Raw genomic sequence first — 922746 nt, forward strand, 5'->3', positions numbered from 1 at the left:
CGGTCTGTGCGGGCTCGATCAACACCACCGGTATCCGCCACGGGCTCAGCTCCATTCGGAGAGCATCCGCGGCGGCCTCCAGCGCGAACTTCGACGCCGCATAGGCGCCGATCAGCGGTGTGGACATGCGCCCGTTCACGCTCGAGATGAACACCACCCTGCCGTGGGCGGCTCGTAGCCGGGGCAACACGGCTCGGGTCACGGCGAATTGCCCGATCACGTTCACCTCCAGCTGGGTGCGCCACTGCTGAGTGGTCAGGGTTTCCATCGGTCCGGCCATCACGATGCCGGCGTTGTTCACCACCGCATCCAGCCGGTAGGGCAGCGCATCGTCGAGTGCGGAGATGTCCCCGTCATCGGTGACATCGAGAATCACCGCCGAAATACGCTGCGGATCAACCGCTGTCAGGGCCGCGCCGTCGGCATCGCTGCGCACGCCGGCGATGACGTCCCAGCCGTGGGCCGCCAGTTGTTCCGCGATGGTGCGGCCGATACCTCGGCCGGCCCCGGTGACCAGGACTGAAGGCATGCGATCAGCCTATCCGCTGCCGGGTTCCGCCGGCGCGAAGAGGAAGATCAGCGCGGCCGTCGCCACCACGGCGGCGGCCAGGCCGATCACCGGGGCCACCACGTGCAGAGTCAAGGTCGCGCCGAGCACCGCACCCGCGCACATCGTCAACACCACTGTGTAGCGCAGCTTCTCGCGCTGCCCGCTGCCGCCGGCAAGCCTGCTGTCGAATCCGATGCCGACGATGGTCTGGGTCAGCACGGTGGTGCTCAGTTCCTGGATCCCGAATTGGCGGGCGGTTGCATTCTGGATCCCGAAGGCCACGGCGAGCCCGGCGATCAGGATCAGCTTGGTGTCATCGTGGTATCGCAGCACGCCACTGCCGGCCAGCGCCGCGAGCACCGTCAGCAGCAGCACCTCCACCGACAAGGCCACGGTGACCCAGCGGCGCTCCGCGGGTCCGAGGTGGCGTACCAGTCGACCGCCGATCACCGCCCCGGTGATGAAGCTGACGAACGCGACCACCGCGGCCAACAGGTCCACCCCCGAATGCGGCACGAACCAGAAACCGAGAAAGATCACGTTGCCGGTCATGTTCGCGACGAACACGTGCCCGAGCACCAGCACGCTGACCGCGTCGACCAGCCCGGTGGCAAATGTGAGGAGCAGCAGCGCTGCGACGGTGAACTGTTGCGAGACGGGCGATTTCATGGACGCGCGGCCGGTAGCCGTTACAGCCTGGGCGTCAGATCCAATGAGGTGATGGCGTTCATCTGGGTGATGAGCCAATCGGTGCCGCGCTTCTCCATGTTGAGCCGGTAGGACAGGTAGCGCAGCGACGGGATGTTCTTGGTGACCGGACTGGTCGCCACCGAGTTGGTGTACACGATCGCCGACGCGCTGTCGGCGTCCAACGATTCCACCGCGGCGCCGAGCACCTGGGTGTTGTTGGACACCTGGGCCTGCTTGTTGGGCGCGGCGATCGCGTCGATGTACTTGCGGTACTCGGCCTGGAAGTCGCCGCCGAGGAATTTGGCGGCCCGATCGGGCAACGTCTCCATGTCCTCGGGTGTGTAGGTCCACAGTGTGGTGATGGCATCGGCGGCGGTACCCGCGATATCCAGCTTCACCTGGACCAGGGCCCGGTCGGTCAGATACGGCGCCGCGTTGGCCCCGGCGAAGGCGGCAGCGACGACGAACAGCGCGGCACCGGCGAGGGCCGCCATCTTCGCCCCGCGGCCCGGCGGACGATGCGGCACCAGGACGGGCTCGGCAGGCGCCGCCGCCTCATCGGGTGCCTGGTCGGATGCGTCCTCGGGCATCCCGTCCGACGCCCCAACGGAGGCCCCGGCGGACGCCACATCGGACGCGGCCTCGACGTCGGCGGTGGCCTCGGTATCGGCCCCGGTGGTCAGATCACCTGAATCAGCCGGCTGATCTTCCACTGCTGTCCCTCCTTGATCGCCGTTGCCACCCAACGACTTCCGGTCTCGATGGTCTGCTTGCCGTCCGGGGTGGTGGTGGTCATCTTGGTGGCGACCAGCACGTCGGCGCTGCCGTCGTCATTCCACCGTTGCACACCCGCCTCCAGCACTTCGCCGTTGGTGGGCTCATTGCGGGCCACCTGCAGCACGATCTCGTTCTGCTTCTCGGTGAACGTCTTCTCGAACTCCCCGGTGCCCTGTGCCAGGATCCGGTCGGCGTAATCGTTGGCGTTGAAGGGATCCAGCGTCGTGTACGCCCGCATGAAGGCGCGCACATAGCCCAACGCGTCGGCATCGCGCACCTGGGTTCGCCGGTCGGCCTCGTGCACGACCGTCATGAACGTGGCCAGGCCCAGCGTCACCGCGGTCAGCAGCGCGCAGATCCCGGCGACCAGCGGCAGGCCCCAGCGGGTGGGCGGGTCGACCGGCGCGTGGAAGTACTCGGGTGCCTGCGAGTCGACGACGCGGCGCGGGCTCATCGGCCGCCCCCCGCATACGGCTTGGTCAGCACGGACAGATTCTGCACCTGCCACTGATCGCCGTTCTTCACGAAGTCCGCGCGCACCGTGGCGGTGATGAACCGCATGGCGTTCGGGTCGCTGCCGCGCTGCCCCTGCATCGCCAACAACATGGATGCGGTGGTGGTGGTCGGGGCGGGCTGCTCCAGCACCACGCTGTTGACCGCCCAGTACTCGTTGGACACCAGCGGGGCCTTCTGCAGCGCCTCCTGCTGCTCGAGTAACTGCGGCCGGTAGATGTCACTGGCCAGCGACTGTGCGCGGGCGAAATCGTCCTTGGCGGTGTCCGGGGCGTAGCTCAGCACCTGTTCCACAATGCGGGCGCCCTGGGCGGCGATCTCGTTGCGCGCGGCGTCCAGGGCGCGTTCCTGGCGGTACACCACCAGATAGCCGGCGGCGGTCGCGGCCGCACACAGCAGCGTGGCGACCACCAGCCCGATCGCCACCGGGCGGCGCGGGTCACGAGTCGGTTCACCGACCCGGTGCACCTCGGTGCGCAGCAACAGGTCGGCGAGGGTCCGGTGCCGCCGGTCCCACAGCGGCCACAGCCAGCCCAGGAACACGGCCGCGGTGTCCAGCAGGTGAGCGATATCGCGGATCAGCAGCCGCCCGGTGCCCGCGGGCGCGCCGTCGCTGCTCCGCACCACCCGGATGCCGGTCACGGCACGGCCCACGGTCCAGCCGGTCCGGGACGGCAGCACCCAGCGATTGACCATCATCGCCAGGCCGACCAGGACGGCCACCCCGACATAGACCCACCACAGCCAGCCCATCAGCGGTGCGGTCCAGGCCAGCAGCGCCAGCGTCACGATCAGCGCCGCACCGAAGAGCACGTCAATCCCGAACGCGCCGGCGCGGGCACCCCAGGACGCGGGTACCGCCGGCGCGACCGCTTCGGTGGTCTCGGTCTCCTCGAGCACGGCCGTCACGTGGTGACCTGGACGAGGTTGGCGATCTTGTAGGTGCCGTCGGCGCGTTGCATGGTGACCCGCAACCGGTAGCCCTGTTCCTGGTCGGCGGTCTCGGAGTTCGTCACCTTGGTGCGCACCGCCACGAGCACGTCGACGGAGCCGTCATCGTGGTGGCGTTCGACGGCGGCACGCAGATCGGCCACCTCGACCCGGACATTGGCGGCCTGGTAGGCCTCCATCATCATCGAGCTGTAGAACACCGCCTGGGCTCCGAAATCCCCCGTCGCGCAATCGACGATCTTGGCCTGGGCGGCACCCATCGACGCAGTGTCGGGTGCCTGGGTTGCCGTCACACAATCCTTGGCCGCCTGCAGCGCCACCGCATCGTCGCGGGCGATCTGATCGCTCTGGGCGTTCGAGCGGGACAGCAGATACCCGCCCGCGGCCAGCGTCCCGGCCGCCAGGAAGAGCACCAGGCAGATACTGACGAGCCAACCCTGACCGAAGCGCCCGTGATTCGGCTCCTCGATGATTTTCGGTTCTGCGGACTCCGCCGGGGCGTCCACGGGCGATGCCTCCGCCGCCTCGTCGGCAGCGGTGTCGTTCTGGTTGTCGGTGGGGTTCAGCCGGCTGGTGCCAGCATCTCCTTCCATCCGCTATCTCCTGGGTTACTCGAGTTGGTGACGGAGTACTTGACCCCATCGGGTCCGACCACCTCACCGCTGGACGGGCTGTAGACCGCCGATGGACCTGCTGCCGGAGTGTAGATGCACGGGTTGGGTTGCTGTCCACTGCAGGTGACCGTGCCCTGGCCAGGTGGGGTCAACGGGTCGCTGGTCGGCAGCGTCGACTCCGGCGGTGGGAGCTGGCTGGCCGGCAGCGGGTTCATCCCGTTGTTGATCGACGGCGCCGGAATCACCTGACCGGGGTTGACCGGCTGGGTGCAGCGCGCACCCGCGGCGGGGCAGTCGACGATCTGGTTCGGGTCGCCGTACCAGGGGTTGGTGCCCAGCGGCACGTACGGTTCCTCGCTTCGGCACTCCCGCGGGGTGGCCGCCCGCTTGCCCGGCACATCGGCGCACGGGTAGTTACGCGCACCGCGGACCGCGTTGGGCGCGTCCTTGGGGATCTTGCAGTACAGGCCCTCCGGCAACGGGTCGGTGGAGGTGTCCGCCGGTGAGCGCCACTGCGAGGCCGGCAGGAAGCCGGTCAGGCAGGGCGGCGGGCTGTTGATTCCGAGGGCCAGGTGAATCAGTCCCTCCGGCGCGAAGATCGTGGACGTTTGCGCGATCGCCGCGCCCTGGGGCAGCACCACCAGCACCTGCTCGACGTTCTTGTTGTAGCGCTTGAGCATGTCGATGACGACTTCGAGATTGGCCAGCGTCTGCGGCAGCGATTCCTGCACATCGCTGAACACGGCGTTGAGCTGATCGGCCGTGGGTGCGGCCTGCTGCAGCCCGCTGCGCAGCGCCGCGTCCTTCTCGGCGGTCTGGGCGGTGATGGTGTTCAGGTTGGCCGCCCACCGTGAGATGGCGTCACCGGAGTTCACCTGTGAGTCGATGATCGGCCCGGAGTTCTCGACGATATCGGTCACCGATGACAGATTCTCCCGGAAGTCACCGGCCAGCGCCTGGGTGCCGTCGACAAGGCGTTGCAGTGACGGCCCGAGACCGCCGACCGCCTTCGCCGTCTCGTCGAGCAGGACACTGATCTTCTCCGCCGGCAGCGCCGCCAGGCCACGCTGGGCCGAGTCGAGTGCCGGACCGACCTCCGCGGGCACCCGGCCCTTGGTGATGGTGTCGCCGTCGTTGAAGTACTGCCCGGTGTTCTCGGTGGAGACCAGATCGAGGAACTGTTCACCGACCGCCGACACCGAGTGCACATTGGCGACCGTGTCGACGGGCACCCTGGTGCTGTCCTCGATGTTCATCGTCACCCGGGCACCCTGTTCGGTGGGCTCCACCGAGGTGACCTTGCCGACGGTGGTACCGCGGAAGGTGACGTTGGCCGTCTCGTACAGCCCGGCCGAGTTGGGCAGATTCGCGTACAGGCGGTACATACCGATGCCGGCGTAGGCCGGCAGCCGTAGGTAGCCCAGCGACAGCACCACCAGTGCCACCACCGTCAACGCGACGAAGATGAGCAACTGGGTCTTGATCATTCGGGTCAGCAGCATGCTCTACTCCGACCTTTCGATCAGCGGACCGCCGGGCGCGTTGTTCGGGTTCGGCGTGAACCGCACGTCCGGGATCATCGTCGCCGGATCCCGGCCCCAGGCCTGTTCCAGTGCCCGCAGCATGCCCGAGATACCGGTGCCCGAGAGGAAACCGTTGTCGATGGCACTCAGGGTGAGGTCGATGGTGACCGACACGTTGATGTAGTCACCGCGGATCGCTTTCGGGATGTTCTCGATGTTGAACGGCACCGTCAGCAGCAGCTTCAGCGCACCGACCAGGTACGGCGAGGCCTTCGCCAGCTCCCGCAGCGGGCGCTGCAGGTTCTTCAGGTTGGTGTTCAGGTTGGCGTTGGTGTTGCTCAACGTCTCGTCGGCGGTCGCGCTCAGCCGGCCCAGTGCGGTCACCGCATCGGCGAACAGATCCCGGGTCTCCGCGAAATGCTGGATCAGCGGCGGGAACTCGGTGAGCACCCGGTCCAGCGTCTCGTTACGGTCGGCGACGATGGCAAGCAGCCGGTCGGTCGAATCGATGGCCCGGGTGATGTCCTGGCGCTGCTCGTTCAGCTCGAAGGTGAAGGTGTCGAGCCGATTCAGGAACTCCCGGATCTCACCGGAGCGCCCCGTCAGGATCGCGTTGACCTCATTCTGGATCACCTCGATGTTCGGGATACCACCGCCGGTGAGGATGCCCGAGACGCTGGCCAGCGTCCGCTCGATGGTCGGGAACGCCGACGAACGCGCCAGCGGGATGGTGTCCCCGTTGCGCAGCGGCTCCGGCGACGGGGCCTCATCCTCGGGCTGGTCCAGTTCGACGTGCTGTGAACCCAGCAGTGAGGTCTGGCCGATGCGGGCCACCGCGTTCTGCGGCAGCTCGACACCGGGCTCCAGGTCCACCGTCAGCAGCGGCACCCAGTTCTTCAGCTCGATCTTGCGCACCCGGCCGACGAACACATCGGCCACCCGGACCCGGCTGTTGGCGTTGAGCGCCAACGTCTCCGGCATCTGGATGTAGATCGTCGAGTGCCCGGACTGCGTGCCCGGCCCACCCGGCAACGGCACGTTGGCGATACCGCGCCACTGCCCACAGCCACTGAGCATCAGCCCGGCCGCGGCGAGCGCGACCGTGCGGATGCCGAGTCGTCTCCAGTTACGGCTCATCACGCGCCACCTGCCTCTGCGGGCAGCGGAGGCCCGGGCGGAGCCGGCGCAGCGGGTGCTGCGGGCACGGCCACCGCCGCGGCCGGCGGCGGATCACCGGGGATCACACCGGGCGCCGGGATGGGCGGCGGCCCGGGCTGCGGGTACCACGGCGGCGGCAGCGGGGTGTTCTCGCTGTACGCGTTCGGCGGGCCGGGCAGGTTGCCGCCCGGCGGCACACCGAAGGCCGGCGGTGCCGGCGGCGGCACGATATCGGGCCCACCGAGCAACGCAGCCAACGAATCCGGAGTCAGCATGTTCGCGGTGAACGGCTGCACCTCGACGCCCTGCATACCGGGCGCGACGATCCAGCCCGGCTCGTGGTTGCCGTGCGAGAACAGGGTGTCGCGGGAGAAGATGCCCGGCACGGTGGTGTCCTTGTAGCCCGGGGGCGGACGCAGCCGCGGCTCGGAGTACGCGATCTGCTTGGGCAGCGTCATCGCACCGGCGGCCAGGTTCGCCCCGAACGGGATGTAGTTGAACTTCATCGCATCCATCACCGGCGCCAGGTACTGCGCGCACAACTCCGCGGACTCCTGGTAGCCGAGCCGGCTGCCGGCCTGGATCGAGCTGCAGATGAAGTTCAGCGGGTTGGAGAAGTTGGTGACGCCGGGCAGCACGGGCAGGCTGACGATGCCGCCCTGGTTGGGCGCCACCACGTTGACGACGTTGGCGACCAGGTTGGGATAGGCGTGCAGACCGGTCTCCAGGCCGTCCCGGGGTTCGGGCTGCAGAATCGCGTTCGTCACCTCCGCCAGGTTGTTGACGTCGTTGGTGAGCGGTGTGCCGTTCTCGTCGAGGAACTTCCGGGTGGTGGCCAGCACCGAGTTCAGATCGTCCAGCGCGGTGGCGACCTCACGGTCGGTGTTGGTGAACGAATTGGTGAACTGCGCCAGATCATTGTTGAGCGCCACGAACTGCTGGTCACTCTTGTGCAGGGCGTTGACGAAGACGGCCAGGCTCTTGACGATCCCGACGAAGTCACCGCGGCCCTCGTTGAGCGCGCTCACCGCGTCCGACAGACCCTTGAGGGTCTTGTTGAACTGTTCGCCCTTGCCTTCGAAACCGTCGGCGAACGATTCGACGATGTCACCGAACGGGCCCTTCGGCTGCTCCGGTGTCGGCCCGAGATCGGCCAGCAGCCGGGTCACCTGATCGCGCACCTCGTCGTACTCGATCGGGACCTGGGTGCGGTCCTCGTCGATGACCGCACCGTCCTGCATCGCCGGCCCGCCGGTGTAAGGCGGGGACAGCTGGATGACCCGCGACGCCACCAGCGACGGGTTGAGGATGGAGGCGCTGGCGTTTTCGGGCACCTTGTACTTGCTGTCCCAGTGCAGGACGACCTTCATCCGGTCGCCCTCGGGTTCGATCGAGTCGATCGAGCCGACCCTGACGCCCATGATGAGCACCTTGTCGCCCGGGTACAGCGCCAGCGCCTGCGGGAAGTAGGCGGTGACCGTGGTGGTGGTCAGCTTCTTGTAGACGGTCCAGCCCACGGCGGCGGCGCCCACGGCGACGGCCAACACGATGGCGCCCATGATGACGGCCGCCTTCGAGAAGCGCGGCAACTGGATGTTGCGGATGTTGAAGATCGTCGACATCTACTCGGCCCTATCCCTGAGATCCGGGCGGAAGGAACGGCGGGTTACCGGGTAGCGGCTCGGTGCCCACCGGCGAGAGCTGCTGGCCCGGACCGGCCGGCGGCGGCGGTCCCGGCAGCGGCGGCGGCAGCGGCGCGCGACTCGGAATGGGTCCCGGCGGGGCCGGAACCCCGGGCGGACCGACCGGCACGGTGCGTGCCCCCGGCGGACCGGGCACCAGCGGCACCGGGGTACCCGGCACGTTGGGCGGCAACTGGCCGGGGATACCGGCGCTCGGGATACCCGGTGTCGGGCCGAGGCCGTGCGCGTTCGGATCGGAGGTCTGGACTCCGACGGGGCCCTGATAGTTCGGGCCGTACGGGTTGTCGCCGAACGGGCCGACGGTGAGATCCGCACAGGGCAGCGGGTTTCCGGGACGCGGCAGGCCGTCGGCCGGCGGCGTGTAGGAACACGGCGACCCCTTGGGCACGGCCGGGCCCGGGAACTCCGGGGTGCCTTCGAGCACCCGCGGTGCCGGCGGCGGCGCGCCGTTCTCGAAACGGGTGCCGTTGGGATCCGGGAACTGGAAGGCGGGCAGGCCGGCGTTGCGCCAGAACTCCTCCGGGTTGATGCCGCGCTTCTTGAATGCGGCATCGACGAAGGGTTGCAGCAATGTGGGGGGCAGCAGGTTGACCAGCATCACCTTGAAGTACGGGCCCGAGGCCAGTGCCTCGGCCAGCGAGGTGACGAATTTGCCTGCGATGCTCAGGGTGTCGGCGAGGTCCTGCTTGCGCTCCACCAGGGTGTCACTGACGGTGTTGAGCTGCGTGAGCACCTTGTTGAGGTTCGGATTGTCGTTGATCAACCCGGAGACCTGCTCGGACACCCCGGAAATGCGCTCCAACAGCAGGTTGACGGCCTGACTGCGCTCGTTCACCGCGGCGAGCAGGGTCTGCGCGTTGACCAGCAGCGCGTTCACCTGACCGCTGCGGTCACCGAGCACGGTGGCGATCTTGTTGGCGTTGGCCAGCAGCTGCTTGAGATCCTCGTCGCGCTGACCGAGTGTGTCGGAGAACCGCTGCACACCCTCCAACGCGCCTTGCAGGTGCGGGTAGGTCTGATCGACGGTCTCGGACAACACATTCAGCGACTGCTTGATGGCCTGGGTGTCCCAACCGGACGCCGCCTCGGTGACGTCCAGGAACGCGTCGTAGATCTGATAAGGCGTCTGGGTCTGTTCCACCGGCAGGAAGCCACGCGGTTTCAGCAGCGTGTCACCGCGCGGCTCGACCTCGATGTTCTTGCGGCCCAGCACGGTATCGGTGCGGATCGCCGCACGGCTCTCGGTGCCGATCTGGCGACCGCCGAGGGTGTAGCCGATCTCGACCTTGTCGCCCTTGATCTCCATGCTCTGCACGGTGCCGACGTCGACGCCGGCGATGCGCACCTTGTCGGAGACGCTCAGACCTCCGGTGTCATTGAACTGTGCGTAGTAGGTCGGCACCGCGAACAGCATCGGCACGCTGGTGATGCTGGAACCGACACCGATGACCAGTGCCACCGTCACCACGCCCATCACACCCTTACGGATGCGGTCCGAACCCTGGATTGTCCTCATTGCGGTGTGCACCTCCCCGTCGGCTGGGTGGTCACCTTGACGACGCGGGTCGGGCCTCCCGGCTGGAGGCCGTTGAGCCGCAGCGACAGATCGCAGGCGTAGAAGTTGAAGAAGTCACCGTAGATGCCACCGGCGCGTCCGATGACCCGCAACGATGCCGGGATCTTCGCGACGATGTCGTTGACCTGATCGAGCTGATCGATCAGCGGCTGCTGGATGGTCTCCAGGTACCCGAACGTGTCCCGCAGCAGTGGCCGGTTGTCGGCCAGCAGATCCGACAGCGACCCGGCGGCATTGCTGATGTCGGCAACCGAGGCGCCGATCGGGTCGGCGCGGTCCTTCAGACCGGTGATCAGCGTCTCGAAATTCTTCAACGTGTCATCGAACTGCTTCTGGTGCTTGACCGTGGTGTCCAGGACCGTATTGAGGTTGGTGATGACCTCACCGATCGCCTGGTCGCGATCGGCCAGCGCGGACGTGAGCTCGGCCGTCTGGTCCAGGATGTTGTTGATCGTCCCGCCCTGGCCTTGGAAGATCGTGATGATCGAGGTCGCGATGTTGTTGACCTTGTCCGCGTCAAGGGATTTGAACAGCGGGCGGAATCCGCCGACCAGCGCGTCGAGGTCGAGCGCGGGTTCGGTGCGTTCCACCGGAATGGTGCTGCCGCCGGGCAGCACCGCGTCGCTGTCGCCGCGGCGCAGTTCCACGTAGCGGTTACCGATCAGATCCAGGTAGCGGATCGCGGCGGTGGTCTCCTGGAACAACTGGAGATTGCGTTCCACCGCGAAGTCGACCCGGACCTGGTTGCCGCCGTCGATGAGGACGACGTCCTCGACCTTGCCGACCTCGACGCCGTAGGCGCGCACGAACTGTCCGGCACGCAGGCCGCTGGCGTTCTCGAAAATCGCCGAATAGCCGGTGGTGCGGTCGAAGCGCAGCTGCGCGAAGACCACGAAGATGACCGCGGTGAAGGTGAGCAGCACCGCGGATATCGCACCGAGCTTGAAAATCGTTCCCTTGATACTCATGCGGGCACCTCGCAGGCTCGGGCCCCGCATGCCGTTTGTCGATTCGCTCCATAGTCGCTCATGGGTTGATCGTGTACTCCCCCACTTGGCGTCCCCAGACGTACTCGTTCATGATCGGCTGGCCGAGTTCGAAGTGGTTGTACGGCGCGATGCTCGCGCCGGTGTCCATCACCAGATACGGCATCGGCCACAGATCCCTGGTGATCGGCTGCCAGCAGCCGGGCCGCCCGCCCGGACCGCCACTGGCGTTGACGCGAGGCAGGTTGTCCGGGAAGACATACGGGTTGCCGGCGCCCAGCACCGAGGAGCGCATCACCAGCGAGTAGCCGTTACCGCCCAGCGATGCCGCGAGCTTCGGGGCCACATCGTGGTAGTTGCGGATGGTGCAGAGCAACTCGGGGCTGTAATAGTCCAGCAGCTTCGAGGTGGGCAGCAGGTCTTGCGCACCGCGCACCAGGTACGGCCCGCCCCGCTCGAAGATGTCGGCGCCGGTGTTGCCGAAGCCCACGGCCGCCATCAGCGCCGCGTCGATATTGCCCTGCTCGTCGTTGAGCGCCTGAGCGGTGGTGACCGCGTTGCTCAGTCCGTCGAACAGATCCGGTGCCGCCTCGGAGTACACCTCGCCCAGGTCGGCCAGGCCGGCGATGTCGCGGCGGATCTGCGGCATCCGCGGATTCAGTTCGCCGAGAATGTCATTGCCGTCCACGATCGACTGACCGAACTTGTCGCCGAGCCCGTCGAGGGCCTGGGCGGCGGCGGTCAGGGTCTGGTTCAGCTTCACCGGGTCGATCTGTTCGGCGATCTTCATGATCGTCTCGAACAGGGTGTTGAACTCGGTGGTGGTGCCGGAGGCCTCGATGGTGGCCCCGCTCGCCAGCCGGGTGGCCGCCGGGTTGTCCGGGGACAGGAAGGAGATGTACTTGTTGCCGAACACCGTGGTGGCCCGCAGTTCGGCCTCCACGTTGGACGGGATGAGCGACAGATACTTCGGGTCGACGTCGAGGGTGAGCTTGGCTTTGGGAACCTCACCGACCGTGACCACACCGGCCTCGGTGAGGCGCCCGATCGGGACGCCGTTGAAGGTGACCTTGGAACCCGGGTCCATTGCCAGACCGGCACGTTCGGCCATCACCGTCAACTGGACCCGCTTCTCGAAGAAGCCGCGGAACTGCAGCCAGGTCAGGCTCAGGATGAGCGCACTGATCAGCAACAGCACCAGACCGGCCAGCTTGTAGGGCGGGGTCTTGGGTTTGTTCAGAGGTGCCTGCGAAGTCGTCATGGCGTTACACCGTGAGGTTGAAGTTCGGGTCGGTGCCGTACAGCGCCAACGAGGCCAACAGCACCACCAACACGATGGCGATCAGCGAGGTCCGCATCGAGCGGCCCACCGCCTCGCCCACGCCCACCGCGCCGCCGCTGGCGAAGTAGCCGAAGTAGCAGTGGTTCAACATGATGATGATCGACATGATGATGACCTCCAGGAACGACCACATGACGTCGTCGACGCGGAGGAACGTGTGGAAGTAGTGCTCGTAGGTACCGACCGACTGTGAATAGAACACCGTGGTGACCAGCTGAGCGGACAGGAAGGACAGCAGGATCGCCATCGCGTAGAGCGGGACGATGACGATGGCCCCGGCCATCAGGCGGGTGGACACCAGGTACGAGATCGACTTGATGCCCATCACTTCCAGCGCGTCGATCTCTTCGCTGATGCGCATGGCGCCGAGTTCGGCGGTCGCACCGGCGCCGACGGTGGCGGCCATCGCCTGGCCGGTGACCACGGGCGCGACCACCCGGATGTTGGCCAGGGCGGCGAAGAATCCGGTGAAGGCCTCGACACCGATATTGCCCAGGGAGGCGAAGCCCTGGATGGCGATCAGGGAGCCCGCCGAGAGGGTGACGAAGCCGATGATGGCCACGGTGCCGCCGATGACGGCCATCGCGCCGGTGCCCATGCCGATCTCGGCGACCAGGCGCAGCGCCTCGCGGCGGTAGTTCTTGAACGCGTGCGGAAGTGAACCGACCGCCTGCACCACGAACCAGGCGACATGGCCGATGCTGTCGAGGAATCGGGCGGGCCCGCCGGCGAAGCCGCGGGTGCGGTCGAACGCGCGGGGGAAGCGGGTCCGCAGGACTGCAGCTGTGCTCACGTCAGCCTCCCGTTCCGAAGCGGACGCCGATGGTGGTCAGCACCACGTTCACCGCGAACAGCGCGACCACGCAGAGCACCAGGGTTTCGTTCACCGCGGTCCCGACCCCCTTCGATCCACCGGCGACGGTCAGGCCCCGGTAGCAGCCGACCAGCCCGGCGATGAGCCCGAACAGGGTGGCCTTGATGACCGAGATCATCACCTCGGGGAAACCGGTGAGCAGCGTCAGCGTGGAGACGTAGGCGCCGGCGTTGACGTTCTGGATGTAGACACCGAAGAAGTAGCCGCCCACGAGGCCGATGGTGATCACCGCGCCGTTGAGCAGGAAGGCCACGAAGGTCGCGGCGACGACGCGGGGTGCCACGAGGCGTTCGATGGGATCGATGCCGAGCACCTCCATCGCGTCGATCTCTTCGCGGACGGTGCGGGCCCCGAGGTCGGCGCAGATGGCCGTGGATCCCGCGCCGGCGACCACGAGCACCGTGACCAGCGGCCCGAGCTGGGTGACGGCGCCGAGCGCGGCGCCGGCACCGGAGACGTCTGCGGCACCGAACTCGGCCAGCAGGATGTTGAGCGTGAAGATGATGAGCACGGTCAGCGGGATGGACACCGCCAGCGTCGGCAGGAAGGCGACCCGGATCAGGAACCAGCTCTGCAGCACGAATTCCTTGAACTGGAAGGGCCTGGTGAGCAGCGCCTTCCCCGTCAAGACGCTCATCTTGAAGAAGCCGCCGACCATGGTCAGCGGTTTGTCGAGCTGTTCCTTGACGTAGTCGACCAGACCGTTGCCCGCCGTCACCGGCACACCTCGGAACCGAGTTCACAGCGTGGCGGCATCACCTGTCGCACGCCCCCTCCTTCACTTACTCGGAACCCCGCGTCCGTTGGCCTGTGATGCCGGTCTACCTACTGGTCGGTAGTAAGACAGACCACAGGACTGTACCCGATCCGATACCGGCGGTGTCGCACATCGGCTTTATTCACACCGCAACTGTTAGCAAAGCCGTCCCGTCCGGTTACCTCTCCGAAGCCGTTTCAGAAACCCTTGCCGCAGTGGAACTTTCGTCGGCGTCAATGGAACTCTCCGCACCGAAGGCCGAGCGCAGTTCCGTTTTGAGAACCTTGCCCGACGGATTTCGGGGCAGTGCGTCGACGATCTCCAGCGCCTTGGGGTGCTTGTATCTGGCTAACCTCTCGGTGAGGAAATCGTCGAGTTCGGCGAGCGTGAGGCCCGCTGCGGACAAAGCTACAACAGCGACCGGAACCTCGCCCCATTTCTGGTGTGGTCGCCCGATCACCGCGACCTCGGCAATTGCCGGGTGAGCGGCCAGAACGTTCTCGACCTCCGCGCAGTAGATGTTCTCCCCACCGGAGATGATCATGTCCTTCTTACGATCGACAACCCAGATGTAGCCCTCGTCGTCCTGGCGAACAAGATCGCCGGAGTGGAACCAGCCGCCCGCGAACGACTCGGCGGTGGCTTTGGGGTTGTTCCAGTAGCCCGCCATCAGGGTGGGTGCACGGTAGACGATCTCACCGACCTGACCGACCGGAACGTCGTTCATGTTCTCGTCGACGATGCGGGCCGACACCGTCGGGATCACCCGGCCCACGGAGCCGAGTTTGCGAATTGCATCCTCGCCCAACAACATACAGGTCACCGGAGACATCTCCGTCTGCCCGAATGCGGCGAGGATGCTGGCACCGGGGAACGTCTGGGCCATGTCCTTCAGCAACGTATCCGATGCCGGGGCCGCACCCCAGGACAAGACGCGCAGCACCAACGTGCGCGGCTGGGCGCGCTGGGCGGCACAGACCGCCTGCCACTGCGCGGGCACCAGGAAGATACCGGTCACCTTCTCGGCCTCCAGCACGTCGAGCAGTGCTCCCGGATCGAACGCTCCGAGCGGGTAGAGCACGGTCGGGCGCCCCAAGAGCAGGCCCGGGATCATGTTGCCGATGCCGGCGATGTGGAACAGCGGGACGCCGATGAAACCCACGTCATGGTTCAGGTCGGCGCCGTTGGTGAACAGGAAGGTGAGCGCCTGCCCGGTGATGTTGGTGTGGGTGAGCACCGCGCCCTTGGGCCGGCCGGTGGTGCCCGAGGTGTACATGATCAACGCCGGCGAGTCGTTCGGGATATCGACCGGGGCGGGCGCCGGACCCGGCTCGGCGAGCAGGTCGTCGTAGCCGAGCACACCGTCCTCGGTGGTCCCGCCGGCGACGATCACCGTCGTCAGGGTCGAGTCCAGGTCGCGCACCGCGGTGGCCACCGGCGCCAGCACCGCTTCGGTGATGACCACACGGGCCGCGCAGTCGCTGACCAGGAAGGCAATCTCGGGCGGGGTCATCCGGAAGTTGACCGGGACCGCGATCGCACCCAGCCGGTTGGCGGCCAGGAAGGACTCGATGAATTCGGTGCGGTTCAGCATCAGGATCAGCACCCGGTCGCCGAACTCGACGCCGCGCCGTTGCAGCGCGCCGGCCAGCTTGGTGACCCGTTGGTCGAGTTCGGCCCAGGTGGTGGTGTGGCCGAGGAAGCGCAGGGCCGTCTTCTCGGGCTGCATCAGGGCGTGCCGGGTCAACTGGTTGGACCAGTTCTGCTGACGGGCGAGGTAGGGCTGGTCGGTGCTCTGGGCAGTCACGCGGAGCTCTTTCGTCAGGGATGCGCAACCGGGCTTGCGCGAGGTTTATATTTGATCAACCGTTTATATTTGATCAAACATTGTGTCGTCCCGGTCACACTAGAGCCACACCGGCCCGACGAACAAGCCCGTCCCTACGACATCCGCAGCACCGAGAGGACGGCACCACAGTGAACGCACCGGCGACACCCCGGCCGGCCCGCCGGCGCGAGCAACTCTCCGATGAGGTGGCCGGGCACCTGCGGGCGGCGATCATGTCCGGGTCGCTGCCGCCCGGGACGTTCGTCCGGCTCGACGAGACCGCGGCCCAGCTCGGCGTCAGCATCACCCCGGTACGGGAGGCGCTGCGCACCCTGCGCGGGGAGGGCCTGGTGCAGCTGGAACCGCACCGCGGACATGTGGTGTCACCGTTCACCCGCGACGATATCGCCGACATCTTCTGGCTGCAGGGGACCATCGCCGCCGAACTCGCCGCGACCGCCGCGCGGCGCGTCAACGATGCCGATATCGACGAACTGGAACGGCTGACCGAGGCCCTGGACGCTGCGGTGCAGGGCGGCGATATCGACTCGATCGCGCACGCCGAGTTCAACTTCCACCGCAGGTTCAACCACATCACGAACCGGATGAAGCTGGCCTGGTTCCTGCTGAACGCCGCGCGCTATCTGCCGCCGCACATCTACGCCTCGGATCCGAGCTGGGGAGTGGAGGCGGTGGCCAATCACCGCCAGCTGGTGGTGGCGCTGCGGCAGCGCGACGTCGACGAGGTGGTGCGGCTGACCCGCAGCCAGTTCGACGACGGTGCGCGACGGCTGACCAGCCTGCTCGACGACCTGGGGCTGTGGACCTAGTTTTGCGCCAGCTGCTCGGCGCGGGTCTTGAGGTTGCCGGCCAGATGTTCCAGGGCGTCGTTGACGACCTTCTTCACCATCATCGAGGGAACCCCCGCCATCGAGACCTCGACATCCATGTCGACGGTGAGCAGACTGACCGGACCCATGTCGACGACCGCGAACAACTGCTCCTGCTTGGAGAACAGATTGCCCTGCTGCATCACGGTCTGGATCTGGTTGTCACCCGGGTAGTAGACGGCCTGGATGTAGGTGCCCTGCATGCCCTGGACCGACGTGTCCAGCCGGAGCTGACTGGGCCGGCCGTCGTCGTAGCGGGCGAGCACCCAGGCGCCGGTGACCTCTTCATTCCACTGCGGGTACGCCTCGAAGTCGGCGACGATCCCCATGATGGTGGCGGCGGGCGCGGTGACCTCGACGGTCTTGCTGACAACAGGCATCGGGCGAGCATATCGCCGGAGCTCACTCCAACGTGATGGTGGCCAACAGCTCCCGGATCGCACCGGGGATGGGCATCGACTTGCGGTTCTCCCGGTCGACGTAGACGTGCACCCAGGTGCCGACCGCGGCGACCGGGCCGCCGTCGGCCCACAACCCGGTGCGGTAGGTGACGCTGCTGGTGCCCAACCGGGTCACCGCGAGACCCACCACCAGATCGGACGGGAACTTCAGCTCGGCCAGGTAGCGACAGCTCGATTCGGCGACCACGCCCAGCCACGGCGCGGTCATTGGGTCCACGCCGACCCGGGTGTCGATCCAGGCGTTGATCGCGGTGTCGAACAACTGGTAGTAGATCGCGTTGTTCAGATGGCCGAACATGTCGTTGTCCGTCCACCGCGTCTGCACCGGCCAGTGCAGCGGGAAGTCCGCGCTCGTGTACTCCATGCCGGCCAGCATGTCAGGCTGGAACCATGAAGATCCGCGGTGCGGTGCTGGAAACCATCGGAGCGTCCCGGCCGTATGCGACGTCCAAGCCGCTGGCGGTCTCGGACCTGCACCTCGATGATCCGGGCGACGGTGAGCTGCTGGTCCGTATCGAGGCCGCCGGCCTGTGCCACTCCGACCTGTCGGTCGTCGACGGCAACCGGGTGCGGCCGGTGCCGATGCTGCTCGGCCATGAAGCCGCCGGCATCGTCGAGAAGGTGGGTGGCGCCTCGGATCTCGCACCGGGGCAGCGTGTGGTGATGACGTTCCTGCCGCGGTGCGGGGAGTGCGCGGCGTGCGCGACCGACGGGTTGGCCCCGTGCATCCCCGGTAGCGCGGCCAACGGGGCGGGCACGCTGCTCAGTGGAGCCACCCGGTTGAGCGGCGGAGTGCGCCATCACCTCGGGGTGTCCGGCTTCGCGACCCACGCGGTGGTGGACCGACGCTCGGTGGTGCCCGTCGACCCTGATGTACCGGCTGTCGTCGCCTCCTTGTTGGGATGCGCGGTGCTCACCGGGGGCGGCGCGGTGCTCAACGCCGGCCGGCCCCGGGCCGGGCAGACCGTGGCGATCGTCGGGATGGGTGGGGTCGGGATGGCCGCCATGCTGACCGCCCTGGCACATGAGGACGTCCGCGTCATCGCGGTGGATCGGTTGGCGGACAAGTTGGCCTTGGCCCGCGAACTCGGCGCACACGCGGTGTACACCCCCGAGGAGGTCGACGAGAGGGCCGAGGTGGTGATCGAAGCCGTCGGGCATGCCGGCGCATTGGAGGGCGCGATCGCACTGACCGCGCCGGGCGGGCGTACCGTCACCGTCGGGCTGCCCGCCCCCGAGGCACGAATCACGTTGTCGCCGTTGAATTTGGTCGCCGAGGGACGGACGTTGATCGGCAGCTACCTCGGATCGGCGGTGCCGGCCCGCGATATCCCGCGGTTCGTCGAGCTGTGGCGGGCCGGGCGGTTGCCGGTGGAGAAGCTGGTCTCGGCCACCTTGACACTCGAGCAGATCAACGCCGGCATGGACGAGCTCGCCGACGGACGCGCCGTCCGTCAGATCATCGAGTTCTGACTCGCGGCACCGTCACGGGTCAGACCGGGCAGCCCGATGCGCTCCCCGACCGTGCGGAGCACCGACCACGCCCCCGGTGCGCCCTGCATCAGCGGCCAGGTGATGACCGCGGTGAGCACCGAGCACACACTCTGGGCGATCGAGGCCGGCACCCGAACGGGGTCCATCAGATCGTTCTCGGCCAACGGGCCGGCGTCGGTGGACACCATGGTAGGGGTGAACGTGCGCAGGGACCTGCCGGTGCCGCGAAGTCCGTTGAGCGCCGCCAGTGCCGATCCCCGCTCGGACAGTTCGGCGCGGAAGTCCTCGACGGGCACCCCCAGATGCTCGGCGATCAGACCGTCGCGAACGTCGCGGATATGCGCCCGCACGTCCGCGCGGTCAGCGGAATCGTCAAGGGCCACATCGCATTCGCTGTCAAATCCGAGCGACCTGTTGTTCAGGTTGGACGAGCCGATGCGCAGGAACCGGTCATCGACGATCATGACCTTCGAGTGGATGTACAGCGAGGCGCCCCCGGGCACCGCCGGCCAGTACACCCCGACCCGTCGGTGGTCGTCGGCATCCCACAGCAGCCGCACCATCCGCTCCCGGGCGCTGTCCATCGAGACGGTTTCCAGCGGGCTCTCGGAGGTGCGCGGCAGCACGATGATCACTTCGGGTCCGTCCGGTTCCCGCAGTCGTTCCGCCAGCGCGGCACAGATGCCTCTGGCGGCCAGGTACTGGTTCTCCAGATAGATGACGTCCCGCGCGGCGGCGATGGCGGCGAGGTTCAGCGCCTCCACCTCGCGGACCTCGTCGCGACCCGGCAGGGTGGGGAGGGTACGGGCGATGCCGACCTCGACATTGCGCAGTGCCGGTTCGCAGTCGCGCGGCCATACCGTGGCGCCGGGCCCCACCGGTGGCAGCTCCTGATCCGTGGCCATCTGCCAGCGGTCGCGGGCCAGCTCCGCCAACGCACGTGCGGCCTCGCCGTCGACCACCGTGGCCACTTCGTGGCGAGGGCCGTACGGCTCGCCGCCGGAACGCCGGCCGGGATCGTCGCGGCGGTGATCGCGGGTATCCCAGCGGCCCAGGGTCAGGTCGATTCCCCCGCAGAACGCCACCGCGTCATCGATCACCACGATCTTCTGATGGTGCACAGCCCCGGTCGGGTGCGCCCCGTCCACGGCGAGGTGCATGCGCGCCGAGGTGATCCGGTTCAGCCATTGCACCGGCACGATGCTGTACCAATACCGCTCGAAGAGCGGGAGCAACCGCAGGTTCGACTTCAGGACGTACACCTTCAGGTGCGGTCGCCGCCACAGCAGCCAGAACAGGAACGGACCGAGCTGATTCGGTCCGGGCAGCGTCGCGCGCCCGGGCTCGAACGTCGTGCGGGCGTCGAAATCCCACCCCACCAGCAGGATTCTGTTCTCGGCGCCCAGCATCGCCGACTTCACATGCCTGAGGTAGTCCGCGCCGTCGATGATCGGCGCGAAGCGGGCCGCTTCGGCGGACTTCCAGCACGTCTTGCCGGCCAGCAGCAGGCGTTGGTCGCCCATGATCCGCGCACCTCCTTCGCATCGCGGCGCCGTCGCCCGCGCGTGGACTCACCTAATTAGTCGGTCGCCGCCGGGCGTTACGCACGCCGACGAGACGCACGACACACACGAGTCTTCTCCGGGTCGGCCATCACCGCCTTCCCAACTTGTATGATGAGTTGTAGACTTATCATATGACTGATGCGATCCGCCGACTCCGCCTGTCCCACGTCGTCCTGCCACTGCCCAGTCCGGTCAGTGACGCCAAGGTCCTCACCGGCCGCCAGAAGCCGCTGACGGAAACCGTGTTGCTGTTCGTCGAGGTCAGCACCGAGCAGGGGTTCGACGGTATGGGCTTCAGCTATTCCAAGCGGGCCGGCGGCCCGGCGCAGTACACCCACCTGGCCGAGATCGCCGACGTCGCCATCGGCCAGGATCCCTCCGACATCGATCGCATCTACCAGTCCCTGCTGTGGGCCGGCGCCTCGGTGGGACGCTCCGGTGTGGCCACCCAGGCCATCGCCGCCCTCGACGTCGCCCTGTGGGATCTCAAGGCTCGACGCGCCGGCCTCCCGTTGGCCAAACTCCTGGGCGCACACCGTGATTCGTGCCGGGTGTACAACACCTCCGGCGGGTTCCTGCAAGCCTCGGTCGACGAGATCAAGGAGAAGGCCACCGCCTCCCTGGAAGCCGGCATCGGCGGCATCAAGATCAAGGTGGGCCAGCCGGACTGGAAGACCGACCTGGACCGGGTCGCGGCGATCCGCGAGCACCTCGGCGACACCCCGTTCATGGTGGATGCCAACCAGCAGTGGGACCGGGCCCGGGCCCGCCGGATGTGCCGCGAACTCGAACAGCACGACCTGATCTGGATCGAGGAACCACTGGACGCGTGGGACGCGGCCGGCCATGCCGACCTGTCACGCGCCTTCGACACCCCGATCGCCACCGGCGAGATGCTCACCTCCGTCCCCGAACACATGGCGCTGATCGACGCCGGCTACCGCGGCATCGTGCAACCCGACGCCCCCCGCATCGGCGGCATCACCCCGTTCCTGCGCTTCGCCGCACTGGCCGCACATGCCGGGCTGGCCCTGGCCCCGCACTACGCCATGGAGATTCACCTGCATCTGGCCGCCGCCTACCCCACCGAGCCCTGGGTGGAGCACTTCGAATGGCTCAACCCACTGTTCGACGAGCGCATCGAGATCCGCGACGGCCGGATGTGGCTGCCCGAGCGCGCCGGGCTGGGTTTCACCCTCAGCGAGCAGATGCGCGCCTACACCAAGGAGAGCGCAACATTCGGTCGGCCATGATGTTGCGATGACGACGTCTCTGGCCCTGCGGGTGGTCGCCGGTCTGAAGGACAAGATCTTCACCGGCGATCTTCCACCGGGGCACAAGCTGCCCTCCGAGACCGAACTGGTCGAGGAGTTCGGGGTATCTCGTACCGTGGTGCGCGAGGCCGTCACCCGGTTACGCGCCGAGGGGTTTGTGGAGACTTTCCAGGGCCGCGGCTCATTCGTGCTGGCAGTACCCGAGTCGACGGCCTTCACCGTCGAGTCGGCTGCCATCCGCACCCATCACGACGTGCTGGACATGATCGACTTCCGGCTCGGCGTCGAATGCGAGGTTGCCGCGCTGGCGGCCGCGCGCAGCGATGGTCCGGCCCGCGACGCCGTTCGCGCCGCGCTCGACGAATTCAGCGCCGCCGCCCCGAGTGACGCGGTCGAGGCCGACTTCCGCTTCCACCGCGCGATCGCCGCCGCCAGCGGCAACCGGTTCTACGTGGAACTGCTCGATTCGCTGGGGCCGATGATGATCATGCTGCCGCGCACCAGACTGGGTTCGCAACATTCCATCACCGATGCCGCACACGCCGAACGCGTCCGCAGGGAGCACGACCAGGTCGCCACCGCCGTGCTCGCCGGCGACCCGGACCTGGCCCGGGCGGCCATGCGCGTGCATCTCGGCAACACCCGTCGCCGGCTCAACAGCGACAGCCCTTAGCGGGCAACCGTTTCCGGCTTCTCGACGTCGGCCGCCCGCCGCCGCCGTACATACTGGATCACCGGCAGCAGTGCCAGTAGCAAGAAGATCGCCAGGATGGCGCCCGAGATCGGCCGTGTGAAGAAGCCGGTCGGGTCGCCGTCGAAGATCAACAGCGAACGGCGCGTGCTCGACTCGATGATGCTGCCGAGGACGAACGCCAGCACCAGGGGCCCCGGATCGAAACCGGCCTTCTTCATCAGGTAGCCGACCACGCCGAACCCGAGCATCACGAAGATGTCGAAGGTCGAGTTGTTGATCGTGTACACACCGAGAATGGTGATGAGCGCCGTGATCGGCGCCAGTACCGCTGGCCTGACCCGCAGGATGCGAACAAACAGGCCGACCAGGGGAATCGACAGGATCAGCAGCAGGATGTTGCCGATGTACATCGAATTGATGACACCCCAGAACACATCGGGATGCTCGTCCACCAGCTGGGGTCCCGGCGAGATGCCAAGGATCAGCAGTGCTCCGAAGAGCATCGCCATCGACGCGTTGGCCGGCAGCCCGATGGTGAGCAGCGGGATGAACGACGAGGTGGCCGCGGCATTGTTGGCGCTCTCCGGCGCGGCGACCCCCTCGATGGCACCCCGCCCGAACCGCTCCGGGTTCTTCGCCCGCCGCTTCTCGGTGGCGTAGGCCACGATCGACGACAGCGTTGCGCCACCGCCGGGCAGCACGCCGAGCACGAAACCGATGAGCGACCCGCGCCCGATGGCGCCCGACGACTGTTTGAGGTCCTTGCGGGACGGCCAGACGTTGCCGACCTTTGCCGGTACGTGCACCTTCCCGTGCCGTTGCTCAAGGTTGTAGAGGATCTCCCCGACACCGAACAGGCCCATCGCCACGACCACGAAGTCGATACCGTCCGCCAGTTGCAGGCTGTCGAAGGTGAACCGCGAGGCGCCGCTGAAACTGTCCCGGCCCACGGTGGCCAGCAGCAGCCCGACGGCTCCGGCAATGAGGGCTTTGAGCCGGTTGCCACTGCCGATGGTCGCGACCAGCAGCACCCCGAGCAGGGCCAGCGCCGCGTACTCCGGTGGACCGAAATCGAGGGCGATCTCGGCCACCACCGGGGCCAGTAGCGTCAGTCCGATGATCGAAATCGTGGCGCCGACAAAGGATCCGATGGCCGCGATACCCAATGCGGTGCCTGCTTTGCCCTGTTTGGCCAGCGCGAAGCCGTCGAAGACGGTGACCACCGAGGACGCCTCTCCCGGCAGCCGCAGCAGGACCGAGGTGATCGTGCCGCCGTACTGGGCGCCGTAGTAGATGCCGGCCAGCATGATGATCGCGGCCACCGGGTCGATGGTGTAGGTGATCGGCAGCAGGATCGCGATGGTGGCCGCGGGGCCGAGGCCGGGCAGGACACCGATGATCATGCCGATCAGCACGCCCATCAGGCAGTACAACAGGTTCTGGGGTTCCGCCACCAGGGCGAACCCGGCCAGGAATGCGCTGAAGTCCATGTCTTTCCGGCTTCGCTCAGAGGGAGATCAGGTGCGGCAGCGGTATCCGCAGCCCGTAGATGAACAGAAGGTAGAACACGGCGGTGGTGACGACGCTGACGACCGCGGTGCTGCGCCAGGTCTCGCCGCCGAGGAACCGCAGCCAGATCACGCACAGCGCGACGGCGGGAATCTCGAAGCCGATCATCGGCATCAGCGCGCCGAAGGCAGCGAAGGTGGCGGCACCGGCGAGAACGAGAAGGCTGCTGCGGGTGAACTTCTCGGCGTCATCGAGCCGGCGCCCGACCACCAGCAGCAGCACCGACAACCCCGCGATGACCACGCTGAACACGAATGGCCACAGCCCGGGCCCGGGTTCGCGCAGCGAACCCAATCCATACCCGTAGGCCAGCACGGCACCGGCGGCACCGACCGCCAAGCCGGTCAGCGCACCCACCACCTGATATCCGGATCCGCCCCGCGGTGGGCGTTCCTCCTCCAGCTCCTGAGCGACTTCGGCCTCGATCTCGGCCAGCAGATCCCGGGTGTGCGGTGACTGCGGCTCACCGACCGCGGTCATCAGCCCGCGTCCCGCAGGCTGATCTGGTACTGGTCGATGAGCTCGGCGTAGCGCTGTTTGTCCGCATTGAGCTGGGTCAGCGCGTCTTCGCCGGGAATCTCCATCGGGGTGAGGCTGTTCTGCTCGTTGAACTTCCGGTAGTCCTCGGTGCCGAACGTCGCCTTCAGTCCCTCGACGAGCTTGTCCTTCACGTCCTGCGGGGTGCCCTTGGGAACCGTCATGAAGCGGTACTGGGTCACCTCGACATCGAGTCCCTGTTCCTTCGCGGTGGGCACATCGGGTAGGTAGCTGATCCTGTCCGGCCCGAACACCGCCAGCGGCAACAGCTTTCCGGACTGGATGTTCTCAATCGCCTCACCCACCTGGATGGAAGCCACCTCCACCTGGTTGCCGAGCACCGCGGCCAGGGCCGGAGCGCCACCGTCGAACGGCACCGCCTGCGACGGTACGTTTCCGGATTTGAACAACAGCGCGGCCGACAACTGGGCGCCGGTCCCGACACCGGTGGTGCCGTAGCGGACCGTGCGGCCGGCGTTGCGCATGTCCTCGATCGTCGTGAACCCGCTGGCCGGACTGGTCACCAGGACATAGTCGTCGCGGGATATCCCGTAGACCACGTCGAAATCGTCGATGTCGGTGACCTCGTCCGGGCTCACGGCGAGCGGGGTGATGGTGAACAACGATGCATTCTGGATGGCGATCGTCGAGCCGTCGGCGGGTGCGTTGGCCACCTCGGCGGCGGCCAGTGCACCGTTGGCGCCCTCCCGGTTGATGACGGGGAACGTGCCGCCGAGGTCGTCGCTGAGTCCCTTGGACACCGCGCGGCTGATCAGGTCACTGGACCCCCCGGCGGATGCGCCGACGTACATCTCGACGGTCCCCGAGGGCCAGCCGTCCCCGGAGCCACCGCCGGTGCTGGTCTGGACTCCGCCGCAGGCGGTGAGTGCCAGCGCGGTGGCCGCGGCGGCCGCGAAGGCGGTGCGGGAACGGAGGCGGGCTGCTGCGATCGCCATGAGCTACTCCTGTTGTGCAGGTCTCAAATGATCCGCCGATGTGGCGGCCATCACTTAACCTAGGAGTTCTCTCGATACCTGTCCCAGGCATAATTGGTATCGTTTGATGCTGCTATTGAATGGCTTTGGCTCGCGGGTCAGAACCAGCGCGCGTCCATCTCCAACGTGGTGCGATCCAGGCTTTCCAGCAGGTCGAGCTGCGCCGCGGTTTTGGGCAGTTCGTAGCGGAAGAAGAAGTGCGCCGCCTGCCGTTTGCCCGCGTAGAAGTCGCCGCCGCGGCCCCCGGTGGCCAGATACTGTTCCAGCCAGATCCACGCGATGACGACATGCCCGAACGCTTCGAGGTAGATCGCGCTGTTGGCCATCGCCGCTTCGACATCACCGGCGGCGAACATGTGCGCGGTGACGGCCATCAGTCGCCGCCAGGAGGCCTGCAATTGGGTGGCCAGCGGATCGTCGCCGGCGGCGGCGATGGTCTCGGAGATCCGCTCCGAGAGCGCCGTCAGGCTCGCACCGCCGTTCTGGGTGACCTTACGCCCCAGCAGGTCCAGACTCTGGATACCGTGCGTGCCTTCGTGGATGGGATTGAGCCGATTGTCCCGGTAGTGCTGCTCGACGTCGTACTCGCGGGTGTAGCCGTATCCACCGAGCACCTGGATGGCCAGGCTGTTGGCTTCCAGGCACCACTGCGAGGGCCAGCTCTTGGCGACCGGGGTCAAGATGTCGAGCAGTGCGGTGTTGCCTTCGTCGGTGAGCCGGGCACAGTACAGGGCCAGCCCGAGCGCCCCTTCCACATAGGCCTTCTGTGCCAACAGCATCCGCTTGACATCGGCGTGCGCGATGATCGGGACCTGCGGACTCGACGGATCCTTGACCAGCCGTCCCTGCGGGCGTTCTCTGGCATACGCCAGTGACTTGAGGTACCCGGTGTAGCCGAGCGCGACCGCACCCATGCCGACACCCAGGCGCGCCTCGTTCATCATGTGGAACATGTAGACCAGACCGCGGTGCGGTTCACCGACGAGGTAGCCGACCGCGCCGTCGAAGTTCAGCACCGTGTTGGTGATACCGCGTTGGCCCATCTTGTGATTGAGCCCGGAGATGGCCACCGCGTTGCGGGATCCGACCGAGCCGTCCGCACTGACCAGGAACTTGGGCACGATGAACAGCGAGATGCCCTTGGTGCCCGCCGGTCCGCCGGGAATCTTGGCCAGCACCAGGTTGACGATGTTCTCCGAGAGCTCGTGCTCGGCACCGGAGATCCACATCTTGGTACCGAACACCCGGTAGCTGCCGTCCTCCTGGAGTTCGGCGCGGGTGGTGATATCGGCCAGCGAGGATCCCGCCTGGGTTTCCGACAGTGCCATGGTGCCCGTGAACCGACCCTCCAACATGGGCGTCACGTACGTCTCGATCTGTTCGGGACTGCCGAACTCCGCGATCAAGTTGGCGTTCGCGATGGTCAGCATCAGATATCCGGAGGTACTGGTGTTGGCCGCCGCGATCCAGGCGAAGCCGGCCTGCGCGACGGTCACCGGCAGTTGTGCGCCACCGAGTTCGGCATCGAAACTCATGCCGAGCAGATCTGCCTTGGCGAAGGCCTCCAAGGCCTGCTTCACTTCCGGGATCACCGTGACGGTGGTGCCGTCGAACCGCGGCTCGTGGGCGTCGCTGAGCTTGTTGTGCGGAGCGAAGTACCGCTCGGCCAATTGCTCGCACAGGTCCAGCACACCGTCGAAGGTCTCCCGGGAATGCTCGGCGAACCGCGGCCGGGCCGTCAGCTCTTCCACGTCAAGCCACTCGTAGAGCAGGAAATCCAGGTCGCGGCGGGAGAGGATGGTCGACGTCATGTCGCCAGGCTAGCCCTTATGAGGCGGCGGCGATTTGGTCGTTTTCCATCTCGCGGATCGCGGTGCGCAGCCCCCGCCGCTTGCCGGTGCGGGGATCCACGCCGAAGGTGTCGCGGACGCCACCACGAATCCGGAACTTCAGCTCCGAGTTGGTTTCGGGCGCGTTGTCGGCGGTCGCCTTGAGGAAACGGTTGGGCAGCGCCAGCTTCGCGATGGTCCAGAATGACTGGCTGTACTGCCGCAGCAGGGGACCGGTGGTGTAGGGCAGATCGTATTTGTCACACAGGGCCTGCACCCGCTGCGAGATCTCGGCGTATCGGTTACTCGGCAGATCCGGGAACAGGTGGTGCTCGATCTGGTAGCACAGGTTTCCGCTCATGAAGGCCATGATCGGTCCGGCGTGGAAGTTCGCCGAGCCCAGCATCTGGCGCAGGTACCACTCGGCCGGGGTCTCCCGCTCAAACTCCTCCTTGGTGAATTTCTCTGCGCCGTCGGGAAAGTGGCCGCAGAAGATCACCATGTAGGACCAGTAGTTGCGGATGAGGTTGGCCACCGCGTTGGCACCCAGGGTGTGTTTCCAGTTGCGCCCGGACAGCGCCGGGAAGACGATGTAGTCCTTGCCGACCTGCTTGCCGACCTTGCGCCCGATGATCCGCAGGTCCTTGCGGACCTCGGCCATCGACTTCTCCCCCTTGCGCCACTTGGTCGTCTCGACACCGTGCAGCGCCACACCCCACTCGAACAGGGTGCCCAGCAGCAGGTTGTAGATCGGATTACCGATCATCCACCCCTCCCATTTCTGGTCGCGGGTGAGCCGCATGATGCCGTAGCCGATGTCGTCGTCGAGATCGAGGACGTTGGTGTACTTGTGGTGGATGTAGTTGTGCGACTTCTTCCAGTGCACCGTGGGCGAGGTGGTGTCCCACTCCCATTCCGTCGAGTGGATCTCGGGATCGTTCATCCAGTCCCATTGACCGTGGGTGATGTTGTGCCCGAGCTCCATGTTCTCGATGATCTTCGCCGCGGCGAGCATCCCGGTCCCGGCGGCCCAGGCAAACTTGTTGCGGCTGTTGAACAATGCGATACGCCCGCCGGCGGCGAGCGCCCGCTGCAATTGGATGGCCCGGCGGATGTAGCGCGCATCCCGCTCGCCGCGGGACTCCTCGATGTCGGTTCTGATCGCGTCCAGTTCGCGCCCCAGCTCCTCGACGTCGGCCGCGGTCAGGTGGGCATATTCTTTGAGATCGGTGATGGCCATGCTCGGAATCTCCTAGACGTTGATGGTGCAGTCGCCGGACGCCGCCGACACACAGGTCTGAATCCGGTCGCCCGCACCGTGTTCGGTGCCGGACCGGAAGTCGCGCACGTGCCCCGATTCCAGGGGCAGCACGCAGGTCTGGCAGATGCCCATCCGGCAGCCGAAGGGCATCTGGATGCCGACCTTCTCACCGGCCTCCAGCAGTGAGGTGGCGCCGTCGACCTCGACGGTCTTGTCCGACAATGCGAAGGTCACGGTGCCGCCCTCACCCCCCTTGTCGGTCCGATCGATGACGAAACGTTCCATGTGCAGCCGGTTTTCGGGCAACCCGGCCTCGGCCCAGACCTTCTCGATCGTGTCGAGCATCGCCGGGGGCCCGCAGGCCCATGTCGGCCGCTCCTGCCAGTCCGCGGCGATCTCGTGCAAACTGTCGAAGTCCAGATGGCCCGCATCATCGGTCAGGTGCAGGTGCAGCCGGTAACCTTCGCGGCTCTGGTGCAGTTCCTGCAGTTCGTCGTGGAAGATCACGTCATCGGCGCTCGGGGCCGAATGGATGTGCACGATGTCGGTGATTGCCTGCCTGCCGTTCTCGCTGCGTGCAGCGATCGACCGGAGCATGGCCATCACCGGGGTGATACCGCTGCCCGCGGTCACGAAAAGTACCTTGGCCGGCGGCGGATCCGGCATGGCGAAATCCCCCTTGGGTGCCGCCAAGCGAACAATCGTTCCGGTTTTCACCCCGTTCACCAGGTGGCTGGACAGAAACCCCTCAGGAGTGGCCTTGACGGTGATGGAGATGAGCTTGTCGTCCCGCTTGGGCACCGAGGTCAGTGAGTACGACCGCCAGTGCCAACGACCGTCGATCCGCAGGCCGATCCCGACGTACTGACCGGGCTGATAGTCGGCGGTGAAACCCCACCCCGGCCGGATCGTCACCGTGGCGGTGTCCTCGGTCTCTTTCCGCACGTCGATGACCTCGCCGCGCAGTTCGCGGGCCGTCCACAGCGGATTGAGCAACTTGAGGTAATCGTCGGGCAGCAGCGGTGTCGTCGCACGCGCGAGCAGCCCGCGGACAAGGTTGACCTTCGGCGTGGTCGCCGTGGGGATGTCCCGGGCCGGCTTGACGCTCCAACGGGTGAGGCCACGCAGGTTCACGACCATCGCGCACCTGCCGGCTGTGCAGGAATCATCATGGTATTCGGTGAACACATGTGCACCCGATTACCCGCATGTGTCGGCGTTCACACCTGCCCTCGTCGAGCAATTTCAGCGAATGACGCTGACGCCTCCGTCGACCGGGATGACGGCCCCCGTGACATAACTACTCGCGCGGCTCGCGAGGAAGACGGCGATACCGGCCATATCGTCGGGCCGCCCCACCCGACCCAGCGGCAGAGCCGCACCCACCGCCTCCTCACCGGCGGTGAGCAGCACCTTGGTCATCCGGGACGGAAAGAGCCCGGGTGCGATCGCGTTGACCAGGATCCGCGGCGCCAACTCCCCCGCGAGATGCTGCGTGAGGGTGTGCACCGCAGCCTTGCTGGCGGCGTAGGAGAAGTTGTTGCGACCGCGCTCGGGCACATGGAAACCGTCGACACTGCCGGTGTTGACGACACGGGCCGGATCATCGTCGGTGGCAGCCGCCGTGAGCAGCGGCACCAAGGCGCGGGTCAACAGGAAAACACCCTTGACGTTGACGTCGAAAACACGATCGAAACCGGACTCGGGGAAGGTGTCGAAGGGTTCGCCCCAATTTGCGCCGGCATTGTTGAACAGGACATGGACGGCTTCCTCCTTGGCCGTCAGCGCATCGGCGAGCGCCTGCACGCCCGGGGCCGTCCCCAGGTCGGCCGGGATGCCTTCGACCGCGCCCAGCGCTGACAACTCCGCCACCGCGGCGTCCAGTTCCGCTTCCTTGCGGGCCGCCAGATACACCTTCGCCGCGCCCGCCTGCAAGAGGCCACGGGCGATCATCACGCCGATACCGCGGCCACCACCGGTGACCACGGCGACCTTGCCGTCGAGGCCGAACAGGTCGGTCACTTCTGGGCACCGCCGAGTGGCTCCTGGATGCGGACGGCCTCATCCCGGATCAGCCCCCGCAGCAATGCCGTGCTGAATTCGACGGCGATCTCCTGGGCGGTGCGCCGTCCGTGCGGCCGCAGCCAACGGTAGGCGCCGAGTGTCATCCCGATATAGCCCAGCGCCAGCACATGGGAGTCGCAGTCATAGAACTCTCCGCTGGCGATGCCGCGGTCGATGACATCGCGGACGTGTTCGTAGACGGTGGATTCGGCCTGGCGGATGTAGGCAACCTGCTCTTCGGTGAACCACTCCGAAATGTAGGGACCCTCCTGGAAATAGACGGCGGCGGCCTCCAGGTCGTGGGCGATACCGGTGAGCAAGCGCCTGGTGAAGTGGTAGATCGTCTCCCGGGCGGTCGCGGTGGGATCGTCGTGCAGGGCGTCGACGGTGAAATCGGCGGTGCGCTTGTAGATGTCCCAGAGGATCAGCGACTTGCTGGCGTAGTAGTGGTAGACGGTGGCCTTGTTGAGGCCGACCGCGTCGGCGACATCGTCCATCCGGGTGCCGTGATACCCGCGAGCGGCGAACAGCTTGGCGGCGACCGCCAGCAACTCGTCGCGCCGGGACGATCCGTTGGTTGCGGACTCGGTGGACATGGTGACTCGCTATCTGCAGACCGGGGTGGGCCCGGGTGTACCAATCAACTGGTTGGCCAGTTTAGGCATTGGAGTGGTTTCGCTGTCCGGGGATCACCCATTGGGACTAGACTTCGGCGAAACAGGCTTGCTGCGGAGGCGACTATGGATCCTAATCCCGATTACGACATCAGCGATGAGGGCGAGTTCTTCTTCAGCTGGCTGGCCTGGGGTCTGCGCGGCGTCTACCCGCCGCCGGCCTACCCCCCGGTCTGAGCCGTTCGACACGAAAGCACCCGGCACGCCACGGCGTAACGGGTGCTTTTCTGCGTGTCCGGGCAGTCAAGCGGCGCTCACATCAGGCGGCGGCCGCTTTCACCGCGTCGCTGACCTCGTTGCGCAGCCTCAGAAACTCCGGTGAGCGCCGCAGCTCGTCGGCCTCGATCCCGGAGCGCGGCAGATCCGAGGGCAGGTCGAGCGCGATCGTGCCGGGCCGCCGGGTCAACACCACGATTCGCGATCCGAGGAACGCCGCCTCGTCGGCACTGTGCGTGACGAACACCGTGGTGCGCCCCGACTCGGCGCTGACCTGCCGGACATCGTCCTGCAGCCGTTCGCGGGTCAGCGCGTCCAGGGCCGCGAACGGCTCGTCGAGCAGGAACAGCGGAGTCTCCGCCGCCAGCGCCCGGGCGATCGCGACGCGCTGCTGCTGCCCGCCGCTGATCTCCCAGATCCTGCGGTCGGCGGTCCCCTCCAGCCCGACGCGCGCCAGGATCGCCGCTCGGCGCTGCGGCCTCAGCTCGCGGGGAACCTTCGCATACTTGAGCGCCAGGTCGACGTTGCCGCCGACGGTGCGCCAGGGGAACAGCCGCGGCTGCTGGAACACCACACCCGAGGTGACACCGGGTGTGGGGGAGGCACCCTCGACGCGCACCTCGCCCGCGGTGGGTTCCTCGAAGCCGGCGATCAACCTCAGCAACGTGCTCTTCCCACAGCCCGACGCGCCGACCAACACCAGGAACGCACCCGGCTGGACATCGAGATCGACCGGACCCAACGCGGTGACGTCGCCGTAGCGGTGCGCGACGTTCGCGATCCGCAGCCCACCCCTGCTCGCGACGTCACTGCTGGAGGGCATCGGGAAGACCCTTGGTGTAGATGGCGTCCTGGAACGTCTGAAGCGGCGCCGCCTCCGGGATCTGCTGCTGCTCGGCGAGGAACTCTGAGGCGCTCTGCAGATTGGCGGCGATGTTGCCCGGTTTGCCGTCCGAGCCCAGCCACTCCGCAGACACGACCTCCGCCGGTGTCAGGTACACACCCTGTTTGAGTTGTCCGGCAAGGTCTTCCGGCGTCAGGCCGACTTCGGCGGCGATCGCCTTCGCGGCGGCGTCCGGGTCGCCGGAGATGACGTCGAGGGCACGGGCCTGCTGCCGGCGCCAGATGTCGACGACCTCGGGGTGTTCGTCCGCGAACTCCGTGCGCACCGCGCCCAGGTCCAGCGTCGGCTTGCCGTCGGCGGCCAGCTGACGGCTGGTGATCAGATCCTTACCGGTCTTGCGCAGATCGTCCAGGGTCGGCAGCCAGCTGTAGGCGGCGTCGATGTCACCGCGCTCCCAGGCCGCCAGGATCGCTTGGGGCTGCAGGTCGATCAGCTGAACATCGCTGGGGGACAATCCGTTCTGCGACAGCGCGGCGAGCAGACTGTAGTGCGCGGTCGATGCGAACGGGGTGGCGATCCGCTTGCCACGCAACTCGGCGATGGTGTTGACGTTCGCATCGTTGCGCACCACCAGGGCCTCGTTGTCACCGGCGACATCGAGCACGAACGCCACCTTGTAGGCACAACAGGATCACCGCGGTGAACCACAGCGCCACGATCGACCAGCGCCAGGTGTGCAGCCCGCGCAGCACGGCGTTGCCGCGCTGCGGCTGCACCGCGATCGTCGTCACCACGACCAGCAGCGGGATGGTCATCGACCACACCACCATGCAGTACAGGCACAGCGCGCCGATGGTGAACACGCTCTGGTAGATCAGCCAGTGCACGAACACCGTGCCCAGCAGCGTGCCGACCGCCAGCCCGGCCCAGTACCAGCGGGGCAGCTGAACCCGGGCCACCGCGAGCACCCCGGTCACCAGCACGACGGTGAACGACACGATGCCGATCAGCGAGTTCGGGAAACCGAACACGGCGGCCTGCGGGGTGACCATCACCGAACCGCAGGACAGCACCGGGTTGAGGCTGCACGTCGGCACGTAGGCCGGGTTCTTGAGCAGCTCGACCTTCTCGATGGTCAGCGCCAGCGCCGACGAGAGGCCCACCACGCCGGCGATCAGGACCCACAGCGCGCTCAGCCTCCCGACGTGCACCCCACCGTGCTCGGGGCTGTCCGGCTCGGCCGGGGACACCTCCCCTGGCGCGCTCACGCTCATGGAGCGGGAGCGGGAGCGGGCGCCGGGGTCGTCGGATCCGGATTCGGCGGCGGCGCACCGGCGTCGAGCACGGGCAGGTCACCGACGATGCTCCTGATCTCGTCGATCAGCGCGTCGGGGGTCGTCGGCTTGTAGTCCTTGCCGTTGATGCGGATGGTCGGGGTGGCCTTGACCTCGGTCGCCTTGGCCATGCCCTTGACCATGTCGTCGTAGCGGCCCTTCTCGATGCAGTTCGGGACGTCGCCGACGACGCCGGCCTGGCGCGCCACCTCGGTCAGCCGGGCCTCGTCCGGGAACGGGCCGACGCCCTCGGGCGGCTGCTGGGCGTACAGCGCGGCGTGGAAGCGGCGGAACGCCTCGGTGTCGGCTTCGGCCACGCAGTAGGCGGCGTTCGCGGCGCGGGTCGAGTACCCCTGGCCGGCCCGGTCCAGGATCGAGACCATGTAGTAGTCGGCCGCCACGGCGCCGCTGTCGATCAGCCGGTTGATCGTCGGGCCGAAGGCCTTCTCGAAGTTGCCGCACGCCGGGCACAGGAAGTCCTCGTAGAGCGACAGCACGGCCTTGGGCTCGCCGTCGTCACCGGTGATGACGTCGCTGGACGCCACCCGGATCGGCTTGGCCTCACCCTCGCCGGGCTTGTCCTCCTTGGTCATGACGATGTAGAGCACCAGCGCGACGGCGAAGATCACGACGATCGCGGTCAACCCGATCTGTACGGCCAGATTGCGTTTCTTGTCGGCCGCCTTCAGGTCGTACTTCGGGGTCTTCTTCGGTTTCGAGGCCACGGGGACAAGCGTACCGGCGGCGTTTTCGCGGCCCGTCAGACGCCGCGCAGACGGGTGCGCAGCGCGCTGATCATGTCGGCGACCGCGGCCGCGCAACCGCCCCCGATCGGGAACATGTTGGCGAAGCCGTGGATCAGCGCACCGGCCTGCCGCAGGTCGACGGCCACCCCGGCGGCGCGCAGTGCCTCGGCGTAGGCCACGCCCTCGTCGCGCAGTGGGTCGAAGCCGCCGGTCAGCACCAGTGCAGGCGCGAGCCCGGACAGGTCGTCGGCCAGCAGCGGTGACACGACCGGATCGGTGATCTGCACCGACGCACCGGTGACGTACTTGTCGGCGAACCACTCGATGTCGGCCTTCGTCAGGAAGTAGCCGGAGGCGAACAGGGTCTGCGACCGGGTCTCGCCGCTGGGGTTGGTCCACGGGTAGATGAGCAGTTGCAGCGCCGGTTGCGGCACTCCTTCGGCGCGGGCGCGCTGGGCGACGACGGCGGCGATGTTGCCGCCGGCGCTGTCCCCGCCGACCGCGACGCGGTCCGGGTCGGCACCGAGTTCGGCGGCGTGCTCGCGCGCCCAGCGGTAGGCGGCGAACCCGTCGTCGGCGGCGGCGGGCGCCTTGTGCTCGGGGGCCAGCCGGTAGTCGACCGACAGCACGTGCACCCCGGCGTCGCGGCAGATCAGCCGGCACAGGTCGTCGTGGCTGTCGAGGTCGCCGATCACGAAGCCGCCGCCGTGGAAGAACACCAGCAGCGGGGCGGCCGTGTCGGCGGTGGATGTGGGCGGAACGTAGTGGCGGGCCGGGATCTCACCGTCCCCGCCGGTCACGGTGAGATCTCTCACCGCGGCCACCGGGATCGCCTGCCGGAACCCGCCGGACAGGTCGCGCAGCTGCGCCCGCGCCGCCGCCACGTTGTTGGTGCCACCGTCGATCCCGACCAGCTTCTGCCCGGCGAGCATCAGCTGCACCGTGGTGTCGAGGGTGTTGCCGTCCACCGTCACCGTGCGGCCCGCCAGCAGCAGGCGTTTCACCGGGTCGGGGATGCGCGGCAACGCGCGCAGGGTGACACCCGCCATCGCGGTGACGAGCGCCTCCTTGCGTCCCGGGCTGTACGCGCCGTCAGCTGGCAGACTCGCAGTCATGGCATCTCCCTTGATCACGCTGAATGACGGTAATGCGATCCCCGAGAAATAGTCAAATCCTGTGGATCGAGGGTCGTCAGGCGACCTCGGACACTGGGGTGTCGGGCGATGGTTCCGGGGTGATGTCGACCGGACGTTCGAGGAGCTTGCCCTGGTGGAACACTGCGCCGGCCCGCACCAACGCCACCAGGTGTGGTGCGTTGACCGCCCGCCACCGCGACTGCGCTGCTTCGATCAGCTTGTAGGCCATCGCCATGCCCGCCGCCCGTGATCCCGGGCCCTTGGTCACCCTGGTCCGAAGCCGAACCGTCGCGAAGGTCGATTCGATCGGGTTCGTGGTGCGTAGATGCACCCAGTGCTCGGCGGGATACCGGAAGTACTCGAGCAGCACGTCGGCGTCATCGACGATTTTCTTCACCGCTTTCGGGTACTTCGCGCTGTAGTCACGTTCGAACGCTGCGATCGCCAACTGCGCCTTGTCGATGTCCTCGGCCCCGATGATCTCCTTCATCGCCGCCAACGCACCCGGATGCGCCGATTTCGGGAGTGCAGCAAGAACGTTGGCTTGTTTGTGGAACCAGCAGCGTTGTTCGCGGGTGGCGGGGAACACCTCCCGCAGTGCCCGCCAGAATCCCAAAGCTCCGTCCCCGACCGCGAGCGCCGGCGCGCGCATCCCGCGGCGGCGGCAATCCCGCAGCAGGTCCGCCCAGGACTCGGTGGACTCTCGGTAGCCGTCGGCCAGGGCGACGAGTTCCTTGCGGCCGTCCGCCCGCACCCCGAGCATCACCAACAGGCAGAGCTTTTCCTGCTCGAGCCGGACTTTCAGGTGGATGCCGTCGACCCACAGGTACACGTAGTCGACCTGCGAGAGGTCCCTGGTGCCGAAGGCCTTCGCCTCGTCCTGCCACTGGGCCGTGAGCCGGGTGATCGAGGATGCGGACAGTCCGGCGCCGGTGCCGAGGAACTGTTCGAGCGCCGGCCCGAAGTCACTGGTTGACAGGCCGTGCAGGTACAGCAGCGGCAGCACCTCCGATACCTGCTCGGACTTGCGAGCCCAGGCGGGCAGGATCGCCGAGGAGAACCGCTTGCGCTCGCCGGTATCGGGGTCGATCCGCTTGTCGTTCACGCGGGGCGCCTTCACCGCCACCGCACCCGCCGAGGTCACGACCTCACGTTCGGCGTGGTATCCGTTGCGGACCACCAGTCGGTGGCCGTGTTCGTCGACCTCACCGGCATACCGGGCTACATAGTCGGCGACCTCGGCCTGCAACGCCGCGGCCAGCATCTGCCGGGCACCGTCGCGGACGATCTGGTCGAGCAACGACCGGCCCGCACCGGCCGCATTGCGGGTCTCGTTGGAGTCGTCGTTGTTGTCTACTACCGTGAGCACGGGCGTGCCTTCCCGCCAGCGCGCCAACGCTGGTCTTGATCAGAATTCGGATTCCTTGCAGATCATCTTCCGGGAAGGCACGCCCGCCCGGGATCCACAGGTTCTGATCATTGCTCAAGGTGCGGATGGGCCACCGCCAGCAGCTTATGGCTCAGCAGATAGGCATCCCCGATCTCCAGCACTGCTAGCCGCAAGGAATAGCCACTGGCGTCGTAGGACAGATAACCCAGGTATTCCAGGGTGAGGATGAATCGCCCCGCCGCGGTCCTGGCGATCCCGACGAACTCGGCAACATCCGAGACCGACAATGGCCTGTCCTGGCTGCTGATAGGCCTTCAGCACGGACAAAGCCCGGGCCAACGCCTCGACATGGCCCGGGTCGCTCTTCTTCAAAAGGGAGGCGGTCTCCGGGAGGCTTGGCCCTATCCGAAGCTATCTCATGGCGATGCGTTTAATGGCCCCCACTGGCGAGGATTACAGGCCAGACGGCGCTGGGCGGGCGGCTACCACTGCCACACCGGCAGATCTCGCCAGTTCTCTGCTGAACGGAATTAACATCTGGACAGCAGTTATGCGTTGTGCTTCACTTGCTGGATTACGGCGACCGTGCCGAGCTGCCGCATCTGGCCAGTCTGTTCGACATCGACAACAAGTGTGGCGGCGGCGTTGGCTTGCAGGAGGCAAACGCCTACCTTGAGCTGACCGCACCCGTGATGGCCCAAACATAAAGAGCTGAGGCTTCAGCCGTTTAGCAAACTATCGACAGATCCGAAAGACGAGGCCCTCCGATGATAAATGAAACGAGTACGGCTCCGAGACCAGGTGCGACCTCAAGGCTGCCCTTGCTGAACGGACACAGTATGCCGCGGATCGGCCTCGGAACATGGCCGATGCTGGACGCCGAATGCGAGCAAGCCGTCCGCTGTGCCGTGCAGACCGGCTACAGGCTGGTCGACACGGCCGTTCAATACCGCAACGAAGAAGCCGTGGGCCGCGGCATCAGAACCGCCGGCGTCCCGCGGGCGGAACTCTTTATTTCCAGCAAGTTCAACAAGGAGTCCCACAGCGTCGACGGCGTCCGTCGGGCGTACGACGAAAGCCTGCGGAAGCTTAGGGTCGACTATCTGGACATGTTCATGTGCCATTGGCCGGTGCCGGCGCTTGGCGCGTATGCGGAGGCATGGAAAGGCCTTGTAACCCTGTTAGAGGAAGGCGCCGTCAAGGCCATCGGCGTCTCCAACTTCAAGCCGGCCCACCTGAGGAAAATCATCGAAGCGACCGGAGTCGTTCCGGACGTCAACCAGATTCAGCTAAGTCCTGCTCTGGCGCGCACACAACCGCGTGCGGTCCACCGGGAGCTGGGAATCCTCACCCAATCCTGGAGCCCGATCGGCCGTGAATCCGGACTGCGTGCGAACCCCCTTGTGGTGGCCATCGCCGACCGTCTGAACAGGTCACCTGCCCAGGTCCTGCTGCGATGGCACATTCAGCAGGACCTGGTGCCCATCCCGCAGGCTTCGGACCCCGTCTGGTTGAGAGAGAACATCTCTGCGTTCGATTTCACCCTGACCGCCGACGACATGAACGATCTGGCCCGCCTGGATATGGGCGAAACTGCTGCGCGGGACTCAGATGCTGCGGAAAACGGTCACTGAATCCCGGCCAACGGACGCGGTCCGGCGGGGCCTCGGCCACTCGGCCGACTGGGGCCGTGGTGCCTCATGTCAAGATGCTCGCCAAATGATTCCTGCGTGCCTCATCTATTGTGCTCGCGAAAGTCTCATGCTGCGTGGGGTGCTTGGGAGTAGGTCTTGGCGGCGGCCAGCCGGATGAGTCGCTGCTGGATCTCGTTGATCCGGTTCGTCAGGCCGGCCAGGTCCAGACTGGCGTAGAGCTCGTCCAGGTAGTGACGTTGGGGTTCGAGCATGATCCCGGTGTCCTTGATCCGGTCTGCCGGGGTCCGCGGGTCGTCGTAGCTGCGCACTGACTTCCCCTTGCGGCTCAGGTGATATCCGGTGACTTTCTTGGTGGGCAGGAACAGGTTTTTGCGCAGGTTCACCAGCGGCCAGAGCTCGTTCAGGAGCCCCAATTCAGCATCGGTGTCGTAGCGGTAGTTGAACGCCGAGCGGCGGACGACGGCCTCGTTTTTCTGCTCCACGAACGGGTTGTCGTTGGAGTGGTGGGGCCGGGACCGGGTCATGCGGATGTTATGGGCATTGCACCAGGTAGTGACCGGATCGTTGAGGAATTCAGAGCCGTTGTCGCTATGGATGTGGTCGATGGGGTATGGGAATTCGTCCAGGATTTCATCCATCGCCTTGACCACCCATTTGGCGGCTTTGTTCTTGATCGCCCGGTTGCTGGTCCAGCCGGTGTACACGTCCGTGGCGGTCAGTGTGAATGCGTACTGGCCTTTGGCATTGTTGCCGCAATGCGCGACCGTATCGATGGCAACCAGGCCAGGCTGCCAGTCAATATCCGGGATGCGGGACATGATCGGGATCGACTCGGTGTACTGGTTCCGCCGCGACCTGGTCGTGGACTTCCCGTCCGGATACATCGAGAGCTTGAACGGTGCCAGCAGCCGGTCGATCGTTGCCGCGCTCATCGCCAGCAACTGGTCATGCACTGCGGGGCTGTAACGGGCCCGCACCCTCCCGAAAGCGCCAGCGCGGATATGGGCGTCCATGTTGGCCAGTGTGGTGCCCATGACCGCGGCCAGGTACTTCCCGCAGGGCTGCCCAGCCACGACCCAGACCTGCTGGAGCACCTTCACCGTGTCATAGCCATACGTCGGCGGTCTCGGCTTGCGCACCTCCATACGGGCCGGGCCCCGCCGCTTGAAGGCCCTGCCCAGCTGCCGCCGGGCATTCGCCCTCGACCAGCCCACCTCCGCCACCAACCGGTCCAGGATCTCGCCCTTGGCCTTCTTCGACGCCGCCACATACGCGCCGGCTTCCTTCTTAGTGATTTCCCTGCGCGCAGACAACGTCAACCCATACATCCCTCCAGCACACCAAAGCACCCGACCATGCACCAGAGATTTCGCGAGCATTTCCCAAATGAGCGTGCCAGCGCCGCTGCGCGCCGTGGGTGTCGAAAGTCCCTCTTGACGCACCTTGCCTCTGGTGAATCGGATGGCTCAGCGGGATGATGGTGGTGTCTGCCGTGTCCGACGCCGGTCGTTCCTTGGTGCTGTTGTTTGGCCCGTAAATGAGCGTGGTGCGGAGGGTTCCACGGGAACCGTGGATTGTTGCTGTGAGCACGAGTATTAGAGTCCTGATTTAATTCCACCCTCTACATGGCAGGCATCACCACCCATTGAAACAAGCAGGTTAGGAGGTGTCCCGTGGACTTGGTTCATGAACGTGCCGCGGGCATTGATATTTCCAAGGGTGACGCGAAGGTCGCCATCCGGTCCCCGGGCAAGCGTGCCGGGACTTTTTCCACCGAGGTCACCACCTGGGGTTCCACCACCAATCAGATCCTCGCCCTGCGGGACATGCTGGTCGCCGCGAAGGTCACCACGGTGGTCATGGAGGCAACCAGTGATTACTGGAAGCCGTTCTACTACCTGATGGAGGACCTCCTGCCAGTGATGCTCGTCAATGCGAAGGCGGCCCGCAACATTCCCGGGCGAAAAACTGACGTGTCCGACGCTTCCTGGTTAGCTCAGCTCGGTGCGCACGGGCTGCTGCGCCCTTGTTTTGTCCCGCCTCAACCGATCCGCGTACTTCGGGATTTGACCCGGGCACGAACCATCGCCACCCAGGACCGGACCCGGGAAGTCCAACGACTGGAGAAATTTCTGGAGTCTACCGGCCTTAAGCTCTCGGACCATGTTTCGGACCTGATGGGTGTCTCCTCCCGGGCCATGCTCAAGGCACTTATCAAGGGTGAGCGGGATCCGCAGGTGTTGGCTGACCTGGCTCGGGGGCGCATGCGCGTGCGGGTTCCCGAGCTCGTAGAGGCGCTGACCGGACGCTTCGAGGTGCACCATGCTTATCTTTGCAACATGCATCTGGAACGCATCGATTCCATCACTCGGTGCGTCGAGGAACTCACCACCCGCATCAACGAGGCGATGGAACCCTTTCAAACGGCACGGGAATTTCTAGCTACCATTCCCGGGGTCTCCACCCTCGTGGCCGATGTCATCATCGCCGAAACCGGGGCAGACATGAGCTCCTTCCAGAGCCCGGGCCGACTCGCATCCTGGGCGGGCCTAAGCCCAGGATCCAACGAGTCTGCCGGCCGGGCAAAGTCCACCAGGACCCGACCTGGGAACCGCTATCTCAAGGGCGCTCTGGGCGTCGCGGCCTTGTCGATTTCCAGAAACCCCAAGAACAGCTACCTCGGGGCACGCTATAAGAGACTCATTGTGCGCCGCGGCAAGATGAAAGCCATCGTCGCCACCCAACACTCCATCCTCACCGCCGTCTGGCACATGCTCGCGGACGGCGAGTGCTACCACGACCCAGGATCCGACTTCTTTACCAAAAAGGACCCCACCCGCACCAAGAACAACGCCATCCGCCGCCTCCAAGAACTCGGCTACAACGTCACCTTAAGTAACCAGGAGGCAGCCTGACCCACCTTACTTTCGTATTAGGCACGCACCCCATTTCGCGAGGAGCAATGATCAGAACCTGTGGATCCCGGGAGGACGCACCTTCCCGGATGATGATCTTTGACGAAACAGGATTCTGATCAAGACCAGCGTTGGCGCGCTGGCGGGAAGGCACGCCCGTGCTCACGGTAGTACACGAAGGCCGAGACCCGAACGAGGCCGGCGACGCCGCCGGTGCAGGCCGGTCGCTGCTCGATGAGATCGTTCGCGACGGTGCCCGGCAGATGCTCGCCGCAGCCCTGCAGGCCGAGGTCGCCGATTACATCGCCCGGCACGCCGGTGAAGTCGACGACAACGGCCACCGCCTCGTCGTACGCAACGGCTACCACACCGAACGCGACGTGATGACCGCCGCCGGTGCGGTGACGGTGAAGGCGCCACGGGTCAACGACAAGCGCATCGATCCCGAGACAGGCCAGCGTAAGAGGTTCTCGTCGGCGATCCTGCCGGCCTGGGCCCGCAGGTCCACCCAAGTGTCCGAGGTGTTGCCGCTGCTGTACCTGCACGGCCTGTCGACCAGCGACTTCGGGCCCGCCCTCGAGCAGTTCCTCGGCTCCGGTGCCGGCCTGTCGCCGGCCTCGATCACCCGGCTGACCGCGCAGTGGCAGGACGAGGCGAAAGCCTTCGGACAGCGGGATCTCTCGCAAGTCGACTACGTCTACCTGTGGGTCGACGGCATCCACCTGAAGGTGCGGCTCGAGCAGGAGAAACTCTGTCTGCTGGTCATGCTGGGGGTGCGGGCCGACGGACGTAAGGAACTCGTCGCCCTGGCCGACGGCTACCGCGAATCCACCGAATGCTGGGCCGATCTGCTGCGGGACTGCCGCCGCCGCGGAATGCGGGCCCCGGTGCTCGCGATCGGGGACGGCGCGCTGGGATTCTGGAAGGCACTGCGGGAAGTGTTCCCCGACACCCGCGAACAACGCTGCTGGTTCCACAAGCAATCCAACGTCCTTGCAGCACTCCCGAAGTCCGCGCATCCCGGCGCGTTGGCGGCGATGAAGGAGATCATCGGAGCCGAGGACATCGACAAGGCGCAGATCGCGATCGCGGCGTTCGAACAGGACTACGGTGCGAAATATCCGAAGGCAGTGAAGAAGATCGTCGATGACGCCGATGTGTTGCTCGAGTACTTTCGGTATCCGGCCGAGCATTGGGTGCATCTGCGTACGACGAATCCGATCGAATCGACTTTTGCGACGGTGCGGCTTCGGACCAGGGTGACCAAGGGTCCGGGTTCACGAGCGGCGGGGATGGCGATGGCCTACAAGCTGATCGAGGCCGCGCAGTCGCGGTGGCGGGCGGTCAACGCACCGCAGCTGGTCGCACTGGTGCGAGCGGGCGCGCTGTTCCACAAGGGCAAGCTCCTCGAACGGCCGGTCGACATCACCCCGGAACCCTCGCCCGACACTCCGGTGTCCGAGGTCGCCTGACGACCCCCGATCCACAGGATTTGACTATTCCTCTTTCGCGAGCACTTTAGATGAGTCTCGTCGGGGGCTTGACGAACGCCACACTTTAAGTCATTCTCTTTCTAAAAGAAACTATCTCTGATTACCAGAGATGACTGGCGTCTTGCCGGCCCGGACAAGGAGATCCATCAATGACTGACCACAGCGGCGTGATTCAGGATGTACGGCAGGGCATGATCCCTGCACACATTTACAACGACAAAGAGATCTTCGAGCTTGAAAAGGAGCGGGTCTTTGGTCGCAGCTGGCTTTTCGTCGCCCACGAATCCGAGGTGCCCGAAGCTGGCGACTACGTGGTGCGCCGCGTCCTGGAAGACTCATTCATCATTTCCCGTGATGAACATGGAGAAATCCGGGCACTGTTCAACATGTGCCTTCACCGCGGCATGCAGGTCTGCCGCACGGAGATGGGAAACGCTTCCCACTTCCGTTGCCCGTACCACGGGTGGTCCTACCGTAACGACGGCCGCATAGTCGGACTGCCCTTCCACAAAGAGGCATACGGCGGCGAAGAGGGCTTCAAGAAGCAGGGGCAGACGTTGCTGCCTGCTCCTTCCCTGGGCATCTACAACGGCCTTATCTTCGTCAGCCTGGATCCTGACGCAGAGCCGTTGGAGGACTTCCTGGGTGACTTCAAGTTCTACATGGACTACTACACGAAGCAAAGCTCCGGCGGGATTGAACTGCGCGGGCCGCAGCGGTGGCGGGTCAAGGCCAACTGGAAAATCGGAGCCGAAAACTTCGCCGGCGACATGTATCACACCCCCCAGACCCACACCTCCGTCGTCGAAATTGGTTTGTTCCGCGAACCAAAGGCGGAAAAGCGCAAGGACGGGACAACCTATTGGGCCGGCAACGGCGGCGGAACTACCTACAAGCTTCCCGAAGGAAGCCTGGAGGACCGCCTCCGCTACGTGGGCTACCCGGACGAGATGATCGCCCGCATGAAAGAGCAGTGGAGCCAGGAGCAGCTCGACGTCGTGGGCAAGGACGGGTTCATGGTGTCGGCGGCGTCGGTGTTCCCGAACATGAGCTTCGTGCACAACTGGCCACGGGTCGAAGAAGACTCCGATGAAGTGCTCCCGTTCATCTCCATCCGGCAGTGGCAGCCAATCAGTGAAGACGAGACCGAGATCGTATCGTGGTTCGCCGTCGACAAGAACGCGCCCGAAGAGTTTAAGGCACTTTCCTACAAGGCCTATCTCATGTGCTTTGGCAGCGGCGGCATGTTCGAGCAGGACGACGTGGAAAACTGGGTTTCCTTGACCAGCACCGCCGGCGGCCCGATGGCACGGCGCCTGCTGCTGAACAGCCGCATGGGCATGCTGGAAAACGGACAGAACGTCGTCGAACCCCTGACCCCCGAGCAGTACTCCGGCCCCGGCTCGACCCGCGTCGGATACAGCGAATACAACCAGCGTGAACTGCTCCTGCGATGGGCCAACCATCTTGAACGACCGATGGAAAAAGCGGCCCAGGTGCACGTCGGCAGCAATCCGGTGCAGGACTGTCCGTCTGACACCCCGGATTCTTTCCCGGCTCCCGCTGAGCACAACGGGCACGCCCCGGCAATGACCGTTTCGAAGGAGGGCTAGCCGTGGGTATTGAAGCCGTAACCGAACGCAGCAACAAATCTCTCTCGGAGCAGTCGGTGCTGGGAGGGCACGCCCCCCGTACTCAGAGGACGGGTGACTCCCTGCCGTTCAATGATGAACTTCATCTGCAAGCCCACAAGTGGCTTGTCGATGAATCCTATTTGCTCGACGCACAGGAGTACGACGAGTGGCTGAGCCGCCTCACGGACGACGTGCACTATCTCATGCCGGTGAGGGTGACCACTGCCCTCGGGGCCGGTTACAGCACGTCTCCCGGGATGGCGCACATGGATGAAAACAAGTACTCGCTGAGCCGCAGGGCGGCGCGCTTCGCCACGGAACACGCCTGGACCGAAGACCCTCCGTCGCGGCTGCGCCACTACGTCACCAACGTCCGGACGTTCCGTACCGGTAACCCGGATGAGATCATCGTGGATTCGGCGGTCCTGCTGTTCCGCAGCCGGGGCGACGTCCGCGAGGCCGCGACCGTGTCGGCAGGCAGGGAGGATCTGCTGCGCCGCACCGGCTCCGGCTGGCAGCTCGCCCGCCGCACCATCATGGTCGACGAGGCGGTCATCCGGATGCAGAATCTGGCCATATTCCTATGAAACTCGAATGGGAAGGCGAAGAGGAGGACCGCCTTGCCGCCATTCGAGCGGCGGAGGAGCGCGACCGGCTGGAAGCACGGGTCAACGGCGCTCCGATCGTGATCGCCAACGAATTCTCCGAAGTCCAGGTAAGCCGCGTCGAGACGCGGAACGGCTCGCGGCTGATGATCAAGTCCCCGCGCTCCGGCCAGTGGGTGTCCCTGTGCCCCCTGGAGCTGGAAGCCCTCACCTGGCAGGCGCCGGCAACCTTCTCGGCCATGATCGGGCATCCGTTCGGGCCGCTTGTCACCGAGGACGAGCAGCCGCCCCAGAACAAAAACAACATCTAGAGGCCAAGGAGATTGACAATGCCTACCGTAAAAGCAGATCTGCAAGCCTGCCAGGGCTACGCCAACTGCGTCGTTGGGGCACCCGACTACTTTGATCTGGATGACGACGGAATCGTTGTTCTCCTCAGGACCAAAGTTCCCGAGGCCGAGCGTTCCCGTGTCACCGAGGCTGCCCGCAGCTGCCCGGTGTCCGCCCTAGTAGTGGAGGACTGATGAACACGACCACAGTTATCGTCGGCTCCTCAACCGGCGGCGTGCGTGCTGCCCAGTCCCTGCGCCTGGAGGGGTATGAAGGCGACATCGTCCTCGTCGGTGCTGAGACGGAACTCCCGTACGACAAGCCGCCGTTGTCCAAATCCGTCCTCTCCGGCAAAGCAGAGGAGTTGTCCATCCGCCTCCTTACCCGCGAGCAGGCGGAGGAAGCCAGCATCCGGCTGCTGCTCGGGCACGCCGCCACAGGCATCGATGTCGCCGGAAACCTGTTGTACCTCCAGGACCACGAACCCCTACACTTCGACAACCTTGTGATCGCCACGGGCGCATCTGCCCGACCCTCACCCTGGGGCCAACGGCCCGGGATCCACGTGCTCCGTTCCCTGGACGATGCCCGGAAACTGCGCGCCGACCTCCTCAAAGGCGGGGAACTGGCAGTGATCGGCGCCGGTTTCATCGGTGCCGAAGCAGCCGCGACGGCACGTACGCTCGGTCTGGAAGTGACAGTCATCGACCCGATGCCCATACCAATGAGCCGCATCTTCAACGCCGAAATCGCACAGCTGTTTGGAGAACTCCACCGCAACAACGGCGTCACCACGATCTTTGGCACCGGAGTCGAGGCCATTGAGGGCGAGCACGGGTCCTTCAGCGTCAGGCTTACCAACGGCCAGACAGTACAAGCCGCCACCGTTCTCATCGGGATCGGCGCGGTTCCCAACGACGCCTGGCTGGCCTCCTCGGGACTGCTGGTGGACAACGGCGTCGTGCTGGACGAGTTCTGCAGGGCTGTGGACGCCCCGAACGTGTATGGCGTCGGCGACGTGGCGCGCTGGCGGCATCAGAAGCACGGTGCGGACATCCGGATCGAGCACTGGACAAACGCGGTTGAGCAAGCCTCATGCGTCGCCCACAACATCACCCATCCGGACAGTCCCCGCGAGTACACACCGGTTGAATACGTCTGGAGCGACCAGCACGACTGGAAAATCCAGGTCGTCGGTCGCGTGGGAGGCAACGCCGACCATGTCCTCATCGGAGACCCTGAGCTGCACGGTCGGTTCGCAGCGCTCTACACCACCGACGGAGTGGAACTGTACGGTGCCGCGATCGTGAACTGGCCGAAGGCCCTGCTTGCCTGCCGCCGCGGCATGGGATCAGGGATCGGCGTGCAGGAACTGCGCGACAAACTCGAGCTCCTGCTCGAGCCCCGGCCGACGGCGGCACTCTGATGCGGGGAAGTCAGCCGCCGGTGGTCCACGAAGAGCAACGGCAGGCCATCGCAATGGCCTGCCGGGTCCTGGCCGGCCGCGGCCTCGCCGACGGAATCCTCGGCCACATCAGTGCGCGAACGGGGGAGAACGAGCTCTTGGTCCGTTGCAGGGGTCCCAAGGAGCGTGGCCTCGCGCACACCGAAGCCAACGACATCCGGCTGGTCGACCTCGACGGCAATCCCGCCGCCGAAGGCGAGCTCGACAGCGGCTACACGGTCCCCAACGAGCTGCCTCTGCACACCGAGCTGCTGCGGCGGCGCCCGGATATCAACTCCGTTGTGCATGCCCACCCCCCGCAGGTCGTGGCCGCCGACTTGGCAGGGCTCGCTATCCGGCCGATCGTCGGGGCGTTCGACATCCCGGGCACCCGCCTGGCGGCAGACGGAATACCCGTCTACCCCAGAGGAGTGCTCGTGCGAAACCGCGAGCTCGCAGCGGAAATGCTCGACGCCATGGGCGATCGGCCCGTGGTGCTGCTGCGCGGACACGGCCTCACCAGCGCGGCGCCGACGATGGAGCAGGCGGTCCTCCAAGCCATCAGCGTAAACACCTTGGCAGGCCTGTCGCTTCAGATCACAGCAGCCGGAGGGCAGCTGCACGACCTTCCCGGTCCCGACATGGCGGAGCTGCCAGATCTCGGAGGGCCGTTCAACATCGCGACCGCCTGGCGACACGAGCTCGCCCGGCTGAGCGTCAGCCCATGAAGCCGGCCAGCGCGGCAGTGCCGACAGTCCCGCCGACGCTGGGTACGATACAAGGCATGCGATCGACAGAGACAGAAGACGGATCCAAATACGGTCCGCCGCCGCAATACCCCCCCCGCAGGTCGTGGCCGCCGACTTGGCAGGGCTCGCTATCCGGCCGATCGTCGGGGCGTTCGACATCCCGGGCACCCGCCTGGCGGCAGACGGAATACCCGTCTACCCCAGAGGAGTGCTCGTGCGAAACCGCGAGCTCGCAGCGGAAATGCTCGACGCCATGGGCGATCGGCCCGTGGTGCTGCTGCGCGGACACGGCCTCACCAGCGCGGCGCCGACGATGGAGCAGGCGGTCCTCCAAGCCATCAGCGTAAACACCTTGGCAGGCCTGTCGCTTCAGATCACAGCAGCCGGAGGGCAGCTGCACGACCTTCCCGGTCCCGACATGGCGGAGCTGCCAGATCTCGGAGGGCCGTTCAACATCGCGACCGCCTGGCGACACGAGCTCGCCCGGCTGAGCGTCAGCCCATGAAGCCGGCCAGCGCGGCAGTGCCGACAGTCCCGCCGACGCTGGGTACGATACAAGGCATGCGATCGACAGAGACAGAAGACGGATCCAAATACGGTCCGCCGCCGCAATACCCCCCCCGCAGGTCGTGGCCGCCGACTTGGCAGGGCTCGCTATCCGGCCGATCGTCGGGGCGTTCGACATCCCGGGCACCCGCCTGGCGGCAGACGGAATACCCGTCTACCCCAGAGGAGTGCTCGTGCGAAACCGCGAGCTCGCAGCGGAAATGCTCGACGCCATGGGCGATCGGCCCGTGGTGCTGCTGCGCGGACACGGCCTCACCAGCGCGGCGCCGACGATGGAGCAGGCGGTCCTCCAAGCCATCAGCGTAAACACCTTGGCAGGCCTGTCGCTTCAGATCACAGCAGCCGGAGGGCAGCTGCACGACCTTCCCGGTCCCGACATGGCGGAGCTGCCAGATCTCGGAGGGCCGTTCAACATCGCGACCGCCTGGCGACACGAGCTCGCCCGGCTGAGCGTCAGCCCATGAAGCCGGCCAGCGCGGCAGTGCCGACAGTCCCGCCGACGCTGGGTACGATACAAGGCATGCGATCGACAGAGACAGAAGACGGATCCAAATACGGTCCGCCGCCGCAATACCCCATCGAGTCTGTTGATAACGCCCTGCGGCTGCTCCTGCTGTTCGAAACCCAGCCCAGCATCAGGCTGACCGATGCCAGCACTTACTTGGGCGTGGCGTCGTCGACGGCGCACCGGCTGATGGGCATGCTTCTCTACCGTGGCTTCGTTCGGCAGAACCCGGCGACCCGGGCCTACGAACCTGGGCAGGCGCTGAGCTCGATTGCCTTTGCGATCAGACGGCAGGTGGACATCCGGACACTGGCCCGGCCGGTCCTCGAGCGGATCTTCGAACAAACGGGAGAAACCGTCCACTTCGCCAGGCTTGAGAGGACTGACGTCCAATTCATCGACGCCATCGAAAGCAGGCGAGCGGTCCGCGTCGGTTCCCGCCAGGGCCTCACCTTGCCAGCAAACTGCACTGCGACTGGTAAAGCGATGCTGAGCCTCCTCGGTGAGAAGCAGCTGCGGAATCTGTACCCAGGGCAGGAACTCCCCAAGCTGACTACCAACTCAATTACCTCCAGGTCGGACCTTGAAAGGGAGCTCGACGAAATCCGGCACAGGGGTTACGCAAATAGCCGCGAAGAGAGCGAAGACGGGGTGACATCGGTCGCCGCCGCGGTTGCCGGCCCAAGCGGCACTGTCTACGGAATCAACGTATCTGTGCCGGCCCACCGCATGTCGGAGGAGCTTCGCAGCGACCTCGGGGGCATGCTCCGGGCAGCCGCAGAAGAACTCCAGGGGCGCCTGGTCTAGAAGACTTAAAGCGGCTTCGCGTTTAGGCATGGTTGGTCTGTTTGTTCCGGTAGGGGCGGTGGCCGCCGGCGGCCAGTAGGCATCTGAGTCTGTAGTTGGTGAAGTTGCGGAAGCCGCGGGCGATTCGGCGGGTGGTTTCGATGACGCCATTGAATCGCTTCGGTGGGTCCGTTGGAAGCGCCGTGGGTGTCGAAGTAGGCTAGGATCGCTGTCTTCCATTGAGTGTCCGCCCGAGTCGGGCGACTTCCGGGATGGGGAGGTCGGGAATGATGTGATTACTTCGTTGACGAGTTCCCGGCCCCGCTCCGGGCGGGCGTGGTAGATGTTGCGGAGCTTCTGGTAGCACTGCCAGGCCAGGGTGACTTCGTGGCCGTGATCCCCGGCGCTGAGCTTAGCATCGAGCCGGGCGGCTTGTTTGTCGGTGAGGTGTTCGGCGCCGATCTGCAGGGTTCGACGGATTCCGTAGAGCGGGTCGCCCTTGCGGCCGCGGTGTCCCAGGGTGTCCTGCTGGACCCGGCGGCGGACCTCGTCGATCATGGCCGAGCCGAGCTTCACGACATGGAACGCGTTCAGAACGGCGATGGCTTCGGGCAGCTCGTCACGGATCGCGTTCGCGTAGCCGCGGAACGGATCCAGCGCGGCGGTCTTGATCCCGGCAGTGAACCCTGCGCCGCGTTCTTTGAGCCAGTCCGCATAGGCCTTCCCCGACCGGCCCGGAACCAGGTCAAGCAACCTGGCGTGCACCACCCCCGCGGGGTCGCGGGTGTGGTCCACGATCCCGGTGACCATGCCGGTTCCGGGCGGGCCGGTGTGGGACCAGACATGCTCATCGACCCCGAGCGCATCTACCCCGGTCAGCCGGCCGGTCGATGCGATCCGCCGGGTGGCTTCGATCCTGACCGCGTCCCAGACGGTGTGCCAGGAGACGCCGAGCTGATGGGCCAAGGCGGAGACCGAGGTGTCGAAATGCTGGAGCGCATCGGTCGCCCACCCGGCGGCCCTGGCGGTGAGCTTCGCCCGTGGTCCTGCCAGCGGGTGCTCCTCTGTGAACGTCGTTCTCGGGCAGTCCGGGTCCGGGCACCGCCAGACACGTTTGGCCCACAGCAGCCGCACCGGGCGGCCGAAACAGGGAATGTCATGGAGACGGACCTGGCGGCGTCCATGCCCGACCGCGATGACGCCGCAGTCGGCGCAGCCGGTGACGTTCTCCCCGGTTTCGACGCCCAGAAGCAGGCCGGTACCGGTTGCCGTGACGGAGCTGACGCGGACGCCCTCGACACCGAGCAGCGCATCCGCGCGCGTGCACCAGCGGCCACCGGAACACGACATAGAGTTATTCATGTCAGGGTCTCTTTTGGGTATTGGTTGCTTGGTCGCGACCAATTCAAAGAGGCCCTGACCTCTTTCCTGCCGCACCACGCCGCAGCTGCATGCGGCCACGCCCTGCCCCCGGCGTCAGACGGCCCTCACCCTGCTCATCGTCGAAGGCCCAAGGCGACCGGCTTCCCGGCGAACGCGGCCGCAGGCGCCGGACTCCTCCGGCCGCCAGATTGTGTGCACGCCAACGTCGAGCAACTTCCGCTCACCGACGTCCGTGATGACCCAGACAAATCCGTGTTCCGGAAACGTCATGTCAACCCGCCCGTACCACAATGCCCCGGTTTCATGATCCCTCACAGCGATGCGGTGCCCGCGGGCCAGGGACAGGAAGACTTCGATTTCGCATTCTGTCAGCGACTCTTTCAACCCATTCCTCCCCGGCGCTGCGCCGAGAGCCGCCGTACGCAGGGAACAGCCGGCCTGGCGGGCGGCGGGGCAGACCATGCTAAAAACGCTGCCAGCCGGCGCGCCGGAGAGATCGCTCTGCTGTCCGTTCATCGCAGCCCGCTCCCCCACCTTTCGAGTGTCACACCGCGTGGAACGTCGCTGTCCAGGCGCGCTTCATAGCGGCCCGGGGCGAGGCGGGCCACCGAGATGCCGACGTGTTCAGCCATCGCCGCCGGCTTCAGCAGATCCACCGCTTCATCCAGGGCGGCGTCCAGTTCTTTTCGGGTGTGAACGGCGACGACGAGACAACCGGGTGCTGCGTGCATGGTCAAATCCTTAATCTGAGGGCGGTGATCAGTACTTTGGGACACGCCAAATGTCCCTGGGACGGAACGGAGGAGCGGCAGCCCGCCGGCATGATCAAGCCAGGGCCCAAATCCCGGCGGCCCCGGCGGAACCTAGGGGACCAAGGCTTCCGGCAGAAGAAGGGGCAGGACCGTGGAACGCTGCAGAACGGCGGCGGTTTACCTCCGACAGTCCCATGATGGTGGCTTCAACATCTTCCAGGGATTGCTGAATCCAGGCGAGGGCGGCCAGGTCATCGGAACTGTGGGCCGCGTCGATTGATGACGCCTCTAGGAGCGCAGCCCGGCGGCTGATCCTGCCGGAAAGTTCGAGGATCAACGGCGGAATCATGGCCAGGGATTCACCCCGCGTTAGGTGCGCGAAGGCTTCTTTTCCAGCGCCACGGTGGGTGACGGCGACCGTGAGGGCCAGATCTGAGGAGTTTGTGGTCATGGGTCTGTCCTTCAGGTTGTTCAAAGTCCTGGTCTTTTCGGAGTGCTTCGAGCAATGATCAGAACCTGTGGATCCCGGGCGGGCGTGCCTTCCCGGAAGATGATCTGCAAGGAATCCGAATTCTGATCAAGACCAGCGTTGGCGCGCTGGCGGGAAGGCACGCCCGTGCTCACGGTAGTAGACAACAACGACGACTCCAACGAGACCCGCAATGCGGCCGGTGCGGGCCGGTCGTTGCTCGACCAGATCGTCCGCGACGGTGCCCGGCAGATGCTGGCCGCGGCGTTGCAGGCCGAGGTCGCCGACTATGTAGCCCGGTATGCCGGTGAGGTCGACGAACACGGCCACCGACTGGTGGTCCGCAACGGATACCACGCCGAACGTGAGGTCGTGACCTCGGCGGGTGCGGTGGCGGTGAAGGCGCCCCGCGTGAACGACAAGCGGATCGACCCCGATACCGGCGAGCGCAAGCGGTTCTCCTCGGCGATCCTGCCCGCCTGGGCTCGCAAGTCCGAGCAGGTATCGGAGGTGCTGCCGCTGCTGTACCTGCACGGCCTGTCAACCAGTGACTTCGGGCCGGCGCTCGAACAGTTCCTCGGCACCGGCGCCGGACTGTCCGCATCCTCGATCACCCGGCTCACGGCCCAGTGGCAGGACGAGGCGAAGGCCTTCGGCACCAGGGACCTCTCGCAGGTCGACTACGTGTACCTGTGGGTCGACGGCATCCACCTGAAAGTCCGGCTCGAGCAGGAAAAGCTCTGCCTGTTGGTGATGCTCGGGGTGCGGGCGGACGGCCGCAAGGAACTCGTCGCCCTGGCCGACGGCTACCGAGAGTCCACCGAGTCCTGGGCGGACCTGCTGCGGGATTGCCGCCGCCGCGGGATGCGCGCGCCGGCGCTCGCGGTCGGGGACGGAGCTTTGGGATTCTGGCGGGCACTGCGGGAGGTGTTCCCCGCCACCCGCGAACAACGCTGCTGGTTCCACAAACAAGCCAACGTTCTTGCTGCACTCCCGAAATCGGCGCATCCGGGTGCGTTGGCGGCGATGAAGGAGATCATCGGGGCCGAGGACATCGACAAGGCGCAGTTGGCGATCGCAGCGTTCGAACGTGACTACAGCGCGAAGTACCCGAAAGCGGTGAAGAAAATCGTCGATGACGCCGACGTGCTGCTCGAGTACTTCCGGTATCCCGCCGAGCACTGGGTGCATCTACGCACCACGAACCCGATCGAATCGACCTTCGCGACGGTTCGGCTTCGGACCAGGGTGACCAAGGGCCCGGGATCACGGGCGGCGGGCATGGCGATGGCCTACAAGCTGATCGAAGCAGCGCAGTCGCGGTGGCGGGCGGTCAACGCACCACACCTGGTGGCGTTGGTGCGGGCCGGCGCAGTGTTCCACCAGGGCAAGCTCCTCGAACGTCCGGTCGACATCACCCCGGAACCATCGCCCGACACCCCAGTGTCCGAGGTCGCCTGACGACCCTCGATCCACAGGATTTGACTATTTCTCGAGTGCTTCCGGTACGACGGAAGGGGAGTCTCGGGTGGTTCGTCCCGCCGCAGATCGTCCGCGCCGCAGGCACACTGAGGTGTACTACTGATGTGAGACACAGTTTGAAAGGATTGTGCTCATGTCTGCTCGACCTACCTATTCCGATGAGTTCAAGGCTGATGCCGTTGAGCTCGTGGTTTCATCTGGCCGTTCGCCGGCTTCTGTCGCTCCGGAGCTCGGCATTTCCGTCACCGCGTTGAAACGCTGGGTGCGGGTGTCCCGTGAGGGGCAACCAGGCGGTGGGGGGAAACCGGATGATCCGGTGGATCCTGCGAAATACAAGGCGTTGGAAGCACGGATGCGTGAGCTGGAGAGGGAGAACGATTTCCTGAAAAAAGTTTCGGCGTTCTTCGCCAAAGAACAACGGTAGAGGACTTGTACCGAGTTGTTCAGGAGAAGAACGCCGACTTCCCGGTGGCCTGGATGTGCCGCCAGCTTGGTCTCCCACGGGCGACGTATTACCGGCGGCTGGACGCCGGCGACACCCCGACTGCGCTGCGCCGCCGGGAACTGACGGATCAGGTGAAGACCGTCTTCGATTCCTCCGACGGGATCTTCGGGCACCGCATGGTCCATGCGAAACTTGCCGCCGCCGGCATCGAGGTTTCGGTGGGCACTGTCGCGGGGATCATGGCCGAAAACGGGTGGGCGGCAAAGCGGATGAGAGCGTTCAAGCGCACCACGATCGCCTCGGATCCGGATAAAGTCTTCGAGGACCTCATCGGCCGGGACTTCACTGCAGAAGCCCCTGGAACGCGTCTGGTGGGCGATATTACCTACCTGCGCACCGGCGAAGGGTGGCTGTATTTGGCCACTGTCATTGACCTGTGCACCCGCATGGTCGTCGGCTGGGCCATGGCTGAGCACATGCGCGCCTCGTTGGTTACCGGAGCCCTGACGATGGCCAGGGACAGCGGCCACCTGAGCCCCAACGCCATTTTTCACAGCGACCACGGAACGCAGTACACCTCCCGGGAAATGGGCGCCTGGTGCGCAGGAAACAAGATCCGCCAATCCATGGGCGCCACCGGGGTGTGCTGGGACAATGCAGTCGCAGAATCGCTGTTCTCATCCCTGAAAAACGAGTTCTACCATCACCACAGCTTCACCACCCGCCAGGACGCCAGACGGGCGACCATGCGCTACATCGAAGTGTTCTACAACCGCTGGCGCCCTCACACCAACAACGAGGGTCTGCCGCCCGCGACAGCAATGGCCAACTTCACAACCAGAAACCAGCCGCTTCCCGCTGCTGCCTGACCGAAAAGAAACTACCCGACTGTCTCACATCCTTGACACACCTCACACCGTCCGCCACCGGAATGGGCCTGCGGCACGGACGGTCTGCGGCTCTACAAGCCCGGGCGCACCTCCCGATCGACGCAGCCAAATACGAAACGGCAGCTTTCAAGGCCGCGTTCTCCACGGCCCGGTCTTTGGTTTCAACAACACCGACCGTCAGTGCCCCTGCCCGGCCGAGACATCAACCATGCTTAACTGCGAAGGGCCCTTAAAGCGACCCCGTACTGCTCCGGCAGTACTTTCCAAAGGGCACGGACCTGAACGTGTGGAGTTAGACCAGCTCGATGACGTCTGCGACGGACTCAACGACAGGCCCCGAGCATGTCTCAACGACCGCTCGCCACGGGCAGCCATGCAACGATTAGGACACCGGATGCAAACACATCTAATTCGCAACGTTCACTAGAAACCGCCCCGTATATCGGGGGCTGATCCTCGGCGCCAACGCAGCACGGGACCTTCGCAGCAGGGCCTATCGGCACCCCTCCCGGTCCCGCGGAACGTCGATCTGCACCGGGCCTGTCGTCTCCGTCAGCACGGTCTGGGACCGCGTTCCGTTGCGCGAGTTGGCAGTATCCTTCGCCGCCGTGTCGTGCCGTTCATAACCGAGGTGCTCGGTCAGTTCCTCGTCCAGGGCGGTTTCGATGACGGTCTTGGTCAGCTGCTTGAGCAGTCCGTCAGGACCGGCCAGGGACAGCCCCTGCTCCCTCGCCATCCTGACCAGCTCGCGGGCAGCCTCGGCCTCGGATTTCTCTGTCAGTTCGTCAACGGTTTTCGTACTCGGCACAGCCTCAAGTGTTGCGGCCATATCGGGCTCCTTCCCGCCAGGCTTGCCGCCCCGGCGTGTCGAGCCGGATACACCGTTAATTCCCCAGTCCCTGCCCGGGCAGCACGCCGCTGAAGAAGGCGAGGTTCCTGAAGGTGTTGACGACGCCTGAAAACTGACCCCCTATCGACGGGTGAATTTTGACCCCCGTCCTTGATAGGAGGGTGATTTCAGTGGAGCAGTGGGCGGAGATCCGCCGTTTACATCGCACCGAGCAGGTGCCGATCAAGGAGATCGCACGCCAGCTCGGGGTGGCACGCAATACGGTGCGCTCAGCGTTGGCCGCGGATGCGCCGCCGCAGTACACGCGGGCGCCGCGGGGTTCGGCGGTGGATGCGTTCGAACCTGCGATTCGGGCGTTGCTCAAGGATCATCCGAGGATGCCGGCGACGGTGATCGCGCAGCGGATCGGGTGGACCCGGTCGATCACGGTGCTCAAAGACCGGGTGCGGGTGATCCGCCCGGAGTACCGCGGTCTGGATCCGGCTGATCGGGTGATCTATGAGCCTGGGGCGTGTTCGCAGTGGGATCTGTGGTTCCCGGACTACCGTATCCCGTTGGGCCACAAGCAGTTAGCTGTTCTGCCGGTGTTGGTGATGACACTGGCGTATTCGCGGTTCCGGGCCGGGTTGATGATCCCCTCGCGCCAGGGTGGGGACATCCTGGCCGGGATGTGGCAGCTGCTGAGCCGGATCGGTGCGGTGACCGCCAAGCTGGTGTGGGACCGCGAATCAGCGATCGGCGGCACAGGCCGGCCCACGACGCTGGCCACCGGGTTTGTCGGGACGTTGGGCACCCGCCTGGAGCTGGCTCCACCGGCCGATCCTGAGTACAAGGGCATGGTCGAACGCAACAACCGGTTCTTTGAGACCTCGTTCCTGCCGGGGCGGGTGTTTGCCTCACCGGCCGATTTCAACACCCAGTTCGATGCATGGCTGACCGGGCACGCCAACACCATCCGGGTGCGCTCGATCCGGGCCCGCCCAATCGATCTGCTGGCCGAGGACCTGGCCGGGATGACACTGCTGCCGCCGGTGCCGCCGGTGACCGGCATCTGCCACCGGGTGCGCCTGGCCCGGGACTACTACGTGCGGATCGCCGGTAACGACTACTCGGTGCACCCTGGCGTGATCGGCCGGCTGGTCGATATCACCGCCACCTTGGAGCAGGTGGTCGTGACCTGCGCCGGGCAGGTGGTGGCCACCCATCAGCGGTGCTGGGCCCGGCACATGACGATCACCGACCCGCAGCACGTGGCCGATGCCGCGGTCCTGCGCCGGCACTACCGTCAGCAACACGCCACCGGTGGTGATACCGGCCGGGTACGTACCCACCGCGACGGGCACTTGGTGCCGATGCGGTCGTTGCCGGATTACGACGACCTCTACGGCGTCGATTTCACCACCATCGAGGAGTCGTCATCATGACCACAAATGCACCAAACATGCACGGCAGCAACGAGATCGGTAAACAAATCGAATACTTGGCCCGGGTTCTCAAGACGCCGACGATCCGGCGGATGTGGGCCGAGTTGGCTGATCGGGCTCGCTCCGAAATGTGGAGTCACGAACAGTATTTGGCGGCGGTCCTGGAACGCCAAGTCAACGAGCGTGAAGCCAACGGTACCGCGCTGCGGATCGCCGCGGCGAGGTTCCCGGCGACAAAAACCTTGGAAGACTTCACCTTTGACCACGTACCGTCGCTGCCGCGGGATGTCATTGCGCATCTGGCGACAAGTACATGGATCACCAAGGCCGACAACGTAATTCTGCTCGGACCACCCGGAGTGGGTAAAACTCATCTGGGGATCGCGTTGGGTATCAAAGCCGCTCAGTGCGGGTATCCGGTGCTCTTTGACACCGCGACCGGGTGGGCGGCCCGGCTCACCGACGCCCACAACGCTGGCCGGCTGCCTCAGGAGCTCAAGCGGCTGCGTCGCTACCGGTTGCTGCTTATCGACGAGATCGGGTACCTCCCGTTCGATGCGGACACCGCGAACCTGTTCTTCCAGCTGATCGCCAGTCGCTACGAACAGGGCTCGATCCTGATCACCTCGAACATGCCGTTCGGTCGCTGGGGTGAAGTCTTCGCCGACGACATCGTCGCCGCCGCCCTGATCGACCGACTGGTCCATCACGCCGAAGTGATCACCATCAACGGGGATTCCTACCGCACCAAAACACGCCGCGAACTGGTCAAAACCAACAAATAACCAACAATCAGGGGGTCAAAATTCAACCGACGCTACGGGGTCAATTTTCGACCGTCGTTGACAGAAGGTCACCGGCGCCGAGAAGATGTCCGCAGCAGCGGTGATCGGCGCGTATCACGACCTGTGGCAGGTTGAGGCGTCCTTCCGCATGACCAAGTCCGATCTGAAGGCCCGGCCAGTGTGAGCCCCGCCCGGCACCGATCTCAGACCCAGAACCGGCCGCAGCCGAGGGCTTCCACGATGGGGACCGCTTCTTCCTCCGCCCCCTCTGGCGGGGCCAGCCAGTGGCCCGTGGAAGGGGGAGCGGAATCAGGGGTAGAATCCACCCCGCGGGAGGACCGCCATGCCCCAATGCGGGCCGCCCTGCGGCTGTCGCCCGCCGAAGGATCCCGCGCTTGTGCGTCATCCGGCGCCTGCGCCGGGCCGGCCCGGCGCGCTGAGCGCAACCGGCACACCAGCCCGGGCAACAATTCCCTCAACCGGGTTCGTCCGGGGAGGACGGAGCCACGGGCGCCGCGATCTCTTTCACGGGCACATCACGCCCAGCCGAAAACCGCCGCTGTCTTCGGCCCCTCTCCCAGAGCCCACCGTGGTCGCCGGAAACCGGACACGAACAGGGGGGCCACTTCAAGAGATACAGGCCAGTTTGTCCGCGATCGCGGTGTTCGACTCGCACGCCGAAGCCAGCAGCACGATCTGGGCGCGCTGCGCCAATCCGGCACGGACTCGAAGACCCCGTCAAGCGGGATAGTTCCCCAGGATCACCATCAACGACGCGTCGCATAGCTGGCGCTGCGACGGCCTGCGTAGTCCGCCAGGATTCGAACGAAGTCCTCGGTTCGCTCCGCGAAGACGTTGTGGCCCGCGGTTCCCAGGATGTGCAGGCTCGTGGTCTCCGAGACGAGGGCGAGCTTCTGGTAGAAGGCGATGCCCAGGTCAACCGGCGCCGAGCGATCGTCGCGGCCCCAGACGACTTCGACGGGAATATTGACCTCGCCGGCGAAGAGGCGAGCGCGGATGTCGTCCTTCGCCGCCTGAAGACTCGGCTCCCAGTATTTCTTCTCAACCATCGGGTAGGTCTTGAGGGCGTTCTGGTGGTTCTCCTTGACGTACTTAGCGGCGGCCGCATTGATTTGTTCCTGCGGCACCGGGGTCACGTACAGCGCACGGAAGTAGGCTCCGCAGATCTCCTCCGGAGACGCGTCCGCCGGAAGCGAACGCGTGATCGCGTCGTAGAACTCAACGTCGCGGAACTTAGCGTCGGTGCCAGCGAGCGTCGCGCTCGACACGATGAAGAGACCTTTGGTCGACTCCGGCATGTCAAGAGCGAGCTTGCTCGCCAGCAGGCCACCGCGCGAGTGCCCGACCAGAATCATGTCCTCGAGTCCCAGAGCGTCGATGAAGCCCCTGGCGTGCTTGACCACCGCATCGAACGTCCACTCGGCATGCGTCGGCGCGAGGTCAGTCTCTCCCTGCCCCAGCTTGTCGAAGGTCACGACGCGGAAGCCCTTGTCGACCAGAGGAGCGATGACGGGAGCCCAACCATCCCCGCCGCCCGGCATGCTCATACCCGAGTGGCCACCGTGGATCAGGAGGATGACCGGACCCTCGCCCTGATCGATATAGCGCGTCCTGATTCCGCCGACGGATATGTAGTTCACGGACAGGTCTGTGTTCAACTCAAGCCTCCTGATCAAAGCAACTGGCTCGCCTATGGGGCGAGTATCTGCCATTTCTGTCACACAGAGAAGCCTTCTGTCAAGAGGGATCCGTGATTCAACGCCGGTGACAAGTTGAACGCCCGCGATCGCCGTCGACATCCCGGTCGTCGGTTGACGCTCGTTGTGCGCCAGCTGCTGATGGGGCCCGCCGAGCCCATCCCGATTGGTACGCCTTGGTTGACGTGAATACACGCCGATACAACAGCAACCACAACCGGCTGGCTGCCAGGCGCCATACCAACATCCGTGCGCCTACTCGACATTGGCTCTCCACGGCTCCACTGGGCCGCCTGGCCAGCGTCAACGCGATCGAGTAGGCGGGCGACCGCCACGAGCTGCGAAGCCCGGATTGAGCGGAACCATTGACGAACGACGAGCGAGTGGATAGCACCCATCAGAGTCACTCTCTGCCTAACAGAGGGCAGTGGCCCACAGGCCATCATGCTCCAACTGGAATGCAGCGCCAGGTCAATCTCCCCCAGGAAGAGAGATTGACCTTCGACGTGAAAATGCTCTCGAGCGAGACAAAAAGCTTCTGCGACGCGACATGCCGTCGCGTGTTCGACACAACTTCGCTTCAAGTGGTCGGATGCATCAGTGATCGCGAATTAGACACATGGAGAAGTTCGACATTCTCACCCTCCGCCTATTAGAGAAGGAAGACTGACCAATGAAACAAACACTGTCCAAATTCGAGTCTGAGTCGGTACGTACCCACTCTCGCCGTGCCGCCATCGCCGCCGCAGCCGGTAATGTCTTGGAGGGTTATGACATCGGGATTTATGGCTATTCGGCGGTTATCCTCGCCAAGCTCTTCTTTTCTGACAACGGAACCGGCGCGTTGATCTTAACCTTTGCCGTCTTCGCCTCCGGCTACCTCACGAAGCCACTGGGCGCCGTGCTGTTTGGCCACATTGGAGACCGTTACGGCCGGCGCTTGGCTCTCGTTACTTCAGTCCTGCTCATCGGTATTTGCACGGTACTTATTGGTGTGCTGCCAACCCAGGCCTCCATCGGAATTTCTGCGCCTATCCTACTTACAATTCTCCGCCTGCTCCAGGGCATCGCAGCTGGAGGCGAATCATCTGGCTCGGCCATCTTTATGGTTGAGTCGGCCCCGCCCGCGCACCGCGGCCTCTACGGAAGCTGGCAGCAGGTAAGTACAGCTGGAGGTCTATTGCTTAGCTCGGGAGCGATTGGTGTCCTGTCAGCCGTATTCACTCAGGAAGAAATTTTCGTTTGGGCATGGAGGATCCCCTTCCTTCTCGCCATATTCACAACTCTCGGAGCCCTGTGGCTGCGCCTCGGAGTCGAGGAGACCCCCACGTTTGAGGCACTCGAAAAGAGTGATGCAGTTGTGCACAACCCATTGATGGTTAGCATCAAAAAATTCTGGAGAGAGATAGTCGTGACCATCGGGGTCGCGAGAGCAATGATCAGAACCTGTGGATCCCGGGCGGGCGTGCCTTCCCGGAAGATGATCTGCAAGGAATCCGAATTCTGATCAAGACCAGTGGCGTGTTCCCGCTGAATGAGTCCGACCAGTTTTAGAGTCCTGTGGCCCGATGTCGGGCCAGAAGGGACGATGAACACATGGCTGGTCGGAAGCGGAATTCCGCGGAGGACATCGTGCGCAAGCTGCGCCGGGCAGATGAGTTGGCTGCCGAAGGTAAGACCGGTGAGGAGATCGCCGCCGAGCTGCAGGTCTCGCCGGCGACGCTGTACAACTGGCGGCGCACGTACGGCGGCATGGACACCGACGCCGCCAAGGAACTCAAGGAGCTGCGCGATCAGAACGCCCGCCTCAAGCGGCTGCTGGCCGACGCCGAACTTGAGAAGGACGCCCTGCGGGAGGTCGCTAAGGGAAAATTCTGAGCCCAGCTGCCAAGCGCCGCGCCGTGGACATGCTCAAGGAGACCTTGGGCATGTCGGAACGGTTGGCGTGCAAAGCTGTTGGGCTGGCCCGCTCTACCTACCGTCGCCTGCCGTTGGCGCAGACTCCGACCGATCCGGATGCCGACATGAGGGCTTGGCTGCGCGGCTACGCCACCAAACACCCGTGCCACGGGTTTCGGCGTGCTTGGGCGGCGTTGCGCTACGACGAGCGCCGTGAGGTCAATAAGAAGAAGATCCACCGGCTCTGGCGCGAAGAAGGCCTACAGGTCAAGGTCGTCTCGCCCCGCAAGCGGGCCGGGGTGTCCTCAGTGCCGCCGATCCTCGCCGATGCGCCGAAGGTGGTGTGGGCGATCGACTTCCAGTTCGACTCCACCATCGACGGTAAGGCCATCAAGATCGCGTCGATGATCGACGAGCACACCCGCGAATCGCTACTGAATGTGGTGGAGCGCTCGATCACTGGCGAGCGGCTGGTCGAGGAACTCACGAAGGTGTTCGCCGCTCGTGGCGGCCCACCGAAGGTGCTTCGGATGGACAATGGACCGGAGATGGTTTCTCAAGCGCTGCAACGGTTCTGCGAAAACAAGACCGGAATGGTGTACATCCCGCCGGGTTGCCCGTGGGACAACGGCTACATCGAATCGTTCAACAACCGACTCCGGAAGGAATGCCTCAACCGCAACTACTGGAACACGCTGTTCGAGGCCCGCGTGGTCATCGGCGACTTCAAGCACGAACACAACCATCGACACCGCCACTCGGCCCTGGGCTACCGCACACCGGCCGAGTACGCTGCGGCGTGCAGGTGCACCCATACCCCGGTGGCCTGCAGCATCAACTGAGAACGGATTACACCAACCCGACTCCAAAACCGGGTGGACTCAGTAACGGGGACTCGTCACCAGCGTTGGCGCGCTGGCGGGAAGGCACGCCCGTGCTCACGGTAGTAGACAACAACGACGACTCCAACGAGACCCGCAATGCGGCCGGTGCGGGCCGGTCGTTGCTCGACCAGATCGTCCGCGACGGTGCCCGGCAGATGCTGGCCGCGGCGTTGCAGGCCGAGGTCGCCGACTATGTAGCCCGGTATGCCGGTGAGGTCGACGAACACGGCCACCGACTGGTGGTCCGCAACGGATACCACGCCGAACGTGAGGTCGTGACCTCGGCGGGTGCGGTGGCGGTGAAGGCGCCCCGCGTGAACGACAAGCGGATCGACCCCGATACCGGCGAGCGCAAGCGGTTCTCCTCGGCGATCCTGCCCGCCTGGGCTCGCAAGTCCGAGCAGGTATCGGAGGTGCTGCCGCTGCTGTACCTGCACGGCCTGTCAACCAGTGACTTCGGGCCGGCGCTCGAACAGTTCCTCGGCACCGGCGCCGGACTGTCCGCATCCTCGATCACCCGGCTCACGGCCCAGTGGCAGGACGAGGCGAAGGCCTTCGGCACCAGGGACCTCTCGCAGGTCGACTACGTGTACCTGTGGGTCGACGGCATCCACCTGAAAGTCCGGCTCGAGCAGGAAAAGCTCTGCCTGTTGGTGATGCTCGGGGTGCGGGCGGACGGCCGCAAGGAACTCGTCGCCCTGGCCGACGGCTACCGAGAGTCCACCGAGTCCTGGGCGGACCTGCTGCGGGATTGCCGCCGCCGCGGGATGCGCGCGCCGGCGCTCGCGGTCGGGGACGGAGCTTTGGGATTCTGGCGGGCACTGCGGGAGGTGTTCCCCGCCACCCGCGAACAACGCTGCTGGTTCCACAAACAAGCCAACGTTCTTGCTGCACTCCCGAAATCGGCGCATCCGGGTGCGTTGGCGGCGATGAAGGAGATCATCGGGGCCGAGGACATCGACAAGGCGCAGTTGGCGATCGCAGCGTTCGAACGTGACTACAGCGCGAAGTACCCGAAAGCGGTGAAGAAAATCGTCGATGACGCCGACGTGCTGCTCGAGTACTTCCGGTATCCCGCCGAGCACTGGGTGCATCTACGCACCACGAACCCGATCGAATCGACCTTCGCGACGGTTCGGCTTCGGACCAGGGTGACCAAGGGCCCGGGATCACGGGCGGCGGGCATGGCGATGGCCTACAAGCTGATCGAAGCAGCGCAGTCGCGGTGGCGGGCGGTCAACGCACCACACCTGGTGGCGTTGGTGCGGGCCGGCGCAGTGTTCCACCAGGGCAAGCTCCTCGAACGTCCGGTCGACATCACCCCGGAACCATCGCCCGACACCCCAGTGTCCGAGGTCGCCTGACGACCCTCGATCCACAGGATTTGACTATTTCTCGAAAGAGCGGTTTCGCGACCAGTAGGGAGGAAAGCGAAGAAGGTGTCGCATCCGTTGCTGTCGCCATACCTGCAAGAGGTCCCGACGTGAGGCTGGCACTAAATGCATCAGCGCCGAGCTATCGGTTACGGCCATCACATGTCCGCAAAGTAGCTGGCATCATCGGCGAAGCTGCCGCAGAGCTTGCTACTAAGCTGGTCTAACTACATTGGCAAAGGAGATGTTCTGTGTCGAGTACCCCCGACCTGCCGGCGTTCGTTTCGACGATCGATGACTACCTGCGCTTAGAACAGCGCCACTCGCCGGCCGAGCAAATGTTCGCAACCGTCCTCACAGACGACTTCGAAATCGGCTTTCGCGGCGGCCACCAATGGAAGGGACTCAATGGTCTGCGGTTGTATCTCACGCAGCGGGACGGGATTTTCGACGAACGCCTCGAACTGCGTCAAGTACTTTCCTACGTTCCGGTGCAGGAGGATGTCATCGAGCTGACGACACGACTCGAGTTCTTCTTCCGTCGCTGGAGAGCTCCTTCGCCGGTCAGCGAAGAATTCACCGGTGCGGCCTTTCACACGTGGCTGATCCGCATTGTCGACCATGAGACCCGCGTGGCCCGGGTGGTTATCGATGGATTTGCAAATCTCAACGACAACGCCAGGGCGGCGTTTGCTATCCCAGATGAAGGGTTCGACGAATAACGCATGTGACCGCATCGTGATCACTTTGCGCTTTACTCGCACAACCCGTGGGCCGACAACACGGGTGCAGATCAGGCCGCCTGCTTCGCCGGGAGACGCCGCGGCCACGAAAGTTGCAGGGCGGCTGGACATTAGCGCCGTGGATGGGTTGACCGGCCGCCGTGTGTTTGACCGCCGTCGTCAAGCGCCCTTCGAAGCGATTACCTTGACAATTTCTCCACTGCTTACGTGTCGCCGACGCCGAAAGCCTCGGCGAAGCTAACGTTGCCCCTGGTTTCCCTCTGGGTTGCGTCCACGGCAGCCAGGAGGCGGGAGTTCTCGATGACTATCATCTCGACGTCCTGTTGGTCATCTGCATAGTGGCGATGCCATACCCACGGCGGCGTATACACGAAGTCGCCTGCGCTCCACGTTACGCGTTGATCGCCAATCTCCGACCAGCCCGAGCCATGTCGCACGAAGTGAACTGACTCGTGTACGTGTCGATGAAGGTCACTGCCCGCACCGGCGGGGATCTTCTGCAGGAAGAACTCAATGGAGCGGGCGGGTATCCGCAGAAGCAATCCAATTTCTGATGGGCTTCCGGTCTGGATCCAGTGTGCCTCGGTGGAGTTCACGACGAGGTGCTCCTCGGTCACGTGCTGGGTGTCGCGATCCCCTGCGCGCGCCATACTTTCGGCGAAATCGGCTAGCTCGTCACGGGATAGGGTCATCAATCCACTCCTCTGGGAATTTCGTCGCTGAGCGAGCATGGAGTCACTTTTCGGCGACCCAAGCGCCAGGGTCACGACAGAGCTATGTGCAAGCGCTTCTCGAGCGCGGCGATACTGATGGCGAAGGTCTCGAGTACGCGCACGCGTCCGTCTCCGGCGTTGTCGATGTCGAAGATCGCGTACTCGGTATACAGCCGGCTGACGCACCGAAGCCCGGTCAGCGGGTAACTGCACTCCGGAACCAACTTCGCGGTCCTGTCCTTGCCGAACAGCGTCATCATCACGAATACGCGCTTCGCTCCGATGGCGAGATCCATCGCACCCCCGACCGCGGGAATGGCGTCCGGTGCTCCGGTGTGCCAGTTGGCGAGGTCTCCACGCTCGCTGACCTGAAACGCCCCGAGCACACACACGTCGAGATGGCCGCCGCGCATCATGGCGAAGGAGTCGGCGTGGTGGAAGTAGGACGCCCCAGGGGTTTCGGTGACCGGAACCTTGCCTGCATTGGTGAGATCCGGGTCAATGGCGTCTCCTGTCGCGGCGCCTCCCATGCCGAGCATGCCGTTCTCGGTGTGCAGCACCACCTCGGCGGCGGGGTCGAGGTAGTCGGCGACCATCGTGGGCTGGCCGATGCCGAGATTGACGTACGACCCAGGTGCGATGTCGCGGGCGATCATCGCGGCGATCTCCCCGCGGTCCAACGGGCCACGGTCGAGATGCTCGACACGACGCCGTGTCCTTGCATCGAGCGTTCCCGTCACGAGGCGGCCTCGGTGCGGGCGGCGGGAATCGAGGACAGGTCGAGGATGCGGTCGACGAAGATACCCGGCGTCACGACCGTCTCGGGGTCGATGCCTCCGGTCTCGACGACGCGGGAGACCTCAACGACGGTCAGCGTGGCGGCGGTCGCCATGACCGGACCGAAGTTGCGAGCAGTCTTGCGGTACAACAGGTTTCCGGCCCGGTCGGCCAGGTGTGCTGCGATGAGTGCGACGTCGCCGCGGATCGGATACTCCAGCACGTAGTCGCGGCCGTCGATCGTGCGGATCTCCTTGCCCGAGGCGAGCGGGGTGCCGACACCGGTCGGGCAGAAGAACGCGCCAATGCCCGCGCCTGCCGCTCTGATCCGCTCGGCCAGGTTGCCCTGCGGGACCACTTCGAGGTCGACCATGCCGTCCCGGTAGAGCCTGTCGAACACGTACGAATCGGCCTGTCGGGGGAAGGAACAAATGACCTTCGCGACCCGACCGGCAGCCAGCAGCGCGGCCAGACCGGTGTCGCCGTTGCCCGCGTTGTTGCTGACGATGGTGAGCTCGGCGGCGCCCTGTTCGATGATCGCATCGATGAGTGTGGTGGGCATGCCCGCCATGCCGAATCCGCCGACGAGAATTGTGGCGCCGTCAGCGATTCCGGCGACGGCTTCGTGGGCGGCGGCGCAGACGGCGGTGCGGCTCATGACGACGCCCGCTCGTCCTCGTCGAATTCCGGCAATACCTCGGCGGCGATGCGAAACGCGGAGTTGGCGTCGGGGACGCCACAGTAGATGGCAGTCTGCATCAGCAGCTCCTTGATCTCGTCGTTGCTCAAACCGTTCCGGCGGGCCGCTCGCAGGTGCATCGCCAGTTCCTCGCGGTGCCCGCGCGCGACCAGCGCCGTCAGGGTGATCATCGAGCGGCTGCGAAGGTCTAGACCTGGGCGTGTCCAGATGGTTCCCCAGGCGTACTGGGTGATCAGGTGCTGGAAATCGGCGGTCATGTCGGTGGTACCGGCGATTGCCCGGTCGACGTGCCCGTCGCCGAGCACCTGGCGCCGTATCGCCATTCCCGCGCGACACACATCCTCGACGGTCCTAGTCGCAGGCTGCGGAATACCCACCTGCTCTGCGATGAGGCCGGCGACCCGGTCCGGGGCTTCGGCGGGTGCCAGGTGGCCGACACCGTCGAGCACTACGAGGTCACCGTCCTGGACACCGGAGGCGATGCGCCGCAATGACTCCGGCGGTGTGGGCACGTCGGCGCTGCCTGCCACGGCCAGGACGGGAGTGACGATCTCGCGCAATCGGTCGGAGACGTCGAATGCCGCGAGGGCCTCGCAGGCCTGCGCATAGGACTCCGGATCGGTGTGGCTGAGGGTGTCCAGCAGCGCCGCGCCGACACCTGGTTGCCGGTCGACGAAGCCCGGCGCGAACCACCGCTGGGCCGCGCCCGAGAGTAAGGTTTCGACGCCCTCGGCGCGGACGGTGGCGGCGCGCTCGAGCCAGCCAGCTGGGGTGCCGATCAACGCACCGGTGCCCAGTAGGGTCGCCGAGTCCACCCGTTGCGGCGCGTCGAGCATCAGCTGCAGACCGACACAGCCACCGAGCGAATCACCGGCGTAGTGGAAGGTCTCGGCGTGCATGTCGTCGGCGAGTGCCAGCACGGCGACCGCGAGTTCGGCGATCGTGAAGGGCTCGCCAGGACCGCCTCGACCGTGACCGGGTAGGTCCCACCCGACGACGCGGGCGTGCGCACTCAGCCATCCAGCCGCAGCGCTCCACAGCGTGGCTGCCGAGGTACCCAGTGAAGGCCCCAGCACGAGGACAGGCGCACCGTCGGGTCCGCCGAAGTCGATTGTGGCCAAGGCCGGAATGGTCATGACGCAGACTTGATGAAGCGGCGGGCCCGACTCAAGGTCGAATCGATCAGCCGATCGGCGGCACCGGTGTAGTCGGGCCGTGCTGGGCTACCGGTCAACTCGGTCATTGCACGTTGTTCGGTGAGCAGCCCGCCCGCGTCGGCCAGGTTCGCGGCCGCCCGCGCCGTGTCCACCTGCAACCCGGAGAGCAGTTCGGAGGCTTGGATGGCCGCCACGACGGTGTGGCGGGCGAGCGTGCGCAGTGTGGCCCATTCGGCGTGCCACGCGCCGTCGGAGCGCTCGTCGACACTCGCTCCTGCGGCCAGGTGCAGGGTGGCGCCCAAGGTGCCCGCGGTGAGCGCGGTGCGCCGGATCAACACAGAGCGGACGGGATTGTTCTTGTGCGGCATCGTCGATGAGCCGCCACCAGTCCCCTCGGCCAGCTCGCCGACCTCGGGCCGGCTACCGGTCGCGATGTCGGCGGCGATGTGCCCCCAGGCGTCGCAGCAGCTCACCAACGCATCCCCGATGCGGGTGATCGCCGAGCGGGTGGTGTGCCAGGGCGGAGCCGGCGCCAGCCGCAGTGCGCCGGCGAGCGCGTCGCTCAACGCGATGGCGCCGTCCACCGAACCGGTCAATTCGGTAGCCGCCGCCAGCGTTCCCACCGCGCCACCGACCTGCACCGGCAGCGAGGGCAGCAGCCCGGTCAGCGGTTCGGCGGCGTCCAGTATGCCGGTAAGCCAACGTGCCATCTTGGCGCCGAAGGTGCTTGGTAGGGCGGCCTGGGTCAGGGTACGCGCGAGTGTTGGTGTGCTCCGGTGCCTCTCAGCGAGCTCGGACAGCGCCCGGACTTGGACGGTGAACTCGTCGCCGATGCGCATGAGGACATCACGGGCGCAGATGACGAGCGCTGTGTCGACGACGTCCTGACTGGTTAGCCCGCGGTGTAACCAGCGGGCTGTCGCCGCCGTTGAGCGCTCACGCAACAACGTGACCAGAGCGCTGACGGGGCTGCCGTCGGTGGCGGCGCGGCGGGCGATCGACTCGGTGTCGGCGTCGGCGATGAGGTCTGCCAAGCTGGCACGCGCCTCTTGCGGTGCGATACCGGCGTCGACGAGGCTGTCCAGCCACGCCCGTTCCACGGCCACCATGGCCTCGAGGAATGCGGGGCCGCTCATCAGGTCGCCTGCGAGGTCGTCGCCCGGCCAGAAGAGGTCAGTCATCGCTGGTGTCCCGCGTAGCGCAGGAAGACCGTCTCGGGTTTGCCTGGCGCGTCCTGCAATTGGATGTCGAAGCGTAGTCCGGCGCCCTCGCGGGTGGCGATGAGCGTGTCGCGACGCTCGGGCGGCAGGGACGCCAGCAGTGGATCGCCGGCCAGCTGCCCCCCGGGCACGTAGGCGCGGGTGAACAGCCGGTTGAGCAGCCCGCGGGCGAACACGGTGATCAGAAAGAACGGTGCCGCACCGGGATCGCAGGGACCTGGGATGACGGTGGAAAAGTTGTACCGTCCGCCATCGTCGGTGCCGGCGCGGCCCCACCCAGTGAAGGTCCAGCCGTCCCGGTGTAGCGAGCCGGTGGACGTGGGGATGGTGCCGTCGGCGTTTGCCTGCCAGATCTCAAGTAGGGCGTCGGGAACAGGCTGGCCGTCACCATCGAGGACCAAGCCGGAAAGCTGGACGGCACCCGGTGAGCCGGCCGGAACCAGCTGGTCGCACCGGTCGAACGGGAGTGCGTAACCGAAAAAGGGTCCGACGGTCTGCCCCGGGGTGGCGGTGAGCAGGGTATTCATCAGTGTTCGCTTCCGCGGTGGGGATCCTCGGTCGGAGTGCGCGTCGCGCCGGTGAGGATGATGTCCCACCGGTATCCGGTGGCCCATTCGTGGGTGGTGACGTCGTGGTCGTAGTTGGCAATCAGTCGGTCTCGGGCCTTTCGGTCGGTGATCGACTGATAGATCGGGTCCAGCGCGAACAACGGGTCGCCGGGGAAGTACATCTGGGTGATCAGCCGTTGCGTGAATTCCGTTCCGAACACCGAGAAGTGGATGTGGGCTGGGCGCCAAGCGTTGCGGTGGTTCCTCCACGGATACGGCCCTGGCTTGATCGTGGTGAAGCGGTAGCTTCCGTCGTCATCGGTCAGGCAGCGGCCGACGCCGGTGAAGTTGGGGTCGATCGCGGACGGGTGCTGATCACGCTTGTGGATGTAGCGACCGCCGGCGTTGGCCTGCCAGATCTCGACGAGTTGACGTCGCACCGGCCGTCCGTCGCCGTCGACCACCCGGCCGGTCACCACTATCCGTTCGCCGATGGGTTCGCCTGAGTGCTGGATGGTGAGGTCCGATTCAAGCGGATGCACGTCGCGTTCGGAAAAGCAGGGCGTCCACAGCTCGACGCCCTCCGGGTCAGCGTGGTGTAGGTCCTTCGTGGGATGACGCAGCAGGCTGCTGCGGTAGGGCGCGTAGCCGAGCCGCGGCTGCGTCTCCTCGATGCCAGCGCGCTGATACTCGGACTCGATCGCCTCGATCTCCGCGCTGATCGCCTGCTGCCTCGGCAACCCGCCGTCGGGATCGGGGTCGATCACTGCTGTCATAGCCTTGACACTATTGGCTCCTCGGCGACTGACCTACGCTAGATTACCACTGAGCGGAAAGGATCCGTGAGTGGCGGGAAATACCTCAACGCCCGGCACCAGCGTCGCTTCTCGTTTGCTGCGCATGGTCGCCGCCTTCGATGAGTGGCACCGGACACTGACGCTGTCCGAACTGGCGGGTAGGGCCAGCCTGCCGATGGCCACGGCCCACCGGCTGGCTGCCGAACTGGTTGCGGGCGGGGCGTTGCAGCGCCGCACGGACGGTCGTTTCGAGGTCGGCCGACTGATGTGGAGCGCTGGGCTGCTCGCCCCGGTCGGAGGCGGATTACGGCAGGTCGCAGAGCCGTTCTTGCACGATGTCTACGCGGCAACGCTCGCCACCGTGCACCTCGCGGTACGCGACGGCAACGAAGTATTGTACCTCGAGCGGATGATGGGTAGGGCATCCGTGCCGATCGTTAGCACCGTCGGCAGCAGGTTGCCGATGCACTGCACCGGCGTCGGCAAGGTGCTGTTGGCGCACGCGCCACGCGAAGTCCAGGATCAGGTGTTTGCCAATCTGACTCCGATTACTCCCTACACAATCACCCAGCCTGCGGTGCTGTCCCGACAGTTGGAGGGGGTGCGGCGCGAGGGGTTGGCTACCACCGTGGAAGAGATGTCGCTAGGCGCCTGTTCACTGGCCGTGCCGATCGTCCGGCAGTCCGACGACGCTGTGGTGGCCGCGATCGCCGTCGTAGTTCCGTCGTTGAAGCGAGGTCGCCAGCGACTGCTCGGCGCCCTGCAGGTGGCTGCCCGCGGCATCGTCCGGCTGCTGTGACCCACGGGCCGCCGCAGCAGCGATCGCTGTGCTGTCGGGCGGCTTCTGACAAAACGCGACACCGTCGCTAGCCGTCGAAAAAGTGGTGACTGCCATGACATCTGGCGCGAATCGGAGTCCGCGCCGCGGTGGAGGGATAGACGCGACCGATCCCCCAGTTGAAGCTGAGAAAGCATCAGCAAAGGGTCCGCCGTTCAACGATCAGCGGCGGAATCCATCCTGCCCACCTCGCACTCTCACCTCGCGAATCGTCACTTGGAGGAATTGTCAATACCTGTGGATCGGGGTGTTTCAGGCGACCTCCGTTCCGGCGTCCTGATCGTCGTCTGAGGGCGGTGTTGGTGGGGTGATGTCGGTGGGGCGTTCGAGCAGTTTGCCTTTGTGGAAGACCGCGCCGGCGCGGACCAGGGCGACCAGGTGCGGGGCGTTGACGGCGCGCCAGCGGGCCGAGGCGGCGTCGATCAGCTTGTAGGCCATCGCTAGTCCGGCCGTTCGCGATCCCGGGCCTTTTGTCACCTTGGTCCGAAGTCGCACTGTGGCGAAGGTGCTTTCGATCGGGTTCGTCGTGCGCAGGTGGATCCAATGTTCGGCCGGGTACTTGAAGAACTCCAGCAGCACATCGAGGTCGTCGGTGATCTTGGCGACCGCCTTGGGGTACTTGGCGCCGAAATCGACCTCGAAGGCCTTGACCGCGAGCTGGGCCTTGTCGATATCCTCGGCGTTGTAGATCTCCTTGAGTGCCGCCAGGGCCGACGGGTGTGCTGATTTCGGCAGTGCGGCAAGAACATTGGCTTGCTTGTGGAACCAGCAGCGCTGCTCTTTGGTGGCCGGGAACACCTCACGGACCGCTTTCCAGAACCCGAGTGCACCGTCACCGACGGCGAGCACGGGGCGGTCATGCCGCGCCGTTTGCAGTCGCGCAGCAGATCGGCCCACGACTCGGCCGATTCACGGTAGCCGTCGCTGATCGCCACCAGCTCCTTGCGGCCGTCAGCGCGCACACCGAGCATCACCAGCAGACACAGCTTTTCCTGGTCCAGGCGGACCTTGAGGGGGATGCCGTCGACCCACAGGTAGACATAGTCGCTGCCCGACAGATCGCGACGACCGAACGCGGCGGCCTCATCTTGCCACTGCGACGTGAGCCGGGTGATCGTCGATGCCGACAACCCGGCACCGGAGCCGAGGAACTGCTCCAGGGCCGGGGTGAAATCGCTGCTCGACAACCCGTGCAGGTACAACAGCGGCAACACCTCGGACATCTGCGGGGACTTGCGCGCCCAGGCCGGCAGGATCGCCGAGGAGAACCGCTTGCGTTCACCAGTGTCGGGATCGACACGTTTGTCGTTGACCCGCGGGGCCCTCACCTGCACCGCACCGGCTGCGGTCAGCACCTCGCGCGGCTGGTGGTAGCCGTTGCGGACCACCAATCGGTGGCCGTTGTCATCGCGCTGGTCAGCGAACTGCGCCACGTAGGCGGCGACCTCGGCCTGCAACGCCGCGGCCAGCATCTGCCGAGCGCCATCACGGACAATCTCATCCAACAACGACCGACCAGCACCACTGTCGGTGTTGTCGTTGGCCTCCGCGCCGTCGTGAACTACGGTGAGCATGGGCGTACCTTCCCAACCAGCGCGCCAACGCCGGTCTTGATCGAATACCTGATTCCGTGATGATCATCCTCGGGAAGGTGCGCTCATTTTCACGCCCCCACGCCGAGGCTCATCCACAGGTTCTGATCATTCCTCTCACTAAGCCTGATTCCACCGACCGACGGTGTGGTGGCCGGTTGAGCTGATGGTCTTGATCCGGGCTGGTGGTGGGCATGACGAGGCCGCTGGTCTGTCCAGCTTTTCCTGTCGGGTTCCTGGTTGTCGGGTCGGGTGGTCGGTGGTTCAGGCGCTGGATCGGTGGCCGATGGTGTTGTGCCACAGGGTCATCCATGCTGGTTCGGCGGGCCAGTGCCGGGGTAGGTGCAGGATCGGTCGTCGTTGGGGTCGGGCCAGACGAGCCGGGATATTGACCAGGTGACGGCGCAGGGTCGCCCCGCGCGCGGTGCGGTGACGGGTCCCGGCCAGGGTCGCGGTGGCGCGCAGCAGATTGTGGGCGATCGCGGCGCAGACGGCCCAGGCACTGTTGGCGCCGAAGCGCCCGGAGGGAATGTGGGCCAAGGGGCCGTCGATGAGGTCGGCGAAGGTGGTTTCGATGATGGCGTGGCGGCGGTGGGTGATGTCGGCGTCGGTGGCCGACTCGGTGGTGTTGGTGAAAAACGGGTGATACCGCCAGATCGGGAACAGCCCGTCTTGGGGTTGGTTGGCGTCTTTGACCCGGCGCACGATCAGCCGGGCGGTGACCGCCTCATAGGTGCCGGTTTTGGCCATGGTGTAGACGGCTTCAGCGACTTCGGCATCAGAGATCCAGGCCCCGGTCTCGCGATCGAGCACCGCACCCGGGTATTTCACCGGGGTCCAGGCGTTCTCGGGAATGCTGTCGATGGCGCGTTGCACCGCGGCGTTGCGGGTCAGCACCAGCGAGAACACCGCCCCGTAGCGGCGGCATACCCGGATCACCGCCCGCGATCCATAGGCGCTGTCACCGCGCACGATGATCTGCCCGGTGACGCCGGGGTCCCGGCAGTAATGGCGCAAAAAACAACGAGGTTCGCGTAGCGCCTGGTCCGGGTAGACGGACGAGTCGTTGTTGGTGGCCGCTATCGGTGGCCGCGGTCGGGACCGAGGAGGCTGGTGATGCCGCGCATGGCCGCCGGTGAGGGTTTGAAGTAGCGGCGCAGGTTGTCGGGTTTGCGGTGGCGGGACTTGGCCATTAGCTCGAGCAGGCTGGCTCCGGCCTCGCCGAGATGCGTCAGGCCAGAATGCCGGAGTTCGTGCAGGTCCCAGCCGGTGCCGGGTCCGTTGGTGGCGGTGGCGGCATCGAGCAGGGCGCGGGCCTGGCCGTAGGACAACCTGGCCAGGCCGGTGTCGGGGCAGATGTCGCGGTCGGCGACGGCTTTGCGGGGTCCGGGTCGGCGGTGGGTGACGAACAGCGGTCCGCGGGTGCGGCCCTTGGTGAGGCGTGGCAGGAGCCGGGCGGTACCCGCGTCCCAGTACACGAGCTCGTGCGCGTACTCGTGATGGGCGGCGCCGCGGCGGCGGGTGCGGGGCTTGGCGCCCTTGGACTTCACCGGGCAGCACCGCCCGGCCAGGTCGAGGTCTTCGATGTTGACCTGGAGCAGTTCCTCGGTGCGGGCGCATGTTTCGTAGAGCATCCGCCACAGCGTCTTATCCCGCAGGTCGATGTCGCGGCGGGTGATGAGCCGGTCGATCGCGGTGCGCGAGCGCACCGGGGTGGCCGAGTCCGGCGGGGTGGAGCGTTTCACCCACGCGGGGACCGCCGGGGCGAGGTGTCCGTGCTCGCGGCACCACGCCAGCCAAGACGCGACCGCGGCGCGGCGGGCGTTCCAGGTGTTGACCGCCGCCTCGCCCCACAAAGTTTCCAGGGTTTCGCCGATCTCGTCGTCGGCGACATTGGCCAGCGGCCGGGCCTCGCCGAGCCTGGCGGTGGTCTTATCGACGGCGATGGCGTAGGAGCGGCGGGTGTTCGGGGAGCGGATCGAGTCGAGGAAGCCGTCGCCGGCGGCGCGGACGGTGATCCCGGACGACAACATTGTGACCTCCCTGGCCTGCTTGCCACAGATAACAGGGCCGCTTCGCGCACCGCCGGAGCGGAGTCGTCGCAGGCCGGGTTTCATGGTGCCACAGATAACAGGGTGTTATCTGTGGGATCAGTCGGCGGCGGGTCGGTGGACGCCGCCGGCGGCGGCGTTGACGGCTTCGGCGAGGGTGGGGTGGATGTGGATGGCGGCGGCGAGTTGGCCGTAGGTGGCGCCGCAGGTCATGGCGATGACGGCTTCGTGGACGAGGTCGCCGCCGTCGGGTCCGGCGATGTGGCAGCCGAGGATCCGGTCGGTGGCGGCGTCGGCGACGAATTTGACCAGGCCGCGGGTGTTGCCGATGGCGCGTGCTTTGGCAACGCCGGTGAAGTTCTGGCGGCCGATGATCACGTCGTAGCCGGCTGCGCGGGCGGCGGGTTCGGTCAGGCCGACGGCTCCGACTTCGGGGTCGGTGAACACCGCGTGCGGCACGACACGTCCGGTGGTGGTGCGGTCCTGGTCGCGGTAGACGGTGCGGTAGACGATGTCGGCGTCGTCGCGGGCGGTGTGGGTGAACATCGGCCCGCCCCGCAGGTCGCCGATCGCCCACACGTTGTCGGCGGAGGTGTTCAGGGTGTCGCCGACGGTGAGGAAGCCGTGCGGGTCGGGTTGCAGGTCGAGGTGTTCCAGGCCCAGGGCGTCGGTGTTGGGGGTGCGCCCGGTGGCGAGCAGCAGGTGGCTGCCGGTGATCTCGGCGGTCTCGGTGCCGGTGCAGCCGATCCGGATGTTGCCGGCCGTCCCGGCGGCGTGAGTACAGGTGGTGGCGGTCGCGACAGTGATGCCGTCGGCAGTCATGCCGTCGGCGACGGCGGCGCTGATGTCGGGGTCTTCCCCGGGCAGCAGCCGGTCGGCGCGCTGGACGATGGTGACCTCGGCGCCGAATCGCCGGAACATCTGCGCGAATTCGCAGCCGACGTAGCCGCCGCCGACGACGAGCAGGTGGGCGGGTAGTTCGGTGAGGTCGAGCAGCGTGCGGGAGGTGTAGTAGGGCACGGCATCCAAGCCGTCGATGGCCGGGAGGGTGGTGCGGGTGCCGGTCGCGAGGATGATCCGGTCCGCGGTCAGGGTGGTGCCGTCGACGGTGAGGCGCCGGTTACCGGTGAATTGTCCTGCGGCGTGGTAGAAGTCGAGGTCGGCGGATTTTTCGACGGCCCGATACGATCCGGCCCGGATGGAATCGACGAGGGTGTTCTTACGCTCCACCACGGCGGCCAGGTCGACGGTGACCGGACCGCCGACGCGGACGCCGAACTCGGCGGCGCGGCGGGCCTGATGGGCGACGGCGGCGGAGGCGATCATCGTCTTGGTGGGGATGCAGCCCCGGTTCAGGCAGGTCCCGCCGAGCAGTTCCTTCTCGACGAAGGCGACCCGGCCGTGGCGGGCGGCGCGCAGCGCCAGTGGCAGCCCGGACATTCCGCCGCCGAGCACGAGGGTGTCGTAGCGTTCGGTCATTGCGGGCGCCCTTCCTCGATGACGGTCGTCGGGGTGCAGCAGTCGACGGGTGCGGCATCGGTAACGCGGCGCCGGATCATGCGGTGAGCGAGGACGGTGACGGCGGCGGTGAGCACGGTCAGTGCCGCGATCGTCGCCATCAGTGGTGTGTGGTTCTGCAGCCAGGTGCTGGCGGTGGTGGACAGGGCCGCGAATCCGTTGGTGCCGGTGGTGTCGCCGGTGACGGCGGGCAGCCAGTACCAGGCCAGGTAGGCGCCGGTGAGGATGAGCACGGTCGCGGTGATGCGGGTGCCGTGCCGGGCGAGGGCGGCGAGATGGTGGGTGAGCGCGGTACCGGCGGCCGCGGCGGCGAGGCTGACCAGCAGCAGGATCGTCGCGGCGCCGAGGGTGTAGGCGACGAACACCGCGAGCAGCGCACCCCAGCCCGCGGTGGCCTGGGCCTGGGCGATGACGGCCAGCAGCACCCCGAACGTGCACGACAGCGACGCCGCGGCGTAGCCGATCCCGGCGAGGACGATCCCGGTTGTGCCGCCCGGCCCGGTGGCCGGGCGCAGCGCTCGGGTGGGCAGTCGCAGACCGAGCACGCGGCCGGTGAACATGACGACACCGAGCAATACCAGGGCGACACCGACGACCAGACCGAGCCACGGCGCGGCGCTGATCAGCGCGCGGGCACCGGCGCTGATGGCCAGCCCCGCCACGGCCAGGGTGCCCGCGAACCCGAGGGTAAAAGCGACGCCGGTTCGCAGCGCCCGCGCCGTGCGTACCCCGAGCGGTTCGGTGGCGGTGTCGCCGAGGGTGTGGGTGATCCAGGCCGGCAGCAGCGCGAAACCGCACGGATTGACCGGGGCGAGCATGCCCGCGGTGAACGCCAAGGCCAGCAGCCCGTTCACCGGTCCCCGGCCTTCGCCAGCGCGGCGGTGATCTGATCGGCGGACGGGTCGGCGGCCCGGTAGGCGACCGCACCGCCGGGGTCGACGACGAGCAGGGTCGACAGGGCGGCCACGGAGTACCGCTTGGTCAGGGTCGCATCGGTGTCGATGACCGCGGGCACGGTGTCGGTCCCGGTTTGCTGCTGGAAGTCGGTGACGACCTGGGCAGGTTCGGCCGGATCCATGTCGACCAGGACGAAAGCGGCGGTGTCACCGAGTTGTCGCGCAGCCTGCGACAGCGACTTCGCGCCGCCCACGCATTCACCGCAGCCGACCGAAAAGAAGAACATCGCCGTCGGCTTGCCGCTGGGCACGGTCACCGGCGCCCCGGACAGCGCGGTGACCGTGACGGGGTCGGTGGCGGCGCGGGGCGAGGCGGTGTCGGTGCCGCAGGCAGCCAGCACCGTGACCGCCAGGGCGGCGAGCGCCGCGCTCACCGTGCGTCGGGTGATCGGCGTGGTCACGGCTGGGAACTCCGATCGGTCGACGCGTTGGGCTGATGCGATCGGCGGGTGCCCAGCAGTCCGCGGACTGTCCCTCGCTGCGGCGGCTTACGACGGCGCGCGGTGTAGCCGACGGCGGCGAGGACCATCACCGCGGCGGCCACGATCGGTCCCCAACTGCGCAGCGCACCGCCGAGGGCGGTGAGCGCACCGGCCGCGATCAAGGCCGGTCCGGCGCAGCACACGATCATGGCCACGGCGGCACCCACCACCGCGAGCGGGCCGCCGATCCCCGTGGAGTTGTTGCGTACGTTCATCAATGTCCTGCTCCGTTCACACGAGCGGTGTCGATGCGGGTGCAGCAGGTCAGCGCGGCGGCGTTGTCGGCGGCGAGGGAGCGGGCCAGCATCACCAGGTCCGCGACGCGTGGGTCGCCGACGGAGTAGCGCAGCTTCTTGCCGTCACGGCGCGCGGTCACATAACCGCAGTCGGCCAGGCAGGACAGGTGCACCGACACCCGCGGCTGGGAGATCCCGGCATGCTCGACACACTCCGCGGAGGTGCGCTCGGCGGCCAAGATGAACTCCAGCAGCTTCAACCGCGTCGGATCCGACAGCGCGCGAAAGAACTTCGCCGTCGCATCCAGGTGCGTGCAGGCCGTCTCGCCACCGGGCGCGGTGACGGCGGCGGTCGTGGACCGGGGCAAGGGGATCGCCTCCACAAGAAGAAAGTTGAACTATTCGGATAAGCGCATAGTATGATGTCCGGAGATATTCGTCAACGCGAATAGCAACCTGTTCCGTGACCGGAGTCCCCCAGCAAGGAGAACCCGCCGTGACCACGACATCCCCGCGCGCCGATCTGGCGATCATCGGTTCCGGTTCGGCGGCGTTCGCCGCCGCCATCGCCGCGGTCAACCTCGGCAAACGGGTGGTGATGGTCGAGCGCGCCGCGATCGGCGGCACCTGCGTGAACGTGGGCTGCGTGCCGTCGAAGGCGCTGCTGGCCGCCGCGGAGGCCCGGCACACCGCGGCGAGCGCCGACCGGTTCCCGGGGCTGGCGGCGACCGGGGCACCGGTGGACTTCGCCGAGCTGATCGCGGGCAAGAACGCGCTGGTCGACCGGCTTCGCGGCGAGAAGTACCTCGACCTGGCCGCCGACTACGGCTGGGAGATCGTCTCGGGAACCGCCGTCTTCACCGGTACCACCGACGCACCGGTGCTGCGGGTCGAGCAGGGGGCCGATGGCCCGCGGGTGATCGACGCCGATCAGTACCTGATCGCGACCGGCGCCGCGCCGTGGGCGCCGCCGACCGACGGGCTCGCCGAGGCGGGGTATCTGACCTCGACCACCGCGATGGAGCTCGACGTCCTGCCGGGGTCGCTGATCGTGGTGGGCGGCAACGCCATCGGTCTCGAACAGGCACAGTTGTTCGCCCGGCTCGGCACCCGGGTCACGGTGATCGAGGCCCTGGATCGGCTGGCGCCGTTCGAGGAACCCGAGATCTCCCGGGCCATCGCGCAGGTGTTCGCCGACGAAGCCATCACCGTGCTCACCGGCGCCACCCTCGACAAGGCACTGGCCGAGGGCGGCGAGAAACTCGTCACCGTCCGCACCGCCGACGGGGCCACCACCGAACTGCGGGCCGCCCAGCTGCTCATCGCCACCGGCCGCCGCCCCGACACCCCCGGATTGAATCTGGCGGCGGTCGGGGTACGCACCGACGACCGCGGCGCCGTCGTCGTCGACGCCCACCAGCGCAGCAGCAACCCGCGGATCTGGGCCGCGGGCGACGTGGCCGGCGGCCCCCAATTCGTGTACGTCGCGGCGGCGCAGGGCACACTCGCCGCCGGCAACGCCCTCGGGCACGCCGGCCGCACCCTGGACTACACGGCGCTGCCGCGGGTGACATTCACCAGCCCGGCCATCGCCGCGGTCGGCCACACCGACAGCCAAGCCGCCGCAGCCGGATTACGGACCGAGTCGCGGCTGCTCACCGGTGCGAACGTGCCGCGTGCCCTGGTCAACCGGGACACCCGTGGTGTGGTCAAACTCGTCGCCGAGGCCGGGACCGGGCGGGTGCTAGGCGTGCACGCCGTCGCCGAGGGTGCCGGGGATCTGATCACCGCCGCCGGGTACGCGATCACCGCGGGCATGACCGTCGACCAGCTCGCCCGCACCTGGGCGCCGTATCTGACCATGGCCGAAGCGCTGAAACTCACCGCCCAAACCTTCACCGCCGATGTCGCCAAGCTGTCCTGCTGCGCGGGCTGAGGACCGGATCGAGCCGTCATGAACACACCGGTGATGACCATCGGAGACCTGGCCCGCCGCACCGGAGTGCCGGCGAAAGTACTACGCCGCCACCACGACCTGGGCCTGATCTACAGCCTCGGCCGCAGCCGGGCCGGATACCGGCTCTTCGACGAACACGCGCTGTGGTGCGTCGAGGTCATCGCCACCCTGCGCGGCCTCGGCCTCACGGAGGCCGAAATCCGTCAGCTCGCCGCCACCTGCGACGACAGCGCCCGGCCGGTCGGACCGCAGCTGGCCGAACTACTGGCCCGCTCCCGGACCCGGATCGAGGACCGCATCCGCGACCTCGACGAGCAGCGCCGCCGCATCGACGAGTTCGAACACCACCACCACGACGCGTTGACCCGGGCGACCAGCCACGACCGAGCCGCCGCCCCGCCGTGGGTGCCGGATCCGAGGACATGCGGCTGCGGCGCTTGACCTTCCCTGCGGTGGCAAGCCCGACACTCGATCCCACACCCGTGACTACACGCTCCGAGGGGACACCAGCGATGACGACCAACCCGTTCGCCACCACCATCGTCGACACACTGTTCGACTCCACCGCCAATACGGGAACGAACCTGATGGGCACCGCGATGCGGCTGCTCGCGGCCGGTGAACCGATCACCATCGAACAGCTCGCTACCGCCGCCGGCGCCAGCGTCGCCGACGTCGAGAACGCGCCCGCCGCCGCGGACATCGAATACGACGACCGGCACCGCATCCTCGGCTGGGGCCTGACCCTCAATCCCACCCCGCACCGGTTCACCGTCGACGGCCACCAGCTCTACACCTGGTGCGCCGCCGACACCCTGCTGTTCCCCGCCATCATCGGTCGCCCCGCCACCGTCGAATCCACCTGCGCCGCAACCGGAACCACCATCCGACTGTCCGTTGACCCGGCCTCCGGGGTCAGCGGCCTCGACCCGGCCACCGCGGTCATCTCTGTACCCGGCCCCGACGAACTCGACCCGACCCGGGTCCGCGCCACCACCTGCAACCCCGGCCGCTACTTCGCCACCGCCGTGGCGGCCGCCGACTGGCAGAGCCGGCACCCCACCGGGCTCGTGCTGCCCGTCGCCGACGCCTACGCCCAGCTGCGCCCGATCAGCGACCGCGTCCTCACCGCCACCGAACCACCACGCTGTCGCTGACCCAACCCAGGCCACCGATGTGCCCAGCTACGCCCCAGCACCCTCTCCCGGAAGGTGGTAGCCGGCGGTCAGAAGAGGGTGTCGCGGACCCGCAGCGGCCGGTACCCGGTGGGGCCGAGCTGGGCCAGTTCGGCGTCGATGTCGACCTCGATGGCGCCGAAGAAGTTGATGTTCTCGCTGTGCGCCGGAGAAATGTGCGCCAGCACCTCGTCATCGATGCGCCGCCCGGCCCGCCGCATCTGTTCGGTCGCCAGACCGTAATACTCCGTGGTCCAGGCGATGACGGCGTTGGTCGCCAACGTGAGGCACCATGCCTGTTCGGTCTGTCCCTCCAGGTGCCTCGCGCGCACGGTTCCTTCATGCGCGTAGAGCAGGTCGCGGCGGAGCGCGTGCAGGGATTCGCCCTTGTTGAGCTGGCGGGAGATCTTGCGTCGATAGCCCGGGTCGGACAGATACCGGGCGGCGTAGATCGTGCGCCGCAGCGCCCCGTACTCCTTGAGCGCCGCCGCGAGGGCGTTCTGCCGGCCCGACGCCGACAGCTTGCCGACCAGCAGCGACGCGGTGGCGTGCCCGAACTTCAGCGACCCGGCCAGCCGGAGCAGGTCGTCGTAGTGCTCGGCGATCAGATCGAGATTGCACCGCCGGGTCAAAAGCGGGCCCGCGTGCGGGAACGCGGACTCGACCTGGGCTCGCGGCGCCGCCCGGTACAGGGTGATCCGGCCCAGGTCCCGGATGCGGGGCGAGAGCTGCAACCCGAGCAGGTCGAACAGCCCGAAGTTCACCAGGGTGACGCCGTGCGTGTCGGTCGCATGCTCGGTGATCGGCAGATCCGTTGCATTGCCGAGGATTTCGTCCAGCACGTAGTGAGCTTCACGTCTCGTCGCGACGATGACCTTCGTGCCGTAGGTGGCGTGCTGATCGGTGACATGGGTATACGTGCTCAGTCCTTCGTTCGCGAAATAGCGGCTCAACGCTCTGGCAGTGACCGATTTGCCACGGGTCGGGAACCGCTGCCCATCACTGGAGGACAGGGTGCCGGCCCCGAAGATCGGGGTCAGCGGCAGGCGTTGGTGGTAGTCGATGATCGTCAGGTTCGCCGCCCGCAGCGTCTCCTCCCGCACATACCACTCCGAAGTCCAGGCCAGGATGTCGTAGGAGATGCCGGAGGCCTCCGCCATACGGGTGAGACCCAGGTTGGTGGAGTAGGCCAGCAGCACCGCGATGAGGTTGCGCTTCAACTCCGGGGTGCGGGACTGCTTACCGCCGGCGTGGGTGAAGCAGTCCAGGTAGCCGGTGCGTTTGTCCAGCTCGATCAACAGCGACACGATCGGCGCGAACGGCAGCATCTCCGTCAACTCCTGCTTCAACGCCACCGCTTCGGCCGGAACGTCTTCTGCCGACAGCGGCGAGACCACCAGGTCACCGGCCTCATCGAGACGGACCGGGCCGTCGCCGTCGGCGAGCACCTTCTCCAACTCGCTCATAGCGTCGTGCAGCTCGTCGGTGGCGGTCGCCAGGGCGCGGGCCGGATCAGCGGACTTGCCGACCAGGCGGCAGAACTCGTCACGCTGCGGCTCCCACGCCTGCGGGGTCAGCAGGTAAGCGGCCGGGTCGGCGTAGCGGCGCGACCCCGGCACGAACACGTCGCCGCTGCGCAACCCGTCCCGCAGCCCCAGCAGCACGCACAGCTCCCAGTAGTGCCGATAGGCGGTGGTGTTGCCGGCTTTGCGGGCCTCGTCGAGGTAGCCGCGCCACTTCGTCGGCACGAACCCCGTCGGCGCGTCGTCGGGCACCTTGCGGGTACCGGTCGCATTCAGCTCCCGCAGCATGTGCACCCCGATCAGCAGCTCGATCGCCGCGGTGCCGCCGGCGAACCGGACTGTCGACAGCACCTGCGGGGTGAACTGCCGCAGATAGGAGTACGAGCTGTCCAGAGCGGCCAGGTGCCCGTGATCGCGCGGCAGCCGAGGTTTGGCCTGCGCGACCGCGGCCCGCAACCGCTCCCATCCGATCCGATCGCCCCGGATCAGGCCGCCGATCTCCTCGTCAGGGATCTGCGTGTCGGTGATGATGGCCAGCAAGTCGTCGAGCAACCCCTGCCGATCCTCTCCGGCCTTACCGCGCTCGGCGAGCTCGTCGCGCATCCGGCGTTCGGCTTTGCTCAACCTGGCCGAGATCGCCTGATCGAACAGCTGCACCACCTCGTCGAGCACATCGGTGGCCGACTGAGCCAACACCGTGAGCAGGATCGGGTAGCGGCGTTGCGGATCCCGGCGTTCCAAGGCTTGGCCCGTCAAGCGTCGGCCCACAGTCGCCAGGAACCGCCGCCGCTCCGCCGGCAGCACCGACATATCCAGCTCATCCGCGCCCAGGTTGCGCAGGAACACCAGCTTCTCGACCTCGGCCTTCACCGCGGTCGCCGACGCCTCCACCGGGCCGGTCGACAACCACCGCAACCGCGACATCCCGATAGACGGGTCGGCGACCAGCAACGCATCCAGTTCCTTACACCGCTGCGGCGTGAACTCGCGCGCCAACCGGTCATAGGTCTCCCGCTGCGCCTGCGTGCGAGCATGCGCGACCCGGCGGACCACCGTGTCCGGGCCCGGCCGGATCACCCGCGCCGAGATCAGGTACTCACACGCCAGCCGGAACAACAGCGTCGGCGAATCGTGCTCCATCGCCCGCGCCAGAAGGAACTCATCCAGCTCCTTCAACTCCATCGACCCGGCAGGCCGCCACCCCAGATACTGGGCCACCAGCCGCACATGCTCGGTCCGCGTCTGCGCCCGCTTGCCATACGAACGAAGCTGCACCGCATCGACATTCAGCTGATCCGCCAACCGGGCCACCGCCACCGGCGGCGCCGACGACACCTTGTCCGGCACGAACCCCAGCCACGGCAAGGTGCACAACGCCACCGCCAGGCCCAGACGGACCGCAGGGCCCCTGCCCTGCGGAGCAACGAACGCCAGATCCGCCGGGGTCAGCGTGAAGTACCGGAACAACTCCTCACGACTGATCTCCGGGAACTCCCGCAGGCGCTGCAACTCCTCGTCCGCGAATACCCGCGTCGCCACGAACCCCAGCCTCCAAAACGCCGACCAACCTCATCGGCAGCCAAGCCAAGCACCAACCACCCCGGCCCGCAGCCCGAACCGAGAAATCACCGCCGACCAGGCGCTACGCGAACCTCGTTGTTTTTTGCGCCATTACTACCGGGACCCCGAAGAAGGCGGCGAGAAAAGCTGCCGCCGACGCCGAAAGCGCGCTGAGCCGCAAGATCGGCGGTCGCGCTGCACAGTTGGCAGCGAAGAAGGGCGCGGTGCTGGCTGCCAAGCAGGCGGGTCTACGGGCGGCGGCGCTGGCCGTCGGTGCCGCGATTCCCGGGCCGGGGTGGCTCGTCGCCGGGGGATTCCTGGTCGGCTCGTTGATCATCGATCAGCAGATGCGGAACATGATCACCGGCATCTTTGCCTCGGGGCTGGACGCCAACCAGCCACCGGCACCGCCGACGACGACGTGGCTACCCGCCACCGATGACAACCGGCAGAACGATATCGGTCCCGCTGATGCCAAGCTCGCGGCGCTCAACGAGCACATCTCCGGTATCGAGCCCGGGAGCCGCCGACTGTGGCACCTGCAGGATTCCGAAGTGCCCGCTCTGACGAACCTCAGCGGTGCAGTGTCCAAGCTCAATGCGGCGACTGCGCGAGCCGCAGAGGTGTCGTCGAACTACACTGCGCTGCTCAACAATGCGCCTGAGCAGTGGGGCGAGAAGCTGAAGACGGCGCGCAGTGATGCGGCCCAGGTGATCGCGGATTTCGGGCCGAAGGCCGGGTCGCCGATGGCGACTGCATTGTCTGCCGCTGCGGCAGCTGGAAATGAGGCGTATCAGCGGGTCCGTGAAGGTAACGCGATGGCCCGTCAACAGCTGGCCAACTCCCATGGCCGGTTCCTCGGCTTCCTCGGCGGCGGCTACGGCGCGGAGAACCTGTCGGCCAACATCCCTGCGATCGAGGAGGCCGCACGAGGCGTTGCTGCGGCAGATCAACGCATCTCGGACGCTGTGCGCGACTGGAGTACCGCTGCGGTGCGCGCAGAGCCAGGCCCAATCGGTGCCTCGCTGCCCGTTCCCGAGAGCAAAGCACCCGAGCCCGACAAGGACTCCGAGGAGAAGGACACCCCCCTGCTCGAGCCGACATCGCCGATCGCCACGGCACCGTCAGCCGACACTGCGCCTCCCGGGCCCGACCTCACCCCGCCGCAGGGCATCAACAATCCTCTGGCCGGGCCAGGCGGGGCTCCGATGGGGATGGGACCGCTGGGCGGCGCCGGCAACCCATTCGGCGGTGCCGGCCCCTCCGCAGGCCCCAAACCGCTCAGCGACATCATGTCCAATCTTCCCGAGCCACCCACCAAGCCCGACGACGCCGGCGAAATCAGCGACGACGTGCTGCCCGACGATGAGCAGAAGACCACGGACGATGGCCCGCAGGAACCGAAGCCCGACGAAGGTCCCCGGCCGAAAGCTCAGCCAGAACCGGTGGTGAAGGTTGACGAGCCCGGCCCGGAGATTGCCGAGATCGGCGCCACGACTGAGCCGTCGGCGGTGGTCAACGTCGAAGGTGTCGGCCCGGTCGACTTCAAGGACCCCAAGATCGCTGAGGTCGTTCAGCGGATGCAAAACGCCGAGGACGGAGCACCCGTATCGGTGCGATCAGCAGCACAGGACCTGGGGATCCCTATCGGCGAGCCGGGTACCGATATTGGCTCGGTGGTCGCACCCGACGACCTGCAGCCCGGCCACGTCGTGTCCAGCGCCGATGGCAAGGACTACATCTACGTCGGCGAAGACCAAGTGCTCGGCGAGGACAAAAGGATCTACCCACTGTCCAAGGTGGCCGTCTTCGATAGCAGCACCGACGGATTGTTCAGCCTCAACACAGGGTTCGTCGACGATCAGGGCACACCACAGGGGGTTGACGACGGTGGCATTCAGTTGGCCGCTGTTGAGGTGCCCGGGGCACAGGGCCCGGCCGCAGCATCCCCACAAGATCCGCCGGTGATCGTGCCGCCCGACGCGGGCCCATCCGGGCAGCCGCCTGTTGACCCCCCGGCGCCGGGGTCTGTCCCCGGGATGGCGCCGATCGACCCGACGAACATCCTTCCGTAGGAGGCTGGGGTGTCCAGTGACAAGTGCCAAGTCAGCGGGGTACTGACCGACGCGCTGCACAAGGTCGGCAACGAGTTCCGCGGGGCCGCTGAAGCCATGCCCGATGAAGTCCCTGCCGAAGGGATCGATCCAAGCACCAGTGAGGCGGTGAAGCAGTCGCACGAGAGAACGCGGCGCGAGCTCGATCGCGGCGCACAAGCCTCCGACACGGGCGAGGAGTTCACCGAGGACGTCGAGGAACGCGCGCGGGAATCGGCTGCCGACATCGAAGGGGTCAACGCCAAGACCGAGTTGTCCTCAGGGAATGTCAGCGGCGGTCCTATGCTGGGCCAGCAGCCCCCAGTTCCGGTGGCCCCGGCAGCAGCGCAGCAGCCGATGTGGACGGCCATGCCGCAGCAGATGGCGATGCCTGCTGCAGCGATGGGCTCCGCTGGCGGCGGTATGGGGGGTGGCGGGTTCTCCTTGCCTAGCTTCGCAAGTGCCGGCCCCGCCGGAGCGGGACGTCAAAGTGGGTCGGGGATAAGGGAATCAGCGCTCACCAAGGTTGGTGGTCCTGCGGTGTTCGGTCCGCTCGATGCGCAGCAGATGAAGAACGCGAAGGAGATCGTCAACACAGGCCTGAGGATGGGGGCCAGTCGTGACGACATCCAGATCGCCTTGATGACCGCCATGACCGAATCGAACATTCGACGATTGGCCAACGATTCAGTGCCGGAGTCGATGCTGATAGAAAACGATGGTGTCGGCCACGACCACGACTCCACAGGCCCGTTTCAGCAGCGGCAATCCTGGGGTGCGACAGCGGATTTGATGGACCCGTCTACCAGTGCCGAGAAGTTCTTCAACGAGCTGTTCAAGATCCCGGGCCGCGATCAGATGGATATGGGTGCAGCTGCACAGGCAGTGCAACGATCGGCCTATCCGGATGCGTACTCCAAGCATGAGCAATTCGCCGATCAGCTCCTCGACGCGATCTTCATGGTGTGAGCCGGTGGTATCCCAGGGGAGGGCCACAGCCACTGTCGGTGACGTTTGCGACCCGATCGACCGCCACCCCAGCCGACGCCGCGGTGGCGGGGCAGATTCCGACCGCGGGACCAGCTGGCCGCCATGACTCTCTCGCAGGGGCGGGTATGGGCGTTCTATGTCGCCGGCGCGCTGATACTCAGCGGCGGAGTGGCAGCTGGGGTTGTGACGAGCCGCAGCGGTGAAACAGCGACGCCCGATCCGGGCCCGCCGCCCCCACCATCGATCACGGTGAGCGCTCCTGGCATTCCGAGCGCGGTGTATCCGCATCAAAGCAGCGTGACAGCTTCGCCCGGGCCGTCGTGCAGTTCTGTGACGGCCGTCGACGCCGAGAACGTCTCACGCCAATTTGTGCTTGCTGTCGGAGAGGCCTACGCGGCGACCTCGCAATCGCGGCGGTGTCAGCCGGCCACCGTTGTGGCGTACTCCGAAGTCAAAGAGCGGGACTACACGATGGACTGTGCGCCGGCGGCCGAGATGGTCAGGTGCACGGGAGGCCGGTCAGCGGTGATCATCTTCCGGCCGGGCACCTAAACCGGTCGCGCAGGTGGCATGGATGCCCTGGTCCTGTGTACGTGCGTGCCCCAGTCGGCGGCCGCAGACAAAACACATTCCTGTACCGCGCCCCCATCTAGCGAGATCGTCGCTGCTCGCCACATTGGCGTGCAGGTAGACGCGGTACATGCTGACCTTGAGGTACTGCCAGCTGTGCTCGGTGGCGGGATCTCGGAACGTGGCGTAGAGATCGCCCTCCGGGGCCTGCACAATCCGAATAAGTTGGCCCTCGTAGATGTAGAAGCCGGCATCGACGTTCGCGCCGCGGTCGCGCAGCGCTCGGCCGGCTCGCGCTATCTCACGCTGAACGGCGTACAGACCATCGGTGCCGTTGCCGCCTCGGGCGATATCGATCCCAGTGGCCAGCATGTGGATGGACTGCTCGATCTGATCGGGGGTGGCCATCGGTGGCAACGACGGGATAGTGGAGACGTCAGCACCGGTTTGCGCAAGCAGGCGCATCGCTGAAACCCACTGGGCGCGCAGGCGCGGCAGTTCGCGCCGAGCGTCAACCAGGGAAGTCAGGTAGGCGATTTGGCGGTCGGCCTTGCCTGAGGGCCAGGTGGCAAGAACTTCCGGTGGTGTGCAGTCGGTGGCCAGGCGGCGTTGAAGCGTGTTGATCGCTTCAATTTGCTGCGGTCTGGCGGTCGATGCGTTCACGATTCGGTAAGGCTATCCGCCGGGAGCGGGTTCCTCCGCGGGCGGTGCTGGGGGAGGCGGCGGCGCAGTCACCGTGGCGGTGGCCGTCTGCCGTACGGTGGCGGTGGCCGTGACGGTCGGCAGCGGAGGGGGCGGCAAGTCGATCTCTTGCCCGCCGGGGACCTGGGTCGGGGTCGCGGCCGCCGCGTTGGTGGCGGACTCGGGCTGGACGGATTCCCTCAATGCCGCCGATAAGGATAGGTCGGGTCCGGTCAGCAGCAGGCTGGCGACCGACTCAGGGATCAGATTGGGCATTCCGGTCAGTCCGAGCGCGCTGGCGGCCGGGATGTAGTTGCCGTCGGGCTCGGGGATGATGGCGTAGAAAATTCCGGAGTCGCTGATGTAGCCGATCTGCTCGCGGGCTTCGGTGTAGGGAGCATCGGCGGTGAGGCGGACGAACCAACCTTTGCCAGGAGTGGAGATGTACTTGCTGGCGAGTTCTGCTTCTGCAGGGCGCAGCAAACTGACGGTGGCAGCGCGGGCCTCGTCAGTGACGGGGATGGACGGTGCGGTGAGAATGTCCAGTGTGGCGGTGTTGGCGCCCGCCGGCCGGTTCCACGAGTAGCACAGCGTGTCCGGGGTGATGATCGAGGGAACAGCCGGCGGATAGTGGTCCAACGAGATCTCGGCCGAGCGAGTCATGTGCGCGACCGCCGCGGAGTCTTCGATGTTCTTCTGCGCGCCGCCGGCTGCTATGAGCATCCTGGCTACTGGCAGGGGGACATCCTGCACGCCGGTGTCTTGGACCGCTGCGTAACGGTCGGAGCCGTCAATGTCCTTGTAGGCCAGCACATCTGCGTTGACGAATCCGGGTACCGCTGCCGATGGGCGCCCGGCGTCGGCGACGTCGGGAAGCTTCAGTGCGGGTACAGGGGGAATTGCGTTGAGCAGTCCAGCCGATACGACCATGGGGTCGGTGACCGATGTTGTCGGGATGCCCAGTGCCGAATGCATGGTGTAATCGGTCGCACCGATTTGGGCGCGGGTGTTCCGGAAGAGTAGCCACGGCTGGGGATCCTCCGGTGCGCGGACGATGACGGCCTTGTCCGGTCCCAGGGATGTTCCGCCTTCGCGAGGCTCGTTGCCGGCGATCACGGTGGTCTGCAGTGACCCGGCCTTGGTCAAAGAGAGATTTGCGCGGCTGTCGTGCCAATCGCAGACCTGCCAGGCTGATTCAGTTTCAGTGTGATGCAGTAGGGAATTGGGTGCGCCCGGGATTCCCATCGGCATACCTTTGGGGTACTTGCCGAGTACCTCGTCTTTGACGATCTTGGGCCGGTCGGATGATTTAGCGATGAGGTAGCCAGAGGCCGCGTTCGGTACCGCGTGGAGCCGGTCGACCTTGTCTTGGCCGGTGTAGAGGACAAACAGCCCGCCCTCCTGGCCCATCAAGAACTTTCCGATTCCTGTGTCCGGCTGAGGTTTCAGCCACGCCAGCAGCAAGGCGATGATCGTGATCACCGCGACGGCGGCGACTGACAACATGACCGAGGTCTTGACCATCGCGAAGGGACTGGTGAGCGCCACTTCGTCTCGACGGAACGCAGCTAGTCGCGTCATGCGCGCTATGTAGTTGCGCGCGTTGGCTTGTCCGGCTGTTGTGACCTTGCGGTGCGTGTCTTGGTCGATCCGTGGTGATGTCACAAGGGGCAGGATATGGTCGATTGATGCCGCGTCGGCCGCCACGCCGTAGCTTTCCCGTTATTCTTTGTGTAGCTGGGAACAGATAGCCGACTTCTCGGCATGCGACTAAAAGGGGACGCCGGTATGCCTGTGGAGCCGTGGGGTGCTTACCCGCCGGAGATGAATGCCGCTCGCTACAACGGGACCGGTCCTGGCCCGTGGCTGGGTGCATCAGCGGCGTGGGGAGCGATGGCGGTCAATGCGGCCACTGCCCTGGGGACGTTCTTCGCGCAGAAAGCGGATTTGGCTGCGCAGGTGTTCGGGGTTTCCTCGGCAGCCCAGCTCACGGCTGCCGGCGGGTACGGGGCGTGGATGGCCGGGATGCATGGTTTGGCCGATACGCATGCCGTGGCACTCGACGGCGCTGCTGCGGCCTACAGCATGGGCAAGTCCACGATGGTTCCCGAGCAGGCTGTGCTGGCCAACCGCGCGGCCTACGCAGCGGCGGTGGGATCGTCGATACTCGGGCCAGCTGATCCGACAGCGGTCGCCCTTGAGGTGCAGTACGTGCAGATGCACGCCCAGAACGCGGCCACGATGATGGGGTACGACACCGCCGCGACGACCGCGACGGTGTTCAAGCCCTCTCCGCCGCCGCCGCCGCTGGTTACTGCGATGCCGGGACAGACTTCGCTGGAGACCGCTGTTCAGACAGCGCAGGAGCTATCCGGTACGGGCAATCCTGGCGACATGATGACCAAGATGTTGCCCCAGGCGATGCAGATGATTCCGCAGGCTGCGCAACTGCCTGCACAGTTTGCTCAGATGATGTCCTCGCAGCTGGGGCAGATGTTCCAACCCGTCCAGCAAGTCATGGGCCAGCTGATGGCTCCGTTCTCGGGAGCGCTGGGCAACGGACTGGGTACGGGCAGCACGGGGATGGGGTCGGGTCTGGGGCAGGCCGCACGCGGAGCGGCGCCGGTGCGCGGCGGCCTGCCTCTCGGCGGCGGAAGCGGCGCAATGGGAGGCCTGGGCTCCCGGCTGGCGACCGGGGGATCCGGCGGGGTCACCGGAGAGCTCATCAAGCCCACTTCTACCGCTGTGCGTAGCGGCCCTGCATTCTCCGGGGTCCCGATGGAGAAAGCGGTCGCCACCACGTTGTCCTCTGGCGCCGGCGGAATGGGTGGCGGTGCTATTCCGCCCCGCCGCAGCCAGGACAAGAGCCATGGCGGCACCGAATACAAAGGTGGAGAACACATCTACCGCTCGAAGTCTCGTGAGGAACAGGAGCGGGCTGCATCGAACGCCGAAGAGGACGCCCTGTTCGACTGACCCCGGGGTTTAGCTGCCTGGGATCAAGGAGAAGTCCGTGGGTGGATGCGTAGACACCCCAAGGCCAACTCCAGGATTCTCCGTGGGGCGATCAGTCTTGGGATACACAACCTTGGGAGGCTCCGGCAGCGTCCGATTGGCGGCCGCTTCGCCTTGCCGGCTGGGCTGATACGTCGCATCCTTGACGGCTTCGCCGTCAACGATCTGCGGCGTGCATCCGGACAGCACCGCCATCGCCACGCCGACGACGGCTAGGCGCGTCCAGGAGCGGGTGCGGGCTGCATGCATGGGTGCCATGCTAGCCCGAACTTGCTCTCGGCGTGTCAAACCCAGGGGTCAGATCCAGCCATACAGTCGGTTGCTGTGAGCACTGTCGAATACAACCCGCGCGAGGCTAAACCCTTGCGTCCGCCCAGCAGCGACATTGTGATTGCCTCTCCGATCAAGCGGGAAGAGAAAGGCAAAGTCAGCCCCCTGAAGATCGTGCTCGGTCTCGCCATCGGCGTGCTGATGGTGTTTTTCCTGATCCTGATGTTTGTCGTCATGGGGCGCCAGCCCAATCCGATGATGCTCATGGGCTACACGATGATGTTCGTAATGATGGTCGGCGGCGTCGGCGCTGCCCTGATGCAAGGTTTGGGCGGCGGCGATGGCGAACTGGACCGCAAACGCCAGAACATCGACCTACAGCTCGCCGAGTCCGCGATCGACGTTCACGAAACCGCCAGCGTTCAACAGGCCGCCGCGCTGCATTTCCACCCCAACCCGGGCAATGTTCGTCGCCTGATCGAGCAGCGCGCTGCGACGTTCTGGTCAGGCGATGTCACAGCCGAGGCCGAGCAGGCAGTCCTGCGTATCGGTGTGGGTACGGCGCGGTTGTCCGTGGATCTCAATCCTGCCGAAGGTGGCCTGGACGAATCCCAAGAGCACCTCTACGAGGAATACAGCGCAGTTGCGGTTAGCCGGTTCCGCTCCCTGATGTCGGTCGTGCCCGAGGTCCCGCTGGCCCGCGAGATGAGTGCGCCCGCCTACGGGTTTCGCGGTCCGGACCAAGAGCGGATCAACGGTCTCGTCCGCAGCATCCTGGTCTCGGCAAGCTTCAAGTACTCGCCCAACAAGATCCTCATCGGAGTGATCTCACGCGATACCAAAGAGTGGGGATGGGCAAAGTGGCTGCCCCACAGTAGGGATCGACGGCGCGAGCCTGGACCGGCCGGCTACCGGCAGTTGGCGTGGCGCAGCTATGACGAGTTCCTCGCTGGCATGGCCGGCCAGTTCGATGCGCTGCACTCCGCCGGGACGCGAATGTATGTCGTCGTCGACGACCCGGATGTCACCCTGCGATTCCCGGCAGGATACGTCGAGGGAATACCAGGAGTTACCCTGCTGGCGGCCAACGTCCACTCCGATGCGGAGGTCACCGATCGCAAACACCGGATGCGGGTCGAAGGTCACAGACTGCTCCTGCATCAATCCGGGGCCGCCCGAGCCGATTACGTGACACGCTTTGATGCCGAACTGATCGCGCGGGCCATGGCTCCGATCCGGCCGCGTGGCTTTGGATACAGCGCGGACCAGCGGACTGACGTCGCGCCCAAGGCCGCTGCCGTGGATGTCGCGTCACTGCCGGCAATCATGGACTACCTCAACATCGGCAGCATCGATGATTTCGACCTGAAAAGCAGAGTGTGGGATCCCAACGAGTATACCGAGACGTTGGAATCAATGTTCGGTTATGTCCTCGACGAAAACGACACGCCCACAGGGGAACTAGCCAAGCTGGACCTCTTCGAGGTCGCGGCCGGCGGCACAGGTCCGCACGGCATGATGTCCGGCGGTACCGGCACCGGCAAGTCCTTCATGATGACCGCGATCCTATTGGGCTTGATTCTGGCGAACTCTCCTTCCAAGCTGCGCGTCATCATGGCCGACTTCAAAGGCGGTGCGACATGGAAGAAGTTTCGTGGGCGCATCGGACACGAAGTGGCGACCGTTACCAACTTGGAGAACGCGCTCGACCTTCTTGAGCGCATGAAAGACATCCTGACCGGTGAGCTGAACTATCGTCAGAGGCTCTTCGATAAGTATCCCGACGTCGACAAGATCGGGGACTACCGAGCGCTGCAGAAAGTCCATCCCGAGATGGAGAATCTGCCGTTCCTGCTGTTCATTGCCGACGAAGTGCATGAGTTCCTTGGGGCTCACCCGGAGTACAAGGCCGTGTTCGAACAACTCGGCCGGGTCGGACGCTCGCTGGGTCTGCTGGTCCTTTTGGCCTCGCAGTACCTCGATGAGGGGACCGTTGGCGACTTCGTGAAACACGCTATGTACGGCATCAGCCTGAAGGTGACGAAGCCCTCGGAGTCCAAGACGGTCCTCAAAGGCAACGAAGGGGCGATCCGGCTTCCCGCGGCGATGGTCGCGCTGTACGCCAAGACGGTGAACAAGCAGGATCTGATCTACCAGCGGGTGATGGCCTGGAACTGGGAGAAGCCGTATATGCGGCCGATCTCGGATACCGATCAGCCGACGCCGCCAGGTGAAGCCACGCCGCGCGCACTCGGCGCCGAGGTGCACACCGAAGATGTCACCGAGTTCGGCATGTACCACCGGCCCGACGTTCCCGAGGTCGGGGGTGAGGAGGTCGAGCAGGCCCAGGTCCAGCGGCGCACCGAAGAAACCGGGTTGACCGTCGCCGAAGCCGGTATCCGCCTCGTGCAACGCTGCAGTCGGGCGTACAGGTCACGGGAACTGTGGACAGAGCCGCTACGTCACCCGCTGTCGCTGCACCACATCGAATCAGGCTGGACGCCCGAACCGGGGAAGCTGCAGCTGCGGATCGGTGACGTCGACGTGCCGCTGGAACACAGGCGTGAACCGATGGTTGTAGACTTCTCTGGGTCTCAGTCCAACGCGTTGATTGCCGGCGGGAACAGGACCGGAAAGACAAACACGCTGCGCGCCATGATCGCAGCCTCAGCCCGCTTCTACCCGGCGAACTACGTGTCGTGGTACATCTACGACTACGCCGACACCGACATGGCATGCATGTCGACCTGGCCGAACGTGGGCGGGTACGCGACGCGCACTGACGAGGATATGTTCTCCCGGCTCTGGGGAGAGATTCACCGGATCATCGAGCTGCGGACGAGAGTGAGCAATGATCAGAACCTGTGGATCCCGGGCGGGCGTGCCTTCCCGGAAGATGATCTGCAAGGAATCCGAATTCTGATCAAGACCAGCGTTGGCGCGCTGGCGGGAAGGCACGCCCGTGCTCACGGTAGTAGACAACAACGACGACTCCAACGAGACCCGCAATGCGGCCGGTGCGGGCCGGTCGTTGCTCGACCAGATCGTCCGCGACGGTGCCCGGCAGATGCTGGCCGCGGCGTTGCAGGCCGAGGTCGCCGACTATGTAGCCCGGTATGCCGGTGAGGTCGACGAACACGGCCACCGACTGGTGGTCCGCAACGGATACCACGCCGAACGTGAGGTCGTGACCTCGGCGGGTGCGGTGGCGGTGAAGGCGCCCCGCGTGAACGACAAGCGGATCGACCCCGATACCGGCGAGCGCAAGCGGTTCTCCTCGGCGATCCTGCCCGCCTGGGCTCGCAAGTCCGAGCAGGTATCGGAGGTGCTGCCGCTGCTGTACCTGCACGGCCTGTCAACCAGTGACTTCGGGCCGGCGCTCGAACAGTTCCTCGGCACCGGCGCCGGACTGTCCGCATCCTCGATCACCCGGCTCACGGCCCAGTGGCAGGACGAGGCGAAGGCCTTCGGCACCAGGGACCTCTCGCAGGTCGACTACGTGTACCTGTGGGTCGACGGCATCCACCTGAAAGTCCGGCTCGAGCAGGAAAAGCTCTGCCTGTTGGTGATGCTCGGGGTGCGGGCGGACGGCCGCAAGGAACTCGTCGCCCTGGCCGACGGCTACCGAGAGTCCACCGAGTCCTGGGCGGACCTGCTGCGGGATTGCCGCCGCCGCGGGATGCGCGCGCCGGCGCTCGCGGTCGGGGACGGAGCTTTGGGATTCTGGCGGGCACTGCGGGAGGTGTTCCCCGCCACCCGCGAACAACGCTGCTGGTTCCACAAACAAGCCAACGTTCTTGCTGCACTCCCGAAATCGGCGCATCCGGGTGCGTTGGCGGCGATGAAGGAGATCATCGGGGCCGAGGACATCGACAAGGCGCAGTTGGCGATCGCAGCGTTCGAACGTGACTACAGCGCGAAGTACCCGAAAGCGGTGAAGAAAATCGTCGATGACGCCGACGTGCTGCTCGAGTACTTCCGGTATCCCGCCGAGCACTGGGTGCATCTACGCACCACGAACCCGATCGAATCGACCTTCGCGACGGTTCGGCTTCGGACCAGGGTGACCAAGGGCCCGGGATCACGGGCGGCGGGCATGGCGATGGCCTACAAGCTGATCGAAGCAGCGCAGTCGCGGTGGCGGGCGGTCAACGCACCACACCTGGTGGCGTTGGTGCGGGCCGGCGCAGTGTTCCACCAGGGCAAGCTCCTCGAACGTCCGGTCGACATCACCCCGGAACCATCGCCCGACACCCCAGTGTCCGAGGTCGCCTGACGACCCTCGATCCACAGGATTTGACTATTTCTCGACGAGAGTTATCGGGGACAACCGCATTCGCACATTCGAGCAGTACCTGGCCAAGAAGGGTGAACTAGGAGTCGAAGGCGACCCCTACGGGCACATCTTCTTCGCGGTGGATGGGCTGGACCGGATCCTTGACGACGCCGGCATGGAGTACATCGAACCGCGTGACGAGTGGGTGCAACTGCTGGCGAATGCGCCGAGGGCAGGCGTGCACGTCGTGTACACGACCCGGACGATCACCGAGCGCATGCCGAAACTCGTTGCCCAGACCAACATTCGGGTGTTCCACAACATGGAGGATCCTCAGGTCACCGATCCGGCGCTACGCGCCGGGATCAAGGCGATTCCGATCACAATGCCTGGCGGGTCGATCAACGCCGATCGGGTTGACTCCAATAACCGACCGCAGATCCTGCGGTCTCGCGTGCTCGTCCCCATCTCTGAGCGCATACAGCCCGACGGCGAGGCGAACGGGATGCCGTCGTTCAAGATCTGCGACTACAGTGCGAGGATCGAGGAAGTCGGCGTGCAGGCACGTACAGCTGCTGCGTCCCAGGCGCCGGCGATTCACCAAGTCCCCAACATCTTCGCCTACTCGACATTGATCGAGGCCTACAAGCACATCGATTACTCCAAGGTGCGGCGGGGAGCGCGGGTGCTACCCATGGGCGTCGATCGCGCAACCAGCCAACCTCTGGCGCTGGAGCTTGCTCAGGCGTCGCACATGTTCGTCGCCGGCACTGGACATGCCGGTGTGACCACCACACTGCGCACCGCCATCAACTCTGTCACGGCGATGTACACCCCCGACGAAGCCACCGTGGTGATCATCGACGAGAAATAGTCAAATCCTGTGGATCGAGGGTCGTCAGGCGACCTCGGACACTGGGGTGTCGGGCGATGGTTCCGGGGTGATGTCGACCGGACGTTCGAGGAGCTTGCCCTGGTGGAACACTGCGCCGGCCCGCACCAACGCCACCAGGTGTGGTGCGTTGACCGCCCGCCACCGCGACTGCGCTGCTTCGATCAGCTTGTAGGCCATCGCCATGCCCGCCGCCCGTGATCCCGGGCCCTTGGTCACCCTGGTCCGAAGCCGAACCGTCGCGAAGGTCGATTCGATCGGGTTCGTGGTGCGTAGATGCACCCAGTGCTCGGCGGGATACCGGAAGTACTCGAGCAGCACGTCGGCGTCATCGACGATTTTCTTCACCGCTTTCGGGTACTTCGCGCTGTAGTCACGTTCGAACGCTGCGATCGCCAACTGCGCCTTGTCGATGTCCTCGGCCCCGATGATCTCCTTCATCGCCGCCAACGCACCCGGATGCGCCGATTTCGGGAGTGCAGCAAGAACGTTGGCTTGTTTGTGGAACCAGCAGCGTTGTTCGCGGGTGGCGGGGAACACCTCCCGCAGTGCCCGCCAGAATCCCAAAGCTCCGTCCCCGACCGCGAGCGCCGGCGCGCGCATCCCGCGGCGGCGGCAATCCCGCAGCAGGTCCGCCCAGGACTCGGTGGACTCTCGGTAGCCGTCGGCCAGGGCGACGAGTTCCTTGCGGCCGTCCGCCCGCACCCCGAGCATCACCAACAGGCAGAGCTTTTCCTGCTCGAGCCGGACTTTCAGGTGGATGCCGTCGACCCACAGGTACACGTAGTCGACCTGCGAGAGGTCCCTGGTGCCGAAGGCCTTCGCCTCGTCCTGCCACTGGGCCGTGAGCCGGGTGATCGAGGATGCGGACAGTCCGGCGCCGGTGCCGAGGAACTGTTCGAGCGCCGGCCCGAAGTCACTGGTTGACAGGCCGTGCAGGTACAGCAGCGGCAGCACCTCCGATACCTGCTCGGACTTGCGAGCCCAGGCGGGCAGGATCGCCGAGGAGAACCGCTTGCGCTCGCCGGTATCGGGGTCGATCCGCTTGTCGTTCACGCGGGGCGCCTTCACCGCCACCGCACCCGCCGAGGTCACGACCTCACGTTCGGCGTGGTATCCGTTGCGGACCACCAGTCGGTGGCCGTGTTCGTCGACCTCACCGGCATACCGGGCTACATAGTCGGCGACCTCGGCCTGCAACGCCGCGGCCAGCATCTGCCGGGCACCGTCGCGGACGATCTGGTCGAGCAACGACCGGCCCGCACCGGCCGCATTGCGGGTCTCGTTGGAGTCGTCGTTGTTGTCTACTACCGTGAGCACGGGCGTGCCTTCCCGCCAGCGCGCCAACGCTGGTCTTGATCAGAATTCGGATTCCTTGCAGATCATCTTCCGGGAAGGCACGCCCGCCCGGGATCCACAGGTTCTGATCATTGCTCTACAATATGCTTCTACGCCCTCGATCGGTGCTGGCATCAATGAGTACTTCACGGAGAACTCGGGCGCCGCAAGGGCCTCAAGAGTCGCATAGCCGCCACTGTTTGACCAGGCCGCCTCGACGAACCGGCGGGCCAATTCTGTGGTCTTGTCTTCCGACATAGGATTCTCCTTTGCACTGTGCAGGTTTATCTAGATGGAATCAAACACTTTGGAGGTCGAAGTGTGAAACGCACTGCCCATCAGAATGCTTGGCGTGGTCAGCCGTTCGACCAGTCATCCAAATCGTGCATGTTTTTCCGCGAGGCACCACCGAGGTTTTTTGTTCCGATGAATCGATCGGGTCCTCATGCGGATGCCGGTGGAATGTTGGCATGTCGACCGCGGACGGTGAAAATACGACCGGGGTCACGTCGCGCATCCGCCATCCCTCGCTAATCGTCAAACGCCACAGCCAGGCGTGGTACCTCTACCACGCAGATACTAACCGCTTGTACGGTCAGGTTCAAGGTTTCTCGCATTTCCTCCAATGAGGGAACCGGCCAAACAGCAGCGCTGGGTTACGACAGGACAACCCGACCGCGAGGTTCATCGACCCCCAAAGGAGCCCGAGCGCATACTGCGGAGGTTCCGCGCATCGCTGCCGACGATGGTCAGCCATGTCGCCGTTTCTGCCTTCTCCGAGACCTGTTCTCCGGCAGAAAGGTCGGGCTGGAAGTTCGCACTCGCAGCGTCAAGGTGTGGGCCACAGCGTGAGTATTGCCGCGAGCATTCACAGCCAAACCGGTCGGGCGTCGCTCCAATCAAGAGCGACCTGATCGGCGTCTACGACTTCGAGCTGAGCGCGATTTGACGCGTAGCGCCAATAGGAGGCTGGCGATCGAAGAGATCATGTAGCCTGAGTGACTGACCGTTCGTACAGTCATGATCGCATGCTCGACATCCGGACCAAACGTTCTGGTACCCGTCGCGACCCACCGGGAGCCCATCAGGCAGGGCGAGCCCGACCGTCGCGTCACCATCAATACACCCGGCTGACCATAAGAGGCCCGCGAATGCAGACCGAAATCCCATCCCGCTCGACCATACCGACTGAAGTCCGTACTATCGCCCAGATAGTTGCGGACGATCTGCTGCTTGAAGGCGCAGAAGTCGACGCCATCGTGTGCAGCCTCACCGACGAACAGTGGTCGACGCCAACGCCGGCGGTCCCGTGGACTATCGCACATCAGATCGCACACCTTGCTTGGACTGATCAAGCATCGCTCATGGCGCTCAAGGGGCAGGAGGCTTTCGCCCCACTCGCCGAAGCTGCACTGCGGGATCCAGTACATGCAGTTGATGATGCCGCCTACGAATGGGCCCGTATACCTCGCACCGAGTTGCTCGCTGCCTGGCGGTTGGGGCGAGTTAGATTGCATGATGTCCTAAGCAGGGTCCCGGCAGGTCAACAGATTCCATGGTTCGGTCCTTCGATGAGTGCCGCATCGATGGCCACTGCACGCTTGATGGAGACGTGGGCACACGGGACCGATATAGCTGACGCGCTGTCATTGCGATTACCTGTCACCGACAGGCTCAAGCACATCGCTCACATGGGCGTGCGCACGCGAAACTACGCATACGCCCTGCACTCCCTCACGCCGCCAGAGGACGAGTTTCGGATCGAACTCACCACCGCAACCGGCGCAAATTGGACATGGGGACCGCCAGGCGCTGCCCAACGAGTTTGCGGAACGGCGTGGGACTTCTGCATGTTGGTCACCCAGCGGCGACACCGCGATGACCTCTCGCTCGTGGCGGTCGGCGAAGACGCTGATCGTTGGCTGGCCATAGCACAGGTGTTTGCTGGCCCGCCCGGCAACGGTCGAGCCTCACGAGACCTACCTTGAGCGGAGGAATTAGCGGCGGGACTGGAGAGAGGGCGGGACTGGAGAGAGAGACTGCCCCGAGTTCAGTTGACTCGCGGGGTGTGGATTTCAGGCCGCGGTTGCGACTGGTGTGTGCAACAGTTCGAACTCTATCGGGGTGAGCCTGCCGAGTGCCCGTTGGCGGCGGCGTCGGTGGTAGGTCCGCTCGATCCAAGCCACGATCGCCAGGCGCAGTTCGGCTCGGGTAGCCCAGCGTCGCCGGTCAAGCACGTTGCGCTGCAGAAGGGCGAAAAACGACTCCATGGCGGCGTTGTCCCCGCATTGACCGGCTAATCGGGGCCGATGGATCGCTGCTGCGGGTGGAATGGTTCATCGTCGGTGTGGTGATTTGGTGATCTTGCGGAGTTGTTCTTCGTGGCGTTTGACGATTTTGGCGAGGGCTTCGACGGCGGTGCGAAGGTGAGCGAGTTCGGTGGCGAGGCCGCTGAGGGTCCGGGCGTCTGTTTGTCGGGTCCGGTGTTCGTCGACGATGGCGCGTAGTTGTGGATCCCGGTAGAGCGTTGCGCGGCCGATCTGGGCCTGTTCGGCGACGGCGGTGAAGGTGATCGGATGGCCCTTGGTGACGAACTCGGCGCAGACCCGTTCGACCCTGGCTAGGGTGCTTTCGTTCATGCGGTCTCCGTTTGGGCGATGAGTGCGTCGAGTCGGGCGACGAGTTTGCGGTGCCGGTCTGCTTCGTCGATCCAGCCGCGTTGTTCGGCGTCTGCGGCCAGATCCTGAGCGTCGATGCGTTGGGCTGCAAGGACTCCCAGGTGGGTGGAGTCGGTGTGAAAACTGGGGCAGTGCTCGCAGATGTTGGCATACGGGCATGAACCTTGCGCGGGTGCGCGCAGGCAGTAGCCACCGGCGAGCCGTGATTTGATCGCTGGCGTGTCCTTCCATTGGGCGCCGGTGACGTCGGTGATCGGCAGCTGGGGCCCGGTGGTGGGCAGCGGCCCGATGTGGCTTTTCGCCAGGTCGAGGGCGCGTTCGTATTCGGTGCGCACGGTGTGGTCGAAGAGGTGGGCGTAGCGCAGGCTCATCTGGGTGGAGACGTGTCCGAGCAGGGCCATCAACGCCTGCAGTGACACTCCGGCGTTGATCAGGGCGGTGGCATAGGTGTGTCGGAGTTGGTGCGGTGTGATGTGCCCCAGGCCGGCGGTTTGCGCCGACCGGTTCAGCTCCTCGCGTACCGCGTTCTGGGAGAGTCGTTTTCCGTGGTGGGTGAACAGAAAATCCGCTGGCGCGCCGGTGCGGGGATGGACCATGGGGCGGCCAGGTGAGCGGATCGCGGTGATTCGGTCGACGAGGGTGAGGACTTCCTCGTCGAGAGGCACCATGCGTTCGGAGTTGAGCTTTCCGAGTGGGACCTTGAGCCAGGATCCTTGCCCGGGAATCTCATGTACGCAGTCCAGTTCGAGGTCGAGGAGTTCGCCGATGCGCAGTCCGCATGCCCTCTGTACCAACAGTGCATCGGCGGCGAGTCGGTAGGGCGACTCTGCCAGTGCCGCAGTGAGTTTGCGGTCTGCATCGAATTCCGCCTTCACATGTGTGGGTGCCAAATGGATGTAGCGGGCCGTGGTGTCCACGTGGGCGTGCCCGAGTAGTGCCTGCATCACCGCCAGATCCACACCGGCTTCGGCCATCGCAGTGCCGAACGTGTGGCGCAGTGCGTGCGGGTGACCGGCAAGCACGCCCGATTTGCGCCGGTGGTAACGGAAGATGGTACGAAGCCCCGCTGCAGTCAACGGCTGGCCCCGGTGCGGGCCTTTGGCGACCAGGAACAGCCGGGTGCTTGTCGACTCGGGTCGCTCGGTGAGCAGATAGGTTTGGATCAGACCCGCGACCTCGATGTCGAGGGGAACCCGGCGCTCCTTGGCGCCCTTGCCCATCACCCGAACCCAACGAGCACCCATATCGACATCGGTGACATCAAGAGTCAGCAGTTCCCCGGATCTCGACCCGGACAACAACATCAGACCAGCCAGGGATCGATCCCGCCACGTCCGCAGGCTCGACAACAGATCCGCAGTCTCGCGGCGATCCAACGACCTCGGGAGCCGGCGAGGTTCGCGTAAACGTAACGCGGATCGTCGTTTCGGCCGGACCAGGTGTCCGAGGAGTCCGTTGCGTTCTTCGGCGCTGACTCGCCGTGCTTCGCGTCCGCTGGGGATCGGGTTACCCAGGTCGGGTTCGCGCAGCGTACGGAAGGTGAACAGCCCCGTCAGGGCGGCCAGTCGGTGGTTGATGGTGGTCGCCGAATACTGGTCGAGGCGCTTGCCGGTCATCGACACCACATTGGCTGGCCGCCCCGCGATCGGTGTCTGGCGGCAATACCGCATGAAGTCGAGCACGGTCTCGGTGGTCACCGACTGCAGGTCGAGGTCGACGCTGCCCAGCCAGCGGCAGAACGCGAGTAGGTCATAGCCATAGGCACGCAGGGTCCGGGGTGAATAGTTCCGGTCGGCGAGATAGCCGAGGTACTCGTTGACCAACGCGTACTTTCCGGCACCCGGTCCGGATAACTTCCAGGCGACTTCGGTGCCGCGTTCCAGATGCAGCTCATGCTGATCCGTCATGAGACAAGTGCAACCCCGCCGCCTACCACCGGTCAAGCTTTTCCCTTGCCGGCGTGTCGTTTACGTGACTCACCGGCTCCCGATTAGCCGGTCAACAGGCATGCACCGACGCGACCCATCGACCCATGTAATCCGTTATGCGACAGCGCTTGAACGAATTTTCGTGACCTGAATTGACTGCCCCTGTCGGAATGAACGATCGTCGCAACAGGCGAGCGCAGCGCCACCGCATGTTCCAGGGCTGCCACCGCCAGTGAGGACTTCATCCGTGAGTCGATCGAGTAGCCCACAATCCGGTTGGAATAGACGTCTTTGATGGCGCAGAGGTAGAGCTTGCCTTCATCGGTGCGGTGCTCGGTGATGTCGGTCAGCCAGACCTGGTTGGCGGCCTCGGCGCTGAACAGACGCTCGACGAGGTCGTCATGGACCGGCGGGCCGGATCGGCGGTTCAGTCCACGTTTCTTGGCGAAGACTGACCAGATGCGCTCTTGGGAGCACAGCCCCGCGACGCGGTTTTCGCCGGCGGTAATCCCGCGCCCGGGCAGTTCGTCGGCGATGAACCGGTAACCGAAGGCAGGGTCATCGGCGTGGATGTCACGCGCGGCGTTGATCAGGTGTGCATCGTCCCAATCACGCTGGGACACGGGCGCTTTACACCACTTGTAGAACGCCTGGGTGGAGAACCCAAGGACCCGGCAGGTCACCGTGACGGGCACACCGTCATCGGCAAGGTCAAGGACCAGCGGGTACATCATTTGGGTTGGCGTCCCGCGACAGGTAGCCCACCGCGCGGCGCATCACTTCGGCTTCCTGCTCGAGGAGCTTGATCCGCTTGTGCACCTCGCGCACTTGCGCGGCGACGTCATCAGGGGCTGCCGCAAACCCAGGCCGGTCGACACCGTCCTCACGATCGGCGATCTTGAGCCAGCGGTGCAAGCAGGCCTCCGAGATCCCGAAGTCCTTCGCGATCTGACGCAGCGGCGCCTCACCCTTGCGGGCCACAGCGATCACGTCAGCACGGAACTCGGCAGGAAACGGTTTCGGCACGAGATTGATCCTTCCAGCAAGGACGAATCCTCACAGGTCAGGAGTCAACCAAGCCGGGGGCAGTCCCGCTTGACGCTTGGACGGCTGCGTGCGCCGGACGCAGGCGTCGTAGTAGGTGGACGGCGCAATCTTGCAACCATGCGCGGAGAGCACACGGCAGATCGGCTCGACGCCGTAGGCCTGCTTGTGGGTGTCGATGTAGTCGACGATCACCGATTGCGGCGGTCGAGCTCCGCCGCGAAGACAGTCGATGCAGATTTCAGAATATCGTTGGTTATCTCCAGCCTTCTGACTGCATGTCGTTGATGTAGGCGACACACCCTTTGAGGCTCATCGTGTTTCGTCGTGGACCGGTTATCTTTAGTGTCTATGACACCCTCACCGGGTTATGTGGTCCAACGGGTGGTGATGCCGTTCGGCGATCCGGAGTCGTGGACTGTGGTGGGTGCCGATGCATGCGCTGTGGAGCCGGTTGAGGCGTTCTTGGCTCATCTGCATGCGGTGGAACGATCTGCCAACACCGTGCGTGCGTATGCCCATGATCTTCGGGACTGGTTCACGTTTTGCGCCCGGTCAGGTCTGGGGTGGTCGAATGTACGCCTGGAGGATGTGGGCCGGTTCGTCGCCTGGCTGAGGTTGGGGCCAGAGTCCAGGGATGCGCCGAATGTGGTGGCGTTTCCGACCATGGCGCCTGCGGGGTGCTCAGGGGCGACGGTGAATCGGAAGCTGTCGGCGGTGTCGGCGTTCTATGAGTTCCATCAGCGCCACGGTGTAGATCTGGGTGATCTGCTGGTGACGTGGCAGCGACGGGGATCCGGTGGTGGTTCGTGGCGGCCTTTGTTGGCGCACTTGGGTTCTCGACCGGAAAAGACGCGACGGATCCGGTTGCGTGCCGACAAGCGGCTGCCGTCGACTCTGGATGAACAGCAGGTCGCAGCGGTGTTGGGGTCGTGCCAGCGGTTGCGGGACCGGTTGTTGTTCACCTTGCTGGCCGAGACCGGATTGCGCATTGGCGAAGCTCTGGGATTGCGCCATGAGGACATCGACGCTGCGTCGTGCGTGGTGTCGGTGGTGGGCCGTAACAACGCTAACGGGGCGCGGGCGAAGTCTGGCTCCCGTCAAGTTCCGGCGCCGGGCCAACTGATCCGACTGTACTGCGATTATCTGCATACCGAGTATGGCGACCTGGATAGCGATTACGTGTTCGTGAATCTGTGGGCTGATCCGGTGGGGGTGCCGATGAGTTACCGCAGCGTTTACGATCTGGTGCTACGTCTTCGTGCTAGATCGGGAATCATGTTCTCACCGCATGTGTTTCGCCACACCTACGCAACTGATCTGCTGCGCCGCGGGGTCGCGGTAGAGGTGGTGAGCAAGTTGCTGGGACACGCCTCGATCAGCACAACCGGTGACACGTACTCCCACCTGAGTGTGGAGGACACCCGCCGGGCACTGCTGGCCGCAGGGGTTCTCAATCACGACGGCGCACTGTGATGAGCACACTGGCGGCACATTCCACGACCGCCGGTATGAGCGGATACGCGCAGAGATTGGCCGCCGCGGTGCGGCCTGAGTTCCGGGTCGAGGTGCTGGTTCCCGCGGTGGGGGATCCGATCCTCGGCACTGAGCAATTGTCAATACCTGTGGATCGGGGTGTTTCAGGCGACCTCCGTTTCGGTGTGTTGATCGCCGTCTGACGGTGGTGTCGGTGGGGTGATGTCGGTGGGCCGTTCGAGCAGTTTGCCTTTGTGGAAGACCGCTCCGGCGCGGACGAGGGCGACCAGATGTGGGGCGTTGACGGCCCGCCAACGGGCTTGGGCTGCGTCGATCAGCTTGTAGGCCATGGCCAATCCAGCGGCCCGCGATCCCGGACCCTTGGTGACCTTCGTTCTCAAACGCACTGTGGCGAAGGTGGATTCGATCGGATTCGTGGTACGCAGATGGATCCAGTGCTCGGCGGGGTAGTGGTAGAACTCCAGCAGGACATCGAGGTCGTCGACGATCTTGGCGACCACTTTCGGGTACTTCGCGCCGAAGGCAACCGCGAAGGCCTTGACCGCGACCTGAGCTTTGTCGATGTCTTCGGCGTTGTAGATGTCCTTGATGGCCGCCAGCGCGGCCGGATGCGCTGACTTCGGCAGTGCGGAAAGGACGTTGGCCTGCTTGTGGAACCAGCAGCGCTGCTCTCGGGTCTTCGGGAATACCTCCCGCACCGCCTTCCAGAACCCGAGCGCGCCATCGCCGACGGCCAGCACTGGGGCGGTCATGCCGCGTCGTTTGCAGTCGCGCAGCAGATCCGCCCACGACTCGCATGACTCCCGATAGCCGTCGGTGATCGCCACGAGCTCTTTGCGGCCGTCAGCGCGCACGCCGAGCATCACCAGCAGGCACAGCTTCTCCTGGTCCAGGCGGACCTTGAGGTGAATGCCGTCGACCCACAGGTAGACGTAGTCGCTGCCGGACAGGTCCCGGGCAGCGAACGTACGGGCTTCGTCTTGCCACTGCGCGGTCAGACGGGTGATCGTGGTGGCCGACAACCCGGCACCCGAGCCGAGGAACTGCTCGAGTGCGGGCCCGAAGTCGCTGGTCGATAGGCCGTGCAGATACAGCAGCGGCAGCACCTCACTCATCTGCGGGGACTTGCGTGCCCAGGCCGGCAGGATCGCCGAGGAAAACCGCTGCCGCTCACCAGAATCGGGGTCGACACGGCGATCGTTGACCCGCGGCGCCTTCACCTGCACGGCACCGGCCGCGGTCAGCACCTCACGCGGCTGGTGATAGCCGTTGCGGACCACCAGTCGGTGACCGTTCTCGTCGAGCTGATCAGCGAATGCGGCCACGTACGCGGCGACCTCGGCCTGCAGGGCAGCGGCCAACATCTGCCGGGCTCCGTCGCGGACGATCTCGTCCAACAACGACCGGCCGGCCTCGCCGCCGTTGGCCTCCTCGGCATCGTGAACTACGGTGAGCATGGGCGTACCTTCCCAACCAGCGCGCCAACGCCGGTCTTGATCGAATACCTGATTCCGTGATGATCATCCTCGGGAAGGTGCGCCCACTTTCAGGCCGCCTCCTCGGGCCTCATCCACAGGTATTGATCATTGCTCCTCGGCACTCCGGCGTGCATCGTTGCCGGTTGTGTGCGATCGAGCCATTACGACCGTTTATGCCAGGCTCACCGGCACCGATGGAAGAAAGACGGCCGGCCCGAACTTACCAAGTGGGCCGCCCAGGCGAACCCGCAAGTGACCGGCCACAGGCCGCTGCACACCTGCGAGGTGACCGGCTGTGGGTTCGGGCAACTGAGGGGGGCCCGTTTGGTGGTCCAGCCGCTATGCGACTTGGGGTTGATGGGTCGTGGTCCACTGTAGAGCGAACTCGGCTGGTGTGAGGTCGCCGTGGGCCGAGTGGGGCCGGTTCGCGTTGTAGTCGCGGCGCCAGTCTTCGATGATCACCCGGGCTTCCAGTAGCGAGTCGAAGCGCCACGCGTTGAGCAGTTCATCACGCAAGCGGCCGTTGAACGATTCGATCCAAGCGTTCTGCCACGGCGAGCCGGGATCGATGAAAAGTGAACCGGCACTGTTGAATCGGCACCAATCGGCCACGGCGTACGCCACAAATTCGGGACCGTTGTCGAAGCGCACATAGTGCGGCGCGCCGTTCGTGAGGGCCAGGCGATCCAGAACATCGACAACACCGTCGGCGTCGATGGAACGGTGCACGTCGATCGCGAGGGCTTCGCGGGTGAACTCGTCGATGACGTTCAACATCTTGATGGTGCGGCCATCAGCGGTGGTGTCGAACTGAAAGTCCATCGCCCAGATCACGTTTGGACGAATCGGTGACATCGCACCGACCGCCGCACCGATACCGGTCAGCCGCTTCTTGCGACGGCGCTGCGGGACCCTCAGGCCCTCCTCGCGCCACAGTCGGCGGATGCGTTTGTTGTTGGCCTTCCAGCCGGCCCGACGGGCCATCTTCGCCGCCCGCCGCCACCCCCAGCGCGGCCGGTCAACCGAGAACCGGCGCAGCCAAGCCCGTAGCTCGGCTTCCTCGGTGGTCATCGGCGCAGGCGTCAGGCGCATCGTCGAGCGGTGGATACCGACGACCGAGCAGGCACGTCGCTCAGAGACCCCGAACCGCTCACGGAGCGCTGTAACGGCGCTGCGCTTGCGGTTCGGGGTCAGAAGTTTCCCGACGAGATCTCCTTGAGCATGTCGATGTCGAGGGCCTGGTTGGCGACCAGCTTCTTGAGCCGGGCATTCTCGGCTTCGAGTTCCTTGAGGCGCTTGGCGTCGTTGGCCTTCATGCCGCCGTACTGGGCCACCCAGCGATGCCACGTCGACTCAGTGATCTCCAGGTGTCGGCACACCTCGGCCAGCTCCTGGCCGGTTCCGAGGAGCTTATTGCCCTCGGCCAGCTTGCGGATGATCTGATCCGGCGTATGCCGCCGGCGTTTGTTCGTAGCCATGTCGTCGTCGATTCTTCGAGAAATAGTCAAATCCTGTGGATCGAGGGTCGTCAGGCGACCTCGGACACTGGGGTGTCGGGCGATGGTTCCGGGGTGATGTCGACCGGACGTTCGAGGAGCTTGCCCTGGTGGAACACTGCGCCGGCCCGCACCAACGCCACCAGGTGTGGTGCGTTGACCGCCCGCCACCGCGACTGCGCTGCTTCGATCAGCTTGTAGGCCATCGCCATGCCCGCCGCCCGTGATCCCGGGCCCTTGGTCACCCTGGTCCGAAGCCGAACCGTCGCGAAGGTCGATTCGATCGGGTTCGTGGTGCGTAGATGCACCCAGTGCTCGGCGGGATACCGGAAGTACTCGAGCAGCACGTCGGCGTCATCGACGATTTTCTTCACCGCTTTCGGGTACTTCGCGCTGTAGTCACGTTCGAACGCTGCGATCGCCAACTGCGCCTTGTCGATGTCCTCGGCCCCGATGATCTCCTTCATCGCCGCCAACGCACCCGGATGCGCCGATTTCGGGAGTGCAGCAAGAACGTTGGCTTGTTTGTGGAACCAGCAGCGTTGTTCGCGGGTGGCGGGGAACACCTCCCGCAGTGCCCGCCAGAATCCCAAAGCTCCGTCCCCGACCGCGAGCGCCGGCGCGCGCATCCCGCGGCGGCGGCAATCCCGCAGCAGGTCCGCCCAGGACTCGGTGGACTCTCGGTAGCCGTCGGCCAGGGCGACGAGTTCCTTGCGGCCGTCCGCCCGCACCCCGAGCATCACCAACAGGCAGAGCTTTTCCTGCTCGAGCCGGACTTTCAGGTGGATGCCGTCGACCCACAGGTACACGTAGTCGACCTGCGAGAGGTCCCTGGTGCCGAAGGCCTTCGCCTCGTCCTGCCACTGGGCCGTGAGCCGGGTGATCGAGGATGCGGACAGTCCGGCGCCGGTGCCGAGGAACTGTTCGAGCGCCGGCCCGAAGTCACTGGTTGACAGGCCGTGCAGGTACAGCAGCGGCAGCACCTCCGATACCTGCTCGGACTTGCGAGCCCAGGCGGGCAGGATCGCCGAGGAGAACCGCTTGCGCTCGCCGGTATCGGGGTCGATCCGCTTGTCGTTCACGCGGGGCGCCTTCACCGCCACCGCACCCGCCGAGGTCACGACCTCACGTTCGGCGTGGTATCCGTTGCGGACCACCAGTCGGTGGCCGTGTTCGTCGACCTCACCGGCATACCGGGCTACATAGTCGGCGACCTCGGCCTGCAACGCCGCGGCCAGCATCTGCCGGGCACCGTCGCGGACGATCTGGTCGAGCAACGACCGGCCCGCACCGGCCGCATTGCGGGTCTCGTTGGAGTCGTCGTTGTTGTCTACTACCGTGAGCACGGGCGTGCCTTCCCGCCAGCGCGCCAACGCTGGTCTTGATCAGAATTCGGATTCCTTGCAGATCATCTTCCGGGAAGGCACGCCCGCCCGGGATCCACAGGTTCTGATCATTGCTCGATTCTTCCTGCCCAAACACCTGGGCAACAGAGTCGCACAACAACTGGACCACTACGACGGTGACGAGTCCCCGTTACTGAGTCCACCCGGTTTTGGAGTCGGGTTGGTGTAATCCGTTCTCAGTTGATGCTGCAGGCCACCGGGGTATGGGTGCACCTGCACGCCGCAGCGTACTCGGCCGGTGTGCGGTAGCCCAGGGCCGAGTGGCGGTGTCGATGGTTGTGTTCGTGCTTGAAGTCGCCGATGACCACGCGGGCCTCGAACAGCGTGTTCCAGTAGTTGCGGTTGAGGCATTCCTTCCGGAGTCGGTTGTTGAACGATTCGATGTAGCCGTTGTCCCACGGGCAACCCGGCGGGATGTACACCATTCCGGTCTTGTTTTCGCAGAACCGTTGCAGCGCTTGAGAAACCATCTCCGGTCCATTGTCCATCCGAAGCACCTTCGGTGGGCCGCCACGAGCGGCGAACACCTTCGTGAGTTCCTCGACCAGCCGCTCGCCAGTGATCGAGCGCTCCACCACATTCAGTAGCGATTCGCGGGTGTGCTCGTCGATCATCGACGCGATCTTGATGGCCTTACCGTCGATGGTGGAGTCGAACTGGAAGTCGATCGCCCACACCACCTTCGGCGCATCGGCGAGGATCGGCGGCACTGAGGACACCCCGGCCCGCTTGCGGGGCGAGACGACCTTGACCTGTAGGCCTTCTTCGCGCCAGAGCCGGTGGATCTTCTTCTTATTGACCTCACGGCGCTCGTCGTAGCGCAACGCCGCCCAAGCACGCCGAAACCCGTGGCACGGGTGTTTGGTGGCGTAGCCGCGCAGCCAAGCCCTCATGTCGGCATCCGGATCGGTCGGAGTCTGCGCCAACGGCAGGCGACGGTAGGTAGAGCGGGCCAGCCCAACAGCTTTGCACGCCAACCGTTCCGACATGCCCAAGGTCTCCTTGAGCATGTCCACGGCGCGGCGCTTGGCAGCTGGGCTCAGAATTTTCCCTTAGCGACCTCCCGCAGGGCGTCCTTCTCAAGTTCGGCGTCGGCCAGCAGCCGCTTGAGGCGGGCGTTCTGATCGCGCAGCTCCTTGAGTTCCTTGGCGGCGTCGGTGTCCATGCCGCCGTACGTGCGCCGCCAGTTGTACAGCGTCGCCGGCGAGACCTGCAGCTCGGCGGCGATCTCCTCACCGGTCTTACCTTCGGCAGCCAACTCATCTGCCCGGCGCAGCTTGCGCACGATGTCCTCCGCGGAATTCCGCTTCCGACCAGCCATGTGTTCATCGTCCCTTCTGGCCCGACATCGGGCCACAGGACTCTAAAACTGGTCGGACTCATTCAGCGGGAACACGCCAACGGGCTCACCTCAGGGCCATGACTCACATCCGCCTAACGTGCGTCGAGAACGCCACAACCGCCCGGCACGCGATCCCTACGGACCACGATCCCTGCACCCAACCGAAAGCCACGTTCCTAGGCCGGAGTGGACACGACCAGCGAAAACGCTCGCTTGGACCGGTCATTCGTCATATCGACATGGACAAACTTCTGTTCGAGATACTCGCGTAGTGCATCGGGGCCAAGCTCCCGCCCGATACCCGATTGTTTAAAGCCACCAAAAGGATGCAGGCAGTTCACCATGTGCCAGTCATTGACCCAGACCGTACCTGCTTCTAGCCGCCGCGCGAGGGCAAGAGCTCGCTGATTGTCTGTACTCCAGATTCCAGCCGACAGGCCGTATTCGCTGTCGTTAGCGATCCGAACCGCGTCGTCGTCATTGTCGTACCTAATGACTACAAGGACGGGCCCGAAGATCTCTTCACGAGCAACGCGCATGTCGTTAGTGACATCCGTGAGGATTACCGGCTCTTCACAGATGAGGGTGTAGAGGTGGTTGGCGCGTCGTTGCCGGGATAGAGGTCGAGGTCTCTCGAAAATGAGGGTTCCTACACTCCTCATCCGAAAGACCTCGACGTGCCTGACGCTACCGGTCGGGCGGGCTTCGCCTGCGCTGACCTGACGACTTTCTGCCGCCTCGACGAACTTGGGCTGCAGGTGACCGGACAACGCCTTGAGCCCGGCCGTGCTGTGCTGGCGTGCCGGGTGACCGACGAGGACCGGTGGTGTCGTCGCTGCGGCGAAGAAGGCATCCCACGCGACAGCCTCACCCGTACTCTGGCCCATGAGCCGTTCGGGTGGCGCCCCACCACACTGCTGGTGACCATCCGTCGCTACCGGTGCGCCGGCTGCGCCCACGTGTGGCGACAAGACACCACCAGGATGGCCGAACCACGTGCCAAGCTGTCGCGGCGTGCTCTGCGGTGGGCGCTGGAAGCCATTGTCTGCCAGCATCTATCCGTGGCTCGCATCGCCGAAGCGCTCGCGGTGTCGTGGAACACCGCCAACAACGCGGTGCTGGCAGAAGGCCGACGGGTGCTGATCGCCGATCCGGCCCGTTTCGACGGCGTGGCGGTGATCGGCGTCGATGAGCACGTCTGGCGGCACACCCGTCGCGGTGACAGGTACGTCACCGTCATCATCGATCTCACCCCTGTGCGTGACGGGACCGGTCCGGCTCGGCTGCTCGACATGGTCGAGGGTCGCTCAAAAAAGGCGTTTCAGGACTGGTTGGCCGAGCGGCCGCAGGACTGGCGTGACGGCGTGGACGTTGTTGCTATGGATGGCTTCTCCGGGTTCAAGACCGCTACCGCCGAGGAACTGCCCGAGGCGGCGACGGTGATGGACCCTTTCCACGTGGTGCGCCTGGCTGGCAACGCCCTCGATGAGTGCCGCCGCCGGGTGCAGCTGGCGACATGTGGGCACCGCGGCCGCAAGTCCGACCCGCTCTACACCTGCCGACGCACCCTGCACACCGGTGCCGATCTGCTCACCGACCGCCAGCGCACCCGGCTGGCCGCCTTGTTCGCCGCCGACGCCCACGCAGAAGTCGAGGCCACCTGGCAGATGTATCAGCGCACCGTGGCCGCGTATCGTGAACCCGACCGCACGAAAGGCCGCACGATGATGGCGGCGCTGATCACCACGCTGAGCACCGGCGTTCCCAAGCCGCTGACCGAACTGATCACCCTGGGACGGACCCTGAAGAAGCGTGCCGCCGACGTGCTGGCCTACTTCGACCGCCCCGGCACCTCCAACGGGCCCACCGAAGCGATCAACGGCCGCCTCGAACACCTGCGCGGATCCGCGCTGGGCTTCCGCAACCTCACCAACTACATCGCCCGGTCACTGCTCGAGACCGGAGGCTTCCGAACTCAGCTCCTTGCACCTCGGCAGTGAAGAGTCCTCAACGCATATTCGACGCGGCCAGAGCGTCATTGGTCTCGGTCACCGAGAAACGATCGGGGTGCCAGCCTCGGGGCAGCCAGTCGCGCATCTCCTGCGCACCCAGCCCCATCGGTGTTGCCCGCGGGTCGTACCCGCCACGAACCCACGCAGCCAATTCCTCATAGCCGCCCAAGCCACCACAATCCTCCGGCGGGCAGGCCATCTTGCCCGCCAGGCACACCGGAGCCGAAGGTGGATCATCGAGAACGTCTTCGACCACCAGCACGTGCTCCCATCCGTCGCCGAAGTCGTAGTCATAGAACAACCGGTCGCCCTTACCGGAGACCACCTGATCCAGGCGCACACCGTCCTCGACGAGACCGTCGTCGCCTTCGCTGAGATCAAATCTGGTGACGAAGTAGGCACGGGTACGCCGGTCCGCCCCGACACCGAACTTATGCAGATGACCGTCCTGCCAGCCCATCGCAACCTGCAGCACGTCATGCAGCTCATCGAGCACGAGGTCACCCGGCAGGACCAGACGACGCCAGATCGGCGGCTTGGCGTACATCAGGTCGACCCGCACCCGGAAACCCCGCACACGCTCCGGCACAGCTCCCACCTCGGGTGTCGGTTCATCGAACACTCCCGCGAACAAATCCCGGCCAGCATCGGCCATCAGCTGTTGCAGCATCGACAGGTCCACACCACCCCCGGACACCGCGCTCTTCCTCTTACTCTTCCGCTTCTCCTCCGGCACACACCCAGCCAACCAGACACCCCAATCACAGGCCGACAGCAGCTGACCGTTCTACACCCTCAATCATGAAGAGCCGGATTACCGGTGCAACCCAATGCCCGTTGGACAGATCTGGATCAGTTGGTGGCGAACCTTGGTATGCAACGGTCGCGCCCTCCTCTTGGCCGACCGCGATGTACTTCTCTACGCGCTGTTTTTGTTTTAGCGACACGAGCGGGCCGATGTCGGTTTCGGTCTTCATCGGGTCGCCGATGTTGACCGTTGCAATCCTCTCCACCAGTTTCGTCATGAAAGTGTCGTATATCGAGTCCGCGACCAGGAGGCGAGTTCCAGAGGAACATATCTGGCCACTCAGCAAGAGAAATCCGAAGAGGGTTCCATCCACTGCAAGGTCGACGTCTGCATCGTCGAGAACAATATTGGCGCCCTTGCCGCCCAGCTCGAGTGTGACCTTCTTGATGTTGCCGGCGGCCGCGCGCATCACTTCCCTACCGACTTCGGTCGAACCGGTGAACGCGATTTTGCGAACGTCAGGGTGCTCCGCTAATCGGGCGCCTGTCGTGACACCCGGTCCTGTCACGATGTTGAGCACCCCCGCAGGCAACCCGACTTCATCGGCAGCGCGGGCAAGCTCGAGCAATGTAAGTGGAGTCTGCTCATCAGGTTTCAGAACCACCGTGTTTCCCGCTGCCAACGCGGGGCCCAGCTTCCACACCGCGAGCAACAAGGGAAAGTTCCACGGCACAATTGCTCCGCAGACACCGACTGGCTCGTGTCGGACGATCCCAGTCGCCAGTGTGGGCACTTCCAGCAACTCACCAAGTTGTTCAAAGGGAAATTTCCGTGCGAGTTCAGCGAAGTAGCGCAGATGGGCAATCGAGTAACCAACCAGGAACGCCCCCGCGGCGCGAACTGTGGCTCCATTCTCTCGAACCTGCAGGACAGTCAGTGTCTCGATTCGCTCCTCAAGCCGATCCGCGATTGCGTCAATCACTTCCGCACGTTCGGCCGGCGTACGCTCCCGCCACACCCCCGACTCATGCGCATCCTTAGCCGCGGCTACTGCCCGGTCGATGTCCGTCACATCACCCCAAGCGACGGTGGCCACGGGCAATCCGTCAGTAGGCGAGAGAATCTCGACCGTCTCGGATGAGTCGACCCACTTACCAGCTATGTACATCCGGTAGTGATCCATATCGGACATCTGCACATCCCTTACTCGTCATTGAGTCCCAACATCGCGGCCGGGTCGAATACTAACCGCTTGTACGGTCAACAACAAGGTCGTGAGTCGAACTCCCTGGTCAATGCACATACTGCAGCCTCAGCTGGTCAGGCTGTAACAGGTTGCGGTTCAATCACTTCACGCTCAAGGCGGCGGTGAAGGCCGGGCCATTCCCGTTGATCCACACTGCATGTCGCCGACCACGAGGGCAGTGGCTCGTCGCTTGAGCGGACCACTCGATCCTGCTCGCACCTCACACCAGTATTGCCCTACTCCAGCGGCCAAATCCAGGCACTGCGCAGAGTCCTTCGCCAGGATCGAAGGTTAAAGTGGGGCCGTCCAACCACGACCTGGGCACACCCCTACTTGACAAGGCTGGCAAGGCCTAGGTTGTATTGCCGTACCAGGCCAAACTGGCGCCGGCAGCCTGACTATTTTCGTTGTGTCGGCGGTCACCTACGCTGAATCTCTGATATAGGTTGACTTCCATTCGATGAAAGTTTCTTTACATTAAAGGAGTGAGGTCACTGTGGCGGCAAAAGAACCCGCACGAGCTCGCGCTCGGAGGGGCCGTGCGCAGGACATCCTCAGCGCGTTCACCCGAAACGTTGCCCGCAGAGGATATTCTGGCAGCAATTTCAGCGAGATCGCGAACGAGTTGGAGATCTCCAAGGGGACAATTGTTCATTTCTACGGCACCAAGGACAAGTTGTTCGCCAAGCTGCACGACGGCTACATGGAACGACGTTTGAGGGAAGCCCACGACATTTTGAATCGGTTGGATTCGCCGGATCAGAAGTTGTCCGGGCTTTTGTTTGCGCTCATGCAATATCAAGACATCGATCGTGACGCCACCCTCGCGTTCCAACGTGAGATAGCGATGGTCGCAACCCTCGATTCACTGGCCCACGGACGCGAGTTGCGCAACGAGTACATGTCTATGTTCCGGTCGTTGATCGAGGAAGGCACACGAAATGGCTCGTTTCGACCGCTCGACGTTGAGGTACAGAGCCTTCTGATATTCGGTGCGACGCAATGGACTTGGACGTGGTTCAAACCGGAGGGAAGGCTCACCGCCTTGGAAGCAGGTTCTCAACTGGTGCAGCTTTGCCTGGGTTCACTGTTAAGCGATCGCCGCAGACTGGACCGCCTCGCTGACCCTGAGGGCAAGTCCGCGTCGACAGCCCTTGCTGTCCTCGCTAGCCACATGGACTCTAACTCACCGAGTACTCAGGCACGCTAATTCGATAGGCATTTGTGCCAGCAGATTGGCAAAAGCGAATACCGCATCGATACTGCCGATATCGAACGAGCCGGTTACAAAAACCGTGCCACTAGCGGATTCGAACGTATATTCATTGGCGTTTGAAATGGCCGCAATATTGCCAGCGGATTATTGATGCCGTTGATAGACCGCTGATCATGCGGCTTCGTCAATGGGCATGCGGAGTCGGTTGTGTTCTCGAAATCTCCATTTCCATGGCCTAATACTACAGTAGTAAACTGGGGTGCGGCGTGTTTGCGCTGGTAGGAGTGAAGGGGACCCATTCGGTGGTCCAGTCGCTATGCGGCTTGGGTTTGCGGTTCATGGTCCACTGTAGGGAGAACTCGGCGGGGCTGAGTCCGCGGTGGGCCGAATGTGGTCGGTTGGCGCTGTAGTTGATCCTCCAGTCCTCGATGATCACCCGGCTCTCAGCGGTGAGTCGAAGCGCAAGGAATCGAGCAGTTCATCGCACAGTCGGGCGTGGAACGACTCGATCCATGCGTTCTGCCAGGGTAATCCGGGGTCGATGAACAGTGAACCGGTGCCATTGAACCGGCACCAGTCGTTGTCCGCGTGGGCGACTAACGCAGGCCCGTTGTCGATGCGCACGTACGGCGCCCCATGTGTTTCGACCAATTGGTCGAGGATGTGGACGACTCCGTCGGCGTTGATGGCGCGGTCGACGTGGATCGCCAGGGCTTCGCGGGCGAACCCGTCGATGACGTTGAGCATCGTGATGGTGCGCCCGCCGGCGGTGGTGCCGAACCGGAAGTCCATCGCCCGGATCAGATTCGGACGGTTCGGGGACATCGCCCCGACCGCGGTCCGGTCAGGCGTTCCTTCTTGCGGCGCTGCGGGACCCGCAGGCCCTCGTCGCGCCACAGCTGGCGGACGCGCTTGTTGTTGATGACCCAGCCCGCTTTCGTGCTGCAATCGCTGCTCGTCGCCATAGCCCAGCAGGGCCGGTCGGTGGAGGATTTCCGCAGCCAGGCCCACAGCCGGGCTTCCTCATCAGTGGTCGGCGCGGCGCGAGGCGCATCGTGGACCGATGCAGGCCCACCACCGCACAGGCTCGACGCTCGGAGATCCCGAATCGCTCACACAACACCGTCACGGCGCTGCGCTCGTTGGCCTTCATGCCGCCGTACTGGGCCACCCAGCGGGATGAAGACCTCTGGGAAAAACTCCACACCACGCTGCCGAAACTTCCTCCGTCGAGATTCAGATCGTCAAATCTTGGCGGAGGATCGACGAGAGTGCCTCGAGAGGGATATGGGTTTGAACGGCCCCGCCGTCCATCGACCACACCAACTGGTTGTGTGGCATCGGGTTCTCGCGCGACATCGGTCGATCAGGCATGAAAAGAATCAGTTCACTCGATGTCAACGCAAATGCTCGGTAATTCTCTGAGTAGCCTGAGCCATCAACCTGCGGTTCGAACCGGTCGACGATGAAAGGGTATGCGCCGACAACGTGTGGCGGCCGTGCCGTGGCGAGCGATTCTTCGAGAAACGGCCGAGCCAGGGGCGGTAAGGCCGTGAGCGGGTCGATTCCGGGCTTGAACAGGTCGGCAAGCGATAGTTGATTGCCGGTGCCGAGGTCAAAAACGAAACTCCTGACAGCATTATTTGCGTTGTTGCCTACGGTCTGCTGAGTCTCGCGAAATACGACGGACCGCAGAGCTCGATGGGAGTGCGCGCTGTAGTCTATTGAGACATCGCTAGCACGAACCATGCTCGAACCCGCTGTGCGCCAGGACAAGACGCGATCACGCAAATACTCTACGATTGGCGGCCCCATGTGCGGATGGCCGACCAGGTATTGTGGAACCACAACTTTCAGAGCGAGGACAGCTTCCCGTTGCGAACGAATGAAGGTCGTACAGTTGTCGTCCTGCGCTTCCCATTGGCCTCCGAACACCGCGTTGCACAGGGTGTCGGCGTGAGCTGATGACGCGCCGGCAAGCGCAGTGACGCATGCAATAGCGAGCGCGATCCGTAAGCCAGTTGTACCCATTGCGCTACTTGATATCCACTTTGCTTGCGAGCCAGCGGTTATCGATGCGTTCGAGAGCGATCGTAACCCGGCTGCGGTCGATCCGCGGCTCTGGGTTGACTGCATTGCTTATTGATTGATCTATGAAGAGGAGCACTTCCACCTTGTCAGGGGTGACTGACTTGACCGCTGAATCCACGACCACGCCATGGCTTACAGCCTTGTTGTCGATAAGCAACTGCCGAAGTTGGGCAGCCGACTGGGTGTAAAGATCCTTGAACTCGCCAGTTGCACCCTGGAGTACCTTCGCGTAGTTCTCATCGACCTTGGCGCTGTCGATACTCGTCAGGGTAACCCCATAATCATTGGCAACTGCGAGTGCTTCACGACCCGTCGCGACTAGATCGTGTTGGCGTTTGACCTGCCACCCAAAGAAAGCCGCCGTGCCCACTGCGAGGAGCAGCGCCACTAGCAACACGGCGCCGATGAGGGTCGTCCGGGAACCCCGACCAAGCCGACTCTCGGTAGCAGGGTCGTCTAGGTCGACAGATTGGTGTTGATCGTCGGGATCGTCCGTGGGATCAACGCCTGTCACCTCATCTGCATCGTGGTTCTCGGGTGATTGATCGACGTCCTTGTCGCCGGAACTATGCTCATTCTCCTCACAGTCGTTGCTCCCGTTGATCTGATCGAACACATCCTTGGTTCTGGTCCGGCTGAACATCGTGCCTCCTATGCGTCTTACTTCGGCGGTGGCGCCAGGTTCTTGGGCGGCCCACCATAGGGTGTCGGGATAGTGTTGGGCCCCACGGGCGCTGGGTCGGTGGTTGCGAGGGGATCGTGGCCTGGCGGTGGCCGATCAGTGTCGTCGCCGGGAGGCCGCGGCGCATTGCGCGCGCCCCGAATAAGTACCGCGGGATCAGGATTATTGCAGTACGTATACCTGTACGGCTCGGGAAAGTCCGCCTGTGATGGGGGACGTCGCGGCAGGTTGTAGTCGCAGGAATAGCGTGGGTAGGGGTCGACGATCTCCCAGACTCCTCCATCGCGGAAAGTCGACGCTACCGCATCGATCACCGAACCCCGTTGCTCCAGTGGCGGGAACAGAGCTTTGAGCGCAGGTACCCTCACATAGGACAACTGCGCGACGGTGGTCAGGTTGCCGAGCAACTGGACCATGGTTTCGGAGTTGTCCGCAATGACAGCGTCCAGCGCGGTGAGTGGCCGACTTCCCGTATCGACCAATTGACGGTAGCCCCCCTCCATCCGGTTGGCTCCCGCTACGATTTCACGGACGTCCGTCGCCGTTTCGAGCAGCTCGGATTCGGCGTCGGTCACCATCGTGAAAATCGTACGGCTATTGCGAATGACCCGAATGGTTTCTGGGAGAACAGAATCCAGTGTCGAAATGAGGAAAACTCCGCCATCGAAGATGGCCGAAAGCTTCGCCGGTCCTGCCGCCCCTACGCCCATCTCCTTCGTCATTGCTGAGAGCTTCGCTGGATCAAGCTGTGCAAGAAGGCCTTCAGCGTCTGTCACCAGACGATGAAACTGCACGGGGATGTCAGTCTGAGTTGCGCTGACCGTGTCGCCGTCACGAAGGAACGGCCCGGTACCGTTTGCGGGCCGGATGTCTAGGTACTGCTCGCCGGCGGGAGAAAGGCCGGAGACCCGGAACGCCGCGTCCTTGGGAATCTGGAGGTCTGGGTCGATCTCGATCTCGGCTACCACTCCATCGCCATCGACTTGTACAGCAAGGACTTTGCCAATCTGGACGCCTCGCAGTGTCACATCTTGACTGGCGAGGAGCCCGCCTGACTCTGACAGCTGAATGCGCAGACCAACTGTCGCGCGGACCGGATTGTATCCGAACGTACCCAACGATATGTAGCCGAATGCAGCAGTGAGAGTGAGGAACAGGCCCGCAAGAGCGACCGCTGTACGACGGGCGCGTATGGCTTGCACTGAGTCGACGGCGGCACCGGCGCATCGCTGGAAGATATTCGGCACGCTCATCGCTGAGGCCCGTAAATTCTATTCAGCAAGAGATTCCATTGATACCGCAAACTACCGATCATCGCATGCCAGTCGGTGCCGTCCGGACCGTGCGTCATCGGATCACCTGGATAGTTCATATCTGGTAGAGCGCCAAGTGCGATCTGTTCTACGTCCCCTGCGGCATGGAGGTTGGCGCCGGAGGTCAACTTGAGAAGCCTTGGGACGATTCGATTGATGGTCGTCAGCGACGTGTTGGGGTCGATGCTTGCGTCGTTGAATGCGTCACTCAGCCTATTCAAGTCGGCAATGAGGCTGCGGGAATCAGTGCCTTGTAACGACGGAAATCGCGATAGTTGCCGCGTAGTGCGGGCAACAGAACCGATCAAAGTCACGATCTGATCGCGGTTATCGGAGATCACTGCGATCGCTGGATCTGCAGCTGCGAGCGCAGCATTGATCGTGTGCTGACGTGCGGACAAGCTAGACGCCAGTTCGGATGTGCGGTGCAGGGCCTCTGTGATCTCATCTGAGCGTGCGTTGAGTTGTGCAATCAATCTGTTCGACTGATGGAGCAGGTCGGCGATCTTCGTTCCACTGTCCCCGACGGCCGAGCCGGCGCCGTTGAGGATGTGGGTTAAGCTGCGGATCACCCCGCCATTGACAAGCACAGCAGCTGAACTGAGCAACTCCTCGACGGTGGCACCAGCCGATGTTGCAGCCAAGGGAATGACGTCTCCGTCGGCCAACGGTGTGCTAGCCGACTGTTGGTCCGGATGAGGCTGGACTGCGACGAAGAGATCGCCGAGGGGCGTGGCCGACCTAAGCTCAACGGTTGCGCCGTCGTAGATCGAGACGTCCTCACGTATGCGCATAGTTATCTGTGCGGTGAACTCCTTGGCTTGAATCTTCTCAACCACGCCGATGTCAGCGCCACCGACCTTCACCTTCGCATGAGCCGGCAAGTTTAGTGCATTAGTGAAAACCGCAGTCAACGTGTAGGTCTCGCCACCTACTGAAGGAGAACTCAGCGGGAGGCTTTCTAGTCCGGACGAACAACCGGACAAGACCGCGATCAGCCCGATAGACAGTACGTTGCGATAGCGGCGAGTTACGTGGGTGCCCAGCAGAGACGTCATTTCTCCACTCCCGCCATGAGTTCCAGCATTCCGGTGAGGCCGAAATCGGGTCCGTAGTCGCGGAGTGTGCCTGTGGCGCAGCCGAGCTGTTTGAGGCCGATGAGATTACACATTTCTTTGCTGAGCTGGCTGTCGAAGAGAATCTTGTCGGCGAGGGCGTGCAGTCGGACGGCGCCATTGTCGACGTCGATGGCATTCCAGACGTTGTCGAGTGTCATTGGCGCGAGGTTGAAGAACTCTGCGACCTCACGTTGGTAGTCGACCAGTGCTTGGGTGATGGCCCTTGAGTCGGCGGCAGTCGTCTTCAGTCCGTCACGTCTGGATTCCAGCACCGATGCAACTTGCATCAGAATTTGGTTGATCTTGGAGCCCGTCGTGCCAGTGCCTAGGCTTTCGTCGGCCAGGATGTCGCTGAGCTGGTGCACGTTTGATCCGAACTCTCGGATCGTCTGCTCGTTCTCTGCGGCGGATTGCGTGAGTATGTCGAGGCTGGTGGCAATCGTATTAATGTTCTCTTTGGTGCGGGCCCCGTGATCGGTCTCGAGCCGTAGGGCTGATGACAGTTCGCTCAGCGTGCTCTTGAGATCCTCACCGTTGTCCGTCGCGATCTGCGCGCCGACATTCACCAGATCGGCCAACGGCCCAGAGCCCTCGCCGTTTCCGCGGAGGGCGACTGCTAGCCGGTCGATCATGGCAAGTGTCCTGTCGAATTCCACGGGAGTACGGGTACGCCCGAGGCCGATGACGTCTCCGTCGCCTAGCTTCGGACCTCCGCGATAGGGGGGCGTAAGTTCAACATGTCGGTCTGTGAGAATCGACGTGGACACAGTGACTGCCTGAACATCAGCGGGTATGTCGACCCCGTCGTCGAGCACGAGCGTGACTTCGACGGAATCACCCTTCGTCGTGATGCGGTCAACATGTCCGACCTGCATACCTAGCACAGCAACGGTGTTGCCTTCGTAAAGCCCGATCGCGTCCTCGAAATGAGCAGTCACCGTGATTGGTTGGGTGCCAGCGCGGTTGGTTATCAAAGTCGTGGCAACGGCGAGGGCGGCGGCAATCACGGCAGTGAGCCAGACCAATGTCCTTCTACTCATGCGCAATCCTCGAAATACTCGACCAATCCGAATTGTTCGGCACGGCCGCTGATTGCGCACATCCATGAGTCGATGAGTGGGCCGGATGAAAATGTTCCATCGATTCCGGTGCCACTCCCCGTAGCGTTGGCGATGTTACGCATGGCGATCGGGAGGGCCTGCAGTGTATTGCGGAACAGCGCGTCATGCTCGGCGATCATTCGCGTGAAGTCGCGCACACTGTCTAGCATTTCGTTGAGAGCGTGCTCGTCCGTCAGGATTCGGGATAACGTGTGCGCCAAGGCAGTCGTGCCTTCGAACAGTCGTTCAATGGCCGCGCGACGAGTCGTGATCTCGCCGATCAGGTCTCGACCTTGCAGGACGAGCATCCCCAGGTTGGCTTTCTGGTCCCTGATTGTTGCGGCGAGCTTGTCGGTGCTGGAGAGTAGTGTGCCAATCTGACCCCGCCGATCGGAGATGATGCGGGACAGCGACTTCAGATTCCGCAGTGCGTCAGGCAACGCTTGAGGAAGACCGTCAAGGCTGCGCGACACAGTGGTCAATGAGTTGGCGATTTGATCGGCATCAACCTGATCGAACGTCGTTGTGGCATCGGCTAAGGCAGTCTGTAGGTCATAAGGCGCCGACGTATTGGAGAGAGGGATCGTGTGGCCTTGGAGGCTGCCCGAACGGCCGGGAGTCAACTCGATGTAGCGGGACCCCAGTAGGGTAGTGAGTTTGATAGCCGCCTTCGTATCGCTGCCCAGGTAGACGCCCTTGTCGATCGACAATCTCATCTCAACCCGATCGCCGGCCAACGTGAGGGCATCGACATGGCCGACGGAGATACCGGCGATGGTTACCGGGTCGTCCTCGCGTACAGAGGCTGCTTGAGCGAATTCGGCACGATATATCGTCTTGCCGAGATTCAATGCGCCCGTTAAGGCAACTGCGCCCACTACCGCAACCATGACGACCAGTGCGACCGTGCCGATGGCAATCTTGTTGTAGTCCTCAATGGGGCGCGTGAGGCTTAGGCGCCCGAGTGCTCGTCTGATGATCATTCTGGACCTACCTGCAGATCGGGGTGTTCTTGATGGTGTTGCCGGGGGTCGCAGCTCGCACGATTCGAGGGACGAGCCGACCGAGGAAATCGAAGATCGTTATATTCATGTCGCACGCATACACGTCGACGTAGGCACCGGATTGCATAGAGCGAGCGACACCTTTAAGCATGGCTGGCAAATTTGCGCCGAAGTATGAGAACCGCTCACGAGCGTCGGCGGTGAGGTGTGCGGAGAGGCCGGGCTCTCGTGTCATCATTGCGCTGAGGTCTGGCTGTATGCTGGCCGATATCGCCCCAAGTCTGTTCACAGTTGTGGCGATAGAACCGACCGCTGCAGCCAAATCTGCGCGCCGGTTCCCCAGCCCTACCATCAACTCGCGGGTATGGGTGATGATCGATTGAAGATTGGCGTTTTGGTTCGCCAGCATGGTCATCGTGTTATTCAGATTGGCGATGACCTCGCCCAGGAGCTGATCGGGGCCAGCGAACAGCTCAGCCAGAGCGGATGTCTGCGTGATCAATGCAAGGACCGAGCCACTATCCCCTTGCAAAGCTTGAATAATTCCGTTGGTGAGATTTTCTACTTGACTCGGATCGAGCAGTGCGAAGAGCGGTTCAAATCCACGCAATAGGTGAGTAATGTCAAATGATGGCTCGGTTTGCTCGACGGGTATCTGACCGTGATCACCGAGGATGCGCCGACTAATGTCCTGGCCAGGAGACAGGCCCATATAACGCTGTCCGACGATATTTTGGTAGGTGACGGATGCAACGGTGTCGGTGTAAAGGGTTTGCTCCCGCTGGACGCGGAACGTTACTTTTGCCAGGGCATCTTTCTCCAGTGAGATTTCATCTACACGGCCGACGCGTACACCCGCGACTCGAACGTCATCTCCAGGATGTAGGCCGGCGACATTCGTGAATATCGCCGAATAGGTAGCGACTGGCCCGCTGACCTGGCGCAGCAACGTCACAGATACGAGCCACGTGGCCGATATGCACAAAACCAGAAAGATGACAAGACCGATCGATGACTTTCGGATGCTCAATCTTCTACCTTCCTGTGTCCGGAGTGATGTGTACCGCCGCGCCCCGCAACACCGGTCCGAGTAGAAGTTGAACTGCCGAATCGGCCTCGCGGCCTACTACTTGGCTCAACTGGGAGTTCTCGGCGACGCTGCCGACCGGGCCGACACTCCCTCCGTACTCCTGTTCGTAATTCTGTGGCAGCCCGAACGTTTCGGACGAGGCCTCCTCGGGCTTATCAGAAGGAGTCGTAATCACTGTTTCTGGGGCCGATGCTTCCGTGGGCGCGAGCGAACTGCCGGGATCTGAGATTGGCGGGCCAGGGGTGGGGTGAGCGCTCGGAGGAATCCCGCCAGGTACGTCGCCGGCGTGCCGAACCGAATCACGCGGTGGAGCAAGATTCGGTCGATTCTCCGTGATCCCATTCGGTGGTGGGATTCCCATTGATCCTAATGCCGGCAACAGATCGGGCGCAGTCGGTACCTCTGGCGCTGTTTGACAACTTGGCCCCTCGAGTTCTCCGTAACGGGGGCAATCAGCGCGGACGTATTGTCGGAAAGGCGCCAGACTGACGATTGCCTTGATGACGTAGTTGTGTCTTTCGGTGTCGTAATTGGCCTCGACGCGTTCGGCCATTCTCGTCATCCTGGTTGCGATCGGTGTGAATTCATCGGAGTTGTCGGCGAGCGTGCCGATAACAGGGGTCAACTGGGTGGTAATGGCAATAAGACGGTCGGTGTGGTTATCGAACGCCTCACCAAGTGTTGTAGTCGTATTGGTGCCTGCCGAGATCAAGTTAGTCAACTGAGATCGCGTTTCGGTCAGTGCACGCATGGGTGCGATCGCCTCGTCGAGAGCGTCGCTCAGAACTGGCTCAGCTTGTCGTAGCGCATTGGCCGCAGTCGCGAGTGCCGATATGGTGGTGGGGTCATTGTTATCGCCGACAACATTATTCAGCTGCGTAACAATGTGGTGGAGGTCGCTGCCCGCCGCACGGATGCTACTGCCGCGGCTTTCGGCCGCGCCGCTGAGAGCTGCGAGCACACCGATGGTGTTGTCGTTGTCATCTCGGCTCACTGACTTGAGTAATTCGCGAACTTTGGTTAACAAAGACTGGAACAACACCGTGGGTAGGGTGTGATCCTCGCGTATCACTGAGCCAGAGCGCAGCGGAGACAGGTCCAGCCCGTTCGAGACCAATTGCACCGACGAAACCGCGAAGACGTTGGACGGAACAACTCGCGCCGTGACCGTGTCGGGGATGCTGGATGCATGATTGGGTTTGAGGTTGATTCGAACAATGTACGGTCGTCCTACGCCGGAAAGCTCGACGTCGCTAACTTCGCCTACAAGTACGCCTCGAAACTTGACATCTGACTTCGCAGGAAGACCGTCGCCCACGTTCATCAGCTCAGCGGTCACACGAACTATGTTGTCGAGCCTTCCTTGAGACTTCATGAGACACAACGCGATGACGCTACCGATGACGGTGAGAAAGCAAACTCCCGCGACGAACAGACGCCGATTGGATGGGCCGCGGGAGTCAGTGTCGAAGGAATTTGTCACGCTACCCTCCGAACCTGGCGCCAGAGTCGACGCTCCAAAGCGCCATAGTGAGAAGCATGTTCACGATGATCACGACAGTGATGCTGGCGCGCATCGCCCTCCCGGCGGCGACACCGACGCCGGCTGGGCCACCGCTCGCGTAGTAGCCGTAGTAGCACTGCATTGTGGATGCTGCGAAGACAAACACCACGGCCTTGACCACGGCAAAGAAGACGTCACGTCCGCTTGCAGCCAGATTGAAGTAGTGCATATAGGTACCGACAGAGTGGTCGCTTACCGCCGCCGCAACCATTTCAGCCGAAAGGTACGCCGCCGCAAGACATACGAGAAATAGCGGAACGGCGGCTGTGACAGCCGCGGCCACTCGGGTTGTTACCAGGTATGCAACTGAGTTGATGCCAAGGGTGTCAAGGGCATCGATCTCCTCGTTGATGCGCATTGCGCCTAATTGTGCGGTAAATCGACAGCCTGCCTGGGTCGCGAATGCCAACCCAATCATCACAGGCGCCAGCTCACGGGTACCGACAAACGAGGAAATCAGCCCGGTGGCTGGGCCCAGCCCAAGCAGATTCAAGGCGTTGAATCCCTCTACGCTGATCAGCGCGCCCGCTGTGGCGCCCAACACGATCGCAACGCCTATGGTCCCGCCACCGACCACAATCGAGCCGTTGCCCCAGCTGATATCGACCAGTACCCGCGTGAACTCTTTTCGATAGCGGCGCACGACAAGGGGGATCGATAACAGGATGTTGCGGAAGAAGTAGCTGATGTGGCCAGCTTTTGCCACGAGCAGTCCTGCGACGAGCGCGGAGCTTGCCACCATCTGCGTCCCTGGCGGGCGGAACCAAGTGGGTGCCGTCATGGGCTAGAAACTCGCTTTGGGGAAAACGATGATATACAGCTGGGTCATGACCACGTTGACAGTCATCAGTAGCAGTATCGACTCGACGACTGCTGCGTTCACCGAGTTGGCGACTCCGGCGGGCCCACCGCGAGTGCTCAAGCCTTTGTGACAACTCACGATCGCCACAATGGCGCCGAAGACCACGGCCTTGGCGAGCGCCAACAGCAAGTCGCCGATCGTTGCGAACGAGGAGAACGTCGCGACAAAAGATCCCGGCGTGCCGTTTTGCATGTAGACGTTGAATGTGTAGCCGGCGAGGAAGCCTACAAAGCTGGTTAAGCCAGTCAGTGCTATTCCCACAATGATCACAGCCGCAAAACGCGGAACTACCAGGCGGTGGATCGGCGAAACTCCCATCACCGTCATCGCGTCGATCTCTTCACGCATCGTTCGGGATCCCAGGTCTGCGCAGACTGCCGAACCTACCGCGGCTGCCAACAAGACAGCTGCAACGAGTGGCGCACCTTGGCGGATGACTGCGAGCCCTGTGGCAGCTCCCGCCAGCGACGTTGCGCCCACTTGTCCTGCCAACAAGCTGAACTGGATCGCCAGTGTTACACCGATCGGAATCGTCACGAATATTGTTGGGACAAAGGCTGTTGAGGCCATGAATGCGGCCTGCTGTATGAACTCTCGGAACTGGAAGCGGCGAGCGAGTGCATCGGTGAACAAGCACTGAACAGTGCGCACCGCCAGTACGGCCTGTCCGCCCAATGTCCCCAACGACATCAACGGGTGGGACGCAATGTACCTGCGCGCCCCATCCGCAACCTCGCCTATGGCATCGCGGGTTCCCGTTGTCGCGGAGCCGGATTCGGAGAATGTCATAGGAAGCCGCAGCGTAGACCAAACGGGGCGGAAGTGAACATTGTTGGATCCTCCTGATTGCTACGCGGGGCATCAATGCCTGCGCGTCGGGGACGTCCGCGAGACCAATTGCCCGAGTACCGACCGTGCGTACGGTTAGTATGCACAGGTGCTGTTGGGCAGGGCCGGCGTCGCCTGCTTGTGCCCTGAACTCGCGTGGTCCCACCGCGGCCAACAGCAATGCTAACAGCGGTTAACACGCTGCAGGGCCGGGTAGCGAATTGGCGCGGACGAGGCGAAGCGGTTGCTGACGATGATTGGCCGACGAGGTGTTGGTCGACCGGGCCAGCGGGAAGCGACACCTGCACCGCGGTCGGCGACGCTAGGCGGTGGGCGGCCCCCGCTCCTATTCCTCAGCGGGCAGGATTAGGGACCAGAAGCGCGACTGGCGATCATTCGTCAGGCTCATGTAGATGTGTTTGGCTTCGGTGAAATCGAGGAATCCGTCGTCTCCGAGTTCGCGGCCGATGCCGCTTTGCCGGTATCCGCCGAACGGTGCGTCGGGGCGCAACTGGTGGTGGTCATTGATCCAGACCGTGCCGGCGCGTAACCGGCGGCTGATTTCGTAGGCGTTGACCATGTTGGTGGACCACACCGTCGCTGCCAAGCCGTATATCGTGTCGTTGGCCAGGCGCACCGCGTCGTCGACGGAGTCGTACCCGATGACCGACAGCACGGGGCCGAAAAGCTCCTGACGGGCGATCGGCATGTCGTTGTTGACGTTGTGGATCACTGTCGGCTGGAAGAAGTAGCCGTCGCCGATGTCGGCACGACGACCACCACACGCCACTGTGGCGCCGGCGGCCGCGGCGTCATTGACGACGCGCTCCAGCTCGGCGGCTTTCTCGGCCGAGATCACCGGGCCGAGGTCGGTCTGCGGGTTGCGCGTGTCTCCGAGTCTGATCGTGGCGGCCCGCCGCACCAGCCGGTCGATGAGTTCCTCTTCGCGCCCGCGTGGCACGAAGACCCGGCTGCCCGCTTCACAGCACTGCCCGGCGTAGAAGTTGACGCCGAACAGCACGCCGTCGACGACGAGATCGAAGTCAGCGTCGGGCAGGATGACTGACGGCGACTTTCCGCCGAGCTCTAGGGTGACGTTCTTCAACGTTTGCGCAGCCCCGGCGGCGACGCTCCGCCCGACCCCGGTGCTGCCGGTGAACGTGACATGGTCCACCAGAGCGCTTTCGACGAGGTATTGGCCCACTTCGACGTCCCCGGTGACGACGTTGAATTGCCCGGGGGGAAGATCTGTGCGCGACAATGCTTCAGCCAGTAGCATCGCCGACAGCGGCGTGCGTGGGTTGGGCTTGAGCACGACGCTGTTGCCCATCAGCAGTGCGGGAATGACTTTCCACACGGCCAACAAGAGCGGGAAGTTGAACGGGGTGATGGCCGCGACGACGCCCTCGGGTTCCCGTACGACGTGACTGACGCTAAACGGCGGCGAATGGAACCCCAATGGCTGCTCCAGACGCACGCTTGGGGCCATATCGAGGAAGTACTGGCTGTGGGCCAAGGCGAATCCGACGTGCAGAGCGCTCGCCGTCTTGATCGGAGATCCGCATTCGGCGATTTCCGCTTCCAGGAGGGCGTCCTGGTTTTCGACCAGGTAGTCGATGGCTGGCTGCAGCGCTCGGACCCTGCTTCGCACGTCCAGGCCGGCCCAGGGGCCCTCGTCGAAGGCCGTGCGGGCACACGCGACCGCCGCCTCGACGTCGGCGATCCCTCCGTCGGCGACATCGCCGACGACGGTCGCGGTGGCCGGGTCGATGACCTGCCTGCGTTTGCCACTGACGGAGGGACGCCATGTCCCGCCGATGTATTGCTCGAAGCGCCATCGCACATCGGATTTCAGCGGTGCCGTCATTGTCATCTTGGGTCTCGCTTTGCTGGTTGTAAGACGGTTTTGGTCAGCTGGTGACGAGCTGTCAATCGTGGTAGCGAACTGTGATCGCGTGTTCGGGGCACGCCTGCGCGCCTTCCTCTGCTTCGTTGACCAACTCTGGCGGAACGGGATTGACGATCACGACGGACTTTCCTTCGTCGTCCAGGCCATAAACCGCAGGTGCCAGTGAGTGGCAGCGGGCATGGCCCATGCACCGGTTGAGATCGACGGTGACCTCTGCGGATTTGCTGGTCACGGGACTCGTCACGACCTGGCCTCGAAGATCACCGGCAAAGACTTCACACCCCAGGTGTCACCGGTGTGCCACACCGGTGGCTTGTCGGGATCCAGCCGGTATTCGGGTGTGGCCGCCGTGTTCGACGGAGTGCCCGACCGGGCATGCTTCACGCATCCGGTCGTAGATCGCCAGTCGGTGGCGTTGAACCTCCCGGTCGTGCATGCTCAGATGCTCGATGAACTTGTCGGCCGCTTCGGCGTTGAGCCGCGTGGGTCGTTCGTCATCGATATCGGTGTTGCGCTGTTGTGTCGTCATTGTTGAATTCGCTCCAATCTTCACGAACGGCTATCGGTTTTGCGTCGCGGCCGTGGCCGAGACAACTTTGCACTGCAGGGCGGAATCAGCTCTCCACTTGGGCTGCTAGTCGTCCGACAGAATGACCAACCCGCGGATGTTGCGACCCGCGAGCATGGCCTCGTACCCCTCGTTGATTTGATCAAGCGAGTAGGTGTTGGTCACCAGCTCATCGAGTTTCAATTTGCCGGATTGATAGAGGTCGATCAGCTGGGGAATGTCGGAGAACGGGTTGCTGCTGCCATACACGGTGCCCAGGATCTGGCGTTCGAACATCACAACGTCGAAGGGAGCGATGGGTAGGTGGTCGGCGCCGGCGGGCGGCACGGCGACCAGGACGGCCCGCCCGCCTTTCCCCAGCGCCTGCAGCGCTTGTGCGAGGATCGCCTGGGTCAGAACGCCGGGCGTGGCGATGGACACGTCGGCCCCCCTGTTCCAGGTGGCCTCCAACACCGCGTCGACCGGGTCGACGGCGGTCGGATCGACGACGTGTGTCGCGCCGAACACTTCGTAGGCGAGTTTGCGCTTGGCCTCGTCCGGTTCGACGGCCACGACGACGCGGGCGCCCGACGTAGCGGCCCCCTGGATCGCGTTCATGCCGATTCCCCCGGCGCCCCAGACGACCACGGATTCACCGGGCCGCACCTTGGCCTTGTTGACTGCCGCCCCGTAGCCGGTGGGCACGCCGCACCCGATCAGGGCTGCGGTGCGCAGCGGAACGCTCCGATCGATCTTGACGACGGAAACATCAGGCACCACGGTGTGCTCGGCAAACGTTCCCAGCAAGCACATCTGGCCAGCGCCTTGCGCTCCCACGTGGAATCGGTAGGTCCCGTCGAGCTGCGGACCGGCCAGGATGTTGGCACCCAGGTCGCAAAGGTTGGAGTGTCCGACCGCACACGAGCGGCAGTGCCCACACGCGGGGATGAACGACAACACCACATGATCGCCCGGTTCGACCGCCGTGACCTCGGCGCCGACCTCTTCGATGACCCCGGCCCCTTCGTGGCCGCCGATCACCGGATACGGCATCGGAAGATCGCCTGTCACCAGGTGGTAGTCGCTGTGGCAGAGGCCGGTCGCCGCCAGGCGCACCCGCACCTCGTGCGGGCCCGGCGGGTCGAGATCCACCTCCTGCACCTTGAACTGCTCGTTCTGCCCATGGAGCACGGCTGCCCGAGTCTTCACGAAACTCCCTTCGTCGACCTAATCACATCGATCTTGATCCGCGCGTCGACGCCGGCTGCCCAGACTGTTGTGTCGATCGAAGGGCCCCGTCGCCGTTGTCGGTGTTGACACAAGTCATCGTTGATGTGACTCATGTCATTAAGCACTATGATCATAGGTCATACCCACACCGCTGGCAAGGAAAACGATTCCTGGATTCTGTCGCACCGCCGATCATCGGCAAGCAGTCTTGCCAGTTCACTGGCCACGGACCAGGAGTTTTGTACGCCGGACGGGAAGAAGAGAACGGGAAGAGGTACCTCAATAACGTGATGACAATTAGCCTCCGATGCGGTTCCCCACATCGATGTACGGCTCTGACGCGCAGCCAGACCGGTCAGCACGCTCCGAGGTCGGCGTGACGCACACCGTCGCCCCCGGCGGCGAGGCCCGCGGACCGGCACGCATCGCTGTGGTGGGTGCGGGGCCGGCCGGCCTGTACGCGGTGACCGAACTTGTGGAGTCGGGTCACCCGGTGAAGATAGACGTGTTCGAACGGCTGCCCTCGCCGTTCGGGCTCGTCCGGTACGGAGTCGCGCCGGATAACCAGAAGATCAAGTCGGTCGCCCGCGTTCTGGGCGCACCCTTCACCGCCCATTCAGCCACGGTCCGTTTTCTGGGGAACGTCTCTGTCGGCCGTGATATCAGCCGACACGAGTTGCGAGGATTTTACGACGCCGTCATCTACGCTTTTGGCGCGGAAGACGCCCGAGTGCTGGACGTACCCGGTAGCCGCCTGCCGGGCAGCTTTGCGGCCAAAGAATTCGTCGGCTGGTATTCCGGACATCCCGACGCCGCCGACCGCAACTTCCCACTGCACGGTCGGGGCGTGGCCGTGGTGGGGGCCGGCAACGTCGCCCTCGATGTCGCGCGAGTGCTCGCGCGCAGCGCCGAGGAGATCGCCGCCACCGACGTGCCCGACCGGGTCGTCACCGCACTTGGCTCCAGCGCCATCACCGACATCTATCTGCTGTGCCGACGCGGCCCCGCGCAGATGAAATTCACACCGGTCGAACTTCGCGAACTCGGCGAGCTGTCCAACGCCGATCTCATCATCGATCCGACCGAATTGGCGTTGAGCGAAAGCGAGCGAGCCGAGCTGTTGGGAAGGCCCCAGCTCGAACGCATGGTCTCAACGCTGCGGCAGTGGGCGGATCGGCCGCTGCAGGGCAAACCGAGGAGACTGCACCTGAGATTCCTCCGGAGCCCTGTCGCTATCCTCGGCGACGACCACGTCAATGCCCTGGTTGTCGAACGCAACGAACTGACCGACGACGGCCAGGCGCGCGGTTCAGGCCAGTACGAGGTGCTCGACGTGAACCTGGTGCTGCATTCCGTCGGCTACCAGGTGCGTCCGGTAGCCGACTTGCCCTACGACAGCGGTACGCAAACCATCCGCAACCAAGGGGGCCGCCTAGTGGACGGACAGGGCCATTTCCTGCCGGGCGAGTACGTGACCGGTTGGGCCAAGCGCGGCCCCAGTGGCGTGATCGGCACCAATCGAGCCGACGCCGCCGAGACCGTCAAGAACCTGCTGGCCGACCTGCCCGGCCTCGCACCGCCGAGACACGACCACCGCCGGACGGTCATCGAACTGCTCGAGCACCGCGCAGTCAACGTCGTGGACTGGGCGGGATGGCTACGGCTGGACTCCCACGAAATCCAAGCAGGTCGGCGCCGAGGAAGCCCCCGGGTCAAAACCCCGGATCTGGCCGCCATGCTCGATCACGCCCACCCCCTGGCACACGACGCCCCGACGGACGCCGCGGCCGGCACCCCGAGCCCGGCCGGGCGAACACCAGGATGACCCGCACGTATCGAGTGGTGCGCCCGGGAGCCCGCCGACACCGGCACGCACAGTCGACATCCCAACTCAGGTCCACAACACAGTCTCTGCGAAGGAGCCACGATATGATCGACCGCCACATTCCTTGGATGCAGCCCGCCTCGGCCCCGGGCCGCTTCCGTGAGATCGGCGTGTGGGGCGACCAGACGATCGCGGACGTCGTCGACGACCACGCACAACGGCATCCCGAAAAGACTGCGGTCATCGATTCCCGCGAAAAGCTGACATACGCCCAACTCAGGGACCTGTCGCTGCGCCTTGCGCGGGTCCTGCTCGATCACGGTGTCGAGCCCGGCGACCCGGTCGCCATCCACCTGCCCGGCTGCGTTTTGCTGCCGGCACTGCACCTGGCGTGCAACAGGATCGGCGCGCTGTTCCTGCCGGTGAGCACCGGCTGGCGCGGCGCCGAGCTGCGGTCTCTGCTGGGCACGGTACGGGCTTCGATGCTGATCGTCCTCAACGATAACGGCGGCTTCGACTACGTCGGCCTGGCGGAAACGCTGCGTGACGGGCTGCCCGACCTCAAACACGTGTTGACCGCCCGAAGCGGTTCGCTGGAATCGCTGGCAGCCAACTCGGCGCCTCTGACCGCCGGCGAGCTCGACGAGCATCGGCCGAGCGCCGATGCGCCCGCACACGTGATGTCCTCGTCGGGAACGACCGGTATCCCCAAGGCGTCGGTGTGGAGTTCGAATGACCTGGTCGCCCTGCTCGTCCACCATATGGGCCGCCGCCTCCACCTCGGTGCCGACGACGTCGCCGCCGCCATCGCACCGGCCAGCACGGGCTCGACCGGCTACGTCTTTCCCGTGCTGGCACCACTGTTGGTGGGTGCGACGACCGCGCTGCTGGAAACCTGGAAGCCGCAGGCCGCACTGGACCTGATCATCCGGGAGCAGTGCACCTACGCGACCGCCGTGCCCACCCAGATGATCATGATGCTGGAGTTCCCGCTCGAGCAGTATGACCTGTCCCACTTCACCCGATTCAACAACGCGGGCGCCCCGCTGCCACAGTCCACCGCGCGCGACCTCGAATCACGGATGGGCTGCCGCGTGCAAACCATTTACGGCGCCACCGATGGGGGAGTGCCCGCCATCACGTCGATCGACGATCCAGACGAGCTACGCCACACGACCGTCGGCTCGGTCTGCCCCGGTGTCGAGGTGGTGTTGCTCGGCGCGGACGGCAACCCCGTGCCGCCGGGCGACGCTGGTGAACTGTGCTGGCGTGGGCCCAACAAGTCATACGGCTATCTCAACGAGCCCGACTACGACCGGCAGGCTTGGGATGATCAGGGTTTCTTCCACTCCGGTGACGTCGGTGAGTTCGATGACCGCGGATACCTACGCATCGTGGGGCGCATCAAGGACATGATCTTGCGGGGAGGCACCAACATCTTCCCGCGGGAAGTCGAGGAGCTGCTGCTCGAGCACCCTGACGTGGCTGGCGTAGCGATCGTGGGAATCCCCGATGAGCGGCTGGGCGAGCGGGCCTGCGCCGCAGTGGTGCCCGCTTTAGGCTCTCACCCCCGGCTCGACGATCTGTGCTCGTTTCTGCTCGACCGCCAGCTCGCCAAGGCCAAGCTGCCCGAAAGATTCATCGTGCTCGATGAGCTGCCGACCAATGCCGGCGGAAAGGTCGACAAAGCGCTCCTTCGAGACATCGCCATCAAGGACCTGGCAGGTCACGCGCGTAACGAAGACGGGACCTCAGCTCGCCATCGGCCGCCGGCGCCAGGTACGCCGGCTGACACCGCACCGTCAACCGCAGAACGCGCAGCTGAGGGAACGGCATGAGCGATCCGACCGGCCCGCTGTCCGGGGTACGCATCCTCGACCTGTCCGCGCTGGCCCCAGGGCCGTTTGCCACCATGCTGCTCGGCGACCTCGGCGCGGAGGTGATCACGGTGGAAGCCCCGGCCGCCGCGCGAAGCGGCAGCGGTCTTGGCGCGCTACCCGGTTACGGTGGTGAGCGCGCGCGCCGACAGGGCATCAATCCGCTGTATCGCTCCCGACGATCACTCGTGCTGGACCTCAAGCAACCGCAAGCCCTGGAGATCGCCCTGCAACTGGCGCAGCGCAGTGACGTCTTCGTCGAGGGATTCCGGCCGGGAACCTGCGAGCGGCTCGGATTGGGCTACGACACGGTCGCCGCGCGGAACCCGGCGATCGTCTATTGCTCGCTGACCGGCTATGGGCAATCCGGGGAGCTGGCGATGCGCGCCGGTCACGATCTCAACTACATCGCCGAGTCGGGCCTGCTGTCGGCGACGACACGCGATGGCCAGCGTCCGGGCATACCCGTCAACGTGGTGGCCGACTTCGCCGCAGGAGGTTTGCTGGCCGCGTTCGGCATCCTGGCCGGCCTCCTGGGCCGCCAGGCCAGCGGCCGGGGAACTCACATCGACGTGTCGATGTATGAGGGGCTGCTCGGCCTGCTGCAGGTGGTCCAGTCGTGGACGCTGGCGTCGGCGCCGGATCCGTCGTGGGGCCGGGGCCTGCTGTCGGGGGCGGTCCCCTTCTATGACTGCTATCGCACGGCCGACGGGCAATGGCTGTCGGTGGCTGCTCTGGAGCCGAAGTTCTTCGCGAACCTCTGCACAGCACTCGGCCGCCCCGACCTGATCTCGGCTTATGCCGACCAGTCTCGATGGGGCGAGCTGCGGGCCGCATTCGAGAAGACCTTCTCCGCTGCCTCGCTCGCGGAATGGCTGGCCCGGCTGGAAGAGGTCGACACCGCGGTGGCTCCCGTGAGGTCGCTGCCCGACGCGTTCGACGCAGCGCAGCGCAGAGGGTTGCTGGACGCGCCGGGTGTGGTTGGCCCGCTGCCGCGCATGAGCGCGTGGAAGCCAACCGCGGGATCGGTCGTTACCCGGCCCGGGCAGCACACTCGCGAAATTCTCGACGAGATCGGCCTTTCCCCGGACGAGATCGAAACGCTGCGGGCGACCGGCGCGGTCACGGAGTGAAATCGGCGAGGACGATCCAAATCGGGATGATCATCGTCATTGTAAAGTATATGGACTCTGGACGTCGTAACGGAGAAACGATCGGAGAATGAGCATGCAGGCACGTGTCGCCGTCGTCACCGGCGCCGCTAGAGGAATCGGACGCGAGATCGCGTTAGCGCTAGGCCGGCAAGGCCGCCACGTCGCGGTGGTCGATCTGCGCGACCACGAGGCTAAGGAGACCGCGGCGACGATCACCGCAGCCGGCGGCACCGCCGTGCCCGTCGCCGTGGATGTCACCGACCCGGCGTCGGTGAAGGAGGGCCTCAACGAGGTTCGCCAGAAGCTGGGATCGATCTCCATCCTGGTCAACAACGCTGGGTGGGACGAGCTCAAGCCCTTTGTCGATACCGACGAGGAGTTCTGGCAGCGCGTCATCGAGATCAACTACAAGGGCGTGCTTCGGACCACGCACGACGTGCTTCCGGCGATGATCGAGGCGGGGTGGGGGCGGATTGTCAACATCGGCTCGGACGCCGGTCGTGTCGGTTCGTCGCTGGAGTCGGTGTACTCGGGGGCCAAGGGCGCTGTGATCGCATTCACGAAGACGATCGCTCGCGAGGTCGCCCGCGCGGGGGTAACCGCCAACACCGTGTGCCCCGGCCCGACCGACACCCCTTTGCTACAAGAGATCGTCCGCGGCCAAGCCGATGCAGACAAGCTGTATGAGTCCGCCGCGCGGGCGGAGGAGATCCTGAATCTCGACATCGAGGACCTGGACACCGTGAACCGATGCGCCACGGTCACCCGCAAGGGCGGCGCCCGCGAGGTGATCTATTGGCAGACCGGCACCGCACGGCCGCTGCCCCGGCTGATCGCCGGACGGAAGTCCGGGCCGCTGTTCCTGACCGACCGCAAAGCCAAGCCGTCGGTCGCCAAGACCGACACCGACAACTCGACCGGCCGCGCCCGACTTTCCTACCGCCGCGCCGCGACGCTCCTCGAGGAGCACACCGAAGGGATGCGACGCGGACCGTTCACGCTGCACCAGCTGCGGCACTCGCGACTGACCCACGCCGCAGAGAAGGGCGCTTCCACGCCGATGCTGATGGCGTTGAGCGGACACACCTCGGTGCGCAGCCTGGTCAAATACGCGAAGGTCTCCGCCGAGGCGCTGGGGCGCTGGCAGGCCGAGACCGATCCCGCTGCGCGGCGGCGCTCCCGCTGAATCTCTCAGTAGCTGACGGTGACGAGTTCCGGCGCGTGTCTGCGTATCTTGTTCAGCACCTTGACTGTTCGGCCCGAGCGCATCTGCTCGAGGGGGGCCGAAAGAGACCAATCAAGTGCGGCACCGTCGATGGGTGTGGTCTTCCGCGTCCGGGAACTCATAGCCGCTGCCGGGCGTGCGTGGTCGTGGTGTTTGTCGGATCCGGCGGGGGCACGGCCGAGAGTAGGGCCGTGAGGTCGCGCGAGACCTCGCCGGGGTTGGAACAGCCGTGGGAGATGAGCGCGCGGGAGCGCGGCTTCGGTCAGGCCGTATCGGATATGGACGGCGTCGTGGTGTTGCAGGATCGCCAACGTGTGGATTCCACTGGCGATCAGGCCACCGAACTGGCCGTCCTGCGCCGCCGCCCGGTCGATGTGAAACCACTGGGGATCCCAGTGGGTGGCGAAGTCGACGAGTTCGGCCTCGGTCACCGTGTGTGAGCCCAAGTCGAAACGCTGGCCGATGCCCAGGTCCTCGGCGTATACAAGGCGTGTGTGCTCATGGTGCGATCCCACCTGCACGCCGACGGGTTTCACCGCGGCGCCATGCGGATCGCGCCGTCGAGGCGGATGGTTTCGCCGTTGAGCATCGGGTTGGTCACGATCGCCTCGACCAGCTGCGCGTACTCGGCGGGGTCGCCGAGCCGGTTCGGGTGCGGCACCTGCTGTCCCAGCGAAATCTGAGCCGCCTCGGGCAGCGTGCCCAGCAGCGGGGTCTTGAACAGGCCGGGCGCGATGGTGTTCACCCGGATCAGCAGCGACGCCAGGTCGCGGGCGATCGGCAGGGTGGCGCCGACGATCCCGCCCTTCGATGCCGAGTACGCGGCCTGTCCGATCTGCCCGTCGAAGGCCGCGACCGAGGCGGTGTTGACGATCACGCCGCGCTCGCCGTCGACGGGCTCGTTCTGCGACATCGCGTGCGCGGCGAGGCGGATGACGTTGAAGGTTCCGGTCAGGTTGACCTTGACGATCTTCTCGAATTCGGCCAGCGGGAACGGTCCGTTCTTACCGACGGTCTTGACGGCGTTGCCGATGCCGGCGCAGTTCACGGTGATTCGCAGTGAGGACTCCGCGTTGGCGCGCTCGACCGCCTCGGTGACCGCGGCCTCGTCGGTGACATCCGCCGGAGCGAATTCCACGGTGTCGCCGAGAGCAGCCAGCGCATCCGTGTTCGCGGTGGGCAGGTCGACGGCGATTACCCGGGCGCCCGACTTGGCGAGGGCGGTGACGGTGGCCAGTCCGAGGCCCGAGGCTCCGCCGGTGACGAGTGCGTTGGTTCCGGTGATATGCATGAATACTCCTGACGAAATAGGTTGAGAACATCGGGTTTTTGACAAAGTGAGGTGTGACTGACGCAGTGGTGTCACTGCGCGAAGGTCAACCTCATAAGGCGCGGCCGATGAGTTCCTTCATGATCTCGTTGGTGCCGCCGTAGATCTTCTGCACGCGGGAAGCGGCGTACATCTGCGCGATCGGGTACTCCATCATGTAGCCGTAGCCACCGAAGACCTGCAGGCAGCGGTCGACGATCTCGCACTGCTTGTCGCTGCCCCACAGCTTGGCCATCGACGCGGTCGCCGCGTCGAGGGTGCCGTCGAGGTGACGCTGGATGCAGTGGTCCATCAGGGTCTTGCCGGCCAGCACGTCGGTCTTGCACTCGGCGAGTACGAACTTCGTGTTCTGGAAGTTCAGGATCGGCTTGCCGAAGGCGTGACGTTCCTTGGCGTACCTGATGCTCTCCGCCACCGCGGCCTCGGCCACCGCGACACCGCCGACACCGAGGATCAGCCGCTCACGCTGCAGCTGACCCATCAGCTGGTAGAAGCCCTGCCCCTCGACGCCGCCGAGCAGATTCGCTGCCGGCACCCGCATGTCGGTGAACGACAACTCGCGGGTGTCCTGGCCGTGCTGGCCGATCTTGTCCAGCACCCGCCCACGCTCGAACCCCGGAAGATTCTCCGTCTCCGCGACGAGCAGCGAGATACCCTTGGAACCTTGGCTCGGGTCCGTTTTGGCGACGATGACGAGCAGGTCGCAGTGCGACGCGTTCGAGATGAACGTCTTCGAGCCGTTGATCACGTAGTGGCCGCCGTCGCGAACCGCGGTGGTCCGTACGGCCTGCAGGTCCGAGCCGGTGCCGGGTTCGGTCATCGCAATGGCGAGGACGCTCTCACCGCTCGCACATTTCGATAGCCAGCGCTTCTTCTGGTCCTCGGTGGCATAGGCGGCGATGTAGTGCGCGACGATCGTCGAGTGCACGGCGAAGCCGAACGCGGTGTCGTGGGCGTAGGCGATCTCCTGCTGCACGATCGCCTCGTGGCCGAAGTTGCCGCCCCCGCCGCCGTATTCTTCGGCGATGTCGAGGCACAGCAGTCCCGCGGCGCCGGCCTTGGTCCAGAACTCGCGGTCGACCTGGTGCTGCGCGGCCCAACGGTCCTGGTTCGGGGTGGCTTCCTTGCGGAAGAACTCGGCGGCGTGCTTACGCAGCAGCGCCTGATCGTCGGTCTCCCACGGGGAGCGGTAATCGGGGAACAGCTCGCTCATGATCGGTCCTACTTTCCGGTGAATTCGGGGGCGCGCTTGGCGAGGAACGCGGCCTGGCCCTCGCGGCTGTCGGCGGAATGGATGGCAACGTGAAAGTTGCGCTTCTCGTGCTCGAGTCCTTGCGCCAGAGAGGTTTCCAGGGCCTGGAGGGCGGCATCCTTGGCCAGCGCCACCGCGAGCGGTGAGTTGGCGGCGATCCGCTGCGCCATGGCGACCGCCGCTTCGAGGGCGGTGCCGTCCGGGACGGTCTCGGCGACGATGCCGGCCGCGCACGCCCGCTGTGCGGACAGGAAGTCGCCGGTGAGCAGTAGGGCCATCGCCTTGGACTTGCCGACGGCCTGAATCAGGCGCTGGGTTCCGCCGCCGCCCGGGATCACGCCGAGCTTCACCTCCGGGACACCGAACTTGGCGGATTCGCCGGCGATGACGATGTCGCAGGCAAGCGCCAACTCGCAGCCGCCGCCGAGTGCGAGGCCCTCGACCGCAGCGAGGACCGGCTTCGGGAATCGGCCCAGGTCGGCCCAGATGGTGCCGCCCAGCGCGGCTCGATCGCCGAGCAGCGACTGGTCGCGAATGGCGTCGAAATTGGTGATGTCGGCTCCGGCGCAGAAGATCCCGCCGGCGCCGGTGAGCACGATGGCACGGATCTCGTCGTCGTGCCGAGCCGCGACGAGCTCGGTGTTCAAGGCGGTGAGCACCGCCTCGTTCAGACTGTTGCGAGCCTTGGGCCGGTTGATCTCCAGGATCAGGAGGTGGCTGTCGCGGGCCGTGCGTAGCGGGGCGTTGTCGGGGTTCATCGGACGTCCTCGTAGACGTTGGTGTGCGCGGCGCGCATGGCCTTCTTGTCGAGCTTGCCGACGCTGGTGCGGGGCAGCTGGTCCAGATACAGGACGGTCTCGGGCAATTGCCATTTGGCGAATGCATCGGCGAGCAATTCGTGGATCTCCGACAGTGGAAGTTCCTGCCCGTCGGTCGTCACGACGAGTGCTACTGGACGCTCCTGCCACTTCGGGTGCGGGACGCCGATGACGGCCGCCTCGGCGATCTTCGGATGGGCAACGAGTGCGTTCTCCATGTCGATGGAGGAAATCCATTCGCCACCCGACTTGACCACGTCCTTGATCCGGTCGGTGATCTTCAAGTAACCATTCGGGTCGATGGTCCCGACATCGCCGCTACGCCAATACCCGTCGAGGAACTTGTCGGCGTCGTCGTCGAGCTTGTGATAGCGCTCGATGATCCACGGTCCGCGCAGCAGCACTTCACCCTGACTCGTGCCGTCGTGCGGGAGATCGTTGCCTTCCGCGTCGACGATCCGGATGTCGATGCCGTTGACCGGCAAACCCTGCTTACGCTTGAGATCCCACTTCTCCTCGTCCGAGATCACACCGCGCAGCGAGGGCTTCAGTCCCCGGTTCACCGCGACCAGAGGGGTGGTCTCGGTGGCGCCGTAGGCGTGGATGACGTCGGCTCCAGTGATGTCGTGGAAGTCGCGCATCAGCGACAGCGGCGGCTCGGTGGCACCGGACAGCAGCCGCGCGCGGGAGAAGTCCGGTGCGACCGCAAGCGTCTTGATGTAGTTCATCATGGGCTGGAAGATCGCCGGCGCACCGTTTGCGACGGTGACTTGCTCCGCGATCATCGCGTCCACGAGGACGGATGTGTCCTCGGCGATGTAGCGACCGGGCAGCACGATTTTTGCGGCACTGTAGGCGGCCGCCTGGGGTAGGCCCCAGCCCTGGCCGTGGAACATCGGCGTGATGAGCATGACGGCATCGTCGCTGCTCATCCCGAGTCCGGCGACCTCGGCGAGGGTGTGCAGGTAGATGCCGCGATGCGAGTAGTAGATGCCCTTGGGCCTGCCGGTGGTGCCGGTGGTGTAACACGCGCTGTAGGAGGAGGTTTCGTCGATGACCGGCCAGTCGATCTCCGGGCCGGCGTCCGCGAGCAGGTCCTCCCAGTGCACCGCGTGCGGGAGCGTGGTGGTGATGTCGGCCAGCGGCTTATCGGTCATCACCACCCACGTCTTCACGTTCGGCGTATGCGGTGCCAGCGCCTCGGCAACCGGAAGCAGCGACTCGTCGATGAGGACCACCGATGCATCACTGTGTCCGGTGACGTAAGCGAGATCCTCTGGCGCCAAACGCAGGTTCATCTGCAACATCACGGCAGCGAGGCCGGGAATCGCCCAGTACAGCTCGTAGTGCCGCTTGCTGTTCCAGTCGAGGATCCCGACCACATCGCCCGGCCCGACGCCGATCGAGCGAAGTGCATTGGCACTTCGTTGGATTCGCGCGTAGGCATCGGCGTAGGTGTACCGGTCCCAGCCGCCGTCCGCGGTGCGGTACACGATCTCCTGCTCGGGATAGGTGCGCGCGGCGTGCCGGATGATGGTGGTGGTGTTGAGTTGATAGTGGTCGCCGTGGGTGGAGGGCAGGCCCCTCACGATCTCGTGGCTCATGACGTCCTCAGATGCGTTCGATGATGGTGGCGTTCGCGGTGCCGGTGGCCTCGCAGACGGTCTGCAAGCCGAACCTCTTGCCGGAGCGTTCGAGTTCGCAGAGCAGGTCGGTGAGCATCCGGGCTCCGGTCGAGCCCAGCGGGTGGCCGAGGGCGACGGAGCCGCCGTTGACGTTCAGCTTGTCGTCCGGGACGCCGAATTCCCGTTGGAAGATCAGCGGCACACCGGCGAAGGCCTCGTTGACCTCGAACAGGTCGATCTCCTCGACGGCCAACCCGCTTCGGCCGAGCGCCTTGTGGGCGGCGTCGAGGATCGCGGTGAACTGGATGATCGGGTCGGCGGCGGCGACCGACAGCGCGCGGAACCGGGCGCGTGGGATGAGGCCGTTGCGCTCGGCGTACTCGCGGTCGGCGATCAGCAGCGCGGCCGCGCCGTCGCTGATCTGCGAGGAGTTGGCCGCCGTGGTCCGCCCGTCGGCGCCGAACACGGCTTTCAGGCTCGCCATCTTGGCGGGGTCGATGTGCTCGCGGATGCCCTCGTCCGAGTCGATGACCGGACCGGTCGGGTCGTCGGGGTCGGCGGTGATCGGCACCATCTGGTCGCGGAACTTCCCGGCCCGCGTCGCGGCGTGCGCCCGCTCGTGGCTGCGAGCGCTGAACGCGTCCAACGCCGCTCGGCTCAGGTCGAACCTCTCGTTCATCAGCTCCGACGACGGGCCCTGCGCCATCAGCCCACCGTCGTAGCGGTCGAGTTCGCGCGGGCTGTACTGCGGGCCGAGCGGCGCGCCGGGCAGGAACGCCGGAGGCATCGGCACCCGTGACATCGACTCGACGCCGCAGGCGATCACCAGGTCGTGGGAACCCGCCATCACCGCCTGGGCGGCGAAGCTGACCGCCTGCTGCCCTGAACCGCACTGGCGGTCGATCGTCACCGCGGGGACCGACTCGGGCAGCCCGGCGGCGAGCACCGCGTGGCGGCCGAGATTGCCCGACTGGACATCGTGCTGGATGACGCAGCCGGTGATGACGTCCTCGATCGCGGCGGGGTCGACGCCGGCGCGGGCCACAAGCTCCCGCAGCGTCTGCCCGAGCAGGTCCACCGGATGCCATGCGCTGAGGATCCCTCCGCGACGGCCGACCGGGGTCCGGACCGCGCCGACGATAACGGCCTCGCGAACACTCATGACAAAGCTCCTTGTGCTGAATTACGGGGTGCCGAATCGCGGATTCCGATCAGGGGAATGTCGAGGCGCTTCGCGACCTCCTCCCATTCGCGCGTCGGCTTGGAAAGAAACGTCTGCTCGAGCTCCTCCTGGGTGCCCTCGACACCGAGACCGGCGCGGGCGCGCTCCCAGAAGTGCGGCTCGAGCGCGGCCAGCGCGACGTGGCCGTCGGAGCTGGAGTAGATCCGGTAACCGGGATGCGCCCCGCCGAGCGGCGCGCCCGCTCCCATCAGACCGTGCCGAACTGCGGCGCCGGCGTCGGCGGCCGCCTGTTCGAGGACGACCCGCTCGCGGTGTCCCACGCCGGACTCCGCGGCCACGCGCAGGGCGAGCAGGGCCGCGGACACGGCGCGCTCGGCGCCGAGCAGGTCGGCCACCGGGACGGTCGGCATCGTCGGCGGCTGGAGAGTGCCGTGCAGGGCCTGGTACGTCAGGTCATGGCCGGGCTGCTCCGCCGCGATCCCGTCGTGCCCGACGATCTCGATATGCGACAGGTGCGGATTCGCCGCGGTCAACTCGTCCAGGCCGAGCTTGACCAGCGCCGAGGGGCGCATGGCGGTGAGCATCAGGTCGGCACGCGACAGCTCGCGCGCCGCCACCGCCCGATCAGCGGGGTCCTTGAGGTCGAGGGTCACGACCCGCTGGCCCACAGTGAGCTCGTCGTACCACGTCGGCGCCACGGCCCGCAGCGGGTCGCCGGCCGGCGGTTCGATCTTGGTGACGGTGGCGCCCAGCGCCCGTAGCCGCGCGGCGGCGAGCGGGCCCGGCAGATTGATCGCGAGCGACACCACCTGCACGCCCTGCAGCGAACTCGACTGCGACATCATCAACCCCTTTTTGACTATACTGATGTATAGCCATTAATGCGCATGTACTGTCTAATGTCAAGGGTGTATGCTTTTTTCCCTGATAGGAGGCAATTTCTGTGACCGACCCCCGCGCCAGTGACGAGGACCTCACCGCGAAGGCCCGCATTCGCAACGCCGCGCTCGACCTCTACGCCGAGCGCGGCGAGGATCGCGTCTCGATGCGCGCCGTCGCCGCCGCCGCCGGGGTCGCCGTGGGATTGGTGCAGCACCACTTCAAGACCAAGGACGGGCTACGCGTCGCCGTCGAGCAACTGGTCGTCGACTATTACGCTCTGGCGATCGCCTCTGTGCCGGACGAGGGCGCCCCAGCGCAGGTCGCCGCCGCTCGAGACGAGGCGGTGCGGCACATGCTCGCGACGCATCCGACGGTGGTGAACTACATCCGGCGCGCTGTGCTCGATCCGCAGGGAAAGAGCGAGTTACTCGAGCGGCTGACCGACCTGAGTCGCAGAGAGATCTCCAAACTCCGCTATTCGGGCAAGACCTCGACACGGCGATCCGAGTCCTCACAGGTCATCGGGCTGATGGTTCGTCAGCTGGGGCAGCTGCTCATGCAGCCGATGATCGATGACATGTGTGACTTCCTCGACCGGACGGGCGTGCCGCACAGCGACAAACTGACGCTCTCCGTGACCGTAATCTAGCGGTAGTTTGTTGGGTCAGGTCGGAGGTAGAGGTGCAGGCCGTGGCCTGTTTCGCGGCTCAGGAGAGACTTCCGCCGACATGCGTCGTCAGGTCCTGAGCGGTCATCCGCCACCCTTCGACTCGCGCTACTCGTCGTCGTCGGCGTCCGGGTCGCGCAGCGGTCGGTGAACTCCGCTGGGGTCGGGCAGGTGGAAGCTGTAGTGCCCGTCGATGCCGATGTGGGCGCGCACGAACGCCGACAATCGCTCGACATCGGTGTCGAGCACCGGGTATCCGCCGGCTCGCAGCGCGGCGAGGGCGCGGTTCTCGTAGACGGTGTTCCACACGACGACGCAATTGAGCACCAATCCCAGCGCCGAGAGCTGGTCTTCCATGCCCTCGTAGTAGGCGCGGGTCATCTCGCCCTTGCGGCCGTGATAGATCGTGCGCGCCAGGTCGTGACGACCCTCGACGAGATTGGACTGGGCCTTGCCCTCGCGCCGGTAAGGTTCGTCGTCGGCCAGGCGCAGGATGTGCAGGGTCTTGAAGATCCGCCCGAAATGGGCGATGGCCTGGCCCAACGCGGTCGGCTGCCCGTCGCGGGAGATCATCCTGGTGACCTCGTGCGCCGACACCTCACCGGAGTGGATCGACACCGCGATCCGGCACATGTCCTCCCAGTGCGCGGCGATCTTGGCGGTGTCGATCACCCCGCGCGCCGCCTTGTCCAGCGGCCCGTAGTCGGCTCGGGCGTCGATGCGCCACAACCGCTGATCGGGCAGGTTCGCCAGCTGCGGCCGGTACTGGCGGCCGATCAGATGCAGCAGTCCGAACACGATGTCGGAATACGACCCGGTGTCGGTGATGATGACCTCCGGAATCCGCCCGCCGTGCTGGGACACGATCACGTCGATGGTGTGCAGCGAATCGCGAGGTGTTCCGCGCAGCACCTTGCCTGCCAGCCCGGCGGACTGGTCGTTGAGCATGTTCAACCAGGTGATGCCCAGTTTCCGGCCGAAGTACTTCGGGTTCGGGCGGGCGTTATGGGTGCGCACGGGCACCACGAACCGCATCCCGTCCACCGAGGCGACCAGCCCGCCGCCCCACGCTTGGGCCAGGGGGATGTCGGCCTGGGCGTCGACCAGCACGGCGTTGGCCGCCTCGATGGTCTCGGCCCGCACGTAGCACTGGTCGACGTGCAGCAGCCGATCCCTGGTCAGGGCGTCGACACCAGGCGTTGTCACCGGTTTGAACCCGACGTTCATCGCATAGGAACAGAGCACGGCCGCCACCGACAAGCCGAGGTCGGCGACGCGGGCCTCGTTGCCCGAGGTGTGGGTGAACGCCTCGGTGAAACCGGGATGCCAGCTCATCACCTCCGTGACCAGTTCCGGCAGGTCCACACGCGGGATCATCGCCTCCACCCGGCGGCGCAGGTCGACCAGCGACGCGGGCTCGGCCTTGGCGTCCAGCGCGGCGACGTGCAGTTTGCCGTCGGCGTCGATGCTGGCTGGGGTGTCCTCGCCCAGCCGTGCGGCCAACTCCCGATAAGCGGTCTCCAACGCCGTCGCGTGATCGGTCAGCAGCTGCGTCGGCGCGGCGGGCAGGCCCAGCGCGTTCATGCCGGCGTCACGCGCAGCCTCCCAGGCTTCGCCTGCCAGCAGGTGCGCCCGCGGGTCGCGCCACCGCGACGAACGCACCGCGAAGATGCTGCGGTGCTTGAGGTGTCGGTGGAACTGTTCCAACACGCAGATCGTGTAGGAGTTCCGGTCGACGGTGCCCTCCGGTCGGCCCGGCGTGTAGATCAAGCGCTTCCACGCGCCGACGATCAAGTCGTGGTCGACCTTGCGGGCGTCCAGCAGGTTTGCCGGGATCTTGCCCGACGACCTGGATGTCAGCAGCTCGGCGAGGGTCTTCATTGCCGCCAGGACGGCGGCGCCGTCACTGGTCGCGCCGAACTCGATCGTGTCCATCAGCATCGACAGGAACGGGCGGACCGTGGCGAACTTGCCGGCCAACTCGATCAACCGCTGCCCATCCAGCTCCGCGTCGTCGGCGGGCACCAGCTCGTCGACCGCCTGGACCGCGTGCCGCAACTCGGCCCGGGTGACGGTCTTCTCGATCATGTCCAACACCACGCCCAGCCCGACGTCCTGGTTGACCTCGACCATCTCCAGCAGCACCTTCACCGCTGCCGCGAGCTTGCCTGCGTTGCGTGACACCCTCGGATAGCGACGCAGCTTCTCCTCGCGAGACTCCCGCTCGGCCTTGGACAGAAGCTTCGTCGTCATCAACATGTCGAAGGTCTCCAACACGTCGTCGACCGCCCGCGCGCTCAACACAACGACCGTCGCGGCCAGCACCGCCAAGCGCTGCTCACGCGTGGGCAGCCGCCGCAGCGCGGCGGCCTTGCTCGCCAACCCGTAGGTCGCCAACCCCGTCAACCGACGCGGCGGGATCGCCCTCACGTCGATGCTGTCCACCCCGACCGCTTGCAGGTCGACAACCCTGCGCAGCGCCGCGAGCATCCCCTTCGACGACGCCTTGAACACGCCCTTGCGCAGCCGCTCCAGCTCGCTGACCTTCTGCCCGCCCTCCGCAGGAACCTCCAGCAGCCGCAACAAGGCAGACGCGGACTCCGAGGTCAGCTGCTCGCCGAGCTGGCGCCACAACCGGGCGTCCGCCGCGTTGCGGCCGTCGCCGATCAGCCGCTCCAACGTGGTGATCCCCGGCAGCAGCGCCTGACGCTTCCGCAGCCATGTCACTGCGTCGCCGAAGATCGCCTTCGGTCCGTCGCCGGTCATCCACGCCTGGTCGACGATCCACGACGTGAGCTCCGACTCCATCTCGCCGAACGGCTTGAGTCCGTACACCTGCTGGATTTCCCAGGCGTGTTCGAGCTTGGTCTTCTCCCGATCGGTGTACCGCTTCACCATCGACGGATCGGAGATCTCCAACTGCTCGGCCAGATACTCGATCAACGCGGGCGGGACATCCAGCGGATCAGCCAGGAACATTCCCAGGTGACGCACCGTCACCACCTGCACCGCGAACCCCAGACGGTTGTAGTCGCGCCGCCGCGCAGCGATCAGCCGCCGGTCCTCGTCATCCAAGTAGCAGTAACGCTCCAGCTCCTGCCGAGACAACGCACCGAACCGGCCATAGCCGCCCTCATCAGTCACGACGACATGAAATCACCTACAGCGCAAGGTCGCTCGGCGATTGCCCCTTAGCGCCGGATTTCGTCAATCTGCTCCCCGACCCCCTTGTAGGGGATGTTCAGCGGGGCCGAGAGTCCGCGGGCCACCGGACTGGAGCCCAGCGCACCGAAATCGAGTTCCTTGGCGATGAACGCGGTGTTGACGTCGGCGCCCGAATCGAACTTGATCCACTTGATGTTGAAGTCGGGCAGTGCCTCTTCGAGCCACTTGTTGTTCTTGACGATCAGGTCACCGCTGGGGAAGGACTGGTAGCCGATGCGGATGGTCTCCTTGGTGGCGTCACTTCCGGAGTTATCCACCGCGCAACCGGCCAGCGCAAGAGCGCTGACAGCCACTGCCAGTAGGGATGTGAACTTCATCGAGATTTTCATACCTTTCCGATCCAGGGGAGATAGCGCCGTTCGGCGGTGCGAAGCAGACCGTCGATGATCAGTCCCGAGACACCGATGGCGAAGATGCCGACCAGCACGACGGGGGTGTTGTTGTAATTGCTTGCGTCCTTGACCAATCCGCCGATGCCGGGGATGCCGTTGAACAGTTCGGCGGCAACCACCGACGAGTAGGCCATGCCGACCGCGAGCCGGATGCCGGTGAAGGTCTCCGGCAGCGCGGAGGGCACCACGACATCACGGATGACCTGGATCCGGGTGGCGCCCAACGCGCGGGCCGCCTCCTGCAGTCCGACGGGCGCGGCGACGACCGCCGCGGTGGTGGCCACCGCGGCGGGCGGCAGCGCGGCCAGGGCCAGCAGGGTGATCTTCGGCGCCTCGTCGATGCCCAGCCAGATGACCAACAGGAAGAAGTAGGCCAGCGGCGGCAGCGCCCGCAGGAAGGTCAGCCATGGCTCCAGCACACTGCGCAGCCACCCGATCGACCCCATCAACAGGCCGAGCAGCACACCGAGCACCACACCGATCAGCACGCCGGCGAAGACTCGGCGCAGCGTCATGTAGAGGTGCTCGTGGAGCAGGTAGCCGGCGTACCCGCGGGTGCCGTCATGGGTGGTGGAGACGTCGACGAACGCCCGCCACACCGTGCTCGGGTACGGCACGAAGGTCTCGTTCCAGATGCCCAGGGTCGCGACGGTCTGCCAGACGGCGAAGAACACCAGAACCGAGAGCAGCGGCAGACCTGCCTTGGTGAGAAGGCCCTTCCAACGCTGGGCGGGTGCGGCCGAGCGCGAGGGATCGACTTTCGGCTCGTCGGGCACGAGATCAACGAAGACAGACACTGCTGGCCGGCTTTCTGTGCTGTGAGACCTGTTGGGAGAGGGGCTGGGGCGTGGGGCCTCAGCGGCAACAGCACAAGTCGGCGGGCAGTGAGATGGTCACCCCGGTATTACTACGCAACCGGCGCCGCGCGGTGAAGATCTGTGATCGCGGTGAATTTATCCCGCGGCTGGTCGCGGCAGCGAGCGCACGGCGTAGCGCACCGCGAGCACCATGGCGGTGGTGGTGACCAGGAACAGCGGCCAGCCCATGGCCAACCGGGCGACGGCCAACATTTCGGCCTGGTCACTGTCATAGAGGTAGTTCTGCACCAGGAAGCGGGACCAGGACACCGCCGCCATCACCGCGGTGACGATGTCGAAAGCCAGCCGCACCTTGCGGATTCGCCGCCACGACGCATCCCGGCCGGTCATCCACGCCCACACGACCCCGACGAGTGGGCGCCGGATCAGGATGGAACCGGTGAACAGGACGGCCATCAGCAGCGCGATCCATATGCCGGGCAGATAGAAGTCCTTGGCCTGCCCGGTGACCAGCGCCAGCCCGGCGCACACCGCGACGCCGGTGAAACCCCACAACGCCGGCCGCAGCGATTCCCGCTGCGCCAGCTGCCAGGCCAGCACCAGCCCGGCGACCGTCAGCGCCGCGATGACCGCGGGGATGCGTCCGAGCGCCGCGGCCGTCACCGCGTAGGTGCTGACCGGCAGGGCGGAGTAGATCAGACCGCGGATACCGCCCGCGCGTTCCAGCAGTCCGTCCAGCGGCGCGTCCCTCACACCCGCCGAGAGTACCGACTCTCTAGGCGATGGGCTCGGGGACGGTTTCGGGCTGACGGCGCGCGCGTCGTGCCACCCAGGCGGAGGTGGTCGAGGCGGACAGTGACGCGGCCCGGCGGCGGGCGCTACCGACCCACCCGTCCATGCGCGCGCGTAGCGGCACGCTGGGCTCCGGCACGGCGGGCAGCCAATCGTCGACCGTCGCCACCACCCCGGCCTTGGGCGCCGTCGGCCCGAGCTTCTCCCGGTAGAGCTCCCCGCAGCCGGCGCAGTTCACTTCGTAGCGAAGCAGATTCGGACCCAACTCGATGAACGAGTACTCTGCCACCGCGACGCAACGCGGACAACGGGCCTTACCGCGTTCGACCACGAATTCCATGCAGTACATGGTGGGGTCACCGGTCGCCGTGCGGACCAATGTCTCCCATGTCGTTGCACGTTCGCCGCGCAACCGAGACGCGGCCTCGGACTGCATCAACGGGGGTTCTCCACGCGGTGCGGCGCGTCGGTGACGACCTGGCGGTCGGGGACGTCGTCCCCGGCACCACGATGGGCCTTCACATCGGGATCGATTTTGTCGATGTGCTTGCGGCGCTCGTCGAGATCCTCCAGGTGGGTGGCGGCCGTCTCCTGGTGCGCGGATGCCCGTTCGCTGAGCCGCCGCGCCTCGGCCGCCTTCGCCTCGGCCTCGGCTGCCGCCGCACGCGCCCGCGCGTCGGTCTCCTCGGCGAGTGCCTGACGCTTGGCCACCTGCTCGCGTTCGGAATCGAGTTCGGCACGCAGCCGCTGCGCCTCGTCGCGCCTGCTCTGGGTGCGTTTGTTGCGGGCCGCCAGGATGAGGCCCACGATGACCGCCAGGGCCACCACCGCCGCGACAATGATCCACAGGGTGTTGTTGTCAGACATCTCGACTCCTTCGCAGAACGGGCAACCGCAGTTATCGACGCGCCCGGCAATTAGGTGCATTCCCCGCAGTCCGTGCGCCGAAACTCACCGAGGAGCAATGATGTCGGCGTGACGAAAGTGACGGGCCGGCTGTGGCGGGACGGCGAACCGCGCGACGACGAGTTCACCTTCGATACGATCTCGGACTGCCTGGCCTCCCGGGATCAGCTGGTGTGGGCCGATATCTACGACCCGGACCACGACGCGTTACTGGCACTGGCCCACGAACTACAGCTCAACATGTGGGCCGTCGAGGATGCGATCGCTCCCAAGGAACGCACCAAAGCCGCGGTGTACCAGACACATACCTTCTTCACCGTGTACGCCCTCGACGTTCGGGACACCGCCGGCGACAGCGACTCCATGCTGGTGAAGCACCGCATCTCGGCCTTCGTCCTGCCCCACGGTCTCATCACCGTCCGGTTACCGAGCAACGGCGGCGAGCACCCGGCCTTCGACATCGGCGAGGTGTCCCGTCGCTTCGACGAACTCGGCGGGCAATCCCACGGCGTCGGTGCCCTGGTGCACGGCTTGCTCGATGTGGTGGTGGATGGGCATTTCGACGCCGTCCAGGCCCTCGACGATGCGATCGAATCGTTGGAAGACGAGCTGTTCTCCGACACCGCCCCCTCACATGGGCTGCAGCGGCGCACCTTTCGGGTCCGCAAGGATCTGGTGGACCTGCGGCGGGTGGTGCTGCCGGTGCGCGAGGTGGTCAGCACCATCCAGCACCGCCGGCTCGACGCCAGGACCTCCCCCGAACTCGACCCGCTCTACGCCGACCTGTACGACCATGTGCTGCGCGCCTCGGAATGGACCGAATCGCTGCGCGACATGGTCACCACGGTGTTCGAGACGAACCTGTCACTGCAAGATGCCCGGCTCAACACCGTGATGAAGAAACTGACCGGGTGGGCCGCCATCATCGCGGTACCCACCGCGATCACCGGGTTCTACGGTCAGAACGTCCTGTATCCGGGGCTGGAGAGCGTCGGCGGGTTCATCACCAGCTCGGCGTTGATCGTGGTGCTCATCGTGGTCCTGTATGTGATGTTCAAACGCCGCGACTGGCTCTGATCTCCGACCGGTCGGCGCGCATTTCTTCACGTTGCACCCATTAATCGGACCGCTCACCGCCGGAGGGCCGTGGGCACAACCGGGGCGCGGATGCGAGACTCTTCGGATGATCATCGGGATACCTCGCGAGTCTCAAGCAGGTGAGACCCGCGTCGCCGCCACGCCGCAGACCGTCGGCCAGATCCTCAAGCTGGGCTACTCCGTCGTCGTCGAATCCGGCGCCGGGGCCGCCTCCAGCTTTTCCGACGCCGCCTACGAGCAGGCCGGGGCGAGCATCGGCAGTCCGTGGGAGGCCGAGGTCGTCCTCAAGGTCAACGCGCCGACCGATGAGGAGATCGCCAAGCTGCGCGACGGTGCGACACTGGTCAGCCTGATCTCGCCGGCGCTGCGCCCGGAGCTGGTCGAGAAGCTGTCCGCCCGCCCGATCACCGTGCTGGCCATGGACGCGGTACCGCGCATCTCCCGCGCGCAATCGCTGGACGTGCTGTCCTCGATGGCCAACATCGCCGGCTACCGGGCGGTTGTCGAGGCCGCGCACGCCTTCGGCCGGTTCTTCACCGGGCAGGTGACCGCCGCGGGCAAGGTGCCCCCGGCCAAGGTCCTCGTCGTGGGCGCCGGGGTGGCGGGTCTGGCCGCCATCGGCGCGGCGGGCAGCCTGGGCGCCATCGTGAAGGCCACCGACCCGCGACCCGAGGTCGCCGACCAGGTCAAGTCCCTGGGCGGGGAGTACGTCTCGGTGGACCCGAACGCCGGCGAGGTGTCGGCGACCGGCTATGCCAAGGAGATGGGCGAGGACTACAAGGCCCGCGAGGCCGCGCTGTATGCCGAGTTGGCCCGCGAGGTGGACATCATCATCACCACCGCGCTGATCCCCGGCCGGCCCGCCCCGCGCATCATCACCGCCGACATGGTCGCCTCGATGAAGCCCGGCAGTGTGCTCGTGGACATGGCCGCGGCCAACGGGGGCAACGTCGAGGGCACCGTCAAGGACGAGGCCGTCGTCACCGACAACGGCGTCACGATCATCGGGTACACCGATCTGGCGGGCCGCCTGCCGGCCACCGCATCCCAGCTCTACGGCACCAACCTGGTCAACCTGCTCAAGCTGATCACCCCGGCCAAGGACGGGAATCTGGTCCTGGACTTCGAGGACGTCGTGCAGCGTTCGGTGACGGTGGTCCGCGACGGCGCGCTCACCTGGCCCCCGCCGGCGGTGCAGGTCTCCGCCGCGCCCGCCGCCGCCAAGGCCGAACCGGTCGCGGCGCCCAAGACCAAGGAGCCGATGTCGACCGGGCGTCGGCTGGGCCTGGCCCTGGGCGGCGCCGCGGTGCTGTTCGCCCTGCTGGCGCTGTCCCCGGCCGCACTGCAGATGCACCTCACGGTCTTCGCCCTGGCGATCGTGATCGGCTACTACGTGATCGGCAACGTGCACCACGCGCTGCACACGCCGCTGATGTCGGTGACCAACGCGATCTCGGGCATCATCGTCGTCGGCGCACTGCTGCAGGTCGGGGAAACCGATGCGGTCATCGCCGCCCTGGCCACCGTCGCGATCCTGCTCGCCAGTATCAACATCTTCGGCGGCTTCGCGGTCACCCGCCGCATGCTCGCGATGTTCTCCCGCAGCTAGCGCCCGTGCCTACCCGATCGGAATCAATCTCCCCATGTTGACCCTGGAAACCGCTGCGACCGCGGCCTATGTCGTGGCAGCTCTGCTCTTCGTGCTCTCCCTGGCCGGACTGTCCCGTCATGAGACGTCCCGCGCCGGTATCAGCTTCGGCATCGTCGGCATGGCCATCGCGTTGGTCGCGACCATCGCGCTGGCCATCAACCACCAGATCGAGCCGCTCGGACTGGGACTGCTGTTCGGCGCCATGGCCATCGGCGCCGCCATCGGCCTGTGGCGAGCCCGCGTCGTCGAGATGACGGGCATGCCCGAGCTGATCGCGCTGCTGCATTCCTTTGTCGGCCTGGCTGCGGTGCTGGTCGGCTGGAACGGCTACCTGCACATCGAGGCGCACCCCGACGGCCCGGACGCCATCGCGATGTCCGAACAGGGCATGCTCGGCATCCACTCCGCCGAGGTGTTCATCGGCGTCTTCATCGGTGCGGTCACCTTCACCGGCTCCATCGTGGCCAACCTCAAGCTGTCGGCCCGGATGAAGTCCGCACCGCTGATGCTGCCCGGCAAGAACATTCTCAACCTCGGGTCGCTGGTGGCCTTCGCCGCACTCACCGTCTGGTTCGTCATCGACCCCAGCCTGTGGCTGTTGGTCGCGGTCACCGTGCTGGCCCTGCTACTCGGCTGGCATCTGGTCGCCTCGATCGGCGGTGGCGATATGCCGGTCGTGGTGTCGATGCTCAACAGCTACTCGGGCTGGGCAGCCGCCGCGGCGGGCTTCCTGCTCGGCAACAACCTGTTGATCGTCACCGGCGCGCTGGTCGGCTCCTCGGGTGCCTACCTGTCCTACATCATGTGCAAGGCGATGAACCGGTCCTTCATCTCGGTCATCGCCGGCGGCTTCGGCATCGAAGCAGGCCCCGCCGACGACAAGGACTACGGCGAGCACCGCGAGATCACCGCCGAGTCCGCCGCCGAACTGCTGTCCTCGGCCTCCTCGGTGATCATCACGCCGGGGTACGGGATGGCCGTCGCCCAAGCCCAGTACGGCGTGGCCGACCTGACCCGCAAGCTGCGCGAGCGCGGCGTCGACGTGCGCTTCGGCATCCATCCCGTCGCCGGTCGCCTCCCCGGCCACATGAACGTCCTGCTGGCCGAGGCCAAGGTGCCCTACGACATCGTCCTGGAGATGGACGAGATCAACGACGACTTCGACGCCACCTCCGTGGTGCTCGTCATCGGCGCCAACGACACCGTCAACCCGGCCGCCTCCGAGGACCCGTCCTCGCCCATCGCCGGCATGCCGGTGCTCACGGTGTGGAACGCCCAGAACGTCATCGTCTTCAAACGCTCCATGGCCTCCGGTTACGCCGGCGTGCAGAACCCGCTGTTCTTCCGGGAGAACACCCAGATGCTCTTCGGCGACGCCAAGGACCGCGTGGACGCGATCAACGCCGCGCTGTAGCGCAACTCCACGAGATGGTCGTCACCCGTCACCCACACACACCTAAAAGGGCGGCGGGTCGGCATCGTAGTGGGCGCGGTTGAGTGCGCGTTCGCGCGTTATTCGGTACGCGCGGTTCTGTGCACGGGTGCGTTTTCGCTTGGGGGCGGCCAGTTCTCGGTACGCGCCACGTGGCGGTGCGGGTTTCGGCAATAGTTCCGCGGTCGGTGCCGGGCTCTGCGGGAAGAACATCGCCCCGCCCGGTCTGGTGGTGTACACGCGCCCGTTGGGGGCGGTGATGGTGATGGTGCCGTCCGGGTGCTGACAGTCATTCCATCCGTGAAAAGTCTTCATCAAGTGGTGTTTTCGGCAGTACGACTTGGTGTTCGACGGATGCGTCGGGCCGTAGGGCCAGGGCGTCGTGTGGTCGATGTCGCAGCGTTGTGCGGGGACGGTGCAGCCGGGCCAGCGGCAGGTGAGGTCGCGGCATCCGATGAACTCGGCGAGCGTGCGCGACGGTCTGTAGCCGGGCTCGGCGCCCAGTTCGGCTGCCGCGGGGACGGGCCGGATGACGGTGCGGGGCCTCATCTCGCGGACCTGCTCAGCGGGGACAGACCCGTAACCGGGTAGCAGCGCCGGACGATCCGACTGGCCCTCGACGGTCGCCCGCTCGCCGTGCAGGTGGACGACGATGTGCCCGTGCGGCGCATCGTTACCGGCGGCCGGGCACACATCCTGCCCGCACAGGCACGCCATGCCGGTCGCGCCGAGGGCGAGCGGCTCGACGGCATCGGCGCGACGCTGGTCGAGGGTGCGCGGGTCATCGGGGCATACGGTGCGGGCAAGCTCATCGAGGCGCTGATCGAGCACGGCGCCGGCGGTGGCGTCGAGGCGGCCGTAGATCTCGACCATGCCGTCGCCGCATGGTTCGACGGTGATGCTGCGGGCCCGCCGGGACTCCCGCGCCCGACGGACCGCGTCGGGGTCGACGTCGACAACCATCCAATCGACGAGTTCGGCGATGCGGTCGTCGGACAGGGTGTTCCAGGACGGCGCCGCCTTGGCGAGCTGAGCGTCCAGGACCGACATGATGTCGGGGTCGGTGACCAGCGCGGTCCGATTGAGGATGATCCGAAGCACCCGCAGATCCACCACACCGGTGCCAAACGCATCGGCGAAGCGCGGTAGGTCGGTGATCAGGATGCGGCCCTGGGTGATCAATGTGCACGCCCGGCCGCGGCTGAGCCCGAGTTCGGCGCCCAGCTCGGCGGCCACCACCTCCCAGTCATCGACGATCAGGTCCTCGAACGCATTGCCCAGCTCCACCATCCGGGCCAGCGCGAACCGCCCTGCCGCCAGGATCTTCGCGGCCACGGCGGTGCGTTCGGCGCGCAGCTGGTCGCGTGCGGCGTCCAGTGCCGTCATCGTCGCCGCTGCCGCCGTCATGGTTCGAACATATATTCGACCACCGACAAACTACCGTTCCTCGTTGCCCTTACGCCTAAGTGCGCAGACCGTTGGTGAGCAGCGTCGCCAACTCGGTGTAGGCCTCGGCATCGCTGAGGCCGGTCGCCTTCCCGACATCGCGCTGCTGAATGCGCACCATCATCGTGGCGATCAGATCACCGGCGAATGAAGCGTTGACCGCGCGGAACGCACCAGCGTCGACACCCTCCTCGATCAGCTGCCGGACGCGCGTCGCGGCCGCCGCCGTATTGGCCTCGTAGACCTCGCGGGCGGGTGGGAACGCGTTCAGGTCCGCCATGAACACCTCGGAGGCGACGGCGAGTTCGGCACCGACCGCGGTGAGGTACGCGGCTACCCGCTCCCGCGGATCGTCGTTCCGGGACAGGGTGGTTTCGACGGCGGCGGTGGCTCGCTTGAAGAAGTGCACAGTCACGCGGCGAACCAGGTCGTCCTTGCTCGCCGCCAACGTGTACAGCGTGGACTTGGAGCAGTGCAGCGCGGCGGCGATGTCGTCAAGCGTGAACTGGCTGAACCCCTCGGCGAGGAACAACGCCAACAGGTCGTCGAACAGTCTGGTCCGCCTGCGCGTGCCGAAGCCGCTCTCCATGCCGCAATAGTACTGCCGCGGCTCTTCCAGTACTATCGGCGATGATACTGCTGGACCATTTTCAGTACTGTTCTGGAAGGTGCACCGCCCGTGGCCGTCGATCGCCTGCTCCCCTCCGCGGAAGCACACGAGCTCATCGCGCTGACCCGCGACATCGCCGACAAGCTCCTCGACCCGATCGTGGATGCGCACGAGAAAGCCGAGACCTATCCCGACGGGGTCTTCGCCCAGTTGGGCGCGGCCGGGCTGCTGAGCCTGCCCCAACCCGAGGAGTGGGGCGGTGGCGGGCAGCCATTCGAGGTCTACCTGCAGGTGCTCGAGGAGATCGCGGCACGCTGGGCGGCCGTTGCCGTCGCGGTGAGCGTGCACAGCCTCTCATCGCACCCGCTGCTGACCTTCGGCACCGACGAGCAGAAGAGCCGCTGGCTTCCCGGCATGCTCTCCGGTGCTCAGATCGGGGCCTACAGCCTCAGCGAGCCCCAGGCCGGTTCCGACGCCGCCGCGCTGCGCTGTGCGGCCGTCCGGCACGACGACCACTACGTGATCAACGGGTCGAAATCCTGGATCACCCACGGCGGGGTCGCCGATTTCTACACGCTGTTCGCACGCACCGGGGACGGCCCCAAGGGCATCAGCTGCTTCCTGGTTCCCGGCGACCTCGACGGGCTGAGCTTCGGGGCTCCCGAGGAGAAGATGGGCCTGCACGCGGTGCCGACCACCGCGGCCTTCTACGACGATGCCCGCCTCGATGCCGAGAGGCTGATCGGTGTGGAAGGGCAGGGACTTTCGATCGCCTTCTCCGCACTGGACTCCGGGCGCCTCGGCATCGCCGCCGTCGCCGTCGGCATCGCCCAGGCGGCACTCGACGAGGCCACCAGGTATGCCAACGAGCGAACCACCTTCGGCCGCAAGATCATCGACCACCAGGGGCTGGCATTCCTGCTCGCCGACATGTCGGCGGCGGTGGTGAGCGCCCGGGCCACCTACCTGGATGCCGCGCGGCGCCGCGATCAGGGCTTGCCCTACGGCGCGCAGGCCAGCGTCGCCAAACTGGTGGCCACCGACGCCGCCATGAAGGTCAGTACCGACGCGGTGCAGGTGCTCGGCGGGGTCGGCTACACCCGGGACTTCCGCCCCGAGCGGTACATGCGCGAAGCCAAGATCACCCAGATATTCGAGGGCACCAACCAGATTCAGCGGCTGGTCATCGCCCGCGGACTCAGCTCCTGAACGTTACGAAATCGGCTATCGCGCTGAGGAACTCGTCGGGCTTCTCGACCATCGGACTGTGTCCGGCTCCGGCGATGATGCGCGGCGACATGCCGGCCGCCCCGTACCGCGTGACGTTGGGGGCCGTCGGTGTCAGCACGTCCGTCTCACCCCACACCACCAGCACCGGGACATCCAGCCCGGCCAATGTGTTCGCAACCGACGCGAGCGGGCCGGCCTTGGAGTCACACACGCCGGCATAGGTGAGTCGTTCCAGTGACCGGTAGGCGAACGGCGGCACGGCATAGTCCCGCGCGAAGCCCGTCTGCAGAGAACTCCTGGTGATCAACGGCAGGCTGCGGAAGTGATCCAGGGCGGGACCGAGCACGGGCCAACACACCATCTTTCCCAGCAACGGCATGGACACCAGGTCGCCGTCGGCGGGGGTATCCGAGACCACCACGCGCTCCACCACCTCCGGATGTCGGGCCGCAAGCTCGGACGCCACGCTGCCACCCATCGAGTGGCCCACCACGATGGCGTGTCGAACACCCAAGGCGGTCAACGCATTGTGCACCGCGTCCGCTTGTCCGACGGCACCGAAATGCCGCGGCTCCCCCGGCGCCTCGGAGCCACCGTGGCCGACGAGGTCGATGGCAATCACGCGCTGGTTGCGTGCCAGCCGCGCCGCCACCGGCTCCCACCACTGGATGGACGCCGAATAGCCGTGCAGCAGCACGATGGCACGTTCACCGGACGGCCCGTACTCGCGCACGTTGAGATCTGGACCGTCGAGCTCGAGCACCCGGCCGCCGGCGAACGGCTCGGCGGCGCGCGTCGCACTGGTCACCACGTACGCGTTGACCAGTACCGCGAGGATGACGGCGACGAGTGCCGCGACGGCGATCCGGAGCCTCACCCCTGGCACGCTACTGTCCGGGCGCGCCGGTGCGCGACCGATTTACTCCGGAGCGGATGTCACGGTGACGACGGTGCCGCGGCCGGGCGCCGAGTCGATCCGGATCGCACCGCCCATCGCCTCGAACCGCGCGAGCAGTGAACCCAGCCCGATATGCCCCTCCTGCAGTCGCGTCTCGATGACTGCGGGGTCGAAACCGGCGCCGTCATCCGAGACGGTCAGCACGATGCGGTCACCCGAGTGCCGCAGCGTCACACCGACGTTCGTCGCGCGCGCGTGCTTGTGGATATTGGTCAGCAGCTCCCGCGCCGCGCGGTGCAGCAACGCCTGCGAGGCCGGCTTGCCGACATCCTGCAGGTCCGCGGTCACCGCGTAGTCGCCACGGGATTCGAACTGGCGCAGTAGTTCCCGGATGGCCGGTGCCAGGCCGAGCTGCGCAAGCACCTGGGGGTGTAACTCGGTGACGGTGGAACGCAGCATGGCAGCGGTATCCTGCAGGGCGTCGTAGACCGTGTCCAGTGCGGGGTCGGGACGGCTGTCGCGGAGCAGGTCCACCTCCATCCGCGCGGCCAACAGGGTCTGCAGCGGGCCGTCGTGCAGATTCTCGGCCACCTCCCGGTTATGCCGCTCGTCGGCGGCCATCGCCTCGGCGACCAACTGGCGACGCACCTCAAGCAGGGCACGCACCCGGGCCGCGCGCAGGGACAGCACCAGGCACAGCGCGGTGGTCGCGACCGCCAGCCACAGCAGGAAGCCGAAGTGCGTGTACACCATGTCGGGCAGGCCGATCCGGTCATCACGCTTGGAATACACGATCCAGACGGCCAGATAGGCTCCGGCGGTGACGGTCCCGATGATCGCCGTCAGCAGTGGGCGGTCCTGGAACGCCACCGAGATGGGCAGCAGGAAGAACACCGGCAGCAGCGCCGCGGTGGCTCCGCCGGAGACGACGCACAGCACCACGATCAGCAGTACATCGACGCCGGTGGACGCCCAGTCCGCCCACCGGGGCAACGGGCCACGGAGCACAGCCAGCAGCCAGATCACCGCAGCGACCGCGTAACCCCCGAGCACCGCGGCATACAGGCCGGGCAGCCAATGGTCGACTTCCCAGATCCACACCAGCACGGCGATCAGCGCGATCAGCGGGAGCCGCAGGACCGCCGACACCCGGACGGGCTCGGCCGCGAAGAAATCGACGATGCGTGTCACGTCAGTCGAGGAGTTTGCGGCGCATCGCCTCGGCCACCGCGGCCGCGCGGTCGCCGACGCCCAGCTTTTCGTAGAGCCGCTGCACATGCGTCTTCACCGTGGACGGCGCGAGATAGAGCTCCTTGGCCATCGCCGGGATGGACATCCCGCGCGCGATCATCGCGAGCACCTCTGCCTCCCGGGCCGACAGCGTCGGGACGCCCGGCTCGTTGCGGCGGCGGATCTCACCGGCCAACGACGCCGCCAGGGCGGGCGCGATGACGTCACGCCCGCGCGCACAGCCCAGCACCGCATCGACCAGTTCACTGCGGGTCGATTCCTTGGACAGAAATCCGGCGGCGCCGTCCTGCAGCGCCTTGTAGACGATGGCCGACTCGTCGTGGGCCGAGATCAACAGCACCCGGGTCGCCAAGCCGTCACGGGTCACGGCGGCGGCGACCTCGGAGCCGTCCATCCCGGGCATCCGGTAGTCCAGCAGGGCCACCGCAGGACTGTGCGCACGGATCAGTTCGAGTGCGGCGACGCCGTCGTCGGCCTCACCGACCACCTCGATGGATCCGCTGGCCGTCAGGGCGCGCACCACACCGTCGCGGAACATCGGGTGGTCATCGCCGACCACCACACGCACCTTCTGGCCTGAGTCCTGCATGGGAGCAGCTTGTCACAGCGGGACCGCTGCGAGTGGCAAGATTCGGAGCGGAAGGCGGTGGCGGTGAACATCGAAGAGCTGCAATGGTTCGTGACACTCGCCGAAACCGAGCATGTCACCGACGCGGCGGCCGAGTTGGGCATCAGCCAGCCCACCCTCTCGCGGTCGCTGGCCCGGCTGGAAGCCCAGGTCGGCGCGCCATTGTTCGCCCGCCTGAACCGCCGCCTGCAACTCAACAGCTACGGGGAGATCCTGCTCGAGCATGCCCGCCGCAGCATCGGCGAAATGCGCTCGGCCACCGAGCGTATCGCTGCGCTACGGGACCCGGAGACCGGCACCGTGCGACTGGCATTCCTGCACTCGCAGGCCGGCGGCTTCGTGCCCGACCTGTTGCGCCGGTTCCGGATCGAGGCCCCGCGGGTGCAGTTCGAGCTGTTCCAGGGTCCGGCGCACACGATCCTGGAGCGACTGGCGAACGGTCGGGCCGATCTGGCGATCACCTCACCACGGCCCAGCGACCACCCCTGGCGTGTGCTCTATGTCGAGCGGCTGTGCCTGGCGGTGCCGCGCGGGCATCGCTTCGCCGGACGGGCGAGACTCCGGTTGGCCGACGCCGCCGACGAGCCCTTCGTGGCGTTGCGGCCCGAGTTCGGACTGCGATTGCTGACCGACGAGCTGTGCCTGGAGGCCGGCATCGCCCCACCGGTGGTGTTCGAGGCCATGGAGATCCCCACGATGGAAGGACTGGTCGCCGCCGGTTTCGGTGTCGCGGTGGTCCCGGTTCCCCGGCCGGACCGCGCCGAGCCGGGGGCCGTCTATGTCCCGCTGATCGAGACGACAGCCAAGCGACAGATCGGGCTCACCTGGTCCCCGGACCGCGAGATGCCGCCCACGGCGCGGCGTCTGGTGGACTTCATCATGCATATTCGTCATGATCTGACCTAACTTGATGCATTGGACACATCATCGATAGGCTCATAGCGTCCCCGCCATGACAATCACGGTGGCCCCCGTCGACTGGCCGGGCCATTCGCGGGGATCCACCGAGTATCGGCGCCTGCTTGCCGCGCTGTTCTTCGGTGGCATGGCCACCTTCGCGCAGTTGTACTCACCCCAATCGGTACTCCCCCTGATCGCCGGTGACCTGGGCACCGGCGCCGCCGACGCCGCACTGACGGTGTCGGCCGCGACCGTCGGGCTGGCGGTGAGCGTCCTTGCATGGGCAGCCCTGGCCGACCGCATCGGCCGCGTTCAGGCGATGACGATATCCATCACGGCAGCAACCATTTTGGGCGTGCTGGTGCCGTTGGCGCCGAATTCGGCGATGCTGCTGTCCGGTCGATTCGTCGAAGGGTTGATGCTCGGCGGCGTACCGGCCATCGCGATCGCCTACCTGACCGAGGAGGTGGACGCCGGCAACGCCGCCCGCGCCGCGGGCAGTTACGTCGCAGGCACCACCATCGGCGGTTTGGCCGGGCGGCTGGTCACCGGCCCGCTCGCCGAACACGTCGGATGGCGGATGGGTGTCCTGGCAGTGGCCGCGCTGTGCGGGCTGTCGGCGGTGGCGTTCATGCGGCTGGTGCCGCCCGCCCGGGCGTTCCAGCCCTCCCGGGGCGCGGAGTCGATCCGCCGACTGCTGGGCAACCTGCGCTCGGCGCACCAGCTTGCGCTCTACGCACAGGCGTTTCTGCTGATGGGCGGGTTCGTCGCGATCTACAACGTCCTCGGATTCCGCCTGACCGCCGCGCCGTTCGAATTGCCGCAGACGCTGGCCAGCCTGGTGTTCCTGGCGTATCTGGCCGGCACCTGGGCCTCCGCGCGGGCCGGTGTCGAGGCCGGCCGCTTCGGCCGCCGGACGGTGCTGCTGGGCAGCATCGCCACGATGGTCGTCGGCACCGCGCTAACCGTCAGCCACCACATCGCCGTGGTGCTCGCCGGACTGGTCATCGCGACGGCCGGGTTCTTCGGCGCGCACGCCATCGCGTCCGGGTGGGTCGCCCACGCCGCCGGCGACGGCAAGGCCCAGGCCTCCTCGTTGTACAACCTGTTCTATTACGCCGGATCCAGTGCGGTCGGTTGGTTGAGCGGGCTGGCCTTCGACGCCGCGGGCTGGACGGCGTTGGCCGGCGTCGTCATCGGGCTCGCGGTGCTGGCAGGCGGGTTGGCCCTGTGGGCTGCCCCCGTTCCACTTGTCTAACCATGTGACATATCGTGGCGGTCATGGACTTCGCGATGTCTGCCAAGGCGGCTGATTACCACAAGCGGCTCTCCGACTTCATGGTCGAGAACGTGTTCCCGGCAGAGGCCTCCTACCACGCCTATCGCGAGGAAAAGGGGCCCAAGGACCACACCGTGCCCCCGGTGGTGGAGGAGCTCAAGGCCAAGGCCAAGGCCGCCGGACTGTGGAACCTGTTCCTGCCGGCAGAGTCGGGGCTGACCAATCTGGAGTACGCCCCGCTGGCCGAGCTCTCCGGCTGGAGCATGGAGATCGCTCCCGAGGTGCTCAACTGCGCCGCCCCGGACACCGGCAACATGGAGACCCTGCACCTGTTCGCCAACGAGGCGCAGCGCACGCAGTGGCTCGAGCCGTTGCTGGCCGGTGAGATCCGCTCGGCATTCGCGATGACCGAGCCGGCGGTGGCCTCCAGCGATGCCCGCAACATCGAGACCACCATGCTGCGCGACGGCTCGGATTACGTGATCAACGGCCGCAAATGGTGGATCACCGGGGCCGCCGATCCGCGCTGCAAGCTGCTCATCGTGATGGGCCGCACCAACCCCGACGCCGCGTCTCATGCACAGCAGTCGATGATCCTGGTGCCCGCAGACACCCCCGGCGTGGACATCCAGCGGTCCTTGCCGGTGTTCGGCTGGCAGGACCAGCACGGACACTGCGAGATCGTGTTCGACAATGTGCGGGTACCCGCCGAGAACCTGCTGCACGAAGAAGGCAGCGGCTTTGCGATCGCCCAGGCCCGGCTGGGCCCGGGCCGCATCCATCACTGCATGCGCGCCCTCGGTGCCGCCGAGCGGGCGCTGGCGTTGATGATCGACCGGGTGCAGACCCGCATCGCGTTCGGCAAGCCGCTGGCCGAGCAGGGCGTGGTGCGCGAGCAGATCGCCAAGTCCCGCAACGAGATCGACCAAGCCCGGCTGTTGTGCGAGAAGGCGGCCTGGACCATCGACCGCGAGGGCAACAAGGCGGCCCATGTGCTGGTCTCGCAGATCAAGTCCGTCGCCCCGCAGATCGCCTGCAACGTCCTGGACCGGGCCATCCAGGTGCACGGTGGCGCCGGTGTCTCCGATGACTTCCCGCTGGCCCGCCTCTACGGCTGGCACCGTGCGATGCGACTGTTCGACGGCCCCGACGAGGTGCACATGCGCACCATCGCCCGCGCCGAACTCGGCAAAGAGAAAAGCCCCTTCGCCGCGGCGGCCACCGGACGGTGACCGGGATGCTGGCGGGGGCGTGGAACTTTCGTGATGTTGCCGAGTCCGCCGGCATCCGGCCGGGCCTGCTGTTCCGGTCGAGCGAGCTGAGCCGGCTCACCGACGAGGGCGGTGCGGCCCTGCTCGCGCTCGGGATCAACGATGTTGCCGACCTGCGATCGCGCCGCGAACTGGAGCGGCGCGGTCCCGGTCAGGTCCCCGCCGGGGTGGCCCTGCACCATTTGCCGTTCCACTTCGAGGACGACTCCGCCCAGGACGCACCGCACGAAGCGACGTTCCAGCGGGTGATGTCGGAGTCCCCCGACGGTGAGGACATCGCCGAGTCCGCCAAGCGGTACATGACCGAGGTCTATGAGGAGTTCCCGTCGTTGACCGGCGCACAGGTGGCCGTGCGCCAGGTGATCACGCTGCTGGCCGACGGCCGGCCGGTGATCGCGCACTGCTTCGCCGGCAAGGACCGCACCGGGTTCACGGTCGCCACGGTGCTCGAGGCCGTGGGGGTGCCACGCGAGGCGATCCTGACCGACTTCCTGCGCAGCAATGACGCCATCGACCCGCTGCGGATGAGCATCATGGAATCGGTGAAGGCCCGCGCGGGCGAGACGCCCGAGGTCCTGACCTTCGCCGAGGCCCGGCTCACCGACGCCGTGCTCGGCGTCCGGGAAGAGTATCTGGATGCGGCCAGCCGCAAGGTCGACGAGATCTACGGCTCGGTCGGCGGGTTCCTGGACGCCGCCGGGGTGTCCGCTGATGACGTCAGCCGGCTGCGCACCCGACTAACCACATGATGTCGGCGTGATCTGACGCGGTCAGCGCAGCGGATCACGCCGAAATCGCAGCTCGGATCGTGGCGAGCACCCTGTCGGGATATGCCGTGAGGTCCAGCCAGGTGAACCGCAGCACCTGCCAACGCATCACCATGATCTCGTTCTGGCGTTCCCGGTCGTGCTGGAAGTCGGCACGGTCGCTGTGAAAGGCCCAGCCGTCGATCTCGATGGCCACCCGGGACTTGGGAAAGGCGAAGTCCACCCGGTACCGGCCGACCTTGTAATTCGTCCGCCAGCCGGGGAGCGATGCGTTTCTGAGCAATTGCACGAGCAGGCGTTCCGCTTGCGACCGTGCCCCGTCATCGGCCGCCTGAAGTAGTCGGCGTGCCGCCGGTGCGCCGTACCGGCCTTTGTGCCGTAGGTGCGCCTGCCATAGTTCGGACAGCGAAACCTGTTTCTGCAATGCAGAATCCATGATTGCGCTCCCGCCGCGGCGACGGGCCGCAGCCTCCACCACCGTCAAGGTCAGTCCGGTGGTACGCAGGTTACGCCGCTCGACGACGTCGCACGGCTGCAAATCTCGCCGCCGAACTCGCGTACCCGGGTGGACGCGGCCATTGCTGTTGCGGGGCACAGTCACCTCGACAATTTCCGGGGCGAACTTCGTCAGTCCGTGCCACCAGGCCGCGGCGAGTCCGCTCGCCGCCGCTTGCGCACCATGACTCCACACCCCCGCCCGGACCCGTGCCGCGTCGGTGAACCGACGATCATCGACGAAGTACACACCGGGGCCGCACCGGCGCCAGCGGCCGGCAGCGACCCTGCGCTGTACCGCGTGCCTGCTCATCCCCACCGAGCAGGCCTGCTCCAACGTGATCACTCCGTCGTGACACTTCAGCAGCTCATCGATCACGTACCTTCAGACGCACCGGGGTACGCCGGAGGTTCCACCCTCCACGATTTCGGCGTGATCTGACGCGGCCAGCGCAGCGGATCACGCCGAAATGACCACCCCGACGACCCACGTCACCGTTGCCAGCAGCGCGCCGGTCAGCTCCACCCCGACCGAGAGCGCGACGCCCTTGAGCGCATGCACCGTGGATGCCCACGCCCGGGTCGGGTCGCGGCGCAGCGCCATCTCCGCGGCGAACACCCCCGCGACGAACCCGATCAGCAGACCGATCACCGGAATGACGAAGAAGCCCACGATGCCGGCCACCGCGCCGATCACCAGCACCGATGTGCGGACCTCGGCGCGGCGCATGCGCTGCACCGGCCAGGTGTACTTGATCACCTCGGCGAGGACGTAGAACGCCGCGGCGATACCGAAGGTCACCCACGATGTGGTCGATCCTTCGACGTAGGCCCACACCCCGATGGACGCGATGACCAACAGTCCGCCCGGGAGGACCGGAATCACGATGCCGGCCAGACCGACGGCGATCGCCAATGCGACCAGGACGATACCCAGGGTGCTCACGCCTGCGAATCTACGGTCTACGCGCCGAGCTGTCGGGCCAGGTCGATGAAGTCCTGCGCGACGAGCTCGAACTCACCGTCGGTGACTGCCGGCAGGGGACGGCCGGGGCCGTGTTCGAGTGGCCGCACGACGTAGCCCGTGCGCAGGCCGCAGGCCCGCGCCGCCCGCAGATCGCCCGGGTGGGTGGCAACGAGCATGAGTTCCTCAGGGGCCAGATCGAGCAGTCGGGCGCAGCCGAGATAGGCCTCGGGGTCGGGTTTGTAATGGCCGAACAGCTCGGCGGAGATGACACAGTCCCATGGCAATCCGGCGTTCTTGGCCATGTGCGTGAGTAGCGAGACGTTGCCGTTGGACAGCGTGGTGATGACGAAGCGCCGTTTCAACCGGTGCAGCCCGGTCACCGCGTCGGGCCACGGCGGCAACCGATGCCAGGCCCGGTTGAGGTCGTCGATCTCGGCCTCGCCGACCGGGACACCCTCGAGCAGGCCGACCAGGATGTCGCGGTGCAGGTCGTCGATGCGGGTCCATGCCAGCTCCCCTCGGCGGACTCGGTCCATGGCCGGGGCGTAGCCGGCCCGCCACGCATCGGCGAAGGACGCCCAATCCCGTTGCAGCCCATGACGGGCCCCGAAGGATTGCAGTTCGGCGATGATGCCGGAGCGCCAGTCCACCACCGTTCCGAACACGTCGAACGCCAATGCGCGCGGAGCGTCCACTAGGGCACCAGGACGAGCTTGCCCCGGATCTTGCCGTCGGCCAGCGCCTGCAGGCCTTCGGCGCCGTCGGCGAGGCGGTAGGTCACCGGCGGCGGTGGTCGCAGACCGGCGGCGACCAGATCGGCGAGCCCGGCACCGACCTCGGCCTGCGCGGCCGGCGAGTGCCGGACGAACTCACCCCAGCCGACACCGACCACGCTGACGTTGCGCAGCAGCAGCCGGTTTACCTTGATCGTCGGAATGCCCTGTCCGGCAGCGAATCCGATGACCAGCAGCCGTCCCTCCGGCGCCATCGCCCGGACCGCGTCGTCGAAGGCGTCACCGCCGACCGGGTCGACCACCACGTCCACACCGCGACCGCCGGTGGCGTCGAGCACCGCCTGCTTCCAGCCGTCGGTCAGCGGCAGCACCACGTCGGCGCCCACGCTCGCCACGAAATCCTGCGCATCGGGCCGGTGCACCAGCGCCACCACCCGGGCACCGAGCGCCTTGGCGATCTGGATGGCCGCCACCCCGATGCCACCGGCGGAGCCGAGCACCAGCACCGTCTCCCCGGCCCGCAGCGCCGCGCGGCGTCGCAGGGCGAAGTACATGGTGTAGTAGTTGCCCAGCAACGCGGTGGCCGACGCGTCGTCGATACCGTCGGGTGTGGGCACCACACTCGTGGGCTGCACCGCGACCTGTTCGGCGTACCCACCGAGCATCGACATGGCCGAAACACGCCGCCCGACAGCGAAACCCGAACCTTCCGGGGCCGAGCGGACGGTGCCGGCGACCTCCATGCCCGGGATGAACGGCGGCTCCAGCTTCAGTTGGTACTCCCCGCGCAGCAACAGCAGATCGGGGAAACAGACACCGGCCGCGCCGACGTCGATGATCACCGAGTCCGCAGACTCCGGATCGGCGACATCGATGTACGCCAGCCCGTCTGTTCCGGTCAGCGCCTGTGCGACAAGCGCTTTCATCCGAGCTTGAAGCTGGCGGCCTGCGCTGCGGACAGATCGGTGATCTCGCCCCACTTGGCGGCGATATCGTCGACCGACGGCACCTCGGTGAAGGTGACACCCTCGTTCTGGAACAGCGCGGTGCGCTGCACCTTGCCGCCGCCGACGATGAACACCGAATCGGTGTCGGGGAGTTCCTCGGTCATCAGGTAGGCGACCACGGGGGCAACATATTCCGGGGTCAGCTTCTCGAACACCTCGGGAGGCAGGATGTCCTGCGTCATCCGGGTGGCGGCGATCGGCGCGACGGCGTTGGTCTTGATGTTGTACTTGGCGCCTTCCTGGGCCAGCGTGTTGATCAGGCCGACCAGACCGAGCTTGGCGGCGCCGTAGTTGGCCTGCCCGAAGTTACCGAACAGGCCACTGGTGGAGGTGGCGACGACGACGCGGCCGAAGCTCTGCTCGCGAAAGTGCGGCCATGCCGCGCGGATGACGTTGTAACCGCCGTAGAGGTGCACCTTCAGCACGGCGTCCCACTGCTCGAAGGTCATCTTGTGGAACGTGCCGTCACGCAGGATGCCCGCGTTGCTCACCACGCCATCGACCTTGCCGAACTCGTCGACGGCGGTCTTGATGATGTTCTCCGCGCCCTCGGGGTCGGCGACACTGTCGTAGTTGGCGACCGCGCGGCCACCGGCGGCCTTGATCTCCGCGACCACCTCGTCGGCCATGTTGTGTCCGGCACCGGACCCGTCACGGGCCCCGCCGAGATCGTTGACGACGACGCTGGCGCCCTCCCGGGCCAGGGTCAGGGCGTACTCGCGCCCGAGTCCGCCGCCGGCTCCGGTGATGACGACGACGCGATCCTGCACTCCGGGCATTGTGTTCCTCTCGGTGTTTGGGTCAGTTCTTGTGTGGTCGATCCGGCGGCTAGAACAGCCGCCGGGCCAGTTTCCACGCCTTCTCTGTATACGGCGGGTAGATCATGGCGCCCAAGTCGGGGCGGGTGGTCTTGGTCAGCACCGACTTGCGGTGGCTGAACTCCTCGAACCCGTACCGGCCGTGGTAGGCGCCCGTTCCGGACGGCCCGACGCCGCCGAACGGCAACTTGGTGGTCGCGAAGTGGAAGATCAGGTGGTTGACCACCATCCCGCCGGCGGGCACCTCGTGGATGACCCGCTCGCGGGTCTCCTTGGACCTGGTGAACAGATAGGCCGCCAGCGGTTTGGGCCGCGCGTTGACGAAAGCGATTGCCTCGTCCAGGTTCTGGACGGTGACGATGGGCAGTACCGGTCCGAAGATCTCGTCGGTCATCAGCGGTTCGTCCAGGGACGGGTCGACCACGACCGTCGGTTCGATCTCCAGCGCCGCGGGGTCGGACCCACCGCCGACGGTGACGTCCCCCTCGGTGGCGGCCACCGCGGCGACCAACCGGTCGAAGTGCCGCCGGTTGACGATCCGCTTGCCGCCGGTCGCGTCGGCTTCGAAGGCGCGCACCGCGGCCTTGACCTTGCCGACCAGTTCATCGCGCACCGAGGCGTCGACGAGTACGTAGTCCGGCGCGATGCAGATCTGGCCGGAGTTGATCAGCTTGGTCCAGGCGATGCGTTTGGCGGCAACATCCAGGTCGGCGTCGGCCGCCACGATGACCGGGCTCTTGCCGCCCAGCTCGAGGATGACCGGCGTCAGGTGCGCGGCCGCGGCCTGGTAAACCTTGCGCCCGATCTCGGTGCCACCGGTGAAGCAGATCTTGTCGAAACCCTGATCGATGAGCAGTTGGCTGACGGCTCCGTCGCCCTCGACGACGGCGACGGCCTCCGGGTCCAGATACTTCGGCACCAGTTCGGCCATCAGCGCCGAGCAGGCGGGCGCCAGTTCGGAGGGTTTGAGCGCCACCGTGTTACCCGCGGCGATCGCACCCACCGCGGGCCCGAGCGTGAGCGCGAACGGGAAGTTCCAGGCGCCGATGACGAGCACGGTGCCGTAGGGCTCGTACTCGACCCAGCCGCGGGCGGGCAGCTGGGAGAGCTCCAGGAGCCGGTACCGGCGCTTGGCCCACTTGCCCAGATTCTTGGCGGCGTCGCGAGCCTCGGCCGCGGTGCTGGCGATATCGGCCAGCCACGCCTCGAACGGTTTGCGCCCCAGATCCGCGGCCAGCGCGGCGGCAATGGCGGCCTCGTTGTCCACCACCATGCGTTCCAGGGCGCGCAGCTGCCGCTTGCGCCATTCGATATCGCGGGTGCGTCCGGTGGCGTAGGCCGCACGGAGTCCAGCGACGACCGCCGGGATGTCCGCCACCGCTGGTGACGACGTGGGAACGTCTGCGTGCATGGTCATCGGAGCGTCCTTCCAGACCGAGGAATTCTGATCCTAACCATCCGGTTGGCCGGTCCATAAGCCCCGGATTCCTCCCGGGCGAAATCGCGCTCAGCGTCTGGTGGCGGTCACAAAGAAGGAGAAGGCATCGTCGGCGGGTGCGTCGGGACCATCGGGGAGCGCCCAGCGGTCCAGCCGGCGCATCTCCGCGGCGGCTTTCACCGCAGCGCTGTCCCAACCATTGCCGGCGAGCCAGTCGGCCACGTCGGCGCGGTCGGGGTCGTTGTACATCAGTTCGCCGACGTCGAGGCTGTCGGTGATGCCGAACTTCTCCTTGATGCGCTCGAACCGCTCCTTCATCTCCCGGCGGCGCTCCTCGGCCTGCGTCGGTGCCGTCTCCACCGCGATCCGGCTGCCCGGCGCGCTGAGCTCGGTGATCTGGGCGAAGAGCCGATCCTGAGCCTCGGCGGGCAGATACATCAGGAGACCCTCGGCCAGCCAGGCGGTACGCACCGTGGCGTCAAATCCGTTTTCGCGCAGCGCTTTCGGCCAATCGTGTCGAAGGTCGACGGCCACCTCCCGGCGGGCCGCACTCGGCCGCACACCGTGCTCGGTCAGCACCGACGACTTGTACTCCAACACCTTCGGCTGGTCGATCTCGTAGACGGTGGTGCCGGACGGCCAGTCCAATCGATAAGCACGCGAATCCAGCCCGGACGCCAGGATCACCACCTGGCGGATGCCGGCGGCACCCGCGGCGGCGAAGAAATCGTCGAAAAAGCGGGTGCGCACGGCCTGGTAATTGCCCATGTGCGCGAAAAGGGCCGCACCCTCGGCGTCGATGTCCACCGCGCGGGCCACCCAGTCTTCGTCCATCATCAGACCCCAGACGCCCCCGCCGGCACCCTCGACGAGCATCCGGGCATAGGGATCGCTGATCAACGGGTCCGCGCCGGCCGTCTCTGCGGCGCGGGCCGCGGCGACCATCACGGCGGTGGTGCCGACGCTGGAGGCGATGTCCCAGGTGTCATCGTGGGTGCGCAGTGAGCTCATCCCCAAATGCTACCGGTTAGTTAGACCAGCTATCCGGCGACGATGGGGCACAGTTACGACGGCAACGACCACAGCTTGTTTGCCAACAAGAGTTCCAGCTGCCGCACCACGGCCGCCGTTTCGTCATGTGACCCGACGTAGCCGGCGTAGAACCCCATCCCCCACATCACCGAGACCAGCATCTCCACCAGGCTCGCAACATCGGCATCGGTGGTTAGCTCACCTTGGGTAACAGCATCGGTGACGGCCCACTGCACGAAGGCCCGCGAATTCGCGAGCGGGTCGTGGGTGTCCTGGCTGAGCTCGGGATGCCGCTGGGCCTCCAGCACCGAGGTCACCAGGAACGCCGCAATCGACCGGTCCGGGCTGTCCGCCTGCATGGCGACCGAGTAGAACGCCGACAGCCTCTTCAGCAGAGTGGGCTCAGACCTGGCCTTCTCGACGCCGGCCCGCACGACCACGGCATTGGTGTGCTCGACCACTTCCCGGTAGAGCACGTGCTTGCTCGGGAAGTAGTGGTTGATCGCCGGACGGGTCAGGTCGGACCGAACCGCGATGGCCTGGAATGTTGCTGCGTCATAACCGAGTTCGCTGAACACCTCGCGCGCAGCCTGCAGGATGCGTTCGCGGGTCTCCGCTGCCTTGGCGGCAGGCGGACGACCCGGACCTCTGCTGGCTATATGCGGCACAGTCAAAATTGTGCCACAGATCACCCGCCCCACGGCCGCCAGATGATTGCGCGCGGACGCAGCGAAGCGCCTTCAGCAAACTGACAGGCGGCCTCTCAGTGAGCCCGGTGTGGGGTGAGAGCGTTCGGCGGCAGCGACCCGAACCGGCCGGCGTTGAAGTCCTCCAACGCCTGCAGGACCTCCGATTTGGAGTTCATGACAAACGGCCCGTACTGCACCACCGGCTCCCGGATCGGTTGACCGCCGAGCAGCAGCACCTCCAGCGCCGGGCGGTTGCCATCCTGGGTGGCATCGGCAGCGACGCTGATCCGGTCACCGCGTCCGAGCACCGCCAGTTGGCCGTGCTGGATCGGCTGCCCCGCGGGCCCCACGGTTCCCCGGCCCGAGAGTACGTAGACCAGGGCATTGAACTGGCGGTTCCACGGCAGGTTCAGCCGCGCGCCGGGCTGGACGGTGGCGTGCGCCAAGGCGATCGGGGTGTGCGTCTGGCCCGGTCCGGCGTGCTCTCCGACGCTGCCGGCGATCACGCGCACCAGCGCGCCGCCATCCTCGGAGGCCAACAGCTCGACCGCAGTTCCCTCGATGGATTGGTAACGCGGAGAAGCGAATTTGTCCTTGCGCGGCAGGTTGACCCAGAGCTGGACGCCGTGGAACAGTCCGCCGCTCTCGACCAATTCGGCCGGCGGCGTCTCGATGTGCAGGATGCCGGACCCCGCGGTCATCCACTGGGTGGCTCCGTCGGTGATCAGACCGCCGCCGCCGTGCGAGTCCTGATGCGCGAACCGTCCGTCGATCATGTAGGTGACCGTCTCGAAACCGCGATGCGGGTGCCAGTCGGTACCGCGCGGTTCACCCGGCTGGTATTCGATCTCGCCCATCTGGTCCATGTGCACGAAGGGGTCCAGCTCGGCGGCACTGACCCCGGCGAAGGCGCGTATCACGGGGAACCCCTCGCCTTCGTATCCGCGCGGGCCGGTGGTCACGGACCGCACGGCGCGTTCGACGTCGCCCGGCGCGGCCGCAGCGATGCGAGGGAGGGTGAGTGTGTCGGCGGTGATGGCAGGCATGACCGATTCAACCGGACCGTGGTCCGATTAATTCCGTGCCGGTCCGCCCCCCGATCCCGCCGCCAGGTTTGGATTTTGACGTTTTTGGCAATTCAGCGTTGCGACAACAACTGTCCGCACCACCAAAAGATGGGAACCGCCATGATTGTGCTCGGCATCGTGCTTCTGCTGATCGGTTACTTCACCAGTTTGTCGATCCTCTACACGATCGGCGCGATTCTCGTCGTGGTCGGAGTCGTGCTGTGGATCCTCGGCGCCGTCGGCCGTCCGGTCGGTGGTCGAAAAGTCTGGTTCTAGCCGGTCTTTGCACCCAAGACGGCAAGTGCCGCGGATCTCGCGTCTGCGGCACTTGCCGTCTGTACGACCGCCGCCGCGGCGGCGCGGCAACGGTCCAGTGTCACTTCGGCCAGTGCGGCACCCACTCCGGGGACGGCGGTGGCGGCCGCCGACAACGATGTCACGCCCATGCCCACCAGCACGCACGCCAGCAGCGGGTCCGCGGCCGCCTCCCCGCACACACCCACCGGTTTACCCACCGCCGCGCCGGCACGCGCGGCCAGTTCCACCAGCGCCAGCACGCCGGGCTGCCAGGGATCGGTGAGGGTGGCCAGTTCCGCGGACATCCGGTCGGCGGCCATCGTGTACTGGGCCAGGTCATTGGTGCCGATCGACAGGAAGTCGACGTGCTCCAGGATATGGTTGGCCAACAGTGCCGCCGCCGGGATCTCGATCATCACACCGGGCGTCAGCCCAAATGAACGCGCCTCCGCGGCAAAGTTTTTCGCCTCGTCCGGGGTGGCGATCATGGGCGCCATCACCCACGGATCACTGCCGGTGGCCTGTGCCGCGGACGCGATCGATTCGAGCTGGCGGGTCAGCAGTCCCGGATTGCCGAACGAAATCCGCACCCCGCGCACCCCCAGTGCCGGGTTGGCCTCGTCCGGATGCCCGGCGAACTTCAGCGGCTTGTCCGATCCCGCGTCCAGGGTGCGGATGACGACCTTGCGCCCCTCGAACGCGGTCAGCACCTCCGCATAGATCTCCGCCTGTTCTCGAACCGAGGGTTCGGTGTCGCGATTGAGGAAACACAGTTCGGTGCGGAACAGACCCACACCCTCGGCGGGTGTCTGGCTCGCCGATCGGGCCGCCGCCCCGTCCTGGACGTTGGCCAGCACCGCGACCCGATGCCCGTCGACGGTGGCACCGGGACCCGTCCACAGCGCGATGCGCTCGGCATCCTCACGCGCCCTGGCGACCGCGCGCTGTGCCTCGCCCGCGTCCGGCGACACCGTCACCGTGCCGAGGGAGCCGTCGACCATCACCGGCACACCCGCCGCAACGGCATCCAGCCCCTCCACCGCCACCACGCACGGGATGCCCAGTTGACGGGCGATGATCGCGGTGTGGCTCGTCGGGCCGCCCAGGGTGGTCGCCAACGCCACCACCAGGGCCGGATCCAGACCGGCCGTATCCGCGGGCGCCAGATCCTCGGCGCACAGCACCGAGGGCACATCCGGCACCGGCACACCGGGCTCGGGCAGCCCGGCAAGTTGCGCGAGCACACGGTCGCGGACGTCACGCAGATCGGTCACCCGTTCGGCCATCAGGTCGCCGGCCTTGGCCAGCGCGTCGGCGATCTTGGCGATCGCCCCTCCGACGGCCTGCTCGGCGGGGGTGCCCGCGGTGATCCGCTTCTCGGCATCGCCGAGCCAGGCGCGGTCTTGAGCCAGTGCCGCGGTGGTGGCGAGCACCTCCGAGGCGACGCCGGTGGCGTGTCCCGCGCGGTCGCGTAACCGCTCGGCCACCGCGGCAGCGGCCGCCTTCATCCGGGTGACTTCGGCCGGGCGGGCGGCCTCCTCGATCTCGGCGGCCTCGGTAGGGGGGACGCTGGGCCGCGCCCCCGGCCGGATGACCGGGGCGTACGCGACACCGGCGACCACCGGGACTCCGGTCAGAACCTGCGTCTCCGTCACGAAAGGTGTGCTCATGTGATTCAGATTACAAGAAAGCATTGACAAGTCAACAGATTCAAGCGTAAAACCACATATATCAACATTCGACCCGGTGAAATGCGCGAACGGAGACCGATGTACGCCGAGGAACGCCAGCACGCCATCGCCGCTCTGGTGATGCAGCAGGGCCGCGCCTCGGTCGCCGAGCTGGCCCAGGCATATGAGGTGACGACCGAAACGGTGCGCCGCGACCTGGCCGTTCTGCACAAGGCCGGCCTGCTGCGCCGGGTGCACGGCGGAGCCGTGCCCGCGCGGGCCCTGCACCTGGTCGAGCAGGACGTCGGCGAACGCGACGCGACCCGTGCCGCCCACAAGGACGCCATCGCCGCGGCCGCCACCGACGTATTCCCGGTCGCGGGGTCCAGCGTGCTGCTGGACGCCGGCACCACCACCAGCCGGGTCGCCGCGCTCATCCCCACCGACCGCGAGTTGGTGGTCATCACCAACTCGGTCCCGGTCGCCGCCCGCCTGTCGGCGATGCAGTCGGTGGCTCTGCACCTGCTCGGCGGGCGGGTCCGCGGGCTGACCCAGGCCACCGTCGGTGAGCAGGCCCTGCAGACCCTCGAACAGCTGCGGGTGGACATCGCCTTCATCGGCACCAATGGCATCACCACGCGCCACGGCCTGTCCACCCCCGACGGCGAGGAGGCCGCGATCAAGCGCGCCATGGTCAGATGCGCGAATTACGTCGTCGTCGTTGCTGATTCGTCGAAGATCGGCAGGGAAGAACTCCACAGCTTTGCGCCGATCTCCAGCGTCGACGCACTCATCACCGATACCGAGATCACCGATCCCGCACGCGAGGAACTCGCCGCTCTCGGAATCGAAGTCACCTGCGCAGGAGCATCCGCATGATCGTCACGGTCACCCCGAATCCCAGCATCGATCGCACCATCACACTGCCCGGCGCCCTGGTCCGCGGAGCGGTGCACCGGGTCAGTTCGGTGACCGACGAGCCCGGCGGCAAGGGCGTCAACGTCGCCCGTGCCCTCGGCCTCGCGGGCCTGGATGCACTGGCGGTGCTGCCCGCGGCCGAGGCCGACCCGATGCTGTCCGCGCTGCGGGCCTGCGGGGTTCCCTATGCCACCGTGCCCGTCCGCGGAGCGGTCCGAACCAACGTGGCCATCACCGAGCGTGACGGCACCACAACAAAACTCAACGAACCCGGCGCGTCCCTGGACGCCGAAGCCCTCAACGCGCTGACCCGAACCGTGATCGAAGCCGCCCAGCGCGCGGAGTGGATCGTGATGTCCGGGTCGTTGCCGCCGGGCGTACCGGCGAGCTGGTACGCCGACGTGGTCGCCGAGTTGGCCGGCCGCAACTGCCGCGTTGCGGTCGACACCTCGGATGCGCCGCTGTCGGCGTTGGCCGCCTCGTTCGGCCGGGCGGCCCCCGATCTCATCAAGCCCAACGCCGAGGAGCTTGCCGGGCTGACCGGTGCGTCGGGTCCCGAACTCGAAGGGGCCGCCGCCGCAGGTGATCCCATGCCGGTGATCACCGCGGCCCGGCAACTCGTCGAGCGCGGCGCCCGCACCATCCTGGTCACTCTCGGTGCGGCCGGCGCGGTGCTCGTCGAACCGTCCGGCAGTTGGCTGGCCGGCTCGCCGCCGATCACCCCGCGCAGCACGGTGGGTGCCGGCGATTCCGCGCTCGCCGGCTACGTGCGGGCGGCCCTGGCCGGGGCGAGCGCCCCCGACAGGCTACGGATGGCCGTCGCCTACGGCAGCGCAGCCGCCTCCCTGCCGGGTTCCGCACTGCCCGGCCCCGAACTCATCGATCTAGAAGCCGTTCCGGTGAAAGCCATTTCACTGTCACGATCCGACACCTGAGAACAGAAGGTCACTCCATGTCCAGCTCACCCCCGGTGATCACCACCGACCTGGTCCTGCTCGACGCCGATGCCGGCGCCGACAAACAATCCGTCATCGCCCGCATCGCCGGGCTGCTCGTCGGCGCCGGCCGCACCGCCGAACCCGACGGCCTGATCGCCGCCGCGATGGCCCGCGAAGACCAGTCCGCCACCGGCCTACCGGGTGGCATCGCGATCCCGCACTGCCGGTCCCCGTACGTCGACACCCCGACCATCGGATTCGCACGCCTGTCCCCGAAGGTCGACTTCGGCGCACCGGACGGTCCCGCGGATCTGGTGTTCCTCATTGCCGCACCGGATTCCGGCGGCGCCGACCACATGAAGCTGCTCTCCAGTCTGGCCCGCGCACTGGTCCGCAAGGACTTCGTCGAATCGCTGCGATCGGCGGGCACGGCCGGTGAACTGGTCGCCCTGGTCGAAGGTGTGGTGAACCCCGCACCCGCCCCCGCACCGCCGGCGAGCACCGCCGCACCGACCGCCCGCAAGAGCATCGTCGCGATCACCGCATGCCCCACCGGGATCGCGCACACCTACATGGCCGCCGACGCACTGAAACTGGCCGCCGAACGCGCCGGCGTCGACTTCGTGGTGGAAACGCAGGGCTCCTCGGGCAGCACCCCACTGCCCGGCTCGACCATCGCCGCCGCCGACGCCGTCATCTTCGCCACCGACGTCGGTGTGAAGGACCGCGGCCGGTTCGCCGGCAAGCCGGTGATCGCCTCCGGAGTCAAACGCGCGATCAACGAGCCCGACACGATGATCGCCGAAGCCATTGCCGCCGCGGATAATCCGCGGGCTGCCCGGGTGGAGGGCAGCGCGCCGCCCGACGGTGCGACCGAGGGATCCTCCAACGTCGGCTGGGGCACCCGGACCCGGCAGATCCTGCTCACCGGCGTGAGCTACATGATCCCGTTCGTCGCGGCCGGCGGTCTGCTGATCGCACTCGGCTTCCTGTTCGCCGGGTACGAGATCGCCGACAACGGCCAGGACATCGCGCTCAACAACTCGCTGACCAACCTGCCCGCAGGCGGTTTCGCCCAGTACCTCGGTGCGATCCTGTTCACCCTCGGAGGGCTGGCGTTCAGCTTCCTGGTTCCCGCGCTGGCCGGCTATATATCCTTCGCGATCGCGGACCGGCCCGGACTGGCGCCCGGATTCACCGCCGGAGCGCTCGCCGTGCTCGTCGGCGGCGGCTTCCTGGGCGGTATCGCCGGCGGTGTGATCGCCGGTTTCGCGGCGCTGTGGATCAGCGGCATCAAGGTTCCACAGTGGCTGCGTGGTCTGATGCCGGTGGTGATCGTGCCGCTGGTGGCCTCGCTGGCCGTCGGGCTCATCATGTTCTTGCTGATCGGCCGGCCGCTGGCCTGGGTCAACACCAGCCTGACCGATTGGCTCAACAGTCTCACCGGCACCTCGGCCATCCTGCTGGGCGTCATCCTCGGCCTGATGATGTGCTTCGACCTCGGCGGCCCGGTCAACAAGGCTGCCTACGCGTTCGCCACTGCCGGACTCGCCGCCAACACCACCGCGTCCTTCGAGATCATGGCCGCCGTGATGGCCGCCGGCATGGTGCCGCCGCTGGCCATGGCACTGGCGACGACCATCCGGCCCCGGCTGTTCAGTGAGCCGGAGAAGGAAAATGGCCGCGCCGCTTGGCTTCTCGGAGCGTCGTTCATATCCGAGGGAGCCATCCCGTTCGCCGCCGCCGACCCGCTGCGGGTCATCCCGTCGATGATGTTCGGCGGCGCCATCACCGGCGCGCTGTGCATGGCGTTCAACGCCGGGTCACGTGCCCCGCATGGCGGAATCTTCGTGCTCTTCGCAATCGACAACCGGTTGGGCTTCGTGATCTCTATCGTCGCAGGCATGGTCGCCGCCGCGCTCGCCGTCGTCGCCGCCAAGCAGTTCGCCAAGCCCCGCCAAGCCGTTTCCGCCTGACCCAGATCACCCAGTACACCGGTAAACACCGAACAACCAAGGAGAACACAATGCCCGAGAAGACCGTCACCGTCGGATCGTCCATCGGCCTGCACGCCCGGCCCGCCGCAATCATCGCCGAGGCCGTGGTCAACGCCGGTGTCGAGGTCACTCTTGCCCTCGATGGTGGCGAACCCGTGGATGCCGGCTCGGCGCTGATGATCATGACGCTGGGCGCCGGGCACGGTGCGCAGGTGACGGTGAGTTCCGAGGACGCATCTGCACTGGCCACCATCGCCGACCTGGTGACCAAGGATCTCGACGCCTGAGCACCCCCGAGAAAGCGGAACGGACCCCATCACCCCGCCCGTAAAATGACTCTGGCAAAGCTGGGAAGAAGGACCGCATTTAGGCTGTCGTGACTGGATGCGCCGCCGCGAGGCGGCCTCCGCTTTGCTGCGGGTTGTGTCTGCACGATCCGCATCCGGGGATTGCAAGGGGGAGTGAACAACCGTGCGACGCATCGGTGCGCTGCTGGCCGCTTTGGGGCTCGTCCTGCTGACGGCGCCGCCGGCCGTTGCCATCGAACCGCCCGTCATCGACGCGGCCGCCGTTCCGCCCGACGAGACCGGCCCGGACCAGCCCACCGAGCAGCGACGCCAATGCTCGGCGCCGATCGTCTTCCCGGACTCGAACTTCACCGACAAGCCCTGGGCCAACGAGTACCTGCGCATCGCCGATGCGCAGAAGTTCGCGACCGGTGCCGGGGTGACCGTGGCGGTCATCGACACCGGCGTCAACGGATCGCCCCGGGTTCCCGCGGAGCCCGGCGGCGACTTCGTGGACAAGGCCGGCAACGGGATGTCGGACTGCGACGCCCACGGCACCCTGACCGCTGCGATCATCGCCGGCCGGCCGGCGCCCACCGACGCGTTCGTCGGTGTGGCTCCCGAAGCGCGGATTCTGTCGCTGCGCCAGACGTCGGACAACTTCCAGCCGGTCGGTGCACGCAGCGACCCGAATGATCCGAACACCACCCAGACCGCGGGTTCGTTGCGCAGCCTCGCCCGTTCGATCGTGCATGCCGCAAATCTCGGCGCCCAGGTCATCAACATCAGTGAAGCCGCCTGCTACAAGGCGACCCGCCCGATCGACGAGGCCACCGTCGGGGCGGCCATCAACTTCGCCGTCAACATCAAGGGCGCCATCGTCATCGTCGCCGCCGGCAACACGGGCCAGGACTGCGCGCAGAACCCGCCGCCGGAGGCCGACGTGCCCAGCGATCCCCGCGGCTGGAAGCAGGTGCAGACGATCGTGTCACCCGCCTGGTACTCACCGCTGGTGCTCACCGTCGGGGGAATCGGGCAGACCGGCCAGCCCAGTACCTTCTCGATGTCCGGACCCTGGGTCGACGCGGCCGCACCCGCCGAGAACATCACCGCGCTCGGCTACGACGGCAATCCGGTGAACGCCCTCAACGGCGCCGACGGACCGATCCCGATCGCCGGGACGTCCTTCGCCGCCGCCTACGTGTCTGGGCTGGCCGCGCTGCTCAAACAGCGCTTCCCCGATCTGACGGCCGCCCAGATCATGAACCGGATCACCGCCACCGCCCGGCATCCCGGCGGCGGGGTGGACAACTATGTCGGGGCCGGCGTCGTGGACCCGGTGGCGGCCCTCACCTGGGATGTGCCCGACGGTCCGCCGGTGGCGCCCTACCGCGTCAAGCAGCTGCCGCCGCCGGTCGTCGTCGAGCCGCCCGATCGCGGCCCGATCACCATGGTCGTGCTGACCGGTGCCGGGCTGGCGCTGGTGCTGGGGATCGGCGCACTCACCAGGCGGGCCATGAGGCGCCGATGAAGGAGTTCCTCGGCCAGTTCGGATTCCGGTTCACCACCGGGCACCTGCTGTGGGCGGCGGTCCTCATCCCGGCCGCCATAGCGGTCTTCGCGGCGCTGGACCTGCTGTGGCTGGGCATCACGCTGGCCGTGCTGCTCGCGATCGCCACCACGCTCACCGTGCGCGGCCGCCGGTTCACCGGCTGGATCGCGGCGCTGTTCGCCTGGCGCCGCCGGCACACCACACCACCTGCCCCGCCCTCGGCACCAGCCGTCGGTGCCACCGTGTTGCCGGGTGACCACGTTGCGGTCCGCTGGCAGGACGATTTCCTGATCGCCCTCATCGAACTCATACCGCGACCGTTCACCCCCACCGTCCTGGTCGACGGGGAGGCGTTCACCGACGACGTCGTCGACACCCGGATGGTCGAGCACCTGATCACGGCGCACTGCCCGGAGCTTGAAGCCGACGTGGTGTCTGCGGGCTACCGGGTCGGCAAGACGGCACCGGCCGGCCTGGTCGCGCTCTACGAACAGGTCGTCGGGCCGTACCCGGCGCCGGCGAACCGGCGCACCTGGATCGTGCTGCGGGCCGACCCCGAGGCGACCCGGCGACCCGCCCAACGTCGTGACACCGGGGTGTCCGGCCTGGCCCGCTATCTCGTGGCCTCGGCGACCCGGCTTGCGGATCAGTTGGCCAGCAACGGCGTCGACGCACGCTGCAGCCGCAGCTTCGACAGTTTTGACCGCGCCACCGAGATCAGTTTCGAACGGGAGTCCTGGTCGTCGATCAAAGGCCGCAGCACCTTCACCGCCGCGTACGTGGCCCCGGGCGGGCCCGACATGTGGTGGTCGGCACGCGCCGATCACACCCTCACCCGGGTGCGGATCCGCCCCGGCCGGCCCCCCACCACCACGGTGCTGCTGACCACACTGGCCAACCCCACGACACCGCGCGGGTTCTCCTGCCTGTTCGGTGGCCAGCGCGCGGCACTGCTCGGCGAGAGCCCGGTCTCGGACCGCCATTACGAGCTGCCCATCGGCTCGGCCGGGGTCCTGATCGGTGAGACGGCGGACCGCTACCCGGTGTACCTGCCGTTCGACGATGTCGACGTCAGCATCAACCTCGGCGATGCCCGGCTGTTCACCCAGTTCGTGATCCGCTCGGCGGCCGCGGGGGGCGTGGTGACCCTGGGCCCGCAATTCCGCGAATTCGCCGGATTCGTCAACGGGCGGATCGGGCCGGTGGCCAAGGTGGCCTGGCCCAATTCGACGACGTACCTCGGACCGCACCCCGGCATCGGCCTAGTTGTGCTGCGCAGCAACTTCATCGAGACCCCGCGGCACAGCCAGCTACCCATCCGGTTGATCAATCCCCGCGAGGAGAGCCGGTACCAGATGGCCTTGGAGGGGGTGTCATGACAGCGCCGCTGAACGTCGATCCCGCCGATCTGCGTGGCAAGGCCGCCGCGCTGGACGTTCCGCTGCCGGCCACGCCCGGGCAGCCGCAGGCGCCTTGCGGTCTGGCGCTCGCGAGTGTCGCCGTCGGCCAGATCAGCGCCGAGGGTGAGGGGATGAAATCCTTCATCGCCGCCGGCCAGCAGGAAGCGACCCTGCTGTCGGGGGCGTTGAGGGCCGCGGCGGCCACCTATGAGGCCACCGATCAGGCCGGCGCCGCGGCGATCGATGGCACCGTCGCCGAAGTCGCCGAGGTCCCGGTGCCGAAGATGGACGTCCCGATGCCCGAGCCGCAGATGCCCGTCGCGGCATGCCCGGCTCCTCCTGGCTACCTGGCTGTCGAGGTTGCCGCGGAACAGATCGCGCAACCCGACCAGGCCGCGACGCTGGACAGCTTCGCAGCCGACTGGGCCGGTTATGCGGCCCAGTTGGCCGCCCGAGCCGAGGAGTTCGACCTCGACGCGGTCGACTGGGACGGGTCCGCCGCCGAGGTTGCGGGCACGGCGCTGCGGCGCCACAAGGACTGGCTGCAGGAAATGGCCCGGGCCGCGGTGAAGATGTCCGATCACGCCAAAGAGCTCGCCCGGGTGCACCGGTGGGCGGCCGCGTCACATCCCACCGTCGCCGAGGTCCAGGCGATCACCGCGCAGCTCGCCACGACCACCGACGCAACGCGGATGGCGCTGCTGCTCGCGGAGTACCAGAAGCTGCAGGCCCGCTCCGAAGAAGTGCTGGCCGACTACGCCGCGACCTCGGTCGTCACTCCGGTCACACCGCCGACCCCGCCCATCCGCAAAGCGCTACAGACCGGCTGGGACAGGGGCAAGAACAAGAAGACGACGTCCCGGGATCAGCCGCCCCCGCCCGGTCCCGGGAATCCGACCGGCGGCGGTGGTACGGGGGGCGGTTCGGGGCCGCGGACCGCGGCCCAGCAGCCCTCGGTATCGCCCGCCGCCGCGCAGACCGGTCAGCCCACCGGGTCGGGGTCACCCTCCTCGGGCGGCTCACCCTCGGGCGCGGGTGCGCCGGCCGGCGGCGGATCGCCCTCTGGTGCCGGCAAATCCGGCGGCGGGGGCGGTCTCCCGGGGGGCGGTCTGCCCGGCGGTCTGCCCGGTGGCGAGGGTCTGCCCGAAGCCGGTCTGCCCGACCCGTCGTCGGACGATCCCGGGGTCTCACCGGCCGGCGCCGGCGCAGGCTCGGGTGGGGGAGCGGGGGCGGGTGGCGGTGGCGCCCCGTCACTGCCGTTGCAGCCGAACGTCGGGGCCGAAACGGTCGCACCCGGCCCCGTCGGCGGCGCGCGCGGCGGCGGCTCCGGTGCCATCCCGGCGTCGGCCATGGGCGCCGGCATGGGCGGTATGGCCGGCGGCATGGGCGGCATGGGCCACGGGGGTGGCCAGCAGGGCAAGGAGAAGCGCCGCGACCCACGGTTTGCTCCGGACGAGGAGCTGTATGTCGAGGAGCGCGCCTACACCGAGCCTGTGGTCGGCAATCGCCGACGTAAGGACGTGCAGGACAAGGAGTCCAAGTGAGCACCGAGGGCACTCAGATGCATCCGGAGGTTGCGGCGGTGCTGCGTCAGGCCGGTCGCCTTCAGGAGTTGATGGACCGGCAGCTGCACAAAATGGCCAGTGAGTCATTCACCGCGGCAGACGAATCCGAGACCGTCGAAGTCACCCTGAACGGGCACCACCATGTGGTCGACGTATTCATCGCCGACGGCACCCTGCGCCTGGGTGCCGGCACGGTGGAGCAACGCCTGAACGAAGCCCTGCTCAACGCAACCGCCGAGGCCGCGGAATCGATTGCCGCCGATCAGGATCGGCTCAACGAGGCGGTCGCCGAGATCACCCGGATGGCGCCCTAGAAGCGCAGGTTGCGCAGCAGGTCGTAGACCCCGGCGATCCACAGCAACAGCGGGATCACCGCGGCGATCGATGCGCCGTCGAGGAGTTCGAAGATCCGTTTGGTGACCGGTGAAAGCCGGTTGACGTTATCGGTGCCGGCGACGGTGATCAAGGTGACGACGGCAATCAGCAGGTAGAGGGCCAGCACCAACCAGGCGCGGTCCGGATACCACTGACACAACCGCACCGCCACCCCGGTCGGGACGGCGACGGACACGGCCATCAACGCCCAGGCGCACCACCGTTCGGCGTACAGCCGGGACCGGAATCCGCAGATCACCGTCACCAGCGCGGCCACGATCATGCTGTGGACGAAGAAGTGCCCCTCGACCACGACGGTGACGGCACCGGTTGCCAGCACCACGGCGCCCGCCGTCAGGAAGCCGATCAGCAGTTGTTTGGACAGCCGGCTGCGCTCGGTCAACCTCGCGGCCGAGTCCGGCACCGACGCGATGATCGCCTGCCAGGTGGGGGATTCCTCGTCGGCGATATCGGGCCGCGAGATCGGGTCCAGCAGTTCGTCGTTGGTGACCGCTTCGCCGGGCGCCGGTATCGGAGGAAGGGCGATGCGTGCGACCGCGACGGTGAGTTTGGCGGCGTTGGTCACCACGATCAGACCGAAGGCGATGGCACCGGCCGGCACCCATTCCTGACCGCCGTACCCGTAGGCCACGGCCGCCGCGGTGATGGCGATCATGAGTACCGCGGAGAACGACGCCACGCTGGCCCGTTTTCGTGGTCCCCCTCGGGTGGACAGGGTGAACAACAACGTCAGAGCGGCCGCCGCGGCCAGTTGCGGGGCGCCGAGTCCGTCGGCTTCCCGTGGCAGCGGTACCGCCAGGGCCGCGGCCGCGGCCAGCGGCGGCAGCGCTGCGAGGGTGAGGCTCTCGGCGAGGTCGAGATTCTGGTAGCGGTTCTGGGACAGCATCGCGGCACCCAGCAGTCCCAGGCCCAGTACCGCGAGCGCGACCGCCCACCACCACGACCGGCCGGATTGGGCCCAGGCCACCATGGCGGTGACGGTGCCGATGGTCGATACCGTCGGGATGGCCAGTCCGACGAACCTGTTCAGCGCGGTCCGGTCGAATTCCGGGGACTCGTCGAGCACCGCGATGGCGTCGATGACATCTTCCACCAGCGGCCGGTATCGCTCGGTACGGCTCACCGAGACCAGGGTCAACAGCGCACCATCGACGACTCCCGCGTCATCCAGTGATTCGCTGGCCTTCAGCGGCGGTGCGCCCGGGCGGGCGAACGCCCAGACTCCCTGTGCCTTGAAGTCGAAGCCTGCCAACACATCCGCGGGTGCCTCATCGAGCAATTCCGCCAGCACCGACACCGTCTCGTCGATATAGGTATCGATCGGCGCGGACGCCGGCAACACCAGGTCGGTCATCCGGCGCCCGGTCAGGATGGTGACCCGGGTGGTCGATGGCCGGCCCGGGGTGACCGCGGAGGGCCCCGAGGACCCCTGCGGCGGAGCGGCGGCGGTCAACGGCGTTCGAGGCGGTCGAAGTCGTCGGACAACGAGGCCGCCAACTCCAGGATGCGCCGTTGGAAGGTCTTGCTCAGCAGGTCCAACTGGATCTCGGTGCCCGCGGCGATGTGCTTGTCCCACGGCAGCACCACCACGCGCCCGGGGGCGACGTGACGCTCGAACTGCTGCACGAGGTCCTCGACGTCGATGTTGGTCTTGCCCGGGGTGACATGGTTGATCACCACGCAGGAGCGGCCGAGAAGATCCTGATAGCCGTTCTGGCGCAACCAGTCCATCGTCACCGCGGCTTGACGCGCCCCGTCGATGGAGGCGCTCGCCACGATGACCATTCCCGACACCGTGGACAGCACCCCACGCGAGGACGGGGTGAACAGACCCGCGCCGCAGTCGGCCAGCACCAGGTTGTAGTACCGCGACACCACCCCGACGGCGGCCTTCCAGTCGTCATCGTTGAATTCGCGCCGGGCGGCGCTGTACTCCTCGGAGGACAGCACTTCGAGGTTCGCCGCATTCATGCTGGTGTAGGCACGGATATCGTTGTATCGCGACAGTTCCTTGTCCGACAACAGGTCCGACACGGTGGCCGCGGACTGCCTGCCGGCACGGTCGGCGAGGTTTCCGCCGTCCGGATCGGCGTCGATGGCCAGGATCCGGTCCCCGCGGACCCGGCTCAACGCCGAGCCGAGCGCCACCGTGACAGCGGTCTTGCCGACGCCGCCCTTCAGGCCGAACACGCCGATCTGGTAGGAGTCCCTGGCGTTTCTGCGAACCCGGGCCTGCAGATCCATCTCGTAGATCTCGTCCGGTGACGGTCCCATGTTGATCCGGGTCAACAGGTAGAGCCAGTGCCGCCAGCCGCGCTGCGAGGGCATCTTCACCGCGGAGCGCACACCGACATGTGACAACGCGTCGATGGCCCGGTGGTTGCCGATGGTCGCCGCCGACGTCGGAGCGGGCTGCCCGGCCACGACCGGCGCGGCCGCCTGGGGCCAGGCAGCCTCGGGCACCTCCTGGAAGTGCTGGCTGGGAGCCGGCGCCGGGGCCGAGCGCGGCTGCGGCGCGGGTGCGGCGTACTGCTGCTCGAAGCGGGCACCGGCGGCCGGATTCGTCTGCGGGGTACGCAACATCCCGTTCTGGACCCGCTGCGGGCCGGTCGACGTGGCCGCCGGGATCTGGCTGGTGATCTCGCTCGCGCGCGGCGGCGGTGCCGTCGAGCTCTGCGTCGGCGCGATCGGCATGGGCGGGGCGGCGTGCTCTGCGGCGAAACCCGCTCCGCCTGCGCCCGAACCGGGTGCACTGACCGGCATCGGGGTGGCGCCCGCGGGCGACACACCGCTTTCGCGGTGCGCGGCGGCATCCTCGTCGGCCGCGTCGGCGGCACCGGAGGAATGGAAGAGCCGGTCATAGTCGGCCGACATGGCTACCTCTCAACATGATTCGGACCAGAAACGCGCGGGTGGGCGGACATGCCAAAGGCTAGTCCGCCCACCCAACGTCGCGTGGTACTAGGCGAACATCCCGGTGACACCGTGTTCGGTCTGCAGCATGGACGATCCCGCTTCGCTGATCGTCTGCGCAAGGTTCTGCAGCGCGGCGTTCAACTCGGCCGACGTGCTGTCCCAACGCATCTGCACGGCCTGGTAGGACTCCGAACCGGAGCCGCCCCACACCGAGGCCAGCGAGGCCAGCGACGCCTTGCCCTCGTCGAGCAGTCCCTGGGTCACACCCACCGCACCGTTGATCTCGCCCGCGGCGCCTTCGATCCCACCGAATTCCCAAACCTGATTGGTCATGTGTCAGCTCCTTGTAAAAGTTGGTCGAGGTCAGATGTTCATTGCCGATGACAGGTTGGCGGCCTGGTCATCGTCGGCCGTGGTGTACTGCATGCCGGAGGTCTGGATGTTCGAGGAGATGTCGTTGAGCTCCTGAACCTGTCGCGCCGCGGCCTCGTGGAAGCGCAGCAGTGCGGCCTGAGCCGCGGTGCCGGCCTGGCCCACCATCTGCGCGGACAATGCGCCGCCGGTCGCCTCGACCTGAGAGATGACGGTCTTCAACTCGCCGGAGATGCTTTCGAAGTTGGCTGCCTCCTTGGCGAGGACAGCGGCATCTGTATTCATCTGTGCCATGCTCGGTACTCTTTCTGTTTTCCTGTGTCCTCACCACGGGTGGCGAGTCTTCCAGCCCCCTCGGCCGGGAAGTCCTGTGTTACTTGATGATTCACCAGTCGTCATCGTCTTCTTCGTCCTCGCCCAGGTCGTGGGCCAACTGCGACGGTGCCGCTAGGCTCGCCCTGTTGCCACCGCGCTTGCCCGCGTTGCCCGTCGCCCCCATCGGGCCGCCACCGCCGGCACCCGCCCCCACCGGGGCCAGACCGGTACCGGCTCCGCCGGCCGCGGCTCCGGTCGGCACAGCGGCCGCCGACGGTTGGGCGACCAGGCTGTTCATCAGCGGCGTGCTCGCCAGCGTGCCGCCCGCCCCGGGTAGTGAGGCCGCCCGCACCAGGCCGGCACCCGCCGCCGGGCCGGTGCCGCCGGCCAGCGGATGATTCGAGAACGGGCTGGCACCCATCAGTCCGAACTGCGCGCCGTTGTTGCCCATCTGACCGAACATGGAGCTGACCTGCTGCAGCGGCGCGGTCAGCTGCTGAATCGGCTGGGTGACGGTCTGCATCATCTGTTGGGGTGCCTGCATCGCCATGGATCCCAGTTGCGACCCGAGTTGCATGCCCATCTGCGCGCCCTGCTGCACGCCGTTCATCAGCTGCTCCGGCTCACCCTGAGCCTGCTGCGCGGTGTTCTCCGCCTTGCGGGTCTGGCTCTGCGCCGCCACTGACGCTTGGTTGGCCTGGGCAGCGGCGCGGCCCGCATGCAGAGCCGCCGACTCGACGGTGGCCTGCGCTGTGACGTGCGCGAACGCGGTCTCCCGCAGCACCGAACCGGGCAACGTGGCCGCCAACCGTCCGGTCGCTGCGCCCAGCGCGGCTTCGCCGACACCGGGCATCACGATGGGTTTCAGCGGCGGGATCGGCTCGAACACGGTGTTGGCCGCGGTTTCGGCCTGATATCCGTGCATCGCGCCGGCGGCCTGGGTCCACATTCGCACGAAGTAGTCGAACTCGTTGATCCCGATCGGGACCGCATTCACCCCGAGGAAGTTGGTGGCCTCCAGCACCGCGTGGGTGACATGGTTCATCTCGATCTCGACCAGCGGTGGCGTGACCGCCATGGCAAGCAGATAGGAGTTCGCCTGCGCGATCGCCTGCATCGCCCGCTTCTGCGCCTGCAACGCGCTGGTCCGAAGCCACACCACCATCGGCATGGTCGCCTGCACCGCGCGTTCACTGGCCCCGCCCTGCCACGAACCTGCCAGCGAGGCCAGGCTCGCGGACAACTCCTCCGCCTGGGTCTCCATGGCGATGGCCAGCATCTCCCACGCCGCAGCAGCCTGATACATCGGCGCTGCACCGGCACCCGCCATCAGGCGGCCGGTGTTGACCTCGGGGGGCAGTGCCGCATAAATCATCGGCACAATTGCGGGTACCGTCGTCATAGTTTGCTGGCTCGGTCTTGTCGCGGGCGGTCAGCCGGTTTCGGTCAGGAAAGCGTGGCGGCGGCTTCGCCGTCCACCGCCGTGTAGATCCCGGTCGCCTCCAGATATGCGGCGCCGGCACGCGCCAACTCCTGCTGGGCGTAGGCGTTGAGTGCGGCCATCTGCATGCTCTCGCTGGCGAACGCCATCACAGCCTGCACCGATACCTCTTCGGCGCCGGCCGGCAACAAAGCCGCCGCCTCGGCGGTCGCCGCGGTACCGGTTGCCAGACCGCGGGAACCTTCGGCGATCACCTGGCCGCCGATACCCAGAACCGCGGGGTTGTGTTGCAAAGGTTGCATGTCCCGTTCCTCCTCACAGATTCCAAAAGTCCTGGAAAAAGCTCATATAGAGGGGGACGCAGCTGTTGCTCCGTCGCATCAGAATCGTTCCCCCGACCCGTTTGCTAGCGCATAGCCGTCAATTTTGCTGAGCGGCTCAGATTCCATAGTAACCGCGGTTTGGGGGTGCTCCGCACACTTATTCTGCGGGGGGGTCGATATAGGCCGCCTGGACCACCTCCTGGCCCTCGGGTGACACCAAAAGTGCCTGGCCAGGAGGCCTGCGCTTCAGTTTGAACTGGCTTGTCGGGAACTCGGTCTTCTCCCCCGACAGGAACAGCGTCGGGGAACCCGCACCGAACGCGGCGCCGACGAACTTGTCCATGGTGGCCCGGTGCGCCTGGCTCATCTGGCAGGTCACCACGATGTGCAGGCCGATATCCGCCGACGCCGGCAGCAGCGGCGCCAGCGGGGCCATGGGCGGCACCATTCCGCTGGCCGCCACGATCATGTGCCAGTCGTCGACGAGCAACACCACATCGGGTCCGGACCACCAGGACCTGGCCCGGAGCTGGGCGGTGGTCAGGTCGGGCGGTGGCAGTCGCTTCTTGAGGTTGACCGCCAGCGCCTTGATCGACTCCTCCAGCGAGGTGCTGTTGCGATTGACCGCACCGGCGTCGAGCAGATGGCTCTGCGGTACCGCGTCCAGCAGGCCGGACCGGTAGTCGGCGAGCATGAACCGCACCTGGCTCGGATCGTTACGCGCGCAGATCGCCTGCGCGACGGCATGCGCGATGGTGGTCTTGCCCGACTTGGGTGCCCCGAAGATCAGCACGTGCGGGGTGGCCTGCATATCGCTGAACGCCACCGACAGGTCGGATTCGCGGATCCCCAGCGGGACGGTCCACCTGGTGCGGTAGTCCGAGTCCGGTCCCGGCGGCGCCGGGTCGAGTTCGTGCAGGTAGATCCGCTCGGGCAGCACCCGGACCCGGGGGGCCTCCTCGGTGTGCAGGCCGGCGATGTGGTCCACCGCCGCGGTGATGGCCGGCACGATGTCCGCCGCGCTGTGCACCCCGTCCAGGCGCGGCACGCCGATCATCAGGTGGTGCTTTTCCATCGAGATGGCCCGCCCCGGCCGGTTCGCCGGGATATCGCGGGTCATCCGGTCGATCTGGGTCTCGTTGACGTCACCGAGGCGGAACTCCACCTTGGTGCCCAAGTAGTCACGGACCCGCGATTTCAGTTCGGTCCAGCGCGGCGTCGAGATGATCGTGTGCACCCCGAAGGCCAGGCCCTGACCGGCCAGGTCCTGCACCACGGCCTCGAGATCGGGGAACTCGGACACGAACGCAGGCCACCCGTCGATCACCAGGAACACGTCACCGAACGGGTCGGCCGATGCCGGATGGTTCGGGTCGTCGCGCATCTGCCGGTACGCGGCGATCGACCCGGCCCGGTACTGCTTGAACATCGCTTCGCGATGGCGCAGAACGGCTTTCATCTCGGCGACCGCACGATTCACCCGGTCGGGCTCCGAACGGGTCGCCACCCCGCCGACATGCGGCAGGTCCTCCAGGTACATCAACCCGCCACCGCCCAGATCGATGCAATAGAACTGCACCTGACGGGGTGTGTGGGTGGCAGCGGCCGAAAGGATGAGCGTCTGCAGGAACGTCGACTTGCCCGTCTGCGGGGCACCGCCGACGGCGATGTTGCCGGCCGCCGCGGACACGTCGATACCCCAGACCTCCTGGCGGTGCCGACGCGGCTCGTCCATGATCCCGAGCCCGAAACGCAGCGGCTGCCGCTGATCTCGTTGCACCAGTTCGTCCACCGGTGTCGGATCGGTCAGCGGCGGCAGCCACATCTTGTAGGCGCGTTCCTCGCCGGTCGCCAGCTGGCCCAGTACCACCTCGCGCAGCACACGGGGTTCGGATTCGGTGCTGGTCACGACGTCACCCCCGAGGTGTCCATCATCGGCGCCGCGGTGAACGGCTGAATCCTGACCCTGCTGGGAGTCTGCACCCGCGGAGCCACCACACCGTCGGCGGTGATGGCCGATGCCGGCACGTAGTTGGTGCCGGTGTAGACGCTGCGGAACTTCACCGGGTCCTCCATACCGACCCGCAGGAAGCCCACGCCACTTTCCTTATTGGTGATGTACTGCGCCTCCGGTGTACCGATGACCGCCTTCGATTCCGCGGAGCTGGTGGTGCGCAGCGCAATTCGATAGGTCAGGTTCGGCTCGAGCTTGTCGATGCGCACCCCGCCGGTGTTGAGTGACTGGGTGGCCAGCAGCAGATGCACCCGCAGCGACCGCCCCACCCGGCAGATGCGGTCGAACAACGCGATGAAGTCCGGATGGTTCTGCAGCAGTTCGGCGAACTCGTCGACCACCACGAACAGGGTGGGCAGCGGGGCCAGATCCGCCCCGCGTTCCCGGTGCTTCTCGTACTCGGCCACCCCGGACAGCGCACCCGCCGCGCCGACCTGCATACCGGCCTGGCGCAGGATGGACTGCCGCCGGTCCAGTTCACCGGTGAGCACCTCGCCCATCCGGTTCACCAACTCGGCTTCCTCCTCCATGTTGGTGACCACCGCCGCGGTATGCGGCAGCTTCTCCATGCCGAGGAAGGTGGAACCACCCTTGAAGTCGGTGAGCAGCAGATTCACCTGATCCGGGTGGTGGGTGGCCGCCAGCGAAAGAATGAGCGTGCGAAGGAATTCCGACTTTCCGGAGCCGGTGGTCCCGATCAGCATGCCGTGCGGCCCGGCACCGAATTCGGCGCCCTCCTTGATGTCGAGGTGCATGATGTCCCCGGTCTTGAGCTCGTGGCCGAACGGGATCTTCAGCCGATCCCGGTCGGTGTCGCTGAACATCCGCCAGCGCGAGGGCGTCACCTCCTCGACGGTCTGTGCACCGACCAGTTGATGCCACTCGGTGGCGACCTTCTTCTGCACCCGGGTGCTCTTGTCGATGATGGTCCCGGTGATCGACCACCCGGCCAGCTTGCGAGCCACCCGCCCGGCCTGCGACGGGGTCATCCGATCGGCGGCGTTGACCACCAACCGGAAGGTCTGGTTGGGCAGCCGATCATCGGCACTGCCGTCGGCGTCGAGTCGGATCCGGTAGGCCGACCCGCGATGGTTTCCCAGCGTGATCACCGTGACACCGGCCCGCCCGTCGACCGGGAAGCCGGCCTTCCCGCCGGTGAGATCGATGACGACGACGTAGGGACCGCTGGGTGCGGCGTCTGCGGTGTGCGGTCCGCGGGCGGTGAGATCGGACAGCCCGTCGGGCCGGGTGAACACCAGCCGGGTCGGCCCGGCGGCGTCGGTATCGGTCTGATGCTGAACGTGCGGAAGCCATTTCAGCCAAGTCCAGTTCGGGTCCTCCGGGTTGTCGGTGAGCACCCGGATCTGCATCAGGTCCGGCGGGTGGAACACCGCCAGGTGGCAGATCATCGCGGTCAGCAGTTCCGCCGCGCGTTCGGCGTCGCCTCCGATGGCGATGGTCGGAAAGGTCCTCAGCTGCACCAGCTTCGGGCAGTCATGAATCAGACCGTGGGTGCGCAGGAACTTGATGAGCCACATGTGGCTGACGGGTTCCAGATGCGGCTGCGGGGCACCCGACGGGCCGGAAAGCTCCCCTCCCACCGCCGGTTTGAGCAACCGGTCCACCGCGGGCTCCGCACCGATCCCGATCCGGGTGGCCGCGAAGAAGTCGGCATTGGCCTGGCGCGACCACTGCCGGTTGGTGCCGATGATCGACAACAAATCCTCGGGATGCGGCGCGTGATAATTGAAGAATGTCACCTGCGCCGCAGCCGACGTCGTCACCCGGGTCCGCAGGCCCGCCAGGTAACGCAGGTATTCCTTACGGTCGGCGTTGATCTCGGGCACCCGCTTGCCACCCGGACCGCCGCCGGCCATGAAACCCACGGTCGCCATGATCATCATCAGCGGCATCATCAGCATGTACGGCGACAGTTGCCGGATGCCGGTGAAGATCATGATGGCGATCATCCCGAGCATGCCGCCGCCCATCACCCACGGCAACGCCTTTTGGATCCCGGACGGCGGGATGTCGATCCCGAGGTCATCGGGCGGGGTGATGTTGATCTCGCCCGGCGTGAGCCGCGGGCCTCGCTTGATGATGGGGGTGAATTTCTTCGTCGTCATCCGCCGGCTCCTTCGGGGGGCAACGGGGAACCCGGCGCTTGCGCGGGCAGCCCGGCGGCCGGCGCACCCGGCGCGGCGGGCGCCGGTGCCCCGGGTGCGGCCATCTGGTTGTTCCCGGGGGCATCGACCTTGCGCGGGTTGGGATCCGGGGGCAGCGTGTCATGTTCGAGCAGCGCAGCCTGTTTGGTCAGGACCGGGCCGTCGACCAGCAGACTGACCACCTGCCAGGGCGCGGTCTGCGGTCCGCTGAGGCCCAGGGCGGCCGCGGTGTCCTCGTTCGGCAGCCCATAGCGCACGCCCTGCGGGTCGATGTAGTACAGGCTCTCCCCGTAGCGCGGGTCCGGTGACTGCAAGCGGATGAACTGACCGCCCTCGATGAACACCGTGGCGTCACCGGCGATCTGGTCGATACCACTGTTGAGCCGCGACGGCGGGACCGGCAGGTGGCGTCCGCTGATGATGGTCTGGCGCGGTGCCTGATCGCCCGGCTCCCGCTGCCAGGACCAGCACAGCGTCGGCGCGTCATGGCGCAACCGGATGTCCATCGGCTGGTCGGGCAGCGGCGAGACGAACACCTGCTCGGGGATGGCGGCGACGTCGCTGGCCTCCACCGACGGGGAGGTGATGAGTCCGAAGGAGTTGGTGGCCCGCAGCGCGGCGGCCGTGGTGCCGTTCACCTTGGCCACCCCGTCCGGTAGCACCACATAGCGCTGTTCGGTGTTGTCGGTGATGGTCTTGAAGACCGACCCGATCACCAGGTTCGGTGGCAGACCGACGGTATTCGGGGCGCCCGCCGAGGGGACCGCGGGCAGCTGCCACGGCCCGACATTGGGAAGAGCGTTGAACAGGCCCGCCGAGATCGGCGTCGCCTTGGCCGTGACCGGGATGCCGACCGCCGATGTGATGGCCCGATCGGCGAGATCGATGGCATGCCGTCCGTCATCGGTCACCAGCCATGTGCGGCCTTGATAGGAGACCAGCACGCCCTGGCTCGGTTTCATCGGTCCCACCGATGCATCCACCGACAGTGGCATCACCAACACCGACGTCTCGACCTCGGGAGCCACGCTGTCCGGCTTGATCACCGTGTCGCAGAGCGACCACGAGGAGGTCGGCGCCCCGACCGGGGTGGCGTACGGCGCACCCGGGATGCCGATCGGTTGACCCTTGGCCATTCGGTTGAGCTCCTCGGACTTGACCGCCGACGGGTTCGCGGCATTGCCGAGCACCAGCCGCGCCGAGGTCAGGTTGTACACCGGCCGCAGGTCATCGGAGCCGGGAACGAGCACGTAGAGCTGATTGGTGGTGCGATCGACCAGCAGCGTGTCCGCACCGCGCTTACCCAGCGGTTTGAAATAGGCGAGCAGCGCCGCCCCGATGCAGACGATGACGGCGATGACGACGCCGGCCATCACCGCACGGCTGTAGAACTGCAGCGGGTCGTCGAACATCCGGGTGTCGCGCCGGACGATGGCGTGTTCCACCCGGCGCAGCAGGAAGCGCCAGCCGCTGACCTGAACCTTCGTGGTTAACCGGAAGCCTGCCATCGCTACTCGCTGATGTTCAGCCGGCCGTGCACCGCGGCGATCGCGGCACCCATGTCCTCGCCGCTGATCTCGCTGAGCTGCGTGACGTCGAGGCTTTCGATGTCCAACGACCGGGCCAGCCGCATATCGCGGCTCTGCTCACCGGCTTCCACGAGCTGGCGGGCGTACCGGCCGTTTCCGGCGATGTCGAGCGCGGGCTTACCGTTGAGCGACCGGTCGTGCAGCAGTGTGGCGGCGTCGAGCACGCGTTTGGCCGCCTCGTCGCTCAGCAATGAATCATTGGCTTCGGCAATCACTTTGGCGATCTCGACGATGTCCTGCGCCGAATAGGAGTCGAACTCGACCCGCGTAGAAAAGCGCGATCGCAGGCCGTCGTTGGTCTCCAGCAGCCGGTCGATGTCGGCGCTGTAGCCGGCGATGATCACCACCAGCCGGTCGCGGTCGTTCTCCATCCTGGCCAGCAAGGTGTCCAGTGCCTCGGTGCCGAACGGATCGGCCCGCCCGTCGCGCTCCTGCACCAGCGTGTACGCCTCGTCGATGAACAGCACTCCCCCGACCGCACGGTCGATGGTGCGTGAGGTCTTGACCGAGGACTGGCCCTCGTACTCGGCCACGAAGTCCTTGCGGGAGGTCTCCACCAGCTTCGGCTCGGCGATCACCCCGAGCCCGGCCAGGATGTTGGCCACCACCCGGGCGATCGTGGTCTTCCCGGTGCCGGGCGGGCCGGTGAAGATCATGTGCTTGGACTGCTGGGCCACCTTCATGCCGCGCGCCGCCCGGACCTTAGCCATCTGCGTTGCGGCGCGGTACTTCTCGATCTGCTCCTTGACCCTGCTGAGGCCGATCTGGCGGTCCAGCTCGGCCTGGGCATCGGCGAGCAACTTCTCCCGGCCGGAGGTGTCGGCCTGCACGCTTCCCGGATCCCACGGGTCGGTCCGGGCGGCGATCTTCTCCGCGGTCGTGGTGGCCAGCCGGTAGGACGGGTCCTTCAGCGCGGCAGACACCTTCGGTGACGGATGGGTGGCCTGCAGCCATTCCAGCAGCGCCATCGCGGCGTCCTCGTTGCCCTGGCTGCGCCGGGCCATCGCCAGGTACCAGGCGATGGCCGGCGCGCATGCCTCCCCGGCCGGGGACGAGTTCGATTCGGTGAGCCGACGCTCGGCCTCGGTGAACAATCCGAGGTTGGTGACCGCCACCCCGTGCGCCACACCTGCTGCCGCGCCGAGGAACTTGTCGGGCCAGCCGGCCGCCGCGCGCACCTCGTCGATCACGTCGGTCCAGCGTTCGGCCGCGCCGTAGACGACCGCCTTGATCCAGGACACCAGGTATTCGGCACCCATTGCCGGGGCGTCGTCGAGCGCCTCCATGGCATCGGCGAAGTTGCCCTCGGCGGCTTCGCGCACCGCGAACGCCATGGTGATCGCCAACGGCGAGTTCACCGGGTAGGTGATGTCGCCGTACAACCCGCCGATCGGGATGCGGGCGCCCAGGCTGTTCATCGAGATCTCGGCGGCACCGGCCAGCTGGCCGAAGTTGTTCCGCGAGAACCACGCCCGGAACAGCGTGGCGCGGTCGGTGTCCCCGCAGCGCAACCGGCCCACCCAGGCGTCGCAGGCGCTCTCGTCGGCGGAGGTGATGTCGGTGAACAACTCCAGTGCTCGAGCCGGCGCCGTCGGCAGCATGCCGACGGCGGTGCCGAACAGGCTTGCCAGATGTTCAGTCATGGTCACCTTGATACCGGGTCGCGAAAACCTCTGCCTGCGCGGCATCGGCATCCTCCGGGGACGGCAGGCCGACGCTGCGGCTCAGGAAGTCCCGGGTGTCGACGCCGTCGTGGCCGTGATCCTGCATGCCCTCGAGCATGTACGAGAACTGCGCGGCCCTGGCCCGCTGGGTCGCCAATCCGGCGATCACCACGATCTCGGCGGCCAACTGGTCTTCGGCGACCTCAGTCGCTTGCGGGGAGAGCTCGATGCGCTGCACCCGCCCGTCGAAGAGCGCCGAAACGGTGACCGTCCCGGGGGGATTGGTGACGGTGAACACCGGTTCGGTGGCATCTCCGGTGTCGGCGGACGGCGCGTAGACGTCGAACGCGTCGAGGCCGGAGCCACCGTCGTCCTCGAGATGGGGCGCCCCGAAATCGAAGGCGTCCAGGCCTGGGGCGTCATCGTCGTACGGCGGGTTGACCATCGCAGCCCTAGTCGCCGTCATAGTAGTAATCGGAGTCGGATTTGGCGTCGAACCAGGCCCCGGCGGGCAGGAACGTCATCAGTTCGTCGAGAGCGCGCTGCAGGTTGTCCTGGCTGCCGGGCAGGAAGCTGCCGAACAGCTCCCCGTTGACCTTGCGCGGTATGGACACGATGCGGCCCGACGGGGAGTCGAGCACCCCGGCCGCCACATCGGCCTGGGTGTAGGTGCCCCCGGAGTGGCGTTCGGTCGCGGTGATCTCCACCCAACTGCTCGGATTCGCTGTCGCCTCGGCGTAGATACGCGCCGAGGCCGGGGCGATGCCGAACTGCGCCAGCTGATTCGGCGACCGCGATTCCGCGAGCCGACTCGACACGCCGGTCATCGGCTCGACATCGGCGGGCTCGGCGACACCCATGACCGCGGTCACCATCCCGGCCAGACCGACCTGCGGTGCCACCCGCTGCAGCACCAGCAGATCACCGTCGCGGGCGGCGATGACGTGGCGATCACCTTTGCGGCAGACCACGAAGCGGACCATCTTCCCGCCCACATCGCGGCGCCACCAGCGTCCCTCGAGCATGCGATCCGAGCGCGACAACGAGTCGGCCATGGCCGCGACCTCGGGATGGGGCCGGCCGTGGATGTCGAGGACTCCCTGGTTGGTGAGGTCGTCGGCGACCTTCTCCCACACCTTGTCGCGTAACTCCGGCTGCGGGATGTTGGGCCGGATACCCAGCGAGGGCGGGAACTCTTCGAGACCGAGCCGGTCCGCGATGACCAGCATGCCGTCGATGGTCACCTCGACGGCGATCACGTCGTCATAGTGCGTGGGTTCGCCGTGCCCGGCGAAGGAGCTGGTCATCGGTCAGATCTCCCGGTTCGCGTCGCTCGGCGCGAGGAGTCGATCCGCGAGGTGGCCGGTGTGGCGAACGTGGTGTGACCGAATGTGGTGTGACATGGTGCTCCTCCCCCTGCTGTCAATCGTCGCCTCGTGGCTGCCGGCGCGGGCCGATTCTCCGGATATTCCGTCGAGGCGGTTGGATTCACCGTGTCCACCCCCTTCACCTCTCACACCAATTGCCGGCCCGCCTCGGCGAGCCGGCTGCCGTCACCGAATCCCTTCCCCTTGCATCGACCCTAACAGCGCCGAACCCCCCTTCGATGCACCAATTTTCTGCCCCCACCAGGGGCAATCGCCGCAGGCTGCGGTGCGTACCGGCGCGGCTGCACCGGGTGCCTCAGCCGCGGTGGTTGATACTGGTGACGGCTGGTGAACAGACTCGATGACAGCCCAGGAGGAGGCCCGCGGTGAGCGACCGCGATGACGCACTGCGCCGTGAGCTCGGATGGACGGGCCCGATGGAGTCCGATTGCGAGCCCGGCGCGGACACCGGCCCCATCCCGGCACAGCGGCCCGCAGCGCCGCCGGCACACCGCCCGGCGCCGGCGCGGCCCCCGATCCCGGGGCCACCGCCATCCCGGCCGCCCGGTCCGGGCCAGCCGTACCCTCCACCACCGTGGCCCGGGCATCCCGGTGGCCAGCAGCCGGCGGGCCCGCCGGCGTCGTATGCCGACCGCATCCCGGTCCACGAGTTGGTGCCGGTCCAGCGGACCCCGCCCGGCCGGGGCTGGCGGCGGTGGTTGTTCCAGGCGTCCTTCGGTCGGATCAATCTGGGCCCGTCGCCCGACGAGCTGCGCCAGGCCGCGTTGGAGGCGACCATTCGCGGCGTGCTGCGCGGGCACTACAAGATCGGCGTTCTCGGTAAGGGTGGGGTCGGAAAGACCACGGTATCGGCCAGTGTGGGTTCGGTTTTCGCCGAACTTCGCCAGGACGACCGGGTGGTGGCCATCGATGCGGACACCGCCTTCGGCAAGCTCGGCAGCCGGGTGGATCCGCGGGCCGTCGGGTCCTATTGGGAGCTGGCCTCCGACCAGCACCTGGAGACGTTCGCCGATATCCGAAGCCGGGTGGGTAACAACGCCGCCGGTCTGTTCGTGCTGGCCGGGGAGGGCTCACCGGCACGCCGACGGGTGCTAGACCCCGCGATCTACCGGGAGGCCACCGCCCGGCTGGACCGGTACTTCAGCATCTCGATCGTCGACTGCAGCTCCACCATGGACAGCCCGGTCACCCAGGAGGTGTTACGTGACCTCGACGCGTTGATCGTGGTGTCCTCGCCGTGGGTCGACGGCGCCGCGGCAGCCGGGCAGACGATGGACTGGCTGGCCAACCGCGGACTGACCAGCCTGTTGCAACGCACCGTCGTGGTGCTCAACGACTCCGACGGGCACGCCGACAAGCGCACCCGCGGCATCCTGGCCCAGCAGTTCTCCGGCCAGGGTCAGACGGTGGTCGAGGTGCCCTTCGACGGTCAGCTGCGCCCGGGTGGGGTGATCGCCGGGACCCGGGTGATGTCGGCACCGACCCGGCGCAAGTTCCTGGAGATCGCCGCCGCGCTGGCCGCGCATTTCCCGGTCGGCGACGACCGCAGCCGGGAGCGCTTCTGAACGGCGTTCAGCGCCAGTCGATCTGAGCGATCAACTGTTCGACGGCGGCGCCGTCGGCGGCCGATACCGGCTGCTCGGACTCGGCCAGCAGGATGACGTCCTCGCTGACACCGGCCGCCTGGGCGGTTTCGGCGACGGTCAGGTTGGCGCGCCGTCGGGTGGCGTAGAGCCGCTGGCCGAGTGTCGCGGTGGGGGCAGCCGCGGCGCGCATCGTCAGTTCGTCGATGCGGGTCCGCACGGTGCTCAACGCCCGGATGAGTTCGGGGGTCACCTGGATGCGCGCGGCTCGGGTGGCTACCCCCTCCAGCTGACGTAGGTCACTCAGGATGGCACTGGCGCGCGCGGTGAACTCCGGCTCGGTGACCTCGGGCAGGGCATCGATCGTCGAAGCGAATGTGTTGACGGCGACGACGACCGCCTGGGCGATCAGCGGGACCTCGCCGGCGGGCCCGGGTGCGGGGGGACTGGCGGGCCGGCGGGGGACGGCAGCGGCTTCGGGTTCGCCGCGCCGGATGCGCTCGATGGTGCCCGGCGGCCACTGCAGCACGGACTCGAGTTTCGTCCGGGTGGCCTGCCGCGGCCAGCTGCGCCCCTTCTCGAACGCGATGAGGGCACCGGCGTTGATCACACCGTCGGCAGCGAGGCTGCGCTGGCTGACATTGAGCTCGCGGCGACGGGCCGCTGCCGCCGCTCCCGCGCGCACCATGCCGGGGTCGTCACCGGGTGCGGCTTCAACCACGGCACGTCCCTCCTGGCGGTCAGTTGTGACCCGCTGATGGTAACCAAACCTGGAGCACTGCTATGGCTTGGGGCGCGTGCCCGTTTCGGACGAGCACGGAGAACCGGAACAATGCAACAGTCGAACCGTAGCAGTACGGCTGGTCTATGCACCGGCATATCGACATTTCAGGGGGCGTTTCCAGTGCGATCGGGCCAGAAGAACCTCAAGCAGCAGTCCGCGCGTCTCCATCAAACTGTTGCATCGCTACGGTTTGTGCTCTAGATTCGTCTCCACCGCGGCGGTCGAGCCGCCACCGTACGAGGAGACACACCATGAATGCACTGGGCGTGGACGGACTGCCGGTCGGTGAATGCACCCGCAATCCCGACCTGTGGACCAACACCGAAGACGAGCAGGCCAAGGCGATCTGCCGGACGTGTCCGCGGCGCTGGGCATGTGCGCGGGAGGCCTGCGAGCTGCCCCGCGCGGAGGGGATCTGGGCCGGCATCGCCATCCCCGAAGGCGGCCGCGGCCGGACCTTCGCGTTGCGCCAACTGCGCTCGCTGGCTGAGCGCAACGGGTATCCGGTGCGCATGCGCCGACTCTGGCTGGAATCCGCCTGAAACCTGCCGCTCCCGCCGCCGTTGTTTGAGGGGCCGGCGGCGGGAGTGGCACCTGACCGCCGGAGCGGATCAGACCTTCGCGATGAAGTCCGAGGTGTAGACCTCGGCAGGCTGCTGCGAGAACGCCGACGGGCGCTCCACCGATGCCCACACCCCGGTGGTGTCGGCATCGATCGGGGTGGTGATGGTGACGTAGGCGGCACCCGCACCGTCGGTGCGCACCCGCACCGGAGCGACGGCGCAGTCCGCCGAACCGCGCGGCATCTGGAAGACCTTGACGTAATAGTCGGTGTCGGGCAGCGCGGTCTGCAACTGCACATCGAGCGCGACCGAATCGGCGGTGGCCGGGTGCACGAACGCGACCGCACGCGCGTACCCGGTGCGCCAGGTGTGCTCGGCCACGCTGTAATCGCAGGCCCGCAGGATGCTGGTCATCGGCATGACCGACGATCCGGCCGGCGCCGCCCAGGCCGTGGCGGGACTGGCTGCCACCGCCACCAACGCCGCAAGCAGCACCTTTGCGCCCCGACGCGCCATGTCTGACCAACCCTTCGAAAAGTTACTCGTCAGTATGATTTTAGCTTCCTGAGCGTCAATTTTGACGGCCGCGCAGGGTGATGGTGGTCACCGTCGCCAGCGGTGGAATACCCGGACGCGACGGCCCGTTGAGATGTCCGACGGTGCCGGGTCATGCCCCGGGTACCACTGAGAGAAACCGTCGCTTCGTGCGACCACTTGCCGAGAGGCGTCATGCCCGGCACCGTCCCCCGGCTACCATCGACACGGTGAGCAACGCCGATCCCGCGCCCGACGAAGTCGACTGTCGCGCATCGCGATTCGCCGGTGTCCTGCAGGCGCGCGAGGTACCGCTCGGCGGCCCCCGCGCCATGCGGGTGCGGCGCACCCTGCCGGCCAGGCAACGCTCCATGATCGGCGCCTGGTGCTTCGCCGACCATTACGGCCCCCACGATGTCGCCGATGCGGCCGGGATGGATGTGCCTCCGCACCCGCATACCGGATTGCAAACGGTGAGTTGGCTTTTCCAGGGCGAGATCGAGCACCGCGACAGTGCGGGCGTGCACGCGATGGTGCGCCCCGGCGAGCTCAACCTGATGACCGCCGGCGCCGGGATCTGCCACTCCGAGGTGTCGACTCCGGCCGCCACCACCCTGCACGGGGTGCAGCTGTGGGTCGCCCTGCCCGACTCCGATCGCCATACCGGCCGCGACTTCGCCCACCACGTCCCCGAGCCCGCCGCCGTCGACGCAGCCACGTTGCGGGTGTTTCTCGGTGAACTGGCCGGCAGCCGTTCACCGGTGCGGACCTTCACCCCGCTGCTCGGCGCGCAGGTCGACATCCACCCGCGCGCGACCCTGCGGGTGGATGTCGACCCGGCCTTCGAGCACGGCATCCTGCTCGACGACGGCGACGTCGAGGTGGGCGGCACCGTGCTGCAGCGCGCCGATCTGGCCTACCAGTCGCCCGGCTGGGATCGGTTGGAGATCGTCAACCGCGGCGCCGCACCGGCCCGGCTCATCCTGCTGGGCGGGCCGCCGTTCCCCGAATCCCTGCTGATGTGGTGGAACTTCGTCGGCCGCAGCCACGACGAAATCGCCGAGTACCGCGCGCAATGGCAGGCCGGTGACGACAGATTCGGCGCGGTCACCGGATACCGCGGTGCGGTCCCCCGACTCCCTGCCCCGGGACTGCCCAACGCTAGGCTCAAACCTCGTGAGCGCTGACCAGAGTGCGGCCGTGGTGACCCCCGGCGAGACCCGGTTCACCATCGCGCTGGACGGCCGGCAGGTGGGATTGATCGACTTCCACGACCGTGACGGCGTGCGGGTGTTCACCCATACCGAGATCGATCCGGCGTTCGGCGGTCGCGGGCTGGGCACCCAGCTGGTGTCGGAGACCGTCGCCGCCACCCGCGCCGCCGGCCTGACCATCGAGTCCTACTGCTCGATGGTCACCCAGTACCTCGCCAAGCACCCCGAGCCCCGGGAGTGACGCCGTACTACACCGTCGACGGCGACGCCTTCATCCCCACCGACATTGCGCGGGGCCCGTGGGGCGCGACCATCAGCGGCAACATCCTGGGCGGCCTGCTCGGCTTCGTCATCGACCGAGATTTCGGTGACCCCGAGCTACAACCGGCCCGACTGACCGTCGACCTGTTCCGGCCGGCCGCGCTGGCGGCGTTGACCGTCCGCACCGAGGTGATCCGCGCCGGGCGCCGGATCAAAGTCGTTGACGCCCATGCCGTTCAGGACGGCGTGCTGGTGGCCAGGGCCAGCGTGGTGCTGCTGCGCCGCGGGCCGGAGGCGCCGGTGGGGATCTGGACCTCGCCCGTCGAAATCCCCGACCCGCCCGATCACCTGCCCGGCGACGCACCGATGCGGTTGGTGGCCCACGGTGCGGGTGCCAGTGCGGACCTGACCGCCTGGCGGCACACCGGACCCAAACACATCTGGGTGCACAACGCCGCCCCGCTGGTCGAGGGCCAGCCGATGACACCGTTCACCCGGGCCGCGATGGCCGGGGACGTGGTCAGCTCGCTCACCCATTTCGGGCCCGACGGGTTGCTCTATATCAATGCCGACTACACCCTGACGCTCAGCCGCTTGCCCGAGAGCGACGAGATCGGGCTCAGCGCGCTGACGCACTACAGCGATGCGGGTGTGGCGACCGGGACCGCAACCTTGTTCGACCGGTCCGGGCCCATCGGCAGCGGTGTGGCCACCGCGTTACTGAGCCCCGGATTCGCCCCGCCCGATCACTGATTCAGGTACTGCGCGGTACTGCCGCCGACCGGCATCGCCGGCATCCCGAGTTTGCGGTGATCCCAACTGCGCCGCCGGGTTTCGCGCACCCGGACGCAGATCCGGTTGTTCATCATCTGATCGACGAACGGTTTCATGTCCTCGGAGTAGGGCCCGGTGTAGCGCTCCCACACGCTGATCCCGACTCGCAGATTGGTCTCCGGGTCGTCGATGATCTCGGCGGTGCCGTCGATCGAGACACCGCGCAGCGTGTCGTAGGTCAGGCCGTCCTCGATCATCACGGTGATGGTCGGGTCGCGGCGCAGGTTGACCGCCTTCTGCGACTTGGCCTTGGTCTCGAACCAGATGTCGCCGTCGAGGACGGCGTACCACATGGCCACCAGATGGGGCCGGCCGCTGGGCAGCACCGTGGCCATGGTGGCGGTGCGGCTGCGGTCGATGAACTCGGTGATCTCGTCATCGGCCATCACGATCGTGGCGCGCTGATTGGTTCCCATTGTCAATCCTTATCAGGCAGGCGCGGCGGTGAGCATCACCGGGCCGCCGTGAGTGCGTCGGCGGCCGTCCCGAACATCGTCGTCTTGATCGCACCGAGCGTGCCCGGGTCCTTACCGGCCAGCGGCCGCAACAGCTCCAACGCATCGGCGGTGACCGCGTCCTCGGTGGCGACGGCGTCCACGATCCCGTAGGCCTGCGCGTCCGGCCCGCCGAATCGCCGGCCGGTGGTCATCGACGCGACCGCCGCCTGCGCTGTCAGTTTCGCCTGAATGAGGGCCGCCATGCCGGGGGTGAACGGAATTCGGATATCGGCCTCCGGGAAGCAGAAATAGCCACGGTCGGTGCGCATCACCCGGAAGTCGTGGGCGGTGGCGAGCATGGCGCCGGCCCCGAAGGCGTGCCCGTTGATGGCCGCCACCGACGGGACCGGCAGGGTGAGCACCCGGGCCAGCAGCGACTGCACCTGCCCGACGTACCACTGGGTCTGGTCGGCGTGCGCGGCCAGCCAGTCCAGATCCAGGCCGTTGGTGTAGAACTTCCCGGTCGCCGTGGTGACCAGGCCGGTCGCCCCGTCGGCCAGCACCCGATCGAGCAGCGTGTGCACGGTCTCCAGGAATTCCGGGGTGAAACGGTTCTCGTCATCGCCGAGGTTCAGGACGGCGATACCGTCCACGGTCTGCAGGGTCGGGGTCATCGGTGGCGTTCCTTTCGAGGGGGTGGTCCGGTCTCCAGTACTGCCCGCACGGCGGCGCCCAGTTGTGCGCGGGCGGTCGGGTCGTGCAGCCGGTCGCGGCTGAGCAGGATCGCGGTCGGCAGCTCGACGATGCAGGTGGTGATGGTGTCGACCGCCGCGGCGTCCCGGCGTCCCCACAGCCGCTCGGCGAGTGCCACCATCACCTGCACGAGGTGGTTGTCGAGGCCTTTCAGTTCGACGCCGAGCTGCTCGGAGAGCTGCGGGCCCAGGATCTCCTCGCGGCGCACGGTGAGCACCAGACGAGCCGATCCCGGATGCTGTTCGGCGAATGTCGCCGGCGCCTGCGCGGCGGCGACCACTGCGGCCACCCCGGCCTCGGCGCCGGACGCGGCGCTGACAGCCTCGCGCTGCACGGCCAGGAATCGGGTGGCGGCCCGCAGCCAGGCGCGGGCCATGAGGTCCGGTCGTGACGAGAAGTGGTGGTACAGGGCGCCGTTGGAGACACCCGCCGCCGACGCGACCGCCCGCACGGTCACCGCGGCGGGACCACCGGCCGCGACCAGACTCTCGACGGCGTCGAGCACCGTGTCCAGGTCGTACACGCGCGGGCGGGGCACCCCGCGACTATAACAGAGCAAACGCTCGGTTATAACGAGCCGGTACGCGCCCGGATTCCGCACCGGCTAGCCTTCGATACATGAGCGCAGGCCTGTTCGCCCTCCTCGACGATGTCGCCGTCCTGGCCCGCCTGGCCGCCGCATCGATCGACGACATCGGTGCCGCGGCGGGCAAGGCCACCGTAAAGGCGGCCGGCGTCGTCATCGACGACACCGCCGTCACACCGCAATATGTGCACGGCATCACCGCGTCCCGCGAGCTGCCGATGATCAAACGCATCGCCATCGGCTCCTTGCGCAACAAGCTGCTGTTCATCCTGCCTGCGGCGCTGCTGCTCAGCGTGTTCGCGCCGTGGGCGCTGCCGTATCTGCTCATGGCGGGGGCGACGTTCCTGTGCTTCGAGGGCGCCGAGAAGGTCTGGGGCTGGATCTCCGGGAGTGACGCGCACGCGGCACCGGCGGCCGTGGTCGGCGAAGACGCCGAGAAGACCCTCACCTCGGGTGCCATCCGCACCGACTTCATCCTGTCCGCCGAGATCATGGTGATCGCGCTCAACGAGGTCGCCGATCAGACGTTCTGGTTGCGCCTGGCCAGCCTGATCGTCGTCGCCATCGTCATCACCGCGGCGGTGTACGGCGTCGTCGCCCTGATCGTGAAGATGGACGACGCCGGATTGGCTCTGGCGCAACGGTCGTCGGCCTTCGCCCAGAAGCTCGGCCGCGGCCTGGTCGCCGCCATGCCCAAGGTGCTCTCGGCGCTGTCGATCATCGGTACCGTGGCGATGCTGTGGGTGGGCGGGCACATCCTGTTGGCGCAGAGTTACGCGGCGGGGCTGCGGCCGCCCTACGACCTCGTGCACGACGCCGAACACTGGGTGTCGCACGCCGTCGGCGTGGCCCAGGGCGGCGTCGGGTGGCTGGTGAACACCGGCATCTCGGCGGTCACCGGGCTGGTGATCGGCGCCCTCGTCGCGGCGATCGTGCACGTACTGCCGTTCGGCAAAAAGGGCCACTGACCACATCCAGGCCGGCCCCCGCGGGGACCGGCCTGGAATGAGGGCTGCAGTTAGAACAGATCCGCGTTGGCGACCTTGGTCCACGCCGCGACGAAGTCCTCGACGAACTTCTGCTGCGCGTCATCCTCGGCGTACACCTCGGCCAGCGCCCGCAGCTGGGAGTTCGATCCGAACAGCAGATCGACCCGGCTCGCGGTGTACTTCGTCGCACCGCTGCTGCGATCGGTGCCGACGTAGGTGCCGTCGTCAGCCGGCGACGGTCCCCACTTGGTGCCCATGTCCAGCAGATTGACGAAGAAATCGTTGCTCAGCTGTCCCGGTTTGTCGGTGAACACACCCAACTCGGTGCCGCCGTAGTTGGTGCCCAGGACCCGCAGGCCGCCGACGAGCGCGGTCATCTCCGGGGCCGACAGGCCCAGCAGGTTGGCCCGGTCGATCAGCTGGTACTCGGCGGGCAGCGACAGACCCTTGCCGACGTAGTTGCGGAATCCGTCGGCCTGGGGCTCCAGGTAGGCGAACGATTCGACATCGGTCTGCTCCTGGGTGGCGTCGCCGCGACCCGAGGTGAACGGCACCGGCACATCGAAGCCGGCGTCCTTGATCGCCTTCTCCAGACCCACGACGCCACCGAGGACGACGAGGTCGGCGAAGGACACCGCGACACCCGCGGAACCCTGGATCTCTTCCAGCTTGGCGATCACCTGGGTCAGCTCGTCGGTCTCGTTGGCCTCCCAACCGATCTGGGGCTGCAGGCGGATCCGGCCGCCGTTGGCACCACCGCGCATATCGCTGTCGCGGTAGGAGGACGCGGCCTTCCACGCCGTCGAAACCAGCTGTGCAACAGTCAGACCCGAGTTGGCGATGGCGGTCTTCAGCGTCGCGACGTCGGCGTCGGACAGCGGCGTGCCGGCGGGCACGATGTCCTGCCAGAGCCAGGTCTCCTTCGGCACCAACGGTCCGAGGTAGCGTTCCACCGGGCCCATGTCGCGGTGCAGCAGCTTGAACCAGGCCTTGGCGAACTCCTCGGCCAGCTCCTCCGGGTGATCCAGCCAGCGCCGGGTGATCTTCTCGAAGCCCGGGTCCATCCGCATGGACAGGTCGGTGGTCAGCATGCCGGGATGGGTCCGGCCGCTGCCCTGCGCCATCGGCACCGAGTTGGCCCAGCCGTTGTCCTTGGGCCGCCACTGGTGCGCACCGGCGGGGCTCTGGAACAGTTCCCACTCGTTGCCGTAGAGGATCTCCAGGAAGCTGTTGTCCCACTTGGTCGGGGTGTGCGTCCAGGTGACCTCGAGGCCGGAGCTGACGGTGTCGTTGCCGACCCCGGAGTTGGCCCAGCCCAGACCCTGCATCTCCAGCGAAGCGGCCTCCGGCTCGGGACCGTTCTCCACCGTGGTGGCGCCGTGGGTCTTGCCGAAGGTGTGGCCGCCGACGATCAGCGCAGCGGTTTCGACATCGTTCATCGCCATCCGACCGAATGTCTCACGAATATCGGTGGCAGCCGCCAGCGGATCCGGATTGCCTTCGGGGCCTTCGGGGTTGACGTAGATCAGACCCATATGGCTGGCGCCCAGCGGGTTCTCCAGCTTGGTGCGGTCGCCGTTGGCGCCGGCGTAGCGTTCCTGGCTGCCCAGCCATTCGTGCTCGGCGCCCCAGTAGACATCCTCCTCGGGCTCCCAGTAGTCCGGGCGACCGAACGCGAAACCGGCGGTCTTGAAGCCCATCTTCTCCAGGGCGCGGTTGCCCGCGAAGACCAGCAGATCCGACCAGGACAGCTGCTTGCCGTACTTCTTCTTCACCGGCCACAGCAGGCGGCGGGCCTTGTCCAGGCTGACGTTGTCGGGCCAGCTGTTCAGCGGGGCGAAGCGCTGCATGCCCTTACCGCCGCCGCCGCGACCGTCGACCACCCGGTAGGTGCCGGCGGCATGCCAGGTCATCCGGATGAAGAACGGGCCGTAGTGCCCGAAGTCCGCGGGCCACCAGTCCTGCGAGTCGGTCATCACCGCATCGACGTCGGCCGTGAGCGCATCGACATCCAGGCTCTGCACGGCCTCCCGGTAATCGAAGCCGGGATGAGGGTTGATGGCCGGCGGATCCTTCTGCAGGATCTTGAGGTTGACCGCGTTCGGCCACCAGTCGCGGTTGCTGCCGCCCTCGACGGGCGGCTTGATCAGCATCGGACACTGGGCCTCGGTCGGCTCGGTCTGCGCCTCACCGATCGGGGGACTTGTCTCAGGCACTTGTGGATCCTCTCCGGGGCTGTCGGACGGGTTACTTACTTCGAACCGGCTTGCGGCTGAAGATGTTGCAGGGTGATGCACTCGGGGCACAGGCCCCAATAGATGACCTCGGCTTCATCGATCGCGAACCCGAGATCATCGGCGGCGGTCAGGCACGGGGCCTCCCCGACCGCACAGTCGACGTCGGCGATGACCCCACACGAACGGCACACGATGTGGTGGTGGTTGTCGCCGACCCGTGACTCGTAGCGAGCCACCGATCCGGACGGTTGGATGCGGCGCACCAGGCCGGCGGCGGTGAGCGCGTTGAGCGAGTCGTAGACCGTCTGGTGCGACACCTCGGGCAACTCGGCGCGTACCGCGCGGATCACCGAGTCCGTATCGGAGTGCGGATGCCGGGATACGGCGCCGAGCACCGCAATCCGGGGACGGGTCACGCGCAGCGCGGCGTCCCGCAGCATGCGCTGGAAGTCCGCCGTGGTGTCCACGAACCGAGTCTGTCCCGCTTTCTGGAATTAGTCAAGAAAAACCTCGGGGTGTGTTTCGGTGGCCCGTTCGCGTCCCCGAGGTGACGCGCCGGTTGTTTCCGGGGCACACATAGGGTGTCGGAAATGACCGGTCTGCGACGTGCCCTGCGCGCCACCCTGATGCTCGTGCTCGCCGTGGTTCTCGCAGTGCCCGGGATCGCGCATGCCGCGGCGCCGGACTGGTCCGGTCTGGATGCCCGCTACTACGCCGGCCCGATCCCCCCGGCCGGCAGTCTCATCCAGACGGTGCCGCTGGCACCGCACCTGTCGGTGGCCGGCGCCGGGGCGGCCTACCGGATCCTGTACTCCACCACCGATCAGCACCGGGCCCCGGCGGTGAGTACCGCCGCGGTGTTCGTCCCCCGCACCCCGGCACCGCCGGGCGGCTACCCCGTGATCGCGTGGGCACACGGCACCGTCGGCCTCGGTGACGACTGCACGCCGTCCGCGCTGCCACGGACCCCGCGCGACAACGAGTACCTGTCGCATTGGCTCGACGAGGGCTACGTCATCGTCGCCAGCGACTACGCCGGGCTGGGCACCCCCGGACTGATGAGCTACCTCAACAGCGTCACCACCGCGCACGGTGTTATCGACTCGGTGATCGCCGCACACCGGATGGCCATCCCGCTGTCCCCGAAGTGGGCCATCGTCGGCCAGTCCCAGGGCGGCGGTGCCGCGGTGGCGAGCGCCCGCTGGGCCACCGAGTTCAGCGCCGGCAGCGGATTGGACTACCGCGGTGTGGTCGCCACCGGCACCCCGGCGAACATCCAGAAGTTCGTGGCGCAGGCCGGGCCCGATCTGACGCTTCCCGAACTGGGGGCGGTCGCCAACGCCTACACGGCTTACATCCTGGCGGCGCTGCGGGAGGCCCGGCCGGACCTGGACATCAACAGCGTGCTGTCCCCGGCCGGTCTGAACGCCGCCGCCCGCGCCGAGACGGTGTGCGTGCACCCGCTCACCGATGAGCTCGCCGAGCTCACCCCGGCGGCGATGTTCTCCGCCCCGCTGCTCTCGATCCCGGGAATCGAGCGGGCACTCAACGACTTCATGGGTACCCCGGTGTCCGGTTATGACCGGCCGATCTTCCTGGGGGTGGGCCTGCTCGACCGGGATGTGCCACCGGCCTCGACGCTGGCGTTCTACGACCAGCTGGTGGCCGCGAACCAGAACGTCGAACTCCGCATCTACCCGGAGGAAGACCACAGCGGAACGGTGCTGGCCTCGCTGGTCGATTCGACGCCGTTCCTGCGCAACGCTTTCGCTTAGTCGCCGGCCAGGAACCGGGCGTCGACGGTCGCCGAGACCTCGATGTCCTCGGGGACCAGCTCGACATCGCCACCGCCGGCCGGGGTGGCCGCGGCGCGCAGAAAGCTGCCGCCGTGGCCGGCCTCGGCAAGCTGCTGCACACCCAGCATCCCGGCGTCGGCGATGGCCACCGGGCGCACCGGGCCAAGTCCCAGCGCGTCGGCATAGTGTTGCGCCCGGGCGGCGGCATCGCGAACGGCGCGGGTGCGCGCATCGGCCACCAGCGCGTCCTGCCGGGCGGCGGTGAGCGCCCAAATGACCTGTGCCACACGGAATCCCTCGGTACCGGAGACATGCTCGCCCACCCACCGCGACAGTGCGGCGAAGTCAGCGAACTTCACCTCGACGCCGACGGAGGCGTGGTGCACCATCGGCAGCTGCTTACCGTCCTTGTGCCAGGGTCGGCGTGACCAGGTACGCAGCTGCTCGACCGACCACCAGGTGATCGGCGCCGGCTCGGCGCTCTGCAACCGCGTGATCGAGTCCTTCAGCACGCCGAGATCGTGGGCCACCCGGTCATAGACCGTCCCCATATCCGCGCCCTCGTAGGCGATCGACGCCCGCACGGTCCCGCGTTCGGGCGGCTGGAAGGCGGAGAACGTTCCGCGCACCGTGATCTCGGTCGGCATCTTCGAAGCCTAGCCACGAAACGCCGATCCGCCCCCGAGATATCCGGATCGGGGGTGCACGCTGTTTCACGATTCGGTGCGAATGTGCACAATGGTTTGCCGATCAAGGGGATGGGGTGGGGTGTGCCGGTGCTGAACACGGTGCTGCGCCGCCGGATGCTGCTCATCTATCTCGGCATCAGCCTGGTGATGTATCTGTTGTCGATCCTGAGCGCGGCGGGGCGACCCGATGTCTGGGGTGAACGGATCTCCGTGGCCCTGGCCATCGTCGGCCTGTTGGCCGCGCTCCCGCGGCCGCTGTGCGGGTGGCGCTACTGGTTGGCGTGCGCGTGCGCGTGCAGCGCCCCGCTGGCGGCGCTGCCGGGTCACCAGGAACCGGCCGCGCAGGTGTGGGTTCTGGTCCCGGTGATCCTCATCGCGGTGTTCGTGCGGAGCTGGCATCGGCCGACGACGGCGCGCATCGTCGGTGCGCTGCTGGCGGTGGGCGTCCTGCTCGGGATGGGGATCGCGCCGGCCCCCGTCCCGGCGCTGTGGTTCGCGCTGTTCCCGGTGTGCATCCTGGGCGCCGCCGAACTGCTCGGGTTGCTGCATGCGGCGTTGATCGAGGCCGCGCTGCGGGATCCGCTGACATCGGTGTGGAATCGCGGCGGGCTGAACAAGGAACTCGACGACCTGCTGCCGCGGGCCCGGCGGCGGAGGGAGCCACTGGCCGTCATCGTGCTCGACATCGACGATTTCAAGTCGGTGAACGACCGCGACGGGCACGCCGCCGGGGACACCGTCCTCATCCAATTGACCCGGCGCTGGACCCGCCAACTCCCGCCCTCGGCGCTTCTCGGCCGTCTTGGCGGCGACGAGTTCGTCGCCGTCGTGGCCGGTTACGACCAGGATCGGGCGCGGACGTTGGCCGGCACGCTCAGCGGTGACGGCCCGGTGCACGTCAGCACCGGTGTCGCCGTCGGGCGCGGGTACGAGCCGGGATCGTTCGCGGCGTTGGTCACCGAGGCTGACCGCGATCTCTACCGGCAGAAGAGCGATCGCAAGAGCACCGACGCCGGCTAGGGAGACGCCGGAACCGGCAGTGTCCCCATCGGCCGCGTGTAGGCGGATTCCACGATCGGACGCAGCCGGGCATCGTCGCCCACCTTCTGGCTGTTGGGCGTCCACTGTTGGGTGACCATCGGCAGGAAGTAGGTGGCGGGCGCGCCCAGGATGTAGGTGGCATTGCCCTCGACGAACGTCTTGTTGGCCGGGTCGTTGAGCCCGATCCCGCTGTAGTCGTTGTGCACCGGTTTCAGTTCGCCCTTGCCCCCGACCAGATTCGCCGCGCTGCGATTCTTCTTGGCGTCGGCGTTGCTCAGGTCGTTCGGGCAGTCGGCGAAGTAGTCGTACTGGCGCGCGATGACCTTGACGGTGTACGGGGTGTCATCGGGGAAGCCGTTCCCGCCGTATGCGGCCACACAGCCGCTGCCCGGCACGTTGGCGCACCCGTTGTACTTGCTTTCCAGATCACCGGTCATCACGAATGTCACTGTGGCCGGGTCGATATCGCTGGTCGGTCCGTAGCGCCGCAGCCACGCGTCGGCGACCTGGGCGCCCTGGCTGTGCCCGGCGACGATCTTGCGCCCCGGGGTCGAATGCAGCATCTGGTCGAGCTTGTCAGCGCCGTTGTTGGTATTGGTGGCCCCCGGGAAGTTGTTGTACGGCACCTTGACCACCTCATTGGGCGCGGCGAAGAGCTCCCCGCGCAGCCAATCGGCGTCCAGCGGGCCGAACGCCGGGGCCAAGGTGAGCACGGTGGCCCCGCCCGGCCCGGGCGCGGCCGTGGCCGGCACCGGCGCCACCATCGCGGCGCTCATCCCGAACAGCAGCGCCGCGGTGGCGCGCAAAACCTTCATCGATGTTCTCCCCCTTGCCGAAACGGCATCGCTGGACTTGGCCCCCACCACGATGGTGTGCGACGCCGCCACCGGAACCCAAGCGCTGTGTCGCGAATAGCGGTGAGTTGATGCGGATATGAGACCAGCGCTGTCGGTCTCGCACGCACCGCAGCGCGCGGGTTTACACTCACGTCAAATAGCACCCGGGCGCCCCCCGAGAAGGAGACACTGATGGTCACACGCATGACGACCTTGCTGACCGGCGCATTGCTCGGCGCCTCGGCGGCGATCCTGGTGGTGAGCGCGCCGACGGCCGGCGCCGATGTCTGTGCCGGGGTCGACGGTCGGCACTTCGCCGCCGGCGGGTGCACCAACGTCGCCGGCGACGTGGCGGCCGGCGCGGCGATCGCCGCGGTGCACACCCCGTATTTCCCGGGTGAGATCCCCTGCTACACCGTGGAAGGCGTGCCCTACTTCACGCCGCCGGGGTATCCCTGCTAGCCAGGGCACCTGAGCTCGCCGATCGGTGACGGCGGGGGAGCACCGCCCGGCACGGAAATTGGTGCCGCGGCGGCCCGCGCGCCCATGCGACGATGAGATGCGGACGCTAAGGGGGCGGGGAGTGTCGGTGACGGTGTCGACGGTGCAGGCGTCGCGACCCGAGCAGCTGGTCGCTGCCGCCACCGAACTCGGCACCAAGATCGCCGCGCTGGACACGACAATGGCGGCGCAACGCCAAGCATTGGCCCAGATGCGGGCCGGCTGGCAGGGCCAGGCGGCGTCGACCGCGATCATCAAGGCCGAGCAGAACCTCAACCGGCAGGAGGAGCTGCGCGCCCGGCTGTCCGCGCTGCGCCAGGCGCTCACCACCGGGGGTATCCAGTTGGGGTTCACCCGCAACGGGCTGCTCACCACCGTCGCCATGCTGCGCGCCGTCGGCTGGCAGGTCGCCGAGGACGGCGCCGCCACCGCTCCCCCGCTGCCGCCGATCCTGCGGCTGATGGCCCCGGCGTGGACAGCCATCCTGCAGAAGCTGCTCGCGGTGTTCGCTCAGATCGACGCCCAAACCGCCGCCGCTATCCAGGCCGCGATCGCCGGTCCGGTGCCGGAAACCCCGCCCGGCACACTCGGCGATCCCCGCACACTCCCGTCGCCGGGGACCAGCCCCGAGGACGTCAAGACGTGGTGGGATTCGCTCAGCCAGTTCGAGAAGAGCCAACTCATCGCCGAGCACCCCCCGGAGTTGGGCAACCTCAACGGCATCCCCGCCGACGTCCGGGATCAGGTGAATCAGGCTGTCCTGCAGGATGATCTGGCCCGGGTGACCGACGTCGCCGACCGGCACGGGGTGTCTACCGACGAGGTGCTGGCCAACCCCGGCGCCTACGGGCTCTCCGCCGCGGATGCCACCCGCTACACCAACGCCGTGCAGACCCAGAAGGGTCTGGACAAGATGGCGTCCGAAGGCAAGAAGGACCGCCCAGTGATGCTGTGGGCCTACGACCCGCTGGCCTATCACGGGCAGGGGAAGGCCGCGGTGGCGATCGGCAACCCGGACAAGGCACAGAACACCGCGGTGGTGGTGCCCGGCACCGGCAGCAGCGTCAAGGACGGCTGGCTGGAAAGCGAGAACGCCACCAACCTGTATGACCAGATGCGCAGGGGCGACCCCGATGAGACGACATCGGTGATCGCCTGGATGGGGTATGACGCCCCCGACAGCCCCACCGATCCGCGTATCGCCACGCCCGGGTTGGCCCGATCCGGCGGCGACCTGCTGGCCGCCGATGTCAACGGACTGTCCGCCACCCATGAGGGCGGGCCCACCAATGTCACCGTCATCGGGCATTCCTACGGGTCGACGACGGTGGCCGACGCGTTCGCCGGCAGCGGGATGAAGGCCGACAATGCGGTGCTGATCGGCAGCCCCGGAACGGATCTGGCCAACAGCGCGGCGGATTTTCACCTGCCCGAGGGCGGCCAGGTCTACGTCGGTGCCGCCTCCAGCGACCCGGTGACCTGGCTGAGTCAGGCCGGCCCGCTGCCCGACATCATCAACCGGGAGCTGGGCTATCCGCTGGGTCTGGAGGCCGGGCTCGGCCGGGATCCGGCCGGGGACGGTTTCGGCTCGGTGCGTTTCGACGCCGAGGTGCCCGGCCGCGGCGGCCTGCCGGATTTCGGCGACCATTCCCGCTATTACGACGTGGGCAGTGAATCGTTGCGGGCGATGACCGATATCGCCAACGGTGACGGGTCCACCCTGGCCGATAACGGGCTGACCGCCGAGGGGCGCCGGCAGCCGCATATCGGCCTGCCCGATCAACTGGATCTGCCGGGTCTGCCCCCGATCGGCCTGCCCGACTGGGACACTCCGATACCCGGCACCCCTGCCCTCAATGACCCGGAAGGCGACCGTGGCACCGTCACCAATGACCACCAGTACTGACCGTGCGCGCCGCCGGGCGACGCTGTGTATCGCCGCCGTGGCCGGCGCACTACTGCTAGGAGGATGCGGGATGTTATCCGAGGGCAAGCCCAACCTTGACGGGCCGGAGATGAGCGACGAACAGACCCGCGCCCAGGTGGTGGACCCGGCCAAGCGGCTGGTGCAGGCGGTCGGGCTGCAGCTGCGCGGCGCCGGTTTCCGGTTCTCGGCGTGCACCGATCAGGGGGTGGCGCCGTTCCGGGGGCTCGTCGAGATGGGATTCACCTTCCCCGACGGTGCTGACAAGGACGCCTACATCGAGCAGATCATCACCGCGATGAGCGCCGACGGTTGGCGCGACGGGGCCCCGGCCGGGAAGAAGCCCTATGGCCGCGCCATGCATCAGGGCGAGGTGATGGCGCTGGTGTCACCGAACCCCGACCACCCGGACCGCGGGATCGTCGAGATCTACGGCGAGTGTCGCAACGCCGCCGACCACAGCGGTGAGGATGAGGATATCCGCGCCGAACTCACCGGTTAACGGCCCGGGATCTTGCACTTCTCGATCGCGGTGGCCGCGGCCTGATCCTGCGCCTCGTAACGCTGGGCTGCGCTATTCAGGTTGTCACCAAAGGTTTTCGCGGCGTCCGCGGCGGCGGTGGTGTCGGCGGCGACGGCGGCCTGGGCTTGCTGGCAGGCGCCGGCGGTCGCCAGCTGCGGGACCGCGGCGGCGGCCTCGCCCAGCGGGGCCTCGGCCCCCAGCGCGGCCAGGTCAGTGCCGGCGTGGGTGAAAGCGGTCGCCGCGCCGGCCAGCACCGCCGGGTCGACGATCAAGGTTTGGCCGCTGGTCATATCGCACGCCTTTCACTGGCACTTCCCTGATCTTAGTTCGGTGGGGACGGTGCTCGATGCGGGAAAACGGCGCGGCTGTCAGAGCTTGCGCGCTTGGATCGTGTAGGTCAGCGGGAGCCGTTCCGGGTTCTGGGCAAGCACGTACTCCCCTTCGTACTCGGCGCTTTCCACCATCGCGTCGCCCAACGCATTCCACGGCACCTCGCGGTGCTCCTCGAGCGCGGTGACCGTCAGCCCGGCGTCGGTGAGCGCGGTGAAGACCTCACCGAGGCCGTGGTTGAACGAGACGCCTTGCGGTGCGGACAGGACGCCCGCACCGCCGTAGGTGCTTTCCTCGGTGAAGGCGGTTCCTGCCGTTTCGAAGTAGGGGTAGTGCACCACCAGCAGATCGTCGGGCCGGGTGTCGCTGAGGGTGTCGAGCATGGGGTGGCCCTCGCGCATGAACAGCCGGCCGCCGGGCCGCAGCAGGCCCGCGACGACGGCCGCCCAGCGCCGGATGTCGGGGAGCCAGCAGATCGCGCCGATGCCGGTATAGACCACATCACAGCACTGGGTGCCGAGTGTTGCGACCGCGTCGTAGACATCGCCCTCGACGAATGCCGCGTCGGCCGCCGTACGGGCTGCAAGATCCCGTGCGGCGGCGATCGCCGACGGCGAAAAGTCCAGTCCGGTCACCGATCTCGGCCCCAGCCGAGCCAGCGACACCGTGTCGGTGCCGATATGGCATTGCAGATGCACCACATCGAGATTCGCGATGTCCCCGAGTCGGGGCAGGTCATAGCGCACTACACTCGACAGATACCGGGGATCGTCGAAACCGGCGAGGTCGTACCCACCGGGAGCCACATGCAGCGGCACCCGGGCCTCCCAGTTGGCCAGATTCAGCGACCGCCAGTCTTCGACCATGCGGTCATCCTCTCAGAGCGGGCCCGATGGTCGCGATGATTTTCGGCTCGCCCCAACCTAGGCGCCACGTGCGTCCGAGATTCCTTTTGTGTTGCCAGAGAAAATGATCGAACACACGTCAGCCGGTAGCGTCCTGTGCAGCGTCGTGCAGATTCCTCAACAACGGTTCCGATGTCGGGCGATGGCGTGGACCATGACCGAGTTGAGCACGACGCCCGCGATCCAGAGAGCGGCCATCCAAGCGGCACCGAATTGTGTTGAGTGGCGCGAAGACAGTGTCACGGCCGTTGGTCGCCAACGATCCCCCTGCGTGGACACCATCATCAAGAGCCCTGCCACCGACAGGACGTTGGACCGCTAAAGGGAAGAACTCCAACACAGTGTCCATGGTCAGTGCTGGCAGGCAGACTCACGACCGTGACCGACAACATGAAGTTTCGGCCAGGGCCCGCACTGGTTCTGACTGGTGACGAGCGCTTCAAAGGACTCGACCTCACCGTCAAGGACTTCTGGTCATACGCTGCCAGAGACCTTCGCTCCAACGTCCTCCGCGGCGTTCTTGCGGAATGGCTTGTGGCGAAGGCCGTCGACGCGCCGGAACCCCGGCCTGAATGGGACGAGTTCGACGTCCTCACTCCGGCTCGCGTCCGTGTCGAGGTCAAGTCTTCTGCCTACCTACAGGCCTGGCCGCAGGGCGACCTGTCGAAGATCTCTTTCAGCGGCCTCCGCTCCCAGAAGTTGGGCCCCAAGAACCGCTATTCAGGCCAACGAACGTTTAACGCCCACGTCTACGTCTTCTGCCTCCAGACGGCGCAGTCACATGATGCCTACGATCCGCTGGACGTTTCGCAGTGGGCCTTCTACGTCCTGCCACGGTCCCGTGTTGAGTCGATTGGTTACCGAAGCATCGGGTTGGCGCGGATCGAAAGTGAGACGCAATGCGTCGGTTTCGGCGGCCTCGCCTCCGCAATCGATCAGGCAGTCGCGGACCCAATCCGGGACGCAAGCGAGTAGACCCCCTCGCCACAGGCCCTGCAGCCGTCAGAACCAAGGATCACCACAAAACACAAAGGTCACGACCCATATCTGGATCGTGACCTAAGCGCCTGGAGTTCGTTGAACTCCTCACTGTGGGCGAAGGGGGACTTGAACCCCCACGTCCCGAAGGACACTGGCACCTGAAGCCAGCGCGTCTGCCATTCCGCCACTCGCCCGAATGACCGCGCAACAGTATCACCACGGGCGCACCGGACCCAAACCCGTCCCGAGCGCGACGTTTCTGTGGCCGTTTCACCAGCCGGACCACGGAAACGTCACTCCCGGTGAACGGGCCAGAGCATGAGAACGCAATCGAGCTCAGCGCGCTGACCTGGGGCTATTCGTTTCTCAGAGATCTGTTGGTCACGCTTTTGCGCGATAGGCCGATAACATGCCTGTGAGCAGTGTGGCCAGAGCGACACGCGGCGCGGCGACCGACAACAGTGCGACGAATGGGACGGGGCGGTGAGATGGGTCTGGCAGACCGTATCGAACGGCGCCTCGAGTCGACCGTCGGCGACGCCTTCGCCCGGGTCTTCGGTGGGTCCATCGTCCCGCAGGAGGTCGAGGCGCTGCTGCGCCGCGAAGCCGAGGCCAGGGCTCGTGACGTCGGCGGCGGCCGCATTTTGGCACCCAACGACTACGTCATTACCCTCAGTGAGGCCGATTACCAGAAGGTGAGCGCCGACCCGGACCGGACGTCGACCACGTTCGCCCGTCACCTGGAGGGTTTCATTCACGACCAGGGGTGGCAAACGTATGGTGATGTGGTCGTCAGGTTTGAGCCATCGCCGAGCCTGCACACCGGACAGTTCCGCGCCCGTGGAGCGGTCAACCCAGACACCACCAACCGCGAACCCGCACCAGCAGTACGAGACCGCGCGTCCACCGCAGAACCAGGAGTACCAGCGATGACCGACAACCCGAGCTACCGCGGCCAGGGACAGGGTCGGCCCGGCGACGACCAGTACGACGACCGGTACCGCCAGCACGAAGACGCCCGCGGCGGCTACCCGCAGGAGCAGGGCGGCTACCCCGAGCAGGGTGGCTACCAGCAGCGTCAGGGCGGCTACCCGGAGCACGGCGGCTACCCGCAGGAGCCCGCGGGTGGTTACCCGGATCAGGGTTACCCGCCGCCGTCCTACGAGCAGCGCCCGCCCGCCGGGTACGGCCAGCCGCCGGCCGGGTACCCCGACCAGGGTTACCGCCAGCAGCCGCCGCCGGCCGGGTACGGCCAGCCGCCGGCCGCACCGCCGCCCGGCTACGGCGATTACGACTACGGCCGCCCGCCGGCGCGCCAGGATGACGGCTACGGCCGTCCGCCCGCCCCGCCGGCGCCCGGTTACCCCGATCAGGGCGGCTACCCGGACCAGGGTGGCTATCCCGATCAGGGCGGCTACGGCGGCCAGCAGTACGGCCGCGCCGACTACGCCGCCCCGCCCGCCCCGGCCGCACCTGATTACGGCCGCTACGGCGAGCCGCCGGCCCAGCCCGGTTACCCGGATCAGGGCTACGGCGAGCCCGCCGGCTACGACTACGGCGCTCAGCCGGCCGCTCCCGCGCCCTACGGCGGCGGCTACGGCGCCGCGGCGACCGTGACGCTGCAGCTCGACGACGGCAGCGGGCGCACCTACCAGCTGCGCGAAGGTGCGAACGTGATCGGCCGCGGCCAGGACGCTCAGTTCCGGCTGCCCGACACCGGTGTCTCGCGCCGTCACCTGGAGATCCGCTGGGACGGCCAGGTTGCGCTGCTGTCGGACCTGAACTCCACCAACGGCACCACGGTCAACAACGCGCCGGTGCAGGAGTGGCAGCTCGCCGACGGTGACGTGATCCGGTTGGGTCACTCCGAGATCATCGTCCGGGTCCACTGAGCGTCGATCAGCTACGGCCCTTTAGGCCTCCCAGTATCGTGACGGCGGAACTCGCACGGAACCGGGACGGAGAGGACGTCGGATGCAGGGGCTAGTACTGCAGCTGACGCGTGTCGGTTTCCTGCTGCTGCTGTGGCTGTTCATCTGGTCGGTGCTGCGCATCCTGCGCACCGACATCTACGCGCCCACCGGCGCGGTCATGGTGCGCCGCGGCCTGGCGCTGCGCGGCTCGCTGCTACCCAAGGGCGAGCGGCGCCACATCGCCCGGCATCTGGTGGTCACCGAGGGCGCGCTCGCCGGTACCCGCATCACGCTGGGCAGCCAGCCGGTGCTGATGGGGCGGGCCGACGACTCGACCCTGGTGCTGACCGACGACTACGCGTCGACACGGCACGCCAGGCTGTCACCGCGCGGGTCGGAATGGTACGTGGAGGACCTAGGATCGACCAACGGCACATACCTTGACAGGGCGAAGGTGACTACGGCGGTAAGGGTTCCGATGGGAACGCCGGTACGAATCGGCAAGACAGTGATCGAGTTGCGCCCGTGACACTGGTGCTCAGATACGCAGCGCGCAGCGACCGGGGTTTGGTGCGCGCCAACAACGAGGACTCGGTGTACGCCGGCGCCCGACTGTTGGCGCTCGCCGACGGCATGGGTGGGCACGCCGCCGGCGAGGTGGCCTCCCAGCTGGTGATCGCCGCGCTGGCCCACCTCGATGACGACGAGCCCGGCGGTGACCTGCTCAACAAGCTCAATGTGGCGGTGCACGAGGGCAACTCGGCGATCGCCGCGCACGTGGAGGCCGACCCCGAACTCGAGGGCATGGGCACCACGCTGACCGCGATCCTGTTCGCCGGCGGCCGACTCGGGCTGGTGCACATCGGTGACTCCCGCGGCTATCTGATGCGCGACGGCGAGCTGACCCAGATCACCAAGGACGACACCTTCGTCCAGACGCTGGTCGACGAGGGCCGCATCACCGCCGAGGAAGCGCACAGCCACCCGCAACGCTCGCTGATCATGAAGGCACTGACCGGCCATGAGGTCGAGCCGGCGCTGATCATGCGGGAGGCCAAGGTCGGCGACCGCTACCTGCTCTGTTCGGACGGACTGTCCGACCCGGTCAGCCAGGAGACCATCGCCGAGGCGATGCAGATCCCCGATGTCACCGACGCCGCCGACCGGCTCATCGAGCTGGCGCTGCGCGGCGGGGGCCCCGACAACGTCACCGTGGTGGTCGCCGACGTCGTGGACTACGACTACGGCCAAACCCAGCCGATCCTGGCGGGTGCGGTCTCGGGCGTCGATGACGACACCATCCCGCCGAACACCGCGGCGGGGCGCGCCTCGGCATTCAACCCGAAACGCAACCAGCCCAAAAGGGTTGTCACACAGCCCGAGGAGCAACGACCGCCCCGCTCCAAACGCCGGATGCTGATCGCCGCAGTGGTGGTCCTCCTGGTGGTGGTGGCGGGGCTGACCATTGCCCGCGAGATCATTCGCAACAACTACTACGTCAGTGAGCAGGACGACACCGTCGCCATCATGCGCGGCGTGCAGACCTCGTTTCTGGGCCTGTCCCTGCAGGAGCCGTTTCTGGTCGGCTGCCTGAACGCCCGAAATGAGTTGTCGCTGATCAGTTTCGGACAGTCCAAGGATCCGCTGGACTGTGAGGTACTGCGCCTGCGGGACATCCGCGAGTCCGAGCGCGCCCAGGTCGCCGCCGGCCTGCCGGCCGGTTCGCTCGATGACGCGATCCGCCAGATCAACGAATTGGCCCGGACGTCGCTGCTGCCGATCTGCGCGCTGCCGACCCGGACGCCGACCACCACCCCGAGCCCGACCCGGCCGCCGGCCGCCCCGTCGACCCCGCCGCCCAGCGCCGCCACCCCGCGCCCGGCCGGCCCGCCGCCCTCGACATCGACATCGGTCGCCCCGCCGCCGGCCACGCCCGGCCCGCAGACCCCGACCACCGCCACCGCACCGCCACCGCCGCCGCGGCCCACCCCCTCCCCCACCGTCACGGCTTTGCCCCCACCACCGCCGGAGCCGGGCACCAATTGCCGGACGGCGTCATGACCTCGTCGACCCAGCCACAGTCACCGGTCTCGGTCACTCCTCCCCTACCCAATCGGCGCAATTCCGAACTGGCCCTGCTGATCTTCGCCGCGGTGATCACCACCGTGGCGTTGCTCATCGTGGAAGCCAATCAGGAGCAGGGACTGGACTGGGATCTGGCCCAGTACACCCTGGCCTACCTGGCCCTGTTCGGGGCGGCGCATCTGGCGATCCGCCGCTACGCGCCGTACGCCGATCCTTTGCTGCTCCCGTTGGTGGCGCTGCTGAATGGCCTGGGGCTGGTCATGATTCACCGCCTCGATCTGGCCCAGCGCGAGCTCAGCCTGGACAGCGTGGGCGGCAACGCCGACCAGCAGATGCTGTGGACGCTGGTGGGGGTGGCCGCGTTCTGCGCCGTGCTGGCCCTGCTGCGCGATCACCGGATGCTGGCCCGTTACGGCTATACCTGTGGGCTGATCGGCTTTGTGCTGCTTGTGATTCCGGCGCTGCTGCCATCCCGGTTCTCCGAGCAGAACGGCGCCAAGATCTGGATCCGGTTCGAGGGCTTCTCCATCCAGCCCGCCGAATTCTCCAAGATCCTGCTGCTGATCTTCTTCGCTGCGGTGCTGGTGTCCAAGCGCGAGCTGTTCACCAACGCCGGTAAACACGTCCTCGGCGTGGACCTGCCCCGGCCGCGTGACCTGGCCCCGCTGCTGGTCGGCTGGATCGCGTCGGTCGGCGTGATGGTGTTCGAAAAGGATTTGGGCACTTCGCTTCTGCTCTACGCATCGTTTCTGGTGCTGCTGTACGTGGCCACCGATCGGCTGTCCTGGGTGGTGATCGGGCTGGCGCTGTTCGCCGCAGGCAGCGTGGCGGCCTATCAGCTCTTCGGGCACGTCCGGGTGCGCGTGCAGAACTGGCTGGACCCGTTCGCCGACCCCGACGGCGCCGGCTACCAGATGGTGCAGTCCCTGTTCAGCTTCGCCACCGGCGGCATCTTCGGCACCGGGCTGGGCAACGGCCAACCCGGCACCGTACCGGCGGCCTCCACCGACTTCATCATCGCCGCGGTCGGTGAGGAACTCGGATTGGTCGGTCTGGCAGGCGTTCTCATGCTCTACACGATCCTGATCATCCGGGGTCTGCGCACCGCACTCGCGGTGCGGGACAGCTTCGGCAAGCTGCTGGCGGCCGGACTGGCCTCGACGCTGGCCATCCAGCTGTTCATCGTCGTCGGCGGGGTCACCAAACTGATCCCGCTGACCGGGCTCACCACCCCGTGGATGTCCTACGGCGGTTCGTCGCTGCTGGCCAACTACATCCTGCTGGCCATCCTGGTGCGCATCTCGCATGCGGCGCGGCGACCCATCGACACCACCCGGGCGCCCAACCCGGCGCCGATCGCCGGCGCCTCCACCGAAGTGATCGGCCGCGCATGAACCAGTCCCTGCGCCGGCTGTCGGTCGTCTTCATGGCGCTGGTGGTGTTGCTGCTGGCGAACGCCACCCTGACCCAGGTGTTCACCGCCGACGGGTACCGCACCGATCCGCGCAACCAACGGGTGCTGCTCGACGAGTACTCCCGCCAGCGCGGGCAGATCACCGCGGGTGGCCAACTGCTGGCCTACTCGGTGTCCACCGACGGGCGGTTCCGGTTCCTGCGGGTCTACCCCAACCCCCAGACCTACGCACCGGTGACCGGCTTCTACTCGCTGGGCTACTCCAGCAGCGGGCTGGAGCGGGCCGAGGACCCCGTGCTCAACGGCTCCGACGAACGGCTCTTCGGCAAGCGGCTCGCCGACTTCTTCACCGGTCGGGACCCGCGCGGCGGCACCGTCGACACCACGGTGCGCCCCGACGTGCAGGAAGCCGCCTGGGACGCGATGTCCGACGGCTGCGACGGGCCCTGCAAGGGCGCCGTGGTGGCGCTCGAGCCCGCCACCGGCAAGATCCTGGCGATGGTGTCCGCACCGTCGTACGACCCGAACAAGCTGGCCAGCCACGACGGGGCCGTGCAGACCGCCACCTGGGATCAGCTGCGCGACGACCCCAACGCCCCGCTGGTCAACCGGGCGATCGCCGAGACCTACCCGCCGGGTTCCACGTTCAAGGTCATCACCACCGCGGCCGCCCTGCAGTCCGGCAGCACCCCGGACACCCAGCTGACCTCGGCGCCGCGGATCCCGCTGCCCGACAGCACCGCGACGCTGGAGAACTACGGCGGATCTGCCTGCGGCGGCGGCCCGACCGCCTCCCTGCGCGAGGCCTTCGCCCGGTCCTGCAACACCGCGTTCGTCGAGCTCGGCATCGACACCGGCGCCGACAAGCTCAAGAGCGCCGCGCAGGCCTTCGGCTTCGATGCGCCGCCGGCGGCCATACCGCTGCAGGTCGCCGAGTCCACCGTGGGCCCGATCAGCGACGCCGCGGCGCTGGCCATGTCCAGCATCGGGCAGCGCGATGTCGCGGTGACGCCGCTGCAAAACGCGATGGTCGCCGCGACCATCGCCAACGACGGCATCACCATGACCCCGTACCTGGTCGATACGCTCAAGGGACCGGACCTGTCCAACATCGCCACCACCGCCCCCATCGAGCAGCGACGGGCATTGTCACCGCAGGTCGCGGCTACACTTACCGATTTGATGGTCGGCGCCGAGCAGGTGACACAGCAGAAGGGAGCCATCGCCGGCGTGCAGATCGCATCCAAAACGGGCACCGCCGAGCACGGCACGGATCCCCGCAACACCCCACCCCACGCCTGGTACATCGCGTTCGCGCCGGCACAAGCCCCGAAGGTGGCCGTCGCGGTACTCGTGGAGAATGGCGGAGACCGATTGTCCGCCACCGGCGGCGCGGTGGCCGCCCCGATCGGGCGGGCCACCATCGCCGCCGCACTCCGGGAGGCATCATGACGGCCCGGGTGGGAGTGACGCTGTCCGGCCGCTACCGGCTGCAGCGACTCATCGCCACCGGCGGTATGGGGCAGGTGTGGGAAGGACTCGACACCCGCCTCGGCCGCCAGGTCGCGATCAAGGTGCTCAAGGCCGAGTTCTCCGAGGACTCCGAGTTCGTCGAGCGGTTCCGCGCCGAGGCGCGCACCGTCGCGATGCTCAACCACCCCGGCATCGCCAGCGTCTACGACTACGGCGAGACCGAGATCGAGGCCGGCGAGGGCCGCACCGCCTACCTGGTGATGGAACTCGTCAACGGTGAGCCGCTGAACTCCGTCATCAAACGCACCGGGCGGCTGTCGCTGCGCCATGCCCTGGACATGCTGGAGCAGACCGGCCGCGCCCTGCAGGTCGCGCACACCGCCGGCCTGGTGCACCGCGACGTCAAACCCGGCAACATCCTGATCACCCCGACCGGTCAGGTGAAGCTGACCGACTTCGGCATCGCCAAGGCCGTGGACGCCGCGCCGGTCACCCAGACCGGCATGGTGATGGGCACCGCCCAGTACATCGCGCCGGAACAGGCCCTGGGCCGCGACGCCACCGCCGCCTCCGACGTCTACTCCCTCGGGGTCGTCGGCTACGAATCCGTCTCGGGTAAGCGCCCGTTCACCGGGGACGGCGCGCTGACGGTCGCGATGAAGCACATCAAGGAGACCCCGCCGCCGCTGCCGCCGGATCTGCCGCCCAATGTGCGCGAGCTCATCGAGATCACGCTGGCCAAGGAGCCCAACCACCGGTACCGCTCGGGCGGGCCGTTCGCCGACGCCGTCGCCGCGGTGCGCGCCGGACGCCGGCCCCCGCGGCCCAACTCCGCCCCGACGATCGGGCGGGCCGCCCCGGCGGCCATCCCGTCGGTGACCCAGGCCCGGGCCGCCGCGGCCGCCGAGTACCGGCCGCCGCCGACGGCGGCGCGCCCCCGGGCCGGCACCGGAAACCACCGCCCGCCGGCACCGCGTCGCACCTTCTCCCCCGGTCAGCGTGCCCTGCTGTGGGCCGCCGGGGTGCTCGGTGCGCTGGCGATCATCATCGCCGTGCTGATCGTGGTCAACGCGCAGGACAAGCGCGATCGCCCCGTGCAGCAGGAGACCTCCACCAGCACCACCGTCATCGGTGTGCCGCCCGCGCCACCGCCGAGTGAGACCCCATGAGCACGCCCCAGCATCTGTCGGATCGTTACGAGCTCGGCGAGATCCTCGGCTTCGGCGGTATGTCCGAAGTGCACATCGCCCGTGACGTCCGGCTGCACCGCGATGTCGCGGTCAAGGTGCTGCGGGCCGACCTGGCCCGCGACCCGAGCTTCTATCTCCGGTTCCGCCGTGAGGCCCAGAACGCCGCCGCGCTGAACCACCCGGCCATCGTCGCCGTCTACGACACCGGTGAGGCCGAGACCCCCAACGGGCCGTTGCCCTACATCGTGATGGAGTACGTGGACGGGGTCACGCTGCGCGATATCGTGCACACCGAGGGCCCGATCGAGCCCAAGCGGGCCATCGAGATCATCGCCGACGCCTGCCAGGCCCTGAACTTCAGCCACCAGCACGGCATCATCCATCGCGACGTCAAGCCGGCCAACATCATGATCAGCAAGACCGGCGCGGTGAAGGTGATGGATTTCGGTATCGCCCGCGCGCTGGCCGACGGCGGCAACAGCGTCACCCAGACCGCCGCCGTGATCGGCACCGCCCAGTACCTGTCCCCCGAGCAGGCCCGCGGCGAGTCCGTCGACGCCCGCTCCGACGTGTACTCGCTGGGCTGCGTGCTGTACGAAATCCTCACCGGCGAACCACCTTTCGTGGGTGACTCGCCCGTGGCCGTGGCGTATCAGCACGTCCGTGAGGACCCGGTGCCACCGTCGACGCGGCACCCCGGGCTGTCGCCGGGCCTGGACGCCGTGGTGCTCAAGGCGCTGTCGAAGAACCCGGAGAACCGGTATCAGAGCGCCGCCGAGATGCGCACCGACCTGATCCGGGTGCACAGCGGCGAAGAGCCCGAGGCGCCGAAGATCTTCACCGATGCCGAGCGCACCAACATCCTGACCAGCACCGGGCCGCACGCCCGCGCGCTGCCCACCGAGCACATCCCGGCCGCCGGCTACTCCGCGCAGTCGGGTAACGGCTCGATCCGGCGCTGGCTGATCGCGGTGGCGGTGCTGGCCGTGCTGACCGTCGTGGTGACCGTTGCGATCAACACCATCGGCGGAAGTCCGCGCGATGTGCAGGTGCCCGACGTGACCGGGCAGGCCTCCGCGGACGCCATCGCCGCCCTGCAGAACCGTGGTTTCACGACCAACGTGGAACGCAACCCCGACTCCAACACCCCGCCCGACCATGTGATCAGCACCGACCCGGCCGCCGATACCGCGGTCGCCGCCGGCGAGAACATCACCGTCAACGTCTCCACCGGCCCCGAGCAGCGCGCCGTGCCCGATTTGCGCGGGTTCTCCCTGGCCGACGCCACCCGCAAGCTGCTCGACGCCGGGTTCGGCCGGGTCCAGCCCTCGGAGTCGGAGTCCACGCCCGAGCTCAAGGGCAAGGTGCTGGGCACCAACCCGCCCGCGAACGCGACCTCGGCGATCACCAACGTGATCACCGTGATCGTCGGCACCGGACCGGGCAGTGTGGTGGTCCCCGACTGTGTGGGCCAGTCGGTGGACACCTGCCGCCAGATCCTGGAGGCCTCCGGCTTCACGAACTCGGTGCCCGTTGAGGTGGACAACACCGCTCCCGCGGGTCAGGTGGTGGGCCTGAACCCGCCCGCGGGCCAGCCGGCCCCCAAGGACGCCGTGGTGCAGATGCAGGTGTCGCGGGGCAACCAGTTCGTGATGCCGAACCTGACCGGCCAGTTCTGGGTCGACGCCGAGCCCAACCTGCGCGCGCTGGGCTGGACCGGGGTGCTCATCAAGGGCGCCAACGTCGACAACAGCGGCCAGCGGTCCAATGCGGTGGTGACCCAGAGCCCGGCGCCGGGCACCGGGGTGGGCTACCGGGACTCGATCACCCTGAGTTTCGCCTCTTAGGCCCGGGCGGTGGCGGCGCGCACGGTGTCGGCCACCTCGGTTTCCAGCGTGCGGACCAACCCCTCGTCCGGGGCGGCGCCGCAGTACCCGAGCCAGTTGGCCAGCATCCGGTGACCGCCCTCGGTCAGGATCGACTCCGGATGGAACTGCACCCCGTGGATCGGCAGTTCGGTATGCCGAACGGCCATGATCACGCCGCTGTCGGTGCGACCGGTGACTTCCAGCGCCTCGGGCAGTGTCTCGGGCAGGATGGTCAGTGAGTGATAACGGGTCGCGGTGAACGGATCCGGAAGACCGTGCAGCACACCGGCATCGGTGTGATGCACGGTGCTCGTCTTACCGTGCAGCAGTTCCGGGGCGCGGTCGACGGTGCCGCCGAAGGCCACCCCGATGGCCTGGTGGCCCAGACACACGCCGAGCAGCGGGGTGCGCGCCTTGGCGCAGGCCCGCACCAGGGCGATCGACGCGCCGGCCCGCTCCGGGGTGCCGGGGCCGGGGGAGAGCAGGATGCCGTCGAACTGCGCGGCGACGGCGTCGGGGTCGGACAGCCGGGGGTCGTCGTTGCGCCACACCTGCGCGGTCACGCCGAGCTGGCCCAGGTACTGGACCAGGTTGAACACGAAGCTGTCGTAGTTGTCGACGACCAGAACCTGCATGCGATCAGGCTACTGGCCCGTGCACGTCAATATCCGACTGGACCGAGCGGTTTGGCGTAGCGCAACCGCACCGGCGCGGTGTGGCCCACCAGCTCGACCTCATCGCGGACCTGCTCGGAGTAGCCGAGCTCGAATCGCAGCACGTATTGCTTGTACAAGGTCACCAGCGGTGCCGCCGCGAGCGCGGCTTGCATGGCCGCCACCCCGCCGACGGCGGTGATCACATAGGGCGGGCTGTAGGTGCGCCCGTTGAGCAGCAGGGTGTTGCCGACGCACAGCGGCGCCGAGGTCGCCATGATGCGTTGATCCTGCATCTGGATGCCCTCGGCGCCGGCGCTCCACAGCGCGTTGAGTACCGCCTGGATGTCCTGTTGGTGCACCACCAGATCGTCGGGCGCGGCATCGATGGGGAAGCGGCCGTCCGCGTCGCGCTGGGCGTCGTTGAGGCTGATCACCAGTCCGGGCCCGCGCAGCGGCTCCAGTCCGGCCTGGTCGGCGAGCGCGTCCGAGCGGCGGGTGATGGCCGCCAGGGCGGCGTCGGCGCCCGGCGAACCGCCGTGGCGATGGTCGATCGCGGAGACCATCTCATCGCGGCGGGCGGTCAGCCGATCCACGCTCCTGCTCGCCTCGCGGACCAGGTCGACCAGCCGGGGCGAGTCACTGCGGCGAATCTCGTCGCCGCCGGAGACACCGTGGGTGGTGGACAGGAGGAGACCGGCGAAGACGCACACCACGGGGACGCCGAATCGCCACAGCGACCTGCGCCGGCCGGAATTCCCGGGCGCGGGCGCGGCTGCGTTAGGCTCAGGTTTCTGTTCCATGTTCGAGTCCCGGCCGTTCTCCATCGTCTTCAAAGGTTAACCATGCCCAAGTCCAAAGTCCGTAAGAAGAACGACTTCACCATCAACCCGGTGAGCCGGACCCCGGTCAAGGTCAAGGCAGGCCCCTCGAGCGTGTGGTTCGTGGTGCTCTTCGTCGGGTTGATGCTGGTGGGCCTGCTGTGGCTGCTGGTGTTCCAGCTCGGCGCGACCGGCCTGAACGCCCCGACGTGGCTCGGCTGGATGGCGGATCTGGGTCCGTGGAACTACGCGATCGCCTTTGCCTTCATGATCACCGGACTGTTGCTCACCATGCGGTGGCGCTGACGCGGCCGTCGCCCATTTTGAATTCAAAATCGCCGTTATGCGTTACCCGCACCGCAACCTGGCCGTAACCCAATCACACCGTTGTGATTCATCCCCATTGGGGATAGCGCCTGTGGATAACCGCAAACCCGCCGGTGAGATGGTGTCCTGACGTGATCCAGCAAACTAGTTGGGCTCCGAAGTCGGTCGGCATTGTGTGGATCGCAATCCTCGGTCTTGCGATGGCCATCATCGTTGTGACCGTGGTCACAGACCTGCCGGGGCGGGTCCTCGGGGGCGTTGCCGCGGTGGGTTTAGTGTTGTTTGCAACAGCTTCGTGGCGGGCCCGCCCGAAGCTGGCAATCACAGAGAACGGTCTCGCGGTCCGCGGTTGGCTGAACACCCGGGTGCTGGGCAAGAACGACATCAGCCTGATCCGGATCACCGAGTTCCGTCGGCTGGCCCGCAAGGTGCGCCTCTTGGAGATCGACACCACCGATGACCGCCTCTATGTGTTCACCCGCTGGGATTTGGGCACCAACCCGCTCGAGGTGCTCGACGCACTGGCCGCCGCCGGCTACACGAAATAGTCCAGTCACGCGAAATGGCTGCTCCCACCGTGGCGGGAGCAGCCATTTCGTGCGTTTCGGGGGAGCTTCCTAGGAGATCGTGACGGACTCGATCACGACCGGCTCGGTGGGCCGGTCACTGCGATCGACCGCCGTGGTGGCGATGGCGTCGACGACCTTCTGCGATTCGGGATCGACGACCTCACCGAAGATGGTGTGCTTGCGGTTCAGGTGCGGGGTCGGGCCGACGGTGATGAAGAACTGCGACCCGTTGGTGCCCGGCCCGGCGTTGGCCATGGCCAGCAGGTAGGGCTTGTCGAACTGCAGTTCGGGGTGGAATTCGTCGGCGAACTGGTAGCCCGGGCCACCGCGGCCGGTGCCGGTCGGGTCACCGCCCTGGATCATGAAGCCCTCGATCACCCGGTGGAAGACCGCGCCGTCGTAGAACGGTCCGGACGTGCTGCCCGAAGCGTTCTCGGTGCTGTAGTCCTTGGTGCCGTTGGACAGGCCGGTGAAGTTGGAGACCGTCTTGGGGGCGTGGTTGCCGAACAGGGCGATCTTGATGTCGCCACGGTTGGTGTGCAGTGTCGCGGTCGCTGTCTGAATGGGGCTCGTCACGCAATCCAGTCTGCCATTCGTGGATCGGGGGCCCACCCGGGCCCCACACGAATAGGCTTGGCGCCATGAGTGCGAAGACGACCACCGTCCGGTTGACCCCCCGAGAGCGGTTCGCCCGCGGCCTGAAGTACTCCACCGTCGGGCCGTACGACATCACCAGGGGAGCGGCCGGCCTGACCGCACAGTCGGTGGGTGCGTCGGCGGGCTGGCTGCGCGACCGCTACCGCAGCGGGAAACTGCGCGAGGACCTCGAGGCCGCCCAGGATGTCGTCGCCTCCGAGCTCGCGGCGGCCCAGGAGGTCATCGCCAACCTGCCGCAGGCGTTCCAGGAGGCTCGGCGCGCCAAGCGTCGCCCGCGCCCGATCGTGCTCGTCGCGGCCGGGATCGGTGTGCTGGCCGTCGGCGCGGTGACGTTCTCCATCGTGCGGCGCTCGATGCGCCCGGAGCCGTCCGCCCTGCCGCCGAGCGTCGAGGTGACCCAGCGGCCGTAGAGCGGCATTCCGTACACCTAGGGAACCTTGCGTGCGCTGAGAGGACCGGCATGACCGAGACCGTGGTAGCTCCAACCCTTCCCGGCGGCGGCGTGCTGCCGTTCCCGCCGGTGCCGTCGGCCAGCGTCGCCGGGCGCACTCTGGACGAGTCCAGCTACGCCCAACGTCAGGTGCTCCGGCGCCTGCACCAGGACGCGCCGAACATCGTGATCGTGCTGATCGACGATGCCGGGCCCGGGCTGCCGTCCGGGCTCGGCGGTGAAGTGAACACCGCGACGCTGGACCGGTTCTGTGCAGAAGGCGTGTCGTACAACAGGTTTCACACCACGGCCATGTGTTCGCCGACGCGCGCCTCGCTGCTGACCGGCCGCAACCACCATGAGATCGGCAACGGGCAGATCGCCGAACTCGCCAACGACTGGGATGGGTATTCCGGCAAGATCCCGCGCTCGGCCGCCACCGTGGCCGAGGTGCTCAAGCAGTACGGCTATGCCACCTCGGCATTCGGCAAGTGGCACAACACCCCGGCCGAGGAGACCACCGCCGCGGGCCCGTTCGAGAACTGGCCCACCGGACTGGGTTTCGAATACTTCTACGGCTTTCTGGCCGGCGAGGCCTCCCAGTACGAACCGCACCTGGTGCGCAACACCACCGTCGTCGCCCCGCCGAAGACCCCCGAGGAGGGCTACCACCTCTCCGAGGACCTGGCCGACGACGCCATCGGCTGGCTGCGCAGACACAAGGCGTTCAACGCCGACAAACCGTTCTTCATGTACTGGGCCAGCGGGTGCCTGCACGGGCCGCACCACATCATGAAGGAGTGGGCAGACAAGTACGCCGGGAAGTTCGACGACGGCTGGGATGCCTACCGGGAGCGGGTGTTCGCGCGCGCCAAAAGCAAGGGCTGGATCCCGCAGGACTGTGAACTGACCGAACGCGATGCCACCCTCGCGGGTTGGGACGATATCCCCGAGGACGAGAAGCCGTTCCAGCGCCGCCTGATGGAGGTGGCCGCCGGCTACGCCGAGCATGTCGATGTGCAGGTCGGCCGGCTCGCCGACGAGCTGGACGATCTCGGGTACGGCGAGAACACGCTGTTCTTCTATATCTGGGGTGATAACGGATCGTCCGGGGAAGGCCAGAACGGCACCATCGCGGAACTGTTGGCGCAGAACGGGATTCCCACCACGGTGCGCCAGCACATCGACGCACTCGAGGAACTGGGCGGGCTGGACGTGCTCGGCTCACCGCTGGTGGACAACCAGTACCACGCCGGGTGGGCGTGGGCGGGCAGCACGCCGTACAAGGGCATGAAGCTGTTGGCCTCCCATCTGGGCGGCACCCGTAACCCGATGGCCGTGCGCTGGCCGGCGAAGATCACCGCTGACCCGACACCGCGGGATGTCTTCCTGCATTGCACCGATGTGGTGCCGACCATCTACGAGGTGGTGGGCATCGAGCCGCCGCGAACGGTGTTGGGGGAGCAGCAGATCCCGATCGCGGGCGCCAGTTTCGCCCGGACGCTCGTCGATCGGTCCGCGCCGGGCGGCAAGCGGACCCAGTACTTCGAGATCATGGGCAGCCGGGCCATCTATGACGACGGGTGGTTGGCCTGCGCGCGCGGACCGCGGTTGCCCTGGGTGCCCGGGGCCCCCGAGGGCATCGCCACCTGGACACCGGATCAGGACCGCTGGGAGCTCTACCACCTCGACGAGGACTGGTCCCAGGCGCGCGACCTGGCCTCGGCGCAGCCGGAGAAGCTGGCCCAGCTACGCGAGTTGTTCGCCATCGAGGCCGCCCGCAACGCCGTGCTGCCGATCGGCGGGGGACTGTGGGTGCCGGTCTATCACCCCGAACTGCGCATCACCCCGCCGTACCGGGAGTGGACGTTCGCCGGCGACATGGTGCGGATGCCGGAGTTCTGCGCCCCGGCGCTGGGCAACAAGAACAACACCGTGACCATCGATGTCGACGTCCCCGACGCCGGTAGCGGCGTGCTGTACGCACTCGGTGCCGGAGCGGGTGGGCTGACCTGTTACCTGGATGACGGCTACCTCTGCTACGAGTACAACCTGTTCATCCTGATGCGCACGAAGGTCCGGTCTGCGGCGCCGGTGCCGGCGGGGCGGCACACGATCGTCGTGCAGACCGCCTACGCCGAGCTGCGGCCGGGTGGACCGCTGGATGTCACGCTGGCCGTCGACGGCTCGACGGTGGCTTCGGGTCAGGTGCCGGTGAGCGCACCCCTGCTGTTCACCGCGAACGACTGCCTGGACATCGGCACCTGCCTGGGTTCACCGGTGTCGTTGGATTACCGCGAGCGCGCGCCGTTCCCGTTCGAGGGGCGGATCCACCGGGTGCACGTGCAATACGACTGAGCGTCGGGATGCTCGGCCGGCTTACCACTCACTCGAAGAACGGATTGTGTTCCGGGAGCGGCTTGATCAGCGGGCCTAGCAACTGTGCTGACTGATCGACGGTCAAGACCTCGGCCCGATCCAACGGGATGATCTCGCGTGCGGTTTCGTCGTACTCCCACACGTCCTCCCCGACCAACCGACCGTGGTCGTAGGGCCAGATCATGTGCTCGGCGGTCTTCACCAGATAGCTGGCTGCGGGGTCCACCGGCACCCCTTCGGCGGCCAGCACGCTGCCCGGCGTCTGCTGGTAGATGAACGACGTCGAGACGATCATGTCGTCACTGACCGCGAGCTTCTCGTCGTCTGAATAGAAGATGCACTGATTGGTGCCCTTCCATCCGCGGTAGAGCGCCTTGACTGCCTCGGTGCCTTCCACGGTGACGCTCTTGCCGAGCATGTTGAAATGGTAGACGGGCTTGTCCACCGTCATGTCCGGCGCGAAGATCTCCTCGTATCGACCGGCCATCTCCAGGTAGCGGTGCCGGTTGTAGGCGTGCAGCAGGTACAGATGGCGCGGATTCTCCGTCGTCTCGATCAACCGCTCCACGGCTCGGTTGGTCTGGGTGATGTCGTAGCGACTCATCTTCGGTTCCTTTCAGGCTGTGGTGAACTGGGTGCGCAATTGGGATTTCTTGAACTTGCCGGTGGCCGTGCAGGGGATCGCCTGCACAAACTCGAAGCGGTCCGGTAACTGCCATCTGGCGAACTCTTGAGCGAGGTGCTCGCGAAGCTCGTCGGCCGACGCGTCGGCGCCGTCGCACAGCGACACCACGGCCAAGGGGCGTTCGCCCCACCGTTCGTCGGGCACCGCGATCACGGCGGCCTGGGCCACGGCGGGGTGCGCCATGAGTTGGTTCTCCAGGTCGACCGAGGAGATCCATTCGCCGCCGGACTTCACCAGATCCTTTGAGCGGTCGCAGATCCGGATGCATCCGTGCGCATCGATCCGCACCACGTCGCCGGTCCGAAACCAGCCGTCGACGGTGAAGTTCTCGGTGCCCCGGCCGCCGTGGTAACTGCCAGCGACCCACGGGCCGCGCACCTCGAGTTCACCCATGGCGGCGTCGTCCCAGGCGATGAGTTCACCGTTGTCGTCGCGGGCCCGGATGTCGAAGAACGGGGTGGCGACGCCCTGCCGGACGCGGAAACCGTACTGCTCGTCGCGTTCGCCTTCGTAGAGTCGCACCGGCAGCCGACACACCGCGCCGAGGGGTGCGGTCTCGGTCATCCCCCAGGCCTGGACGACGGTCAATCCGTGGCGGTCGAACCCTTCGAACATCGACCGTGGCACTGCGGCGCCCCCCACGATCAGACGGTTCAGTTCCGACAGGTCCCACCTGTCCGGTTCGGCGTCCAGCGCGGCGAGCATGCCCATCCATACGGTCGGCACGCCCGCCGTCATGGTGACCCGTTCGTGGGCACACAGGTTGAGCACGCTTTCCGGGTCCAGCCGCGGTCCGGGTAACACCAGGCGTGCCCCCGCCAGCGCCGCGGCGTAGGGCAGTCCCCACGCGTTGGCATGGAACATCGGCACGACGGGAAGCACTGTGTCCCCGGCGGATACGGCTAGTTGGTCGGGCAGCGCCGCCACCAGCGAATGCAACACCAGCGCCCGGTGGGAGTAGACCACGCCTTTGGGTCGGCCCGTCGTGCCGGATGTGTAACACATCGCCGCCGCGTCTCGTTCGTCGAGTTCGGGCCACGTCATGGGCGTGGCATCGGCGATCAGCGCCTCATAGTCCAGCGTGCCGGCGGGCGCCGGTCCGTCCTGAGGGACGACGATGACATGCCTGAAATCGAGTCCGGCCCGGAAGCTTTCGAAGACCTGCAGTAGCGACTCGTCGATGATGATGACGCCGTCCGAGGCGTCGTCGACGATGAACGCGAGCTCATAGGGAAAGAGCCGTGGGTTGAGCGTGTGGATGACAGAGCCCATGGCGGGTACGGCGAAGTACAACTCCAGATGCTCGCGCTGGTTCCACAACAAGGTCGCGACCGGATCGCCCGGACGCACGCCGAGCGCCTCCAGTGCGGTCGCGAGATTGCGCGCGCGGGCGGCACATTCACCGAGCGTGGTGCGCTCGACAGCACCCGACGGGCGCCGCGACACCACCTCTACATCGGCGTGGAACCGCTCGGCGCGCTCAACGATCCTGGTGAGGGTGAGGGGGTAATCGTCCATGCTGTTGCTGAGCATCAGTTGTCCTTTCGCTCGGGTGTCGTTGCGCGCGCGGCGTCACACAGTTCGTCCAGTCCGGCCCGTAAGGCGTCGAGGATCTCCCACGGGTCGTCGGCGAGTTCGCGGTCGACGACGATGCCGAGTTCGAGCTGATCCTGGTAGCTCATCACGGTGATGTTGATGCCGATCCCGTCGAGCACCCCGGACACCGGGAACTGGGCGCGTTGCCGTGCTCCGCCGAGATACAGCGTTGTCGAGGGGCCCGGGACGTTCGAGATCATGACGTTGGCAGGCTGATTCAGCCCACGCACACCGGCGAGCCGGGAGGTGGCCCGCGCCGCCTGTGCGAACAAGGCGGGCGGAATGAAGTGGTTGGCGTCCTGCAGTAACGATGCCGGCAGCGCGCGGTGGCGCTGCTTGACGGGACCCATTTCCTCGTTGATCTTGTGCAGCCGTGCGATGGGGTCGGCGATATCGGTCGGCAGTCGGGTGAGCATCACCGAGACGCGATTGCCGAACGTGCCCCGCTGTTCCGGCGTGCGCACCGACATCGGTATGAAACTGGCGAGCGGTTCGGCCGGCAACTCACCCTGCTTGTTGAGCCAGTTGCGCAACCCGGCGGTACAGATCGCCAGCACGACGTCGTTGACGGTGCAGCCGAAGGTGTTCTTGATCGTCTTGACCTCGGCCAGTGACATCGACCCGAAGGCGACGCGGCGATGCGGTGAGACCCGCGCCTGAAATCGGGTTCTGGGTGCGGTGATATCGCTGCCGCGCAACGCCGCCCGGTTGCCGCCGGCAGCGAGGGCCCGCTTGATCAGCCTGCTGCTGCGGGCAATCGTTTTCACGCCAGGAAGGTGGCGGACGGTGGGTACATCGTCGAGATGTGGCAGCGCCGTAGGTCCTGCCCGCAGCATCCGCAGCGGCTGGCTCATCAGCCCGACCAATCCGCGGCCCAGCATCTGTACTTCGGAGGGGAAGGACTCGGCCGTGATCGCAGGCGCGGGCTCGGACTCGCGCGCGGTGGTGTCGTCGAGCAGAATGCTCATCACTTCGGCGCCGGACACCCCGTCGACCGCCGCGTGGTGCATCTTCGTCAGCACCGCGACGCCGCCGCCCGCCAGGCCGTGGATGACATGGACCTCCCATAGCGGCCGCGACCGGTCGAGTTGGCGACCGATGATGTGCGCCACCTGTTCGGCCAGCTGTCGCTCGGTGCCCGGCGCCGGCAGAGCGAGTTCGCGGACGTGGTACTCGACATCGAAGGTGCCGTCGTCAACCCAGTACGGGTAATCGAGATCGAACGGCACCTGTGCGAGCCGCCAACGGAAGGTGGGCAGCAGATGCAGGCGCTCGCCGATGATCCGGCCGACGAACTTTGCATCAAGGGGTTCGCCGGCTGCAGTGTGCGCGTCGTACACCCCGAGCACGCTGACGTGGCCCTGCACCCGGTCGTTCTCCATGGCCAGGAACTGTGCGTCGAGGCTGGTCAGTTGTCGCATGGGTAGATCGTCCGTCGGCGGTACACCCGTTCTCTTGTCTGCGCGCGCCAACGTTGGGTTCAGCGGTTGTACATTTTGCGCACCGACCTCGACCCACGGCGATACCGTGCAGGCATGGAGCCGGCCTGGACGGGCGCGCAGGGCGATGAACAGCGCCGGGTGTGGTTGACGGTGCTGCGGCCCGCCGCCGCAGGGCTGGCCGAACGCGCCAGTGAGATTGCGCAGGCGGTCAACGAACACACCAGTGAGCGATTGCCCGAACTGCTCGTCAACGAGGAAGCCCTCGAGGTCAGCCGCGCCAGCACCGAGGCCAGTATCCGCGACTTTGCCGAGGCGCTGCTGACCGGAGCCGACCCGAGCGGTGCAACACACCTGCCGGCGCCAACCCTTGCCTATGCCCGCGACGGCGCGCGACATGGCATACCGCTGACGACGCTGATGCGCAGCTATCGCCTGGCCCACGCCGCGACATCTGGGCATTTCGCGGCCATCCTGGAAACCCACGCCGGCGACACCGACGAGCTGCGTCTCGCATCCGAATTGGGTTCGGCGTGGATGTTCGCCTATGTCGACGCCGCGCTGTGTCTGGTGGAGGAGGCGTACACCGCCGAACGCGATCGATGGTTGCGCAGCGCCGCCGCCAGCCAGGCCGAGACGATCGGCACCATCCTGGCCGGAAAGCCCATTGACATCGACGTGGCCACCCGCCGGCTACGCCACGACCTCCGCCGCGTGCAGGTCGCCGTCATCGCCTGGTTGGAGCATCATGAAGAGGGCCGCAACACACAGGCCGTCCTGGAAGCGGCGATCCGCGATATCGCCTCCGCGATCGGTAGTCAGCGGCCCCTTGTTCATCCACTGGGCATCCTGTCCACCGCGGCCTGGATCGGCTCCCACAGCGCCGTGCCGCCGAAGGTGTTGGACGAGTTACGGTTTCGAACGGCCGAGGCGCCTGGGGTGCGGGTCGCGATCGGTGAACCCGAGCGTGGCATCGGCGGTTTTCGTTCCAGCTATCTCGAGGCGGCCGAGGCGCAACGGATCGCCCGCCTGGCCAGCCGCCCGAGCGGCAGCGTCACCCGCTACGACAGCATCTCCCTGCGGGCGATCTCCACCGTGGACGCCGAACAGTCGCGGGTGTTCGTGCAGCGCGAACTGGGCCGGCTGGGGTCCAGGGACGAAACCACGCGCCGGCTGGCGGCCACGCTGCGCACTTTTCTCGACGAGAACTGCAGCCGCGGAAGAACCGCCAAGCGACTGCACATCCACGAGAACACCGTTGCCTATCGGGTCCGCCAGGCCGAGGAACTGCTGGGGCGGCCGTTCGAGAACCGGACGCTGGAACTGCGGGTGGCGCTGGCCCTCGCCGATCTCGTCGGGGAGGCCTCCGACGCGGAGGGAGCGACGACGCCCATCCCGGCGAGCTGACGCACGCCGTATGACCTACTGATTGTGTTGTGGAGCCTAGGAGATTCGAACTCCTGACATCTGCCTTGCAAAGGCGAATCACTCTGCTTTTCAAGAGCTTACAGTACGGACTACGTGCCGAAACTCGTCACTGTGGGTAACGGGATCTGTCTGTAACTGTGGGCAAATTGTGGTCACGAAGGGGGTGGCACCGTGTTCCAGAGAGATAGATCGACCCAGTCGGTTGGGAAACCCATGTCTGCTACCGGGGACTTGTCTGGCAGCTCGGGGAACTTGCGGACGTGACTTTTAAAATCGAGGTGCCATGTTGACGCGGGGTCTATGTGGCGCACCAAGTACGCCAGAATCGCCGAGAGCACGTACATCTTGTCCCGTGTACCCCAGGTAGCCGCGTGCTTCAGCTCGTCCTCGACCTGATGCGGACTGAATTTGGCCGACTGATATGTCAGCACTCGGTTCCAGAGACGACTGTGGTGCGCGCAGAGATTACGTAGGTAGTTCAAGTCTCGCAGCCACTTCTTGAGTAGCGCGCCGCCCTTCAGCCTCATACTGGCCGCGATGGCGTTTTGGTCAGACTTTTCGAGTAGGTTGTAGATTCGGCACAAGGCGCCAAAGTCGAGAAACTCCACCGCAATCCACACTGGAATTGGATCGCCATACTTGGCTCGGTGATGAATCCTGTAGTCCTCGTTCTTGGCCGCGGACTTGAGCTTTTCGTAGCGCTCCATCCAGTCGTCAAACAGATTGATGGCGCCGCCGGCACATGGCTCGTTGCAGGTCGCTCGGTCCAGAGATGACGGCTCGACATGACCGAATATGCTGCGCTGAGCCAGCGTGTGCGCCAGCTCAGACCGGAGGCCGATCTCGACGACTTCAAGCGCATCCATGCACTTGAGCCGCAGTTTTCGGTCAAAGCGCCATAACGACTGAACGTGCTCGAATGTAGCGCCGGCCTTGATGGCGTCCGATCGGTAGTGTGCTGGACTGGACTTTCGCGACGCCTCCGGCGGCAGCATCTCACGGAATGGATAGACATAAGCCGAGAGACGGTAGTAACCGACCTGCTTAAGAAGCTGTACAGCCGCCGCTTCGTCGGCACAGATAAGCCCGCGGCCGACCATGATCTGCACCTGGTCCTCGCGCGACAGGTGGGGCTTGCTGTATGCCGTCATTGTTCCTACATATGAAAACCGACCCTTGATAGCCGAAGCTAACAGCGGGGCCGGTGTTAATGTGTCCAAAGATAGGGAAAACGCCGAGACGCGTCAACGACGCTCGCAGCCCCCACCTGCGAAGATATGCGCCTAAAGGCCTCCATTTAAGCTCTCGAGAGACTTGTGGCACGGACCTACGCGATAACCCTAACCGTGTAATTTAGTCGCCTAGCGGCTTTGTTGGGGCGGTATAACAGCCCGCTGGACTATGCCGTCGGACCACGGCATAGTGTGATTTAGGTCATACTATTTTGGGTACGTCAGCCGATGCGCGTATAACCTCAGCCGGTCTGTCACTAAACCTCATCTACCTCATTTGTCACACTGACTCTGCTGCCGCCCCGCAATTCTCGTGCGCAGCGAGGACCGCTGACCCTGCACTCGCAGACAACGGCCAACGCCCGGACACTAGCGATCCATACATATAAAATTTTATAGTAGGTGCGTGACTGCCAATCGGATCGACGCCATGCTCAGCGCGCCAGTATCTGAGCGCGGGCAACTCATAGCCCAAGCAGTCGAGGATCAGTGGTACGAAAAGAAGGGCGCCCGCGTAAGCGCACAGACACTCGGCCAAGCGCTGGTGGCCTTCGCGAATGCCGAGGGCGGCTTGGTCGTCGTGGGAGTTCAAGGTGGCGTAGTCCAAGGAATGACCCGGCAAGGCATCAGGCAGATCAACAGCCTCCGACAGGCGTCCATCGACCACGCAGTGCCCCCGGTTCGATACAGCTGTTCTGATGTTGGGTGCATCAACGCCGATGGGCATGAGGATTTCCTGCTTGTATTTCGTGTTGATCCAGGTGAACGCGTCCACGAGATGCGGAACGGTGACACGTACCTTCGTGTCGGTGACGAATCGCGGAAACTGAACTACTCGCAGCGTCAAGAGCTCGAGTTCGACAAGGGTCAGGCTCAGTACGACGGGATGGCCGTCAATAACGGCTACGGCGTCGCCGATTTGGATGATCGTCTGCTGGAGAACTACCGCGAGAACACGGGTGCGGAATCGGCGGAGGGCATACTCCGAGCCAGGAGCCTCCTTACGAAGGACGGCTCCCTCACCAACGCTGGCTATCTCTTGTTTGCTGGGCACCCGCAACAGGAGTTCCCCGAGGCGTACATACGGGTGCTTCGATATATGTCAACGGACCGGGGAACCGGAGCTGACCTCAATCTATACGACGACGGCGACGTGAAGATTGAGGGCCCGATCCCGTACGCAATCCAAAGTGCCGCCGAGGTGATCGAACGGTTCGCCCCCAAGCGACGATCGCTTAACGCCACTGGCCTCTTCACTGGCGCTGACATCGTTCCAAGAGACGCATGGCTTGAAGGGCTGGTGAACGCGGTGATCCATAGATCGTACAGCCTTGCTGGCGACCACATCCGCGTCGAGATCTTCCCCGACCGAATTGAGATTGAGAGCCCCGGCAGGTTTCCTGGCCTGGTCGATCCTTCGAAACCCCTTGAGATCAGCCGATTCGCAAGGAATCCGCGAATCGCGAGAGTGTGTGCCGACCTCCGAATTGGGCAGGAGCTGGGCGAAGGCATCAAACGGATCTTCGAGGAGATGCGCAAGGTCGGCCTCACTGACCCTGTCTACAAACAAGGCACTGGCAGTGTGCGCCTCCGCTTGGAGGCGGTTCACCGACTCCGCGCGGAGGTGGCCGCACGTCTTCCGAAGGGCAGCCAAGGCGTTTTAGATCTTCTTCGGGGCGCATCAACGCCGATGGGAACAGGCGAGGTCGCAGATGCTCTGAACATGAGCAGACCAACGGCGACAAACCGGCTGCAAGCCCTTCGGGACGAAGGACTAGTTCGATGGATCGGCAAGTCGCCAAAAGACCCGCGAGCGGCCTGGGCGCTGGCGGATCTGTGAAGCTTCAAGTTTTGGGAGTGATTTTTAGAGTAGATCGCCGACACTTTCAAAACTGCCCGTTTCCGCTGCTAGAGAGGTTTTACTCGACATAGAACCCGCTATTGAGATTTTCTAGCATTTTTAGAGTTGAGCAAATTTATGCAGCCAGCGAAGCCACGGATGAAGATGCGGAGGCGCAGCGTGCATCTTGACTCGCTGAGCTTCTGCCGGTCTGACATCACCCGGTCCAGCTCACCGACGTCCTTGACAGTGCCAGATTGGATGGTGGTGCTGTAGTCGTTTCCATCAACGGGGCGTCCTACGTTTCTTAGCTGATGTACCCGATCAGCGGGTCGCTCGGCGTTCCCGTGGGATGTTGAGCCGCGACTATTTTGGCTAATGATTCGGCCCGGGCAAGGCCAGCAATCAAGTGGACCCTCGGCTCGAGAAGAACGCGGTGGCTGTGACAGCCTGATTTGGCCCCGGGTGGGCGGTCGAAAGTGGCCCCACCTGTGTGGTCGCGGGTGTGCTGTTGTGACGGTCTGAGTTGGCCCCACCTTGACGACACGCCGCGTCGGTTATGACGGCGTGAATTGGCCCCACCTGACAGTGATCACAGGCGGTTCCGGATGGCCCGGATCGCTGGTGAAGGGTTGGTGGCTGGAAAGGTGAGGACACGGGTGGAGCAGTTCGCAGCGATCCGCCGGGATCGTCGGGTTGAGGGTTTGTCGATCCGGGCGCTGGCAGACAAGTACCGGGTGCATCGACGCACAGTGCGCCAAGCGTTGGATTCGGCGGTGCCGCCGCCGCGCAAGACCGGGCCGCGAGCGGCGCCGCGGTTGGAGCCGTTCAAGGCGGCCATCGATGAGATGCTGCGTTCGGATCTCGATGCCCCGAAAAAGCAACGCCATACCGCGCGACGGGTGTTGGCGCGGCTGGTCGATGAGCATGACGCAGCCGGGTTGTCGTATTCGACGGTGCGCGACCACATCCGCAAACGTCGCCCACAGATCGCTGCGGAGGCGGGCCGGGCCTTGGAGGCGGGATTTGTGCCGCAGACCTACCGACCCGGCGCTGAAGCCGAGGTCGACTTCCACGATCTGTGGGTGATGCTGGCCGGGGTGAAGACCAAGACCGCACTGTTTACGATGCGGTTGTCGTTCTCGGGGCGAGCAGCGCATCGGGCGTTCGCCACCCAGGGCCAGGAAGCGTTTCTGGAGGGCCACGTTCACGGGTTCGACCGCCTCGGCGGGGTGCCGGTCGACAAGATCCGTTACGACAATCTCAATAGTGCGGTCAAGCAGGTGTTGTTCGGACGGTCCCGTCAGGAGAATGAACGCTGGATCGCGTTCCGCTCGCACTACGGCTTTGAAGCGTGGTATTGCCAGCCCGGTCACGACGGCAGCCACGAAAAGGGCGGCGTGGAAGGCGAAGGGGGCCGGTTTCGCCGCAATCACTGCGTGCCGATGCCGGTGGTCGACTCCATCGACGAGCTCAACGCCTTCTTGGCCGCTGCTGACGACGCCGACGATCGTCGTCGGATCGCTAACCGCGCCAACACTGTTGGCCAGGACTGGGAAACCGAGCGGCAGTTCCTGCAGCCTGTTGCCGATCAGGGGTTTGAGACGGCGTTGACGCTGACTCCGCGGGTGGATCGGTACGCCCAGATCATGGTGCGCTGCAATCAGTATTCGGTGCCGGCCCGGTTCATCGGGCATCGTGTGCGGGTGAAACTGTCGGCGTCGCATGTCACTGTCTATGACCGCACCACGGTGGTGGCACGTCATCCCCGGGCAGTCGGCAAAGGCACCAAAGTGCTGGACTTGGACCACTATCTGGAGATCCTGGCCCGCAAACCCGGTGCCTTGCCGGGGGCCACCGCACTGGCTCAAGCGCGGGCGGCCAAACTGTTCACCGCTGAACATGACGCGTGGTGGGCCGCAGCCCGGCGGGTTCATGGGGATGCTGGCGGAACCCGTGTGCTGGTTGAAGTCCTGCTGCTGCACCGTCACCTCGACCGCGCTGATGTGCTGGCCGGTATCAGCGCTGCGCTGTCGGTGGGCTCGGTCAATGCCGATGTGGTGGCGCTGGAAGCCCGCCGGGCCGCCGAACAGCGCGCCGGCCTCGGTTCGCCACCCGGCGGCGGTGAGGGCGCCCAGGTGCTCCGGCTCGCTGAGCACCGCCTGATCGCCGACGAGCGGCCGTTGCCGTCGGTGGCCCCCTATGACACGCTGCTGGGGCAGCAGAGCTCATGAACACCACCGCGCGTCACACCGTCACCGATCAGGCCGCGGTCGCGGCAATCGAACAGGGCGCCCGGATGTTGCGGCTGCCCACCATCCGTGACCGCTTCGCCGAGATCGCCGCCGCGGCCGAACGTGAACAGCAGTCCTATCTGGGGTTCTTATCGGAGCTGATGATCGCCGAATGCGAGGACCGGGATCGCCGCCGGGCGCAGCGCCGTATTCATGACGCCGGGTTCCCTCGGCCAAAGCGGCTTGACGAGTTCAGCTTTGAGGCCAACCCCGCGATCAACCCCGCAGTCATCGGCACCCTGGCGACCTGCGCCTGGGTCAAAGCCGGTGAACCCTTGTGCTTGATCGGCGACTCCGGGACCGGCAAGACTCACCTGCTGATCGGGTTGGGAACCACCGCCGCCGAAGCCGGTTACCGCGTCCGCTACACCCTGGCCAGCAAGCTGGTCAATGAACTCGTCGAGGCCGCCGACGAGGCCCACCTGAGCAAGTTGATCACCCGCTACGGTCGGGTGGATCTGCTGCTCATCGATGAGCTGGGCTACCTGCAATTGGACCGCCGCGGTGCGGAGTTGCTGTTCCAGGTGCTCACCGAGCGCGAGGAACGCGCCTCGGTGGCGATCGCGTCCAACGAGCCGTTTTCCGCGTGGACCAAGACCTTCACCGACCCGCGACTGTGTGCGGCCATCGTCGACCGGTTGACCTTCGCCGGGCAGATCATCGAAACCGGCACCACCTCCTACCGACTCGCCCATGCCCGCACCCGCCGCACCAGCACCGCGCAGTAACTCACGCGCCTCTGGCCGGCCTGCAGCCGATACAGTGACCAGGTCATGTTGGTCGCCGATCTGCAGCACTTCCTCGACGTGGGCCCCGAGACCCCCGGGCCGGCCCGTGCGCTCGCCGAGCACCTGGGCGGCATCGTTTCCGCAGCGTCGGCCGGCGACGCTCACACCCGGTGGGAAACCGCGCTGCCGTGTCGGCGCCGACCAACCAACCGCCGCTGCCCGGGCCGCATCACGGTGGTCCGCGGCGATGCTGATCAACCCATCGGCTGGCAATGCAGCCAATGCGGCGACGACGGCACCATCAGCAACTGGGCAGCATCAATCTACGATCTGCGTCGCCAGCAACTGACCGCAGCCCAACCGCGCCGCGACATTCCCATCGACGCTGACACCGCAGCGACCCTGCGCACCCTGCCCTTCCTCGACAACAACTGTCAGAGAGCGGTTTTCGCGATCTGCGCCCACGGCGGCAAGCTTCATCTCACGATGACCGCCGCCGAACTCGACGACCTGATCGATGCTCTGGCTGCCGAGTCCAATCATGAACCCCACCGCCGCCGTCAACGCCAACTCGACACCGCCTACGACACCCTGACCGCCGCCACCGACACGCCCCGGTGGTGACCCAATGGCCCTACCCGAACTCGATATCGCACGCGTGCAACAGTGGTGCGCGGCCAGAGTGCCCGAACACGCGCGTCACCAAGTCCGCGTCGAATGCGACGTCGCTGCCCGGCACCTCACCATCGTCGAACGACGAGCGCCGTGGCGCGAAGACTACGGTCCAGACTGGACCAGTTTCCCGATCGCACGACTGCGCTACACCGCCACCACCAACACCTGGACCCTGTACTGGCGAGACCGACACCTCAAATTTCACCGCTACGACACGATCGACCCCACACCGCACATCCACGATGTGCTCACCGAAATCGATCACAACCCCTCAGGCATCTTCTGGGGCTAGCCACCTCAACGCCAGAAAATCCCAACGCACCGCGAAGGGGGGCCAAAACTAGCCGTCACACTGGGGCCACTTCAAGTTGACATTGCCAACGCGGCCGGCGAGAAGGTCACGGTCTACGAGTTCAAGATCCATGAGTTGCGCCACACGGCAGCATCGTTGGCGATCCAGGCCGGGGCGAATATCAAGAGCCTGCAGAACGTGCTTGGGCACGAGAGCGCGGCCCTGACCCTGGACGGTACGGCCGTCTCTGCGAGTCCGATGTCGAGGCTGTAGGTGTCGCTATCAATCAGCCGTCGACTCGCGACTGTGGGCACGGACGCCGCCCAACGCGAAAGCAGGCCAGACCACACAGGTTTTGACCTACTGATTGTGTTGTGGAGCCTAGGAGATTCGAACTCCTGACATCTGCCTTGCAAAGGCAGCGCTCTACCAACTGAGCTAAGGCCCCCTACGGGGTTATGCGAGCCGGTCCTCGGTGGTGTGCCAGACCTCGACACCGTGCCGCGACCGATAGACGATCACCGCTACGGCCGCTGCCACCGCCACGAACACCCACTTCATGGTGCATACCTTTCCGTGGGCCTAGGAGGACTCGAACCTCCGACCTCTTCGTTATCAGCGAAGCGCTCTAACCACCTGAGCTATAGGCCCGTAGCAACCACCCGAAACTCACTGGCTGGCCGAGCGACGAGATTACCGTAACCACGGCCGATCGCCCAAACCGCGAGGATCAGTCCCGATCCGCCAGGGTCACCTCGACGCCGCCGACCAGATCGGTGATGAGGTTGTAGATGAACGCGCCGGCCGTCGCCATCGCCGTCAGCAGCACGATGTTGACCAGACCGATCAGCGTCGCCCCGCCGAAAATCGTTCCGCTGGAGATCAGTTCGCCGCCGGTGCCGCTGTCACTGGTGAGCAGGTCACCGACATTGCTGTTCAGCTTGGTCCACACGCCCATGCCGCCGAGCACCAGGTACAGGAAGGCCACCGCGATCATCCAGACGAAGAACATCACACCGGAGAGCACCAGTGAGACCTTCAGCGTGCTCCACGGATCGATCCGGCGGATCTGCATGCTGGCCCGGACCGGGCCGTGCGATTTCTTGGCGACCTGCACCCGGCTCGCCGGGGCGGACGGTCGCTGCTCGGCGGTAACGGGCGTATTGGCCGGGCGCGCCGGGCGTGACTGCGCCGACAGATCGGGCAGTTCACTGGCGTAACTCTCCGCCCGCTGGCCCTCCGGGCGCTCCGGGGCGCGGGTCGGGACGACCTCGGTGTCCCGATTGACCGTGCTCGGACCTCCCGCGATGAACTGGCCGATCCGGGCGTCGGCGCCGGGGGAGCGGACCGGCGGCCGCTGCGGCTCGGGCGGACGCTGCCCCTCCGCCGGCCGCTGCCCCTCCGCCGGACGCTGCGCTTCAGCTGGCCGCTGCGCTTCGGTCGGACGCTGGGCATCGGCCGGGCGCGGGGCATCGGCGGGACGCGGGGCGTTGGCGCGGGCGCCCGGACCCCGCTGCCACGGTGGAACGTCACTGGACTCGGCGGCCACCCGCCCCGGCGGCCCGGCAGGCGCTCCATTGGCGCCGCCGGGGCCCTCGCCCGCACGCGGGTGTCCGGGCTCGTTCGGTGAAGTCACCTAGTGGCTCCTTGTCTCAGGCCGTGCCGAGGTGGCAGCGGCGTCGCGTCACGTTGCGTCGGGTTCGGTGCTGTCCGGTTCGGTGGCTTCGGGTTCGGTGCCCTCGGCCTCCGCGCCGTCCGACTCATCGCCGGCTTCGGCGTTCCGCGCAATCGCAATCAGTGTGTCGCCCTCACCCAGGTTCATCAAGCGGACGCCCTTGGTCTGGCGCCCGGCCTTGCGCACCTGGCGAGCGGCCGTCCGGATGACACCGCCGCCGGAGGTGATGGCGTACAGCTCGGTCTCATCATCGACGATCAGCGCCCCGACCAGACTTCCACGCTTGGCGTCGTACTGGATCGTGAGGATGCCCTTGCCGCCGCGGCCCTGCGCGGTGTATTCGTCGATCGCGGTGCGCTTTGCGTAGCCACCCGCCGTCGCCACCAGCAGGTACTTGTCCGGTTCGACGACGTTGAGCGACAGCAGGCGGTCGTCGGTGTTGAACCGCATGCCCTGCACCCCGGAGGTCGCACGGCCCATCGGCCGCAGCGCTTCGTCGGTCGCGGAGAAGCGGATCGACTGCCCCTTGGCGCTCACCAGCAGCAGATCGTCCTCGGCCGAGCAGAGCACCGCCCCGACCAGTTCATCACCGTCGCGCAGGTTCACCGCGACGATGCCGCCGGAGCGGTTGGAGTCGAAGTCGGTCAGCTTGGACTTCTTGACCAGACCGTTGCGGGTGGCCAGCACCAGATATGGCGCGTCCTCGTAGCTCTGGATCTGGATGACCTGGGCGATGCGCTCCTCTGGCTGAAAGGCCAGCAGGTTGGCGACGTGCTGGCCACGTGCGGTGCGCGAGGCCTCCGGCAAGTCGTAGGCCTTGGCCCGGTACACCCGGCCCTGCGTGGTGAAGAACAGGATCCAGTCGTGGGTGGAGCAGACGAAGAAGTGGTTGACGATGTCGTCCTGCTTGAGGCCGGCGCCCTGCACACCCTTACCGCCACGCTTCTGGCTGCGGTACAGGTCGGTCTTGGTGCGCTTGGCGTACCCGGTCTCGGTGATGGTGACGACGACGTCCTCGCGGGCGATCAGATCCTCGTCGCTGACCTCGCCGTCGGCCGGCACGATCCGCGAGCGGCGGTCGTCGCCGTACTTGTCGGCGATCTCCTTGAGCTCGTCGCGGACGATGGCGCGCTGGCGTTCCGGCTTGGCCAGGATGTCCTCGAGGTCGGCGATCTCGGCCTCGATCTTGGCCAGATCATCCACGATCCGCTGGCGCTCGAGGGCGGCCAGGCGGCGCAGCTGCATATCGAGGATGGCCTGGGCCTGGATCTCGTCGACGTCGAGCAGGTCGATCAGGCCCTGGCGGGCGACGTCGGCGTTGGCCGAGGCGCGGATCAAGGCGATCACCTCGTCGAGCGCATCGAGTGCCTTGACCAGACCGCGCAGGATGTGGGCCCGCTCATTGGCCTTGCGCAGCCGGTACCGGGTGCGGCGGATGATCACGTCGAGCTGGTGCTCGACGTAGTAACGGATCATCTGGTCCAGCCGCAGGGTGCGCGGCACCCCGTCGACGATGGACAGCATGTTGGCCCCGAAGCTGGTCTGCAGCTGGGTGTGCTTGTAGAGGTTGTTCAGCACCACCTTGGCCACGGCATCGCGCTTGAGCTCCACCACAATGCGCAGTCCGACGCGATCGCTGGACTGGTCCTCGATATTGGAGATGCCGGTGAGCTTGCCGTCGCGAACCTGCTCGGCGATCGAGGTGATGAAGTTGTCGTGGTTGACCTGATACGGCAGTTCGGTGATGACGATCGAGGTGCGCCCGCGGGAATCTTCCTCGATCTCCACCACACCGCGCATCCGGATGGATCCGCGACCGGTGGTGTAGGTGTCGTTGATGCCCTGGGACCCGACGATCAGACCCGAGGTCGGGAAGTCCGGACCCTTGACCCGCTCGCAGCAAGCAGCCAGCGTGGTTTCCTCGTCGGCCTCATGGTTTTCCAGGCACCAGTACACGGCCTCGGCGAGTTCGCGCAGGTTGTGCGGCGGGATGTTGGTGGCCATGCCGACGGCGATACCGCCGGATCCGTTGGCCAGCAGGTTCGGGAACCGGCTGGGCAGCACGGTCGGTTCCTGCACACGACCGTCATAGTTCGGGATGAAATCGACTGTCTCCTCGTCGATTTCACGCAGCATCTCCATGGCCAACGGGGTCAGCCGCGCCTCTGTGTTGTGGCTGACGAAACCGTTGGTGATGAATGCATGGTCGTCGGTTTGCACTCGCAGGCTGTAGACCGGCTGCACACCGGCTTCGGTGACACTTGCCACCCGTGCGTAGTAGAAACGGCCATCGGTGAGATCGGTTGCCACGGCGCGGACATCCGCGTCCGCGATATGGGAGAGGATCTCCGCACCCCCGGTCCGCCAACGCGACAGCCGGTCGATGTTGTGCTTGCGCAGCCACTCCTTGTCGACCCAGCGACCGCCGCCATGCCTGCGGATGAACTCGCCGAGTCCCGGGACGAAATCGCGATCCAGGCCGGCCGCAACGGTCGGCAAAGTGCTGAGGATCTCGCGGAGCTTCTGCTGCTTGACGCCCCCGAAACCGACCTGGGCGGCGAACGCCTCCGCATGGCCGCGATTGGTGATGACCACCTTGTGCTCGCCGGTCGCATGTCGATAGCGATGTGACACCACACCGAACTCGAGGAGTAGCTGCTGCACGTCGACTGCCAGTTGGCGACTACGCGTCGAGTACGAAATCTGAATGGTGTTCCGTGGCAGGCTGGAGCAGGATCCGTCACCCTCGAACAGCGCCTGCAGGAACGACCGCTTCACCCCGGTGGTCGAATTCCACAACCATTGCGGCACAACCTTGGCCGCGGAACGCTGATTGCACAGCTCACCCAGGCGCGACGCCTTCAAGGCAGAGACGTTGTGGATATCGAGCTCGTGCAACAACGAACCGGACGCAATGGTGCGCGAAGACAGGTACCGCGCACCACCGATGACGGCGTCATAGGCCGCCACTACGACATCGAAGAACTCGCGGTCCAGATTGTTGAATCCGGCCCGAGTTTCGGAGACGAATCCCTCACTGATGAAGGCACCGGCGAGCAGCCCCTCCATCACGGCCAACCAATCGTCGGCTCCAAACTCGGTGGCCGGGGTGCGCTGCAACGCGACCACGTCTCCGGGACGGATCTCCTCGGTCAGCTTCCACAACAGCGTCGGAACCCCGGCTACGTCCACGAGGCAAAGCAAGGGGTGGTTGGCGGTACCGGTCACCGAGAATCCTTCATCGGTGGTCACCGTGAAGGTTTCGTGGTCCCCGGAATGGAAGACGCGGTCCACCGATGCCGGGTTGCCGTGTCGATCCAGAACCTTCAGATCCACCACGGCATCGGTGTTCGGCCGCTGCCCCGCCACGATGCCGTCGATACGGACCGACTGTCCCATCGGCAACCGGACCATGGCATCTCCGGTGACGCAGTAGCGCATCGCGGCCGGCGGATCGTTGCCCGGGGAGCCGAAGTTGCCCTGGCCGTCGACCAGCGGGTAACGCAACGACCACGGCTGGGCCATCCGGACCAGGGTGTCGTAGATCGACGAGTCGCCGTGCGGGTGATAGTTACCCATCGTCTCGGCCACCGACCGTGCCGATTTCGCGTGACCACGGTCGGGCCGGAAACCGGAGTCGAACATGGCGTACAGCACGCGGCGGTGCACGGGCTTGAGACCGTCGCGCACCTCGGGCAGTGCGCGCCCGACGATGACGCTCATGGCGTAGTCGATATAGCTGCGCTGCATCTCCTGCTGGATATCGACAGGTTCGATGCGGTCGCCAGCTTCGTCGCCGGGTGGCAGTGTGGTGTCAGTCATGAATCAGTCCTAAGCCCCGAATAGAGAAGTGCACGTTAAACATCAAGGAAGCGAACGTCTTTGGCGTTGCGGGTGATGAAGCTGCGTCGTGCCTCGACGTCCTCGCCCATCAGGATCGAGAACAGCTCGTCGGCGGCGGCGGCATCATCGAGGGTCACCTGGCGCAGTACCCGCACGCTGGGATCCATGGTGGTCTCCCATAGTTCCTTGGCGTCCATCTCACCCAGACCCTTGTACCGCTGGATACCGTCTTCGGGGTTGATGCGCTTGCCGGCGGCCCGCCCGGTCTCCAGCAGCCCGTCGCGTTCGCGGTCGGAGTAGGCGAATTCCGGTTCGGAGCGTTGCCATTTCAGCTTGTACAGCGGGGGCTGGGCCAAGAAGATGTGGCCGTTCTCGACCAACGGCTTCATGAAACGGAACAGCAGGGTCAGCAGCAGGGTCGAGATGTGCTGGCCGTCGACGTCCGCGTCGGCCATCAGCACGATCTTGTGATAGCGCAGCTTGGCCAGGTCGAACTCGTCGTGGATACCGGTGCCCAGGGCGGTGATGATGGCCTGGACTTCGGTGTTCTTGAGCACCCGGTCGATGCGGGCCTTCTCCACGTTGATGATCTTGCCGCGCAACGGCAGGATGGCCTGGAACATCGAATCGCGGCCACTCTTGGCCGAACCGCCGGCCGAATCGCCCTCCACCACATACAGTTCGGACTTGCTCGGATCGGTGGACCGGCAGTCGGCCAGCTTGCCCGGCAACCCGCCGATATCGGTGGCGCTCTTGCGGCGCACCAACTCACGGGCCTTACGCGCGGCGATGCGGGCCTGCGCCGAGGAGACCGCCTTGTTGACCACGGTCTTGGCTTCGGCCGGGTTGGCGTCGAACCAGTGCTGCAGTTCCTCGTTGCAGATCTTCTGCACGAACGACTTGACCTCGGTGTTGCCCAGCTTGGTCTTGGTCTGGCCCTCGAACTGCGGCTGCGAGACCTTCACCGAGATCACCGCCGCCAGGCCCTCCCGGATATCGTCACCGGTGAGGTTGGGATCCTTGTCCTTGAGCAGCTTCTTGTCCTTGGCGTACTTGTTGACCACCGTGGTCAACGCCGAACGGAAGCCCTCTTCGTGCGTGCCACCCTCATGGGTGTTGATGGTGTTGGCGAACGTGTGCACCGACTCGGAATAGCCGGCGTTCCACTGCATCGCGATCTCGACCTCGTGGCCGGGGCCCTTGCCGTCGAAATCGATGACGCTGGGCTGGATCGCGGTTTTGGTGCGGTTGATGTGCTTCACGAAATCGACCAGACCGCCCGGGTAGTGGAACACCCGGTGCTTGACCTTCTGCGGCGCCGCGGCCTCGGCAGCCTTCGCCTCGGCGGACTTGGGTGCCTCGGCATGGTCGCTGACCACGTCGTCGACCACCTCCTCGGGCGCAACGCGCTCATCGGTGAGTTCGATCGTCAGACCCTTGTTCAGGAATGCCATCTCCTGCAGGCGGCGCGCGATGGTCTCGAAGTCATAGGTCGTGGTCTCGAAGATGTCCGGGTCCGCCCAGAACCGGATCGTGGTACCGGTCTCCTTGGTCTTCTCGCCCTGGCGCAGCGTGCCCGGCACCGATTTGTCGTAGGTCTGGAACCACTCCGAACCATCGGTGCGGACGTCGGCCTCCAGCCGGGTCGACAACGCGTTCACCACCGACACACCGACGCCGTGCAGACCGCCGGACACCTGATAGGCGCCCTCTTCGAACTTTCCACCGGCGTGCAGCACTGTCATGACCACGTCGATGGTGGGAATGCCGGTGGAGTGCATGGCCACCGGGATACCGCGGCCGTCGTCGGTGACCTGGACGCCGCCGTCCTCGAGGATGCGAACGTCGACCTTGGAGGCGAAACCGGCCATCGCCTCGTCAACGGCGTTGTCCACGACCTCCCACACCAGATGGTGCAGGCCACGCTCGCCGGTGGAGCCGATGTACATGCCGGGGCGCTTACGGACCGCTTCCAGGCCCTCGAGGACCTTGATCGACTCGGCACCGTATTGATCTTGGGCAGCCACGTTGGACGCGTCTCCTTGGGGTTCGCGGAAGGCGGTTGCGTCACCGCCTGCAAAGCTCCCCACAGTCTACCGTTAGACACCGTCAGGACTTACTTTGTAGGGGCGTTTTCAGCCAGCTGATCGCGCCGTGCGCGGAATTTCTGGGCCATCGGGACGTCGGGACGCTCCAGCAGCTCGTTTTCCGGCGTCTCGACGGCCTCAGGCCTCCGCTATCCGTAGGTGTCGCGCGGACCGCGGCCGGGCACGCTGCGGTTGCCCTTCCGCCAGGACGGCGCCACCGGCCCCTGGATCTTCAACGACGTGACCACCCCGTCGCCGACCGCGGCCGCGATCTTCGCCAACAACTGGGCCTGCACCATCCGGAGCTGGGTGGCCCACGCCGTGGATTCCGCCGAGACGGTCAGCACACCGTCGCGCAGGCTGGTCGGCACCGCATGGTCGGCGATCTGATCCCCGACCACAGTCGCCCACTGGCCCAGGACCGAGCCCTCGGCAACCTGTTTGGACCAGCCACGGGACTGGGCCAGGTCTCGAGTGGCGGCACTGAACGGCTGCGGATCGCGCACATCGGGGCCGGGGCCGGACCAGCGCCGGCGTCGCCCGGCGGCCGGCGCGCGACGCGCCGGGGCCACCCGGCCACGCCCGACATCCTTACCCTGACTGCGCGCGGCACCGCGGGCCTCCTCGAGCGCGCGGCGCACCATGTCCATTCCGGTCAAGCCCGCCAGATGATCCGGGGGGCCCGCTGTCTCACCATCCGTACTCACCCGATCACCTCCGAAATCCGTCCGCTGTCATCATCGCGCATCCCGACCGTGATACGCCGCACATCCCAATCCGCCGGCAGATCTTCCGGGACCGCGGCGGTCACCAGGACCTGCTCGGCGGACGCCGCGACGCTGGCCAACGCCTGACGCCGTGCGCTGTCCAGTTCGGCGAACACATCGTCGAGCAGCAGCACCGGATCGGTCCCTTCCTGGCGCAACAACTCATAGGCCGCAAGGCGCAAACCCAGTGCCATGGACCAGGATTCACCGTGGCTGGCGAAACCTTTGGCGGGCTGCTGACCGAGGCGCAGCTCCAGATCATCGCGGTGCGGGCCGACCAGGCAGACCCCGCGCTCCAGCTCCGCGGAACGTTTACGACTCAGTTCGTCCAACAGTGCCGCCTCGTAGACCGCCGGGTCGACGGTGCCCGCGCCGGCCTCGGCCTCCACCATCTCGACCGAGCTGCGATAGCCGATGGCTGCGGGACGCGACGCCGGCGCCAACAGCTGGTAGGCCTTCTCCACCTCCGGCGCGAGTTGGTTCACCAGGTCGACGCGTGCCGAAATGAGCTGTGCACCATGGGATGCCAAATGTCCGTCCCAGGACTCCAGGGTGTCGAGCATCGAGGAGTCACCGCGGTGGCGCGCCGGGCCCGCCGACTTGAGCAGCGCGGTGCGCTGACGAACGACCTTGTCGTAGTCGGCACGCACACCGGCGATGCGTGGCCGCCGGGTGGTGGCAACTTCGTCGAGATACCGGCGGCGCTCCGCCGGATCGCCGCGGACCAGCGCCAGATCCTCCGGGGCGAACAACACGGCCCGGAGCACCCCGAGAATCTCGCGGGGACTGCGCACCGGCGAGCGGTTCAACCGGGCCTTGTTGGCCCGACCGGTGGTGACCTCGAGATCCACCCCGAGTTCGCGTCCTTCATTGACGACGATGGTCGAGATGACCGCACGCTCGGTACCGGCCCGGATCAGCGGCGCGTCGGACGCCACCCGGTGCGAGCCCAGGGTAGACGAATACCAGAGTGCCTCAATGAGATTCGTCTTGCCGTATCCATTGGGTGCAACAAATACGGTGTGTCCGGGCTCCAGTTCCAGGTCGACCCGCGGCCACGACCTGAAGTCCGTCAATCCCAGATGGCGTACGTACAAAACTATCCGGATTCCGAAATCCGCTGCACGGCATGCCCACCGAACTGGTTACGCAACGCGGCGACGGCCTTCATCGTCGGCGAATCTTCTTGTCGGGAGAGGAATCTGGCGAACAACGAAGCGGCGATACCCGGTACCGGCACGCGCAGCCGGATCGCTTCCTCCACCGTCCAACGGCCCTCACCGGAATCCTCGGTGTACCCGGTCAGACCGTCCAGACCCGGATCTTCCTTGAGCGCCTTGGCCAGCAGCTGCTGCAGCCAGGACCGCACCACGGTGCCATTGGTCCAGGCCTGGTACACCGCCTGCGGATCCTTCACCAGGTCCTCGGCGGCCAGCAGCTCGTAACCCTCGGCGTAGGCGGTCATCAACGCGTACTCCACACCGTTGTGCACCATCTTGGTGAAATGCCCGGCACCGACCGGGCCCGCATGCACGAAGCCATCGGCCTTGTCGCCGGGGGGACGCAGGGTGTCGAAGATCGGCATCGCGCGCGTCACATCTTCGTCGCTCCCGCCGACCATCAGCCCGTAGCCTTCGGTCAGGCCCCAGATGCCACCGGACACGCCCGCGTCGATGAAAGAAATTCCCTTGTCACCCAACAGTTTTGCGTGCGGGCCGTCTTCGGTGTAACGCGAGTTGCCACCATCGATCACCAGATCTCCGGGCTCGAGGACCTCGGCGAGATCGGCGATCGTGGTACGGGTCACCTCACCGGAGGGCACCATCACCCAGACGACGCGTGGTGCGGGCAACGCCTCGGCGAGGGCCGCCAGTGACGGCACATCCGTCACCTCCGGGCGAGGGTCGTAACCGATCACCTCGTGGCCTCCCGCACGCAGGCGTTCCCGCATGTTGAAACCCATTTTGCCCAGCCCGATCAAACCGAGTTGCATATGCGAGCATCCCTCCGCGACGGTCGGCCGGTCAGCCAGGAAGGCGCACCGGCATCAACAAGTAGACATAGTCGGTCTGCGCGGCGGGGAACGGCCCCGTTGCGCCGGCCTCGACACCATTGTCTCCCGCGGGACGCAACACTGCGGGTCGGCTCGGTGTCGTGAAGCCGAACGTCACCCGCTCCGAGCGCAACGAACCCAGACCGTCGGTCAGATAGGTGGGATTGAAGGCGATGGTCAGCGGATCACCGGCGAAGTCGACCTGCAGGTCTTCCTCCGCGCGGCCGACATCGTCGGCACCGGCCGACAGCCGCACCCCGTCCTCGGTGAATTCCATCCGCACCTGAGCGCCCCGGTCGGCGACCAGTGCCACACGCTTGATCGCTTCGGTCAGTTCGGCGACACCGACCGTCGCGACCGCCGTGTGCTCGGTCGGCAGCAACTGACGGAACTTGGGGAACTCCGCATCCAGCAGCCGGGTCGTCGTGCGCTTGCCGTTGCTGCGGATGCCGAGCAGGCCTTCCTTGCCCACCGCCGCGCCGGCACCCAGCGCCAGGTGAACTTCGGTGCCGTCGGTGCCGGTCTTGGCGGCCTCCGACAAGGTCTTCGCCGGAACCAGGACCGCGGCCTCGACCCCGGCCGAATCCGTGGACCAGGTGAGCTCGCGCACCGCCAACCGGAATCGGTCAGTGGCAGCCAAAACAACCTTGTCCCCGGAAATCTCGACGCGGATACCGGTCAGCATCGGCAACGTGTCATCACGGCCGGCGGCTACGGCGACCTGGCCGATCGCCTCGCCGAACAGATCAGCGGAGACCACCCCGGTCTCGTCGGGCAGCGCGGGCAGCGACGGGTAGTCCTCGACGGCCATGGTGGGCAGCGAGAAACGGGCACTACCGCAGCTCAGCGATACCCGGGTCCCTTCGACGCTGACATCGACCGGTTTGGCCGGCAACGATCGGGTGATGTCCGAAAGCAACCGCCCGGACACCAAAGCGCTACCCGGAGAAGCGATTTCGGCAGCAACACGGACCTCGGCGGAGGTTTCGTAGTCGTAGCCGGAGATGGTCAGACCGTCGTCGGAGCCTGTCAGGAGCACGCCGGCGAGCACCGGAACGGTAGGCCGGGACGGCAGGCTGCGGGCAACCCACGCCACCGCATCGGCAAAATCCTCACGTACCAGACGGAACTTCAAATCGGTGAGACCAACATTCGTCGTCACCACGTCCATAACGTCCCTTCGATCTACCGCGTCAACCAGCATCAACGAGCGGATTCCCGTGTCACTCCGAGCGTAGTCGCGAACTGGTCGACGATCGCACCGGCGTATCGAATCACCACCGTAGAGCGTTCGACGCGAACTTGAAAGCGGTTCGCGCGTCGAGCGCGCAGCGCTGGAGCGTCGGGGATCGGGTGGGTTCGTGCTCTGTCCCCAACAGCCTGCTTTTAAAAGAGGAATCTCCTAGAGATAAAAGCAACAGTAATAGGTCCTGTGGAAGCTGTGGATGACGGCCGCTCGGTGCAGGTGGCGGGCCCGGGAGGGGTGTGTGCAGCCTGTGGAACAAGCCCGGGGTGATCGGGCGGGGTTGTGGATAACAACCTGATTGTGGAGTGGACAGCCGGTTGACCGGAGGTTTCTCCCAGGTTGTGCACAGCGGTATCCACACGGATTTTGTGTGACGAACGGTGCGAACGGGACACAAGTTTTTCGCAAAGATTGTCGCCGGAACGACTCGAGAACGTCGCTCAGCGCTTGGAGCGCTGGCGGATCCGGGTGGTGAGTTCCTTGACGTGATCGAAGATCTCGCGCCGCTCGGCCATTCCGTCGCGGATCTTGCGTTCGGCGTACATCACCGTGGTGTGGTCGCGGCCGAACGCCTCACCGATACGGGGCAGGGATAGATCGGTGAGCTCGCGGCACAGATACATGGCGATCTGGCGGGATTGTGCGAGGGCCCGGGTCTTACCGGGGCCGCGGAGCTCTTCGATGGTGGTCTCGAAGTACTCGGCGGTGGCGGCCATGATGGTCGCGGTACTGATCTGCATGGTGCTGGAGTCGGAGATGAGATCGCGGAGCACGATCTCGGCCAGCGATTTGTCGATCGCGGTCTTGCTCAGGGACGCGAACGCGGTGACCCGGATCAGGGCGCCCTCGAGCTCACGGATATTGCGTTCGATGCGGCTGGCGATCAGCTCGAGAACGTCATCGGGCACGTCGAGACGGTCCATCTGCGCCTTCTTGCGCAGAATGGCGATGCGGGTCTCCAGCTCCGGGGGTTGGACATCGGTGATCAGACCCCACTCGAAACGGGTGCGCAGCCGGTCCTCGAGCGTGGCCAGCTGTTTGGGGGAGCGGTCCGAGGAGATGACGATCTGCTTGTTGGCGTTGTGCAGCGTGTTGAAGGTGTGGAAGAACTCTTCCTGGATACCGTCCTTGCCTTCGATGAACTGAATGTCATCGACGAGCAGGATGTCGACATCGCGGTAACTGCGTTTGAAGGAGGCCTTGCGGTCGTCACGCAACGAGTTGATGAAGTCGTTGGTGAATTCCTCTGTGGAGACGTATTTCACGCGCATGCCGGGAAAGAGGCGTTGCGCATAGTTTCCGGCGGCATGGAGCAAATGGGTTTTGCCGAGGCCGGATTCACCCCAGATGAACAGCGGATTGTAGGCCCGCGCGGGCGCCTCTGAGATGGCCAGTGTGGCGGCATGGGCGAACCGGTTGGACGCACCGATGACGAACGTCTCGAAGGTGTAGCGCCGGTTGAGGCTGACGGCGTTGGCTTCCGGCGGCGCCGGCTGGGCCCGATTGAAGTACGTCGGCCAACTTGCCTCGGCGCTGGCCAGTGCTTCGCCGTCCTCGTCGACCTCTTCGGTATCGGGTGCCGACGGGTATTCGGGCTCGGAGTCGGTCTCGGGCTCGGCGGCATCCTCGGGACCGGGTGTGGCGATTCGAACGCCGAGCTCGATGCGTTGGCCGAGCTGTCGGCTCAGTGCGCTGACGATCGGTTCGCGGAGGCGTTCGATCTCGTTCTGGACGAAGGCCGAGGGCACCGACAGCAGTGCGAATCCCTCGGTGATGACCAGAGGTTTGACGAGTTTGAGCCAGGCTCGCTGCTGGGCGGTGAGAAGTTGCTCACGCGGGCCGCCGTTGACGGTCTCTCCGAACGGGGTTTCCCCGTTGAGTTCGGAAACGACCTTGTTCCAGACCGTGACGAAAGAAGAATCCGGGTCCGCGGTCAACGACGCCTACCCCCTAACGGCTTCCTCGGGATGTCCCGGGGGGCGACGATAACAAGCTGTCCACATAGTTATCCACAGACTGTGGACAGTAATCAGTAGTAATCGTCGCGCTATTTGTGGGCGTGGATCCCTGTCGGAGCTCTACACATACCGATTGTGGTCTGCGGGCTCGCGGCCGGTGTCGTCCTCGCTCTGGTTCCGGCGCCGTTCCATATCGAAACGGCATTGCCAGAAGCTAACAGTTTTCTCTCGGAGTGCCAACCGTTCTGCAACATTGCCGACAGGTTCCATGTCGGGAGGGCAAAGTTGGTGACTGGTGTGGTTTTTGTTGCCGGATGAGGCTCGGTTCGGGCGGGTCGGGAGCGGTCCCGGCCAGGTTTGACCCAGGCAAATCTCGTCAGTACCCTCGAACAGTCGCCCGCACGTGGCGATACGGCTGCGACTCGGTGGTTCTGCGGAACCGCAGAGGTGCCGCGCCGGCAAGATGGATGAGCTTACCAACGGTGGCTGCGTCCTCGGCTGCCATGACGTTCATGGCGACCGAGGGTGTCGACACCAGACCGAACGAGGAGAAAACAGCCGTGGCCAAGGGCAAGCGGACTTTCCAGCCGAACAACCGCCGCCGGGCCCGTGTGCACGGTTTCCGGTTGCGGATGCGTACGCGCGCCGGTCGCGCCATCGTGTCGGGTCGCCGCAGCAAGGGCCGCCGCTCCCTGACTGCGTGATTCGACGCAGGGATCTCCGGCAGTGCTTCCGGCCCGGTACCGGATGACACGGTCTACCGATTTCGGTGTCACGGTTCGCCAAGGCATACGGGCAGTCCAGCCCGATATCGTCGTGCACGCGTTGCACGACGGTTTACCCGACGGTGGTGACGACGGGCCCAAGATCGGCCTGGTGGTGTCCAAGTCGGTTGGTTCGGCGGTACAGCGGCACCGGGTGTCTCGACGGTTGCGCCATGTCGCTTTCCACCTCATCAACGCTGACGCGTCCGATCTCGGACCGCGCGCACGGGTGGTGATCCGTGCGCTGCCCGGCAGCCGAGACGCCATCTCCTCCCGGTTGGAGTCCGAACTGCGGACTGCGTTGAAGAAGACTCGAGCCCAAAAGCAGAGCCGGCCGTGACTCGGTGGGCCGCCAACGGTGCGATCTTCATGATCCAGCTGTACCGGACCATGATTTCTCCGTTGCGGCTGCCGTCGTGCCGATTCACCCCCACCTGTAGTGAGTACGCCGTCGATGCGCTGACCGAGTATGGGTTGGTCCGTGGTGGCTGGCTGGCGGCGGTGAGATTGGCCAAATGCGGTCCGTGGCACCGTGGCGGGTGGGACCCGATACCCGAGCGCGGTGAGAAGACCGGCGATAAGACTTCGGAAGAAGTCGTCAGGAGCGATTCTGTTGTTTAACTGGTTCAGCCTCGACATCATCTATTACCCGGTGTCGGCGATCATGTGGGTTTGGTACAAGGCGTTCGCCTTCATCCTCGGACCCACGAACTTCTTCGCCTGGGCGCTGTCGGTGGTCTTCCTGGTCTTCACCCTGCGCGCGATTCTGTACAAGCCGTTCGTCAAACAGATCCGGACGACCCGGCAGATGCAGGAACTGCAGCCACAGATCAAGGCGCTGCAGAAGAAGTACGGCAAGGACCGCCAGCGCATGGCGCTGGAGATGCAGAAGCTGCAGAAGGAACACGGGTTCAACCCGATCCTCGGATGTCTGCCGATGCTGGCGCAGGTGCCGGTGTTCCTGGGTCTGTTTCATGTGCTGCGGTCCTTCAACAGGACCGGGCACAACTTCGGCGAACTCGGCCTGGATCTCGAGCTGAACAAGCAGCTGCCCAACTATGTGTTCAGCGCCGCGGATGTCCAGCACTTCCTGCAGGCGAACCTGTTCGGCGCTCCGCTCGGCGCGACCATGATCCAGTCGGAGAGCAGCTGGCAGGCGTTCATCGGGTTCGACGTGAGCCGTCTGGCGATCATCGGTGTGGGTGTCCCGCTGATGATCCTGGCCGGTGTCGCGACCTACTTCAACAGCCGCGCGTCGGTGGCCCGGCAGAGTCCCGAGGCCGCGGCCAACCCGCAGACCGCGATGATGAACAAGCTGGCCCTGTATGTGTTCCCGCTCGGCGTCGTCGTGGGTGGCCCGTTCCTGCCGTTGGCGATCATCCTCTACTGGGTGTCCAACAACGTCTGGACGTTCGGCCAGCAGCACTACGTGTTCGGCAAGATCGAGGCGGAAGAAGAGCTGAAGAAGGCCGAGGCGCTCGAACGCCGTTCCGCCAATGCGCCGGCCCCCGGTAAGAAGCCCAACAAGGCGCGCAAGGTGACGCCGGTGGACTCCGCCAAGGAGATCACCGAGCCGGAGATCGCCGACGAGAGCGCCGGCCCACAGACATCTGCCTCGAAGGGCAGAGACATCGATGCACCCGACGCAACGCCGGGGGCGACCCCGCGGCCGGGTGCACGGCCCAAGAAGCGCAAGCGCTAGAAGCCAAGCCGAGAGCCGATCGACCCGGGCACCGACCGGGGGCGGACGTGGCGAAGTAAGGAGAACGAAGATGACCGACGCCGAAACCACCGAGCGCACCGCAGAGGCGCCCGAGGACAGCGAACTGGTGACCGAGGACGCGCCGACCGAGGATCTGGAAGATCGTCTGGTCGCCGAGGGCGAGATCGCCGGCGACTATCTGGAGGAACTGCTCGACCTTCTGGACTTCGACGGTGATATCGATCTGGACGTCGAGGGCGACCGTGCGGTGGTGAGCATCGACGGTGGCAGTGACCTGAACAAGTTGGTCGGCCGCAAGGGCGAGGTGCTCGATGCGCTGCAGGAGCTGACCCGGCTGGCCGTGCACCAGAAGACGGGTGAACGTAGCCGGCTGATGCTGGACATCGCGCGCTGGCGTCGCCGTCGCCGCGACGAGCTGGCGGCACTGGGGGACAAGATCGCGCATCGGGTGCTGGAGTCCGGCGAGCGCGAGGAGCTGTCGCCGATGACCCCCTTCGAGCGCAAGATCGTGCACGACGCCGTCGCGGCCGTGGAGGGTGTGCGCAGCGAGAGCGAGGGCGCGGAGCCGTCCCGCCGCGTCGTCGTGTTGCCCGCGTGACGGATCTAGTTACACGCGTGTAGTTCGAGCGACAAGTTCAGGGCCGTCGGCCTGGAGCGCAAACCGGAGGATGTTTCACGTGAAACATGGCGAACTGAGTCCGGCGCCCCAGTCGGCGGCTCTTTGCTTTGGAGAGAACTTGGCGGTGGCCCAGCGCTACGGCGAGATCCTCGCGGGCGCCGGCATCGAGCGTGGGTTGCTCGGCCCGTCCGAGGTCGACCGGCTGTGGGATCGGCATCTACTCAACAGTGCCGCGATGGCGGAGCTCTTCGGACCCGGAGAGCGCGTGGCCGATATCGGTAGCGGCGCCGGGCTGCCGGGCATCCCGGTCGCCATCGCCCGACCGGATCTGAAAGTCACATTGATCGAACCGTTGCTGCGACGCAGTGAGTTCCTCCGTGAGGTCATCGCCGAACTCGATATCGATGTCACGGTGATTCGCGGGCGCGCGGAGGATCGTGCCGTACGCGAGGCGGCCGGCGAGATGGATGCGGTGGCGTCGAGGGCGGTCGCCTCGCTGGACAAGTTGGCGCGGTGGAGTATGCCGCTGCTGCGTGTCGGGGGACGGATGCTGGCGCTGAAGGGGGAGCGGGCAACCGACGAAGTGGAAGAGCACCGGCGCACATTGAGCTCGCTTGGAGCTACGGAGGTAAAGGTGGTGAGATGTGGCGTGGACTTCTTGCAGCCACCCGCCACCGTGGTGGAGGCACGACGCACGGCGGTCGTCCCGCGCCCAGGCAGGAGGAAACGATGAAGTTCGGCAGAGGTAGTCGCGGCACCGCGAACGGCCAGCCGTCCGAGAGCGCCGATGTTTCACGTGAAACATGGACACCGGCCGCCGGTACCTGGAAGGGCGACGCCGTGGCCGACACCCCCATTGCGGCCGAGGCGGAACGCGCGACCCGGCTGCTGCACAAGCGCCACGGGCAACTGCCACGACCGGATCGCCAGCGTGTGTTCACCATCGCCAACCAGAAGGGCGGGGTCGGCAAGACCACGACGGCGGTCAATGTCGCGGCCGCCCTGGCGCTGCAGGGACTGCAGACTCTGGTGATCGATCTCGACCCGCAGGGCAATGCCAGTACCGCGTTGGGGATCGAACACCGGCAGGGGACGCCGTCCTCCTACGAGGTACTCATCGGAGAGATCCCACTGGAGACCGCACTGCAGCGCAGCCCGCACAACGAGCGCCTCTACTGCGTGCCGGCGACCATCGACCTCGCGGGCGCCGAGATCGAACTCGTCAGCATGGTCGCCCGCGAGGGCCGGCTGCGCAGTGCGCTGGCCGGGCTGAAGGAACACAGCTTCGACTATGTTTTCATCGACTGCCCGCCCTCCCTGGGGCTGTTGACCATCAATGCTCTCGTCGCCGCTCCCGAGGTGTTGATCCCGATCCAATGCGAGTACTACGCGTTGGAGGGGGTCGGCCAGCTGTTGCGCAACATCGAGATGGTCAAGGCCCACCTGAATCCCGAGCTCGACGTCACGACCGTCGTGCTGACCATGTACGACGGACGCACCCGACTCGCGGACCAGGTGGCCGAGGATGTACGCGCGCACTTCGGCGATAAGGTGCTGCGGACCGTCATTCCCCGCAGTGTGAAAGTTTCGGAGGCACCCGGCTACGGGATGACCATCCTCGACTACGACCCGGGGTCCCGCGGCGCCATGAGCTACCTCGACGCGAGCCGCGAGATCGCCGAACGCGGCCGAAACCTGGGTGGTCCGCGGTCATGAGCAGTACCGTTTCGGCGGGCCGGGGACACCAGCGGTGGCACCCGGAACAGCATGTTGGTGACGGACGAATTCAGGCAGGGGGACTGGCAGCGATATGAACCAGGCGAAGAAACGCAGTGGCTTGGGGCGCGGCCTGGCATCGTTGATCCCCACCGGTCCGGCCGACGGCGAAGCGCTGGGCGGCCCCCGGATCGGTGCGGCGACGGCCGACATCCTGATGGGCGGTGCTCCGACACCGGCCGCCGCCACCCCCGCCGCGGAGTCCGAGTCGTCGGAGTTCGGGGCGGTGTACCGCGAGATCGACCCGGGCCAGATCGACCCGAATCCGCGGCAGCCTCGCCAGGTCTTCGACGAGGAGGCGCTGTCCGAGCTCGTGCACTCCATCCGCGAGTTCGGGGTGATGCAGCCGATCGTGGTCCGTGCGGTGCCCGCCGACGATGGATCGACTCGCTACCAGATCGTGATGGGGGAGCGCCGTTGGCGGGCGAGCCAGCAGGCCGGTCTCACGACGATCCCTGCCATCGTTCGCGAGACCGCCGACGACAGCATGTTGCGCGATGCCCTGCTGGAGAACATCCACCGGGCACAGCTGAATCCGTTGGAAGAGGCGGCCGCCTACCAACAGCTGCTCGACGAGTTCGGCGTCACCCACGACGAACTGGCCTCGCGTATCGGTCGTTCCCGGCCGTTGATCTCCAACATGATCCGCCTGCTGCGCCTGCCGATCCCGGTGCAGCGGCGGGTCGCGGCAGGCGTGCTGTCGGCCGGGCATGCCCGAGCGTTGCTGTCCCTGGAGGGGGGACCGGAGAAGCAGGAAGAGCTGGCGGCGCGGATCGTGGCCGAAGGCCTGTCGGTCCGGGCCACCGAGGAGGCCGTCACACTGGCCAATCGCAACGGCCCGACCGAGCCGCCGGCGCCTCGGCGCAAGCCCATTCAGATGCCGGGTCTGCAGGATGTCGCCGAGCAGCTCTCGACAGCGTTCGACACCCGGGTCACGGTCAGTCTGGGTAAGCGCAAAGGCAAGATCGTGGTGGAGTTCGGCTCGGTCGACGATCTGCAGCGGATCGTCGAACTGATGAACTCGGCGACGCAGTAACGGCCGCCGAAATGACCGAATGGGCGCTGCACGTGCGGGACCAGAGACACAGGCGAATTACGTCACTGTGACACTGGATTCACAGCAAGTCGCTGGATCATCGAACCGGAGAGGGGATGTCATGTGTGACAACATGTTTGGCGTCCGAACCCGGATCGGTGAAGTTAGCCGGGCTCGGTGGGCCGCGCGGAGGGCATTCTCCTATCCTGGAGTGGCATCCGTGCGCGCCGGAACCATGTGAAGGTTGGGGTATCGAAGTGTCAGCACGTATCAGCCCGCTGCGGCTCGAGGCTTTCGAGCAGTTGCCCAAGCATGCGAGGCGATGCGTGTTCTGGGAGGTCGATCCGTCGACTCTGGGCGGTGACGATCACCTCGCGGATCCGGAGTTCGAGAAGGAAGCATGGCTGTCCATGGTCATGCTCGAGTGGGGATCGTGCGCACAACTGGCCGTACGCGGCGGGGCGGAGCCGGGGGAGCGGACGGAGGCGACCGAGGTCTTCCACGGCGAATCGTGCCTGGGCTATGTCTTTTATGCTCCGCCCGGAGCGGTCCCGCGGGCCCGCAAATTCCCCACCGGACCGGTCAGCGCGGACGCCGTTCTGCTGACCTCGATCGGCCTCGAATCACCCGACGACGGTGACCATGTCTCACGCGGACTGATCAGTGCGGTGGTCGCGGATCTCGTGCGCCGCGGTGTCCGTGCACTCGAGGCCTTCGGGCGCACCGCGCTGGTTGCCGATCTCTGCCCGGAGTCGGGGGTTCCCGATGACCTTGAACAGGTGATCGAGGTGCTCGGTGACTGTTCGGCGGGACAGTGCATCATCGCCGCCGACCTGCTGATCGATATGGGTTTCGAAGTGGTGGCACCGCATCCGTACTTCCCGCGCCTGAGGCTCGAGCTCGAACAGGGCTTGGGTTGGAAGGCCGATGTGGAGGCCGCTCTCGAGCGCCTGCTGGAGAGCGCCCGGCTGCAGGCACCGCTGGGCGCCACCACCTTTGCCTGAGATCCGATTGCGCGCGGGAGCCACCGCTACCGCGCTCATCCTGGTGGCGGGCTTCTTTCTGGCACCGGCGATCCTGGCCGGCGGCGACTTCGGGCCGCTGACGGATGGTCATCTGGTCGAAGCCGCATTGCGCAGCGAACTGGTCGCATCGTGGCGCACGACCGATCAGGACATGACCGCCGGGTTGGTACACCTCGTCGACTACTGGCGCCGCTACCACGCCATCAAGATCGCCATCGCGACCGCACTACTGGCGGTCCTGGTCGCTCTGGCCACATCGTGTCTGCGCCGCAACGGCGCAGCGGTGGCGGCAATCGTCGCGGCGTTCGCACTGCTCGCCGTCCTGCTGGTGGTGGTGAACATCCAGGCCACCACGGCGCCGCTGGCCGCACTGCTCCAGGGGCTCCCGCCGCCCGACAGCACGGGCTCCGCCCAGGCGTATCTGGAGATACGGCAGAGCCTCGCGGCGCACCGGTCCGCCCCGATTCTCGAGGCCATGACCGACAGCGTGAGCAGGTATCACGCCGTGATGTCCGTCGAAACAGCCATGCTTGCAGTGGTTTTCATGGCGTGTGCGGTATGGGCGTGGAAGGCCGGTCACCGGCCTCGAGCCTGGGCGTGGGTGATGACCTCGGCTCTGATCGGGGCAGGGCTGACGGTCGTCGCGGTGGTCACTGCCCGGATGAGTCTGGGCGCGGCCGCGTTGCTGCCGGCGTACTTCACCGGTGTAGGCGGCTAGCCTCGACATTTCGTGATTTGGCCGGTGACACGGGCCGTTAATGCACGGAAGTGCCTGTCCTGCTTGGAAAACTTGGGATTGCGACGTCCAAAGTAGATCCGAGCCGAAAGGCACTCCGTAGGTGAATCGTAGCTCAGTCGGTGCTTTGGTGGTCGATGCGACCCGTGAGCCGTTGGTGTCCTCGGCCGGTGGAGTTCTGATACGGCAGGCGTTGTGTTGCTCAGGGCTGGATAAGACCATGTCAGCGGCATTGGCGCCGTGGCGGTCGCCGCGCGCGGTGCATGACCCGGCCAAGGTTGTTCTCGATCTGGCCATCGCCGTGGCACTCGGTGGTGACTGTGCCGCTGACCTCGCCGTGGTGCGAGCTCAGCCGCAGTTGTTCGGGGCTGTGGCCTCCGATGCCACGGTGTCGCGACTCATCGCCACCCTCGCCGCAGATGCCGAGACCGCCCTGGCTGCGATTCGCGCCGCGCGGACAGCCGCCCGAACCCACGTCTGGAAGCGCAGACGGCCACTGGCTGGCCTTGCCGGCAGCCAGGTCATCGTCGATCTGGACGCAACTCTGGTCACCGCCCACAGCGACAAACAGGGTGCGACACCGACATTCAAGTACGGCTACGGGTTTCACCCCATGCTGGCCTTCGTTGACCACGGCATACAAGGGTCAGGTGAAGCGCTGGCGGGCTTGCTGCGGCCCGGTTCGGCGGGCTCCAACAGCGCCGCTGACCACATCAGCGTGCTCGATGCGGCCTTGGCGCAGTTACCTGAACATGAACGGGCCCAGGTGGTGGTGCGCGCCGATACCGGTGGCGGGGTCAAGGACTTCCTGCACCACATCACCGACCTGGGATTGCAGTACAGCGTCGGGTTCTACGGGATGCCCCCGATCGTCGAAGCCCTGTCGAAGGTGCCCCGTCAGGCCTGGCGGGCTGCCCTCGACGGTGACGGCCTACCGCGTGAGGGTGCCCAGGTCGCTGAGCTGACCCGCTATCTGCCCGACACGCTGCGCGGCTGGCCTGCCGGGATGCGGGTCATCGCTCGCCGCGAACGCCCTCACCCCGGCGCCCAGCTACGTCTGACCGACGACAACGGGTGGCGGATCACCTGCTTTGCCACCAACACCGTGGGGTGGTCAATCGCGGATCTGGAAGTACGCCACCGGCAACGCGCCCGCGCCGAAGATCGCATCCGCAACCTCAAAGACACCGGCCTGACCAACCTGCCCTTCCATGGTTTCGACCAGAACCAGATCTGGCTCGAGATCACCCTGCTGGCCGCTGACCTGCTGGTCTGGACCCAAGTCCTGGCATTTCACGGCCAACCGGCCCGCCTCTGGGAACCCAAACGGCTACGCCTGCGCCTGTTGGCCGTGGCCGGACGCCTCATCAGGTCCGGACGACGCCACTACCTACGCCTGCCCCGCGGCTGGCCCTGGAGCGACCTCATCGAAACCGGCTGGACCGCACTACAAACCACCTGACCCGCAACCACTGTCACGACGATCAAGGACCAGGAGCGCCGGCGATAACGCAACGCCGGAACCCCACGCCGCCCAACACCAACTTCAGACCTCAGCACCCAGCCAAGACCTCAGATGCAGGCCACACGAAAGATCGAGGCTAGCGCCCGGCCTGTTCCACCGCCAGTTCGTGTGCCAGAAGCTCGGCGAACGTGAAAGTGCCGGTGGGCCTGTCATTCTTGCCCAGCAGGTACAGCCGCTTCACGGCGGCCAGCATGCCTTCGGCGATCGCATCGCGTGACTGGCTGGTGGCCAGCAGTGCCCGGTCCTGCGGGTTCGTCAGGTAACCCAGATCGACCTGAACGGTGGGCATCCGGGTCAACCGCAGCAGATCCCAGGTCCGGCCGTGGACACGGCAATCGCTGGAACCGGTGCGCGCCACCAGTTCTCGTTGGATGAAATCGGCGAGATTGCGGCCGATGGTGGACACCGAGCCGTGGGAGTTCCCGAAATGAAACGATGCCACGCCGTTGGCCGCCGGACTCCGGTGGCTGGTGCAGCGCAGGCTGATCATCAGGTCGGCGCCAACGGTATTCGCGGTCGCGGCGCGCTCGGCATCCGACGGGCTGTGCCCGGCAGGTCGGGACAGAAAGGTGTCCATGCCGATCGCGGTCATCCGGCCTTCGAGCCGACTTGCTAAGTCCCACAAGATATCTGCTTCGCTGAGCGGGCCCTCGGGTCCCTGGATGATGGCGCCGATGTCGTCGCCACCGCGGCCCGGATCGATGATCACGCGCTTGCCGGACAGCCGCGGCCCGGAGCTGCGGACCAGCTCCTCCTCGCGGATCGCGTGCGGCGATCCACCGGTCACCCGGGAACCGAGAAAGTACAGGGACCGCAACGTTTCTGGGCCGCAGATCCCGTCCGGGAACAGCCCGTACTCGCGCTGGAAGAACATCAACGAGTTATGGGTCTGCAGCCCGAAATGACCGTCGACCAGTCCGGTGTAGAAGCCGAGGTCCTGCAGGCGGGCCTGCAGGGTGGCCACATCGTCGCCGTACATCGGGGCGCCGAACTGATGCGACAGCGTGCGGGCACCGAGTTGATAGGACGCCTCGCGCAGTGCGCGCGCAGTCGCCTCGCCGACCATGCCGTCGACCAGGAGCCCGCGCTGCTGTTGGAACGCGCGCACCGCGTGGTCGAGCTCGGCGTCGAAGACGTCCACCGCGACGTGCCTGCCGGTGGACAGCTCGGCATCGGGGCTGCTGAGCAGCCCCAGGCCCGCCAATGCCGACCTGATCTCGATGACCGCGCTTCCCCGGTCGCCGCGACGCAGTATCGACATACCTGCCCTTTCAGACACGCTGCTCCGCCCACAGGACGCTGGCGGTTGCAGTTCGGACTGACAGTATTGTCTCAGATGCCCGCGAAAATCCGGAAAACCCGAGCGTGTGGTTCGGCAGATGGTGCTCCGACGTCAGGCGTGGTCGGCGATCTCCCGCAGCAGGGCGGCCTTGCCCTTGGCACCGACAATACGTTTGACCGGCTGGCCGTCCTTGAACAGGATCAGGGTCGGGATCGACACCACCTGGAAGTCCCGCGCGGTGGCCGGATTGGCGTCCACATCGAGCTTGACCACCTTGAGTTCACCGGCCTTCTCCGCGGCGATCTCTTCGAGGACCGGGGCGATCATCTTGCATGGGCCGCACCAGGTGGCCCAGAAATCGACAAGCACCGGGGTGGAACTGGTCAGCACGTCCTGAGAGAACGAGTCGTCGGTGACGACGGCAGTCGCGGAGTTCTCGGTCATCGCATCTTCCTAACTGGTGTGGGGTCTAATCTTCTGTCGGAGCGGGGAATTCGGTGAGCCAGCGTTCGGTGTCGATGGCCGCCGCACACCCGGATCCGGCCGCGGTGATGGCTTGCCGGTAGGTGTGGTCCACCAAATCCCCGGCGGCGAAGACACCTTCGAGTGACGTTGCGGTGGTGCGGCCCTGGACCTGCACATAGCCGTCCGCATCGACGTCCACCTGGCCGCGGACGAGGTCCGATCGCGGGACATGGCCGATCGCGACGAACACACCCGAGACCGCAAGCTTGGATTCCTCGCCGGTTACGGTGTCCTGCACGCGAATCCCGGTGACCTTCGGGTCACCCTCGATCTCGGTGATGGCGCTGTTGGTCAGGAAGGTGATCTTCTCGTTGGCCTTCGCGCGGTCGAGCATGATCTTGGACGCGCGGAACTCCTCGCGACGGTGGATGAGGGTGACGCTACGGGCGAACTTCGTCAAGAAGATGGCCTCTTCCATCGCCGAGTCACCGCCGCCGACCACCGCGATGTCCTGATCGCGGAAGAAGAACCCGTCGCAGGTGGCACAGGTGCTCACACCGAGCCCGATGCGCTCCATCTCACCGGGAACGCCGAGTTGGCGCGCGGCGGCACCCATGGCCAGGATGACCGACCGGGCGCGGTGAGTTTCGTCACCGACCGTAACGGTCTTGATCGGCCCGGTGAGGTCGACGGCGTCGACGTCTTCCATCCGCAGATCCGCACCGAAGCGCAGCGCCTGCTCGCGCATCTCCTCCATCAGGCTGGGACCGGTGATGCCCTCCCGGAACCCCGGGTAGTTCTCCACCTCGGTGGTGGTCATCAACGCGCCACCGAACTGGATACCTTCGAACACCAACGGATGCAGCTGGGCCCGCGCGGTGTAGACCGCCGCGGTGTAACCGGCCGGGCCTGAGCCGATGATGATCACGTCATGGATGGGGGACGTGACCTCAGTGGTGGTGGACATCCTGGATATCCCAGCCTTTCTGCCGATTGACCGGCCGTGTGTTCAAACATCAGGGTAGGCCGGGGTGTTCCCGGACGCGGCCTAGGGGCGGGCCAACTCGGTGCGGGCCAGTGCGCCCCTGTCGGCGGCCGGACAATCCGGGGCCACCACCACGGCGCTCACCGACGTGGGTTCCGCCGCGGGCAGCACCAGCAGCACGGCGGGCCCGCCGTTCAACGTCACCGGCGCGGCGCCCAGTATCCGGGTTGCGCCGAGTCGGTTCAGGCAGGCTTGCGGGTCCGTCAGCTGCCCTAGGTCCGCGGGGCGTCCGAGGAGCTCGAGGATCTGCGCATCGGGCAGCGGCATCGGGGTCCGACGTGCCGTGATGTGCCTGGCACTGGGGCCGGCGGGCCGGCCGATGTGGTCGCCGTCGGGGTGCTCGGCGGCGCGCAGGGCGACAACGCCGACGCCCCCGCCGAGGACACCGGCGAGCACACCGGCGACGGCGGCGACCCGACGCCAGCGCACCGGCGGGCGATGCCGACGGTGATGCCCGGACGTGGGTGGCACCACCCGGTGGAGTGCATCGTGTGGGGCGAGCGCATCTGAGGGTTCCCCGGAGTCGCTGGGCACGCGAACATCATCGCGCGCCGGCACGGGCCGCGGCGATACCTGCCGGTGCGCCCAGACAGCCCAGCGTGGTCGCCAGCCTGCGCCGGGCCCGGGCCCGGCGGCTCTTCACGGTGCCCTCCGGGATTCCCAGCATCCGCGCCGCCTCGGCCACCGAGAAGCCCTGCATGTCGACGGCGACGACGGCCGCGCGCTGGTCGGCCGGCAGGCACATCAGGGCGCGCTCGACGACGATGGCGGTGTCCACCGCCGCCGCCGGATCACCGATGCTGCCCGCGCAGGCGACACCGTCCAGCGGGGTCGTCGGACGGGCCTTGTGCCGTCGCATCCGGTCCAGGCAGGCGTTCACCACGATGCGGTACAGCCAGCTGCTGACCGAGCAGTCGTGCCGGAACTTCGGTGCGGCGCAGTGCGCCGACAGCATCGCGTCCTGCAGGGCGTCACGGGCATCGTCGGGGCAGCGGGTGGTGATCCGCGCCAGTTGGTACAGCTGGGGGTGGTAGCGGTTGAACAGCTCTTCGAACGCGAAGCGATCACCCGCGACGTGCGCCGCCAGCAACTGTTCGTCGGTGCGATCGTGCCCAGCGGATCCCCCGGAAGTCCCCACCTGCCGAACAGTAGGCCCGCTCCGGCGGCCCCCCACGCACCTCTTCGCGCCGGCCCGGTGACCAGCAGGTACACCGATCTGGGGCTGTGGATAACGTCGTCAGGACGCCGGTTCGAGGGTGATCTCGGAGATGTCCGAACGGCTCTTGCCGTCCACTGTGCCCAGCGTGGAGATCCATACCAGCACATACGGAGTGGCTTCGGGATTGGTGATCTCGATGGTGTTGGCGCCCTTCTTCAACGGCGTCGGATCCGTGAGTGCGGTGGTGTCCTCCAGGGCAGCCGGGTTGGCGGTGTCCGAACCGCGGATCTGGACCGCGGTGCCGACGCTGGAGACGGTCAGGTTGACCGCGCCGATCGCGGTGGGCTGGGGCAGCTGCAGCATCAGACCGACGCCGTTCTTGAAGCCCGGGAAAGGGGCCGGATCGGAGTAGGTGTCCGTCGGCCACACCGTGGACGGGTTCCCGTCGATCGCCAGGCCGGCATCGGCGGGCGCGTCGGCCTCGCCCTCGGGGGAGTAGACCGTGGCGCGCACCGGCTTCACGGTGCTGCCCGCGTCGGCCTGTGCCGAGGTGGTCGGACTGTTCAGGCCGAGTTCATCGCGGTCGAGACCGCCGCCGACATCACCGAAGATGCGGCTGAGCACGGTGGCCAGGATCACCAGGGCGACCACCACGACGACGCCACCAGCGGACAGCCCGATGATCATGCCCTTGCGCCGGCGCGCGGCCGCCTCCGGATCTGCCGCACCGGAACCCGGGCGGCCGGTCGTGGCGGCCGGCGGTTCGTCGAGCGGGGCGATGAACTCGGTGCGGTCGGCGACCGCGGTGGCCTGCTGCAGCAGGTTCAGCAGCGTCGGGGCGCTGCGGATGCCGCCCTCCTCCTGCACGGCGCGGGCGGCGGCGGCCGAGATCTGGAACGGGATGTCCCGATCGACCGACTGCGGCTCCACGGGCTGGCCCGCGGCGTTCAATTCGGCGGCAGCCAGCCCGCTGTGCAGCCCGGAGTCCGGCAGTGGCCACCGGTTGACGAGCAGCGCGTACAGGGCGGCGCCGATCCCGCGGATGTCGTCCTCGGGGGTGGCGCCGGGCATGGTCGCGGGGAAGGCGAGCACGACATCACCCTCGATGCTGACCCGCACCCTGCTCGGGTCGTCGATCGAGAGCGAAACACCGGCCCGGTGGGCGGCCTCGGCGGCCGCGGCCAGCGACTGGATGGCGCGGGCACCACCGATCGGTGACGGCCGGGTCTCGGCGACCTCGGCGAGCGACCCGCCGCGGATCCACTCGGAGACCACCAGGCCGCCGGAACCGGTGCGCGCGACGTCCATGACCCGGGCGATCCCCGGTGTCTCCACCTTGGACAGCCGCATGGTGCGGGTCAGGATCTCCTGCAAATCGGCGTCGGGCAGCACGGCATCGGGGTCGACGAAGGTCAGCGCGACCTGTCGGTCCAGCGCGGTGTCCAGGGCGTGCCAGAACTGCAGATGCGGAGGGCCGCCGTGGAACACCAGCAGCCGGTAGCGGCCGCCGGCGATGGTGGCGCCCGGGATGAGGTGGATGTCCTCATCGGCGGTGGCGGCCTCCAGCGCGGGTTCGCGCGGGGCATCGAAGGCCAGCGGTTCACGGGTCGGGTCGCCGCCGTAGTCGGCGGGCGGCCGGGTGCTGAAGCCACCGGTATCGGGCTGGAAGTCGCCAGCCGCGGCGGGCCGCGAATCTGGTCCCGCGGCGGGCCGCGAATCCGGTCCCGCGGGCGTCAGGGGGATGCGTGTGGTCGCCCCGGGTTCGGGGTCGGTTCCCGGTCGAGCACCCGCCCCGGGCACCGAACTGCTCACGGGTTTATCGCTCACCGCTGGTCCTTTCGGCATCTGCTGCTCCGCAATCCCCGCGTGCGGTCCATACCGGCGGGCAGCCGGGGGGCGTGGGGGCCGCAGCGGATGCGAATTGCTCTGATCAGAGTACGTGACGTGCTGCCCAGCAGGCCTGGAAGTGGGCGGTCCGGCGGCCGTGGCCCGGCCGGGCAGCCGGCGCGCGATCGCGGCCCCCACCGCCAGCGCGTCGGGCACCTTGGCGGCCCACAACACGCCACCGAGGATCGGCAGCATGATGACGCCGAGCACCAGCAGCCGCAGCAGCGACCCGAGGCCGCCGCCGTGTTCGGTCAGCGACTCCAGGCCGAGCAGCTGATCGACGATGTGGGCGGCCAGGCCGGCGATCATCGACGCGGCGATGGTCACCAGGATGGTGCGCAGCACATCCACGCTGATCATCCTGCCGCCGGGCGGGTCCAGATTGGCCCGCAACACCAGGTAGCCGATGCTGGCGCCGGCCAGGAAACCCAGCCCGTTGGCCAGCCCGAGGTATCCGGCGACCATGCCCGGATCCGTGACCAGATGCGGCACCGCGACCGACGCGGCGATCTTCACCGCGGTGATGACCAGGATCAGCACGATCGGTGTCCACGGCTGTTGGCGGGCGTAGAACACCCGCAGCTGCAACAGCACCAGCGCGTAGGGGATCAGCGTGAACGCGGACAGCGTGATCGCCATCCCGAGGTAGCCGGCATCGGTCTGCCCGAAGTTGCCGTAGGAGAACAGCGCGCTACCGATGGCCGGGCCACCGACGGTCATCATCGCGACGATCGGGATGAGCGTCAGCATGGTCAGCCGGGTCGCCAGGTTCAGGTCGGCCAGCACCGCGGGGCCGTCACCGGCGGCGGCGTTGCGCGACAGCCGCGGCATGACCACGGTCAGCACCGTCACCCCGATGATGCCGAACGGCAATTGCAGGATCAGCCAGGTGTAGTTGTAGATGGCCGGGCCGGAGGCGGCCGCGCCGCTGGCGATCTGGTTGCCGACGATCAGCCCGATCTGGCTGATGAGCACGTAGAGCACCATCGCGAGCGCCATCATGCCGAACTGTTTGAGCCGGTCGTCGATGCCCCACAGGGGTCGCAGGCTGATGCGTTCCCGGCGGATCGCCAGCAGCAGCACCATGGCCTGGGCGACCACGCCGAGGGTCGTCCCAATGCCGAGCACCAGCAGTTTGGCGTTGCCCATCTCGACGGGATCGACGGACAGTTCGCCGGGCACCAACAGATAGACCGCGAGGGTGAGGATCGCGACGACGTTGTTGAGCACCGGCGCCCAGGCCGGTGGCCCGAACACGTTGCGGGTGTTCAGGATCGCCATGTACACCGAGGTGAGTCCGTAGAACACGACCTGGGGTAGCAGCAGATAGGCGAAGGCGGTCGTCAGCGGCCGGTTGACCAGGGGGTCACTGCCGAGCATCAGGTCCACCAGCAGCGGGGCGGCCGCCACCGACAGGACGGTCGCCACGATCAGCAGGGCGGTGGCCAGGGTCACCAGGCGCCGCACGAAGGCTGTGCCGCCGTCGGGATCGTCGCGTTCGGCGCGGGCCAGGACCGGCACGAAGATCGCGGTGAAGGTCGCCTCCAGCACCAGGGCGGCGATCAGGTTCGGCAGCTGGTTGGCGACCGTGAACGAGCTGAGCAGCGGGCCGCCGAGGATCAGCGCCAGCAGCACCATCCGGCCGAACCCGGTGAGCCTGCTGACCAGGGTGGCCAGGGCCATCCCCCAGGACCGGGACACCACCGCGGAGTCCGAGAGTTCCTGCTGCGGCTGCCGGGCGGATGGGGTCTGGTCGCGAGGACCCCCGGCCCGGCGCCGGGTGGCGTGCCCGCGCGGTACCCGTTGCGGCGCGTTCATCGCGGCTCGTCGGCGGGTCGGGTGGGCTCGGCGCCGTGGGCCAGGGCGGTGTCCAGTGGATCCGGCCGCCGCGTCGGCGGTATGAGGTCGGCACGGTCGGGTTCGCCGCGGAACCGGTGCCAGAGCCGGCGGCCGACCAGCAGCGCCAGGATCGCCCCACCGGTGAGCGTGATGAAGAACAGCACCTTGCCGTAGGCATTGGAATGCACCGACAGCCGCACCGGATCGCCCAATGCCAGCCCGTCGACGGTGCTCAGGTTCACGTCCACGGCGAACCGCTGGGTGAAGTGCACCTCGATCGGCACCCGCAGCGGCAGGAAGCCCGGCGGCAGTTCGATCTCACCGGGATCGGTCACCGTCATCCCCGGTGGCGCCGTGATGTGCAGCCGCACCCGGATCGGCACCGGTAAGTCGTTGCGCAGCGCCAGCGGCAGCGGGCTGCGTTCGGTGGCCAGCGTGTAGGAGCCGCCGGGATTCACCACGGTGACCGCCCCGAAAAGATCGGCGACGGTACGGCTGACAGTCGAAAGACGTTGCTGGGCAGCCTCATTGCGCGCGTCGGCGGGAACCGTTTGGCTGAGTGCGCGCAGCATGTCCTCGCGCAGCGGGGCGGTGTACTGGGGGCCGGTCAGGCCGGTGCGCTGGTCGACGGTCAACGCCGAGGTCAGCCCCCACAGCCGGCCGGTGACGGCGGCGATGCCGGAGGTGACACCGTTGTCGAAGCGCGCGGTCTCGGCGGGCTCGGGTGCCGGCGCGGGATCGGCCGCCGCGGTGCGCGGGGTCTCGGCGATCACCGCGCGCAGTGGACGTGGGTAGGCCAGGCCGGCACCGATGGACGTGGCCACCGACGTCAGCACCCGCTGCGCCTCGTCGGGATCGAGGTCCCACGCCAACGGTGGCATCACGATCTGCGTGCGGGGTTCGGCCGCGGGTGCCAGTCCGCGCCACAGCAGCGCCCCAATCGCATCCTGCAGCCTGGCCGCCCGCGAATCGTGCTGCAACGGGATGCGCAGCTCCCCATCCAGGTAGGCCGGGGTGATCGGCGCGGCACCGACGCCGGCCAGCGCCGCCGCGACCCCGGGGTCGAACGGGGCGGTGACGACGTCGAGGGAGTTGCGCCGAGGTGCGAGATCGGCAGGTTCGGTGTCCCCGGCGGTCAGCGGCGCGGCGGCCACCGCGACGGTCGGACCCTGGGCGCCGAGCAGGGACACCGCAGGGGTGGTGAGCGGGCCATCGCCGATGAGGGTGGCGCCGCGCACCGAGCGCACCCCCAGGATCTGGTCGACGATATCGGCGGCCCCGCCGGTGGCGACGGCGCTCAGGCCGGTGTCACCGACCCGCTTGAGGGCGTCGAGGTCGGCCTGGGCGTACACGGTCGAGGTGACGCACACCCGCTGCGCCAATGCCTTGAGCCGGCCCAGCCAGGTCACGGCGGCTTCCTGGCCCGCACCCGGACGGGTGGGGGCGTTGAGGCCGCCGGACGGATCGTCGCTGACCACGTAGCCGCCGGTCATGGCGTTGACGGTGATCAGCAGATCGGGGTCCACGGCCAGGCACAGCGCGCCGCTCATGGCGCCGTCCTGATCGACCGCAGCGCTGGTGGCGAAGTCCGCGGCGGACAGCAGGGTGTCCAGCCGGCCCCCCGCGGCCAGCGAGGTCGCCAGGTCGTCGTCGAGCAGGCGTACCGGAGTGGTCCCGCCGGGGATCCCGGCGGCCAGCCTCGGGCGGTCGGCCAGCGGCCACAGCACCGTCATCCCGACCGGCCGGGAGGTGTCCGGTGGCACCACCGCCGAGACCCCGTCGGCATCACCGGTCGCCGGGTCGGGCGGCACCCCCAGGACGGGCAGCAGGAAGCGCGCGTCGTCGAGTCTGGCGGGGGCACCGTAGTCCGGGGTGCCGTTGACATTCACCAGCAGCGGGTAGACCCCCGGCTCGTCGATCTGCAGCGAGGGCTGCTCGGCTCCGCGCACCGGGTAGGACAGCGTGAACGGCACCTGCTCTCCGCGTTGCAGCTCGCTCGACAGGGTCACGAACGGCGCGACCGCGGTGTACTGATCGAGGTTGCCGGACAGATTGGTGCGCAGCCCGGCCGACCCGGTGACCGCGGGTGCGTGCTCGAGGCGCACCACCACGTCGCGGACCGGGCGGTCACCGATATTGCGGACCGTGCCCGTGACGGTGACGACCGCGCCGCTGGTCGTGGTGACGGTGTCGGGGGAGACGCGGTCGATCTGCAGCGTCAGGAAGGTGGTGGCGCCGGGCTCACCGGCCGCGGCGCGCGGCAGCACGGCGGGGGTGGCGAACAGCAGCAGCAGTACGGCGGCGGTGAGGACGCGCAGCACCCGCGCACAACTCACTGGCCCGGACCGCAACCGTTCGCCCGCCGGGGTGGTGAATCCTCGGGGCGACGGTTGCGGGCGTGCGAATGGGTCTGCGGGCGCCGCCGCGGTGAACTGTGCGGCAGCGGCGGCAACGCGCCCTCGCCATCGGTGTGCAGTTTGTCGATGAGTTCGCCGGCCACCACGGCCAGGCGCCGTTCGTCGGCGTAGGCCAGTCGGGCCGGCAGATCCCGCAGCGGCACCCAGGCCACCTCGGTGACCTCCATGTCCTCATCGGAGAGATCACCGCCCAGGAATCGCATCAGGTAATGGTGCACGGTCTTGTGGACGCGGCGGCCCTCGGTCACGAACCAGTAGTCGATGCTGCCCAGTGCGGCCAGCACGCTGCCCTGCACCCCGGTCTCCTCGGCGACCTCCCGGACGGCCGTCTGCTCGGCGGTCTCACCGACCTCGATGTGCCCCTTGGGCAGCGACCACAACATGCGCCCGCGCCGGTCGATCCGGCCGATCAGCGCGGCGACCTGGGTGTCCTTGGGCCCGTCGAGTCCGTCGATGACCAATCCGCCGGCCGAGGTCTCGTGCACGGTGCGCAACCGGTCGGGGGCCCGCCGGGACGGGCGGGGTTTGCGGTTCTGTCCGGGTTTGGCCGGTTGCTGTGCGTTCTGCGCCGGCGCAGGGCTCGACTCACCTGCTGAGGGGGCGCGTTCGGCATTGGCTTCGGGCGGGCCGGCAGCGCGGCGGCCGCGTCGACGCCCTCGGCGCCGTCGCGGCTTGGCGTTATCACCGTCCGACACCCAAGCGATAGTAGTTGCCGCGGGTTTACCTGCTCGCCACACGCGCCGGTCGTGGCCGGGCTGTCGCCGGGTCGTTACCCGGCTGGGAGACCGATTAGGCTCACCGAACGTGCCGACCGACCCGACCCATGAGACCGCCGACGCCGAACTGCTGGCGGGGGCCTGGGTCGCGCTGAACAGCTACGGCGACGTGCTGCGCGATATCGGCGCGGTGTTCGCCGGTGCCGGTCACCAGCTCTACCTGGTCGGTGGCAGCGTGCGCGACGCGCTGCTGGGCCGGCTGTACTCCGACCTCGACTTCACCACCGACGCTCGCCCCGAACAGATGCAGAAACTGTTGCGGGGCTGGGCAGACGCGTTGTGGGACACCGGGATCGAGTTCGGCACCGTCGGAGTGGGCAAGGCCGGGCACCGGTTCGAGATCACCACGTTCCGGGCCGACAGCTATGACCAGGTGTCGCGCAACCCGCAGGTCCGGTTCGGCGACCGGCTGGACGACGACCTGGTGCGCCGCGACTTCACCGTGAACGCGATGGCGGTGCGCGTCACGGCGGCGGGCCCGGCCGAATTCCTCGATCCGCTCGGCGGGTTGGCGGCCCTGCGCGCGCGGGTGCTCGACACCCCGTCGGCCCCGCAGGTGTCCTTCGGGGATGACCCGCTGCGGATGCTGCGCGCCGCGAGATTCGTGTCACAGCTCGGGTTCACGGTCGCACCGCGCGTGCTCGAGGCGCTGCTGGAGATGGCGCCGCAGTTGGGTCGGATCACCCCGGAGCGGGTGTCCGCCGAATTGGACAAGCTACTGCTGGGCGCCGATCCGGTGGCCGGGATCGACCTGATGGTGCAGACCGGTCTGGGCGCGGTGGTGCTGCCCGAGGTCGGTGAGATGCGGATGGCCATCGACGAACACCATCAGCACAAGGACGTGTACTGGCATTCGCTGACGGTGCTCAAGCAGGCCATGGATCTGGAGGCAGAAGGCGAACCCGACCTGGTGCTGCGCTGGGCGGCCCTGCTGCACGACATCGGCAAGCCCGGCACCCGGCGCCACGAGCCGGACGGCGGCGTGAGCTTCCATCACCACGAGGTGGTCGGCGCCAAGATGGTCCGCAAGCGGATGCGGGCGCTGAAATACTCCAAGCAGATGGTCGACGATGTGTCGCAGCTGGTGTACCTGCATCTGCGCTTCCACGGGTACGGCGACGGCCGGTGGACCGACTCGGCGGTGCGCCGCTACGTCACCGACGCCGGCCCGCTGCTGGACCGGCTGCACAAGCTGGTGCGCGCCGACTGCACCACCCGCAACAAGCGTCGGGCGGCGCGGCTGCAGGCCAACTACGACGAGCTCGAAGCGCGCATCGCCGAGCTCGCCGCCAAGGAGGATCTGCAGCGGGTGCGTCCGGACCTGGACGGCAACGCCATCATGGAGATCCTCGGCATTCCGCCGGGCCCGCTGGTCGGCAAGGCGTGGAACCACCTCAAGGAACTTCGGCTGGACCGCGGGCCCCTTGAGCATGACGAGGCGATTGCCGAACTTCACAAATGGTGGAACGCACAGCAGGCCTGATGCGTCTGAACAGGTATGGACTACTGCCTGGGTGACGGGGCGGGTGGCGCGGCGATCTGGTCCGCCGATCCGACCCTGGACGTGGACGGCGACGGGGTGCTCGACGCTTTCCCGCTCGACCTCGACGGGGACGGCCGGGCCGATGATGCGCTGGCCGATCTGGACGCGAGTGGGTTGGCCGATCACGCCGTGCACGACCGTGATGCCCCGGCGCCGGCCTATTTCACCGATGACGGCACGGGCACCTGGGCGGTGGCGCTGGACCGGGCCGGCCAGCTCCGATGGTTCGGCCTCGACGGGGTGGAGGCCGGCCCAGCGTCCGGGGCCGGGCCGATGGTCGATTTCGACGGCGACGGCCTGGTCGACGACCGGCTGCTGGACGTCGACGGTGACGGATTGGCCGACCGGGTACTGAGCGACGGCACCGCCTACGTCGACCGTGACGGCGACGGTGGCTGGGACATGCGGCTCAGCGATGCCGACGCCGACGGCGCCGCGGACTCGGTCACTGATCTGGGCTGAGTAGGTCGGCGGCCTCGTCTTGGTAGGCGTGCTCGGCCCAGCCCCGCGGGGTGGCGTCGAATCGGGTGTCGCGCAGGCTCGGGTCGGCACCGGCGTCGAGCAACCGGCGGATCAGCTCCAGGTCGCCCGCCCAGGCCGCGTGGTGCAGCGCGGTGGCGCCGTCGGCGTCACGGGCGTCGGGATCGTCTGGCAGGCGGGGTATCACGGGATGGGCACCCGAGATGTCGATACCGTGCCGGGCGAGCAGGGCCAGCCGATCGGTGAAGCCGTTCTCGGCGGCCCAGGCCACCTGCCGCTGCCACATCTGCGCACGGGTTTCCATCGCCTCGCCGAGCCGGCGCTCCCACGGGCTGGGTCCGGCGTCGGCCAAGCCGTGCGCGAACAGCAGCTCCAGATGCGAATCATCGGCACGGAACATCCGGTTGTAGAGGGTCTGCTGATCGACCGGGTGGGCGCCGCGGCGCAACAACAGCGCGGCGAGCTCGGTGGCCTGCGGATGGTGGGGCTGGCGGCGCGGCCCCTGTTCGCCGTCGCCGAACACCCCGGTCAGCACCGTGAACGGGGTCGACATCCCGCGCCACAGGTAGCCGGCGTTCGGGTCGGCGCCCGCGTCGAGCAGCATCTCGGCGGCGACCAGGGCATCGTGTTGCGGCGTGCGCGCGTAGGCCAGATACATCAACGGGACCAAGCCGTGCGGACCGCCGGTGGCCCCGGCCAGCGCCGGGTCCTGGCGCAACAGGGCGGACAGCGCCCGCGGATCCGCTGCCGCCGCGGCGGCCCACACATGGTGTTCGGTCAGGCCGGGGTCGGCGCGCAGGAGTTCGGCGGCGGCCTGCCGGCGGGGCGGGGCGTCGGCCTCGTCATAGCGCAGCGTGGCCAGCGCACAGAACCGGTCGGCGGGGTCGGCGGCGGTCTCGTCGGACCGAGCCGGGTCGACGCTCAGTTCCGCGGCGGCCTCGAGGTAGTGCACCAGCGCCGGCCACCCGCTGAAGCCGTACTTGCGGGCCACGGTGAGGTGCGCATCGTGGAGGGCGAAACGATCGCGGCGCAGTGCTGTGTCGGGCTGCGGATGGTGCTCGCGGACCAGGGCCAGTGCCGCCGGGTCGGAGATGCCACGCTGCAGGCGCCGGGCTTCATCGCGCAACCGGGTCAGCGAGGGATTGTCGGGCAGGGAACTGGCCATGACGGCCTCCTCTCGATAGCCCGTCGTCCGCGATGCCGGGCCGAGAAGAGGTCATCGAATGGCAACTGCAGCAGGGAGGCTGAGCCTCTTCGAGCGGACGTCGGGCGGTCCTGCGCGCCCGCCTGCGATGCTACCCGCGGCCCGGCCCGGGAGGCCCGGCGAAGGCCTGCGCGATGGTCAGCCACTTCTGCGCGTCCGGGCCGACGGCGACCACGTCCAGCTCGCGCGGCGCGCGGCGCTGGGTCACCAGCATGCAGAAATCCTCGGCCGGCCCCGTCACGGTCTGGGCGGCGTCCTGCGGCCCCCACGACCACAGCTCGCCGTCCGGACCGCTCAGTTCCACGTGAAACGGCTCCGCGGGTGGGGTGAGCCCGTGCACGGTGAACGCGAAATCTCTTGTGCGCACCCCGATATGGGCGACCGAGCGGAGGCGCGCGGTGGCCGGTCGGCGGATCCCCAGTGCGTCGGCGACGTCCAGCCCGTGCGCCCAGGTCTCCATCAGCCGGGCGGTGGCCATCGACGCTGCGCTCATCGGCGGCCCGAACCAGGGCAGCTTGCGGCCGTCGGGGACGTCGAGCAGCGCCTTGTGCAGCGCGGCCCGGTCCGCGCGCCAGGAGGCCAGCAGCTCTGCCGGCGGGGTGAGGGCGAGCTCCTCGGCGCCGGCGTCGACGAACCCGAGCGGATCCTTGGCGGCCGCGCCGAGCACCAGGTTGAACGCCGCCTCGTCGGTGACGGATTTCAGCGACACCCGGTCGGTCCACCACAGGTGCGCGATCTGGTGCGCGACGGTCCACCCCGGCGCCGGCGTCGGGGTCCGCCACGCCTCGTCGGGCAGCCCAGCCACCAGGGCGTCGAGGGCGTCGCTCTCGGCACGCAGATCGGCCACCATCGGCTCGGCACCAGCCATGGCTGAACTCTAAACCGCGCCGGCGCGCCGTCCGAGCCCGGCGTGTGCCGCCAGGCCCAGCAGGTAGAGCACCGACCCGATCAGCACCAGGGGCACCGACCGCCCGTCGGCCGGGATCAGCGCGGCGGCACCGGCGATGGCGGCAACGAAGGTGAACCAGAACAACGCGTCCTGGACGGTGAAGACGTGACCGCGCAGCGCGTCCTCCACATCGATCTGCATGGCGCTGTCCGCGCACAGCTTCACCACCTGCCCGGCCGCCCCGAGCACGAACCCGCAGCCGATCATCACCGGCAGGTACAACCACGCGGCGAACAGTTGCACCGCCGCGGCGAGCAGAAGCGCACCGTTCGCGGTGCGGTAGCGGCCCCAACGCCCGATCGCCGCCGGGGTGAGCACGGTGGACAGAAACGACCCGGTCCCGGTCGCGGCGACGAACACGACCGCGGTGCCCAGGCCCAGCCCGGCGACCTCGTGGTCGCCGGTGTGCCGGACGATCACCAGCACCAGCAGGGTGTTGATGCCGAACACCATCCGATGCGAGGCCAACCCGCTGAGGGTGGCCGCCACCGTCGGCACCGCGGCCACCGTCCGGATGCCGTGCACCCAACCGGTGGACACCGCATAGGCCGCCGACCCGTGCACCGCGCGAGCGCTGTCGTCGGGGCCCAGCACGTGCGGGCCGAACCGCACCGACAGCACCAACGCGATCGCCACCGGGATGGCGGCCAAGAAGATCACCGCCGAGGCGCCGGCGTCGTCGGATCCGAGCAGCCAGCGGGGCAGCAGCATGAAGTTGGCGCCCACAAAGGTGGCCAGCGCCCCGGTGGCGGTCGCCACCGAATTCATCGTGATCACCTTGTCGCGGGGCACCACATGCGGCAGCGCGGCGGACAGCCCCGACGACACGAAGCGGGTGAATCCGTTGACGATGAGTGCGCCGCAGAGCAGCACCAGGTCACCCGAACTGACCGCCAGCGCCGCCCCGACCGCGAGCACCAGCAACAGCCGGCCGATGTTGGCGCCGACCAGGACGAGGCGGCGGTCCCAGCGGTCCAGCAGCGCCCCCGCGAACGGACCCAGCGCCGAATACGGCAGGAACAACACCGCGAAGGCGCCGGCGATCGCCCACGGGTCGGCGGCCCGGTCGGGGTTGAACAGGATGGCGCCGGCCAGGCCGGCCTGGAACAGCCCGTCACCGAACTGGCTCACCGCACGCAACTCCAGCAGTCGCCGAAACTCCGGCAAACCGCGTACGGCCTGCCAGGTTCCCGGCGGATTGCGGGTGTCAGTCATGAGATCAGATCCTGTCCGGGCCGGGACTGCGATCGGCACCCGAATCAACAGTACAAATATCTCGGCGGGCCGCTTGTTGTTCGCCGCCGCACGGGGCTGCTGGTGACATGATGGACCAGTGGGACAGCCCGAGGAACCGGAGGATCACGTCACGCCGACGGCACCGCGTGTGCGCGCCGGAACCCTGCTGCTCGCCGACACCGATCTGCTCGAACCGACGTTCCGGCGCAGTGTCATCTACATCGTGGAGCACAACGAGGGCGGCACCCTGGGCGTGGTGCTCAACCGGCCCAGCGAGACCGCCGTCTACAACGTGTTGCCGCAGTGGGCGAAGCTGGCGATCAAGCCCAAGAGCATGTTCATCGGCGGCCCGGTGAAGCGCGACTCGGCGTTGTGCCTGGCCACCGTGCGGGCCGGGGTGGATATCACCGGGTTGCCCGGGGTGCGGCACGTGCAGGGGCGCGTCGTGATGGTCGATCTGGACTCAGATCCCGACGAGATCGCCCCGGCGCTCGAAGGGGTGCGGATCTTCGCCGGGTACTCGGGGTGGACCACCGGTCAGCTGGAAGGCGAGATCGAACGCGACGACTGGATCGTGTTGTCGGCGCTGCCCTCGGACGTGCTCGTCGAGCCGCGGGTGGACCTGTGGGCCAGGGTGCTACGCCGTCAGCCGTTACCGCTGTCGATGCTGGCGACCCACCCGATCGACGTCAGCCGCAACTAGAGCGGCCGGCCGAATCGGCGGACGACAGGGTGCACGACACACACGACCCGGCGCAGCCGCCGCCCGTCTCGCGGCGCGCCTCCTGCTCGGCCTCCTTGGCGGCGACCAGCTTCGCGCTCTGCCAGCACCCGGCGGCGACGGTGCCCACCGCACCGATGACGCACACCACCAGCACCAGCACGCCCATCTGAGCGGGCGCCGACAGGGCGACAACACCGCCGGCGGCCAGCATCGCGGCGGCCGCAAACTGGGTGGGTGCCACGGCGCGCAGCACCTGGCGCACCGGGTCGGCCGCGTACGGCCGGTTCAGTGACCACGCGGCGACACCGGCGGTTGCCGCTGCCAGGCACAGGCAGAGCACCGCGGCGATGAGCATCTGCCAAGGATACGAGGCGGCGGTGGCGGGGTTCAGCGGGGGAGGCTGATTCCCGGTGTCACGGCCGGGGCGAGCGCAGCGGCCGGCGATGTGCCCGACATGCTGACCGGAACGGTGGCGCCGGGCGTGGGCGCGGTCGCCGGCGGGATGAGCGCGGCCGGGGCCGGGGCGGGGGCCGCGACGGGAGCGGCGACACGGAAGCCGTTGACGATGGCGTCGACGGCATCGGCGGCCGCCACCGACTGCGATTCGGCGGTCGTCACCGACAGCGACACCAGATAGCGATCGGTCCCCGAGGTGGCGATGATGTGCCGCCGTGACGTGTTGAGCGTCATGTTGTTCTCGCGGTAGGTGCCTTCGATGATCGACGTGGGCACCCCGCCCACATCGGCGATCGAACCGCCGGTGGCCCGCCAGGCGGTGAGCTGCTGGCTGTCGACGAAACCGTGCCGGATCGCCTCGCGGGCGTCGAAATCACCGACCAGCTTGTACACCACCACCTGTGCGTTGGAGGTGTACAGCCCGTCGCCGCCGACCCGGTCGGCGATCACGGCGAACGCGTCCGGCACGTTCGGGTCCGGGACCTGGGTCCAGCCGGTGGGTCGCGGCAGCACGATGTTCAGCGCGGTGAAACCGCCGGGAGTCTGGGCTTCCATCCCGACGTTCCGGCTGGCCAGGTAGTCGCGGATGGTGCCCGTGGGGTTCGGTGACAGCGGGACCGACACCGGGCGCGGCGCGGCGGCCGGCATGGTGGCGGTGGTTGTGGTGCCCGGCGGTACGGCGGCCGGCAGCACACCGGTTCCCGAGGCGGGTACCGCGGCGGGCCCCACCGGCTGCGACGGTCCGGGCACCAGCGGCGCGGCCTGCGGGGTGACGGTCACGGTTTGGGTGACGGTGGCCGGACCGGGCGGCGACGGCTGCGGAGCGAGCGGCTCGGCGGCGGCGCCCGGCGCGGTCAGGCCCACCACACCGGCGAAGCCGGCGGCGGTTCCGGCGAGCAGAATCCGCCAACGGTACGAGGTCTCGTTCATCTGACGCCGGTCCTTCCGAGTTGCGCGTGCCTGGGTCAGGGGCCGACTGTAACCAGCTGCGGCTCAAGGTCACCAGGGCCGGAACAGAGCTGCAACCGTGTGGTGAGCGGGCTGCAACGGAACCGATACCAACCCGTGGCCGAAGCGCGCGCGAGCGGCGCTTATACCCTGATTGGCGTGACAGAACCCTCCGCCGACGCGGCCGCGGCCGACGCTGACGCCCCGAGCCACCGCTACAACGCGCAGCTGGCCGGTGAGATCGAGCAGACCTGGCAGCAGCGCTGGCACGCGCAGGGCACCTTCCATGTGCCCAATCCGGTCGGCTCGCTGGCGCCCGCCGATGGCACGGCGGTGCCCGCCGACAAGATGTTCGTGCAGGACATGTTCCCCTACCCGTCGGGGGAGGGCCTGCACGTCGGGCATCCGCTCGGGTACATCGCCACCGACGTGTATGCGCGCTACTTCCGGATGACCGGACGCAACGTGCTGCATGCGTTGGGCTTCGACGCGTTCGGCCTGCCCGCCGAGCAGTACGCGGTGCAGACCGGCACCCACCCGCGCACCCGCACCGAGGCCAACATCGTCAACTTCCGGCGCCAGTTGGGCCGGTTGGGGCTGGGCCACGACTCGCGGCGCAGCTTCTCCACCACCGACGTGGACTTCTACAAGTGGACGCAGTGGATCTTCCTGCAGATCTACAACGCATGGTTCGACACCGACCTGAAGCGCGCCCGCCCGATCGCCGAGCTGATCGCGGAGTTCACCTCCGGGGCCCGGGCGCTGCCCGACGGCCGCAGCTGGTCGACGCTGTCGGCCGCCGCGCGCGCCGACGTGGTGGATTCCCACCGTCTGGTCTACCGCGCCGACTCGGTGGTCAACTGGTGCCCCGGCCTGGGGACCGTGCTGGCCAACGAGGAGGTCACCTCCGACGGCCGCAGTGACCGCGGCAACTACCCTGTGTTCCGGAAACGGTTGCGGCAGTGGATGATGCGCATCACCGCCTACTCCGACCGGCTGCTCGACGACCTGGACGTGCTGGATTGGCCGGACAAGGTCAAGGCCATGCAGCGCAACTGGATCGGGCGGTCCACCGGTGCCGAGGTGCGCTTCGCCACCGAGGCCGGTCCCATCGAGGTGTTCACCACCCGGCCCGACACCCTGTTCGGGGCCACCTACATGGTGCTGGCCCCCGAACACGAACTGGTCGACTCGCTGACGGCGGACGCCTGGCCTGACGGCACCGATGACCGCTGGACCTACGGTGGCGCCACGCCGGCCGAGGCGATCGCGGCCTACCGGTCCGACATCGCGGCGAAGTCGGACCTGGAGCGCCAGGAGAACAAGTCCAAGACCGGTGTGTTCACCGGGTCGCACGCCACCAATCCGGCGAACGGTCAACAGGTTCCGGTGTTCATTGCCGATTACGTGCTGGCCGGCTACGGCACCGGGGCCATCATGGCGGTGCCCAGCGGTGACCAGCGGGACTGGGAATTCGCGACCGCGTTCGGCTTGCCGATCGTCGAAGTGGTGGCCGGCGGGGACATCAGCGAGGGCGCCTACAGCGGTGACGGCGAGCTGGTGAACAGCGACTACCTCGACGGTCTGAGTGTGCCGGCGGCGAAGGCGGCCATCATCGCGCGGCTGGAGGCCGACGGGGCCGGGCGGGCCCGGGTCGAATACAAGTTGCGGGACTGGCTGTTCGCCCGGCAGCGGTATTGGGGCGAACCGTTCCCGATCGTGTACGACGCCGACGGTCGCGCCCACCCGCTACCCGAATCCGCTCTGCCGGTGGAACTTCCGGATATCCCGGACTATGCGCCGGTGATGTTCGACCCCGACGACGCCGACAGTGAGCCCTCACCGCCGCTGGGTAAGGCCACCGACTGGGTGAACGTCGACCTGGACCTGGGTGACGGGCTGCGGCCCTACACCCGCGACACCAATGTGATGCCGCAATGGGCCGGCAGCTCCTGGTACGAGCTGCGCTACGCCGACCCGCACAACCAAGATGAGTTCTGCGCCAAGGAGAACGAGGCCTACTGGATGGGCCCGCGCCCGCAGATCCACGGGCCTGCGGACCCCGGCGGCGTCGACCTGTACGTCGGTGGGGTGGAACATGCGGTGCTGCATCTGCTGTATTCGCGGTTCTGGCACAAGGTGCTCTTCGACCTCGGCCACGTCAGCTCCAGTGAGCCCTACCGCCGGCTGGTCAACCAGGGCTACATCCAGGCCTTCGCCTACACCGACGCGCGTGGCTCCTATGTGCCCGCCGCCGAGGTCACCGAGAAGGGCGGCAAGTTCTACTACGCGGGCCCCGAGGGTGAGATCGAGGTGAACCAGGAGTTCGGCAAGATCGGCAAGAGTCTGAAGAACTCGGTGTCCCCGGACGAGATCTGCGACGAGTACGGCGCGGACACCCTGCGCGTGTACGAGATGTCGATGGGTCCGCTGGAGGCGTCACGACCGTGGGCCACCAAGGATGTCGTCGGCGCGCACCGTTTCCTGCAGCGGGTGTGGCGCGCGGTCATCGACGAGACCACCGGTACCCAGCGGGTCAGCGATGACGAAGCGGTCTCCGAGGACACGCTGCGCGCGCTGCACAAGACCATCGCGGGGGTGGCCGAGGACTATGCGGCGCTGCGCAACAACACCGCGGCGGCGAAGCTGATCGAGTACACCAACCATCTGACCAAGGAGGGTGTCACCGCCCGGTCGGCGATCGAACCGCTGGTGCTGATGGTCGCCCCGCTGGCCCCGCATCTGGCCGAGGAGCTGTGGCGGCGCCTGGGCCACGAGGGCTCGTTGGCGCACGGACCGTTCCCGGAGGTCGATGAGCGCTACCTGGTGGACGACACCGTCGAGTTGCCGGTCCAGGTCAACGGCAAGGTGCGCGGCAAGATCACCGTCGCTGCCGACGCCGACAAGGCCGCCCTGGAGGCCGCGGCGCTGGCCGACGAGAAGGTGCAGGCCTTCCTGGCCGGGGCCACCCCGAAGAAGGCCATCGTGGTTCCCGGTCGCCTGGTGAACCTGGTCGTCTGACCGCGATTTGTGGAGTGTTGGCCGGACTCATTCCGGCTAACACTCCACAAATCACCCGTGCGGGCGGATGACGACCTCGTGCACGGCGCCGTCGGGCGGGGTGTTCACCGCCTGCGCGACCAGACCGCCCACCGTCTCGGGTCGCAGGAACTTCGCCGGGTCATAGGCCCCGCCCTCGTAGGCGACCAGGTCACGCTGCATCTCCGAGTCGGTGCGGCCCGGGAAGATCGAGGTCACCCGCAGCGCCGGCTCGTCGGCGCGCAGCGAGTCGGCGAAGGCGCGCAGCGCGAACTTGCTCGCCGAGTAGGACGCCATCCCCGCCGACACCTTCTGACCGGCACCGGAATTGACGAACACCACCTGACCGCGGGCGGCGCGCAGGGCGGGCAGCAGCGCCAGCGTCAGCGCGACGGCTCCGGTGACATTGACCTCGAAGCTGGCCCGCCACTCGTCGGCCGAGGACTCGGCGACGGTGCCGGGGTAGAGCACCCCGGCGTTGTGGACCAGCACGTCGAGCTCGGCGAGCGGCTCGGCGGCGGACTCGATGGACTCCTGGTCGGTGAGGTCCAGCGGCCAGGTCGGTGCGCCCAGACGCTGGGCCAGCGCATCCAGACGCGCGGACGGGCGGCCCGCCAGCAGCAGGGTGTGGGTGGGGGCGAGGGCGGCGGCGACGGCGGATCCGATTCCGCCGGCGGCGCCGGTGATCAGCGCGGTGGGCACAACGGAAAACACTACCGACTCTGCACGCCGGGCCGCGACGTCGCATTATTGATGCGATGCCACCGGACCCAAGCTTCGCCCCCACCCAGCTCGCAGCGCGTGCGGCCTACCTGCTGCGCGGTAATGACCTGGGCGTGATGACCACCGCGGCCCCGCTGCTGTACCCGCACATGTGGAGCTGGGACGCGGCCTTCGTCGCGATCGGGCTGGCTCCGCTGAGCGTCGAACGCGCCGTCGTCGAGCTGGACACCCTGCTCTCGGCGCAGTGGAGCAACGGGATGATCCCGCACATCGTGTTCGCCAACGGGGTCGACGGCTACTTCCCCGGCCCGGCTCGATGGGCGACCTCGGCGCTGGCCGAGCACGCCCCACGCACCCGGCACACCTCGGGCATCACGCAACCGCCGGTGCACGCCATCGCCGTGCAGCGGATCCTGGACCGGGCCAAGACCCGCGGCCGCTCCACCCGGGCGGTCGCCGAGGCGTTCCTGGACCGCCGGTGGGATGACCTGGTGTGCTGGCACCGCTGGCTGGCCGAGTGCCGCGATCTGCGCGGCCAGGGCCGCATCACCCTGTACCACGGGTGGGAGTCCGGGATGGACAACTCGCCGCGCTGGGACAGCGCCTACGCCAACGTGATTCCCGGCGCCGTCCCGGAGTACCAGCGCGAGGACAACAAGATCAACACCGACTCCACCCAGCGGCCGTCGGACACCGAGTACGACCGCTACCTGTGGCTGCTGGAGGAGATGAAGGCCGTTCGCTATGACGACGAGCTGCTCGCCAAGACGATGAGCTTCGCGGTCGAGGACGTGTTCGTCTCCGCGATCTTCTCGGTGGCGTGCACGGTGCTCGCCGAGATCGGTGAGGATTACAAGCGACCCTCGGCCGATGTGCGCGACCTGTACGGCTGGGCCGACCGGTTCCGTGCCGGCGTCATCGACGCGACCGACCAAAGGACCGGTGCGGCAAGAGATTTCGATGTCCGTGCGGACAAGTGGGTGGCCACCGAGACGGTCGCGCAGTTCGCGCCGCTGCTGTGTGGCGGGCTCTCGCACGACAAGGAACGGGCGCTGCTCAAGCTGCTGGAGGGCCCGCGCTTCAGCAGTCACCCGGATCTGCGCTACGCCCTGATCCCCACCACGTCTCCGGTCTCGCGCGATTTCCGGCCCCGCGAATACTGGCGCGGCCCGGTGTGGCCGGTCACCACGTGGTTGTTCTCCTGGTGCTTCGCCCGGCGCGGCTGGGCCGAACGCGCCTCGGCGCTGCGCCAGGAAGGGCTGCGCCAAGCCAGCGACGGCTCCTTCGCCGAGTATTACGAACCGTTCACCGGTGAGCCGCTGGGCAGCATGCAGCAGTCCTGGACGGCGGCGGCGGTGCTGGACTGGCTGGGTTAGGCCGGACCGGTCGGCTGATCACCCAGGCGATCCAGCGGGCCCAGCGCCGCACAGAGCGCGGCCTGGTCCTCGGCGCTCAGGTTGGCCAGCATCCCGGACAGGAAGGTTCGCCGCGCCTCCAACGCCTCGCGGTGCTGTACCAGCCCGCGCGGTGTCACCTCGACCAGCACCGCGCGCAGGTCCGACGGATCGCGGGAGCGCTTGACCAGGCCGAGCTTCTCCAGCCGGCGGATGGCCACCGTGGTGGTGGGGGTGCGGACCCGCTCGTGGGCGGCGAGTTCGGTCATCCGGATCGGGCCGGATTCCAGCAGGGTCAGCAGGATGGAGAGCTGAGCCAGGGTGAGGTCGCCACCCGGGGAGCTCTGCGCGCCTCGGGTATCGCCGCGCCGCAGCACCGAAAACAGTTTGGAGAGCACACGTTGCAGCTCTCCAGCCAGCTCGGCGGCCTGCGGTTCGGTCTCACCCATAATTCGCTAGTCTAACCGCTCGGTCCCGGTCCGGTTGGAACGCGGTGAAGATCAAAGAACCTGGGACAGAAAGCGCCGCAGCCGCTCGGTCTCGGCGTTCTCGAAGATCCGCTCGGGCGGCCCGGACTCGACGACCACGCCGTTGTCCATGAAGACCACGGAATCGGCAGCCGAACGGGCAAAGCCCATCTCATGGGTCACCACCACCATCGTCATCCCGGTGGACCCCAGATCGGCGATCAGTTCCAGCACGCCCTTGACCAGTTCCGGATCCAGCGCCGAAGTGGCCTCGTCGAAGAACATCACCTGCGGTGACATGGCCAGCGCCCGCGCGATGGCGACCCTTTGCTGCTGACCGCCCGAGAGCGTGGCCGGCCGGACATCGGCCTTGTGCCGCAGGCCAACCCGATCCAGTTGGGCCAGCCCGAGCTCGCGGGCCGCATCGGCGGTCATCCCCTTGAGCTTGCGTGGGGCCAACGTGACGTTGTCCAGCACGGTGCGGTGGCCGAACAGGTTGAACTGCTGGAACACCATGCCGATGCGCTGCCGCAGCGCGTCCGGGTTGTCGCCGAGCACCGAACGGCCGTCGAGCAGGATGTCGCCCGCATCCGGCTCGTAGAGCCGGTTCAGCGTCCGCAGCAGGGTCGACTTACCCGACCCGGAGGGCCCGATGACGGCGGCGGTGCTCCCGGCGGGCACCTCCAGATCCACCCCGCGCAGCACCTTGTTTGCACCGAAGGACAGGTGAATAGCGTTGGCGGCCAGGGAAACCGGCTCAGCCATCAGATCATCTCCTCTTGGATGGGGGCCGGCTGTTTCCCGGTGCGCAACCGCGCGTCGATCACGTTGACCAGATGCGTCAACGGGATGGTCAGCATCAGGTAGAACAGGCCGGCGGCCACCAGCGGGGACAGGTTACCGGTCTGCGCGTTGAGGTCGCGCCCCACCTGGAAGAGCTCCCGCTGGTTGGCGATCAGGCCCAGGAAGTACACCAGCGAGGAGGCCTTCAGCAGTGAGATGAACTGGTTCACCAGCGCGGGCAGCACCCGCCGGATGCCCTGCGGGATGATCACCAGCCGCATCGAAGACGAGTAGCTGAATCCCAGGGCTCGGGAGGCCTCCATCTGCCCGGTCTCGACGCTCTGGATGCCGGACCGGAAGATCTCGCCGACGTAGGCCGCCGACATCAGTCCCAGCGCGGCGATCCCGAGCGGGTAGGGATTGTTGCCGGTCAGCCCGCCGACGATCGGTCCGATGCCCAGCCCGATGACGAGAATGATCACCACCTCGGGCAGGCCGCGGAAGATGTCGGTGTAGACCCGGGCCGGCCAGCGCAGCAACCGGGAACCCGAGATACCGGCGACGGCCAGCAGCATGCCCAGCGCGACTCCGATCACCGCGGCCCCGGCGGTGAGTATCAACGTGTTCGGCAGACCGGTCGTGAGCAGATCGGGGATGGCCTGCCGGTACAGGTCCCAGTTGAGAAACGAATCCGACAACTGGCCAAGGACCGACCGCGGCTCCGGCGGCGCGCCCTGCTCGATGGCCGCGGGGCGCTCGGCCGCGATCGCCGCGAAGTCCGGAAGTTGTGGCACCGGTGCGGCTTTGGAGCCGGGCTTCCACCCGGGCGGCAGGGCGCGGGGCACCCAGTCGGTGTAGAGCCGGGCCCAGGTGCCATCGGCGATCACCGCGTCCAGTCCGGCGTTGAGCGCGTCGATCAGCGGCGTGTTCTGTTTGGCGACCGCGTAGGCCACGAAATTGTCCAGGCTGAAGGTGTTTTCGATGATGGTGGCCGAATCACCGGGCTGCACGGTGCCGACGGCCTGCTGGGACGGGGCCACCCAGGCGTCGATCTGGCGGGTCTTGAGGCTGCCGTAGACGGTGTTGTAGTCCGGGAACTTCACCGGATCCAGGCCCAGGGTGTCGACGACGTAGGCCTCCTGCACGGTGCCCTGGACGACGCCGATGCGCTGGCCCGCGGTCAGCTGGGAGAAGCTGGTGATCGGCGAGCCCGCCGGCACCACCAGGGAGAAGTAGCCGAAGTCGTAACCGTTGGTGAAACCGACGGTTTGGCGGCGGGCGTCGGTGGTGGTGATCGAGGACGAGCCGACGTCGAACCGTCCCGAGGCCACCTGCGCCAGCAGCCCGGAGAAGTCGGTGCCCACGAAGTTGATCCGCAGCCCCAGCTTCTCGGCGATGGCCCGCAGCACCTCGTTGTCGAAGCCGGTGAACTGGCCTGCCGCGTTGATACAGATGCTCGGCGGCGCATCGGACAGGGTGCCGACGGTCAGCACGCCGGGGGTGCCCAGGCCCAGCGCGGCGGTGTCGACGGAGTCCAGCGGTTGCACCCCGGCGGTGGTGTACTTGTCGGCACCGGGCCCTTGGGCCGCCGCGGCCAGATTGGTGGGCAGCGCGCTGGCACTGTCGATGCCGGGAGGGGCGCACTGGTCGGCCGACGCCGGTGCGGCCAGCCCGATACCGCAGGCCAGCAGGGTGAACAGCAGCGCCAGCACCGGGCGCAGCAACGAGGTCATCCCTGAAAAGCTAGTCGCTGCGGCGCAGCGGCCGAAGCCTTCAGCTCATTTCGAATGCAACGGGTCCCTCCAGCACGCCGCGGCGCACCAGCTCGCTGCACATGATGCGCCCCATCAGGTCGGCCGCCGTGGCGCAGGCCGCGCGCGCCGCCTCCGGGTCCCGACCGGTGATCGCGGCGGTCTCGGCTTGGTACTGGCCGAGCAGTGCGGCCGGCGCGTCGAGATGGGCCGCCCAGAAGGACCTCGGAATGAAGGTCTGGGCCGCGTGGATCGCGGCCTGCAGCCGGGGACCGGCGTGGGCGTCGGTGACCGCTTGCCGGTATTGCCAGGCGGTCTCGTGGAAGCCGCGGGAGTCGCGGGTGTTGCGCAGTCCCGTGGTCAGTGCCCGCAGCGTGGTGTGCAGCTCGGCGTTGCCGTCGGCGGCGGCTCGGGCCGCCGCGATGCCGTTGAGCACACCGTAGAGCTCGTAGTGTTCGCGCAGCACGCCGTCGTCGAAACGGTGCAGGAAGGCGCCGCGGTGGTATCGGGTCGAGACGATCCCGTCGTGCTCGAGCTGGACCACCGCTTCCTGGACGGGCACCCGGCTGATACCGAGGTCCTCGGCGATCTCGTTGCGGTCCAGCCGATCCCCGGACCGGAGCTTGCCGGTCAGGATCAGGTTCGCCACATAGGTGACCACGAGGTCTTTCTCTTTGACCCCATACTTCTTGGGCATAGCGGGTGAAGTGTCTCACGCGCACTGCCGCCGCGGCGGCGCTCGGTCAGCCGGCGGCCCGTTCGTCGCGCCACCTGACCAGCGCTTCGGCGATGTTGAGGTCGTAGTCGGGACCGTTCACTCCGACGGTCAGCAGCGTGACACCGAGGCCGACGAGCGACTCGGCGCCGGCGAGCGCGGCCGCCACGCTCTTCTCCGGCACCCCGGAGGAGCGCTCGATCGCGGACGGGTCGCGGCCCACCTCGGCGCAGTGCCCGTCGAGCACCTCGGCCAGCGCGGGGTAGGTGTCCGCGTCGGTGAAGCCGTGCCAGATGTGTGCGTGCTCGGCGACCAGGCGCAGCGTCTTGCGCTTGCCCTGGCCACCGATCAGGATCGGGATCTCGCGCAGCGCAGCAGGATTCAGCTTCGCCAGCCGCGATTCGATGCGCGGCAGCGCGGCGGCCAGGTCGTCGAGACGCCCGCCCGCGGTGCCGAACTCGTAGCCGTACTCGTCGTAGTCCTTCTCCTTCCAGCCCGACCCGATGCCCAGGATCAGCCGGCCGCCGGAGATGTTGTCGACGGTGCGGGCCATATCGGCGAGCAGCTCGGGGTTGCGGTAGGAGTTGCAGGTGACCAGGGCGCCGATCTCGATGCGTGAGGTCTGCTCGGCCCACGCCGCGAGCATGGTCCAGCACTCGTAGTGCGGGCCGTCGGGATCTCCGTACAGCGGGAAGAAGTGGTCCCAGTTGAACGCGATGTCGACCCCGATGTCCTCGCAGCGGCGCACCGCGTCGCGCACCTGACCGTATTCGGTCATGTGCTGGGGCTGGAGTTGGACACCGATGCGGACGGGCCGGGCAGAGGAGGTCATGTAACCACCAATACCCGGTCCGCAGCCACAATCACAGCCCGATTCACATGCCGATGTTGCCGTTGTCCCGCCACACCGCGACCACCGACGGCTTGGCGGTGCCGTTGCCGCCCTCGGGCCAGCGCGACAGCGGGTCATCGATGCTGTTGTCGTCGTTCTCGCCCGGATGCTGCACGCACACCGTGACGAGGTCATCGGTGACCACCGGTCCGCAGGTCTCCGCACCGAGCGGCACCGTGAGGAACTGCTTGGTCAGGCCGCGGGTCGGGCCGTCCAGCGATACTGCGAACAATCCGTCGTTGGAGTCCAGTGCGTTGCCGTCGGTGGACACCCACAGGTTGCCGTGGCTGTCGAAGGCCAGGTTGTCCGGGCACGAGATCGGGCTGACCTTGGTCTTGTCGAACCCGCCGAAATAGGTGTCGGCGGCCTCGGGGTCACCGCACACCAGCAGGAGCTCCCAGGTGAAGTCGGTGCCGGTGTGGTTGTCGGTGATCTCCAGGACCTGGCCGTTCTTGTTGTCGTTGCGCGGGTTGGCGGCGTCCGGGCCGGCCTTGCCCTCGACGCCGCGCTTGGTGTTGTTGGTCAGTGCCACATAGACCTTGCCGGTCTTGGGGTTGGCCTCGAAGTCCTCGGGCCGGTCCATCTTGGTGGCGCCGGCCTTGTCGCCGGCAAACCGGGTGAACACCGCGACGTCCTGTGCGCTCATCCCGTCGACCAGCGACTCGGCCTGCCCGTTGGGCCCGGAACGCAGCAGCGGGATCCAGCTGCCGGCGCCGGCGAACTTGCCGTCGGCGGGCAGACTGCCCGAACCGTCGATCTGGTCGGCGGGGATGTCGCTGGTGAGTTTGGCGACGTACAGCGTGCCCTCGTCCAGGATGGTCATGTTGTGCGCCATGTTGCCCGGCTGAATCTTCTTGTCCGACACGAACTTGTACATGTAGTCGAAGCGCTCGTCGTCACCGGTGTAGGCGACGACGGTGCCGTCGTCGGCGACGTGGATGGTGGCGGCCTCGTGCTTGAACCGGCCCAGCGCGGTGTGCTTGATGGGCGGTGACGCCGGGTCCCACGGGTTGAGCTCCACGACGTAGCCGAACCTGTTCAACTCGTTGGGTGTCTTGGTGACGTCGAAGCGCGGGTCGAAGTTCTCCCACTTGCGTTCGCTGGGCTCCACGGCGACCCCGTACCGCTCCAGGCGCTCGGCCGCCTCGCCCTCGGGCGCCGGAGTGCCCTCCGGCGCACCGAAGTAGGAGTTGAAGTTCTCTTCCCCGGACAGAATGCTGCCCCAGGGCGTCACGCCGCCGGAACAGTTGTTGACCGTGCCCAGCACGGTGCGTCCGGTGGGGTCGGCGGGCGTCTTGAGCAATTCTGCGCCGGCGGCGGGTCCGACGACGGTGAACGGCGTGTCGGCGGTGATACGGCGGTTGTAGCGCCCCATCACCGGGCGCAGGCCGTCGGGCGTACGCTCGACCTCGACCACCGAAAGCCCGTGTGCAGCAAGGGCAATCTCGAACTGCTCGCGGGTGGGGTTGTCGGCGTCGTAACCGGGGTGCATGAACTGCTCGGTGGTGTATTCGTGATTGGTCACCAGCAGGAACCGGTTCGGGGCGCCTTCGACGGGCAACAGGCCGGCGAAGTCGTTGTTGAACCCGAACTGCTGGCGCTGCGCGGCCGCAGTCTGCCGGTTTACGTCGAACACCGGCGCGCCGGGCAGCACCGGATCACCCCAGCTGATCACCACCGCCTGCCGGTAGCCCTCGGGGATGATCACGGCGTCCTCGCTGTTGGGTGCGACCGCGGTGAAGTTCATTCCGGCCGGCGTGGGCGGGTCGGCCGGCGCCGCGCCGGTCGACGACGTCGCGACCGGATCGGACCCGTCGCTCGAGCAGGCGGCCAACGCTGAACCGGCGCCGACAGCCAGCACGGCGATGCCCGCGGTCTTGAGCGCCGACCGACGCGACACGGCCGCCAACACATCGCCGAAGTACTCGTTGTCACTGGTGTTGGGCACCGGTTTGGAGCACGCATCGCCACACTTGTAGCGGCAGGTGACGTGCTGGCGCGACGACCGACCGGTGTGTGAGACAAAGAGATTCAACGGCATGAGCGCCATGGCTGCGCGGGTCCTTCCCGTGGGGAACACCGGCGTGGGCTGCACGCCGGTTCGGCGGGAAAGCTACGGGAGCCGGGCTAGCAGCAGGCAAGCAGAAGGTTAACGGCGGTCGACGGGCTGCAATGTCCACAATGCGCAATGTTTGCCGTATCACGGAATTTGCTGCCGTCGTCCCGGCGGCGGGCGTACAGTGCCGATCAATCAATTGACTAGGGGGTCAAAATGTCGGTCCGCCGTGCTGAGGGATTCGCCGTGCGCCGTTGGTTGCAACTGGGTGCGGCCTCGGCGGGAATGGGCGCCGCGTTGTGGGGCCTGTCCCTGGCCGGACCCCAGACCGGAGTCGCCGCGGCCGACACCGACGGCACGTCCTCGGCATCCTCGAGTGCGTCATCCTCCGGTGCGTCGGGGTCCGACAGCAGTCGGTCGGTGCGGTCCGTGCGGACGGTTCGGTCGGCGGACAATCCCCGACGCACACAACGCATATCGGATGCCGACGAGCGGGCCGAGATCGCCGAGAGCGGCGATGAGAGCACAGACGACGGCGGCCTGGAAACCGAACAGCCCGATCGCGACGCCACGCAGGCCCCGGCGGCCGGCACCGAGGCGGTGAACGCCGCTGCGGCAGAGCCCGTCTCGGCGCCGGCTGCGGCTCCGTCGCCCACCCGGTCCTGGCAGAGCCCGTATCAGCGCTGGGTGGCCCGGTCGCTGGAGGCCTGGAGCGCCGACAGTCTGGCTTGGATCGCCTCGTTGCCGGCCCCGGAGCAGACCAAGGAGCAGTTGGAGGCATCCTTCTTCGCGATTCGCCGCACGTTCTTCAACCAGGCGCCGACCATCGACCCCGTCCAGATCAGCGGCGTGCTCGACGGTCCGGTGACCGGGACCCTGGGCGGCCACGATCCCGACGGTGACAGGCTGATCTACGTCCTGACCCGCGGACCCAAATCGGGGACCGTGCAGATCAGCCGGGACGGCACCTTCACCTACACCCCGGGCGACGACTTCGACGGCGTCGACGCCTTCCGGGTCACCGCGATCGATATCGGCTTCCATACCAATCTTTTGGAACCGCTGCGGCCGGTGGGCAGCAACCCACTGCGGTCGTTGATCAATCAGGGTGCGATCAGGTTCAGCTTCGACTACACCGAGGGCGCCGAGCACTGGACACCGGAGCGTCGTGAGGCGCTGCAGAACTCGGCCGACGCCCTGATTCTCTACTTCCGGGTGCTGAACCCGGTCGTGCTCGCCTACACCGTCCGCGGTCAGGACAACCCGGACTCGACCACGTTGGCGTCCGCCGGCAGCAGCCTGATCAGCACGGATCCCGGATTCTGGGACACCGTCGTACAGCACAAGTTGGCCACCGGCATCGATGCCAACGGTGCGGCGGCCGACGGGCGGATCACGTGGAACTTCGGCAGCGAGTGGGGTCTGGGGGACAGCGTCGGTGCCGACGAATACGACTTCCAGTCGACGGCCATGCATGAGTTGCTGCACTCGTTCGGGTTTCTGTCCCTGACCGGGGAAGCCGGCAACAACGAGAATGACTACTGGTCGACCCTGGACAGCTTCCTGGTCAACGAGGATGGTGATCGCCCGATCAACCGGCGCTTCGAGTGGGACACCGACTTCGATCCCATCCTCACCGGCCAGGCCGGCAAGCTGTACTTCGGCGGCCGCCAGGCGTCGGCGGCCTACGGCGGGTATGTGCCCTTCTACAGCCCGAATCCGTGGGAAGAGGGCAGTTCGGGCAGTCACACCGATGACGCGACCTTCACCCTCGACGGCGCACTGCTGATGAATGCCCGCACCGGTACCGGGCCCGGTGTCCGGGAGCTCAGTGCGATCGAGGTCGGGATCCTGCGCGATCTCGGCTACATCGTGGTGATCCCGGTCCGCGTGGGTGAGCCGTGATGCCCCGCAGGATCTCGATCAGCTTGCCCGGCTGATCGCCCTGCACCGAATGCCCGGCCCCGTCGACGATGTGGGTCTGCCGGAAACCGGGCGCCCGGTCGGCGAACGCCGCGGCGTCCTCGTCGTTGACGAAGTAGGAGTCGGCGCCGCGCACCAGTGTGGTCGGCATGGTGATGGACACGACGTCGTCCCACAGGCCCAGGAAGGACTCCGGCATGCCCGCACTCTTGTCGGTGACGCCCCTGCGCATCGAGTCGTAACGCCAGGTCCAGCTGCCGTCGTCGAGCCGCTTGGCATTATGGAACACGCCGCGCCGCAACGAGTTCCGGTCGCGGTGCGGCGCGGCCGCGATGGTGACGTCCAGCATCGCGGCAAATGACGGGAACGTTCGCTCGCCCTGCACCAAGGCCACGGCGCCGAGCTGCGCCTTGGACATCTGCTCATGGCGTTCGGGGGCGGACGGAGTCACGTCGACGAGCACCAGTTCAGGTACCAGGGCCGGTTCGGTGGCCGCGATGCGCAACGCGGTCAGCCCGCCCAGCGACATGCCGACCACGAGGCGGGCCTCGGGAGCGTGCTCCCGCAGTACCGGTTTGACGGTCTCGGCGTTGACCTTCGGTCCGTAGTCGCCGTCCTCGCGCCAGGCCGAGCGACCGTGCCCGGGCAGGTCGATGGCCAGTGCCGGCAGCCCGAGCCCGAGGATGACGGTGTCCCAGGTGTGCGCGTTCTGCCCGCCGCCATGCAGGAAGACGACCTGCGGTGACTCCGAACCCCACTTCACCGCGCTGATATCGCCGAGGTCCATCCGCCGGGCCGGCGGAATGTCGGCGACCCCGGCCTGCTCGGCATTCTCGTGCAGCAGGGCGAACTCGTCGAGACCGAGAAGTTCATCGTCGGAGACCATCAATCGACTGTATAGAACCCGGTTCGAGACGAACACCCTCACCCGAACACCGGGCCCGGCGCGGGCGGATCGGCGAATATCGCTGGCATCACGAAGGTCTGCAGGTAGCGGCGCGCCACGTCGGGGGTGTCCGATCCGGGGACGACGCCGAGCAGCAGGGTGAGCGCGGTCGTCATCAGGAAGGTGGCGATGTCGCCGGGGGCGAGCCCTGGGCGGAAGACGGCTCCGGCGTGTTCGGCGATGGCCGCCACCAGCTGTTCGATCTGTTCGGGCAGACCACTCGCATTGGCGATCAGGTGGGCGATGGTGCCGTCCTCGGTCTGCTCGGACAGCGTCATCAGCAGTGGGTCGTGGATCAGCTCTGTCGAGACGATCACCAGGCTCTCTACCAGAAGCGTTGGCAGGTCCGATGTTTCGGGTAGACGCCCGAGGATCTGCGCCTGGTGTACGCCGGTCTTGCGCCGGACCAGCGCTTCCAGCAGCTTCTGCCGGTTCGGGAAGTGTTGGTAGATGGCCGCCCGTGAGTAGCCGGCCCGTGCGGCGATGCTCTCCATCGTCGAGGCCTGGAAGCCGCGCTCCAGGATCAGTTCCTCGGCCGCGTCCATGAGCGCGGTCCTGGCCTGCTCGGCGGTGTTGCCGCCGCCGGCGGGTCGGCCGCGGGGGCGCGGAGAAGAGGCTGGCACGGTCCGTCCTGGGTCGGTGGCGTCCCAGTATGCCGTACGGGCAGGCGCGCGGTACGTATATAGACGCATGGCATAGTTTGTATATATATTGTCGAGGTCCGGCGGCCCCGCCGGCTCAGGAGGGGGAAACGCGTGCGATATCGCGGGGGAGTACTGATCGTGGCCTGCTGGCTGTCGGCGATCGTCATGGCGGGTATCGCCCTGGCGGTCGCGCCGCATGCGGCCGCGGCGCCGGATTCGACATCAGGTCAATCGAATTCGACGGCGACGGGCGCGCGGGACACCAAGCTCGCCGCGCGTGCAGGCGCCCGCGGGGCGCCCAACCTGGCACCCCGCACGAAACCCCGCAGTGCCATGGCGCCGGACCGCAGCGCGACTACGACGCGGACACGGGTGAGCGCCGCCGTCACTCCTGCCGCGGAGGCCGAGATCGATATTCGCAGCCAGCCGGTGCAAGCCACGGCGCCGGATGCCCCGAGGGCCGCCGCGCAGTCCACCCCACCCCGCAAGCGCGCACCCTCGTTGGCCGACCTCATCGGTTCGGTCGTGCTCAATGTGGTGGTGGGCGCGATCCACCTGGCCGACGGCCCACCCGTGCTACCGCCGGGATCCACCGTGACCGTGCGGACTTCGGGCTTGCAGGTGCCGGTGGGCAACGGTCGCACCGTGCAGGCCGACTGGTATTTCCCCGAGGATGCCGACGAATCGACCCGGCTCGTCTATCTGCAGCATGGGTTCCTGGCCAGCGGTCCGATGTACAGCTACACCGCGGCCCGGTTGGCCGAACGCACCAACAGCATCGTGGTCGCGCCGTCACTCTCGTCGAACTTCCTGGATCCCGGTGCGGCGTGGGTGGGCGGTGCGCCGATGCAGCGGGCGGTGGCCGACCTGTTTGTCGGGGACCGGGAAGCCCTGGTGCGCAGCGCAAGTGCGGCCGCGGGCGGCACGGTGGCGTTACCGCAGAAGTTCGTCCTGGTGGGCCACTCGGCGGGGGGCACCTTGGTCACCGCGGCGGCCGGGTACCTCGCCGACAACGGCGGGATCACCGATCTGGCCGGGATCGTCCTGCTCGACGGTGTCGAGCCATCGGGGTCCCGCGCCGTCGAGGAGGCGCTGGCCAAGCTGACCGGCCCCAACGACCGCCCCGTCTATCTGATCTCGTCGCAACGCTACTTCTGGAGCCGTGGCGGCGATATGGCCGACAAGCTGGGCGCGGCGCGCGGGGACCGTTTCAACGGTGTCAGCCTGGAAGGCGGTTGGCACAGCGACTATCTCTACGGCGGCAATCCGCTCATCCAGCGCGCACAGTATCTGATCACCGGGGTCTCCGCCAAGCGTAATGTCGCTGCAGCGCAGGATATTTCGGCCGGCTGGGTCAATGACCTGTTCGCCGGTACCCGCTCTGACGGCATCTACGGCGCCGCCGGGGAGCGGATGTCGATCGTGACCCCGGACGGAACGGCCACGGCGGTCGTGCTGCCGCTGGGTCCGGCGCGACGCACGCCCCTGCAGCGCGTGGTCGACGGATTCTTCACGGTGATCTTCGACTGGGCCGGCCGCAACGTCTTCGTCTACGAGCCACTGCACGTCTGAGGCCGCACCGACGATTGCACCCACCGCCAAGACCTCTCCGGTCCGACGGTGGGTGCAGTCGTGTGTGTCGGGGATCAGCCCTGGATGAAGGCTTCCAGCTGGGTGCGCGCGACGTCGTCGGCCAGCTGCTCCGGCGGGCTCTTCATCAGGTACGCCGAGGCGGGCAGGATCGGGCCACCCAGGCCGCGGTCCTTGGCGATCTTCGCGGCGCGCACGGCGTCGATGATGATGCCCGCCGAGTTCGGCGAGTCCCACACCTCGAGCTTGTATTCCAGGTTCAACGGGACGTCGCCGAAGGCGCGGCCCTCCAGGCGGACGTAGGCCCACTTGCGGTCATCGAGCCAGGCGACGTAGTCCGACGGGCCGATGTGCACGTTCTTGTCGTACACCTTGTCGGCCAGCGAGCCGGTCAGGTTGCTGGTGACGGCCTGGGTCTTGGAGACCTTCTTGGACTCCAGGCGCTCGCGCTCGAGCATGTTCTTGAAGTCCATGTTGCCGCCGACGTTGAGCTGGTAGGTGCGGTCCAGGGTGACACCGCGATCCTCGAACAGCTTGGCCATCACGCGGTGGGTGATGGTGGCGCCGACCTGGCTCTTGATGTCATCGCCCACGATCGGCACACCGGCGTCGGCGAACTTCTTGGCCCACACCGGATCCGAGGCGATGAACACCGGCAGCGCGTTGACGAAGGCGACCTTGGCGTCGATGGCGCACTGGGCGTAGAACTTGTCGGCCTCTTCGGACCCGACCGGCAGGTAGGACACCAGCACGTCGACCTTGGCGTCTTTGAGGACCTTGACGACGTCGACGGGGTCGGCGTCGGAGACCTCGATGGTCTCGGAGTAGTACTTGCCGATGCCGTCGAGGGTGGGGCCGCGCTGCACGATGATGTCGGTCGGCGGCACGTCGGCGATCTTGATGGTGTTGTTCTCCGACGCCCCGATGGCCTCGGACAGGTCGAAGCCGACCTTCTTGGCGTCCACGTCGAACGCGGCGACGAACTTCACGTCGCGGACGTGGTACGGCCCGAACTTCACGTGCATCAGGCCGGGCACGTTGGTGTTCTCATCCGCGTCGCGGTAGTACTGCACACCCTGGACCAAGGAGGACGCGCAGTTGCCGACTCCGACAATCGCGACCCTGACTTCGGTGGACTCAGGCTTCGACATGGTCATTCTCCTTTGGATCCTCGTGCTCGGTGATGTTCACGGCTGTGTTTCCGGGTTGCCCTGTGCGACGCGTTCGGCCGCGATCAGTTCGTTGAGCCATCTGACTTCGCGCTCACTGGACTCCAGGCCCAGCTGGTGCAGTTGGCGCGTGTAGCGGTCCAGCGACGTGCTGGCCCGTGCGACCGCCTCCCGCAGACCCTCCCGGCGTTCCTCCACCTGTCGGCGACGGCCTTCCAGGATGCGCATCCTGGCCTCGGCGGGCGTGCGGTTGAAGAACGCCAGGTGCACGCCGAAGCCGTCGTCGGTGTAGTTCTGCGGTCCGGTGTCGGCCACCAGTTCGGCGAAGCGTGCCTTGCCGGTGTCGCTGAGTTGATAGACGCGTCGGGCGCGGCGCATCTTGGGGGTTCCGTCCGGTGCGGCGTCCTCGACGATGAGACCGTCGGCCTGCATACGCCGCAGCGCCGGGTACAGCGAGCCGTAGGAAAAAGCGCGGAAAGCGCCCAATAACCCCGTCAGGCGCTTGCGAAGTTCGTAGCCGTGCATCGGCGACTCCAGCAGAAGTCCCAGAATGGCGAGCTCCAGCATCGAATCACCTCCCCCGTACGATCTACTGACCGCATCCGTTTGTCGGTCGCTACGACGGACCAACACCTCGGCAAAGTGTATCGCGCCGATATATATGGCGCTAGTTGGCCAGCACACCCCGACGATCGGCACGCGACGCCGGGGTGTCCGGGAGATGAACGTTTCAGGGGCTGGGGTAGTTGATGCGTTTGACGCTGGCGTCGCCGTTGAACTCGATGTAACCGCTGTTCCCGAACTGCGGCGAGACGTAGACGCTGATCTCGATGCTCTCCGGCGGTGCGGTGGTGTCGGAGTTCGGGCCGATGCTGATGTGGATCTGCTTCACCTCGGCCGGATCGATGCCGAGGGTTTCCGGGGCGCCGCGGATCAGGCCGACGAAGGTGGGCACATCGAAGGCGGCCAGGTCGACGACGCGGGCATCGCTGCTGACGCTGGTCTCCGAGGGGTCGTCCCATCCGCCGCGGTAGCTGTAGCGCAGCACCCGGCGCGGCTCGTTCGGGTCGGGCCGTTCCAGGGATGCGTAGTCGTCGAAGATCGTCAGGTCGTAACCCGAGGTGTCACCGAACTTCTGCTTCATCTGCTGGAACAGCCCGTTGAGGCCGCCCAGGGACTGCAGCTGGCGCGGCGCGGTGAGCACCGTGGCGGGAATCCCGTCATCCTTGGCGCCGGGGTCGGTCTGGAAGCTGAACGGAGATGACGTGTTCCCGTACAGGCCCCAGCCGATCGCGATCCCGAAGAGCACCAGGACCGCGGCCGTCGCGATGCGCAGACCCCACCCGGCGCGGGGGCTCATGACGGCCGCGGTGCGCTCCGGCTTGAGGTGGGGCAGCTTGACCGGGGAACTCGTGATCTGCAGATCGGAGACCAGCGACTGCAGATCACCGAGTGTCGCCGCGCGGGTCGCCGCGGCTACCCGCTGCCGATGTTCCTCCATGGACAGCTGGCCCTCACTGAGCGCGCTGTCGAGCACCTTGCAGGTGTCGTCGCGGTCGGAGTCCTTTGCGCGGGTGCTCGCCGTCTGTCGGGTGGCCACGGAACAAGATCGTAGGACGCGGGAGCTCAGCTCGGGTTTTCGACGCGTTTCACGACGCCGGCCGGGTCCAGATAGATGAACCCGTCCAGCCCGGATTTAGTGGTGACCCGGATCAGGGTCTCCAACGCGCCGGGCGTGCCGGGCTCGGCGATGTGGTCGATGTCGAGATAGCTGTCCTGCACATCGCCCGGCGCGATCTGCAGGGTGGCCGGCGCCGATTGCCACGCGGCGACTGTGGCACCGATATCGATCGCACTGAGATCGACCAGGTCGTCGGTATCGGAGCGGGGCGAGGACGACGGGTTTCCCCAGCCCCCGCGATAGGTGTAGATCAGCTTGCGGGTGTCACTGGCGGGATCGGGCAGCGACAGAAACGCCTGGTCGGGCCGAAAGGCCAGTTCATAGCCCATGGTGCTGCCGAAGCGCTTGCGGATCTCGTCGAGCACCCCGGTCATGCCCTCGACAGTGTCCATGTGCCTGGGCAGCTTCAGCACGGCCGGCGGCACGTCGTCCACGGGTGCCGGCGGGCCCTTGGTGATCGCCGCCGGGGGCTCCGGCGTTTCCGGCACCGCGACGCTCGAGGGTTCCGCGGGTGCGTCCGAGTCGGACGCGACACCCCAGCCGACGGCCGCGATCAGCGCCACCAGTCCGGCGGACACCGCAATGACGATCCCGCGGCGACGCTGTTTGGGCGGGAGCGGCTGCGGCAGGGGATCGTCGATCTGCAGGTCGTCGAGCAGTTCGTGCAGCTCGGCGAGGGTGGCGGCCCGGATGGCGGCGTCGATGCGGCGCCGGTGTTCGGCCATCTCGAGCTGGCCTTCGCTGAACGCGCGGTCCAACGCCGTGCACGTGGCGTCGCGGTCGGCGTCACGCGCCCGTGTTCGTGCTGTCTGCCGTCCTGCCACGACGAATGATGGTAGAAGTTCTGCGGTCATCCCGCTGCCGTCGCGCCTCGGTAGCTGAGGGGCCGACGTACTCTGGTGATCGTGCGACTGCAGCGACAGGTGGTGGATTACGCCCTGAGGCGTCGGTCCCTGCTGGCCGAGGTGTACTCCGGGCGGACCGGTGTCACCGAAGTCTGCGATGCCAATCCCTATCTGCTGCGCGCCGCCAAGTACCACGGGAAAACCAGCTCGGTGATGTGCCCGATCTGCCGCAAGGAACAGCTGACGCTGGTGTCCTGGGTGTTCGGCGAGCATCTCGGTGCGGTGTCGGGTTCGGCGCGCACGGCCGAGGAGTTGGTGCTGCTCGCAACCCGTTATGACGAATTCGCCGTCCATGTGGTGGAGGTATGCCGCACTTGCAGTTGGAATCATCTGGTCAAGTCGTACGTGCTCGGCACGCCGCGCCCGAAGAACGGGACGCGCACCAAGAGCACTCGAACGGCGCGTTCCGGCGCGCGTACGGCCAGTGAATAGCGAAGGGCGCCAGAGCAGGTCAGCGGACGAGGGCGGAGACGCGCGGCCCGCTGGCTTGGGTGCCTCCCGCCCGAACCCGCCCGCGCACCGCAAGCCGCCGACGGGTGGCGTTCCCGACGACCGTAAGACCGCGCTGATCCCGCCGGTGCGGCACGAGGTGGCGCCGCACCTGCGCGACCCCATCGATGTCGTCAAGGCCGCTCTCGACGGCGGGCCGCCGCGCCGGCCTCCCACACCCCCGCCGCCGGGCGGGCCCGGCGGGCCGCCCCCGCCGCCGGGGGCCGGGCCGCCCAAGGCCGGCAAGTTCCAGTGGAAGTGGGTGCGCCGAGCGCTGTATGCCGCGCTGGTGCTGTTCGTGGCGCTGCCGATGATCACCTTCGGAATGGCCTACATGATCGTCGATGTGCCCAAACCGGGTGACATCCGCACCGCGCAGGTCTCCACCATTCTGGCCAGCGACGGCAGCGAGCTCGCGAAAATCATTCCGCCCGAAGGGAACCGGGTCGACGTGAAGATCGACCAGATTCCGGTGCAGGTGCGCAACGCGGTGATGGCCGCCGAAGACCGCGACTTCTACTCCAACCCGGGTTTCTCGTTCACCGGGTTTGCGCGGGCCTTCCTGAACAACCTGTTCGGCGGCGGCGGCGGTCTGCAGGGCGGCTCGACGATCACCCAGCAGTACGTCAAGAACGCGCTCGTCGGCGACGAACGGTCCGGTATCGGCGGGCTGGTGCGCAAGGCCAAGGAACTCGTCATCTCCACCAAGATGTCGGGGGAGTGGTCCAAGGACCAGGTGCTCGAGTCCTATCTGAACATCATCTATTTCGGCCGCGGCGCGTACGGCATCTCCGCGGCGGCGCAGGCGTATTTCGGGAAGCCGGTCGAACAACTCAACGTGGCCGAGGGTGCGCTGCTGGCGGCGCTGATTCAGCGGCCGTCCACGCTGGATCCGGCCGTCGACCCGGAGGGCGCGGCCGACCGGTGGAACTGGGTGCTCGACGGCATGGTCGAGATCGGCGCGTTGTCGCCGGCCGACCGGGCTGCGCAGGTGTTCCCGCCCACCGTGGCGCCCGACTTCGCCAGTACCGCCAACCAGACCACCGGACCCAACGGGCTGATCGAGCGGCAGGTCACCAAGGAGCTGCTCGAGCTCTTCGACATCACCGAGCAGACCCTGAACACCGAGGGCCTGAAGATCACCACCACCATCGACCCGCAGGCGCAGAAGGCCGCCGAGGAGGCCGTCGCGGAGACGCTGGATGGCCAGGACCCGGACATGCGGTCGGCGGTGGTGTCCATCGATCCGCGCACCGGCGGGGTGAAGGCCTACTACGGCGGCTCCGACGCCAATGGGTTCGACTTCGCCCAGGCGGGTCTGCCGACCGGCTCCTCGTTCAAGGTGTTCGCTCTGGTGGCGGCGCTGCAGCAGGGCATCGGGCTGGGCTACAACATCGACAGTTCCCCGCTGGAACTCAACGGCGTCAAGATCACCAACGTCGAGGGCGGCGGCTGCGGCACCTGCAATATCGCCGAGGCGCTCAAGCGGTCGCTCAACACCAGCTACTACCGGCTGATGCTCAAGTTGCAGAACGGGCCGCAGGATGTGGCCGATGCCGCGCACGAGGCCGGGATCGCCGAGAGCTTCCCGGGCGTCGAGCACACCCTGAGCGAGGACGGGCAGGGCGGGCCGCCCAACAACGGCATCGTGCTCGGCCAGTACCAGAGCCGGGTCATCGACATGGCCTCCGCGTACGCCACGCTGGCCAATTCCGGGGTCTACCACCGCCCGCATTTCGTGCAGAAGGTGGAGGATTCCCAGGGCAATGTGCTGTTCGACGCCGCCAACGGTGGCGACGAGGGTGAGCAGCGTATCGATTCCGCGGTCGCCGACAACGTGACCGCGGCGATGGCGCCGATCGCCGGGTACTCCAACGGACACAACCTGGCCGGCGGGCGTCCGTCGGCGGCCAAGACCGGCACCAACCAGCTCGGTGACACCGGGGCCAACCGGGATGCCTGGATGGTCGGCTTCACCCCGTCGCTGTCCACCGCGGTCTGGGTGGGCACCACCGGCGGTGACAAGCCGTTGGTCAACCAGTGGGGCGGCCCGGTATACGGCTCGGGTCTGCCGTCGGACATCTGGAAGGCCACCATGGACGGTGCCCTCGAGGGCACCGACAACGAGACGTTCCCGAAGCCCACCGAGATCGGTGGTTACGCCGGCCCGCCCGCCGCACCGCCACCGCCGCCGTCGCCGGACCCGGCCCTCCCGCCGCCGCCGTCGGAGACGGTGATCCAGCCGACGCTGGAGATCGCGCCGGGTATCACCATCCCCTGGGGTCCGCCGACGACGGTGCCGGTCGGCCCGCCGGTGCCACCGGTGCCCGGTGATCCCAACGCACCCCCGCCGCCCCCGGGCGCGCCGATCCCGCCGCCACCGTGACCGAGCGCGACGCGGGTACGGTTTCACCCGCGCCGCTCGCGGGAGATCGGCGCAGCGACGACGGCAGGGATATGCCCAGCCGCAACGACGCGCTCGGCGCGGCGCTCGCCGGGACCATCGGCGGCCCGGTCGGTCGGCACGCCATGATCGGGCGGTCCCGGTTCTGGACGCCGCTGCGGGTGATGCTGTTGATCGGCGTCGTCTTCCTGGCGCTGGGGTACTCCACCAAGGCGGCCTGCCTGCAGTCCACCGACAGCGGCACCGCGGCGCAGCGCGTCGCCAATTGGGAGAACCAGCGCGCCTACTACTCGCTGTGCTACTCGGACACGGTGCCGCTGTACACCGCAGAACTGTTGAACCAGGGCAAGTTTCCGTACAAGTCCAGCTGGATCGAGAAGGACGCCGACGGCGAACCGCATGTCGTGTACGACGGCAGCCCGCCGGTGCGCTACATGGAATACCCGGTGCTGACCGGCATCTACCAGTACCTGTCGATGTCGCTGGCCAAGACCTACTCGGCGCTGACCACGCTGGTGTCGGTGCCGCTGGTGGCCGAGGTGGTGATGTTCTTCAACATCTCGGCGTTCGGGCTGGCGCTGGCCTGGCTGCTGACGGTCTGGGCGACCGCGCTGCTGGCCGGCCGGCGCATCTGGGACGCCGCGCTGGTGGCGGCCTCCCCGCTGCTGATCTTCCAGATATTCACCAACTTCGACGCGCTGGCGGTGGCCTGCGCGACGGCGGCGATGCTGGCGTGGTCGCGACGGCGACCCGTGCTGACCGGAGCGCTGATCGGAATCGGGGTGGCGCTCAAGCTCTATCCGGCGCTGCTGCTCGGCCCGTTGCTGGTGCTGGCGTTGCGCACCGGCCGGATGCGCGAGTTCACCAAGACCGCTGGGTCGGCGTTGCTGGTCTGGGTGCTGGTGAATCTGCCTGTGCTGGTGCTGTTTCCGCGCGGATGGTCGGAGTTCTTCCGGCTGAACTCCCGCCGCGGTGACGATATGGACTCCATCTACAACGTGGTGAAGTCGTTCACCGGCTGGCAGGGATTCGACCCGGGGTTGGGATTCTGGGAGCCACCGACGGTCACCAACACGGTGACCGCGTTGTTGTTCCTGGCCTGCTGCGCGGGTATCGCGTATCTGGCGCTGACGGCGCCGCAGCGTCCGCGGTTGGCCCAGCTGGCCTTCCTGGTGGTGGCGGCGTTCCTGTTGACCAACAAGGTGTGGAGTCCGCAGTTTTCGCTGTGGCTGGTGCCGCTGGCGGTGCTGGCGCTGCCGCACCGGCGCATTCTGCTGGCCTGGATGACCATCGACGCGCTGGTGTGGGTGCCGCGGATGCTCTACCTGTACGGCGAGCAGAACCGGGGGCTGCCCGAGCAGTGGTTCACCGCGACGGTGTTACTGCGCGATATCGCCGTGCTGGCGCTGATCGTGCTGGTGGTCCGCCAGATCCGTCGGCCCGAACTCGACCTGGTCCGCCATCACGGCAGCATCGACGACCCGTCCGGCGGGGTGTTCGACCGGGCGCCGGACAACCCGCCGCGGTGGCTGCCGACGTGGCTGCGGCCGACCGAGTCGGACCCGCTGCCGGCGCCCCCACCCGAGGATGCCCGGAGCGACGATTTCGCAGATCAGCACCCGTTCCGGTAACCTAGCCCGGTTGCCGACGCAGGCGACCCTCCTGCCACGGACACGCCGTGGCCGCAACGACCATAGGAGGTGATGGGTTCCTTATGCGTCCATACGAAGTCATGGTCATCCTTGACCCCACTCTTGACGAGCGCACCGTAGCTCCCTCGCTGGAGACGTTCCTGAACGTCATCCGCAAGGACGGTGGCAGTGTCGACAAGGTCGATATCTGGGGCCGCCGCCGGCTGGCCTACGAGATCGCCAAGCACGCCGAGGGCATTTACGCCGTCGTCGATCTGAAGGCTGAGCCCGCGACCGTCTCTGAGCTGGATCGCCAGCTCAATCTGAACGAGTCGGTGCTGCGCACCAAGGTGATGCGGACCGACAAGCACTAGTCCGTTTCGCGTCGGGGCGACACCTATGTGTACGTCGGTGCGGTTCCGTAGGCTCGCCTGCGACTGCACTTGTACGCATACGCCGCTTTGACTACACGCCCAGGAGGATCTCGTGGCTGGTGACACCGTCATCACTGTTATCGGAAACCTGACCGCTGACCCGGAACTGCGTTTCACGCCGTCCGGTGCCGCGGTTGCGAACTTCACCGTGGCTTCCACGCCGCGGACGTTCGACCGCCAGACCAATGAGTGGAAGGACGGCGAAGCGCTGTTCCTCCGCTGCAACATCTGGCGTGAGGCGGCCGAGAACGTGGCCGAAAGCCTCACCCGCGGTTCGCGGGTGATCGTGTCCGGCCGGCTCAAGCAGCGGTCCTTCGAAACCCGCGAGGGTGAGAAGCGCACCGTTGTGGAACTCGAGGTCGACGAGATCGGCCCCTCGCTGCGTTACGCCACGGCCAAGGTCAACAAGGCCAGCCGCGGCGGCGGAGGCGGCGGGTTCGGTGGCGGTGGTAACAGCGGCGGTGGTGCGCCACGTGGCGGCGGCTCGGACTCCCAGCCCAAGGACGATCCGTGGGGCAGCGCCCCGGCGGCCGGTTCCTACAGCGGCAGCGACGACGAACCGCCCTTCTGACAAGAATTTTCAGCAGGTTTCAAGAAAGAGATTGACCCATGGCCAAGACCAACAAGCGGCGGCCGGCACCGGAAAAGCCGGTCAAGACCCGCAAGTGCGTGTTCTGCTCCAAAAAGGGCAAGAACCAGATCATCGATTACAAGGACACCGGGCTGCTCCGGACCTACATCAGCGAGCGCGGCAAGATCCGTGCCCGTCGGGTGACCGGCAACTGTGTCCAGCACCAGCGCGACGTCGCCGTCGCGGTCAAGAATGCCCGCGAGGTGGCTCTGCTGCCATTCGGTTCGTCGACGCGGTAGGGGAGAGACACACCATGAAGCTGATTCTCACCGCTGAGGTGGAACACCTGGGTATCGCCGGCGATTCGGTAGAGGTGAAGGACGGCTACGGCCGTAACTACCTGCTGCCCCGTGGTCTGGCGATCGTGGCCAGCCGTGGCGCCGAGCGCCAGGCCGAGGAGATCCGTCGGGCCCGCGAGGTCAAGGAAGTTCGCGGCGTCGAGCACGCCAACGAGCTGAAGAACGCGCTGGAGGGTCTGGGCACCGTCGCGCTGCCGGTGAAGGCCGCGGCCGACAGCGGCAAGCTGTTCGGTTCGGTCACCCCGAACTCGGTCGTCACCGCCATCAAGAAGGCCGGCGGACCGAACCTCGACAAGCGCACCGTCGAGCTGCCGAAGGCGCACATCAAGGCCACCGGCACCTACCAGATCAGCGTGAAGTTGCACCCCGGCGTCTCGGCCGCGGTGGCGCTGAACGTCACTGCCGAGTAGCAACAGTTCGTAAAACGCCCGGGTGGGAAGCACGTTGCTTCCCACCCGGGCGTTGCTGTGCCGCCAGCGAACTTGTTGCCGCAACTCGCCCACAGCAACGTCTACCGGCTGTTAACCTGTTCGGCTTCAAAACGCAATCCAACACGCCCGGATGCGCAACCCGGCCCGACACGCCGTGCCAGTTAGTGTCCACAGCGTCAGATAGCGGGAAGCAGCGTCCTACCTGCACCGAGTTCTCGAAACTCGAACTTTGTGCACAGGTTTTCCACAAGGCGTCAACACCGCTGACCGAAGCTGTGCACACGCCATCCACAGGTTCGCTAACAGGGTCCGGTTGCACGGGCTGTAGCAAAGCCTTACGTTTGCCGTCGCGACTGACCGTGCCGAGACGTGTCAGTGCCGCTCGGTACTGTCATGACAGAGCTGATCGAACATGCGTTCGTCTCGTTTCAGAAGGGGGAGGTGGAGCGCTTCGTGGCTGTCGTAGACGATTTCAGTCATTCCGGTGACCCGGGAATCGATGAGCCGCCCCGCGAGGACATCGGGCGCCAGCCGCCCCAGGACATGGCCGCCGAGCAGGCCGTGTTGGGCGGCATGCTGCTCTCCAAGGACGCGATCGCCGACGTCCTGGAGAAGATGCGGCCCAGCGACTTTTACCGCCCCGCGCACCAGGATGTCGCGGAGACGATTCTCGATCTCTACGACCGCGGGGAGCCGGCCGATGCCGTGACCGTCGCCGCCGATCTCGACCGGCGCGGGCTGCTGCGCCGGGTCGGCGGTGCGCCGTACCTGCACACCTTGATCTCCACCGTGCCCACGGCGGCCAACGCCGGGTACTACGCCACCATCGTGGCGGAGAAGGCGCTGCTGCGCCGGCTGGTGGAGGCCGGCACCCGCGTGGTGCAGTACGGCTACGCCGGTGCCGACGGCGCCGATGTGCACGACATCGTCGACCGCGCGCAGGCCGAGATCTACGACGTCTCCGATCGCCGGCAATCCGAGGACTTCGTCGCGCTGGAAGATCTGCTGCAGCCCACCATGGACGAAATCGACGCCATCGCGTCCTCGGGCGGCATCTCGCGCGGGATCCCGACCGGATTCGTCGACCTCGACGAGATCACCAACGGTCTGCACGGCGGGCAGATGATCATCATCGCCGCGCGGCCCGGCGTGGGGAAGGCGCTGGCGCTGGACACCCCGCTGCCGACGCCGACCGGCTGGACCACCATGGGCGACGTCTCGGTGGGCGATGAGCTGCTGGGCGCCGACGGTGAGCCGACCCGCGTCGTGGCCGAGAGCGGCATCCTGCTCGGCCGGCCCTGCTACGAGGTCGAGTTCTCCGACGGCACCGTGATCGTCGCCGACGCGCAGCACCAGTGGCCGACCGGCTACGGGGTGCGCACCACGACGCAGCTGCGCAGTGGGCTGGACAGCGTCGCCCCGGCCGGCGCGCCGGTGGCCTCGGCGCACGGCACCGCAATGGTGCTGGCGCCGCCGCTGCAGATCGTCGAGGTGCGCCGCGTGGACAGTGTCGCGGTGCGTTGTGTGGAGGTGGACAACCACCGCCACCTGTACCTGGCCGGTCGCGGCATGGTGCCGACGCACAACTCGACCCTCGGCCTGGACTTCATGCGGTCCTGCTCGATCAAGCATCGGCAGGCCAGCGTCATCTTTTCGCTGGAAATGAGCAAGTCCGAGATCGTCATGCGCCTGCTCTCGGCCGAGGCGAACATCAAGCTCGGCGATATGCGGGCGGGCCGGATGAACGATGACGACTGGACGCGGCTGGCACGCCGGATGAGCGAGATCAGCGAAGCGCCGCTCTACATCGACGATTCGCCGAACCTGACCATGATGGAGATCCGGGCCAAGGCGCGACGGCTGAAGAAGAAGGCCGATCTGCAGCTCATCGTCGTCGACTACCTGCAGCTGATGAGCTCGGGTAAGAAATACGATTCGCGCCAGCAGGAAGTCTCGGACTTCTCTCGAAGCCTCAAGCTGATGGCCAAGGAACTGCACGTGCCGGTGGTCGCGATCAGCCAGCTGAACCGCGGACCAGAGCAGCGCACCGACAAGCGGCCACAGGTCTCCGACCTTCGTGAATCCGGCTGCATGACCGCCAACACGCGAATCCTGCGGGCCGACAACGGCGCCGAGGTCACCTTCGGTGAGCTGATGGCCACCGGCGAGCGCCCGCTGGTGTGGTCACTGGATGAGCGCAAGCGCATGGTCGCCCGGCCGATGACCAACGTGTTCCCCAGTGGGCACAAGGAAGTTTTTAGGGTCAGGTTGGCCTCTGGGCGCGTCGTCGAGGCGACTGCGAACCACCCATTCCACACGATCGATGGGTGGATCCCGCTGGGTGAGTTGGCAGTTGGTGCCCGAGTCGCTGCGCCGCGTCGAGTGCCGGAGCCGGTACATACCGAGCGCATGGACGAGTCCGAGATCATCATGCTCGCCCATATGATCGGCGATGGCTCCTGCGTGAAGCGCCAGCCGATCCGCTATGCCAGCATCGATGAACAGAACCTGCTGGCGGTCACCAAGGCCGCCAAGCACTTCGGAGTCACCGCAGTGCGCGACGAGTATCCGGCGGCGCGGGTGACGACGTTGCGGATGCCGGCACCGTACCGCTTGACCCACGGCAAGCGGAACCCGATCGCGGCCTGGCTGGACAAGCTGGGTCTGTTCGGCAAGCGCAGCTACGAGAAGTTCGTGCCGCAGGAAATTTTCGCGCTGCCGAATGACCAGATCGCGGTATTCCTGCAGCACCTGTGGGCCACCGATGGGTCGGTGCGCTGGGACGCGAAGTTCGGCCAGGGCCGCATCTACTATGCGTCTACGAGCCGACGTCTTATCGATGACGTGGCACTCTTGTTGCTGCGGATGGGAATCTACGGCCGAATCTACAAGGCGAGAAAAGCTGGATATCGCGACAGCTGGCACCTGCAGGTCCAAGGCGTCGAAAGTCAACGGCGATTCTTGCGGCTCATCGATGCACATGGCGCCAAGTTCTTCGCCGCCAGGGAGGTCTTCAGCAAGCTGCAGGACATCGCTCCGCACCCCTCTTTGGACACCGTGCCCAAAGAGGTTTGGACCAAAGTCCAAGAGACGCTCGTGCGTAAACAGATGACCCATCGAGAATTCGCCGCTGCGATGGGAATCAAGTTTTGTGGGTCCACGATGTGGAAGCACTCGGTCAGCCGTAAGCGATTGCAGCGCGCCGCGACGCTGCTGGACGATCGTGAACTGCAGGAGCTTGCAACGAACCACGTCTACTGGGATTCGATTGTCGCGATCGAAAGCGTTGGAGCGCAGGATGTTTACGACGGAACAGTCGCTGGAACCCATAACTTTGTGGCCAATTTAGTTAGCCTGCATAACAGCCTCGAGCAAGATGCCGATATGGTCATGCTGTTGCACCGCCCGGACGCCTTCGACCGGGAGGACCCGCGCGGTGGCGAGGCCGACATCATCCTCGGCAAGCACCGCAACGGCCCCACCGCGAATATCACCGTGGCGCACCAGCTGCACCTGTCGCGGTTTACGAATATGGCGCGGTAGGCGCTGGGAGCTGTGGCTTCTCAAGTTTGATGTCCATTTCTCAAGTGAAATGTCCACTCGATGTCCAATTGGACATGAAAGTGAGAATTTGGTGAAAGCTAGCGTTCCCACCAACCACGCGTTAGGCACCGGCGCAGTCCGGGCCGCTCGGGGCGTTACTACCGGCGAGTTGACCGGATACCGGCGTCGAGAACCGCCGCACGCTGACGCACTTGGACCACAGCGGTGCCCGGTACAAGCGGGCAACCGTCGTACCCACATTCGAATGTCAGACGTGGCCAATACAGTTCGGATTTGTTCGTGTGGCGTGTGTATACGGGGGTGGAATCGATCACGATGGCAACTGCAACTGCAACTGGGTGGTTGGCGGATCTGACGGATCTTTACACACCGACTCCGTCACAGTTCGACGGTGCCCGCACGCATCGTACGGCCATCGAGTCCCGTTTGGCTCTCCATCTAGGCGTACACGACATGTTCGAGATTGGATCGCTGCGTCACGGCACAGGGGTGTGGCAGTTCAGCGACGCTGACTACTTGGTGTCTTTGTCGGGGCGACGTCCCGAGTCGCCTTGGACGGTGTTGAACAAGGTAAAGGAACAACTGCAAGCACGCTTCATCGGCACCAATGTGGTAGTCCGACGGCCTGCGGTCGTCTGCAGATTCGAGGATGGCGACGTCGAGGTAGTGCCGGCATACCCGAGTGCCTCGGGGTATTGGATAGCTAATCCGGCCGACGGTTGGATGCTGACTCATCCCAGGGAACATAACGTCTACGTCACCCGAGTAAATGCGAAGCATGAAGGCTCCGTCAAAAGGCTGGCACGCCAGGTAAAAGTATGGAAATACCGTCGAAACGTACCGATTTCGTCATGCTATCTCGAGATGCGTACAGCTCAGCACATGGATGGTGAGGCTTCGTATGTACCGCTCTGGGACCTTTACTTGACACTAAAAAAGATGCGCGATGCTGGCTTGGCTTCTTTAAATGATCCCACTGGGCTAGGTTCCCGCTTCGGGGCTTGCTCGTCGGAAGCGAACCGAGTGGCCGCTCTAATTAAACTCGACACTGCAGTAGGTAGAGCGCTGAAAGCGAAAGATTATCAAATCGACGGCGATGAACCGAGCGCCATCGCGCAGTTGAAGCTGCTCTTCGACAGGTGAGAAAGTACGCATGCGCAATCAGCCGCAATACCTGCCACCGACAACGCCAACGATCCTGGCCCGACAGAACGATGTTGATTCACTCCGCCTTTTGATCGCCCAAAGAAAATTGTATAGTCGGGCAAAGCGATGGCTCGCACTACGGTGGACCGGTATGTTATTCATCGGCGTAGGTGCCCCTGTGCTGGCACTTTTCTGGGGTTCATCCGCGCTTTACGTTGGAGCTGCAGCCAGCTTGTGGCTCTTTCTTGGTCGGACACTGCTTGTGCTTATCCAGAACTCGTTGACCACGAAGGCGGCGACAGTGCAGGAGCAGTTCGACATCTTTGTGTTCGATATGCCTGATAACAAAGAGCGTTCGAGCATGCCGTCACTGGAAGACATCGCCAAAATCGTCGGGCCCAGCGATAAAATAGTTGAGACCGCCAAACGGGAAAAGTTGCTTGACTGGTATCCGCTTGACGCGACAGACTCTGGCGCCGTGTCCGTCGCAGTTGCGCAACGCGCCAATGCCTCCTATGCAGACAGCTTGCTCCGCTCGACCGCGATCGTCTGGGGTGTAGCGACGGCATTGTGGGTGGTGATCGTCTCCGTCGTGAGCCTTCTGTCAGATGTGTCTGCGACGACTTTTCTTCTAGGGGTAGTAATCCCACTGCTGCCGGCGTTGCTCGACGTAATTCAATATGACCTTGGTGTATGGAAATCCGCAGGAGAACGCCGAGATTTGGCTAAGATAATCGAGAGTCACCTGAGCCGTGTCGCGGGTGCGGTCGACGGCCAGAACCTTTTGGTTTGGCAGGAAAGGCTGTTCGACCTCCGTCGTTCTGCGCCGGAGGTTCCTGACATGCTTTATAAGATCCGGCGAAAGATTAACGAACGTGCGATGCATGCAGCCGCTCGCCAACTGAGCGCCCGCGCGAAGGATGGCCGTTCCTGATGGCCGCGACCACTGTCCAGGCTTTTAACGAATTCAAGGAAAAACTGCGGTTAACCGATGCGCAGAAAGACCTTGTTAAAGGACGCCGATCATCGGCCGCTAGTTATCTTGGTGACGCTTTTCCGACCACAAGCGATCTGCCACTCGCGTCATCGTACTTAATGGGCTCGGCCGGAAGGGACACGATAATACGACCGCTCGATGATGTCGATGTGTTGGCAGTGTTCACGAATAAAGATGACATCTTCAACAAAATCTACCGCTACGACTCACAGAAGTTTCTTTACCGGGTACGAGATGCAATTAGCAACTACAAAGTTGAGGTTGTCGGCGCAAGAGGTCAAGCCGTGCGCCTATTCTACAAGTCGCAGCCGCACGTAGACATTGCTCCCGTCTTCAAGTGGTCGAGCGGAGGTTACGGCCTACCAAATGGCTCCGGCGGGTGGTTGACGACGGATCCCTACGCTCACAGTGCATGGATAGCCCAACGTCACAAAGATCTTGACTATCGACTGAAGCCAATGGTGCGCATGCTGAAGCGTTGGAATAATGTGCACAGCAAGTACTTGAAGGGGTTTCATTTAGAAGTCATGATCGCAACGTTGTTTTCTAGCTTAAGCGGCGATTCACGTGACGCTTGCGAGAAATTCTTCCAGTGGGCTCAGTACAATCTGACGGTTGCTGATCCGGCCGGTCATGGAGGCGACCTGTCGAGCTACCTGACGCTGGCAAATCGCGCGTCAGTGCTTTCGAATCTGGAAGCGTCGAGAACAAGGGCAGTTAACGCCAACGCAGCTGAAGCTGATGGTGATCACAAAGAGGCAGTACGGCTCTGGCGGATAGTCTTTGGTAGCGAGTTCCCGTCCTTCGGGTAGGACGAACGCTACATCCTTCGCACCGCGCGACGCCGGTGAGCGCGGGCGGACGCCAGCGCTACCGAGCAACTTTGCAAGTCTCTGAGTGGTCCCGGTGGCGATGACGTCGCCTTGCCGGAGTTCCAGTAGCCGGGGCCCGGGTGCTGCCGTCGACATTGTGGACGTCGAAACTGGCCGGTGGGCGCCGCCGATGCCAGTTGATACTGTGCTGCTCGCAACAACATCCGTTCGGCTGCTGGTCCGGCGTCGCTACAAGACGTCGCTGCCCCTATCCCGTTCATCCAGTCAGACAAGATCGCGGCTTCCAGTCCCGCCCGGGCAGAGTGCCCAGCCGTTTCCAGCGCTCTTCGGCCAACGATTCCTTCGCGCGGCTCTGCCGTTGCGTCGCGACCTAGGAGCCGAGCCTGAATCCGGTTGCACTGGTGTAGCTCTCGGGCGGCGGGCGTGGCCGTTCTCGTCGGCGTAATCTGAAGTTGCGCACCGGTGACGGCAGCGACCGCCTCATCAATGCATTGGCCGTTCACGGTGACGTTGCCGAGGTAGCTGTGCTCCGTGCACATCTCGCGCCGGCGCCGATCACGTGCAGATACATCTGATCAGGTGAGAACTCGGCGCCACATCCGTCGCCGATGTTCTGGTGCACGTGTCTCCTTGAAGAGAGGACGGTGTGTCACGATGAACGCATGTCGGGCAGAGTAGAACATCGAACTAATACCGACGAGGAAATCGTCTCGCGAGTACAAGACGAGTTGGATCGCCGAAACTTCGCTGAGCGAATCGCCCACCGAATGACAGGAGCTGGCGCCGGGCCCAGCGTTGTCTTCGGTCTCGCAGGACCCTGGGGCTCGGGCAAGTCTTCAACGCTAAACATGATCCAGGAATGCTTCGAGGAGAAGTTTGATGATGAATGGGCTATTGCGCGGTTAACTCCTTGGTCTGCCACCGACATAGGCACTCTTTTCGACGAGTTTTATAGCTCTGTGGCGGGCGCAATGCCTGACACTGAACCGGGAAGAACTGCGGCGCGGAAGCTGCGGGCGATGGCGCCGGTAGGGGTAGCCGTCGGAAAGGCGGTAGGGCGGGCCCTAATCGACAAGTACGTGGGTGAAGGTGCCTCCGCAGATATCGCTGACGCCGCAGTCGGTTCAATGGCCGATGCTGCAGGGGAGTTCCGCTTCAACGACGATGCGTTCGTCACCAGGTTTATGAAAGTTTCTCAAGCGATCCGTGCGGCAGAACGCAACGTGTTGGTGATGGTCGACGACGTTGATCGTCTCCATGTTGACGAGCTGCTATCGCTGTTTAAAGCAGTGCGACTGCTGGGCCGCTTCGACTGTGTGCACTACGTCCTTTCGTACGACGAGACAACGATTCTCGATGTTCTTGAGAGTTCTGACATCGCCAAGGGGAACCGCGAAAGGGCCGCTGCGTATCTTGAGAAGATTATTCAGTATCCGTTCGTTCTGCCGCCAATCCAGGAGGTGCAACTTCGCGAGCATATTTTGCGTTCACTCACAGAAGTTGCTGGCGTGCATGATGTTTCATTGGACCCTCGCGACGAGGATCGCCCGGCGGGTCCGCTACAAACTATTATTGAGTCCATACCGAAAGCTCAGCGCGCTAGCTTGACGCTGAGAGCCGTTAATCGGCTCGCGAGTCAGGTCGACATCTTCCTGACGCTGGTGGGTCCGCGTGAGGTGGACTTCGTCGACGCCGTCCTTCTCACCTTCCTTCGACTCTACTACCGAGATCTTTATCATCAGCTACCTATCTGGAGAAGCGATTTAACTGGAGCGGCGAGACTGTCGTTCTCGTCCCATGATTCTGTGGACTGGAAGGGGCGGATCACCACCGCGGTGAACCGCAGTGGAACCGAGCCCATCGTCGAAGACCTTTACCAGCTCCTGAGTGCATCCTTCCCGCGCGTACGCAATTTGGTGATGTCGTCAGACCCAGATGGATGCCGGGTCTGCCAAAGCGAGTACTTCCCGCGGTATTTCACGCTCGGCATACCAGTGGGAGACGTATCAGACTCTCAGGTTCGGGCAGAGTTCGAAACGCTCTGCAAAACAGGTGAACTCCAACCAGAATCGGCGATCACGGCGGCTTTGACGCAGCGCGATCGGTGGTCTCCCGTGCTGGGGAAAGCGCGGCGCAATCTCGGCATGATCGACAAGGCAACCCCAGAGACGGCTTTCGCTGCAGCCTTGGCGTTGGGCGGCTTCGTTCTCATCGACATTCCAGCGCTATCAAACTGGCTGCCTGTTGTGGCGCTGTTCCTGGAGCGTGCCGTCAAGTCTGTCGACGACGTCGCGCGATCACAGAGCTTCGTGAACAGATTTAGGCAAGAATTTGGCTTGATCCCGACCGCGCATACCCTGGCCGAGTTTGGGCGTCGTGACGCTGGCACCGACTCCGCCATGATTCTAGCGAGCCAAAGTGTCCGAGACGAGGTCCTAGCAGCGTGCATGCGTGATCTGATGCGTGACGTCAGTTCAGATAATCCCGACGCGCCGACGCTACTCCGCTTTGCCGGATTTCTCGACGATGACTTGCTAGATCGACTGCGTCGCTTCGCAGCACAAGAACTGGCAGAGGGGCGCACGTCAGTGCCGGGGCTGGCCGGTAGGTTCCTTCGCCTGCCACAGCCCCACTTCGAATCAGGCGACCCCTACATTCTCATGTCGCAAGCATTTGCCAGCGTGGTACCACTCGGCGAGTGGCGTCTGGAGATGAATCCGGATGAGATCTCGCACGGTGAGTACCTGGCGGATGGTTCGTTGCCGGACCGCATCAGATTCGCGCAGACGATTCTGAAAGAGGCAGTCGGAGGGGGCGTTAACGCGGATAGCGTCGCGTACGAGAAGGAAGACTAGAGAGTCTTCCTCGTTGTAGGTTTGTGCTTGTAGCTACGTCGGGTGCTCCAAGTGCAAACGTGCTCGGCCTCTACACGGAACCTAAGATGAATAGAGGCCACTTCGCACGCCGAGGACAAGGTCACGCATGACAGCTTGGTCCTCGACATCAAGGTAGGGACTTAAGAGGAGCCTCGCAGCTTCGTCGGTTCCCACAGCCTTCGTGAGTTCTTGGTGGAGGAGCGCACATAGTGTCGGCACTGGGTTGGGAACACCGTCGCCGTGGGCGACTGTCCGCGCCGTCGATGCGCATGCAGCGAGTACTTGGGCGTCGAAGTTCGTAAAGGCAATCGCTGTCGCGGCGAACCCCGCGATCGCTGTGTGGATTCTCGTGGGGTCGTGGGCTGCGGCGATCAGTCCGAGAGCCGCCGCTTCCACCCATGCCGCAACCAAGGGGGGATTCGCGAAGGCGGCCCCGGCGACGAGTTCGGTCCATACCTGGGTGGCTTGCTTATTGTCGGCCCACGCCGCAGCGCGGGTGAAATGAAACGCGACTGCCGTCGGTGCCCAATGGGTCGAAAGGGCAGTGAAACGGAGCCATTCGGTGTCCACGGGGAGGTCAACGGCGTAGGCGTCGCGGAGTGCCCAGAGGCAACGCTGCGCCGAAGGTTGGTCGATGAGCGCTTGCCGTTCGAGAGCAATGAGGAGTGCGACTGTTCCGAAGGTCGGGACTGAGTGGCCTTGCGCGAAGACGCGGAGCCCGAGATCGTCACAGTACAGGGGGAGTTCGCGAACACTCGCCATATCGAGCGATCCCAGCCACGCCAGGTGCACTTGATCAGGATTGCCTTCGAGTGCCTGGAACTGCGGCCAGTCACGAGCCGCCAATTGATTTGCCTCACCGAGGCACCACTCCGACCGGTCCCGCATGAGTTCCTCACCGGGGTCGGGCCGATGCAGACGAACGTCGTCGGTGGTGGGTTCGTAACCCAGGGTCGCTAACGAAGCTAGGCGAAGGCGCGTTGCTGTGGAGGTGAGGTCATTGAGTGCCGCTTGAGTGACCTCCAATCGAGGAAAGCCGGATCGGAGAGCGGGCCACATCTCGGGTATGTAGGAGCCGAGCAGCAGCGAACTCAGGTCAATAACGGCGGGTCGGTTTAAACTACCTGTTGCCGTTTCTATTTCGCGCTCCAGCTGTTCATCGTCCGGAGCCGCGATGGGCAGGCAACCTGCCGCGCGCGCGAGCAGTGATTGGCTGTAGTACGTTCCTGCCCTGGCTGCTAGAAGACCGTAGGGTAGCCCGTGTTTGGCGACGTTTTCGGCCTCGTCAGCGATGGCGGCCGCTCGGGCATGCAGCTCGGGTCTGAGTTGTTCGAACATTTCTGCCGGTGTCCCACGCACCACTTGAGCTGGTGCGTTCCCTCCGGAGCCGTATTCGACGGAATGCTGGGAGACTAAGGCCTGCATCCGACGAATCGTGTCGGGAGGGAGGTCGCCCCAGGGCTCGTCACCCTGGAGATAAAATCCACCGATCGCGACCGAGGCGAGTTCGGTGTCATCGGGATACGCGGCGGTAAGCCGGAGGATTTCAGCGGCGGTTTCTGGCCCGGGAATGTTTCTGGCTGCGAGGAAGGTCCATAAGCGTGCCTGAGCGACGGTCGTGGGTGTGAGCGCGGGAGCGTCTGCCAGAACGTGCCACGCTTTCGCGACTTCCCCGCAGTTGTTCAGGGCGGATGCAAGGTGCCATCGGTTCGTCGAGGTACGGCCTAGATCGGTGATCCACGCGCGGCACCGCGTGACCATCTCGCGCCATGAGCGGGCAACACCTGCCGCCTCCACACGTACAGCGTGGAGGTAGGCGCGATCATCTGTCGATGATGCAGGCACCCCATGCAGTACCTCGCCAGCGAGGTCGGCCGCGTCTGAGAAGTGCTCGTGATTGACCAGCAGGCGGACCGCCTGAAGGTTGAAGGTGTGGTCGTCGAAGCGGTCGGCGGCGAGACGGAGCTGCTCAGCGGCACTTCGAATATCGCCGGCGTTGATGAGCGCTTCTACTAGCAGGTTTGATGAAAGCTGCGTCTGCTTTGCACGCCGCAAGAGTGGGATCGCCGCCGTGTGCTTGTCTTCGGCAACAAGCTTCTGCGCCTCAACAAGAAGGGGCGTGTCGTCGGTCCGAAGCGCCAGTTCCGCGAGCCCTCGAAGCTGCACCCCGACGGTCGCTGCGTTGACCCAGTAGAGAGTGAGCTGGTCTGGACTACTGGCACTCTCCCATACACGGTCGTAAGCAGCCTGGAGCTCGGTCATTGGGGCGCCCTGCTGATGTAGTAGGTCGGCATGAACGACATCTCGCGCGAAGCTCGCCGGCATTGCAGGGATCGTGGAACGTGCGAGCGCCGGTCGGCCCTCAGCGACAGCTGCCTGCGCAACGAGCAGTCGTACCTCGGTTCGGTCAGCCTCGTGCGCAGTCGCGTCGCCTTCAGGAGGAGCACTCCCAAGCCGGATCGCCGTCGAATACTGCCCCATCATGATGGCCGCTTGGCAGGCCATCTCCACTGCGTCCCCTGCGTTGACTCGGAATCGTCGCAGCAGTTCGCGGGCTCGAAGTGCCAGTTCGAATGCATCGGCCTTGAACGCGTGAGCACCGGATGTGGTCGTCTCGCGGCTTATCACCAAGTACGCCCTGGCAAGCTCAATCTGCAGGCCCGCGACCTCTGGGTACCGATCTACCGCGGAGGAAAGGAGAATTACCAGCTCGTCGAGACGGTGCAACCGGTTGAGGGCGTGTAGGCGGAAGCCGAGGAGGAACGGATCTGAAAGTGCGTCGTTCGTCGGCAGCAGCTCCAGAACGCGTTCTGGATCGTCCGATAAGACGGCCGCAATGACGTCAACACTGCGATCCGCCGCGGACGAAGTCTGAGCAGCTTCCCTGCACCGGTCAGACGAAACCTGGTCGCCGGTGCCTGCGTACTCCAAGGCGGCACGCGAGTAGAGGTAGCCGCTATCGTCGGATCGACCTGCCGCCGTTTCGAAGAAGCGTCCAGCACCACGCTGGACTCCGTAGCACCGGCACAACTCGGCGGCGGCAACCAGCGTCGTGAAGGGCGCTTCACCTAACCACTGGGGCGGCTCTGTCGCCATCTGTAACAGCGCTTTGTGCGGGTCTTGCTGTGTTGCCAGCTTGAGGAGGTAACTGCTGTCCCTGCTTGGCCCCAACCGTTTCAGGGGAGGCCTGGAGAGCGCCGGGAGGGTGAGCAACGCGGCTTCGAAGTCGTCGGGCTGTGTGAAGGCGCGTTCGAGGTCCTCAAAGCATGTCTTGAGAAAGCTGATGAGTTGAGACAGCCGACTCTCGGCGTTCGCCTCCGCCTCGACGTGACGCCGTGAGGCGCGATGGTCGGCAACCCCAACGGCCTCTGAAGCGTCTAAACTCGCCATCAGAGACCGTGCCGCGACCTGCACTATTTTCTGAGCCTCCTCGCGGCTAATGCGCCGACTAAACCGTGTTGCGCTGGAATAGTCGACCAGTCGCGTCACCAGCGATTCGTAGAATTGCGCACCACCGGCGATGAGCTCCCGCCAAGTGTCACCGTCGCGGAACCACGTCTTGAAGGCACGACGCGGAAAGCGGCCTACTTCGCTCCGTATGTGGTCGCCGAGTCTCTTCTCGGCGTCGTCAGAAAACACGAAGTTAATCGCTCGTTGGTACGCGTCAGGTGCGATGGCGTTACCGATAAGCCACAGTGCAAACGGATCCACAATCCGATTCTCTATGACTCTGCTGCTGTGTAGCGCGGTGGCTGCGGCCGGGTCACTGAGAGTTCCAGTTGGCATTGCTAACGTAGGCGGGTCTGATCACCGCGCACATTGAGCCGGTAAACAGCCGGGCTCGGACGCCAGGGTATTCGCTCGCGTCGGTCTGGTCAGCAATTTCGCAGGCGTGCCGCTGTCGCCGAACCGCTAGCTTCTGGTCGCAGCAGATTCCTGCGCACGACATTAGGTCGTCTGCTGGTGCTGCACTAATGTGTGGTTGCGCTGGGGAAAGTTGGTTGCGGTACACGTTGCCAAACTGAACGGTTGCAGCAACCGTTCCTACCGGCCGATATGTCGGGCTGCGAACGCGGCCGAGCATCTCGGCAGCGCTGACGGTGCCTCGGGCGTAGTTATCTTGGTCGGGGGGCATCAGTGCTTTGTGAGCCCTCAAGTTCGGTGCTTCGGCGGGCTGCGTGCACCGTCAACTCTCGACGCGAGACCTCCCGGTGCTCATCCAACACTGACACCACCTTCGATCGAGTCCTCTTCGGCGTGAGCGCCGCGCACCGATCCAGGATCACGCACTACCTATTGCGTAGCAACGACCACCGACACCGGGTAAACGCCGTCCGCGTGCCTGCTGCACCGCTTCTGTCTGCGCACAGGTGCGATTCTAAAAGTCTGAGACATGCCGCAGCGGCGCGATCGGAGCGCCTGCAGATCGCTCTGCAGGCGACTGATTCTCAGCACTGAGAATGCCTCCTGTCGCGGCAACATTCTCACGGTTGCGAAAAGTACTGGGGTTGAGAGAAATTCGCGTCACAGAGAAATGCTGACTCGGTAACGCGGCGGTGTCGATCGCGTTCAGGCAGTAGTCACCCCGTACTAAGCATCGCACCATCAGCTCATCTGTCCCCCTTATGAGCGGAGTGCCTACCCGTGACTACCAAACTACGAACAACGTTGTCGTCGTCTGAGCCTGACGATATGACGCTAGACATACGGCTGGAGTCGGGCGACGTTGCCCGCGTCGGCATGTCGAGTGCGAAGCCGGCCATGCTGGATGAGGCGGTGCCGTGGCGAACGTTCCGCATGTACTACGGCCAGCCGCACTATTCGGGCACATATTGGACGGCGACCGAGAACAGTTCGGTCATCTATGAGTCGCGTCTGGAGCTGTCTCGCCTGATTCTCGCCGACTTTGACATGAAGGTGAGCCACATTGTGGCGCAACCTTTTCTCCTGCGTGCCAAAGTCGACGGGGTACGCCGACGGCACATTCCCGACTACTTTCTCAACACCTGTGATGGCCCGGTCGTGGTCGCGGTAAAGCCACGTGACCAACTCGACAAGCCCAAGAACATCGACACATTCGCCTGGGTGCGCTGCGCAATCGAATGCTTGGGTTGGCGTTTCGAGATCGCCAGTGAGCCAGAACCGGTGCTGATGGAGAACGTCCGATTCCTTGCCGGGTACCGACGTTCCCGCTACGTCAATGCCGACGCTTTGAACGAGCTACGCAGCATGAACCTGCGCAACGGGTCGTTCGGCGACGCACTTCGACAGGTGAGGCACGCCCCGCCACCGCTGGCGCGATCAGCGCTGCTGCACATGTTGTGGACCCACGAAGTCTCTACCGATCTCAACGCTGTTCTCACCGACCGAAGCATTCTCATCACTAGGAGCGCATCATGACGGACCCCGCCCGGTGCCGCATCGAGATTGGCACCCGCTGCCGCTACGACGGCCAGAATTACACTGTCACTGAGCTACTTCCGACCGCAGCCGGGACTGACGTTCTTCTCAGCGCGCCCGGCTCAGTAGTCCGACTGTCATTGGTGACTCTGGTCGAAGGCGTCCGGGCGCAGATCATTCCAACAACTACAGGCCCGTCATCCAACGACGACCTCGACCCTGCGTCGGTGATCCTGGCTTCCTTGACTGCAGTACAGACGCGGGAGATCCGCAAACGCTGTGACCATATCCGGGAGATGCTCAGCGGCTACCGCTCCGGTAGTGCCGAACTGAGGCAAGCCGACGAACCGCGACCGGAGTACGCGAGCAGCGAGCCCCTGCTAAGCAGGTACGCCGCGAAGGCCAAGGAGCTCGGATACACGGTTCGGCATGTTCGCCGGTTGGCCAGGGCCTACCAGCAGCACGGCGAAGCGGGCCTGGCCTCAGCGCGGTGGCAGGGCTCCAGCAAGACCGATCAGCGTTGGGTGCAGACGGCGTTGCAGATCATGGTCGAGCACACCAACGAATCCAAACCGTCCCGTAAAGCGATCATCTTGCAGACCGCCAAGCGGCTGGAGCTGTGGTTCGGTCCCGGCGCGGTCGAGTTGCCTTCCCAGGCCACCGCCTACCGGGAGCTGAATTGGCTTGATAAGCAGCACCGCACCTTCGGCGGGACCACGAAACGCAACCGCGACATCGCTGCCCGGTCGAAAAAGCCGCACGGCAAGCTGCGGCCGACGCGGCCGGGGGAGTACCTGATCCTCGACACCACCGCCCTCGACGTGTTCGCCCTCGACCCGAAAACTCTGCGCTGGGTACGGGTCGAGCTCACCGTAGCGATGGACTGGTACACCCGATGCGTCGTCGGACGCCGCATGACGCCAGTGTCGACTAAGGCTGTCGACGCCGCCGCGGTGCTCTACCAGACGATGCGTCCCAAGCCGGCACACGACCGGTGGCCCCCTTATGCGGTGTGGCCAGAACACGGTGTGCCACGGGAAGTCCTGATCGACCCGGACCAGTTCGACCGCGCCGGCAAGGGCGCCTCAGGCCCGGCGATCAACCCCGAGACCATCATCACCGACCACGGCAAGATCTACGTATCCGATCACCTCAACAGCGTCTGCCAGCGGCTGGGTATATCCATTCAACCCGCACGCGTGCGAATGGGCCGAGACAAAGGACCCCTGGAGAGATTCTTCGGCACCGTCCGCGAGAAGCTCCTGCAATACCTACCCGGCTACAAAGGGCCCGACATCAACTCCCGCGGTCTTGATGTGGAAGACCATGCCTGCCTGTACATCGACCAACTGGAAGCGATCTTCGACGAGTGGGTCGCCACGGTCTACCACCACCGCAAGCACGACGGGCTCATCGATCCCGGCCTGCCGACGAAGAAGAGGTTGATCACGCCCTCGATGATGTATTCCCAGGGCCTGGCACGCGCCGGTTACATTGAGGTGCCGCGGGATCCGCAGCTGGCCTACGAGTTCCTCCAGGTAGAACCCCACGTCATTCAGCACTTCGGCATCAAGCGCGCCACCTTGAAGTACGGGGATTGCCAGCACAACATCCTCAACGAGTTGGCCACCATGCCGAGCCCGTATCGGGGAAAGCTGGCCAATAAGTGGCCGATTCACGTCGATCCCGACGATGTGTCGCGTTGCTACATCAAACATCCCGACACGCGGGAATGGCACACGCTGACCTGGGAGCACGCCACCCGGTATCCCATGCCGTTCAGTGATGAGGCATTGCGCTTCACCCGCACGCATGTGCTGCGCCGCGACGGGTTTATCGAGGAGGAGACCGCGCTGGATGAGCTGATGACGCGGTGGAACATCCGCCTGGGCGATAGCCCCGCCGACCGTCGTATCGCACTGCGGATGGCACGCCACGACGCCGACCTGAGCAGGGAAGCAGAGTCTGATGCCGAGGTTGTGGCGGCGTTGACGTCGGTCCCGAAACCTGAGGACCAACCCGCTGTGACGGCACGGGCGCCACGCGAGGTGGAACTCAGCGACGACGACGACCCCGACGACGACGTGGAAGAAGATTTCCTTGACGAGGATCTGGAGTGGTCATGAGCGACATGCAGAACCTCAGTATCGGCACGAAGGAAGGCTGGCAGAGGGTCGTCGCCGCCCCACCGCAGAAACGACCGGCATTGCTGACCATGCGAAAGATCCAGCGGATGAGCGGATCTGAGCTTGCCGACTACAACAAAGAGCGACGGCTGTGGCACGGCAACATGGGCGTGTTGCGCACCCTGGCACTTGAGGCGCTTCACGAGCAGCTGTGGGACACCATCGGCAGCAACGCCCAAGACGGTGCCCGCGCCAAGGGCGCGGTCGCAATCGAAGGTGACTCGAATCTGGGCAAGAGCACCGCGGTGGAACTGTTCGCCAAAGAGTTTCACCAGCGTGAGATTTTGGAGAACGGCGCCCTCACCGACTATGGGCATGAACGGCACCCGGTCGTGCGGGTCACCCTCAGCGGAAATCCGACGGTCCGCGACCTCAACGGGTCGCTGCTGCACTATTTCAATCATGCCGGGCGTCTGCGGGGCAGCGCGGGCGATTTCGCCCGCCGCGCGCTCGATGTTTTTCTCGATTGTGAGGTGCGGCTGCTGATCATCGACGATCTGCACTTCCTGCGGTGGGAGTCCGCCGACGGAACGAAGGTCAGCAATCAATTGAAGTATCTGGCCAACGACTTCCCGATCAGCATGCTGCTGGTCGGGGTGGGGCTGACCGACCTTGGTCTCTACAAGCAGGGCCGCACTTTCGGCAAGGCGGTCCTGGGACCGACTGCTCGGCGTACCACTAGATACGCGCTGAATCCGTTCGGGGACAAGGAACCCGCTCAGCGGCGGGAGTGGCGCACGGTGGTGAAAGCCATTGAGCGCAAGCTGGTGTTGCCCAACCACGTGGACGGGACATTGGCGCGTTCCCTGAGCGATTATTTGTTTGACCGCAGCACCGGGTACATGGGTTCGTTGATCAGCCTGATCACCCGGGGGTGTGCGCGTGCGGTCCGTACCGGTGCGGAGGGACTCACCGAAGGGCTGTTGGACCAGGTGCGGATCGACGTGGCTGCCGAGACCGAGCGCAGGCAGACGGCGAAGCTGTTGCGGGACTGCTACCCCGGCTGAGTGGGGTGCCCGCGCGGTGTCCACGGGTAGCGAAGTTCTCATCGCTGTGCACCGGGCGGGCGTCCCACCGACGGCGGCCGCAGGGAAATGTCGTAGACCCGGGCCAGCCGTCCCACCGTTTGCCGCGAGACACCGACCATCGCACCGATCGTCTTCAGCGACAGCTGTTGATTGAGGTAGAGCTCCGCGAAGTACTCACGGGTCAGGCGCTTTCGGGCGTCGGCCGTGACGGCCCCGGCGGCGCGGCGCTGCGCCGCAGTCTGCACGGGCCGGGGCGCCGGTTGGTCGTTGAGCACTTCCCGGACCAACTCGATGGGCACGCTCAGTCGTTCCGAGACGGCACCGAGACGGCAGTCGCGCGGCTGAACGAGCGTGTGCAGAGCGGCGATATCAAGGGCGGTGTCGACCGGATTGCGGCTCATCCAACCGGGCAGGGCGTGAGCGGGAGGCGACCAGCGCAGCGGCTCATCGCCAAGGCCGTTGTCATCGAGGAACTGGCGCGCGGCGTCGTCGAGCGCGATCACCATCTCCGGATACAGAACCCGAGGCATATCGGCGACGACGGCGCGGAATGCGCTGGTGTTTACCGCTTCGGCGCACAACCGGGCGGGCGAGCCGGTGATCCGTTCATAGAGCCAGCACCGGATGAAGCGGATCCGAAGCCCGCTGCCTGGTGTGAAGCCGATGTCACGGCAGATCCTGTGCCACAGCGATTCCGGCAGCAGAGTGCCGGTCGAAAGGTTCCGGCGGCGTTCGTAGTCGATCGGCGCGGGATGTTCGGCGAGCAGATCGGCCATGGCACCCAGCATCACGGCCGTGTCCGGCCAATCCGGACGCGCCGCCAACGCCTGCAGTACCCGTGAGGCCCGCTTGCCGGTGCTGATTGTGTCCAGGCTGCGGCAGGCCTGATCGAGCTGACGGTGGCCGGCGGCGAGCGCGACGGCCGCGCTGAGACCCAAACGCAGGTGCTCGAAACCGACGGGGGTGTCCGCCACGGGAACGGCCCAGCGGTACCAAAACAACGCCGGCAGCGAGCGGTGCACGGGGGGCACGCACTGCGGGGCGGGCCGCGGGCGAGGGCTGTGACAGCGGAGGCGGACCTGAAGGGCGTGCCCGAGGTGGGGAGTGAGGGCGGCGAGTTGCACGCTGGTGAGGGTGTCACTGGTGCCGTGGGCCCAAGTCATGTTGGTGGGGGAGACGGCGAGTCCCTGCGCGCGCGATGAAGTGATCAGCCACCGGAGGTGTTCGCCGGCTGCGGGCACCGAGTCGGCGGCGAGTACCGGGATTGCGGCGCACGCGGCTACGGCGGTCTGCGCGGCCGTGGGCGGTGAGGGCACGGCGCTATGCAGCCGATCGGCGGCTGACGACTCGACCACCGCGCGCAGCGGGTCCCGGTTGGTGCGGCCGATACCGACGGCCTGCAGGTCGGCTGCTGAGGCATAGCGCAGGGCGCGCATCCCGAGAGCAGTCAGGTCGCGAAGATACTGCGCGGCGGTCACCGGCGCCTCCCGGTAGACGCCCTCGGCGGCGCACCCCGCTGCGACGACGGCAAGGATTGCCTGCTGCGCCTCCAGTGCGGGATGGGCCTTGGGGAGACGCGGTGTTTTCGCGGCGGACAGGTCGGCGCCGCAGCGCGGCGAACTCCGACCGACGCCACCGGGAAGTGCGCACCGCCCGGGCACTGGCACGGCCTCGATCGGTATCGCCCGTGTGCGCTGTTGTCGCTTGCACTGCGGGCAGTCATCGGCGAGCAGGCACCGGTGTGTGGGACAGGCAAAGGCCCACCGCAGGCGCCACCACAACATCCAACGTCCGCCGGTATCGGCTAGGCAGGCCGGGCAGTACCGCGATCCGGGCAGGGTGAAGTCCCGCAATCCCGCATCATCGCCGGCAGCCTGCAGACTGAGGCCCGTGCGCAGCATGGCGCGCAGCACCTCGGTGTCGACACCGGTGGCCGTCGACAGCGACTCCGTCTCCGCCGATGGCATATCGACAGGAAGTCGCGACCGTCCGGTGCCGTCGGGGTGGTCACGCAGGCCAATGGAGTCAAGCAGATCCCCCCAGGCCGCGGGGCTGCGCGCAGCGAGCGCCTCCAACCACGAATCGAGCGCCTCACCCGGCAGAGGTGCGACGCGGACCGGCAGGGTGCGGATCCGGCGCGATGGCGTGGATGGGACGGGAGTCACAGCATCATCTCCTGCCAAGATCACGAATGTCGGGCTTGGCCTACAGACATTCCGGCTGTTATGCCTACTTCTTGTGTAGATGCCGACCCAACCGAGCCGACACGATCCCCGCCGCATCGAGCAATGGGCGCACCACCGCCAGGCTGTCGGGGGAGCCATCCGCCGGTTGCGCAAGGAGCGGGGGCTGACACAGGAGCAGCTGGCCGACCGCAGCGGGGTGGACCGGACGGTGCTGATCGACGTCGAGTTGGGCCGCCAAGGCCTGTTGTACGAGCGGTTGTTCGACATCGCGGAGGCATTGGACCTGCCGGTGGTCGATCTGTTCGCCGACGCATGACAGCGCCGCGGTGACCGTCCGGCACCCGATGTCGGCGCCTGACGGCCCATGATGCGCCGGTGTGGTTCATCGCGGTGGGGGCACGTGTGGACGGAATACGCGGCCAGTATTGGCGGCAACATTCTGGGCGCAGGTGGTGCAGATCGTCTTATGCCACGGTTCCGAGTCATTGGACACCGATAACCGCGCCGGGTTGGCGCACACCTCGCACACCGTGGTGGAGAAGCGTTCCGCGATCTCCAACAAAGTGGAAAAGCGCTGCTGGGCAACGGGATCAGCGATCGAGGAACCTGCGTAGTAGCGCAGCGAGCCGAACTTCTCCTTGACTTGTCGCACGACATAATTGGGGTCGAGCTCCAGCAGCTGTCCGTGCAGTTCGACGATGAGCGGGAACCAACCTGCTTCGCAGTCGATCCACCGTCCCCAATGCGGCGGGATGCGCGACAAGATGTCAATAAGCGCGTCGCGATGATCGCCGGCATCTTCGGGGATTTCCATCCCGGCGAGCTCCAGGTCACCGGGCGGTGCGGGCTGACCGGCGCCGACACCTTCTGCGGTAGTGCTCTCGTCGCCTGCACGTGAGGTCATGGTGGGTGCTCCGGTAATTGGTGGGTCTAGTCGATGATTCGATCGGGCAGGAACTCTCGGGGGGACACGTTGAGCACCCTGGCGAGCTCGTAGACGGTCTCGATGTTCGGCGTGGCCTTTGCCTCGGTAAACCTGTACAGATTGGCCTGCGACAACCCTGTGGGTACCTTCCCGCGGCACCGGCGCTTCAACGCAGCCGCCAACGACGTGCATTTAGCTTTTCGTGTTTGCCCCGTTTCGACATCACGGGCTTCGGTACATCGAAGGAGCTCATTAAATTTCTCTGAAAAGAATATGGTAGCCGGGCCTGGCTCGGACTCCGACGCATTTTTCAGCGGCTTACGTACGAGCTCGTATTCACGCATCGCGACGTCCTTTCTGCCAACGAATAGTCGCTCTGATGCACGAAATGGTAGCCCGGAACAACGTTAGCTCAAAGTCGGGCTTGCACTACATTATGCACCTGATAGCCACGCCGACAACTACGGCTGCGGCCGTGTGTCGCCGAATCGTTACGCCGCGACCTACACGCCTGAATTATGGCTATTGCGCGCGATACACGTCATGCGACATCACGAACTTCGAGCCCGGCTCTTGACGGTCGGCTCGGCGAATCGTAACTACCCGCAGCCGATAAACTTGAATAGACCCAATTTGCTCGAACGTGTCAATTTGTCTCATCAGAATGCAATATCAATCGGTACACTAAATTACCCTTGGGGCTTGACTGAAATAGCCTCAAAATTTGCCAATAAAAGAAATTCCAAAATCACGATCCAATATCCCATGAGCGACGCGTATTTCACAGCGCGGCAGTTTGCGCACGCTGACGTGTCCGGCAGTCATGAATGGTGGGCTATGCGCCATCCGTCGGATCTGATCGTGAAAAGTGTTCGTGGCGAACGCGGTCCAGCCTTCGAGCTATGCTCGCCCCACAACGCTCAGGCTGGCCTCGTTGTGTGGAGGAGCACCGACGTCGCATGCTAGACCGGCCTCATGAAGGCCGCCGAGCCTGGCGACGTGGGTCCGCGGGTGGCCGATTTCGTGGACCGGGCCGCGGCGGGCGAAGAGTCCGTGATCACCGATGCGGGTCCACCCGTCGCCAAACTGTATGTGCAACCGCGGACTGAGATCGCCGGTGTTTGCCGGGGCGGGCGATCCTCACCGGCTCGATCTAGGACCCGCGCGATCGCCTCACCGACAGATAGGCCCGCTCGAAGCTTCGTCCGTCAAGGGTCCGCGAGGCAGCCTGCACGCAAGCGGATCAATGCGGACCAGCGAGAGTACGGGCATTCCGGCCTCGCTGATGCGGAGGGTGGCGCGCCTGCCGACCTGTCTGAGGGTGCTCATCGACACCACCACGTTTGTTCGACGCCCGCGGACGAACCTGGGCGCGTTGTGGAGGCTTTGTGATGGAAGCTGTTTCAGGACGTACCCCGAGCTTATCGGCATGGGGAACATTACCTGTGACGGAAAATATATGCAGCACAGCGCAAATCAAGTCACCATCCCAGCACTCGACCGTCTCACGTTGGTGTCGGTTGCGTGAGGTCACTAGCCGCTCATTCCCCCGGCTAGCACGCTGACCGTGAGGAAGGTCCTAGGAGCGGAGATCATCCAATGCGAACACTGAAAAATGATGATGGCTCGCCCCCGAACGTTTCTGATGTGCGGGTGCACCTCCGGATAAAGGACCAAGAGGCACCGTTGTGCATCCCAATCAGCGAAGCCGAGCCGGAGCTGCTAGCCGATAGTGGACTACCGTGGCGCACCTCGCGATGGCTCTTTGGCTACGAGTACCACTCGGGCGCCTACTATTCGGCGACGACATCAACACAGGTGATCTACGAGTCACGCCTGCAGTTGCGGTGTCTCATCCTCGCCGACTTCGACCCATCAGTGACTTTCATTGTGGCCCAGCCATTTCAGCTTCACGCTACTGTGGATGGTGCGCGCCGACATTACGTCCCCGACTATTTCCTCACGACAACGAGCGGACCTGTAGTGCTCGACGTAGCGCCCTCCGAGCGACGCTCATCACCTCGGTCACGCGACACATACGCCTGGATGCGAATAGCTCTGGCAACTCGCCAATGGACGTTGGACGTGATCAGCGAACCGCCGCCTGCGTTCTTCCACAACGTGCACATGCTTGCCGGGTGCCGAAGGTGCCCGGTAACACTGCACACCGCGTTGACACAGCTACGATCTCTCAACCTCATTGGCATGACCATCGGGGAAGCCATAGCGTGTGTCGACGGCGAGCGTGATATCGCGTACGCCGCTCTGATGCAGCTCCTGTGGACTCACTATGTGTCGGTCGACCTGAACGCGCGCATCCACGACGACACGTTTCTCGTTGCCTCCGACTGCTGCGACGTTGACCTTCCGAGTGGATCAGCAACCGACTGTCCTGCGAGCGAGGGGAAATGCCCATGAATGAGTTGGCACGAAAACCCTGATACTGCGGATGCATCCACCCCACGACCGTGGAGGAACTCGACGCGGCAATGGGTGACGTGCGGCTGGTTGTCCCAAGGCAGCCAACACATGTGGGACCTGGACGCCTTGTCCTGCACGCGAGTCCAGTCTGTGCGAGCCCTTCCGACAAGTTTTCGGTGGACCGTGTATCGATTCCCGGCACTCGTGTCGAGCGATGGTCGCGGGCCGGCTCATGGGGCTGACCCGCCGACCGTGCACCGGTGATCAAACCCGCTCCGCACCCGACGTGGAGCACGGGCAGACCTGCGAGTGTCGCGGGGTGGGGCGCGAGCAGGATGCCGCGGGCTAAAGATGCATGGGAGAGCCCGAGCGCACGAAAGTGCGTATCGGTGCCTCGGATCGGCCGCTCTTGCATGAGTTGGTGTAAGTCCGTTGTCATGACCAGCTTTGGGTGGGCAATCCGTCCGCCATCACATCCCGCCACCGCCGGATTCGTGGTGCGCCAGCGACCAGTCAAGCCGGTAGGAGTAGTCCATGCTGAGGTCCTAGGAGAGTCGCTGATTGAGCTCCGCCGAGCGCTCGGCAACCAACCTGCCGACCTCGTCGACCCGCTTGCACCGCAGATGATTCCGGATGGTGGTGACGATGAACGCCGCCCTCTCCCGCAGGTCTGCGCTGTAGCCCGCCGCGCTGGTTGTTCCGGTGGCAATGATGCCGCCCTCGATGATCTCGTCGAGCCGATAGCGGGTGGTGCCGTCATCATTGGTGCCGTCAACCACGCGCCTGAAGCGTCTGCTCGGGCGCAGGCCAATTTCGATGTCCCATTCGGTGTCGCGCACGCGGAAGGCGAAGTTGTATCCGTCGACTTCACCGCGCCATTGCGCGGGTGCATGGCCGCCGTGGTCGTACACCAAGACACCGGGCTGATCAGCCAGCCACGACTGCAGTTCGGCCTCGTCGGTCTGCTGGGCAGCCCGCAGCCGCTGACCTTCGGTGCTCTGCCAGAACTCGTTCATGTCACCGAGGAACCACCGAAAGGCCTCCGCCGACTTCCACGTCGGATGTATTTCGCGGCGTCTAGCATCGGTGATCACCTCTCCGGGCCGAGCAGGGCGCGGGGCATCTTTGGTCAACAGCGGCATCCGCACGCTGAACGTGAATCATAATCGGAGATCAGATCAGGAGGTGTTTCCGATGGCAAAGGCGCAGATGGTCGCGGCGATCGAAAGCGCCCGCCAAGCAGCGAACCTGTCCCAACGAGCACTTCACGACCGCACCGGAATCTCGCAACCGACCCTTAGCCGCATCCTTTCGGGCGGGCGGCCGGCGAAGACGACCGAGATCATCCAGATTGCCGATGCTCTTGGCTGCACGGTCGCTCAACTGACAGGGACGACCGTCGCCGACCGGGTGCAGTGCGCGGTGCGATCGACGAACGGATCGGCCATGGACACGATGCGCCAACGGCTGCTGCACTTCGTCGAACTCGATGCTTACCTGGACGGCTAAGCAATCCCCGCTGCGCGGTGATGGCCCCGGGAATGGATGTCAGCTGAGTATGAGGACTTCGCGGCAGCGTTCTGCGCGGCGCGCAAGTTCCGCAACACCTAGATCAACGCGCGGGCAGGCGGATTCCGCACGTTGGACACCAGTCGACGCTTGCTCCGAGGGCGGCGGTGATCGCGTCCAGTTTGTCGGCGTGGTGTGTGCAGGACGTCCTTTTGGGGTGATCGCGGATGGTGGTCACGATGAACTGTGCTCGCTGCACGACGGTGGTCCCGTAGCCCTCGGCGTCGATGGTGCCGGTGGCGATGATGTCGCCTTGCTGGACTGCCTGTCGGCGGGTCTGGGTTCTGCCATCGATGTTGTGGCCGTTTAGCACCTCACTGAAGTGGCCGGTGGGGCGTAGGTCGATTTCGATGTGCCAGTCGTCGTGGCGTTCGCGGAAGTAGAAGCTGTGCCCGTCGACGTTGCCGCGCCATTGTTCGGGCATCGAGCCGCCGTGACTGTGAACAGCGACACCGGGGTGCTCGGTCAGCCAGTCCTGAAGCGCGGCCTCGGCAGCCTGGCGGGCGTTACGGGCCTGTTCGCTGTCCGGGGACTGCCAGAGGTCGCGAACCTCGTTGAGCGCTTGTTTGAAGGAGTTGCGCCTGTGTTCGAGAGTTCGCATGCAGATGCAGGCGAATCCGTAGTCATGGTGGTCGTTGTCGGGGAGCTGAGGATGACAGGAGCAGGTGCAGCGCGCACCGCTGTCGATGTAGCGCCACTCGGTCAGAGCATCCAGGACGACGTCGGCCACCGCGTCGGCCTCATCAACACCGCGCTGGCGGGACTGTGCCACGGTGAGGGGCTGAGGGTCGTCGTCCACGAGGAGCCAGCATGGCAGGCCCACAGTGCCGTGTCGTGCGGGGTTCCCGCGATCGGCAATCGCTACGGCCGCGTCGGAGTCGCCGCAGGCGCGGCGGTGGAGCGTGCGCGGGCAAAAAGGTTGCCGATGAGATGTGGCGGGAGACTTCGGTGGTCATCCGAGAAGATGAAGCGCACGCTCACGGACGCCTTCACGGGCACCTAAGCCAGGGAGGTAGACGTCTGAAATGTACTTATTGCGCCAATAGGTCCGATAAGGGACTATATGTGCATGGCGGAGATGACCGCGGCAGACGCTGCTGAGCACCTTCAGGTGTCCCAGCGGCAGGTGCGCCGGCTGGCGAGCAACGGCGTCCTGGCCACCACCCGGGTGGTGGGACGCACGCTACTGCTAGACGCTGCGTCAGTGCACCAGTTGGCCGGGCGTGTGCGCCACAACGGACGGCCGTGGACCGCGGCGACAGCCTGGGCCGCGCTGGCGCTGCTGTCCGGCCAGGACGCCCCATGGATGGACTCAGCCGCGCTATCTCGCCTCCGCCACCGCCTGCGCGGCGCGCGCGCGACCGAGGTGGCGTGGCTGGCCCGCGGGCGTGCCCGCGTGCACCAGATGCGGGGTTGGGGGCAAGACACCGGCCTGATCCCGACCGGTGTGAGCGTGCTCGGCCATCCGCAACTGGCCGCGCTGTTTGATCTGTCCCCGGCCGAGCGGGGAGCCGACGGCTACGTTGCGGCACGGCACTTCAATGACATGGTCACTAGCCTGGGACTGTTCGACGACGTCGAAGGTGACATCACCGTGCGCGTCGTCCCCGACGATGCAGGTTACGCGCTCGATCGCCCGCTCATCGCCGCAGTCGCTGTGGACCTTTCCGAGTCGCTGGACACCAGGGAAGCCGCTGCCGGCGAACGGGTCCTCGACGATCTGCTCGACGCGTTCCGCGACGGCCGCGCAGTCCGCCGACTCGACGAGGCCCGGTGAGCGCGCCGCCGGATTCGCAGAGGATGGTGTGGAAGATCAGCGCACCGCCGGGTGGGTGGCCGCCGCCGTGGCCGCAGCTCGTCGAGATCGTGCAGACCATCCCACACACGCAGTGGACGCTGGTGGGCGGGCTGATGGTGCAGCTGCACGCCGTGCACGCGGGATTGGCGCTCACCCGCCCGACTCGAGACGTCGACATGATCCTGCACATCGAGACCGGGGCGGCGACCTTCGCAGGCGTGCGCGACGAGCTGGAACGGCTCGGGTACGCGCTGCACGAACCGGTTGGCGAAGGTCCGGCGCACCGGTTTGTCCGCGGACCTGACAGCGCCGAGACAGTTGACGTGATGGTCGCAGACCATCTGCCCCCGAAGTGGCACCCGAAGGTGCTGCGGCGAACCGTGTTCGCAGTCCCCGGCGGCACCTCGGCGCTGCGCAAGACGGTGAACTGCGAAATGGACACCGGGGAGACGACGGTGATGCTCAGCGTCCCCGATGTCCTGGGTGCGCTGGTGCTCAAGGGTGCGGCTTATATCGAGGACTCGCGGGATACGAGTCGCCACCTCGACGACGCTGCGGTGCTGGCTTGTGCGGCAACGGATCCGGTCGGTGACCGCGCGCGCATGATCGGCAGCGACCGCCGGCGGGTTACCGCGCTGTGGAAGGTGCTCCAAGACGAAAACCACCGGTCCTGGCTCGCCACCGGACGCAACGCGCGCCGCGGGCGCGCTGCGCTTCGGGTGCTGGTGGGCAGTTGAGGCGCTGTGGTCCTTGAGATCCCTGATCGCTACGAAGTCCTCTGTGGCCTGGCCCGGCCTGGCCATCAGCTATCTGGTGGAAGGTGTTGCGGCGGGCGAACCCGCAAGTAGACATGAAGTTTGAGAAGCCACACGCCCGACAACATCCCGGAACGAGGGCGGACAAACTACGGCCTCACTATTTATGCGTCGACGTAGGGCCCCGTAGTCCCGCATAAAGGACAATCCCCGGTCGGACGGTGTTTTAAGCTGAGACCGGTGTTGATCTCGCCCGACCACTGCTGCGAAAACCGTCATCGGTATCGCCATGATGCGTCACGCATGGTGGGCGCGTCGAGGGCTCCAATGCAACGGGCTCAGCTGTCGCGGGTCGGGTTCTCGTCAACGAGTGAGTCCAGAAGCATGTAGCCGGTGGGGCTCCTAGGTGGGCTGGCCGAATCGGTGGTGGTGATCTGAGTGATTGATTCGATCTGTGAGGATTGCCTGAAGTGCTCGTAATCCAATGGGCGCGTGGGGTCGTCGAAGAACACCAGCGACGTGAAACCGACACGAGGCCATCGCTCCACACGGGTGATGCGCAGGCGCTGACCGTCCATGGCGAACTGACCGGACAGGCTGGCGGGGCCAGGCATCCGCATGTACGTCATCGCATCCAGGTCCCATTCGTGACGGCTACCTTGGGTCACCACCAGCCATGAACCGCCAACGCCCGGCCCGAGTTCATCGAGGCTAACTTGCAGCGGCACGTCGTCGGCGTTTGTCATGGCCGACATTCTCGCAGTCCACACCGACACCTCAGCGCGCGACGGCGCGCGACGATGTGACATGAGGTGTCGCGGCCGCACGCGCTATCGGCGAGGCTTAAGCGATTCGCTGGTGTCGTTGTAGAAACCGGATTGCGTGACATGTTCGCCGAGGCTAATGCCGAACACTCCTGATCCCATGGCCTGGGCCATGCGCATGCAGGTGCTATCCATCCGGTCTGCTCGGGCGATGGCTCCTGTACCGACGTCTTCGTCGCTGCCGTCGAACCTGCTGGTGGCTAAAGGGAATGAGCATGGAGACCATTGTCGCTTCCGGCTCGTCGCTAGCGGGAGCTGAGACAATGCGCGTCAGAAAGCAACCACGGTCGCAAAACGGTCGTCGTCGGCTAACGCACCGCTGCGGCAGCAACCAGAATGTGGTTCCTCTCCTAACCGGCATGAAACCGCAATTGCTTATGGCTGCGGATTCGCGGTGCCATGATTGTGGGAGAGGAGGGCACATGGCCAAAGGGGATGTAAGCACCTACAACGATGATGGTGTGTGGAAGTCCAAGGTAGAGGGCAGCAGTCGCGCCGCGCACGCCGGTGGTACGAAGGCCGAGCAGCAGGCAGTCGGCAAGAAGATGGCCCAAGAGCGCGGGGTGGAACACACCATTCGTAAGCTCGACGGCACCGTCGGTGAGAAGAATTCGTACGGCAACGACCCGAATCCGCCTAGGGGCTAACAGCGGACCATAACATCGAATTTTGTTCGATTGCTCCTAGCGCAGGCGATCTGCACCGCTGTGCGGTCGAGGGTTATCTATCTTCCCTTGTGCCGCCAAAGCTGCTTATGTCGATCGCGGCCGCCAAGCCCCGCGGCCGGAAGCGCTGCACCTCCTGGGCCGCCAGGAACGTCGGGATCGCCCGGAGCACATGCCGTTCCAGCCGGGTCCATACATCGCTGCCGACGCGGACCTCCTCGGCGATGTCTCGACAAGCACCTGCCGCGGCGGGGTCGTCACCGGATTGGGCCGGCAGCAGCAGAAGTTGGCGGTCACGTTCGATCTGGACGCGGATTTGAGTGCGGACATCGTCGAGCCACAGCGGCATGTCTGCCTGCCAGTCGACGGTGCCGACATCGCGCACGGTGTCGGAGAGCCGTTCACGCAGGCTCGCCGAGAGACCGCGTGCGGTGTGGGTGGCCTGACGAGCCGATTCCAGCGCCTTGTCGAATTCACCTGACTGCATCTGAATCTCTACCAATAGCTTTAAGGCCAAGGCACGGTCGGCGACATCGGTGTTGAGGGCTTGTAGATACAGCAGGATGGCTTCGTCGGTGGCGGTGATCGCCGCGCCCGACTCCCCGTCGACTATGCGAATCAGACGGAACCGGAATACGTCGGGTTCAGGGTATTCGCTTGCAACATCGCAGTGCATCCAGGTGGCGTCGTGTGGTCGGCCATCGTTGAAAAGTGCGTTGAACACCAGCCGGGCGACCTTGGTGTAGGGGCGAGCGGGGTCGCTGGGATTCATCCTACGAGCGGCTTGAGCGAGGTGATCGGTAGCTGCGTCGAGACCGACCGTGCCCTCCAAGCTCGCCTGGTTGTGGACGACGTAGTCGACCAGGCGCAGGCCAATTGCGCGAAATCATAACCACGGTGGTCGATATCGGCGCGCGGGCCGGCCCGGTTCAGCAACTCGAACACTGGTCCGAGCAGTTGAAGTATCTTCCACCGGTCCCTGAGATCGGTGCTATTTGCCATTGCCCCCTACCTGCCCTGCTGCCCGATTAGACACCATAGGAGTGACACGTGTGACCTATTGGCCTGAGCGACCCGAACTGGCACCTGGTGCGACCGACAATGAGGTGCTTGTAGCACTCGGACTCATCTTTCTCACTTGTCGGAAATTCTCCATATGCGGCCATACAGGTCAATATGAACGCGAGCTCAAACCGAGCACCGCAGCGCGGTCGAGGCGCATTGATTCTTTATGCGGTGCTCCAAGTCGTCCGACAGGCACGGAGCGGGAGAGCCCGACGTAATACGTTGTTATCGGCGGTGCGGCTGAGCGTCCTAGCGAATGCTTGGATCGAGATGGCCCCTCTTGGCAGGAACCGATTTCGGCTACATCAGCGGGTGAGGGCGTCTGCGAGGTCATCGGGGATCGGCATGGGCGTCATGAGGCCGGCAGCGGCGCGGCCGGTGTTGCCGACGGGGTAACGCCCCATGACTGAGCCGGGGGCGGCAACAATGAGGCGGACCACTTGGCCGAACGCTTCACGGCGGTCACGTTGGCGTAGCGCCAGCGCCAGCATGGCGGCGTGATTGCAGGTGTGGCGCCAGGGATCTGGTTGTGACAGGATATGCGCTCGCTCCAGGTGTTGCCAGCGCGTCGCCGCGTCCGTTGCGCGCATGGCGGCCGCCATTTCGTCTCGGTAGATCCGATCGGCCTGGGGGCTGATCCGTGGCATGGACTCTCCTGTCGGTCGCCGGTTTGCCCGTTACGGCAAGTTGGCGCGGTTGACGGCGGTCGCTGACGTGTCGGGTGCGCAGCAGCCACATCCGTGTACACCGCATGCGGGGTTGTCGGTAAGTTCAAGACTGAGTGCGATTGCTGCGGTTGGTGTGGGAGACACCGGCCCGCAGCAGGTGGCATCGAGGTGGGTGGGCGCTGGCCCGATGTCCACGGAGTGTGCGGTGGATATGTGTGGGGCTGTTGTCACGCCGGGCAGGGTGTGGGTGCGTGCTGCGCGGATGGCGTTGAGGATGACCAGGACTTCGGCGAACTCGTGGATGAAAACCACCGTGGCCAAGCCGAGGATTCCGAGGGCTGCCAGCGGTATGAGGATCGTGATGATGGCCAGGGAGATCGCGATGTTCTGCATCATGATTCGCCGGGCGCGACGTGAGTGCGCGAGTACCTGGGGTAGGTGTCGGAGGTCTTCGCCCATGAGGGCGACGTCGGCGGTTTCAATGGCAACGTCGGTGCCCATCGCTCCCATGGCGATGCCGATGTCGGCGGTGGCCAAGGCGGGTGCATCGTTGACGCCGTCGCCGACCATGGCGATGGGCCGCCCCTTGGCCAAGCCGGACAGCAGGGCGGCCTTGTCTTCGGGCAGTAGTTCTGAATGCACGGCGGTGATGCCGGCATCTGCCGCGACGGCCTCAGCGGTGCGGCTGTTGTCACCGGTGAGCATTGCCACCGTGATACCCAAGTCTTTCAACAGGTTGACGGCCTCGGCGGCTTCGGGTCGCAGCTCATCGCGCACCGCGATTGCGGCGACGGTGAGGTCATCGCGTGCGAGGACCACTACGGTGGCACCGGCGGTCTGCAAACGCGCAATGTCACCGGCGAGTGCGCCGGGCGGGACCCACGACGGCTTACCGAGGCGCAACCGGCGACCGTCGAGGGTGCCGTGCAGGCCGTGCCCGGGCACGGCGATGACGTCGGTGGCGATCTTTGTGTCACCGGCGGCGTTCAGGATCGCCTGTGCCAGTGGGTGTTCGCTGCGGGCCTCCAGTGCTGCGGCGAGGATCAAGGCTTCAGTGCGGCCGACTTCGGGCAGGGTGATGACCTCGACGACTTTGGGCTGATTGCGGGTGAGGGTGCCGGTCTTGTCCAGGGCAATGACTTTGATGCGCCCCAACTCTTCAACGGCCGCACCACCTTTGATGAGAGCACCTTGGCGGCTGGCGGCTCCGATGGCCGCGACCACGGTCAGCGGGACGGCGATCGCCAGGGCGCATGGGGACGCGGCAACCAGCACGACGAGCGCCCGCTCCAGCCACAGCATGGGGTCGCCGAGTACCGCGCCTGCTGCGGCAACCAGGGCGGAGAGGGCCATGATCGCCGGGACCAGTGGGCGGGCGATCCGGTCGGCCAGCCGTTGGCCGGCGCCTTTGCGTTCCTGGGCTTCTTCGACGATGTGGACGATGCGTGCCAGCGAGCTGTCGGCGGCCACGGCACTGACTTCGACTTCGATGGCTCCGCCGCCGTTGATCGCCCCGGCGAACACCGGGCTGGCCGGTCCGGCTTCGACCGGGACTGATTCACCGGTGATCGCCGAGAGATCCAGGCTCGTGTGACCGGACCGGATGGTGCCGTCGGTGGCGGCTCGCTCGCCAGGACGGATTACCATGATGTCGCCGACAACGAGATCATCTGGTGATACTGAGGTTTCGGTGCCGTCGCGGAGCACCGAGACCTTGGGCGGTACCAGCGACAGCAGGGAGCGCAGCCCACGGCGGGTCCGGGCGACGGCGTAGTGTTCCAGGCCTTCGGCGACCGAGAACAAGATGCTCAGCAGCGCGGCCTCGGCGAACTGGCCCAGCGCGACCGCGCCGACCGCGGCGATCGTCATCAACGTGCCCACGCCGATGCGCCCGTGTCTCAGGTTGCGCAGAGCACTGGGCACGAATGTGCTCGCGGCGGCACAGACCGCAGCCAACTCGACTGCCGCGACCACACCGTGAGAAGTGAATTGCCCGATGGCCCATCCCGCGGCCAGTAGGACCGCGCCCAGCGTCGCGAGCTGCAACTCACGGACCTGCCAAAGCTTTTCCGGTTCGGCGTCGGGTTCGGTAGCGGGCTGGGGTCCGCAGCATGCATCAGACACAATCTGTCTCCCTCTCAGCAACCACGCCGGGGAGCACCGCGGCTGTCAGTGCGCGTCCCCGGTCGGTCAGTCGATACATCACCAGCTTGCCCTGGCGGCGCGAGGACACCAGGGCGGCATTTTTGAGCTGGCGCAGGTGATGTGACACCAAGCCTTGCGACAGCCCGATGATCCACGCCATGTCGCAGACACACAGCTCGTCGCCGACCGAGAGCGCGACGGTAAGAGATAGCCGGGTGGGATCAGCCAAGCCGCGGGCTGCGGCTGCGGCCGCTTGCACGGTGGCGCTGTCGGGCACCGTGGCGCGAATCTGCTCGGCGTGAGGCAGGTCTAAGCAGAGAAGATCGCAGGTGTCCACCGGCTCGGTCATAGTCACATAATAAAGTATGTTGATATGAACACGGAAGAGCTGGCGCCCGGCCTTTCTGGCGATCTGCCGCCCGTTGTCGGGCGGGAGTGGTCGGCCCTGGCGTGAACACGCGGCACATGTGGTATGGATTCCGCCGACGGAGGCTGTTTGCGACACTCCTACTAATCTACGTAGTGTCTCAGTAGATAGTTTCACTGATGAGCCTGCGGGCTGATCGGTGCACAGGAAGGTGGCACTCGGATGTTCCAGACCGCAGACATCGCGGGGTCCAGCGCAGCGCCTACTCCGATAGCGGCGCAGCGTCGGTGTGCGGGACTGTCGCCAACGGCAACGATGATCGCTGACCGAACTGACACCGAACCGAGCAGCACTGCGCCCGCGGTGCGACAGCAGGAACTGGGTTGACGGACCACCTGGTGAGCGTGACCGGCGCAGACCTCGCCGTCGGCAACCCAGGGCGCTGAGTCGACATGACGCGAAACCTCCTGGGCCACCTGCGCAGGCTGTGGCGTAGGCTCACCTCGATGGGTACCGCCCTGGTGCTCTTGTTCCTGCTGGCGTTGGCGGCGATACCGGGCGCATTGTGGCCCCAGCGCCCTGTCAACCCGACGACGGTCGCGCGCTATATCGCCGACAACCCCCGGGCCGGGCCCTGGCTGGATCGGTTTCAGGTGTTCGACGTGTTCTCCAGCATGTGGTTCACATCGATCTACCTTCTGCTGTTTGTCTCACTAATCGGTTGCCTGACACCTCGATTGACCGACTACGCCCGCAGTGCGAAAGCAATCCCGGTCCCCGCGCCGCGTAACCTGTCGCGACTGCCCAAGTATCGCAGCGTCCTGGCCGCAGGCGATCCGGGCGACCGCGCACGCGACATTCATGCCGCGTTGCGCGGGTGGCGCAGAGTCATCCGTCGCCGAGGCGACGACACTATCGAGATCGCAGCAGAACGCGGGTACCTGCGCGAAGCCGGGAACCTCGCTTTCCACTTCTCACTGATCGGCCTGCTGGTGTCGCTGGCCGCCGGCAAGCTCTACGGCTACGAGGGCAATGTCATCGTCATCGCCGACGGCGGCCCGGGGTTCTGTTCTGCTTCTGCCGCCGCTTTCGACGCATTCCGGCCGGGCACGACAGTCGACGGCACGGAGCTGTTCCCGATGTGCGTGCGCGTCAATGGCTTCACGGCGGATTTTCTGCCCAACGGCCAGGCCGTGGGATTCGCTGCCGATATCGACTACCAAGCCGAGGATGAACTCACTGCCAACGTCTGGCAGCCCTACCGATTGCAGGTCAATGATCCGCTCCGGGTTGGTGGGGTGCGGTTGTACCTGCTCGGGCACGGATACGCCCCGACGTTCACCGTGACGTTCCCCGACGGGCAGTCGCGCACTCAAACATTGCAGTGGCAGCCCGAGGATCTGCAAACATTGCTGTCTTCGGGTGCGATGCGGTTTGATCCGCCCGCGCGCAGCTTTCCCGATGCCGACGAACGCCGCAAGAATCAGATCGCCATCGAAGGGTTGCTGGCCCCAACAGAGCAACTTGACGGCACGCTTCTCTCGTCGGCATTTCCCGCCGCCAATGACCCCGCGGTGGCGGTGGACATTTACAAAGGTGATACCGGAATGGACTCGGGCAGGCCGCAATCCATCTTCGCGTTGGATCCGCGGATGGTCGGACAGGGACGCCTTGAGCGGATGGAGCGCGTCAACCTGCGTCTCGGTGAGCACGTGCGGCTCCAAGACGGCACCATCGTCCGATTCGATGCGGTGACCGATTTTGTCAGCCTGCAATTGTCCTATGATCCGGCGCAGATCTGGGTCCTGGTCTTCGCGATGACCATGATGACCGGCCTTCTGATCTCGCTCATCATTCGGCGCCGAAGAGTCTGGGTCAAGATCGTGCACTCGGACAGTTCTGGGTTGCTGTGCATCGAACTGGGAGGCTTGGCGCGCACCGACAATGCCGGGTGGGGCGAGGACTTCGACCGATTGGTCACCCGGCTGGTGCCCGATGCGCGCGACGCCGCCCAGGCTGACGCCCACGACGTTGCGGACACGCCGCGATGAGGACCACCGGGGGGCGGCGTCGGGTTGTGGCGGTCACGCTGGTGACGGTGGCGATCGTGGCCGCCGTGACCGCCGCTGCCCTCGGCGCCTGGTCGCTGGGGGCGGTACTGACTGCCACGGGTCTGCCCGATTCCGGGCCTCTGACAACTCTGGGCCTGCCGGCCGTACGTGCGCTGGGGGAGACCGCTGCCGTGATCGCGATCGGCGGGTTCCTGTTCGCGGCCTTTCTCGTACCCGCTCAGCCCAACGGTGTGCTCGATGCGTCCGGCTACCGCGCCATACGATTGGGGGCGGTTGCCTGCGGGATATGGGCAATATGCGCCGCCCTGATGGTTGCCTTATCCGTCTCCGACGTATCCGGACGCCCGGTCACAGATCTCACACCCGCGCAGATTTGGAGTGCCGCCGCGCTGGTGGAGACCACGAACGCGTGGCGATGGACCGCCGCCGTGGCCGCGACCGTTGCGGTCCTCGCAACCACGGTGCTGCGCTGGAAGTGGGCTCCTGTCTTGCTGGGGGCTGCGCTGCTGACCTTGGTGCCGGTGGGTCTGTCCGGGCACGCCTCCTCTGGAGGCGCCCACGACATGGCCACCAACAGTCTGCTGATCCATCTGGGCGCCGGGGCGCTCTGGATGGGTGGTTTGCTCGCCGTGCTCGCTTATGGCATCCGCGGCGGCGAGCATCTTGCCCTGGCAGCTCGGCGTTTCTCGTCGGTTGCGCTGTGGTGTTTTATCGCCATGGCCGTCAGTGGGGTGATCAATGCCGGAATCCGGATGGGATTCAGCGACTTTGGGAGTCGATATGGCCTCCTTGTTGCCGCGAAGCTGACTGCGCTGGCGGTCCTGGGGGTGCTTGGCTGGAGGCAACGACGTTCGGGCGTTCGGGCTTTGCAGTCCGATCCCACCGCGCGTGGCCCTCTGGTTCGACTGGCGCTCTCAGAGGCCGCCGTCTTCGGTGTCGCCGTGGGGGTCGCGGTCGGACTCGGGCGGACACCGCCCCCGCAAGTGGCGCAGTCCGAACCTGGCCCGACTGAGGCGGTGATCGGCTTCGTCCCGGCAGGATCACCGAATGTGTTTCGATTGTTGACAGAGTGGCGCTTCGACCTGTTCTTCGGCACGGCCGCGGTCGTGATGGCCGCGGTGTACCTCATCGCGGTGTGGCGCCTGCGTCGCGGCGGGCGTCGGTGGCTCCGATGGCGCACCGGGTCCTGGATCTCGGGGTGCGCCACGCTGCTGCTGGCGACGTCGTCGGGTCTGGGCACCTACATGCCGGCGATGTTCAGCGTCCACATGATTGTCGTGGTGTTGCTGTCCACGATCGTGCCGATACTGCTGGTTGTCGGTGCGCCGGAGCGTCTGGCGTTGCTCGCGTTGCCCAGGGCTGCTCCGGGAGCGCCGCCCGGGCGCCGGGAATGGTTGGTGGGCGCAGCGCGGTCCTCACTGGCACGCATGTTGCTACGCCCGGTCGTCGCATCGTCCATGTATGGGGCGGGGATCGCGACGCTGCTGATCGGCGGGCTGTTCGATGTCGCGGTCCGCGGGCACGCCACACACCTACTGATGAACGCGTTCGTCCTCGGCAGTGGGTGGCTGTTCTTCGAATCGGTTTCCGGCCAGCGAAACAGGAGCCGGCAGACATCGGTGGTGTCGACCTGGGTTCCGGTGTTCGGCGCACTCGCTGCTTATCTTTGCGCCGGTGTGTTGACGGCGCGCCGCGGCGATGTCATCGCACACGACTTCTACCGGTCGCTGCAACTGCCGTGGCCGGTCGATCTTCTGGCAGACCAACGCCAAGGCGGGTACACCGTCATCGCTGCCGCGGCGATCACGGCAGCGGTGTTGAGTGCGGTGGCGGGGCGGCGCGCAAGCAGGTCCGCATCCCACCCGGCGCTGCAGTGATTCCTGGCGCCGTATCGAAAGTGATTCCCAGCGTTAGCAGCCGCGACTCACACCGAAAGACGCTGCTGGACAGTACTTGTAGTGAAGCGCGGGCCAGCCGGCGCGACGGGAGGCGTACTCGGCTGACGTGGTGCTCACGACTCGATGAGCCGCACAACATGGGTGGTCATGCCGCTGGCTCTCAACGGAGCGATCCGCACCTGGGAACCGGTGAACGGCGATTCGAGCATCTGACCTTGTCCCAGATAGATGGCGACGTGCTGGCTGCCGCCGGGACCCCAGAAGATGAGGTCACCGCGACGCAATTGCGCCACGGGGACACGACGCCCCTGGTCATATTGAGCGCCTGAGTATTTGGGCAAGTTGATGCCGACACCGGCGAAGGCGAACACCATCAGCCCCGAGCAGTCGAAGCCGACCGTCCCGGCGCCTTGATCAATTCCCCGTGTCGGTCCACCGGCATTGCCACCACCCCACGAGTAGGGAACTCCCAGCTGCGACATCCCGCGGCGGATGGCGAACTCCACCGCCTGCTGGCCGTAGAGGCGCGGGATCCGGCCGGGTGTCGCTGCTGTCGGGGGCGACGCGCTCGGGATGAGCCCCAGCTTGACCAGGAACCGACGGCCCAGATCAGTGGTGAGTTGCGCGGACGCGGCGGACACCTGCAGCACCGAGTTGACGATGGCCACCGGATCACTGAGGTCAGCACGCGGAACAGCCGGGGTTGCGGTGTCCCAACCGGTATCGGTCGCGGATGTCGGTTCTCGGGTGTCCCAGTTGCCAGGTGGCTCAGCAGGCGGGGAAGCCTGTTGGGTCGTCGGTGCGGCGGGCCCGCGCACCTGCTGCAGGCGTTCCCGCATAAGGCGCGCCGTATTGGCAGCGGATTCGATCTGCTCTTCCTTGGTGCTGAACGCCGATTCGGTCGCACGCAGGGTCTGCACCGCCTCGTCGTAGCGGGACTGGGCGTCTCGGAGAGCTTGATCTGTACGCTCCTGGGCAATCCGCGCCGACGATTGCGCGTTGGCCTGGTCGACCCGCGCTCGCTGCAGGCCTTCTCGCGCTTCGGAAAACGCCAGCGCCAACGTTTACTGGGTTGCCGCGGTGGAGATCACCTGCTCGGGGTTTGACGGCAGCAGGCTCTGTGGGGACGGTCCGCGCACATACTGGGCCGCAGCGAACTGGTCGAATCGCTGCTGGGCGCGCCCCACCAGATCGGTGGCGTCCTGCGTTTGACGCTTCGCCAAGTCGAGTGCACGTTGGGTGGAATCAGCCGCGTCACGGGCACTTTGGACTTGATGAAGAGCTTTCATGACTGACTCCTGCTAACTGTGGACCTCTGCCTGCAGGGCGGCCAGTTGTTCGTCGGCGCGCGCCACATCGCCGACAAGTCGGGCGATGACTTCCGGTGTCGCGCCATCGGGATTGGCAGCGGCAACCGGCTGCCCGCCCACCGTCAACGCCACTACCAGAGGCACCACCGCTGGCAGGAGTGGTCGTCTCGGTAAACCCATGGGTGCGCCCTCCACCGGTCGCCAGCAGCCATAACTACTGAGTAACTACGTATTACAGTGGAGCGTATAACGCCGATGTCCCACCCGTAACATCTGTCACACAGCTGTGACCTGAGTGCCTGTTGATTCTGGCGGGCTGTGTCTCAGTCCGTAAAGCCCTGCCGTCCAACGACATCGCTCCCGCGCGAAAAGTCTGCGCGCTGGCGGCGATGGCCAATCAGCGGAATGTTCGGGGCCCGATCGACGAGCGTGTCAGGCCGGTGGCTCGGCAGTGGGCGGCGGTTGCGTCGATGCGGCGCGCGCATCGGAACCGGCTGCGCGTCTCCGCTTCCTTGCCTGCCAGGCTGCGATCACACCTCCGGCGGCAATGCCCACGGCGGCGGCCACCAGTATCGCCGTGCTGGTGCTGGTGCTGGTGCTGGTGTCCTCGTCGGCCGGCGCGGGTGCCGGCTGCGCCGTGGCCGCGGTGGGGATATCTGAGCCTGGGGCGGCGGCGGGTGTGGACTGCTGGCTGCCGGGCGCGTTGAGGGTGAAGGCGAATGAACCGGATACCGGGTGCCCGTCGGCGGACAGCACGCGGTAGCCCACGGTGTATTCCCCGTTGGGTAGTAGGTCCGGCCCCAGGTCGACGCGCAACTGCGACCCCTGCACCTGCGGTGAGTTTGTCAGCCAATTGCGCCCACCGGCATCGTTGAGGACGGCGCTGGCGAAGGTCGGATTGATCTCCTCGTTGAAAGTCAACGTAATGCTGACCGGCGCGGCTATCGGCGTGGAGCCTTCTGCTGGATCGGAGGCCGTCATCGCCGTGTGTGCCGCGGCCGTACCGGAACCCAGCGCCAGAAAGGCCCACGTGGCCTCGCATATCAGCAGCAGGCGCATGATCGAGTGCACGTCGTTGGACTCCCGTTCCGGTCGGTCGCGTTCGCGCTACTATACTACGTAGTAAATACGTAGTATTGGCCGTAGGGAGGTCGCTGATGCCCCGAAGTAGCGTGCGCCGCGGTGACCCTGGACGTCCGTTGCGGCGGCGCGTCGACCCCCCGGGGAGGGTGCGCTGGGTGGCGGTGGGCGCCGCGTTGATTGTCGGGTTGTTGCCGGGGTGCTCCACTGGTGCGGGTGCGGTCGCCCAAGGTGGCTCATTTGAATTCGTTGCTCCCGGCGGTCAGGTCGACATCTTCTACAATCCACCGGAAAATCGTTCGCGGCCGGGGCCGATCAGTGGACCCGACCTTCTGGACGTTAGTCGCACAGTGTCGGTGGATGACTTCGCCGGCCAAGTGGTGGTCATCAACGTATGGGGCCAGTGGTGCGCTCCGTGCCGTACCGAGATGCCGGAGCTGCAGCAGGTTTACGACGCAACCCGTGATCAAGGGGTGGCCTTTCTGGGTATCGACGTCCGCGACAACAACCGGCAGGCCGCGGTGGATTTCATCGTCGACCGCAATGTCACATTCCCGTCGATCTATGACCCCTCGATGCGCACGATGATCGCGTTCGGCGGCCGATACCCCACCACGGTGATCCCGTCGACTGTCGTCCTGGACCGTAACCATCGTGTGGCAGCGGTGTTTCTGCGCGCGCTGCTGGCCTCCGATCTTGAGCCTGTAGTGCGTCGCCTTGCCTCAGAACCACCCGGCGGCAGCGGTGGACAGTAGACGCGGCGCTGCGCGCCGGCATACCACGGCAGTGCGCCAAGCCTGCACAGATCGAACCCGGTGCGGTGACCGGAAGCCACCGCCGTGATCGGTGACCTCACGCTACCCACGGAACCACCTTCGGTGCTGCGCATGTTCGACTGGATACCACCCCCGGTTCCCTTGCTCCCACTTGTCGCGGTCGCAATGGCCGGTTGGTACCTGTTCGCCGTGGGCAGATACCAAAGGACAGGTCGGCGGTGGAGTCGGATCCGCACATCGAGCTTTCTGTCGGGCTGCGCGGTGCTCGCGGCGGTGACCGGTCTGGCGATCGACAGCTATGGCTACCGGCTGTTCAGCGCATTCATGTTCCAACATCTGACACTGTCGATTCTCGTGCCACCCCTGCTGGTTTTGGGGTCGCCGGGGCTGTTGTTGCTGCGGTCCACCTCGCACCGAGGTCTCGGGCGCTACGTCCTGGTCGTCGCGTTGGGCGCGTTGCGATGCCGGGCGAGCCGAATGCTGCTGCATCCCGGGTTCACCATTCCGGTGTTTCTGCTGAGTTACTACGGTCTGTATCTGTCTGACCTGTTTGATGCGGCGGCTGCCAGTGTTGGCGGGCACCTTGCGTTGCAGGTGTTCTTCCTCGCCAGCGGGATGTTGTTCATCATCCCGATTCTGGCCACCGGCCCGCTGCCGGTGCGGCAGAGCAACCTCGGACGATTCTTCGACATCTTCGTCGAGATGCCACTGCACGTCTTCATCGGAGTGATCCTGATGATGGCGCCCCGAACGCTGACCGAAACCTTCGCCCAGCCCCCCGCGCACTGGAATGTCAATCCCGTTGCCGATCAGGCGGTGGCCGGCGCGCTGGCATGGTCCTACGGCGAGCCGGTCGCACTCTTGATCGTGCTGGTGTTTGCCATCCGATGGCGTCGCGACGAGCAGTCGCAGTCAGAGAAGTCCGAGGCCGACATCGAAGGCCGTGATGCCGATCTGGCGGCCTACAACGCATTTCTGCGACAGCTGCATGGACAGCCTCGTGGTGTGCCCGGCTCAGCGGATCCACGGGACGGGGGATGAGTGCATCGGACTGGTCAGGCGAAACACATCAAGGCGCCAGAGAGTGCGAGCAGCCCGATCGCGACAGGTGTGGCGGCGATCGCGGCAACGGCGCCGCCCAAGGTGATCCGGTGTCGGATCTGCGCCAGCGTCTTGGGAGGGTCGGTGAGACGCTTGGCGCGAGCCAAGACGGCCACACTGGCCGCGGCCAGACCATGTGCCGGTGCCACCGCACCCGATAACGTCAGCAGGCCGGCAAGCAGTGGCTGGCGGCCGTGCCGTCGTGCGGCGGCATCATCGGCGCACATTTCCAGCAGGGCGCAGATCTCGGTGGCGGCAACAGTCAAGAAGCGGATTCTGGGCAGCGCCGCGGCGATACCGCGCACTGCTGCCACAATATGGGCGTGCCGGCCGGCGAGGTGCGCTCGTTCGTGGGCGATGACTGCGGCCAGCTGCTGTTGGTTCAGCGCTGCGATGGCCGCCGAGGTCACGACGATCGCGGCCGGGCGTCCGGCGACACAGTAGGCAGCCGGCTCGGGGGCTTCGATGACGACCAGGTCGCTGCCATCGGATCGGCCGACCAGGCGCACTGCATCGGCATGATCGAGTGTGTGGGCGCGCATTCGGCGCAGAGCCCGCAGTCCGCGCAGGCACACCACGGCCAGACCGCTCAGCGTGCCGGCCACCGCGAGAATCGCCACGATTTGCGCCGGCCACCCGGAGTGGCCCACCAGAATGGCGTTGAGGCGTTCGATGCAGGAGGCGAGTAGGGCATCCGGGCTGTCCCAGTGGCCCGCCGCCTCGATCAGTGTCATCGCCACCGCAGCGACAGCGGACCCGAGTACTGTCACCACCGCCGCAAGCCAAGCGGTGATCGCCAGCCGGGGTGCGAAACCGTCGGCGATGATTCGGCGCAGAAGTCGTGGCCCCGCGACGAGGACCGTCGCGACGTAGAGGGCCAATGCTGCCGCGACGGTCATCGTCGGCCGGCTTTGCGTGCCAGTCTGCGCAGTGCGGCCCGTAGATCCGCCGACTCCGCGGCGTCGATCTGTGCGACAAAATGGCTCAGCACGGCCTCGGAGCGGCCACCGCCGCTCAGTGCTTCGAGCATGAGCCGGGCGCTGTGTTCTTCACGGGTCAGGGTGGGCCGGTAGCGGTAGGCCCTGCCTTCACGTTCGCGCGTGAGCCAGCCCTTGCCGTGCAGATTGTCCATTGTCGACATGACCGTCGTGTAGGCAATGTCGCGCTCGGTGAGTAGTTCGTCGAGGATCTCGCGGACTGTGGCGCCCGAATCTGCGGCGCGGCTCCACAGACGATCCATGATCGTCGCCTCTAGTTCTCCGAAACCACGCACCCGCGCCATACCCGAACCTCCTGACTAAGTCCGTAGACAGCTTACGGTGTGCGGGGCAGCGCCGGGATCTCGGCGCTGCCACCGTCGCCTGCGTGGCGCACCCTCTCAACCGACGGTCACGCCGCGCACCCGCAACCACGTCGCCGGGTCGATCTTCTGCGATCCGTTGGCGTGTACTTCGAAATGCAGGTGGGGACCGGTGGAATTGCCCCGGTTGCCCATGGTGGCGACCTGATCGCCGGCGATCACGCGATCGCCGACCTCCACCGTGGTCGTGTCGATATGTCCGTAGAGCGTCACGGTGCCGTCTGCGCCCCGGATTTTGACCCACATGCCGTAGCCGGGCGTGGGCCCCGACGCGATGACCACACCGTCTGCGGCGGCGTACACGGGGGTTCCGACCGCGTTGGCGATGTCCAGTCCTGCGTGCAGGGTGCCCCAGCGCGTTCCGAATGCCGAGGTCAAGATGCCGTTGGTCGGATACACGAACTGTGGACGGCGCAGCGCTGCTTCTCGCGCAGCGCGTTCGCGGGCGAAAGCCGCACCGCGGGTGACTTCCTCGGTATGGATCGCCGACTCGGCGGCGTTGATGACCGGCACGATTTGGATCCCCGAGGCGGCAACCGACGGGCCGGCGGAGGCCAATGTCGGGGTCGAATCCGGCCCGGGTTGGGCCGCATTGGTCGCGGCATTGGCCGCAGCGGCCACCGCCCCGGCCGCGACACCGGCGATGATCAGTCTGCTGCGGACCGGGCCAACGGCTGCGGGAGTCTTGCGATGCGACGTGGGTCGGTGTTGACGCGCAGGAGGTGTCCGTCGCGTCGTGCGGGCAGCGGGCCTCGGGTGCTCCGGGGCCGAGCGGCGGAATTCTTCGCGTGCCGAGCGTTGTCGTGTCACCGCGTCGGGCCGGGGCCCCAGCAACAGCAGGGGCCACTGCTCGATCAGATCGTTGGTGTCGTCGAGTTCGGGAGCTCGCAGGACCGCCAAGTCTTTGGCGAACGGGGTGCGCGCGACAGCCGGTGCCGCCGCGATGATATCCGGCGCGTAGACGGGCAGGATCTCAGTGGGGTCGGTGGCTCGCTGGTGCGCGGCGCGCGCACCTGGTCGAGCTCCCGGTCGCTGCACCACCAAATCGAACTTCCCCTGCCGTTACCGTTCTGTTATCTGATGGCGAGACGCTAACTGAGCGAAAGCGATTCGGCAACCGTCACAGGGTCGTCGCGCGTCGTGAAGCTCCGCGGCCAAGGTGGCGCTTCGATGGCCAGCGCCAACGTCCGGCGCCCTCTGCGTAAAACTACTTGAATTAGTACTGATCTACTCAGTAGGTTAATCTACGGGTCTACCTAGTAGATGACACGGTCTGCGAGGGACACGCGGCAGCAGGAGGATTCGTTGGTAGCCGAAGCGCCCCCGGCAGGAGAACTCGAGGCACGGCGGCCGTTCCCGCAGCGCATGGGCCCCAAGGGCAACATTATCTACAAGATGATCACCACGACCGATCACAAGCTGATCGGCATGATGTACGTGGTGACCTGCTTCGGGTTCTTCATGGCCGGCGGGCTGATGGCCCTGCTGATGCGCACCGAGTTGACCTTGCCGGGCCTGCAGTTCCTGTCCAATGAGCAGTACAACCAGCTGTTCACCATGCACGGCACGGTGATGCTGCTGTTCTACGCGACCCCGATCGTGTTCGGCTTCGCCAACCTGGTGCTGCCCCTGCAAATCGGTGCCCCAGATGTCGCGTTCCCACGGCTGAACGCGCTGTCGTTCTGGCTGTTCCTGTTCGGTGCGCTCATCGCCATGGGCGGCTTCATCACCCCCGGTGGCGCCGCCGACTTCGGCTGGACCGCCTACACGCCGCTCTCAAACGTCATCCATAGCCCTGGTGCGGGGGCGGATCTATGGATCGTCGGATTGATAGTCGGTGGTTTGGGCACCATCCTGGGTGCGGTCAACATGATCACCACGGTGGTCTGCATGCGTGCCCCCGGTATGACGATGTTCCGGATGCCGATCTTCACCTGGAACATCCTGGTGACCTCGATCCTGGTGCTGCTGGCCTTCCCGCTGCTGACCGCGGCGCTCTTTGCATTGCTCGCGGACCGACATCTCGGATCGCTCATCTATGACCCCGCCAATGGTGGTGTGTTGTTGTGGCAGCACCTGTTCTGGTTCTTCGGTCACCCCGAGGTGTACATCATCGCGCTGCCGTTCTTCGGCATCGTCTCGGAGATCTTCCCGGTGTTCAGCCGGAAACCGATCTTCGGGTATACCACCCTGATCTACGCGACGCTGGGTATCGCGGCACTGTCGGTCGCGGTGTGGGCGCACCATATGTACGCCACCGGCGCGGTACTGCTGCCGTTCTTCTCGTTCATGACATTCCTGATCGCGGTGCCGACCGGTATCAAGTTTTTCAACTGGATCGGCACGATGTGGAAGGGGCAGTTGACCTTCGAGACGCCGATGCTGTTCTCGGTGGGCTTCCTGATCACCTTCCTGCTCGGTGGCCTGTCGGGCGTGCTGCTGGCCAGCCCCCCCATCGATTTCCAGGTGAGCGAAACCTACTTCGTCATCGCACATTTCCATTACGTGCTCTTCGGCACCATCGTGTTCGCCACCTACGCGGGCATCTACTTTTGGTTCCCGAAGATGACGGGCCGCCTGCTCGACGAGCGCCTGGGCAAGCTGCACTTCTGGCTGACCTTCCTGGGCTTTCACGCCACGTTCCTGGTCCAGCATTGGCTCGGCAACGACGGGATGCCGCGTCGTTACGCGGACTACCTGCCCAGCGACGGTTTCACCACGCTGAACGTCATCTCTACCATCGGTGCACTCGTGTTGGGGATCTCGACGTTGCCGTTCGTCTGGAACGTGTTCAAGAGCTGGCGTTACGGCGAACCGGTGACTGTCGACGATCCGTGGGGTTACGGCAACTCGCTGGAGTGGGCGACGTCCTGCCCGCCGCCGCGGCACAACTTCACCGAACTGCCCCGGATCCGTTCGGAGCGGCCGGCATTCGAGCTGCACTACCCGCACATGGTGGAGCGAATGCGTGCCGAGGCCCATATCGGCCGAGCGCACGGACCCGATGACGGCGACGTGACCCGGCTTGATGACGAGCACGTCCGCACCTGAGCATTGACGACCCACATGCATACATGCGTATAATTGCATGTGTGACCGATCGAGACTGCGGCGCATCTGACCGCAACACGTCGCCGGCGATCAAAACTCTGGCGCTCGAACTTGCCGACCTCCTTCCCAGTAGCGACGAGCGCTGTGCAGACCGGCTGACTTACGGCCTCGCTGCCGACGCGATCATCAAGGAAGCACATCTCATTGCGGGGGCCAGCCCCACACCTCGTCTATGCGTGCACTACGACCCGGGCACGGTGAGCTCGGTCGACGTGCAACGGCGGGCACGTCAGGCGGCCGAAACCATCACCACCCAGTACGGCCACCTGAGCTGGTCGCCGACCGACATCGACAACGACCAGACCATCCTCGCCGCCGTGATCGAAAAGCTGCGTGCGCTGCCGGGAGTCGTTGCTGCACAGCAGACACCGCGCTCGGTCGAAGTCGAATTCGAGCGCTCAGCAGTCACCGGACAGGAGATCGTCGACGCCATCGCTGAATGGAGTCGCGCTCAACCGCCGGCATCCGATGTCGAAGGCGATCACACGCACCCCGAGGACCCCTCGGACGATGAGCATCGCCATGGCGGAATCTTGGGGGAGCGTAGCGAACTCGTCTTCGCGGGTCTGTCTGGCGCATTGCTGCTGACCGGGTGGTTACTGGCCGCCTTCGCCGGCACCCCCCGGGCTGTCGAGGTGGTGGTTTACTGCCTGGCGTTCTTCTTCGGTGCGTACTTCACCGTGCAAGAGGCCTATGCCAGTGTCCGGCACGGGAGGTTCGAGATCGACTTCCTCATGCTGGTGTCGGCGGCCGGTGCCGCCGCGCTCGGTGAAATCGCCGAAGGCGCGCTGTTGCTGTTTCTGTTCAGCGTCGGTCATGCGCTGGAGGGATACGCGATGGGCCGCGCCCGCCGAGCGATCGAGGCGCTCGCCGAGCTAGCGCCCAAGACTGCCCTCGTGCGGCGTGGGAGAACCGGCGACACCATCGAGATACCCGTTGCGGACCTGCGTGTCGGGGATATCGTCGTGGTGCGGCCCAATATGCGACTTGCCGCCGATGGCTTCGTCGTCGCCGGCGCCAGCAGCATCGACCAGGCTCCGGTCACCGGTGAGAGCGTGCCCGTCGACAAGCGACCCGTACCCGATGTCGCTGCGGCAACAGCCGCACCGGAACTCCTGGACGCGACATCGCGGGTGTTCGCCGGCACGATCAACGGGTCCGGTGCCCTCGAAATCCAGGTGACCAGATTGGCTGCCGACTCGACGTTGGCGCGGGTCGTCCGGCTGGTCGCGCAGGCTCAGACCAAGACCACCTCGACTCAGCGCTTCACGGACAGATTCCAACGCATCTTCGTGCCGACAATCCTTGTGGGGGTGGTGCTGTTGCTGTTCGCCGGCCTGGTGGTGGATGAGCCATTTACCGCCACCGTCTACCGGGCACTGGCCGTGCTGGTGGCCGCAAGCCCCTGCGCGCTGGCCATCGCCACCCCGAGCGCGGTGTTGTCGGCGGTGGCCCGGGCGGCCCGGGCCGGCGTGTTGGTCAAAGGTGGTGCCGCACTGGAGGAACTTGGCCGCGTTCAGGTGTTGGCGTTCGACAAGACCGGAACGCTGACCGAGGGCCGGCCGCAGATCGCCGACGTGATCGCCACGACAGGTTCCGGTGATGCCGAATTGCTCAGTGTCGCCGTGGCTGTTGAGGAGCAAAGCGATCACCCGCTCGCGCGCGCCATCGTCCGCTACGGTCGTGCCCGGCTGGACGGGGCCGGGGTGCCCAGAGCGACCAACGTCCGCACGTTCATCGGTCGCGGCATCGCGGCCTCCGTGGGGGGCGTCGAAGTCCTGATCGGGAAACGCGAACTCTTCACCGAAGCTGGATTACCGCTGCCCAGCCAACTGGCCGCAGATGTCGACTTTCTGGAACAGGCGGGCCGCACCACCATGGTGGTGCGCGCGGGTGAGCGCTGGTTGGGTGCGATCGGATTGATGGATGTGCCCAGGCCCGAGGCCGCGGCGGTGATCACGCGTCTGGGTGATCTCGGAATCGAGCACACCGTCATGTTGTCCGGTGACAACCAACGGGTGGCCGATGCCGTCGCGGCCCAGGTGGGTGTCGGGTTCGCGCGCGGCGACCTGATGCCCGAGGACAAGGTGTCCGAGATCGCGGCGCTGCGGTTGCGCCACGGACGAGTTGGTATGGTCGGCGACGGTGTCAACGATGCGCCTGCGATGGCCAGCGCGAGCGTCGGCATCGCCATGGGGGCGGCCGGGTCCGACGTGGCGCTGGAGACCGCCGACATCGCTTTGATGGCCGATGACCTCACGGCGCTGCCGTTCGCGGTGGATCTGAGCAGGCGGTCCTCACGCATCATCAAGCAGAACCTCTGGGCGAGCCTGGGTATCGTCGCACTGCTGATCCCGGCGACGGTTCTGGGCTTGGGCATCGGGCCGGCGGTGCTCATCCATGAGGGGTCGACGCTCATCGTCGTGGTCAACGCGTTGCGTCTGCTCGCGACGCCGGTACGGCCGCTGACCACGCCGCCGACCCTGAACGCGAGGTAGCTGCAGCGATGTCCGGTCTGCCGGTCGGTTTCGAGCACGACGACGTCGACACGGTCGTCGTGTTCGTCGACATGGCGGGCTTCACGGCGTTGACCAATGTGCACGGCGACCATCACGCCGCCCGCCTGGCGAGCGACTTCGCCGAAATCGCCGAGACACTGCTCGGGCCGGGCGACCAGGTGGTCAAAAGCATCGGTGACGCTCTCATGATCACCAGCACAGACGCCGCAAGCGCGCTCCGATTGCTGCGCCGCCTCAACGACGTAACCCGGGGAAGTTCCGGATTCCCGTTGCTGCGTGCGGGGATGAGCGCGGGTACGGTCGTCCAACGCCGGGGCGATGTCTTCGGAGCGACTGTCAATATCGCAGCCAGGCTTGCCGACATCGCCGAGTCCGGTCAGATCGTTGCCAGTATCACCGCAGTCTCGCAGCTGCGGGACGGAGCCGGACCCGAAGCGGTAGCGTTGGGCCCGTTGCCTTTACGCAACATCGAGATGCCGGTCGAGGCGTTCGTCCTCGACGTCGGGAGCAGCCACCGGGACCACGTCGATCCGGTATGCCGGATGCACGTCAGCTCCGGTACCCCGAAATGGGCGATCTCAGTGGGGGGCGTGTCGTATCGCTTCTGTTCGTTGGCGTGTCTACGCCAGTACGAACGGCGCACGTCGCCTGCCTGAATGGGTCAGATCTGCCAGTCCTGTGCACCGTCGTTCTCGGTGTAGGTGCCGACCGAGTTCTTGACCACGACCGGGTCTCCGCTGCCGAAGTTGTCGAAGAACCACTGAGCGTCCGCAGGACTCAGGTTCGGGCAGCCGTGACTGACGTTGCGCTTGCCTTGGTCGGCGACCGACCAGGGCGCCCCGTGCACGAAGATCCCCGCGTTGTTGATACGGACCGCGTCCTGAACTTTCAACCGGTAGCCCTCGGCGGAATCGATCGGAACTCCGTAGGTCGAGGAGTCCATGACCATGTCGGCGAACTTCTCCAGCACGTAGTAAGTGCCGTTAGGGGTTTCATACCCCGGTTTACCCAGAGAGACCGGGATCGTCTTGACGAGCTCGCCGTTGCGCATGACCTCCATCTGGTGAGTCGCGTCGTCGATGGTTGCCACCAGCGCGTCGCCGGTGCGAAAGCTCGACTTCGTGCCGCCGGCATCGATGTTGACGATCGTGTTGGCGGGCCAGAAGTCCACAGGGCGCCAGCGCAGCTGAGTGTCGGTCATCCAGTAGAACTTCCCGGGCACCGGAGGGTTCGAGGAGATGCGGACGGCTTGTTCGGCCATCGGGCGGTTGGCGATCGGACGTTGAAAATTGATGATGATGGGCTTGGCCACGCCGACCAAGGAGCCGTTGAGCGGATTGAAGGTGGGCGGCGCGAAAACCGGCTCGCCGACATAAGGTGCTGTGTTCTGCCCCGCGGGTGTTGCGCCGGGCACAACCGGTGTCGCGAACGGTTCGCTGGGGACGGTAGGGGTCGGCACCGTCGGTTCGGCAGATGCTGTCGCATCTGTGGAGAGCGCGATGACCGCCGATCCGGCGGCGACGATCACGGCGAGCGAACGATACATGGGATCCATTGATTGCCTGATGCTTCCGCTACTTCGCCAGTGCCTTATCGACCGCTGCCGACATGTCCTCATAGGTTCTGAACTCCAGTTGCTGACCGTCCAGGAAGATCGTCGGAGTGCCCTTGACGCCCAAAGCTTCGCCGTCTGCGACATCAATATTGATGCGGTCGAGGGTGGCGGGATCGTTGTAGGCGGTGTCGAACGCGAGGGTGTCGATGCCCAGTTCGATGGCGAATCCGCGGAAGGTCGCATCCGCGGGCTCTTGCTGTTCACCCCACTGGCTCTGCGTCTCGAACATCTTCTTGTACATCGGCTCGAACTTGCCCTGCTGGGCGGCGGCCTCGACGGCCCGTGCCGCCCGCTCGGCGTTGAAGTGCGATTGGATGGGGAAGTAGCGGACCACAAAGTTGACCCGGTCGGCATACTCGGTGCGTAGCTGCTCGACGAGTGGGAACGCTGCCCGGCAAGCTTCACATTCGAAGTCCAGAAACTCGACGAAGGTGACATCGCTGTCGGGCGCGGTGCTGAGGCGATGACTGTTGTCTCGAACGAGCTGCCCGGCGTCTTCGACCTGCCCTTGGGCAGTGACGGTGGATGCATCCCGCACGGACAGGTACACGCCCGCGCCGATGACGGCGGTGATGACCACAAATGCGGTCAACAGAAGTCGTGTGAGAGGGGCCACCAGTGCACATCCTTTTGCCTATAGCGGCTGTTGTCGCCACGTGTTCCTGGACGTGCAGCCGTAAGATCAATTATATACGTAGTAAGGCAGTAGATAGTTCAACGGTTACGCAGTGGGCATAAGCGCCACGGCAACAGTCGGTTACGTCTGCGGCTCATCGGTCGGAGGGCCACCCCGCGCCAGATGTACTCGGGGTGGGCGCCCCGCGCGAAACATGATGGTGGCGATGATTATCAGGCCGATGGCCGCGGCTCCCAAAATCCAGAAGGCCGGATTTGATCCGGACTCCTGCTGATCGGGGTGCGAGTCGTCGTAGCTGTGGGTGGTGGGGGTCGTGATGGTCGGTGAGGGTGTCGACGACGTCGAGGCAACCGCTTGGGCCGTAGCCGGCAGTGCTGCGAAGAGGACAAAGACCGTCACGGCGATCGCCGAAAATAATGCGACCAGACGGGGGGTCATCGCACGAAATAGATCACGGCGAACAGTGCGATCCAGACGATGTCCACGAAGTGCCAGTAATACGAGACGACGATTGCCGCTGTTGCCTGGGCGGGGGTGAACTTACTCATTCTCGTACGCACCAACAGCATTGCGAAGGCCACCAGTCCACCGATCACGTGCAGTCCGTGAAACCCGGTGGCCAAGTAAAAGACCGATCCGTAGGCGCTGCTGGCGATGGTGGTCCCTTCGCCGACGAGTTTGATGTACTCATAGCCTTGGCCCAGGACGAAGAACAGGCCCATGACCAGGGTGACGGCATACCATCGGCGTAGGCCGAAGACATCGCCGCGTTCGGCGGCGAACACCCCCATCTGGCAGGTCAGCGAGGACGCGACCAGCACCAGCGTCACGGGTACTGCCAGTGCCAGATTCAACTCGGTGGGCTCTGGAGGCCACGTATCGGCCTGCGCGCGCGCCGTGAAGTACATCGCGAACAAACCGGCGAAGAACATCAGTTCACTTGAAAGCCACACGATGGTGCCCACGGCGACCATGTTCGGCCGATTCAGGGAGTGGACCTTCGCCGTGATGGCGGTTCCGCTTGTCATCGTGTTCCTCACGGTGTGGCCTACTGCGCGATCTACGTATTAAGTACGTACTATTGCACACGGTGGAGGGTGTTCCAACTGCGACGGCCCCAGGTTTGAATATCAGCCGGTCGGCACCAAGATATTCGCTTGGTTTATAACAGTATTGAGATGTGCCGCTCGTGTGTGCGCGTGGATTGCGCGGGCGTCACGGCGCTCTCGATCGCCGCGCATGGACATATGGCCCAAATTTCCGTAATCTTCCTGTGATCTACGTAGTTAGTACGTAAATTCTGGTGATGTCATGTAAGGAGCCCACGTGCGCTACAGCTACGGGCAGGCGACGTCGCGTAGGGCCTGGCGTAGGACGGTCGTCTGTGCTCTGGTGTCTGCTGTAGTCCTCGCCGGCGCGAGTCCGGTCAGCGCCGATCCCGCCGCCGACGCTCTTGTGCGGATGAACGAACTTTCCCGCGAGGCCGAGCGATTGACCGAGCAGATGTACAGCGCGGAGATTGATCTCGAATCGAAGTCGGTCGCTCAGCGCGCCGCCGAGGAACGCCACCTCGCCAACCTCGCCGCGTCAGCGGCAGCGGGCAGCGAGCTTGCGGGCTATCAGGCGGCGGTGGACGACGCCGCAGCTGCCGCCTATATGGCCGGATCGACGAGCACGCTCGGTGCCGTCCTGGTCGCGCCTTCGCCCCAGCGGTTGATTGAGGACCTGGCGCTGCGAACGTCGATGGCGCGCCAAATGACCGCAAGGATGGCCGGATATCGCAACGCCACACTGAGAGCCCAAGCTGCCGGCCGGTCGTCGCAAGCCTCCGCGGACCAGGCGCGGGCCGCCGCGGCGCAAGCCGCCGCGGTCCGGGCCGATCTGCAGGCCAAACAGAGCCTCCTCAAAGACCAGATCAGTTCCGTCGAGGAGCAGTATCGAGCCTTGACCCCAGAGCAGCGAGTCGTGCTGGCAGACCCCGGACCTGTCGCGGCGCCCCCCGCGCCTACGCCGGATCCCGCGATCCTCGCAATGCCTGATGCCGCGCCCCCGGTCGCCGGTTCCGGGGGCGGCACGGTCGCGGTGCAGGCCGCCATGAGTCGCATCGGCTCGCCGTACTCATGGGGGGCCACCGGCCCGGCGTCGTTTGACTGTTCCGGGCTGATCAAGTGGGCGTTCTTGCAGGAAGGAAAGTCGCTTCCGCGCTCCAGTCAGGCACTCGCTGCCGGCGGGCAGGACGTTGCCGTCGACGCCCTGCAACCCGGCGATATCGTGACGTTCTACGCAGATGCATCCCACGCGGGCATCTACATCGGCGACGGCAACATGGTGCATGCCTCCACGTATGGCACACCGGTGAAGGTCGCTCCGATATCGTCGGCGCCAATCTACAACGCGCGGCGATACTAGTCCGCAGGGTTGGGCGAGACGATCAGCGTGCAGTTTGCAGGATTGGGTGAGTTGGAAGCCACGGTCATGGATCGTGTGTGGGCCAATGCGCAGGGTGTGACGGTGCGCGCGGTGTTTGAAGAGCTCTGCGTAACGCGCCAGATCGCCTACACAACAGTACTTTCCACCCTCGACAACCTGCATCGCAAAGGCTGGGTGCGGCGCGACCGTGAACACAAGGCCTACCGCTACTGGGCGACAATGACCCGCGAGGAGCGTTCTGCGAACCTGATGCGCGCAGCGCTGGAGGCCGGCGGAAATCCCGACGCGGTCTTCGCCTCACTCTTTGAACAGATGTCATCCGATGAGTCCGCACTGTTGCGCGAGGCGCTGCGTCAGGTGGATTCGCGATACCGCTAGGCCGCAGCGTTGCCGGCCTTCCACTGCTCCCACGGGATGTTCCAGTCGCCGAGACCGTCGATGCCTGGCAGCATCGGTCCGACGGTGTTGACGACCTCGACGATGTCACCGCGTTTGGTGTTGTCGTAGAACCATTTCGCGTTCTCGGTGCTCGCGTTGAGGCAACCGTGGCTGACATTGGTGCGGCCCTGACTGCCGACCGACCAAGGTGCCGCGTGCACGAAGATCCCACTGTAGGACATCCGGGTGGCCCACTTGACCTCGGTGCGATACCCGTCGGGTGAGTTCACCGCAACCCCGTAGGTCGAGGAATCCATCACCATGTCCGCAAGGCGTTCGGCCACGATATAGGTGCCGTTGTCGGTCGGCGTGCTGTCCTTGCCCATCGAGATCGGCATCGACTTAGCGACCTCACCGTTGACCCGCACCGTCAGCGTCTTGGTGGCGTCATCGGCGGTGGCGATGACCTCATCACCGATGGTGAACCCGGTGGTGACATCATCCTGGCCGAACAAGCCGTCGCCCAAATCAACACCGTAGGTGTTCACCCGAACGTCGACTTTGGTGCCGGGCTTCCAGTACTGCGCAGGACGCCACCGCATCTCACGGCCGCTGAGCCAGTAGAACGCACCCTCCACCTCAGGTGTGGTGGTGACGGTGACGGCACGCTGTGCGGCCAACCGGTCCGGGATCACTTCGTCGAAAGTCACCGAAATTGGCTGGCCGACACCGACCACCGCGCCGTCGTCGGGCATGACATAAGGCATCGTCAGGTTCTGCGGGGAATGCGTCTCGAAGGTGGCGCTGGTGTGCGTCACCCCGCCCAATCCGAGGGCGTCGGCGTTAAGCGTGTATTCCTTGTTGTAGCCCAGTGGTTCGGCCGAGCGCCAGGAGACACCGTCTGCGCTCAGTTCGCCGGCGACCATCCGGCCCTGCGCATTAACCAAGGTCACCTCGCCGAGGACGCCGGCCTCGACGCTGACAGTCACCGGTTCCTCGACGGTGACCCCGATATCGCCATCGGCGACCGAAGCCTGCAGTTTAGGGACGAGCAGGTCACCGTAGGGTGTGCCCTTCTCAATCGGTTGTGCCTCGGGCGTCCGCGGTGACGAACTGCAGGCGCCCAAACCCAAGACCAGCGCTACCAGAGTGACCAGTGTCAGCGTCGTGGTCCGCACGGTGCCTTGCATGCGTACCGTTGATGTCGCCCGCCTCATCAATGCCGTCCTGTCCGTCGCCGAGAATCTGTTGCGCTACCATCCTACGTAGCTGCTACGTATATGCACGTCAGCGCGTGACCGCGCCGGATTATCGACCCCACAGGGAAGTGAACTGTTGTTGAAGACACGCGCCGGCCGTGCCTGGCTGACCGCTTTTGCCGTCGTCACCATCGTGGCGGTGGCAGTGGTTCTGCTGATCACCCGCGGGGACAACGACGATCGCCGGGCTGCGCCGGCGCCCTCCGGCACCGCCGACACCGGCGCCGCGCAGGTGGTGCGCGACAGCAGCCACCGCCTCACCGATCCGCCGGACCCCGAGGCCACCCTCGTGGAGTTCCTCGACTTCGAGTGCGAGGGCTGCCGCGCCGCCTACCCGCTCGTCGAGGAGCTGCGCACCGAATACGGCGACCGCGTCGAGTTCGTGCTGCGCTACTTCCCGTTGTCGGGGCACTTCAACGGTGAGCGTGCCGCGCGCGCCGTGGAGGCCGCCGCGCAGCAGGGCCAACTCGAAGCGATGTACCGGAAGATGTTCGACACCCAGGCCGAATGGGGTGAGCAACGGGTACCCGCCGACGACGTTTTCCGAGGGTTCGCCGCCGACCTCGGTCTGGACATGACGGCCTTCGAGGCCGCCTACAACGACCCGGCGACACTGGAACGCATCCGTGTCGATCAGCGCGACGGCGAAATGCTCGGTGTGATGGGCACACCCACCTTCTTCGTCAACGGCCAGCAGATCGCGCTGCGCCGCGCCGAGGACCTGCGCGCCGCCGTCGAGGACGCGCTGCGGTGAACAGGATCGCCGTCCTGGTCGGCGTTCTGATGGTGTGCGCCGGCCTGATCAGCGCACCGTCCGCCGCGGCGAACTGCGGTGCCGCCGATCCGCAATGCGTACTGCAGCAGCGCATCGCCGCGGCCGAGAAGTACGTCGCGACCCGCCCGGGAACGGTCGGCTATGTGTTGCGGGACCGGGTCACCGGCGCGCGTTACCGCAATGCCGCTGCCGGGACGCCGATCTGGACGGCGTCGACGATCAAACTTGCGATGGTGGCCGATCTGCTCAGCCGCGAACAGGCCGGATCGCTGCGCCTCACCGCAGCCGACCGCGAGCAGATGGTCGCGATGCTGCGCCGCTCGGACAATGACGCCGCCGACGCGCTGTGGTCGCGTTACGGCGGGACGGGCAATGTGTTCAACACCAACTTTGCCCGGTACGGCATGAAAAGTGTGCAACCACAATCGGGATTCGGGGATGTGTACCCGTATTGGGGATTTCAGAAGGGCACCGCCGATGATTTCGATGCGCTGATGAACTATGTGCTGACCGGACTCAGCGCCGCCAATGCGGCCGGGGTGGTCGCCGAGATGCAGCGGGTGGACAGCTCGCAGCAGTGGGGTGTGTGGGGTGCCGGTCCTGCGATGAGCCCGGGGAACAAGAACGGGTGGTCGCAGGAGGAGGGCGGCTGGGTGGTCAACTCGGTTGGCTTCGCCGGTCCGGGCCAGCGCTACACCCTGGCGATCATGAACGGTCTCGACGGCGCGGGCGGATACGACGACGGGGTCGAGACGACGACCGAGCTGGCCCGAATCCTGCTGGGACCATAGCGGAAAGGCCTGCCCAGCGCCTGCCTGTGTCGGTGCTAAGCGCAGGACGTAATCGATGCGTGGACGTCGCTATCGCGCGCTTCGCGTAGGGGCCGGCTCCAAGAGCTGGTCGACGGGCGCGTAGTCGTCGGAGAGCGTCTCCGCGTCACCGATCCACCGCCGCAACGCCTCACCTTGCACGACCGTCCACTGCGTTTCCCGAGCGTCCAGAGCAGTCTTGATGGCCTCAAAGTCCAGGGCTCGGTGGGAAGCGGCGACGACAAAGTTGCCGCCATCGGGTGCGAACGCCGCATCCAGGCCGAGATCGCGGGGTTCGCCGACGAGCAGGATGTGATCGAACGCTTGGCTCAGGGTGGCGACTTCAGCACGTGCAAAGGACAGTTGGCCGTAATCGATAAGGTTGGCGACGTACACCCCCGTGCCGTTGAGTGCACGGCGTATATCGGCGATCGCCTCTGTTGTCGTGAGATGCCACGGCACACTGACGCCTCCGAAGGCGTCGCCGACTATCAGATCTCGGCTGCCGGGATCCAGGCTTGCGAGCCCGAGCCTGCCGTCTTCGACACGGACCTCGATACCGGCGTCGGATTGCAGACCGAGCTCGTCCCGGTCGGTGCGCACCACGCCTCCGTCGATCTCGGAGACCAGGCTGCGTGTCCCAGGCCGGGTGGCCGCCAGATACCGCGGGAAAGTGAGCCCGCCGCCGCCGAGGTGATAGGCCGCCAGCGGGCGACCCGTGGGGAACGCGGTATCGACCACCGAGGCGAGCCCGCGGACATAAGCGAACTGCAGATGGGTGGGGTCGTTGAGGTCGAGGTAGGAGTGCTTCAGACCGTCCAAGACCAGTGTGCGACCAGTGTCACGTTCAGCGTCGGCCACCACCCGCAGGCAGTGGTATTTGGTCTCCGCATCGCAGCCCCCCGGCGCCATGTAGTCGGCCAGACCGCCGACGAGAAGGATCAGAGCAAGCCCGATGGCATTGACGCGTTTCCAGCGGCGCATTCGCCACTCGACAACGGCTCCGGCCACGACAAGTAGCGTTCCGAGTCCGATCAGGATGGCGCTGACCGGCAATCGCGAGATCAGGACGAAGCCAGTAAGGACAGTGCCGGCGATGGCGCCCACAGTGCTGAGCCCAGAAAGCTGTCCGACGACCGTCCCGGTCTGGTCCAGCGTAGTCAGGCGCAGCTTGGTCACCATCGGTGTCACCGCGGACAGCAGGGCGCCCGGAATGAGAATGGTCAGTGAGGCCACGATGAGTAGCAGCGGAGGCGCCCACTCCGCCGCCATCCGCAGCGCGGCCGGCGTGAGCGCGACGACGGCGCCTGACCCGCCGAAAGCGGATCCGATGAGTTGTCGCGGGTCCGTGCGATCGGACAGACGACCTCCCGCCCAGGAGCCGAGAGCTATTGCTGCGAGCGCGATTCCGATGACCAGAGTGCTGGTCTCCAGTGTCAGGCCGAGGTACGGGGCCAGTAAACGCAAGGCGGTGATCTCCACGACCAACACTGCGGCCGACGAAAAGGCCACCAGCGCTGCCGCGGCACGTGGGCCCAAAATTGGCGGTTGCGAAGTCCGGGGCTGCTCGTCGGGCGGAGAGATCGGTCCGGTCACGTGTCCATCCTCGCAAACGCGAGCAAGCTAAAAAGCGACAAGCTCGACACCGTCGCGCGCTGTCGCTGAGCGAAGCGCTGAACCCGCCGTCGGGTCCGCACGGCGGGCGGCAAGCAGCGTCAAATCGCCGCCCGGGGGCAGCGATGGACCCATCTACTGTCTCGGGTACGGAGATAGTAGATGCCGATTGCCCCGAGCAGTGTGTGCGCCCGGGTCGCGGTGATGGCCGGGTGGGTGACGGGTTGGCGGCACTGTGTCGGACGAAATCTTCTGGCGACAGTTCGACTACGCAACGAGCTTGAACCCTTCCATTTCAGAATCGAGGGGTGAGCGAGCGGGGGACTTAGCTTTCGAAGACGAGTCCGCTGACCAGTATGAAGACGCCTAGGGCGATCAGAACGATCGGGAAGAGTATGTGTTCCCAGCGTTCGAGGACTTCGGCGATCGGCTGGCGGGTGGCGACGAATCGGGCGGCGATGACGAGGACCGCGACGAGCACGAGGAAGACGGTGCAGTAAGCCGCTACGGCCGCAGGTTCCACGCTCAAGAAGACCGGAACGTAAACGCCAATGTTGTCCCCGCCGTTGGCGAAGGTGACTGCTGCGACGGTCCACACACCGACGTTCTTGTCGGCAACCTTGGCATTGTCGTCATCCTCGTGGTTCCCCCGCCAGGCTTGGAATGCTACCCACAGTCCCAGGGCCAGGGGTATGAGCCCGAAGTACGGGATGACTTGCCGGGGGAGGAATGCTCCCGCGCCCAATGTTGCGAGCACTGCCGCGCCCAGGATCCCCGTAAATCCCAGGTACTGGCCTGCGGTGATCCGGGCCGTTGTCCCGCGTTGCCCTGCACCGCGGGCGAAGAACAGCGATAGCACGATGATGTCGTCGATGTTCGTGACGACGAACAGGCCTATCGCAGGTAAGACCGACGACAAGATCATGCACCGGTCCCCGTGTGTGCGGCGTCGCGTGCGGGCCATCTGGTGAGAGCGAGGACGGATGCGCCTACGTCAGCGCCGCGGAGTTGCTCGTTGCCGCAGTCAAGAGCGTCGCTCATCGGCGAGTCTTCTCGGCATCAGCTGTTTCGCCAGTGCGGGAACGGGTTTCGTAGTTAGGGCACAGCGCGACGGCGTTGCCAGTGGCGGTCAGCAGTGTTTCGGCTGAGGCGAGCAGGTCGAGCAGCTCGGGGCGGGTCAGCGAGTAGAACACCTGCCGACCTTCGGGGCGGCCGGTGACCAGGCCGCAGTTTCGCAGGCACGCCACATGCGCTGACACGGTGGATTGGGCCAGGCCCAGCTCCCCGATCAGATCGGCCACGCGGGCCTCCCCGTCAGCGAGGCGGCGCAGGATCGCCAACCGGGCCGCATCGGAGAGGCTGTGAAACAGCGCCACCGCCGCATCCAGATTCGAAGAGTTTCTTGGGGTGCCGCCGGCCAGGCAGCCATCCCGTTCTATCATCGCCATAAGGCGATGATAGCTGGTTAGCAGCGATACTTTCCGCTGGGGTCGGGCGTCGCCGTCTCGGTGCCGTTCGTCGCCGCGGTGGTGGTGGGTGTGAGGGTGCATCCACCGCCGCGGGTAAACGGGTAAATCATCTGGCGCAGATAGCTGCTGGGGTAGTCGGGTTTGGCGGCCATGCCCAGCTGGTTGGAGTCGAATCGTCGGGCGGGATCGTAGGAGTAGGTGCGCAGCAGGTGATCCCATATTAGGGTGAACAGCCCGAAGTTGACGTCACCGACGCCGGCCCATTTGAGGTGATGGAAGCGGTGACCTTCGTTGAGGGCCAGGACGTACTTGGCGGGGCCGACGCGGTAGTCGGCGTTGGAGTGCTGCAGCAGCAGCTGGATCCCCACGGCCAGCGCCAGCACGGAGGCCACGTCGACCGGTAAGCCGATCAGGATCAGCGGTGCGACACCGGCAGCCATCTCCACCGTTTGGTGCACGGGGTGCTTCATCAGGCCGTTGAGGCCGTAGAAGCGGGTGATGCTGTGGTGCACCGCGTGAAAGCGCCACAGTACGCCGATCTTGTGGCTGGCCAGGTGCACCACGGTGATGCCAAAATCCGCGACCAAGATCGCCGCAAGCACCTGTACGACGAACGGCCAACTGTGCGGCCACAACTGGGGTGCAAGCACGATCGCGGCCAGGAGCGGGATGGCGGCGACGCTGGCCAGGATGAGGGTTTCGTTGACCGCGACGTAGATGCGGTCGCGGGTGCCATCGGCGCGGTCGTGGTTCCACTGCGGGTCATACGGGATGATCTGTTCGACCAGAAACGCCGTCGCGATCGCGATGACCAGAATGGCCAGCAGCCAGAACTTCGGGGCGCCGGCCGCGGCCACGGCGATACCCGCGCCGTTGAGGCCGATCAGCATGAACGGCACGTAGCCATAGCGGGCCGCCGCCTGGACCACGCCGGTGGCCAGCGATGTCGTCGAAGTCGTACTCATGCCGTCAATCGTCGCCGCCACCGCCACGGCGGGGCTTGAACGATTCGGCTACATGCCTGCGTCGAGGTCCCAGGACACGTGCCGGCTCAACACCGAGGGCGCCAAGCCGAACATCTCGCGGGTCGTGCGAGTCAGGTGCGCGCTGTCGGCGAACCCCGCACCGTGCGCCGCCCCGGTCAGGTCATCCCCGGCCTGCACGCGGGTGATCGCGATCCGCAGCCGCGTCCACAACACGTAGCGGCGCAGCGGAATCCCGACCTGCTCGGTGAACAAATGCGTGAGCCGACTCGCCGAGATCCCCACCCGTGCGGCCAGTTCCGTACCGCTGACCGGGCCCGCCGCCACCAGGTCGGGCAGCAGCCGCAACGCGTCGACGACGGCGGGATGGCGCGCCATGTCGTCTCCGGTCGGCTCGGGCGCCAGGTGCGCGATCAGCTCGTCGACCACCGTTGCCAGCGCACGCTGGCGGGTGAACGTCAGCACTGGGGCAACAGTCCATCCGGAGTGGACCGCACGCAGGTGTGCGGCCCGTCCCGGCGGGGACTCCGGTTCCAGGAACACCACCGTGCCCTCCTGCGCGCCGACCTCGACCTGATGTGACGCGTCGGCGGGCACGACCACCTTCGTGCCGCGGTGTCGCGCGCCGTGCTCGTCGAGCACAGTGAACGCCGTTGTCGCGGTAATGATCTGCACGCCGTGGTGGGCGTGGGCATCGGTGGTGCCGATCGACCCGGTGAACGCCAACACCCCTGGCCGCAGCAGTGCCGCGCCGCCCCAGCGCGGTTCCACGCTGAGATCAACGCCGGACCTATTTATCGCCACAGAACGATGATAGCGTCCATTATTGATCGCTTGAGGGCGTTGCCACCCATGAAACCCGATGGATCGGGGCACCTATGGCCGTCGTCCGCCGAGGGAAAGGGGTCTGCAGTGCTGATGAATCGGGCGGAGACAGCCCTGATCAACTCGCCACCGCGGCGGTGGCTTCAACGTCTCTACGAGGTGCTGGTACTGCTGCGCTTCGGCGGCCGGCTCCTCCCGGGCAGCAGAGCCCTCGAAATCGGCTGCGGATCGGGCTACGGCTCTGAGCTGGTGTTGCAGCGATTCGGCGCCACCCGGATCGACGCGATCGACCTGGACCCGGCGATGATCCACTGGGCCAGCGAGCGGCTCGCCTTCTAGGGTGACCGGGTCACCCTGTTCCAGGGCAGCGCCACTGACCTTCGGGCCGCGCTGAACGCCGACGACGACAGCTACGACGCGGTGTTCGACTTCGGGATCATTCATCACATCCCGGACTGGCGCGCCGCGGTGGCCGAAGCCGCCAGGGTGCTCACCCCCGGTGGACGGTTTTACTTCGAAGAAGTCACCTCCCACGCCCTGGAACGCCTCACCTACCGGAGGTTGTTCGACCACCCCACCGGCGACCGGCATCTACGGCCTGCCCGGACCGGTGCGGGTCAAGCGACTGCGCGGCGTGGCCACCGCCGATGATCTGGTCAACCGCAAGTTCCACCGGCTCGCACCAAATGAGGTGTGGGACAACGAAATCACGCAACACCGTACGCGTGAAGGGTGGCTGTACTGCTGCGCAGTGCTTGATGCGTTCAGCCGCAGGATTGTGGGCTGGTCGATAGATTCGAAGGCCGAGGCCACACTTGTGGTCGACGCGTTGGGTATGACCATTCGCAATCGCCGGCCCACTTCTGGTGGCATCGTCCACGCCGACCACGGAACTCATTTCACCTCATGCGTTTTCGGGGAGAAGATCCGACTGTATCCGTCGTTCGGATCGACTGCTGACGGCCCAGATAATGCTATGACGGAGAGCTTCAGGTCCTCGATGCAAGATCGAGCTCCTTGATCGCCAGAAGTGGAAGACCCGCGTCGAGCTGGCCAACGCGATCTTCGACTACATTGTGAGATCTTCCACCATCGGCAGCGCCGCCACTCAGCCTTGGGCTACCGCACCCCGATCGAGTACGAACTATCCTTCACCAACGACACCCTTACCGCCGTCAGTTACCCACCGCGACTGGAACCCAACAGGTAGGGCAGATCAAGATGTCACCCCTTCGTGCAGCAGATCCGCCATTGAAGTCTCCAGCGCCACAACACCCAGATCTTTAGGCCGGCGAGTATCTTCGAATCTCCCTCACGACATCATTGTGCGGCGTGAACGAAGCAGCGCGACTAGATCATCTACTATCTCGGTACAGAGATAGTAGGTGGATGCTAAATGCCCCAGTCACTGCACAGTCCAGTGGACACAGCAGCAAGGTCGAAGGAGCAGATGTGCGCAGATTTGGTTTGGTGACGGTGCTGGCGTCGGTAATAGCGATGGTGAGCTTCGGATTCTCAGGAGTGGCCGCTGCAGAGCGTGGTGTGCATCGCTTCGAAGTCTCACCAACAGGTCGTCGATGGCGGCGGCCTGCTTGACTGGTCGGTGACGGGCCTCAAGGTAAGTGCCGATAAGGCCCCTGGCTATCCGCTGGCCGGGCAACTCTGGGAGGCAACTGCAACCGTCACAGCGGCCTCTGGCACCGCTACGCCGGTCATCCCGAATTTTTGGGCAACCTCTAAAGGCACCAGATACCCAGTGCTGTGGCAAGTAGCGACCGCGCAGGGCATTTCCGGGGCAACGTTGGCTCAGGGTCAGACCTCGGCCGGCAAGATTTACTTCGATGTCACCGGCGCTGCCCCCATGGCTGTCACCTATACGGCTGGCGGCGCGGAGCCGTTGATGTGGTGTTGCGGTGACGCCATGATGGCGATGCCGATGGACAAATGCCCGTGCTGCGTCGGTATGCAGGAACCGTGTCCTTGCTGCGTTGGTATGAAGGAACCATGCCCGTGCTGTTCTGCGAAGATGTGACCGAACTCCCGATGGGTTGAGTGGCTCACCCGTCGTCGATGTTGGCGACGACTAATAGCGCGATCATGGAAGGGGCTGACGTCAGGAGCGTTGGGTCGCCCCTGCGGCTGCCCTGCGTCCGCGTCGTTGCTAAGAAGCGTAGCAAGAACGTCCGCGCCTGCACCGATGCCGGTCTCAGCGATGTCAACGTTTGTGCAGGTGCGCCAAGTCTCGTCGCTGCCGAATTGGCACTTATCACTCACCGGGCCGCCGCCTTCCCAGAGCCGTTGCCGAGGGGTACTTGCCATGGAGGAACGCAGTTTCAACAGGAGAGACCTGTCAAGAACTTGTCCCGCGCAAACCCTAGGGTTGCTGAGACGTTCGATTGACCCAACCCCAACATCCCGATCCGGCTGATCGCACATCCTTGGTCATCCGTGGCGCTGCACAAGCCCTGGCCTGGCCCGGCCGCTGTCGGAGAACCGCCGAACAGAGCCATACATCGCGGTTGCGGCGAGGCGTTGCCGCCCGTTAGGCGGCGATCTGGCCGGGTGCTGCGAAGGGTATCGAAGGGCCGAGAAGGCCCTTAATCAAATCTTCATCAGAACACGAACCGGCGCATACACGGCTTATTGAGGCTGGACTGAGGCGGTGATAGAGCTTGCCGCATCGACGCGTGGCGTCGCGATGCTCTATAAGAAAGGATGTGCGATGCAGCACAAGAGAAATGGTCTAGGGATTGCGGCGTTAGCGGTGTCGGCCCTGTTTCTCGGCGCGTGTTCGAATGCGGCAACAGGCTCTCAGTCATCGACCAGCAGTACCTCGGCGGCAGCATCGGCATCGCCGAGCGCTGCGAACAGCGACGCTACCCACAACGACGCTGACGTGACGTTCGCCCAAGGCATGATTCCTCATCACCAGCAGGCGATCGAGATGAGCGACATGCTCCTCGGTAAGCAAGGCATCGATCCCGAGGTCATCTCACTGGCGAATGAAATCAAGAACGCACAAGGCCCTGAGATCGAGACGATGCAGGGCTGGCTCCAGGAGTGGGGAGCGTCGTCCTCGCCTGCACCTGTGCCGACCAGCACCGCAATGCCTGGCCACAACATGCCCGGCCACCAGATGCCTAGCGGAGACATGCCTGGTATGGGCAGCGCCGGCCACGGCATGATGTCGGAAGCCGACATGGCTGCGCTGCAGAACGCGCAGGGTGCGGAGGCGAGCCGACTTTTCTTGACGCAGATGATCGCCCATCACAAGGGCGCAATCATGATGGCGCAGCAGGAGATCGACAACGGCCGGTTCCCGGCGGCGGTCGAGATGGCGCGAAACATCGTCTCCTCTCAACAAACAGAGATCGACACGATGCAGGCAATGCTGGATAAGTGACAGGTCAGAGGCACGATGGTCAGGTCCGCGCTGGGGCACCCGTAACAGGGAACTCGTCGGCGCGTACCTGAGCAGCGGGTAAGTCGACGGTGAATGTTGCACCGGCGCCAAGTCCTGGGCTCGCTACGGAGATGGATCCGCCGTGGGCCTGGACCAGCGCTTTGGCGATGGCGAGCCCTAGACCGGCGCCGCCGTGCTCGCGGTCGCGGGCGGCATCTGCCCGATAGAACCGCTCGAACAGTCGGGCGAGGTGCTCGGGGGCAATTCCTTCACCGGTGTCGGCGACGGCGATGCTCAACCGGTCGCCGTCGCGGACACAGCTGAGGTCAACCTGTCCGCCGGGCGGCGTGTGCCGCAGCGCATTGTCCAGCAGATTTCCCAGCACTTGGGAGAGCCTTTGCTCATCGGCCCACAGCGGCGGCAGCGCCTGCTGGAGGTGTACGCGGAGCGCAACCCCTTTGATGTCGTAGCGTTCCTGGACCGCGGCCACGGATTGGCGCGTCAAACGGTCGACGTCAATGGTGGCGTATGACATGGAAACCGAGCTCTCCTCGGCCTTGGCCAGCGCCGCGACATCATCGGAGAACCGCACCAGCCGGCGGGTCTGGTCGCGCAGCATGGCCGCCGTCTGCGGCGTCAACGTGCGCACCCCGTCTTCGAGGGCTTCGATATAGGCCTCCAGCACCGCGACCGGTGTGCGGATCTCGTGCGCCAAGTCTCCGAACAGTCGCTGTCGTGTCGAATCAACCGCTTGGAGCCGGGAAGCCATCTGATTGAAGGCGGTCGAGAGCGCGTCGAAATCGTCGCCGAGGCGTGGCGATGACACACGAATCTCGTAGTTTCCTTGAGCGACATCGGTGGCGGCGGAGGCGACCTCGGTGATGGAGCGTTGGAGTCGTCGACTGACGTAGAAGCTGACGGCGAGCGCGGCCAGTGCCGACACCGCTAGGGCGCCCCCGATGGACATGACCGTGGCGTAGCCGTAGGCCTCCTCGGCATGCACTTCCTCTGGCGAGTTCATCGGCACCCCCGCGAGGTGAAGATGCTCGCGAAACAGGGGAGGGCCGACGACGGCGGCCACCACTGCGGTCGTCGCGGCCCCGGCGACCAACACGATGGCTTGGGCTGCCAGCAGCCGCAGGCCGATACCGGGACGACCCCACCGTCGACGTCGGCGAGGAGTGGGGGCAGGCGGGGGAGTCACTGTCCGGTTCCCATCCGGTATCCGACTCCCCGCACGGTGGCGATGTAGCGGGGAGAGGCTGCGTCGTCGCCCAATTTGCGCCGCAGATGGCCGATGTGGACATCGACGAGATGCTCGTTGCCGACCCAGGGTCCGTCGCGCACGATTTCGAGTAGTTGTCGCCGGCTGAGCACATTGCCCGGCCGGCCGGAGAGAGCTTCGAGAATGTCGAATTCTGTACGAGTCAACAAGATTTGTTCGTCGTCGATGCGTACCTCGCGGGCGGCGACGTCGATGCTCAGCGCGCCGAAGCGACGAGGTGGCGTGACGTCAGTCTCGGCGGTTGTGGCGGCTGATTGCAGGACGCGGGGTCGACGCAGCATGGCGCGAATGCGCGCGACGAGTTCGCGCGGGCTGAAGGGTTTGGTGATGTAGTCGTCGGCGCCGACGGTGAGGCCAAGGACTGTGTCGATTTCGGTGTCGCGGGCGGTGAGCATGACGATGTAGGCGTCGGAGAATGTACGCAGCTGCCTGCAGACTTCCAATCCATCGATGCCGGGCAATCCGATGTCGAGGATGACGACATCGGGGTCGAGGTCGCGTGCGACGGCGATCGCGTCGACGCCGTTGGCGGCCACGACTGCCTCGAACTGCTCGCGTTCCAGATAGCTGGCCACCACTTCGGCCAGGGGCAGTTCGTCGTCGACGACCAGGGCGCGGTATCCCTTCGCCTTGTCAGGCGGTGTACCCGGAGGGTGCTCCATGGTCATCATGGTGCCTGCTGATGCGGGTGCGGCGGCGCGCGACTGCCGGAGCGGCGGCGATCTTCAGCAGATCTTTATCAGACTCATACCGATTGCGTCCTGGGGGCGGGAGACGCTCACTGTGGAGGTGGGCCTGACATGCGCTGGCTGATGGACGTCTGCCCGGACAGTCTGGGATGGGAAGCGTGGCTGATCCTGTGCGCCGTCATTGTCGTGCTGTGGGCCGCCGCTATCGCCGGCGCAACGGCACTGTTTCACGCTTCCGCGCGGCCGCGCCACGGCGACCGGCGTGAGGCACTGAAGGAACGTTTTCCACCAGCGGCCTCTCCGGAGAGGACTGACCCGTCAGAGGCGCACCCTGCCCACGGCTCGCCGCGAGGTGTTAGTACTCGATCAAGCGCGTGACGTAGGGCGTCATGCCGGAGGTGCGTACGGGGGAGATTTTGACCACTGATCCCGTGTAGGGAGCTTCGATCATCATGCCGTCGCCGAGGTACATGGCTTCGTGCTGGCTGGCGTTGGGGCCATAGAAGATGAGGTCACCGCGTTGCATCTGCGATGACGGTACTTTGCGGCCGGCGTTGTATTGAGATCCGGAGTAGTGGTCGAGTTTGATGCCCACGCCGGCGAAGGCGTAGAGCATGAGGCCGGAGCAGTCGAAGCCGACGGTGCCGGCTCCTTGATCGATTCCCCGAGCGGGTCCGTTGGCGTTGCCACCGCCCCATGAGTAAGGAACGCCGAGCTGGGACATGGCGCGCCGGATCACGAACTCAGAGGCTTGGCGGCCGTACAGGCGGGGGATGCGTCCGTTGGTGATGCCGGGATCGGCGGCGGCGGTCGCCGGGGAGAGGATGCCCAGTTTGACGAGGAAGCTTCGGCCCATGTCGGCGGTGAGTTGCAGCGAGGTCGCCATGATTTTGAGGATCGTGTTGATGATGGCTATGGGGTCGCCGGTCACATTGGCGCTGGGCACCATCGGCAGCGTGGTGTCCCACTGGCCGGTGCCCGCGCTGTCTGCCGGTGCCGGGGTGGAGCGGTCCCATTGGCCGCTCGGCGGGATTGTGGCGCTGGGTTGCGCGGCGCCGGGCTGCTGAGCGGTAGCTGCGCCTGGTCGGGCAGCATTGAGTCGGGTTTGGGCGGCGTCGCGTTCGCCGGCCAGCCGTTCGAGGTCGGACTGTTGATCGGTGAATGCGCGTTGCGTGGCAACGAGTTCGGCGACTGCGTCGTCTTGTCGTCGTTGAGCGTCGGCTGCTGCTGCGTCGGCGTCCAGGCGGGCCTGCTTGGCGGCTGAGAGTTTGTTGGCGCGTTCGGTCTGGCTTTGGCGAAGATCGTCTTTGACCCTGCTGAAGGCGATGAGATAGGTCTGCTGCGTCGATGCTGCTGAGAGGATGTCTTCGGGGCTAGTTGCCAGCGGCAGTGCGCGGGAGGGACCGTTCATGTAGGTGGAGGCGGCGAACTCGTCGAAACGCTGCTGCGTGGCGTCGATGGCGGTCTGGCTGTCGGCGAGTGCTTTTTCGCTGTCGGCGAGTCTGCGGTGCGCCTCGGAGACCGCCTCGCGGGCGGACGCAAGCTCCACCAGGGCCCGATTGACGCTCTCCTGTCGGTGTTGGATGTCCGCGCCGATGTCGGCGACGTGCTGGTTGGCTTCGGCGACGGCGGCGACAAGTTCTGCGACCGTTTCGTTGCCACCATCACGATCGCTTCCGTGCCTGGCCGTGGCGATGCCCGAGGGGTGAAGCACCAGCATTGACGCCAGCGCCCCGGCGGTGAGAAGTGACGTGAAGCGCTGCATCAGTTCTCCTGTGGGGTGGCTGCCGGTGGCCGCGAGTCTGGTCGGGGGCAGTGCGCCGAGGTGACATGTCCCACAGCTTTCTAGCGCTGTATCTACGTAGTTGCTTAGTACGTAGTTGGAACATACATCACTGCAGCATCAGGAGAAACGCCTGTCACAGTCTCAACTCGGTAACACCTGAGCGGGCGGCAGCATGTGCTCTTGGGTCCGATAGGGCCGGGGCCTTGGACTGATTTCGATGGCGCACGCATGAGCGGATCGACATCGGTGGCGCAGCCGCAGGGAGGTCCCGGCATCTGAGCTGTTGGCGTCTACATTAGGAAGCTGCAGGTGCCGCGCTGTGCGAATCGGCCACCTCGTCAGAGCGGGCAGGAGATGCGGCGGATGGAACAGCGAGCTTTCGGCGATCTCGAAGCGGTGGTCATGGACTGGGTGTGGGACCACCAGGAGCCGGCCACCGTGCGTGACGTGTTCGAGGACTTGTCTCAGCAGCGACCCATCGCGTACACCACCGTGTTGTCGACCATGGACAACCTGTATCGCAAGCGGTGGCTCAAACGGCAGCGCAACGGCAAGGCCTACGTGTACCGGGCGGCGATGACTCGTGAGGAGCGGTCAGCGCGTCTGATGAAAGCCGCATTCGACTCCGGTGGCGATACCAACACCGTGCTGGCATTTTTCCTTGAGCAGATGAGCGCAGAGCAATCCGCGCAGCTGAAGGCGGCCCTGCGTAAAGGCCGGCGGTCATGACGACGGCTCTGTGGCTGGTGCTCTACGGCGCCGTGCTGGCGTGGCTTGCTCCACCGGTACTGCGGCGCCTCACCGGTGGCGGAGTGAGTCCGTCTATGGGGGTGGCCGCCTGGCTGGCCACGGTTGCCGCCGTGCTTGCGGCGTGGCTGGCGGCAGTGGTGCTGGTGGTCAACGCGACGTCGAACAGCGTGCTGGACGGCTCGGTCGTGACCCTCTGCCTGGAACTGTTCGGGTTCTCCGATCACACCCCGCTGGCGGGGCGCCTGGGGTCCATCGCTCTTATCGGTGGGGGACTGCTGACCTCGGCGGTCGTGGCGCTGCGACTGGGACGCTGCCTGGCCAGACTGCGAACCCGAAGCCATGAGCACGCACAGGCCGCGCGGATCGTCGGTCGGCCCACCGACCATCCTCACGTCGTTGTCGTCGAGGCCGACCTTCCTGCCGCCTATTGTGTCATCGGCCGCCCCCATGCGATCGTCGTGACCTCGGCGGCCGTGAAATCGTTGAACCGGGCGCAACTGAAAGCGGTTCTTGCGCACGAGGATGCCCACCTGTCAGGGCATCATCACCACATTCTCATGGTGCTACGTGCCCTCGCAGCCACCCTTCCTCGCCTTCCTCTGTTCGCCAGCGCGCATCAGGCTGTGGCGGAACTGCTGGAGATGTGTGCCGATGACACCGCCGCTCGCCGCGTCGGGACTCGTCCTTTACTCACGGGGTTGCTTGCGCTGGCCGGTCACCGACCTCCCGTGGCTGAAGGTCTGGCCGCTGCGGCAACGGCGGTCATCGTCCGAGCTGAGCGACTGGTCACCCCGAGCCGTCGGCACGTGCGGTGGAGTCACCGCGCGCTCCTGGTCGCCGCCATCACCACCATGCTCGCCACGCCGGCATTCATTCAGGTGCTCTGCCACCACTAGGTGCCGGTCGAACCCATCCGATCTGGGTGCGGGCCGATGATGCGCACCTGGACGGGCGAGGACCCTCAGCGGTCAGGTATCTGCCCAGTCAGCAAATCTCTCCGTGGCTGCGTGATGCGTGAGTGTGCATTGCTAATTATCTCCGTAGTCAAACCGTAGATGACCAGTGCAAAGGCCGATGTCACCGAGGGTCAGGTAATGGCATGCGCAGCGTCGAAACAGGCGGTAACGCAACGTTATCGGGCGAATCATGTGACTGCGCTGATCGCTTCGCGCGGGGGCCGCTGACGATGACTGTCGCGGGCAGGTCACGACACGGCGTCAACTGCATGGCCGCCACTCCGTTCGGCGATCCGCTGCTACAGTCGGCAACATCGTGAGCTACATCGACGGGAGTTCCTCGCAGCGGCGACGCGCAGTCGTCGCAGTGTTCCTCGCGTTCTGGACCATCATTGTGGCTGCGGAATGGGCGCTGCCGGGGACCGAGGCGGCGCCAGCCCACGGACCTCACCCCCTTGCAAGCGCGGTGGGCGCGCCGGTGGCTGTCCAGCTCGACCATCCGCACATCTCCCAGGGCGGAAGTGCGCCGTCACCGGAGTCTTTTGCTGAAGCCGTTCTGCCGCGGGGAACCATCACACTGATCGCCCTGGCCTTGGTCAGCGCTCTGGCTGTGTTGCCGGCGCTCTGGCGCTACGCGCCGCGTGCTCCTATTCGCGGTCCTCCGCGCTCACCCGTCGCGCAGACCGGACGCGACGTGCTTGTCCGGCTGTGCATCGCGCGTCGCTGATCGGCTAGCGTCAGGCCCCGTCTTCTGGACCGGTGCCGGTGACCGCTGCCCGCCACCAGCAGCCGCGCGACAGTCGCGGCGTCAACAGAAGCGACATCCCCGACATGAATCACGCCGTTTCGATCAACCATGCCCACGACACAGACCAATTCGAGCACCTCCGGCTGGGCCGCTTTGAGCGGCCGGCCACGATGGTCGGTCAGACGCCCGTCCTGAGGATCGGCGCGCCGTTCACCACCGCAGGGCAGGGCTTTTGGGCCAAACTTGAAGGCTTCAACCCGGGCGGAATGAAGGACCGGCCCGCGCTGCATATGGTCGAACGCGCGCGCACCCGCGGGGTGCTCGCTCCGGGCGATCGTATCGTCGAATCAACAAGTGGAACATTAGGATTGGGGCTCGCTCTTGCGGGCACTGTGTACGGTCACCCCGTCACATTGGTCACTGACCCAGGCATGGAACCGATCATCCAACACATGCTCGCCGCGTTCGGCGCGCACATCGAACTGGTGACCGAGCCCCACGAGCGCGGCGGCTGGCAGCAGGCCCGCACGCAACGCGTGCAGGAGATTCTGGCCACCGATCCGCACGCGTGGCATCCCGACCAGTACAACAATCCGGACAACGTGGAGGCCTACCGCGGGCTGGCGATCGAATTGAATGAGCAGCTGGGATCGGTGGATGTGTTGGTGTGTTCGGTCGGCACCGGGGGACACTCGGCAGGCGTGGCCCGGGTCTTGCGGGAATTCAATCCCGGCCTGCGGCTGATCGGCGTCGACACGGTGGGCTCCACCATCTTTGGGCAGCGCGCCACCACTCGGCTCATGCGCGGCCTCGGCTCAAGCATCTTCCCGGGCAACGTCGATTACGGCGCTTTCAATGAAGTGCATTGGGTCGCGCCGGCGGATGCGGTTTGGGCCTGCCGAACCCTGGCGGCCACTCACTATGCCAGTGGCGGGTGGAGTGTCGGCGCGGTCGCGTTGGTGGCAGGGTGGGCTGCGCGCAATAGCGATCCGGGCACCACGGTCGCCGCCATCTTCCCCGACGGTCCGCAGCGCTATTTCGACACCGTCTATAACGACGACTATTGCCGCACCCATGGTCTGTTGGACAAGGTTCCGTCCGACGAACCAGCCACCATTGACGACCCGTTGGCACACGCGGTCACGACCTGGACGCGGTGCCCCGTGGTTGTTGACCCCATGCAGGTGGTGCCGCGATGACACTGCTGTCCGGGTTCCGCAGCTTCGGCTGGCCGAGCCGCATGCTGATGATTAACCAGTTCGGGATCAACCTCGGTTTCTACATGCTCATGCCCTATCTGGCCGGCTATCTGGCTGGGCCGCTGGGCTTGGCGGCATGGGCCATCGGGCTGGTTCTCGGGGTCCGCAATTTCTCCCAGCAGGGCATGTTCATCATCGGTGGCACGCTGGCCGATCGCCTGGGGTTCAAGCCCCTCATCGTGAGCGGATGTGTGCTGCGCACTGCAGGATTCGGGCTTCTGGTGGTCGCCGACTCGTTACCGGCAGTGTTGGTCGCCTCGGCGGCAACGGGTTTCGCCGGAGCGCTTTTCAACCCGGCTGTGCGTGCGTACGTGGCCGCCGACGCGGGTCCCCGACGGGTCGAAGCGTTCGCGTTGTTCAACGTGTTCTATCAGGCGGGCATCCTCGCGGGGCCGTTGGTGGGCCTAGCCTTGATGTTCGTTGACTTCAAGATGACTGCTGCGGCCGCGGCGCTGGTCTTCGCGGGGCTGACCGTGGCGCAGTTGTTCGCACTGCCGCAACGCGCTGTGACTCCAGCGCAGGAGAAGACCTCGGTGCTTGAGGACTGGCGGGCAGTCGCGGCCAATCGCTGGTTCCTGTTATTCGCCGCGGCGATGATCGGGTCCTATGTGCTGTCGTTCCAGGTGTACCTTGCGATGCCGCTGCAGGCGCGATACCTGTTTCCGCAAAGCGATTCGGTTGTCACCGCAATGATTTTCGTTGTCTCCGGAGTGGTGGCGGTGATCGGGCAGATGCGCATCACACGGTGGTTTGCGCGGCGTTGGGGTTCGGGGCGGTCGCTGGCGATCGGCATGCTGATTCTGGCGTTGTCGTTTCTGCCGCTGATCGTGTTGCCTGATGATCAGCGAGCCGGCCGTGTTGCTGCGGCGACAGCGCTGCTCATCGCGGCGGCCGTGCTGGCGGTCGGCTCGGCTGCGGTGTTCCCGTTCGAAATGGATACCGTCGTCTCCTTGGCCGGCAACCGGCTGGTCGGAACACATTACGGCTTCTACAACACGATCGTCGGCGTCGGCATCCTCGTCGGCAACCTGGCAACAGGCTCGTTGATGCATTTCACCCGAGAGGCGGGGCGGCCGGAACTTCTGTGGGTGCTGTTGACAGTCATCGGATTACTGTCGGCGGTTGCGCTGTACCGACTCGATGTGCGAGGACGGCTGGGGTCAGCGCCGGAGGCCGTCACTGAAGCGAACCAACGTTGAGCTTTCCGGTCGGCGCGCCATCTACGTAGTAACTACATAGATGGCGGTAGGCTGTCTCGTGAGCGGCGCAGTAAGGAATGCGGGCGCGTTGGTTTTCTTGAGCGGCGAGGAGAGTGCCACGACCATCGAGTCGCACCGTTTCGTCGCTGACTCCATACCTCCAGCGGCGGGTGCCGGCCGCATCCGTGTGCTACTGGTGGAGCCTCGACGCATCTACGCGACCACCGTGGCGCGACACCTACTCGCCGGCGATTTCGCCGTGGAGGTGGTCTACTCGCCCGGTGCTGCACTCACAGCACTGCGCGAGCGTGATCCCGACGTGGTTGTCGTGTGCCTCGGCACTCAGGGGCCGGGGACAACCATGCTTGACCGCATCCGTCAGGAAACTCAGGTCGGCGTGGTTGCTCTCAGCGACGGCGATGTCACCCCGCTGCTCCTTACCTCCGGGGCCGTCTCTGTGGACGACATCGAGGCGCTGAACGTGCGCATTCGGTTGGCGCTGAGGCAGTGCCATGTCCACGGCGAAGGACTTGACGACAGCCACCGTAACGAGAGGCATCGCCGTGAAATCGGAGATCTCCTTATCGATCTGGCCGGGCGTCGGGTGTTCCTCCGCGGCGAGGCGCTGCCACTCACCCGCACAGAGTTTGAAGTTCTCTGCACGCTGGCGGAAAGTCCGGGTGAACCGGTGACCTGTCGCCAATTGCAGCTGAGCCTGTGGGGGAATGCGTCTGCCGGCGGCCGGAACAGTCTGGGGGTGCATGTGGGTCATCTTCGGCGCAAGCTGGGTGACGATCCGGCATCACCGCGGTACCTCCGTACGGTGCGCGGGACCGGTTACTGCCTCACAGCCGACGTGGGGCAGCGAGTGCCGGGTGCCTTGTAGCGATCCAACCGGTGACCGGTTGCGGCGAGTAGTCAGCTTTCGATGATGCGAACGACGTACGGAGTCATCCCTGACATGCGCACCGGGGAGATTTTGATCGGGACGCCCGTCTGCTGCGCCTCGAGCATCTGCCCGCCGCCCAAATAGATTGCTTCGTGCTGGCTGCCGCCCGGCCCCCAGAACAGCAAATCGCCTCGCTTCGCCTGGGCGGGTGGCACTTTGCGGCCGGCGTTGTATTGGTCGCCGGACCAGCGCGGGAGCAGCACTCCGACGCCGGCGAACGCGAACCGTGTCAGACCAGAACAGTCAAATCCCACGGTGCCTGCTCCCTGGTCGACGCCGCGGCTTGGACCGGTGAGGCTTCCGCCACCCCAGGAGTAGGGAACACCGATTTGTGTTCCCGCTCTGCGAATCACGTACTCGATCGCTTGCGCACCGTTGACCCGATTTCCGCGTACGCTCGTCGACGGATCTGCGGCGGGGCTGACGATTCCCAGGCTGCTGAGGAAGTTGCGACCCATGTTCATGGCCGTCTGCGTCGCCATGGCCGTTGCCTGCAGGGATGCGTTCGCGATGGCGACCGGATCGCCGGGAGCGCCCGCGCTCGGCATCTTAGGCAGCAGTGGGTCCCACGGGCCGGCGGCAGGTTGGGCCGACGCGACTGGTGCGCACGCGAGGAGGAGCAAGACGACGAAGGCGATCACACCGGGGAGCCGTCGAACGCGTCCCATAATAGGGATTGCCGGGTCGCAGCGGTCAGCGCGGGCAATTGCCGCACCCTTGCTGCGGACGTGTAATCCCATGTCTTCTCCTCGGTGCGCTATCGCACGCAGCAATAGCTGGGCTGAATCGCATTCTGCTGGCGCAGCAACAAAATACGTAGCTCGTACGTAGGAAAGCCTAACTCACAAAAGCCCCACTAGTAACAGCAGCCACATAATTACAATGGTGAAATTCGGTGTGGCAGTTCGGTTTGAATGCCTCAATTACTGGACTCAAACCGTTTCACGGTCGGGAAGACGCGCGTGAATAGCATGCGGATCAACGCAAATTGTGCGAGCTTCGTGGAGGAGGAGGCACCACGAGCTGTCGGGGGCGAGCAATAACGCTTCTCGCGGCGGGCCATATATAGAGCCAGTCAGGGGTAGTGCGACGCCATCGGCCATCGGCCATCGGCCATCGGCCATCGGCCATCGGGTGTCGGTGGCTGCAGTGACGTCGGCAACGGTGCGCGCGGCAGCGGCGTCTACGGAGTGATCCGAATGCACTGCGGCGACTAAGGTTTCAGCGTCGCGCGGCGCTAGAAGCCGGGTCGGCGCGGTGTCAGGAACTTCCGTTGCTCAGAGGTTGGCGTTTCCGGTCTTCCATTGCTCCCAGGGGATGTTCCAGTCGCCGAGACCGTCGGTTCCTGACAGGGTTGGGCCGGTCGTGTTGATCACTTCCACGATGTCGCCGCGTCGGGTGTTGTCGTAGAACCAGCGGGCATTGGTTGGATTGACGTTGAGGCACCCGTGGCTGACATTGGCGATGCCTTGGCTACCCACCGACCATGGGGCCGAGTGCACGTAGATGCCGCTGTATGACATTTGGGTGGCCCATTCGACTTCGGTGCGGTACCCGTCGGGTGAGTTGACGGGGACTCCGTAGGTGGACGAATCCATCACCAGGAATGAGTAGCGGTCGCCGATGATGTAGGCGCCGTTGTCGGTGGGCGTTGTGGTTTTGCCCATGGAGAGGGGCATGGTTTTGACGACTTCGCCGTTGCGCCGCACGGTCATCATCTTCGTGGCGTCATCGGCGGTGGCGATGATCTGGTCGCCGATGGTGAAGCGCGTGGTGACGTCATCCTGGCCGAACAGCCCGTCGCCGAAGTCGACACCGTAAGCCTTGACTGACACCTCAACCTTCGTGCCGGGCTCCCAGTACTCGGCGGGCCGCCAGCGAACCTCGCGATTGCTGAGCCAGTAGAAGGCGCCCTCAACCGGTGGGTTCGTGGTCACAGTGATCGCCTGCTGCGCCGCAACCCGGTTCGTGATGTTTTCGTCGAAGCGAACCGCAATGGGTTGACCCACGCCCACCGTCTCGCCGTCATTGGGCAAGACGTAGGGCATCGTCAGGTTTTCAGGGGAATGTGTTTCGAATGTTGCGCTGGTGCTTGTGGTTCCGCCAAGTCCTTGTGCGTGCGCCTGCAACGTGTACTTCTTGTTGTAACCCAGCGGCTCCGCCGAGGACCAGGTAACGCCGTCGGGGCTTACTTGCCCATCAACAAGTGCGCCCGCCTCGTTGATCAGCGACACGTCGCCGAGAACACCGTCGCCGGCGGAAACGGTGATGGGGGAATCGACAGCGACGCCGATAGCACCATCAGTGACGGACGCTTCCCGTTTCGGTACGAGCAAGTCTGCGTAGGGCGTGCCCTTGTCGGTGATGACGTCGGACGTGGGCGTCGCCGCCGGGGACGAGGTGCAGGCGGTCGCGATCAGCAGCACCACCACCGCGAGGACGATCGTGCGCAGCCAGTGCGTCGTCGATCGCAACGCTGGAAGGCAGCCTGTCTGCGGCATGAGTGGGGCCCTCCGTATCGGGTTGTCGTCATCGGCTAACGGGCGGGCCACCGCCCGGTGCGCCGCGGGGGCCGGTCGGGGGCGACGGTGCACCGTTCACAGGTATACCTGCCAGTGTGCTGATGAGTCGTTTGGCTTTCTTAGTCCTTCGATGAAGATTCGATAAAGGCGACGCTAAGAGCTAGCTCCTCGGGTGTGCAGAACCGCGAAATTCGGAGGTACGTCCGTCAGTTGATTCCAGCTGACGGCGGTGGAGTCGGCTGTCGTTGCCGTGAACCTCAGCGAAGAGGGCGGCCGGGTCGAGCGTCGCTGCACCGGTGAATGCGGGGGCGACGGCACAGACGGTACGAGACTCGTACCTCGGCGTTTGTCAACAGCGGTCGGCGAGCGACATCTGAAAAGGACGCACATTGTGCGTGGATACCCCCGAGGGGTACTTTGCGATGGTATCCACGCAGGATACGTTGTCGACTGGGAAGGCCTGTAGCTCATGACGGCACAAGAGAATTTCCGGCGGCTCATCGAGAGTTCAACCACGAGGTCGATCGCCAAGTGCATCGTGCTGTGTACGTTTACCCAGATCACCGGCGGGCGAGGCTCCATTAAGGCCGATGAGGGGAAATCTTGCTGCAGCTGACGGCGGGAGCGGCGGCACTGTTTCGATGCCGCTAGGTATCCGGGTCCAACGTGGTGGCGAGGAATAGTTCGATCTCCGGGCCGAAGGCGTGCGCCAGGTCGTCAGCGGCGACCAACCGGTCGGACATTGTGGCCTCGGCGAGCACTCCGTGCGGCAGGACGTCGGCGAGAGTGCGTGCGAGCTGCGTGGGGTGACGTGGGTCATCGCCGGCGATGATGAGCGTCGGGGTGTCGATGCGCCGGAGTTCCTCGACTACGGCGAAGGCGCGGTCGTGACCGATTGCCGCTGCAGCAGCCGCGCTTTGGGCGTCAGTGCGGGGTAAGGCCTCGGTGACGAGGTTGACAATGAGTGGCTGAAGATGAGGAAAAAACAGCTCCCAGGCGGCTTGTAGGCCGCGGGAACGGGCGCGATCGGCGAAGCGGTCCATCAGCTCTGCGTCTGCGGCTTTGTCCTGGTCGTCCTCGATGGCTTCAGCGCTGATGACGACAGCCGACCGGGTGAGTTGCGGGTGTTGGAGGCATGTCCGCAAGGCGATCGTGCCGCCGAGGCCGGCGCCGACAAGGTGGGTGGACGTGGCGTCGAGCGCGTGCATGATCGCGATGGTGTCGGTGACGTACTGATCCCAGCGGTGCAACGTCGGGTCGGGGCATCGCGATGCTCCATATCCTCGAATGTCCGGCAGCGCAACGCAATACCGGCCTGCAAGTCGGTCGGCAAGCGGCCGCATGCTGTAGTGATCGGGCCCACCGCCGTGCAGCATGATGATCAGCTCGCCGCGGCCGAGGACCTCGCCCATGAGCGGCCAGCCGTCATCCCCGACGTGCAACGTGCGCATCGCCATCTGAGTCCCCCTTCGTCGGGGATACCTCGACCTACGTCGAGGCGGCATAAGCGAGAGTTCAGAGAAGCCCGCCCTTGAAAAATACCCTCTGGGGGTATATATTGATGTACGCATACCCGGTAGGGGTATACTGGTAGTTGACGAGGGGAGTTCGGTCATGAGCACGATCACGTACGCCGTCACAGGAATGACCTGCGGGCACTGCGAGCTGTCAGTGCAGGAAGAAGTCAGCGAGGTTGCCGGTGTTCAAGACGTCGAGGTCAGCGCCACGACGGGCACTTTGATCGTGACCTCCAGCGGTCCCGTCGATGACACCCAGATCCTGCGTGCGGTCGACGAGGCCGGCTATTCGGCAGTGCGTGTCGCATGAACGCCGCGGGACGGTTGGCCGCTTTCGGTGCCGGACTGGTAGTGGCGTTCACGGCTGCGTACGTCACCGCCGCGGCGGTCGTCCCCGACACCGCGGTGACGGCCACTCAGAACGTGGGCGCTGAGCCCGCGGCTGATCACAGCGCCCCAACCGAGCAGGCGTTGCCGGTATCTCCTCTGTCTGCTGATCCGCCAGGGTTGTCGCTCGCCCAAGACGGATACACGCTCAGCCCGGTACGGGCACCCGGCAGGCCTGGCGATCGGGCCACGTTGAGCTTCACCATTGCTGATCCCAGCGGCACGCCGCTGCTGGACTACGCAACCGTGCACGACAAGCAACTGCATCTCATCATCGTCCGCTCCGATGGTCAGCATTTCGCGCACGTACACCCGGTCCTGGATCAGGCAACCGGCATATGGTCGACGCCCTGGGTGTGGAAGTCCGCAGGGAGCTACCGGGTGTTCGCGGACTTTCAACCTGCCCAGGCCGGCAGTACCAAACTCACGCTCACCCGCACAGTCGACGTGGCCGGCGAGTTCTCCCCGTCGATGCCGGTGACCACACGCACCGTGGACGAAATTGCCGGGTACACCGTGGAACTCGACGGTTCGCTCACCGCGGGCGTCTCGACACAAGTCACAGCGAAGATCACCCGTGACGGCGAACCGGTGACCACATTGCAGCCCTACCTGGGCGCATACGGGCACCTCGTCGCGCTACGCGAAGGTGACCTGGCGTACCTGCACGTGCACCCTGAGGGCGCTGAGCCAGTGGGGGACCGCACCGGTGGGCCTTCGGTGTCGTTCGCGGCGACCGCACCCACCGCCGGTCGCTACCTGCTCTACCTCGACTTCAAGGTCGACGGCACCGTGCACACCGCCACGTTCGTCATCGACGCAGCACGCGGCGACATCGATCAACCAGTGACAGAGCCTTCGCGCGACGCCGGCCATGCCGGCGGGCACTGACGACCTCCGTCCGACCCTCAAGCTGAAAGGCAGTGGCTCATGACGACATCGACACCGGTGTCCGGCCCGAGCATTGAACTACGCATCGGAGGAATGACCTGCGCCTCGTGCGCCAATCGCATCGAACGCAAGCTCAACAAGATCGATGGCGTCGCGGCAACGGTGAACTACGCGACCGAGAAGGCCACCGTCACGGTGCCTGACGGATACGATCCCGCACTACTGATCGCTGAGGTGGAAAGCGCCGGCTACAGGGCCGTGTTACCCACACCGGAGAAGCCCGCGACGCCTGAGGTGACAGGCGAAACTGATGACCCCGACATGGTGGCCCTGCGCCACCGGCTGACCGGTTCGGTGCTGTTGTCGGTGCCGGTCATCGCGATGGCGATGATCCCCGCGCTGCAGTTCACCTACTGGCAGTGGGCATCGTTGGTGCTGGCTGCGCCGGTGATCGTCTGGGCGGCGTGGCCGTTTCACCGCGCCGCCTGGACCAATCTGCGCCACGCCACAGCGACGATGGACACGCTCATCTCCCTGGGTACCTTGTCGGCCTTCCTGTGGTCGCTATATGCGCTGTTCTTCGGGACCGCCGGCACCCCAGGAATGACGCATCCGTTCGAGTTGACACTGGCACCGTCTCACGGCGCCGCCAACATCTACCTCGAAGTCGCCGCCGGGGTAACGACATTCATCCTGGCGGGGCGCTATTTCGAGAAGCGGTCCAAACGGCAGGCCGGGGCAGCGCTGCGCGCCCTTCTGGAGATGGGCGCCAAGGAAGTGTCCGTGCTGCGCGACGGCGCGGAATCAAAGATCGCCGTCGAGGACCTGATGGTGGGCGATGAGTTCGTCGTGCGCCCGGGGGAGAAGATCGCCACCGACGGGGTGGTGGTAACGGGGACATCGGCGGTCGATGCTTCGATGCTGACCGGCGAATCGGTCCCCGTGGAGGTCGGCCCAGGTGACACCGTGGTCGGTGCAACCGTCAACGCCGGCGGGCGGCTGGTGGTGCGCGCCACCCGCATCGGTTCCGACACCCAGCTGGCGCAGATGGCCCAACTGGTGGAGAACGCACAAACCGGCAAAGCCCAGGTCCAGCGGCTGGCCGATCGCATCTCCGGAGTCTTCGTGCCGATCGTCCTGGTGATCGCGGTAGTGACACTCGGCGCGTGGCTGGGCGCGGGCTTCCCGGTCGCGGCGGCCTTCACCGCCGCGGTGGCGGTCCTGGTCATCGCCTGCCCCTGCGCGCTCGGTTTGGCCACACCGACGGCACTGCTGGTGGGCACCGGCCGTGGCGCGCAAATGGGCGTGTTGATCAAGGGCCCGGAGGTGCTGGAGTCCACCCGCAAGGTCGATACCGTGGTGCTGGACAAGACCGGCACCGTCACCACCGGCAAGATGACCCTGGTCGACGTCGTTACCGCCCAGGGAACAGAACGCGCAGACCTGCTCCGGCTGGCCGGCGCATTAGAGAACGCCTCAGAGCACCCGATCGCCCAGGCCATCGCCACCGCCGCCACCGAAGAACTCGGGACGCTACCCACCCCTGAGGATTTCGCCAATGCAGAAGGCAAGGGTGTGCAGGGCGTCGTCGACGGCCACGCCGTCGTCGTGGGGCGCGAATCACTGCTCGCCGACTGGTCCCAACACTTGAGCCCAGAGTTGGTGCAGGCGAAAACAGCAGCGCAAGCGCAGGGCAAGACGGTGGTCGCGGTCGGCTGGGACGGTCAGGCTCGTGGCATACTCATCGTCGCAGATACCGTGAAATTCACCAGTGCCCAGGCAATCTCACAGATGCGCCAGATGGGCCTGACGCCGGTGCTGCTCACCGGGGACAACGAAGCAGTCGCCCGGCAGATCGCCGCAGAGGTCGGCATCGACACCGTGATCGCCGAGGTCATGCCGAAAGACAAAGTCGACGTCATCGCCCGGCTGCAATCCGAGGGCAAGACAGTGGCCATGGTCGGCGATGGCGTCAACGATGCGCCCGCCCTCGCCCAAGCCGACCTCGGCCTGGCCATGGGTACCGGAACCGATGTCGCGATTGAAGCCTCCGACATCACCCTGGTGCGCGGTGACCTGCGCAGCGCCGTCGACGCAATCCGGCTGTCCCGCACAACGCTTTCGACGATCAAGACGAACCTGTTCTGGGCGTTCGCCTACAACGTCGCCGCCATACCGGTCGCAGCACTGGGCATGCTCAACCCCATGCTCGCTGGCGCGGCCATGGCATTCTCCAGCGTTTTCGTCGTGGGCAACAGCCTGCGGTTGCGCGGCTTCACCTCCACCGCCTCTACCCCTACCCGCTAAGCCCAACTGCACTAAGGAGAACCATGTCCGACAACAAGAACCTGACGTCGAGCTGCTGCTGCAGCGGCTCAACGCAAGACTTCGACGCGACGGTCATCAATCCTGCGGCCACGAACCTCCTCGACCCCGCAACGGGCCAGGCAACCTGCCCGGTGATGCCTGGCACGGCAGTGGACAAGGCGGCCGCCGAAGCCGCGGGCCTGTTCCGCGACTACCGCGGCCGACGGTATTGGTTCTGCTGCAAGGGATGTGGACCGCGGTTTGACCGTGACCCCGACAACTACGCAGGCGCGGCGTGACTGACATCCCACGCACCGGCCGCCGAGCGCCCGGCGGCGGTGCCCCCGCTCGCCGGAACGAAGGATCTGCCATGACTCACGTCGACGACGCTGATGACTGCCCGGCATCGGGTTCGGTGAACCACGGCTACATCACCGATAAAGACAAGTACCTCAAACGCTTGAAACGCATTGAGGGCCAAGCCCGCGGCATTAGCCGGATGATTGAGGACGAACGCTATTGCATCGACATCCTCACTCAAGCTGACGCGTTGACCAAAGCCCTGCAGAGCGTCGCGCTGGCCCTGCTCGACGACCATCTCCGACACTGCGTTCGAGACGCTGCAGCCGCCGGGGGACCGGCCGCTGACGCCAAACTCACCGAAGCATCCGAAGCCATCGCCCGACTCGTGCGGTCATGACCCCGCAACGGCGGTGCACCGGCGCCGCCAACTCGCTGCCACACAGCCCCGCGAACACACACGTGAGACTCCTCAAGGACACAACATGACTGACCACGACGAGCACGCGATGGCGACATCGCACACCGGCGTGCACGCCGACCACGCCGACCACCACGGCGGCGAGCACGGCGTTCACGACACCAGCGTCCACCACGACAGCCATGCTGACCACGGGGGCCATGCCGGCCACGGCGCCGATCATGTTGCTCAGTTCAGGAAGCTGTTCTGGATCAACCTGATCATCGCTGTCCCGGTCATCGCGTTCTCGACCATGTTCGCCATGCTGCTCGGCTACGCAGTACCCGACGTCCCCGGCGGCCGCTGGATCGCGCCACTGCTGGGCACGGTCATGTACGTTGTCGGCGGTCGACCCTTCCTCACCGGCGCGATCAGCGAAATCCGTTCCCGCACCCCGGGAATGATGCTGCTCATCGGGCTAGCGATCACCGTCGCCTTCTTCGCCTCCTGGGGTGCGAGCCTGGGTCTGCTGCACCATGAACTGGAGTTCTGGTGGGAACTGGCGCTGCTGATCGTGATCATGCTGCTCGGCCATTGGGTCGAGATGCGCTCGCTGGCTCAGACCACCTCCGCACTGGACTCCCTGGCCGCCCTGCTTCCCGACGAGGCCGAGAAGGTCGACGGCGAGCGCATCATCACCGTCTCACCCGCCGACCTGCAGGTGGGGGATCTGGTGGTTGTGCGACCCGGTGGCAGCGTCCCCGCTGACGGCAGAATCGTCGACGGACGTGCGGACATGGACGAGTCGATGGTGACCGGTGAATCGCGGCCGGTGGCCCGCGGCGTCGGAGATGCGGTGACGGCCGGAACCGTGGCCACCGATTCCGGGTTGCGGGTCGAAATCACCGCCACCGGCGATGACACCGCCCTGGCGGGAATCCAGCGCCTGGTCACCGAGGCGCAGAATTCGTCCTCGCGAGCCCAGCGCCTCGCCGACCGAGCGGCCGGCTGGTTGTTCTGGTTTGCCCTGGGCACCGCCGCCATCACCGCCGTGGCGTGGGCGATTGTCGGAGACCCGGATGCGTCCGTCGTGCGGGCGATCACCGTGCTCGTCATCGCTTGCCCGCATGCGTTGGGATTAGCAATACCACTGGTGGTGTCGATCGCGACCGAGCGCGCCGCGCGGGGCGGCGTGCTGATCAAGGATCGCCTCGCGCTAGAAGGCATGCGCACCGTTAACGCCGTGCTCTTCGACAAAACCGGCACCCTGACCAAGGGGGAACCCACCGTGACCGCGATCGAGGCCAGCGGCGACCTCGACGACAACACCGTGCTCGCCTTGGCCGCCGCCGCCGAGGCCGACAGTGAACACCCCCTGGCACGGGCCATCGTGAAAGCCGCCGAGGAGCGGGGACTCAGCCTGCCGCGTGCCAGCGGCTTCTCATCGTCCCCGGCGGTGGGTGTGACCGCGACGGTGGAGGGCCACGAGATCCGGGTGGGCGGCCCCCGCCTGCTCGACGAGATCGGCGGACAGGAAGTTCACGCGGCGACCTCGTGGCGCGACGAGGGCGCGATCATCTTGCACGTCGTCCGCGACGGCGCTGTGCTCGGCGGCCTCCGCCTGGCCGACGAGATTCGCCCCGAGTCGCGCGAAGCGGTCGATGCGTTGCACAAGCTTGGCGTTGAAGTGGTCATGATCACCGGTGACGCTGAAGCGGTCGCTCTGGCGGTAGGTCACGAACTCGGCATAGATCGGGTGTTCGCCGGAGTACGCCCGGAAGATAAGGCATCGAAAGTTGCTGCGCTGCAACAGGAAGGCAAGAAGGTCGCCATGGTCGGCGATGGTGTCAACGATGCCCCCGCGTTGGCGCAAGCCGACGTTGGCATTGCGATCGGCGCCGGCACCGACGTCGCCATCGCCTCTGCCGGTGTCATCCTGGCCAGTTCCGACCCGCGCTCGGTGCTGTCGGTGATCGAACTGTCCCGTGCCAGCTACCGCAAGATGCAGCAGAACCTGTGGTGGGGGGCGGGCTACAACCTCATCGCAGTGCCCTTGGCTGCCGGTGTGCTCGCACCGATCGGGTTTGTACTGCCGATGTCAGTCGGCGCGATCCTGATGTCTCTGTCCACGATCGTCGTGGCGCTCAACGCGCAGCTGCTGCGCCGCCTCGACCTGAGCCCTGCGGCCAGCACACGCGCAGTCCTGGATCGCTGACACGACCCGCGGCGCTCGTGGGCGACCCTGGCCTATTCCGGCCACGGCACTTCGAGTTTCGGGCGGGCGGCGCCACCGACGAGGCACCTGCCGAGCGTTACGCAGCCCACCAGCAGAGAGATCAGCTGGCTACTTGCCGTGATCGTGATCGCTGTGGTCGTCATGCAGCGCCACCGCGGGTGGGGCCGGAACTTCTGCTAACACTGGAACTTCCGCCGGTGCCGCCGATTCGCCGACAGGCTCGTTCACCGGCGGCGGGGCGGCCGGCTCGTGGTTGCTGTCAGGGCTATGGACATGCTCGCCGGTCGTCCCAGGGTCATTGTCTTCCTCGGGCTTGACTTCAGCGCCGTGGTGATCACTCTGCGCGTCCTCGGGGGCCGCCCCGTGGTGACCACCGTCTGCGTTCGCTGGCCCATGATCACCGTGCTGCAGACCTGAAGCAACACCCACCGTGGACGCCAGCGCCACGACACCGACTGCGCCCATGAGCACTACTGCGCTGCCGAACACCTATACCGGCTCTCCCCGCAGGCCGCGGTACCACACCCAGCTGGCGCCCATCACGACGTAGATTTGAAGCAACAGTGCACACAGGTCCGCGGCTTGGATCAGTTCCGCTGCCCCGGCGTGGGGGCCGAACGGGGCCCCCGCGGTCCTGGACACGACCCACAAAGCGATGGCTCCAAGGTTGAGCATGATGCCGGCAGCAAGCACAGGAGTCGTGGTTCGTGTGAGAACCAGCCGCGCCCACAGCAGTTGGACGAGGGCGATTGATGTGAAGAAGACGCTAGCGGGCATCCACTCCTGCCAGTGGAAGGGTACGACGGCGAAGTGGATAACCGAAGCGCCCAGAGAGGCGAGCGCGGCTAGCCGCGCCGCCAACCGGCTGTCGGTTTCTTCGCTGTCCTTGGCGCCATCGAATTAGGATGACAGCGTCATCCGCGACAGCGGTTGCATGACAACACATCTCAACCCGACCGAGATTCATCCGCCATTAACTACTGTCTCCCTACGTAGATGCCGCCCTTAGTCCGCCGAGTTTCAACAGCCGTTGTTCGGGTGCGAACAACGCCAGCTCGCCCCGAGGCTTCAGCGCATGTAGCGATTTCGCGTGTTGTTGCTGGCGGTTGAGGACCGTGCCAACGTTCGTCCGTTATGCCGTGTCAGCGGGTCCTGGTGCGCAGTCGGACTTGCAATTGCTGCCGTACTTCTTGGTGCATATTGGCTCTGATGGTCGGGGCAACCTCAAGCGTCGCCGCCAGCCCGTAGCGGACCGGTGCCGCCAAGCGGCCGGCGTCTACGCGGCAGTCAACGTTGATCTCCAGCGCATCGCCCGCTGCAAACGCGACGGCCCGTTGCCCTTCGAGTATCTCGTGTTGCACGGTACCGTTGCGGGACACACGTGCCTCAGCTTCGAGGCGATCGACCCCCAGTGGTTGGCGCGGGGGTTCAAATGACAAGCGCGCCATGTGATGTCGCCGCGCCGCGGTAATCCGGGATAGGCCACACCAACGTGATCGTCAGCCGCCGCCAGTCGGTCACGGTGCCGCCATGACGCAAACAGCTCCTCCAAGAAGGTGTGCAAAAACTTCGGGGAGGGTTCAGGCGGGCATTTCCATGCTAGCGAGCTTGGTGGACTACATGGCTTCGCGTCACGTGACAGAACGCGGTGACAGTTGACCGAGGCTCGATCCGAATCATCGTCCGCCTAAAGGGGTGTCGTTTGGGGGTGGACATGAAAGTGAGAATCTCGGCTGTGGATATCAGATGAGAACGCCGCAATCAGCACAGCTCAGCGAAGAGCGAGTGGACACAAAACTTGAGAAGCCACAGGAGCGTTCCACCGGTTCGACATCGGCAGTGCGAAGCGCTGCTAGCGGCGCTCGAAGGCTGACTCGGGCAGGAGCATCGCAGAGGGCTGCGGAATCACGACAAACTTCACACCGAAGCCTGCACTTCCGAGATCTTCGGTGGGATGACGGACTGTGATCCCGAGCGCGGTGTCAACCTCGCATATTCCAGGCAAGCGGAGCCCGGTGGATCCAGCTGCCCTGTTCGACGGCATCCACGAGGAAAGCAGCGAGGTCGGCACGGTTGATCCGCATACCCGGCTTTTCGGTGCCGGCTTCCGCGGCCCGCACGGGGCCGTTGGCCGGCTTGTCGGTGAGCGCGACTGCCCGGACGAGCGTCCAGTCGGTGTCGGAGGCACGCACCATGGCATCGACGGCGCTGTGGTCGACGAAGCCGGCCTTGATGTTGGACATGTTGATGAAAAGCCTTGCCATCACGCCGATGCGGGCCCAGTCGTCGCCGGCGCCCATGGTCGAGTTGATCACGATGCGACGGATGTTCTGCTCGCCCATCACTGTCAGGACGTTGCGGGTCGGGTCGGTCATGAACATCGGCGGGCTGATCGGTTTGGCCCAGGGATTGTTCGAGGCGCGCGCATTGTTGAGGGTACTGATCACCGCCTCGGTACCCAGGGCGGCCGCGCGAATGTCGTTGATACGCGCGGGTGTGCCCGCGATCAGTTCCACGCCCATTTCGGGCCGCACGGGGCGAACCTGCACCGCTTCCTGACCAACGGCCGAAGGCCTGTGGTGGTTCCGCCACCGCCAGAGGCCCGTTGGCAACGCGCTGGGTCAGGGTTGCCGTGGCGGGACTCGACTACTAGTGGCCCAAACTCCGTCGGTAGTCGGCCACCTCGGACTCGGCAGCAAGCAACGCACCCAATTCGCCCTCCTGCTGGGCGACAAACACACCGATCACCTGGCGGCACACCTCCGGCACGCTCACCCCACGCAGATCAGCGATGCGTTTCAACCCGATCAGCATCGACGTGGATACGTGAAACTGCACTGCGAATTGCCCGCACGAACCATCCTCGGGCGCCAACCCAGGACCCACCACGACGGGATCATTCGCACCGAGTTCGTCCACCTCGGTACGGCGCGCCCGCTCGACGACCCCACTATCAGCGCCGCCCGCAGCGCGGCCGGCCGGTTCCGGGAACTCCTCGTGGCTGAACAAACCCATTCCGCCAACGTTAGACCCGACGGGGTTTGCCGTGGAACTTTCGCTGCATTGCTTCGCGGGTAGCCTCGTCACATGCCGCGCAAACTCACCGACGACGAAATCACGGCGCTGCTCGACAGCCGTCCGGGCTGGGCGATCCTGACCACCATCGATACCGACGGATTTCCACACACCGTGCCGCTGGGATACTTCCGGCTGGGCGGCGACATCGTCATGGGTGTGCGAGATAGCACCCGCAAAGTGGCCAACGTCGAGCGCAATCCGACCGTGAGCGTCATGCTCGAAGACGGCTCCACCATGGCGGATATCCGCGGGGTGATGTTCCAAGGTCACGCCCGCATCGTTCGGGAAGCCGCCGAAACGCTGGAGCTCGCACGGCACGGTGCCCGGTCGCGTGGCGTGCCGGAGTCCGAGTGGCCGACCGCCCCGCGACCGGGCGCCACCTACATCTACGTGACCCCCGTACGAACCCTGTCCTGGCATTACGGCGACTCGACGTCGGACGAGGCCTAGCCCCGGCGGATCGCCACGGCGCCTGAGGGCATCATTCACCCCGCGCTCGACCGTTCTGGGAAATCCGCACTACGAGAAAGCGTTTCGTTCTTCCGGATATCGGCGAGGCTCTGCTCCAGAGTATCGACCACGGCGTCATATCCGCCATTGCCCAGGACCAGGCGTCGCGGCGGGGAGTCGTGTCCCATCGCCGCGATGACCGCACGGGCGCCGCGGCGCGGATCGCCGGGCTGCGCCCCGCCCATCTGCACGAAAGTGGCCTGGACCTGCTTCAGCATGTCGTGGTACTCCGAAATCGGCTCCGAAACCGGCTCGTCGGCGAAGCCGGCGTAGGCGTTGGTGCGGAACGCGCCCGGTTCGACCGTCAGTACGGAAATGCCCTGTGCGGCTACCTCGTCGCGCAGCGCGTCGGTGACGGCTTCGATGGCGAACTTCGTCGCGCTGTAGTAGCCGAATCCGACTGCCGACACGAGCCCGGCCACCGAGGACACGTTGACGATCCACCCGGTGCCGCGGGCACGCATCCCCGGCAGCACCGCCCGGGTCACCGACAGCACCGCGAAGAAGTTCAGCTCGAACATCGACCGCACCGCGGGCTCATCCATGCCCTCGATCGATCCGAACCAACCGCGGCCGGCATTGTTGACCAGCACGTCGATACCGCCGAAGCGCTCCTCGGCGGCCCGCACCGCCTCGGCGACCTGCGCGGTGTCGGTCACATCGAGCGGGACCACCAGCACGCGGTCGCCGTACTGCTGAGCCCAGGTCGCGAATTCCTGCGGCCGCCGGGAGGTCAGCACCACGAGGTCACCCGCCTCAAGTGCAGCCTCGGCGAACGCCATCCCGAAGTTGCCGGGCGTGCCACCGGTGACGAACCACCGCCTGCTCATGGCTCGATCACCACCCGACTGATCGCGGCGCCGTCGAGGGTGAACCGGTAGTGCAGGTCGGCCACTCCGCCGGGGAAGTTGCCCTCCAGGTGCTGCCCGACGTCGACGCCGGCGTCGGTGGGGGTCGCGCCGGTGAATTCGGTGGTGTAGGTGTACTCGCTGGCTGCGGTGGCCACCCAGGCCCCGATCTCCTCGGCGCCCGTGTAGTCGTGGCCCTCGTCCGTCACGACGGCATCGGGTGTCAGTGTGGCGAGCACCCGGCCCGCCTCTCGGGCATCGAGTGCGGTCATGAAGGTCTTCACTGTCTCCGGGAGTGTTTCCCATGCTGTGTTGGTCATGGCACCACGATGGAGGTTCCCGTTAGGGGAAGGTCAACCACTGATTCAGCTCAGGTCGCGGTGTTGACCTTGCCCCAGGGGGAGACTTCAGGATGGACTTGTTCGATGTAGGCAACGCAGGGGAGGACGCCATGGGCGCACAGGTCTCGATCGGGGACTTCGCGGTGATGACTAGCCTGAGCAGAAAGGCGCTACGCCACTACCACGACATCGGCATTCTCGAACCCGCCCACATCGACCCCTACACCGGCTACCGCTTCTACGACACCAGCCAGGTCGACCATGCGCACATCATTCGTCGGTTCCGCTCCCTGGGCATGTCCATTCCCGACATCAAGGCGCTGCTGAGCACCGACGACGCCGGCGCCCGCACCGACATCATCACCACCCATCTCGAACAGATGGAGGCACAGCTGCAGCAGACCCGGGACACCGTGGGTGCGCTGCGCGAATTGCTTTCCCCCGTCAGCACTCCCGCTTCCGTCACGGTGCGCCACGAACCGGAACTAGCCGTGTGGTCGGTCAGCGCCACCATCGATGTCTCCGCGATCGACGACTGGTTCATGGCGTCACTGCAGACCCTGCACCAGGCCATCGCCACGGCCACAGGCACACCGACCGCGGTGGTACCGGGCGGCCTCTACGAGCGCGGGCTCTTTCTCGAACAGCACGGCAGCGCAACCATGTTCGTCGCAGCACCACCGTCGGCGGACGCCCCCGAGGGCATCCACGCCGAGGTCTTCCCCAAGGCTGAGTTCGCGGTGCTCACCCATCCCGGCGGTCACGACGGCATCGACCGCAGTTACGCGGCGCTGGGGATCTATGTCAACGAGCACCTGATCAGCAGCCAGGGACCCATCCGCGAACACTACCTGGGCGGAACGGCAACAGATCCGGGAAGGTTCACCGCCACCGAGATCTGCTGGCCGATCTTCAACACCATCGCGTCGCCAGAACGACAGCAGTAAGCGAAAACGCCCGGCGAAGCCCTCAGCCGGTGGGCGCGCGAGGACATGAATCGCGCCCGCCGGGGGAGCCCGCGGTCATCAGCGGCAGCCTGCGATTGTCGCTCGAGGCCACCGCAGACGGCGATATCGGCGGACCGTCACTGCAACGGCTCGGGCGTGAAGCTGACGTCGACCCCGCCCACGGTCATCGTCACCTGGCTCTCGATCACCATCACCTGCGCGGAGAACCGTCGGTCAACGGTCTGGGCCAGTTCTTGCACGGGCGCGTGCGGAATCTGCAGCACCGACAGGTTGGGCAGCCCCGCCACTTTGGGGCCGACAGTGCGCCACCAGGTGCTCACGCCGGCGGCGAACGGGAAAAGCACCACCTGGTCGGCTTGGCCGGCCGCCTTGCCCAAGACGCGTTCGTCGGGCTGGCCGACGTTGATCCACTCCAGCATCCGGCCCGTGTAGTCGGCAAGCCGCAGATCCGGGACCCCCGGGGTGGACAGGCCGGCGCCGAACGCCAACTCACCGTCGACGTCGCTGAGCCGGTGCGCGCGCAGCCCGAACGCCAACAACCGCACCACCATCCGCTCGTCGGTCTCGCTGGGATGACGGGCGACCGTCAGCGTGTGATCGGCGTAGTAGCCGTGGTCGACATCGGAGACGCCGAGTTCGACTTTGAACACTGTTGCAGAAAGGGCCACGTCATAGTGTCCACCCGGGTGGCACTCCCCGGGTAGTCGGGCCGCCGCAGAAACCCTGCCCCGCTCGTGGCGGGCTCAGATCTTTTCCGCCTCGACGAGGTCGTGCGGCACCACCGAGAACGTGCGTCCGGTGGGGCGCAGGCCGGCGCTGGTGAGCAATTCCGACAGTTCGTCCGACGAGCGCAGGCGTCCGCCGTCCCGTTGGGTCAAGGTGTGCAGGTCGAGAAGCGGTGAAAACGGGTTGGGGCGATTGCGCGGCTGCAGATACTCGATCACCACCAGCTTGCTGCCCCGCGGCATGCTCGCAGCGACCGTGGCGAGGATCTCCGCGCAGCGTTGGTCGTCCCAGTCGTGCAGCACATCCTTGAGCAGGTAGACATCCGCGGTGGCGGGAACGGCGCGGAAGATATCGCCCGCGACCCGCTCGACCCGGCCGGCAACGCCGCGCTCGGTGAGTACGCGTTGCGCCTCGCTGACCATGGCCGCGCTGTCGACCAGAATCCCGCGCAGGTTTGCGCCGGACTCGGACACGATGACCGACAGCAGCGTCCCGATGCCGCCGGCCACGTCACACACCACCGCGCCGTCCGGCCACGGATACACCCCCGCGATGGCTCGGGCACTGATCTCGGTGGCCTGGCGCATGGTCGCGGCGAACACGCTGTGCTCATCGGGGTGCTCGGCGTACCAGTCCCACACCGACATCCCGTGCACCGACTCGAACGCGCTCCGGCCGGTGCGCACGCTGTCGGCCAGGCCACTCCAGGCGTCGACGGTCGATCGCATCCCCTTGTAGCGCATCCAGGCGCGCAGCGACGCCGGATGGTCGCTGCGCAACACCGCGCCCATCCGGGTCAGCGTCACCGCACCGGTGTGGTCGTCCATGGTGCACAGGTCACACGCGACGGCCCCGCGCAACAGCCGGTGCGTGGTCTCTTCGTCGCAGCCGACCCGGGCGGCGATCTGCGATGCGGTCATCGACCCGTCGGCGAGCACGTCGGCGATCCCGAGTTCGGCTATCGCAGCGGCGATCTGGACCCCACCGACACCTTCCCCAAGGTCCAGCATCGCGATCTGCGGCGGCACCAGCCTGTCGGCGAGCCGCTTGAGCTTGCGTCGGAGGGCGAGCGTGGCCAGTACCACCGGGAGCGGCGTCGTTGCCATCCGTGCCAGGTTACTACTCGGCTGGATGTCGCCAGGTTGGCCTGACCAAAGTGCCCCTGCGGGAGGTACTTTCAGGCAACGGCATCGATCGAGCTGACGGTGATTTCGAAGGGGCCCTGCTGTTTGTCCAGAATGTACAACGCCACTTCGTCGATGAGCGCGGGGTCTAACGCTCGCGGAGCATCGGGCGCAGGTGTGAGGCGCATACCGACCGGTTCGAAACCCGCAATGGGCAGTTCGTAGACCCGCGGGATACCGGCCTCGGTACGGAACCGCTGAATGTAGGACCACGGCTGCCCGTCGATGCCCACCTTCACCAGGTAGGTCTTGCCATCACCGCGCGCGTGCACCCGCAGCGATGTCGCACCTGCCGCCCGGGCGCCGAGGCCGGGATCTTGCGGGCCGCGGGCCGAGGCGAACCCGCCGTTGTTCTGCAGTGAGACGGTGCCCGAGAACACGAGACCACCGTCGCCGACGGTCACGCTCGAGGTGGACACGCCGCCCATGACCGGGTCGTTGACGGTCGTCCAGCCGGCCGCCGCGCCGGGATCGTCGAAGTCGAGCAGGACCACGTCGGGGCGTTCGGCGGCCCCGCACGACACGGCCAGGATCGCCACGGCGGCGACCGCGACGCCGGTGAGGGCGCGCCGCATTTGCCGGGGGCCGAACCCCTGGGCCAGGGGACGTCTCATGAGGTCAATGTATTGAGCTCTGCCACCGTGTCAACCTTGGTCGGTCGGGGGATCTCGCCAACGCCGGTCTGGTCCACCGCACGGTCGAGGACGCGCCTCGCTCCAGCGCCCGGCTCGCGGCGTTATGGCTGACCGGGCTGCTGTCCCAAGAGGTTCCGGTCGAGGTGCCACCGGCTCCCACTGATCCGCAGATCCGCCGCGCGCTTTACCACTAAGCATTCCGGTCGGGCGTGACGCCTGCGATCCGACTGCCACGGCCCGCGTCAAGTATTTGTTGACGATGCCGGATTAGTCAAGATAGGATTAACGCATGTCCGGCTCATTCATGGCGGTCGCCCAACAGCTGCACCGCAAGCTGGGCGGCATCCTCGCCGCTCCCGTTCTGCGGAGTGAGGACGAGCCGCTGGAATCCGTGCGCGCAGCGCGCGATATTCAAAGCGGGGCCGAGGCGTTGATGGCCGCAGCAGTTCGGCAGGCTCGTGAGGGCGGCCGGACATGGCAGGAGATTGGAGATGTGCTCGGTGTTTCGCGTCAGGCTGCGTTTCAGAAATATGGCAAGGTCATCGATCCCCGTACCGGAGAGATCATGAATACCACTCCACTGCCGGAAGCCATCGAGTTGGCCCGAGCGGTCATCGACGACCATGCTCACGGCCGGTGGGCCGACATTGCCGCACGCTTCGACGACACGATGCGCGCGGGGCTCACCGAAGAGGGGCTTGCCGAAGCCTGGGCATATCTGGCAGGGATGGCAGGGGCCTACGAAAGTCACGGTGACACCGAGGCCGTGCGCGCCGGCGATTTCACCATCACCAACACGCCGCTGCGCTTCGAGGCGGGCGACTTCGTCGCTCGGATCACCTTCCGCGACGACCGATCAATCGCCGGACTCTACATCCTCAATCCCGAGGTGGCCGGCTTAGTGGATGGTCCAGCCGCCGACTGAGTCGGCGGGTTCGCGGGTTCGTCCAGGCGACTTATCGTGCCGTGTAGGGAGAATGCCATGGCCACAGCAGAGCCGCGCCGCCGAGGTCTGCTCGACGTCGGTGACGGCAACAAGCTGTATTGGGAGTCCCGGGGTAACCCGCTGGGGCAAACCGTCTTGCTGGTGCACGGCGGCCCGGGCAGCGGTCGGTCCCGCACCGCCCATAAAGCGTTCGACCCGAACCTTTTTCACGTCGTCTCGTTCGATCAACGCGGATGCGGGGACAGCGTCCCCAGCGCCGCCGATCCGAGTACAGACATGTCCGTCAACACCACCGAGCATCTGCTGGCCGATATGGAAGCCTTACGCGACCACCTGGGGGTGCGGCGCTGGCTGCTGCATGGGGGATCGTGGGCGTCCACGTTGATCCTCGCCTACGCGCAACGCCATCCCCAGTTTGTCGATGGAATCATCCTGATCGGGGTCACGATGACCCGAGCGCGTGAGATCGATTGGCTCTATCGAGGTTTGCGATTACTCCTCCCTGACGAGTGGGAGCGCTTCCACAACGGTCTTCCCGAACCGCTGCGCAACGGCGACCCCGTTCAGGGCTATTGGCAGCTCATGAACGATCCAGACCCGCAGGTGGTCGAGAATGCCGCGCGTGACTGGTGCGCCTGGGAGGACGCCGTGATCGCCCACGAGACCCATGGCGCGCCAGGACAGTACAGTGCCAGGGTCGGTGCGGAGCGTATGGCATTCGTCCGGATCTGCACGCATTACTTCGCTCACCTTGCCTGGCTAGGCGAGGACGAACTACTGCGCGGCGCACCCGCGCTTGCCGGTATTCCCGGCATCCTCATCCACGGCCGGCTCGATCTCTCGGCTCCGTTGCTGACCGCGTGGGAGCTCGCCCGGGCCTGGCCCGACGCGGAACTCGTCGTAGTGGAGGACTCCGGACACACCGGCAGCTCGACCATGCACGCGGCGCTCACCGACGCGATCGCGCGTTTTGCCGGCACTGCCCTGCCGACCTCAAATCGCCCCGGAACGGGCACGCCGCGGTGGTCGTAGCTGCGGGGGATCAGCCGCACCGGTCGATCTACCCGCGACCCGGGCCAGGATGTCGAGCATGGCGGTGATCGTGGGTCGAGTCGCGGTACCGGTGCGGGTGATGGCTTCGACACGGCGTGCGACGTTGACGCCGTCGATGCGTCTGCGGATGAGTTCACGAACCGTGGGGGCATAGCGGGGGAGTAGGGCGATGCCGACCCCCGACAACACGAGTTCTTCCACGACGCGAAAGTCGTTGATGCGCTGCACTATCCGTGGCTGAACCCCGGAGATGGCGGCGAGGGAGCGCATCACATCGTCGGCCATACGCCCGATCTGGACACTGATCCACGGACAATGCGCGAGGTCCTGCAACGCGATGGACTCGTTGTCGGCCAGATGGTGATCCGGGCGCAGCAGGAGGTCCAGTGGCTCGCGCATCAGGAATGTCGACATGTACCTGGGGCCCCATCACGAAGCGTCGCGTTCATCGCGGTCGATGATCACGATGTCGTGCTCGCCGAGGAGCTCGGGGCTCCGGTCGGCGGAGTGGTCGATATCGTGGGCGATCACCTCGACCCCGATATCGGACGCCTCGGCAATGACGCCGGGAAGAAGCATCGCCGCCGCAGATGGCACCATCGCCACCCGCACGACGCCCCGCGGCGTGGTCCGGAAGCCTTCCATTTCGGCATGCGCGCGCTCCAAGGCGGCGAGGATGTCATCGGCGCGCGCCACGAGTGCCTTGCCGGCTTCGGTGAGGCGCACGCGTCGACCTACGGGCTCGAGCAATTCGACGCCGGCCTCCCGTTGAAGTCGCTTGAGCTGTTGGGATACCGCGGACGGCGTCAAGGACAGCGCCTCGGCGGTGGCGTGCACGGTGCCGTGTTCGGCGAAGTGGCGCAGTAGGCGCAGGCGCTCCACATCCATGAAGTGAACTCTAAACAATCGATCCACAATAAGTTGCTTGTGTGAACGATGCCCAGCGGCGAGGCTGAGCATGCCCAAGGCGGGCAGGCTTGTTCGACACCGTTCCGGCGGAGCCGGACGATGATGCGGGAGTCATTGCGGTGGAAGAAGTTGTGGTCTGCGCGGCGGCGCTGCTGTGGACATGGGCAATCGGCGACGTGATGGCAGTTGATCACCAGCCACTGCGCCCGGGGGAGAAGGCGGCATGGATCGCGGCCGTCATGCTGTTGCCCGCAGCCGGGGCATTGATGTGGCTGCTGGTTGGCCGGCCCGCGACCCACACGGAAGAGGCGCCGGCCACGCATCCAGTGAGCCCCAGACCCGACGTGCACCGAAAATGACTTGGCCGGTTGATGTTTGGCTGCGACGATGGTGCAGGAACGGGTCGAACAGGGTATTCGGGGTGGACATGATCGAGATCAGGCCGGCGACGCCGGACGATGCCACGGGCGTCGCGCGGGCGCATGTGCGGTCCTGGCAGGTTGGCTATCGGGGACTCATCGCGCAGGAATATCTCGATGCCCTGCGCCCGGAAGATCGTGCCCAGCGCTACGGTTTCGACCGGATGCCGCTGCGCGGTCCGTACACACAGGTGGCGGTGGACGGTGATGCGATCTGCGGGCACGTCACCACCGGTCTGAGCCGAGACGACGACCTGCGCGGCCAGGGTGAGATCTGGGCGATCTACGTCGACCCGGTGCGGTGGGGAACCGGCATCGGGCAGCGGCTACTGACCGCCGGTTGCGAGCAGCTTCGCGGCCAAGGCGTTGCCATCGCCGGTCTTTGGGTGCTCGACGGCAACGTCCGGGCCCGGCGCTTCTACGAATCGGCGAGATGGCGGTGGCACGGGACGCGGCGGACCGACACCATTGGCGACGATGTGGTGGACGAAGTCCGCTATCAGCGCACGCTGCGCCCGACCGACGGCCGCCCCTGATTTCGGTCACTCACCGGCCTCCGAGGCCATTCCCGCCGTCGGCGGTGATGTCCTACGTCCCAGCAGCAGGATCGGCACCAGGGTGGCGGCGGTGACCGCGCCGAGAATCGCCAGCGTGGGATAGCTGGTGCGCGCGACGATCAGTCCGGACAGTAGCCCACCGACCGCACCTGCCACGGCGATGAACAGGTCAACGGTGCCTTGGGTTTTGGCGCGTGTGGTCACCGGGGTGGAGGTGGTGATGACGGTGGTACCGGCCACCAGGCCAAGGCTCCATCCGAAGCCGAGCAGGGCGAGGGCAGCCGCGAGCGCGGCCACGGAGTGCGCGGGTGCGACACTCGCCAGCACCCCCGCACCGATGAGGGTGAGTGCGGCCAACGCGGCGGTGACAGCAGTGCCGTAACGGTCGACCAGATATCCGGAGATGGGTGCGGGCAGGAACATGGCCGCGACATGGATGGAGATGACCAGTCCCGCCGCGGCGAGTTCGTGGTGGTGATGCTGCATATAGACCGGTGTCATGGTCATGATGGCAACCATCACCAGTTGAGTGATGATCATGACCGCCGTCCCCGCGAGTACGGCACGGTTCCACGTCGAGACGGGGGCCGGTGCGTCGCCGTCCATCGCTGGCTGCGGCTCGGGCAGGCTGGCGGCGAGTTGTAAAGGGTCGGGGCGCAACAGGATCCAGATGACGATCCCGGCCGCCCCGTACGCAACTGCGGCGAGCAGGAATGGCCCCGCGAGGCGGGGAACACCTATGGTGTCGGCGAGCTCGCCGAGGGTGCCCACGAGATTGGGACCGATGACCGCTCCCACGGTGGTGGCGACCAGGACGGTGCTGATGGCGCGGGCACGACGCTCGCGGTGGGCGAGGTCGGCACCGGCGTAGCGGGCCTGCAGGTTGGTTGCGGTGCCGGCACCGTAGATGAACAGCGCGATGAACAGCAGGGGCACGTTGTCGGCGACGGCAGCGGCGACGATGCCGATGCTGCCCACGGTGCCGGTGGCGTATCCGGCGGCCAGGCCGATGCGTCGCCCGAAGCGCTGTGAGAGCCGTCCGACGCCGGCGGCGGCGGCCGCCGAACCGATGGTGAACAGCGCGCTGGGCAGACCGGCCAACCCCGTGGAGCCGAGCATCTCCTGGGCCAGCAGGGCACCGACGGTGATGCCGGCAGCAAGTCCGGCGCCGCTGAATATCTGAGCACCGACGAGCACCCGCAGAGTGCGTCGCTGCACAGCCTGAATCTCGTCGGTGGCGGGTGCGCCGTTGGCCGCGGTCACTGGAGGGTCGTTTTCGTCGCGGGGTGGGCACCGGATGAGCCGGTGCGGTTCTCGGTGATCCAGTACGCGGCGAGCAGACCGGAACCGGCGGTCAGGACGGCGGCGGCGACGATGGTGGCTTCGAGGTTCAGCACGTCGGCGATGATGCCGGCCACCAATGCGCCGGCCGCATAGCCGATATCGCGCCAGAACCGGTACGTGCCGAGCGCGTTGGCTCGCCAGGTGGGGTGAGCGTGATCGGAGATGGATGCGATCAGTGCGGGGTAGACCATGGCGGTACCGATGCCGAGCAGGATCGCCGAGGCGATGCCGGCCAGTAGCGGCGACTGCAGCAGGCCCAGGGCGACGACGAAGGCGAGCGCTTGGACGAGCATGCCGGCGACGATGAGCGGTTTGCGGCCGACGCGGTCGGCAAGGTGGCCGGTCGGGATCTGCCCGAGTCCCCACAGCAGTGGATAAAGCCCCTTGATGAGACCGACTGCGGCCAGGCCCAGCCCGTGTTCGGTGAACAGCAGCGGAAACACACCCCAGGTGAGTCCGTCATTGAGGTTGTTCACCAGGCCCGCCTGACTGGCGCCCCGCAGGCTGCGGTCGCGCCACGACGTGCGGGCGGATATTGCCCAAAACCCGGTTCGCTCTGCCGGGTTCGGCGCGGGATGGCGGGAGAGCTCCAGCGCGAGGTGGGCGGCGGTATCGCGCACGACCAGCGACAGCCCGAGCCCGGCAACGACGAACACCACGCCGATCAGTTCGGGCACCGGCCGCAGTCCGTAGGAAGTGGCTAGGAATCCGGTGAGCAAGGCGGTGGCGCCGACGGCGACGTAACCGGCGGCCTCGTTGAGGCCGGTCGCCAGACCGCGGCGCTCGGGACCGACCAGATCGATCTTCATGTTGACGGTCATCGACCAGGTGAGGCCCTGGTTGAGGCCGAGCAGGACGTTGGCGGCGATGATCCACCACCAGGACGGGGCCCAGGCCAACATGAACGGCACCGGTATGCCGAGCGCCCACCCGGTCAGCAGGAGTTGTTTGCGGGTGAAGCGTCCGGTCAGGGCCCCGGCGGCGAGATTGGTCAGGGCCTTGGTGACGCCGAAGGCCATGATGAACGCGAACACCGCGAGATCGTTTGTCAGCCCGAACACCTCGGTACCGATCAAGGGCACGGTGGTGCGTTCCAGTCCGACCAGTGCGCCGACGCAGATGTTGACGATGACCAGGAACGCGAACTGCACCCAGTTTTCCCGTAGCCCGAGCTGCACGCCGCGACCGGTCAGGCCGGCGTTGCGCGACCGCTCGGTGGATGGCATCGGTGTCTCCCTGACGCATACCGGGTGTTCCGGGGACCGCTTACGACGACACAGTACATTAATCCATGGAATAGTGGAATACTAAGTCCGTGGAGAGATCGCCGGACAAGACGCGGCTGTATGAGGCGTTCGCAGCCAGCGGAAAAGCCCTGTCCAACGCCAGTCGGCTGGAATTGTTGGATCTGCTCGCTCAGGGCGAGCGCACCGTCGATGCGCTGGCCAAGGGGGCCGGTCTGAACGTGACGACGGCCTCGGCGCATCTGCAGACCCTCAAGGCGGCCGGGTTCGTCGCGACCCGACGCGACGGGGTGCGGATCTTCTACCGACTCGCCGGTGAAGACGTCGCGCAGCTCTTCGCGTTGTTCCGTAAGGTCGCCGAGCGCCATCAGGCCGAAGTTCCCGCCGCCCGCGATGCGTACCTGCTCGGCGATGGGCACCCGGTCGACGCGTTGGACCGAGCCGAACTGGCCGCGCGGTCGGCGAGCGGCGCAGTAGTGGTCCTCGATGTCCGCCCACGCGAGGAACACGCCGCCGGGCACATCCCAGGGTCGGTGTCGATTCCGATCGACGAACTCGCCGATCGCATCGACGAGTTGCCCACCGACCGTGAGGTCGTCGTGTACTGCCGCGGCGAATACTGTTCCTTCGCTTATGACGCCGTGCGGCTACTGAGCAGCGCGGGCCGTCGTGCCATCCGGCTCAGCGACGGCATGCTCGAATGGCGCTTGGCCGACCAGCCGGTGGCATTCGGCGACCAGTGAGGTCCGCTGGCTCTCAACAGGTGAGCTGTCGGAGGCCGAACGCCGAACACCATGAGGTCTTCCGGCCCTCGGCCGGGGCCCATCGCGGGCCTACGGTCACGAAACATGAGCGACAGCGCCGTGATTGCCTTGTCGGACCCGGACGCCACCAAGGCCGCGTTGACCGGAGGCAAGGGCGCCCATCTTGCGACCATGGTGCTGGCGGGGCTGCCCGTGCCCGGAGGCTTCGTGGTCGCCACTGCGGCGTATCGCCAGGTGATTCGAGACCACGGGATCGAGGACGTGATCCACCGCGAGATGGCCGGCCTCGTCGACGGGTCCGTGGCGTTGGATGTCGTCTCGGCGAGGTTGCGTGACGCGGTGGAATCCGCGCCGATGCCCGCCGCGCTGCGGGAGGCGATCGGTGCGGCCTACACCGCGCTCGGTGAAGGGGCGGTGGCCGTGCGGTCCTCGGCAACCGCAGAGGACCTGCCGGAGGCCAGTTTCGCCGGCCAGCAGGAGACCGTGCTCAACGTCGTGGGTCGCGAGAGTCTGTGCGACGCAGTGCGCCGGTGCTGGTCGTCGCTCTGGACGGCGCGGGCGATCAGCTACCGCGGTCGGCAGGGAATCGGATCAGGCGATATCGCGGTGGCCGTCGTCGTCCAGAAGATGGTGCCCGCCGAGGCGGCAGGTGTGCTGTTCACCGCGGACCCGGTATCGGGACGGCGAGACCGCATCGTCGTCGAGGCCACGGCCGGGCTCGGCGAAGCGGTGGTGAGTGGACGCCTGACACCGCAGCGGTGGACGATCGATGCCGACACTGCCGCGGTGCTCTCCGGGCCCGCTCACGGTGTGTTGAGCGCCGACCAGAGCAGGATGCTGGTCGAGCTCGGGGCCCGGAGAGCCAGAATCTTCGGCGCCCCACAGGATATTGAATGGGCTGTGTCACAAGGGCGGTGCTGGCTCTTGCAGTCACGGGCGATCACCTCGCTGTACCCGTTGCCCCCGGCGCGGCCGGGGTTGCGTGCCTACATCCCGGCGATGCTCATCGCCCAGGGGATCAGCGAGCCCTTCACCCCGGCAGGCAATGCGTACTTTCGCTCGCTGACCACCGCGTGGATCACCTACCTCACCACGGGAGCGGTACCGCGCGCGGGCACAGCGCCCCCGCCGTGGCTGCCCGTCGTGGCGGGCCGAATCTTCATCGATGTCACCGAGCTGCTGCAACGTCCCCGGTTGGCTGCCAGAGTGCTCTTCAGCGTGCGCGCGAAGGATCCGACGGCCGCTGCGGCCCTGCAGGAATGGCTCGGGGAGAACGCCGTTCGACTACCCCGACCTCGCCGTTGGCTGCCGCCTTTCGGCGCGGCCGCCACGGTGGCGAGGATCGTTTGGGCTGCCGGAGTCGCCGTCGCGGCCCCAGGCCGGCGCAGACGCCGTCTGGTGAGCTCCGCGGAGACCGAGTTGACGCAGCTCGGGAGACAGGCAGCCACCCGAGCTACACCCGCGGAACTCGTCGACTTTGTGCTGCGCGACCTGCCGGCCAGGACCTGCCGGGTGATCACCGAACAGCTACCCGCCGTGTACGCCGAGGAGATCCTCAAGGTCCTCATCCAACGGCTACTGATGCGCTGGTTGGGCAGCTCGTCGGGCTGGGAACCCGTCATGCGCTGGCTGCCGAACGACCCCACCATGGCCATGGGCGCAGAACTCGCGCACCTGGCCGACCTGTATGCACGAGCTGGTACCGAACCTCTCGCGAACAGCACTGCGGTCACCGATTTCCTGTCCCGCTACGGGCATCGCGCTCCCGACCGCGAAATAGACATGGGACTACCACGTTTCAACGACAACCCGACGTACGTCGTGGAAATGATCCACGGATATCTGGGCTCGGGGGTGGCCGGTGAGGCCGCGACCCGGTTCGACACAGGTGCGGCTGAGGCCCGCGAGGCGGCCCAACAGTTGGTTGCCCGCGTGCGCAAGGTCAAGGGACGAACCCGGGCAGCGCTGCTGCACGATCTGCTGAATCGGTACCGCGCTCTCGGCGGGATGCGTGAGCAACCCAAATTCGACATCGTGCGGGCCATAGCGCTGGGGCGACGCACACTGCAACGGGCGGGTGCCGCCCTGGTAGCCGACGGCAGGCTCGCCGCCGTCGACGACATCTTCTTTGTGGACGACGGCGGTCTGCGTGCTGTAGTGGCCGGACACACCGGGGATCTCACTGCGCTGGCTGCGGCGGGACGGCACGAGTTCGAACGGGAGATGCGCCGACGCACCGTTCCGCGCCTGCTGGTCAGTGACGGCGAGACCGTCTATGGCCCTAGGCATTCCGGCAAAGCGGGGCCGGATGCGTTGGTGGGCACCGCGGTGTCACCGGGCGTGCACGAAGGTGTGGTGCGCATCCTCGATTCACCGGTCGGCGCCGAACTGCAACGCGGGGAGATCCTGGTCGCCGACACCACCGACCCGGGTTGGACGCCACTGTTTCTGATCGCCGGAGCCCTCGTCATGGAGGTCGGGGGTGTCGTATCGCATGGCGCGGTGGTCGCGCGGGAATACGGAATTCCGGCGGTGGCGGGGATCCCCGGTGTGACCGACCGGCTCCGCACCGGTCAGCGGGTACGGGTCGACGGTGGCAGCGGCACCGTCACCATCCTCGAGGATGTCGCGGCCGCAGCGGTGACAACCCGCGACTGACCGCACACATCGTCGGACCGTTTGCCGCTCCGGCCGGCCGGGCACCCATGCCGGAACGGCGATACCAAGGAGATCTCATGACCATCTGCGATACCTGCGGCAACGACTACGACAAGGCGTTCTCGGTGACCTTCCCGGACGGGCGTTCGGCCACGTTCGACAGCGTCGAATGTGCGGCCGTTCAACTCGCACCCGAATGCGCGCACTGCGGGTGCCGAATCCTCGGCCACGGTATCGAAGCGGACGAGGGCATCTTCTGCTGCGCGCACTGTGCCCGCAAGGCGTCCAATGCCGACGTCAACGACCGCTACCCGGTGCCCTCCGGCGCCTGATCGGCGCACATCTGTGAGCCGGTGCGGCCGAGATCAGTGAAGTTACCTACGCATCGGAATGTATCGCGCGCACCGTAGCGCGGGTGGCGAGGTCGGTTGGGTGCCTCCGGGCGGCTGGCGCTGCCGACATTCCCCGCCCGTAAGTCTCTGTCCGGCTTGGCACCTTGGCGTGGCGCCAAACTGTGCCGTGCACAGGTCGGTAACCGCGGGGTCGGCAGTGTCGCTCAGCGCTGCAGGCACTGAGCATTGACCCAATACATTCCGGTCTGTATGTTACTGACGTCAGCGTCAACGCGCGTCACCACCCGATCGGATCCAGGACATTGGCTGCTCACCAGGAACCCGCGCCGGAGAACCCGGCCGCCGCTCACGCCGCACCGACAGCGTCCGACGACGGTCACCCGCGCACGGCGCCGCCGCCCCTCGCCACCGTCGCGCACATCGGTAAGCGTGCCGCACAGGTCGGCGGGGTGGCGGTCGCTGCCTATGTCATCGCGGCCGTCGCGTCCGGACAAGCGGTAGCCGACGCCGACACCGCGAGTCAATCCGACTCCGTCTCGTCCTCCGCATCGCGGGATGCCGGGTCGCCCGACGATGACGACGCCACCCGCCCGTCGCCTCCCGAACGGGACGGCACGGATCGGTCCGAGCGGGCAGAACTGTCAGCGGACCGCGCGGACATCGACGACGCGGATACCGACGACGAGAACATCGCCTCCGACGATGCGCCGACACTGACCGGCGATCGCGACGACGACGAGGAGATCGGCGACGACACATCCGATACCGACGACCTCGCAAGCGAATTGGCCTCGCCCACCGCCCTCGACCAGGTGGCGGGACCGGCACCGACCGCGGGGTCGGATACGCCGGCGACCGCCGAGGACGTCGAACCAGCACTGTCCGCCGATCCGGATCCGCTGCCGGCCGCATCATCGCCGGTCCTGACCGCCGTCACCGACGTGGACAGCGCCGTCGCCAACCCCGCCCCCGCGATCCCGAGCGCCGCGGCCACGGCGACGCCACCCGCGCCGCCGCAGGCCGACGTGGATTGGACCCTGCTCGGCTGGATCCGTCGCACGCTGTTCAACCGATCGCCGGTGATCGAGTACAGCACCAGCCTCAATCTGCAGGACGCGAGCAGCGGCGTCATCACCGGCAATATCGGGGCGGTGGACCCCGAGGGTGACCGGCTGACGTACACACTGGTGACCGGCCCGCGTTCGGGCACCATCGTCATCGACGAGCTCACCGGGAACTTCACGTTCACGCCGGCCCCGGACCTCGCCGACTCCGGTGGCGTCGATTTCTTCACCGTCAAGGTCAGTGACGGCAAGGACCATCTGCTGTCGACGCTGTTCGCCCGTGATCGCGGCGTTCCGACCGCCCGGATTCCCGTCGTCGTCGCCGCGCTGTCGAGCACCGAATCGTCGGCACCCCCGCTGGAGACGTTCGAGGTGGAGAAGGTGATCACCTTCGATGTGCCGGAGGGCCACACCGTCACCGGCGCGGACCTGACGCCGGACGGCGAACACCTCCTCCTTGAGGTGAAGGTGGGCGGCAACACCCACATCGGCGTGTCGAATCTGGACGGCGGCGAGTACCAATGCCTTTCCTGCGGCCTGGTGCCCAACGCCACCAAGGCCCGGGTGCTGGAGGACAACAAGAGGATCTGGTTCGCCAACACCTCCGGACAGCAATCCGCCGATGATCCGCTCGGAGGTGCCGGAGCGATCACCTACGCCGTGTTGGAGTGCGAAGGGTCGATCACGTCGTGCGGTGAGCGCACTGTCAAGAAGGTCGAGTTCCCCTCGGACGGGCGCTGGTTCGGCCTGCTGCCGACGCAGAACCGGGAGGCCAAGCCCGACCCGTTCGGTGAGTACGTCACCTGGACCGAGAACACCATCTTCACCGGGCCGCGGATGAGCATCGCCAATCTGGTCGCCACCGAGAAGGGCTACACGCTCAAGGAACAGCGGATCTTCAGTCCGCAGTGGGACGAAGGCACCGACTATGCGCTGGACTTCGCCAACGCCACCCGCTTCTACGAGGGCGCGAGCTGGCATGCGGGCGGGCGCTATCTGAAGTACCAGACGACCACCACCGGCCTCAACTACGACATCTACCTGCTGGACACCCTCACCGGCGAGCGGCGCCAACTGACCAGCGACCTGGACTACAACGAATCCGGCGACGTCTCGCCGGACGGAAACTGGGTGTACTACAGCTCGGCGCGCGGCCTGGACCGCATGGATGTGTTCACCGCTCTGCAGCGGCCCTCGCTGCTCGACAGTGCGGCCTTCCCCCAGATCGGCAGGGTCAGCCTCTGGAACAACCGGCGCTCGATGAACGAGCCCTGGATGATGGACCTCTCTGCCGGTCAGCAACTGGGCGGCTACGCGGGCCAACCGATCGTCGTCGACCCCGACTGGACGATCCGCGGGTGGAGCTGGTTCCCCGACTCCACCCGTGCGGTGATCAACGAGCAGCAACGCCCCGACGGCGCCACCCCCGGAGCTCCGGACACCCCGTGGCGCATCAGCATCATCAGCTTCCCCTCCCGCACGCCGACGGCGGCGCTGGAACCCGTGCACCAGGATCCCGCCGCCATCGCCACGTGGTCGGTTCCGGTCAAGGACTACCACCCGATGATGGGGCGCCAAGTGGGGTCCCGGGAGCTCAAGGGCGCCTATTCGGGGACCGCGACGCTGCGCTACGGCGGCATCTTCGCGTGGGGCAAGTATTCGGTGACCTATGAGAACTACTCCGACGACGGTAAGACCTTCATCAACGGCACCGAGAAGGTCACTGTCTTCAACCCGATGGGCAACTCCGTGTGGCAAGCCGATCTGACCAGCACGGGTGAGCGCACCGGCTATCTGGCGGGCACCATCAAGGTCGGCAAGTCCAACGCGTTCTCCGGTGAGGTGACCTCCGAGATCAACGGCGTGACCTACAGCGGCGTGCCCACCCAGGCCGAACTCCCCGCCATTACCCAGCCTCAGCTCGCGATCTCGGTGGCCGGCGACAGCGTTCGCGTCACCGCGTCCGTGGCGGAGGACGGTCAGCCCCGGCCGGTGCGCGGCGCCACCGTGACCGTCGGCGGGGTGACGACGACCACCGACGAGAACGGCTACGCCCACGTCGCATTCGTCCCCGGCGACACCATCACCGCGGTCGGAGGAGGGTTCCGCTCGGCCAGTCAGCTCGTGTCGCCCCTCTAGGCGAGCGCGGCTCACCGGCGGCCGCCTCACCTGGTCGGGTGGACATCGCCACCGCCAGTTCGTAGCCTGTCCGAGACGTCGAAGCCGGGCCGGGATCGGTCCTTGACCGCGAAGGGCCGTGACTAGCCGTATGACCCGGGTGCGCCACACACTCCGGCGAATGACGGTCGGATCAGCGGCAACCCTGCTGGCACTGGCCGTGACGATGAGCGATGTCAACGCCGACCCGGCGGCTGACGCGCTGGCCGAACTCCGCGAGTTGTCCGCGCAGGCGGTGCAGAGTCGCGAGGCGGTCACCAGCGCCCAACGCCAGGTGGATGCCACCCTGGCCACCCAGATCGCGGCCGACAACCGTCACCGCGCCGACCTGGCCACCCTGGAAGCGGCGACCGCGCAGCTGGCGCCCTATCAGGACGCCGCGGATCGCGTCGCCGCCATGACCTATATGAACGGTGGTACCGGGCAGCTGGCGGCCGTGCTGACCGCCGGCTCACCGCAACAGTTGATCGACAAGATGGCACTGCACCGAGCGGTGGCCGCTCAGACCGCCGACCAGATGGCGGCGTTGAAACCGGCACGGGAGCGCGCGGCCGCCGCGGTCCAGGCCTCGGAGCGTTCCGCCGCCGGTGCACGGGCCGCGGCCGAACAGGCCGCCGCCGTGCGCGCCGAACTGCAGGCCAAGCTCAGCGAGATGTTGAAGCAGATCGCGGCCGCGGAGGCGCAGTATGCGGCGTTGACCCCGCAACAGCAGGCCGTGGTCGACAACGCCCCGCCGCCGCCGGCGGCCCCAGCTCCGGCCCCGACCGATCCGGCCATCGTCGCGATGCCCCCCGCACCGTCCCTCGCGGCCGCCGTCATGGATATCCCGGAGGCGGCGTTGCCCGTGGGCGTCGCCAACGAGGCGGGTCTGCAGCCCAATGCGATCCTGGCGGCCCGGGCCGTCAGTGCACAGTTCCCGCAGATCGGCGAGATCGGCGGCGTCCGGCCGGACTCGAAGCCCTGGCATCCGAGCGGCCTGGCGATCGACATCATGATCCCGAACTCCGGGAGCCCCGAGGGCATCGCGCTCGGTGATCAGATCATGGCGTTCGCGATGAACAACGCGGCCCGGTTCGGGCTCCAGGATGTGATCTGGCGCGGCACCTACTACACGCCGGCCGGTCCGCAGGCCTCGGGATACGGCCACTTCGACCATGTGCACATCACGGTGACGCCCCGCCGCTGATTCAGGGGTGCTTGTTCCATTGGCCGCAGTCCTGGGCCAGCACATCGTTGACGTCCACGCGGATGCCGCCGACAACCGGCCCCGGATTCGAGGCCGTGTCGATGACGCGTTGGTAGAGCACGGCGGCCGGATGGATCTGGCCCTTGGACCAGGACCGGGTCTGCCAGATCCAGGCCTTGCCGGGCGAGCTCGACCTGCCGATGACGCCGTCTTCGATGGCCCACTGGCAGGGGTTCACACCGGCGTAGATGCCGGTACGCATTTCGCCGATCACCGCGTTGATCCCGCGAAACCACGGCAGTGCCAGGTTGTTCCAGGTGCCGCGGTCGATATCGTCATCGACGCTGAAGAAGATCGGTGCGCTCTTTCCGCCACCTGCCGCGGTGTGCAATGCCCAGGCGGTCTTGGCGTCGGCGACGCCGCCGGCGTACCCGCGGGTGAAATCCGAAGGCGCTGTCCCCCCGGGCTTTCCGTACTGGTAGTTGCTCACGATGATCAACCCGGCCGCGGTCAACTGCTGGGCATAGGGCAGCGTGATGGGTTTGGCTCCGAACGACGAGCCCGGGCGTGAGGTGGACACGTAGTTGATCACCCCGGCATGCCCGGCCGCCCGGATGTCCTGGGCCGGAATCTGGCGCATCGCATAGTCGATCAGCGTGGGTGCCGCGGCCGCGGCGGTGGGCGCGTGGGCCAGCGATGCCGCGCCGAGACCGGCGGCTGCGGACACCGCTGCGGCATAGCGCAGGGCGTCACGGCGGGAGACCGCGCGCGAATCCGGCATGGCCGGATGTTAACAGAGTGATCGTTGTGAAGAATGTGACCTGGCCGGGGTGGTCGCGGCGAATTTACGCGTGCGACAGCCCGGTGCGAGCCTCAGCGACGGGACGCATTGGTGGTCACCGGCCTGCGGACAGCCGCGCCGACGAGGTGGCGGCGCAGGCGGCCGTCCGCGATCCGGAACAGGCGGGCCATGGCCACGGCGGTCCCGCGGACATCGTCGCGCGCGGTCAGGTAGGTCCACCGGTGCTCGGCCGGGAGAGCGAAGAACGTCTCGAAGAACGCAGGCACATCCGCGGGGGGCATCTGCAACAGCGCCTCCAAGCCGATCCGGCGGAAGCGGTGGATCGCGCGCGCCGAGCGCGACCAGACGATGTCGCGCGCCGCAGCCAGCGCGGCATCCGGGCCGGCCGGCAGCCCGGTGGCGAGCGCCGTGGCCACCCGTGGGGCCAGCCTCAGCGACGCGGCGACACTGAATCCGGTCGCCGGGTGGATCAGCGGCGCGGCCGCGCCGAATCCGAGTGCGCCCGCACCGCGGTACCGCGGCTGATCGAGCGGAAACGAAACCCTCTCGCTGCGTGCGCCTTCCGGTACGGGCACGCCGTGCCGGGCCAGCCGGGCATGCAACCGGCTGCGCAGCGCCGACAACGGCAACCCCGGTCGGCGGGCCAGCGAGGTCTCCTCCACCAGCACCTGCCCGCCGCCCAGCGGCACGGCGTACAGGAAGGTCGGCCAACCGGTCTCGCCGTGGTCGGCACGCCAGTCCATGAACAGCGCCGTCCCGGGCTCGGTGAACGGCGCCGCCACCGCCTCGTCGACCACCAGACCGTACGCCGTCTGTTCGGCAGGCACCCGGCGCGCCCCGGCGGGATCGAGGGGTCGAGCCCGACCCCCCGCATCGACGACCACCGCGGCGCGCAGCTCGGATCCGTCGGCCAGGGCGACCACACCAGGGCGCGGCGAGCCGACCGCCCGCCCGGTGCTGATGTGCACCCCGGTGAGCCGGTCGGCGAGATGCCGGTGCAGGGCGGGCACATCGAGAACGGCGTACTCCCAACCCAAGCGGTGCTCGGTCAGCGCGATCACCCGGCCCGCCGCCCGTGCCGACACCACGGATTCCGGCAGGTCCGGCGGTAGTTCCTGACTCCACATCCCGTAGGTGGCCGTCCACGGCCGGTCGGGGGAGGGGTCCAGCAACCCGGTGTCCAGCCCCAGTCGCGCGCATTCCGCCGCCAACGCCATGCCTGCGGGTCCGCCGCCCACGACCAGGATGTCCATCGCGGGCAGCCGTGGTCCGAAGGTCACAGTCGAACCCTACGCACGCAGCGTTCGCGTGAACATAATGTGCGCAACCTGGCGGCGCGGCGTCCGGGCCTCGACGATGGAACCGAGCAATCGTCGAGGGAGAGGTCGTGAGCGTGGTCTCAGCGCAGGTCGCCGAACGCATCCGCAAACCACACTGGTCGTTGGCCCGGACGTGGTTGTTGCAGCCGGGCACCCCGGGCGGGGAGGCGGTGTTCGACACCGTGGTCGAGGGCAACGCCGATGTCGTGGTCCTCGACATCGAGGACGGATTGCCCGATGCGCAGAAGCCGGCGGGCCGCCGCGCTGTCGCGCAGTGGCTGTCCGGCACCGGGCGGGCGTGGGTTCGGATCAACGCCGTCGATACCCCGTTCTGGGCGGCTGATCTGGATGCCCTGGGCGGCGTCCCTGGCGTGGCCGGGGTGATGCTGGCCAAGACCGAGTCCGCCGCGGACATCGCCGCCACCGTGCAGCGGTTGCCGGCGGACACGCCGGTGGTGGCGTTGATCGAGTCCGCTCTCGGTATCGAGTCGGCGTTCGACATCGCGCGGGCCCCGGGATGTAGTCGTATCGCGTTCGGTGTCGGCGATTTCCGCCGCGACACCGGGATGAGCGATGACCCCGCGGTGCTGGCCTACCCCAGGGCCAGGCTGGTCATCGGCAGCCGGGCCGCGGGGCTGCCGGCACCGATCGACGGGCCCACGCTGCGCACCGCGGCCAACCGGCTGGCCCGGGAGACGGCGGTGGCCAAGGCCGCCGGGATGACGGGGCGGCTGTGCCTGGATCTCGCCCACGCCGAGACGATCAACCGGCTGCTCAGCCCGTCGCCGCTGGAGATCGACGAGGCGCGCGGCACGCTCGACCGGCTGGACGCACCCAACGGCCCCTATGACGGCAGCGTCGGGCCTACCCGGGCGCGCGCCGAAGCCGTGCTCGACCTCGCCTGCAAGCTCGGCCTCATCCCGCGCCGAGCCTGACCGGCTGCCCGAGCAAGAAGCCCTGACCGCACTGAATGCCCAGCGCCTGCAATGCGCGCATCTGCTCGGGGTTCTCGATCGCCTCGGCGATCGTGGCTGAGCCCAGCTCGCCCGCGAGTTGCACGATGGAGGTGGCCAGCGCCCGTTTGACGGGATCGTTCTCGATATCGGCGGTGAGCTCGCCGTCGATCTTGATCATGTCGGGTCGGAGCCGCAGGAGCTGGGTGAAACTGGCGAAACCGGCCCCGGCATCGTCGATGGCCAGGCGGATGCCTTTGTCCCGCAACGGTTTCAATCGGGCGGCGAAGTCCTCGGGAAACGGCTCGTGTTCGGTGATCTCCACCACGAGGCGATGCTCGGCGGATGTGAGGATCTCTTGCACCGTCGGGTCGAGAACGGTCAGCGGACTCAGATTGACCGCGACAAAACAATCGTTCGGGATGGTCCGCGCGTCGGAGAGGATCCGCCGAAGGGCCAACAGTTCCAGTGGATAGCTGCGGCCGAGCTGGCGTGCGGTGTCGAACCAACGGGCGGGGTTGGGCTCTGGCTGCGCCGGAAAACGGGACAGCCCCTCGAATCCGAGCGTCTCGCCGGTGGCCAGGTCGATGATCGGTTGGAAGACCGGTAGCAGCTCGGACGGCGTTGCCAGCACCGCGTCGAGCTGATCGTGCAAGTGATCCTGGCGCAGGGCCTCGGGCAGCAACACCGACGCCAGGAACCGCGCGGCCGTGTCGGCGTTCGGCGTGCGGGGGTCGCCGAGCAGGTCGTCGAGCAGCCGCGACAGCTCCGCGTGGGAGTCGATCAAGGCCGAGACGAACTCGCTGATCGAGGTGATGGCGAGAATGTCGGCGTCGTTGAACCGGTTGGCCTCGGTGGCCGTAACGGATAGGGCGCCGACCGCGGCGCCGTTGTGCATCAACGGGATCACCACCAGCGAGTGAATACCCAGCCGGTTGCCGATTTCGCGGACCTGGGGGGTCAGCGACATATCGGTCGAGGTTTCGTGGCTGACCTGGGGTTGCCCGGTGGCGATCGCTCGGCCCTGGAAGGTGTCCTCGGCGGGAAGCACCAGGCCGAGCAGGGACGCCACCAGCCCGTGCGCCGACACGACGACGAATTTCTCGTCCTGGGTGTAGATGCTGATGGCCGCGCCGTCGGCCTTGGGAGTGAACAGGCAGGTCTGCTCGGCGATCCTGCTCATCAGCGACACCGGATCCAGAGAGTCCGCAAGGACTGTCGCCAGCTTGTGCATCGAGCCCCATCTCGACGGCATCGTGTGTCCCGCTATTTCACATCACGTTCGGGCCTGCGGCGCGGTGAAACGCTAAAACCGGCGCGCACCGAGACAAACCGGCGCATTTTGCGAAAGCGCATGCGCAAGCGCTTGCGTCCCTTATGCTCCTCCTCACCGCGTGATGCGATCCGCGTCACACCGAGGACAAGGGAGTCCGCATGTTCGCAAAGCGCAGCACGCACGCCGTCGGGATGGTCCTGCTGGCCGGTTCACTGGTTCTGGGGATGACCGCCTGTGGTGGGTCGGATTCGGACAGCATCAAGGTCGGGCTGATCACCAAGACCGATTCGAACCCGTTCTTCGTGAAACTGCGCGAAGCCGCCCAGGCCCAGGCCGACAAGGACGGCGCCGAGCTGATCGCGCTGGCCGGAGCCTTCGACGGCGACAACGAAGGCCAGGTCGCGGCGATCGAGAACATGGTCGGCCAGGGCGTCAAGGGCATCCTGATCACGCCGAACTCCTCCACCGGTGTGCTCGACGCGATCAAGAAGGCCCGCGATGCCGGCGTCGTCGTCATCGCCCTCGACACCGCGACCGACCCCGAAGACGCCGTCGACGCGACCTTCGCCACCGACAATCTGGCCGCCGGGGTCAGCCAGGGCAAGTGGGTGAAAGCCGCGCTCGGCAACGTGCCGGCGCAGATCGTGATGCTGGACGGCACCCCCGGCGGGACGGTGGACACCTTCCGCCACGACGGCTTCCTGGAGGGCTTCGGTATCACCGAGGGTTCACCGGAGATCGTCGGCCAGGAGAACACCAACGGCGACCAGACCAAGGCGCAGACCGCGATGGAGAACATCCTTCAGCGCGCTCCGGGCATCAACGCCCTCTACACCATCAACGAGCCGGCGGCCGCAGGCGCCTACCAGGCCATCCAATCCGCGGGCCGGGCCGACCAGATCACCATCGGGTCCATCGACGGCAGCTGCACCGGTGTGGCCGACGTGAAGTCCGGAAAGATCGGCGCGACGGTGATGCAGTTCCCGGCCAAGATGGCCGAACAGGGCGTGCAGGCCGTGGTCAAGTTCGCCAAGGACGGCACCAAGCCGAGCGGGTTCAACGACACCGGCTCGGAGCTGATCACCGACAAGCCGGTTCCCGGGCTCGAGTCCAAGGACACCGCCTGGGGCGAGCAGAACTGCTGGGGCTGAACCGTCCCATGAGCACCGACGCTCCGACAACGGCGAGGCCATCGGTATCGAGCCGGTTCAACGTGGACAGCATCCTGCGTGAACCGTTGCTCGGTCCGGTGGTGGCGCTCGTCCTGGCCATCGTCATCTTCAGCTCGATCTCGAACTCGTTCCTCAACCCGCAGAACGTGTCGCTGATCCTGCAGCAATCGGTGGTCATCGGCATCCTCGCCGTCGGCCAGACGCTGATCATCCTGACCGCCGGCATCGACCTCTCGATCGGCGCGATCGCCGTCTTCGGAAGTATCGTGCTGGCCCAGAGCGCCGGAGCCGGAGGACCTTTCGTGGCGCTGGGTTCGACCCTGCTGGTGTGCGTGGTGTTCGGCGCCGTCAACGGGGGCCTGGTCACCGCGCTGCGGCTGCCCCCCTTCATCGTGACGTTGGGCACGTTCACCGCCATCCAGGCGGCGACCCGCCTGCTGGCCGGATCGCAGACCTACCGCGTGGAACAGGGCCCGCTCACCTTCCTGGGCACGTCCTTTCGCATCGGATCCTTCGCGACGACGTACGGTGTGGTCGCGATGCTGCTGGTGTACCTGGCCGCCTGGTACGCGTTGAGTCAAACCGCTTGGGGTAAGCACGTTTACGCCGTCGGTGGGAACCGGCAAGCGGCGGATCTCTCCGGCATCAAGTCCGGGCGGGTGTTGCTGTCGGTCTACATCACCACCGGGGTGATCGCGGCCATCGCCGCCTGGGCCGCCCTGGGACGGATCCCGAACGCCGACCCGAACGCCTATCAGAACGCCAATCTGGAATCCATCACCGCGGTCGTCATCGGCGGCACCAGTCTGTTCGGCGGGCGCGGCGGTGTGGGTGGCACGCTGGTCGGCACGCTCATCGTCGGAGTGCTCCGCAACGGCCTGACCCAGGCCGGCGTCGACAATCTGTACCAGAACATCGCCACCGGAATTCTCGTGATCGTCGCGGTGGCGGTGGATCAGTTCGCCCGCAGGAGGTCGCAATGACGATGGGGATGAATGCCACCCCGGTGCTGGAGGCCCGCGGCCTGGTCAAGAAATACGGCAGCGTCACCGCGATCGACGGTGCCGACTTCGCCCTGCGCGCGGGCGAGGTACTGGCGGTCATCGGTGACAACGGTGCGGGCAAGTCCAGCCTGATCAAGGCGCTGGCCGGCGCCGTGGTGCCCGACGCGGGTGAGATCCTGATGAACGGAACACCGGTGTCGTTCCGCAACACCCGAGACGCCCGCGCGGCCGGGATCGAGACGGTGTATCAGGACCTGGCAGTGGTGGCCGCCTTGGATATCGCGTCGAACCTGTACCTCGGTCGCGAGGTGCGACGGAAAGGTCTCGCGGGCAGTATGTTCCGACGGCTCGACATGCCGAGAATGCGCCAGGACGCGTCTCAGCATCTCGCGGATCTCAAGATCGGCATCAAGTCGGTGAACCAGGCTGTCGAGACGCTGTCCGGCGGCCAGCGACAGGGCGTCGCGGTGGCGCGGGCCGCCGCATTCGGTCGCGGCGTGATCATCATGGACGAACCGACGGCCGCGCTCGGCGTCCGGGAATCGGGGCAGGTGATCGACCTCATCCGATCGATCCGCGACCGCGGCATCCCGGTGGTGCTCATCAGCCATGACATGCCGCACGTGTTCGAGGTGGCCGACCGGATCCACATCCACCGGCTCGGCAAACGGGCCGGTGTCGTCGACCCGAAGAAGCGTTCGATGTCCGAGGTGGTAGCCCTCATGACCGGTGCGGAGGAGCCGACCGATGAGGAACGCGCCGGACTCTGAGAAGGCCCCGATCGGGGTCTTCGTGGGATTGGCAACACTGGACGTGGTGCACCGCGTCGCGAAAGCGCCGGCGGCGAACCAGAAGATCACCGCGACGGCGCAATTCGTCGCCGCCGGTGGACCCGCCGCGAACGCGGCCGTCACCTTCGCGGCGCTGGGCGGCGATGCGATGCTGGTGACCGCGCTCGGCGAGGACCCGGTCGCCGCTTTGATCCGTGCCGATCTCGCGCGCTACGGCGTCAACGTCGTCGACGCCGCGGCGGGTGCCACCCGTGCGGTCCCCGTGTCGGCGGCCGCGGTGACCGAATCCACTGGCGACCGATCGGTCGTCTCGCTGGACGCAGTGCACTCCGACGCACAGCCTCCGGGCAACCTGGCCGACCTGATCGCGGACGCCGATGTGGTGCTCATCGATGGGCACCACCCGTTGCTCGCCCGGGCCGCCGCCCGGCACGCCGGTGGCAGGGGCACCACCGTGGTCGTGGATGCCGGCAGATGGAAGCCGGTGATGGCCGATCTGCTCGCCGATGTCACCGACATGGTGTGCTCCAACGACTTCCGGATGCCCGGGGCCGACACCCCGGAGTCCTCCGCCGCGGCCTTGGTGCGCAGCGGTGTCCGGACCGTCGTTACCACGCACGGCGGCGAGCCCGTGCGGTGGTGGTCGCAAGGTGACCAGGGATCGGTGCCGGTGCCGCCGGTGGCCGTGGTCGACACCCTCGGTGCCGGCGACGTGTTCCACGGCGCGTACGCATACTTCTCGACCCGGGGCGAGACCGGGATCGCCGAGCGCATCGATCGCTGCGCCCGGGTGGCCGCACTACGGTGTTCGGTAGTCGGGCCCCGGGCGTGGCTGGACGAACTCCCCATTGATCTCACTCGAAAGCGGGCACGGTGACCGTGGAGCTGGACGCGCAGGACACCACACTCGACGAGTTGGTCGAGTCGGCCAGGGCGCTCGTCGTACCGGGCGAACGCCGCATCCTCGGCCTCACCGGAGCGCCGGGCGCCGGGAAGTCCACGGTCGCCGAGCAACTCGTCGATGCGCTGGGGCCCGAGGTCGCCGTGCTCGTGCCCATGGACGGGTTCCATCTGGCCAATGAGGTCCTCATCGAGCTGGGCCGGCTGGACCGCAAAGGTGCGCACGACACCTTCGACGACGGTGGATATGCGCGGCTGATCGCCACCCTGGCGACCCAGCGGGTGGACGATCCGGTGGTGTACGCGCCTCGGTTCCGGCGCGAGATCGAGGAGTCGATCGGCTCGTCCATCCCGGTGCCCCCGACGGTCCCGCTGGTCGTCACCGAGGGCAACTACCTGCTGCTGGACGTCGATGCGTGGCCCACGGCGCGGTCGCACATCGATGCGGTGTGGTTCCTCGCCCCCGACACCGACGTTCGGCATGCGCGGCTGGTGCGCCGCCACGAGGCGTACGGGAAGTCCGCGGAGGAGGCGGCGTTGTGGGCGCTCGGGTCCGACGAGCGCAACGCCCGGCTGATCGAGTCGACCGCCGGCCGCGCCGACCGCATCGTGCGCCTCCGATGACCACGATGGGCGATGTCGCCCGCCTGGCCGGGGTGTCCGCCTCGACGGTGTCGCACGTGCTCAACGGCACCCGCAAGGTCAACACCGCCACCCGGCTGCGGGTGGAGGCGGCCATCGAGGAAGTCGGCTACCGTCGCAACGGGGTCGCCCGATCGCTCGCGGCGGGGCGCACCCACACGGTGGGACTGTCGATTTCGGCGTTGACCAATCCGTATTTCGGCAGCCTGGTGCACGCCGTCGAACGGGCGCTGTCCGACGCCGGGTATGTCCTGATCGTGGGGGACTCCCATGACGACGTGGTCTCCGAGCAGCGGGTCACCGGGTCGCTGCTGGACCGGCAGGTCGACGGGATGATCGTGGCGCCCGCCGCCGGGTCTGAACGCTTCACATTGCCCGAAATCACCCGTACTGCTACACCTCTGGTACTCATCGACCGAGGCGTGGCGGCCGGGTGTGATCAGGTCGGACCGGAGAACTTCGAGGCGGCGAAGTCGCTGACCGAGCACCTGCTGGACCGGGGTCACCGACGGGTCGCCGTGGTGCGCGGTATCGCCGGGATCTCCTCCACGATCGAGCGATTCGAGGGATACTGCGCGGCACTGGCCGGCCGGGGCATCGCCATCGACCCGGCGCTCGTCCTCGACGGTGAATCGAGCACCGACGCGGCCGAACGCGTGGTGTACGCGCTGATGTCGGATGTGGACCGGCCGGCCGCGCTGGTCTCGCTCAACAATGCGATGACCATCGGGACGCTCAAAGCTCTTCGCGGACTGGGGTTATCGATCCCCAACGATGTGGCGTTCGCCTGCTATGACGACTTCGAATGGTCTGATCTGTTCGAGCCCAGGCTCACCGCGGCGGCGCAGGACGTCGATACCATCGGCACCACCGCGGTGGAACTGCTCCTGGCGCGGATGCGGGGAAATGCCGATGCACCCCAACAGATTCGCGTGCCGACAACCTTCCACCACCGCAATTCGTGCGGATGTTCGTGACGCCCAGCCCAACCCCTGCGGATAAGGACTCGCCACCGTGCCGATAGCTACCCCTGATCACTACGTGGCAATGCTCGACCGCGCCAAGGACGGCGGCTTCGCGTACCCGGCGATCAACGTGACCAGCTCTCAGACGCTCAACGCCGCCCTGCAGGGGTTCGCCGAGGCCGAGAGCGACGGCATCATCCAGGTGTCCCTGGGAACCGCGCTCTACCTGTCCGGGAACAGCGTGCAGAACCGGTTCGCCGGGTCGAAGGCGCTCGCGTTGTACGCACACGAGGTCGCGCGGCACTATCCGGTCAGCGTGGCTCTGCACACCGACCACTGCCCGGCCGAGAACCTCGACGACTGGGTGCGGCCGCTGATCGCCGATTCCGTCGAGCGCCGCGGTCGCGGGCTGGAGCCGCTGTATCAATCACACATGTGGGACGGATCCGCGGTCCCGTTGGCCGAGAACCTGCGCATCGCCGAAGGCCTGCTGGAGGCGTCGGTGCAAGCGAACACCCTGCTGGAAATCGAGGTCGGGGTGATCGGCGGCGAAGAGGACGGTATCTCGCACGAGATCAACGAGCAGCTGTACTCCACCGTCGAGGATGCTCGCGCCACCGTCGCGGCGCTGGGCACCGGAGAGCGCGGTCGCTACCTCACCGCGCTGACCTTCGGCAATGTGCACGGTGTCTACCATCCGGACTCGGTACACCTGCGCCCGGAGATCCTGGAGGAGATCCAGATCGTCATCGGTGGTGAAACCGGCAGGGTCAAGCCGTTCGACCTCGTCTTCCACGGTGGGTCGGGGTCGAGCGCTGAGGACATCGCGTCCGCCGTCGCCAGCGGCGTCGTCAAGATGAACGTCGATACCGACACTCAATACGCGTTCACCCGGTCCATCGCCGGCCACATGCTCTCCCATTACGACCAGGTGCTCAAGGTCGACGGCGGTTACGGTAACAAGAAGGCCTACGACCCGAGATCCTGGGGTAAGCCGGCCGAGAATGCCATGGCGGCAAGGGTTGTCGAGGCCGCACAGATGCTGGGTTCGGCGGGACGGGCGATGCGTTAGGCCGGAGTCACGTCGGTCCCGGACCCCTTGACCGAAGCCTTGGCGCGCTTCTCCGCCCGCACCGACCGCTTCCCGCGGACGAATCCGGTCGGCGACACGGTCGCGGACACCAGCGTCGCCTCACCGTTGACGAACGGGTGGAACCCGACACCGGCGCCCCCGCGTCCCTTGACCGGGATATCGGGCACCTCGGTGACCTTCCATCCTCGTTCCGAGATCGACAGAATGGCCTCGTCGTTACCACAGGTGAGCGGGAACGCGGCGATGACCGCGTCCGCCGGGTCGCCCGCCGCGAGCTTCACCCCGGCCACGCCGTTGCCGGCAGCCCCCTGCGGGTTCACCGCGGCCGGATCGATGCGCAGGATCTTTCCGCGCCGGGTCACCAGCGCCAGATGCGAACCGGGGGCCAGCACGCCCGAGCACAGCAGCCCGGTGATATCCGGTGCGACCGGGATATCGCGGATCTTGAAGGGCAAACCACCGCCGGTGGTGAACTTGATGCGGCCGTCGGTCCACACCGCCCAGCCCAGTCCCGAGCTGAGCAGCTCGCCGTGGCTGTCGGAGAACACCCCGCGGTCATCGAGACGCCACGCGGCGTTGACCTTTCGCTCCCGTGGGCCGTCATCGTCACCGGCCGCCGACACCGGAGTGGCGTCGAAATCCAGCACGGTACGGCGGTCGAACTCGGCGTCCTTGAACAGCTTCGCGGTTTCCACCAGTTCCTGGTCGATCACCTTACGGCGCGCGTCGGGGTTGCCGACCAGCTCGGTGAGCTCGGCGAACTCGGCGTCCAGCTTCTCCGCTTCGGCTTGAAGTTCGATCACGTCGAGTTTGGTCAGGCGTCGAAGTTGCAGCCCGAGAACGTAATCGGCCTGTTCGGCGTCGATGGCGAACCGCTCCTGCAGGCCCTGGCGGGCCTCGTCCACGGTGTCCGAACCGCGGATCACCGCGACCGCGGCATCGATGTCGAGGTGGATGGTCATCAGACCGGCCACCAGGTGGCGCCGAGCGCTCACCTTCTCCAACCGGTATTCACTGCGGTGCAGCACCACAGAGTCGCGCAGCGACAGGAACGCGCCGATCAGCTCGCGCACCGACCACCAGCGCGGTACCCGGTTCTCGTCGAGCGCAACCAGACTCGCGGCGAACGTCCCCTCCAGGGGAGTCAGGGCCAGTAGTTGCTCACGGATGGTCTCTGCGCTGTGCCCGCGTTTGGCGGTGACGACGATGCGCAAGCCGTTGCGCCGGTCGGTCAGATCCGACAGGTCCGCCACACCGGCGAGCTCCCCGGACTCCACCAGCGCCCGGATACGGTCCTGCACGGTGTTGCTGGCCACTCCGGGCGGAAGCTCGGTGATGATCACGTTCTTGCCGTCGACGGACACCGTGCCGCGGACGGTGAACGCGCCGCGGCCGGTGGTGATGTAGTCGCGCAGCCCACCCTCGCCGACAACCGTTGCCCCGCAGCCCCAGTCGGGTCCGGGAATGAGCTTCATCAACGTGTCGTCGGTCGTGTTGGGCCGAGCCAGCAGTGCACGGCACGCGGCCATGATCTCGCGGGGGTTGTGCGCGGGCACCTTGGTGGCCCAGCCCTCGGCGATGCCGACCGCGCCGTTGCACAACAACACCGGCCAGCGGGCCGGCAGCACCGTGGGTTCGGTCCATTCCCCGTCGAAGGTCGCCACCATCGGCACGGCGTGGTCGTCGAGTTCGGCGGTCAGCGCCGCCCCGGGCGCCGACAGCCGCATCTCGGTGTAGCGGTCCGCGGCGGGGATGTCGCCCTGGATGCGTGGGAAGGCGCCCTGCCCGTCGATGACTTTCACGCGCTGGAAGTCGGCCGCCATCAGCGCGGCCGCCCCGTACATCGACGCGCCACCGTGCGGGTGCAGGTTGCCGGTGACCGCCGAGCAGACCTTCGAGGATTTCTGCGGTTTGTTGCCGGGCAGCAGCCGCGACTCGTGCATCTGGTACAGCAGGCGCCGCTGTCCGGGCTTGAGCCCGTCGAAAGCGGACGGGATGGCGCGGTCGCTGACGCTGTAGAGCGCGAAGGTCAGCTGGTACTGGTTCCAGTAGTCGTCGGCGCTCTGGTCGAGCACCAGATCGGGGTTCTGTTCGGGAACGTCCAAGGTGGCGGTCACAGTGAGTACTTCCTACGTCAGGTCGAGGGCGAGGGTGTCGACGCGGGACGCGACTTCGGCCATCCACGCGCGCCGGCCCTCCGGCGGTCCGCCGAACAGAGTGTGGTGCAGCTTGGCCGCACTGTCGTCGGGATGGACCCGAATCACCGTGCGCCGCTGGGGATCGAGCACCGTGTTCCAAAAGTCGTCGGCGTCCATCTCACCGAGACCCTTGTTGCGCTGCACCTCGACCCGGCGTTTCGAGGTCGCCTTCAGTTGCGCCACCGCGGCATCGCGTTCGGATTCGTCCTGGCAGTAGATCCGCTGCTGGCCGTCCTTGACCACGAACAGTGGCGGCAGCGTGACATACACCATCCCGGCCTCGACGAGCGGCCGGTAGAAGTCCAGGAACATCGAGATCAGGCTGGAGTTGATGTTGCCGCCGTCGGGGTCGGCGTCGGAGGCGAACAGGATCCGGTCATAGCGGCACTGTTCGGGATCGCAACTGTCCCGCACCCCACAGCCCAGGATCCGTTCGATCGAGTCGAACTCGTCCTTGACCCGCGCCTTGCTCAACGCGAACCCATACACGTTGGGCGGCTTGCCTTTCAGCGGGAAGGCGGCCTGGAAGGTGGCGTCGCGTGCGGCCTTGATGGTGCCCAGCGCCGAGTCGCCCTCACACAGGAACAGCTCCGCACCGGATCCGCGGCCGGTCTCCCGGCTGGGCAGCAGCTTGGGCGGCAGAGACAGGTTGGTGCCCAGCCCCTTGGCCTTGGACGCCGCGCGCGAGCGGGCCTTGGCCCCCTCGGCGCTGCGCCGCGCCCGCGCCGACTCCAAGGCCAGTTTGGTCCACAACGACACGGCATCACCGTTGGCCGGGTTGGCGGCCCAGATGGTGACACTGCGCGCCACGTCCGGGGCCATCGCCACGTTCAGCGATCGCGAGGACACCGCGGTCTTGGCTTGGGAGTCCCACGCCACATCGGGGGCCCGGGTATCGACGGCCAGCGCGCTCACCGCGACGAAGTCCTGCGGCTCCGGTCCGTCCTCACCCTTGGCCAGGCCGAGGTCGCGGATCCGTGACGCCCGATCGGCCAGCGCCTCCGACAAACCTTTCATGGCGGCGCTCAGGTGCGATCCCCCGCCCGGGGTGCGCACCGTGTTGCAGAATGCGGCGACGGTGGCCGGTTCGGCGGGTCCGGCGGTCAGCGACCAGCGGAACGGGGTGGGGCCCCGCCCGGTGGTGTATTCACCCCGGCCCTCCACCACGGCGCGCACCGCGGGTAGCGGGGTGCCGGCCGCGGTGCACATCAGGTCCAGCAGCGTGTCGCTGCCCCACGGGCCGTCGAACGGTTCGAGCAGGGCCGCCGGCACCTGCTCACCCGGCCAGCCTTCATCGATGACGACCAGGTGCACGCCGGGGGACATCCGGGCCGCGGCGTGGGCGCGCAGCAGCACCTCACCGACATCGATGGTGGAATCCGGCACCACGGCAGGATCGAAGAGGATGCGCACCGTGGTGCCGTGCGCATCGGGCTTGCGGTTGCCGGTGCCGCGCAGCTTCTGGGTGTCGGCGCGGGTGAACGGGGCATCCGGGTCGAAATCCTTGCCCTCGAACGACCCGGGGTAGCCGGCGCCGAAGCTTTGCAGGTAGGTCTTACCGGCCCGGCGCACCGTCACATCCGTGCGTGCGGAGATGAAAACGGCTGCCGCGGCGCCGATTCCGTTCAGTCCGGCGCCGGTGCTGGAGGCATCCGAATGCGCAGAGAACTTGCCACCGGCGCGCGCGGTGCCGAGGGTCTTGACGATGCCGTTCTTTCCGGTCACCGGGTCGGAGTCGACGGGCAGGCCGCGGCCGTCGTCGGCGACACTGACCGATCCGTCGGCATGCAGCGTGATGGTGACCGTCGACCCGCCGTGGCCGGGGTCGGCGACCTCCTCGATCGCGTTGTCGACGAGCTCACGCAGGGCGGTGTTGAGCACATCGAGGCCCAGGTTCACCGCCGGCCGCAGGCGCGTGTGCTGGACATCGTCGAGCTCGGTGATGTCTGCGGCGTTGTAACTCACTGGTCGTTCTTCTCCATAAAAGCGGGGGCTGCCGGGGAAATCGTAGACGGTCGAACCGACAACGTCCCGCATCACTGCGTGCGGCCGGCGACACACAGCCGGTCGGGCGTCCTGGTCGGGATTGATCGCCCGAGACTAGAGTCACCCGGTTGGCACGTAGCAGACGCCGGGATGCCGACATGGATGACGAGGATCGGATATGCCAGGTTGGCTGGAAGCCGCATGGTGGGGGTTTGTCGCCGGCGGCGCGCTGTTGGTGGGCGCCGCGGTGGGGTGGTACGTGGCCGTGCCGGCGCGAATCATCGCCTGGGTGATGGCATTCGGTGCCGGCGTCCTGATCTCAGCATTGTCGTTCGACTTGATGGACGAGGCCGAGCGCACCGGCGGGCTGGCCGCCACGGCCGTCGGATTCATCGGCGGCGCCAGCGCCTACGTGGCGGCCAACGCCGTGCTGGCCCGCCGCGGTGCCGCGCACCGCAAGCGATCCGGTGACCAGCAACCCTCCGAAGCGCAGAGCAAGGGATCGGGTGCGGCCATCGCCATCGGTGCGTTGCTCGACGGCATCCCGGAATCGGTGGTGCTCGGCGTCACGCTCATCGACGGTTCCGGGGTGGGTGTCGCGGTGCTGGCGGCGGTGTTCATTTCGAACCTGCCCGAAGGCCTTTCCAGTGCCGCGGGCATGAAGACGGCCGGCCGTGGAAGGGGATACGTCTTCGGCGTGTGGGGGACGATCACCGTGCTGAGCAGTATGGCCGCGATGATCGGCTACCTGACGCTGGATGGGGCATCACCGTTCCTTGTCGCGGTCATCACTGCTGTCGCCGCAGGCGCGATCCTGGCCATGGTCGCCGACACCATGGTGCCCGAGGCGTTCCAACGGACCCACCTGCTCACCGGTCTCATCACGACGCTGGGGTTCTTGGTCGCGTTCGCCATCGAGCGGGCGGCGTGAGCGACACGGCATGTCCTGTGGACCGGCCTCGGCAGGTGGTCAGTCGCCCTCGGCCTCGGCTTCGGCACGCTCCTGCGCAAGGCGGTCCTTACTGCGCACCAGCCGTAGCAGCGTGACGAGCCCGAGTCCGCCGACGATGTTGCCGACGAGGACGTACCCGAACCAGCCGAACCAGTCCAGATACCCGAACGGCACCTCGCCGGTGCTGAGCGCCCCAAAGATCAACAGCGAGTCCAGGATCGAATGGAACATCTGTAGACCTGCGAGCAGGAACGCCCCGGCGACCGCGGCGGCGATCTTGCCGAACACCGAATCGGTGCCGTGCTGCATGCGGGTCATCAGGGTGATCGCCATACCGCCGAGCAGGGACAGCGTGACCGTTTCAGCCGAAATCGGTGCGGTCACGAAGTGGGACGCCGATTCGACGGTCTGCTCGTGCAACTTCGGGAACGCCCGCATGATCAACCACATCAACACCCACCCGCCGGCGAGGTTGGCCACCAAGGTGCCACCCCACAACGTGAGGAGCTGGCGGCCACTGGCGCGCTTGGCGGCGACCGTCGTGATGGGGATGAGAAACCCCTCGGTGAACAGCTCGCTGCGACCGAGCAGGAGCGCAAGAAAGCCGATGGAGAACGCCAGGCCGGCCAACAGCTGATCGCCCGTGGCATGGAGGACGGACAGGTACGCCAACACTCCCATCGCCACCTCGGTACCGCCGAAGAATCCGGTCACCAGCACCTCGCGCCAACTGCGGTGCAGACGCTGGGTGCCTTCGTCGACCATGCGGTTGAAGGCGTCCTCCAACTCGTCCTCGATCGGGCTGCCAGAACTACCCAGCTCGCGTTGGCTCGTCTTGCCCATCAGAAGGTCCTCATGACGCGGTCGAATCTGTGCACTGTCGACTGCCTGGCTAGGTCTCGTCGGCGATCTGGTGGCGGTCCTGGTGGCGCCCGGGAGCATCCGGGTCGTCATCCTTGGCCTCGAGCCGTCGCTGCATCGCGGCCTGCTCGTCGGTGACCTTGGTGGCGTCCTCGGGGATGGGCGACGGGCTGTGTTGTTCGGCCATGTCAGCTCGCCGCGTCGCGATGCTTCTCGACGAGGTCCGGGGCGACCTCTCGGGTGGCCATCCCCCCGGTCCGCCCCTGATCGGTCGGCCCGGTCGGCTTCGGGGTCGCACTGGTGCTCGTGTCGGGGTCAGCGGTGTGGGCATCGTCGGTCATGGATGGGGGATGCCCCGACCCGGCGGTTTCCACGCGTGGTTGCCGGGATTGAGCGGACACCGCTGCGGCGCAGCATCGACAGCGAGGCCCTCACGCCTGCGGGGACCCGAGTTCGAACAGTGAATGCGCGAATTGGGCGCTGAGGAAAACACGGGCCCGCTCTTCAGTCCAGCCGAGCACGCTGACGGTGAAGTGATAGCCGTTCTGGGGGCCGTAGTGGTAGAGCGTGATATCGGCGAAGTCGTCGTCGCTGAACGAACCCGCGAATGCGCCCAGTTCCCTTATTCGCTGCGCGATTTCGTGGAGAGCGGTCCGATGGCGGATGACTGCCTGAGTCAGCGATTGCGTCGCTTCGGCATCGTGTGCGGCGGTCGCGGCGACGAGCTGGACGATATCGTCGAACTGGCGCCAGAACTCCAGATATGAATCCGCGAGCACCCGCAATGCCTCGTCGAGGCTGTCGGCGGCATGCACCGCGTCGAGTGTCTGCTGCACCAGGGGCGCGGTGGTCCAGAGGTCCATCAGCGTGCGGAGTAGCCCCTGCTTGCCGCCGCACTGCTGATACACCGTCCCTGCCGACACCCGGGCCGCCGCGGCGATGTCACTGACCGTGGTCGCGAAGTAGCCGCGCTGAGCGAACAACGTCCGTGCGGCGTCGACGACATCTCGTCGTGTCTGCTCGGCGTACTCGTCACGGCGGGACCGGCGTGGGCCCGTCACCGGAGCTCATCCTCGCAGTTCATCGCCCACCAAACTACCAGAGGGCTGTATAGACACTCTTGCAACTTGAGTAACACATCAGTTGGTGTAGACAAAGATATTCGCTATAGTCTCGCTACAGTGAGTCTGTCGGCTCAGTGTCGCAACGCGGAGGACTGGACGGAGCGGGCCGGGACATGACAGGCGTCAGTGCCACCCAGTGCCAGGGCGCCATCCAGGACCGGGGCGCCATGGCGGATCTGGTCACCGAACTGGCCGCCAACGCGCCCGCGGAAGGTGCCAACCCCAGCGCATGGCCGGGCCTCACGTTCTATCGCTTCACGCGGACGACCTCACCCGACTGGGGCAGCACAAGTGCGATCGCCGTCGGCATCGTGGCCCATGGCGATGACGCTTTTGATTGTGTGGTGATCGGTCAGGGGACCGACGGTGGATGTCGGCCCTTCGCGGCTTCGCCCGACCGACCGTGCCTGTGCCTCAGGCTGGATGTCGACCCCGCGCTCGTGGGACAGGTGGCGGCCGACATGATGTTGTGCAACAGCTCCCTTGAACATGACGATCACGGCGAGCGCTGCGTCGTGACATCGCTCGACGGTGTGCTGGTGAGCAGTGTCGTCCGGTTTCTGCGCGCGCTGTCGCTGGCCTCGGATCGACAGATCCTTGCTCCCCTGTATCTGCAAGAGATGGTCTACCGGGTCTTGCAGCGCGACACGACGGTGAGTCTGGTGCGCATCGCCGACTGCCAAATCGCCGCCGGATCGATCGCGGTGGCCACCGACTACATCGCCGAGCACCTTGCCGAGCCGTTGACGGTCGCCGATCTGGCCAGACTTCTCAGCCTGAGTCCGTCCGCGTTCTCCCGTCAATTCCGTGAGGTCACGGGACGCTCGCCCTACCAGTTCGTCAAGGAACAGCGGATGATCCGGGCGCGTGATCTGCTTGCACAGCGCAGACTCGGCGTGGCGGCCGTGGCGCGCACCGTCGGCTACCCGAGCCTCTCGCATTTCATCAAGGCGTTCCGGACCCGGTTCGGCTGCACCCCGGGCGAGTACGGCCAGGCGCACAGTCCCCGCCGTCGCCTGGTAGCACCGCGGACAGGAACTTCCTGATCAACGCGGTGGTCTCCGCGAGTGCGCTCTCCAACAAAAAGTGGCCGCCATCGACGAGATGTATTTCGGCGTGCGGTAGATCGGTGGCGAATGCTTGCGCTCCGGCGGGTCCGAAGACCGGGTCGCCACGACCCCAGACCGCGAGCAGCGGCACCTGTGATTGGCGAAAGTACCGCTGGACAGCCGGATACAGGGCCAGATTCGTCGCGTAGTCGCCGAACAAGGCGAGCTGGACGAGATCATTGCCCGGCCGAGACAGCAGGGCGTGATCCAACACCCAGGTCGACGGATCGATCAGCGTCTCGTCGCCGACACCCGCGATGTACTGCCAGCGCGTCGCTTCCACGGTGAGAGCTTGACGGACGCCGCGCTCGGTGGCCGCCGACTTCTTCTCCCAGTAGGCGAGAACCGGCGCGAAGAACTCCTGCTGCAAGCCGATCTGGTAGGCGTTGCCACTCTGGCTGATGATTGCCGAAATGGCCGACGGGTCGTGCAGCGCCAGCCGCCACCCGATCGGCGCGCCATAGTCGTGCACATACATGGCGTAGCGGGTCACGCAGAGCTGCTCGAGCAGCCCCGCCGTCAGCGACGACAGCGCGTCAAAGCTGTATCCGAAATCGCCGGCCGCGGGTGCATCCGAATGGCCGAAACCCAAGTGGTCGGGGGCGAGAAGATGCCACCGATCGGCAAGCAGCGGTAGAAGCCCACGAAACATCGACGAGCTCGATGGAAAGCCATGGAGCAGAAGCAGTGTCGGTGCGTCACGGGGACCCGCCTCCCGATAGAAGATCCGGTGCCCATCGACGTCGGCATAGCGGTGGTGGATCGTGGACCGCACCGCTCAGTCGCCGATGTCGTTGCGCTGCAGGAAGTCGCGAATGTAGCGACTGATCTCGTCACCGTGGGTCTCCAACGCGAAATGCCCGGTGTCGAGCAGGTGGTACTCCCCGTCGGGAAGGTCGCGGCGAAACGCCTCCGCGCCCGCTGCGCCGAAGATCTCGTCGTTCTTGCCCCACGTCACGAGCAGGGGTGGCTGGTGGGATCGGAAGTACTCCTGGAATGCGGGGTAGCCGTCGAGGTTGAACTGATAGTCCCAGAACAGCTGCAACTGGATCGCGTCGTTGCCGTCGCGGTCGAGTCCGGCCTGGTCGAGCAGCCAGGCCTCTGGTGCGATCCGGTCGAGCCGGTCGGCCGGGACCCCGTGGGTGTACTGCCAGCGTGTGGTTGCGGCAGTGAAGTATTCGCGAACGCCGGCCTCATTCGCGGCACGGTCCTTGGCATGCGCGAACAGGATGTCCCAGAACGGGGTGAAGCCCTCCAGGTAGGCATTCCCGCTCTGGGAGATGATGGCGGTTATCCGTTCGGGAGTCCGGCTGGCAATGCGCAACCCGATCGGTGCGCCGTAGTCGTGAACGTAGAGCGCGAACCGACTCAGGCCGAGCTCACCGATCAACGCCTCGGTAACCTCGGTCAGCCGGTCGAAGCTGTAGGTGAACTCCTGCACGGAGGGTGCCGCGGATCGCCCGAACCCGATGTGGTCGGGCGCCACCAGATGGAATCGGTCACTCAGCGAGCTGATCAGATTTCGGAACATATGCGAGCTGGACGGAAATCCATGCAGTAGAAGGATTGTCGGATTGGCGGGGTCACCGGCCTCGCGATAGAAGACGTCCAGACCGTCGATGGTGGTGGTGTGATAGCGGGTGGCAAAGGCATTCATCGGGACCTCGAATCATGGGGGAGCCCCGAGCCTATGAGGCTGACGCACGGACGCAGTAGCGCAATCCTGCTTGCCAGGTGTCCATTCCGCGCCAATGAATTTGGCGGCGGTGGTCCTGCCCGTCGGCGTGCTTTCATGAAACCGTGAGCAAGCACTACGCGGCGATGGCGTTCACCGAGGGTGTCCGGGCGGTTCAGCACCAGTACGGTAGCGACGCCTTCTACGACCGTAAACGCGTCCAGGGGATCGCTGCCCCCGGCCCGGACGCGCTGACCGACGACGAGAAGGAATACCTGTCCGAGCGGGACAGCTTCTACCTGGCATCGGTCGGCGAAACCGGCTGGCCCTACGTCCAGTTCCGTGGTGGGCCCGCAGGTTTCCTTCGTGTGGTGGACGACAACACGATCGGATGGGCCGACTACCGTGGAAATCTTCAGTACATCAGTACCGGGAACGTCGCAGGGAACGATCACGTCGCGCTCATTGCCGTGGACTATCTGCACCGGCGCCGACTCAAGATTTTCGGTCACGTGCGGGTGGTCACCGCCGAGTCCGACCCCGCGCTGATCGAGAGCTTCTCGGATCCGGGCTACGATGCGGTCGTCGAACGTGTGCTTCTTGTGGCCGTCCAGTCCTACGATTGGAACTGCCCCCAGCACATCACGGTGCGCTTCAGCGCGGCGGATCTCGAACCGCATCTCGCCACCCTGCGTGAGGAAGCCGAGGTGCTTCGGCGGCAGAACATCGAGCTTCGGGAACAGCTGGCCCGTTTGACGATGCCGGAGAACGGGCAGTCAACGTAGCGCACAGGAACCCCTGGGCCGTCGTCTGGTTCAACCGTTCGGGGAGATCATGTCCAGCCATCCCACCTTCGGTGTGGAAGAGGAATTTCTGCTCGTCGATGCGGATTCGGGTGACCCCGTGCCGTCGAACACCCGGGTCGCCGAGCTTGCCTCCGCGCACGGTGTCGAACTTGCACGCGAACTCACCAGCTGTCAGGTCGAGACGGCCACCGAAGTCGCCGACTCGGTCGAGGACGTTCACGCCCAGCTGGTCCGGCTGCGGCGGGTCACCGGCGAGGCGGCCCACCGGGCCGGGGCCCGGCTACTGGCGGTTGCGCTGCCACCCACGGTGCCCCAACACTTTCCGATCACCGATACCGAACGCTACGGGCAGATCGCGCAGCGGTTCGGGATGATCGCGCACGAACAGGGCATCAGCGGCTGCCACGTGCATGTCGCGGTGCCCGATCGGGACGCGGCCATCAAGGTGAGCAATCGGCTGCGGCCCTGGCTGCCGTTGCTGCTGGCGTTGACGGCCAACTCGGCCATATACCGCAATGCCGACAGTGGCCACGCCAGCTGGCGGCACGTGCTGTGGTCGCGGTGGCCCAGTGCCGGTCCGACCCCATATTTCGAGGCGGCCCGGGACTATGACGCTGCGGTGCAGTCGATGGTGGAAGCCGGCGCGATGGTCGACGAGGGGATGGTCTACTGGGACGTCCGCCCGTCGGCGAACTTCCCCACCGTGGAGGTGCGGGTCTCCGACGTTCCGGCCACGGTCGCGGAGTCGGTATTGCTCGCCGCGCTCACCCGGGGTGCGGTGATGACCGCGCTGGAGGCCGAGCGGCGCGGCGCGCCGTCGCTGCGCCTGGAACCGCACGTGCTGGCGGCGGCCTACTGGCGATCCGCCCATGACGGGCTGGACGGACAGGCCGTGGATCTGGGCGGTCACGGTTGCGCCCCCGTCGTCGACCTGCTGCGGGCGTTCGTCGGCGCGATCGCACCGGCGTTGCGGGAGGTCGGCGACTTCGAGTTCGTCACCGACGAGCTGGCCCGCATCATCGAACAGGGCAACGGCGCGCGGCGCCAGCGCGCCGCCTGGAACCGTCGCGGTCAGGTGTCCGATGTGATCGAGGCGTCCGCGGCGGCCACTGTGGAGGGCTGTTGATCCGGCAGTGTGACCAGTCCGCGGTCACCGTCGACATGCACGCGGTCCCCGGTGCGCAGCACCCGGCTCGCCACCAATGTATTGACGACACACGGTAATCCGTACTCGCGGGCCACGACCGCGCCGTGGGAGACCGAGCTGCCGATATCGGTGACCAGGGCCGAGATCACGGCGAAGTAGGGCGTCCACCCCACATCGGTCACCGGCGCCACCAGGATCTCGCCAGGTTGCAGACCGCCCGCCTCGGTGACCGAACGAGCCACCCGGACAATGCCTTCGACCGATCCGCGGCCGGCCGGCCGGCCGACGAGACGACCGTCCGGTGCGGCGTGCGCGACCCGGACCGCCGGTGTCGGCCGGCCCACAGACACATCGTCGAACTCCAGCGCGGCCTGGAAGGGCAGCGCTTCGCGACGGCCCACCGCGCGGGCCACCAGGTCGGCCGGATCATCGGCGTGCACCAGTTCGTGCAACTCGTGGCGGTCGAAGAAGAACACCAGATCGGCGTCGGGGAGCCGGCCGGCGCCGCAGAGGACTTCGCCGAGATGGCGGTAGCCGCGTTTGAGCAGGTGCGCCACCAAGGCCATTCGCGATTTGGTCTCCTCGCGGCCTCGTGCCCCGCCTTGGGCGAGGCGGGCCAGCACGCGCAGTGTCGGTGACTGGGTCGCGGCGTCGCCGGGGACCGTGGCGTCGCCGTGCCCGGGCGCGCGCAGCATCACCTGCATCAATGCGCCGAGTCCCGCGGGGTCATCCGCCCAGGACGGGTCCCGCATGCACAGTTCGCGGTAACCACGGTGACCGTGGACGTCCAGGAACCGGCGCAGTGCCGCCGCGCTCGCGCCGTTGCCCGCACACATCCGGATGACGGCCTCACCCGGGTCGACCGACAGGAACTCCTCGACGGCAGCCGGATCGGCCGCGATCATCTGCACGACGTCATCGAGTTGGCGGACCATCAGCGCACTCTCCACACCGGCGCCGGTCATCAGGCGGATCGCCTCGGCGCTACCCGCGGTTTCGCCGTCACCCCGCTTGAGCGCCTGCCGAATGAGCTGGCTTTCCAGCACATTCGCCGCGACCGCCGCTCGTGACGAGGACCGCACGTGGGTGAGGGTGACGTCGCGGTAGATCTCCAGCCCGGCCTGAAGCTGTGTCAGGATCACCCGCGGGTCGTTGCTGGTGAACACCGGGAAACGCGCGATCGTGGCGGGCATGCGCCTGATCGCCGGGCCCGCGCTCAGCGCGAACGAACTCAGCCGGATCGTATTGATGAGCCTGCGGAGCACAGGTTTGGGGGGTCCGGGTTCCAGCTCGTCGATCACACGGCCACAGATCGACAGCGAGAACTGCTCCCGCGAATTGCCCAGGATCCCCGAACTCAACGCGGTTCCCTCGGTCATGTTGAGGAACATGTGGCCATAGAAGTAGCCGACCTGCCGCCAGCGGTCCTCGTAGTGTTCCTGAACGCCGCCCGCCACCTGGACCATCTGCATGGCGTAGTCGATGGCGTGTCCGCTGACCGACGCGGTGAGCGGGCAGAACGCGCCGGGCATCATCTCGCCGATATTGCACCGGGTGTAGACGTGCGTGGGACCGGTTACCGCAGAGTCCATTTCGTTGAGATCGCCGGGCAGGGTCGTGATGGGTCGAGCCTGCAGCCACCACAGCGTGCCGGACTGGTCGATGGCCCATTCGAGATCCAGCGGTCGCCCCCAATGCCGGGCCGCGGCCAGCGCGCCTTCGTGAACCCGGGCAATTTCGTCGTCGGTCAGCGCCGGCAGCGGGCCGGACTCGGCGACGACCGGGACGCCGGCGTGGGTCAACACGTGATGATCCGATGACGTCGAGCCGTCGACCAGTACGTCGCCGAGTCCCCGGACCGCATCGATCACCACCAGGTCTCGACGCCCGGAGGCCGGGTCGGCGGTGAAGACCACTCCGGCGGCGCGGGCGTCGACCATGTGCTGGACCACCAGGTGCATGTCGGCGCGCGAATCGCCGTAGGACGTTGCGCGCTCGGAGGTTACCGACCCGAGGCACCGGGCGATCGCCGCGGCGAGGCTTTCGATGGAGTCGACGCCCAGCACGGTGTCGTATTGACCCGCGTAGGACTGGTCGGCGCCGTCCTCACCGGACGCCGAGGAGCGCACCGCGACCGGCGTCGAGCCGGCGGCCCGCATGCGTGAGAATCGTTCGATGATCTCGTCACTGAGCGGCCCGTCGGCGGGGTGGCCGATCACGAAGCCCGGGGGCACCGGTACGCCGAGCCGGGCGAGTTCGGCGAGTCCGAACGCCTTGCCGCCGAAGCTTTCGTCCACCACGTCGGTGAGGTCGCGGACGGTCGACATTGCAGCTGCCACCGCAGTAACGTTACATGTGTCACGTATATGACGGCAGAGAACGGACGACCCCGCGACGCGCGCATCGATGCGGCGGTGCTGGACGCCGCGGCGGCGCTGTTGTCGGAGGTCGGTTACGCCGACCTGACGGTCGCCGCGATCGCCGACCGCGCCGGCACCTCCCGGCCCGCGGTGTACCGACGCTGGCCGGGTAAGGCACACCTGGTGCATGAGGCGGTCTTCCGGGATGCGGACACCTCGGTCATCCAGTCGACGGGCAGCCTGGATCAGGATCTCCGCAGTATTGTCGCGCGCACCGCCACGTTGTTGACCTCGCCGCTGGCACGGCTGGCCGTTCCCGGTCTGATCGGCGAGGCGGCGGTCGATCCGTCGCTGAACCAGCGCCTGCTCGACCGTTTTGTGGGACGTGGCTGGAGCGGGTTGGACGACTACCTCGCCGAGGCCACCGCGCGTGGCGACCTGAAGCCGGGTTTCGACGCGGCCATCCTGCTGGAGATGGTGATCGGTGCGGCGCTGGCGGCCATCCTGGTCCGCGGGCCCGGCGGCCTGACCGAGGCGTGGGTGGACACCATCAGCCGGATCCTGCTGGACGGTGTGAACGCACGGCGCTGAGGGCATACTCGCGGCATGGATAAAGCAACACCGGTCCTGTTGTACGACGGGGTATGCGGCGTATGCAACGGCGCGGTGCGCACGATCCTGCGGTTCGATCGGCATGGGTCACTGCGCTTCGCCGCGCTCGACAGCGACTTCGCCCGCGACATCATCGCGCGGCATCCGCGGTTGGCGGGATTGGATTCGGTTGTCTTCGTGCGTGACCCGGGCCTACCGGGCGAGACGGTGAGCACGGAGTCTGCAGCGCTGCTGCAGGTGGCCGATTATCTCGGTGGCCCGTGGAGGCTGGCGCTCGCGGCCCGCGTGATCCCCGGCTTCCTGCGCGACCGCTTGTATGCGGCCTTCGCCGCGGTCCGCTACCGCGTCGGCGGTAGGTACGAGGCTTGCCCGGTTCCGTCGCCCGAGGTACGCGGCCGCTTCCTCGACGCGACGTACGGCTGAGGGAATCAATCCCCCGCAGTGCCCGTTACATCGCATGTCGCCGGGCGATTGCCCCCGACAGAGGCAAGAGGCAAGAGGCGAGAGCGATGATGAACTTCACGATGGCAGGACTGGTCGCCGGGGCGTTCACGGCTGCCGTGGTCGGCTTCGCCGCACCGGCGCAGGCCGCGGTGACCCTGCAGGACGTCACTGCGCTCGGCAATGGCGCGGGCGTGTACGACATCTACGACAACGACAGCAATTACCCCTGGCTGGACCAGCTGGTCCCGCGGGTGCACGTGCCGCACGTGGACACATCCGTACGCAACTGATTCCCGGGGAGCCACGACATCCCCGACAATCGCGAAGGGCGCCCACACCGTGGGCGCCCTTCGTCGTTGCGGATGCGGTCGGCTACAGGATGCCGATGCCGCCGTAGCCGCCGTAGCCCCACGGCCACATGCCCCACTGGCTCTCACCGAGCTGGCCGGGCGAGCTGGTGATCTGTGCGTTGCCCGGGCTCGTGCAGACGTTGCTCGTGCCGGACACGATGTTTCCGGTGTTGGTGCAGTTGGTGGGTTCGGCCGACGCCATCGGCGCGGCGACGATGGCACCGGCGGCGCCGGCGGCAGCGAGAAGTGCGGCGGCGGTCCAGCGTGACTTGATCACAAGGGTCCCTTTCATTGGATGGGTGAAGCGGAGTGGTCGGAGTGCCGCGGGTCAGAGAATGTCGACATCGCCATCGCCGTCGGTGTCACCGCAGCGAAGTCGAATGTCCTGCAGCGGCTTCCGAATGCCCTTGAGCTCGGCGCCGGTCTGCGGATTGGCCTCGAAGTACTCGTTGACCTTCGCCTCCATCTCACTGTGCGGCAGGCCGTGCAGGCTGGTGAAGAAGGTGTTCACCTCGGGGTGGGTGAAAAGATAGGCCGAGGTGGCCGCGGAGACGCCGGAGGCCACGCCGGCCAGGTCGGCGGCGGTGCAGTTCGGTGGCGGCACCGGCTCGGCGAAAGCGGTGGGGATGGCGGCGAAAAGCGTCGCTCCGGTGAATGCGCCGGCTCCCAGGATTCCGGCGACCGTGCGACGGACGTTGAGCGACATGTGATCGGCTCCTTCTGATTGGTGGTCCTGACCTGCAAAGCTAACCAGATTCCGACAGGAGATTCTCGGCTTGCGCACAGACTGCTGAGACCCGGCTCGCAGCCGTACGCGTCTAGCACAGTTCGGACAACAAACAACTTTTACGCATATGTCTATTTGCGAACACTGGGGCAATAGCGCACCTAACAAGGGTTATCCGGAATGCTGCATTAGCTGTGTGCTTGAAATCGGAAATGCGTCCGTCAATATCGCTACGCGAGGAGCGTAATTACCTTAGGGTCTCGTTGTTCCCAAGTGGGAGAAATCAACGCTCGGCCGCCCGGGCATGAACACCAACGATGGAGAGAACCCCCATGCGCGCAGCTCCCGCCCGCCATCGTGTCACCCGCGGGGGAGAGCCCCGCGACGCCCATCAGGGGTGGCCGGCCAGCGATCTGCTGACGTCGGCCGGTGCCGGCAAGCCGGGGCGCCACGCGCGCAAGGATGCCGGCATCCGCAGTCCCGGGAACTACGCCCTGCACGTCGGCCGCGTCGGTGCACTCGCGGTCTCACTCGGCGTCGGCTTCGCGATCGCCAGCGCCGCGCAGCCGGCCTACGCGGACACCGGGACGACATCGGGTGGTGAGTCGTCGGCAGCATCGAACGACTCGACCGATCGCCCCGGCGTCAACCGCAAGCGCGGCCCCAGGACGGCCACCAAGCCGAGTGTCACCGAAAAGGCCGACGAGACAGTCGAGGAGCCCGAACTCGCCGAACCCGGTACGCCGGAGCCGGTGCAGGACCCCGCCGAGGCGGTCGCCGAAGAGCCGACCGACACCACCGAGGGGCGTAAGGATCGGCCCCGCATCCAGATCGACAAGCCCCTCGAGGTCCAGAAGGCCGTCACCGTCGCGCTGCAGGCGGCACCGGAACTGTCGGCCGAATCCGTCGCGCCGGTGGTGACCGATACCGACGAGGCACCTGAGCAGACTCCGGTGATCGAGGTGGCGCCGGCGCCGGCCATCGAGGATGCCAAGCCGGCCGTCGGCACCGTGACGCCGAAGATGACGGCGGCCAGCGCCGCGCTCGGCACCCAGTCGGCCACCCCGCCGAACCCGCTCGATGTCCTGGTGAACACCATGATGGCCTGGGTCGCGCGTCAGATCAGCCACACCTTTGTCAACAGGACGCCGGTCGCCGGACCGATCGTCTACGAACAGAATGTGCTGGGTCAGGTCTACATCGATCTGAATGCCACCGACCCCAACGGCGATGTCCTCAGCTACGAGATCATCCAGCCCGAAAAGGGTTGGGTCTACCGGGATCTGATCAGCGGGAAGTTCGTCTACACACCGTGGGCGCTGGTCACCGGGCAGCCTCTCGTCGACAGCTTCAAGATCGTCATCCACGATGACACCGAGCACCTTCCCGGTGTGCTCGGTCAGATCCAGACCCTGGTGGAAACCGTGACCCGCTTCCTCGGGATCGCGCAGGCCGACAATCTGACCGTCTCCATCCCGGTCACGGTCGACCCGGTCTACCAGGCGCCCCCGCTGGTCACCCCGATCGCCGGCGGCGGTCACACCATCGGTGGCGAACCGGCGCACATCGTGTCCACTGTCGACATCGTCGACGGCGACTCCGTCGGGTTGAAGCGCGTCGTCATCAAGATCGCCACGCTGGCTCAGGTCGGGGATGCGCTGGCCTACACCGCACCCGCGGACAACCCGGTCGTCGGCTCATGGGATCCCGAGACTCTCACCCTCACCCTGTCCGGGTCGGGAACGCTTGCACAGTACGAGGAGGCGATCAAGGCGGTGACCTTCTCGGCCACCCAGGGAGCACTTCTGGTGCGCGGTCTGTCCATCTCGGCCACCGACGAAGACGATGTGGACAACATCGCGCCCGGGTTCGTCACCGTCGGCGTCTGGCCCGCTCCGACCTTGCCGCCCTTGGTCACCCCGATCGCCGGCGGCGGATTCACCATCGGCGGCAGCCCGGCCGAGATCGTATCCGCGGTCGATATCGTCGACGGTGATTCAGGCAGACTCTCCAAGTTGACCGTCAAGATCGTGACCTTCGCCCAGAGCGGTGATGTGCTGGACTACGTTGCCCCACAGGGCAATCCAATCACCGCCACCTGGAACGCGGCGGATTTCACGCTGACGTTGAGCGGAGCCGGCACACTCGCGCAGTATGAGGAGGCGCTCAAGGCGGTGACGTTCACCGCCACCCAGGGGGCCGCACTGGTACGCGGACTGTCCATCGCGGCGGTCGACGAACACGGAATCGCGAATATCGCGCCGGGCTTTGTGACACTGGGTGTTTCGTCACCGACCCGCTACGTGCCGTTGGTGACTCCGATCGGTGGCCGTTCGTACACCATCGGCGAATCGCCGGTGAAGCCGGTCGCCTCGGTCAGCATCGTCGACGCCGATTCCAGTCATCTGCAGAAGGTCACGATAAGTGTCACAACCTTCGGCAAGTCCGGGGACACGCTGAGCTTTGCCGGCCTGCCCGGCAACCCGATCACGGCGACTTACGACGCCGGGACCAGAACGCTGACACTGTCCGGCGTCGCGACGAAGCAACAGTACGAGGACGCACTGGAAGCCGTCACCTTCACCGCCACCCAGGGCGGGTGGACAACCCGCACCATCCTGATCGTGGCCACCGACACCGACGGGGTGAACAGCTCCGCCGGCGCGCTGACTGTGTCGGTGTGGTGACCGGGCCGGGTCAGCTGAACCGGACGGTCAACGTCGCGAGACCGAAAATCTTGCGGCCCTGCGATTTCGCGCCGACGATGACGACGCCGGAGCGGGTCTCGGGATCCAGCGACTTGATGCGGCCGCTGTACTCGATATCCGCTCCGCCGTCGGCGGGAACGATCGCGGGCTGCGACAGCCGCACCGCGTAGCGGGTCACCGATCCCGGGTCGTCGGTCCAGGACGTGCCGAAGCTCGCGCCCAGGCCCATCGTCAGCATGCCGTGCGCCAAGACGTCTTCCTGCCCGGCCAGCTTGGCGACGTTGTCGTCCCAATGCAGCGGGTTGGCATCACCGGCCACCCCGGCATAGTTCACCAGATCCCCGCGGGAGAGCCGGGTGTGGTGCACCGGTAGCTCGTCTCCGACGTTCAGCCCGTCGAACGAGGGCGACGCGGGGGTGCGCGTTGCGCCGGCGTCCGCGATGCGCTGGGCCACCTCCGGCCGGACCGTCTTCTGGTAGCCCGTGCCGGTGTCCTCGGCGCCGAGCATGTTGATGCCGTGCATCATCACGCCCGCCACCGCCGGGCGGATCGCCGGGTCGACGTCGTCACTGCCGACGCCGACGACGGTGGTGTGCAGGGTGTGCACCACTTCGCCGGCGGTGTCGGTGAAGGTGTTGGTGACGGTGATCAGATCCCGCCCGGCGATCCTGCGCACCGAGGTCAGTTCGACGTCGATGGTCAGTTCGTCACCCTCGACGATCGGGCGGTGCTGCTCGAAGACCTCTTCGGTCTGCAGGTACATGTCGTAGCCGACCACCACCTGCTCGAACATCCGCTGGTTACACGCCATGGCCGGCGCCGACGTGAACGTCAGCGGGGCCACCAGGCCGGTGTAGCCGAGCTTCTGCGCGGCAGCGATGTTCCAGTGGGCGGGGTGCTTGTCCTGCACGGCCCGAGCGAACTCGCGGATCTTCTCGCGTCCCACCAGGTAGGTGTCTTCCATCTGGTACCAGTGGCCGACCCGATCTTCGAGTGTCGACGTTTCTGCTGCTGCGGTCATGACTGTGCTCAACTCTTCTGTCTGCTCGTTGGCTGAGGCCGATACAGCAGATTAACGCGCTGTGCTCTGCAGCAAAAAACGGCGACGGCCCTAGGGTGCCGGAATGCGCGGGTCGACGGTGTAGCGCCCGCCGGGGTCCTGGCAGAAGAACAGCCCGCAGTTGAACGGCGGTCGCGTCAGATTCTCCAGCGGGATCTCCGCCGGCGGCAGGGCGCCTTCCCAGACGGATTCGGCCACGTTGCCGCCCGGCTCCCCGTACACCCACCAGTAGGTGTGGCAGGTGTTCCAGTCCCAGTTGGGGCGGCCGGGACCGGACCCCGCAAAGCCCTGGTGCTGGCCCGGACACCAGGTGAAGGGCCCGGTCGCGCGGCCCGGTTCGGCGTGGGCGGTGGCCGGTGTGAGAACCAGGCCGGTCAGTGCGGCGGTGCCGGCCAACAGGGCGGCGGCCGCGGTGCGCTTGATGCTGTGCGGGGTGGAGTTCATGGCGCAAGTCGACTACGGCCGAGTGGCTACCGGTCCCAAACTCGGATCGCTGCCGAACGACCCCACGAACTCCCGCAGCGCCCGGACCATGGCCTCCGGTTGGTCCTCCGGGATCAGCGTCCACGAATCCTCGACGATCACCTTGGTGGCGTCGGGGTACAGCTCGACCAGCCGGTCGGCGTGCGCCAACGGCATCATCCGGTCCTCGCGTGCCCAGATGACCAGCACCGGTCGGGTGAAGCCGCGCATCCGCTCGGACAGCTCGAGCAGCCGGCGCCGGGACGGCGCGCCGGTGACGAACTTGACCAGATCGCGACGCACCGCACGATTCTCGGCGGCGGGGGCGAACCAGGTGTCGAACAAGGCATCGGGAAGCCCGTACTTGGTCAGCGCCCCGTAGGCGCGATTGCTGTGCCGAAAGAACCGGGTGCCCAGCAGTTTGGTGATCACCCATCCGCCGCCGGGCAGCCGGCACAGCAGGGCGGCCGGGCGGGCAGGCTTGGGTGGGTAGTTGTCGAACGCGGTGCACGACGCCAGCACCAGCCGGCCCAGCCGCGCGTCTCTGCCGTCGGCGATCATGAATTGACCGCCGCCCCAGTCGTTGAGTACCAGGGTGACGTCCTCCAGGTCGAGTGCGTCCAGGAAGTCGGCCAGAATCCCGGCGACCCCCTGCTCGGTCAGGTCGGCGTCCGGGCGCATCGGCTCGGTGTGGGCCCCCATCGGCAATGTCGGTGTGATGCACCGGTATCCGGATAGCTGCGGGATGACCTTGCGCCACTGACTGCCGTCCATCAGCAGGCCGTGGCCGAACACCAGGACGGGCCCGTCGCCGCCGGTGTCCTCGTAGGAGATGCGCCCCGCGGGTACGTCGACGGTGAGCATCCGACCTCCTAGATAGATCGTTCTATTGGGGCTAACGATATGCTGAGGTTCGCACACGCGCAAGGAGGACCTGTCATGGCGGAGCCCGGCACCCGGGATCGGATCCTGGACGCGACGGCCGAGCTCTACCGGCATCAGGGGATGGCGGCCACCGGCCTCAAACAGATCTCCGCGGCGGCCAGGGCGCCCTTCGGGTCGATCTATCACCACTTCCCCGGGGGCAAGGAAGCGATCACCGCCGAGGTGATCCGATGCGAAGGGGTCCGGTACGGCGCGTTTGTGGGAGCGCAGTTGGCCGGCACCGACCCCGCCACCGGCATCCCGCAACTCTTCGAGAATGCCGGCGCGCTGATGGCGTCGCAGGACTATCGCGAGGCCTGCTCGATCGAGACCATCGCCCTGGAAGTGGCCAGCACGAATGAGGCGCTGCGCCAGGAATCCGCGGCGGTCTTTGAAAGTTGGCTGGCCGGGCTCGCGGCATGGTTCGGGCAGCTCGACATCACCGAGGAACAGTGCCGGCAGCTCGCCGTGATCACCCTGACCGCGCTGGAAGGGGCCTTCGTGCTGTGTCGCACGCTGCGCTCGGTGGAACCGATCGTGATCGCCGGACGCGGCGTGCAGGCCGCCGTGTCGGCGATCATCGCCGATGGCGCCGCCACGGGGTAGCAGCACCGACGCGTGCCCGCGGTGAAGACCTAGGTGCGCGGTGCGATCGTCAAAGGCGAATTCGCCGTGTCAAGGTGCTCGAAGACGCGATCCAGCGAGCGGGCGACAGTCGGCTCGTCGCCGGCGGCCCAGCGCCGCCACGCGAGATCGAGCCCGGCAAGCGCGGTGGTGACGACCGCGCGGGCGGCCTCCGGTGCGTCCATGCGTCCCGCCAGAACCGGGGTCAGCGCATCCTCGAGAGCGAAACGCCGCTGCGCCATCCGGGTGCGCAGCGACACGGTGGAGTTGATCATCAGCGCGCGGGAGCGTTCCAGGTCGGAGTGTTCGCCCTGCTCGGCGATGGCGTCCTTGAAGGCGCGCAGCAACAGCTGCCAGGGGGTTTCGCCATCGAGTGGGGGCAGGCTCTGCAGGTGTGCCGCATAGTCGATCGACGATGCCTCGACGGCGGCCAGAACGGCGTCTTCCTTGGACCCGAAGTACCGGAAGAACGTGGCCCGCGAGATGCCGACCTGGCCGGCGGCCTCCTCAACGGTCACCGCGTCGAAGCCGCGCGCGGCGAACAGATCGCTCATGGCCTGGGCGATCTCGGTGCGCAATGCGAGTCGTGCCCGCTCACGTACTCCTACCGCCATCGCCTCAGGATAGCCGAATGCGACTCTGGGTGTCAGAAGCGATACATCGACTTCATTTTGATACTGAGTCTCATTGGCCGGTACGGTGGGCGAGAACAGACGAAGGGTGGTTGATGACAGTCGAAACCCGGACGGCGCTCGATCGGTCGGCCGGCCCATCGGAGCGTCGTGTGCACACCGGCGCCGTGGTGTCGGTGCTGGCCTTCGCCGGCATGTGTGCCGCGTTCACCCAGACCATCCTCATCCCCATCCAGGGTGAACTGCCGCAGCTGCTGAACACGTCCGCCTCGAACACGGCGTGGGTCATCACCATCACGTTGCTGGTGGCCGCGATCTGCACCCCGATCTCCGGCAAGTTGGGCGACATGTACGGCAAACGCCGTGTCGCGCTGATCCTGCTCGCGGTGTTGATGCTCGGTTCCGCGGTGGCCGCGTTGTCGCCGACGGTGCTGCCGCTGATCATCGGACGCGGCCTGCAGGGGGTGGGGATGGGGGTCATCCCATTGGGCATCGCCATCCTTCGCGACACTCTTCCGGCGGACCGCCTGGGCTCGGCCATCGCCTTGGTCAGCGCGACGCTGGGCGTCGGCGGCGCGCTCGGACTGCCGGTCAGTGCCCTCGTCAGTGAGCATTTCGACTGGCACGTGCTGTTCTGGGTGGCGGCGGGCCTGGGCGCCACCGCGTTCGCCTTGATGGCCAGCTTCGTGCCGGAGAGCGCGCTGCGCGTCGGCGGCCGCGTGGACAAGGCCGGCATCGCCGGCCTGGCCGTCGGCTTGTCGGGTGTCCTGCTGGCGATCTCGCGGGGCAACGACTGGGGGTGGACGTCGACCCGCACGCTGGGTTTCCTGGTCGGCGGCACCGTGGTGCTGTTGGCATGGGGCTGGCTGGAATTGCGCCGCCGTGAGCCGCTGGTCGATCTGCGGGTCAGCGCCCGTGGTCCGGTGCTCTTGACCAACCTGGCCTCGATCGCGATGGGGTTCGCGCTGTTCTCATCGCAGATCGCCTTTCCGCAGCTGCTCGAACTTCCCAGCGCGGCAGGCGGACTGGGCATGCCGCTGCTGCAAGCCAGCCTGTTCCTGATGCCCGCGGGTTTGGCGATGCTGGTGATGTCGCCGGTGGCCGGTCGGCTGGAACGACGATGGGGACCCAAACCGCTGTTGATCGCCGGTGCCGCGATCATGGGAAGCGGCTATGTCGTGGCGTTGCTGTCCGAATTGCGCGCCGGGCACATCCTGGTCATCAACATCCTGATCGGGATCGGCATCGGACTCGGTTACGCCGCGATGCCCACGCTGATCATGCGGGCCGTTCCGGCCTCGGAGACCGGGGCCGCCAACGGTCTCAACACGCTGATGCGATCGCTGGGAACGGCCACCGCGGCGGCGGTCATCGCCGCGGTGCTGACCCGATCCACGGTGCAGGTGGGTGGAATGCCCGTTCCGAGCACCGACGGATTCCACGCGGCGTTCCTGTTCGGTCTCGGTGCCGCGGCGCTGTGCACCGTCATCGCCGTCTTCATCCCCCGTTCGCCTTTGAGATGACCTCCCCGCCGGGTGGGTGTGCGGCGATCCAGGCCCGGATCGCCTCCACCGCTGGTTTGGCGACCCAATTCCGGTCGAACACTCCCCACGGTGTCTCGTTCGGCCGATCGACCAGTGAGTAGATGAACATCGGGCCGACCCCATCCAGGGTGGACCAGGTGGTGGCGAAATCGGTGATCCAGGCGGCCTGGGTCGCCCCGCTGACCGATGAGGTCGGTATGCCGTATTCCGTTGTCCAGATCTTCTTCTCGCCGTCACCCGCGCCGGCCATCAGCTGGCGCAGCGACAGCAGCTGCCGGTAAGGGGTGTTGGCGTACGGCGCGCCCGCCGAGAAACTGCTGGACGAGTTGTAGGGGTGGAACGACAACGCGTCGAAATATCCCTGGGCACCGGACGCGTACATCTGGGTCAGATAGGTGACCGGATTGATCGTCCAGGTCCCGAACGTGAGACCGGCGCCCAACACGCCGCCGACCACCGTCGCGGTGGGTTCCACGGCCTTGATGGCGGTGTAGGCCGCTTTGAGCAATGCGGTGTACCCCGCGACGTTCGGCTGCGGAGACCAACCGATATTGGCGTTGGGCTCGTTCCATATCTCGTAGGCCGCGATCCGGGGTCGTGCGCTGCCGGATCCGTAGCGCTGGGCCAGTCGGGCCATGAAGTCGGCGTAGGTCCCCGGGTCGTCGGGTGCCGCGTTGGGCAGCCAGAATCCGTTGCGTGAGGCCCAGATCGGGGTGCTGGTGACGGCGCCGACGACGGCGATGCCCTTGTCGGCGGCGGCGTCCAGGATCCGGTCGGCGATCGTCCAGTTGGGCGCACCCCTGGACGCCTCGATGGCCCGCCAGGGCAGGAAGATCCGGATCTGCCGCACCCCCATCTCTTCGAAGGCCTGCATGGCCGTGGCCAATTCGTCGACGGTCATGAAGTACAGATTCGATTCGGCCATCCCCAAGGACGCCGACGACGTGTTGATGGATGTGGGCGGGGCGGCCACCGCCGGCACCGTCAGCGGAAAGAGAAGCTGCGCGGACAGCACACACAGCGCGGCCGCGATGGCCGCGCCGGCCCGCGCCCAGCGGGCGAGGATGCGTGACAAGGGGGCGGACATCACGGCCTTTCTGGCGGTCCGATGCTGAGCAACATGTGACGCGCTCAATGTAGGCACGGGAACGGCGTTGCCGCACGGCAAGATTCGCCAAGACACTGCCCGGAATCGGCGTTGCTACGCCGTGCTCGCCCGGGGGTGAGCCGGCAACGCCGTGCCGCAGCAGGCCGGTCGCAGCAAACACCTCCGGGGTCGCTGGCGGCGGCGTCGGTGTGCCCGTTCGGGCGGCGGCCACATTGTTTGCCCCCGTAAACGTTCCTTCCGCAAGGAATTTGCCGGAGGGTAAAAATGTGCGCAGGTGGCCGCGGGTAACGGCGCGTGCCACCCGCGCCGTTGTTGCGCGAGCCGGATGGACGGTGCGGAAAATGGCCCGGATGGCGATCCGGTGGGGCGCGGAAACGTCATCCAAATGTGATGGCCCCGAGTGCTTTCCGAGACCGCGGCGGGGCAGGACTCAGCTGCCGAGCCAGGCCTTTGCCGGCGCGCAGGTGAGTCCGACATCTTTGAGGGTGAGGATGCCGGCGGGCGCGCCGACGACATCGATGACGGCATTGACCGCAGGCATCGCGGTCATGGTGTCCCACTCGTGGTTGCCCCACGACTCGGGCGCCACGAACCGGATCCGGGTGCGCACTTCGGGTTCCCCGTGGATCACGATGTTGTAGTGGTCCTTGTCCAGGTCCCAGTCGGCATTGAGCTTCGTGGTCAGGTGCCAGACGACGGCAGTGCGCAGAATGGTCTTGCCGCCCAGGGTCGCGCTCCATCCGCCGCGCAGTGCGGCGATGGTGTCTTTCTCGATGCGCATCCAGCCGAGGTCGACGGTTTCGGCGGCGGTGGCGAACTCGATATCGAAGTCGATGCTGTCGAACTCGTCGAAACCCAGTGCGACGCCCATCCGTTCGACCGAGTCGCGGAAGCTGATCATGCCGAGCTTGGCGATCTCGATGACATCCGGGGAGGCCTCGCGCTTGGAGATACCGAGCATCTCCCACGTCTCGACCGATTCGTACACCGAGACGTCCGCCGCCTCGACGATCGTTATCGACTGCACATCGCGGCAGACCGCGGTGAGGGCTGTGGTGATCGAGTTGGCCCAGCCCGGATGGATCCCGGTGATGTAGAGCGAGCTGTTGCCGCGCGCGCATGCGGCCGCGAGCGCCTCGCGGGTCTGGCCCGCGACGCCGCCGACATTGAGGAACAGGTTGGTGCTCAGGACGTTGAGGCCGCTCTCCAATAGCTTCACGACGTGGTCGAGGTCGGCCATGAACGGGGTGTAGAGCACGGCGTCGGCGCCCAGGGCGATCAGCGCGTCGATGTCGGTGGTGGCGGCGATCCCGGTGTCCGGACGGCCGCACAACTGGCCGGCGTCGACACCGGCCTTCTGCTCGGAGTAGGCATACACGCCGGCGAGCTCAAGGCGGGGATCGTCGAGAATGCCACGCAGGCTTAGCTTTCCGACCTTTCCGGTGGTCCACTGGATGACGCGCACGGCCGAGCCCCTCTGTTCGAGCAATATTTTTCACGTTCGTGGAAAATTAACATGGCAACAGCCGCTATGTTCGTGAAATGGCGACGGGCGGTCCGAAAGAGTCAGCGGGAGCGCTGCGTCGTCGGCGCGGACGCCCGCCCCGTATCGACCGGGCCCGCATCGTGGAGGCGGCCCGGGCCATCGCGCCACAGGATCTGACCATGCAGGCGGTCGCGGACGCCCTCGGCGTGGACCGCAGCTCGCTGAACTACTACGTCGGTGACCGCGTCGGGCTGCTCGAGCTGATCGTGACCGACCTGTTCGAAGCGGAGCTGCGGGACTTCGTGCTACCCGACGACGCCGCGTGGGCCGACGTGCTGCGTGCCTACGGCAAGGCCGTGCACCGGGGCGTCGTGCACCTGCAGGCGACCGCCACGCATGTCCAGCTGCGCGGGACATACAGCCTGGCGCTGGCCGAACGGGTGCTGGGAGCGCTGACGGCGGCCGGCTTCACCGTCGCCGAGGGCGGGCACATCCTGTCGCTGGTGTCCGGGGTGGCCTACACCGCCGCGCGCGATCTCTTGGGCGGAGATCAGTCCAGGAGTCAGCACACCTCCGAGGTGACCCGGATCCTCGCTGACGCGCCGGCCGGTCAGTTCGCGCTGCTCGGAGAGGTCATCGCCGACCGCGCCGTCGCGGGCACCGCCGATGATTTCGACTTCAGTCTCGACGTGGTGATCGACGGGTTGCGACTACGGCTCGACCGCAAAGGCTGAGGTGTTGCTGGCTGGCCATGACCCGGTGACCGGCCGCTCGAAAGGTGTTTGCCCAGCACATTTCGGGGCGGTGACCTGCCGTTTCGCGATTGGCGTTGCACATTGAGGCGCACTAACTTTCCTAGGGTGAAGTCTTCCGTTGCTGGCACCGCCGCGCGGTGGCTGGCCCCCTTCCTCGCCGTCGCGGCCGTCGTCGCAGGCGTTGCGTCCCCGGTTCCGGCCCCGCGGATCCAGTTGGCCAGTGAGGCCAACCCGCTGATCGGTAAGCCCTTCTACGTCGACCCGATCTCCAAGGCGATGCGGGCCGCGCAGAGCGCGCCGAGCCCACAACTCGAGTACGTCGCCAACACACCGCAGGCCTACTGGCTGGATCAGGCGTTCCCGGCGTCCAGCGTCGGGGGCACGGTGAGCAAGCTCGTCGGCGCCGCCCAGGCCGCCGGCGCCACACCGGTGCTGTCGATCTATGCGCTGCCGCATCGCGACTGCTACAGCTACGCCGCCGGCGGCTTCGGCTCCGCCGACGGTTACCGGGCTTGGATCGACGCCATCTCGGCTGGTCTGGGCGGCGCGCCCGCGGCGATCATCCTGGAGCCCGATGCGCTGGCGATGGCCGACTGTCTGACCGCCGACCAGCGTGCCGAACGCTTCGACCTGATCCGCTACGCGGTCGACACCCTGACCCGCGACCCGGCCGCCGCGGTGTACATCGACGCCGGGCACTCGCGCTGGGTGAGTGCGGACAAGATGGCCGCGATGCTCAACGATGTCGGCATCGCCCGCGCGCAGGGGTTCGCCCTGAACACCACGAACTACTACACCACCGAAGAGCAGATGGGCTACGGCGATGCCATCTCCGCCATGACCGGTGGCTCGCACTACGTCATCGACACCTCACGCAACGGCCTCGGTCCCGAAAGCGACAGCGACACCGCGTGGTGCAACCCCAAGGGCCGGGCGCTGGGTGTGCCGCCGACGACGGCCACCGGAAATCCGAACGTCGATGCGTTCCTGTGGGTCAAACGCGTCGGTGAGTCCGACGGGTCGTGCGGGCGCGGCGAGCCCGGCGCGGGCACGTTCGTCAACCAGTACGCGATCGATCTGGCGCTCAACGCGGGGAAGTAGGTCCGCCGAACCGTCCGTTGGTGGCATCGCGCACGGCGCGGTCGATCAGCGCGAGGGCTTCCTGCTGGCTGACCGTCTCCTTGTCGACGATGACCCGCCGGCCGACATCCTCGTCGATGACCCGGAACGCGCCGACCACCGCCGCCGCGCAGAGCCGTGCGGTCAGATCACCCTCCGGCAACCCCAGTCGCTGGGCGACCACCGGTACGAACAGGCGCTCCATCTCGTCGTGCACCATCAGATAGGCCGTCCGCAGCGCGGGTTCCTCGCCCGACATGGTGGCGATGCGAAGCGCGCTGACCTCGTCGGCAAGCTCCGCGTCGGTGAGTGGATGCGCGACCATATCCGCCTCCATGTGCTCAGCCAGCGAGAGTTCTGCCGGCCAGCGCCGGGCCTGGGCGATGAAACGCTGCGCCGACAGGGACAGCACCGGCTCGACGCAGCTCTCCTTGGTCCGGAAGTACCGCCAGATCGTCCGGGTGGAAAGCCCTGCCGCGGCGGCGATATCGTCCCCGCTGGTGGCCGAGACGCCACGCTCCCAGAACAGCGCGCAGGCGTGCCGTGATACCTCGAGGCGGGCCTGCAACTGCTTCGTCTTGGTGGCGCCGCGGATATCCTGGCTGGCGATGGTGCGAACCTCCTGGCGGGTGATGCCATCACTGTGTCACTAAGTGACAGGGCGTGCAAGCGGGGCGAGGTGAAATGGCGAGCACGGCGGACCGGATACTGGTCGCGGGCCGAACCTGCTGGCAGGTGCCCACCGCGGACCGTTTCGCCGTCATCATCGACGGCGCGGACTACCTGCGGCATGTCAAGGCGGCGATGTTGCGCGCCCAGCGCCGGATCATCCTCGTCGGATGGGACTTCGACGCGGGCACCACGTTCGAACAGGGCCAGACCACGCTGCCCGGGCCCAACCAACTGGGGGCGTTTCTCTACTGGTTGCTGTGGAAGCGCGCCGGGCTGCAGATCTACGTGCTGAAATCCAACCTGCGGCTGCTGCCGCTGTTCGACGATCTGTGGTACGGAATCACGCCGGTCTCGCTCTTGAATCGCTTCAGCGGCAGGAGAATCCGCTTCGCGGTCGACGGTGCGCACCCCGCCGGGGCGGTCCATCACCAGAAGATCATCGTCATCGATGACGCGGTCGCGTTCTGTGGCGGCATCGATCTGACCATCGGGCGCTGGGACACCTCGGATCACCTCGATGACAACCCGCTACGCACCGCCTACGGTCCTCGGCACGAGGTCGCCACCGCGATGGACGGCGCCGCTGCCGGTGCGCTCGGCGAGTTGGCGAGGGATCGCTGGCGAGCGGCCACCGGGCAGAACATGCCCGCACTGGATGTCGCGCACTCGCCGTGGCCGCGCGGACTGGAACCGCAGCTGCGCGACGTCGAGGTGGGGATCGCCCGCACCCTTCCCGCGCTCCCGGAAAACGACGAGGTGCGTGAGGTGGAGGCGCTGAACCTGGCGGCCATCGAAGCCGCCGAACACACCATCTATCTGGAGAATCAGTACCTTGCTTCGCGCACGCTGGTCGAGGCGCTGATCCGGCGTCTGGGTGAGCGTGGCGGCCCGGAAATCGTCATCATCCTGCCGCGCCGCTCGGAAAGCGCACTGGAGATCCAGTCGATGGACAGCGCCCGCAGCGCGCTGATCGCCGAATTGTGGTCGGCCGACACCCACGGTCACCTGGGCATCTACTGGCCGGTGACCGGGAACGGGACACCGATCTACGTCCACTCCAAGGTCATCGTGGTCGACGACCGCCTGCTCCGGATCGGATCGTCGAACCTCAACAACCGGTCCATGGGCTTCGACAGCGAATGTGACGTCGCCATCGAGGCCGATTCCGACGCCGGACGCGAGCTCATCGCGCAGATCCGGCGGGTACTGATCAGTGAGCACCTCGGTGTTCCAGTCGCGGACTTCTACGCCGCGGTGCCCGACAACGGGTCATTCCTGACGGCGGTGGAGACACTGCGCGGTGACGGCCGCACGCTCGAACCGATGACGGCCGACGTTGTGGCCGACGAAGCGGGTCCGCTGGCGGAGAATGACCTGATGGATCCCGATCATGTGCCGAGTTCGCTGACCGGCAGCGTGCGCCGGCTACTCAACGAGCTGGCCGGGTGGCAATGACGCCGCGCGGTCGTCTCCCGTCGAGGAACACGGGGTGAAGTCGGGCACCGTCTGGATCTGCACCGTCGCGGTCCTGGCCGGCATCGTGATCGGCTTCGTCGGCGGCGCCTTTCGGTGGTGCCTGCAGCTCGCTGACCGCGGGCGGGTCGAGCTGGTCGACTGGTCGCACCACCTACCGGGGCCCGGCTGGCTGGTCCCGATCGCGGTGGCCGCCGCCGGAGCGACGCTGGCGGCCCTGGTGGTCCGCTGGATGCCGCTGGCGGCGGGCAGCGGCATCCAACATGTCGAGGCCGTCTACCGCGGCGCGGCGCGTCCGCCCGGGCTCCTGCTGCTGCCGGCCAAGTTCGTCGGTGGTGTGCTGGCCATCGGCTCGGGCTTGGTGCTGGGCAGGGAAGGCCCGACGGTGCACATGGGGGCGGCGATCGGAGCGCAGGCGGCGCGGTATGGCGGTCTGTCCGATCCCGACGTCCGCATGATGCAGACGGCCCTCGGTGGTGCCGGGCTGGCGGTGGCGTTCAACGCGCCGATCGGCGGGGCGCTGTTCACCATCGAAGAGGCGACCAAATCCGTACGGCTCAAAACGGTGCTGGCGACGCTGTGCGCCACCGCGACCGCGGTGGCCTGTGCCCGGCTGATCCTCGGCGATCGGCCGGACTTCCTGGTCGATCCGGTCGCGCCGCTGTCGACGGTGTGGATCCCGGTGTTCGTCGTGTTCGGTCTGATCACCGGATGCCTCGGTGCGTTCTACAGCCGACTCGTTCTGAGCATGCTCGACGCCGTCGCAGCGGTGCCCAGGATCCCAGCGGTTGCCAAGGCCTCGATCATCGGCGCCATCGTCGGGTTGATGGCCTTTGTGGATCCGCATGCCGTCGGTGGGGGCGATGCCCTGACCCAGTTGATCGTCGGAGGCGGGGCGTTGGCGTTGCCGTTGGCGCTGGGGTATTTGGCGGTCCGCGTGTTCGCGGGGCCGTTGTCCTACGCGGCCGCGGTTCCCGGCGGGCTGTTCGCTCCGCTGCTGGCCGTCGGGGCACTGTGGGGGGTGCTGTTCGTCGGTGTGCTGAATCTCCTGTGGCCCAACGACGGTCACTCGCTTGCCGTGCCGATGGCGATCGTCGGGATGGCGGCGTTCTTCGGTGCGGTCGTGCGCGCACCGCTGACGGCGGTGGTGCTGGTGATCGAGATGACGGGGATCACCGCGCTGGCCGTGCCGATGCTGGCCGCCACCGCGGCAGCGGTGCTGACCGCCGAACTGCTGAAATCGCCGCCCATCTATGACAGCCTGCGTGAGCGGATGCAACCTGACGGAAACAGGGACACGCTATATTCGGACGAGCGCCGAAACCGCGGGGGTCAGTGAAAGGGCACCAGCGACACGTGGCCGACGACGAACCCAGCCGGGAGAGGGCTCCAGCACGGACCGTCGTGTTCGCCCTGTACAACAAGGTGACTCTGCAGGACGTCGCAGCGCCCTTGGAAATCTTCGCCCGCGCCAACGACTTCGGGGCGAACTACCACGTTCTGCTGGCCTCGCCGAACGGCGAGTCGGTGGGGACGACGGCTTACGCACGGCTGGACGTGAACCTGGCGCTGGCCGATGTGCCCGCAACGATCGACACATTGCTGGTGCCCGGCGGTGTCCCGGCGGATTTCGCATTCACTCCGGGCCTGCACGACATTCCGGAAGAGCCGACACCGGATACGGTGCCGGACGCGCTGGAAATGGTGCGCCGGCTCGCGCCCCGGGCCCGTCGGGTGGCTTCGGTGTGCACCGGCGCCTTCGTGCTGGCCGCCCTCGGGCTGCTGGAGGGGCGGCGCGCGACCACTCATTGGGCGCACTGCCAGACACTGGCGCGCCGTTATCCCCATGTCCGGGTGGACCCGGACTCACTGTTCGTCCAGGATGGACCGTTTATCACGGGAGCCGGCATCACCGCCGGGATAGACCTGGCGCTGGCGCTGGTCGAAAGCGACTACGGTCCGGCCGTCGCACGCAGGGTGGCACGCTGGATGGTGGTCTTCCTCCAACGCCCCGGTGGCCAAGCACAATTCAGCGTGTGGGCGGAATCGGCGCTACCGGTTTCGGGTGGCCTGCGCGATATCGTCGACTCGGTGATCGGCGATCCCGGCGCGGACCACTCCATTGCATCCATGGCGATCAAGGCGGCCGTGAGCGAGCGCCACCTCGCCCGGATGTTCCACGAGCAGATCGGGATGACACCGGCGCGATTCGTCGAACAGGCCCGGCTGGAGGCCGCCAAAGTGCTACTGGCAACCGGCGATCAGAGCCAGGACACCATTGCCCGGCGCGCCGGGTTCGGGACCACCGACACCATGCGACGGACGTTCCGGCGCAACCTGGGTGTATCACCCGGCGTATACCGTAACCGCTTCCGCACCACCGGGATCGACCAGTAGCGGAGAATTGGGAATCGGCTCCGCAACCACCCGGTGGGCCTCCAGGTGATCGCGGATGCGGGCACCGTATCGCAGCCCGCTGCGCCGTGCCGCGGCGTGGAACGACTCACCAGCCAGCACCAGGCCCACGGCATTCTCCAGCCGCACCTCGTGCACATACTGCCGTAGCGTCATCCCGACCTGTGCCTTGAACAGTCGAGCCAGGTGCCGCGGACTCAAACCGATCTGGGCGGCAACGGTATCCAGCTCGTAATGGCCGGCCGGATCGACGCCTATCGTCGCCATCAACCGTTGCAGTCCGGCATGTTTGGGCCGCGGTGTCCGGGCGGCTGCCGAGATCTGCGGATGACCTTCCATTCGCCTGCTGAGGACCACCAGTTCTTTGGTGATCTCGTGGGCGACCTCGGGTCCGTGATCGTCTGCCACCAAGGCGAGAGCCAGGTCGATACCGGCCGCCGAACCTGCCGACGTCCAGATATCACCGTCGCGGCTGTACACCGACTCGCGGTCGACGATGGCGGTCGGATGACGGGTGGCGAACGCCTCCAGGTGTCGCCAATGGGTGGTGGCGCGCCGGCCGTCGAGCAGGCCGGCCGCGCCCAGGGCGAACGTCCCGGTGCCGATCGCGGCGATCCGCCGTGCGCGCGATACCTTGGCCGCGATGACCTGTTCAAGGTCTCGCGGAACACCCTCGTGGACAAGGCTTTCACCACCGAACACGATGACCGTGTCAACCGCATCAGTTAGCGCCGAGGCCGGGGTGGCGGCCAGAGCCAGACCTGATGAACAGCGCACGGTCGAGGAACTCCCGCAGCCGTAGAGGGCCACCGAATAGTCGTGGCCCAGCGCGCGGGCCGCATCGAACACCTCCAGTGGGCCGGTGACATCCAAGGTGCGGACACCGTCGGCCATCAGCATCGCGATGCGCCGCGATCGGCGTTCGGCGTAGTGACACATGTACCAAGCGTGCGAGCACCGTCGCACCGGCGTGCGCCGATGTCCGGATTTTCGCGGCTCCTGTCCGTGTCGGTCGGCCCTGCCCGACGAGGTCCGGTTTCGCGCAGAACATGTCCACCTCGGCGACCAACCGATAACGGGCCTTTACCAATCGGAAACACCATCGGCTCAACGTTGTTGCCAAGAACCACATCTCGATATCAAAACGACAAGGTGGCCGTTATGGATTCACGATCAGCTCTGACACTGAGCATCGGTGTGCTCGGCGGGGTCGCGGTGGCGCTCACCGCGACCGTGATCACCGTCCCCATCTGGGTGGTGTTCCTGGCCTGGGCTTCCTTCTTCTTCGTGGGCGGAGGGACCGCCGGGTGGGTGCGCTCGGTGGCCTCGAATCTGGCAGGTGTCGTCATCGCCGCCGCAAGCCTGTACGCCGCGCACCTTCTCGGTGGCAGCCTGACCGCCACCGCGATCGCCGTCGGCGTCGGAAGTGCGGTGATGGTGCAGGCATCCTGGATCGGATTGCTCTCCACGACACCGGCCGTGGTGGTGGGCTTCGCCTCCACCGTGTCGACCGTGGCGGGCACCGGCCAGTTGGTCACCGCAACCACGATCTCCCATCCAGGACTCGTGGCGGCGTGCGCCTGCGTACTGGGTGCCACGTTCGGGATCGCCTCGGAGTTACTGGCCGATGTCATGACACGTACGGCTCCGGCCGGCCGTACCGGAACGGAAGGTGCACCCGCATGAAACTGCAGCACTACCTGGGCGGGTTGGAAGGCCTACCCGCGCCGCTCACCCTGGAAAAGCGGGTGTTCGTCGAGGAGTGGGAGAAACGGATCTTCGGCATCCACGTCGCGATGATGGGTCTCAGTACGCACCTGGACTCCGCGTTGCCCGCATACCCGATTTCTGAGGTGCCCACCGAGTTCCGGGACGAATGGACCTGGGCCTCGCTGCGCACCGGTGCTGAAGCGATGAATCCGTTCGACTACTTCAAATTCCGCTACTACGAGAAGTGGCTCGGCGGGATCAGCCAGTTCTTCGTCGACCAGGGATACGTGACGGAGCAGGAGATCAGCGCGTTGATCGGGGACCCTGCACCGGCACCGGTCGGCGGAGATCCGGCGATCGACGACCAGGTGATCGCTTATCTCCGCCGCGGAGACAGCCCGCGCCGCGATATCGCCCACCCGAAGTTCTCGGTCGGGGATCAGGTCTGCATCGCCGACCTTCCTGCCGGATCCCATACCCGGCTGCCCGGCTACCTCCGGGCTCGGACTGGCACCGTCACCCGGATCTTCGAGGGCGACTACGGCTACTTCGTGCACACCGGTGACGGTATCGGCGACCCGATGCCGATCTACATCGTGGAGTTCACCCCCGAAGAACTCTGGGGTGTCCGGGCCGAACCGGGCGCCAACACCCTGTACGCCGAACTGTTCGAGGCGTATCTGCAACCCATCGAGGAGGCCAAGTGAGCGAGCAGTTTGCGTACCCGTCCGACCGTGAGCAGTCCAGCGCCGATCGGGTCGCCGCCCTGGAGCGGCTGCTGATCGAGAAGGGGGTGATCACCGGCGAGACCGTCGACAAGGTACTGGCCTACTTCGAATCCGAGATGACCCCGCTGAACGGACAGAAGATCGTCGTGAAGGCCTGGACCGACCCGGATTTCGCGGCCCGCGTCGTTGTCGATACCCCGGCCGCGCTGTCCGAGCTGGACCTGCCCGAAGGCATGGCTGGAGCCGAAGGCGAGCATCTGCAGGCGGTGGCCAACGAACCCGGCGTGCACAACCTGGTCATCTGCACACTGTGCTCGTGCTTTCCATGGCCGGTACTCGGACTGCCGCCGTACTGGTACAAGGATCCGGTGTTCCGGGCGCGTGCTGCCCGGGAACCGCGCACGGTGCTCACCGAGGTCGGGGTGCAGTTGGCTGATGACACCGAGATCAAGGTGTGGGACTCCAGCGGGCACTCCCGGTGGTTCGTCATTCCCGAAAGGCCAGCCGGTACCGAGCATTTCACTGAGAAGGAGCTGATGAGTCTGGTCACCACGGAGTCGATGATGGGCGTGGCACTGGCGGGACAACCGGTATGAAACTCCACCAGACGTGCACCACGGATCAGGCGGCCCCGTCATTCGACCATGATTGGCAGCGAAGGGCTTTCGGGCTCGCCCTGGCACTCTCCGAGTTCGGGCACTACCCGTGGAGTGAATTTCAGCAGAGCCTGATCGACACGATCGGCGCGTGGGAGTCCGCACCGCCTCCCGCCCGTGGGGAGTGGGAGTACTACGACCACTGGGTCGCAGCACTGGAACACGTTGTGGACCATCGGAAAATCCTCACCGCTCCACTAATCACCGACGACGGCGACCACGCTGTCCACGATGACCACCACTGACCCTCGCGAAAGGAACCCGATATGCACATCGAGCCAGGAATTGTGGACGGCGCAAAAATCGTCCTGAGTTACGCCACCGCCGCCGGCGCCGGCGGCTACGCGCTGACATCGGCGTGGAGACACCTCAAGGAGCGTGGGCCGGGTTCGTTGCTGCTGGGTACGTCCGTGACCACCGCACTGGTTCTGGTGTTCTTCGAGATCCTGCCGCACTTCCCGGTCGGTGTCTCCGAGGTGCACCTGATCCTCGGCTCTACTCTGTTCCTGTTGTTCGGCGTCGCGCCCGCGGCGTTCGGCCTGGCGCTGGGTCTGCTGATCCAGGGGTTGTTCCTGTCGCCCGTCGATCTTCCGCAGTACGGCATGAATCTCACGACATTGCTGGTGCCCTTGTTCGCATTGCAGTACGTGGCGGGCCGCACGATCACGCCGCAGACCCGCTATACCGCACTGACGTACCGACAGGCCCTGACCCTGTCGATGACCTACCAGGCCGGCATCGTCTCGTGGGTCGGGTTCTGGGCGCTCTACGGTGAGGGATTCAGCGGACAGACAGTGGCCGCTGTTGCGACCTTCGGTGTCGCGTACATGCTGGTGATTGTCGTCGAACCGGTGGCGGATCTGGCCGTACTGGCCGGGGCGAAGACCCTGCAGCGGTATCGGAACGAAGGGTGGCTGGAGCCGCGCCTGTTCAACCCGGCCTGATCCGTTGATGTGATGATGAGGCCATGACCGCAACGCTTGTCGCGAAGGATGTGGCCGGCGGATACGCCCATCGCACACTGTTCGAGAACGTCGATCTGACCGTGGCGCCCGGCGATGTGATCGGTGTCGTCGGGGCCAACGGTGCCGGGAAGAGCACCCTGCTGCGCATCCTGGCCGGTGATCTCGAACCGCTGGCCGGGACGGTGAGCGCCGCCCCGGCGGACGCGTTCGTCGGCTGGCTGCCCCAGGAGCACGAACGGGTCCCGGGGGAGACCGTGGCCGGCTACATCGCGCGGCGCACCGGGTGCGCGGCCGCGACATCGGCGATGGAGACTGCCGCCGAGGCGCTCTCCGATTCCGATGCCGCCGCGGACGCCTACTCCGCGGCGCTGGACCATTGGCTGGCCACCGGCGCGGCGGACCTCCAGGAGCGGTTACCCGCCGTGCTGGCCGACCTGGGGTTGGATTGCGAGGCGCCGGACGCGACCCAGATGACCGCGCTCTCGGGTGGGCAGGCGGCGCGGGTGGGTCTGGCCGCGCTGCTGCTGTCGCGTTTCGACATCGTGCTGCTCGACGAACCGACCAATGATCTCGACCTGGACGGGCTGGCCCGGCTGGAGCGTTTCGTCACCGAACTGCGTGGCGGCGTGGTGTTGGTGAGCCACGATCGAGAGTTCCTCTCCCGCAGCGTGACCCGTGTCCTGGAGCTGGATCTGGCGCAGAACACCAGCACCGTTTTCGGCGGTGGGTACGACAGTTATCTCGAAGAGCGCGCGGTCAACCGCCGGCACAAGCGCGAACAGTACGAGGAGTTCGCCGACAAGAAGGCCGATCTGGTGGCGCGCGCCCGCACCCAGCGTGAATGGTCCAGCCAGGGGGTGCGTAACGCCATGCGCAAGGCTCCCGACAACGACAAGGTTCGCCGCCGCGCCCAAACCGAGTCCAGCGAGAAGCAAGCGCAGAAGGTGCGCCAGATGGAGAGCCGGATCGCGCGGCTCGAAGAAGTCGAGGAGCCCCGCAAGGAATGGACGCTGCAGTTCACCATCGGGTCGGCGCCGCGGTCGAGCGCAGTGGTGGCGACGCTCGACCGGGCCGTGGTCCGGCACGGGGATTTCGTCCTGGGGCCGGTGTCGCTGCAGGTGGACGCGGGGGAGCGGATCGGTATCACCGGACCCAATGGTGCGGGCAAGTCGACCCTGCTGGGGTTGCTGCTCGGCCGGAGCCGGCCCGACGAGGGCAGGGCCGGTCTGGGCGCCAGCATCGCCGTCGGCGAGATCGACCAGGCCCGTGCGGAATTCGACGGTCCGGGGCGACTGGTGGACCGCTTCGAAGCACACGTCCCGGACTGGCCCACCGCCGAGGTGCGGACGCTGCTGGCGAAGTTCGGCCTGGGCGCCGACCATGTCGAACGCGCGGTCGGGGAGCTTTCCCCCGGTGAGCGCACCCGCGCCGGGTTGGCGCTGCTGCAGGCGCGCGGCGTCAATGTGCTCGTCCTCGACGAACCGACCAACCATCTGGACCTGCCCGCCATCGAGCAGCTGGAACAGGCGTTGGAGAGCTATGACGGCGCGCTACTGCTGGTCACCCATGACCGCCGGATGCTGCAGAACGTCCGCCTCGATCGGACCTGGCGCGTCGAGAACGGCCGGGTTCACGGGGTGTAGCGGGCCACCTTCTGCGGGTTGATGACCAGCCGCAGCAGCTCGGCGCCCAGCATCTGCTCCAGTTCGGTGCTGCGCCCGCGGTCGCCGAGGTCCCAGTAGCGGGCGGCCAGTCGAGCCGCGAGTTCCTGGGCCCCTTGGCTTTCCAGTGTCACGGTGCCGGCCACCGATACCCAGTGTTCGGGTTCACCGACCGGGGCGGCCACCACCAGGGACGCGCGCGGGTCGGTGCGCAAACGCCGGACCTTCGCCGCGTCGGCAAGGGTGAACAGTTCGATGGTGCCGATGTCGGTGGCCTCGAACCACACCGGGCGTGGCTGGGGTTCCTCGGCGCCGGCGGCCACCGTGAAGAATCCGTAGAGCGGGCGGCGCAGGAATGCCAGGTCTTCGGATGTGAGCTTCACCGGGACCACACCCCGGTGGCGGCGGTGCGCAGCACATAATCCTGGAAGGACCGGGGCGGGCGGCCCAGCACGGACGCCACCGTGTCGGTGGTGGTGGCGAGCGAACCGTTCTCCATCAGCACGAACATCTCGGTGACGTGTTCGGCATCCTGGGCATCGACGCCCTGCTCGACCAGCAGCGCGGTGTACTCGGCCGCGCTGATCTGCTTGTAGGTGATGAACTGGCCCGATGCCCGGGAGATCATCTCCACGGCGGTGCCGAAGGTGAGAGCGTCGGGGCCGGTGAGTTCATAGGTCGCCCCGATGTGACCGCTTGGGCGGGTCAGCACCTCGGCTGCGACGTCGGCGACATCCTCGAGATCGATGAACGGTTCGGGGGTTTCACCGGCCGGCAACGCCAGCTCCCCGCTGCGCAACGGCGCCAAGAACAGGTCTTCGTCGAAGTTCTGCGCGAAGTTGTTGGGCCGCAGGACGGTCCACTCCAACGCCGAGGAGCGTACGGCGCTCTCGGCGGCGCGCATGTCCAGCCCGAACGTCGAGTCTCCCCAACTGTCGGCGCCGCGTCCGGACAACAGCACGACCCGCCGCACCCCGGCGCTCTGCGCCGAGGCGACGAACTCGTCGGCCGGGCCCACCGTGGCGGGCGCCACCATGTACACCGCGGTGGCGCCGTCCAGCGCCGCATCCCAGCCGGTCGGATCGGACCAGTCGAAGGGGGTCGGGCTGGACCGCGAGGCGAGCCGGGTGGCGACACCGCGCAGCCGTAGCCGGGCGGCCACGCGGCGGCCGCTCTTTCCGCTCGCACCCAGGATGAGGATTGTGTCTGTAGCCATGAGCCCATTCAAGTTTCCGCCGTCGGACGATTCCATGGGTGTGACGCCTGATCACATGTGAATTCGTCTAGCCTCGATATATGGACGTGTTCGGTGACCTGTGCCGCGGCGTGCGCGCCCACGGCTCCCTGTTCGGCAGCTCGCAGCTGTCGCCACCGTGGGCGCTGCAGTTCGTGGACGGTGCACCGCTGACGCTGTGCACCGTGCTGGACGGGCAGGGCTGGTTGCTGCCCGAACATGGTGCGCCCGTGCAGATGCGCGATCGCGACACGGTGGTGGTGAAGGGGCCGGACACCTTCACCTTCGTCGACGACCTCGCGACCACGGCGGAACCGATCGCCTGCGGGGAGATGTGTGCGAAACCCGAGTACGGCGGCACCCGGCACCGGATCGGGTGGACCGACAGCGGGTCCGGGGAAACGACCTTGGTCGTCGGCGCCTACCCGGTGCGCGGCGAGATCAGCCGCCGCCTGTTGGACGCACTGCCTGCGGTGCTGCACCTCGCCGGCGGCGGCGACGGAGATGCGGTGCTGGACCACCTGGCCGCCGAGGCCGCCCTCGACATCCCGGGCCAACAGGTGGTGCTGGACCGCCTGTTGGACTGGATGCTGGTGTGCACGCTGCGCACCTGGTTCGACAGCCCCGAGGGCCATCCGCCGACGTGGTGGACCGCCCAGCGGGATCCGGTGGTCGGGGATGCGCTGCGACTGCTGCACACCGATCCCGCCGCTTCGTGGACGGTTTCGTCGTTGGCGGCCGGAGCGGGCGTGTCCCGGTCGACGCTGGCCAAACGGTTCAACGACCTGGTCGGCGAACCGCCGCTGACCTACCTGACCAAATGGCGGATGACCGTGGCGATGGACCTGCTGATCGAACAGGAGACGGCAACGGTCTCCGAGGTCGCCCGCGCGGTGGGGTACGCCGATCCGTTCACCTTCAGCGCGGCCTTCAAACGGGTCCGCGGGATGAGCCCCAGCGAGTTCCGGCGCATCAACACCGCGGCGGTGCTGACCGCCGGCCAGGGGTGAGCGACCTCACCCGCGGTAACAACGGGCGGTGCCGCCGGCGATGTACCCAGCATGATCTTTCGGTTGGGTATGGCGGTCACGGTCGCGGCGACGGCCCTGGTCGGGCTGGCCGGCGGCACCGCCGCCGCGGCACCGGGGTGCGCGGACTTCCACTGGATCGGCGCCGCCGGATCCGGCCAACGCGACGGGGCCGGCTTGACCGCCAACGGCGGGATGGGCGATGTGGTGTACCAGTCCTACCAGCAGTTGAGCTCCGAGCTGGCGGCGACTGGCCGAACCATCACCGCCGAGGCTGTGCAATACCCGGCCGCACCCGTCCCGCTGGGCGGCGGGCTCGGCGGTTGGATGGATTTCATGGACAGTGTGGAAGACGGCACCGACGCCACCGCCGATCAACTGGAGGCGTTCACGGCGCGCTGCCCGCTGACCAAGGTGGTGCTTGCCGGCTACTCCCAGGGCGCGATGGTCATCCACCGCAATCTGCATGATCTGGCCGACGACCCGCATGTGGCGGCCGCCCTGCTGGTCGCCGACGGGGACCGGCTGCCCGCGGACACCACCATCAACATGGGGTCGACGGCGGTGCTGCCGGGCGCAGGCAAGGGCGTCGCCCAGGAGCACTCCTTCCTCGCCTCGACCGACACCTCGCCGCTGCCGCCGGCCATCGGCGCCCGCACCGTCAGCGTCTGCGATGTGGGCGACCCGGTCTGCGATTACGACGCCGAGGCCGAGGAGGTGCCGGCTTCGGCCATCGCCATCCACACCGCGTACGCACCCGCCGCCAGCGGCCCGCATGCGTGGGGCGGCCCGCTGTACAACCTCGTGATGAGTGCGGCTCCGCTGGCGGGGGTGGCCGACGCGACAGCGTGAAGTTCACCGAACGCGTCGCCGGTGTGCGGCCGCCCGGATAGGGTCGGGCCAGCATGAATACTTCAGAAACGTTGCGCCGCTTCACCAAAGTAGTGTCCGTCGCCGCGACCGCAGCGCTGTTTGCTGCTTGCGCAGCCCCCGACGATTCCGCGACGCAACCGGATCCCGGCGTGCCGGGGGCCAATGTGCCCACTACCACCGTGGCGCCCATCGTGAACCCCGCCCTGCTCGACGCCGGCACATACCCGACGGCAGTGCGTCCGCCGCTGGGGACCGCCGGTGATCCCCGCGTCGGCGCGATCACCGACGCGCAGAACCTGGCCGGCTTCGTGGTCGGGCCATGGGAGGCCGACGAGGCGCTGGTGACCCCGTATCTGGCCACGTACTACCTGCTCGACTCCGCGGGTTCGCTGATGCAACTCGCGCCCGAGGGCGTCGCGCAGCAGGCCGAAACCCACGGTTTGGTCAACGGATTCGCCTCCGCCCGGCAGGTCGCCGACAAGACGGTGATGATCAATGCGGTGTTCCGTTTTCCGGACGCGGCGGCCGCCGCATCAGCCACGGTGGACATGAACACGAGCGCGGCCGCTCAGGCGATCCGCGGTGTCACCCCGACACCTGCGGTGATTCCCGGCCACCCCGAAGCCGCCGCCTCCACCTACCCCTTCACCCCGCACGAATCGGAGCGGGAGTGGACGGTCATCCGGTCGTTCGCACCTCACGGTCCCTACGTGTTCATGCAACTCGTCCAGTCCGTCGACGGCTTCGACGCGGCGGCTGCCTTGGTGCGCAAGGCGATCGAGGTACAGGGCCCGCGGATCGACGGATTCGCCCCCGCCCCGGCCGATGCCCTGGCCGACGTTCCGCTGGACCCGTCGGGGCTGCTGGCCAAGGCACTGCCTTTGCCGGGCAGCGCCGCACCGACGAAGAATGCCGTCTACAGCCGGGGCGGCGCGGTGCATTTCCAGAGCAACCCGATCGCCTCCAAGACGTTGTTCACCGACACCGGTGTGACGGCGGTGGCGATGGCACTGACCAACGTGTACGAGGCGAAGAGCCCCGGTCTGGCGTCCATGGTGGTCGGGTCCTTCAGCAAAGAGGTCACCGCCCAGGGTGCGGCGCCGGCCGATTCGGTACCCGCGCTGCCGGACAGCCACTGCTCGGCGCGCGGGAAGGCCTTCTACTGTGTCGCCGCGGCGGGTCGCTACGCCGTCGAGGTCAACGCGGAGACGTTGCCGGAAGCGCACCAGCAGATGGCGGCGCAGTACATCCTGCTGACCGCGCCCTGAACGTTCCCCCGATCGGGGGACAGCGGCTTCATCCGGTGCGGGGCCCGGTCGACGGACAGACGCGGCCGGCTGCCGGAGGCATTCTTGAGTCATCGCCGGAGAACACCGGACATGAACTCTCACAAAGGATTACGACATGAACACCGCCACCCGCCGCTTCGCCGCCGGAATCGTCATGGCAGCCGCACCCGCGATCATCGCCGTCGGCGGTGCCACCGCCGCCCACGCCACGGCCACCACCGCCACCAACACCGGACCGACCACATCGCAGGGACCCGCGGCCCACCAGGGCCAGGGTGCGCAGGACGGAGTCACCAGCCTGGCCCGCCGTCACCACCGTCACCACGGCTACTACCACCGCAGCCGCTGACCTTGGATGTGCACGCACCGGATTAGTCCGTGTCCAACTCGGGTAATGGTGTTCTCGACAGCGAGAACGCCACTACGTGAGGACAGCACACGTGACATCCCAGGACCCCAAGCCGACCGAAGTCCACGCCGACGAGGACGAGGTGCTGGCGCCGGCGACACCCGGTGCCGAGGCGCTACCGACCGAGGAACCCGGCGAGCTCACCGAAAACCCGTAGTTCCCCCGGACCCCAGGGGGACTACGGGTTTTCCGTGATTCGGGGACCCCTCGCTCGGTGCGATCGTCACGAGTACCAGCCGCACCGAGAGAGGAAAGCCCATGTCGGATGTACTCGAGAAGCTCACCAAGGCGATGACGGTCATCCAGGGGGTGCGGCCGCCGTTCATTCCTGCAGGCGCACACGCCATGACCGCGGTCATCGAATGGGGGCCGGGGGACACCGGTGCACCGCCGCATCGCCACCCCGGGGGCCCCTGCTTCGGTTACGTGCTGGAAGGCGAGATGCTCTTCGAGCTCGAAGGCGAGGCGCCCCGCGTCATCAAGGCCGGCGAGGCGTTCTGGGAGCCCGGCGGTGATGTCATCCATTACTCGGACGGCAACCACCGCGACGATGTTCCACTGCGCTTCCTGGTCACCATGCTGTGCTCGCCGGAACAGCAGATGTTCGTCCTCGTCGACGACGCCGAACTCGAAGCGCGCCGTGATCGTCGGGTGCCCGCAGAACTGCGGTTCCCCCGATTGGGGGACACGTGAATCCCCCGGTACGGGGTCCGGCTGGCCGACAGACCGCGCGGGCCCCGCCTGCCATTGTTGAACCATGGCCGGAACGTACCGGCCGGAAGTTCAAAACACCAGTGGCACAGGAGATTACGAAATGAAGAGCATCGGCCACCACTTCGCTGCCGGATTCGCGCTGCTCGGCGCGACAGCCATCCTGGCAATCGGCGCCATCACCACCAACCAGGCCATGGCCGCCACCGCCGTCGCCCCCGATGCGAGTGTGGTCCAGACCGTCTCGACCCATGCCAGCGGTGACACCGGTGAACACAACTTCTTGTACGGGCGGTGATCGCGCCGATAGCTCGTCAGGAAAAGTGCTGATCCGCGCGTCGGCAGATCTGCAACATGCGGCCGACGAGCGCACCCGGAACGACCGTGAATTCGATCTCGGCCACCGCACAGCGCGCCTCGAGGGTCTTGAGCATCCAGTAGCCTTCGCTTGCGAAGAACCCGACCCGGCTGAGATCGAGGATCATCCGCCTGCTCAGCAGGACCTTGCCCAGCGTGTAGTCAAGGAGTTGGTGGGTGTTCGCGGCGTCCACGTCGCCCGCGACCGTGATCACCGCCAGATCGATATCGCGCCACTCGGTGCAGAGTTCGAGCCGAGACGACGACGTCGGTCGGGCGTGGGCGTCGTAGAAGAGCATTTCTGTCATGGCAACCTCCATCGATCGCGACGGTTACGGCTGCTGCTGAACCAGCCTTAACGGTACTCGCGGTCCGGGTCCACAAACCGACGTTCACTGGCCGGCAAACGCAACGTGGCCGCGGGTCAGCGTCGCAGCGTCTCGTGCGGACTCTCCCCGAACGTGCGCCGGTACAGGACCGCGAAGCGTCCGGTGTGGGCAAAGCCCCACCGGGCGGCGGTCGCGGCGACCGTGGTGATGCTGCGGTCGCCGGCGATCAGTTCCTCACGGGCCCGGGCCAGTCTGACTTCGCGCAGGTAGGCCGTCGGGGTGGTGTCGAGGTGCCGGCGGAACATGTACTGCACGGTGCGCGGCGACAGGTACAGCGCGGAGGCGACGTCGCCGACCCCGACGTCGTGGGCCGCGTTGTCCCGGATGAACTCGACGGCCTGGCGAAGCAGCGCGGGATAGGCGTCCCCGCCCCCCTCGGGTGCACCGTCGGTGGGTAGATCGTTGGGGAACCCCGCCAAGATGGCGCTGGCCACCATGCGCGCCGTCGACGTCAACAGCAGCCGGTTCGCCGGTGGCTCGGGAGCAGTGAGAATGCGGTTGAGGAACTGTTCGGTGGCCGCCAGGGTGTGGCCCGCAGCCGCCGTCACCGGGGCGAGCCCGGTGAAGCGCGGCACCGTGGAGGTGTCGGTGTCCATCGCGGCGACCTCGGTCAACAGGGTGCGGGAGACCACCAGGGAACGCAGCGTCGCATCGCGGACCCGGACCTGGACACTGCCCACTCCGGTGGACGCGAGCAGCCATTCGCCGGGACCGGCGGATCCGGTGAGCCGGCCGTGCTCCACCTCGACCCGGCCGTCCTGTACGTACAACGCGATGACCGCGGGCACGCGGTCGGTCCGCAACAGCACATCGCCGGTCTGCTGGATCTCTTCGACCGCGAAGCTACCGGCGTCTGTTCGCGAGTGGTTGCACGAGCAACTGCCGGTTCGGGTGATGGTGAACCGAGCGGAGTAGGTCTGCTCGAGATGCTTTTGCGTCAGATCCGCGTCGTTGGACTCGATGTGCGAGCGCTCGGGATAGACGTCAATGGGGTCGGGCATCATCAGGGCTCCAAAAAGACAGCACCGGATGGGCATCGACCTGAACCCACTTTCACACCGAGTCTAACCCGGCGACGAGGCGGTCAACCGGCGGGCCGCCCGGTGATTCGCTCACCTGGGATCGGGTACTACATGGCATTGGCCCGATTGTGTGAGGAAGGAGCGTCGATGACGCACCCGAAGGAAGTCGACAGCTCCCTGACCGTGGAGCGTGAGACCACCGCCTCCCGCCCACAGGTGTGGGCCGTGATCGCCGACGGCTGGACGTACTCGCAATGGGTGGTCGGTAACAGCCGGATGCGCGCGGTCGACCCGCGCTGGCCCGAGGAGTCCAGCACCATCGAGCACTCGATCGGCGTGTGGCCGCTTCTGCTCGATGACCAGACGGTGGTCGAGTCTTGCGACCCGCTGCGTGAGCTGGTGCTGCTGGCCAAGGGCCGCCCGTTCGGCAAGGCGCGGGTCACCATCCGGCTCTCGGATACCGCCGACGGGGGTTGCCACATCACCATGGCCGAGGTGCCGGTGGGCTTTCCGATGGGATGGTTTCCCGAGCGGCTCGCGCTCGCGGCGGCCATTCCCCGCAACCGGGAGTGCACGCGGCGACTTGCCGCCATCGCCGAGCGCCGATCGCCGCAGGGCTGATTCGGCGCGGGCGCAGGGCCGATTCAGCGCGAGTGGGCGTGTGACACGGTGGCCCGCGTCGGTGTGGCCGCAGGGACGCCGGCTCGGCGTAGGTGCCGCTCGGCACGAACGATGCGCCGGGTGAGCAGACGGTCATCGCGCTTGGTCAGAGCGCGGCTGCGCGTCGCCAGCAGATCGAGTTGCTGCCAGCTGAGACCGTCGAGGTCACCGTCGCAGTCGTGAGTGGCGATCACCACCGCGCCACGGAGCAGCGGCACCGATTTCGCATCCAGCGTGGTGGTGGCGAGCAAGAGTTCGGTGGCGTTGCGGTTGACGCGGCGCTGGCAACCATGGGTGGAAGGGCTGAACCAGAAATCGAACTGCCGGTCGGCGCTGGTCAAGGACTGCAGGCCCTGGTCTTGTATCAACCGGGTGATATCGGCGGGGCTATAGGCGCGGGTTTCGTAAACGGCGCCCTTGGCGCTGAAGTACAGGACGGTGTTCATTGCGATGATCCATTCGGCTCTCTTGTCGTGTTCCGGGGCGGCGCCACCGAGCTCGGCGCTGTGACCAAAGTTACCCGTGTGACAAACGGGGTAAACCTGGATAACGATTCAGCCTCGAGGAAGATCGCCGGACAGCCGGGACGGACGGCACCACAGCGCCACCGCGAGGGTGAGCGCCGCGGCGACCGCGAACGCCACCTGCACATTCGTCAGATCGGCGGTGCCGCCGAGCAGGGCTGCGGCGATGGGGCGTGAACCCAGGAAGCCGACCAGCCACAGCGCCATGATGCGGCCCCGCAGCTCCTGCGGGGCGCGTTCCTGCACGACGGTGCTCAATCCGGTGAGCGCCCAGCCGAAGCCCAGGCCGGCCAGCGCGAAACCCGCCAACGCCAGCCCCGGGTTGATGCTGGCGGCCAGCACCGCGCAGCCGAGGCCCAGCCCCAAGAGCCCGATCCACGACACCCGGGCGGCCGCCATCCGACCACGCATGAGAGCCAGCGCGGCCATCCCGGCCGCGGCGCCGATTCCGAAGATCGCCGAGAGGGCGCCGACGAGCGTGGTGTCGCCGCCCAGCGCGTCGGCCAGCGACGGTGCCAACGTGATGGATGGGTCGGCCGCGATGCCGACGGTGGCCACCGCGACCAGCGCGAGGAACAGGGGACGGTCACGCCAGACGTACGCGACGGCGGCCCGCACCCGGTAATCGGTGCCGGCAACACGGTCCGGCGGCGCCGGCAGTCGAACCACCAGGAGAAAGATCGCGAACACCACGTGCAGGCCGGCACTGATCGCAAAGCCGACGGCCGCGCCGAAATGCGCGGCCAGGTAGGCGCCCGCGGCGGGGCCGAGAATTCGGCCGATCGTCATCGGGATGCTGTTGAGCGCCATGGCGGTCGACAGCTCACCGTCCCGGATGAGGTCCGGCACGATCGACTGCATGGCCGGCCCGCCGACCACGAAACCGAAGCCGACCAAAGTCGAGCCGAGTAATACCGGGACGGCGGCCGAGAAACCCTGGAGCTCCGGTTCGACGAACATCCAGGCCGCCACCAAGCCGGAACCGGCGACACACAACAGGCGCCCGAGCAGAATCTGTCTGCCCGGATTGCCGCTGTCGGCCCATTTTCCGCTGATCGGACTCAGGATCAGCTGGGGTCCGAATTGCACGACGCCCACCAGGCCGACCATCAGGGCCGAACCGGTCGCGTCGTACATGACGACCGCGGCGATGATGCTGTGCGTCCACACCGCGACGACGGAAAACATCTTGCCCCAGAACAGCGCGCCGAAGACGGGGTCGAACATCAGCGCCAATGCCCCGCGGGGCCGCGTCGCGACGGTGCTCACCGGCAACCAGCCTCTTCGAATCGTCGGGTCAGGCGATCGAGCAGGGCGACGAGCCGGTCGACATCCGCAGGATCCCAGTCGGCGACGGTTTCGGCGACCAGTTCGCGTCGACGGTCGGTCACCGCGGCGAGGGCTTTGACGCCGATATCGGTGAGCACCAGGACGCTGCGGCGTTGATCCTCGGCGGCCGATGACTTGGTGATCAGCCCCGCCGCCGCCACCGCGGACACCGTTCGACTGGCGGTGGAATGTTCGACCGCCAGGTAGTCCGCGACGTCGCCGATCGACGCGCCGGCACCGTTGCGTTGATGATGCTCGACCGCGCGCAGCGTGCGCAGTGTGGAGACGCTGGTCACCGGGTCGGCGTCAGCGAGCAGACGTCGACGCCAGGACGGGCGCTGCCGCGCCACATTGATCCGGGTGAGCAGGTCATCCAACTGGTCGAAGGGCGTCGAATGCACAAAATATGTTTAGCACATACAAATTTATCCGCTAAGCGGGCCTCCGGCGGCCCGCCACTGGATGGGCCGGCCGGTGCAGGTAATGCCGGAACTTCATGGGGTGACCGATCCGGGCCGAACGATCATCAGCACCACGACGGCCGCCCACAGCAGGTTGAAGACGCCGGTCAGCATGCCCAGTCTGCGTAGACCGGCGGCACTGCCCGGGCTGTCGAGTTCGGCCCGTTGGCGCGGCGCGATCTGCAGCGCGAGAACGCCGCCGGCCACGGCGGTCAGCAGTATGGCGACCAGCACCCACACCTCGGTCGTTCGGTTCTGTGCGAAGGCCAGCATCAGACCCGCGACGGGCACGATCAGGGCCAGCAGTCCGTACACCCGGGTGATGCGGTGCAGCACCCGGGCCGCTTCCCCGCCCGCCGCTGCGTACCGGGGAAACAGGCTGGCGGACACGGCCACCGGACCGACGAACAGGATGCCGGCCACGACGTGCACCGACAGCAGAAAGGGCTCCATAACCTTCAGCTTAACTGAAGGTTATGGAGTTCGGGCCGCCATATCGGACATCAGCGCCCGCAGCGCCACAGTCAGGTCCGGATGCTGGAGGGCGAACGCGTCATCCAGGCGCGCCAGTGCCCGGGCGGCCTCCGTCAACAACGCCTCACCCCGCTCGGTGACCCGCAGCGTCGACGCCGATCCGGCGTGAGCGGTCCCGTCGTCCACCAGGCCCGCCTCGGTGAAGGAGGTCACGGCCGTGTGCACACTCTGCACGGTGACGCGGGAGCGCCGGGCCAGCTCGCTGAACGAGATTCCCGGCGCACCGCGAATATGCCCGAGCAGTCCGTACTTTCGCGTGGTCAGACCGAGCGGCTTCAGTGCCTCGGCGAGTGCGGCGTCCCAGATCCGGCTGACCGTCAGCAGCCCGATGGTCGGGCTGAACGGCGGCGGCTCGGACATGGAGGCAGGTTACCCGGCACCCCGTGCTTCGCCTGCGCGAAATCGGGGTACCCGAAACCGGCAGCGCACCGACCGGAAGGACCCATGACAGCCCCTACCAGCGATGTCGTCGGTGCGGTGGCAACCGCGTACTCGGCGAAGGTGGTGGGCCAGATCCACCTCCGCGAGTCCATCCTGCTCGTCCTGCTCTCAGGGGGCCATCTGCTGATCGAGAGCGTGCCCGGGCTGGCCAAGACCACCGCCGCCCGAGTGGTCGCCGAAGCCATCGACGGCAGCTTCCGCCGCATTCAGTGCACGCCGGACCTGCTGCCCAGCGACATCATCGGCACCCAGATCTACGAGGCGGCCGGCAACACCTTCACCACCCAATTGGGGCCGGTGCACGCCAATATCGTGCTGCTCGACGAGATCAACCGGTCCAGCGCCAAGACCCAGAGCGCGATGCTGGAGGCGATGGAGGAACGCCAAACCACCATCGCCGGTGTCGAATACCCGATCCCCGAGCCATTTCTGGTGATCGCCACCCAGAACCCGGTGGACCAAGAGGGCACTTATCCGCTCTCGGAGGCGCAGACCGACCGCTTCATGCTCAAGGACCTGGTGCAGTATCCGTCCGTCGATGAGGAAGTCGAGATCATCGACCGGATGGGCGCCGGACTGTACGACCGTGACCACCGGGCGGCCCCGGTGGTCACCACCGCCGATGTCCGGCGTGCCCAGCAGATCGTGCGGTCCGTGCACATGGATCGGGCGTTGGTCGAGTACGCCAGCCGGCTGGTCAGCGTGACCCGGGACCCCGAGCGTCACCTGCCCGCGAGTATGGCGCGGCTCATCGAATACGGCGCCAGCCCGCGTGCGACCATCGCATTCTGCCGCACCGCAAGGGCTTTGGCGGTGCTGCGTGGGCGCAACCACGTCCTGCCCGACGATATCGCGCGACTCGCACACCGCGTCCTGCGCCACCGCCTCGTCCTCGGATTCGAGGCGGCCAGCGCGCGGATCACGCCGGACGTCGTGATCGACGCGGTGCTCCAGACAGTTCCGGTGCCGTGAGGCCGGCATGGGCAAATACCTCGACGCCGCGAAGGCGTACGTAACCCGCGACGCCGCGGGACTGCTGGCCGGTGGTCGCTATGCGCTGGTGCACACCCGCAGCATGGAATTCGACGAGCTGCGCCCCTACGTACCCGGCGACGATGTGCGCGACATCGATTGGAAGGCGTCGGCCCGCTCCGGGCACACCCTGATCAAGCAGTTCGTCTCCGAAAAGCACCACAAGATCCTGATCGTCGCCGACACCGGCCGCAACACGGCCGCGCCCACCCCCACTGGCGAATCGAAAAGCGAAGTAGCAGCCCACATCATCGGCGCAGTGGGGCTCATGACCCTGCCACGCTCCGATGAGATCGGCATGGTCGCCGGGGATCGCCGCGGGTGTGTCGATATCAGGCTGCGCCGCGGTGAGACCCATGTCGAGCGAATCCTGCATCGTTACGTCGCGCAGACCAGCACCAACCCCGGTGCCAGCGATATCGTCACCCAGCTCGAGTGGGTGGCCCGCCACTACCGGCACCCGCTGCTCATCGTGATCGTGTCGGATGAACCCGACATCAGCGAGCGTCTGCGTGCCGTGCTGGCGCCCTTGACCGCGCGCCACGACGTGCTCTGGGCCATGGTCACCGACATGCCGGCGATCGGTACGGAGGCCACCGGTGTGGGCTACGACGTGGCCGACGGGCGGACCCTGCTGGGTGCGGACGTTATGGGCGAGCGAGTCGTCGCAGCGTATCGACGCTCGGAGGAAGAACGTCGTCGGGAGCTGTCGGAGCTGCTCACCGCGCAGCGGATCCCGCACGCACGGATCGCCTCCAGTCGCGGCATCATGTCCGCACTGGTGGCGATGACGGGGGTGTACGCCCGTGCCGGATGACCTGGTGGACAACCTGATCGGCCCGACGCCGTACTCGTCGGTGTGGCTGTGGCTCGCCGTGGCGCTCGCCGGGCTGACGGTGTGCTGGTACGCCGGGGTGTTCTGGTGGACGGCCGCCGGGCGCACGCGTGGTGAGCGGGCGTTGATCGGCGCGGCCCGCGTCGCCCTGCACCGCCGGCGTGCCCTGCGGGCCATGCAGACCATCCAGAGTGCGTACCGCGCAGGCGAACTGACGGCCAACCGGGCCGGCGCGGCACTCAACGAGGAAGTTCGCCGCTTCCTGTCTGCCGCCACCGGCCTGCGCGTCGAGTACATGCAGGTCCCCGACATCGCGACGGTCGCGGCTGGTGCGCTCGCGCCGGCCGCGCCGGTGCTCACCGACCTGGCGGACGCCCAGTTCAATGCCGCATCCGCCGTCGGCATCGACGCCGTGAGCCGCGCCGCGCAGGACCTGGTGCGCGAATGGACGTGATCTGGTGGGGCATCCCGATCGTCGGCTGCCTGGCGCTGGCGGGATGTATCGCCGCTGCGCTGCTGCCGCCCCGCCGGGATCGGGCCGATGCTCTACGGCCGCTGGCCAACACCCGCCGACTGACCGGCCTTGCCGAATATGCCCGCGCCGCCCGGCGGCACACCATCACCGCCGTCGCGGCGGTGGCTCTGCTGCTGTTCGCCTTTGTCACTGCCGCGCTGGCGGCGGCACGGCCGACGGGGTTGCCCGCATTGAGCCGGGCCGCCGACACCGAACAGCCGGAGGACATCATGGTCTGCGCGGGTGGCTCCGCCGAGGACCCCGCCGTCAATGCCACCCTGCGCCATTTCGCCACCGCGGTCGGTCAGTTCGGCGCCGAGCGCATCGGGCTGACCTCACCGGACCGCCGACTGATTCCGCTGACGCGCGACTATCAGTTTGCGGCGGGACGATTCGCCGCCTATGCGCAGCCACAGCCGCTGATCTCATCGGTGACCTATGCCGACTACACCACCACCGTGGAGGACGTCATCGCGATGTGTCTGACCGGGTTTGCCGATTTCGACAGCAGGGTCCCCGTGCGGCGTTCGCTCATCTACGTCGGACCCGCCACATTGGGGGCCGGCCGCGCGCTGTTCTCTGCGCAACAGGTGCGCGATATGGCGTCCGCGGGCGACGTCCAGGTCAATGCGATCAGCGAGGTCGACGGTCTGCCCGGCGAGTTGGCACGCGACACCGGCGGGCGCGTCGCCACCGATATCCGCGACATCCGCAGCCATCCGCCGCCTGCGCGACCGGCGGACGTCACCGCGGCGCCATCGGCGGAGACACCGGATGCCGTGCTGATCGCGGCGCTGCTGGCGGTGCTCACGCTTCTCGCCTGGCCGTGGGTGGTGCGCCGATGACACCGCGCAGGGCAATGCTGGTACTGGCGGCCGTGCTGTTGGTCGTCGCGGTCTTCCGGCCTACGCTGGGCGGCGCACCGGCGGTGACCAGAATCGCCGGAGCGCTTGAGCCCAGCATCTTCCTGATCGTGGATCGCTCCGCAGCGATGGCACCCCACCTGCCGGCGGTGCGCGATGACATCGATGCGGTCATCGACCGGTATCCCGATGCCCGATTCGCGATGATCACCTTCGATGCGCGCCCGGCACTGGACTGGCCGCTCTCGGCGGATTCTTGGAGTCTGCGGCCGGTCGTGTCGGCGATGTCCGCCTATCCGGCGGGCGCCGAGAGCACCACCAACTCCGGAGCCGCCAGTACCGTCTTGCGTTACCAGCTGATCAGCGCCGTGCAGCAATTCCCGAAGGCACCGAACCTGGTGTTCTATTTCGGTGCGGGAGCCCCGGACTCGACGGTGCCGCAACGCGCCTTCCAGGTTCCGGAGAACGCCGTAGCGGGCGGGGCGGTGATCGGGTACGGCACCGGCGCGACGCCGGTGCTGCAGCCCGTTGCCGGGCAACTCGGTGTGCCATACCGCGAACGGACCGACCTCCAATCGGTGGACGAGGCCGTGCCGGCGGCCGTGGAGTCCGGCCAGGGCTCCGAAAACGCCAAGACTGCAGTGGGATTCGAACTGTACTGGGGGATGGCCGGCGTCGCGGCGCTGCTGATCCTGGTCGAGCTCTACCGCGCGCTGCGGCAGCTGCGGCGCACCCGCTTGGACCGGATAGTGGTGGGGCGATGAAGCTACGGCGTCGATTGTTGATCTATTCCGCGCCGGTGGTGGTGGCTGTGCTGATCCTGGTGGTCAAGCTGGCATCCGTGGCGGTGGCCGGTAATGCGGCGGTGCGGCACTTCGCGCAGGGCGACGTCGCCGCGCTGGCCGGCGACGTCGATACGCTACGGGTGCTCAATATCGTCGAGCCGGCCAAGGCGCACTACGCCGCGGGCACGCTGGCGGTATTGCAGAACAGGCTCGATGCCGCCGACCGCGAGTTCACCGAAGCGCTCCAGCGCACCGAGCACGCGCAATCGTGTGCTGTTCGCGTCAACCTTGCCCTGGTACGGGAATCCCGCGGGGATGCCGCCGCGGCGGTGTTCGAGGCACCGGCCGCGGTCGATCACTACCTGGGGGCCAAACAGGTCATCGAGGAGGCACCCGCCGGTTGTGTCGGCGACGATACTGCGGCGCGGCTGGAGGCCAAGATCGCCGCCGTGTCGGCGCCGGTACCGCCGTCTGCTCCGGCACCGCCGGTGTCGGCGCCGCTGCCGCCGATATCGGGGAGCGCACCGTCCGCCCGAGCGCCCCGGATCCTGGAACCCGGCCGGGGCGATCCCCTGGAGAAACTGCAACAGATTCTGCGCGACGCCGCGACCCGCTGAGGATTGCTAGCTAGGCTTCATATACGGTCGATGGCATGAGTGACGTGACGGTGATCACAGGTGGTGCCGGTGGGATGGGTGTGGAGACGGCCAAGATCGTCGGCCGGGACCACACGGTGGTGCTCTGCGATGTCCGGCAGGACCGCCTCGACCGGGCATCCGCGACACTGGGTGAGCTCGGTATCAGCGCGACCACGGTGAACTGTGATGTCACCGATCGCTTGGCCGTCGACGAATTGTTCGGCGCCGCACAAGAGCTCGGGACCGTCACCGCGGTCGTGCATACCGCGGGGGTCAGTCCGGCCATGGGGGACGCCGAGTACGTCATGCGGACGAACGCGATCGGGACGCTCAACGTCAACGAGGTGTTCTACGCGACGGTCGGCGATGGTGGCGCGATCGTCAATGTGGCGTCGATGGCCGCCCATATCCTGCCTGAGGAACTGATCCCCGTCTCGGCGTTCCCACAAGCCCTGACCGACGAGGCTGCGTTCCTGGCCGCCACGCTGGCCGGTTGCGATATCGCCGGGGAACAGCAGCGTTCGGGGATCGCGTACGCGATCAGCAAGAATTTCGTCAAGTGGTACAGCAGTTCGCAGGCCGAGCGTTTCAACGGCCGTGGGCTACGGATCGTTTCGGTATCACCGGGCTCCGTGGACACCGAGATGGGCCGGCTGGAAGAGGCCGGTGGCGCGGGTGCGCTCGTCGCGGATGCGGCGGTCCCGCGGTGGGGCCGGCCCGAGGAGATGGCCGAACTGTTCGCCTTCTGTGTCAGTGACAAGGCCGGCTACCTCACCGGCACCGACATCCTCAACGACGGCGGTGTGGTCGCGTCCATCCGGGAGCGGGCCAGAGCTGGTTCGAATCCCTGACCAACGGGCATAGATAGCGTGTTCCTGGATTGCCGGAGGACACGATGCGATTGCGGCGAAGCAACCTCGACAGCGCCGGGATAGCCCGCCGCCGAGCTGGTAAGGGATTCACCTACTGGGACCCGGAAGGCAAGCGTCTCGACGATCCCGACACACTGGCGCGGATCAAGGATCTCGTCATCCCCCCTGCATGGCAAAAAGTGTGGATCTGCCCCCATCCCAACGGCCATATCCAGGCCGTGGGCACCGATGCGGCCGGGCGCCGGCAGTATCTCTATCACCAGGCGTGGCAGCAGGAGCGGGCCGAGGAGAAGTTCGACCGGGTGCTCGAGCTGTCCACCCACCTCCCGGCGTGGCGGAAACGCATCGCCCGGGACCTGGCCGGACGTGGCCTCTCCCGGGACCGGGTACTCGCGCTCGCCCTGCAGCTGCTCGACCGCGGCTACTTCCGGGCTGGTGGCGACCAGTACGCCGAGGAACACGAATCCTACGGCCTGGCGACCCTGCAGTGCGAGCACGTGACGGTGCGCAACGGAGCGGTGATCTTCGACTATCCGGCCAAGAGCGGGGTGCGTCGCACCCTGGAGGTGGCGGACGCCGAGGTGGTGCGCGCCGTCCGGGCACTGTTGCGTCGCGACGGGCGAACCGACCGTCTACTGGTGTGCCGCGATGGTTCCGGCTGGTCCGATATCCACGCCGCCGATCTGAACGCCCGGTTCAAGGAGCTGGTCGGCGCTGAATACAGCGTGAAGGACCTGCGGACCTGGCACGGAACCGTGCTCGCCGCAACGGCATTCGCCGAGGCAGCGGCACCTCTTTCCGAACGGATCGTGAAACGAGAGACCGCCGGGGTCATGAAACAGGTTTCCGAGGAGTTGGGTAACACCCCGGCGGTGGCTCGCAACTCGTATGTGGATCCCCGAGTGGTCGCCGGCTACCGACAGGGCGTCACCATCGCCGTCGCCGCCAGGCGCGCTGCACAGCAGAAGAACCCCGCGGACGCCGCCGGCACGCTGGAGAGGGCGACCCGCACCTTGGTGCGCAAGGTCGCCAAACACTGACGCCGACCGCGTTTCGTACGGACGCACCGCGGGCACCCTTGATCAATCCCGTCTATCGGAGGTGGTGATGATGCCGAACTCATCGATCAAGAACGAAAAGATGTACGAGGACCTGCGTGAGCAGGGCAACTCCAAGGAGAAGGCGGCCCGGATCTCCAACGCAGCTGCCGCCCGCGGCAAATCCGCGGTCGGACGCAAAGGCGGCAGGTCCGGGTCCTACGAGGCTTGGACCTTGGCCGATCTCAAGAAGCGAGCCAAGGAACTGGGCATGCGAGGTTACTCCGGCCTGACCAAGGACAAGCTCGTCGACAAACTCCGCCATCACTGACCGCTGCGGCCATGAATGTTCCGCGCCGGCCGGTGCACGACAACGGCCTGTTACTGGCGTGCCTGGCATTGTTCGCCATCTTTGTCGCCGGCATGGTGGTGTCGGGCGCCGCGGTGCTGGAGCAAGAGCAACGCGCGCACGGCGTGGCGCAGGCCGTTTCGGTGTTCGACTACCTGCGCACCGGGGATTTCGTGGAAGCCATGTTCGAGAACTGGGAGTCCGAGTTCCTGCAGATGGGGATGTATGTGGTGCTCACCGCATTCCTCGTCCAGCGCGGCTCCTCGGAGTCCAAACCGATCGACCACACTGCACCTCAGGACGCGGACCCGCGCGTCGCCCCGCTCGCCGCCACGACGCCGTGGCCGGTCCGGCGCGGCGGTTGGCCCCTGAAGGTCTACGAGAACTCGCTGGCCCTGGCGTTTTTCGCGCTGTTCTTCGCCTCCTGGGCATTGCATGCGCTCGGGGGTGTGGCCGCGTTCAACAAGGAACAGCTGCAGCATGGTGAGCCCCTCCTCTCGGTCTGGCAATACCTCGCGACGGCCCAATTCTGGTTCGAGTCCATGCAGAACTGGCAGAGCGAGTTCATCGCCGTCGCCGCCATCGTGGGGCTGTCCATCTTTCTGCGCCAGCGCGGCTCGGCCGAATCCAAGCCCGTCGCCGATCCGCATCGGCAGACCAGCGCCTGAACTGTTACGCGCTGATATCGAGCCGATCGGCGAGGGTCAAGAACGCGACCGCGAAGTCGTTGTCCGCGGTATCCGCCCGTAGTGCCTCCCAATCCACTCGCTCCCGGACCGCCCGCGCGGCCGGTAGCAACGAGGAAAAGTCGCAGTGGTGTTCGTTGAGCGCCCTCAGCTTCTGTGTCAAGACGCAGGTGACCGGCAACACGGGCATTCTGATGGCGATGACGTCGTGTTCCTCGGCGTCGCCCAGAGTTGCCGGCGTCACCGGTACGCCGTTGAGCCGATGGAGTACATCCACGAGCACCTCCCCGCTGTGCGCCTTGAACAGCCAGTCCTCGGGGGGTCGCTCGATCCGGAAGCCGGCCTCGCCGAGGGTGCTCGCGGCGGTCTCGGTGTCGGCCTCGGCCACCACGAAGTCGACATCGTGGATCGGTTCGGGCCCGCCGTGGACCCACAGCGCGTAGCTGCCGGCCAGAGCAAAGGGCGGGCCGTACTCCTTGAGCGCGGACGCGGCGGTGCGTAAAGCGGCCCGGAGCTCCTCGTGTGTCGACATCGTCACCTCCAGTTGTCCCCACGCCCATGCTGGGTACCCACCCGGCATGCGCATTGCGACCTTCAACATTCTGCACGGACGCACCGTCGGCGACGGTGTCCATCCCGCGCGCCTGACGGAGTGCATACGCGAACTCGCGCCCGACATCTTGGCGTTGCAGGAGGTCGATCTCGATCAGCACCGTTCCGGGCGCAGCGATCTGACCGCAGTGGCCGCAGCGGCTATGGGCGCCGCCGCGCACCGGTTTGTCGCGGCCATCTCGGGCACACCGGGTGCCACCTGGATGGCGGCCACCGGCGAGGAGCAACCGGGCACCGCCGCCTACGGTATCGCGCTGCTGTCCCGATTCCCCGTGGCCAGCTGGCAAGTGGTGAGGTTGCCTCGCATCCCGGTGCGGTTCCCGATGTACCTGCCTGGCCCGCGTCGCGTCAAAATCGTCGACGAGGAACCGCGGGCGGCGGTGATCGCCCAGCTGGACACCCCGTTGGGTCCGATGTCGGTGGCGAACACCCATCTTTCATTCGTGCCGGGCTGGAATCGTATGCAGTTGCGTCGCTTGGTACGAGATCTCAAGGGTCTGCCCGGGCCGCACATCCTGGCCGGTGACCTCAACCTCACACCACAAGCCGCCGCCCGGTGGTCGGGCCTGCGTCCGCTGGCCACCGCGCCGACCTTCCCGGCCGACGAGCCCACCCGCCAGTTGGACCATATCCTCACCGATGATCCGGCGCTGTGCGCCCGCCACTGCCGTGCACCGGTGGCCGCGCTGTCGGATCATCGCCCGCTGGTCGTGGACATCGAGCTGGATTAATCGCCGCCTTGGCGGGCGCGTGCTTCGGCTCCGGTCTCACCAGCGTCGAAATCGTCGTCGGAGAACGTGCGTCCGACATACGAGCCGTATTCCTGCTCACTGGCTCGTGAGGCAGCGACGGCGGGGTCGTCCTCGACATCGGGTTCATTCTTCTTCTTGGACTCTGGACCACTCATCGCATGCGGTTACCCCTGCCGGGGCCCTCCCAATCTTGCCCGGGCGGCGCCGGGGACAGGATTAGCGATCGCGAAAACGGGAAGACCGTTCCCATGGCTACATATCGAGTGATCAATCCGCACGGGGACGTCGTCGACACCAAAGACATCGACAGCGCCGGCGACGCTCACGCATGGTTCGTCGACCAGAAGGCGGACAACTCGGAGCTGGGTTGGCGCATGGAGGTCAGGTCCGACGACGGCTGGGCGTTCTTCGATGACAGCGAGGGGTCGACGTGACGTCCTTGTGGCTGGATGGCCGGGGCGAGAGTTCTTCCCCCGCAACGGAAATCCCCGATACCCGTTTCGATGTGGCGGTGATCGGAGCCGGTATCACCGGTCTGTGCACGGCCCTGCTGCTGGCGAGGTCGGGCAAACGGGTGATTGTGGTGGAGGCACGCGATATCGGCGCCGGCACCACGGGCAACACCACCGGCAAGCTGAGTCTGCTGCAAGGCACCAAACTGTCCCGTATTCGGTCCAAACACAGCGACCGGATCCTGCGCGCCTACGTGGCGGGAAATACCGAAGCTCGCGACTGGGTCATCCGCTATTGCGAGCAGCACGGCATCGACGTGCAACGTGAGGATGCCTACAGCTACGCGCAGGCCGCTGCCGGGATCGGTGACGCGCGGGCTGAACTGGCGGCGTGCCGCGCCGCGGGCCTGCCCGCAGACTGGGTCGAGGACGCCGACGTGCCGTTTCCGTATCGGGGCGGGGTTCGCCTGCCTGAGCAGGCCCAAATCGACCCGCTGCCACTCCTGGATAGCTTTGCCGCTGAGCTAAAGCGTCATGGCGGCACCATTGTGCGGGGTAGCCGCGTCGAGAAGGTATCGCTGGGTACGCCCCTGCGGCTGAGCCTGGAGCGCGGTACTGGACAAATCGCCGCCGAGCACTGCGTGCTCGCCACCGGAGTGCCGATCCTGGACCGCGGCGGCTTCTTCGCCAAGGTGAGCCCGCACCGGTCCTACTGTGTGGCATTCGACGTGCCCGGCGACATCACCCGCGCGATGTTCCTGTCCACCGACTCGCCGACCCGTTCCGTTCGTTACGCACCGACGGCCGACGGTGAGCGCCTGATCGTCGGCGGAGCCGGTCATCCGGTGGGCCGTTCCTCGGATCCCGCCGATTCGGTGCAGGAGTTGGTCAGGTGGACCACGCTGCATTTCCCCGGTGCCGTACGGACGCACTACTGGTCCGCCCAGGACTACTCGCCGATCGCCGAACTGCCGTACGCGGGTCCGATTCTTCCTGGGGTACAGCACATCTGGGTGGCCACCGGATTCGACAAGTGGGGAATGACCAACGGCGTCGCCGCAGCCCTGACCATCACTGCGAAGATGCTCGGCGGCCACATGCCGTGGGCTGAGGCATTCGCCGCGTGGAGTCCGCACGAACTGTCCGGCCTGAGCTCGGCATTGCAGACCAATCTCTCCGTGGGTTACCACATGGCCAAGGGCTGGGTGGCTCCGTCGGTATGCCACGAGGACCCGGTGGAGGGCCAGGGCGTCGTCACGGGACCACCGTGGCACCTGCGCGCAGACAGCGTCGTCGGCGGGGTGAAGCGCACGGTGTCGCCGGTGTGTCCGCACCTGGGCGGAATCGTGAACTGGAATGACGCCGACCTGGCGTGGGAATGCCCGCTGCACGGATCCCGCTTTGCGCCGGACGGCGCAGTGCTCGAGGGGCCGGCCACCCGAGGCCTCACCCCGTCGGACCGCACCAACAACTGAGGAGTACCGCACCATGAAGGCAGTGACCTGGCACGGCAAGCGCGACGTCCGAGTAGAGCAGGTGCCCGATCCGAGGGTCGAGGAGCCCACCGACGCGATCATCGAGGTGACCTCGACCAACATCTGCGGATCGGACCTGCACCTGTACGAGGTGCTGGGCGCATTCATGAACCCGGGCGACATCCTCGGCCACGAACCGATGGGCATCGTTCGCGAAATCGGTTCCGGTGTGACCGATCTGGCAGTAGGCGACCGGGTGGTCATTCCGTTCCAGATCTCCTGTGGCAGTTGCTTCATGTGCGACCACGAGCTCTACACCCAGTGCGAAACCACACAGGTTCGCGACCAGGGGATGGGCGCGGCGCTTTTCGGTTACTCCGAACTGTACGGTCAGGTGCCGGGCGGGCAAGCCGAATTGCTCCGGGTGCCGCAGGCACAGTTCACCCACATCAAAGTCCCCGACGGCCCACCGGATTCACGCTTCGTCTACCTTTCCGATGTGCTGCCCACCGCCTGGCAGGCGGTGGCCTACGCGGACATCCCGGCCGGTGGATCGGTGACCGTGCTGGGCCTGGGGCCGATCGGTGACATGGCGGCGCGTATCGCGGCCCACCTCGGTTATGACGTCATCGCCGTCGACCGGGTACCGGCCCGTCTCGATCGGGCCCAGGCCCGCGGCATCCGGACCATCGACCTGGCCGCCCAGGAGAATCCCATCGGTGACGTCATCCGCGAGTTGACCGGCGGCCGCGGCACGGATTCGGTCATCGACGCCGTCGGCATGGAGGCGCACGGATCGCCCATCACCAAGGCGGCCCAGCAGCTCACCGGGTTACTCCCGGACTTTCTGGCGAAGCCGTTCATGGAGAAGGCCGGCGTCGACCGGTTGGACGCGCTGTACTCGGCGATCGACATCGTTCGGCGCGGCGGCACCATATCGCTGATCGGTGTCTACGGCGGTATGGCCGATCCGCTGCCGATGCTCACCCTGTTCGACAAGCAGGTGCAGCTGCGGATGGGACAGGCGAATGTCAAGAAATGGGTGCCCGACATCATGCCGTTGCTCACCGACGAGGATCCGCTCGGTGTCGATGATTTCGCCACCCACACATTGCCACTCGATGAGGCGCCGCACGCGTACGACATCTTCCAACGCAAGGCCGACGGCGCCGTGAAGGTCATCTTGAAACCGTGACGGGGGTGAGCAAACTGAATCTGCGTCGCAGAACCGTACTCAAGCTCCCACTACTCACACCGCCGGCGGCGGCACTGACCACCGCCCCCCACGCCAACGCCGCCTCGGCGCGTTGGTCCTCGGACCGCGCACATCGCTGGTTTCGGGGCCAGGGTTGGCTGGTCGGTGCGAACTACATCACCTCGAATGCGATCAATCAGCTCGAGATGTTCCAGCACAACACTTTTGACCCGCAGCGGATCGACGGCGAGTTGCGGATCGCGCGCTTCATGGGTATGAACACGGTGCGCGTGTTCCTGCATGATCAGCTCTGGACGCAGGACCGGGTGGGCTTTCAGCGCAGGCTCGGCCAGTTCGTCGACATCGCGGCGCGCAACGGCATCAAACCTCTTCTGGTGCTTTTTGATTCATGCTGGGATCCGCTGCCCAAGAGTGGGCCGCAGCGCGCACCACGGCCGGGGGTGCACAACTCGGGCTGGGTGCAGAGCCCCGGTGCCGAGCGGCTCGACGACCGCCGTTACCGGCAGGTGCTGCAGGAATACGTGGTGCGCATCCTGACCCAATTCCGCAACGACCCGCGGGTGCTCGGCTGGGACCTGTGGAACGAGCCGGACAACCCCGCTGCGGTCTACAGATCGGTGGAGCGGGCGGACAAACCGCAGCTGGTCGCCGACCTGCTGCCGCAGGTATTTCGCTGGGCCCGCACCGTGGACCCGGTGCAACCGTTGACCACCGGCGTATGGGAGGGCCAGTGGGGCGACCGGTCGCGGCGCAGTGAGATGGCGAGCATCCAACTCGACATGGCCGACGTGATCACCTTCCACAGCTATGACAACCCGGCCGGGTTCGAGGCGAGGATCGACGAACTGCAGCCGTGGGGGCGGCCGCTCATGTGCACCGAGTATCTGGCGCGCACCGAGGGCAGCACCATCGAAGGCGTGCTCCCGGTGGCCAAACGCCGCCATGTCGGGGCGTACACCTGGGGGTTGATCGCAGGCAAGACGCAGACCTGGCTGCCGTGGGATTCGTGGGACCGCCCCTATCTGAAGCCGCCCAGGGAATGGTTCCACGATCTCGCGTTCGCCGACGGACGGCCCTACCGCGGGCGCGAGATCGACACCATCAGGAAGCTGACTGGATCTGGATGAGATTGATTCTCACGGGATATCCCTTCCGGCATCTACCAGACGCAGCACCGCGGCACCCTCCTCGTCGGAGGCCTCCAGGTCGACTTCGGCGACGAAGCCCCAATCATGATGTCCGGCGGGGTCATCCAGGATCTGGCGCACCCGCCACTGCCCGGGGTGGCGCTCGATGATGAGCAGGGCCGGGCCGCGGGCATCCGGGCCGATGCCGACATCGGCATGCTCGTCGAAGTACTCCTCGCCGATCTCCTGCCAACGCTGGGCGGACCAGCCGGAGCCGCCGTCCAGCTCGCCGAGGTCGGCCCAGCGGCGACGCGCGAACAGCTCCACCCGGCGGAAGAGGGCGTTGCGCACCATCGCCGTGAACGCCCGTTCGTTGCCGGTCAGCGGCCGCGGCCGGGTCGGTACGGCCACCGGCACGTCGTGCGGCTGGTCGGGGCTGGTCAACTGCTCCCATTCGTCGAGCAGGCTCGAATCAACCTGCCGGACAAGCTCGCCGATCCACTCGACGATATCGTTGAGCTCCTCGGTGCGCGCCGCCGCCGGCACACCGGAACGCAGCGCCTTGTAGGTATCGGAGAGGTAGCGCAGCACCGCACCTTCCGAGCGGGTCAGGCCGTACTGGCTGACATACTCCCGGAACGTCATGGCGCGCTCCCACATCTCACGCACCACGGATTTGGGTGACAAGCGCCCGTCGGCTGCCCACGGATTGGTCTGTAGATAGACCTGGTAGGTGTGCTCGAGGAGCTCCTGCAGCGGTTTGGGGTAGGTCACCTCGTCGAGGAGTTCGATGCGCTCGTCGTACTCGATGCCCTCGGCTTTCATGGCCGCCACCGCCTCCCCGCGGGCCTTGTTCAGCTGGGCGGCCAGGATCTGTCGGGGATCCTCCAAGGTGGCCTCGATGACCGAGACCACATCCAGCGCATAGGTGTCCGAGGCGGGGTCGAGGGCGTCGACGGCCGCCAGGGCGAAGGTCGACAGCGGCTGGTTGAGTGCGAAGTCGGGCGGCAGGTCGACGGTCAGCCGGTACCGCCTCCCGTCCGGCTCGGGTTCGGGCAACCGTTCCAGGACCCCGGCCTGCAGCAGCGAGCGCGCGATACCCACCGCCTCGCGGATCAACCGCAGTTGCCGTTTGCGCGGCTCGTGGTTCTCGGTGAGCAGTCGGCGCATGGCGATGAAGGGATCCCCTGGCCGGTCGACGACGTCGAGGATCATCGCCGTCGTCACCTTCATATTGCTGGTCAGCGGTTCCGGGGTGGCCTCGACCAGGCGGGTCATGGTCGTCTCGCTCCAGGGGACCATGCCCTCGGGAACCTTGCGCCGCACCAGCTTCCGACGCTTCTTGGGATCATCGGCCACCTTGGCGAACTGTTTGAGGTTCTCCACCTCGTGGTCGGGGGCCTGCACGACCACGCTGCCGATGGTGTCGAATCCGGCCCGGCCGGCCCGGCCGGCGATCTGATGGAACTCGCGGGCATTGAGCAGCCGGGTGCGCACACCGTCGTACTTCGACAGTGCCGAGAACACCACGGTGCGGATCGGGACGTTGATGCCGACGCCGAGGGTGTCGGTGCCGCAGATGACCTTCAACAGGCCCGCCTGCGCGAGTTGTTCGACCAGGCGGCGGTACTTGGGCAGCATCCCGGCGTGGTGCACGCCGATCCCGTGCCGGACCAGACGGGACAACGTGTTGCCGAATGCGGTCGAGAAGCGGAAGCCGCCGATCAGGTCGGCGATCGCGGCCTTCTCCTCCTTGGTGCTGACGTTGACGCTCATCAGCGCCTGTGCCCGTTCCAGTGCCGAGGCCTGGGTGAAGTGCACGACGTAGATCGGCGCCTGCTTGGTGTCAAGCAGGTCGCCGATGGTCTCATGCATCGCGGTGGTGGCATAGGAGTAGAACAGCGGTACCGGACGTTCGGCGCCGGTGACCAGGGCGGTGTCGCGGCCGGTGCGGCGGGTGAGGTCCTCCCGGAGGAAGGTCACGTCACCCAGGGTGGCCGACATCAGCAAGAACTGGGCGTGCGGCAGTTCGAGCAGCGGTACCTGCCAGGCCCAGCCGCGGTCCGGGTCGCCATAGAAGTGGAACTCGTCCATCACCACCAGGCCGATGTCGGCTTCGGCGCCCTCGCGCAGCGCGACGTTGGCGAGGATCTCCGCGGTGCAGGCGATGATCGGGGCATCGGCGTTCACCGATGCGTCACCGGTGAGCATGCCGACATTGGCTGCGCCGAATATCTCGCAGAGTGCGAAGAACTTCTCGCTGACCAGCGCCTTGATCGGTGCGGTGTAGAAGCTGACGCGGTTGGTGGCCAGGGCGGCATAGACCGCGCCGGTGGCGACCAGCGACTTACCCGAACCCGTCGGGGTGGCCAGGATGACGTTCGCGCCGCTGACCAGTTCGATCAAGGCCTCTTCTTGCGCCGGGTAGAGCGCGGTCCCCGCCGCGGCTGCCCACTCGCCGAAGGCGGCGAAGAGTTCGTCGGGGTCGTCGGTGCGCGGTTGCAGGGCCATCGTGTGTTCAGCCTGCCATGACAGCCGAGTATCAACTACTTGTCATTCGGCTTCGGCGGCGTTACCGTCGAAGCCATGGCGAGGTTTCCCAAACCGGCAGAGGGCAGTTGGACGCAGCACTACCCCGAACTGGGCACCGGGCCGGTGTCCTATGAAGACTCCATCAGTCCCGAGATCTACGAACTGGAGCGGCAGGCGATCTTCAAGCGTGCCTGGCTCAACGTCGGGCGGGTCGAGCTGTTGCCCCGCAAAGGCAGTTACTACACCAAGGAAATGAAGGCTGCCAACACCTCGATCATCGTGTGCCGCAACACCAAAGGCGAGGTGAAGGCGTATCACAACGTCTGCCGCCACCGCGGCAACAAGCTGGTGTGGAACGACATGCCGCTGGAGGACACCAGCGGCACCTGTCGACAGTTCATCTGCAAATACCACGCCTGGCGCTATGACCTGGACGGCACGCTGACCTACGTCCAGCAGGAAGACGAGTTCTTCGATCTGGACAAGAACCGCTACGGACTGGTTCCGGTGCATTGCGAGGTGTGGGAAGGCTTCATCTTCGTCAACTTCGCCAGTCACACTGAAGAGCCGGAACAGACGCTCACCGAGTTCCTAGGACCCATGATCACCAATCTGGCCGGGTACCCGTTCGGCACGATGACCTCGCGGTTCACCTATCGCTCGGAGGTCAAGGCGAACTGGAAGCTCTACATGGACGCGTTCCAGGAGTTCTATCACGCACCCGTACTGCATGCGAACCAGACGCCGACCGCCTATTCCAAAGCGGCGGCGCAGGCCGGGTTCGAGGCGCCGCACTACCGTATCGAGGGTCCGCACCGGTTGGTGAGCACCTCCGGGGTGCGGGTCTGGGAAATGGCCGACGAGATGCGCAAGCCGATCGAGGACATCTGCCGCAGTGGGCTTTTCGGTCCATGGGATGCCCCGGACCTGGGCCAGATGCCCGTGGGGTTGAACCCGGCCAAATGCGATCCGTGGGGCCTGGACTCGTTCCAGCTGTTCCCCAATTTCGTCATCCTGTTCTGGGGGCAGGGCTGGTACCTCACCTACCACTACTGGCCGACGTCGTTCAACACCCACACGTTCGAATGCACGCTGTACTTCCCGCAGCCGCGCACTCCGCGGGAGCGCCTCGGTCAGGAACTCGCCGCCGCATCGTTCAAGGAGTACGGCCTGCAGGACGCGAACACGCTGGAGGCCACCCAGACCAGTATCGAATCCCGGGCGGTCGAGGAATTCCTGCTCTGCGATCAAGAGATTCTGCTGCGCCACCTGCACAAGGAGACGGCGTCCTGGATCGACGAATACCAGCGCAAGACCGCAGGGGTGTGAAGGCCGTGCTGCCAGAAGAATTCGCCGATCTCGAATGCTTCTCGGACTGGTGTCTGCCCAATGAGGCGGCCCGCTACAGCAAGCGGCTCGGTAGCACCATGGTGGAGATGCAGGCCTTCTACGACGCCATCACCGCGCGTGCGGAGGAGGCGATCTCCTACTGCGACAAGTTCTCGCTCGACGACATGCCCGAGGATGTGCTGAACCTGATGCGGATGCTGTATGCGATGGTGACGGTGTCGTTCCCGGTCGAATGCTGGAAACAACCTCGGGTGCCCGATTCCGGGGCGACCAGCCTGGACTGCGTCTACGAGCCCGTTCCGTGATTGTCCTGAAAGCCGCCCGCTGGGCCGACGTCGACACCGGTGAGATCCACTCGCCCGCGGTCATCGTGGTCGAGGGAAACCGCATTACCGCGGTGAATCCCGTAGGCCTGCTGCTGGATTCGTCCAGTGTGATCGACCTGGGTGAGGTGACGTTGCTGCCGGGCCTGATGGACATGGAACTGAACCTGCTCATCGGCGGCCCGGGGAGTCCGGAGGGCCTGCCCACCCCGATGCACGGGGTGCAGGACGACCCGGCCTACCGGACGCTACGTGGCGCGGTCAACGCAAAGACCACCTTGGATGCCGGGTTCACCACGGTGCGCAATCTCGGCCTGATGGTGAAGACGGGCGGTTACCTGCTCGACGTGGCCCTGCAGCGCGCGATCGATCAGGGCTGGCATCCCGGGCCACGAATCTATCCGGCCGGTCACGCCGTCACCCCGTATGGCGGGCATCTGGACCCCACGGTGTTCCAGCGGCTGGCGCCGGGCGTGATGCCGCTGTCGGTGGCCGAGGGGATCGCCAACGGGGTGCCCGATGTCATCGCCTGTGTGCGCTACCAGATCCGGCACGGCGCCAAGCTCATCAAGGTGTCCGCCTCGGGCGGGGTGATGTCGCACAGCACCGCCCCGGGCGCGCAGCAGTACTCGGACGCGGAGTTCGAGGCGATCGCGGACGAGGCGCACCGTGCCGGCGTCCGGGTGGCCGCGCACGCGGTGGGCGACAGCGCCATTCGGGCGTGTATCCGCGCAGGCATCGACTGCATCGAGCACGGCTTCTTGGCCAGCGACGAGACGATCCAGATGATGGTCGATCACGGCACCTTCCTGGTGTCGACGACATACCTCACCGACGCCATGGCCATCGACCGGATCGCACCCGAACTGCGCGCGAAGGCGCTGGAGGTGTTTCCGCGGGCTAAAGCCATGCTGCCCAAAGCTATTGCGGCCGGGGTGCGCATTGCCTGCGGTACCGATGCCCCGGCGATCCCGCACGGCCACAACGCCAAGGAGCTCGGGGCGCTGGTGCAGCGCGGTATGACCCCGATGCAGGCGATCAAGGCCGCGACGGTGGTCAGTGCCGAACTGATCGACGCCGAACATGAGTTGGGGCGCCTCGCCGCGGGCTATCTGGCCGATATCATCGCCGTACCGGGCGACGTGTCCCGAGATATCGCCACCACGCTGGACGTGCGGTTCGTCATGAAGGACGGCGTGGTGGTCAAGAGCTAGAAGGTAGGCGGCGGAATATGGGTGACGAGCTGAGCGTGGAACTCACCGACAACATTCTGTGGCATCTCAAACAGGCCTTCTACTTCTCCCTGACATCGGTCAACGACGCGGTGAAACCGCACGGTGTGAGCACCGCCCAGATCGGTGTACTGCGCCAGCTCGCCAACCAGCCCGGCCTGTCCGGCGCCGAACTGGCGCGCCGGCTGCTGATCAGCCCGCAGGGCGTGCAGCTCGCGCTGACCGCCCTGGAGCGCCGAGGTCTGGTCGAGCGGAAGCAGGACCCGCAACACGGCCGCATCCTGCAGGCCTTCCTGAGCGACGAGGGGCGCGAGGTGGCCGCCGCGGTGGTCAGCGACGCGGTCGCCGCGCACGACAAGGTGTTCGGCGTGCTGAGCCCCGAGGAGCAGCAGCAATTACGGCTGCTGCTCAGTCGGGTCGTCGAGCAGGGTACGGGGCACACGCTCTACGCCGATCACATCGATCCCTAGTATCTACTACTTGAGAACTATCACAAGTACTTGATATCTTTGAGGGGATGAACACCCCGGAGGGCTTCGTACCGCTGCGCATCAAGGATGTGGTGCGTGAGACCGGCGACGCGATGTCGCTCGTGCTCGACGTTCCCACCGGCCAGGAGAGCCGGTTCAGCTACCGCGCCGGTCAGTATCTGACCCTGCGGGTGTCGGTGGACGGGCAGGAGTTCCGCCGGTGCTACTCCATGTCGTCATCGCCGGTGCTGCAACGGGATCTGCGGGTGACCGTCAAGCGCGACGGGCGCGGCGTGGTGTCCAACTGGCTCAACGACCACGCCGCGCCGGGCGATCACGTCGACGTCGGCACGCCGGAAGGGCGGTTCGTCCGGTCCGAGAGCAGCCGTGAGCTGGTGGCGTTCGCCGGCGGAAGCGGAATCACCCCGGTGTTCTCGCTCATCCAAACGGCACTGGCGGCCGGCAGTGGCCGGGTCCGGCTGTTGTACGCCAACCGGGCAGCCGGGACGATCATCTTCAAAGACGCCCTCGGGGGATTGGCCGCCTCCCACGCCGACCGGCTCACAGTGCGCCACCACCTCGACGACGAACGCGGGGTTGTCACCGAGCGGGTGGTGCGGGACTTCATCGCCGATATCGTCGACGTCACTGCCGCAGACTACTTCGTGTGCGGTCCGGGGCCCTTCATGGATACCGTGGAGACCGCGCTGCTGGCCGCCGGCATCCCCGCCGATCAGCTGTACCTTGAGCGTTTCACTGCCGCACCGGTGCCCACCGACGAGCCCTCGATCACGGAATCGGTGACGATCGAACTGGATCGTCAGACCGTCACCGTCGACTACCGTCCGGGGCACACCCTGCTGCAGATGGCCCGGATGGCCGGGCTGAAGGCGCCGTCGTCGTGTGAGACCGGTTCCTGCGGAACGTGTATCGCGCAGGTGACCGAGGGCAGCGCGCGGCTGCTGAACAACGACGCGCTCGACGACGACGAAGTCGCCGAGGGGTTCGTCGTCACCTGCCAGGCGTTGCCGACCAGTCGCACGGTCCGGTTCGTCTACGAGTGAAGGAGATTCGATGAGTCGGGTTGCGGTGGTGACCGGCGGCGCGTCCGGGATGGGCGAGGCCACCTGCCACGAATTGGGCAGGCGTGGGCACAAGGTGGCCGTCTTCGATGTGAACGGCGATGCAGCACAGCGGGTCACCGACGACCTACGGGCCGAAGGAATCACCGCGCTGGCGGTCACCGGGGATGTCTCCGACCGCGCCGCGGTCGAGGATGCGTTCGCCAAGGTCCGCGGCGAACTCGGCCCGGTCCAGATTCTGGTGACCAGCGCGGGACTGTTCGACTACGCCTCCTTCGCCGAGATCACGGTCGAATCATGGTCGCGCATCGTCGATGTCAACCTGACCGGCACGTTCCACTGCTGTCAGGTGGCGCTGCCGGACATGGTGGCGGCCGGGTGGGGACGCATCGTGATGATCTCCTCCTCCAGCGCTCAACGCGGCACACCGTTCGCCGCGCACTACGCCTCGTCGAAGGGCGCGCTGTTGACGCTCACCAAATCGCTGGCGCGCGAATACGCCGCGCAGGGGATCACCGTCAACAACATCCCGCCCTCGGGCATCGAGACACCGATGCAGCACGACGGCCAGGCCGCCGGGTACCTGCCGAGCAATGAACAGATCGCCGCCAACATCCCGGTCGGTCACCTCGGCACCGCGCACGACATCGCCGCGGCGGTCGGCTTCCTCTGTTCGGAGGACGCCGGATTCATCACCGGGCAGACGCTCGGGGTCAACGGAGGGTCGGTGATGTAGATGACGACGCAATGGGTGAAGCCGCCGGAAGGATCCTGGACCGAGCACTATCCGGAGCTCGGCACCGGGCCGATCTCCTTCCGCGACTCCATCTCCCCGGAGTTCTACGCACTCGAGCGCGACGCCGTGTTCACGCGCGCATGGCTGAATCTGTGCCGCGTGGAGGAGTTGCCGGAAGTCGGGAGCTATCTGACCAAGGACATCGAGGTCACGAACTCCTCGCTGATACTGGTGCACGGCGAGGACGGCCGTATCCGGGCCTTCCACAATCAATGCCGGCACCGCGGTGCGAAGGTGGCGGACGGGTCCGGTCGCGAACCGGAGTTGGTGTGCGCCCGGTCCGGTTGGCGCTACGCCCTCGACGGGACGCTGCGGCATGTACCCAACCAGGACAGCTACTTCGATTTCGACACCGCCGACTACGGACTGGTGCCGGTGCACTGCGATGTCTGGGCCGGTTTCGTCTTCGTCAACCTCGATGCACAGCCCCGCCAGACCCTGCGCGAGTTTCTCGGGCCGATGGTGACCGGGCTCGACGACTATCCCTTCGGCACGCTCACCGAACGCTATGACTGGGTCGCGCACAACAACAGCAACTGGAAGATCTTCGCCGATGCCTTCCAGGAGTACTACCACGTGCCCTCGCTGCACACCCAGCAGGTGCCGGCCGAGGTGCGCAATCCCGCAGCGGGATTCACCTGTGGGCACTTCCAACTCGACGGCCCGCATCGGCTGGTCTCCACGGCCGGCACCCGGCGCTGGCTGCTGGCGCCGGAGTACATGTACCCCATCGAACGGGCCACCCAGAGCGGCCTGGTGGGGCCTTGGCGCACACCGGATATCGGAGACCTGCCCGCCGGCCTCAATCCGGGCGGTATCGAGCCGTGGGGGATCAGCAATTTTCAGATCTTCCCCAATCTGGAGATCCTGATCTACGGCGGCTGGTACCTGCTGTACCGGTACTGGCCGACCTCCCACAACACCCACCGGTTCGAGGCGTACACCTATTTCCACCCCGCGCGGACGGTGCGGGAGCGCATCGAGCATGAGGTGGCCGCGGTGGTGCTCAAGGAGTTCGCCCTGCAGGACGCAGGGATGCTGGGCGGCACCCAGGCGGCGCTGGAGTACGACGTGGTCGACGAGTTCCCGGTCAACGACCAGGAGATCCTGGTGCGCCATCTGCACAAGGTAACCCTGGATTGGGTGCAGGAGTACCAGAACCGATGACCGACAAGCGATTACCCAGTGCGTTCGCCGAGCTGGAACCGTTCGCGCAGACCTGGTGCCTGCCCACCGAGACCGAACGGTGGGACCAGCGGCTGTCGAGTTCGATGGCCGAGATGCAGTCGTTCTACGACGCCTTCTTCCCCCGGTTGGAGGAGGCCATCGAGTACTGCGACAAGTTCTCCCTCGACGATCTGCCCGACGATGCCACCAACCTGCTGCACCTCATCTATTCCCTGGTGATGGTCGCCATGTCGATCGAGATCATGCACCAGCCCGCGCCCGTGGATGCCGCCGATGCGGTGATGATCCGCACCGGCGAGCCGAAACCCTGAAGAGAGGACGCACCATGAGTGTGCTCACCATCAACAAGCTCACCGCGTCGGTGGGAGCCGAAGTCACCGGCGTCGACCCGGAGCGGTTGGCCACCGATGACGGACTGGCATCGGCGGTGCTGGAGGCGCTGGAGGACAACGGGGTACTGGTCTTTCACGACCTGCATCTGAATCCCGAAGCGCAGGTGGCGTTCTGTGAGCGGCTCGGGGAGATCGACCGGTCCGCCGACGGGCACCATCCGGTGTCCGGGATCTACCCGATCACCTTGGACAAGACGAAGAACAAGGCCGCCGAGTACCTCAAGGCGACCTTCGACTGGCATATCGACGGTTGCACACCGTCGGCGCCCGACGAATGCCCGCAGAAGGCCACGGTGCTGTCGGCGATCCAGGTGGCCGCCCGCGGCGGTGAGACCGAGTTCGCGAATTCCTATGCCGCATACGAGACGTTGAGCGACGGAGAGAAGGAGCGGTACGCCTCGTTGCGGGTGGTGCATTCCCTGGAGGCCTCGCAGCGCCGGGTCTACCCCGATCCGTCCCCGGAACAGTTGGTGCGCTGGAAGGCTCGCCCCACCCATGAGAATCCGTTGGTGTGGACCCACCGCAATGGCCGCAAGTCGCTGGTGCTCGGCGCCTCCGCGGACTACATCGTGGGTATGGACCGGGACGAGGGCCGCGCGCTGCTCGCCGAGCTGCTGGAGCACTCCACGACACCCGACAAGGTCTACAGCCACACGTGGTCGGTGGGCGACACCGTGATCTGGGACAACCAGGGCGTGTTGCATCGTGCCGCGCCGTACGAGCCGAACTCGCCCCGAGAGATGTTGCGCACCACGGTGCTCGGGGACGAACCCATCGTCTAGAAGGGTGCGGGTTCGTCGTGGGCGGCGAGCCAGGCCTGGTGGTCTCGTTCTTGTTGTTCCAGCCGCGTTCGGTTGCTGTGGCGCTCGGCGTTGAGGCGTCGGCGGGTGTCCTCGTGGCGCGGCCGTTCCCGGGTGGGCATCTTCATGCACCGTCGGGCGAGGGCCGGCACGATATCCTTCACGGTGGGTTCGCCGGTGGGCTCTCCGAGCCCGGCGAACCATTGTGCACCTTCGGGTTCGGTGGTGTACACGTGCCCGGTCGGCGAGGTCCAGACGACGGTGCCGTTGGCCAGCTGCACGTCGTTCCAGTCGTCGAAGAACGTCTTCAGAAGATGATGCGTTCGGCATAGGCATTTGAGGTTGGTGACAAGTCGTTAATACGTCCCAGTCCCGTGGGTTCGTTCGGACTGAAGGGGTTTCATCGGGAGCCCACGGTGTTTTGGTGTTGCGGGCCTGGCTATGGGGTGTGTTCGGGCAGTGTGAACCGTCTGTAAGTATTTGCATGGCTGGCCCTGTGCTGGCTGACAGGATCGCTGTCGCCCTCCTGATTGGGTGTGACTCGTGAATCGTCGGGCCCCCGTGAAGGGTGCTCTTCCGAGGATCTGTCCATCCGATCGGGGGCGGCAACGCCGGCCCGGTCCTGCTTCGGTGGCTTGATTGGAATCCTGCCCGACTCGTTGCCGCGGGTCGCACCCCTGTGTTACTAGTGAACGGCTGCTGGCCTCATCATCCGTTGTGTGACCTTCAGCATGACCCGTCTTGGCATAAAGCGGTAACAGCAGGCAAGTAAACTGTTCCGTGCACCCGATACAACGGTAGGGGTGGACTTAGAAACAGCACTAAGGGCAGCGTCTACAACTTGTTTTGGCGTCTGTCGCGCTTCCGACATGAACTGCTCACCCGAGCGTGCGAAAAACTCGGTCTCGGTTGGTCCCGGGCATACGGTCAACACACGGACGCCGGCTTCGCGGGTTTCCTGCCATAGAGCCTCGGTGAAAGAGAGGACAAACGCCTTCGTTGCTCCATACACCGCCATGCTGGGAGTTGGTTGGAACGCGGCGGTCGAAGCGATGTTGATGACAAGGTCGTGGCCTGCCTTCACCATTCCCGGAAGGAACCGCGCAGTCAGGTCTACTACAGTTATACTATTAAGTTGAATTTGCGCTAAATGCGTTTCAATATTCTGAGTCAAAAATCACCATGAATACCTGCGCCCGCGTTATTTATCAGAACATCGATATGCCGGTCGAGTAAGGCTACTTGCCGAGAAATCTCCGCTCCCGATTGAGGAGTCGACAAATCGGCTTCTATCAAATCAATACGGACGCGAGGTTTGCGCTTGTTGAGCACGTCGCGGACTTCAGCGAGCCTATCGGTATTACGTGCCACCAAGACGAGGTCGACCTCTCGATCAGCGAGCTGTGCTGCGAACTCTGCGCCTATGCCGCCGCTTGCTCCCGTAATTAGTGCAGTAGTTCCGGGTCGTATCATTTGCGTCTCCTTATATAACTAATGGCTTGCTTCTATTCGCCCGTGTCAACTTGTTGATGGCGCTCAGGATGATCAGCTCAGTGACTGCCACAACGAGCGGTAGGTCACGCGAGTCCCACCAGGCCAAGTTTCCTCAGGTCCGCTATCGTATTTCGCGACGAGGCCCGGAGTAATGTGCGGGATGGACGAGGTGCCATTACCCGATTCTCGGAGAGCTGTGGCAAATTTATCCGCCGGGACGGCTGAGCCGCTCAGCGCAGTTTGCGGTTGCCGGTAGCCGTCCATCAGTGTGTAGACGGAGTACTTCCGTAATGATTCTGGCAGTCCGCGGACAGCAGTATCGAACCGCATAAACCGGCTCTTCATGATTGAGGGTGTAGAACGGTCAGCTGCTGTCGGCCTGTGATTGGGGTGTCTGGTTGGCTGGGTGTGTGCCGGAGGAGAAGCGGAAGAGTAAGAGGAAGAGCGCGGTGTCCGGGGGTGGTGTGGACCTGTCGATGCTGCAACAGCTGATGGCCGATGCTGGCCGGGATTTGTTCGCGGGAGTGTTCGATGAACCGACACCCGAGGTGGGAGCTGTGCCGGAGCGTGTGCGGGGTTTCCGGGTGCGGGTCGACCTGATGTACGCCAAGCCGCCGATCTGGCGTCGTCTGGTCCTGCCGGGTGACCTCGTGCTCGATGAGCTGCATGACGTGCTGCAGGTTGCGATGGGCTGGCAGGACGGTCATCTGCATAAGTTCGGTGTCGGGGCGGACCGGCGTACCCGTGCCTACTTCGTCACCAGATTTGATCTCAGCGAAGGCGACGACGGTCTCGTCGAGGACGGTGTGCGCCTGGATCAGGTGGTCTCCGGTAAGGGCGACCGGTTGTTCTATGACTACGACTTCGGCGACGGATGGGAGCACGTGCTGGTGGTCGAAGACGTTCTCGATGATCCACCTTCGGCTCCGGTGTGCCTGGCGGGCAAGATGGCCTGCCCGCCGGAGGATTGTGGTGGCTTGGGCGGCTATGAGGAATTGGCTGCGTGGGTTCGTGGCGGGTACGACCCGCGGGCAACACCGATGGGGCTGGGTGCGCAGGAGATGCGCGACTGGCTGCCCCGAGGCTGGCACCCCGATCGTTTCTCGGTGACCGAGACCAATGACGCTCTGGCCGCGTCGAATATGCGTTGAGGACTCTTCACTGCCGAGGTGCAAGGAGCTGAGTTCGGAAGCCTCCGGTCTCGAGCAGTGACCGGGCGATGTAGTTGGTGAGGTTGCGGAAGCCCAGCGCGGATCCGCGCAGGTGTTCGAGGCGGCCGTTGATCGCTTCGGTGGGCCCGTTGGAGGTGCCGGGGCGGTCGAAGTAGGCCAGCACGTCGGCGGCACGCTTCTTCAGGGTCCGTCCCAGGGTGATCAGTTCGGTCAGCGGCTTGGGAACGCCGGTGCTCAGCGTGGTGATCAGCGCCGCCATCATCGTGCGGCCTTTCGTGCGGTCGGGTTCACGATACGCGGCCACGGTGCGCTGATACATCTGCCAGGTGGCCTCGACTTCTGCGTGGGCGTCGGCGGCGAACAAGGCGGCCAGCCGGGTGCGCTGGCGGTCGGTGAGCAGATCGGCACCGGTGTGCAGGGTGCGTCGGCAGGTGTAGAGCGGGTCGGACTTGCGGCCGCGGTGCCCACATGTCGCCAGCTGCACCCGGCGGCGGCACTCATCGAGGGCGTTGCCAGCCAGGCGCACCACGTGGAAAGGGTCCATCACCGTCGCCGCCTCGGGCAGTTCCTCGGCGGTAGCGGTCTTGAACCCGGAGAAGCCATCCATAGCAACAACGTCCACGCCGTCACGCCAGTCCTGCGGCCGCTCGGCCAACCAGTCCTGAAACGCCTTTTTTGAGCGACCCTCGACCATGTCGAGCAGCCGAGCCGGACCGGTCCCGTCACGCACAGGGGTGAGATCGATGATGACGGTGACGTACCTGTCACCGCGACGGGTGTGCCGCCAGACGTGCTCATCGACGCCGATCACCGCCACGCCGTCGAAACGGGCCGGATCGGCGATCAGCACCCGTCGGCCTTCTGCCAGCACCGCGTTGTTGGCGGTGTTCCACGACACCGCGAGCGCTTCGGCGATGCGAGCCACGGATAGATGCTGGCAGACAATGGCTTCCAGCGCCCACCGCAGAGCACGCCGCGACAGCTTGGCACGTGGTTCGGCCATCCTGGTGGTGTCTTGTCGCCACACGTGGGCGCAGCCGGCGCACCGGTAGCGACGGATGGTCACCAGCAGTGTGGTGGGGCGCCACCCGAACGGCTCATGGGCCAGAGTACGGGTGAGGCTGTCGCGTGGGATGCCTTCTTCGCCGCAGCGACGACACCACCGGTCCTCGTCGGTCACCCGGCACGCCAGCACAGCACGGCCGGGCTCAAGGCGTTGTCCGGTCACCTGCAGCCCAAGTTCGTCGAGGCGGCAGAAAGTCGTCAGGTCAGCGCAGGCGAAGCCCGCCCGACCGGTAGCGTCAGGCACGTCGAGGTCTTTCGGATGAGGAGTGTAGGAACCCTCATTTTCGAGAGACCTCGACCTCTATCCCGGCAACGACGCGCCAACCACCTCTACACCCTCATCTGTGAAGAGCCCATAAACCAATCACCATAGTGGTCGATGCGTCGGATCGGCTCGCCCGCTTCAATGAGCCAGTCGACGATGACATCCAACGATACGGCGTCTTCATGCGGGTTGACGACGTTGTACGAATGAAACCCTTCTTCGAACTGTGAGCCAAGTGCTGCAACTGCCGCAGCGACGAAATCTGCCGGCAGGCCGTCAAAGTGAGCGGTAATCCTGGATTCTGCGTTTTCGGCGGAATAGAAGGAGCGCGGTGCGATACCGGTCGCCAGGAGGCTCAAGATTAGCCGGGTAAAGGGGCTCTTCGCAGTTGAGGGTGTAGAGGTGATCGGCGCGTCGCTGCCGGATAGGGGTCGAGGTCTCTCGAAGATGAAGGTTCCTACACGCCTCATCCGAAAGACCTCGACGTGCCCAACGCTACCGGTCGAGCGGGCTTCGCCTGCGCTGACCTGACCACTTTCTGCCGCCTCGACGACCTCGGGTTGGAGGTGACCGGCCAGCAGGTCCACCCCGATCACGCGGTACTGGCGTGCCGAGTCACCGACGAGGACCGCTGGTCCGCCGCTGCGGCGAGGAAGGCCGTGCCCGTGACAGCCTCACCCGAGAACTGGCTCATGAGCCGTTCGGGCGCCCCACCACACTGCTGGTCACGATCCGTTGCTACCGCTGCGCCGGCTGTGCCCGTGTGTGGCGCCAAGACCTCAGCAACGCCGCCGAACCACGCGCCAAGCTATCCCGGAGCGCTCTGCAGTGGGCGCTCAAAGCCATTGTCTGCCAACACCTGACCGTCACCGGCGTCGCCGAAGCCTTGGCAGTATCGTGGAACACCGCCAACAACGCCGTCCTGGCCGAAGGCCAGCGAGTGCTGATCGCCGACCCGGCCCGCTTCGACGGCGTGCGCGTGATAAGGCAGCGTGAGATTCATCGACTTCACGCCAGCGCCGGTTCGGGCGCTTCAAAGCGATTCAGGCTGGTCATGTCGCCCCGACTAGGGAACTATGACGTCATGCCGACACTGATGGATGTGTGGGATTCCACACGGATGAGGTTGCTGATCGAACTGGATCGGGCTTCGAGCCTCTCCGCAGCGGCTGCTGCCATCGGAATCAGCCAGCCTTCGGCCAGCGAGCATTTACGTCTGTTGAACTCGGCAGCCGGCGAGCCCGTAGCCGAACGTTCTGGTCGGTCACTGGTACTGACCCCCGCGGGCCAGATCCTGGCACGCTGCGCTTCGCAGGCACTGGCCAGCCTCGCTGCAGGTGAATCAACGCTGGCCGCGCGCGCCGGATTGCGATCGGGAGTGTTATCCGTCGGCGCGTCGTCGGTGCCAGGTACTTACATCTTGCCCGCTGTCGTCGCGTCTTTCATCGCCCGCTGCCCAGACGTCGCCGTGAGGGTCTCCGTCGGTTCGACTGAAGCCGTGATGGAGTGGCTACACAAGGGGCGGATTACTCTTGCCATCATCTGCAGTGAGTCCAAGTTGCCCGGTCTTCGCTCCGAGAGCATCGGCGCTGACGAGATCGTCGGCATCTGCAGTCCCGGCGCAGTCGACATCTCCTCCGATGGCTGCGTTTCCCTCGACCAGTTGAAGTCTCGAACACTGTTGGTTCAGGAACATGGTTCGAGCACCCGTGCGCAAGCCCTGCGGCTGCACACGGCAGATCCGGGTTGGGGTGCGGTGTGGGAGATGGGCTCGATCGACGCGATCAAGCGCGTAGCTCGCCAGAGCACCGGAATCGGGTTCGTTTCCATTTATGCCATTACGGATGAGCGACGGCGCGGTGAGCTCGTCGACTTCACGGTCTCGGGGGTCGATTGGGGCCAGCGGGATGTCCGTGCGGTGACATTGCGGAACGTAGTCCAGGCACCCGCTGATCGATACTTCCAGGCGCTGCTCACCGAAGCGATCGCCAAGGGATCTGGAACCTGAGGCGTCGCCAGCCCGTAGCTGGCCACCGCTTCACCCTGCCCGCTGTGAATGTGCGCGTTGGCTACCGTCCACCTATTGGTAATTCCGAGGTCCGATCTCGGTCATATGCCATTTGCATATATACGACGCCGTTTCCTTGGCCTTTGATATCGGCTAATCCTATTCTTCGGTGGACGTCCAAATGGGCAGTGGGTGGACCAAGATTTAATCGAATGAGGTGCCAGATTGTCGTTGCGAGACAACGCTGTTGACGTCTTGATCATCGGCGCAGGGGTGGTGGGAACATCGATCGCGCGGGAGCTCTCGCTCCTCGACATCGACGTCGCCGTGGTTGAGCGATGGCACGACGTCGGAGAAGAGACGTCCAAAGCCAATAGTGGTGTGGCCAACTGCGGATGGTCGGCTGCCCCGGGCAGCCTGGAAGCGCAGCTGATCCTGGCTTCGGCGCCCCAGTGGGAGAAGATCGCGGAAGATCTCGGTGTCGCCTTCCGTCGTGTGGGAATCACGATGCTCGCATTGACCGAGGACGAGGTCAAAGAGTTGCCGAAGTGGGCCGAACGTGCCCAGAAAAACGGGGTCGACGCCCATCTCCTGACTGGGGACGAGGTGTCTCAGGAGGCACCGCACGCGTCCACCAAAACGCTCGCGGGCCTCCACATCCCCGACGAAGGCGTGGTCGACTCGGTGCGCCTATCGGTGGCCTATGCCGAGCAGGCTGCGCTCAACGGTGTCCGTTTCTACTTCTCGGAACCGGTCAAGAGCGCGAAGAACGACGACGGCCGGGTGTTGTCCGTCGAGACTTCACGACGAACCTTCCGGCCCAGGTTCGTGGTGAACGCCGCCGGGCTCGGTGCCGACCAGGTGTCGCGCGCACTCGGCGGCGAAGAGTTCACGGTCACGCCGCGACGCGGACAGTGGGCGTTGCTCGACCGCGAATTCGGCGCCCAGGTCCCGGGCATGCTGACCGGGGTCCCGGGGAAGCTTGGGCACGGCCCGATGGTGCTGCCCACCGCGCACGGCTCGGTGTTGTTGGGACCGACAGCCGAAGACCAAGACGACAAGCTCGACCGGTCAACGGATGAGGACGGGCTCGACGCCGTCCTGCGTCGGTGCATGGACATGATGCCGTCTATCGACTTGAGCTATGTGACCAAACGTTTTGCCGGCGTGCGCGCCAATTCCGATCCGACCTATCGCATCGGATGGTCGGAGTCTGCCGAGAATCTCTTGCAAGTCGCCGGAATTCGCTCCACTGGCGTCTCGGCTTCGCCGGGGATTGGCCCGTACGTGACCACCCTGCTCTGGGAACGAGGCCTTAGCACCCATGCGGCGCCGAATCCTGTTCGCACCCTGAGTTACTCTAGCCCGCTCTGGCAGGACCTGGATTGTGCACGCGCAGCCGCCGACCCGCTCGGGCGCACCGTCATCTGCGCGTGCGAGAAGGTCACTGCGGCTGATATTCACCAAGCGCTGTCATCGCCTTTGCCCGCGACGTCGATCGCCGGCGTCGCCCGCCGAACACACGCAACATGGGGCCGGTGCCAAGGTTCAGCGTGTCTGTCCGGTGTTTCGTTCATCACCTCGCTCTACACGGGCCATGAGCCCTGGCAGATCCCATATCACGAAGAAGGCTCCGACTTGGGGGTGGGAAACACCAATGACTGACGTGATGGTGGCCGGCGGTGGCCGCTGTGGACTTCACGCGTCCCGGATGCTGGCCGAACGAGGGTTGACGGTGACTCTGGTGGAACGACTCCCACAGGCCGGGGGGCAGGAGCCTGAGCGCGATGCGGCGACACTGGTCAAAGCGGCACAAGCCGCGGGTGTCAAGCTGGTCTTGGGCACGCTGGCAGTCGAATACCGTAACGGAAGCCTGTCGACACTGGGTATCGACGGCGCCACCAGCACCGCTATCACAGCGCTCGTTCTCGCGACTGGAACGCGACCCCGAACCCGAGCTGAGCTCAACATCGGTGGTGAGCGAGGAAGTGGCGTGTTGCCGGGATCAGCAGCCCTTCACTTTCTGGACGCCGGCTTACTGCCTGGCCGTCGACCCGTCGTTATCGGTGCCGGCGAGTTGGCGCATCACCTGAGCAGCAAGCTGCTGAGCAAGGGTGCTGAGCGAGTGACCGTGGTGACTGCCGGGCCGGGAACAGGTGTATGGCAAGCAGGCGTGCAGGTATACGACCAGGCGACTCCCAAAGCCGTGCTTGGCTTTCCGCGCCTTCACACTCTCGTGATCGAGACTGCGGACGGTCCTGTAGAGCTTCACGCGGACTCGGTGATCCTGGCCGCCGGGCGAATTCCTATGCGCAACATCGAGGGAGCCGTGTTCTCCGACGCTCCGACGGTCTACGAGTGCTTTTCAACGGCGGATCCAAAGACAGATCACGAGTCGCTGGCTGTGGCGACCGAAACCGTCCGTCAAATAGACAGCCGCCTCCGCTGAGGCACGAACACTGGAGAAGATCATGCAAGTCTTGTCGCCCGTAGGGAGATTCCCCGTAACCGTCGACGGTGTCCATATCCAAGACCGCCGTATTGTCGTGAAGGCCTCGCTGGGTGCGTGGCGATCCGAGGTCACGCTAGAGAGATCCGATCTACCACTGGTGTCCGTCGTTCTGGCAGTTCTGGGCGTTGTACCGCTGGCCGCCTTCGGTATCGGACGCTGGTCAACCTCCTCGAAACGGACGAAATAAATTGGCAAGCAACATTTTCAACGAGATCGTCAGTGCGGCGCTGGCCGGTCACTACGGCGTCCTGGGGCTCAATGTCTTTGATGAGTTGACATTGCGAACCGCCGTTGAGGCTGCAGAGGCAGAGAAAGCGCCGATCATCATCCAGACATCTGTGAAGACAGTGAAATCCATTGGCGCAAGGCGCCTATCGGATCATTTCAAGCTGGTATCCTCAGCTTCCGGATCGCCGGTGTCACTGCACCTGGACCACTGCCCGGACCGGGGTGTCATCTCAGAATGCATCCGCGAGGGCTGGGATTCGGTGTTGTTCGATGCATCCCACTTGTCGTTGGGCGAGGCGACTGCCCAGACCAAAGAGGTGGTGGAGGAAGCTCACGCCCGCGGGGTGAACGTCGAAGGCGAGGTCGAGGGAATCCAAGGCGTCGAGGACGGCATCGGCAGCGACGACGCTCCTACTCTGTACCCGCTCGAGAAGGTCATCGAGTTCATCAATGTCACCGGGATCGACTGTTTCGCACCAGCCATCGGAAACGCACACGGCCTCTATAAGCAAGAGCCCCAGCTGGATATCCAGCGGGTCCGGGATCTCGTCGCCGCCACAAACATCCCTATGGCCTTGCACGGCGGATCGGGACTCTCTGCAGAACAATTCGGCGAACTGATCGCCGCGGGGTGTGCAAAGGTCAACATTTCGACCGCATTGAAGCGTGCCTTTATCGAGGGATACCGAAATTATCTCACTGCGCACCCCTCGGCCGCGGAACCGCTGACAGTAATCGCGCAAGTACGGCAAGACCTTCAACAGATCGTGGTCCACTACATCCGACAGTTCGGCAGTGCCGGCTCGGTGTCGTCGTGAAAGCGCTTATTCTCGACTGCGATGGTGTTCTTGCCGACACCGAACGGGACGGCCATCGAGTCGCGTTCAATAGGGTTTTTGCGGAAAACAAAGTCGCATTCCAGTGGACCGACGAGACTTACCGGCAGGCTCTGCAGGTCGGCGGCGGCAAGGAGCGGCTACGCGCTCTCCTATCCCGAGAATTCCTCGAGCAACACGAACTCACCAATGGAATCGAACTCGAAACCCTGATCGCGACATGGCATCGGCGAAAGACCGAACTATATGTCGAATTGCTCGACTCTGGTGCAATTAAGGCTCGCTCCGGCGTTCGACGGTTGTCTCGCGAAGCGCTTCGACAAGGTTGGCTACTCGCAGTCGCGTCGACCTCTGCGCACGAATCAGTCCGTGCGGTCCTGAACAAGGTGATGGGAGCGGACCTGGCCGGCCACTTCACTGTGTGCGCGGGCGATGATGTTCAGCTGAAGAAGCCTGCACCGGACATTTATCTGCTTGCCCTCAATCGGTTGGGCGTCAAGGCCGGGGACGCAGTTGTTGTCGAGGACTCCGCGATAGGTGTACAGGCGGCGCTCACAGCCGGCATCACTGCTGTAATCGCGACACCAAGCACTTACACGATCCATGAAGATCTCAGCGCTGCAGCAGTGGTCGTCAGCGAGCTCGGAGACCCGGGCCAACCGATACAGAACGCTGGGAAAGGTTTGGACGAGAGCATGACTGACGGAGTAGTCGAATACAGACATCTATTAGAACTCCTGAACGTCAAGGCTCCGCATACAGAAGTGAGGGGTCATGCAAATAGTCAGTAACATAGTTCTCTACACCATGATGGCGTTCGTCCTCATCGGTGCTGCATTTGCGATACGTAACAGTGATTCCGGAATTGGGAAGGAATTTCTTCAAGGTATTCATTCCATCGGCCACTTGTTCGTCCCGGTAGCGGGGATCATGGCGTCCATCCCATACCTGACCACCGCGGTCGAGAAGGGCGCCGGGCCGATCTGGCAAGCATTGGGGGCCGACCCTTCGATCGCGGCAACCACATTCATCGCTTCCGATATGGGCGGGTATCAACTTGCCTTCGCTACGGCGGGTGATAGCGGAGCGTGGATCACGGCAATGGTGACAGGGTTCATGGCCGGTGCGACGATTGTGTTCACCGTCCCCGTTGGTCTCGCGATGCTACAGAAGACCGACCAGCGATACATGGCATTGGGCATCATGTCGGGCGTGCTCACAATCCCGATCGGGGTCTTGGTGACCATGGTGATCATAATGATCACGCGTCCGCTCATCCGTGGAGATGTGCGAACAACCGGGCCTTCGGAGACTGTGATTGACGGCCTCAACATTCAAGAGCTACTCGCCAATCTGCTCCCCCTGCTGCTGATCGTCGTAGCCATCGCCGCCGGACTGAAGTTCGCACCGGGATTTATGATCAAGGCGTTCATCATCTTTGGCCGCCTGATCGATGCGGCCGTGAAGATAATCCTCGCACTGTCGATCGTCGAGTACTTCACCGGTATCTTCACGAAGATGTTCGGAGCGTGGGGATTCGAGCCGATCATTGCCACGGCGGATGACCACTTCCGTGCCCTCGAGGTCGTCGGTGCGGTCGGAATCATGCTCGCAGGTGCGTTTCCCATGGTCTACGCGATCAACAAATTTCTCGCCGGGCCACTGAGCCGCCTGGGGAATCGGGTAGGAATCGGCGAAACCGGAGTCACCGGAATGCTCGGCGGTGCTGCAAATGCGCTCGCGCTCTTCCACGTCGTCAAGAACATGTCGCCGCGGGATAAGGTGATATCGATCGCGTTCGTGGTATGTGGTGGCTTCTTGCTGGGCGATCACCTGTCATTCACGGCCAACTTCCAGCCAAACTTGATCGGCGCTGTGCTCGTAGGAAAGCTGACTGCGGCCATTCTCGCCATCGTCCTGGCACGCTACATCGCGGTACCCACCGCTGAGCGATTGGCTCAGAAGGACGAACCGTTCCTCGACTCCGGCACACACGCGTAGCGGCCAGGGCGACCCATGACTAACTCAGATTCCACCGCACAGCGTGACTTGGAAACCGTCGTTCGAGCGCAATGGCCGAGCCGACCCTGGAAGTCGGTCGCGCTAGACGGCGGCATGACGAATCGTAATTGGCGGGTCACCGTCGAATCAGATTCCAGTGGCGCACAAGAGGATTTCGCCGTTCAACTGTTGCTCTCCAACGAGCTCGCAGCGCGTATCGGAATCAACCGCCACACTCAGAAGCAGGTAATGCCGATTGTCGAAGAACTGAAGCTGGGCCCGAAACTCGTGGCATGGCGACAAGGCGATCCATGTGCTCTGATCACTGACTTCCTCGAGAACGCCGGCGCATCCGGACCCGAAGACCGCTCGCGGGTAATCACCCTGGCTGCCGCCGCATTGTCTCGACTGCATAAGAACACCCGCGGGACTCGGTTGCGAAACTACATCTCGGACCCGTTCGATGGCGCTGAGTGGCTATTCCGGAGGGTCGAGGAATTGATCCCGCAGGCGTCCGCTCCCTTCACGTGGGCGATCGAATTGAGTAGGCGCTGCCAGCGGGCTCGAGGCACGTACGAACCCTGCTTGCTACACGCAGACCTTTCGGTTGGCAACGTGCTGGTCTCGCAGTCGGGCGTAAGCCTCATCGATTGGGAGTATGCGGGCGGCGGAGACAGGTTCTTCGATTGTGGTGATTTTGCCGAGAAGTGGGAGTTGAGTGCCGTCGAGGAACGCCAATTCGCCGACGAGTACAACTCGACGGGGGATTCACTCGAATATCTGCTCGCGGCTCTGCGAATGTATCGCTTCCACAGCCGCTTGCGCGAGGCGCTATGGGCGGCGGCGGCCAGCACCACGCACTTCACCGAGTTCGACCATTCCGCCTATAGCCGCGCCTGTATGACGCGCCTGGACGACATCGCCGCCAGCAAAGCGTTCCAAGACAGCCTAAGTCTGGTAAAAGCCACCACTGAGATAAAGGAAGTGCAGTGCTCGTAACATCCCTTCACCCAAACCTCGACTCCGCCACAGTGATCAGGGAACGACAGTTGCGGGTCGAGTCGGGGGCCTCGGAATACGTTCACGCAGTTCACCCCTCGATCCTGGCGCAGGTCGAGACTGGTTCGGCGGTGAATGTCTCTGCTCGCTTCCGCGAGGTTGTTGATCTGTTCGAGCCGAAGCGAGAATCCACACCAGCCGGTTTCCGTGTGGAGACCACCGGGACACACTCTGTCACCCTGGATCTCGTTCGCGATATCGGCTATGCCCGGGATGGGCAACGTAGGCCGACGTCATTGCTGTTCTCGGCAGACTCTGCCAACCCGTACGAAATCGCCGAATGTCGCGATCTGATTGCCAATGTGACCTGCAATCCGGGGATCGTCTACGACCTTTTTCTCAACAACCCGGAGGCCAACGTTGGCGGCCAATTCTCTGATCTCAACGAAGTGTTACAGGCAATAGGAGACGAGGTCGGCCCCGGGTGTGACATCTCCGTCGAACTCCACGATCCGTACGAACAGGACTTCGCCAAGATACTCGACGAGATTCAGATGTACGAGGATATCCTGTCGCGCTACCGCCTGGTGGTCAAAGTCCCTCATACAGGAGCGATCTCACCCTCAGCTTCGAGTCAGCTCCTGACTGGCGATGGTCTACTGAACAACCGATACTATGACGGATCTCCCGAGGATCTCCTACGCGGACATTCCTTGGCGCACAAGCTGCATGAGTTGGGTCACCGCGTCAACTTCACGCTTATGTTCGAGCCGTATCAGACACCTCTCGCATTGCAGATCCGGCCATATTTCATCAACGCTTTCATACGTAACCGGCTCAGTGCCACGCGTCGTATATCGGGGTTGCTGGCCGCATTCGAAGCCACTGAGGATTCCTGGTTCATCAGAGAACTTCGGCAGTACTTGATTGCGAACCACTACTTGGGTAAGGGCGACGCTGAACTCGACCTCCTTGAAACCCTGTCTCAGGCCAAGCGGATGGTGGCTTATCGCCACAATGAAAGCAGCGATGGCTTGGACAGCGCTCGTGCCTCAGTGCGCTGGCTGCGCGCATCAAATCTGCCTGATTCACGATTGATCGTCTGTTCTCTCGACGGAGACACGCTGTTCCCGATGGTGATGTCGATGCTGGTCGAGCCAGAGTTCATCGATCTCCAGGATCGCGTGTTACTCACGACTGATCCACGCTATTTGGCGCGCTGGGCGAGCAGCCCCCATGTCATCAGCTATCAACAGAGATTTTTGAAGGCGTGCGAAGGAAGTGTGTCACGAGTGCCTTCTTCCGCGAGTTGAGTGGCGAGAAGGGCGGGGTTTGACCCCGGGCACCGGATAGGTGTGGAGTCGTAAACAACTCTCCACGTGTTCCGCCGCGCTGCACTTTTCTGGGGAACCCCAGTTGGCTACGGGGCAGAACACCTGCCCGTCCGCTTGCGGCGTGCCCGGTGCCACTGGTCTTCGACACCTGACCTCACCGAATGTTTCATAGCCGTGACGAGTCCCCGTTACTGAGTCCACCCGGTTTTGGAGTCGGGTTGGTGTAATCCGTTCTCAGTTGATGCTGCAGGCCACCGGGGTATGGGTGCACCTGCACGCCGCAGCGTACTCGGCCGGTGTGCGGTAGCCCAGGGCCGAGTGGCGGTGTCGATGGTTGTGTTCGTGCTTGAAGTCGCCGATGACCACGCGGGCCTCGAACAGCGTGTTCCAGTAGTTGCGGTTGAGGCATTCCTTCCGGAGTCGGTTGTTGAACGATTCGATGTAGCCGTTGTCCCACGGGCAACCCGGCGGGATGTACACCATTCCGGTCTTGTTTTCGCAGAACCGTTGCAGCGCTTGAGAAACCATCTCCGGTCCATTGTCCATCCGAAGCACCTTCGGTGGGCCGCCACGAGCGGCGAACACCTTCGTGAGTTCCTCGACCAGCCGCTCGCCAGTGATCGAGCGCTCCACCACATTCAGTAGCGATTCGCGGGTGTGCTCGTCGATCATCGACGCGATCTTGATGGCCTTACCGTCGATGGTGGAGTCGAACTGGAAGTCGATCGCCCACACCACCTTCGGCGCATCGGCGAGGATCGGCGGCACTGAGGACACCCCGGCCCGCTTGCGGGGCGAGACGACCTTGACCTGTAGGCCTTCTTCGCGCCAGAGCCGGTGGATCTTCTTCTTATTGACCTCACGGCGCTCGTCGTAGCGCAACGCCGCCCAAGCACGCCGAAACCCGTGGCACGGGTGTTTGGTGGCGTAGCCGCGCAGCCAAGCCCTCATGTCGGCATCCGGATCGGTCGGAGTCTGCGCCAACGGCAGGCGACGGTAGGTAGAGCGGGCCAGCCCAACAGCTTTGCACGCCAACCGTTCCGACATGCCCAAGGTCTCCTTGAGCATGTCCACGGCGCGGCGCTTGGCAGCTGGGCTCAGAATTTTCCCTTAGCGACCTCCCGCAGGGCGTCCTTCTCAAGTTCGGCGTCGGCCAGCAGCCGCTTGAGGCGGGCGTTCTGATCGCGCAGCTCCTTGAGTTCCTTGGCGGCGTCGGTGTCCATGCCGCCGTACGTGCGCCGCCAGTTGTACAGCGTCGCCGGCGAGACCTGCAGCTCGGCGGCGATCTCCTCACCGGTCTTACCTTCGGCAGCCAACTCATCTGCCCGGCGCAGCTTGCGCACGATGTCCTCCGCGGAATTCCGCTTCCGACCAGCCATGTGTTCATCGTCCCTTCTGGCCCGACATCGGGCCACAGGACTCTAAAACTGGTCGGACTCATTCAGCGGGAACACGCCAGCCGGATCGTAAGCTGCCGTGCGTGGTCGCTGCGTAGCAGAGGGATTCAGCGTCCATATATCGCGTGGTGAATAGCGGTGGGACGAGTTGGCCTGTAAGCCGGATTCTGTACCTCGCCGGGATCTTCCGGCGAGGTGGCGACCATCCATCTGGACACACCGTCGCCGGGTGCCTCAAGCGGCCTACCCGCAAACTCGGGCGAGCAGCCCTTGAACGCTTGCGCAGCCACAACCAGGTTGCGGCCTTCTTGGCCTTGCTTCGGGTGGGGTTTACCTAGTGTCCTGAGTCATTAATTCGGGTGCAGTAGTTGGCGATGTTGGCCAGGATTTGGTCGGCGGTCTTGGTCCAGACGTAGGGCCGGGGGTTGTTGTTCCAGTGCTGGATCCAGGCGCGGATGTCGGCGTTGAGTTGGCGTACCGAGGTGTGGGTTCCGCGGCGCAGTTTCTTGGTAGTCAGTTCCGCGATCCAGCGTTCGACGAGGTTGAGCCAGCTGGAGCTTGTCGGTGTGAAGTGCAGGACGAACCGGGGATGGTTTGTCAGCCAACGCTTTACCGCCGGCGTCTTGTGGGTGGAGGCGTTGTCGAGGACGACGTGGCAGTCCAGATCGGCGGGGACTTCGGCGTCGATCTTTTTGAGGAAGGCCAGGAATTCCTGGCTACGGTGCCGGGCGTGAAGCGAGCCGATGACCTGGCCGGTGGCCAGATCCAACGCCGCGTACAGGCTCGACGTACCGTGACGGACGTAGTCGTGGCTGGCACGCGCCGGGGTGCCTGGCAGCATCGGGAACACCGGCGCGGTGCGATTGAGTGCCTGGATCTGGGTTTTCTCATCCACACACAGCACCACCGCGCGTTCGGGCGGGTCGAGGTAGAGCCCGACGACGTCACGGACCTTCTCCACGAACAAGGGATCTTTCGACAGCTTCCACGAGTCCTGTTTGTGCGGCGCCAATCCGAACGCCCGCCAGACACGGGAGACCATCGATTGACTCAACCCGAGATGCTCGGCCATCGACCGCGTCGACCAGTGCGTAGCGTCCTTGGGAGCAGACTCCAGCGTCTGGGTGATCAACGCCTTGATCTGCTCGTCACCCACGACCCGCGGCCGGCCTGGACGCGGTTCGTCGAGCAGGCCGTCACAGCGCAACTCCACGAACCGATTGCGCCACCGTTTCACCGTTGACCGCGAGACCCCCAGGTTGGCCGCCAACTCTGTGTTGGACCCGCCGTCGGCAGCCGCCAACACAATTCGCGACCGCAGTGCCAACCCCGCCGCACTGCTCCGACGCCGCGCCCACCCCTCCAACTCGGCACGTTCAGTATCGGTCAACACGATCGCAGCAGCCTGAGGAGTGGGCATGACCCAGTCTAACAACTGAGCCGTAATTAATGACTCAGGACACTAGCCATCCCGGTCACCCGGGATGCTGGTGCGCTCTTACCGCACCGTTTCACCCTTACCTCCCTTGCGGGTGGCGGTCTACTTTCTGTGGCACTGTCCCGCGGGTTTCCCCGGATTGCCGTTGACAAGCACACTGCTCTGTGACGTCCGGACTTTCCTCGATACCAGTAAAGAAAGTTCTCACATTGCAGGTCAGAGACGTTCTTTTATCCGCGACTTGATGGTTGGCGTCGGCTCGTGTTGCCACTGCCGGGCGGGCTGTCGACTGGGTTGCCGGTGGCGGTTGTCGTGCTGGCGGACGCGATGAGGCTGTGGATCGTCGCGGTGGCTGTTGATCTGCGGGCGTCGGATGATTGTCCTGGCTGCTTGGTCGTACGGGCGGCGGACGGAGGGTGAAGCGTAGCGACCGGCGCGGACGGGAGCGCCAGCGGACGGGAGCACAGGGAGCGAAGCGAAGCCCGCAGGGAGCCGCCAAAGTGACGGAACCGTGGTCAGAGATGAGGTGATGGCGTGCGTGGGCGACGACGTGCCAGTGCGGTGGTGGACACGACTGCCGAGAGCGTTCGGTGATTCGGCCCGGTGTCGGTGGCTGTGAGGTCGTCGGCACAGGTCCGTGCGCTGGCTGCGGTGTGTTGACGGCGCTGCCGTGGTGTGGGGATGCTGGTGGGTGATGAGTGCGGTGGCCGAGCAGACGCTACTGATGGAGATCACGGGCACGCTGGTGCAGGATTTTCCTGGCACTACCCGCGTGGACATTGATGCTGCGGTGCGGCGGGCGTATGCGCGGTTCGATGCGAGTCGGATCCGGGATTTCGTTCCGCTGTTTGTCGAGAAACGCGCGCGCCGCGATCCTCGGGAGCGGTGTTCGGCCGCTTTAGTCTGAGGCTTGTCTGAAGTCGCCCCCTGTCGTTAAGGCTGGGGGCGACGCCTCGTTTCGGGATACACCAGGGGCTGTTTCGGTTCGTGGCAGTGCTGTGTTCCGGCAGGTGGCGGGGGCCTTGCTGCGCTGCGGTGCCTAGGTTCGGCGCACCATGGTGAGGAGGTCGATGAGGGTGGCGGCGTGGCAGCCGAGGTGGTCGAGGGCGGCGTGCCCTTTGGCTTCGGTCGCCAGTGAGGGGTAGCCGATGACGCCGGTGGTGGTGTAGGCGCTGATGCCGAGGGTGGTCAGGTGGCGCCGGTCGGTGGCGGTGTGATCGGTCTGTGCCCAGCCGTCGCGCAGGTAGTCGGGGTGGCTGGCGAGGAGGATGGAGGTTTCGAGTTCGCCGGCGTGCATATCGTCGTGGTTGCTGCTGGTGATGGCGGCGGCAGTGCGGGCCTCGGTCCAGTCTTCACGACTCGGATACAGGCCCACGTTCAGCGGGCCGGCGGGCTGGTTGGCTTGCTGCACGACATTGGTGAGCACGGCGTTGCCGCCGTGCGCGTTCACCACAATCAACCCACGCATGCCCTGGCCGGTCAGGGACTGGCCGATATCGGCGATGATCGCGGCCAGGGTGGTGGCGCTGATACTGATGGTGCCGGGGTAGGCAGCGTGTTCATGTGAGCAGCCGAACGTGATCGGCGGCAGCGCTAGAACCTGGTGGTGCTCGGTGATGGCTGCGGTGATCGCGCAGGCGATCAGGGTGTCGGTGCCCAACGGTAGGTGGGGGCCGTGCTGCTCGAAGGCCCCCACCGGCAGCACCGCGACCGCGCTGGTCGCGGCGGGGTCGGTGGTGGTGAGGTCGGGGATGATGTCGTGGCTCACGACGGGTCTCCTTGGGTGGCGTTTCGGATGCGTGCACCGAGTGCTTGTAGCAGCGGGTCGGCGTCGTTGCGGCGGCGGTTACGCACGAGCGTGTGTGCCCGGGCAAGATGTCGGTGCGCGCGTTGTGAGGGTGCTGATTGGTAGGCGGGGATCGCGGTGTCGGCCAACACCAGCGCGAGGCGGTATTCGCGCACAGCGATGTAGGCGTGCAGCAGCCGCATATCGGCCACGGCGCGGTCGCGATGCTGCTGGGAGGTCCACTGCGCGTGATGACCGGTGAGCAGTTCCAGCGCCTTGTCGTTGTTGCCGAGCCGTAGATGCCCGGCGGCGATGTCGCTGGCCACATAGGCGGCGTGGGCATAGGGGGCCCGATCACCAGGCACCGGGTCGATATCACCGAGATCGAGTGCGGCGGCAGCGTGCCGGTAGAAACTGCGTTCATCACCATTGTGCAGCGCGGCCAGGGCCTGCTGGCGGGCAATGCTGGCCTTCAAGCGCCCCGCTTCGCGGCCCTCGACGAGTTCGGCGGCGTCGGCGGCCAGATCGACGGCCAGACTCGCCTCACTGTGGGCCAGAATGTTGGATTGGCGCATCAAGATCATCGCCTGCACCTCGGGGCTGGCCATCCGCAGGTGCAGAAACGCCTTATGCGTCAAAGTTTGGGCGGCGGCGTGATCACCGAGGTCTTGGGCGATCCAGCCGGCCACCTCGGCGATCGTTCCGGCCGCCTCAGTCACCGCGCGTTTGAGCCGTCGCGGCGCCGTTTTGATGAGGGCTTCGACGGTATCGAGATCACGTTCCACCAACGGGCGGGCGTGCTGCGGGCCGAGAGCATGTTCGGCCTCAATATGCGCCGAGCGTTGCGCCGTGATCACCGCCAGGATGTCCTCGTCGACAGGCAGCCGCAACAACAACGGGTGCGGCAGCGGTGAGGCGATCGGCACGCTGAACAATTCATCAGGCTCGCGGCCAAACACCGCGGCCAAATCGGCGCGCCACATGTCGCCGAACGCACCGCCACGCTCGATACTCAGAATCATCTGACGCAACGATTCCCGCTGCGGGATCTCGGTATCGCCGCGTAGCCGGCGAACGTTCTGCACCTCCACAGCCAGCTCATTGAGGCTGAACCCGTACTCGGCGCGCGCATCGCGAAGCCGCTGCGCGTTGCGCGCACGGTTCGGATCGGCGGCGGCCATCTTTCGATCATGCCTGACACATCAGCGCAGCTCAGCACTGCCGTGCGCGTGTCGGGGTGCTACCGGCTGTTACTGGCTGTCACTTCCGGCGACCACCACCCGAGGGCTGTCCTGGGATCGCGGCACACACGACCGCACACCACAACCCAGTAAAGGACAGCAGAACAATGCGTTTGAGAATCGATACCTCCGGGACACGGTTCATCGTCACCCGGGCGGCCGAGCCGCGACTCAACTTCGAGACGGGCAGCCCCAAAATCGACACCTCCACCGGCCTGCCCCAGCATTCGGTGCAGCTGCTGGCATTGGACGACACCGGCGGCGAAGTGTTGAACGTGACGGTAGCCGGAGACCCGAACGTCACGGTCACCCAACCGGTGTCGGTGACCAGCCTGGTCGCCATCCCCTGGGCGCAAGGTGATCGCAGCGGCGTGGCCTTCCGCGCCGATGCCATCACCGGCGCCACGACAGGTGAGCAGGGGTCGCGCACCCAGAAATAACACCCCGCGGCCGAGGCGCGGCACCAAGAGCGTGTCACGCCCGGCCCCGGGTCTGTCGTCGACCACTTCGCTCACGAAGGGCACCTGCAATGACTTCAAACAATAAGAACACCAACAACACTCAATCTGACAATGACGACTGGCTCGGGGATCTGGTCATGTCACTCTTCACCGCCGCGGGATACTTGCTGTGGTGGGCGGTGCTGTTCCCCGCCATCAGTCTCCCGATCATCGCCAGCCTGGCGCTCGGCATCACCCACGGACCCCGCGGCGGGATCGTCTGTGCGATCGTGTTCTGCGCCGGGTATGCGGGGTGGGCGTGGCTGGACCCGCGGTCGTTTCGCTCGTGGGTGACCGAACCGGTACGGCGCCGCTGGTTGACCTGGTCGCGCTACACCCGCGCCTGGGAATCGACATGCACCCTGCACGGACTGACCGCAAAACTCGGTGACCGCACCCTCACACCAACCCTGCGCACCGTAACGATCGGAAGAACCACCGATGTGCTGGCGGTGCGGATCGTCACCGGCCACTCCCCGACAGATTGGCACAAACAATCCGAGGCGCTGGCCGCGGCCTGGCGCGCCGACCGGATCACCATCACCGCCACCGCGCCCGGCGAACTGCGGATCACGCTGATGCGCGGGGATGTGCTGGCCGACCCGATCGCCCTACCGATGCCCACCCCGGCCACACCGGTGGATCTGGAGTCAGTGCGGGTCGGGATCACCGAAACCCGCCACCCCTGGCACATGCCGCTGTTGGGGCATCACCTCCTGGTCGCGGGCGCGACCGGCGCGGGTAAAGGCAGCGTGTTGTGGTCGCTGATCGCCGGGATCGCGCCCGGGATCAAGACCGGCCTGGTCCGGTTGTGTGTCATCGACCCCAAAGGCGGCATGGAACTGGGCGCCGGCGCACCCATGTTCACGGTATTCAGCCACGACGCCACCGACACCACCCTCGAACTCCTGCGCACGCTCGTCACGGTGATGCACGAGCGGGCCAATCGGCTGCGCGGCCACACCCGGCTGCACACCCCGACCCCATCTGAGCCGTTGTTTGTGGTGGTGATCGATGAGATCGCCGCACTCACCGCCTATGTGACCGACCGCAAGATCCGCACCGAAATCGAACAACTGCTCGGGCTACTGCTCTCCCAAGGCCGGGCGGTGGGGATTTCGGTGGTGGCCGCGGTGCAAGACCCCGCCAAAGACACTCTCCCGGTGCGGCAGCTGTTCACCGTCCGGATCGGGCTGCGGCTGACCGAAGCCACCCAAACCACCATGGTCCTCGGACAAGGCGCCCGCGATGCCGGGGCGGAATGCGACCGCATCTCCGACGCCACCCCGGGCGTGGGCTACATGCTCATCGACGGAACCACCCAACCCGTGCGGGTACGGGCCTTCCACGTCACCGACCACGACATCACCACCCTCGCCACACAGTTCCCGCGCCCCGCTCGGCGGCCGACACACAACCAGCGGCCACGCAGCACCGACAGCGGCCGGACGCCGAACGAGGGCACTGGTGAATAACCCCACACCACCACAACTCGCCCTGCCCGGCATTCCGGATACGGTCGACACCGCCACAGTGATCGATGAGATGGTGCGCCGCGCGGCCTCGATGGGGTACGAATCATGGTGGCGGCGTGCGGAATCGGTCGGCTTCTGCGCCCACCCCATCCAACTGGTCGGCGCCGATGAATACGGGCGGCAGCGGGTGGTATGGACGCGGTGCAACAACCGCCGCGCCCACATCTGCCCCTCCTGCTCGGACCTCTACGCCCGCGACACCTGGCAACTCGTGCACGCCGGTGCCGCCGGCGGCCACCACGACATGCCCATCACGGTGGCCGATCGCCCGCAAGTGTTCCTCACGCTGACCGCGCCCAGCTTCGGCCCCGTCCACACCACAGGCGATAGCGCGCACAAGCAGCGGGTGTGTCGGGACCACCATCGCACCGGTGGCTATCAGCGCTGCCGCCACGGAAAACCGTTGTGGTGCAGCACTGTCCATGACGATGATGACGACCAGGTCGGTCAGCCATTGTGTGCCGAATGCTATGACTATGTCGGGCACGTGCTGTTCACCTGGCACCTGCCCGAACTGTGGCGACGATTCACCATCGCCCTGCGCCGCGCACTCCGCAAGAACCTAAAAGCCGTCGGGGTCGACCCCGACTGGATCCGGGTGAGCTTCCTCAAAGTCGTTGAACTGCAAGCCCGCGCCATCCCACACATCCACACCCTGATCCGGCTGGACCCCCACGACGACAGTCAGCAGAGTGACTGGGAATCACCCGTGGGCGCAACCGAGCTCGCCGCGATCATCCAGCACGCCGCCCGCAGCGTCAGCCTGACCGTCAACGACCCCTGCGCGGACGATGGCGTGCGGGTGATCCTCTTCGGCGGCCAAATCGACACCCGCCCCATCACACCCACCGATCCGGTGAAGAAGGTGTCACCAGAGCAGGATTCGTCGACCGGTCGGTCACTGTCTGGCCGGCGGGTAGCGCGCTACCTCGCCAAATACGTCACCAAATCCCTAGCCGACCTCGGCATCAGCGCCCGCCGCCTGTCCACCGAAGCCATACCCGACCTGGACGTGTCCGAGCATGTGCGCGCAATCCTGACCACCATCAGCGATCTCGCCGACAGAGGACTCAGCGGCGTCAGGCGCTGGCTGCACACCCTCGGGTTCCGAGGTCACATCACCAGCAAATCCCGCCGCTACTCGACCACAATGACCGCACTACGCCAACATCGCGCCACCTGGACCCGCGAACAGAACGCGAAAAATACTGCACACCAGCACAACCCGGTCACCCAAGACGGGGACGGCGATGAACTGGTGGCGTGGGAGTTCGACCGCGCCGGCCACACCAGCCTCGGTGAGCGCACCCTGACCATCACCGCCGCACTACACCGCATCCAGCAACGACGCACTGCGTGCGAAGCGCTACAGAACCAGCGTCGTGACATGCAGGGCGAGGTGCCCGATGGCTAACCCACAGGCGCACGTGAGCAACCACCAAAGTGAAAAGTCCTACAGTCGTGAAGAATTCACCGCCTGGCTTGTGCAGTCTTGTGAGCGGCAACAGCTCGCGGTCACCATCACCAACCCGGCTGTTCTCGCCGATATCGCCACCCTGCTGCGCAGCACCTGACCGAACGTGGGCGAGCACTACCGATAGGTTGCCCGGTCAAGCATTGTTTTCGGTCTCTGGGCGCATCACGACACTTTGCGGTGGGCGGGGGCTGATGTCCAGGCCACAGCTGCAACGCGGGCGAACCCCGGTTCGCGCCTTGACGCCAGCCCCTGGCCGCCGCGCACCATCAGTCGCGGCCAGAAAACCCCCCGGCCAACGGCCCGCCGGCGACCGCATTGGTGTGGCGGTCGCTGGTGGGATTCCCTGCTCACGGTGTCCGAAGATCGCCACAACATGACCACGCGTCCCTTCGCTACGGCAGGACACGGCGCGTCGCACCCACGGTGGGCGCCGCACCGTCAGAATTGATCTCATGACTGGTTGGCATCGCCACGCAGCAGCAACGCTGCGCAGATTGTGGCAGCGCCCCGGCCGCACGGCCGACATCCACATGTGGCATCTCGACGCTGTCGCCACTTCCCGCGTCCAGGCGTTCCGCGACGAACGGGGACACGGCCTGGCACTGATCACCTTGCGCGACGGTGACCGCGGCGCCAGTCACGTTAACGCCGCCGAAGCCTACCGACGCACCATCTGGGCGGAGTTCTTCGGCAAGCACACAGCGCCGCCGACCCTCATCTTCAACCTGCTCAACCCGCGTCTTCGCTACAAGGGCTGGCCGAACGTCGTCGCGATCGACTACGACACCCAGGGTAGGTTCGCGCATTGCCGGGAGGTCGACGCCGAGGAACTGGCAACACTGCACCGTCTGGGCGCCCAGTGGGATCATGGCGGGGGATACGTCCCTTACACCCCGCCGCCTCCCACCCATGCCGTCGTGCTCCGGCGTATCCCGGTGCGTGAACTCCCCGGCAGCCAGCCGTTCCGAGACATGGGGCGTTACCTGGCCGTCGACTGGGCCGCAGCCAGCATCGCTGCCCTGCAGGGCAGCAGCGAACACGATCTGCCCGCGGACCTGCCGGCAGATATCGCTGAGGCCGCGCGGTCGTTGTGGTGGGACCCGATCAGCCTCATCCGCGAACCGGGCGAGCCCTTGAGGTTCATGAACGGTCAGCACCGCGCGGAGGCGATGCGCCAACAAGGCGCAGTCGAGACGATCGTCGAAGAACTGCGGCCGGTCGACGCCCGACCACTGCCGGGGGAGCTTCAGACAATCAGTGAGTGCTGAAGCCGCTTGGCTGATGCGGCATGGCGCCCTCTGGCCCAGCGAAGGCGTGCCGTTCACCTTCTTCACCCTGCCCCCACGAGCACGGCACCGTTTCCTCGGTCGGGATGGCTGTCCGACCCGGTCCTATGCGGGCCATATCGAGTGACAGCAAACCCGTCGACGCTGGCGAACAGTGTGGTGGTCAGGTGATACTGTGCTGGATAGCTATCTGTGGTCGAGGGGGATGTGGTGACAGATCGGCTGGCCGTTGACGCGGCGGGGCTCGATAAGGCTGCGGTCGGCAGTGCGGAGATCGCGCAAGGACTTGCCACCGACTCCGGTGGTAACGCAGGAGGGAGCCAGCCAAGCCATGCTGGTGTGGCGGCGCTGGACCGCGCGCTGGCCGCGCTGCGGGTTGGCCAATCCCGACGGGTCGCGGGCCAGGGCAGTGATCTGCGGACCGCGGCGACGGTGTACACCCACAGCGACGAGGCCGCCGCCGAGAACGTGACGAGGACTATATGAGCGCGGTGACAACACCAGTAGGTGCGCTACTGACGCGCTCACAGATCGAAACCTGGGACAGGACCCACCTTGAGCACGCGGCAGCGCGATGGCGAATATCAGCCAGTGAATCTGAGGAACTGTTCGAACAGCACCGCCGCAACATCGCCGCGCCCGGTGGCACCGACTGGGAAGGCACCGCCAAAGACGCCGCACTCGACCGGGTCACACAGGACACCAACGTCGTACGCGCGGCCGGTGACACCGTGCGCGCCGCTGCCGACCTAGCGCAGGCCGGCGCCGACGATCTGCGGGCGGCCCAGCGGGCTGCGCTGGAAGCGATCGCCGAAGCCGAAGCCGACGGGTTTCGGGTCGGCGACGACTTGAGCGTGACCGATACTCGGCGCCTCGATTTGTCGACCATCGCCGCCCGCCACACTGCCGCCGCCGAGCACACCGAGAACATCCGGTGGAACACTGAACAACTCGTAGCCACCGACACCCTAATCGGCCGGCGGATCACCGCCAAAGCCACCGAACTCGACGGAATCACCTTCGTCGAGGAGAACGGTGGCCACGACGGCACCGTCCAGCTCGTCGACAGCGAAACCCGCGATCGGGACGCCCGCCATCCCGACGGACGCGAACGCGATCCCGACGGCGAGTACGGGCGGCGGGTGCGCGACGATGGCTTGTTCCGGCGACCCGAAGGCGGAGACAGCGGCGGCGCTGACTGGCTCGACAGCGACTGGGCGGGACGGGCCATCCTCGATCGCTACCTGGTTGGCGGTGGCCGTGACTGGACCATCCAGGACAACCCCGAATGGTCGCAGTACATGATGGACCACAACGGGCTGGCCCGAGAACTCGACGGCCAGGTACGTGGCCAGGCGCAACAGTCACTCAACGAGTACTTGGCCGGCCACGGGGCGCAGCGTGACTACTCTGCGCAGTTCGCGGCGACAACGCAGAACGGCGAATCCATCACCGGATACCAGTACCTCAACGGCACCAACGATGACGCGGGCGGCTTCAGAATCAACGGGACAACCCACGTGGAACCGCTATCCGCCGGCACGTACAAGGTGACGGTCGACGGCGGCTATCAGTGGAACGACATCATCGATGCCAACGCTCAGTATGCGACGGACACGTTCAAAGACCGAATCGCCGAGATCATCACCCTCGGTCAGGCGCACCCTTACCAGATTCACATCGGCTGGCACAGTCAAACCGAGTTTGTCCTCGACCAAAGCGGAGCTTTGGTCACCGCGAAAGGCTACCCGTACCAATGACATTCCGAATCGTCACCACTGTGACGCTGGTACTCGCCGTAGCTGCGGCCGTTGTGGGCTGCGGCCTCTTCGGTCGCGACAGCGAGACCGATGAGCGCGCCGTGCGCCCCGGCGAACCGAAACCCTCGCCATCAGGGCTCTATACCGCCTACGCCGAGGACGGCGCTCCTCAGAACACCGTGAAAACGTTGGTCGATGTCATCCGCGACAAAGACGGCAACGAGGTCTACCGCGACGATGCCGCCTACAGCACCCGCCACGGCGTGCTGTTCACCTGGCTATCGACAGAACCTAATCAGCTGTGGATCCTGTCCAGCGACGTAGGAACCTTCCACGTCGCGCCCGACAACGACGGCACCTGGACAAAACAGCACGCAACCAACGTTCCCCCGGAGATCAAAGATCTACGTGGATACTGATCCCGAACGGGGGCGCACACCACCATCTCGCGCAGGCTGTCTATCGGCTAGGCACGCTGGCCGCCGCGTGCTTGCCTCGTGCGTCTGAGAACGGTCTCGGCGGATCACGTTCCGGCGTGAAGATGCCCAGCAACGCACCGTTCGCTGTGACCACGTCGCGACTGCTCGGGCAGACGGGGTCGTCCCCATTGCTAGTCCCGCCGCTGGCCGGGCAGACCCCTCGGTCGGCACACGGTTACCCGAGCGATGACGTCGTATCTGCCCCCGACGTTCGTCGGCCCCGACGCTCAACTGGTGGGCATCGGAACACCGACCTCATCAGGCATTTCGATGCATACGAACGGTCAACAGCGGGTAACCTCCCCGACATACTGTGATCTACAGTGGTGAACATCGCGATGCACGGGCAGTTTTCATTGTCGCCAAAGTCGTGTAGGTTGTAGTTAACAGACCCCGCCAGGGCTAGAGCGCAAGCTTCCCCAACCAGGCGGGGCTTTTTATTGGCTAGTATCCCCGGAATGGCCAAACCCGCACTGCCGATTGACAAGCAGATCGAGCTGCTGGTCCAACGAGGACTGCCCATCCCGCTGCCACCGGACGACGATTACGAGCAGCGCAAGGCCGAGTACCACGCAGCGGTACGCCTGCTGATCGACAACAACTACTACCGACTCTCGGGTTACTGGAGATACTTCCAGGTCCGGCCCGGACACGGGGACAACCGGTTCACCGCCGGCGGCACCGTGGCACAGATCACTGCGACCTACACTTTCGACCACGAACTTCGCTGCATCCTGATGGAGGGACTGTCGATCCTGGAAGTGACCTTCCGTTCGCGCTTTGCCTACTACATCGCAATGCATATGCCGGTGGATAGCTATCTGGAACCGGCGTCCTACATCGACAGGCGAGACCGCTACGGCAACGTTCTTCGCGATTTGCTGATCGCCGACATCCACGACGAACTCACCCGCTCAAAAGAGAAATTCGTGGCGCATCACACCGCAAAGAACGAGACGCCGCCGGTATGGGCAGCGGTGGAGGTGTTCAGCTTCGGAACACTGTCGAAGATGTATGGACTGCTCGATCAGCACACCGTGCGCACCGCCGTGTGCAAAACCTTCGGGTTTCCCCACTCCGGATTTACCGCATCACTCATGAGATCGATGGTCGTCCTGCGCAACATCTGCGCTCACCACTCACGTGTATGGCATCGCGTTCCCGACGTCCCGCCACCAGTACTCAACAAATTCAAGCACGTCGAGCCGCAGCTATATCAGACAGCCTCACCATGGGCATGGCTGGTGATGCTCGCCGACCTCGTCGACACCATCCGCAGGGACAAAACGTACTCGTCAAAGTTGTGGGCACACATCGACTCTCGGCCCGATCTCCGCGACGGGTACCAATATCCACGACACACCTGAAACGTTCGGCAAGCGGAGGGTTCCCAGTGGAGTGTTTCTGGGGCGCAAGCAAAGCCGCACGAGAAGCGCGTCGATACGTGTCAATCGTCGCCGACCTGGCCAGCCGCTCGCTCGGTGGGCGCGTCCCCGGGCGAACTGGCGATCGACCGACGCTGGCTCAAATCCGAGAAGCCAACGGCACGCCGAACGACATCTAGATGCGCCACGCTGGCTGGACGCGATTGATGTCGAGGCTGCGCGAGCCGGGGTTGCCGGGTGCGATGACGGCGTGATCGAGCACTGATTTGATGATGGCTTGTTGGCGGTCGATGTCGAGGTCGTCCCATTGGCCGCGCAGCACCTCGCCGCAGCCAGCCAGATCCACCACCGAGCTAGTGTCGGTAGCGTGCGCGATGTCGCGGCGAGCCTGGGCGATCCGCTCGGTGATGGGGTCGCGGGCGGCAATCCATTCCCGCGCAGACACCGCGCCGGCGGCATACAGTCCGGCAAGCTCATCCAAGCGGGCCTGGTCGGCTTCCAGCTGGGTCGCCAATGCGGCGACATCAGCATCCACACTGGACTTACCTGCCAATGCCTCCGCGAGCTGCGGGGAGTCCAACCGGGTCAACACAGCATCAGTGAGCAGTTCCTCGACCGGCGACGCCACCACCGTCAGACGGCCGCAGCCGCCGTGATCGGGGCCTTTCAAACACACGTAGCGGCGGACCCGGTTGTCTGGATTGCTGTGGCGTGCTTGGGAAAACAATCGATTCCCGCAGCGCCCGCAGCGCAACATGCCCGACAGAAGGTAGGTGCGTGGGGCGCGGGTTTTGGTCAGTGCCCGGGTCGCCATGCGGGCCAAGATGCGGTCGCGTTCGGCCGGAGTGATGATCGCTGTCCAGGTCGCGGGGCCGATCACCTCGCCGTGGTGCTCGCGCAGGCCAGCGATACGCCCGGAGGTAAGGATTTGGCGTACCGCGGAGGTCTGCCACGACTTCGCGACGGCCGGGGCAATGCCGGCATCGTTGAGCCAGATGGTCAATGACCGGATCGAGGCGCCGGCCAGGTAGCGGTCGACCATCTCGCGAATGACCTTGGCCTCAGCGTCGCGCAGGGTGATCTTGTCGGACTCGTACCCGAATGGGCGTACCGAGCCGTGCGGCAGTCCTTGTTCGGCGTTCTGCAACAGCTTGCGACGCACGCGGGCGGATTTGCGCCCGGATTCTTTGGCAGCAAACGCGGCAAAGATGCGGGCCATGAACAGCCCGTCATCATTACCCAGGTCAATGTCGGCGGTCACGGTAGCGACATCGCGCACGCCCGACGATTCACACAGCGTCACGAATTCTTCCAGTTCGACTGGCCGGCGGTGCAGCCGATCGAGGTTGTACACGATCACCGCATCCCGGGCACCGGATGTCAGGTCGGCCAACATGCGGGCATACTCGCGGCGCGGCTTACCGGAGTAGGCCGAAACGTCGTTGTCGACATATTCATCGCCGATCGGCCAGCCCCGATCGGCGGCGAGCTTGCGGCAATCTTCCAACTGCCGCGCCACCCCGAGCCCGGTGCCCTCCACATCCGCCGAAATTCGGGCATAGATCGCCACTGACCGCACCCCGACGCGCTGACCTGGACTCTTTACCTTCGCCATGAGGGTAGTTTACTAGCACCTAAGCTTCGACGGATGGGTGGGGCCGGCGGGCCAGGCCACAGTGTGGTCGATATCGGTGTCCCAGGCCGGGACGTCGCAGCCGGGGAAGCGGCAGGTGAGATCGCGGCAACGGATGAATTCGGCGAGCCTGGCGGACGGGAAGCGGCCCTGCTCCAGGGTGACGGTGCCGGGGTCGACCTCGCGCACGGTGGCGTGTTCGACGGCGGCCGCGAGGGCTTCGGCGTCGATCCGGTCGAGGCTGCCCGTCAGGGCGGTGGTGCCGGCACGGTCGGCGATGAGGTGCACCACCAATTTCGCGGCGGGTGCGGTACCTGAGACGGTGAGCGGTTCGGCGGGGCAGTCGGACTGTCCGCACCGACACGACAGGGCTTTCCCGGCGAACACGGCGAAGAATGCATCCGAGCGCCGGGCGTCTTTGGACCGCGGGTCTGCGCGACACACACTGCCGGCCATGGCGTCCAGGACCGCATTCATCGCGGCCAGTGCGGCGACGTCGATGCGGCCCCAGATCTCGGCGGTGCCGTCGCCATTGGCGCACCCTCCGACCTCGCGGTCGCGACGGAGTTGTTCGCGGATGCGCACCGCTTCGGGATCTTGCGCGGCGATGACTGCGTTGATCCGGGCCTCGATCTTCGGTTCGGACAGCCGTGCCCATTTCGGGGCTCTCTGCGCCAACCGGTCATCGACACGTTCCAGCACGTCCCGATCGACGATCAGCTCGGTGCGGGACACGATGGCTGCGAGCATGCGGTAGTCCAACCAGCCGCTCTTCGCGGTGCGGAGGACCCGTGGAAGCTTCGTGTAGAGAGCGATTGCCATCTTGACCTGAGCGGCGGCCCGACAGCGGCTCACCCCTAGTGCGGTGGCCACTTCAGCCACCAGGCTGGTGTGCCCGTCGATGGCCCAGCACAATTTCTCGGTGTCATCCTCAGGAGCCCGGGCGTCATAGAGCTGCCCGATCGCAAACAGCCGACGGGCCCCGCAGGCGTTCTCCTCGCGGGCTTCGGCGCCGATGTTGTCGACCGCCAGGGCCGCGCGACGTTCCTCTTCTTCGTATGCCAAACCTTCGTCCACCATGATTCGAACACTAGTGCGATGTTCTGACGTGTTCTCGGTGGTGAGACGTGGTGGCGCCATCCCTGTCGATTAGCGCGACTAATCGAAAGACGGTGTGAGGGAGAGGTTTTAGTAGATCACCTAATCGACGAGGACTACGTGCGTGCCGGTCCACCCCGGATGGTGAACGACCCGGCGTCATCGATGGCGTCGATCTCCGCGGCGAAGGCCTCCGCGGTCGGAGCCTCCAGATCCACCCCGGCGGTCTCGGCGATGAAGACCCGCGACACGTGCTTGCCGCCGACCCGGTAGATGTTGGCGGTCCGCTCGCAGCTCTCGTGCGCCAGGTAGACCACCACGGGGGTGACGTCCTCGGGATCGAGATCCTTCACCAACTCGGTCATCGTGTTCTCCGTCATCCGCGTCCTGGCGATGGGGGAGATGGCGTTGACCCGAATGTTGTTGCGCTGTCCCTCGATCGCCAGCACATTCATCAACCCGACCAGGCCGGTCTTGGCTGCCCCGTAGTTGGACTGGCCAAAGGTGCCGAACAGGCCGGACCCGGAGGTGGTCATGACGATGCGCCCGTAGTCCTGCTCGCGGAACACCGGCCACACCGCGCGGGTGACATTGAAGGCGCCGCGTAGATGCACATCGAGAACGGCATCCACCTGATCGGCGGTCATGTTCTTGAACGCGGCGTCCCGCAGGATGCCCGCATTGTTGATCAGCACATCCACCCGGCCGAAGGCCTCGGTCGCGGTGCCGACGATGGCTTTGCCGCCCTCGTCGGTGGCCACCGAATCGGTATTCGCGATCGCCGAACCGCCGGCGGCGGTGATCTCGTCGACCACGGCCTGCGCCGCGGACGTCGCGGGACCGGTACCGTCCACCGCGGCACCGACATCGTTGACCACCACATGGGCACCGCGGCGGGCGAACTCAAGGGCATGGCAACGACCGAGACCGCCACCGGCACCGGTCACCACGACGACCCGGCCGTCAAAGCTCAACTCAGACAAAGTTTCACACTCCTGCCGCGACGGCGATCGACTTGGTATCGAGGTAGCCTTCCAGACCCTCGCGGCCGAGTTCACGGCCGTACCCACTGTCCTTGACACCACCAAACGGTGCGAAGGGGTCCATCGTGTAGCCCTGGTTGACGCCGAAGGTCCCGGTCTTGACCTGGGCGGCGATGCCCAGCCCACGGTCGGTGTCCGCCGTCCACACCGAACCCGCCAGTCCGTACCCGGAATCGTTGGCCAGTGCCACGGCCTCCCGCTCGTCGCGGTAGCCGATCACCGTCAGGACCGGCCCGAAGATCTCCTCCTGCGCGATCCGCATCGAGTTCCGGGCATCGGTGAACAAGGTGGGACGCACGTAATAGCCGTGGTCGACTCCCTCGGGCCGCTCGGTACCGCCGACGACCACCCGCGCGCCCTCCTCCGTTCCGATCCGGATGTAGTCGAGCACCCGCTGCTGCTGACGCCGATTCACCAGCGGCCCGAGCTGGGTCTGCGGATCCGTCGGGTCGCCGACCGTGATCGCGGCGATCTCCGCGGCGAGGGCGTCGACGAACTGCTGCTGACGGGCGGCCGGCACGAGGATGCGGGTCAGCGCATTGCAGATCTGGCCGCTGTTGGACAGGCTGGCCGAGCGCACCCCGGCCGCGACCGTGGCGGGGTCGGCATCGTCGAGGATGATGGCCGCCGACTTGCCGCCGAGTTCCAGGCTGACCTTGGTGAGGTTGGCCGCACACGCGGCGGCGACCGCTCTGCCGACCGCGGTGGACCCGGTGAAGGAAACCTTGTCGATCCCGGGATGGCCGACCAGGTGCGCGCCCACCGTGTGGTCGCCGGGCAGCACCGACACCACCCCGGGTGGCAGTCCCACCTCCTCGAACAGCTTCACCAGAAACAGCGCGTCCAACGAGGTTTCCGGCGCGGGCTTCGCGATGACGGCACAGCCTGCCAGCAGCGCGGGCACCAGCTTGGCCATGGTCAGGAACTGCGGCATGTTCCACGGCACGATCGCGGCCACCACACCGACGGGTTCCTTGCGGACGTGGATGTCGGCGCCGAAGAAGCCGGGCCGGACCTCCTGCCAGTCGTAACCCTGCGCGGTATCGCAGAATGCGCCGATCATCATCGCGGGCAGGCCGACCTGGGCGCGCTGCGCGAAGGTGATCGGCGCGCCGATCTCGGCCGTGATCAGCTGGGCGATCTCCTTGCCGTGCGCGCGATAGACGTCGGCGAACCGGCGCAGCACCTCGACACGCGCACCCGGGGCCATCCGCGGCCAGGGGCCAGTGTCGACGGCGGCGCGCGCCGCAGCCACGGCGGCGTCGATATCTGCGGGAGTTGAGCTCGGGACCTCGGCGAGCAGTTCCTCGGTGTGCGGAGAAACCAGTTCGAGCACGCCAGCCCCCTCGGGTATCAACTACTTGGCATTGACGGCCCCGAGCATACGTCAGTCCAATTTGATGGCCGACATGTACATCTCCACGATGGGCCGGTAGAGGTCGACGTCGTCGAGTTGGCTGCCGAGGATCACCGAGTCGCTGGTCGCGACGAGCACCTGGGCGAACGTGAGCGGGGGAATGAGCAATGTCGCGCCGAGGCGTTCCATCCCCTGGCTGATGAATCCACTCAGTGCCTCGACGACTTCGGAACGCTTGCCGGCCACCCGCTCGCGCGCCTCGGGGTTGCGCAACAGGTAGAGGGTGAACTCGTGCCCCAGCGCGGCGTGCTCGGCGCCACGGTCCAGGCTGAGCTGCCGCCACCGGGCCGCGATGGCATCGAGTTCGCGGGCTCCGACCTCGGTCGCCGAGGACAGCACCTCGGCGAAGTTGTCGAAGTAGCGCCGCCAGTACCGATCGCTGACCGCGAAGAACAGGTCTTCCTTGGTGGCGAAGTGCTTGTAGATCGCACCCTTGGTGTAGCCGGCGGCCCTGGCGATGTCGTCCAGGCTGGCCGGCGCGAAACCCTTGTCGGCGAATACTTCTTCGGCGGCGTCGAGGAGTAGCGAACGGGTGCGCTCGAGGCGTCTTTCCCGCGTCCACTGCTCGACCATCGGCCCAGTGTGACACAGAATCCAAGAAACTCTTGAGTTACTCAGATACTCATGAGTATCTTCATTGGGTGAGTACCGAATCGCTCAGTGAGGCAGCACTACCCATCGAGCCGGGGCCGCGATCCTCCAACCGGGTCAAGGTTCTGGCGGGCGTCGGCGGTGTGATCCTGACGCTGCAGATCTACGTGTGGGTCCGGTGGATCACCGGCCCCTACTTCGAGCGGGTGCCGCAGGGTCCTAGTGAGCCACCCCTGTACATGAAGATCCCGCTGATCGCCAACGCGGTGATCCTCTGGCTGGCATTGCCTTTCGCGCTGTGGTTCTTCTTCATCAAGCCCTGGCGCCAGGAGCGGCGGATCACCCTCGACGGAATGCTGCTCATCTCGATGGGCCTGATGTTCTTCCAGGATCCGTTCCTGAACTACTTCAATACCTGGTGTACGTACAACACCTGGCTGTGGAACCGCGGATCCTGGGCGCCGTATCTGCCCGGAACCACGGCCTCGGAAGAACCGGGAGCGATGGTCGCCGAGCCGCTGCTGACCAACGCGCCCGGCTACGCGTACGGGGTCCTGCTCATCACGATCATCGGCTGCGCCATCATGCGCAAGATCAAGGCGCGCCGGCCGAACATCAGCAACCTGAGGCTGATTCTGATCACCTATGCCATCGCCTTCGTCTTCGACTTCGTGATGGAGGCACTGGTCCTGCTGCCCACCGGTCTGTACACCTATCCCGGCGCCATCCAGGCGGTGTCGTTCAACGCCGGCACCTACTACCAGTGGCCCGTCTACGAGGGGCTGATGTGGGGCGGGGTGCAGACCGCCCTGTGCTGCCTGCGTTACTTCACCGATGACCGGGGCCGAACTGTCATGGAACGTGGATTGGATGGCGTACGAGGAGGATTCGTGCGGCAGCAGTTCACCCGGTTCCTGGCCATCTTCGCCGGCGTGAGCGCCTGTTTCTTCTTCTTCTACAACGTCCCGGCCATCTACCTGGGCATGCACGCCGACCCGTGGCCGGAGGATCACCAGAAGCGGTCCTACTTCAACGGCGGTATCTGTGGCGAGGGAACTGACAAACCCTGCCCGCACCCCGATCTGCCGATGCACCGCAACCACACCGGCTACATCAACACCGACGGGCAGCTCGTGCTGCCCGAGGGGGCGACGATGCCCACCGTCGTGCCGTTCGATCGGCCGGCCGGATGACCGAAACCGCATTGTGCGCGCCGTACTACCGCGCGGTCGGGGAGGAAGCGCACGTCTTCCGAGCCGCTGCGCGACGCGGCTCGCCGATCCTGCTCAAAGGTCCGACCGGGTGCGGCAAAACCCGATTCGTCGAAGCCATGGCGCACGACCTGGGCCGGGAACTCATCACCGTGGCGGGCCACGAGGACATGACATCGGCTGACCTGGTCGGCCGCTTCCTGCTCAAGGGCGGTGAAACCGTCTGGGTGGACGGTCCGCTGACGCGAGCGGTGCGCGGCGGCGCCATTTTCTACCTCGACGAGGTCGTCGAGGCCAGACAGGACACCACCGTGGTGATCCATCCCCTTGCCGATCACCGCCGCGAGCTCCCCGTCGACCGGCTCGGCCTGACCCTGCCTGCAGCGCCGGGGTTCCAACTGGTGATCTCGTACAACCCCGGTTATCAGAGTGTGCTCAAGAGCCTGAAGGAATCCACCCGGCAGCGGTTCATCGCCATCGAACTCGGCTTCCCGCCCGCCGATATCGAGACCGAGGTCGTCGGTTACGAGGCCGGCATCGATGTGGACACCGCGCGCATCCTGGTCACCCTCGCCGGCAGGATTCGCAACCTGGACGGATCGCCGTTGCGCGAGGTGGCATCCACGCGCATGCTCATCCTCGCCGGTGGGCTGGTGGCCGAAGGTCTGAGCCTGCGCAGCGCGGTGCAGGCCGCCATGGTCCAGGTGCTCTCCGACGACGGCGATCTCGTGCGTGCCCTCGGCGAGCTCGTCGACGCGACGCTGCCGCAGACGTGACCGATCCGGCCCGGTTGCGGCTGCTCGCAAGCTCCGTTGCGGGTAGGGCCGTCGAGGTGGCAGCGGCGCCCGCCGGTCGGCCGGCTCACACCGACGGGCACACCGTCTTCGTCTCCGCCGCGGCTTCCGCCGACGCGCAGCGACGCGAAATGCTGCTGCAGAGTGCGCTTCTCGCGGCCGGCAGCCTCGACAGACGTCACCTGAGCGCGCTGCGCGGGCGCCCGGCGGCGATGCGGCGCTATCTGGCGCTCGAAGGTCACCGGGTGCTCGCCGAGGTGTCGGCGCAACTGCCGCTCGCCGCCGCTCTGTGCCCGGACGGGCGGCCGCCGACCAGGACCATCGCGCAGTCACTGGACATGGCCCGCGGCCGGCAGCCGGTGCCCGAGCCGCCGGATTGGTTCGGCGTGATCGTCTGCGCGGCACCTCGGCAGGGCGTGCCGTTGAATGTCGACACCACCGGGGACATCGAGTCGGACGACGACGATGACGAGCACGGCAGGCAGAGCACCATCCTCAAACTGTTCGAGGCACCCATCAATTCGCGGGCGCTGTCGAACTTGCTGCGCAAGCTGTTCGGCGCGGCGAAGGCGTCGGCCGAGGACGAAGCCGGTGGCGAGCTGCGGGTGGGATCGGTGCGCCGCGCCAAGGACGCGGGCCCCCAGGCCCGGCCCTTGGCGACCCGTATCAGGTTCACCGATCGCGGCAGGCCCGGTGCCACCGTCGGCATCGGCGCAGCGCTGTATCCGGAGTGGGATGTGCACAACGACCGTTACCGGCCCCACTGGTGCCGGGTCATCGACTTCCCGCTGCTGACCGCCGCTGACGTGTCCGCCGCCGACGTCCCCCAGGATCCCGCACTGCGCCAGCGCCTGGCCCGGGTCAGCTTGGGCCCCAAACTGTTTCGTGGTCGGGCCGACGGTGACGACGTGGATGTCGACGCACTGATCTCGCTGAGCGTCGATCTGCGGTCTGGGTTCTCCCCGCCCGAACACGTCTACCTCGAACGCCGCAAACTCGAACGCCATCTCGGGGTCCTGATCCTGCTCGATGCGTCCGGCTCGGCCACCGATGCCGACCCGCACGGTCGGGCCGTGCACGATCATCAGCGCCGCGCTGCGGCAACCATGGCGGCCACCTTGGAGGAACTCGGCGACCGGGTGGCCGTCTACGCGTTCCGCTCCCAGGGGCGCAACGCGGTGTATCTGCCCGCCATCAAGACGTTCGGCCAGCGATTCGGGGCCGCCGGGCGAGCCCGGCTCAACGGGCTCCAGCCGTCCGGCTACACCCGCCTCGGCGCCGGCATCCGCGGGGCGGGGGAGATCCTCAAGACCCAGGCGGGTACCCCGAACAGGTTGCTGGTCGTGCTGTCCGACGGCTACCCCTACGACAACGGCTACGAGGGCCGCTACGCCGAGGCCGATACAGGCAAGGCGTTGGAGGAACTGCGTGCCGACGGGGTGGCTTGTCTGTGCCTGACGATCGGTGCGGAGGTCGGCGGTGCCGTCACCGAGCAGGTCTTCGGGTCGGCATGCCACGCCGGAGGCGCCTCGCTGAGCGAGCTGAGTCCACGGATGGATGAGCTGTTCCTGTCGGCACTGCACGAACTCGCCGCAGCACGGTAGGACTACGGACTGTCAAGGGTTCCCCCGGGTGCCGTCGGCGACCACGCTGGGGGAGACAGGTCGAACACCGTGGAAAGGCATGGACATGTTGGTCGTCGTTATCGGCGGAACCGGGCTGATCGGCTCGAAGGTCATCGCCAACCTCACCGCACTTGGTCATGACGCGGTGGCCGCATCGCCGCGTTCCGGCGTGGACACCATCTCCGGCGAGGGGGTGTCCGCGGCACTGGCCGGAGCCGATGTCGTCGTCGACGTCACCAATTCGCCGTCCTTCGCCGACGACGATGTGCTCGCCTTCTTCACCACCTCGACGCAAAACCTGCTGACCGCCGAACGTGAGCAGGGGGTCGGGCACCACGTGGCGCTGTCGGTCGTGGGTGCCGCCGGCGTCCCGGACAGCGGCTACATGCGCGCCAAGGTGGCCCAGGAAAAGCTGATCGCCGAATCGGGGATCCCGTACACTATCGTGCGCGCCACTCAGTTCTACGAGTTCGTCGAGGCCATCGCGGGATCGGCCGACGCCGGGGGCACCGTGCGGCTGCCGCACGCCGCCATGCAGCCGATCGCCGCCGCGGATGTGGCCACCGGCGTGACCCGCGCTGCCGTCGGCGACCCCGTCAACGGAGCGGTGGAGATCGCCGGACCGGAGAGGGTTGGCATGGACGACTTCGTGCGCACCGGGCTGGCCGCCAAGGGCGATCCGCGAACGGTCGTCACCGATCCCGCCGCGCCCTACTTCGGCGCGGTCATCGACGACAGCAGCATCGTGCCTGCCGGCCCGGCGACGCTGTTCGAGACCACCTTCGCGCAATGGTTGTCCGCGCAACCCGTGTAGCCGGTGGCTAACATGCTCAGGCATGCCGGGTGAGTTGCACGGGCGCGACCGAGAATGTAAGGCGCTGCGCACTCTTCTTGCCACGGCCCGTTCCGGAACCGGTCAGGCACTGGTGGTGCGCGGCGAGGCGGGCGTCGGCAAGACGGCACTGCTGCACTACCTGGTGGACCAGGCTGAGGGATACCACATCACCCGGGTGTCGGGAATCGAATCCGATATGGAACTGGCCTTCGCCGGCCTGCACCAGTTGTGCCTGCCACTGCTGGAACATCGCGACGAACTGCCCGCCCCGCAGCGGGCGGCGCTGGACGTGGCCTTCGGCCTGGGCGCCGGCCCGGCCCCGGACCGCTTCCTGGTCGGCCTTGCCGTATTGAGCCTGCTGGCGGCCGCCGCCGATGACCAGCCGGTGCTGTGCGTGATCGATGACGTGCAGTGGCTTGACGAAGTGTCCATGCAGACACTGGGATTCGCGGCACGCCGGCTGCTGGCCGAGCCCGTGGCGATCGTGTTCGCCATCCGGGACGGATACGCCGAGATGCTGCCCGGCCTGCCCGAACTGCCCATCACCGGGCTCGCCGACGCCGACGCCCGGGAACTGCTGGAGTCGGTGATGGTCGGGGGGATCGACCCGCTGGTGCGTGACCGCATCGTGGCCGAGACGCGGGGCTTGCCGTTGGCCCTGGTCGACGTGCCCCGCACCGCGACCGCGCACGAACTGGCCGGTGGCTTCTGGATCTCCGGTACCCGGTCGTCGACCGCGGCGATCGAAGCGGACTTCGGGCAGCGGATCTCCGCCCTGCCGGCCGACACCCGGCGCCTGCTCCTGGTCGCCGCCGCCGAACCGGTGGGCGACTCCGCGTTGTTCCTGCGGGCTGCCGCGCTGCTCGGCATCCCGGTCGATGCGCTCGCGCCGGCCGAAGCAGCGGGCATCATCGAGTTCGGTTCGCGGATGCGTTTTCACCACCCGCTGATGCGGTCGGCGGTCTACCGGGTGGCCGATCTCGCCGATCGCCGGTCGGTACATCAGGCCCTCGCGGCGGCCACCGACCCCCATGCCGATCCGGACCGGCGGGCCTGGCACGCGGCCGGCGCCGCGGCCGGACCCGATGACGCGGTGGCCGCCGAGCTGGAAGACTCCGCCGGGCGTGCCCAGAGCAGGGGTGGAATGGCGGCCGCCGCAGCGTTTCTGGAGCGATCGGCAATCCTGACCCGCGATCCTGTGCTGCGCGGATCCAGGGCGGTCGCGGCGGCTCAGGCCAAACGTGAGGCGGCCGCGCCCGCCGCCGCCTACGAGCTGCTGTCACTGGCGGAGTCGAGCCCACTGTCGGCGCTGCAGCGCGCCCAGGTGGCCCGGATCCGGGCCCAGACCGATTTCGTCCGCAGCCGGGCGACGTCGACCGGCGCCCCATCGGTCGGTGAGTCCGCCGCACAGTTACTCGAAGCGGCGCGCGGCCTGGAAGGCCTCGACGACGACCTGGCCAGGGAGACCTTCCTGGAGGCGCTGACCGCGGCGATGTACGCGGGGCGCCTGGGCGATCACGGCTTGCTTGCCGAGATCGCCGCAGCCGGACGGGCGGCCGTCGACCGTCTGCCCGCACTGCACCGCCCGATCGATTTTCTGCTGGCGGGCATGTGCAGCCGGATTGTCGACGGTCCCGGGACCGGATCCGGGGATCTGCACACCGCGCTGGAGCTCTGGAACGCGCACGCTCAACAGCACGCGGGTCAGTGGTTGTACTGGCCGTTTCCGATCGCTCAGGAATCCGCGGCACACGAGATGTGGGACGACGACGTGCTGGAGCGGATCGCCACCGACACCGTGCAGCGGGCCCGCGATGCGGGCGCGCTGGCGGCGCTGCCCCCGGCCCTCGGCTACCGCGCCGGTGTGCATTTCTACCGGGGCGAATTCGATTCGGCGACAAGGCTGATCGAGGAATCGAAGGCTGTCACCGCGTCGATGGGCTACGCGCCCGTGCGATATCACACACTGATGCTGGCGGCCTGGCGCGGCGCGGTGTCCGAGGCCGAGGACATCTGTGCGGCGGCGGCATCCGATGGTGCGGCCCGAGGCGAGGGCAGGTTGCTCGGTCTGTCCAGCTTCAGTCGCGCGGTCCTCTACAACGGCCTCGGCCGCTATCACGAGGCGCTGGCCGAAGCCCGTCGCTGCTGCGAGTACGAGGATCTCGGGTTCTACGGGTGGTGCCTGTACGAACTGATCGAAGCCGCCGTCCACGCCGGAGACTACGAGGCGGCCGCGGCTGCCTTCCCACAGTTCGAGGCCCGCGCCGGTGCCAGCGGCACCGACTGGGGTCGGGGAGCGGTGGCCGCGGCACAGGCCCTGCTCGCCGACAACGACGAGGCAGAAAGCGCCTTCCTGGAGGCGATCGAACGGCTTGAGCGAGCCGATATCGCGCTGCATCTGTCGCGGGTGCGGTTGTCCTACGGCGAGTGGCTGCGCCGCGCGAACCGGCGCACCGATGCACGTCGGCACCTCGGCGACGCCCATCAGATGTTCACCACCATGGGCGCCCAGGGCTTCGCCGAGCGGGCCCGCCGAGAACTGGTGGCCATCGGCGCGAAGGTACGCAAACAACCGGTGGCCACCGGTGACGGCCTTACCCCGCAGGAGGCGCAGATCGCCCGCCTGGCGGCCGACGGGTTGACCAACCAAGAGATCGGTGCGCAACTCTTCATCAGCACGCACACCGTGGAATGGCACCTGCGAAAGGTGTTCGTCAAGCTCGACATCAGCTCGCGCCGTCAGCTGCGCACCGCAGCCCTGCCCGACTGACCACGCCCTGTCAAGGGTTCGCCTGGCCTGCGGCGCTGCCAGGCTGAGACGATGTCGACAATCCTGCTCCAGACGACCATCACCGAGAACCCGGATGACTGGGATATCCGTCGCTTCGCACTGCTGGCGGCAGAACTGCGCGACGCCGGGCATCGGGTCGTCGCGCGCAACCGGGAGCCCGGCGTGGACGATGCCGTTCTCAGCCGGGTCGATGAACTCGGCTTTGATCAGGTGTGGTTGATGGCGGTCGACGTCGGTGACGGACTCAGCGCATCCGATGCCGCGGCGATCATCCGGTTCCGGTGCCGCGGCGGCGGAGTGCTCACCGCCCGCGATCACCAGGACCTGGGATGCTCGTTGCTGCAACTGGGTTCGCTCGGGGCGGTCAACCAATTCCACTGCACCACCGACGATCCGGTGACACTCTGCGATGACCGGGGCAACCCCGATATCGCCTGGCCCAATTATCATTCCGGCGCCAACGGTGATTACCAGCCGGTGTTTGTCGGTGACACCGTGCACGAGTTGCTGCGCACCGCACGGACTCGCAGTGGGCATGTCGAGTGGTTCCCCGCCCATCCGCATGAGGGCGCGGTGTCCGCGGCCGGCCCGCACGCCCGAGTGCTGGCCCAGGGCCGCAGTGCGCACACCGGGCGGCGGTTCAACCTCGCCATCCTGCTGGACGGGGAACGGACGGTCGACGGCCGGCAGATGGGCCGGGCGCTGGCGGCGTCCACCTTTCACCACTTCGCGGACTACAACTGGGATATCCGGTCAGGGGCACCGAGCTTCGTGACCGAGGCGCCGGGCACCGGCGTGGGCATGGATCCGCACCCGCTGCCGACCTTCAAGGACTACGTGCGCAATATCGCCGCGTGGCTGTCGCCCTCGCCGCCGATCAGCAGCAGTTCGTCGCCGGTCGCGAAGATGTCGTCGGGTTTCGGGATCAACACGGAGTCGCCCCGCAGCAATGTCACCAGTGCGGTATTGGACGGCAGCTCCAATTGATCGATCCGCTGGCCCACAAGCCAATTATCCTCGGGCAGGGTCAGTTTGGTCAGGCTGACGTGACCCTCACGTAGGCCCATCAACCGTACGAGATGGCCGACGTCGATGGCGCCCTCGATGCCGGCGGCCAGCGCACCGGGCGTCGACACGGCCACGTCGATACCCCAGGCCTGGCTGAACAGCCACTGGTTGTCGACATCGTTGATGCGCGCGACCACCCGTGGCACCCCGAACTCGGTCTTGGCGAGCAGCCCCACGACCAGATTGGCCTTGTCATCGCCGGTCGCGGCGATCATCACATCACAGGTCTGCGCGCCGGCCTCCTGCAGCGCGGACAGCTCGCATGCATCGGCGAGCAACCAGTCCGCGCCCTCGACGGTCTGGGGTTCGAACCGCCGCCGTGCACGTTCGATCAGCAGCACCTTGTGGCCGTATCCGAGCAGCTCCCGCGCGACGGAACGGCCGACGTTGCCGGCGCCCGCTATGCCGATCCGCATCTTGCGCACTGCCACCCGGCTATCTTGACTTAATCCCATGACCTTGCACCAGCTGTACCTGGCGATGCTGATCGGTGGCCTCGTGCTGCTCGCGAGCATCGTCGGTACCCGAGTGGCAACCCGGGTCGGGTTTCCGGCGCTGTTGTTCTTCCTGCTGGTCGGCGTGGTGCTCGGCGAGGACGGGTTGGGCCTGGACTTCGACAGCGTCGAGGTAGCCCGGAACGTGTGCACCGCCGCACTGGCCGTGATCCTGGTCGAAGGCGGATTGACCACCCGGTTCTCCGATATCCGCAAGGTGCTCGCGCCGGCCGCGGCGCTGGCAACCGTCGGCGTGGTGGTGAGCACGCTGGTCACCGCTGCCGGTGCGCACTTCCTGCTCGGCTTCGACTGGCAGCTGTCACTGCTGCTCGGTGCGATCGTGTCCTCGACCGACGCGGCGGCGGTGTTCTCGGTCCTGCGGGTGCTGCCGCTGCCCCGGCGCCTGGCGGGCCTGTTGGAAGCCGAGTCCGGCTTCAACGACGCACCCGCGGTGATTCTGGTGTTGATGTTCAGCGCGGTGCCCTTTGTGTTCGAACCGGCCGGTGCGGTGACCGAGATCGTCGTGGAGTTGGCGGTCGGTGCCGTGATCGGTTTGGCCGTGGGGTTTCTCGGGGCGCTCACCCTGCGCAGCATCGCGCTGCCGGCATCCGGGCTATACCCCATCGCGACCTTCGGGCTGGGGGTGGTGGCCTTCGCCACCGCGGGCAGCGTGCACGGCAGCGGGTTCCTGGCCGCCTACCTGGCCGCGGTGGTGCTGGCCAATTCCGGTCTGCCGCATCGGTCGACGACCCGATCATTCGCCGAAGGACTCGGTTGGCTGGCCCAGATCGGTCTGTTCGTCCTGCTCGGTCTGCTCGTCGATCCGAGTGAACTGGCCGGTGACATCGTGCCGGCCATCGTCATCGGGCTGGTGCTGTTGCTCGTGGCCCGGCCGGTCTCGGTGGCGGCTTCTCTGGTCGGGTTCGGTATCGCGTTGCGCGAGCAGCTCTTCCTGTCCTGGGCCGGCCTGCGTGGCGCCGTCCCCATCGTGCTGGCGACGTTTCCGATCGTCGCCGGGGTGTCGGGCAGCTCGCGACTGCTCAATATCGTCTTCATCTTGGTCGTCATCTTCACGCTGATCCAAGCGCCGAGCCTGCGCCGGATGGCGAGGCTGCTGAGACTGACCGGCCGTGAGGCCACCCGCGAGATCCAGGTGGAGGCCGCTCCGCTGGATGTGCTCGACGCCGAACTGCTCACCATGAAGGTGCAGCCCCACTCCCGCCTGCACAACGTGACCATCGTGGAGCTCCGGCTGCCGGACCCCGCGGTGATCACCCTGATCATTCGGGACGGGCACACCTTCGTTCCGCTGCCCGATACCCGGCTGGCCACCGGCGACGAATTGCTGATCGTCACCACCAGCACGATGCGGGCCGCCGCCGAGGCGCGGCTGCGCGCCGTCAGCCGGCGGGAAAACTGGCCTATTGGTTCGACGAATACGGCGACCCGGAATAGCGGGGAGCTAACGATTTCGTTGTGGGTCGGCATCACCGGTGGCAGAACGCGGCTGCTCGTGTTCAGCTGGAACCGATGTCTTCCCCCGGATCTCCCACCGCCCACCCGTCGCGCCGCCTGGTGGTCGGTCTGGCCGTGGCCGCCGCGGCGGGCGCCACCGTGCTCGTGATGTCCGCCTCCGCGGACGCCGCGCCGGAATCCGACAGCCAGGGCTACCTGGAATCCACCGCGCGCTGCGCGTCCCCGGCCACCGCCGTCATCTTCGGAAGTACCGAGACATCGCGGGTGGCGATCTGCGAACAGGCCGACGGCAGCTACCAGTACCGCGGAGTCCGGGTGCGTGACGGGGCGCGGTTGGTGCTGCCGGCCACCCCGTCCGGCGATGGCTATGTGGCCTTCAACGACGGCCAGTCCTACACCGTGACCCCGGATTCACTGGTGGTCAGCGTCGGCGATGACGTCGTGCGTGAGGAGGAGCTGATCGACGTGCACGAGTCGTCGACCGGGGTGACGTCCACCCCGGCCACGACGACCACACCGACGACCACATCCACGACGCCCACATCCACGACGCCGCTGCCGCCTCCGCTACCCGCCGAGGTGGGCGGCGGCTGATCGCGGCGACCGCAGCAGGCTCTGGGCGCAGTCGAGCAACACCCGGTGCAGGTCGGCGTCGGAGACGTCCTGCAGGTGTGGTTCGGCCGTGCTGCCGAACACCCCCGCGGTGATCATCGCGATGGCGACCCGGGTCCCGATATCGTGCGTCCCGCCGACGAGCAGTTCGCGCAGGTTGTCGGCGATCTCCTCGAACTCCTGATGCGCTTGCACCAGCGCGATGACCGCCGGATCGCCGTAGAACAACGAGCCGATGCGGCGATGGCGCACGGCGAGTTCGACGAAACCGCTGATGGTGGCGTCGCGGCGGGAATCGGGGGACGAGATGGACTCCGCGATGCGCACCAGCCGCGCCATATCGTCGAAGACCGGGCCCAACACCGCCAGCACGATGTCGTCCTTGGTGTGGAACTGGTAGTAGATCGCGGCCTTCCGGACACCGAGGTGGTCGGCGATCATCTGCAGGGAGGTGCCGTTGACGCCGCGTTCGGCGAACAGGGACAACGCGGCCTCGATCACCCGTTCGCGCGCGAACCCGCGCTGCGATACCGGCTTGGCCATCGTCTCCGTTCCTTTCCCACCGTTGTCATCACCGCATGACATCCCGGACACTGTGACATGTCCGGGGCTGCAATGCGGCCGGTAAGTTGCCCGCGTCACATTTTCTAGCCGTACGACTTGTACTAGCTTAGCCGTATGGCTAACCTGACCGCAGTCGGTTAGCGGGGCTATGTGAAAGGCCAAACAAGCGATATGGCGTCCAAGCGGTGAACGTGCTCAAGCGGATCTGGATCCCTCTGGTCATCGTGGCGGTGGTGCTGGTCGCGACGTTCACCGTGATGCGGGTGCGGACCTTTTTTGGAACCGGTCCCGGGTACATCTCGACGGAGAACAGCGCCTCCGATGACACCGAGCCGTTCGACCCGAAGGTCGTCAAGTACGAGGTGTGGGGTGAGCCCGGCGCCACGGCCAACGTCAACTACATGGATCTCGATGCCCGTCCGGTGCGCGCCGACAATGTGACCCTGCCGTGGGAGATCACGCTGAGTACCACCGCGCCCTCGGTGTTCCCGACCATCTCGGGTCAAGGTGATGGCAGCACGTTGTCGTGCCGGATCACCGTCGATGACGAGGTGAAGGACGAACGCACCGTCAACGGCGTCGGCGCCCACACCTACTGCTTGGTCAAGAGCGCATGAGCGAGCGCAGCGAGCCGCGCACCGACGCGATCCCGGTCGCCGAACCCCAGCACCGCGGCGGCATCGCCAAGTGGGTGCGCACACTGGCTCTGCCGATCATCATCGGCTGGGTCGTGATCATCGGATTCCTCAACGTCTCGGTGCCCCAGCTCGAAGAGGTCGGGCAGATGCGCTCGGTCTCCATGAGCCCGTCGAACGCGCCATCGGTGATCGCCACCAAGCGGGTCGGCACCGTCTTCGAGGAGTTCACCTCCGACAGCTCGATCATGATCGTGCTGGAAGCCGATCACAAACTCGACGAAGCCGACCGCGACTTCTACAAGGCGATGATCGCCAAGCTGGAGACCGATCCGATCCACGTCCAGCACATCCAGGATTTCTGGGGTGATCCACTGACCGCGTCCGGTGCGCAGAGCGCCGACGGGCAGTCCACCTACGTGCAGGTCTACACCGCGGGTAACCAGGGCGAGGCGCTGGCCAACGAGTCCATCGAGGCCGTCCAGGACATCGTCTACGGCATGCAGGCGCCGCCCGGCCTGAAGGTCTATGTCACCGGACCCGCTGCGCTGCAAGCGGATCAGCAGATCGCCGGTGACCGCAGTATGCGGATGATCGAGGCGCTGACATTCACCGTCATCATCGTGATGCTGCTCCTCATCTACCGGTCGTTCATCACCATGCTCGTCACCATCGTCATGGTGATGTTCTCCCTGCTGGCCGCCCGCGGCGTGGTGGCCTTCCTGGGCTATCACGAGATCATCGGTCTCTCGACATTCGCCACCAGTCTGCTGGTGACCTTGGCCATCGCCGCCTCCACCGACTACGCGATCTTCCTGCTGGGCCGATATCAAGAGGCACGTGGCGACGGTGAAGACCGGGAATCCGCGTACTACACCATGTTCCACGGCACCGCGCACGTCGTACTCGGCTCGGGTCTGACCATCGCCGGCGCCACGTTCTGCCTGCACTTCACGAACATGCCGTACTTCGTGACCCTGGGCATCCCACTGGCCGTCGGCATGACCGTCGTGGTGCTCGTCGCGCTGACCATGGGCCCGGCCATCATCTCCGTGGTCACCCGGTTCGGGAAGGTCCTGGAGCCCAAGCGCGCCATGCGGACCCGCGGCTGGCGCAAGCTCGGGGCGGCCGTCGTCCGCTGGCCCGGCCCCATCCTGGTCAGCACCATCGCCATCACCATGGTCGGTCTGCTGGCCCTGCCCGGGTATCACACGAACTACAACGACCGCGAGTATCTGCCCGCGGACCTGCCGGCGAACGAGGGCTACGCGGCCGCGGACCGGCATTTCTCTCAGGCCCGGATGAACCCGGAACTGCTGCTGGTGGAAAGCGATCACGATCTGCGCAACTCCGCGGACTTCCTGGTGATCGACAAGATCGCCAAGGCGATCTTCCGGACCGAAGGTGTGGGCCGCGTGCAGGCGATCACCCGCCCGCAGGGGACCCCGATCGAGCACACCTCGATCCCGTTCCAGATCAGCATGCAGGGCACCACGCAGAAAATGAACGAGAAGTACCAGCAGGACATGATGGCCAACATGCTCAAGCAGGCCGACGACATGCTGACGACCATCACCAACATGGAAAAGATGAGCGCCATCACCGTACAGATGGCCGCGGTGACGAATTCCATGGTCACCAAGATGAAGGCGATGACTCTCGATATCGCCGAATTGCGGGACAACATCAGCAATTTCGACGATTTCTTCCGGCCGATCCGCAACTACTTCTACTGGGAACCGCACTGCTTCAACATTCCCGGCTGCTGGGCGCTGCGCTCCATCTTCGACACCCTCGACGGTATCGACGTCATGACCGACGGCATTCAGGACATCATCCCGGACATGGAGCGGCTCAACGCGTTGATGCCGCAGATGGTGGCATTGATGCCGTCGATGATCGCGACGATGAAGAACATGCGCACCTACATGCTGACCATGTATCAGACCCAGAAGGGCATCCAGGATCAGATGTCGGCGATGCAGGACAACTCGTCGGCCATGGGTGAGGCCTTCGACGCCGCGCAGAACGACGATTCCTTCTACCTGCCGCCGGAGACCTTCGAGAACGAAGACTTCAAGCGCGGGATGAAGAACTTCCTGTCCCCCAACGGGCACGCCGTCCGATTCATCATCAGCCATGACGGAGATCCGTTGAGCCCGGAGGGCATCCAGCGCATCGACGCGATCAAGCAGGCCGCCAAGGAAGCCATCAAGGGCACCCCGCTGGAAGGTTCGAAGATCTACCTCGGTGGTACCGCGGCCACCTTCAAGGACATGCAGGACGGCGCGAACTGGGATCTGATCATCGCCGGAATCGCCTCCATCGGGCTGATTTTCATCATCATGCTGATCATCACCCGAAGCGTGGTGGCGGCCGCGGTCATCGTCGGCACGGTCACGATCTCGCTTGGTTCGGCGTTCGGAATCTCGGTGCTCATCTGGCAGCACCTGATCGGGATCCCGCTGCACTGGATGGTGTTGCCGATGGCGGTGATCATCCTGCTGGCCGTCGGCGCGGACTACAACCTGCTGCTGGTCGCGCGACTGAAAGAAGAGATACACGCCGGCCTGAACACCGGCATCATCCGCGCGATGGGCGGCAGCGGTTCGGTGGTCACCGCCGCGGGTCTGGTGTTCGCGTTCACGATGATCTCGATGGCGGTCAGTGAGTTGACGGTGATCGGACAGGTGGGCACCACGATCGGTCTGGGTCTGCTGTTCGACACGTTGGTGATCCGGGCGTTCATGACACCGTCCATCGCGGCGCTGTTGGGTAAATGGTTCTGGTGGCCGACCACGGTGCGCAAACGACCGGTGCCGGTGCCGTGGCCCAAGCCGGAACCGGTCCCGGCCGGCGGCCCCTCCCAGGAAACGAGTTCATGATGGTGAAGAAGACCTGGACCGCCGTGCTGATCGCCAGTGCGGCCGCGCTCACGTTCGCGACTCCCGCTCACGCGGACCCGGACAGTGATTTCGCCAGGGAGCTACACACCTACGGGATCTACGGGCAGAAGGACTTCAACGCCTGGATCGGCAAGATCGCCTGCAAACGCCTGGACCGCGGCGTCGACGTCACCGCCCAGGACTCGGCGAAGTTCGTCTCCGATCAGCTGCTGCGCGGCTCCAGCACCGAACAGGCCTACCAATTCCTCGGCGCGGCAATGAACTACTACTGCCCCGACAAACGCGTCCTGCTCACCCAGTAGAAGGAGCACCCATGAAAAAGCTCACACTGGCCGGACTCGCGGCCGCCGCCGCACTCACCCTGGCCCCGGTCGCCGGCGCCGATGCCACCGAGGACTACCCCATCCCGCGCAAGATCCTGCACACCCCGTGCACCGCCGAGCAGATCCTGGCCGCCACCCGCGATACCGACCCGGTCTACTACGAGCGCTACATGATCGACTACAACAACAAGTCCCCCGAGGTGCACCGCGCCGTGCAGGACCGCATCCACTGGTTCTTCTCCATGGACTACGCCGGGCGGCGCCAATACTCCGAAGACACCGCCACCAACGCCTTCTACGAACAGCTGGCCTGGAACTGGCCCAACTGGGCCAAGATCTTCTTCAACAACAAGGGCGTCGTCGCCCACTCCACCGCGGTCTGCATGAACTACCCACCCGACGACATGTCCGTCTGGGTCTGGTGACGCTATAGATTGACCCGGTGCACAAGCATCGGAGCACCGCGGCCACCGCACTGACCCTGGTAGGCGCACTCCTGTGCGCAGCGGCGATCGGCGGATTCGTGGCGTACCGCTTCTACCTGCTGCGCCCGTATCTGTTCCACCCGTTGCTGTTCGGGGTCACCGGTGGCCTCGCGCTGGCGCTGGCCTGCGGCCTAGGGCTGCGCAGGCCGGTGGCGCGTTGGCTCGGCGTGGCGGTCTGCACCGCCGGTGCCGCCGCGATCGGCTTCCTGGGCTGGTTCGCTTCGGCGTTTGCACCCGACCTGACCACCGAGTCACGCCTGGAATCCGCCGACGGCTCGTTGGAACTGGTGGTCTACGGCGGCAGTGCCTCCATGGCCCCGGACCCGCTGTGGGAACTGCGATTACACACCCGCGACGGCTTGCTCTCCCGGGAGTACGACCTCGGCTGCGTCAACGCGGATGTGCTGTCGCTCAACGGTATCGACTGGACCGGACCGCGCACCCTGCGGGTCACGTTGTCCAGTGGCGTCGTCGACATCGCCGTCGACGGTGCCGGCCGCCCGGACCGCACCGTCGACGGTGGATGCTGACTCAGGACAGGTGGTGCACCTCCTGCAGCCCGTACACCGGCGTCGGCAATCCGAGGTGGCGGGCCTTCAACTGCAGCGCCAGGTACAGCGAATAGTGCCGCGACTGGTGGAGATTCCCGCCGTGGAACCACAGGTTGGGTTGGCGGGTGGGCTTCCACATGTTGCGCTGCTCGCCCTCCCACGGCCCGGGGTCCTTGGTGGTGTCGCTGCCCAGGCCCCAGACCTTGCCCACCCGGTCGGCGACGTCCTGGCCGATGAGGTCGGCGGCCCAACCGTTCATCGAGCCGAACCCGGTGGCGTACACCACCACATCGGCGGGCAACTCGGTGCCGTCGGCCAGCACCACGGCGTCCGCGGTCAGGTGCGACACATCCCCGTGTGCGAGCTTGATGCTCCCATCGGCGATCAGATCGCAGGCACCGACGTCGATGTAATAGCCGGATCCGCGGCGCAGGTACTTCATGAACAACCCGGAACCGTCGCCGCCCCAGTCCAGGTCGAAACCGGCGGCCTCGAGTCGATCGTAAAAGTCCTTGTCCCGCTCCCGGATTGCGTCATAGATCGGAATCTGGAACTGGTGCATGATCCGGTAGGGCAGTGAGGCGAACGTCAGATCCGCCTTTTCGGTGGTCATTCCGGCGGCCAGCGCCCGCTCGGAATAGAGGTCGCCGAGCCCGAGATCCATCAGCGAGTCCGATTTGACGATGTGCGTCGATGAGCGCTGCACCATCGTCACGTCGACGCCGTTCTCCACCAGCGCCTTGCAGATGTCATGAGCGGAGTTGTTGGATCCGATGACCACGGCGCGCTTGCCGACGTACTGATCCGGCCCGGGGTGGTGGCTGGAATGGTGTTGGTCCCCGGCGAATACGTCCTGGCCGGGGAACGTCGGCACATTGGGCTTACCGGACATGCCGGTGGCCAGCACGAGCTGGGTGGGGTGCAGGGTGAGCCGCTCACCGTCGCGGTCCACCTCGACGGTCCAGCGCTGCTCGGACTCGTCGAAGGCCGCGGACAGGCAGGTGGTCTTGGACCAGTAGGGCACCTCCATGACCTTGGTGTAGAACTCCAGCCAGTCGCCGATCTTGTCCTTCGGCGCGAACACCGGCCAGTTCTGCGGGAACGGCAGGTAGGGCAGGTGGTCGTACCAGACCGGGTCGTGCAGGCACAGCGACTTGTAGCGCTTGCGCCACTGATCGCCGGGGCGTTCGTGCTTGTCGACCACGATGGCCGGCACCCCGAGCTGACGTAGCCTGGCGCCCAACGCGATTCCGCCCTGCCCGCCGCCGATCACCAGGATGTAGGGTTGTTCGGAGTAGCCGAGAGCACGATCTTCGTCGGCCTTGCGTTCCGCCCACGAACGGGTGTCCGGATCGGATCCGTGCACCGCGCCGAGCACCCGCGTCGGCCCTTTGCGTTCCTCGTGGCCCTTGAGTTCCTGCAGCGCGGTCAGCAGTGTCCAGGCGGTGTCCGCACCGTCGTCGCTTCTTTTCAGGCGCAGGTGCCCGGTGCCGCGGCCCACCGCGGTCTCGAACTCGATGAACGCCGAGACGACACCGTCACCGTCACCGTCATCGGTGGCGGGCTCGCGGGTCCGGAACCCCGACGGGTCCGTGCCGGCCAGTCGGTTCTCCAACATGTCGCCGATGGCGTCGCGGCCCTCCATCGTCTTGAGATTCCAGGTGAACGACACCAGGTCGCGCCAGAAGCTGTCGACGGCGAACATGCCGGTGACCCGCGCGATATCGCGGGTGGCCAGGGCCGTCTCGAACTCGGAGAGCCAGGCGTCCGCACGTTCCTGGGCAGAGATGCGCGAGGCGGGGGCAACGGGAAGATCAGCGATCTGTGTCATGTGAGCCAGCACACACCCGGGTTCGACGGCCGCGCAAGGCCTGCAACCCCCTGCAACTCTTTTGCGCTGTGCGCCAGCTCACATACAACTGGGGCATGAAAGCAGCTGTGTACTACGGGCCGAACAAGGTCGACGTGACGGAGGTACCCGAGCCGGAACCGGGGCCGGGCACCGTCAAGGTGCGGGTGGGGTTCAACGGCATCTGCGGCACTGACCTGCACGAATACTATGCCGGACCGATCTTCGTGCCGACCGAACCGCATCCGCTGACCGGGCAGCAGCTGCCGGTCGTGATGGGTCACGAGTTCTCCGGGACCATCACCGCGCTCGGCGCCGGCGTCCGGGGCTGGGCCGAAGGCGACCGGGTGGCGATCGAACCGATCTACCGCTGTGGCAGGTGCGGGCCCTGTCAGGCCGGCAACTACAACATCTGCGCACAGATCGGCTTTCACGGTTTGATGTCCGACGGCGGGATGGCCGAGTACACCGTGGTACCCACCGACATGCTGCACAAGCTGCCCGACAATGTGTCGCTGGAATTGGGCGCCTTGGTCGAGCCGATGTCGGTGGCCTACCACGCGGCGACGCTCGGCGATGCGCATCCCGGCGACACCGCCATGGTGTTCGGTGCGGGACCGATCGGAATCGGCTTGTGGTTTGCGTTGCGCGGCAAGGGGATCGAGGACACCTTTGTGGTGGAGCCGTCTGCCACGCGCCGCGCCGCCATCGAGACGCTGGGTGCCCGCACCCTCGATCCGGCGGCGATCGACGTGCCGTCCTTCATTGCCGATCACACCGGCGGGCGGGGCGCCGGTGCGGTGTACGACGCCGCCGGGGTGGCCCCCGCGGTGGAAACCGCGCTGGCCTGCGTCGGTGCACGAAAGGCCATGGTGAGCGTCGCGATCTACGAGAAGCCGCTGACCACCCCACTGCTCAATCTGGTGATGAACGAATCCCGGATCCAGGGCTCATTGTGTTACACCGCAGCAGATTTCGAAGCCGTCATCGGTCTGATGGCGCGCGGCGCCTACGACACCACCGGGTGGGTTACCGCCATCGGCATCGATGACGTCGTCGACGAGGGCTTCGAGGCCCTGCATGCCGGAGCCAAAATGAAGGTTCTGGTCGATCCAGCCAACTGAGAGGACCAGTCATGACACGCTCGATCCCCGCCCCATTGCTCGGCAAGGTGGCCCTGGTGACCGGCGCGGGCCGCGGTATCGGCCGCGGCATCGCCCACGAACTCGCCGGCCAGGGTGCCGACCTGGCGCTGGTGGACACCGATGCCGGTGCACTCGCCCAGGTCTGCGATGAGATCACCGAAATCGGTTCCAAATCCGCGGTATTCGTCGCTGACGTGTCCGACCGCGCCGCCGTCTTCGCCGCCGTCGATCACGCGGCGAGTGCACTCGGCGGATTCGACATCATGGTGAACAATGCCGGCATCGCCCTGGTGGGACCCATCGCCGAGGTGACTGCCGAACAGCTGTCCACACTGTGGGCCGTCAACGTCGACGGTGTGCTGTGGGGCATCCAGGCCGCGGTTGCCAAGTTCCGGCAGCTGGGGACCCGTGGCAAGATCATCAACGCCTCCTCCATCGCTGGGCACGAGGGGTTCGCGATGCTGGGCCCATACAGTGCCACCAAGTTCGCGGTCCGCGCGCTGACCCAGGCGGCGGCCAAGGAGCACGCCGCGGACGGCATCACCGTGAATGCGTACTGCCCGGGTGTCGTCGGCACCGACATGTGGGTCGAGATCGACAAGCGGTTCGCCGAACTGACCGGTGCGGCCGAAGGGGAGACGTTCGAGAAGTTCTCCTCGACCATCGCACTGGGCAGGCCGGAGACGCCGGAGGATGTAGCCGGGTTCGTCGCCTACCTGGCGGGTCCGGGTGCGGACTACATGACGGGACAGGCGGGCCTGATCGACGGGGGCATGGTGTACCGGTGACCCGCACGTGACAGCACGTGTGACGGGGAGCACAATCGAGGCAATGGCCGGCTCCTCGATCCCCGAGCCCGCGGTCGCCGTCGGTGAGGACCCGCGTCGATACGCCATGTTGCTGTCCGAGGTGTATGACGCCACGATGGCCGGCTCCCGCGCCCCGGCGAGACCGCGCCCGGTGATCGCCGACTCGTGGAATCGGCTGCTGGGCAGTGGGATCGACCCGGAGCATCACGCGCCGCCGGATGTGGACCGCAGCGGGCTGGATCTGCTGCGGCAGTCCTCCGGCCTGGCCGCGGTGCTCGAGGACATCTCGCGTGGCCTGGAGTCGGTGATCGCCGATGGCAGCAACATCTTGGTGGTGGCCGATGCGCGGGGGCGGGTGCTGTGGCGTTCCGGTACCCCCAGGGTGCTTTCGCAGGCCGACCGGTTGGGTTTTGTGGAGGGCGCGAACTGGGGTGAGCCCGCCGTGGGGACCAATGCCATCGGCACCGCCCTGGTGTCCCGGCGTGCGGTGCAGATCTTCTCCGCCGAGCATTTCCTGCGCAGTCATCACACCTGGACGTGCGCGGGTGCCCCGATCAGGGATCCACGCACCGGGCACGTCATCGGCGCCGTCGACGTGTCCGGGCCGGCCTCGACGGTGCACCCCACCACCATCGCCCTGGTGGATCTGGTCGCCCGACTGGCGGAATCCCGGCTGCGGGAGGCCCACGAACGCATGCTGAATCAGTTGCGGGCAGTGGCCGCGCCGATGCTGGCGCGGATGGGTTCGCCGGCGTTGGCGGTCGACCCCGAAGGGTGGGTGGCCGCGGTGGATTCACTGCCGCCGCACAACCGAATCCTGTTGCCGCAGAACGTCAATTCCGGGCGTGCATGGATTCCCGCGCTCGGTGCCTGCGAGCTGGAGCCGCTGTCGGGTGGCTGGCTGGTACGCCCGGTCGAGGAGATGTCCGCCGACGGCCCGGTGGGGCGCGCGACGCTGGATCTGCGCACCCACAGTGCACCGAGCCTGTCCATGACGGGGCAGTCGGGCACGTGGCGGCGCGACATCTCGCCGCGGCACGCCGAGATCCTGCTGGTGCTCGCCACCCACCCCGAGGGCCGCAGTGCACCGGAACTGGCCGCCGATCTGTACGGCGACCGTTCCCGGGTGGTCACCGTGCGCGCCGAGGTGTCACGGCTGCGTCGACAACTCGTCGGGCTGATCGCCGCCCAGCCCTACCGCTTCGCCGACGGCGTGGTGGTGGACGTGTGCAGGCCGAGCGACCCGCGCTCGTTGTTGCCGGGGTCGACGGCGCCCGCGGTCCGCGCGATCCGCGATCAGAGCGTGTAGGACGTCATCGACAGCGATCCGTAGGTGTAGCCCTGCACCAGTACGTCGGCGGGGCGGTCCGCGGCCAGTCCGGCGACGTACAGCAGCGGGATGAAATGGTCGGCGGTCGGCACGGCGAGACCGAAGTCGGGGTGTTCGCGCAGCTTGAGCACGTCGGCCGGCGCGGAGGTGAGCAGCTCGCGCGCCGCATCGTCGAATCGGGTGGCCCAGTCGAAGCCGCGGTCGGGGCGTTCCGCGGACATCGTGCGCAGATTGTGCACGATATTGCCGCTGCCGAGCACCAGGATGCCGCGTTGCCGAAGCGGCGCCAGCCGGGCGCCCAGCTCGAGGTGGTACTCCAAGGTCTGCTCGGCGTTGATGGACAGCTGCACCACCGGAATGTCGGCGTCGGGAAAGGCGTGCACCAACACCGACCATGCGCCGTGGTCGATACCCCAGCTGTCCCGGTCGGCGCCGACCCACGTCGGCGCCACGATCTCGGCGATCTCATCGACGAGCTCCGGTAGACCCGGTGCGGGATAGTCGATCTCGTACAACTCCGACGGGAAGCCGTAGAAGTCGTGGATGGTGCGCGGCAGTGCCATCGCGGTGACGGCGGTGGCGTTGATGTACCAGTGCGCACTGATCACCAGAATGGCGCGTGGCCGTGGCGCCGACCGTCCGAACGCGCGCCACGCCGCGGTATAGCGGTTGTCGTCGATCGCATTCATCGGGCTGCCATGGCCGATGAACGCCGCGGGCATGGCGTTCACGAGTCCACGTTACCCGTGTGATCGGGATCTCTGAGGGAAAGTCTTGCGGCACCCGCGTACCAAGTTAGGGTCACCTTACCTACGGTTGGAGTGAGGTTCTCATGCGAAAGATCCGGGTTGCGGTCATCGGGGCCGGTCCCGCCGGCATCTATGCCTCGGACATCCTGACCAGCGAGTACGAGGCCGCCAGAGTTGATCTGTTCGATCGGCTGCCGGCGCCGTACGGGCTGGTCCGCTACGGTGTCGCGCCGGACCATCCGCGGATCAAGGAGATCATCAAGGCGTTGCGCCGGGTGTTGTCCCGTCCCGAGATCAGGTTCATCGGCAACGTGCACTACGGCACCGACCTCACGCTGACCGAGCTGCGCCGCCACTACGACGCCGTGATCTTCTCCACCGGTGCGCGCCGCGACCGGCCACTGGACATCCCCGGGATCGACCTACCCGGCAGCTACGGTGCCGCGGATTTCGTGTCCTGGTACGACGGACATCCCGATGCGCCGCGCAGCTGGCCGCTGGAAGCCCGCGACGTCGCCGTGCTCGGTGCCGGCAACGTCGCCCTCGACATCGCCCGGATGCTGGCCAAACCCGCCGATGAGCAACTCGGCACCGAGATCGCCGGCAACGTCTACCGGGGGCTGGCGTTGAACAAGGCGACCGACATCCACGTCTTCGCCCGGCGGGGCCCGGCCCAGATCAAGTTCTCGCCCATGGAGTTCCGGGAGCTGTCGCACTCCCCGAGCGTGGACGTCATCGTGCATCCGGAAGGTTTCGAGATCGACGAGGCCAGCCAGAAGGCCATCAACTCGACCAAGTCGATCAAGCTCGTCGTCGACACCATGATGAAGTACATGGACCGCGAGCCCACCGGCGCAGCGCACCGAATCCACATCCACCTGTGCCAGTCGCCGGTCGCCGTGCTCGGCACCGATGCCGTCGCGGGGTTGCGCACCGAACGTACCGAGCTGATGGGCGACGGGAATGTCAGGGGGACAGGGGAATTCACCGACTGGCCGGTGCAGGCCGTCTACCGTGCGGTCGGATACCAGTCCTCGCACCTGGCCGACCTGCCGTTCGACCACCACGCCGCAGTGGTGCCCAACGACGCAGGCCGGGTGCTGGACTCGGACTGGACGGTGATCGAGGCCACCTACGTCACCGGATGGGTCAAGCGCGGTCCGATCGGACTGATCGGGCACACCAAATCCGATGCGGCCGAGACGATCGCCAGCCTGTTGGCCGACCTGCCCAATATCCCCGGACCGGAGGTCGGCGACCCGGACGCCATCCTGGCGCACCTGGCGGGCAGCGGGGTGGACTACACCACCTGGGCCGAGTGGGAACGCCTGGACGCGCACGAGGTCGCCCTCGGCGCCGAGCAGGGCCGCGACCGGGTCAAGGTGGTGCCCCGCGACGAGATGATCAGCGCAGGTAGGCGTCCGCCCATGCCCCGATGATGCGGCCGGCGCGTTTGGCCTGACCGGGCCCGGTCAGCAGATGCTCCGAACCCTCCAGTGAGACGAAACTGCGCGGATGCCGCGCGGTCCGGAAGATCTCGCTGGCGTTCTCGATGCCCACGGTGTTGTCCGTCGGCGAATGCAGGATCAACAGTGGAAGCCGGAGGCCCTTGATCTTGTCGTCCAGCTTGGCGCGCCGCACGTCCTCGACGAACGCTCGCTTGAGCGTCAGGGTCCGGCCGCCCACCATCCACTGCCCGCTGCCCTCGGCGAACACCTGATCCAGGCAGGCGTCGTACTGGTGCTCGACATGGGTCGGATCGAACGGTGCGCCCACCGTCACCACCGCGCGCACCCCGGCGCAGTCCCGCGCGCAGGCCAGCACCGCCGCGCCGCCCCACGAGTGGCCCACCAGCAGGTCGGCGGGAGTACCGCGGGCGGTCATGAACTGGCAGGCGGCGATCACATCGTTGACCTTGCAGGTGAACGACCCGTCACCCCAGTCACCCTCGGAGCCGCCGAGGCCGAGCGCGTCGAAACGCAGCATGCCGATCCCATCGGCGGCGAGCTGCTTGCAGATGCGCGCCGCGGCCGGCGAGTCCTTGCCGAGGGTGAAGCCGTGCGAGAAGACGCCCCAACCACGCACCGGGCCCTCGGGGAGGTCGATCAGACCGGCCAGCGCGGGACCGGTTGCGCTGGGAAATGTGACGCGTTCAGCCATGCCCGAGGTTTACCACGCGGCGAGAGTCAATAAGGTGTCGTTCGTGCCGCTCAACACCGTCGCGCTCGAACTCGTCCCACCGAATGTGGAGCGGGGGGCGCAGTACGCCATCGATGAGGCGATCAAGGTCCGCACGTTGTCGCAGCAGACGGGCGTCGATATCGGCCACATCATGATCCCCGGGATGATCGACGAGGACGATGATCGTCCCATCGAGATGAAGCCCAAGATGGATGTCTTGGAGTACTGGTCGCTGATCCGCCCCGAACTTCCCGGCTCCCGCGGGCTGTGCACCCAGGTCACGTCGTTTCTGGACGAGCCGGCCCTGCGCACCAGGCTCACCGCACTGAACGCGGCGAACTTCGACGGTATCGCCTTCGTCGGGGTGCCGCGCACGTTGCAGGACGGCGAGGGCGGCGGGGTGGCCCCCACCGACGCCTTGTCCGTCTTCGAGGCACTGGTCCCCAACCGCGGGGTCATCCTGATTCCCACCCGGGACGGTGAGCAGGGCCGCTTCAACTTCAAATGCGACCAGGGCGCCACCTACGGCATGACCCAGCTGCTGTACTCCGATGCCATCGTCGGCTTCCTCTCCGAATTCGCGGACACCACCGAGCACCGTCCGGAGATCCTGCTGTCCTTCGGATTCGTGCCCAAGATGGAGTCCCAGGTCGGGCTGATCAACTGGCTGATCCAGGACCCCGGCAATGCGGCCGTCGCGGCCGAGCAGGAATTCGTCAGCAGATTGGCGCCGCTGGATCCCGACGCCAAACGCCGCGAGATGCTCGACCTGTACAAGCGGGTGATCGACGGGGTCGGTGAGCTCGGCTTCCCGCTGAGCGTGCACTTCGAGGCCGCCTACGGGCCCTCCCGGCCCGCGTTCGACACCTTCGCCGCGATGCTCGACTACTGGACGCCGGAGAGTTCCAGCTCGAACGCAGGATAGTCGTCGAGCATCCGGCGCAAGGCCGACTCGAACTGCCACATCGAGGTCAGATCGTGGTTCAGCCGGCAGTCCACCGCGGCGACCGAGCCACCCGCCGGCGGCCCGTAGTGCACCCGGTCGGCGACCCGATCGAACAGCGACCGGGGCACCGCGAGGTAATGCCAGGGGTCTCCGTGTGGGGTCGCCACCACCGCCGCATAGAGCAGGCCGTGCTCGGTGGCCACGATATGGGTGGCGGTGACGATCACCGGGGCGTGCGCCTCGGCGTGTGCCCATTCCGCCGCCGCCACCCGGCCCGCGACGACGTGCAGCCGCACATCATCGGTGAGCAGTGCCGGGAAGTCCGAACGGGCAATCTGCGGGCTGGAGCGGCTCCCGACGTCGAGGCAGTCGCGAAGCATGGTGCCGAAGTAGTCGTTCATGGACACCTCCCAGACCTCGAGCGTGCACCCGGACGAGGGTGGCGGTCAACCGCCTATCCTTGGGTAAATGTCCGTCCGTGAGCTCCATGCCCGTCTGGACGGCCTGACCTACCGTGATGCGTCCCGGCTCGGCCGCCGGCTCAAGGGACTGCGCGGCGATCCGCCGGGTTCGCTGATCGAGCAGTTCGCCACCGCCGAGGCGCTGGTACTCACCCGGCAGGCCGCCGTCCCCGAGATCAGCTACCCCGACCTGCCGGTCACCGACAGCCGCGCCGAGTTGGCCGACGCCATCACCAACAATCAGGTGGTGATCGTCGCCGGGGCCACCGGCTCGGGCAAGACCACCCAGCTACCCAAGATCTGCCTGGAACTGGGCCGGGGGATCCGCGGCACCATCGGGCACACCCAGCCGCGCCGGCTGGCGGCGCGCACCGTGGCCCAGCGCATCGCCGACGAACTCGGCACCCCGCTCGGTGCCACCGTCGGCTACACCGTGCGGTTCACCGATCAGGCCAGCGACTCGACGCTGATCAAACTGATGACCGACGGCATCCTGCTCGCCGAGATCCAACGCGACCGCCGGCTGCTGCGCTACGACACCCTGATCCTCGATGAGGCGCACGAGCGCAGCCTCAACATCGACTTCCTGCTCGGCTATCTGCGTGAGTTGCTGCCCCGCCGGCCCGACCTCAAGGTGATCGTCACCTCGGCGACCATCGAGCCCGAGCGGTTCGCCGAACACTTCGGCGGTGCCCCCATCGTGGAGGTGTCGGGGCGGACATATCCGGTGGAGATCCGGTACCGGCCGCTGGAAGTGCCGGTCGCTGCCTCCGATGACGAGGATCCCGACGACCCCGATCACGAGATCGTGCGCACCGAGGTCCGCGATCCGACCGAGGCCATCGTCGACGCGATCGGCGAATTGGAGGCCGAACCCTCCGGCGATGTGCTGGTGTTCCTGTCCGGGGAACGCGAGATCCGCGACACCGCGGAGGCGCTGCGCTCCCTGGTGGATCAGGGCACCGAGGTGCTCCCGCTCTACGCCCGGCTGTCCACCGCCGAGCAACAGAAGGTATTCATGCCCAGCACCTCGCGCAGGCGAATCGTGTTGGCCACCAACGTCGCCGAGACCTCGTTGACGGTCCCGGGCATCCGGTACGTGGTGGACCCGGGCACCGCGCGCATCTCCCGGTACAGCCGGCGCACCAAGGTGCAGCGACTGCCCATCGAACCGATCTCGCAGGCCTCGGCCGCGCAACGGGCCGGGCGGTCGGGTCGCACCGCCCCCGGTATCTGCATCCGGCTGTACTCGGAGCAGGACTTCGAGTCCCGGCCCCGCTACACCGATCCAGAGATCCTGCGCACCAACCTCGCCGCGGTGATCCTGCAGATGGCGGCACTGAAACTCGGTGCCATCGAGGACTTTCCGTTTCTGGACCCGCCCGACGCGCGCAGTATCCGCGACGGCGTGCAGCTGTTGCAGGAACTCGGGGCCTTCGACACCGCTGCCGGAGGAGGTGCCCTGACCGAGGTGGGCCGGCGGCTGGCCCGGCTGCCGCTGGACCCGCGCATCGGCCGGATGATCCTGGCCGCCGAAAGCGAGAACTGCGTACGCGAGGTACTGGTGCTCGCAGCGGCCCTGTCCATCCCGGACCCGCGCGAACGCCCGGTGGACCGCGAAGAGGCCGCCCGGCAGAAGCATGCGCGGTTCGCCGACGAGCACTCGGATTTCATCTCCTACCTGAACCTGTGGCGCTATCTGCGCGAGCAGCGCAAAGAGCGTTCCGGCAGCGCCTTTCGCCGGATGTGCCGGGATGAGTTCCTGCACTACCTGCGGATTCGGGAGTGGCAGGACCTGACCGGCCAGCTGCGCAGCATCGCCGGTGACCTGGGGATCCGGGAATCGGGCGAGGACGCCGACCCGGCGCGCGTGCATGCCGCGTTGGCGGCCGGCCTGCTGTCCCATATCGGACTGCGGGAAGGGGATTCCCGTGACTACACGGGTGCGCGCAACACCAAGTTCGTGTTGGCCCCGGGTTCGGTGCTGTCCAAGAAGCCGCCGCGCTGGATCGTGGTGGCCGATCTGGTGGAGACCAGCCGGCTGTTCGGCCGTACCGCCGCCCGCATCGACCCGGAGTCCGTCGAACGGATGGCCGGTCACCTGGTTCAGCGCACGTACAGTGAGCCGCACTGGAATGCGCAGCGCGGCGCGGTGCTGGCCTTCGAACGGGTGACGCTCTACGGGCTGCCGCTGGTGCCGCGCCGGACCGTCAACTACGGACAGATCGACCCGGAGGTGGCGCGCGACCTGTTCATCCGGCACGCGCTGGTCGAAGGGGACTGGCAGACCCGGCACCACTTCTTCGCCGATAACGCCCGGTTGCGCGCCGAGCTCGAGCAGATGGAGGAGCGGGCCCGCCGGCGTGATCTGCTGATCGGCGACGAGGAGCTGTTCGCCCTGTACGACGCCCGCATCCCGCCGGAGGCGGTGTCGGCCAGGCACTTCGACGCCTGGTGGAAGAAGCAGCGGCACAAGACCCCCGACCTGCTGACGTTCACCCGCACCGAACTACTGCGCTCGGATGCCGGCGACGAGCATCCCGACACGTGGCGCACCGAGGATTTGGCGCTGCCGCTGACCTACCGGTTCGAGCCGGGCGCCGCCGATGACGGTGTGACGGTGCACATCCCGGTCGAGGTGCTCACGCGCATCGGCGGCGACGGCTTCGCCTGGCAGGTGCCCGCCCTGCGGGAGGAACTGGTGACGGCACTGATCAAGTCGCTGCCGAAAGAGCTGCGCCGCAACTTCGTGCCTGCGCCGGATACCGCGCGCGCCATCCTCGACGACCTGAACCCGGGCAGCGGATCTCTGCTGACCGAGATCCAGCGGGAGTTGCGCAGGCGCAGCGGTGTGGTGGTGCCGGTGGAGGCATTCGATCTGAGCAAGGTTCCCGACCACCTGCGGGTCACCTTCGCCGTCGAGACGACCGACGGAACCGAGATGGCCCGTGGCAAAGACCTTGCCGGGCTGCAGGACCGGCTGGCCGCGCCGGTGCAGCGCGCCGTCGCCGACGCGGTCGCCGGTAAGTGGCAGCGCACCGGTCTGACATCCTGGCCCGCCGATCTGACCGAGCTGCCGCGCACCATCGAACAGCGCAGCGGTGCGCACACGGTGCGCGGATTCCCGGCCTTCGTCGCCGCCGGGGCCACGGTGGACGTGCGGGTGTTCGCCACCGCTGCCGAACAGTCCGCGGCGATGAAACCCGGCATGCGCCGGCTGCTGCGGTTGACGGCACCCTCGCCGGTCAAGGCGGTGGAGCGCGGACTGGACACCCGGACCCGGCTCGTGTTGAACGCGAACCCCGACGGCACGCTGGCCGCCCTGCTGGAGGATTGCGCCGATGCCGCTGTCGATGCACTCTCCCGCGATATCGTGTGGACCAAAGCGGATTTCGATGCTCTCGCGGTACGGGTGACCGGCGGTCTGGCCGCGACGACCGCCGATATCGCCGCCCGCGTGGCCAAGGTCCTGGCCGCGGCGCACGAGGCGCAGGTCGGGATACCGGACCGGCCGCCGCCGGCGCACGCGGAGGCCATCGCCGATATCCGTGGCCAGCTGGATCGGCTGCTGGACAAGGGATTCGTCACCGCCACCGGCGCCACCCGGCTGGCGGACCTGACCCGCTACCTGATGGCGATCGGGCGCCGTCTGGAGCGGCTACCGCATGCGCTCGGCGCAGACCGGGAGCGGATGGACCGGGTGCACGCCGTCGAGGACGCCTATGACGATTTGCGGCGCGCGCTGTCCCCGGCCCGCGCGGCCGGATCCGATATCGCCGATATCGGTTGGCAGATAGAGGAATTGCGGGTCAGTCTGTGGGCTCAGCAGCTGGGAACCCCACGCCCGGTCAGCGAGGCGCGGATCTACAAGGCGATCGCGGCGATCAGCTAGCGACGCCCCGCCGAAACAGCATTCCAAAAGGTGTCCACTCGCTGTTTGCCCTCTGGAATGCTGTTTCGGCGTATAGAAAGAGAGCTATGCAACGTGTTGTCATCGCCGGGCTCGGCGACACCGGGGTGCTCACGGCGCTCAAGTTGGCGAAGCGTTTCCAGGTCACCGGAATCTCGGCCAAGCCCGGACTACTCAGTGGGCAGGAACTCGGGGTGCGGGTGGCCCGTCCGCACGAGTGGGCCCGTGACTATTGGACCGGCTTCGACCGCTTCCGCGGACTGGACCGGGTGCACACCGTGCACGGCACCCTGACCGGACTCGACATGGCCGCCCGGACCGTCGCTGTCGACCGTGCCGGCGCCGTCGAGCAGGTGCCCTACGACATCCTGGTCATCTCCACCGGCGTCACGAACGGATTCTGGCGCCGGCCGCACCTGCAGTCCGCCGCCGAGATCGACGCGGACCTGCAGGCGGTGCACCGGCGGCTGGCCGCTGCGACGTCGATCGCGGTCATCGGGGGAGGGGCCGCGGCCGTGAGCGCGGCCGCCAACCTCGCGATCGCGCTGCCCGCCGCGCAGATCGGTCTGTACTACCCCGGCGATCATGCGCTGCCCCAGCACCATCGCCGCGTGTGGCAGCGGATCGAATCGCGGCTCACCGCATCCGGAGTGGCGCTCCATCCTGGGCACCGTGCCGTCATCCCCGAGCACCATGACGAGATCACCGGCGAACCGGTGCACTGGAGCACCGGGCAGCCCGCGGTCACCGCCGACGCGGTGCTGTGGGCGATCGGCCGGGTCAGCCCGAACACCGGCTGGCTGCCCGCCGAGCTGCTCGACGCCGGCGGATTCGTCCGGGTCACCCCGCAGTTGCAGAGCCCGGGCCACCCGGAGATCTTCGCGATAGGCGATGTCGCGGCCACCGATCCGCTGCGCGCCTCGGCACGCAGCCGCGCCGACGGTCTGCTCGCCCGCAATATCGCGGCCTACGTCGCGGGCAAGCCGCTGCGTGCCTACCGACCGCCGAAGGCGCGCTGGGGATCGGTGCTCGGCGCCCAGGCCGACGGCCTGGAGGTGTTCGCGCCGTCCGGCCAGGCGATCCGGTTCCCGGCCTGGTCGGTGCGCAACGTCCTGCAGCCGTGGATCGTCAAGCGGGGGATATACCGAGGCGTGCGGTCAGACTGACCAGCTGATCCAGCAGCGTGTCGAGTTCACCCGCGCGACGCTCCTGCGGGGTGAATCCGTCCGCGCCGAACTCCTGGAACAGGGACAGTGCGACCTGGGCCCGGACATCGAACATCTGAAAGTTCGCCACGATCTGGCGCCACTGCTCGACGGCGCGCACACCGCCGTCCGCCCCGTAGGACACGAACCCGACCGCCTTGCCGGTCCATTCGGGTCCCAGACTGTCGACCGCGTTCTTCAGCGCACCGGGCACACCGTGGTTGTACTCGGGGGTGACGAAGACGAATCCCTTGCAGGCATCGATCGCCCGGCTCCACCGCCGTACGCTCTCCGAGTCGTAGTCACGGTTCGCCGCTGCTGGCGGCAGCGGCGCGGTCAGCAGGGGAACGTCGAACTCCTTGAGGTCGATGACCTCGAATTCGGTGGCGTCCCGGCGTGCCGCCCGCTCGGCGACCCACTGCGCGACGGAGGCGCCCACGCGGCCCTCCCGTATCGATCCGATGATGATGCCGATGGTCATATTCACGTTCTCCCTTCGGTAGGTGCATCGTCTGCCGTCGGCCCAAGTCTTCCCGAAGCGCGCCGATATCTACCGTCGTCGATACGGTACGGTCGGCGGTATGAGCAAGGTCATGGAGGGCGTGCGCGTCCTGGAGGTCGCACAGTTCACCTTCGTCCCCGCCGCCGGCGCCATCCTCGCCGACTGGGGTGCCGATGTCATCAAGGTCGAACATCCGGTGCGCGGCGACACCCAGCGCGGGTTCATCAACATGGGCGGGTTCGCGCTCGACCCGAACCGCCATCCCCTCATCGAGCACCCCAACCGCGGTAAACGCAGCGTCGGCGTCGACGTCTCCACCCCGGGCGGCCAGGAGGTGCTCTACGAGATCGCCAAGACCGCCGACGTGTTCCTGACCAACTATCTGCCTGCCCAGCGGCAGAAGAACAAATTCGACATCGAGCACATCCGGGCGGTCAACCCGAACATCATCTACGCCCGTGGCAGCGCCTACGGCGACAAGGGTGCCGAACGCGACACCGGCGGCTTCGACGGCACCGCGTTCTGGACCCGCAGCGGTGTCGGGCACGCACTGACCCCCGAAGAACTCGGCGGCGCACTCTCGCAGGGCATCCCGGCCTTCGGTGACTCGATCGGCGGGATGAACATCGCCGGTGGCATCGCCGCGGCGCTGTTCCACCGCGAGCGCACCGGCGAGCCCTCCGAGATCGATGTCTCCCTGCTGAGCACGGCATGGTGGGCGGCCGGCGCCAGCGTCACCCAGGGCATGGAGACCGGCGAGACCATGCGCTCGGTGATGCCCAATTCCGTTGGCCCGACGGTCAACCCGTTCCTGGGCAACTACCTGACCTCCGACGGTGGCACCATCAACCTGTGCATCGTCAGCCCGACCGGGTATATCCGGGACGCCTTCGAGCACCTGGGACTGCCGGAGCTGGCCGACGATCCGCGTTTCTGCGACGTGCTCCCGCTGATCGAGAATGCCGCGGCCGCCGTCGAACTGATCACCGAATCGGTGCGCAGCAGACCGTTCGACTACTGGCGCGAGCACCTCAAGACCATGAAGGGTCAGTGGGCGCCGTTCCAGAGCCTGGTGGACCTTGGCCACGACGATCAGGCGCTGGCCAACGACATGGTCGCCGAGGTCGAGGGCGCCGATGGCCGACCGTTCAAGGTGGTCCGCGGGCCGGTCCAGTTCAACCACGAACCGCTGCAGACCACCCGCGCGCCGCAGGCCTCCGAGCACACCGAGCTGGTGTTGATGGAGATCGGCCTGGAATGGGATCGCATCGAGGAGCTCAAGGACGCCGGCGCGATAGCCTGAGCTACCCGGTAGCCACCCGTGGCGCGCGGTCGGCCGGCGCGGTGTCGAGCACCATCCGGGCCACCCGGTCACGGTGAGCCTCGGCACTACCCAGCAAGGCGGCATCGGTGGTGGCCCGTTTGAAGTACAGGTGCGCCTGGTGCTCCCAGGTGAAGCCGATCCCGCCGTGCACCTGGATGGTGTCGGTGGCGATGCGGGAGAACGCCGTCGAGGACAGCGCCTGCGCGATGGCGGTCGCCAGCGCCGGGTCGTCGGAGCCGTCGCTGAGTGCCCACACCGCGTGATAGGTGGCCGAGCGGGCATGCTCCAGATCGACCATGCCCTCCGCCAGCCGGTGCTTGACGGCCTGGAAGGACCCGATCGGGCGTCCGAACTGCAGCCGTGACTTCGCGTACTCCACCGACAGACCCAGCAGATGCTGTGCGGCACCGATCTGTTCGGCCGCCAGCAGCGCCGAGCCGATCTGCAGCGCGTGGGTGATCACCCGGTCGGCCTCATCGGCGCCGGCCAGTAGCCGGGCCGGCGCATCGGACAGCTCGATGGTGGCCTGCGGCCGGGTGAGGTCGAGGGTGACCAACGGCGTGCGGTGCACGCCGGGGCCGTTGGCGTCCACGGCATACAGGGCCACACCCTCGGGACCCATTGCGGCGACCAGCAACTCGTCGGCTGCGTCGGCATCGACCACCCGCGCGACGGCGCCGGTGAGACTATCGGAACCGGTCACGGTGACCGCGGCCGCGTCGAAGGCGCCCGCAGAGTCGGGGACCGCGAACGCCGCGGTGCGGGTGCCCTCGACCAGGGCGCCCAGCAGCTCGTCACGGTCGTCGCCGCCGGACGCGGCGACCAACGCGGGAATGGCGAGGAACACCGTGCCGAACAGCGGCCCGGTTGCCAAGGCGGCGCCCAGTTCTTCGACCGCGATGGCCTGGTCGACCAGGGTGCCGCCGACGCCACCATCGCTCTCGGGCACCGACAGACCCAGCACTCCGAGCTCGGAACCCAACCGCTGCCAGACCCTCCGATCGAAGCGCGGCTCGGACTCCATCTGGATGCGGGCCTTGGCCTCACCGAAGTGCTCGGCGCTGAACTTGCGCACCGCATCCCGGAGTTGGGCCTGCTCGGACGTGAACACGAACTCACTCTCAGCCAGCCTGTCGGGCTGATCCGTAAACTCCTCAGCCACGCGGGATCTCCTTCCACGGCATACCGGCATCGGCCCGCAGATCGCCGGGCAGGCCCAGGATCCGCTCGGCCAGGATGTTGCGCATCACTTCCGATGTCCCGCCTTCGATGGTGTTGGCCTTGCTGCGCAGGAAGCGCTGCTGGATGGGCCCCCGCCAATCCGTCTCATCGTCACTGTCGTGCATCCCGTAGCCGTGATACAAAATGCCCTCGGCGCCGAGCAGATCCATGCACCACGTGTAGATGTGCTGGTTGAGTTCGGCGCCGACCAGCTTGCCGATCGATCCCTCCGGGCCCGGCCCGCCGACGGTGGCGGTGGCGCGCGAGCGCTGTGCGGTGAGCCGCTGGGCCTCCGAACGCAGCCACAGCTGGGTGAGCCGGTCCCGCAGCACCGGGGTCTGCAGATCCGGCCGCGAGGCCCACAGCCCGACGGCTTCGGCGATGGTGCCCGCGCCGCGCCTGGCACCGCTGCCGCCGAGCGCACTGCGCTCGTTCATCAACGTCGTCATCGCCACACCCCAGCCGTTGCCGACCTCACCGAGTCGGTGTGCATCGGGGATGCGGGCGTCGGTCATGTAGACCTCGTTGAATTCGGCCTGTCCGGTGAGCTGGCGCAGCGGCCGCGTCTCGACGCCGGGGGCGTGCATGTCCAGCACGAAGTACGTCAGCCCCTTGTGCTTGGCCACATCGGGATTCGTGCGCGCCAGCAGCAGCCCCCACCGCGCCCGGTGGGCCAGGCTGGTCCACACCTTCTGTCCGTTGATCACCCAGTCGTCCCCGTCGCGGACCGCCGACGTGGCCAGGCCGGCCAGATCGGATCCCGCGCCGGGCTCGGAGAACAACTGACACCAGATGTCCTCGGTGCTGGCCAGCGGCCGCAGCCAGAATTTCTTGAGCTCCTCGGACTGCGCGTGTTCGCGCACCGTCGGCGCGGCCATCCCGTAGCCCATCGGATTGAGCCCCAGCGGCATCGGACCACCGGCGCCCTGCAGGATGCCGTCCGCGACGGCCTGCAGCCCGCGGGAGACCCCCAGACCACCGAGTCCCACCGGGAAGTGCACCCAGGACAGTCCCGCGTCATAGCTGGCCGTCAGGAACTCCGGGATGGGGACCTTCTTGGGGTCATGCTCCGCCACAACCTGCCGGGCCAGTTCGGCGACCCGGTCCGCATCGGCTTTCGCGCTCATCCCGCCACCATAGGGAAGAGTGATCGACGTCACGTAGGCGGGTCTACCAACCGGTGGGGCAGGATGTGTCCATGCACGTCACAGCGAACGCCACCGTCAACGCCCCGATCGACACGGTGTGGGCCACCCTCACCGATCACGTCGGGATGGCCAGCTGGGGTCCGGGGGTCAGTGTCAGCCTCGGCAAGCCCGGCACCCCCGATCCGAACGGGCTCGGCGCGGTTCGACGGATCAGCACCCCCGGCCCCGGACCGGACATCGTCGAAGAGGTGGTCACCTTCGATGCGCCGCATCTGTTCGGGTACAAGGCGCTTTCGGGTACTCCGTTCCCCGGCTACACCGGTGAAGTGCGACTGACGGAGGCGGGAACCGGCACCCGCATCGAGTACACGATCGCGTCGACGGCGTCGTTCCCGCTGGTGAAGCTGCCGCTCGCGGCGATCGCGCAGGTCCTGCTGCGATTGCTGGTGCGGGCCGCCACGCGCGCCTGACCGACCAGCCGAGCGCCGCGACCGTCACCTCGATCACGGTCGCAGGCTGCGCGCACGCTGCGACATTCATTGCACCGCAGACAGTTCGGTAGGCATCCCGCAGGGTGCTCCCTGCGCCCGCCCTCCAGCATCGAATCCCCGAACCGATGTGTCTGAAAAGACATAACCATCGGCATGGGTGTGTAACTGGCGACATTGCCTCGTCGGTCGGATCACGAGCATCGTGTCCTCGTGATCACCGTCACAACACACCGTTCGAGGAGAGTGCCGATGCGCCGAACCGCCAAAGCTCTGGTGGCCCTGATGACCGCCGCGTTCCTGGTGTCGACCACGGCATGCTCGGCGGGCCTCGGCGGCCCCGCATCGTCGCGGTCCGCTCAGGACGGTGTCATCCGATTCACCTTCGCACCCGACCCGATCTGGGACTACATGCACGACGCCGGCATCGTCGACGAGTGGCAGCGCGAGACCGGCTACACCATCGAGACCAGCGCCACCTGGGACGAATTCGGCCTCTTCGCCGGCGGGCACGCCGACATCATCTCCTCGGCCTCCTTCGAGGTGCCCGGCCTGGAGGAACAGACCCGGCGCGAGACCGTCATCATCGGGCGCTACAACGCCGAACGCAGCCGCATCATGGTCCGCGCCGACGACCCCGCACAGAACCTGGAAGACCTGCGCGGCCGACGACTCGGGGTGTTCACCACGGTCTCGGGCACGCTGGTGTGGAGTGGACTGGTCAAACAGATGCACGATATGCAGCTGCTCGACGGAGACTTCGACATCGTGGTCGCCGACATCCAGAACCTGTCGAACCTGTTGGCGCGCGGCGAGATTGACGCCTGCATCTGCTATCCGGACCTGTCCGCCCGGGAGCTGCGCAACGGGGCGGTGCGACCGCTGTATGACGGCAAGTCCTCGGCGGACCTGTTCGCCGAACTCAATGCGCCGGGCCACGACGGCCCGATGGGCAACGTGTTCGTCGCCCGCAAGGACTGGGTCGACGGCCATCCCGGTGAGGTGTCGGCATTCCTGGACCTGTGGGACCGCGGCCTACGGGAATGGCAGACCCATCGCGACGTGATGATCGAGCGCTACCCGCAGCACTTCGCCGTCGCCACCGTCGAGGACATCGAGTTCATGAAGGACTATGTGGCCGCACATGACTGGGTGGTCGACGAGGTGCGTTTCGACCAGAAATGGGCCGACGACGAGAGTTCGATCTTCGACCTGATGCGCACCACCGGCGTGATCGGCGACGAGATCACCGACCCGAAGTTCCTGCCAGCAGAAGGAGTCCACCAGTGACCCAGACCATCACGGCCCGGCCGGCCGAGCGCGAACCGCGCGACAAGCCGTCACGCGCCGCCGTCCCCCGCCCCTGGGGTAGCCGCCGCTGGCTGGTGTCCGGGCTGGCACTGATCGCCGCGGTCGGACTGTGGGCGCTGGCCGCCGTCATCGTCGACGACCCCATCCTGCCGAACCCCGCCGACGTCGCCGACCGCGTGCTCGCGATCATCGTCTCCGGTGCGGCGGTGACCAACTTCGCGGCCAGCATCTGCAAGATCGCCGCCGGTTTTGCCATCGCCATGGTGGCCGGGTTGATCATCGGATTCGCCATGGGCCGTTCGACGTTCATGACGTCCTACTTCTCGCTGCCGTTGTTCGTGCTCGGCAACATGCCCGGTCTGACCTATGCGGTCTTCGGCCTGCTGATCTTCGGGGTGGGCGCCGGCGGGCCGATCGTGGTCTCCGCGCTGGTGGCCACCCCGTTCATCGCGATCAACGTGGCCGAGGGGGTGCGGTCGGTGGACGGCAACCTGCTGGCGATGTGCCATGCCTTCGAGCGCCGGCGGTCCGATATTCTGCGACACCTCTACCTGCCGGCGGTCACGACCTTCGTATTCGCCGGTGTACGTTACGGATTCGCGATGGCATGGAAGGTCGAGGCGCTCACCGAGGTGTTCGGCGCCAGTAGCGGCGTCGGGTTCATGATCCGCAAGGCCTATCAGGAGTTCCAGGTCGGCGACATGCTCGCCTGGACCGCGCTGTTCATCGTCGCCATGGTGCTGATCGAGCGCGCGCTGGCCCATCTGGAGAGCCGTTTCTTCGCCTGGCGGAAGGAAATCGCATGACCGTCCTCACCTCCTGGCAGCGCCAACTGCGCAGCCAGGGCACCTCCGCCGCGGCCGTCCTGGCCGCGCTGGCCACCGTGATCGGGGCCTGGCAGCTCGCGGTGATCGTCGGCAACCGGGTGCCGTCCCTGGCCGAGACCATCGGCAGGCTCGGCGCCGAAGCCGCCATCGGCGAGCTCTGGGGAAATCTGGCCATCAGCATGAACCGATTCCTGCTCGGGCTGGTTGCGGCGCTGGTGGTCGGGGCGGTGATCGGCGTCCTGATGGGATTGTCCAAGCTCGCCGACCTCGCCTTCTCCGACCTGAACGCGGCGGCGCTGGCCATCCCGGCGGTGATCTGGGCACTGCTGACCACCATGTGGTTCGGTTTCGGCTGGCTGACCCCGGTGGTCACGGTGTTCCTGTCCGGGTTGCCGTTCGTGGTCGTCAACATCGCCAAGGCGACCAGAGCGGTGCCCGCCGACCTGATCCTGATGGCCCGGGCGTTCGGTATCCCGCGCAGCCGGGTGTTGCGGGAGATCGTTGCTCCTGCCGTCGCCGGGTCCACTGTGGCCGCAGTGCGTTTCGCGATCATGAGTGCCTGGAACGGGCTGCTGCTCGCGGAATGGTTCGGTTCCACCTCCGGTGTCGGGTGGCGGTCGCGCTACTGGTACGACGCCAACCAGCTCGACGGCTTCCTGGCCTGGGTGCTGGTATTCATCCTGCTGCTGGTCATCGCCGACCTGCTCATCCTCGGCCCCATCGAGCGCTACGCCACCCGCTGGCGCACCGCCTAGAAAGAGAGCGACACCATGGCTTCCATCGAAATCAAGAACCTGGTCAAGGAATTCACCGACCGGCGCGGCGACGTCACCCGCGTGATCGACGGGATCGACCTGAACATCACCGGCGAGACCTTCGTCTCGGTCGTCGGACCGTCGGGCAGCGGTAAGACCACTCTGCTCAACATCGTGTCGGGCATCGAGACCCACACCTCCGGCACTGTGCGGCTGCGCTCCGGCGGGCGCGATGCGCGGGTCGGCTACGTCTTCCAGGATCCCCGGCTGCTGCCGTGGCGCACCGTGACGGCCAACCTGGGCTTCGTGCAACACGAACGCGACGGCTGGCAGCAGCGCGCCGAGCACTATCTGGACCTGGTCGGCCTGAGCCACTGCGCCAACCGGTTTCCCGCGCAGCTGTCCGGTGGGCAGCAGCAGCGGATCGGGATCGCGCGGGCGTTCGCCGTGGAACCCGATGTGCTGCTGATGGATGAACCGTTCAGCCATCTGGACGCGATGACCTCGCGGACCCTGCGCGAACACCTGGAACGCATCTGGCTGGAGTCGCGGCGCACCGTCATGTTCGTGACCCACGACGTGACCGAGGCGGTGCAGCTGTCCGACCGCATCGTGGTGCTGGCGCCCGGCGGCCGGGTGCACGAGATCATCGACGTGGACCTGCCCCGGCCGCGGCGCGCCTCCGATCCCGCCGTCGCGGTGCTGCAGGCCGAGGTGCTGGCCCGCTTCGAGGCGCTCGAAGCCATGGGTGTGGCGTCATGAGCCCACGCCCGGGACCCATCGACGTGCACGCCCACTGGTTGCCGCAGGAACTGTTCGGGCTGGCACCCGGTTCACCGCTGCCCGCGTTGGCCGACCGCGACGGCGAGTTGTATCTCGGTGAGCTGCCGCTGTCCATCGCGACCGAGGCGATGAGCGACGTGAACCGGGTACTGGCCGACACCGACACCGCCGGGCTGGGTTCCCGGGTGCTGTCGGCGCCGCCGTTCGCGTTCCCCGTCGCCTCCGCCGACGGCGTCGACGATTTCGTCGGTGAGTTCAACGAGGCGCTGGAGAAGGTGTGCCGCGACAACACTGACCGCCTGCTCGGTCTGGGGCTGGTGTCGCTGCACGACCCGGCGACCGCCCGCAAACAGATCGAGGCGATGGCATCCTCGTCGGTGATCCGCGGTATCGCGGTACCGCCACTGCTCGGCGCGACGTCATTCGACACCGATCCGATGCGTGAGATCCTCACCGCCGCAGCGCAGAACAACCTGGCTGTGCTGGTGCATCCGATGCAGCTGCCGCGCCCGGAATGGACCTCGTACTATCTGGCCAATCTGATCGGCAATCCGGTGGAGTCCGCGACGGCGGCGGCGGCCCTCACCCTGGGCGGCGTGCTCGACGCGCTGCCCGCACTGCGCATCGTGCTGGTGCACGGCGGGGGATGTGCCCCATCGATCGTCGGCCGCTGGCAGCATGGCTGGGATCGGCGTGCCGACGTGCGTTCCGGCAACGGCCGACCACCGCGGGAGGCATTCGCCGACCTGTGGTTCGACACCCTCACCCACGATGTGGCCGCGCTCGAGTTGCTGCGCGCCCAGTCCGACCCCACCCACCTGATGTGCGGCAGCGACTATCCGTTCGACATGGGAACCCATGACCCGCTGTGGCTTCCGCGCGCGGCCGGCATCGATGACACCGCACTGGAGAGCAACGCCCGGGCGTTCCTCGGGCTCGATCCGCCGGCTGACTACGCCCTTGACGCAGCGTCGCCGTCTCGGATCAGTTGGTGAACGTGTCCTTGATGTTCACGCCGACCTTCTTGACGCCGGAGACGCCCTGATCCTTCTTGCCTTCGGCCTTCAGTTCGCTGACAGGACGTTGTTCAGGAGATCCTGGGTATCTCCGCGTTGATCGTGTTCAACAGTGCCGGATAGCGTTTGGCCTCCGGATGTCCGCTCGGCTTGCCGCTGCTGATCACCGCGACCGACAGTGCGCGCTGCGGATCGGCCCACATGGCGATATCGGTCAGCCCGGTATGCCCGAATGCACCAGCTGCGTCGCGACCGAACGGACCGAAACGCTTGGACCCCAGCATGTATCCGGTGCCCCAGCGCATCGGCGCCAGCCCGGTCGCCAGGTCGGGGCGCAGCCGGCGGGCTTGTTTGGTGGCGGCGCGCAACGTCTCCGGCGACAGCACCCGCACACCATCGAGTTCGCCGCCACGGCAGAGAATTTCGGCGAACCGGGACAGCTCGTGGGCGTTGGACACGGTGTTCGAGGACGGGACGACGCCGGTCAGGAATTCACGTGTATTCGAGAACGGGATGATCTGTTGCGGGGTACCGCCCACTGCGGTCTTGAACGCCTTGGCGATCGGGGCGGGCAGCGGCTTGCCGGTGACGTGGCTCGGGGCGACCAGTGGGACATCCTCGGGCGCAACACCGTAATTGGTCCAGCGGAATCCCAGCGGGCCGAGGATCTCGTCGGCGAGGATGTCGCGGATGCTGCGTCCCGTTGCCGCCGAGATGATCTCACGCATCAGCGGACCCCACGTCACACCGTGGTAGATGTGCACCAGGCCGGGCCGGTAGACCGGCTTCATCCGGCTCAGCATGTCGCGGGCGTACTCACTGTCGTCCATCCGTTTGAGATCGGGCTTGGGCCCCGTCGCGAACGGGATGCCCGCACTGTGGGTCACCACATGACGAATGGTGGTGCGGTCCTTACCGTGGCTGGTGTAATTCGGCAGGTAGTCACACACCCGGTCTTCCAGCGAGAAGGCGCCGCGCTCGGCCAGCATGTGGGTCACCGTGGTGGTGATCGCCTTGGCCGCTGAGTACACGCAGAACGGGGTGCTGGTGCGGACCGGGATCTGTTCGGCATCAACGGGATCGGCGGGTCCGGTGCCCCAGCCGTGGCCGATGGCACGATCGAGGATCACCTTTCCGTTGCGACGCAGGCAGACCTGGATGGCCGGCTGCATGCCGGCGGCGTACCAGTGCCGCGCGGCATCCCAGATCCGCTCCACGGCAACGGAATCGACCTCGGAGTGATCTTCGTCGGCGCGATCGGTGACGGCTTCCAGGTCGGCGGGCACACGGATGCGGCGCTCGTCGGTCACGGTTGTTCCTTTCGCAGCACGGCGGCCAGATGGTGTTGCAGCGGTTGGCCGACGGCCGCCATCTGCACCGTGTAGCTCAGGCGGTCACCGCTCACGGCGATGCTGCGGGTCAGGGCGGTGACCTCCTTGGCCGAGGCGGAGCGCGCGATGGTGGAGCTGAGTTCCATGCTCACCGAACCGTCGGCGCCGATGTCGCAGGTGCCCTCCAGTATTTCGACGATGCCGGTGGGATGGGCCAGCAGCCACTCCACCCGTCCCGGTCCGGGAACCCGGATGTATCCGGTCTCGGCGTGTAGCGGCCGGCCGTCGTCGACCGCGGCGGTGCGCTGGGTATAGGTCAGGAATGGCTTGCCGATGTGACCGAAGGTGACCGTCTCCGAGTAGCCGAATGTCGCGATGGTGGGGTATTCGCCGGTGCCGGATCCGGTCCAGGTGCCCAGTAGCGGAGCGAGGACCGCGACCGCGGGGTGCAGGTCGACCATGCCCGCCAATGTACTTCCGTGATGTACTGGCGCCGTCATGACATCTGAAATTGCACTCGTCCCGGTCACCGAACGACCGCATCCGGCCCGGCTGTCCAAGTCGCTCTACCCGGTCAGCGGGCTGGCGCTCGCGCGGTACGGCGATATGGATGCCAACGGGCATGTGAACAACCTGGCGCTGGAATCGATGCACGAGAACGCCCGCGCGGAGTTCAACGAACGCATCTTCCCCGGGATCTATGATCCCGCGGTCCGGACCATTCGGCTGGTGACGGCCAACAACGTGGTGCACTTTCTGGCGGAGGTGCACTGGCCGGCCCGGATCGAAACCGGCCTGGGCATCGGGCGCCTGGGCCGGACGTCGTATGTGGTGTCGACCGCGTTGTTCGTCGGGGAGGACTGCGTCGGCCTGTGCGACACGGTCCTGGTCATGCTCGGCGACGACGGGCCCCTGCCGGTCCCCGAGGATGCGCGAGCGCGCCTCGGCGACTACCTGCTGGGCTGACGCAGGCGCGAAATGCGCGTAATGGTCGCGAACCCGGTGCGGTTCACGACCATTACGCGCAATTCGGTGAACTAGAGGGCGGAGTCGGCCGCGTCCAATGCGGTGTCCAGGATGGCCAGGCCCTCGCGGACCTCGTCATCGGCGATGTTGCACGCCGGGACCGCGTGAATGCGGTTGAAGTTCGCGAACGGCAACAGACCGCCGGACTTGCAGGCCGCGATCACAGCGTTCATCGCCGGGCTCGACCCGCCGTAGGGCGCCAACGGTTCCCGCGTCTGCTGATCGGCCACCAGCTCGACCGCCCAGAACACTCCCAACCCGCGCACCTCGCCGACACAGCGATGCTTGGCGGCCAACTCGCGCAGCCCGGGGCCCAGCACGTCGGCGCCGATGCGCTTGGCATTGGCGACCATGGCCTCGTCCTCCATCGCATTGATGGTCGCGACCGCCGCCGCGCAGGCCAGCGGGTGCCCGGAGTACGTCAGACCACCCGGGTAGGCGCGGTCGGCGAACGTCGCGGCGATCTTCTCGCTGATCGCCACCCCGCCGAGCGGGACATAGCCGGAGGTGACGCCCTTGGCGAAGGTGATCAGATCCGGTGTCACGTCGAAGTTCTGGATGGCGAACCACTCACCGGTGCGGCCGAACCCGGCCATCACCTCGTCGGCGATCATCACGATGCCGTACTTGTCGCAGATCTCCCGAACGCCGGCCATGTACCCGGGCGGGGGCACCATGATGCCCGCGGTGCCGGGCACCGATTCCAGAATGATCGCCGCGAACGATGTCGCGCCCTCGTGCTGGATGAGGCGCTCGAGGTATTCCAGCGCCCGCTCGGATTCCTGCTGCTCGTTCTCGGCGTGGAACGACGAGCGGTACAGGAACGGGCCGTTGAAGTGCACCACGCCGGCGCTGGCGTAATCGTTGGGGTAGCGGCGTGGGTCACCGGTCAGATTGATTGCGGTGTCGGTACCGCCGTGGTAGGAGCGGTAGCGCGAGAGCACCTTGTACCGGCCGGTGTGCAGCCGGGCCATCCGCACGGCATGTTCGACGGCGTCGGCGCCACCATTGGTGAAGAACACCTTGTTCAGATCACCGGGGGTGCGCTCGGCGATCAGGCGGGCCGCCTCCGACCGCGCGTCGTTGGCATGCTGCGGCGCGATCGTGCACAGCTTGGCGGCCTGGGCCTGAATCGCTGCGACCACCTTCGGGTGCTGATGCCCGATATTGGTGAACACCAGCTGGCCCGAGAAGTCGAGCAGCTTGTTGCCCTCGCCGTCCCACACGTAGGACCCCTCCGACGCCACGATCGTCATCGGCTTGATCTGCGCCTGGGCTGACCAGGAATGGAACACATGCGCCCGGTCGAGTTCGTAGGTGCGGGCGGCTTCGGTACGCGCCGCGTCGACGGTCAAACCGTTGGGCAGCAAGGTCGACTCTTCAGTCACAGTCATATCGCTCAGTCTCTCACTTGTTCCCGGGGAAGCCGAGGTCGATGCCGCCGTGGGAGGGGTCCAGCCAGCGGCTGGTGATGGCTTTTTGGCGGGTGTAGAAGTTGACGCCGTCGGTGCCGTGGGCGTGGCTGTCGCCGAACAGTGAGGCTTTCCAGCCGCCGAAGCTGTAGTAGGCCATCGGGACCGGGATGGGGACGTTGATGCCGACCATGCCGACTTCGACTTCGTTTTGGAAGCGTCGGGCGGCGCCGCCGTCGTTGGTGAAGATGGCGGTGCCGTTGCCGTAGGGGTTGGTGTTGATCAGTTCCAGGGCTTCGTCGTAGGTGTCCACGCGTAGCACTGAGAGGACGGGGCCGAAGATCTCGTCGGTGTAGACGCTCATGGTGGGGGTGACGTTGTCGAGCAGGGTGGGGCCGAGCCAGAAGCCGTCTTCTGCCCCGTCGGGGGTGACGGTGCGGCCGTCGACGACGACCTTGGCGCCGTCGGCTTCGCCGGCGTCGATGTAGGAGGCCACCTTGTCGCGGTGGGCCTTGGTGACCAGGGGCCCCATATCGGCGTCGCGGGTGCCGTCACCGGTTTTGAGGCCGACGGTGCGTTCGGTGATCTTGGCGATCAGGTCGTCGGCGATGGGGCCGACGGCGACGCAGGCGCTGATGGCCATGCAGCGTTCCCCGGCGGAGCCGAATCCGGCGTTGACCATGGCGTCGGCGGCCAGGTCCAGGTCGGCGTCGGGGAGGATGACGGCGTGGTTTTTGGCGCCGCCGAGGGCTTGGACGCGTTTGCCGGTGGCGGTGGCGGTGGCGTAGACGTATTGGGCGATCGGGGTGGATCCGACGAAGGACACGGCCTTGATGGTGGGGTTGGTGAGCAGTTCGTCGACGACGGTCTTGTCGCCCTGGAGCACGTTGAACACGCCGTCGGGTAGGCCGGCTTCCTTCCACAGGGCGGCCAGCCACAGGGAGGCGGAGGGGTCTTTTTCCGAGGGTTTGAGGACCACGGTGTTGCCGGCGGCGATGGCGACGGGGAAGAACCACATCGGGACCATGGCGGGGAAGTTGAACGGGGAGATGATCGCGACGGGGCCCAGGGGTTGGCGGATGGAGTAGACGTCGACCTTGGTGGAGGCGTTTTCGGTGTAGCCGCCCTTGAGCAGGTGGGGGATGCCGCAGGCGAATTCGACGACTTCCTGGCCGCGGCTGACTTCGCCGAGGGCGTCGGAGACGACTTTGCCGTGTTCGCTGGTGATGATTTCGGCGAGTTCGCCTTTGCGTTCGTTGAGCAGTTCGCGGAAGGCGAAGAGGACCTGGGTGCGTTTGGCCAGTGAGGCGTCGCGCCAGGCCGGGAACGCGGCGGCGGCGGCGGCGATGACGGCCTGGGCGTCGGCGGTGCTGCCCAGGGCGACCTGCCCGGTCACCTGGCCGGTCGCCGGATTCGTCACCGGCGCCGTCGCACCGGAGGTGCCTTCGAAGAACGTGCCATTGCACCAGTGCTGAACGGTGGCCTGCATCGCGTTGCGCTCACTTTCTGTTGGTTACCTCCCATCCTGGTGCCGTTCCCGCGCACACGGGAGTGACGAAATGTATGCGGATTACAACCCCTGATTACACTGTGTAAATGCCGCTGACCATCGCCGAGGTGATCGAGCTGCCGGTCATCCAGGCCGGCAACCCCGAGGTGCTCAGCGCGCACCGCCTCGGAGAAACCATCCGGTGGGTGCACGTCAGCGATATGCCCGACCTGTCCGCTCTCGTCCAGGGTGGTGAGCTTGTGCTGACCACCGGTGCGGCGCTGCGCGCGTCACCCCGCAGGTACCTGCGCGGCATGGCCGAGGCGGGGGTTCTCGGGGTGGTTGTGGAGATCGGTGAGGTGGCGTTGCCCGCCGGGCTCGGTGCCGTCGCCGCCGAATTCGACCTGGCGTTGGTGGCACTGCGCCGCCAGGTGCGGTTCGTCGAGGTGACCGAGGCCGTGCATCGGCTGATCGTCGCCGACCAGTTCGAACGGGTGGCCTTCGACCGGCGCGTGCACGAGACCTTCACCGAGCTCAGCCTCAAACGCCCGTCCGCGGCCGGCATCGTCGAGGCCGCGGCGGCGATTCTCGATGAGCCGGTGGTGCTGGAGGACCTGACGCACCGGGCGCTGGCCGTAGCGCTGCGCGGGCGGCCGGCGGATCTGCTGCGCGACTGGGAGCGGCGTTCGCGGCTGCACGCGACGACGGAACGGTGGGCGGTCACCGCGGTGGGGCCACGCGCCGAACAGTGGGGCCGGCTGATCGTCCCGCAACCCGCGCACGACCCGGATCGCACCCGGATGGTGCTGGAACGCGCCGCGGTGGCACTCGCGTTGCACCGGATGATCGAGCGTGACCGCACCGGGCTGCACCATCAGGCGCAGAGCGGGCTGATCGATGATGTGCTGCGCGGGCGCGTCACCGACGAACGCGAGGCAGCGGCCCGTGCGCATGCCCTCGGCTTGCGCTCGGCGGCCCGCTACACCCCCGTGGTGGTGCGGGTGGATCGCACCGCCTCGACCTCGGATCCCGTTGTCGCGCAGCGGCGCAACGTCCTGCTGGTCGACACGGTGCTGCACACCGTCAACGCCTGCGGTCACACCGGGCTGTGCGCGCTGCGCCGCGACGGCGAGGTCGGCGCGGTACTGGCGCTCGGCGTGACCAGACCTGACGGGGAGGCGCTGGCCGCGCTGGGCGCCGCGCTGGGAACCGAGATCGAACGGGTGGACCACAGCGCAGGCGCGGTGCTGGCCGTCGGCCCGACCGGAAACGGACTGATCGATGCCGTCACCGGACTGGGCGAAGCCGCGCACATCGCCGAGGTGGCGCTGGCGATGCGCGGCGCCAGACGCCCGTTCTATCGGGCGGCCGACGTGCGCCTACACGGCCTGGTCTCGTTGCTGCGTGACGACCCACGGGTGCAGACCTTCGCCGAGACCGAACTGCGGGCGCTGCTGGCCGGGGACCCGGCGCAGCTGGATCTGTTGCGCGAGTATCTGAAGCTGGCGGGGAACAAGGCCGCGGTGGCCGCCCGCCTGCATCTCAGCAGGCCCGCGCTGTACAAGCGGCTCGGCGCGATCCGCGCCGCGCTCGGGGTGGATCTCGACGACGGCGAATCGATGACCTCGCTGCATGTCGCGCTGATGGTGCTCGACGCGCGCAGCCGGGCCGGGATCGACATCCCGAAGACGTGAGTGGCCCGGGTGCCCGCGCGGTACTGTCTGCCCATGGTGCGCCGGGTACTCGGCTACGAGATGCGGATCTCGGTGTGGATAGGCCTGGCGATCCTGCTTGCCATCCCCTACCTGGTCATCGGAATGGTTTGGGGGTTCACACATTCCGGTCCGTTCCTCGGATCGGTGCTGGCCTGGCCGCTGCTGCTGCTCTACAGCTTCTGTGGGCTGTGAACACGGTGCTGAGCCGGCCGGTCGCGGTCGAGGCGATGATCGAGATCCTGATGTGGCTGGCCGTGCCCTATATCGTCATCGGTCTCGTCTTCAGTGTCACCCATCCCGATGACGTGCGGTCCCTGGAGAAACAGGTGCAGACCCAGTTGCCGGCCGGTGCGGATGCCTTGTCGTTCGGCGCGGCTACCCTGTTGTGGCCGATGATGCTGATCACCGGACCCGTAGAGGAGCATTGCGATGTCGGATGACGACCTGGCAGATTTCGAGCAGACCGAGTTCACTCACGACGGGAAGACCCGCGCGGTCTATCGCAAGGGCAGCGGTCCGGCGGTCATCGTGATCGCCGAGATGCCCGGCATCACGCCGAAGGTACTGGCCTTCGCGCGGCAGGTCGCCGAGATCGGATGTACCGCGGTGTTGCCGCACCTGTTCGGCACGCCCGGCCGGGATCCCAACGCCAGCAAGCTGTTCGCCGTCAAGACCCTGGCGTCCTCGATGGTGCCGGCCTGCATCAGCAAGGAGTTCGTCACGCTGGCGACCGGGCGCACCTCCCCGGTTATCGGGTGGTTGCGCGCATTGGCGCGCGCCGAGCACGCCCGGTGCGGTGGGCCCGGTGTCGGCGCCGTCGGCATGTGCTTCACCGGTGGATACGCGCTGGCGATGGCCGCCGATGACGTGTTGCTGGCACCGGTACTGTCCCAGCCGTCGATGCCGGTCGGCCTGACTAAGGCGCAGCGGCGGTCCATCGATATCTCGCCCGCGGACCTGGAGATCGTGAAGGGCCGCTGTGCCCGCGGACTGACCGTGCTCGGTTTGCGTTTCGAGTCCGACAAGTTCGTGCCCGCCGAGCGGTTCGACTTTCTGCGCGAGCAACTCGGAGAGGCTTTCGTTGCGGTGGAACTGACCGACGCCGATGCCAATCCCGAGGCGCTGATGCCCCCGCATTCGGTGCTCACCGAGCACCTGATCGACGAACCGGGCCAGCCCACCAGGGCCGCCCTCGACCAGGTGCTGGACCTGTTTCGCAGTCGCCTGCTCGTCACCGCCTGAACCTGGCCGGCGCATGTGGCGGAATGAGATCGCCGCCGCGCGATGTTGTCACGAACATGCTCAGCACAAGACGATTCATGCAGTCGGTCGTCGCCTCAGCGGTCGCGCTGGCGGCCATCGCCATCCCGACCGTCGCGCTCTTACAGGACGGGCCTGCGCAGTTCCCGATCCAGATCACCATCGGCGACACACTGCCCTGAAACGACGGGTCAGGCGGACCGGTTGACGTCGGGGTGGTCGTCGGGGCCGTCGTCGTCCACGGTGGCCAGCGCGGGTGACAGCAGCAGCCGCATCTGGTTCCCCCCGGACTTGCGTGCCTCGTACATCGCGTTGGTGCCGATGGTGACGAGTTCGTCGAGCACGTCGTGGGAGCCCTGACCGGTCAGCGGTTTCAGCGGGGTACTGACCACGCCGAGACTCGCCGTCAACTGGAACGGTGCGGACTTGATGGTGCCCAGGATCCGCTCGGCGAGCGGCGTCGGGTCCGGCGTGGTGAACACATCGGCCACCAGGTACTCGGCCTCCCCGAGGGCGCCTATGACCGCGTCGCCGCGCACCGTTTCGCGCAGCCGCTGCCCGATCGCCACCCGCGCCTTGTTGCCGCCTGCCCGTCCCGACATGGCGGTCAGCAGCGAGAAGCTGTCCAGATTCACCACGATCAGAATCAGGTAGCGGTCATCGCGCCGGCTGCGGGAACCGATCAGGGTGGCCACGCTGTCATAGAAGGACTGCCGATTCGGCAGACCGGTCAGCGGCTCGATTTCGCCGTGTGGCTTTTCCGAACCGATGATCCGCAGGACCAACTCGCACGCGAGGGCGACAAACGAATTGATCACGACGACGAAGGCCACGCTGGCCAGGGCGAGCGCCTGATCGGCGGATACCAGGCGCCAGGCCAGCACCACCAACGTTGCGGTCTGTACAGCCCAGATCGGCGCGAGCCACACACGGGAATGGAAGATCATCGCGTAGGCCGTCGTAACGGTGAACGCCGTGGCACTGAGCAGCGCCAGGACCGGGTCGCGCTCCAGCAGGCACACCGTCGCGATCAAGACGGTACCCAGGATCAGACAGAACTGGGACTGCCGCCGAGTCGGCCAGTCCGAGCGCAGCCACACAAAGGACATCACCGCGCAGGCGACGAACAACAGCGCCGCGATGACCGGCCGGTGGGGCAGTTGGGAAGTGGTGGACGCGATGATCACCAACACCGACATCACGCCGAGGCTGCCGATGATCCAGGCGACCATCCGGCACGTCGCGACCTGCAGTTCGCGGGCGGCCAGGAAGGACGTCAACCATTCGTAATGGTCGCCGCCGTGTCGCCACCGGGAAGGGATCACCACGGCCCCGCGCTCCCGGCGCCGGGCCGTGCACTTCTACGCCCCCACAGCATCAGCGAACGGTACCAGCACCAAGGCCGCTAGCCTGGCCCAATGGCATCCCCATGGACCCCGGCACGCCTCGGCGACATGACCGACCGCACCGTGATCGTGACAGGCGCGACCAACGGCGTCGGACTGGCGACGGCGGCGGCGCTCAGCCGGGCCGGGGCACACGTGGTGATGGCGGTGCGCAACACCGATCTCGGGGCGCAACGCGCCGCCGAGATCGGCGGACGCACCTCGGTGCTCCGGCTCGATCTGGCCGACCTGTCCTCGGTGCGCGCGTTCCCGGGACTGCTCGACGACGCGGGTATCGGCACGGTCGACATCCTGATCAACAACGCCGGAACGCTCACCGACAAGCGCGTCGACACGGTGGACGGCTTCGAGGCAACCATCGCGACCAACATGCTCGGCCCGTTCGCCCTGACCAACCTGCTGTTGGACCGGGTGCGCGGGCAGATCGTCAACGTCGGCTCGCAGGCCCACGAGTCGGCGACGTTGCGACTCGACGATATGCACCTCAGCGCCCACAAGTGGACGAGGATGGGCGCCTACGCCCGGTCCAAGCTGGCGGTCATGCTGTGGGGACTGGAATTGGACCGCCGACTGCGCGCGGCGAACTCGCCGGTCATCAGCCACCTCACCCACCCGGGCTGGGTGGATTCCAATCTGCCGCAATTGTCGGACGCACCGCTGATGGGCGTCGTGGCGCGCGGGGTCAAATTGGTGGCCGGTGTGCTGGCCAACGATCCGGCGGCCGGGGCCGCCACCACGCTGTACTGCCTCACCGAACCCATCCCGCCGGGCAGCTACGTCGGCGTGGAAGGCCGGTTCGGCCTGCGGGGCGGCCCGGTGCTGATCGGGCGGTCGGCGCTGGCATGTGACTACGCGACCGCGGCGCGGGTCGTCCAATTCGCCGAGCAGGAAACCGGCACAGCGCTCGCCATCGGTTAGCCGCGTCGTCAGCCGGGCATCACGCGGCCGTCACCTGATGGTGAGACAGTCTCACGGTGACCGTCCGAACGACTCCGAGCGGGCGCGTCGAACGGTTCCACCTGTTCTGCGAGCGGGTCGTGGCGCGCCTGCCCTTCGGCCTGAAATCGATTGTCGCCCCGACCTTCCTGGGTTTCGTGCTGATCAACAGCTTCACCTTCGGACTGGACATGGCGCTGCTGACGATGCTGCACGGCGGTTTCGCGGTGCCGCTGCCGATCGCGTTCACCGCGGGCTACGTATGCGCGTTCACGCTGGCGTTCTTCCTGAACCGGACCCTGAACTTCCGCTCACATGCCACCGTCGGTCCGCAGTTGGTCACCTACGTGGCGGTGGTCGCCGTCAACTACGCGGCGTTCATCGTCGTGCTGCCGACCTTCCTGGCCGCCACGGGGCTGCAGTACCACCTGGCCCGGCTGGTGGCCGGCGGGTGCGAGGCGGTCTACATGTACACCGCGATGCGGCTGGTGGTGTTCCGGCGCTGAAACGCCAACAATGAACCGATGACCATTCAGCCGGACCGCAGGGACGTGCTCGTCGGGGCGGGCGCCGCCATCGGAACCGTGGTGCTGGCGGGCTGCGCCGCCGAGAAGACCGAACCCGCGGCGACCCCGGCACCGCCGGAGGTTCTTGCGCGCACCGCCGAGGTGCCGGTGGGCTCCGCCCTGGTGGTCGACGGCATCGTGCTGACCCAACCGAGGCCCGGCGAGTTCACCGGGTTCTCGGCGGTCTGCTCGCACGCCGGGTGCACGGTGTCCAAGGTCGACGGTGCCCAGGTCATCTGCCCGTGCCACGGCAGTACCTTCGGCCTCGACGGCGCCGTGCTGTCCGGACCCGCGCGGGCACCGCTGACGCCGGCGCCGATCACAGTCCGTGGTGATTCGATCGTGGCCGGCTGAAAGCTGGTTACGATCATCGGCTGTGGTGGACGACCAGCCCGGTGAATCGGTGCCGATGCCGACCGAGATGCCGTGGTACGAGGAATCGTGGGCAGTCGTCACCGCGGGGGTGGCCGGAGTGCTGGCCATCGTCGTGCTGATCTACGCCGTGGTGCAGACCGCGGAGAACTCGGTGCAACCCTCCTACGGTCCGCAGCACTACACCGGCTACACCACCTCGACGACCGGTTCCACCTCGAGCACGACCACCACACGGACCACCAGGTCGACGACCACCACCACGGAGACGACCACCACCACGGAGACGAGCACCGAGGAGTCGAGCACCGAGGAGACGACCCCGTCGCTGGACGAGGACAACCCGTTCATCCTGAATCCGTTCGCCACCACCACGGAGTCGACCACAGGGGAACCGTGACGGGCGTTTAGCCAGCCGATTCGCTGGGGATGTGATCGTCTGACACAATCAGCTCCGAGGGGAGTACTCCTGCGCTGCGGTGTCGTCATCACGTCGTCCGTCATCGGACGACCGGTGCTGCAGGCCCGCGTGACGTATGCGCGGGCGGAAGAGACCTCGGCCGTTGATCGACGACCGGAGGCTCCAACCATATGAACGTGTCCGCACTCGAGTGGGGGATCACCCTCGCCGTCACCCTGGGCGTCCTGCTCGTGGATGTCCTGGTGTTCGGCAGGCGGCCGCATGAGCCGTCGACCCGGGAAACCTCCATCGCGCTGACCTTCTACGTCGGCCTCGCGATCGCCTTCGGCATCTGGACCTGGACCTTCCACGGCAGCCAATACGGCGTGGAGTTCTTCGCCGGCTGGCTCACCGAGTACAGCCTCTCGGTGGACAACCTGTTCATCTTCCTGATCATCATGGCCAGCTTCAAGGTGCCCAGGATCTACCAGCAGCAGGCGCTGCTCGTCGGCATCATCCTTGCGCTGATCTTCCGCGGCATTTTCATCGCCCTCGGCGCGGTGGCCATCGAACAGTTCTCCTGGGTGTTCTACATCTTCGGCGCCTTCCTGATCTACACCGCCTGGAAGCTGGCCCGCGACACCGACCACGACGACGACGCCGAGAACGGAGTCGTCCGGTTCGCTCGCAACTACCTGAACACCACCGACAAATGGCACGGCCTGAAGCTCACGGTCAAAGAGGGCTCCAAGCGCGTCATGACGCCGATGTTCCTGGTGATCGTCGCGCTGGGCACCACCGACCTGCTGTTCGCCCTGGACTCCATTCCGGCCATCTATGGGCTCACCCAGGAGCCCTACCTGGTGTTCACCGCCAACGTGTTCGCGCTGATGGGCCTGCGTCAGCTGTACTTCCTACTCGGGGATCTGCTCAAGCGGCTGGTCTACCTGTCGCAGGGCCTGTCCTTCATCCTCGGCTTCATCGGCGTCAAACTGGTGCTGCACGCCCTGCACGAGAACGAGCTGCCGTTCATCAACGGCGGCGAGCCGGTGCACGTGCCGACCATCCCGACGCTGGCCAGCCTGGGCGTCATCATCGTCACCCTGGTCATCACCACCGTCGCCAGCCTGTACAAGACCCGGGTGGTCGACAAGAAGGACGGCGCCACAGCCGAGGACACCGCCGACGGGGAAGCCCCGGCCAAGCCGGCCGAATAGCTTGCCGAGCGGGGCGCTTTGTAAGCGCCTCGCTCAAACCCGTTATCCCGCCGGACAATTCGTTAACGTAGGGCGGCATGCCGTCCGCTGAAGTGTTCCCCCGTCGCTCCGCTCGCCCCGAACCCGCTGCGGTTCGTAAGGCCGTTATCGGAGCCTCCATCGGCAACGCCGTGGAATGGTTCGATTTCGCCATCTACGGATTCCTGGCGGTCTACATCGCCGCCAATTTCTTTCCTTCCGACGATGACACCGCGGCATTGCTGAACACGTTCGCGATCTTCGCGGCGGCGTTCTTCATGCGCCCGTTGGGCGGGTTCGTGTTCGGTCCGCTCGGGGATCGCATCGGCCGGCAGCGGGTGCTGGCACTGGTGATCCTGCTGATGTCGGCGGCCACCTTGCTCATCGGGCTGTTGCCGACCTACTCGGCGGTCGGCGTCGCGGCCCCGCTGATGCTGCTGGTGCTGCGCTGTCTGCAGGGGTTCTCGGCCGGCGGCGAATACGGTGGCGGAGCGGTGTATCTGGCCGAGTACGCGCCGGACAGACGACGCGGCCTCGTGGTCACCTTCATGGTGTGGTCGGGGGTGCTCGGTTTCCTGCTCGGATCGCTCACGGTCACCCTGTTGCAGACCGGGCTGTCGGCCGCCGCGATGGACAGCTACGGCTGGCGGATACCGTTCCTGCTCGCCGCACCGCTGGGCCTGGTCGGGCTGTACATCCGGCTGCGGTTGGACGACACCCCCGAGTTCACCGACCTCAGTACCGCCGACAAGGTCGCCGATCGGCCCCTGCGCGAGGCCACGCGTACATCGTGGCGGCCGATTCTGCAGGTCATCGGCATGTTCTTGATCTTCAACGTCGGCTACTACGTGGTGTTCACCTTCTTACCGACCTACCTGATCAAGACGCTGGAGTTCTCCAAGGCCGCATCGTTTCTCTCCATCACGCTGGCCAGCCTGGTCGCCCTCGTGCTGACGTTGCCGTTCGCGGTGCTCTCGGACCGGATCGGGCGCAAGCCGATGCTGATCGCCGGCTCAGCGGCTTTCGCGCTGTTGAGCTATCCGATTTTCCTGCTGCTGACCTCGGGGTCGCTGGCCGCCGCCGTGACCGCGCACTGCCTGCTGGCCGCGATCGAATCGATCTACATCTCGACGGCCGTGACCGCAGGTGTGGAACTGTTCGCCACCCGGGTGCGCTACAGCGGCTTCGCCGTCGGCTACAACATCTGCGTCGCGGCGTTCGGCGGCACCACCCCGTACGCGGTGACCTGGCTGACGGCCGAGACCGGCAACCCCCGGGCGGCCGCCTTCTATCTGGTGATCGCCGCGGTGCTGTCCCTGGGCACGGTGCTGACGCTGCGGGAATCGGCGGGTAAACCGCTGGCGGCCACCTGAGGGCGGGTCACCCTGCGATGATGTCGGCATGAGACCGGGAACCAGGCCCACGAAGGCGGATGTGGCGCGGCTGGCCAATGTCTCACCGGCGACCGTCAGCTATGTGCTCAACAACGTCAAGGGACAGACCATCTCGGCGCAGACCCGCGCGGCCGTGCAGGATGCGGCCAAGTCTCTCGGTTACCGGCCAAACCTCGCCGCCCGCAATCTTGCCCGCGGCGGCAGCGGCGTGGTGCTGTATATCGTTCCGCGAATTTCGTTGGGCGAGTTGCTCCTTGAGGTCGGCAGCAGGCTGACCACCGAGTTGGCCCGGCACGGCGTGGTGTTGTCACTGCAGTTCGAGACCGATGACGGCCGCAATGTGGTGGACGCGGTGGCCGACCTGAACCCGATCGCGGTGACCAGTGTGTTCCCGCTCGGCGGTGCCGCGCTGGAGGCGGTGACGGCTGCGGGCATCCCGCAGATCTATCTGGGCAGCGCGCAATTGCACGCGATGGGTGAGCTACATCTGTCGATCGGTCGGCTGCGGGTCGAGCATCTGGTGGCCCGGGGGCACCAGCGGCTGGCGTTCGCTTACGCCGGCGACGAGACGCTACGGCCGCTCGGCGACTACTGGCTGACCGGCTTGCGGGCGGCCGCCGCGGAGCTGCCCGAGATCGCCACCGCGACCGTCGCCGCCGACGGCTCCGATGCCGCGGACGTGGTGCGTGACTGGATCGCGGCGGGTGTGACGGCGGTGTGCGCGCAGAGCGACGAGACCGCCATGGTGGTGTTGCACGGCATCAGGGAGGCCGGGCTGCGTTGCCCGCAGGATCTGGCGGTGATGGGAGTGGACGCGATCCCGCTGGGCGCGGTGAGCGGTCCACCGCTGACCTCGGTCGGCTTGGATGCCAAGACGATCGTCGAGGTGTCGGTGGCGGCGATGATGACCGAGCTCGGATTTCCCAGCGCTGGTGAGCCCAGCAGCGCAAATGTCGCGCAGCTGATTCAGCGCGCGTCCACCTGACGAGACACTTCGCGGTCGATTTGTCACGGTGCGCGCTTGCCCTCGGGGGAGTGACCCGCGTAACTTACGCGAGTAAGTGCCAGCCCCCGGAGAGGTGAACAGGTGACCATCGAGGCCAACCCAGGACGAATTGACGGCACCGCCGTCGGCGACGTGTACTTCGACCCGTACAACGTCGAGATCAACGCCAACCCGTACCCGGCGTTCGCCCGCCTGCGCGAAGAAGCGCCGCTGTACTACAACGAGGAGTTCGACTTCTACGCGTTGAGCCGGTTCGCCGATGTGAACAAGGCGTTGATCGACCACGAGACATTCAGCTCGGCGCGCGGCGCGATCATCGAACTGATCAAGGCCAATATCGAGATCCCCTCGGGCGCACTGATCTTCGAGGATCCGCCGATCCACACCACACACCGCAAACTGCTGGCCCGGATGTTCACCCCGCGCAAGATCGCCGCGCTGGAACCCAAGATCCGCGAGTTCTGCGCACAGGCGCTGGACCCCTTGGTCGGCTCCGGCAAGGTCGACTTCATCACCGATTTCGGCGCCATCATGCCGATGCGGGTGATCAGCACGCTGCTCGGCATCCCCGAGGACGACCAGGAGATGATCCGCGACCACGGCAACGATCAGATGCGCACCGAGGACGGCAAGCCGATGAAGGCCGCCAGTGAAGGCCTGATCGACGGGTCGATCTTCGAGACCTATATCGACTGGCGCAAGGACAACCCGTCCGACGACATCATGACCGACCTGCTCAACGTCGAGTTCACCGATGAGCAGGGCGTGACCCGCCACCTCACCCGCGAAGAGCTGCTGATCTACATCAACGTCGTCGCCGGCGCCGGGAATGAGACCACCACCCGCCTGATCGGCTGGGCGGCCAAGGTGCTCGCCGAGCATCCCGACCAGCGCCGCCAGCTCGTCGAGAACCCGGCCCTGATCCCGCAGGCGATCGAGGAACTGCTGCGTTTCGAACCGCCCGCCCCGCACGTCGCCCGCTACGTCACCCGCGATGTCGAGTACTACGGCCAGACGGTGCCCGAGGGTGCGGCGATGATGATGTTGATCGGATCGGCCGTGCGTGACAGCCGCCAATTCCCGCCCGACGGTGAGGTTTTCGACATCCACCGCGAACAGCGCCAGCATCTGGCATTCAGCGTCGGCACGCACTTCTGCCTGGGCTCGGCGCTGGCCCGCCTGGAGGGTCGGATCGCGCTGGAGGAGATGCTCAAGCGCTTTCCGGAGTGGGAGGTCGATCTGCCCAACGCGAAGCTGTCACCGACGTCGACCGTGCGCGGCTGGGATTCGATGCCGGCGTTCGTCCCGTGACCGTTGGGTTGTCGGTCCCGAAATCGTGGGACGAGGTCACCCCCGACTGGATGACCGCGGCATTGGCCATGGACTTCCCCGACGCGGTCGTCGATACCGTCACCGTCGCCATGCGCGATGACGGCACCAACCGGCGGGCCCGGCTGGCGCTGACCTACCGACCCGGTCCGGCCGGTCCGGACCGGGTGTTCGTCAAGGCCGTCGATCCTGGACACCGGGAGCTGATCAAGATGACCAGCGGGCTGCTACACGAGCCGCGGCTGTTCGCCTCCGGTGTCGAGCTGCCGCTGGAGCATCCGCGGGTGCACGCCGCCCCGGTCGACGAAACCGCCGAGGACTTCCTGTTGGTGATGGAGGACCTCACCGCCCGGGATGCCGATCCCCGCGATGCCACCCGGCCGCTCACCGTCGAGCAGGCCGCCGACGCGGTGCGTGGTCTCGGCCGGCTGCACGGGGAATTCTGGGGTGAGCGGCTCACACGGCCCGGTCTGGGCTGGCTGGAACCGTTTCTGCCCTGGGACGGCATGCAGTACGCACCGCTGCCTGCGGCGCTGCAACGCCTCGGCGATGACGCCCCGGCCTCGGTGCAGGCGCTGACCATCGATGCGCTGGTGGAAGGCATCTGGAAACCGTTCATCCGGACCTTGACCGCACCGGGTGTGCCGGTGACCCTGCTGCACGGTGACCCGCACATCGGCAATACCTATGTGGTCACCGGGACCGGGTCGGGAGACACCGTCGGCTTCCTGGACTGGCAGGTGGCCCGGCGGGGTAACTTCTCCGTCGACCTCGGCTACTTCCTGCAGGGCGCGCTGGTCACCGAGGACCGACGCGCGCACGAGCGTGAACTGCTCGGCGAGTACCGGGACAGCCTGGGCCTGCCCGCCCACGAACTGCCCTCGGCCGAGGAGATCTGGCTGCGCTACCGCGCGTCGGTGGCGCACGGCCTGACGACGTGGCTGGCCACCGCCAGTGCCGGGGAACTCTGGCAGCGCCCGGACATCGCGCTGGCGTTGGCGCAGCGTTACAGCGCCGCCTACGAGGACCTGCAAACCGCACAAGCGTTGGCGGACCTGACCACCTAGGGTGGTGGCGTGACAAGGGCGCGCCGACTGTGATCGATCACGTGCTTGTCGTCATCTTCGCCCTGTGCGCAGCCATTTTCGCGGCCATTGGCATCGTGGTGCGCCAGCGGGCGACGATCGATGTGCCCGAGGAGCACGGTGTCAGCACCGTCATGCTGGCAACGCTGCTGCGCCGCCCGCTGTGGTGGGGCGGAACTGCCGCAGCGGTGGCGGGTTTCGTCTTCCAGGCTTTGGCCCTGGACAACGGTTCGCTGATCGTGGTGCAGCCGCTGCTGGTGTCCGCGCTGTTGTTCGCGCTGCCGCTGAGCGCCCGGCTGGCGCACCGCCGGGTCAACCGGGGCGACTGGTTGTGGGCCGTGCTGTTGACGGTCTCGCTGGCGATCTTCGTGCTGCTCGCCCATCCCCGGGTCAGTGACCAGGTTGCGCCGGTGAGCACCATTGCCGTGGTCGCGGGTGTGTGTACGGCGGTGGTGCTCGGCTGTGTGCTGGTCGCGGTGCGCCGCTCCGGCTGGCAACGGGCGGTCCCGTTGGCTGTCGCCGTGGGCGTGCTGTTCGGTCTCGTCGCGGTGCTGACCAAGATGCTGATGCACGCGCTGGATCGCCATACCGTCGCCGAGGTGCTGGCGACTCCGCTGCCGTATGCGCTGGTACTGCTCGGTGTGTTGGCCACCCTGCTGCAGCAGTCCGCCTTCCATGCCGGTTCGCTGCAGACCTCCGTCCCCACCATGCTGGTCGTCGAGCCGATGGCGGCCGTGCTGCTGGGTGTGTTCCTGCTCGGCGAGACCCTCACCGCGAATCGGTGGGAGGCGGTGGTGCTGACCGTCACGGTGCTCGCCATGACCGCGGCCACCATCGCGCTCGGGCGTGACGAAGGCGCCTATGAGGCCCAGCTGGAAGCCACGTCACGCGCGACCTGACGACCGTTCTCACAGGGAACCGGCAGGTCGCAGCGCCGCGGGCATATCTTTAGTTTTGCTAACGTTGTGAGGTGCGTCGGTGTGGACGACGAGGTCCGCCGAGCGATTTCCCGTCGCTCCGCTCGCCCCGGCCTACGAATAGCGATAGAGAACTGAAGGACTACTCATGTCGAACGAGAACTTTGACGACCGCCTTGCGCGGCTGTACGCCACAGACCCGGAGTTCGCCGCCGCCAGGCCCGACCCGGCCGTCGTCGCCGCGGTGAACGAACCCGGGTTGACCCTTCCCGATATCGTGCGCACCGTCCTGACCGGTTACGCCGACCGGCCCGCGTTGGGCGCCCGCGCCGTCGAGTTCGTCACCGACGAAACCGGCCGCACCGTCGCCGAACTGCAGCCGCGTTTCGAGACCATCACCCACGGGCAGCTCTGGGAGCGGGTCCGGCGGGTCGCCGACGCCTGGCGCGCCAACCCCGTGCACCCCGGTGACCGGGTCGCCCTGCTCGGCTTCACCAGCGTCGACTACACCGTGGTCGATATCGCGCTCACGCAGCTCGGCGCCGTCTCGGTGCCGCTGCAGACCAGCGTGTCGGCGGCCGCACTCGCCCCCATCGTCGCCGAGACCGAGCCGGTGCTCATCGCGGCGAGCATCGACTATCTCGATGACGCGGTCGAGTTGGCCCTCGGATCAGATGTGGTGCGGCTCGCGGTGTTCGACTACCGGCCCCAGGTCGATGACCAGCGTGACGCGCTGGTCGTCGCGACCGCCAGGCTCGGTGACCGGGTCACCATCGAGACCCTCGACGATCTGCTGGTGCGTCCGGCCTCCACCGTCGAACCCGTTGCCGTACAAGAGGAATCCGATCCGCTGTCGCTGCTGATCTACACCTCCGGCAGCACCGGAGCGCCCAAGGGAGCGATGTACCCAGCGAGCAAGGTCGCCGACATCTGGCGGCCCGCGGCCAACTCGCACTGGGATGAGAGCCAGGGCGTGGTGCCGTCGGTCGTGCTGAGCTTCATGCCGATGAGCCACGTGATGGGCCGCGGCATCCTCTACAGCGCGCTGGCCAGCGGCGGCTCGGTGAACTTCGCGGCCCGCGCCGACCTGTCGACCTTCCTGGAGGACCTGGCACTGACCCGGCCCACCCAGCTGAACTTCGTGCCGCGCATCTGGGACATGCTGTTCGGTGAATACCAGAGCCGGATCGCACACACCGGCGCCACCGACGCCGAGAAAGAAGCGGTGCTGGCGGACATGCGGCAGAACCTCCTCGGCGGTCGCTTCGTCAGCGCGCTGACCGGTTCGGCGCCCATCTCGCCGGAGCTGAAAGCCTGGGTGGAGAAGCTGCTCGACATGCACCTGCTGGAGGGCTACGGCTCGACCGAGGCCGGCGCGGTGTTCGTGGACGGCAAGATCGCTCGGCCGCCGGTGCTGGAGTACAAGCTGGTCGACGTGCCCGAACTCGGTTACCACCTGACCGACCGCCCGCACCCGCGCGGTGAGCTGCTGGTGCGTTCCGAGCAGCTGTTCCCCGGCTACTACAAGCGCCCCGAGGTCACCGCCCAGGTCTTCGACGCGGACGGTTTCTACCGGACCGGCGATATCGTCGCCGAACTCGGACCCGATCAGGTCGCCTATGTCGACCGGCGCAACAACGTGCTCAAGCTCTCCCAGGGCGAATTCGTCACGGTGTCCAAGCTGGAGGCCGCATTCAACACCGCACCGCTGGTGCACCAGATCTACATCTACGGCAACAGCGCCAGGCCCTATCTGCTGGCCGTGGTGGTGCCCACCGACGCGGACGCGTCCAAGGCGGATATCGCCGCATCGTTGAAGGATGCCGCTCGCGCCGCGGATCTGCAGTCCTATGAACTGCCGAGGGACTTCCTGATCGAGACGACACCGTTCACGGTGGAAAACGGTCTGCTGACCGGTATCCGGAAGTTGGCCTGGCCGAAGCTCAAGGAGCGCTACGGCGCCGAACTCGAGCAGCTCTACACCGACCTGGCCGACGGCCAGGCCAACGAACTGCTGGCGCTACGGTCCGCCGGGGCCACCGCGCCGGTGCTGGAGACCGTCAGCCGGGCCGTCGCCGCGCTGCTGGGTGCGGCGAGCTCCGATATCGCCCCCGATGTGCACTTCACCGATCTGGGCGGAGATTCGTTGTCGGCGTTGACCTTCGGCAACCTGCTGGCCGATATCTTCGACGTCGAGGTGCCGGTCTCGGTGATCGTCAGCCCGGCCTCGGACCTGCAGACCATTGCCGAACACATCGAGACCCAGCGCGCCGGCGGTACCGGACGGCCCACCTTCGCGTCCGTGCACGGTGCCGGCGCGACGGCGGTGCACGCCGCCGACCTGACCCTGGACAAGTTCATCGACGCGGCGACTCTGGCTGCCGCACCGTCCCTTCCGGGTCCGGTCAGCGAGATCCGTACCGTGCTGCTGACCGGAGCCACCGGTTTCCTGGGCCGCTATCTGGCATTGGACTGGCTGGAGCGGATGGACCTCGTCGACGGCAAGGTGATCTGCCTGGTCCGCGCGAAGAACGACGATGAGGCCCGGGCCCGGCTGGACAAGACCTTCGAGACCGGTGACCCGAAACTCGTTGCGCACTATCGTGAGCTGGCCGACCGTCACCTCGAGGTGATCGCCGGCGACAAGGGCGAGGCCGACCTCGGCCTGGATCCGGCGGTCTGGCAGCGCCTCGCCGACACCGTCGACCTCATCGTGGACCCGGCGGCACTGGTCAACCACGTGCTGCCGTACAGCGAACTGTTCGGGCCCAACGCACTCGGTACCGCCGAGTTGATCCGGATCGCACTCACCACCAAGATCAAACCGTTCGCCTACGTGTCCACCATCGGCGTGGGCTGGGGGATCGAACCGGGCAGGTTCGTCGAGGACGCCGACATCCGGACCATCTCCGCCACCCGGGTCGTCGACGAGAGCTACGCCAACGGTTACGGCACCAGCAAGTGGGCCGGTGAGGTGCTGCTGCGGGAGGCCCACGACCTGGTCGGTCTGCCGGTGTCGGTGTTCCGCTGCGACATGATCCTGGCCGACACCACCTACGCCGGTCAGCTGAACCTGCCCGACATGTTCACCCGGATGATGCTCAGCCTGGTGGCCGCCGGTATCGCACCCGGATCGTTCAATCAGCTTGACGCCGAGGGCAACCCGCAGCGCAGCCACTATGACGGGTTGCCGGTCGAGTTCATCGCGGAGGCCATCTCGACTTTGGGCACCCAGGTGGCTCTCGACCCCGCGCGCACGTTCGAGACCTACCACGTGATGAACCCGTACGACGATGGCATCAGCATGGACACCTTCGTCGACTGGCTGGTCGAGGCCGGCTACCCGATCGAGCGCGTCGCCGACTACGACCAGTGGCTGGCCCGGTTCGAGACCGCGCTGCGGGCCCTGCCGGACCGGCAGCGTCAGGCGTCACTGCTGCCGCTGCTGCACAACTACACGGTTCCGGGGACGCCGGTGAACGGCGCGATGGCGCCGACAGAGGTGTTCCGGGCCGCGGTGCAGGAGGCAAAGATCGGGCCGGACAAGGACATTCCGCATGTCAGCCGGGAGGTCATCGTCAAGTACGCGACCGATCTGGAGCTGCTCGGGCTGCTCTAGACCACAACGCCGTTTCGCGTTGTGCGGTACTAGTTCACGTCGACGTAGATCGTTTGCACCGCGAGCGCGTTGTACACGTAGTCGCGGTCCTCGTCGTCGACGATCCAGTTCTGGCTGAAATCCTGGCCGTGGCGCACCCCGACCACATTCGCCTCCGCGAGTGGTTTGCTGCTCAAGCGGCTGACGATCACCCGGTAGCCCTGCGCGCGCAGATCGTCGATGGTCTGCTGCGCGTTGCCGGTGACGTCCGGTGCGGCAGCAGCGGGTGCGCCCGATCCGATGAGACCTGCGGCCAGGCCGGCGGTGACCGCCACGGCGATTGCGTGCTTGTTCATGTGTGCCTCTTTTCTGCCTTCCGATCCTAGGTCGGGAACCGGCAGTTCGGCAGTGTGATTCCACGCCGTCCCGGACATCAGGCGTGCCAGGACGCCCAGTGCGACACCGCAATGGCCACCACCGGACCGTCCAGGGCGGTGCGCTCGTATTGCTCGTACTTGGCGCGGAGCAGGCCGTATCCGATGGCCATCTGTTCACCGTCGTGGTGCACGGTGGCCAGCCCGTCTGCGCGCACCCACCACAGCTGCTCCCAGTCCTCGCTGTAGTGGTCGGCCAGCAGGCTGACCCGCGGGTTGGCCGCGATGTTGGTCAACCGGCGTAGCCGTCGGGTGGACTTACGTTTCGCGTCGACGGCGGTGTAGACGGTGTCTCCCGCCACGGCGAAGACGACCGGGACCAGATGCGGTGCGGCGTCGGCTCCGGCGGTGGCGAGCGCCGCGACCGGGGCGCCGGCGAACAGGTCGACGGGATCGGTTTCGGGCACGCGTCCGATGTTATGCGCCCGCAGACAGCAAGATTGCCGGTAGCGTCGGATCCCGTTCACTGCGATGTCACCGACAGGTCACCGTCCGGCCGCCTGTCCATCGGAAGGTTCGGCAATGAAGAATTCGCTCCTGGGTCTGGCTGCCACCGCACTGCTGACCGCCGGGCTTGTCGCCTGCGCCCCGCCGACCAAGGACGAGCCTGCCGCCGAGGGGAACGCGCGCACCGCCACATCGGCCGCGGACTTCGGTGGGATGGACGGCCTGATCGAGGCGGCGAAGGCCGAGGGCGAACTCAATGTCATCGCGTTGCCCGACGACTGGGCCAACTACGGACAGATCATCAAGACGTTCGGTGACAAGTACGGCATCAAGGTCAATTCGGCGCAGCCCGGCGCCAGTAGCCAGGAGGAGATCAACGCCGCGGTGCAGCAGAAGGGCCGTAGTACCGCGCCGGACGTCTTCGATCTGGGCCAATCCGTCGCACTGGCCAACACCGACATGTTCGCGCCCTACAAGGTGGAGCATTTCGACGAGATCTCCGAGGCGTTCAAGGACCCGGACGGCAAGTGGGTCAACGACTACGGCGGCTACATGTCCATCGGCTACGACTCCGCCAAGGTGCCGACGATCGCCGGTGTGGACGACCTGCTCAAGCCCGAGTTCGCGGGCAAGGTCGCGCTCAACGGTGACCCGACCCAGGCCGGCGCCGCGTTCTCCGGAGTGATGATGGTGTCGGTGGCCCAAGGCGGCTCTCCCGATGACATCGCGCCCGGTGTCGAGTTCTTTCGCAAGCTCAGCGAGGCGGGCAACTTCCTGCCCGTCGATCCGACCCCGGCCACCATCGCCTCCGGGCAGACACCCGTGGTCATCGACTGGGACTACCTGAATGTCGAACAGTCCAAGAAAGTTCCGGGCTGGAAGGTCATCATCCCGCACAACGCCGCGGTTGCCGGCTACTACTTCCAGGCCATCAACGCCGACGCGCCGCACCCGGCCGCGGCCCGGCTGTGGCAGGAGTTCCTGTACAGCGACGAGGGGCAGAACCTGTACCTGCGCGGCGGTGCACGACCGGTGCGGGCCGACTCGATGGTGACCCGCGGCAGCATCGACCGGGTGGTCTACGGCGGCCTGCCGCCGGTCGACGGCGCGGCGACGTTCGTCACGGTGGCACAGAACGAGGCCGCGACCAAGTATCTGGAAGCCAACTGGGCCAAGGCCATCGGCTGATTTCCGTGCGCCGTCTCCGGCAGGCTCTGCCGCTGCTGCCGTTCGTGGCGGTGGTGTCGATCTTCCTCCTCATCCCGACCGGCACCGTGATCGTGAACGCGTTCGTGGTGGACGGCCGCTTCTCTCTGGACCTGATCGCCGCGCTGTTCACCGAGGCCCCGCTGGCGGCGCTGCTGCGCAGCGTGGTGCTCTCGGCGAGCAGCGCGCTGATCGGCGCGGCGCTCGGTGCGGTGCTGGCTTGGCTGATCCTGAGCAGCGCGCCGACCTCGCTGCTGCGCCGGGCGGTGCTGTCCTTGGCCAGTGTGCTGGCCCAGTTCGGTGGTGTGGCATTGGCTTTCGCTTTCCTGGCGACCATCGGTCTGAACGGCGTACTTACCCTGTGGCTGCAGCAGCTGCTCGGCATCGACGTGGCCTCCGGCGGCTGGCTGTACAGCGTGGGCGGGCTGGTGCTGGTGTACACCTACTTCCAGATCCCGCTGATGGTCATCGTGTTCCTGCCCGCACTGGAGGGGTTGCGCAGCCAGTGGCGCGAGGCCGCGGTCAGCCTGGGAGCGAGCACCTGGCAGTACTGGCGTGAGGTGGCGTTGCCGCTGCTGACGCCGGCGTTCCTGGGATCACTGCTGCTGTTGTTCGCCAACGCTTTTGCCGCCTACGCCACCGCGGCCGCACTGGTCAGCCAGGGGAGTCCCATTGTGCCGCTGCTGATCCGGTCGGCGTTGACCAGCGAGGTGGTGCTGGGCCGGGCCGGGCTGGCGTATGCGCTGGCACTCGAGATGATCGTGGTGGTGGCCGTGGTGATGGTCGCCTACAACCTGTTGGTGCGCCGCACCGCCCGGTGGCTGCGATGAAGACCCTTCGGATCCTGCTGTGGCTGTTGTTCGCGGCCTTCTTCCTCTTCCCGCTCTATGCGATGGCCGATTTCGCGACCCGTGACCTGCACGCCGGCGGCCGCACCATATCGGCCTGGGTCAACCTGTTCGCCGACGACGCGCTGTTCGCCGCGATCGTGGCCTCGCTGCTGCTCGCGGTGCTGACGGTGGCGGCGATGCTGGCGCTGCTGGTGCCGACGATGATCTGGGTCCGGCTGCGCGCGCCGTGGGCCAACCGACTCGTGGAGTTCCTGTGCCTGCTGCCGTTGACGATCCCGGCACTGGTGGTCGTCGTGGGGCTGCGCAACGTCTACCTGTGGGTGACCTATCTGCTCGGTGAGTCGGCGCTGACGCTCACCTTCGTCTACGTGGTGCTGGTGCTGCCGTTCGCCTACCGGGCGCTGGACGCCGCGCTGTCGGCGATCGATCTACAGACCCTGGCCGAGGCGGCACGGTCGCTGGGCGCGGGCTGGACCGCGACGATCGTGGCGGTGATCGTGCCGAATATCCGGGCCGGCGTCATGTCCGCGGCGTTCATCTCGATCGCGGTGGTGCTCGGTGAGTACACCGTCGCGTCGCTGTCCGGTTTCCAGACGCTGCCGGTGCAGATCGTCGAGATCGGCAAGAGCGACGGCCCGACTTCGGTGGCGGCCTCGCTGGCCACCCTGATCTTCGGGTTCGTGCTGTTGTTCGTGTTGTCGCTGGTGACCAGGAGGAGACGGCCGTGACCGGGGCGAGCGAAGCGACGGGGGATATGCAGGGCGTAGAGGTTGAGCTGAGCGGCCTGACCCGCAGCTACGGTGCGGTGCGCGCCCTGGACGGGTTGACGCTGCAGATCCAGCCCGGCGAGTTGGTGGCGCTGCTGGGGCCGTCGGGCTGCGGCAAGACCACTGCGCTGCGCATCTTGGCCGGCCTCGACGAGGCCGACGCCGGATCGGTGACGATCGACGGGCGCGAGATCAGCCGGGTACCGGCCAACAAGCGCGATATCGGCCTGGTGTTCCAGTCCTATAGCCTGTTTCCGCACCTGACGGTTCTCGACAACGTCGCCTTCGGACTCAAGATGCGCGGCGTCGGCGCCCGGGAGCGCGCCGGGCGGGCCGCCGAGATGCTGGACCTGGTGGGGCTGGCCACGCAGTCCGGGCGGTATGCCGATGAGCTGTCCGGTGGTCAGCAGCAGCGGGTGGCGTTGGCCCGCGCGCTGGCGATCCGGCCGCGGGTGTTGCTGCTCGACGAGCCGCTGTCGGCACTGGACGCCCAGGTGCGCGGCCAGCTGCGTGACGAGATCCGCCGGGTCCAGCTGGAGGTGGGCACCACGACACTGTTCGTCACCCACGATCAGGAGGAGGCGCTGGCGGTGGCCGACCGGGTCGGGGTGATGAACGGCGGACGGCTCGAACAGCTCGCGGCCCCGGCCGAGCTGTACACCCGGCCCGCGACCCCGTTCGTCGCCGAATTCGTCGGCCTGCACAACCGGGTGCCCGCCCGGGTGATCGACGGGTGGGTGCGGTTGTGGGGACAGTCGGTGGCGGCGCTGCCGGGTTCGGTGACCGAGGGCACCGCCCTGGTGCGGCCCGAGGCGATCCGGCTGACCGCCGATCCGGCCGGCGCGGACACCGTGCAGTCGGTGGCCTTCCTCGGCGCGGTCTCCCGTGTCACGGTGGCGCTCGATGACGGCTCGACCGTCATCGCCCAGGTCAGCGGTCAGACCTTCGAGCCGGGCGACCGGGCGCACCTCAGCGTCGAGAGCCCCGGGGTACTCGTCGTCGGCGGGTAGTCAGGGTCAGACGGCCTTGACGGGCTCGATGCCCAGATCCTTGTAGGTCACCAGCGCGACGAACGGCACGCCCATTCGACCGAACAAGTCGGCCGCGACATCGCCGCGGTCGACCATCGGGATCACCCCGGTCACCACGGCACCGGCCGCGGTGACGCGGTCGTAGGCCTTGGCGGTGGAGCCCCCGGTGCTGATCACGTCGTCGACCAGCAGCACGCGGGTGCCCGGCTCGATGCGGGTGCCCTCGATCCACTGCTCACGACCCCGGGCCTTCTGCTCCTTGCGCACCGAGAACCAGGCGGCGCCGGTCACCATCGCCACGCCGTGGGCCAGCGGGTCGGCCCCCATGGTGAGCCCGCCCACGGCATCGAACTCGATGCCGTTCATCGTCGCCAGGTCGGCGACCGCGCGGCTGACCGTGGACAGTCGCTCCCCGTTGTCGATGGCGTACTTGCCGTCGATGTAGTCGTGGCTGAGCTGCCCGCTGACGAGCTTGAACGGCTCCTCGCGATGCTCATAACCGCGCGTCTTGATCAGCTCGAAAGCCGCTTGCCAGGTCTGCGGGCGCTGCATACCCGGAATCGTATTGCACGACCTCCGGTGCGATCAGCCCTGCCGTGCCCTCCGGGTCAGCTCGACTGCGGCCGAGCGCAATTCATCGATGCCGTTGATCGGTGCCAGGTATCCGGCCCGGGTGTAGGCGATGCCACGCGGTGTGGTGACCCTCAGGTCGAGTCCGTACCGGTCGGCCCCGGTGCACGTCGCGGCGCTGGCGTCGGGGAAACCGCCGAGGGTTTGGGCCATCGCGACCAGCGCGTCGGCGTGATCGGCGTTGAGGTGTTGCACGGCACCCGCGGAGTGCGGGGCCACCGGGTCGGGTGCGGCTGCGAGGTAGTCGGCACCCGACGTCGAATCCATCCGCCCGTACCCGCCGACCCAGCGGACCCGCTGCACCTGCAGCACCCACAGGGTGAAGTCGCTGTAGTCGATGTAGTACTTGGCGGCGGGCACGGCCGCCAGGTGAGCCGCCCGGGCACCGTCCAGGGCGTCCCCGGTGGGCCGCACGACGGCTCCCGCCAACGTGACGCGGCCCGAGGCCAGCGGATCATCCGGCGCCTCGGGCGCCACGATCGCAATGCTGGCGCGCTGGTCGGCGGCGAGGTTGCGGCCGTGCTCGGCCATATTGGACACGCACAGCACCGGCGCGCCGTCGAGCAGCCCGTAGGTGACGAAGGAGGCCCACGGATCACCGTCGGCGGTCAGCGTGGCCAGCGTGCCCGCGTTGGTGGACGCCGCGATGGTGCGGGCCTCCTCGGCGGCCGACGGACGGGTGGCGTTGAGCACCGGCGCCAGCGGTGGCGGCACCGACGGAGCATCGCCGGGGTCACCGTGATCACGCAATTCAGCCACTTCGGCACTGTAACCGAGCCGCCGTCACGTGTACGAGCGCGCGCTGTCGGGTACGGGGAGAATCATGAGCGTGACCATGGATCTGCCGTTCGACCGCTGGCTGCCCGCACAGCGCTGGTACTCCGGTCGGGGACGGGAGATCGCGGAGGTCCGTCCCGTCGTGGTGGAGGCGCTGCGGTCCGATCTGGACCTGGTGCTGCTGGAGGTGGCCTACATCGACGGACCGACCGAGGACTACCAGGTGCTGGTCCGCTGGGATGCCGGCGCACCGGCGGCGCTGATCGGCACCGACGGGACGCGTGCGGGGTTCGACGCGCTGGCTGACCCGGAGGCCGCCGGTGCCTTGTTGTCGTTCATCGAGGCGTCCACGCAGATCGGGCCGGTCCGGTTCCTGCGCGAACCGGGAGCCGATCTCGGGCCCGGCGCCCCGGTCCGCGTGCTCGGCGGTGAACAGTCCAACACCAGTGTGGTCTTCGGTGACCGGACCATCTTCAAGGTGTTCCGCCGGGTCACCCCGGGGATCAATCCCGATATCGAGCTGACCCGGGCGCTGGCCGGTAACCCGTACGTCACGGCGCTCTACGGCTCGTATGAGATTGACTGGGGCGCAGAACAATACATGCTGGGCATGGCCAGCGCCTTCGCGCCCGACTCGGTGGACGGTTGGCAGTTGGCGATCACCGGCGCCGGTGACGACTTCGTCGAGGAGTCTCGCCGGCTCGGCGAGGCGGTGGGCTCGGTGCACCATGCCCTCGCCGAGACGCTCGGCCGCCGGGTCGGCGCGTTCCCGGCGCCGACCATGACCGAACGGTTACATGCGGTGGCGGCACGGGTACCCGAGCTGGCCGGTTACGTTCCCGCGATCGAGCGGAACTACCGCGAGGTGGCCGAGGAATCGTCGACCGAACACCGGATCCATGGCGATCTGCATCTCGGGCAGGTGCTGCACACCCCGCAGGGCTGGCTGGTGATCGACTTCGAGGGCGAACCCGGACAACCGCTGCAGGAGCGCCGGCGGCCGGATTCGCCGTTGCGTGACGTCGCGGGCATGTTGCGGTCCTACGACTACGCCGCGCACCAGCGGCAGCTGACGACCGGCGGAGACGCCGACGCGCAGCGGCGGTGGGCCGAGGACAACGGCACCGCCTTCTGCGCGGGCTACGCCGCGGCCGGTGACACGGACCCGCGGGCGGCCGCCGCCGTGCTGCGTGCCTACGAACTGGACAAGGCCGTCTACGAGGCCGGATACGAGGCGCGCTACCGGCCCGACTGGTTGCCCATTCCGCTTAATGCAGTCGGCCGTCTGTTGAGTGCCTAGCGAACCAGCCTGCGCAGCAGCGCCGCCGCCGTCAGCACCCCGAGCACCGCGGCCACCACGAGCACCGCGATGTCCAGGGCGGCGTTGGTGGGTGTGCCGATCAGCAGTCCGCGCAAGGCATTCACCTCGTAGCTCAGTGGATTGATCGCCGACAACCAGCGCAGCCATTGCGGCATCAACTCCACCGGGTAGAGCGCGTTGGAGGCGAAGAACAGCGGCATGGTGATGGCCTGCCCGATACCCATCAACCGGTCGCGGTTGCGGACCAGGCCGGCCAGCGACATCGACAGGCAGGCGAAGAACGCCGATCCGAGCAGCACCACGCCCATCGCCCCCAGGATCCGCAGCGGATTCGTCGTCATGTGCACGCCGAGTAGATAGGCCAGTGCGACGACACCGATCACCTGGACGACCGAACGGACGCCGGCGGCAAAGGCTTTCCCGGTGATGAGCGCGGTGGGCGGGGCTGGTGTCACCATCAGTTTGGCGAGGATGCCGGCATCGCGGTCCCAGATGATCTGGATGCCGTAGAAGATCGAGATGAACAGGGCGGACTGGGCGATGATGCCCGGCGCGAGGAACGCAAGGTAGGGCACGTCGCCGGTGTCGATCACGTCGAGCGCCGAGAAGGTCTGGCCGAAGATCAGCAGCCACAGCGCCGGTTGCACCAGCCGGGTGAACAGTTCGGTGCGGTCGTGACGCAGTTTCTGCAGCTCGACGAGCGCGAATGCGCCGATCCGGGTGCCGATTCCGGGGATCCGCCGCAATCCGCGGGGAGCCCGGATCAGGGTGGGGCCGATGTCATCCGACACGGCGGGCCGTCCGTCGTGCGGCGCGGACCTCGCGCAGTCCCGCGGGGGTGGCCGCGTCGAGATCGGAACCGGCGTGGTGGCGGAACACGTCCTCCAGGGTGGCGTGCGGACCGACGTCCCGCTTCAGGTCCGCCGGGGTGCCCTGCGCCCGCAGTTCGCCGTGGTGCATGAGCGCCACCCGGTCGCACAGCGCATCGGCCTCACCCATGTAGTGGGTGGTGAGCAGCACGGCCATGCCGAACTCGGCCTGCATGCGGTCGACCTGATCCCAGACGCCATCGCGCGCAATGGGATCCAACCCGACGGTGGGCTCGTCGAGCAGCAGCAGTGACGGCCGGTTGACCAGGGCCTGGGCGAGTTCCAGGCGCCGCACCATCCCGCCGGAATAGGTGCCCGCCGTCCTGTCGGCAACATCGCCGAGCTGCATCGAGCTCAGTGCCTGGGCGACCCGCTCGGCGCGTTCCCGGCGCGGTACGTCATAGAGCCGCGCGAACAATTCGACATTCTGCCGGCCGGTCAACGCGGCCTCGATGGAAAGCTGTTGCGGCACATAACCGATGTTGTACCGGATGTCCATTGTGTCGCACCGCGCGTCGAGTCCGAAGATCCGTACCTCGCCCTGCTGTACCGGGGTGAGGGTGGCCAGCACCCGGATCACGGTGGTCTTGCCCGCGCCGTTGGGGCCGAGCAGGCCCACCGTTTCACCGGCGGCCACCGTGAGGTCGAAACCGGACACGGCGGTGAACTTGCCGTAGCGGTGTGACAGGCCGCGGCAATCGACGGCCGGTGGCCGGCTCACTTCCGGTCCTCCTGCAGCAGCCGGGTCAGTTCGGCGATGACGGCCAACCCCTTTGTCAGATCCTCGATCTGGGTATCGTCGAGTGACTCCAGCGCGCCGGCCAGCGCCGCGCGTCTTTCGCGGCGGGATTGGTCGGCGATGTGCTGTGCGGCAGTGGTGAGACGCAGCCGTCCGACCCGCCGGTCGGCGCTGTCGACGGTCCGGTTCACCAGGTTCTCGGCGGCCAGCCGGGATACCAGCGTGGATGCGGTGTTGGCGGCCAGTCCGAGTTCGTGGGCCGCTTCGCGGACCGAGATATCGGGCCGGCGTCCGACGAGACGCAGCAGTTCGGCCTGGGACTGGGTCAGTCCGGTGCGATCGAACCCCCCTGCAGTGCAACGGCGCAGTTGTCGCCGGAACCGGCCGACCACGCCGAACAGTTCGCCGGCCAGATCGGTGCGGGTGTCCATCCCGAAATAATACCTCTGCTACAGATATATTGGCGGTGAGCGAAAGGACCGCCTGTGCTGCCCGAGTACCGAACGCTGCTGACCACCGTGCACGCCGGGGTGGCCACCGTCACGCTGAACCGACCCGAACGACGCAATGCCGTGGGCGACGGGATGCGTGCGGAACTGGCCGACGCGCTGACACGCTGCGATGTCACCGACGAGATCCGCGCGATCGTGCTGACCGGCACTGGGCCGGCCTTCTGTGCGGGGGCTGATCTGGGCGCCGGTGCCAACACGTTCAGCACGCCCGGCGACGGGTTCAGCGCGGCCGGCTTCGCGGTGCCGGTGTGGGCACTGAGCAAACCCGTGATCGCCGCGATCAACGGACATGCGATCGGCCTCGGCCTGACGCTGGCCCTGCAGTGCGATATCCGGTTCTTCGCCGCCGACGCCAGGTACGGCATCGTGCAGGTCCGTCGCGGCGTGGTGGGTGATGCCTATGCACACTGGGTGCTGCCCCGATTGGTAGGGATCGCGAATGCCGCCGAGATCCTTTTGACCGGAGCGACATTCGACGGTGACCGGGCCGTGGCGCTCGGCCTGGGGAGCCGGGTGTTGCCGGCCGAGGAGGTGTTGCCGACCGCACTGCAGGTCGCCCGCGATATCGCCGCGAACACCGCACCGATGTCGGTGGCGGCCAGCAAGCGGCTGTTGTGGGATTCGTTCGATCTCACCCGCGAGCAGGTCGGCACGCGCGAGACCGAGATCCACCTCAAGCTGATGGCCCACGAGGATGCCGCCGAAGGGGTGCGCGCGTACCTACAGCGTCGCGCTCCGCGATGGACCGGCCGGCCGGTGGACCCCACCCAGGACTGATCTACACGACCTCGACGCCACGGGCCCGCAGCAGCGCCACCGCCTCGGCCGTCGAATCGGCGGCCACCCCGGCGCACAGCGGCAGCAACACGCGGGTCTTCAATCCGGCCGCCACCGCGTCGAGGGCGGTGGCCCGCACGCAGTAATCGGTGGCGATACCCACCACGTCGACGCTGTTGACCCCGCGCTGGGCGAGCCAGTCCGTCAACGTCGTCCCGTCGGCATCGGTCCCCTCGAAACCGCTGTAGGCGGCCGAGAATTCGCCCTTGGTGAACACCGCCTGCACCGCTGCAGGATCGAGGTTCTCGTGGAAGTCCACGCCGGGGGTGCCCACCACACAGTGGCGGGGCCACGACACCCGGTAGTCGGGAGTATCGGAAAAATGCTCACCGGGGTCGATGTGGAAATCCATGGTGGCCACCACGTGGTCGTAGTCGTGGTCGGCCAGCATCTCGGTGATTCCCCGCGCCACGGCGGCGCCGCCGTCCACCGCCAGGGACCCGCCCTCGCAGAAGTCCTTCTGCACATCGACCACGATCAGCGCACGCATGGCTCAACCGTAGTCCTCAACCACCGAAGAGCAGGTACAGCCCGGTGAATGTGTAGCCGACCATCACCAGCATCATCGCGAGCTGCCCGGTCATCTGATGGCCCTTGGGCAGGACGCGCAGGGCGCGGTCGTGCGCGGCGATGACCCCGGCCACGTGGCCGAGGAGCACGAATCCGACCTTGATCGACGCCAGTACCGACGGATGCATGGACAGCAGGTAATACACCGGCGCGTCGGGGGATCCGATGAGTGCGTGAAAGGTCTGCTGGCCCTTCTCGACCAGATAGGTGAGGTAATGCGCGAAGGCGTAGCCGATGACGATGGGGATCAACGAATGTGCCATCAGGCCGGGGAGTGCCCGACGGCCCTCGCGGTCGACCCCGCCGGTCGCTGCGGCGGCCAGGCTGAAACTCGCCGCGACCGTCACCACGAAGACCAGCAGCCCCGCCGTCTTGAGCGCGGTGGCGTCCCACCCGCCCGTGGTGTGGGTGTCGACGAGGTTCCGCCACGCCGGGAGCGCCGAGAAGCTGTCGAACGCCGTCGATCCCAGCAGTACCGCCAGCACGGTCACGGTGCCGGGGCGGACCGGCAGCGACAGCAGATGGTGGAACGGATTACCGATCGCGATGCGGCCGTCGGCATTGCGGCGCCACGGCGCACACCGCGACGCGATCATGCTGTACACCTCGAACGGATCGGCATGCGCACACCAACGCGGCCCGACCACCACGGCGCCGGTGAGTGTCACCAGCAGGTAGATCAGTAGCCAGACCTTCACCGCGGTCAGCGATCCCGGGTCCGGGCTGGCCAGCTCCAGCCAGACGAAGGCGAACAGTCCCGCGGCGGCCGGCCAGTAGCCCAGCCGGCGGGGGTAACCGCGACCGCGGGTGATGCGCAGCAGGCGCGCGAGTGTGCGCACCGGCGACAGCACCCGCCACACCGGTCCGAGGAGCAGCGACAGCGCCACCAGGCCCACCCACAGCAGGACGTAGAAGACACCGGGCAGCGCATTGCCCGAATCCTGCGGTCCGGTCACTGCCGCTACGGCCACCCACGCGGTGAAGATCAGCCCCGCCGCGCCGACCAGCCACCGGGTCACCGGCGCGTCGACGGCGGCGGTCACCCAGCGCGGCAGCGGACGGCCGGGCGTGTCGGGATCGAAACGGGCTGTGCGCCAGGCCAACACCACCACCGCGAAGGTGGCGGTCAGCGTCCATGCCGCGCCGACGACCGCATAGGTGAACGGAATCGGCAGATCCGCCGAGCCACCCAGGCCGTGCGCGAGCACCGCTGTGGCGGTCACTGCACCGTGATGGTCGCGACGACGCGGTGCAGGCGGTGTAACTCGACGTCGACCTTGCCGGGCACCTCGACCTCGAACTGAAAGGACTGCAGCGGTCCGGGTTTCACCGTGAAGGTGTGTTCGGGGCTGGCGTGCACGTGCAATTCGTCGTCGGTGTCACTGGTGACCCGGATGATGATCGGCTGCCGCACCGCGGCCTGCATCTGTTGGTTGACCGGTGCCACCTTCCCGTCGGCGATGGTGACGTCGATGACCACCCGTTGCGGAGGCGCCTGCTGATCGGAGAGTGACGGCGCCGCGGTGATCGCGGGAGCGCCGGTCTGGGCGGCCGGCTGCTCGACGGGATCCGAGCAGCCCGCGCCGGCCAGGGTGGCTGCGGACAACACCACGAGCGTCGTGATCTGTTTCCTCAATCTGTGTCCTCGGTGAGATTTTCGTCGGCGGGATCGGGGCGGCGCCGGTCCCGGATGGCCACCCACGCCACCACGGCGGCGACCACCACCGCGGGAGCGAATGCGGGCAGCGCCAGCAGCAGAGAGTGGTCGGCCTGATAGGTCACGTCAGTGGAACGGGTTGCTTGGCCTGCGTACCGCTGTGGGCGCGCATCTCCCGGTCGTTGATCCGGCCGGCTCCCCAACTCAGCGCCGCGATCAGGATCAGTGAGCACACCAGGACCACGAACGAGGCCGCGGTGAACAACCAGCCCGGTACGTCCAGATTGCGTTCACGCTGCAGGATTTCGATCTCCTGGGTGAAGGCCCGGTTCATCGACGCCTCGGCGGGCAACTCGGTGGCGCCGATGCCCGGGTCGGCGGGCAGGAACACCGGCACTGCGGTCATGGTGCGGCCGTCCTGCACGCGCACGAGTGTTTTCCAGGTGCCCCACACCGGTATCGGCCGGGTGGTGCGGTAGTGACCGGGCCCGAGGCGGTCCAGCTTGTCCACGATCAGCCCGCGCTCGTTGTCCAGGCCGCCCTGCCAGGACAGCATCGAAACCCATTGGGGGTCAGCGCTGATCAGGTCGCTGGGGGTGATCCGGATGTCGGCGCCGACCAACCGCTGCCCGGCGGGGCCCGGCAACTCCGTCAGGGTGATCTGGGCGGTGGCGTTCACTGGCACCGAGATGTTCAGGCCGTTGCCGACCGCAGCGCCGATCGTCAGCACCGTCAGCACCACGATGCCGATGCTCGCGCCGCGCCGCGGCAACGGGCGCCCGGTGAGCACGGTGGCGAGCAGCCCACCGCACATGCCCATCAGGACGGCCACCGGCACCGAGGTGACCAGGGTTTCGACCCACATGGAGGCCGGCCACGGGTACATGAAGACCGCGTCGATCCAGAACGACTCCAGCCACAAGCCGACCGTGCCGATACCGGCGCCGGCAGCGGCACCGAACAGGATGGGTCGGCGCAGAAGCGGTGTGAGCGCCAGCAATTCGACGACCACGGCCGGGCCGAGGTACAGCGCGAACCAGCTGTAGGGAGCGCCGAGCACCGGGCCCACCGCGGCCGCGACGAGCCCGCGGATCAGCAGCGCGAACAGCACGGCAGCCAGCGCGGCGCCCTTTCCGAGGGTGATCCGGGCGGCCACCAGGGCCAACGCCGCGGCGGCCGCGATCAGCATCGGGTGCAGCACCAGCCGGAACTGCTCGATACCGAAGTCGTACTCGACGGGGAACACCGACATGCCGATGACCAGACCGCCGAAGGCGAAGTAGCGCAGGATCTTCCGTGGGGCGATATCGGCATCCGGGCCCATCGCGATGCGGCCCTCGTGCTCCAGGAGCAGCACGGCCACCAGAGAAAGGCCCGCGCCACCGATCAGCATCAGGTGCGTGGGTCCCCAGAGTGTGACGTCCTGGCCGAAGATGCGATGCCACACGTCGTCGAGCGGGAAACCGATGAGCGCGTACAGGCCGCATGCCGCCATCAGCACCCCGCCCACGGGCGCGTACCAGGTTCTGGTGATCTTCAACGCGGCCGGACCGGGCTTCTCGTAGGGCAGGATGATGGCCAACGAGCCGGCGATGAACAGCAGGAACAGCCCGACCAGGATGAAGTAGTGCGCCGGGTTGGCCAGTGGGCCGGAGTCGCGGCCCTTGCCGATGTGCAGGCTGACGTCCCAGATGAACCCGAACATCGCGCAGATGATGGTCGAGGTGAACAGCAGGGTCGGCAGCGCCACCCAGGGCGGCCGGTTCATCTTGGTGCCGACCTTGTTGGCGAGCGTGTCCAACCAGGTGATGCGGCGGGTGCGATGCAGGATGCCGATCCACAACAGCCCGGCGGTGATGATGCCGGTGGCGATCGAGACGCCGATGATCTGATCGAGGTCTGCCCCGCCCCCCTCGGTGCCGGCCTCGGCCACCAGCACGGTCCCTGCCGACAAGAACGACGTACCCACCATGTCCCACCCCGTTTCGACGCCCTGCGGCTTACTGGCCGGTAATGTTGCCAGAAACAGATACCCGATACCAGGGGTACCAGGCGCGGGGGATCGCCAGGCCGGTGAAGTTGGCCGGTCCGCAACCATGGCGGCGCGACGAAGTCGGCGCGGGTCCCCCCGGCGCTGCGCGGAAGCAGCGTTGCTGCAGAACGGACACTGGGCGCAGGACCGGTCCACGCCGCGACGGGGTGACCCCCGCATGCGTGCGGCCGACCGGTCCGGGCACAGCCGCGTTGCGCCCCCTAGTCGGTCGAACTATAGTCTGGACACATGTCCAGTATGCTTGCGCTGCAGTTCAGCGGATCGAGCTGACGTGCGCATAGCTCTTCTCTCCTATCGCAGTAAGACCCATTGCGGTGGTCAGGGTGTCTATGTCCGATACCTCTCTGCCGGTCTCGCCGAGCTCGGTCACGATGTCGAGGTGTTCTCCGGGCAGCCCTACCCGGAGGGCCTGGACCCGCGGGTCCGGCTGACGAAGGTGCCGAGTCTGGACCTCTATCGTGAGCCCGACCCGTTCCGGGTTCCGCATCCGCGCGAGATCAGGGACCGGATCGACCTCCTCGAGCTGGCCACCATGTGGACGGCCGGGTTCCCGGAGCCCAAGACGTTCTGCCTGCGGGTCGCGCGCATCATGGCCGAACGTGGCGAGGAATTCGACATCGTCCATGACAACCAGAGCCTGGGATCGGCGCTGCTGACGATCGCCAGGCGCGGACTGCCGGTGGTCGCCACCGTGCATCACCCCATCACCCGGGACCGCGTGCTGGAGGTGGCCGCGGCCACCTGGTGGCGCAAGCCGCTGGTGCGGCGCTGGTACGCGTTCGCCGAGACGCAGAAGAAAGTGGCCCGGGCGCTCCCGGACCTGTTGACGGTCTCGTCGACGTCCGGCGCCGATATCGCCGAGGACTTCGGGGTGCGCGACGACCAGCTGCATGTGGTCCCGCTCGGGGTGGACACCGAACTGTTCAAGCCTGCCGCACAGCGGGTGCCGGGTCGCATCATCGCGATCGCCAGCGCCGATGTGCCGCTCAAGGGTGTCGGCAACCTGCTGCAGGCGGTGGCGCGTCTGCGGGCCCACCACAATCTGGATGTGCAGCTGGTGTCCAAGCTGGAACCCAACGGCCCGACCGAGAAGCTGATCGCCGAACTCGGCATCTCCGATATCGTCAACGTCTCCAGTGGATTGTCCGACGAGGCGCTCGCCGATCTGCTCGCCTCAGCCGAAATTGCCTGCATTCCTTCGCTTTACGAGGGCTTCTCATTGCCCGCGGTGGAGGCGATGGCCAGCGGCACGCCCATCGTGGCGAGCAGAGCCGGGGCGCTGCCGGAGGTGCTCGGCGAAGAGGGTGAATGCGCCAGGTTGGTGCGTCCCGCAGATGTCGACGAGTTGACCGGTGTGCTCGGACAGCTGCTGGACTCGCCGACCGAACGGCACCGGCTCGGCGCCGCCGGGCGTCGCCGCGCGCTCGACGTCTTCAGTTGGGAATCCGTTGCGGCACAGACTGTTACCGTGTACGAGCGGGCGATCGAGAGAACCGCGGAAAATGCGAGGAAAGGGCGGACAGCGTGCTGACCGTTGACTACGACCGGCTCGGCGTCGGGCCCGGGACATCGGTCATCGATGTGGGTTGTGGTGCCGGCCGGCACTCCTTCGAGGCCTACCGGCGTGGTGCCGACGTCATCGCCTTCGACCAGAGCGTCGAGGATCTCAACGATGTCGATGCCATCCTGACCGCGATGAAGGAGCAGGGTGAAGCCCCGGCCTCGGCCCGCGCCGAAGTGGTCAAGGGTGATGCTCTTGCCCTCCCTTATGCCGACGACAGTTTCGACTGTGTGATCGCATCGGAGATCCTCGAGCATGTTCCCGCGGATGACGCGGCGATCGGCGAGCTGGTCCGGGTGCTCAAACCCGGCGGCGCTCTTGCTGTTACGGTGCCTCGCTGGCTGCCGGAGAAGGTGTGCTGGTTGCTCTCGGACGAATACCACGCCAACGAGGGCGGGCACATCCGCATCTACCGTGCCGATGAACTGCGCGACAAGATCGTGAGCCGTGGCCTGCGATTCACGCATCGCGAGCACGCGCATTCGCTGCATGCGCCGTTCTGGTGGCTCAAGTGCGCGGTCGGCGTGGACAAGCCGGACCATCCGGCGGTGACCGCGTATCACAAGCTACTGGTGTGGGACATGATGAGCCGGCCCTGGGTGACACGTCAGGCGGAGGCCGCGCTGAACCCGTTGATCGGGAAGAGCGTGGCCCTCTATTTCACGAAGCCGGCCGCGTAGGACGCTATGCGCCGCCACGAGATTCCGGGTGTACCAGGTGTATTGACCCCTCAGCAGTGTGTGCAGACTGCGCAGTCCATCGCCGACACCCAGGAATCCGATGGCGCCATCCCGTGGTCGGTCGGAGGCCACACCGATCCGTGGGACCACGTCGAGAACCTGATGGCATTGACCGCCGCGGGACTGCTGGAGCCGGCCCGCGCCGGATTCGACTGGTGCCGCAACACGCAGCGGGCGGACGGTTCCTGGCCCATCCAGACGCGTAACGGTGTCATCGAGGATGCCAATACCGACAGCAACTTCTGTGCCTATATCGCGACGGGGGTGTGGCACCACGTGCTCATCACCGGGGATAGGCGGTTCGCGGCACAGATGTGGCCGACGGTCAGCCGGGCAATCGAGCTCGTGCTCAGCATGCAGCTGGCCGACGGTCAGATCAGTTGGGCCAGAAGCGATGCCGGGATGATGGACGACGCGCTGCTCACCGGATGCGCGAGCATCTACCACAGCATCCGATGCGGTCTGGCATTGGCGAACTATCTCGACGATCCGCAGCCGGAATGGGAAGTAGCGGTTGGCCAGCTCGGACATGCGATTGCTGAGCATCCGGAACTGTTCAACGCCAAGGACACTCATGCGATGGAGTGGTACTACCCGGTGCTCACCGGTGCCGTCCAGGGTGCGGCGGCCCATGCCCGCATCGCGTCACGCTGGGATGAATTCGTGGTTCCGGGCCTGGGTATCCGCTGTGTCGATCATCGGCCGTGGGTGACCGGTGCGGAGACCTGCGAGCTGGTGATGGCCTTGGATGCGGTCGGCGACCGTACCCGTGCGCTGGAGCAGTTCACCGCCATGCAGCACCTGCGTGAGTCGGATGGATCCTATTGGACTGGGCTGGTTTTCACCGATGGCAAGCGTTGGCCGGTGGAGCGCACCACCTGGACCGGTGCGGCGATGATCCTGGCCGCCGATGCGCTGTCCCGGACCACCCCGGCCGGCAGCATCTTCCACGGTGTCGACTTGCCGCGCGGTCTGGAAGGCGAGTTCGACTGCGCGTGTGACCGGGTCTAGACGCGTTCCAGCAGGCGCAGTGAACCGGTCGCCGAGATCTCCTTGAAGTCTCCGGAATCGACTGCGCGGCGGTAGATGTGGAATGGAGCCTGGCCACCGTCGTTCGGGTCGGGGAAGACGTCGTGGATGACCAGTCCGCCACCGGGCGCGACCCATTTGGCCCAGCCGTCGTAGTCACGCTGGGCGGCCTCTTCGGTGTGGCCGCCATCGATGAACAGGAACTGCACCGGGGTGCCCCATACCCGGGCGACGGTGGGGGACTTGCCGACGATCGCCACCACGTGGTCCTCCAGACCGGCCAGGTCCAGGGTGTGGCGCATGGTGGGCAGGGTGTCGAAGCGCTTGGTGACCGGATCGACGAGACCGCTGTCGTGGTACTCCCAGCCCGGCTGGTGTTCCTCGGAGCCGTGATGGTGATCGACGGTGAAGATGACGCCGTCGACCTGTGCCGCGGCCGCGCCCAATAGCACGGTGGACTTACCGCAGTAGGTGCCGATCTCGACCCCGACGCCCCCGGCCAGATAGTGCACTGCGGCGTCGTAGAGCGCGCGGCCCTCGTCGGCGGGCATGAAGCCGATGACCTGCTCGGCGAACTCGAACAGACGGGCGGCGTCGGCGGGCAGAGTGGTGTCGGCGGTGCTCATGGCAGCTAAACCTACCGTTGCTGGTACTGAGGGGTTGCAGTAGTGTCTGGACACGTGTCCGATACGGCCCTGGAGTCGACGCGCCGTCGGTTGAGCGCCAAGCAGGCCGATACCGTGGACCGGCTGGGCAAGGCTGCGCTCGATCTGCTGGGCCGCGAGGGTTTCTCGGCACTGACCGTGCGGCGGGTGGCCGCGCAGGCCGGTGTCGGAGCCGCCACCGCCTACACCTACTTCTCCTCCAAGGAACACCTCGTCGCCGAGGTGTTCTGGCGCAGGCTCGTCGAGTCGCCGCTGGCCGAACACGAGTCGCCGGATCCGGCGACCCGCGTGCTCGAGGTGCTGGAGCAGATCTCGTCGCTGGTGGCCGGTGAACCCGAGTTCGCGGGTGCGGTGACCAACGCGCTGCTCGGCAAGGACCCCGACGTGGACGTGCTGCGCGGGCGCATCGGCGCGGATATCCGGGCTCGCCTGGTCGCGGCGCTGGGGGCGGCGGTGGATCCCGATGTCATCGAGGCGCTCGAACTGCTCTACACCGGCACGCTGGTGTGGGCCGGGATGGGATATGAGGCCTACCCCGAGATTTCCCTGCGGTTGCTCAAATCGGCGCGGCTGATCCTGCGCTGAGCAATGCCTCGGCGGCGAGCACCGCGGGCTCCAGGATGGATTCGGCGGGCAACTCGTCTTCCACCGTGAGCGCCGTCAGCTCCCGCAGCCCGCCGAGCAGGACGACGGCGAGTTCCCGGCGGACCGGGGCCAGCTCGGCACGCCGGAAGCCCGGACTGTCGGACAGGTCGATGAGCAGATCGGTGAGATCGCTCATGGCCGCTCGTTGAATGGACCGCACGGTGGTGCCGAGCGCGGGCAGTTCCCGGATCCAGCTCAGCGTGATCCCCGGACGCGCGCCGATATGGTCGACATAGGCGGTGGCGGCCTGTCGCACCTGCTCCCGCCAATCCGATTCGGGGTTCACGGCGGTCCGGATCGCCAGCAGCAATTGTTCGTGGTCGGCTCGTAGCAGCTCGACGAAACACTCTTCCTTGTCGGTGAATTCGCTGTAGAACGTGCGCTTGGAGGTCCGGGCGTGCCGCACGATATCGGCCACCGTGGTGGCGCGGTAGCCGTGCTCGGCGATGGACGACGCCAGACCGTCGAACAGGCGGGTGCGAAAGGGCCGGCTTTCGTGCATCGCGTCATCCTTGCCGATAACCCTTGCCTACCGGTGGTACCGCGGAGTACCGTACCTGCATACCCTGCGGTACAGCGCAGTACCAATACCCGGTCTGGAGTGCGTCCCATGAGCGAAGCGACCATCACCGAAGTTCCCGCCGTGCGCCTTCCACCGGGCCCGACCGTCAGCCGGGCGCTGATGGGCATCGGGTTCGCGCTGTTCCGCCGCCCCGTGGTGGCGCGGCTGGCCGACAAGTACGGGTCGGCATTCACCATGGCGCTACCGGTCTTCGGGCCCACCGTGATCGTCACCGATTCGCAGCTGGCCAAGCAGCTGTTCACCGCCAGCCCCGACGACGTGGGCAACATCCAGCCGAACCTGTCCAGGATCCTCGGGCCCGGCTCGGTATTCGCGCTCGACCGCGGGGAACACAAGCGACGGCGCCGGCTGCTCACACCGCCCTTCCACGGAAAGAGCATCAAGAACTACGAGCGGATCTTCGAGGAAGAGACGCTCCGCGAATCCGCGAATTGGCCGGTCGGTCAGGAGTTCGCGACGCTGGAGCCGATGATGCGGATCACCCTGAACGCGATCCTGCGGGCGGTGTTCGGCGCTGACGGCGCACACCTGGACGAGCTGCGCAGGATCATCCCCCCGTGGGTGACGTTGGGTTCCCGCTGCGCGACATTGCCCACCCCCAAGCGGGAATACGGTCGGTGGCACCCATGGGGCCGACTGGCCGACTACCGCCGCCGCTATGACGACGTCGTGGGCCGATTGATCGACGACGTGGCCGCCGATCCCGGGCTCGACGAACGTGACGACGTGCTGGCGTTGCTGCTGCGCAGTACCTACGAGGACGGCTCGGCGATGTCACGCCAGGACATCGCCGACGAATTGCTGACCCTGCTCGCCGCCGGGCACGAGACCACGGCGTCAACCATGGGTTGGGTGTTCGAGCGGATCAGCCGCCATCCCGAGGTGCTGGCCAGGCTGGTCGAGGAAGCTGCTGGTGACGACAACGAGTACCGCCAGGCCGTCATCCTGGAGACCCAGCGTGTCAGGACCGTCATCGACTTCTCCGGCAGGCACGTCTACGCGCCGACCTTCGAACTCGGTGAATGGGTGATCCCGCAGGGGCATTCCATCGTCGTCAGCCTGTCCCAGCTGCACGAGCGTGAATTCGACGATGCCGCACGGTTCGACCCGCAACGGTTCGTCGGCAACCGCCCGCCGTTGGCCTGGGTGCCCTACGGTGGCGGAACCCGCCGGTGCGTCGGCGCGGTGTTCGCGAACGTCGAGATGGACATCGTGCTGCGGACGGTGCTGCGGCACTTCACCATCGCCACCACCACCGCGCCGGGGGAGAAGGTGCACTCGCGAGGAGTGGCCTTCACGCCCAAGCGCGGCGGCCGGGTGGTGCTGCACCGGCGCTAGGCCGGTGCCTACCTAGACCTCGGCGCGCTTGGGGAGCTTCCAGCCCGGGCGCGGGAAGTGGCAGGTGTACCCGGTGGGATAGCGCACCAGATAGTCCTGATGCTCGGGCTCGGCCTCCCAGAAGGGAGCTTCGGGTACGACCTCGGTGACGACCTTGCCGGGCCACAGACCGGATGCGTCGACATCGGCGATGGTGTCCAGCGCCACCGCCTTCTGATCCTCATCGACGTAGAAGATCGCCGAACGGTAGCTGGATCCGACATCGTTGCCCTGACGGTTCTTGGTGGACGGATCGTGGATCTGGAAGAAGAACTCCAACAACGACCGGTAGTCGGTCTGGGTCGGATCGAACAGGATCTCGATGGCCTCCGCGTGACCGGGGTGGTTGCGGTAGGTGGCATGGTCGTTCTGCCCGCCGGTGTAGCCCACCCGGGTGGAGACCACACCGGGCTGCTTGCGGATCAGGTCCTGCATACCCCAGAAGCAGCCGCCGGCCAGGATCGCCTTCTGGTTGTCGCTCATGCGCCATCACTCCTTCAGCAGTCACATAGTCGGTCAGCATCCATTGTGCTCCGCCGCTACGGTGGAGCCCATGCGTAGAGCTGTAACCGCAGCACACGCCGGGTTAATCCTGGTCGGCGGATTTCTGACCACCGCGGTGCCGTCGGCCTCCGCCGATCCGCCGGTACCCCCCGTCGACACCCCACCCGAGGTACCCGCCGACCAGTGGCGCACGGTGTTCGCCGGGAATCCGATGATCCTCAATCCGCATGTCACCGCGGTCGAGTCGTGGTCGCGCACCGGCGACGGGCTGTCCGTCAACTTCACCGCGGGGCCCGCGGAATGCTTCGGCGTGCACGCCACTGTGCAGGAGACCGCCGAGGATGTCATGGTCAATCTCGACGGTGGTGTGCCGCCGGAGGCCATCGGGCGGATGTGCATCACGCTCGCCGTGCCGGGCACGCTGGACATCGCGCTGGACGAACCGCTCGGTGACCGAGTGGTACTGGCCGCGGGTTCGACCCTCGACAAACCCAGGTAGAACGTGTTCTAGTTTGTGTCGTGACGAGCAGGCTGTTCACCCGGGATGAATTGGCAGATGCATTCGCGACATTCGAGCAGACGGTCGCCGAGGCGGCCCGCACCCGGAACTGGGATCCCTGGGTGGACCAGTACACCGTCGATGTCGAATATGTGGAGCACGCGGCGGGCACGATGCACGGCCGCGACGAGGTGCGTCCGTGGATCTGGAAGACCATGGAGAGCTTCCCCGGAAATCACATGACGGCGTTCCCGGCGCTGTGGACGGTCATCGACGAATCCACGTCGCGGGTGATCTGTGAGCTCGACAACCCGATGCGCGATCCCGGCGACGGCACCATCATCAGCGCCACCAACATATCGATCCTCACCTACGCCGGTGACGGGCTCTGGCGGCGGCAGGAGGACGTTTACAACCCGTTGAGGTTCCTGTCCGCGGCGATGAAATGGTGCAAGAAGGCGCAGGAACTCGGCACACTCGACGACGAAGCGGCGGAGTGGATGAAGGGCATGGCCCGATGAGGGCCCTCGTCGTAGGCGCCAACGGTTACCTCGGTTCGCACGTGGTGCGCCAGTTGGTGGCCGATGGGCAAGACGTCCGGGTGATGGTGCGTGAGGGCGCCAACACCATCGGCATCGACGATCTCGACGTGCAGCGCTTCATCGGCGATATCTGGGACGACGAGGTACTGACCGCGGCGATGACCGGCGTCGATGTCATCTACTACTGCGTGGTGGACACCCGCGGTTGGCTGCGCGATCCGGCACCGCTGTTCCACACCAATGTCGAGGGCACCCGGCACGTGCTGGACATCGCGGTACGCCCCGAGATCCTTTCGGGTCTAAAGAAATTTGTCTTCACCAGCAGCTACGCCACCGTGGGCCGCCGGCGCGGCCGGGTGTCCACCGAGGAGGACATCGCCGACGAGCGGAAGCTGACACCCTACGTGCGGTCCCGCGTGCAGGCCGAGAAGATGGTGTTGCAGTACGCACGGGAACGTGGCCTGCCGGCAGTCGCGATGTGCGTGTCGACCACCTACGGCGGCACCGATTGGGGCCGTACTCCGCACGGCGCGATCATCGCCGGCGCCGCCTTCGGCAAGCTGCCATTCGTGATGCGTGGTATCGAACTGGAAGCGGTGGGTGTCAACGATGCCGCCCGGGCGCTGATCCTGGCCGCCGAGAAGGGACGGGTGGGGCAGCGATACCTGATCTCGGACAAGATGATCAGCAACGCCGAGGTGGCCCGCATCGCGGCCGAGACGGCCGGTGTTCCGGCGCCGGCCCGGTCGATACCCTTACCGGTGACCTACCTGCTCGCCGCGATGGGCACGATCAAGGGACGGCTGCGCCGCACGGACGAGCGGCTGTCCCTGGCGTCACTGCGGCTGATGCGCGCGGAAGCGCCGGTCGATCACGGCAAGGCGATGCGCGAACTCGGTTGGCACCCAACCCCGGTCGAAGAGAGCATTCGAGAGGCGGCCCGGTTCTGGGTGGGGCTGCGCAAGTCCAAACGCAAAACCGTGGGCTGAACACCACGCCCCGCGGCGTTCAACGACCGGCGCGTGCGGGTTGTCGGACTACCGTGGTGATGCATGACCGCTGATGACCATGTGCGCGTGGACCTCACGGGCGCACCGCAAACCATGCTGGCGACGCTGTACGCGAGGGCCCTGGACGCTGATCTGCCGCATCCGATCCTCAACGACCGCTGGGCCAAGGACACCGTGGCCGGTATCGACTTCGACTGGACACAGACCACCATCACTGCGCGGAGGTCCCCGGCCGTCACCACCCGGTCGGCACATTTCGACACCTGGGTCCGTCAGTTTCTGGCGCTCCACCCGAAAGCCACTGTGCTGCATCTCGGTTGTGGCCTGGACAGTAGATATCTCCGGGTGGCGCCGGGACCGGACGTGCAGTGGTACGACATCGACTACCCGGAGGTCGCCGAGTTGCGCGGGCGGCTGCTTCCGGGAGGTGGCGAAGGCCATCACGTGGTGGCGGCCTCGGTCACCGATCCGGCTTGGCTGCACGACATCCCGATCGGTGCGCCGGTACTGGCCCTTGGTGAGGGTTTGACGATGTACCTGTCCGAGGCTGATGGTCTCGATCTGCTGAACAGAATCGTCGAGCACTGCGGCACAGGGGAATTGCAATTCGATGCGTTCAATTCGCTGGGCATCAGATCCCAGTGGACCAATTCGGTGGTGCGACGTTCGGGTGCCACCCTGCGCTGGGCGATCAACGGTCCCGATGACATCCTCTCTGCCGTGCCCGGCACCCGGCTGCTGGCGTGGATGTCGCCGTTCGACACTGTGGCCTTCGATCTGGTGCGCCCGGCCTATCGGCTGCTGGCCAACGCCATGTCGAGGGTGCCGGCATTGCGTTATATGGCGCAGTACCATCGCTATTCGTTTTGAGGCAGTCACGGGGCGTTACCGTCGGCTTGTGGTGGGAAGAGTTCGTCGCCGGTGGAAGTGGTGGTTGAGGGTGTCGCCGCCGGTGTTCATCAGGGGTGGCGGGTGCCAGTGCACGCGGCTGGTCTCTTTGTCGATGGTGTTGGTCCAGCCGAGTTGCACCGCCTCCCGACCTTCGGCCACATCGCTGTCCATGCATCGAACATATGAGCGGTCACCGACGAAACAGCCCAGAAAGTGACACCAGTGGTCAAAGAGTCCAAAGAAAATTGTGGGACTCAGCCGTCGCTCGAAAGTCGCTCATAGGTGAGCTCTTCGGACGTCGAACCGTCAGGTGTCGACCGGTCCCCGCGTCCCGAGAACCGGCTGCCGCCGACCCCCGCTGTTGAAGTCGGGGCACCACGGCGAGTGTCCGCGTTCGTCTCGCCAGGCGATCTGCAGTCCCCGGATCGGGCCGCTGCGGAACGCCACCGCCCATCCCATGTGGACGTCCGGGTGGGTCACCTCGACGAACTCGGCACCCGAACCGTCCGGAAACGTCATGGTGTCGCCGGGCGCGGGCTCGACCTCGTGCACCATGTAGTGCGCCATCTCGTTGAGCAGCAGCATGGACCGGGCGGGCGGAAGGCCGGTGATGAGCAGTTCGGGCAGGCCGGCCCCGCTGAGCCCGACCGTGTACGCGAATGGCGGGTCGGCTTCGACGTACTGCACCGCCCAGCCGTTCTTCATGACCAGTCCCCGCAGCTCGTCGAGGTAGTCCTGCCGGGTGGCCCCCGGGTGATCGCATTGCCAGCACATGGTGTGCTCCTTTCGTCGGTACTTGGCACCACCATGCGCCGCACCACCGACATGCCGACCTGACAGAATCGCCGGGTGTCCACCATCAACGGTCGTGTCTCGCACTGGTTCGACAAAATGCCCTCGCTGCGGCCGCGGCTGCCCGGCGACCGTGACGCCGATGTCTGCATCGTCGGTGCCGGATACACCGGTCTGTGGACGGCCTACTACCTCAAGAAGGCCGACCCATCGTTGCGGATCACCGTCCTTGAGGCGCGCTTCGCCGGCTTCGGCGCGTCCGGCCGCAACGGCGGATGGCTGTCCGGGCTCGTTCCCGGCGACCGCAACCGGATGGCGAAAACCTATGGCCGCGACAAGGTTCTCGCCTGGCAGCGGGCACTCAACCAGTCCGTCGACGAGGTCATCGCGGTGGCTGAGAGTGAAGGTATCGACGCGGGCGCGGTCAAGGGCGGCAACCTGGAGATCGCCCGCAACCCCGCGCAGGCGGCGCGGCTGGCAGCCAGTGTCGCCGAGGAGCGCCGCTGGTGCAACGACGTCACCGAACTGACCAAAGAGCAAGCTGCGCAACGGATCAACATCGACGGCCTGGTCTCGGCCTATCACAGCAGGGACTGCGCACGGATCCAGCCGGCAGCCCTGGCCGCAGGGCTGGCCGAGGCTGTCGAGCGCCTTGGCGTCACCATCCACGAACAGTCCGCGGTCGTCGAGATCCAGCCGGGCAGGGCCGTCACCAGGACGGGTACCGTGCGCGCACCTATCGTGCTGCGGGCCACCGAGGGTTTCACCCCGGCGCTGCCCGGCCTGCGCAGGCGCTGGCTGCCGATGAACAGCTCGATGATCGCCACCGACCCGATTCCCGCTCGAATCTGGGACGAAATCGGTTGGCAGGGCCGTGAAACCATCGGCGACACGGCGCACGGATTCTTCTATGCGCAGCGCACCGTCGATGATCGCATCGCCATCGGCGGGCGCAGTGTGCCGTACCGGTTCGGGTCACGCACCGATCGGGACGGGCAGGTGCCCGCGCGCACCATCCGCCTGTTGACCGAGGTCCTGCATTCGATATTGCCGCAGGTGCGCGACATCCCCATCGCGCACGGCTGGTGCGGCGTGCTGGCGGTGCCGCGCGACTGGGAAGCCGGTGTCGCCCTGGACCGCACCACCGGTCTGGGCTGGGCCGGCGGCTACGTCGGGCACGGAGTGACCGCGACGAACCTCGCCGGCCGAACCCTGGCCGATCTGGTCCTGGCTCGGAACACTCCGATCACCGAACTGCCGTGGGTCGGTCACCAGTCGCGGAATTGGGAACCCGAACCGATGCGCTGGCTCGGGGTGCGCGGCCTCTATATCGCCTACAAGCTCGCCGATCGCCACGAAGCCAACGGCCGCCGCACAACCTCACCCATCGCCAGGGTCGCGGACGTCATCACGCGCAAGCCCTGAGCGGACCCGCCTAACTTTCGGCGCGTGCCTTGAGCCGCTCGAGCGTGGCCTGGATGTGCTGGGCGTTGGCGCTGTCGCGGTCGCTGACCCCGGTGGCCAGGCCCGCGATCTTCTTGAACCAACCGGCACGGCGGTCCCACGTCGACTCGGTCACGGTGCATCCACCGTCGGTCGGGGTGATGTCGTAGCGCCAGTGCGCGACCGGGAAGACCGCCGATTTCACGTCGAATGCGAAGGTCGACGGCGGCACCGCGTCGGTGACGGTGCAGGTGGTGGTCCAGGACTTCGAGCCGTTGCGGTTCTCGCCCTTGAACACCGCTCCGGGCGCGGCCGACGTGCCCTTCGTCCACCGCATGGCGTGAGCTTCCTCGGCCAGCGATGCCATCGTTGGCAGATCGGTGATCAGCGCGTACACCTGCGCCGGGTCGGCTGCGACGGTCACGGATGCGGTAATGGGAGCGTTCATGGGCCGATCGTAGCGACCAGGAGGTGTCGGGAATCACTGGATCTGGGACGGCGTTGCATCCCGCATGAGCGAGCGCCCCGTCCGCCAGCCGACCGCCGAACATCCGATCACCGTGACCCCGACCGGCGGGAAGGTCACGGTCACGGTGAACGGGCTGATCGTCGCCGAATCGGACCGCGCGGTGACCCTGCAGGAAAGCACGTATCCGCCGGTGTACTACATCCCGCTGGCCGACGTGCTGGCGTCGGCCCTTCAGCGCAGCGAGACGACCACATACTGCCCGTACAAGGGTGAGGCGAGTTACTACCAAGTCGCCGATGTGCCGGACGCGATCTGGACCTATGAGCGGCCCTACCCCGCCGTCGCCGATATCGCCGGCAAAGTCGCCTTCTACCCGGACAAGGCACACATCTCGTTGGCCTAGATTGGTCGGATGCCCACCGCGTCGGTGACCTTCGGCGGACCCGTGAGTCCCGGGCTCACGTTGTCCCCGTTGCGCCGCGGCGGGGGTGACCCGTGCTTCCAGGTGGTCGCCGGGGACACCTGGCGCACCTCCATGACGCGCACCGGTGCGGTAACCGCGCGGATTCGCAAGACGGCACCCGACACCGTGGAATGCGAGGCGTGGGGTCCCGGCGCCGCCGAGTTCTTGGACGGATTCGCTGCACTGCTGGGCAGCGAGGACGACCCGTCGGGTTTCGCCCCGGCCGAACCGACAATCGCCGAAGCCCATCGGCGGGTGCCCCACCTGCGTCTGGGCCGCACCGGCCGGGTGCTGGAGGCGTTGATACCGGCGGTGCTCGAGCAGCGGGTATACGGCAAGGACGCGTTCCGGGCGTGGCGGTTACTCACCACCAAATACGGTGCACCCGCACCCGGTCCGGCGCCGGCGGGCATGCGCGTGCCGCCGACGGCCGAGGTGTGGCGGCGCATTCCGTCCTGGGAGTTCCATCTCGCCAACGTCGATCCCGGCCGGGCGCGCACCGTGGTCGGCTGCGCGCAACGCGCCGACGCACTGGAGCGGTTGCAGCCGGCCACAGCGGCCGCAGGTCTGACATCGCTGCCCGGGGTCGGGGTATGGACGGCGGCCGAAACGATGCAGCGTGCGTTCGGTGACGCCGATGCGCTCTCGGTCGGCGACTATCACCTGGCCAAGGTGGTCGGGTTGAGCGTGCTGGGCCGACCGATCGATGACGCCGAGATGGTGGAGTTGCTGGAGCCGGTGCGCCCGCACCGGCACCGGGCGGTCCGCTTACTGGAAGTCAGCGGGCTCGCGATACGCCAACGTCGCGGCCCGCGTCAGGCGATACCGAACCTGCGTGCGCTCTGAGTTGATTACCGATCGGCGTCCCTGGGTATGGATCGGGTTGAGTCAGACGACGCAAAGACGGCGATACACAAGGAGCCACCATGACCACCTTCACCATCCCCGGCCTCTCCGACAAGCAGGGTGCCGAGGTCGCCGAGTTGCTGCAGAAGCAGCTGAGCCGCTACAACGACCTGCATCTGACGCTCAAGCACGTGCACTGGAACGTGGTCGGGCCCAACTTCATCGGCGTGCACGAGATGATCGACCCGCAGGTCGACCTCGTCCGTGGCTACGCCGATGAGGTCGCCGAACGCATTGCGGCACTGGGCGCTTCCCCGCTGGGCACGCCCGGCGCGATCATCAACGACCGGACATGGGATGACTACTCGGTCGGGCGCGACAACGTTCAGGCACACCTGGCCGCACTCGATCTGGTCTACACCGGCATCATCGAGGACACCCGCAAGTCCATCGAGCGGCTCGACGATATCGACCTCGTGTCCCAGGACATGCTCATCGGGCATGCCGGCGAGATGGAAAAGTTCCAGTGGTTCGTCCGGGCGCACCTGGAGAGCGCGGGAGGCCAGCTTGCCCACGAGGGAGCGACCACCGAGAAGGGCGCCGCCAACGAGGCTCGAAACTGACTCAGTCCGTGCGCGATTCCAACGCGTCATCGCGCACGGGGCGGTCGGCGAGTTCTTCGGCGCTGCCGAACAGGAACGGGTAGACGACACCGGCGACGGCGGCACCGACCAGTGGGGCAATCCAGAACAGCCACAGCTGGATCGGTGCACCGTCGCCGTTGAAGAACGCGACCCCGGTGGATCGGGCCGGGTTGACCGAGGTGTTCGAGATCGGAATCGAGACCAAGTGGATCAGGGTGAGGGTGAGCCCGATCGACAAGCCCGCGAAGCCTTTCGGCGCCCGGTCGTCCGTGGAGCCGAGGATCACCAGCAGGAAGATGAAGGTGAGCACGATCTCGGTGATGAGCACTGCGAGCAGTGAGTAACCCCCGGGGGAGTGCTCACCGAATCCGTTGGCCGCCATGTTCCCGGTGGCCGTCCAGCCCTCCTTGCCGCCGGCGACCATGTAGATCACCGCGCCGGCGACGATGCCGCCGATCACCTGGATGATCCAGTACGGCAGCACAGCGGACCATTCGACGCGTTTGGCCAGCGCGGCGCCCAGCGTGACGGCCGGGTTGAAGTGACCGCCCGAGATGGTGCCGAAGGCGTACACACCGGTGAGCACCGTCAAGCCGAAAGCCAGTGAGACGCCGAGGAATCCGATCCCGAGAGACACGCCCTCATCGGTGACGAACTTGGCCGCGAAGACCGCGCTGCCGCACCCGCCGAGGACAAGCCAGAATGTGCCGATGAATTCGGCGGCCAACCTGTGCGACAACGTGGGAGTCTTCATGGTGCTGCCCTTCGCCGGAGGCGTGCTTGCCAGCTGAGAGTCCCACGATTCGCCGGTCGGAAACGGCCACGGGAATTCTTGTCACCGAATTTTGGCCCAACGGTGACGCAGAAGTTGTCAGCGGTACGCGGTGATGCGGGCCGTCAACGCCAGCTTGCCGTCGTCGCCGATGCCGTGGGCCTCGGCGACGCCGCTGCTGCGCCCGGCATGCAGTGGTGTCGCCGTGTAATGCGCGTGACCGCCACCGGTGAGCCGGCGCAGGTAATTGACCCGCAGCGATGCGGTGAGCAGCGGTGTGTCGGGCCGGTCGGCGTTCAACGCGGCCGAGGCGGCCAACTCCAGTCCGGCGGCGGCCACGCCGCCGTGGACGGCGCCCAGGGTGTTGTTCACCGCGGAGTGCTCGTTCTGACACAGCACGACGGCGGTCCCGCCGGATTCGGCAACCTCCACGGCCATCAGCTCGGCGAGGTCCGTGGGTAGTGGTTCGACCGGTTCGACGGGTTGCTCGAAGGCACCCGGTACATGGACGGCCGCGGTGATGTAGAACGTGCGCACCGTCGCCAGCCCGATCTCGATGCCGCGGTGGGTCAGCAGGCACTCCGACAGCGAGGTCGCGCCGGCGGCGCCGACGGGCCGGCTCACCGCGAGCACCGGGGCCGCCGGTTCCTCGGCGATGGTCGACTGTGCGCCCGGCGCGAACTCCATGGCGAGCTCGCTGGACACCGTCCAATGGTCCTGCGGGCGCCGGTCGTGGTTGGCGAAGCCGGCGATGTGGTCGACGAGGATCGCCAGCGGCGCCAGGGTGGGCGCACCGGTGACCGGGTTGCGCAGGCCGTCGAGCGGCATGGTGGCGGCATATCGGGACGGTCCGCTCTCGACATTGATGATGCCGAAGCGTCCGGGCGGGGTGGTCTGCGGATATGCCATCGGGTCCAGCTTCGTGCCATTGCCGCGGGCGTGTACCCCCGCGGGGTATCCAACATGGGAAAAGTGTGGTCTCTAAGAATCTGACTAGGCTTTCAGCAAACTATTGAACGTTCGTAGTACCAGTTCATTGCCGTGCCGAGCAACATATGGCAAATCAATGTGACGAGGGTCTCGTTTGGCGGTGCTGAGCCGGGCTGCCGACATCGCGGTTGCAGGTGCGCGAAACTGGTTCGCCGACAACGACATTGCCCAGGTGTGGGCACCGGGGTGCCCGGATCGGCAACGGCGCCGGGGGTGGTCTAGTTAGGTGTGGCTAAGTTGGCACGTCACCCGGTGTTTGTCATATCGTTTTGGGCACTTGTGGCGAGCGGGACAAATCCGTCGTTCAGTGCTGCACGAAGGCACCGCGATCGCCGAGCCGGTGACCGCCGGGTGCCGCTGGTGACAGCAGGCAGTAGACGAAGCTGCACGCAGGCTTGAGAGTAAAGGGTCAGGTGCGAATGGCGCCCAAGCAGGGGATGTACAACCCCGTATACGAGCACGACTCCTGTGGTGTGGCCATGGTCGCCGATATCCACGGCCGGCGCAGCCGCGACATCGTCGACAAGGCGATCACCGCGCTGTTGAACCTGGAGCACCGCGGTGCCGCGGGCGCCGAGCCGAACACCGGCGACGGCGCGGGAATTCTGCTCCAGGTGCCCGACGCGTTCCTGCGTGCGGTGGTGGACTTCGAACTGCCCCCAGAGGGCAGCTATGCCACCGGCATCGCCTTCCTGCCGCAGTCCGCCCGCGACGCCACTCTGGCCTGTGAGGCGGTCGCCAAGATCGTCGAGGCCGAGGGGCTGCAGCTGCTCGGGTGGCGTGATGTCCCGCACGACGACTCGTCGTTGGGTGCGCTGGCCCGCGACGCGATGCCGACCCTGCGGCAGGTGTTCATCGCCGGTGCGTCGGGCATGGACCTGGAACGCCGTGCCTTCGTGATCCGCAAGCGTGCCGAGCACGAACTGGGCACCAAGGGTCCCGGCCAGGATGGACCGGGTCGGGAAACCGTCTACTTCCCAAGCCTTTCCGGTCAGACTTTCGTCTTCAAGGGCATGCTGACGACCCCGCAGCTGCGGGCGTTCTACCTCGACCTGCAGGACGAGCGCCTGACCAGCGCGCTCGGCATCGTGCACTCGCGGTTCTCGACGAACACCTTCCCGTCCTGGCCGCTGGCGCACCCGTTCCGCCGCGTGGCACATAACGGTGAGATCAACACGGTCACCGGCAACGAGAACTGGATGAAGGCCCGCGAGGCGCTCATCCACACCGACGTGTTCGGCTACCACAACGACCTGAACAAGATCTTCCCCGTCTGCACCCCGGGCGCCTCGGACACCGCGCGATTCGACGAGGTCCTGGAACTGCTGCACCTGGGCGGGCGCAGCATCGCGCATGCGGTGCTGATGATGATCCCGGAGGCGTGGGAGCGCAACGAGGACATGGACCCCGCGCTGCGGGCGTTCTACCAGTACCACGGGTCGTTGATGGAGCCCTGGGACGGACCGGCCTCGGTGTGCTTCACCGACGGCACCGTGATCGGCGCCGTGCTGGACCGAAACGGACTACGCCCCTCCCGGGTGTGGGTCACCAGCGACGGGCTGGTCGTGATGGCGTCGGAGGCCGGGGTGCTCGACCTGGATCCGTCCACCGTCGTGCAGCGCATCCGCCTGCAGCCCGGCCGGATGTTCCTGGTGGACACCGCGCAGGGCCGCATCGTCTCCGACGAGGAGATCAAATCCGAGCTGGCCGCAGCCCATCCCTATCAGGAATGGCTCGACGGTGGGCTGTTCCACGTCGATGAGCTGCCGCCGGGCAAGTACGTCAAGATGCCGCACCACCGGGTGGTGGCGCGTCAGCAGGCGTTCGGCTACACCTACGAGGAGCTCAACCTGCTGGTCGCGCCGATGGCGCGCAGCGGCGCCGAGGCGCTCGGCTCGATGGGCACCGACACCCCGATCGCCGTGCTGTCCCAGCGGCCCCGGATGCTCTACGACTACTTCCAGCAGCTCTTCGCCCAGGTGACCAACCCGCCGCTGGACGCCATCCGGGAAGAGGTGGTGACCAGCCTGCAGGGCACCGTCGGCCCCGAGGGTGACCTGCTCAACCCGGACGAGAACTCGTGCCGCCAGATCGTGCTTCCGCAGCCGATCCTGCGCAACGCCGACCTGTCCAAGCTCATCGACGTCGATCCCGACCACGAGATCCGCGGGCGCAAGCACGGTATGCGCGCCGCCGTGGTCAGCTGTCTGTTCCCGGTGGCCGACGGCGGTGCCGGCCTGCGCCGCGCCCTTGAGGACGTCCGCACCAAGGTGTCCCAGGCCATCCGCAACGGTGCCCGCATCATCGTGCTGAGTGACCGCGAGTCCAACGAGTGGCTGGCGCCGATCCCGTCGCTGCTCTCGGTGGCGGCGGTGCACCATCACCTGGTCCGCGAGCGCACCCGCACCCAGGTCGGTCTCGTCGTCGAATCCGGGGATGCCCGCGAGGTGCACCACATGGCGATGCTGTGTGGCTTCGGCGCGGCGGCGATCAACCCGTACATGGCCTTCGAGTCCATCGACGACATGATCGACCGCGGCGTGATCACCGGTTTGTCCAGCGACCAGGCCAAGGCCAACTACGTCAAGGCCGCCGGCAAGGGTGTACTGAAGGTGATGTCCAAGATGGGCATCTCGACCCTGGCCTCCTACACCGGCGCCCAGTTGTTCCAGGCGATCGGAATCAACCAGCGGGTGCTCGACGAGTACTTCTCCGGATTGCACTGTCCGACCGGCGGAATAGACCTCGACGACATCGCCGCCGATGTGGCGGCCCGTCACGATCTCGCCTACCTGGACCGGCCCGACGAGTGGGCGCATCGCGAGCTCGAGGTCGGTGGCGAGTACCAGTGGCGCCGTGAGGGCGAGTACCACCTGTTCAACCCGGACACCGTGTTCAAGTTGCAGCACTCCACCCGGACCGGGCAGTACTCGATCTTCAAGGAGTACACCAAGCTGGTCGATGACCAGAGCGAGCGGATGGCGTCGCTGCGCGGTCTGCTGAAATTCAAAGAGCGCGAGTCGATTCCGCTCGACGAGGTCGAACCGGCGAGTGAGATCGTCAAGCGCTTCTCGACCGGTGCGATGAGCTACGGCTCGATTTCCGCCGAGGCGCACGAGACGCTGGCCATCGCCATGAACCGGCTCGGTGGCCGGTCCAACTCCGGTGAGGGCGGCGAGAGCGTCGACCGCTTCGAGCCCGATGCGAACGGCGACTGGCGCCGCAGCGCCATCAAGCAGGTGGCGTCCGGCCGCTTCGGTGTCACCAGCCACTACCTGTCGAACTGCACCGACATCCAGATCAAGATGGCCCAGGGCGCCAAACCCGGTGAGGGCGGTCAGCTTCCGGGACACAAGGTGTACCCGTGGGTGGCGGAGGTCCGTCACTCCACCCCCGGAGTCGGATTGATCTCGCCGCCGCCGCACCATGACATCTACTCGATCGAGGACCTGGCGCAGCTGATCCACGATCTGAAGAACGCGAATCCGAGCGCACGCATCCACGTGAAGCTGGTGTCGGAAAATGGTGTCGGAACCGTGGCGGCCGGCGTCTCCAAGGCGCACGCCGACGTGGTGCTCATCTCCGGGCATGACGGCGGCACCGGTGCCACCCCGCTGACCTCGCAGAAGCACGCCGGCGCTCCCTGGGAGCTGGGACTGGCCGAAACTCAGCAGACCCTGCTGCTCAACGGGCTGCGCGACCGCATCGTCGTCCAGGTCGACGGCCAGCTCAAGACCGGTCGCGATGTCGTCATCGCCGCGCTGCTCGGCGGCGAGGAGTTCGGTTTCGCCACCGCACCGCTGGTGGTGTCGGGCTGCATCATGATGCGGGTATGCCACCTCGACACCTGCCCGGTGGGCGTGGCCACCCAGAACCCGGTGCTGCGTCAGCGTTTCAACGGCAAGCCCGAGTTCGTGGAGAACTTCTTCATGTTCATCGCAGAAGAAGTCCGGGAACTGATGGCGCAGTTGGGTTTCCGTACTGTCAACGAGATGGTGGGCCAGGTGGGTGTGCTGGACACCGCCCGGGCGGCCGAGCACTGGAAGGCGCACAAGCTCGATCTCGCCCCAGTACTGCACGAACCCGAGTCGGCATTCATGAACCAGGACCTGTACTGCAGTTCGCGGCAGGACCATGGCCTGGACAAGGCGCTGGATCAGCAGTTGATCGTGCAGTGCCGCGAGGCGCTGGATTCCGGCACCCCGGTCCGGTTCACCACCAAGATCGCCAACGTGAATCGCACCGTGGGAACGATGCTCGGTCACGAAGTCACCAAAGCCTATGGCGGCCAGGGGCTTCCGGACGGAACCATCGACATCACGTTCGAGGGGTCGGCCGGTAACAGCTTCGGCGCATTCGTGCCGCGCGGTATCACGCTGCGCGTGTACGGCGATGCCAACGACTATGTGGGCAAGGGGCTCTCCGGAGGCCGCATCGTGGTGCGCCCCTCGGACAAGGCCCCGGCCGACTATGTCGCCGAGGACAACATCATCGGGGGCAACGTCATCCTGTTCGGCGCCACCAGCGGACAGGCCTACCTGCGCGGTGTGGTGGGCGAGCGGTTCGCGGTCCGTAACTCCGGTGCCCATGCGGTCGTCGAAGGTGTGGGCGACCACGGCTGCGAATACATGACCGGTGGCCGGGTGGTGATTCTCGGCCGGACCGGCCGCAACTTCGCCGCGGGTATGTCCGGTGGCGTCGCCTATGTGTACGACCCGGACCATAAACTGCCGGGCAACGTCAACGGAGAGATGGTCGATCTTGACGCACTGGATGACGAGGACCTCGAAGGGTTGCGGGAGTTGATCGTGGCACATGTGGACGCCACCGATTCGGCGGTCGGCCGGCGGATCCTGGCGGATTGGCCGACGCAGCAGGCGCACTTCGTGAAGGTGATGCCCCGTGACTACAAGCGGGTGCTGACGGCGATCTCGGACGCCGAGGCCACCGGTCAGGACGTCAGCGAAGCGATCATGGCGGCCGCTCGTGGCTGATCCGAATGGCTTCCTCAAGCACACCGTCCGCCAGACCCCGGCCCGCCGGCCGGTGGACCTTCGCCTGAAGGACTGGAAAGAGGTCTACGAGGAGTTCCCCGAGGAGACCCTCAAGGTCCAGGCCTCCCGTTGCATGGATTGCGGTATTCCGTTCTGCCACAACGGCTGCCCCCTGGGAAACCTCATCCCGGAGTGGAACGACCTGGTGTACCGGGACCGCTGGCGCGATGCCATCGAACGGCTGCACGCCACCAACAACTTCCCGGAGTTCACCGGGCGGCTGTGCCCGGCGCCGTGCGAGGCGTCCTGTGTGCTGGGAATCAACCAGGATGCGGTGACCATCAAGCAGGTCGAGGTCGAGATCATCGACCACGCGTGGGACAACGGCTGGGTCACGCCGATGATCCCGACGGTGCGCACCATGAAGAAGGTTGCGGTCGTCGGATCCGGGCCCGCCGGGCTCGCCGCCGCCCAGCAGCTGACCAGGGCCGGCCACTCGGTCACCGTGTTCGAGCGTGCCGACCGCATCGGTGGGCTGCTGCGGTACGGCATCCCCGAGTTCAAGATGGAGAAGCGCCACATCGACCGTCGTCTGGAGCAGATGACGGCCGAGGGCACCCAGTTCCGCACCGGCGTCAACGTCGGCGTCGACGTCACCGTCGAGCAACTGAACGAGGACTTCGACGCTGTCGTGCTGGCCGGCGGCGCGACCGCCTGGCGCGATCTGCCGATTCCGGGGCGCGAGCTCGACGGGATCCATCAGGCCATGGAGTACCTGCCCTGGGCCAACCGGATGCAGCAGGGCGATGACGTGGCGGGCCCGGACGGCGAGCCGCCGATCACCGCCAAGGGCAAGAAGGTCGTCATCATCGGCGGTGGCGATACCGGCGCGGACTGCCTGGGCACCGCACACCGCCAGGGGGCGGCGAGCGTGCACCAGTTCGAGATCATGCCGCGCCCGCCGGAGCACCGTGCGGACTCCACCCCGTGGCCGACCTACCCGCTGATGTTCCGGGTGGCCTCGGCGCACGAAGAGGGCGGCGAACGGGTGTTCTCGGTGAACACCGAGCAGTTCGTCGGGTCCGATGGCCACCTGACCTCGTTGAAGGTGCACGAGGTCGAGATGAAGGCCGGCAAGTTCGAGAAGGTGCAGGGTTCGGATTTCGATCTCGACGCCGATATCGTCTTCCTGGCCATGGGCTTCGTCGGACCGGAACGGGAAGGTCTGCTGACCGACCTCGGCGTCGAGTTCACCGAACGCGGCAACGTCGCGCGGGACAAGGACTTCCAGACCACCATCCCCGGCGTCTTCGTCGCCGGTGACATGGGCCGGGGCCAGTCGCTGATCGTATGGGCCATCGCGGAGGGCCGGGCAGCGGCCGCCGGGGTGGATCGCTACCTGATGGGGCAGTCGGCGCTGCCCCGCCCGATCGAGCCGACGGCGGCACCCCAGCGGTAGGCACACCAGCAACTTAAGTCACACCAGAAACATCCGATTTTTAATCGGCGTGGCTGGTGGTGTTAGCCGCGTCACAGGTGTCTAATGATTGCGGCGGGGTCGTACGGTAATGTGGCCCCACGGTGCAGCTATTCGCCGACCGCAGGAGTTCTCACCGTGTACAACAATCCCATTTCACGGTCCCGAGTGAGTCGAATTGCCTGGTCATGGCTCCGTCATCCGGTCAGGTGCCGTGAATTCCCAGCTAAGCACGAGCGCCTGATCACCCCCGACGAGTTACTCCGCTTCGGCTACTGACCTTGCGCGTCGCCGCGCGGATCCCGGTTCGGAATCCGCGCGACGCACGTTTGCCAGATCGTAATAATTTCGTGACCGTCAGTTTTAAGCGCTGGTCAGCAGCCCGGAATCCCGGATGGCCTCCGCGAGTGGCTCCAGCACCGCGGTGTCATACGGCGGCGGCAGATAGATGATCGCCAGGTCCAATCCCTCGGCTCCCAGGGCGATGGCGTCCTCGATCACCCGGCGGTAGTTCCGGTCCTCGCCGAGGCGGATATGCGCCGACAGGGTGATCTCCTTCGGGTCCCGGCCGATATCGGCGCAGTGTGCGGCGAGCACGTCGCGCTTGCGGGCGAACTCCTCCGGCGGCCCGCCGACGAAGTTCCAGTGATCGGCGTACTTCGCGGTGATCTTCAAGGTGCGCTTCTCGCCGCTGCCGCCGATGCAGAATGGCGGGTGCGGCTGCTGCGGGCCCTTGGGTTCGTTGCGCGCGTCCTTGAGCTGGTAGAACTTCCCGTCGAAGGTGGTCGTCTCCTGGCTGAGCAGATTCTTGAGGATCTCGCAGGCCTCCTCGAAACGGTCGAAGCGTTCCTTGATGCTGCCCAGCTCGATGCCGTAGGCGCCGGACTCCTCCTCGTTCCAGCCGGCGCCGATCCCGAGCTCGAGCCGGCCATTCGAGATGATGTCCAGCGCGGCGGCCATATTGGCCAGCACCGCGGGGTGCCGATAGTGAATACCGGTTACCAGCACACCGACGCGCAGCCGCTCGGTGGCCTGGGCCAACGCCGTCAGCGTGGTCCAACCCTCCAGACACGGGCCGGTGGAGTCGGAGAAAATCGGATAGAAGTGGTCGAAGGTCCAGCCGGACTGAAAGACGTCGATGGTGTCCGCCGCTTTCCAGATGGCCAGCATGTCGGACCAGGTCGTGTTCTGCGGTGAGGTTTTGAAGGCAAAGTCCACACTGGGGAAACGAGTGCCGCCGGTCGATAATTCCTGCATGCCGGGTACGGCCCGATGCGATGAATCTGGTGGGCGGCGCCGGTCGGTATGTCCATGATCGACATGACGACAGCAAGTGCGCGCACCGCCGCGGTGCTCAGCGGCGTGCGCGAGGATCAACTGGACGCTCCGACGCCGTGCACGGCACTGTCCGTGCGTGAAGTGGTTGCCCACGTCGGGCAACTGGCACCGGCTTTCGGGGCCGCGGCGGCCAAGGATCTCGGTGACCTCACCGACAGCCCGCCCGGTGTGGGCGGCTATGTGCTCGACGAAGGCTGGCGCGGGGACTATCCCGCCCGGCTCGCCGCCTTGGCCGAGGCGTGGCAGACGCCGCAGGCCTGGGCGGGGATGACCCGCGTCGGCGCGGTCGACCTACCCGGCGAGGTGTGCGGGCTGGTAGCACTGACCGAGGTGCTGGTGCACGGCTGGGACATTGCGGTCGCCACCGGCCAGGCCTACTCCGTGGATGACGACACCGCCGCGGTGCTGCTGGACCACCTGGTCACGTTCACCGCAGGTGGCCCGGTCGAGGGGTTGTTCGGCCCGCCGGTGACCGTCGGGGCCGACGTGGGTGCCTTTGATCGTGCGCTCGCCGTGAGTGGACGCGACCCGGCATGGCGCCGGGTGTGAGCGGGCGTCACCACGGGCACACTTGACCCATGGAACCCGTCGACCCCGTGCATGCGCTGCGTCGCATCGCCTATTACAAGGACCGGGCCCGGGAGGACTCGCGCCGGGTGATGGCCTACCGCAAGGCGGCCGATGTGGTGGAGGCGATGACCCCCGAGCACCGGGAGAAGGTCGGCAAGGCCAACAGCTGGCAGTCGCTGCCGGGCATCGGGCCGAAGACCGCGAAGGTGATCGCCCAGGCCTGGGCGGGACAGGAGCCCGACACCCTGGTCCAATTGCGCGCGGCGGCAGCCGATCTCGGCGGCGGGGAGATTCGAGCGGCGATCAAGGGTGACCTGCATCTGCACTCGAACTGGTCCGACGGATCCGCCCCCATCGAGGAGATGATGGCGACCGCACAATCGCTCGGTCACGAATACTGCGCGCTGACCGATCATTCACCGCGGCTGACCATCGCCAACGGGCTCTCACCGGAGCGCCTGCGTCGACAGCTCGATGTCATCGACGAACTGCGCGAACGATTTAGGCCAATGCGCATCTTGACCGGGATCGAGGTCGACATCCTCGACGACGGGACCCTGGACCAGGAACCGGAACTGCTCGAGCGGCTCGACATCGTGGTGGCCAGCGTGCACTCGAAGCTGAAGATGGACGCTGCGGCCATGACCCGCCGCATGGTGCGGGCAGTGTCCGGCGGCCAGGCCGACGTACTCGGTCACTGCACCGGCCGGCTGGTGGAAGGGGGTCGGGGGACGCGCCCTGAATCCGCATTCGACGCCGAGGCGGTGTTCACGGCCTGTCGCGACAACGGTGTTGCGGTGGAGATCAACTCGCGTCCCGAGCGGCGTGATCCACCGTCGCGGCTGCTGGACCTGGCGCTGCAGATCGGCTGCGATTTCTCGATCGACACCGATGCCCATGCTCCCGGCCAGCTGGACTTCCTCGGCTACGGCGCGCAACGTGCGTTGGACGCCGGGGTGCCGGCCGACCGCATCGTCAACACCTGGTCGGCCGACCGGCTGCTGGAGTGGGCGCATTGAATTCACGTCGATGACGTGAACGAACTCAATCGGGCAGCATCGGCATCTCCAGTCCCGGATCGCGACCCAACAGCACCCCGCGGGTCACCGCGGCGGTGCCGAACCGCTGCCGGACCTCGTCGACGGCGGCGTCGAGCGCGATCGGGTCCCCCGCGTCGAAGGGCAGTTCCAGCTGTGCGGCGCCATCGCGGTCGATATTGGACACCGCGAACCCCACCAGGGTCAGTCCGCGTTCGGCGATCAGTGGGGTGGCCTCGGCCATCAGCCCGCGGGCGGCACTCAACACGGCTTCGGTCGATGCGGTGGCCCGCGCCAAGGTGTGCGAGCGGGAGGCGCGCCCGAAATCGTCGAAGCGCAGCCGCAGCACCACGGTGCGCCCGGTGCGTCCGGCGGCACGCATCCGGCGGGTGATGCGGTCGACGAGATTGACCACCACGGCGTCGATCTCGGAGGCGGACATCGTGTTTCCGGCGCGACCGAGCGCGCGCTGGGCGCCGACGGAACGGCGTCGGACCCCGGTCGCCACCGCGCGGCGGTCGATGTTGTGGGCCAGCGCATACAGCTGTCTGCCCATGGCCGGGCCGACCATCGCACCCAACGATGTCGCGCTGAGCTCGGCCACATCGGCCACCGTGTGAATGCCGTGCACCCGCAGCTTGTCGGCGGTTTTGGCGCCGACACCCCAGAGTCGGCGCACGGGCAGCGGGTGCAGGAACGCCAGCTCGCGATCCGGTTCCACCAGCAGCAGACCGTCGGGCTTGGCCTCCTGGCTGGCGACCTTGGCCAGGAACTTGGTGCGCGCGATCCCGACGGTGATCGGCAATCCGACGTCCACCCGCACACGTTCACGCAACCGGGTGCCGATCTGCACCGGCGTGCCGGAGACCCGGCCGAGGCCGCCGACATCGAGGAACGCCTCGTCCACCGATACCGGCTCGACGAGGGGAGTGGTGTCCCGAAACACCTCGAAGACCGCCCGGCTGGCCTCGGTGTACGCGCGCATCCGCGGCGGTACGACGATCACCTGCGGGCACAGCCGCCGGGCCTGACCGCCGCCCATCGCCGTGCGTACCCCGTAGGCCTTCGCCTCGTAGCTCGCCGCCAGCACGACCCCGCCACCGACGACGACCGGCCGGCCCCGCAGCGTGGGGTCATCGCGCTGCTCCACCGAGGCATAGAACGAGTCGAGATCGGCGTGCAGGATATCCGCCTGCCCGGAACTGGACACGAACGTATGTTCGCATGCTGGTCCGACATCGGACCGGGGTGAACTAGGGTGCGCTGCCGTAGATGCTGGTCAGCCAGATGTGGGTGAGGGTGTCGACGACGCGGTCGTGGTCGACCGCGGGCCGATCGCCGGCCAGCGTCGCCATCATCATCTTCTCGTTCATCAGGTTCAGCGAGGTGGCCAGGTCGAGCGCGGGGAGGGTCTCCGGCGCCGCTCCGCGTTGGCGTTCGGCGGTGATCAGTGCCGCGGTCAGGCCGATCCACTTCTGCATCAGCGCGGCCCAGATCGCGCGGAACTCCGGGCTGCTGTTCACTGCTTCCGCGCCGGCCCGCGCGGTGGCCGGATGGGACCCGAAGGAACTGAAGAAGATCTCGATGCCACGCCGGATGGCCTGGTGCGGCTCGGCGGGCATGGTGTCCATCGCGTGGTCGAAGCCGGTGTCGGCGCGCTTGATCAGTGGGTCCATCAGGGACAGCAGGACCGCTTCCTTGGAGGCGAAGTAGAAGTAGAACGTGGGGCGTGAGATGCCCGCGCCCTTGGCCAGGTCATCGACGGAGATATCGGCGAAGGATCGCTGCTGGATGAGCCGTGCGGCGGTGTCCAGGATCGCCTGCTGTCGCTCGTCGCCGGAGGGGCGGGCGGCCCGGCGGCCGCGACTCGGGCTGGCGGTGGTCACGCCCGCAGCCTAACACCGTGTCGACTTTCTCAACACACCGTTGACTCGCTCAACACCATGTTGATACCGTCGGTACCATGACCGAACACCTCGACGTTGTGATCGTCGGCGCCGGCATCTCCGGCATCAGCACCGCCTGGCATCTGCAGGACCGTTGCCCGACCAAGAGCTACGCCATCCTGGAACGCCGCGAGAACATCGGCGGTACCTGGGACCTGTTCAAGTACCCGGGCATCCGCTCGGACTCCGATATGTTCACCCTCGGGTTCCGCTTCAAGCCATGGACCTCGTCGCGGGCGATCGCCGACGGACAGTCGATCTGGAACTACATCAACGAGGCCGCCGTCGAGAACGGCATCGACAAGCACATCCGCACCGGACACCGCGTCACCTCGGTGGACTGGTCCGACGCCGACAATCGCTGGACCATCAACATCGAAACCGCCGGTGAGCAGCAGCAGCTCACCGCGTCCTTCCTCTCGGTGTGCAGCGGCTACTACAACTACGACGAGGGCTACTCGCCGGAGTTCCCGGGTGCCGCGGACTTCAAGGGTCAGATCATCCATCCGCAGCACTGGCCCGAGGGGCTGGACTACGCCGGCAAGAAGATCGTCGTCATCGGTTCGGGCGCCACCGCGATCACCCTCATCCCGTCACTGGTGAACGAGGGCGCGGGTCACGTCACCATGCTGCAGCGCTCGCCGACCTACATCGGAGCGTTGCCGCTGGACGATCCCATTGCCGCGCAGGCCAACAAGTACCTGCCCAAGAACGTCGCCCACATGGTCAACCGGTGGAAGGCGATCGCGATGGCCACCGGCCAGTATCAGGTGGCGCGCCGATTCCCGAAGGTGTTCAAGAAGGCGTTGCGCGACATGGCGACCCGGCGGCTGCCGGAAGGCTTCGACTACGACAAGCACTTCAGCCCGCGCTACAACCCCTGGGACGAGCGAGTCTGCCTGGCCCCCAACGGGGATTTCTTCAAGACCATCAAGGCGGGCAAGGCCGACGTCGTCACCGACACCATCGAGACATTCACCGAAACCGGTATCAAGCTGACCTCCGGCGCCGAGTTACAGGCCGATATCATCATCACCGCAACGGGTTTGAACATGCAGCTGTTCGGTGGGGCCACCGCGACCCGCAACGGTGAGCCGATCGACCTCACCAAGTCGATGACCTACAAAGGCCTGATGCTGTCCGGTGTCCCGAACATGGCCATCACCTTCGGCTACACCAACGCCTCGTGGACCTTGAAGGCCGACCTGGTCTCCGAGTTCATCTGCCGCGTACTGAACTACATGGACGCCAACGGTTTCGATCGTGTCGAGCCGCAACATCCGGGCGACGCGATCGACGAACAGCCTTTCATGGACTTCACCCCGGGCTACTTCCGCCGCGCCATGGACACGCTGCCCAAGTCCGGGTCCGAGGCGCCCTGGAAGCTCAAGCAGAACTACTTCTTCGATCTGCGGCTCATCCGGCACGGCAAGGTGGACGAAGAGTCACTGCACTTCACCAAACACCGGGCCCCGGTCAACGCCTGATACCCCAGTGACGGGGGCGGGAGGCGTCGTCAGCCCGAGACGACGACGATCCCGTCCTCGTCGCTGTAGGCGATGTCTCCCGGCACGAACGTGACGCCGCCGAAGCTGACCTCGATATCACGTTCTCCCGCACCAGTTTTGGTGCCCTTGCGCGGGTTGGTGCCCAGCGCCTTGATGCCGACCGCGATGGTGCGCAGCGCCGCCGCATCGCGCACCACACCGTGCACGATGATCCCCGCCCAGCCGTTCTGGGCCGCCAGTCCGGCGATGATGTCACCCACCAACGCGGTGTGCATCGACCCGCCGCCGTCGACCACCAGCACCCCGCCTTCTCCCGGCGTGGACAGGATCGACTTCAGCAGGGCGTTGTCCTGGAAGCAGCGCACCGTGGTGATGCGCCCGGCGAAGGCCGGGACGGCGCCGTAATTACGCAGTTGCAGGTCGCAACTGCGCACCTCGGGGTAGATCTCGTCGACCAGGTCAGCGGTGGCGCGGGGTTCGATGCTCACCTCATGATGCTAGCGATCACCACATCGTGCACGAACTGGGCCAGGCCGGGTTCCACGTCGTCGTAGTAGGCGGTGAACCGCGGGTCGGCCAGGTACATCTCGACCAGCCCGCGGTGCATCTCGCCGCCGCACGGGTAGAAACGCTCGATCGCCGCGCGGTGGCGGGCGGCCAGCGCGGCGGCCTCGGCAGACCCGGGGCGCACGCCGGAACGCTTGGCGGCGGCCAGATCCTGGAGCAGCGCGTCGCCCTCGGCTGCGATGTCGATCCAGTCCTGTTTGGTCAGCTGCGCGGCCCGTCGCTGGGACTGCTTCCATGCATCGGTGTCGCCCCAGCGTTGCTCGGCCTCGACGGCGTACTCCTCGCCGAATGCGGTGGTGCCGAAGATCTCGACCTGTTCCTGCGCGGTCAGTTGAATACCGCTGCGATGTGCGTCCATCAGTGCCTCCAGTGCCTCGATGGTGTGCTGCAGGTCATCGGCCCGCTCAAGCAGTAGGGCGTGCTGGCGCTGCAGCCTGGTCAGCTCGTCGACCTCTGGATCGTCGAGCAGGACGCCGATCTCGTCCAAACCGAGCCCCGCCGCGCGGTACGCCAGCACCAGGTGCAGGCGCTCGATATCGGCGTCGGTGTAGCCTCGGTAACCCGCTGAGGTCCGCACACTGGGCACCACCAGCCCGATGTGGTCATAGTGATGCAGGGTGCGCACGGACAGCCCGGTCAACGCGGCGACGCTACCGACGGTTCGCACGTCCATGGCTTCACTATCGACCCTGACGTCGCGTCAGGGTCAAGACCCAAGCGGTGCGAAAAGTCAGTCCTCGCCGGAACCGCGGCGGGCCAGCAGCACGACCACGACCGCCAGCAGGCCGACGGCGATGGCGGCCACCAGCGGCAGCCGGGACTGGTCAGGACCGAGCGCCGGCACCGCAGACGGCGGGGGCACCGCAGATGCGACCGCGGATTTCGCTTGTGCAGCCACCTCTTTGGCGGCCTCTTTGGTGATCGCCGTGGGCTCGGCCTGGTGTGCGGAGACCGGCGCCGGCTCGACCGGTGTGGCCTTGACCGGAGGTGCCTTCTTCGCCGGCGCGGCCTTCTTGGCCGGTACGGCCTTCTTTACCGGCGCCTTCTTGGCGGGCACAGCCTTCTTGACCGGCGCGGCCTTCTTTACCGGCGCCTTCTTGGCCGGTGCCTTCTTCGCGGGAGCCTTGGCGGCGGGAGGCGCAGCAGGTGGGTCAGCCGGGACCTGCTCAGCGGGGGCCTTCTGTTCGGGAAGGTCCTGCTCGTCGGCCATGGTGCTGCTCCTTTGCAGTGTCGTCCAGCAGTGAAACCCATCATGCCAGTCCGGCTGCGGCGTCAGCCGCTGACCGCCAGCGCGGCGGGCACCGCAAGCACGAGTGCGCCCAGGCGTCCCCGCCGGGTACGCGTCACGTCCGGCGTCGGCTCCACCCCACGCCCGCACCGACGAGTACCACGGCCGCGACCACGAACGGCCACACCGGCATGCCGTCGTCGGCCGCAGCGGCGGGCGCGGCGGGTGCCGGCGTCGGCGCTACCGATGAGCCGGGCGTCCCGGTCGCCGACACGGTCAGGTCAAATGACCAGGAGCCGGTGATCACATGGCCGTCGGCGGAGGTGACGCGGTAGTTGGCGGTATAGGTGCCCGACGGTCCCAGTGGGCGCACGTCGACTTCGGCGACGGCCCCGTCGACCCGGACATCGCCGGTGGACCACAGGTTGCCGTCGGGGCCGACCACCGTCATCGCCGCGAATCCGGCCTGCAGTTCTTCGCTGAAGGTGGCACTGACCGTCGTCGGCGCCACGGTCAGTGCGGTTCCGGGAGCGGGATCCGAGGCGATTAGGGTGGCATGTGCGGCCGCGACACCGGCTCCGGCGAGTGCCAGCACCGCCAGGACCAGGGTCAGCATGGGCGCCAGAATGCGCGCCGGGAATGTCATCAGACCAGGCCGAGCCGGGCCATCACGTCGGCGTCGATGCCGTCGAGCTGAGCGCCGATGGCCGCGTGGGCGGCCTTGCGCCGGGCGGCGGGCATGTTCTCCGCGGCGGTGACGGCGGCGGCGAGATCGCTCAGCCGGTCGTTGATGGCGGCCACGAACTGCTTGGTCTCGACATCCTTGGGGTTTTTCTCGGCGACCCGGCGGGTGGCCTGCTCGGCGCCGTTGATGCGAGCCGACAGCACCGCCCCGTGCCCGGAGAACTGGCCGATCTGGGCCAGCGGCACCCCGAGCTGGTCGGCACGGCGCTGGTCGAGCATGCCGCGCACGGCGATGGCGCCGCGGTAAGCCAGCGGCACCAGCACCGGCGCCAGCAGCCGGGACACGGTCAGTGTCCGGCGGATCTTCATCGGCGAGAGCAGTTTGCCCTCGCGGACCGCCTTGAGCTCGGTCTCAGCAACCTTCAGGGCCGCGCGGTCGCTGTCCCGCTGCGCCTTGAGCTGGGCCTTGAGCGCCTGCGCCTGTGCCTTGCGGTCGGCCTTCATGCGCCGCGCCTCGTTACGGGCCGCGAGTTTGACCTCCATCTTGGCCTTGGTCTTGGTCGCGCGCCTGATCGCCCGAGCCTCGGCACGACGGACCGAACGGCTCTTACGTTGCGTGAACAGGCCCATCGGCATTGCCTCCCGGTCATCTCCTCCGAGTCGCCACCATCACGGCGCCACGATGAGGCCAACACTATCGTTCTGTCGGTTCGGCCACGCCCCGGCGCCCGGACGCCGGCGGGATCGCTCACGACAGCAAACAAGCCCAAGGGTATATGCGACAATTGCCGAAACGATTGCCGGTGCGCCGTGAGACGCCATGAGGGGTGGTGACGACGTGGGTTCGCGCATGCGAGTCGCCGCGGTTACCTGCCTGGTGTCATCGGGGCTGTTCGTCGGCGGTGCGTGCGGCGCGGTGGCGTTAGCCGAGCCCGACAGTGAGGGCGCCTCGACGACTGCCGACTCGCCAGGTCGGACGGCCCAGGACCGCGCCGACCAGCCGCGTCGCACGGGCCCCCGCGGCGTCACCACCGTGACCCGGGCCGGAGCCGGTTCGCCGGGACAGCGGACCGCGTCCCCACCAGTGCCGACCGGGTTGCCCCTCGCACCCGCGCCCGCGGATCCGGCAACGCTCCCCGATGCCGCCGCCACGACCGACGCCAGCAAACTCCCCGTCGACCCCGAGCCGGTAGTGTCCGGTGTCGACGATGACGCAGACGATGACGACGAGTGTGGCTGGGGCTGGTGGCCCCTGCCGCCGAATACACAGTCGTCGGCACCGAACGGTGGAGACGGGTACGGCGGGGGAGCACCGTCGGCGGCGCGGCCCCCGGCCGGCCGTCCCGGTGTGCCGCCCGGGACGAACATCCCGCCGCGTGAACTGCTGCCGGAGTCCCCGGTGCTACCGGTGATCCCGGACCTCGCGGGACCGCTGCCCGCCATCGTGGTGCCTCCGGGGGTGCCCGGGATCGCCGGCAGCGTAGGCAATTCCGAGCTGACCACCCCGGCCCCGGAAAGCCCACCGCCACCCGCGCCGGCCCGGGTCGCGCCCGCCGAGCGTCCCGCCGCGCCGCGCACCGGTGACGGCCAGGTCGTGGCCTCGTCCTACCGCGCCGGCTACGGCGAGTACCTGCGGACCGCCGGCATGTACGAGGTCGCCGCCGTCGCGGTCCCCGGGGCCACCGGCATCATGCTGCTCACCGGCGCCGGTGGGTTCATCGGCTACCGGCAGGCCCGGGCGGGCCTGGTTATCCGGTCACGTGGAGCGGCGAGGTTCTCGAGTTGACCGGAATCACCGTCCTGCGCGCGTCGGCGCGCCATAGTGGACTCAGGGAAAGGGGAGGGCAATGCCAGCAAGTCGCCGCGTGACACGCGCCGTCAGTTCCGTGCTGGATCTTGCGCCGCGCCAGGGTGAGGTGTCGTTGCCGCGTCTGGTCGACGCGGTCGCCGAGGACCAGGGCCGTCCGATCCAGATCAAGATGGCTGATCTGCCGTCCGGTGTCTGCGGGCAGTGGCGGCAGTACGGTGACCACGACGTCTTCCTGATTCAGAAGGGCCTGCCTGCCTGGGATCGCACCCTGGCCCACGAACTCGGTCACCTGGTGCTCGGCCACGCGGGCACCCCGGTGGTGGAGGCCGCCCGCGAGGCCATGGAGTTGGCCGGGTCGGATCTGATCGGATACATGCTCAACCAGCGGACCGGGTGCATGGGTCCTGCGGGTGAGGAGGCCGAGCAGGAGGCCGAGGACTTCGCCGCGCTGCTCATCTACCGTCTGGGTCGGCTGCCGTCGGATCGCTCGTCGATCGTGCAGGTGCGGCTCGGTGAGGCGTTTGGTTGATCGTCTGGGTGATTGCCGGTCTCCTCGGATTGGCGACCGGCTTGCGTATCGGGTGGGCGCTGGTCAACAAGCAATCCCTGGTGAGCACCGCGATGATCCTCGCCCTGGGCAGTCTCGGTATCGTCGCCGCGCTCAACTGGCAGCCGCTGACGCTGCTGATCGACACCGCCCTGCGGTGGCCGAACATCGCGGTCGCGCTCAGCCAGGTCGCATTGATCGGGTGCGCGGCGGGCAGCTGCGTGATGATCACGACGGTGGCCTCGAACCGTAAGCCGGCGACCATCCGCCGCATCGCCATTGCGCAGTACGTCGTTGCCGCCGCCATCGCGGTCGTGACGCTGGTGGCGTTTTTCCGGGCCGAGCAGATGCCGGAGGTTGCACCGCAGGAGTACCTACGGCGCACCTTGGCGCCGGGCGGCTCCTCGTCGTGGCTGCTGCCGATGCTCTACGTGCTGCTCGCGCTGACCCTCGTCGCGTGGGCGGGGATGCGCCACTCCAACCGAACCCGCCGGGGCCGTGCGCTTTTCGTCTTCAGCATCGGGATGGTGCTGATGGTGTTGGCCAGCGCGTTCTTCCTGCTTCGGGCGGTGGGTAACACCGATGTCCTCGGCGTCGGTGCGGCGGCGACACTGTTGGGTTGCGCGATGCTGGTGGTGGCCGGCGGCGCGCTGCTGCCCAGCGTGGAGGACTGGTTCGGTGCGCGCCGCGAGCTGCGGACCATCGCGCCGCTGCTGGCCGAGCTGCACACCCGGCACCCGGACGTCGGCATCGGCGTGCGTCCCCGTGGGCCGTTGCTGTTCCGGGTTGCCGAGCAGATGTCACTGATCTCGGACTCGCTGTACCTGGAGGCCATCGCCGCCGAGGGGGCGCGCCGCCGCACGGTCGACGCGACCGCCGGCACACGCGACAGCGAGCAGTCGTTGAACATCGCCGATATCGCGGACCTCGACTCGCCCCCGGTGCCGGCGGACGTGCAGGCCAAGGGGATAGCCCAATGGATCTTCGCCGGCCGAGACACCGCGGCGGACCACAGCACGGCACATGCCGCGTTCCCTGGCCTGAACTGGCTGCGTCAGCCGACGACGTTCTCGGACCGGGAGTGGATTCTCGCGATCGCCGAACAGTTCCGGCAGTTGGAGTCCGGCGCGAGGACCTGACGACCACCACCGGAAACACGAACGGTGCCGTCACGCTAGCGCGCGACGACACCGTTGGGTGGCGGTGATCCGGAGTGGATCAGCCGTCGAGGTTCTCCCGGCGACGAAGCTCGTCGACCTTGAGGGCCAGATCCTGCTGGGACTCCGCGGACAGGCCCACGGTCCTGGCGGCGATGCGGCGAACGCCCTCATCGCGCATGCTCGCCAGCCAGGTCAGCTCCTTGTCCAGCTTCTCGTAATACTCATCGTCGGTGAAGTACGCCGGCTTGATGCGGAAGAAGTTGGCCAGGGCCGTCATGGTGGTCGCGGACGGGTTGGTGCGGTTACCGGAACGCAGTTGCGACAGATATGGAGCGGACATCGTCACACCCTCGGCCTTGAGTGCGCCGATGACCTCGGCCGAGGTGTGCGGCCCGCGCCCGGGAGGGTAAACCGTGTCGAAGAGGCGGTTCAGTCGGGCGGCGAACGTCTTGCTCATCTAACTTTCCTCCACATGGCTGACATGCTGTCTGCAATAGGTTCGTATTTGCTGATCATCGTAGCGAGTGTTGCCGCAACAACCAAGTGCAAACCACTGAAAAGTAACACTACCCTGGGCTGGAGGTCGCTGCAGGGTGCCGTAGCAGCACGGCAGCCCGGCCGGCACGCTGCGACGTTGTTACCTGGCGAACCGAAATTTAACGGGGGCGTTGTTTTGCCCAGATCAGTTGATCTTGACTCTTTGTCACAGTAACCCCATCCCGAACCAGTAGCCGACAGCTGTCGCACAGCAAATCCGCACTTCACCTTTGCTGTCGGTGCCGGCGAAGTGCGGGACGGGTAGCCATCGGCGGGTTCGGCGGTGGCGGCACAATTGCTGGGTCCCGCACATGCCAAACGCGGCATTGTGGCCGAACCGTTTCCGAACCGTTACCAAGCGCTTTGCTGAATTGCGGCAGGTAGTACCCACCCGAAAAATCTGGGTGCTCGCGGAGTCCGGTCGCTACGCGGCCAGCAGCATGGCGAGGATGGCGGTGTCCGGATGGCTGATCGGGTCCACCCCGACGCGGCTCACCATCGACGTGATGGTGCCGTCGGCCTCGGCCTCCACCCAGGCGGCACGGTGTTCCAGGCCCAGGTGCGGGATGCCCGGCAACAACACGCACCCGGACGCCGCTCCGGCGCATTCGGGCAGGGACGGCGTGGTCTCCGACGGCGGGTGTAGCATCAGCAGTGCCGCCGGTTGGTGCTCGGCGAAAAACCCTGGCGGAACCGCGGATTCACCGACCACGGGTCCCTCCGCCAGCACCAGGCCCACGGTGCCGGGCTCGGGCTGCTCGGGGAGTTCCTCGCGGACGCCGAAAATGGTTGTGGTGGAAAGCAGGCCGGGCAGCGATGCCACCCGCACCGCCACGATCAGCAGCTGCGCCCATTCCTTGGTCGAATCCGGCCAGCGGCCCGACACCACGAAACCCTTCAGGGTGCCCCGGGAGTGGAAGGGGGCGATCTCGACCGCTCTACCGGCTCCGCTGTCCATCTGGCCTCCCGACAGTGCTTGTGCGATCACTACCTTCGACACTGCTGTGGGTCGTTGTGCACAGGATGCGGTAGGTCGGTGCTAGCACGCAAGAGGAACCGAGTGCCAGAAACGGCGGGTGACGGAAAAGTGAAGGGCCCCGCCTGCCGAAGCAACGCGGGGCCCTTGACTCGGGTAGCGAGGACTCAGCCGAAGATCAGTCCGCTGGTCTTGGCGGTGGCCTTGGCGTAGCGGTCGGAGACGTCGGCCCAGTTGACGACGTTCCAGAAGGCCTTGACGTAGTCGGCCTTGACGTTCTTGTACTGCAGGTAGAAGGCGTGCTCCCACATGTCGACCTGCAGCAGCGGGATGATGCCGAGTGGGACGTTGGCCTGCTGGTCGTAGAGCTGGAAGGTCAGCAGGCGGTCGCCGAGGCTGTCGTAGCCCAGGACGGCCCAGCCGGAGCCCTGCAGTCCGTTGGCCGCGGCGGTGAACTGGGCGCGGAACTTGTCGAACGATCCGAATTGGTCGTCGATGGCGGCGGCCAGTTCGCCTTCGGGCTTGTCGCCGCCGTTGGGGGACAGGTTCTTCCACCAGATGCTGTGGTTGACGTGTCCGCCGAGGTGGAAGGCGAGGTTCTTCTCGTTGAGGAAGATCGCGGACTGGTCGTCACCGGCGCGGGCTTCTTCGAGTTTGGCCAGGGCGTCGTTGAGGCCCTTGACGTAGGCGGCGTGGTGCTTGCTGTGGTGGATCTCGTTGATCTGCCCGGAAATGTGGGGCTCCAGCGCGCCATAGTCGTAATCGAGTTCTGGCAGTGAGTATTCAGCCACTGGGTTCCTTCCTAAATTATGGATCGCGAGGGAGTTCGGCGTCGCGTGTATCGACAACAAGCTCGAGCTCAACCTTGGTCCATACCCGCGTGCACCGCAAGGACCCGGATTCCCGGCGGGCACCCGCCGAAACCTGCAAGACGGTCAGAACAACACGATGGCAGCCAGGACTCCCAGCAGCACGAGCGCGATGGCGCCGGCGCGGATGAGGGCAACGACCTGGTTATTGGTGTACTGGGGTGAGGGCTGCCAATCAGACGACGCCCCCGAACCCGGACCAAGCGGGTGTGCTCCCATCACAAGCTCCTGACCTGCACGATCAAGTCATCCCCCAGTGAGATCTGTCACACGGTTTGTTGTGACGCCGATCATAGACCTTTGTTCGCCGGTAGAAAAATCGGGTCCGCCCCGCCCGCGGCGATGCAATCCGGGTGAACCGAAGTCGCGGTTGTCGGCCGCGCGTGGCCGCAGCTGTTTTGCTCCGGGGGGTTCGCGCAGCTGTTGATCGTCGCGTTTGGTGAGGCTTGGTTATCCACAGGAACTGGACAGAAGTCCAGGCAAAGGGACCGCCGCGGGGGTGCCGGGCCTGTGGATGAACCTGTGGAAACTGTGGATAGCCTAGAAATTGCTGCCGCCTCGCGGACACCGCCACACGGCAGGGATCCGGTGCGTCCGCATCCGGTGCATGCCAGCATGGACGGCATGACCGGATGGAACGACCATGGCTGACGGCGATATCCCACAGATCGAGGTCAGCGCGCTGCCGGTGACATTCGACGACTCGGTGGTGCTGCTCGACGTGCGGGAGCCCGACGAATGGCAGCGCGGGCATGTGGCCGGAGCCCAGCACATTCCGCTGGGTGACGTCCCTGCCCGGATTGACGAGATCGACCGGGACGCCACGCTGTATGTCATCTGCCACGCCGGTGGGCGCTCCCAGCGCGTCGCGCAGTATCTGGTCCGCAACGGATTCGAACCGACCAATGTGACCGGCGGAATGCTGTCCTGGGTGCAGGCCGGGCGACCGGTGTGTACCGACGACGGCAACACCGGCACGGTCTGAGCGCGTCGTAGGCTGGTCCGGTGATCCAGGTCTGTGCCCAATGCGGGACGCGATGGAATGTGCGCGACCGCCAACGGGTCTGGTGCCCACGGTGCCGCGGCACGTTGCTCGCCCCCGGGGCCACGGGAGCCCCCGGGGCGCCGCCGAGCCCCGGCAGGCCTGCCGCCGGCCGGCCGGGCAGCGCCCCCGCCGGCTACCGCTGGATCGCGGTGCGCCCCGGTGCACCGCCGGCTCCCCGGCGTAAACGCGCCCCCCTGGGCCCGACCCCGCGCTACGCCTACATTCCGCGCTGGGGCCTCTACGACCGCTTCGACGACGGCGACACGGCCGGCCAGGTCATCGCCGAACGCAGCGCCCCGGCGCCGGCCGCGGTGCGCCGCATGATCGTCGTGACCTTGGTGCTGCTGGGTGCGGCCGCGGTGCTGCACGTGCTCCGGTATGGACTGCTGTTGATCAACCGCAGCGTGCTGCTCGATCCGATCGTCGCGGCGCTGGGAACCTGGCTGCCGGTGGCGGCCAGCGCGGCGGCGTTCTTCGCCGTGGTGGCCACCGCACTGGTCCTGACCAACTGGCTGATCGCCCGCCGAGCGGCGGCGTACGCGCACGTGGGCAGCCCCGATCCCCGGTCGGCGCGCGAACTGTGGGCCGGCTGTCTGATCCCGTTCGTGAACCTGGTGCTGGCCCCGGTGTTCGTGATCGAACTGGCCCGGACCGAGCGGCGCACCGGCCTGCGCATCGTCAGCTGGTGGATCACTTGGTTCTTCAGCTATGTGCTGTCGGTGGCGTCCATCGTGACCACGGTGCTCACGATCTTCTACGACGGTGCCCAGCGCATCGCCGACAACACCGTCATCACCACCGTCGCCTATCTGGTCGCGATGGCCGCGCTGCTGCTGATGCTGCAGGTGTACGAGGGTTTCGAGCGGCAGCCGGTGGACCGGCCGTCGCGGCGCTGGGTGATGGTCGCGGTCGGGGCGGCCGGTGCCGAGCGACCGGACACCGGCGGCGAATCCGGCGTTCCGGTTGAGGCCGAGGACCGGAACCCGGCAGCATAGCCATATGACCGCCGGGGACGCTGAGACTGCCGGACCGGCCACGACGGGCCACCCGTTCGTCGTGGCGCACCGCGGGGCCTCCGCCGACCGGCCCGAGCACACCGTCGCGGCCTACGAACTCGCCCTTCAGGAGGGCGCGGACGCCGTCGAGTGCGACGTCCGGCTGACCCGCGACGGCCACCTCGTCTGCGTGCACGATCGCCGCGTCGACCGGACCTCGAACGGGTCCGGGCTGGTCTCGGAGATGACGCTCGCACAGCTGCGCGAATTGGATTACGGCTCGTGGCACTCCGGCTGGCGGGACGGCGGAGCCGGCGGTGATACCGGGTTGCTGACACTGGACACCCTGGTGGGGCTGGTGCTGGACACGAAGCGGCCGGTGAAGATCTTCATCGAGACCAAACACCCGGTGCGCTACGGCGCATTGGTGGAGAGCAAGGTGCTGGCTCTGCTGCACCGCTACGGCATCGCCGCGCCGGCGTCCGCGGACCTGGCCAGGGCGGTGGTCATGTCGTTCTCGGCCGCCGCGGTGTGGCGGATCCGGCGGGCGGCGCCCATGCTGCCGACCGTCCTACTGGGCGAGACGTCGCGCTTTCTGGGCGGTGGCGCCGCCACCACGGTCGGGGCGACGGCGGTGGGCCCCTCCATTGCGACCCTGCGCGAACACCCCGAACTGGTGGACAAGGCGGCCGCCCAGGGGCGTGCGCTGTACTGCTGGACCGTCGACCACTACGAGGATGTCCGGTACTGCCGGGATGTCGGGGTGGCGTGGGTGGCCACCAATCATCCCGGCCGTACCAAGGACTGGTTGGAGAACGGCCTCACCGGGGCCGGGCGGGACTGACCGAAGCGAGTCAGAGATTGCCGCCGGCGGCCTTCGGGGCCGTCGGGTCGGCGCCTGCCGCGGCGAGCTCGCGGGCGACGAAGTCCTCCAGATGGAACAGGTTCGCCCCGGCCCGCTCGGAGATGCGCACCAGCGTCGTGATGGTCGCGACCTCTTCGATCTGTTCCTTGAGGAACCACTGCATGAACTGCTCGCCCAGGTAGTCGCCCTCTTCGCGGGCCACACTGGCCAGCCGGGTCACCTGCTCGGTAACGGTGCGCTCCTGGTCGAGGGACAGCCGCAGGGCCTGCGCGGGGGTGTCGAACTGGTTCTGCACGGAATCGATGCCGGGGATCTCGACGTCGATATCGCGGTCGAGCAGGTACTGCACGAGCATCATGGCGTGATTGCGTTCCTCGACGGCCTGGGCGTAGAAGTGCGCGGCCAGCTGCGGCAGGTCCGCACCGTCGAAGTAGACAGCGATGGCGACATACTGCTGCGACGCACTGAACTCACTGCGGATTTGCTCGCGGAGCAGTGCGTTGAATTTGGTGTCCGGTGTGTTGACATCGCTCATGCCGACCACAATAGGCCAGGTCAGGCGGCGTGTCATACAAGGTGACCCTTAATCAGGGTAGCCACCCCTAACCGTTGTGACGGTCGTTACGGCGTCGCCGAATAGTTTGCTGTGTGTGCGGGTTCCGGTGCGGTTCAGGGCTGGTCGGTATCGAGCACGTCGGCCGGCACCGGTTCGTCGCGGGCCAATGCGCCGAACAGTCTCCCGGCGGCTTCGCTGTCCCACACCACAACCGATCCGACGTCGCTGGTGGTGTACTCCGCGATCGGGACGGTCGTCGCGGTCGGATCGTCTTGCAGCGCCCAGGCCAGCCGGGCCAGGTCCCAGATGTGACCGCCCTGATCGAGGGTGACCGCACCGGTGGCGGCGGCCGCCATCGGGTACCAGCGCAGCGGATTGAGCAGTACGGACGGGCTGGTCGCCCGTTTGAGCAGGGCGGACATGAAGGCCCGTTGATGTGTCATGCGGTCCAGATCGGCGCGGGCGGTGGCGCGCGAGCGGACGAAGCCGAGGGCATTGCGGCCGTCGAGTTCCTGGCAGCCCGCCGGCAGGGCGATGCCGGCAAGCGGATCGTCGATCGGCTCCTGCGGGCACATCGTCACCCCGCCGACGGCGTCGACGAGCTCGGCGAAACCGCCGAAGCCGATCTCGGCGTAGTGGTCGAGCCGGATCCCGGTCGCCTGCTCGACGGTTTGGACCAACAGCGCCGCGCCCCCGAAGGCGTACGCCGCGTTGATCTTGTCCTCGCCGTAGCCGGGGATCGGCACGTACGAGTCGCGGGGCAGCGACACCAGTGTGGGTCGGGTCCCGGCGAACAACCCGCCGATGTGCAGCAACATCACGGTGTCGGTGCGGCCGTTGCCGGTGTCGCCGCCGGTGGCCAGCTCGCCCTGTTCGGCGTCGGACAGTCCCGCTCGGCTGTCGGATCCGACCAGCAACCAGGTGGTGCCGCTGCCCGCCGGTGGCCGGTCCGGGTAGTTGCCGAGCACGGCGGCGCGCTGCAGGGTCGAGTCGAGCCACCACGCGCCGGCCACGCCGGCACTGAGCAACAGCAGCCCGGCGGCCAGCACCATCGACAGGAACCGGCGCAGCCGGCGCGGTCGTTTGGCCGATGGCCTGGGCGGTGGCGGCGCCGGAGTGGGCGCGACCGGTCGTCGTGGTGGTGGAGGTGGCGGTGGAGGCGGTACGGGCCGACGCTGGACGGGGGGCCGGCGCGGCGCAGCGGTGGGCGGTGTCGGCGGATTGGGTGGCCACACCGGTGGCGGGCGGTGGCGGGGGTCGCGGCGGATCTGCGGTGCCGGTTCCCGCCGGGGTGTCCCCCGACCATGCGGCGGGTTCTCGGTCACACCTGCGAATGTACTGCTTGGCGGCGGGTTCTCAGCTCAACCAGTCCAGCTCGCCGGCCGCCAGCGAATAGCCGACGAAGGCCACCGCGTCGATCAGGCCGTGCGCCACGATCAACGGCCAGAGTCTGCCGGTGCGCATCCACACGTAGCCGAACACCAGGCCCATCACGATGTTGCCCAGCCCGGCGCTGTAGCCCTGGTAGAGGTGGTAGCCGCCGCGCAGCAATGCCGACATCAGCACCGCGACACCCGCGCCGACCTGCAGCTGACGCAACCTGGTGATGAGAAATGCGACGACGATGATCTCCTCGGCCCAGCCGTTGGCGAACGCGAGCAGCAGCAGCAGCGGGATCCGCCACCAGGTGTCGTTGAGTTCGGCGGGTTCCACCGCGGCACTGAGCCCCAGCAGGCGTGCGGCCACATACAGGGCTAGGCCGGGCACACCGATCAGTGCGGCCAGTCCGAGTCCGCCGGTCAGGTCGGGGTGCAGCCTGAACCGGCCGAGGCCGATCTGGGCGGGTCCGGTACCGGTGCGCGACAACAGGTAGAGACCGAGCGCGCCCCAGGCCAGCAGTTGGATGACCGAGGCGACGTTGAGGCCGAGGTCGATCAGGTCGAACGGGGAGCGGCGCTCGTTGAGTGCCACGGTCTGGCCGCCCAGCCCCAGCAGTACCGCCTCGATGAGGCGCAACAGCGCCACGTAGGCGCTCAGGCCGAACGTGACCGCCAGCACGACGGCGATCTCGATCCGCAGCGTGCGAGCCGACGGCAGCGGCCCCGGGGAAGCGGTCACCGCCGCCAGGCTAATAGGCGGATCAGATACGCCGCGCGCGCAGCCCGTTGAGGAACGGGCAACCCATCAGCAAGCGGATGGCCTGGCTGAGACCGGTGACATCGTCGACGGGCTTGGCGAAGGGCAGCCGCACATCGTGATCGCCGGACTCGTCCTCGACCCGCAGCTGTACGCCGTAGCGGTCCAGGCCGAGCGGTCGGACCCGGCCGCTGCGCAGGGTCTGGGGCAGCCGGGTGGCCAGTCGGTCCACGACGTCGCGGTGCGCGGATTCCAGGTGCCGCAGCCAGCACGACTCCAGCCCGCAGAAGGGATCGGGCCGCGCCGCCAGCAGTGCGCCCACGCCCACGGACTCCGCGCCGGTGGAATCGGCGACCACCACCGATTCGATCTCCAGCCGCGCCAGCGCGTACCGGGTGTCCCCGCGGGAGGCGTCGGCGCTACCGGTATTCACCTGTAGCAGAGCAGGATTCGGGTTATCGGCGGCCACCATGTCGAGCATCCCGGCGATCTCGCCGTCCGGCACCAGGAACATCCGGCCCTGGATCCAGACCAGCGAGCGCACCGGCTCGCGTAACGGCAGCGGCGCGTAATCGGTCATCTCCAACACGGCCTGCGCACCCGCGGAGCCGGCCGAGACCACCATGGCGGCCAGCAGACCGTCGGCGGGGATGGTGATGGCGAAAGAGCCGTCGTCGAGCAGATGGTGGACCGGCGTGGTGGCGGGTTCGAGGCCCTCCACGGCCAGCATCGCGCCGCCGGCGCGGGCGCACGCGCTGCGGATCCGCTCGGCTGTCGTCGGTGCCGTCACAGACATCTGACCACCTTCCGGTTAGTGAGGTAAGCCTTACTTAACTACATCCGGGGTGGGATGTGCAAGGTTTCCTCCGTCGGTGCACGGGTGGGCAGGCGCCGAGCCACTAGGGTTGAGGGCGTGCCGCGTATCGCCTACCTCGGGCCGGAGGGGACCTTCACCGAGGCGGCGCTGCTGCAGATGGTGGCCGGTGACATGGTGCCGCCCGGCGGTGCGGCCGGCGAGGTCGTCCCGCTGCCCTACGACAGTGCCGGCGGCGCGCTGGAGGCGATCCGCACCGGTGACACCGACTACGCGTGCGTACCGATCGAGAATTCGATCGACGGCTCGGTGATCCCCACTCTCGACGGCCTGGCCGACGGTTCCGCGCTGCAGATCTATGCCGAGCACACCCTGGATGTCGCGTTCACCATCGTCACCCGGGCCGGGCTGGCCGCGGCCGATATCGACACCGTCGCCGCCTTCCCCGTCGCGGCCGCGCAGGTCCGCAAGTGGCTGGCCGCCGAACTGCCGCAGGCCCGCATCGTGCCGGCCTACTCCAATGCCGCCGCGGCCCAGGATGTCGCCGGCGGTGGCGCCGACGCCGGGGTGAGCACGGCGCTGGCCGCGCAGCGCTACGGACTGACCGTGCTGGCCGCCGATATCGTCGACGAGGCCAGCGCGCGCACCCGCTTCGTCCTGGTCGGCGCGCCGGGTACCCCGCCGGCCCGTACCGGTGCCGACCGCACCTCGGTCGTGTTGCGCCTGGACAATGTGCCCGGGGCGCTGGTGTCGGCGATGACCGAACTGTCCATCCGCGGTATCGATCTGACCCGCATCGAATCACGGCCCACCCGAACGGAATTGGGCACCTACAAGTTCTTCCTCGACTGGGCCGGTCACATCGACGACGAAGCCGTGGGCGAGGCGCTCAAGGCGCTGCACCGGCGCTGCGCCGATGTGCGCTACCTGGGTTCGTGGCCGACCGGCGCGGCGATCGGGGCGCTACCGCCGCCGGTTGACGAGGCGGCACGCTGGTTGCAGGCGACACGGACAGGAGGATCGGCATGACGGGGCGGCTGGTGCTGGTGCGGCACGGACAGTCTTACGGCAACGTCGAGCGCCGACTGGACACCCGGCCGCCGGGCGCCGCCCTGACCGACCTGGGCCATCACCAGGCACGCACCTTCGCCCGTGGCTGGACGACCCCGATCGCCATGGTGGCGCACTCGGTGGCGATCCGGGCCCGCGAGACGGCCGCCGGTATCGCCGGACACCACGACCTGGCGACCCATGAGTTCGAGGGCATCCACGAGGTCCAGGTCGGCGAGCTGGAGAACCGCAACGACGACGAGGCGATCGAGGCCTTCGAGGCGGTCTACCGCAGCTGGCACCAGGGCGACCTGGACGTACCGGTGCCCGGCGGCGAGACCGGACAACAGGTGCTCGACCGGGTGGTGCCGGTACTGACGGAGCTACGGCTGCGTCACCTCGATGACCACCGCTGGCCCGGGGATATCGTCGTGGTCAGCCACGGCGCGGCGATCCGGTTGGTGGCGTCCGTGCTCGCCGGCGTCGACGGTGCGTTCGCGCTGGACCACCATCTCAACAACACCGAATCGGTGATCCTCAGCCCGATCACCGACGGGCGGTGGAGTTGCGTGCGCTGGGGCCCGCTGACCCCGCCGTTCTATCCCGACGCCGCCGAGCGGGACGCCGCGGACACCGCCGGGCCGATGGGCTGATCCAGCGCGCAGCCACACCCCACCGCGTAGCAGTCGATGGTGTAGCGGTGCACGGCCTCCGGTGTGCTGCAATCGGGCTCGGTGCATTCTGGGCGCTGTCCGATGTGCACGATGACCGTGCCGTGGCAGTGGTCGTGCTCGACATCGGCCCCGCACTCCCGACATGTCGCGCTCATGGCTGCCATTGTGGCACCACCCACCGACACCGCTGGGTTCCCACGCTGTCGGCGGGACTGCTTTCAGGCCCAGCCCAATTCGTGCAGACGCTCGTCGTCGATCCCGAAATGATGCGCCAGTTCGTGCACCACGGTGATGGCCACCTCGTCGACCACCTCATCCTCGGTCGCGCACATGTCCAGCAGCGCGTCCCGGTAGATCGTGATGGTGTCGGGCAGCGCACCGGCGTAGGTCGAGTCCCGGTCGGTCAGCGCGATGCCCTCGTAGAGCCCGAGCAGGTCGGGCTCGTCGGGATGGCGCGCCTCGACCAGGAAGACCACGTTGTTCGCGGCGGCGGCGAGTCCGGACGGGATCAGATCGAGCGCATCGGCGACCAGTTCCTCGAACCGCTGCGCGCTCATGAGGACCGGCACGCGATTACGGGAGTGGCGGCGGAACGGGCTCGACGGGAGCGGGACCCGGCGGAGGCGGTGGTGCGGCCTCCGGGGCCGGCGGTGCGGCCGGCGGCGGGAGTCCTTCCATGGGGGGCCCGGCGGCCGGTGGTGGCGGCGGCGGCAACGGCGGACCGTTGAGGAACGTGTTGCCGCCGGTCGGGGTCTCGGTCGCGGTCGCCTGTTCGGTGCTCTGGCTGGACTGCCCGGGCAGGTGTTCGTTGGACTCGGTCTGCTGGCTACTGCTGCTCCCGCTGCTGCTGCTACTACCGCTGCTGTAGGACTCGTCGTAGGTGATCTGCGACGAGGTGTCGATCGGGGGCAGCGGGATGGCCGGGATGTTCAGGCGCTCGTCGGGGATGTCCGGCGGCGGGACCGGCGGACGACCGTTGATCATCAGCGGGCCCTTGGCGCTGTTGAGCAGGGTCGACCAGCCACCGTTGCCGAGGGTGGCGCCGATGCTGCAGGACACCTGGTGGCTGCCCGCCGACCAACTCGGCAGCGCGACGGTGCTGTACACCAGCGTCAGCGTCGTGGTGCGCAATTCCAGCGGCGCCAGGTAGGCGTCGGTGACCCGGGAGCAGTTCTCCTTGACGAAGGTGTCCTGGTCGGCCTCGGCTGGCAGGCCGCCGGGGAATTTGTCGGCCAGGTTCACCGAACCGGTGACCTCCAGGGAATGCGGCCCGGCGCAGTCCACCGGGATGTCGGTGGGTTGGTTGGTCGCCGGGTCGATACCCAGGCAGGTCCCCGCAGGCCAGACCTTGGACTGATCGATATCGGCGACCTTGCCCTGGAACGCCTGCTGTTGGTTGTTGGCCCCCGGCAGCTGCAGGCCGCACAGCATGCGTCGCTCACCGGCCTGGCGCCAGGTCTTCTCGCCGGACCACAGCAGGCTGACACTGAATCGCCCGTTGGGGTCGTACCGGTCACCGAGGTAACGCTGTACGGCGCTCTGGCATTGTTCCTGGCTGATCTGCTGGATGCGGGCCGGCGACGGGGGCGCGGCGTCCGGGCCGTACTCGGTGCCCGGGAAGGTGCGCATGTCGATCGACTCGGCGACCTCGAACCGGTGCTCGGTGGTGCAATCCACGATCTGCGCGGCGTCGGGGGTGCGTTCCGGCCAGTTCAGGCAGTCGCCGCCCTTGGCGCTGTCGAAGGTGCTGTTGCTGCGCAGTCCCAGCGCACCGGCCCCGGAGTTCAGCCCGGCCAGGCGCCCGCCGGCCGCGGTATCGGGCAACACCGTGATGACGCCGGCGATCAGCAGCCCGCCCAGCGCGGTGAGCAGCAAAGCGCGACGGGTGGGGCTCAGCGGGCCGCTCATCGGCTGCCACGACGACACCGCCGCGCGCCACCGAGACACCGGCTTCTGCGAGGTCTGTGCCTCGTTCAGAAACGGTTCCTGGCCATCGGGTGCGTCCAACATCGCCTCCCATTGTGACAGGCGTGTCACGATGTGTGACAAGTGATGCACTTGTAATGTTATGTGGTTGTGGCCCGCGGGCTGCGGCCCTTCGCCGCGCAAGTAGGGTTACCGCCGTGATCGACCTCAAGCTGCTCCGCGACGAGCCCGATCGGGTGCGCGCCTCTCAACGCGCCCGCGGCGAGGATCCCGGCCGGGTGGACGCGCTGCTGGCCGCCGATACGGCCCGCCGATCGGCCATCTCCACCGCCGACACCCTGCGCGCCGAGCAGCGGGCCGCCAGCAAGCTCGTCGGCAAGGCCGCCCCGGACGAGCGGCCGGCGCTGCTGGCCCGCGCCAAGGAACTCGCCGAGGCCGTCAAGGCCGCCGAGACCGAACAGTCCGACGCCGAGGCCGCATTCACCGCGGCGCACATGGCGGTCTCGAATGTCATCGTCGACGGTGTGCCCGCCGGCGGCGAGGACGATTTCGCGCTGCTCGACACCGTCGGTACGCCCCCGGCCATCGAGAATCCGCGCGACCATCTGGAACTCGGTGAAGCCCTCGGCCTGATCGATATGGAACGCGGGGCCAAGGTCTCGGGTTCGCGGTTCTATTTCCTGACCGGCCGAGGCGCACTGCTGCAGCTTGGCCTGCTGCAACTGGCGGTCCGGCTGGCCACCACCAACGGCTTCACGCTGATGATCCCGCCGGTGCTGGTGCGCCCGGAGGTGATGGCCGGCACCGGATTCCTGGGTGCGCACGCCGACGAGATCTATCACCTCGACGACGACGACCTCTATCTGGTCGGCACGTCGGAGGTACCGCTGGCGGGCTATCACAGCGACGAGATCCTCGACCTGACCGACGGTCCCAAGCGCTACGCCGGCTGGTCGTCGTGCTTCCGCCGCGAGGCCGGCAGCTACGGCAAGGACACCCGCGGCATCATCCGGGTGCATCAGTTCGACAAGGTCGAGGCCTTCGTCTACTGCAGACCCGAGGATGCCGAGGCCGAACATCAGCGGTTGCTCGGATGGCAGCGCGAGATGCTGGCGGCCATCGAGGTGCCCTACCGCGTGATCGACGTCGCCGCAGGCGATCTCGGTTCGTCGGCGGCCCGCAAGTACGACTGCGAGGCATGGGTGCCGACCCAGGGCACCTACCGCGAACTGACCTCGACGTCGAACTGCACCACATTCCAGGCCCGCCGGCTGTCCACCCGGTATCGCGACGAGAACGGCAAGCCGCAGATCGCGGCGACCCTGAACGGCACCCTGGCGACCACCCGCTGGCTGGTCGCGATCCTGGAGAACCACCAGCAGCCCGACGGCAGTGTCGGGGTGCCCGCCGCGCTGGTGCCCTACGTCGGCGCCGAGGTGCTCGAGCCCGGCAGCTAGCGCCAGCGGGTTTGTCGGATGGCGACGGAATACCCGGTGCGGGTGTCGGTGCTCGGCGCGGTGCAGGCCTGGACCGGTGGCACCCCGGTGGCCCTGGGATCACGGCTGCAGCGCGCCCTGTTGGCGCGGTTGGTTGCCGCACAGGGCCATCCGGTCTCGGTCGACCGGCTCATCGACGACCTGTGGGAAGGCGAACCGCCACCCAAGGCGCTCTCGGCGTTGCAGGTCTACGTCTCGCACCTGCGGCGCGGTATCGAACCGGGCCGTCCACCGCGCACACCCGCCCGCATCCTGGTCAGTGCCGCACCCGGGTACCGCCTGCGGCTGCCCGTGGACGCCGTCGACGCGTGGCGGGTGGAGGCCAGAATCGCTGCCGCATACGACGAAACGGATCCCCATCGCCGACTGCAACTCCTCGATGAGGCGCTTGCCGAGTGGTCGGGCGACCCGTTCGCGGAGTTCGGCGACACCCTGTGGGCGGTACCGGAAGTGGCTCGTCTGAGCGAACTCCGGCTGGCCGCGGTGGAGTACCGCGCCGCGGCACTGGTGGAGCTCGGCCGCTACACCACGGCGGTGGCCGCGCTGGAGCGACACGTCGGCGCCCGGCCCGAGCGGGAAACGGCCGCCGCCGTGCTGGCCACCGCCCTGTATCTGGCCGGTCGTCAAGTCGATGCGTTGGATGTGTTGCGGCACAACAGAAAACGTCTTGCCGATGAGCTCGGGCTGGAGCCCGGAAAGGCCCTGCGGGAGCTCGAACGCGATATCTTGCGGCACGCCGAGCACCTCGATCCGTCGCCACCCCGACCGCGTCCACCGTCGGTGCCGCCGGCGGTGCCGCCGGCGGTGATCGTCGGTGGCGAGCAGGTGGCGTACGGACGCGCCGCCGAACTCGCGGTCATCGACGCCGCCGCGCGTTCGGCCACCTCCGGCGGTGTCGTGCTGTGGATCGGTGGCGAGGCAGGCTCCGGCAAGACCACGCTGGCGGGAGCGGCGGCAAGCCGGCTGCGGGCGGCGGGCTGGCGCATCGTGCATGGACGGTGCCCGGAGGTCGACGGCGCACCCGCGGGCTGGGCGTGGACCGAAGTGCTGCGTGAACTGGTCGGCCCGGATGTGCCGGCGGCCGATCGCCACGCCCTGGCCCCGTTGCTGCATGACGGCGCCGCCACCGAGGCGGGCACCTTCTGGCTGGGACAGGCGGTCGCCGACGTGCTGGGCACGGTTGCCCGCCACCAACCGTTGGCGGTCGTGCTCGACGACCTGCACCGCACCGACGGGCTCACCCTCGAACTGTTGCGGCTGGTGGTCGACCGTATCGAGGGCGGTCGCGTGCTGGTGATCGGCACATACCGACCGTCGGAGGATCGCGGTGAGCTCGAGGTGGCGCGGGCCGCACTGACGGTGCGGACCGCGGCGCACCTGGTGCTCGACGGACTGGACGCCGCGGCCACCGCCGCGCTGGCCGGCGACTGCGGTTTGACCACCGCCAGCGGGGAGGTGTTGCGGCTGCTCCGCGAGCGGACCGGCGGCAACCCGCTGTTCGTCCGGGAACTGGCCCGGCTGATGGCCGCCGAGGGACCCGAAGCGGTGTGGGCCTCGGTGCCGGCCGGGGTGCGTGACGTGCTCCGCCGCCGGTTGGCCCGGTTGCCCGCACCGACGGTGGCCGCGCTGAGCCGGGCGGCGGTACTGGGCCGCGATATCGATGTCGACCTGCTTGCCGAGCTGGGCCGCTGCGATCCCGATGAGTTGCTCGACGCTCTGGAACCGGCCGTCCTGCTGGGATTGCTCGATGAACCCGAGCCCGGTCGGCTGAGGTTCGCGCACGGGCTGATTCGCGACACCCTCTACGAGGACATCTCGAAGCTGCGCCGGTGCCGGTTGCACGCCGCCGCGCTGCAGCTGCTGCTCGCCCCGGGCCGTTCGGCTGATCCGGCTACCCTGGCCCACCACGCCGTTGCCGGGGCGGGCGAGCAAACCGCTTCGTCGGCAGCATCATTCGCGATGGCCGCGGCGTTGGAGGCGGATTCGGTGGGCGCCCACGCCGAGGCGGCCCGGCAGTGGCGCGCGACGGTGCAGATGCTCGAACTCTCCGCCGAGGCCGGCGGATTGGACCGCGAGATCGAGGCGCGCTGCGGACTGATAGCGGCCCTGGCGCAGTCGGGTGACGCGGTGGCCGCCCGGATCGAGCTGAAGAACGCGCTGGCGCTGTTGTCCGGCACGGCCCGCGACGACCTGACGGTGCGGGTGCTCACCGCGTGGGACACCCCGCTGGTGTGGCGCGACCGCGAATACGACGGATCCGATGCGCAGATGATCGCCCTGCTGCGGCGGGTCCTGGCGGCCGACGCGGGGATCGGGCTGACCGTGGCCGACCGGGTCAAGCTGCTCAAGGCGCTGTTCGTCGAACTGGAGGGCGCCGATCCCGATGGCGCACTTGAGGTCAGCACCGAGTTGCTCGCCGTGGCCAGACGTGCTTACGCCGAGCATCCCGCGTCATCGGGTCGCCTGCTGTGCACGGCGCTCAATGTCCGGGCGTACTGCGCGTTGGGGCCAGATCTGGACGCCGAGCGCGAAACGGTCGCCGCCGAACTGCTGGTGACCGCGGAAGCCGCCGAACAGGCCGACTATCAGGCGGTGGCGCACTGGTTGCTGTCCCTGGCGGCAGGGCACCGCAATGATCTGGCGACGGCCAAACGCCACGCCGATCTGGCGGTGGCCCGGGCCGGCACCGGACAGCTCGTGCACCTTCTCGGCGTGCTCGGACTGTTCCAGGCGCGCATGTACCTGTTGGCCGGCCGGTTGGACGAAGCCGTGCGCAGCTACACCGATCTGGCGGCCCGCATGGTGGAGAGCGGTGCCGCCAACGGGGCCAAGCTGGCGATGGTCGGGCGGGTGACGGGCGAGTTCTGCCTCGGTGATCTGGGCCTGCTGGCCGACGAGTTGCTCTACTTCTACCGGGAGGTGTCGGTCGCGGCGCTGGACGCCGCGGTGCTGGCGCTGGTGGCCCGGGACCGCGAGGCGCAGGCCCGGGAGTTGTGGCGGCACCGCCACCCCATCGAACGCGCATACTTCTGGCTGCCGTTCACCGTGCTGCGGGTGCACGCCGCGGTGGCTCTCGGCGATACGGAGGAGGCCGACGCACGGGCGGCCGAGCTGGTTCCGTATTCCGGCCGGATCGCCGGGCTCGGCGTGGACGGGTTGATGGTGGGCCCCGTCGACGACGCGCTGGCCGTGGCCGCTGACGCGCTGGGACGCCCGGACCAGGCGCGCGCCTACCGCGCGGCGGCCGCGGCGCTGCGGGACAGGTTGGCCGCGCAGGCGCGCAGCTTCATCGACTGACCTGTCATGTCGCCGACCCCTGCGCAGTAGGGTTTGACACCATGATGGATATCGAGCTCGCCGAACTCCGGAACTGGTTCGGCTTCGGGGTCGCCGGCAACTTCGCGGGTCATCTCGAACAGGCAGGTGAGGCAGCCGATTTCGTGAACGTGGCGGACCCGACGGGGTCGGAAGGCCCCGCGCCGAAGGGGATCTTCCCCTGGTACGCCCCGGGCAGCGACAGCTTCCTCGGGGAGTTCCCGCTGTCCCACGACACGATCACCCTGCCGGCCAGCGACACCCCGCTGAACCTGCAGATCGAGCCCGAGGTGGGTCTGGCTTGCCGGGTGGTGTGGCGGGGGGACACCGTGGCGTCGCTGGAACCCTTCGCGCTCGGCGCCTTCAACGACTGCTCGATCCGAAGGCCCAATGCCCCCAAGATCAGTCACAAGAAGAATTGGGGCCCGGCCTCCAAAGGGGTTGCCCGTCAGTTCTTCGACATCAGCGACCTGACGCCGGACGGTCCGACCGCGACCCTGCGGCTGGTCTGCTACCTGCACGGTGCCGACGGGCGGCAGCACGAGTACGGGGTGGACAGTCCGCTGCTGGGCTACTCCTACTACGGTGAGGTGCTGCTGGACTGGATCACCGAGCGGCTGGCCAATCAGAAGGGCTCGCCGGAGACGCCGCTGGAGGATGTCGGTGCGCTGATGGTGGCCGCCGGACATCCCGAGCACGTGCTCATCGGTATCGGCGCGACGCGCTACACCGCGCTGGGGGAGTCGACCTACCTGTCACCCGGTGACGAGGCGATCGTCCGGGTATACGACACCGCATCGGAGGCGGCTTCCGAACTGCGGCAGACGGTGTCGGGGAGCTAGCCGAGATGTCGCCCACCGTGCGCGAGCTGTGGCGTTTCCCGGTCAAATCGATGGGCGGCGGCCGCGTCGACCGGGTGCGCATGGATCGCCGTGGTGTGCACGCCGACCGGCTCTGGGCGGTCCGCGATGTCGAGAAGGGGGTGACCGCCTCGGCGCGCCGGGTGCCGGTGCTGTTGGGCTGCTCGGCGCGCTATCTCACCGAACCCGGCGCGGACGCCGGTCCGGGCAACGTCCCGGCGGTAGTGGTGACCTTCCCCGACGGCCGCGAGCTGACCGATGACGACCCGGCGATGAACTCGGCGCTGTCCGAGCTGGTCGGACGGGAGATGCGGCTGGTGGCGCTGCCCCCGGTCGAGGACACCAGCCAGCACCGGATGTCGGTGTCGGACTCGCTGGCCAACTTCCGGGCCGCCCAGGTGCGCAAGGATTTCGGGCTCGCCGAGGACGAGGCGCTGCCGGACACCTCGGTGTTCTCGACCAAGGACATCATCACGCTGGCCCGGTTCTCCACACCACCGGGTAGTTTCGCCGATCTGAGCCCGGTGCACCTGATCAGCACCGCGAGCCTGCGCCAGCTCGCCCCGGGGGTCGAACCCTACGATGTGCGCCGGTTCCGGCCCAATGTGCTCGTCGACACCGGTGCGGACGACCGGGAGTTCCCCGAGTCGTCATGGGTCGGTGGCGAGCTGGGTATCGGGACGGCACGGCTGCAGGTGAGCATCCCGACCATCCGCTGCGTGGTACCGACCCGTGCGCAGCCCGGGATCGACGTGGACCGGGCGATCACCCGTCAGCTGGCTCAACGCACCGATCGTTTCCTCGGGGTGTACGCCGATGTGTCGGCTCCCGGGCTGGTGCGGGTAGGTGATCCCGTCGACGTGACGTTCCCCAAACCGCCCAACGCTTTCCAGCGTGCGACGACGGCACTGAACAAGTCGGCGACCCGCGGTGTCCAGCGACTGTTGGAAGCCACCGTGCTGCGCGCCCGCTAGTCGGCCAGCAGCTCCTGCAGTACGGACAGGAAGTCCTTGACCCGCAGCGGGGTGAACGCCGGGCTGGGGCGGGTACCCGGCACGTCGAGCACCACCAGCGTCGACTTGATCGGACGCCACACGTCCAGCGGCAACCATCGGCGCGGATCGTCGGCAGGCCCCCAGACCCGGAAACGATCGAATGCCAGACCCATCGTCTCGGTCCGATAGCCGCGGATCGCCTGCAGCGGAATAATTTTCGATGTCCCGGACGGAAAGTGATACCGACGCAGCGTCAACGCCTGGCGATCCAGCTGGATCAGGCCGTCGTCGTAGGACGCCGTCGTGGTCATGACGTTCGCGCGCTCCGCAGCGGATGTCCCTTGGCGGTCAGGCAACGGCCGGTGTCGAGGTTCCACTGCCAACCGTGCAGATTGCAGGTCAGCGTGGAACCTTCGACCACACCGAATGTGGAGAGATCGGCCTTGAGGTGCGGGCATCGGCGCTGGATCTCCCAGCCGTCCAGCACCGTCGAGGAGCTGTCATCGTGCGCCTCGGCGAACCAGCCGTCGGCATAGGCGATCCGCTCGTCGGTCAGGCATTTGAAGAAGGTGTACAGGTACTCGTTGTAGCCGCCCACCCGCCAGGCCTTGAACCGGGTGGACAGGAAGATGGTGTTCACCCAGTCCGGTTCGTTGTCGCGCACCACGGTGCGCACCAACTGTGCCGGGATCTCGAACCCGTAACGGAACTTCTCGTCGGGAACAGGCTCCCGCACAGCACGTTTCGGGAAGTCGATCACCACGGTCTCGGAGGTCTTGTCGCCGGGCAGCCGAAGCTCGACGGGGTACCCGATACCGTCACAGATCTGATCGGAGGCCAGCATGATCGGCTCGAACAGCGTGCGCAGCGGCCCCAGCAGCGAGTCGCCGTCGGCCGGCGCCCACGCCGCCTTCTCGGCGGCCAGCACCGGGGCCTGGCGTCGTGCGTAATCCTCGATGTACGCGGCCTTGCCGGTGGTGAAGATGGTCTCCGGATCCTCGATCGGGTGGATCAGTGAATTGAGTTGTGCACCACTGAAATCCGCGGTCGACCCGGGGATCATCAGCAGGCCGCCGTGGTGTCCGTGGCGGCGCAGCTGATCCAGGAACACGATCTGGTCGGGGAAGATGTTGGCCGGATCGCCGTGGTCGTCGTTGAGATCACGCAGGGCCGGGTCCAGGAAGCACGGCGGACCCGCCGAGGGCACCACCCAGCTGGCCCCGACCTGCGCGATGTACTGGCGGCAGCGATCCATCTGGCGTTGGCGCTTCTGGGTGCCGAACGCCTCCTTGGCTCGTGCCGGCATGTCGTAGACCATCGGGTACCAGATGGCTCCGGAGTACTGCAGCATGTGCACGTCGATGTGCCCGAACTCGGCGGCCAGCATGTCGAGGTCGACCGGCCGGGCGTCGTTCATGTTGAAAGCGGTTGTCCGACCGTCGCTCACCACCAGGCCGGAGTCACCGATGGGGCCGTCGGCGGGAGCGCGCAGCGCGATGATCATCACGTCGAGATCGCCCTTGGGACCGCTGACCCGATGCTTCACCGAATCGGTGGTCTCGAAGAAGGTGTGGAAGCCCAGCGCCTCCAGTTCGCGGCGCAGATCCGGGACCGGAAAGTCCGGCAGCAGCACCACGGCGTCCTTGTTGACGTGCGCACGCAGCAGCGCCGGGTCGAAGTGATCCTTGTGCAGATGGCTGACGTAGAGGTAATCGCAGTCCCCGAGGCGGTCCCAGTCCAGTTCACTGTTGTCCGGGAACGGGAACCAGGATGCGAAGTAGGCCGGATTGACCCAGGGGTCGCACAGGATGCTGCCCGCTTCCGTATCGATCCGGAAACCGGCGTGTCCGATGCTTGTGACCTGCACGAATGACCTTCCTGGTGGCTGATGCTCGGTCCCGAGTTTAGCGTCAGCCCGGGCGCTCTTGGGCCGCGGCGGGCCGGTGGAACTAGGCTGGGCCGTGTGGAACCGGTATACGGGACAGTCATCCAAGCCGCCCGGCTGGTGTGGCGGCTGCAGGGGCTGAAGTTCACCGTGACCGGTGTGGAGAACCTGCCGGTCACCGGCGGCGCCGTGATCGCGGTCAATCACACCAGCTACTTCGACTTCACCTTCGCCGGCCTGCCGGCCTACCAGCAGGGCCGCGGTCGCAAGGTCCGGTTCATGGCAAAGAAGGAAGTCTTCGATCACAAGATCGGCGGCCCGCTGATGCGCAAGCTGCGCCATATCGAAGTGGACCGGGCCAGCGGCGCCGACTCCTTCGCCGCGGCCTGCGCGGCGCTGAAGGCGGGGGAGCTGGTCGGCGTCTACCCCGAGGCGACCATCAGCCGCAGCTTCGAGATCAAGGGGTTCAAGTCCGGTGCGGCGCGGATGGCCATCGCCGCCGACGTGCCGATCGTCCCGCACATCATCTGGGGTGCGCAGCGGGTCTGGACCAAGGGGCACCCGCGCAATATGCGCAGGCCCAAGGTGCCGATCTCGATCGCGGTCGGTGAACCGATCTATCCGACGCTGCCACCGGCCGAACTCACCGAACTGCTGCACCACCGGATGCAGCATCTGCTGGAGAAGGTGCAGGATGCCTACGGGCCGCACCCCAAGGGCGAGTTCTGGGTTCCGCACCGGCTCGGCGGTGGCGCCCCCACGCTGGCCGAGGCCAACCGGATGGACATGGAGGAGGCCGCGCAGAAGGCGGCCAAGCGTGCGGCCGAGCGCCCCGGTGAGGCGCCGGCGTGACACCGAAGGACGGCTGATGCTGCCCACACTGATCGCCACCGACGTCGACGGCACGCTGCTCGACGAGCACGAGCGGGTGACACCGCGCACCGCGGCGGCCGTCCGCGCCGCGGTGGCCGCCGGCGCCCACTTCGTGCTGGCCACCGGCAGACCGCCGCGTTGGGTGCCGCCGGTCGTCGAACAACTCGGGTTCGCGCCGATGTCGGTGTGCGCCAACGGCGCGGTGGTCTATGACCCGGAAACCGACCGCATCATCTCGGCCCGCACCCTGTCGGTGCCGGAGTTGAGCACGCTGGCCGAGATCGCGGCGCGGGTGATCCCGGGGGCCGGCCTTGCGGTCGAGCGCGTCGGCCGGAGCGCCCACGATGCGGCGACCCCGCAGTTCGTCAGCTCACCCGGCTACGAACATGCCTGGCTCAACCCGGACAACACCGAGGTGTCACTGGAAGACCTGTTGAGCGCGCCTGCGGTCAAGCTGTTGATCCGCAAGGCCGGTGCGCGCAGCGGGGACATGGCCGCCGCGCTCGCCCCGCACGTCGGCACCGTGGGGGACCTGACCTACTCGACCAACAACGGGCTCATCGAGGTCCTGCCGCGCGGACTGAGCAAGGCCACGGGGATCGCCGAGGTGGCCGGGCCGCTCGGCGTCGAGGCCGGCGATATCGTCGCCTTCGGCGATATGCCCAACGACATCCCGATGTTGCGCTGGGCCGGGCTGGGAGTGGCCATGGGCAATGCGCATCCGGAAGCGCGCGCGGCCGCCGACGAGGTCACCGCTCCGAACACCGATGACGGTCTGGCCCGGGTGCTCGAACGGTGGTGGCTGTAGCCGGGCGACCGATCGAGCGGCGGCTCTAGGCCCGATTGTTGATCGGGGTGAACCGCTCCAGCTGCACGGGCGAGTGGTCGGGGCGCGGAAGCTCTACCGGCACACCGTCGATGACACGGGTGACCAGACCGGTCTCCCGGTCGAAGTTCAACGTGCCGTGCTGGAAGTTCTGTTTGATCCACAGCGGTTCGTGAATTTCGGCGCTGGTCGGCAATCCGAGCGCTCCGCGCTCGAATCCCAATGTGCCCCAGGCCTCATAGATCGCACCGGTGACGGGCTGGGCACCGGTCTCCGGTGACCAGTACATGGCGCCGCGGTCGAAGGTGACATACCGGGTGGCCCCGAAACCGGAGGCCTCCGGTGAGGTCGGCATGCCCAGTGGCCCGGCCTCGCTGCGCAATGTCTGCCATTTGGTGAAGATGGCGCCGCCGCGCAGGGTGTCCACGAGATCCTGCGGGCCCGGGGGCTGGTTGAACCGGGCGGCGATATCGCGCAGCAGGTCCATTTGCGCGTAGGCGGCATCACCTGGGCAATCGGTGTTGCCGACGTCGCGGTGGGTGAAGATATTGGGCAGCGTCGGGGTGGCGCCGCGCGGGAATAGGGTGAAGCTGCCGCCGGCGGAGGTGAGCGCGACGCTGCCGCGCGGGTCGACGTGATCCAGCCCGAGCCGCCAGCCGAGCAGCCTTCCGGTGGTGCGCAGCTGGATCGGGGTGGGGGGCACGGCGTTGAAATCGCCGAGCATCGCCACCCCCCAGGTGTCGGAGTTGAATCCGCCGGTGTGCGCGCCCTGCACGGCGCGGCTCATGCCGCCGGCGCGGCCTTCGAAGACCTGTCCGTACTTGTCGACCATCGCGTTGTAGGCGATATCGCACCAGCCCAGCGTGCGCGCGTGGTACTCGTAGATCGACCGGACGATGGCGGGCGAGTCCTGTGGCGTGTAATCGTTGCTGCCCGCGGTGTGGTGCACGACGGCGGCGCGGACGCCCCGGTCGTAGATGGGATCTCCGCACTTCATCGATTCGTTGGCGCCCCATTGGGCGCGGGTGATGATCTGTGGCGCCTGGCCCGGCACGGTGGCGGCGGTGGGCGGCGGGAACTGGACGTCGACCGGCGCCTGGGGCGGGCTGATGAGCACCGCATTGACGTTCTGCGGCAGCGGATGTTCGACATTTGCCGGGATATAGCCCAGCCCCGGGCCGGGCGTGGGTGCGGTGGGCGCGGGCGCAGCGGCGCGGGTGACCGCGATCTGCACGGTGTTGGTGCGTCCGACGAACACCGGCTCGGTGCCGTGGGTGCCGGTTCGCTCCGGTCCCACGCCCTCGAGGGTCTCGGCGTCATACCAGGGTCCCCAGCTGCCGTCGGCGCGCTGGGCGCGAACGCGGGCGGTGGTGCCGTCCAGGCTGTCGGCGGTCAACGCCACCATCGAGAACGGGGTGTCCTGATGGATTTCGCGCACCGTTTCGCCGCCGCCGAGTGCCGTCAGTGGCTGCTGGGTGATGGCGGTCTCGGTCGGTGCGTCGTCAGTGGGGAGCCCGCTGATGGCCCACGGCAGGATCGCGACCGTGCCCAGCACCGCGGACAGCAGTATGGAGGGTGCAGGGCGACGACGTGGCACGAACCGATGTTACGTATGTGCTTGCTGTTACCAGTGTTGCGACACGGACGCGTGGTGCCAAAGTTTTCACCCGGTCGCGGCCGCCGGTAAACCTGTAACGGCACCGCAGAGCCGACGCTGGCTTCTGCGGTGCCGTTCGGTGACAGGACTATCGGGTCAGGCCCCGGCTCCCGATACCGCCGCGGCGGCGGCACCGGTGGCGGCCTCGGCAGCACCGAGGCCGGCCTGGGCGGCGCCGGCTGCGGCCGGAGCGGCCGCTGCCGCGGGTGCGGCGGCAGGCGCGGCACTCTTGACCGCCGACATGATCGCCGGCATCACCATGCCCTTGAGCAGATCGATCGCCTGGCCGGCGCCGAGCTGCTCGGCGGCGCTGTTGATGGTGCCCAGCAGTCCGCCGCCGCCGGTGGAGGCCGGCATGGCCAGCGACGGGTCGGCACCCAGGATCGGGTAGGTCCCCGCCATCGGATCCAGGCCGATCGGCGCGGCGATCGGCACCTCACCGGGGAAGCCGGTGCCCAGGCCCGGGTCGGTCAGGCCCGGGGTCAGGCCGGCCAGGCCCGGATCGGTCAGCGAACCCGGCGACAGCGATGCCGGCGACAGCGACGGACCCGCCGCGCCCACCGGGGGGATGCTCAGTCCGGGGGTCGTCAGCTCCGGTGTGCTCAGTCCGGGGGTGGTGAGCTCGGGGGTGGACAGGCCCGGCGTGGTGAGCCCGGGAGCCGTCAGCCCGGGCGTGGTGAGCTCGGGGGTGGACAGGCCCGGCGTGGTCAACCCCGGTGCCGTCAGCCCGGGCGTGGTCAGCCCCGGTGAGGTCAGTCCGGGCGAGGTGAGCCCGGGTGAGGTCAGGCCGGTGGCGCCCAGTCCGGGCGAGACGAGCGTCGGGCTGGCGGCCGGCGATCCCGTCAGCAGGCCGGTCGGCATCGGCGGCATGTTGACGCCGAACTGTGACAGGCCCTGGGACAGCGCGTTGAGCAATTCGCCGGGCAGATCGGTGATCATGGCGGCGTGGACGAATTCGCGATGCTGGGGCTCGTTGGCCTCGGACATCTCGGAAACGGCGGCAATGGCGACAGGACTTGCGACGGCCAGGGCGGCGACTGCGCTCATGGCTGTCGAGAGCTTGCGTCGACGTCGGTTCGGCACGGAAGTCTCCTCAATACATGGACTACGTGTTTTCGGGTGTGTTGCGGATGAATCGCATCGCCAGACCGCGGTTCTCGTGCCCGGGTTACCGCCGTCTGCCAACGTGATTGATGGTACTGCTGTGACTCATGCGTCTAGAGTGACGATGCGGAATCGTGAGCTAATTGCGACCTGTCGCGAATCGTGCCGACAGCCCACGCGAGACCGGCCACATCACACGTTTCGAGCGGGCAGGCCACGGTCGGATACCCTTGCTGCCGATGTCCGCTGAATCTCATCGCGCAGATCTGCTTGTCGTCGGCTCCGGATTCTTCGGCCTGACGATCGCCGAGCGCGTGGCCAATGAACTGGGCAAGCGTGTGCTCGTCGTGGAGCGCCGCTCCCATCTCGGAGGCAACGCCTACTCCGAACCCGACCCGGAGACCGGTATCGAGGTACACCGCTACGGCGCGCACCTGTTCCACACCTCCAACCAGCGGGTCTGGGACTACGTCCGACGGTTCACCGAGTTCACCGGCTACCAACACCGGGTCTTCGCGCTGCACAAGGGGCAGGCCTACCAGTTCCCGATGGGGCTGGGGCTGGTGTCGCAGTTCTTCGGGCGGTACTTCACCCCGGACGAAGCACGGGCCCTGATCGCCGAGCAGGCCAGCGAGATCGACACCGCGCAGGCGCGCAACCTCGAAGAGAAGGCCATCTCGCTGATCGGCCGGCCGCTGTATGAGGCCTTCGTCAAGCACTACACCGCCAAGCAGTGGCAGACCGACCCGACCGACCTGCCCGCGGCCGTCATCAGCCGGCTGCCGGTGCGCTACACGTTCGACAACCGGTACTTCAACGACACCTATGAGGGTCTGCCGGTGCACGGGTACACCGCCTGGCTGCAGAACATGGCCGATCACGAGAACATCGAGGTCCGCCTCGACACCGACTGGTTCGCCGTCCGCGACGAACTCCGCGCGGCGAACCCGGGTGCGCCGGTGGTCTACACCGGACCGCTGGACCGCTACTTCGACTACGTCGACGGGCGGCTGGGCTGGCGGACGCTGGACTTCGAGACCGAGGTGGTGGCGACCGGTGACTTCCAGGGCACCCCGGTGATGAACTACAACGACCCCGACGTGCCGTTCACCCGCATCCACGAATTCCGGCACTTCCACCCAGAGCGCGACTACCCCACCGACAAGACGGTCATCATGCGGGAGTACTCCCGCTTCGCCGAGGCCGATGACGAGCCGTACTACCCGATCAACACCGACGCCGACCGGGCGCTGCTGGCCGGATACCGGGACCGGGCCAAGGCCGAGACCGCGGTCGCCGGCGTGCTCTTCGGCGGCCGGCTGGGCACCTACCAATACCTCGACATGCACATGGCCATCGCCAGTGCGCTGAACATGTACGACAACATCCTGGCGCCGCATCTGCGTGACGGTGCGGCCCTGGCTGTCCAAGACGAAGGCAACTCATGAGCGACATCCCGTCCGGAGCACTCGACTCGACGGAGTCCAAGGCGGTGAGCCTGCTGTCGCGGGTGATCCTGCCGCGTCCCGGTGAACCACTCGACGTCCGCAAGCTCTACATCGAGGAATCCGACACCAATGCGCGACGGGCGCACGCCCCGAGCCGCACGACGCTGGAGATCGGCGCCGAATCCGAGGTGTCGTTCGCCACCTACTTCAACGCCTTTCCGGCCAGTTACTGGCGACGCTGGTCGATCCTTGAGTCGGTGGTGCTGCGGGTGGAACTCACCGGCACCGCGCGGGTGGACCTGTACCGCTCCAAGGCGACCGGCGCGCGGATCACCGTCGGCGGCACCGAGGCGGCGAGCGCTGAGGACGGCGCCCCCGCGGTGGTGGAGTTCGAGGTCGACCTCGGCCCGTTCGAGGACGGCGGGTGGATCTGGTTCGACATCACCACCGATACGAAGGTCACGGTGCACAGCGCCGGCTGGTACGCCCAGCAGCCGGCGCCGGGCCGGGCCGATGTGGCCGTGGGTATCCCGACCTTCAACCGGCCCGCGGACGCGGTGAGCGCTTTGGCGGCGCTGACGTCGGATCCGCTGGTGGACGCGGTGATCACCAAGGTGATCGTCTCCGACCAGGGCACCAGCAAGGCCAAGGACCATCCGGGCTTCGGCGATGCCGCCGCGGCATTGGGTGAGCGCCTCTCCATTCACAACCAGCCCAATCTGGGCGGCTCCGGTGGTTACAGCCGGGTGATGTACGAGGCGCTCAAACACACCGACTGCGAACAGATCCTGTTCATGGACGACGACATCCGGGTCGAGCCGGATTCGATCCTGCGGGCGCTGGCGTTCAGCCGTTTCGCCAAGAAGCCGACGCTGGTCGGCGGGCAGATGCTCAACCTGCAGGAGCCCTCGCATCTGCACGTGATGGGCGAGATGGTCGACTCGGAGAACTTCATGTGGACCGGGGCGGTCAACACCGAGTACGACCACAACTTCGCCAAGTACCCGCTCAACGACGAAGAGCACGAACGCAGCCGGCTGCTGCACCGCCGCATCGACGTGGACTACAACGGCTGGTGGATGTGCATGATCCCGCGCCGGGTGGCCGAGGAACTCGGCCAGCCGCTGCCGCTGTTCATCAAGTGGGATGACTCCGAGTACGGGCTGCGTGCCGGCGAGCACGGCTATCCCACGGTGACCCTGCCGGGTGCGGCGATCTGGCACATGGCCTGGAGCGACAAAGACGACGCCATCGACTGGCAGGCCTACTTCCACCTGCGCAACCGCTTGGTCGTCGCGGCGCTGCACTGGGACGGCAAGATCAGCGGGCTGATCGCCAGCCATCTCAAGGCGACACTCAAACACCTTCTGTGCCTGGAATATTCGACTGTCGCCATCCAGAACAAGGCGATGGACGACTTCTTGGCCGGACCCGACCACATCTTCTCCATCCTGGAGTCGGCGCTACCCGAGGTGCGCAAGATGCGCTCGCAGTTCCCCGACGCGGTGGTGCTGGAGAGCGCGTCCGCACTGCCGGCGCCGTCGGACAAGCGCTGGCGCCGCAAGGTCAAGATCCCCACCAACCCGGTGTCGATCGCGGTGCGGTTGACCCGCGGTGTGGCCCACCAGCTTTCGGCGCACAATCCGGAGCATCACGTTCGTCCGCAGATCAACGTCGCGACCCAGGATGCCCGCTGGTTCTCGCTGTGCAACGTCGACGGCGTCACCGTTACCACGGCCGACGGCCGCGGAGTGGTCTATCGCCAGCGGGACCGCGCGAAGATGTTCGCGCTGTTGCGTGAGTCGCTGACCCGCCAGGTGCAGTTGGGTCGTAAGTTCAACAAGATGCGCAAGGTGTACCGCAAAGCGCTGCCGCAACTGACCAGCACCGAGAGCTGGGAAGCCGTGCTGGAGCCGGCGGGCTCGGTGCCCCCGGCGCTGGAAAAGGCCTGACGTGGCCGACGATCTGGCGCCCGAAGAGGCGGCGCTGGTATTTGTGCAGGCCACGCTGGCCGGCCGCCCGGGGGTCCTGACGACCGCGCGCGTCCTGTCGCACTTCGGCGAGCACAGCGCCGGCTGGGTCGGTGTGGCCGCGATCGGTGCCACGGTGGCACCCCGGCAGCGCCGGCAGTGGCTGGCCGTCGGCGTCGGGGCCTTCCTGGCCCACGCGGCCGCCGTGGTGATCAAACGGATCGTCAAGCGACAGCGCCCGCACCACCCGGCCATCGCGGTGAACGTCGGCACGCCCAGCAGACTGAGCTTCCCGTCGGCGCACGCGACGTCGACGACGGCGGCGGCCATTCTGTTGGCCCGGGTCACCGGGAGCCGACTGCCCCTGCTGCTGATCCCGGTGATGGCACTGTCTCGTCTGGTGCTCGGAGTGCACTATCCGACCGACGTATTGACCGGTGTCGCGGTCGGTGCGGCGGTCGCCAAGACCGTCGGCGCGGCCACCCAGAAAGAGGCAGTCCTGTGAGCGAAGAGCCCGTGGCGACCGCAGGCCCGCCGAAGAACCTGGCGTCGGGCATCGTCAAGGCGCTGCGGCCGCGGCAGTGGGTGAAGAACGTGCTGGTCTTCGCCGCGCCGGTGGCCGCCCTCGGCGACGACCGCTACGACTACGACATCCGCGAAGTCCTGGTGAAGGTGCTGATCGCGTTCGTGGTCTTCAGCCTGGCGGCGTCCTCGGTCTACCTGGTCAACGATGCTCGCGATGTCGAGGCCGACCGGGCGCACCCCACCAAGCGGTTCCGCCCGATCGCGGCCGGGGTGGTGCCCGAGTCGCTGGCCTACGCGATGGCCGTGCTGTTGGGCGTTGCCGCGCTGGTCATCTCGTGGCTGGTGTCACCGAATCTGGCCGCGGTGATCGGTGTCTACATCGCCATCCAGCTGGCCTACTGCTTCGGGCTGAAACACCAGCCGGTCATCGACATCTGCATCGTGTCCTCGGGTTTCCTCATCCGCGCCATCGCCGGCGGTGTCGCCGCCGGCGTGCCGCTGTCGCAGTGGTTCCTGCTGACCATGGCGTTCGGCTCGCTGTTCATGGCGGCCGGCAAGCGCTACGCCGAGTTGCAGCTCGCCGAACGCACCGGGGCCAAGATCCGCAAATCGCTGGAGAGCTACACCAGCTCCTATCTGCGGTTCGTCTGGACGCTGTCGGCGACCGCCCTGGTCCTCTGTTACGGACTGTGGGCCTTCGAACGCGACGGCAGTGAGGGCTCCTGGTTCGCCATCTCGATGATTCCCTTCACCGTCGCGATCCTGCGCTACGCCGTCGACGTGGACGGCGGGCATGCCGGGGAACCCGAGGAGATCGCGTTGGGGGACCGCGTGCTGCAGCTGCTCGCGGTGGCATGGATCGGAACCGTCTGTGCGGCTGCAATCCTCAGTTGATCGCCTGGGTGCCGCGGTCGCGGCGCGCCTGAGCGACTGGCCGGCCTACCGTTACGGGGTGTCGGCACGGATCAGCCTGTGGCTGTCGGTGCTGGTGGTCGCCGGGTTGTTCGGCTGGGGGGCCTGGCAACGGCGGTGGATGGCCGATGACGGTCTGATCGTGCTGCGCACCGTGCGCAATCTGCTGGCCGGCAACGGTCCGGTGTTCAACGCCGGCGAGCGGGTGGAATCCAACACCTCCACCCTGTGGACCTACCTGATCACCGCGGCGAGCTGGCTCGCCGGACCGCTGCGGGTGGAGTACGTCACGCTGGCGCTGACGCTCGCGCTCAGCGTGGCCGGGGTGGTCTTCGTCATGCTGGGTGCCGCGCGGTTGTATGCGCCGGGCCTGCTGGGCCGCCGTGCGCTGCTGCTCCCGGCGGGCGCGCTGGTCTACATCGCCATCCCGCCGGCGCGCGACTTCGCTTCCTCGGGACTGGAAAACGGTCTGGTGCTGGCCTATGTCGGCCTGCTGTGGTGGCTGATGGTGTGCTGGTCGCAGGCGCCGCGCACCGGGCGCGGGCGGGCCGGCCGCTACCTGACCGCCGCCTTGGCCTTCGTCGCCGGCCTGAGCGTGCTGGTCCGGCCCGAGCTGGCACTCGTCGGTGGCCTGGCACTGGTGATGATGGTGCTCGCGGAGCGGGGCTGGCGGCGACGCCTGCTGATCGTGGCCGCGGGCGGCGCGCTGCCGGTGGCCTACCAGATCTTCCGGATGGGGTATTACGGACTGCTGGTGCCCCAGACGGCCATCGCCAAGGACGCCTCCGGCGCCAAGTGGTCTCAGGGGTTCACCTACCTCGGCAATTTCAACGCGCCGTATCTGCTGTGGATACCGGCGGTGCTGCTGATCGTCGTGGCGGTGTTGCTGGCGGTATCGCGCCGTCGCCCGAATGCCCCGCAACGCCCCCGCGGATGGACCCGCGCACTCCAGAGTCCCACCGCGGCAGTGGTTTTCATCGTCCTCAGTGGCGCACTACAGGCCGTGTACTGGATCCGGCAGGGCGGCGACTTCATGCACGGCCGGGTGCTGCTGACCGCGCTGTTCTTGATGTTGGCACCGGTGGCGGTGGTGCCGATCGCGATCCCGGACGCCGCCGCGTCCAGCCGGCGCGCCGGCTATCTGCTGACCGGCGCGACGAGCGTGCTGTGGCTCTCGTTGGCGGGATGGTCGCTGTGGGCGGCGAATTCGCCGGGCATGGGGGCCGATGCCACCCGGGTCACCTATACCGGCATCGTCGATGAGCGGCGGTTCTACGCGCAGGCAACGGGCCATGCGCATCCGCTGACGGCAGCCGATTACCTGGACTACCCGCGCATGCGTGCCGTGCTCGTCGCACTGCGCAACACCCCGGACGGGGCGCTGCTGCTCCCGTCGGGCAACTACGACATGTGGGATGTCGTACCGGCCATCCCCGCACCACCGGACAAGCCGCGTCCCCCCGGTGAAAATGGGCCGCACACAGTGTTTTTCACCAATATGGGCATGCTCGGGATGAATGTCGGTCTCGATGTCCGGGTCATCGACCAGATCGGGTTGACCAATCCGCTGGCGGCGCACACCGCGCGCTTGGAGGATGCCCGTATCGGCCATGATAAGAACCTGTTCCCCGACTGGGCGGTGGCCGAGGGCCCGTTCCTCAAGGAGCGGCCGTTCATCCCGCCATATCTGGACGAAGACTGGATCATCCAGGCCGAAGCGGCCCTGAAATGTCCTGACACCGAGGCGAAGCTGAACGCGGTTCGGGCCCCGTTGGGTCCCCGGCGTTTCCTATCGAATTTCGTGCACGCGCTCGATTTCGGTCAGTACCGGATCGACCGGGTTCCCCTCTACGAGCTGCGCAGATGCGGTTTGGCGGTGCCGCCGCCCAGAACGCCGGAATACACCGGGCTGCCCGCCACCGGGCCGTGAGCAACGTCACGGTGGTTTTGCGGCGGCGGTAACGGCGCGGCTATGTTGTGGCGATACACAAGCGTGGCCACAGATGCCCGCCGCGGATTTCCGCGTGGCAAAGCGCTACATCGCGTTGCCTATGAGATGGATGGATAGACAACACATGCGTAGAACCCTTGGTGTGGTCGCCCGGCGACTGCTGCAGACCGCGGTGGTGGCCATCGCGGCCGCGGCGACCATCGTCGTGACCCCGGCGCCCACCGCCGCCGCCTTCTCCCGTGAGGGTCTGCCGGTGGAGTACCTCGACGTCTTTTCCACGGCGATGAATCGCAATATCCGGGTGCAATTCCAGCCAGGAGGCCCCAAAGCCGTCTATCTCCTCGACGGCCTGCGCGCCCAGGACGACTACAGCGGCTGGGACATCAACACCGCGGCCTTCGAGTGGTTCTACGAGTCCGGCGTGTCGGTCGTCATGCCGGTCGGCGGGCAGTCCAGCTTCTACAGCGACTGGTACTCGCCGTCGACCTTCAACAGCCAGGCCTACACCTACAAGTGGGAAACGTTTCTCAGCAACGAATTACCGCAGTGGCTGGCCGCCAACAAGCAGATCTCGCCCACCGGCAACGGGGTGGTCGGACTGTCCATGGCCGGCGGAGCGGCGCTCATTCTGGCTGCCTATCACCCAGCGCAGTTCACCTATGCCGCAGCGCTTTCCGGTTTCCTCAACCCGTCCACACCGTTCATGAAGCAGGCCATCCGGGTCGCCATGCTCGACGCCGGTGGTTACAACGTGGACAACATGTGGGGCCCGCCGTGGGATCCGGCCTGGAAGCGCAACGACCCGGTCGAGCAGGTCGGCAAGCTGGTGGCAGCTGGCACTCGGCTGTGGATCTACTGTGCGCCAGGGGGTTCCACGCCGCTGGATGAGAACGCCGATCCGGGCCAGAAGTTCAATGCCGACAGCCTGGAGGGTCTGGCGATCGGCAGCAACAAGAAGTTCCAGGATCGTTACACCTCCGCCGGCGGGCGCAATGCGACCTTCAATTTCCCGGCCGCCGGCAACCATTCGTGGGCGTACTGGGGAGCCCAATTGCAGGCTCTGAAGCCAGATCTGATCGCCACTCTGAATCGCTAGCACGGGATTCGCCGCAGAGAGAACTCGTGCCGGGTTGTGGTTGACTACATGACAGTGACCGGCTGTGGTCGCAAAACGATGGGATTGACATACGGATGAGTTTCGTTTCGAAGTTGCGCGGTGCCACGCGCCGAGTGGTGGTCGCGACCGCAGCTGTCGCGGTGCTGCCCGGTCTGGTGAGCGCCGTCGGCGGCTCGGCGACAGCTGGAGCTTTCTCGCGGCCGGGTCTGCCGGTCGAATACCTTGAGGTCCCGTCGGCCGGGATGGGCCGCGACATCCGCGTCCAGTTCCAGAGCGGCGGGGAGAACTCGCCCGGGCTCTACCTGCTCGACGGTCTGCGCGCCCAGGACGACTTCAACGGCTGGGACATCAACACCGCGGCCTTCGAGTGGTACGACGGCTCGGGCCTGTCGGTGATCATGCCGGTCGGCGGCCAGTCCAGCTTCTACTCCGACTGGTACAAGCCCGCCTGCGGCAAGGCCGGTTGCTCCACCTACAAGTGGGAGACCTTCCTCACCCAGGAGCTGCCGGCATTCCTGGAGACCAAGGGCGTGGACCGAACCCGATCGGCCGCCGTCGGTCTGTCGATGGCCGGATCGGCCGCGCTGACCCTGGCCATCTGGCATCCCGCGCAGTTCCAGTACGCCGCCTCGCTGTCGGGCTACCTGAACCCCTCCGAGGGGTGGTGGCCGTTCCTGATCAACGTCTCCATGGGTGACGCGGGCGGCTACAAGGCCAACGACATGTGGGGCAAGACCGAGGACGAGAGCAGCGCCTGGAAGCGCAACGACCCGATGGTCAACATGGACCGTCTCGTCGCCAACAACACCCGCGTCTGGCTCTTCTGCGGGAATGGCAAGCCGGCCGAGGTCAACGGCACCGTGGCGGGAGACAACCTGCCCGCGAAGTTCCTGGAGAGCTTGACGCTGCGCACCAACAAGACGTTCAAGGACGAGTACGTTGCCGCGGGCGGCACCAACGGTGTCTTCAACTTCCCGTCGGGTGGAACGCACGACTGGCCGTACTGGGGCGCGCAGTTGCAGGCCATGAAGCCGGACATCCAGCGCGTGCTGGGTGCGACGCCGGCCGCGGCGCAGTAGCGCCGACCCACGATCGATGACCGGCGGCGGTGATCCCCTCGGGGTCACCGCCGTCGGTCGTTTCCGGCGCGTGTCGTCGCGGTGATGTGATTCACTACAACCCGTTGGTGGGGATTCGGCGCCGGGTCATTCGGCCAGACAAGAGGTGGGACATGAGGCTGCACGCAATGGTGTGCGCGGTGTTGCTGGCGATGGGTCTGTGGACGGTGTCGGCCGCGGCCGACACCCCGGCCAAGGCCGACGGCGTGGAGTACCTGATGGTCCCGTCGGCGGCGATGGGCCGCGATATCCCGGTCGCGTTCCAGGCCGGCGGCCCGCATGCGGTCTACCTGCTCGACGCCTTCAACGCCGCCCCGGACGTCAGCAACTGGGTCACCGCGGGCAACGCGATGAACACCCTGGCCGGGTCCGGTGTCTCGGTGGCCGCCCCGGCCGGCGGGGCCTGGAGCCTCTACACGAACTGGGAGCAGGACGGCAGCAAGCAGTGGGAGACATTCCTGGCCACCGAGTTGCCGAACTGGCTGGCGGCGAACAAGGGGCTGGCCCCCGGCGGGCACGGCGTTGTCGGGGCGTCCCAGGGCGGCACCGGCGCGCTGATGCTGGCCACCTTCCACCCCGACCGGTTCCGGTACGCGGGTTCGCTGTCGGGCTTCCTGACCCCGTCGCGGACCTTCGAGAACGGCGCGATCACCGCCGGCATGGCGCAATTCGGCGGTGTCGACACCCACAACATGTGGGGCCCGGTGCAATTCGGCCGGTGGAAGTGGCACGACCCCGATGTGCATGCGCAGTTGCTGGTGGACAACAACACCCGGCTGTGGATCTTCAGCCCGCAGACCACCACCTGCAGTGATCCGGTCGCCATGATCAACGACTGCGCGCAGGCACAGGGCAGCAACCGCACCTTCTATTCGCATTACCGGGGGATCGGCGGCCGCAACGGGCACTTCGACTTCCCCACCGGCGGCCAGCACGACTGGGGTAGCTGGTCGGCCCAGCTCGGCGCGCTGCGCGGTGACCTGGTGGCGGCCATCGCCTGACCAGGCGTCGGTGCGATAACGGTCACAGTCAGCTTCGGGGCCGGGTGCCGGGCAGCCGGTACCGTGGAATCGTGCAGCACGACCGACGGTGGACCGCAACCCTGGCAAAGTGGCCGGCGGTTCCCACGTCATTCGCGATGCTGACTCCGGTCCTGCTGGCTTCCATCGCGATGATGACGAGTGGTTGTTCGCTCGGTGACAGCACCCTGACCACCATCGGCCAGCCCGCAGCGCAGTCCACCGACGCGCGCGCCCAGGGCATGCAGGGCATCATCCGTGACGGCGAACGCCCCGAGGATCACTTCGCGGCGACACCGCATCAACAGGCCTACCTCAAGGCACTCGCCGACGCCGGGGTGCAGCCCTCGGACGAACTGATGGCGCTGAGCATCGGCGCCTACGTCTGTCAGGCGCGCGCGGCCAAACAGTCCGAACAGGCGGTGTGGGATTTCGTGTTGCCTCTGGTCCGCAACGATGTCGACGATGCGCACGCCACCTCGATCGCCCCGGAGGCCGGGGAGGTCAACTCGAGGACCGCTGACTACATTCGCATCGCAACCGAACGGCTCTGCTAGCCCGACGGCACACTCGCAGGGCTGACAGGACGGAACACGAAGGACTCATGGCGACCAAGAACAGCAGACGGAAACGGCATCGCATACTGGCCCTGGCCGCGGCCGCCGCGGTCGCGGTGCTGGTGGCGGTGCTCGTCGCCGGCGTGGTGGTGTTCATGCGCCAGCCCGACACCCCGCCGATCGCCACCCCGCCCGGTGCCCCGACCGAGGTGCCCTCGGGGGTGCCGACAACCGGCAAACCGCGGCCGGAGTTCCAGGACGCGAGCTGCCCGGATGTGCAGCTGGTCTCGATCCCGGGCACCTGGGAGTCCTCGCCGCAACTCGATCCGCTCAACCCGACACAGTTCCCGATCGCCCTGCTGCTGAACGTCACCAATCCGCTGCGCGCCGAGTTCGGCACCGACCGGTTGGAGATCTACACCGTTCCCTACACCGCGCAGTTCCACAATCCGTTCTCCGCCGACGGGCAGATGTCCTACAACGACAGCCGCACCGAGGGCTTCAACGCCACGGTGCGGGCGATGACCGATATGAACAACCGGTGCCCTTTGACCAGCTATGTGCTGGTGGGCTTCTCGCAGGGCGCGGTGATCGCCGGTGACGTCGCCAGCGATATCGGCAACGGACGTGGCCCGGTGGATCAGGACCTGGTCCTCGGCGCGATGCTGATCGCCGATGGCCGCCGGCAGGACGGCGTCGGCCAGAATCTCACCGCCAACCCGCCGGGGCAGGGCGCCGAGATCACCCTGCACGAACTGCCGATGCTGTCGGCGTTGGGGCTGTCGATGACCGGCCCGCGCGACGGTGGGTTCGGTGCGCTCGATGCCCGCACCTACCAGATCTGCGGTGCCGGTGACCTGATCTGCGCGGCGCCCGAGTCGGCGTTCTCGGTCGGTAATCTGCCCGCCACCCTGGACACGCTGCTGGGCAGCACCGCCGGTCCGGTGCACGCGTTGTACAACACCCCACAGTTCTGGACCATGGACGGCAAGACCACCACCCAGTGGACCCTGGACTGGGCCCGCAACCTCATCGAGAACGCACCGCATCCCAAACACGGCTGAGACCGGCGCGCGTCAAGGCGACTCGCCGGTAACCAGATTTGGCCTGCGCGAATCGAACACTTAACATTAAGAGAAAACTAAGAGCGATGAGTATCGGCCGGTGGTTTGTTCAGGGGCGGAGATCCGCGCGCCCGGTACGATTCCGGGGGCTCGCGACGACCGTGCGATGAGTCTGTGCTGTGACAGGAGTATTTGATGCCGTTTCATAACCCGTTCATCAAGAACGGCCAGATCAAGTTTCCCGACGGCGCCAGCATCGTCTCTCACGTCGAGCGGTGGGCCAAGGTCCGCGGCGACAAGCTCGCCTATCGTTTCCTGGACTACTCCACCGAGCGCGACGGTGTCGAATGCGAGTTGACCTGGTCGCAGTTCAGCGCCCGCAACCGCGCCGTCGCGGCCCGTCTGCAACAGGTCACCGAACTTGGCGACCGCGTCGCCATCCTGTGCCCGCAGAACCTGGACTACCTGGTCGCCATGTACGGCGCCATCTACGCCGGCCGCATCGCCGTGCCGCTGTTCGACCCGTCCGAGCCCGGCCACGTCGGCCGGCTGCACGCGGTGCTCGACGACTGCCGGCCTTCGGCCATCCTGACCACCACCGCTGCCGCCGAGGGCGTGCGCAAGTTCTTCCGCAGCCGACCGGCCAACCAGCGCCCGCGCGTCATCGCCGTGGACGCGGTGCCCGCCGAGGTGGCCTCCACCTGGGAGCCGGTGGAGGTGACCATCGAGACGGTCGCCTACCTGCAGTACACCTCCGGGTCGACCCGCATCCCGACCGGCGTGCAGATCACGCATCTGAACCTGGCCACCAACATCGTGCAGATCATCGAGGCGCTGGAGGCCGAGGAGGGCGACCGGGGCCTGTCCTGGCTGCCGTTCTTCCACGACATGGGGCTGATCACCGCGCTGCTGTCCCCGATGATCGGGCACAACTTCACGTTCATGACCCCGGCGGCCTTCGTGCGCCGGCCGGGCCGCTGGATCCGGGAGATGGCCCGTAAGCCCGGTGACACCGGCGGTGTCATCTCGGTGGCTCCGAACTTCGCGTTCGACCACGCCGCGGCCCGTGGCCTGCCCAAGGACGGCGAGCCGCCGCTGGACCTGTCCAATGTCAAGGCGGTCCTCAACGGCAGCGAGCCGATCTCGGCGGCCACCGTGCGCCGCTTCAACGAGGCCTTCGGCCCCTACGGATTCCCGGCCAAGGCCATCAAGCCGTCCTACGGACTGGCCGAGGCGACGCTCTTCGTGTCGACCACTCCGTCGTCGGAAGAGCCCAAGATCATCCACGTCGACCGCGATGCGCTGAACTCCAACAGCATCGTCGAGGTCGACGCCGATTCCCCGAAGGCCGTCGCGCAAGCGTCGGCGGGCAAGGTGGGCGTCTCCGAGTGGGCCGTCATCGTCGACGCCGAGTCGGCCACCGAGCTGCCCGACGGCCAGATCGGCGAGATCTGGATCAGCGGCCAGAACATGGGCACCGGCTACTGGAACAAGCCCGAAGAGACGATCGCCACGTTCCAGAACCTCCTGAAGTCGCGCACCGAGCCGTCGCATGCCGAGGGTGCCGCCGATGACGCGACCTGGGTACGTACCGGCGACTACGGCGCCTTCTACGACGGTGACCTCTACATCACCGGCCGGGTGAAGGATCTGGTCATCATCGACGGCCGCAACCACTACCCGCAGGATCTGGAGTACTCGGCGCAGGAGGCCACCAAGGCGGTGCGCACCGGTTTCGTCGCGGCGTTCTCGGTACCGGCCAACCAACTGCCCGCCGAGGTGTTCGAGGACACCCATGCCGGACTCAAGCGTGATCCCGAAGACACCTCCGAGCAGCTCGTCATCGTGGCCGAGCGTGCGCCGGGTTCGCACAAGATGGAGCTGGGCCCGGTCGTCGACGACATCCGGGCCGCCATCGCCGTGCGCCACGGGGTGACCGTGCGCGATGTCCTGCTCACCCCGGCCGGTGCGATCCCGCGTACCTCCAGCGGAAAGATCGGCCGCCGTGCCTGCCGTGCGGGCTACCTCGACGGCAGCCTGCGCAGCGGCAAGATCGCCAACGACTTCCCCGACGAGACCGACTGAGACCGCCTGGTTTCCGGCCGCATCACCAAAGGCCGCACGGCGGCGAAAGTGAACAGTGGAAATGACTGAAGCACAAGATAATTCACTCCAGCCCGCGGCAGCCGACGACCTGCCGGCCGTGTCCGGGTCCGCATCGGAGGCGGTGTCGCCGGCGCGTGGCGACATGACCGTGGCCGAGATGCGGGAATGGCTGCGCAACTGGGTCGCCAACGCCACCAACCAGTCGCCGGACACCATCAACGAGTCGGCTCCGGTGGTGGAGCTCGGATTGTCCTCGCGTGACGCGGTCGCGATGGCCAGCGATATCGAGGATCTGACCGGCGTCACCCTGACGGCCACCGTCGTCTTCCGCAACCCGACCATCGAGGCGCTGGCCACCGTCATCGTCGAGGGCGAACCCGAGCCGGTGGTCGACGCCGACGAGGACTGGACCCGCCCGGCCGACGTCGAGGATATTGCGATCGTCGGGCTGGCCACCCGGTTCCCCGGTGAGATGAACAGCGCCGACGAGATGTGGGCGGCACTGCTGGAGGGCCGTGACGGGAGCTCGGATCTGCCGGAGGGCCGCTGGTCGGAGTTCCTCGGCGAGCCGCGCATCGCCGAGCGGGTGGCCAAGGCGCACACCCGCGGTGGCTACCTGTCCGATATCAAGGGTTTCGACTCCGAGTTCTTCGCGCTGTCGAAGATGGAGGCCGACAACCTGGACCCGCAGCAGCGGATGGCTCTCGAGCTCACCTGGGAAGCCCTTGAGCACGCCCGCATCCCGGCGTCGAGCCTGCGTGGTGGCGATGTCGGCGTGTACGTGGGCAGTTCGAACAACGACTACATGTTCCTGGCCGTCGCCGACCCCACCACGGCGCACCCCTACGCCATCACCGGAACGGCCAGTTCCATCATCGCCAACCGGGTCTCCTACTTCTTCGACTTCCGCGGACCGTCCGAGTCCATCGACACCGCCTGCTCGAGCTCGCTGGTCGCTGCCCATCAGGGTGTCCGCGCGCTGCGCAGCAAAGAGATCGACGTGGCGATCGTCGGCGGGGTGAACGCCATGGTGACGCCACTGGTCACCATCGGTTTCGACGAGGTCGGCGGGGTGCTCGCCCCGGACGGCCGGTGTAAGTCGTTCTCCTCCGATGCCAATGGCTACGCCCGCTCCGAAGGTGGCGGCATGCTGGTGCTCAAGCGGGTCGCCGATGCGCGGCGCGACGGCGACGAGATCATCGCCGTCATCGCCGGCAGCGCGGTCAACCACGACGGGCGCTCCAACGGCATGCTCGCGCCCAACCCCGAGGCACAGGCGGCGGTGTTGCGCAAGGCCTACAAGGACGCCGGCATCAACCCCCGCGATGTGGATTACATCGAGGCGCACGGCACCGGCACCATCCTGGGGGACCCGATCGAGGCCGACGCGCTCGGCCGGGTGGTCGGCCTGGGTCGCGCAGCCGACCGGCCCGCACTCTTGGGTGCGGTGAAATCCAATGTGGGACACCTCGAGTCGGCGGCCGGTGCGGCGAGCCTGGCGAAGATGGCGCTCTCGCTGCAGCACGACAAGCTGCCGCCGTCGATCAACTACGCCGGACCGAACCCGTACATCGATTTCGACAAGGAACACCTGCGGGTCAACGACACCGTCGCTGACTGGCCGCGTTACAGCGGCCGCGCCATCGCCGGTGTCTCCGGTTTCGGTTTCGGCGGCGCCAACGCCCACCTGGTGCTGCGCGAGGTGCTGGCCTCCGACCTGGTCGAACCGGAACCGGAAGCGCCTGTCGCCGAGGAGAAGCCGGCCGCCGAAGCGACTTCCGTCGGTGGGGTCCGGATGGACGAGTACGGCGAGTTCGTCGATTCGGACGCCGGGGACGGCTACCCGAGCTACGACGAGGACAGCTACGAACTGCCCGGGCTCACCGACGAAGCCAAGCGCCTGATCGACGCGGCCCGCGCCGAGCTGGAGGCCGGGGAACAACCGACACCTGTTGTTCCGCTGTTCGTCTCGGGATTCCTGACCTCGCGCAAGCGGACCGCGGCCGGGGAGCTTGCGGACTGGATCGATAGCGAAACGGGCCGCGCCTCGTCGTTGGAGTCGATCGGCCGCTCGCTGTCGCGCCGCAACCATGGCCGCTCGCGTGCGGTGGTGCTGGCCCATGACCACGATGAGGCCGTCAAGGGTCTGCGCGCCCTCGCTGACGGCAAGCCCAGCCCGCTGGTGCTGGCCGCCGACGGCCCGGTCACCAACGGACCGGTCTGGGTGCTCGCCGGTTTCGGTGCCCAGCACCGCAAGATGGGCAAGAGCCTGTACCTGCGCAACGACATCTTCGCCGAGTGGATCAACAAGGTCGACGCCTATGTGCAGGATGAGCGCGGGTACTCCGTGGTCGAGCTGATCCTCGACGACGCCATCGACTACACCGACGAGACCTGCGAATACCCCATCGAAGTGGTCCAGACGGTGATCTTCGCCATCCAGATCGCGCTCGGTGAGCTGCTCAAGGCGCACGGCGCCAAACCCGGTGCGCTGGTGGGACAGTCACTCGGTGAGGCGGCGGCTGCCTACTTCTCCGGGGGGCTGAGCCTGGCCGATGCCACCCGCACCATCTGCTCGCGGGCCCACCTGATGGGTGAGGGCGAGGCGATGCTGTTCGGTGAGTACATCCGGCTGATGGCGCTGGTCGAATACTCGGCCGACGAGATCAAGACCGTGTTCTCCGACTACCCGGGGCTGGAGGTGTGCGTCTACGCCGCCCCCAGCCAGACCGTCATCGGCGGCCCGCCCGAGCAGATCGACGCGATCATCGCCCGGGCCGAATCCGAGGGCAAGTTCGCCCGCAAGTTCCAGACCAAGGGCGCCAGCCACACCCAGCAGATGGATCCGCTGCTCGGTGAACTCGCCGCGGAAATTCAAGGGATCCAGGCGCTTCCGACGCAGGTCCCGTACTACTCGACGGTGCACGAGGGACAGCTGATCCGCGTCGGTGCGGACCCCATCCACGATGTGGACTACTGGAAGAAGGGGCTGCGGCACAGCGTCTACTTCACCCACGGCATCCGTAACGCCGTGGACAACGGGCACACCACCTTCCTGGAGCTGGCGCCGAACCCGGTGGCACTCATGCAGGTCGGGCTGACCACCGCCTCGGCGGGTCTGCACGACGCGCAGCTGATCGCGACGCTGGCCCGCAAGCAGGACGAGGTCGACTCGATGACGGTGGCGATGGCCAACCTGTTCGTGCACGGCCACGATCTGGACCCGCGCACGCTGTTCCCGCGGCGGGCTCGCGGACTGGCCGGGGCGCTGGACTACGCGGACATCCCGCGCACCCGTTTCCGGCGTAAGCAGCACTGGCTGGACGCCCGGTTCACCGGGGACAGCTCGGTGCTCATGCCGGGCACCCATGTGGCCACCCCGGACGGCCGGCACGTCTGGGAGTACGCACCCGACGGTGCCGCGGACCTGTCCGCACTGGTGAAAGCCGCAGCCGCACAAGTCCTTCCCGATGCCCAGCTGACGGCGTTCGAGCAGCGCGCGGTCCCGGCCGACAAGGCCCGCCTGGTCACCACGCTGACCCGGCATCCCGGCGGTGCCACGGTGCAGGTGCATGCGCGGATCGACGAGTCCTTCACCCTGGTCTACGACGCCATCGTCACCCGCGGCGGGCAGCCGGCCGTGCTGCCGACGGCGGTCGGCGCCGGCGCGGTCGCCGAGATTGCCGCCGCCCCGTCAGTGGTGGAGGAGGAGCCGGCGACGCCGGCGTTCGAGGCCGATAACCTCACCGCCGGAGCGAATATCGGGGCGAACTTCGCCAAGTGGTCCCCGGACACCGGTGAGACGGTGGCCGACCGGCTGGGCACCATCGTCGGCAGTGCCATGGGCTACGAACCCGAGGATCTGCCCTGGGAGGTGCCGCTGATCGAACTCGGCCTGGATTCCCTGATGGCCGTGCGCATCAAGAACCGCGTCGAGTACGACTTCGACCTGCCGCCGATCCAGCTGACCGCCGTGCGTGATGCGAACCTGTACGCGGTGGAGAAGCTGATCCAGTACGCCATCGAGCACCGTGACGAGGTCGGGGAACTGGCCGAGGCACAGAAGGGGCAGACGGCCGAGGAGATCGCCGCGGCCCAGGCCGAGCTGATGGGTGGCGCGACCACGGTCGCCGAGCTGGAGGCCAAGCTGGCCGAGGCGGGGCATCCGATCGCGGCCGAGAACACCGACGGGACCGCCGCCGATGCATTGGCCGAGGCGGGTATCGAGATCCCGCCGCCGCCAACGGATCCGAGCGGACCGGCTCAGGCCGATCCCGCGAAGCCGAGCGGCACCGCGGCCGCGGCGGCAGCCAAGGTGCTCACCCAGGAGGCCGTCACCGAGGCGCTCGGGGCCGATATCCCGCCGCGTGATGCGGCCGAGCGGGTCACCTTCGCCACCTGGGCGATCGTGACCGGCAAGTCGCCGGGCGGCATCTTCAACGAGTTGCCTGCGCTGGACGCCGCCGCCGCCGAGAAGATGGCCGGCCGACTGTCCGAGCGTGCCGAGGGCATCATCACCGTCGAGAACGTGACATCGGCCAGGACCATCGAGGAACTGGCCACCCACGTCCGCAACCAGCTCGAAGACGGCGTGGTGGACGGCTTCGTGCGCACCCTGCGCGCCGCGCCCGAAGGCTCGAATGCGGTCCCGCTGTTCGTCTTCCACCCGGCCGGCGGGTCCACCGTGGTCTACGAGCCACTGATCAAGCGGCTGCCCGCCGATACGCCGGTGTACGGAATCGAGCGGGTGGAGGGTTCCATCGAGGAACGCGCCGCCGAGTACGTGCCCAAACTGCTGGAACTGCACAGCGGTCCGTTCGTGCTGGCCGGCTGGTCTCTCGGTGGTGCGCTGGCCTACGCCTGCGCCATCGGGCTCAAGCAGGCCGGTGCCGATGTGCGGTTCGTCGGACTGATCGATCTTGCCCTGCCCGGCGAGCCGATCGACAAGTCGCAGGCCGGGATGCGGGCCCGCTGGGACCGCTACGCGCTGTTCGCCCAGCGCACCTTCAACGTCGAGATTCCCGAGATTCCTTACGAGGAACTGGAGAAGCTCGACGACGAGGGTCAGGTCAAGTACGTGCTGGATCTGGTGTCGCAGAGCGGTGTGCAGATCCCCGGCGGGATCATCGAGCACCAGCGCACCTCGTACCTGGACAATCGGGCGCTGGACACCATCGAGATCCGGCCCTACGACGGACACGTCGCGCTCTATCTGGCCGACCGGTACCACGATGACGCCATCGTCTTCGAGCCGGCGTACGCCACCCGCAAGCCCGACGGCGGCTGGGGTGACTATGTCGCCGACCTGGAAGTGGTGCCGATCGGCGGTGAGCATATCCAGGCCATCGACGAGCCCTATATCGCGAAGGTCGGCGCTCACATGAGCGAGGCCATCAACCGCATCGAAGCTGAGAAGGACTCCAAGTGACGGAAACCCCCGTGCAGCCCACCTCGCACACCACCGCCGAGAAGCTGGCCGAGCTCCGCGAAAAGTTGGAGCTGGCAAAGGATCCCGGCGATGAGAAGGCGAAGGCCCGGCGGGACAAGAAGGGCATCCCGAGCGCGCGCGCCCGGATCCATGCGCTGCTGGACCCGGGCAGCTTCCTGGAGATCGGTGCGCTGGCCAAGACCCCGGGCGACCCGAACGCCTTCTTCGGCGATGGTGTGGTGACCGGTCACGGCACCATCGACGGCCGGCCCGTCGGCGTGTTCAGCCACGACCAGACGGTTTTCCAGGGTTCGGTCGGCGAGATGTTCGGCCGCAAGGTGGCCAAGCTGATGGAGTGGGTGGCCATGGTCGGCTGCCCGATCATCGGCATCAACGACTCGGCGGGCGCCCGCATCCAGGACACCGCCACCTCACTGGCCTGGTACGCCGAACTCGGCCGCCGCCACGAGATGTTGCGCGGCCTGGTCCCGGAGATCTCGCTCATCTTCGGCAAGTGTGCCGGTGGCGCCGTATATTCGCCGATCCAGACGGATCTGGTTGTCGCGGTGCGCGATCAGGGCTACATGTTCATCACCGGCCCGGATGTCATCAAGGATGTCACCGGCGAGGACGTCACCTTCGACGAGCTCGGTGGCGCCGATGTGCAGGCACAGCGCGGCAACATCCACAAGGTGGTGGAGTCCGAGGCGGCCGCCTATCAGTACGTCCGGGACTACCTGAGCTTCCTGCCGTCCAACCACTTCGACGATGTGCCGATCGTCAACCCGGGCTTGGAGCCGGAGATCACCGCGTCCGATCTGGAGCTCGACACGATCGTGCCGGATTCGGACAACCAGGCCTACGACATGCATGAGATCCTGCTCCGGATCTTCGATGACGGCGATGTATTCGAGATCGCCGATCAGCGCAGCCCGTCGATGATCACCGCGTTCGCGCGCGTGGACGGCCGGCCCGTCGGAGTGGTCGCCAACCAGCCGATGCACATGTCGGGCGCGGTCGGCAACGAGGCGTCGGACAAGGCGGCCGGGTTCATCCGGTTCTGTGACTCGTTCAATCTGCCACTGGTTTTCGTCGTCGATACCCCCGGGGCGATGCCGGGCCTCGAGGAGGAGCGGGGCGGCATCATCAAGCGCGGCGGACGGTTCTTCAACGCCATCGTCGAGGCGGATGTGCCCAAGGTGACCATCGTGGTGCGCAAGGCCTACGGCGGCGGGTACGCGGTGATGGGTTCCAAGCAGCTCTCCGCGGACCTGAACTACGCCTGGCCGACGGCGCGTATCGCGGTGATCGGCGCCGAGGGCGCCGCCCAGCTACTGGTGAAGCGGTTCCCCGATCCCACCGCACCCGAGGTGCAGAAGATCCGGGCCGATTTCATCGAGGGCTACAACGCCAACCTGGCCACCCCGTGGATCGCCGCCGAACGTGGCTATATCGACGGGGTCATCGAACCGCACCAGACCCGGCTGCTGATCCGTCGGTCGTTGCGGCTGCTGCGGGACAAGCAGCCCGTCAACAAGGTGCTGCGCAAGCACGGCCTGACCCCGCTGTAGCGGAAGCTCGGGGCGCTCCGAACCTTCCTGCGAAGCGGGCGACCAGCACCCCCGGCAGCCCACTACGATGCAACGATGTCGGACAAGGCGTTGCCGCCTGCGGTCACCGTGGCACTCGGGGCCGTCGCCGGCGTCGCGGACGGTGTCGCCGTGCTCTACCGGGGTGCCGAGGGGCTGCCGGTGCTGGGCTCCTGGCTGCGGCGCACCCGGGTGGAGTTGCAGGCCCGCGGTGAGCGGGTGTTGGCCGCCGGCATCGAGGTCATTCTCGACGAACTCGACCTGAACACCCTGGCCCGTCAACGTCTCGACCTCATCGGCCTGGCCAATGAGGTGGTGGACGGGATCGACCTGCCCGCGATCATCAGGCAGTCCACCGACTCGGTGACCGCCGAGGTGATGACCGACGTGCGCACCCAGGGTGAGCGCGGCGACGATCTGGTGTCGGGATTCGTCGACCGGCTGCTCGGGCGGGAACGGGACCAGCGGTGAACGCGCCCGCCGCGCGACGGGTCGCCGGCATCGTCAGCCGCGGGGTGGCGGCCGTCATCGACCTGGTGTTCGTCGGTGTGGTGCTGGCCGGGTTGTATGTCGGTCTCATCCTGGTTCGGCTGATGCTGCACCCGTCATCGTTCAGCTTCCCGACCGTGGGGGTGGTGTTCTCCACGGCGGTGATGTTCGGTGTCGCGGTGCTCTACCTGACGGCTTGCTGGTCGGTCTCGGGCTGCACCGTGGGTGCGGTCACCATGGGGTTGCGGGTGACCGGTCGTCACGGCGCCCGGATCGCACCGGCCCGCGCCCTGATCCGCGCGGTGGCCTGTGTGCTGTTCCCGGTGGGTCTGCTGTGGGTGGCTGTCGACGCGCACCGGCGGTCGGTACAGGACATCGTGCTGGGCAGTCGGGTCGTCTACGTCAAGCCCTAGATCGGTTCGAGCTCCAGCCAGCCGTCGACCTGGAACGCATCCCCGCGAGCGACCAGGGTGGCCCCGCCGTGGCCGGGATAGTGCGCCGGGATGACGGCGGCACGGCGGCGGGCGGCCTCGGTGAACACCCGCTTGCGGGTCGCCGCGGCGGCCGCGGCATCGACGTCGAAGGCGCACGGATCCGACGGCCGCGGGATCTGGATGGGGCAGTGGGTCAGATCGCCCACGAACACCGCGGGCCTACCGGCATCCAGCCACAGCACCGATGAGCCCGGTGTGTGTCCGGCCGCGGGCCGCAACCACACCGAATCGCTCAACTGGTGCTCGCCGCTGAACAATTCGACCTGTCCGGCCTCCAGCACCGGCGCCACGCTGTCGTCGAACACCAGGCGTGCCGCGTCATCGCAACCCGGACCGTCGGGGCAGAAATACCGGAAATCGGCCTCCGGCAGCAGATAACGCGCGTTGGGAAAGGTGGGCACCCAGGCGCCGCCGGAGGCCATCGTGTTCCAGCCGACGTGATCGCTGTGCAGGTGGGTGTTGAGCACCACATCGACACTGTCGGGGCTGACGCCGGCGGCGGTGAGCGCCTGGAGGAAGCCGGTGTCGAGGTGGTGCAGCACCGGGATGGCCGGACGCTCCCGGCCATTGCCCACCCCGGTGTCGATCAGCACCCGCAGCCCGTCCACATCGATGACCCAGGTCTGGATGGCCACCCGCCATCGCCGGGTGTCCGGGTTGACGAACGTGGGCACCAGCAGGTCGGCATGGTCCGACCACGCCCGCTCCGGCGTGTGGCCGAACATCTCGACACCCGGCTCGAACGAGGTCTCCACCACCCGGGTCAGGACGGCGTTCCCGAGGCGCATGTCAGGGTCCGATGCGGATCTCGCCGGGCGAGTACAACCCGGAGTGGGTGGAGCTGCCCAAGTCGATCTGGGCGGGCTCGGCGTCGACGATGGTGTCGAATCGGCGCAGCGAACCCCAATCCTGGCCCCAGTCCTCGGACAGATAGGTCGACATCACCGAGGCCCGCAGCAGCAGATCGGTGATCCCCAGCAGGCCGCCTTCCAGGCCGTTCTGCCAGGTGTCGGTGCTCTGCAGTTTGGCGAAGTAGTCCGGTGAGATGCGGAACTTCGGGATCTCGGTGACGCCGTTTGCGTGCAGCATCGGTTGCTGGCACGGGAAGGCCAGGCCGACCGCCCAGTCCAGCAGCACGGGTTGGCGCGAGCCGACGTACTCCTGCACCGAACGCACCTCGGGGACCCGGGGCGGGGTCACCGCGATCCAATCACCTTGGCCCAGCGACAGATCCTCGGCGACGACCCGGACGGCCACCGCGTCGGCCGGGACCTGCTCGCGCGGGTAACGCAGGTTGCGCCACGACGGTGTCGGACCGATGTCGTAGGGGCGCACCCGGCCTGCGGGCTGCGGGGAGCCGTCCGGACCGGCGACCGCGTATTCGAGTTCCACTGTCTGCCCGGTGGTTTCACCGTCGGCGACGCTCATCCCGGAGATCGTGCCCGCCGCGGTGATGGTGATCAGCGGGTGCGCGTCATCGGCCGCGGGTAGCTCGTACCAGGCCGAGGTGAGCCGGCTCTCTTGTTGCGCCCCGGTCGAATACGTTCCGGCCACCGGCACCCGTGCCGGGTCGAGCCCGTACGGCAGGGGCACCCGGGACCCGTTGACTCCGGGCCGCGGCAGCCGGATCGGGCGGTTCCAGTCGTAATCGGTGCCGGGCTGCGGATTGTTCAGGCGGATGGCCTCGGCGATGATCCGGTCGGGTACCCCGTTCGGGGAGAACCCGGGCGCCGCGGCTCCGCCCAGCGGCCCCAGCGGACCGTAGTCGCCGGGCAGTGGCCGCAGGAAGCCGGCGTTGGAATCCGGTTCGACCAGGACGTCATCGGCCATGCCGCAGCCACCGGCGAAGGCGCGAATGTTGGCCCAGCCGTTGGAGTAGGTCGGGTATTGACGTACCACACCGATGCTCATGGACGCCACGAACACCACCACCATGAAGCCGGCGGCGATCGGGATCGGTGCGGCGGTGAGTCGGTCGACGACGCGTGAGCCCTGCCGGCCCGACACGTGTAACCAGAACGCCCACAGTGCGGCGATCGCGAAGAGCGCGAAGAACACGGTGCTGACCGTCACCGGACCCAGCTTGGGCACCGAATTATTGAACGGCACGCCGAAGTTCGACACGTACCACCACCCGTTGACCGAGGCGAAGCACAGTGCCAGCACGAAGAACACCAGCGACAGGAACGCCATCCGGTTGCGGGCCGACCGCAGCACCGCCGGCGACACCATCACCGTGGCCAGCGCGGCCATCGCGCCCGCTACCGCCGCGAAGAGTCCGAAGTGGTGAATCCACTTGGTGGGGGTGAACATCAGGAAGAAGATCGTCGCGAAGATGATGCCCATCAGCCGCCACGCGGGTCCGCGGGCGATCCCGGCGATCCGCTTGCGGCGCAACATCATGAACAGTGCGGGGAACATGCACATCGCGGTGAACAGGAAGGCGAACCGACGCGAGATGGCGCCGTCGACGGTCGGCAGCACCAGGTAGTAGTAGCGCAGGTTCTCGGTGTACCACTCCTGGCTGGGGCCGATCGCGGTGCGAATCCGGGTGGCCTCCAGCACCGTCGCCAGAGTCTGGTCGGCGAACACCACCGCCAGGATGACGGTGCCGGCGGCCAGCAGCGGGGCCAGCAGCGCGAGCGTGCCCACCTGGGCGCGACGGCGCATGATGATCCGCAGGATGGGCCGGCCGCCGGCCACCAGTGCGGCCACCGCGATCAGGCCGGTGGGCTGGATGCCGAGGGTGAAGGCGGCCGAGATGATGGCCAGCGCCGCCGGTGTGAGCCGCCCGGAGCTGACCGCGCGCTCGATCAGCACGTAGGTGATCAGCGCGCCGGTGGCGATCTGACCCTCGGGCCGCAGCCCGTTGTTGAACGGCATCCAGGCGCCGAGCAGCACCAGGCCCGCCGCCCACAGCGCGGGACGGCTGGCGACCACGGCGGGCCCGAGCCGGGGCAGGACCTCGCGGGACAACAGCAGCCAGCACACCAGCGCGCAGATCAGATCGGGCAGCCGGATCCAGATGCTGGCGTCGCTCACCCGGGTCATCAGCGCCAGCACGTTGTAGTACCAGCCGAAGGGGTCCTCGGGGCTGCCGAACCAGCGGAAGTAGTTGGCCATGTAGCCGCCGTGATCGGCGACCCGGGCCATCTGCAGGATGTAGCCGTCGTCGGATGAGTTGGTGCCCAGGACATACCAGAGCGCGAAACCGCCCACCACGACACCGTCGACCGGGGTCGCCGTCTTCCAGCGGGTGGGAATCAGCCGGTGCATGCGACGGCCGTCGAGGCGGTCCAGACGCCACAGCGCCAGCACCGCGATGACCGTCGACAGGATCGCCAGCACGATCGCGGTGAGTTTGACTGCCGTCGGGTGCGTGGTGAACCTGGTGTCGATATCTGCCGACAGTGACAACCCCTGGGGTGCGGGGCCGGTCAGGTCGGTGAACACGCCGACCACCGCCGGGCGCAGGTTCGGGTCCGGGAACCCGGAGCGCTGCGGGCTGCCGTCCGGTTTGGTCAGCCCGACGAACTCGGCGTAGGTGCCGTCATGGTCGGAGGTGATCTCGATCTGCGAACAACGGTCCATGCGGTCGCGTTCGACGCTGGCCACCACCACATTGCGGACGATGACATCGACCCGGGCCGGGCTGCCCGCGCTCGGCTCGGTGACGTTGACCAGCATCGCGTTCAATGCGGCGTCTCTGCCCTCGGCGGGTGCGGTGCCCATCACCAGGCCCCCGTCGGCGGGCATGTCCCGGATCACCGAGCAGGGCACCGTGGCGGTCAAACTCACCGGTGCCTGGGAGATCAGCGGTGCCGTGACATTCGAGAGCTGGCCCGCCTGCGGCCAATTCAACGTCGCGGTGGTCTGAGTGACCGGCAGCAGTGGCACCGCGACCGCCATCACGAAGCCGAGCAGGCCGGCGATGATGGCGACCCAGCGGGCGATCTTCACATCACTCATCGCGTTCACGGGAGGGCCCTGATCGGTCCGCCGCGACTCCAGCCGAACACGTTTTCGGTCCCTTCTTCGATGACTGCGTCGGGCGCGATATCGCGTGGCACCACCCGGATGTACCGTTCGATCGAACCCCAGTCCCGATACCAGTCGTCGCGCAGATAGGTCGGGATGGTCGAGGTGCGCAGCAACGCCTGGATGAACAGGAACGGCCCGCCGTCGTCGGCGGACTGCCACTGATTCGACGAAACCACCATCTGCTTGAAGTTCGGGATGATCCGGTAATCGGGCAGTTCGGCGACACCGAGGTGTTCGGTGAACGGTCGCTGGCAGGGGAAGTTGGCCGCGGTCGCGATGTCCATCAGTACCGGGGTTTGTGCGCCGAGGTACTGCTGCGCGGTCTGCAGCACCGGCACCCGCGGCGGCGTGAACCCGAACCACTGATCCTCGGACAGGTTCGGGTCATCGGCCACGATCCGGGCCACATTGGCCTCCGGCGGCGCCCACGCGAGCGGGAAACGCAGGTTGCGCCAAGCCTTCTGCTGGAAGATGTCGATCGGCTGCACCTCCGCCAGCGCCTGGTAGCTGCCGTCCGGGCGGTGCACCCCCCACTGCAGTTTCAGGGACTGCCCGTAGTTGAAGGAGCCGTCCTCCTCGTAGAACCAGATGGCACCCACCGCGGCGACGGTCACCAGCGGCCGGTCCGGGCTGCGTGGGGGCAGTTGGTACCAGGCCGACGTCGCCTTGGCGGCAACGGTGTTCTCGTCGAAACTGCCCATCACCGGCGTGCGCTGCGGGTCCAGCCCGAACGGTAGGTACACCCGTGAGCCGTTCACCCCCTCGGGGCCGTAGCCGCCCCCGGTGCCCGCGGCGTAGCCGACCCCGATATTGGGTTTGTCGACGGGGCCGTCGGAGTTCGGGGTGCCCGGGTTGGCGGCCACCGGTTCGGCGGGCTCCAGGGTGTCGCTGACGCCGTTGGGGGTGAACCCGACGGGCTTTTCCCCACCGAGCGGGCCGTACTCACCGTAGCGTTGACCCGGAACCGGTTGCAGCAGGCCGGCATTGGGGTCGGCTTCGACGAGCACAGCATCGGCCATCGCGCAGCTGTCAGCGCCCAGCCCGGACCGCAGCGCGGACAGGCTGGCCGACCCGGTGGTGTACACGGGGTAGCGGCTCGCGGTGGCCTTGAGCATCGAGCCGAGCTCGAGCACGACCATGATGACCGCGACGATCAACAGCGGGGTGGACGCCAGCGCCCGGTTGCGGCCGGTGTCGGCAACCTCGGTGTGCCCGGCGTAGTCGATGCGGAAGTGCAGCCAGGCCGTCAGCAGGCCGCCGGCGATCGCCAGCACCAAGAAGATGGTGGTCACCGGGAAGCCGACGATGACGGGCTGCTTGTCGAACCACGGCACCCCGTAGTTGCCGGTGTAGAACCAGCCGTTGAGGCCCGAGGTGGCCCACGCCAGCACGAACAGCAGCGCGGTGACGTACAGCGCGAGATTGCGCCTGCTGTGCAATCCGACCCGGGCCAGTGCGAAGGCCGTCACCCCGCCCAGGGCGCCGGCCAGACCGGCGAATGCGCCGAACTGGATGGCCCATTTCGTCGGGGTGAACGTCAGCAGCAGCAGCCCGATACCGGTACTGCCGATCAACCGCCACACCGGGCCGTTCATCGCGCCGGGCACGGTGCCCCGGCGCAGCATCACCATCAGCAGGCCGAACAGGCACAGCAGCAGGATCAGCACCGCGAACCGACGGGTCAGCGATCCGTCGACGCTGTCCTCCACGGTCAGGAAGTAGTACCGCAGGAATTCCTGGTACCAGGGGATCGTCGGGCCGACCACGTATTTGATGCGCGCCGACTCGGCGACCGAGGCCAGCGTCTGATCGCGGAAGACGATGACGAAGATCAGCGAGGCGGCCGCGGCCAGCGGGGCCAGCTGGGCGGCCAGGCCGAGTTGGGGGCGACGCTCGGCGATGACCCGGGTGATCGTGCGGGCACCGACCAGCAGGGGCGCGAGGGCGATGAGGCCCTGCGGAGCCAACGTGATGCAGAACGCGGCGACGACGATCGCGGCCGCCGTCGGCCACAACCAGCGCCGGCCGACCGACCATTCGACCAGCACCCAGATCAGCACGACGCCGAAGGCGATGAGCGGTTCCGGGCGCAGACCGTTGTTGAACGGCAGCCAGGCCGCCAGGAAGACCGCAGCCGCCGTCCATACGGCCGCCCGGTTGCGGGCCAGCCGGGTGCCCAGTCGCGGCAGCACGACGTGGCTCAGCAGCAGCCAGGTGCCGATCGCGGCGGCGGTGGCGGGCAGCCGCATCCAGACCCCGGCGGTGCTGATCGACGCCAGCTGGGCGAGCACGCTCTGGTACCAGTCGAACGGCGCTTCCGGCGCCCCGAAATAGCGGAAGTAGTTGGTGAAGTACCCGGCATCGCCGGACACCCTCGCGATCGTCAGGTTGTAGCCGTCATCCGATGACGGCGGCCCGACGATATGCCAGGCCAGCAACCCACCCAGCACCCCGACGTCGGCGATCCAGACCGCCAGGGGCGGGCGGCGCCTGCCGCCGGGCGGCGCGCGCCGGCCGGCGGCGCGGTCCAGCCAGGCCAGCGCGAGGATCGAGGCCAGCACGGCGGCAACCCCGAGCACCATCACCGCGGTCTTGAGCACGGTCGGCGATGTGATGAAGCGGGTGTCGACGTCCACGCGGGCGTTCAGGCCGGCATCCGGTGCGACGCGCAGGTCGGTGAACAGGCCCGCCACCTGTGGGCGCTTGTCGAGACCGAGAGTGCCGGTGGCGCCGGGGATGCCGACGAAGTCCGCGCCGACCGCGCCGACATCGGCCCAGATACGCAGTTCACTGCACGCGCCGGAATCGACGGCAGCGCGTGGCGCGACGGCGGCGACGGTGTTGCGGAACGCGACGTAGACGACGTCGGCGTTGGCGTTGACGAACAGGCCGTTGCGCCCGGCATCGATACCGTCCGCCGGGATGGTGGAGAACACCAGGCCGCCCTCGGCGGGCAGGCTGGCCACCGCCCGGCACGGGATGGTCACGGCCAGTGACTTGGGCGCACCGGAGACCAGCGGCGCGGTCACGTCACCGGCGTAGCCGTCGGCGTTGGCGGCCTGCGGCCATTGGATCGTCGCGGTGCTCTGCCGCACCGGGAGCAGCGGGGCAAGCGCACAGAGCAGGAACCCAACGAGGCCCGTGATGACGGCGAGCAGGCGGACTGTCCTATCGGGCACGAGGCTCAAGGGTAAGCGACATCCGGGCCGGCACCGCCGGACGACCCGCTCTAGCGCCGAACGGGTCGCAGCGCCGCCAGCCGGATATCGCCGCCGTAGTGCGCCAACACCCGGGGATTCATCACCCGGCGCCACAGCGGCGGGCACCAGGCCAGCACCAGCATGCTGCCGTACCCGGTGGGCAGCTGCGGTGCCTGATCGGAGTGCTGCAGGGTCTGGTAGCGCTTCTGCGGGTTGGCGTGATGGTCGGAGTGCCGCTGCAGGTGGTACAGGAACACGTTGGCGATCAGGGTGTCGCTGTTCCAGCTGTGCCGCTGACCGACCCGCTCGTAGCGGCCGTCGGCCAGGCGCTGCCGGCGCAGGCCGTAATGCTCGAGGTAGTTCACCGTCTCCAGCAGGCAGACGCCGATGATCGCCTGCCCGATGAGCCACGGGATGATGACGGCGCCGAACCAGGCGACCAGCCCGGCGAAGATGGCCGCCGACAGCAACCAGGCGTTGAGGATGTCGTTGTGCAGACTCCAGCGCGATCGGCCGGCCTGAGCCAGCCGCACGCTTTCCAGGTGCCACGCCGAGCGCAGCCCGCCCAGCACGGACCGCGGGATGAAGTGATAGACGCTCTCGTCCAGGCGCGCGCTGGCGGGATCCTCGGGCGTCGCCACCCGCAGATGGTGCCCGCGATTGTGTTCGACGAAGAAATGACCATATCCAGTTTGCGCGAGAGCGATCTTGCTGAGTCGTTTTTCGGCACTTGCGCGCCGGTGGCCCAATTCGTGTGCGGCATTGATCGCGATTCCGCCGACAATTCCGACGGTCACCATCAAGCCGATCTTGTCGACGGTGGACATCGTCAGCCAGCCGCCGCCGCTGAACAGCCAGCACGCGAAGATCAGCGAAAGGTACTGGTTGGGCAGGTAAAGATAGTTGACCCAACGGTAGAACGGGTCGTTTTCCAGATCTTCGGCAATGTCCCCGGAGGCCGAAGTGTCGTCTGCGCCAATTAGCTGGTCAAGCACCGGAATCACGACGAATGCCAGCATCGGGCCGACCCACCAGAACACCTGCTGGCCGGTCAGGTGAACCAGCAACCAGGCCAATCCCACCATCCCCGGAACGATCGCACCGAGCATCCACAGATACCGCTTTACAGGCCGCCACGTGGGCGTTCTGCCGGTCTGTGCGTCAGTCACTTCGTATCCTTGCGGGGGATGGAGCGAACAAGTTCCTGGTGCCTATTTAACCTGGTTGTGCGAGCAGTGCAAACACGGAGCCGTAACGAATGAGGATTTTGCTGTGAGGTTGGTGAACGGGTGCCCAAGATCGAGCTGACACGACGGCGATTCCTCGGTGCCGCGGCCGGTGCCGCAGCCGGTGCCTTCGGGGTGGCTGCCTGTTCGTCGGGGCGACCCGAGTCCCGGGCGTTTCACCAGGCCATCGTCGTCGGCAGCGGTTACGGCGGCGGGGTGAGCGCGTTGCGCCTGGGCGAGGCGGGGGTGGACACCCTGATCCTGGAACGTGGACGGCTGTGGGACACCCCCGACGAGGACGGCACACGCTTCACCAAGATGTTGCCGGCCGACACCCGTGCGGGCTGGTTCCGCGATGTCCCGCCGAGCCTGGTGCCGTCCTTCCGCGGGATCTCGGTGAACGCGGTGGCGGCGCAGAATCCGGGGGCCCAGCCGATCCAGGCCGGGATCTGCGACAAGGTGACCTACGGCGCCCACGATGTGTTCCGCGGGATCGCGGTCGGGGGCGGTTCGATGGTCAATGCGGCCATCGCGGCGATACCGACCCCCGAGCAGGTGCGGGCGGCGTTCCCGGATATCGACCCGAACGAGTTCCTGGGCACCTATGTCGAGCGCGCCAGGACCGCGCTGCAGATCAGCTACCGTGATCCGGGCTGGTTCGAAGAGACGCCGTGGTTCCAGTACGCCCGGGTCGGGCGGCGCTACGCCGAGACCGCCGGTTATGGCGTCGACATCAACGGCAGCGCCTACTCCTTCGATTACATGATGCGCGAGGCCGCCGGGGAGGTGCCGCGGTCGGCGCTGGACTGGGAGTGCCAGTACGGCAACAACCACGGGCGGCTCGGCAGCGTCGATCAAACCTATGTGGCCGCCGCGCTCAAGACCGGGAAGGTCGCGCTGCGGCCGCTGACCGAGGTGACCGGGATCCGCCAGGAATCTTCGGGCGAGTACGTGGTGTCCACCCGCGAGATCGACCGCTGGGGCAAGGAAGTCGGCCGTGACGAGATCGGTTGTGAGCAACTCTATCTGGCCGCCGGGGTGTTGGGCACGACACACCTGCTGCTGCGCGCCCGCGAGACCGGGGACTTGGCCAATCTGCACGACGAGATCGGCAACGGGTACGGCAACAACGGCGACATCATGGTCTCGCACAACACCGCCGAGCCGGTGGGCACCCAGCAGTCACTGTTGGGCATGATCAACCTGGACGGCCGCGGCGATCCCGATAATCCGGTGTACGCCAGCATGTTCTCGTTGCCGTTGCCGGTGGAGACGAACGCGTTGGGCTACTACGCGATGGTGCGCACCGGCGATCGGGCGGTGATCAGCTATGACCGCCAGTCGGACACCATCGGTATCGACTGGCCGCAGAGCCACACCGACCATCTCATCGAGCGTGCGCGGATGGTGTTCGACCGGGTCACCGGCGCCAACGGTGTCGACTACCGGGATGACCTCTTCGAGGGAAAGGTGTTCGCACCCAACACCGTGCACCCGCTGGGCGGTTGCGTACGGGGTGCGGCGACGGATCTGTTCGGGCGGGTCAACGGTCACGACAAGCTTTACGTCAACGATGCGTCGCTGATCCCCGGCTACATCGGCTGCAACCCGTTCATGTCGATCACCGCGCTGGCGGAGCGCAATATCGAGGCGATCCTGGCCGGGCGCCGCTAGCCGATTAGGCGGGTCTACCTCATTTCAGTCTTCGTCGTTGATCTTCCCGCCCGGCTGACATGAGGTACGTCCGGACGCCCTGATCCGTACCTGGTGTCAGTCGAGAGGGCCAACGGTGCCACGCGGCTGAAACCTGGTAGCTAAGCCGCTAGCTGGGCCGTAGCGGCGCCGGGCTCCACAGCCCACTGCGGGTCGCGGTGCCGAGTTCCAGTTCGGCGGGTTTGGCGTTCGGATAGAACTGCCGGAGTTGCTGCAGCGAACCCCAGTCGCGGAACCAGTCGCCCTGCAGGTACGTCGGCACCGGGATGGCGCGCAGCAGCAGCTCGGTGATGCCCAGCGGTCCACCGCCCAGGTAGTCCATCACCGGCGAGTTGGCCTCGGCGCCGAACCGGTCGGGCAGGATGCGCCACTTGGGCACCTCGGTCACGCCGTACCGGTGGAAGAACGGCCGCTGGCATGGGAACGCCAGCCCCACAAGCCAATCCAGCATGACCGGATCGGTCGATCCCACGACGTCCTGCAGGCTGCGCAGCTGCGGGATGCGGGGCGGGGTGACCGCGATCCAGTGCTGGGGTGCCAGATCGTCATCGGTGGCGACCAGCCGCACCCGGGTGGCCGCTTCGGGGATCGCGGACATCGGGGCGCGCAGGTTACGCCAGGCGGGCACCGCGCCGACATCGGCGAAACCGATGGTTCCGCCCGGCTTTCCGTCGGCCGCCTGCTCCTCGGTGGCCCACTGCACCAGCACCTCACCGGCATCGAAACGCCCGGCCGCCGCCACCACCAGCAGCGGACCGCGCTGCCCGCTCGGCGGCAGCCGATACCAGGCCGAGCGCAGGGTGGCGGGCTGCTGCGCACCGGCACGCCAGCTGCCCAGCACGGGGGTGCGGGCCGGGTCGAGGTTGTAGGGCAGCCGCGCCTGCGACCCGTTCACGCCGGCCGCCGCGGTCGTGCCGCCCTCGGTCCCGGGTTCGCTGCCGGTCTCGTCGCTGTTCTCGGAATCGGCGAAGTTACTGGAGCCGGGCTGCTCGGACACCGAGTCCGCCGAGATGTCCGACGGTATCCCGTCCGGACGGAAGTTCTGTGCGGTGCCGGCGCCGAGCGCGGCGCCGACCGGCACATCGATCGGGGTCAGCATGCCGACGTTGGGATCCTGTTCGACCATCACATCGGTGGCCAGTCCACAGGTCTTGCCGCGCAACGCATCCAGGTTGGAGCGCCCCACCGACCAGGCCGGGTATTGCGCGGTGACCGCGAGTGTCAGTGAGATCACCTCGAAGAGCACCACCGCCCAGGTCACCACCGCCAGCGGCGCGCCGGTGAAGCGGCTCCACGGTCGGTCCCCCGAGTCGCGGCCGGCGAAATGTAGCCAGGCCGCCACCAGCAGGGCCAGCACCGAGAGTCCCAGCAGCATGGTGGTGAAGCCGAAATGCCACTCCGGGAACGCGTTCGACCAGGGCACGCCGAAGTTGGATACGTACCACCACCCGTTGACGGTGGCGAACGACAGCGCCGTCACGAACAGGATCACCGCGGTCACGATGGTGCGGTTGCGCTTGGACTTCATCGCCGCCGCGGCGATGGCCACCGCGGCCAGCGCGCCGATCGAGCCCGCCAGGCCGGCGAACACTCCGAAGTGGTGCGTCCACTTGGTCGGGGTGAACATCAGCGACAGGAACGAGATGATGGTGATGCCGATCATCCGCTGGGCCGGGCCGATCGCGGTCCCCGGGATGCGCCCCTTGCGCAGCGTCACCGCGACCGAGATGGCCACCGCCAGTAGCAGTGTCAGCACCGCGAAACGCCGGGCCACCGAGCCGTCGGGACTGGTGGTGAACAGGCGCGAGTAGCGGATGTGCTCGTCGAACCAGGCCAGGCTGGGCCCGATGGTCGACTTGAACGAGCTGGCCTGCAGCTCGCCGACCAACGTCTGGTCCCGGAAGATCAAGAAGATGGTGACGGTGCCCGCGGCGGCGATGGGCGCCAGCAGTGCGGCGTAGCCGAAGCGTGAAACATGGGCGGCCACAATGGTTCTCAACGGGCCGATGGCGACCAGCAGGGCGCCGATCGCGGCGATGCCGGTGGGCCCGGAGAACAGCGTCAGCGCGCCGATGATGATGGCCACCGCGACCGGCAGCAGCCGGCTGGTCGCCACCCCGCGCTCCACCGAGCACCAGGTCAGCAGGATGCCGACGGCGATGATCGGCTCGGGCCGCAGCCCGTTGTTGAGCGGCAGCCAGAACGCCAGGAACATCGCGGCCGCGGTCCACGCGGCGGGGCGGCTGCGCTTGACCGCCGCCCCGAGTCGCGGGATGACCTCGCGGCTGATGACCCACCAGCACGCCAAACCCATCACCAGGGTCGGCAGCCGCACCCAGATGCTGGCCGTGGAGACCTGGGCCCACAGCGCGAGCAGGTCGTAATACCAGCCGAACGGCGCTTCCGGGGTGCCGAACCAGCGGTAGTAGTTGGCCATGTAGCCGGCGTGCTCGGAGACCCGAGCCATCGTCAGGATGTAGCCGTCGTCGGCGGTGTTGGCGCCGACGAAATGCCACCACACCAGCAGCGCGGTCACCAGGGCGTCGAGCTTGGTCATCGACCACCAGCGCTGCGGCAGGAAACGGCGGTGCCGCATGCCGTCGGCGACGTCGAGTCGGTGCAGGGCGGCCAGCGATGCGATCGTCATCACCACACCGAGCACCATCACCAGCGTCTTGAGAAGGGTCGGAGAGCTGCTGTACCGGGTGTCGATGGTCGCGGAGAGTTCCAGGCCGGGCGGCGCCGGGCCGGCCAGGTCGGTGTACACGCCGACGATCTGTGGGCGGAAGTCGTAGCCACCGCGTTCACCGCGCAGCGGTTCGCCGGGATTTTCGTCATCGGGCCCCGCCGTGAGCCCGACGAACTCGCCGGTCACCTTGTCGGCGTGCGCGGTGAAGGTCAGTTCCCGGCATTCGGGGCTGAGCACTTCACTCAGCGGGGCGCTGACCACCGGGGTGTTGCGGACGATGACCAGCAGTTCGTCGTTGACCCGTTCGATGAGCAGTCCGCGGTCGACGGCCTTGGGCGCCTGCTTGGGCACGGTGGACAGCAGCACGTTGCGCGCACCGGTGAGTTCCGCGGCCGCGCTGCACGGGATGGTGATGTTCAGGTCGGTGGCCACATAGCCGATCAGCGGTGCGTCGACGCTGTCGAGGCGCCCGTTCTGCGGCCAGTTCAGGGTCGCGGTGGTCTCGGTGACGGGCAGGAACGGGGTGGCGAGGGCCAGGATGGTGCCCAGCAGACCGGCCACCACAGCGACCAGTCGGGTGGTGCGGTGATTGGCCGGCGCGTCGTTCACGGAGCTAGATGCTAGTTGTCCGGCCATCAACCACCGGCCTGCGGTTTACGGATGGCCAGCACGAACGGTCCTTCGGTGGACACATCCCAGCGCGGATCGTCGAACAGCGCGGCATTCAACTCGACCTGATAGCGCTTGACGTTGGGCTGATTCGGGTACACATCGGCGGCCAGTCGCAGCGTGTAGCTGTCCGGTCCGCCGCGGCGCATCAGGAACACCGTCGGGGCCTGCCAGGGCAGCTGGTCCAGGGCGGTGACGAACTGGTCGGGCGTGGTCAGCAGCGCCCAGCTCTCGATGGCTGCCGAGCGGGCCTCGAACTGCGCCAACGGGTTTGCGTAGTGCGAGGTGAGGCCCTGGAAGCCGTAGTACGGGTAGAAGGACAGGAAGCTGTAGTCCGCGGTCAGCACGACCGTCTCGGTGCGCGGCACGCCGGTCACCGCCAGGATGCGCTCGTCGAGTGCCCGGTAGTACTGCTCGGCGCCGGGTGGACGCCGGTCGGCGCGCTCCCCGTAGCCGTCGGTGTCGGTGTAGGCGACGGTGATATCGGTGTGCAGCACATCGGGGATGTCCTGGCTGAAGGTGACCGCGCCGACGGCGCCGATGGTCGCGGCGACCGCGAAGATGTGCCGGCCCGGGTGCTGGTAGCGGGCCATCACGGCCTGGACCACCCAGATGAACCCGAAAGTGCCCGCGGCGGCCAACAGCACCGACAGGGTGGGCTGCAGGCGGAAGGACAGCAGCGTGGTGCCGACCAGGGTGGTCAGCATGGACAGCAGCGACCAGGCGTAGACGGCCAGCACCGCGACGGTCAACGCCCCGGCTCTGGTGCCGCTGCGGGCGTGCACCACCAGCCACACGGTGCCCAGCATGCACAGCGCGCCGAGCAGGGTGAAGTCCAGCATCGGGAAGGTCAGCTCGGCGCCGTCGATCGGCAGGTAGTGCTGGGCGGTGCCGCTGTCGGCCGGTTCGCCGCGGGCGGCGGCCAGCAGGTAGGGGCCCCAGGTGAGCAGCGCCAGCGCGCCGGCGATGACGCCCATGACCGCCAGGCGCAGCAGCGGCGCGATGCTGCGCCGCGAGACGGCCAGCAGCAGCGCCATCAGGGTGACGGTGAACGCGGCATAGCCGAGCAGCAGGGTGTAGAACAGGGCGGCCACGCCGAGGAAGAGCCCCACGCCGACGATCGCGCCCCACGCACCGGATCTCTTGAGCCCCGACCACGCCAGCACGAAGATCGGCGGCAGCAGCACCGTGATCACCGCGGCGTACGGCTCGGCCGACGTGTAGGCCAGCGTCACCGCCGCGGTGGCGGTGGACACCGCGAGCGCGATCTCGAAACGCAGCATCGCCGACCACAGCACCAGTGCGACCGCGATCGCGGCGGTGATCGAGATGATGGCCCACGGCTTGAACATCTCCCAGGCCGGCATGCCGGTCAGATCGGCGAGCCGGCCGCCGATCCAGAACCAGCCCGCGGGGTAGAACGGCGGCAGGCCGATGTAGGTCATATCGTGCAGCGCCGGGCTGTCGGTCAGCCTGGTCAGGTACTCGGTACGGAACTGCTGGTCCACCGAGATGCCGAACAGGTAGAGCCGGGTGGCGCCGAGCGGCATCGCCAGGGTGACCACCGAGAACGCCGAAAGGAACACCACCGACGCGATGCGTGCCAACACTCGCCGTCCGTGCCGCCACAGTGCGCCGGCGGCGAAAATACCTGCCAGACAGGCGAACTGGCCGACGGTGGTGAGCGCATGCAGCTGGTTGGACGAGTTGTAGGCGGGCCATTCCACGCGGGCGATCGCCAGCAGGGCGACAACGGTCAGCACTGCCGCCGTGGCGACCGCGGCCACCATCTGGCCGGTGACGGCCAGACTCGTGCGCATCAGAAGGGCAGCTTGCGGAAGATCGGCCGCGGGATGTGCCGCAGCACCGACATCAGCACCCGCACCTGCCCCGGCGCCCACACCAGGTCCTTGCCCTTGGCCGCCGAGGTGACCGCCAGTTCGGCGACGTCCTCCTTGTCGACGGTGAAGGGCGCCTCCTTGGCGCCGGTGGCCTTCCAGTGCTCCAGCGTGGTGGTGGTGCGCACCTGCCCAGGGCGGATCACCAGCACATTGACCCCGAACTCCCGCAACGCCTCCCCGAGACCGAGGTAGAAGCCGTCGAGGCCGGCCTTGGTCGAGCCGTACACAAAGTTCGAGCGGCGCACCCGCTCCCCGGCCACCGAGGACATCGCGATGATCTGCCCGAAGCCCTGGGCGCGCAGCTTCTCACCGATCAGCACGCCGACCGAGACCGCCGCGACGTAGTTGATCTGCGCGGTCAGCACGGCCTTGGCCTGGTTCTGCCACAGCTCCTCGGCGTCACCGAGCACTCCGAAGGCCACCACTGCCACGTCGACATCGCCATCGGCCCAGGCGGATTCGATGACGGCGGGATGCGATGCCGGGTCGAGCGCGTCAAAATCGAGGTACTGGACCTCCTTGGCGCCGGCGGCCTGCAGCTGCGCGATGGCGGCGTCCTTCTTGGGCGCACCGGGCAGGTCGGCCAGGATGATCCGGGCCTTTGCGTTGCGCAGGTACCGCTCGGCGATGGCCAGGGCGATCTCGGACGTTCCGCCCAGCAGCAGGATGGTCTGCGGGTTACCGGTGGCGTCGATCATGTTCGCGGGGTTGCCTTTCTACAGCAATTCGAGGCTAGAGCAGTTCAAGACGACGGGCCATATCGGAGGCGAACACGCCGTCCGGGTCGGCCTTGCGGCGGGTGGCGATCCATTCGTCGATGCGCGGATACATCCGGTGGAACTTTTCCGCGCTGACCCGGGAGTCCTTGGCGGTGTACACCCGGCCACCGAATTCCATTGCGCGATCATCGAGCTCGTTGAGGAACTCGTTGACACCGGCCTTGATGGGGAAGTCCATCGCGACGTTCCAGCCGGCCATCGGGAAGCTCAGCGGGGCCTTGTTGCCGGGGCCGAAAAGCTTGAACACGTTCAGCGCCGAGTACTGGCCACTGGTCTGGATCCAGCGGATGATGGCCTTGAACTCGTCGAGAGCATCCGGCGGAACCAGGAACTGGTGCTGAGCAAAACCCTTTGGGCCGTAGGCATTGTTCCAGCCGCTGACCAGGTCGAGCATGTGGTAGAACTGCGACAGGTTCATGATCTTGCCGCTGTAGGTGCCGCCGAGGCGGTAGTAGACCTCGCCGATGGCGGTGAAGGACAACTTGTTCATCGCGCTGACCGGAAAGATGTCTGGGACCTTCAACAGTTGCGGCGCATCGAATTTCAGCGGGTTCTTGGCAAGCTTGGCGGGCAGTTGATCCAGCTTGGCCAGGCTACCCCGGCTGACGGCGGCGCGGCCCAGCTTCGGCGGCGGGCTGATGAGGTCGAACCACGCGCTGGAGTAGGTGAAGTTGTCCTCGCTGCCGTCGGTGTGCACGGCAATGGTCTCGTCGAGGTCGGCCGTGGCGATACCGTCGGCGATGAAATACGCCGTCTCGGTGCGGGTCATGGCGATCCGGGCGCGGATCACGATGCCGGTCAGGCCGTTTCCGCCGATCGTGGCCCAGTACAACTCGCTGTCCGCGCCGTCAGGCGTGAGGGTGCGCACCTGCCCGTCGGCCATCAGCAGGTCCAGTGACAGCACGTGATTGCCGAAGCTTCCGGCGCTGTGGTGATTCTTGCCGTGGATGTCCGAGCCGATGGCGCCACCGACGGTCACCTGCCGGGTGCCCGGCAGTACCGGCACCCAGAGCCCGAATGGCAGCGCCGTCTTCATCAACTGGTCCAGGCTGACCCCGGCGTCCACATCGGCGATCGCGGTCTCCGAGGACAGCGAATGGATGCGGTTGAGTCGGGTCATGTCGACGACGATGCCGCCGCCGTTGCAGGCATGGTCCCCGTAGGACCGGCCCAGGCCGCGGGCCACGATGCCGCGGCGCAGGTAGGACGGACTGGCCGCCGAGGCGTCGGCCACCTGCCGGACTGCGGCAGCGATCACCTCGACATCGGGGGTGGACAGCACCTGCGCCACGCTGGGCGCAGTCTGGCCGAACCCGGTGAGGGATCGGGGCGTGAGGGGGAGGTCGGTAGGCATATCAGTGCCAAAGGTTACCGCCCATGGTCAGCGCAACCGGAATATCACGGCCCGCTGCACCACGAAGTTGATCACCGTCGCGGTGCCCTGTGCGATGACGAACGCCACCGGGACCTGCCACGACTTGCCGGCGAACTGCAGGTAGAACAGGTAATTGATACCCACCTGCACGGCATAGGTGAGCGCATAGAGCGCCATCACCGCGATGAACCGGGCCCTGCTGGGCGCGGCCTGGAAGGTCCACCGCCGGTTGATCAGGTACGCGGTGGTGGTACCGGCGACGAAGCTGAGGGTCTTGGCCACGTTGACGTGCAGCCCGAGGGTGAGCAACAGCACGTACAGCCCGAAGTCCACAATCGCCGACAGACCGCCGGTGATGATGAAACGTGTCGCCTGGGTCTTGAGGCTCAGGGGCACGTAATCCGGGGTGTCGGTCACGCGGGCAGCATACGGGGCGAGAATGGGCGCGTGACCGATCTGCTCCACGAGTGGCGTGCACTGCTTACGCGCCACAGCGTGTCGCCGGATATCGCCGCCGTCGGTGCGGCGCTGCTGGCCCGTTGGTCCGAACCGCACCGCCACTACCACGATGTGGCTCATCTGCTGGGCGTCCTGGACGCCGTCGACGACCTGGCCGGATTCGCCGACGATCCCGATGCGGTGCGGCTGGCCGCCTGGTATCACGACGCGGTCTACGCGGGCGCCCCCGATGACGAGGAGAACAGCGCGGTGCTGGCCGAGGCCGATCTGAGTGCCCTCGGGCTGCCTGCCGAGCTGGTGGATGAGGTGGCGCGGCTGGTCCGATTGACCGTCGAGCATGATCCGGGGCCCTCCGACCGCAACGGACAGGTGCTCTCCGATGCGGATCTGGCGGTGCTGGCGCTGGAGCCCGCGGAGTACCGGCGCAACTCGGCGCGGGTGCGCGCCGAGTACGGGCACGTCCCGGATGCGGACTTCCGGGCCGGCCGGGCCCGTGTCATCGCCGCCCTGCTGGCCGCGCCGTCGCTGTACCGCACTCCGGACGCACGCCGGCTGTGGGAGGACGCGGCGCGGCGCAATCTGACCGCGGAGTTGCGGACCCTCAGCGAGTGAGGCCGCCGAGCACCCGGCACAGCGCGTCGACCGCCGGACCGAACGCGTGATCGGCAGGGGTGCCGAAGCTGACCACCACACCGTCGGCGCCGGGTGTCTGCGGGCCCGCATCGGGGTGGCGCAGCAGCCGTAACCCGGACAGGGCGATACCCGCCTCGCCGGCGCGCCGCATCACCTCGGCTTCGGTGCCCTCGGGCAGGGTGAGTTGCAGATGCAGACCGGCCGACAGTCCGCGCAGGCCGACATCGAAGGGTTCCAGCGCCTGGACCAGAAGATCGCGGCGGCGTCGATAGCTGATGCGCATGCGGCGGATGTGCTTGTCGTAGCTGCCTTTTGCGATGAAGTCGGCCATGGTCAGCTGTGCCACGGCATTCACATAGAACTGCTGGCCGCCCAGTGCCGTGACCACCCGGTCGACCAGGGCGGCCGGGAGCACCATCCAGCCCAGCCGCAGCACCGGGGACAGGCTCTTGCTGGCCGAACCGAGGTAGACCACCCGGTCGGGGTCGAGCCCCTGCACCGATCCGATCGGTTGGCGGTCATAGCGGAATTCGCCGTCGTAGTCGTCTTCCAGCAGGTAGCCGTCGGTGCGATGGGCCCAGTCCAGCACCGCCTTGCGGCGGGCCGGGTGCAGCGGCACGCCGTGCGGGAAGTGGTGGGCGGGGGTCAACAGCGCCGCGCCGGCGGCGGTGCGGTCCAGGTCGGCGATCACCGCCCCGTCGTCGTCGACGTCGATCGGGACGCTGCGCACGCCCATCGCGGCCAGCGCCTCGCGGAACAGGAACAGTCCGTAGGCCTCGACAGCGACGGGTTTGTCGGGTCCGCCCAGCACACGCGCCAGGATCTCGACGGCGTGTCGGGTGCCCGCGCAGATCACGATCTCGTCCGGGGTGGTGCGGACGCCACGGGCCCGTCCCAGGTACTCGGCGAGGGCAAGGCGTAATTCGATGCGTCCCATCGGATCGCCCATCCGCAGTGCTTCGTTGGGCGCGGCGGTCAGCGCTCGCTTGGTCGACGCCAGCCATGCGCTGCGGGGAAACTGGGAGACGTCGGGGGAGCCCGGCATCAGGTTGTGGGTCGGGGTGGTGGTGACACCGCGCGGGCGGGGCGGCGGTGGCCCGGTCCGGGAGTTGATCACCCAGGTGCCCGCACCCTGCCGGGAACACAGCCACCCCTCGGCGACGAGATCGGCATAGGCGTCGGCGACGGTGTTGCGGGACAGCCCGAGGTCGGCGGCCAGGGTGCGCGAGGGTGGCAGCATGGTCTCGGGGGTGAGGCGACCGGAGCGGATGGCGGCACGCAGCGCTTCGACCAGCGCATCCCGGGCGCCCCGCGAGCCCGGTCGGATGGCGTGCCGCAGGTCCAGATGCAGATCCCGCGAGCCAGAATTGGCCCATGAACTCACATAGGAATTGAACCATGTAAATGGTTCTTTAACCGCCTAGCGTTGCTGGCATGACGCAGACACTGCAGCACCCCGCCGCCATCGACCGCCTGAACATCTACAAGGTGTCCCCGGAGCTCTATGACGCGATGATGAAGCTGTCCACCGCATCGGCCAAGGACATCGACCCGACCATCGGCGAGCTGGTCAAGATCCGCGCCTCGCAGATCAATCACTGTGCGTTCTGCCTGGACATGCATGTCGCCGACGCCCGCAAGCAGGGTGAGACCGAGCAGCGACTGGCGCTCGTCGCGGCGTGGGAAGAGGCCGGCGACCTGTTCACCGAGCGGGAGCGGGCGGCCCTGGAACTGACCGAGGCCATCACCGAGCTGCACCACGGCCACGTGTCCGACGAGGTCTACGCCAAGGCCGCCGCGGTGTTCGGTGAGAAGGAACTCGCCCAGGTGATCGCCATGGCGGTCACCATCAATGCATGGAACCGGTTCAACGTCGCCACCCGGATGCCGGCACCGCGTCGCTAGTCACCAAGCTTCATCTGCCGGGCACCGACCCGTGGGCGCTCCGTGAGCGCCTGCGGGTCGCCGCGCGTTGCCCGGAGCTGTTGTCACCGCTGAGCACCGAACCCGAAGCGGTGGGGGACCGGTGGCTCACCCGGTGGCCGCGCATCGAGATGGTCGAGCAGGACCCCATCGGGCTGCCCTGGGCGCAGGCCGGTGCACTGCTCGCGCGGCTGCACCGGGAACCGTTGGACGGCTTCGCGGTTGCGCACGGTGCACCCGCGCGGTTGGCTCGCGGTGTGGACCGGCTGGACCGGGGTGCCGTCGCCGGTGTCATCCGCCGTGCGGCCGCACTTCTGACGTTCCCGGTCGGCCCGGTCACGCTGGCGCACGGCGACTTTCATCTCGGACAGCTCGGTCGCGACGCCGGCCGCTATGTGCTCATCGATATCGATGATCTGGGCGTCGGGGATCCCCGTTGGGATCTGGCCCGGCCGGCCGGCTTCTGGGCCGCCGGGATGGTGCCCGACGGCGACTGGCAGGCCTTTGTGCGGGGCTACCGCCAGGCCGGTGGCCCGGCGCTGCCCGACGGCGACCCGTGGCCGGCGCTGGATCCGTTCGCCCGCGCCGCGGTGATCACCGCGGCAGCCAACCATCCCGACGACGACCTGCTGGTTGCGGCCTGCGCGAGGATGGGCTGAGTGCCACCGGAACTGAATTGTTCGAGTTCTCGAACTTTCACTGTGGGTCATTGAAAACTATTGATACGTAACATCTTTCAACCCTCCACGGTTTGCGATACCGGTTGCGGTGTGTCAAGCTGGTGGCACGAAGGGGAGTAGCCCCCAAATCGGTTGATCGACATACTGGCGTCGCGGTGTACGCGAAGCCCGGTCATCGAACCGGCAGTTGCCGGTGGGCGAGACCTTCGGCCGTTGCAGACCGTATTGGTTACCGGCCGGAGGCAGCTTTTGATCCTCGCCGGAAGCCACTGATCGAGGAGTTGTTCCGTGATCTCCGCGCTCCTGTTGAGCTTCGCCGTGATCTTCGTGGCGGAGCTGGGCGACAAGACCCAGCTGGTGGCCATGACCTTCGCGCTGCGTTACCGCTGGTGGGTGGTGCTGGGTGCGATCACCGCCGCGACGACGCTGGTGCACGTGCTGTCCGTCGCCATCGGTCACTACCTGGGCGCGGCCCTACCCGGACATCTGCTCGGCATCATCGCCGGGGCGATGTTCGTCTTCTTCGGGCTGTGGACGCTGCGCGGGGACAGCCTCAGCGATGAGGAGAAGAGCCGGGTGCAGCGCGCGTCCGGGATTGCCTTCTTCGTGGTCACCTCGGCGTTCTTCCTCGCCGAGCTCGGCGACAAGACCATGCTCGCCACCATCACGCTGGCCGCCGACAACGACTGGCTGGGCGTCTGGATCGGGTCGACGCTGGGCATGGTGGCCGCCGACGGGCTGGCGATCGTGGTGGGCGCCGTCGCCGGCAAACACCTCCCGGAGCGCGCGATCCAGATCGGTGCGGCGGCGCTGTTCCTGCTGTTCGGTGTCTTCATGCTGCTGGAGAACGTGTTCACCGGACTGCCCTTCTGGGGCGTCGCCCTGGGCACCGCCACCATCCTGGCGGTCGTCGCCGTGGGTCTGCGGGCGCTTCCCGAGCGCTACCGCCCGGCGGTGCTGAAGCCTGCGCCGTCCGAGCCCGCGGTCCCGCAGCCCTAACTGGAGAAGAACAGCCGCCCGAAGCCCTGCTTGCGGTAGTGCTTGTTGCCGCGATGGCCCCAGCCCGGCCCGTAGTTGTAGTCATGTCCGTACTGGGCGGGTGGTGGGGGCGGCGGCGACTGCACGAACCGGTTCTCCATCTGGGTCAGCGATTCCAGCTCACCGAAATCGAGGAAGATGCCGCGGCACGAATCGCACTGCTCCAGGTGGATGCCGTTACGTTCATAGGTCTTCATCACCCCCGCGCATTTGGGGCACAGCAGGGTGTTGCCGGCTCCGGTGGTCGGTGGCAGGGGCGGCTGGTATGGCGGGATGCTCATATGCGCACAACGTACTACCGGCGCCCGAAGTGCCCGGTTCAGAACGGTGGCGGGTTGGCTTCGTAGTCGGCGCGGTTCAGCGCCCGTTCGTGGGCTATTCGGTAGGCGCGGTTCTGCGCCCGGGTGCGCGTGCGTTTGGGGGCGGCCAGTTCACGGTGTCGGCTCGGCGGTGGTGCCGGTGGCAGCACCAGCGTCGCGGTGGGGGTGTCGAGCTGGGGGAAGAACAGCGCGCCGTCGGGCTTGGTGGTGTACACCCGGCCGTTGGGGGCGGTGATGGTGATGGTGCCGTCCGGGTGTTGCTGATCGCGCCAACCGTGCGGCCCGCAATGAAATGTCTTGATCAAGTGATGGATTCGGCAGTACAACTTGGTGTTCGACGGATGTGTGGGTCCGTAGGGCCACGCGATGGTGTGGTCGATATCGCAACGCGCAACCGGGATAGTGCAGCCGGGCCAGCGACACGTCAGATCACGGCACCCGATGAACTCGGTGAGCTTGCGGGATGGCTGGTAGCCACCCTCGGTTCCCAGATCGGCCGCTGCCGGCACGGGCCGAACCTCGGCCCGCGGGACCATCCTGCGGACCTGCTCGGCCGGAATCGGCCCATACCCGGGCAGCAGGGCCGGACGATCCGAGCGGCCTTCGGCAGTGTCGCGGTCACCGTGCAGGTGAAGGACGATATGGCCGGTGGGTGCCTCGTTGCCCGCGGCTGGGCAGGTGTCCTTACCGCACTCACACGGCAACGCGGTGGCACCCAGGGCCGGCAGATCGACGGCATCGGCGCGGCGCTCATCGAACGTGCGGGGGTCATCGGGGCAGGTGGTGCGGGCCAGTTCATCGAGGCGCTGATCGAAGATCGCGCCCTTGGCGGCGTCGACGCGGCCGTGGATCTCGACCATGCCCTCGCCGACGGGTTCGACGCTCACCCTGCGGGACTGGCGGGCGCTACGGGCGCGGCGCACCGCCTCAGGGTCGACATCAATGACCAGCCAGTCGACCAGTTCGGTGATGCGCTCATCCGAGCGCGCATTCCATGCCGGTGCTGCCTGGGCCAGGTGCGCGTCGATGACCGACATGACGTCGGGATCGGTGATCAGGGCGGTGCGGTGCAGGATGACCCGCAGCACGCGCAGGTCCACGGTGCCGGTGGCGAAGGTGTCGGCGAACTTCGGCAACCGGGTGAGCAGGTCCCGGCCCTGGCTGATCAGGGTGCAGGCCCGCCCGCGGCTGATCCCCAGTTCAGCACCCAGCTCCGCGGCCACCAGTTCCCAGTCATCGACGATCATGTCCTCGAACGCGTGCCCCAACTCGGCCATCCTGGCCAGGGCGAACCTGCCCGCCTCCAGAATCTTCGCGGCCACCGCTGTGCGTTCGGCGCGCAACTGGTCGCGCGCGGAGTCGAGGTGCGTCAGGACCGTCGACTCTTCGAACATACATGCGATTTTACGTCGACCCACTGACACGGGAATCGAGGAACGTCTGCAGCGCTGCCGCCACCAGATCGGGCGCCGTCACGGTGGCGAAATGGGACTGATCGGGCCAGCTGACGCGCTCGGCCCGCGGCAGCGCCGCGGCCAGCAGATCCATGCCCTCGGGCAGCGGCGCCCAGCTCCGGCCCCCCTGCATCAGCAGGACCGGCACCCCGATGGACGCCCAACGCCCGGTGTCGGTGTCATCGCCGGCCATCGCCTCCAGGTCGGCGAGCGCGGCCATCGCCGCCACCGGGTCATCCGGGATCGGCGGCCCGTCGGCCAGCACTTCGGCCGGCATGCGGGCGACCTCACGCAGGAACAGTTCGAGCGCGTCGGCGTACCGCACCGTGGTGAACAGCCGCTGGTACTGCTCGATGACCGGCGCCAGGTGCGGCCCGGACAGCAGCAGTGGCGGCTCGAACAGCGCCAGTGACGCGATGCGCTCGGCGTCGGCGCGCGCGGCGTGTAGCGCGACGGTCGCCCCGTAGGAACCGCCCACCACATGAGCGCGTCCCACGGCGGTGAGCACCGTCTGCAGATCGCCGGCCTCGGCGGCGAAACCGTTGGGGGCCGGTCCGACCCCGCTGGGCTGGTGATTGCGGCGCGCGTACCGCACGATGCGATAGCCCGCCAGGCGATCGCCGATATCGGTCCACGAGTCCAGCCCGCCGTTGGATCCGTGCACGAACACCACCGGTGGGCCCGTGCCCGTCACCTCGGCGACGAGTTCGGTGCCGTCCGGTGCTGCCAGAGAGATGCCCACCAGGGGCACGTTAAGCGATGGCGTCCTGGATGGACTGTCGGGCCGCCGAGATACGGGTTTCGACGGCATCGCGCCACTCCACCGCGGTGGCGTTGAACTCGCTCCACTCGCGATCGATGGCATCGCGGACATCACCGCGACGGGTGGCGGTGATGGCCACGGCCAACGCCCCGTCGACGGCGCACGAGGCCAGCTCACCCTGGGCCCGCATCAGCGCACCGGCCACCTCGGCGGTGCCGGCGATCACGGCGTTGGGCAGCGTCGCCTGCCGGCCGACGTATTCGCCGACGGCCGTGCGGATCTGGCTGCCCGCCGCGGCGACGGAATCCGAGACGGCGTCACCGGTCTCGCTGAGCGCGGCCGGCAGGGTGGCACCGCTGCGAATCGCGGCGATCACCCGGGCCGGGGACTCCACCACGGCGACGCCGGCGTCGGTGGTGGCGCCGAGCAACTGCTCGCTCAGATCCCCGCCGGCGCCGAGTTGGCGTTCCAGGGCTTCGCGAAGGGCGTTGGCGCGGCGCCGAATACCGGCTTCCACTGCGGCGGCCTCCTCGACGGCCGGCACGATCTCGGCATCGATGAAGCTGTCCGTGGCGGGCGTGGCGGTGGGCACGGTGTTCTCGGGAGTGACGGTCTCGGTCATGGGATCCCATTGAACGCGCCGGATCCGAATCGTCGGTGTCAGCCGGGTGACCGCCCGGTGACACCGACGAAGCCGTCGGTCACGCTTACACCCAGTACGCCACGCGCGCTCGGTACTGACGCATGGCGAACGCGGCGGCCAGCCAGCCGATCGCGGTGCACACCAGCACGACAATCCAGTGCCGCAGTTCCTGGTCGGCGCCCAGCAGCGGCGCCCGGACGATGTCGACATAGTGCAGCAGCGGGTTGAACTCGATGATCTTGGCCCAGCCGCCGGCGCCCTGGTCGCGCAGCGTCTGGTCGTTCCAGATGATCGGGGTCATGTAGAACAGCAACTGCACCAGGCTGAACAGCAGCGGGCTGATATCGCGGTAACGGGTGGCCAGGATGCCGAAAACCAGGGCGACCCAGACACAATTGAGCACGATCAACAACAGCGCCGGGATGAACGTCAGATCGGTCCACTTCCACGGCTGCGGGAAGATGATCGCGATCACCACGAAGATGATGATGTTGTGCGCGAACAGCAGCACCTGCCGCCACACCAGTCGGTACACGTGCACGCTCAACGGGGTGGGCAGCTGTTTGATCAGACCTTCGTTGGCGACGAACACATCGGCGCCCTCGATGATGGCGGCGTTGATCAGGTTCCAGATGATCAGGCCGAGGGTGACATAGGGCAGGTGTTCGGAGAGCTCGAGCTTGAACAGCTTGGAGTACAGCCCACCCAGCGCCACGGCCATGGTGCCGGTGGCGATGGTGATCCAGATCGGGCCGAGCACCGAGCGGCGATACCGCTGCTTGATGTCCTGCCAGCCCAGATGCAGCCACAGTTCGCGCTTACCGAACCCGGCCGTCAGATCGCCCCAGGCGCGGGCGAATGTCTTGGAATCGGCTGCCGCGTCAACGAAAGTCATGGGGTGCTGCTCCTCTGAAACCTCTCGAACTTCTCGTGCCGCCCCAGCTTTCGCAGCCGTAGCCACTCCCGCAGACCGGCCGGGTCGCGGCGGGTCACCAGGAAGAACCAGCCGAAACGCAGCCATTCCTGGGGGACCAGGCGCCGCAGGCCGCGCTGCGCCTGCAGATATCCCCGGTTGCGGTAGGTGTAGAAACGTTTGGCGGCGTTGTCCGGGTACTGGGTGTGCATGCGTCCGCCGAGGATCGGCTTGAACTCATCGGCACCGTGTGGGTGCAGGTAGGCCGCGTCCAGGCAGGTGCCGAAGGGCAGGCCGGACTGAACCAGGCGGCGATGCACATCGGTCTCGTCACCACGGATGAACAACCGCAGATCCGGCACGCCGACGGATTCCAGGGTGGTCGCGGCGAACAGGGCGCCGTTGAACAGCGAGGCGATCCCGGGTAGCAGGTCGTCGGATGCATCGACCTTCAGTTCCGAGACGTGCCGGCGCCATGCGAGCCCCCGCCGCAGCGGGAACGCCAGCCGCTGCGGATCGTCCAGATCGCACACCATCGGGGACACCGCGGCCAGCGAATACTTTGCCGCACAAGCCAACAGCGTGGCCAGCACGGAGTCGTCGGCGGGCCGGCCGTCATCGTCGGCCAACCATACCCAGTCCGCACCCAGAGACAGCGCGTGCAACATGCCGAGCGCGAAACCACCTGCGCCGCCGAGGTTCCGGTGCGACCCGAGATAGGTCGACGGCACCGGCTGGGATGCCAACAGATCGTGCACACGCGGGTCGTTGTCGTTGTCGACCACGATCACGTGCTCGGGTGGCCGGGTCTGCGTGCACACCGCCGCCAGCGACACCGCGAGCGCCTCGACCCGGCGATGGGTGACGATGACCGCGATCACCGTCTCAGACATTGTGGTCATCGCGCGCATTCTCGGCCAACACCTCGCGCACGTGGCGGGCGGCGTCGGGACCCTCGTAGGCGCCGACGACCTCTTCGATACCGCCGGTCATCCTGATGGTGCCGTGATCCACCCACATCGCGGTCTTGCACAACTGGGCCAGGAACTCGTTGGAATGGCTGGCGAACACCAGGATTCCGGATCTGGCGACCAGGCTCTGCAGGCGGGTGCGGGCCTTCTTCATGAATTCCGCGTCGACGGCGCCGATGCCCTCGTCGAGCAACAGGATCTCGGGATCGATACTGGTGACCACGCCCATCGCCAGCCGCACCCGCATACCGGTGGAATAGGTGCGCAGCGGCATCGACAGGTAGTCGCCCAGCTCGGTGAAGTCGGCGATCTCGTCGACCTTGGCCAGCATCTGCTTGCGGGTCTGGCCGAGGAACAACCCGCGGATGATGATGTTCTCGAATCCGGAGATCTCCGGATCCATACCGACGCCGAGGTCGAACACCGGCGCCACCCGGCCGCGCACCGTGGCCGAACCGCGGGTCGGCTCGTAGATACCCGACAGCAGCCGCAGCAGGGTCGATTTGCCCGCGCCGTTGTGGCCGACCAGGCCGACCCGGTCGCCCATCTGCAGGGACATGGTGATGTCGCGCAACGCCTCGATGACCACGACGTTGGACTCGTTGCGGCCGATGGTGCCGCCGGCCTTGCCCAGGAACGCCTTCTTCAGCGACCGTGACTTGGCATCGAAGATCGGGAACTCCACCCAGGCGTTTTCGGTGGAGATGAACGGACTGTTCGACACGGGCGGCTACAGGTACTGCCCGGTGCCCGGGTGGCCGGGTCCGCGCTGCCCCTGCGGCACCATCCCTGGGGGCAGTTGACGCATTTGTTCCAGCTGTGCGCGGGCGGCCATCTGCTGGGCGAACAGGGCGGTCTGGATGCCGTGGAAGAGGCCCTCGAGCCAGCCGACCAGCTGGGCCTGCGCGATGCGCAGTTCGCCGTCGCTGGGCACGGCGTCATCGCTGAAGGGCAGGGTCAGGCGCTCCAGTTCTTCCCGCAGCTCGGGGGCAAGGCCCTCTTCGAGCTCGCGGATGCTGCTGCGGTGAATGGTGGCCAGCTTGCTGCGGCTCGCCTCGTCCAGCGGCGCCGCGCGCACCTCTTCGAGCAGCTGCTTGATCATCGTGCCGATCCGCATGACCTTGGCCGGCTGTTCGATCAGGTCGGTCAACGCCTTGTCGTCGTCCGCGTCGGACGGGGCGGCGTCACCGGTGAGGATCTCGACGTTGTCGTCTTCTTCGGGGGTGATCGTCATTGCTTTCCTGTCGTCTTGTCTGCTTCGGGTGGGGCACCGCGCCACTCGTAGATGCGGGACGCACCGTTGTCATAGATCTTCGTCCACGACCGTGAGCTGTCTAGCGACACTAGTCCGTCCGGCATCACGAACCCGCGGACCACCGGTGTGCTGGTGATGACATAGCGGATGTTGAGCGCGTGCACCGCCTCGGCGACCCGGGGATCAGTATCGGCGTCATCGGCGTACGCCCAGAACACGAAGCGGTGTTCACCGGGGCCCTGCTGCACCGGATAGTCGTAATGCGTCCACAGCGGGTGTAGTCCGGCGACGGCATACATCCAGGCGGTGCCGTCGGTGTTGGCGTTGCCGATCAGGGTGTCGCGAGCGCCGGGGAGCGCGGCCAGATGCGCGAACGCTTCCTGATCCAACGCGTCGACCATCACGCTGTCATACTTCTCGCCCAGCAGGAAACGGTGTCTCGGGAAGTACTGCCAGGCCAGTCCCAGCACCGCCGCAACCAGCAGCACCGCGGCCAACACCCGGCGCGCACGCGTCAGCGCCAGCACCAGCGCGGCCAGCGCGATACCCGCCATCGGCGTGTAGAGCAGCGTCACCACCGCCGACAACCGGCGCGGGTCGCTGTAGAACAGGTCACTGAATTTGCCGGTGAGAACACCGAGCGGCCCGCCAAACGGTGCATCGGAGTGCACGATCGAGGCGATCAGCAGCGCCCAGACGGCCAGCGGCCACCAGATGCGGCGGATCAACAGCAGCACCGCGCCGGCGCCGGCCAGCGCGATCAGCATGTTCTGGATCGGGAAATCGTTGAGGTGGCGGGTGTGCTGGACGACCGCGGCGAACAGCGCCCGGCGGCGGCCCAGCTGGTCGGTGTAGGCGTGCCCGGCGATGATCTCGGCCTGGCCGAGGACAGCGAGGAATTGCGGAAGCAGCACCAGCACCGCGGGCGCTGCGATACCGAGCAGGGTCGCTAAATCGGACCGGCGCCCGTGCACGGGCCGGCGCAACGCCTCCAGTAGCCACCACGCGGCGACGAACAACACCACGACGACACCGCCGGTGAGGTGCACCGAGAACACTCCGACCAACGCGAGCACCGCCACCGGGATCCGGTCGCGGTGGCGTACCGCGGAGATGACCAGGACCGCTGTCGGCCCGGCAAGGCCGTAGGCGACCAGATTGGGCATGGCCGCGACGTCGAACTCGACATAGGGCACCGCGGTGAACGAGGCCGCCAGCGCGGCGGCGGTGCCGGCGGCGGCCGCGGTCTGCCAGCGGGTGCCGCAGGTGCCGACCATCTGCCGGGTCAGTACCGCGGCGCTGACCGGGAACAACCAGATCGCGGCGGTCAGAGCGCCGACGGTGTAGGACGTGGTCGCTGCCACACCGGTGAGCTGGCTGTAGACCGCGGCCAGCGCATGGAATGCCGACGGGTAGTAGAGGGTGGCGTGGGTCTCGACATTGCGCAGTTCGCCCATGTGGGTGGGAGAGGCCTGGCCGGTCTCGAGGATCCAGCGAATGGTGTTGGCGTGCCAGACGGAGTCCCAGTTGCTCGGGATGGATTGCCAGTCGGCCGGCTCGGACAACGCCGCGCACGCGATGAGCACGGCGCCGATCAGGACACCCGCGGCAACCGCCAGTACCGGACCGTCGATGCCGGCCCGCCAACCGCGGGGGCGCGGGGCGGGCTCGGTGAAACGGCTCGTGGCGAACACCAGCGCCGCCGCGGCGGTGATCACGATCGCCAACGCCGCGAGGGCCGTCCAGCCGTTCCACGGGATGCCCACGGCGCCCAACGGCACGATCGCCAACGCCACGACGCCGTATGTCAGCGCAGGTCCCACCGCAAAGGCGACCGGCCAGCTCAGGTTCGCGGCACGAGCAACCATGGCTCCGGGGCATACCAACAGCAACAGGGCTATTAGCACCCCGAATGACAAGCCCACTGCATTAGTATGGCTGCCGATGTGATCGCGGCCCTTACCGTGCGGTGCGGCCGGATCCTTTACCCAATGCGTGTTCGTCTGTGTGTTTCACGGACGTTCTAAGGTGGCTGACATGGCGTACGACGTTGCCCGGGTGCGGGGGTTGCACCCGTCGCTGGGCGACGGCTGGGTGCACCTCGACGCGCAGAACGGGATGCTGCTGCCGGACTCGGTGGCCACCACGGTCTCGACCGCGTTCCGCGGCTCCAAGCCGATCGCCACGGGGCCGCATCCGTCGGCTCGGCGCAGCGCGACGGTGCTGGCCGCCGCGCGGCAGGCGATCGCCGATTTCGTCGGTGCTCGCCCCGAGGGCGTGGTGCTCGGCGCCGACCGGGCGGCGCTGCTGACATCGCTGGCCGACGCCGCGTCGGTGCGGGTGGGCCTCGGCTACGAGATCGTGCTCTCCCGACTCGACGACGAGGCGAACATCGCGCCCTGGTTGCGGGCCGCGAACCGCTACGGCGCCAAGGTGAAATGGGCCGAGGTCGACATCGAGTCCGGCGAGCTGCCGCCCTGGCAGTGGGAGGGCCTGATCACGGCGCCCACCCGGCTGGTGGCGATCACGTCGGCGTCGGCGACGCTAGGCACCGTCACGGATCTGACCCCGGTGACCAAGCTGGTGCACGAGAACAGCGGCCTGGTGATCGTGGATCACTCCGCCGCCGCGCCCTACCGGATGATCGATATCGACGACATCGACGCCGATGTGGTGGCGTTGAACGCCGTGGCCTGGGGCGGGCCGCCGATCGGGGCCCTGGTGTTCCGTGACCCCGCGGTGATCGAGCAGTTCAGTTCGGTGTCACTGAACCCGTACGCCACCGGCCCGGCACGGCTGGAAACCGGTATCCACCAATACGGTCTGCTCGGCGGTGTGGTGGCCAGCATCGAATACCTCGCCAATCTGGACGAGGCGGCGTCCGGGTCCCGCCGGGAGCGGCTGGCGGTCTCCATGGAATCGGCTGCGCTGTACCTGGATCGGCTGTTCAGCTACCTGGTGTCGTCGCTGCGGTCGCTGCCGCTGGTGCTGGTGCTGGGCAACCCGGGCGAACGCATCCCGGTCCTGAGCCTGGCCGTCGAGGGTGTGCCCGCCGAGCGGGTCATCCAGCGACTGGCCGACAACGGGATCCTGGTGGGTCGCAGCGAACATTCCCGTGTGTTGGATGCGCTGGGCGTCAACGACATCGGAGGTGCGGTGACGATCGGCCTTTCGCATTACAGCACCGCCGCCGAGGTGGACCAGCTGGTCCGGGTGCTCGCTTCGCTGGGCTGATCAGCCGACCCGCAGCAGCACCTTGCCGGTGACCTCGCCGGCCTTCAGCAGCCGGTGCGCTTCGGCGGCCTCTTGGACGGGCAGTTCCGCCCCGACGATGGGTAGCACCGTGCCCGCCGCGACGAGTGGCCACACATTGGTGGTGACCTGCTCGACGATCGCGCCCTTGCCGTCCGGACCGTCGACCGGTCGTGACCGCAGCGCCGTGGCGATGACCCCGGCGCGTTTGCCGAGCAACGTGGCAATGTTGAGTTCGGCCTTGATGCCGCCCTGCATCCCGATGATCACCAGGCGCCCGCCGTCGGCCAGTGCCTCGATGTTCCGGTCGAGGTACTTGGCCCCGATGATGTCGAAGATGACGTCGGCGCCGCCGGCCTCGCGGATCCGCTCGGCGAAGTCCTCTGCGCGATAGTTGATCAGGATCTCCGCACCCAGTTCGGAGCACGTCGCCAGCTTCGCGGCCGACCCCGCGGTCACCGCGACCCGGGTGCCGAGCGCGCGGGCCAGCTGGATGGCGTGGGTGCCGATTCCGCTGGCACCGCCGTGGATCAGCAGCAGCCCGCCCGGCCGCAGCCGCGCGGTCATCATCAGGTTGGACCACACCGTGCACGCCACTTCGGGCAGCGCCGCCGCCGCCACCAGGTCGACGCCGGCGGGCACCGGCAGCAACTGCGCCGCGGGCACCGCAACGTACTCGGCGTAGCCGCCGCCGGCCAGCAAAGCGCACACCGATTGACCGACCGACCAGCCGGTGACGCCGGGGCCGATCTCGGCGATGGTCCCGGAGACCTCCAGCCCGAGGATGTCGCTGGCCCCGGGCGGCGGCGGGTAGCTACCTCCGGCCTGTAGCAGATCCGCGCGATTGACTCCCGCCGCGGCCACCTTGATCACGACTTCACCCGCGTGAGCTGCGACGTCAGGAACTTCTTGCCATGTCATACGTTCGGTTGAAACCGCAATGATGGCTCGCATTGGGCCTACGCTACTACTCGCTTCAGCCGTACGATTGCGCGATGGAAGCGATTATTGGGGGGCGTACGGCAAGCACCATGCCGGGGCTGGATATCGCTGAGCAGAAATCTTGGCAAAACTTTCTGGACTCGGCGTTGCGCATTTATGCCACATTGAACAGGTCGCTGGCCGACGCCCACGGGCTGGCGCTGAACGACGTCCGATTGCTAGACATCCTGGACAGTTCCGACAGTGGGTCGGCGCGGATGGGCGACCTCGCCGAAGGCCTGATGTCCTTGCCCAGCCGGGTGACCCGTCAGATCCATCGGCTGGAGAAGCTGAATCTGGTGACCCGGGTCGCCAGCCCGGATGACCGCCGCGGCGTGCTGGCCACGATCACCGATGACGGTCGCGCCGTGCTGGCCGAGGCGATGCAGACCTACAGCGCCGGTGTGCGTAACCACTACCTGGGCCGGCTGTCCCGATCGCAGATCACCGCGACGGGGGAGAACTGCCGCCGGATCAGTGCCGGATTGCAGGCCGACGGGCGGCCCGCGAAACTCGGCCGGGTGTAGACCGCTTAGGCTTGTCCGCGGTGGCGTGGCAGAGCGGCCTAATGCACTCGCCTTGAAAGCGAGAGACGGCTAACACCGTCCGGGGGTTCAAATCCCTCCGCCACCGCCAACGTTCGTCGCCGGTGCGCGGTCGCCACGGTTAGGGGCCGGTGAACTCAGGTGCCCTCGCCGGTGGGGGCATCGGCGTCTGTCAACCGACTGTGGAGTTCGGCGTTGATCGCCTGAGCTTCGGCGAGTTGGTCTTCGAGAATGATGATTCGGCACGCTGCGTCCAGGGTAGTGCCCTGGTCGACCAGCTCACGGGCCCGCGCGGCGATGCGGAGTTGATAGCGGGAGTACCTGCGGTGTCCGCCTTCGGATCGCTGCGGGGTCAGTAACTTTGCCTCGTCGAGGCTGCGCAGGAACCCCGGCGTGGTTCCCAGCATCTGCGCGGCGCTACCCATGCTGTAAGCGGGGTAGTCCTCGTCATCGAACCTGTCGCCGGAGGTCGTGCCGGGGGTGTTCTTCGGGGCTACCACAGCGCCTTCCAGGGCCTTACCGGAGGAACCATTCAACGCCTGGAATTTACCGCAGGAAAGAGAAGGGCCGGCAACCCGGCCGTGTGACGCGCCGGGCCGCCGGCCCTGAGGAGATGGTTACCATCTGTCGACACTGCTTCGTAGCTGCGGTATCGGCCCGATGCGACTTCTACGGGCGATCCGACGGTAGCTCCTCCTTTCTTGCCGCCGAGTGAATCGATCCCCTCGGCACTTCCTCTTTCACACTGCAGTGGCCCGGACCGGTGTGGAGTGACCGGTGGATACTGCTGGGCCACTGTCGATCTCCTGCTTCGCGGGTAGTTCGTCATCTCCCGCGCCGATCGCCTCTTTGTTGTTGACTCCCTCAATGTAACGTGGGTGCGTGCGAATGTCTACCTTTGCCACCATAGATTTTGATGTGCAGTGGATGTAGAAATTCTGTGCACCGGCCGGTTCGTCTCGTCGATTTCCACGGTGTGTGCCGGACCATATTGACGTGACCGCAGCTCACATGTAATGGTCCTAGGTAACGATCTTGATATGTGCTCGGCAACTACGGCTGGACCCCACCTCGGTGCAAGGTCCGCAGTTCAAGTCGCTTCGGTGGGACGGTGGGATGTCATCAGCAATAACAGATGAATTGCTGTTGGCGATGGCAGCAATGTCGGCCGCGGCGGTCCTGCTCAGCGGTGCGCTGCCGCAGCATCGGCGCGGCGACCGCGGGGATTCTCCGGCCCGTGGGGCGTGCGAATGTACCCGCGGGGACTGTGCGAACTGCCCGGCACGATGGTCGCTGTGAACCGCACCGGGACGGTCGCTGGATAGGCTGTCTGCCATGTGCACCCGTGTGATCTGGCCGGAGGCCGGCGGCGCTGTTCTGGTGGGCCGCAACATGGATTTCCACAAGGATCTGATGACCAACCTGTGGAAACAGCCCCGCGGTATCACCAGAGACGACGGCGTCACCGGCAAGCTGCGCTGGACGTCGAAGTACGGCAGCGTGATCGCCACCGCCTTCGACATCATCTCCGTCGACGGCCTCAACGAAGCCGGGCTGGCCGGGCATGTGTTGTGGCTCGCCGAATCCACCTACGGCACCCCGGACGCCAACCGGACCCAATTGAGTCAGGCCGTCTGGCTGCAGTACTTCCTGGACAACTTCGTCACGGTGGCCGATGCCGTGGCGTGGATCGCCGAGACCGATGTGCAGGTCGTGCAGATGGACGATCCCACCGGGGGTGGCCCACCGGCCATCCACCTGGCACTCGACGATGCGTCCGGGGACTCGGCGATCATCGAGTACGTCGACGGCACGGCGAAGGTGTACCACGACCGGTCCTACCGGGTCATGACCAACTCCCCGACCTTCGACCAACAGCTGGAACTGGTGAAAACGTTCACCGGGCTCGGCGGCTCGCAACCGCTGCCCGGTTCGACGCTGGCCGCCGACCGGTTCGCTCGGGCCAGCTACTACGTTTCCCGACTACCCGAGCCCGCAAGCCAGGTCGAGGCCATCGCATCGATGTTCTCGGTGATCCGCAATGCGGCACAGCCGTTCCGCATCCCCGACCCCGGGAAACCCGATGCCTCCCAGACGATCTGGCAGGTGGTGCTGGATCTGACGAACAAGCGCTACGTCTATGAGTCCACCACCAGGCCCAACATCGTGTGGGTGGATCTGGCCGATCTTGACTTCGCCGAGGGCAGCCCACAGCTCAAGTTGGACCTATTGAGTCAGCTTGCCGTGCACGGCGGGATCGCGGGCAACGTGTCGGGCCAGTTCGAGGACAAGGGGCCGATGACATTCCTGTCGCTGGAGTTGTTGCAGCAACTGAAAGCGCAAGCACCCGAATAGAACTCGGCGGAGCAATTACTCCCCGGTGAACTGCGGCGGGCGTTTCTGGAACATCGCGGTGACCGCCTCGCCGAGATCCTTCGACGGCAGGAACGCCGAGTTCCATGCCGCCACATAGCGCAGGCTCTCCGACACACGGCCGATGCGCTGCTGATCCAGCACATCCTTGACCCCGTGCACGGTCAACGGCGGGTTGGCCGCAATCTCGGCGGCGGTGGCGTACGCGGCGGCCAGGGCCGCATCGGCATCGGCATGGACATCGTTGACCAGACCGATCTTCTCGGCGCGCGCGGCGTCGATATCCTTACCGGTCAGCACCAGTTCACGCAGATGTCCGTCGGACAGGATCAGCGGCAGCCGAGCCAGCGAGCCGACGTCGGCGACGATGGCCAGCTTCACCTCGCGCACCGAGAACTTGGCGTCGGCGCTGGCGTAGCGGATGTCCACGGCACTGATCAGATCCACCCCGCCGCCAATGCACCAGCCGTGTACGGAGGCGATGGTGGGGGTGCGGCAGTCGGCGACCGCGTTGATGGCGCCCTGCATCTTGGTCAGCTTCTGGTGGAAGTCGAGGCGGCCCTTGGCGCCGGCGTCCAGGCCCGGCAGCGTGGCGCCCATGGCGGCCAGGTCCAGGCCGTAGCTGAAGTTCTTACCCGAGCCGGTCAGCACGATGGCGCGCACCTCGGGGTCGGCGTCCAGCGTGCCGAACACCTCGGGCAGCTCGGCCCAGAACGCGGGGCCCATCGCGTTACCCTTGCCGGGGCCGATCAGGGTCACCCGGGCGATATGGTCGGCGATCTCCACCGTCACGGATTCATATGCCATGGGGTGAAGGCTAACCCGCTACGGAACGGGCCCGCCGAGCAGCACCTCGCTGACCGTGCTGTCGGTCAGGAACTGGCACACCGCCTCGGCGAGCGAGCGGGCGATATCCACATTGTCCGGACCGAGGACCGAATCCTCCTGTTCGAGGATCGCGTTGACAACGGCCTTCTTGGTCGCGGCGTCGAGATCGTTGAACTCCGAGCATTTCATGGTCAGGGCATCGGGTGGGGCCGGCACGTCCGGGACGTCGGACCCCTGGCCGGGCATCGGGAAGTTCGGGATGGTGATATCCGGGAGCCCGGGAATCTGCGGCAATCCGGGGATGCCGCGGTTACCGGTGGTCGTCGGCTCCGAGCTCAGCGGCGGGCCCGGTTCGGTGGTCATCGCGACGGTGCCGTCGGTGCTGCGCCCGCATCCGGTCAGCAGACCCAGCGCCACCAGGCCGGTCGCGACGGCGACTCCGGTGCGCATCACGACTCCTCCCGGATCCACTTTTCGGCGAAGCTGAGAAAGGCGTCGTTCTCGTGCGGGGCGGCGACGGTGACCCGCACCCCGTCCTGCCCGTACGGCCGCACCAACAGCCGGTCGTCGGCGGCGGCGTTGGTGAACTCGTCGGTGCGCCCCGGGAGCACCAGCCAGACGAAGTTGGCCTGCGAGGAGGGCAGTTCGTAGCCCATGGCACGCAATGCCGCACTCACCCGGACGCGTTCGGCGACGACGGCATCGGTGCGGGCCAGCAGTTCGTCGGCGGCGTCGATGGACGCGATCGCGGCGGCCTGCGAAATGGTCGTCGCGGTGAACGGGACGTACACCTTGCCCAGCGCGGTGACGATGTCCGGATCGGCCACCGCGTAACCGATGCGCAGCCCCGCCAACCCGTAGGCCTTCGAGAAGGTGCGCAGTACAACGACATTGGGGTGCCGACGGACCAGGCCCAGGCTGTCGGGCAGCAGACCGTCCCGGATGTACTCGACGTAGGCCTCGTCGATGACGACCAGGACGTCGGAGGGGACCGCGGCGACGAACGCCTCCAGGGCGGCCGGTTCGACGACGGTCGAGGTGGGGTTGTTGGGGTTGCAGACGAAGATCAGCCGGGTGCGATCGGTGACGGCGGCCAGCATGGCGTCCAGATCATGGGTCTGATCCTTGAGCGGCACCGCCACCGGGGTCGCCCCGGCGGTGCGCACCTGCAGGGGGTAGATCTCGAAACTGCGCCAGCCGAACATCACCTCGTCGCCCACCGTGGAGGTGATCTGGATGAGCTGCTGGCACAGACTCACCGAGCCCGAGCCCACCGAGATGTTCTCCGGCGCGAAGTCCACATGCTTGGCCAGGTGCTCACGCAGATCGCGGTAGCCGTTGTCGGGGTACCGGTTGATGGTCTGGGCGGATGCGGTGATGGCGGCCAGCACGCTGGGCAGCGGCGCGTGCACGGTCTCATTGCTGGCGATCTTGATGGCGCCGGGCACGGTGCGGCCCGGCGTGTAGGCCGGTAGGTCGGCCAGTTCGGGTCGCAGACGGGCGGTCACCCAGCCATTCTAGGGGTGCGCGATGACGCGCTTTGCCTTCCGCCGTCCAGCCTGTGTAATCTGTGCGCTCGGCGGTTCCGGGGGTCCGGTACCCTCAGATCGTTCAGGAGGCGTGCCAGAGCGGCCGAATGGGACTCACTGCTAATGAGTTGTCCGCCTTAAAGCGGACCGGAGGTTCAAATCCTCTCGCCTCCGCTGCATAACTGAATAGTTCGACCAGCAAGACAAAGCTCCACCAGCAAGACCCGAGCGCCCGTAGCTCAACGGATAGAGCATCTGACTACGGATCAGAAGGTTAGGGGTTCGAATCCCTTCGGGCGCACACCAGCACCACCACGACTCCCGCGGCATGAGCGTTACGCCCGGGAGTCGTTGCTTCTGCGCACCGCGTCCCGCCGACGGCCGCACGCCTTGAACGAATCTTGACCGCACCGACACCAAACCCGTCGGCGACCCGGCGCACAGTCGAGGGACAACGTCGGCGGCGGGAGGACCGGGATGACCAGAAAGGCACGTGCCGGCACGGCGCTGAGCCGGCGCGGCTTCCTCGCCGCCGGCCTGCTCGGGGGCGCCGCCGTGGTCGCCTGCGGCCGTTCCACCCCCGCCCCGAACGGCGGCACCCCCGCCGACGCGATCGCCGCGGCCGAAGCCGCCCGACCGCACACCGGGAAGACGGTCAGCGCGCGGCTCGCCCCCGGACCGGCGGTCCTCGATCTGGGCGCGATCACGGCGCCCACCCAGGCCTACAACGACCAGCTTCCCGGGCCGCTGATCCGAGCCAACGTCGGCGACGAGATCGCCGTCACCGTGGACAACGCCCTGGACCGCCCGACGTCGGTGCACTGGCACGGACTCGCGCTGCGCAACGACATGGACGGCGCCGCGCCGGCCACCCCCGAGATCGCCCCCGGGGGGAGCTTCACCTATCGATTCACCTCGCCCGTGCCGGGCACCTACTGGGCCCATCCGCACACCGGCCTGGACACCGACGTCGGGCTGTACGTGCCGGTCATCATCGACGACCCCGCCGAGCCGGGCCGCTACGACGCCGAGTGGATCGTCATGCTCGACGACTGGACCTCCGGAGTCGGCAGCAGCCCCGAACAGATCTACGCGGGGCTGCGGTCCCCGGGCATGTCGGGCAGGGGCCACATGGGGCATATGCCGGGAATGGGCGGCGAGTCCGCCAGCGACCTGCTCGGAGGTGACGGCGGCGACGTCAGCTACCCGTACTACCTCGTCAACGGACGAGTCCCGGCCGCGGCGACGACGTTCACCGCCAAGCCGGGCCAGCGCATCCGCCTGCGCATCATCAATGCCGCCGCCGACACCGCGTTCCGGGTCGCGCTGGCCGGGCACCGGATGACGGTCATCGGGACCGACGGCTTCCCGGTGGTGCCCACCGATGTCGACGCCCTGCTACTCGGCATGGGGGAGCGCTACGACGTCATCGTGACCGCCGGGGACGGCGTGTTCCCCTTGGTCGCGTCGGCGGAGGGCAAGAACGCGGTTGCCCGCGCTCTGCTGTCCACCGCGGCGGGTAGCTCCCCGCCCCCCGACTACCGGCCGGCGGAACTGAACCGCCGGGTGGGCACGGTCGATACCTTCGCGGCCACAACGGAAGTCCAGCTGCCCTCGACCAGCGACCTCGCCCTGCACGCCCGGTTGTCGGGCGCCATGATGCGCTACGACTGGGCGATCAACGGCCGGCCCTATGACCAGCACGTCCCGTTGACGATCCAGCGGGGCCAGCGCGCCACCCTCACCTTCGCCAACGCCAGCATGATGTTCCATCCCATGCACCTGCACGGCCATACCTTCCAGGTGATCAAGGCCGACGGCAGTGCCGGCCCCCGCAAGGACACCGTGATCGTCAGGCCCATGCAGACCGTCACCGTCAGATTCGTCGCCGACAACTGGGGCGTATGGATGCTGCACTGCCACAACGGATACCACATGGACGCCGGGATGATGACCACCCTGGAATACACCGGCTGAATCCTGTGGGCGGCCCGGGTCTGCCCGAGCGGGGACGCCCGACTGGCAGGATGGGCACGATGACCCCGCAGGTGATCCAGCGCTGGATCGACTACATCGGTGACCACGACCCGACCCAACTCGACGAGCTGCTCGCCGAGGACGCGGTCTTCTACTCCCCGGCGGTCTTCACCCCGCAGCAGGGCAAGGCCACCACGGCCAAGTACCTGAATGCGGCCGCAAAACTCTTCGGTGGCACCGACTTCCACTACGTCGAACAGTGGTACGGCGAGCACTCGGCGATCCTGGAATTCCAGGCCACACTCGACGGTGTCGTCGTCGACGGAATCGACATGATCCACTGGGATGCCGACGGCAGGATCGTCTCGTTTAAGGTGATGATCCGGCCGTTCAAGGGGCTGCAGGCGGTCATACCGCGGATGGCGGAGCTGCTCTCCGCTCCTTGATGTCGGGTGCCGTGACATCCAGCTTGTCCTGCAGCGCAGTGGTGAACGACGGCTCGGCGAAATAGCTGCCCTGGGCCGCGGTGCAGCCGTACCCGCGCAGCAGTTCGGCGGTCGCGGCATCCTCCACACCCTCGGCGACGCTGGTGATCCCCAGCGTGTGGGTCAGTTTGATCACCGAATGCACGATCGCTGCCGCCCTCGGGTTCAGCAGCATCGGCGCCACGAAATTGCGGTCCAGCTTCAGTTCGTCGATCGGCAGATCCCGCAGGTAGCTCATGGTGGCGTAGCCGCTGCCGAAATCGTCGATGGAGACCCGGAATCCGGCATCGCGTAGTTGCTCGATGACATGGCGGGCCTGGCGCACATTGGCGAGCAGATAGTGCTCGGTGATCTCGATGGTCACCGCAGCCGGCGGCAGGCCGTGACCGGCCAGCACCGCTCCGATCCGCTCCGGCAGCGTGGCGTCGTTGAACGACGGCGCGAACAGGTTGATGGCCACCGGCACCTCCCGGATCCCGGGCCGGTACCAGGCGGCGGCATCGCGGGCCGCCTGCTCCAGCACCAGATCGGTCACCGCGCCCATCAATCCGTTGCGCCGGAGCAGGGGCAGGAACTGATGGGGCGTCAGCACCCCGAGATCGGGATGCGGCCAGCGCACCAGCGCCTCCACCCCGACGATGTCGCCGGTCGCCAGCGAGATCTGCGGTTGATAGGCCAGTCGCAGGTCGCCGCCGTCGACCACCCGGCGTAGCTCGCCGAGCAACCGGATCTCCGAGACCGGTGGGAGGCGAATCTGCCCGCTGTCACCCCACGCCGGTGTGGTGCCCACCTCGCCGATCTGCATGCCGGGAACGAACACCTGAACCCCGCCCACCCCGGAGCGCTTCGCCACGTACATCGCCACATCGGCACGCTTGAGCAGTTCTTCGGTGCTGATGGGCGGTTCGTCGAGTCCGGGCGCTTCGGCCAGCCCGATACTCGGGTGCATGTAGACGTCCTCACCGTCGAGGTGGAACGGCTCGTCGAAGGCGCACATCACGCGGCCCGCGATGTCCTCGGGTGTCTCCGGGCCGGCCTCGATGATGATCGCGAACTCGTCGCCACCGAGCCGGGCAACGGTGTGTCCCGGGGGGACACTGGGCACCAACCGGTCGGCGATCTCGCGCAGCAGCGCGTCCCCACTGTGGTGGCCGAGGTTGTCGTTGACGAGTTTGAAGTCGTCGAGGTCCAGCGACAGCACCGCCACCGGACGTCCGTCGCGGTGCTGCAGCGCGATCGCGTGGTCGAGGCGATCGGTGAACAGCAGCCGGTTCGCGAGCCCGGTGAGCGGATCACGGAACGCATGCTTGGCGACCTGCTCGAGCAGCCGCCGGTTCTCGACGAGAACGGTGAGTTGGCGGATCAACGTGGCGATCACCAGGACCGCCGCACCCAACACCACCGGGCGGATATCGGCGTCGGGCCACAGGTGGGCCACGGCGGCGACGACCGCGAACGGCATCGGCGCGTACGGCAGCCACATGAGGGTTGTCGGCATCGTCCGGCTGCCCGCGGCGGACCGGCCGCGTCTCACGGTGGCCGACATGGTCGCCGCCGCGGCGATCATCAGCAACCCGGTGACCTTGCTGATCATCGGGAAGCCGCCGGTTGGGTAGTCGCCGTCCAGCTGCATGTACAGCGCCGCGATATCACCCATGGCGATGGCGATGATGCCCGTGGTGAAGACACCGAGAATGTAGCGCCGGCCCGCCGGCACGGTGGTCAGCACCAACACCGACATGGTGACCATGGTCAGCGCGGCGATCGGGTAGACCGCGCCAAGCGCGGCGTGCACGGTACCGAAACGGTGGTCGGTGAACAGGCGCTGTAATACGGCCACCCAGACCAGCAGGAACAGCGCGGCGGCGATCACCGTGCCATCGAGCAGCTGCCGGACGACCGACAGTCGGCCTTTCGCGGCACGCAACATCCAGACCACGCCGACGGCGACGGGCAGCGCGAGGAAGCCGATATCGGCGACCGACGGGAACGGTGGCACGGCACCGACGACCACCTCGTGGTACGCCCGTATCGACCCGCCGACCACCCAGCCGAGGAAGCCGAACGCGATGGCGGTCCATCCGATCGCGATGGCGCCCCGGCCGGCGCGCGCGGCCATCGCCGCACACGCGCAGGTGAGTGCGCTGAACGCAACGAGGCCGACCGAGCTGACGATGGCCGTCACCTGCGCACCGCCCCAGCCGACAAGCAACCAGCAAACGAACGCCAGGTAAACCGCCGCGCCGGCGGCGTAGCCTGGGTTCCATCTGATCATGGGCATTACATGCAGCTTAAGACCACCACACGACGCGAAGACCACTTATTCGCCCAGCCGGTCCAGCAACATCGAGTGCTTGCGATAGCCTGCCAGGAATGCGGCTTTTGCTGATTTCCGATACCCACGTGCCGAAGCGGGCGAAGGACATGCCGGCACGGGTGTGGGATGCGGTCGACGAGGCCGACGTCGTGCTACATGCCGGGGACTGGATGGCGCCCGACCTGCTGGACCGGCTGCACGATCGTGCGCGGTTGCTGGTGGCGTGCTGGGGCAACAACGACGGTGAACAATTGCGTGCGCGGCTGCCCGAACGTGCCGATGTGACCCTGGGCGGGCTGCGCTTCACCGTCACGCACGAGACGGGGGCGGCCGCGGGACGGGACGAACGCATGGCGCTGCGCTACCCGGACACCGATGTGCTGGTGTTCGGGCACAGTCACATCCCCTGGGATACGACGGCATCGACCGGCCTGCGGCTGCTGAACCCGGGCTCACCGACCGATCGACGGCGCCAGCCCTTCTGCACCTACATGACCGCCACGGTCGAGGGCGGGGCGCTCGGCGCGGTCACCCTGCATCGGCTGTAGCCGCAGCGCAGCCGCCGGATTCGAGCGGCGCGTGCCGCCGCCGTTTGCGCCGCGCGCAGCGGCTCTGCATGGCAGGGTTTTCTCCCATGCAGCAGAAGCCGCCCACCGCCACCATCGCCGCCGCCAACCACGCCCACCGCGAGGACCTGCCGTTCACGGACACCCGGGATTTCGAGGACGCCGACCGCGGCTTCCTGGGGGCGCTGCAGCCGGGTGTGGTGACCGCCGCGGACGGCCGCGTGGTGTGGGACAACGACTCCTACGGCTTCCTGGACGGCGAGGCACCCGACAGCGTGCACCCCAGTCTGTGGCGCCAGTCCCAGCTGTGCGCCAAGCAGGGGCTCTATGAGGTGGTCAGGGCGAGCGGAGCGACGGGTGACGATGCGCCGGGCATCTATCAGGTCCGCGGTCTGGACCTGTCCAATATCAGCTTCATCGAGGGTGACACCGGCATCATCGTCATCGACCCACTGGTCTCCACCGAGACCGCGGCGGCGGCACTGGCGCTGTACCGGACCCACCGCGGAGACCGCCCCGTCGTCGCGGTGATCTACACCCACAGCCACGTCGATCACTTCGGCGGCGTGCTCGGCGTGACATCCCAGGCCGAGGTCGATGCGGGCAAGGTGGCGATCATCGCCCCGGAGGGCTTCACCGAGCACGCCGTCCAGGAGAACGTGTACGCCGGAACCGCGATGGCCCGTCGCGCCTCCTACATGTACGGGGCGGTGCTGGCTCGCGGCGCGCAGGGGCAGGTCGGTTGTGGCCTGGGGCAGTACCCGTCACTCGGTGAGGTGGCGCTGATCGTGCCCACCGTGGACATCAAGCGGACCGGCGAGACCCATGTCGTCGACGGGGTCGATATCGAGTTCCAGATGGCGCCCGGTACGGAAGCTCCCGCCGAGATGCATTTCTACTTCCCGAAGTTCCGGGCGCTGTGCATGGCCGAGAACGCCACCCACAACCTGCACAATCTGCTGACCCTGCGCGGTGCGCTGGTACGCGACCCGCACGGCTGGGCGGGCTACCTGACCGAGGCCATCGATACCTTCACCGATCGCACCGATGTGGTGTTCGCCTCGCACCATTGGCCGACCTGGGGACGGGATAACATCGTCGAATACCTTTCGCTGCAACGGGATCTGTATGCCTATCTGCACGATCAGACGCTGCGCCAGCTCAACCAGGGATTCACCGGGATCGAGATCGCCGAGAACTTCCAGATGCCGCCCGCGCTGGAGAAGGCCTGGCACACCCACGGCTACTACGGGTCGGTGAGCCACAACGTCAAGGCCGTCTACCAGCGTTACATGGGCTGGTTCGACGGCAACCCCGGCCGGCTGTGGCAGCACCCGCCGCAAGCACTCGGCCCGCGCTACGTCGCGGCGATCGGCGGTATCGACCGGGTGGTGGAACTCGCCAAGGACGCCTTCGATGACGGTGACTACCGTTGGGCGGCAACGCTGCTCGACCATGCGATCTTCACCGACGAGAATCATCAGGGTGCCCGCGAGTTGTACGGCGACACCTTGGAGCAACTGGCCTACGGCGCGGAGAACGCGGTGTGGCGCAACTTCTTCCTGTCCGGGGCCACCGAACTGCGGGACGGCAGTTTCGGCACCCCGACCCAGACGACCTCCCCGTCGCTGATGAGCCAGCTGACGCCGGAGCAGATCTTCGACACGCTGGCGATCAACATCAACGGTCCCCGCGCGTGGGATCTGGACCTGACGATCGACGTGCGCTTCGTCGACACCGCGACCGACTACCGGCTGACATTGCGCAACGGCGTGCTGGTGCACCGCAAGATCGCGAACCCGGCGAGCGAAGCGACGGCCACCGTCACGTTCGCGTCCAAGCTGCGGCTGTTGGCGTTCGCCGCCGGTGACCGCGACTCGCCGGGCGTGCAGTTCACCGGTGACGCCGCGGCCCTGCCCACGCTGCTCGGTGTGGTGGACCGGCCCGACCCCGGGTTCGCGATCATCACGCCGTAGTGGGGCCGGCGGAGCGAACTACGGCATGCCGCCGTCGACGCGCAGAATCGAACCGCTGGTGTAGCTCGACGCATCTGATGCCAGAAACAGTGCGGCGCCGATGATCTCGGGAGGATTGCCGAGTCGCTTCAGTGCGAAGTGCCGCGCTCCGGCCTGGGTCGCTTCGAGGTCCCAGGCGTCACTGATATCGGTCAGGAAGGGCCCGGGCATCAGGGTGTTGACCCGCACCGTCGGTCCGTAGGCAAGGGCGAACCCCTCGGTCAGTGCATTGAGCCCGGCCTTGGAGGCCGCGTAGGGCAGGAAAGCCGGATCGGGTTTGCGAGAGCCGCTGGTGCTGACGTTGATGATCGAACCGCCACCGTCGGCGACCATGCGTTCCCCGACCAACGCCGAGAGCCGAAACGGGCCCTTGAAATTCAGGTTCATCACCGAGTCGAACAACTTCTCCGACACCGACGTCAGCGAGTCGTACAGCGGTGACATGCCGGCGTTGTTGACCAGGACGTCGACCTTGCCGAACCGGTCGTACGCCGCGTCGACCAGCCCGTCGAGCTGATCCCACCGCCCGACGTGCACCTGGTAGGGAAAGGCGGCGCGGCCGGTGGCCGCGGTGATCTGTTCGGCGGTGGCCACGCACGTCTCGTAGTTACGGCTGGCGATGACCACGTCGGCGCCGCATGCGGCCATCGCGAAGGCCATCTCACGGCCCAGCCCTCGACTGCCGCCGGTGATCAGCGCCACCCGCCCGGTCAGGTCGAACAGTCTGTCGGCGTAACCCATGTCCGGTCCTCCTCGGTGTGCCGCCATATGGTGTCACGGTGCAGCTTCTTCTGGTCCGACACGCGTTGCCGTTACGGAGCGAGCCCGGTGAGGGGTCCGATCCGCACCTGTCCGAGCAGGGATTGGCGCAAGCCGCCCGGCTGCCCGACGCGCTGTCCCGTTTCTCGATCACCCGACTGGTGAGCAGCCCGCAGCGCCGCGCCATTCAGACCGCGGGCCCCCTGGCCGACAAGCTCGGCCTGGAGGTCGGCGTCGACGAACGCCTCGCCGAGTACGACCGCGACCTCGGTCACTACATCCCGATCGAGCAGATCGCCAAGGAGAACCCGCAGGAGCTGGCTCGGCTGATCTCGGGGCGGCTGCCCAGCACGGTGGACGAGACGGCGTTCCGGGATCGGGTGGTCGCCGCCGTGGGCGACCTGGCCACCGTCACCCCCCACGAGGAGACCGTCGCGGTGTTCAGCCACGGCGGTGTCATCAACGTGCTGCTGCACCACATCCTGGGCACCGAGCGGTTGTTGTCCTTCCATGTCGATTACGCCTCGGTGACCCGGCTGCTGGTCTCACGCAGCGGCAAGCTGTCCGTCGCGGCGGTCAACGGCACCGAACACGTATGGGATCTGCTACCGAGAAACACGCAATGGTAGAAAAGCCCGGTGAACTCTCTGGCCGGACTTGATCTCGACGCCCTGGACGCCCACCTACGCGCCGAGGGCATCGCCCGCACCGGTGAACTGCGCGCCGAGCTGATCTCCGGTGGCCGCTCCAACCTGACCTTCCGGGTGTTCGACGACGCGTCCACATGGGTGCTGCGCCGCCCGCCGCTGCACGGGCTGACCCCGTCGGCGCACGACATGGCCCGTGAGTACACGGTGGTCGCGGCACTGGCCGACACCGCGGTGCCGGTGGCCCGCGCGGTCACCATGCGCAACGACGACTCCGTGCTCGGAGCGCCGTTCCAGATGGTCGAGAACGTCGAGGGCCGCGTGGTTCGCAGCGCCGACGAGCTGGCCGAACTCGGCACCGCGGCGGTCATCGAGGCGTGTGCCGACGCCCTGATCAAGGTATTGGCCGACCTGCACGCCGTCGATCCGCAGGCGGTCGGGCTCGGCGATTTCGGCAGGGCGGACGGCTACCTGGAGCGTCAGGTACGCCGCTGGGGTTCGCAGTGGGATCACGTGCGGCTGCCCGAGGATTCCCGCGATGCCGATATCACGCGGCTGCATTCGGCTCTGGCGGAACGGATTCCGGTAAGCCCGCGGGCCTCGATCGTGCACGGCGACTACCGCATCGACAACACCATCCTGGACACCGACGACCCGACGATGGTGCGCGCGGTGCTGGACTGGGAACTGTCCACTCTCGGTGACCCGCTCTCGGATGCGGCGCTGATGTGTGTCTACCGCGACCCGAACTTCGACGATGTGCTCGGTATGCGGGCGGCCTGGACATCCGAGCTGCTGCCGCCGGCCGATGACCTGGCACAGCGGTATGCGGTGGCCAGTGGCCAGGAGCTGCAGAACTGGGACTTCTACATGGCGTTGGCCTATTTCAAGCTGGCCATCATCGCCGCCGGGATCGATTTCCGCGCCCGCGAGGGTGGCGAGGCGTCCGCGGCGGTCGGTGAGGCCGTGGCCCCGTTGATCGCCGAGGGACTCAAGCTCGTCTAGACGGCGCGCCGCGCCGCCTTCAGGTTCTTGCGCGCCGCGATGCGCAGCTGGACGATGCGGGCCGCGCCGACGAGCACCGTGAGCAGACCCCCGCCGACCGCGGCCAGCAGCAGCGCCACGCCCAGCGGCAGCGTCCAGTTCCAGCCGAGGAAGTGGAAGGTGCCGGCGTCGGTGTTCTGGGCGATGAAGATCAGCAACACGATCAGGATCAGGAATCCGATGATCAGTGACGACCACAGCGCGGCGGCCCTGGTGAACTTGACCGCGTCCTCCGGCGGGGGCGGCGGCTCCGCGCCACCGTGTGGTTCGAAAGGCTGCTCCGGCTCGGCCGGCAGCGCGTAGGGGTCGGTCGTCATGGTCTCATCTTGCCCGTTCGGGCGGGATTGCAAACCATCTCACGCTGAGTTAAAGCCCGGCATGTCGCTGCGGCGCCCGTTACTGTCGAGCAACTGGCACGCGTCACACAGCATCGGGCCGAGGGGACGGTATGCGCTGCATCAAGACTCTGGTGATCGCCTGTACCGCCGCGCTGGCGGTGCTGAGCGCGGGTTGTGGAAGTTCCAACCCGCTCGGTGGGGGAGAGATATCGGGTGACCTGAAATCGATCACCGTCGGCTCGGCGGACTTCACCGAGTCCAAGATCATCGCTGAACTCTATGCCCAGGCGCTGGAGGCCAACGGCTTCACCATCAAACGACAGTTCGGCATCGGCAGCCGGGAGACCTATATCCCTGCGGTGCAGGACCATTCCATCGACCTGATCCCCGAGTACACCGGGAATCTGCTGCAGTATTTCGACCCGCAGGCGACCGCGACCACCTCCGATGCCGTGCTGCTGGCGTTGCTGAAGGCGCTGCCGGGTGACCTGTCGATCCTGTATCCCTCGCCTGCCGAGGACAAAGACACCCTGGCGGTATCCGAGGCGACCGCGCGGGAGTGGAACCTGACGTCCATCGCCGATCTGGCGGCGCGCTCGCCGGAGGTGAAAATCGGTGCGCCATCGGAATTTCAGACCAGGCAGACCGGTCTGGTGGGCCTGAAGGAAAAGTACGGCCTGGACATCGCGCCGGCGAACTTCGTCTCGATCAGTGACGGAGGTGGTCCAGCGACCGTGCAGGCGTTGACCGGTGGCACCGTCACCGCCGCCAATATCTTCAGCACATCGCCGGCCATCGAGAAGAACAATCTGGTGGTTCTCGAAGATCCCGAGAATGCGTTCCTGGCCGCGAACGTGGTGCCGCTGGTCGCATCGCAGAAGATGTCGGACGAGCTCAAGTCCGTTCTGGATGCCGTCAGCGCCAAGCTGACCACCGAGGCGCTGATCCAGCTGAACACCTCGGTCGAGGGCAATGACGGTGTGGACCCCGACGAGGCGGCCGCACAGTGGATCACGGACAACGGTTTCGACCAACCACTGCCGGGTAAGTGAGAGCGCGATGATCACCTTCACGAACGTCACCAAGAAGTACCCGGATGGCACCGTCGCCGTCGATGACCTCACGCTCGAGGTACCCGAGGGCACGCTGGCGGCGTTCGTCGGGCCGTCGGGCTGCGGTAAGACGACCTCGATGCGGATGATCAACCGGATGATCGAGCCGACCTCGGGCACCCTCACCGTCAACGGCGAGGACGTGACCCAGGTCGACCCGGTCAAACTGCGGCTCGGTATCGGCTATGTGATCCAGAGCGCCGGACTGATGCCGCATCAGCGGGTCGTCGACAACGTCGCCACGGTGCCGGTGCTCAAGGGGGAGTCGCGGCGCAGCGCGCGCAAGGCCGCCCTCGAGGTGCTCGAGCGCGTCGGCCTGGATCCCAAACTGGCGCAACGTTATCCGTCTCAGCTTTCCGGCGGTCAGCAGCAGCGGGTGGGGGTGGCCCGCGCGCTGGCCGCCGACCCGCCGATCCTGCTGATGGACGAGCCGTTCAGCGCGGTGGACCCGGTGGTGCGTGAGGAGCTGCAGGCCGAGATCCTGCGGCTGCAAAGCGAACTGCGCAAGACCATCGTCTTCGTCACCCACGATATCGACGAGGCGGTCAAGCTGGGGGACAAGGTCGCTGTGTTCGGGAGGGGCGGGGTGTTGCAGCAGTACGCCGAGCCGGCCTTCGTGTTGTCCAACCCGGCCAACGAACTGGTGTCCGGGTTCGTCGGCGCCGACCGCGGCTATCGCGGACTGCAGTTCTTCGACGCGACCGGGCTGCCGCTGCACGATATCCGCACCGTCGCCGAGGACGATATCGACCGGCTGGAGCTGGCGCCCGGCGAGTGGGCGCTGGTGATCCGCGGTGAGGGTGACGGCGCGGGCAAACCGTTCGCCTGGATCAATGTCGAGGGGGTGCAGGTGCATCGCAATGGAAGTGCGTTGTACGACAGCACTATCGGCGGTGGATCCTTCTTCCGGCCCGGCGGCTCGCTGCGGCTGGCGTTGGACGCGGCGCTGTCCTCGCCGTCCGGCCTCGGGGTGGCCGTCGACGAGGACGGCGGCCTGCTGGGTGGCGTGCAGGCCGATGACGTGCTCGCGGCGCTGAAACAACAGCGCCAGGTCCCGAAGGTCGGGTAGGCCTTGAACTATCTGCTGACCCACCTCGACGACGCCTGGTCGCTGGCGCTGATCCATCTGCGGCTGTCGCTGGTGCCGATCGTGCTGGGATTGCTCATCGCGGTACCGATCGGGGCCGCGGTGCAGCGCACCACCCTGACGCGGCGCGCCGTCACCGTGCTCGCCAGCATCATCTTCACCATTCCGTCGCTGGCGTTGTTCGTGGTGCTGCCGTTGGTCATCCCGACCCGCATCCTCGACGAGGCGAACGTCATCGTCGCCCTCACCCTGTACACCACCGCACTGCTGGTGCGCGCCGTGCCCGAGGCGCTGGACGCTGTCCCGCCGGACGTGCTCGACGCGGCCACCGCGGTGGGCTACCGGCCGCTCACCCGGATCGTCAAAGTCGAACTGCCACTTGCTATCCCCGTGCTCATCGCGAGCCTTCGGGTGGTCGCGGTGACCAATATCTCGATGGTGTCGGTCGGTTCGGTGATCGGCATCGGTGGCCTGGGTACCTGGTTCACCGAGGGCTACCAGGCCAACAAGAGCGGCCAGATCATCGCCGGCATCATCGCGATCTTCGTGCTGGCGGTGGTGATCGACACGCTGATCCTGCTGGCGGGTAAGGCGCTGACCCCCTGGGACAGCGGCGCTCGGGCCAAGGCGGGTGCGCGATGAACTTCCTGCAGGAAGCGCTGTCCTACATCGTCACCGCGGCGAACTGGTCCGGGCCGGCCGGTCTCGGCATCCGGATCGCCGAACACCTGCAGTACACCGCGATCGCGGTCGTGTGCTCGGCGTTGATCGCCATCCCGGTCGGACTCGTCATCGGGCACACCGGCCGGGGCACCTTCGCGGTGGTCACGGCCGTCAACGGACTGCGGGCGCTGCCCACCCTCGGGGTGCTGCTGCTCGGCGTGCTGCTGTGGGGGCTGGGTCTGATCCCACCGACGGTCGCGCTGATGCTGCTGGGAATTCCACCGCTGCTGGCCGGTACCTATTCGGGCATCGCGAACGTCGACCGCGCCGTCGTCGACGCGGCCCGGGCGATGGGCATGACCGAGCGGCAGGTGCTGCTGCGGGTCGAGGTACCCAACGCGCTCCCGCTGATCCTCGGTGGCCTGCGCACCGCGACCCTGCAGATCGTGGCCACCGCCACCGTCGCCGCCTATGCCAGCCTGGGCGGGCTGGGGCGCTACCTGATCGACGGCATCAAGGTCCGCGAGTTCTATCTGGCGCTGGTCGGTGCGCTGATGGTGACCGCGCTCGCCCTCGTCCTCGACGCGGCGCTGGCCCTGGTGGTGTGGCTGTCCCAACCGGGTGGCGACCGTTTCGGTGGACGGGCGCACCGGTTACCGCAGCCACTGCTCGATGACGAAGTGGTACTCGAATCCCCCAACGCGGCTACGAAGCCCGGCGACGTTCGCATACGGTATGAGGGTGACTGAACCAGCCCCACAACCAGGCACGGGAGCCGCGATCGACGCTGGCGGCTCCTGGCCGGCGATCCTGACCTGGCGCGCGCACGATGTGCCCCGGATGGAGTCGGTGCGCGTGCAGCTCTCGGGCAACCGCATCAAGGCCTACGGCCGCATCGTCTCGGCCGCGACGTCCTCGGATCCCGCGTTCAGTGCGTCCTATGACCTGGTCACCGATGAGACGGGGGCGACCAAGCGGTTGTCGCTGACCATGACGCTCGCCGAACGCGAACGACAGCTGTCCATCGCTCGTGACGAAGAGGGCATGTGGCTGGTGCGCGATCACCAGAACCAGACCACCCGGGCCGCATTCGACGGGGCACTGGATGTGGACGTCGTCTTCAGCCCGTTCTTCAATGCACTGCCGATTCGCCGCACCGGGCTCCACCAGCGGACGGACTCCCTGCAACTGCCCGTGGTCTATGTGCGGCTGCCCGAACTGAGCGTGCGGCTGGAGACGATCAGCTACAGCAGCGCCGGCGCGAACGGGATCGAGCTGAAGTCCCCGGTCGCCGAGACCACCATCACCGTCGACGACGACGGCTTCATCCTCGACTATCCCGGACTGGCAACGCGGATCTGATCACCCCGCCGGCCCGGCCGGCAGCGGCGAGTTCGTCCCGCCAGCCCGGGGCGCCGATGGTGACGGCGAGGATGTCGGGCCTGCTGAAGCTGTCGTAGCGCATCCTGGCCGCGTGGCCCGCCTCCACCAGATCGGCCACCGAGCTGTGCGCGGCCAGCCGGTCGCGCGCCCCGGCGAGCAACGCGATGGCGCGGTCCAGGCCGGTCAGCAGCTGTTCTGAGTTCGCCTCACACATGGCGCGCACCAGATCGGGGGCGGTGGCCGCGACCCGGGTGCCGTCGCGGAACGAGCCGGCGGCCAGCGCGAAGGCCAGCGGGACATCGCCTGCGGTCACCGCCAGCGTCTCGGCCAGCAGATGGGGAAGATGCGAGATCGCGGCGGCCGCGCCGTCGTGCTCGTCGGAGCGCGCGGGAACCACGAACGCGCGGCAGTCCAGCGCCAGCCGCATCACGCTCGCCCAGACGGCGGCGTCGACACCGTCGTCCACGCTGACCACCCAGGGGGTCCCGGCGAACAGGTCCTGCTCGCCTGCGGCCCACCCGGAGTGCGCGGTCCCCGTCATCGGGTGCCCGCCGACGAAGTTGGGTCGCAGTCCGGCGGCCTCGACCTGGGCCAGCACCGGGCCCTTCACGCTGATGACATCGGTGAGCGGACAGTCCGGGGCGATGGCGCGGATGCGCTCGAGCATGGCGCCCAGCGCCGGCATCGGGACGGCGAGCACGATCAGCGATTCGGTCTGTGTGGCGCGAGACAGTGCCTCGTCGAGGGAGTCGGTGGCGTCGAACCCGTCGAACTGTGCGGCCTTCACACCGTCCACCGAGCGGTTGTAGCCGAACACCTCGCGACCGGCGGCGGTCGCCGCCCGCATCAGGGATCCGCCGATCAGTCCCAGTCCCAGCACGCATACCGGAGTCGAGGTCACGGTCCTAGGTTGGCACACGGACGGGGCCCCGGTGAATAGGTGGTCAAAGGTCCCGGCCGGGGACTACCGTTAGCGCTCATGGGAGCACAGCGTGCGCCGGCGCAGGAGGCTGCCAGCCTGCCCGGCGGATTCGGAGTCGCGGTCGTCCGGGAGGACGGCAAATGGCGGTGTACTCCGTTGCGCAGGGGTGCGCTCAACAGCCTCACGGTGGCCGAGACCGAGTTGCGGGAGCTGCGCAGTGCGGGCGCCGTTTTCGGGTTGCTCGACGTCGACGAGGAATTCTTCGTCATCGTGCGGCCGGCCCCGGCGGGCACTCGGCTGCTGCTCTCGGATGCCACCGCGGCGCTGGACTACGACATCGCCGCCGAGGTGCTCGACAAGCTGGACTCCGATATCGACGACGAGGATCTCGAGGACGAGGACCCGTTCGAGGAGGGCGATCTCGGGGTGCTCGCCGATATCGGCCTGCCCGCGGGCGTGCTCGGGGTGATCATCGCCGACGACGAGATGGAGATCGACGAGCAGATCGCCGCGATCGCCGAGCGGATGGGCTTCGACAGTGAACTGAGCTCGGTGCTCGACAAACTGGGTCGGTGAAGCCGGATCAGGAGCTGATCCGGCTCGCCCTGCAGGCCGCCCGCGCCGCGCCCGTCGACGAGGTGCCGATCGGCGCGGTGGTGTTCGCACCCGACGGCTCCGAACTGGCCCGCGCCGCCAATGCCCGTGAAGCCCTGGGTGATCCGACCGCGCACGCCGAGATCCTGGCGATGCGGGAAGCTGCCGCCCGGCTCGGTGACGGGTGGCGGCTGGAGGGCTGCACGCTGGCCGTCACCGTCGAGCCGTGCACCATGTGCGCGGGCGCGCTGGTGCTGGCGCGGATCGGGCTGCTGGTGTTCGGGGCGTGGGAACCCAAGACCGGCGCGGTGGGCTCGCTGTGGGATGTGGTGCGCGATCGCCGCCTCGTGCACCGGCCGCAGGTGCGCGGTGGGGTGCTGGAGCAGGAGTGCGCGGGGCTGTTGGAGGAGTTCTTCGCGCGGCGACGCTGAGCGCCTCCGTTTTCTACGTGGTGGTCGTTCTCGGAGTGCGATCGCAGCCCTCACGTAGAAAACGACGCGCGATTATGGCCAACCGGCTGTGCCCGGTAAGCTGCCTCCCGGTGGCGTGTCCGAGCGGCCTAAGGAGCACGCCTCGAAAGCGTGTGACGGGTAACCCCCGTCCGAGGGTTCAAATCCCTCCGCCACCGCCACAGCTCCCCATCGGTAACCACTGGTGGGGAGCTTTTTGGTCACCGGCTACTCGCCGAGTGCCCGCTCCAGGCGTTGCACCTTCGCGCTGAGCTGGCCGGTGTGCCCGGGGCGGATGTCGGCCTTGAGCACCAGGCCGACCCGCGGCGACACGGCCGCCACCGCGTCCACGGCCTGTTTGACCACGGCCATCACCTCGTCCCACTCGCCCTCGATATTGGTGAACATCGCGTTCGTCTCGTTGGGCAGACCGGACGCCCGCACGATGCGGACGGCTTCGGCGACCGCACGGTGCACGCCACCGTCGTCATCGGCGGCGGACGGGGTCAGGCTGAACGCGACGATCATGGCGTCCAGCCTGGCACAGCCCGTCAGACCGCGATGGTGACGAACCGGGCCGCGGGCAGCGCCGCACCGATCACCGTGCCCTGGGCCGTCCCGTTGGGGGTGGCGATCGGCAGCGTCGATCCGGGGGCCAGGTCATCGCCGTTGTCGGTGTCCCCGGCGAACCAGTCGTTGAACCACTCGGCGGACAGCTGGGCGACCGCCGGCGGGTTCTGCGGCTGCGGGAAGCCCGCGATCAGGTAGGCGCCGAACTGGATGAGCGCGTTGCCGCCCTTCATCGAGTCCATGTGCACTCCGCCGGACAGCACCACCCCGTTGAACCGTCCGGGCCGCGCCGCGTTCAGATCTGCTTTGAGGGTGCTGATGAAGTTGAAGGCGTTGCGGGGTGCGCCGATCTCGCGGACCGGGATGTAGCGGCCGGTGGCGTCCTCATAGGCCGCCAACTTGGCCAGTGCGACCGCCATGGTGTTGCCGGTGGGCACGCCGTCCAGGGTGATCACCCCGACCAGATCGTCGGCGGCACCCTTGTCCACGAGGTAACCGGCCACCGCCGACACCAGCCCCGCGCCCGCCGAGTGCCCGGCCAGGCCGAACTTCTCCGGCAACTGCGCCTGGGCTGGGTCCAGCCCGTACCGGGTGGCGAAGCCGGCGGCCAGCGCGCTGTCGGTCAACGCCTGCCGGTCGCCGACGAACAGGTCGGCGATGGCGGCGGCCATCCCGGAGCCGTTGATCCAGTTGTCGTCACCGCCGAAGGGATTCGACGAGATCGTCGGTGTGACGACGATCGCGCCCGTCGACTCGGCGAGATTCGCCGCGGTGAAGCTGTACATCGGGCCGAGCGCGAAGAAGCCGTGCTGCAACACGATCAGCTTCTCCGGCACCTCCTCGCCCTCGGGGTAGTACCAATTCGCCCGTACCCGCTGTCCGGTGGACAGCAGGATGGTGGAGTTGCGGACCGTCACCGTGCTGTTCGGCGGCAGCACCGGCGGTCCGGTGAGCAGCGCCTCCAATGCCTGCAGCGAATTGAACGCCAGCGAGCCGATGCCGTTGGTGCCCCTGCCCACCACGCCCTGCAACCAGCGGATCAGGTTCGGCGGTGATGCCGCAGCGGCCTGCACGGGTGCCGGCGCCGGTGGGGCGGCCAGAGCCAGCGACGCGCCCGGTTGCGCGGCGATCCTGGCGACCGCGGCCGCGCCGCCACCGCCGATATCGGTCACCGCGGGCGTCGCGACGGTGAGCGCGGGCAGTGCGGTGTCGGCTGCGACGGGCACCGCGCGCTCGGGTGCGCTCGCGCTGACCGGCCCCGAACGCGGTTTGAGCGCCGTCATCGCGTCGGTCCGCGCGGTCAGGTTGCGCTTCTTTTTCTTCGGGGTCTCGCTGACGGGGTCGTCGGCCGGTTCATCGGGGGCCGCCGCTTCGGGTTCGGCCTCGGCCGAGGAGTCCGGTGCGGTACCGGACGTGGGGCCGGCGGGGCCGTCGGTCTGGGTGCTGGTCGTCGACTCCGACGCACCCGATTCAGACCCCGACGACGACGTCGAATCGTCGGCCGTTGCTACGCCCGCGCCCGCCAGGACCGCGGCTGACACCCCGGCAGACAACAGTCCTGCACTGACCCACGTGGCAAGCCGCTCCATAAAATCCCCTGACGATTGAAACAAGCAAACTCCATCCTGCCCGATTATTGACATCAGCGAAAGATCCGCGCGTGGTTTTGCCCACCCGGCCATACTCGGATACTGACGAAGGGAAATACCGATGAAGGCTGTCAGCTGTGTATCCGGCGAGTTGTCCGTGGTCGACATCCCCGCGCCGCGCCCGGCGCCCGGGCAGTTGCTGCTCGACGTGCGGCGATGCGGGATCTGTGGGTCCGATCTGCACGCCAAGGACCACGCCGACGAATTGACCGAGGTGATGGAGGCCGTCGGATACCCCGATTTCATGCGGGGGGACACCCCCACCGTCATGGGTCACGAATTCTGCGGGGCGGTGGCCGAGCGCGGCAAAGGCGTGGCCAAGGAATTCAAGGTCGGCACCACCGTGGTGTCGTTCCCGCTGCTGCGGGCAAACGGCGGCGTGCACTTGACGGGCCTCTCGCCGCTGGCCCCGGGCGGTTATGCCGAACAGGTACTTGGCGAGGCCGCCATGAGCTTCGTGGTACCCAACGGGCTCGACGTGGACACTGCCGCGCTCACCGAACCGATGGCGGTCGCGCTGCACGCGGTACGGCGCAGCGAGATCGCGCGTCGCGACACCGCGATCGTGATCGGCTGCGGCCCGGTCGGGTTGGCCGTCATCTGCCACCTCAAGGCCAAGGGGGTGGCCACCATCATCGCCAGCGACTATTCACCGACCCGCCGCGCGCTTGCCGCGCGCTGCGGCGCCCATGTGGTGGTCGATCCCGCGCAGGATTCGCCATACGACCGGGCCGCCGCGAAGAAGGGGGTCATCACCGCCGCCCCCGATCTGTATGAACTCGGTATGGGCTCGATGGAGAAGTTGCGCAAGGTTCCGGGCTGGGCCCATCTCTACCGGCTGGCCGACAAGCTGGGGGCGGCCGGCCCCAAGAGCCCGGTGATCTTCGAGTGCGTCGGGGTGCCGGGCATGATCGACGGCGCCGTCGCCGCCGCGCCGGTGGCCAGCAAGGTGATCGTGGTCGGGGTCTGCATGGGCGATGACCGGTTGCGCCCGGCGATGGCCAACGGCAAGGAGATCGATCTGCGATTCGTCTTCGGTTACACCCCGCTGGAGTTCCGGGACACCCTGTACCTGCTGGCCGACGGCAAGGTCGACGCCTCGGCGCTGGTCACCGGCACGGTCGGCCTGAACGGGGTGGCGGCCGCGTTCCGGGCGCTGGGGGACCCGGAGTCGCAGGCCAAGATCCTGATCGATCCGCGCAGTGCGGCCGTTGAGCCGGCTTCGCCTGCTGCTTGAAAGCTGTTCACCGGCAGTTCTTTTCGGTCGTGACTTTGGTCAAATGCGGCGTGTGCCAACCACGTTGGTGCGCGCCGTATGCGACAGTCGAGACATCATGGCGAGCAGAGTGGGGCGCAACATGACATGGCGTGACCCGTTGTCATTGTCGTTCGAGGTGCATCGCCGGGTGTTGTTGGCCCGCCTGCGCCGCCACCAGCGGCGTCAGGCGGCCTCGGCGCCGCCGTCGCGGCTGTCCTGAGCGGAGTCCGCCGACCGGGCCGGTGACTGGGCCGTCTTCGGGCCGGTCCGGTTGCCGCCGAACGCAGCACGCGGGGAGTCGCGCAACGTCACGACGGGACCGGGTGTTCGCCGGATGGACCTCGGTGCCGGGACATCCTCTGGCTCGGACAGCGCGCCCGCGTCGACGGACTCGGCCTCGGCCTGCGGCACCGCCTCGGCCTGCGGCACCGCCGCGGCCTGCGGCACCGCCGCGGCCTGTGTCGCCGCTGCGGTGGCCGGCGGCGCCACCGGGGCAGGGGCCGCCGGGCGCGTGATGCCCAGCAGGTTTTCCAGGCCTTCGCGCACGGCCCCGGGGACGGCGTTGAGCGCCTCGATGATCTTGCGCGGCGGGGTGAACAGTGAGAACGGTGTGCGCACTTCGGGATTCAGGTTCAACCGGTCGGTGTAGCCCATGTCCACGATGACCCGCAGCAGCGGTTCGACCAGCCCGAGCAGGCGTTCCGCCGGGCCGGACACCCCCAGGTGGTAGGCGATATCGCGCAGCGGGCCCAGCAGCGGAAGACGCGAGGCCGGCACCAGGATGTAGGTCTCGGTACCGCCGCTGACCGGGTCGGTCACCGACTTGACCAGGTTGTCCGGGTCGGTGGGGTCGGCCGCGTCATACCAGTTGTCGACATGGGCGTACTTGTGCCCCAGCACGGCGTTCAGGATCGCCACCGGATTGAAGTAGGCGGGAAAATCGCCCCACAGGTCGTACTCGTTGACGATGTAGGTGGTGTCGTACTGGCTCGGCTGTCCCGGGCCCATCGCGGACACCACATTGGGGATGGCGATACCGGGAAACCGCGCGAAGATGCCGCCGTTGGGGACGAACGGCGTGGCGATCTGCAGGAAGCTCAGATCCAGTGGCGACGGCGGATCGTCGGCCGCCGCGACATCGCGCTTGAGCTGTTCGACGAGCAGGGCGCCCAGCGAGTAGCCGGCGACCAGCACCGTGCCGGAGGTCGTTGCCAGCTGCTGGTGCAACACCGGCATCCCCACGCGGACGCTGCGATCGAGGTTCAGCGAGGCCGGATACTCGACACCGATGTAGCTGTACCCGGGGGGCACGGCGGTCTGGTTCAGCTTGACCGGTACCCGTTCGGAGAGCGGGTCGCTGCTCCCGCCGACACCGATCACGGTGTTGACCAGCGCCACCACCGGCCGCCAACCCCCGGACCCGAGCGCCTGCCCGCCGACGAGCGCGATCGTCACCGCGACCGCGAGCAGCGTTGCGGAAAGTGCTCGGTGTCGTGCTCCGGTCATGTACGTCCCCCCTCGACGAACAGGACGGTACATCGGTATGGACATCCGCAACCGGGATTTGCGACGTCTGCATCGCCGGGAGATTAGAGTCAGGCCGCATGAAGGTGCTACGGGGATTGGTCGCGGCCGCCGCGATCACGGTGGGATTCGGTGGACTGTCCACGACGACGGCCCCCGCGGCCGACGCCGATGTGGTGGCCTATCTGGTGAACGTGCACGTGCGGCCGGGCTACAACTTTCCCAATGGCGATGTCGCCATCGCCTACGGGCGCACCGTCTGTGACCGGGTCGCGGCCAAGATGCCGTATGCCCAGCTGGTCGACCAGCTCAAGGCCGACTTCCACACGAGCGACTATTACCAGGCCGGTTACCTGATCAATCAAGCCGTCAACGAGCTGTGCCCGGCGCAGATCTGGCAGCTGCGCGAATCGGCCGCCGGGTACACGGCCTGACACGAGAACGGCGGCACCCCCGGACAAGGATGCCGCCGTCGTCCCGCTGCGCCCTGGATCAGGGGCAGGTGACCTCGATCTCGAAGGGCTTGCTCACCGGGGTCATCGGGTTGGCCATGTCCACACCGGTGGCGGTTCCGGTGATCTTGTAGGTGTTGCCGTCCTTCTCCGCCTTCGCCTCGCCACCGGCGCCTGCGGCGTAGCCGAGGGTCACACCGTTGACGTTGCCCAGCCCGACCGAGGTGACGGTGGGGCTGTCACCCTCGCTGACGACGGCGGCGATGCCGGTGGTGGCCTCGCCGATGGCGATGTTCACGTTGCCGCCCATGGCGGCGCACACGATGCTGCCGTTGACGGCCTGTTCCTGGCCGTCGATGACGACCTTGGTGGTGCCCGAGCCGGTGGCCGCGGTGGGCGACTCCGAGGCTGCTGATGTCTCCGAGGCCGAGGATGCCGCGGCGCTCGTCTCAGAAGAGCTGGATGCCGATGAGGACTTGTCGTCGGATGAACAGCCGGACAGGCCGGCGATGAGGAGCGCCGCACCACTCACGGCAACTACGAAGCCACGCTTCACCACTGATCTCCTTTGGTTGTGCGATCAATCAAGATCGCCGGATGAACCCCCAGCAGTATGTGCGCCGGTGGGCGCGTCGTCATCGGATTGCGCGAAAATCTTGTCTGACTGCGACACATCAGCAGGACACCCGGAGGGTGAACTTTCCGTCGGTGGTGAAACTGGGTGCGTCGGTGCGAAATCCCGTCGCCGTTCCGGAGATGACGAACGTCGGGCCCACCATGGAGACCTCGGCGTCCGCCTCGCCGAGCCCGGTGTTGTAGTTGCCGGTGAATCCGGCCAGGTCACGGATGGCGACGGAGTCGGCGGTGAGGTCATCGCCGGCGGACACCAACGCCGTCGTCCCCGATGTGTCGTTGCCGGTGGTGATGGCGGTCTGGAAGCCCATCGGCGAGCATTGCACCTGGTGGGTGGTGCCGCCGTCGCGGCCGTCGATGGTGATCTGCGCGGTGCCCGCGGCGAGCGCCCCGTCGGGCAATGCGGCGGCGTCAGGTTCCGACGAGCATGCCGCGCAGGTCGCCACGGCCGCCGCGATCAGGGTCAACGCTGCGATTCTCATGGACCCGAATGTACGGCCGAGCGGGGCCGGACGTGCCGGAGTTGGTTGAATGTCCGGGTGAATGAGCAGTTCTTCGAGGTGCGGGCCGACCTGCCCGGGCGGGCCGGACGGGTGGGCACCATCCACACCCCCCACGGCGATATCCAGACTCCGGCGTTCATCGCTGTCGGCACCGCGGCCACCGTCAAGGCGGTGCTGCCCGATACCATGAAAGACCTTGGTGCACAGGCGGTTCTGTCCAATGCCTATCACCTCTACCTGCAGCCCGGTCCGGATGTGGTGGACGAGGCGGGTGGCCTGGGAGCCTTCATGAACTGGCCGGGGCCGACCTTCACCGACAGCGGCGGCTTCCAGGTGATGTCCCTGGGGGTCGGGTTCAAGAAGGTGCTCGCCATGGATGCCAGCCGGGTACAGGCCGACGATGTCATCGCTGCGGGTAAGGAACGTCTCGCCCATGTCGACGAGGACGGGGTGACGTTCCGCTCGCATCGCGACGGGACCACGCACCGCTTCACCCCGGAGGTGTCCATCGGCATCCAGCACCAACTGGGCGCCGACATCATCTTCGCCTTCGACGAGCTGACCACCCTGGTGAACACCCGCAGCTATCAGGAGCAGTCGGTGCGGCGCACCCACGACTGGGCCGTGCGCTGCGTGGCCGAGCATCGCCGGCTCACCGAGGTGCGCCGTGACAAGCCCTATCAGGCGCTGTTCGGCGTGGTCCAGGGCGCGCAGTACGAGGATCTGCGCCGCCAGGCCGCACGCGGCCTGGCGGAGATCGGGTTCGACGGGTTCGGCATCGGCGGTGCACTGGAGAAGCAGAATCTGGCGACCATCGTCGGCTGGGTGACCGAGGAACTGCCCGACGACAAGCCACGGCATCTGCTCGGCATCAGCGAGCCCGACGATCTGTTCGCCGCGGTGGCCGCCGGTGCGGATACCTTCGACTGCGTGTCCCCGTCCCGGGTGGCCCGCAATGCGGCGGTGTATTCGGCCACCGGGCGTTTCAACATCACCGGGGCGCGCTTCAAACGCGATTTCACCCCGATCGACGACGAATGTGACTGTTACACCTGCGCCAACTACACCAGGGCCTATATCCATCACCTGTTCAAGGCCAAGGAGATGTTGTCCTCGACGTTGTGCACCATCCACAACGAGCGTTTCATCATCTCGCTGGTGGACCGGATTCGTCAGTCGATCCTCGACGGCCGCTTCGACGAGCTGCAAACCGAGGTCCTGGGTCGCTATTACGGCAGCTCGGCGGCGTCGTAGATGTTGGGAGCATGAGCCGATGACGAGCGACGGCGCCACGGACGCGCGGCTGCTGCTGATGCAGCTGCTCGACCCGGCGAACCGGGCGGACCCCTACCCACTGTTCGCGCGGATCCGCCGGCTCGGACCACTGTCCATGCCGGAATCGCGCATGACGGTGTTCTCCAGCTTCGCCGATTGCGATGCGGTGCTGCGCCACCCGCAGTCGTGCAGCGACAGTATGAAATCCTCTGTTGTGCAACAACATTTGGCATCAGGCGCGATGCCGCCGCGTGGCAACACCCCGGGATTTCTGTTCCTGGACCCGCCGGATCACACCCGGCTGCGCAAGCTCGCGCAGCAGGCGTTCGCGCCGCGGGTGGTACGTGCGCTGGAACCCGAGATCGACGCCATGGTCGACCGCCTGCTCGACGCGATGGCCGAGGTGGGCTCGGCGGACCTGATCGCCGATCTGGCCTATCCGCTGCCGGTGGCGGTCATCTGCCGACTGCTCGGGGTTCCGGTCCGCGACGAACCCCGGTTCAGCAGCGCCGCTGCGCTGGTGGCCCAGGCGCTGGACCCGATCATGTCGATCACCGGTGCGCCCGATCCGCAGGCCGACGTGCGGCTACAGGCCGGTGCCTGGCTGCGCGAGTACCTCGGCGAACTCGTCGAGCGGCGGCGCGCGGAGCCCGAGGAGGATCTGATCTCGGCGCTGATCGCCGCCGAGGAGGACGGTGATCAGCTGACGGCGGACGAGATCGTGGCGACCTGCAACCTGCTGCTCATCGCCGGGCACGAGACGACGGTCAACCTGATCGCCAACGCCGCCCAGGAGATGTTGCGGACCCCGGCGCACTGGGCGGCCTTGGCCGCCGATCCGAGTCTGGCCGCGTCAATCGTCGAGGAGACGCTGCGTTTCGACCCGCCGGTGCAGTTGGTCATGCGCATCGCCGGGGCGGACCTGCGCATCGGTGCCATCGACATCCCCCGGGGTGACACCATGCTGCTGCTGTTGGCGGCTGCTCAGCGTGATCCCGCCATGTATGACCGGGCGGGAGAGTTCCGACTCGACCGCGAGTCGGCACGGCATCTGTCCTTCGGGCTCGGTCCGCACTTCTGCCTGGGTGCCCCGCTGGCCCGGCTCGAGGCCCGGCTGGCGCTGGCCAAGCTGACCGCACGGTTCCCGAAGGCGCGGTTGAATGCGGATCCGGTCTACAAACCAAATGTCACTCTCCGCGGTTTGGCGACGCTTTCCGTCGCCTTGTAGTGTCCGGCTGAACCCCCGAAACCGTGTCTGATGTCCTGGTAGATCCACTTGCGCGAGTGAGGCGACAGGCGTAGCATCGAACACAAGTTCGAATGCGACGTTGCTCCCATCGCCACTCGGTGAGCACAGACCGCGACTTCGGTCGCCGCGAGGTTCGATGGCCCCTTGGGGGCTGTGTGGACCGTTGTGACTGATCGTGCCCCGTGGGCACCTTCTGTGAAAGCCGGTATCCCTATGGACGCCACTGATCTCGACACGTTCATTGACGCGCTGATCGATGACCTCACCCCGGTGCCTGCGCGGGATGAGGATCGCACTCTGTTTCATCTGCTGGACTGCCCGCGCCGGATCGTCGATGAACAGGCACTGCTGGCGGTGCTGGCCGCTGCGGTGGTGGCCCGCAATTTGGTCGACCATGTCATCGCCCAGGCGGTCGCGGCCGCCGAACGTGTGGGCGTACCGGCACGGAAACACCTGCGCACGGGCGCTGATCTGTTGACCAGTCTGGGGGTGGCGCCCGGTGCGGCGCACCGGGCCGCACGGGTGGGGCGGGCGGCGCACATGCTGCCGGCGTTGACTCGGGCCCAGCGCCTCGGTGGGGTCGGAATCGAGTTCGCCGACGCGGTCGGCAAAGGGGTCACCCACATCCACAACCGGGTGTCGTTGTCCGATGAGGACCGGGCTGCGGTGGTGACGACGTTGATGATCCAGACGACCCCCTCCGGTGTCGATACGAAGGCCCGCGAGATCGCCATCGGCAAAGCCCAATCTCAGCCACCCGACGACGGGGTGGTGCCGGTCGCCGAGAACAGCGATCTCAACGAGATGACCGTGGTGCAGACCGAGGACGGGCGGGTCTCGGCCAGCCTGGACCTCGACATACTCACCGGGGAAGAACTGCTCGCCGCCTTGGATCCGTTGTGCCGGCCGGTGCCGCTGCCGGACGGGTCCCCGGACCCCCGCCCGACTGGGCGGCGCCGCGCGGACGCGTTCGGGCAGCTGTTGCGCACCCACCTGTCACACTCGCAGCGCCCGATGAGCGGCGGGGTGCTCCCGCACGTCACCCTCATCAGGCCCACCCCGGTGGGTGTGGACTGCCTGGGGTTCACCGGGCCGGTCAGCACGCGCACCGCTGAGCTCATCACCTGCGACAGCACCCTGACCTCGGTGTTCGTCGATGGGGCCGGCGCACCGCTGGACGTGGGGCGCGCCGAACGATTGTTCACGCCGCTGATCCGCAAAGGCCTGGCCGTCCGCGACGGTGGCTGTGCGCATCCAGGGTGCGGGCGCCCGGTGTCGTGGTGCGACGCCCACCACATCCAACCCTGGAGCAACGGCGGGCACACCAGCAGCGACAACGGGGTGCTGCTGTGCCGACTGCACCACAGCGCGATCCACCACGGCGGCTGGCAGGTCTACCTCGGCCCGGATCGCCACCCCTGGTTCATCCCACCCCACGACCCGGCCGGCCCACAACCGGCACATCTGCGCTCCCACGCCCGACGCACCATGACCGACCTACCCACCGCCGCATAACCGAATCTCACACGGCACCTTGACAACTGAACAGTGAACCGCGCGGCCGACACTCAGGTGAGCGCCGCGATGACTTCGGCGGCGGCGCGTTCACCGGACTCGACGGCACCCTCCATATAGGCACTCCACTGTGTCGCGGTGTCGGTGGACGCCCAGTGGATGAGGCCGATCGGTTCGGCCAGCGCGGGTCCGTAAGTGGTCCACACCAGCGGGCCGCAGTTGGCGTTGTAACAGCCTCGGGTCCACTGCCGGTTGCCCCACTCCCCGTCGATGTAGTGCAGCGGCTTTGCCGCCCGATCGCCGAAATGCCGCACCAGTTCGGTGGTCAGCGCCTCGCGGCGCTCGGCTTCTGACCAGTGGGTGTGCGTGCGGGCCTGCTCGCCCTCAAGGAAGAGCAGGATCACACCATGCCCGTCACCCGGGACACAGGTGTCATTCGACATCCGGGCGGGCCCGATATCGGAGATCAGCTGCCCGTTGAGTCCTTCTGTCCGCCAGAAGGGTTCGTCGTATACGAAGAACGCCTTCATGGCGGCTGAATTCGGCATTCGCTGAGTCAGTTGATCGCGATACCCGGACAGTGGCGGGTCGTACATGATGCGCCCCGCCAGCATCGGTGACAGCGCCACGATCACGCGGCGCCCGCGCGCGGTGCGCCCGCCCCGGCAGTGCACCGTCACGGAATCGGTGCCGTGCTCGATCAGTTGCACCGGGGCGTCGAACACCAGGTGGTCGGTGACCAGCGCCGCCAGCCGCTGGGGTATCTCGGCGGTCCCGCCGACGAACCGGGTGGTCTGCGCGCCACCCTCGGACTCGGCGAACAATTCGGCGGTCACCCCGCAGGTCTGGATGGTGAACAGCAGATGCAGGAAGGAGACTTCGACCGTCGGCACGGCGAGGATCCCGACGGTGCAGATCTCCAGCAGCGTGCGCGCGACCGGTGACAGACCCTGTGCGTCGTACCAGGCGCCCGCGGTGATGGCGTCCCACTCGGCGGCGTGCGGTGCGGTCCATGGAGTCGCCGGTGATACCTCGGCGGACAGCTCGTCCAGACGCCGTAGCACCGTCTCCAGCTCTGCCAGTTCATCGCCGAATCGGTCGTGAAAATCGTTGCCGCGCAGAACTCCTGTGCCGGCAAGCTCGTAGGACGTCTCACCCTCGTCGTACTGCTGATATGTCTCGACCCCGAGTTCTGCGGCCAACGCGAACATGCGGTGATGCGTATCGCCGATCCACTGCGCGCCCAATTCCATCGGAAGACCGGCCAGATCCTCGGTGAGGATGCGTCCGCCGACGCGGGTGTCCGCCTCCAGGATCAGCGGTGTGAACCCGGCCGCCAGCACCGTGCGGGCCGCGATCAGACCGGACAACCCGGCACCGATAATCAGGACGTCCGCTTCATCGCTTGCCATGAACGACACCCTCTCACGATGATCGCGTAGCGTCGCGCGTATGCCGACCGAGCTCACCGCCGAGCAGGCCGCCGCGCGGCTGCAGGCGACCGACACATTGGGAATTCCGCTGGGCCCCGGCCAGCCGCCGGCCTTCCTGCGGGCGCTGGGCGAGCGTGACGACTGGACGGATCTGCGGGTCTACGGTGCCCTGCTCGCGGTGCTCACCGAACTGTTCAATCGTCCGGGCGTGCACTATCTGTCCGGCTTCTACGGTCCGCTGGACCGGGCGCTGCGCGATGGCGGGGCCGATGTCGATTTCGTGCCTGCGGACTTCCGGCGATTCGGACCCCTGCTGCGGCGGCAGTCGCCGCGGGTCATGGCGACGGTCACCGCGGCCCCCGACGCCGACGGCTGGTGCTCGCTGGCCCTGCATGCCGGTGGCACCGTCGACGAATTGCGTCGTGCCGGAGCGGATCCCGACCGGTTGCTGATCGTCGAGGCCTCCGATGCGTTCCCCCGAACTTACGGTCTGGGCGAGCACCGTCACGCCCTGCACGTCGACGAGATCGACATCTTGGTGCGGTCTTCGGAGGCGCCGCTCGCACTGCCCGGTGGGGAGGCGCCGCCCAGCGATGTCGACCGGGCGATCGCCGAGAACGCGGTGGCCTATATGCCTTCCGGGGTGACCCTGCAGACCGGTATCGGCTCGATCCCCAACCAGATCGCCACCCTGCTCGCCGAGGGCGAGGGTGGCGACTTCGGCTTACACAGCGAGATGTTCACCGACGGCTGCATGCGCCTGCACCGGGCGGGCAAGATCGCCAACGCGCACAAAGGCCAGTTCCACGGTGTCAGCGTGACCACCTTCGCGTTCGGGTCGGCCGAGCTCTACGAGTGGCTCGATGACAACCGAGAGGTGGCCTTCCTGCCGGTCGAGGTGGTCAACGCCCCGCACGTGATCGCCGACAACGAGCGCATGGTCACCATCAACGGCGCGCTGGCCATCGACATCCACGGTCAGGTGGTTGCCGACACCATCGACGGCGGCCAGTTCAGCGGGATCGGCGGAGCCGAGGACTTCGTCGCCGGCGCCGGGCTGGAGCTGTCCGACCGCTCGCTGATCTGCCTGCCGTCGACCTATACCAAGGATGGCGAATTGCGTTCGCGGATCGTGCCGTGGTTCGGACCCGGCGCGGTGATCACCACGCCGCGCCATCACGTCGATGTCATCGTCACCGAACACGGCACCGCCGAACTGGAAGGTCTCACGGTGCGCGAGCGGGGCGAGGCGCTGGCCGCCATCGCGGATCCGCGGTTCCGCGACGGCCTGCTGGCGGCCGCCGAGCGGGCGGCCAAGGGCCGGTCGCCGGTCGCGGACCGCACTATTCTCTTGTAACTAACAAAATGTAAGTTATGGTCGTCGAATGGGAGACGACGCGCGCCGCTTCGTGGTCATCGGTGGCGGACTGGCCGGGCTGGCCTCGGCGGTCTGGCTGGCCGAAGCCGGGCGCACGGTGACTCTGCTGGAGCGCCGCGGCAGCCTGGGCGGTCGAACCCACGCCATGCGCGCCGAGGCCGTCAGCAATGGCCCGGGCGACGTGCCCGACAACGGCCAGCACGTCATCGCCAGCGGATATCAGCACCTGTACCGGTATCTCACCAGCGTCGGCACCCGCGAACACATCGCCTTCCCGAAATCCTCCACCCTGCGCTGGCCCGACGGTCGCAAGGTCACCATGCAGACCACCGGGCTCGGCGCGATCCGCACCCTGTTCGGGGTACACCCGGATGCGAGCTGGGCCGACCGGCTGCGCGCGGCCCGCGCCACCGCGCTGCTGGGCTGGCAGGCGCTGCGGCAACCGGCCGACCTCGCCGACCTGTCCACCGAACAGTGGTTCGACCGGGTCGGGATGCCGGCCCCGGCCCGAGAAGCGTTGTGGGACTGGCTGGCTCTGGGCATCGCCGCCGAACCGGTCGCGCAGGAGTCGGCGAAGGTGTTCGCCAACGTGCTGGGCACCGGCATCCGCCTCGGTATCAGACACCGCACGCCGGTCACCATCGGTTACCCCACCGTCGACCTGGACACCCTCTACATCGACGGTGCCCTGAAGGTGTTCGAGGAGCGCGGCGTGGACGTGCGTTACCGGGCGGTGGCCCGGCGAATCGTGATCACCGACGGTCGGGTGACCGGCGTGCTGCTGGCCGACGGTACCGAGATCCCCGCGGACGCGGTGGTGTGCGCCGTGCCGAACGGCAGCATCGCCGGCCTGCTCGATGACCTGCCCGAGCATCCGGAGATCTATGCCGCCGCAGACAAACTGGGCCACACACCGATCGTCAGCACCAACCTGTATCTGGACCGGCCGTTGGGCACCGAGTCCGCCTTCGAGGGCCTGATCGGCGGCACCGGCGTCATCGACGAGGTCTTCGACCGGCAGATCATGCACGGCCGCAGCACCGAACAGTCGTGGCTGTACTGTCTGACCACCAGCGGCGCCTACGAGCAGATCCACAAGAGCAACGACGAGATCGTCGACGAGCAGTTGGCGTTGCTGCGCCGCTACTATCCGGCCGCAGCGCAGGCGAAAGTGCTTGAGGCCCAAGTAGTCAAGATGCCCCGGGCCACCTTCTCCCAGGTCGTCGGCACCGATGCGCTGCGGCCACCGCAACGCACCTCGGTGCCCTCACTGGTGCTGGCCGGGGACTGGACCGCCACCGACTGGTCGGCCACCATGGAGAGCGCCGTGCAGAGCGCCGCCAACGCGGTCGACCTATTACTGAAATGACCAGGCGCCGGCTCAGCGGTGCCGACCGTCGGGCCCAGTTGCTCGACGCGGCCCGCGATATCGTCGCCGAAAGCGGTTACCCGGCGCTCACCATCGACCGAGTCGCCGGCGCGTCCGGGGTCACCAGGGCGGTCGTGTACCAACAGTTCACCGATCTGGCCGGATTGGTGACGGCACTGCTGGACCGCGAATCCGCGGTGGCGTTCGCCGGGATCGGCAGCGTGCAGAGCGCCCGCGACATCGACGGACTGGGCCGTGGCATTTTGGCGTATCTGCATGCTGCCCCGACGAGTTGGCGCATCATCCTGCGGCCGCCGGACGGTGCGCCGCCGCAGGTGCGGGTGCGTATCGAACTGGGCCGCGCCTACGCCAGGTCGGTGGCCGCTCGGCACCTGCGGATCGATCCGGACAGCACGGCGGTGCGAATCCTGTTGGCCGCCATCGAAGAGCTGGCCCGGCTGCATCTCGACGATCCGGCCGCGCACCCCGAAGCGGAGATGCTGTCCTACCTCGGGTCGCTGGTGGACTGGGCTGCAGGCGTCACAGCGGGTTGAGAATCCGGTCCAGGAACTGCCGGGTGCGGTCCTGTTTGGGGTTGCCGATGACCTCGTCGGGCGTGCCCCGCTCCAGGATGATGCCCCGGTCGGTGAACAACACCTGACTGGAAACCTGTCGGGCGAACTGGATCTCGTGGGTGACGATCACCAGCGTCCATCCCTCGACGGCGAGATCTTTGATGACCGAGAGCACCTCACCGACCAGTTCCGGGTCCAGCGCAGAGGTCGGCTCGTCGAACAACACGACCTTTGGCTTGAGTGCCAGCGCACGGGCGATCCCGACCCGCTGCTGCTGCCCGCCGGACAGCTGGTAGGGGTACTGGTCGCGCTTGTCGGCCAGCCCCACCCGCTCGAGCAGTTCGACGGCCTCGGCGACAGCCTGCTCCTTGGGGCGCTTCTGCACCATCACCGGACCTTCGGTGATGTTCTCCAGCACCGTCTTGTGCGGGAACAAGTTGTGCCCCTGGAAGACGAACCCGCTGCGCGACTGGAACCGGCGCACCTCGGCTTTCGGTGTGGGGGTGGCGAAGTCGATCTGCACATCGTCGACCCGGATCACCCCGGCGTCGGCCCGGTCGAGTGCGTTCAGGGTGCGCAGCAGCGTCGTCTTACCCGACCCGGACGGGCCGATGATCGCGGTGGCGGTACCGGTGGCGACCTTGAAGGACACCCCGCGCAGCACCTTGTTCTCGCCGAAGGCCTTCTCGATGCCCTCGGCCTCGACGCGATATTCGGTCATCTCGCCACGTACCTTTCCAGTCGGTGCTCGGCGCGGGCCTGCCCGAAGGACAGCGCCAGGCAGATCACCCAGTAGTAGATCGCCGCCGTGCCGTAGAGGGCGAAGAACTCGAACGTCGGCGCCGCCACGATCTGGGCCTGGCGCAGCAGCTCGGTCACCAGGATCGTCGAGGCCAGCGAGGTGTCCTTCACCAGGGAGATCAACGTGTTCGACAGCGGCGGTACGGCGACCCGGGTGGCCTGCGGGAGGATGATGCGCCGCAACGCCCCCGCGTAGTGGTAGCCGATCGTCTCCGCAGCCTCCCACTGCCCCTTCGGAACACTCAGAATGGCCGAACGGATGATCTCGGCGGCGTAGCCGCCGACGTTGAGGCTGAAGGCGATCACCGCCGCGGGGAACGGATCGATCCGCACCCCGAACTCCGGCAGCGCGTAGAACACGATGAACAACTGCACCAGCAGCGGGGTCCCCCGGATGATCGAAATGTAGAACCGGGCCGCATTGCTGAGCACCACATTCGACGACAGCCGGGCCAGCGCCACCGCGAGCGCGATCACCAGCCCGATCACGAAGCTGATGAGCGTCAGCGGGATCGTCATCGTCAGTGCGGCCTTGGCCAGCGGCCACAGATTGTCGAGCACCAGCTGCACCGTCGAACGTACCGGGGGCTGCTGCCCGGTCGCTGCGGGGGTGGCGCCGGTCGCGTCGGCCTTCAGGTACTTCTCCGAGATCGCGGTGAGCGTCCCGTCGGCGCGCAGATCGTCGAGCGCGCCGTTGAGTTCGGGCAGCAGCCCGCTGTCCTTGCGCGCCGCGAACCCCTGTTCACTCTTCTCGCCCACGGTCCCGGCGATCTTGACGCTGGTGTCGCCGGTCTCGGCGAGGTAGGCGTAGACGGCGATGCTGTCGTTGACGACGACATCGACGCGGCCCTGGGTGAGCAGGGTGATGGCCTGGGTGAAGCCCTCCACCGCCTCGACCTTCGCGCCGGCGTCCTTGGCGATCTGGGACCAGTTGCTGGTGGCGTTCTCTGCGGCGGTCTTGCCCCTGATATCGGCGAGGGTCTTGATCGAGTCGTCATCTGCCCGGGTCACGATGACGCCCTCACCGACGGTGTAGGGCTGCGACAGGTCGTACTTGGCCTTGCGTTCGGGGTTGATCGTCACCTGGTTGGCGACGATGTCGAAGCGGTCGGCCTCCAGTGCGGCGAAGATGGAATCCCACGGCGTCTCCACGAACTCGACACGCACGCCGAGCTTCTCACCGACCGCCTTGGCCACGTCCACGTCGTAGCCGACCAGATCGCCGGTGGCGGGGTCGTGATAGCTGAACGGGGCATAGACGCCCTCGGTACCGACCCGCAGCACCCCGGCCGACCTGACCGGGTCCGCGGGCCGCTCGCCGGCGGAGCCGCAGCCGACGGCGCCGAGGATCACCGCGGCCACCGCGACGATGGCGAGCAACACCCGCCGAGGGTTTCCGAACACGGGCGGACCGTAACAACGGTTGCCCCACGCGCACAGGGTTTCGCTCACACGGGCCGGTATACCCAGGGTTCGTGCGGCAAACCGGCCGGATCGAACTCGGTGAGCATGCCCGCCAGCGTGGTGGAGCGATAACCGAGCGAATCGGCGATGCGCCGCAGCGCCGGGGCCACCCCGATCTCGGCCAGCGTCACCGCGCCGTCGCGTTTGGCCAACCGCTTTCCCTCGGCATTGAGCACCAGCGGCACATGCGCGTAGGTCACCGGTGGATATCCCAGCAGTGCGGCGAGGTAGGCCTGTCGCGGCGACGACGACAGCAGGTCGTCACCGCGTACCACCTGGTCGACGCGCTGTGCGGCATCGTCGACCACCACCGCCAGGTTGTAGGCGGTCACCCCGTCACCGCGGCGCAGCACGAAATCGTCCACCACACCGGTGAATTCGCCGTGCAGCAGATCGGTGACGGTGTAGGTGAAGGTATCGGTGCGCAACCGCAGGGCCGGCGGGCGCGCCGGATCGGCCGGTGGTTCACGATCGCGGCAGGTGCCCGGGTAGGCGCCCTCCGGCGCGTGCGGTGCGCGCGGTGCGCTCAGGATATCCTTTCTGCTGCAATAGCATTCGTACACCAGGCCGCGCCCGGCGAGTTCCGCGATGACGCTGTCGTAGCGGTCCGCGTGCGCGGACTGATACTCGGGCGGTTCGTCGGAGAGCACGCCGATGGCGCTCAGGTCGGCCAGTTGCCGGGCGGCCACATCGCTGAACGTACGGTCGTCGAGGTCTTCGACGCGGATCAGGAATCGGCGCCCGGATGAGCGGGCGAACAACCAGGCCAGGACCGCGGTGCGCAGATTGCCGATGTGCAGGTCGGCCGACGGGCTGGGCGCGAACCGGCCCGAACCTCTCCCGTCGCTGCGCTCGCCCGAACCTCTCCCGTCGCTGCGCTCGCCCCGGCCCGGCATAGCCCGTCAGGCTACCTGCGCCAGCCGATCACGGGCCTGCCCGGTGCACTGCGCCCACCGCGGACCCGGAACCTGCACAGCGGACTCCGACGCGAAGGCGCTGGAGATCACCAGATCGGGACGCAATGTGCCCAGCACCTGCAGGCTGTTCCGCAACTGCCCGGCATCGCTGATACCGGGCAGGTGGCCGGCGGCCCAGACGCCGTCCTCGCCCAGGAAGATGGTGTCGCCGGTGAACAGGTACTCCTGGCCGTTGGCGCCCGGCACCAGGTAACAGGTGCTGCCGGGCGAATGCCCGGGTGTGGGGATCACCTCGATCCCGTTGGCGTCGACATGCCTGCTGCCGATCGGGACGTCGACGCGGGTGTGCCTGCCGATATCGGCCAACTCGGCGACCGGGGCGTGCAGGCGGGCACCGAACTGTGCGGCGATCCGGCCCAGCATCGGTCCCGCCTCGTCGCGGTGGGACAGATACTGGTGCGCGACACCACCGAGCCGCTGCAGGTCGGCGAAGTCGGCGTCGGTCTGGGTGCTGTAGAACAGCACGTTGCCGCACCTGCCACCGGTCCACAGGTAGGCATGGGTGCTCAGCCCGGGGAAAGGACTGTCCCGCCGGGTCTCCCACAGGTCGGAGCGGATCTGTCGCATGGGGGCCTCCTCATCGGTTGCCCCCAGCCTTCAACATCAACCATGGTTGAGGTCAACCGGTTTTCGGCGGCGCGACAGTGTCAGTTGCAGCCGCCCGCGCTGACCCATCGCCCGTTGTAGCCGATGCAGCCGCTGACGTTCGAGCCGGGCGGCGGCGGAGGGGGCGGAGGCGGAGGCGGGTCCTCGGGCAGCGGGGCGTAATAGGCCGGTGGCGGGACATAGGGGGCCACCGCATCGGCGATGTTGACGCACCCGCCCACCGTGATCCGCCGTCCCGCGCTGGCGCACACGTCGGCACCGGCGGTGCCGGCGGGCGCGGCCACCACGATGACACCGGGCAGCGTCGCCAGGGCGAGCGCGATCGTCAGGAACCGGGCCCGCACCGACCGGCGTGATCTGGTCACGGCTGTTGTCCTCCCGCGGAATCGGGCTCGCTGTAGCCGCACCGGTTGCGGAAGTCGACCAGCGGCTGGCGGATGCCCCGCAGCTCTGCGTACTCGGTCGGATGGGCGTCGAAATAGACCCTGGTGGATTCGGGCACCTCCTCGCGAGGGCGGCCGTGCAGGTCGGTGAAGAACTCGTTGAGCTCCGGGTGGGTGAACAGGTACGCCGATGACGCGGCGGCGACTCCGGCGGCGATGCCGGCCAGATCAGCGGCGGAGCAGTTCGGTGGGCGCGGCGGCTCGGCGGGCGGTTCGGCCCGGGCCACGGTGGCGCTCAACAGGGCGCCGGCGGCAAGCGTGAGCGCCCCGGCACCCCGGAGCAGGTTCGGTGTCAGCCTCATCGGTCAATCCCCTTCTGCAGTTCGGCACTGGCGGGCCAGTGCCAGGCGGTTCGGGTCGTACGGTGCCACCAGATGATTGTCGGCTCGAGCGGCATCGGGGACCGCCGATTGCCGATCTTCGACGCGATTGTGGCAGCCGGTCAGCCGTGCGGTGCGCCCAGCCCGGGGATGATCTCGGCGAGCTCGAAGGTGGCCGGGCGTTCCAGTTGCGCGTAGGTGCACGAGTGCGGCTCGCGATCGGGACGCCAACGGTGGAACTGGGCCGTGTGGCGAAACCGCCTGCCCTCCATGTGGTCATAGCGGACCTCGACCACACGCTCCGGTCGCAGCGGGACGAAAGACAGGCTCTTGTCGGGGTTCCACCGCGAGTTCGCGGTGCGGCGTAGCGACGGCTCGACCGGGATGTGCGCCGCCCAGTTCCACGGGTGATTGTCGAAAGTTGTCACCAGCGACTGCAATTCGGTGAACAGTTCGCGTCGTCGTGCCATGGTGAAGGCGCCGATGACGCCGACCGAGGCCAGCGACCCGTCATCGGCGTAGAGCCCGAGCATGAGCGATCCGACCGCCTCGTCGCCGGACTTGTGCAGCCGGTAACCGGCCACCACACAGTCGGCGGTGCGCGCGTGCTTGATCTTGAACATCGTCCGCTTGTCGGGTTGGTAGGTGCCATCGAGCGGTTTGGCGATCACCCCGTCCAGCCCGGCGCCCTCGAATTCGGAGAACCAGCGCTGCGCAGTGCCGGGATCCGTGGTCGCCGGGGTGACGTGGAAGGTCGGGCCGCATCCGTCCAGCGCCTCGACGAGTGCCGCCCGGCGCTCCAGGTGAGGTCGCGAGGTGTAATCGAGGTCGTCGAGGGCGAGCAGGTCGAAAGCGATGAAGGACGCCGGAGTCTCGGCCGCCAGCTTCGCCACCCGCGATGCCGCCGGATGTAGACGCAGCTGCAGGGCCTCGAAATCGAGCCCACTGCCGGTCGCGATCACGATCTCACCGTCGATCACACAGCGCGGCGGCAACTCGGCCAGCGCCGCGTCGACGAGCTCGGGGAAATAGCGGGTCAGCGGACGTTCGTTGCGGCTGCCGAGCTCCACCTCGGCACCGTCGCGAAACAGGATGGACCGGAAGCCATCCCACTTGGGTTCATACGAGGCGCCGCCCGGGATGGCCGGCACGGACTTGGACAACATCGGGGAGACCGGCGGCATGACGGGCAGCCTCATCGGGCCAGCTCTTCGCCGATCACGGTGACGAAGTGGTCGACGTCCGCGGCAGTGGTGTCCCACGCCGTCATCCAACGCACCTCACCGCGGGCCCGGTCCCAGTCGTAGAACCGCACCCGTGCACGGATGCGGTCCGCGGCGTCATTGGGCAGCGTCGCGAAGATCGCGTTGGCCGGGCTGGGCTGACTGAACGCCAGCCCGGGCAGCGATCCGTCGGCCAGCCCGGCTTCCAGTGCGGCGCGCAGCCGCTGTGCCATCGCATTGGCGTGCGCCGCGCTGCGCAATCCCAGGTCGTCCTCGAACAGGCTGAGCAACTGCGCCGAGACGAAGCGCATCTTGCTGGCCAGCTGCATGGTCAGCTTGCGCAGATAGACGAGTCCGGTCACCCGGGCCGGGTCCAGCACCACCACCGCCTCCGCACCGAGCAAGCCGTTCTTGGTGCCGCCCAGGCTCAACACGTCGACACCCACGTCGGTGGTGAGCGCCCGCAACGGCAGGTTCAGTGCCGCCGCCGCGTTCCACAGTCGTGCCCCGTCCAGGTGCAGCGCCATGCCGTGGGAGTGCGCGAACTCGGCCACCGCGCGGATCTGGGCGGGGGTGTACAGCGTGCCCAGTTCGGTGGTCTGGGTGATGCTCACCGCCAGCGGCTGGGCGCGGTGCTCGTCACCCCAGCCGTACGCCTCGCGGGCCACCAGCTCGGGGGTCAGCTTGCCGTCCGGGGTGGGCACGGTGAGCAATTTGAGGCCGGTCATCCGTTCCGGCGCCCCGGCCTCATCGGTGTTGATGTGGGCGGTCTCCGCCGTGATGACCGCACCCCAGCGCGGCAGCATGCTGGTCAGCCCGACGACATTGGCGCCGGTGCCGTTGAAGACGGGAAATGTCTCGGCGTCCGTCCCGAATTGTTGCCGCATGACCTCGCGCAGCCGCGCGGTGTAGGCGTCCTCGCCGTAGGCGATCTCATGACCACCGTTGGCGGCGGCGATCGCGGCGAGCGCCTCCGGGTGCACGCCGGCGTAGTTGTCGCTGGCGAAGGCACGCCGGCCGGGATCGTGGAGGGTCTGCACGGGCACGGGTCGATCCTTCCAGTGAGCGCGACCGATCAGCCAGCCGACGGGACGGCGGCCACCAGGAGGTCGGCGAGCTCGGCCGGATGCGACAGCATCGCCATATGCCCACCGGGCATCACCGCGGGGACGACGCCCAGGCGTTGCGCCACCACCGCGCGCATGAACGGCTCGGGGAAGAACCGGTCATCGCCGAACAGCACGAACCGTGTCGGGAGATCCGGCAGTGCGTCGCCGGGCCACGGGGCGAGCATCGGGGTGTCGGACTGCGCCCGCTCCACGACGCCGGCCACCAGCGCCGCGTCGACATCGTTGTAGAACAACGCGTTCGGGTCGTCGGCGTCGTAGCCACCGGCTTCGGCCGCCGCGCGTTGGGCCTCCTCGCACCCGGTGGCCTCCCACCACTGGCCGGGACGCTCACCGGGGCGCGGGATCATCCCCGACACGTAGACCAGCGCGGCGGCATCCACCCGCGCGCAGGCGAGCGGACCGGTGAACCCACCCAGGGAATGCGCGACCACGACGGGCCGAGTGCCGTCGCGGGGGTTCTGCGCGACCACCGCATCGGCGTAGTCGCTCAGATCGGCGGCGTCGTCCTCGCAGGGCAGGTCGACGGGGATTCCGCGATGCCCACGCGCGGCCAGCGCGCCCACCACCAACCGCCAGTACGACGGATCGCAGCCGCCGCCGGGTATCAGCAGGAAGTTGGTCACACCGTCGACGGTGCCACATCCGTGCCGCGATAACCGCGATGACATTGTGGGGGTACCCGGGTCTACGTGACTATGGAACCCATGGGACTGCCCGTGCAACCCCCGCTGGAGCCGATGCTGGCCAAGGCCGCCACCGCGGTCCCCGCCGAGGCGGGGGTGTGGTCCTACGAACCCAAATGGGACGGCTTTCGCGCGTTGGTCTTCCGCGACGACGATGACGTCGTGTTGCTGTCCCGCAGCGGTAAGGATCTGGGCCGCTACTTCCCGGAGGTCCTCGACGCGGTCCGCGACGAGCTGGCCCCGCGCTGCGTGCTGGACGGCGAAATCGTGGTGCCGCGGGAGACGGCCGGTCGGACCCGGCTGGACTGGGAAACGCTGAGCCAGCGCATCCACCCGGCACAAAGCCGTATCGCCAAGCTGTCGGTCGAGACCCCGGCGCACTTCATCGGTTTCGACGCGTTGGCCCTCGGGGACCGGTCACTGCTGAGCGAACCTTTCCGTGGCCGCAGGGCGGCCTTGCTGGACGCGGTCCACGAGAAGCGGTGGTGCCACGTCACCCGCACCACCGAAGATCCCGCCCTCGGCACCCAGTGGCTGCAGCAGTTCGAGGGCGCCGGACTCGACGGGGTGATCGCCAAACGCCTCGACGGCACGTATCTGCCGGGCAAGCGCGAGATGGTCAAGGTGAAACACCACCGCGATGCCGACTGTGTGGCGATCGGCTATCGCATCCACAAGAGCGGTGCGGGTATCGGGTCGATTCTGCTGGGCCTCTACCGCGAGGACGGTGAGCTGCAGATGGTCGGCGGCGCGGCATCGTTCACCGCGAAGGCCCGGCTCTCGCTGCTGGCCGATCTGGAGCCGCTGCGCGAGGGCGATGACGTGCGCGACGGTGAGCCGAGCCGGTGGAATTCCGCTGCCGACAAGCGCTGGATCCCGGTCCGCCCGGAACGGGTGTGCGAGGTGGCCTATGACCAGATGGAAGGCAGCGGCGGGGCGCAGCGGTTCCGGCACGCGGTGAAGTTCCTGCGCTGGCGACCCGATCGCGATCCGGCCGGCTGCACGTTCGACCAGCTCGAGGTGCCGTTGACCTACGACCTGTCCGATGTGCTGGAGTCATGAGCACCCGCGTCGTCTACGTGCCCTTCAACGCCGCCGGCGTCGCCGCTGGTGTGGCGGGCATGCCGGCGGCGCTGCAGGCCGCAGGTGTCGAGGCCCGGCTGCCGGGGCCGGTCGTGACGACCTGGGTCGACACCGACACGATGCAACCCACCCGCGGACCATCGGGGCTGCGTGCCGAGCACGCCCTGGCATCGATGGTCGCGGATACCGCTGCCGCGCTGGACGATGCGTGGGGCTCGGGCCAGGTGCCGGTCGTGATCGCGGGGGACTGCCCGGTGTTACTCGCTCCGCTCATCGCCGCGAGCAGAGCCGGCGCAGCGGGTCTGGTGTTCATCGACGGCCACGAGGACGCCTGGGATCCCCATGCCGGGCCCACCGGCGAGGCCGCGGATTCCGAGATCGGGCTGGCATTGGGTCTCTTCGCCGGCCCGCGCGCACTGTCCGGGTTGCCGTGCCTGCTGCCCGAACATCTCGTGATGCTCGGACCGCGGGATCAGGACGAGATCGCCGATGCGGACCAGCCCAGCATCCGCGGTCGCGTTGCGCACTATCGCAGCGCGGCGCAACTCGCGCGGGAAGTCAACTCCCACAACTATTCCGAGATCTCCGACCTCGTGGTCTCCGGTGCCGCGGCAGCCCCGGCCGGCTGGTGGTGCCATGTCGATCTCGACGTCCTGGCGACATCGGAACTGGCGGCCGTCGACTATCCGCAGCCGGGCGGGTTGTCCTGGGACGAGCTGGAACTGGTCACCGCGGCGTGCCTGCGGGTGCCGGGCTGCCTGGGCGCCAGTGTTGTCATCTACAACCCTGAACTCGACGACGGTCACGCTGCGGCGCGCATCGCCGACTATGTCGCGTTCCTGCGAACCCACCTCGAGACAAGGGAGTCCTGACATGCCGAGCGAGGCCGAAGTGATCGATGTCGACGGGGTGGCCGTGCGGTTCACCAACCGTGACAAACCCTACTTTCCGGCCCTCGGCGCGAAGGGCACCAAGGGCGCACTGTTCGACTACTATCTGGCCGTCGCGGACCGAATGGTAGAACTGTTGCGCGACAGGCCCGTTCATCTGCAGCGCTTTCCCGACGGCATCGAGGGCGAGGAGATCTACCAGAAACGGGTTCCGCAGAAGCACCCCGATTATCTGCAGACCTGCACCGTCACCTTCCCGTCCGGGCGCACCGCCGACGCGCTGAAGATCACCCACCCGGCCGCCATCGCGTGGGCGGCGCAGATGGGTTCGGTGACGCTGCACCCGTGGCAGGTGCGCTGCCCGGACACCGAGCATCCCGACGAACTGCGCATCGATCTCGACCCGCAGCCGGGAACCGGGTTCGTGCAGGCCCGCGAGGTCGCCGTGGAGGTGCTCAAGCCACTGCTCGACGAGCTCGGCCTGGTCGGCTACCCGAAGACGTCCGGTGGCCGCGGCGTACACGTCTTCCTGCGGATCGCCACCGACTGGGATTTCATCGCGGTGCGCCGCGCCGGTATTGCGCTGGCCCGCGAGGTCGAGCGCCGGGCTCCGCAAGCGGTCACCACGTCGTGGTGGAAGGAGGAGCGCGGGCAACGGTTGTTCATCGATTACAACCAGAACGCCCGCGACCGCACGTTCGCCTCGGCCTACTCGGCGCGCAAGACACCGATAGCGACGGTGTCGACGCCGTTGACGTGGGAGGAGTTGCGCGACGCCGACCCCGACGACTACACGATCGCCACGGTGCCCGAGTTCATTGCCGGCCGCCCCGATCCGTGGGCGGGTATCGACGACGATTCCCAGTCGATCGAGTTGCTACTGGACATGGTGAAGGCCGACGAGGAGCGCGGGCTGGGAGACCTGCCGTACCCGCCCAGCTATCCGAAGATGCCCGGGGAGCCGCCGCGGGTGCAGCCGAGCAAGAAGGTCGCCGAGAACTGGGACGCGGAGGGGAACCGGATCGCCGACTGAAGCGGCTCAGCGCAGCGGCACGACGCCGGCGCCGACGAGCTCGGGGGCTTCGCTCTTGAGGTGCGCGGCCGCACTGGAACAGGCCATCAACGAACTGAACTCGACAGCGCCCAGCAGCAGCATCGGCCACAGCGCGCCGGCCACCGCGCTGAGGATCAGCACGTGCGGTGCGGGGTTGCGGGGATCGTTGAGACGTCGGCTGGCCACGTACACGACGGCGGTGCCGACGACCCAGCCGATCAGGTACGCGATGGCGGTTGTCTGGACCACGGTGTCTCCCCACTTCATCGGCAGCGGGGCGTGTGATGCACAGGCCTGGGCGCGATGTTCAGCTAAATGTAACCTCCGGCTGATCTTGGCGGAAGCCCCCACGCGGCCCACGGTTTGCCGGAACTTGCCAGGTCAAAGACCTGATGAGCCCTCCAGCAACCTCACAGTCCGTTGCCAGGAGCATCGTGGAATCGGCCCGGTTCCGCTGCCGGGAGCCGGGTGTGTCGGCCGCGTCCTCGGCCCGGACGAGCGGCGCGTGCACGCGACCGTGCCAGGTGCCGACCGGCGCCGGGCGGCGGTGGTCACACGTCACGGCGCTGTGGGTGCCCGGTCCGTCGATCTGGGCCGACCCAGGGTTGACAAGCGTTGTGCCACTGTGGATTAACGCACTGAATCGATTGCCGTGGCGACGCGACCAGGGCCCGGACCGGGCCCGGGAGATGTCGCACCGGCCGGCCCGGTGTATTTCGGTCGGCCGTGTGGCACCGGACCGGCGGATCCCGAGGTGGGGCAGACGGCGGCCGCGCCAGCGCGTCGGCGCGCCGCGACGGCAGTGTCCGAGGCGGCACTGCAGGCACGATGTAAGACCGGTCACATGGATCGCCGACGCGTTGCCGAGCAACGTCGGAGACAGGCAACTGACGCCCGCGCAGAAAATTGGTGAATTCCCGCGCCGCGGGACGTTCGCGCCTCAGGACCCGGGTGTCAGGACCGCCTTGCCGGTGCGGTGCTGGCCGGCCCGGTCGACCCACGTCAAACCGATGACATCGCCGGGATAGTGCCGGTCCAGTACCCGGGTGAGGTCGGCGGCCGACTCGATCGGGGTCTCGTCGATGGTCAGGATCACGTCCCCGTTGGCCAGTCCGGCCTGCTCGGCGGGGCCGCCGCGGAGAACTTCGCGGACGAGGACGCCGGGAAAAGCCTCGTGCTGTTCGGCACTGCTCACGCCCACCCCGAGCAGGGTCGGCGGGCCGATGTGCACGGTGTCCGACGGTATCCGTGACCGGATCTGGTTGGCGATCGCCATGGCGTCATTGATCGGGATGGCGAAGCCCTCCCCACCCGGGTCGGTCTGAAAGTTCACCGTCGCCGCGGTCGTCACGCCGATGACCTGCCCGGCGGCGTTGACCACCGGGCCACCCGAATCGCCCGCCCGCACGGGTGCGGCGATCTCGAACAGCCCGGTCATCTGGGTCTTGGCGCCGGTCAGTTCGTCTTCGGCGCTGATGGTGCGACCGAGTGCGGTCACGGTGCCGGATTCCCGGGTCAACGGGCTGTTGCTGCCCCGGGCGTTGCCGATGGCGATGACCGGTTCGCCGACCACGATGCCGGTGGAGTCGCCCAGTGCGACGGTGGGCGCACCGCCGCCGCCGCGCAGCTGCAGCACCGCGATATCGCGGCCGCGGTCGAAGCCGACGATATCGGCGCCGAAGGAACGGCCCCCGACCACGGCGGTGATCACGTCGGCGCCCTGCACGACGTGATAGTTCGTCAGCACCTGGCCGGCACCGTCGATCACGAAGCCGGTGCCGGTGCCCATCACGTGCTGGTAGTCCACGACGGTGTCCAGGCGCACCACCGCAGGCTCGACCTGATCGGCGGCCCAGCCGAGATCTCCCGGCTCGGCGGCAGCGGTGGCCGGGAAGACCAGCAGGACGGCGGCGATGGCGGTGAACAGGGCGGTGAGCCACCGCCGGGTGTGGACCGTGCGCATTCGCCGCCTTCCGAGCGCCAGTGGATTCCCCTCAATACTGACTGGACGGAGGCGAACTGTCGACGTGATTGGCGTCGGGTGCGTCAATTCTCGGTGGCGACGCCGCCGCGGGTGCGGCCCCGACGGGACTTGCCCGACGGTCGGTGATTGCGCAGTTTGGCGTCGTCAGAGGTGGTTTCCGCGGCCGACTCGGTGTCCTCGGCGGGGTCCGATTCGTCCTTGGTCCCGGTGGTTTCCTCGGACTCGGCAGTTTCGTCGGACTCGGCGGTCTCGTCGGATTCTGCGGGAGCTTCGGATTCCGTGGTGGCGGCGTCTTCCGTGGCTTCCGGGGCGTCCGTGGCGGCGGGTTCCTGCGAGCGGCGTCCCCGCCTGCTCGGCTTCTCGGCTTTCACCTTCAGCGGTTTGGGCGGCGGGGGCGGCAACTCGGCCACGAAGGCCAGATAGAACGCGAAGGCGGCGAGCAGCGCGATCGCCGCCGCGGCGCCGTAGATACCGAAAAGCCACTGGCCTGCGGTGTCCAGATCCAGCCAGATCTCGCTGATGGCGGCTCCGGTGATCAGCACGCCGGCCGCGATGTGCCCGACGATCGACCACACCCGCAGCGACAACGCCAGCGCCGGGGTGCCCAGTTCGGGCTTACGGGTGCGCGCCAGCGTCAGCACCACCGGTAGCGCCGTCAGCCCGACCAGCACACCGCATACGATGCGCAGCACGGTGCCCAGGGTGCCCGGCCACTGGCCGGTCAGCTCGAACCAGCGCGGAAGCACGAACAGGAAGAACAGGGCTCCGGCGAGGATCAGTGAGGACGCGTGCCACAACGATGCGATACCGCGCCGCATACTCCTCCTAGAACGAGTTCGTGGTCCCGGGGCGTGACCGGATCATCTCCGGCCACGCCCCGGACCAACTGCGGAGGATAGGGGATTTGAACCCCTGAGGGCTATTAACCCAACCCGCGTTCCAGGCGAGCGCCATAGGCCACTAGGCGAATCCTCCGTCGGCCATGGTAGCCGACCGCCGGACCACGCCCGACCACCCTCCTGCCCGCCGAGGCCGGGTACTACACTCGATCACCGGACCCCGCGCGGCGTCCATCCTGTGAACTCCCCCAGGGCCGGAAGGCAGCAAGGGTCAATGGGCTCTGGCGGGTGCGCGGGGTCCCCTTACGTTTTTGAGGCAAACCCGCCCCCCTTCGAGCAACCTGTGTTCGCGGCTTCGCGTGAAAGGTCCGCCGTGTCGTTTGAATCACTGAGCCGCGACGAACTGACGGCTCAGCACGAACTGCAGCAGCGCAACTACGCCGAGCTGCAGGCCAAGGGCCTGGCACTGGATCTGACCCGGGGCAAGCCGTCGGCGGCGCAACTGGACCTGTCCAATGACCTGCTCGAACTTCCGGGCCGGGATGCCTACCGGGACGCCGAGGGCACCGACACCCGCAACTACGGCGGCCTGCACGGCCTGCCGGAGCTACGCGCGATCTTCGGTGAGCTGCTCGACATCCCGGTGCAGAACTTGATCGCCGGCAACAACGCCAGCCTGGAGTTCATGCACGACACGGTGGTCTACTCGCTGCTGCACGGCGGTGTCGACTCCCCGCGACCCTGGTCGGCGGAGCCCGGCGTGAAGTTCCTCTGCCCGTCACCGGGCTATGACCGGCATTTCGCGATCTCCGAGAGCTTCGGTATCGAGATGCTCCCGGTGCCCCTGCGCGAGGACGGCCCGGACGTCGACCTCATCGAAGAACTGGTCGCCGCCGACCCGGCGGTGCGGGGCATGTGGTGCGTGCCGGTGTACTCGAACCCGACCGGCACCACCTATTCGCGGGAGACCATCACTCGGCTGCTGCAGATGCGCACCGCCGCCCCGGACTTCCGGCTGTTCTGGGACAACGCCTACGCCGTGCACACCATCACGGGCGAGTTCGTCGAGCCGGTCAATGTGCTGGCGCTGGCCGAAGCCGCGGGCAACCCGAACCGGCCGCTGGTGTTCGCCTCCACCTCGAAGATGACCTTCGCCGGTGCCGGGGTGAGTTTCTTCGGCGCCTCGGCGGACAACATCGCCTGGTATCTGCGGCACGCCGGTAAGAAATCGATCGGCCCGGACAAGGTGAACCAGCTGCGGCACCTGCGCTTCTTCGGCGACGCCGAGGGTGTCCGGCGGCATATGCAGCGCCACCGTGACCTCCTGGCCCCCAAGTTCGCCCTCGTGGCCGAGATCCTGTCCGACCGGCTGGACGCCGCGAAGATCGCCTCGTGGACCGATCCCCAGGGCGGCTACTTCGTCAGCCTGGACGTCTGGCCCGGTACGGCGCGCCGCACCATCGCACTGGCCAAGGACGCCGGTATCGCCGTCACCGCGGCCGGCGCGGCCTTCCCGTACGGAAAAGACCCGGAGGACAAGAACATCCGGATTGCCCCGAGTTTCCCGCCGGAGTCCGACCTGCGCGCGGCCATCGACGGACTGTCGACCTGCGCACTACTGGCGGCCACCGAGTCGCTGCTGGCTCGTGATTAGTCGCCCCCGCTCGGTACCCTGCTGACCGTGGCGCTCTACCGGAAGTACCGACCCGCAAGCTTCGCCGAGGTCGTCGGCCAGGAGCATGTCACCGCACCACTGTCAACGGCGCTGTCCGCCGGCCGTATCAACCACGCGTACCTGTTCTCCGGTCCGCGCGGCTGCGGCAAGACCTCGTCGGCGCGCATCCTGGCCCGTTCGTTGAACTGCGAACAGGGGCCCACCCCGACACCGTGCGGGGTCTGCGACTCCTGTGTGGCGCTCGCCCCCAACGGCCCGGGCAATGTCGACGTCGTGGAGCTCGACGCCGCCAGCCACGGCGGTGTGGACGACACCCGCGAGCTACGCGACCGCGCGTTCTACGCGCCGGCGCAGTCGCGGTACCGCATCTTCATCGTCGACGAGGCCCACATGGTCACCACCGCGGGCTTCAACGCGCTGCTCAAGATCGTCGAGGAGCCACCGGACCACCTGATCTTCGTGTTCGCCACCACCGAACCGGAGAAGGTGCTGCCGACCATCCGGTCCCGGACGCATCACTACCCGTTCCGGTTGCTGGCACCCAAGACGATGCGCACTCTGCTGGAACGCATCTGCCGCGATGAGGGCGTCACGGTGGAGGACGCCGTCTATCCGCTGGTGATCCGCGCCGGCGGCGGTTCGCCGCGCGACAGTCTGTCGGTGCTCGACCAGCTGGTCGCCGGCGCCGACGGCAACCGGGTGCTCTACCAGCGGGCGTTGTCGCTGCTGGGTGCCACCGATGTCGCCCTGATCGACGACGCGGTGGACGCGCTGGCCGCCGGCGATGCCGCCGCGTTGTTCGGAGCGGTCGAATCGGTGATCGATGCCGGCCACGACCCGCGCCGCTTCGCCGTCGACCTGCTGGAACGATTCCGCGATCTCATTGTGCTGCAAGCAGTTCCGGATGCCGCCGATCGCGGCGTGGTCGATGCCCCGGACGGCGTGCTGGACCGGATGCGCGAGCAGGCCGCCAAGGTGGGATCGGCGACGTTGGCGCGGTACGCCGAGGCGGTGCATGCCGGTCTCGGCGAGATGCGCGGCGCAACGGCGCCGCGACTGCTGCTGGAGGTGGTCTGCGCCCGGCTGTTGCTGCCGTCGGCCCACGACACCGAATCAGCTCTGCTGCAACGGATCGAGCGCATCGAGACCCGCCTCGACATGGCCCTTCCGGGTGACGGGTCCGCCCCGGTGCCCGCTGCGTCGCCGACCCCGGCCAAACAGTTCGTCCGGGCCAGCCGCGCCCAGGCGGCGGCCGAGGCCACACCCGAGCCGGTGCCCCAGCCCAGGCCGTTGCCGACCCCCGAGCCGACCCCCGAACCCGAACCGGCACCCGAACCCGTACCGGTGCCGCGGCCTGCGCCGGCCCCCGAACCGGTCGCCCCGCCGGTCCCCGAGCCGGCTCCGGCACCCGTGCCGCCGCCCCGACCGGCGCCGGTCCCCGAACCCGAACCGGCACCCGCCGCGCCGCCGGCGGCTGCCGCCGTCGGCCAGCCCGATGCCGCCGCGGTGCGCTCGATGTGGGACACCGTGCGGGAGAAGGTGAATGCCCGCAGCAAGCCGGTCAACGCGATGCTGGCCGATGCCATCGTGCGAGCGGTCGACGGTGACACGCTGGTGCTCAGCCACCGGGCGCCCCCACTGGCCAAGCGGCTCAGCGAGCAGCGCAATGTGGAGGTCATCCGGGAGGCGCTCAAAGATGCGCTCGGGGTGAACTGGCAGGTCCGGTGTGTGCCGGACTCCGGCGAGCCGGCGCCCTCCGACGCCGGGCCCGCCCCGCGTCAGGATCAGCGGGCCGAAGAGGAACGCATGCTGGCCGAGGCCAACAGTGACACCTCGGAGGTGGTACGCCGCGACCCGGAGGAAGTGGCGATCGAATTGCTGCAGACCGAGTTGGGTGCCAAGCGGATCGACCGGGGCTGACCCAGCCTCACGGAGTCCACCAGGGCCGCATCGGCAGACCGCCGTCACCGCCGCGATCATCCAACTTGACCGCCAGAACTTGGTGCAGCTGAACGACATTGGATTCGAAGCCGAGCCGGGAGCCGGCCATGTAGAGGCCCCACACCCTGGCGGTGGGCAGGCCGACCTCGGCGACGGCTTCGTCCCAGTGGGTGACGAGGTTGGCGCACCAGTCGCGCAGCGTCAACGCGTAATGGTGGCGCAGGTTCTCCTCGTGCAGTACCTCCAGGCCGACATCCTGCGCTGCGGCGATGATGCGCCCCGACCCGGTCAGCTCCCCATCGGGGAACACATAGCGATCGATGAAGAAGCTCGCCGTTGCGCCGGCCCGGTTGTTCGGGCGGGTGATGCAGTGGTTGAGCAGCAATGCGCCGGTACGCATCTTCGCCTGCAGGAAGGCGAAATACGCCGGATAGTTGGCCACGCCGATGTGTTCGGTCAGGCCGATCGAGGACACCGCGTCGAAACCGGATTCGCGGACATCGCGGTAGTCGCCGTGTCGCACCTCGGCCAGTGCGGACAGGCCCTCGTCGGCGATGGCGCGCTGCGCCCACGCGGCCTGCTCCGCGGACAACGTGACACCCACTGCCCGCACTCCGCGCCGGGCGGCGTAGCGCACCATGCTGCCCCAGCCGCAGCCGACGTCGAGCAACCGGTCCCCGGGCTTGAGCCGCAACTTCTCGAACACCAACCGGTACTTGTTGTCCTGCGCTTCCTCCAGCGTCGCCTGCCCATCCGGATAGCACGCGCAGGTGTAGGTCATCGACGCCCCGAGCACCCGCTCGTAAAAGGCGTTCGACACGTCGTAGTGGTGGTGGATCGCTTCGGCGTCACGGTTGCGGCTGTGCCGCAGGCCTTCTGCGATACGCCGCCAGCGGGGCAGTGCCTCCTGCGGGGGCGGTGCGATCGGGACAAGGTGCTCCAAGCCGATCGATCCGATGACATTGGCAAGGACGCGTGCGGGCGGGCGCTTGATCGCCGTCTTGTCCGCGAGTGCGCGCAGCAGGTCATAGGGGTCGCCGGGATGCACACCCAGCGGCTCGATGTCGCCCGCCACGTAGGCGCGCGCCAGACCCAGCTCGCCCGGCGCGGTCGCCAGGTAGGTGGTGCCGCGTGGCGACGCCAATCTCAGGCCGACCGCGGCGTCCTCCGGGCCCGACGTGCTGCCGTCATAGGCGGTGAACTTCACGGGGAGCCGGCCGGAGGTGAAGGCCTGCAGCACCTCGGCGAGACTGAGCTTGCCCGGCTCGGTGCGGTCTCTGAACGTAGTCACCGGTTCTGCACCGCCTTCGCGTAGAGATCGAGCAGTCGCCCATCGGGGTCGTAGACCGTCTTCACCGCCCGGTAGGCCTCACCGCCGTAGCGGGCGTCGAACTCGTCGGCACTGTAGAAGGACTCCGAATACAGCGACTTGTGACCGTCCAGTTCGGAGACCTTGCGCTCGATGAGCCGGTTGGTGTGGCCGGGTGCCGGTCCGGCGGGCACCGAGGACCAGAACCCGATGTTCACGTAGCTGTGGTGCGGGCGCAGCGGGTACAGCGGCCATTGGGCACCCTGGTCGCGTAGCCGCAACGGGCACAGCCAGATCGGCTCGATGGGGACGTTGTCGAGGAACCAGTTCAGGAACGCGCCGCAGTTTTCCAGCGGCACCTCGACATCCTGCACGACCCGCTCCCTGGGCGGGCGCCCGTTGCGCTTCTCGATCCGGTCGGCGATACCGAAACGCCGGTCGTAACCGATGAGCTTCCAATAGAAGCTGCTGCGCCGGTAGCGCCGCGGCCACAGCCGGCGCAGCACCGGATGCTGGGCACCGAAAGCCCTTGAACACCAGAACCAGTCGGTGTCCCAGCGCCACAGGTAATCGGCGATGGTGAGGCGGTCGTGACGTTCGCCGTGGTCGTGCTGAATGGACCGGTAGTAGATCTCACGGCCGGTGTAATCGCTGACCGGGCCCGCCGTGTCGGTCTGAAACCCCAGGCAGAGGTAGCTCTCGTCGGCGCTGAACACCACACCGTCGAGGTAATGCACGGGCACACCCTGGTAACCGCGGGTCTCGATGATGCGGTCCATCGCCGCCACCAGCTCGTCGAGCGAGTGGAAGCGCAGATGACGCAGCGCAACGTAGGGCGCCACCGGCTCCAGTTCGATACGCAACCGCACCGCATAGCCGAGCGTGCCGTAGGAGTTGGGGAAGGCACGGAACAAGTCCGAGTGCAGATCTCGATTTGCGGTGACGATTTCACCGGCGCCGGTGAGGATGTCGAGCTCGAGCACCGACTCGTGGGGTAGCCCGTTACGGAACGACGCCGACTCGATCCCCAGCCCGGTGACCGCGCCGCCGAGGGTGATGGTCTTGAGTTGGGGCACCACCAGCGGGGACAGGCCGTAGGGCAGGGTGGCCGCCACCAGCTCCTCATAGGTGCACATGCCCGAGACATCGGCGGTGCGCGTGTGCGCGTCCACCGAGATGACGCCGGTGAGCCCCGAGGTGTCCAGTCCGGGGGCAGCGTTGCGTTCCCGCGCCCGGAACAAGTTCGACGTGGGTTTGCGCAGCCGCACGGTCGCTGCCGGGGGGACGGCTCGATAGCTTGCCAGTAGTCGCTGCACGCCCGCCCCGTGCACAGCTTGTGCGTCAGTTGCAACAACAGACACACATATACGCTAGTCCTCGGTCGCCGAAGCCGCGACCGTACCGATATGTGACGACAGGAGTTTTGCACTCATGGGACAGGTCAGCGCTTCCAGCACCGTATTGATCGATGCCGCACCGGAAGCTGTGCTCGCCGCGGTCTCCGACTATCAGACGGTACGGCCCAAGATCCTCTCCGCGCACTACAGCAACTACTCCGTGCTCGAGGGCGGGCAGGGCGCAGGCACGGTTGTCACGTGGAAGCTGCAGGCCACCAAGTCCCGCTCCCGCGACGTGAAGGCCGACGTCGACGTCGCCGGCAAGACCGTCATCGAGAAGGATGCCAACTCGACCCTGGTCACGAATTGGACGGTCGCACCGGCCGGAACCGGTTCGACCGTCACCGTGAAGACGTCGTGGAAGGGCGCCGGCGGCGTCAAGGGCTTCTTCGAGAAGACCTTCGCCCCGCTCGGGCTGCGCAAGATCCAGGACGAGGTGCTGGCCAACCTGAAGCAGGAACTCGAAAGCTAACCCTTGTTGGCCAGCCAGGTCGCGATGCCCCGGGCCACCGCCTCGGCGAGCTTCTGGCGCCCGGCCTCGGACTCCATCAGCGCCGAGTCGGCGGGGTTCTTCATGTTGCCCAGTTCGACCAGCACCGAGGGGAATTGCGCATGGTTGAGCCCGGCGATGTCCGAGCGCGGATCCAGGCCGTTGGAACCGATGTAGTTGGCCGGCGGGATGCCCGAACCCTGAAGTTGGTCGCGCATGATCTGGGCGAACTGGATGGAGGGTCCGGCCTGCACGGTGTTCAGCGGGGGTGAGGAGTACAGGACGTGGAAGCCGCGCCCCGTGGCCGGACCGCCGTCGGCGTGGACGCTGACGATGGCGTCGGGCCGCAGTGCGTTGGCCATCGCGGCGCGCTCGTCCACGCAGGGACCCAGCGCGTCGTCGTTACCGCGCGACATCGCGGTCCGGACCCCGTTGGCGTCCAGGATTGCCCGCAGACGCAGGGTCACGTCCCAGTTGAAAGTGTGCTCGGGATAACCGGAGTTCGTGGAGGTGCCGCTGGCCTGGCAATCCTTGGTGCCGCCGCGACCGGTGGGCACCTGGCGGCTGATGGAGGCGTCGTTGGCGCCGTTGTGGCCGGGGTCGAGGAACACGATCTTTCCGGCGATGCTGTTGGGCGCGGCGCCGGCCGGCGGCGCGGCCGAGGCGGACATACCGGCGGCGACGAGCATGGCCGCCGCCGCGATGGCGCCGACACGCAAGGTGGAGGGGACGTGCACGCCGCCACGGTAGCCGCGGTGGCGGCTACTGTTGAAGAGCAAATCGTCTCGGTCTTGTGAGTGCAATGAAGTCGAGACCAGGTCGCAACCAAGAGGGGACAGTCCCATGCAGCCCGGTGGTGGTCAGCCCGATATGTCCGCGTTGCTCGCGCAGGCTCAGCAGGTGCAGCAGCAGCTCATGGAGGCGCAGGAGGCGCTGGCCAATGCCGAGGTGCACGGTCAGGGCGGTGGCGGCCTGGTCCAGGTCACCATGAAGGGCAGCGGAGAGGTCGTCGCGGTGGCCATCGATCCGAAGGTCATCGACCCGTCCGATCCCGAGACGTTGCAGGATCTCATCGTCGGTGCCCTCGCCGACGCCGCCAAGCAGGTGACCATCCTCGCCCAGACCCGGCTCGGGCCGCTGGCCGGCGGGCTGGGTGGTTTCGGACTGCCGGGTACCTGAGTTGTTCGAGGGACCGGTACAGGATCTGATCGACGAACTCGGCAAGCTGCCGGGTATCGGGCCCAAGAGTGCCCAACGCATCGCGTTTCATCTGCTGTCGGTGGAGCCGCCGGATATTGATCGGCTGACAGCGGTGCTCGGTCGAATTCGCGATGGTGTCACCTTCTGCGCGGTGTGCGGCAACGTCTCCGATGACGTGCGCTGCCGGATCTGCAACGATGCCCGCCGCGACGCTTCCCTGGTGTGCGTCGTCGAGGAGCCCAAGGACATCCAGGCCGTGGAACGGACCCGCGAGTTCCGGGGCCGCTACCACGTGCTGGGCGGGGCGCTGGATCCGCTGTCCGGCGTGGGCCCGGACCAGCTGCGCATCCGCGAGCTGCTGAACCGGATCGGGGAGCGCGTCGACGGTGTCGACGTCGCCGAGGTGATCATTGCCACCGACCCGAACACCGAGGGTGAGGCGACAGCGACGTACCTCATGCGGATGCTGCGGGATATCCCCGGCCTCACCGTCAGCCGGATCGCGTCGGGCCTGCCGATGGGCGGTGACCTGGAGTTTGCCGACGAATTGACGTTAGGCCGTGCGCTCGCCGGTCGTCGCGCTATGGTCTAGATGACAGATTCGTCAATAAATGAAGCATCGCCCGGGTGGAGGGTTGTTTGCTGATTTCCCACGGCGGTGCAGTGTTCGCGAAGGGCGGTGACGGTGACTCGCGTCTTCCTCTCGACCTGGGGGCAAAGTGACAACATCGGCGATTCGATCCTGCGCCGCGGTCAACTACGCACCTTCCAGAACATCGACGGCGCGCAGCTCCACGTTCACGTGGGCCGTAAGGACTTCGATCCCAACGCCGAGGACTATGTGTCCGCGATCGGGCTGGACGGCACCGAGAAGCAGTACGACACGGCGGCCGGCTGGTTGTTCCGCGCGCTGAGCAGCCCGGCGGCGGGCCGCACGATCCTGGTCATGCCGACCGGCGAGATCCTCATGCCGGAGCGCTTCCGCCGCTACTGGGGCTGGTGGACGCTGGCGGGGGCGCTGGGAGCCAAGAGCCGCGGCGGTGCGATGGTCCAAGTCGGCGCCGGGGTGCGGATGTCGACGGTCGGCAAGAACGCAACAGGGGACACCCGCATCGTTCGCGACCAGGTGGACGTCCCTCCGCTGGAACGGTTGGCGCGGCGCAAGATGCCGGTGGTGGCGTGGCGCGACGCCAACACCCGCGACTCGTTCCAGGTCGGTGATGTGGCCCCGGACTGGGCGTTCGGGGAGGGACCCGACCCGGCCGACGGCCTCGGACCACCGCCGTCGGCCCGCAAGGTGCTGGCGGTGACCATGCGTTCGGATCGGGATGTGCTGACCGAGGACAAGATTGCGTTGATCCGAGAGATCGCGCACATGTATGGACTGCGTATCCAGGTGTACAGCCAGGTGCGCCGTGACCGCGCCGTCATGGAGAAACTCGCCGAGATCCTGCACCCGGGCACACCGGCGATCCTGATGCGTGATGAGTCCCACGACGAGTGGGAAGCCGTGATGCGCACCATGTATCGGGATTCGGCCATTGTGGTCAGTGATCGTCTGCACGCGCTGATCATCGCCGCGACCGAGGGCGCCATTCCCGTGGCGCTGTCGAACTGGACCACCGAGAAGGCCGTGCGGATGCTCAAACCCGGCGGGTTCGACCTGCCGCCGCAGGATCCGGGCGCCATCAAGAGCTACCTCAGCGAGATGTTCGCCGATCCGCAGGCCGTCAGTCGCCGGATCATGGGTGCGCGCGCCGAGATCGACGGTGTGCGTGCCCGGTTGCGCGACCTCGTAGCGGGCTAGACCCGCCGCGGCGCCGCTAATCGCTCGGCGCGCAGCAGATCCACCTCGGCCATGTGCAGCGGGGGAAGTTCGCCGACGACCTGGCTCAGTAGGTGATCGGCGAGTTCGGGATTGCGTGCCAGGCAGGGCCCGTGGAGGTAGGTGGCCAGCACGCTGCCCTGCACCGCCCCGTCATACCCGTCGCCGGCCCGGTTTCCCGCGCCCTTGGTGACCGCGCCGAGTGGCTGGGCGTCGTGGCCGAGAACCGTTCCGCCCCGGTGATTTTCGAATCCGGTCAGCGGCTGGGTGAGCCCGCCGTGCAAGGGTGTCGAGGACACCTCCCCGATGGTGCGGGTCTGCTGCGGGGCGGTGGTGACGTCGAGCAGTCCGACGCCGTCGACACGCTCACCGGCCGAGGTCTCATACCAATGACCGAGCACCTGGATGGCCGCGCAGATCGCCAGCACCGGGGCGCCGCGTACGGCGGCGCGCTGCAGACCCGGGTAACGGATGAGGTGTTTGGTGGCCAGGCGCTGCGCGTAGTCCTCGGCGCCGCCAAGGGTGTAGATGTCCAATGAGTCCGGCACCGGGTCGGCCAGCGTGATCTCGACGATCTCGGCGTCGATCCCGCGCAGCCGCAGGCGCTGTCGCAGCACCACGGCGTTGCCGCTGTCGCCGTAGGTGCCCATCACGTCGGGCAGTACCAGCCCGATCCGCACCGTCATGACACCCGCCGGTTCAGTTGCAGGAACGCGGTGTAGTTGGCGATCACCTCGACGTGACCGGGCGGGCACGACTCGATGGCGGCCAGGGTGTCGTGCACCAATGTGTGCTCGACCCCGGCGTAGCCCAGTCGCACCGCCAGATCGGTACCGCGTTCGCCGGCGGCCACCACCTGGGTGCGCTCGAAATGCTCGAAGCGGACATCCCACAACCAGGACAGATCCTCCCCGTCGGGAACCTGCCCGTTGACCGAGATGACCACCCCCGCAGCGTCTTTGTCGATCATCGACAGTGCCTCCTGCCAGCCGGCCGGGTTCTTGGCAAGCAACAGCCGGGCGGTGTGATCGCCGATCGTGACCGTCCGGTACCGGCCGGCGACCTCGTCGACGGTCGACACCGCGGCCACCGCCCGCGCGGGGTCGGCGCCCAGCGCCACCGCCGCGGCGACCGCCTGGGTGGCGTTACCGCGATTGACCGCACCCGGCAGGGCGAGCGTCATCGGCAGCGTGAAACCGTCGGGACCGTGGATGTCGGTGTCGTCGTAGGTCCACTGCGGGGTCGGTCTCTTGAAATCCGTACCGGTGGAATACCAATGGCTGCCGTCGCGGACGATGATCTCCCCGGAGCGTGGACAGCTCACCGAGTCCCCGGCCCAGCTGCCGCCGGCGGCCACCCACACCACGTTCGGGCAATCGTAGGCGGCCGAGGTCATCAGCACGTCATCGCAGTTGGCGATCACGACGGCATCCGGGTGGCGCGCCAGCCCGGCGCGCAGGGTGCGCTCGATGTGGTTGATCTCACCGACCCGATCGAGCTGATCGCGGGACAGGTTCAGCAGCACGATCACTGCCGGGGACACCGCGTCGCTGACGTGCGGCACGTGCATCTCGTCGACTTCCAGCGCGGCCAGCTCGGCCCGGCGCGCGCCCGCCAGCGCGGCCACCAGACCGGCGTCCATATTGGCGCCCTCGGCGTTGGTGGCCACCGGACCCAGCGTGGCCAGTGCCGCCGCGGTCATCCTGGTGGTGGTGGACTTGCCGTTCGTGCCGGTCACGATGACCGAGCGGCGGCCCTTGCCGAGTTGGCCGAGGATCGACTTGTCGATCGACATCGCCACCAGGCCGCCGATCATCGCCCCGGCACCGCGCCCGGTGACCCGCGAGGCCCAGCGTGCGGCGGACCCGGCGCCCAGCGCCAGCCGCCCTCGCAGGGACACCCCCGAGTCGCTGCGCTCCTGCCCGCCGGTTGAGACCATCCTGCGAATTTTAGGCACCCGACACGCACCTCTGCGATCCGGTCTTGTCAGACCACCGTGCCATCCTCGGGATATGAGCCAGTGCTGGGGCCGACCGGCGGCCGAAGCGGGCACCGGGTGGGCCGTCGTCGACGTGGAGACCACCGGGTTCCGTCCCGGCCAGGCCCGCGTCGTCAGCGTCGCCGCCCTGGCCGTCGGGGACGACGGCAGCGTCGAGCACAGCGTCTCCTCCCTGCTGAACCCCGGCGTCGACCCGGGCCCCACCCACGTGCACGGACTGACCGCCGAGATGCTGGCCGGCCAGCCCACCTTCGCCGATATCGCGCCGCGGCTCATGGAGGTGCTGCACGGGCGGACCCTCGTCGCTCACAATGTGGCGTTCGACTACGCCTTCCTGGCCGCCGAGGCCGAACTTGTCGGGGCCCAGCTGCCGGTCGACACCGTCATGTGCACGGTCGAGTTGGCCCGCCGGCTGGACCTGGGCACCGAGAACCTGCGTCTGGAGACGCTGGCGCGGCATTGGGGCGCCACCCAGCTGCGCCCGCACGACGCGCTGGACGACGCCCTGGTGCTCGCGCAGATCCTCAAGCCCGCGCTGGTCCAGGCGCGTGAGCGCAAATCGTGGCTGCCGATCCGTTCGGTGAGCCGGCGGATCTGGCCCAACGGCCACATCACCCACGACGAGCTGCGCCCGCTCAAGGTGCTGGCCGCGCGGTTGCCGTGCGATCACCTGAATCCGGGGCTGTACGTCGCGGGGCGGCCGCTGGTGCAGGGCATGCGGATCGCGCTGTCGGCGGAGATGACACACACCCACGAAGAAGTCATCGAGCGGATCCTCGACGCCGGACTGGCCTACGCGGAGAACGTCGACCAGCAGACCTCCCTGGTGGTGTGCAACGACGCCGCGCCCGCACAGGGCAAGGGCTACCAAGCGGTCGAGCAGGGCATCCCGTTGATGGGCGACGCCGAGTTCATGGCCCTGATCGGGCAGGCCGTCGGCGGCACCGATGTCGAGCAGTTCGCCGACACCACCGGCGACGGTGACCAGTACGCGTTGTTCTGAACGAGGCAGAGGTGTTTCACCCCGGCCTGGCGCCCGCGCGCCAACGGCGCGGCGCGACCCCGTGTTCCCTGCGGAACAAGCGCGCAAAGTAGGCGGGGTCGCGAAGACCGACACGGCGCGCGACGTCGGCGATCGGCAGGTCGGTCTCGGCGAGCAGCACCCGCGCCGCGGACATTCTGCGGTCGAGGATCCAGTCGACGACGGTGCGTCCGGTGCGGCGGCGCACCACCGTGGTCAGGTGGCCAGGCGTCAGGCCCAGTTCGTCGGCCACATCCCGCAGGGACAGCGGTTCGGCAAGGCGGCGCTCGACCACGGCGAGGACTTCGGTCACCACCGACGTGCCGCCGCGAGGTCGGTCGGCGATGACATCGTCGGCGAGGCGGGCCAGATCGATCAACAGCAAGGTCAGATGCGCCAGTACCGCTGGGCGGTAGCCGTCGCGGCGGGAGGTGAGCTCCGTGCCGATCGACTCGACGGCAGCGTTCCAGAATGGTCGCCGCTGCACGGGCACGTGCAGCTCGAGCATGCCGCCGCGGTGCTCATGCTGAAACGGGAACAACAGTGGGGGGCCCCGCCAGGTGGGCCACGGTGAGCGAGCCTGCACACCGAGCGCCGCGGGGTCGAAGAAGATCCCGATCGCGTCGAACCGGGATCCCATCCGGGTGGGGTCCACGGCCTCGCCGGCGGCGGCGACGATGACGGCGCCGCTGTCCGGGACATACGTCAGGACCGGGAAATCGTGGATATGCGGGCGGGACTCCGGCAGTTCGCCGGCCCGGAGCCGGATCAGCGATACCGGGGGCGTATCGAGTCCGACGGCGTAGTCGTAGACCGGGATACCGTCCCGATGCCGAACGATTCGGGCCGGAGCTGCCATGACCAAAGATAATCCTACTTTTGCCCAAAATCGGTCAACACCTATGTCGGGGCCGGTCACACGATGGAGGTATGGCGAAAGATCATCCAAATTCCATCACGGCGAGGATGGGAAACAAGCACGACTACCTGCCCGCCAACGGCAACGATCTGCTGCTGCCGGCCTACGACATGATCACCCGGGTGCTCGGCATGTCGCCGGGCTACGACACGCTGGCCGGTCAGGCCAGCCTGTTCGATGACGTGGAAGTCCTCGAAATCGGCTGCGGCACCGGCAATCTCACCACGCGTATCGTGGGTCTACAGCCCACCGCCCACGTGACAGCCACCGACCCCGACCCTCGGGCGCTGGCGCGGGCGCAGCGAAAAATAGCACCGTCGGCCGATGTTCGGTTCGATCGGGTGTACGCGCAACGGCTGCCCTACGCCGACGCGTCGTTCGACCGCGTGCTGAGTTCGATGATGCTGCACCATCTGGACGATGCAGCGAAGACCGAGGCCTTGGCCGAGGCGTACCGGGTGCTCAGGCCGGGCGGCAGCATGCACATCGTGGATGTACACGACGCTGACCTACCGGACCTGTTGCGCAGCATCGGGTTCGAGGTGACCGGACTGGGCACCCGGACGCTTCGGTTCGCCGGACGGGCGAGCTTCTACCGCGCCGCCCGGTTCACTGCGGAGACCACGGCACGCAGCGAGGCGGTCGTGATGGACGTGGCGATACCCACACCCCATACCGTCTTGCCGCCGATGGACGCCTCCACGTAGGCGGCCGCCTGCGCCTCCTCGCCGGCCGACAGCGCGTGCTCGGAATAGTCCAGCACGTTCACCTGGAAACCGACCGCCCCGATGGCGTCCACGAACGCGGCCAGCGGACCGTTACCGGCGCCGACGATCTCGCGTTCCGCACCGTCGATCTTGACGATCGCGGTGATGGTGTCGGTGCCACCGTCGACCTCGGCAGCGTCGACCTTCTGGCGGATCCGTTCCAGCGGCCGGATGGGCGCCAGGTACTCCTCGGAAAAGACCTCCCAGATCTCCTTCGGTGACACCTCGCCGCCCTCGCCGTCGGTGATCTGCTGGATGACCTGGCTGAACTCGATCTGCAGTCGGCGCGGCAACACCAGACCGTGATCGGCCTTCATGATGTAGGCCACGCCGCCCTTGCCGGACTGCGAGTTGACCCGGATGACGGCCTCGTAGGTGCGTCCGACGTCCTTGGGGTCGATCGGCAGATACGGCACCTGCCACAGGATGTCGTCGACATCGGAGTCCTGCTCGTCGGCAGCGACTTTCATCGCGTCCAGACCCTTGTTGATGGCGTCCTGATGGCTGCCCGAGAACGCGGTGTACACCAGATCGCCGCCGTAGGGATGGCGTTCGTGCACGGGCAGCTGGTTGCAGTACTCGACGGTGCGGCGGATCTCGTCGATGTTGGAGAAGTCGATCTGCGGATCGACACCGCGGCTGAACAGGTTCAGGCCCAGCGTGACCAGGCAGACGTTGCCGGTGCGCTCGCCGTTGCCGAACAGGCAGCCTTCGATCCGGTCGGCGCCGGCCTGATAGCCAAGTTCTGCTGCGGCGACCGCGGTTCCGCGGTCATTGTGCGGGTGCAGGCTCAAGATGATGCTGTCCCGTGGTGTCAGGTGCCGGTTCATCCACTCGATGGAATCGGCGTACACGTTGGGGGTGGCCATCTCGACGGTGGCCGGCAGATTGACGATCAGAGGCACTTCGGGAGTGGGCGCCACGATCTCGGCGACGGCGTTGCAGACCTCGACGGCGTATTCCAGCTCGGTACCCGTGTAGGACTCCGGGCTGTACTCGAAGCGCCACTGGGTCTGCGGGTACTTCTTGGCTTCCTCGACACACATCCGGGCCCCGTCGGTGGCGATCGCCTTCACGGCCTCGCGGTCGGCACGGAAGACCACCCGGCGCTGCAGGATCGAGGTCGAGTTGTAGAAGTGCACGATCGCCTGCGGTGCACCGGCACACGCCTCGAAGGTCTTGGCGATCAATTCGGGGCGGCACTGGGTCAGCACCTGGATGGTGACATCGTCGGGGATGGCGCCCTGCTCGATGATCTCGCGGACGAAGTCGAAATCGGTCTGGCTGGCCGACGGGAAGCCGACCTCGATCTCCTTGTAACCCATCCGTACCAACAGGTCGAACATGCGGCGTTTGCGCGCGGGACTCATCGGGTCGATCAGCGCCTGGTTGCCGTCGCGCAGGTCCACCGCGCACCACTGGGGTGCGGTGGCGATGACCTTGTCCGGCCAGGTGCGGTCGGCCAGGGTGACGTTCTCGACCTCTTCGGCGAAGGTGCGGTAGCGGTTCACCGGCATGGCGGACGCGCGCTGGGTGTTCCAGGACGGCTGTCCGGGGTTGCGCGGACCGGCCGGTGTGGTGATCGTGCGGACCGACGAGAAGGCGTCAGATGAGATCTCAGGGGTGGTCATGATGTTGGCTCCGGGGTCTTGTGTGGATTTCAGACCGGCGCATCGCGAAAACCCGCGACGGGAGGCCAGTCTGGATCAGACCCCGTCGCGGCGTCCGAGAAGGAGCACCCGCTGCACGCAGGCAACTGTACTCCGGGTGCGCCGAAGGCCAAAACGGCTACCCGGAATTGGTGCGCACCGGGGCCGCTTCCCCGGCTTAGGGTGCTAAGGAAGCGACGATTTTCGGGGGACGGATGGGTGAGTCGGTCGAGGTTGTGACCTCGGAGCTGCACGTGGCCGCGAACCGTCTGCAGGCGGCGGGGCAGCGGCTGCAGGACGGCTTGTCCGCGGTGGATCTGGAGACCAGCAACCTGCTCGCCTCCGGTTGGAAGGGCGAGGCGGCGACGGCCTTCGACAAGTACTGGGAGCAGTGGCACAACGGTGCAGGCCAGGTGGTGCGGGCGCTGCAGACCATGTCGCAGGCCCTAGACGCGGCGGCCAGGAGCTATGACGCCGCCGATGAGCAGGCCGGTGGTGCGCTCGACACGACCATGCAGGGCGGTGGGGGCGGCGCCCCGGCCGGTGGTGGCGCTCCCGCCTCCGCTGCCTCCGGTGCCCACTCCGCCTCCGCGGGCGGTCACACCGGCGGTTCTGGCGGTTCGTCGCCCGGGTTGGCCGAGCAGATGAACCTCGGCCAGGCGATGGCCCCGCTGTCACAGGCGGCCGGAATCCCGGCGCAGGTTGCCGGCCAGTTGGCGGGCGGGCTGATGCAGGCCGGGCAGATGGCGGCCGGGGCGGCCCAGCAGGCGGTGCAGATGGCGACGCAGATTGCCCAGGAGGCGCAAGCCGAGGCGACAACCGACGATGATGCCGGGGATGCACCGGGTGGTGCGTCCGGAGGCGAAGCGCCGACGGGTGGGGCACCGGTCGAGCCGCCGTCGGCGGACTCGGCGGAGTCTGAGCCGTCGCCCGGGGAACTCTGATGACGAAGCTGGTGGTGGACTTCCCGCAACTGCAGGGTGCCATCGATCACATGGAGCAGTTCGGCCGCGAGGTCGCCGAGACCCTCGACGAGATCGACCAGGCGATGGCCGCCCTGCGGGCCAACTGGGAAGGGCAGGCCTCGGACACGCAGGCGCAGTCCCAGCAGCAGTGGGAGGACGGCGCCGAGCAGATGAAGACGGCGCTGGAGGCGTTGCGCAAGGTCGCCGAGAACGCGCACAAGAATTACACCGACGCCGTCGACAAGAACGAGAAGATGTGGGCGGGCTGATCGGGTGCGGATCGAGGTAGAACCGCAGGCACTCATCGATGCGGGTAAACAAGTCGGCGCTCTCGGCGCCCAACTCGGCGCGCTGTCGGACGCGATGGGGCAGATGTTGGCCGGCGGTATCGCGTCGGGGACCGATCCGGCGGGGTTGAACTTCGGTATCAGCTATGGCCGGCAGGCAGATGATGTCGCCAATTATCTTGCGCAACTGGCCAACGCCTATAAGGGTGTCGGGCGCATGTTGGAGGCCACGGGCTTCAACTATCAGCATGCCGATCAGGCGTCGGCGGCCGGCGGGTCGGGACCCAGCGGCGCAGTGAGTGGTGAGCAGGCAGAGACGAAGCCGGGTGACACCCCGTACACCTCGGTCACGGGTTATGTGCCGCCGCCGCCGGGATGGGCGGTCATCCAGCCGTTTCTGACCATGGTCCCATTTCTTGGGGTAGCGCTGACGTGGCCGTCCGGTAACTCCGGGATGATGAATGTCACTGCGGCGCAGTGGGCCAACATCGCGCGTGGTCTGAGGATCTTCGAACCCGCGTTGCAGTCGGCGGCGATGGCGGCCGGGGCGCAGGACGTCCCCGAGGCTGGTCAGATGACGAAGGCTCTGAAGGATTTGGGAGATGGGGCCAACACGCTAGCTGGCATTGCTGGCGACATATCCACTGCGATAACGGATTTTGCGAAAGGCGTGCAGGAAACGCAGGACGCAATCCGGGATCTGCTGGATCGGCTTTCCTTCGGCGGCATCTGGGACTCGGTGACCGGGATGCTGAGCGGTGAGGGCGGGAACATACTGCGAGAGATCGCAGATGACGTCGGTACCGTTCTGGAGAACTTCCAGAATCAGGTCCAGGGTGTTCTCGGGTTGCTCTCCGAGCTGCAGAACCTGCTCCGGGAGGCCGCCGAGGGCTTCCAGAAGTGGATACGCCCGGTCCTGGTGGGGGCTTTCGGCGACAGCGTGGGCAATGAGCTGGCCGACGCCGTGAGGATTTCTACCAGTCTGCAGGCAGGCCTGGGGGTCGCCGTGATCGGCCTCGTATCGGGCACCGTGGCCCTCGCCGATCCCGACACCTGGAAGGGCCTGGCGGACACCGCCATCATTATTGCCAAGGACCCGACGAAGATCGACGACGTCCTCAAGCAGTCCGGTAGCGAGTTCATCGCATGGGATGTGATCACCGGTGACAACCCGGCACTGGGGGTAGGTGAGGCGCTCGGCAACATCGGATCGCTGTTCATTCCCGGTGGCGCACTGGCCAAGGGTGGGTCAGTGGCCAAGGGGCTGGCAGCGACTCGCCGTCTGCTCGACGGCGAGGGCCTGGAGGGGCTCGGTCGGATTCCGGGGCTGGGCGGCAACCGGACGCCGGATATGCCCGAGCTTCCGGATGCGCCTGGCGCGCCCAATATTCCGGAGTTCACCCCGCCACCGGGCATTCCCGGCTCGGTGCTGGGACCCGGTGGTCCGACGGGCTCCACGGCATCTGCCCCGTCGTCTCCGGGGTCCGGCTCGGGTGGCGGTCCTGCGGCAACCGTGCCGTCGCCCAATGGCTCTGGACCGAGCCAGCCCGGCGGGCGCGCCGGGCCCGGCAGTCCGTCATCCAGCGGCCCCGCTCCTACTGGCGGATCGCCCAATCCGGGTGGGAGCAGCGGTGGTCCGTCGTCCGGTGGCACTGTCCCGACGGGTGGTTCGCCCAGTCCCGACGGCGGCGACGGCCCGAGCAGGCCGTCGGGTGGGGGACCGTTGTCCCCGTCGATTAGCTCGTCTACCGATTCGCAGGGTTCGCCGGGGGCGAGCCAGTCGACTTCGGGACCGAGCCCTGCAGGTGGCGGCGATGGTCCGGGTAGCCAGACTCTGAACGGTGGGGGGTCCAGTCACACCAGTGGTTCACCGAATTCCGAAGGTTCTTCGAACTCGAGCAGCGATGACCGATTGTCGCCTGAACCCGATGCTGGGCAAAAGAACCCAGATTTTGAAGCCTCATCTAGCAGTCAATCGGGCGGTGGCGCCGGCTCGTCCGGGACTGGCAGCGGCAGCGGCAGCGGTTCAGAGGACGGCGGCAGTGATGCCGGAGGCGCCAGTGGAACGCACGAGGGGAAGTCTGAGGCGACAGGCGCTGACAGCGACGGATCGAACGATAGGGATCTTTCTGATCCTCCATCTAGCGATGACACACCTCCTGCGCTCGACACACAGCCCAAAGTCGCTGGTATCGATTATGCACTTCCGGCGGAAGACGCAATACGTATTCTCTCGGATCCCGCGGCCGAGATTCAGCGGCTAGCGGACGGAGGTGTCCCCGCTAGTGTGCTGGATGGATACGATCCGCTCGCAGGCCGTGAACCGGCAGACTTTCGGAGTGAATTCGGAACTACGGACCAGAACGGCAATCTTGCTTGGGACTGGCAGAATCAAGCACCTAACAACGGATTCGCCGGGGATCCGGTGGAGTCTGACAGCATCCCAAGTGGCCATCAACTCGACCGTCTCGGTTTTAACGGCGGGGGATTCATGGCCGATGAGGGAGCGCCTATGGCTGAACGAGCGATGGCACCAGGAGCAGCGGCTCAGTATCACACTTTCGAGGGCACCGGTCGGCCTGTTCCCGACGGCAAGGATTGGGTGGTCCAGCATGGTCCGGCGAAGTCTGCCTTCGGGCAGCCGGGCGGAGCGGAGCAATGGGTTGTGATCGACAACAAGACAGGCTATCCAGTAAAGGTGGAGGATCTGATCCGCGCCAGGATGCTAAGAGAGACAACGCCATGAGGTTGTGGGTGAGGCGGGCCGGTGCATGACTGAAACAATGGACTTTCAGGGCGCCGATATCTTGATTGGCCAATACAACGCGTGGCGCGGTATCTATGCGCGCATGGGTAAAGCATCTCGCGACGAACCCGACTGGGAGGGCGACGAACTCTGGTTCAGAGACGGTTACCCTCACCCCGACTGGTCTGCCTTTGTGATTGTGAAACGCGGTGAAGGATTCGATCTTCTACAAGCGTCAACTGAACGGCGAAGCGACCCGGTGATGAGTCACCAGGGATTCTTCTCGCGCCTTGAAGATGCTGGGAAGTTCATCATCGCCGCCATCGGGGACTATCTGCGCATTGACCTCCGAATGGAGCCCGTGAGTTGGACCTGGATGGATCTAGGCCTGGCTCCGAACGTCGAGGAGACCATTGTCAGCGACAGCGAGGTGACGTACCGAGTGCGTGACAATCACGAGGTGTACAGCGTCATGGCGCTTGGCGATCGACCGTACAGCCACCTACTAACTTTGTCCTACAGCGAGCTCAATCAGATTCTTCTCGAAGGGTTTCCAGATGAGGTAAAGCCCTCGGCTTGACCAAAGTGAGCATCGAAGCACAGGTGGCGAACGGTGCAGTACTCCAAAGCCAAAGCCAAAGCCAAAGCGTCTCGGCGCGGCGCGGCGCGGCTCACGCGTACTTTTGGGCCGATACCCGTCGATCCCGGTTCGCAGTGCCGCATTGGACTACGAGGAGTACTACGAGATCACGCCCACGCAGTACGAGTAGCTGTTGGCTGACGCCTTAGCTGCGGTCGAGTTCGCCGGGTCTTGCTGATCCCGCGAACAAGATGATCGACTGGTCCAGGAGCCGGGCTGGAACCGCGGCACACCTCGGTGAACCCGACCTACACCTGCGAGTCCGGGAACGCGATCACCGACAGGAACCGGATGGGCAGCTCGACCAGGTCCACCGGCCCGTGCGCGCCCTCGCCGTCGATCTGCAGTGAGTCCCCGGCGTGCAGCCGGTACACCGACCGGCTGTGGCTGTAGTCCATGACGCCTTCGAGCATGTAGATGAACTCGGTGCCGGGATGCTGGAACAGCGGGTAGGTCTGACTCTTCTCGGTCAGGGTGACGTGCAGGCACTCCAGGCGCTTGTGCTCCCCGCGCAGTGAGCTCAGCAGCTGGTACTCATGGCCCTGTTTGGTGCCGTTGCGTACGATCTCCGCACCCGTCCCGGCCTTGACGAACGCGGCCGGGCGTTCCACGTCCGCGCCGCGGAACAGGCTGGTCACCGGCACGTCCAGGCCGCGCGCCAGCAGTGCCAGGGTGGACAGGCTGCACGAGGTCTGTGCGTTCTCGATCTTGGACATCATTGCCTTGGAGATGCCGACCCGGGCCGCCATCTCGGCGACGGTCAGCCCGTGCTGCTGGCGCAGCTGGCGCACATTGCGGCCGATCGCGGCCTCGAACTCCAGTTCCTCGACCGGCTCGTGCGGGTCCCGCTCGCGTGCCGTTCCGGACTGGTTGCGCAGCAGCGGAACGTCACTCACGGCCGGCCCCCTGTCGTCTAACGCATCTCCCCGGCACCCACATACGGATACGGGCTTCTGAGCAGTGTGCCATCGGTGAACCGGGAGAGCGCAAAGTCGGTCTCCGGAATCCGCGCGTCGGCGCTTCTACCCTCGGTCACCAGGTCGGCGACCAGGCGCCCGACCGCAGGCGCGATCTTGAAGCCGTGCCCGCTGAATCCGGCAGCCACGATCAGACCGTCCGGGCCGGCAGCAGAGATCACCGGGTTCCAGTCCGGGGTGACGTCATAGCAGCCCGCGTAGCTGCCGGTGATCGAGGCGTCGGTCAACCCCGGGAACCGGGTACCGACCTTGTCGACCGTCATCTCCACGAAGCTGTCGGTCGCGCGGTTCAGGTAGTCGTCGGGGTCGGCGTCCTCGCAGTGCGCGAGGTCGCTGTTGCCGAACAGGATCTCCCCGCCGAGTTCCGGGCGGACGTATTGCAGCGAGACCAGATCGGAGAACACCGGCACCGGCCCGAGATCCAGCCCGGGGGAGATGGTGACGATCTGCTCGCGGACCACCCGGATCGGCACGTCGATGCCGTAACGGACCAGGAAGGGGTGCGTCCAGGCGCCGGTGGCGACCACGACGGTGCCGGCCGCGACCTCGGTGCCGTCGGTCATCCTGATCCCGGTGACGCGGTCACCGTCGACCAGCAGCTCGGTCACGTTGGCGCCCTGCCGGATTCGGACCCCGGCGGCGCGCGCCGACACCGCGAACGCCTGCGCGGTCTGGTAGGCGTCGCCGTACCCGCCGCGGGCCTCCCAACCGAACGCCGCGAACGGGCTCAGATCGGCGGTTGGCCACATCCGTGCGACCTCGTCGGCGTCGATCTCCTCGGTCTGCACCCCGACGGCGCGTTGCGCCGCAAGGCTCTTGCGCATCGCCTCGACGTTGGGGGCGCCGACGCCGACGACGTAGCCGGTCTGCCGGAACCCGATATCGCTGGCGTGATCGCCGAGGAACTGCTGCGGCTTCTCGAACACCTCCAGGCTGGACGCCGCCATCGCGGCCAGCGAGCTGACCCCGTAGTGGCAGCGCACGATGCCGCTGGACTTGCCGGTCATCCCGGACCCGACGGTGTTACGTTCGGCGACAAGCACATCGGTGACGCCGCGCTGGCTCAGTGCCCAGGCCGCCGCGGCGCCCTCCAGCCCGCCGCCGACGATGACGACGTCCGCGGTCTGGCTCACAACCCTGCTCCCGGGCCCCGGCCTGGAATCCACTCAGTGCCGGCCAACGGTACCCGGGCCATGGCGGCGGCTTCGATGGTGACCGCGACCAGGTCCTCGGGTTCCAGATGGGTGACGTGCGCCTTGCCGCAGGCCCGGGCGATGGTCTGGGCCTCCATGGTCAGCACGCGCAGGTAGTTGGCCAGCCGGCGTCCCCCCTCGACCGGGTCGAAGCGGGCCGCCAACTCGGGGTCCTGGGTGGTGATACCGGCAGGGTCGCGCCCGTCCTGGAAGTCGTCGTAGAAACCGGCTGCGCTGCCCAGCTTCTGGTACTCGGCCTCATAGCGGGGATGGTTGTCGCCGAGCGCGATGAGTGCCGCGGTGCCGATCGCGACGGCGTCGGCACCCAGGGCGAGGGCCTTGGCCACGTCGGCGCCGGTGCGGATGCCCCCGGAGACGATCAGCTGGACTCCACCGTTTCCCGTCGCTCCGCCAGCTCCGCTCGCCCCGGCCCGGTGGACTCCCAGTTCCTGCAGCGCCTGGACGGCCTGCGGGACCGCGGCCAGGGTCGGAATGCCGACATGCTCGATGAAGACATCCTGGGTGGCGGCGGTGCCGCCCTGCATCCCGTCGACCACCACGACATCGGCGCCGGCGTGCACCGCGAGCTTGACGTCGTAGTAGGTGCGGGTCGCGCCGACCTTCACGTAGATGGGCTTTTCCCAGTCGGTGATCTCGCGCAGCTCGTTGATCTTGATGGTCAGGTCGTCGGGCCCGGTCCAGTCGGGGTGGCGGCAGGCGCTGCGCTGGTCGATACCCTCGGGCAGCGTGCGCATCTGCGCGACGCGCGGCGAGATCTTCTGCCCCAGTAGCATTCCGCCGCCGCCGGGTTTGGCGCCCTGTCCGAGCACGATCTCGATGGCGTCGGCCTTGCGCAGGTCATCGGGGTTCATCCCGTAGCGGGACGGAAGGTACTGATAGACAAGGTGCTTGCTCTGACCGCGTTCCTCGGGAGTCATGCCGCCGTCGCCGGTGGTCGTCGAGGTGCCGGCCTCGCTCGCGCCGCGGCCCAGGGCCTCCTTGGCCGGCCCGGACAGCGCGCCGAAGCTCATCCCGGCGATGGTGACCGGGATATCGAGGTGCAGCGGGTGTTTGGCGTGACGACTACCGAGCACCACATCGGTGCCGCACCGTTCGCGGTAGCCCTCCAGTGGGTAGCGGGACATCGACGCGCCGAGGAACAGCAGGTCGTCGAAATGCGGCAGCGGGCGTTTCGCGCCCCATCCGCGGATGTCGTAGATGCCGGTTTCGGCGGCGCGCTGGATATCGGCGATCGTGTTTCGATCGAAGGTGGCGGATTCACGCATCAGTAGGCACTCGCATTGTCGACGTGGAAGTGGTAGAGGTTGCGCGCCGATCCGTACCGGGTGTATTCCGTGGTATCATCGGAATATCCTGCCGCGGTGAGGAGTTCGGCCAGTTCGGCGTGGTGCTCGGGCCGCATGTCCTTCTTGACGCAGTCCGCGCCGAGTGAGGAGACCGCGCCACGCACGTAGATGCGCGCCTCGTAGATCGAATCCCCCAGAGCCTCACCGGCATTACCGCGGACCACCAGGCGCCCGGCCTGGGCCATGAACGCGCTCATGTGGCCGATGTCGCCGCCCACCACGATGTCGATGCCCTTCATCGAGATCCCGCAGCGCGCGGCCGCGTCTCCCTGAATGACCAGCAGGCCGCCGTGGGCGGTGGCCCCGGCGGATTGGGAGGCGTTGCCGTTGACCCGCACGGTGCCGCTCATCATGTTCTCGGCGACGCCGGTTCCGGCGTTGCCGTTGATGACGATCTCGGCGTGCTGGTTCATGCCGGCCGCGTAGTAGCCGACGTGACCGTTGACCGTGACGCGCACCGGCGCGTTCACCCCCACCGCGACATTGTGTGCGCCGTCGGGATGGTCGATGGCGTACTCGCCGGTGATGCCGGTCTTGTGCAGGGCCGCGTTGACCTCGCGCAGAGGCGTTGTGGCCAAATCGTATTGGACTAGCGTGTCCATGCGTACACCACCTCCGGTTCGGGTTCCCAGATCCTGGCCGATTCGACACCGGGCAACTCGGAGAGCGCGCGGTACTCGCTGGCCATCGCCACCCAGTCGGCGGTCTCGGCGATGACGGCGGGCTTGCAGGCGATGGCGTCGCGGACCACGGCGAAGGAATCGTGGTTGGAGACCAGCAGGGTGTAGAAACCGTCGAAGGTCGCGCAGAGCTCCTTCAACGCGGTCTCGACATCACGGCCGGCGGCCAGTTGCTGCGCGACGAAGCGCGCACCGACCTCCGTGTCGTTCTCACTGTCGAAAACCACCCCGGCCCGGCGCAGGTCGCGGCGGATGGTGGCGTGGTTGGCGAAGGATCCGTTGTGCACCAGGCACTGTTGCGGGCCGACGGTATAGGGATGGCAGCCCGACGGCGTCACCGCCGACTCGGTGGCCATCCGGGTGTGCCCGACACCCTGCCAGCCCTGAGCCTTGGACAGGCCCCACGCGTCGGTCAGCGCCCGCGGATGCCCGACCCCCTTGAGCACTGCCAGGTCGGCGCCGAAACCGGCGATCAGCGCCCCCGGGTAGGACAGCCGCACCCGTTCCAGCAGTGCCTCGGAGGGCATGTCGGCCGACAGCAGGTAGCTCGAATCCACCTGCACCACATCGACATCGGCTCCGAGATCCGGTACCACTTCGATATCGGTCACCGACACGCAACCGCGTCCCGGCGGCGACCACATGGGGTCCCCGTAGACCGCGACCCCGGCCGAATCAGCCCCCCGGTCCGACATTTCACCGAGCATCCCGCTGAGCAGTTCTCCCAGCCGGGGATAGAGCTCAGGTGTGCGCAGGTGCAAACCCACGATCCCGCACATAGCGTTCCTTTCTAGAAGGCGGTCAGGTACTGATCGACCTCCCACGGCGTGACGGTGCCGTGGTAGGTGAAGAACTCCTCGCGCTTGATGCCGGCGAAGTAGGTGGCCACCCCGTCACCGGCGGCGTCGAGCACCCCGGACACCACCGGGTCGGCGTCCAGCTCGTCGATGGCGTGCAACAGGGTGGGTGGCAGGTTCGCCGGCCCCTGGGCACCGACCGCGCCGGGGTTCAGACTGCGCTTGATGCCGTCGAGGCCGGCCCCGAGTGCGGCGGCGATCGCCAGATAGGGATTGGCAGAGCCGTCCCCGCCGCGCAGTTCGACACGCTGGTTGTCGGGCACCCGGATGTAATGGGTGCGGTCGTTGCCGCCATAGCTGGGCTTGCGCGGTGCCCACGATGCGCCCGACGCCGTGGTGGTGGCGCCGGTTCGCTTGTAGGAGTTGACCGTCGGTGCGATGACGGATTGCAGTGCGCACGCGTGCTCGAGGATCCCGGCGATGAACGCATACGCCGTCTCGGACAGGCCCAGCCCGCGGTCGTCGGCTTCGGCGGGGAACACCGGGTTGCCGGCACTGGTGAGCGAGAGGTGGAAGTGCAGGCCGCTGCCGGTGCGGTCGGCGAACGGTTTGGGCATGAAAGTGGCCACCATGTCCCGTTCGGCGGCGATCATGGACAGCAGGTAGCGCAGGGTGACCACCCGGTCGGCGGTGACCAGAGCTTCGGCGAAGGCGAAGTTCTGCTCGAACTGGCCGTTGCCGTCCTCGTGGTCGTTGGCGTAGTTCGACCAACCCAGCGAATTCATCGCCGTCGAGATCGCGGTGAGGTGGTCATACATCCGGGTGACGCCGCGGGCGTCGTAACACGGTTGGGCGGCGGTGTCGTCGGCGTCGGCGGTGACCAGCGAGCCATCGGCGGCGCGGCGGAGCAGGAAATACTCCACCTCGGCGCCGACCCAGGGCTCGAAGCCGGCGTCGGCGGCTTGCTGGATCAGGTTCTTGAGAATCACCCGCGGCGCGTACGGCCACGGCTTGCCCGCCACGTGCGGGTCGCAGTGCACCAGTGCCAGTCCCTCTTTGATGAACGGAATCGGGGTGAACGAGGCGGGATCCGGTACGGCGATCAGGTCGGGATCCTTGGGTTCCTGGCCCATCGCACCGACGGCGTAGCCGGCGAAGCCGACGCCCTCGGTGGCCAGCTGGTCGACGGCTTCGACGGGAACCAGCTTGGCGCAGGGCTTTCCGCGCAGGTCGACGAACAGCGCGAGGATGAATCGGGTGCCGGACTGCTCGGCGAGGGTGGCGAGATCGGTGGTCATGGTTACCAGAACTTTCGTCATCTTGTTATGACTCGTCTCTTTGTAAGAAACAGAGTATCACGTCATGAAACACTTGCAAGCCGAGGAAACCCCGGCGGCCGACGGCCACCGGGGAATCGTCGTGGATCAGGAGAATTCGAGCTCGTACGCCGAATCACGGTGGAACTTGGCGTCGATGCCCTTCTCCTCCTCGTCCGGGGAGATGCGGATGCCCATCGTCTTCTTGATGGCGAACGCGATCGCGAAGGCGATGACGAACGAGTACGCCATCACCGCGCCGGCAGCGACCGCCTGCTTCCACAGCTGATCGATGCCGCCGCCGTAGAACAGGCCGTTGATCCCGTTGGGCATGCCCTCGCTGGCGAAGAACCCGATCAGCAGGGTGCCGATGACGCCGCCGACCAGGTGCACGCCGACCACGTCCAGCGAATCGTCGTAGCCGAACTTGTCTTTCAGGCCCACCGCGTACACGCAGATCGCCCCGGCGATACCGCCGACGAAGATCGCGCCGATCGGGGTGACCGCGCCGCAGGCGGGGGTGATGGCGACCAAGCCGGTGATGGCGCCGGACGCCGCGCCGACGCCGGTGACGTGGCCGGTCTTGATCTTCTCGACCGCCAGCCAGGCCAGCACCGCCGCGCAGGTCGCCACAAACGTGGTCACCATGACGATCGATGCCGAATTGCCCGCCGCCAGTGCCGATCCGCCGTTGAAGGCGTACCAACCGGCCCACAGCATGCCCGCACCCAGCAGGGTGAGCGGCACGTTGTGCGGCTTGCGCAGCTGCCCGAACATCGCGGACTTGCCCAGCACGATGGCCACCGCCAGGGCGGCCGCTCCCGCGTTGATGTGCACCGCGGTGCCGCCGGCGAAGTCGACCGCACCCAGGGTGTTGGCGATCCAGCCACCCACCGAGTTCTCGGTGACGACCCCGTCGAATGCGAACACCCAGTGCGCCACCGGGAAGTAGACCAGCACCGCCCAGATCGCCGCGAACACCATCCAGGCGCCGAACTTCATCCGGTCGGCCACCGCACCGGAGATCAGGGCGACCGTGATGGCCGCGAACAGCGCCTGGAACAACGCGAACAGACTGATCGGCAGGCCGTCGATGGTCGTCATCGGTTCGAGTAGATCCGTCATGCCGGCGAATTCGGTGATGCTGCCGACGAAGCCGCCCATCGACGTCCCGAAGACCATCGAGAAGCCGAACAGCACCCAGAGCAGGCCGACGATCGCGACCGCGCCGAAGGTCATCATCATCATGTTGGTCGAACTCTTGACCGAGACCATGCCGCCGTAGAAGAGCGCCAGGCCGGGAATCATCAGCGTGAGGCCGATGATGCAACAGAGTATGAAGGCCGTGGTTCCTGTATCCATCAATATCTCCTGCAGATGTGCGGCCCGACGGGCCGACCACTGGCAGTAACCTCCGTTTCTGTTACGTGGACGGCATCGTGGCGTTGCCGATGGGTAAACGGTTTCGCCGCCGGCGGAGGCCCCCGGAGGTGGAGGAGTAAAAGCGCGCGCGTCGACCCCTTATCCTTGTCAGGACATCCCCGGCTGGTTGAGAGGTTCACAGTGGCGCTCGTCGTGCAGAAATACGGCGGATCATCGGTCGCGGACGCCGACCGGATCCGGCGCGTCGCCGAGCGCATCGTCGAGACCAAGAAGGCCGGCAATGACGTCGTGGTGGTCTGTTCGGCGATGGGTGACACCACCGACGACCTGCTGGACCTGGCCCGCCAGGTGTCCCCGGCCCCGCCGGCCCGCGAGATGGACATGCTGCTGACCGCCGGTGAGCGGATCTCCAATGCGCTGGTCGCGATGGCCATCGAGTCCCTGGGTGCGCAGGCCCGCTCGTTCACCGGTTCGCAGGCCGGCATCGTCACCACCGGCACCCACGGCAACGCCAAGATCATCGACGTCACCCCGGGCCGCCTGCGCGATGCGCTGGACGAGGGCGTCATCGTGCTGGTCGCCGGATTCCAGGGCGTCAGCCAGGACAGCAAGGACGTCACCACGATGGGCCGCGGCGGCTCGGATACCACCGCGGTCGCGCTGGCCGCCGCGCTGGACGCCGACGTTTGCGAGATCTACACCGACGTCGACGGCATCTTCACCGCCGACCCGCGCATCGTGCCCAACGCCCGTCACCTGGACCACGTCTCCTTCGAGGAGATGCTGGAGATGGCCGCCTGCGGAGCCAAGGTATTGATGCTGCGCTGCGTGGAATACGCACGCCGCTACAACGTTCCGATACACGTCCGCTCGTCGTACTCGGATAAGCCCGGAACCATCGTCAACGGATCGATCGAGGACATCCCCATGGAAGACGCCATTCTGACCGGAGTCGCCCACGACCGCAGCGAGGCCAAGGTCACCGTCGTCGGGCTGCCCGACGTACCCGGATACGCCGCCAAGGTGTTCCGCGCGGTCGCCGATGTCGACGTGAACATCGACATGGTGCTGCAGAACATCAGCAAGATCGAGGACGGCAAGACCGACATCACCTTCACCTGCTCGCGGGAGAACGGCCCGGGTGCGGTGCAGAAACTGACCTCGCTGCAGAGCGAGATCGGCTTCACCCAGGTGCTCTACGACGACCACATCGGCAAGGTGTCCCTGGTCGGCGCGGGTATGCGTAGTCACCCCGGCGTCACCGCCACGTTCTGCGAGACGCTGGCCGAGGCCGGTATCAACATCGATCTGATCTCCACCTCCGAGATCCGCATCTCGGTGCTGATCAAGGACACCGATCTGGACAAGGCCGTCGCGGTGCTGCATGAGGCCTTCGGTCTCGGTGGTGACGAGGAAGCCGTTGTGTACGCGGGATCGGGGATCTAGTAATCATGGTCAACATTGGTGTGGTCGGCGCGACCGGTCAGGTCGGCCAGGTGATGCGCACACTGCTCGAGGAACGCAACTTCCCGGCGAGCTCGGTGCGGTTCTTCGCCTCGCCGCGCTCGGAGGGCAAGAAGCTGACCTTCCGCGGCCAGGAGATCGAGGTCGAGAACGCCGAGACCGCCGACCCGTCGGGCCTTGATATCGCGCTGTTCTCCGCGGGCGCGACCATGTCGCGCGTGCAGGCACCGCGGTTCGCCGCGGCCGGTGCGGTCGTGGTGGACAACTCCTCGGCCTGGCGCAAGGATCCGGATGTCCCGCTGGTGGTCAGCGAGGTCAACTTCGACCGGGATGCCGGTGTACGCCCCAAGGGCATCATCGCCAACCCGAACTGCACCACCATGGCCGCCATGCCGGTGCTCAAGCCGCTGCACGAGGAGGCCGGCCTGACCCGGCTGATCGTGTCGAGCTATCAGGCCGTGTCCGGCAGCGGGCTGGCCGGCGTGGAAGAACTCGCGTCACAGGCGCGGGCGGTCATCGACGGGGTCGAGCAGCTGGTGCACGATGGTTCGGCCCTGAACTACCCGGCGCCGGTGAAGTACGTCGCCCCCATCGCGTTCAACGTGGTGCCGCTGGCCGGTGCGCTCGTCGACGACGGATCCGGCGAGACCGACGAAGACCAGAAGCTGCGCAACGAGAGCCGCAAGATCCTCGGCATCCCGGAGCTGCTGGTATCGGGCACCTGCGTCCGGGTCCCGGTGTTCACCGGGCACTCGCTGTCCATCAACGCCGAGTTCGCCGCACCGCTGTCGGTGGCGCGAGCCCAGGAGCTGCTGGCCGCCGCGCCCGGCGTGACGCTGGTGGACGTGCCGACCCCGCTGGCCGCCGCCGGTGCCGACGATTCCCTGGTCGGCCGGATCCGGCAGGATCCGGGCGTGCCCGACGGTCGCGGTCTTGCACTGTTCGTTTCCGGCGACAACCTGCGCAAGGGTGCCGCACTGAACACCATTCAGATAGCCGAGCTGCTCGCCGCCCAACTCTGACCCACGCCGAAACCGCATTCCAGAAGGCAAAGTGCGAGTGACCATCTTCCGGAACGCGGTTTCTGCGGTGATGGTGGCGGCGATGGCCTTCCCAGCACCCGCGCACGCCGATCTGACATTGCAGCCCGGCCAGGTGCTGATGCTCGGGCCGGTCGCCGGAACGGGTACCGCAACCGGTGACTACGGGATCGGCGCCACCGATCTGTGCGAGTTCATGGAGTTCCCGAGCAGGCTGCTGCAGGTCTGTGGCGACAGCTTCGCCGGGCAGGGCGTCGGCTTCGGCGGCTGGTACTCACCGATCGCGCTGCACGTCGATCCCGATTCGATCACCGCGCCCGACGGTATCCGCGTCACGGGGGTGTCCGGCGTGGCGGCGCCGCTGCTGGCCGACCCCGCGCCGGCGGGTGCGTCGCAACTTCCCACCGGGGTCGTGTCGATCAACCGGGAGAACTACCTGCTGGTCACCACCACGTTCAACCTGCGACCCGCCACCTCGCGGTTGGTGAAAGCCAATGCCGCGGAGGATAATTGGCCGACGGTGCCGGGATCGGTGCGCGACGTCGCGGATGGCGGCGGCGGGCAGTCCCAGATCAGCGGTTACTACGACCCGATCCCGACGCCGGACTCCGAGCGCGGCTGGGTGTACATCGTCGCCGACAACTTCGACCGCAGCGCACCCGTGACGCTCTATCGCGTTGCGCCACAGAACTTCACCGATCGTGCGGCCTGGCAAGGCTGGTCGGCGATAGACGGTTGGGACAGTCAGCCGACCCCGTTGTGGCCGGACCGGGTGGGTGAGATGAGTGTTCGCCAGATCGACGGCAGGACCGTGCTGTCGTACTTCAATGCCAGCACCGGCAACATGGAGGTCCGAGTGGCGGCTGACCCGACCCAGCTCGGTGCCGCTCCGGTGACGACGGTGGTGGTGGGCTCGCCGTGGCCGCAACGCCCCGAGGAATTGCCCGCGCCGCAGGACAATCGGCTGGCCCAGCCCTACGGCGGCTACATCTCGCCGGCCTCGACTCTCGACGAGGTGCGGGTGTTCGTCAGCCAGTGGAACACCACGCCCCGTGGCGGCACGCCGTACCGGGTGATCCAGTACGCGGTGCACCCATTGCAGCCGTGACGGCCGATCAGTCGACGGCGGTCTTGAGGTATGCCACCATCGCCACCGCCGCTTCCCTGATCAGGACCGGGTCCCCTTCGGGGTCCTTACGGAACGCGAATCTCAGCAGATAGTCCAGGATCTCGATGGCCACCGAGCAATGGTGGAGCTCCAGCCGGGTGGACTGAGCCGGGGCGACCCGCACGATCGCATCGCGTAGTCGGCCGGCGATGTACAGATTGGCCTGCGCGTCGGCCGCCACGGCCACCGCCGACAGATGGCCGTTGAGCCACAGCTCGCGCACGGCCGGGGAACGGTAGTAGTCGCTGTAGCACTCGATGGCACGTTCGGCCACCTGCTCCCAGCGGTCGTAGTCGGCGGCGGCGAACTCGTCGGCCATCTCGGTAGACCGTTCCATATAGCCGAGAGCCACGGTCTCCATCGCCATTTCGGGGCTGTGGAAGTACGCGTAGAACGAGCCCTTGCTCACGCCGGCGGCCTCGACCAGAACCATCGGAGAGGCCACCGCGCGCTCGTAGCCCACCGTGACGAGCAGCTGTTCGGCCGCATCGAGGATGCGCTGCACGGTCTCCCGGCTGCGCTGCTGAGCGGGCAATCTGCGCATCGTCTCCGCCATCGATCCGACTCTAGTCGGGTTTTACCCGGCGGTTACCTGCGAGCCCTCGCCAGAAACAGACTGAAGTTCAGACTTGAGTCGCATTTAGCATCGTTTCGAGCCAGAGGAGCCCCTCCCATGACCGAGTTGAACCACCTGCCGCCGACGGCGACCGCGGAACAGATCACCGCTTGCCTGCGCCGGGACGGCTATGTGATCATCGACAACCTGGTCGATCCGGACACCATGGATCGGATCAACGAGGAACTCACGCCCTACATCGAGAGCACCGAGTACGGCGGCGACAACTTCCTGGGCCTGCGCACTCGGCGTACCGGTTCGTTGATCGCGCGTTCGCAGACGTCCCGGAGCCTCATCGCCCACCCGGCCATCCTCGAGGTGGCCGGCGACTATCTCAGCCACGCCTCGACCTTCCAGCTGCACCTGACGCAGGTGATCTCGATCGGCCCGGGATCGCCGGCCCAAGCGATCCACCGCGACGAATTGGCTTGGGATTTCTTCCATTTCCCTGCCGACTACCAAGTGCAGTGCAACACCTTGTGGGCCATGAGCGACTACACCGCCGAGATGGGCGCCACCCGGGTGGTGCCGGGCAGTCATCTGCTGGGGCCCGATGAGAAGTTCAGCCAGGAGGACTCACTGCCCGCCGAGATGGAGAAGGGTTCGGTCCTGCTGTACAACGGCAAGATCTACCACGGCGGCGGCGCCAACACGACCGAAGACAAGGTGCGTCAAGCTCTCAACATCACCTACGCCGTCGGATGGGTGCGCCAGGAGGAGAACCAGTACCTGTCCACCCCGATCGAGGTGGCCCGGACCCTCGACGATGATCTGTTGAAGTTGATGGGATACCAGTTGGGCTGCTTCGCCATCGGCTACGTCGGTGACGTCAAGGACCCGATGTCGGTGATCCGTGCGGAAGCTACCGGTTCGCTGTCGATCGACAGCATGCAGGATGCCGCCGGGCGTACGGGATCGGCCAACACCCTGATGAACCTGATCACCGACGCCTCGAGCGTCTCGGCATGAGCGCGCCGGATTCGTCTGGGCTGGCGCGCAACAGCGTCACCCTTCCGGAGGCGACCTTTGTCTCGATCGCCACCATGGCCCCTGGCGTCGGGGCTGCCTTCGCGGTGATCGGCGGCGCGGCATTCGCCGGCGGGGCGCTCCCGGCGTCGGTGGTGTTCGCCATGCTCGGCTGCGTGTGCGTCGCGGTCGCGATCGGCCAGCTGGCCAAGCGGATCACCTCCGCCGCGGGCATGTCGTCGTATCTGGCCGCGGCGTTTCACGGCGGCGCGGGGTTCCTGTCCGGATGGGGCACGCTGCTGGTGTACGCGGCGGCGCTGCCGTACCTCGCGTTGCTGGTCGGCAATATGGTCGGTGGTGCCGTCGATGGGGCGCTCGGTCTCGGTTACACCGGGTGGTGGGTCATCGGTGCACTGGGGTGTATCGGCCTGGCGCTGGTGATGAACTATCTGGGCGCGCAGTTCGGGACTCGGGCCGGGATGCTCCTTGGAGCGTTAGAAATCATTGTGATGCTGGTGATTTCGGTGTGGATGATTGTGGCCGCGGGGGATCGCAACACGCTCTCGGTGTTCTGGACCGAGCATGCCACCGTCGAAGGATTCACTGGTGTCAGCGGCATCCTCGCCGGCGCCGTGTACGCCTTCCTCGCATTCATCGGGTTCGACGCGGCCGCACCGCTGGCGGAAGAAGCCAAGGATCCCAAGCGCACCATCAAGTGGGCGGTGATCGGATCCGTGGTGCTGGTGGGTACCTTCTTCGTCGTCACCACCTACGCGTCGGCGGTCTACTTCGGTCCCGGACAGTACGCGGGGTTCCTCGCCCACGGCGACGGCGACCCGTGGATGGAGATCACCAGGACGTTCTGGGGTGTCGGGTGGGTGATCCTGCTCGTCACCCTGCTGAGCTCGGGATTGGCGTCGGCCAACGGCGCGGGCATGGCCGCCACCAGAGTGGCGTGGGCGTTGGGGCGTGCGGGCACGCTGCCGAAAGCGTTGACCCGCCTGCACTCTCGGTTCCGTTCGCCGGTGGTGGCCATCGCCGTCATCTTCACCCTGGCCACCGCGGTCACGCTGGCGGTCGGCCTGGCCTTTGGTCCGGTGACCGGATTCATGGTCACCGGCACCGTGCTGACGGTCGGGGTGCTGCCGATCTACATGGCCGTGTGTGTGGCTTGCCCGGTGTACTACCTGCGTTACCGCCGCTCGGAGTTCCGGGTGCTGCCGCATCTGGTCGTGCCGCTGGTGGGCCTGGTGTTCCTGTTTCCGACGTTCTGTGCGGGCGCGGGCATCACGGCCTTCAGTTTCGTCGCGCCGCTGTCATATCCGCTCGACATGGCGGGCTACTTCGTCGCGTTGTGGTGGTGCGTCGGCATCGTCTTGCTGGCGGTCATCGCGGTACGCCACCCCGAACGGCTGGCTCCCGACCGTATCCTTGCTGCGCCTTCACTGGACGACGAGCTCGCGGCCCTGCCCCACACCACCATCATCGACGACAAGAAGGAACTTGCGCTGTGACAACAGATTCCAACGGCGAGCACATCCAGCGTGGCGTCCCCGACATCGGATACCTCGACCCGGGCGTGTTCGACGATCTCGGCATCGTGCAGACCGCGGTGGTGCGTGACACCGTATACGTCTCGGGTATTGCCCCGCTGACTGGTGGTGCGCAAGGGATGGACATCGTGGGTGTGACGTTCGCCGAGCAACTCGCCTACACCCTCGAGGTGCTCGATCGGTCCCTGCAGTCCGTCGGTGCCGGCCGGTGCGATCTGGTCGCGTGGACGATCTACACCACCGATATGCAGGCACTGGCGGACAGCGCCGCGGCGCTCAAGCAATGGGTCGGCCCGCACCCGCCGACGAGCACCTGGGTGACGGTGGCGGGGCTGATCCATCCGGCGCAGCTGCTGGAGCTGACGGCCATCGCGGCGCACAGCACGGTTCACAGCTGATTCATAAGCTCTAACCAGCCGGCACATTGGCACGCCTCTGCATCATGGCTGCATGAGCGAAGAATCCGACAACTCCACCAGCGCCACGACACCCGTGGCCACCGCAACCCCGCCGGTCGCAAGCCCGCCAGCCGTGGTGGTGCCACCGGCCGAGCCGTCCCGGCACAGCCGGGTCAGTCAGGTCGCGGCGTGGGTGGGCATCGTCGCCGGGGTCACCTTCGTCGTCGCTGTCGTGTTCTTCTCCGGCTTCATCCTGGGGAAGGCCACCGACGGTGGCGGCCACCATCGCGGCGGTCCCGATCGGGAGATCGGCATGTTCCACCGGGGCGGACCCCCGATGGGACCGCCGCACATCTTCTTCCCGGGCGGGCCGACGGCCCAGGGTGGCCCCGGTTTAGGCCCCGGCGCGCAGGGCCCCCAACAGGGCCAGGGCCCGGGTCCCGGCAACATGCCGCCCGCTCCGACGCGTCCCTGAGTCTAAGAGGACACTCGCAGGCGCGTTAGGAATCATCAGTAACTCTTGGCACTCTGACCTCATTCGTGAGAGTGTCGCTAACCATGACACGCCGACCGCTGCGCATTGCCGCACTTGTCGCCGCGCTCGTGGTAATGGCGGGACTGGCGGGGTGCGGGGTGCGCACCGTTGATCCGGATGTCGCCGCGTCCACCGTGTTCGCCGTCGGTGACTGTGTGGAGATCGACTCCGGCATAGCTCCCTCGCCGGACCCGGCGCGTGCCACCGAGGTGTCCTGCACAGAGGATCCGAGCTACACCGTCGGTGCCACCACCAACGCCGCCGGGGACTGCCCGACCAGCGAGTACCAGCACCTGCCGACTGCGTACGCCGAACCATCGACAGCCCGGTTGTGCCTGGTGCCCAACCTGGTCGCCAACCAGTGCTATCTGATGGAGATGCCGATCGGCCTGGTCGAGAAGGTGTCCTGCAACCCGCGTGACGACGGTGTACTGGTGCAGGTCACGCAGCGCCTCGACGTCCGGGACCAATCCGCCTGCCCGGCCGCCGCCGGGTCCTACGCCTGGCCCTATCCCGCTCCGGCCCGGACCTACTGCACCCGGACGCTCTTCTAGGTCTGGCGAGTCCGCCGCGTTTGGCATGATCGAACCATGCGGCTGATTGCACTGGCTGCCGGGGTGGGTGTGGCTCTGGCCTCGGCTGGATCACTACAAGCCGCGCCGGCCGTGGCCCGACCGTCGGATCCCGGCGTCGTCAACTACGCGGTGCTGCCAAAGGGGTCGGTCAGCAATATCGTCGGGGCCTCGCTGACCTGGGAGGCCGAGTTCGCCAACCCGGTCCAGACGTTCTACGTCGACAACCCGGTCTGCAACAACTGGGCCGATATCGGACTGCCCGACGTGTACGCCGATACCGACCTGGCGTCGTTCAACGGAGCGGTCGCGCAGACCTCCGCCACCGACTCCACCCGCCTGGTCAAACAGGCCGTCGGTGTCTTCGCCACCAACGAGGCGGCCACCCGCGCCTACCACCGGGTCACCGACCGCACCGCCGGCTGCGCCGGGCAGACCACCACGATGCATCTGGAAAATCTCGCCAACCAGGTGTGGACCTTCTCCGGTGGCGCGGCCGCCCCGAACGATGCGGTGTGGGTGAAACAGGAGGGCGGCACCGACCGGCGGTGTTTCACCCAGACCCGGTTGCGGGAAAACGTTCTGCTGCAGGCGAAAGTCTGTCAACCCGGCAACGGTGGCCCCGCGGTCAACGTGCTGGCCGGGGCCATGCAGAACACGCTCGGGCAATGACGGCGCACAATCCCTCGGGAATATGTCGGACCCGTCTGGAAGATTGAATAGCAGGAGTTCGTAGCGTCCAGATCCGGGGGAGGAGTGGCTCGCATGACGACCGCTGCCGCGCGGGATGTGGAGTGCGCGTCCGAACGGGTGGCTGCCGCCCTCGCGCAGACCTGTCTGCACGACGGACCGGTAGGCCTGGTCGGTCTGGAGATCGAGGCGCATTGTTTCGACATCGCCGACCCGCTGCGCCGCCCCGGCTGGGACGAACTCAGCGATGTCATCGCCACGGTGCCCGCGCTGCCCGGCGGCAGCGCCATCACCGTCGAACCCGGCGGAGCCGTCGAACTGTCCGGACCGCCGGCCCACGGAGTCGCGGACGCGATCGTCGGCATCACCGCCGACCGAACGGTGCTCAAACAGCACTTCGCCGCGCACGGACTGGCCCTGGTCCTCCTGGGTGCCGATCCGCTGCGGCCGGCGCAGCGCGTCAATCCCGGGGCGCGCTACCAGGCGATGGAGAGCTTCTTCGCCGCGACGGGTTCCGCCGAAGCCGGCGCGGCGATGATGACGTCGACGGCATCGGTCCAGATCAACATCGAGGCCGGCCCGCGTGCGGGCTGGGCGGACCGGGTCCGGTTGGCGCACGCGCTCGGCCCGACCATGATCGCGCTATCGGCCAACTCGCCGCTGTTGAGCGGGCATTTCACCGGTTGGCGCAGCTCCCGGCAGCGTGTCTGGGGGCAGCTCGACTCGGCCCGGTGCGGTCCGATTCTGTGCGACAACGGTGACGACCCGGCCGCCGACTGGGCGCACTATGCACTGCGCGCCCCGGTGATGCTGGTCCGCACACCCGAGGCGGTGCCGATGACCGAGTTCGTCTCATTCGCCGACTGGGCGGACGGGCGGGTTTCCCTGGACAACCGGACGCCCGGCGAAGCCGACCTCGAATACCACCTGACCACACTGTTCCCGCCGGTGCGGCCCCGCCGATGGCTGGAGATCCGTTACCTGGACAGCATGCCCGATCACCGCTGGCCGGCGGTGGTCTTCACCCTGGCGACACTGCTGGACAATCCGGCGGCGGCGCAGATCGCCGCCGACGCCACCGCTGCGGTGGGTGGTGAATGGGATCTCGCGGCCCGGGCGGGGCTGGCCGATCCGCGCCTGCGGGCCGCCGCGGTGACCTGCGTGACCGCGGCCGCCGAGCACGCCCCGGCCGAACTGACCGATGCGATGGCCGGGCTGCTCGCCGATGTCGAGGCCGGCCGATGCCCGGGAGACGACTTCTCCGATCGTGTTGTGGAACATGGGATACCGACCGCGCTGACCCAACTTGCGAGGAGCCAGGCGTGACTTCACCGCAGGTGCTGGCCACCGAACTGACGCGTGCTCGGGAGCGCACACTGTCCCTCGTCGACTTCGACGATGCCGAATTGCATCGGCAGTATGACCCGCTGATGAGCCCACTGGTGTGGGACCTCGCCCACATCGGTCAACAGGAGGAATTCTGGCTGCTGCGCGACGGTGACCCCCACATCCCGGGCCTGCTCGCACCCGAGATCGACTCGCTCTACGACGCGTTCGTGCACAGCCGTGCCAGCCGCGTCGACCTCCCGTTGCTCCCACCCGCCGATGCCCGCAGTTACTGCCGCACCGTCCGTGACCGCGTGCTCGACGTGCTGGCACGCGCTGAGGGCGCGGAGGCGTTGTTCCGCTTCGGTTTGGTGATCTCGCATGAGCACCAGCACGACGAGACGATGCTGCAGGCGCTCAATCTGCGCGGCGGTCCTGCGCTGCTGAGTCCGGGCGCGGTGCTGCCGGACGGTCGCGGCGGTGTGGCGGGGACCTCGGTGCTGGTGCCCGCCGGGCCTTTCACGTTGGGCGTCGACGCCGCCGAGGAGCCGTACTCGCTGGACAACGAACGCCCGGGCCACACCGTCGAGGTGGACGCGTTCCGGATCGGGCGGGTGCCGGTCACCAATGCGCAATGGCGCGACTTCATCGACGACGGCGGATACCGGACACCGCACTGGTGGTCCGAACGCGGGTGGGCGCACCGGGAACAGTTCGGCTTGACCGCACCCGCATTCTGGAACGCCGACGGTAGCCGCACCCGCTTCGGCCACCGGGAGAGCATCCCGGGCGACGAACCCGTGCAACACATCACCTACTTCGAGGCGGAGGCGTTCGCGACCTGGTCGGGGGCGCGGCTGCCGACCGAGGTGGAGTGGGAGAAGGCGTGCGCATGGGACCCGGTGGCGGGCGCCCGGCGCCGGTTCCCTTGGGGGGATGCCGAACCCACGCCCGCGCTGGCCAACCTGGGCGGCGACGCGTTGCGCCCGGCGCCGGTGGGCGCCTACCCGGCCGGCGCGTCGGCCTACGGCGCCGAACAGATGCTCGGTGATGTGTGGGAGTGGACGACGTCGGCGCTGCGCCCGTGGCCGGGATTCACGCCGATGATCTACGACCGGTATTCGGTTCCGTTCTTCGCCGAATCCGGCTCGAGCGACGACTACCGGGTGCTGCGCGGTGGGTCGTGGGCGGTGGCGGCCGGAATCCTGCGTCCGAGCTTCCGTAATTGGGACCATCCGATCCGGCGGCAGATCTTCTCCGGTGTCCGCCTGGCGTGGGACGCCTGATGTGTCGTCACCTGGGCTGGTTGGGCGCGTCCGTGTCGGCGTCGTCGCTGGTTTTGGATCCGCCGAGTGGCCTTTTGGTGCAGTCATATTCGCCGCGCAGGCAGAAGCACGGCACCATCAACGCCGACGGTTGGGGTGTCGGGTTCTTCGACCGGGGCGTTCGGCGCTGGCGCAGCGACAAACCACTGTGGGGTGACACCTCGTTCGCATCGGTGGCGCCCACGCTGCACAGCGGCTGCTTCGTCGCCGCGGTGCGATCCGCGACGGTCGGCATGCCCATCGAGCCCTCGGCCTCGGCACCGTTCAGCGACGGTACCTGGCTGCTGTCGCACAACGGCGTCGTCGACCGTGCCGTGCTGCCGGCCGCCGCGGCAGCCGAATCCACCGTCGACAGCGCGGTGCTGGCGGCGCACATCTTCGAGCGCGGGCTGCACGCTCTGGGAGACACCGTCGCACGGGTCGGCGCCCGCGATCCCGGTGCCCGGCTGAACATCCTGGCCGCCGATGGTGCCACCCTGCTCGCCACCACCTGGGGCGACACCCTGTTCGCGTTGCAGCGCGATGACGGCATCGTGCTGGCCAGCGAGCCCTACGACGATGACCCGTCCTGGCGTGACATCCCCGACCGCCACCTCGTCGAGGTGTCGGGCGCACGGCTCACGCTCACTCCACTGGAAGGATCGTAATGACCACCGGCACGGCATCGGATCTGTCCACGGCACTGCGCCGTGACGTCCTGCACGGACTACGGCAATCACCGAAAACGCTGCCACCCAAATGGTTTTACGACGCGACCGGCAGCGACCTCTTCGACCGGATCACCCGGCTTCCGGAGTACTACCCGACCCGCACGGAGGCCTCGATCCTGCGGGACAGGGCGACCGATATCGTGGCCGCGTCGGGCGCGGACACCCTCGTGGAACTGGGCAGCGGCACCTCCGAGAAGACGCGCCTGCTACTCGATGCCATGCGCGATTGCGGCACGTTGAAGCGATTCATCCCGTTCGACGTCGACCCGAGCGTGTTGGCCGACGCCGCGGCGGCGCTGCACACCGAATATCCCGATATCGAGATCGAGGTGGTCTGCGGAGATTTCGAACACGACCTGGGCGCCGTCCCGAAGACCGGCCGGCGGATGGTGGTGTTCCTCGGATCCACCATCGGCAACCTGACCCCGGGTCCGCGCGCGGAATTTCTTGCCGCACTCGCCGCTACGATGCAGACCGGTGATTCCTTGCTGCTGGGTACCGACCTGGTCAAGGATGTCGGCCGGTTGGTGCGCGCCTATGACGACAGCGCCGGGGTCACCGCCGCGTTCAACCGTAACGTGCTGGCCGTGATGAACCGCGAACTCGGTGCCGATTTCGACCTGCAATCCTTCGACCATGTGGCGCAGTGGAATCCGGACGAAGAACGTATCGAGATGTGGCTGCGATCGAACACCGACCAGCAGGTCCGGATCGCGCAGCTGGATCTCACCGTCGACTTCGCCGCCGGCGAGCAGATGCTGACCGAGGTGTCCTGCAAGTTCCGCCCCGAAGGGGTGGCTGCCGAACTGGCCGCCGCCGGGTTACGCCGTACCCACTGGTGGTCGGACGGTGCAGGCGATTTCGGTCTCTCGCTGGCAGTGAAGTGACCCTCGCGCAGACGTGGCGTTCGGGCCGGGTGCCGGTGGCAGGCATTCACCTGGACAGTGCGGCCTGTTCACGGCAGAGCAACGCGGTGATCGAGGCGGCCGCCCGCCATGCCCGCCACGAGGCCGAGGTGGGCGGTTACGTGGCGGCGGAGGCTGCCACGCCGGCGCTCGATGCCGGGCGGGCCGCCGTGCGGGCGCTGGCCGGCATGCCCGATGCCGAGGTCATCTTCACCACCGGCTCCAACCACGCGCTGGATCTGCTGCTGAGCAGCTGGACGGGGCCGCGCACCGTGGCGTGCCCGCCCGGCGAGTACGGTCCGAACCTGGCCATCATGGCCGCCAACGGTTTTGACGTGCGCTGGTTACCCGTCGACGCGGCGGGCCGACTGCTCGTCGACGAGGCCGCCGCAGTGCTGGAGGCCGATCCGCCGGCGCTGGTGCATCTGACCGTGCTGGGCAGCCACCGCGGGGTGTCGCAGCCGCTGGCCGAGGCGGTGTCGATGTGCCGGTCGCTCGGACTCCTGCTGGTGCTCGACGCGGCCCAAGCGCTCGGGCATCTGGACTGCGCGGTCGGCGCCGATGTGCTCTATTCGTCCTCGCGCAAATGGGTGGCCGGCCCGCGCGGTGTCGGCACGCTGGCGGTACGCCCCGAGTTGTACGACCGGCTCACGCCGCGGTGGGCGCCGCTGGAAATGCACGAGGCGAACATCGCTGCACGCCTGGGCTTTTCGTTGGCGTTGGGCGAGCACCTGGCGGCCGGACCGGACCGGGTGCGGGCCAGGCTGGCCGAGGTCGGCCGCGTGACCCGCACGATGCTGGCCGGTGTGTCCGGCTGGGAGGTGGTCGAGCCGGTCGACGAGCCGACCGCCATCACCACGCTGCGGCCGACCGGCGGCGCCGTGCCGGCATCGGTGCGCGCCACGCTGATCGCCGAGCATCGGATCGTCACCACGGCCTGTGAGGTGGTGCGGGCGCCCCATGAGCTGGCGGCCGCGGTGCTGCGGGTGTCGCCGCATGTGGACGTCGAGACCGCGGATCTGGAGCTTTTCGTCGAGGCGCTCGCCGCGGTCACCTGAAGGTCAGTGGTTGTGCCGTCCGATACCGCGCCAGCACCTCCGGTGTCGCCTCGGCGACATAGCGGGCGGATTCCCCGACCGTCCATGGCGGTGGCGCCGCCTGACCGGACAGGGCCCACGCCGCCTGGCGGGCCGCTCCCAGCGCGACGTATTCCGCCGGTGCCGGCACGTGCACCGCGGTGTTGAAGACGGCGGGCGCGATACGGCGGACGGCCTCCGATCGAGCACCACCACCCACCATGACGATGCGTTGCACATCGACGCCGTGCTCGGTGATCTTGTCGATGCAGTAGGCGATGGCGCTGAGCAGGCCTTCCACGGCTGCCCGGGCGATGTTCGCGGAGTTCAGGTTCTGGGTCGTCATCCCGTGCAACGCACCGGCCGCCCCGGGCAGGTTCGGCGACCGTTCCCTGTCGAAGTACGGAACCAGTACCAGGCCTGCGGCCCCCGCGGACGCTGACAACGCCAGCCGATCGAACTCGTCGAAGTCCACCCCCAGCATCCTCGCGACCGAGGCCAGCACCGGTGCCCCGTTGAGCGTGCACACCAGCGGAAGATGACGTCCGGTCGCATCGGCGAAACCCGCCACGATGCCTTCCGGGTCGTGCGGGGCCGCGGCTCCGACAGCGCTCACCACTCCCGAGGTTCCCAACGACACGACACAGTCACCGGGTTCGGCGCCCAGCCCCAGCGCGGCGGCGGCGTTGTCACCGGCGCCGGCCCCCAGCAGAGTTCCCTGCGGTGTCTCGCCCGCGGGGTCGCGGGGTCCGAGCACCTTCGGAACGCTGGGCCGCCGGCCTCTACAGGCAAGCTCGAGCAGATCGGTCTGATAGCTGTCGCTGTCGGCCGAGAAGTAGCCGGTGCCGCTCGCATCGCTGCGGTCGGTACGCAGGTCGGCGATCGCGGAGCAGCCGCCGAGGCGCCAGGTCAGCCAGTCGTGGGGTAGACAGACCGCCGCGGTCGCGTCGGCATGGCCCGGTTCGTGGTCGGCCAGCCACCGCAGTTTGGTGGCGGTGATCGACGCGACGGGGACCACGCCGACGCGATCGGCCCATACTTCGCGACCGCCGAGGTCGTCGATCAGTTGTTCGGCGGCCTTCGCGGAGCGAGTATCGTTCCAGAGCAGCGCATTTCGGACCACCCGTCCGGCGGAGTCCAGGCACACCATGCCGTGCTGTTGGCCCCCCACCGCGATCGCCGACACATCGTCGACTCCGCCGGCCAGGGCGAGCGTGCGCTGCAGCGCGTCCCACCACAGCTGCGGGTCGACCTCGGTACCGGCCGGGTGCGGCGATGCCGCCGAGCGCACGACATGGCCGGTTTCGGCGTCGCAGATCACGACCTTGCAGGACTGCGTGGACGAGTCGATGCCCGCAACGAGTGTCACGCTCAGAACCTCCCGGGATCGGTCAGCACGGGTGCGAGGGCCAACTCGGCCGCCCCGATCACCAACGTATCGGCGCCGAGGGTTGCCGGAACCACGCGCACCAGTTCGCGCGGCGCCCGCATGCTTCGGCGCGCCAATTCGGTACGCAGCGCCGCCGCGGCGCAGGCGGGAAAGACCCGCAGGAATCCGCCGAGCACGATCAGCCGAGGATTCAACATGTTGACGGCATTGCCGAGGGTGATGGCCAGCGCGCGTGCCTGGCGGTCGAGCACATCGGTCTCCGCGGAGTTGGGGCAGGCCTCGGCGTCGCCGGATGCGCTGTCGAGCTCGGCGAGCAGTCGTGCCAACGGTGGCTGGGTCACCTCGGTCTCCAGGCAGCCGACGCTGCCGCAGTGGCATTTCTCGCGGCCTCCGACGTAGGTGTGGCCCAGTTCGCCCGCGTACCCCGCGACGCCCTCGAGGAGCCGGCCGGCAACGATGACGCCGGCGCCGATGCCGCTCGGTCCGCCGTTGACGTAGATCAGGTGGTCGGCATCGACATGGTTGCCGAACCGGTGTTCGGCAATGGCCCCGACATTGGCGTCGTTGGCCGCGTACACCGGCAAATCTGTTGCTGTGCTGAGCATCTGGCCGATCTCGACGTCATGCCAGTCGAGGTTGGGTGCCAGCTGCACGGCTGAGTCGCGGCCGTGTACGAGCCCGGGCACCGCCACGCCGATCGCCGTCAGTAGCTGACCGTCGGCCAGGCCGGCGCGGATCCGCCCCACCGCCTCGCCGGTGATGGCGACCGTCTCCGCCGCGGTCGGCACGCGTTCGGTCGGGTAACGCACCACGTCGAGTACCGTGCCCCCCATCGCCACCACTCCTACGGTGACGGCGTCGACCTCCGGGCTGACCGTCACCGCGAGCGCCCGATTGCCGGGGCGCACAATGGGACTGGGCCGCCCGACCTGTGATACCGAGGGTGCCGGTGTCTCCTCGACGAGGCCCCGTGTCACCAGTTCCTCGACCAGATCTTTGGTGGTCGAGCGGGACAGTCCGGTGTGGCGGGTCAAGTCGGCGCGGCTGAGCGCCCGGTGGCGGTGCACCAGGGTGAGAACGCCGGACAGATTGCGTCGCCGAACGTCGTCGCTGCTCGTTCCCACCCGGACGGCTCGTCGGGCCTGCGATCCGTTCACCGCCACATTCATCCCCTCACTTTCCGCCTTGACAGTGTCACAGGCCACATCTTATGTTCGCACAGAGAACAAATGCGGGTATCCCCGCATGCACCGCACCGACAGGTGCCATGATCCCCGAGGAGGACCGCATGACCGTCCTGGAGGCCGGTGTCCCGACATCGGAGGGTTTGATGCCGAGCCCGTCCGACAAGTTCTCGTTCGGACTGTGGACCGTCGGTTGGCCGGGCGTCGACCCGTTCGGTGTCGCCACCCGCCCCGCGCTGGATGTCGTCGAGGCCGTCGAGCGGCTGGCCGCGTTGGGGGCGTACGGGCTGACCCTGCATGACGACGACCTGTTCGCGTTCGGCAGCTCCGATGCCGAGCGACGGCGGATGATCGACAGATTGACCGCGGCGCTGAGTGCCTGCGGACTGGTCGTGCCCATGGTGACCACCAACCTGTTCACCCAGCCGGTGTTCAAGGACGGCGGGTTCACCAGCAACGACCGCGGCGTGCGTCGCTTCGCGTTGCGCAAGGTCCTGCGCAATATCGACCTGGCCACCGAGCTCGGTGCGCACACCTTCGTGATGTGGGGCGGCCGGGAGGGCAGCGAGTACGACTGCGCCAAAGACGTCCAGGCCGCCCTGGCGCGCTACCGCGAGGCGCTGGACATGTTGTGCCAGTACGTGATCGACCAGGGCAGCGAACTGCGGTTCGCGATCGAGCCCAAGCCCAATGAACCACGCGGTGACATCCTGCTGCCCACGGTGGGGCACGCACTGGCCTTCATCGAGACCCTCGCCCATCCGGAGATGGTCGGCGTCAATCCGGAGACCGGTCATGAGCAGATGGCGGGTCTGAACTTTGTGCACGGCATCGCCCAAGCCCTTTACAGCGGCAAGCTGTTCCACATCGACCTGAACGGTCAGCGCGGCATCAAATTCGACCAGGACCTGGTGTTCGGTCACGGCGATCTGGCCAACGCATTTGCGTTGGTCGATCTGCTCGAACATGGCGGCCCCGGCGGCGGCCCGGCCTATGATGGGCCGCGGCACTTCGACTACAAGCCCAGTCGCACCGAGGACGCCGACGGGGTGTGGGCATCGGCGGCGGCCAATATGCGGATGTACCTGTTGCTGCGCCAGCGCGCCGCGGCGTTCCGCGCCGACCCGGCGGTGCAGGCGGCGATGGCGGCGGCCAAGGTATCCGAGCTGCGCGAACCCACTCTGGCGGCCGGCGAGACCTACGCCGACCTGCTGGCGGACCCGTCCGCCTACGAACAGTTCGACACCGGTGCCTATTTCGGTGGAAAGGGTTGCGGTTTCGTGGCTCTCAACCAATTGGCGATCGAGCACCTGATGGGCGCGCGGTGATGCGGCGGCGAGGCGAATATCGGCGATACCGTCTTGCACGTGACCTGAATCACCGATTATGTAATCACAGACAACAAATCCACGCCCCTTGGGAGGGATCCTCGTGAAACGAATCAGCACCGTGCTCGTCGCGGCCGTCGTCGGCGCCGGTCTGACGCTGAGCGCTTGCGGATCGGATTCCGGTTCGAGTTCGGAGTCGACGGGCTCGGCGTCGGGCAAGATCGGCGTGATCCTGCCGGACACCAAATCGTCGGTGCGCTGGGAGACCAAGGACCGTCCGGCGCTGGAAGCGGCGTTCAAGGCGGCCGGGGTCGACTACACCATCCAGAACGCGGAAGGATCCGCCGACACGATGGCCACCATCGCCGACGGCATGATCGCCGATGGTGTCACCGTGCTGGCGATCGTCAACCTCGACTCCGACAGTGGCGCCTCGATCCAGCAGAAGGCCGCCACCCAGGGCGTGAAGACCATCGACTACGACCGCCTCACCCTGGGCGGTTCCGCCGATGTCTACGTGTCGTTCGACAACACCACAGTCGGTGAGCTCCAGGGGCAGGGGCTCGTCGACTGCCTCGGCGGGAAACCAGCGAACGTGGTGTTCCTCAACGGTTCTCCCACCGACAACAATGCGACATTGTTCAGCGCCGGGGCCCATTCGGCGATCGATGCGACGCCGACCATCACGGTCGTCGGCGAGCAGGCGGTGCCGGACTGGGACACCGACGCGGCGGTCACCATCTTCGAGCAGCTCTATACCGCGGCCGACGGACGCGTGGACGGGGTTTACGCGGCCAACGACGGTCTGGCCGGCTCGGTCATCTCGATCCTGGAGAAGAATCGGCGCGCCGGCCAGGTCCCGGTCACCGGCCAGGATGCCACCGTCGAGGGCCTGCAGAACATCCTCGCCGGAACGCAGTGCATGACCGTCTACAAGTCGGCGACCGAGGAGGCCAACGCGCTTGCCGAAGTGGCGATCGCGCTCGCCAACGGCGAGCAACCGAAGACCACCAGCACCTCGCGCGACGATACGGGCAACCGCGACGTCCCGTCGGTGCTGCTGACACCGAAGTCGATCACCAAGGACACCGTGGGCGTGGTCTTCGAAGACGGCGGTCAGTCCAGAGACGAGGTGTGCGCGGGACAGTTCGCACCCATGTGCGCGGCCGCGGGGACCTGAGCGCCGATGCCGCCTACCGTGCCCTCGACCGAGCCGATACTCGAATTACGAGGTGTCAACAAGAGTTTCGGTGTCGTCCACGTGCTCCACGACGTCGACTTCCGCGTCTACCCCGGTCAGGTGACGGCCCTGGTCGGCGATAACGGCGCCGGGAAGTCGACCTTGGTCAAGGCGATCGCGGGGATCCACCCCGTCGACACCGGCAGCTATGTGTTCGAGGGACGGCCGGTGACGGTGCACGGTCCGAACGAGGTTGCGGCCCTCGGAGTCGAGGTCGTCTACCAGGACCTGGCGCTGTGCGACAACCTCGACATCGTCGAGAACATGTTCCTGGGACGGGAACTTACGAGCCGAGGGCTGCTCGACGAGGCCCGCATGGAGACGATGGCCCGCGACGCGCTGACCTCGCTGTCGGTGCGGACCGTCAAATCCGTACGGCAGACGGTGTCGAGTCTGTCCGGCGGCCAGCGCCAGACCGTGGCGATCGCCAAGTCCGTGCTGTGGAACTCCAAGGTGGTTCTGCTCGACGAGCCGACCGCCGCGCTGGGCGTCGCGCAGACCCGCCAGGTGATCGAACTGGTGCGCCGGCTCGCCGATCAGGGGGTCGGGGTGGTGCTCATCTCACACAACATGGTCGACGTATTCGAGGTTGCCGACCGGATCTGCGCGCTCTACCTCGGGCGGGTGGCCGCCGATGTCAAGGCGTCCGAGGTCACCCACGGCCAGGTCGTCGAACTCATCACCGCCGGGCGTTCCGGCAGCCTCGGTCTGGCGCCGGCGCAGACCGCCGAGTCGATGTGAGCGCCGACGTGCACGACGAAACGAAAAGCGTGAGGGAAACCGCCATGGCCCCGGAAATCAGCACCGTCGGTTCCCGATCCGGCGGCTCCCTTGCCGAGGCGGACTTCGCCGGCGACACCAGCTCCGATCAGACATTCGGCGAGGCGGTACGCGCTTACCTGCGGCGGGTGCGCGGCGGTGACATGGGTTCACTGCCCGCCATCCTCGGTCTCGTCGTGCTCTTCGTGGTGTTCGGGTTGGCGAATGACCGCTTCCTGTCGGCACTGAATCTCGCCAACCTGGTCACCCAGGCCGGCTCCATCTGCGTGCTGGCAATGGGGCTGGTGTTCGTCCTGCTGCTCGGTGACATCGATCTGTCGGCGGGCGTCGCCGGCGGCGTGGCCGCCTGCGCGATGGGGCTGACCGTCGTCAACCTGGACTGGCCGTGGTGGGCCGCCGTCGCGACCGGCATCGCCTGCGGTGCGTTGATCGGCCTGGCCATCGGCGTGCTGCGCGCCAAGCTCGGGATTCCGTCATTTGTGGTGACGTTGGCGTTCTTCCTCGGCCTGCAGGGCGTCACACTGAAACTGATCGGCGAGGGCGGATCGGTCCGCGTCGACGATCCGGTGATCCGCGGCCTGACGATCAGCAATCTGCCCGTTCCCGCGGGCTGGTCGATCGCACTGGCGGTGGTCTTCGGATTTGCCGGCCTCGAGGTCTACCAGCATCGGCGCAAGAAGGCCCTGCAGCTCTCGCATGCCCCGGTGGGCGTGGTCATCGCGCGGGTATGTGCGGTGACCGCCGTCGTCGTCGGTGTCACGTTCGTGCTCAGCGTCAACCGCAGCGTCAACCCCAACGTGGACATCAGCGGCATCCCGTACGTGCTGCCGTTGATCCTGGTCCTCCTGATCGCCATGACGGTGGTGCTGCGGCGCACGGCATACGGCAGGCACATCTACGCCGTCGGCGGTAACGCCGAGGCCGCCCGCGCGGGTATCTCCGTTGACCGCATCCGGATCTCGGTGTTCGTCGTCTGCTCGTCGCTGGCGGCGTTGAGCGGCATCATCGCGGCGTCCTACGCCGGGAAGGTGTCGGCATCCTCGGGCGCGGGCAACGTGCTGCTGTATGCGGTCGGCGCGGCCGTGATCGGCGGCACCAGTCTCTTCGGCGGCAAGGGCCGCGCTCTGGACGCCGTGATCGGTGGCGTGGTGGTCGCGACGATCGCGAATGGACTGGGTCTGCTGAATCAGTCGTCCTATATCAACTTCCTGGTCACGGGCGGCGTGCTGCTGCTGGCGGCCAGCGTGGACGCGATCTCCCGCCGGCGGCGCTCCTCCGCCGGCCTGGGGTGAGGCGCTCGCCGGCAACCACCGGTGGCCGTCCTTCTAGTCTGAGTCGATGGCCCCGCTCAGCGATGAAGAGACCTTCCTGATCCAGACGGTGCGCGACTTCGTCGACCGGGAGGTCAAACCGAGCGTGCAGCAGGTCGAGCACGCGAACGAGTACCCCGAACGCTGGATCGAGCAGATGAAGCGGATCGGGATCTACGGGCTCGCGGTGCCGGAGGCCTACGGCGGCTCCCCGGTCTCCATGCCCTGCTACGCGCAGGTCACTCAGGAACTCGCGCGCGGTTGGATGAGCCTGGCCGGCGCGATGGGTGGGCACACCGTGGTGGCCAAACTGCTGACCCTGTTCGGCACCGACGAGCAGAAGCAGACCTACCTGCCGCGGATGGCCACCGGGGAGATCCGCGCCACCATGGCACTCACCGAACCCGGCGGCGGCTCCGATCTGCAGGCCATGACCACCGTCGCCAAGACCGACGGCGCGGACCTGGTCATCTCCGGCGCCAAGACCTGGATCTCCAATGCCCGTCGCTCGGATCTCATTGCGCTGCTGTGTAAGACGGACCCGAGCGCCGAACCCAAGCACCGGGGCATCTCCATCGTGCTCGTCGAGCACGGCCCGGGCCTGACCGTCTCGCGTGATCTGCCCAAGCTCGGGTACAAGGGTGTCGAATCCTGCGAGCTGTCCTTCGACAACTACCGCATCCCGGCGACCGCCATCCTCGGCGCCGCCCCGGGCCGGGGTTTCGCACAGATGATGAAGGGCTTGGAGACCGGTCGCATCCAGGTCGCGTCGCGGGCGTTGGGGGTGGCCACCGCGGCCCTGGAGGACTCGCTGGCCTACGCCCAGCAGCGCGAGAGCTTCGGCACACCTATCTGGCGCCACCAGGCAATAGGCAACTACCTGGCCGATATGGCCACCAAACTCACCGCCGCCCGCCAACTGACCTGGTATGCGGCCGAAAAATACGACAGCGCCGCCGAGAACGAGGGGGAGCGCTGCGATATGGAGGCCGGCATGGCCAAACTGTTCGCCTCCGAGGTGGCGATGGAGATCGCGCTCAACGCGGTCCGCATCCACGGCGGCTACGGCTACTCGACCGAATACGACGTGGAGCGCTACTTCCGCGACGCGCCGCTGATGATCGTCGGTGAGGGCACCAACGAGATCCAGCGCAACGTCATCGCTGCCCAGTTGGTGGCCCGCGGCGGGCTGTGACACCTGCCCGATCGGGCAGTTTCGCGGTTCCAGACGGCGGGTAACGACCGAAGCGCATTGTGACGCGGGCCACGTGGGTCCACGGTGGTGTCCAGGAGGGTGTTCCGCCCGTCCGATACCCCGAGGAGTCGACCGATGGCCATTGAGCTGAACCAGATTTGGGACTTTCCGATCAAGGAGTTCCATCCCTTCCCGCGCGCACTGCTCGGTGTGGGCGCGCACGACATCATCGGCGTGGAAGCCAAGAACCTCGGCTTCAAACGCACCCTGCTGATGACCACCGGCCTGCGCGGCTCGGGGATCATCGAGGAACTCACCGGCAAGATCGAGTACCAGGGTGTGGAGGTCGTGCTCTACGACAAGGTGGAGTCCAACCCCAAGGACTACAACGTCATGGAGGCCGCCGCCCTCTACCAGCAGGAGAAATGCGACAGCATCATCTCCATCGGCGGCGGCTCCAGCCATGACGCCGCCAAGGGCGCCCGTGTGGTGATCGCCCACGACGGCCGCAACATCAACGAGTTCGAGGGCTTCGCCAAGTCCACCAACAAGCAGAACCCGCCGCATATCGCGGTATCCACCACGGCCGGAACGGGTTCGGAGACGTCGTGGGCCTACGTCATCACCGACACCTCGGATATGGATCATCCGCACAAGTGGGTCGGTTTCGACGAGGCCACCATCGTCACCCTGGCCATCGACGACCCGCTGTTGTACTACACCTGCCCGCAGCACTTCACCGCCTACTGCGGTTTCGACGTGCTCGCCCACGGCAGCGAACCGTTCGTGTCCCGCCTGGATTTCGCCCCGTCACTCGGAAACGCCCTGTACTCGGTGGAACTCGTCGCCAAGCATCTGCGCGAGGCCGTGTTCGAGCCGCGTAACCTCAAGGCGCGCGAGGGCATGATGAATGCCCAGTACATCGCCGGGCAGGCGTTCAACTCCGGCGGCCTGGGCATCGTGCACTCGATCAGCCACGCCGTCAGCGCGTTCTTCGACAGCCACCACGGCCTGAACAACGCCATCGCGCTGCCCCGGGTGTGGGAGTACAACCTGCCCTCGCGCTACGAGCGGTACGCGCAGCTGGCCACCGCGATGGGTGTCGACACCCGCAACATGACCACGGTGCAGGCCGCCGACGCCGCCGTCGAAGCGGCCATCCGGCTCTCGCAGGACGTCGGCATCCCGGACAACTTCTCCGCCGTGCGCACCGACTCGTACGAGAAGAACCGGATGAACACCGGGAAGTACTCCGGTCGCGGTGACGTGATCTCCGGTGACGACAAGACGGTGCTGGCGATCTCGGAGCACATCCAGGGCGACTGGTGCACACCGGGCAACCCGCGCGAGGTGACCGTCGGCTCGATGATCCCGGTCGTCGGCCACGCGATCAACGAAACCTACTGACCCAGTTCCGGTGTCACGGCAGGGGCGCTCCGCCCACCTCGGTACGCCCCTGCCGTGCCACCTCACCCGGAGGCCGCCGTGACCACTGCCCACATCCCCGTCCGTGACGAGCCGATGACGTTCGCCACCGCGGCGCAACTCGCGGATTCGCTGCGCGAGCAGGACTACGTCGTCGACGACGAGCTGGCCACGGTGGTGCACCTGGCCACCGCACTGGACCGCCCCCTGCTGCTGGAGGGTCCTGCCGGTGTCGGCAAGACCGAACTGGCCAAGGCGCTGGCCGCGGCGGGCGGGCGGCGGCTGATCCGGCTGCAATGCTACGAGGGGCTTGACGACAACCGGGTGCTCTACGAGTGGGACTACGCCAAACAGCTGCTGCACGTGCAGATGATGCGGGACAAGGCGATCGAGGCGGCCGATCTCTACACCGAGGAATTCCTTTCGGTGCGTCCACTGCTGGAATCGGTGCTCTCCGAGCAGCCGGTGGTGCTGCTCATCGACGAGGTGGACCGCACCGAAGAGGCGATGGAGGCGTTGCTGCTGGAGGTGCTGGCCGAGCGTCAGGTCACCATCCCCGAAATCGGCACGTTCACCGCGCGTTCGGTGCCGTGGGTGGTGCTCACCTCCAATGACACCCGGGAGCTGTCCGCCGCCCTCAAGCGCCGGTGCCTGCACTACCACCTGGGTTTCCCCACCCCGCAACGGGAACGCGAGATCGTGGCGGTGCGGGCACCCCAGGTGGAGCCGGCAATCGTCGCCGACGTCGTCGAACTCGCGCGCACGTTGAGGGATCTGCCGCTGCGGAAGAGCCCGTCGATCTCCGAGGTGATCGACGGAGCCAGAGCGGCGGCGCTGCTCGGACACAACGTCAACGACGCGGTGCTGCTCTCCACGCTGGTGAAGTTCACCAGTGACCGCGATATCGCGTTGCGCCACCTCACCGATGTGCCCACAGCGGCCGCCGAAACCGTGTCCCCGCAACGGGTCACGGTCGCTGCACGGCCTGCCAACACGACGACCTCGGCGTTCCGGGGACGGGGAGGACGGTGAACGCCGCACAGATCCTGGACGGGGTCGCCGCGGCGTTCGGGGCGCTGCTGCGGCGCGCCGGGGTCGCCGCCTCACCGGCCGAGGTGATCGAGGTGCGCCGGGTGCTCGGGCTGCTCGGCGCTGCCGACCACCGTGGCCTGCGCGCCGCGCTGCGGGCCACCTGCGCGAAATATCAACGCGAACAACTCGGTTTCGACCGCGCCTTCGACGCCATGTTCGGCCCCCGCGGCGCGGCGGATCAGGAACAGGGGGCGGGCCCGAGTCGTGCGCACACCGGCTCGGGCCTGCCCGACCAACTCGACGTGGACGAGGACCTGGAGATCGGCAGGTACGCGGAGTACAACGAGCGGGCCGCCGAGGTCGGTGAGCACTTCGACACCCCGGCAGCGGACAAAGGCTTCAACCCGCACAAGGACGATGACGATTTCAGTGTGACCGGTGCCGACGACCAGTTGACGGTGTCCGCCGAGGCCGACGCCGGCCGCCGGGGCATGCGCTACACCGTCGAGGTGGACCGGGCCACCTCCAGCGTGGCCGGTGACCTCGCCGACTCGGTGGCACCCGTGGTGGCCGGTTCGCTGAGTTTCGAGCACCCGGACTCCATCCTGGCGTGGCTGGACGCCTACGACCCGACCCGCACCTACGGCGACACCGGCGAGGACCCGCTCACCGCCGAGCAGCTCAGTCAGTTGACGCAGGCGGTCGAGGGGTTCGTCGCGGCGCTGGCCCAGCGCAGCGGCCTGACCGCCGACGGTACGAGCCCGGACGCCGGTGCCGAGATGGAACCGGCCGCCGATGTCGACCTGGCCTGCCACGAGATCCTGCGCCGGATGCGGGGAGCGCCGCGGCCCCGCCCCCGCGAGCGTGGCCGTGGCCGCCTGGATATGCGGCGCACCGTCCGGGCCGGTATGCGCACCGACGGCGTGCCCTTCCGGCTGATCACCAAGACCCCGGTACCGGACCGGATCAGGCTGCTCGTCATCGCGGACGTGTCCCTGTCGGTGCGTCCGGTGACCGCGTTCACGCTGCGACTGGCCCAGGCCATGCACCGCCGTGCCCACCGATGCCGGGTGATGGCATTCGTCGATCGCCCCGTCGATGTCACCGAGATTCTGCTGCGGGGCGGCGGCGACGATGCCCTGGCCTCGGTGCTGGCCGAGGGGCAGCTCGATCTGCAGGCCAGCAGCGACTACGGGCAGGTGTTCGATGAGATGCTGCGCGGGCAGGCCGACGCCCTGGATTCGCGCACCGCGGTGCTCATCGTCGGGGACGGACGCAGCGGCGGCCTACCCGCCGGCGTCGAGCGGCTCCGGGAGCTGCGGCGCCGGGTGCACCGGCTGGCCTGGGTGACCCCCGAACCGCACCGGTACTGGCGGCAGGCCACCTGTGCCATGCCGGACTACGCCCAGGTGTGTGATCGCGTCGTGGTGGCCGCCGACGCCGCCGCCCTGTCGGCGCGCGCGGCGGAACTGGCGCACGCGCTGTCCTGAGCGATCCGCGACGACCTACCCGATCGGGTAGGTCGAAACCTGCCCACCTGCACATTGGCGGTACTCCGCCGGCCACGTAGGGTGGGGATGTTACGTGGATCACATCGCAGGGAGGTGGTGTCATGCCCACTCGGCTGCTCAAATTCCACGCTCCCGAGATCGTCTTCGGTATCGACTCGATGGCCGAGGCGGCGCACGCGGCGCTGCGGTTGGGTGGTCAGCGTCCGCTGCTGGTCACCGATCCCGGCCTGATCGAAGCGGGTTGGGTCGACGAGCTGGTCGGACATCTGCGCGATCAGGGCGTGCAGGCGCACGTGTGGAGCGCACTGACGCCCAATCCCAAGGACCACGAGATCACCGCCGGGCACGAGTTCTACCGCTCGCACGGCTGCGATGTGCTGATCGCGCTGGGAGGTGGCTCGGTCATCGACGCCGCGAAGGGAATCGCGGTGCTCTCGGCCAACGGCGGCGACATCCTCGACTACGCCGGGGTGGACAAGGCGACCATGCCGATTCCGCCCCTTGTGGTGTTGCCCTCGACCTCGGGCACCGGCGCCGATGTCTCGCAGTTCTGCATCGTCACCGACACCATCCGTAACACCAAGGTCACCATCCTGGGACGCGCGCTGGTACCCGATATCACCGTCATCGACCCGCGCCTGCTCACCACCATGCCGGAGTGGCTCAATGCCGCAACGGGTTTGGACGCGCTGACGCACGGGATCGAGGCCTTCGTGTCACTCGGTCACAATCAGCTCACCGATCATCACGCGCTGCGCGCGGTGGTGATGGTGAGCGAGAACCTGGTCACGACCATCGAAGCGCCCCGCGAGATGGGCGCCCGGGTACTGATGGCCCAGGCCGCGCTGGAGGCCGGACTCGCCTTCACCAACGCCATTCTGGGTGCCGCGCACGCGATGAGCCATCAGGTCGGCGGGTTGCTCGATCTGCCGCACGGGGTGATCAACGGTGTGCTGCTGCCGCATGTGGTCCGGTTCAATGCCGAAGCCGACCCGGCTCCGTTCGCGACCATCGCCGCCAGTCTCGGCATCGCCGACAAGCGCGCTCCCGAGCTGGAATCCGCCCTGGCCCTTGCCGATCACCTACAGGAGCTAGCCCGCACGGTCGGTGTGCCGCGCGGCTTGGCCGATCTCGGCGTGCAGGATTCCGACGTTGCGGTGCTGGCCAGAAACGCCATGGCCGACGCGTGCATCACGACCAATCCCCGGGCGGCGGACGAGGCGCAGCTGCAGGCGCTGTTCCGGGCCGCGCTGTGAGAGCCCAGCCGATGCGCCGCCCCGCACCCGATCTGGAGCGCCTCACCGGGGTGCGCTCCGGCAAGCCGACGTTCTACCCCGAGTTCCGGGTGGCCGCGCAGCGCACCGAACGCGTCATCGCGGCGCTGGACGCGATCTCGCGGGCGCTGGTCCAGACCGTGAACGGTCCGGAGAAGCTGGTGCGGGCGGCCGCCGAGGCGGCCCGGGTGCATCTGGGCGCCGAATGGGTGCTGCTGGCGCTCGCCGACGGGGCGCTGCCGGAGGCCCGGCCCCGTCACCTCATCCTGGATGCCGAGGGCAGTCCGTATTCGTTCGAGGGTCTCTCCGGGACCAAGCACCCGGTACCGCACCTGCCCGACGCGGTGCTCAACCGGCTCAACGACATCCTGCGCGGCCAGCTGGCCCAGTTCCGGTTGCCGGTGATCGAACCCCACCACGCCCACGTGCCGATCGAGCTCGACGGTGGCGTGATCGGCGCCTTCGCGGCGTGGACGCCCACCCACCGCACCCTGGACGGTACCGACGAGACGGTGATGCGGATCCTGTCCAGCCAGACCGCTGTCGCTCTGCACAACTGCGAACTGTTCCAGCGGTCGCAGGCGTTGCTGGCCCAGTCGCAGGCGCGCAACGCCGAGCTGCAGGCCACCCAACGTGAACTCGGTGCCGCCCAACGACATCAGGTACTCGACAACGAGCGCCACCGCATCGCCCGCGAATTGCATGACAGCGTCACCCAGACCGTGTTGTCGGCCGGAATGCAGATCGAGGTGTGCCGCAGCGAGATCGGGGCGGCCGGCGGCAACGCCGACCTCGTCGAACGCCTCGACATGGCCAAGACGCTCACCCGTTCGGCGACCGAGCAGCTGCGGTCGGCGATCTATGCGCTCAACCATCCCGAGGATGCCGGCCGCTCCAGCCTGCCGGAGCTGCTGGCCCAGCTGGCCACCGTGCACATGCCCGAGGATCTGCGCGTCACACTCAAAGTCGAAGGGCCGGTGGCCGAGTTACCCAGTGCCGTCGAGCATGCGTTGTTGCGGGTGGCCGGCGAGGCACTGTTCAATACGGCGATGCACGGCAACGGAAGCCGGGCGATCCTGCGGCTGCAGTATCGGGCCGCGGCCGTCACGTTGTCCATCGCCGACGACGGCTGCGGCGACCCGGAGAAGCTGCGGCTGATGCTCAGGTTGGCCGACGCCACCGATGTCGACGGTCACCACCGCGGCCTGGCCAATATGCTCGCCCGTTGCCGCGAGCACGGTGGATCGCTGACGGTGCATCGCTCCCGGATCGGCGGGGTCCGCGTGGTTGCGACCATTCCCAGGGAGGGGAACCCACGATGACGATCCAACTGGCCCTGGTCGACGACCACGCCATCCTGCGACAGGGACTGCGCTCGTTGCTGGAGCGCGAGGACGATTTGACGGTCGTCGGGGAGGCCTCCACCGAACCGGAAGCCGAGGCGATGGTGTCGGCGGTGCACCCCGATGTCGTCCTGCTGGATCTCAAGCTCTCGGCCGGCTCCGATTTCGAGGGACTGTCGTTGTGCACCAAGCTTTCCGCCGCGCACCCCGAGCTGGGCCTGCTGGTGTTGACGACGTTCCTCGACGAGGACCTGGTGGTCCGTGCCGTGCATGCCGGGGCCCGCGGGTATGTGGTCAAGGACGTGGACACCACCGAACTGGTCCGGGCGATCCGGGCCATTTCGGCGGGGGAGAGCGCCTTCGATTCGCGCAGCGCGGCCGCGGTGGTGCGCTCGCTGAGCGGCCGCACCCAACCACGTGAACAACTGACCGATCGTGAGCTGGAGGTGCTGCGGCTACTGGCGACCGGGCTGTCCAACAGCAAGATCGGCGAGAAGCTGTTCATCTCCGCGACGACCGCGAAATTCCACGTCAGCAACATCATGCGCAAACTCGAGGTGAGCCGCCGCGCTGAAGCGGTGTACGCGGCCAGTAAACGCGGGCTGATCTAGACCCTGTCCAACACCAGCCAGCCACCGTGATACTCGAAGACGTTGGCGCGCATCCCGGTACAACGAGCGCCCAGCTCACGCAGGATGGCCAGATCAAACGTGCGGACGTGTCCGTAGCAGGCCTGCGGTTCTTGCTCGAACGGCACCGCCACCACCACGCGGCGACGGGCCAGCCGGACGGCCTCGAAGAGCACGGCATCGCCGGTGCCGGGATCGAGGTGCTCCAGCAGGTGCAGGGCGGTGACGGTATCGGCGGCACCGTCGGGACGCGGCACTCGCGCGGCGTCGCAGGCGACGGTGCGCAACGGCCGCTCCAGTCGTGCGCTCACCCGCGCCAACAGATCCATCGTCGGCGCGCTCAGGTCGGTCGCGGTCACCTCATGCCCGAGCCGGCTCATGCGGAGCGGGAAGAATCCGAAACACGAACCCAGATCCAGCAGCCACGGCCCGGTCACCAGTTCGGCGGCGCGTTGGTGCACCGCCGCGAAGCTGCTCCGGCCCGATTCCAGCAGCCCCAGTGAGTTGCGGTAGAAGCGCGTCCAGGCCGCCAGCCCACCCGGCACGGTGGTGCGCACCACCCCGGTGAACACCGACTCGAAGTCCTGCTGTCCGAGCAGAATCCCGTCCAGTTGCTCGGTGAGCAGAACGGCCAGGGTGTCCGACAGTTCGTCGGGAGTCAGGTCGTGCTCGACGGTCAGGGTGCCGTCGCGGCGAATGGCGCGGAACCGCGGTGTGTGCAACGCGCCCGAACGTTCGGTGGGTGGGCCGCTGCGGCGTCGCACCCGAACGCCGGGCCCACGCCACACGCCGCCGGACAACGGGCCCAGCGGGTCCACCTCGGCCGGCCGGAGGGCGGTGACTGTCATGGTAGACAACGCTATTGGGCATGGACCGGTCGGCGCGCGAGCCGAACGGGTGGTAGTTCACTGCCCGATCGGCCAGTGTCGCGGCCGTTCGCGACGCTACTTGTGGGCGGTCAGCAGGAAGGCCGGTAGCATCATCCGGCCCTTCCCGTCGTGATCGTGCGGCGGCATCTCGAACGGGGCACCCGGCCCCGATGGCATATTGGCATGGATGAAGGCGGGCCGGATGTCGTCGACGGTCCAGTGCGCGGCCACGGCATCGCGCAGTTCGTACTCGCTGACGGCGTTGGGCGTGTTCTCCAGCGCGGCGGGAAACGCGCCGTCGGCGAACACCAGCACGTAGTAGCGGGCGCCCGGAGCGGCCGCGCGCTGCACGGCATGCAGGTAGTCGTGCCGGACATCCACCGGCAGCGAATGGAACAGGGTGGAGTCGACGACGGTGTTGAACCTGCCGTCGTAGCCGGTGAACGACGTGATATCGGCCTGGGCAAAGCTGGCAGTGCGCAGATTACGTTGCTGTGCTGCACGATTCGCCACGGCGATGGCGGTCGGCGAAATATCCAGACCGACCACGGTGTAACCGTCCGAGGCCAGCGACAGTGACAGTTCGGCATGTCCGCAGCCGGCGTCGAGGACATCGCTGCGTATCTTGCCCGCCGAGATCAGCGCCGCCAGTTCGGGTTGCGGTTCGCCGATGTTCCACGGCGGTGGACCCGGAAACTCGCTGTCATTGCGGTATGCGCTGTCCCAGTCCAGTACCTCAGATGCCATGACATCCAACGTACGCGCGCTCAGGGGTCGGGGGTCTCCCACGTGTGGACCGGTGCGTTCGTGTGCATGTGCTCGCAGTAGCGCCGCAGCATCTCGGCCAGCGCGGCGGGCCGCGCCAGGCCGCGCTGCTGCAGGGCACGCACGGTGGCGGTCTGCCAGGCGGCACCATTGCGCCCGGTCTTGGCGCGTGCCTCGATGACCCCGAGGAAGCGGTCCCGCACCTCGGCGGCGACCCCCCAGCGCCGCAGACCGTCATGGGCCAGCGGGAGCAACTCGCGCAGCACCAGCTCGTCGGCGGTCACCTCGCCCAGACCCGGCCAATACAGCCGGGCATCCATTCCGCGGCGTGCCGCGGTGAAGAAGTTATGTTGTGCCGCAGCGAAGCTCATCTTGCTCCACAGCGGTCGGTCCTCGTCGGTCAGTGCCCGCAACGTGCCGTAGTAGAACGCCGAGTTGGCGAGCATGTCGAGCACCGTCGGCCCGGCGGGCAGGACCCGGTTCTCCACGCGCAGGTGCGGCTTACCGTCCACCACGTCGTAGACGGGCCGGTTCCAGCGGTAGATGGTGCCGTTGTGCAGGCGTAACTCCGAGAGTCGCGGGGTGCGTCCGGCGGCGAGTTCGGCCATCGGGTCCTCGTCGGAGATCTCGGGCAGCAGCGCGGGGAAGTACCGCACATTCTCTTCGAACAGGTCGAAGATCGAGGTGATCCAGCGTTCGCCGAACCAGACCCGCGGGCGCACACCCTGGGTCTTGAGTTCCTCGGGGCGGGTGTCGGTGGCCTGACCGAAGAGTTCGATGCGGGTTTCGGCCCACAGCTCGTGGCCGAAGAAGTACGGGGAGTTGGCGCCCAGCGCCAGTTGCGGCCCGGCCAGCACCTGTGCGGCGTTCCAGTTCTGGGCGAATGCTGCCGGCGACACCTGCAAATGTAATTGCATACTGGTGCAGGCGGATTCAGGTGCGATATCGGCCGATTGCAGGGACAGGCGTTCGGGTCCGGCGATCTCGATGTCGATATCTTCCCCGCGGGCGGTGAAGATGGAGTCGTTGAGCGCCTGATAGCGGGTCGAGTCGCTCATCCACCCCGCCCCCAGATGCTCGGGCATGAGCGTGGGCAGGATCCCGATCATCACGATATGCGCGCCGTCCTCGGTGGCCTTGGCCTCGGCGGCGTTCAGGCTGGCCCGCACCTCGGCCTCCAGTTCCAGCGCCGACCGACCGGGCAGTGGCCGGGGCGGAACATTGAATTCGATGTTGTAGGCGCCCAGTTCGGTTTGATAGGCCGGGTCGGCGATGGAGGCCAGCACCTCCTGATTGCGCAACGCGGGCTGATAGTCGGCGTCGACCAGGTTGCACTCGATCTCCATGCCGGTCAGCGGCCGGTCGAACTCGAAACTGGACTGGGACAGCATCGTTTCGAACACGTCCAGGCACAGCTGGACCTTGCGCCGGTATTCGCGGCGCTGCGCGCGGCTGAACTCCGTGCGGGAAACCTCTTCGCCCACGGTGTCGACCCTAGCGCCGAACGGCCACCACAACCTGTGGTCTGAGCAGACCGCCGCGCAGCACGATATCCACACCGGCATGATCGGCCAGCGCCCGCAACGCCGACGGGCTGTAGCTGCGCAGTGAACTGATCAGCCCGTCGTGGACGAACGGCACGAATGGGGCCAGCGGCGCCATCGTGGCCAGCCGCAGGACATGCAGCGGCGCCGGTGGCCGGGGCAGGTCGATGATCAGCAGTTTGTCTGCGACACGGGTGCCCTCGGCGAGCACCGCTGCCGCCGTCGGCGGCGGCAGGTGGTGAAACGACAGCGCGAAGACCGCCAGCGCGAAATGAGAATCGGGCGCGTCGATGGCCGTGGCATCCATCTCCCGCACCGCCGCACGGGGATGACTGCCCAGTTCGCCGGCGGCCATCGCGGCGACCGAATCCGGTTCGATATCGGTCACGGTGACCGTCGCGGTCGGGTGAGCGTCGAGGATCAGCGCCGAGAGCGCCCCGTGCCCGGCACCGAGCTCGAGGATTCTGGGGTCCGGAACCTCGGCCACCTCGTCGAGGACCAGCTGCGCACACGCCTCGTGGTTGCCGAACACCCGGCCGGTCCACTCCAGTGCGTCGACCACGCTGCGCTTGACCGCGGGATCGATATCGGCACGGTCCAGATATTCGGGCCGGTCGGTTTCGAGCAGCCGGTCCAGACACGAGGCGTCGGGTCCACCGCGGGGCATGCGCTCCAGATCGGTCACGTCCGTCAGGCTACAAGTCGGCCAGCTCCCGGGGCTTGAGCAAAAGCGTCGCCACCACGCTGATGACCGCCGTGGCCACCAGGTAACCGCAGGCCAGCCACGGGGCGCCAGCCCCGACGGCGATGAGCGCGGTCAGGATCAGGGGCGTCAGCCCCGAGGCGTACACGCCGGAGAGCTGATAGACGGTGGACAGGCCGGTATAGCGAATCCGGGTCGGGAACAGCGAGGCGTACAGGGTGCCCTGCGCACCGTAGAACCCGGCATGGATGATGCCGAACACGATGATGATGCCGATCGCGAACGACCCCGGTGTGCCGGTGTTGAACAATGCGAACACCGGGAACACCGCCACCGCGTAGGCGGCGATACCGACGGCGTAGACCGGTCGCGGTCCGAAACGGTCGGCGAGCAGACCGGAGACCGGCAACAGCGCCGCCATCAGCAGGGCGGCCGCGGTGACGACGACCAGCACGTCGACCTTGTCCAGGTGCAGCGGGCCGGACGGGCTGGTCGCGTAGGCGATGGCGAACACACCCCAGGTGTTGAACGCCGCGCCCTCACCCCAGCGGCTCAACATCCCCAACAGGGTGGGGCGCAGCGTCGGCGGTGCGAACAGTTCGCGCAGCGGCCTCGACGCCACCTCGTCGTCACGCTTGAGCTCCACGAATGCCGGGGTCTCGGCGGCCTTGAGCCGCACCACAACACCGAACACCACCAGCACGACGCTGAACAGGAAGGCGATCCGCCAGCCGTAGGCCAGGAAGGCCTGCGCCGACATCACCGTCTGCAGCAGGGCGAACACACCGGTGCCCAGCGCCAGGCCGAGCGCGAGGCCCACCTGCGGGATGCTGCCGGCGAAGCCGCGCCGTTTCGGCGTGCTGTGTTCGACGGCGAGCAGCACCGCACCCGCCCATTCGCCGCCGAGGGCGAACCCCTGCACGATGCGCAGCGCCAGTAGCAGGATCGGGGCGAGGACGCCGATCTGTGCGGCGGTGGGCAGCAGTCCCATCAGTGCGGTGGCGCCGCCCATCAGGAACATCGTCCACGCGAGGGTGCGCTTGCGGCCGATGCGATCCCCGATGTGCCCGAAGACGAATCCGCCGATGGGCCGGACCACGAATCCGACGGCGAAGGTGGCAAAGGCCATCAGGGTGCCGACCAACGAGCTCTGGTCGGGGAAGAACGTGGTGTTGAACACCAGGCTCGCCGCGGTGGCGTACAGGAAGAAGTCGTACCACTCGATGGTGGTGCCCACCAGACTGGCCAGCAGCGCCGTGCGGACGGTGGAACGATCCGCGGCGGTCTGGGCGGGCGGCGGGCTGTCGGTGACGGTCACCGGTGCGAATATGGCGGGCTGCCGGCGCTGCCGCCAGGGTTGGACTTACCGTGATCCGAAGCTAGGCGCCCAGACCGATCCGGCACGTGCGCATGATGGGCTTCAGTTCTTCGTAGTACTGGGCGCCCAACAAGGCGTGCTGGGCGGTGTCGTCATTGCGGACCGCGAAGGCGATCTGGCCGGCCAGATCGGCCAGTCTGCCGGCATGTTCGGCGATCTCGCCGGGTGCGATCTGACGTGCCTGGTCCCGGATCGCCCGCGCGCGTTCCTCGAAGTCGCCGGGTGTCGGCCCTTGCTCGGTGGAGAAGCTCGGCATCACGAATGACTGGGCGCTCAGCGCGACCAGTGGTGCGACCTGACGGCAGGCCTTTCCGTCCACATAACTCCACGACACCGCGGCGATGATGACGGCAACAGCGAGCCCGGTGGCCAGCGTCGCCCGCGTGACCGTGCTCCGCTCGGTGTCGAAAACGACTCTGCGCCAGAGCACATGGGCACCGATGGCGGCGGCGACGGCAGCGGCGGCCAGGCCGGTCGCCTCCAGGATGCTCCCGCCCGCGGAGGTGGAGTCGAGCGCGGCGTAGGTGGCGATCGCCGACACCGCGACCAACATCAGCAGCCAGATGCCGCGGCGGCGCCCGTAGGAATCCGCGTCGCGGAACTTCATGCCGACCACGCTGCCGGCCGCGGCGAGTGCCGCGACCAGCAGCGGGATCAGAACGTCGAGATAATTACCGGTGAGCATCGTCTGGCAATGCTACGGGCGTCACTCCTCGCCGAGAATTTGGTAGATCTCGCGGCGCGCGGTGTTGACGATATCGAGGATGCGCTGCTGCTGGTCGGACGACGCGGCGTGCGCCGCCTGCCCGACGGCCCCGAAGAGCTGGCCGAGTGCGGCCCGCAGGTTCACCGCGTTGGGGTCGGCGTCCTCGGCGATCTCGTCCCATGGCGCCGTCTCGATCGCGGCGGCCGCGGTGCGCCCCTCCGCGGTCAGCTCGAAGGTCTTCTTGCTTCCTTCGCTTTCGGTCGGGGTGATCAGGCCCTCGTCCACCAGCAGTTGCAGCGTGGGGTAGACCGAGCCGGGGCTCGGCTTCCACAGATCGTTACTGCGGGCGGCGATCTCCTGGGTCATCTCGTACCCGTGCATGGGGCGCTCGGTGAGCAGGGTCAGGATCGCGGCGCGGACATCGCCGCGCTTGCCGCGACCCCGCGGGCCGCGACCGCCGCGGCCGCGAGGCCCGCCGGGGCCGAACCCGAAACCGGGTCCGAAACCGGGTCCGAACCCTCGACCGAAGCCGGGGCCGAACGGGCCTTGCTGTCCGGCCGCCTGTGCACGGACGTGGTCACGGAACTCGCGGCGGCCATGTCGCCGGTCGAACCCGGTGGGGCCGAACGCTGCCGGGCCGAATCCGAACGGTAGACCGGGGGGTGTGAATGGGGTGTCCATAGGGGTGCCTCTTTCTGATGAGGAAGCCCGATGCGAGCTTCCGATACGTTTACGATATATCGAAACCTATCGCGATGCAACACCTAGTCCGCGCGGTCGTCGATTGCGGTCAGCAGCCACCTGGCCCATTCCGCCTGCATGGCCTCGAAACGTAGGCCGAACTCCAGGGCGGCGTGTCCATAGAAGGAGTCGTCGGAATCGTCGAACTGCAGGCTCTCGCGCAGCGCCCGCAAGCGGTGCAGCTCGGACTCGGCGTGCTCGACGAGTGCCTGCACATGCTTGGCGGCATCGGGTCGGGGGAGTTCGCCGAGCAGGAAGATCCGTAGTAGTTCCGGGCTGCGCCCGGGCGGGTCGTCCTGCGGATTGGTCACCCAGCGCAGCAGTTCGGCGTGCCCGGAGGCGGTCACGCGGTACACCTTGCGGCCGCGCGCCCCGATCTCGGCCACCTCGATCAATCCGTTGTCGGCCAACCGGTTCAGCTCGCCGTACAGCTGGCTCTGGGTGGCCGGCCAGACGTTGGCCATCGACTTCTCGAAACGGCGCATCAGGTCGTAACCGCTGCCGGGGTGCTGGGCGAGTAAACCGAGGGCCGCGATCCGCAAGCTCATGGCCGAACAGCCTACATTCCACTCTTGACATGTCACTAGTGGAATGTCAGGGTGATGCCATGACTGACGCCTCCGCGCTGCCCGCCGAGGGCGCCTTCTTCCTGCGGGGCAACTACGCCCCCGTCGTCGATGAGCTCACCGAATACAACCTGCCCGTGCACGGCGTGATCCCGCCCGAGATCGACGGGTGGTACCTGCGCAACGGACCCAACCCACGCCAGGCCACGGCGCATTGGTTCGCCGGGGACGGCATGATCCACGGTGTCCGAATCGAGGATGGGGCCGCGAAGTGGTATCGCAACCGGTGGGTGCGTACCGACAGCTTCGTCGAAGCATTCCCGCTCTACAACGACGACGGATCCCGCAATCTGCGTGCCGCGGTGGCCAACACCCACGTCGTCAGCCATGCGGGCAAGACGCTCGCACTGGTCGAGTCGTCGTTTCCCTACCAGATCAGCAATGAGCTGGAAACGTTGGGCGCCTACGATTTCGGCGGCAAGCTGACCAACTCCATGACGGCGCATCCCAAGATCTGTCCGGCCACCGGCGAGATGCACTTCTTCGGGTATGGCAGCCTTTTCGAACCGTATGTCACCTATCACCGGGTGGCCGAGGACGGCGAGCTGGTCCTCAACAGACCGGTGGATGTCAAGGCACACACCATGATGCACGACTTCGCGATGACCGCCGATCACGTGATCTTCATGGACCTGCCGATCGTCTTCGATATGGAGATGGCCGCCAGTGGCTCCGGTGATATGCCCTATCGCTGGAGTGACAGCTACGGTGCCCGGTTCGGGGTGCTGCGCCGCGATCAGCCGGACGCCGCGATCCGCTGGTTCGACATCGAACCGTGTTACATATTCCATGTCGCGAACGCGTTCGACGACGGGAATTCGATTGTGCTGCAGGCCGCGCGGTACCCCGAGCTGTGGCGCAACGACGGTGGCTTCGGTGAGCAGGCGATGCTGTGGGAGTGGCGGATCGATCTGGCAAGTGGGACGGTGCGCGAGCGCCAACTCGACGACCGTGCCATCGAGTTTCCGCGAATCGATGATCGGCTGGCCGGCCTGCCCGCGCGCTACTCGGTCTCGGTGGGCGACGCCGAGTTGGTGCGCCACGACCTGTCCACGGGGGAAGCCAGCACCCACTCCTTCGGGGCGGGGGTCTCCGGCGAGGCGGTGTTCGTGCCGGCCGCCGGTCCGGCCGATGAGAGTCGCGGTTGGTACCTGAGCTATGTCTACGACCCGACGCGTGACGGCAGTGATCTGGTGATCCTCGACGCGTCCGATTTCGGCGGGGAGCCGGTGGCGACCATCGCGCTGCCGCAGCGGGTGCCGTTCGGTTTTCACGGCAACTGGATCAACCGCTGAACGTCGCCGTCTCAGCATGTGGACGGCAGAGGTCCGCATCCCTCGTGTCGGTACCGGGGGTTGCGGCAACCGAATGCGTCGGTGTCTGTTCTGTTGCTGAAACTTCCGTTCGGTGTGTGCCACCGCGGCGCCCGGCCGCGGCACCCGGATGACGGCGCACCCGGTGGCGCAAACCACATCCAACCGGTGATGTGGGTGAGATCACGCAGGTCGTACTGGCCGGTAGCTTCTGCTCAGCAAACTGGCTGCCGGCATCTCAAGTCCTTGTGAAGGCAACAGGATAGTTTGCAGCAGTAACTATTGAATGTGCATCATCGCCTGTTTGCCAGTTTGTAGCCGTTGGCGAAAAATACCGTTCACCAGTTACGTTACGAAACCGCAATGTGCGGGTTTCGGAAATTTGACCGCCACTGCAACTTTACAAATCGCTCTTGACGTCAACTTACTGCTGGGTAAGTTCTGTCCGGTCCGGGGGAAACGCCTGAAGGGATGGCAAAGAGAACATGTCCATGCAATTGACGATGAAGCCCTACGTCACAGTGGGGGTCGCGCTCGTCGGAGCCAGCGTCATCGCGGTGGCGCCGATCGCCCCGCGCGCCGATCTGCACATGCCGTCGGTCAACCTGGCGGCCTCGATCGAGAACCCCATCACGGTCTTCAAGCCGGTCGTCAATGCCGCCGGGGACCTGATCCGGGAGACGCTGCAGAGCGAGCTGGCCGATCCGTTCCCGATCTTGCGTCAGATTTTCGCCAACCAGCAGTACACCGTGTCGAAGCTGCTCTCGGCCATCCACGGGGGCGGTGCCGCGCTGACCGAACTGGTGCAGGGTCTGCCGGCGGCGCTCAACGCCGCCGGCGCCATCCTGCGCACCGGCAATGTGAACGGCGCGATCGACAGTCTGGTGGCCAGCGGCCTGGGGCCGATCCTGAACTTCATCACCGGGGTCACCGTGCCGTTGCAGGATGCGTTCGAGCGCCCGTTCGCGGTCGGTCAGCAATTGGTCGCGGCGGCGTTCGAGACCGGGCTCGCGCTCACGGTGGCCCTGGCGCAGACGTTCATCGGTATCGGGTTCCCGGTCGGGACCACGCCGGTTCTGCAGAACCTGGTCACCGTCACCGAGTCGGTGCTCAAGTCGATCGGGACCCTGAACCCGATCAACGTCATCAACGCCGTCCAGAACGGGGTCGCCGATGTGTTGTTGAATGCGATCACCCATATCAGCGACTTCATGACGCAGTCGGTGCCCTACATCCGTGGGGTGATCGTCGATGCGCTCAAGGCGGGCCAGTCGACGACGGCCACCGCGACGGCCACCGCGACGGCCACCGCGACGGCTGCGGTAGCGACCGTCCCGGCCGCCGACGCGCCGACCGTCACGATCAGCATCCCGGGTGCCGAAACCGATGGCGGCGCACCGGCGGTCACCCCGGTGACGGACGCCGAGCAGCCCGCTGCCGAGGAGCAGGTGCAGGCGCCCGCCGACGACGTCGTCACGGAGGTGCCGGTCGACGACACCCCGGTTGACGAAGCCCCGGTCGAAGAGGTCGAGACCGAAGAGCCCGAGGAAGCCGCCGCGCCGGCCGTTCGGCCCAGCCTCAAACAGGCCGGCTCCGGAAAGACCTCGCCCAAGCGGGCGGGTAACCCGCGCGCCGCGGCCTGACCCACGAGAACGGTTGGCCTCCTGCGTCGTTCAGGGCAGGGGGCCAACCGCGCGGTCAGTGATCCGTCGGTGGCGCCGCGACCGCTGATCGCCGGAAGGCGACGATGACGATCACCGCAGCGGCCAGCACCAGCGTCGCCGCCAAAGTGGCGGTCGGCGCGATTCCCGAGTCGAACGCGGTATGCGCCGATGCGAGCAGCTTCTCGGCGATGGGCGCGGGTAGCTCGCCGGCGACCGCAGTCGCACCGCCGATGCTCTCGGCGGCGTCACCGGCCTGGGCGGGGGTCAGCCCGTCGGGCACCTGCACGTTGGCGCGGTAGAACGCGGTGAAGATGGTGCCCAGCGTCGCCGCGCCCACCACCGCGCCCAACTCGTAGGCGGTCTCCGACACCGCCGATGCGGCACCGGCTTTCGCCGCCGGCACCGATGCCACGATGGTGTCGTTCGAGATCGTCTGCGAGACGCCGACACCGAGCTCGAGCACGATGAACGACACGATGATCGCGGCGACGGACAGGTCGTGGCGGAACAGCAGGATCAAGATGAAACCGGCCGCGACGAACACCAGGCCGAACACGATCAGCGTCTGTGCGCTGAACCGCTTGGCCGCCTTGACCACTGAGATGCCGGCGATCATGGATACCACCGCACCGGGCAGGGTCACCAGCCCGGCCTCCAGCGGGCTCAACCCCAGCACCAGCTGCAGGTGCTGGGACACGAAGAAGATGAACCCGATCAGCCCGACGATCGACAGGAAGTTCGCCAGCACCGATGAGGTGAACGGCCCGTAGCGGAACAGTTCCATGTCGAGCATCGGGATCGGCCTGCGGTTCTGGCGCCGCACGAACAACACACCGGCACTGAGCCCCACCACGACTGCGATGACCACGAGCGCCGACAACCCGTCATGCGCGGCGGTCTTGATGGCCCAGACCAAGGGCAGCATCGCCACGAACGAGAGCGCCACGCTGACCAGATCCAACGGGCCCGGGTTCGGGTCACGGGACTCCGGCACCAGCTTCGGGGCCAGGATCAGCAGCGGCAGCAGTATCGGGACGGCGATCAGAAAGACCGAGCCCCAATGGAAATGCTCGAGCAGGGCGCCGCCGACGATCGGGCCGAGAGTCGAGCCGGCGGTGAAACAGGAGGCCCAGATGGCGATGGCCAACCGGCGTGCCGAGGCTTCGGTGAAGATATTGCGGATCAACGACAGTGTCGACGGCATCAGCATGGCGCCGAAGAATCCGAGCACCGCGCGGGCCAACACCAACATCTCGGCGGTGGGCGCGAAGGCCGCGACCGCGGACACGATCGCGAAGCCGCCGGCACCGATCAGCAGCAACCGTCGCCTGCCGATTCGGTCACCGAGGCTGCCCATGGCCACCAGCAGGGCGGCCAGCACCAGCGAGTACACGTCGACGATCCAGAGCTGGGTGGATGCCGCGGGCCGGAAGTCCTCGGCGATCGCCGGGAGCGCGAAGGCGAGCACGGTGTTGTCGATCGCGATCAGCATCACCGGCAGGGTGAGCACCGCGAGCGCGACCCAGGAGCGTCGGGGTGTGGTGGTCGGCGGTGTGGCCGATCGGGTGGTCATGTGATGGTTCCCTCGGTAAGGCTGTTCATGATGGCGTCGACGACCTGGTGTCGTGGTGTGTGGTCTTGTTTCATGGCTTCGTAGCCCGACAGCAGCAGTGACCAGAACACGCGTCGCGACCAGCCGGGCGGGTATTCCGGCTTGTCGGCGCTTGCGCGCGCGAGGATTTCGGCGATGGCCTCGTCGCCGGTGTCGAGATGGGCGGCCAGCTCCGGATCGGCCAGGATGGTCGGCTCGGTGTAGACGTAGAGCACGATCGGGCCGAGGTCGAGCTGGCATTCCACGACTCGGCGCAGCGCGGCGTGGATGGGTCCGCTGGTGGGATCGGCCGCTTCGATGGCGGCATTGCTGGCGGCGTGCACGTGCAGGGCGACCGCGCGGAGCAGGTCGCTGCGCTCGGGGAAATGGCGGTGCAAGGTGCTGCGCCCGACACCGGCGACCTCGGCGATATCGGACAGGGTGGCCGCCGGGTTGTCGGTGATCACCGAGATCGCGGCCTCGATGATGGCGCGGCGGGTGCGGGCGCGCGCACCGGATTCGCCCACGTCGAGGACACTCATGGCGCTAACTGTAGCACTGGCATCCCAAAACGGGACAGCCGTGTCCCATTTTGACTCAGGTGGGTGGCCGAACCTGCAGGCGGGCCAGTTCACGACGGTGGCGTTCGGCGAGGACCGCGGCCAGCACGCGTTCCGGTGCCGCGCCCGGCGGCGGTGGCGGCGCGATGCGCGGGATCACCTCGGCGGCGATCCGTTGCCCCATCTGGGCGCGCATCACCGGGTCCAGCTGCTCGGCCCGGGACAGGAACTGCCGTGCCATCTCGGCCTGTGCGGCGTCCAGTCCGGCCAGCTGCAGCGTCGCGGCCCACCAGGCCAGCTCGGGCGGCATCATCGGCGGCGGGTTCAGCTTCGGGGCGCGCTCGCTGATCACCATGGTGCCGGCGAACACGTCCCCGAGGCGTTTGCCCCGCGGGGAGAGCATGCTGCAGATGACCGCGGGGCCCCCGGTCAGCATCCAGATCTCGATGACACTGGAGAGTGCGCGAAATACCGCCTGACGCAATCGCTCTGGGCCTCCGTCATCGGAGACCACCCGGAGCCCCAGGGCCATCTTGCCCAGTGACCTGCCGCGGGTGGCGGATTCGAACACCACCGGATAACCGACCAGAACCAGCACCATGACGATGAGCAACACCGCCGCCGAGAGCGCCTGATCGAACTCCGAGACGGTCAACACCCACCCCATGGCCAGCACCGCATAGCCGGTGGCCATCACCGCCACGTCGATGAGGGCGGCCGCGGCGCGCACCGGTAGCTGGGCGATGGAGACGTTGAGCTCGACGGCATCACCGGTCACCACGGGATCTGGCTGGAACACCATGCCCACAAACGCTACTAGGATCGCGGCCGTGGATGTCGATGCGTTCGTGCTCGCCCACAGTCCGGCATGGGACCGTCTTGAGCAGCTGGTCAAGCGGCGCCGCACACTCACCGGAGTGGAGGTCGACGAGCTTGTCGACCTGTATCAGCGGGTCTCGACCCATCTTTCGGTGGCTCGCAGCGCGACCGGTGACGCCGTCCTGATCGGCAGGCTCTCGGGCCTGGTTGCACGGGCGCGCGCCGCCGTCACCGGGGCGCACGCGCCGCTGGGCCAGGAGTTCGTGCGGTTGTGGACCGTCTCGTTCCCGGTGGTCGCCTACGAGTGCCGCCGGTGGTGGCTGGCCTCGGCGCTGAGCTTCCTCGTCGTCGCCGTGGTGATCGGATTCTGGGTGGCCGGCAGCCCCGAGGTCCGTGCCACCCTGGGCACCCCCGCCGAGTTGGAGCAGCTGATCAACCACGACTTCGAGTCGTACTACAGCGAGAATCCGGCCGGATCGTTCGCGCTGCGGGTGTGGGTCAACAACGCCTGGGTGGCCGCCCAGTGCATCGGATTCGCCATCTTGCTGGGACTGCCGATTCCGTGGGTGTTGTTCCAGAACGCGGCCAATGTCGGGGTGTCCGGGGGGCTGATGTTCGGCGCCGGCAAGGGCGATCTGTTCCTGGGTCTGCTCACCCCGCACGGACTGCTGGAGTTGACGGCGGTGTTCCTGGCGGCGGCGGCCGGGATGCGGCTGGGCTGGTCGGTGATCGCGCCGGGGAACCGGCCGCGCGGGCAGGTGCTGGCCGAACGCGGTCGCGCCGTCATCTCCGTGGCCGGCGGACTGGTGGTGGTGCTGCTCATCTCGGGCCTGATCGAGGCGCTGGTGACGCCCTCACCGCTGCCGACGTATGCCCGGATCGCCATCGGTGTCACCGCCGAGGTCGCTTTCCTGGCCTATGTGGTGCACTTCGGGCGCAGGGCCGCGAGAGCCGGTGAGACCGGTGATATCGCGGACGCACCGGATGTGGTGCCCACCACCTAGAGCTTGCCGGCGGCCTTCATGGCCAAATACCGATCCGCCAGCGCGGGTGCCAACTGCTCTGGGAGGGCATCGATCACACCGACGCCATGGTTGCGCAGCCGGGCGGCGATCGCGTGCCGGTCATTGCGCGATCGCTCCGCCGCCGCGGCGTCGTACACCTGCGCCGCATCGCTGCGTCCCGCGGCCAGCGCGTCGACCCGTGGATCGGAGACCGCCGCCAGCAGCACCTGGTGTTTCGCCGCCAACTGCGCCACCACACCCATCAGTCCCTCGTCCAGGGCCGACGCATTCAGATCGGTGAGCAGGACGACCAGGGCGCGGCGGCGCACCCGGCGCTGGACCGCGGCCACCATGGCCGCGGCGTCGGACTCCAGCAGCGCGGGCTGCAGGGGTGCCATCGCGGCCACCAACTGGGCGAGCAGGTCGCGCCGGGAGGCATGGAACAGTCCGGCGCGGGTGACCCGGTCGTGGGCAAGGAAGTCCACGTGGTCTCCGGCGCGGGCGGCCAACGCGGCCAGCAGCAGTGCCGCGTCCATCGACCAGTCCAGCCGGGGCCAGCCGGTGGGATCCGAGGACAACGGATCCACCCCGATCCGGCCCGCCGACGTCCGGCCGGTGTCGAGCACGATGACCACCCGCCGGTCGCGCTCGGGACGCCAGGTGCGGACCACCACATCGGCTCGTCGCGCGGTGGCGCGCCAGTCGATGGAGCGCACATCGTCACCGTCGACATACTCACGCAGCGAATCGAATTCGGTGCCCTGGCCCCGGATCAGCACCGGAACCATACCGTCGAGCTCGCGCAGCTTGGCCAATCGGGACGGCAGGTGTTTGCGGGACAAAAACGGCGGCAGGATGCGTACCCGCCACGGCGCGTCGTGGGAGTACTGCCGCCCGGCGAGCCCCAGCGGTCCGAGTGTGCGCACGGTGACCTGTGCGCCGTCGAGGTCACCTCGCCGCAGCGGTGCCAGGGTGGTGTGCAGGCGGGTTCGCCCGCCGGCCGGGATGTCCACCGGTCCGCTGCGGGGTTGCGCACGGGCGCTCGGCGCCCAGGCGTCCCGCATCTCGCCACGCAGTCGCCGCGCGCCCGGATGGTGCACCTCCACGACGATGTCGACGGGCTGTCCCAACCGTGCCGAGGTGTCACCCGAGCGGGTCACCCTCAGCCGCCTGGGGCTGGCCGCCAGGGCGGTGTCGACGCTCAAGACCGCCACGATCGCCGCCACCACGACGACGAAAGTTGTGGCGGGCCAGGGTGATACCGCGATCGGCAGAATGCCGATCAGTGCCAGCAGGCCGGCCCGGCCGGTGAGGATCACCAGCGCGGCACCGGCACGGTCGCCAGGATGCCGTCGAGCACACCGTCCGGGTCGGCGCCCTCCAGCTCGGCCTCCGGCCGCAACGCGATCCGGTGCCGCAGCGTCGGCCGGGCCATCGCCTTCACATCGTCGGGGGTTACGTAGTCGCGGCCGGACAGCCACGCCCAGGACCGCGCGGTGGCCAGTAGTGCTGTCGCGCCGCGCGGTGACACCCCGAGCTGCAGGGCGGGCGAATGCCGGGTGGCACCGGCGATGTCGACGATGTAGCCCAGTATCTCGTTGGCCACCAATACGTTGCGCACCGCGTCGCGGCCGGCCGCCAAATCGGCGGCCCCGGCCACCGGCGTCAGTCCGGACAGATCGCGGGGATCGAAACCGCCGGCGTGCCGACCGAGGATCGCGATCTCCTGATCGCGGGGTGGCAGCGGCACATTCAGTTTGAGCAGGAACCGGTCCAGCTGAGCCTCGGGAAGCTGGTAGGTGCCCTCGTACTCGATGGGATTCTGGGTGGCCGCCACGATGAACGGGTCGGGCAGCGCGCGGGGCTCGCCGTCGACGGTGACCTGGCGTTCCTCCATCGCCTCCAGCAGCGCCGCCTGGGTTTTCGGTGGGGTGCGGTTGATCTCGTCGGCCAACAGCAGATTGGCGAACACCGGGCCGGCGCGGAACTCGAACTCCGCGGTGCGGGCGTCATAGACCAGCGAGCCGGTGACATCGCCGGGCATCAGATCCGGGGTGAACTGCACCCGCTTGAAATCCAACTGCAAGGCGGCCGCCAGGCTGCGCACCAGCAGCGTCTTCGCCACGCCCGGAACACCTTCGAGCAATACGTGGCCACGGCAGAGCAGCGCGATGACCAGACCGCTGACCACCGCCTCCTGCCCGATGACGGCCTTGGATATCTCGGTGCGCAGGGCGAGCAGTGCCTCCCGGGCGGCGTCCGGGTGCGAGGGTGGCGTCACGACTGGGTGACCTGCCTTTCGAGATCGTCGAGTTGGTGTGCCAGTTCGAGAAGTTCGGCATCGGTGCCCGGTGCGGGCCCGTACAGCACGGCCTCGCAGTCACGGCCGATGCGCTGGGCGAGGGCCGCGGTGACCGCCGACGGCGACGGGTTGTGCCCGAGTCCGAGACGGGGGAGCAGCCGGGCTCGTGCCGCGGTGCGCAGCGCGTCCGCCGCCCTATCGCGCGCGCGGTGCGCACGATAGAGCCGGGCCCGGCCCTCCACCGTCTCCGAGGCTCGCACCACGACGGGCAACTGCTCGGCGACCAGGGGTCCCAGCCGGCGACCGCGCCACCATGCGACCAGCACCACTGCGAGACACAGCTGAAGGACCATCCACCTTATCTGGCGTGGAGCCAGGTCGAGCAGCGATGCCTCTCCGGCGGATCCGCCCTCGAGCCGCTGGGGCGCGTACCAGATCACCCGGCCGTGGGTACCCGCCAGATTCATCGCCAGCGCGGCGCTGCCCTGGCCCAGCAGGCCGGCGTTGGTCATGAACTCCGAACTGCCGACCACGGTGGTGGTGCGCCCGGATTCGGTGTAGCGCACCAGGGCGCCGTCATAGCAGCGGGTGACCGGGGTGTCGCCGTCGCCTCGGTAGCTCTCGCTGAGGCCGAAGTGCACGTCACCGGCGCTTACCGCCTCCCGCAGCTCACACATCGGCTGGCCGCCGAACTGGATCGAGCCGTCGAGACGGATCGATGGTGCCAGTCGTTCCCGGGTCCGTGCGGACGGGGCGACCAACAGCCGGTCTCCGGGCAGTGCGGCCAGCGTGTTCAGCCCCTCGTCGTCGAGCAGGAAGAAGGTCTGCGCGACGAGGATCAGAGTGTCCGGCCGGGCCGCGGCGATGACGTCGTCGAGATCCTCGGCGACATCGACGGCGACGCCGTGGTCGCGCAGCAGCGTGACCAGCGCATGGGCGCCGTCGGGTGACGTCGAGTCGGCCTCCATCAACCCACCCGGCCGCGGGGCGGTCAGATAGGCGCCGAGCGCGGAGACCAGTGCGATCATCAGCAGCGCCAGGAAGACCCAGCGCGCGGTACGCAAGCGCTGTTTCGTCACGTCGACACCGCCGTGCGCACACTGCGGTCCAGCGCGACGATCCGGCGGTACTCGTCCTCGGTGCCGCACTGGGCGCCGTAGGTCACCGCATTAAAGGTATTTGCAGCGTAATGGAACTCGGCAGTCAGGCCGGGTCGGGCGGCACCGGCGTCGCGGGCCAGTTCGGTCGCGGTGCGGCCCGGTACGGGGTCCAGGGTGCCGGCCTGCTCGAGCTCACGCGCCACCGCGCGCAACCGATGGCCGATCGCCATGGCCCAATCACCCTGCGCGGCAGACCGTTCGGCCTCAGCTCGGTGCTGCTCGGCGCTGAGTTCCCGGGACCCGAACAGGGCCGCGGCGGATCCGCGATCGGTGCGCATCGTGCGCCGGGCGATTCTGACCACCAGGTAGCCGGCGATGGCGAGCAGCGTCAGCAGCAGCCCGAGGGTGATCCAACCACCCGGCAGCCACGAGCCGTCGGTGAACACCTTGTAGAGGATGTCGTCGAACCAGGCCATCAGCTGTTCGGTCAGCGAGGGCCGCGGATAGATGGGCTTGCCGAGTTCGCGCTGCGCAGCATCGTGCGCGGCGTCGCCGTCGATATCGAGACCGGTCACGTCAGGGCCGGCGGGTCAGCCACAGGTCGTCGGTGGATTCGGCGGGCGAGGCGGGCGCCCGTCCGGCGCCCGTCTGTAGCACCAGGTCGAACGCCTCGGAGCGGATCCGGCGGTCGGTGTACTGCAGCACCACGACCCCGGCGGTGAACGGCGCGGTGAGAATCTGCCCGATCGAGCTGCCGACGGCGGCCAGCACCAGTCCGGCCAGCGCCGTGCCGGCCGAGCCGCCCATGATGATCAGGGCTTGAGATCCGAGGCTGAAGGGCATGGAGACGGCTCCGGAGATCAGTCCGGCAACCAGCACGGCCAGCAACCGGATGCCGAACACCCGCCAGAAGTCGTGGCGCACCAGGGCGAAGGACCGCTCGATCGCCGCGATGACGGGCAGTCGCTCCAACACGATCAGGGTCGGCGCGAAGCTGAGCTTGGTGAACACGAAGGCCAGCGCGACCACCGTTCCGAGCACCAGCGGCACGCCCACGGCGAAGGCCAGCCAGCCGTTGAGGACGAACGCCACCACCGCGATCACACCCGCAACCGCTGCCACCAGGAGCACGACTCCGAGTGATTCCAGGGCGGTGTAGCCCAGCAAGGCCGGTAGCCGGCCTTTCACCCGTTGCCAGGCCTCGCCGATGGTGATGGCGGAACCGAACACCGCCCGGCCCACGATCACCGTGAGCAGTCCGCTGAGCAGGATCATCGAGATCCAGGTGGCCAGACCGCCGGCCAGGCCGCCGAGCACGGAACCGACCAGGACGGAAACGTCCGGGTCGGGCCCGGTCAGGTTGGGGGGCTCCAGGATGCCGCTGGTCGCCAGCGGCCCGAACTGCAGCAGCAGGGCCAGTGACTGGGCGATGAGGACCACGATGGTCGTCACGCCGAGGGTGGTCTTGGGGTTGGCCCGGATATAGCCGAAGGCGCCGTTGAAGATATCGGACAGGTTCAGTGGGCGCAGTGCGATGATGCCGGGCTGGATCGGCAGGTGGTAGGGCGGCGGGGGATAGTACGAGTGGTACCCGCCGGCATCGCTACGCATGGCTCCATCCTGTCATTGGCGTAGCGTCGCAGCCATGGCGGAATTGAAGGACAGGTTGCGTGCCGACCTGACGTCGGCGATGAAGGCGCAGGACAAGCTGCGCACTGCGACGCTGCGCATGTTGCTGGCATCGATCCAGTCCGAGGAGGTTTCGGGTAGGGCTGCCCGTGAGTTGTCCGACGAGGATGTGCTCAAGGTGCTGGCACGGGAGGCGAAGAAGCGCGGCGAGGCGGCCGAGATCTACACCCAGAACGGCCGCGGTGAGTTGGCGGCCAATGAGCATGCCGAGGCCCGCATCATCGACGAGTACCTGCCCACCCCGCTGACCGATGCCGAGTTGGTCGACGTGGTGGACACCGCGCTGGCCCAGGTTGCCGAGGAACTCGGTGAGCGCCCCGGAGTCCGGCAGATGGGTCAGGTGATGAAGGCGGCCAACGCGATTGCGGCGGGCAAGGCCGACGGGGCGCGGTTATCCGCGGCCGTGAAGGCCCGCCTGTAGTTCGGCGCGCGCGCGGCGTTCGACGAGCAGCGCGACATAGTCGCGGACGGTGCTGGTGATGAAGTGCTTGTGCGCCGCGGCGACGGTGGCGGTGACGCGCTCCGCAGGAACCTCGGTGAAACGTTTCATCAGGCGGCTCTCGACGCTCGCGATTTGTTCACCCTCATCGATCTTCAGCACGAGTGGATCCTCGTTGAGAGCCGACTCGCCGGTCAACTCGGCACGGCGAGTTCTTGCTCACAACCGCCAGAGCGCCTGTTGGGCGGTGTTGGCGATGAGCGAGCCCGACGTGTCGTAGAGCCCGCCGGCGACCAGTCCGCGGGAGTGGCTGTTGCCCAGGGAATCGACCTCATAGCGGTGCCAGGCGTGCGGCACGAACGGCCGGTGAAACCACACCGAGTGGTCCAGGCTGGCGGCGTACCCGATGTTCTCGGCGACCGGGGTGCCCGGCGGGCGGGCCGCGGGAACCGGCCCGAGATCGGACATGTAGGTGAGCGTGCAGGCGCGGATGAGCGGGTCGTCCTCGATCGGGTCGCGGGTGCGGATCCAGAACGGGGGCACCGCGAACGGTGAATCGTCGTCGGGATTGCAGCGCAGTTCGAAGCGGTCCACCACATCGAGATCGGGGTTCTTCGGCACGGCATCGTCGAGTGCGACGCTGGGGGTCCGCGGTGGGAACCAGTCCGCGCCCGGCTCGTCGATCTGGAACGACGCGATCATCTCCAGGATCACCTTGCCCTGCTGGCGGGCGGTGACCCGGCGGGTGTCGAAGGAGCGCCCGTCGCGGGTGCGTTCGACCTGCAGTTCGACATCGACTCCGTGCTGGCCGCCGCGCACGAAGTAGGCGTGTAGCGACTGGGGGTGCTTGTCCGGGTCGACCGTGGCCCCGGCGGCGCCCAGCGACTGGGCGGCGATCAGCCCGCCGAACAGCCGCGCTCCCGGCCCGTCCCACTGCGGCGCGAGGAACACATCGCGGTCGCGGTCGAAATCGAGCAGTGCGGCGACCCAGCTGTTGGTGGTCATCTCCGGACCGTATCAACCGCTCGGTTGGGCGCGGGTGCCGGTGCCCAGTCGCCTAGGGTCGGGTTGACACCGCGGCGGCGACGCGGTCCAGAGCTTCGGCATTGACCCGGTAGTAGGCCCACTTGCCGCGCTGATCGCGACTCACCAGGCCGGCGTCGACCAGCATTCTCATGTGATGCGACACGGTGGGCTGGCTCAATCCCAGTGGTTCGGTGAGGTCGCAGATGCAGGCTTCGGCGCCTTCCGAGGCCGCGATGAGGGACACCAACTTGACCCGCGCCGGGTCGGCGAGCGCCTTGAACACCGACGCGAGCCGTTCGGCGGCGGCGGTATCGAGTGCGCCGCCGGTCAGCGGTGAGCAGCACGCGGCCGCGTCGACGGCGATCTCGGGTGCGATGGCGTGCGGCATGCGATCCATCATGACACACGCATTGACAAACATCGATACGTCGCGCACGATCGGACCCATCGATGATTGTCAATGGACGGAGTGGGGCATGTCGGATCTGCCAGTAGTCGTGATCGGTGCCGGCCCATTGGGTCTGGCCGCCGCCGCGCACCTCGTGGAGCGGGGCCTCGTGCCGCTGGTGCTGGAGGCCGGTGACGGTCCCGGGACGGCGGTCGACCAGTGGGCCCACGTGCGCACGTTCTCGCCGTGGCCGGAACTGATCGACCCGGCCGCCGCCCGGCTGTTGGCGCCGACGGGGTGGACGCCATCCGAGGCGGGGTATCCGACCGGTCGGGAGTGGATCGACGACTACCTCGCGCCGCTGGCCGCAGTGCTGGGGTCGCGCGTGCGGTATCGGACTCGGGTGGCTGCGGTGTCCCGGCTGGGACGAGACAGGTTGGTCAGCGCCGGCCGCTCCGATGCTCCCTTCGTCGTGCACGTCACGCAGCCGGACGGGACCGAGGCCCGGGTCCACGCGCGGGCGGTTATCGACTGCTCCGGGACGTGGGGCCAGCCCAATCCGGCCGGCGCCGACGGAGTTCCGGCTCTCGGGGAACGGCTGGCCGCAGATTCCGGGGTGCTGTCCTTTGTGCCGCCCACGCCGACAGAGGCCTCGGATGCGGCGGGTAAGCACGTCGTGGTGATCGGCAGTGGGCATTCGGCGATGACTGCGGTGATCCAGTTGGACGAGGTTGCGCGCCGCGACCCGTCGACAACGGTGACATGGGTGCTGCGTCGTGGGGTGGTCGGTGACACGTTCGGCGGTGGTGGCGCCGACGAGCTTCCGCAGCGCGGCGCGCTGGGTACGCGTTCCAAGGAGGCCGTCGATGCCGGCCGTGTCTCGCTGGTGACCGGTTTCCGTACCGAGCGCGTGGACCTTCTGCACGGACGCGCGGTGGTGTCAGCGGAGGACGGCCGCACGCTGGACCCCGCAGATCACGTCGTGGTGCTCACGGGTTTCCGGCCGGATCTGTCCTTCCTGTCGGAGATGCGTCTGGAACTGGACGCGATCCTGCAAGCGCCCGTCAAGCTGGCCCCGTCGATCGATCCGAACGAACACTCCTGCGGGAGCGTGGCGCCGCACGGCGCCGCCGAGTTGGCCCACCCGGAGCCGGACCTGTACATCGCGGGGATGAAGTCCTATGGCCGCGCCCCCACCTTTCTGGCCATGACCGGCTACGAGCAGGTCCGCAGCATCGCCGCCGCACTGGCCGGTGACCATGAGGCCGCGCGCCGGGTGGAGCTGACGCTGCCCGACACCGGGGTGTGCAACGGAGCTGGTCTGTTCGACGCCCCCGAGACCGAGGCCGCCGGTGGTGGATGCTGCGCTCCGGCGCCCGCAGCGGATCCGTTGGCCTTGTCGCTGCACCCACTTGGCGGATGACCGAGACGATCCGTCCCGGTCCGGGGTTGCGCGGGTTGCTCGTCGCCCTGTGCGTCACCGAGATCACCAGCTGGGGGGTGCTGTATTACGCGTTCACGGTGCTGTCGCCGGCGATCAGCGCCGACACCGGATGGTCCGCGCCGGCGGTGACCGCGGCGTTCTCCGCCGGTCTGGTGACATCGGCGCTCGCCGGTATTCCGATCGGGCGGTGGCTGGACCGGGTCGGCCCGCGCTGGATCATGACGGCCGGGTCGCTGCTGGGCGTCTGCGCGGTGGTCGCGGTGGCGACCGCACCGAATTTCGGCTGGTTCGTCGCCGCGTGGGTGTTCGCCGGAGTCGCGATGAGCATGGTGTTCTACGCGCCCGCATTTGCCGCGCTGACGCGGTTCTTCGGGGCGGTGGCGGTGCGGGCGTTGACAGTGCTGACGTTGGTGGCCGGTTTCGCCAGTACCGTATTCGCGCCGCTGACTGCGGTGCTGTCCGGTCACATGGACTGGCGGCAGACCTATCTGGTGCTGGCTGTGATCATGGGGTCGATCACCGTGCCTGCGCACTTCTTCGGGCTGCGCCGACCCTGGCCGGCGTCGTCGGCCACCCACCACGCGGAGTCGCCGACCCGGACCGCGCGGAGCGGGGCGTTCCTGGCATTGGTGGCCGCGTTCGCCCTGTCCGGGCTGGCCTCTTACGCGGTGATCGCCAACCTGGTGCCGTTGATGGCACAGCGCGGGATCGGCACCGGCGCCGCGGCGCTCGCGCTCGGCCTCGGTGGTGCCGGACAGGTACTCGGCCGGCTCGGCTATGAAACCCTGACGCGACGTGTCGGCGTGGTGCCCCGGACGGTGATCATCATGGCGGGTGTCGCCGCCACCACCGTGCTGCTGGGAGCGTTCGGCAGCTACGTGGCACTGCTGGTCGTGGCCATCGGTGCGGGTGTCATGCGGGGCATCATGACGCTTCTACAAGCCACCGCCGTCACCGAACGTTGGGGCCCAACCCATTACGGGCATCTCAGCGGCATCTTGAACGCGCCGATCATGATCGCCACCGCCGTCGGTCCGTTCGTCGGTGCCGCGCTGGCCAGCCTGCTCGGCGGCTACTCCGCGATGTTCGTGGCGCTGGGGGTGATCGCCGGCGTCGGGGCGGTGCTGGCGGTGGTAACCCAGCCGCGGGTCGGTCGGGTCCGATGAGTTCGTGGCGGTGGGCTTCGTCCTCCCCCCATGCCGACTGTGGTCTTCGGTTCGGTGCGGCCGGAGCGACCTCAGCTCACGGCGGCGGCGTTGGTGTCATCCTGTTTGCGGATACCGTCTCGCAGGAGTTGGTGTGCCGACTGTGCGTCTGTGGTGAGCCATAACCGAAGCAGATGTCGTCGCAGGGCGAGGTCCGTATGGTCGGTGTACTCCTCGCGCGAGTGCAGCACGGTCGTGTTGTTGAGCAGCTGGATGTCGCCTGGCTGGAAGCTCATCTCGATATGGAATGCCGGATCGTTGGCGATACGCTCGACCAAGCTCAACGCTTCGCGCTGGTCGTCGGTGAGGCGCGGCGCATCGGGGTGGCGTTGTGAGTCACGGATATACCAGGCAATGAAGAAGATTCGTGGTATCCCGTTGATATCGGAGATGGGCGCCAGTTCGAAGAATGGCGCCTCGCCCTGGCCTTGTTCCTCGTTGCGGTCCCACGGCATCGGCAGATACATGACATCGACAAGATGCGGGGCGCGGCGCAACATCTCGTTGTAGACGGCGTGCGCGCTGACTATCCGGGATTCGCCGCCGGTTTTTGCCGGCTGCAGGCACAGCAATCCGACGAGGTCGGAACCGTCGCTATGGAAGTCCTGACGCAAATTGGTCCGGTACTTGCGCACTCCTGGCTCTGCGGGCACCCGTTCGTCGCGGATATGCGTAATGAAGTTCGCGTCGCGGTCTTGCCCGACCGGTCGGCCCAACAGTGCACCCAGTCCTAGGTAGGCGCGCTCGATCTGGTGGTCGGTCAGCACGTCGATCGGGAAATGGCGCAGCCGCACAAATCCCGGGCCGTTGTTGAGAAGGTTCACCCAATGCGCTGCGCCAGTTCGGAAATGGGACTCCAGATCAGCGGCGGCTCCACCATGGCCGTAGGCGATGAGGGCCTTCTGGTCGTCGGCGGAGAGATCGAACGACCATGCGGCCTCGTCGGGGAAGGTTGCCGGGGTCCATACCGACGGCAAACCTGAGTCAACTGGTGATTTCACGAAACTGCTCCTCTCGATGGTGGTCGGTACGTGATCAAGCGCGCCGGTGTCAGCAGCAGGACGACAAGGCTCCGCGCAGCGCCTCCAAGGCCTCGACCTGTGCTCGGTAGTAGACGTTCGTCCCGCGCCGCTCCGAGGCCACCAACCCCGCCCTCTTCAATTGGCCCAGGTGGTGGCTCACGGTTCCGTCGGACAATCCGATCGCCGCCGCGAGGTCGCAGGTACACACTCCGTTGCCCCTGGCGGTGAGCAGGATCGACATCAACCTGATCCGTGCTGGATCGGCTAATGCCTTGAGACGCAACGCCAATTGCAGTGCCGTGTCCTCGTCCATCGGTGCCGCCGCGATCGGCGCACAACAGATGGGGGCGCTGACATCGATGACGGGCAACGCTTTGGGCATACCCTGCACTCTACGAACAATTTGATATATGTCAAATAGCTGTGCCCGGCGGATTCACCCGCGGGGTGTGGCTGGATGTACAGCAGCGCAGATGAGGCGGCGCCAGATGAAGCAATAACCGTGACCGCTCACGGGCGGACTGTTGGACCGGCAGAGCGCCCGCCGCTGCGGGCCGGGCCTTATCGGTCTCGACCCGGCGGACTCCGATGGGTGCGGCCGGGCGGGGATACCGGCCGCGCGGCGATGGGGTCACCCCCGTCACACTCGACGGTGCGCCGAAGGTGATCCGGGCAGTCCAATGCTGCATCCACTGGGGCGGCCAAGAGGTTGCCGACCTACTGCCTACCCGGTGTAGCAGAAGGGTCTCATCGGATCGACCGATGAGACCCTTCTGGCCAGCACTTCCGCTGTCGGGGTGGCGGGATTTGAACCCACGACCTCTTCGTCCCGAACCACGCCACCTGGGGTTTTGATGACGTTGGGTACGTTGGCCCGCGTAAGTTTTCCCAGCTCAGCTGCATTGGGTGGGTTGGCGCGCGCAGGAGTCGCGAAAATCTACTGCGGACTGCCTGCGGACTGAGACACCTTGGTGGTCAAGGCCGCCTTTGATTTACCGAGAGCGGGAACCTTGAAATCAGGATGTCAGTTTGGACGCTTACTCGACGGGCTTGCAACACCAGATCACGACGGATCCGCAACCAAAGATCACGTCTGCGAATGGACCTCGCGTTCCTCGCATTCCTCGCTTCCACTAGTAGTGCGTTGCTCCTTATTTCTGCGTGGCGGTGTCAGCTACTGGGGTCCGCGTTGCTTTGGAAGGCCACCAGCTGGCTTCGCGTAGAAGTGTGGCGATGGCGGGCACGGTGAGGGTGCGCACGAGGAAGGTATCGAGCAGCAATCCGAAGCCGATGATGAGGCCGGCTTGGATCATGATTGCGACTGAGCCGACCATGAGGCCGAACATGCTGGCGGCGAATATCAGACCAGCTGAGGTGATGACGGCTCCGGTGTTTGCCACGGTGCGCAGGACGCCGACGCGGATGTTGGTCCCGGATTCTTCGCGGAGCCGTGAGACGAGCAGCATGTTGTAGTCGGCGCCGACGGCGACGAGGATGATGAATGCCAGTAATGGTACGGGCCAAGCGATTTCGTAGCCCAGTCCCCATTGGAATACCACAACGCCGATGCCGAGCGAGGCGAGGTAGTTGAGCACGACGGTGCCTAAGAGGTAGAGCGGTGCCAGGAGTGCGCGCAGCAGTAGGACCAGGATGACGCCGACGATGATTATGGTGGCGACGGCCAGTTGTGCGAAGTCGGCCCATAGGAATCGTTGGATATCGGAGTTGACGGCGGGGAAGCCGGCGACGGATACGGTGGCGTCGGCGAGCGACGTGTTGGGTCGTGCGGTGTTGGCGGTGTCGGTGATGCGGCTGGCGAGCTCCATGGCTTCGACGCTGTAAGGGTCGTGGCTGCTTTCGATCATGAACCGCGCGGTCTTGCCGTCCGGTGAGAGGAATTGCTTGGCAACATCGGTGAATTGCCGGTTCTCGAATGCATTAGCGGGCAAGTAGAAACCGCTCGAGGAGTCGGAGTCCGCCGCTGCGCGTGAGGAATTCTGTAGTTGGGTGGCGATCTGGCTCATACCGGACAGCATTTCGATGTTGCTGTCGGCGAGGGTGCGGACACCGGTCGCGAGTGCTTGAGCGCCGGAGGCGAGCTGTCCGATTCCCTCCTGCAATCGGCGGAGATTGGTGGCTAGGTCGGCGGGGTCACCGAGGGCTCCGAATGCCTTGTCCAGCGAGGCGACTGCGTTCTGGACGTTGGAGAGGGTGCCACCAACGGTGGCATTGGTCGCGGGATCGTAGCGGTCCCCGAGGTCGGCGATCTGGTCGAAGAATCCGCTGTCGCGCAGGCTGACCAAAATCTTCACCTGGTCACGAATTTGGGCGCACTGCGGGGTGGCGGCACACCACGGTGAGGTGTTGAGCGCGCCCACGAGTGGATCGAGCTGGGTGATCGCGTTCTGCGCCTGGTTGGCCAGCGGTCGCAGTCCTGGGCCGGATTGGATGGCTTGGTCGACGGCGGGGGCGGTGGCGGAAAGTTGTTGCAGCAGTGGGCGGAACTGGTTGACCTGAGTTCCCGCGGATTGAGCTTGGGTGAGGATTCCGGCCAGTGGCGCGAGGGCGGTGCGCACCGTGCCATCGAGTTGGGCGAGGCCGTCGGCGAGCTGGTCGGCGCCGCCGGTGAGTTTGGCGAGGTCGTCCTTGCGTGAGTTGCCCTCGGCGACCGCGCCGGCCATTTTCTCGCCGATCTGGCCGTTCTGCCAGGCCAGTTCTGCTTGGTCGAGGCGCTCCCCGGTGGGGCGGGTGACTCCGGACACCCTGGTGACGCCGGGGATCTGGGAGACGCGAGAGGCCATCTCGTCGAGATCGGCCAGCCCCCTCCCGGTCCGCATGTCGGTCGGGTTCTCTACGACGAGGAACTCGCTGATGACGACGTCCTTGCGGAAGTGGCGGTCCAGAAGTTGGTAGCCCTGGTTGCTGGCCGTGGTGTCTGGTTGTCCCTTGCGGTCGTCGTAGCTGATTTTGATGGTCGCAGCGGCTGCCGACAGGGCGAGCAGGATGGCCAGGCTGACGATCAGCAGTGGCACCGGACGGCGGACCACGGCGACGGCGACGCTGTTCCAGTAGCGGCGGGTGCGATCGGATTTGGGTTCACCGATGCCGCGTTTGGCGGCTAGCGACAGCACGGGTGGCAGCAGGGTGACGGTCGCCAGAAATCCGAACAGCACGGCGATGGCACACGCGGGGCCCAGGGCGGCGAAGACGCTGAGCCGCGCGAAGACCATGGCCAAGAACGCGAGTGCCACGGTGGCGGCGGACGCCAGGATGACGCGCCCGATGCTGGCGGTGGCGTGGATGATCGCCTGATCGGCGGGTACTTGGGCGCGGCGCTGCTCGTGGTACCGGCTGATCAGAAAAACTGTGTAATCAGTTCCGGCGCCGAGCAGGATCGCCGTCATGAATGCGACGGTGAACTGGGAGACCGGCATGCCCATCTCGCCGAGGGCGGATAGCACGCCGCGCCCAACCGCCAGGCTCAACCCGATTACCAGCAGTGGCAACAGCGCGGTGAACACTGACCGGTAGACGATCAGCAAGATCAGGGCGATCACGCCGGCGGTAGCGATCGAGATCAACAGCAGGTCGTGCTCGGCGGAGGCGATCATGTCGCTGAAGGTCGCCGGTGGTCCCGTCACTTGGACGGTCGTGGTCGATCCGGTGAACACCTCCGCGGCGATGTCGCGCACCGCGTTCAAGGATTCGGCTGCCGTGGGGTCTCCGAGGGTGCCGGTGACACCGACGGGCAGATACCAGGCTTTGCGGTCGGCGCTGACTGCCTGAGCTTCGGTAATCGGATCGGCCAGCAGGTCCTGCACCAGCAGGACGTGGTCGCCCTCGGCCTGCAACCGGCGCACGAGTTCGCCGTAGCGCTGCCGTGCAGTTGGAGTCAAGCCAGTGGGGTCTTCCATGGCGACGAACACCATGGTTTTCGAGCCTTCTTCGCCGAACGCGGCGCTCATGCGGTCAACCGTCTGCAAGGACGGGGCGTCGCGAGGAATGAGGTCCACCGACTGTTGGCGCACCACGGTTTCCAGCTGTGGGAACAGCAGCGCGAGAACCACCGCGGCGCCTAGCCATACCCCGATGACGAGCGCTTTGTGTCGGAGGGTGAACCGGGCCAGGGTCGCCAACCGTTCGCTGTACTCGCGAGTGTCGGCCGGGTCGGTGGATCCGTTGGCGCGCCGACCAGGCCGCTTGGCCTGGCTTGGGGCATCTGCACTGCCGTCGGTCACTTGGCCTCCACTGGTAGCGATACTGCCGGTATCGGTACGCTACCGCACGTAGTGCAAGTGGTGACGGCGACCGGTGGGGGCCTCGCTCAAGAGCGTCATGAGTCGACTCCCTACGGGATTGCGGCGGGCCAGTCGGCCGCGAATACCTGCACGGCGTGCAGGGCGCCTCCTACCGCCACCGTCGCCAGTGCCGCACGATCACTGCTGGGGGCGGGAATGACGACAGCCGCTGCCACGTCTCTGAGAACTCGAAGTTTGAGCGTTCTGATCGTCAATCGCTGCCCTCCGCGGAGTCCTATGGTGGCACGCGCCCCCATTGGGGGCGGATGCTACCAAAGTGTTGCGACCTACTGTGGCTTGCCAAGATGGACATGTGCGGACGCGGTCGAAGAGATGGGGCGGGCGTACCGGTGCTGAACGCCGGGCGGAGCGCCGTCAGCGCCTCATTGATGCCGCGACGGAAATCTGGAGTGAAAGCGGTTGGGCAGCAGTCACGATGAGAGGAGTGTGCGCCAAAACCGGCCTGAACGACCGTTACTTCTACGAAGACTTCAAGACCCGCGACGAGTTACTTGTCGCTGCATGGGACGGCGTGCGCAACGAGATGCTCGGTGAGGTTTCTGCGACGCTCGCAGAACGCATCGGGCAGCCGCCGATGGAGACCATCCGCGTGACCATCGCCGCGGTGGTCGACCGGATTGCAGAGGATCCGGGCAGGGCGAAGATTCTACTGGCTCAACACGTGGGCAGTTCCCCGCTTCAGGATCGGCGCGCTGTCGCACTGCAGGAGGCGACACACCTGGTGATCGCAGCCAGTGAGCCACACCTGAGGCCGGAAGCCGATGAAACCGCCCTTCGGATGGACACACTGGTGGCCGTTGGTGGCTTCGTCGAATTGATCACCGCATGGCATGCAGGTTTGCTTGACGTCATCCAGGGGGAGATCGTGGAGCACACGAGTCGGCTTGCCGAGACGCTCGCCGAACGTTATTTGGTCGACGACGCTGGCCTCTAATGTTGTACAGCGGCGTTCATGTGTTCAGTCCGGAATGAAGCAAGCGGAGGCACCTCGACATTCGCGAAGCGCGGCCGGGAGGCGCCAGAAGCTAACTCTGAGGTTTGGCTTTGGTCGTGGCCGACTCGACTGCGTTCTGCAGCAGCACATAGCTGCCGAGGCTGCCCAGGAAACCTGCGCAGTGCTGAACGAGTTCATCGGTGGTGAACTCGAGTTCTCCGTCGAGCCAGCGGCGCAAGACTTCGAATAACCCACCCACACCCAATGTCGAGGCCAAATGGGCAACGCCCACTGCGGAGTCGGCGATGTCAAGGTGAAGTCTGGCCTCACGCAATACGAGGTCGGTGAAACCGGTCATCATGTCGCTGCGTAACTCCCGAAGCAGCGGCTCCGTTGCAGATTCCACGAACAAGATCCGACCCAGTCGAGGATCATTGTTGATCATGCTGACCAGCCCGCGGATCGGCGCGTACGCGAGCACCTCGGGTGGGGCGCCGGCATCGGGGATCGCGTCAACTATCACCTCCTGGAAGGTTGCGTAGAGCTGCTGGTAGACAGCTCGCAAGAGGGCGTCTCTGTCAGGGAAATGCTGATAGAAGTAGCGTGACGTCACGCCGGACTCAGCGCATACGGCAGTCACCGTGGCGGCGGCAACGCCGTGCGTGCCGATCAACTCCATCGCGGCCTCGATGAGACGCGTGCGCCTGTTCCGGTGACGCTCCTCGGCGGACATCCCGCTGTACACCCGCACCGATCGCACAACGCATAGCTTGCCATCTAATTCTGACTAGGCGTAAAGTCAGATCATCAGTGCCCATGACAACAGGAGAACAACATGAGCGACGATTCGTCCACACGGCCCACCACGCGGGTCGTCCCGAAGCCCCGCCGTGTCCGATTCGACATGCCTGCTGAGACCAGTCGGCAGCACTTCGTCGATGGCGACTTGGTGATGAGCCACTTTGTGTCCACCTTGTCGGCCACGTTCCCCGAAGGCGAAGACTTCTTCATCCGGTCAGTCCGCGAGTACCGGGACCACATCAGCGACGCTGACCTGAAGGAGGCGGTCAAGGGATTCATCGCTCAAGAGGCCACCCACCGGCACCAGCATCGGCTGCTCAACGATCGCCTTCAAGCGATGGGCTATCCCACCGAGGGGATCGATCGGCATATCAAGAAGTTGGTTGGCCGACTCGAGAAGCGTTTTTCTCCCAAGATGCGCCTGGCTGTGACGGCAGCCCTCGAGCACTACACGGCGACATTCGCCGAGATCATTCTCACCAGCGACGAAGCTCAAGAACTGATCGGCTACACCGAGGTGCGGCCGATTCTGCTTTGGCACGCACTGGAGGAATGCGAGCACAAGGCCGTCGCTTTCGATGTCTACGAGACGGTCGGTGGAAGCGAACGCACCAGGGTCTGGGGAATGCGGATCGCCAGTCTCCTATTGTTCACCGAGTTGGTCATCCAGACCACCCGCTCTCTGGCCGGCGATCGTGCCGCCTACAACCCGGTGCGGTTGCTGCGCAGCCTTCGAGCCTTCCGTCATAACCCGCTGTTCAGCCGAGCAGCGATTGAGCGCTTCCGTTCCTACACCCACGCCGGGTTCCATCCCGACGACTGGGATAGCGCAGAAATCCTCGAACGTTGGACCAAGGAACTCTTCGACGCCGATGGCGGCCAACAGCTACGGAGTAACGTGTAGGTCGACAAGTACTTTTGTGGTGAAAGCCGCCATATGGAACGACCTCTTCACGAAGAAGTGCGTTGCGCCGTGGCCGCATCGCGCGTTCAGGCATTCCGCTGATGCGGGCGGAAGGGCCATTACCGCCGTCCCGTCAGCGTCCGAAGACGTCCCGGCAAATCTGCACACAAGTTGGCGCCGTGTCAGCGAGCGCGCATGTCTTCTACGAATTGCTGTCCGGAGTTGCGATGCCGTTCGCGTCGGTGATTGGTCCGGTGCCGGCAGCGACGGGTTGGGGCATGAGCACCGCAGTAGTACTTCGCATGGCGGAACGTGCCGATAAGCGTCACGAGGCTGTCCTCGGTGTTGTGAACGGCCTGTTCCTGACGACCGTGTTGGCTCACTTCATACACTGGCCGAAGCGCTGGAGATTTGGTGTGCCAAGCCTGTCCGAGTGCGAAGGACTATGCGGCCCAATCCTGGTGCCTTACAACGGTATTCTTTACATTTCGGGGCTCAGTGCTGTAGCCGGATTGCTGGAGAATGGTCGCCGAGGTGCGGTCCGTGGTGCGATCGTCCCGCTGCTGGGTGTTCCAGTTCTCCTTCGACTGCAGCGGATGGAATTCCGTCGGCTCAGTCTTCAGGCCCGGCGCAATCCTCGGTGGTGGAATCGCCGTCTGCAGATGCAACCGCCCGACCGTTCGACATCGTCAGATCCCGACCAACAGGTGCTAGGGGCAGAGTCATAGCACGGAGTCGACATGGCGAGCCGATCACCCTTCAGTCAACGGAGGGTCGAACTCCGTCAGGGGGCCATCCTTCGAGGCCGTCTTCTAGCGGCACGTGCAAGGACCGCAGCAGCGCTGAGAACAATCTCCAATTCCCGATCGCGGCGACGAGTTCGACGAGGACGGCCGGGTCCCCGTGCAACGCGCGCTGACACTCAGCCCAGGTTTCATCCGAGATGGTGCCGTCACGCAACGTCTCGTCTGTCGCCGCCAGTACCGCCCGCTCGGCTTCGCCGAAGTGGCCGGCGTTCTGCCAGTCGCGCACCCCGAGCAGGTCGCGTTCGGGCACATCGAGCAAGCGGGCAACCCTCCAGTGTTGCGTCCACTCATAGACCGAATCAGTGACCCAGCCGATTCGCATGATGATCAGCTCCCGTAGCCGCGCATCCAGCGCGCCTTTCCACAGCAACGCCTCCAGCATTCCATGCAATGCGACGGCTACAGGGGGCTGATGAAGCGCGATCCTGAAAACAGACAGTTCAGCCATGGCGTCCGGAATCCCGCATTGAGCGGCGCGCTCGCGGGCATCTGTCAGGGCAAGCATGTCAACCCGGCTTTGGCTGCTCACGGTGGATCCTTCCGGTTGGGCGCTAGTTGGCGCTGTCAGGCGATCGGCACAAAGACGTTGTGCAGAGCGGGGACCCGGTCCGGCTCGTTGCCGGCCAGAAGGTCGAGCAGCCCGGGCAGGCCGGCGAAACCGGTGATCTCGCGGTGCAATTCTTCGAAGGGCCAACGCCTAGAGACCAGCAGCTCGATGGCGCTCTGGTAGGCGGGGTAGTCGACCCCCAACGAACCGAAGATGCGTAGTTCCTTGAATACGAGCAGGTCTGGCTCGAAGCCCGGCGCTCCGCCGCCGCCGCGTGTGCCCGCGACCACCACGCGTCCGCCGGGCTGCGCGAGTCCGACGGCGTCCGCGAATGCGGCTGGCGCCTTCGCGGTGACGTCGACGACGACATCTGCGAGCCGGCCGGTCGCCATTTGCAGGGCCTGCGCCGGGTCGTCTTCGGTGACGTCGATGGTCAGGTCCACGCCGAACTGGTGGGCTGCGGCTAGCCGAGTTCGGTCGCGAGGGCCGACCCCGGTCATCGCGACGAATGCCGCTCCGGCCTCCTTGGCGGCTACGGCAGCACAAATCCCGCGGATCCCTGGTCCGAGGACCGCGACGACGTCGCCCGGGCTTGTCTCGGGCAACATGGCAGCCCATTTGATCCCTGCCCCAAGCGGATTGAACAACGTCGCGACGATCGGGTCGAGTCCGTCCGGGACCGGCAACGGCATGGAATCGAACGGCAGATGCAGGTGGGTTGCATAGCCTCCCCACAGGCCGGGCGGGATGTTCACGTCGACGAAGCCGAACATGGTGGCGAGGCCGTTGCTCGAGCACCTGCGATACTCGCCGCGGCCGCACGAGTCGCACTCCCGACACGATCGGAACACCTCGACGGCGACTCGCTGACCCACCGAGACGCCCCAACGCTCGCGCGCGGCGTCACCGATTCCCTCGATGACGCCGATGATCTCGTGTCCGGGGATGAAGGCGAACCCCGTCGGCAGGTGTCCGCTGAACTGCTCGTGGTCGGTTCCGCAGAGCCCGCACGCCTCGATCCGCAGGAGACCGGACTCGTCGTCGATGCGCGGCACCGGAAGATGCCGCCGTTCAAGGGTGCGCGGCTTGGTCAGCACGAGCGCGTCGGCGTTCACGACAGTTCGAATTCGACGTGTCCGTCCGCCTGCCGCACGGCGACTTGGTGTCCGACGCACATGTCTCGTGACATTGCCACCGCCACCTCGGCATCGTCACTGCGCGCCGCGACGCGGCGGCCGTCGGTCATGCGCGCGAAAATCGGCACCCAGGAGGGGCCTTGGTCACGGTCGTGCACGACCGTGTATCCATCTATGGTCGCCTCTCCGGATGCGTCGGCGGGAGAAGCGACCGGGAGGGAGGTGCCGTCGATCGCAGACTGCGCATCGGCCATGTCCGGAGTCTGCCATCCCGTTGGCGGTGGAGTCGCCGACCACAGACCCAGCGAGTGCTTTGTGATGTACCAGCCCAGTCCGGACACGAGCCCGACGGCGTCCGGGTCGCTCCTGCAGCGTCGCACCATCTCGACGATCGAATGGCTGACATAGTTGTTACCCGGCCCTCCGTGGTAGGGCAGTCCGCCGGTCACCGTGAACCCGCGGTCATCCGCCGGGTCGAGATCCAAGGCGTCGATCGCCGCCTCGACCGCGGAAGGAAAGCAAGAGTAGAAATCAAACCATCTAATGTCGTCGATGTGAAGTCCACTGGCCGCCAATACCGCCTTGCCGGCGGCCCTTATTCCGGCGGAACGACCCAGATCAGGCCGCTGAACCGGGAAATACACGTCGTTGCATGTGGCCGACGACCACGGGAAGACCCAACGATCACTGGGCACTCCGAGTTCCTCGGCGACTTCGGCGGCCATGATCACGAAAGCGGCAGCCATATCCACGGCGATGATGCTGTTGAGCAGCTTCGGATACGGCTCGCACACCATCCGGTTAGCCGGGGAGACCGTGCTGAGCTCGTCTGCGCTACGGGCACGCGGAAACCAGGCCTGCTCGAGATGTCGGGACGCCTCAACCGTGAACGGAGCCATCAAGTCACCCAGCCAGCGGCGCTGTTCGTCGAATGTGCGGCCTGATCGGGCCGCGATCGCGGATTCGAAGATCGGGTACACCTCGTGCGGCCAATGTAACCCGGCGCCCACCTCGGCTTCGCTCAGTCCCGGGCGGGTGTCACCGAGTGACTCGTCCTGTGCTGCGATGGGTTTGGGCTCCAAAAGTGCGCTACCGGATGCGACTTTGCGTGCTGACGCGCCGCTTTCCGCTCCGACGATCAGAGCCCCGTCGCTGACGCCGCGCCAAATGCGGCGGCCGAGGACCTCGACCAGATACTGGGGGGTGTTGCCGCCGACCGGACAACTGATGCGATGATCCGGCGTCAGCCCAGTCGCTTCGGCAATCCTCGACGCGGGGTTGTCGCGTGGGATCATCAAGATTCCGGGCGTCGCCACGGTATCGATGCGATGCCCGATCGCGGCCGAAGCATCATGCAGCGCTCGACGCGCGGCCTCGGCGGCCAAATCGATGGGATCGACGGTGCCTTCACCGCGATGTGTCAGTTCACCGACGCCGACGACAACCGGAGTGCGTGGTGGGATGGCCAACGGTCAGATCACGCTCATCGTCGAGGTCTTCTATGCGACACGACTGCGATATTGTCACATCCGTTTCCATGCGACAACCGCGGGTGTTCGACAGAGCGGGTCCCTTGACAGGGCATACTCGTACCCGTGACGAAGAGATCGTTGCGGCGGGGCGACGCGACTCCTGGGCGAAACCGCGATATGGCGCGCGATCGCCTACTCGACGCCGCCGAAACGTGCCTGCAAGGCAAGGGGCTGTCGGGCACCACGATGGAGGATATCGCCAGGCATGCGGGCGTATCGCGCGCCACGGTCTATCGCTACTTCGCTAGTCGCGAATCCGTCGTATCCGGTGTCATCGTCCGCGCAGCGGAACGCTACCTGCACCGCACCAGCGGACGGATCTTGGCGCACACCGACTTGGGCTCTGCCATATTGGACTTCGTTGCAGTCACGGTGCGCGCGGCACGCCGCGAACCGATAATCGGCATGCTCTTCGCCAGCGACGATGAACTCGCCGGCGTGGGACTGGCCGAGGGAACGTCGGTGGCGCTGTTCGAACTCGTCGCCGAGTTTCTGCGACCCGTGTTCGCCGCACACTGGCATCAACTCGAAGCCGGCGTTTCGGTCGATGACGCCGCCGAATGGATTTTGCGCATCATCCTCAGCTTGCTCGCGGTTCGCGGCCCCCGGCACCGCAGCCCCGAAGGAATCGATGCTTTCTTGCGCCGATTCCTGCTTCCCGCGCTACTGGCCGACACTCACAGTTGCATTGCTGCGACAACTGCGGAGTAGTGTCTCAGCGATGGCATCGGTATCGCTGAACGAAACGAGGCGCTGACCATGGACTTCCCCCAGTTCAACAAGCAAATAGCCGAGGAGCTCCAGCACGCGGGGGAACCTCGGGAGGGCTCGCCAAGTACTTGGACTTCCGCCACATCGAGTTCTCCGCCGGGAGACTGGTAGTGGAAATGGACGCCCGAGCCGATTTGTTGACTCCTTTCGGCACTCTGCATGGCGGATGCCTGTCAGCGATGGTCGACCACTGCTTGGGCGTGGTGTTCTATCCGGTGATCCCACCTGGGTCATGGGTGGCCACAACCGAATTCAAACTGAACCTCCTACGTCCGGTGTCCAGTGGAGTCTGCGTTGCGGTCGCCGACATCATCGCGCTGGGGAAGCGTAGCGGCGTCGCCAGGATCGACATCACCAATACGGGACGCCCGGTATGCGCCGCACAGGGAACAGTGACCGTCGTCGCCCAGAGCGCCTCGTGATCCGGTCGCGGAACGAGAACGCTGCCCAAGGCGACCATCGAGGACACAGCAAATGACCTCAACGTTCGAGCGCGTCCGCAACGAAGACGGAACCGCCCTTGCAGCCGATGTCTACCGACACGAATCCGCCCGCGCGGTCGTCATACTGCTGCACGGCGGTGGACAGAACCGCCATGCCTGGGCGACTACCGCGCGCCGCTTACACGCGCGCGGGTATACCGTCGTCGCTTACGACGCCCGCGGTCACGGCGACAGCGAGTGGGACCCCGATGGTCGATACGATCTCGACCGACTTGCATCCGACCTGCTGTCGATTCGCCGATATGCCAGCGATGGCCGCCCGCCAGCTGTCGTTGGCGCATCCTTGGGCGGCATGACGGTGTTGGGAACGCATTTGGTGGCGCCTGCCGATCTGTGGGGAGCCGTCGTACTGGTCGACATAACTCCGCGAATGGAGTTTCACGGAGCACGCCGCGTCGTGTCTTTCATGGGCGCCCATCCCGACGGATTCGATACGCTCGACGCGGCCGCGGACGTCATTGCCCAGTACAACCGGCATCGCGCTCGGCCCAAGAACTTGGACGGTCTCCGAAAGGTCTTGCAGCAGCGCGACGACGGTCGGTGGATCTGGCGATGGGATCCGGCGTTCATAGCTTCCAACTTCGAGTTCCTGCAGGGCGACCCAGCAACTGGTGCCAAAGAATTCGGCGCCATAAGCGACCTTCTCATCGAAGGGGCCCGCCGCGTGCGAGCACCAACGCTTCTCATTCGCGGCGTTCACTCCGACGTGACGTCGCAGCAGTCGGTCGAGGAGTTCCTCGAAGTCGTACCGCACGCCGAGGCTGTCGACGTTTCGGGCACGGGCCACATGGTTGCGGGCGACGACAACGACGCCTTCACTTCGGCAGTCGCAGATTTTCTCGACCGCACGCTGAACGACTCGTCGGACTGAGCGTCTTTCAGGGCCCTGCGATGGCCGCGGCCCGGCCACTCTGGTTCGTTGTCGAGGTGTCAGAACTACCTCCATGAACGGAACCCCGGCGGCGCAGTATCGGCGCATCCGAAGGCAGCGATGCCAAACCGTATGGTTCGACCATCGCCTGGGCCGAATTATCATTCGAACCGAAGCATTTTGCTGGTGGGCGCTGTCCAGGTCGGATCGAGCGGTCGGAGTTCTCCGAACCAGTGCCCGCACACCTTGACGAACACACCCGCCGCCGGGGCGACCCGGATCAGATCGGCGCTGCTGTTGGGATCTTGGAGTCAGTCGACGGCCGGGGGCGAGTCCAGAGGACAGCCTACTGCTATCCAGGCTTCAGCTTCGGTATGCGGGAGGCGGGCGGGCATATCCGGCGCCCGATTCGACCACCTCGTCAGAGCGGCGGGCGTTCCTTCGCATGAGCAGTTCCGGAAACTTCGTGGCCGAAACGATCGAGAAAGTCGTCTATTGCGGCCAGGGCGGTGCTGATCGTTCCTCGCAATGGGGCTGCTCCGGCCGCGAAGGCCGCAAACAAGGTTATTGCGAGCAGACAACTCATGCCTCCGCCTTCCTCTTCACGCGCATCCGTTCGCCGTGGCCCACAGCAATGCCTCGTTCGGCTGCTGAAATGGTAAAACGTGGCTCACCGCTCCTTAACAGCGTAGATACCCGGATCCGCGATCGGTATGTCTCGAAGGGTCGAACCTGCGGGCGTCTGTTGTCTCGCAAAGACAAGTAATCGAGTACGGTCGCAGCTGTGCTTGATTCATCCGAAGTTCAAGACACCCCCGGTCACGCGGTTCATCACCTATTCCGAGACCTCGGCGACCTCGTCAGAGAATTGCCCGAGTCCATACATGGCCTTCTGATTGAGCAAGTTGCCGAACTCGCTGCCGATCAACAGCTCAAAGAGCTACTGAGTGACACCGTCGCCGCGAACGTAGACACTTGGTTCTCCGTCGTCCGTCACTCGATCCCGTTCGACCGCATGGAGTCACCGACGGCCGCCCTTGAACACGCCCGGAGGATGGCGCAACGCGAGGTACCCGTCAACGCGCTGCTGCGGGCATACAGGCTCGGGCACCAGTATGGATTGAACCTCATCATCGCTGGCCTTCGGAGCGCGGACCTACCGCCCGAGGAGAAATTGGCGCTCATTGAACACATCACCCGTGTGTCTTTCCGCTACATCGACTGGATGTCTGAGCAGGTCTTGGAGACATATCAGACTGAACGCGCGGAGTGGGACGAGCGCCGACGAAGTTTGCGTGCACAAGCCATTCGAGACATCCTCAACGGACGCGACGTAGACCTGACCGAAGCGTCGTCGGCTATGAGGTACTTCTTGGGCGCAACGCATGTGGCTCTCATGGTATGGCTCGACCGAGATGCGGGCGCCGACACCGACGAGTTCATCGCCATGGAGCGCTTCATGCAACACGCGGTCTCCGCCACTGGAGCGAAGCAATCGGTCTACTTCTCCATCGACCGCCTCGTCGGATGCGCATGGATGACGGTTCACCGCCCGTCGGACTATTTATCGCAGCTGCGCGACTTCGTCCGGGCTCAACCTGACGGCCCAAGACTTTCCGTCGGTGAACCACTTCCGGGGATTGAAGGCTTCCGCCGCACCTACCGACAGGCTGAGCAGGCCCGTGTGGTCGCGGTGGCAGCCGACGGCTCCTCACGGCACCGGATCGTCGCTGCACGAGATCCCGGTGTGGCCCTGGCCTCGATGCTGATGACCGATGACGCGACTCTGAAGGAATGGATTTACGATGTGCTGGGCCCGTTGGCTCAGAACACTGCATCGGACCAGCGTCTACGAGACACGTTGAGGGTGTTCTTGCGTGCCGGTTCCAGCTTCAAAGCCGCCGCCAACGAATTGCAGATACACGCCAATACCGTCAAGTATCGCGTAAATCGAGCACTCGAGCGCCGCGGTCGCCCGATCGCCGCGGAACGATTAGACGTCGAGGTCGCCCTACTGATGTGCTATTGGCTCGGCGAAGTAGCACTGAACCCAACACAAGCCTTGGGGCGGTCCTAGTCGTTCGTGTCCCGCGAACGCCCTTGCTGCGTAACTGTGCCGTCTACTGACGAACACGCCGAATCTGAGGATGGTCAGCGCGACGATCCGGCGCCGCCCGGCCTGATAATCCGAGTTCGATTCATGTTTCGACGCTGCCGCGGGGCTCTGCTGCGGGCAGGCTGATCGAGTGGAGTCGTCGATCGCCGCCGTACGGAGCTGAAGCAACCCATTCACCGAAGCTCATCGACGTCAGACACGCTCAAGCACCCATCGCGCAAGGCGACAGGCGAGTCGTGGCGCAGGTTGCGACTTGTCGGCCCAGACAACCAGGAGGCATAAGCCTTGATCCACCGATGAGCTGTCGTGGCTGAGGCTGGAATGGTTTGGTGGTCGCTTGCTGGCTGTGAGCAGGGGGTATCGGCTGGTCTGTCCAGCTTTTTCCTGTGTGCTCCGGTCGTGGCCTTTCGGCGGATTGGTCAGGTGGGGGCGGTTGCTGGCGGGCTGTGGCCGATGGTGTTGCGCCACAATCGGAGCCAGTGCGTCGCCCACGGCCAGTGGGCTGGTAGGTGCAGGATGGGTCGGCGTTGGGGGCGGGCCAGTCGGGCCGGGATGGTGATGAGGCGTCGGCGCAGGGTGGCGCCGCGAGCCACCGCGTGTGCACCGCCGGCCAGGATGCCGGCGGCGCGCTGCAGGTTGTGGGCGATGGCCGCGCACAGTATCCAGGCAGAGTTCGCCCCGAAACGTCCCGAGGGCATGTGGGCCAGGGGTCCGTCGATGAGGTCGGCGAACACGGTTTCGATGATCGCGTGGCGGCGGTGAGTGATGTCAGCGACGTCGACGGGTTCGTCGGTGTCGGTGAAGAACGGGTGATATCGCCAGACCGGGAACAGGGCGTCGGGGTATCGGGCGTCTTTGACCCGGCGCACGATCAACCGTGCCGTGATCGGAGTCTTCGTGGAACTGAAAGCGGTGCAGGTGGTTTCGGCGACTTCGGCATCGGAGATCCAGGCACCGGTGTCGGGATCCCGGCGGGATAGCACACCGGGATCCACGCGGTGTCATTGATGTCGGCGATGGCCGCGACGACTGCGGCGGTCTTGGTCAGCACCAGCGAGAACCGGGCACCGGCGCGGCGGCAGGCGGTGACCACGCTGCTGTTGCCGTAGGCCGAGTCGCCGCGCACCAGGATGCGCCCGGTGACACCGGCGCCGCGGGCGGTGGCGACGGCTTGGGCGATCATGCGGGCCGCGCCTTTGCCCGAGTTGGTCTTGCCCGCCCGCAGTCGTGCTCCGGTGATCACCGGAGCGCAGTGTTCGGTGCTGATGGTGGTCACCAACGGGGAAAGACCCTTGCGCAGGATCTGCTTGCCGGCGATTTTGGTGTGGCCGTAGCTCGCACCTTGTTTGGCCTGGCCGTAGACCGGGCGCAGCAGTGAGTCGATGTCGATGAACACCCGCCCGTCGGCGCCGGGCAACAGATCGACACGCTCGCACAGAGCGCCCACGTGCTCACTGAGCACCGACTCCAGTTGCCGGGCATGGCCGAAGGTGAACTCCCGCAACAAGGTTCCGATGGTCGACGGGGCGTACACCTCGCCGAACAGGGTCTTCATCCCGCCGCTACGAACTACGTCGAGGTCGTCGATGCTGTCCGCGCCGGTGCACATCCCGGCGATCAGCGTGGTCAGCTTCGGCGACGGATTGGCCGCACCGGACTTGACCCGCTCGCAGCTGAACCGAACTTTGTCGGCCAATGACGATGACAGTCCGGTCTGCTCGGCAAGGGCCATCACCGGTACCAGGCCTGCGCACGACACCAGACGCTCATCATCGAAGACCGCCGACGATGCGGCGAACCTATGGGACACTTGCACCGGAAGTGCCTTTCCGAGTTGTGCCGATAAGTGCGTAGAGAACACTCATCATCGCAGCTCAGAGGGCACTTTCCTCATTCCGACACCCCACGACCAGCCAATTCATCGGTGGATCGAGGATAAGAACATCCGACAAGTGGCGCGCGTGGTCTTGCCACGCGCTAGACGTTAGCGACGATTAACATCTTCAGCTATTTGCAGCGGCGACCGTGGCTACTCGTCGTGACAACACTTCCCAAACCCGCGCTCCGCCTCCGGTGTCGTGCCTCAGCGCTGGACGACGCCGCCCTCGACGCCGGTGAATCGCTTGCGCAGCTCGGTCTTGAGGAGCTTGCCGGTGGCGTTGCGGGGCAGCTCGGGAAGGAGGTGCACTTCGCGGGGGCACTTGAAATGCGCCAGCCGTTCGCGGCACCAGGCGATCAGTTCGTCGGCGCTGGGTTCCTGCTCGGCGGCTGGGTCGGCCACCACCACCGCGACGACGCGCTCACCCCACTTGTCGTCCGGACCGCCGACCACCGCGGCGTCGAGCACACCGGGGTGACGGAACAGCACCTGCTCGACCTCGATGGGGTAGACATTTTCCCCGCCCGAGATGATCATGTCCTTCTTGCGGTCGACGAGCGTGATGTAGCCGTCGGCGTCGATCCGGCCGAGGTCGCCGGTGTGGAACCAGCCGCCCCGGAAGGCCTCGGCGGTGGTCGCCGGCTTCATCCAGTACCCGACGAACACGTTGGGTCCGCGCACCAGGAGTTCGCCGACGGTGTCGGCCGGGACGTCCCGGTCGTCGGCGTCCACGATGCGGGCATCGACGTGCATGGCGACCCGGCCGATTGATCCGGCCCGCGTCGTGATGTTGGCGGCGTCCAAGACCGAGACCATGGGTGCAGTCTCGGTCATCCCAAATCCCTCGGTGAAGGGGACGCCACGTTGCTGCATGAAGTCGATGACAGTCAGCGGCATCGGTGCGCCGCCGCCCATGGCCAGACGCAACGCGGAGAGATCGTAGGAGTCGAAGTCGGGCACCTGGGTCAGCGCCGACCACATCGCCGGCACCATGAACTGGACGGTGGCGCGGCTTTCGGCCATCGCCTTGAGCGTGCTCACCGGGTTGAACGACGGGAGGATCACGCTGGTCCCGCCGACGTAGAGCAATGGCAGCGTATGTACCCCGAGCCCGCCGATGTGGAACATGGGGGCGACTGCAACAGTCACGTCGCTGCCGGTCAGGCCTTGTTCGGCGCCCAGCACGTTGATGGCGTTCCACAGTAGGTTGTCGTGGGTGAGGATGGCGCCCTTCGGGCGGCCGGTGGTGCCCGAGGTGTACATGATGAACGCGGCGTCGCGGCCCTCGACGTCGCTGTCGAGAGGCTCGGGGGCGCCGCCGGAGAGCAGGTCTGGGTAGGCGATCTCGCCGTCGGCCGGGGCGCCCCCGGCCCGGACCGTGTGGCGGACCCGGACCCCCGGCTCGGCCAGCGCGCTGACCGCCGCCGCCGCGAGCGGCTCGTGGAACACGAACACGTCGGCGCCGGAGTCGGCGAGGATGTAGCCGATCTCCGGGCCTGCGAGTCGGACGTTGATCGGGATGGTGATGGCGCCGATCTTCGCGCAGCCGAGGAGGACCTCCATGAACTCGACCGAGTTCACCAGCAGTATGGCCACCCGGTCCCCCTTGCGGACGCCGAGACGCAACAGGTTCGAAGCGACCTGGTTGGTGCGCCGATCGAAGTCGGAGTACGTGAAGCTGGTGTCACCGCAGACGAACGCCGTGCGCTGCCCGTTGAGGAAGGCCCGTTTGGTGACCCACTGACCGATACCGCGATCCATGTTGATTTGCCTCCTCGGCAGTTTTGGTTGACAAATGCTCGGTAAGGCAGGACCCGGCCCCGGCGGGCGACCGATCACCACCGTCCGTCTTGTAGACCGAAGCGGACACGAACGGATGAAGGATGCTCAGTATGAGCGGGGCAGGTTCAGGCTGTGCTGAGCCACATAGTTGAGGATCATCTCTCGGCTGATCGGCGCGGTGCGCATCAGCCGCACCGGGCCCCAGAGAGTGGCCAGCCCGTACTCGGTGGCCAACCCGTTGCCGCCGTGGGTCTGGATCGCCTGGTCGAGGGCCAGGATGCCGGCCTCCGCCGCAGCGTATTTGGCCATGTTCGACGCCTCCGCGGAACCGGGGTCGCCGGCGTCGTGCAGTGAGGCCGCCCGCTGGGTCATCAGCCGGGCCAGCTCCAGCTGGATCTTGGCGTGCGCAAGCGGGTGGGACAGGCCCTGGTGGGCTCCGATCGGCACGTCCCAGACCTTGCGCTCGCGCGCGTAGGCCGACGCCTTGTCCAGCGCGTAGCGGCCGATGCCGTTGCCCAGGGCGGCGCCCATGATGCGTTCGGGGTTGAGGCCCATGAACACCTGACGCAGACCGTCGTTTTCCGCGCCGATCAGGTTCTCGGCCGGCACCCGCACGTCGTCGAAGAACAGCGTGAACTGCTTCTCCGGTGTCACCGCCTGCACCGGGATGAGGGTCTTGGTCAACCCGGGCGCGTCGGTCGGGACCACCAGCAGGCTCAGCCGTCCGCGGCCGCGGTCGTCGGTCGCGGTGCGGGTGACGACCAGGATGGCCTCCGCCTCGTCGACGCCGGAAATGTAGTACTTGGTGCCGTTGAGCACCCAATCCCCACCGACGCGCTTGGCGTGGGTGGAGATGTTGTGAGAGTTCGAGCCCGCATCCGGCTCGGTGATCGCGAACGCCATGATGATCTCGCCGCTGGCGATGCCCGGCAGCCAGCGCGCCTTTAGCTCGTCGCTGCCGAAAGCCTCGATGATCGTGCCGCAGATGGTGGGGGAGACCACCGTCATCAGCAGCGGGCAGCCGGCCGCAGCCAGTTCCTCACCGACGATCTGCATGTCGTAGATGCCGCCGCCACCGCCGCCGTACTGCTCGGCGATGTTGACCCCGAGGAACCCCTGCTTGCCCACGGCCTGCCAGAGTTCCGAACTCTTCTCCCCGCCGAGCGACTTGGCCACGTAGTAGTCGTGCCCGAAGTCCTTGGCGATCTCGGACACGGCCTTGCGCAGCGCTCGCCGTTCCTCGGTCTCGTGCAGTTCCATACCGCTCTCCTACTTCGAAGTCACCCGCCACCGGGGCCGGTGACGGGTCTGATGGTGCTCAATCCTCGTCTGCACTGTCGGCCGCTCCGACCACCGCGAGGGCATCGCCGGTGGACACCTGCTGACCCACCTCGACCGAGAGTTCGGCGACGATCCCGTCGATCGGGCTGGCGATGGTGTGTTCCATCTTCATCGCCTCCACCACGACCAAGGCCTGCCCGGCCGTCACGACGTCGCCCGCGGCGACGGGCAGCCGGATCACCGAACCCGGCATAGGCGCCGTCAGCGAGCCCGCCGGCTTGAGCGTGCTGGGGTCCAGGAACCGCGGTACCTGGGTGAACGCAGTGGACCCGGCAGGGCTGTCAACGTAGGCGATGTCGCCGTCGAGGACGACGTCGTAGCCGCGCCGTACCCCGCCGGTCTCCAGGACCACCCGGTCCGGCCGCTGCACGAGCACCCTGACGTCCTCGACCGGTTTGCCGTCGACTTCGACCTCGACGCCGTCGCGGAGCAGCGCATAGCCCACCCGACGCTCGCGGCCGTCGGCGGTCAGCCATCCGGTGGACTGCAGTTGGGACGGGTTGTTGCGCCACCCGGCAGGCAGCGTCGGCTGGACGGGGGCCGCCGCGCGGCGTCCCGCGACCTGGGCGAGTGTGGCCGCGATGGCGTGCAAGCCCTCCCCGTCGCGGTCGATGAGGGCTGCGCCGAGGTCGGCCACGTCGTGGCGGTCGAGGAACCCGGTGTCGGTGCCGCGTCCGGCGAACTCGTCGTGGCGCAGAACGCGAACCAGCAGATCCCGGTTGGTGGTGAGTCCGTGGATCCGGGCGCCGGCGAGCGCGGCGGACAGCGCGCCGAGCGCCTCGGCGCGGGTGGGCGCCCAGGCGATCACCTTGGCCAGCATGGCGTCATAGTGGTGGCTGACCACCGAGCCGTCGCGCACGCCGGAGTCCACCCGGACCCCGACGTGGTCGGGGATCTGCATCGTGCGCAGCGTTCCGGTCTGCGGCAGGTAGCCCTTCGTGGGGTCCTCGGCGTAGAGCCGGGCCTCGACCGCGTGGCCGGTGATCCGCGGCTTGCTCACCTCGGCAGGCAGTGGCCGACCCATCGCCACCAGCAACTGCAGGCGCACGAGGTCGAGCCCGGTGACGAGTTCGGTGACCGGGTGCTCGACCTGCAGCCGGGTGTTCATCTCCAGGAAGGCGAACGTCCCGTCGTCATCGCCGCCGTTCGCGTCGAGGACGAACTCGACCGTTCCGGCCCCGACGTAACCCACGGCCTGTGCCGCCGCGACCGCCGCCGCGCCCATCCGGGCGCGCAGGTCGTCGTCGACGACGGGCGAGGGCGCCTCCTCGATGACCTTTTGGTGGCGGCGCTGCACCGAGCACTCCCGCTCGAACAGCGAGACAACCGTGCCGTGCATGTCGGCCAACAGCTGGATCTCAACGTGGCGGGGACGCTGCACGTACCGCTCGAGGAACACCGTGCCGTCCGAGAACGCCGACATCGCCTCGCGCGAGGCCGAGGCCACGGCTCCGTCGAGGTCGTCGGCCGACTCGACAACCCGCATGCCGCGCCCGCCGCCACCCGCGCTCGCCTTGACCAGCAGCGGGTAGCCGATCTCGGCGCCGAGCTTGCGCAGCTTGTCGGGGTCCAGGCCGGTCGCGTCGCCGCCCGGGAGAACCGGCACGCCCGCATCGGCCATCATCGCCTTGGCCGTCAGCTTGGAACCCATCGCGTCGATGGCATCCGGCGGCGGGCCGACGAACACGAGCCCGGCGTCGGCGCAGGCCCGCGCGAAGCCGGCGTTCTCCGACATGAAGCCGTAGCCGGGATGCACGGCGTCGGCGCCGGTGAGGAGGGCGGCGGCGATCACCCGGTCACCGTCGAGGTAGGTCTCCGCCGGCGAGGAACCCGGTAGCCGGACGGCCTCGTCGGCATCGTCCACGTGCCAGGCGTCGGCGTCGGCGTCGGAGTACACGGCGACGGTCGCGATGCCGAGTTCGCGACAGGTGCGAAACACGCGTCGGGCGATCTCTCCCCGGTTGGCCACCAGCAGCTTCTTGATCACGGGCATCGCCATCACATCCGGAACACGCCGTAGCCACGCTGGCCACGGATCTCGCTGTTGTGGACCACGGAAAGGCAGAACCCGAGAACGGTACGGGTGTCGCGCGGGTCGATGATCCCGTCGTCGTAGAGCCTGCCGCTGTTGGCCAGCGCCAACGACTCACGCTCGATCTGGCCCTCGACGGCAGCGCGCATCTGGGCGTCGGCCTCCTCGTCGAACGGGAGCCCCCGGTCGGCGGCCGACTCGCGGGCCACGATCGACAGCACGCCCGCGAGCTGGGCCGGGCCCATGACGGCCGAACGCGAGTTGGGCCAGGTGAACAGGAAGCGGGGAAAGTAGGACCGCCCGCACATCCCGTAATTGCCCGCACCGTAGGACGCGCCCATCACGATCGTCAGGTGTGGGACAGCGCTGTTGGAGACGGCGTTGATCATCTTCGCGCCGTCCTTGATGATGCCACCCTGCTCGTACTCCGCGCCGACCATGTAGCCGGTGGTGTTCTGCAGAAACACCAGTGGCGTGTCGATCTGGTTCGCCAGCTGAATAAACTGGGCGGCCTTCTCCGCCTCCTCGCTGAACAGGATTCCGCGCGCGTTGGCAAGGATCCCTACCGGGTATCCGTGGATCGAGGCCCAACCGGTGACCAGCGAGGTGCCGTATAGCGGCTTGAACTCGTCGAAGGCGGACCCGTCCACGATTCGGGCGATGACATCACGTGGGTCGAAGGGAACCTTCGGGTCCACCGAAGCGATCCCGAGGAGTTGGTCGGGGTCTCGCAGCGGGGGGGTCGGTGGCTGTGTCGGGCCGGGCCCGAGCTTGCGCCAGTTCAGTCTGGCCATGATGCGCCGCCCGATCCGGATGGCGTCCTGCTCGTCCTCGGCCATGTAGTCGGCCAGCCCGGAGGTGCGGGCGTGCATGTCGGCGCCGCCGAGCGACTCGTCGTCGGACACTTCGCCGGTCGCCATCTTCACCAGCGGCGGACCACCGAGGAAGACCTTGGACCGGTTGCGGACCATCACCACGTAATCACACATGCCGGGGATGTACGCGCCGCCTGCCGTCGAGTTACCGAATACCAGCGCCAGTGTCGGCAGGCCCTGCGCGCTGTGCTGGGTGAGGTCGTTGAATAGCTGGCCCCCGGGCACGAAGATCTCGGCCTGCGTGGGCAGGTCCGCCCCGCCCGACTCGACGACGTTGATGATGGGCAGCCGGTTCTCGCGGGCGACTGCCATGCCCCGGAACACTTTTCGGAAGGTGTAGGGGTTCGAGGCTCCGCCGCGCACGGTCGGGTCGTGCGCGATGATCATCGACTCGACGCCTTCGACGATGCCGATGCCGACCACAACGCTGCCGCCCACCGGAAACTTCGTGCCCCACGCCGCGAACGGACAGAGTTCCAGGAAGGCCGTGTCGGGGTCGATGAGCAGCTCGACGCGCTCCCGAGCCAGCATCTTGCCGCGGCTACGGTGCCGGGCGACGTACTTCTCGCCGCCGCCACCGTTGGCCAGCGCCAGCTGTTCGGCGAGCGCATGGAGCTGCGCGATGAGTCCCTCGCGATTCTCGAGGTATACCGGCGCGCGGGTGTCGACCCGGTCGGGCAGGACGTCAATCAACTTTCCTCCAGGTGACATCAACGTCGATCTCCTGACACGCTACGTTATCGGTCATTAACATTCGACGACAATGGGGTCGACGTGGCAATCGTGCCGTCCCCGAGTGATCACAGCAGGAGCAACTCACATGAAACAGCCGGATCAGCGGGAAGCGGAGGCGGCCGCAGCCGACCCGTGGATGACGCCCGAGCGCATCTCGTTGCGCAACCTCGCGATGTCGTTCACCCAGAAGGAGATCGTTCCTCACCTGCAAGACTGGGAGGACGCCGGAGAGCTCCCTAGAGAACTCCACCGCCGCGCAGCCGCAGCGGGGTTGCTGGGCATCGGGTTCGCCGAAGAGATCGGTGGCTCCGGCGGTGACCTGCGCGACCTGGTGCTGCTCACCGAGGCCGTGATGGAGGCCGGCGGCTCGTCGGGCTTACTGGCCAGCCTACTTACGCATCACATCGCAGTGCCCCATATGGCCGCGCAGGGCGATCCCGAGCAGATCCGCAGCTTCGTGGCGCCGACCCTGGCCGGGGAGAAGATCGGCAGCCTTGGCATCACCGAACCCGACACCGGTTCTGACGTCGCCGGCATCCGCACTACCGCACGGCGCGACGGCGACCACTACGTGGTCAACGGTGCGAAGCTGTTCATCACCTCGGGTGTCCGCGCCGATTTCGTGACCACCGCCGTGCGTACCGGCGGCCCGGGCCCGTCGGGGATTTCTCTGCTCGTGGTGGAGCGTGGCGCCACGGGTTTCTTGGTCTCGCGGGCACTGAAGAAGATGGGCTGGCTGTGCTCCGATACCGCCGAACTCGGATTCACCGACGTGCGCGTGCCGGTGGTCAATCTGGTTGGCCCCGAAGGCAGCGGATTCCTGCAGATCATGCAACAGTTCCAGGTCGAACGTGCTTTCATCGCCGTCCAGTGCTACGCCACGGCCCAGCGCTGCCTCGACCTGACGCTGGATTGGGTGAAGAAGCGCGAAACCTTCGGTCGACCGCTATCCACCCGACAGGTGGTGCGGCACAAGATCGTCGATATCGCGACGGCCGTCGACGTCGCCCGTACGTACACCCGTGCCGCTGTGGACCGCATCGTCGCCGGAGACACCGACGTGCGGATGGTCTCGATGGCCAAGAACCAAGCCGTAGAGGCCTGCGCGCTCGCCGTTGACACGGCCGTCCAACTATACGGTGGCATGGGCTACCTACGCGAGACCGAGGTCGAAAGGCACTATCGCGATTCGCGCATCCTGGGTATCGGGGGCGGCACCACCGAAATCATGAAGGAGATCATCGCCAAGCAGATTGGCCTCTGAGTGAAGCCGCCATTCGACAGCAGGAGCGTCGGCTTGGCAGGTCGACGAGACGGACCTTCCACCGTTTCTAAGGTAAGTCAACGGTGTGTCACGACCCCTGCGGCCAATGCAGCCTCCGCCACCGGGAAATTGCCTCCGGAGTACCAGCTAGCCAAACTTATCAACCACGTAGCGGCGAGCCAGCGTCTCAGCAAGTCTACTCGTATGTTCGACGATGTCGACCTGACTTACATCGACCAGTAGTCCTGCGTGCCAAGCGCTGATCAGTTCGACGAAGCCGCCGACCGCTACAAACGTGTCCATACGCAGAGCCATTTCGTCTGCGTCAGGCTTCAGATGCGGCTTGCTGGCGGCCATGACGAGCTGGGTTGCTTCCTGCAAGGCCACCGCTCGGCGATCTTGCAATGTTGAACTGCCGACGTGCTGTGTCAGCAGGATCTGTGCTCGCCCGGCATCCTGCGCGATGCGGAGAACAACGATCGAGATTGCGGCGCGAATGGTTTCGATCGGTGGTTGACCGACGCGTTCGGCAAATGTTGCCGAAACCTCGCCGAGCATCTCGTCCCGCACGTTGTCCCACGCTGCTACGAGCAACTCATCGCGCGTCTTGAACTCCTCGTAGAAATATCGGTCGTTCAGCGCGGCTCTGGAGCAGACCCCACGCATTGTCACGGCAGCCCATCCGCTTTCCGTCCAGATCTCCGTCGCCGCGTTCACTAGGCGCCGCCGCCGGTCAGCCCGTCGTTCGGCGCCAGTACGCCCGCCCCACCTTGCTGCCTTTGTCCGCACGAATACATCTTGACAAAGGCAGGAGCGCCGCATCAAACTGGTGGCAGGCGACCACAATTGTGTTCGCCGCCACCAGATGGCTGCAGGCCGGCTTGTCTCACAGGTCAGGCGTCGCCGTAATCTGCAAAGGATTCAGTAGTGATGGATATCTTGAGGTGGGACAGACCGCCTCGCCTGAGCCGCCGCGCCAACGCGGTCGTAACGGGAGCGGGCAGCGGAATTGGCCGTGCCTTCGCGGTGGAGCTCGCCCGTAGAGGTGGACGAGTGGTGTGTGCCGACATCGACCCGGTGCGTGCCAAGGAGACGGTCGGGCTCGTCGTCCAAGCCGGCGGCGAGGGGCTCGACATCGCATGCGATGTCACGGACGAAGAGCAGGTCCGCGAACTCGCCGACAGCGCCGAGAAGTGGTTCGGCGCGGCAGCCAGCCTGGTGATCAACAACGCGGGCATCGGAATCGGTGGCAATGTCATCGGCGCGACGCCCAAGCGGGACTGGGAAGCGACACTTTCAGTCAACTTGTGGGGAGTGATTTACGGCTGCGAGATCTTCGTACCGCGACTTCGTGCGAAGGGCAGCGGGGGAATTATCAACGTCGCATCGGCTGCAAGTTTTGGAGCAGCGCCCCGGATGGGTGCCTATAACGTCAGCAAGGCCGGCGTGCTCTCGCTATCCGAGACTTTGGCGGCCGAGCTGAGTGGTACTGGTGTGGCGGTGACTGTACTGTGCCCGACATTTGTCAAGACCAACATCGTCGATAACCCTGGTATTGAGGAGTCGGCCGCCAAGCTGGCAACGAATTTGATGAAGTGGACCGGCGTGTCGGCGGAATCGGTGGCGCGCAAAACGTTGGACGCGAACGATCGCGGTCAGTTGCACGTCCTACCCCAAGTCGACGCGAAGATTCTCTGGTTATTTAAGCGGGCAGTGCCTGCCACGTATACCCGTGCGCTCGGTTTGGTTGAGCGAATCGCGCGCTAAGTCATTCCAGACAAAGACAAAGGAGACTCCAATGGCATTCAAGTACAGCGATATGCTCGAGACGATCAAGAATCGGCAGTGGGCGCTGGCCGACATCGATTGGGATGCGCCGGGCGCCGATAAAATCACTGATGAGCAGCGGCCCGAACTGAAGCAGTTCATGGCTGACGTGGTGTGGATAGAACACGTCGGTGCACGCGCGTTCGCCGCCATGGCGCCGAAAGCGCCGTTCGAGGCTCTAGGTGACATCTACCGGTATTTCCATGCCGAGGAGCAGCGGCACGCCAACGCGGAGCTGGCGCTCATGCAGCGGTGGGGGATGCTCGAGGAAGGGGAAATCCCGGTGCCGAACAAGAATATTCGACTGGTCATCGAGTGGATCGACCGATACGCCGAGGCCCTCCCGCTGACGGTGATCGGAGCGGCGATCCCAGCCTTGGAGACTGCGCTCGACGGAGCATTGCTCAAGTTCCTTCTCGACGAGGTGCAGGATCCGCTCTGCGCCGAGGTCTTCAACAAGGTCAACAACGACGAATCGCGGCACTTGGCAGTGGGATTCCAGGTTCTGAACGACCTCGGCGCCAGCCCCATGCGCATTCATGCGACTCAGACGATGGGGGCGCTCATCGACCCGAGAATCCTTCTCGGCGGCGTCCTCTACGTGCCGTTGCTCACCAGGATGTTGACCAATCTCAACGCCATGGGATTGTCGGAGGAGAAGCTCTACAACGCGGTGATGCGGTACGAGAACGTCGGAGATCGTAGTGAGTTCACGCGCCGCGTTCCGGGCTACCACATCTTGAAGGCTCACATGTCCGCCAGCATCAAGCGTTCTCAGCCATTGCATTTCATTTCGCAGCGGCTGGGTACCGCGATCGACCACTTCCCCACCGAGGTGCTCGGTAAGTCACCGACGTGGACAGAAGAGCTGACCTACGAACCGGTGGCCAGATGAGCGACACCACGACCGTCTTGATCGTCGGTGCGGGTTTCGCCGGCCTGGGAACCGCAATCCGGTTGCTACAACAGGGTATCGACGATTTCGTTGTCCTTGAACGTGCCGACGAGGTGGGTGGTACCTGGCGGGACAACACCTATCCCGGCGCGGCGTGCGACATCCCGTCGCTGCTCTATTCCTACGGGTTCGAGCAAAATCCGGACTGGTCCCGCGCGTATTCGGGCAGCGCCGAGATCCTCGGCTACATCAAGACGATGGTCGACAAGTACTCGCTGTCGCGTTTCATCCGGTTCGGAGTGAACGTCACCGGTCTGGAGTTCGACGAGGAAAGCGCACTGTGGACGGCGCAGACAGCTGACGGCTCGCAGTTCACGGCGCGCACCGCAGTGATGGCCAGTGGGCCGCTGGCGAATGCGAGCCTGCCGGACATCCGCGGACTGGACACCTTCGATGGTCACAAGATCCACAGTGCGCGTTGGGATCACGACTACGACATGAGCGACAAACGTGTCGCCGTGATCGGCACCGGAGCCAGCGCTGTTCAGATCATTCCCGAACTGGTGAAGACTGCGCGGTCGGTCAAGGTCTTCCAACGCACCCCCGGCTGGGTCCTCCCTCGGCCCGACTTCTCCCATCCGCAGTGGGTGCGGACGGCGTTTCGTCGCTTGCCTCGCGTGCAGAACGTCGGACGGCAGGCGTGGTTTTGGGGCCACGAGCTCATGGCCGTCGGCATGGTCTGGGATACCCCGGTCACCACTGGCATCCAGCTACTGGCGAAGGCGAATTTGCGGAGGCAGGTATCGGATACTTGGCTCAGGCGCCAGCTGACGCCGAACTTCCGTGCCGGCTGCAAACGGATGCTGATGAGCAGCGATTACTACCCCGCTCTTCAGCGCGACAACTGCAAGCTCGTCTCATGGCCGATCGCGACCCTGTCGCCGAATGGCATACGGACCGCAGATGGCATCGAACACGAACTGGACTGCATCGTCTTCGCCACCGGCTTCGATGTATGCAAGGCTGGCACACCTTTTCCCATCCGAGGCGCGCATGGTCGTGAGCTCTCCGACGAGTGGTCCCAGGGCGCCTATGCGTACCGGAGCGTCACCGTCGCAGGCTATCCCAATCTTTTCTTCACCTTCGGACCAAATTCAGGGCCCGGCCATAACTCGGCCCTCGTGTACATGGAGGCCGAGATCAACTACATCGTCAAAGCCATCGGCGCGATCATCGCGAATGATCTCAGTACGCTCGAGGTCCGCGAAGATCGGCAAAATAATTACCACGGCGAGGTACAGCAGCGGTTGGGAAGTACGACTTGGAATTCGGGTTGCAAGAGCTGGTACCTCACGAATGACGGATACAACGGCACCATGTACCCCGGTTTCGCCACCCAGTTCAAGCGCGCACTGTCCAAGGTCGACATGGGTGATTATGTAACGACCCCGACAACCGCACGAACTGAGCACCACCCAACCGAACACGCCCAAAACGGCTCGAATGTGGCCAAGGTTGCCCAGGGCCGCAAGGCCAAGGTAGCCCAGGGCCGAAAAAGCGCAGGCGCCCTGCCAACGCGGTCTGACGTCAAAGCCGACATCCTGGACGTGGGCGTCGGGAAGGTACCGCCTAAGCGCGCAGCCTCGAGAGTGAGGAAAGACGCTTGAGTGTCCATGTTGCGGGCGACGAGAATGCCCCCACCTCCGGAGCCCCTACGTACGAGGTCCCCACCCACGAGATATTGGTCATCGGAGCTGGATTCTCCGGGATCGGAGTGGGCATCAAGCTGCTGAAGGAAGGTTTCTCGGACTTCCTCATCGTTGATGAGGCCCAAGGGGTGGGTGGAACCTGGTACTGGAATACCTACCCGGGGATTGCAGTAGACATTCCGTCATATAGTTACCAATTCTCCTTTGAGAAACGCCCGTCGTGGTCCCGTACCTATGCGCCGGGGATCGAACTGAAGAACTACGCGAAGCATTGCGTGAAAAAATATGGCCTCGCGTCGCGCATCCGCTTCGGAGTCACGGTTGTGAGGGCTGAGTTCGACGAAGAATCGACATTGTGGCGTTTGTTTACCTCGACGGACGAGGAACTGACAGCGAGGTTCGTCATCAATGCCTCCGGGGTTCTCACGCGACCAAAATCGCCGGACATACCGGGGGTCGGGGACTTCGGCGGGGTCACGATGCACACGTCGCGCTGGGACCACCAGCAGACCCTCACCGGAAAGAGGGTCGCCGTCATCGGGACGGGCGCCTCGGCGGTGCAACTGATCCCCTCGATAGCCAAGGACGTGGACACACTCACCGTCTTTCAGCGCACCCCGATATGGTGTCTGCCGAAATTCGACTTCGCGGTGCCCCGCCCGCTGAGTGCTCTTCTCCGGCTCGCACCCGGAGCGCAGATCGCCGCGCGGGGAGCCAGCCAGGCCTTTGTCGAACTCACCTTTCCCGTCGCAGCGCACTTCCATACCGCCATACCGCTGGCGTCGGCGATCGAGCGTGCAGCGATCAGCTATATGCGTCGGCAGGTCACCGACCCGGTCGTTCGGGAGAAGCTGACGCCGCGTTACGCGCTGGGCTGCAAGCGACCAAGCTTTCACAACGAATATTTGAAGACGTTCAACCGCGAGAACGTCCTTCTTGAAACCAACCCCATCACCCGGGTGGATGAGACCGCGGTAATTACGGCCGATGGCGTCAGACACGAGATCGACGTGCTCGTCCTGGCAACGGGATTCAAGGTCATGGAATCGGACAGCATGCCCACCTACTCGCTCAGAGGTGTCGCCGGCCGAGACCAGGCACAGTGGTGGGACGAGAACCGACTCCAGGCATATGAGGGAGTCAGCGTGCCAGGATTCCCGAACCATTTCTCAGTGTTTGGCCCGTACGGATACAACGGGTCGTCCTACTTCGCACTCATCGAGGCACAGGCGGGTCACATTCTCCGTTGCCTCCGGCATGCCAGGACGGCCGACTCGAACTACGTCGAGGTACGCGAGGAGGCGAATCAACGCTTCTTCGCGGAGATGCTGGCACGGCGGCATACGCAGGTCTTCTGGCAGGACAGCTGCGCGGGCGCGAACAGCTATTACTTCGACAAGCATGGGGACGTGCCTCTGCGTCCCACGACGACGGTCGAGTCGATCTGGCGCAGTCGACGATTCGACTTGGCCGACTACCGTTTCGAACGGCGACCGGCGAAAAAGGCGGACACTGCCCCACAGAAGGTGGACACCGCCGGATGAGTTCACCTGCCAGGCCGAATCCGAGCATGGCGAGCCACCTGGTCGCGGCAACGGCGCGAGGCGTTCTTCGACCTCTCACGCAAGTGATTCCGGCCAACGACCATGGCTTCGCGGTCATGGACCGCGTGCTACGGGGAACACTCGTGGTGTCGCGGCCAAGGCGCGCAATCAGTGTCGAGAAGGTAGACACGCCCTTCGCCGGTGAACGTGTGCGAGGCGACTGGGTCAAGGCGGCCAACGTGGCCTCGGATGCTCCGCCGATTCTTTATATACACGGCGGCGCATTTTCTATGTGCTCTCCCGAGACCCACCGTGGCCTCATCAGCGAACTGTCCGCGGCCGCCCGCAGGCCGGTATTTGCCGTGCGCTATCGATTGGTCCCGAAATATCCCTTCCCGGCGGCCGCAGATGATGCACTGATCGCCTATCGATGGTTGACAGAGGGAAGCGCGATCACCGCGTCTTCTGGCACGGTGGCGCTCGCCGGCGATTCCGCAGGCGGCCAGCTTGCTGCGGCGACGGCGCTTGGCGCTCGGGAACATCGACTGCCGACGCCGGATGCCATGCTGCTGATGTCGCCGGTGCTGGATTTGACATGCCAACTCGCGATGGACCGTGATCTGCGCAGACGGGACCCCTTTGCGTCCGCCATCTCTGCGTCGAGAACAATTGGTCTGTACGTGGCGGGCGCCGATCCAGCCGACCCGAGGATAAGCGTGCTCGATGCTGATCTCACGGACATGCCACCAACTTTGATTCAGGTCGGCGGACGAGAGATGTTGCTCGACGACTCCAGAGTCTTTGCCAAACGTCTGCAAACTGCAGGGGTCTCCTCGCAGTTGCAAGTTTTCCGCGGCCAGATCCATGTCTTCCAGGCGATGTTTCGCCTACTGCCAGAAGCACGTGAGGCCCTCAGGCTCGGTGGCGAGTTCTTGGCTACTTCGGCCACCGTCCGTTGACAGCGTCCCTGCGCACGCCTTGACCACGAGGCGCCCCAGCACGAAGGTTGTATGAGCTAACGATGAAACCCGTGAAACGTGAACCAACCCAGGACAATCCCCCTGGTAACCCCTCGATCGTCATCATCGGCGCTGGCTTCGCCGGAATTACCCTTGCACTTCGCCTCAAACGCGCAGGGTTCGACAGGGTCCTCATTGTCGAAAAGGGCGATGGTGTCGGGGGAGTCTGGCGGGAGAACACCTACCCAGGGGCGGCCTGTGACGTCCCGTCGCAGTTGTACTCGATCTCCTCGGCGCCGAATCCCAGGTGGGGTCGGCGTTACGCAGAACAAGGCGATATCCTCGCCTACCTTCGCCGCGTCGCCGACGAAAGTGGTTTGCTGTCCCTCCTTCGGACCAAAACCGAAATCGCTAAGGCGGCCTTCGATGAGCGCACGAACACATGGCGTCTGACCACGACTACCAGTCAGGAATTGGAGTGCGATGTCGTCATTTCGGCCGTGGGCCAGCTGTCCCGACCCTCAGTTCCTGATATTCCTGGAATCTCGGGCTTCGCGGGCCCGTCGTTTCATTCCGCGAATTGGGACCACGATCTGAATCTCAGCGGCAAGCGGCTTGCGGTCGTCGGCACCGGCGCTAGTTCGGTGCAGTTCGTCCCGGTGGTCGCCGCAGGCGCTGAGCACTTGGACGTTTTCCAACGGTCAGCCCCATGGGTGCTGCCCAAATTCGACCGTCAGTACGGTGGGCGGCATCACCAACTGCTGCGCAAGTTGCCCATTCTGCGGCTCAGCGAACGTCTGATGATTTGGACGATATTCGAGTTCTTGGCGTTGGCACTCGTCGACGCGAAGCCAGTAGCGCGAGTCTTGGGAGTCATCGCCCTCCGGCACCTAGGTCGCCAGGTGTCGGATGCCCGGCTGCGTTCCCACCTGACGCCGGACTATGCGCCCGGGTGCAAGAGGATTCTGTTCTCCAGCGACTATTACCCCGCGCTCGCACGTCCCAACGTTTCATTGGTCACCGACGATATCCGGGCAGTAGAACCTGGCGGAATCCGCACGGTGAACGGCGACTTCCACGCCGCCGACGTGATCATCTACGGCACTGGCTTCAGTGCCACCGAGTTTCTTTCCCCGATGGAGGTCTACGGCCGCTCGGACCGGAAATTGTCGGACGTGTGGGCGGATGGCGCGCACGCCTACTACGGCCTATCGGTGCCAGAGTTTCCGAATTTCCTCATGATGTACGGGCCCAACACCAACGTGGGATCCGGGTCCATCGTCTACATGCTCGAATCGCAGGCCCGACACATCGTCAGGTTGATGAAGGTTCTCCGTGCCCATCCAGGAAGTGTTATCGAGGTCCGTGCCGATGTGGAGAAGCGCTTCAACGACCGGTTGAGTCGCCGCCTGGACAGATCCGTGTGGACTATGTGCACGAGCTGGTATCGCTCGGCGCGGGGGTCGATCTCTACCAACTGGCCCAGCCCGACCTTCTTGTATCGCCTTCGTGCGCGCAGGCCGAAGCGGCGCGCTTACGTCCTGTCGCGTCCCGCGCCCGCGAACTCGTCGCGCAGGGGGACACCCGAGCCGGCCAACACCCATCTGGCCGACATGCCCTATGCCCCAAGCGGGGCCGATAGCGTCGACTAGTGGCGGCTCTGTTCAGTGACGGGTATCCGAGGACGGCGGGGAGTCGCTGACATTCGAGCGGCAACTGTGACCGCCGTTGACAGGGTGGTCACCGGTGTAAACGATGGGTGAAATCCTTCCGATAATGCGAGAAACAACATCAAGGGGGCACTCGATGACCAAATCGCCGTCCGGTTCGGCAAGCAAGTCCCGTGACCGGCTGTTGTCGGTACTACTGAATCCCCTCCCGCAGCGCGTCGAGCGCGCTATCCAGGAGTGAGTCGACGATGGCCGGTTCGCGAACTTGCCGCGCCGCCGACCGGTAGCGGATTGAAGCCAGTTATCGGCGATCAGGGATTGCCTCTCGTTGGCCTTCGCCCGGAACTTACCGGCGGCACGCTCGGGGCAGAATGGTGATTTACTCGCCGCGCTATGTGAGGCGCGCGCCAGGACGGCGAACGCTTCACTGATGCGGACAGCATAAATCAAATGATCTTTCTGATGATGGCCGCTCATGACACGTCAACGATCACCACTGCCGCTGTGGCGTACTTCTTGGCGAAGAATCCTGAATGGCAGGATCGACTTCGTGCTGAGTCTGACCGTCTAGGCGACGATCTGTCGGACATTGAGGACCTGGAGGGGCTTACGGCGATGGACTTGGTCATCAAGGAGTCGCTCAGACTAGTTGCACCGGTACCGTTGGTTATGCGTAAGACGGTGACCGACACCCTAATTGATGGCTACTACGTCCCCTCCGGAGTGCTCGTCGTCATCACGCCTGCGGTCAACCACTTTGCGCCCACAGTGTCGACCGAGCCGGACCGGTTTGACCCAACGCGACTCGAGCCGCCACGGCGCGAGGATCAGGCCCACCGCTTCGCCTGGCTTCCGTTCGGAGGAGGCGCGCACAAGCGCATCGGGATGCACTTCGGCACCTTGGAGGTGAAGGCAATACTGCACGAGATGCTGCGGGAATTCACCTGGAGTCTGGATGACGGCTACCGCGTTCGGTGGGACAATACGTCCCTGCCTGTTCCCTGTCGACGGCCTACCTATTACGTTGTGTCGCCGATGATATCTAGGTCATTCCACGAGACTTTTGAGTGCTTAGCCGAGCACATCGCCCTTACAGGGCGCCGGCGGAATCGACGCAGTCCTCCAAGTGGCCTCGGAGATCCTCAACAAACCCCGGCGAACCGTAGTCGGCAAACCTACGCAAACTGCCGGAAAGGATGGTCATGCTAGAACCATCAACAGCCGTCGTCACAGGAGCAGGTCGAGGGATTGGTCTGGAGATCGCGAGACAACTCGCCGCTGCCGGTCACAAGGTTTTGCTCACGGATGTGGATGGCGACGCAGCGGAGCGCGCTGCCACCGAGGTCGGCGGTGGCGCTTGGAGCGCCACGCACGACGTACGAGATCCGTCGGGTCATCGGGAAGTCGCTGCTCAGGCTTTAGCCGCTGGCCCTCTGGCGGTGTGGGTAAACAACGCTGGGATCCTACTCGCGGGTAACAGCTGGAGTCACAGCGATGCCGAGATTGCGTCGATCCTCGATGTCAATGTACGAGGTGTCGTTGCCGGCTCACACGCGGCAGTTGTCGCTATGGGCGCGGGTGGGGGCGCGATCCTCAACATCGCGTCCCTCTCGGCTCTGGCGCCCATCCCTGGATTAGCGATGTACGCAGCAACCAAAGCGGCCGTATTGTCGTTCACCACATCGCTGCAGGGCGACCTTGACCATGCGGGATTGCCAATCCACGCACGGGCGCTATGCCCTGACGTGGTAAGTACGAAAATGGTCACCGACCGGGTTGCCGACCCTGGGGCGGCGCTTCTGTTCGCCGGACCGCGTCCAATGGATGCTGCGGCCGTGGCCCGCGCGGGACTCGAGTTGCTGGAGAGTCGCCAGATATTCCGGGTAGTTCCTCGGTGGCGTGGCGTAGTTGCGCGCACTAGCGATGCTGCGCCGTCGCTTGGATTGAAAGCTTTCGCGTTGATGCGCGGCGTCGGTGAGCGGCGCCAACGCAATCATCGTTGATGGCGGTGTCGAAGACGGAGGGTTTAGCGTGGGGAGGCTCGAATTGTACCTGGTCAGGTTTTCGGTTCGCAGAGTGGTAAGTGGGGATCAAGCTGGAATCCCAGTTCCTGCAGCCTGTCATTGATTATCAACCAGGTTTGCCGTGTCAACCGAATGACGAGTTCGTCACGAGTGGAGTCGCGATGGTCCAGCCACCATAGGACCGAAGCGTCCATCAAGCCCATGATGGCGGCGACATTGCGGTCTGCCGCCTCTGAGTCCTCGCCGTAGCGAGGAAAGTAACGGGCACCCGCGACGGCGAGTTCAGAGGCGAATGCGCTGCTGCCGGGCGCGGTCTTCTCGGTGCTGCGCCGATAGTGTCGGTTCACCAGGAACCGATAGAGGTTGGGGTGTTCGTCAGCCCACATGACGTGCTGAGTGACCGGCGCGCGTATCACGTCTAGCGGCGATCCCTGGACATCCAGAGTTAGGCGAATCTTCGCAGTGAGTTCGCGGTGGACGTGACGAGCCACGGCAAGATCGAGTTCTTCTTTACTTGCGAAGTGGCGGTAGAAGTGTGTGCGTCCCAAACCGGCCTTGTCTGCGATTTGGCCCGTGAGTGCGTGGGGCCCGTTCTCTTCGATTGCGCTGAGCGCCGCTTCGATGATCTGTTCACGACGTAGTTCACGGCCCGGCAACCTACTGGCCGCGCGGCGTACCGCTGTGGTGTCCACCCAGTGCTGTCGCTCCACGATGTCACCGTAACGCCCCGCGCTCTGGAAAGTTCTGGGTACGTGTTGTACCCGGCGTGCGATTCGTGGTACACCATGTACCCACAGGCGAAGCGAGACCATTGCGGGATCGGTGCGCAAGCAAACACAGTGAGGACTTTGTAATGGCAGCCAACCGCTCTAGCTGGATGGACGACGACCTCGACGCACTGCGGGATTTGGCACGTACGTTCTGTGAGAAGGAGGTCGCGCCGCACAGTGCCCGCTTCATCGAGCAGCACCACGTGGATCGGGACCTGTGGACCCGGGCGGGTGATCTTGGGTTGCTGTGCATGTCAATCCCCGAGCAGTACGGCGGAGGTGGGGGAACGTTCGCTCACGAAGCAGTCTTGATTGAGGAACAGGCCCGCATCGGCGATTCGGCATGGGGCGCGCCGCTTCATAGTGGAATCGTCGCCCACTACCTGCTCGAGTACGGCACCGATGAGCAGAAGGAACGCTTTCTTCCCAGACTGGCAACTGGTGAGATGGTTGGCGCGATTGCGATGACGGAGCCGGGCACTGGCTCCGATCTCCAATCTGTCACGACCAAGGCATCGCGCGTTGGAGACGAATACGTTGTCAACGGTTCCAAAACGTTCATCACCAACGGCGCTCAGGCCGACCTCATCATCGTCGTTGCGAAGACCGACCCCAGTGCCGGAGCGAACGGAATCTCGTTGGTTTTGGTCGAAGGCGATCGACCGGGCTTTCGGCGGGGTCGGGTGTTGGACAAGGTCGGTCAGCGCGGACAGGACACCTCCGAGCTCTATTTCGAAGATGTGCACATTCCGGTTGAGAACCTCCTGGGTACGACTGAAGGCCAGGGGTTCATTCAGTTGATGCAGCAACTTCCCCAAGAGCGATTGATCCTTGCGCTTGGTGCAGTGACAGTACTAGAAACAGCGCTCGAGTTCACTGTGGAATACACCAAAGATCGGCATGCCTTCGGCAAGCCCGTCTTCGCCTTCCAAAACACCAAGTTCAAGCTCGCCGAGGTCGCCACCGACGCCCACATCAGCCGCGTTTTCATCGACGACTGCGTCGCCCGCCATCTGCGCGGTGAACTCGACATCCCCACCGTCGCGATGGCGAAATGGTGGACTACTGAGCGTGCGATGGTCGCCCTTGATGACTGCTTGCAGCTCCACGGCGGCTACGGCTATATGACCGAGTATCCCATCGGCAGGATGTGGGCCGATGCTCGCGTTCAGAAGATCTACGGTGGGACAAACGAGATTATGAAGGAGATCATTGCTCGGTCGCTTTAGATCGAATTCGACCGCTAGATTGGTTACGAGGGGCCGCGATAGCGAGGTGGCGTTCGCTTATCAAGTCGGTGGTGACTGTTCATTAGGCGGTCACTGTTCACTAGGCGGATACCCGGCGAGCTCGCTTCAAACGGGGGCCTTACTCGGCCGGCCTGGGCGCGCCGCGCCCGAGACAGGTTGACCTTGCTGCTGACGCCCTTCAGACGATATGCGCCGGCGGACGACCACCGGAGGCCTGCGTCGTCGACGATCACCCGCGTGGAGTCCCACCAACACTGCGCCTGGCCGCGCCGCCGCGCTCACTCGGCTGGCCAGGTTCACGGGGTTGCCGAACCAGTCGCCCGCGCGCGAGACCGCTGACCCGGACGCCACGCCAATCCTCAAGGAAGGCAGGTCATTTGCTGACGCGCTGTCGATCAGGTCCAGCATCGTCGTCACCAGCGGCGTCGGTCGTGATGAGACCAGCATGACCGCGCCCCGAGGGTTTCACGAATCTCAACCGGTGGGTTGGCAGCCTCGCGCGCAGCAGTCGCGAGTCGATTCGCGAGCCTCTCCAAATCGTCGGGCTGAAGCTTTCAACATGTTCAGCGCGCGAAGCCACGCATCATCTCCGTGGCCTGCCCGATGCCTTCCGTGAGGGCCCGCAATATGGCGACTGTTTCGTCTGGATTCCGGTTTCCGTGCTCAGCTCGCGCAGAGAGACGTACCGTCCCTCATCACCCAGTACGCGGCTTGTAGGAAGAAGGAGAGGGGTTGGGGCCACCAGTCGGCTTTGATCAATCGTGAAGCCCTGGGCATGCAGCCAGGCAATTAGATGAGTCCTTTCCTGGCGGCTGTCGCCCTCAAGACCGTCGTGCAGACATACTGAGCGAGGTCGTCTTCGTGTGTTGCTGACACCCTGGACCTGCTTAGTGCTGCGGCGTACCGGGACGCGGACAGGATGGTTCAGTGTTCACGCCGCGCACCTGGTGACTCGACGCGGGGACGCCGAGCACGGCGTGACCCATCGCAACGAGCAGCGCAGAGGTCTGTTCGGGAGCCAGGCCAGTGCCGCGGTAGTGCAAGATCGATTGAATGGCTCCGATCGCTCCATGAACCATCGCCCGAAGTTCAATCTCATCGACCGCGGGCCGCAATTCTCCGACGAGGTGTACCCACTCTTCTAGATAGAGTCGCTGCTTTCGGCGCAACCGGCTCTGGTGCTGATCCGACAGATTGTGCACTTCGCGGTAATACACCATTGCCAGCTCGCGTTGATCCATTACCAAGGCGACTTGGTCTGACACCAGCAGGGTCAGCGCCTCCGCCTCGTCGCGGGACTGCTCGACGATCGCCGTCGCACGCTTAAGGAGTTTGTCCACCACTCGCTCGAAGAGGGCCGCCAGTAGATCGCTCTTACTGTTGAAATGGCGATAGATGGCCGGCCCGACAACCCCTGATGCAACGCCGATGTCGGCCATGGAGACAGCGTGGTAGCCCCGCTCGGCAATCAACTCGGTGGCAGAGGCGAGAATCCGTTCCCGACGTTCGCCGCCGACCCGGGTACGTCCGGCAACGACCACCTTGTTCACTACTACCTTCCTTCGCTCGCAACCAGGGCTCGCGCAGCACTGCAGCGCCGGGAGCTACACTACGAACGTTAACACCTGCTCACAATCCCAGGTTGAGTTGAAATGTAGACGCCCAGTGGCAGGTGGCTGGCGCCTGCGCGTGTGATCCCCATTCGTGGATGTGCCCGCTCATTGGCCAAGATCGGCAACCGCGTGGGCAGATCGCTGCGCCCTCTTTGGATGTCCAGTTCGGCAAGGAACTGGACAAAGCCATCTCTCCGTCTGCCGGACGCTGTTGGCGTCATCCGATCGTCATCACATCGTTCGGCAACACGGCTTTGGCAAAGGGGCTACGTCAAGCAGCAGGCAGAGGACGGCGACTTGATTGGCGATACGTCGACAGAGTGGCCCGGCTACTCCAAATTCGGGATTTGTCAGGTCGCGCCGACAAGGGATTGCGGTATGTCCACGATGCGGGAGCGCAGGTACTCGCACAAGCCCTTCGCCTGGGCATCCGGCCGGGTCGAGGATGCCACGCCTTCCCCCAGCAGCCCGTGCACCACAACGTTGAGCGCACGCAGGTTGGGCAGCTCGAATCGCTCTATGCGCAGCTGCGCAGCCTCCGGGCCGAGCAGCCCGCGCAGTCGCTCGACGGTTAAGTGCTCGCGCACCCAGGCATAGCCGGCGTCGTCGCGGGCCCAGAGACCAATATTGGCGTTGCCGCCCTTGTCGCCGGACCGCGCGCCCAGAACCGCGCCCAGCGGCGCGCGGCATGTCGGCTCGGTCGGCGGCGCGGCTGCCGCGCTGCCCCGGACCTTCGCGGCCGGCACGCTACCGGTCGGCGGATCGGCGATCCTCCGGCGCTCACCGTTGGGCAGCACCACGACCTGCGTCACGCTCGACCGGGGCACGGTCGCTGGGCGATACACGCCGAACACTGACTCCGACGTGGGTGGCGTGGTGGTGTGGAAGCCGGCATACCCGGCCAGAGCGATCTCCATGATTGCGCTCGAGAACGCCCGGCCGACCTTGCGCGGGTCGGTGTCCTTGACCGTGATCCGCAAGTGCGCGCACGCCTGGTCGTTGGTGGGGGCGTCCGGTGTGTCGAAACGCAGAAACCGGACGTCGACCTCGGCGAAGGATCCCCGGCCGCCGAGGATGTCGAACAGCTGCTGCTGCGCGAACGCGGCTTTCGCCTCCAGGTCCAAGCCGGTGAGCACCATCGTCATGGTGTTCCGGTAGCCCCCGACCTCGTTCAGCGCCACCTTGAGCGTCTCCGGTGGCGGGCTGCCGGTGACACCCGTGATCGCCACCCGGTGCTCGGCCTGCTGGGCCAGCGAGATCGTGTCGAAGTGAGTCACCACGTCGGGCCCCAGATAGGCCGGCTCGGCGATCTCGTAGAGCAGCTGGGAGGTGACCGTACCGACCGACACCAGCCCCCCGGTGTCGGCGTGCTTGGTGATCACCGACGAGCCGTCGGCCGCCACCTCCGCGATCGGGAAGCCCGGGTAGCGACGGTCGGTGATCTCGTCGAGGAAGGCGTAGTTGCCGCCCGTGGCCTGTGGTCCGCATTCGATGACGTGGCCGGCCACGACGGCACCGGCGAGCCGGTCCCAGTCGGTGCGCTCCCACCCGTGCCACCAGGCGGCCGGGCCGACGACCAGCGAGGCGTCTGTCACCCGTCCGGTGACGACGACGTCGGCGCCCGCACCCAGCGCTTCGGCGATACCCCAACCCCCGAGGTAGGCGTTGGCCGAGACCGGCTTGACCTCACCGACCGCAGGGGTGATCGCGGAGAGGTTCCCGCGCAAGTCGTCACCTTCGATGTGGGCGATCCGGACGGTGATACCGAGCCGGTCCGCAAGCTCGCGCAATCTGACGGCCAGCCCGGCCGGGTTGAGCCCACCGGCGTTGGCCACGATCTTGATACCGCGGTCGGAACAGGTGCCCAACACCTGCTCCATCTGGGTCAGGAACGTGCGCGCGTAACCGCCCGCCGGATCCTTCGCCTGGGCCTTCGCCAGGATGAGCATCGTCAGTTCAGCGAGGTAGTCCCCGCACAGCACGTCGATGCTCTGCTCGCCCGTCCCGCCCTCGACCATCTCCCGCGCCGCGGCGATCCGGTCGCCGTAGAAGCCCGAGCAATTTCCGATGCGTACCGGGTCCCTCACGACACACCTCCGTCGAACTGTCCTGCGGTGCGCCCGCCACCGGGAGGTCCGGCGAAGGCCTGCGCGATGGAGAGCCACTGGTCGGCGAGCGGACCGGTGACGTGCAGTGCGGTGTCGTCGCGATGCCTGCGCTGGGTGACGAGCAGGCAGAAGTCGTGCGCAGTGCCGGTGACCCGGTTGGGCACGCCGTCGGGGCCCCAGGTCCACAGCGTGCCCCCCGGTGCGGTGAGCTCGACACGGACGGGTTCCTCGGGCACCTCCAGGCCGTTGGCCATGTAGCTGAACGCCCGCGCTCCCACGCCGATGTGGGCGACGTGGCGCAACCGGGCCGAGGGCACACGGGTCACTCCCAGCGCGTCGGCGATGTCCTGACCGTGCGCCCAGGTCTCCATGATCCGCGCGGTCAGCGAGGAAGCCGCGCTCATGGGGAGGCCGAACCACGGCACCCGCATCGAGGGGTCGATCGCTGCGAAGGCAGCGACGAGGGCGCGGCGCGCGCCGTCGAACCAGGACAGCAGCTCCGCTGTCGGCATCGGCCGGTAGCGCTCGGCGATGGTGTCCGGGGAGATCCGGCCGTCGGCGAGCATGGGCAGCACCTCGGCCGTGAACCCTTCGGGGTCGGTGGCTGAGCGCACCGCGGCGTCGTCGAAGAACGCAAGATGGCTGATCTGATCGCGGACCGCCCAGCCTGCCGCGGGGGTGGGCGCGTCCCACCCGGCTTGCCCCTCGGGCAGCTCGGCGATCAGTGACCACAGCTCGGCCGTTTCCGCCCCGATGTCGGTGATCAAGGACTCCATCGGCACGGCCACGTCTAACGTCCCTTCCAAACCGGTGTGCGCTTCTCGCGGAACGCGGCGGGACCCTCTAGCGCGTCGGCGCTGAGGTACACCGGCTCCCATATCTGGTCGGCGTGGGCGTAGGCCTCCGTCAGGTGGTGCGCTGCGGAGAGGTATACGGTCTTTTTTGCCGCGAGTACGGACAGCGGTGCGTTGGAAGCGATCCGCAGGGCGATCTCCTGAACTCGTACCCGCAGCTCCGCTGCGGGCACGACCTCGTTCACCATGCCTACCTCGCGGGCGCGCTCGGCAGTGATCGGGTCGCCGGTCATCAAAATCTGCAGCGCAATCCGCGGCGGCAGCAGCCACGACAGCGGGACAGCCCATGGCGAGCCGCGGCCTACCTTGACCTCGCTGACCGCGAACCTGGCGTGCTCGGCTGCGATGACGAGGTCGCACTGCTGGGCCAGTAGGAATCCGCCGGCGAAGGCGACGCCGTTCACCGCGGCGATGGTCGGCTTGGCGACCTGGATGTTGCGCCCGAATTGCGGCGCGAAGTCTGGCGGCGGAACCGTGAGCGCCGTCTCCGCCATCTCTTTAAGGTCCCCTCCGGCGCAGAACGCCTTATCGCCTGCCCCGGTCAGCACCAGAACCTTGGCGGAGTCGTCGGCGTTGAAGCGGTGAACGCTGTGGAACAGTCCCTGCCGGACCGCCCCGTTGAGCGCGTTCCGTGCCTCGGGGCGATTGATCGTCAACCAGGCCACCCCGTCGACGACCTCGTAGGTGATCGCTTCCTCGCTCATCAATCCCCGTCCTGATCGGCACCCGCCCTCCCGATGTGAGGGCTCGTTCACTCGCAGTACGTTACCCGGCAGAATGTCGCGAGGACCAGTTGGTGAGCGAACGCGTTGCGTCCGGCGGCGCAACCCGACCGGCGTGGCCAGCTCCGTAAATGTTGGGTTCGCCACCTCGTCGGCCGCATTCGGTTCGAGCGATTGACGAGATCGGATCCCAAGGCCGCAACACGGGGTTGCATTCGTACGTCAAGTCCTCGGCAAGAATGTGGCCCTCTTCGGCCTTTTGGGATTGGCACGCCGGAGGTGCTCCTTGCCACCGTTTCACCCTTGGCTCCCAGAAACAATCGGTGCCAAATGCTGTGAACGCATGCGTCGCCGCGGGGAACCGCTCGTCAGCGTCCGAGGACTTGAAAACCTTCCCATGCTTTCCGGCGGTCGGCGTGGGGGTCGTTGTCCACTCGCGAAGCGCGATCGAAGACGAGGACCGGACGGGCGTCGCTGGTGTAGCGCGGCCAGCCGTCTCCTGGAACTCCGGTGCGTGCGAAAGCATCCCAGCGCCCTTGCATGTCGTCGCTCACGCGTAGGGCCGAGCGGCGATCGGCTCCGGCGCTGAGTAGCCGACCGAGCGGCGTGCGGTAGGCGTCGAACACCGCAAGAAGCTCCGTCGCATGGGTGGCACCCAGCCCGGCCCATTGCAGAGTTCGCGGGGCGAAGTCATAGCGGTACAGATATGTGGGGGCGTGCCGACTGTGGGAATCCGCGAGCTGCCACAGTGTCGATCCGAATGTGAAGTCGGCCCCCAGTCGGATACAGGCATCGGGGGCCGGATATTCGGGATAGGCAGCAGTAATTCGCTCGCGACAGGTGGGTTCCGCTCCCGCTAGTAACGCTTCGATCTTGGCTTCGTTCGTCGGGAGGAGTTTGAGGAAGCGAGTGAACAACCGGCCCTCGTCGGCGTTCGTACCGACGATCAGCGGCACACGGTACGCCTTGCCGTCGCGCATCGCTTGAATGGGCTCGGACGGTAGATAGTCGGTTCCGAATGTGCATCCCACCGGGTAACCGCCAGCAAGGTCCGATGCACTCGTGGTGAGCAAGCGATCGAATGCATTCACCAGTTGAGCCGGACGCGCCGCCAACAGGAGGCGGGCGGGCTCCCGCTCGTCGGCGCAGAGAATGGATGCGAACTTGGCGGCGAACTCCGCGGCCAGCTCCTGGGAGCGGGATAGCGCGCCGGCCGGACTTTGTGAGATAGCCTGTGCGAAAAGCCCTTTCGCCGCTGGCACGGCCAGCAAAGTGGTAACGGCGTGCGCGCCCGCGCTCTCTCCGAAGATCGTCACGTTATCGGGATCGCCGCCGAATGCCGCGATGTTCTCGCGTACCCACCTGAGCGCCGACACGAGGTCACGCAAGTAGAGGTTGTCGTCAATATGGATGTCTGCGGTGGACAGCGACGACAGGTCGACAGCCCCTAGCGCGCCGAGGCGGTAGTTTGCCGATACGTACACGCAACCGCTGCGGGCAAGCGACGCGCCATCATAGATCGGTGTCGCGGAACTGCCCAGGAAGTACGCCCCGCCGTGAATGAAGAACATCACGGGCAGAGGTCGGTCCGAGCCGCCGTCGGGTGCAACGACATTGAGGGTGAGGCAGTCCTCGCTCATGGGCTGGAACTTGCCCGGACCGACGATGGTGTATCGGCGGGGCTGTGGAGCGCAGTAGCGGAATCGGTGGCAGGGTCGGACGCCGTCCCACGCTTCGACCGGCTGGGGAGCCTTGAACCGCAGCGCGCCGACTGGTGGCTTGGCGTAGGGAATGGAACGCCAGCGATTGACGCCGTCCCGCGTGAATCCTTCGATGGCGCCCGAGGTGAGTTCGGTGCGGACTGTCTTCGCTGGCATGTATCGACAATAGCGAATGACTATTCACACCAGCGCCCGGCTCTGCCGTTCAGTCGCCGTGTCGGGCACGGTTTGGCCTGCTACTGATGACTCACTCGACTTCGGTCAGCGGCCTCCACGGCCGTTCGGTGACGTCGTGGCTGATTCTTAAGCACCGGTTACTTCTTTTCAGAAGAAGAAGCTACCCATGACCGGCTATCTCCGGGCGTGCGGGGACATCCTCAGCGTTGTGAGCGTCGGTACTCGCTCGGAGAGCGGCCGGTCCATCGCTTGAAGGCGTGTGAGAAGTTAGCAAGATCGCCGTATCCGAGCTCGGTCGCGATCTGGCTTGCCGACATTGATCGGGTGATTAACAGCATCATCGCGCTCTCCCGCAGACACGACTGGCGCAACTCGCGAAACGTGGTGCCCTCTTCGGCGAGCCGGCGTTTGAGTGTGCTGGTGGATACCGAGAGTTCGTCTGCGACCCGCTGGCAACTTCGCTGTCCGGGATCCTCGTCCAACAACCGTCTCACCTTCTTGGAGAAGGACGTGGCTCCGCTCTGCTCGTCGAGGGTCCGCCTCAGCTCGGCGACGGCGAGTCGATACGCAAGGGGATCGGAGAACCGGCACACTTCATTGAGCGCGTTGACGGGAACATGAAGGTAGGACATCGGTGCGTCAAAGAACAGGCGCCCGGCTAGTACCATCTCTGCCGCGAGTTTGTTCAGGGAGACCGGCGCTGACCAACTCAAGTGGAGCGTGACGGTCAGCGCGTCACTGACGAGCATGTCCAGCAGTCGTAACAACGCCGAGCCGGTATATGTGACTGCTAAGCAGTCCAGGGCCCGATCGCCTGTGTGCCCCAGAGCCCGACGGTGAGACCTTGGTCGTTTGGACGGAATTGTGCATTGATCGCCGTGGTGATCAACGGTAGATAGGTGAGCAGCTCGACGATCTCGGCTACCGAGCCTGCGCTGACCAGCGGGACGCTCAACGGGCCGAAAGATGTCAACTGTGCCTGTCCTGCAAACGAGAAGCCGAGCAGGGTTGCCCGGTCGACGTCTAGATCGGGGTACAGATCGCGAAACCACCGCAGTGGCGCCTGGACATCGTGCTGCATCAGCGTCGCCTCGTCGGTTCCCTCGCGCGCCATGATGGTGCGAAGCCGCGCGACGGCGTCCGGGTCGAGTGCCTGGCTCTCCAGCATTTGCACGAACGCGACCGGAGGCACACCGGCGTTGCTGAACTTCACCGATCGTGCCCCCTGAGCCCAATCCACAAGTTCCTGATCCGCGCAAACATAGCGGAAGCGCTCGGATTGGACAATCCTGTTAACAAGTATTCACATTCAGGGCAACTTAAGAGGAGTCGGTAATGGCCGTTGTCACTTTTGTCTCCCACGACGGCGACAAGCACCAGGTGCCTCTCGATGAAGGCCAGTCACTCATGCAGGTCGCGACCAACAATGCAGTGCCTGGCATCGACGGCGACTGCGGAGGCGAAGCGGCGTGCGGTACCTGCCACGTCGTCGTCGATCCGCAGTGGTCCGATCAGGTCGGCTCCTCCGGCGTCGGCGAAGAGGAGATGCTCGCGATGAACCCCGAGCGTCAGCCGACCTCTCGGCTGTCCTGCCAGATGACGGCCTCCGAGGCATGGGACGGCTTGATCGTCCATCTGCCGGAGTTCCAGATGTGACGACGAAGGGAAGTGGTCAAACATGGTAAAAATCTCTGAAAAGGTCGCCGAGAAAGTTCAGGCGACCATCCCGATCGACCTGCAGATTCAAGGTGCACACGCCTACGACAAAACTCGGCGTTGGGTGACCGGTACGAACGGGAAGAAACTCTTTGTAGAGCGTCCTATTCCGCCGGCCGAGGAGGTCGAACTCGCCGACATCGATCTCAGCAATCCTTTTCTCTATCGCCAGGGGCGCTGGCAGTCATACTACGAGCGCCTGCGTAACGAAGCTCCGGTCCATTATCAGCGGCACAGTGCCTTCGGCCCGTTTTGGTCCGTCACCCGGCATGCCGACATCGTGGCCGTCGACAAGAATCATGAGGTCTTCTCCGCTGAGCCATTGATCGTCATCGGGGTGCCGCCCCGCTTCCTGGATATCAAGATGTTCATCGCGATGGATCCACCACGCCACGACCTGCAGCGGGCGGCTGTCCAAGGGGTGGTCGCACCCAAGAACCTACGGGAAATGGAGGGTCTGATTCGCTCGCGCGTAAGGGAGGTGCTGGATAACCTCCCCGTGGATCAGCCGTTCGACTGGGTTCACGACGTCTCGATCGAGCTGACCGCTCGAATGCTTGCGACCCTGCTGGACTTTCCGTACGAGCAGCGTCGCAAGCTTGTCGAGTGGTCGGATCTGGCAACCTCGATGGAGCAAACCAACGGCGGTCCCTCGGACCTTGACGAGACGTTCGTCGGCATGCGCGCCATGGCCCGAGATCTCAGCCGGCACTGGCACGACAAGGCGGCCCGGACCGGTGCCGGAGAAGAGCCTGGGTTCGATCTGATCACCATGCTGCAGAGCAATGAAAGCACCAAAGACCTGATCGACCGGCCGATGGAGTTCTTGGGCAACCTTCTGCTGCTGATCGTCGGAGGCAACGACACGACCCGGAACTCGATGAGCGGCGGCGTTCTCGCGTTGAACCGCTACCCGGACCAGTTCGAGAAGCTGAAAGCAAATCCCGACCTGATCCCCAACATGAACTCCGAGATTATCCGATGGCAGACGCCACTCGCCTACATGCGCCGGATCGCCAAGGCCGACACCATGCTGAATGGTCAGTTCATTCGCAAGGGTGACAAGGTCGTGATGTGGTACGCATCGGGAAACCGCGATGAGCGCGTATTCGATCGGCCCGACGACTTCATCATCGACCGGGACAACGCCCGCAACCACATCTCTTTCGGGTTCGGCGTCCACCGCTGTATGGGCAACCGGTTGGCCGAGATGCAGTTGCGGATCCTGTGGGAGGAGCTGCTTCCTCGTTTCGAGAAGATCGAGGTCATTGGTGAGCCCGAATACGTGCAATCCAACTTCGTCAGGGGAATCAGCAAGCTGATGGTCCGCCTCACCCCGAAAGCCGGCGCATGACTTTGCATCGAGCGGTCATCGTGGGCGCCAGCCACGCGGGCGCCCAACTGGCGGCCAGCCTTCGTCAAGAAGGATGGGACGGCGAGATCGTCCTCGTCGGCAATGAATCGGCAGCGCCCTACCAACGCCCTCCGCTGTCGAAGGCATATCTGGCCGGGAACTGCACAGTCGACAAGCTCGCGATCCGCAGCGCCGAGTTTTACACAAAGCTGCGAATCGAAGTTCTGGATGCGACGGTGGAGGCAATCGATCGCGCAGCGGGTCACCTCTCGCTGAGCACCGGCGAGGTGCTGCCCTACGACAGGCTCGCGCTGTGCACGGGCGCGCGCCCCCGTCGGCTCTCCACCCCAGGCGCCGACCTGGCCGGAGTCTTCTACCTACGCACCGCGGCGGACGTCGAGATGATCCGAGACGCCACCAGACCGGGGCGTCGAGCCGTGATCATCGGCGGCGGTTACATCGGATTGGAGACGGCTGCCTCCTTGCGTGCGTTGGGTCTAGAGGTCACCGTGCTCGAGGCGACGGAGCGCGTCCTCGAACGGGTGACCGCCCCGGAGGTATCGGCGTTCTTCGACCGGATCCACCGGGAGGCGGGCGTCAACATCCAGACGGGCGCGCGGGTCGAGGCTCTGTCTGGCGACGGCAAAGTCGGCGAAGTAGTCCTGGCCGGTGGCGAATCGATTTCCGCCGACCTCGTCATTGTCGGCATCGGCGTTGAGCCGAACACCGAGCTCGCCGCTGCCGCGGGCTTGGTCGTCGACAACGGCGTCGTGATCGACGACCAAGCCCAGACCAGCGACTCCGCCATCATGGCCGCCGGGGACTGCGTCAGCCACGACATGGCTCGTTACGGCCGCCGTATACGTCTGGAGTCCGTGCCCAGTGCGGCCGAGCAGGCCAAAGTCGCGGCGGCGACTTTGTGCGGGAAGTCCAAGAAGATATCAGCGCTGCCTTGGTTTTGGTCAGATCAATACGACCTCAAGCTCCAGATCGCGGGTCTCAACACCGGGTACGACGAGGTGGTCCTCAGCGGCGACCCGACCCGCGACCGCGACTTCACCTGCTTCTACCTGCGTGCCGGCGAGCTCATCGCCGCCGACTGCATCAATCGCCCCCGCGACTTCATGTTCAGCAAGCGGGTCATTACGCAGCAGGTCCCCGTCGAACGGGCCGAACTCATGCTCGCCGGCTCGGTCTGAGGTCATGGCTGCATGGGCGATGGGACGGCGACTGCGATTGCGACGCGTGTGTCGGAGACGAACGTCAGCGAGAACCGCCATCCAACTCCGCTGGCCGCGGGGACTGGCTAGCGGATGCCGCCGGGCACCTCGGCGGTGTTACCGCAGCGCATCAGAAGCTAGTGGAGGTCGCCAACAGGCGTGACGATTTTTGCGGGGGGAGCATCGTCTTGAGTCGATGCTCGCGACTGTTCTGTTCTGACAACGAGATTGGTGGAGATTGACGGTGGCGGTATTCAAGGACGAGGACGAGGTCTATGCCTTCTTGGGTGGGATCTTTCAACGGGGCTTGGAGAAGGAGGGACTGGCGGACAAGCTCGCAAATTCGGGTGTGGTGTTACGGGTGCACTACACCGATCCGGACGCGGTGGTAACGGTGGACATGCCGAAGAAGGTGGTGGAGACCGGAGCGGCCAGTACCGCGGTGCCCAACGTGGAGTTGTTCATGTCGGCGGACACTGGAAACAAGTTCTGGCTGGGCAAGGTGAACCTGACGATGGCGATGGCCAAGGGGACGGTGCGCGCAAAGGGCCCGGTGCCGAAGTTGATCAAGTTGATTCCGCAGGCCAAGAATCTGTTCCCCGAGTACCGGTTGATGCTGCAGAGTCAGGATCGGCAGGACCTCATCGATGCGTGACCGTCGCCTCATCAAGGGTTGTCGGGCGGGCTCTCGATGAGGAGCACGATGCAGGACGTTGCGTTGACGGTGCCCGCGATCGTGGCCCATGCTGCGGCAGTCCATGGCGATCGCGAGGTGTTGACCGCACGCGGACCCCAACAGATCTCTGGGGTGTCGTATCATGAGTTGGGGCAGCGTGCGGCGCGGTTGGCGAATGCGTTGCGCGAGATAGGCATTTGTGGAGACGAGCGTGTCGCGACGCTGCAGTGGAGCAACCAGGAGCACCTGGACTGTTACGCGGCGGTGCCGTCGATGGGTGCGGTGCTACATACGTTGAATCTGCGGCTGCCACCTGAACAGCTGACGTGGATCGCCAATCATGCCGAAGATCAGGTGATCATCGTCGACGGTACGGTGCTGAACCTGTTGGCGGCGGCGTTGCCGTCGATGACCTCGGTGCGCACGGTGCTGGTGACCGGCACGGGTGATCTTACCGCAGTGCAGGGCTGCGGAAAGGACGTCCTTCGCTACGACGATGTGGTGGCAGCCCAGCCGAGCACGTTCGACTGGCCCGACGTCGACGAGCAGTCGGCCGCAGCGATGTGCTACACGAGCGGTACTACCGGGCACCCGAAAGGCGTTGTCTACAGCCACCGTTCGACGTGGTTGCACTCTCAATCGGCGTGCACCTCGAACGCCTTGGGCATCGGTCATGACGACACGGTGTTGGCGATCGTTCCGATGTTCCACGCTAATGCCTGGGGGTTGCCGTATGCGGCGATGATGGCGGGGGCGCAGCTTCTGCTGCCTGACCGTTTCCTGCAGGCGGGGCCATTGGTGGAGATGATCGAGGCGGCCCGGCCCACGATGGCGGGCGCTGTGCCGACGATCTGGACCGATGTCTTGCACTACCTGCGCGACAATCCCGGCCACGACGTGAGTTCGCTGGAGATGGTGGCGTGCGGTGGTTCGGCGGTTCCGAGGTCGTTGATGACTGCCTATGACGAACTGGGCATCCGAATCGTGCAGGCCTGGGGGATGACTGAGACCTCCCCGCTGGCTGCGGTCGCTCTGCCGCGGAACACCGACACCCCGGAGAGGTCCCTTTACCTGCGGGGAACCCAAGGCAGGGTAGTGGCCGGTGTGCAGGCGCGCATCGTTGATGACAGCGGTGCAGAACAACCTTGGGACGGACTGTCGGTGGGGGAGATTCAGATCCGCGGCCCGTGGATCACTCAGTCCTATTACGAGCATGACAGTCCGGCGGTGTCGCCGGACGGTTGGTTATGCACCGGGGATGTCGGGACCATCAGCGCCGATGCGTTCATCACTCTCACCGACCGCGCCAAAGACGTGATCAAGTCTGGAGGGGAGTGGATCTCCTCGGTGGAATTGGAGAACGAGTTGGCCGCTCACCCTGCAGTACGCACCGCCACGGTGATTGGAGTGCCCGACGACAAGTGGCAGGAACGGCCGCTGGCAGTGGTGGTCCTGGCCGCTGACTGCACCGCCACCGCTGCGGAGTTGACTGAGTTCCTGCGTGCACGGGTGGCCAAGTGGTGGCTACCGGAACGGTGGGCGTTCGTCGCCGACGTTCCGTTGACGTCTACTGGCAAGTTCGACAAGAAGAAGCTGCGCCGCCAGCATGCCGACGGTGAGCTCGCCGTCGAGACGCTGGCGTGAACCATCCACTGCTACGGAAGCACCGACGTTGAGGAGAGGACACACATGAAAACACGCGCTGCCGTGCTCTGGGGCTTGGGAGAGAAGTGGGAGGTTGATGAGATCGAGCTGGATCCGCCCGGTGCGGATGAAGTGCTGGTCCGGTTGACCGCCAGCGGGTTGTGCCATTCAGACGAACACCTGGTGACCGGTGATCTGCCGTTTCCGCTGCCCGTCGTCGGTGGTCATGAAGGCGCCGGCACCGTGGTCGAGGTGGGTGCAGGTGTCGAGGACCTGGCCGAGGGCGATTCGGTCATCCTGACGTTCCTGCCGTCTTGCGGGCACTGCTCTTACTGCGCGCGCGGGATGGGAAACCTGTGCGACATGGGTGCGGCGATCATGATGGGACCCCAGATCGACGGCACCTACCGCTTCCATGCCCGCGGCGAGGATGTCGGCCAGATGTGCTTGCTGGGCACGTTCTCGGAATACACCGTGGTGCCGAAGGCCTCCTTGGTCAAGGTTGACCACGGGACACCGTTGGACAAGGCGGCCTTGATCGGTTGCGGTGTCACGACCGGTTACGGCTCGGCGGTACGCACCGGTGACGTGCGCGCCGGGGATACCGTGGTCGTGATCGGCGCCGGCGGCATCGGCATGAATGCGATCCAAGGCGCCCGCATCGCTGGCGCGTTGACCATCGTGGCTGTCGACCCAGTGGAGTTCAAGCGCGAACAAGCTGGCGGTTTCGGCGCGACGCATGCCGTTGCCACCATCGATGAGGCCTGGTCACTGATCAGCGACATCACCCGTGGCAAACTCGCCGACGTCTGCGTCTTGACCACCGACGTCGCCGAAGGGGCCTACACCGCTGAGGCGCTATCACTGGTCGGTAAACGCGGCCGTGTGGTCATTACCGCGATCGGACACCCCGAAGACACGTCGATGTCGGGCTCGCTGCTGGAATTAACGCTGTATGAAAAGCAGATCCGCGGTGCCCTCTACGGCTCGTCCAACGCCGCCCACGACATCCCGCGGCTCGTCGAACTCTACAACTCCGGACAACTCAAACTCGACGAGCTGATCACCCGTGAGTACACCCTCGATGAGATCAATGAGGGCTACGACGACATGCGGTCAGGCCGCAACATCCGAGGACTCATCCGATTCTGACAGAGCACCGAAAGCAGGGAAGCGCAAAACGGCACCAAGCGAGCTCAGTACAACGATGGCGATGCTGCGGGTCAGGGGCTCTCACCGTTGACGCTTTGATGCGGATAGCGATCGAAAGCAATG

General features: G+C 66.6%; 858 protein-coding genes, 8 tRNA genes, 2 other RNA genes, 26 pseudogenes and 1 other annotated feature (1 of these 895 running past the window's edge). Of the genes and pseudogenes, 457 read left to right on the plus strand and 437 right to left on the minus strand.

Annotated features, from left to right (window positions below):
- The 15 genes from A7U43_RS01530 to fadD5 form a co-directional block, all read right to left on the minus strand.
- Positions 1-529, minus strand: the 5' portion of a protein-coding gene (locus tag A7U43_RS01530; protein WP_067990370.1) for an SDR family NAD(P)-dependent oxidoreductase. It extends 302 nt beyond the left edge of the window; the window shows 529 of its 831 coding nt (coding positions 1-529); its start codon is at positions 527-529; the stop codon falls past the left edge of the window.
- Positions 530-538: 9 nt separating this feature from the next.
- Positions 539-1219, minus strand: coding sequence for a YoaK family protein (locus tag A7U43_RS01535; protein WP_067990373.1), 681 nt, complete (start codon positions 1217-1219; stop codon positions 539-541).
- Between the two features lie 20 nt (positions 1220-1239).
- Positions 1240-1953: a mammalian cell entry protein gene (locus A7U43_RS01540; protein WP_067990375.1), complete on the minus strand. Its 714-nt coding sequence runs from the start codon at positions 1951-1953 to the stop codon at positions 1240-1242.
- Positions 1920-2471 carry a mammalian cell entry protein gene (locus tag A7U43_RS01545; RefSeq protein WP_067990379.1) on the minus strand — a complete coding sequence of 184 codons (552 nt, stop codon included), beginning with the start codon at positions 2469-2471 and terminating at the stop codon, positions 1920-1922. Before A7U43_RS01545 ends, A7U43_RS01540 begins: the two co-directional genes overlap by 34 nt.
- Positions 2468-3439 (minus strand): RDD family protein, encoded by a 972-nt coding sequence (locus A7U43_RS01550; RefSeq protein WP_067990382.1) that lies wholly within the window; start codon positions 3437-3439, stop codon positions 2468-2470. Before A7U43_RS01550 ends, A7U43_RS01545 begins: the two co-directional genes overlap by 4 nt.
- Positions 3436-4074: a hypothetical protein gene (locus A7U43_RS01555; RefSeq protein ID WP_067990385.1), complete on the minus strand. Its 639-nt coding sequence runs from the start codon at positions 4072-4074 to the stop codon at positions 3436-3438. Before A7U43_RS01555 ends, A7U43_RS01550 begins: the two co-directional genes overlap by 4 nt.
- Positions 4044-5594, minus strand: coding sequence for an MCE family protein (locus A7U43_RS01560; protein WP_068001698.1), 1551 nt, complete (start codon positions 5592-5594; stop codon positions 4044-4046). Before A7U43_RS01560 ends, A7U43_RS01555 begins: the two co-directional genes overlap by 31 nt.
- 6 nt (positions 5595-5600) lie before the next feature.
- On the minus strand, positions 5601-6755 hold the full coding sequence (locus A7U43_RS01565) for a virulence factor Mce family protein (protein WP_067990388.1): 1155 nt from the start codon (positions 6753-6755) through the stop codon (positions 5601-5603).
- A complete protein-coding gene (locus A7U43_RS01570; RefSeq protein WP_067990390.1) occupies positions 6755-8398 on the minus strand; it encodes a virulence factor Mce family protein in 1644 nt (547 codons plus the stop codon). Before A7U43_RS01570 ends, A7U43_RS01565 begins: the two co-directional genes overlap by 1 nt.
- Positions 8399-8408: 10 nt before the next feature.
- The gene (locus A7U43_RS01575; protein ID WP_067990393.1) at positions 8409-9995 is read right to left on the minus strand and encodes a virulence factor Mce family protein; all 1587 of its coding nucleotides are present in this window, start codon (positions 9993-9995) and stop codon (positions 8409-8411) included.
- Positions 9992-11023 (minus strand): MCE family protein, encoded by a 1032-nt coding sequence (locus A7U43_RS01580; protein WP_067990396.1) that lies wholly within the window; start codon positions 11021-11023, stop codon positions 9992-9994. The genes A7U43_RS01575 and A7U43_RS01580 overlap by 4 nt, the downstream gene beginning before the upstream one ends.
- A 58-nt stretch (positions 11024-11081) precedes the next feature.
- A complete protein-coding gene (locus A7U43_RS01585) occupies positions 11082-12302 on the minus strand; it encodes an MCE family protein (RefSeq protein ID WP_067990399.1) in 1221 nt (406 codons plus the stop codon).
- 4 nt (positions 12303-12306) lie between these two features.
- Positions 12307-13176, minus strand: a complete 870-nt coding sequence (locus A7U43_RS01590; RefSeq protein ID WP_067990402.1) for an ABC transporter permease — start codon at positions 13174-13176, stop codon at positions 12307-12309.
- A gap of 1 nt (position 13177) precedes the next feature.
- Entirely contained in the window at positions 13178-13915 is a 738-nt protein-coding gene (locus tag A7U43_RS01595) for an MlaE family ABC transporter permease (protein ID WP_197500015.1), read from the minus strand.
- Positions 13916-14192: 277 nt separating this feature from the next.
- On the minus strand, positions 14193-15821 hold the full coding sequence (fadD5, locus tag A7U43_RS01600; RefSeq protein ID WP_156525810.1) for a fatty-acid--CoA ligase FadD5: 1629 nt from the start codon (positions 15819-15821) through the stop codon (positions 14193-14195).
- A gap of 170 nt (positions 15822-15991) precedes the next feature.
- Between fadD5 and A7U43_RS01605 the strand changes: the two genes are divergently transcribed.
- Positions 15992-16672: a GntR family transcriptional regulator gene (locus tag A7U43_RS01605; protein ID WP_067990409.1), complete on the plus strand. Its 681-nt coding sequence runs from the start codon at positions 15992-15994 to the stop codon at positions 16670-16672.
- Here the strand turns inward: A7U43_RS01605 and A7U43_RS01610 are convergent.
- Positions 16669-17112 carry an SRPBCC family protein gene (locus A7U43_RS01610; RefSeq protein ID WP_067990411.1) on the minus strand — a complete coding sequence of 148 codons (444 nt, stop codon included), beginning with the start codon at positions 17110-17112 and terminating at the stop codon, positions 16669-16671. The two genes, A7U43_RS01605 and A7U43_RS01610, sit on opposite strands and share 4 nt — an antisense overlap.
- A gap of 22 nt (positions 17113-17134) precedes the next feature.
- On the minus strand, positions 17135-17557 hold the full coding sequence (locus A7U43_RS01615; RefSeq protein ID WP_197499942.1) for an acyl-CoA thioesterase: 423 nt from the start codon (positions 17555-17557) through the stop codon (positions 17135-17137).
- Between the two features lie 26 nt (positions 17558-17583).
- Here A7U43_RS01615 and A7U43_RS01620 point away from each other — a divergent pair, with 26 nt between their 5' ends.
- Positions 17584-18666 carry an alcohol dehydrogenase catalytic domain-containing protein gene (locus A7U43_RS01620; protein WP_067990416.1) on the plus strand — a complete coding sequence of 361 codons (1083 nt, stop codon included), beginning with the start codon at positions 17584-17586 and terminating at the stop codon, positions 18664-18666.
- Here the strand turns inward: A7U43_RS01620 and A7U43_RS01625 are convergent.
- A complete protein-coding gene (locus tag A7U43_RS01625; protein ID WP_067990419.1) occupies positions 18648-20210 on the minus strand; it encodes a phospholipase D-like domain-containing protein in 1563 nt (520 codons plus the stop codon). The two genes, A7U43_RS01620 and A7U43_RS01625, sit on opposite strands and share 19 nt — an antisense overlap.
- A 173-nt stretch (positions 20211-20383) precedes the next feature.
- On the opposite strand from A7U43_RS01625, the gene A7U43_RS01630 reads away from it, so the two are divergent.
- Entirely contained in the window at positions 20384-21505 is a 1122-nt protein-coding gene (locus A7U43_RS01630; RefSeq protein ID WP_067990422.1) for an L-talarate/galactarate dehydratase, read from the plus strand.
- A gap of 7 nt (positions 21506-21512) precedes the next feature.
- On the plus strand, positions 21513-22199 hold the full coding sequence (locus A7U43_RS01635; protein ID WP_067990424.1) for a FadR/GntR family transcriptional regulator: 687 nt from the start codon (positions 21513-21515) through the stop codon (positions 22197-22199).
- Here the strand turns inward: A7U43_RS01635 and A7U43_RS01640 are convergent.
- From A7U43_RS01640 to A7U43_RS01675, 8 genes are all read right to left on the minus strand, one after another.
- Positions 22196-23710, minus strand: a complete 1515-nt coding sequence (locus tag A7U43_RS01640; protein ID WP_067990428.1) for a tripartite tricarboxylate transporter permease — start codon at positions 23708-23710, stop codon at positions 22196-22198. The genes A7U43_RS01635 and A7U43_RS01640 overlap by 4 nt on opposite strands.
- Positions 23711-23726: 16 nt before the next feature.
- Entirely contained in the window at positions 23727-24269 is a 543-nt protein-coding gene (locus A7U43_RS01645) for a tripartite tricarboxylate transporter TctB family protein (RefSeq protein WP_067990431.1), read from the minus strand.
- Positions 24269-25282 carry a tripartite tricarboxylate transporter substrate binding protein gene (locus A7U43_RS01650; protein ID WP_067990434.1) on the minus strand — a complete coding sequence of 338 codons (1014 nt, stop codon included), beginning with the start codon at positions 25280-25282 and terminating at the stop codon, positions 24269-24271. The genes A7U43_RS01645 and A7U43_RS01650 overlap by 1 nt, the downstream gene beginning before the upstream one ends.
- Positions 25283-25419: 137 nt before the next feature.
- Positions 25420-27132, minus strand: coding sequence for an acyl-CoA dehydrogenase (locus tag A7U43_RS01655; RefSeq protein ID WP_067990437.1), 1713 nt, complete (start codon positions 27130-27132; stop codon positions 25420-25422).
- A gap of 16 nt (positions 27133-27148) precedes the next feature.
- On the minus strand, positions 27149-28390 hold the full coding sequence (locus tag A7U43_RS01660) for a fatty acid desaturase family protein (RefSeq protein WP_067990440.1): 1242 nt from the start codon (positions 28388-28390) through the stop codon (positions 27149-27151).
- Between the two features lie 12 nt (positions 28391-28402).
- Complete coding sequence (locus A7U43_RS01665; RefSeq protein WP_082902351.1) at positions 28403-29551, minus strand: ferredoxin reductase; 1149 nt, start codon at positions 29549-29551, stop codon at positions 28403-28405.
- Positions 29552-29656: 105 nt separating this feature from the next.
- On the minus strand, positions 29657-30433 hold the full coding sequence (locus A7U43_RS01670; RefSeq protein ID WP_067990443.1) for an SDR family oxidoreductase: 777 nt from the start codon (positions 30431-30433) through the stop codon (positions 29657-29659).
- Complete coding sequence (locus A7U43_RS01675) at positions 30430-31071, minus strand: TetR/AcrR family transcriptional regulator (RefSeq protein WP_067990446.1); 642 nt, start codon at positions 31069-31071, stop codon at positions 30430-30432. Before A7U43_RS01675 ends, A7U43_RS01670 begins: the two co-directional genes overlap by 4 nt.
- A 144-nt stretch (positions 31072-31215) precedes the next feature.
- On the opposite strand from A7U43_RS01675, the gene A7U43_RS29520 reads away from it, so the two are divergent.
- Complete coding sequence (locus A7U43_RS29520; RefSeq protein WP_019514171.1) at positions 31216-31326, plus strand: hypothetical protein; 111 nt, start codon at positions 31216-31218, stop codon at positions 31324-31326.
- Between the two features lie 82 nt (positions 31327-31408).
- On the opposite strand, the gene A7U43_RS01680 is transcribed toward A7U43_RS29520, so the two are convergent.
- The 7 genes and pseudogenes from A7U43_RS01680 to A7U43_RS01710 form a co-directional block, all read right to left on the minus strand.
- On the minus strand, positions 31409-32188 hold the full coding sequence (locus tag A7U43_RS01680; protein WP_067990449.1) for an ABC transporter ATP-binding protein: 780 nt from the start codon (positions 32186-32188) through the stop codon (positions 31409-31411).
- A pseudogene (locus A7U43_RS01685) lies at positions 32172-32888 on the minus strand (taurine ABC transporter substrate-binding protein); the annotation flags it as partial. The pseudogene A7U43_RS01685 and the gene A7U43_RS01680, both read right to left, overlap by 17 nt.
- Positions 32854-33483 (minus strand): vitamin K epoxide reductase family protein, encoded by a 630-nt coding sequence (locus tag A7U43_RS01690; protein WP_067990452.1) that lies wholly within the window; start codon positions 33481-33483, stop codon positions 32854-32856. The pseudogene A7U43_RS01685 and the gene A7U43_RS01690, both read right to left, overlap by 35 nt.
- Positions 33480-34268: a DsbA family protein gene (locus tag A7U43_RS01695; RefSeq protein WP_047041144.1), complete on the minus strand. Its 789-nt coding sequence runs from the start codon at positions 34266-34268 to the stop codon at positions 33480-33482. Before A7U43_RS01695 ends, A7U43_RS01690 begins: the two co-directional genes overlap by 4 nt.
- A gap of 35 nt (positions 34269-34303) precedes the next feature.
- On the minus strand, positions 34304-35404 hold the full coding sequence (locus A7U43_RS01700; protein WP_047041146.1) for an alpha/beta hydrolase: 1101 nt from the start codon (positions 35402-35404) through the stop codon (positions 34304-34306).
- Between the two features lie 76 nt (positions 35405-35480).
- Positions 35481-36794 carry an IS256 family transposase gene (locus A7U43_RS01705; RefSeq protein ID WP_019344575.1) on the minus strand — a complete coding sequence of 438 codons (1314 nt, stop codon included), beginning with the start codon at positions 36792-36794 and terminating at the stop codon, positions 35481-35483.
- 107 nt (positions 36795-36901) lie between these two features.
- A complete protein-coding gene (locus A7U43_RS01710; protein ID WP_052773275.1) occupies positions 36902-37102 on the minus strand; it encodes an IclR family transcriptional regulator in 201 nt (66 codons plus the stop codon).
- A gap of 279 nt (positions 37103-37381) precedes the next feature.
- Here A7U43_RS01710 and A7U43_RS29525 point away from each other — a divergent pair, with 279 nt between their 5' ends.
- Both A7U43_RS29525 and A7U43_RS01715 read left to right on the plus strand, forming a co-directional pair.
- Complete coding sequence (locus A7U43_RS29525) at positions 37382-37522, plus strand: hypothetical protein (RefSeq protein WP_156525811.1); 141 nt, start codon at positions 37382-37384, stop codon at positions 37520-37522.
- Positions 37523-37684: 162 nt separating this feature from the next.
- Complete coding sequence (locus A7U43_RS01715; protein ID WP_231963496.1) at positions 37685-38449, plus strand: aldo/keto reductase; 765 nt, start codon at positions 37685-37687, stop codon at positions 38447-38449.
- 125 nt (positions 38450-38574) lie between these two features.
- On the opposite strand, the gene A7U43_RS01720 is transcribed toward A7U43_RS01715, so the two are convergent.
- Positions 38575-39789, minus strand: a complete 1215-nt coding sequence (locus tag A7U43_RS01720; protein ID WP_157894437.1) for an integrase catalytic domain-containing protein — start codon at positions 39787-39789, stop codon at positions 38575-38577.
- 354 nt (positions 39790-40143) lie between these two features.
- On the opposite strand from A7U43_RS01720, the gene A7U43_RS01725 reads away from it, so the two are divergent.
- The 11 genes and pseudogenes from A7U43_RS01725 (at position 40144) to A7U43_RS01775 (ending at position 49519) form a co-directional block, all read left to right on the plus strand.
- Positions 40144-41385 (plus strand): IS110 family RNA-guided transposase, encoded by a 1242-nt coding sequence (locus A7U43_RS01725; protein ID WP_047040730.1) that lies wholly within the window; start codon positions 40144-40146, stop codon positions 41383-41385.
- Positions 41386-41543: 158 nt separating this feature from the next.
- Entirely contained in the window at positions 41544-42857 is a 1314-nt protein-coding gene (locus tag A7U43_RS01730; protein WP_047040733.1) for an IS256 family transposase, read from the plus strand.
- Positions 42858-43027: 170 nt separating this feature from the next.
- A complete protein-coding gene (locus tag A7U43_RS01735) occupies positions 43028-44491 on the plus strand; it encodes an aromatic ring-hydroxylating dioxygenase subunit alpha (protein WP_047040736.1) in 1464 nt (487 codons plus the stop codon).
- Positions 44492-44499: 8 nt separating this feature from the next.
- Positions 44500-45099 carry a 3-phenylpropionate/cinnamic acid dioxygenase subunit beta gene (locus A7U43_RS01740; RefSeq protein WP_095795377.1) on the plus strand — a complete coding sequence of 200 codons (600 nt, stop codon included), beginning with the start codon at positions 44500-44502 and terminating at the stop codon, positions 45097-45099.
- On the plus strand, positions 45096-45428 hold the full coding sequence (locus tag A7U43_RS01745; RefSeq protein WP_047040740.1) for a hypothetical protein: 333 nt from the start codon (positions 45096-45098) through the stop codon (positions 45426-45428). Before A7U43_RS01740 ends, A7U43_RS01745 begins: the two co-directional genes overlap by 4 nt.
- Positions 45429-45446: 18 nt before the next feature.
- A complete protein-coding gene (locus tag A7U43_RS01750) occupies positions 45447-45641 on the plus strand; it encodes a ferredoxin (protein ID WP_047040743.1) in 195 nt (64 codons plus the stop codon).
- On the plus strand, positions 45641-46873 hold the full coding sequence (locus tag A7U43_RS01755; protein ID WP_067990455.1) for an NAD(P)/FAD-dependent oxidoreductase: 1233 nt from the start codon (positions 45641-45643) through the stop codon (positions 46871-46873). The genes A7U43_RS01750 and A7U43_RS01755 overlap by 1 nt, the downstream gene beginning before the upstream one ends.
- Before the next feature lie 53 nt (positions 46874-46926).
- Positions 46927-47619 (plus strand): 3,4-dihydroxyphthalate decarboxylase, encoded by a 693-nt coding sequence (gene phtC / locus A7U43_RS01760; protein WP_231963757.1) that lies wholly within the window; start codon positions 46927-46929, stop codon positions 47617-47619.
- A gap of 106 nt (positions 47620-47725) precedes the next feature.
- Positions 47726-48145 (plus strand): annotated as a pseudogene (phtC, locus tag A7U43_RS01765) (3,4-dihydroxyphthalate decarboxylase); the annotation flags it as partial.
- Between the two features lie 106 nt (positions 48146-48251).
- Positions 48252-48671: pseudogene (phtC, locus tag A7U43_RS01770) on the plus strand (3,4-dihydroxyphthalate decarboxylase); the annotation flags it as partial.
- A gap of 56 nt (positions 48672-48727) precedes the next feature.
- Positions 48728-49519: an IclR family transcriptional regulator gene (locus A7U43_RS01775; protein ID WP_047040750.1), complete on the plus strand. Its 792-nt coding sequence runs from the start codon at positions 48728-48730 to the stop codon at positions 49517-49519.
- A 315-nt stretch (positions 49520-49834) separates the two neighbouring features.
- Here the strand turns inward: A7U43_RS01775 and A7U43_RS30180 are convergent.
- The 4 genes and pseudogenes from A7U43_RS30180 to A7U43_RS29540 all read right to left on the minus strand — a co-directional run.
- Positions 49835-50860, minus strand: a pseudogene (locus A7U43_RS30180) (ISL3 family transposase); the annotation flags it as partial.
- Positions 50861-50974: 114 nt separating this feature from the next.
- Positions 50975-51397, minus strand: coding sequence for a hypothetical protein (locus A7U43_RS29530; protein ID WP_156525812.1), 423 nt, complete (start codon positions 51395-51397; stop codon positions 50975-50977).
- Positions 51394-51612, minus strand: coding sequence for a hypothetical protein (locus A7U43_RS29535; protein ID WP_047040755.1), 219 nt, complete (start codon positions 51610-51612; stop codon positions 51394-51396). Before A7U43_RS29535 ends, A7U43_RS29530 begins: the two co-directional genes overlap by 4 nt.
- Positions 51613-51706: 94 nt before the next feature.
- On the minus strand, positions 51707-52084 hold the full coding sequence (locus tag A7U43_RS29540; protein ID WP_047040757.1) for a hypothetical protein: 378 nt from the start codon (positions 52082-52084) through the stop codon (positions 51707-51709).
- Positions 52085-52249: 165 nt separating this feature from the next.
- Between A7U43_RS29540 and A7U43_RS01790 the strand changes: the two genes are divergently transcribed.
- From A7U43_RS01790 to A7U43_RS01795, 3 genes and pseudogenes are all read left to right on the plus strand, one after another.
- The gene (locus tag A7U43_RS01790; protein WP_019344575.1) at positions 52250-53563 is read left to right on the plus strand and encodes an IS256 family transposase; all 1314 of its coding nucleotides are present in this window, start codon (positions 52250-52252) and stop codon (positions 53561-53563) included.
- A gap of 154 nt (positions 53564-53717) precedes the next feature.
- A complete protein-coding gene (locus A7U43_RS28940; RefSeq protein WP_047040760.1) occupies positions 53718-54008 on the plus strand; it encodes a transposase in 291 nt (96 codons plus the stop codon).
- Between the two features lie 5 nt (positions 54009-54013).
- A pseudogene (locus tag A7U43_RS01795) lies at positions 54014-54820 on the plus strand (IS3 family transposase); the annotation flags it as partial.
- Between the two features lie 601 nt (positions 54821-55421).
- On the opposite strand, the pseudogene A7U43_RS01800 reads toward A7U43_RS01795, so the two are convergent.
- Positions 55422-55748, minus strand: a pseudogene (locus A7U43_RS01800) (transposase); the annotation flags it as partial.
- A 182-nt stretch (positions 55749-55930) separates the two neighbouring features.
- On the opposite strand from A7U43_RS01800, the gene istA (A7U43_RS01805) reads away from it, so the two are divergent.
- Together istA (A7U43_RS01805) and istB (A7U43_RS01810) are read left to right on the plus strand one after the other, a co-directional pair.
- The gene (gene istA, locus A7U43_RS01805) at positions 55931-57193 is read left to right on the plus strand and encodes an IS21 family transposase (protein ID WP_156525813.1); all 1263 of its coding nucleotides are present in this window, start codon (positions 55931-55933) and stop codon (positions 57191-57193) included.
- 17 nt (positions 57194-57210) lie between these two features.
- Entirely contained in the window at positions 57211-57978 is a 768-nt protein-coding gene (gene istB, locus A7U43_RS01810; RefSeq protein ID WP_156526055.1) for an IS21-like element helper ATPase IstB, read from the plus strand.
- 767 nt (positions 57979-58745) lie between these two features.
- Here istB (A7U43_RS01810) and A7U43_RS01815 read toward each other — a convergent pair.
- Entirely contained in the window at positions 58746-59657 is a 912-nt protein-coding gene (locus A7U43_RS01815) for an alpha/beta fold hydrolase (protein ID WP_157894438.1), read from the minus strand.
- A 712-nt stretch (positions 59658-60369) separates the two neighbouring features.
- Between A7U43_RS01815 and A7U43_RS01820 the strand changes: the two genes are divergently transcribed.
- From A7U43_RS01820 to A7U43_RS01840, 5 genes are all read left to right on the plus strand, one after another.
- Positions 60370-61203 carry an MFS transporter gene (locus A7U43_RS01820; protein WP_052773276.1) on the plus strand — a complete coding sequence of 278 codons (834 nt, stop codon included), beginning with the start codon at positions 60370-60372 and terminating at the stop codon, positions 61201-61203.
- An 89-nt stretch (positions 61204-61292) separates the two neighbouring features.
- A protein-coding gene (locus A7U43_RS01830; protein ID WP_156525814.1) for an IS3 family transposase occupies positions 61293-62437 on the plus strand; the annotation gives its coding sequence in 2 pieces (ribosomal slippage) (positions 61293-61560 and positions 61560-62437; 1146 coding nt in all).
- Positions 62438-62529: 92 nt separating this feature from the next.
- On the plus strand, positions 62530-63843 hold the full coding sequence (locus tag A7U43_RS01835; RefSeq protein WP_019344575.1) for an IS256 family transposase: 1314 nt from the start codon (positions 62530-62532) through the stop codon (positions 63841-63843).
- Positions 63844-63863: 20 nt separating this feature from the next.
- On the plus strand, positions 63864-64079 hold the full coding sequence (locus A7U43_RS28945) for an IclR family transcriptional regulator domain-containing protein (RefSeq protein WP_074414912.1): 216 nt from the start codon (positions 63864-63866) through the stop codon (positions 64077-64079).
- Between the two features lie 24 nt (positions 64080-64103).
- Complete coding sequence (locus A7U43_RS01840) at positions 64104-64574, plus strand: hypothetical protein (RefSeq protein WP_047040856.1); 471 nt, start codon at positions 64104-64106, stop codon at positions 64572-64574.
- 224 nt (positions 64575-64798) lie between these two features.
- Here A7U43_RS01840 and A7U43_RS01845 read toward each other — a convergent pair whose 3' ends face one another.
- The 7 genes from A7U43_RS01845 to pcaH form a co-directional block, all read right to left on the minus strand.
- Positions 64799-65287 (minus strand): cupin domain-containing protein, encoded by a 489-nt coding sequence (locus A7U43_RS01845; protein WP_047040871.1) that lies wholly within the window; start codon positions 65285-65287, stop codon positions 64799-64801.
- A gap of 71 nt (positions 65288-65358) precedes the next feature.
- Positions 65359-66048 (minus strand): 3-oxoacid CoA-transferase subunit B, encoded by a 690-nt coding sequence (locus tag A7U43_RS01850; protein WP_047040853.1) that lies wholly within the window; start codon positions 66046-66048, stop codon positions 65359-65361.
- On the minus strand, positions 66045-66743 hold the full coding sequence (locus A7U43_RS01855; protein WP_047040851.1) for a 3-oxoacid CoA-transferase subunit A: 699 nt from the start codon (positions 66741-66743) through the stop codon (positions 66045-66047). The genes A7U43_RS01850 and A7U43_RS01855 overlap by 4 nt, the downstream gene beginning before the upstream one ends.
- Positions 66740-67921 carry a bifunctional 3-oxoadipate enol-lactonase/4-carboxymuconolactone decarboxylase PcaDC gene (pcaDC, locus tag A7U43_RS01860; protein WP_047040849.1) on the minus strand — a complete coding sequence of 394 codons (1182 nt, stop codon included), beginning with the start codon at positions 67919-67921 and terminating at the stop codon, positions 66740-66742. Before pcaDC ends, A7U43_RS01855 begins: the two co-directional genes overlap by 4 nt.
- The gene (locus tag A7U43_RS01865; RefSeq protein ID WP_043416463.1) at positions 67918-69123 is read right to left on the minus strand and encodes a lyase family protein; all 1206 of its coding nucleotides are present in this window, start codon (positions 69121-69123) and stop codon (positions 67918-67920) included. Before A7U43_RS01865 ends, pcaDC begins: the two co-directional genes overlap by 4 nt.
- The gene (pcaG, locus tag A7U43_RS01870) at positions 69120-69689 is read right to left on the minus strand and encodes a protocatechuate 3,4-dioxygenase subunit alpha (protein WP_043416462.1); all 570 of its coding nucleotides are present in this window, start codon (positions 69687-69689) and stop codon (positions 69120-69122) included. Before pcaG ends, A7U43_RS01865 begins: the two co-directional genes overlap by 4 nt.
- Positions 69689-70486: a protocatechuate 3,4-dioxygenase subunit beta gene (pcaH, locus tag A7U43_RS01875; RefSeq protein ID WP_043416460.1), complete on the minus strand. Its 798-nt coding sequence runs from the start codon at positions 70484-70486 to the stop codon at positions 69689-69691. The genes pcaG and pcaH overlap by 1 nt, the downstream gene beginning before the upstream one ends.
- A gap of 70 nt (positions 70487-70556) precedes the next feature.
- Here pcaH and A7U43_RS01880 point away from each other — a divergent pair, with 70 nt between their 5' ends.
- Positions 70557-71306: an IclR family transcriptional regulator gene (locus tag A7U43_RS01880; protein WP_047040843.1), complete on the plus strand. Its 750-nt coding sequence runs from the start codon at positions 70557-70559 to the stop codon at positions 71304-71306.
- A 291-nt stretch (positions 71307-71597) separates the two neighbouring features.
- Here A7U43_RS01880 and A7U43_RS01885 read toward each other — a convergent pair.
- A pseudogene (locus tag A7U43_RS01885) lies at positions 71598-72853 on the minus strand (IS256 family transposase).
- Here A7U43_RS01885 and A7U43_RS30185 point away from each other — a divergent pair.
- A complete protein-coding gene (locus A7U43_RS30185; RefSeq protein WP_224866092.1) occupies positions 72740-72979 on the plus strand; it encodes a hypothetical protein in 240 nt (79 codons plus the stop codon). The pseudogene A7U43_RS01885 and the gene A7U43_RS30185 overlap by 114 nt on opposite strands.
- Positions 72980-73201: 222 nt before the next feature.
- Here A7U43_RS30185 and A7U43_RS01890 read toward each other — a convergent pair.
- The 7 genes and pseudogenes from A7U43_RS01890 to A7U43_RS01920 form a co-directional block, all read right to left on the minus strand.
- Positions 73202-73939, minus strand: a pseudogene (locus tag A7U43_RS01890) (transposase); the annotation flags it as partial.
- A gap of 77 nt (positions 73940-74016) precedes the next feature.
- On the minus strand, positions 74017-74970 hold the full coding sequence (locus A7U43_RS01895) for a tyrosine-type recombinase/integrase (RefSeq protein ID WP_017682183.1): 954 nt from the start codon (positions 74968-74970) through the stop codon (positions 74017-74019).
- A 117-nt stretch (positions 74971-75087) separates the two neighbouring features.
- Positions 75088-76467 (minus strand): dihydrolipoyl dehydrogenase family protein, encoded by a 1380-nt coding sequence (locus tag A7U43_RS01900; protein WP_010596918.1) that lies wholly within the window; start codon positions 76465-76467, stop codon positions 75088-75090.
- Positions 76464-77360 (minus strand): cytochrome c biogenesis CcdA family protein, encoded by an 897-nt coding sequence (locus tag A7U43_RS01905; protein WP_010596917.1) that lies wholly within the window; start codon positions 77358-77360, stop codon positions 76464-76466. Before A7U43_RS01905 ends, A7U43_RS01900 begins: the two co-directional genes overlap by 4 nt.
- Positions 77357-77863: a TlpA family protein disulfide reductase gene (locus A7U43_RS01910; protein WP_010596916.1), complete on the minus strand. Its 507-nt coding sequence runs from the start codon at positions 77861-77863 to the stop codon at positions 77357-77359. Before A7U43_RS01910 ends, A7U43_RS01905 begins: the two co-directional genes overlap by 4 nt.
- Positions 77860-78159, minus strand: coding sequence for a hypothetical protein (locus A7U43_RS01915; RefSeq protein ID WP_010596915.1), 300 nt, complete (start codon positions 78157-78159; stop codon positions 77860-77862). The genes A7U43_RS01910 and A7U43_RS01915 overlap by 4 nt, the downstream gene beginning before the upstream one ends.
- Positions 78159-78548, minus strand: a complete 390-nt coding sequence (locus A7U43_RS01920; protein WP_026138108.1) for an ArsR/SmtB family transcription factor — start codon at positions 78546-78548, stop codon at positions 78159-78161. The genes A7U43_RS01915 and A7U43_RS01920 overlap by 1 nt, the downstream gene beginning before the upstream one ends.
- Positions 78549-78676: 128 nt before the next feature.
- Between A7U43_RS01920 and merA the strand changes: the two genes are divergently transcribed.
- The 3 genes from merA (at position 78677) to merB (ending at position 81294) form a co-directional block, all read left to right on the plus strand.
- On the plus strand, positions 78677-80116 hold the full coding sequence (merA, locus tag A7U43_RS01925) for a mercury(II) reductase (RefSeq protein ID WP_010596913.1): 1440 nt from the start codon (positions 78677-78679) through the stop codon (positions 80114-80116).
- Positions 80117-80134: 18 nt separating this feature from the next.
- Positions 80135-80578 (plus strand): MerR family transcriptional regulator, encoded by a 444-nt coding sequence (locus tag A7U43_RS01930; protein ID WP_010596912.1) that lies wholly within the window; start codon positions 80135-80137, stop codon positions 80576-80578.
- Between the two features lie 71 nt (positions 80579-80649).
- Positions 80650-81294, plus strand: coding sequence for an organomercurial lyase MerB (gene merB, locus A7U43_RS01935; RefSeq protein WP_010596911.1), 645 nt, complete (start codon positions 80650-80652; stop codon positions 81292-81294).
- 68 nt (positions 81295-81362) lie between these two features.
- Here merB and A7U43_RS01940 read toward each other — a convergent pair whose 3' ends face one another.
- Positions 81363-84374 (minus strand): Tn3 family transposase, encoded by a 3012-nt coding sequence (locus A7U43_RS01940; protein WP_017682184.1) that lies wholly within the window; start codon positions 84372-84374, stop codon positions 81363-81365.
- Between the two features lie 224 nt (positions 84375-84598).
- Between A7U43_RS01940 and A7U43_RS01945 the strand changes: the two genes are divergently transcribed.
- Entirely contained in the window at positions 84599-86470 is a 1872-nt protein-coding gene (locus A7U43_RS01945; protein ID WP_048896599.1) for a hypothetical protein, read from the plus strand.
- Between the two features lie 9 nt (positions 86471-86479).
- Positions 86480-87457, plus strand: coding sequence for a hypothetical protein (locus A7U43_RS29545; RefSeq protein ID WP_053122705.1), 978 nt, complete (start codon positions 86480-86482; stop codon positions 87455-87457).
- Positions 87458-87997: 540 nt separating this feature from the next.
- Here the strand turns inward: A7U43_RS29545 and A7U43_RS01955 are convergent.
- Both A7U43_RS01955 and eccB (A7U43_RS01960) read right to left on the minus strand, forming a co-directional pair.
- Positions 87998-88711, minus strand: a complete 714-nt coding sequence (locus tag A7U43_RS01955; RefSeq protein ID WP_048896598.1) for a hypothetical protein — start codon at positions 88709-88711, stop codon at positions 87998-88000.
- Positions 88712-88723: 12 nt separating this feature from the next.
- Positions 88724-90436: a type VII secretion protein EccB gene (eccB, locus tag A7U43_RS01960; protein ID WP_080989714.1), complete on the minus strand. Its 1713-nt coding sequence runs from the start codon at positions 90434-90436 to the stop codon at positions 88724-88726.
- A gap of 81 nt (positions 90437-90517) precedes the next feature.
- Between eccB (A7U43_RS01960) and A7U43_RS01965 the strand changes: the two genes are divergently transcribed.
- The 4 genes from A7U43_RS01965 to A7U43_RS01975 all read left to right on the plus strand — a co-directional run bounded on the left by A7U43_RS01965 (position 90518) and on the right by A7U43_RS01975 (position 97164).
- Positions 90518-91705 (plus strand): PPE domain-containing protein, encoded by a 1188-nt coding sequence (locus A7U43_RS01965; protein WP_165589055.1) that lies wholly within the window; start codon positions 90518-90520, stop codon positions 91703-91705.
- 363 nt (positions 91706-92068) lie between these two features.
- Complete coding sequence (locus tag A7U43_RS30640; RefSeq protein WP_197499943.1) at positions 92069-95140, plus strand: FtsK/SpoIIIE domain-containing protein; 3072 nt, start codon at positions 92069-92071, stop codon at positions 95138-95140.
- Entirely contained in the window at positions 95046-96290 is a 1245-nt protein-coding gene (locus A7U43_RS30195; protein WP_418028578.1) for an IS256 family transposase, read from the plus strand. Before A7U43_RS30640 ends, A7U43_RS30195 begins: the two co-directional genes overlap by 95 nt.
- 139 nt (positions 96291-96429) lie before the next feature.
- Positions 96430-97164, plus strand: a complete 735-nt coding sequence (locus A7U43_RS01975; RefSeq protein ID WP_067990473.1) for an FtsK/SpoIIIE domain-containing protein — start codon at positions 96430-96432, stop codon at positions 97162-97164.
- A 24-nt stretch (positions 97165-97188) separates the two neighbouring features.
- On the opposite strand, the gene A7U43_RS01980 is transcribed toward A7U43_RS01975, so the two are convergent.
- The gene (locus A7U43_RS01980) at positions 97189-98502 is read right to left on the minus strand and encodes an IS256 family transposase (protein ID WP_019344575.1); all 1314 of its coding nucleotides are present in this window, start codon (positions 98500-98502) and stop codon (positions 97189-97191) included.
- A 39-nt stretch (positions 98503-98541) separates the two neighbouring features.
- Positions 98542-98778 carry a hypothetical protein gene (locus tag A7U43_RS29550; RefSeq protein ID WP_156525815.1) on the minus strand — a complete coding sequence of 79 codons (237 nt, stop codon included), beginning with the start codon at positions 98776-98778 and terminating at the stop codon, positions 98542-98544.
- 893 nt (positions 98779-99671) lie between these two features.
- Here A7U43_RS29550 and A7U43_RS28960 point away from each other — a divergent pair.
- Positions 99672-100508: a TIGR03084 family metal-binding protein gene (locus A7U43_RS28960; protein WP_080989685.1), complete on the plus strand. Its 837-nt coding sequence runs from the start codon at positions 99672-99674 to the stop codon at positions 100506-100508.
- 87 nt (positions 100509-100595) lie between these two features.
- On the opposite strand, the pseudogene A7U43_RS01985 reads toward A7U43_RS28960, so the two are convergent.
- The 5 genes and pseudogenes from A7U43_RS01985 to A7U43_RS30645 form a co-directional block, all read right to left on the minus strand.
- Positions 100596-100814, minus strand: a pseudogene (locus A7U43_RS01985) (integrase core domain-containing protein); the annotation flags it as partial.
- Between the two features lie 42 nt (positions 100815-100856).
- Positions 100857-101159 (minus strand): hypothetical protein, encoded by a 303-nt coding sequence (locus A7U43_RS01990; RefSeq protein WP_048896469.1) that lies wholly within the window; start codon positions 101157-101159, stop codon positions 100857-100859.
- Positions 101156-103105, minus strand: coding sequence for a tyrosine-type recombinase/integrase (locus tag A7U43_RS30200; RefSeq protein WP_048896468.1), 1950 nt, complete (start codon positions 103103-103105; stop codon positions 101156-101158). Before A7U43_RS30200 ends, A7U43_RS01990 begins: the two co-directional genes overlap by 4 nt.
- Before the next feature lie 98 nt (positions 103106-103203).
- Positions 103204-104152: pseudogene (locus A7U43_RS02000) on the minus strand (IS3 family transposase); the annotation flags it as partial.
- A gap of 30 nt (positions 104153-104182) precedes the next feature.
- Positions 104183-104365, minus strand: a complete 183-nt coding sequence (locus tag A7U43_RS30645; protein ID WP_048896466.1) for a hypothetical protein — start codon at positions 104363-104365, stop codon at positions 104183-104185.
- Positions 104273-104401, minus strand: a sequence feature (AL1L pseudoknot). Its footprint overlaps the gene before it by 93 nt.
- 120 nt (positions 104402-104521) lie before the next feature.
- Between A7U43_RS30645 and A7U43_RS02015 the strand changes: the two genes are divergently transcribed.
- Positions 104522-105646 (plus strand): tyrosine-type recombinase/integrase, encoded by a 1125-nt coding sequence (locus A7U43_RS02015; protein ID WP_048896465.1) that lies wholly within the window; start codon positions 104522-104524, stop codon positions 105644-105646.
- A gap of 164 nt (positions 105647-105810) precedes the next feature.
- On the opposite strand, the gene A7U43_RS02020 is transcribed toward A7U43_RS02015, so the two are convergent.
- From A7U43_RS02020 to A7U43_RS02035, 3 genes are all read right to left on the minus strand, one after another.
- Entirely contained in the window at positions 105811-107124 is a 1314-nt protein-coding gene (locus A7U43_RS02020) for an IS256 family transposase (protein ID WP_067990476.1), read from the minus strand.
- Between the two features lie 360 nt (positions 107125-107484).
- Positions 107485-108623 (minus strand): IS3 family transposase gene (locus A7U43_RS02025; protein ID WP_109772112.1). Its coding sequence is split into 2 segments (ribosomal slippage): positions 107485-108353 and positions 108353-108623, totalling 1140 coding nucleotides; the frame shifts between segments, so codons are not numbered across the junction.
- 50 nt (positions 108624-108673) lie between these two features.
- The gene (locus A7U43_RS02035) at positions 108674-109987 is read right to left on the minus strand and encodes an IS256 family transposase (protein ID WP_019344575.1); all 1314 of its coding nucleotides are present in this window, start codon (positions 109985-109987) and stop codon (positions 108674-108676) included.
- Here A7U43_RS02035 and A7U43_RS29555 point away from each other — a divergent pair.
- Positions 109980-110216, plus strand: a complete 237-nt coding sequence (locus A7U43_RS29555) for a hypothetical protein (protein WP_156525816.1) — start codon at positions 109980-109982, stop codon at positions 110214-110216. The genes A7U43_RS02035 and A7U43_RS29555 overlap by 8 nt on opposite strands.
- A gap of 7 nt (positions 110217-110223) precedes the next feature.
- Here the strand turns inward: A7U43_RS29555 and A7U43_RS02040 are convergent.
- Positions 110224-111368 (minus strand): IS3 family transposase gene (locus tag A7U43_RS02040; protein ID WP_156525814.1). Its coding sequence is split into 2 segments (ribosomal slippage): positions 110224-111101 and positions 111101-111368, totalling 1146 coding nucleotides; the frame shifts between segments, so codons are not numbered across the junction.
- 197 nt (positions 111369-111565) lie between these two features.
- Positions 111566-111958: pseudogene (locus A7U43_RS02050) on the minus strand (aldehyde dehydrogenase family protein); the annotation flags it as partial.
- Between the two features lie 108 nt (positions 111959-112066).
- Between A7U43_RS02050 and A7U43_RS02055 the strand changes: the two are divergent.
- Entirely contained in the window at positions 112067-113389 is a 1323-nt protein-coding gene (locus A7U43_RS02055) for an ISL3 family transposase (RefSeq protein WP_052545499.1), read from the plus strand.
- 7 nt (positions 113390-113396) lie between these two features.
- Here A7U43_RS02055 and A7U43_RS02060 read toward each other — a convergent pair whose 3' ends face one another.
- Positions 113397-114098, minus strand: coding sequence for a plasmid pRiA4b ORF-3 family protein (locus tag A7U43_RS02060; protein WP_052543539.1), 702 nt, complete (start codon positions 114096-114098; stop codon positions 113397-113399).
- A gap of 115 nt (positions 114099-114213) precedes the next feature.
- Positions 114214-115341, minus strand: a pseudogene (locus A7U43_RS02065) (aldehyde dehydrogenase family protein); the annotation flags it as partial.
- Positions 115342-115891: 550 nt separating this feature from the next.
- Between A7U43_RS02065 and A7U43_RS02070 the strand changes: the two are divergent.
- Positions 115892-116605, plus strand: coding sequence for a TetR/AcrR family transcriptional regulator (locus A7U43_RS02070; protein WP_048896462.1), 714 nt, complete (start codon positions 115892-115894; stop codon positions 116603-116605).
- A gap of 328 nt (positions 116606-116933) precedes the next feature.
- Here A7U43_RS02070 and A7U43_RS28970 read toward each other — a convergent pair.
- The 15 genes and pseudogenes from A7U43_RS28970 to A7U43_RS02140 form a co-directional block, all read right to left on the minus strand.
- Positions 116934-117788 (minus strand): annotated as a pseudogene (locus A7U43_RS28970) (integrase core domain-containing protein); the annotation flags it as partial.
- A gap of 59 nt (positions 117789-117847) precedes the next feature.
- Positions 117848-118642 (minus strand): RsiV family protein, encoded by a 795-nt coding sequence (locus tag A7U43_RS29560; protein WP_064914587.1) that lies wholly within the window; start codon positions 118640-118642, stop codon positions 117848-117850.
- 4 nt (positions 118643-118646) lie between these two features.
- The gene (locus A7U43_RS30210) at positions 118647-119345 is read right to left on the minus strand and encodes a hypothetical protein (protein WP_047040097.1); all 699 of its coding nucleotides are present in this window, start codon (positions 119343-119345) and stop codon (positions 118647-118649) included.
- A 17-nt stretch (positions 119346-119362) separates the two neighbouring features.
- Positions 119363-120637 (minus strand): MlaD family protein, encoded by a 1275-nt coding sequence (locus A7U43_RS02090; RefSeq protein ID WP_080989682.1) that lies wholly within the window; start codon positions 120635-120637, stop codon positions 119363-119365.
- On the minus strand, positions 120634-121755 hold the full coding sequence (locus A7U43_RS02095; protein ID WP_064895159.1) for an MCE family protein: 1122 nt from the start codon (positions 121753-121755) through the stop codon (positions 120634-120636). The genes A7U43_RS02090 and A7U43_RS02095 overlap by 4 nt, the downstream gene beginning before the upstream one ends.
- Positions 121752-122855, minus strand: coding sequence for an MCE family protein (locus tag A7U43_RS02100; protein ID WP_064895162.1), 1104 nt, complete (start codon positions 122853-122855; stop codon positions 121752-121754). Before A7U43_RS02100 ends, A7U43_RS02095 begins: the two co-directional genes overlap by 4 nt.
- A complete protein-coding gene (locus tag A7U43_RS02105; RefSeq protein ID WP_064895163.1) occupies positions 122852-123898 on the minus strand; it encodes an MCE family protein in 1047 nt (348 codons plus the stop codon). Before A7U43_RS02105 ends, A7U43_RS02100 begins: the two co-directional genes overlap by 4 nt.
- 7 nt (positions 123899-123905) lie before the next feature.
- On the minus strand, positions 123906-124949 hold the full coding sequence (locus A7U43_RS02110; RefSeq protein ID WP_064895165.1) for an MCE family protein: 1044 nt from the start codon (positions 124947-124949) through the stop codon (positions 123906-123908).
- A 4-nt stretch (positions 124950-124953) separates the two neighbouring features.
- Positions 124954-126492 carry an MlaD family protein gene (locus A7U43_RS28985; RefSeq protein ID WP_074413391.1) on the minus strand — a complete coding sequence of 513 codons (1539 nt, stop codon included), beginning with the start codon at positions 126490-126492 and terminating at the stop codon, positions 124954-124956.
- Between the two features lies 1 nt (position 126493).
- A complete protein-coding gene (locus A7U43_RS02115) occupies positions 126494-127354 on the minus strand; it encodes an ABC transporter permease (protein WP_052773256.1) in 861 nt (286 codons plus the stop codon).
- Positions 127355-127357: 3 nt separating this feature from the next.
- A complete protein-coding gene (locus A7U43_RS02120; protein ID WP_064895169.1) occupies positions 127358-128224 on the minus strand; it encodes an MlaE family ABC transporter permease in 867 nt (288 codons plus the stop codon).
- 385 nt (positions 128225-128609) lie between these two features.
- A complete protein-coding gene (locus A7U43_RS02125) occupies positions 128610-130130 on the minus strand; it encodes an aldehyde dehydrogenase family protein (RefSeq protein WP_047040141.1) in 1521 nt (506 codons plus the stop codon).
- Positions 130131-130191: 61 nt separating this feature from the next.
- Positions 130192-130404 carry a ferredoxin gene (locus tag A7U43_RS02130; RefSeq protein ID WP_064895175.1) on the minus strand — a complete coding sequence of 71 codons (213 nt, stop codon included), beginning with the start codon at positions 130402-130404 and terminating at the stop codon, positions 130192-130194.
- Between the two features lie 57 nt (positions 130405-130461).
- Positions 130462-130701 (minus strand): hypothetical protein, encoded by a 240-nt coding sequence (locus A7U43_RS02135; protein WP_064895177.1) that lies wholly within the window; start codon positions 130699-130701, stop codon positions 130462-130464.
- 105 nt (positions 130702-130806) lie between these two features.
- Positions 130807-131928, minus strand: coding sequence for an NDMA-dependent alcohol dehydrogenase (locus A7U43_RS02140; protein WP_047040138.1), 1122 nt, complete (start codon positions 131926-131928; stop codon positions 130807-130809).
- 397 nt (positions 131929-132325) lie between these two features.
- Here A7U43_RS02140 and A7U43_RS02145 point away from each other — a divergent pair, with 397 nt between their 5' ends.
- From A7U43_RS02145 to A7U43_RS28990, 4 genes are all read left to right on the plus strand, one after another.
- Positions 132326-133774: an FAD-dependent oxidoreductase gene (locus tag A7U43_RS02145; RefSeq protein WP_197499946.1), complete on the plus strand. Its 1449-nt coding sequence runs from the start codon at positions 132326-132328 to the stop codon at positions 133772-133774.
- 104 nt (positions 133775-133878) lie between these two features.
- Positions 133879-135612: an AMP-binding protein gene (locus tag A7U43_RS02150; RefSeq protein ID WP_158230620.1), complete on the plus strand. Its 1734-nt coding sequence runs from the start codon at positions 133879-133881 to the stop codon at positions 135610-135612.
- Positions 135609-136784 carry a CaiB/BaiF CoA transferase family protein gene (locus A7U43_RS02155; protein ID WP_047040135.1) on the plus strand — a complete coding sequence of 392 codons (1176 nt, stop codon included), beginning with the start codon at positions 135609-135611 and terminating at the stop codon, positions 136782-136784. Before A7U43_RS02150 ends, A7U43_RS02155 begins: the two co-directional genes overlap by 4 nt.
- Before the next feature lie 88 nt (positions 136785-136872).
- On the plus strand, positions 136873-137991 hold the full coding sequence (locus tag A7U43_RS28990; protein WP_231963498.1) for an SDR family NAD(P)-dependent oxidoreductase: 1119 nt from the start codon (positions 136873-136875) through the stop codon (positions 137989-137991).
- 5 nt (positions 137992-137996) lie between these two features.
- Here A7U43_RS28990 and A7U43_RS30215 read toward each other — a convergent pair whose 3' ends face one another.
- From A7U43_RS30215 to A7U43_RS02195, 7 genes are all read right to left on the minus strand, one after another.
- Positions 137997-138566, minus strand: a complete 570-nt coding sequence (locus A7U43_RS30215) for a MaoC/PaaZ C-terminal domain-containing protein (protein WP_019346206.1) — start codon at positions 138564-138566, stop codon at positions 137997-137999.
- Complete coding sequence (locus A7U43_RS02170) at positions 138563-139321, minus strand: 3-hydroxyacyl-CoA dehydrogenase (protein WP_011331213.1); 759 nt, start codon at positions 139319-139321, stop codon at positions 138563-138565. The genes A7U43_RS30215 and A7U43_RS02170 overlap by 4 nt, the downstream gene beginning before the upstream one ends.
- A gap of 91 nt (positions 139322-139412) precedes the next feature.
- Positions 139413-140573 (minus strand): acyl-CoA dehydrogenase family protein, encoded by a 1161-nt coding sequence (locus tag A7U43_RS02175; protein WP_011331214.1) that lies wholly within the window; start codon positions 140571-140573, stop codon positions 139413-139415.
- Between the two features lie 8 nt (positions 140574-140581).
- Positions 140582-141370, minus strand: a complete 789-nt coding sequence (locus A7U43_RS02180) for an enoyl-CoA hydratase/isomerase family protein (RefSeq protein ID WP_011331215.1) — start codon at positions 141368-141370, stop codon at positions 140582-140584.
- Positions 141367-143034: a long-chain-fatty-acid--CoA ligase gene (locus A7U43_RS02185; RefSeq protein WP_011331216.1), complete on the minus strand. Its 1668-nt coding sequence runs from the start codon at positions 143032-143034 to the stop codon at positions 141367-141369. Before A7U43_RS02185 ends, A7U43_RS02180 begins: the two co-directional genes overlap by 4 nt.
- 7 nt (positions 143035-143041) lie before the next feature.
- A complete protein-coding gene (locus A7U43_RS02190) occupies positions 143042-144217 on the minus strand; it encodes a thiolase family protein (RefSeq protein ID WP_011331217.1) in 1176 nt (391 codons plus the stop codon).
- Positions 144214-145080: a CoA transferase gene (locus A7U43_RS02195; protein ID WP_011331218.1), complete on the minus strand. Its 867-nt coding sequence runs from the start codon at positions 145078-145080 to the stop codon at positions 144214-144216. Before A7U43_RS02195 ends, A7U43_RS02190 begins: the two co-directional genes overlap by 4 nt.
- A gap of 101 nt (positions 145081-145181) precedes the next feature.
- On the opposite strand from A7U43_RS02195, the gene A7U43_RS02200 reads away from it, so the two are divergent.
- A complete protein-coding gene (locus A7U43_RS02200) occupies positions 145182-145769 on the plus strand; it encodes a TetR/AcrR family transcriptional regulator (RefSeq protein ID WP_011331219.1) in 588 nt (195 codons plus the stop codon).
- 126 nt (positions 145770-145895) lie between these two features.
- On the opposite strand, the gene A7U43_RS02205 is transcribed toward A7U43_RS02200, so the two are convergent.
- From A7U43_RS02205 to A7U43_RS02230, 6 genes and pseudogenes are all read right to left on the minus strand, one after another.
- Positions 145896-148931, minus strand: coding sequence for a Tn3 family transposase (locus A7U43_RS02205; RefSeq protein ID WP_011331220.1), 3036 nt, complete (start codon positions 148929-148931; stop codon positions 145896-145898).
- 83 nt (positions 148932-149014) lie between these two features.
- Positions 149015-149329, minus strand: a pseudogene (locus A7U43_RS02210) (glycine/betaine ABC transporter substrate-binding protein); the annotation flags it as partial.
- Between the two features lie 8 nt (positions 149330-149337).
- Positions 149338-150201, minus strand: a complete 864-nt coding sequence (locus A7U43_RS02215) for an ABC transporter permease (protein ID WP_067990483.1) — start codon at positions 150199-150201, stop codon at positions 149338-149340.
- Between the two features lie 156 nt (positions 150202-150357).
- Positions 150358-150975 carry a DUF3159 domain-containing protein gene (locus A7U43_RS02220; protein WP_067990486.1) on the minus strand — a complete coding sequence of 206 codons (618 nt, stop codon included), beginning with the start codon at positions 150973-150975 and terminating at the stop codon, positions 150358-150360.
- A gap of 22 nt (positions 150976-150997) precedes the next feature.
- Positions 150998-151450, minus strand: coding sequence for a hypothetical protein (locus A7U43_RS02225; protein WP_067990488.1), 453 nt, complete (start codon positions 151448-151450; stop codon positions 150998-151000).
- Positions 151450-151881, minus strand: a complete 432-nt coding sequence (locus tag A7U43_RS02230; RefSeq protein WP_067990489.1) for a hypothetical protein — start codon at positions 151879-151881, stop codon at positions 151450-151452. The genes A7U43_RS02225 and A7U43_RS02230 overlap by 1 nt, the downstream gene beginning before the upstream one ends.
- Before the next feature lie 108 nt (positions 151882-151989).
- Between A7U43_RS02230 and A7U43_RS02235 the strand changes: the two genes are divergently transcribed.
- From A7U43_RS02235 to pntB, 3 genes are all read left to right on the plus strand, one after another.
- A complete protein-coding gene (locus A7U43_RS02235; protein WP_067990492.1) occupies positions 151990-152997 on the plus strand; it encodes a magnesium transporter CorA family protein in 1008 nt (335 codons plus the stop codon).
- A gap of 106 nt (positions 152998-153103) precedes the next feature.
- Positions 153104-154627, plus strand: a complete 1524-nt coding sequence (locus A7U43_RS02240; RefSeq protein ID WP_067990495.1) for a Re/Si-specific NAD(P)(+) transhydrogenase subunit alpha — start codon at positions 153104-153106, stop codon at positions 154625-154627.
- A 34-nt stretch (positions 154628-154661) separates the two neighbouring features.
- Positions 154662-156083: a Re/Si-specific NAD(P)(+) transhydrogenase subunit beta gene (gene pntB / locus A7U43_RS02245; protein WP_067990502.1), complete on the plus strand. Its 1422-nt coding sequence runs from the start codon at positions 154662-154664 to the stop codon at positions 156081-156083.
- 42 nt (positions 156084-156125) lie between these two features.
- Here pntB and A7U43_RS02250 read toward each other — a convergent pair whose 3' ends face one another.
- Both A7U43_RS02250 and A7U43_RS02255 read right to left on the minus strand, forming a co-directional pair.
- The gene (locus A7U43_RS02250; RefSeq protein ID WP_067990507.1) at positions 156126-157508 is read right to left on the minus strand and encodes an HNH endonuclease signature motif containing protein; all 1383 of its coding nucleotides are present in this window, start codon (positions 157506-157508) and stop codon (positions 156126-156128) included.
- Between the two features lie 55 nt (positions 157509-157563).
- A complete protein-coding gene (locus A7U43_RS02255; protein ID WP_067990510.1) occupies positions 157564-158136 on the minus strand; it encodes a TetR/AcrR family transcriptional regulator in 573 nt (190 codons plus the stop codon).
- Between the two features lie 90 nt (positions 158137-158226).
- Here A7U43_RS02255 and A7U43_RS02260 point away from each other — a divergent pair, with 90 nt between their 5' ends.
- Positions 158227-159366: an acyl-CoA dehydrogenase family protein gene (locus A7U43_RS02260; RefSeq protein WP_067990522.1), complete on the plus strand. Its 1140-nt coding sequence runs from the start codon at positions 158227-158229 to the stop codon at positions 159364-159366.
- Here A7U43_RS02260 and A7U43_RS02265 read toward each other — a convergent pair.
- From A7U43_RS02265 to A7U43_RS02275, 3 genes are read right to left on the minus strand one after another with little or no spacing between them, the layout of a single operon-like run.
- Positions 159356-160264, minus strand: a complete 909-nt coding sequence (locus A7U43_RS02265; RefSeq protein WP_067990539.1) for an alpha/beta fold hydrolase — start codon at positions 160262-160264, stop codon at positions 159356-159358. The genes A7U43_RS02260 and A7U43_RS02265 overlap by 11 nt on opposite strands.
- Positions 160265-160306: 42 nt before the next feature.
- Positions 160307-161476 (minus strand): sensor histidine kinase, encoded by a 1170-nt coding sequence (locus A7U43_RS02270; protein ID WP_067990555.1) that lies wholly within the window; start codon positions 161474-161476, stop codon positions 160307-160309.
- Between the two features lies 1 nt (position 161477).
- Complete coding sequence (locus tag A7U43_RS02275; protein ID WP_067990559.1) at positions 161478-162125, minus strand: response regulator; 648 nt, start codon at positions 162123-162125, stop codon at positions 161478-161480.
- A 63-nt stretch (positions 162126-162188) separates the two neighbouring features.
- On the opposite strand from A7U43_RS02275, the gene A7U43_RS02280 reads away from it, so the two are divergent.
- From A7U43_RS02280 to A7U43_RS02295, 4 genes are read left to right on the plus strand one after another with little or no spacing between them, the layout of a single operon-like run.
- Positions 162189-163070: a LysR family transcriptional regulator gene (locus A7U43_RS02280; protein ID WP_068001713.1), complete on the plus strand. Its 882-nt coding sequence runs from the start codon at positions 162189-162191 to the stop codon at positions 163068-163070.
- Positions 163071-163116: 46 nt separating this feature from the next.
- Positions 163117-164322 (plus strand): MFS transporter, encoded by a 1206-nt coding sequence (locus tag A7U43_RS02285; protein ID WP_067990563.1) that lies wholly within the window; start codon positions 163117-163119, stop codon positions 164320-164322.
- Positions 164323-164357: 35 nt separating this feature from the next.
- Positions 164358-165575, plus strand: a complete 1218-nt coding sequence (locus tag A7U43_RS02290) for an acyl-CoA dehydrogenase family protein (RefSeq protein WP_197500019.1) — start codon at positions 164358-164360, stop codon at positions 165573-165575.
- 5 nt (positions 165576-165580) lie between these two features.
- The gene (locus A7U43_RS02295; RefSeq protein WP_068001717.1) at positions 165581-166363 is read left to right on the plus strand and encodes a tyrosine-protein phosphatase; all 783 of its coding nucleotides are present in this window, start codon (positions 165581-165583) and stop codon (positions 166361-166363) included.
- A gap of 34 nt (positions 166364-166397) precedes the next feature.
- Here the strand turns inward: A7U43_RS02295 and A7U43_RS02300 are convergent, their stop codons facing one another.
- The 9 genes from A7U43_RS02300 to A7U43_RS02340 form a co-directional block, all read right to left on the minus strand.
- Positions 166398-167255, minus strand: a complete 858-nt coding sequence (locus tag A7U43_RS02300; protein ID WP_067990574.1) for a DUF559 domain-containing protein — start codon at positions 167253-167255, stop codon at positions 166398-166400.
- A gap of 81 nt (positions 167256-167336) precedes the next feature.
- Complete coding sequence (locus A7U43_RS02305; RefSeq protein ID WP_067990578.1) at positions 167337-167822, minus strand: DUF456 domain-containing protein; 486 nt, start codon at positions 167820-167822, stop codon at positions 167337-167339.
- Positions 167823-167839: 17 nt separating this feature from the next.
- Positions 167840-168538, minus strand: coding sequence for a haloacid dehalogenase type II (locus A7U43_RS02310; RefSeq protein ID WP_067990581.1), 699 nt, complete (start codon positions 168536-168538; stop codon positions 167840-167842).
- Positions 168538-169503 (minus strand): NADPH:quinone oxidoreductase family protein, encoded by a 966-nt coding sequence (locus tag A7U43_RS02315; RefSeq protein ID WP_067990585.1) that lies wholly within the window; start codon positions 169501-169503, stop codon positions 168538-168540. Before A7U43_RS02315 ends, A7U43_RS02310 begins: the two co-directional genes overlap by 1 nt.
- Positions 169500-170363 carry an SDR family oxidoreductase gene (locus A7U43_RS02320; protein WP_067990588.1) on the minus strand — a complete coding sequence of 288 codons (864 nt, stop codon included), beginning with the start codon at positions 170361-170363 and terminating at the stop codon, positions 169500-169502. Before A7U43_RS02320 ends, A7U43_RS02315 begins: the two co-directional genes overlap by 4 nt.
- Positions 170364-170412: 49 nt before the next feature.
- Positions 170413-171819, minus strand: coding sequence for an aldehyde dehydrogenase family protein (locus A7U43_RS02325; protein ID WP_067990591.1), 1407 nt, complete (start codon positions 171817-171819; stop codon positions 170413-170415).
- 90 nt (positions 171820-171909) lie between these two features.
- Entirely contained in the window at positions 171910-172851 is a 942-nt protein-coding gene (locus tag A7U43_RS02330) for an SAM-dependent methyltransferase (RefSeq protein ID WP_067990593.1), read from the minus strand.
- A 53-nt stretch (positions 172852-172904) separates the two neighbouring features.
- Positions 172905-173540, minus strand: coding sequence for a TetR/AcrR family transcriptional regulator (locus tag A7U43_RS02335; protein WP_067990596.1), 636 nt, complete (start codon positions 173538-173540; stop codon positions 172905-172907).
- A 95-nt stretch (positions 173541-173635) separates the two neighbouring features.
- A complete protein-coding gene (locus tag A7U43_RS02340; RefSeq protein WP_067990599.1) occupies positions 173636-174607 on the minus strand; it encodes a pirin family protein in 972 nt (323 codons plus the stop codon).
- Positions 174608-174736: 129 nt separating this feature from the next.
- Here A7U43_RS02340 and A7U43_RS29565 point away from each other — a divergent pair, with 129 nt between their 5' ends.
- Positions 174737-174904, plus strand: coding sequence for a DUF6131 family protein (locus A7U43_RS29565; protein ID WP_197500113.1), 168 nt, complete (start codon positions 174737-174739; stop codon positions 174902-174904).
- Here the strand turns inward: A7U43_RS29565 and A7U43_RS02345 are convergent.
- On the minus strand, positions 174901-176595 hold the full coding sequence (locus tag A7U43_RS02345) for a phosphoenolpyruvate--protein phosphotransferase (RefSeq protein ID WP_231963499.1): 1695 nt from the start codon (positions 176593-176595) through the stop codon (positions 174901-174903). The genes A7U43_RS29565 and A7U43_RS02345 overlap by 4 nt on opposite strands.
- Positions 176596-176694: 99 nt before the next feature.
- On the opposite strand from A7U43_RS02345, the gene A7U43_RS02350 reads away from it, so the two are divergent.
- From A7U43_RS02350 to A7U43_RS02385, 8 genes are all read left to right on the plus strand, one after another.
- Positions 176695-177474, plus strand: coding sequence for a DeoR/GlpR family DNA-binding transcription regulator (locus A7U43_RS02350; RefSeq protein WP_067990602.1), 780 nt, complete (start codon positions 176695-176697; stop codon positions 177472-177474).
- Positions 177471-178448 carry a 1-phosphofructokinase gene (gene pfkB / locus A7U43_RS02355; protein ID WP_067990605.1) on the plus strand — a complete coding sequence of 326 codons (978 nt, stop codon included), beginning with the start codon at positions 177471-177473 and terminating at the stop codon, positions 178446-178448. The genes A7U43_RS02350 and pfkB overlap by 4 nt, the downstream gene beginning before the upstream one ends.
- 17 nt (positions 178449-178465) lie before the next feature.
- A complete protein-coding gene (locus A7U43_RS02360; protein WP_067990608.1) occupies positions 178466-180427 on the plus strand; it encodes a PTS fructose transporter subunit IIABC in 1962 nt (653 codons plus the stop codon).
- 50 nt (positions 180428-180477) lie between these two features.
- Positions 180478-180735 carry an HPr family phosphocarrier protein gene (locus A7U43_RS02365; protein WP_067990614.1) on the plus strand — a complete coding sequence of 86 codons (258 nt, stop codon included), beginning with the start codon at positions 180478-180480 and terminating at the stop codon, positions 180733-180735.
- Positions 180736-180919: 184 nt separating this feature from the next.
- A complete protein-coding gene (mycP, locus tag A7U43_RS02370) occupies positions 180920-182266 on the plus strand; it encodes a type VII secretion-associated serine protease mycosin (RefSeq protein WP_067990622.1) in 1347 nt (448 codons plus the stop codon).
- Entirely contained in the window at positions 182263-183666 is a 1404-nt protein-coding gene (gene eccE / locus A7U43_RS02375; protein WP_067990625.1) for a type VII secretion protein EccE, read from the plus strand. The genes mycP and eccE overlap by 4 nt, the downstream gene beginning before the upstream one ends.
- Entirely contained in the window at positions 183663-185231 is a 1569-nt protein-coding gene (locus A7U43_RS30575; RefSeq protein WP_067990628.1) for a PPE domain-containing protein, read from the plus strand. Before eccE ends, A7U43_RS30575 begins: the two co-directional genes overlap by 4 nt.
- A 17-nt stretch (positions 185232-185248) precedes the next feature.
- Positions 185249-185566, plus strand: coding sequence for a YbaB/EbfC family nucleoid-associated protein (locus A7U43_RS02385; RefSeq protein ID WP_068001724.1), 318 nt, complete (start codon positions 185249-185251; stop codon positions 185564-185566).
- Here A7U43_RS02385 and eccD read toward each other — a convergent pair.
- From eccD to A7U43_RS02445, 12 genes are all read right to left on the minus strand, one after another.
- Positions 185563-187101, minus strand: coding sequence for a type VII secretion integral membrane protein EccD (gene eccD, locus A7U43_RS02390; RefSeq protein ID WP_067990631.1), 1539 nt, complete (start codon positions 187099-187101; stop codon positions 185563-185565). The two genes, A7U43_RS02385 and eccD, sit on opposite strands and share 4 nt — an antisense overlap.
- Positions 187098-188522 (minus strand): MinD/ParA family ATP-binding protein, encoded by a 1425-nt coding sequence (locus A7U43_RS02395; protein ID WP_067990636.1) that lies wholly within the window; start codon positions 188520-188522, stop codon positions 187098-187100. The genes eccD and A7U43_RS02395 overlap by 4 nt, the downstream gene beginning before the upstream one ends.
- Positions 188523-188609: 87 nt before the next feature.
- Entirely contained in the window at positions 188610-188897 is a 288-nt protein-coding gene (locus A7U43_RS02400; protein WP_067990639.1) for a WXG100 family type VII secretion target, read from the minus strand.
- Positions 188898-188927: 30 nt separating this feature from the next.
- On the minus strand, positions 188928-189230 hold the full coding sequence (locus A7U43_RS02405; RefSeq protein WP_067990641.1) for a WXG100 family type VII secretion target: 303 nt from the start codon (positions 189228-189230) through the stop codon (positions 188928-188930).
- Between the two features lie 91 nt (positions 189231-189321).
- Positions 189322-190653, minus strand: a complete 1332-nt coding sequence (locus A7U43_RS02410; protein WP_231963500.1) for a PPE family protein — start codon at positions 190651-190653, stop codon at positions 189322-189324.
- A 44-nt stretch (positions 190654-190697) separates the two neighbouring features.
- A complete protein-coding gene (locus A7U43_RS02415; RefSeq protein WP_067990650.1) occupies positions 190698-190994 on the minus strand; it encodes a PE domain-containing protein in 297 nt (98 codons plus the stop codon).
- A gap of 178 nt (positions 190995-191172) precedes the next feature.
- Positions 191173-192924: a type VII secretion protein EccCb gene (gene eccCb, locus A7U43_RS02420; RefSeq protein WP_067990654.1), complete on the minus strand. Its 1752-nt coding sequence runs from the start codon at positions 192922-192924 to the stop codon at positions 191173-191175.
- Positions 192921-195155, minus strand: a complete 2235-nt coding sequence (gene eccCa, locus A7U43_RS02425; RefSeq protein WP_067990656.1) for a type VII secretion protein EccCa — start codon at positions 195153-195155, stop codon at positions 192921-192923. The genes eccCb and eccCa overlap by 4 nt, the downstream gene beginning before the upstream one ends.
- Positions 195152-196702 (minus strand): type VII secretion protein EccB, encoded by a 1551-nt coding sequence (eccB, locus tag A7U43_RS02430; protein WP_067990659.1) that lies wholly within the window; start codon positions 196700-196702, stop codon positions 195152-195154. Before eccB (A7U43_RS02430) ends, eccCa begins: the two co-directional genes overlap by 4 nt.
- Before the next feature lie 2 nt (positions 196703-196704).
- On the minus strand, positions 196705-198426 hold the full coding sequence (gene eccA / locus A7U43_RS02435; RefSeq protein WP_067990663.1) for a type VII secretion AAA-ATPase EccA: 1722 nt from the start codon (positions 198424-198426) through the stop codon (positions 196705-196707).
- A complete protein-coding gene (locus tag A7U43_RS02440; RefSeq protein ID WP_269465786.1) occupies positions 198419-198913 on the minus strand; it encodes a hypothetical protein in 495 nt (164 codons plus the stop codon). The genes eccA and A7U43_RS02440 overlap by 8 nt, the downstream gene beginning before the upstream one ends.
- Complete coding sequence (locus A7U43_RS02445; protein ID WP_067990669.1) at positions 198900-199754, minus strand: ESX secretion-associated protein EspG; 855 nt, start codon at positions 199752-199754, stop codon at positions 198900-198902. Before A7U43_RS02445 ends, A7U43_RS02440 begins: the two co-directional genes overlap by 14 nt.
- Positions 199755-200200: 446 nt before the next feature.
- On the opposite strand from A7U43_RS02445, the gene A7U43_RS02450 reads away from it, so the two are divergent.
- Complete coding sequence (locus A7U43_RS02450; protein ID WP_067990671.1) at positions 200201-201400, plus strand: MinD/ParA family ATP-binding protein; 1200 nt, start codon at positions 200201-200203, stop codon at positions 201398-201400.
- Positions 201401-201407: 7 nt separating this feature from the next.
- Here the strand turns inward: A7U43_RS02450 and A7U43_RS02455 are convergent, their stop codons facing one another.
- Positions 201408-202106 (minus strand): hypothetical protein, encoded by a 699-nt coding sequence (locus A7U43_RS02455; protein ID WP_068001726.1) that lies wholly within the window; start codon positions 202104-202106, stop codon positions 201408-201410.
- Between the two features lie 347 nt (positions 202107-202453).
- Between A7U43_RS02455 and A7U43_RS02460 the strand changes: the two genes are divergently transcribed.
- Positions 202454-202744: a WhiB family transcriptional regulator gene (locus A7U43_RS02460; protein ID WP_067990674.1), complete on the plus strand. Its 291-nt coding sequence runs from the start codon at positions 202454-202456 to the stop codon at positions 202742-202744.
- A 69-nt stretch (positions 202745-202813) separates the two neighbouring features.
- Here A7U43_RS02460 and A7U43_RS02465 read toward each other — a convergent pair whose 3' ends face one another.
- Positions 202814-203281 (minus strand): hypothetical protein, encoded by a 468-nt coding sequence (locus A7U43_RS02465; RefSeq protein WP_067990677.1) that lies wholly within the window; start codon positions 203279-203281, stop codon positions 202814-202816.
- Between the two features lie 248 nt (positions 203282-203529).
- Between A7U43_RS02465 and A7U43_RS02470 the strand changes: the two genes are divergently transcribed.
- From A7U43_RS02470 to A7U43_RS02480, 3 genes are read left to right on the plus strand one after another with little or no spacing between them, the layout of a single operon-like run.
- Positions 203530-204486, plus strand: a complete 957-nt coding sequence (locus A7U43_RS02470) for a pirin family protein (protein ID WP_067990680.1) — start codon at positions 203530-203532, stop codon at positions 204484-204486.
- On the plus strand, positions 204476-204754 hold the full coding sequence (locus A7U43_RS02475) for a GNAT family N-acetyltransferase (RefSeq protein ID WP_067990683.1): 279 nt from the start codon (positions 204476-204478) through the stop codon (positions 204752-204754). The genes A7U43_RS02470 and A7U43_RS02475 overlap by 11 nt, the downstream gene beginning before the upstream one ends.
- Positions 204751-205527, plus strand: a complete 777-nt coding sequence (locus tag A7U43_RS02480) for a thioesterase family protein (RefSeq protein WP_067990686.1) — start codon at positions 204751-204753, stop codon at positions 205525-205527. The genes A7U43_RS02475 and A7U43_RS02480 overlap by 4 nt, the downstream gene beginning before the upstream one ends.
- On the opposite strand, the gene A7U43_RS02485 is transcribed toward A7U43_RS02480, so the two are convergent.
- The 3 genes from A7U43_RS02485 to A7U43_RS02495 are packed head-to-tail and all read right to left on the minus strand — an operon-like array spanning position 205521 to position 207336.
- Positions 205521-206024: a pyridoxamine 5'-phosphate oxidase family protein gene (locus A7U43_RS02485; protein ID WP_067990699.1), complete on the minus strand. Its 504-nt coding sequence runs from the start codon at positions 206022-206024 to the stop codon at positions 205521-205523. The two genes, A7U43_RS02480 and A7U43_RS02485, sit on opposite strands and share 7 nt — an antisense overlap.
- 35 nt (positions 206025-206059) lie before the next feature.
- A complete protein-coding gene (locus A7U43_RS02490; RefSeq protein ID WP_067990703.1) occupies positions 206060-206719 on the minus strand; it encodes an enoyl-CoA hydratase-related protein in 660 nt (219 codons plus the stop codon).
- On the minus strand, positions 206716-207336 hold the full coding sequence (locus tag A7U43_RS02495) for a TetR/AcrR family transcriptional regulator (RefSeq protein WP_067990707.1): 621 nt from the start codon (positions 207334-207336) through the stop codon (positions 206716-206718). The genes A7U43_RS02490 and A7U43_RS02495 overlap by 4 nt, the downstream gene beginning before the upstream one ends.
- Positions 207337-207416: 80 nt before the next feature.
- On the opposite strand from A7U43_RS02495, the gene A7U43_RS02500 reads away from it, so the two are divergent.
- The gene (locus A7U43_RS02500; RefSeq protein ID WP_067990715.1) at positions 207417-208352 is read left to right on the plus strand and encodes a DUF808 domain-containing protein; all 936 of its coding nucleotides are present in this window, start codon (positions 207417-207419) and stop codon (positions 208350-208352) included.
- A 50-nt stretch (positions 208353-208402) separates the two neighbouring features.
- Here A7U43_RS02500 and katG read toward each other — a convergent pair whose 3' ends face one another.
- Positions 208403-210589, minus strand: coding sequence for a catalase/peroxidase HPI (katG, locus tag A7U43_RS02505; protein ID WP_067990717.1), 2187 nt, complete (start codon positions 210587-210589; stop codon positions 208403-208405).
- A 35-nt stretch (positions 210590-210624) separates the two neighbouring features.
- Positions 210625-211050, minus strand: a complete 426-nt coding sequence (locus A7U43_RS02510) for a Fur family transcriptional regulator (protein WP_068001729.1) — start codon at positions 211048-211050, stop codon at positions 210625-210627.
- 186 nt (positions 211051-211236) lie between these two features.
- On the opposite strand from A7U43_RS02510, the gene A7U43_RS02515 reads away from it, so the two are divergent.
- Positions 211237-212385: an alpha/beta hydrolase family protein gene (locus A7U43_RS02515; RefSeq protein ID WP_068001732.1), complete on the plus strand. Its 1149-nt coding sequence runs from the start codon at positions 211237-211239 to the stop codon at positions 212383-212385.
- Here A7U43_RS02515 and A7U43_RS02520 read toward each other — a convergent pair.
- Positions 212382-213053, minus strand: coding sequence for an SIMPL domain-containing protein (locus A7U43_RS02520; protein WP_067990720.1), 672 nt, complete (start codon positions 213051-213053; stop codon positions 212382-212384). The genes A7U43_RS02515 and A7U43_RS02520 overlap by 4 nt on opposite strands.
- 84 nt (positions 213054-213137) lie before the next feature.
- Between A7U43_RS02520 and A7U43_RS02525 the strand changes: the two genes are divergently transcribed.
- Positions 213138-214115: a GGDEF domain-containing protein gene (locus A7U43_RS02525; protein ID WP_231963501.1), complete on the plus strand. Its 978-nt coding sequence runs from the start codon at positions 213138-213140 to the stop codon at positions 214113-214115.
- Here the strand turns inward: A7U43_RS02525 and A7U43_RS02530 are convergent.
- The gene (locus tag A7U43_RS02530; RefSeq protein WP_067990724.1) at positions 214112-214951 is read right to left on the minus strand and encodes a PE-PPE domain-containing protein; all 840 of its coding nucleotides are present in this window, start codon (positions 214949-214951) and stop codon (positions 214112-214114) included. The genes A7U43_RS02525 and A7U43_RS02530 overlap by 4 nt on opposite strands.
- A 225-nt stretch (positions 214952-215176) precedes the next feature.
- Between A7U43_RS02530 and A7U43_RS02535 the strand changes: the two genes are divergently transcribed.
- The 3 genes from A7U43_RS02535 to A7U43_RS02545 all read left to right on the plus strand — a co-directional run bounded on the left by A7U43_RS02535 (position 215177) and on the right by A7U43_RS02545 (position 217899).
- Positions 215177-215434: a hypothetical protein gene (locus A7U43_RS02535; RefSeq protein ID WP_231963502.1), complete on the plus strand. Its 258-nt coding sequence runs from the start codon at positions 215177-215179 to the stop codon at positions 215432-215434.
- 121 nt (positions 215435-215555) lie between these two features.
- The gene (locus A7U43_RS02540) at positions 215556-217379 is read left to right on the plus strand and encodes an alpha/beta hydrolase (RefSeq protein WP_067990730.1); all 1824 of its coding nucleotides are present in this window, start codon (positions 215556-215558) and stop codon (positions 217377-217379) included.
- A 109-nt stretch (positions 217380-217488) separates the two neighbouring features.
- Positions 217489-217899, plus strand: a complete 411-nt coding sequence (locus A7U43_RS02545; protein ID WP_231963503.1) for a hypothetical protein — start codon at positions 217489-217491, stop codon at positions 217897-217899.
- On the opposite strand, the gene A7U43_RS02550 is transcribed toward A7U43_RS02545, so the two are convergent.
- Together A7U43_RS02550 and A7U43_RS02555 are read right to left on the minus strand one after the other, a co-directional pair.
- Entirely contained in the window at positions 217896-218210 is a 315-nt protein-coding gene (locus A7U43_RS02550; RefSeq protein WP_067990739.1) for a type VII secretion target, read from the minus strand. The genes A7U43_RS02545 and A7U43_RS02550 overlap by 4 nt on opposite strands.
- A gap of 78 nt (positions 218211-218288) precedes the next feature.
- On the minus strand, positions 218289-219116 hold the full coding sequence (locus tag A7U43_RS02555) for a class I SAM-dependent methyltransferase (protein ID WP_067990740.1): 828 nt from the start codon (positions 219114-219116) through the stop codon (positions 218289-218291).
- Positions 219117-219533: 417 nt separating this feature from the next.
- Between A7U43_RS02555 and A7U43_RS02565 the strand changes: the two genes are divergently transcribed.
- Positions 219534-220130 (plus strand): hypothetical protein, encoded by a 597-nt coding sequence (locus tag A7U43_RS02565; protein ID WP_156525818.1) that lies wholly within the window; start codon positions 219534-219536, stop codon positions 220128-220130.
- A gap of 117 nt (positions 220131-220247) precedes the next feature.
- Here A7U43_RS02565 and A7U43_RS02570 read toward each other — a convergent pair.
- Positions 220248-220330 (minus strand) — tRNA-Leu (locus tag A7U43_RS02570).
- A 294-nt stretch (positions 220331-220624) separates the two neighbouring features.
- On the opposite strand from A7U43_RS02570, the gene A7U43_RS02575 reads away from it, so the two are divergent.
- The 7 genes from A7U43_RS02575 to pknB all read left to right on the plus strand — a co-directional run bounded on the left by A7U43_RS02575 (position 220625) and on the right by pknB (position 230058).
- Positions 220625-222028, plus strand: coding sequence for a DUF3662 and FHA domain-containing protein (locus A7U43_RS02575; RefSeq protein WP_068001739.1), 1404 nt, complete (start codon positions 220625-220627; stop codon positions 222026-222028).
- An 82-nt stretch (positions 222029-222110) separates the two neighbouring features.
- Positions 222111-222578, plus strand: a complete 468-nt coding sequence (locus A7U43_RS02580; RefSeq protein ID WP_067990749.1) for an FHA domain-containing protein FhaB/FipA — start codon at positions 222111-222113, stop codon at positions 222576-222578.
- On the plus strand, positions 222575-224110 hold the full coding sequence (locus A7U43_RS02585; protein WP_067990750.1) for a PP2C family protein-serine/threonine phosphatase: 1536 nt from the start codon (positions 222575-222577) through the stop codon (positions 224108-224110). The genes A7U43_RS02580 and A7U43_RS02585 overlap by 4 nt, the downstream gene beginning before the upstream one ends.
- Positions 224107-225528: an FtsW/RodA/SpoVE family cell cycle protein gene (locus A7U43_RS02590; protein ID WP_067990752.1), complete on the plus strand. Its 1422-nt coding sequence runs from the start codon at positions 224107-224109 to the stop codon at positions 225526-225528. Before A7U43_RS02585 ends, A7U43_RS02590 begins: the two co-directional genes overlap by 4 nt.
- Positions 225525-227000 carry a D,D-transpeptidase PbpA gene (gene pbpA / locus A7U43_RS02595; RefSeq protein ID WP_067990754.1) on the plus strand — a complete coding sequence of 492 codons (1476 nt, stop codon included), beginning with the start codon at positions 225525-225527 and terminating at the stop codon, positions 226998-227000. Before A7U43_RS02590 ends, pbpA begins: the two co-directional genes overlap by 4 nt.
- Complete coding sequence (locus A7U43_RS02600; protein ID WP_082901988.1) at positions 226997-228190, plus strand: protein kinase domain-containing protein; 1194 nt, start codon at positions 226997-226999, stop codon at positions 228188-228190. Before pbpA ends, A7U43_RS02600 begins: the two co-directional genes overlap by 4 nt.
- Entirely contained in the window at positions 228187-230058 is a 1872-nt protein-coding gene (pknB, locus tag A7U43_RS02605; RefSeq protein ID WP_067990757.1) for a Stk1 family PASTA domain-containing Ser/Thr kinase, read from the plus strand. Before A7U43_RS02600 ends, pknB begins: the two co-directional genes overlap by 4 nt.
- Here the strand turns inward: pknB and A7U43_RS02610 are convergent.
- On the minus strand, positions 230055-230714 hold the full coding sequence (locus A7U43_RS02610) for an aminodeoxychorismate/anthranilate synthase component II (RefSeq protein WP_067990760.1): 660 nt from the start codon (positions 230712-230714) through the stop codon (positions 230055-230057). The two genes, pknB and A7U43_RS02610, sit on opposite strands and share 4 nt — an antisense overlap.
- Positions 230715-230740: 26 nt before the next feature.
- Positions 230741-231535 (minus strand): DUF881 domain-containing protein, encoded by a 795-nt coding sequence (locus A7U43_RS02615; protein ID WP_068001742.1) that lies wholly within the window; start codon positions 231533-231535, stop codon positions 230741-230743.
- Between the two features lie 42 nt (positions 231536-231577).
- Here A7U43_RS02615 and crgA point away from each other — a divergent pair, with 42 nt between their 5' ends.
- Both crgA and A7U43_RS02625 read left to right on the plus strand, forming a co-directional pair.
- Positions 231578-231859: a cell division protein CrgA gene (gene crgA / locus A7U43_RS02620; protein ID WP_067990763.1), complete on the plus strand. Its 282-nt coding sequence runs from the start codon at positions 231578-231580 to the stop codon at positions 231857-231859.
- Positions 231860-232014: 155 nt separating this feature from the next.
- A complete protein-coding gene (locus tag A7U43_RS02625) occupies positions 232015-232428 on the plus strand; it encodes a PH domain-containing protein (RefSeq protein ID WP_068001744.1) in 414 nt (137 codons plus the stop codon).
- 69 nt (positions 232429-232497) lie between these two features.
- On the opposite strand, the gene A7U43_RS02630 is transcribed toward A7U43_RS02625, so the two are convergent.
- Positions 232498-233025 (minus strand): peptidylprolyl isomerase, encoded by a 528-nt coding sequence (locus A7U43_RS02630; protein WP_067990766.1) that lies wholly within the window; start codon positions 233023-233025, stop codon positions 232498-232500.
- A 65-nt stretch (positions 233026-233090) separates the two neighbouring features.
- On the opposite strand from A7U43_RS02630, the gene cwsA reads away from it, so the two are divergent.
- Together cwsA and A7U43_RS02640 are read left to right on the plus strand one after the other, a co-directional pair.
- Positions 233091-233516, plus strand: a complete 426-nt coding sequence (gene cwsA, locus A7U43_RS02635; protein ID WP_067990768.1) for a cell wall synthesis protein CwsA — start codon at positions 233091-233093, stop codon at positions 233514-233516.
- A gap of 50 nt (positions 233517-233566) precedes the next feature.
- On the plus strand, positions 233567-235894 hold the full coding sequence (locus A7U43_RS02640) for an arylsulfatase (protein WP_067990771.1): 2328 nt from the start codon (positions 233567-233569) through the stop codon (positions 235892-235894).
- 28 nt (positions 235895-235922) lie between these two features.
- Here A7U43_RS02640 and A7U43_RS02645 read toward each other — a convergent pair whose 3' ends face one another.
- The 3 genes from A7U43_RS02645 to A7U43_RS02655 are packed head-to-tail and all read right to left on the minus strand — an operon-like array spanning position 235923 to position 239617.
- Positions 235923-236519, minus strand: coding sequence for a hypothetical protein (locus tag A7U43_RS02645; protein ID WP_067990775.1), 597 nt, complete (start codon positions 236517-236519; stop codon positions 235923-235925).
- A 12-nt stretch (positions 236520-236531) separates the two neighbouring features.
- Positions 236532-238133, minus strand: coding sequence for a long-chain fatty acid--CoA ligase (locus A7U43_RS02650; protein WP_067990777.1), 1602 nt, complete (start codon positions 238131-238133; stop codon positions 236532-236534).
- Positions 238133-239617, minus strand: coding sequence for a WS/DGAT/MGAT family O-acyltransferase (locus tag A7U43_RS02655; RefSeq protein ID WP_067990780.1), 1485 nt, complete (start codon positions 239615-239617; stop codon positions 238133-238135). The genes A7U43_RS02650 and A7U43_RS02655 overlap by 1 nt, the downstream gene beginning before the upstream one ends.
- Before the next feature lie 114 nt (positions 239618-239731).
- On the opposite strand from A7U43_RS02655, the gene A7U43_RS02660 reads away from it, so the two are divergent.
- Positions 239732-241042: a PucR family transcriptional regulator gene (locus tag A7U43_RS02660; RefSeq protein WP_067990782.1), complete on the plus strand. Its 1311-nt coding sequence runs from the start codon at positions 239732-239734 to the stop codon at positions 241040-241042.
- Positions 241043-241215: 173 nt separating this feature from the next.
- Here A7U43_RS02660 and A7U43_RS02665 read toward each other — a convergent pair whose 3' ends face one another.
- On the minus strand, positions 241216-242214 hold the full coding sequence (locus A7U43_RS02665) for an Abi family protein (protein WP_067990786.1): 999 nt from the start codon (positions 242212-242214) through the stop codon (positions 241216-241218).
- A 487-nt stretch (positions 242215-242701) separates the two neighbouring features.
- On the opposite strand from A7U43_RS02665, the gene A7U43_RS02670 reads away from it, so the two are divergent.
- The 6 genes and pseudogenes from A7U43_RS02670 to A7U43_RS30730 form a co-directional block, all read left to right on the plus strand.
- Positions 242702-244135, plus strand: coding sequence for an ATP-binding protein (locus tag A7U43_RS02670; protein WP_082901989.1), 1434 nt, complete (start codon positions 242702-242704; stop codon positions 244133-244135).
- Positions 244136-244782: 647 nt separating this feature from the next.
- On the plus strand, positions 244783-246369 hold the full coding sequence (gene istA, locus A7U43_RS02675; protein WP_068001747.1) for an IS21 family transposase: 1587 nt from the start codon (positions 244783-244785) through the stop codon (positions 246367-246369).
- Positions 246366-247157, plus strand: coding sequence for an IS21-like element helper ATPase IstB (istB, locus tag A7U43_RS02680; RefSeq protein WP_062895396.1), 792 nt, complete (start codon positions 246366-246368; stop codon positions 247155-247157). Before istA (A7U43_RS02675) ends, istB (A7U43_RS02680) begins: the two co-directional genes overlap by 4 nt.
- Positions 247158-247202: 45 nt before the next feature.
- On the plus strand, positions 247203-247781 hold the full coding sequence (locus A7U43_RS02685; RefSeq protein ID WP_067990791.1) for a hypothetical protein: 579 nt from the start codon (positions 247203-247205) through the stop codon (positions 247779-247781).
- A gap of 4 nt (positions 247782-247785) precedes the next feature.
- The gene (locus A7U43_RS02690; RefSeq protein WP_062887574.1) at positions 247786-248124 is read left to right on the plus strand and encodes a DUF3024 domain-containing protein; all 339 of its coding nucleotides are present in this window, start codon (positions 247786-247788) and stop codon (positions 248122-248124) included.
- Between the two features lie 129 nt (positions 248125-248253).
- A pseudogene (locus A7U43_RS30730) lies at positions 248254-248483 on the plus strand (tyrosine-type recombinase/integrase); the annotation flags it as partial.
- Between the two features lie 16 nt (positions 248484-248499).
- Here the strand turns inward: A7U43_RS30730 and A7U43_RS02695 are convergent.
- From A7U43_RS02695 to dnaA, 10 genes are all read right to left on the minus strand, one after another.
- Positions 248500-248572, minus strand: a tRNA-Ala gene (locus A7U43_RS02695).
- A gap of 129 nt (positions 248573-248701) precedes the next feature.
- A tRNA-Ile gene (locus A7U43_RS02700) sits at positions 248702-248775 on the minus strand.
- A gap of 79 nt (positions 248776-248854) precedes the next feature.
- The gene (locus A7U43_RS02705; protein WP_067990795.1) at positions 248855-249760 is read right to left on the minus strand and encodes a DUF3566 domain-containing protein; all 906 of its coding nucleotides are present in this window, start codon (positions 249758-249760) and stop codon (positions 248855-248857) included.
- 48 nt (positions 249761-249808) lie between these two features.
- Positions 249809-253621 carry an intein-containing DNA gyrase subunit A gene (gene gyrA / locus A7U43_RS02710; RefSeq protein ID WP_067990798.1) on the minus strand — a complete coding sequence of 1271 codons (3813 nt, stop codon included), beginning with the start codon at positions 253619-253621 and terminating at the stop codon, positions 249809-249811.
- Between the two features lie 35 nt (positions 253622-253656).
- The gene (gene gyrB, locus A7U43_RS02715; protein ID WP_067990801.1) at positions 253657-255669 is read right to left on the minus strand and encodes a DNA topoisomerase (ATP-hydrolyzing) subunit B; all 2013 of its coding nucleotides are present in this window, start codon (positions 255667-255669) and stop codon (positions 253657-253659) included.
- A 209-nt stretch (positions 255670-255878) separates the two neighbouring features.
- On the minus strand, positions 255879-256379 hold the full coding sequence (locus tag A7U43_RS02720; RefSeq protein WP_231963758.1) for a DUF721 family protein: 501 nt from the start codon (positions 256377-256379) through the stop codon (positions 255879-255881).
- A gap of 53 nt (positions 256380-256432) precedes the next feature.
- Positions 256433-257593: a DNA replication/repair protein RecF gene (gene recF / locus A7U43_RS02725; RefSeq protein ID WP_067990806.1), complete on the minus strand. Its 1161-nt coding sequence runs from the start codon at positions 257591-257593 to the stop codon at positions 256433-256435.
- A 2-nt stretch (positions 257594-257595) separates the two neighbouring features.
- The gene (gene gnd / locus A7U43_RS02730) at positions 257596-258489 is read right to left on the minus strand and encodes a phosphogluconate dehydrogenase (NAD(+)-dependent, decarboxylating) (RefSeq protein WP_067990809.1); all 894 of its coding nucleotides are present in this window, start codon (positions 258487-258489) and stop codon (positions 257596-257598) included.
- 31 nt (positions 258490-258520) lie between these two features.
- Positions 258521-259720: a DNA polymerase III subunit beta gene (dnaN, locus tag A7U43_RS02735; protein WP_067990812.1), complete on the minus strand. Its 1200-nt coding sequence runs from the start codon at positions 259718-259720 to the stop codon at positions 258521-258523.
- Positions 259721-260235: 515 nt separating this feature from the next.
- Positions 260236-261732, minus strand: a complete 1497-nt coding sequence (gene dnaA / locus A7U43_RS02740; protein ID WP_067990815.1) for a chromosomal replication initiator protein DnaA — start codon at positions 261730-261732, stop codon at positions 260236-260238.
- A 581-nt stretch (positions 261733-262313) separates the two neighbouring features.
- Between dnaA and rpmH the strand changes: the two genes are divergently transcribed.
- From rpmH to A7U43_RS02795, 11 genes are all read left to right on the plus strand, one after another.
- Positions 262314-262457 (plus strand): 50S ribosomal protein L34, encoded by a 144-nt coding sequence (gene rpmH, locus A7U43_RS02745; RefSeq protein ID WP_068001749.1) that lies wholly within the window; start codon positions 262314-262316, stop codon positions 262455-262457.
- A 22-nt stretch (positions 262458-262479) separates the two neighbouring features.
- On the plus strand, positions 262480-262857 hold the full coding sequence (gene rnpA / locus A7U43_RS02750) for a ribonuclease P protein component (protein WP_067990818.1): 378 nt from the start codon (positions 262480-262482) through the stop codon (positions 262855-262857).
- Positions 262858-262886: 29 nt separating this feature from the next.
- On the plus strand, positions 262887-263138 hold the full coding sequence (gene yidD / locus A7U43_RS02755; protein WP_068001752.1) for a membrane protein insertion efficiency factor YidD: 252 nt from the start codon (positions 262887-262889) through the stop codon (positions 263136-263138).
- Between the two features lie 43 nt (positions 263139-263181).
- Complete coding sequence (gene yidC / locus A7U43_RS02760; protein WP_411289593.1) at positions 263182-264219, plus strand: membrane protein insertase YidC; 1038 nt, start codon at positions 263182-263184, stop codon at positions 264217-264219.
- Positions 264220-264289: 70 nt separating this feature from the next.
- Positions 264290-264838, plus strand: coding sequence for a Jag family protein (locus A7U43_RS02765; protein ID WP_067990825.1), 549 nt, complete (start codon positions 264290-264292; stop codon positions 264836-264838).
- A gap of 70 nt (positions 264839-264908) precedes the next feature.
- Complete coding sequence (gene rsmG, locus A7U43_RS02770; RefSeq protein ID WP_082901992.1) at positions 264909-265592, plus strand: 16S rRNA (guanine(527)-N(7))-methyltransferase RsmG; 684 nt, start codon at positions 264909-264911, stop codon at positions 265590-265592.
- Positions 265589-266575 (plus strand): ParA family protein, encoded by a 987-nt coding sequence (locus tag A7U43_RS02775; RefSeq protein ID WP_067990827.1) that lies wholly within the window; start codon positions 265589-265591, stop codon positions 266573-266575. The genes rsmG and A7U43_RS02775 overlap by 4 nt, the downstream gene beginning before the upstream one ends.
- Before the next feature lie 94 nt (positions 266576-266669).
- Positions 266670-267671, plus strand: coding sequence for a ParB/RepB/Spo0J family partition protein (locus A7U43_RS02780; protein ID WP_067990831.1), 1002 nt, complete (start codon positions 266670-266672; stop codon positions 267669-267671).
- A 257-nt stretch (positions 267672-267928) separates the two neighbouring features.
- Positions 267929-268675, plus strand: a complete 747-nt coding sequence (locus tag A7U43_RS02785) for an acetyltransferase (RefSeq protein WP_067990833.1) — start codon at positions 267929-267931, stop codon at positions 268673-268675.
- Entirely contained in the window at positions 268668-269414 is a 747-nt protein-coding gene (locus A7U43_RS02790; protein WP_156525819.1) for a hypothetical protein, read from the plus strand. Before A7U43_RS02785 ends, A7U43_RS02790 begins: the two co-directional genes overlap by 8 nt.
- A gap of 121 nt (positions 269415-269535) precedes the next feature.
- Positions 269536-270894: an IS1380 family transposase gene (locus A7U43_RS02795; RefSeq protein ID WP_067990840.1), complete on the plus strand. Its 1359-nt coding sequence runs from the start codon at positions 269536-269538 to the stop codon at positions 270892-270894.
- A gap of 139 nt (positions 270895-271033) precedes the next feature.
- Here the strand turns inward: A7U43_RS02795 and A7U43_RS02800 are convergent, their stop codons facing one another.
- From A7U43_RS02800 to A7U43_RS02840, 8 genes are all read right to left on the minus strand, one after another.
- Positions 271034-272218, minus strand: coding sequence for an N-acetylmuramoyl-L-alanine amidase (locus A7U43_RS02800; RefSeq protein ID WP_067990842.1), 1185 nt, complete (start codon positions 272216-272218; stop codon positions 271034-271036).
- A 132-nt stretch (positions 272219-272350) separates the two neighbouring features.
- Positions 272351-272683, minus strand: coding sequence for a thioredoxin (gene trxA / locus A7U43_RS02805; protein WP_067990846.1), 333 nt, complete (start codon positions 272681-272683; stop codon positions 272351-272353).
- A 25-nt stretch (positions 272684-272708) separates the two neighbouring features.
- The gene (gene trxB, locus A7U43_RS02810) at positions 272709-273671 is read right to left on the minus strand and encodes a thioredoxin-disulfide reductase (RefSeq protein WP_067990849.1); all 963 of its coding nucleotides are present in this window, start codon (positions 273669-273671) and stop codon (positions 272709-272711) included.
- Between the two features lie 81 nt (positions 273672-273752).
- On the minus strand, positions 273753-274283 hold the full coding sequence (locus tag A7U43_RS29570) for a hypothetical protein (protein ID WP_156525820.1): 531 nt from the start codon (positions 274281-274283) through the stop codon (positions 273753-273755).
- 7 nt (positions 274284-274290) lie between these two features.
- Positions 274291-274887: an RNA polymerase sigma factor SigM gene (gene sigM, locus A7U43_RS02825; protein ID WP_067990857.1), complete on the minus strand. Its 597-nt coding sequence runs from the start codon at positions 274885-274887 to the stop codon at positions 274291-274293.
- A 99-nt stretch (positions 274888-274986) separates the two neighbouring features.
- The gene (murJ, locus tag A7U43_RS02830; protein WP_067990860.1) at positions 274987-278613 is read right to left on the minus strand and encodes a murein biosynthesis integral membrane protein MurJ; all 3627 of its coding nucleotides are present in this window, start codon (positions 278611-278613) and stop codon (positions 274987-274989) included.
- Positions 278610-280970 (minus strand): DUF6049 family protein, encoded by a 2361-nt coding sequence (locus tag A7U43_RS02835; RefSeq protein ID WP_067990864.1) that lies wholly within the window; start codon positions 280968-280970, stop codon positions 278610-278612. Before A7U43_RS02835 ends, murJ begins: the two co-directional genes overlap by 4 nt.
- Positions 280967-281746: an NUDIX hydrolase gene (locus A7U43_RS02840; RefSeq protein WP_067990867.1), complete on the minus strand. Its 780-nt coding sequence runs from the start codon at positions 281744-281746 to the stop codon at positions 280967-280969. Before A7U43_RS02840 ends, A7U43_RS02835 begins: the two co-directional genes overlap by 4 nt.
- A 109-nt stretch (positions 281747-281855) precedes the next feature.
- Here A7U43_RS02840 and A7U43_RS02845 point away from each other — a divergent pair, with 109 nt between their 5' ends.
- Both A7U43_RS02845 and A7U43_RS02850 read left to right on the plus strand, forming a co-directional pair.
- A complete protein-coding gene (locus tag A7U43_RS02845; protein ID WP_067990869.1) occupies positions 281856-283310 on the plus strand; it encodes a CCA tRNA nucleotidyltransferase in 1455 nt (484 codons plus the stop codon).
- 15 nt (positions 283311-283325) lie between these two features.
- Entirely contained in the window at positions 283326-283832 is a 507-nt protein-coding gene (locus A7U43_RS02850; RefSeq protein WP_067990872.1) for a pullulanase, read from the plus strand.
- Here A7U43_RS02850 and A7U43_RS02855 read toward each other — a convergent pair.
- From A7U43_RS02855 to A7U43_RS02865, 3 genes are all read right to left on the minus strand, one after another.
- The gene (locus A7U43_RS02855; protein ID WP_067990875.1) at positions 283816-285015 is read right to left on the minus strand and encodes an ankyrin repeat domain-containing protein; all 1200 of its coding nucleotides are present in this window, start codon (positions 285013-285015) and stop codon (positions 283816-283818) included. The two genes, A7U43_RS02850 and A7U43_RS02855, sit on opposite strands and share 17 nt — an antisense overlap.
- A 130-nt stretch (positions 285016-285145) precedes the next feature.
- Positions 285146-285922 (minus strand): TIGR03084 family metal-binding protein, encoded by a 777-nt coding sequence (locus A7U43_RS02860; RefSeq protein ID WP_067990878.1) that lies wholly within the window; start codon positions 285920-285922, stop codon positions 285146-285148.
- Positions 285923-285931: 9 nt separating this feature from the next.
- Positions 285932-287218, minus strand: coding sequence for an MFS transporter (locus A7U43_RS02865; protein ID WP_067990881.1), 1287 nt, complete (start codon positions 287216-287218; stop codon positions 285932-285934).
- Between the two features lie 118 nt (positions 287219-287336).
- On the opposite strand from A7U43_RS02865, the gene A7U43_RS02870 reads away from it, so the two are divergent.
- Positions 287337-287942 carry a YqgE/AlgH family protein gene (locus tag A7U43_RS02870; protein ID WP_067990884.1) on the plus strand — a complete coding sequence of 202 codons (606 nt, stop codon included), beginning with the start codon at positions 287337-287339 and terminating at the stop codon, positions 287940-287942.
- On the opposite strand, the gene A7U43_RS02875 is transcribed toward A7U43_RS02870, so the two are convergent.
- Both A7U43_RS02875 and A7U43_RS02880 read right to left on the minus strand, forming a co-directional pair.
- On the minus strand, positions 287929-288318 hold the full coding sequence (locus tag A7U43_RS02875; protein WP_067990887.1) for a hypothetical protein: 390 nt from the start codon (positions 288316-288318) through the stop codon (positions 287929-287931). The two genes, A7U43_RS02870 and A7U43_RS02875, sit on opposite strands and share 14 nt — an antisense overlap.
- 32 nt (positions 288319-288350) lie before the next feature.
- Positions 288351-289349, minus strand: a complete 999-nt coding sequence (locus A7U43_RS02880; protein WP_067990891.1) for an LpqN/LpqT family lipoprotein — start codon at positions 289347-289349, stop codon at positions 288351-288353.
- A 177-nt stretch (positions 289350-289526) separates the two neighbouring features.
- Here A7U43_RS02880 and leuS point away from each other — a divergent pair, with 177 nt between their 5' ends.
- The gene (gene leuS / locus A7U43_RS02885) at positions 289527-292388 is read left to right on the plus strand and encodes a leucine--tRNA ligase (protein ID WP_067990894.1); all 2862 of its coding nucleotides are present in this window, start codon (positions 289527-289529) and stop codon (positions 292386-292388) included.
- A 51-nt stretch (positions 292389-292439) separates the two neighbouring features.
- Here the strand turns inward: leuS and A7U43_RS02890 are convergent, their stop codons facing one another.
- Positions 292440-293108, minus strand: a complete 669-nt coding sequence (locus A7U43_RS02890; RefSeq protein WP_067990896.1) for an SDR family oxidoreductase — start codon at positions 293106-293108, stop codon at positions 292440-292442.
- Between the two features lie 56 nt (positions 293109-293164).
- Here A7U43_RS02890 and ggh point away from each other — a divergent pair, with 56 nt between their 5' ends.
- Positions 293165-294505, plus strand: a complete 1341-nt coding sequence (gene ggh / locus A7U43_RS02895) for a glucosylglycerate hydrolase (RefSeq protein WP_067990899.1) — start codon at positions 293165-293167, stop codon at positions 294503-294505.
- On the opposite strand, the gene A7U43_RS02900 is transcribed toward ggh, so the two are convergent.
- The 6 genes from A7U43_RS02900 to A7U43_RS02925 are packed head-to-tail and all read right to left on the minus strand — an operon-like array spanning position 294502 to position 301181.
- Positions 294502-294972, minus strand: coding sequence for a MarR family transcriptional regulator (locus A7U43_RS02900; protein WP_067990902.1), 471 nt, complete (start codon positions 294970-294972; stop codon positions 294502-294504). The two genes, ggh and A7U43_RS02900, sit on opposite strands and share 4 nt — an antisense overlap.
- A gap of 51 nt (positions 294973-295023) precedes the next feature.
- On the minus strand, positions 295024-295755 hold the full coding sequence (locus tag A7U43_RS02905; protein ID WP_067990904.1) for an amino acid ABC transporter ATP-binding protein: 732 nt from the start codon (positions 295753-295755) through the stop codon (positions 295024-295026).
- Complete coding sequence (locus A7U43_RS02910; RefSeq protein WP_067990906.1) at positions 295755-297506, minus strand: ABC transporter substrate-binding protein/permease; 1752 nt, start codon at positions 297504-297506, stop codon at positions 295755-295757. Before A7U43_RS02910 ends, A7U43_RS02905 begins: the two co-directional genes overlap by 1 nt.
- Before the next feature lie 40 nt (positions 297507-297546).
- Positions 297547-298221 (minus strand): GntR family transcriptional regulator, encoded by a 675-nt coding sequence (locus tag A7U43_RS02915; protein WP_067990910.1) that lies wholly within the window; start codon positions 298219-298221, stop codon positions 297547-297549.
- A gap of 46 nt (positions 298222-298267) precedes the next feature.
- Positions 298268-299071 carry an LLM class F420-dependent oxidoreductase gene (locus A7U43_RS02920; RefSeq protein ID WP_067990912.1) on the minus strand — a complete coding sequence of 268 codons (804 nt, stop codon included), beginning with the start codon at positions 299069-299071 and terminating at the stop codon, positions 298268-298270.
- 43 nt (positions 299072-299114) lie between these two features.
- Positions 299115-301181: a PhoX family protein gene (locus A7U43_RS02925; protein ID WP_067990914.1), complete on the minus strand. Its 2067-nt coding sequence runs from the start codon at positions 301179-301181 to the stop codon at positions 299115-299117.
- A 252-nt stretch (positions 301182-301433) separates the two neighbouring features.
- Between A7U43_RS02925 and A7U43_RS02930 the strand changes: the two genes are divergently transcribed.
- The gene (locus A7U43_RS02930; RefSeq protein ID WP_231963504.1) at positions 301434-303092 is read left to right on the plus strand and encodes an Ig-like domain-containing protein; all 1659 of its coding nucleotides are present in this window, start codon (positions 301434-301436) and stop codon (positions 303090-303092) included.
- On the opposite strand, the gene A7U43_RS02935 is transcribed toward A7U43_RS02930, so the two are convergent.
- Both A7U43_RS02935 and A7U43_RS02940 read right to left on the minus strand, forming a co-directional pair.
- On the minus strand, positions 303016-303996 hold the full coding sequence (locus tag A7U43_RS02935) for an alpha/beta fold hydrolase (protein WP_067990918.1): 981 nt from the start codon (positions 303994-303996) through the stop codon (positions 303016-303018). The two genes, A7U43_RS02930 and A7U43_RS02935, sit on opposite strands and share 77 nt — an antisense overlap.
- A 38-nt stretch (positions 303997-304034) precedes the next feature.
- Complete coding sequence (locus A7U43_RS02940) at positions 304035-304679, minus strand: TetR/AcrR family transcriptional regulator (RefSeq protein WP_067990919.1); 645 nt, start codon at positions 304677-304679, stop codon at positions 304035-304037.
- 159 nt (positions 304680-304838) lie between these two features.
- Here A7U43_RS02940 and A7U43_RS02945 point away from each other — a divergent pair, with 159 nt between their 5' ends.
- Positions 304839-306272 carry an alpha/beta hydrolase gene (locus A7U43_RS02945; protein WP_067990922.1) on the plus strand — a complete coding sequence of 478 codons (1434 nt, stop codon included), beginning with the start codon at positions 304839-304841 and terminating at the stop codon, positions 306270-306272.
- A 74-nt stretch (positions 306273-306346) separates the two neighbouring features.
- On the opposite strand, the gene A7U43_RS02950 is transcribed toward A7U43_RS02945, so the two are convergent.
- The 4 genes from A7U43_RS02950 to A7U43_RS02965 all read right to left on the minus strand — a co-directional run bounded on the left by A7U43_RS02950 (position 306347) and on the right by A7U43_RS02965 (position 309964).
- Positions 306347-307441 carry an inositol-3-phosphate synthase gene (locus tag A7U43_RS02950; RefSeq protein WP_067990925.1) on the minus strand — a complete coding sequence of 365 codons (1095 nt, stop codon included), beginning with the start codon at positions 307439-307441 and terminating at the stop codon, positions 306347-306349.
- A gap of 36 nt (positions 307442-307477) precedes the next feature.
- Positions 307478-308026 (minus strand): PadR family transcriptional regulator, encoded by a 549-nt coding sequence (locus A7U43_RS02955; RefSeq protein WP_067990927.1) that lies wholly within the window; start codon positions 308024-308026, stop codon positions 307478-307480.
- A 163-nt stretch (positions 308027-308189) separates the two neighbouring features.
- Entirely contained in the window at positions 308190-309059 is an 870-nt protein-coding gene (locus A7U43_RS02960) for a DUF1707 SHOCT-like domain-containing protein (RefSeq protein ID WP_067990930.1), read from the minus strand.
- 26 nt (positions 309060-309085) lie between these two features.
- A complete protein-coding gene (locus A7U43_RS02965) occupies positions 309086-309964 on the minus strand; it encodes a DUF1707 SHOCT-like domain-containing protein (protein ID WP_197499947.1) in 879 nt (292 codons plus the stop codon).
- Between the two features lie 81 nt (positions 309965-310045).
- On the opposite strand from A7U43_RS02965, the gene A7U43_RS02970 reads away from it, so the two are divergent.
- From A7U43_RS02970 to A7U43_RS03015, 12 genes are all read left to right on the plus strand, one after another.
- Positions 310046-310477: a DUF5318 family protein gene (locus A7U43_RS02970; RefSeq protein WP_068001757.1), complete on the plus strand. Its 432-nt coding sequence runs from the start codon at positions 310046-310048 to the stop codon at positions 310475-310477.
- Positions 310470-312920 (plus strand): transglycosylase domain-containing protein, encoded by a 2451-nt coding sequence (locus tag A7U43_RS02975; RefSeq protein WP_418287673.1) that lies wholly within the window; start codon positions 310470-310472, stop codon positions 312918-312920. The genes A7U43_RS02970 and A7U43_RS02975 overlap by 8 nt, the downstream gene beginning before the upstream one ends.
- A 71-nt stretch (positions 312921-312991) precedes the next feature.
- Positions 312992-314569: a glycosyltransferase family 87 protein gene (locus A7U43_RS02980; protein ID WP_082902358.1), complete on the plus strand. Its 1578-nt coding sequence runs from the start codon at positions 312992-312994 to the stop codon at positions 314567-314569.
- An 83-nt stretch (positions 314570-314652) separates the two neighbouring features.
- Positions 314653-314943 carry a 30S ribosomal protein S6 gene (gene rpsF, locus A7U43_RS02985; RefSeq protein ID WP_057169208.1) on the plus strand — a complete coding sequence of 97 codons (291 nt, stop codon included), beginning with the start codon at positions 314653-314655 and terminating at the stop codon, positions 314941-314943.
- Positions 314944-315055: 112 nt separating this feature from the next.
- Entirely contained in the window at positions 315056-315574 is a 519-nt protein-coding gene (locus A7U43_RS02990) for a single-stranded DNA-binding protein (protein WP_067990941.1), read from the plus strand.
- A gap of 38 nt (positions 315575-315612) precedes the next feature.
- Positions 315613-315873, plus strand: coding sequence for a 30S ribosomal protein S18 (rpsR, locus tag A7U43_RS02995; RefSeq protein WP_057169210.1), 261 nt, complete (start codon positions 315613-315615; stop codon positions 315871-315873).
- Positions 315874-315887: 14 nt separating this feature from the next.
- On the plus strand, positions 315888-316343 hold the full coding sequence (gene rplI, locus A7U43_RS03000) for a 50S ribosomal protein L9 (RefSeq protein ID WP_067990943.1): 456 nt from the start codon (positions 315888-315890) through the stop codon (positions 316341-316343).
- A 474-nt stretch (positions 316344-316817) separates the two neighbouring features.
- Positions 316818-319907, plus strand: a complete 3090-nt coding sequence (locus A7U43_RS03005; RefSeq protein WP_068001760.1) for a replicative DNA helicase — start codon at positions 316818-316820, stop codon at positions 319905-319907.
- A 336-nt stretch (positions 319908-320243) separates the two neighbouring features.
- The gene (locus tag A7U43_RS29575; RefSeq protein ID WP_197499948.1) at positions 320244-321071 is read left to right on the plus strand and encodes a nucleotidyltransferase domain-containing protein; all 828 of its coding nucleotides are present in this window, start codon (positions 320244-320246) and stop codon (positions 321069-321071) included.
- 10 nt (positions 321072-321081) lie between these two features.
- Positions 321082-322008, plus strand: coding sequence for an S-4TM family putative pore-forming effector (locus A7U43_RS03010; RefSeq protein WP_067990944.1), 927 nt, complete (start codon positions 321082-321084; stop codon positions 322006-322008).
- On the plus strand, positions 322008-322883 hold the full coding sequence (locus A7U43_RS29580; RefSeq protein WP_156525824.1) for an SMODS domain-containing nucleotidyltransferase: 876 nt from the start codon (positions 322008-322010) through the stop codon (positions 322881-322883). The genes A7U43_RS03010 and A7U43_RS29580 overlap by 1 nt, the downstream gene beginning before the upstream one ends.
- Positions 322884-323566: 683 nt before the next feature.
- Entirely contained in the window at positions 323567-325759 is a 2193-nt protein-coding gene (locus tag A7U43_RS03015; RefSeq protein ID WP_197499949.1) for a KAP family P-loop NTPase fold protein, read from the plus strand.
- 81 nt (positions 325760-325840) lie between these two features.
- Here A7U43_RS03015 and A7U43_RS03020 read toward each other — a convergent pair whose 3' ends face one another.
- On the minus strand, positions 325841-329491 hold the full coding sequence (locus A7U43_RS03020) for a hypothetical protein (RefSeq protein WP_067990948.1): 3651 nt from the start codon (positions 329489-329491) through the stop codon (positions 325841-325843).
- 981 nt (positions 329492-330472) lie between these two features.
- Here A7U43_RS03020 and A7U43_RS03025 point away from each other — a divergent pair.
- The 3 genes from A7U43_RS03025 (at position 330473) to A7U43_RS03035 (ending at position 334373) form a co-directional block, all read left to right on the plus strand.
- On the plus strand, positions 330473-331180 hold the full coding sequence (locus A7U43_RS03025) for a TnsA-like heteromeric transposase endonuclease subunit (protein WP_231963505.1): 708 nt from the start codon (positions 330473-330475) through the stop codon (positions 331178-331180).
- Between the two features lie 242 nt (positions 331181-331422).
- Positions 331423-333306 carry a transposase gene (locus A7U43_RS03030; RefSeq protein ID WP_231963506.1) on the plus strand — a complete coding sequence of 628 codons (1884 nt, stop codon included), beginning with the start codon at positions 331423-331425 and terminating at the stop codon, positions 333304-333306.
- Positions 333303-334373 carry a TniB family NTP-binding protein gene (locus A7U43_RS03035; RefSeq protein WP_067990955.1) on the plus strand — a complete coding sequence of 357 codons (1071 nt, stop codon included), beginning with the start codon at positions 333303-333305 and terminating at the stop codon, positions 334371-334373. Before A7U43_RS03030 ends, A7U43_RS03035 begins: the two co-directional genes overlap by 4 nt.
- A gap of 38 nt (positions 334374-334411) precedes the next feature.
- Here the strand turns inward: A7U43_RS03035 and A7U43_RS03040 are convergent, their stop codons facing one another.
- Positions 334412-336559 carry a TniQ family protein gene (locus A7U43_RS03040; RefSeq protein WP_197499950.1) on the minus strand — a complete coding sequence of 716 codons (2148 nt, stop codon included), beginning with the start codon at positions 336557-336559 and terminating at the stop codon, positions 334412-334414.
- 79 nt (positions 336560-336638) lie between these two features.
- On the opposite strand from A7U43_RS03040, the gene A7U43_RS29585 reads away from it, so the two are divergent.
- Complete coding sequence (locus A7U43_RS29585; RefSeq protein ID WP_067990965.1) at positions 336639-336896, plus strand: helix-turn-helix domain-containing protein; 258 nt, start codon at positions 336639-336641, stop codon at positions 336894-336896.
- Positions 336897-336962: 66 nt separating this feature from the next.
- Here A7U43_RS29585 and A7U43_RS03050 read toward each other — a convergent pair whose 3' ends face one another.
- Positions 336963-337484: a hypothetical protein gene (locus A7U43_RS03050; RefSeq protein ID WP_067990968.1), complete on the minus strand. Its 522-nt coding sequence runs from the start codon at positions 337482-337484 to the stop codon at positions 336963-336965.
- Between the two features lie 26 nt (positions 337485-337510).
- Positions 337511-337849, minus strand: coding sequence for a helix-turn-helix domain-containing protein (locus tag A7U43_RS29590; protein ID WP_156525826.1), 339 nt, complete (start codon positions 337847-337849; stop codon positions 337511-337513).
- 1255 nt (positions 337850-339104) lie between these two features.
- On the opposite strand from A7U43_RS29590, the gene A7U43_RS03060 reads away from it, so the two are divergent.
- The gene (locus A7U43_RS03060) at positions 339105-339923 is read left to right on the plus strand and encodes a TnsA-like heteromeric transposase endonuclease subunit (RefSeq protein ID WP_082901996.1); all 819 of its coding nucleotides are present in this window, start codon (positions 339105-339107) and stop codon (positions 339921-339923) included.
- 548 nt (positions 339924-340471) lie between these two features.
- Here the strand turns inward: A7U43_RS03060 and A7U43_RS03065 are convergent.
- Complete coding sequence (locus A7U43_RS03065; RefSeq protein WP_156525827.1) at positions 340472-341068, minus strand: hypothetical protein; 597 nt, start codon at positions 341066-341068, stop codon at positions 340472-340474.
- Between the two features lie 52 nt (positions 341069-341120).
- Between A7U43_RS03065 and A7U43_RS03070 the strand changes: the two genes are divergently transcribed.
- Positions 341121-341435 carry a helix-turn-helix domain-containing protein gene (locus tag A7U43_RS03070; RefSeq protein WP_067990982.1) on the plus strand — a complete coding sequence of 105 codons (315 nt, stop codon included), beginning with the start codon at positions 341121-341123 and terminating at the stop codon, positions 341433-341435.
- A 103-nt stretch (positions 341436-341538) separates the two neighbouring features.
- Here the strand turns inward: A7U43_RS03070 and A7U43_RS03075 are convergent, their stop codons facing one another.
- Positions 341539-342294: a hypothetical protein gene (locus tag A7U43_RS03075; RefSeq protein ID WP_231963507.1), complete on the minus strand. Its 756-nt coding sequence runs from the start codon at positions 342292-342294 to the stop codon at positions 341539-341541.
- Between the two features lie 270 nt (positions 342295-342564).
- Between A7U43_RS03075 and A7U43_RS03080 the strand changes: the two genes are divergently transcribed.
- Both A7U43_RS03080 and A7U43_RS03085 read left to right on the plus strand, forming a co-directional pair.
- Complete coding sequence (locus A7U43_RS03080) at positions 342565-343272, plus strand: MerR family transcriptional regulator (RefSeq protein WP_067990984.1); 708 nt, start codon at positions 342565-342567, stop codon at positions 343270-343272.
- The gene (locus A7U43_RS03085; protein ID WP_231963508.1) at positions 343269-344030 is read left to right on the plus strand and encodes a hypothetical protein; all 762 of its coding nucleotides are present in this window, start codon (positions 343269-343271) and stop codon (positions 344028-344030) included. The genes A7U43_RS03080 and A7U43_RS03085 overlap by 4 nt, the downstream gene beginning before the upstream one ends.
- A gap of 356 nt (positions 344031-344386) precedes the next feature.
- Here the strand turns inward: A7U43_RS03085 and A7U43_RS03090 are convergent, their stop codons facing one another.
- Entirely contained in the window at positions 344387-344794 is a 408-nt protein-coding gene (locus A7U43_RS03090) for a hypothetical protein (protein ID WP_156525828.1), read from the minus strand.
- Positions 344795-345294: 500 nt separating this feature from the next.
- Here A7U43_RS03090 and A7U43_RS03095 point away from each other — a divergent pair, with 500 nt between their 5' ends.
- A complete protein-coding gene (locus A7U43_RS03095) occupies positions 345295-345519 on the plus strand; it encodes a DUF2188 domain-containing protein (RefSeq protein ID WP_067990996.1) in 225 nt (74 codons plus the stop codon).
- 73 nt (positions 345520-345592) lie between these two features.
- Here A7U43_RS03095 and A7U43_RS03100 read toward each other — a convergent pair whose 3' ends face one another.
- The 4 genes from A7U43_RS03100 to A7U43_RS03115 form a co-directional block, all read right to left on the minus strand.
- Positions 345593-346309: a hypothetical protein gene (locus tag A7U43_RS03100; protein ID WP_067990998.1), complete on the minus strand. Its 717-nt coding sequence runs from the start codon at positions 346307-346309 to the stop codon at positions 345593-345595.
- A 598-nt stretch (positions 346310-346907) separates the two neighbouring features.
- Positions 346908-347249 carry a DUF3703 domain-containing protein gene (locus tag A7U43_RS03105; RefSeq protein WP_067991000.1) on the minus strand — a complete coding sequence of 114 codons (342 nt, stop codon included), beginning with the start codon at positions 347247-347249 and terminating at the stop codon, positions 346908-346910.
- Between the two features lie 30 nt (positions 347250-347279).
- Positions 347280-349394 carry a heavy metal translocating P-type ATPase gene (locus A7U43_RS03110; RefSeq protein WP_067991002.1) on the minus strand — a complete coding sequence of 705 codons (2115 nt, stop codon included), beginning with the start codon at positions 349392-349394 and terminating at the stop codon, positions 347280-347282.
- Positions 349387-349764 (minus strand): ArsR/SmtB family transcription factor, encoded by a 378-nt coding sequence (locus tag A7U43_RS03115; protein WP_067991004.1) that lies wholly within the window; start codon positions 349762-349764, stop codon positions 349387-349389. The genes A7U43_RS03110 and A7U43_RS03115 overlap by 8 nt, the downstream gene beginning before the upstream one ends.
- 470 nt (positions 349765-350234) lie before the next feature.
- On the opposite strand from A7U43_RS03115, the gene resB reads away from it, so the two are divergent.
- Complete coding sequence (gene resB / locus A7U43_RS03120; protein ID WP_067991006.1) at positions 350235-351833, plus strand: cytochrome c biogenesis protein ResB; 1599 nt, start codon at positions 350235-350237, stop codon at positions 351831-351833.
- A complete protein-coding gene (locus A7U43_RS03125) occupies positions 351830-353731 on the plus strand; it encodes a bifunctional copper resistance protein CopD/cytochrome c oxidase assembly protein (RefSeq protein WP_067991007.1) in 1902 nt (633 codons plus the stop codon). The genes resB and A7U43_RS03125 overlap by 4 nt, the downstream gene beginning before the upstream one ends.
- A gap of 134 nt (positions 353732-353865) precedes the next feature.
- On the opposite strand, the gene A7U43_RS30230 is transcribed toward A7U43_RS03125, so the two are convergent.
- The 4 genes from A7U43_RS30230 to A7U43_RS03135 form a co-directional block, all read right to left on the minus strand.
- Positions 353866-354672 (minus strand): NlpC/P60 family protein, encoded by an 807-nt coding sequence (locus A7U43_RS30230; protein WP_231963509.1) that lies wholly within the window; start codon positions 354670-354672, stop codon positions 353866-353868.
- 144 nt (positions 354673-354816) lie between these two features.
- Positions 354817-354975 (minus strand): hypothetical protein, encoded by a 159-nt coding sequence (locus tag A7U43_RS30235; protein ID WP_231963510.1) that lies wholly within the window; start codon positions 354973-354975, stop codon positions 354817-354819.
- 78 nt (positions 354976-355053) lie between these two features.
- The gene (locus tag A7U43_RS30240; RefSeq protein WP_231963511.1) at positions 355054-355209 is read right to left on the minus strand and encodes a hypothetical protein; all 156 of its coding nucleotides are present in this window, start codon (positions 355207-355209) and stop codon (positions 355054-355056) included.
- A 285-nt stretch (positions 355210-355494) separates the two neighbouring features.
- Entirely contained in the window at positions 355495-356133 is a 639-nt protein-coding gene (locus A7U43_RS03135; protein ID WP_067991008.1) for a copper resistance CopC family protein, read from the minus strand.
- Positions 356134-356219: 86 nt separating this feature from the next.
- Between A7U43_RS03135 and A7U43_RS03140 the strand changes: the two genes are divergently transcribed.
- On the plus strand, positions 356220-356897 hold the full coding sequence (locus A7U43_RS03140; protein ID WP_082901997.1) for a TlpA disulfide reductase family protein: 678 nt from the start codon (positions 356220-356222) through the stop codon (positions 356895-356897).
- A gap of 132 nt (positions 356898-357029) precedes the next feature.
- On the plus strand, positions 357030-357959 hold the full coding sequence (locus tag A7U43_RS03145) for a cytochrome c oxidase assembly protein (protein ID WP_082902359.1): 930 nt from the start codon (positions 357030-357032) through the stop codon (positions 357957-357959).
- A gap of 14 nt (positions 357960-357973) precedes the next feature.
- Here A7U43_RS03145 and A7U43_RS03150 read toward each other — a convergent pair whose 3' ends face one another.
- The 3 genes from A7U43_RS03150 to A7U43_RS03160 form a co-directional block, all read right to left on the minus strand.
- A complete protein-coding gene (locus A7U43_RS03150) occupies positions 357974-358918 on the minus strand; it encodes a M56 family metallopeptidase (RefSeq protein WP_067991011.1) in 945 nt (314 codons plus the stop codon).
- A complete protein-coding gene (locus A7U43_RS03155) occupies positions 358915-359301 on the minus strand; it encodes a BlaI/MecI/CopY family transcriptional regulator (protein ID WP_067991012.1) in 387 nt (128 codons plus the stop codon). Before A7U43_RS03155 ends, A7U43_RS03150 begins: the two co-directional genes overlap by 4 nt.
- A 96-nt stretch (positions 359302-359397) precedes the next feature.
- Positions 359398-360417: a M23 family metallopeptidase gene (locus A7U43_RS03160; RefSeq protein ID WP_197499953.1), complete on the minus strand. Its 1020-nt coding sequence runs from the start codon at positions 360415-360417 to the stop codon at positions 359398-359400.
- A 267-nt stretch (positions 360418-360684) separates the two neighbouring features.
- Between A7U43_RS03160 and ctaD the strand changes: the two genes are divergently transcribed.
- Genes ctaD through A7U43_RS03175 form a run of 3 tightly spaced genes read left to right on the plus strand, consistent with a single transcriptional unit; the run spans position 360685 to position 365665 of the window.
- Positions 360685-362430: an aa3-type cytochrome oxidase subunit I gene (gene ctaD / locus A7U43_RS03165; RefSeq protein ID WP_068001772.1), complete on the plus strand. Its 1746-nt coding sequence runs from the start codon at positions 360685-360687 to the stop codon at positions 362428-362430.
- 41 nt (positions 362431-362471) lie between these two features.
- Positions 362472-364988 carry a heavy metal translocating P-type ATPase gene (locus A7U43_RS03170; RefSeq protein WP_231963512.1) on the plus strand — a complete coding sequence of 839 codons (2517 nt, stop codon included), beginning with the start codon at positions 362472-362474 and terminating at the stop codon, positions 364986-364988.
- A gap of 8 nt (positions 364989-364996) precedes the next feature.
- Complete coding sequence (locus A7U43_RS03175) at positions 364997-365665, plus strand: adenylate/guanylate cyclase domain-containing protein (RefSeq protein WP_067991021.1); 669 nt, start codon at positions 364997-364999, stop codon at positions 365663-365665.
- A gap of 5 nt (positions 365666-365670) precedes the next feature.
- On the opposite strand, the gene A7U43_RS03180 is transcribed toward A7U43_RS03175, so the two are convergent.
- The 4 genes from A7U43_RS03180 to ctaE form a co-directional block, all read right to left on the minus strand.
- On the minus strand, positions 365671-366555 hold the full coding sequence (locus A7U43_RS03180) for a L,D-transpeptidase (protein WP_231963513.1): 885 nt from the start codon (positions 366553-366555) through the stop codon (positions 365671-365673).
- A gap of 28 nt (positions 366556-366583) precedes the next feature.
- Positions 366584-367240 (minus strand): DsbA family protein, encoded by a 657-nt coding sequence (locus A7U43_RS03185; protein WP_067991027.1) that lies wholly within the window; start codon positions 367238-367240, stop codon positions 366584-366586.
- A gap of 141 nt (positions 367241-367381) precedes the next feature.
- Entirely contained in the window at positions 367382-367699 is a 318-nt protein-coding gene (locus A7U43_RS03190; protein ID WP_067991029.1) for a hypothetical protein, read from the minus strand.
- Positions 367696-368289: an aa3-type cytochrome oxidase subunit III gene (ctaE, locus tag A7U43_RS03195; RefSeq protein ID WP_067991033.1), complete on the minus strand. Its 594-nt coding sequence runs from the start codon at positions 368287-368289 to the stop codon at positions 367696-367698. The genes A7U43_RS03190 and ctaE overlap by 4 nt, the downstream gene beginning before the upstream one ends.
- 298 nt (positions 368290-368587) lie before the next feature.
- Between ctaE and ripC the strand changes: the two genes are divergently transcribed.
- Positions 368588-369670, plus strand: a complete 1083-nt coding sequence (gene ripC, locus A7U43_RS03200) for a peptidoglycan hydrolase RipC (protein ID WP_067991036.1) — start codon at positions 368588-368590, stop codon at positions 369668-369670.
- Between the two features lie 66 nt (positions 369671-369736).
- A complete protein-coding gene (locus tag A7U43_RS03205) occupies positions 369737-370069 on the plus strand; it encodes a BlaI/MecI/CopY family transcriptional regulator (RefSeq protein ID WP_418287708.1) in 333 nt (110 codons plus the stop codon).
- Here the strand turns inward: A7U43_RS03205 and A7U43_RS03210 are convergent.
- Positions 370066-371259, minus strand: coding sequence for a L,D-transpeptidase (locus A7U43_RS03210; protein ID WP_231963514.1), 1194 nt, complete (start codon positions 371257-371259; stop codon positions 370066-370068). The two genes, A7U43_RS03205 and A7U43_RS03210, sit on opposite strands and share 4 nt — an antisense overlap.
- A gap of 145 nt (positions 371260-371404) precedes the next feature.
- Between A7U43_RS03210 and A7U43_RS03215 the strand changes: the two genes are divergently transcribed.
- Both A7U43_RS03215 and A7U43_RS03220 read left to right on the plus strand, forming a co-directional pair.
- Complete coding sequence (locus A7U43_RS03215; RefSeq protein WP_082901998.1) at positions 371405-372082, plus strand: DsbA family protein; 678 nt, start codon at positions 371405-371407, stop codon at positions 372080-372082.
- 29 nt (positions 372083-372111) lie between these two features.
- Complete coding sequence (locus A7U43_RS03220; RefSeq protein ID WP_231963772.1) at positions 372112-372894, plus strand: serine hydrolase; 783 nt, start codon at positions 372112-372114, stop codon at positions 372892-372894.
- A 69-nt stretch (positions 372895-372963) separates the two neighbouring features.
- On the opposite strand, the gene A7U43_RS03225 is transcribed toward A7U43_RS03220, so the two are convergent.
- The 5 genes from A7U43_RS03225 to A7U43_RS03245 form a co-directional block, all read right to left on the minus strand.
- Complete coding sequence (locus A7U43_RS03225; RefSeq protein WP_231963515.1) at positions 372964-374424, minus strand: fused MFS/spermidine synthase; 1461 nt, start codon at positions 374422-374424, stop codon at positions 372964-372966.
- A gap of 427 nt (positions 374425-374851) precedes the next feature.
- On the minus strand, positions 374852-375451 hold the full coding sequence (locus A7U43_RS03230) for a cadmium resistance transporter (RefSeq protein WP_067991046.1): 600 nt from the start codon (positions 375449-375451) through the stop codon (positions 374852-374854).
- 112 nt (positions 375452-375563) lie between these two features.
- The gene (locus A7U43_RS03235; RefSeq protein WP_197499954.1) at positions 375564-375974 is read right to left on the minus strand and encodes an ArsR/SmtB family transcription factor; all 411 of its coding nucleotides are present in this window, start codon (positions 375972-375974) and stop codon (positions 375564-375566) included.
- 17 nt (positions 375975-375991) lie between these two features.
- Positions 375992-376960, minus strand: a complete 969-nt coding sequence (locus tag A7U43_RS03240; protein ID WP_068001790.1) for a sterol desaturase family protein — start codon at positions 376958-376960, stop codon at positions 375992-375994.
- A gap of 48 nt (positions 376961-377008) precedes the next feature.
- Positions 377009-377782, minus strand: a complete 774-nt coding sequence (locus tag A7U43_RS03245; RefSeq protein ID WP_418287674.1) for a helix-turn-helix domain-containing protein — start codon at positions 377780-377782, stop codon at positions 377009-377011.
- Between the two features lie 114 nt (positions 377783-377896).
- On the opposite strand from A7U43_RS03245, the pseudogene A7U43_RS03250 reads away from it, so the two are divergent.
- The 4 genes and pseudogenes from A7U43_RS03250 (at position 377897) to A7U43_RS03255 (ending at position 381206) form a co-directional block, all read left to right on the plus strand.
- Positions 377897-378454: pseudogene (locus tag A7U43_RS03250) on the plus strand (class I SAM-dependent methyltransferase).
- A pseudogene (locus tag A7U43_RS30245) lies at positions 378390-379013 on the plus strand (IS3 family transposase); the annotation flags it as partial. The pseudogenes A7U43_RS03250 and A7U43_RS30245, both read left to right, overlap by 65 nt.
- Before the next feature lie 287 nt (positions 379014-379300).
- Positions 379301-379835: pseudogene (locus A7U43_RS29005) on the plus strand (MPT63 family protein).
- A 690-nt stretch (positions 379836-380525) separates the two neighbouring features.
- The gene (locus A7U43_RS03255; RefSeq protein ID WP_068001796.1) at positions 380526-381206 is read left to right on the plus strand and encodes a DUF305 domain-containing protein; all 681 of its coding nucleotides are present in this window, start codon (positions 380526-380528) and stop codon (positions 381204-381206) included.
- 19 nt (positions 381207-381225) lie between these two features.
- Here A7U43_RS03255 and A7U43_RS03260 read toward each other — a convergent pair whose 3' ends face one another.
- The 3 genes from A7U43_RS03260 to ripA all read right to left on the minus strand — a co-directional run bounded on the left by A7U43_RS03260 (position 381226) and on the right by ripA (position 384945).
- Positions 381226-382410, minus strand: a complete 1185-nt coding sequence (locus A7U43_RS03260; RefSeq protein WP_067991049.1) for a sensor histidine kinase — start codon at positions 382408-382410, stop codon at positions 381226-381228.
- Positions 382407-383162, minus strand: a complete 756-nt coding sequence (locus A7U43_RS03265; RefSeq protein WP_082902000.1) for a response regulator transcription factor — start codon at positions 383160-383162, stop codon at positions 382407-382409. Before A7U43_RS03265 ends, A7U43_RS03260 begins: the two co-directional genes overlap by 4 nt.
- A gap of 373 nt (positions 383163-383535) precedes the next feature.
- Positions 383536-384945 carry an NlpC/P60 family peptidoglycan endopeptidase RipA gene (ripA, locus tag A7U43_RS03270; protein WP_067991054.1) on the minus strand — a complete coding sequence of 470 codons (1410 nt, stop codon included), beginning with the start codon at positions 384943-384945 and terminating at the stop codon, positions 383536-383538.
- 384 nt (positions 384946-385329) lie between these two features.
- Between ripA and A7U43_RS03275 the strand changes: the two genes are divergently transcribed.
- The 6 genes from A7U43_RS03275 (at position 385330) to A7U43_RS29020 (ending at position 390764) form a co-directional block, all read left to right on the plus strand.
- Positions 385330-385695, plus strand: a complete 366-nt coding sequence (locus A7U43_RS03275) for a BlaI/MecI/CopY family transcriptional regulator (protein WP_036399143.1) — start codon at positions 385330-385332, stop codon at positions 385693-385695.
- The gene (locus A7U43_RS03280; protein ID WP_067991056.1) at positions 385692-386612 is read left to right on the plus strand and encodes a M56 family metallopeptidase; all 921 of its coding nucleotides are present in this window, start codon (positions 385692-385694) and stop codon (positions 386610-386612) included. Before A7U43_RS03275 ends, A7U43_RS03280 begins: the two co-directional genes overlap by 4 nt.
- Before the next feature lie 376 nt (positions 386613-386988).
- Positions 386989-387399: a putative copper homeostasis (lipo)protein LpqS gene (gene lpqS / locus A7U43_RS29015; protein ID WP_082902001.1), complete on the plus strand. Its 411-nt coding sequence runs from the start codon at positions 386989-386991 to the stop codon at positions 387397-387399.
- 104 nt (positions 387400-387503) lie between these two features.
- Positions 387504-388619, plus strand: a complete 1116-nt coding sequence (locus A7U43_RS03285; RefSeq protein WP_068001797.1) for a PLP-dependent cysteine synthase family protein — start codon at positions 387504-387506, stop codon at positions 388617-388619.
- Positions 388616-389878, plus strand: a complete 1263-nt coding sequence (locus A7U43_RS03290) for an MFS transporter (protein ID WP_067991059.1) — start codon at positions 388616-388618, stop codon at positions 389876-389878. Before A7U43_RS03285 ends, A7U43_RS03290 begins: the two co-directional genes overlap by 4 nt.
- 58 nt (positions 389879-389936) lie before the next feature.
- A complete protein-coding gene (locus A7U43_RS29020) occupies positions 389937-390764 on the plus strand; it encodes a winged helix-turn-helix transcriptional regulator (RefSeq protein WP_231963516.1) in 828 nt (275 codons plus the stop codon).
- Positions 390765-390796: 32 nt separating this feature from the next.
- Here A7U43_RS29020 and ripB read toward each other — a convergent pair whose 3' ends face one another.
- The 3 genes from ripB to A7U43_RS03310 form a co-directional block, all read right to left on the minus strand.
- Positions 390797-391567 carry an NlpC/P60 family peptidoglycan endopeptidase RipB gene (ripB, locus tag A7U43_RS03300; protein WP_067991063.1) on the minus strand — a complete coding sequence of 257 codons (771 nt, stop codon included), beginning with the start codon at positions 391565-391567 and terminating at the stop codon, positions 390797-390799.
- A 537-nt stretch (positions 391568-392104) separates the two neighbouring features.
- Positions 392105-393328, minus strand: a complete 1224-nt coding sequence (locus tag A7U43_RS03305) for a L,D-transpeptidase (RefSeq protein WP_067991071.1) — start codon at positions 393326-393328, stop codon at positions 392105-392107.
- Positions 393329-393996: 668 nt separating this feature from the next.
- Positions 393997-394806, minus strand: coding sequence for an alpha/beta fold hydrolase (locus A7U43_RS03310; RefSeq protein WP_067991074.1), 810 nt, complete (start codon positions 394804-394806; stop codon positions 393997-393999).
- 157 nt (positions 394807-394963) lie between these two features.
- Here A7U43_RS03310 and A7U43_RS03315 point away from each other — a divergent pair, with 157 nt between their 5' ends.
- The 7 genes from A7U43_RS03315 (at position 394964) to A7U43_RS29595 (ending at position 401804) form a co-directional block, all read left to right on the plus strand.
- Positions 394964-395176 carry a heavy-metal-associated domain-containing protein gene (locus tag A7U43_RS03315; protein WP_067991076.1) on the plus strand — a complete coding sequence of 71 codons (213 nt, stop codon included), beginning with the start codon at positions 394964-394966 and terminating at the stop codon, positions 395174-395176.
- Positions 395173-396144 carry a heavy metal-binding domain-containing protein gene (locus A7U43_RS03320; protein ID WP_067991078.1) on the plus strand — a complete coding sequence of 324 codons (972 nt, stop codon included), beginning with the start codon at positions 395173-395175 and terminating at the stop codon, positions 396142-396144. The genes A7U43_RS03315 and A7U43_RS03320 overlap by 4 nt, the downstream gene beginning before the upstream one ends.
- Positions 396145-396183: 39 nt before the next feature.
- Positions 396184-398451, plus strand: a complete 2268-nt coding sequence (locus A7U43_RS03325) for a heavy metal translocating P-type ATPase (RefSeq protein WP_067991082.1) — start codon at positions 396184-396186, stop codon at positions 398449-398451.
- Between the two features lie 23 nt (positions 398452-398474).
- Complete coding sequence (locus A7U43_RS03330) at positions 398475-398750, plus strand: YHS domain-containing protein (protein WP_067991086.1); 276 nt, start codon at positions 398475-398477, stop codon at positions 398748-398750.
- Between the two features lie 71 nt (positions 398751-398821).
- On the plus strand, positions 398822-399151 hold the full coding sequence (locus tag A7U43_RS03335) for a metal-sensitive transcriptional regulator (protein WP_067991088.1): 330 nt from the start codon (positions 398822-398824) through the stop codon (positions 399149-399151).
- A gap of 85 nt (positions 399152-399236) precedes the next feature.
- Positions 399237-401366: a heavy metal translocating P-type ATPase gene (locus A7U43_RS03340; protein ID WP_067991090.1), complete on the plus strand. Its 2130-nt coding sequence runs from the start codon at positions 399237-399239 to the stop codon at positions 401364-401366.
- A gap of 288 nt (positions 401367-401654) precedes the next feature.
- On the plus strand, positions 401655-401804 hold the full coding sequence (locus A7U43_RS29595) for a hypothetical protein (protein ID WP_156525830.1): 150 nt from the start codon (positions 401655-401657) through the stop codon (positions 401802-401804).
- Between the two features lie 1565 nt (positions 401805-403369).
- Here the strand turns inward: A7U43_RS29595 and A7U43_RS03355 are convergent.
- Positions 403370-403936, minus strand: coding sequence for an NAD(P)-dependent oxidoreductase (locus A7U43_RS03355; RefSeq protein ID WP_335582842.1), 567 nt, complete (start codon positions 403934-403936; stop codon positions 403370-403372).
- Between the two features lie 100 nt (positions 403937-404036).
- Positions 404037-404402: a hypothetical protein gene (locus tag A7U43_RS03360; protein ID WP_067991096.1), complete on the minus strand. Its 366-nt coding sequence runs from the start codon at positions 404400-404402 to the stop codon at positions 404037-404039.
- A 72-nt stretch (positions 404403-404474) separates the two neighbouring features.
- Here A7U43_RS03360 and A7U43_RS03365 point away from each other — a divergent pair, with 72 nt between their 5' ends.
- The gene (locus A7U43_RS03365; protein WP_067991098.1) at positions 404475-404915 is read left to right on the plus strand and encodes a pyridoxamine 5'-phosphate oxidase family protein; all 441 of its coding nucleotides are present in this window, start codon (positions 404475-404477) and stop codon (positions 404913-404915) included.
- Between the two features lie 35 nt (positions 404916-404950).
- Here A7U43_RS03365 and A7U43_RS03370 read toward each other — a convergent pair whose 3' ends face one another.
- Positions 404951-405805: an SDR family NAD(P)-dependent oxidoreductase gene (locus tag A7U43_RS03370; protein WP_067991100.1), complete on the minus strand. Its 855-nt coding sequence runs from the start codon at positions 405803-405805 to the stop codon at positions 404951-404953.
- Positions 405802-406095: a nuclear transport factor 2 family protein gene (locus A7U43_RS03375; protein WP_156526059.1), complete on the minus strand. Its 294-nt coding sequence runs from the start codon at positions 406093-406095 to the stop codon at positions 405802-405804. The genes A7U43_RS03370 and A7U43_RS03375 overlap by 4 nt, the downstream gene beginning before the upstream one ends.
- A gap of 179 nt (positions 406096-406274) precedes the next feature.
- Between A7U43_RS03375 and A7U43_RS03380 the strand changes: the two genes are divergently transcribed.
- The gene (locus A7U43_RS03380; RefSeq protein ID WP_067991121.1) at positions 406275-407111 is read left to right on the plus strand and encodes a MerR family transcriptional regulator; all 837 of its coding nucleotides are present in this window, start codon (positions 406275-406277) and stop codon (positions 407109-407111) included.
- Positions 407112-407248: 137 nt separating this feature from the next.
- On the opposite strand, the gene A7U43_RS03385 is transcribed toward A7U43_RS03380, so the two are convergent.
- The 3 genes from A7U43_RS03385 to A7U43_RS03395 form a co-directional block, all read right to left on the minus strand.
- Positions 407249-407800 (minus strand): YaeQ family protein, encoded by a 552-nt coding sequence (locus A7U43_RS03385; RefSeq protein ID WP_067991124.1) that lies wholly within the window; start codon positions 407798-407800, stop codon positions 407249-407251.
- Between the two features lie 75 nt (positions 407801-407875).
- Positions 407876-408964 (minus strand): methyltransferase, encoded by a 1089-nt coding sequence (locus A7U43_RS03390; protein ID WP_082902004.1) that lies wholly within the window; start codon positions 408962-408964, stop codon positions 407876-407878.
- 71 nt (positions 408965-409035) lie between these two features.
- A complete protein-coding gene (locus A7U43_RS03395) occupies positions 409036-409656 on the minus strand; it encodes a CIA30 family protein (protein WP_231963517.1) in 621 nt (206 codons plus the stop codon).
- A 310-nt stretch (positions 409657-409966) separates the two neighbouring features.
- On the opposite strand from A7U43_RS03395, the gene A7U43_RS03400 reads away from it, so the two are divergent.
- The gene (locus A7U43_RS03400) at positions 409967-410602 is read left to right on the plus strand and encodes a DUF3887 domain-containing protein (protein ID WP_067991133.1); all 636 of its coding nucleotides are present in this window, start codon (positions 409967-409969) and stop codon (positions 410600-410602) included.
- A 57-nt stretch (positions 410603-410659) separates the two neighbouring features.
- The gene (pip, locus tag A7U43_RS03405; protein ID WP_067991134.1) at positions 410660-411655 is read left to right on the plus strand and encodes a prolyl aminopeptidase; all 996 of its coding nucleotides are present in this window, start codon (positions 410660-410662) and stop codon (positions 411653-411655) included.
- Here the strand turns inward: pip and A7U43_RS30250 are convergent.
- A complete protein-coding gene (locus A7U43_RS30250) occupies positions 411617-412090 on the minus strand; it encodes a LysR substrate-binding domain-containing protein (protein ID WP_231963518.1) in 474 nt (157 codons plus the stop codon). The two genes, pip and A7U43_RS30250, sit on opposite strands and share 39 nt — an antisense overlap.
- A gap of 15 nt (positions 412091-412105) precedes the next feature.
- Positions 412106-412564 carry a LysR family transcriptional regulator gene (locus A7U43_RS30255; protein WP_231963519.1) on the minus strand — a complete coding sequence of 153 codons (459 nt, stop codon included), beginning with the start codon at positions 412562-412564 and terminating at the stop codon, positions 412106-412108.
- An 89-nt stretch (positions 412565-412653) separates the two neighbouring features.
- Here A7U43_RS30255 and A7U43_RS03415 point away from each other — a divergent pair, with 89 nt between their 5' ends.
- Together A7U43_RS03415 and A7U43_RS03420 are read left to right on the plus strand one after the other, a co-directional pair.
- Positions 412654-412944 (plus strand): PLD nuclease N-terminal domain-containing protein, encoded by a 291-nt coding sequence (locus A7U43_RS03415; protein ID WP_067991135.1) that lies wholly within the window; start codon positions 412654-412656, stop codon positions 412942-412944.
- A 68-nt stretch (positions 412945-413012) separates the two neighbouring features.
- Positions 413013-413540, plus strand: coding sequence for a GNAT family N-acetyltransferase (locus A7U43_RS03420; RefSeq protein WP_068001799.1), 528 nt, complete (start codon positions 413013-413015; stop codon positions 413538-413540).
- A 6-nt stretch (positions 413541-413546) separates the two neighbouring features.
- Here the strand turns inward: A7U43_RS03420 and A7U43_RS03425 are convergent, their stop codons facing one another.
- Complete coding sequence (locus A7U43_RS03425; protein WP_231963520.1) at positions 413547-414824, minus strand: MFS transporter; 1278 nt, start codon at positions 414822-414824, stop codon at positions 413547-413549.
- A complete protein-coding gene (locus A7U43_RS03430; RefSeq protein WP_067991136.1) occupies positions 414821-416131 on the minus strand; it encodes an MFS transporter in 1311 nt (436 codons plus the stop codon). The genes A7U43_RS03425 and A7U43_RS03430 overlap by 4 nt, the downstream gene beginning before the upstream one ends.
- Positions 416132-416220: 89 nt before the next feature.
- On the opposite strand from A7U43_RS03430, the gene A7U43_RS03435 reads away from it, so the two are divergent.
- From A7U43_RS03435 to A7U43_RS03455, 5 genes are all read left to right on the plus strand, one after another.
- Positions 416221-416892, plus strand: coding sequence for an ArsR/SmtB family transcription factor (locus tag A7U43_RS03435; protein WP_067991137.1), 672 nt, complete (start codon positions 416221-416223; stop codon positions 416890-416892).
- A gap of 105 nt (positions 416893-416997) precedes the next feature.
- Positions 416998-419571 (plus strand): PEP/pyruvate-binding domain-containing protein, encoded by a 2574-nt coding sequence (locus tag A7U43_RS03440; protein WP_067991139.1) that lies wholly within the window; start codon positions 416998-417000, stop codon positions 419569-419571.
- Positions 419572-419648: 77 nt separating this feature from the next.
- A complete protein-coding gene (locus tag A7U43_RS03445) occupies positions 419649-419903 on the plus strand; it encodes a hypothetical protein (RefSeq protein WP_067991141.1) in 255 nt (84 codons plus the stop codon).
- Positions 419904-420226: 323 nt separating this feature from the next.
- Positions 420227-423127, plus strand: coding sequence for an Ig-like domain-containing protein (locus A7U43_RS03450; RefSeq protein WP_067991143.1), 2901 nt, complete (start codon positions 420227-420229; stop codon positions 423125-423127).
- A 130-nt stretch (positions 423128-423257) separates the two neighbouring features.
- Positions 423258-424352: a coiled-coil domain-containing protein gene (locus A7U43_RS03455; protein ID WP_067991146.1), complete on the plus strand. Its 1095-nt coding sequence runs from the start codon at positions 423258-423260 to the stop codon at positions 424350-424352.
- A gap of 1 nt (position 424353) precedes the next feature.
- Here the strand turns inward: A7U43_RS03455 and A7U43_RS03460 are convergent, their stop codons facing one another.
- Positions 424354-425133 (minus strand): DUF1906 domain-containing protein, encoded by a 780-nt coding sequence (locus A7U43_RS03460; RefSeq protein ID WP_067991149.1) that lies wholly within the window; start codon positions 425131-425133, stop codon positions 424354-424356.
- Positions 425134-425225: 92 nt separating this feature from the next.
- The gene (locus A7U43_RS03465; RefSeq protein ID WP_418287675.1) at positions 425226-426434 is read right to left on the minus strand and encodes a lycopene cyclase family protein; all 1209 of its coding nucleotides are present in this window, start codon (positions 426432-426434) and stop codon (positions 425226-425228) included.
- Between the two features lie 107 nt (positions 426435-426541).
- Between A7U43_RS03465 and A7U43_RS03470 the strand changes: the two genes are divergently transcribed.
- Entirely contained in the window at positions 426542-427408 is an 867-nt protein-coding gene (locus tag A7U43_RS03470) for an HpcH/HpaI aldolase/citrate lyase family protein (protein ID WP_231963521.1), read from the plus strand.
- On the opposite strand, the gene A7U43_RS03475 is transcribed toward A7U43_RS03470, so the two are convergent.
- Positions 427389-428660: a sensor domain-containing phosphodiesterase gene (locus A7U43_RS03475; protein WP_067991152.1), complete on the minus strand. Its 1272-nt coding sequence runs from the start codon at positions 428658-428660 to the stop codon at positions 427389-427391. The genes A7U43_RS03470 and A7U43_RS03475 overlap by 20 nt on opposite strands.
- Positions 428661-428860: 200 nt before the next feature.
- Between A7U43_RS03475 and A7U43_RS03480 the strand changes: the two genes are divergently transcribed.
- Genes A7U43_RS03480 through fbaA form a run of 7 tightly spaced genes read left to right on the plus strand, consistent with a single transcriptional unit; the run spans position 428861 to position 435248 of the window.
- Positions 428861-429853 (plus strand): substrate-binding domain-containing protein, encoded by a 993-nt coding sequence (locus A7U43_RS03480; protein ID WP_067991155.1) that lies wholly within the window; start codon positions 428861-428863, stop codon positions 429851-429853.
- An 8-nt stretch (positions 429854-429861) separates the two neighbouring features.
- Positions 429862-430857, plus strand: a complete 996-nt coding sequence (locus A7U43_RS03485) for an ABC transporter permease (RefSeq protein ID WP_067991158.1) — start codon at positions 429862-429864, stop codon at positions 430855-430857.
- 8 nt (positions 430858-430865) lie between these two features.
- On the plus strand, positions 430866-431648 hold the full coding sequence (locus A7U43_RS03490) for an ATP-binding cassette domain-containing protein (protein WP_411289554.1): 783 nt from the start codon (positions 430866-430868) through the stop codon (positions 431646-431648).
- Complete coding sequence (locus A7U43_RS03495) at positions 431626-432546, plus strand: PfkB family carbohydrate kinase (protein WP_067991165.1); 921 nt, start codon at positions 431626-431628, stop codon at positions 432544-432546. The genes A7U43_RS03490 and A7U43_RS03495 overlap by 23 nt, the downstream gene beginning before the upstream one ends.
- On the plus strand, positions 432543-433193 hold the full coding sequence (locus A7U43_RS03500) for a nucleoside/nucleotide kinase family protein (RefSeq protein ID WP_067991168.1): 651 nt from the start codon (positions 432543-432545) through the stop codon (positions 433191-433193). Before A7U43_RS03495 ends, A7U43_RS03500 begins: the two co-directional genes overlap by 4 nt.
- Positions 433190-434188: a LacI family DNA-binding transcriptional regulator gene (locus A7U43_RS03505; protein WP_067991175.1), complete on the plus strand. Its 999-nt coding sequence runs from the start codon at positions 433190-433192 to the stop codon at positions 434186-434188. Before A7U43_RS03500 ends, A7U43_RS03505 begins: the two co-directional genes overlap by 4 nt.
- 37 nt (positions 434189-434225) lie before the next feature.
- Positions 434226-435248, plus strand: a complete 1023-nt coding sequence (fbaA, locus tag A7U43_RS03510) for a class II fructose-bisphosphate aldolase (protein ID WP_067991180.1) — start codon at positions 434226-434228, stop codon at positions 435246-435248.
- On the opposite strand, the gene A7U43_RS03515 is transcribed toward fbaA, so the two are convergent.
- Complete coding sequence (locus A7U43_RS03515) at positions 435245-437386, minus strand: DNA gyrase subunit A (protein ID WP_067991182.1); 2142 nt, start codon at positions 437384-437386, stop codon at positions 435245-435247. The two genes, fbaA and A7U43_RS03515, sit on opposite strands and share 4 nt — an antisense overlap.
- Before the next feature lie 12 nt (positions 437387-437398).
- Positions 437399-439432: a toprim domain-containing protein gene (locus A7U43_RS03520; protein ID WP_067991185.1), complete on the minus strand. Its 2034-nt coding sequence runs from the start codon at positions 439430-439432 to the stop codon at positions 437399-437401.
- Positions 439433-439631: 199 nt separating this feature from the next.
- Here A7U43_RS03520 and A7U43_RS03525 point away from each other — a divergent pair, with 199 nt between their 5' ends.
- Entirely contained in the window at positions 439632-440384 is a 753-nt protein-coding gene (locus A7U43_RS03525) for a ZIP family metal transporter (protein ID WP_067991188.1), read from the plus strand.
- Between the two features lie 39 nt (positions 440385-440423).
- Here the strand turns inward: A7U43_RS03525 and A7U43_RS03530 are convergent, their stop codons facing one another.
- The 4 genes from A7U43_RS03530 to A7U43_RS03535 form a co-directional block, all read right to left on the minus strand.
- The gene (locus A7U43_RS03530) at positions 440424-441248 is read right to left on the minus strand and encodes a formate/nitrite transporter family protein (protein WP_067991191.1); all 825 of its coding nucleotides are present in this window, start codon (positions 441246-441248) and stop codon (positions 440424-440426) included.
- Between the two features lie 49 nt (positions 441249-441297).
- On the minus strand, positions 441298-441453 hold the full coding sequence (locus tag A7U43_RS29990; protein WP_197499956.1) for a hypothetical protein: 156 nt from the start codon (positions 441451-441453) through the stop codon (positions 441298-441300).
- 1 nt (position 441454) lies between these two features.
- Entirely contained in the window at positions 441455-441607 is a 153-nt protein-coding gene (locus A7U43_RS29995; protein WP_197499957.1) for a hypothetical protein, read from the minus strand.
- A gap of 90 nt (positions 441608-441697) precedes the next feature.
- Complete coding sequence (locus tag A7U43_RS03535; protein WP_067991194.1) at positions 441698-442327, minus strand: TetR/AcrR family transcriptional regulator; 630 nt, start codon at positions 442325-442327, stop codon at positions 441698-441700.
- Positions 442328-442503: 176 nt separating this feature from the next.
- Between A7U43_RS03535 and A7U43_RS29030 the strand changes: the two genes are divergently transcribed.
- Positions 442504-443436, plus strand: coding sequence for an AraC family transcriptional regulator (locus A7U43_RS29030; RefSeq protein WP_082902007.1), 933 nt, complete (start codon positions 442504-442506; stop codon positions 443434-443436).
- Here A7U43_RS29030 and A7U43_RS03545 read toward each other — a convergent pair.
- The gene (locus tag A7U43_RS03545) at positions 443336-444151 is read right to left on the minus strand and encodes an alpha/beta fold hydrolase (protein ID WP_231963522.1); all 816 of its coding nucleotides are present in this window, start codon (positions 444149-444151) and stop codon (positions 443336-443338) included. The two genes, A7U43_RS29030 and A7U43_RS03545, sit on opposite strands and share 101 nt — an antisense overlap.
- A gap of 126 nt (positions 444152-444277) precedes the next feature.
- Positions 444278-445156, minus strand: coding sequence for an alpha/beta fold hydrolase (locus A7U43_RS03550; protein ID WP_067991204.1), 879 nt, complete (start codon positions 445154-445156; stop codon positions 444278-444280).
- A 143-nt stretch (positions 445157-445299) separates the two neighbouring features.
- Between A7U43_RS03550 and A7U43_RS03555 the strand changes: the two genes are divergently transcribed.
- Both A7U43_RS03555 and A7U43_RS03560 read left to right on the plus strand, forming a co-directional pair.
- Entirely contained in the window at positions 445300-445959 is a 660-nt protein-coding gene (locus A7U43_RS03555) for a pyridoxamine 5'-phosphate oxidase family protein (RefSeq protein WP_067991208.1), read from the plus strand.
- Positions 445960-446008: 49 nt separating this feature from the next.
- On the plus strand, positions 446009-447106 hold the full coding sequence (locus tag A7U43_RS03560; RefSeq protein WP_067991211.1) for a glutamate--cysteine ligase 2: 1098 nt from the start codon (positions 446009-446011) through the stop codon (positions 447104-447106).
- Here the strand turns inward: A7U43_RS03560 and A7U43_RS03565 are convergent.
- A complete protein-coding gene (locus tag A7U43_RS03565; protein ID WP_067991212.1) occupies positions 447052-449454 on the minus strand; it encodes a PEP/pyruvate-binding domain-containing protein in 2403 nt (800 codons plus the stop codon). The genes A7U43_RS03560 and A7U43_RS03565 overlap by 55 nt on opposite strands.
- A 39-nt stretch (positions 449455-449493) precedes the next feature.
- On the opposite strand from A7U43_RS03565, the gene A7U43_RS03570 reads away from it, so the two are divergent.
- The 3 genes from A7U43_RS03570 to A7U43_RS03580 all read left to right on the plus strand — a co-directional run bounded on the left by A7U43_RS03570 (position 449494) and on the right by A7U43_RS03580 (position 450833).
- A complete protein-coding gene (locus A7U43_RS03570; protein WP_067991213.1) occupies positions 449494-450078 on the plus strand; it encodes a TetR/AcrR family transcriptional regulator in 585 nt (194 codons plus the stop codon).
- 15 nt (positions 450079-450093) lie between these two features.
- Complete coding sequence (locus A7U43_RS03575) at positions 450094-450522, plus strand: thiol-disulfide oxidoreductase DCC family protein (RefSeq protein WP_067991216.1); 429 nt, start codon at positions 450094-450096, stop codon at positions 450520-450522.
- A gap of 101 nt (positions 450523-450623) precedes the next feature.
- Positions 450624-450833, plus strand: coding sequence for a hypothetical protein (locus A7U43_RS03580; protein WP_231963523.1), 210 nt, complete (start codon positions 450624-450626; stop codon positions 450831-450833).
- Between the two features lie 82 nt (positions 450834-450915).
- Here the strand turns inward: A7U43_RS03580 and A7U43_RS03585 are convergent, their stop codons facing one another.
- Positions 450916-451185 (minus strand): hypothetical protein, encoded by a 270-nt coding sequence (locus tag A7U43_RS03585; RefSeq protein WP_197499958.1) that lies wholly within the window; start codon positions 451183-451185, stop codon positions 450916-450918.
- Between the two features lie 36 nt (positions 451186-451221).
- Positions 451222-451599 (minus strand): heme-binding protein, encoded by a 378-nt coding sequence (locus A7U43_RS03590; RefSeq protein ID WP_067991220.1) that lies wholly within the window; start codon positions 451597-451599, stop codon positions 451222-451224.
- A 353-nt stretch (positions 451600-451952) separates the two neighbouring features.
- Here A7U43_RS03590 and A7U43_RS03595 point away from each other — a divergent pair, with 353 nt between their 5' ends.
- Positions 451953-454307 carry a hypothetical protein gene (locus A7U43_RS03595; protein WP_067991230.1) on the plus strand — a complete coding sequence of 785 codons (2355 nt, stop codon included), beginning with the start codon at positions 451953-451955 and terminating at the stop codon, positions 454305-454307.
- A gap of 10 nt (positions 454308-454317) precedes the next feature.
- On the opposite strand, the gene A7U43_RS03600 is transcribed toward A7U43_RS03595, so the two are convergent.
- The 3 genes from A7U43_RS03600 to A7U43_RS03610 form a co-directional block, all read right to left on the minus strand.
- Positions 454318-455349, minus strand: a complete 1032-nt coding sequence (locus A7U43_RS03600; RefSeq protein WP_067991231.1) for a fused (3R)-hydroxyacyl-ACP dehydratase subunits HadA/HadB — start codon at positions 455347-455349, stop codon at positions 454318-454320.
- Between the two features lie 90 nt (positions 455350-455439).
- Entirely contained in the window at positions 455440-455832 is a 393-nt protein-coding gene (locus A7U43_RS03605) for a hypothetical protein (RefSeq protein WP_067991232.1), read from the minus strand.
- A 12-nt stretch (positions 455833-455844) separates the two neighbouring features.
- Positions 455845-456714 (minus strand): alpha/beta fold hydrolase, encoded by an 870-nt coding sequence (locus A7U43_RS03610; RefSeq protein WP_067991236.1) that lies wholly within the window; start codon positions 456712-456714, stop codon positions 455845-455847.
- A gap of 75 nt (positions 456715-456789) precedes the next feature.
- Between A7U43_RS03610 and A7U43_RS03615 the strand changes: the two genes are divergently transcribed.
- On the plus strand, positions 456790-457380 hold the full coding sequence (locus A7U43_RS03615; RefSeq protein ID WP_067991239.1) for a TetR/AcrR family transcriptional regulator: 591 nt from the start codon (positions 456790-456792) through the stop codon (positions 457378-457380).
- 29 nt (positions 457381-457409) lie between these two features.
- On the opposite strand, the gene A7U43_RS03620 is transcribed toward A7U43_RS03615, so the two are convergent.
- Complete coding sequence (locus A7U43_RS03620) at positions 457410-458012, minus strand: TetR family transcriptional regulator (RefSeq protein ID WP_197499959.1); 603 nt, start codon at positions 458010-458012, stop codon at positions 457410-457412.
- Between the two features lie 113 nt (positions 458013-458125).
- On the opposite strand from A7U43_RS03620, the gene A7U43_RS03625 reads away from it, so the two are divergent.
- Positions 458126-459553 (plus strand): MFS transporter, encoded by a 1428-nt coding sequence (locus A7U43_RS03625; RefSeq protein ID WP_231963524.1) that lies wholly within the window; start codon positions 458126-458128, stop codon positions 459551-459553.
- Here A7U43_RS03625 and A7U43_RS03630 read toward each other — a convergent pair.
- Both A7U43_RS03630 and A7U43_RS03635 read right to left on the minus strand, forming a co-directional pair.
- The gene (locus A7U43_RS03630; RefSeq protein ID WP_067991245.1) at positions 459528-460661 is read right to left on the minus strand and encodes a cellulase family glycosylhydrolase; all 1134 of its coding nucleotides are present in this window, start codon (positions 460659-460661) and stop codon (positions 459528-459530) included. The genes A7U43_RS03625 and A7U43_RS03630 overlap by 26 nt on opposite strands.
- A 451-nt stretch (positions 460662-461112) precedes the next feature.
- A complete protein-coding gene (locus A7U43_RS03635; RefSeq protein WP_067991246.1) occupies positions 461113-462147 on the minus strand; it encodes an NAD(P)H-dependent amine dehydrogenase family protein in 1035 nt (344 codons plus the stop codon).
- 77 nt (positions 462148-462224) lie between these two features.
- Between A7U43_RS03635 and A7U43_RS03640 the strand changes: the two genes are divergently transcribed.
- Together A7U43_RS03640 and A7U43_RS03645 are read left to right on the plus strand one after the other, a co-directional pair.
- Positions 462225-462902 carry a TetR/AcrR family transcriptional regulator C-terminal domain-containing protein gene (locus A7U43_RS03640; protein WP_067991247.1) on the plus strand — a complete coding sequence of 226 codons (678 nt, stop codon included), beginning with the start codon at positions 462225-462227 and terminating at the stop codon, positions 462900-462902.
- A gap of 75 nt (positions 462903-462977) precedes the next feature.
- Positions 462978-464024 (plus strand): glycoside hydrolase family 6 protein, encoded by a 1047-nt coding sequence (locus A7U43_RS03645; RefSeq protein ID WP_082902362.1) that lies wholly within the window; start codon positions 462978-462980, stop codon positions 464022-464024.
- On the opposite strand, the gene A7U43_RS03650 is transcribed toward A7U43_RS03645, so the two are convergent.
- Positions 464008-464610: a TetR/AcrR family transcriptional regulator gene (locus A7U43_RS03650; protein WP_231963525.1), complete on the minus strand. Its 603-nt coding sequence runs from the start codon at positions 464608-464610 to the stop codon at positions 464008-464010. The two genes, A7U43_RS03645 and A7U43_RS03650, sit on opposite strands and share 17 nt — an antisense overlap.
- A 116-nt stretch (positions 464611-464726) precedes the next feature.
- Here A7U43_RS03650 and A7U43_RS03655 point away from each other — a divergent pair, with 116 nt between their 5' ends.
- From A7U43_RS03655 to A7U43_RS03665, 3 genes are read left to right on the plus strand one after another with little or no spacing between them, the layout of a single operon-like run.
- Positions 464727-466169 (plus strand): phospholipase D-like domain-containing protein, encoded by a 1443-nt coding sequence (locus A7U43_RS03655; RefSeq protein ID WP_067991254.1) that lies wholly within the window; start codon positions 464727-464729, stop codon positions 466167-466169.
- Between the two features lie 34 nt (positions 466170-466203).
- Positions 466204-467526 (plus strand): ClC family H(+)/Cl(-) exchange transporter, encoded by a 1323-nt coding sequence (locus tag A7U43_RS03660; RefSeq protein WP_067991256.1) that lies wholly within the window; start codon positions 466204-466206, stop codon positions 467524-467526.
- Positions 467527-467543: 17 nt separating this feature from the next.
- A complete protein-coding gene (locus A7U43_RS03665; protein WP_067991258.1) occupies positions 467544-468584 on the plus strand; it encodes a GlxA family transcriptional regulator in 1041 nt (346 codons plus the stop codon).
- Here A7U43_RS03665 and A7U43_RS03670 read toward each other — a convergent pair.
- Positions 468534-469541, minus strand: coding sequence for a GlxA family transcriptional regulator (locus A7U43_RS03670; RefSeq protein ID WP_067991260.1), 1008 nt, complete (start codon positions 469539-469541; stop codon positions 468534-468536). The two genes, A7U43_RS03665 and A7U43_RS03670, sit on opposite strands and share 51 nt — an antisense overlap.
- A gap of 222 nt (positions 469542-469763) precedes the next feature.
- On the opposite strand from A7U43_RS03670, the gene A7U43_RS03675 reads away from it, so the two are divergent.
- From A7U43_RS03675 to A7U43_RS03700, 6 genes are read left to right on the plus strand one after another with little or no spacing between them, the layout of a single operon-like run.
- Positions 469764-470288: a DUF1097 domain-containing protein gene (locus A7U43_RS03675; protein WP_067991261.1), complete on the plus strand. Its 525-nt coding sequence runs from the start codon at positions 469764-469766 to the stop codon at positions 470286-470288.
- Positions 470285-471019, plus strand: a complete 735-nt coding sequence (gene nthB, locus A7U43_RS03680) for a nitrile hydratase subunit beta (protein ID WP_067991262.1) — start codon at positions 470285-470287, stop codon at positions 471017-471019. Before A7U43_RS03675 ends, nthB begins: the two co-directional genes overlap by 4 nt.
- A complete protein-coding gene (nthA, locus tag A7U43_RS03685) occupies positions 471016-471636 on the plus strand; it encodes a nitrile hydratase subunit alpha (RefSeq protein ID WP_067991265.1) in 621 nt (206 codons plus the stop codon). Before nthB ends, nthA begins: the two co-directional genes overlap by 4 nt.
- The gene (locus A7U43_RS03690; protein ID WP_067991267.1) at positions 471633-471941 is read left to right on the plus strand and encodes a nitrile hydratase accessory protein; all 309 of its coding nucleotides are present in this window, start codon (positions 471633-471635) and stop codon (positions 471939-471941) included. Before nthA ends, A7U43_RS03690 begins: the two co-directional genes overlap by 4 nt.
- A gap of 21 nt (positions 471942-471962) precedes the next feature.
- Positions 471963-472640: an energy-coupling factor ABC transporter permease gene (locus A7U43_RS03695; protein WP_067991270.1), complete on the plus strand. Its 678-nt coding sequence runs from the start codon at positions 471963-471965 to the stop codon at positions 472638-472640.
- 23 nt (positions 472641-472663) lie between these two features.
- Positions 472664-474304 (plus strand): ABC-F family ATP-binding cassette domain-containing protein, encoded by a 1641-nt coding sequence (locus tag A7U43_RS03700; protein ID WP_067991273.1) that lies wholly within the window; start codon positions 472664-472666, stop codon positions 474302-474304.
- Here the strand turns inward: A7U43_RS03700 and A7U43_RS03705 are convergent.
- A complete protein-coding gene (locus tag A7U43_RS03705) occupies positions 474292-474714 on the minus strand; it encodes a pyridoxamine 5'-phosphate oxidase family protein (protein WP_067991275.1) in 423 nt (140 codons plus the stop codon). The genes A7U43_RS03700 and A7U43_RS03705 overlap by 13 nt on opposite strands.
- Positions 474702-475538 (minus strand): NAD(P)H-binding protein, encoded by an 837-nt coding sequence (locus A7U43_RS03710; protein WP_068001817.1) that lies wholly within the window; start codon positions 475536-475538, stop codon positions 474702-474704. Before A7U43_RS03710 ends, A7U43_RS03705 begins: the two co-directional genes overlap by 13 nt.
- 80 nt (positions 475539-475618) lie before the next feature.
- Between A7U43_RS03710 and A7U43_RS03715 the strand changes: the two genes are divergently transcribed.
- From A7U43_RS03715 to A7U43_RS03740, 7 genes are all read left to right on the plus strand, one after another.
- Positions 475619-476566, plus strand: a complete 948-nt coding sequence (locus tag A7U43_RS03715; protein ID WP_067991279.1) for an AraC family transcriptional regulator — start codon at positions 475619-475621, stop codon at positions 476564-476566.
- A gap of 51 nt (positions 476567-476617) precedes the next feature.
- Positions 476618-477436 (plus strand): cutinase family protein, encoded by an 819-nt coding sequence (locus A7U43_RS03720; protein WP_067991282.1) that lies wholly within the window; start codon positions 476618-476620, stop codon positions 477434-477436.
- 53 nt (positions 477437-477489) lie between these two features.
- Entirely contained in the window at positions 477490-478725 is a 1236-nt protein-coding gene (locus A7U43_RS03725) for a DUF7373 family lipoprotein (protein ID WP_067991285.1), read from the plus strand.
- 136 nt (positions 478726-478861) lie between these two features.
- The gene (locus tag A7U43_RS03730) at positions 478862-479095 is read left to right on the plus strand and encodes a hypothetical protein (RefSeq protein WP_067991288.1); all 234 of its coding nucleotides are present in this window, start codon (positions 478862-478864) and stop codon (positions 479093-479095) included.
- Positions 479096-479186: 91 nt separating this feature from the next.
- The gene (locus tag A7U43_RS30540; RefSeq protein WP_257747833.1) at positions 479187-479312 is read left to right on the plus strand and encodes a hypothetical protein; all 126 of its coding nucleotides are present in this window, start codon (positions 479187-479189) and stop codon (positions 479310-479312) included.
- Positions 479313-479413: 101 nt separating this feature from the next.
- Positions 479414-479848: a cupin domain-containing protein gene (locus tag A7U43_RS03735; RefSeq protein WP_067991291.1), complete on the plus strand. Its 435-nt coding sequence runs from the start codon at positions 479414-479416 to the stop codon at positions 479846-479848.
- A gap of 121 nt (positions 479849-479969) precedes the next feature.
- Positions 479970-480164, plus strand: coding sequence for a hypothetical protein (locus A7U43_RS03740; RefSeq protein WP_067991293.1), 195 nt, complete (start codon positions 479970-479972; stop codon positions 480162-480164).
- A gap of 16 nt (positions 480165-480180) precedes the next feature.
- On the opposite strand, the gene A7U43_RS03745 is transcribed toward A7U43_RS03740, so the two are convergent.
- The gene (locus A7U43_RS03745; RefSeq protein ID WP_156525832.1) at positions 480181-480531 is read right to left on the minus strand and encodes an STAS domain-containing protein; all 351 of its coding nucleotides are present in this window, start codon (positions 480529-480531) and stop codon (positions 480181-480183) included.
- A 116-nt stretch (positions 480532-480647) separates the two neighbouring features.
- A complete protein-coding gene (locus A7U43_RS03750; RefSeq protein WP_197499960.1) occupies positions 480648-481613 on the minus strand; it encodes a helix-turn-helix transcriptional regulator in 966 nt (321 codons plus the stop codon).
- A gap of 168 nt (positions 481614-481781) precedes the next feature.
- Here A7U43_RS03750 and A7U43_RS03755 point away from each other — a divergent pair, with 168 nt between their 5' ends.
- Entirely contained in the window at positions 481782-482255 is a 474-nt protein-coding gene (locus A7U43_RS03755) for an SRPBCC family protein (RefSeq protein ID WP_067991299.1), read from the plus strand.
- Between the two features lie 23 nt (positions 482256-482278).
- Here A7U43_RS03755 and A7U43_RS03760 read toward each other — a convergent pair whose 3' ends face one another.
- The 5 genes from A7U43_RS03760 to A7U43_RS03780 all read right to left on the minus strand — a co-directional run bounded on the left by A7U43_RS03760 (position 482279) and on the right by A7U43_RS03780 (position 485502).
- Positions 482279-482740 carry a hypothetical protein gene (locus tag A7U43_RS03760; protein ID WP_067991304.1) on the minus strand — a complete coding sequence of 154 codons (462 nt, stop codon included), beginning with the start codon at positions 482738-482740 and terminating at the stop codon, positions 482279-482281.
- 108 nt (positions 482741-482848) lie between these two features.
- Positions 482849-484045, minus strand: coding sequence for an MFS transporter (locus tag A7U43_RS03765; RefSeq protein ID WP_068001820.1), 1197 nt, complete (start codon positions 484043-484045; stop codon positions 482849-482851).
- A 38-nt stretch (positions 484046-484083) separates the two neighbouring features.
- Positions 484084-484548 (minus strand): MarR family winged helix-turn-helix transcriptional regulator, encoded by a 465-nt coding sequence (locus A7U43_RS03770; RefSeq protein WP_067991307.1) that lies wholly within the window; start codon positions 484546-484548, stop codon positions 484084-484086.
- Between the two features lie 93 nt (positions 484549-484641).
- Complete coding sequence (locus A7U43_RS03775) at positions 484642-485061, minus strand: hypothetical protein (RefSeq protein ID WP_067991310.1); 420 nt, start codon at positions 485059-485061, stop codon at positions 484642-484644.
- 21 nt (positions 485062-485082) lie between these two features.
- Positions 485083-485502 carry a MarR family winged helix-turn-helix transcriptional regulator gene (locus A7U43_RS03780; protein ID WP_067991313.1) on the minus strand — a complete coding sequence of 140 codons (420 nt, stop codon included), beginning with the start codon at positions 485500-485502 and terminating at the stop codon, positions 485083-485085.
- An 84-nt stretch (positions 485503-485586) separates the two neighbouring features.
- On the opposite strand from A7U43_RS03780, the gene A7U43_RS03785 reads away from it, so the two are divergent.
- From A7U43_RS03785 to A7U43_RS03830, 10 genes are all read left to right on the plus strand, one after another.
- Positions 485587-486555 carry an AAA family ATPase gene (locus tag A7U43_RS03785; RefSeq protein WP_067991316.1) on the plus strand — a complete coding sequence of 323 codons (969 nt, stop codon included), beginning with the start codon at positions 485587-485589 and terminating at the stop codon, positions 486553-486555.
- A 7-nt stretch (positions 486556-486562) separates the two neighbouring features.
- Positions 486563-487432: a DUF58 domain-containing protein gene (locus tag A7U43_RS03790; protein ID WP_067991319.1), complete on the plus strand. Its 870-nt coding sequence runs from the start codon at positions 486563-486565 to the stop codon at positions 487430-487432.
- A complete protein-coding gene (locus A7U43_RS03795) occupies positions 487422-487904 on the plus strand; it encodes a hypothetical protein (RefSeq protein WP_067991322.1) in 483 nt (160 codons plus the stop codon). Before A7U43_RS03790 ends, A7U43_RS03795 begins: the two co-directional genes overlap by 11 nt.
- Complete coding sequence (locus A7U43_RS03800) at positions 487895-488809, plus strand: hypothetical protein (RefSeq protein ID WP_067991325.1); 915 nt, start codon at positions 487895-487897, stop codon at positions 488807-488809. The genes A7U43_RS03795 and A7U43_RS03800 overlap by 10 nt, the downstream gene beginning before the upstream one ends.
- Complete coding sequence (locus A7U43_RS03805) at positions 488806-489591, plus strand: vWA domain-containing protein (protein ID WP_156525833.1); 786 nt, start codon at positions 488806-488808, stop codon at positions 489589-489591. The genes A7U43_RS03800 and A7U43_RS03805 overlap by 4 nt, the downstream gene beginning before the upstream one ends.
- A complete protein-coding gene (locus A7U43_RS03810; RefSeq protein WP_067991330.1) occupies positions 489588-490229 on the plus strand; it encodes a hypothetical protein in 642 nt (213 codons plus the stop codon). Before A7U43_RS03805 ends, A7U43_RS03810 begins: the two co-directional genes overlap by 4 nt.
- A gap of 35 nt (positions 490230-490264) precedes the next feature.
- On the plus strand, positions 490265-491101 hold the full coding sequence (locus tag A7U43_RS03815; RefSeq protein WP_067991333.1) for an SDR family oxidoreductase: 837 nt from the start codon (positions 490265-490267) through the stop codon (positions 491099-491101).
- A gap of 44 nt (positions 491102-491145) precedes the next feature.
- A complete protein-coding gene (locus tag A7U43_RS03820; RefSeq protein ID WP_068001823.1) occupies positions 491146-492162 on the plus strand; it encodes a DNA topoisomerase IB in 1017 nt (338 codons plus the stop codon).
- Positions 492163-492232: 70 nt separating this feature from the next.
- Positions 492233-492490: a DUF7218 family protein gene (locus A7U43_RS03825; RefSeq protein WP_068001827.1), complete on the plus strand. Its 258-nt coding sequence runs from the start codon at positions 492233-492235 to the stop codon at positions 492488-492490.
- An 11-nt stretch (positions 492491-492501) separates the two neighbouring features.
- Positions 492502-493176, plus strand: coding sequence for a DUF6766 family protein (locus A7U43_RS03830; protein WP_067991337.1), 675 nt, complete (start codon positions 492502-492504; stop codon positions 493174-493176).
- Between the two features lie 4 nt (positions 493177-493180).
- On the opposite strand, the gene A7U43_RS03835 is transcribed toward A7U43_RS03830, so the two are convergent.
- On the minus strand, positions 493181-493726 hold the full coding sequence (locus tag A7U43_RS03835) for a hypothetical protein (protein WP_067991340.1): 546 nt from the start codon (positions 493724-493726) through the stop codon (positions 493181-493183).
- A 46-nt stretch (positions 493727-493772) separates the two neighbouring features.
- Between A7U43_RS03835 and A7U43_RS03840 the strand changes: the two genes are divergently transcribed.
- Positions 493773-494537, plus strand: a complete 765-nt coding sequence (locus A7U43_RS03840; protein ID WP_067991343.1) for an endonuclease/exonuclease/phosphatase family protein — start codon at positions 493773-493775, stop codon at positions 494535-494537.
- Here A7U43_RS03840 and A7U43_RS03845 read toward each other — a convergent pair.
- Positions 494534-494713: a hypothetical protein gene (locus A7U43_RS03845; RefSeq protein WP_067991346.1), complete on the minus strand. Its 180-nt coding sequence runs from the start codon at positions 494711-494713 to the stop codon at positions 494534-494536. The two genes, A7U43_RS03840 and A7U43_RS03845, sit on opposite strands and share 4 nt — an antisense overlap.
- Positions 494714-494806: 93 nt before the next feature.
- Between A7U43_RS03845 and A7U43_RS03850 the strand changes: the two genes are divergently transcribed.
- From A7U43_RS03850 to A7U43_RS03865, 4 genes are read left to right on the plus strand one after another with little or no spacing between them, the layout of a single operon-like run.
- Positions 494807-494992 (plus strand): hypothetical protein, encoded by a 186-nt coding sequence (locus tag A7U43_RS03850; protein WP_067991349.1) that lies wholly within the window; start codon positions 494807-494809, stop codon positions 494990-494992.
- Entirely contained in the window at positions 494989-496485 is a 1497-nt protein-coding gene (locus tag A7U43_RS03855) for an FAD-dependent oxidoreductase (RefSeq protein ID WP_067991352.1), read from the plus strand. Before A7U43_RS03850 ends, A7U43_RS03855 begins: the two co-directional genes overlap by 4 nt.
- Positions 496486-496498: 13 nt before the next feature.
- A complete protein-coding gene (locus tag A7U43_RS03860) occupies positions 496499-497680 on the plus strand; it encodes a zinc-dependent alcohol dehydrogenase (protein WP_067991355.1) in 1182 nt (393 codons plus the stop codon).
- A gap of 20 nt (positions 497681-497700) precedes the next feature.
- Entirely contained in the window at positions 497701-498828 is a 1128-nt protein-coding gene (locus tag A7U43_RS03865; protein ID WP_068001832.1) for a glycoside hydrolase 5 family protein, read from the plus strand.
- Positions 498829-498837: 9 nt separating this feature from the next.
- On the opposite strand, the gene A7U43_RS03870 is transcribed toward A7U43_RS03865, so the two are convergent.
- Positions 498838-501339 carry a DEAD/DEAH box helicase gene (locus A7U43_RS03870; protein WP_067991358.1) on the minus strand — a complete coding sequence of 834 codons (2502 nt, stop codon included), beginning with the start codon at positions 501337-501339 and terminating at the stop codon, positions 498838-498840.
- 75 nt (positions 501340-501414) lie between these two features.
- Between A7U43_RS03870 and A7U43_RS03875 the strand changes: the two genes are divergently transcribed.
- The 9 genes from A7U43_RS03875 to A7U43_RS03915 are packed head-to-tail and all read left to right on the plus strand — an operon-like array spanning position 501415 to position 508975.
- Complete coding sequence (locus A7U43_RS03875) at positions 501415-502689, plus strand: aromatic ring-hydroxylating oxygenase subunit alpha (RefSeq protein WP_067991360.1); 1275 nt, start codon at positions 501415-501417, stop codon at positions 502687-502689.
- Entirely contained in the window at positions 502686-503015 is a 330-nt protein-coding gene (locus A7U43_RS03880) for a hypothetical protein (RefSeq protein WP_067991363.1), read from the plus strand. The genes A7U43_RS03875 and A7U43_RS03880 overlap by 4 nt, the downstream gene beginning before the upstream one ends.
- Entirely contained in the window at positions 502991-504247 is a 1257-nt protein-coding gene (locus tag A7U43_RS03885) for a metal-dependent hydrolase family protein (RefSeq protein WP_231963778.1), read from the plus strand. Before A7U43_RS03880 ends, A7U43_RS03885 begins: the two co-directional genes overlap by 25 nt.
- Positions 504248-504264: 17 nt before the next feature.
- A complete protein-coding gene (locus A7U43_RS03890; RefSeq protein WP_082902013.1) occupies positions 504265-504735 on the plus strand; it encodes a MarR family winged helix-turn-helix transcriptional regulator in 471 nt (156 codons plus the stop codon).
- Between the two features lie 47 nt (positions 504736-504782).
- Entirely contained in the window at positions 504783-505799 is a 1017-nt protein-coding gene (locus A7U43_RS03895; RefSeq protein WP_067991369.1) for a ferredoxin--NADP reductase, read from the plus strand.
- Between the two features lie 10 nt (positions 505800-505809).
- Entirely contained in the window at positions 505810-506553 is a 744-nt protein-coding gene (locus A7U43_RS03900; protein ID WP_067991372.1) for an SDR family NAD(P)-dependent oxidoreductase, read from the plus strand.
- Entirely contained in the window at positions 506554-507780 is a 1227-nt protein-coding gene (locus A7U43_RS03905) for an aromatic ring-hydroxylating oxygenase subunit alpha (RefSeq protein ID WP_067991374.1), read from the plus strand.
- A complete protein-coding gene (locus A7U43_RS03910) occupies positions 507777-508112 on the plus strand; it encodes a hypothetical protein (protein WP_067991376.1) in 336 nt (111 codons plus the stop codon). Before A7U43_RS03905 ends, A7U43_RS03910 begins: the two co-directional genes overlap by 4 nt.
- A gap of 14 nt (positions 508113-508126) precedes the next feature.
- The gene (locus tag A7U43_RS03915) at positions 508127-508975 is read left to right on the plus strand and encodes a TauD/TfdA dioxygenase family protein (RefSeq protein WP_067991380.1); all 849 of its coding nucleotides are present in this window, start codon (positions 508127-508129) and stop codon (positions 508973-508975) included.
- Here the strand turns inward: A7U43_RS03915 and A7U43_RS03920 are convergent.
- The 3 genes from A7U43_RS03920 to A7U43_RS30605 form a co-directional block, all read right to left on the minus strand.
- Positions 508972-509274, minus strand: a complete 303-nt coding sequence (locus A7U43_RS03920) for a hypothetical protein (protein ID WP_067991384.1) — start codon at positions 509272-509274, stop codon at positions 508972-508974. The two genes, A7U43_RS03915 and A7U43_RS03920, sit on opposite strands and share 4 nt — an antisense overlap.
- A 404-nt stretch (positions 509275-509678) precedes the next feature.
- Positions 509679-510167, minus strand: coding sequence for an SDR family NAD(P)-dependent oxidoreductase (locus tag A7U43_RS30600; RefSeq protein WP_306666500.1), 489 nt, complete (start codon positions 510165-510167; stop codon positions 509679-509681).
- Positions 510164-510466 (minus strand): SDR family NAD(P)-dependent oxidoreductase, encoded by a 303-nt coding sequence (locus A7U43_RS30605; RefSeq protein WP_084182408.1) that lies wholly within the window; start codon positions 510464-510466, stop codon positions 510164-510166. The genes A7U43_RS30600 and A7U43_RS30605 overlap by 4 nt, the downstream gene beginning before the upstream one ends.
- A 470-nt stretch (positions 510467-510936) precedes the next feature.
- Between A7U43_RS30605 and A7U43_RS03925 the strand changes: the two genes are divergently transcribed.
- On the plus strand, positions 510937-511638 hold the full coding sequence (locus A7U43_RS03925) for a plasmid pRiA4b ORF-3 family protein (protein ID WP_052543539.1): 702 nt from the start codon (positions 510937-510939) through the stop codon (positions 511636-511638).
- 7 nt (positions 511639-511645) lie between these two features.
- Here the strand turns inward: A7U43_RS03925 and A7U43_RS03930 are convergent, their stop codons facing one another.
- Both A7U43_RS03930 and A7U43_RS30260 read right to left on the minus strand, forming a co-directional pair.
- Entirely contained in the window at positions 511646-512968 is a 1323-nt protein-coding gene (locus A7U43_RS03930; protein ID WP_052545499.1) for an ISL3 family transposase, read from the minus strand.
- Positions 512969-513081: 113 nt separating this feature from the next.
- Positions 513082-513363, minus strand: a pseudogene (locus A7U43_RS30260) (hypothetical protein); the annotation flags it as partial.
- Between the two features lie 111 nt (positions 513364-513474).
- On the opposite strand from A7U43_RS30260, the pseudogene A7U43_RS03940 reads away from it, so the two are divergent.
- The 9 genes and pseudogenes from A7U43_RS03940 to A7U43_RS03975 all read left to right on the plus strand — a co-directional run.
- Positions 513475-513974 (plus strand): annotated as a pseudogene (locus tag A7U43_RS03940) (ISL3 family transposase); the annotation flags it as partial.
- 135 nt (positions 513975-514109) lie between these two features.
- Positions 514110-514997 (plus strand): LysR substrate-binding domain-containing protein, encoded by an 888-nt coding sequence (locus A7U43_RS29040; protein WP_229480072.1) that lies wholly within the window; start codon positions 514110-514112, stop codon positions 514995-514997.
- 225 nt (positions 514998-515222) lie between these two features.
- Positions 515223-516662 carry an NAD(P)/FAD-dependent oxidoreductase gene (locus A7U43_RS03945; RefSeq protein ID WP_082902014.1) on the plus strand — a complete coding sequence of 480 codons (1440 nt, stop codon included), beginning with the start codon at positions 515223-515225 and terminating at the stop codon, positions 516660-516662.
- Entirely contained in the window at positions 516655-517446 is a 792-nt protein-coding gene (locus A7U43_RS03950; RefSeq protein ID WP_067991389.1) for an FAD-dependent oxidoreductase, read from the plus strand. The genes A7U43_RS03945 and A7U43_RS03950 overlap by 8 nt, the downstream gene beginning before the upstream one ends.
- Before the next feature lie 251 nt (positions 517447-517697).
- Positions 517698-518555 (plus strand): class II fructose-bisphosphate aldolase, encoded by an 858-nt coding sequence (locus A7U43_RS03955; protein ID WP_067991392.1) that lies wholly within the window; start codon positions 517698-517700, stop codon positions 518553-518555.
- Positions 518552-519364, plus strand: a complete 813-nt coding sequence (locus A7U43_RS29045; protein WP_073908053.1) for an HAD-IA family hydrolase — start codon at positions 518552-518554, stop codon at positions 519362-519364. Before A7U43_RS03955 ends, A7U43_RS29045 begins: the two co-directional genes overlap by 4 nt.
- Before the next feature lie 16 nt (positions 519365-519380).
- Positions 519381-520574: an ethanolamine utilization protein EutH gene (locus A7U43_RS03965; RefSeq protein WP_158498048.1), complete on the plus strand. Its 1194-nt coding sequence runs from the start codon at positions 519381-519383 to the stop codon at positions 520572-520574.
- A 15-nt stretch (positions 520575-520589) separates the two neighbouring features.
- Positions 520590-521573: a phosphotransferase gene (locus A7U43_RS03970; RefSeq protein ID WP_073908056.1), complete on the plus strand. Its 984-nt coding sequence runs from the start codon at positions 520590-520592 to the stop codon at positions 521571-521573.
- A 50-nt stretch (positions 521574-521623) separates the two neighbouring features.
- A complete protein-coding gene (locus A7U43_RS03975) occupies positions 521624-522886 on the plus strand; it encodes a transaldolase (protein ID WP_133167750.1) in 1263 nt (420 codons plus the stop codon).
- A gap of 255 nt (positions 522887-523141) precedes the next feature.
- On the opposite strand, the gene A7U43_RS03980 is transcribed toward A7U43_RS03975, so the two are convergent.
- From A7U43_RS03980 to rnpB, 3 genes are all read right to left on the minus strand, one after another.
- Positions 523142-524286 (minus strand): IS3 family transposase gene (locus A7U43_RS03980; RefSeq protein ID WP_156525814.1). Its coding sequence is split into 2 segments (ribosomal slippage): positions 523142-524019 and positions 524019-524286, totalling 1146 coding nucleotides; the frame shifts between segments, so codons are not numbered across the junction.
- A gap of 352 nt (positions 524287-524638) precedes the next feature.
- The gene (locus tag A7U43_RS03990; RefSeq protein ID WP_036376233.1) at positions 524639-525724 is read right to left on the minus strand and encodes an IS630 family transposase; all 1086 of its coding nucleotides are present in this window, start codon (positions 525722-525724) and stop codon (positions 524639-524641) included.
- A gap of 33 nt (positions 525725-525757) precedes the next feature.
- An RNA gene (gene rnpB, locus A7U43_RS03995) (RNase P RNA component class A) lies at positions 525758-525954 on the minus strand.
- 482 nt (positions 525955-526436) lie between these two features.
- Between rnpB and A7U43_RS04000 the strand changes: the two genes are divergently transcribed.
- Entirely contained in the window at positions 526437-526649 is a 213-nt protein-coding gene (locus A7U43_RS04000; RefSeq protein WP_036376236.1) for a three-helix bundle dimerization domain-containing protein, read from the plus strand.
- Between the two features lie 132 nt (positions 526650-526781).
- Here A7U43_RS04000 and A7U43_RS04005 read toward each other — a convergent pair whose 3' ends face one another.
- Together A7U43_RS04005 and A7U43_RS04010 are read right to left on the minus strand one after the other, a co-directional pair.
- Positions 526782-527510 carry a creatininase family protein gene (locus A7U43_RS04005; RefSeq protein ID WP_036376238.1) on the minus strand — a complete coding sequence of 243 codons (729 nt, stop codon included), beginning with the start codon at positions 527508-527510 and terminating at the stop codon, positions 526782-526784.
- Positions 527507-528709: a hypothetical protein gene (locus A7U43_RS04010; protein ID WP_067991398.1), complete on the minus strand. Its 1203-nt coding sequence runs from the start codon at positions 528707-528709 to the stop codon at positions 527507-527509. Before A7U43_RS04010 ends, A7U43_RS04005 begins: the two co-directional genes overlap by 4 nt.
- 167 nt (positions 528710-528876) lie before the next feature.
- On the opposite strand from A7U43_RS04010, the gene A7U43_RS04015 reads away from it, so the two are divergent.
- From A7U43_RS04015 to A7U43_RS04050, 9 genes are all read left to right on the plus strand, one after another.
- Entirely contained in the window at positions 528877-529209 is a 333-nt protein-coding gene (locus A7U43_RS04015) for a hypothetical protein (RefSeq protein ID WP_036376243.1), read from the plus strand.
- A gap of 89 nt (positions 529210-529298) precedes the next feature.
- Positions 529299-530744 (plus strand): FtsK/SpoIIIE domain-containing protein, encoded by a 1446-nt coding sequence (locus A7U43_RS04020; protein WP_036376246.1) that lies wholly within the window; start codon positions 529299-529301, stop codon positions 530742-530744.
- Positions 530737-532218, plus strand: coding sequence for a replication initiator (locus A7U43_RS04025; protein WP_229480067.1), 1482 nt, complete (start codon positions 530737-530739; stop codon positions 532216-532218). Before A7U43_RS04020 ends, A7U43_RS04025 begins: the two co-directional genes overlap by 8 nt.
- Positions 532211-532378 (plus strand): hypothetical protein, encoded by a 168-nt coding sequence (locus A7U43_RS30005; RefSeq protein ID WP_165804665.1) that lies wholly within the window; start codon positions 532211-532213, stop codon positions 532376-532378. The genes A7U43_RS04025 and A7U43_RS30005 overlap by 8 nt, the downstream gene beginning before the upstream one ends.
- 355 nt (positions 532379-532733) lie before the next feature.
- Positions 532734-533549, plus strand: a complete 816-nt coding sequence (locus tag A7U43_RS04030) for a hypothetical protein (protein ID WP_051558595.1) — start codon at positions 532734-532736, stop codon at positions 533547-533549.
- A gap of 228 nt (positions 533550-533777) precedes the next feature.
- Positions 533778-534053 carry a hypothetical protein gene (locus A7U43_RS04035; protein WP_036376325.1) on the plus strand — a complete coding sequence of 92 codons (276 nt, stop codon included), beginning with the start codon at positions 533778-533780 and terminating at the stop codon, positions 534051-534053.
- Entirely contained in the window at positions 534050-535327 is a 1278-nt protein-coding gene (locus A7U43_RS30010) for a hypothetical protein (RefSeq protein WP_067991401.1), read from the plus strand. The genes A7U43_RS04035 and A7U43_RS30010 overlap by 4 nt, the downstream gene beginning before the upstream one ends.
- Positions 535328-535347: 20 nt before the next feature.
- Positions 535348-535746, plus strand: coding sequence for a hypothetical protein (locus A7U43_RS04045; RefSeq protein WP_185291709.1), 399 nt, complete (start codon positions 535348-535350; stop codon positions 535744-535746).
- Positions 535747-536264: 518 nt separating this feature from the next.
- Positions 536265-537173 (plus strand): Abi family protein, encoded by a 909-nt coding sequence (locus A7U43_RS04050; protein WP_051558597.1) that lies wholly within the window; start codon positions 536265-536267, stop codon positions 537171-537173.
- A gap of 193 nt (positions 537174-537366) precedes the next feature.
- Here A7U43_RS04050 and A7U43_RS04055 read toward each other — a convergent pair whose 3' ends face one another.
- The 5 genes from A7U43_RS04055 to A7U43_RS04075 all read right to left on the minus strand — a co-directional run bounded on the left by A7U43_RS04055 (position 537367) and on the right by A7U43_RS04075 (position 542955).
- Positions 537367-538806 carry a recombinase family protein gene (locus tag A7U43_RS04055; RefSeq protein WP_073908059.1) on the minus strand — a complete coding sequence of 480 codons (1440 nt, stop codon included), beginning with the start codon at positions 538804-538806 and terminating at the stop codon, positions 537367-537369.
- 12 nt (positions 538807-538818) lie between these two features.
- Positions 538819-539904, minus strand: a complete 1086-nt coding sequence (locus A7U43_RS04060; protein WP_067991406.1) for a DUF222 domain-containing protein — start codon at positions 539902-539904, stop codon at positions 538819-538821.
- Between the two features lie 134 nt (positions 539905-540038).
- Entirely contained in the window at positions 540039-540896 is an 858-nt protein-coding gene (locus A7U43_RS04065) for an SDR family NAD(P)-dependent oxidoreductase (protein WP_068001837.1), read from the minus strand.
- A gap of 13 nt (positions 540897-540909) precedes the next feature.
- Entirely contained in the window at positions 540910-542301 is a 1392-nt protein-coding gene (locus A7U43_RS04070; protein ID WP_231963526.1) for an aldehyde dehydrogenase, read from the minus strand.
- 51 nt (positions 542302-542352) lie between these two features.
- Positions 542353-542955, minus strand: coding sequence for a TetR/AcrR family transcriptional regulator (locus A7U43_RS04075; RefSeq protein ID WP_067991414.1), 603 nt, complete (start codon positions 542953-542955; stop codon positions 542353-542355).
- 68 nt (positions 542956-543023) lie between these two features.
- Between A7U43_RS04075 and A7U43_RS04080 the strand changes: the two genes are divergently transcribed.
- The 6 genes and pseudogenes from A7U43_RS04080 to A7U43_RS04105 form a co-directional block, all read left to right on the plus strand.
- The gene (locus tag A7U43_RS04080; protein ID WP_197499961.1) at positions 543024-544166 is read left to right on the plus strand and encodes a spirocyclase AveC family protein; all 1143 of its coding nucleotides are present in this window, start codon (positions 543024-543026) and stop codon (positions 544164-544166) included.
- Positions 544163-544960: a CbbQ/NirQ/NorQ/GpvN family protein gene (locus tag A7U43_RS04085; protein ID WP_067991419.1), complete on the plus strand. Its 798-nt coding sequence runs from the start codon at positions 544163-544165 to the stop codon at positions 544958-544960. The genes A7U43_RS04080 and A7U43_RS04085 overlap by 4 nt, the downstream gene beginning before the upstream one ends.
- Positions 544957-546582 carry a nitric oxide reductase activation protein NorD gene (locus A7U43_RS04090; RefSeq protein WP_067991422.1) on the plus strand — a complete coding sequence of 542 codons (1626 nt, stop codon included), beginning with the start codon at positions 544957-544959 and terminating at the stop codon, positions 546580-546582. The genes A7U43_RS04085 and A7U43_RS04090 overlap by 4 nt, the downstream gene beginning before the upstream one ends.
- 85 nt (positions 546583-546667) lie before the next feature.
- On the plus strand, positions 546668-547417 hold the full coding sequence (locus A7U43_RS04095) for an SDR family oxidoreductase (protein WP_068001840.1): 750 nt from the start codon (positions 546668-546670) through the stop codon (positions 547415-547417).
- 22 nt (positions 547418-547439) lie between these two features.
- Entirely contained in the window at positions 547440-550208 is a 2769-nt protein-coding gene (locus A7U43_RS04100) for an AAA family ATPase (protein ID WP_067991425.1), read from the plus strand.
- Positions 550209-550259: 51 nt separating this feature from the next.
- Positions 550260-551102: pseudogene (locus A7U43_RS04105) on the plus strand (hypothetical protein); the annotation flags it as partial.
- On the opposite strand, the gene A7U43_RS29065 reads toward A7U43_RS04105, so the two are convergent.
- A complete protein-coding gene (locus A7U43_RS29065; protein ID WP_082902366.1) occupies positions 551063-551713 on the minus strand; it encodes a potassium channel family protein in 651 nt (216 codons plus the stop codon). The pseudogene A7U43_RS04105 and the gene A7U43_RS29065 sit on opposite strands and share 40 nt — an antisense overlap.
- A gap of 37 nt (positions 551714-551750) precedes the next feature.
- Between A7U43_RS29065 and A7U43_RS04115 the strand changes: the two are divergent.
- Together A7U43_RS04115 and A7U43_RS04120 are read left to right on the plus strand one after the other, a co-directional pair.
- Positions 551751-553246 (plus strand): annotated as a pseudogene (locus tag A7U43_RS04115) (potassium/proton antiporter).
- Between the two features lie 168 nt (positions 553247-553414).
- Positions 553415-553861, plus strand: coding sequence for a hypothetical protein (locus tag A7U43_RS04120; RefSeq protein WP_335582837.1), 447 nt, complete (start codon positions 553415-553417; stop codon positions 553859-553861).
- Here the strand turns inward: A7U43_RS04120 and A7U43_RS04125 are convergent.
- The gene (locus A7U43_RS04125) at positions 553835-554422 is read right to left on the minus strand and encodes a TetR/AcrR family transcriptional regulator (protein ID WP_067991436.1); all 588 of its coding nucleotides are present in this window, start codon (positions 554420-554422) and stop codon (positions 553835-553837) included. The genes A7U43_RS04120 and A7U43_RS04125 overlap by 27 nt on opposite strands.
- A 206-nt stretch (positions 554423-554628) precedes the next feature.
- Here A7U43_RS04125 and A7U43_RS04130 point away from each other — a divergent pair, with 206 nt between their 5' ends.
- From A7U43_RS04130 to A7U43_RS04150, 5 genes are read left to right on the plus strand one after another with little or no spacing between them, the layout of a single operon-like run.
- Positions 554629-555060, plus strand: coding sequence for an MmpS family transport accessory protein (locus tag A7U43_RS04130; RefSeq protein WP_067991439.1), 432 nt, complete (start codon positions 554629-554631; stop codon positions 555058-555060).
- Positions 555057-557963 (plus strand): MMPL/RND family transporter, encoded by a 2907-nt coding sequence (locus A7U43_RS04135; RefSeq protein WP_067991442.1) that lies wholly within the window; start codon positions 555057-555059, stop codon positions 557961-557963. Before A7U43_RS04130 ends, A7U43_RS04135 begins: the two co-directional genes overlap by 4 nt.
- The gene (locus tag A7U43_RS04140; protein ID WP_067991445.1) at positions 557960-558286 is read left to right on the plus strand and encodes a DUF732 domain-containing protein; all 327 of its coding nucleotides are present in this window, start codon (positions 557960-557962) and stop codon (positions 558284-558286) included. The genes A7U43_RS04135 and A7U43_RS04140 overlap by 4 nt, the downstream gene beginning before the upstream one ends.
- An 11-nt stretch (positions 558287-558297) precedes the next feature.
- Complete coding sequence (locus A7U43_RS04145) at positions 558298-558732, plus strand: DUF5078 domain-containing protein (protein WP_067991450.1); 435 nt, start codon at positions 558298-558300, stop codon at positions 558730-558732.
- Between the two features lie 17 nt (positions 558733-558749).
- Positions 558750-559322 carry a hypothetical protein gene (locus A7U43_RS04150; protein ID WP_067991452.1) on the plus strand — a complete coding sequence of 191 codons (573 nt, stop codon included), beginning with the start codon at positions 558750-558752 and terminating at the stop codon, positions 559320-559322.
- A 1-nt stretch (position 559323) separates the two neighbouring features.
- Here the strand turns inward: A7U43_RS04150 and A7U43_RS04155 are convergent, their stop codons facing one another.
- Positions 559324-561174, minus strand: a complete 1851-nt coding sequence (locus A7U43_RS04155; protein WP_067991455.1) for a flavin-containing monooxygenase — start codon at positions 561172-561174, stop codon at positions 559324-559326.
- A 95-nt stretch (positions 561175-561269) separates the two neighbouring features.
- On the opposite strand from A7U43_RS04155, the gene A7U43_RS04160 reads away from it, so the two are divergent.
- The 3 genes from A7U43_RS04160 to A7U43_RS04170 are packed head-to-tail and all read left to right on the plus strand — an operon-like array spanning position 561270 to position 564455.
- Positions 561270-562316, plus strand: coding sequence for a 2,3-butanediol dehydrogenase (locus tag A7U43_RS04160; RefSeq protein WP_067991457.1), 1047 nt, complete (start codon positions 561270-561272; stop codon positions 562314-562316).
- 11 nt (positions 562317-562327) lie between these two features.
- The gene (locus A7U43_RS04165) at positions 562328-563125 is read left to right on the plus strand and encodes an acetoin reductase (RefSeq protein ID WP_067991460.1); all 798 of its coding nucleotides are present in this window, start codon (positions 562328-562330) and stop codon (positions 563123-563125) included.
- A gap of 43 nt (positions 563126-563168) precedes the next feature.
- Complete coding sequence (locus A7U43_RS04170) at positions 563169-564455, plus strand: helix-turn-helix domain-containing protein (protein ID WP_067991463.1); 1287 nt, start codon at positions 563169-563171, stop codon at positions 564453-564455.
- Here the strand turns inward: A7U43_RS04170 and ygiD are convergent.
- Positions 564443-565198: a 4,5-DOPA-extradiol-dioxygenase gene (gene ygiD, locus A7U43_RS04175; protein WP_068001845.1), complete on the minus strand. Its 756-nt coding sequence runs from the start codon at positions 565196-565198 to the stop codon at positions 564443-564445. The genes A7U43_RS04170 and ygiD overlap by 13 nt on opposite strands.
- 110 nt (positions 565199-565308) lie before the next feature.
- Here ygiD and A7U43_RS04180 point away from each other — a divergent pair, with 110 nt between their 5' ends.
- Positions 565309-566664, plus strand: coding sequence for an FAD-dependent oxidoreductase (locus A7U43_RS04180; RefSeq protein WP_067991465.1), 1356 nt, complete (start codon positions 565309-565311; stop codon positions 566662-566664).
- Here A7U43_RS04180 and A7U43_RS04185 read toward each other — a convergent pair.
- The gene (locus A7U43_RS04185) at positions 566630-567385 is read right to left on the minus strand and encodes an alpha/beta hydrolase family protein (protein WP_067991469.1); all 756 of its coding nucleotides are present in this window, start codon (positions 567383-567385) and stop codon (positions 566630-566632) included. The genes A7U43_RS04180 and A7U43_RS04185 overlap by 35 nt on opposite strands.
- Positions 567386-567428: 43 nt before the next feature.
- Between A7U43_RS04185 and A7U43_RS04190 the strand changes: the two genes are divergently transcribed.
- Complete coding sequence (locus A7U43_RS04190) at positions 567429-568331, plus strand: mycobacterial-type methylenetetrahydrofolate reductase (protein WP_068001848.1); 903 nt, start codon at positions 567429-567431, stop codon at positions 568329-568331.
- Here A7U43_RS04190 and A7U43_RS04195 read toward each other — a convergent pair.
- Complete coding sequence (locus tag A7U43_RS04195) at positions 568292-568753, minus strand: hypothetical protein (protein WP_067991472.1); 462 nt, start codon at positions 568751-568753, stop codon at positions 568292-568294. The two genes, A7U43_RS04190 and A7U43_RS04195, sit on opposite strands and share 40 nt — an antisense overlap.
- A gap of 67 nt (positions 568754-568820) precedes the next feature.
- On the opposite strand from A7U43_RS04195, the gene hrpA reads away from it, so the two are divergent.
- Positions 568821-572705, plus strand: coding sequence for an ATP-dependent RNA helicase HrpA (gene hrpA, locus A7U43_RS04200; protein WP_067991475.1), 3885 nt, complete (start codon positions 568821-568823; stop codon positions 572703-572705).
- 86 nt (positions 572706-572791) lie between these two features.
- Entirely contained in the window at positions 572792-573889 is a 1098-nt protein-coding gene (locus A7U43_RS04205) for an FAD-dependent oxidoreductase (protein WP_067991479.1), read from the plus strand.
- Here the strand turns inward: A7U43_RS04205 and A7U43_RS04210 are convergent.
- A complete protein-coding gene (locus tag A7U43_RS04210; RefSeq protein ID WP_067991482.1) occupies positions 573852-574409 on the minus strand; it encodes an NADPH-dependent FMN reductase in 558 nt (185 codons plus the stop codon). The genes A7U43_RS04205 and A7U43_RS04210 overlap by 38 nt on opposite strands.
- 100 nt (positions 574410-574509) lie before the next feature.
- On the opposite strand from A7U43_RS04210, the gene A7U43_RS04215 reads away from it, so the two are divergent.
- The gene (locus tag A7U43_RS04215; RefSeq protein ID WP_156525836.1) at positions 574510-575733 is read left to right on the plus strand and encodes a CaiB/BaiF CoA transferase family protein; all 1224 of its coding nucleotides are present in this window, start codon (positions 574510-574512) and stop codon (positions 575731-575733) included.
- Between the two features lies 1 nt (position 575734).
- Here A7U43_RS04215 and A7U43_RS04220 read toward each other — a convergent pair whose 3' ends face one another.
- Positions 575735-576916, minus strand: a complete 1182-nt coding sequence (locus A7U43_RS04220; RefSeq protein WP_231963527.1) for an acyl-CoA dehydrogenase family protein — start codon at positions 576914-576916, stop codon at positions 575735-575737.
- Positions 576909-578102: an acyl-CoA dehydrogenase family protein gene (locus A7U43_RS04225; RefSeq protein WP_067991485.1), complete on the minus strand. Its 1194-nt coding sequence runs from the start codon at positions 578100-578102 to the stop codon at positions 576909-576911. The genes A7U43_RS04220 and A7U43_RS04225 overlap by 8 nt, the downstream gene beginning before the upstream one ends.
- A gap of 71 nt (positions 578103-578173) precedes the next feature.
- Between A7U43_RS04225 and A7U43_RS04230 the strand changes: the two genes are divergently transcribed.
- The 6 genes from A7U43_RS04230 (at position 578174) to A7U43_RS04255 (ending at position 583282) form a co-directional block, all read left to right on the plus strand.
- On the plus strand, positions 578174-578593 hold the full coding sequence (locus tag A7U43_RS04230) for an SRPBCC family protein (RefSeq protein WP_068001857.1): 420 nt from the start codon (positions 578174-578176) through the stop codon (positions 578591-578593).
- A 270-nt stretch (positions 578594-578863) separates the two neighbouring features.
- Positions 578864-579901: an ABC transporter substrate-binding protein gene (locus A7U43_RS04235; protein ID WP_067991488.1), complete on the plus strand. Its 1038-nt coding sequence runs from the start codon at positions 578864-578866 to the stop codon at positions 579899-579901.
- Positions 579898-580728 carry an ABC transporter permease gene (locus A7U43_RS04240; RefSeq protein WP_067991492.1) on the plus strand — a complete coding sequence of 277 codons (831 nt, stop codon included), beginning with the start codon at positions 579898-579900 and terminating at the stop codon, positions 580726-580728. The genes A7U43_RS04235 and A7U43_RS04240 overlap by 4 nt, the downstream gene beginning before the upstream one ends.
- Positions 580725-581504 carry an ABC transporter permease gene (locus A7U43_RS04245; RefSeq protein WP_067991495.1) on the plus strand — a complete coding sequence of 260 codons (780 nt, stop codon included), beginning with the start codon at positions 580725-580727 and terminating at the stop codon, positions 581502-581504. The genes A7U43_RS04240 and A7U43_RS04245 overlap by 4 nt, the downstream gene beginning before the upstream one ends.
- Before the next feature lie 15 nt (positions 581505-581519).
- Positions 581520-582266, plus strand: coding sequence for an ABC transporter ATP-binding protein (locus A7U43_RS04250; RefSeq protein ID WP_067991498.1), 747 nt, complete (start codon positions 581520-581522; stop codon positions 582264-582266).
- On the plus strand, positions 582263-583282 hold the full coding sequence (locus A7U43_RS04255) for an amidohydrolase family protein (RefSeq protein ID WP_067991501.1): 1020 nt from the start codon (positions 582263-582265) through the stop codon (positions 583280-583282). Before A7U43_RS04250 ends, A7U43_RS04255 begins: the two co-directional genes overlap by 4 nt.
- Before the next feature lie 92 nt (positions 583283-583374).
- Here the strand turns inward: A7U43_RS04255 and lipE are convergent, their stop codons facing one another.
- Both lipE and A7U43_RS04265 read right to left on the minus strand, forming a co-directional pair.
- Positions 583375-584613 (minus strand): lipase LipE, encoded by a 1239-nt coding sequence (gene lipE, locus A7U43_RS04260; RefSeq protein ID WP_067991504.1) that lies wholly within the window; start codon positions 584611-584613, stop codon positions 583375-583377.
- Complete coding sequence (locus A7U43_RS04265; protein ID WP_067991507.1) at positions 584610-585095, minus strand: peroxynitrite isomerase; 486 nt, start codon at positions 585093-585095, stop codon at positions 584610-584612. The genes lipE and A7U43_RS04265 overlap by 4 nt, the downstream gene beginning before the upstream one ends.
- A 37-nt stretch (positions 585096-585132) precedes the next feature.
- Between A7U43_RS04265 and A7U43_RS04270 the strand changes: the two genes are divergently transcribed.
- Complete coding sequence (locus A7U43_RS04270) at positions 585133-585600, plus strand: acyl-CoA thioesterase (RefSeq protein WP_067991509.1); 468 nt, start codon at positions 585133-585135, stop codon at positions 585598-585600.
- A gap of 71 nt (positions 585601-585671) precedes the next feature.
- Here A7U43_RS04270 and A7U43_RS04275 read toward each other — a convergent pair whose 3' ends face one another.
- Both A7U43_RS04275 and A7U43_RS04280 read right to left on the minus strand, forming a co-directional pair.
- Positions 585672-587054 (minus strand): aspartate aminotransferase family protein, encoded by a 1383-nt coding sequence (locus tag A7U43_RS04275; protein ID WP_067991512.1) that lies wholly within the window; start codon positions 587052-587054, stop codon positions 585672-585674.
- A gap of 13 nt (positions 587055-587067) precedes the next feature.
- Positions 587068-588561: a CoA-acylating methylmalonate-semialdehyde dehydrogenase gene (locus A7U43_RS04280; protein ID WP_067991515.1), complete on the minus strand. Its 1494-nt coding sequence runs from the start codon at positions 588559-588561 to the stop codon at positions 587068-587070.
- Positions 588562-588668: 107 nt separating this feature from the next.
- Here A7U43_RS04280 and A7U43_RS04285 point away from each other — a divergent pair, with 107 nt between their 5' ends.
- The 5 genes from A7U43_RS04285 to A7U43_RS30545 all read left to right on the plus strand — a co-directional run bounded on the left by A7U43_RS04285 (position 588669) and on the right by A7U43_RS30545 (position 591718).
- Entirely contained in the window at positions 588669-590255 is a 1587-nt protein-coding gene (locus A7U43_RS04285; RefSeq protein ID WP_067991518.1) for a PucR family transcriptional regulator, read from the plus strand.
- A 33-nt stretch (positions 590256-590288) separates the two neighbouring features.
- Positions 590289-590468: a hypothetical protein gene (locus A7U43_RS04290; RefSeq protein WP_068001864.1), complete on the plus strand. Its 180-nt coding sequence runs from the start codon at positions 590289-590291 to the stop codon at positions 590466-590468.
- Positions 590465-590716: a hypothetical protein gene (locus tag A7U43_RS04295; protein ID WP_231963528.1), complete on the plus strand. Its 252-nt coding sequence runs from the start codon at positions 590465-590467 to the stop codon at positions 590714-590716. The genes A7U43_RS04290 and A7U43_RS04295 overlap by 4 nt, the downstream gene beginning before the upstream one ends.
- A complete protein-coding gene (locus A7U43_RS04300) occupies positions 590706-591518 on the plus strand; it encodes a dienelactone hydrolase family protein (protein ID WP_067991521.1) in 813 nt (270 codons plus the stop codon). Before A7U43_RS04295 ends, A7U43_RS04300 begins: the two co-directional genes overlap by 11 nt.
- 77 nt (positions 591519-591595) lie before the next feature.
- Complete coding sequence (locus A7U43_RS30545; RefSeq protein WP_257747834.1) at positions 591596-591718, plus strand: hypothetical protein; 123 nt, start codon at positions 591596-591598, stop codon at positions 591716-591718.
- Positions 591719-591727: 9 nt separating this feature from the next.
- Here the strand turns inward: A7U43_RS30545 and A7U43_RS04305 are convergent, their stop codons facing one another.
- Positions 591728-592864, minus strand: coding sequence for a GGDEF domain-containing protein (locus A7U43_RS04305; protein WP_067991524.1), 1137 nt, complete (start codon positions 592862-592864; stop codon positions 591728-591730).
- Positions 592865-592954: 90 nt separating this feature from the next.
- Here A7U43_RS04305 and A7U43_RS04310 point away from each other — a divergent pair, with 90 nt between their 5' ends.
- The 11 genes from A7U43_RS04310 (at position 592955) to car (ending at position 605801) form a co-directional block, all read left to right on the plus strand.
- Positions 592955-593860, plus strand: a complete 906-nt coding sequence (locus A7U43_RS04310; protein ID WP_067991527.1) for an SDR family NAD(P)-dependent oxidoreductase — start codon at positions 592955-592957, stop codon at positions 593858-593860.
- A gap of 56 nt (positions 593861-593916) precedes the next feature.
- On the plus strand, positions 593917-594384 hold the full coding sequence (locus A7U43_RS04315; RefSeq protein ID WP_067991529.1) for a GtrA family protein: 468 nt from the start codon (positions 593917-593919) through the stop codon (positions 594382-594384).
- An 18-nt stretch (positions 594385-594402) separates the two neighbouring features.
- Positions 594403-594798 carry a Rieske (2Fe-2S) protein gene (locus A7U43_RS04320; RefSeq protein WP_067991531.1) on the plus strand — a complete coding sequence of 132 codons (396 nt, stop codon included), beginning with the start codon at positions 594403-594405 and terminating at the stop codon, positions 594796-594798.
- Positions 594799-594820: 22 nt separating this feature from the next.
- Positions 594821-595216, plus strand: coding sequence for a hypothetical protein (locus tag A7U43_RS04325; protein ID WP_156525837.1), 396 nt, complete (start codon positions 594821-594823; stop codon positions 595214-595216).
- A gap of 191 nt (positions 595217-595407) precedes the next feature.
- Positions 595408-596433 carry a TerC family protein gene (locus A7U43_RS04330; RefSeq protein WP_067991534.1) on the plus strand — a complete coding sequence of 342 codons (1026 nt, stop codon included), beginning with the start codon at positions 595408-595410 and terminating at the stop codon, positions 596431-596433.
- 77 nt (positions 596434-596510) lie between these two features.
- Positions 596511-597824 carry an MFS transporter gene (locus tag A7U43_RS04335; protein ID WP_067991538.1) on the plus strand — a complete coding sequence of 438 codons (1314 nt, stop codon included), beginning with the start codon at positions 596511-596513 and terminating at the stop codon, positions 597822-597824.
- 28 nt (positions 597825-597852) lie between these two features.
- Positions 597853-598830, plus strand: coding sequence for a LacI family DNA-binding transcriptional regulator (locus tag A7U43_RS04340; RefSeq protein ID WP_067991541.1), 978 nt, complete (start codon positions 597853-597855; stop codon positions 598828-598830).
- Between the two features lie 129 nt (positions 598831-598959).
- Positions 598960-600162: a cytochrome P450 gene (locus A7U43_RS04345; protein ID WP_068001875.1), complete on the plus strand. Its 1203-nt coding sequence runs from the start codon at positions 598960-598962 to the stop codon at positions 600160-600162.
- A 50-nt stretch (positions 600163-600212) separates the two neighbouring features.
- The gene (locus A7U43_RS04350) at positions 600213-601247 is read left to right on the plus strand and encodes a phosphotransferase (RefSeq protein ID WP_068001871.1); all 1035 of its coding nucleotides are present in this window, start codon (positions 600213-600215) and stop codon (positions 601245-601247) included.
- Positions 601248-601276: 29 nt separating this feature from the next.
- On the plus strand, positions 601277-602164 hold the full coding sequence (locus A7U43_RS04355) for a DMT family transporter (RefSeq protein ID WP_067991544.1): 888 nt from the start codon (positions 601277-601279) through the stop codon (positions 602162-602164).
- A 166-nt stretch (positions 602165-602330) separates the two neighbouring features.
- Positions 602331-605801 carry a carboxylic acid reductase gene (gene car / locus A7U43_RS04360; RefSeq protein WP_067991546.1) on the plus strand — a complete coding sequence of 1157 codons (3471 nt, stop codon included), beginning with the start codon at positions 602331-602333 and terminating at the stop codon, positions 605799-605801.
- A gap of 29 nt (positions 605802-605830) precedes the next feature.
- Here the strand turns inward: car and A7U43_RS04365 are convergent, their stop codons facing one another.
- Both A7U43_RS04365 and A7U43_RS04370 read right to left on the minus strand, forming a co-directional pair.
- Positions 605831-606136 carry a hypothetical protein gene (locus tag A7U43_RS04365; RefSeq protein ID WP_067991549.1) on the minus strand — a complete coding sequence of 102 codons (306 nt, stop codon included), beginning with the start codon at positions 606134-606136 and terminating at the stop codon, positions 605831-605833.
- Between the two features lie 77 nt (positions 606137-606213).
- Positions 606214-606621, minus strand: coding sequence for a TIGR03668 family PPOX class F420-dependent oxidoreductase (locus A7U43_RS04370; protein WP_067991552.1), 408 nt, complete (start codon positions 606619-606621; stop codon positions 606214-606216).
- A gap of 115 nt (positions 606622-606736) precedes the next feature.
- Between A7U43_RS04370 and A7U43_RS04375 the strand changes: the two genes are divergently transcribed.
- Genes A7U43_RS04375 through A7U43_RS04390 form a run of 4 tightly spaced genes read left to right on the plus strand, consistent with a single transcriptional unit; the run spans position 606737 to position 610495 of the window.
- Positions 606737-607849, plus strand: coding sequence for an ABC transporter substrate-binding protein (locus A7U43_RS04375; RefSeq protein ID WP_067991555.1), 1113 nt, complete (start codon positions 606737-606739; stop codon positions 607847-607849).
- Between the two features lie 5 nt (positions 607850-607854).
- Positions 607855-608697: an ABC transporter permease gene (locus tag A7U43_RS04380; RefSeq protein ID WP_411289620.1), complete on the plus strand. Its 843-nt coding sequence runs from the start codon at positions 607855-607857 to the stop codon at positions 608695-608697.
- Positions 608694-609446 (plus strand): ABC transporter permease, encoded by a 753-nt coding sequence (locus A7U43_RS04385; RefSeq protein ID WP_067991558.1) that lies wholly within the window; start codon positions 608694-608696, stop codon positions 609444-609446. Before A7U43_RS04380 ends, A7U43_RS04385 begins: the two co-directional genes overlap by 4 nt.
- A gap of 26 nt (positions 609447-609472) precedes the next feature.
- Positions 609473-610495 carry an ABC transporter ATP-binding protein gene (locus tag A7U43_RS04390; RefSeq protein ID WP_067991562.1) on the plus strand — a complete coding sequence of 341 codons (1023 nt, stop codon included), beginning with the start codon at positions 609473-609475 and terminating at the stop codon, positions 610493-610495.
- Positions 610496-610501: 6 nt separating this feature from the next.
- Here A7U43_RS04390 and pyrE read toward each other — a convergent pair whose 3' ends face one another.
- Positions 610502-611068 carry an orotate phosphoribosyltransferase gene (gene pyrE / locus A7U43_RS04395; protein ID WP_067991565.1) on the minus strand — a complete coding sequence of 189 codons (567 nt, stop codon included), beginning with the start codon at positions 611066-611068 and terminating at the stop codon, positions 610502-610504.
- Between the two features lie 33 nt (positions 611069-611101).
- Positions 611102-611905, minus strand: coding sequence for a HugZ family pyridoxamine 5'-phosphate oxidase (locus A7U43_RS04400; protein ID WP_082902017.1), 804 nt, complete (start codon positions 611903-611905; stop codon positions 611102-611104).
- 76 nt (positions 611906-611981) lie between these two features.
- On the opposite strand from A7U43_RS04400, the gene A7U43_RS04405 reads away from it, so the two are divergent.
- Complete coding sequence (locus A7U43_RS04405) at positions 611982-613223, plus strand: maltokinase N-terminal cap-like domain-containing protein (RefSeq protein WP_068001883.1); 1242 nt, start codon at positions 611982-611984, stop codon at positions 613221-613223.
- Here the strand turns inward: A7U43_RS04405 and A7U43_RS04410 are convergent.
- From A7U43_RS04410 to A7U43_RS04420, 3 genes are read right to left on the minus strand one after another with little or no spacing between them, the layout of a single operon-like run.
- Positions 613220-614023, minus strand: a complete 804-nt coding sequence (locus A7U43_RS04410; protein ID WP_068001886.1) for an ABC transporter permease — start codon at positions 614021-614023, stop codon at positions 613220-613222. The genes A7U43_RS04405 and A7U43_RS04410 overlap by 4 nt on opposite strands.
- A gap of 1 nt (position 614024) precedes the next feature.
- The gene (locus tag A7U43_RS04415) at positions 614025-614834 is read right to left on the minus strand and encodes an ATP-binding cassette domain-containing protein (protein ID WP_067991566.1); all 810 of its coding nucleotides are present in this window, start codon (positions 614832-614834) and stop codon (positions 614025-614027) included.
- Positions 614831-615283, minus strand: a complete 453-nt coding sequence (locus A7U43_RS04420) for a MarR family winged helix-turn-helix transcriptional regulator (protein WP_067991570.1) — start codon at positions 615281-615283, stop codon at positions 614831-614833. Before A7U43_RS04420 ends, A7U43_RS04415 begins: the two co-directional genes overlap by 4 nt.
- 54 nt (positions 615284-615337) lie before the next feature.
- Here A7U43_RS04420 and A7U43_RS04425 point away from each other — a divergent pair, with 54 nt between their 5' ends.
- Positions 615338-616141 carry an enoyl-CoA hydratase/isomerase family protein gene (locus tag A7U43_RS04425; protein WP_067991573.1) on the plus strand — a complete coding sequence of 268 codons (804 nt, stop codon included), beginning with the start codon at positions 615338-615340 and terminating at the stop codon, positions 616139-616141.
- Position 616142: 1 nt separating this feature from the next.
- Here the strand turns inward: A7U43_RS04425 and A7U43_RS04430 are convergent, their stop codons facing one another.
- From A7U43_RS04430 to A7U43_RS04445, 5 genes are read right to left on the minus strand one after another with little or no spacing between them, the layout of a single operon-like run.
- Positions 616143-616691, minus strand: a complete 549-nt coding sequence (locus tag A7U43_RS04430; RefSeq protein WP_067991576.1) for an isochorismatase family protein — start codon at positions 616689-616691, stop codon at positions 616143-616145.
- Positions 616692-616707: 16 nt separating this feature from the next.
- Positions 616708-617994 (minus strand): hypothetical protein, encoded by a 1287-nt coding sequence (locus A7U43_RS04435; RefSeq protein ID WP_067991579.1) that lies wholly within the window; start codon positions 617992-617994, stop codon positions 616708-616710.
- Positions 617991-618407 (minus strand): hypothetical protein, encoded by a 417-nt coding sequence (locus tag A7U43_RS04440; protein WP_067991581.1) that lies wholly within the window; start codon positions 618405-618407, stop codon positions 617991-617993. Before A7U43_RS04440 ends, A7U43_RS04435 begins: the two co-directional genes overlap by 4 nt.
- Entirely contained in the window at positions 618404-618553 is a 150-nt protein-coding gene (locus tag A7U43_RS30015) for a hypothetical protein (RefSeq protein WP_197499962.1), read from the minus strand. Before A7U43_RS30015 ends, A7U43_RS04440 begins: the two co-directional genes overlap by 4 nt.
- Positions 618550-620400, minus strand: coding sequence for a hypothetical protein (locus tag A7U43_RS04445; protein ID WP_067991585.1), 1851 nt, complete (start codon positions 620398-620400; stop codon positions 618550-618552). Before A7U43_RS04445 ends, A7U43_RS30015 begins: the two co-directional genes overlap by 4 nt.
- Before the next feature lie 352 nt (positions 620401-620752).
- Here A7U43_RS04445 and A7U43_RS04450 point away from each other — a divergent pair, with 352 nt between their 5' ends.
- The 3 genes from A7U43_RS04450 to A7U43_RS04460 are packed head-to-tail and all read left to right on the plus strand — an operon-like array spanning position 620753 to position 623793.
- Complete coding sequence (locus tag A7U43_RS04450) at positions 620753-622012, plus strand: glycosyltransferase family 4 protein (RefSeq protein WP_067991588.1); 1260 nt, start codon at positions 620753-620755, stop codon at positions 622010-622012.
- Positions 622006-622722 carry a class I SAM-dependent methyltransferase gene (locus A7U43_RS04455; protein WP_067991591.1) on the plus strand — a complete coding sequence of 239 codons (717 nt, stop codon included), beginning with the start codon at positions 622006-622008 and terminating at the stop codon, positions 622720-622722. Before A7U43_RS04450 ends, A7U43_RS04455 begins: the two co-directional genes overlap by 7 nt.
- Positions 622723-622728: 6 nt before the next feature.
- Positions 622729-623793 (plus strand): prenyltransferase, encoded by a 1065-nt coding sequence (locus A7U43_RS04460; RefSeq protein WP_067991593.1) that lies wholly within the window; start codon positions 622729-622731, stop codon positions 623791-623793.
- Here A7U43_RS04460 and A7U43_RS04465 read toward each other — a convergent pair.
- On the minus strand, positions 623790-624437 hold the full coding sequence (locus A7U43_RS04465) for a class I SAM-dependent methyltransferase (protein WP_067991595.1): 648 nt from the start codon (positions 624435-624437) through the stop codon (positions 623790-623792). The genes A7U43_RS04460 and A7U43_RS04465 overlap by 4 nt on opposite strands.
- Positions 624438-624491: 54 nt before the next feature.
- On the opposite strand from A7U43_RS04465, the gene A7U43_RS04470 reads away from it, so the two are divergent.
- Positions 624492-625061, plus strand: coding sequence for a TetR/AcrR family transcriptional regulator (locus tag A7U43_RS04470; RefSeq protein WP_067991598.1), 570 nt, complete (start codon positions 624492-624494; stop codon positions 625059-625061).
- On the opposite strand, the gene A7U43_RS04475 is transcribed toward A7U43_RS04470, so the two are convergent.
- The gene (locus A7U43_RS04475; RefSeq protein WP_067991600.1) at positions 625033-625623 is read right to left on the minus strand and encodes a TetR/AcrR family transcriptional regulator; all 591 of its coding nucleotides are present in this window, start codon (positions 625621-625623) and stop codon (positions 625033-625035) included. The genes A7U43_RS04470 and A7U43_RS04475 overlap by 29 nt on opposite strands.
- Before the next feature lie 108 nt (positions 625624-625731).
- On the opposite strand from A7U43_RS04475, the gene A7U43_RS04480 reads away from it, so the two are divergent.
- On the plus strand, positions 625732-627042 hold the full coding sequence (locus A7U43_RS04480; protein WP_067991603.1) for a cytochrome P450: 1311 nt from the start codon (positions 625732-625734) through the stop codon (positions 627040-627042).
- A 12-nt stretch (positions 627043-627054) separates the two neighbouring features.
- Here A7U43_RS04480 and msrA read toward each other — a convergent pair whose 3' ends face one another.
- Positions 627055-627564, minus strand: coding sequence for a peptide-methionine (S)-S-oxide reductase MsrA (gene msrA, locus A7U43_RS04485; protein WP_067991604.1), 510 nt, complete (start codon positions 627562-627564; stop codon positions 627055-627057).
- A gap of 70 nt (positions 627565-627634) precedes the next feature.
- On the opposite strand from msrA, the gene A7U43_RS04490 reads away from it, so the two are divergent.
- From A7U43_RS04490 to A7U43_RS04505, 4 genes are all read left to right on the plus strand, one after another.
- A complete protein-coding gene (locus A7U43_RS04490) occupies positions 627635-628084 on the plus strand; it encodes a hypothetical protein (protein ID WP_068001889.1) in 450 nt (149 codons plus the stop codon).
- Positions 628085-628104: 20 nt separating this feature from the next.
- Positions 628105-628605, plus strand: coding sequence for a nuclear transport factor 2 family protein (locus tag A7U43_RS04495; protein ID WP_067991607.1), 501 nt, complete (start codon positions 628105-628107; stop codon positions 628603-628605).
- On the plus strand, positions 628602-629615 hold the full coding sequence (locus A7U43_RS04500; protein WP_067991610.1) for an NAD-dependent epimerase/dehydratase family protein: 1014 nt from the start codon (positions 628602-628604) through the stop codon (positions 629613-629615). The genes A7U43_RS04495 and A7U43_RS04500 overlap by 4 nt, the downstream gene beginning before the upstream one ends.
- Positions 629616-629678: 63 nt before the next feature.
- On the plus strand, positions 629679-630506 hold the full coding sequence (locus A7U43_RS04505) for a class I SAM-dependent methyltransferase (protein WP_067991613.1): 828 nt from the start codon (positions 629679-629681) through the stop codon (positions 630504-630506).
- Positions 630507-630521: 15 nt separating this feature from the next.
- On the opposite strand, the gene A7U43_RS29605 is transcribed toward A7U43_RS04505, so the two are convergent.
- Both A7U43_RS29605 and A7U43_RS04510 read right to left on the minus strand, forming a co-directional pair.
- Positions 630522-630698, minus strand: a complete 177-nt coding sequence (locus A7U43_RS29605) for a hypothetical protein (protein WP_156525840.1) — start codon at positions 630696-630698, stop codon at positions 630522-630524.
- 135 nt (positions 630699-630833) lie between these two features.
- Positions 630834-631301, minus strand: coding sequence for a DUF4262 domain-containing protein (locus A7U43_RS04510; protein WP_067991615.1), 468 nt, complete (start codon positions 631299-631301; stop codon positions 630834-630836).
- A 75-nt stretch (positions 631302-631376) separates the two neighbouring features.
- On the opposite strand from A7U43_RS04510, the gene A7U43_RS04515 reads away from it, so the two are divergent.
- A complete protein-coding gene (locus tag A7U43_RS04515) occupies positions 631377-632744 on the plus strand; it encodes an NAD(P)/FAD-dependent oxidoreductase (protein WP_067991619.1) in 1368 nt (455 codons plus the stop codon).
- Positions 632745-632754: 10 nt separating this feature from the next.
- Here the strand turns inward: A7U43_RS04515 and A7U43_RS04520 are convergent, their stop codons facing one another.
- On the minus strand, positions 632755-633210 hold the full coding sequence (locus tag A7U43_RS04520; protein WP_067991621.1) for an SRPBCC family protein: 456 nt from the start codon (positions 633208-633210) through the stop codon (positions 632755-632757).
- Positions 633211-633274: 64 nt separating this feature from the next.
- Between A7U43_RS04520 and A7U43_RS04525 the strand changes: the two genes are divergently transcribed.
- The 3 genes from A7U43_RS04525 to A7U43_RS04535 all read left to right on the plus strand — a co-directional run bounded on the left by A7U43_RS04525 (position 633275) and on the right by A7U43_RS04535 (position 635163).
- The gene (locus A7U43_RS04525; protein ID WP_067991626.1) at positions 633275-633634 is read left to right on the plus strand and encodes a DUF427 domain-containing protein; all 360 of its coding nucleotides are present in this window, start codon (positions 633275-633277) and stop codon (positions 633632-633634) included.
- Between the two features lie 9 nt (positions 633635-633643).
- Positions 633644-634540: a DNA-3-methyladenine glycosylase family protein gene (locus A7U43_RS04530; protein WP_067991629.1), complete on the plus strand. Its 897-nt coding sequence runs from the start codon at positions 633644-633646 to the stop codon at positions 634538-634540.
- Positions 634541-634620: 80 nt separating this feature from the next.
- Positions 634621-635163, plus strand: coding sequence for a Dps family protein (locus A7U43_RS04535; protein WP_067991631.1), 543 nt, complete (start codon positions 634621-634623; stop codon positions 635161-635163).
- A 1-nt stretch (position 635164) separates the two neighbouring features.
- On the opposite strand, the gene aqpZ is transcribed toward A7U43_RS04535, so the two are convergent.
- Together aqpZ and A7U43_RS04545 are read right to left on the minus strand one after the other, a co-directional pair.
- Positions 635165-635938 (minus strand): aquaporin Z, encoded by a 774-nt coding sequence (gene aqpZ / locus A7U43_RS04540; RefSeq protein WP_067991634.1) that lies wholly within the window; start codon positions 635936-635938, stop codon positions 635165-635167.
- Between the two features lie 117 nt (positions 635939-636055).
- Positions 636056-636865, minus strand: coding sequence for a PaaI family thioesterase (locus A7U43_RS04545; RefSeq protein WP_067991638.1), 810 nt, complete (start codon positions 636863-636865; stop codon positions 636056-636058).
- A gap of 500 nt (positions 636866-637365) precedes the next feature.
- Here A7U43_RS04545 and gltB point away from each other — a divergent pair, with 500 nt between their 5' ends.
- Positions 637366-641940 (plus strand): glutamate synthase large subunit, encoded by a 4575-nt coding sequence (gene gltB / locus A7U43_RS04550; RefSeq protein WP_067991640.1) that lies wholly within the window; start codon positions 637366-637368, stop codon positions 641938-641940.
- Complete coding sequence (locus A7U43_RS04555; RefSeq protein ID WP_067991643.1) at positions 641933-643399, plus strand: glutamate synthase subunit beta; 1467 nt, start codon at positions 641933-641935, stop codon at positions 643397-643399. Before gltB ends, A7U43_RS04555 begins: the two co-directional genes overlap by 8 nt.
- Before the next feature lie 381 nt (positions 643400-643780).
- Here the strand turns inward: A7U43_RS04555 and A7U43_RS04560 are convergent, their stop codons facing one another.
- Complete coding sequence (locus tag A7U43_RS04560; protein ID WP_067991646.1) at positions 643781-644635, minus strand: LLM class F420-dependent oxidoreductase; 855 nt, start codon at positions 644633-644635, stop codon at positions 643781-643783.
- 102 nt (positions 644636-644737) lie between these two features.
- Here A7U43_RS04560 and A7U43_RS04565 point away from each other — a divergent pair, with 102 nt between their 5' ends.
- Together A7U43_RS04565 and A7U43_RS04570 are read left to right on the plus strand one after the other, a co-directional pair.
- Positions 644738-645304 (plus strand): TIGR03086 family metal-binding protein, encoded by a 567-nt coding sequence (locus A7U43_RS04565; RefSeq protein WP_335582836.1) that lies wholly within the window; start codon positions 644738-644740, stop codon positions 645302-645304.
- A 29-nt stretch (positions 645305-645333) separates the two neighbouring features.
- Positions 645334-646344: a PHP domain-containing protein gene (locus tag A7U43_RS04570; RefSeq protein ID WP_067991650.1), complete on the plus strand. Its 1011-nt coding sequence runs from the start codon at positions 645334-645336 to the stop codon at positions 646342-646344.
- Between the two features lie 25 nt (positions 646345-646369).
- Here the strand turns inward: A7U43_RS04570 and dinB are convergent, their stop codons facing one another.
- The gene (gene dinB, locus A7U43_RS04575) at positions 646370-647572 is read right to left on the minus strand and encodes a DNA polymerase IV (protein WP_067991653.1); all 1203 of its coding nucleotides are present in this window, start codon (positions 647570-647572) and stop codon (positions 646370-646372) included.
- Between the two features lie 43 nt (positions 647573-647615).
- A complete protein-coding gene (locus tag A7U43_RS04580; protein WP_067991655.1) occupies positions 647616-648248 on the minus strand; it encodes a TetR/AcrR family transcriptional regulator in 633 nt (210 codons plus the stop codon).
- 77 nt (positions 648249-648325) lie between these two features.
- On the opposite strand from A7U43_RS04580, the gene A7U43_RS04585 reads away from it, so the two are divergent.
- Positions 648326-649795 (plus strand): flavin-containing monooxygenase, encoded by a 1470-nt coding sequence (locus A7U43_RS04585; protein WP_067991658.1) that lies wholly within the window; start codon positions 648326-648328, stop codon positions 649793-649795.
- A gap of 29 nt (positions 649796-649824) precedes the next feature.
- Here the strand turns inward: A7U43_RS04585 and rraA are convergent, their stop codons facing one another.
- The 5 genes from rraA to A7U43_RS04610 form a co-directional block, all read right to left on the minus strand.
- A complete protein-coding gene (gene rraA, locus A7U43_RS04590; RefSeq protein WP_067991661.1) occupies positions 649825-650304 on the minus strand; it encodes a ribonuclease E activity regulator RraA in 480 nt (159 codons plus the stop codon).
- The gene (locus tag A7U43_RS04595; protein ID WP_067991664.1) at positions 650301-651056 is read right to left on the minus strand and encodes a MerR family transcriptional regulator; all 756 of its coding nucleotides are present in this window, start codon (positions 651054-651056) and stop codon (positions 650301-650303) included. The genes rraA and A7U43_RS04595 overlap by 4 nt, the downstream gene beginning before the upstream one ends.
- A gap of 57 nt (positions 651057-651113) precedes the next feature.
- On the minus strand, positions 651114-651593 hold the full coding sequence (locus A7U43_RS04600; protein ID WP_067991668.1) for a hypothetical protein: 480 nt from the start codon (positions 651591-651593) through the stop codon (positions 651114-651116).
- Positions 651594-651726: 133 nt separating this feature from the next.
- On the minus strand, positions 651727-652227 hold the full coding sequence (locus A7U43_RS04605; protein WP_231963529.1) for a copper resistance CopC family protein: 501 nt from the start codon (positions 652225-652227) through the stop codon (positions 651727-651729).
- 29 nt (positions 652228-652256) lie between these two features.
- Positions 652257-652925 carry a DUF6474 family protein gene (locus A7U43_RS04610; protein WP_068001895.1) on the minus strand — a complete coding sequence of 223 codons (669 nt, stop codon included), beginning with the start codon at positions 652923-652925 and terminating at the stop codon, positions 652257-652259.
- A gap of 220 nt (positions 652926-653145) precedes the next feature.
- On the opposite strand from A7U43_RS04610, the gene A7U43_RS04615 reads away from it, so the two are divergent.
- The 3 genes from A7U43_RS04615 to A7U43_RS04625 all read left to right on the plus strand — a co-directional run bounded on the left by A7U43_RS04615 (position 653146) and on the right by A7U43_RS04625 (position 655791).
- Positions 653146-654081 carry a hypothetical protein gene (locus A7U43_RS04615; protein ID WP_156525841.1) on the plus strand — a complete coding sequence of 312 codons (936 nt, stop codon included), beginning with the start codon at positions 653146-653148 and terminating at the stop codon, positions 654079-654081.
- 61 nt (positions 654082-654142) lie between these two features.
- Entirely contained in the window at positions 654143-654634 is a 492-nt protein-coding gene (locus A7U43_RS04620; RefSeq protein ID WP_067991675.1) for an ImmA/IrrE family metallo-endopeptidase, read from the plus strand.
- Positions 654631-655791, plus strand: a complete 1161-nt coding sequence (locus tag A7U43_RS04625) for a hypothetical protein (RefSeq protein ID WP_067991679.1) — start codon at positions 654631-654633, stop codon at positions 655789-655791. Before A7U43_RS04620 ends, A7U43_RS04625 begins: the two co-directional genes overlap by 4 nt.
- A 79-nt stretch (positions 655792-655870) precedes the next feature.
- Here the strand turns inward: A7U43_RS04625 and A7U43_RS04630 are convergent, their stop codons facing one another.
- From A7U43_RS04630 to A7U43_RS30020, 4 genes are all read right to left on the minus strand, one after another.
- On the minus strand, positions 655871-656269 hold the full coding sequence (locus A7U43_RS04630) for a helix-turn-helix transcriptional regulator (protein ID WP_067991682.1): 399 nt from the start codon (positions 656267-656269) through the stop codon (positions 655871-655873).
- 504 nt (positions 656270-656773) lie between these two features.
- The gene (locus A7U43_RS04635) at positions 656774-657307 is read right to left on the minus strand and encodes a peptidase (protein ID WP_067991685.1); all 534 of its coding nucleotides are present in this window, start codon (positions 657305-657307) and stop codon (positions 656774-656776) included.
- 185 nt (positions 657308-657492) lie between these two features.
- Positions 657493-658116, minus strand: coding sequence for a superoxide dismutase (locus tag A7U43_RS04640; protein WP_067991687.1), 624 nt, complete (start codon positions 658114-658116; stop codon positions 657493-657495).
- 144 nt (positions 658117-658260) lie between these two features.
- Complete coding sequence (locus A7U43_RS30020; protein WP_197499963.1) at positions 658261-658413, minus strand: hypothetical protein; 153 nt, start codon at positions 658411-658413, stop codon at positions 658261-658263.
- 424 nt (positions 658414-658837) lie between these two features.
- On the opposite strand from A7U43_RS30020, the gene A7U43_RS04645 reads away from it, so the two are divergent.
- From A7U43_RS04645 to A7U43_RS04655, 3 genes are read left to right on the plus strand one after another with little or no spacing between them, the layout of a single operon-like run.
- The gene (locus A7U43_RS04645; RefSeq protein ID WP_067991688.1) at positions 658838-659179 is read left to right on the plus strand and encodes a rhodanese-like domain-containing protein; all 342 of its coding nucleotides are present in this window, start codon (positions 658838-658840) and stop codon (positions 659177-659179) included.
- A gap of 20 nt (positions 659180-659199) precedes the next feature.
- On the plus strand, positions 659200-660234 hold the full coding sequence (locus tag A7U43_RS04650; protein ID WP_067991691.1) for a DUF4328 domain-containing protein: 1035 nt from the start codon (positions 659200-659202) through the stop codon (positions 660232-660234).
- Positions 660235-660238: 4 nt separating this feature from the next.
- Positions 660239-661078 (plus strand): glycerophosphodiester phosphodiesterase, encoded by an 840-nt coding sequence (locus A7U43_RS04655; protein ID WP_067991695.1) that lies wholly within the window; start codon positions 660239-660241, stop codon positions 661076-661078.
- A gap of 10 nt (positions 661079-661088) precedes the next feature.
- Here A7U43_RS04655 and A7U43_RS04660 read toward each other — a convergent pair whose 3' ends face one another.
- On the minus strand, positions 661089-661634 hold the full coding sequence (locus A7U43_RS04660) for a ferritin (RefSeq protein ID WP_068001897.1): 546 nt from the start codon (positions 661632-661634) through the stop codon (positions 661089-661091).
- 134 nt (positions 661635-661768) lie between these two features.
- Entirely contained in the window at positions 661769-662707 is a 939-nt protein-coding gene (locus tag A7U43_RS04665) for an LCP family protein (RefSeq protein ID WP_231963530.1), read from the minus strand.
- Positions 662708-662745: 38 nt separating this feature from the next.
- Here A7U43_RS04665 and A7U43_RS04670 point away from each other — a divergent pair, with 38 nt between their 5' ends.
- Positions 662746-663051 carry a hypothetical protein gene (locus A7U43_RS04670; protein ID WP_067991698.1) on the plus strand — a complete coding sequence of 102 codons (306 nt, stop codon included), beginning with the start codon at positions 662746-662748 and terminating at the stop codon, positions 663049-663051.
- On the opposite strand, the gene A7U43_RS04675 is transcribed toward A7U43_RS04670, so the two are convergent.
- Positions 663012-663773, minus strand: coding sequence for a CPBP family intramembrane glutamic endopeptidase (locus tag A7U43_RS04675; protein WP_067991700.1), 762 nt, complete (start codon positions 663771-663773; stop codon positions 663012-663014). The genes A7U43_RS04670 and A7U43_RS04675 overlap by 40 nt on opposite strands.
- A 22-nt stretch (positions 663774-663795) precedes the next feature.
- Positions 663796-664587 (minus strand): DUF2470 domain-containing protein, encoded by a 792-nt coding sequence (locus tag A7U43_RS04680; RefSeq protein ID WP_067991703.1) that lies wholly within the window; start codon positions 664585-664587, stop codon positions 663796-663798.
- Between the two features lie 117 nt (positions 664588-664704).
- Here A7U43_RS04680 and pheA point away from each other — a divergent pair, with 117 nt between their 5' ends.
- Complete coding sequence (gene pheA / locus A7U43_RS04685) at positions 664705-665634, plus strand: prephenate dehydratase (RefSeq protein ID WP_067991706.1); 930 nt, start codon at positions 664705-664707, stop codon at positions 665632-665634.
- Positions 665631-666308, plus strand: a complete 678-nt coding sequence (locus A7U43_RS04690; RefSeq protein WP_067991709.1) for a histidine phosphatase family protein — start codon at positions 665631-665633, stop codon at positions 666306-666308. Before pheA ends, A7U43_RS04690 begins: the two co-directional genes overlap by 4 nt.
- On the opposite strand, the gene A7U43_RS29070 is transcribed toward A7U43_RS04690, so the two are convergent.
- The 3 genes from A7U43_RS29070 to A7U43_RS04700 form a co-directional block, all read right to left on the minus strand.
- Positions 666254-666484 (minus strand): hypothetical protein, encoded by a 231-nt coding sequence (locus A7U43_RS29070; RefSeq protein ID WP_082902018.1) that lies wholly within the window; start codon positions 666482-666484, stop codon positions 666254-666256. The genes A7U43_RS04690 and A7U43_RS29070 overlap by 55 nt on opposite strands.
- A gap of 63 nt (positions 666485-666547) precedes the next feature.
- Positions 666548-666886 carry a metallopeptidase family protein gene (locus A7U43_RS04695; protein ID WP_156526065.1) on the minus strand — a complete coding sequence of 113 codons (339 nt, stop codon included), beginning with the start codon at positions 666884-666886 and terminating at the stop codon, positions 666548-666550.
- Positions 666887-666902: 16 nt separating this feature from the next.
- Complete coding sequence (locus A7U43_RS04700; protein WP_082902019.1) at positions 666903-668339, minus strand: septum formation family protein; 1437 nt, start codon at positions 668337-668339, stop codon at positions 666903-666905.
- A gap of 113 nt (positions 668340-668452) precedes the next feature.
- On the opposite strand from A7U43_RS04700, the gene serS reads away from it, so the two are divergent.
- The 4 genes from serS to A7U43_RS04720 are packed head-to-tail and all read left to right on the plus strand — an operon-like array spanning position 668453 to position 674900.
- Positions 668453-669712 (plus strand): serine--tRNA ligase, encoded by a 1260-nt coding sequence (serS, locus tag A7U43_RS04705; protein ID WP_067991714.1) that lies wholly within the window; start codon positions 668453-668455, stop codon positions 669710-669712.
- An 18-nt stretch (positions 669713-669730) separates the two neighbouring features.
- Complete coding sequence (locus A7U43_RS04710) at positions 669731-673048, plus strand: BTAD domain-containing putative transcriptional regulator (protein WP_067991715.1); 3318 nt, start codon at positions 669731-669733, stop codon at positions 673046-673048.
- Positions 673049-673089: 41 nt separating this feature from the next.
- On the plus strand, positions 673090-673908 hold the full coding sequence (locus A7U43_RS04715) for a DUF5718 family protein (protein WP_067991718.1): 819 nt from the start codon (positions 673090-673092) through the stop codon (positions 673906-673908).
- Positions 673909-673913: 5 nt separating this feature from the next.
- The gene (locus A7U43_RS04720; protein WP_156525842.1) at positions 673914-674900 is read left to right on the plus strand and encodes an MOSC domain-containing protein; all 987 of its coding nucleotides are present in this window, start codon (positions 673914-673916) and stop codon (positions 674898-674900) included.
- Here A7U43_RS04720 and A7U43_RS04725 read toward each other — a convergent pair.
- Both A7U43_RS04725 and A7U43_RS04730 read right to left on the minus strand, forming a co-directional pair.
- Complete coding sequence (locus A7U43_RS04725) at positions 674897-675232, minus strand: hypothetical protein (RefSeq protein ID WP_067991720.1); 336 nt, start codon at positions 675230-675232, stop codon at positions 674897-674899. The two genes, A7U43_RS04720 and A7U43_RS04725, sit on opposite strands and share 4 nt — an antisense overlap.
- Positions 675229-676788, minus strand: coding sequence for a Rieske 2Fe-2S domain-containing protein (locus tag A7U43_RS04730; protein ID WP_067991723.1), 1560 nt, complete (start codon positions 676786-676788; stop codon positions 675229-675231). Before A7U43_RS04730 ends, A7U43_RS04725 begins: the two co-directional genes overlap by 4 nt.
- A 96-nt stretch (positions 676789-676884) precedes the next feature.
- On the opposite strand from A7U43_RS04730, the gene A7U43_RS04735 reads away from it, so the two are divergent.
- Positions 676885-677658 (plus strand): lysophospholipid acyltransferase family protein, encoded by a 774-nt coding sequence (locus A7U43_RS04735; RefSeq protein ID WP_067991726.1) that lies wholly within the window; start codon positions 676885-676887, stop codon positions 677656-677658.
- Between the two features lie 16 nt (positions 677659-677674).
- Entirely contained in the window at positions 677675-678487 is an 813-nt protein-coding gene (locus A7U43_RS04740) for a Cof-type HAD-IIB family hydrolase (RefSeq protein WP_068001907.1), read from the plus strand.
- Positions 678488-678512: 25 nt separating this feature from the next.
- Here A7U43_RS04740 and A7U43_RS04745 read toward each other — a convergent pair whose 3' ends face one another.
- Both A7U43_RS04745 and A7U43_RS04750 read right to left on the minus strand, forming a co-directional pair.
- On the minus strand, positions 678513-680102 hold the full coding sequence (locus tag A7U43_RS04745) for an N-acetylmuramoyl-L-alanine amidase (protein WP_067991728.1): 1590 nt from the start codon (positions 680100-680102) through the stop codon (positions 678513-678515).
- Positions 680103-680258: 156 nt separating this feature from the next.
- Positions 680259-681245 carry a hypothetical protein gene (locus A7U43_RS04750; RefSeq protein WP_067991730.1) on the minus strand — a complete coding sequence of 329 codons (987 nt, stop codon included), beginning with the start codon at positions 681243-681245 and terminating at the stop codon, positions 680259-680261.
- Positions 681246-681505: 260 nt separating this feature from the next.
- Between A7U43_RS04750 and glf the strand changes: the two genes are divergently transcribed.
- The 15 genes from glf to A7U43_RS04825 all read left to right on the plus strand — a co-directional run bounded on the left by glf (position 681506) and on the right by A7U43_RS04825 (position 702972).
- Positions 681506-682714 (plus strand): UDP-galactopyranose mutase, encoded by a 1209-nt coding sequence (glf, locus tag A7U43_RS04755; protein WP_067991733.1) that lies wholly within the window; start codon positions 681506-681508, stop codon positions 682712-682714.
- Positions 682711-684666, plus strand: a complete 1956-nt coding sequence (locus tag A7U43_RS04760) for a glycosyltransferase (protein WP_067991737.1) — start codon at positions 682711-682713, stop codon at positions 684664-684666. Before glf ends, A7U43_RS04760 begins: the two co-directional genes overlap by 4 nt.
- 1 nt (position 684667) lies before the next feature.
- Positions 684668-685189, plus strand: coding sequence for a phosphatase PAP2 family protein (locus A7U43_RS04765; protein ID WP_067991741.1), 522 nt, complete (start codon positions 684668-684670; stop codon positions 685187-685189).
- An 11-nt stretch (positions 685190-685200) separates the two neighbouring features.
- A complete protein-coding gene (locus A7U43_RS04770; RefSeq protein WP_411289624.1) occupies positions 685201-686103 on the plus strand; it encodes a decaprenyl-phosphate phosphoribosyltransferase in 903 nt (300 codons plus the stop codon).
- Entirely contained in the window at positions 686087-688051 is a 1965-nt protein-coding gene (gene aftB, locus A7U43_RS04775) for a terminal beta-(1->2)-arabinofuranosyltransferase (protein ID WP_369322356.1), read from the plus strand. The genes A7U43_RS04770 and aftB overlap by 17 nt, the downstream gene beginning before the upstream one ends.
- Positions 688052-688196: 145 nt before the next feature.
- Positions 688197-689168: an esterase family protein gene (locus tag A7U43_RS04780; RefSeq protein ID WP_156525844.1), complete on the plus strand. Its 972-nt coding sequence runs from the start codon at positions 688197-688199 to the stop codon at positions 689166-689168.
- Positions 689169-689263: 95 nt separating this feature from the next.
- The gene (locus tag A7U43_RS04785) at positions 689264-690268 is read left to right on the plus strand and encodes an esterase family protein (RefSeq protein ID WP_067991748.1); all 1005 of its coding nucleotides are present in this window, start codon (positions 689264-689266) and stop codon (positions 690266-690268) included.
- A 152-nt stretch (positions 690269-690420) separates the two neighbouring features.
- Positions 690421-691308, plus strand: coding sequence for an esterase family protein (locus A7U43_RS04790; protein WP_067991750.1), 888 nt, complete (start codon positions 690421-690423; stop codon positions 691306-691308).
- Positions 691309-691379: 71 nt separating this feature from the next.
- Positions 691380-691883 (plus strand): DUF732 domain-containing protein, encoded by a 504-nt coding sequence (locus A7U43_RS04795; RefSeq protein ID WP_231963531.1) that lies wholly within the window; start codon positions 691380-691382, stop codon positions 691881-691883.
- 47 nt (positions 691884-691930) lie between these two features.
- Positions 691931-692947, plus strand: coding sequence for a carboxylesterase Culp6 (gene culp6, locus A7U43_RS04800; protein WP_067991753.1), 1017 nt, complete (start codon positions 691931-691933; stop codon positions 692945-692947).
- Between the two features lie 195 nt (positions 692948-693142).
- Positions 693143-695032: a long-chain-fatty-acid--AMP ligase FadD32 gene (fadD32, locus tag A7U43_RS04805; RefSeq protein WP_067991755.1), complete on the plus strand. Its 1890-nt coding sequence runs from the start codon at positions 693143-693145 to the stop codon at positions 695030-695032.
- A 61-nt stretch (positions 695033-695093) separates the two neighbouring features.
- Positions 695094-700481 (plus strand): polyketide synthase Pks13, encoded by a 5388-nt coding sequence (pks13, locus tag A7U43_RS04810; protein ID WP_067991758.1) that lies wholly within the window; start codon positions 695094-695096, stop codon positions 700479-700481.
- Positions 700482-700492: 11 nt separating this feature from the next.
- Positions 700493-702052 (plus strand): acyl-CoA carboxylase subunit beta, encoded by a 1560-nt coding sequence (locus tag A7U43_RS04815; protein WP_197500023.1) that lies wholly within the window; start codon positions 700493-700495, stop codon positions 702050-702052.
- Positions 702053-702127: 75 nt separating this feature from the next.
- The gene (locus tag A7U43_RS04820; protein WP_067991763.1) at positions 702128-702541 is read left to right on the plus strand and encodes a hypothetical protein; all 414 of its coding nucleotides are present in this window, start codon (positions 702128-702130) and stop codon (positions 702539-702541) included.
- On the plus strand, positions 702538-702972 hold the full coding sequence (locus tag A7U43_RS04825) for an RDD family protein (protein ID WP_067991766.1): 435 nt from the start codon (positions 702538-702540) through the stop codon (positions 702970-702972). Before A7U43_RS04820 ends, A7U43_RS04825 begins: the two co-directional genes overlap by 4 nt.
- On the opposite strand, the gene A7U43_RS04830 is transcribed toward A7U43_RS04825, so the two are convergent.
- The 4 genes from A7U43_RS04830 to A7U43_RS04845 are packed head-to-tail and all read right to left on the minus strand — an operon-like array spanning position 702969 to position 711403.
- Positions 702969-703841, minus strand: a complete 873-nt coding sequence (locus tag A7U43_RS04830) for an MBL fold metallo-hydrolase (protein WP_067991769.1) — start codon at positions 703839-703841, stop codon at positions 702969-702971. The genes A7U43_RS04825 and A7U43_RS04830 overlap by 4 nt on opposite strands.
- Position 703842: 1 nt before the next feature.
- Complete coding sequence (locus tag A7U43_RS04835) at positions 703843-707022, minus strand: arabinosyltransferase domain-containing protein (protein ID WP_068001926.1); 3180 nt, start codon at positions 707020-707022, stop codon at positions 703843-703845.
- Positions 707023-707027: 5 nt separating this feature from the next.
- Positions 707028-710273: an arabinosyltransferase domain-containing protein gene (locus tag A7U43_RS04840; protein ID WP_067991774.1), complete on the minus strand. Its 3246-nt coding sequence runs from the start codon at positions 710271-710273 to the stop codon at positions 707028-707030.
- Between the two features lie 50 nt (positions 710274-710323).
- Entirely contained in the window at positions 710324-711403 is a 1080-nt protein-coding gene (locus A7U43_RS04845; protein ID WP_082902021.1) for an alkane 1-monooxygenase, read from the minus strand.
- A gap of 180 nt (positions 711404-711583) precedes the next feature.
- Between A7U43_RS04845 and A7U43_RS04850 the strand changes: the two genes are divergently transcribed.
- Positions 711584-713194, plus strand: coding sequence for a GMC oxidoreductase (locus A7U43_RS04850; protein ID WP_156525845.1), 1611 nt, complete (start codon positions 711584-711586; stop codon positions 713192-713194).
- Positions 713195-713342: 148 nt separating this feature from the next.
- Here the strand turns inward: A7U43_RS04850 and A7U43_RS04855 are convergent, their stop codons facing one another.
- Genes A7U43_RS04855 through A7U43_RS04875 form a run of 5 tightly spaced genes read right to left on the minus strand, consistent with a single transcriptional unit; the run spans position 713343 to position 721063 of the window.
- On the minus strand, positions 713343-716558 hold the full coding sequence (locus A7U43_RS04855; protein WP_067991781.1) for an arabinosyltransferase domain-containing protein: 3216 nt from the start codon (positions 716556-716558) through the stop codon (positions 713343-713345).
- A complete protein-coding gene (locus A7U43_RS04860) occupies positions 716558-718411 on the minus strand; it encodes a galactan 5-O-arabinofuranosyltransferase (RefSeq protein ID WP_067991784.1) in 1854 nt (617 codons plus the stop codon). Before A7U43_RS04860 ends, A7U43_RS04855 begins: the two co-directional genes overlap by 1 nt.
- Positions 718411-719190 (minus strand): decaprenylphospho-beta-D-erythro-pentofuranosid-2-ulose 2-reductase, encoded by a 780-nt coding sequence (locus A7U43_RS04865; protein WP_067991789.1) that lies wholly within the window; start codon positions 719188-719190, stop codon positions 718411-718413. The genes A7U43_RS04860 and A7U43_RS04865 overlap by 1 nt, the downstream gene beginning before the upstream one ends.
- A gap of 34 nt (positions 719191-719224) precedes the next feature.
- Positions 719225-720625, minus strand: coding sequence for an FAD-binding oxidoreductase (locus A7U43_RS04870; protein ID WP_067991791.1), 1401 nt, complete (start codon positions 720623-720625; stop codon positions 719225-719227).
- 27 nt (positions 720626-720652) lie between these two features.
- Positions 720653-721063, minus strand: coding sequence for a GtrA family protein (locus A7U43_RS04875; protein ID WP_068001932.1), 411 nt, complete (start codon positions 721061-721063; stop codon positions 720653-720655).
- Positions 721064-721093: 30 nt separating this feature from the next.
- On the opposite strand from A7U43_RS04875, the gene A7U43_RS04880 reads away from it, so the two are divergent.
- The gene (locus tag A7U43_RS04880) at positions 721094-721717 is read left to right on the plus strand and encodes an HD domain-containing protein (RefSeq protein ID WP_067991794.1); all 624 of its coding nucleotides are present in this window, start codon (positions 721094-721096) and stop codon (positions 721715-721717) included.
- On the opposite strand, the gene pdxR is transcribed toward A7U43_RS04880, so the two are convergent.
- Positions 721707-723122 (minus strand): MocR-like pyridoxine biosynthesis transcription factor PdxR, encoded by a 1416-nt coding sequence (gene pdxR / locus A7U43_RS04885; RefSeq protein ID WP_067991797.1) that lies wholly within the window; start codon positions 723120-723122, stop codon positions 721707-721709. The two genes, A7U43_RS04880 and pdxR, sit on opposite strands and share 11 nt — an antisense overlap.
- 50 nt (positions 723123-723172) lie before the next feature.
- On the opposite strand from pdxR, the gene A7U43_RS04890 reads away from it, so the two are divergent.
- From A7U43_RS04890 to A7U43_RS04900, 3 genes are all read left to right on the plus strand, one after another.
- On the plus strand, positions 723173-723643 hold the full coding sequence (locus A7U43_RS04890) for a carboxymuconolactone decarboxylase family protein (protein WP_067991800.1): 471 nt from the start codon (positions 723173-723175) through the stop codon (positions 723641-723643).
- On the plus strand, positions 723595-724320 hold the full coding sequence (locus A7U43_RS04895; protein ID WP_067991803.1) for a phosphotransferase family protein: 726 nt from the start codon (positions 723595-723597) through the stop codon (positions 724318-724320). The genes A7U43_RS04890 and A7U43_RS04895 overlap by 49 nt, the downstream gene beginning before the upstream one ends.
- A 309-nt stretch (positions 724321-724629) precedes the next feature.
- Entirely contained in the window at positions 724630-725340 is a 711-nt protein-coding gene (locus tag A7U43_RS04900; RefSeq protein ID WP_067991806.1) for a TMEM165/GDT1 family protein, read from the plus strand.
- Here A7U43_RS04900 and A7U43_RS04905 read toward each other — a convergent pair.
- From A7U43_RS04905 to A7U43_RS04945, 9 genes are all read right to left on the minus strand, one after another.
- Positions 725337-725660: a TFIIB-type zinc ribbon-containing protein gene (locus A7U43_RS04905; RefSeq protein ID WP_067991808.1), complete on the minus strand. Its 324-nt coding sequence runs from the start codon at positions 725658-725660 to the stop codon at positions 725337-725339. The two genes, A7U43_RS04900 and A7U43_RS04905, sit on opposite strands and share 4 nt — an antisense overlap.
- 38 nt (positions 725661-725698) lie before the next feature.
- Positions 725699-727093, minus strand: a complete 1395-nt coding sequence (locus A7U43_RS04910) for an HNH endonuclease signature motif containing protein (RefSeq protein ID WP_067991811.1) — start codon at positions 727091-727093, stop codon at positions 725699-725701.
- Positions 727094-727103: 10 nt separating this feature from the next.
- Complete coding sequence (locus A7U43_RS04915; RefSeq protein ID WP_068001936.1) at positions 727104-727895, minus strand: alpha/beta fold hydrolase; 792 nt, start codon at positions 727893-727895, stop codon at positions 727104-727106.
- Positions 727896-727905: 10 nt separating this feature from the next.
- Positions 727906-728538, minus strand: a complete 633-nt coding sequence (locus A7U43_RS04920) for a hypothetical protein (protein ID WP_067991814.1) — start codon at positions 728536-728538, stop codon at positions 727906-727908.
- A gap of 85 nt (positions 728539-728623) precedes the next feature.
- Positions 728624-729454, minus strand: a complete 831-nt coding sequence (wzm, locus tag A7U43_RS04925) for a galactan export ABC transporter permease subunit Wzm/RfbD (protein WP_067991817.1) — start codon at positions 729452-729454, stop codon at positions 728624-728626.
- Entirely contained in the window at positions 729451-730365 is a 915-nt protein-coding gene (gene glfT1 / locus A7U43_RS04930; protein ID WP_067991820.1) for a galactofuranosyltransferase GlfT1, read from the minus strand. The genes wzm and glfT1 overlap by 4 nt, the downstream gene beginning before the upstream one ends.
- Positions 730358-731167 carry a galactan export ABC transporter ATP-binding subunit Wzt/RfbE gene (gene wzt / locus A7U43_RS04935; protein ID WP_067991824.1) on the minus strand — a complete coding sequence of 270 codons (810 nt, stop codon included), beginning with the start codon at positions 731165-731167 and terminating at the stop codon, positions 730358-730360. Before wzt ends, glfT1 begins: the two co-directional genes overlap by 8 nt.
- 6 nt (positions 731168-731173) lie before the next feature.
- On the minus strand, positions 731174-731677 hold the full coding sequence (locus A7U43_RS04940; protein WP_067991827.1) for a bacterial proteasome activator family protein: 504 nt from the start codon (positions 731675-731677) through the stop codon (positions 731174-731176).
- Positions 731674-733623: a DUF6541 family protein gene (locus tag A7U43_RS04945; RefSeq protein WP_067991829.1), complete on the minus strand. Its 1950-nt coding sequence runs from the start codon at positions 733621-733623 to the stop codon at positions 731674-731676. Before A7U43_RS04945 ends, A7U43_RS04940 begins: the two co-directional genes overlap by 4 nt.
- Before the next feature lie 112 nt (positions 733624-733735).
- On the opposite strand from A7U43_RS04945, the gene A7U43_RS04950 reads away from it, so the two are divergent.
- Positions 733736-734932: a cysteine desulfurase-like protein gene (locus A7U43_RS04950; RefSeq protein ID WP_067991832.1), complete on the plus strand. Its 1197-nt coding sequence runs from the start codon at positions 733736-733738 to the stop codon at positions 734930-734932.
- On the opposite strand, the gene A7U43_RS04955 is transcribed toward A7U43_RS04950, so the two are convergent.
- On the minus strand, positions 734933-735904 hold the full coding sequence (locus A7U43_RS04955; protein ID WP_067991835.1) for an NAD(P)H-quinone oxidoreductase: 972 nt from the start codon (positions 735902-735904) through the stop codon (positions 734933-734935).
- A gap of 41 nt (positions 735905-735945) precedes the next feature.
- Here A7U43_RS04955 and A7U43_RS04960 point away from each other — a divergent pair, with 41 nt between their 5' ends.
- The gene (locus tag A7U43_RS04960) at positions 735946-736458 is read left to right on the plus strand and encodes a MarR family winged helix-turn-helix transcriptional regulator (protein WP_067991838.1); all 513 of its coding nucleotides are present in this window, start codon (positions 735946-735948) and stop codon (positions 736456-736458) included.
- 19 nt (positions 736459-736477) lie between these two features.
- Positions 736478-736567 (plus strand) — tRNA-Ser (locus A7U43_RS04965).
- Between the two features lie 46 nt (positions 736568-736613).
- Here the strand turns inward: A7U43_RS04965 and A7U43_RS04970 are convergent.
- Positions 736614-736988: a MerR family transcriptional regulator gene (locus A7U43_RS04970; protein WP_082902369.1), complete on the minus strand. Its 375-nt coding sequence runs from the start codon at positions 736986-736988 to the stop codon at positions 736614-736616.
- A gap of 823 nt (positions 736989-737811) precedes the next feature.
- Here A7U43_RS04970 and A7U43_RS04975 point away from each other — a divergent pair.
- The gene (locus A7U43_RS04975) at positions 737812-738831 is read left to right on the plus strand and encodes a linear amide C-N hydrolase (RefSeq protein WP_067991844.1); all 1020 of its coding nucleotides are present in this window, start codon (positions 737812-737814) and stop codon (positions 738829-738831) included.
- A gap of 15 nt (positions 738832-738846) precedes the next feature.
- Here the strand turns inward: A7U43_RS04975 and A7U43_RS04980 are convergent, their stop codons facing one another.
- From A7U43_RS04980 to hisC, 3 genes are read right to left on the minus strand one after another with little or no spacing between them, the layout of a single operon-like run.
- Positions 738847-739656 carry a crotonase/enoyl-CoA hydratase family protein gene (locus A7U43_RS04980; protein ID WP_067991848.1) on the minus strand — a complete coding sequence of 270 codons (810 nt, stop codon included), beginning with the start codon at positions 739654-739656 and terminating at the stop codon, positions 738847-738849.
- Between the two features lie 18 nt (positions 739657-739674).
- Positions 739675-740127 (minus strand): hypothetical protein, encoded by a 453-nt coding sequence (locus A7U43_RS04985; protein ID WP_067991851.1) that lies wholly within the window; start codon positions 740125-740127, stop codon positions 739675-739677.
- A complete protein-coding gene (gene hisC, locus A7U43_RS04990; protein ID WP_067991854.1) occupies positions 740127-741185 on the minus strand; it encodes a histidinol-phosphate transaminase in 1059 nt (352 codons plus the stop codon). The genes A7U43_RS04985 and hisC overlap by 1 nt, the downstream gene beginning before the upstream one ends.
- Positions 741186-741291: 106 nt before the next feature.
- Here hisC and A7U43_RS04995 point away from each other — a divergent pair.
- The 4 genes from A7U43_RS04995 to A7U43_RS05010 all read left to right on the plus strand — a co-directional run bounded on the left by A7U43_RS04995 (position 741292) and on the right by A7U43_RS05010 (position 743629).
- Positions 741292-741380: transfer RNA gene (locus A7U43_RS04995), tRNA-Ser, on the plus strand.
- Between the two features lie 54 nt (positions 741381-741434).
- A tRNA-Arg gene (locus tag A7U43_RS05000) sits at positions 741435-741507 on the plus strand.
- A 176-nt stretch (positions 741508-741683) separates the two neighbouring features.
- A complete protein-coding gene (locus A7U43_RS05005; RefSeq protein WP_067991858.1) occupies positions 741684-743183 on the plus strand; it encodes a multicopper oxidase family protein in 1500 nt (499 codons plus the stop codon).
- Between the two features lie 59 nt (positions 743184-743242).
- Positions 743243-743629 (plus strand): nuclear transport factor 2 family protein, encoded by a 387-nt coding sequence (locus A7U43_RS05010; RefSeq protein WP_068001938.1) that lies wholly within the window; start codon positions 743243-743245, stop codon positions 743627-743629.
- Here the strand turns inward: A7U43_RS05010 and A7U43_RS05015 are convergent.
- On the minus strand, positions 743592-745949 hold the full coding sequence (locus A7U43_RS05015) for a putative bifunctional diguanylate cyclase/phosphodiesterase (RefSeq protein ID WP_067991861.1): 2358 nt from the start codon (positions 745947-745949) through the stop codon (positions 743592-743594). The two genes, A7U43_RS05010 and A7U43_RS05015, sit on opposite strands and share 38 nt — an antisense overlap.
- A gap of 92 nt (positions 745950-746041) precedes the next feature.
- Between A7U43_RS05015 and A7U43_RS05020 the strand changes: the two genes are divergently transcribed.
- Together A7U43_RS05020 and A7U43_RS05025 are read left to right on the plus strand one after the other, a co-directional pair.
- Positions 746042-746533: a metallophosphoesterase family protein gene (locus A7U43_RS05020; protein WP_067991864.1), complete on the plus strand. Its 492-nt coding sequence runs from the start codon at positions 746042-746044 to the stop codon at positions 746531-746533.
- 68 nt (positions 746534-746601) lie between these two features.
- The gene (locus tag A7U43_RS05025) at positions 746602-748527 is read left to right on the plus strand and encodes an alkyl/aryl-sulfatase (RefSeq protein ID WP_197499965.1); all 1926 of its coding nucleotides are present in this window, start codon (positions 746602-746604) and stop codon (positions 748525-748527) included.
- An 18-nt stretch (positions 748528-748545) separates the two neighbouring features.
- On the opposite strand, the gene A7U43_RS05030 is transcribed toward A7U43_RS05025, so the two are convergent.
- Positions 748546-749307, minus strand: coding sequence for an SDR family NAD(P)-dependent oxidoreductase (locus A7U43_RS05030; protein ID WP_067991869.1), 762 nt, complete (start codon positions 749305-749307; stop codon positions 748546-748548).
- Between the two features lie 38 nt (positions 749308-749345).
- Between A7U43_RS05030 and A7U43_RS05035 the strand changes: the two genes are divergently transcribed.
- Both A7U43_RS05035 and A7U43_RS05040 read left to right on the plus strand, forming a co-directional pair.
- Positions 749346-749954: a histidine phosphatase family protein gene (locus tag A7U43_RS05035; protein WP_068001941.1), complete on the plus strand. Its 609-nt coding sequence runs from the start codon at positions 749346-749348 to the stop codon at positions 749952-749954.
- 9 nt (positions 749955-749963) lie between these two features.
- The gene (locus tag A7U43_RS05040) at positions 749964-750977 is read left to right on the plus strand and encodes a phosphotransferase family protein (RefSeq protein ID WP_067991872.1); all 1014 of its coding nucleotides are present in this window, start codon (positions 749964-749966) and stop codon (positions 750975-750977) included.
- Here A7U43_RS05040 and A7U43_RS05045 read toward each other — a convergent pair.
- Positions 750974-751333: a LapA family protein gene (locus A7U43_RS05045; protein ID WP_067991875.1), complete on the minus strand. Its 360-nt coding sequence runs from the start codon at positions 751331-751333 to the stop codon at positions 750974-750976. The genes A7U43_RS05040 and A7U43_RS05045 overlap by 4 nt on opposite strands.
- A 131-nt stretch (positions 751334-751464) precedes the next feature.
- Between A7U43_RS05045 and A7U43_RS05050 the strand changes: the two genes are divergently transcribed.
- Genes A7U43_RS05050 through A7U43_RS05070 form a run of 5 tightly spaced genes read left to right on the plus strand, consistent with a single transcriptional unit; the run spans position 751465 to position 755578 of the window.
- Positions 751465-752406: an ABC transporter substrate-binding protein gene (locus tag A7U43_RS05050; RefSeq protein WP_067991879.1), complete on the plus strand. Its 942-nt coding sequence runs from the start codon at positions 751465-751467 to the stop codon at positions 752404-752406.
- A gap of 7 nt (positions 752407-752413) precedes the next feature.
- The gene (locus A7U43_RS05055; RefSeq protein ID WP_067991882.1) at positions 752414-753535 is read left to right on the plus strand and encodes an ABC transporter ATP-binding protein; all 1122 of its coding nucleotides are present in this window, start codon (positions 752414-752416) and stop codon (positions 753533-753535) included.
- A 3-nt stretch (positions 753536-753538) separates the two neighbouring features.
- Positions 753539-754195 (plus strand): ABC transporter permease, encoded by a 657-nt coding sequence (locus A7U43_RS05060; protein WP_067991885.1) that lies wholly within the window; start codon positions 753539-753541, stop codon positions 754193-754195.
- Positions 754192-754965, plus strand: a complete 774-nt coding sequence (locus tag A7U43_RS05065; RefSeq protein ID WP_067991888.1) for an ABC transporter permease — start codon at positions 754192-754194, stop codon at positions 754963-754965. Before A7U43_RS05060 ends, A7U43_RS05065 begins: the two co-directional genes overlap by 4 nt.
- The gene (locus A7U43_RS05070; RefSeq protein WP_231963532.1) at positions 754958-755578 is read left to right on the plus strand and encodes a putative glycolipid-binding domain-containing protein; all 621 of its coding nucleotides are present in this window, start codon (positions 754958-754960) and stop codon (positions 755576-755578) included. The genes A7U43_RS05065 and A7U43_RS05070 overlap by 8 nt, the downstream gene beginning before the upstream one ends.
- On the opposite strand, the gene A7U43_RS05075 is transcribed toward A7U43_RS05070, so the two are convergent.
- Positions 755541-756446 (minus strand): prephenate dehydrogenase, encoded by a 906-nt coding sequence (locus A7U43_RS05075; protein ID WP_068001943.1) that lies wholly within the window; start codon positions 756444-756446, stop codon positions 755541-755543. The two genes, A7U43_RS05070 and A7U43_RS05075, sit on opposite strands and share 38 nt — an antisense overlap.
- A gap of 132 nt (positions 756447-756578) precedes the next feature.
- On the opposite strand from A7U43_RS05075, the gene A7U43_RS05080 reads away from it, so the two are divergent.
- The 3 genes from A7U43_RS05080 to A7U43_RS05090 all read left to right on the plus strand — a co-directional run bounded on the left by A7U43_RS05080 (position 756579) and on the right by A7U43_RS05090 (position 757746).
- Complete coding sequence (locus A7U43_RS05080; RefSeq protein WP_067991893.1) at positions 756579-757097, plus strand: tRNA adenosine deaminase-associated protein; 519 nt, start codon at positions 756579-756581, stop codon at positions 757095-757097.
- Positions 757094-757546, plus strand: coding sequence for a nucleoside deaminase (locus A7U43_RS05085; RefSeq protein ID WP_067991896.1), 453 nt, complete (start codon positions 757094-757096; stop codon positions 757544-757546). Before A7U43_RS05080 ends, A7U43_RS05085 begins: the two co-directional genes overlap by 4 nt.
- 109 nt (positions 757547-757655) lie before the next feature.
- Positions 757656-757746, plus strand: a tRNA-Ser gene (locus tag A7U43_RS05090).
- A gap of 46 nt (positions 757747-757792) precedes the next feature.
- Here A7U43_RS05090 and A7U43_RS05095 read toward each other — a convergent pair.
- Together A7U43_RS05095 and A7U43_RS05100 are read right to left on the minus strand one after the other, a co-directional pair.
- Complete coding sequence (locus A7U43_RS05095; protein WP_067991898.1) at positions 757793-758092, minus strand: thiamine-binding protein; 300 nt, start codon at positions 758090-758092, stop codon at positions 757793-757795.
- 23 nt (positions 758093-758115) lie between these two features.
- Entirely contained in the window at positions 758116-759675 is a 1560-nt protein-coding gene (locus A7U43_RS05100) for an alpha/beta hydrolase (protein WP_156525846.1), read from the minus strand.
- Positions 759676-759844: 169 nt separating this feature from the next.
- On the opposite strand from A7U43_RS05100, the gene A7U43_RS05105 reads away from it, so the two are divergent.
- On the plus strand, positions 759845-761020 hold the full coding sequence (locus A7U43_RS05105) for a zinc-binding dehydrogenase (protein WP_067991903.1): 1176 nt from the start codon (positions 759845-759847) through the stop codon (positions 761018-761020).
- 204 nt (positions 761021-761224) lie between these two features.
- On the opposite strand, the gene A7U43_RS05110 is transcribed toward A7U43_RS05105, so the two are convergent.
- Complete coding sequence (locus tag A7U43_RS05110) at positions 761225-762547, minus strand: PE-PPE domain-containing protein (protein ID WP_067991905.1); 1323 nt, start codon at positions 762545-762547, stop codon at positions 761225-761227.
- A 98-nt stretch (positions 762548-762645) separates the two neighbouring features.
- Here A7U43_RS05110 and A7U43_RS05115 point away from each other — a divergent pair, with 98 nt between their 5' ends.
- On the plus strand, positions 762646-762999 hold the full coding sequence (locus A7U43_RS05115) for a DUF732 domain-containing protein (protein WP_082902025.1): 354 nt from the start codon (positions 762646-762648) through the stop codon (positions 762997-762999).
- 58 nt (positions 763000-763057) lie between these two features.
- Here the strand turns inward: A7U43_RS05115 and A7U43_RS05120 are convergent, their stop codons facing one another.
- Positions 763058-763573, minus strand: coding sequence for a lipoprotein LpqH (locus A7U43_RS05120; protein WP_068001948.1), 516 nt, complete (start codon positions 763571-763573; stop codon positions 763058-763060).
- A gap of 118 nt (positions 763574-763691) precedes the next feature.
- Complete coding sequence (locus A7U43_RS05125; protein ID WP_067991908.1) at positions 763692-764132, minus strand: lipoprotein LpqH; 441 nt, start codon at positions 764130-764132, stop codon at positions 763692-763694.
- A 57-nt stretch (positions 764133-764189) separates the two neighbouring features.
- Between A7U43_RS05125 and tgt the strand changes: the two genes are divergently transcribed.
- The 3 genes from tgt (at position 764190) to A7U43_RS05140 (ending at position 768192) form a co-directional block, all read left to right on the plus strand.
- Positions 764190-765407 carry a tRNA guanosine(34) transglycosylase Tgt gene (gene tgt / locus A7U43_RS05130; protein ID WP_067991911.1) on the plus strand — a complete coding sequence of 406 codons (1218 nt, stop codon included), beginning with the start codon at positions 764190-764192 and terminating at the stop codon, positions 765405-765407.
- Between the two features lie 19 nt (positions 765408-765426).
- Positions 765427-766656, plus strand: a complete 1230-nt coding sequence (locus tag A7U43_RS05135) for a cytochrome P450 (RefSeq protein ID WP_067991914.1) — start codon at positions 765427-765429, stop codon at positions 766654-766656.
- Between the two features lie 234 nt (positions 766657-766890).
- Entirely contained in the window at positions 766891-768192 is a 1302-nt protein-coding gene (locus tag A7U43_RS05140; protein ID WP_067991917.1) for an HNH endonuclease signature motif containing protein, read from the plus strand.
- A 53-nt stretch (positions 768193-768245) separates the two neighbouring features.
- Here A7U43_RS05140 and A7U43_RS05145 read toward each other — a convergent pair whose 3' ends face one another.
- On the minus strand, positions 768246-769604 hold the full coding sequence (locus A7U43_RS05145) for a flavin monoamine oxidase family protein (RefSeq protein WP_068001951.1): 1359 nt from the start codon (positions 769602-769604) through the stop codon (positions 768246-768248).
- 40 nt (positions 769605-769644) lie between these two features.
- Between A7U43_RS05145 and A7U43_RS05150 the strand changes: the two genes are divergently transcribed.
- Genes A7U43_RS05150 through A7U43_RS05160 form a run of 3 tightly spaced genes read left to right on the plus strand, consistent with a single transcriptional unit; the run spans position 769645 to position 772926 of the window.
- Entirely contained in the window at positions 769645-770982 is a 1338-nt protein-coding gene (locus A7U43_RS05150) for an acetyl-CoA hydrolase/transferase family protein (RefSeq protein WP_067991920.1), read from the plus strand.
- A 28-nt stretch (positions 770983-771010) separates the two neighbouring features.
- Positions 771011-772372 carry a hydroxysqualene dehydroxylase HpnE gene (hpnE, locus tag A7U43_RS05155; protein ID WP_067991921.1) on the plus strand — a complete coding sequence of 454 codons (1362 nt, stop codon included), beginning with the start codon at positions 771011-771013 and terminating at the stop codon, positions 772370-772372.
- Positions 772369-772926: a TetR/AcrR family transcriptional regulator gene (locus tag A7U43_RS05160; RefSeq protein WP_197499967.1), complete on the plus strand. Its 558-nt coding sequence runs from the start codon at positions 772369-772371 to the stop codon at positions 772924-772926. The genes hpnE and A7U43_RS05160 overlap by 4 nt, the downstream gene beginning before the upstream one ends.
- On the opposite strand, the gene A7U43_RS05165 is transcribed toward A7U43_RS05160, so the two are convergent.
- The 9 genes from A7U43_RS05165 to A7U43_RS05205 form a co-directional block, all read right to left on the minus strand.
- Positions 772913-773668, minus strand: coding sequence for an amino acid ABC transporter ATP-binding protein (locus tag A7U43_RS05165; protein ID WP_067991926.1), 756 nt, complete (start codon positions 773666-773668; stop codon positions 772913-772915). The genes A7U43_RS05160 and A7U43_RS05165 overlap by 14 nt on opposite strands.
- A complete protein-coding gene (locus tag A7U43_RS29075) occupies positions 773665-775152 on the minus strand; it encodes an ABC transporter permease subunit (RefSeq protein ID WP_231963533.1) in 1488 nt (495 codons plus the stop codon). The genes A7U43_RS05165 and A7U43_RS29075 overlap by 4 nt, the downstream gene beginning before the upstream one ends.
- 44 nt (positions 775153-775196) lie before the next feature.
- Positions 775197-776108, minus strand: a complete 912-nt coding sequence (gene gluQRS / locus A7U43_RS05175) for a tRNA glutamyl-Q(34) synthetase GluQRS (protein ID WP_067991928.1) — start codon at positions 776106-776108, stop codon at positions 775197-775199.
- A 6-nt stretch (positions 776109-776114) separates the two neighbouring features.
- Positions 776115-776756, minus strand: a complete 642-nt coding sequence (locus A7U43_RS05180; protein WP_067991931.1) for an MBL fold metallo-hydrolase — start codon at positions 776754-776756, stop codon at positions 776115-776117.
- Positions 776757-776836: 80 nt separating this feature from the next.
- Positions 776837-777160 carry a hypothetical protein gene (locus A7U43_RS05185; RefSeq protein WP_067991933.1) on the minus strand — a complete coding sequence of 108 codons (324 nt, stop codon included), beginning with the start codon at positions 777158-777160 and terminating at the stop codon, positions 776837-776839.
- Positions 777157-777540 carry a heme-binding protein gene (locus A7U43_RS05190; protein ID WP_067991936.1) on the minus strand — a complete coding sequence of 128 codons (384 nt, stop codon included), beginning with the start codon at positions 777538-777540 and terminating at the stop codon, positions 777157-777159. Before A7U43_RS05190 ends, A7U43_RS05185 begins: the two co-directional genes overlap by 4 nt.
- A 140-nt stretch (positions 777541-777680) precedes the next feature.
- Positions 777681-778757, minus strand: a complete 1077-nt coding sequence (locus tag A7U43_RS05195) for an ATP-dependent DNA ligase (RefSeq protein ID WP_067991939.1) — start codon at positions 778755-778757, stop codon at positions 777681-777683.
- Positions 778754-779827, minus strand: a complete 1074-nt coding sequence (locus tag A7U43_RS05200; RefSeq protein ID WP_067991942.1) for a threonine aldolase family protein — start codon at positions 779825-779827, stop codon at positions 778754-778756. Before A7U43_RS05200 ends, A7U43_RS05195 begins: the two co-directional genes overlap by 4 nt.
- Positions 779828-779856: 29 nt before the next feature.
- Positions 779857-780534, minus strand: a complete 678-nt coding sequence (locus A7U43_RS05205; protein ID WP_067991945.1) for an alpha/beta hydrolase — start codon at positions 780532-780534, stop codon at positions 779857-779859.
- Positions 780535-780606: 72 nt separating this feature from the next.
- Between A7U43_RS05205 and A7U43_RS05210 the strand changes: the two genes are divergently transcribed.
- The 3 genes from A7U43_RS05210 to ligD are packed head-to-tail and all read left to right on the plus strand — an operon-like array spanning position 780607 to position 783600.
- The gene (locus tag A7U43_RS05210; protein WP_067991948.1) at positions 780607-781656 is read left to right on the plus strand and encodes an ATP-dependent DNA ligase; all 1050 of its coding nucleotides are present in this window, start codon (positions 780607-780609) and stop codon (positions 781654-781656) included.
- Positions 781653-782549 carry an arginase family protein gene (locus tag A7U43_RS05215; RefSeq protein ID WP_067991951.1) on the plus strand — a complete coding sequence of 299 codons (897 nt, stop codon included), beginning with the start codon at positions 781653-781655 and terminating at the stop codon, positions 782547-782549. Before A7U43_RS05210 ends, A7U43_RS05215 begins: the two co-directional genes overlap by 4 nt.
- A gap of 1 nt (position 782550) precedes the next feature.
- Positions 782551-783600 carry a non-homologous end-joining DNA ligase gene (gene ligD / locus A7U43_RS05220; RefSeq protein WP_067991954.1) on the plus strand — a complete coding sequence of 350 codons (1050 nt, stop codon included), beginning with the start codon at positions 782551-782553 and terminating at the stop codon, positions 783598-783600.
- 6 nt (positions 783601-783606) lie between these two features.
- Here ligD and A7U43_RS05225 read toward each other — a convergent pair whose 3' ends face one another.
- The 4 genes from A7U43_RS05225 to A7U43_RS05240 all read right to left on the minus strand — a co-directional run bounded on the left by A7U43_RS05225 (position 783607) and on the right by A7U43_RS05240 (position 786580).
- Positions 783607-783870 carry a hypothetical protein gene (locus A7U43_RS05225; protein ID WP_067991958.1) on the minus strand — a complete coding sequence of 88 codons (264 nt, stop codon included), beginning with the start codon at positions 783868-783870 and terminating at the stop codon, positions 783607-783609.
- 691 nt (positions 783871-784561) lie between these two features.
- The gene (locus A7U43_RS05230) at positions 784562-785584 is read right to left on the minus strand and encodes a S1C family serine protease (protein WP_067991960.1); all 1023 of its coding nucleotides are present in this window, start codon (positions 785582-785584) and stop codon (positions 784562-784564) included.
- Positions 785585-785667: 83 nt separating this feature from the next.
- Positions 785668-786423 (minus strand): lipid uptake coordinator LucA, encoded by a 756-nt coding sequence (gene lucA, locus A7U43_RS05235; RefSeq protein ID WP_067991963.1) that lies wholly within the window; start codon positions 786421-786423, stop codon positions 785668-785670.
- Between the two features lie 71 nt (positions 786424-786494).
- Positions 786495-786580, minus strand: a tRNA-Ser gene (locus A7U43_RS05240).
- Positions 786581-786656: 76 nt separating this feature from the next.
- Here A7U43_RS05240 and ffs point away from each other — a divergent pair.
- The 3 genes from ffs (at position 786657) to A7U43_RS05255 (ending at position 790039) form a co-directional block, all read left to right on the plus strand.
- Positions 786657-786751: signal recognition particle sRNA small type (gene ffs, locus A7U43_RS05245), an RNA gene on the plus strand.
- Between the two features lie 66 nt (positions 786752-786817).
- Positions 786818-788098, plus strand: coding sequence for an aspartate aminotransferase type Ic (locus tag A7U43_RS05250; RefSeq protein ID WP_067991966.1), 1281 nt, complete (start codon positions 786818-786820; stop codon positions 788096-788098).
- Between the two features lie 27 nt (positions 788099-788125).
- Positions 788126-790039 carry a DNA polymerase III subunits gamma/tau gene (locus A7U43_RS05255; RefSeq protein WP_067991969.1) on the plus strand — a complete coding sequence of 638 codons (1914 nt, stop codon included), beginning with the start codon at positions 788126-788128 and terminating at the stop codon, positions 790037-790039.
- Positions 790040-790046: 7 nt separating this feature from the next.
- Here the strand turns inward: A7U43_RS05255 and A7U43_RS05260 are convergent, their stop codons facing one another.
- Together A7U43_RS05260 and A7U43_RS05265 are read right to left on the minus strand one after the other, a co-directional pair.
- Positions 790047-791351, minus strand: coding sequence for a class I SAM-dependent methyltransferase (locus tag A7U43_RS05260; protein ID WP_067991973.1), 1305 nt, complete (start codon positions 791349-791351; stop codon positions 790047-790049).
- The gene (locus A7U43_RS05265; RefSeq protein ID WP_067991978.1) at positions 791348-792730 is read right to left on the minus strand and encodes an FAD-binding oxidoreductase; all 1383 of its coding nucleotides are present in this window, start codon (positions 792728-792730) and stop codon (positions 791348-791350) included. Before A7U43_RS05265 ends, A7U43_RS05260 begins: the two co-directional genes overlap by 4 nt.
- Before the next feature lie 70 nt (positions 792731-792800).
- Between A7U43_RS05265 and A7U43_RS05270 the strand changes: the two genes are divergently transcribed.
- On the plus strand, positions 792801-793238 hold the full coding sequence (locus A7U43_RS05270) for an SRPBCC family protein (protein WP_067991980.1): 438 nt from the start codon (positions 792801-792803) through the stop codon (positions 793236-793238).
- On the opposite strand, the gene A7U43_RS05275 is transcribed toward A7U43_RS05270, so the two are convergent.
- Positions 793235-793945 (minus strand): Rv3717 family N-acetylmuramoyl-L-alanine amidase, encoded by a 711-nt coding sequence (locus A7U43_RS05275; RefSeq protein WP_068001957.1) that lies wholly within the window; start codon positions 793943-793945, stop codon positions 793235-793237. The two genes, A7U43_RS05270 and A7U43_RS05275, sit on opposite strands and share 4 nt — an antisense overlap.
- 154 nt (positions 793946-794099) lie before the next feature.
- Between A7U43_RS05275 and A7U43_RS05280 the strand changes: the two genes are divergently transcribed.
- The 3 genes from A7U43_RS05280 (at position 794100) to A7U43_RS05290 (ending at position 796263) form a co-directional block, all read left to right on the plus strand.
- A complete protein-coding gene (locus A7U43_RS05280) occupies positions 794100-794435 on the plus strand; it encodes a YbaB/EbfC family nucleoid-associated protein (protein ID WP_067991982.1) in 336 nt (111 codons plus the stop codon).
- A gap of 1 nt (position 794436) precedes the next feature.
- Positions 794437-795048, plus strand: a complete 612-nt coding sequence (gene recR, locus A7U43_RS05285; RefSeq protein WP_067991985.1) for a recombination mediator RecR — start codon at positions 794437-794439, stop codon at positions 795046-795048.
- Positions 795049-795141: 93 nt separating this feature from the next.
- A complete protein-coding gene (locus tag A7U43_RS05290) occupies positions 795142-796263 on the plus strand; it encodes a hypothetical protein (protein WP_156525848.1) in 1122 nt (373 codons plus the stop codon).
- Here A7U43_RS05290 and A7U43_RS05295 read toward each other — a convergent pair.
- Both A7U43_RS05295 and A7U43_RS05300 read right to left on the minus strand, forming a co-directional pair.
- Positions 796260-796967 (minus strand): type 1 glutamine amidotransferase, encoded by a 708-nt coding sequence (locus tag A7U43_RS05295; protein ID WP_067991990.1) that lies wholly within the window; start codon positions 796965-796967, stop codon positions 796260-796262. The two genes, A7U43_RS05290 and A7U43_RS05295, sit on opposite strands and share 4 nt — an antisense overlap.
- Complete coding sequence (locus tag A7U43_RS05300; protein ID WP_067991993.1) at positions 796964-798220, minus strand: Mur ligase family protein; 1257 nt, start codon at positions 798218-798220, stop codon at positions 796964-796966. The genes A7U43_RS05295 and A7U43_RS05300 overlap by 4 nt, the downstream gene beginning before the upstream one ends.
- 73 nt (positions 798221-798293) lie before the next feature.
- Between A7U43_RS05300 and A7U43_RS05305 the strand changes: the two genes are divergently transcribed.
- Complete coding sequence (locus A7U43_RS05305; protein WP_067991996.1) at positions 798294-799283, plus strand: DEDDh family exonuclease; 990 nt, start codon at positions 798294-798296, stop codon at positions 799281-799283.
- Between the two features lie 16 nt (positions 799284-799299).
- Here the strand turns inward: A7U43_RS05305 and A7U43_RS05310 are convergent, their stop codons facing one another.
- Positions 799300-800160 carry a helix-turn-helix transcriptional regulator gene (locus tag A7U43_RS05310; RefSeq protein ID WP_067991999.1) on the minus strand — a complete coding sequence of 287 codons (861 nt, stop codon included), beginning with the start codon at positions 800158-800160 and terminating at the stop codon, positions 799300-799302.
- A gap of 107 nt (positions 800161-800267) precedes the next feature.
- Here A7U43_RS05310 and A7U43_RS29080 point away from each other — a divergent pair, with 107 nt between their 5' ends.
- Positions 800268-800927 (plus strand): class I SAM-dependent methyltransferase, encoded by a 660-nt coding sequence (locus tag A7U43_RS29080; RefSeq protein WP_231963534.1) that lies wholly within the window; start codon positions 800268-800270, stop codon positions 800925-800927.
- On the opposite strand, the gene leuA is transcribed toward A7U43_RS29080, so the two are convergent.
- A complete protein-coding gene (gene leuA / locus A7U43_RS05315; RefSeq protein WP_067992003.1) occupies positions 800813-802618 on the minus strand; it encodes a 2-isopropylmalate synthase in 1806 nt (601 codons plus the stop codon). The genes A7U43_RS29080 and leuA overlap by 115 nt on opposite strands.
- A 233-nt stretch (positions 802619-802851) precedes the next feature.
- On the opposite strand from leuA, the gene A7U43_RS05320 reads away from it, so the two are divergent.
- The 4 genes from A7U43_RS05320 to A7U43_RS05335 are packed head-to-tail and all read left to right on the plus strand — an operon-like array spanning position 802852 to position 807214.
- Entirely contained in the window at positions 802852-803580 is a 729-nt protein-coding gene (locus A7U43_RS05320; protein ID WP_067992005.1) for a WXG100 family type VII secretion target, read from the plus strand.
- Complete coding sequence (locus A7U43_RS05325) at positions 803580-803870, plus strand: WXG100 family type VII secretion target (RefSeq protein WP_082902028.1); 291 nt, start codon at positions 803580-803582, stop codon at positions 803868-803870. Before A7U43_RS05320 ends, A7U43_RS05325 begins: the two co-directional genes overlap by 1 nt.
- Before the next feature lie 4 nt (positions 803871-803874).
- Positions 803875-806634, plus strand: coding sequence for a TNT domain-containing protein (locus tag A7U43_RS30580; RefSeq protein ID WP_067992008.1), 2760 nt, complete (start codon positions 803875-803877; stop codon positions 806632-806634).
- A 25-nt stretch (positions 806635-806659) separates the two neighbouring features.
- A complete protein-coding gene (locus tag A7U43_RS05335) occupies positions 806660-807214 on the plus strand; it encodes a hypothetical protein (protein ID WP_156525849.1) in 555 nt (184 codons plus the stop codon).
- Between the two features lie 308 nt (positions 807215-807522).
- Here A7U43_RS05335 and A7U43_RS05340 read toward each other — a convergent pair whose 3' ends face one another.
- The 7 genes from A7U43_RS05340 to A7U43_RS05370 form a co-directional block, all read right to left on the minus strand.
- The gene (locus tag A7U43_RS05340; protein WP_067992014.1) at positions 807523-808170 is read right to left on the minus strand and encodes a helix-turn-helix domain-containing protein; all 648 of its coding nucleotides are present in this window, start codon (positions 808168-808170) and stop codon (positions 807523-807525) included.
- A gap of 17 nt (positions 808171-808187) precedes the next feature.
- Entirely contained in the window at positions 808188-809384 is a 1197-nt protein-coding gene (locus A7U43_RS05345) for an NAD(P)/FAD-dependent oxidoreductase (RefSeq protein ID WP_067992017.1), read from the minus strand.
- A complete protein-coding gene (locus tag A7U43_RS05350; RefSeq protein WP_067992020.1) occupies positions 809381-810730 on the minus strand; it encodes an FMN-binding glutamate synthase family protein in 1350 nt (449 codons plus the stop codon). The genes A7U43_RS05345 and A7U43_RS05350 overlap by 4 nt, the downstream gene beginning before the upstream one ends.
- On the minus strand, positions 810730-811413 hold the full coding sequence (locus tag A7U43_RS05355) for a protein glxC (protein WP_067992023.1): 684 nt from the start codon (positions 811411-811413) through the stop codon (positions 810730-810732). The genes A7U43_RS05350 and A7U43_RS05355 overlap by 1 nt, the downstream gene beginning before the upstream one ends.
- Positions 811401-812270: a class II glutamine amidotransferase domain-containing protein gene (locus tag A7U43_RS05360; protein WP_067992026.1), complete on the minus strand. Its 870-nt coding sequence runs from the start codon at positions 812268-812270 to the stop codon at positions 811401-811403. The genes A7U43_RS05355 and A7U43_RS05360 overlap by 13 nt, the downstream gene beginning before the upstream one ends.
- Positions 812271-812281: 11 nt before the next feature.
- Positions 812282-813586, minus strand: coding sequence for a type III glutamate--ammonia ligase (gene glnT, locus A7U43_RS05365; protein WP_067992029.1), 1305 nt, complete (start codon positions 813584-813586; stop codon positions 812282-812284).
- 126 nt (positions 813587-813712) lie between these two features.
- Positions 813713-814966, minus strand: coding sequence for an ammonium transporter (locus tag A7U43_RS05370; protein WP_067992032.1), 1254 nt, complete (start codon positions 814964-814966; stop codon positions 813713-813715).
- Between the two features lie 201 nt (positions 814967-815167).
- On the opposite strand from A7U43_RS05370, the gene A7U43_RS05375 reads away from it, so the two are divergent.
- The 3 genes from A7U43_RS05375 (at position 815168) to A7U43_RS05385 (ending at position 818599) form a co-directional block, all read left to right on the plus strand.
- Entirely contained in the window at positions 815168-816433 is a 1266-nt protein-coding gene (locus A7U43_RS05375; protein ID WP_067992035.1) for an aspartate kinase, read from the plus strand.
- 5 nt (positions 816434-816438) lie between these two features.
- The gene (locus A7U43_RS05380; RefSeq protein ID WP_067992038.1) at positions 816439-817473 is read left to right on the plus strand and encodes an aspartate-semialdehyde dehydrogenase; all 1035 of its coding nucleotides are present in this window, start codon (positions 816439-816441) and stop codon (positions 817471-817473) included.
- Between the two features lie 70 nt (positions 817474-817543).
- Entirely contained in the window at positions 817544-818599 is a 1056-nt protein-coding gene (locus tag A7U43_RS05385) for a DUF4185 domain-containing protein (RefSeq protein ID WP_082902371.1), read from the plus strand.
- 7 nt (positions 818600-818606) lie between these two features.
- On the opposite strand, the gene A7U43_RS05390 is transcribed toward A7U43_RS05385, so the two are convergent.
- The gene (locus A7U43_RS05390) at positions 818607-819215 is read right to left on the minus strand and encodes a TetR/AcrR family transcriptional regulator (RefSeq protein ID WP_082902029.1); all 609 of its coding nucleotides are present in this window, start codon (positions 819213-819215) and stop codon (positions 818607-818609) included.
- 117 nt (positions 819216-819332) lie between these two features.
- Between A7U43_RS05390 and A7U43_RS05395 the strand changes: the two genes are divergently transcribed.
- The 11 genes from A7U43_RS05395 to egtE all read left to right on the plus strand — a co-directional run bounded on the left by A7U43_RS05395 (position 819333) and on the right by egtE (position 829313).
- On the plus strand, positions 819333-820244 hold the full coding sequence (locus A7U43_RS05395; protein ID WP_067992043.1) for a phytanoyl-CoA dioxygenase family protein: 912 nt from the start codon (positions 819333-819335) through the stop codon (positions 820242-820244).
- The gene (locus tag A7U43_RS05400; RefSeq protein WP_067992046.1) at positions 820241-821755 is read left to right on the plus strand and encodes an APC family permease; all 1515 of its coding nucleotides are present in this window, start codon (positions 820241-820243) and stop codon (positions 821753-821755) included. The genes A7U43_RS05395 and A7U43_RS05400 overlap by 4 nt, the downstream gene beginning before the upstream one ends.
- On the plus strand, positions 821752-822192 hold the full coding sequence (locus A7U43_RS30025) for a RidA family protein (protein WP_067992049.1): 441 nt from the start codon (positions 821752-821754) through the stop codon (positions 822190-822192). The genes A7U43_RS05400 and A7U43_RS30025 overlap by 4 nt, the downstream gene beginning before the upstream one ends.
- Positions 822193-822244: 52 nt before the next feature.
- On the plus strand, positions 822245-822667 hold the full coding sequence (locus A7U43_RS05410) for a hypothetical protein (protein WP_067992052.1): 423 nt from the start codon (positions 822245-822247) through the stop codon (positions 822665-822667).
- Between the two features lie 83 nt (positions 822668-822750).
- The gene (locus tag A7U43_RS05415; protein ID WP_067992055.1) at positions 822751-823281 is read left to right on the plus strand and encodes a hypothetical protein; all 531 of its coding nucleotides are present in this window, start codon (positions 822751-822753) and stop codon (positions 823279-823281) included.
- 36 nt (positions 823282-823317) lie between these two features.
- Positions 823318-823971 (plus strand): sensor domain-containing protein, encoded by a 654-nt coding sequence (locus A7U43_RS05420; RefSeq protein WP_067992056.1) that lies wholly within the window; start codon positions 823318-823320, stop codon positions 823969-823971.
- A 93-nt stretch (positions 823972-824064) separates the two neighbouring features.
- Positions 824065-825315, plus strand: coding sequence for an ergothioneine biosynthesis glutamate--cysteine ligase EgtA (egtA, locus tag A7U43_RS05425; RefSeq protein ID WP_067992059.1), 1251 nt, complete (start codon positions 824065-824067; stop codon positions 825313-825315).
- Positions 825312-826601: an ergothioneine biosynthesis protein EgtB gene (gene egtB / locus A7U43_RS05430; protein WP_067992061.1), complete on the plus strand. Its 1290-nt coding sequence runs from the start codon at positions 825312-825314 to the stop codon at positions 826599-826601. Before egtA ends, egtB begins: the two co-directional genes overlap by 4 nt.
- On the plus strand, positions 826601-827287 hold the full coding sequence (gene egtC, locus A7U43_RS05435) for an ergothioneine biosynthesis protein EgtC (protein ID WP_068001964.1): 687 nt from the start codon (positions 826601-826603) through the stop codon (positions 827285-827287). The genes egtB and egtC overlap by 1 nt, the downstream gene beginning before the upstream one ends.
- A complete protein-coding gene (egtD, locus tag A7U43_RS05440; protein ID WP_067992064.1) occupies positions 827287-828237 on the plus strand; it encodes an L-histidine N(alpha)-methyltransferase in 951 nt (316 codons plus the stop codon). Before egtC ends, egtD begins: the two co-directional genes overlap by 1 nt.
- Positions 828234-829313 (plus strand): ergothioneine biosynthesis PLP-dependent enzyme EgtE, encoded by a 1080-nt coding sequence (gene egtE / locus A7U43_RS05445; RefSeq protein WP_067992067.1) that lies wholly within the window; start codon positions 828234-828236, stop codon positions 829311-829313. The genes egtD and egtE overlap by 4 nt, the downstream gene beginning before the upstream one ends.
- Here the strand turns inward: egtE and xylB are convergent.
- Together xylB and A7U43_RS05455 are read right to left on the minus strand one after the other, a co-directional pair.
- A complete protein-coding gene (gene xylB, locus A7U43_RS05450; RefSeq protein WP_067992071.1) occupies positions 829306-830700 on the minus strand; it encodes a xylulokinase in 1395 nt (464 codons plus the stop codon). The genes egtE and xylB overlap by 8 nt on opposite strands.
- A gap of 2 nt (positions 830701-830702) precedes the next feature.
- Entirely contained in the window at positions 830703-831890 is a 1188-nt protein-coding gene (locus tag A7U43_RS05455; protein WP_082902030.1) for an ROK family transcriptional regulator, read from the minus strand.
- 119 nt (positions 831891-832009) lie between these two features.
- On the opposite strand from A7U43_RS05455, the gene xylA reads away from it, so the two are divergent.
- The 11 genes from xylA to A7U43_RS05510 all read left to right on the plus strand — a co-directional run bounded on the left by xylA (position 832010) and on the right by A7U43_RS05510 (position 844954).
- The gene (gene xylA / locus A7U43_RS05460) at positions 832010-833233 is read left to right on the plus strand and encodes a xylose isomerase (RefSeq protein ID WP_068001972.1); all 1224 of its coding nucleotides are present in this window, start codon (positions 832010-832012) and stop codon (positions 833231-833233) included.
- A gap of 103 nt (positions 833234-833336) precedes the next feature.
- Positions 833337-834413, plus strand: a complete 1077-nt coding sequence (locus A7U43_RS05465) for a sugar ABC transporter substrate-binding protein (protein WP_068001973.1) — start codon at positions 833337-833339, stop codon at positions 834411-834413.
- 6 nt (positions 834414-834419) lie between these two features.
- Positions 834420-835214 (plus strand): ATP-binding cassette domain-containing protein, encoded by a 795-nt coding sequence (locus tag A7U43_RS05470; protein ID WP_067992075.1) that lies wholly within the window; start codon positions 834420-834422, stop codon positions 835212-835214.
- Between the two features lie 44 nt (positions 835215-835258).
- Positions 835259-836545, plus strand: coding sequence for a sugar ABC transporter permease (locus A7U43_RS05475; protein ID WP_068001974.1), 1287 nt, complete (start codon positions 835259-835261; stop codon positions 836543-836545).
- Positions 836546-836591: 46 nt separating this feature from the next.
- Positions 836592-837758 (plus strand): acyl-CoA dehydrogenase family protein, encoded by a 1167-nt coding sequence (locus A7U43_RS05480; protein WP_067992077.1) that lies wholly within the window; start codon positions 836592-836594, stop codon positions 837756-837758.
- 135 nt (positions 837759-837893) lie between these two features.
- Positions 837894-839165, plus strand: a complete 1272-nt coding sequence (mdo, locus tag A7U43_RS05485; RefSeq protein WP_067992081.1) for an NDMA-dependent methanol dehydrogenase — start codon at positions 837894-837896, stop codon at positions 839163-839165.
- Positions 839166-839243: 78 nt separating this feature from the next.
- Positions 839244-840215, plus strand: a complete 972-nt coding sequence (locus A7U43_RS05490; protein ID WP_156525852.1) for an AAA family ATPase — start codon at positions 839244-839246, stop codon at positions 840213-840215.
- Positions 840212-841705: a MadC family VWA domain-containing protein gene (gene madC / locus A7U43_RS05495; RefSeq protein ID WP_067992085.1), complete on the plus strand. Its 1494-nt coding sequence runs from the start codon at positions 840212-840214 to the stop codon at positions 841703-841705. The genes A7U43_RS05490 and madC overlap by 4 nt, the downstream gene beginning before the upstream one ends.
- 122 nt (positions 841706-841827) lie before the next feature.
- Positions 841828-842982, plus strand: a complete 1155-nt coding sequence (locus A7U43_RS05500; protein WP_067992087.1) for an iron-containing alcohol dehydrogenase — start codon at positions 841828-841830, stop codon at positions 842980-842982.
- Between the two features lie 11 nt (positions 842983-842993).
- Positions 842994-844322 (plus strand): MadS family sensor histidine kinase, encoded by a 1329-nt coding sequence (locus A7U43_RS05505; RefSeq protein WP_067992090.1) that lies wholly within the window; start codon positions 842994-842996, stop codon positions 844320-844322.
- Positions 844319-844954 (plus strand): MadR family response regulator transcription factor, encoded by a 636-nt coding sequence (locus A7U43_RS05510; RefSeq protein WP_067992094.1) that lies wholly within the window; start codon positions 844319-844321, stop codon positions 844952-844954. Before A7U43_RS05505 ends, A7U43_RS05510 begins: the two co-directional genes overlap by 4 nt.
- Here A7U43_RS05510 and mftM read toward each other — a convergent pair.
- The 8 genes from mftM to A7U43_RS05550 all read right to left on the minus strand — a co-directional run bounded on the left by mftM (position 844951) and on the right by A7U43_RS05550 (position 852226).
- Positions 844951-845820 carry a mycofactocin oligosaccharide methyltransferase MftM gene (gene mftM / locus A7U43_RS05515; protein ID WP_067992096.1) on the minus strand — a complete coding sequence of 290 codons (870 nt, stop codon included), beginning with the start codon at positions 845818-845820 and terminating at the stop codon, positions 844951-844953. The genes A7U43_RS05510 and mftM overlap by 4 nt on opposite strands.
- Before the next feature lie 96 nt (positions 845821-845916).
- Positions 845917-846588 (minus strand): class I SAM-dependent methyltransferase, encoded by a 672-nt coding sequence (locus A7U43_RS05520; RefSeq protein WP_067992099.1) that lies wholly within the window; start codon positions 846586-846588, stop codon positions 845917-845919.
- A 20-nt stretch (positions 846589-846608) separates the two neighbouring features.
- Positions 846609-848090, minus strand: coding sequence for a glutamate-cysteine ligase family protein (locus A7U43_RS05525; RefSeq protein ID WP_067992101.1), 1482 nt, complete (start codon positions 848088-848090; stop codon positions 846609-846611).
- Positions 848091-848100: 10 nt separating this feature from the next.
- Entirely contained in the window at positions 848101-848817 is a 717-nt protein-coding gene (locus A7U43_RS05530; RefSeq protein WP_068001976.1) for a class I SAM-dependent methyltransferase, read from the minus strand.
- Between the two features lie 28 nt (positions 848818-848845).
- Positions 848846-850171 (minus strand): MFS transporter, encoded by a 1326-nt coding sequence (locus A7U43_RS05535; protein WP_067992103.1) that lies wholly within the window; start codon positions 850169-850171, stop codon positions 848846-848848.
- Between the two features lie 61 nt (positions 850172-850232).
- Positions 850233-850916, minus strand: a complete 684-nt coding sequence (locus tag A7U43_RS05540) for a hypothetical protein (RefSeq protein WP_067992106.1) — start codon at positions 850914-850916, stop codon at positions 850233-850235.
- A gap of 21 nt (positions 850917-850937) precedes the next feature.
- Positions 850938-851618 carry a PadR family transcriptional regulator gene (locus A7U43_RS05545; RefSeq protein ID WP_067992109.1) on the minus strand — a complete coding sequence of 227 codons (681 nt, stop codon included), beginning with the start codon at positions 851616-851618 and terminating at the stop codon, positions 850938-850940.
- Between the two features lie 83 nt (positions 851619-851701).
- Positions 851702-852226 (minus strand): PadR family transcriptional regulator, encoded by a 525-nt coding sequence (locus tag A7U43_RS05550; RefSeq protein ID WP_067992112.1) that lies wholly within the window; start codon positions 852224-852226, stop codon positions 851702-851704.
- Positions 852227-852285: 59 nt separating this feature from the next.
- Here A7U43_RS05550 and A7U43_RS05555 point away from each other — a divergent pair, with 59 nt between their 5' ends.
- Both A7U43_RS05555 and A7U43_RS05560 read left to right on the plus strand, forming a co-directional pair.
- Entirely contained in the window at positions 852286-853599 is a 1314-nt protein-coding gene (locus tag A7U43_RS05555) for a carotenoid oxygenase family protein (protein WP_067992114.1), read from the plus strand.
- Between the two features lie 503 nt (positions 853600-854102).
- The gene (locus A7U43_RS05560; protein ID WP_156525853.1) at positions 854103-855260 is read left to right on the plus strand and encodes a hypothetical protein; all 1158 of its coding nucleotides are present in this window, start codon (positions 854103-854105) and stop codon (positions 855258-855260) included.
- A 55-nt stretch (positions 855261-855315) separates the two neighbouring features.
- Here the strand turns inward: A7U43_RS05560 and lfrA are convergent, their stop codons facing one another.
- Genes lfrA through A7U43_RS05575 form a run of 3 tightly spaced genes read right to left on the minus strand, consistent with a single transcriptional unit; the run spans position 855316 to position 858234 of the window.
- Positions 855316-856854, minus strand: a complete 1539-nt coding sequence (gene lfrA / locus A7U43_RS05565) for an efflux MFS transporter LfrA (protein ID WP_067992120.1) — start codon at positions 856852-856854, stop codon at positions 855316-855318.
- Entirely contained in the window at positions 856851-857414 is a 564-nt protein-coding gene (locus tag A7U43_RS05570; protein ID WP_067992124.1) for a TetR/AcrR family transcriptional regulator, read from the minus strand. Before A7U43_RS05570 ends, lfrA begins: the two co-directional genes overlap by 4 nt.
- Positions 857415-857469: 55 nt before the next feature.
- On the minus strand, positions 857470-858234 hold the full coding sequence (locus tag A7U43_RS05575; protein WP_068001979.1) for an RDD family protein: 765 nt from the start codon (positions 858232-858234) through the stop codon (positions 857470-857472).
- A 28-nt stretch (positions 858235-858262) separates the two neighbouring features.
- Between A7U43_RS05575 and A7U43_RS05580 the strand changes: the two genes are divergently transcribed.
- Positions 858263-859255, plus strand: a complete 993-nt coding sequence (locus A7U43_RS05580; RefSeq protein ID WP_067992127.1) for a stage II sporulation protein M — start codon at positions 858263-858265, stop codon at positions 859253-859255.
- On the opposite strand, the gene A7U43_RS05585 is transcribed toward A7U43_RS05580, so the two are convergent.
- The 5 genes from A7U43_RS05585 to A7U43_RS05605 are packed head-to-tail and all read right to left on the minus strand — an operon-like array spanning position 859252 to position 864268.
- Complete coding sequence (locus A7U43_RS05585; protein WP_067992128.1) at positions 859252-860574, minus strand: DUF58 domain-containing protein; 1323 nt, start codon at positions 860572-860574, stop codon at positions 859252-859254. The genes A7U43_RS05580 and A7U43_RS05585 overlap by 4 nt on opposite strands.
- The gene (locus tag A7U43_RS05590) at positions 860571-861536 is read right to left on the minus strand and encodes an AAA family ATPase (RefSeq protein WP_067992132.1); all 966 of its coding nucleotides are present in this window, start codon (positions 861534-861536) and stop codon (positions 860571-860573) included. Before A7U43_RS05590 ends, A7U43_RS05585 begins: the two co-directional genes overlap by 4 nt.
- Positions 861533-862636 (minus strand): DUF4350 domain-containing protein, encoded by a 1104-nt coding sequence (locus A7U43_RS05595; protein ID WP_067992134.1) that lies wholly within the window; start codon positions 862634-862636, stop codon positions 861533-861535. Before A7U43_RS05595 ends, A7U43_RS05590 begins: the two co-directional genes overlap by 4 nt.
- Positions 862633-863232 (minus strand): DUF4129 domain-containing protein, encoded by a 600-nt coding sequence (locus tag A7U43_RS05600; RefSeq protein ID WP_067992136.1) that lies wholly within the window; start codon positions 863230-863232, stop codon positions 862633-862635. Before A7U43_RS05600 ends, A7U43_RS05595 begins: the two co-directional genes overlap by 4 nt.
- 1 nt (position 863233) lies before the next feature.
- Positions 863234-864268: a DUF7847 domain-containing protein gene (locus tag A7U43_RS05605; protein ID WP_067992140.1), complete on the minus strand. Its 1035-nt coding sequence runs from the start codon at positions 864266-864268 to the stop codon at positions 863234-863236.
- Between the two features lie 34 nt (positions 864269-864302).
- Here A7U43_RS05605 and A7U43_RS05610 point away from each other — a divergent pair, with 34 nt between their 5' ends.
- The gene (locus A7U43_RS05610) at positions 864303-864767 is read left to right on the plus strand and encodes a GatB/YqeY domain-containing protein (protein ID WP_067992144.1); all 465 of its coding nucleotides are present in this window, start codon (positions 864303-864305) and stop codon (positions 864765-864767) included.
- Here A7U43_RS05610 and A7U43_RS05615 read toward each other — a convergent pair.
- From A7U43_RS05615 to A7U43_RS05625, 3 genes are read right to left on the minus strand one after another with little or no spacing between them, the layout of a single operon-like run.
- Positions 864738-864947, minus strand: a complete 210-nt coding sequence (locus tag A7U43_RS05615) for a three-helix bundle dimerization domain-containing protein (RefSeq protein WP_156525854.1) — start codon at positions 864945-864947, stop codon at positions 864738-864740. The genes A7U43_RS05610 and A7U43_RS05615 overlap by 30 nt on opposite strands.
- 57 nt (positions 864948-865004) lie before the next feature.
- Positions 865005-865790 (minus strand): acyl-CoA thioesterase, encoded by a 786-nt coding sequence (locus A7U43_RS05620; protein ID WP_067992152.1) that lies wholly within the window; start codon positions 865788-865790, stop codon positions 865005-865007.
- Positions 865791-865842: 52 nt separating this feature from the next.
- The gene (locus A7U43_RS05625) at positions 865843-866199 is read right to left on the minus strand and encodes an ArsR/SmtB family transcription factor (protein ID WP_082902376.1); all 357 of its coding nucleotides are present in this window, start codon (positions 866197-866199) and stop codon (positions 865843-865845) included.
- A gap of 88 nt (positions 866200-866287) precedes the next feature.
- On the opposite strand from A7U43_RS05625, the gene A7U43_RS05630 reads away from it, so the two are divergent.
- Positions 866288-867622: an NAD(P)-binding domain-containing protein gene (locus A7U43_RS05630; protein WP_067992156.1), complete on the plus strand. Its 1335-nt coding sequence runs from the start codon at positions 866288-866290 to the stop codon at positions 867620-867622.
- Positions 867619-868809: an MFS transporter gene (locus A7U43_RS05635; RefSeq protein ID WP_067992159.1), complete on the plus strand. Its 1191-nt coding sequence runs from the start codon at positions 867619-867621 to the stop codon at positions 868807-868809. The genes A7U43_RS05630 and A7U43_RS05635 overlap by 4 nt, the downstream gene beginning before the upstream one ends.
- A 71-nt stretch (positions 868810-868880) precedes the next feature.
- Here A7U43_RS05635 and A7U43_RS05640 read toward each other — a convergent pair whose 3' ends face one another.
- From A7U43_RS05640 to A7U43_RS05650, 3 genes are all read right to left on the minus strand, one after another.
- The gene (locus A7U43_RS05640) at positions 868881-869849 is read right to left on the minus strand and encodes a TauD/TfdA family dioxygenase (protein ID WP_067992160.1); all 969 of its coding nucleotides are present in this window, start codon (positions 869847-869849) and stop codon (positions 868881-868883) included.
- A 49-nt stretch (positions 869850-869898) separates the two neighbouring features.
- A complete protein-coding gene (locus A7U43_RS05645; protein WP_068001983.1) occupies positions 869899-870252 on the minus strand; it encodes an Rv2640c family ArsR-like transcriptional regulator in 354 nt (117 codons plus the stop codon).
- A gap of 769 nt (positions 870253-871021) precedes the next feature.
- A complete protein-coding gene (locus A7U43_RS05650) occupies positions 871022-874108 on the minus strand; it encodes an MMPL/RND family transporter (protein ID WP_067992162.1) in 3087 nt (1028 codons plus the stop codon).
- Between the two features lie 373 nt (positions 874109-874481).
- On the opposite strand from A7U43_RS05650, the gene A7U43_RS05655 reads away from it, so the two are divergent.
- Positions 874482-875123: a TetR/AcrR family transcriptional regulator gene (locus A7U43_RS05655; RefSeq protein ID WP_085981140.1), complete on the plus strand. Its 642-nt coding sequence runs from the start codon at positions 874482-874484 to the stop codon at positions 875121-875123.
- 91 nt (positions 875124-875214) lie between these two features.
- Here the strand turns inward: A7U43_RS05655 and A7U43_RS05660 are convergent, their stop codons facing one another.
- Positions 875215-875856: a TetR/AcrR family transcriptional regulator gene (locus A7U43_RS05660; RefSeq protein WP_011895470.1), complete on the minus strand. Its 642-nt coding sequence runs from the start codon at positions 875854-875856 to the stop codon at positions 875215-875217.
- A gap of 102 nt (positions 875857-875958) precedes the next feature.
- On the opposite strand from A7U43_RS05660, the gene A7U43_RS05665 reads away from it, so the two are divergent.
- Both A7U43_RS05665 and A7U43_RS29610 read left to right on the plus strand, forming a co-directional pair.
- Positions 875959-876828 carry a metal-dependent hydrolase gene (locus A7U43_RS05665; protein ID WP_011895469.1) on the plus strand — a complete coding sequence of 290 codons (870 nt, stop codon included), beginning with the start codon at positions 875959-875961 and terminating at the stop codon, positions 876826-876828.
- A 179-nt stretch (positions 876829-877007) separates the two neighbouring features.
- Positions 877008-877556: a hypothetical protein gene (locus A7U43_RS29610; RefSeq protein ID WP_052537336.1), complete on the plus strand. Its 549-nt coding sequence runs from the start codon at positions 877008-877010 to the stop codon at positions 877554-877556.
- A 31-nt stretch (positions 877557-877587) separates the two neighbouring features.
- Here the strand turns inward: A7U43_RS29610 and A7U43_RS05670 are convergent, their stop codons facing one another.
- From A7U43_RS05670 to A7U43_RS05680, 3 genes are read right to left on the minus strand one after another with little or no spacing between them, the layout of a single operon-like run.
- A complete protein-coding gene (locus A7U43_RS05670; protein WP_041800308.1) occupies positions 877588-878163 on the minus strand; it encodes a carboxymuconolactone decarboxylase family protein in 576 nt (191 codons plus the stop codon).
- Positions 878164-878198: 35 nt separating this feature from the next.
- Positions 878199-879296, minus strand: a complete 1098-nt coding sequence (locus A7U43_RS05675) for a zinc-dependent alcohol dehydrogenase (RefSeq protein ID WP_067992164.1) — start codon at positions 879294-879296, stop codon at positions 878199-878201.
- Positions 879293-880786: an acetyl-CoA acetyltransferase gene (locus tag A7U43_RS05680; RefSeq protein ID WP_067992167.1), complete on the minus strand. Its 1494-nt coding sequence runs from the start codon at positions 880784-880786 to the stop codon at positions 879293-879295. The genes A7U43_RS05675 and A7U43_RS05680 overlap by 4 nt, the downstream gene beginning before the upstream one ends.
- A gap of 180 nt (positions 880787-880966) precedes the next feature.
- Here A7U43_RS05680 and A7U43_RS05685 point away from each other — a divergent pair, with 180 nt between their 5' ends.
- The 5 genes and pseudogenes from A7U43_RS05685 (at position 880967) to A7U43_RS05700 (ending at position 885071) form a co-directional block, all read left to right on the plus strand.
- On the plus strand, positions 880967-881560 hold the full coding sequence (locus A7U43_RS05685) for a TetR/AcrR family transcriptional regulator (protein WP_011895464.1): 594 nt from the start codon (positions 880967-880969) through the stop codon (positions 881558-881560).
- Between the two features lie 48 nt (positions 881561-881608).
- Positions 881609-882042: pseudogene (locus A7U43_RS05690) on the plus strand (PaaI family thioesterase).
- Positions 882043-882094: 52 nt separating this feature from the next.
- Positions 882095-882994 (plus strand): alpha/beta fold hydrolase, encoded by a 900-nt coding sequence (locus A7U43_RS05695; protein ID WP_011895462.1) that lies wholly within the window; start codon positions 882095-882097, stop codon positions 882992-882994.
- A gap of 466 nt (positions 882995-883460) precedes the next feature.
- The gene (locus tag A7U43_RS29615) at positions 883461-883760 is read left to right on the plus strand and encodes a hypothetical protein (protein WP_131805205.1); all 300 of its coding nucleotides are present in this window, start codon (positions 883461-883463) and stop codon (positions 883758-883760) included.
- Positions 883761-883778: 18 nt separating this feature from the next.
- A complete protein-coding gene (locus A7U43_RS05700) occupies positions 883779-885071 on the plus strand; it encodes a PucR family transcriptional regulator (RefSeq protein ID WP_078290120.1) in 1293 nt (430 codons plus the stop codon).
- Between the two features lie 458 nt (positions 885072-885529).
- On the opposite strand, the pseudogene A7U43_RS05705 reads toward A7U43_RS05700, so the two are convergent.
- The 5 genes and pseudogenes from A7U43_RS05705 to A7U43_RS05725 all read right to left on the minus strand — a co-directional run bounded on the left by A7U43_RS05705 (position 885530) and on the right by A7U43_RS05725 (position 893712).
- Positions 885530-886926, minus strand: a pseudogene (locus A7U43_RS05705) (IS1380 family transposase).
- A gap of 267 nt (positions 886927-887193) precedes the next feature.
- A complete protein-coding gene (locus A7U43_RS05710; RefSeq protein ID WP_067992169.1) occupies positions 887194-888750 on the minus strand; it encodes an acyl-CoA synthetase in 1557 nt (518 codons plus the stop codon).
- Positions 888751-888876: 126 nt separating this feature from the next.
- Positions 888877-890031, minus strand: a complete 1155-nt coding sequence (locus tag A7U43_RS05715) for an acyl-CoA dehydrogenase family protein (protein WP_067992172.1) — start codon at positions 890029-890031, stop codon at positions 888877-888879.
- Between the two features lie 58 nt (positions 890032-890089).
- Positions 890090-892105 carry an acetyl/propionyl/methylcrotonyl-CoA carboxylase subunit alpha gene (locus A7U43_RS05720; RefSeq protein WP_172527842.1) on the minus strand — a complete coding sequence of 672 codons (2016 nt, stop codon included), beginning with the start codon at positions 892103-892105 and terminating at the stop codon, positions 890090-890092.
- A 5-nt stretch (positions 892106-892110) separates the two neighbouring features.
- Complete coding sequence (locus A7U43_RS05725; protein WP_067992181.1) at positions 892111-893712, minus strand: acyl-CoA carboxylase subunit beta; 1602 nt, start codon at positions 893710-893712, stop codon at positions 892111-892113.
- A gap of 106 nt (positions 893713-893818) precedes the next feature.
- On the opposite strand from A7U43_RS05725, the gene A7U43_RS05730 reads away from it, so the two are divergent.
- The gene (locus A7U43_RS05730; RefSeq protein ID WP_370492758.1) at positions 893819-895018 is read left to right on the plus strand and encodes an acyl-CoA dehydrogenase family protein; all 1200 of its coding nucleotides are present in this window, start codon (positions 893819-893821) and stop codon (positions 895016-895018) included.
- Between the two features lie 147 nt (positions 895019-895165).
- On the opposite strand, the gene A7U43_RS05735 is transcribed toward A7U43_RS05730, so the two are convergent.
- Positions 895166-895807, minus strand: a complete 642-nt coding sequence (locus tag A7U43_RS05735) for a TetR/AcrR family transcriptional regulator (protein WP_085981139.1) — start codon at positions 895805-895807, stop codon at positions 895166-895168.
- Positions 895808-895948: 141 nt separating this feature from the next.
- Between A7U43_RS05735 and A7U43_RS05740 the strand changes: the two genes are divergently transcribed.
- The 8 genes and pseudogenes from A7U43_RS05740 to A7U43_RS29085 all read left to right on the plus strand — a co-directional run bounded on the left by A7U43_RS05740 (position 895949) and on the right by A7U43_RS29085 (position 905625).
- Positions 895949-896785 (plus strand): SDR family NAD(P)-dependent oxidoreductase, encoded by an 837-nt coding sequence (locus A7U43_RS05740; protein ID WP_011895452.1) that lies wholly within the window; start codon positions 895949-895951, stop codon positions 896783-896785.
- Between the two features lie 31 nt (positions 896786-896816).
- On the plus strand, positions 896817-897740 hold the full coding sequence (locus A7U43_RS05745) for a hypothetical protein (RefSeq protein WP_011895451.1): 924 nt from the start codon (positions 896817-896819) through the stop codon (positions 897738-897740).
- Entirely contained in the window at positions 897737-899407 is a 1671-nt protein-coding gene (locus tag A7U43_RS05750) for a flavin-containing monooxygenase (protein ID WP_011895450.1), read from the plus strand. Before A7U43_RS05745 ends, A7U43_RS05750 begins: the two co-directional genes overlap by 4 nt.
- 107 nt (positions 899408-899514) lie before the next feature.
- Positions 899515-900993 carry a flavin-containing monooxygenase gene (locus A7U43_RS05755; protein ID WP_375167650.1) on the plus strand — a complete coding sequence of 493 codons (1479 nt, stop codon included), beginning with the start codon at positions 899515-899517 and terminating at the stop codon, positions 900991-900993.
- Positions 900990-901952 (plus strand): alpha/beta hydrolase, encoded by a 963-nt coding sequence (locus A7U43_RS05760; protein ID WP_067992185.1) that lies wholly within the window; start codon positions 900990-900992, stop codon positions 901950-901952. Before A7U43_RS05755 ends, A7U43_RS05760 begins: the two co-directional genes overlap by 4 nt.
- Positions 901953-902014: 62 nt before the next feature.
- On the plus strand, positions 902015-903604 hold the full coding sequence (locus A7U43_RS05765; RefSeq protein WP_068001988.1) for a flavin-containing monooxygenase: 1590 nt from the start codon (positions 902015-902017) through the stop codon (positions 903602-903604).
- A 352-nt stretch (positions 903605-903956) separates the two neighbouring features.
- A pseudogene (locus tag A7U43_RS05770) lies at positions 903957-904661 on the plus strand (cytochrome P450); the annotation flags it as partial.
- A 163-nt stretch (positions 904662-904824) separates the two neighbouring features.
- Entirely contained in the window at positions 904825-905625 is an 801-nt protein-coding gene (locus A7U43_RS29085; RefSeq protein ID WP_109558230.1) for an SDR family NAD(P)-dependent oxidoreductase, read from the plus strand.
- Positions 905626-905678: 53 nt separating this feature from the next.
- Here the strand turns inward: A7U43_RS29085 and A7U43_RS05775 are convergent, their stop codons facing one another.
- The gene (locus tag A7U43_RS05775; protein WP_225397498.1) at positions 905679-906356 is read right to left on the minus strand and encodes a TetR/AcrR family transcriptional regulator; all 678 of its coding nucleotides are present in this window, start codon (positions 906354-906356) and stop codon (positions 905679-905681) included.
- A 143-nt stretch (positions 906357-906499) separates the two neighbouring features.
- Between A7U43_RS05775 and A7U43_RS05780 the strand changes: the two genes are divergently transcribed.
- A complete protein-coding gene (locus A7U43_RS05780) occupies positions 906500-907645 on the plus strand; it encodes an acyl-CoA dehydrogenase family protein (RefSeq protein WP_011895443.1) in 1146 nt (381 codons plus the stop codon).
- 604 nt (positions 907646-908249) lie between these two features.
- Here A7U43_RS05780 and A7U43_RS30610 read toward each other — a convergent pair.
- From A7U43_RS30610 to A7U43_RS05810, 7 genes and pseudogenes are all read right to left on the minus strand, one after another.
- Complete coding sequence (locus A7U43_RS30610; protein WP_078281695.1) at positions 908250-908594, minus strand: adenylate cyclase regulatory domain-containing protein; 345 nt, start codon at positions 908592-908594, stop codon at positions 908250-908252.
- A complete protein-coding gene (locus A7U43_RS05785) occupies positions 908554-909216 on the minus strand; it encodes a TetR/AcrR family transcriptional regulator (RefSeq protein ID WP_011895441.1) in 663 nt (220 codons plus the stop codon). Before A7U43_RS05785 ends, A7U43_RS30610 begins: the two co-directional genes overlap by 41 nt.
- Positions 909217-909629: 413 nt before the next feature.
- A complete protein-coding gene (locus A7U43_RS05790) occupies positions 909630-911297 on the minus strand; it encodes an acyclic terpene utilization AtuA family protein (protein ID WP_418287682.1) in 1668 nt (555 codons plus the stop codon).
- Positions 911298-911362: 65 nt separating this feature from the next.
- On the minus strand, positions 911363-912175 hold the full coding sequence (locus A7U43_RS05795) for a TIGR03084 family metal-binding protein (protein ID WP_011895439.1): 813 nt from the start codon (positions 912173-912175) through the stop codon (positions 911363-911365).
- A gap of 2 nt (positions 912176-912177) precedes the next feature.
- Positions 912178-912945, minus strand: coding sequence for an enoyl-CoA hydratase/isomerase family protein (locus tag A7U43_RS05800; RefSeq protein ID WP_011895438.1), 768 nt, complete (start codon positions 912943-912945; stop codon positions 912178-912180).
- 386 nt (positions 912946-913331) lie between these two features.
- Positions 913332-914840 carry a carboxylesterase/lipase family protein gene (locus A7U43_RS05805; RefSeq protein WP_067992190.1) on the minus strand — a complete coding sequence of 503 codons (1509 nt, stop codon included), beginning with the start codon at positions 914838-914840 and terminating at the stop codon, positions 913332-913334.
- 221 nt (positions 914841-915061) lie between these two features.
- A pseudogene (locus A7U43_RS05810) lies at positions 915062-916074 on the minus strand (helix-turn-helix domain-containing protein).
- Between the two features lie 122 nt (positions 916075-916196).
- Between A7U43_RS05810 and A7U43_RS05815 the strand changes: the two are divergent.
- The 6 genes from A7U43_RS05815 (at position 916197) to A7U43_RS05840 (ending at position 922623) form a co-directional block, all read left to right on the plus strand.
- Positions 916197-916517 (plus strand): 2Fe-2S iron-sulfur cluster-binding protein, encoded by a 321-nt coding sequence (locus tag A7U43_RS05815; protein WP_011895435.1) that lies wholly within the window; start codon positions 916197-916199, stop codon positions 916515-916517.
- 22 nt (positions 916518-916539) lie between these two features.
- Entirely contained in the window at positions 916540-917931 is a 1392-nt protein-coding gene (locus tag A7U43_RS05820) for a cytochrome P450 (protein WP_011895434.1), read from the plus strand.
- Positions 917928-919130 (plus strand): NAD(P)/FAD-dependent oxidoreductase, encoded by a 1203-nt coding sequence (locus A7U43_RS05825; RefSeq protein WP_067992193.1) that lies wholly within the window; start codon positions 917928-917930, stop codon positions 919128-919130. The genes A7U43_RS05820 and A7U43_RS05825 overlap by 4 nt, the downstream gene beginning before the upstream one ends.
- Positions 919131-919395: 265 nt before the next feature.
- Entirely contained in the window at positions 919396-919806 is a 411-nt protein-coding gene (locus tag A7U43_RS05830) for an SCP2 sterol-binding domain-containing protein (RefSeq protein WP_067992196.1), read from the plus strand.
- A 36-nt stretch (positions 919807-919842) separates the two neighbouring features.
- On the plus strand, positions 919843-921471 hold the full coding sequence (locus tag A7U43_RS05835; protein WP_068001990.1) for a fatty acid--CoA ligase: 1629 nt from the start codon (positions 919843-919845) through the stop codon (positions 921469-921471).
- Positions 921472-921516: 45 nt separating this feature from the next.
- Positions 921517-922623 carry an NDMA-dependent alcohol dehydrogenase gene (locus tag A7U43_RS05840; RefSeq protein ID WP_067992199.1) on the plus strand — a complete coding sequence of 369 codons (1107 nt, stop codon included), beginning with the start codon at positions 921517-921519 and terminating at the stop codon, positions 922621-922623.
- Positions 922624-922746 lie beyond the last annotated feature (123 nt).

This window comes from Mycobacterium adipatum (assembly GCF_001644575.1).
In the GTDB taxonomy this organism is placed as follows: domain Bacteria; phylum Actinomycetota; class Actinomycetes; order Mycobacteriales; family Mycobacteriaceae; genus Mycobacterium; species Mycobacterium adipatum.

Excerpts from the sequence above, each read along its gene's own strand:
- A7U43_RS01535 (WP_067990373.1), bottom strand. The coding sequence starts at position 1,219 with ATGAAATCGCCCGTCTCGCAACAGTTCACCGTCGCAGCGCTGCTGCTC.
- A7U43_RS01545 (WP_067990379.1), bottom strand. The coding sequence starts at position 2,471 with ATGAGCCCGCGCCGCGTCGTCGACTCGCAGGCACCCGAGTACTTCCAC.
- A7U43_RS01555 (WP_067990385.1), bottom strand. The coding sequence starts at position 4,074 with ATGGAAGGAGATGCTGGCACCAGCCGGCTGAACCCCACCGACAACCAG.
- A7U43_RS01565 (WP_067990388.1), bottom strand. The coding sequence starts at position 6,755 with ATGAGCCGTAACTGGAGACGACTCGGCATCCGCACGGTCGCGCTCGCC.
- A7U43_RS01570 (WP_067990390.1), bottom strand. The coding sequence starts at position 8,398 with ATGTCGACGATCTTCAACATCCGCAACATCCAGTTGCCGCGCTTCTCG.
- A7U43_RS01575 (WP_067990393.1), bottom strand. The coding sequence starts at position 9,995 with ATGAGGACAATCCAGGGTTCGGACCGCATCCGTAAGGGTGTGATGGGC.
- A7U43_RS01580 (WP_067990396.1), bottom strand. The coding sequence starts at position 11,023 with ATGAGTATCAAGGGAACGATTTTCAAGCTCGGTGCGATATCCGCGGTG.
- A7U43_RS01585 (WP_067990399.1), bottom strand. The coding sequence starts at position 12,302 with ATGACGACTTCGCAGGCACCTCTGAACAAACCCAAGACCCCGCCCTAC.
- A7U43_RS01595 (WP_197500015.1), bottom strand. The coding sequence starts at position 13,915 with ATGGTCGGCGGCTTCTTCAAGATGAGCGTCTTGACGGGGAAGGCGCTG.
- A7U43_RS01610 (WP_067990411.1), bottom strand. The coding sequence starts at position 17,112 with ATGCCTGTTGTCAGCAAGACCGTCGAGGTCACCGCGCCCGCCGCCACC.
- A7U43_RS01615 (WP_197499942.1), bottom strand. The coding sequence starts at position 17,557 with ATGGAGTACACGAGCGCGGACTTCCCGCTGCACTGGCCGGTGCAGACG.
- A7U43_RS01620 (WP_067990416.1), top strand. The coding sequence starts at position 17,584 with ATGAAGATCCGCGGTGCGGTGCTGGAAACCATCGGAGCGTCCCGGCCG.
- A7U43_RS01625 (WP_067990419.1), bottom strand. The coding sequence starts at position 20,210 with ATGGGCGACCAACGCCTGCTGCTGGCCGGCAAGACGTGCTGGAAGTCC.
- A7U43_RS01630 (WP_067990422.1), top strand. The coding sequence starts at position 20,384 with ATGACTGATGCGATCCGCCGACTCCGCCTGTCCCACGTCGTCCTGCCA.
- A7U43_RS01635 (WP_067990424.1), top strand. The coding sequence starts at position 21,513 with ATGACGACGTCTCTGGCCCTGCGGGTGGTCGCCGGTCTGAAGGACAAG.
- A7U43_RS01640 (WP_067990428.1), bottom strand. The coding sequence starts at position 23,710 with ATGGACTTCAGCGCATTCCTGGCCGGGTTCGCCCTGGTGGCGGAACCC.
- A7U43_RS01645 (WP_067990431.1), bottom strand. The coding sequence starts at position 24,269 with ATGACCGCGGTCGGTGAGCCGCAGTCACCGCACACCCGGGATCTGCTG.
- A7U43_RS01650 (WP_067990434.1), bottom strand. The coding sequence starts at position 25,282 with ATGGCGATCGCAGCAGCCCGCCTCCGTTCCCGCACCGCCTTCGCGGCC.
- A7U43_RS01655 (WP_067990437.1), bottom strand. The coding sequence starts at position 27,132 with ATGACGTCGACCATCCTCTCCCGCCGCGACCTGGATTTCCTGCTCTAC.
- A7U43_RS01660 (WP_067990440.1), bottom strand. The coding sequence starts at position 28,390 with ATGGCCATCACCGATCTCAAAGAATATGCCCACCTGACCGCGGCCGAC.
- A7U43_RS01665 (WP_082902351.1), bottom strand. The coding sequence starts at position 29,551 with ATGGTCGTGAACCTGCGTGGCCTCACCCGTTGGAGCGTCAAGCCGGCC.
- A7U43_RS01675 (WP_067990446.1), bottom strand. The coding sequence starts at position 31,071 with ATGTCCACCGAGTCCGCAACCAACGGATCGTCCCGGCGCGACGAGTTG.
- A7U43_RS29520 (WP_019514171.1), top strand. The coding sequence starts at position 31,216 with ATGGATCCTAATCCCGATTACGACATCAGCGATGAGGGCGAGTTCTTC.
- A7U43_RS01680 (WP_067990449.1), bottom strand. The coding sequence starts at position 32,188 with ATGCCCTCCAGCAGTGACGTCGCGAGCAGGGGTGGGCTGCGGATCGCG.
- A7U43_RS01690 (WP_067990452.1), bottom strand. The coding sequence starts at position 33,483 with ATGAGCGTGAGCGCGCCAGGGGAGGTGTCCCCGGCCGAGCCGGACAGC.
- A7U43_RS01700 (WP_047041146.1), bottom strand. The coding sequence starts at position 35,404 with ATGACTGCGAGTCTGCCAGCTGACGGCGCGTACAGCCCGGGACGCAAG.
- A7U43_RS01715 (WP_231963496.1), top strand. The coding sequence starts at position 37,685 with ATGCTGGACGCCGAATGCGAGCAAGCCGTCCGCTGTGCCGTGCAGACC.
- A7U43_RS01735 (WP_047040736.1), top strand. The coding sequence starts at position 43,028 with ATGACTGACCACAGCGGCGTGATTCAGGATGTACGGCAGGGCATGATC.
- A7U43_RS01745 (WP_047040740.1), top strand. The coding sequence starts at position 45,096 with ATGAAACTCGAATGGGAAGGCGAAGAGGAGGACCGCCTTGCCGCCATT.
- A7U43_RS01750 (WP_047040743.1), top strand. The coding sequence starts at position 45,447 with ATGCCTACCGTAAAAGCAGATCTGCAAGCCTGCCAGGGCTACGCCAAC.
- A7U43_RS01755 (WP_067990455.1), top strand. The coding sequence starts at position 45,641 with ATGAACACGACCACAGTTATCGTCGGCTCCTCAACCGGCGGCGTGCGT.
- phtC (WP_231963757.1), top strand. The coding sequence starts at position 46,927 with ATGGCCTGCCGGGTCCTGGCCGGCCGCGGCCTCGCCGACGGAATCCTC.
- A7U43_RS01775 (WP_047040750.1), top strand. The coding sequence starts at position 48,728 with ATGCGATCGACAGAGACAGAAGACGGATCCAAATACGGTCCGCCGCCG.
- A7U43_RS29530 (WP_156525812.1), bottom strand. The coding sequence starts at position 51,397 with ATGAACGGACAGCAGAGCGATCTCTCCGGCGCGCCGGCTGGCAGCGTT.
- A7U43_RS29535 (WP_047040755.1), bottom strand. The coding sequence starts at position 51,612 with ATGCACGCAGCACCCGGTTGTCTCGTCGTCGCCGTTCACACCCGAAAA.
- A7U43_RS29540 (WP_047040757.1), bottom strand. The coding sequence starts at position 52,084 with ATGACCACAAACTCCTCAGATCTGGCCCTCACGGTCGCCGTCACCCAC.
- A7U43_RS28940 (WP_047040760.1), top strand. The coding sequence starts at position 53,718 with ATGTCTGCTCGACCTACCTATTCCGATGAGTTCAAGGCTGATGCCGTT.
- istB (WP_156526055.1), top strand. The coding sequence starts at position 57,211 with ATGCACGGCAGCAACGAGATCGGTAAACAAATCGAATACTTGGCCCGG.
- A7U43_RS01820 (WP_052773276.1), top strand. The coding sequence starts at position 60,370 with ATGAAACAAACACTGTCCAAATTCGAGTCTGAGTCGGTACGTACCCAC.
- A7U43_RS01845 (WP_047040871.1), bottom strand. The coding sequence starts at position 65,287 with ATGACCCTATCCCGTGACGAGCTAGCCGATTTCGCCGAAAGTATGGCG.
- A7U43_RS01855 (WP_047040851.1), bottom strand. The coding sequence starts at position 66,743 with ATGAGCCGCACCGCCGTCTGCGCCGCCGCCCACGAAGCCGTCGCCGGA.
- pcaDC (WP_047040849.1), bottom strand. The coding sequence starts at position 67,921 with ATGACCATTCCGGCCTTGGCCACAATCGACTTCGGCGGACCCGACGGT.
- A7U43_RS01865 (WP_043416463.1), bottom strand. The coding sequence starts at position 69,123 with ATGACTGACCTCTTCTGGCCGGGCGACGACCTCGCAGGCGACCTGATG.
- pcaG (WP_043416462.1), bottom strand. The coding sequence starts at position 69,689 with ATGAATACCCTGCTCACCGCCACCCCGGGGCAGACCGTCGGACCCTTT.
- pcaH (WP_043416460.1), bottom strand. The coding sequence starts at position 70,486 with ATGACAGCAGTGATCGACCCCGATCCCGACGGCGGGTTGCCGAGGCAG.
- A7U43_RS01895 (WP_017682183.1), bottom strand. The coding sequence starts at position 74,970 with ATGTTGTCGTCCGGGATCACCGTCCGCGCCGCCGGCGACGGCTTCCTC.
- A7U43_RS01900 (WP_010596918.1), bottom strand. The coding sequence starts at position 76,467 with ATGACCGAACGCTACGACACCCTCGTGCTCGGCGGCGGAATGTCCGGG.
- A7U43_RS01915 (WP_010596915.1), bottom strand. The coding sequence starts at position 78,159 with ATGAACGTACGCAACAACTCCACGGGGATCGGCGGCCCGCTCGCGGTG.
- A7U43_RS01930 (WP_010596912.1), top strand. The coding sequence starts at position 80,135 with ATGAACACACCGGTGATGACCATCGGAGACCTGGCCCGCCGCACCGGA.
- merB (WP_010596911.1), top strand. The coding sequence starts at position 80,650 with ATGACGACCAACCCGTTCGCCACCACCATCGTCGACACACTGTTCGAC.
- A7U43_RS01965 (WP_165589055.1), top strand. The coding sequence starts at position 90,518 with ATGCCTGTGGAGCCGTGGGGTGCTTACCCGCCGGAGATGAATGCCGCT.
- A7U43_RS29550 (WP_156525815.1), bottom strand. The coding sequence starts at position 98,778 with ATGTCGGAAGACAAGACCACAGAATTGGCCCGCCGGTTCGTCGAGGCG.
- A7U43_RS28960 (WP_080989685.1), top strand. The coding sequence starts at position 99,672 with ATGCAGACCGAAATCCCATCCCGCTCGACCATACCGACTGAAGTCCGT.
- A7U43_RS01990 (WP_048896469.1), bottom strand. The coding sequence starts at position 101,159 with ATGAACGAAAGCACCCTAGCCAGGGTCGAACGGGTCTGCGCCGAGTTC.
- A7U43_RS30200 (WP_048896468.1), bottom strand. The coding sequence starts at position 103,105 with ATGACGGATCAGCATGAGCTGCATCTGGAACGCGGCACCGAAGTCGCC.
- A7U43_RS02015 (WP_048896465.1), top strand. The coding sequence starts at position 104,522 with ATGACACCCTCACCGGGTTATGTGGTCCAACGGGTGGTGATGCCGTTC.
- A7U43_RS02020 (WP_067990476.1), bottom strand. The coding sequence starts at position 107,124 with ATGCTCACCGTAGTTCACGATGCCGAGGAGGCCAACGGCGGCGAGGCC.
- A7U43_RS29560 (WP_064914587.1), bottom strand. The coding sequence starts at position 118,642 with ATGGGTACAACTGGCTTACGGATCGCGCTCGCTATTGCATGCGTCACT.
- A7U43_RS30210 (WP_047040097.1), bottom strand. The coding sequence starts at position 119,345 with ATGTTCAGCCGGACCAGAACCAAGGATGTGTTCGATCAGATCAACGGG.
- A7U43_RS02090 (WP_080989682.1), bottom strand. The coding sequence starts at position 120,637 with ATGAGCGTGCCGAATATCTTCCAGCGATGCGCCGGTGCCGCCGTCGAC.
- A7U43_RS02095 (WP_064895159.1), bottom strand. The coding sequence starts at position 121,755 with ATGACGTCTCTGCTGGGCACCCACGTAACTCGCCGCTATCGCAACGTA.
- A7U43_RS02100 (WP_064895162.1), bottom strand. The coding sequence starts at position 122,855 with ATGAGTAGAAGGACATTGGTCTGGCTCACTGCCGTGATTGCCGCCGCC.
- A7U43_RS02105 (WP_064895163.1), bottom strand. The coding sequence starts at position 123,898 with ATGATCATCAGACGAGCACTCGGGCGCCTAAGCCTCACGCGCCCCATT.
- A7U43_RS02115 (WP_052773256.1), bottom strand. The coding sequence starts at position 127,354 with ATGACGGCACCCACTTGGTTCCGCCCGCCAGGGACGCAGATGGTGGCA.
- A7U43_RS02120 (WP_064895169.1), bottom strand. The coding sequence starts at position 128,224 with ATGACATTCTCCGAATCCGGCTCCGCGACAACGGGAACCCGCGATGCC.
- A7U43_RS02125 (WP_047040141.1), bottom strand. The coding sequence starts at position 130,130 with ATGACGGCACCGCTGAAATCCGATGTGCGATGGCGCTTCGAGCAATAC.
- A7U43_RS02135 (WP_064895177.1), bottom strand. The coding sequence starts at position 130,701 with ATGACGACACAACAGCGCAACACCGATATCGATGACGAACGACCCACG.
- A7U43_RS02150 (WP_158230620.1), top strand. The coding sequence starts at position 133,879 with ATGATCGACCGCCACATTCCTTGGATGCAGCCCGCCTCGGCCCCGGGC.
- A7U43_RS02155 (WP_047040135.1), top strand. The coding sequence starts at position 135,609 with ATGAGCGATCCGACCGGCCCGCTGTCCGGGGTACGCATCCTCGACCTG.
- A7U43_RS28990 (WP_231963498.1), top strand. The coding sequence starts at position 136,873 with ATGAGCATGCAGGCACGTGTCGCCGTCGTCACCGGCGCCGCTAGAGGA.
- A7U43_RS02170 (WP_011331213.1), bottom strand. The coding sequence starts at position 139,321 with ATGCATATCACCGGAACCAACGCACTCGTCACCGGCGGAGCCTCGGGC.
- A7U43_RS02175 (WP_011331214.1), bottom strand. The coding sequence starts at position 140,573 with ATGAGCGAGCTGTTCCCCGATTACCGCTCCCCGTGGGAGACCGACGAT.
- A7U43_RS02180 (WP_011331215.1), bottom strand. The coding sequence starts at position 141,370 with ATGAACCCCGACAACGCCCCGCTACGCACGGCCCGCGACAGCCACCTC.
- A7U43_RS02185 (WP_011331216.1), bottom strand. The coding sequence starts at position 143,034 with ATGAGCCACGAGATCGTGAGGGGCCTGCCCTCCACCCACGGCGACCAC.
- A7U43_RS02190 (WP_011331217.1), bottom strand. The coding sequence starts at position 144,217 with ATGAGTGTTCGCGAGGCCGTTATCGTCGGCGCGGTCCGGACCCCGGTC.
- A7U43_RS02195 (WP_011331218.1), bottom strand. The coding sequence starts at position 145,080 with ATGTCGCAGTCGAGTTCGCTGCAGGGCGTGCAGGTGGTGTCGCTCGCG.
- A7U43_RS02225 (WP_067990488.1), bottom strand. The coding sequence starts at position 151,450 with ATGCAGTCCGAGGCCGCGTCTCGGTTGCGCGGCGAACGTGCAACGACA.
- A7U43_RS02230 (WP_067990489.1), bottom strand. The coding sequence starts at position 151,881 with ATGTCTGACAACAACACCCTGTGGATCATTGTCGCGGCGGTGGTGGCC.
- A7U43_RS02240 (WP_067990495.1), top strand. The coding sequence starts at position 153,104 with ATGATCATCGGGATACCTCGCGAGTCTCAAGCAGGTGAGACCCGCGTC.
- pntB (WP_067990502.1), top strand. The coding sequence starts at position 154,662 with ATGTTGACCCTGGAAACCGCTGCGACCGCGGCCTATGTCGTGGCAGCT.
- A7U43_RS02250 (WP_067990507.1), bottom strand. The coding sequence starts at position 157,508 with ATGACGGCGGCAGCGGCGACGATGACGGCACTGGACGCCGCACGCGAC.
- A7U43_RS02255 (WP_067990510.1), bottom strand. The coding sequence starts at position 158,136 with ATGGAGAGCGGCTTCGGCACGCGCAGGCGGACCAGACTGTTCGACGAC.
- A7U43_RS02275 (WP_067990559.1), bottom strand. The coding sequence starts at position 162,125 with ATGCAGGACTCAGGCCAGAAGGTGCGTGTGGTGGTCGGCGATGACCAC.
- A7U43_RS02285 (WP_067990563.1), top strand. The coding sequence starts at position 163,117 with ATGACAATCACGGTGGCCCCCGTCGACTGGCCGGGCCATTCGCGGGGA.
- A7U43_RS02290 (WP_197500019.1), top strand. The coding sequence starts at position 164,358 with ATGTCTGCCAAGGCGGCTGATTACCACAAGCGGCTCTCCGACTTCATG.
- A7U43_RS02295 (WP_068001717.1), top strand. The coding sequence starts at position 165,581 with ATGCTGGCGGGGGCGTGGAACTTTCGTGATGTTGCCGAGTCCGCCGGC.
- A7U43_RS02315 (WP_067990585.1), bottom strand. The coding sequence starts at position 169,503 with ATGAAAGCGCTTGTCGCACAGGCGCTGACCGGAACAGACGGGCTGGCG.
- A7U43_RS02320 (WP_067990588.1), bottom strand. The coding sequence starts at position 170,363 with ATGCCCGGAGTGCAGGATCGCGTCGTCGTCATCACCGGAGCCGGCGGC.
- A7U43_RS02325 (WP_067990591.1), bottom strand. The coding sequence starts at position 171,819 with ATGACCATGCACGCAGACGTTCCCACGTCGTCACCAGCGGTGGCGGAC.
- A7U43_RS02330 (WP_067990593.1), bottom strand. The coding sequence starts at position 172,851 with ATGAGCTCACTGCGCACCCACGATGACACCTGGGACATCGCCTCCAGC.
- A7U43_RS02340 (WP_067990599.1), bottom strand. The coding sequence starts at position 174,607 with ATGCCTGCCATCACCGCCGACACACTCACCCTCCCTCGCATCGCTGCG.
- A7U43_RS29565 (WP_197500113.1), top strand. The coding sequence starts at position 174,737 with ATGGGAACCGCCATGATTGTGCTCGGCATCGTGCTTCTGCTGATCGGT.
- A7U43_RS02345 (WP_231963499.1), bottom strand. The coding sequence starts at position 176,595 with ATGAGCACACCTTTCGTGACGGAGACGCAGGTTCTGACCGGAGTCCCG.
- A7U43_RS02350 (WP_067990602.1), top strand. The coding sequence starts at position 176,695 with ATGTACGCCGAGGAACGCCAGCACGCCATCGCCGCTCTGGTGATGCAG.
- pfkB (WP_067990605.1), top strand. The coding sequence starts at position 177,471 with ATGATCGTCACGGTCACCCCGAATCCCAGCATCGATCGCACCATCACA.
- A7U43_RS02360 (WP_067990608.1), top strand. The coding sequence starts at position 178,466 with ATGTCCAGCTCACCCCCGGTGATCACCACCGACCTGGTCCTGCTCGAC.
- A7U43_RS02365 (WP_067990614.1), top strand. The coding sequence starts at position 180,478 with ATGCCCGAGAAGACCGTCACCGTCGGATCGTCCATCGGCCTGCACGCC.
- eccE (WP_067990625.1), top strand. The coding sequence starts at position 182,263 with ATGAAGGAGTTCCTCGGCCAGTTCGGATTCCGGTTCACCACCGGGCAC.
- A7U43_RS30575 (WP_067990628.1), top strand. The coding sequence starts at position 183,663 with ATGACAGCGCCGCTGAACGTCGATCCCGCCGATCTGCGTGGCAAGGCC.
- A7U43_RS02385 (WP_068001724.1), top strand. The coding sequence starts at position 185,249 with ATGCATCCGGAGGTTGCGGCGGTGCTGCGTCAGGCCGGTCGCCTTCAG.
- A7U43_RS02395 (WP_067990636.1), bottom strand. The coding sequence starts at position 188,522 with ATGTCGGCCGACTATGACCGGCTCTTCCATTCCTCCGGTGCCGCCGAC.
- A7U43_RS02400 (WP_067990639.1), bottom strand. The coding sequence starts at position 188,897 with ATGACCAATCAGGTTTGGGAATTCGGTGGGATCGAAGGCGCCGCGGGC.
- A7U43_RS02405 (WP_067990641.1), bottom strand. The coding sequence starts at position 189,230 with ATGGCACAGATGAATACAGATGCCGCTGTCCTCGCCAAGGAGGCAGCC.
- A7U43_RS02410 (WP_231963500.1), bottom strand. The coding sequence starts at position 190,653 with ATGACGACGGTACCCGCAATTGTGCCGATGATTTATGCGGCACTGCCC.
- A7U43_RS02415 (WP_067990650.1), bottom strand. The coding sequence starts at position 190,994 with ATGCAACCTTTGCAACACAACCCCGCGGTTCTGGGTATCGGCGGCCAG.
- eccCa (WP_067990656.1), bottom strand. The coding sequence starts at position 195,155 with ATGACGACGAAGAAATTCACCCCCATCATCAAGCGAGGCCCGCGGCTC.
- eccB (WP_067990659.1), bottom strand. The coding sequence starts at position 196,702 with ATGGCAGGCTTCCGGTTAACCACGAAGGTTCAGGTCAGCGGCTGGCGC.
- eccA (WP_067990663.1), bottom strand. The coding sequence starts at position 198,426 with ATGACTGAACATCTGGCAAGCCTGTTCGGCACCGCCGTCGGCATGCTG.
- A7U43_RS02440 (WP_269465786.1), bottom strand. The coding sequence starts at position 198,913 with ATGACGGCGACTAGGGCTGCGATGGTCAACCCGCCGTACGACGATGAC.
- A7U43_RS02445 (WP_067990669.1), bottom strand. The coding sequence starts at position 199,754 with ATGACCAGCTCCTTCGCCGGGCACGGCGAACCCACGCACTATGACGAC.
- A7U43_RS02455 (WP_068001726.1), bottom strand. The coding sequence starts at position 202,106 with ATGGTGCGCGCGGGAGCGGCGGCAGCGGCCCGTCGCCGCGAGCTCAAT.
- A7U43_RS02460 (WP_067990674.1), top strand. The coding sequence starts at position 202,454 with ATGAATGCACTGGGCGTGGACGGACTGCCGGTCGGTGAATGCACCCGC.
- A7U43_RS02465 (WP_067990677.1), bottom strand. The coding sequence starts at position 203,281 with ATGGCGCGTCGGGGCGCAAAGGTGCTGCTTGCGGCGTTGGTGGCGGTG.
- A7U43_RS02485 (WP_067990699.1), bottom strand. The coding sequence starts at position 206,024 with ATGGGAACCAATCAGCGCGCCACGATCGTGATGGCCGATGACGAGATC.
- A7U43_RS02490 (WP_067990703.1), bottom strand. The coding sequence starts at position 206,719 with ATGACCCCGACCCTGCAGACCGTGGACGGTATCGCCGTCCTGAACCTC.
- A7U43_RS02500 (WP_067990715.1), top strand. The coding sequence starts at position 207,417 with ATGAGCGCAGGCCTGTTCGCCCTCCTCGACGATGTCGCCGTCCTGGCC.
- A7U43_RS02510 (WP_068001729.1), bottom strand. The coding sequence starts at position 211,050 with ATGCTGCGGGACGCCGCGCTGCGCGTGACCCGTCCCCGGATTGCGGTG.
- A7U43_RS02515 (WP_068001732.1), top strand. The coding sequence starts at position 211,237 with ATGCTCGTGCTCGCCGTGGTTCTCGCAGTGCCCGGGATCGCGCATGCC.
- A7U43_RS02520 (WP_067990720.1), bottom strand. The coding sequence starts at position 213,053 with ATGCCGACCGAGATCACGGTGCGCGGAACGTTCTCCGCCTTCCAGCCG.
- A7U43_RS02530 (WP_067990724.1), bottom strand. The coding sequence starts at position 214,951 with ATGAAGGTTTTGCGCGCCACCGCGGCGCTGCTGTTCGGGATGAGCGCC.
- A7U43_RS02535 (WP_231963502.1), top strand. The coding sequence starts at position 215,177 with ATGACGACCTTGCTGACCGGCGCATTGCTCGGCGCCTCGGCGGCGATC.
- A7U43_RS02545 (WP_231963503.1), top strand. The coding sequence starts at position 217,489 with ATGAGCGACGAACAGACCCGCGCCCAGGTGGTGGACCCGGCCAAGCGG.
- A7U43_RS02550 (WP_067990739.1), bottom strand. The coding sequence starts at position 218,210 with ATGACCAGCGGCCAAACCTTGATCGTCGACCCGGCGGTGCTGGCCGGC.
- A7U43_RS02555 (WP_067990740.1), bottom strand. The coding sequence starts at position 219,116 with ATGGTCGAAGACTGGCGGTCGCTGAATCTGGCCAACTGGGAGGCCCGG.
- A7U43_RS02575 (WP_068001739.1), top strand. The coding sequence starts at position 220,625 with ATGGGTCTGGCAGACCGTATCGAACGGCGCCTCGAGTCGACCGTCGGC.
- A7U43_RS02580 (WP_067990749.1), top strand. The coding sequence starts at position 222,111 with ATGCAGGGGCTAGTACTGCAGCTGACGCGTGTCGGTTTCCTGCTGCTG.
- A7U43_RS02590 (WP_067990752.1), top strand. The coding sequence starts at position 224,107 with ATGACCTCGTCGACCCAGCCACAGTCACCGGTCTCGGTCACTCCTCCC.
- pbpA (WP_067990754.1), top strand. The coding sequence starts at position 225,525 with ATGAACCAGTCCCTGCGCCGGCTGTCGGTCGTCTTCATGGCGCTGGTG.
- A7U43_RS02600 (WP_082901988.1), top strand. The coding sequence starts at position 226,997 with ATGACGGCCCGGGTGGGAGTGACGCTGTCCGGCCGCTACCGGCTGCAG.
- pknB (WP_067990757.1), top strand. The coding sequence starts at position 228,187 with ATGAGCACGCCCCAGCATCTGTCGGATCGTTACGAGCTCGGCGAGATC.
- A7U43_RS02610 (WP_067990760.1), bottom strand. The coding sequence starts at position 230,714 with ATGCAGGTTCTGGTCGTCGACAACTACGACAGCTTCGTGTTCAACCTG.
- A7U43_RS02615 (WP_068001742.1), bottom strand. The coding sequence starts at position 231,535 with ATGGAACAGAAACCTGAGCCTAACGCAGCCGCGCCCGCGCCCGGGAAT.
- crgA (WP_067990763.1), top strand. The coding sequence starts at position 231,578 with ATGCCCAAGTCCAAAGTCCGTAAGAAGAACGACTTCACCATCAACCCG.
- cwsA (WP_067990768.1), top strand. The coding sequence starts at position 233,091 with ATGAGTGCGAAGACGACCACCGTCCGGTTGACCCCCCGAGAGCGGTTC.
- A7U43_RS02640 (WP_067990771.1), top strand. The coding sequence starts at position 233,567 with ATGACCGAGACCGTGGTAGCTCCAACCCTTCCCGGCGGCGGCGTGCTG.
- A7U43_RS02645 (WP_067990775.1), bottom strand. The coding sequence starts at position 236,519 with ATGAGTCGCTACGACATCACCCAGACCAACCGAGCCGTGGAGCGGTTG.
- A7U43_RS02650 (WP_067990777.1), bottom strand. The coding sequence starts at position 238,133 with ATGCTCAGCAACAGCATGGACGATTACCCCCTCACCCTCACCAGGATC.
- A7U43_RS02655 (WP_067990780.1), bottom strand. The coding sequence starts at position 239,617 with ATGCGACAACTGACCAGCCTCGACGCACAGTTCCTGGCCATGGAGAAC.
- A7U43_RS02660 (WP_067990782.1), top strand. The coding sequence starts at position 239,732 with ATGGAGCCGGCCTGGACGGGCGCGCAGGGCGATGAACAGCGCCGGGTG.
- A7U43_RS02665 (WP_067990786.1), bottom strand. The coding sequence starts at position 242,214 with ATGACGGCATACAGCAAGCCCCACCTGTCGCGCGAGGACCAGGTGCAG.
- istB (WP_062895396.1), top strand. The coding sequence starts at position 246,366 with ATGAACACCACCGCGCGTCACACCGTCACCGATCAGGCCGCGGTCGCG.
- A7U43_RS02685 (WP_067990791.1), top strand. The coding sequence starts at position 247,203 with ATGTTGGTCGCCGATCTGCAGCACTTCCTCGACGTGGGCCCCGAGACC.
- A7U43_RS02690 (WP_062887574.1), top strand. The coding sequence starts at position 247,786 with ATGGCCCTACCCGAACTCGATATCGCACGCGTGCAACAGTGGTGCGCG.
- gyrA (WP_067990798.1), bottom strand. The coding sequence starts at position 253,621 with ATGACTGACACCACACTGCCACCCGGCGACGAAGCTGGCGACCGCATC.
- A7U43_RS02720 (WP_231963758.1), bottom strand. The coding sequence starts at position 256,379 with ATGGACATGGTGCGCCGCGCGCTCGAGGAGGCCCGCGGTGCCGCGCGC.
- gnd (WP_067990809.1), bottom strand. The coding sequence starts at position 258,489 with ATGCAACTCGGTTTGATCGGGCTGGGCAAAATGGGTTTCAACATGCGG.
- dnaN (WP_067990812.1), bottom strand. The coding sequence starts at position 259,720 with ATGGACGTGGTGACGACGAATGTTGGTCTCACCGATTTGAAGTTCCGT.
- yidD (WP_068001752.1), top strand. The coding sequence starts at position 262,887 with ATGATCCAGCTGTACCGGACCATGATTTCTCCGTTGCGGCTGCCGTCG.
- yidC (WP_411289593.1), top strand. The coding sequence starts at position 263,182 with ATGTGGGTTTGGTACAAGGCGTTCGCCTTCATCCTCGGACCCACGAAC.
- A7U43_RS02765 (WP_067990825.1), top strand. The coding sequence starts at position 264,290 with ATGACCGACGCCGAAACCACCGAGCGCACCGCAGAGGCGCCCGAGGAC.
- rsmG (WP_082901992.1), top strand. The coding sequence starts at position 264,909 with ATGTTTCACGTGAAACATGGCGAACTGAGTCCGGCGCCCCAGTCGGCG.
- A7U43_RS02775 (WP_067990827.1), top strand. The coding sequence starts at position 265,589 with ATGAAGTTCGGCAGAGGTAGTCGCGGCACCGCGAACGGCCAGCCGTCC.
- A7U43_RS02780 (WP_067990831.1), top strand. The coding sequence starts at position 266,670 with ATGAACCAGGCGAAGAAACGCAGTGGCTTGGGGCGCGGCCTGGCATCG.
- A7U43_RS02800 (WP_067990842.1), bottom strand. The coding sequence starts at position 272,218 with ATGTCGATACTGCGTCGCGGCGACCGGGGAAGCGCGGTCATCGAGATC.
- trxA (WP_067990846.1), bottom strand. The coding sequence starts at position 272,683 with ATGACCGAGAACTCCGCGACTGCCGTCGTCACCGACGACTCGTTCTCT.
- trxB (WP_067990849.1), bottom strand. The coding sequence starts at position 273,671 with ATGTCCACCACCACTGAGGTCACGTCCCCCATCCATGACGTGATCATC.
- murJ (WP_067990860.1), bottom strand. The coding sequence starts at position 278,613 with ATGAACGCGCCGCAACGGGTACCGCGCGGGCACGCCACCCGGCGCCGG.
- A7U43_RS02850 (WP_067990872.1), top strand. The coding sequence starts at position 283,326 with ATGGACTACTGCCTGGGTGACGGGGCGGGTGGCGCGGCGATCTGGTCC.
- A7U43_RS02855 (WP_067990875.1), bottom strand. The coding sequence starts at position 285,015 with ATGGCCAGTTCCCTGCCCGACAATCCCTCGCTGACCCGGTTGCGCGAT.
- A7U43_RS02860 (WP_067990878.1), bottom strand. The coding sequence starts at position 285,922 with ATGGCTGGTGCCGAGCCGATGGTGGCCGATCTGCGTGCCGAGAGCGAC.
- A7U43_RS02865 (WP_067990881.1), bottom strand. The coding sequence starts at position 287,218 with ATGACTGACACCCGCAATCCGCCGGGAACCTGGCAGGCCGTACGCGGT.
- A7U43_RS02875 (WP_067990887.1), bottom strand. The coding sequence starts at position 288,318 with ATGCTCATCGCCGCGGTGCTCTGCCTGTGCCTGGCAGCGGCAACCGCC.
- A7U43_RS02880 (WP_067990891.1), bottom strand. The coding sequence starts at position 289,349 with ATGAACGAGACCTCGTACCGTTGGCGGATTCTGCTCGCCGGAACCGCC.
- ggh (WP_067990899.1), top strand. The coding sequence starts at position 293,165 with ATGCCACCGGACCCAAGCTTCGCCCCCACCCAGCTCGCAGCGCGTGCG.
- A7U43_RS02900 (WP_067990902.1), bottom strand. The coding sequence starts at position 294,972 with ATGGGTGAGACCGAACCGCAGGCCGCCGAGCTGGCTGGAGAGCTGCAA.
- A7U43_RS02905 (WP_067990904.1), bottom strand. The coding sequence starts at position 295,755 with ATGGCTGAGCCGGTTTCCCTGGCCGCCAACGCTATTCACCTGTCCTTC.
- A7U43_RS02910 (WP_067990906.1), bottom strand. The coding sequence starts at position 297,506 with ATGACCTCGTTGCTGCGCCCGGTGCTGGCGCTGCTGTTCACCCTGCTG.
- A7U43_RS02915 (WP_067990910.1), bottom strand. The coding sequence starts at position 298,221 with ATGCCCAAGAAGTATGGGGTCAAAGAGAAAGACCTCGTGGTCACCTAT.
- A7U43_RS02920 (WP_067990912.1), bottom strand. The coding sequence starts at position 299,071 with ATGACCTCCTCTGCCCGGCCCGTCCGCATCGGTGTCCAACTCCAGCCC.
- A7U43_RS02925 (WP_067990914.1), bottom strand. The coding sequence starts at position 301,181 with ATGGCGCTCATGCCGTTGAATCTCTTTGTCTCACACACCGGTCGGTCG.
- A7U43_RS02935 (WP_067990918.1), bottom strand. The coding sequence starts at position 303,996 with ATGGTCTCCGACGATGAACTTCTCGGTCTCGACGAGTTCGCCCTGCTG.
- A7U43_RS02950 (WP_067990925.1), bottom strand. The coding sequence starts at position 307,441 with ATGTCGAAGCCTGAGTCCACCGAAGTCAGGGTCGCGATTGTCGGAGTC.
- A7U43_RS02955 (WP_067990927.1), bottom strand. The coding sequence starts at position 308,026 with ATGCTGGAGCTCGCCATTCTGGGACTTCTGCTGGAGTCGCCGATGCAC.
- A7U43_RS02980 (WP_082902358.1), top strand. The coding sequence starts at position 312,992 with ATGCCCAGCCGCAACGACGCGCTCGGCGCGGCGCTCGCCGGGACCATC.
- rpsF (WP_057169208.1), top strand. The coding sequence starts at position 314,653 with ATGCGTCCATACGAAGTCATGGTCATCCTTGACCCCACTCTTGACGAG.
- rpsR (WP_057169210.1), top strand. The coding sequence starts at position 315,613 with ATGGCCAAGACCAACAAGCGGCGGCCGGCACCGGAAAAGCCGGTCAAG.
- rplI (WP_067990943.1), top strand. The coding sequence starts at position 315,888 with ATGAAGCTGATTCTCACCGCTGAGGTGGAACACCTGGGTATCGCCGGC.
- A7U43_RS29575 (WP_197499948.1), top strand. The coding sequence starts at position 320,244 with ATGGCAACTGCAACTGCAACTGGGTGGTTGGCGGATCTGACGGATCTT.
- A7U43_RS03010 (WP_067990944.1), top strand. The coding sequence starts at position 321,082 with ATGCGCAATCAGCCGCAATACCTGCCACCGACAACGCCAACGATCCTG.
- A7U43_RS29580 (WP_156525824.1), top strand. The coding sequence starts at position 322,008 with ATGGCCGCGACCACTGTCCAGGCTTTTAACGAATTCAAGGAAAAACTG.
- A7U43_RS03015 (WP_197499949.1), top strand. The coding sequence starts at position 323,567 with ATGTCGGGCAGAGTAGAACATCGAACTAATACCGACGAGGAAATCGTC.
- A7U43_RS03025 (WP_231963505.1), top strand. The coding sequence starts at position 330,473 with ATGACGCTAGACATACGGCTGGAGTCGGGCGACGTTGCCCGCGTCGGC.
- A7U43_RS03035 (WP_067990955.1), top strand. The coding sequence starts at position 333,303 with ATGAGCGACATGCAGAACCTCAGTATCGGCACGAAGGAAGGCTGGCAG.
- A7U43_RS29585 (WP_067990965.1), top strand. The coding sequence starts at position 336,639 with ATGCCGACCCAACCGAGCCGACACGATCCCCGCCGCATCGAGCAATGG.
- A7U43_RS03050 (WP_067990968.1), bottom strand. The coding sequence starts at position 337,484 with ATGACCTCACGTGCAGGCGACGAGAGCACTACCGCAGAAGGTGTCGGC.
- A7U43_RS29590 (WP_156525826.1), bottom strand. The coding sequence starts at position 337,849 with ATGCGTGAATACGAGCTCGTACGTAAGCCGCTGAAAAATGCGTCGGAG.
- A7U43_RS03060 (WP_082901996.1), top strand. The coding sequence starts at position 339,105 with ATGCGAACACTGAAAAATGATGATGGCTCGCCCCCGAACGTTTCTGAT.
- A7U43_RS03065 (WP_156525827.1), bottom strand. The coding sequence starts at position 341,068 with ATGCCGCTGTTGACCAAAGATGCCCCGCGCCCTGCTCGGCCCGGAGAG.
- A7U43_RS03070 (WP_067990982.1), top strand. The coding sequence starts at position 341,121 with ATGGCAAAGGCGCAGATGGTCGCGGCGATCGAAAGCGCCCGCCAAGCA.
- A7U43_RS03080 (WP_067990984.1), top strand. The coding sequence starts at position 342,565 with ATGGCGGAGATGACCGCGGCAGACGCTGCTGAGCACCTTCAGGTGTCC.
- A7U43_RS03090 (WP_156525828.1), bottom strand. The coding sequence starts at position 344,794 with ATGACAAACGCCGACGACGTGCCGCTGCAAGTTAGCCTCGATGAACTC.
- A7U43_RS03095 (WP_067990996.1), top strand. The coding sequence starts at position 345,295 with ATGGCCAAAGGGGATGTAAGCACCTACAACGATGATGGTGTGTGGAAG.
- A7U43_RS03100 (WP_067990998.1), bottom strand. The coding sequence starts at position 346,309 with ATGAATCCCAGCGACCCCGCTCGCCCCTACACCAAGGTCGCCCGGCTG.
- A7U43_RS03105 (WP_067991000.1), bottom strand. The coding sequence starts at position 347,249 with ATGCCACGGATCAGCCCCCAGGCCGATCGGATCTACCGAGACGAAATG.
- A7U43_RS03115 (WP_067991004.1), bottom strand. The coding sequence starts at position 349,764 with ATGACCGAGCCGGTGGACACCTGCGATCTTCTCTGCTTAGACCTGCCT.
- resB (WP_067991006.1), top strand. The coding sequence starts at position 350,235 with ATGACGCGAAACCTCCTGGGCCACCTGCGCAGGCTGTGGCGTAGGCTC.
- A7U43_RS03125 (WP_067991007.1), top strand. The coding sequence starts at position 351,830 with ATGAGGACCACCGGGGGGCGGCGTCGGGTTGTGGCGGTCACGCTGGTG.
- A7U43_RS03140 (WP_082901997.1), top strand. The coding sequence starts at position 356,220 with ATGCCCCGAAGTAGCGTGCGCCGCGGTGACCCTGGACGTCCGTTGCGG.
- A7U43_RS03145 (WP_082902359.1), top strand. The coding sequence starts at position 357,030 with ATGTTCGACTGGATACCACCCCCGGTTCCCTTGCTCCCACTTGTCGCG.
- A7U43_RS03150 (WP_067991011.1), bottom strand. The coding sequence starts at position 358,918 with ATGACCGTCGCGGCAGCATTGGCCCTCTACGTCGCGACGGTCCTCGTC.
- A7U43_RS03155 (WP_067991012.1), bottom strand. The coding sequence starts at position 359,301 with ATGGCGCGGGTGCGTGGTTTCGGAGAACTAGAGGCGACGATCATGGAT.
- A7U43_RS03175 (WP_067991021.1), top strand. The coding sequence starts at position 364,997 with ATGTCCGGTCTGCCGGTCGGTTTCGAGCACGACGACGTCGACACGGTC.
- A7U43_RS03180 (WP_231963513.1), bottom strand. The coding sequence starts at position 366,555 with ATGTATCGTTCGCTCGCCGTGATCGTCGCCGCCGGATCGGCGGTCATC.
- A7U43_RS03190 (WP_067991029.1), bottom strand. The coding sequence starts at position 367,699 with ATGACCCCCCGTCTGGTCGCATTATTTTCGGCGATCGCCGTGACGGTC.
- ctaE (WP_067991033.1), bottom strand. The coding sequence starts at position 368,289 with ATGACAAGCGGAACCGCCATCACGGCGAAGGTCCACTCCCTGAATCGG.
- A7U43_RS03205 (WP_418287708.1), top strand. The coding sequence starts at position 369,737 with ATGGATCGTGTGTGGGCCAATGCGCAGGGTGTGACGGTGCGCGCGGTG.
- A7U43_RS03210 (WP_231963514.1), bottom strand. The coding sequence starts at position 371,259 with ATGCAAGGCACCGTGCGGACCACGACGCTGACACTGGTCACTCTGGTA.
- A7U43_RS03220 (WP_231963772.1), top strand. The coding sequence starts at position 372,112 with ATGGTGTGCGCCGGCCTGATCAGCGCACCGTCCGCCGCGGCGAACTGC.
- A7U43_RS03230 (WP_067991046.1), bottom strand. The coding sequence starts at position 375,451 with ATGATCTTGTCGTCGGTCTTACCTGCGATAGGCCTGTTCGTCGTCACG.
- A7U43_RS03235 (WP_197499954.1), bottom strand. The coding sequence starts at position 375,974 with ATGGCGATGATAGAACGGGATGGCTGCCTGGCCGGCGGCACCCCAAGA.
- A7U43_RS03240 (WP_068001790.1), bottom strand. The coding sequence starts at position 376,960 with ATGAGTACGACTTCGACGACATCGCTGGCCACCGGCGTGGTCCAGGCG.
- A7U43_RS03255 (WP_068001796.1), top strand. The coding sequence starts at position 380,526 with ATGCAGCACAAGAGAAATGGTCTAGGGATTGCGGCGTTAGCGGTGTCG.
- A7U43_RS03265 (WP_082902000.1), bottom strand. The coding sequence starts at position 383,162 with ATGATGACCATGGAGCACCCTCCGGGTACACCGCCTGACAAGGCGAAG.
- ripA (WP_067991054.1), bottom strand. The coding sequence starts at position 384,945 with ATGCAGCGCTTCACGTCACTTCTCACCGCCGGGGCGCTGGCGTCAATG.
- A7U43_RS03275 (WP_036399143.1), top strand. The coding sequence starts at position 385,330 with ATGGAACAGCGAGCTTTCGGCGATCTCGAAGCGGTGGTCATGGACTGG.
- A7U43_RS03280 (WP_067991056.1), top strand. The coding sequence starts at position 385,692 with ATGACGACGGCTCTGTGGCTGGTGCTCTACGGCGCCGTGCTGGCGTGG.
- A7U43_RS03285 (WP_068001797.1), top strand. The coding sequence starts at position 387,504 with ATGAATCACGCCGTTTCGATCAACCATGCCCACGACACAGACCAATTC.
- A7U43_RS03290 (WP_067991059.1), top strand. The coding sequence starts at position 388,616 with ATGACACTGCTGTCCGGGTTCCGCAGCTTCGGCTGGCCGAGCCGCATG.
- ripB (WP_067991063.1), bottom strand. The coding sequence starts at position 391,567 with ATGGGATTACACGTCCGCAGCAAGGGTGCGGCAATTGCCCGCGCTGAC.
- A7U43_RS03305 (WP_067991071.1), bottom strand. The coding sequence starts at position 393,328 with ATGCCGCAGACAGGCTGCCTTCCAGCGTTGCGATCGACGACGCACTGG.
- A7U43_RS03310 (WP_067991074.1), bottom strand. The coding sequence starts at position 394,806 with ATGGCGATGCGCACGTTGCACGTCGGGGATGACGGCTGGCCGCTCATG.
- A7U43_RS03315 (WP_067991076.1), top strand. The coding sequence starts at position 394,964 with ATGAGCACGATCACGTACGCCGTCACAGGAATGACCTGCGGGCACTGC.
- A7U43_RS03320 (WP_067991078.1), top strand. The coding sequence starts at position 395,173 with ATGAACGCCGCGGGACGGTTGGCCGCTTTCGGTGCCGGACTGGTAGTG.
- A7U43_RS03325 (WP_067991082.1), top strand. The coding sequence starts at position 396,184 with ATGACGACATCGACACCGGTGTCCGGCCCGAGCATTGAACTACGCATC.
- A7U43_RS03330 (WP_067991086.1), top strand. The coding sequence starts at position 398,475 with ATGTCCGACAACAAGAACCTGACGTCGAGCTGCTGCTGCAGCGGCTCA.
- A7U43_RS03335 (WP_067991088.1), top strand. The coding sequence starts at position 398,822 with ATGACTCACGTCGACGACGCTGATGACTGCCCGGCATCGGGTTCGGTG.
- A7U43_RS03340 (WP_067991090.1), top strand. The coding sequence starts at position 399,237 with ATGACTGACCACGACGAGCACGCGATGGCGACATCGCACACCGGCGTG.
- A7U43_RS29595 (WP_156525830.1), top strand. The coding sequence starts at position 401,655 with ATGGACATGCTCGCCGGTCGTCCCAGGGTCATTGTCTTCCTCGGGCTT.
- A7U43_RS03360 (WP_067991096.1), bottom strand. The coding sequence starts at position 404,402 with ATGGGTTTGTTCAGCCACGAGGAGTTCCCGGAACCGGCCGGCCGCGCT.
- A7U43_RS03365 (WP_067991098.1), top strand. The coding sequence starts at position 404,475 with ATGCCGCGCAAACTCACCGACGACGAAATCACGGCGCTGCTCGACAGC.
- A7U43_RS03370 (WP_067991100.1), bottom strand. The coding sequence starts at position 405,805 with ATGAGCAGGCGGTGGTTCGTCACCGGTGGCACGCCCGGCAACTTCGGG.
- A7U43_RS03375 (WP_156526059.1), bottom strand. The coding sequence starts at position 406,095 with ATGACCGCACTCGATGCCCGAGAGGCGGGCCGGGTGCTCGCCACACTG.
- A7U43_RS03380 (WP_067991121.1), top strand. The coding sequence starts at position 406,275 with ATGGGCGCACAGGTCTCGATCGGGGACTTCGCGGTGATGACTAGCCTG.
- A7U43_RS03390 (WP_082902004.1), bottom strand. The coding sequence starts at position 408,964 with ATGGCAACGACGCCGCTCCCGGTGGTACTGGCCACGCTCGCCCTCCGA.
- A7U43_RS03395 (WP_231963517.1), bottom strand. The coding sequence starts at position 409,656 with ATGAGACGTCCCCTGGCCCAGGGGTTCGGCCCCCGGCAAATGCGGCGC.
- A7U43_RS03400 (WP_067991133.1), top strand. The coding sequence starts at position 409,967 with ATGTCCGGCTCATTCATGGCGGTCGCCCAACAGCTGCACCGCAAGCTG.
- pip (WP_067991134.1), top strand. The coding sequence starts at position 410,660 with ATGGCCACAGCAGAGCCGCGCCGCCGAGGTCTGCTCGACGTCGGTGAC.
- A7U43_RS30250 (WP_231963518.1), bottom strand. The coding sequence starts at position 412,090 with ATGTCGACATTCCTGATGCGCGAGCCACTGGACCTCCTGCTGCGCCCG.
- A7U43_RS30255 (WP_231963519.1), bottom strand. The coding sequence starts at position 412,564 with ATGGATGTGGAGCGCCTGCGCCTACTGCGCCACTTCGCCGAACACGGC.
- A7U43_RS03420 (WP_068001799.1), top strand. The coding sequence starts at position 413,013 with ATGATCGAGATCAGGCCGGCGACGCCGGACGATGCCACGGGCGTCGCG.
- A7U43_RS03430 (WP_067991136.1), bottom strand. The coding sequence starts at position 416,131 with ATGCCATCCACCGAGCGGTCGCGCAACGCCGGCCTGACCGGTCGCGGC.
- A7U43_RS03440 (WP_067991139.1), top strand. The coding sequence starts at position 416,998 with ATGAGCGACAGCGCCGTGATTGCCTTGTCGGACCCGGACGCCACCAAG.
- A7U43_RS03445 (WP_067991141.1), top strand. The coding sequence starts at position 419,649 with ATGACCATCTGCGATACCTGCGGCAACGACTACGACAAGGCGTTCTCG.
- A7U43_RS03455 (WP_067991146.1), top strand. The coding sequence starts at position 423,258 with ATGACCCGGGTGCGCCACACACTCCGGCGAATGACGGTCGGATCAGCG.
- A7U43_RS03460 (WP_067991149.1), bottom strand. The coding sequence starts at position 425,133 with ATGCCGGATTCGCGCGCGGTCTCCCGCCGTGACGCCCTGCGCTATGCC.
- A7U43_RS03475 (WP_067991152.1), bottom strand. The coding sequence starts at position 428,660 with ATGCACAAGCTGGCGACAGTCCTTGCGGACTCTCTGGATCCGGTGTCG.
- A7U43_RS03480 (WP_067991155.1), top strand. The coding sequence starts at position 428,861 with ATGTTCGCAAAGCGCAGCACGCACGCCGTCGGGATGGTCCTGCTGGCC.
- A7U43_RS03485 (WP_067991158.1), top strand. The coding sequence starts at position 429,862 with ATGAGCACCGACGCTCCGACAACGGCGAGGCCATCGGTATCGAGCCGG.
- A7U43_RS03490 (WP_411289554.1), top strand. The coding sequence starts at position 430,866 with ATGAATGCCACCCCGGTGCTGGAGGCCCGCGGCCTGGTCAAGAAATAC.
- A7U43_RS03495 (WP_067991165.1), top strand. The coding sequence starts at position 431,626 with ATGAGGAACGCGCCGGACTCTGAGAAGGCCCCGATCGGGGTCTTCGTG.
- A7U43_RS03505 (WP_067991175.1), top strand. The coding sequence starts at position 433,190 with ATGACCACGATGGGCGATGTCGCCCGCCTGGCCGGGGTGTCCGCCTCG.
- A7U43_RS03525 (WP_067991188.1), top strand. The coding sequence starts at position 439,632 with ATGCCAGGTTGGCTGGAAGCCGCATGGTGGGGGTTTGTCGCCGGCGGC.
- A7U43_RS03530 (WP_067991191.1), bottom strand. The coding sequence starts at position 441,248 with ATGGGCAAGACGAGCCAACGCGAGCTGGGTAGTTCTGGCAGCCCGATC.
- A7U43_RS29990 (WP_197499956.1), bottom strand. The coding sequence starts at position 441,453 with ATGGCCGAACAACACAGCCCGTCGCCCATCCCCGAGGACGCCACCAAG.
- A7U43_RS29995 (WP_197499957.1), bottom strand. The coding sequence starts at position 441,607 with ATGACCGACGATGCCCACACCGCTGACCCCGACACGAGCACCAGTGCG.
- A7U43_RS29030 (WP_082902007.1), top strand. The coding sequence starts at position 442,504 with ATGACAGGCGTCAGTGCCACCCAGTGCCAGGGCGCCATCCAGGACCGG.
- A7U43_RS03545 (WP_231963522.1), bottom strand. The coding sequence starts at position 444,151 with ATGTTTCGTGGGCTTCTACCGCTGCTTGCCGATCGGTGGCATCTTCTC.
- A7U43_RS03550 (WP_067991204.1), bottom strand. The coding sequence starts at position 445,156 with ATGAATGCCTTTGCCACCCGCTATCACACCACCACCATCGACGGTCTG.
- A7U43_RS03560 (WP_067991211.1), top strand. The coding sequence starts at position 446,009 with ATGTCCAGCCATCCCACCTTCGGTGTGGAAGAGGAATTTCTGCTCGTC.
- A7U43_RS03565 (WP_067991212.1), bottom strand. The coding sequence starts at position 449,454 with ATGTCGACCGTCCGCGACCTCACCGACGTGGTGGACGAAAGCTTCGGC.
- A7U43_RS03570 (WP_067991213.1), top strand. The coding sequence starts at position 449,494 with ATGACGGCAGAGAACGGACGACCCCGCGACGCGCGCATCGATGCGGCG.
- A7U43_RS03575 (WP_067991216.1), top strand. The coding sequence starts at position 450,094 with ATGGATAAAGCAACACCGGTCCTGTTGTACGACGGGGTATGCGGCGTA.
- A7U43_RS03580 (WP_231963523.1), top strand. The coding sequence starts at position 450,624 with ATGGCAGGACTGGTCGCCGGGGCGTTCACGGCTGCCGTGGTCGGCTTC.
- A7U43_RS03585 (WP_197499958.1), bottom strand. The coding sequence starts at position 451,185 with ATGAAAGGGACCCTTGTGATCAAGTCACGCTGGACCGCCGCCGCACTT.
- A7U43_RS03590 (WP_067991220.1), bottom strand. The coding sequence starts at position 451,599 with ATGTCGCTCAACGTCCGTCGCACGGTCGCCGGAATCCTGGGAGCCGGC.
- A7U43_RS03595 (WP_067991230.1), top strand. The coding sequence starts at position 451,953 with ATGCGCGCAGCTCCCGCCCGCCATCGTGTCACCCGCGGGGGAGAGCCC.
- A7U43_RS03600 (WP_067991231.1), bottom strand. The coding sequence starts at position 455,349 with ATGACCGCAGCAGCAGAAACGTCGACACTCGAAGATCGGGTCGGCCAC.
- A7U43_RS03605 (WP_067991232.1), bottom strand. The coding sequence starts at position 455,832 with ATGAACTCCACCCCGCACAGCATCAAGCGCACCGCGGCCGCCGCCCTG.
- A7U43_RS03610 (WP_067991236.1), bottom strand. The coding sequence starts at position 456,714 with ATGCTCACCGTCGACGTACCCGCGGGGCGCATCTCCTACGAGGACACC.
- A7U43_RS03615 (WP_067991239.1), top strand. The coding sequence starts at position 456,790 with ATGGCGGAGCCCGGCACCCGGGATCGGATCCTGGACGCGACGGCCGAG.
- A7U43_RS03620 (WP_197499959.1), bottom strand. The coding sequence starts at position 458,012 with ATGGCGGTAGGAGTACGTGAGCGGGCACGACTCGCATTGCGCACCGAG.
- A7U43_RS03625 (WP_231963524.1), top strand. The coding sequence starts at position 458,126 with ATGACAGTCGAAACCCGGACGGCGCTCGATCGGTCGGCCGGCCCATCG.
- A7U43_RS03630 (WP_067991245.1), bottom strand. The coding sequence starts at position 460,661 with ATGTCCGCCCCCTTGTCACGCATCCTCGCCCGCTGGGCGCGGGCCGGC.
- A7U43_RS03640 (WP_067991247.1), top strand. The coding sequence starts at position 462,225 with ATGGCGACGGGCGGTCCGAAAGAGTCAGCGGGAGCGCTGCGTCGTCGG.
- A7U43_RS03655 (WP_067991254.1), top strand. The coding sequence starts at position 464,727 with ATGGCGAGCACGGCGGACCGGATACTGGTCGCGGGCCGAACCTGCTGG.
- A7U43_RS03670 (WP_067991260.1), bottom strand. The coding sequence starts at position 469,541 with ATGTGTCACTACGCCGAACGCCGATCGCGGCGCATCGCGATGCTGATG.
- A7U43_RS03675 (WP_067991261.1), top strand. The coding sequence starts at position 469,764 with ATGGATTCACGATCAGCTCTGACACTGAGCATCGGTGTGCTCGGCGGG.
- nthB (WP_067991262.1), top strand. The coding sequence starts at position 470,285 with ATGAAACTGCAGCACTACCTGGGCGGGTTGGAAGGCCTACCCGCGCCG.
- A7U43_RS03690 (WP_067991267.1), top strand. The coding sequence starts at position 471,633 with ATGAAACTCCACCAGACGTGCACCACGGATCAGGCGGCCCCGTCATTC.
- A7U43_RS03695 (WP_067991270.1), top strand. The coding sequence starts at position 471,963 with ATGCACATCGAGCCAGGAATTGTGGACGGCGCAAAAATCGTCCTGAGT.
- A7U43_RS03700 (WP_067991273.1), top strand. The coding sequence starts at position 472,664 with ATGACCGCAACGCTTGTCGCGAAGGATGTGGCCGGCGGATACGCCCAT.
- A7U43_RS03710 (WP_068001817.1), bottom strand. The coding sequence starts at position 475,538 with ATGGCTACAGACACAATCCTCATCCTGGGTGCGAGCGGAAAGAGCGGC.
- A7U43_RS03715 (WP_067991279.1), top strand. The coding sequence starts at position 475,619 with ATGGACGTGTTCGGTGACCTGTGCCGCGGCGTGCGCGCCCACGGCTCC.
- A7U43_RS03720 (WP_067991282.1), top strand. The coding sequence starts at position 476,618 with ATGATCTTTCGGTTGGGTATGGCGGTCACGGTCGCGGCGACGGCCCTG.
- A7U43_RS03725 (WP_067991285.1), top strand. The coding sequence starts at position 477,490 with ATGAATACTTCAGAAACGTTGCGCCGCTTCACCAAAGTAGTGTCCGTC.
- A7U43_RS03730 (WP_067991288.1), top strand. The coding sequence starts at position 478,862 with ATGAACACCGCCACCCGCCGCTTCGCCGCCGGAATCGTCATGGCAGCC.
- A7U43_RS03735 (WP_067991291.1), top strand. The coding sequence starts at position 479,414 with ATGTCGGATGTACTCGAGAAGCTCACCAAGGCGATGACGGTCATCCAG.
- A7U43_RS03740 (WP_067991293.1), top strand. The coding sequence starts at position 479,970 with ATGAAGAGCATCGGCCACCACTTCGCTGCCGGATTCGCGCTGCTCGGC.
- A7U43_RS03745 (WP_156525832.1), bottom strand. The coding sequence starts at position 480,531 with ATGACAGAAATGCTCTTCTACGACGCCCACGCCCGACCGACGTCGTCG.
- A7U43_RS03750 (WP_197499960.1), bottom strand. The coding sequence starts at position 481,613 with ATGCCCGACCCCATTGACGTCTATCCCGAGCGCTCGCACATCGAGTCC.
- A7U43_RS03755 (WP_067991299.1), top strand. The coding sequence starts at position 481,782 with ATGACGCACCCGAAGGAAGTCGACAGCTCCCTGACCGTGGAGCGTGAG.
- A7U43_RS03760 (WP_067991304.1), bottom strand. The coding sequence starts at position 482,740 with ATGAACACCGTCCTGTACTTCAGCGCCAAGGGCGCCGTTTACGAAACC.
- A7U43_RS03765 (WP_068001820.1), bottom strand. The coding sequence starts at position 484,045 with ATGTTCGACCCCGTCTTCGGCGCGCTGTTCTGGGGCAAGATGTTTTCC.
- A7U43_RS03775 (WP_067991310.1), bottom strand. The coding sequence starts at position 485,061 with ATGGAGCCCTTTCTGCTGTCGGTGCACGTCGTGGCCGGCATCCTGTTC.
- A7U43_RS03780 (WP_067991313.1), bottom strand. The coding sequence starts at position 485,502 with ATGTCCGAGCCGCCGCCGTTCAGCCCGACCATCGGGCTGCTGACGGTC.
- A7U43_RS03785 (WP_067991316.1), top strand. The coding sequence starts at position 485,587 with ATGACAGCCCCTACCAGCGATGTCGTCGGTGCGGTGGCAACCGCGTAC.
- A7U43_RS03790 (WP_067991319.1), top strand. The coding sequence starts at position 486,563 with ATGGGCAAATACCTCGACGCCGCGAAGGCGTACGTAACCCGCGACGCC.
- A7U43_RS03800 (WP_067991325.1), top strand. The coding sequence starts at position 487,895 with ATGGACGTGATCTGGTGGGGCATCCCGATCGTCGGCTGCCTGGCGCTG.
- A7U43_RS03805 (WP_156525833.1), top strand. The coding sequence starts at position 488,806 with ATGACACCGCGCAGGGCAATGCTGGTACTGGCGGCCGTGCTGTTGGTC.
- A7U43_RS03810 (WP_067991330.1), top strand. The coding sequence starts at position 489,588 with ATGAAGCTACGGCGTCGATTGTTGATCTATTCCGCGCCGGTGGTGGTG.
- A7U43_RS03815 (WP_067991333.1), top strand. The coding sequence starts at position 490,265 with ATGAGTGACGTGACGGTGATCACAGGTGGTGCCGGTGGGATGGGTGTG.
- A7U43_RS03820 (WP_068001823.1), top strand. The coding sequence starts at position 491,146 with ATGCGATTGCGGCGAAGCAACCTCGACAGCGCCGGGATAGCCCGCCGC.
- A7U43_RS03825 (WP_068001827.1), top strand. The coding sequence starts at position 492,233 with ATGCCGAACTCATCGATCAAGAACGAAAAGATGTACGAGGACCTGCGT.
- A7U43_RS03830 (WP_067991337.1), top strand. The coding sequence starts at position 492,502 with ATGAATGTTCCGCGCCGGCCGGTGCACGACAACGGCCTGTTACTGGCG.
- A7U43_RS03835 (WP_067991340.1), bottom strand. The coding sequence starts at position 493,726 with ATGTCGACACACGAGGAGCTCCGGGCCGCTTTACGCACCGCCGCGTCC.
- A7U43_RS03840 (WP_067991343.1), top strand. The coding sequence starts at position 493,773 with ATGCGCATTGCGACCTTCAACATTCTGCACGGACGCACCGTCGGCGAC.
- A7U43_RS03845 (WP_067991346.1), bottom strand. The coding sequence starts at position 494,713 with ATGAGTGGTCCAGAGTCCAAGAAGAAGAATGAACCCGATGTCGAGGAC.
- A7U43_RS03850 (WP_067991349.1), top strand. The coding sequence starts at position 494,807 with ATGGCTACATATCGAGTGATCAATCCGCACGGGGACGTCGTCGACACC.
- A7U43_RS03860 (WP_067991355.1), top strand. The coding sequence starts at position 496,499 with ATGAAGGCAGTGACCTGGCACGGCAAGCGCGACGTCCGAGTAGAGCAG.
- A7U43_RS03870 (WP_067991358.1), bottom strand. The coding sequence starts at position 501,339 with ATGGCCCTGCAACCGCGCACCGACGACCCCGACGAACTCTTCGCCGCC.
- A7U43_RS03875 (WP_067991360.1), top strand. The coding sequence starts at position 501,415 with ATGGCGAGGTTTCCCAAACCGGCAGAGGGCAGTTGGACGCAGCACTAC.
- A7U43_RS03890 (WP_082902013.1), top strand. The coding sequence starts at position 504,265 with ATGGGTGACGAGCTGAGCGTGGAACTCACCGACAACATTCTGTGGCAT.
- A7U43_RS03895 (WP_067991369.1), top strand. The coding sequence starts at position 504,783 with ATGAACACCCCGGAGGGCTTCGTACCGCTGCGCATCAAGGATGTGGTG.
- A7U43_RS03900 (WP_067991372.1), top strand. The coding sequence starts at position 505,810 with ATGAGTCGGGTTGCGGTGGTGACCGGCGGCGCGTCCGGGATGGGCGAG.
- A7U43_RS03905 (WP_067991374.1), top strand. The coding sequence starts at position 506,554 with ATGACGACGCAATGGGTGAAGCCGCCGGAAGGATCCTGGACCGAGCAC.
- A7U43_RS03910 (WP_067991376.1), top strand. The coding sequence starts at position 507,777 with ATGACCGACAAGCGATTACCCAGTGCGTTCGCCGAGCTGGAACCGTTC.
- A7U43_RS03915 (WP_067991380.1), top strand. The coding sequence starts at position 508,127 with ATGAGTGTGCTCACCATCAACAAGCTCACCGCGTCGGTGGGAGCCGAA.
- A7U43_RS30605 (WP_084182408.1), bottom strand. The coding sequence starts at position 510,466 with ATGATACGACCCGGAACTACTGCACTAATTACGGGAGCAAGCGGCGGC.
- A7U43_RS29040 (WP_229480072.1), top strand. The coding sequence starts at position 514,110 with ATGAGGTTGCTGATCGAACTGGATCGGGCTTCGAGCCTCTCCGCAGCG.
- A7U43_RS03950 (WP_067991389.1), top strand. The coding sequence starts at position 516,655 with ATGACTGACGTGATGGTGGCCGGCGGTGGCCGCTGTGGACTTCACGCG.
- A7U43_RS03965 (WP_158498048.1), top strand. The coding sequence starts at position 519,381 with ATGATGGCGTTCGTCCTCATCGGTGCTGCATTTGCGATACGTAACAGT.
- A7U43_RS03970 (WP_073908056.1), top strand. The coding sequence starts at position 520,590 with ATGACTAACTCAGATTCCACCGCACAGCGTGACTTGGAAACCGTCGTT.
- A7U43_RS03990 (WP_036376233.1), bottom strand. The coding sequence starts at position 525,724 with ATGCCCACTCCTCAGGCTGCTGCGATCGTGTTGACCGATACTGAACGT.
- A7U43_RS04000 (WP_036376236.1), top strand. The coding sequence starts at position 526,437 with ATGAGTGCGGTGGCCGAGCAGACGCTACTGATGGAGATCACGGGCACG.
- A7U43_RS04010 (WP_067991398.1), bottom strand. The coding sequence starts at position 528,709 with ATGGCCGCCGCCGATCCGAACCGTGCGCGCAACGCGCAGCGGCTTCGC.
- A7U43_RS04015 (WP_036376243.1), top strand. The coding sequence starts at position 528,877 with ATGCGTTTGAGAATCGATACCTCCGGGACACGGTTCATCGTCACCCGG.
- A7U43_RS04020 (WP_036376246.1), top strand. The coding sequence starts at position 529,299 with ATGACTTCAAACAATAAGAACACCAACAACACTCAATCTGACAATGAC.
- A7U43_RS30005 (WP_165804665.1), top strand. The coding sequence starts at position 532,211 with ATGGCTAACCCACAGGCGCACGTGAGCAACCACCAAAGTGAAAAGTCC.
- A7U43_RS04030 (WP_051558595.1), top strand. The coding sequence starts at position 532,734 with ATGACTGGTTGGCATCGCCACGCAGCAGCAACGCTGCGCAGATTGTGG.
- A7U43_RS30010 (WP_067991401.1), top strand. The coding sequence starts at position 534,050 with ATGAGCGCGGTGACAACACCAGTAGGTGCGCTACTGACGCGCTCACAG.
- A7U43_RS04050 (WP_051558597.1), top strand. The coding sequence starts at position 536,265 with ATGGCCAAACCCGCACTGCCGATTGACAAGCAGATCGAGCTGCTGGTC.
- A7U43_RS04055 (WP_073908059.1), bottom strand. The coding sequence starts at position 538,806 with ATGGCGAAGGTAAAGAGTCCAGGTCAGCGCGTCGGGGTGCGGTCAGTG.
- A7U43_RS04060 (WP_067991406.1), bottom strand. The coding sequence starts at position 539,904 with ATGGTGGACGAAGGTTTGGCATACGAAGAAGAGGAACGTCGCGCGGCC.
- A7U43_RS04075 (WP_067991414.1), bottom strand. The coding sequence starts at position 542,955 with ATGGTCGAGCAGTGGACGCGGGAAAGACGCCTCGAGCGCACCCGTTCG.
- A7U43_RS04085 (WP_067991419.1), top strand. The coding sequence starts at position 544,163 with ATGACCGAAACCGCATTGTGCGCGCCGTACTACCGCGCGGTCGGGGAG.
- A7U43_RS04095 (WP_068001840.1), top strand. The coding sequence starts at position 546,668 with ATGTTGGTCGTCGTTATCGGCGGAACCGGGCTGATCGGCTCGAAGGTC.
- A7U43_RS04100 (WP_067991425.1), top strand. The coding sequence starts at position 547,440 with ATGCCGGGTGAGTTGCACGGGCGCGACCGAGAATGTAAGGCGCTGCGC.
- A7U43_RS29065 (WP_082902366.1), bottom strand. The coding sequence starts at position 551,713 with ATGCGGATCGGCATAGCGGGCGCCGGCAACGTCGGCCGTTCCGTCGCG.
- A7U43_RS04120 (WP_335582837.1), top strand. The coding sequence starts at position 553,415 with ATGTCCGCCTCCGCGGACGCCGCGCCGGAATCCGACAGCCAGGGCTAC.
- A7U43_RS04125 (WP_067991436.1), bottom strand. The coding sequence starts at position 554,422 with ATGGCCAAGCCGGTATCGCAGCGCGGGTTCGCGCGCGAACGGGTGATC.
- A7U43_RS04135 (WP_067991442.1), top strand. The coding sequence starts at position 555,057 with ATGAGCGAGCGCAGCGAGCCGCGCACCGACGCGATCCCGGTCGCCGAA.
- A7U43_RS04140 (WP_067991445.1), top strand. The coding sequence starts at position 557,960 with ATGATGGTGAAGAAGACCTGGACCGCCGTGCTGATCGCCAGTGCGGCC.
- A7U43_RS04145 (WP_067991450.1), top strand. The coding sequence starts at position 558,298 with ATGAAAAAGCTCACACTGGCCGGACTCGCGGCCGCCGCCGCACTCACC.
- A7U43_RS04155 (WP_067991455.1), bottom strand. The coding sequence starts at position 561,174 with ATGACACAGATCGCTGATCTTCCCGTTGCCCCCGCCTCGCGCATCTCT.
- A7U43_RS04160 (WP_067991457.1), top strand. The coding sequence starts at position 561,270 with ATGAAAGCAGCTGTGTACTACGGGCCGAACAAGGTCGACGTGACGGAG.
- A7U43_RS04165 (WP_067991460.1), top strand. The coding sequence starts at position 562,328 with ATGACACGCTCGATCCCCGCCCCATTGCTCGGCAAGGTGGCCCTGGTG.
- A7U43_RS04170 (WP_067991463.1), top strand. The coding sequence starts at position 563,169 with ATGGCCGGCTCCTCGATCCCCGAGCCCGCGGTCGCCGTCGGTGAGGAC.
- ygiD (WP_068001845.1), bottom strand. The coding sequence starts at position 565,198 with ATGCCCGCGGCGTTCATCGGCCATGGCAGCCCGATGAATGCGATCGAC.
- A7U43_RS04180 (WP_067991465.1), top strand. The coding sequence starts at position 565,309 with ATGCGAAAGATCCGGGTTGCGGTCATCGGGGCCGGTCCCGCCGGCATC.
- A7U43_RS04185 (WP_067991469.1), bottom strand. The coding sequence starts at position 567,385 with ATGGCTGAACGCGTCACATTTCCCAGCGCAACCGGTCCCGCGCTGGCC.
- A7U43_RS04195 (WP_067991472.1), bottom strand. The coding sequence starts at position 568,753 with ATGAACGACTACTTCGGCACCATGCTTCGCGACTGCCTCGACGTCGGG.
- hrpA (WP_067991475.1), top strand. The coding sequence starts at position 568,821 with ATGTCCGTCCGTGAGCTCCATGCCCGTCTGGACGGCCTGACCTACCGT.
- A7U43_RS04205 (WP_067991479.1), top strand. The coding sequence starts at position 572,792 with ATGCAACGTGTTGTCATCGCCGGGCTCGGCGACACCGGGGTGCTCACG.
- A7U43_RS04210 (WP_067991482.1), bottom strand. The coding sequence starts at position 574,409 with ATGACCATCGGCATCATCATCGGATCGATACGGGAGGGCCGCGTGGGC.
- A7U43_RS04215 (WP_156525836.1), top strand. The coding sequence starts at position 574,510 with ATGAGCAAGGTCATGGAGGGCGTGCGCGTCCTGGAGGTCGCACAGTTC.
- A7U43_RS04225 (WP_067991485.1), bottom strand. The coding sequence starts at position 578,102 with ATGAGCGCGAAAGCCGATGCGGACCGGGTCGCCGAACTGGCCCGGCAG.
- A7U43_RS04230 (WP_068001857.1), top strand. The coding sequence starts at position 578,174 with ATGCACGTCACAGCGAACGCCACCGTCAACGCCCCGATCGACACGGTG.
- A7U43_RS04235 (WP_067991488.1), top strand. The coding sequence starts at position 578,864 with ATGCGCCGAACCGCCAAAGCTCTGGTGGCCCTGATGACCGCCGCGTTC.
- A7U43_RS04245 (WP_067991495.1), top strand. The coding sequence starts at position 580,725 with ATGACCGTCCTCACCTCCTGGCAGCGCCAACTGCGCAGCCAGGGCACC.
- A7U43_RS04250 (WP_067991498.1), top strand. The coding sequence starts at position 581,520 with ATGGCTTCCATCGAAATCAAGAACCTGGTCAAGGAATTCACCGACCGG.
- A7U43_RS04255 (WP_067991501.1), top strand. The coding sequence starts at position 582,263 with ATGAGCCCACGCCCGGGACCCATCGACGTGCACGCCCACTGGTTGCCG.
- A7U43_RS04265 (WP_067991507.1), bottom strand. The coding sequence starts at position 585,095 with ATGGTCGACCTGCACCCCGCGGTCGCGGTCCTCGCTCCGCTACTGGGC.
- A7U43_RS04270 (WP_067991509.1), top strand. The coding sequence starts at position 585,133 with ATGACATCTGAAATTGCACTCGTCCCGGTCACCGAACGACCGCATCCG.
- A7U43_RS04275 (WP_067991512.1), bottom strand. The coding sequence starts at position 587,054 with ATGACTGTGACTGAAGAGTCGACCTTGCTGCCCAACGGTTTGACCGTC.
- A7U43_RS04280 (WP_067991515.1), bottom strand. The coding sequence starts at position 588,561 with ATGCAGGCCACCGTTCAGCACTGGTGCAATGGCACGTTCTTCGAAGGC.
- A7U43_RS04285 (WP_067991518.1), top strand. The coding sequence starts at position 588,669 with ATGCCGCTGACCATCGCCGAGGTGATCGAGCTGCCGGTCATCCAGGCC.
- A7U43_RS04290 (WP_068001864.1), top strand. The coding sequence starts at position 590,289 with ATGGTGCGCCGGGTACTCGGCTACGAGATGCGGATCTCGGTGTGGATA.
- A7U43_RS04300 (WP_067991521.1), top strand. The coding sequence starts at position 590,706 with ATGTCGGATGACGACCTGGCAGATTTCGAGCAGACCGAGTTCACTCAC.
- A7U43_RS30545 (WP_257747834.1), top strand. The coding sequence starts at position 591,596 with ATGCAGTCGGTCGTCGCCTCAGCGGTCGCGCTGGCGGCCATCGCCATC.
- A7U43_RS04310 (WP_067991527.1), top strand. The coding sequence starts at position 592,955 with ATGGCATCCCCATGGACCCCGGCACGCCTCGGCGACATGACCGACCGC.
- A7U43_RS04320 (WP_067991531.1), top strand. The coding sequence starts at position 594,403 with ATGACCATTCAGCCGGACCGCAGGGACGTGCTCGTCGGGGCGGGCGCC.
- A7U43_RS04330 (WP_067991534.1), top strand. The coding sequence starts at position 595,408 with ATGAACGTGTCCGCACTCGAGTGGGGGATCACCCTCGCCGTCACCCTG.
- A7U43_RS04335 (WP_067991538.1), top strand. The coding sequence starts at position 596,511 with ATGCCGTCCGCTGAAGTGTTCCCCCGTCGCTCCGCTCGCCCCGAACCC.
- A7U43_RS04340 (WP_067991541.1), top strand. The coding sequence starts at position 597,853 with ATGAGACCGGGAACCAGGCCCACGAAGGCGGATGTGGCGCGGCTGGCC.
- A7U43_RS04350 (WP_068001871.1), top strand. The coding sequence starts at position 600,213 with ATGACCGCGGCATTGGCCATGGACTTCCCCGACGCGGTCGTCGATACC.
- car (WP_067991546.1), top strand. The coding sequence starts at position 602,331 with ATGTCGAACGAGAACTTTGACGACCGCCTTGCGCGGCTGTACGCCACA.
- A7U43_RS04365 (WP_067991549.1), bottom strand. The coding sequence starts at position 606,136 with ATGAACAAGCACGCAATCGCCGTGGCGGTCACCGCCGGCCTGGCCGCA.
- A7U43_RS04375 (WP_067991555.1), top strand. The coding sequence starts at position 606,737 with ATGAAGAATTCGCTCCTGGGTCTGGCTGCCACCGCACTGCTGACCGCC.
- A7U43_RS04385 (WP_067991558.1), top strand. The coding sequence starts at position 608,694 with ATGAAGACCCTTCGGATCCTGCTGTGGCTGTTGTTCGCGGCCTTCTTC.
- A7U43_RS04390 (WP_067991562.1), top strand. The coding sequence starts at position 609,473 with ATGCAGGGCGTAGAGGTTGAGCTGAGCGGCCTGACCCGCAGCTACGGT.
- pyrE (WP_067991565.1), bottom strand. The coding sequence starts at position 611,068 with ATGCAGCGCCCGCAGACCTGGCAAGCGGCTTTCGAGCTGATCAAGACG.
- A7U43_RS04405 (WP_068001883.1), top strand. The coding sequence starts at position 611,982 with ATGGATCTGCCGTTCGACCGCTGGCTGCCCGCACAGCGCTGGTACTCC.
- A7U43_RS04420 (WP_067991570.1), bottom strand. The coding sequence starts at position 615,283 with ATGGACACCCGCACCGATCTGGCCGGCGAACTGTTCGGCGTGGTCGGC.
- A7U43_RS04430 (WP_067991576.1), bottom strand. The coding sequence starts at position 616,691 with ATGCGTGCGCTGATCGTGGTCGATGTGCAGAAGGACTTCTGCGAGGGC.
- A7U43_RS04445 (WP_067991585.1), bottom strand. The coding sequence starts at position 620,400 with ATGGTGGGTACGTCGTTCTTGTCGGCAGGGACCGTGCTGGTGGCCGAG.
- A7U43_RS04460 (WP_067991593.1), top strand. The coding sequence starts at position 622,729 with ATGCGCCGCCACGAGATTCCGGGTGTACCAGGTGTATTGACCCCTCAG.
- A7U43_RS04465 (WP_067991595.1), bottom strand. The coding sequence starts at position 624,437 with ATGAGCACCGCCGACACCACTCTGCCCGCCGACGCCGCCCGTCTGTTC.
- A7U43_RS04475 (WP_067991600.1), bottom strand. The coding sequence starts at position 625,623 with ATGCACGAAAGCCGGCCCTTTCGCACCCGCCTGTTCGACGGTCTGGCG.
- A7U43_RS04480 (WP_067991603.1), top strand. The coding sequence starts at position 625,732 with ATGAGCGAAGCGACCATCACCGAAGTTCCCGCCGTGCGCCTTCCACCG.
- msrA (WP_067991604.1), bottom strand. The coding sequence starts at position 627,564 with ATGAGCGACAACCAGAAGGCGATCCTGGCCGGCGGCTGCTTCTGGGGT.
- A7U43_RS04490 (WP_068001889.1), top strand. The coding sequence starts at position 627,635 with ATGCGTAGAGCTGTAACCGCAGCACACGCCGGGTTAATCCTGGTCGGC.
- A7U43_RS04500 (WP_067991610.1), top strand. The coding sequence starts at position 628,602 with ATGAGGGCCCTCGTCGTAGGCGCCAACGGTTACCTCGGTTCGCACGTG.
- A7U43_RS04505 (WP_067991613.1), top strand. The coding sequence starts at position 629,679 with ATGACCGCTGATGACCATGTGCGCGTGGACCTCACGGGCGCACCGCAA.
- A7U43_RS29605 (WP_156525840.1), bottom strand. The coding sequence starts at position 630,698 with ATGGACAGCGATGTGGCCGAAGGTCGGGAGGCGGTGCAACTCGGCTGG.
- A7U43_RS04510 (WP_067991615.1), bottom strand. The coding sequence starts at position 631,301 with ATGTGCTGGCAATGCGATCACCCGGGGGCCACCCGGCAGGACTACCTC.
- A7U43_RS04520 (WP_067991621.1), bottom strand. The coding sequence starts at position 633,210 with ATGAACGCTCCCATTACCGCATCCGTGACCGTCGCAGCCGACCCGGCG.
- A7U43_RS04525 (WP_067991626.1), top strand. The coding sequence starts at position 633,275 with ATGAGCGAGCGCCCCGTCCGCCAGCCGACCGCCGAACATCCGATCACC.
- A7U43_RS04530 (WP_067991629.1), top strand. The coding sequence starts at position 633,644 with ATGCCCACCGCGTCGGTGACCTTCGGCGGACCCGTGAGTCCCGGGCTC.
- A7U43_RS04535 (WP_067991631.1), top strand. The coding sequence starts at position 634,621 with ATGACCACCTTCACCATCCCCGGCCTCTCCGACAAGCAGGGTGCCGAG.
- aqpZ (WP_067991634.1), bottom strand. The coding sequence starts at position 635,938 with ATGAAGACTCCCACGTTGTCGCACAGGTTGGCCGCCGAATTCATCGGC.
- A7U43_RS04545 (WP_067991638.1), bottom strand. The coding sequence starts at position 636,865 with ATGGCATATCCGCAGACCACCCCGCCCGGACGCTTCGGCATCATCAAT.
- gltB (WP_067991640.1), top strand. The coding sequence starts at position 637,366 with ATGGCGCCCAAGCAGGGGATGTACAACCCCGTATACGAGCACGACTCC.
- A7U43_RS04565 (WP_335582836.1), top strand. The coding sequence starts at position 644,738 with ATGACGACAGCAAGTGCGCGCACCGCCGCGGTGCTCAGCGGCGTGCGC.
- A7U43_RS04570 (WP_067991650.1), top strand. The coding sequence starts at position 645,334 with ATGGAACCCGTCGACCCCGTGCATGCGCTGCGTCGCATCGCCTATTAC.
- A7U43_RS04585 (WP_067991658.1), top strand. The coding sequence starts at position 648,326 with ATGACCGAACACCTCGACGTTGTGATCGTCGGCGCCGGCATCTCCGGC.
- A7U43_RS04595 (WP_067991664.1), bottom strand. The coding sequence starts at position 651,056 with ATGGACGTGCGAACCGTCGGTAGCGTCGCCGCGTTGACCGGGCTGTCC.
- A7U43_RS04600 (WP_067991668.1), bottom strand. The coding sequence starts at position 651,593 with ATGGCCGACGAGCAGGACCTTCCCGAACAGAAGGCCCCCGCTGAGCAG.
- A7U43_RS04605 (WP_231963529.1), bottom strand. The coding sequence starts at position 652,227 with ATGCTGACCCTGGTCCTGGCGGTGCTGGCACTCGCCGGAGCCGGTGTC.
- A7U43_RS04610 (WP_068001895.1), bottom strand. The coding sequence starts at position 652,925 with ATGGGCCTGTTCACGCAACGTAAGAGCCGTTCGGTCCGTCGTGCCGAG.
- A7U43_RS04615 (WP_156525841.1), top strand. The coding sequence starts at position 653,146 with ATGCGAGTCGCCGCGGTTACCTGCCTGGTGTCATCGGGGCTGTTCGTC.
- A7U43_RS04620 (WP_067991675.1), top strand. The coding sequence starts at position 654,143 with ATGCCAGCAAGTCGCCGCGTGACACGCGCCGTCAGTTCCGTGCTGGAT.
- A7U43_RS04630 (WP_067991682.1), bottom strand. The coding sequence starts at position 656,269 with ATGAGCAAGACGTTCGCCGCCCGACTGAACCGCCTCTTCGACACGGTT.
- A7U43_RS04635 (WP_067991685.1), bottom strand. The coding sequence starts at position 657,307 with ATGGACAGCGGAGCCGGTAGAGCGGTCGAGATCGCCCCCTTCCACTCC.
- A7U43_RS30020 (WP_197499963.1), bottom strand. The coding sequence starts at position 658,413 with ATGGGAGCACACCCGCTTGGTCCGGGTTCGGGGGCGTCGTCTGATTGG.
- A7U43_RS04645 (WP_067991688.1), top strand. The coding sequence starts at position 658,838 with ATGGCTGACGGCGATATCCCACAGATCGAGGTCAGCGCGCTGCCGGTG.
- A7U43_RS04655 (WP_067991695.1), top strand. The coding sequence starts at position 660,239 with ATGACCGCCGGGGACGCTGAGACTGCCGGACCGGCCACGACGGGCCAC.
- A7U43_RS04660 (WP_068001897.1), bottom strand. The coding sequence starts at position 661,634 with ATGAGCGATGTCAACACACCGGACACCAAATTCAACGCACTGCTCCGC.
- A7U43_RS04665 (WP_231963530.1), bottom strand. The coding sequence starts at position 662,707 with ATGGTGCTGGCCGCCGGGCTGCTGTTGCTCAGTGCCGGCGTGGCCGGC.
- A7U43_RS04670 (WP_067991698.1), top strand. The coding sequence starts at position 662,746 with ATGGCCTGGGCGGTGGCGGCGCCGGAGTGGGCGCGACCGGTCGTCGTG.
- A7U43_RS04680 (WP_067991703.1), bottom strand. The coding sequence starts at position 664,587 with ATGTCTGTGACGGCACCGACGACAGCCGAGCGGATCCGCAGCGCGTGC.
- A7U43_RS04690 (WP_067991709.1), top strand. The coding sequence starts at position 665,631 with ATGACGGGGCGGCTGGTGCTGGTGCGGCACGGACAGTCTTACGGCAAC.
- A7U43_RS29070 (WP_082902018.1), bottom strand. The coding sequence starts at position 666,484 with ATGAGCGCGACATGTCGGGAGTGCGGGGCCGATGTCGAGCACGACCAC.
- A7U43_RS04695 (WP_156526065.1), bottom strand. The coding sequence starts at position 666,886 with ATGAGCGCGCAGCGGTTCGAGGAACTGGTCGCCGATGCGCTCGATCTG.
- A7U43_RS04700 (WP_082902019.1), bottom strand. The coding sequence starts at position 668,339 with ATGTTGGACGCACCCGATGGCCAGGAACCGTTTCTGAACGAGGCACAG.
- A7U43_RS04710 (WP_067991715.1), top strand. The coding sequence starts at position 669,731 with ATGGCGACGGAATACCCGGTGCGGGTGTCGGTGCTCGGCGCGGTGCAG.
- A7U43_RS04715 (WP_067991718.1), top strand. The coding sequence starts at position 673,090 with ATGATGGATATCGAGCTCGCCGAACTCCGGAACTGGTTCGGCTTCGGG.
- A7U43_RS04720 (WP_156525842.1), top strand. The coding sequence starts at position 673,914 with ATGTCGCCCACCGTGCGCGAGCTGTGGCGTTTCCCGGTCAAATCGATG.
- A7U43_RS04725 (WP_067991720.1), bottom strand. The coding sequence starts at position 675,232 with ATGACCACGACGGCGTCCTACGACGACGGCCTGATCCAGCTGGATCGC.
- A7U43_RS04740 (WP_068001907.1), top strand. The coding sequence starts at position 677,675 with ATGCTGCCCACACTGATCGCCACCGACGTCGACGGCACGCTGCTCGAC.
- glf (WP_067991733.1), top strand. The coding sequence starts at position 681,506 with ATGTCCGCTGAATCTCATCGCGCAGATCTGCTTGTCGTCGGCTCCGGA.
- A7U43_RS04760 (WP_067991737.1), top strand. The coding sequence starts at position 682,711 with ATGAGCGACATCCCGTCCGGAGCACTCGACTCGACGGAGTCCAAGGCG.
- A7U43_RS04780 (WP_156525844.1), top strand. The coding sequence starts at position 688,197 with ATGCGTAGAACCCTTGGTGTGGTCGCCCGGCGACTGCTGCAGACCGCG.
- A7U43_RS04785 (WP_067991748.1), top strand. The coding sequence starts at position 689,264 with ATGAGTTTCGTTTCGAAGTTGCGCGGTGCCACGCGCCGAGTGGTGGTC.
- A7U43_RS04790 (WP_067991750.1), top strand. The coding sequence starts at position 690,421 with ATGAGGCTGCACGCAATGGTGTGCGCGGTGTTGCTGGCGATGGGTCTG.
- culp6 (WP_067991753.1), top strand. The coding sequence starts at position 691,931 with ATGGCGACCAAGAACAGCAGACGGAAACGGCATCGCATACTGGCCCTG.
- fadD32 (WP_067991755.1), top strand. The coding sequence starts at position 693,143 with ATGCCGTTTCATAACCCGTTCATCAAGAACGGCCAGATCAAGTTTCCC.
- pks13 (WP_067991758.1), top strand. The coding sequence starts at position 695,094 with ATGACTGAAGCACAAGATAATTCACTCCAGCCCGCGGCAGCCGACGAC.
- A7U43_RS04820 (WP_067991763.1), top strand. The coding sequence starts at position 702,128 with ATGTCGGACAAGGCGTTGCCGCCTGCGGTCACCGTGGCACTCGGGGCC.
- A7U43_RS04830 (WP_067991769.1), bottom strand. The coding sequence starts at position 703,841 with ATGCGCCTCGGGAACGCCGTCCTGACCCGGGTGGTGGAGACCTCGTTC.
- A7U43_RS04835 (WP_068001926.1), bottom strand. The coding sequence starts at position 707,022 with ATGAGTGATGTGAAGATCGCCCGCTGGGTCGCCATCATCGCCGGCCTG.
- A7U43_RS04845 (WP_082902021.1), bottom strand. The coding sequence starts at position 711,403 with ATGCTCGGTGCGATCGTTCCGGGGATGGTGGGATTGGCCTGGTTGCTG.
- A7U43_RS04855 (WP_067991781.1), bottom strand. The coding sequence starts at position 716,558 with ATGGCCGGACAACTAGCATCTAGCTCCGTGAACGACGCGCCGGCCAAT.
- A7U43_RS04860 (WP_067991784.1), bottom strand. The coding sequence starts at position 718,411 with ATGCGCACGAGTCTGGCCGTCACCGGCCAGATGGTGGCCGCGGTCGCC.
- A7U43_RS04865 (WP_067991789.1), bottom strand. The coding sequence starts at position 719,190 with ATGATCGACGCCACCGGTAACCCGCAGACCATCCTGCTGCTGGGCGGA.
- A7U43_RS04870 (WP_067991791.1), bottom strand. The coding sequence starts at position 720,625 with ATGCCTACCGACCTCCCCCTCACGCCCCGATCCCTCACCGGGTTCGGC.
- A7U43_RS04890 (WP_067991800.1), top strand. The coding sequence starts at position 723,173 with ATGACGCAGACACTGCAGCACCCCGCCGCCATCGACCGCCTGAACATC.
- A7U43_RS04895 (WP_067991803.1), top strand. The coding sequence starts at position 723,595 with ATGGAACCGGTTCAACGTCGCCACCCGGATGCCGGCACCGCGTCGCTA.
- A7U43_RS04905 (WP_067991808.1), bottom strand. The coding sequence starts at position 725,660 with ATGAGCATCCCGCCATACCAGCCGCCCCTGCCACCGACCACCGGAGCC.
- A7U43_RS04910 (WP_067991811.1), bottom strand. The coding sequence starts at position 727,093 with ATGTTCGAAGAGTCGACGGTCCTGACGCACCTCGACTCCGCGCGCGAC.
- A7U43_RS04920 (WP_067991814.1), bottom strand. The coding sequence starts at position 728,538 with ATGACCGAGACCGTCACTCCCGAGAACACCGTGCCCACCGCCACGCCC.
- wzm (WP_067991817.1), bottom strand. The coding sequence starts at position 729,454 with ATGACTTTCGTTGACGCGGCAGCCGATTCCAAGACATTCGCCCGCGCC.
- glfT1 (WP_067991820.1), bottom strand. The coding sequence starts at position 730,365 with ATGTCTGAGACGGTGATCGCGGTCATCGTCACCCATCGCCGGGTCGAG.
- A7U43_RS04940 (WP_067991827.1), bottom strand. The coding sequence starts at position 731,677 with ATGACGATCACCCCCGAAGAAGACGACAACGTCGAGATCCTCACCGGT.
- A7U43_RS04950 (WP_067991832.1), top strand. The coding sequence starts at position 733,736 with ATGGCGTACGACGTTGCCCGGGTGCGGGGGTTGCACCCGTCGCTGGGC.
- A7U43_RS04955 (WP_067991835.1), bottom strand. The coding sequence starts at position 735,904 with ATGCGAGCCATCATTGCGGTTTCAACCGAACGTATGACATGGCAAGAA.
- A7U43_RS04960 (WP_067991838.1), top strand. The coding sequence starts at position 735,946 with ATGGAAGCGATTATTGGGGGGCGTACGGCAAGCACCATGCCGGGGCTG.
- A7U43_RS04975 (WP_067991844.1), top strand. The coding sequence starts at position 737,812 with ATGTGCACCCGTGTGATCTGGCCGGAGGCCGGCGGCGCTGTTCTGGTG.
- A7U43_RS04980 (WP_067991848.1), bottom strand. The coding sequence starts at position 739,656 with ATGGCATATGAATCCGTGACGGTGGAGATCGCCGACCATATCGCCCGG.
- A7U43_RS04985 (WP_067991851.1), bottom strand. The coding sequence starts at position 740,127 with ATGCGCACCGGAGTCGCCGTCGCGACCGGCCTGGTGGCGCTGGGTCTG.
- A7U43_RS05005 (WP_067991858.1), top strand. The coding sequence starts at position 741,684 with ATGACCAGAAAGGCACGTGCCGGCACGGCGCTGAGCCGGCGCGGCTTC.
- A7U43_RS05010 (WP_068001938.1), top strand. The coding sequence starts at position 743,243 with ATGACCCCGCAGGTGATCCAGCGCTGGATCGACTACATCGGTGACCAC.
- A7U43_RS05015 (WP_067991861.1), bottom strand. The coding sequence starts at position 745,949 with ATGCCCATGATCAGATGGAACCCAGGCTACGCCGCCGGCGCGGCGGTT.
- A7U43_RS05020 (WP_067991864.1), top strand. The coding sequence starts at position 746,042 with ATGCGGCTTTTGCTGATTTCCGATACCCACGTGCCGAAGCGGGCGAAG.
- A7U43_RS05025 (WP_197499965.1), top strand. The coding sequence starts at position 746,602 with ATGGCAGGGTTTTCTCCCATGCAGCAGAAGCCGCCCACCGCCACCATC.
- A7U43_RS05030 (WP_067991869.1), bottom strand. The coding sequence starts at position 749,307 with ATGGGTTACGCCGACAGACTGTTCGACCTGACCGGGCGGGTGGCGCTG.
- A7U43_RS05045 (WP_067991875.1), bottom strand. The coding sequence starts at position 751,333 with ATGACGACCGACCCCTACGCGCTGCCGGCCGAGCCGGAGCAGCCTTTC.
- A7U43_RS05050 (WP_067991879.1), top strand. The coding sequence starts at position 751,465 with ATGCGCTGCATCAAGACTCTGGTGATCGCCTGTACCGCCGCGCTGGCG.
- A7U43_RS05055 (WP_067991882.1), top strand. The coding sequence starts at position 752,414 with ATGATCACCTTCACGAACGTCACCAAGAAGTACCCGGATGGCACCGTC.
- A7U43_RS05065 (WP_067991888.1), top strand. The coding sequence starts at position 754,192 with ATGAACTTCCTGCAGGAAGCGCTGTCCTACATCGTCACCGCGGCGAAC.
- A7U43_RS05075 (WP_068001943.1), bottom strand. The coding sequence starts at position 756,446 with ATGCGGGCGGCGACCGCCGCCGGTCGCGAGGTGTTCGGCTACAACCGC.
- A7U43_RS05080 (WP_067991893.1), top strand. The coding sequence starts at position 756,579 with ATGGGAGCACAGCGTGCGCCGGCGCAGGAGGCTGCCAGCCTGCCCGGC.
- A7U43_RS05095 (WP_067991898.1), bottom strand. The coding sequence starts at position 758,092 with ATGATCGTCGCGTTCAGCCTGACCCCGTCCGCCGCCGATGACGACGGT.
- A7U43_RS05105 (WP_067991903.1), top strand. The coding sequence starts at position 759,845 with ATGAAGGCTGTCAGCTGTGTATCCGGCGAGTTGTCCGTGGTCGACATC.
- A7U43_RS05110 (WP_067991905.1), bottom strand. The coding sequence starts at position 762,547 with ATGACCGGAGCACGACACCGAGCACTTTCCGCAACGCTGCTCGCGGTC.
- A7U43_RS05115 (WP_082902025.1), top strand. The coding sequence starts at position 762,646 with ATGAAGGTGCTACGGGGATTGGTCGCGGCCGCCGCGATCACGGTGGGA.
- A7U43_RS05125 (WP_067991908.1), bottom strand. The coding sequence starts at position 764,132 with ATGAGAATCGCAGCGTTGACCCTGATCGCGGCGGCCGTGGCGACCTGC.
- A7U43_RS05135 (WP_067991914.1), top strand. The coding sequence starts at position 765,427 with ATGACGAGCGACGGCGCCACGGACGCGCGGCTGCTGCTGATGCAGCTG.
- A7U43_RS05140 (WP_067991917.1), top strand. The coding sequence starts at position 766,891 with ATGGACGCCACTGATCTCGACACGTTCATTGACGCGCTGATCGATGAC.
- A7U43_RS05145 (WP_068001951.1), bottom strand. The coding sequence starts at position 769,604 with ATGGCAAGCGATGAAGCGGACGTCCTGATTATCGGTGCCGGGTTGTCC.
- A7U43_RS05150 (WP_067991920.1), top strand. The coding sequence starts at position 769,645 with ATGCCGACCGAGCTCACCGCCGAGCAGGCCGCCGCGCGGCTGCAGGCG.
- hpnE (WP_067991921.1), top strand. The coding sequence starts at position 771,011 with ATGGGAGACGACGCGCGCCGCTTCGTGGTCATCGGTGGCGGACTGGCC.
- A7U43_RS05160 (WP_197499967.1), top strand. The coding sequence starts at position 772,369 with ATGACCAGGCGCCGGCTCAGCGGTGCCGACCGTCGGGCCCAGTTGCTC.
- A7U43_RS05165 (WP_067991926.1), bottom strand. The coding sequence starts at position 773,668 with ATGACCGAATATCGCGTCGAGGCCGAGGGCATCGAGAAGGCCTTCGGC.
- gluQRS (WP_067991928.1), bottom strand. The coding sequence starts at position 776,108 with ATGCCGGGCCGGGGCGAGCGCAGCGACGGGAGAGGTTCGGGCGAGCGC.
- A7U43_RS05180 (WP_067991931.1), bottom strand. The coding sequence starts at position 776,756 with ATGCGACAGATCCGCTCCGACCTGTGGGAGACCCGGCGGGACAGTCCT.
- A7U43_RS05190 (WP_067991936.1), bottom strand. The coding sequence starts at position 777,540 with ATGAGGCTGACACCGAACCTGCTCCGGGGTGCCGGGGCGCTCACGCTT.
- A7U43_RS05195 (WP_067991939.1), bottom strand. The coding sequence starts at position 778,757 with ATGAGGCTGCCCGTCATGCCGCCGGTCTCCCCGATGTTGTCCAAGTCC.
- A7U43_RS05210 (WP_067991948.1), top strand. The coding sequence starts at position 780,607 with ATGGAACCCATGGGACTGCCCGTGCAACCCCCGCTGGAGCCGATGCTG.
- A7U43_RS05215 (WP_067991951.1), top strand. The coding sequence starts at position 781,653 with ATGAGCACCCGCGTCGTCTACGTGCCCTTCAACGCCGCCGGCGTCGCC.
- ligD (WP_067991954.1), top strand. The coding sequence starts at position 782,551 with ATGCCGAGCGAGGCCGAAGTGATCGATGTCGACGGGGTGGCCGTGCGG.
- A7U43_RS05230 (WP_067991960.1), bottom strand. The coding sequence starts at position 785,584 with ATGCGCACGGTCCACACCCGGCGGTGGCTCACCGCCCTGTTCACCGCC.
- lucA (WP_067991963.1), bottom strand. The coding sequence starts at position 786,423 with ATGCGGCGCGGTATCGCATCGTTGTGGCACGCGTCCTCACTGATCCTC.
- A7U43_RS05270 (WP_067991980.1), top strand. The coding sequence starts at position 792,801 with ATGGGACAGGTCAGCGCTTCCAGCACCGTATTGATCGATGCCGCACCG.
- A7U43_RS05275 (WP_068001957.1), bottom strand. The coding sequence starts at position 793,945 with ATGCTCGTCGCCGCCGGTATGTCCGCCTCGGCCGCGCCGCCGGCCGGC.
- A7U43_RS05280 (WP_067991982.1), top strand. The coding sequence starts at position 794,100 with ATGCAGCCCGGTGGTGGTCAGCCCGATATGTCCGCGTTGCTCGCGCAG.
- A7U43_RS05295 (WP_067991990.1), bottom strand. The coding sequence starts at position 796,967 with ATGACGGTGCGGATCGGGCTGGTACTGCCCGACGTGATGGGCACCTAC.
- A7U43_RS05300 (WP_067991993.1), bottom strand. The coding sequence starts at position 798,220 with ATGGTCTCAACCGGCGGGCAGGAGCGCAGCGACTCGGGGGTGTCCCTG.
- A7U43_RS05305 (WP_067991996.1), top strand. The coding sequence starts at position 798,294 with ATGAGCCAGTGCTGGGGCCGACCGGCGGCCGAAGCGGGCACCGGGTGG.
- A7U43_RS05310 (WP_067991999.1), bottom strand. The coding sequence starts at position 800,160 with ATGGCAGCTCCGGCCCGAATCGTTCGGCATCGGGACGGTATCCCGGTC.
- A7U43_RS29080 (WP_231963534.1), top strand. The coding sequence starts at position 800,268 with ATGGGAAACAAGCACGACTACCTGCCCGCCAACGGCAACGATCTGCTG.
- leuA (WP_067992003.1), bottom strand. The coding sequence starts at position 802,618 with ATGACCACCCCTGAGATCTCATCTGACGCCTTCTCGTCGGTCCGCACG.
- A7U43_RS05320 (WP_067992005.1), top strand. The coding sequence starts at position 802,852 with ATGGGTGAGTCGGTCGAGGTTGTGACCTCGGAGCTGCACGTGGCCGCG.
- A7U43_RS05325 (WP_082902028.1), top strand. The coding sequence starts at position 803,580 with ATGACGAAGCTGGTGGTGGACTTCCCGCAACTGCAGGGTGCCATCGAT.
- A7U43_RS05335 (WP_156525849.1), top strand. The coding sequence starts at position 806,660 with ATGACTGAAACAATGGACTTTCAGGGCGCCGATATCTTGATTGGCCAA.
- A7U43_RS05350 (WP_067992020.1), bottom strand. The coding sequence starts at position 810,730 with ATGCGTGAATCCGCCACCTTCGATCGAAACACGATCGCCGATATCCAG.
- A7U43_RS05355 (WP_067992023.1), bottom strand. The coding sequence starts at position 811,413 with ATGGACACGCTAGTCCAATACGATTTGGCCACAACGCCTCTGCGCGAG.
- A7U43_RS05360 (WP_067992026.1), bottom strand. The coding sequence starts at position 812,270 with ATGTGCGGGATCGTGGGTTTGCACCTGCGCACACCTGAGCTCTATCCC.
- glnT (WP_067992029.1), bottom strand. The coding sequence starts at position 813,586 with ATGACCACCGATCTCGCCACCCTCGCCGAGCAGTCCGGCACCCGATTC.
- A7U43_RS05370 (WP_067992032.1), bottom strand. The coding sequence starts at position 814,966 with ATGGATACAGGAACCACGGCCTTCATACTCTGTTGCATCATCGGCCTC.
- A7U43_RS05380 (WP_067992038.1), top strand. The coding sequence starts at position 816,439 with ATGGTCAACATTGGTGTGGTCGGCGCGACCGGTCAGGTCGGCCAGGTG.
- A7U43_RS05385 (WP_082902371.1), top strand. The coding sequence starts at position 817,544 with ATGGTGGCGGCGATGGCCTTCCCAGCACCCGCGCACGCCGATCTGACA.
- A7U43_RS05390 (WP_082902029.1), bottom strand. The coding sequence starts at position 819,215 with ATGGCGGAGACGATGCGCAGATTGCCCGCTCAGCAGCGCAGCCGGGAG.
- A7U43_RS05395 (WP_067992043.1), top strand. The coding sequence starts at position 819,333 with ATGACCGAGTTGAACCACCTGCCGCCGACGGCGACCGCGGAACAGATC.
- A7U43_RS05400 (WP_067992046.1), top strand. The coding sequence starts at position 820,241 with ATGAGCGCGCCGGATTCGTCTGGGCTGGCGCGCAACAGCGTCACCCTT.
- A7U43_RS05410 (WP_067992052.1), top strand. The coding sequence starts at position 822,245 with ATGAGCGAAGAATCCGACAACTCCACCAGCGCCACGACACCCGTGGCC.
- A7U43_RS05415 (WP_067992055.1), top strand. The coding sequence starts at position 822,751 with ATGACACGCCGACCGCTGCGCATTGCCGCACTTGTCGCCGCGCTCGTG.
- A7U43_RS05420 (WP_067992056.1), top strand. The coding sequence starts at position 823,318 with ATGCGGCTGATTGCACTGGCTGCCGGGGTGGGTGTGGCTCTGGCCTCG.
- egtA (WP_067992059.1), top strand. The coding sequence starts at position 824,065 with ATGACGACCGCTGCCGCGCGGGATGTGGAGTGCGCGTCCGAACGGGTG.
- egtC (WP_068001964.1), top strand. The coding sequence starts at position 826,601 with ATGTGTCGTCACCTGGGCTGGTTGGGCGCGTCCGTGTCGGCGTCGTCG.
- egtD (WP_067992064.1), top strand. The coding sequence starts at position 827,287 with ATGACCACCGGCACGGCATCGGATCTGTCCACGGCACTGCGCCGTGAC.
- A7U43_RS05455 (WP_082902030.1), bottom strand. The coding sequence starts at position 831,890 with ATGAATGTGGCGGTGAACGGATCGCAGGCCCGACGAGCCGTCCGGGTG.
- xylA (WP_068001972.1), top strand. The coding sequence starts at position 832,010 with ATGACCGTCCTGGAGGCCGGTGTCCCGACATCGGAGGGTTTGATGCCG.
- A7U43_RS05470 (WP_067992075.1), top strand. The coding sequence starts at position 834,420 with ATGCCGCCTACCGTGCCCTCGACCGAGCCGATACTCGAATTACGAGGT.
- A7U43_RS05475 (WP_068001974.1), top strand. The coding sequence starts at position 835,259 with ATGGCCCCGGAAATCAGCACCGTCGGTTCCCGATCCGGCGGCTCCCTT.
- A7U43_RS05480 (WP_067992077.1), top strand. The coding sequence starts at position 836,592 with ATGGCCCCGCTCAGCGATGAAGAGACCTTCCTGATCCAGACGGTGCGC.
- mdo (WP_067992081.1), top strand. The coding sequence starts at position 837,894 with ATGGCCATTGAGCTGAACCAGATTTGGGACTTTCCGATCAAGGAGTTC.
- A7U43_RS05500 (WP_067992087.1), top strand. The coding sequence starts at position 841,828 with ATGCCCACTCGGCTGCTCAAATTCCACGCTCCCGAGATCGTCTTCGGT.
- A7U43_RS05505 (WP_067992090.1), top strand. The coding sequence starts at position 842,994 with ATGCGCCGCCCCGCACCCGATCTGGAGCGCCTCACCGGGGTGCGCTCC.
- A7U43_RS05510 (WP_067992094.1), top strand. The coding sequence starts at position 844,319 with ATGACGATCCAACTGGCCCTGGTCGACGACCACGCCATCCTGCGACAG.
- mftM (WP_067992096.1), bottom strand. The coding sequence starts at position 845,820 with ATGACAGTCACCGCCCTCCGGCCGGCCGAGGTGGACCCGCTGGGCCCG.
- A7U43_RS05520 (WP_067992099.1), bottom strand. The coding sequence starts at position 846,588 with ATGGCATCTGAGGTACTGGACTGGGACAGCGCATACCGCAATGACAGC.
- A7U43_RS05530 (WP_068001976.1), bottom strand. The coding sequence starts at position 848,817 with ATGCCCCGCGGTGGACCCGACGCCTCGTGTCTGGACCGGCTGCTCGAA.
- A7U43_RS05540 (WP_067992106.1), bottom strand. The coding sequence starts at position 850,916 with ATGCTCACCGGTAATTATCTCGACGTTCTGATCCCGCTGCTGGTCGCG.
- A7U43_RS05545 (WP_067992109.1), bottom strand. The coding sequence starts at position 851,618 with ATGGACACCCCATTCACACCCCCCGGTCTACCGTTCGGATTCGGCCCG.
- A7U43_RS05550 (WP_067992112.1), bottom strand. The coding sequence starts at position 852,226 with ATGAGCTTGCGGATCGCGGCCCTCGGTTTACTCGCCCAGCACCCCGGC.
- A7U43_RS05555 (WP_067992114.1), top strand. The coding sequence starts at position 852,286 with ATGACTGACGCCTCCGCGCTGCCCGCCGAGGGCGCCTTCTTCCTGCGG.
- A7U43_RS05560 (WP_156525853.1), top strand. The coding sequence starts at position 854,103 with ATGTCCATGCAATTGACGATGAAGCCCTACGTCACAGTGGGGGTCGCG.
- lfrA (WP_067992120.1), bottom strand. The coding sequence starts at position 856,854 with ATGACCACCCGATCGGCCACACCGCCGACCACCACACCCCGACGCTCC.
- A7U43_RS05570 (WP_067992124.1), bottom strand. The coding sequence starts at position 857,414 with ATGAGTGTCCTCGACGTGGGCGAATCCGGTGCGCGCGCCCGCACCCGC.
- A7U43_RS05575 (WP_068001979.1), bottom strand. The coding sequence starts at position 858,234 with ATGGTGTTCCAGCCAGATCCCGTGGTGACCGGTGATGCCGTCGAGCTC.
- A7U43_RS05605 (WP_067992140.1), bottom strand. The coding sequence starts at position 864,268 with ATGCGTAGCGATGCCGGCGGGTACCACTCGTACTATCCCCCGCCGCCC.
- A7U43_RS05610 (WP_067992144.1), top strand. The coding sequence starts at position 864,303 with ATGGCGGAATTGAAGGACAGGTTGCGTGCCGACCTGACGTCGGCGATG.
- A7U43_RS05620 (WP_067992152.1), bottom strand. The coding sequence starts at position 865,790 with ATGACCACCAACAGCTGGGTCGCCGCACTGCTCGATTTCGACCGCGAC.
- A7U43_RS05625 (WP_082902376.1), bottom strand. The coding sequence starts at position 866,199 with ATGCCGCACGCCATCGCACCCGAGATCGCCGTCGACGCGGCCGCGTGC.
- A7U43_RS05630 (WP_067992156.1), top strand. The coding sequence starts at position 866,288 with ATGTCGGATCTGCCAGTAGTCGTGATCGGTGCCGGCCCATTGGGTCTG.
- A7U43_RS05635 (WP_067992159.1), top strand. The coding sequence starts at position 867,619 with ATGACCGAGACGATCCGTCCCGGTCCGGGGTTGCGCGGGTTGCTCGTC.
- A7U43_RS05645 (WP_068001983.1), bottom strand. The coding sequence starts at position 870,252 with ATGCCCAAAGCGTTGCCCGTCATCGATGTCAGCGCCCCCATCTGTTGT.
- A7U43_RS05660 (WP_011895470.1), bottom strand. The coding sequence starts at position 875,856 with ATGTCCGCCGAGGAGCGTCACCGGAACAGGCGCACGCGTCTCATCGAG.
- A7U43_RS05665 (WP_011895469.1), top strand. The coding sequence starts at position 875,959 with ATGAGCGACGATTCGTCCACACGGCCCACCACGCGGGTCGTCCCGAAG.
- A7U43_RS05685 (WP_011895464.1), top strand. The coding sequence starts at position 880,967 with ATGGCGCGCGATCGCCTACTCGACGCCGCCGAAACGTGCCTGCAAGGC.
- A7U43_RS05695 (WP_011895462.1), top strand. The coding sequence starts at position 882,095 with ATGACCTCAACGTTCGAGCGCGTCCGCAACGAAGACGGAACCGCCCTT.
- A7U43_RS05710 (WP_067992169.1), bottom strand. The coding sequence starts at position 888,750 with ATGGATCGCGGTATCGGTCAGTGGGTCACCAAACGGGCCTTCCTCAAC.
- A7U43_RS05715 (WP_067992172.1), bottom strand. The coding sequence starts at position 890,031 with ATGGAACTGCACGAGACCGAGGAACGGCGAGCGCTGCGCAAGGCCGTG.
- A7U43_RS05720 (WP_172527842.1), bottom strand. The coding sequence starts at position 892,105 with ATGCCCGTGATCAAGAAGCTGCTGGTGGCCAACCGGGGAGAGATCGCC.
- A7U43_RS05740 (WP_011895452.1), top strand. The coding sequence starts at position 895,949 with ATGGATATCTTGAGGTGGGACAGACCGCCTCGCCTGAGCCGCCGCGCC.
- A7U43_RS05745 (WP_011895451.1), top strand. The coding sequence starts at position 896,817 with ATGGCATTCAAGTACAGCGATATGCTCGAGACGATCAAGAATCGGCAG.
- A7U43_RS05750 (WP_011895450.1), top strand. The coding sequence starts at position 897,737 with ATGAGCGACACCACGACCGTCTTGATCGTCGGTGCGGGTTTCGCCGGC.
- A7U43_RS05760 (WP_067992185.1), top strand. The coding sequence starts at position 900,990 with ATGAGTTCACCTGCCAGGCCGAATCCGAGCATGGCGAGCCACCTGGTC.
- A7U43_RS05765 (WP_068001988.1), top strand. The coding sequence starts at position 902,015 with ATGAAACCCGTGAAACGTGAACCAACCCAGGACAATCCCCCTGGTAAC.
- A7U43_RS29085 (WP_109558230.1), top strand. The coding sequence starts at position 904,825 with ATGCTAGAACCATCAACAGCCGTCGTCACAGGAGCAGGTCGAGGGATT.
- A7U43_RS05780 (WP_011895443.1), top strand. The coding sequence starts at position 906,500 with ATGGCAGCCAACCGCTCTAGCTGGATGGACGACGACCTCGACGCACTG.
- A7U43_RS05790 (WP_418287682.1), bottom strand. The coding sequence starts at position 911,297 with ATGGTCGAGGGCGGGACGGGCGAGCAGAGCATCGACGTGCTGTGCGGG.
- A7U43_RS05800 (WP_011895438.1), bottom strand. The coding sequence starts at position 912,945 with ATGAGCGAGGAAGCGATCACCTACGAGGTCGTCGACGGGGTGGCCTGG.
- A7U43_RS05805 (WP_067992190.1), bottom strand. The coding sequence starts at position 914,840 with ATGCCAGCGAAGACAGTCCGCACCGAACTCACCTCGGGCGCCATCGAA.
- A7U43_RS05815 (WP_011895435.1), top strand. The coding sequence starts at position 916,197 with ATGGCCGTTGTCACTTTTGTCTCCCACGACGGCGACAAGCACCAGGTG.
- A7U43_RS05820 (WP_011895434.1), top strand. The coding sequence starts at position 916,540 with ATGGTAAAAATCTCTGAAAAGGTCGCCGAGAAAGTTCAGGCGACCATC.
- A7U43_RS05825 (WP_067992193.1), top strand. The coding sequence starts at position 917,928 with ATGACTTTGCATCGAGCGGTCATCGTGGGCGCCAGCCACGCGGGCGCC.
- A7U43_RS05835 (WP_068001990.1), top strand. The coding sequence starts at position 919,843 with ATGAGGAGCACGATGCAGGACGTTGCGTTGACGGTGCCCGCGATCGTG.
- A7U43_RS05840 (WP_067992199.1), top strand. The coding sequence starts at position 921,517 with ATGAAAACACGCGCTGCCGTGCTCTGGGGCTTGGGAGAGAAGTGGGAG.